General features: G+C 63.0%; 640 protein-coding genes, 6 tRNA genes, 1 other RNA gene, 4 pseudogenes and 3 riboswitches. Of the genes and pseudogenes, 292 read left to right on the top strand and 359 right to left on the bottom strand.

Annotated elements, in window-relative coordinates; genetic code table 11:
• Both carB and greA read left to right on the top strand, forming a co-directional pair.
• Positions 1-2,765 (top strand): carbamoyl-phosphate synthase large subunit (carB, locus tag ABFC66_RS10565; RefSeq protein WP_346740906.1); only part of this gene is annotated, 2,765 nt, incomplete at its 5' end.
• A gap of 183 nt (positions 2,766-2,948) precedes the next feature.
• The gene (greA, locus tag ABFC66_RS10560) at positions 2,949-3,422 is read left to right on the top strand and encodes a transcription elongation factor GreA (protein WP_346740905.1); all 474 of its coding nucleotides are present in this window, start codon (positions 2,949-2,951) and stop codon (positions 3,420-3,422) included.
• 68 nt (positions 3,423-3,490) lie between these two features.
• Here the strand turns inward: greA and ABFC66_RS10555 are convergent, their stop codons facing one another.
• On the bottom strand, positions 3,491-3,976 hold the full coding sequence (locus ABFC66_RS10555) for an Lrp/AsnC family transcriptional regulator (RefSeq protein WP_346740904.1): 486 nt from the start codon (positions 3,974-3,976) through the stop codon (positions 3,491-3,493).
• Between the two features lie 89 nt (positions 3,977-4,065).
• Between ABFC66_RS10555 and ABFC66_RS10550 the strand changes: the two genes are divergently transcribed.
• From ABFC66_RS10550 to ABFC66_RS10530, 5 genes are all read left to right on the top strand, one after another.
• Positions 4,066-5,031, top strand: a complete 966-nt coding sequence (locus ABFC66_RS10550) for a mitochondrial fission ELM1 family protein (protein WP_346740903.1) — start codon at positions 4,066-4,068, stop codon at positions 5,029-5,031.
• A gap of 24 nt (positions 5,032-5,055) precedes the next feature.
• Positions 5,056-5,700: a 2OG-Fe(II) oxygenase gene (locus ABFC66_RS10545; RefSeq protein WP_346740902.1), complete on the top strand. Its 645-nt coding sequence runs from the start codon at positions 5,056-5,058 to the stop codon at positions 5,698-5,700.
• Positions 5,701-5,708: 8 nt separating this feature from the next.
• Positions 5,709-7,655, top strand: a complete 1,947-nt coding sequence (locus ABFC66_RS10540) for a hypothetical protein (RefSeq protein ID WP_346740901.1) — start codon at positions 5,709-5,711, stop codon at positions 7,653-7,655.
• Positions 7,656-7,667: 12 nt separating this feature from the next.
• A complete protein-coding gene (locus tag ABFC66_RS10535; RefSeq protein WP_346740900.1) occupies positions 7,668-8,318 on the top strand; it encodes a class I SAM-dependent methyltransferase in 651 nt (216 codons plus the stop codon).
• 304 nt (positions 8,319-8,622) lie between these two features.
• Complete coding sequence (locus tag ABFC66_RS10530) at positions 8,623-9,726, top strand: glycosyltransferase (RefSeq protein ID WP_346740899.1); 1,104 nt, start codon at positions 8,623-8,625, stop codon at positions 9,724-9,726.
• A gap of 13 nt (positions 9,727-9,739) precedes the next feature.
• Here ABFC66_RS10530 and ABFC66_RS10525 read toward each other — a convergent pair whose 3' ends face one another.
• Complete coding sequence (locus tag ABFC66_RS10525; protein ID WP_346740898.1) at positions 9,740-10,663, bottom strand: glycosyltransferase; 924 nt, start codon at positions 10,661-10,663, stop codon at positions 9,740-9,742.
• A 442-nt stretch (positions 10,664-11,105) separates the two neighbouring features.
• On the opposite strand from ABFC66_RS10525, the gene ABFC66_RS10520 reads away from it, so the two are divergent.
• Together ABFC66_RS10520 and trxB are read left to right on the top strand one after the other, a co-directional pair.
• Entirely contained in the window at positions 11,106-11,711 is a 606-nt protein-coding gene (locus tag ABFC66_RS10520; protein ID WP_346740897.1) for a peroxiredoxin, read from the top strand.
• Between the two features lie 105 nt (positions 11,712-11,816).
• Positions 11,817-12,782, top strand: coding sequence for a thioredoxin-disulfide reductase (trxB, locus tag ABFC66_RS10515; RefSeq protein WP_346740896.1), 966 nt, complete (start codon positions 11,817-11,819; stop codon positions 12,780-12,782).
• A 1-nt stretch (position 12,783) separates the two neighbouring features.
• On the opposite strand, the gene ABFC66_RS10510 is transcribed toward trxB, so the two are convergent.
• From ABFC66_RS10510 to ABFC66_RS10490, 5 genes are all read right to left on the bottom strand, one after another.
• Positions 12,784-13,470 carry an HAD family phosphatase gene (locus ABFC66_RS10510; protein ID WP_346740895.1) on the bottom strand — a complete coding sequence of 229 codons (687 nt, stop codon included), beginning with the start codon at positions 13,468-13,470 and terminating at the stop codon, positions 12,784-12,786.
• A gap of 37 nt (positions 13,471-13,507) precedes the next feature.
• Positions 13,508-13,975 (bottom strand): Dps family protein, encoded by a 468-nt coding sequence (locus tag ABFC66_RS10505; RefSeq protein ID WP_346740894.1) that lies wholly within the window; start codon positions 13,973-13,975, stop codon positions 13,508-13,510.
• A gap of 166 nt (positions 13,976-14,141) precedes the next feature.
• Entirely contained in the window at positions 14,142-15,344 is a 1,203-nt protein-coding gene (locus ABFC66_RS10500; protein WP_346740893.1) for a pyridoxal phosphate-dependent aminotransferase, read from the bottom strand.
• A gap of 150 nt (positions 15,345-15,494) precedes the next feature.
• Positions 15,495-16,109, bottom strand: coding sequence for a pyridoxamine 5'-phosphate oxidase family protein (locus ABFC66_RS10495; RefSeq protein WP_346740892.1), 615 nt, complete (start codon positions 16,107-16,109; stop codon positions 15,495-15,497).
• A gap of 20 nt (positions 16,110-16,129) precedes the next feature.
• Entirely contained in the window at positions 16,130-16,294 is a 165-nt protein-coding gene (locus ABFC66_RS10490; protein ID WP_346740926.1) for a DUF1272 domain-containing protein, read from the bottom strand.
• A gap of 90 nt (positions 16,295-16,384) precedes the next feature.
• On the opposite strand from ABFC66_RS10490, the gene ABFC66_RS10485 reads away from it, so the two are divergent.
• The 5 genes from ABFC66_RS10485 (at position 16,385) to ABFC66_RS10465 (ending at position 20,878) form a co-directional block, all read left to right on the top strand.
• Positions 16,385-17,908: a PLP-dependent aminotransferase family protein gene (locus ABFC66_RS10485; protein ID WP_346740891.1), complete on the top strand. Its 1,524-nt coding sequence runs from the start codon at positions 16,385-16,387 to the stop codon at positions 17,906-17,908.
• A 430-nt stretch (positions 17,909-18,338) separates the two neighbouring features.
• Entirely contained in the window at positions 18,339-18,947 is a 609-nt protein-coding gene (locus tag ABFC66_RS10480) for a TetR/AcrR family transcriptional regulator (RefSeq protein WP_346740890.1), read from the top strand.
• A 31-nt stretch (positions 18,948-18,978) separates the two neighbouring features.
• On the top strand, positions 18,979-19,587 hold the full coding sequence (locus ABFC66_RS10475) for a TetR/AcrR family transcriptional regulator (RefSeq protein WP_346740889.1): 609 nt from the start codon (positions 18,979-18,981) through the stop codon (positions 19,585-19,587).
• A 24-nt stretch (positions 19,588-19,611) separates the two neighbouring features.
• Positions 19,612-20,226 (top strand): TetR/AcrR family transcriptional regulator, encoded by a 615-nt coding sequence (locus ABFC66_RS10470; protein WP_346740888.1) that lies wholly within the window; start codon positions 19,612-19,614, stop codon positions 20,224-20,226.
• 37 nt (positions 20,227-20,263) lie between these two features.
• Positions 20,264-20,878 (top strand): TetR/AcrR family transcriptional regulator, encoded by a 615-nt coding sequence (locus tag ABFC66_RS10465; protein ID WP_346740887.1) that lies wholly within the window; start codon positions 20,264-20,266, stop codon positions 20,876-20,878.
• A 16-nt stretch (positions 20,879-20,894) separates the two neighbouring features.
• On the opposite strand, the gene ABFC66_RS10460 is transcribed toward ABFC66_RS10465, so the two are convergent.
• On the bottom strand, positions 20,895-21,431 hold the full coding sequence (locus ABFC66_RS10460) for a PH domain-containing protein (protein ID WP_346740886.1): 537 nt from the start codon (positions 21,429-21,431) through the stop codon (positions 20,895-20,897).
• A gap of 175 nt (positions 21,432-21,606) precedes the next feature.
• On the opposite strand from ABFC66_RS10460, the gene ABFC66_RS10455 reads away from it, so the two are divergent.
• The 4 genes from ABFC66_RS10455 (at position 21,607) to ABFC66_RS10440 (ending at position 23,578) form a co-directional block, all read left to right on the top strand.
• The gene (locus tag ABFC66_RS10455; protein ID WP_346740885.1) at positions 21,607-21,780 is read left to right on the top strand and encodes a hypothetical protein; all 174 of its coding nucleotides are present in this window, start codon (positions 21,607-21,609) and stop codon (positions 21,778-21,780) included.
• Between the two features lie 75 nt (positions 21,781-21,855).
• On the top strand, positions 21,856-21,990 hold the full coding sequence (locus ABFC66_RS10450; RefSeq protein WP_346740884.1) for a hypothetical protein: 135 nt from the start codon (positions 21,856-21,858) through the stop codon (positions 21,988-21,990).
• 106 nt (positions 21,991-22,096) lie between these two features.
• A complete protein-coding gene (locus ABFC66_RS10445) occupies positions 22,097-22,633 on the top strand; it encodes a DUF805 domain-containing protein (protein WP_346740883.1) in 537 nt (178 codons plus the stop codon).
• A gap of 63 nt (positions 22,634-22,696) precedes the next feature.
• Positions 22,697-23,578 carry a DMT family transporter gene (locus tag ABFC66_RS10440; RefSeq protein WP_346740882.1) on the top strand — a complete coding sequence of 294 codons (882 nt, stop codon included), beginning with the start codon at positions 22,697-22,699 and terminating at the stop codon, positions 23,576-23,578.
• 78 nt (positions 23,579-23,656) lie between these two features.
• Here the strand turns inward: ABFC66_RS10440 and ABFC66_RS10435 are convergent, their stop codons facing one another.
• Complete coding sequence (locus ABFC66_RS10435) at positions 23,657-27,091, bottom strand: glycosyltransferase (protein ID WP_346740881.1); 3,435 nt, start codon at positions 27,089-27,091, stop codon at positions 23,657-23,659.
• A 201-nt stretch (positions 27,092-27,292) separates the two neighbouring features.
• On the opposite strand from ABFC66_RS10435, the gene uvrB reads away from it, so the two are divergent.
• The 3 genes from uvrB (at position 27,293) to ABFC66_RS10420 (ending at position 30,671) form a co-directional block, all read left to right on the top strand.
• Positions 27,293-29,632, top strand: coding sequence for an excinuclease ABC subunit UvrB (gene uvrB, locus ABFC66_RS10430; RefSeq protein WP_346740880.1), 2,340 nt, complete (start codon positions 27,293-27,295; stop codon positions 29,630-29,632).
• A gap of 66 nt (positions 29,633-29,698) precedes the next feature.
• Positions 29,699-30,253 (top strand): hypothetical protein, encoded by a 555-nt coding sequence (locus tag ABFC66_RS10425; protein ID WP_346740879.1) that lies wholly within the window; start codon positions 29,699-29,701, stop codon positions 30,251-30,253.
• A gap of 127 nt (positions 30,254-30,380) precedes the next feature.
• The gene (locus ABFC66_RS10420) at positions 30,381-30,671 is read left to right on the top strand and encodes a GIY-YIG nuclease family protein (RefSeq protein WP_346740878.1); all 291 of its coding nucleotides are present in this window, start codon (positions 30,381-30,383) and stop codon (positions 30,669-30,671) included.
• 39 nt (positions 30,672-30,710) lie between these two features.
• Here the strand turns inward: ABFC66_RS10420 and ABFC66_RS10415 are convergent, their stop codons facing one another.
• Together ABFC66_RS10415 and ABFC66_RS10410 are read right to left on the bottom strand one after the other, a co-directional pair.
• On the bottom strand, positions 30,711-31,142 hold the full coding sequence (locus ABFC66_RS10415; RefSeq protein WP_346740877.1) for a VOC family protein: 432 nt from the start codon (positions 31,140-31,142) through the stop codon (positions 30,711-30,713).
• A gap of 69 nt (positions 31,143-31,211) precedes the next feature.
• Positions 31,212-32,468: a GNAT family N-acetyltransferase gene (locus ABFC66_RS10410; protein ID WP_346740876.1), complete on the bottom strand. Its 1,257-nt coding sequence runs from the start codon at positions 32,466-32,468 to the stop codon at positions 31,212-31,214.
• Between the two features lie 174 nt (positions 32,469-32,642).
• Here ABFC66_RS10410 and ABFC66_RS10405 point away from each other — a divergent pair, with 174 nt between their 5' ends.
• From ABFC66_RS10405 to ABFC66_RS10365, 9 genes are all read left to right on the top strand, one after another.
• Positions 32,643-32,990 carry a cupin domain-containing protein gene (locus ABFC66_RS10405; RefSeq protein WP_346740875.1) on the top strand — a complete coding sequence of 116 codons (348 nt, stop codon included), beginning with the start codon at positions 32,643-32,645 and terminating at the stop codon, positions 32,988-32,990.
• Positions 32,991-33,014: 24 nt separating this feature from the next.
• Entirely contained in the window at positions 33,015-34,046 is a 1,032-nt protein-coding gene (locus tag ABFC66_RS10400; RefSeq protein WP_346740874.1) for a calcium/sodium antiporter, read from the top strand.
• The gene (locus tag ABFC66_RS10395; RefSeq protein WP_346740873.1) at positions 34,043-34,795 is read left to right on the top strand and encodes an SDR family oxidoreductase; all 753 of its coding nucleotides are present in this window, start codon (positions 34,043-34,045) and stop codon (positions 34,793-34,795) included. The genes ABFC66_RS10400 and ABFC66_RS10395 overlap by 4 nt, the downstream gene beginning before the upstream one ends.
• Positions 34,796-34,835: 40 nt before the next feature.
• Positions 34,836-35,243, top strand: coding sequence for a dihydroneopterin aldolase (gene folB, locus ABFC66_RS10390; RefSeq protein WP_346740872.1), 408 nt, complete (start codon positions 34,836-34,838; stop codon positions 35,241-35,243).
• Between the two features lie 449 nt (positions 35,244-35,692).
• The gene (uvrC, locus tag ABFC66_RS10385) at positions 35,693-37,627 is read left to right on the top strand and encodes an excinuclease ABC subunit UvrC (protein WP_346740925.1); all 1,935 of its coding nucleotides are present in this window, start codon (positions 35,693-35,695) and stop codon (positions 37,625-37,627) included.
• Between the two features lie 104 nt (positions 37,628-37,731).
• Entirely contained in the window at positions 37,732-38,346 is a 615-nt protein-coding gene (gene pgsA / locus ABFC66_RS10380) for a CDP-diacylglycerol--glycerol-3-phosphate 3-phosphatidyltransferase (protein WP_346740871.1), read from the top strand.
• Positions 38,343-38,594, top strand: coding sequence for a molybdopterin converting factor subunit 1 (gene moaD / locus ABFC66_RS10375; protein WP_346740870.1), 252 nt, complete (start codon positions 38,343-38,345; stop codon positions 38,592-38,594). The genes pgsA and moaD overlap by 4 nt, the downstream gene beginning before the upstream one ends.
• Positions 38,595-38,598: 4 nt before the next feature.
• Positions 38,599-39,015, top strand: coding sequence for a molybdenum cofactor biosynthesis protein MoaE (locus ABFC66_RS10370; protein WP_346740869.1), 417 nt, complete (start codon positions 38,599-38,601; stop codon positions 39,013-39,015).
• 159 nt (positions 39,016-39,174) lie between these two features.
• Positions 39,175-39,732, top strand: coding sequence for a hypothetical protein (locus ABFC66_RS10365; RefSeq protein ID WP_346740868.1), 558 nt, complete (start codon positions 39,175-39,177; stop codon positions 39,730-39,732).
• Positions 39,733-39,787: 55 nt separating this feature from the next.
• Here ABFC66_RS10365 and ABFC66_RS10360 read toward each other — a convergent pair whose 3' ends face one another.
• Complete coding sequence (locus ABFC66_RS10360) at positions 39,788-40,684, bottom strand: branched-chain amino acid aminotransferase (protein ID WP_346740867.1); 897 nt, start codon at positions 40,682-40,684, stop codon at positions 39,788-39,790.
• A 255-nt stretch (positions 40,685-40,939) separates the two neighbouring features.
• Here ABFC66_RS10360 and ABFC66_RS10355 point away from each other — a divergent pair, with 255 nt between their 5' ends.
• From ABFC66_RS10355 to ABFC66_RS10340, 4 genes are read left to right on the top strand one after another with little or no spacing between them, the layout of a single operon-like run.
• On the top strand, positions 40,940-41,485 hold the full coding sequence (locus ABFC66_RS10355) for a MarR family transcriptional regulator (RefSeq protein ID WP_346740866.1): 546 nt from the start codon (positions 40,940-40,942) through the stop codon (positions 41,483-41,485).
• A 4-nt stretch (positions 41,486-41,489) separates the two neighbouring features.
• Positions 41,490-42,224: a response regulator gene (locus tag ABFC66_RS10350; RefSeq protein ID WP_346740865.1), complete on the top strand. Its 735-nt coding sequence runs from the start codon at positions 41,490-41,492 to the stop codon at positions 42,222-42,224.
• Positions 42,225-42,268: 44 nt separating this feature from the next.
• On the top strand, positions 42,269-43,561 hold the full coding sequence (locus tag ABFC66_RS10345) for an ATP-binding protein (RefSeq protein WP_346740864.1): 1,293 nt from the start codon (positions 42,269-42,271) through the stop codon (positions 43,559-43,561).
• A 4-nt stretch (positions 43,562-43,565) separates the two neighbouring features.
• Positions 43,566-43,928: a nuclear transport factor 2 family protein gene (locus ABFC66_RS10340; protein WP_346740863.1), complete on the top strand. Its 363-nt coding sequence runs from the start codon at positions 43,566-43,568 to the stop codon at positions 43,926-43,928.
• Here the strand turns inward: ABFC66_RS10340 and ABFC66_RS10335 are convergent.
• The 5 genes from ABFC66_RS10335 to ABFC66_RS10315 form a co-directional block, all read right to left on the bottom strand.
• Positions 43,925-44,551, bottom strand: a complete 627-nt coding sequence (locus ABFC66_RS10335) for a helix-turn-helix domain-containing protein (RefSeq protein WP_346740862.1) — start codon at positions 44,549-44,551, stop codon at positions 43,925-43,927. The two genes, ABFC66_RS10340 and ABFC66_RS10335, sit on opposite strands and share 4 nt — an antisense overlap.
• A gap of 34 nt (positions 44,552-44,585) precedes the next feature.
• Positions 44,586-44,813, bottom strand: a complete 228-nt coding sequence (locus ABFC66_RS10330; protein WP_346740927.1) for a hypothetical protein — start codon at positions 44,811-44,813, stop codon at positions 44,586-44,588.
• Positions 44,814-44,818: 5 nt separating this feature from the next.
• Positions 44,819-45,646, bottom strand: a complete 828-nt coding sequence (proC, locus tag ABFC66_RS10325) for a pyrroline-5-carboxylate reductase (RefSeq protein ID WP_346740861.1) — start codon at positions 45,644-45,646, stop codon at positions 44,819-44,821.
• A gap of 37 nt (positions 45,647-45,683) precedes the next feature.
• Entirely contained in the window at positions 45,684-46,187 is a 504-nt protein-coding gene (locus tag ABFC66_RS10320) for a YbjN domain-containing protein (RefSeq protein WP_346740860.1), read from the bottom strand.
• 176 nt (positions 46,188-46,363) lie between these two features.
• On the bottom strand, positions 46,364-46,678 hold the full coding sequence (locus tag ABFC66_RS10315) for an accessory factor UbiK family protein (protein WP_346740859.1): 315 nt from the start codon (positions 46,676-46,678) through the stop codon (positions 46,364-46,366).
• A gap of 176 nt (positions 46,679-46,854) precedes the next feature.
• On the opposite strand from ABFC66_RS10315, the gene ABFC66_RS10310 reads away from it, so the two are divergent.
• The 4 genes from ABFC66_RS10310 (at position 46,855) to pgeF (ending at position 51,005) form a co-directional block, all read left to right on the top strand.
• On the top strand, positions 46,855-48,207 hold the full coding sequence (locus ABFC66_RS10310; protein ID WP_346740858.1) for a ferric reductase-like transmembrane domain-containing protein: 1,353 nt from the start codon (positions 46,855-46,857) through the stop codon (positions 48,205-48,207).
• A gap of 77 nt (positions 48,208-48,284) precedes the next feature.
• Entirely contained in the window at positions 48,285-49,133 is an 849-nt protein-coding gene (gene lgt, locus ABFC66_RS10305) for a prolipoprotein diacylglyceryl transferase (RefSeq protein WP_346740857.1), read from the top strand.
• A gap of 4 nt (positions 49,134-49,137) precedes the next feature.
• Positions 49,138-50,220, top strand: a complete 1,083-nt coding sequence (locus tag ABFC66_RS10300; protein WP_346740856.1) for an SAM-dependent methyltransferase — start codon at positions 49,138-49,140, stop codon at positions 50,218-50,220.
• An 11-nt stretch (positions 50,221-50,231) separates the two neighbouring features.
• Positions 50,232-51,005 carry a peptidoglycan editing factor PgeF gene (gene pgeF, locus ABFC66_RS10295; RefSeq protein ID WP_346740855.1) on the top strand — a complete coding sequence of 258 codons (774 nt, stop codon included), beginning with the start codon at positions 50,232-50,234 and terminating at the stop codon, positions 51,003-51,005.
• Here pgeF and ABFC66_RS10290 read toward each other — a convergent pair.
• Entirely contained in the window at positions 50,983-51,393 is a 411-nt protein-coding gene (locus ABFC66_RS10290) for an NUDIX domain-containing protein (protein ID WP_346740854.1), read from the bottom strand. The genes pgeF and ABFC66_RS10290 overlap by 23 nt on opposite strands.
• 303 nt (positions 51,394-51,696) lie before the next feature.
• On the opposite strand from ABFC66_RS10290, the gene ABFC66_RS10285 reads away from it, so the two are divergent.
• From ABFC66_RS10285 to ABFC66_RS10240, 10 genes are all read left to right on the top strand, one after another.
• A complete protein-coding gene (locus ABFC66_RS10285) occupies positions 51,697-52,521 on the top strand; it encodes a hypothetical protein (protein ID WP_346740853.1) in 825 nt (274 codons plus the stop codon).
• Positions 52,522-52,664: 143 nt separating this feature from the next.
• On the top strand, positions 52,665-53,597 hold the full coding sequence (locus tag ABFC66_RS10280) for a ribose-phosphate pyrophosphokinase (protein WP_346740852.1): 933 nt from the start codon (positions 52,665-52,667) through the stop codon (positions 53,595-53,597).
• Between the two features lie 156 nt (positions 53,598-53,753).
• A complete protein-coding gene (locus tag ABFC66_RS10275) occupies positions 53,754-54,404 on the top strand; it encodes a 50S ribosomal protein L25/general stress protein Ctc (protein WP_346740851.1) in 651 nt (216 codons plus the stop codon).
• Between the two features lie 24 nt (positions 54,405-54,428).
• Positions 54,429-55,058: an aminoacyl-tRNA hydrolase gene (gene pth, locus ABFC66_RS10270; protein ID WP_346740850.1), complete on the top strand. Its 630-nt coding sequence runs from the start codon at positions 54,429-54,431 to the stop codon at positions 55,056-55,058.
• Between the two features lie 2 nt (positions 55,059-55,060).
• Positions 55,061-56,170, top strand: a complete 1,110-nt coding sequence (ychF, locus tag ABFC66_RS10265) for a redox-regulated ATPase YchF (RefSeq protein WP_346740849.1) — start codon at positions 55,061-55,063, stop codon at positions 56,168-56,170.
• A 106-nt stretch (positions 56,171-56,276) separates the two neighbouring features.
• Positions 56,277-56,744 carry a MaoC family dehydratase gene (locus tag ABFC66_RS10260; RefSeq protein ID WP_346740924.1) on the top strand — a complete coding sequence of 156 codons (468 nt, stop codon included), beginning with the start codon at positions 56,277-56,279 and terminating at the stop codon, positions 56,742-56,744.
• Positions 56,744-57,232, top strand: a complete 489-nt coding sequence (locus ABFC66_RS10255; RefSeq protein WP_346740848.1) for a MaoC family dehydratase — start codon at positions 56,744-56,746, stop codon at positions 57,230-57,232. The genes ABFC66_RS10260 and ABFC66_RS10255 overlap by 1 nt, the downstream gene beginning before the upstream one ends.
• Positions 57,232-57,909 (top strand): dienelactone hydrolase family protein, encoded by a 678-nt coding sequence (locus tag ABFC66_RS10250; RefSeq protein WP_346740847.1) that lies wholly within the window; start codon positions 57,232-57,234, stop codon positions 57,907-57,909. The genes ABFC66_RS10255 and ABFC66_RS10250 overlap by 1 nt, the downstream gene beginning before the upstream one ends.
• An 87-nt stretch (positions 57,910-57,996) precedes the next feature.
• Entirely contained in the window at positions 57,997-58,434 is a 438-nt protein-coding gene (locus ABFC66_RS10245) for a MarR family transcriptional regulator (protein ID WP_346740846.1), read from the top strand.
• An 89-nt stretch (positions 58,435-58,523) separates the two neighbouring features.
• Positions 58,524-59,012 (top strand): glutathione peroxidase, encoded by a 489-nt coding sequence (locus ABFC66_RS10240; RefSeq protein WP_346740845.1) that lies wholly within the window; start codon positions 58,524-58,526, stop codon positions 59,010-59,012.
• Here the strand turns inward: ABFC66_RS10240 and ABFC66_RS10235 are convergent.
• The 9 genes from ABFC66_RS10235 to petA form a co-directional block, all read right to left on the bottom strand.
• Positions 59,009-59,968 (bottom strand): formylglycine-generating enzyme family protein, encoded by a 960-nt coding sequence (locus tag ABFC66_RS10235; RefSeq protein ID WP_346740923.1) that lies wholly within the window; start codon positions 59,966-59,968, stop codon positions 59,009-59,011. The two genes, ABFC66_RS10240 and ABFC66_RS10235, sit on opposite strands and share 4 nt — an antisense overlap.
• Before the next feature lie 29 nt (positions 59,969-59,997).
• Positions 59,998-61,653, bottom strand: coding sequence for a sulfatase-like hydrolase/transferase (locus ABFC66_RS10230; protein WP_346740844.1), 1,656 nt, complete (start codon positions 61,651-61,653; stop codon positions 59,998-60,000).
• A gap of 209 nt (positions 61,654-61,862) precedes the next feature.
• Complete coding sequence (mtnA, locus tag ABFC66_RS10225) at positions 61,863-62,957, bottom strand: S-methyl-5-thioribose-1-phosphate isomerase (RefSeq protein ID WP_346740843.1); 1,095 nt, start codon at positions 62,955-62,957, stop codon at positions 61,863-61,865.
• Between the two features lie 12 nt (positions 62,958-62,969).
• Positions 62,970-64,517 (bottom strand): TerC family protein, encoded by a 1,548-nt coding sequence (locus ABFC66_RS10220; protein WP_346740842.1) that lies wholly within the window; start codon positions 64,515-64,517, stop codon positions 62,970-62,972.
• Between the two features lie 8 nt (positions 64,518-64,525).
• The gene (locus ABFC66_RS10215) at positions 64,526-65,053 is read right to left on the bottom strand and encodes an adenine phosphoribosyltransferase (RefSeq protein WP_346740841.1); all 528 of its coding nucleotides are present in this window, start codon (positions 65,051-65,053) and stop codon (positions 64,526-64,528) included.
• A 14-nt stretch (positions 65,054-65,067) separates the two neighbouring features.
• Positions 65,068-65,958, bottom strand: coding sequence for an S-methyl-5'-thioadenosine phosphorylase (locus tag ABFC66_RS10210; protein WP_346740840.1), 891 nt, complete (start codon positions 65,956-65,958; stop codon positions 65,068-65,070).
• 140 nt (positions 65,959-66,098) lie between these two features.
• Positions 66,099-66,926 (bottom strand): cytochrome c1, encoded by an 828-nt coding sequence (locus ABFC66_RS10205; RefSeq protein ID WP_346740839.1) that lies wholly within the window; start codon positions 66,924-66,926, stop codon positions 66,099-66,101.
• A gap of 17 nt (positions 66,927-66,943) precedes the next feature.
• On the bottom strand, positions 66,944-68,203 hold the full coding sequence (locus ABFC66_RS10200; RefSeq protein WP_346740838.1) for a cytochrome b N-terminal domain-containing protein: 1,260 nt from the start codon (positions 68,201-68,203) through the stop codon (positions 66,944-66,946).
• Positions 68,204-68,216: 13 nt separating this feature from the next.
• Positions 68,217-68,756, bottom strand: a complete 540-nt coding sequence (petA, locus tag ABFC66_RS10195; RefSeq protein WP_346740837.1) for a ubiquinol-cytochrome c reductase iron-sulfur subunit — start codon at positions 68,754-68,756, stop codon at positions 68,217-68,219.
• Between the two features lie 280 nt (positions 68,757-69,036).
• On the opposite strand from petA, the gene ABFC66_RS10190 reads away from it, so the two are divergent.
• The 3 genes from ABFC66_RS10190 to ABFC66_RS10180 are packed head-to-tail and all read left to right on the top strand — an operon-like array spanning position 69,037 to position 70,903.
• On the top strand, positions 69,037-69,528 hold the full coding sequence (locus tag ABFC66_RS10190) for a tRNA (cytidine(34)-2'-O)-methyltransferase (protein WP_346740836.1): 492 nt from the start codon (positions 69,037-69,039) through the stop codon (positions 69,526-69,528).
• Positions 69,525-70,412, top strand: a complete 888-nt coding sequence (gene hemF / locus ABFC66_RS10185; protein ID WP_346740835.1) for an oxygen-dependent coproporphyrinogen oxidase — start codon at positions 69,525-69,527, stop codon at positions 70,410-70,412. The genes ABFC66_RS10190 and hemF overlap by 4 nt, the downstream gene beginning before the upstream one ends.
• A 14-nt stretch (positions 70,413-70,426) precedes the next feature.
• Positions 70,427-70,903: an aminoacyl-tRNA deacylase gene (locus ABFC66_RS10180; protein ID WP_346740834.1), complete on the top strand. Its 477-nt coding sequence runs from the start codon at positions 70,427-70,429 to the stop codon at positions 70,901-70,903.
• A 4-nt stretch (positions 70,904-70,907) separates the two neighbouring features.
• Here the strand turns inward: ABFC66_RS10180 and hemN are convergent, their stop codons facing one another.
• The 5 genes and pseudogenes from hemN to ABFC66_RS10155 form a co-directional block, all read right to left on the bottom strand.
• Positions 70,908-72,257: an oxygen-independent coproporphyrinogen III oxidase gene (hemN, locus tag ABFC66_RS10175; protein WP_346740833.1), complete on the bottom strand. Its 1,350-nt coding sequence runs from the start codon at positions 72,255-72,257 to the stop codon at positions 70,908-70,910.
• Positions 72,258-72,613: 356 nt separating this feature from the next.
• Positions 72,614-73,171, bottom strand: a complete 558-nt coding sequence (locus ABFC66_RS10170) for a hypothetical protein (RefSeq protein ID WP_346740832.1) — start codon at positions 73,169-73,171, stop codon at positions 72,614-72,616.
• Positions 73,172-73,179: 8 nt separating this feature from the next.
• Positions 73,180-74,430: a CCA tRNA nucleotidyltransferase gene (locus ABFC66_RS10165; protein WP_346740831.1), complete on the bottom strand. Its 1,251-nt coding sequence runs from the start codon at positions 74,428-74,430 to the stop codon at positions 73,180-73,182.
• A 19-nt stretch (positions 74,431-74,449) separates the two neighbouring features.
• On the bottom strand, positions 74,450-75,115 hold the full coding sequence (locus ABFC66_RS10160) for a CoA pyrophosphatase (RefSeq protein WP_346740830.1): 666 nt from the start codon (positions 75,113-75,115) through the stop codon (positions 74,450-74,452).
• Positions 75,112-75,642: pseudogene (locus ABFC66_RS10155) on the bottom strand (DUF1285 domain-containing protein); the annotation flags it as partial. The pseudogene ABFC66_RS10155 and the gene ABFC66_RS10160, both read right to left, overlap by 4 nt.
• Before the next feature lie 220 nt (positions 75,643-75,862).
• On the opposite strand from ABFC66_RS10155, the gene ABFC66_RS10150 reads away from it, so the two are divergent.
• Genes ABFC66_RS10150 through ABFC66_RS10135 form a run of 4 tightly spaced genes read left to right on the top strand, consistent with a single transcriptional unit; the run spans position 75,863 to position 82,712 of the window.
• A complete protein-coding gene (locus ABFC66_RS10150; RefSeq protein ID WP_346740829.1) occupies positions 75,863-76,858 on the top strand; it encodes a MoxR family ATPase in 996 nt (331 codons plus the stop codon).
• Positions 76,859-76,871: 13 nt separating this feature from the next.
• The gene (locus ABFC66_RS10145; RefSeq protein WP_346740828.1) at positions 76,872-77,810 is read left to right on the top strand and encodes a DUF58 domain-containing protein; all 939 of its coding nucleotides are present in this window, start codon (positions 76,872-76,874) and stop codon (positions 77,808-77,810) included.
• Positions 77,811-77,816: 6 nt separating this feature from the next.
• Entirely contained in the window at positions 77,817-80,621 is a 2,805-nt protein-coding gene (locus ABFC66_RS10140) for a DUF4159 domain-containing protein (protein WP_346740827.1), read from the top strand.
• Between the two features lie 3 nt (positions 80,622-80,624).
• Complete coding sequence (locus ABFC66_RS10135) at positions 80,625-82,712, top strand: hypothetical protein (RefSeq protein WP_346740826.1); 2,088 nt, start codon at positions 80,625-80,627, stop codon at positions 82,710-82,712.
• Positions 82,713-82,715: 3 nt separating this feature from the next.
• Here ABFC66_RS10135 and ABFC66_RS10130 read toward each other — a convergent pair whose 3' ends face one another.
• From ABFC66_RS10130 to ABFC66_RS10120, 3 genes are all read right to left on the bottom strand, one after another.
• Positions 82,716-83,462 (bottom strand): alpha/beta fold hydrolase, encoded by a 747-nt coding sequence (locus ABFC66_RS10130; RefSeq protein WP_346740825.1) that lies wholly within the window; start codon positions 83,460-83,462, stop codon positions 82,716-82,718.
• Position 83,463: 1 nt separating this feature from the next.
• A complete protein-coding gene (locus ABFC66_RS10125; protein ID WP_346740824.1) occupies positions 83,464-84,429 on the bottom strand; it encodes a 2-oxoglutarate and iron-dependent oxygenase domain-containing protein in 966 nt (321 codons plus the stop codon).
• A 98-nt stretch (positions 84,430-84,527) separates the two neighbouring features.
• Positions 84,528-85,454, bottom strand: coding sequence for a LysR family transcriptional regulator (locus tag ABFC66_RS10120; protein ID WP_346740823.1), 927 nt, complete (start codon positions 85,452-85,454; stop codon positions 84,528-84,530).
• A 129-nt stretch (positions 85,455-85,583) separates the two neighbouring features.
• Here ABFC66_RS10120 and ABFC66_RS10115 point away from each other — a divergent pair, with 129 nt between their 5' ends.
• The 5 genes from ABFC66_RS10115 to ABFC66_RS10095 all read left to right on the top strand — a co-directional run bounded on the left by ABFC66_RS10115 (position 85,584) and on the right by ABFC66_RS10095 (position 88,837).
• Positions 85,584-85,715 carry a hypothetical protein gene (locus ABFC66_RS10115; RefSeq protein WP_346740822.1) on the top strand — a complete coding sequence of 44 codons (132 nt, stop codon included), beginning with the start codon at positions 85,584-85,586 and terminating at the stop codon, positions 85,713-85,715.
• Positions 85,712-86,455, top strand: coding sequence for an ABC transporter ATP-binding protein (locus ABFC66_RS10110; protein WP_346740821.1), 744 nt, complete (start codon positions 85,712-85,714; stop codon positions 86,453-86,455). Before ABFC66_RS10115 ends, ABFC66_RS10110 begins: the two co-directional genes overlap by 4 nt.
• Positions 86,452-87,324: a metal ABC transporter permease gene (locus ABFC66_RS10105; RefSeq protein WP_346740820.1), complete on the top strand. Its 873-nt coding sequence runs from the start codon at positions 86,452-86,454 to the stop codon at positions 87,322-87,324. Before ABFC66_RS10110 ends, ABFC66_RS10105 begins: the two co-directional genes overlap by 4 nt.
• Positions 87,325-87,338: 14 nt before the next feature.
• On the top strand, positions 87,339-88,223 hold the full coding sequence (locus ABFC66_RS10100) for a metal ABC transporter substrate-binding protein (RefSeq protein WP_346740819.1): 885 nt from the start codon (positions 87,339-87,341) through the stop codon (positions 88,221-88,223).
• Positions 88,224-88,357: 134 nt separating this feature from the next.
• Positions 88,358-88,837 (top strand): GNAT family N-acetyltransferase, encoded by a 480-nt coding sequence (locus ABFC66_RS10095; RefSeq protein ID WP_346740818.1) that lies wholly within the window; start codon positions 88,358-88,360, stop codon positions 88,835-88,837.
• A 3-nt stretch (positions 88,838-88,840) separates the two neighbouring features.
• Here ABFC66_RS10095 and ABFC66_RS10090 read toward each other — a convergent pair whose 3' ends face one another.
• A complete protein-coding gene (locus ABFC66_RS10090; protein ID WP_346740817.1) occupies positions 88,841-89,383 on the bottom strand; it encodes an N-acetyltransferase in 543 nt (180 codons plus the stop codon).
• Between the two features lie 351 nt (positions 89,384-89,734).
• On the opposite strand from ABFC66_RS10090, the gene ABFC66_RS10085 reads away from it, so the two are divergent.
• Positions 89,735-90,649, top strand: coding sequence for an SDR family NAD(P)-dependent oxidoreductase (locus tag ABFC66_RS10085; RefSeq protein WP_346740816.1), 915 nt, complete (start codon positions 89,735-89,737; stop codon positions 90,647-90,649).
• Positions 90,650-90,968: 319 nt separating this feature from the next.
• On the opposite strand, the gene ABFC66_RS10080 is transcribed toward ABFC66_RS10085, so the two are convergent.
• On the bottom strand, positions 90,969-91,916 hold the full coding sequence (locus ABFC66_RS10080) for a LysR family transcriptional regulator (protein WP_346740815.1): 948 nt from the start codon (positions 91,914-91,916) through the stop codon (positions 90,969-90,971).
• Positions 91,917-92,038: 122 nt separating this feature from the next.
• On the opposite strand from ABFC66_RS10080, the gene wrbA reads away from it, so the two are divergent.
• The 3 genes from wrbA (at position 92,039) to ABFC66_RS10065 (ending at position 94,455) form a co-directional block, all read left to right on the top strand.
• The gene (wrbA, locus tag ABFC66_RS10075; protein WP_346740814.1) at positions 92,039-92,647 is read left to right on the top strand and encodes an NAD(P)H:quinone oxidoreductase; all 609 of its coding nucleotides are present in this window, start codon (positions 92,039-92,041) and stop codon (positions 92,645-92,647) included.
• Positions 92,648-92,752: 105 nt separating this feature from the next.
• Positions 92,753-93,463: a pirin family protein gene (locus tag ABFC66_RS10070; protein WP_346740813.1), complete on the top strand. Its 711-nt coding sequence runs from the start codon at positions 92,753-92,755 to the stop codon at positions 93,461-93,463.
• An 11-nt stretch (positions 93,464-93,474) separates the two neighbouring features.
• A complete protein-coding gene (locus ABFC66_RS10065) occupies positions 93,475-94,455 on the top strand; it encodes a glutathione S-transferase family protein (protein ID WP_346740812.1) in 981 nt (326 codons plus the stop codon).
• A 6-nt stretch (positions 94,456-94,461) separates the two neighbouring features.
• Here the strand turns inward: ABFC66_RS10065 and ABFC66_RS10060 are convergent, their stop codons facing one another.
• The gene (locus tag ABFC66_RS10060) at positions 94,462-94,815 is read right to left on the bottom strand and encodes a hypothetical protein (protein WP_346740811.1); all 354 of its coding nucleotides are present in this window, start codon (positions 94,813-94,815) and stop codon (positions 94,462-94,464) included.
• 99 nt (positions 94,816-94,914) lie between these two features.
• Here ABFC66_RS10060 and ABFC66_RS10055 point away from each other — a divergent pair, with 99 nt between their 5' ends.
• Positions 94,915-96,342 (top strand): amidase, encoded by a 1,428-nt coding sequence (locus ABFC66_RS10055; RefSeq protein ID WP_346740810.1) that lies wholly within the window; start codon positions 94,915-94,917, stop codon positions 96,340-96,342.
• A 12-nt stretch (positions 96,343-96,354) separates the two neighbouring features.
• Here ABFC66_RS10055 and ABFC66_RS10050 read toward each other — a convergent pair whose 3' ends face one another.
• Positions 96,355-96,831, bottom strand: coding sequence for an NUDIX domain-containing protein (locus ABFC66_RS10050; RefSeq protein ID WP_346740809.1), 477 nt, complete (start codon positions 96,829-96,831; stop codon positions 96,355-96,357).
• Positions 96,832-96,944: 113 nt separating this feature from the next.
• On the opposite strand from ABFC66_RS10050, the gene ABFC66_RS10045 reads away from it, so the two are divergent.
• The 5 genes from ABFC66_RS10045 to ABFC66_RS10025 all read left to right on the top strand — a co-directional run bounded on the left by ABFC66_RS10045 (position 96,945) and on the right by ABFC66_RS10025 (position 100,287).
• Positions 96,945-97,739 carry a hypothetical protein gene (locus tag ABFC66_RS10045; RefSeq protein ID WP_346740808.1) on the top strand — a complete coding sequence of 265 codons (795 nt, stop codon included), beginning with the start codon at positions 96,945-96,947 and terminating at the stop codon, positions 97,737-97,739.
• Between the two features lie 54 nt (positions 97,740-97,793).
• Positions 97,794-98,660, top strand: a complete 867-nt coding sequence (locus tag ABFC66_RS10040) for a class I SAM-dependent methyltransferase (protein WP_346740807.1) — start codon at positions 97,794-97,796, stop codon at positions 98,658-98,660.
• A gap of 121 nt (positions 98,661-98,781) precedes the next feature.
• A complete protein-coding gene (locus tag ABFC66_RS10035) occupies positions 98,782-99,276 on the top strand; it encodes a response regulator (RefSeq protein ID WP_346740806.1) in 495 nt (164 codons plus the stop codon).
• A gap of 10 nt (positions 99,277-99,286) precedes the next feature.
• On the top strand, positions 99,287-99,787 hold the full coding sequence (locus tag ABFC66_RS10030) for an Hpt domain-containing protein (protein WP_346740805.1): 501 nt from the start codon (positions 99,287-99,289) through the stop codon (positions 99,785-99,787).
• On the top strand, positions 99,784-100,287 hold the full coding sequence (locus ABFC66_RS10025) for a response regulator (protein ID WP_346740804.1): 504 nt from the start codon (positions 99,784-99,786) through the stop codon (positions 100,285-100,287). Before ABFC66_RS10030 ends, ABFC66_RS10025 begins: the two co-directional genes overlap by 4 nt.
• Here ABFC66_RS10025 and ABFC66_RS10020 read toward each other — a convergent pair.
• The gene (locus ABFC66_RS10020; RefSeq protein ID WP_346740803.1) at positions 100,277-101,095 is read right to left on the bottom strand and encodes an alpha/beta hydrolase; all 819 of its coding nucleotides are present in this window, start codon (positions 101,093-101,095) and stop codon (positions 100,277-100,279) included. The two genes, ABFC66_RS10025 and ABFC66_RS10020, sit on opposite strands and share 11 nt — an antisense overlap.
• 225 nt (positions 101,096-101,320) lie before the next feature.
• On the opposite strand from ABFC66_RS10020, the gene ABFC66_RS10015 reads away from it, so the two are divergent.
• Positions 101,321-102,454 (top strand): ferritin-like domain-containing protein, encoded by a 1,134-nt coding sequence (locus tag ABFC66_RS10015; protein WP_346740802.1) that lies wholly within the window; start codon positions 101,321-101,323, stop codon positions 102,452-102,454.
• Between the two features lie 178 nt (positions 102,455-102,632).
• Positions 102,633-104,246: an acyl-CoA synthetase gene (locus ABFC66_RS10010; protein WP_346740801.1), complete on the top strand. Its 1,614-nt coding sequence runs from the start codon at positions 102,633-102,635 to the stop codon at positions 104,244-104,246.
• A gap of 25 nt (positions 104,247-104,271) precedes the next feature.
• Here the strand turns inward: ABFC66_RS10010 and ABFC66_RS10005 are convergent, their stop codons facing one another.
• Complete coding sequence (locus ABFC66_RS10005; protein WP_346740922.1) at positions 104,272-105,378, bottom strand: DJ-1/PfpI family protein; 1,107 nt, start codon at positions 105,376-105,378, stop codon at positions 104,272-104,274.
• Positions 105,379-105,647: 269 nt separating this feature from the next.
• Between ABFC66_RS10005 and ABFC66_RS10000 the strand changes: the two genes are divergently transcribed.
• The 8 genes from ABFC66_RS10000 (at position 105,648) to ABFC66_RS09965 (ending at position 111,766) form a co-directional block, all read left to right on the top strand.
• Positions 105,648-106,835, top strand: a complete 1,188-nt coding sequence (locus ABFC66_RS10000) for an acyl-CoA dehydrogenase family protein (protein WP_346740800.1) — start codon at positions 105,648-105,650, stop codon at positions 106,833-106,835.
• A 57-nt stretch (positions 106,836-106,892) separates the two neighbouring features.
• Complete coding sequence (locus ABFC66_RS09995; protein WP_346740799.1) at positions 106,893-108,032, top strand: acyl-CoA dehydrogenase family protein; 1,140 nt, start codon at positions 106,893-106,895, stop codon at positions 108,030-108,032.
• A gap of 195 nt (positions 108,033-108,227) precedes the next feature.
• A complete protein-coding gene (locus ABFC66_RS09990) occupies positions 108,228-108,539 on the top strand; it encodes a hypothetical protein (protein ID WP_346740798.1) in 312 nt (103 codons plus the stop codon).
• 167 nt (positions 108,540-108,706) lie between these two features.
• The gene (locus ABFC66_RS09985) at positions 108,707-108,946 is read left to right on the top strand and encodes an AMP nucleosidase (RefSeq protein WP_346740797.1); all 240 of its coding nucleotides are present in this window, start codon (positions 108,707-108,709) and stop codon (positions 108,944-108,946) included.
• A gap of 281 nt (positions 108,947-109,227) precedes the next feature.
• Complete coding sequence (locus ABFC66_RS09980) at positions 109,228-109,431, top strand: cold-shock protein (RefSeq protein ID WP_346740796.1); 204 nt, start codon at positions 109,228-109,230, stop codon at positions 109,429-109,431.
• Between the two features lie 166 nt (positions 109,432-109,597).
• Positions 109,598-110,515 (top strand): alpha/beta hydrolase, encoded by a 918-nt coding sequence (locus ABFC66_RS09975; RefSeq protein ID WP_346740795.1) that lies wholly within the window; start codon positions 109,598-109,600, stop codon positions 110,513-110,515.
• Entirely contained in the window at positions 110,512-111,135 is a 624-nt protein-coding gene (locus ABFC66_RS09970; protein WP_346740794.1) for a glutathione S-transferase, read from the top strand. The genes ABFC66_RS09975 and ABFC66_RS09970 overlap by 4 nt, the downstream gene beginning before the upstream one ends.
• A gap of 16 nt (positions 111,136-111,151) precedes the next feature.
• Positions 111,152-111,766 carry a DedA family protein gene (locus ABFC66_RS09965; protein ID WP_346740793.1) on the top strand — a complete coding sequence of 205 codons (615 nt, stop codon included), beginning with the start codon at positions 111,152-111,154 and terminating at the stop codon, positions 111,764-111,766.
• A 5-nt stretch (positions 111,767-111,771) separates the two neighbouring features.
• Here the strand turns inward: ABFC66_RS09965 and ABFC66_RS09960 are convergent, their stop codons facing one another.
• On the bottom strand, positions 111,772-112,323 hold the full coding sequence (locus ABFC66_RS09960) for a YbhB/YbcL family Raf kinase inhibitor-like protein (RefSeq protein ID WP_346740792.1): 552 nt from the start codon (positions 112,321-112,323) through the stop codon (positions 111,772-111,774).
• Between the two features lie 115 nt (positions 112,324-112,438).
• Here ABFC66_RS09960 and ABFC66_RS09955 point away from each other — a divergent pair, with 115 nt between their 5' ends.
• From ABFC66_RS09955 to pstB, 5 genes are all read left to right on the top strand, one after another.
• A complete protein-coding gene (locus ABFC66_RS09955; protein WP_346740791.1) occupies positions 112,439-112,828 on the top strand; it encodes a hypothetical protein in 390 nt (129 codons plus the stop codon).
• Between the two features lie 153 nt (positions 112,829-112,981).
• The gene (gene pstS / locus ABFC66_RS09950; RefSeq protein ID WP_346740790.1) at positions 112,982-114,025 is read left to right on the top strand and encodes a phosphate ABC transporter substrate-binding protein PstS; all 1,044 of its coding nucleotides are present in this window, start codon (positions 112,982-112,984) and stop codon (positions 114,023-114,025) included.
• A gap of 66 nt (positions 114,026-114,091) precedes the next feature.
• The gene (pstC, locus tag ABFC66_RS09945) at positions 114,092-115,072 is read left to right on the top strand and encodes a phosphate ABC transporter permease subunit PstC (RefSeq protein WP_346740789.1); all 981 of its coding nucleotides are present in this window, start codon (positions 114,092-114,094) and stop codon (positions 115,070-115,072) included.
• Positions 115,069-115,911 (top strand): phosphate ABC transporter permease PstA, encoded by an 843-nt coding sequence (pstA, locus tag ABFC66_RS09940; protein ID WP_346740788.1) that lies wholly within the window; start codon positions 115,069-115,071, stop codon positions 115,909-115,911. Before pstC ends, pstA begins: the two co-directional genes overlap by 4 nt.
• A 32-nt stretch (positions 115,912-115,943) precedes the next feature.
• Positions 115,944-116,723, top strand: coding sequence for a phosphate ABC transporter ATP-binding protein PstB (gene pstB / locus ABFC66_RS09935; protein WP_346740921.1), 780 nt, complete (start codon positions 115,944-115,946; stop codon positions 116,721-116,723).
• Between the two features lie 9 nt (positions 116,724-116,732).
• On the opposite strand, the gene ABFC66_RS09930 is transcribed toward pstB, so the two are convergent.
• The 8 genes from ABFC66_RS09930 to ABFC66_RS09895 all read right to left on the bottom strand — a co-directional run bounded on the left by ABFC66_RS09930 (position 116,733) and on the right by ABFC66_RS09895 (position 126,118).
• Complete coding sequence (locus ABFC66_RS09930; protein ID WP_346740787.1) at positions 116,733-117,899, bottom strand: acyl-CoA dehydrogenase family protein; 1,167 nt, start codon at positions 117,897-117,899, stop codon at positions 116,733-116,735.
• A 25-nt stretch (positions 117,900-117,924) separates the two neighbouring features.
• Positions 117,925-118,623, bottom strand: coding sequence for a fumarylacetoacetate hydrolase family protein (locus ABFC66_RS09925; RefSeq protein ID WP_346740786.1), 699 nt, complete (start codon positions 118,621-118,623; stop codon positions 117,925-117,927).
• Between the two features lie 13 nt (positions 118,624-118,636).
• Entirely contained in the window at positions 118,637-120,583 is a 1,947-nt protein-coding gene (locus ABFC66_RS09920) for an acetoacetate--CoA ligase (protein ID WP_346740920.1), read from the bottom strand.
• A 34-nt stretch (positions 120,584-120,617) separates the two neighbouring features.
• Positions 120,618-121,391 (bottom strand): enoyl-CoA hydratase, encoded by a 774-nt coding sequence (locus ABFC66_RS09915; protein WP_346740785.1) that lies wholly within the window; start codon positions 121,389-121,391, stop codon positions 120,618-120,620.
• Between the two features lie 25 nt (positions 121,392-121,416).
• Positions 121,417-122,307 carry a 3-hydroxyisobutyrate dehydrogenase gene (gene mmsB / locus ABFC66_RS09910; RefSeq protein ID WP_346740784.1) on the bottom strand — a complete coding sequence of 297 codons (891 nt, stop codon included), beginning with the start codon at positions 122,305-122,307 and terminating at the stop codon, positions 121,417-121,419.
• Positions 122,308-122,320: 13 nt separating this feature from the next.
• Entirely contained in the window at positions 122,321-123,361 is a 1,041-nt protein-coding gene (locus ABFC66_RS09905) for an enoyl-CoA hydratase/isomerase family protein (protein ID WP_346740783.1), read from the bottom strand.
• A 5-nt stretch (positions 123,362-123,366) separates the two neighbouring features.
• Positions 123,367-124,503 carry an isobutyryl-CoA dehydrogenase gene (locus ABFC66_RS09900; RefSeq protein WP_346740782.1) on the bottom strand — a complete coding sequence of 379 codons (1,137 nt, stop codon included), beginning with the start codon at positions 124,501-124,503 and terminating at the stop codon, positions 123,367-123,369.
• Positions 124,504-124,618: 115 nt separating this feature from the next.
• Positions 124,619-126,118, bottom strand: a complete 1,500-nt coding sequence (locus ABFC66_RS09895; protein ID WP_346740781.1) for a CoA-acylating methylmalonate-semialdehyde dehydrogenase — start codon at positions 126,116-126,118, stop codon at positions 124,619-124,621.
• A gap of 85 nt (positions 126,119-126,203) precedes the next feature.
• On the opposite strand from ABFC66_RS09895, the gene ABFC66_RS09890 reads away from it, so the two are divergent.
• From ABFC66_RS09890 to ABFC66_RS09880, 3 genes are all read left to right on the top strand, one after another.
• Entirely contained in the window at positions 126,204-127,127 is a 924-nt protein-coding gene (locus tag ABFC66_RS09890; protein WP_346740780.1) for a LysR family transcriptional regulator, read from the top strand.
• A gap of 87 nt (positions 127,128-127,214) precedes the next feature.
• On the top strand, positions 127,215-129,470 hold the full coding sequence (locus ABFC66_RS09885; RefSeq protein ID WP_346740779.1) for an adenylate/guanylate cyclase domain-containing protein: 2,256 nt from the start codon (positions 127,215-127,217) through the stop codon (positions 129,468-129,470).
• A 54-nt stretch (positions 129,471-129,524) separates the two neighbouring features.
• Positions 129,525-129,911, top strand: coding sequence for a DUF3307 domain-containing protein (locus ABFC66_RS09880; RefSeq protein WP_346740778.1), 387 nt, complete (start codon positions 129,525-129,527; stop codon positions 129,909-129,911).
• A gap of 12 nt (positions 129,912-129,923) precedes the next feature.
• Here the strand turns inward: ABFC66_RS09880 and ABFC66_RS09875 are convergent, their stop codons facing one another.
• Positions 129,924-131,354 (bottom strand): mechanosensitive ion channel family protein, encoded by a 1,431-nt coding sequence (locus ABFC66_RS09875; protein WP_346740777.1) that lies wholly within the window; start codon positions 131,352-131,354, stop codon positions 129,924-129,926.
• Positions 131,355-131,532: 178 nt separating this feature from the next.
• Between ABFC66_RS09875 and ABFC66_RS09870 the strand changes: the two genes are divergently transcribed.
• The 5 genes from ABFC66_RS09870 to ABFC66_RS09850 all read left to right on the top strand — a co-directional run bounded on the left by ABFC66_RS09870 (position 131,533) and on the right by ABFC66_RS09850 (position 135,484).
• On the top strand, positions 131,533-132,858 hold the full coding sequence (locus ABFC66_RS09870) for a SpoIIE family protein phosphatase (RefSeq protein ID WP_346740776.1): 1,326 nt from the start codon (positions 131,533-131,535) through the stop codon (positions 132,856-132,858).
• Positions 132,859-133,132: 274 nt separating this feature from the next.
• The gene (locus ABFC66_RS09865) at positions 133,133-134,212 is read left to right on the top strand and encodes a FecR family protein (protein WP_346740775.1); all 1,080 of its coding nucleotides are present in this window, start codon (positions 133,133-133,135) and stop codon (positions 134,210-134,212) included.
• 102 nt (positions 134,213-134,314) lie between these two features.
• Complete coding sequence (locus tag ABFC66_RS09860; RefSeq protein ID WP_346740774.1) at positions 134,315-134,563, top strand: GIY-YIG nuclease family protein; 249 nt, start codon at positions 134,315-134,317, stop codon at positions 134,561-134,563.
• Positions 134,560-134,796 carry a SlyX family protein gene (locus tag ABFC66_RS09855; protein ID WP_346740773.1) on the top strand — a complete coding sequence of 79 codons (237 nt, stop codon included), beginning with the start codon at positions 134,560-134,562 and terminating at the stop codon, positions 134,794-134,796. Before ABFC66_RS09860 ends, ABFC66_RS09855 begins: the two co-directional genes overlap by 4 nt.
• A gap of 16 nt (positions 134,797-134,812) precedes the next feature.
• On the top strand, positions 134,813-135,484 hold the full coding sequence (locus tag ABFC66_RS09850; RefSeq protein WP_346740772.1) for a pseudouridine synthase: 672 nt from the start codon (positions 134,813-134,815) through the stop codon (positions 135,482-135,484).
• Positions 135,485-135,507: 23 nt separating this feature from the next.
• Here the strand turns inward: ABFC66_RS09850 and ABFC66_RS09845 are convergent, their stop codons facing one another.
• The 6 genes from ABFC66_RS09845 to mnmA all read right to left on the bottom strand — a co-directional run bounded on the left by ABFC66_RS09845 (position 135,508) and on the right by mnmA (position 142,244).
• Positions 135,508-135,777, bottom strand: a complete 270-nt coding sequence (locus ABFC66_RS09845; protein WP_346740771.1) for a hypothetical protein — start codon at positions 135,775-135,777, stop codon at positions 135,508-135,510.
• A 179-nt stretch (positions 135,778-135,956) separates the two neighbouring features.
• Positions 135,957-137,126, bottom strand: coding sequence for an acyl-CoA dehydrogenase family protein (locus ABFC66_RS09840; protein WP_346740770.1), 1,170 nt, complete (start codon positions 137,124-137,126; stop codon positions 135,957-135,959).
• 206 nt (positions 137,127-137,332) lie between these two features.
• Positions 137,333-139,816: an EAL domain-containing protein gene (locus ABFC66_RS09835; RefSeq protein WP_346740769.1), complete on the bottom strand. Its 2,484-nt coding sequence runs from the start codon at positions 139,814-139,816 to the stop codon at positions 137,333-137,335.
• Between the two features lie 185 nt (positions 139,817-140,001).
• Positions 140,002-140,078: transfer RNA gene (locus tag ABFC66_RS09830), tRNA-Met, on the bottom strand.
• Positions 140,079-140,218: 140 nt separating this feature from the next.
• The gene (locus ABFC66_RS09825; protein WP_346740768.1) at positions 140,219-140,905 is read right to left on the bottom strand and encodes a methyltransferase domain-containing protein; all 687 of its coding nucleotides are present in this window, start codon (positions 140,903-140,905) and stop codon (positions 140,219-140,221) included.
• Positions 140,906-141,032: 127 nt separating this feature from the next.
• Positions 141,033-142,244 (bottom strand): tRNA 2-thiouridine(34) synthase MnmA, encoded by a 1,212-nt coding sequence (gene mnmA / locus ABFC66_RS09820; RefSeq protein ID WP_346740767.1) that lies wholly within the window; start codon positions 142,242-142,244, stop codon positions 141,033-141,035.
• Between the two features lie 253 nt (positions 142,245-142,497).
• Here mnmA and ABFC66_RS09815 point away from each other — a divergent pair, with 253 nt between their 5' ends.
• The 12 genes from ABFC66_RS09815 (at position 142,498) to ABFC66_RS09760 (ending at position 155,266) form a co-directional block, all read left to right on the top strand.
• On the top strand, positions 142,498-144,012 hold the full coding sequence (locus ABFC66_RS09815; protein WP_346740766.1) for a flagellar hook-length control protein FliK: 1,515 nt from the start codon (positions 142,498-142,500) through the stop codon (positions 144,010-144,012).
• Between the two features lie 18 nt (positions 144,013-144,030).
• Entirely contained in the window at positions 144,031-144,714 is a 684-nt protein-coding gene (locus ABFC66_RS09810) for a flagellar hook capping FlgD N-terminal domain-containing protein (RefSeq protein ID WP_346740765.1), read from the top strand.
• A gap of 126 nt (positions 144,715-144,840) precedes the next feature.
• The gene (locus ABFC66_RS09805; RefSeq protein WP_152215711.1) at positions 144,841-145,116 is read left to right on the top strand and encodes a DUF1153 domain-containing protein; all 276 of its coding nucleotides are present in this window, start codon (positions 144,841-144,843) and stop codon (positions 145,114-145,116) included.
• 308 nt (positions 145,117-145,424) lie between these two features.
• Entirely contained in the window at positions 145,425-147,104 is a 1,680-nt protein-coding gene (gene fliF / locus ABFC66_RS09800) for a flagellar basal-body MS-ring/collar protein FliF (RefSeq protein ID WP_346740764.1), read from the top strand.
• A gap of 12 nt (positions 147,105-147,116) precedes the next feature.
• Positions 147,117-148,142, top strand: a complete 1,026-nt coding sequence (gene fliG, locus ABFC66_RS09795; RefSeq protein WP_346740763.1) for a flagellar motor switch protein FliG — start codon at positions 147,117-147,119, stop codon at positions 148,140-148,142.
• A 32-nt stretch (positions 148,143-148,174) separates the two neighbouring features.
• Positions 148,175-148,858: a FliH/SctL family protein gene (locus ABFC66_RS09790; RefSeq protein ID WP_346740762.1), complete on the top strand. Its 684-nt coding sequence runs from the start codon at positions 148,175-148,177 to the stop codon at positions 148,856-148,858.
• A 16-nt stretch (positions 148,859-148,874) separates the two neighbouring features.
• A complete protein-coding gene (fliN, locus tag ABFC66_RS09785) occupies positions 148,875-149,228 on the top strand; it encodes a flagellar motor switch protein FliN (protein WP_346740761.1) in 354 nt (117 codons plus the stop codon).
• A gap of 59 nt (positions 149,229-149,287) precedes the next feature.
• Positions 149,288-150,661, top strand: coding sequence for a sigma-54 dependent transcriptional regulator (locus ABFC66_RS09780; RefSeq protein WP_346740760.1), 1,374 nt, complete (start codon positions 149,288-149,290; stop codon positions 150,659-150,661).
• Positions 150,662-150,701: 40 nt separating this feature from the next.
• Positions 150,702-152,840 carry a flagellar biosynthesis protein FlhA gene (flhA, locus tag ABFC66_RS09775; RefSeq protein ID WP_346740759.1) on the top strand — a complete coding sequence of 713 codons (2,139 nt, stop codon included), beginning with the start codon at positions 150,702-150,704 and terminating at the stop codon, positions 152,838-152,840.
• A 25-nt stretch (positions 152,841-152,865) separates the two neighbouring features.
• Positions 152,866-153,963, top strand: coding sequence for a hypothetical protein (locus tag ABFC66_RS09770; protein WP_346740758.1), 1,098 nt, complete (start codon positions 152,866-152,868; stop codon positions 153,961-153,963).
• Between the two features lie 20 nt (positions 153,964-153,983).
• The gene (locus tag ABFC66_RS09765; protein WP_346740757.1) at positions 153,984-154,799 is read left to right on the top strand and encodes a MinD/ParA family protein; all 816 of its coding nucleotides are present in this window, start codon (positions 153,984-153,986) and stop codon (positions 154,797-154,799) included.
• A gap of 140 nt (positions 154,800-154,939) precedes the next feature.
• On the top strand, positions 154,940-155,266 hold the full coding sequence (locus tag ABFC66_RS09760; protein ID WP_346740756.1) for a hypothetical protein: 327 nt from the start codon (positions 154,940-154,942) through the stop codon (positions 155,264-155,266).
• Between the two features lie 3 nt (positions 155,267-155,269).
• Here ABFC66_RS09760 and ABFC66_RS09755 read toward each other — a convergent pair whose 3' ends face one another.
• The 3 genes from ABFC66_RS09755 to fliI all read right to left on the bottom strand — a co-directional run bounded on the left by ABFC66_RS09755 (position 155,270) and on the right by fliI (position 157,631).
• Positions 155,270-155,755, bottom strand: coding sequence for a YajQ family cyclic di-GMP-binding protein (locus ABFC66_RS09755; protein ID WP_346740755.1), 486 nt, complete (start codon positions 155,753-155,755; stop codon positions 155,270-155,272).
• Positions 155,756-155,886: 131 nt separating this feature from the next.
• A complete protein-coding gene (fliJ, locus tag ABFC66_RS09750) occupies positions 155,887-156,297 on the bottom strand; it encodes a flagellar export protein FliJ (protein WP_346740754.1) in 411 nt (136 codons plus the stop codon).
• Positions 156,297-157,631, bottom strand: a complete 1,335-nt coding sequence (gene fliI, locus ABFC66_RS09745; RefSeq protein ID WP_346740753.1) for a flagellar protein export ATPase FliI — start codon at positions 157,629-157,631, stop codon at positions 156,297-156,299. The genes fliJ and fliI overlap by 1 nt, the downstream gene beginning before the upstream one ends.
• A 346-nt stretch (positions 157,632-157,977) precedes the next feature.
• On the opposite strand from fliI, the gene ABFC66_RS09740 reads away from it, so the two are divergent.
• Complete coding sequence (locus ABFC66_RS09740) at positions 157,978-158,685, top strand: response regulator transcription factor (protein ID WP_346740752.1); 708 nt, start codon at positions 157,978-157,980, stop codon at positions 158,683-158,685.
• 77 nt (positions 158,686-158,762) lie between these two features.
• Here the strand turns inward: ABFC66_RS09740 and ABFC66_RS09735 are convergent, their stop codons facing one another.
• Positions 158,763-159,416: a histidine phosphotransferase family protein gene (locus tag ABFC66_RS09735; protein ID WP_346740751.1), complete on the bottom strand. Its 654-nt coding sequence runs from the start codon at positions 159,414-159,416 to the stop codon at positions 158,763-158,765.
• Between the two features lie 93 nt (positions 159,417-159,509).
• Between ABFC66_RS09735 and cysQ the strand changes: the two genes are divergently transcribed.
• From cysQ to glsA, 4 genes are all read left to right on the top strand, one after another.
• The gene (cysQ, locus tag ABFC66_RS09730; RefSeq protein ID WP_346740750.1) at positions 159,510-160,334 is read left to right on the top strand and encodes a 3'(2'),5'-bisphosphate nucleotidase CysQ; all 825 of its coding nucleotides are present in this window, start codon (positions 159,510-159,512) and stop codon (positions 160,332-160,334) included.
• 363 nt (positions 160,335-160,697) lie between these two features.
• Positions 160,698-161,324: a DUF1134 domain-containing protein gene (locus tag ABFC66_RS09725; RefSeq protein WP_346740749.1), complete on the top strand. Its 627-nt coding sequence runs from the start codon at positions 160,698-160,700 to the stop codon at positions 161,322-161,324.
• Between the two features lie 116 nt (positions 161,325-161,440).
• Complete coding sequence (locus ABFC66_RS09720; protein ID WP_346740748.1) at positions 161,441-162,262, top strand: hypothetical protein; 822 nt, start codon at positions 161,441-161,443, stop codon at positions 162,260-162,262.
• A gap of 266 nt (positions 162,263-162,528) precedes the next feature.
• The gene (gene glsA / locus ABFC66_RS09715) at positions 162,529-163,515 is read left to right on the top strand and encodes a glutaminase A (RefSeq protein ID WP_346740747.1); all 987 of its coding nucleotides are present in this window, start codon (positions 162,529-162,531) and stop codon (positions 163,513-163,515) included.
• A 6-nt stretch (positions 163,516-163,521) separates the two neighbouring features.
• Here glsA and corA read toward each other — a convergent pair whose 3' ends face one another.
• The 5 genes from corA to ABFC66_RS09690 form a co-directional block, all read right to left on the bottom strand.
• Positions 163,522-164,526 (bottom strand): magnesium/cobalt transporter CorA, encoded by a 1,005-nt coding sequence (corA, locus tag ABFC66_RS09710; protein ID WP_346740746.1) that lies wholly within the window; start codon positions 164,524-164,526, stop codon positions 163,522-163,524.
• A 124-nt stretch (positions 164,527-164,650) separates the two neighbouring features.
• Entirely contained in the window at positions 164,651-165,361 is a 711-nt protein-coding gene (locus ABFC66_RS09705; protein WP_346740745.1) for an outer membrane protein, read from the bottom strand.
• A gap of 441 nt (positions 165,362-165,802) precedes the next feature.
• Positions 165,803-165,878: transfer RNA gene (locus ABFC66_RS09700), tRNA-Glu, on the bottom strand.
• 506 nt (positions 165,879-166,384) lie between these two features.
• Positions 166,385-166,861, bottom strand: coding sequence for a M67 family metallopeptidase (locus ABFC66_RS09695; protein ID WP_346740744.1), 477 nt, complete (start codon positions 166,859-166,861; stop codon positions 166,385-166,387).
• Positions 166,861-167,262, bottom strand: coding sequence for a hypothetical protein (locus ABFC66_RS09690; RefSeq protein ID WP_346740743.1), 402 nt, complete (start codon positions 167,260-167,262; stop codon positions 166,861-166,863). The genes ABFC66_RS09695 and ABFC66_RS09690 overlap by 1 nt, the downstream gene beginning before the upstream one ends.
• Positions 167,263-167,272: 10 nt before the next feature.
• Between ABFC66_RS09690 and ABFC66_RS09685 the strand changes: the two genes are divergently transcribed.
• On the top strand, positions 167,273-168,328 hold the full coding sequence (locus ABFC66_RS09685; RefSeq protein WP_346740742.1) for an RluA family pseudouridine synthase: 1,056 nt from the start codon (positions 167,273-167,275) through the stop codon (positions 168,326-168,328).
• Between the two features lie 137 nt (positions 168,329-168,465).
• Positions 168,466-169,368, top strand: a complete 903-nt coding sequence (rpoH, locus tag ABFC66_RS09680) for an RNA polymerase sigma factor RpoH (RefSeq protein WP_346740741.1) — start codon at positions 168,466-168,468, stop codon at positions 169,366-169,368.
• A gap of 186 nt (positions 169,369-169,554) precedes the next feature.
• On the opposite strand, the gene msrA is transcribed toward rpoH, so the two are convergent.
• Entirely contained in the window at positions 169,555-170,211 is a 657-nt protein-coding gene (gene msrA / locus ABFC66_RS09675) for a peptide-methionine (S)-S-oxide reductase MsrA (RefSeq protein ID WP_346740740.1), read from the bottom strand.
• A 137-nt stretch (positions 170,212-170,348) separates the two neighbouring features.
• Between msrA and ABFC66_RS09670 the strand changes: the two genes are divergently transcribed.
• From ABFC66_RS09670 to ABFC66_RS09660, 3 genes are read left to right on the top strand one after another with little or no spacing between them, the layout of a single operon-like run.
• Positions 170,349-171,146 (top strand): helix-turn-helix domain-containing protein, encoded by a 798-nt coding sequence (locus ABFC66_RS09670; protein ID WP_346740739.1) that lies wholly within the window; start codon positions 170,349-170,351, stop codon positions 171,144-171,146.
• Positions 171,147-171,173: 27 nt separating this feature from the next.
• Positions 171,174-172,904, top strand: coding sequence for an amidohydrolase family protein (locus ABFC66_RS09665; protein ID WP_346740738.1), 1,731 nt, complete (start codon positions 171,174-171,176; stop codon positions 172,902-172,904).
• Between the two features lie 58 nt (positions 172,905-172,962).
• Positions 172,963-173,733 carry a sulfite exporter TauE/SafE family protein gene (locus tag ABFC66_RS09660; protein WP_346740737.1) on the top strand — a complete coding sequence of 257 codons (771 nt, stop codon included), beginning with the start codon at positions 172,963-172,965 and terminating at the stop codon, positions 173,731-173,733.
• On the opposite strand, the gene ABFC66_RS09655 is transcribed toward ABFC66_RS09660, so the two are convergent.
• From ABFC66_RS09655 to ABFC66_RS09640, 4 genes are all read right to left on the bottom strand, one after another.
• The gene (locus tag ABFC66_RS09655) at positions 173,723-174,226 is read right to left on the bottom strand and encodes a mismatch-specific DNA-glycosylase (RefSeq protein ID WP_346740736.1); all 504 of its coding nucleotides are present in this window, start codon (positions 174,224-174,226) and stop codon (positions 173,723-173,725) included. The genes ABFC66_RS09660 and ABFC66_RS09655 overlap by 11 nt on opposite strands.
• A gap of 117 nt (positions 174,227-174,343) precedes the next feature.
• Positions 174,344-174,508, bottom strand: a complete 165-nt coding sequence (locus tag ABFC66_RS09650) for a hypothetical protein (protein ID WP_346740735.1) — start codon at positions 174,506-174,508, stop codon at positions 174,344-174,346.
• A 136-nt stretch (positions 174,509-174,644) separates the two neighbouring features.
• Positions 174,645-176,510, bottom strand: a complete 1,866-nt coding sequence (thiC, locus tag ABFC66_RS09645) for a phosphomethylpyrimidine synthase ThiC (RefSeq protein WP_346740919.1) — start codon at positions 176,508-176,510, stop codon at positions 174,645-174,647.
• Positions 176,511-176,547: 37 nt separating this feature from the next.
• A riboswitch (TPP riboswitch) is annotated at positions 176,548-176,657 on the bottom strand.
• A 35-nt stretch (positions 176,658-176,692) separates the two neighbouring features.
• Positions 176,693-177,199: a hypothetical protein gene (locus ABFC66_RS09640; RefSeq protein ID WP_346740734.1), complete on the bottom strand. Its 507-nt coding sequence runs from the start codon at positions 177,197-177,199 to the stop codon at positions 176,693-176,695.
• A gap of 100 nt (positions 177,200-177,299) precedes the next feature.
• Between ABFC66_RS09640 and ABFC66_RS09635 the strand changes: the two genes are divergently transcribed.
• Together ABFC66_RS09635 and ABFC66_RS09630 are read left to right on the top strand one after the other, a co-directional pair.
• Positions 177,300-178,364 (top strand): nitronate monooxygenase, encoded by a 1,065-nt coding sequence (locus ABFC66_RS09635; RefSeq protein ID WP_346740733.1) that lies wholly within the window; start codon positions 177,300-177,302, stop codon positions 178,362-178,364.
• 79 nt (positions 178,365-178,443) lie between these two features.
• Positions 178,444-178,848 (top strand): MAPEG family protein, encoded by a 405-nt coding sequence (locus ABFC66_RS09630; protein WP_346740732.1) that lies wholly within the window; start codon positions 178,444-178,446, stop codon positions 178,846-178,848.
• Positions 178,849-178,896: 48 nt separating this feature from the next.
• Here the strand turns inward: ABFC66_RS09630 and ABFC66_RS09625 are convergent, their stop codons facing one another.
• The gene (locus ABFC66_RS09625) at positions 178,897-180,189 is read right to left on the bottom strand and encodes an adenylosuccinate synthase (RefSeq protein WP_346740731.1); all 1,293 of its coding nucleotides are present in this window, start codon (positions 180,187-180,189) and stop codon (positions 178,897-178,899) included.
• A 222-nt stretch (positions 180,190-180,411) separates the two neighbouring features.
• On the opposite strand from ABFC66_RS09625, the gene ABFC66_RS09620 reads away from it, so the two are divergent.
• The 3 genes from ABFC66_RS09620 to ABFC66_RS09610 all read left to right on the top strand — a co-directional run bounded on the left by ABFC66_RS09620 (position 180,412) and on the right by ABFC66_RS09610 (position 182,800).
• Positions 180,412-181,329 (top strand): pirin family protein, encoded by a 918-nt coding sequence (locus ABFC66_RS09620; RefSeq protein WP_346740730.1) that lies wholly within the window; start codon positions 180,412-180,414, stop codon positions 181,327-181,329.
• Positions 181,330-181,421: 92 nt separating this feature from the next.
• Positions 181,422-182,135: a hypothetical protein gene (locus tag ABFC66_RS09615; RefSeq protein ID WP_346740729.1), complete on the top strand. Its 714-nt coding sequence runs from the start codon at positions 181,422-181,424 to the stop codon at positions 182,133-182,135.
• A gap of 80 nt (positions 182,136-182,215) precedes the next feature.
• Positions 182,216-182,800 (top strand): hypothetical protein, encoded by a 585-nt coding sequence (locus ABFC66_RS09610; RefSeq protein ID WP_346740728.1) that lies wholly within the window; start codon positions 182,216-182,218, stop codon positions 182,798-182,800.
• Between the two features lie 88 nt (positions 182,801-182,888).
• Here ABFC66_RS09610 and serA read toward each other — a convergent pair whose 3' ends face one another.
• From serA to ABFC66_RS09590, 4 genes are all read right to left on the bottom strand, one after another.
• Positions 182,889-184,466, bottom strand: coding sequence for a phosphoglycerate dehydrogenase (serA, locus tag ABFC66_RS09605; RefSeq protein ID WP_346740727.1), 1,578 nt, complete (start codon positions 184,464-184,466; stop codon positions 182,889-182,891).
• A gap of 132 nt (positions 184,467-184,598) precedes the next feature.
• Positions 184,599-185,771, bottom strand: coding sequence for a phosphoserine transaminase (locus tag ABFC66_RS09600; RefSeq protein ID WP_346740726.1), 1,173 nt, complete (start codon positions 185,769-185,771; stop codon positions 184,599-184,601).
• A gap of 261 nt (positions 185,772-186,032) precedes the next feature.
• Positions 186,033-186,626 (bottom strand): LysE family translocator, encoded by a 594-nt coding sequence (locus ABFC66_RS09595; RefSeq protein WP_346740725.1) that lies wholly within the window; start codon positions 186,624-186,626, stop codon positions 186,033-186,035.
• 7 nt (positions 186,627-186,633) lie between these two features.
• Positions 186,634-187,434, bottom strand: a complete 801-nt coding sequence (locus ABFC66_RS09590) for a PhzF family phenazine biosynthesis protein (RefSeq protein ID WP_346740724.1) — start codon at positions 187,432-187,434, stop codon at positions 186,634-186,636.
• Between the two features lie 129 nt (positions 187,435-187,563).
• Here ABFC66_RS09590 and ABFC66_RS09585 point away from each other — a divergent pair, with 129 nt between their 5' ends.
• The gene (locus tag ABFC66_RS09585) at positions 187,564-188,988 is read left to right on the top strand and encodes a PLP-dependent aminotransferase family protein (protein WP_346740723.1); all 1,425 of its coding nucleotides are present in this window, start codon (positions 187,564-187,566) and stop codon (positions 188,986-188,988) included.
• 208 nt (positions 188,989-189,196) lie between these two features.
• The gene (locus ABFC66_RS09580) at positions 189,197-189,592 is read left to right on the top strand and encodes a GNAT family N-acetyltransferase (RefSeq protein WP_346740722.1); all 396 of its coding nucleotides are present in this window, start codon (positions 189,197-189,199) and stop codon (positions 189,590-189,592) included.
• 6 nt (positions 189,593-189,598) lie between these two features.
• Here ABFC66_RS09580 and thiD read toward each other — a convergent pair whose 3' ends face one another.
• From thiD to ABFC66_RS09550, 6 genes are all read right to left on the bottom strand, one after another.
• Entirely contained in the window at positions 189,599-190,429 is an 831-nt protein-coding gene (gene thiD, locus ABFC66_RS09575; RefSeq protein WP_346740721.1) for a bifunctional hydroxymethylpyrimidine kinase/phosphomethylpyrimidine kinase, read from the bottom strand.
• Complete coding sequence (gene glmM / locus ABFC66_RS09570) at positions 190,426-191,772, bottom strand: phosphoglucosamine mutase (protein ID WP_346740720.1); 1,347 nt, start codon at positions 191,770-191,772, stop codon at positions 190,426-190,428. The genes thiD and glmM overlap by 4 nt, the downstream gene beginning before the upstream one ends.
• Positions 191,773-191,877: 105 nt before the next feature.
• Positions 191,878-192,696 carry a dihydropteroate synthase gene (folP, locus tag ABFC66_RS09565; RefSeq protein WP_346740719.1) on the bottom strand — a complete coding sequence of 273 codons (819 nt, stop codon included), beginning with the start codon at positions 192,694-192,696 and terminating at the stop codon, positions 191,878-191,880.
• Between the two features lie 57 nt (positions 192,697-192,753).
• Positions 192,754-193,689, bottom strand: a complete 936-nt coding sequence (locus ABFC66_RS09560) for a sterol desaturase family protein (protein WP_346740718.1) — start codon at positions 193,687-193,689, stop codon at positions 192,754-192,756.
• Positions 193,676-194,287, bottom strand: a complete 612-nt coding sequence (locus ABFC66_RS09555) for a TetR/AcrR family transcriptional regulator (RefSeq protein ID WP_346740717.1) — start codon at positions 194,285-194,287, stop codon at positions 193,676-193,678. Before ABFC66_RS09555 ends, ABFC66_RS09560 begins: the two co-directional genes overlap by 14 nt.
• Before the next feature lie 108 nt (positions 194,288-194,395).
• Positions 194,396-195,064, bottom strand: a complete 669-nt coding sequence (locus ABFC66_RS09550) for a TetR/AcrR family transcriptional regulator (RefSeq protein ID WP_346740716.1) — start codon at positions 195,062-195,064, stop codon at positions 194,396-194,398.
• Positions 195,065-195,243: 179 nt separating this feature from the next.
• Between ABFC66_RS09550 and ABFC66_RS09545 the strand changes: the two genes are divergently transcribed.
• Together ABFC66_RS09545 and ABFC66_RS09540 are read left to right on the top strand one after the other, a co-directional pair.
• Entirely contained in the window at positions 195,244-196,509 is a 1,266-nt protein-coding gene (locus tag ABFC66_RS09545) for a cytochrome P450 (RefSeq protein WP_346740715.1), read from the top strand.
• Between the two features lie 20 nt (positions 196,510-196,529).
• Complete coding sequence (locus ABFC66_RS09540; RefSeq protein ID WP_346740714.1) at positions 196,530-196,853, top strand: 2Fe-2S iron-sulfur cluster-binding protein; 324 nt, start codon at positions 196,530-196,532, stop codon at positions 196,851-196,853.
• A 152-nt stretch (positions 196,854-197,005) separates the two neighbouring features.
• Here ABFC66_RS09540 and aqpZ read toward each other — a convergent pair whose 3' ends face one another.
• The 14 genes from aqpZ to ABFC66_RS09470 all read right to left on the bottom strand — a co-directional run bounded on the left by aqpZ (position 197,006) and on the right by ABFC66_RS09470 (position 210,671).
• Positions 197,006-197,704, bottom strand: a complete 699-nt coding sequence (gene aqpZ / locus ABFC66_RS09535) for an aquaporin Z (protein WP_346740713.1) — start codon at positions 197,702-197,704, stop codon at positions 197,006-197,008.
• A 132-nt stretch (positions 197,705-197,836) separates the two neighbouring features.
• Positions 197,837-199,756, bottom strand: a complete 1,920-nt coding sequence (gene ftsH / locus ABFC66_RS09530) for an ATP-dependent zinc metalloprotease FtsH (protein ID WP_346740712.1) — start codon at positions 199,754-199,756, stop codon at positions 197,837-197,839.
• 196 nt (positions 199,757-199,952) lie between these two features.
• A complete protein-coding gene (gene tilS, locus ABFC66_RS09525; RefSeq protein ID WP_346740711.1) occupies positions 199,953-201,281 on the bottom strand; it encodes a tRNA lysidine(34) synthetase TilS in 1,329 nt (442 codons plus the stop codon).
• 42 nt (positions 201,282-201,323) lie between these two features.
• The gene (gene ybgF, locus ABFC66_RS09520; protein ID WP_346740710.1) at positions 201,324-202,253 is read right to left on the bottom strand and encodes a tol-pal system protein YbgF; all 930 of its coding nucleotides are present in this window, start codon (positions 202,251-202,253) and stop codon (positions 201,324-201,326) included.
• A gap of 216 nt (positions 202,254-202,469) precedes the next feature.
• Positions 202,470-202,970, bottom strand: a complete 501-nt coding sequence (gene pal / locus ABFC66_RS09515; protein ID WP_346740709.1) for a peptidoglycan-associated lipoprotein Pal — start codon at positions 202,968-202,970, stop codon at positions 202,470-202,472.
• Between the two features lie 333 nt (positions 202,971-203,303).
• Positions 203,304-204,611, bottom strand: a complete 1,308-nt coding sequence (gene tolB, locus ABFC66_RS09510) for a Tol-Pal system beta propeller repeat protein TolB (protein ID WP_346740918.1) — start codon at positions 204,609-204,611, stop codon at positions 203,304-203,306.
• 143 nt (positions 204,612-204,754) lie between these two features.
• Positions 204,755-205,606: a cell envelope integrity protein TolA gene (locus ABFC66_RS09505; RefSeq protein WP_346740708.1), complete on the bottom strand. Its 852-nt coding sequence runs from the start codon at positions 205,604-205,606 to the stop codon at positions 204,755-204,757.
• Between the two features lie 8 nt (positions 205,607-205,614).
• A complete protein-coding gene (gene tolR / locus ABFC66_RS09500) occupies positions 205,615-206,079 on the bottom strand; it encodes a protein TolR (protein ID WP_346740707.1) in 465 nt (154 codons plus the stop codon).
• Between the two features lie 3 nt (positions 206,080-206,082).
• Complete coding sequence (gene tolQ, locus ABFC66_RS09495) at positions 206,083-206,829, bottom strand: protein TolQ (RefSeq protein WP_346740706.1); 747 nt, start codon at positions 206,827-206,829, stop codon at positions 206,083-206,085.
• Positions 206,830-207,049: 220 nt separating this feature from the next.
• Complete coding sequence (locus tag ABFC66_RS09490; protein WP_346740705.1) at positions 207,050-207,523, bottom strand: YbgC/FadM family acyl-CoA thioesterase; 474 nt, start codon at positions 207,521-207,523, stop codon at positions 207,050-207,052.
• On the bottom strand, positions 207,520-208,563 hold the full coding sequence (gene ruvB, locus ABFC66_RS09485; RefSeq protein ID WP_346740704.1) for a Holliday junction branch migration DNA helicase RuvB: 1,044 nt from the start codon (positions 208,561-208,563) through the stop codon (positions 207,520-207,522). The genes ABFC66_RS09490 and ruvB overlap by 4 nt, the downstream gene beginning before the upstream one ends.
• A 133-nt stretch (positions 208,564-208,696) precedes the next feature.
• Positions 208,697-209,323 (bottom strand): Holliday junction branch migration protein RuvA, encoded by a 627-nt coding sequence (gene ruvA, locus ABFC66_RS09480; RefSeq protein ID WP_346740703.1) that lies wholly within the window; start codon positions 209,321-209,323, stop codon positions 208,697-208,699.
• Positions 209,320-209,847, bottom strand: a complete 528-nt coding sequence (gene ruvC, locus ABFC66_RS09475; protein WP_346740702.1) for a crossover junction endodeoxyribonuclease RuvC — start codon at positions 209,845-209,847, stop codon at positions 209,320-209,322. Before ruvC ends, ruvA begins: the two co-directional genes overlap by 4 nt.
• Positions 209,848-209,924: 77 nt before the next feature.
• Complete coding sequence (locus ABFC66_RS09470; protein WP_346740701.1) at positions 209,925-210,671, bottom strand: YebC/PmpR family DNA-binding transcriptional regulator; 747 nt, start codon at positions 210,669-210,671, stop codon at positions 209,925-209,927.
• 273 nt (positions 210,672-210,944) lie between these two features.
• On the opposite strand from ABFC66_RS09470, the gene ABFC66_RS09465 reads away from it, so the two are divergent.
• On the top strand, positions 210,945-211,712 hold the full coding sequence (locus tag ABFC66_RS09465; RefSeq protein ID WP_346740700.1) for a hypothetical protein: 768 nt from the start codon (positions 210,945-210,947) through the stop codon (positions 211,710-211,712).
• Between the two features lie 163 nt (positions 211,713-211,875).
• On the opposite strand, the gene ABFC66_RS09460 is transcribed toward ABFC66_RS09465, so the two are convergent.
• The 7 genes from ABFC66_RS09460 to ABFC66_RS09430 form a co-directional block, all read right to left on the bottom strand.
• Positions 211,876-212,778: an IS1595 family transposase gene (locus tag ABFC66_RS09460; protein ID WP_346740699.1), complete on the bottom strand. Its 903-nt coding sequence runs from the start codon at positions 212,776-212,778 to the stop codon at positions 211,876-211,878.
• A 332-nt stretch (positions 212,779-213,110) separates the two neighbouring features.
• Complete coding sequence (locus ABFC66_RS09455) at positions 213,111-214,139, bottom strand: glycosyltransferase (protein WP_346740698.1); 1,029 nt, start codon at positions 214,137-214,139, stop codon at positions 213,111-213,113.
• A 22-nt stretch (positions 214,140-214,161) separates the two neighbouring features.
• Positions 214,162-214,974 carry a TIGR00282 family metallophosphoesterase gene (locus tag ABFC66_RS09450; RefSeq protein WP_346740697.1) on the bottom strand — a complete coding sequence of 271 codons (813 nt, stop codon included), beginning with the start codon at positions 214,972-214,974 and terminating at the stop codon, positions 214,162-214,164.
• 34 nt (positions 214,975-215,008) lie between these two features.
• On the bottom strand, positions 215,009-215,590 hold the full coding sequence (locus ABFC66_RS09445) for a 5-formyltetrahydrofolate cyclo-ligase (RefSeq protein WP_346740696.1): 582 nt from the start codon (positions 215,588-215,590) through the stop codon (positions 215,009-215,011).
• 21 nt (positions 215,591-215,611) lie between these two features.
• Positions 215,612-215,768, bottom strand: a non-coding RNA gene (gene ssrS / locus ABFC66_RS09440) — 6S RNA.
• Between the two features lie 78 nt (positions 215,769-215,846).
• Positions 215,847-216,206 carry a cell division protein ZapA gene (gene zapA / locus ABFC66_RS09435; RefSeq protein WP_346740695.1) on the bottom strand — a complete coding sequence of 120 codons (360 nt, stop codon included), beginning with the start codon at positions 216,204-216,206 and terminating at the stop codon, positions 215,847-215,849.
• Positions 216,207-216,215: 9 nt separating this feature from the next.
• On the bottom strand, positions 216,216-216,482 hold the full coding sequence (locus ABFC66_RS09430; protein ID WP_346740694.1) for a DUF4164 family protein: 267 nt from the start codon (positions 216,480-216,482) through the stop codon (positions 216,216-216,218).
• Between the two features lie 483 nt (positions 216,483-216,965).
• Between ABFC66_RS09430 and tkt the strand changes: the two genes are divergently transcribed.
• From tkt to ABFC66_RS09370, 12 genes are all read left to right on the top strand, one after another.
• Positions 216,966-218,924: a transketolase gene (gene tkt, locus ABFC66_RS09425; protein ID WP_346740917.1), complete on the top strand. Its 1,959-nt coding sequence runs from the start codon at positions 216,966-216,968 to the stop codon at positions 218,922-218,924.
• 21 nt (positions 218,925-218,945) lie between these two features.
• Positions 218,946-219,953: a type I glyceraldehyde-3-phosphate dehydrogenase gene (gap, locus tag ABFC66_RS09420; RefSeq protein ID WP_346740693.1), complete on the top strand. Its 1,008-nt coding sequence runs from the start codon at positions 218,946-218,948 to the stop codon at positions 219,951-219,953.
• Positions 219,954-219,971: 18 nt separating this feature from the next.
• A complete protein-coding gene (locus tag ABFC66_RS09415) occupies positions 219,972-221,177 on the top strand; it encodes a phosphoglycerate kinase (protein ID WP_346740692.1) in 1,206 nt (401 codons plus the stop codon).
• A gap of 77 nt (positions 221,178-221,254) precedes the next feature.
• Positions 221,255-222,187, top strand: coding sequence for a class I fructose-bisphosphate aldolase (locus ABFC66_RS09410; protein WP_346740691.1), 933 nt, complete (start codon positions 221,255-221,257; stop codon positions 222,185-222,187).
• A 122-nt stretch (positions 222,188-222,309) separates the two neighbouring features.
• Positions 222,310-224,625, top strand: a complete 2,316-nt coding sequence (locus ABFC66_RS09405; RefSeq protein WP_346740916.1) for a Tex family protein — start codon at positions 222,310-222,312, stop codon at positions 224,623-224,625.
• A gap of 35 nt (positions 224,626-224,660) precedes the next feature.
• Positions 224,661-225,335, top strand: coding sequence for a thiamine phosphate synthase (gene thiE / locus ABFC66_RS09400; protein WP_346740690.1), 675 nt, complete (start codon positions 224,661-224,663; stop codon positions 225,333-225,335).
• Positions 225,332-226,414: a tetratricopeptide repeat protein gene (locus ABFC66_RS09395; RefSeq protein ID WP_346740689.1), complete on the top strand. Its 1,083-nt coding sequence runs from the start codon at positions 225,332-225,334 to the stop codon at positions 226,412-226,414. The genes thiE and ABFC66_RS09395 overlap by 4 nt, the downstream gene beginning before the upstream one ends.
• A gap of 156 nt (positions 226,415-226,570) precedes the next feature.
• Positions 226,571-227,137 carry an elongation factor P gene (gene efp / locus ABFC66_RS09390; RefSeq protein WP_346740688.1) on the top strand — a complete coding sequence of 189 codons (567 nt, stop codon included), beginning with the start codon at positions 226,571-226,573 and terminating at the stop codon, positions 227,135-227,137.
• Between the two features lie 16 nt (positions 227,138-227,153).
• A complete protein-coding gene (locus ABFC66_RS09385) occupies positions 227,154-227,957 on the top strand; it encodes an inositol monophosphatase family protein (RefSeq protein WP_346740687.1) in 804 nt (267 codons plus the stop codon).
• A gap of 163 nt (positions 227,958-228,120) precedes the next feature.
• Complete coding sequence (locus ABFC66_RS09380) at positions 228,121-228,663, top strand: OmpA family protein (protein WP_346740686.1); 543 nt, start codon at positions 228,121-228,123, stop codon at positions 228,661-228,663.
• A 51-nt stretch (positions 228,664-228,714) separates the two neighbouring features.
• Complete coding sequence (locus tag ABFC66_RS09375) at positions 228,715-229,674, top strand: flagellar motor protein MotA (protein ID WP_346740685.1); 960 nt, start codon at positions 228,715-228,717, stop codon at positions 229,672-229,674.
• Positions 229,675-229,687: 13 nt separating this feature from the next.
• Positions 229,688-230,698 (top strand): peptidoglycan -binding protein, encoded by a 1,011-nt coding sequence (locus ABFC66_RS09370; protein WP_346740684.1) that lies wholly within the window; start codon positions 229,688-229,690, stop codon positions 230,696-230,698.
• A gap of 75 nt (positions 230,699-230,773) precedes the next feature.
• Here ABFC66_RS09370 and ABFC66_RS09365 read toward each other — a convergent pair whose 3' ends face one another.
• On the bottom strand, positions 230,774-231,862 hold the full coding sequence (locus ABFC66_RS09365; RefSeq protein WP_346740683.1) for an SMP-30/gluconolactonase/LRE family protein: 1,089 nt from the start codon (positions 231,860-231,862) through the stop codon (positions 230,774-230,776).
• A gap of 47 nt (positions 231,863-231,909) precedes the next feature.
• Positions 231,910-233,748 (bottom strand): ABC transporter transmembrane domain-containing protein, encoded by a 1,839-nt coding sequence (locus tag ABFC66_RS09360; RefSeq protein ID WP_346740682.1) that lies wholly within the window; start codon positions 233,746-233,748, stop codon positions 231,910-231,912.
• A 270-nt stretch (positions 233,749-234,018) separates the two neighbouring features.
• On the opposite strand from ABFC66_RS09360, the gene rpmE reads away from it, so the two are divergent.
• Complete coding sequence (rpmE, locus tag ABFC66_RS09355) at positions 234,019-234,246, top strand: 50S ribosomal protein L31 (RefSeq protein ID WP_346740681.1); 228 nt, start codon at positions 234,019-234,021, stop codon at positions 234,244-234,246.
• A gap of 75 nt (positions 234,247-234,321) precedes the next feature.
• Here the strand turns inward: rpmE and ABFC66_RS09350 are convergent, their stop codons facing one another.
• Both ABFC66_RS09350 and ABFC66_RS09345 read right to left on the bottom strand, forming a co-directional pair.
• On the bottom strand, positions 234,322-234,873 hold the full coding sequence (locus ABFC66_RS09350) for a DUF1465 family protein (protein ID WP_346740680.1): 552 nt from the start codon (positions 234,871-234,873) through the stop codon (positions 234,322-234,324).
• Between the two features lie 350 nt (positions 234,874-235,223).
• Positions 235,224-235,424 (bottom strand): DUF1192 domain-containing protein, encoded by a 201-nt coding sequence (locus ABFC66_RS09345; protein ID WP_346740679.1) that lies wholly within the window; start codon positions 235,422-235,424, stop codon positions 235,224-235,226.
• Positions 235,425-235,517: 93 nt separating this feature from the next.
• Here ABFC66_RS09345 and ABFC66_RS09340 point away from each other — a divergent pair, with 93 nt between their 5' ends.
• Both ABFC66_RS09340 and ABFC66_RS09335 read left to right on the top strand, forming a co-directional pair.
• A complete protein-coding gene (locus tag ABFC66_RS09340) occupies positions 235,518-236,519 on the top strand; it encodes an NAD(P)H-quinone oxidoreductase (protein WP_346740678.1) in 1,002 nt (333 codons plus the stop codon).
• A 147-nt stretch (positions 236,520-236,666) separates the two neighbouring features.
• The gene (locus tag ABFC66_RS09335) at positions 236,667-237,389 is read left to right on the top strand and encodes a cell cycle transcriptional regulator TrcR (RefSeq protein WP_346740677.1); all 723 of its coding nucleotides are present in this window, start codon (positions 236,667-236,669) and stop codon (positions 237,387-237,389) included.
• A 78-nt stretch (positions 237,390-237,467) separates the two neighbouring features.
• On the opposite strand, the gene ABFC66_RS09330 is transcribed toward ABFC66_RS09335, so the two are convergent.
• A complete protein-coding gene (locus ABFC66_RS09330) occupies positions 237,468-239,372 on the bottom strand; it encodes a propionyl-CoA synthetase (protein ID WP_346740676.1) in 1,905 nt (634 codons plus the stop codon).
• A gap of 106 nt (positions 239,373-239,478) precedes the next feature.
• On the opposite strand from ABFC66_RS09330, the gene ABFC66_RS09325 reads away from it, so the two are divergent.
• Positions 239,479-240,426, top strand: a complete 948-nt coding sequence (locus tag ABFC66_RS09325) for a phosphatase PAP2 family protein (protein WP_346740675.1) — start codon at positions 239,479-239,481, stop codon at positions 240,424-240,426.
• 34 nt (positions 240,427-240,460) lie between these two features.
• On the top strand, positions 240,461-242,089 hold the full coding sequence (locus ABFC66_RS09320) for an acyl-CoA synthetase (protein WP_346740674.1): 1,629 nt from the start codon (positions 240,461-240,463) through the stop codon (positions 242,087-242,089).
• A gap of 86 nt (positions 242,090-242,175) precedes the next feature.
• On the opposite strand, the gene ABFC66_RS09315 is transcribed toward ABFC66_RS09320, so the two are convergent.
• A complete protein-coding gene (locus tag ABFC66_RS09315) occupies positions 242,176-242,355 on the bottom strand; it encodes a DUF465 domain-containing protein (RefSeq protein WP_152215619.1) in 180 nt (59 codons plus the stop codon).
• Positions 242,356-242,464: 109 nt separating this feature from the next.
• Between ABFC66_RS09315 and ABFC66_RS09310 the strand changes: the two genes are divergently transcribed.
• Positions 242,465-243,076 carry a UbiX family flavin prenyltransferase gene (locus ABFC66_RS09310; RefSeq protein ID WP_346740673.1) on the top strand — a complete coding sequence of 204 codons (612 nt, stop codon included), beginning with the start codon at positions 242,465-242,467 and terminating at the stop codon, positions 243,074-243,076.
• Here the strand turns inward: ABFC66_RS09310 and ABFC66_RS09305 are convergent, their stop codons facing one another.
• Complete coding sequence (locus ABFC66_RS09305) at positions 243,077-243,562, bottom strand: TIGR02444 family protein (RefSeq protein WP_346740672.1); 486 nt, start codon at positions 243,560-243,562, stop codon at positions 243,077-243,079. It abuts the gene before it with no gap.
• A 143-nt stretch (positions 243,563-243,705) separates the two neighbouring features.
• Between ABFC66_RS09305 and ABFC66_RS09300 the strand changes: the two genes are divergently transcribed.
• Positions 243,706-243,912 carry a DUF465 domain-containing protein gene (locus tag ABFC66_RS09300; RefSeq protein ID WP_346740915.1) on the top strand — a complete coding sequence of 69 codons (207 nt, stop codon included), beginning with the start codon at positions 243,706-243,708 and terminating at the stop codon, positions 243,910-243,912.
• Positions 243,913-243,918: 6 nt separating this feature from the next.
• Here ABFC66_RS09300 and ABFC66_RS09295 read toward each other — a convergent pair whose 3' ends face one another.
• Positions 243,919-244,641, bottom strand: a complete 723-nt coding sequence (locus tag ABFC66_RS09295) for a GGDEF domain-containing protein (protein ID WP_346740671.1) — start codon at positions 244,639-244,641, stop codon at positions 243,919-243,921.
• 210 nt (positions 244,642-244,851) lie between these two features.
• Here ABFC66_RS09295 and purE point away from each other — a divergent pair, with 210 nt between their 5' ends.
• From purE to ABFC66_RS09275, 4 genes are all read left to right on the top strand, one after another.
• Complete coding sequence (gene purE / locus ABFC66_RS09290; RefSeq protein WP_346740670.1) at positions 244,852-245,343, top strand: 5-(carboxyamino)imidazole ribonucleotide mutase; 492 nt, start codon at positions 244,852-244,854, stop codon at positions 245,341-245,343.
• Positions 245,312-246,454, top strand: a complete 1,143-nt coding sequence (locus ABFC66_RS09285) for a 5-(carboxyamino)imidazole ribonucleotide synthase (protein ID WP_346740669.1) — start codon at positions 245,312-245,314, stop codon at positions 246,452-246,454. Before purE ends, ABFC66_RS09285 begins: the two co-directional genes overlap by 32 nt.
• A 51-nt stretch (positions 246,455-246,505) precedes the next feature.
• Positions 246,506-247,075, top strand: a complete 570-nt coding sequence (locus tag ABFC66_RS09280; RefSeq protein ID WP_346740668.1) for a PAS domain-containing protein — start codon at positions 246,506-246,508, stop codon at positions 247,073-247,075.
• 91 nt (positions 247,076-247,166) lie between these two features.
• On the top strand, positions 247,167-247,784 hold the full coding sequence (locus ABFC66_RS09275; protein WP_346740667.1) for a PAS domain-containing protein: 618 nt from the start codon (positions 247,167-247,169) through the stop codon (positions 247,782-247,784).
• Here ABFC66_RS09275 and ABFC66_RS09270 read toward each other — a convergent pair.
• Positions 247,769-248,452 (bottom strand): COQ9 family protein, encoded by a 684-nt coding sequence (locus tag ABFC66_RS09270; protein WP_346740666.1) that lies wholly within the window; start codon positions 248,450-248,452, stop codon positions 247,769-247,771. The two genes, ABFC66_RS09275 and ABFC66_RS09270, sit on opposite strands and share 16 nt — an antisense overlap.
• A complete protein-coding gene (gene def, locus ABFC66_RS09265; protein WP_346740665.1) occupies positions 248,445-249,023 on the bottom strand; it encodes a peptide deformylase in 579 nt (192 codons plus the stop codon). Before def ends, ABFC66_RS09270 begins: the two co-directional genes overlap by 8 nt.
• 196 nt (positions 249,024-249,219) lie before the next feature.
• Here def and rpsU point away from each other — a divergent pair, with 196 nt between their 5' ends.
• The gene (gene rpsU / locus ABFC66_RS09260) at positions 249,220-249,447 is read left to right on the top strand and encodes a 30S ribosomal protein S21 (RefSeq protein WP_346740664.1); all 228 of its coding nucleotides are present in this window, start codon (positions 249,220-249,222) and stop codon (positions 249,445-249,447) included.
• 71 nt (positions 249,448-249,518) lie between these two features.
• Here the strand turns inward: rpsU and ABFC66_RS09255 are convergent, their stop codons facing one another.
• From ABFC66_RS09255 to ABFC66_RS09210, 10 genes are all read right to left on the bottom strand, one after another.
• On the bottom strand, positions 249,519-249,869 hold the full coding sequence (locus ABFC66_RS09255) for a DUF6614 family protein (RefSeq protein WP_346740663.1): 351 nt from the start codon (positions 249,867-249,869) through the stop codon (positions 249,519-249,521).
• 69 nt (positions 249,870-249,938) lie between these two features.
• On the bottom strand, positions 249,939-251,351 hold the full coding sequence (locus ABFC66_RS09250) for an NAD(P)(+) transhydrogenase (Re/Si-specific) subunit beta (RefSeq protein WP_346740662.1): 1,413 nt from the start codon (positions 251,349-251,351) through the stop codon (positions 249,939-249,941).
• Positions 251,352-251,363: 12 nt separating this feature from the next.
• On the bottom strand, positions 251,364-251,681 hold the full coding sequence (locus ABFC66_RS09245; RefSeq protein WP_346740661.1) for a proton-translocating transhydrogenase family protein: 318 nt from the start codon (positions 251,679-251,681) through the stop codon (positions 251,364-251,366).
• A 1-nt stretch (position 251,682) separates the two neighbouring features.
• Positions 251,683-252,813, bottom strand: a complete 1,131-nt coding sequence (locus tag ABFC66_RS09240) for a Re/Si-specific NAD(P)(+) transhydrogenase subunit alpha (protein WP_346740660.1) — start codon at positions 252,811-252,813, stop codon at positions 251,683-251,685.
• Positions 252,814-252,939: 126 nt separating this feature from the next.
• Positions 252,940-253,089: an aa3-type cytochrome c oxidase subunit IV gene (locus tag ABFC66_RS09235; RefSeq protein ID WP_346740659.1), complete on the bottom strand. Its 150-nt coding sequence runs from the start codon at positions 253,087-253,089 to the stop codon at positions 252,940-252,942.
• A gap of 134 nt (positions 253,090-253,223) precedes the next feature.
• Entirely contained in the window at positions 253,224-254,207 is a 984-nt protein-coding gene (locus tag ABFC66_RS09230) for an alpha/beta hydrolase (protein WP_346740658.1), read from the bottom strand.
• On the bottom strand, positions 254,204-254,659 hold the full coding sequence (locus ABFC66_RS09225; protein ID WP_346740657.1) for a PaaI family thioesterase: 456 nt from the start codon (positions 254,657-254,659) through the stop codon (positions 254,204-254,206). The genes ABFC66_RS09230 and ABFC66_RS09225 overlap by 4 nt, the downstream gene beginning before the upstream one ends.
• A 27-nt stretch (positions 254,660-254,686) precedes the next feature.
• Positions 254,687-256,045, bottom strand: coding sequence for an AarF/UbiB family protein (locus ABFC66_RS09220; protein ID WP_346740656.1), 1,359 nt, complete (start codon positions 256,043-256,045; stop codon positions 254,687-254,689).
• A complete protein-coding gene (locus ABFC66_RS09215) occupies positions 256,042-257,925 on the bottom strand; it encodes a M3 family oligoendopeptidase (protein WP_346740655.1) in 1,884 nt (627 codons plus the stop codon). Before ABFC66_RS09215 ends, ABFC66_RS09220 begins: the two co-directional genes overlap by 4 nt.
• A 152-nt stretch (positions 257,926-258,077) precedes the next feature.
• A complete protein-coding gene (locus tag ABFC66_RS09210; protein ID WP_346740654.1) occupies positions 258,078-258,929 on the bottom strand; it encodes an OmpA family protein in 852 nt (283 codons plus the stop codon).
• Between the two features lie 363 nt (positions 258,930-259,292).
• Between ABFC66_RS09210 and ABFC66_RS09205 the strand changes: the two genes are divergently transcribed.
• Together ABFC66_RS09205 and ABFC66_RS09200 are read left to right on the top strand one after the other, a co-directional pair.
• Positions 259,293-260,813, top strand: coding sequence for a sigma-54 dependent transcriptional regulator (locus ABFC66_RS09205; RefSeq protein WP_346740653.1), 1,521 nt, complete (start codon positions 259,293-259,295; stop codon positions 260,811-260,813).
• A gap of 185 nt (positions 260,814-260,998) precedes the next feature.
• Positions 260,999-262,654 (top strand): beta-(1-6) glucans synthase, encoded by a 1,656-nt coding sequence (locus tag ABFC66_RS09200; protein ID WP_346740652.1) that lies wholly within the window; start codon positions 260,999-261,001, stop codon positions 262,652-262,654.
• Here the strand turns inward: ABFC66_RS09200 and ABFC66_RS09195 are convergent.
• The 3 genes from ABFC66_RS09195 to ABFC66_RS09185 all read right to left on the bottom strand — a co-directional run bounded on the left by ABFC66_RS09195 (position 262,626) and on the right by ABFC66_RS09185 (position 264,916).
• A complete protein-coding gene (locus ABFC66_RS09195; protein WP_346740651.1) occupies positions 262,626-263,150 on the bottom strand; it encodes a hypothetical protein in 525 nt (174 codons plus the stop codon). The two genes, ABFC66_RS09200 and ABFC66_RS09195, sit on opposite strands and share 29 nt — an antisense overlap.
• A gap of 101 nt (positions 263,151-263,251) precedes the next feature.
• A complete protein-coding gene (locus tag ABFC66_RS09190; protein ID WP_346740650.1) occupies positions 263,252-263,860 on the bottom strand; it encodes a sigma-70 family RNA polymerase sigma factor in 609 nt (202 codons plus the stop codon).
• 267 nt (positions 263,861-264,127) lie between these two features.
• Complete coding sequence (locus tag ABFC66_RS09185) at positions 264,128-264,916, bottom strand: response regulator (protein ID WP_346740649.1); 789 nt, start codon at positions 264,914-264,916, stop codon at positions 264,128-264,130.
• A gap of 150 nt (positions 264,917-265,066) precedes the next feature.
• Here ABFC66_RS09185 and ABFC66_RS09180 point away from each other — a divergent pair, with 150 nt between their 5' ends.
• Positions 265,067-265,258 carry a NepR family anti-sigma factor gene (locus ABFC66_RS09180; protein ID WP_346740648.1) on the top strand — a complete coding sequence of 64 codons (192 nt, stop codon included), beginning with the start codon at positions 265,067-265,069 and terminating at the stop codon, positions 265,256-265,258.
• A 107-nt stretch (positions 265,259-265,365) separates the two neighbouring features.
• Complete coding sequence (locus tag ABFC66_RS09175; protein ID WP_346740647.1) at positions 265,366-266,412, top strand: histidine kinase dimerization/phosphoacceptor domain -containing protein; 1,047 nt, start codon at positions 265,366-265,368, stop codon at positions 266,410-266,412.
• Positions 266,413-266,661: 249 nt separating this feature from the next.
• Here the strand turns inward: ABFC66_RS09175 and ABFC66_RS09170 are convergent, their stop codons facing one another.
• The 3 genes from ABFC66_RS09170 to ABFC66_RS09160 form a co-directional block, all read right to left on the bottom strand.
• Positions 266,662-266,928, bottom strand: coding sequence for a DUF2312 domain-containing protein (locus ABFC66_RS09170; protein WP_346740646.1), 267 nt, complete (start codon positions 266,926-266,928; stop codon positions 266,662-266,664).
• Positions 266,929-267,032: 104 nt separating this feature from the next.
• The gene (locus tag ABFC66_RS09165; RefSeq protein WP_346740645.1) at positions 267,033-267,335 is read right to left on the bottom strand and encodes a DUF1244 domain-containing protein; all 303 of its coding nucleotides are present in this window, start codon (positions 267,333-267,335) and stop codon (positions 267,033-267,035) included.
• Between the two features lie 16 nt (positions 267,336-267,351).
• Positions 267,352-268,185 carry an N-formylglutamate amidohydrolase gene (locus ABFC66_RS09160; RefSeq protein WP_346740644.1) on the bottom strand — a complete coding sequence of 278 codons (834 nt, stop codon included), beginning with the start codon at positions 268,183-268,185 and terminating at the stop codon, positions 267,352-267,354.
• Between the two features lie 34 nt (positions 268,186-268,219).
• Between ABFC66_RS09160 and ABFC66_RS09155 the strand changes: the two genes are divergently transcribed.
• The gene (locus ABFC66_RS09155; protein ID WP_346740643.1) at positions 268,220-269,545 is read left to right on the top strand and encodes a glycerate kinase; all 1,326 of its coding nucleotides are present in this window, start codon (positions 268,220-268,222) and stop codon (positions 269,543-269,545) included.
• Positions 269,546-269,558: 13 nt separating this feature from the next.
• Positions 269,559-270,995, top strand: coding sequence for a pyruvate kinase (pyk, locus tag ABFC66_RS09150; RefSeq protein ID WP_346740642.1), 1,437 nt, complete (start codon positions 269,559-269,561; stop codon positions 270,993-270,995).
• 7 nt (positions 270,996-271,002) lie between these two features.
• Here the strand turns inward: pyk and ABFC66_RS09145 are convergent, their stop codons facing one another.
• The 5 genes from ABFC66_RS09145 to ykgO all read right to left on the bottom strand — a co-directional run bounded on the left by ABFC66_RS09145 (position 271,003) and on the right by ykgO (position 274,566).
• Positions 271,003-271,998, bottom strand: a complete 996-nt coding sequence (locus tag ABFC66_RS09145) for an alpha/beta hydrolase (RefSeq protein ID WP_346740641.1) — start codon at positions 271,996-271,998, stop codon at positions 271,003-271,005.
• Between the two features lie 4 nt (positions 271,999-272,002).
• Positions 272,003-272,596 carry a tetratricopeptide repeat protein gene (locus ABFC66_RS09140; RefSeq protein ID WP_346740640.1) on the bottom strand — a complete coding sequence of 198 codons (594 nt, stop codon included), beginning with the start codon at positions 272,594-272,596 and terminating at the stop codon, positions 272,003-272,005.
• A 28-nt stretch (positions 272,597-272,624) separates the two neighbouring features.
• Positions 272,625-273,680: a saccharopine dehydrogenase NADP-binding domain-containing protein gene (locus ABFC66_RS09135; protein WP_346740639.1), complete on the bottom strand. Its 1,056-nt coding sequence runs from the start codon at positions 273,678-273,680 to the stop codon at positions 272,625-272,627.
• Between the two features lie 43 nt (positions 273,681-273,723).
• Positions 273,724-274,344 (bottom strand): HAD family phosphatase, encoded by a 621-nt coding sequence (locus tag ABFC66_RS09130; protein ID WP_346740638.1) that lies wholly within the window; start codon positions 274,342-274,344, stop codon positions 273,724-273,726.
• Positions 274,345-274,440: 96 nt separating this feature from the next.
• A complete protein-coding gene (ykgO, locus tag ABFC66_RS09125) occupies positions 274,441-274,566 on the bottom strand; it encodes a type B 50S ribosomal protein L36 (protein ID WP_152215558.1) in 126 nt (41 codons plus the stop codon).
• 279 nt (positions 274,567-274,845) lie between these two features.
• Here ykgO and ABFC66_RS09120 point away from each other — a divergent pair, with 279 nt between their 5' ends.
• Positions 274,846-275,844, top strand: a complete 999-nt coding sequence (locus ABFC66_RS09120; protein ID WP_346740637.1) for an alpha/beta hydrolase — start codon at positions 274,846-274,848, stop codon at positions 275,842-275,844.
• Positions 275,845-275,862: 18 nt separating this feature from the next.
• Here the strand turns inward: ABFC66_RS09120 and ABFC66_RS09115 are convergent, their stop codons facing one another.
• The gene (locus tag ABFC66_RS09115; protein ID WP_346740636.1) at positions 275,863-276,366 is read right to left on the bottom strand and encodes a PAS domain-containing protein; all 504 of its coding nucleotides are present in this window, start codon (positions 276,364-276,366) and stop codon (positions 275,863-275,865) included.
• Positions 276,367-276,468: 102 nt separating this feature from the next.
• Complete coding sequence (locus tag ABFC66_RS09110) at positions 276,469-277,824, bottom strand: MFS transporter (protein ID WP_346740635.1); 1,356 nt, start codon at positions 277,822-277,824, stop codon at positions 276,469-276,471.
• Between the two features lie 170 nt (positions 277,825-277,994).
• On the opposite strand from ABFC66_RS09110, the gene ABFC66_RS09105 reads away from it, so the two are divergent.
• On the top strand, positions 277,995-279,230 hold the full coding sequence (locus ABFC66_RS09105) for an acyl-CoA dehydrogenase family protein (RefSeq protein ID WP_346740634.1): 1,236 nt from the start codon (positions 277,995-277,997) through the stop codon (positions 279,228-279,230).
• 11 nt (positions 279,231-279,241) lie between these two features.
• Positions 279,242-279,913, top strand: a complete 672-nt coding sequence (locus tag ABFC66_RS09100) for a nitroreductase (protein ID WP_346740633.1) — start codon at positions 279,242-279,244, stop codon at positions 279,911-279,913.
• Positions 279,914-279,929: 16 nt separating this feature from the next.
• On the opposite strand, the gene ABFC66_RS09095 is transcribed toward ABFC66_RS09100, so the two are convergent.
• Positions 279,930-280,232, bottom strand: coding sequence for a hypothetical protein (locus tag ABFC66_RS09095; protein ID WP_346740632.1), 303 nt, complete (start codon positions 280,230-280,232; stop codon positions 279,930-279,932).
• Between the two features lie 139 nt (positions 280,233-280,371).
• On the opposite strand from ABFC66_RS09095, the gene ABFC66_RS09090 reads away from it, so the two are divergent.
• From ABFC66_RS09090 to folE, 9 genes are all read left to right on the top strand, one after another.
• Positions 280,372-280,797, top strand: coding sequence for an OB-fold domain-containing protein (locus tag ABFC66_RS09090; RefSeq protein WP_346740631.1), 426 nt, complete (start codon positions 280,372-280,374; stop codon positions 280,795-280,797).
• A 4-nt stretch (positions 280,798-280,801) separates the two neighbouring features.
• Positions 280,802-281,944 (top strand): thiolase, encoded by a 1,143-nt coding sequence (locus ABFC66_RS09085; protein ID WP_346740630.1) that lies wholly within the window; start codon positions 280,802-280,804, stop codon positions 281,942-281,944.
• A gap of 17 nt (positions 281,945-281,961) precedes the next feature.
• Complete coding sequence (locus ABFC66_RS09080; RefSeq protein WP_346740629.1) at positions 281,962-282,648, top strand: VOC family protein; 687 nt, start codon at positions 281,962-281,964, stop codon at positions 282,646-282,648.
• A gap of 96 nt (positions 282,649-282,744) precedes the next feature.
• Positions 282,745-283,374 carry a uracil phosphoribosyltransferase gene (upp, locus tag ABFC66_RS09075; RefSeq protein ID WP_346740628.1) on the top strand — a complete coding sequence of 210 codons (630 nt, stop codon included), beginning with the start codon at positions 282,745-282,747 and terminating at the stop codon, positions 283,372-283,374.
• 24 nt (positions 283,375-283,398) lie between these two features.
• Positions 283,399-284,244, top strand: a complete 846-nt coding sequence (locus ABFC66_RS09070) for a TauD/TfdA family dioxygenase (protein WP_346740627.1) — start codon at positions 283,399-283,401, stop codon at positions 284,242-284,244.
• 119 nt (positions 284,245-284,363) lie between these two features.
• Entirely contained in the window at positions 284,364-285,197 is an 834-nt protein-coding gene (locus tag ABFC66_RS09065; protein WP_346740626.1) for an outer membrane lipoprotein-sorting protein, read from the top strand.
• Positions 285,197-286,402, top strand: a complete 1,206-nt coding sequence (locus ABFC66_RS09060) for a hypothetical protein (RefSeq protein WP_346740625.1) — start codon at positions 285,197-285,199, stop codon at positions 286,400-286,402. The genes ABFC66_RS09065 and ABFC66_RS09060 overlap by 1 nt, the downstream gene beginning before the upstream one ends.
• Before the next feature lie 105 nt (positions 286,403-286,507).
• A complete protein-coding gene (locus ABFC66_RS09055; protein WP_346740624.1) occupies positions 286,508-287,062 on the top strand; it encodes a phosphatase PAP2 family protein in 555 nt (184 codons plus the stop codon).
• A gap of 189 nt (positions 287,063-287,251) precedes the next feature.
• Positions 287,252-287,863 (top strand): GTP cyclohydrolase I FolE, encoded by a 612-nt coding sequence (folE, locus tag ABFC66_RS09050; protein ID WP_346740623.1) that lies wholly within the window; start codon positions 287,252-287,254, stop codon positions 287,861-287,863.
• Positions 287,864-287,926: 63 nt separating this feature from the next.
• On the opposite strand, the gene ABFC66_RS09045 is transcribed toward folE, so the two are convergent.
• From ABFC66_RS09045 to ABFC66_RS09035, 3 genes are all read right to left on the bottom strand, one after another.
• Positions 287,927-288,487, bottom strand: coding sequence for a lipid-binding SYLF domain-containing protein (locus ABFC66_RS09045; protein ID WP_346740622.1), 561 nt, complete (start codon positions 288,485-288,487; stop codon positions 287,927-287,929).
• 214 nt (positions 288,488-288,701) lie between these two features.
• A tRNA-Val gene (locus ABFC66_RS09040) sits at positions 288,702-288,776 on the bottom strand.
• Positions 288,777-288,900: 124 nt separating this feature from the next.
• On the bottom strand, positions 288,901-289,260 hold the full coding sequence (locus ABFC66_RS09035; RefSeq protein WP_152215507.1) for a response regulator: 360 nt from the start codon (positions 289,258-289,260) through the stop codon (positions 288,901-288,903).
• Positions 289,261-289,533: 273 nt separating this feature from the next.
• Between ABFC66_RS09035 and ABFC66_RS09030 the strand changes: the two genes are divergently transcribed.
• Together ABFC66_RS09030 and ABFC66_RS09025 are read left to right on the top strand one after the other, a co-directional pair.
• Complete coding sequence (locus tag ABFC66_RS09030) at positions 289,534-290,481, top strand: N-formylglutamate amidohydrolase (RefSeq protein ID WP_346740621.1); 948 nt, start codon at positions 289,534-289,536, stop codon at positions 290,479-290,481.
• Positions 290,482-290,898: 417 nt separating this feature from the next.
• A complete protein-coding gene (locus tag ABFC66_RS09025; RefSeq protein ID WP_346740620.1) occupies positions 290,899-291,837 on the top strand; it encodes a transglycosylase SLT domain-containing protein in 939 nt (312 codons plus the stop codon).
• Between the two features lie 7 nt (positions 291,838-291,844).
• Here ABFC66_RS09025 and ABFC66_RS09020 read toward each other — a convergent pair whose 3' ends face one another.
• Positions 291,845-292,738, bottom strand: a complete 894-nt coding sequence (locus ABFC66_RS09020; RefSeq protein WP_346740619.1) for a diacylglycerol kinase family protein — start codon at positions 292,736-292,738, stop codon at positions 291,845-291,847.
• Positions 292,739-292,910: 172 nt separating this feature from the next.
• On the opposite strand from ABFC66_RS09020, the gene ABFC66_RS09015 reads away from it, so the two are divergent.
• The 5 genes from ABFC66_RS09015 (at position 292,911) to hisN (ending at position 299,222) form a co-directional block, all read left to right on the top strand.
• Positions 292,911-293,954 carry a UDP-2,3-diacylglucosamine diphosphatase gene (locus ABFC66_RS09015; RefSeq protein ID WP_346740618.1) on the top strand — a complete coding sequence of 348 codons (1,044 nt, stop codon included), beginning with the start codon at positions 292,911-292,913 and terminating at the stop codon, positions 293,952-293,954.
• Positions 293,955-293,980: 26 nt separating this feature from the next.
• Positions 293,981-295,114 carry a glycosyltransferase family 1 protein gene (locus ABFC66_RS09010; RefSeq protein WP_346740617.1) on the top strand — a complete coding sequence of 378 codons (1,134 nt, stop codon included), beginning with the start codon at positions 293,981-293,983 and terminating at the stop codon, positions 295,112-295,114.
• A 156-nt stretch (positions 295,115-295,270) separates the two neighbouring features.
• Positions 295,271-297,121, top strand: a complete 1,851-nt coding sequence (gene typA, locus ABFC66_RS09005; RefSeq protein ID WP_346740616.1) for a translational GTPase TypA — start codon at positions 295,271-295,273, stop codon at positions 297,119-297,121.
• Between the two features lie 124 nt (positions 297,122-297,245).
• Positions 297,246-298,253: an amidohydrolase family protein gene (locus tag ABFC66_RS09000; protein WP_346740615.1), complete on the top strand. Its 1,008-nt coding sequence runs from the start codon at positions 297,246-297,248 to the stop codon at positions 298,251-298,253.
• A 162-nt stretch (positions 298,254-298,415) separates the two neighbouring features.
• Positions 298,416-299,222: a histidinol-phosphatase gene (hisN, locus tag ABFC66_RS08995; protein ID WP_346740614.1), complete on the top strand. Its 807-nt coding sequence runs from the start codon at positions 298,416-298,418 to the stop codon at positions 299,220-299,222.
• On the opposite strand, the gene ABFC66_RS08990 is transcribed toward hisN, so the two are convergent.
• The 3 genes from ABFC66_RS08990 to ABFC66_RS08980 all read right to left on the bottom strand — a co-directional run bounded on the left by ABFC66_RS08990 (position 299,214) and on the right by ABFC66_RS08980 (position 301,109).
• Positions 299,214-300,185 carry an alpha/beta hydrolase gene (locus ABFC66_RS08990; RefSeq protein WP_346740613.1) on the bottom strand — a complete coding sequence of 324 codons (972 nt, stop codon included), beginning with the start codon at positions 300,183-300,185 and terminating at the stop codon, positions 299,214-299,216. The two genes, hisN and ABFC66_RS08990, sit on opposite strands and share 9 nt — an antisense overlap.
• Positions 300,185-300,529, bottom strand: coding sequence for an SCP2 sterol-binding domain-containing protein (locus tag ABFC66_RS08985; RefSeq protein ID WP_346740612.1), 345 nt, complete (start codon positions 300,527-300,529; stop codon positions 300,185-300,187). Before ABFC66_RS08985 ends, ABFC66_RS08990 begins: the two co-directional genes overlap by 1 nt.
• Positions 300,530-300,659: 130 nt before the next feature.
• Entirely contained in the window at positions 300,660-301,109 is a 450-nt protein-coding gene (locus tag ABFC66_RS08980) for a hypothetical protein (RefSeq protein ID WP_346740611.1), read from the bottom strand.
• 290 nt (positions 301,110-301,399) lie between these two features.
• On the opposite strand from ABFC66_RS08980, the gene ABFC66_RS08975 reads away from it, so the two are divergent.
• Positions 301,400-301,864 carry an Hsp20 family protein gene (locus tag ABFC66_RS08975; protein WP_346740610.1) on the top strand — a complete coding sequence of 155 codons (465 nt, stop codon included), beginning with the start codon at positions 301,400-301,402 and terminating at the stop codon, positions 301,862-301,864.
• Positions 301,865-301,924: 60 nt separating this feature from the next.
• Here ABFC66_RS08975 and ABFC66_RS08970 read toward each other — a convergent pair whose 3' ends face one another.
• A complete protein-coding gene (locus ABFC66_RS08970; RefSeq protein ID WP_346740609.1) occupies positions 301,925-304,627 on the bottom strand; it encodes a bifunctional acetate--CoA ligase family protein/GNAT family N-acetyltransferase in 2,703 nt (900 codons plus the stop codon).
• A gap of 316 nt (positions 304,628-304,943) precedes the next feature.
• On the opposite strand from ABFC66_RS08970, the gene ABFC66_RS08965 reads away from it, so the two are divergent.
• Entirely contained in the window at positions 304,944-306,755 is a 1,812-nt protein-coding gene (locus ABFC66_RS08965) for a response regulator (RefSeq protein ID WP_346740608.1), read from the top strand.
• Between the two features lie 21 nt (positions 306,756-306,776).
• On the opposite strand, the gene ABFC66_RS08960 is transcribed toward ABFC66_RS08965, so the two are convergent.
• A complete protein-coding gene (locus ABFC66_RS08960; RefSeq protein ID WP_346740607.1) occupies positions 306,777-307,190 on the bottom strand; it encodes an Hpt domain-containing protein in 414 nt (137 codons plus the stop codon).
• Between the two features lie 93 nt (positions 307,191-307,283).
• Positions 307,284-308,321, bottom strand: coding sequence for a low specificity L-threonine aldolase (locus ABFC66_RS08955; protein ID WP_346740606.1), 1,038 nt, complete (start codon positions 308,319-308,321; stop codon positions 307,284-307,286).
• A gap of 508 nt (positions 308,322-308,829) precedes the next feature.
• On the opposite strand from ABFC66_RS08955, the gene gltB reads away from it, so the two are divergent.
• The gene (gltB, locus tag ABFC66_RS08950; RefSeq protein WP_346740605.1) at positions 308,830-313,521 is read left to right on the top strand and encodes a glutamate synthase large subunit; all 4,692 of its coding nucleotides are present in this window, start codon (positions 308,830-308,832) and stop codon (positions 313,519-313,521) included.
• Position 313,522: 1 nt separating this feature from the next.
• Positions 313,523-314,941 (top strand): glutamate synthase subunit beta, encoded by a 1,419-nt coding sequence (locus ABFC66_RS08945; RefSeq protein WP_346740604.1) that lies wholly within the window; start codon positions 313,523-313,525, stop codon positions 314,939-314,941.
• A 64-nt stretch (positions 314,942-315,005) separates the two neighbouring features.
• On the opposite strand, the gene ABFC66_RS08940 is transcribed toward ABFC66_RS08945, so the two are convergent.
• From ABFC66_RS08940 to ABFC66_RS08900, 9 genes are all read right to left on the bottom strand, one after another.
• Positions 315,006-315,383, bottom strand: a complete 378-nt coding sequence (locus tag ABFC66_RS08940) for a hypothetical protein (RefSeq protein ID WP_346740603.1) — start codon at positions 315,381-315,383, stop codon at positions 315,006-315,008.
• A 10-nt stretch (positions 315,384-315,393) separates the two neighbouring features.
• The gene (locus ABFC66_RS08935) at positions 315,394-316,848 is read right to left on the bottom strand and encodes an MBOAT family protein (RefSeq protein WP_346740602.1); all 1,455 of its coding nucleotides are present in this window, start codon (positions 316,846-316,848) and stop codon (positions 315,394-315,396) included.
• Positions 316,849-316,993: 145 nt separating this feature from the next.
• Positions 316,994-319,624: an autotransporter domain-containing protein gene (locus tag ABFC66_RS08930; protein WP_346740601.1), complete on the bottom strand. Its 2,631-nt coding sequence runs from the start codon at positions 319,622-319,624 to the stop codon at positions 316,994-316,996.
• 124 nt (positions 319,625-319,748) lie between these two features.
• Positions 319,749-320,981, bottom strand: a complete 1,233-nt coding sequence (locus ABFC66_RS08925) for a GDSL-type esterase/lipase family protein (RefSeq protein ID WP_346740600.1) — start codon at positions 320,979-320,981, stop codon at positions 319,749-319,751.
• Positions 320,968-321,945 carry a DUF459 domain-containing protein gene (locus ABFC66_RS08920; RefSeq protein WP_346740599.1) on the bottom strand — a complete coding sequence of 326 codons (978 nt, stop codon included), beginning with the start codon at positions 321,943-321,945 and terminating at the stop codon, positions 320,968-320,970. The genes ABFC66_RS08925 and ABFC66_RS08920 overlap by 14 nt, the downstream gene beginning before the upstream one ends.
• A 152-nt stretch (positions 321,946-322,097) precedes the next feature.
• Entirely contained in the window at positions 322,098-323,513 is a 1,416-nt protein-coding gene (locus ABFC66_RS08915) for a VWA domain-containing protein (RefSeq protein WP_346740598.1), read from the bottom strand.
• Between the two features lie 14 nt (positions 323,514-323,527).
• Positions 323,528-324,466, bottom strand: a complete 939-nt coding sequence (locus ABFC66_RS08910; protein ID WP_346740914.1) for a MoxR family ATPase — start codon at positions 324,464-324,466, stop codon at positions 323,528-323,530.
• A 158-nt stretch (positions 324,467-324,624) separates the two neighbouring features.
• Positions 324,625-325,761, bottom strand: coding sequence for an aromatic ring-hydroxylating dioxygenase subunit alpha (locus tag ABFC66_RS08905; RefSeq protein WP_346740597.1), 1,137 nt, complete (start codon positions 325,759-325,761; stop codon positions 324,625-324,627).
• Positions 325,762-325,834: 73 nt separating this feature from the next.
• A complete protein-coding gene (locus tag ABFC66_RS08900; protein WP_346740596.1) occupies positions 325,835-326,533 on the bottom strand; it encodes a TetR family transcriptional regulator in 699 nt (232 codons plus the stop codon).
• 109 nt (positions 326,534-326,642) lie between these two features.
• On the opposite strand from ABFC66_RS08900, the gene ABFC66_RS08895 reads away from it, so the two are divergent.
• The 3 genes from ABFC66_RS08895 to ABFC66_RS08885 are packed head-to-tail and all read left to right on the top strand — an operon-like array spanning position 326,643 to position 329,862.
• Positions 326,643-328,721, top strand: a complete 2,079-nt coding sequence (locus ABFC66_RS08895) for a 3-hydroxyacyl-CoA dehydrogenase NAD-binding domain-containing protein (RefSeq protein WP_346740595.1) — start codon at positions 326,643-326,645, stop codon at positions 328,719-328,721.
• A 58-nt stretch (positions 328,722-328,779) separates the two neighbouring features.
• Positions 328,780-329,148, top strand: coding sequence for a limonene-1,2-epoxide hydrolase family protein (locus tag ABFC66_RS08890; RefSeq protein WP_346740594.1), 369 nt, complete (start codon positions 328,780-328,782; stop codon positions 329,146-329,148).
• Between the two features lie 18 nt (positions 329,149-329,166).
• Positions 329,167-329,862 (top strand): glutathione S-transferase family protein, encoded by a 696-nt coding sequence (locus ABFC66_RS08885; RefSeq protein WP_346740593.1) that lies wholly within the window; start codon positions 329,167-329,169, stop codon positions 329,860-329,862.
• On the opposite strand, the gene ABFC66_RS08880 is transcribed toward ABFC66_RS08885, so the two are convergent.
• The 11 genes from ABFC66_RS08880 to ABFC66_RS08830 all read right to left on the bottom strand — a co-directional run bounded on the left by ABFC66_RS08880 (position 329,844) and on the right by ABFC66_RS08830 (position 342,458).
• Entirely contained in the window at positions 329,844-330,149 is a 306-nt protein-coding gene (locus ABFC66_RS08880; protein ID WP_346740592.1) for a hypothetical protein, read from the bottom strand. The genes ABFC66_RS08885 and ABFC66_RS08880 overlap by 19 nt on opposite strands.
• Positions 330,146-331,459: a hypothetical protein gene (locus ABFC66_RS08875; RefSeq protein WP_346740591.1), complete on the bottom strand. Its 1,314-nt coding sequence runs from the start codon at positions 331,457-331,459 to the stop codon at positions 330,146-330,148. Before ABFC66_RS08875 ends, ABFC66_RS08880 begins: the two co-directional genes overlap by 4 nt.
• Before the next feature lie 76 nt (positions 331,460-331,535).
• Positions 331,536-332,330, bottom strand: coding sequence for an ABC transporter permease (locus ABFC66_RS08870; protein WP_346740590.1), 795 nt, complete (start codon positions 332,328-332,330; stop codon positions 331,536-331,538).
• Positions 332,331-332,340: 10 nt separating this feature from the next.
• Positions 332,341-333,246: an ABC transporter permease gene (locus ABFC66_RS08865; protein ID WP_346740589.1), complete on the bottom strand. Its 906-nt coding sequence runs from the start codon at positions 333,244-333,246 to the stop codon at positions 332,341-332,343.
• Positions 333,247-333,275: 29 nt separating this feature from the next.
• The gene (locus ABFC66_RS08860; RefSeq protein WP_346740588.1) at positions 333,276-334,430 is read right to left on the bottom strand and encodes an ABC transporter substrate-binding protein; all 1,155 of its coding nucleotides are present in this window, start codon (positions 334,428-334,430) and stop codon (positions 333,276-333,278) included.
• A gap of 28 nt (positions 334,431-334,458) precedes the next feature.
• A complete protein-coding gene (locus tag ABFC66_RS08855) occupies positions 334,459-335,520 on the bottom strand; it encodes an ABC transporter ATP-binding protein (protein WP_346740587.1) in 1,062 nt (353 codons plus the stop codon).
• A gap of 22 nt (positions 335,521-335,542) precedes the next feature.
• A complete protein-coding gene (locus ABFC66_RS08850; protein WP_346740586.1) occupies positions 335,543-336,967 on the bottom strand; it encodes a gamma-aminobutyraldehyde dehydrogenase in 1,425 nt (474 codons plus the stop codon).
• 209 nt (positions 336,968-337,176) lie between these two features.
• Positions 337,177-338,112: a LysR family transcriptional regulator gene (locus ABFC66_RS08845; RefSeq protein ID WP_346740585.1), complete on the bottom strand. Its 936-nt coding sequence runs from the start codon at positions 338,110-338,112 to the stop codon at positions 337,177-337,179.
• A gap of 42 nt (positions 338,113-338,154) precedes the next feature.
• The gene (locus ABFC66_RS08840; RefSeq protein ID WP_346740584.1) at positions 338,155-339,054 is read right to left on the bottom strand and encodes a TauD/TfdA family dioxygenase; all 900 of its coding nucleotides are present in this window, start codon (positions 339,052-339,054) and stop codon (positions 338,155-338,157) included.
• A gap of 66 nt (positions 339,055-339,120) precedes the next feature.
• The gene (locus ABFC66_RS08835) at positions 339,121-340,404 is read right to left on the bottom strand and encodes a lytic murein transglycosylase (protein WP_346740583.1); all 1,284 of its coding nucleotides are present in this window, start codon (positions 340,402-340,404) and stop codon (positions 339,121-339,123) included.
• A gap of 80 nt (positions 340,405-340,484) precedes the next feature.
• Positions 340,485-342,458: a beta-galactosidase gene (locus ABFC66_RS08830; RefSeq protein ID WP_346740582.1), complete on the bottom strand. Its 1,974-nt coding sequence runs from the start codon at positions 342,456-342,458 to the stop codon at positions 340,485-340,487.
• A gap of 124 nt (positions 342,459-342,582) precedes the next feature.
• Between ABFC66_RS08830 and ABFC66_RS08825 the strand changes: the two genes are divergently transcribed.
• Positions 342,583-342,894 carry a YciI family protein gene (locus tag ABFC66_RS08825; protein WP_346740581.1) on the top strand — a complete coding sequence of 104 codons (312 nt, stop codon included), beginning with the start codon at positions 342,583-342,585 and terminating at the stop codon, positions 342,892-342,894.
• Here the strand turns inward: ABFC66_RS08825 and rfaE1 are convergent.
• Together rfaE1 and ABFC66_RS08815 are read right to left on the bottom strand one after the other, a co-directional pair.
• Entirely contained in the window at positions 342,884-344,347 is a 1,464-nt protein-coding gene (rfaE1, locus tag ABFC66_RS08820) for a D-glycero-beta-D-manno-heptose-7-phosphate kinase (RefSeq protein WP_346740580.1), read from the bottom strand. The genes ABFC66_RS08825 and rfaE1 overlap by 11 nt on opposite strands.
• Before the next feature lie 16 nt (positions 344,348-344,363).
• The gene (locus ABFC66_RS08815; protein WP_346740579.1) at positions 344,364-345,797 is read right to left on the bottom strand and encodes a mannose-1-phosphate guanylyltransferase/mannose-6-phosphate isomerase; all 1,434 of its coding nucleotides are present in this window, start codon (positions 345,795-345,797) and stop codon (positions 344,364-344,366) included.
• Positions 345,798-346,105: 308 nt separating this feature from the next.
• Here ABFC66_RS08815 and galU point away from each other — a divergent pair, with 308 nt between their 5' ends.
• Positions 346,106-347,023 (top strand): UTP--glucose-1-phosphate uridylyltransferase GalU, encoded by a 918-nt coding sequence (gene galU / locus ABFC66_RS08810; protein WP_346740578.1) that lies wholly within the window; start codon positions 346,106-346,108, stop codon positions 347,021-347,023.
• A gap of 108 nt (positions 347,024-347,131) precedes the next feature.
• Complete coding sequence (locus ABFC66_RS08805; protein ID WP_346740577.1) at positions 347,132-348,526, top strand: O-antigen ligase family protein; 1,395 nt, start codon at positions 347,132-347,134, stop codon at positions 348,524-348,526.
• A 70-nt stretch (positions 348,527-348,596) separates the two neighbouring features.
• Here ABFC66_RS08805 and ABFC66_RS08800 read toward each other — a convergent pair whose 3' ends face one another.
• Positions 348,597-349,370 (bottom strand): FecR domain-containing protein, encoded by a 774-nt coding sequence (locus ABFC66_RS08800; RefSeq protein WP_346740576.1) that lies wholly within the window; start codon positions 349,368-349,370, stop codon positions 348,597-348,599.
• Between the two features lie 312 nt (positions 349,371-349,682).
• Here ABFC66_RS08800 and ABFC66_RS08795 point away from each other — a divergent pair, with 312 nt between their 5' ends.
• Positions 349,683-350,807: a hypothetical protein gene (locus ABFC66_RS08795; RefSeq protein ID WP_346740575.1), complete on the top strand. Its 1,125-nt coding sequence runs from the start codon at positions 349,683-349,685 to the stop codon at positions 350,805-350,807.
• Positions 350,808-350,848: 41 nt separating this feature from the next.
• Here the strand turns inward: ABFC66_RS08795 and galE are convergent, their stop codons facing one another.
• From galE to gmd (ABFC66_RS08770), 5 genes are all read right to left on the bottom strand, one after another.
• Positions 350,849-351,835, bottom strand: coding sequence for a UDP-glucose 4-epimerase GalE (gene galE, locus ABFC66_RS08790; protein ID WP_346740574.1), 987 nt, complete (start codon positions 351,833-351,835; stop codon positions 350,849-350,851).
• Between the two features lie 43 nt (positions 351,836-351,878).
• Positions 351,879-353,396 (bottom strand): undecaprenyl-phosphate glucose phosphotransferase, encoded by a 1,518-nt coding sequence (locus ABFC66_RS08785; RefSeq protein ID WP_346740573.1) that lies wholly within the window; start codon positions 353,394-353,396, stop codon positions 351,879-351,881.
• Positions 353,397-353,660: 264 nt separating this feature from the next.
• A complete protein-coding gene (gene gmd / locus ABFC66_RS08780; protein ID WP_346740572.1) occupies positions 353,661-354,737 on the bottom strand; it encodes a GDP-mannose 4,6-dehydratase in 1,077 nt (358 codons plus the stop codon).
• Entirely contained in the window at positions 354,730-355,689 is a 960-nt protein-coding gene (locus ABFC66_RS08775) for a GDP-L-fucose synthase (protein ID WP_346740571.1), read from the bottom strand. Before ABFC66_RS08775 ends, gmd (ABFC66_RS08780) begins: the two co-directional genes overlap by 8 nt.
• A complete protein-coding gene (gene gmd, locus ABFC66_RS08770) occupies positions 355,682-356,782 on the bottom strand; it encodes a GDP-mannose 4,6-dehydratase (protein WP_346740570.1) in 1,101 nt (366 codons plus the stop codon). The genes ABFC66_RS08775 and gmd (ABFC66_RS08770) overlap by 8 nt, the downstream gene beginning before the upstream one ends.
• 167 nt (positions 356,783-356,949) lie before the next feature.
• Here gmd (ABFC66_RS08770) and ABFC66_RS08765 point away from each other — a divergent pair, with 167 nt between their 5' ends.
• Complete coding sequence (locus ABFC66_RS08765) at positions 356,950-357,669, top strand: glycosyltransferase (RefSeq protein ID WP_346740569.1); 720 nt, start codon at positions 356,950-356,952, stop codon at positions 357,667-357,669.
• 9 nt (positions 357,670-357,678) lie between these two features.
• Here ABFC66_RS08765 and ABFC66_RS08760 read toward each other — a convergent pair whose 3' ends face one another.
• From ABFC66_RS08760 to ABFC66_RS08750, 3 genes are all read right to left on the bottom strand, one after another.
• Positions 357,679-358,245: an SIS domain-containing protein gene (locus tag ABFC66_RS08760; RefSeq protein ID WP_346740568.1), complete on the bottom strand. Its 567-nt coding sequence runs from the start codon at positions 358,243-358,245 to the stop codon at positions 357,679-357,681.
• A 77-nt stretch (positions 358,246-358,322) separates the two neighbouring features.
• Positions 358,323-359,912 carry a hypothetical protein gene (locus ABFC66_RS08755; RefSeq protein ID WP_346740567.1) on the bottom strand — a complete coding sequence of 530 codons (1,590 nt, stop codon included), beginning with the start codon at positions 359,910-359,912 and terminating at the stop codon, positions 358,323-358,325.
• 78 nt (positions 359,913-359,990) lie between these two features.
• Positions 359,991-360,962, bottom strand: coding sequence for an NAD-dependent epimerase/dehydratase family protein (locus ABFC66_RS08750; RefSeq protein WP_346740566.1), 972 nt, complete (start codon positions 360,960-360,962; stop codon positions 359,991-359,993).
• 237 nt (positions 360,963-361,199) lie between these two features.
• Between ABFC66_RS08750 and ABFC66_RS08745 the strand changes: the two genes are divergently transcribed.
• Complete coding sequence (locus tag ABFC66_RS08745; protein WP_346740565.1) at positions 361,200-362,504, top strand: UDP-glucose/GDP-mannose dehydrogenase family protein; 1,305 nt, start codon at positions 361,200-361,202, stop codon at positions 362,502-362,504.
• Positions 362,505-362,507: 3 nt separating this feature from the next.
• Positions 362,508-363,668 carry an acyltransferase gene (locus ABFC66_RS08740; RefSeq protein ID WP_346740564.1) on the top strand — a complete coding sequence of 387 codons (1,161 nt, stop codon included), beginning with the start codon at positions 362,508-362,510 and terminating at the stop codon, positions 363,666-363,668.
• 191 nt (positions 363,669-363,859) lie between these two features.
• Here ABFC66_RS08740 and ABFC66_RS08735 read toward each other — a convergent pair whose 3' ends face one another.
• The 7 genes from ABFC66_RS08735 to ABFC66_RS08705 all read right to left on the bottom strand — a co-directional run bounded on the left by ABFC66_RS08735 (position 363,860) and on the right by ABFC66_RS08705 (position 372,178).
• Entirely contained in the window at positions 363,860-365,413 is a 1,554-nt protein-coding gene (locus ABFC66_RS08735; protein WP_346740563.1) for a hypothetical protein, read from the bottom strand.
• Complete coding sequence (locus tag ABFC66_RS08730) at positions 365,413-366,513, bottom strand: glycosyltransferase (protein ID WP_346740562.1); 1,101 nt, start codon at positions 366,511-366,513, stop codon at positions 365,413-365,415. The genes ABFC66_RS08735 and ABFC66_RS08730 overlap by 1 nt, the downstream gene beginning before the upstream one ends.
• 6 nt (positions 366,514-366,519) lie before the next feature.
• Positions 366,520-367,770, bottom strand: a complete 1,251-nt coding sequence (locus ABFC66_RS08725; RefSeq protein WP_346740561.1) for a hypothetical protein — start codon at positions 367,768-367,770, stop codon at positions 366,520-366,522.
• Positions 367,770-368,720 carry a class I SAM-dependent methyltransferase gene (locus ABFC66_RS08720; protein ID WP_346740560.1) on the bottom strand — a complete coding sequence of 317 codons (951 nt, stop codon included), beginning with the start codon at positions 368,718-368,720 and terminating at the stop codon, positions 367,770-367,772. Before ABFC66_RS08720 ends, ABFC66_RS08725 begins: the two co-directional genes overlap by 1 nt.
• Before the next feature lie 34 nt (positions 368,721-368,754).
• Positions 368,755-369,723 carry a glycosyltransferase gene (locus ABFC66_RS08715; RefSeq protein WP_346740559.1) on the bottom strand — a complete coding sequence of 323 codons (969 nt, stop codon included), beginning with the start codon at positions 369,721-369,723 and terminating at the stop codon, positions 368,755-368,757.
• A 2-nt stretch (positions 369,724-369,725) separates the two neighbouring features.
• The gene (locus ABFC66_RS08710) at positions 369,726-370,928 is read right to left on the bottom strand and encodes an O-antigen ligase family protein (RefSeq protein ID WP_346740558.1); all 1,203 of its coding nucleotides are present in this window, start codon (positions 370,926-370,928) and stop codon (positions 369,726-369,728) included.
• A gap of 65 nt (positions 370,929-370,993) precedes the next feature.
• Positions 370,994-372,178, bottom strand: a complete 1,185-nt coding sequence (locus tag ABFC66_RS08705; protein WP_346740557.1) for a glycosyltransferase — start codon at positions 372,176-372,178, stop codon at positions 370,994-370,996.
• Between the two features lie 179 nt (positions 372,179-372,357).
• Here ABFC66_RS08705 and ABFC66_RS08700 point away from each other — a divergent pair, with 179 nt between their 5' ends.
• From ABFC66_RS08700 to ABFC66_RS08690, 3 genes are all read left to right on the top strand, one after another.
• Positions 372,358-373,494 carry a glycosyltransferase family 4 protein gene (locus ABFC66_RS08700; protein ID WP_346740556.1) on the top strand — a complete coding sequence of 379 codons (1,137 nt, stop codon included), beginning with the start codon at positions 372,358-372,360 and terminating at the stop codon, positions 373,492-373,494.
• 253 nt (positions 373,495-373,747) lie between these two features.
• Entirely contained in the window at positions 373,748-374,440 is a 693-nt protein-coding gene (locus ABFC66_RS08695) for a class I SAM-dependent methyltransferase (protein WP_346740555.1), read from the top strand.
• Positions 374,441-374,605: 165 nt separating this feature from the next.
• Entirely contained in the window at positions 374,606-376,135 is a 1,530-nt protein-coding gene (locus ABFC66_RS08690; RefSeq protein WP_346740554.1) for a lipopolysaccharide biosynthesis protein, read from the top strand.
• A gap of 20 nt (positions 376,136-376,155) precedes the next feature.
• On the opposite strand, the gene ABFC66_RS08685 is transcribed toward ABFC66_RS08690, so the two are convergent.
• Both ABFC66_RS08685 and ABFC66_RS08680 read right to left on the bottom strand, forming a co-directional pair.
• Positions 376,156-377,379, bottom strand: a complete 1,224-nt coding sequence (locus ABFC66_RS08685) for a glycosyltransferase family 4 protein (RefSeq protein WP_346740553.1) — start codon at positions 377,377-377,379, stop codon at positions 376,156-376,158.
• Positions 377,380-377,530: 151 nt separating this feature from the next.
• Positions 377,531-378,280, bottom strand: a complete 750-nt coding sequence (locus ABFC66_RS08680; protein ID WP_346740552.1) for a hypothetical protein — start codon at positions 378,278-378,280, stop codon at positions 377,531-377,533.
• A gap of 170 nt (positions 378,281-378,450) precedes the next feature.
• Between ABFC66_RS08680 and ABFC66_RS08675 the strand changes: the two genes are divergently transcribed.
• The gene (locus tag ABFC66_RS08675; RefSeq protein WP_346740551.1) at positions 378,451-379,227 is read left to right on the top strand and encodes a hypothetical protein; all 777 of its coding nucleotides are present in this window, start codon (positions 378,451-378,453) and stop codon (positions 379,225-379,227) included.
• A gap of 3 nt (positions 379,228-379,230) precedes the next feature.
• On the opposite strand, the gene ABFC66_RS08670 is transcribed toward ABFC66_RS08675, so the two are convergent.
• From ABFC66_RS08670 to ABFC66_RS08660, 3 genes are all read right to left on the bottom strand, one after another.
• Entirely contained in the window at positions 379,231-379,863 is a 633-nt protein-coding gene (locus ABFC66_RS08670) for a TetR/AcrR family transcriptional regulator (protein WP_346740550.1), read from the bottom strand.
• 190 nt (positions 379,864-380,053) lie between these two features.
• Positions 380,054-380,260 carry a cold-shock protein gene (locus ABFC66_RS08665; protein ID WP_152215086.1) on the bottom strand — a complete coding sequence of 69 codons (207 nt, stop codon included), beginning with the start codon at positions 380,258-380,260 and terminating at the stop codon, positions 380,054-380,056.
• Positions 380,261-380,508: 248 nt separating this feature from the next.
• Complete coding sequence (locus ABFC66_RS08660) at positions 380,509-382,002, bottom strand: NAD(P)/FAD-dependent oxidoreductase (protein WP_346740549.1); 1,494 nt, start codon at positions 382,000-382,002, stop codon at positions 380,509-380,511.
• A 341-nt stretch (positions 382,003-382,343) separates the two neighbouring features.
• Here ABFC66_RS08660 and ABFC66_RS08655 point away from each other — a divergent pair, with 341 nt between their 5' ends.
• Positions 382,344-382,769 (top strand): winged helix DNA-binding protein, encoded by a 426-nt coding sequence (locus tag ABFC66_RS08655; protein ID WP_346740548.1) that lies wholly within the window; start codon positions 382,344-382,346, stop codon positions 382,767-382,769.
• Between the two features lie 2 nt (positions 382,770-382,771).
• Here the strand turns inward: ABFC66_RS08655 and ABFC66_RS08650 are convergent, their stop codons facing one another.
• The 4 genes from ABFC66_RS08650 to ABFC66_RS08635 all read right to left on the bottom strand — a co-directional run bounded on the left by ABFC66_RS08650 (position 382,772) and on the right by ABFC66_RS08635 (position 384,296).
• A complete protein-coding gene (locus ABFC66_RS08650) occupies positions 382,772-383,047 on the bottom strand; it encodes a GNAT family N-acetyltransferase (RefSeq protein ID WP_346740547.1) in 276 nt (91 codons plus the stop codon).
• Positions 383,048-383,076: 29 nt separating this feature from the next.
• The gene (locus tag ABFC66_RS08645) at positions 383,077-383,409 is read right to left on the bottom strand and encodes an STAS domain-containing protein (protein WP_346740546.1); all 333 of its coding nucleotides are present in this window, start codon (positions 383,407-383,409) and stop codon (positions 383,077-383,079) included.
• 86 nt (positions 383,410-383,495) lie between these two features.
• Positions 383,496-383,837 carry an STAS domain-containing protein gene (locus tag ABFC66_RS08640; RefSeq protein ID WP_346740545.1) on the bottom strand — a complete coding sequence of 114 codons (342 nt, stop codon included), beginning with the start codon at positions 383,835-383,837 and terminating at the stop codon, positions 383,496-383,498.
• A gap of 21 nt (positions 383,838-383,858) precedes the next feature.
• Positions 383,859-384,296 carry an ATP-binding protein gene (locus ABFC66_RS08635; protein ID WP_346740544.1) on the bottom strand — a complete coding sequence of 146 codons (438 nt, stop codon included), beginning with the start codon at positions 384,294-384,296 and terminating at the stop codon, positions 383,859-383,861.
• A 258-nt stretch (positions 384,297-384,554) separates the two neighbouring features.
• On the opposite strand from ABFC66_RS08635, the gene ABFC66_RS08630 reads away from it, so the two are divergent.
• On the top strand, positions 384,555-385,208 hold the full coding sequence (locus tag ABFC66_RS08630; protein ID WP_346740543.1) for a GPP34 family phosphoprotein: 654 nt from the start codon (positions 384,555-384,557) through the stop codon (positions 385,206-385,208).
• A gap of 54 nt (positions 385,209-385,262) precedes the next feature.
• Here the strand turns inward: ABFC66_RS08630 and ABFC66_RS08625 are convergent, their stop codons facing one another.
• Positions 385,263-386,420 (bottom strand): L-lactate dehydrogenase, encoded by a 1,158-nt coding sequence (locus ABFC66_RS08625; RefSeq protein WP_346740542.1) that lies wholly within the window; start codon positions 386,418-386,420, stop codon positions 385,263-385,265.
• Between the two features lie 125 nt (positions 386,421-386,545).
• On the opposite strand from ABFC66_RS08625, the gene ABFC66_RS08620 reads away from it, so the two are divergent.
• Complete coding sequence (locus tag ABFC66_RS08620; RefSeq protein WP_346740913.1) at positions 386,546-387,346, top strand: SDR family NAD(P)-dependent oxidoreductase; 801 nt, start codon at positions 386,546-386,548, stop codon at positions 387,344-387,346.
• A 64-nt stretch (positions 387,347-387,410) separates the two neighbouring features.
• Here ABFC66_RS08620 and ABFC66_RS08615 read toward each other — a convergent pair whose 3' ends face one another.
• The gene (locus tag ABFC66_RS08615; protein ID WP_346740541.1) at positions 387,411-388,067 is read right to left on the bottom strand and encodes a glutathione S-transferase family protein; all 657 of its coding nucleotides are present in this window, start codon (positions 388,065-388,067) and stop codon (positions 387,411-387,413) included.
• Positions 388,068-388,209: 142 nt separating this feature from the next.
• Here ABFC66_RS08615 and phaZ point away from each other — a divergent pair, with 142 nt between their 5' ends.
• Entirely contained in the window at positions 388,210-389,430 is a 1,221-nt protein-coding gene (gene phaZ / locus ABFC66_RS08610; RefSeq protein WP_346740540.1) for a polyhydroxyalkanoate depolymerase, read from the top strand.
• Here the strand turns inward: phaZ and ABFC66_RS08605 are convergent.
• The 8 genes from ABFC66_RS08605 to ABFC66_RS08570 all read right to left on the bottom strand — a co-directional run bounded on the left by ABFC66_RS08605 (position 389,427) and on the right by ABFC66_RS08570 (position 398,268).
• Positions 389,427-390,560, bottom strand: a complete 1,134-nt coding sequence (locus tag ABFC66_RS08605) for an FUSC family protein (RefSeq protein WP_346740539.1) — start codon at positions 390,558-390,560, stop codon at positions 389,427-389,429. The genes phaZ and ABFC66_RS08605 overlap by 4 nt on opposite strands.
• Positions 390,561-390,611: 51 nt before the next feature.
• On the bottom strand, positions 390,612-390,881 hold the full coding sequence (locus ABFC66_RS08600) for a hypothetical protein (protein WP_346740538.1): 270 nt from the start codon (positions 390,879-390,881) through the stop codon (positions 390,612-390,614).
• Positions 390,882-391,027: 146 nt separating this feature from the next.
• On the bottom strand, positions 391,028-391,522 hold the full coding sequence (locus ABFC66_RS08595; RefSeq protein ID WP_346740537.1) for a hypothetical protein: 495 nt from the start codon (positions 391,520-391,522) through the stop codon (positions 391,028-391,030).
• 352 nt (positions 391,523-391,874) lie between these two features.
• Positions 391,875-392,615: a hypothetical protein gene (locus tag ABFC66_RS08590; RefSeq protein ID WP_346740536.1), complete on the bottom strand. Its 741-nt coding sequence runs from the start codon at positions 392,613-392,615 to the stop codon at positions 391,875-391,877.
• Positions 392,616-392,623: 8 nt separating this feature from the next.
• Positions 392,624-394,810 (bottom strand): polysaccharide biosynthesis tyrosine autokinase, encoded by a 2,187-nt coding sequence (locus ABFC66_RS08585; protein WP_346740535.1) that lies wholly within the window; start codon positions 394,808-394,810, stop codon positions 392,624-392,626.
• A 183-nt stretch (positions 394,811-394,993) separates the two neighbouring features.
• Entirely contained in the window at positions 394,994-396,265 is a 1,272-nt protein-coding gene (locus ABFC66_RS08580; RefSeq protein WP_346740534.1) for an outer membrane beta-barrel protein, read from the bottom strand.
• A 509-nt stretch (positions 396,266-396,774) separates the two neighbouring features.
• Complete coding sequence (locus tag ABFC66_RS08575) at positions 396,775-397,392, bottom strand: polysaccharide biosynthesis/export family protein (protein WP_346740533.1); 618 nt, start codon at positions 397,390-397,392, stop codon at positions 396,775-396,777.
• 60 nt (positions 397,393-397,452) lie between these two features.
• A complete protein-coding gene (locus ABFC66_RS08570) occupies positions 397,453-398,268 on the bottom strand; it encodes a metallophosphoesterase family protein (protein ID WP_346740532.1) in 816 nt (271 codons plus the stop codon).
• A 237-nt stretch (positions 398,269-398,505) separates the two neighbouring features.
• On the opposite strand from ABFC66_RS08570, the gene ABFC66_RS08565 reads away from it, so the two are divergent.
• Positions 398,506-399,492 (top strand): KpsF/GutQ family sugar-phosphate isomerase, encoded by a 987-nt coding sequence (locus tag ABFC66_RS08565; RefSeq protein ID WP_346740531.1) that lies wholly within the window; start codon positions 398,506-398,508, stop codon positions 399,490-399,492.
• Positions 399,493-399,499: 7 nt separating this feature from the next.
• On the opposite strand, the gene ABFC66_RS08560 is transcribed toward ABFC66_RS08565, so the two are convergent.
• The 4 genes from ABFC66_RS08560 to ABFC66_RS08545 are packed head-to-tail and all read right to left on the bottom strand — an operon-like array spanning position 399,500 to position 403,983.
• Positions 399,500-400,234, bottom strand: a complete 735-nt coding sequence (locus tag ABFC66_RS08560) for an SDR family NAD(P)-dependent oxidoreductase (RefSeq protein ID WP_346740530.1) — start codon at positions 400,232-400,234, stop codon at positions 399,500-399,502.
• Entirely contained in the window at positions 400,234-401,559 is a 1,326-nt protein-coding gene (locus ABFC66_RS08555) for an FAD-binding oxidoreductase (RefSeq protein WP_346740529.1), read from the bottom strand. The genes ABFC66_RS08560 and ABFC66_RS08555 overlap by 1 nt, the downstream gene beginning before the upstream one ends.
• A complete protein-coding gene (locus ABFC66_RS08550) occupies positions 401,559-403,001 on the bottom strand; it encodes a UbiA family prenyltransferase (protein ID WP_346740528.1) in 1,443 nt (480 codons plus the stop codon). Before ABFC66_RS08550 ends, ABFC66_RS08555 begins: the two co-directional genes overlap by 1 nt.
• Positions 402,994-403,983, bottom strand: a complete 990-nt coding sequence (locus tag ABFC66_RS08545; RefSeq protein ID WP_346740527.1) for a lysylphosphatidylglycerol synthase transmembrane domain-containing protein — start codon at positions 403,981-403,983, stop codon at positions 402,994-402,996. The genes ABFC66_RS08550 and ABFC66_RS08545 overlap by 8 nt, the downstream gene beginning before the upstream one ends.
• A 400-nt stretch (positions 403,984-404,383) precedes the next feature.
• Here ABFC66_RS08545 and ABFC66_RS08540 point away from each other — a divergent pair, with 400 nt between their 5' ends.
• Positions 404,384-404,575 (top strand): hypothetical protein, encoded by a 192-nt coding sequence (locus ABFC66_RS08540; protein ID WP_346740526.1) that lies wholly within the window; start codon positions 404,384-404,386, stop codon positions 404,573-404,575.
• A 108-nt stretch (positions 404,576-404,683) separates the two neighbouring features.
• On the opposite strand, the gene ABFC66_RS08535 is transcribed toward ABFC66_RS08540, so the two are convergent.
• The 4 genes from ABFC66_RS08535 to ABFC66_RS08520 all read right to left on the bottom strand — a co-directional run bounded on the left by ABFC66_RS08535 (position 404,684) and on the right by ABFC66_RS08520 (position 412,093).
• Positions 404,684-405,427 carry a rhomboid family intramembrane serine protease gene (locus ABFC66_RS08535; RefSeq protein ID WP_346740525.1) on the bottom strand — a complete coding sequence of 248 codons (744 nt, stop codon included), beginning with the start codon at positions 405,425-405,427 and terminating at the stop codon, positions 404,684-404,686.
• 59 nt (positions 405,428-405,486) lie between these two features.
• Positions 405,487-406,152 (bottom strand): cytochrome c oxidase assembly protein, encoded by a 666-nt coding sequence (locus ABFC66_RS08530; RefSeq protein ID WP_346740524.1) that lies wholly within the window; start codon positions 406,150-406,152, stop codon positions 405,487-405,489.
• Positions 406,153-406,227: 75 nt separating this feature from the next.
• Positions 406,228-406,887 (bottom strand): invasion associated locus B family protein, encoded by a 660-nt coding sequence (locus tag ABFC66_RS08525; protein ID WP_346740523.1) that lies wholly within the window; start codon positions 406,885-406,887, stop codon positions 406,228-406,230.
• 109 nt (positions 406,888-406,996) lie between these two features.
• Positions 406,997-412,093, bottom strand: coding sequence for a hypothetical protein (locus ABFC66_RS08520; RefSeq protein WP_346740522.1), 5,097 nt, complete (start codon positions 412,091-412,093; stop codon positions 406,997-406,999).
• 421 nt (positions 412,094-412,514) lie between these two features.
• Here ABFC66_RS08520 and ABFC66_RS08515 point away from each other — a divergent pair, with 421 nt between their 5' ends.
• From ABFC66_RS08515 to ABFC66_RS08495, 5 genes are all read left to right on the top strand, one after another.
• Positions 412,515-414,629, top strand: coding sequence for a TonB-dependent receptor (locus ABFC66_RS08515; RefSeq protein ID WP_346740521.1), 2,115 nt, complete (start codon positions 412,515-412,517; stop codon positions 414,627-414,629).
• 54 nt (positions 414,630-414,683) lie between these two features.
• A complete protein-coding gene (locus ABFC66_RS08510) occupies positions 414,684-416,129 on the top strand; it encodes a phospholipase D-like domain-containing protein (protein ID WP_346740520.1) in 1,446 nt (481 codons plus the stop codon).
• Between the two features lie 91 nt (positions 416,130-416,220).
• Positions 416,221-416,490, top strand: a complete 270-nt coding sequence (locus ABFC66_RS08505) for a hypothetical protein (protein ID WP_346740519.1) — start codon at positions 416,221-416,223, stop codon at positions 416,488-416,490.
• 10 nt (positions 416,491-416,500) lie between these two features.
• Complete coding sequence (locus tag ABFC66_RS08500; RefSeq protein ID WP_346740518.1) at positions 416,501-417,010, top strand: phage holin family protein; 510 nt, start codon at positions 416,501-416,503, stop codon at positions 417,008-417,010.
• On the top strand, positions 417,007-417,492 hold the full coding sequence (locus ABFC66_RS08495) for a hypothetical protein (RefSeq protein WP_346740517.1): 486 nt from the start codon (positions 417,007-417,009) through the stop codon (positions 417,490-417,492). Before ABFC66_RS08500 ends, ABFC66_RS08495 begins: the two co-directional genes overlap by 4 nt.
• 1 nt (position 417,493) lies before the next feature.
• Here ABFC66_RS08495 and ABFC66_RS08490 read toward each other — a convergent pair whose 3' ends face one another.
• The 3 genes from ABFC66_RS08490 to ABFC66_RS08480 all read right to left on the bottom strand — a co-directional run bounded on the left by ABFC66_RS08490 (position 417,494) and on the right by ABFC66_RS08480 (position 419,615).
• On the bottom strand, positions 417,494-417,946 hold the full coding sequence (locus tag ABFC66_RS08490; protein ID WP_346740516.1) for an NfeD family protein: 453 nt from the start codon (positions 417,944-417,946) through the stop codon (positions 417,494-417,496).
• Between the two features lie 3 nt (positions 417,947-417,949).
• Positions 417,950-418,936 (bottom strand): SPFH domain-containing protein, encoded by a 987-nt coding sequence (locus tag ABFC66_RS08485; protein WP_346740515.1) that lies wholly within the window; start codon positions 418,934-418,936, stop codon positions 417,950-417,952.
• A gap of 124 nt (positions 418,937-419,060) precedes the next feature.
• Positions 419,061-419,615, bottom strand: a complete 555-nt coding sequence (locus tag ABFC66_RS08480; protein WP_346740514.1) for a hypothetical protein — start codon at positions 419,613-419,615, stop codon at positions 419,061-419,063.
• A gap of 114 nt (positions 419,616-419,729) precedes the next feature.
• On the opposite strand from ABFC66_RS08480, the gene ABFC66_RS08475 reads away from it, so the two are divergent.
• Positions 419,730-420,332, top strand: a complete 603-nt coding sequence (locus tag ABFC66_RS08475; RefSeq protein ID WP_346740513.1) for a glutathione S-transferase N-terminal domain-containing protein — start codon at positions 419,730-419,732, stop codon at positions 420,330-420,332.
• Positions 420,333-420,339: 7 nt separating this feature from the next.
• On the opposite strand, the gene ABFC66_RS08470 is transcribed toward ABFC66_RS08475, so the two are convergent.
• From ABFC66_RS08470 to ABFC66_RS08435, 8 genes and pseudogenes are all read right to left on the bottom strand, one after another.
• Positions 420,340-421,434 carry a zinc-binding dehydrogenase gene (locus ABFC66_RS08470; protein ID WP_346740512.1) on the bottom strand — a complete coding sequence of 365 codons (1,095 nt, stop codon included), beginning with the start codon at positions 421,432-421,434 and terminating at the stop codon, positions 420,340-420,342.
• Between the two features lie 105 nt (positions 421,435-421,539).
• Complete coding sequence (locus ABFC66_RS08465) at positions 421,540-421,812, bottom strand: SemiSWEET transporter (protein WP_346740511.1); 273 nt, start codon at positions 421,810-421,812, stop codon at positions 421,540-421,542.
• 50 nt (positions 421,813-421,862) lie between these two features.
• On the bottom strand, positions 421,863-423,026 hold the full coding sequence (chrA, locus tag ABFC66_RS08460) for a chromate efflux transporter (protein ID WP_346740510.1): 1,164 nt from the start codon (positions 423,024-423,026) through the stop codon (positions 421,863-421,865).
• An 86-nt stretch (positions 423,027-423,112) separates the two neighbouring features.
• Positions 423,113-424,207 carry an acyl-CoA dehydrogenase family protein gene (locus tag ABFC66_RS08455; RefSeq protein WP_346740509.1) on the bottom strand — a complete coding sequence of 365 codons (1,095 nt, stop codon included), beginning with the start codon at positions 424,205-424,207 and terminating at the stop codon, positions 423,113-423,115.
• Between the two features lie 13 nt (positions 424,208-424,220).
• The gene (locus ABFC66_RS08450) at positions 424,221-425,414 is read right to left on the bottom strand and encodes an acyl-CoA dehydrogenase family protein (RefSeq protein WP_346740508.1); all 1,194 of its coding nucleotides are present in this window, start codon (positions 425,412-425,414) and stop codon (positions 424,221-424,223) included.
• A 168-nt stretch (positions 425,415-425,582) separates the two neighbouring features.
• Entirely contained in the window at positions 425,583-427,838 is a 2,256-nt protein-coding gene (locus ABFC66_RS08445; RefSeq protein WP_346740507.1) for an EAL domain-containing protein, read from the bottom strand.
• Between the two features lie 101 nt (positions 427,839-427,939).
• Positions 427,940-428,748: pseudogene (locus ABFC66_RS08440) on the bottom strand (DUF1365 domain-containing protein).
• Complete coding sequence (locus ABFC66_RS08435; protein WP_346740506.1) at positions 428,745-430,145, bottom strand: FAD-dependent oxidoreductase; 1,401 nt, start codon at positions 430,143-430,145, stop codon at positions 428,745-428,747. Before ABFC66_RS08435 ends, ABFC66_RS08440 begins: the two are co-directional and overlap by 4 nt.
• Before the next feature lie 232 nt (positions 430,146-430,377).
• On the opposite strand from ABFC66_RS08435, the gene ABFC66_RS08430 reads away from it, so the two are divergent.
• The 6 genes from ABFC66_RS08430 (at position 430,378) to rlmJ (ending at position 435,902) form a co-directional block, all read left to right on the top strand.
• Positions 430,378-431,010 (top strand): sigma-70 family RNA polymerase sigma factor, encoded by a 633-nt coding sequence (locus ABFC66_RS08430; protein ID WP_346740505.1) that lies wholly within the window; start codon positions 430,378-430,380, stop codon positions 431,008-431,010.
• Positions 431,007-431,657 carry a ChrR family anti-sigma-E factor gene (locus ABFC66_RS08425; RefSeq protein ID WP_346740504.1) on the top strand — a complete coding sequence of 217 codons (651 nt, stop codon included), beginning with the start codon at positions 431,007-431,009 and terminating at the stop codon, positions 431,655-431,657. Before ABFC66_RS08430 ends, ABFC66_RS08425 begins: the two co-directional genes overlap by 4 nt.
• 96 nt (positions 431,658-431,753) lie before the next feature.
• Complete coding sequence (gene ppk2 / locus ABFC66_RS08420; protein WP_346740503.1) at positions 431,754-432,560, top strand: polyphosphate kinase 2; 807 nt, start codon at positions 431,754-431,756, stop codon at positions 432,558-432,560.
• Positions 432,560-433,876, top strand: coding sequence for a DUF4010 domain-containing protein (locus tag ABFC66_RS08415; protein WP_346740502.1), 1,317 nt, complete (start codon positions 432,560-432,562; stop codon positions 433,874-433,876). Before ppk2 ends, ABFC66_RS08415 begins: the two co-directional genes overlap by 1 nt.
• Complete coding sequence (locus tag ABFC66_RS08410) at positions 433,873-435,069, top strand: MFS transporter (protein ID WP_346740501.1); 1,197 nt, start codon at positions 433,873-433,875, stop codon at positions 435,067-435,069. Before ABFC66_RS08415 ends, ABFC66_RS08410 begins: the two co-directional genes overlap by 4 nt.
• Positions 435,066-435,902 (top strand): 23S rRNA (adenine(2030)-N(6))-methyltransferase RlmJ, encoded by an 837-nt coding sequence (gene rlmJ / locus ABFC66_RS08405; protein ID WP_346740500.1) that lies wholly within the window; start codon positions 435,066-435,068, stop codon positions 435,900-435,902. The genes ABFC66_RS08410 and rlmJ overlap by 4 nt, the downstream gene beginning before the upstream one ends.
• Before the next feature lie 58 nt (positions 435,903-435,960).
• Here rlmJ and ABFC66_RS08400 read toward each other — a convergent pair whose 3' ends face one another.
• Entirely contained in the window at positions 435,961-438,480 is a 2,520-nt protein-coding gene (locus tag ABFC66_RS08400) for an esterase-like activity of phytase family protein (RefSeq protein WP_346740499.1), read from the bottom strand.
• A 197-nt stretch (positions 438,481-438,677) separates the two neighbouring features.
• Between ABFC66_RS08400 and ABFC66_RS08395 the strand changes: the two genes are divergently transcribed.
• Positions 438,678-439,988 (top strand): MFS transporter, encoded by a 1,311-nt coding sequence (locus ABFC66_RS08395; protein ID WP_346740498.1) that lies wholly within the window; start codon positions 438,678-438,680, stop codon positions 439,986-439,988.
• A 3-nt stretch (positions 439,989-439,991) separates the two neighbouring features.
• On the opposite strand, the gene ABFC66_RS08390 is transcribed toward ABFC66_RS08395, so the two are convergent.
• The 3 genes from ABFC66_RS08390 to ABFC66_RS08380 form a co-directional block, all read right to left on the bottom strand.
• A complete protein-coding gene (locus ABFC66_RS08390; protein WP_346740497.1) occupies positions 439,992-441,599 on the bottom strand; it encodes a pyruvate, phosphate dikinase in 1,608 nt (535 codons plus the stop codon).
• Positions 441,600-441,602: 3 nt separating this feature from the next.
• Positions 441,603-443,519, bottom strand: coding sequence for a DUF47 family protein (locus tag ABFC66_RS08385; RefSeq protein WP_346740496.1), 1,917 nt, complete (start codon positions 443,517-443,519; stop codon positions 441,603-441,605).
• Positions 443,520-443,762: 243 nt separating this feature from the next.
• Positions 443,763-445,193, bottom strand: a complete 1,431-nt coding sequence (locus tag ABFC66_RS08380; protein ID WP_346740495.1) for an aldehyde dehydrogenase family protein — start codon at positions 445,191-445,193, stop codon at positions 443,763-443,765.
• Between the two features lie 396 nt (positions 445,194-445,589).
• Here ABFC66_RS08380 and ABFC66_RS08375 point away from each other — a divergent pair, with 396 nt between their 5' ends.
• The gene (locus ABFC66_RS08375) at positions 445,590-447,125 is read left to right on the top strand and encodes a GMC family oxidoreductase (protein ID WP_346740494.1); all 1,536 of its coding nucleotides are present in this window, start codon (positions 445,590-445,592) and stop codon (positions 447,123-447,125) included.
• Positions 447,126-447,127: 2 nt separating this feature from the next.
• Positions 447,128-447,568, top strand: a complete 441-nt coding sequence (locus tag ABFC66_RS08370; RefSeq protein ID WP_346740493.1) for a hypothetical protein — start codon at positions 447,128-447,130, stop codon at positions 447,566-447,568.
• 14 nt (positions 447,569-447,582) lie between these two features.
• Here ABFC66_RS08370 and mtgA read toward each other — a convergent pair whose 3' ends face one another.
• Entirely contained in the window at positions 447,583-448,239 is a 657-nt protein-coding gene (gene mtgA, locus ABFC66_RS08365) for a monofunctional biosynthetic peptidoglycan transglycosylase (RefSeq protein WP_346740492.1), read from the bottom strand.
• Between the two features lie 252 nt (positions 448,240-448,491).
• Here mtgA and ABFC66_RS08360 point away from each other — a divergent pair, with 252 nt between their 5' ends.
• Complete coding sequence (locus ABFC66_RS08360) at positions 448,492-448,728, top strand: hypothetical protein (RefSeq protein ID WP_346740491.1); 237 nt, start codon at positions 448,492-448,494, stop codon at positions 448,726-448,728.
• A gap of 85 nt (positions 448,729-448,813) precedes the next feature.
• On the opposite strand, the gene ABFC66_RS08355 is transcribed toward ABFC66_RS08360, so the two are convergent.
• The 4 genes from ABFC66_RS08355 to ABFC66_RS08340 form a co-directional block, all read right to left on the bottom strand.
• Positions 448,814-449,347: an iron transporter gene (locus ABFC66_RS08355; RefSeq protein ID WP_346740912.1), complete on the bottom strand. Its 534-nt coding sequence runs from the start codon at positions 449,345-449,347 to the stop codon at positions 448,814-448,816.
• Between the two features lie 40 nt (positions 449,348-449,387).
• Positions 449,388-450,869 carry a 4Fe-4S binding protein gene (locus tag ABFC66_RS08350; protein WP_346740490.1) on the bottom strand — a complete coding sequence of 494 codons (1,482 nt, stop codon included), beginning with the start codon at positions 450,867-450,869 and terminating at the stop codon, positions 449,388-449,390.
• A gap of 147 nt (positions 450,870-451,016) precedes the next feature.
• Entirely contained in the window at positions 451,017-451,598 is a 582-nt protein-coding gene (locus ABFC66_RS08345; RefSeq protein ID WP_346740489.1) for a TetR/AcrR family transcriptional regulator, read from the bottom strand.
• Between the two features lie 4 nt (positions 451,599-451,602).
• Complete coding sequence (locus ABFC66_RS08340) at positions 451,603-452,070, bottom strand: nuclear transport factor 2 family protein (protein WP_346740488.1); 468 nt, start codon at positions 452,068-452,070, stop codon at positions 451,603-451,605.
• A 263-nt stretch (positions 452,071-452,333) separates the two neighbouring features.
• Here ABFC66_RS08340 and ABFC66_RS08335 point away from each other — a divergent pair, with 263 nt between their 5' ends.
• The 4 genes from ABFC66_RS08335 (at position 452,334) to ABFC66_RS08320 (ending at position 458,433) form a co-directional block, all read left to right on the top strand.
• Positions 452,334-453,497, top strand: coding sequence for an efflux RND transporter periplasmic adaptor subunit (locus tag ABFC66_RS08335; protein ID WP_346740487.1), 1,164 nt, complete (start codon positions 452,334-452,336; stop codon positions 453,495-453,497).
• The gene (locus tag ABFC66_RS08330) at positions 453,494-456,598 is read left to right on the top strand and encodes an efflux RND transporter permease subunit (protein ID WP_346740486.1); all 3,105 of its coding nucleotides are present in this window, start codon (positions 453,494-453,496) and stop codon (positions 456,596-456,598) included. Before ABFC66_RS08335 ends, ABFC66_RS08330 begins: the two co-directional genes overlap by 4 nt.
• A 94-nt stretch (positions 456,599-456,692) precedes the next feature.
• The gene (locus tag ABFC66_RS08325) at positions 456,693-456,902 is read left to right on the top strand and encodes a DUF3311 domain-containing protein (RefSeq protein ID WP_346740485.1); all 210 of its coding nucleotides are present in this window, start codon (positions 456,693-456,695) and stop codon (positions 456,900-456,902) included.
• A 4-nt stretch (positions 456,903-456,906) separates the two neighbouring features.
• Complete coding sequence (locus ABFC66_RS08320; RefSeq protein WP_346740484.1) at positions 456,907-458,433, top strand: sodium:solute symporter; 1,527 nt, start codon at positions 456,907-456,909, stop codon at positions 458,431-458,433.
• 3 nt (positions 458,434-458,436) lie between these two features.
• Here ABFC66_RS08320 and mtnC read toward each other — a convergent pair whose 3' ends face one another.
• Genes mtnC through mtnB form a run of 3 tightly spaced genes read right to left on the bottom strand, consistent with a single transcriptional unit; the run spans position 458,437 to position 460,303 of the window.
• Complete coding sequence (mtnC, locus tag ABFC66_RS08315) at positions 458,437-459,135, bottom strand: acireductone synthase (RefSeq protein WP_346740483.1); 699 nt, start codon at positions 459,133-459,135, stop codon at positions 458,437-458,439.
• Positions 459,132-459,683, bottom strand: a complete 552-nt coding sequence (locus ABFC66_RS08310; RefSeq protein ID WP_346740482.1) for a cupin — start codon at positions 459,681-459,683, stop codon at positions 459,132-459,134. Before ABFC66_RS08310 ends, mtnC begins: the two co-directional genes overlap by 4 nt.
• Entirely contained in the window at positions 459,680-460,303 is a 624-nt protein-coding gene (mtnB, locus tag ABFC66_RS08305; protein WP_346740481.1) for a methylthioribulose 1-phosphate dehydratase, read from the bottom strand. The genes ABFC66_RS08310 and mtnB overlap by 4 nt, the downstream gene beginning before the upstream one ends.
• 140 nt (positions 460,304-460,443) lie before the next feature.
• Between mtnB and ABFC66_RS08300 the strand changes: the two genes are divergently transcribed.
• Positions 460,444-461,223 (top strand): SDR family oxidoreductase, encoded by a 780-nt coding sequence (locus ABFC66_RS08300; RefSeq protein WP_346740480.1) that lies wholly within the window; start codon positions 460,444-460,446, stop codon positions 461,221-461,223.
• Positions 461,224-461,430: 207 nt separating this feature from the next.
• Here the strand turns inward: ABFC66_RS08300 and yacG are convergent, their stop codons facing one another.
• From yacG to ABFC66_RS08250, 10 genes are all read right to left on the bottom strand, one after another.
• Positions 461,431-461,637 carry a DNA gyrase inhibitor YacG gene (gene yacG, locus ABFC66_RS08295; protein WP_346740479.1) on the bottom strand — a complete coding sequence of 69 codons (207 nt, stop codon included), beginning with the start codon at positions 461,635-461,637 and terminating at the stop codon, positions 461,431-461,433.
• A gap of 9 nt (positions 461,638-461,646) precedes the next feature.
• On the bottom strand, positions 461,647-463,167 hold the full coding sequence (locus ABFC66_RS08290; RefSeq protein ID WP_346740478.1) for an Rne/Rng family ribonuclease: 1,521 nt from the start codon (positions 463,165-463,167) through the stop codon (positions 461,647-461,649).
• A gap of 85 nt (positions 463,168-463,252) precedes the next feature.
• Positions 463,253-463,852, bottom strand: a complete 600-nt coding sequence (locus ABFC66_RS08285) for a Maf family nucleotide pyrophosphatase (RefSeq protein WP_346740477.1) — start codon at positions 463,850-463,852, stop codon at positions 463,253-463,255.
• 60 nt (positions 463,853-463,912) lie between these two features.
• Complete coding sequence (infA, locus tag ABFC66_RS08280) at positions 463,913-464,131, bottom strand: translation initiation factor IF-1 (protein ID WP_011995440.1); 219 nt, start codon at positions 464,129-464,131, stop codon at positions 463,913-463,915.
• A 146-nt stretch (positions 464,132-464,277) separates the two neighbouring features.
• Positions 464,278-464,736 carry a low molecular weight phosphatase family protein gene (locus ABFC66_RS08275; protein WP_346740476.1) on the bottom strand — a complete coding sequence of 153 codons (459 nt, stop codon included), beginning with the start codon at positions 464,734-464,736 and terminating at the stop codon, positions 464,278-464,280.
• A gap of 4 nt (positions 464,737-464,740) precedes the next feature.
• Positions 464,741-465,229, bottom strand: a complete 489-nt coding sequence (locus tag ABFC66_RS08270) for a UPF0262 family protein (protein ID WP_346740475.1) — start codon at positions 465,227-465,229, stop codon at positions 464,741-464,743.
• Between the two features lie 80 nt (positions 465,230-465,309).
• On the bottom strand, positions 465,310-466,602 hold the full coding sequence (hisD, locus tag ABFC66_RS08265) for a histidinol dehydrogenase (protein WP_346740474.1): 1,293 nt from the start codon (positions 466,600-466,602) through the stop codon (positions 465,310-465,312).
• Between the two features lie 150 nt (positions 466,603-466,752).
• On the bottom strand, positions 466,753-467,205 hold the full coding sequence (locus tag ABFC66_RS08260; RefSeq protein ID WP_346740473.1) for a DUF2948 family protein: 453 nt from the start codon (positions 467,203-467,205) through the stop codon (positions 466,753-466,755).
• A gap of 13 nt (positions 467,206-467,218) precedes the next feature.
• Positions 467,219-468,481 carry a UDP-N-acetylglucosamine 1-carboxyvinyltransferase gene (gene murA / locus ABFC66_RS08255; RefSeq protein WP_346740472.1) on the bottom strand — a complete coding sequence of 421 codons (1,263 nt, stop codon included), beginning with the start codon at positions 468,479-468,481 and terminating at the stop codon, positions 467,219-467,221.
• A gap of 130 nt (positions 468,482-468,611) precedes the next feature.
• Entirely contained in the window at positions 468,612-468,773 is a 162-nt protein-coding gene (locus tag ABFC66_RS08250; RefSeq protein WP_346740471.1) for a hypothetical protein, read from the bottom strand.
• Positions 468,774-468,970: 197 nt separating this feature from the next.
• Between ABFC66_RS08250 and ABFC66_RS08245 the strand changes: the two genes are divergently transcribed.
• Together ABFC66_RS08245 and ABFC66_RS08240 are read left to right on the top strand one after the other, a co-directional pair.
• Positions 468,971-469,045: transfer RNA gene (locus tag ABFC66_RS08245), tRNA-Thr, on the top strand.
• Between the two features lie 149 nt (positions 469,046-469,194).
• Positions 469,195-469,500 carry a hypothetical protein gene (locus tag ABFC66_RS08240; protein ID WP_346740470.1) on the top strand — a complete coding sequence of 102 codons (306 nt, stop codon included), beginning with the start codon at positions 469,195-469,197 and terminating at the stop codon, positions 469,498-469,500.
• 62 nt (positions 469,501-469,562) lie between these two features.
• Here the strand turns inward: ABFC66_RS08240 and ABFC66_RS08235 are convergent, their stop codons facing one another.
• On the bottom strand, positions 469,563-470,966 hold the full coding sequence (locus ABFC66_RS08235; RefSeq protein WP_346740469.1) for an aldehyde dehydrogenase family protein: 1,404 nt from the start codon (positions 470,964-470,966) through the stop codon (positions 469,563-469,565).
• A gap of 132 nt (positions 470,967-471,098) precedes the next feature.
• Positions 471,099-471,359 carry a hypothetical protein gene (locus ABFC66_RS08230; RefSeq protein ID WP_346740468.1) on the bottom strand — a complete coding sequence of 87 codons (261 nt, stop codon included), beginning with the start codon at positions 471,357-471,359 and terminating at the stop codon, positions 471,099-471,101.
• Positions 471,360-471,607: 248 nt separating this feature from the next.
• On the opposite strand from ABFC66_RS08230, the gene ABFC66_RS08225 reads away from it, so the two are divergent.
• A complete protein-coding gene (locus ABFC66_RS08225; RefSeq protein ID WP_346740467.1) occupies positions 471,608-472,375 on the top strand; it encodes an RNA methyltransferase in 768 nt (255 codons plus the stop codon).
• A 3-nt stretch (positions 472,376-472,378) separates the two neighbouring features.
• Here ABFC66_RS08225 and ABFC66_RS08220 read toward each other — a convergent pair whose 3' ends face one another.
• The 5 genes from ABFC66_RS08220 to ABFC66_RS08200 form a co-directional block, all read right to left on the bottom strand.
• Positions 472,379-473,800 carry a deoxyribodipyrimidine photo-lyase gene (locus ABFC66_RS08220; protein ID WP_346740466.1) on the bottom strand — a complete coding sequence of 474 codons (1,422 nt, stop codon included), beginning with the start codon at positions 473,798-473,800 and terminating at the stop codon, positions 472,379-472,381.
• Positions 473,801-473,853: 53 nt separating this feature from the next.
• Complete coding sequence (locus tag ABFC66_RS08215; protein ID WP_346740465.1) at positions 473,854-474,735, bottom strand: TIGR00730 family Rossman fold protein; 882 nt, start codon at positions 474,733-474,735, stop codon at positions 473,854-473,856.
• A 99-nt stretch (positions 474,736-474,834) separates the two neighbouring features.
• The gene (locus ABFC66_RS08210) at positions 474,835-475,608 is read right to left on the bottom strand and encodes an ABC transporter ATP-binding protein (RefSeq protein WP_346740464.1); all 774 of its coding nucleotides are present in this window, start codon (positions 475,606-475,608) and stop codon (positions 474,835-474,837) included.
• Positions 475,605-476,603: an iron ABC transporter permease gene (locus ABFC66_RS08205; protein WP_346740463.1), complete on the bottom strand. Its 999-nt coding sequence runs from the start codon at positions 476,601-476,603 to the stop codon at positions 475,605-475,607. Before ABFC66_RS08205 ends, ABFC66_RS08210 begins: the two co-directional genes overlap by 4 nt.
• Positions 476,603-477,454 carry an ABC transporter substrate-binding protein gene (locus ABFC66_RS08200; protein WP_346740462.1) on the bottom strand — a complete coding sequence of 284 codons (852 nt, stop codon included), beginning with the start codon at positions 477,452-477,454 and terminating at the stop codon, positions 476,603-476,605. Before ABFC66_RS08200 ends, ABFC66_RS08205 begins: the two co-directional genes overlap by 1 nt.
• Before the next feature lie 153 nt (positions 477,455-477,607).
• Here ABFC66_RS08200 and ABFC66_RS08195 point away from each other — a divergent pair, with 153 nt between their 5' ends.
• Positions 477,608-478,081 carry a DUF3237 domain-containing protein gene (locus tag ABFC66_RS08195; protein WP_346740461.1) on the top strand — a complete coding sequence of 158 codons (474 nt, stop codon included), beginning with the start codon at positions 477,608-477,610 and terminating at the stop codon, positions 478,079-478,081.
• On the opposite strand, the gene ABFC66_RS08190 is transcribed toward ABFC66_RS08195, so the two are convergent.
• From ABFC66_RS08190 to ABFC66_RS08175, 4 genes are all read right to left on the bottom strand, one after another.
• A complete protein-coding gene (locus ABFC66_RS08190; RefSeq protein ID WP_346740460.1) occupies positions 478,082-479,377 on the bottom strand; it encodes an MFS transporter in 1,296 nt (431 codons plus the stop codon).
• Positions 479,378-479,441: 64 nt separating this feature from the next.
• On the bottom strand, positions 479,442-480,404 hold the full coding sequence (locus tag ABFC66_RS08185) for a hypothetical protein (protein WP_346740459.1): 963 nt from the start codon (positions 480,402-480,404) through the stop codon (positions 479,442-479,444).
• Between the two features lie 191 nt (positions 480,405-480,595).
• Positions 480,596-481,555: a ribonucleotide-diphosphate reductase subunit beta gene (locus ABFC66_RS08180; protein WP_346740458.1), complete on the bottom strand. Its 960-nt coding sequence runs from the start codon at positions 481,553-481,555 to the stop codon at positions 480,596-480,598.
• A 156-nt stretch (positions 481,556-481,711) separates the two neighbouring features.
• Positions 481,712-483,703, bottom strand: a complete 1,992-nt coding sequence (locus ABFC66_RS08175) for a ribonucleoside-diphosphate reductase subunit alpha (protein WP_346740457.1) — start codon at positions 483,701-483,703, stop codon at positions 481,712-481,714.
• A gap of 391 nt (positions 483,704-484,094) precedes the next feature.
• On the opposite strand from ABFC66_RS08175, the gene pip reads away from it, so the two are divergent.
• Positions 484,095-485,060, top strand: a complete 966-nt coding sequence (gene pip / locus ABFC66_RS08170; RefSeq protein WP_346740456.1) for a prolyl aminopeptidase — start codon at positions 484,095-484,097, stop codon at positions 485,058-485,060.
• Positions 485,061-485,085: 25 nt separating this feature from the next.
• Positions 485,086-485,847: a type 1 glutamine amidotransferase gene (locus ABFC66_RS08165; RefSeq protein WP_346740455.1), complete on the top strand. Its 762-nt coding sequence runs from the start codon at positions 485,086-485,088 to the stop codon at positions 485,845-485,847.
• Here ABFC66_RS08165 and ABFC66_RS08160 read toward each other — a convergent pair.
• Together ABFC66_RS08160 and ABFC66_RS08155 are read right to left on the bottom strand one after the other, a co-directional pair.
• A pseudogene (locus ABFC66_RS08160) lies at positions 485,825-486,597 on the bottom strand (SDR family oxidoreductase). The gene ABFC66_RS08165 and the pseudogene ABFC66_RS08160 overlap by 23 nt on opposite strands.
• Positions 486,598-486,662: 65 nt before the next feature.
• Positions 486,663-488,477 (bottom strand): potassium/proton antiporter, encoded by a 1,815-nt coding sequence (locus ABFC66_RS08155; protein ID WP_346740454.1) that lies wholly within the window; start codon positions 488,475-488,477, stop codon positions 486,663-486,665.
• 208 nt (positions 488,478-488,685) lie between these two features.
• Between ABFC66_RS08155 and ABFC66_RS08150 the strand changes: the two genes are divergently transcribed.
• Positions 488,686-489,891 carry an acyl-CoA dehydrogenase family protein gene (locus ABFC66_RS08150; RefSeq protein ID WP_346740453.1) on the top strand — a complete coding sequence of 402 codons (1,206 nt, stop codon included), beginning with the start codon at positions 488,686-488,688 and terminating at the stop codon, positions 489,889-489,891.
• A gap of 292 nt (positions 489,892-490,183) precedes the next feature.
• Positions 490,184-491,386, top strand: a complete 1,203-nt coding sequence (locus ABFC66_RS08145; protein WP_346740452.1) for an acyl-CoA dehydrogenase family protein — start codon at positions 490,184-490,186, stop codon at positions 491,384-491,386.
• A gap of 115 nt (positions 491,387-491,501) precedes the next feature.
• Here the strand turns inward: ABFC66_RS08145 and ABFC66_RS08140 are convergent, their stop codons facing one another.
• The 3 genes from ABFC66_RS08140 to ABFC66_RS08130 all read right to left on the bottom strand — a co-directional run bounded on the left by ABFC66_RS08140 (position 491,502) and on the right by ABFC66_RS08130 (position 493,940).
• Positions 491,502-491,972 (bottom strand): MaoC/PaaZ C-terminal domain-containing protein, encoded by a 471-nt coding sequence (locus ABFC66_RS08140; protein ID WP_346740451.1) that lies wholly within the window; start codon positions 491,970-491,972, stop codon positions 491,502-491,504.
• 154 nt (positions 491,973-492,126) lie between these two features.
• Complete coding sequence (locus ABFC66_RS08135; RefSeq protein WP_346740450.1) at positions 492,127-493,329, bottom strand: acetyl-CoA C-acyltransferase; 1,203 nt, start codon at positions 493,327-493,329, stop codon at positions 492,127-492,129.
• A gap of 194 nt (positions 493,330-493,523) precedes the next feature.
• Positions 493,524-493,940 carry a secondary thiamine-phosphate synthase enzyme YjbQ gene (locus ABFC66_RS08130; RefSeq protein WP_346740449.1) on the bottom strand — a complete coding sequence of 139 codons (417 nt, stop codon included), beginning with the start codon at positions 493,938-493,940 and terminating at the stop codon, positions 493,524-493,526.
• 106 nt (positions 493,941-494,046) lie between these two features.
• Here ABFC66_RS08130 and ABFC66_RS08125 point away from each other — a divergent pair, with 106 nt between their 5' ends.
• The 3 genes from ABFC66_RS08125 to ABFC66_RS08115 are packed head-to-tail and all read left to right on the top strand — an operon-like array spanning position 494,047 to position 495,388.
• Complete coding sequence (locus ABFC66_RS08125) at positions 494,047-494,466, top strand: PaaI family thioesterase (protein WP_346740448.1); 420 nt, start codon at positions 494,047-494,049, stop codon at positions 494,464-494,466.
• The gene (locus ABFC66_RS08120; RefSeq protein ID WP_346740447.1) at positions 494,463-494,930 is read left to right on the top strand and encodes a PaaI family thioesterase; all 468 of its coding nucleotides are present in this window, start codon (positions 494,463-494,465) and stop codon (positions 494,928-494,930) included. Before ABFC66_RS08125 ends, ABFC66_RS08120 begins: the two co-directional genes overlap by 4 nt.
• Before the next feature lie 44 nt (positions 494,931-494,974).
• Complete coding sequence (locus tag ABFC66_RS08115) at positions 494,975-495,388, top strand: GFA family protein (RefSeq protein ID WP_346740446.1); 414 nt, start codon at positions 494,975-494,977, stop codon at positions 495,386-495,388.
• A gap of 197 nt (positions 495,389-495,585) precedes the next feature.
• Here ABFC66_RS08115 and ABFC66_RS08110 read toward each other — a convergent pair whose 3' ends face one another.
• Entirely contained in the window at positions 495,586-496,452 is an 867-nt protein-coding gene (locus ABFC66_RS08110) for a crotonase/enoyl-CoA hydratase family protein (RefSeq protein ID WP_346740445.1), read from the bottom strand.
• Positions 496,453-496,594: 142 nt separating this feature from the next.
• On the opposite strand from ABFC66_RS08110, the gene ABFC66_RS08105 reads away from it, so the two are divergent.
• From ABFC66_RS08105 to ABFC66_RS08075, 7 genes are all read left to right on the top strand, one after another.
• Entirely contained in the window at positions 496,595-497,452 is an 858-nt protein-coding gene (locus tag ABFC66_RS08105; RefSeq protein WP_346740444.1) for a MaoC/PaaZ C-terminal domain-containing protein, read from the top strand.
• A 71-nt stretch (positions 497,453-497,523) separates the two neighbouring features.
• Positions 497,524-497,973, top strand: a complete 450-nt coding sequence (locus ABFC66_RS08100) for a hypothetical protein (protein WP_346740443.1) — start codon at positions 497,524-497,526, stop codon at positions 497,971-497,973.
• 78 nt (positions 497,974-498,051) lie between these two features.
• Positions 498,052-499,089: a helix-turn-helix domain-containing protein gene (locus ABFC66_RS08095; protein ID WP_346740442.1), complete on the top strand. Its 1,038-nt coding sequence runs from the start codon at positions 498,052-498,054 to the stop codon at positions 499,087-499,089.
• Complete coding sequence (locus tag ABFC66_RS08090) at positions 499,079-499,699, top strand: DJ-1/PfpI family protein (RefSeq protein ID WP_346740441.1); 621 nt, start codon at positions 499,079-499,081, stop codon at positions 499,697-499,699. Before ABFC66_RS08095 ends, ABFC66_RS08090 begins: the two co-directional genes overlap by 11 nt.
• Positions 499,700-499,772: 73 nt before the next feature.
• Positions 499,773-500,738 (top strand): alpha/beta hydrolase, encoded by a 966-nt coding sequence (locus ABFC66_RS08085; RefSeq protein WP_346740440.1) that lies wholly within the window; start codon positions 499,773-499,775, stop codon positions 500,736-500,738.
• Between the two features lie 7 nt (positions 500,739-500,745).
• Positions 500,746-501,648, top strand: coding sequence for a thioesterase family protein (locus ABFC66_RS08080; RefSeq protein WP_346740439.1), 903 nt, complete (start codon positions 500,746-500,748; stop codon positions 501,646-501,648).
• A 32-nt stretch (positions 501,649-501,680) separates the two neighbouring features.
• On the top strand, positions 501,681-502,595 hold the full coding sequence (locus ABFC66_RS08075) for a thioesterase family protein (RefSeq protein WP_346740438.1): 915 nt from the start codon (positions 501,681-501,683) through the stop codon (positions 502,593-502,595).
• Here ABFC66_RS08075 and ABFC66_RS08070 read toward each other — a convergent pair.
• From ABFC66_RS08070 to ABFC66_RS08060, 3 genes are read right to left on the bottom strand one after another with little or no spacing between them, the layout of a single operon-like run.
• Positions 502,584-502,778 carry a hypothetical protein gene (locus tag ABFC66_RS08070; RefSeq protein ID WP_346740437.1) on the bottom strand — a complete coding sequence of 65 codons (195 nt, stop codon included), beginning with the start codon at positions 502,776-502,778 and terminating at the stop codon, positions 502,584-502,586. The two genes, ABFC66_RS08075 and ABFC66_RS08070, sit on opposite strands and share 12 nt — an antisense overlap.
• Before the next feature lie 53 nt (positions 502,779-502,831).
• Entirely contained in the window at positions 502,832-503,764 is a 933-nt protein-coding gene (locus ABFC66_RS08065) for an alpha/beta hydrolase (RefSeq protein WP_346740436.1), read from the bottom strand.
• Positions 503,761-504,573, bottom strand: coding sequence for an enoyl-CoA hydratase-related protein (locus ABFC66_RS08060; RefSeq protein WP_346740435.1), 813 nt, complete (start codon positions 504,571-504,573; stop codon positions 503,761-503,763). Before ABFC66_RS08060 ends, ABFC66_RS08065 begins: the two co-directional genes overlap by 4 nt.
• A 127-nt stretch (positions 504,574-504,700) precedes the next feature.
• On the opposite strand from ABFC66_RS08060, the gene ABFC66_RS08055 reads away from it, so the two are divergent.
• Positions 504,701-505,489 (top strand): SDR family NAD(P)-dependent oxidoreductase, encoded by a 789-nt coding sequence (locus ABFC66_RS08055; RefSeq protein WP_346740434.1) that lies wholly within the window; start codon positions 504,701-504,703, stop codon positions 505,487-505,489.
• Here the strand turns inward: ABFC66_RS08055 and ABFC66_RS08050 are convergent, their stop codons facing one another.
• The 4 genes from ABFC66_RS08050 to ABFC66_RS08035 form a co-directional block, all read right to left on the bottom strand.
• The gene (locus tag ABFC66_RS08050) at positions 505,490-506,122 is read right to left on the bottom strand and encodes a TonB family protein (protein WP_346740433.1); all 633 of its coding nucleotides are present in this window, start codon (positions 506,120-506,122) and stop codon (positions 505,490-505,492) included.
• Complete coding sequence (locus ABFC66_RS08045) at positions 506,122-508,299, bottom strand: TonB-dependent receptor (RefSeq protein ID WP_346740432.1); 2,178 nt, start codon at positions 508,297-508,299, stop codon at positions 506,122-506,124. The genes ABFC66_RS08050 and ABFC66_RS08045 overlap by 1 nt, the downstream gene beginning before the upstream one ends.
• An 81-nt stretch (positions 508,300-508,380) precedes the next feature.
• Complete coding sequence (locus ABFC66_RS08040; RefSeq protein ID WP_346740431.1) at positions 508,381-508,767, bottom strand: DUF2946 family protein; 387 nt, start codon at positions 508,765-508,767, stop codon at positions 508,381-508,383.
• 94 nt (positions 508,768-508,861) lie between these two features.
• Positions 508,862-509,968, bottom strand: coding sequence for a glutathione S-transferase family protein (locus tag ABFC66_RS08035; protein WP_346740430.1), 1,107 nt, complete (start codon positions 509,966-509,968; stop codon positions 508,862-508,864).
• 261 nt (positions 509,969-510,229) lie between these two features.
• On the opposite strand from ABFC66_RS08035, the gene ABFC66_RS08030 reads away from it, so the two are divergent.
• Both ABFC66_RS08030 and ABFC66_RS08025 read left to right on the top strand, forming a co-directional pair.
• Positions 510,230-511,588, top strand: a complete 1,359-nt coding sequence (locus ABFC66_RS08030) for a hypothetical protein (protein ID WP_346740429.1) — start codon at positions 510,230-510,232, stop codon at positions 511,586-511,588.
• A 217-nt stretch (positions 511,589-511,805) separates the two neighbouring features.
• Positions 511,806-512,426 carry a Yip1 family protein gene (locus ABFC66_RS08025; protein WP_346740428.1) on the top strand — a complete coding sequence of 207 codons (621 nt, stop codon included), beginning with the start codon at positions 511,806-511,808 and terminating at the stop codon, positions 512,424-512,426.
• 15 nt (positions 512,427-512,441) lie between these two features.
• Here ABFC66_RS08025 and ABFC66_RS08020 read toward each other — a convergent pair whose 3' ends face one another.
• The 7 genes from ABFC66_RS08020 to ABFC66_RS07990 form a co-directional block, all read right to left on the bottom strand.
• On the bottom strand, positions 512,442-513,047 hold the full coding sequence (locus ABFC66_RS08020) for a hypothetical protein (RefSeq protein ID WP_346740427.1): 606 nt from the start codon (positions 513,045-513,047) through the stop codon (positions 512,442-512,444).
• A gap of 139 nt (positions 513,048-513,186) precedes the next feature.
• A complete protein-coding gene (locus ABFC66_RS08015) occupies positions 513,187-516,486 on the bottom strand; it encodes an autotransporter domain-containing protein (RefSeq protein WP_346740426.1) in 3,300 nt (1,099 codons plus the stop codon).
• A gap of 180 nt (positions 516,487-516,666) precedes the next feature.
• Positions 516,667-518,913, bottom strand: a complete 2,247-nt coding sequence (locus ABFC66_RS08010) for a 3-hydroxyacyl-CoA dehydrogenase NAD-binding domain-containing protein (protein ID WP_346740425.1) — start codon at positions 518,911-518,913, stop codon at positions 516,667-516,669.
• 8 nt (positions 518,914-518,921) lie between these two features.
• Positions 518,922-520,127 (bottom strand): acetyl-CoA C-acetyltransferase, encoded by a 1,206-nt coding sequence (locus ABFC66_RS08005; protein WP_346740424.1) that lies wholly within the window; start codon positions 520,125-520,127, stop codon positions 518,922-518,924.
• Between the two features lie 141 nt (positions 520,128-520,268).
• Complete coding sequence (locus tag ABFC66_RS08000; protein WP_346740423.1) at positions 520,269-521,426, bottom strand: acyl-CoA dehydrogenase family protein; 1,158 nt, start codon at positions 521,424-521,426, stop codon at positions 520,269-520,271.
• A 63-nt stretch (positions 521,427-521,489) separates the two neighbouring features.
• Positions 521,490-523,277 carry an acyl-CoA dehydrogenase C-terminal domain-containing protein gene (locus ABFC66_RS07995; RefSeq protein ID WP_346740422.1) on the bottom strand — a complete coding sequence of 596 codons (1,788 nt, stop codon included), beginning with the start codon at positions 523,275-523,277 and terminating at the stop codon, positions 521,490-521,492.
• Positions 523,278-523,307: 30 nt separating this feature from the next.
• On the bottom strand, positions 523,308-523,838 hold the full coding sequence (locus tag ABFC66_RS07990) for a MerR family DNA-binding transcriptional regulator (protein ID WP_346740421.1): 531 nt from the start codon (positions 523,836-523,838) through the stop codon (positions 523,308-523,310).
• A gap of 238 nt (positions 523,839-524,076) precedes the next feature.
• Here ABFC66_RS07990 and ABFC66_RS07985 point away from each other — a divergent pair, with 238 nt between their 5' ends.
• The 5 genes from ABFC66_RS07985 to ABFC66_RS07965 all read left to right on the top strand — a co-directional run bounded on the left by ABFC66_RS07985 (position 524,077) and on the right by ABFC66_RS07965 (position 530,253).
• Positions 524,077-524,634 (top strand): CAP domain-containing protein, encoded by a 558-nt coding sequence (locus ABFC66_RS07985; protein WP_346740420.1) that lies wholly within the window; start codon positions 524,077-524,079, stop codon positions 524,632-524,634.
• A 182-nt stretch (positions 524,635-524,816) separates the two neighbouring features.
• A complete protein-coding gene (locus tag ABFC66_RS07980) occupies positions 524,817-527,591 on the top strand; it encodes a hypothetical protein (protein ID WP_346740419.1) in 2,775 nt (924 codons plus the stop codon).
• Positions 527,592-527,698: 107 nt separating this feature from the next.
• Positions 527,699-528,625 carry a sulfite exporter TauE/SafE family protein gene (locus ABFC66_RS07975; RefSeq protein WP_346740418.1) on the top strand — a complete coding sequence of 309 codons (927 nt, stop codon included), beginning with the start codon at positions 527,699-527,701 and terminating at the stop codon, positions 528,623-528,625.
• The gene (locus ABFC66_RS07970; protein ID WP_346740417.1) at positions 528,622-529,419 is read left to right on the top strand and encodes a TIGR02186 family protein; all 798 of its coding nucleotides are present in this window, start codon (positions 528,622-528,624) and stop codon (positions 529,417-529,419) included. The genes ABFC66_RS07975 and ABFC66_RS07970 overlap by 4 nt, the downstream gene beginning before the upstream one ends.
• Before the next feature lie 66 nt (positions 529,420-529,485).
• Positions 529,486-530,253, top strand: a complete 768-nt coding sequence (locus ABFC66_RS07965) for a cytochrome c biogenesis protein CcdA (RefSeq protein ID WP_346740416.1) — start codon at positions 529,486-529,488, stop codon at positions 530,251-530,253.
• Here the strand turns inward: ABFC66_RS07965 and pdeM are convergent.
• The gene (gene pdeM / locus ABFC66_RS07960; RefSeq protein WP_346740415.1) at positions 530,250-530,972 is read right to left on the bottom strand and encodes a ligase-associated DNA damage response endonuclease PdeM; all 723 of its coding nucleotides are present in this window, start codon (positions 530,970-530,972) and stop codon (positions 530,250-530,252) included. The genes ABFC66_RS07965 and pdeM overlap by 4 nt on opposite strands.
• Positions 530,965-533,523, bottom strand: coding sequence for a ligase-associated DNA damage response DEXH box helicase (locus tag ABFC66_RS07955; RefSeq protein ID WP_346740414.1), 2,559 nt, complete (start codon positions 533,521-533,523; stop codon positions 530,965-530,967). Before ABFC66_RS07955 ends, pdeM begins: the two co-directional genes overlap by 8 nt.
• A gap of 102 nt (positions 533,524-533,625) precedes the next feature.
• On the opposite strand from ABFC66_RS07955, the gene ABFC66_RS07950 reads away from it, so the two are divergent.
• The 3 genes from ABFC66_RS07950 (at position 533,626) to ABFC66_RS07940 (ending at position 535,853) form a co-directional block, all read left to right on the top strand.
• Positions 533,626-534,498: a mechanosensitive ion channel domain-containing protein gene (locus tag ABFC66_RS07950; protein WP_346740413.1), complete on the top strand. Its 873-nt coding sequence runs from the start codon at positions 533,626-533,628 to the stop codon at positions 534,496-534,498.
• A 90-nt stretch (positions 534,499-534,588) separates the two neighbouring features.
• On the top strand, positions 534,589-534,852 hold the full coding sequence (locus ABFC66_RS07945) for a DUF6460 domain-containing protein (protein ID WP_346740412.1): 264 nt from the start codon (positions 534,589-534,591) through the stop codon (positions 534,850-534,852).
• 119 nt (positions 534,853-534,971) lie between these two features.
• Positions 534,972-535,853: an SDR family oxidoreductase gene (locus ABFC66_RS07940; protein ID WP_346740911.1), complete on the top strand. Its 882-nt coding sequence runs from the start codon at positions 534,972-534,974 to the stop codon at positions 535,851-535,853.
• A gap of 7 nt (positions 535,854-535,860) precedes the next feature.
• Here ABFC66_RS07940 and ABFC66_RS07935 read toward each other — a convergent pair whose 3' ends face one another.
• The 4 genes from ABFC66_RS07935 to ABFC66_RS07920 are packed head-to-tail and all read right to left on the bottom strand — an operon-like array spanning position 535,861 to position 538,661.
• On the bottom strand, positions 535,861-536,436 hold the full coding sequence (locus ABFC66_RS07935; protein ID WP_346740411.1) for a DUF1131 family protein: 576 nt from the start codon (positions 536,434-536,436) through the stop codon (positions 535,861-535,863).
• 32 nt (positions 536,437-536,468) lie between these two features.
• A complete protein-coding gene (locus ABFC66_RS07930; protein WP_346740410.1) occupies positions 536,469-537,029 on the bottom strand; it encodes a DUF1131 family protein in 561 nt (186 codons plus the stop codon).
• Positions 537,030-537,054: 25 nt separating this feature from the next.
• The gene (locus tag ABFC66_RS07925; protein WP_346740409.1) at positions 537,055-538,032 is read right to left on the bottom strand and encodes an NADPH:quinone oxidoreductase family protein; all 978 of its coding nucleotides are present in this window, start codon (positions 538,030-538,032) and stop codon (positions 537,055-537,057) included.
• A 59-nt stretch (positions 538,033-538,091) separates the two neighbouring features.
• Entirely contained in the window at positions 538,092-538,661 is a 570-nt protein-coding gene (locus ABFC66_RS07920) for a TMEM165/GDT1 family protein (protein ID WP_346740408.1), read from the bottom strand.
• A gap of 13 nt (positions 538,662-538,674) precedes the next feature.
• Positions 538,675-538,858: riboswitch (yybP-ykoY riboswitch) on the bottom strand.
• A gap of 95 nt (positions 538,859-538,953) precedes the next feature.
• On the opposite strand from ABFC66_RS07920, the gene ABFC66_RS07915 reads away from it, so the two are divergent.
• A complete protein-coding gene (locus tag ABFC66_RS07915) occupies positions 538,954-539,811 on the top strand; it encodes an alpha/beta hydrolase (protein ID WP_346740407.1) in 858 nt (285 codons plus the stop codon).
• A 7-nt stretch (positions 539,812-539,818) separates the two neighbouring features.
• Here ABFC66_RS07915 and ABFC66_RS07910 read toward each other — a convergent pair whose 3' ends face one another.
• Together ABFC66_RS07910 and ABFC66_RS07905 are read right to left on the bottom strand one after the other, a co-directional pair.
• Positions 539,819-540,844, bottom strand: coding sequence for an alpha/beta hydrolase (locus ABFC66_RS07910; RefSeq protein ID WP_346740406.1), 1,026 nt, complete (start codon positions 540,842-540,844; stop codon positions 539,819-539,821).
• A gap of 25 nt (positions 540,845-540,869) precedes the next feature.
• Positions 540,870-541,496, bottom strand: coding sequence for a TetR/AcrR family transcriptional regulator (locus ABFC66_RS07905; protein ID WP_346740405.1), 627 nt, complete (start codon positions 541,494-541,496; stop codon positions 540,870-540,872).
• A 412-nt stretch (positions 541,497-541,908) separates the two neighbouring features.
• Here ABFC66_RS07905 and ABFC66_RS07900 point away from each other — a divergent pair, with 412 nt between their 5' ends.
• Genes ABFC66_RS07900 through ABFC66_RS07890 form a run of 3 tightly spaced genes read left to right on the top strand, consistent with a single transcriptional unit; the run spans position 541,909 to position 544,198 of the window.
• Complete coding sequence (locus ABFC66_RS07900; RefSeq protein WP_346740404.1) at positions 541,909-542,415, top strand: PaaI family thioesterase; 507 nt, start codon at positions 541,909-541,911, stop codon at positions 542,413-542,415.
• A gap of 3 nt (positions 542,416-542,418) precedes the next feature.
• Positions 542,419-542,853 (top strand): PaaI family thioesterase, encoded by a 435-nt coding sequence (locus ABFC66_RS07895; protein WP_346740403.1) that lies wholly within the window; start codon positions 542,419-542,421, stop codon positions 542,851-542,853.
• 1 nt (position 542,854) lies between these two features.
• A complete protein-coding gene (locus ABFC66_RS07890) occupies positions 542,855-544,198 on the top strand; it encodes an MATE family efflux transporter (RefSeq protein ID WP_346740402.1) in 1,344 nt (447 codons plus the stop codon).
• Here the strand turns inward: ABFC66_RS07890 and arsC are convergent.
• The 3 genes from arsC to ABFC66_RS07875 are packed head-to-tail and all read right to left on the bottom strand — an operon-like array spanning position 544,185 to position 545,944.
• Positions 544,185-544,544, bottom strand: a complete 360-nt coding sequence (gene arsC, locus ABFC66_RS07885; protein ID WP_346740401.1) for an arsenate reductase (glutaredoxin) — start codon at positions 544,542-544,544, stop codon at positions 544,185-544,187. The two genes, ABFC66_RS07890 and arsC, sit on opposite strands and share 14 nt — an antisense overlap.
• A gap of 9 nt (positions 544,545-544,553) precedes the next feature.
• A complete protein-coding gene (locus ABFC66_RS07880) occupies positions 544,554-545,597 on the bottom strand; it encodes a quinone-dependent dihydroorotate dehydrogenase (RefSeq protein WP_346740400.1) in 1,044 nt (347 codons plus the stop codon).
• Between the two features lie 5 nt (positions 545,598-545,602).
• On the bottom strand, positions 545,603-545,944 hold the full coding sequence (locus ABFC66_RS07875) for a DUF952 domain-containing protein (protein WP_346740399.1): 342 nt from the start codon (positions 545,942-545,944) through the stop codon (positions 545,603-545,605).
• Between the two features lie 162 nt (positions 545,945-546,106).
• Between ABFC66_RS07875 and ABFC66_RS07870 the strand changes: the two genes are divergently transcribed.
• Positions 546,107-546,748 carry a helix-turn-helix transcriptional regulator gene (locus ABFC66_RS07870; RefSeq protein WP_346740398.1) on the top strand — a complete coding sequence of 214 codons (642 nt, stop codon included), beginning with the start codon at positions 546,107-546,109 and terminating at the stop codon, positions 546,746-546,748.
• Between the two features lie 6 nt (positions 546,749-546,754).
• On the opposite strand, the gene ABFC66_RS07865 is transcribed toward ABFC66_RS07870, so the two are convergent.
• Together ABFC66_RS07865 and ABFC66_RS07860 are read right to left on the bottom strand one after the other, a co-directional pair.
• A complete protein-coding gene (locus ABFC66_RS07865; protein ID WP_346740397.1) occupies positions 546,755-547,576 on the bottom strand; it encodes a hypothetical protein in 822 nt (273 codons plus the stop codon).
• 103 nt (positions 547,577-547,679) lie between these two features.
• The gene (locus ABFC66_RS07860; protein WP_346740396.1) at positions 547,680-549,302 is read right to left on the bottom strand and encodes a lysine--tRNA ligase; all 1,623 of its coding nucleotides are present in this window, start codon (positions 549,300-549,302) and stop codon (positions 547,680-547,682) included.
• Between the two features lie 133 nt (positions 549,303-549,435).
• Here ABFC66_RS07860 and ABFC66_RS07855 point away from each other — a divergent pair, with 133 nt between their 5' ends.
• Together ABFC66_RS07855 and ABFC66_RS07850 are read left to right on the top strand one after the other, a co-directional pair.
• On the top strand, positions 549,436-551,298 hold the full coding sequence (locus ABFC66_RS07855) for a HAMP domain-containing sensor histidine kinase (protein ID WP_346740395.1): 1,863 nt from the start codon (positions 549,436-549,438) through the stop codon (positions 551,296-551,298).
• A gap of 39 nt (positions 551,299-551,337) precedes the next feature.
• Positions 551,338-554,253 (top strand): ATP-dependent DNA helicase, encoded by a 2,916-nt coding sequence (locus ABFC66_RS07850; RefSeq protein WP_346740394.1) that lies wholly within the window; start codon positions 551,338-551,340, stop codon positions 554,251-554,253.
• Here ABFC66_RS07850 and ABFC66_RS07845 read toward each other — a convergent pair.
• The gene (locus ABFC66_RS07845) at positions 554,242-554,793 is read right to left on the bottom strand and encodes an AAA family ATPase (RefSeq protein WP_346740393.1); all 552 of its coding nucleotides are present in this window, start codon (positions 554,791-554,793) and stop codon (positions 554,242-554,244) included. The genes ABFC66_RS07850 and ABFC66_RS07845 overlap by 12 nt on opposite strands.
• A gap of 196 nt (positions 554,794-554,989) precedes the next feature.
• On the opposite strand from ABFC66_RS07845, the gene ABFC66_RS07840 reads away from it, so the two are divergent.
• The gene (locus ABFC66_RS07840) at positions 554,990-555,400 is read left to right on the top strand and encodes a tellurite resistance TerB family protein (protein ID WP_346740392.1); all 411 of its coding nucleotides are present in this window, start codon (positions 554,990-554,992) and stop codon (positions 555,398-555,400) included.
• Between the two features lie 46 nt (positions 555,401-555,446).
• Here the strand turns inward: ABFC66_RS07840 and ABFC66_RS07835 are convergent, their stop codons facing one another.
• Positions 555,447-555,719 carry a hypothetical protein gene (locus ABFC66_RS07835; protein ID WP_346740391.1) on the bottom strand — a complete coding sequence of 91 codons (273 nt, stop codon included), beginning with the start codon at positions 555,717-555,719 and terminating at the stop codon, positions 555,447-555,449.
• 149 nt (positions 555,720-555,868) lie between these two features.
• A complete protein-coding gene (locus ABFC66_RS07830; RefSeq protein ID WP_346740390.1) occupies positions 555,869-556,573 on the bottom strand; it encodes a hypothetical protein in 705 nt (234 codons plus the stop codon).
• 176 nt (positions 556,574-556,749) lie between these two features.
• Here ABFC66_RS07830 and ABFC66_RS07825 point away from each other — a divergent pair, with 176 nt between their 5' ends.
• Positions 556,750-557,598: a sterol desaturase family protein gene (locus tag ABFC66_RS07825; RefSeq protein ID WP_346740389.1), complete on the top strand. Its 849-nt coding sequence runs from the start codon at positions 556,750-556,752 to the stop codon at positions 557,596-557,598.
• Complete coding sequence (locus ABFC66_RS07820; protein WP_346740388.1) at positions 557,598-558,131, top strand: histidine phosphatase family protein; 534 nt, start codon at positions 557,598-557,600, stop codon at positions 558,129-558,131. The genes ABFC66_RS07825 and ABFC66_RS07820 overlap by 1 nt, the downstream gene beginning before the upstream one ends.
• A 2-nt stretch (positions 558,132-558,133) precedes the next feature.
• Here the strand turns inward: ABFC66_RS07820 and ABFC66_RS07815 are convergent, their stop codons facing one another.
• Complete coding sequence (locus ABFC66_RS07815) at positions 558,134-559,147, bottom strand: transporter substrate-binding domain-containing protein (protein ID WP_346740387.1); 1,014 nt, start codon at positions 559,145-559,147, stop codon at positions 558,134-558,136.
• 123 nt (positions 559,148-559,270) lie between these two features.
• Here ABFC66_RS07815 and ABFC66_RS07810 point away from each other — a divergent pair, with 123 nt between their 5' ends.
• Entirely contained in the window at positions 559,271-561,238 is a 1,968-nt protein-coding gene (locus ABFC66_RS07810; protein ID WP_346740386.1) for a glycosyltransferase family 2 protein, read from the top strand.
• Positions 561,239-561,309: 71 nt separating this feature from the next.
• Positions 561,310-561,849 carry a response regulator gene (locus ABFC66_RS07805; protein ID WP_346740385.1) on the top strand — a complete coding sequence of 180 codons (540 nt, stop codon included), beginning with the start codon at positions 561,310-561,312 and terminating at the stop codon, positions 561,847-561,849.
• Here the strand turns inward: ABFC66_RS07805 and ABFC66_RS07800 are convergent.
• The gene (locus tag ABFC66_RS07800; RefSeq protein WP_346740384.1) at positions 561,846-563,372 is read right to left on the bottom strand and encodes a malonyl-CoA synthase; all 1,527 of its coding nucleotides are present in this window, start codon (positions 563,370-563,372) and stop codon (positions 561,846-561,848) included. The two genes, ABFC66_RS07805 and ABFC66_RS07800, sit on opposite strands and share 4 nt — an antisense overlap.
• 292 nt (positions 563,373-563,664) lie before the next feature.
• Between ABFC66_RS07800 and ABFC66_RS07795 the strand changes: the two genes are divergently transcribed.
• From ABFC66_RS07795 to ABFC66_RS07785, 3 genes are all read left to right on the top strand, one after another.
• The gene (locus tag ABFC66_RS07795; protein WP_346740383.1) at positions 563,665-563,997 is read left to right on the top strand and encodes a helix-turn-helix domain-containing protein; all 333 of its coding nucleotides are present in this window, start codon (positions 563,665-563,667) and stop codon (positions 563,995-563,997) included.
• Positions 563,998-564,845: 848 nt separating this feature from the next.
• A complete protein-coding gene (locus tag ABFC66_RS07790; protein ID WP_346740382.1) occupies positions 564,846-565,742 on the top strand; it encodes a response regulator in 897 nt (298 codons plus the stop codon).
• A 5-nt stretch (positions 565,743-565,747) separates the two neighbouring features.
• Positions 565,748-566,131, top strand: coding sequence for a response regulator (locus ABFC66_RS07785; protein ID WP_346740381.1), 384 nt, complete (start codon positions 565,748-565,750; stop codon positions 566,129-566,131).
• Here ABFC66_RS07785 and ABFC66_RS07780 read toward each other — a convergent pair.
• From ABFC66_RS07780 to ABFC66_RS07730, 11 genes are all read right to left on the bottom strand, one after another.
• Complete coding sequence (locus tag ABFC66_RS07780) at positions 566,128-568,803, bottom strand: ATP-binding protein (protein WP_346740380.1); 2,676 nt, start codon at positions 568,801-568,803, stop codon at positions 566,128-566,130. The genes ABFC66_RS07785 and ABFC66_RS07780 overlap by 4 nt on opposite strands.
• 11 nt (positions 568,804-568,814) lie before the next feature.
• Complete coding sequence (locus ABFC66_RS07775) at positions 568,815-569,192, bottom strand: response regulator (protein WP_346740379.1); 378 nt, start codon at positions 569,190-569,192, stop codon at positions 568,815-568,817.
• Positions 569,193-569,412: 220 nt separating this feature from the next.
• On the bottom strand, positions 569,413-570,918 hold the full coding sequence (locus ABFC66_RS07770) for a tetratricopeptide repeat protein (protein WP_346740378.1): 1,506 nt from the start codon (positions 570,916-570,918) through the stop codon (positions 569,413-569,415).
• Between the two features lie 203 nt (positions 570,919-571,121).
• Positions 571,122-571,736, bottom strand: a complete 615-nt coding sequence (locus ABFC66_RS07765; RefSeq protein ID WP_346740377.1) for an invasion associated locus B family protein — start codon at positions 571,734-571,736, stop codon at positions 571,122-571,124.
• A gap of 79 nt (positions 571,737-571,815) precedes the next feature.
• A complete protein-coding gene (locus ABFC66_RS07760) occupies positions 571,816-573,273 on the bottom strand; it encodes a CsgG/HfaB family protein (protein ID WP_346740376.1) in 1,458 nt (485 codons plus the stop codon).
• Between the two features lie 66 nt (positions 573,274-573,339).
• Positions 573,340-573,714 carry a hypothetical protein gene (locus ABFC66_RS07755; RefSeq protein ID WP_346740375.1) on the bottom strand — a complete coding sequence of 125 codons (375 nt, stop codon included), beginning with the start codon at positions 573,712-573,714 and terminating at the stop codon, positions 573,340-573,342.
• Positions 573,715-573,822: 108 nt separating this feature from the next.
• Positions 573,823-575,916: a hypothetical protein gene (locus ABFC66_RS07750; RefSeq protein ID WP_346740374.1), complete on the bottom strand. Its 2,094-nt coding sequence runs from the start codon at positions 575,914-575,916 to the stop codon at positions 573,823-573,825.
• Between the two features lie 63 nt (positions 575,917-575,979).
• Positions 575,980-576,807 (bottom strand): outer membrane beta-barrel protein, encoded by an 828-nt coding sequence (locus ABFC66_RS07745; protein WP_346740373.1) that lies wholly within the window; start codon positions 576,805-576,807, stop codon positions 575,980-575,982.
• A 98-nt stretch (positions 576,808-576,905) separates the two neighbouring features.
• Positions 576,906-577,730 carry a hypothetical protein gene (locus tag ABFC66_RS07740; protein ID WP_346740372.1) on the bottom strand — a complete coding sequence of 275 codons (825 nt, stop codon included), beginning with the start codon at positions 577,728-577,730 and terminating at the stop codon, positions 576,906-576,908.
• Between the two features lie 285 nt (positions 577,731-578,015).
• Positions 578,016-578,720 carry a class I SAM-dependent methyltransferase gene (locus ABFC66_RS07735; protein WP_346740371.1) on the bottom strand — a complete coding sequence of 235 codons (705 nt, stop codon included), beginning with the start codon at positions 578,718-578,720 and terminating at the stop codon, positions 578,016-578,018.
• Positions 578,721-578,761: 41 nt separating this feature from the next.
• Positions 578,762-579,397: a nucleoside deaminase gene (locus ABFC66_RS07730; RefSeq protein WP_346740370.1), complete on the bottom strand. Its 636-nt coding sequence runs from the start codon at positions 579,395-579,397 to the stop codon at positions 578,762-578,764.
• 424 nt (positions 579,398-579,821) lie between these two features.
• Between ABFC66_RS07730 and ABFC66_RS07725 the strand changes: the two genes are divergently transcribed.
• Positions 579,822-580,103 (top strand): hypothetical protein, encoded by a 282-nt coding sequence (locus ABFC66_RS07725; RefSeq protein WP_346740369.1) that lies wholly within the window; start codon positions 579,822-579,824, stop codon positions 580,101-580,103.
• Between the two features lie 115 nt (positions 580,104-580,218).
• On the opposite strand, the gene ABFC66_RS07720 is transcribed toward ABFC66_RS07725, so the two are convergent.
• The 3 genes from ABFC66_RS07720 to ABFC66_RS07710 form a co-directional block, all read right to left on the bottom strand.
• Positions 580,219-580,292: transfer RNA gene (locus ABFC66_RS07720), tRNA-Gly, on the bottom strand.
• Positions 580,293-580,461: 169 nt separating this feature from the next.
• Positions 580,462-581,220, bottom strand: a complete 759-nt coding sequence (locus tag ABFC66_RS07715; RefSeq protein WP_346740368.1) for a Stf0 family sulfotransferase — start codon at positions 581,218-581,220, stop codon at positions 580,462-580,464.
• A gap of 194 nt (positions 581,221-581,414) precedes the next feature.
• Positions 581,415-582,434 carry a DUF2804 domain-containing protein gene (locus tag ABFC66_RS07710; protein ID WP_346740367.1) on the bottom strand — a complete coding sequence of 340 codons (1,020 nt, stop codon included), beginning with the start codon at positions 582,432-582,434 and terminating at the stop codon, positions 581,415-581,417.
• Between the two features lie 88 nt (positions 582,435-582,522).
• On the opposite strand from ABFC66_RS07710, the gene ABFC66_RS07705 reads away from it, so the two are divergent.
• Positions 582,523-583,521, top strand: a complete 999-nt coding sequence (locus ABFC66_RS07705; protein WP_346740366.1) for a radical SAM protein — start codon at positions 582,523-582,525, stop codon at positions 583,519-583,521.
• 89 nt (positions 583,522-583,610) lie between these two features.
• Positions 583,611-584,024: a hypothetical protein gene (locus tag ABFC66_RS07700; protein ID WP_346740365.1), complete on the top strand. Its 414-nt coding sequence runs from the start codon at positions 583,611-583,613 to the stop codon at positions 584,022-584,024.
• A gap of 137 nt (positions 584,025-584,161) precedes the next feature.
• On the opposite strand, the gene ABFC66_RS07695 is transcribed toward ABFC66_RS07700, so the two are convergent.
• From ABFC66_RS07695 to ABFC66_RS07685, 3 genes are read right to left on the bottom strand one after another with little or no spacing between them, the layout of a single operon-like run.
• A complete protein-coding gene (locus tag ABFC66_RS07695; protein ID WP_346740364.1) occupies positions 584,162-584,869 on the bottom strand; it encodes an LrgB family protein in 708 nt (235 codons plus the stop codon).
• Positions 584,866-585,249, bottom strand: a complete 384-nt coding sequence (locus ABFC66_RS07690; protein ID WP_346740363.1) for a CidA/LrgA family protein — start codon at positions 585,247-585,249, stop codon at positions 584,866-584,868. Before ABFC66_RS07690 ends, ABFC66_RS07695 begins: the two co-directional genes overlap by 4 nt.
• A 4-nt stretch (positions 585,250-585,253) precedes the next feature.
• Positions 585,254-586,414: a 2'-deoxycytidine 5'-triphosphate deaminase gene (locus ABFC66_RS07685; RefSeq protein WP_346740362.1), complete on the bottom strand. Its 1,161-nt coding sequence runs from the start codon at positions 586,412-586,414 to the stop codon at positions 585,254-585,256.
• 122 nt (positions 586,415-586,536) lie between these two features.
• Positions 586,537-586,616: riboswitch (SAM riboswitch) on the top strand.
• Between the two features lie 76 nt (positions 586,617-586,692).
• Between ABFC66_RS07685 and ABFC66_RS07680 the strand changes: the two genes are divergently transcribed.
• From ABFC66_RS07680 to argE, 3 genes are all read left to right on the top strand, one after another.
• A complete protein-coding gene (locus tag ABFC66_RS07680) occupies positions 586,693-587,877 on the top strand; it encodes an O-succinylhomoserine sulfhydrylase (protein WP_346740361.1) in 1,185 nt (394 codons plus the stop codon).
• A gap of 210 nt (positions 587,878-588,087) precedes the next feature.
• Entirely contained in the window at positions 588,088-588,480 is a 393-nt protein-coding gene (gene apaG, locus ABFC66_RS07675; RefSeq protein WP_346740360.1) for a Co2+/Mg2+ efflux protein ApaG, read from the top strand.
• A gap of 63 nt (positions 588,481-588,543) precedes the next feature.
• Positions 588,544-589,713: an acetylornithine deacetylase gene (gene argE / locus ABFC66_RS07670; RefSeq protein ID WP_346740359.1), complete on the top strand. Its 1,170-nt coding sequence runs from the start codon at positions 588,544-588,546 to the stop codon at positions 589,711-589,713.
• Between the two features lie 36 nt (positions 589,714-589,749).
• On the opposite strand, the gene ABFC66_RS07665 is transcribed toward argE, so the two are convergent.
• From ABFC66_RS07665 to ABFC66_RS07645, 5 genes are all read right to left on the bottom strand, one after another.
• A complete protein-coding gene (locus ABFC66_RS07665) occupies positions 589,750-590,364 on the bottom strand; it encodes a hypothetical protein (protein ID WP_346740358.1) in 615 nt (204 codons plus the stop codon).
• Positions 590,361-591,365 carry an Hsp33 family molecular chaperone gene (locus tag ABFC66_RS07660; RefSeq protein WP_346740357.1) on the bottom strand — a complete coding sequence of 335 codons (1,005 nt, stop codon included), beginning with the start codon at positions 591,363-591,365 and terminating at the stop codon, positions 590,361-590,363. The genes ABFC66_RS07665 and ABFC66_RS07660 overlap by 4 nt, the downstream gene beginning before the upstream one ends.
• A gap of 10 nt (positions 591,366-591,375) precedes the next feature.
• Entirely contained in the window at positions 591,376-592,317 is a 942-nt protein-coding gene (gene argF / locus ABFC66_RS07655) for an ornithine carbamoyltransferase (protein ID WP_346740356.1), read from the bottom strand.
• Positions 592,314-593,528, bottom strand: coding sequence for an aspartate aminotransferase family protein (locus ABFC66_RS07650; protein WP_346740355.1), 1,215 nt, complete (start codon positions 593,526-593,528; stop codon positions 592,314-592,316). The genes argF and ABFC66_RS07650 overlap by 4 nt, the downstream gene beginning before the upstream one ends.
• A 323-nt stretch (positions 593,529-593,851) precedes the next feature.
• Positions 593,852-594,673 carry an ABC transporter permease gene (locus ABFC66_RS07645; protein WP_346740354.1) on the bottom strand — a complete coding sequence of 274 codons (822 nt, stop codon included), beginning with the start codon at positions 594,671-594,673 and terminating at the stop codon, positions 593,852-593,854.
• A gap of 304 nt (positions 594,674-594,977) precedes the next feature.
• On the opposite strand from ABFC66_RS07645, the gene ABFC66_RS07640 reads away from it, so the two are divergent.
• Positions 594,978-595,496: a GcrA family cell cycle regulator gene (locus ABFC66_RS07640; protein ID WP_346740353.1), complete on the top strand. Its 519-nt coding sequence runs from the start codon at positions 594,978-594,980 to the stop codon at positions 595,494-595,496.
• Positions 595,497-595,575: 79 nt separating this feature from the next.
• On the opposite strand, the gene phoB is transcribed toward ABFC66_RS07640, so the two are convergent.
• The 3 genes from phoB to ABFC66_RS07625 all read right to left on the bottom strand — a co-directional run bounded on the left by phoB (position 595,576) and on the right by ABFC66_RS07625 (position 598,586).
• The gene (gene phoB / locus ABFC66_RS07635) at positions 595,576-596,271 is read right to left on the bottom strand and encodes a phosphate regulon transcriptional regulator PhoB (protein ID WP_346740910.1); all 696 of its coding nucleotides are present in this window, start codon (positions 596,269-596,271) and stop codon (positions 595,576-595,578) included.
• Positions 596,272-596,352: 81 nt separating this feature from the next.
• Positions 596,353-597,063: a phosphate signaling complex protein PhoU gene (gene phoU, locus ABFC66_RS07630; RefSeq protein WP_346740352.1), complete on the bottom strand. Its 711-nt coding sequence runs from the start codon at positions 597,061-597,063 to the stop codon at positions 596,353-596,355.
• Between the two features lie 191 nt (positions 597,064-597,254).
• Positions 597,255-598,586 carry an ATP-binding protein gene (locus ABFC66_RS07625; RefSeq protein WP_346740351.1) on the bottom strand — a complete coding sequence of 444 codons (1,332 nt, stop codon included), beginning with the start codon at positions 598,584-598,586 and terminating at the stop codon, positions 597,255-597,257.
• A gap of 326 nt (positions 598,587-598,912) precedes the next feature.
• On the opposite strand from ABFC66_RS07625, the pseudogene ABFC66_RS07620 reads away from it, so the two are divergent.
• Together ABFC66_RS07620 and ABFC66_RS07615 are read left to right on the top strand one after the other, a co-directional pair.
• Positions 598,913-599,773 (top strand): annotated as a pseudogene (locus ABFC66_RS07620) (SDR family NAD(P)-dependent oxidoreductase).
• A gap of 66 nt (positions 599,774-599,839) precedes the next feature.
• The gene (locus tag ABFC66_RS07615; RefSeq protein WP_346740350.1) at positions 599,840-600,730 is read left to right on the top strand and encodes an alpha/beta hydrolase; all 891 of its coding nucleotides are present in this window, start codon (positions 599,840-599,842) and stop codon (positions 600,728-600,730) included.
• Positions 600,731-600,732: 2 nt separating this feature from the next.
• On the opposite strand, the gene ABFC66_RS07610 is transcribed toward ABFC66_RS07615, so the two are convergent.
• Together ABFC66_RS07610 and ABFC66_RS07605 are read right to left on the bottom strand one after the other, a co-directional pair.
• Entirely contained in the window at positions 600,733-601,149 is a 417-nt protein-coding gene (locus tag ABFC66_RS07610) for a DUF1330 domain-containing protein (protein ID WP_346740349.1), read from the bottom strand.
• Positions 601,146-601,832 carry a TetR/AcrR family transcriptional regulator gene (locus tag ABFC66_RS07605; protein WP_346740348.1) on the bottom strand — a complete coding sequence of 229 codons (687 nt, stop codon included), beginning with the start codon at positions 601,830-601,832 and terminating at the stop codon, positions 601,146-601,148. The genes ABFC66_RS07610 and ABFC66_RS07605 overlap by 4 nt, the downstream gene beginning before the upstream one ends.
• Before the next feature lie 76 nt (positions 601,833-601,908).
• On the opposite strand from ABFC66_RS07605, the gene ABFC66_RS07600 reads away from it, so the two are divergent.
• Both ABFC66_RS07600 and ABFC66_RS07595 read left to right on the top strand, forming a co-directional pair.
• Entirely contained in the window at positions 601,909-603,801 is a 1,893-nt protein-coding gene (locus tag ABFC66_RS07600; protein WP_346740347.1) for an autotransporter assembly complex family protein, read from the top strand.
• On the top strand, positions 603,801-608,000 hold the full coding sequence (locus ABFC66_RS07595) for a translocation/assembly module TamB domain-containing protein (RefSeq protein ID WP_346740346.1): 4,200 nt from the start codon (positions 603,801-603,803) through the stop codon (positions 607,998-608,000). The genes ABFC66_RS07600 and ABFC66_RS07595 overlap by 1 nt, the downstream gene beginning before the upstream one ends.
• A 6-nt stretch (positions 608,001-608,006) precedes the next feature.
• On the opposite strand, the gene ABFC66_RS07590 is transcribed toward ABFC66_RS07595, so the two are convergent.
• Complete coding sequence (locus tag ABFC66_RS07590; protein WP_346740345.1) at positions 608,007-608,372, bottom strand: hypothetical protein; 366 nt, start codon at positions 608,370-608,372, stop codon at positions 608,007-608,009.
• 331 nt (positions 608,373-608,703) lie between these two features.
• Here ABFC66_RS07590 and ABFC66_RS07585 point away from each other — a divergent pair, with 331 nt between their 5' ends.
• The 3 genes from ABFC66_RS07585 (at position 608,704) to ABFC66_RS07575 (ending at position 611,464) form a co-directional block, all read left to right on the top strand.
• Positions 608,704-609,024, top strand: coding sequence for a 2Fe-2S iron-sulfur cluster-binding protein (locus ABFC66_RS07585; protein WP_346740344.1), 321 nt, complete (start codon positions 608,704-608,706; stop codon positions 609,022-609,024).
• A gap of 90 nt (positions 609,025-609,114) precedes the next feature.
• Positions 609,115-610,221: a ferritin-like domain-containing protein gene (locus tag ABFC66_RS07580; RefSeq protein ID WP_346740343.1), complete on the top strand. Its 1,107-nt coding sequence runs from the start codon at positions 609,115-609,117 to the stop codon at positions 610,219-610,221.
• Positions 610,222-610,282: 61 nt separating this feature from the next.
• Entirely contained in the window at positions 610,283-611,464 is a 1,182-nt protein-coding gene (locus ABFC66_RS07575; RefSeq protein ID WP_346740342.1) for a PAS domain S-box protein, read from the top strand.
• 6 nt (positions 611,465-611,470) lie between these two features.
• Here ABFC66_RS07575 and ABFC66_RS07570 read toward each other — a convergent pair whose 3' ends face one another.
• The 17 genes from ABFC66_RS07570 to ABFC66_RS07490 form a co-directional block, all read right to left on the bottom strand.
• A complete protein-coding gene (locus tag ABFC66_RS07570; RefSeq protein ID WP_346740341.1) occupies positions 611,471-612,499 on the bottom strand; it encodes an NADP-dependent oxidoreductase in 1,029 nt (342 codons plus the stop codon).
• 17 nt (positions 612,500-612,516) lie between these two features.
• A complete protein-coding gene (locus ABFC66_RS07565) occupies positions 612,517-614,433 on the bottom strand; it encodes an alkyl sulfatase dimerization domain-containing protein (RefSeq protein WP_346740340.1) in 1,917 nt (638 codons plus the stop codon).
• A 125-nt stretch (positions 614,434-614,558) separates the two neighbouring features.
• Positions 614,559-616,418: an alpha/beta fold hydrolase gene (locus ABFC66_RS07560; protein ID WP_346740339.1), complete on the bottom strand. Its 1,860-nt coding sequence runs from the start codon at positions 616,416-616,418 to the stop codon at positions 614,559-614,561.
• A 129-nt stretch (positions 616,419-616,547) separates the two neighbouring features.
• Positions 616,548-616,967 (bottom strand): biopolymer transporter ExbD, encoded by a 420-nt coding sequence (locus ABFC66_RS07555; protein WP_346740338.1) that lies wholly within the window; start codon positions 616,965-616,967, stop codon positions 616,548-616,550.
• Positions 616,968-616,979: 12 nt separating this feature from the next.
• Positions 616,980-617,411, bottom strand: coding sequence for a biopolymer transporter ExbD (locus ABFC66_RS07550; protein WP_346740337.1), 432 nt, complete (start codon positions 617,409-617,411; stop codon positions 616,980-616,982).
• A 33-nt stretch (positions 617,412-617,444) separates the two neighbouring features.
• Positions 617,445-618,371 carry a MotA/TolQ/ExbB proton channel family protein gene (locus tag ABFC66_RS07545; RefSeq protein ID WP_346740336.1) on the bottom strand — a complete coding sequence of 309 codons (927 nt, stop codon included), beginning with the start codon at positions 618,369-618,371 and terminating at the stop codon, positions 617,445-617,447.
• A 296-nt stretch (positions 618,372-618,667) separates the two neighbouring features.
• Complete coding sequence (gene ccoS, locus ABFC66_RS07540; protein WP_346740335.1) at positions 618,668-618,823, bottom strand: cbb3-type cytochrome oxidase assembly protein CcoS; 156 nt, start codon at positions 618,821-618,823, stop codon at positions 618,668-618,670.
• Positions 618,820-621,054: a heavy metal translocating P-type ATPase gene (locus tag ABFC66_RS07535; protein ID WP_346740334.1), complete on the bottom strand. Its 2,235-nt coding sequence runs from the start codon at positions 621,052-621,054 to the stop codon at positions 618,820-618,822. The genes ccoS and ABFC66_RS07535 overlap by 4 nt, the downstream gene beginning before the upstream one ends.
• A gap of 24 nt (positions 621,055-621,078) precedes the next feature.
• Positions 621,079-621,609, bottom strand: a complete 531-nt coding sequence (locus ABFC66_RS07530) for a FixH family protein (RefSeq protein ID WP_346740333.1) — start codon at positions 621,607-621,609, stop codon at positions 621,079-621,081.
• A complete protein-coding gene (gene ccoG / locus ABFC66_RS07525; RefSeq protein WP_346740332.1) occupies positions 621,606-623,132 on the bottom strand; it encodes a cytochrome c oxidase accessory protein CcoG in 1,527 nt (508 codons plus the stop codon). The genes ABFC66_RS07530 and ccoG overlap by 4 nt, the downstream gene beginning before the upstream one ends.
• Before the next feature lie 36 nt (positions 623,133-623,168).
• Entirely contained in the window at positions 623,169-624,053 is an 885-nt protein-coding gene (gene ccoP, locus ABFC66_RS07520; RefSeq protein ID WP_346740331.1) for a cytochrome-c oxidase, cbb3-type subunit III, read from the bottom strand.
• On the bottom strand, positions 624,050-624,217 hold the full coding sequence (locus ABFC66_RS07515; RefSeq protein ID WP_346740330.1) for a cbb3-type cytochrome c oxidase subunit 3: 168 nt from the start codon (positions 624,215-624,217) through the stop codon (positions 624,050-624,052). The genes ccoP and ABFC66_RS07515 overlap by 4 nt, the downstream gene beginning before the upstream one ends.
• Before the next feature lie 8 nt (positions 624,218-624,225).
• Complete coding sequence (ccoO, locus tag ABFC66_RS07510; protein ID WP_346740329.1) at positions 624,226-624,954, bottom strand: cytochrome-c oxidase, cbb3-type subunit II; 729 nt, start codon at positions 624,952-624,954, stop codon at positions 624,226-624,228.
• A gap of 11 nt (positions 624,955-624,965) precedes the next feature.
• Entirely contained in the window at positions 624,966-626,621 is a 1,656-nt protein-coding gene (gene ccoN, locus ABFC66_RS07505; protein WP_346740909.1) for a cytochrome-c oxidase, cbb3-type subunit I, read from the bottom strand.
• A 171-nt stretch (positions 626,622-626,792) separates the two neighbouring features.
• A complete protein-coding gene (locus ABFC66_RS07500) occupies positions 626,793-627,167 on the bottom strand; it encodes a response regulator (protein WP_346740328.1) in 375 nt (124 codons plus the stop codon).
• Positions 627,168-627,249: 82 nt separating this feature from the next.
• The gene (fixJ, locus tag ABFC66_RS07495; protein ID WP_346740327.1) at positions 627,250-627,870 is read right to left on the bottom strand and encodes a response regulator FixJ; all 621 of its coding nucleotides are present in this window, start codon (positions 627,868-627,870) and stop codon (positions 627,250-627,252) included.
• The gene (locus ABFC66_RS07490) at positions 627,863-629,368 is read right to left on the bottom strand and encodes a PAS domain S-box protein (RefSeq protein ID WP_346740326.1); all 1,506 of its coding nucleotides are present in this window, start codon (positions 629,366-629,368) and stop codon (positions 627,863-627,865) included. Before ABFC66_RS07490 ends, fixJ begins: the two co-directional genes overlap by 8 nt.
• Before the next feature lie 202 nt (positions 629,369-629,570).
• On the opposite strand from ABFC66_RS07490, the gene ABFC66_RS07485 reads away from it, so the two are divergent.
• Both ABFC66_RS07485 and ABFC66_RS07480 read left to right on the top strand, forming a co-directional pair.
• Positions 629,571-630,554: a zinc-dependent alcohol dehydrogenase family protein gene (locus ABFC66_RS07485; protein WP_346740325.1), complete on the top strand. Its 984-nt coding sequence runs from the start codon at positions 629,571-629,573 to the stop codon at positions 630,552-630,554.
• Between the two features lie 115 nt (positions 630,555-630,669).
• Positions 630,670-631,590, top strand: coding sequence for a universal stress protein (locus ABFC66_RS07480; RefSeq protein WP_346740324.1), 921 nt, complete (start codon positions 630,670-630,672; stop codon positions 631,588-631,590).
• 12 nt (positions 631,591-631,602) lie between these two features.
• Here ABFC66_RS07480 and ABFC66_RS07475 read toward each other — a convergent pair whose 3' ends face one another.
• Positions 631,603-632,118, bottom strand: a complete 516-nt coding sequence (locus tag ABFC66_RS07475) for a L,D-transpeptidase family protein (protein WP_346740323.1) — start codon at positions 632,116-632,118, stop codon at positions 631,603-631,605.
• Here ABFC66_RS07475 and ABFC66_RS07470 point away from each other — a divergent pair.
• On the top strand, positions 632,117-633,040 hold the full coding sequence (locus tag ABFC66_RS07470; protein ID WP_346740322.1) for a L,D-transpeptidase family protein: 924 nt from the start codon (positions 632,117-632,119) through the stop codon (positions 633,038-633,040). The genes ABFC66_RS07475 and ABFC66_RS07470 overlap by 2 nt on opposite strands.
• A 60-nt stretch (positions 633,041-633,100) precedes the next feature.
• Here the strand turns inward: ABFC66_RS07470 and ABFC66_RS07465 are convergent, their stop codons facing one another.
• The 8 genes from ABFC66_RS07465 to ABFC66_RS07430 all read right to left on the bottom strand — a co-directional run bounded on the left by ABFC66_RS07465 (position 633,101) and on the right by ABFC66_RS07430 (position 642,888).
• Positions 633,101-633,361 carry an Lpp/OprI family alanine-zipper lipoprotein gene (locus ABFC66_RS07465; RefSeq protein WP_346740321.1) on the bottom strand — a complete coding sequence of 87 codons (261 nt, stop codon included), beginning with the start codon at positions 633,359-633,361 and terminating at the stop codon, positions 633,101-633,103.
• Positions 633,362-633,488: 127 nt separating this feature from the next.
• A complete protein-coding gene (locus ABFC66_RS07460; RefSeq protein ID WP_346740320.1) occupies positions 633,489-633,746 on the bottom strand; it encodes an Hsp20/alpha crystallin family protein in 258 nt (85 codons plus the stop codon).
• A gap of 110 nt (positions 633,747-633,856) precedes the next feature.
• A complete protein-coding gene (locus tag ABFC66_RS07455; RefSeq protein ID WP_346740319.1) occupies positions 633,857-634,978 on the bottom strand; it encodes an ABC transporter permease in 1,122 nt (373 codons plus the stop codon).
• A 1-nt stretch (position 634,979) separates the two neighbouring features.
• Positions 634,980-637,706, bottom strand: coding sequence for a ribosome-associated ATPase/putative transporter RbbA (rbbA, locus tag ABFC66_RS07450; RefSeq protein ID WP_346740318.1), 2,727 nt, complete (start codon positions 637,704-637,706; stop codon positions 634,980-634,982).
• Positions 637,693-638,685, bottom strand: coding sequence for an HlyD family efflux transporter periplasmic adaptor subunit (locus ABFC66_RS07445; RefSeq protein WP_346740317.1), 993 nt, complete (start codon positions 638,683-638,685; stop codon positions 637,693-637,695). Before ABFC66_RS07445 ends, rbbA begins: the two co-directional genes overlap by 14 nt.
• Before the next feature lie 24 nt (positions 638,686-638,709).
• Positions 638,710-639,465, bottom strand: a complete 756-nt coding sequence (locus ABFC66_RS07440) for a helix-turn-helix domain-containing protein (protein WP_346740316.1) — start codon at positions 639,463-639,465, stop codon at positions 638,710-638,712.
• A gap of 119 nt (positions 639,466-639,584) precedes the next feature.
• Positions 639,585-641,507 (bottom strand): PAS domain S-box protein, encoded by a 1,923-nt coding sequence (locus ABFC66_RS07435; RefSeq protein ID WP_346740315.1) that lies wholly within the window; start codon positions 641,505-641,507, stop codon positions 639,585-639,587.
• A gap of 37 nt (positions 641,508-641,544) precedes the next feature.
• A complete protein-coding gene (locus tag ABFC66_RS07430) occupies positions 641,545-642,888 on the bottom strand; it encodes a globin-coupled sensor protein (protein WP_346740314.1) in 1,344 nt (447 codons plus the stop codon).
• Positions 642,889-643,321: 433 nt separating this feature from the next.
• On the opposite strand from ABFC66_RS07430, the gene ABFC66_RS07425 reads away from it, so the two are divergent.
• Positions 643,322-643,993: a Crp/Fnr family transcriptional regulator gene (locus ABFC66_RS07425; protein ID WP_346740313.1), complete on the top strand. Its 672-nt coding sequence runs from the start codon at positions 643,322-643,324 to the stop codon at positions 643,991-643,993.
• Between the two features lie 12 nt (positions 643,994-644,005).
• Here ABFC66_RS07425 and ABFC66_RS07420 read toward each other — a convergent pair whose 3' ends face one another.
• Positions 644,006-644,782: a DUF6065 family protein gene (locus ABFC66_RS07420; RefSeq protein ID WP_346740312.1), complete on the bottom strand. Its 777-nt coding sequence runs from the start codon at positions 644,780-644,782 to the stop codon at positions 644,006-644,008.
• 354 nt (positions 644,783-645,136) lie between these two features.
• On the bottom strand, positions 645,137-646,105 hold the full coding sequence (locus ABFC66_RS07415; RefSeq protein WP_346740311.1) for a hypothetical protein: 969 nt from the start codon (positions 646,103-646,105) through the stop codon (positions 645,137-645,139).
• A gap of 260 nt (positions 646,106-646,365) precedes the next feature.
• On the opposite strand from ABFC66_RS07415, the gene ABFC66_RS07410 reads away from it, so the two are divergent.
• Together ABFC66_RS07410 and ABFC66_RS07405 are read left to right on the top strand one after the other, a co-directional pair.
• Entirely contained in the window at positions 646,366-647,181 is an 816-nt protein-coding gene (locus tag ABFC66_RS07410; RefSeq protein ID WP_346740310.1) for a hypothetical protein, read from the top strand.
• The gene (locus ABFC66_RS07405) at positions 647,178-648,365 is read left to right on the top strand and encodes a hypothetical protein (RefSeq protein ID WP_346740309.1); all 1,188 of its coding nucleotides are present in this window, start codon (positions 647,178-647,180) and stop codon (positions 648,363-648,365) included. The genes ABFC66_RS07410 and ABFC66_RS07405 overlap by 4 nt, the downstream gene beginning before the upstream one ends.
• A 60-nt stretch (positions 648,366-648,425) precedes the next feature.
• Here the strand turns inward: ABFC66_RS07405 and ABFC66_RS07400 are convergent.
• Positions 648,426-648,502: transfer RNA gene (locus ABFC66_RS07400), tRNA-Arg, on the bottom strand.
• A gap of 104 nt (positions 648,503-648,606) precedes the next feature.
• Positions 648,607-649,647: a P1 family peptidase gene (locus ABFC66_RS07395; RefSeq protein WP_346740308.1), complete on the bottom strand. Its 1,041-nt coding sequence runs from the start codon at positions 649,645-649,647 to the stop codon at positions 648,607-648,609.
• A gap of 61 nt (positions 649,648-649,708) precedes the next feature.
• Here ABFC66_RS07395 and ggt point away from each other — a divergent pair, with 61 nt between their 5' ends.
• Positions 649,709-651,433 (top strand): gamma-glutamyltransferase, encoded by a 1,725-nt coding sequence (gene ggt, locus ABFC66_RS07390; RefSeq protein WP_346740307.1) that lies wholly within the window; start codon positions 649,709-649,711, stop codon positions 651,431-651,433.
• Here ggt and glk read toward each other — a convergent pair.
• The 4 genes from glk to ABFC66_RS07370 form a co-directional block, all read right to left on the bottom strand.
• Positions 651,430-652,422, bottom strand: coding sequence for a glucokinase (gene glk, locus ABFC66_RS07385; RefSeq protein WP_346740306.1), 993 nt, complete (start codon positions 652,420-652,422; stop codon positions 651,430-651,432). The genes ggt and glk overlap by 4 nt on opposite strands.
• Positions 652,419-653,909 (bottom strand): HAMP domain-containing sensor histidine kinase, encoded by a 1,491-nt coding sequence (locus ABFC66_RS07380; RefSeq protein ID WP_346740305.1) that lies wholly within the window; start codon positions 653,907-653,909, stop codon positions 652,419-652,421. The genes glk and ABFC66_RS07380 overlap by 4 nt, the downstream gene beginning before the upstream one ends.
• A 72-nt stretch (positions 653,910-653,981) precedes the next feature.
• Positions 653,982-655,406, bottom strand: a complete 1,425-nt coding sequence (locus ABFC66_RS07375; protein WP_346740304.1) for an FAD-dependent oxidoreductase — start codon at positions 655,404-655,406, stop codon at positions 653,982-653,984.
• Positions 655,407-655,434: 28 nt separating this feature from the next.
• Entirely contained in the window at positions 655,435-656,163 is a 729-nt protein-coding gene (locus ABFC66_RS07370; protein WP_346740303.1) for a VTT domain-containing protein, read from the bottom strand.
• 304 nt (positions 656,164-656,467) lie between these two features.
• On the opposite strand from ABFC66_RS07370, the gene rpmH reads away from it, so the two are divergent.
• The 7 genes from rpmH (at position 656,468) to ABFC66_RS07335 (ending at position 662,183) form a co-directional block, all read left to right on the top strand.
• Positions 656,468-656,602 (top strand): 50S ribosomal protein L34, encoded by a 135-nt coding sequence (gene rpmH, locus ABFC66_RS07365; protein ID WP_346740302.1) that lies wholly within the window; start codon positions 656,468-656,470, stop codon positions 656,600-656,602.
• A gap of 69 nt (positions 656,603-656,671) precedes the next feature.
• Positions 656,672-657,115, top strand: a complete 444-nt coding sequence (gene rnpA, locus ABFC66_RS07360; protein ID WP_346740301.1) for a ribonuclease P protein component — start codon at positions 656,672-656,674, stop codon at positions 657,113-657,115.
• Positions 657,108-658,928 carry a membrane protein insertase YidC gene (gene yidC / locus ABFC66_RS07355; RefSeq protein ID WP_346740300.1) on the top strand — a complete coding sequence of 607 codons (1,821 nt, stop codon included), beginning with the start codon at positions 657,108-657,110 and terminating at the stop codon, positions 658,926-658,928. The genes rnpA and yidC overlap by 8 nt, the downstream gene beginning before the upstream one ends.
• 4 nt (positions 658,929-658,932) lie before the next feature.
• On the top strand, positions 658,933-659,685 hold the full coding sequence (gene yihA / locus ABFC66_RS07350) for a ribosome biogenesis GTP-binding protein YihA/YsxC (protein WP_346740299.1): 753 nt from the start codon (positions 658,933-658,935) through the stop codon (positions 659,683-659,685).
• Positions 659,686-659,704: 19 nt separating this feature from the next.
• Positions 659,705-660,637: an acetylglutamate kinase gene (argB, locus tag ABFC66_RS07345; RefSeq protein WP_346740298.1), complete on the top strand. Its 933-nt coding sequence runs from the start codon at positions 659,705-659,707 to the stop codon at positions 660,635-660,637.
• 47 nt (positions 660,638-660,684) lie between these two features.
• Entirely contained in the window at positions 660,685-661,704 is a 1,020-nt protein-coding gene (locus ABFC66_RS07340) for a DUF1036 domain-containing protein (protein WP_346740297.1), read from the top strand.
• A 140-nt stretch (positions 661,705-661,844) separates the two neighbouring features.
• Complete coding sequence (locus ABFC66_RS07335) at positions 661,845-662,183, top strand: hypothetical protein (protein ID WP_346740296.1); 339 nt, start codon at positions 661,845-661,847, stop codon at positions 662,181-662,183.
• A 4-nt stretch (positions 662,184-662,187) separates the two neighbouring features.
• Here the strand turns inward: ABFC66_RS07335 and ABFC66_RS07330 are convergent, their stop codons facing one another.
• Positions 662,188-663,453, bottom strand: a complete 1,266-nt coding sequence (locus tag ABFC66_RS07330) for a DUF2336 domain-containing protein (RefSeq protein WP_346740295.1) — start codon at positions 663,451-663,453, stop codon at positions 662,188-662,190.
• Between the two features lie 138 nt (positions 663,454-663,591).
• On the opposite strand from ABFC66_RS07330, the gene ABFC66_RS07325 reads away from it, so the two are divergent.
• Complete coding sequence (locus ABFC66_RS07325) at positions 663,592-664,314, top strand: pyrimidine 5'-nucleotidase (protein ID WP_346740294.1); 723 nt, start codon at positions 663,592-663,594, stop codon at positions 664,312-664,314.
• 4 nt (positions 664,315-664,318) lie between these two features.
• Here the strand turns inward: ABFC66_RS07325 and mutL are convergent, their stop codons facing one another.
• Entirely contained in the window at positions 664,319-666,139 is a 1,821-nt protein-coding gene (mutL, locus tag ABFC66_RS07320) for a DNA mismatch repair endonuclease MutL (RefSeq protein WP_346740293.1), read from the bottom strand.
• A 4-nt stretch (positions 666,140-666,143) separates the two neighbouring features.
• Positions 666,144-667,475, bottom strand: a complete 1,332-nt coding sequence (locus ABFC66_RS07315) for a glucose-6-phosphate isomerase (protein ID WP_346740292.1) — start codon at positions 667,473-667,475, stop codon at positions 666,144-666,146.
• Positions 667,476-667,505 lie beyond the last annotated feature (30 nt).

The raw sequence follows: 667,505 nt of genomic DNA, 5'->3' as shown, positions 1-667,505 counted from the left end.
CCATCATCCGCCCCTCCTTCACCATGGGCGGCACGGGCGGCGGCATCGCCTATAACCGTCAGGAATTCACCGAGATCGTGGAGCGCGGCCTCGACGCCTCGCCCACCACCGAAGTGCTCATCGAAGAGTCGGTGCTCGGCTGGAAGGAATATGAGATGGAGGTCGTCCGCGACAAGGCGGACAACTGCATCATCATCTGCTCGATCGAGAATATCGATCCGATGGGCGTGCACACCGGCGACTCGATCACGGTCGCCCCGGCCCTGACGCTGACGGACAAAGAATATCAGATCATGCGCAACGCCTCGATTGCGGTGCTGCGCGAGATCGGCGTCGAGACCGGCGGTTCCAATGTTCAGTTCGCGGTCAATCCGAAGGACGGCCGCCTCGTCGTCATCGAGATGAACCCGCGCGTGTCGCGCTCCTCCGCTCTTGCCTCCAAGGCGACTGGCTTCCCGATTGCGAAGGTCGCGGCGCGTCTCGCCGTCGGCTACACGCTCGACGAATTGCAGAACGACATCACCCGCGTCACGCCCGCGAGCTTCGAGCCGACCATCGACTATGTCGTCACGAAGATCCCGCGCTTCGCCTTCGAGAAGTTCCCGGGCTCCGAGCCGCTTCTCGGCACGGCCATGAAGTCGGTCGGCGAAGCCATGGCCATCGGCCGCACTTTCGCGGAGTCGCTCCAGAAGGCGCTGCGCTCCATGGAGACCGGGCTCACCGGCCTCAACGAAGTGAAATTCGCCGGCATGGGCGAAGGCGACGACAAGAACGCGATCCGCGCGGCGCTTGGACGTCCGACGCCCGACCGCCTGCTCGTCATCGCCCAGGCGCTGCGCCTCGGCGTCAGCCACGAACAGATTCATCAGGCCTGCGGGCATGATCCGTGGTTCATCGAGCGCTTGCAGGAAATCATCGACGCGGAAGAAAAGGTCCGCGCCGAAGGCCTGCCCGCGACGAAGCAGGAGCTTCGCGCGCTGAAGGCCATGGGCTTTTCCGATGCGCGCCTCGCCGAGCTTGCGAAGATGGAAGAGGAAGAAGTCCGCAAGGCGCGCCACGCGCTCGGCGTGCGTCCGGTCTACAAGCGCATCGACACCTGCGCGGCGGAATTCGAAAGCCTCACGCCCTATATGTACTCGACCTATGAGACCGATTTCGCCGGTCGCGCCGATTGCGAAAGCGATCCGAGCGCGAAGAAGAAGGCGATCATTCTCGGCGGCGGCCCGAACCGCATCGGCCAGGGCATCGAGTTCGACTATTGCTGCTGCCACGCCGCTTTCGCGCTCGACGAGATCGACGTCGAAAGCATCATGGTCAACTGCAACCCGGAAACCGTCTCGACCGACTACGACACCTCGGACCGGCTCTATTTCGAGCCGCTGACGGCGGAAGACGTGCTTGAGCTGATCGACGTGGAAAAGCGCAAGGGCACGCTTGCAGGCGTCATCGTGCAGTTCGGCGGCCAGACGCCGCTGAAGCTCGCCAACGATCTCGAACGCGCCGGCGTGCCGATCCTCGGCACCTCGCCCGACGCGATCGACCTCGCCGAAGACCGCGACCGCTTCAAGGATCTGCTCGACCGTCTGCATCTGCGCCAGCCGCCGAACGGCATTGCGCGTTCGGGCGAAGAGGCGAAGGTCATCGCCGAGCGCATCGGCTATCCCGTCGTCATCCGCCCGTCCTATGTGCTTGGCGGCCGCGCGATGGAAATCGTGCGCGATACGGCGCATCTCGAACGCTACATCACGGAAGCCGTCGTCGTGTCCGGCAAGAGCCCGGTGCTGATCGACCTTTATCTCCGCGACGCGATCGAAGTCGATGTCGACGCGCTCTGCGATGGCAAGGACGTCTTCGTCTGCGGCATCATGGAGCATATCGAGGAAGCGGGCGTCCATTCGGGCGACAGCGCCTGCTCGCTCCCGCCCTATTCGCTGCCGAAGGAAACCATCGCCCAGATCGAGGAGCAGACCCGCGCGATGGCGCTGGCGCTCAACGTCGTCGGCCTGATGAACGTGCAGTATGCGGTGCAGGACGGCACGATCTATGTGCTCGAAGTCAATCCGCGCGCCTCGCGCACGGTGCCCTTCGTCGCCAAGGTGATCGGTTCGCCGGTGGTGAAGATCGCGGCGAAGGTCATGGCGGGCATTCCGCTCGCGAGCTTCAATCTCAAGCCGTTCCGCTACGATCACGTCGCGGTGAAGGAAGCCGTCTTCCCCTTCGCGCGCTTCCCCGGCGTCGACACGCTGCTCGGACCGGAAATGCGCTCGACCGGCGAAGTCATGGGCCTCGACAAGAGCTTCGCCGTCGCCTTCGCCAAGAGCCAGATCGCGGGCGGCACCGCCGTTCCGACGAGCGGCACGGCTTTCGTCTCGGTCAAGGACAGCGACAAGGAGAAGATCGTCGCGCCTGCGAGGAAACTTCTCGACATGGGCTTCAAGCTCATCGCGACGGGCGGCACCGCGCGCTACCTGAAGGAACAGGGACTCGAGGTCGGCACCATCAACAAGGTGCTGGAAGGCCGTCCGCATATCGTCGACGCGATCAAGAACGGCGAAGTCGCCCTCGTCTTCAACACGACCGAAGGCGCGCAGGCCGTCGCCGATTCGATGTCGCTGCGCCGCGCTGCCCTGATGATGAAGACGCCCTATTATACGACGGTCGCCGGTGCGCGGGCCGCCGTTCTGGGCATCGACGCCATCAGAAAAGGCCAGCTGGAGGTCGCTTCCCTCCAGTCCTACGCTCAGGTTTCCGCCGCCGCCAAGTAACGCGGCGCCGGAAAGGCCGAAATCTGGAATTGACCTTCGGCGCGCGCCTCGCCCACAATTGACCCAGACCCAACCGACCGGAGCCTGGAAACAGGCCCCGGCGGGTTTTTATTGGCAAATGCCGATCCTCAGCCCGGTCACAAACGACCGGAGCAGGATTGTTTTTGAGAGAGATCGTCCGATATGGAACGGATTCCGATGACCGCCGAGGGCTACAAGTCCTTGGAGGAAGAAATCAGATTTCTGAAGTCCGTGGAACGTCCGCGCATCATCAAGGCGATTGCGGAGGCGCGCGAACATGGCGACCTGTCGGAAAACGCCGAATACCACGCCGCCAAGGAACAGCAGGGCCTGAACGAAAGCCGCGTCCTCGAACTTGAGGACAAGATCAGCCGTGCCGAAGTCATCGACGTGTCGAAACTTTCGGGCTCGACCGTGAAGTTCGGCGCGACCGTCACGCTGATCGATGAGGATACGGAAGACGAAGTGAAATATCAGATCGTCGGCGAGATCGAAGCCGACGTGAAGAAGGGACGCGTCTCCATCACCTCCCCCATCGCCCGCGCGCTCATCAGCAAGTCGGTCGGCGACTCCGTCGAAGTCAACACGCCCGGCGGCGGCAAGAGCTACGAGATTTTGAAGATCGAGTTCAAGTAAGAGGCTTCGCCCCTCCCTCATCTGTCGCCCCGGGACAAGCCCGGGGTGACAACAATAGAACGAGGCCCCTACTCCGTCTCCAGCGCTTCGAGCGGCACGCCCGGAAGGTGCTTCGACTGGCGGATGGTAAGCGAGGTGCGGACGCTGGCGACATTCGGCGCTGGCGTGAGCTTCTCGGTGAGGAAGCTCTGGAAGGTCGCGAGATCGGGCGCGACGCATTTCAGCATGAAGTCGATTTCGCCGTTGAGCATGTGGCACTCGCGGACGAGCGGCCACGAACCGACCAGCGCCTCGAAGGATTTGAGATCCGCTTCCGCCTGACTGTGCAGCCCGACCATGGCAAAGACCGTCACCTCAAAGCCCAGCGCCTTGCCGTTCAGGTCCGCGTGATAACCACGGATGAGGCCAGCCTTCTCCAATGCGCGCACACGGCGCAGACAGGGCGGCGCGGAAATGCCGACCCGTTCGGAAAGTTCGACATTGGTGATCCTGCCGTCATTCTGAAGCTCGTTCAGAATCTGCAGGTCGATGGCGTCGAGTTTGACGCGTTTCATGGGACAGCCCGGGCTTGAGGTTTGACGGGCTTTACTTACTCTGAAGCCTGGCTTATTTCAGCAATAAAATTGCTCAACAGCGCACGAAAATGACCGAATCTCCGCTCAGCCCCACCAGCAAGCCGCGCACAGCCTGGATTCTGACCAATGGCATGGCGGGCTTTGAAGTGCAGGCTCTGGGCGTCTGCGAGGCGCTCGGCCTGACGCCGGAGGTGAAGCGGGTAAAGCCCGGAGCGCCGCATCGCTGGATCGCGCCCTGGGGCCCGGCAGCTCCCGCCGAAGGCGTCACCCCGCCCTGGCCGGACCTCCTGATTGCCTCGGGCCGCCAGTCGATCCCCTATGCCCGCATGATCCGCCGCCGCTCGGGCGGGAAAACCTTCGTGGCGATCCTGCAGGACCCCAAGGTCTCGCCGAAGCAGTTCGATTTCGTCTGGGCGCCTGCCCATGACAGGCTTGAGGGCCAGAACGTGCTGGCCACACTCACCTCACCACACAGGCTCACGCGCGAGAAGCTCGACGCAGAAGCGGCGCGCATCGCTCCGCAAATCGCGCATCTGCCGCATCCCCGCGTCGCCGTGCTGCTCGGCGGCACCAATGCCGTCTACATCTTCTCCGAAGAAGCGGCGAAGCGCGTCGGCGCCCAGCTCGCCGGGCTCGCCGATCACTTCCATGCGGGCCTCATGGTCACGCCCTCGCGCCGCACCGGCGAGGCGCAGTCCCGCATCATTCGCGACAGCCTGAAGGGCAAGCCGGCCATCATGTGGGACGGCGCGGGCGACAACCCCTATTTCGGCTTCCTCGGCAGCGCCGACGCCATCGTCGTCACCTGCGATTCCGTCAACATGGTCGGCGAGGCGGCATCCACCGGAAAGCCCGTTTACGTCATCGAGCTCGAAGGCGGATCGGCGAAGTTCCGCCGCTTTCTCGATGGCATGTACGCCCATGGCGCGGCTCGCCCCTTTATCGGCCAACTTGAAAGCTGGGGCTATGAGCCATTAAATGCTACCCATGAGATCGCGGAAGCGATTGCCCGCGCCTATGCGGCGCGGCATTAACCAGTCCCCTACCCAGGACCGACCATGAGCCTGCTCGACATCGACGCCCTGCGCGCGACCCCGCTGAAACGGGACCCCTACGACTATTTCGTGGTGGAGCATTTCGTGAAGCCCGATGTCTTCGCCAAGGTCGTCGCCGATTTCCCCGGGATCGAATCCACGGGCTCCATCCCGCCGAGCGAGCTCGACATCAAGGGCAAGTTCAAGGAACTGCTGGCGGAGATGAACGGGCCGGAATTCCGCAAGGCCATCGAGGAAAAGTTCGGCCTCGATCTTTCCTCGCGCCCGACCATGTTCACCGTGCGCGGCAACTGCGCGCGCAACAACGGCAAGATTCACACCGACACGGAATCGAAGATCATCACCGTTCTGCTCTACATGAACCAGGAGTGGGACAAGGATGGCGGACGTCTGCGCATCCTGCGTTCGGGCACCGACCTCAACGACATGGTCGAGGAAGTCTCGCCCAATGGCGGCACGCTTCTCGTCTTCCGCCGCTCCGACAATTCCTGGCACGGCCACGAGCCGTTCGAAGGCCCGCGCCGCGCGATCCAGATGAACTGGGTGCGCGACGAAGCGGTCGTCGATCACGAGCAGCGCCGCCACCGCTTCACCATGTTCCTGAAGCGCCTCAATCCGTTCGGCGGCGTTGCCGCGCGCGCTTCCTGAGAGACGCAATGGCACTCGCAATCGAAACCTTCAAGAACGCCGACCTCGCGCATGGCTGGCGGCCCGGAAACAATGCGGGCGGCGCCACGCTGTTCAAGGCGCTCGGCCATCCGCTGACGGCCCCCAAGGCCCATGCGCTGATCGAGGATCTCGCCAAGGCCGGGCCCGTCGCGATCTACGATCCGACGAACGCGATCGGCAATTTCCACGCCTATTACGATCTCTCGCGCCTCGACGTGGCTGGCTACTATGTGCAGCGCGTGGAAGACCTCTCCGCCGCCTTCCTCGGCCATGACGCCAAGCCCGTGAGTGAGCTCGCGGCATCGGGCGCGAAGGCGGTGCTGGTTCTGCTGTTCGATGCGGACAGGGTGATGGCGCCCATGCGCCACCTCTTTCCGAAGGATGCGCGCATCGCGACGCTCGACGAGATGCGTCTTCCCGACGACATGCTCACCAACAGGTCGAACTATCTCGACCCGATGAACTTCGCCACGAACTTCGCGCTGATGCGCGAGACGGACGGCATTCACACCCGCGTGGGCAGCGCCAATTACTGGTCGCTCCACGGCGCGGAGAATCCCGAACTCTGGCTCTGCCTTTTCGGCGAGGATGGAGAAGAACTCGCCGAGTGGCGCGAGCCGCTGCCCGCCGCTGGCGCACCCTTCGCCATCGACAGCGCCGAAGTGCGCCACCGTTTCGGCCTTGGCGACTTCACGGGCTCGCTCTTCATCCATGCGATCCGCATCAAGGGCCATGACGTGGTCAAATATGCGCTCGACATGTATGGCGAAGATGGCCGCGCGCTTTCATGCAGCCACGACGCCAATGCATGGCCCGCCGACTATTACGCAGGCATGCCTGCGGGCGAGGAGGATGAGAGCGTCACGCTCTTCATCCAGAACTCGCATCCCATGCCCATTCCGCCGCGCTCCATCGGCCTCAACATCATGGGCGCGCGGGATGTCTCATGGTTCGAGGACGAGATCGCGCCTTTCGCGACGCGCGCCATTTCCGTGGACGACCTTCTGCCTCAGGCCAAGTGGCCCGATCAGGTGGAGATCGTGGCGGGGCGCTATTTCGTGCGCCCGCGTTATGAAGTGAAACGCGCGCAGGGCCAGCGCCGCATTGCGCATGCCAATGTCGAACGCACCGACCTGAAGCCCAATCCCGCTCTTGCCTCGCTCGGCAAGGTCATGGGCAAGGGTTACATCATGCCGCTGCCCGTTCTGCCGCGCGACGAGTTCAACAGCGTCATGCTGCCGACGCCGATGGCGACCGAGCAGAGCGAACTGCCGATCCGCGCCGAACTCATCGACGCATCGGGCTCCCTCGTCGCCTCGCGCTATCTCGGCCGCATCCAGCGCCGCGACAGCGTCGAGATCGACGTCGAAGGCTGGATTGCCGACGAGGCGCTGAAGCTTCCTTCCGGTTACGGCCATGTCGAATTTCTTTACGACTTCCGCGATGGCGGCGAAGGCGATGGCTGGCTCCATGCGCTTGGCCGCTTCGAACAGAAGTCGAGCGGGCATCGCGCCGAGACGATCTTCGGCGCGCATATCTACAACACCGGCGTCATCTACAAGGACGAGCCGCAGTCCTATACGAACAAGCCGCCGGGATTGACGACGCGCCTCTTCCTGCGCCTCGGCTCGGACGGGCTCGACACGATCTGCCATCTGATCTATCCCGCCTCGACACCGTGGCATGCGAAGAGCTCGACGCTGCTCATCCTGCATGACGCCGAAGGCAAGCCCATCGCCGAAAAGCCCATCGAGATCGCCTGCGGCGGCTCGCGCTTCTGGCGCCTGTCGGAGATGTTCTCGAAGGAAGAGCGCGAAGCCATGGGCGGCGCGGGCTATGTGATCGTGCGCGACACAACCTGCCGCCTCTTCGGCTTCCACGGCCTCACCAACGGCACGAAGAGCTTCTGCCTCGATCACATGTTCGGCTTCTGAGGCGTGTGCGCTATGCGAAAGCCGGTTCCGGTCCACGAAGCATATGGAAGCTGGGCCGCAAGCTATGACAGCGACGTCAACCTCACCCGGGATCTCGACGCGGAATTGCTGCGCGAGGCGGACCTCCAGCTCGACGGCGCTTTCGTTGTCGAGTTCGGCGCCGGCACCGGCAAGAACACAGCCTATCTCGCGACGCGTGCTTCGCGCATCATCGCGCTCGATTTCTCAGCCGGTATGCTCGAGCGGGCCCGCGCTCGCATCCCGCATGGCCTTGTCCAATTTGTCGAGCACGACATCACCCGAACATGGCCGATCGCGGACGGCGTGGCCGACATCGTGGTCGGCAATCTCGTGCTGGAGCACATTGCCGATCTGACGCCGGTCTTTTCGGAGGCACGCCGCGTTCTCCGATCGGGCGGCGTTCTCTACATCTGCGAACTCCACCCTTACCGCCAGTTGCGTGGGACGGCGGCGCGCTTCGACAATCAGAGCGGCGCCTTTCTCATCGAGGCATATGTTCACATGACCGCCGAATATGTGCGTGCTGGCCTCGCCGCAGGCTTCGAGATTGCGACCATGCAGGAGCCAATGGACAAGGCGTCGGATGGCGAGACGATCCCGCAAAGCCCGCGCCTGCTCCAGATCACATTCCGCACACGATAGGACGCGAGGCCGAAGGCCCGCGCATTTCAGATTCTCCGCTTGCCGGAGACTCCGGCGAATATGACGCCCCGGCCAAACTCACTATATGTCTCACCGGATATGTCTCGCCGGGCCAACGGCACAAAGAGCTTCTGCCTCGACCACATGTTCGGCTTCTGACCGGAAGCCCTCCGTCCTCGGACAGCGCCGCGCGGCTGACAACCGCGCGGCGTTTTTGTTTTCGCGCCCCCAAGACAAGTATTGGCGCAGCCGCCCACCCTCTATAGCGTTGTTTCCAGATTCTTTGTCTGTATTACAAAGTAAAATGGTCGTTTTTCTGGAGGCGGCGATGCAAAAGAGGCGCGTTCTTTACGTCGTTCACGAATTTCCTCAAATATCGCAAGCTTATATTCTCAGTGAAATTGAGGCGCTTGAAAACGAATACGACATCCGCGTTGTGACGCTCAGAAAGCCGAATATTGCAGCAGAAATTGAGCGGCAAGCCGAGACAACCGACGACCTCGACCGCATCTTCGAGATCATAAGAGAATTCAAGCCTGATGTTCTGCACTCGCACTATGTCTGGCACGGGCCGACAATGCTGAAGCTTGCCGAGCGCAGTGGCATCCCATTTACAATTCGCGCCCATTCATTCGACATGCTGTCGAACCCCTCTCGCAAGAGCTTCATGAAGCGGTTGAAGCGCCGTCTGCGAGGCTGGCCCGAAGTCTGGGTGCCTTATCCCGAGCACGCCTCGCGTAGCTTCAACTCGGACTATTGTCTCGGTGTGCTGGTCTTCCCGTTCGAACGGGAGATGCTTGAGAGGGCGGGCGTCAGAGCTGAGAAAATTCGCGACTGTTTTCCCGTCATTGATTTTGATCGTTTCCATGATCGCAGTCCGAACGGCGACGCGATCATGAACGTCGGCGTATGCACACCGAAGAAGAAGATGACAGACTTCATCGACCTGGCCGCTTCGATGCCTGACCGGCGCTTCAATCTCTATGCAATGGGCTATTACGTCGACGACATTCGAAAATACAACGAGGCGGCGGGCAATCCCGTCCACGTCGTTCCCCCGTTGCAGCCGCGCGACATGCCCGCCGAATACAAGAAACACCAATGGCTGGTGTATACGGCCAACCATCAAATGAATTCTGTCGGCTGGCCAATGGCCGTCGCAGAAGCGCAGGCATCAGGCGTCGGCGTCTGCATCGCCAACATTCGCCCCGATCTCGGGGATTACCTGGGCGACGCAGGCTTTGTGTTCGATAGCGTCGACGAGGTTCGCAGGATCATCAGCCAACCGTTCCCGGAGGAGCTGCGCGAACGCGGTTTCGAGCAGGCGCGCAAGTCGGACATTCGCGTCCACAAGACTCTGCTGACCGATCTGTGGGAAGGCGCATTTCGCAAGGCCAGAGCCGCGTAAACCGCGGCTCACCTCACCGCCCAATGATGTGACGGTACTCGTTGATGCCGATTCCGATCGATCCCGCCATGAGGCCCGCGCCCTTCACCGATTTGAGGAGATATCGCAAAGCCGTGTTGGGCGCAGGCAGATTGCGGGCTGCGACCATCGCATACCAGGGAACCCAGAGGAGTCCCTTGCCGAAATAATAGGCCCGGCCGCGCCCCTTGAGACGCATCGCAGCTTCGGTGTTTCCCACTCGGAAGCTGCGGCGCAGCAGCCACGACATTCTCTGCTTGGCCGCGTCGCAGAACTCTGTCGCAAACGTCTCCGACGTATGAATGATCTTCACCCCGCAATCCCAGGCGCGGGCGAAAAAGTCGATGTCGGTGCCGCCGGTAAGCGGGAATTCCTCGTTGAAACGCAGGCCCAGATCGTCCCACAGACGCCTGCCGATCAGCACGCCATTGGTGGGCACGATGAAGGACGAATACTGCCAGCGTAGCGGTTCGGGCTGCGCCGGAGGCCGGTAGAAGAATTCCTTGAAACGCTGCGGCGCTTCGAACTCCCAGCGCACTTCGCATTTCACCGCGTCGCACTTTTCCTCCTCCTGAACCCTGCAGAGGGTCAGCGCAAGGTTCGGCGCCGCCGTCTGGTCGTCATCGAGGAAGATGACCGAATCCGCCCCGATCTCGTCGGCAAAATCGAAGGCCCGGTTGCGCGCGAAGGGAATGCCAGCCCGTGGTTCATGAACGAGCACAGGCGAGAGCGGCGTGAGTCCGTCCGCCACCAGATCAATCACCTGCTGCGAACGTAGGGGCGAGGCGCTGTTGTCGACGATGAGAAGCCTCGGCACAACGCCTTGGGCATGCTGAAGCGCCGCCAGCGAATCCAGACACCGGCCGAGAAACAAGGGCCGATCACGAGTGCAAACCGCGATAACGCATGTGTGCCCCATACCCCACCCCATTGCCGCAACATTAAATAGAATTAACATCGAAACTATGTGCACGACTCGGGCACTCGGATCAACTGCATTTGAATTTTATTAACAAAAATGCCCGTTTTAGTTAGATATTTTAAATCGGCGGGATAAACCGGCAGAAATACAAAAGTTATAACTTCGTCTTTTCATTAAAGTATTCAACCGGCTCAGGGGTCTTGGCATTGACGGTTCAACCGGCCTGGACGACGTGATAAAACTCCTCCGCATGCGGCAGCGCAGCAGAGAATCGCTCCAAAAGGGCTGACACCCCTCCATTCATCTCTGCGACATCGCGCCCCGCTTTCGCGACCGCAGCATATTCCCTCTTGATTTCTCATTGGAACGCCTCTAACTAGCAAATACTAGTTTGGAGCGATTCCAAAACTCTCTTTGTCCAAGGTCTCAGGAGCCAGTCATGAGCGTACTCGTCGGTAAACCCGCCCCCGATTTCACGGCCGCAGCCGTTCTCGCCAATGGCGAAATCGTCGAAGATTTCAATCTGAAGGCGCACCTCAAGGGCTCCTATGGCCTCGTGTTCTTCTACCCGCTCGACTTCACCTTCGTTTGCCCCTCCGAAATCCTCGCCTATTCGAACCGCGTTCCGCAGTTCGAGGAGCGCAACGTGAAGGTCGTGGCGGTCAGCGTCGACAGCCAGTTCACGCACAACGCCTGGCGCAACACGGCGCCGAAGGATGGCGGCCTTGGCCCGGTGAAGTTCCCGATGGTGGCCGATATCACGAAGTCGATCGCGCGCGACTATGACGTGCTGATCGAAGGCGCCGGCGTCGCGCTGCGCGGCACCTTCCTCATCGACAAGGAAGGCGTCGTCCGCCACCAGCTCGTCAACGACCTGCCGCTCGGCCGCAATGCCGACGAAGCGCTCCGCATGGTCGATGCGCTCCAGTTCCACGAGGAAAATGGCGAAGTCTGCCCGGCCGGCTGGCAGAAGGGCGAGGAAGGCATGGTTGCCGACCCGAAGGGCGTCGCCAAGTATCTCGGCGCCCACGCCGAAGCGCTCTAAGCTCATCTGAGCCGACTTTTGGCCGGGCCGCTCCATCCCTATATGATGGGGCGGCCCGCCCTACCCCCGACAGATTCCCAAGCCCGCGAGCCAACGGTACCCATCATGTCCGAGACGAAGCATTCCAAGGTCCTGATCATCGGCGGCGGCGCTGCCGGCTACACCGCGGCGATCTATGCCGCGCGCGCCATGCTTGAGCCGACCCTCATTCAGGGCATTCAGCCGGGTGGCCAGCTCACCATCACGACTGAAGTCGAAAACTATCCGGGCTTCGCCGAGGCGATCCAGGGCCCCTGGCTCATGGAGCAGATGGAAGCGCAGGCGCGCCACATGGGCGCCAACATGATCGGCGACACGATCGTCAAGGCCGAGCTCGCCCAGCGCCCCTTCCGCTTCACCGGCGACAGCGGCACCATCTACACAGCCGATGCCGTCATCATCGCGACGGGCGCGCAGGCGAAGTGGCTCGGCATTCCCTCCGAGCAGAAGTTCCAGGGCTTCGGCGTCTCGGCCTGCGCCACTTGCGACGGCTTCTTCTATCGCGGCAAGGAAGTGATCGTGGTCGGCGGCGGCAACTCGGCCGTCGAGGAAGCGCTGTTCCTCACCAATTTCGCGACCAAGGTCACGGTCGTCCATCGCCGCAACTCCTTCCGCGCCGAAAAGGTGATGCAGGAGCGCCTCTTCAAGCATCCGAAGATCGAAGTGATCTGGGATTCGGCCATCGACGAAATCGTCGGCACCGAAGAACCGCTTGGCGTCACGGGCGCAAAGATCGTCAACGTCAAGACGGGCGAAACGCGCGTCATACCGGCCCATGGCGTTTTCGTCGCCATCGGACATGCGCCGCAGACGGAGCTTTTCGCCGGCCAGATCGACATGAAGGCAGGCAATTACCTCAAGGTGGTTCCGGGCACGACCTCGACGAACATTCCCGGCGTCTTCGCCGCGGGCGACGTCACCGACGACACCTACCGTCAGGCCATCACGGCGGCGGGCATGGGCTGCATGGCCGCACTCGAGGCGGAACGCTTCATCGCCGCCGAAGAGGCCCACGCGCAGGCTGCGGAATAAACTAGAGACCGATCAAACCGGGCAAGGCGCTCATGTCGTGAAAGACATGGGCGCCTTCTCTTTTGAGCGCCGCCGCGTCGGTGTGCGGATCGCCCGCATAGCCGAGCACCGGCATTCCCGCCGCGACCGCCGCCTGCACGCCGGGCACACTGTCCTCTATGACGACGCATTGCTCCGGTGCATGGCTCATTTCGCGGGCGGCATGAAGAAAGAGATCCGGCGCGGGCTTCCCCCGCCCCACCTGCTCGGCGCTGAAAAGAACATTTTCGACCAGCGGCAGAAGCCCCGTCGCGCCCAGCGTGTAGCGCATCTTCTCGAACTTGCCTGACGAGGCGACACAGTAAGGCAGGTTCCGCGCGGCAAGTTTCAGCAATACAGGCTCTATGCCTTCGACGGGCGCAAGCCCCTCGGCAAAAGCCTTCAGCGTTTCGTCGCGGATATAGCTGGGCCAATGATCGTCAAGCGGCCGGCCGATTGCCTCTTCGACATGGGCGCGCACAGCTTCCAGAGTGCGCCCGACAAAAAGGCGGCGGCACTCCTCATAGGAGATATCGAAACCATCCTCGGCCAGTACGCGCACGAGCAGACGGTTCGCGGCGGGCTCGCTGTCGACCAGCACGCCGTCGCAATCGAAGATGACGAGAGAGGGAGAAAATGGAAACGCCATGACGTCCTTATCGGATGTCATGGCGCTTCATGCAATTCACGTTTGATGACGGGTCGTTTCAACCGAGCATCGAGCGGAGCATCCATGCGGTCTTCTCGCTCGCTTCCATGCGCTGCGTGAGAAGGTCCGCAGTCGGCTCGTCATGCGCCGCATCGGCAAGCGGGAAGATGGCGCGCGCCGTGCGTGTCACGGTTTCGTGGCCCTTGACGAGGTTCTTGATCATGTCCTGCGCCTTGGGCACGCCATCGTCTTCCTCGATCTTGGTGAGCTTCGCATAGGCCGTGTAACCACCGGGCGCGGGGAAGCCGAGCGAACGGATGCGTTCGGCCACGAGATCCACCGCAAGCCAGAGTTCGTTGTACTGCGTCTCGAACATCAGATGCAGCGTGTTGAACATCGGCCCCGTGACGTTCCAGTGGTAGTAGTGCGTCTTGTGATAAAGCGTGTAGGTGTCGGCGAGCAAACGCGACAGCCCGTCCGCGATTTTCTTGCGGTCCTTTTCGGTAATGCCGATGTCGATCTGCATGACAGGTCCTCCTTGCTGCGAGACCTGGAATCTAGAACTGTCTGCGGCACAGCGCAACAAATCTAGAATAATTCCAATGATCATAAGTGTCGCAGCAGGGCAAAGAAAAAGGGCGACCCGATAATCCGGATCGCCCTCTTCTGTTTCGTTTCGATCGACGCGCGTTTTACCGGAGCGAGGCGCAGAAGCGCTGGATGCGCTCACAGGCCGCGGTCAGCGCTTCCGTCGAAGTCGCGTAGGAGATGCGGAAGAAGGGCGAGAGGCCGAAGGCTTCGCCATGCACGACGGCGACGCCCTCTTCTTCCAGCAGTGCCTCGACGAAGTCCTGATCGTTGCCGATGACCTTGCCCTTGGGCGTCGTCTTGCCGATGCATCCCTCGCAGGACGGATAGACATAGAAGGCCCCTTCCGGCGTCGGGCACTTGAGGCCCTTCGCCTGATTGAGCATCGAGACGACGAGGTCGCGACGCGCCTTGAAGCTCTCGGCGCGCTCGGGGATGAAATCCTGCGTCCCGTTCAATGCCTCGACAGCGGCCCACTGGCTGATCGACGTCGGGTTCGAGGTCGACTGGCTCTGGATCGTCGTCATCGCCTTGATGAGTTCGAGCGGACCGGCGCAATAGCCGATACGCCAGCCCGTCATCGCATAGGCCTTGGAGACGCCGTTCATCGTCAGCGTGCGGTCATAGAGCTTCGGCTCCACCTGCGCCGGCGTCGCGAATTTGAAGCCGTCATAGGAGAGATGCTCATACATGTCGTCGGACAGGATCCAGACATGCGGATACTTCACCAGAACGTCGGTGAGCTTCTTCAGCTCGTCCCACGTATAGGCAGCACCGGTCGGGTTCGACGGCGAGTTGAAGATGAACCACTTCGTCTTCGGCGTGATCGCCTTTTCAAGATCTTCCGGCTGGAGCTTGAAATTGGTCTCCATGCCCGCCCGCGCGAATACGGGCGTGCCGCCAAGCAGCGACACGATGTCGGGATAGGACACCCAGTAAGGCGCCGGAATGATAACCTCGTCGCCGGGGTTCAGCGTCGCCGCCATCGCGTTGAAGATGATGGGCTTGCCGCCGGGCGCGACGAAGCACTGGGCGGGCGTGTAGTCGAGCCCGTTCTCGCGCTTGAACTTCGCGGCGATCGCCTTCTTCAGTTCCGGGATGCCGGCGACGTCGGTGTACTTCGTCTCGCCACGGCGAATGGCGTCGATCGCAGCTTCCTTGATGTTCTCCGGCGTGTCGAAATCCGGCTCGCCCGCGCCGAGGCCGATCACATCGACGCCAGCCGCTTTCAGATCGCGCGCTTTCTGCGTCGCGGCAATGGTTGCCGACGGCTTGATGCGCTTCAGCGAGTCCGAAAGGAAGGCCATGTTGGTCACTCCGGAAAGGGGCGCGGGCAGCGGCTCAGGCCCCCGCGCGCGTCAAAAAATGCGCTTCCGGAATTGCCCGGAAAAGCGGCGCAAACCTAAGCCCGCTTTTCTTGCGGTGCAACAGGGGATCGCTGGGAAAAGCGCCGGTTTTCAGGCCTCGACCTTCTCCATCGCGCAAGGCACCGGCTCGCCCCGTGCGAGCCATAGCGGAACGACACCCGCCCAGACCGGGAGGTCCATATCCTCGGGATCGTCAATGGGCCCACCTGTTCTCACCTTGGCCGCCACTTCGACGAGCGGCAGGCGCAGGATTTCCGTGGCCTTCAGTTCTATCGCATTCGCAGGCCGCGTCACCCGGGCGCGCCCAACCTCCACGCGCTCGGTAAACAGGTCGAGGGCGTGCGGCTTCTCCTGCGCCGAAAGCGGGACCGCCACGCCATGCGCCATAACCGAGCGGTAATTCATCGAGTGATGGAAGGCCGAGCGCGCCAGCACCAGCCCGTCGACGAGCGTCACGGTGAGGCAGAGCGGCGCTCCCGCGGCCAATGTCTTCATGAAGCGGCTGGTGCGCGAGCCGTGCACCAATACGCTTTCGCCGTCGCGCACATAGAACATGGGCGGGGAAACGGGGCCACCCGCACCCATGAATCCGACATGGGCGACGAGGCCCTCGTCCAGGATCGCGTGGACTGTCTCGCGATCATAATGACCGCGACGCGCGACCTGGCGAACGCGGTGCTGCGGAGCTGTCTGATATTCACTCACGGGACATTATCCTTCTGGCTTCAAGATTTCCGCTTGGGCCGGGGAACCAGTTCACCGCCGCAGTTCGGGCAAGTGTTGTGCATCGCCTCGGCGCAAGACGGACAAAACGTGCATTCGAAGCTGCATATGCGCGCCTCGCCCTCATTCGGCGTCGGCGTCTGGCACTTCTCGCAGGCAGGTCTCATCTCCAGCATTGGCGGTCCCTCCGATCGAGCGTTGAGACTGCCTCAAAATGGTCCTATTGGAAGGTCCACTTCCGGGAATATAATGGAGCCATGAACAAGCCGAGCCGGATCATGCTGCGCACCCCACTGCCCCTCGACCTGCTGGCCCTCGACGCGACAGCGGAGACGCCGCTTTACCGCCAGCTCTATGACGCGCTTCGCGACGCGATCCTCGACGGCCGCCTCGTGGCGGGGGCGAGGCTCCCCTCCTCGCGCCGTCTCGCATCCGACCTCGGCGTCGGCCGCAATACGGTTCTTGCCGCCTATGAGCAGCTCACGGCCGAGGGCTATCTCGAAGGCCAGATCGGAGCCGGGACCCGGATCGCGGCCGCTCTGCCCGACCGCATGCTGGAGCTGGGCGTCAGCGACGCGACACGGGGGACGCCCTCCAACGGAGCCCCGGGCCAGGCAGGCCTCTCCCAACGTGGCGAGACGATTGCCGCCATCAAGCGCCCGGGAGTCGGCTATGAGCGTGGCGAAGCGCGCGCCTTTCAGCACGGGCTCCCGGCGGTCGACCAATTTCCCGCGGCGCTATGGAGCCGGCTCCTCGCCCGGCACGCGCGCGATCCACGCAACGGGCTCTTCGGCTACGAGACCGGCGCCGGCTACGCGCCATTGTGCGAGGCCATCGCCGCGCATGCCGGCGCAGCGCGAGGCGTCGTCTGTACCCCCGATCAGGTCATCGTCACCACGGGCGCACAGGCCGCGCTGGATCTCGCCGCGCGAATGCTCATCGATCCGGGCGACGCCGTATGGACGGAGGAGCCCGGCTATCTCGGTGCGCGCGCGGCCCTGCGTGGCGCGGGAGCCCGGCTGGTACCGGTCCCTGTCGACGGGGAAGGTCTCGACGTCGCGGCGGGCGTCGCGCTGGAGCCGGCGCCCAGGCTCGTCTATGTGACGCCCTCGCATCAATTTCCGCTCGGCATCACGCTCTCGTTGCAGCGTCGTCTGGCGCTGCTCGACTTCGCGCGGCGTGCCGATGCATGGGTCGTCGAAGACGACTACGACTCGGAATATCGCTACAGCGGACGGCCGCTCGCCTCGCTTCAAGGCCTCGATCGCGCGACCCGCGTCCTCTATATGGGCACATTCTCGAAAACGCTCTTCCCCGGCATCAAGATCGGCTACCTCATCGTACCGGACCAGCTGGTCGATGCTTTCCGCTCCTCCATCCGCATTACGGGCCATGTGCCCGCGCCGATCGTTCAGGCCGCGCTCGCCGAGTTCATAAGCGAGGGGCACTTCGGAACCCATGTGCGCCGCATGCGGACGATTTACGCTGCCCGCCGCTCGGCATTGCTCGACGCGGCAGAGCGCGATCTGGGCGCATTTCTGGACCTCGCGCCAGGCGATGGCGGGATGCAGCTCGTGGCGCGGCTGAAAGATGGGATGGACGACCGCCAGTCATCCGTCATCGCCGCCGCAGCCGGCATTCAGGTGGCCCCGCTCTCCCCCTATTATCTCGGCAAGCCGCGCCTCAGCGGACTCCACATGGGCTTCGCGGGCATCCCGGAAGCGCAAATCGCCCGCTCGGCAAAGCGGCTCGCCGCCGCCCTTGCTGACGTCACCCCCTGATCCCTCCGTCGGCGGAGCGACAACAGGGTTCAGTTTCAATCCGAGCGGATATGAAGGCGGGGTGCTGACGGTGCTGTCATCGCTTCGAACCGGCTCCCCCTATTGGGGGACGGTCCGCGTCGGCGCGCGATCGGGATGCTCCGGGCCCCGCCGATCAGGTCAGTAATACTGACTTAACTCAGTATATCCCGCCACATGAGCGCCCTTGCCGCCGCGGGAATACCGTAAAAATACCTATGACCTGGAAGCTTCCGTTATGGAAGGGCTTGCTTCCATTTTGATAAATACATGAATCCATTCGTACTATTCCTTATTTTATAATCCTGATTTTATTTTACCATGTGAACCGATCGGGAAATCCATACCCGGAACAAGAAATACTCGGCACAGACGCAGGCTTGCGCGTTGGGGTAGAAGGGAAACATCGAGATTGGGGCTTGAGGAATATCGACGCTCTGTCAGCGAATCTAAACACGCTGCCATCCTGAAAGCGGGCCGAAAACATTTTCTCGAGTACGGCTATTCAGGCGCAGCTGCGGCGGAAATAGCGCGAGAGGCCGATGTATCGACCGCGACGCTGTACAAGCATTTTGCGTCGAAGGAAGAGCTCTTCGCTGCCGTGGTGAAGGACGCCTACCACGAGATCGAGATTCCTCCGTTGCCGGAGAGTTCTGACCTCGAAGACGTCATGGTCGCGGTACTCAACAACTATCTCGTTTCCCACTTCGAGCGGGAGGTGACAGCTCTTCTGCGGATCGTCATCGCCGAGGTGCCGTCGGCACCGCAGCTCGCGCTCGACCTGTTCGATGAGTTCGTTACCTCGCGGTATCAGAAGATGTCTGAAGTGGTCGACCTGCTGATCCAGCAAGGCGCACTCAAGGCTCACGACAGCCATTTCGGCGTGCGGCTCCTCATAGGAGCGATCAAGGAGCACTACATCTGGCCCGCGCTATTCGAGAACAAGGCTACTGCGCCCAAGGATGCGGGGGGCGTGCTTCGCCAGGTCGTGAGGGACTACCTCCGCCTCTATGGCACATGACGAGCGCGCGTTCCGGGGAGGACAGAACATAATGGGACTGGAAGACTACAGGCGAAGTGTGAGCGCGGCGAAGCATGCCTCCATTCTCCAGGCGGGCCGCGACGTATTTCTCCGCGACGGTTTTTCACGCGCCGCGGTGTCCGACATTGCCCGCGATGCAAATGTCTCGACGGCCACGCTCTACAAGCATTTCCGCTCGAAGGAAGAGCTTTTCGACGCCGTTCTGAAAGAGGCCTACGACAGGGACGAGACAGAGACCATCGTCGACGGCACAAACGTCGAAGACCTTATCGTCGACTACTGCATGAATTCCTTGCGGAGCCAATTTGAGCGCCGCGTGCCAGCGCTTATCCGCGTCGTCATTGCCGAAGTTCCAAAAACGCCGCAACGCGCGCGCGACCTCGGCGAGCACTTCGTTTCTGCCCACCACGTCGCAGGCGCCCGGGCGCTCGAGCGGCTCATAGCGTTGGGAAGGCTGAAGCCGCACGACACTCATTACGGCGCCTGCTTCCTGGGGGGCGTCATGAAGGAATACTTCATCTGGCCCGCGCTCTTCGACGCGAACAAGACGCTGCCCGACGATGCTGAAGCCATCGTGAGAAAGGCTGTCCGCGCCTACCTCGAACTCTATGGCGCCTAGCTCACCAGAAAACGGGGGAAACCTGTGGGACTCGAAGATTACCGGCGCAACGTAAGCGAAGCCAAACACGCCGCAATCCTCAAGGCGGCACGCGAGGTGTTCCTGCGCGACGGTTTCTCGCGCGCAGCGGTCGCCGAGATCGCACGCAACGCGGACGTCTCCACAGCCACGCTCTACAAGCACTTCGCATCCAAGGAAGACCTGTTCGCCGCCATCGTCATCGATGCCGTGAGCCGTGTGGAAGACATGTCCGATCTGGAAGGATCGGAGACATCATTTCCCGACATTCTCATGAAAATCGGGCAAACATATCTCACCAATCAGTTCGATTATCGCGCGAACGATCTGATGCGCATCGTCATTGCCGAGTCGACGACCAATCCTCACCTGGCCGCCGAGACGTTGCGCGCCCTGACTGAACGCCGGCGGCAACGCCTTGTGACGGTCTTCAACCGGCTCGTCGAGAGCGGGATCATGAAGCCCAACAATACCGATCTGAGTGCGCAGCTCATCTCCGGAATGATCAAGGAAATCTTCGTCTGGCCGGCGCTATTCGACGCCAGCTTCACACTGCCCACCGATACGGACGAAAAACTGCGCAATATCATTCACATCTTCCTTGCGCGCTACGCAGCATGACCGCGCGGACGAACGAATACGCCACCAGGAGCGCAAGATGACGATCGGGGCAGAGAAACAACCCACCAGCGACGCCAAGCGCGACGGCATCATCAGGGCCGCGCAGGCGCTATTTCTCCGTGATGGCTTTTCAAAAGCGGTCATGGCCGATGTGGCGCGGAATGCGGATGTCTCCACCGCTACGCTCTACAAATATTTTGAGTCGAAGGAAGTCCTGTTCGAGGCCGTCGTGCTCCATGCGGCGGCTTCCGTGCAGGACGATTTCGGTGTGGTCGCGCCAGGCACCTCGGCGCGCGATTTTTTCATGCAGGCTCTCGCCAGCGCCCACGAGGTGCAGCAGCAAGCCCAGGTCACGGCCCTCCTCCGCGTCGCCATTGCGGAGGTCGCCGCTTCGCCCTCGCTGCCCCGCAAGGTCTTCGACACGGTGATCGGCGGACGCTATGCCCGCCTTCAGGCTGCACTCGATGAAATGGTCGGGCGGGGACTGCTGAAGCCTCACGACACTGCCTTTGGCGCCCGTATCGGCATGGGCATGATCAAGGAGCTTTTCATCTGGCCCGCGCTCTTCGTCCCGGATTTCAAGCTTCCGCCCGATGCCGTCGCCCGCGCTGACGAGGCCATCAACATATATCTGGCCGCATACGGCGCCTGAGCCCGTCGCCGGCCATTTATCGAAAACGTGCCGGTGCATGCGTGTGGTGCGTCGTGATCGCAAGCGCATGGGCAAGCGCATCGGGCTGATCGATATCCGCAATCAGCACACGCTCCCCCGATAGCATCCTGATATCGAGAGCACCGCCGCCGAAAAGCCGCTGAGGCAGCGAACGCCGGACGCGGATCGATGCGATCTCTCGCGCGCCGACGCGCAGCGACCTTGGCATGGCGAAGCCGTCGCGCAGCACGAGTTCGCGCTCTGCCGCTCTTTCGGTCCCCTCCGCTCCCATCGGCCAGATTTCGACCGACAGAAGACGCGCCCGGAGCGCAGCCGCAAAAGCGAGCGCCGGCGTCCCGAGCATCAGCACGGCAAGCGAAAGCGCCCTGAGGCCGGAGAGCTGCGGCGCATGAAACGTCGCCCACAGGAAAATGCCCAGCCAGACCGCCGCCACCACCGCGGCCGGCAGGTAAATGGTCCAATGGGCGACCGCGCTCGCCAGCGGCTCGCGGGCACCGAAATGGGAGACATCCGGCGGGGATTGCCTGTTCATGGCCTTGAGGATCGCAGACGCCGAACCGCTTGTTAAGCGGCAGCTTGAGTCATAAAATTGCGATGTACCGAGTGTTCGGGGTGTCCGCCCCGTGAGGCGCTCCGACCGTCCCATCTCCCCGCGAATTTCGCGGCAGGTGGGAGCAGTTTCCCTCCACGGGGAACGGGAGGAGCCTATGTCCGCTCGCTTTCACCACAGCGACAATGTGCGCGCCGGTGTGACGGGACATGGCGTGCGCTACGTGCTCGCCGTGTCTCTCCTTGCCGCCTGGGCGATCCTGAGCCTGCTCGTGCTGTATTCGGCCACGGATCTGGCCTCGGCATTCACCCCATTCACCGGCCACGGCTAAACGGCGCAACCCGTGGCGCTCCGGTTTTCATACAACGCCCGCGCGAGACGCCGCCCGCCGGGCAAGGAGGCAAGAATGTCCATTCTTCCGCAGCATGACGAGATCAAGGAACCACCCTTGAGCTTCAAGGAGGAATATGGGCCCCAGCTCATCGGCGCCGCCGTCGCGGTGGTGATCTTCGCCCTGATCCTCCTCGCCTTCATGCGCTGAGGGCCGTCCACCGGTCCGCCCTCTTTAACTTGCCAAGCCCGCATTCATCTGTGGCAGGATGGTCGGCGCTGCCGTGCATGCAGCGTTGGCCTCGGGGGCATTTGCGATGGATATCGGGTCACTTCTCTTTTCATTCAGGGGACGCGTCAATCGGCGGGCCTATTGGGGCTTTGCTCTGTTCGCCAGCGTGGTGGGCCTCGGCACGCTCTATTTGACGCTGCAGCGCGTGATGGCGGCGGGCATCACCCCTGGCATGAGCCAGGAAGAGTTCATGCGCGCCGTGGCCGGGGTCAATCAGGGCTGGGTCACCATTGTTCAGTTGGCCATGTTGTGGCCGACGCTCGCCATATCGGTGAAGCGTTGCCATGATCGCGGACGCAGCGGCTGGTTCCTGCTGCTGCTCATCGTGCCGCTGGTGCAACTCTGGCCGCTGATCGAGATCTCACTCCTGCGCGGGACCGACGGCGACAACCGCTTCGGCCCCGACCCGCTGGCAGGCGCGCCGCAGGACAGCTGGAAGAGCTGGCTCATCTTCGTCGGCTTTCTCATCGTCTCCGGCGCGCAGTTCAGCCTGGGCCGCGAATTCATGACCTACATGATGACGCACATGCCCGATCTCTCGCAGCCGCGCACGCCCATCTAGGCTGGCGCAAGCGCAGCGGGCGGCGCATGATCGCCGCCCCGTTTCCTGCCCGCCGTCGTTTCCATGACCCGCCTTCGCGCCGACCTGCTGCTTCTTCTCGCCTCGCTCATCTGGGGCGGCGCCTTCGTCGGCCAGTCGACGGCCATGGCGCATATGGGGCCGCTTACCTTCACAGGCACGCGCTTCCTGCTCGCGGCGCTGGCGCTCCTCCCCTTCGCGGCAATCGAACGGCGGAATGCGAGAGCCCCCGTCCCGCTCTCCCGCGTGCCTGCGCTGATCGCCATCGGCATCGCGTTCTTCGGCGGCGCCGCGCTGCAGCAGGTGGCGCTGGTGAAGACGAGCGTGACCAATGCCGGCTTCCTGACCGTTCTTTACGTCGTGATGGTGCCGGCGATCGGCGCGGCCTTCCTGCGCCACAAGCTGCCCGGCGCAATCTGGCCCGCCGCCGCGCTTTCGGTTGCAGGCACGTTCCTTCTCGGCGGCGGCCGCATGGACGGGCTCAACTGGGGCGACGGATTGCTCGTTCTCAGCGCGTTGCTCTGGGCAGGCCAGATCATCGGGCTCAGCGCCCTTGCCGCAGACCTGCGCCAGCCCGTTGCCATCGCGCTGATGCAATTTGCGGTGACGGCGGCACTCGGGCTCGGCTGCGGCTTCGCCTTCGAGACGCCGAGCCTCGACGCCATGCTGATCTGCTGGCGCGAACTCGCCTATACGGGCTTCATCTCCGGCGGCATCGCCTTCACGCTGCAAAGCATCGCGCAAACGCACACGCCGCCCGCCGACAGCGCCATTCTGCTCTCGCTGGAAAGCCTCTTCGCCGCCGCCTTCGGCGCGCTGCTTCTCGGCGAACGGCTTTCGCCCCTTGGCTGGATGGGCGGCGCCATGGTGCTCGCCGCCGCCCTCCTCGTTCAGGTCATGCCGCTGATGCGGTTCCGGCGGAGGTGAGGGGGACTCTGGAAGCAATACACAGAAGCCATTACCGTCATTGCGAGCGAGGAGAGGCAATCCAGTTCAGCCGATCCCCTAGCCCGCCCGCTTGTTCCCCATCGCAACCGTGCCCATGCGCTCGAGCTTGCCCCAGCCCACGAAGGGCCCGCGCAGCGCCGTGACCAGCGAGCGCACGACCACGTAGTACATGAGCTGGCGATAGCCGAAGCGTTGCAGAACCAGCCACCAGAGCAGGCTCCACTGCTCGCGCCGCTCCATGAGGAAGCCAAAGATCGCGGCGGCAAGATCGACCACCACGAAGACGCAGTAGTAGATACCGATGAGTTTCAGATCGTTGTTCTGGAACTCCGCGCCATGCTGGGCCCAGGCGATGGCCTGCCCGATGAGCTGCCAGACGAGGAGCAGGTCGGCGAGAGGCGCAAGAGCGGTCAACATGATCTGGAAGAGCCAGACCTGCGGCAGCGCGATCATGCCGAGCGCGCCATAGCCCGGCCGGAAGGTGATGGCGCGATATTTCCACAGGCACTGCAGCGTGCCGTAGGACCAGCGGAAGCGCTGCTTGGAGAGCCCGCCGAAAGTCGCAGGCGCTTCCGTCCAGGCAAGCGCAGAGCTGTCGAACATGACGCGGTATCCGGCCTGCTGAAGATGGATCGTGAGATCCTGGTCTTCCGCCAGAGTATCCGCCGGGAACCCGCCCAGTTCGATCAGAACCGAACGACGCCATGCGCCCACCGCACCCGGCACCACCGTGAGAGTGCCGAGCGCGGCGAGCGCCCGCCGCTCCAGATTCTGGGCGGCGATATATTCAAGCGCCTGCCAGCGCGTGATCATGTTGATCCGGTTGCCGACCTTCGCATTGCCCGCGACCGCGCCGATCGACGGGTCCGCGAACCAGCGCACGAGCCGCGGGATCGTGTCCTGCTCGAAATGCGTATCGGCATCGAGCGCCACCACGACCTCGCCGGTCGCCCGTGCGATACCCACATTCAGCGCGTTGGCCTTGCCGCCATTCGGAATGGACAGGATTTCGACGCGCGGCATATCGCGGAAGTTTTCGTTGAGCACCGCCAATGTGCCGTCCTTCGAGCCGTCATCGATCACGATGATCTCGATGTTCCTGTAGTCGCCGCCGAGAATTCTGTTCACCGTATCGACGATGACGTTTTCCTCGTTATAGGCGGGGATAAGCACGGAGACGCGGCACCCCTCGCTCTCAACCGGCGGTTCTGCGCTGGTGAGCTCCTTGCGCCGCTGCCAGAGGCTCAGCACGACGAGGAAGGCGAGCCGGCCGATGCCGAGCCAAATGGCGGCTATGAACGACCAATAGAGCACATGGCCCGCCGTGCTCAGCGTCAGAAACACCGCGCGGTCCATGAGCAGGCTCATCGTCACCGGCAGCTTCGGCATGGTCTGTTCGCGCGTGAGCGGGATCAACGAGGAGACCGGCACGAATTCGTAGCCCTCGGCACGCAGGCGGTCGATGATTTCGGGCAGGGCCTCGATGGTCTCCTCGCGGTCGCCGCCTGCATCGTGAAGCAGCACGATGTTGCGCGGCATGTCGGGCGTCGATGCATGCACCTGCCTGATCGTCTCGTCGATGATCTTCTGCGTGCCCGGCTCCATCCAGTCGAGCGGATCGACATGCAGGCCGACGGTGAGATAGCCCATGTCCTGCGCAATCTTCACCGGCACGATCTGCTCATAGTCGGTTGGTTCGGAGTCGCCGAGATAGGGCGGACGGAAAAGCCGGAGCGAACGCCCCGTCAACGCCTGGAAGAGGCGCTGCGTCGCGTTGAGCTCGAGCACCGTCGCCTCATCGGCAGTCACCGAAAGATTGGGATGTGTGAAGGTGTGGCTGCCGACCTCATGCCCCTCCGCGATCATGCGATGTATGATATCGGGATTGGATTCCGCATTCGCGCCGATGACGAAGAAGGTCGCCGGAACGTTCTTGTCTTTCAGGATATTGAGGATCTGCGGCGTCCATTCCGGATCCGGTCCGTCGTCGAAAGTCAGCGCAATCTTCCTGGGTGCGCCGCCATATTGCTTGATGACATAGGTCGTCGGCAGCTTCGTATAGGTCTCGTCGTTGATGTCGCCGGTCGTCGCATCCACCTCGAACTTGCGCGCGCCGGTCGTCGGTTCGGCGGCCACGCTCAGGAACTCGCCGCGCCCTTCGAAGTCGATATCGTCGATGATCGGAATCGTGCCCATGGCCTCCGGCGCGGTCGCATCATAGGGCCTGCCCATGACGTTCCAGATCGTCGGGTCTTCGCCGCCAAGGCGCCAGACTGCGTAGCCCGCAGGCTGATAGGGATCGGCCGCGTGTATCTGGTTGTAGGCCGTCACACCATCGAGGAACCAGACGTCGTGACGCACATTATCGTCCTCGATATACGAGAAATGCGGATTGTCGCTATTGGCGTCGAAATCGATGTCCGCGCCAGAGTCATGCGCGGCAATGACGGCATCCTCGAAAGACAGGCTTTCGACCTCGCCGCCATTCCAGTCATAGGCATAGGCGCCGAGCGCGACGATCGTCCGCGCGGGATCGAGCGCCTTCATGCGCTTGTCGAGAATATCCTCGAACCAGCTCTGGCTCGCGATGGGTCCGGCGGTGCCGGAACCCCAATGCTCGTCATAGATCATCAGCATGGTGTAATCGACGAGCTTGGCCATATCCGCGAAAGGCCATGTGTCATCGCCGACCGGCGTTGCGATCGCCACGACCCAGCCATGAGGCGCGAATGCGGCATGGAGTTCCTTGAGGAACGTCTTGAGGTTCCTGCGGGCCGGAACCGGCAGGTCCTCGAAGTCGACCACAACGCCCTGGAGATGATGCTGGTCGATGAAGTTCGCGACGTCCGCCACGAGGGCGCGGCGGCGCGTGTCGTCGGCGAGGAGCTTGCCGAGACCAGCCCCATCCCATTTGCCCTGCCACGCGTTCTGAAGCGTCGGCAGGATCGCAACGCCCGGCTTGGTCACGCGGATGTAATCATTGACGTGCTGATCGAATGACGGAGTGAGGGTCTGCTGCGGCCCGGCCAGATTGAGCCAGGTCGGAACCACCCAGTCGAGATGCGGCAAGGCGCGCTGCAGCGAGGCGAAATTGGTGCTGCCCCAGGTCGGGTAGAAGGCGATCGACAGCGGGCGGCCCTGTTGCGGTTCAAGTATCCCGGACATGGCGCCGCCATGCTGGGCGCGGTCGAGCCGCCGCTGCCTTTCGTGGACGCGCTTTTCGCGCAAGGCGCGTGCCTTTTCGCCGAGACGCGTGGCGGAGCGCAGCAGTTCCGGCGAGCGCGCCTGTGCTTCGAGGTCAGACGACGGCACGGCGCTGAGCTGCCCCGGCAACTTCAACGCGGCGAAATGCGGCACCACCACGATGCTGGCCAGAAAGGCGATGCCGACCAGCGTACTCAGCACGGCGGCCACCCAGCCGATGGTGGAAACATGTGCGGCCCTGCGGCCGCTGGCGTCGAAGAAAATGGGCTTGTGCGGCTTATGCTGCATGATCTCTAGTCCGGCGCTCTTTCATCGCCGCGGCTGTCGCTCTGGGCCAGACCGATAATTCATCCGGGGCCGCGTTCAGCCGAAGTTCACTCGCACGCCAACGGCTTCCCGTCACCTGAAGCTTATGTAACGTTCCGCGTTGTTCGCCTTTTGGCCCGATTGGCTCTGGCGAAACCGGGATCGGCACTTATATTGGTGCCCATGGCACGCAAATCCATGAAATCCTTCGGGCGCGGCTCCGAAAAACAGCTCCCGTCGAGCGCCATGACCGGCTTTTCCGAGGCGCCCGGCGCCTCGTTCATTCCGGCCGACCGGGAGGCGCTGGCTCAGGCCGATCGCGACTCATGGGCGGGCGCGCTGAAGGGCGACCCGGAATATTGGCCGCTTTTCGCCCCTCACCGGCCGGAACGCCCCGAGAAATCGGAGGGCGGGCAGCGCTTCAAGCTCGTTTCGGAATATGAGCCCGCAGGCGACCAGCCGACGGCCATCGCCGAACTGGTCGAAGGCGTCGAAAAGGGCGAGCGCGATCAGGTTCTGCTCGGCGTCACCGGCTCCGGCAAGACCTATACGATGGCGCAGATCATCGCCCGCACCCAGCGCCCCGCCCTCATCCTCGCGCCCAACAAGACGCTGGCCGCGCAGCTCTATGGCGAATTCAAGAGTTTCTTCCCGGACAACGCGGTCGAGTATTTCGTCTCCTATTACGACTACTACCAGCCGGAAGCCTATGTCCCGCGCACGGACACCTACATAGAAAAGGAAAGCTCGATCAACGAGCAGATCGACCGCATGCGCCACGCCGCGACGCGCTCGCTGCTCGAACGCGACGACGTCATCATCGTCGCCTCGGTTTCCTGCATCTATGGCATCGGCTCGGTCGAGACCTATTCGGCCATGACCTTCTCGATCAAGCTCGGCGAGCGGCTCGACCGCCGCCAGCTTCTCGCCGACCTCGTCGCGCTGCAATACAAGCGCAACGACGCCGCCTTCGGGCGCGGCACCTTCCGCGTGCGCGGCGACACGGTGGAGGTCTTCCCGGCTCACTATGAAGACCGCGCCTGGCGCATCACCATGTTCGGCGACGAGATCGAGGAGCTTGCCGAGTTCGACCCGCTCACCGGCCAGAAGACCGACAAGTTCCAGTCGCTCAAGCTCTACGCCAATTCGCATTATGTGACGCCCCGCCCCGCCCTCAGCCAGGCGATGGAGGAGATCCAGAAGGATCTGATGATCCGCCTTCAGGAGCTGAAGGGCCAGGGCAAGCTGCTCGAAGCGCAGCGCCTGGAACAGCGCACGCAGTTCGACCTCGAAATGATGGAGGCGACGGGAAGCTGCGCGGGCATCGAGAACTATTCGCGCTATCTCACGGGCCGCAAACCCGGCGAGCCGCCGCCCACTCTTTTCGAATACCTCCCCGACAATGCGCTGGTCTTCGCCGACGAAAGCCATGTGACGGTACCGCAGATCGGCGGCATGTTCCGCGGCGACTACCGGCGTAAATCGACGCTGGCCGAATATGGCTTCCGCCTCCCCTCCTGCGTCGACAACCGGCCGATGCGTTTCGAGGAATGGAACGCGATGCGCCCGCAATCGGTCTTCGTTTCGGCGACGCCGGGCTCATGGGAGATGGAGCAGACGGGCGGCGTCTTCACCGAACAGGTGATCCGGCCCACCGGCCTCATAGACCCGCCGACGATCATCCGCCCGGTCGGGACGCAGGTGGACGATCTCATCGCCGAATGTCACGAAGTCGCGGCGAAGGGCCAGCGCGTGCTCGTCACCACGCTGACGAAGCGCATGGCCGAAGACCTCACAGAATATATGCATGAGCAGGGCATCCGCGTCCGCTACATGCATTCCGACATCGACACGCTGGAGCGCATCGAGATTTTGCGCGACCTGCGCCTCGGCGCTTTCGACGTGCTGATCGGCATCAACCTGCTGCGCGAGGGCCTCGACATTCCCGAATGCGCGCTCGTCGCCATTCTTGACGCCGACAAGGAAGGTTTCCTGCGTTCCGAAACCTCGCTCATCCAGACCATCGGCCGCGCGGCGCGAAACGTCGACGGACGCGTGATCCTTTACGCGGACAACATGACCGGTTCGATGGAACGCGCCATCGCGGAAACGAACCGCCGCCGCGAGAAGCAGCAGGCTTACAATATCGAGCACAACATCACGCCGGAGAGCATCCGCCGCAACATCGGCGACATTCTCGAAAGCGTCTATGAGCGCGATCACGTGCGCGTCGATACGGGCGAGGCCGACGAAGCCTTTATCGGCCACAACCTCCGCGCCCATATCGCGGACCTCGAAAAGAAGATGAAGGACGCCGCCGCCGATCTCGAATTCGAAACGGCGGCGAGGCTCCGCGACGAGATCAAGCGCCTCGAAGCCACCGAACTCGCGGTGGCGGACGATCCCCTCGCCCGCCAATCCGTGATCGAGGAAAAGGTCGCCAAATCCGCCCCCGTCAAGGGCCGCTCGTCATCCGGCAAGCCGGGCACACGAGCGACGAAGTATCGCGGGAAGAAGCACTAATCGCCATCGGCACCGGTTCCTCTCCGTCATCACGGATCAAATCCGGAGCGACGAGTTTATAGACGGATGACCACCACCCTCCTTATCGGCACAACCGGCATGTTGAAAGCCGCTGCGGCGCATGCGGTCGCGCGGTCGAGGAAGGCCGTGACGCTTTCTCGGCATGCGGAGGACTTCTCGCTTGGGAGCGACACCCTCGATGTGAAGCTCACGCGCGTATCTCAGAGCTATGATGATGGCGCGGCGTTTCTCGACGTTGTTGCGCGGCACGCGCCTTACGATCTCGCGCTGACATGGATCAGGCCGCAGGCAGAGATACTTCGCGCGGCGATTGACGGGATGATTGCGCCGGGCGGGCGGATTGTCGAAGTGATGGGAAGCCGGTCGATCCTGCTGGGTGAAAATGGTGAGGCGTCGATTGCGGAGCGGCGCGCGCAGGCGCTGGCCTTGCAGCCGGACATCACCTATTCGCAGGTGATCCTCGGCTTTATGCTTGAAGGCGACGGATCGCGCTGGCTTACCCATGAAGAGATTTCAGCGGCGACCATCGCGCAGATGGAAAAGCCGCAAGCCCGCTTCGTCGCGGGCGTGCTGGAGCCCTGGGAGCGGCGGCCGAAGTAACATCGTCGGGATGTGTGCTGCTCTGGATTGCCGGGTCAAGCCCGGCAATGACGAAAAGAAAATGATGCCAACTACTCATCGTCATGCCCGGGCTTGACCCGGGCATCCAGAGCGGCACACTCCGCGCATGCGCCAATACTATGTCTACATTCTTGCCAGCGGTCGAAACGGAACGATCTATACCGGCGTTACAAACGACATTCTGCGCCGCGTCTACGAACACAAGACGGAAGCGATGCGCGGTTTTACCAGCCGGTATGGCGTGAAGCGTCTCGTCTGGTTCGAAGTGCATCCGAGCATCAGCCATGCGATTCAGCGCGAAAAGAACCTGAAGCATTGGTCCCGGGCGTGGAAGCTCGCCTTGATCGAGGAGGCCAATCCGGGCTGGCGCGATCTCTATGAAGACCTCATGCGATGACGCTGGATTGCCGGGTCAAGCCCGGCAATGACGAAAGAATTACCTCTTCCCCCGCAGCCTTTTCCGCTTCTCCAGAAAATACATGACCTCGAGCTTCAGCCCGTCGGGATCGAGGAAATAGACGGCGCGGTAGCCTTCGCCATAGTCGGGATAGTCGGCGGGCGCGTCGATGATGGTTGCGCCCATCTCGATGAGGAGCGCATGCACCTTGTCGACATCGCCGGGCCGCGAGACTTCGAAGGCGTAATGATGGAAGCCGACATCGCCGGTGCGGTGCTTGTGCTGCTTGCCCTTCCGGTCGGCGTCGGTGATCCAGTACATGGTGCGGCCATTGTCCCAGCCGAGCGTCTGGCCGAACTCCCATTCGAGTTCGAAGCCCATGAAGCCGAGCAACCTGCCGTAGAACTCTTTTGAGCGCTTGAGATTGCTGACGCGGATGGCGAGGTGGTCGATGCCGAGGACGCGGACCATGATGGGCTCCTTCGCCGGTCTGGACCGCCCGATGCTCGCGCAAGGCGAGCCACGGCGCAAGCGCCGCGCTTACTTCCCGGCGAGGCGCGCGCGGGCGGAGCGGAGCCAGCCCATCAGGCGGTCGTTGGTCTTGATGGCGCGGCGAACGCCACGACGCGCATTCAGCAGCGTCGAGATGCCGAGGCCCCAAGGCGTCGCCGCCTCGATCAGCGCGTAGAGAGGCATGGGCGTGTCGCAGAAGCTTTCCTTGTAGGGCGCATAGCCGACCGAGAGGTCGTAGACGGCGTGTTTCGCCTCGATGCTCGCGCGCATGAGCCGCAACAGATGAAGGCGGCCTGGGGAAACCTTCGCATGTTCGGGGTCGTAGACATGCACCATCAGCGTGGCGCGGTCATGCCAGACATGAGCGATGGAGCCGGAAATCATCTTGCCGTCAAGCATCAGCGCGGCGACCTGCAGATGCATCAGCCCATCCTCGCGCGGCAGCGAGGCAAGTTCCAGATAGGCGGCGCGATGGGCTTCATCCTCGAAGATCGAGGCGATGCCCTGCTGGCGGAGCTGCGCGACCTTGGCGTCAAGTATCTGGCGGGCAAGCGCGCGCGCCTCTGTCGGCGTCTGCGCGATGCGGAAGACGACCTCGCCTTTCTCCGCGAGCTTGCGCTCCTTCACCCGGTCGTTGCGACGCGTTTCAGGGCGGAAGATCTGCAGAAGCTCTTCAGACGTGGAGGGAAGCGCAAAGGCATAGGCCGCATCGGGCGCGAGTTCGCCGCCCAGCGCGACGAAAGGATTGGCGAGGCCGCCAAGGCGTTCGGGCTGGTTTTCCAGCAGCAGCACGTCATGCTTCGGAAGCGCGCGGACGATCGACGGCCAGAGCGCGGCGAAACGTCCGGCAGGCAGGCGTTCGGCGAAATCGCGGGCGAGCAACGGGCCCTTGTAGTCCGCGAACCTGCCGCCGAGCCAGACGAGACAGCGCGCGCCCATGCGCCGCTCTATGCCGAAGGGAGCAAGCATCAGCGGCCTTCCGCCGAGCGAGATCATGAGGATCGCCGGCGCGATGCCTTCCGCGCTGCCGACCGAGGCGTGCCAGGCGGCGAGCCAGTCATAGCTCTGAAAGCCGGTGCCGACTGCCTCCGCCTCGAAGCGCCGCCACTGCGATTCCGCCTCGATGAAGCTTGTGAAGAGCGTGAAGCCGAGCGCGCGGCGGGCGGTGGCGCGACGCTCCACCCTGCCCGGCCAATTGCGAGGCGCGACGGCGCGCGGCGTGCGCGAACGCGGCGCCTCCGCCGTCTCTCTCATGCTCGCACGCTCGCCTGCAGTCTCGATCATAACCGTCTCCCGCGCCGTTCCGGCACATTCCCGTACCGTTTCCGGACGTCGCTCTTGCTTCTCTTCCTGGGGGAGCAAAATTCCGGCCAGAGAGTGCCGGCATTAACCACAGGCGCACGGCCCCGCGTGGGCGCGGCTCATGCTAAAGTCGCCCATCCGCCACTGGAGGACCCGATGCCGAAGCTGATCCCCGTCACCGCCATGAACACGCCGGAACCCGGCGCCCCCGCGCCCGACCGCGTGATTGCGGGGACGCCGCAGAACCGCACATGGAATGCCTATGAGACGCCGGACGGGCGCTTCTTCTCCGGCATATGGGAATCCGATCCCGGCGCGTGGCGCATCGAATATACGGAAGCCGAATTCTGCCACATCCTCGAAGGCGAAAGCCGCATCACGGGCGACGACGGTGCTGTGATGACGGTGCGCGCAGGCGACGCTTTCGTGCTGCCGATCGGTTTCAAGGGCACATGGGAAGTCGTGACGCGGACGCGCAAGCATTACGCGATCTACCTGCCATGAGCGTCCGTTTCGCGGTGTGACCCGATGATGTATCTGTCAGTCCTCGGCGGTTTCGTGCTGCTGGTCCTGAGCGGCGACCTGCTGGTGCGCGGCGCCGTGGGGCTCGCGTCGCGGTTCGGCACTTCCCCGCTCGTCATCGCAGTCACCGTTGTGGCGCTCGGCACATCCATGCCCGAACTCGTGATCTCGGCTGACGCGGCGCTTCAGGGCTCGCCCGAAATCGCCCTCGGCAATGTCATCGGCAGCAACATCGCCAACATCCTGCTCGTGCTGGGGCTGCCCGCGCTCATTTCGCCGCTGTCATGCTCCGATGGGTCCCTGAAGGGAAGCGTGCTGATCATGCTGGGCGCAAGCGCCGCGCTGACCGCGCTCTGTTTCCTGGGGCCTATAGGCCGCGGCGAAGGCCTGCTCCTGCTCGTCCTCTGCGGCGCCTATGTCGCCTGGTCGCTTCTGGAAGTGCGGACCCACCGGCTCGAAGCCCGCGCCCTCGCGGCGGAGGCACGCGCTCTCGCGCTCGAAGTGAAGGAACCCGGCAAGGCGGTGGAGCAGGCTGTCGAACATGCCCTCGTCAAGAATGTGCCGACGGCCGCCACCTCATGGGCCGTCATCGCGGCTTTCACGCTGATCGGCTTCGTGGGCCTTCCTCTCGGCGCGCATCTCGTCGTTTCGGGCGGCACGGCAATCGCGCGTGCCTTCGCGGTGCCTGAGGCGACAATCGCACTCACTCTGGTTGCAGTGGGAACTTCATTGCCCGAACTCACGACATCGCTCATGGCGGCGTGGCGGAAGGAGCACGATGTCGCCATCGGCAATGTCATAGGCAGCAATATCATCAACATTCTGGCGATCCTCGGCGTCAGCTCCCTGATCGCGCCGCTGCCCGTGGCTGCGAACTTTCTTCACGTCGATCTTTGGGCCATGCTGCTCGCGGCGTTCGCGATCGTGCCGACGGTCATGTCGCGCGCGCGCATAACATGGTGGAAGGGAGCGATGTTCGTGCTGGCCTATGCGATCTATATGGTTTCAATATTCCAGCGCGGGAGCGAGGCGATATGAAAGCCGCCCTCGTTACCGGCGCCGCGCGGCGCATCGGACGCGCCATCGCGCTCGCGCTCGCCGAAGACGGCTATGCCGTCGCCATCCATCATCACCAGTCCGACGATGACGCGGCGGGCCTCGTTCGCGAGATCGACATGCGCGGCGGACGCGCCGTCGCGCTCAAGGGCGATCTCGGCTGCCGCGCCGAGCTTGAAGCGCTCATCCCCGATGCGGTGAAGGCGCTCGGTCCGCTGACGCTCCTCGTCAACAATGCCTCGCTCTTCGAGCCGGACGAAGCGCTGACCATGACAGAGGCGAGCTGGGATGCACATATGGGCGCGAACCTCAAGGCGCCCGCCTTTCTTTCGCAGGCCTTCGCGGCGCAGCTGCCGGAAGGCGCGGCCGGCAATATCGTCAACATCATCGACCAGCGCGTCTGGCGGCCCAATCCGCGCTTTCTGAGCTACACGCTGTCGAAAATGGCGTTATGGGATCTAACGCGCCTTCTCGCGCAAGGCCTGGCTCCCCATATCCGCGTCAACGGCATCGGACCGGGGCCGACGCTCGCCAATACGCGGCAAGCGCCGGAGGACTTCGAACGGCAATCCGCCGCAACTATTTTGCGCCGCGGCACTACGCCCGAGGAGATTTGCGCGGGACTTCGGTTTATTCTCGCCGCGCCCGCCATGACCGGCCAGATGATTGCGCTCGACGGCGGCCAGCACCTTGCCTGGGAAACGCCCGATGTCGTCGGCATCCCTGAATGAATGGGCCGGAACGATTGGGCAGGAACGAATGAGTAATGCCATGAGCCAGTCCGACAACGTCAGGCCGTTCAAGATCGCCGACGCGGCCCGCGCCATTCGCCACGTCTTCGTGCGCGACCTGATGCTTGACGCGCATATCGGCGTCTACACCCATGAACACGGCCGCACCCAGCCGATCAGGGTCAATGTGGACCTCACGGTGAGCGAGGCGGCGCATGGCGACAAGCACGCCAATGTCGTCTGCTACGAAGAAGTGGTGAACAACATCAAGGCGATGGTCGCGAGCGGCCATCTGAACCTCGTCGAGACGCTGGCCGAGCGGGTGGCGGCCTCCTGCCTCGAGGATGGGCGCGTTCTGGTCGCGCGGGTGCGTATCGAGAAACTTGCGGCCATCCCGGAGGCCGGCAGCGTCGGTGTCGAGATCGAGCGGGCGAGGAACCTGCCCTAACTCCAGCATTTCGCTTGGGATTGATTTCCTTGTCCCCTCGAAAGCGGCAATGGAATCAAAGATTTGGGTCTGTCCTGCGACGGGTGCGGAACAATTGTGCACAGCAAAGAAATGAAGGCCGATCTACGAATCCGCTTGACTCTCTGATCGGGCCGACAGCAATGCCCCTTTCCAAAGCATAAAAAAGATCATTAAAAATCAAAGGGTTAGCTTTGTCACATTTTACGGGCACGCGTCACAAAAGCTAATTGTGGCAACAACTTGACTGCTATCGCCGACAAAGAATCAACAAACTTATCCACAGGCGCCGCACCTATGTTGAGAAGGCATCGACATGGCCTTCAAGGCGCTAATATCGGGATCAATGGAATCCGGGACTTAGAGGCAGAGTCTTCAAACAGGCTATGAGCGAACGGGAACAAGAACGCAGCCAGACGGTGGAGAGCGGCATGGAAGCCGCCTCGATCGGCGCTGCCTATATTGCCGAAAAGGTGAAGCAGCTTCCCGACAGCCCGGGCGTCTATCGCATGTATGACGCCCAGAACGAGCTTCTCTATGTCGGCAAGGCGCGAAGCCTGAAGAAGCGCGTCTACAATTATACGAAGCTCGCCGGCCATTCGAACCGCATCGCGCGGATGATCGCCTCGACCGTCTCGATGGAATTCATCACCACCGCCACGGAAACGGACGCCCTACTCCTCGAAGCGAACCTCATCAAGCGCCTGAAGCCTCGCTACAACGTGCTGATGCGGGACGACAAGTCGTTCCCCTTCATCCTGCTGACGGGTGACCACGAGTTCCCTCAGGTCGTGAAGCATCGCGGCAGCCGCTCGCGCAAGGGCGACTATTTCGGCCCCTTCGCCAATGCGGGCGCGGTCAATGCGACGCTCAACGCGCTTCAGAAGGCCTTCCTGCTGCGCTCCTGCTCCGACAGCGTTTTCGAAAGCCGGACGCGCCCCTGCCTGCTTCATCAGATCAAGCGATGCAGCGCCCCCTGCACCGGCGTGATCGACAAGGACGCCTATGCGGAACTCGTCGCCGAGGCGCGGGACTTCCTGCGCGGGCGTTCGCGCAAGACGCAAAAGGAACTTGCCGCGCATATGGAAGAGGCGGCCACCGCGCTCGACTTCGAACGCGCCGCGATCTATCGCGACCGCATCCGCGCGCTGACACAGGTGCAGCAGCATCAGGGCATCAACCCGCAGACGGTCACGGAGGCCGATGTCTTCGCCGCCTGGCAGGAAGGCGGCCAGACCTGTGTGCAGGTGTTCTTCTTCCGCGCTGGACAGAACTGGGGCAACCGCGCCTATTTCCCTCGCCACGACCGCGAACTCGAAACATCCGAAGTGCTCGACGCTTTCCTGGCTCAGTTCTACGAAGACAGGCATCCGCCGCGCATGGTGCTCCTGAGCCATGACGTTCCGGGCAAGGCGCTGCTCGCCGAAGCGCTCTCGATCATCGCTGGCCGCAAGGTCGCCGTCGGCGTGCCGCAGCGGGGCGAGAAGCGCGAACTGGTCGATCACGCGCTCACCAATGCGCGCGAAGCGCTGGGGCGCAGGCTCGCGGAGAGCTCGACGCAGCGTAAACTCCTCGAAGGCGTGGCCGAAGCCTTCGGCCTCGATCAGGCGCCGGAGCGCATCGAGGTCTATGACAACAGCCATATCTCCGGCACAAAGCCCGTGGGCGGCATGGTGGTCGCCGGGCCTGAAGGCTTCATGAAGTCGCAGTACCGCAAGTTCAACATCAAGAGCGACATCGAGCCGGGCGACGACTATGGCATGATGCGCGAAGTGCTCACGCGCCGCTTCACGCGCCTCTTGAAAGAATCCGGCGAAGCGACGGGGGAAGAAGAACCCCGGCCCGAGGACGGCGCGAGCGAAGAGGAAGCGCATTCGCGCGGCAAGGAATTTCCCGACTGGCCGGACCTCATCCTCATCGACGGCGGCGCGGGCCAGCTCAAGATCGCCTGCGACGTTCTCGCGGAACTCGGCATCGACAGTGTCGCCATTGTCGGCGTCGCCAAGGGGCCGGAGCGCGACGCGGGGCGCGAGCGCTTCTTCATGCCCGGCCGCGATCCCTTCATGATGGAGCCGCGAAATCCCGTTCTCTACTACCTGCAAAGGCTTCGCGACGAGGCGCATCGCTACGCCATCGGCAGCCATCGCGCGCGGCGCTCCAAGGCCATCGGCGTCAATCCGCTGGACGATGTGCCGGGCGTCGGTCCCGGCCGCAAACGCGCCCTGCTCCGCCATTTCGGCTCGGCGCGGGCGGTGGCGCGGGCGGGTCTTTCCGACCTGGAGGCCGTCGACGGGATCAGCGCCAAGGTCGCGCAGGCCGTCTATGATTTCTTCCACGGAAATCCGGACCAGCCGTCAAATAACTGACGCCAAATAGTTGGCGCCAAACAGCGTCGCTACGCTGACAGGCGGCGCAACTTTGCTATGCTGGCGCCTCACGGGGCGCGGCCTGCCCCCAATATGAGGCGAGGATGCCGATCAATCTGCCCAATCTGCTCACCTATGCCCGCATCGTCATGGTGCCGGCCGTCGTCGCCTGTTTCTATTTCGAAGGCGACGAGCCGCGCTGGTGGGCGCTTGGGATATTCGTTCTCGCCGCCGTCACCGATTTCTTCGATGGCTATCTCGCACGCGCATGGGCGCAGCAATCCAATCTCGGCCGCATGCTCGACCCCATCGCCGACAAGCTGCTGGTCGCCGCCGTTCTGCTGGTGCTGACGCGCGACGGCACGATCGCGGGCTATTCGCTCTGGGCTGCGCTGGTCATTCTCTGCCGTGAAATTCTCGTCTCCGGCCTGCGCGAATTCCTCGCCGAGGTTCGCGTCAGCGTTCCCGTCTCGCAGCTTGCGAAATGGAAGACGACGATCCAGATGGTCGCCCTCTCCTTCCTGCTCGCAGGCCCCGCTGGCGACAAGCTGGTGTCCGGCGTCACCACGACCGGGCTCGCGCTCCTCTGGGCGGCGGCGATCCTGACGCTCTATACGGGCTATGATTACTTCAAGGCGGGCATCGAACATCTGACGGGCCCGGCGCCCCAGCACAGCCCCGCGCCGACAACAACTGCGGGACAGGACGGCCATCCGTGAGGATTCTTTATTTTTCCTGGGTTCGCCAAAAGGTCGGCACCGCCGAAGAGGCCGTCGCGCTGCCTGCGGACATTGCCACCGTCGCCACCCTGATCGACTGGCTGAAATCGCGCGGGCCGGGCTATGAGGCCGCCTTCGAGAATCTGAAGCTCATCCGCGCCGCCATCGATCAGACCCATGCCGATCTCGACGCGAGCATTGCGGGCGCCAGCGAGATCGCCTTCTTCCCGCCTGTCACGGGCGGCTGACGCCATGATCCGCGTCCAGACGCAGGATTTCGACATTGGCGCGGAGATCGCGGCGCTGACGAGCGGGCGCACGGATATCGGCGCCGTGGTGACCTTCACCGGCCTTGTGCGCGATGTGACGCTCGAGCTCGAACATTATCCCGCCATGACCGAGCGCGAACTTGAGCGCATCGAGGCGGAAGCTCATGAACGCTGGATGCTTCAGGCAAGCCTCATCATCCACCGCGTCGGCAAACTCTCTCCGGGCGACAATATCGTTCTCGTCGTCACCGCCTCCGCCCATCGCGGCGACGCCTTTCAGGCCGCCGAGTTTCTGATGGACTACCTCAAGACCCGCGCGCCCTTCTGGAAGCGCGAGGGTGAAAAATGGGTCGAAGCGCGCGAGAGCGACGACGAAGCCGCGAAACGGTGGGAAAAATAGATGCGCCGGTTCGCGGAGATTCTACCGCTACTGGCGATCTTCGCGGCCACGTCACTTCATGCGGATTCAGTCTCAGAGGATGCGTGGCTTCGCAAGGTGCAGGACGCGCCCGAAACAATGGCTCACGGCCTTGGCGGCCTCGAGGCCACCGCAATATCCATGTCGCAGGGGCGCGCGGAGCGGCGCGGCGACACGCTGATCCTGCACCTCAAAAACGGCAAAGGCGTCGAGTTGAAGGATGATGCGAGCTGCCCAGAAGGACGCAAGGACTTCGAGGCCAATTGCTTTGCCTTCCGGCTGGTAGCGCATATGCCAAGCCGCCACTTCTTTTTCGTCGAGCAACCATTCTACGAGGGACATGCCCTGCTTCTGTTCGACGACAGAACCGGCGCACGGACGAAGATTGGCGGCTATCCAAGCTTCGCACCTTCAGGCGACAGGTTCGTCGCCATCGATACCGACGAGGGATATGGCGACGGAAGCATTGAGATCTGGGTTCGAAAGGGCGACGGTGCACAAGTTGAATGGCGCTATCCCGATAGCGGCAAGCCTGGTTCGCCTTTTGCCCGCGTCATCCGCTGGAGCGGAAATCGCATTGATCTCGACCTCTGGACCCTGAAAAACGATGGATCGTCCGACCAACATTGGCCCGGCGCAATGATCCACGATACGGCCGGCTGGCGTCTCGAAACAAAGCGGCCACAGAACGCGAAATGAAAAAAGCGGCTGAGTTTCCCCAGCCGCTTTTCCATTCAATTCGTCAGCGCCTTGATTACGCGTTCGCGTGGACGCGGATCTCGCGGCGAACTTCCGCCATGTAGTCATCATAGAGCGTCGCCGAGATCGAGCCGGGCGTGTACTTGTGCGGGCCGATCTCGCCGACCGGCGTCACTTCCGCCGCCGTGCCGACGATGAAGCATTCCTGGAAGGTCGGCAGTTCCTCGGGGAGAATGTGACGTTCGATGAGCTGGTAGCCGCGCTGTTCGGCGAGCGTGATCACCGTCTTGCGGGTGATGCCGTTGAGGAAGCAGTCGGCGACCGGCGTATGGATCACGCCGTCCTTCACGAAGAAGATGTTGGCGCCCGTGGCTTCGGCGACATAGCCGCGATAGTCGAGCATCATCGCGTCCGCATAGCCCTTGTCCTCGGCGGCGTGCTTCGAGATCGTGCAGATCATGTAGAGGCCGGAGGCCTTCGCATGGGACGGCGCGGTCTCGGGCGAAGGACGGCGATATTTCGCCATGTCGAGGCGGATGCCCTTCTTGCGCTGCTCGGGATCGAAATAGGACGGCCACTCCCAGGCAGCGACCGCGAGATTGATCCTGTTCTTCTGCGCGGAGACGCCGAGGCCTTCGCTGCCGCGCCAGGCCACGGGGCGCAGATAGCCGTCGGTGAGGCCCTGCGCCTTCAGTTCCGCGCGACAGGCTTCGTCGATCTCTTCGACCGAATAGGGAATCTTGAAGCCGAGAATGTCGGCCGAGTTGACCAGACGCTCCGTGTGCTCGCGCAGCTTGAAGATCTCGCCATTATAGGCGCGGCATCCCTCGAATACGCAGCTCGCATAGTGAAGCCCGTGAGTCAGCAAATGGATCTTCGCGTCGGCCCAGGGAATGAGCTCGCCATTGAACCAGATGAAACCGTCGCGTTGGTCGAAAGGAATGTCAGCCATGTTATTGTTCCTGTTTCGCCGTTCCCGCCGTCGCCTTGAGCTTTCTGGGAAGGCCACTTTGCCCCCGTTAAAGCTTCGCGAAAACATATAGAATTAGAGAATCGACCGGGCCCGATCAGTCCGGTCTTCCGGGCGGCTGAAGGGACGCTAGCATGACCGGAAAAAATATGTCAACATGGCTGACATAAATTTATGAGTGACATTAAGACACTGGGAGCGAGGCGGCCCTCCGCCGGAAGTTCCCCGGGAAACGGCATGCAACCAGCGGGAAAAGGGCTTTTTTCGGCGGAAAAAGGGGCGGATCGCCTCGCCCCCGTGGCGCGCCCCCGCGCGGCGGCGGCAGAGGAAGAGCGCCTGATCGAGGCGATCGAACTCCTGTTTTTCAGCTATCGCGACTTCACCAGCGACCCCGACACCATCCTTGAAGAGATCGGTTTCGGCCGCGCCCACCACCGCGTCGTCCACTTCGTCGGCCGCAATCCGGGCATCACCGTCGCAGCGCTGCTCGATATTCTCCGCATCACCAAGCAGAGCCTCGCCCGCGTCCTGCGCGAGGTGATCGAGCGCGGCTATCTCGTGCAGCAGACCGGCGAGAAAGACCGCCGCCAGCGCCGCTTGTACCTCACCGAGGCGGGCGCGGAACTCTGGGAGCGGCTGGTCGCGCCGCAGCGCGAGCGCGTGCGCAACGCGCTCGCCGCCTCCGGTCCCGGCGGCGAGACGGCATGGCGCGAAGTGATGTTCTCGCTCCTCGACGAGACGCAGCGGCCGGAAGTCGAAAAGATCATCATCAAGGAGCCGTGAGATCATGACAGGCACGGCGACAGGCGGCGAAGCTCAAACGCCCATCGAGCCAGGACGTCCCGTGCCCGACGAGGACGCGCCGCATATTCTCGTCATCGACGACGACCGGCGCATTCGCGAATTGCTGAAGCGCTATCTCGCCGAGCATGGCTATCGCGTCACCACGGCCGAAAACGCCGCTGACGCGCGCGCCAAGCTCGCCGGCCTCGCCTTCGACCTTCTTGTCGTTGACGTGATGATGCCGGGCGAAAGCGGCATCGAGTTCACCTCATCTCTCCGCCGCTCTTCAGCGGTGCCGATCCTGATGCTGACGGCACGCGGAGAAACGGAAGACCGGATCGAAGGCCTCGAGAGCGGCGCCGACGACTACCTCGGGAAACCGTTTGAACCGCGGGAGCTTCTGCTTCGCATCGGCACCATCCTCAAGCGCTCCAGAGGCCCCGGCGGACGCGCCGAGGATGTCCTTCTCGGCGATTGCCGCTTCAACATCGCGCGCGGAGAGCTCAGACGCGGCAGCGAGTTGATCCGTTTGACCACGCGCGAAGTGCAGCTCATGCGCATCTTCTCGGCGCATCCCGGCGAGACGCTTTCCCGTCTCGACCTTTGCGAAGACGAAGCCGCCGAGCGTTCCATCGACGTGCAGATCAATCGCCTGCGGCGCAAGATCGAGATCGACCCGCGCAACCCGACCTATCTGCAAACGGTGCGTGGCGAAGGCTACGTCCTCATGCCCGACTGAAACGGAAATCCATGCAGTTCCGGCCCTTCGCGATGATGAAACGAATGATGCCGACCGGGCTCTATACCCGTTCGCTCATCATCATCGTTGCGCCGATGGTGATCCTTCAGGCCTTCGTCACCTATGTCTTCATGGAGCGCCATTGGCAGATGGTGACGGAGAGACTGTCGCAACAGACGGTCGCCGACATCTCGCTTCTGCTTTCCGAATATGAGGCGAACCCCACGCCTCAAACGGCAACCGCGCTTTCCGATCGGGCCAACAGGAACCTCTCGCTGTCGATCGCCTTCCTCCCCGGCGACGAGCTTCCGACGACCCCATCGACCAGCTACGGCCTCCTCGACCGCTCTCTTTCGGATGAAATCCGCTCGCGGATCAACAGGCCGTTCTGGATCAATACCGAGCAATATAGCGACTATGTCGACATCCGCATTCTCTATGCCGGCGGGGTCATGCGTGTGCTGGCGCTCAGAAGCCATGTCTATGCGGCGAATTCCCACATCTTCATCGCCTGGATGGTCGGCGCGTCGCTGGTGCTCCTGACGGTCGCCATCCTTTTTCTGCGCAATCAGATTCGTCCCATAGAGAGGCTCGCCCAGGCAGCCGAAGATTTCGGCAGGGGCCGGGACGTGCCGAGCTTCAAGCCGCAGGGCGCCTCCGAAGTCCGCCGCGCCGCCGCTGCCTTTCTCGAAATGCGCGAACGCATTCGCCGCCAGATCGAGCAGCGCACGGCGATGCTGACCGGCGTGAGCCACGACCTCCGCACACCGCTCACGCGCTTCAAGCTGCAACTGGCCATGCTGCCCGACACGCCGGAAACGGAAGAACTGCGTGCCGACGTCCGCGAGATGGAGCGCATGCTTGAGGACTATCTTGAATTCGCCCGTGGCCACCAGCGCGAGGCGACGGCAGTCACGGATCTTGGCGAACTTCTCGCCGAGATCCAGAACGACGCCCAGCGCAAGGGGCACAGCGTCGCGCTCCAGCTTCACGGAGAACTCGATCTGCCTCTCCGGCGCAACGCCTTCAAGCGCTGCCTGACCAATATCATCGACAATGCGGGCAAATATGCCGCGCATGTCTGGGTCACCGCCGTGCGCGACGAAGACGACATTGCGGTCGTGGTCGATGACGACGGCGCCGGCATTCCGGAGGACCAACTGGAAGAAGTCTTCCGCCCCTTCTACCGGCTCGATGCCGCCCGCAATCTCGATGCGGGCGGAACGGGGCTCGGGCTTGCCATCGCCCGCGACATCGCGCGGGGCCATGGTGGCGACGTGCAGCTTTCGCGCAGTCCCATGGGCGGCCTGCGGGCCGTCATCCATGTGCCGGTGTAGTCGCATGCGCGGCATTCCACCCATGGTGCATCGCTGGCAGCAGGCTTGGGCAAGCCTCGATCCCGACCGCGTCGCCGCGCTCTATGCGGAGAATGGCACGCATATGAGCGCGGTCGTCAGAGAGCGCATGGGCGTCGCGGATGGAAAGTTGACCGGGCGTGAAGAAATCCACGCCTATGCAAAAGCCGCTGCCGGGCGCTTCAAGAGTTTCGAGGCCGCCATCATCAACGTGATCGCAGAGAATGATCGCGCCTCGGTCGAATATTGGCGCGTGCTCAATGGCGACACGGAGAACCGGACGCGCGTGATCGAGATACTCGAATGGCAAGGCGACGAAATCACCGCCTGCCGCGTGTTTCACTTCTAGGGGCCGGGCGGCGGCTCATCCGCGGCGGCATCCGTCTTGCGGGTGCGTAGCCGCGAGAGCGCGTCCTTCCATTCCTCCGCCTGCCGCAGGCGCTTGTCGAGTTCGGCCATGGTCTTTGCCTGATCCTCGCCATCATTGAGCCAGACGCGGAAAGCCGCCGCCCAGACAAGCGCCAGTCCACGCACGCGGATCGCGCCGCGCAAGCCTGACGTATCGATGCCCGCCGCTTCGAGCATCCAGCCGAGCGATTGCAGCGTGGGACGGATGAGCGGCACCGCGCCCAGCGGATCGCCCACAAGGTCGAGCGCAATGCGCTTCAGCGCGGGTTTGTGGGGAGCGAGCGCATCGAAGCGCAGCATCAGCACATCGAAGAGACGGTCGCGCGGGCTCTCACTTCCAAGATCCTCGGCTTCGGCGGCGGCGAGCACTTCCGCATCGATGCGGCGCGAGAAGGCGGCAAGGATTTCCGCCTTCGAGCGAAAGACATGCGCAAGTTCCGGCAGACTGACCTTTGCCTCGGCGGCGATGTCGGCCAGCGCAAGATCGTGCCAGCCCTGCGCCAGCGCGAGCTTCAGCGCGGCGTCGATGATCCTGTCTTCGGGCGATGCTTTCTTGCGGGCCATGTCACTATCTCCTCTGGCCGATGAGGATAGGCATTCAGGCGGGAAGACGCCACCAGCGCCTGAGCGCGACGAGCGACCAGATCGCCTCGACCGCGCCAAAGGGCCAGGCGCCTTGCAGAAAGCCGTAGATCGAGCCGAGCGCGCAGGCGCCCGCAAAGCCGAGCACGAACCAGCGGCTGCGCTCTTCCAGTGCATAGCAGACAAGCATCATGGAGACGGCGAACAGGCCGAACAGCGAAAGCGGATCGAGAAACGCTTCCAAGCGGCTTATTGCCCGAGTTCGCGTGAACGGTCGCGCGCGGCCTGCGCCGCGTGCCGCATCAGCGTCGAGAGCCCGTTCTCGCCCATCAGCACGTCGAGCGCCGCCGCCGTAGTGCCGCCCGGCGATGTCACGTTCTTGCGCAGCGTCGAGGGCGTGTCTTCGAGCTGATGCAGCATCTCGCCCGCGCCGGAAACCGTCGCACGCGCGAGCCGCAGCGCGAGGCCGGCTTCGAGGCCGAGCGACTCGCCCGCCGCCGCGAGGCATTCCGTGAGGTAGAAGACATAGGCCGGGCCCGAACCGGAGATTGCCGTCACGGCGTCGATGAGCCCCTCGCTCTCCACCCAGTCGGCCTCGCCGACCGCGCCGAGAAGCGTAGTCGCAAGCTTGCGCTGTTCAGGCGTCACCAGCGCATTGGCACAGGCGACCGTGATGCCGCGCCCGACAGAGGCAGGCGTATTCGGCATGGCGCGGACAACATGGGCGCCCGCGCCCAGCAATTCGCCAAGCCGGTGCAGCCCCATGCCAGCGGCGATGGAGATGAAAAGCGTTTCCGGCGCGACCAGCGGCGCAAGATCGGGAAGCACCTGATCCATCAATTGCGGCTTCACGGCGAGCAGCACGACGGAGGGCTTACGCGCAGCAAGATCGGCAATCGAGAAATTGAGCGGAATGCCGCGCTCGGCGACGAGCTGCGCGATTTCCGCCGGCGGATTGGGGTCGCGCAGGAAAACATCGCGCGGGTTCAGGCCCCGGCCAAGCCACCCGGACAGGAGAGCGCCCCCCATCTTGCCTGCGCCGACAAGAACGAGCGGACTTTGCAAAGTCAATGTCATTTCAGAAACCGTCTCAAGCTACCGACGCGGGGAGAACTCAGGCGTTGCCCCGCGTCTCGAACATCGCAGCGGCGATCGCGTCTTCGGCGGACTTGCCCGCCCAGAGCACGAACTGGATCGCCGGGTAATAGCGCTCGCAGGCCTCCACCGCCAGCCTGAGCAGCGCTTCGCATTGCTCGGGCGTCGCCGCAGCGCCGCCGCAGAGCAGCAGGCTGTTGCGGTATAGAAGCACGCCATCTTCCGACCAGAGGTCGAAATGCCCCGACCAGAGCTGTTCATTGATGAGCGTCAGCAAATGCCGGATCGGCGGCCGCTTGTCGGAGGGCACGCGAATGTCGAGCGTGGTCGCCACGTGGAGGCCGGAAAGGTCGTTCCGCCAGTTCAGCGAGATGTGATGATCGCGCCACTCCCCGGCGACGCAGATCGTCAGTTCGTCTTCGTGGCTGCGCTCGAAAATCCAGTCGCGGATAGAGGCGACCTGCTCGAGCAGATCGAGGGGATTTGGATCGAACTCGTCGGCTTCAACGAGAGAAGCGGTCATTCTGTACCCCGACACGGCAGCCTCCCGGCAAGGGCAAACGCTACATCTTGTAGGTTCGAGCCCCCTGCCCCACCAAACCAACGTGACGCATGCGTTGAGTCGGCGCAACCCTCGGGGGTGTGCGGGGTTATGAAAAACTGGGGATAGTCGAGGAAAGTCTGGGGATATTCCGGGACTTATTCGCCGTCGTTCGCGCCGTCCGCGATGTCTTCGGCGGTCTTCGCCTTGCCCTTCGCGGCCTTGCGGGCGAGCTGGGCTTCCAGCGCCTCGACCCGAAGCTTCAGCGCCTCGTTTTCCTCACGGGCGAGCTGGGCCATGGCGCGCACAACCTCGAATTCCTCGCGGGGGACCAGATCGAGATCGGCGACCAGCCGCTCGGCCTGGGAACGCATAAGCGTCTCGACTTCCTGGCGAACGCCCTGCGCGGCGCCTGCGGCGTTGGTGAACAGCCGGGCGATCTCGTCGAGAACACGGTTTTGCGTCTGGGTCATTTCGCTCTCCTACTCCGAAGCAGGCCGACCATAAACCTTCAGGACGAAAAAATCGAACGGGTCAATTTGCCTCGCGGCTGCGCGGCCGTTTTGCCGCCGATTGAGGCAGATCAAGTCCATGTGTGGCCGGGGGGCATTACAATGACGACGGTAGCGCGGTCCATGATGGGGTCAACATGCGGAACATCAAACTCGTCTTCTGGGGCCTGCTCGCCCTGTTGAGCCTTTTGTGGTTCGCCGCCGATCCGACCGCCCTCGCACAGAGCGGCTTTTTCACCATTCGCGGAAGCATGGTGCAATACACCGGCATTCTCGGCATTGGCTGCATGAGCCTGGCCATGCTCCTCGCGCTGCGCCCGCGCTGGCCGGAGCGCTGGCTCGGCGGGCTCGACAAGATGTACCGCCTGCACAAATGGCTCGGCATCGGCGGACTCGTTCTCTCCATCACGCATTGGCTCTGGGCGAAGGGTCCGAAATGGGCGGTGGGCTTCGGCTGGCTTGAGCGTCCTGTGCGCGGTCCGCGTCCTGCAATCGAGAATCCCGTCGAACAACTCTTCTCCGGTTTCCGCGACACAGCCGAAGGCCTGGGCGAATGGGCCTTCTATGCAGCGGTGCTGTTGATCGCGGTGGCCCTGATCCAGCTCATTCCCTACCGCATCTTCTACAAGACGCACCGGTTCATCGCCCTGGCCTATCTGGTGCTTGCCTTTCACACGATCATTCTTATGCGGTTCGGCTACTGGGCCTCGCCGCTCGGCATCCTGATGGCGGTGCTGGTGCTCAACGGCACGGCGGCCGCCATCGTCGTCCTCTTCAGACGCGTCGGCGCCGGGCGGCAGGTCGAAGGCTCGATCGTCGATCTCGACTACTATCCGAGCCTGCGCGTCCTCGAAGGTCAGGTCGCGCTACCGCGCGGATGGCCGGGCCACAAGGCCGGACAATTCGCCTTCGTGACCTCCGACGCCTCGGAAGGCGCCCATCCCTACACCATCGCCTCCGCCTGGGATCGTGCCGAGCGCCGCCTGACCTTCATCACCAAGGAACTTGGCGACCACACCAAAACGCTTCGCGAGCGACTGCGCATCGGCCAGAAAGTGAAGGTCGAGGGGCCCTATGGCTGTTTCACCTTCGATGACGGTTTTCCTCACCAGATCTGGGTCGGTGCGGGCATCGGCATAACGCCTTTCATTGCCCGGCTGAAGCAGATCGCAATGGAGCGGCAGGCAGCACCGGGAAAAGCCGCCCAGATCATCGATCTATTCCACTCGACCGCTGACTGGAGCGACGAGGCCATCGCCAAGCTCACCGGCGACGCCGAGGCCGCAGGCGTCCGCCTGCATGTGCTCCACGACGCGCGGGACGGCAGATTGAACGGTGACCGCATCCGGCGAGAGGTGCCGGATTGGCGCCAGGCAAGCATCTGGTTCTGCGGGCCCATCGGCTTCGGTGCGGCACTGAGGCAGGACTTCGCGGCACATGGATGGGATGTAACGCATCGCTTCCATCAGGAACTCTTTGCGATGCGTTGATGGGCCCCACGCGCGGCTTGACACTCGACGGGCGGCGGTGACACTGGCGCGGCATCCCTTCGCCACATCGAGGCCCCATGACCGGCATCCCCTTCCCCAATATCGATCCGGTGCTCATCCATATCGGGCCTCTCGCCGTCCGCTGGTATGCGCTTGCCTATATCGCCGGGCTCGTTCTCGGCTGGCGCTATATCCTCGCCATGATCGACACGCCGAAGCTCTGGCAGGGCTCCGCACCGATCGGCAAGCTCGAGGTGGACGACGCGCTTCTCTGGGCCGCATTGGGCGTCATTCTCGGCGGCCGCATCGGCTACGTCTTCGTCTACAATTTCAGCTACTACATGGAGCATCCGAACGAGATCTTCACCGTCTGGCATGGCGGAATGAGCTTCCATGGCGGAGCTTTGGGTGTTCTCGTCGCGCTCGCGGTCTTCTCTCGCCGCCGCAACATTCCGGCGCTGACGCTGATGGATCTCGTCTGCGCCGCGCAGCCCATCGGCCAGTTCTTCGGACGCATCGCGAACTTCATCAACAGCGAGTTGTGGGGGCGCCCCACCGACGCGCCCTGGGGAATCATCTTCCCGACCGGCGGACCGATCCCGCGCCATCCGAGCCAGCTCTATGAAGCGGCCCTCGAAGGCATCGTGCTCTTCCTCGTGCTGCGTCTCCTCACACATCGCTTCAAGCTACTGCAACGCCCGGGCACCATCATGGGCGTCTTCATCATGGGTTACGGCCTGTCGCGCGTGATCGTCGAGTTCTTCCGCGAGCCCGACGCGCAAGTTGGCTATCTCTATGGCGATTGGTTGACAATGGGCATGGTTCTTTCCGTGCCGATGATCCTTGCCGGCGCGTTGCTTGCCTGGAAGGCGCCTGTGGTTGCCGAATGGCTCGCGCCGCAGCGCTCCGCCACCAAGCGGACGTGACGCGATGACCGCGCTTGCGCGCCACCTCGCGCGCATGATCGAGGCGACGGGGCCAATCCCGATTTCGCAATATATGGCGCTGGCGCTCGGCCATCCCGAGCACGGCTATTACATGACACGCGATCCGCTGGGCGCCCGCGGCGACTTCACCACCGCGCCGGAAGTCAGCCAGATGTTCGGCGAGCTGATCGGACTGTGGATCGCCGATGCGTGGATCGCGCAAGGACGCCCGAAACATTTCATCCTTGCCGAACTCGGGCCCGGACGCGGAACGCTGATGGCGGATGCGCTTCGCGCGCTCCGCTCCGTGCCCGGCGCGCTCGATGCCGCGCGCGTGCATTTCGTCGAGACGAGCCCCGTGCTCCGCGCCGCGCAACAGCGCCTCGTCCCTCGCGCGACATGGCATGAGCGCTTCGAGCAATTGCCGCCAGACCCGCTCTTTCTCATCGCCAATGAATTCTTCGACGCATTGCCCATCGCGCAATATGTGAAGACCGAGCGCGGCTGGTGCGAGCGGCATGTGACGCTGGCCGATGGCTCGACCGAAGAGAACCCTCGTTTCATTCCCGCGCTTGCGCCTGTCGCCACACCCGCCACGGCCCTGCCGCCCGCCATGCGCGATGCGCCTCTGGGCAGCATCGGCGAAATCTCGCCCGTCTCCACCGCCATTGCGGAAGCGATAGCCCTCCGGATCGCAAGGCTTGGCGGCGCGGCGCTCATCATCGACTACGGGCACATGAAGAGTGCGGCAGGCGATACGCTGCAAGCGCTGAAGGCTCATCAATATGTGGATGTGTTCGCAACCCCCGGCGAAGCGGACATCACCGCCCATGTCGATTTCGAAGCGCTGGCCGATGCCGCAAGGCGCGGCGGCGCGAAGCCCTATGGCCCCGTTGAGCAAGGCGCGTTCCTCAAGGCGCTCGGCATCGAGGCGCGCGCCAATGCGCTCAAGGCCCGCGCGACGCCCGCACAAGCCCTGGCCGTCGACGCCGCATTGACGCGATTGACGGCGCCCGACCAGATGGGCAGCCTCTTCAAGGTACTGGGCCTCGCTGCACCCTCCGCGCCTGCGCCCGCCGGATTCTGACAGGACCTTTCATGCTCACCGCCAAGCCGCTCGAACATCTCGCGCATATTCGCCACGGCTTTTTCACGCGCGAAGGCGGCGTGTCCGAGGGCATCCATGCGTCGCTCAATTGCGGCTATGGCTCGGACGACGACAAGCAGGCCGTGCGCGAAAACCGCGCCCGCGTTGCACGCGCGCTCGACGCGGAGCCAAACCATCTCGTCACCGTCCACCAGATTCACAGCCCCAATGTCGTGCACGCCACCGAAGCATGGGAGCATGGCCATGCCCCGCAAGCCGACGCCATGGTGACGGATCTCCCCTCGGTGACGCTCGGCATCCTGACCGCCGATTGCGCGCCGGTGCTTTTCGCCGACAGCAAGGCGCGTATCGTCGGCGCCGCTCATGCGGGCTGGAAAGGCGCTTTCACTGGCGTACTCGATGCGACGGTTGAGGCGATGATCGAACTCGGTGCGACCCGCGAGGACATCGTCGCCATTATCGGCCCCTGCATCTCGCGCGACGCCTATGAAGTGGGCCCGGAGTTTCACGCGCGTTTCATCGAGGCGAAGGCGAGCGACGATCGCTTTTTCACGCCTTCGTCGCGCGGCGGGCACTTCATGTTCGACCTGCCCAGCTATGCGGCCGCGCGTCTTGAGGCCGCAGGCGTCGGCGCGGTTGCGTCGCTCGGCCTCTGCACTTACGCAGACGAGCGGCGCTTCTTCTCCTATCGCCGTACAACTCATCGCGGCGAACCGGATTACGGACGACAGATTTCGGCGATCAGGCTTGCGCCGCAGGACTGAGGCGCTCGCGCAGCCGGGGCAACACATGTTGAGCAAGGAGCGGCGCCAGATCGGGCGTCGCGGGCTCGCGCAAGGCAAACCACCGCAGTTCCTCGATTTCCGCATGCGCATCGGGCGTGCCTGAAAGCGGCGACGTAAAAATATCCGCGATCACCACATGGCCGGGCTCGTTTGCAGCCACGGCCGAAAAACGCCCGAGGGGCAGAAGTGTATCGCCGTCGATGTCGATGCCCAGTTCCTCGCGCAGCTCCCGCATCGCGCATTCACGCGGCGTTTCGGCGGCGTCGAATTTTCCGCCCGGCAGCATGAAGCGCGCCGTGCCGCGCTTTCGGACCAGTAGCACGGCGTCGTCGCGCAGGAGAGCGACCGCCGACACACGAATCTCCATTTCATCTCCGTATGACGCGATTCCCCCTGGGCCAAGACTAGCTTCGGCGCATCCGCATGCCAAAGACTTCGGCTCCCGCCGCCGAAGAGGTACCCTTGTCGCGGACGAATCGCTTTTCCATGCGTTCGATCCGGCAGCGAGGCGTAGGTGCAGGGCGTAACGACAGCGGATCATTGGCGGCGGGCGCGCAGGCATTTCGCGCGACGGCTGCGAGTCGCAACCGCCGTCTTGATTCTCGGTCTCGCCGGCTGCACGGATGAAAAAGCGCCTGCCGGCGCGGCAGCCTCGATTCCCCCCGTCAAAGTGAAGCTCGCCACAGCGGGGCATCTCAGCCCCGCTGACGCAGCGCTTCTCGCCGCACTCATCGAGGAACAGGCAGCGCGCCCAGGCATGCCCTTCGCCTCCGCCGATGCGCGGCACAGATATGCCATCGCGGGCGCGGTCGACGCCGGGCTCACACCAAGGGGCACCTATCTCGTCGCCGTACTCGACATCCGCTCGGCGGAAGGCGTCGCGCTGCACCGGATCGTCGAGGAAGCGCTGATTGCGAAAAGCGGTGGCGCAGGCCTCACCCGTTCCGATCTGATGCCCGTCGCGGGCGAGGCGGTGGTCAAGCTCGCCGCCTGGCATATCGCCTCGATCCAGGCGGGACACGCCCTGGCCGGGCTCGAGCCGGGCGACCTCGGCCCCGACGCCACAATCGCCGCCGGACCGGACACCGATTTCATTACCGGCAGCATTTCCCACCACACGCAGGCGGCAAGCCCCGGCGAGCGGCTTCGCTTCGATATCGACATGGGCCCCGCCCCCGGCGACGGACGCGAGGCACTGGCCTCCGCCCTCGGCGACGCGCTCAGGCGCCGGGCGCCTACCCCCCAATGGAACGCCGGACACTATATTGTGCGCGGCGAAGTCGCTCTCGCAGCCACGGCCAACGCGGAGCCTTCTCTTGCGATTCAATGGCAAGTGGTGGCCGACGATGGCCGTCTCGTCGGCACGGTCATTCAGGCCAATGCCGTGAGTCCCGCCCAGGTGGCCGTCCGCTGGGGCCGTCTCGCGGGCCAGGCCGGGGAGGCAGCGGCCAGCGGCGTCCTCTCCCTCCTCACCCAACCGGCCAAAGGTGCCTGAAAGAGACACCCGGCCCGTAGTTTTCGCAGGAGCGAAAGGGCCGGTGTTTACAAGCGCCCCGCCGCCTTGTTAAAACCCGCACGCGCCGTCGCGCCGGCGTCACAAAAAGCATGAGCGCGACATTTCCCCGGGGGTCAAAGGCCATGAAACTCGTCGCAGGCAACTCCAACCGTGCGCTTGCCGAAGCCATAGCCGCCTACCTCAACCTTCCCCTCACAAAATCGGTCGTCCGCCGCTTCGCGGACATGGAAGTCTTCGTCGAAATCCAGGAAAACGTCCGCGGCGAGGACGTCTTCGTGATCCAGTCGACCTCCTACCCCGCCAACGACCATTTGATGGAACTTCTCATCATCGTCGATGCGTTGAAGCGCGCCTCCGCGCGCCGCATCACGGCGGTGCTGCCCTATTTCGGCTATGCCCGTCAGGACCGGAAGCCCGGCCCGCGCGCCCCGATCTCGGCCAAGCTCGTTGCGAACCTCATCACCACGGCCGGCGTCGACCGCGTGCTGACGCTCGACCTCCATGCCGGCCAGATCCAGGGCTTCTTCGACATTCCGACGGATAATCTGTTCGCGGCGCCCGTGCTGACGCGCGACATCGAGCAGCACTACGACAATGGCAAGACGATGATCGTGTCGCCGGACGTGGGCGGCGTGGTCCGCGCCCGCGCCATCGCCAAGCGCATCAATGCCGACCTCGCCATCGTCGACAAGCGCCGCGAGCGTGCCGGCGAGTCCGAGGTCATGAACATCATCGGCGATGTGAAGGGCCGTTCCTGCATTCTGGTCGACGATATCGTCGACTCCGCCGGCACCCTCTGCAACGCCGCCGAGGCGCTGCTGAAGCAGGGCGCGACGGACGTTTCGGCCTATGTGACCCATGGCGTGCTTTCCGGCGGCGCGGTGGCCCGCGTCTCGGCCTCGCAGCTCAAGGAACTGGTCATCACCGACTCGATCCAGGCGACGGAAGCCGTGCGCGTCGCGCACAACATCCGCACCGTCACCATCGCCCCGCTGATCGGCGAAGCGATGCGCCGTACCGCCGAGGAACGCTCGGTTTCGAGCCTGTTCGACTGAGGCATCAGCCTCCTCCAAACCTTTTCCACGGGTTGAGTTTTCCCCCTCCGGGCGCTATAACGCGCCCCGAACGGCGTCCACACCCCTGGAGGAAACGCCGTGAGCCGCCGGCGGACAGCCCGTCTCCGGGGCTATTTTTATTGGAGAATCAAAGCCATGGCTGAGACCCTGACGCTCAAGGCCGAGGCGCGTACGAAGAGCAGCAAGGGGGCTGTTCGCTCGCTTCGCCTCGCAGGCCGCGTCCCCGCCGTCATTTACGGCGACAAGAAGACCCCTGAACTGATTTCGGTGAACTACAAGGACGTGAACGCCCTCTACCAGACGGGCACGTTCACGAGCCACACCCTCGACATCGAGATCGATGGCCGCAAGGAGCACGTCATTCCGCGCGACGTGCAGCGCGAGCCCGTGCGCGACTTCCTCATCCATGTGGATTTCCTGCGCGTCGGCAAGAACGCCAGCATCACCGTCGAAGTTCCGGTTCACTTCGTGAACCATGAAGCCTCGCCGGGCATGAAGGCCGGTGGTGTGCTGAACATCGTCAGCCACGATATCGAGCTCTCCTGCCCGGCGGACTCGATCCCCGAGGCGATCGAGATCGACCTCACCGGCTACGAAATGGGTTCGTCGATCCACATCTCGGCCGTCAAGCTTCCGGCTGGCGTGAAGCCGACCTCGTCGGATCGTGACTTCACTGTCGCGACGATCGCCGCTCCCGCAGCCGTCGTTTCGGCCGAAGCTTCGGCGCCTGCCGCCGCCGCTGCGGCTCCCGCCGCTGCCGCCAAGGCGCCCGCGGCAAAGAAGTAATCTGGTTAGCCGGAGGCCGACGCGATGCTGCTTCTCGTCGGCCTCGGCAATCCAGGTCCCAAATACGCCTTCAACAGGCACAACATCGGTTTCATGGCGGTGGATGCGATCATCCGCCGCCATTCCTTTTCGCCGGAGCGCCAGCGCTTTCAGGGCCTCGTCAGCGAAGGCACGATTGCCGGTGAAAAGGTCATTGTGCTGAAGCCGATGACCTATATGAACGAATCCGGCCGCTCCGTCGGCGAGGCCATGCGCTTCTACAAGCTGACGCCCGATCATGTCGTCGTCATGCATGACGAACTCGACCTGCCGGAAGGCAAGCTGCGCATCAAGACGGGCGGCGGACATGGCGGGCATAACGGGCTGCGGTCGATCGACGCTCATATCGGCCAGAACTATCGCCGCATTCGTCTCGGCATCGGCCATCCAGGCGACAAGGACCGCGTGCTCGGCCATGTGCTGGGCGATTTCTCGAAGGCGGACATGAAGTGGCTTGAGCCCTTCCTGGACGCGATCGTGGATGCGTCTCCCCTTCTCGGCGAAGGCCAGTTCAACAGCTTCGCCAACCGGGTGCATCTCGCGCTCAATCCGGAGCCGGAAAAGAAAAAGCCGGCGCCGAAGGATCAGAAGACAATAGAAAACGGAGAGAAGTAGTCATGGGTTTCAAGTGCGGCATCGTCGGATTGCCCAATGTCGGCAAGTCGACCCTTTTCAATGCGCTGACCCAGACAGCGTCGGCGCAGGCCGCGAACTACCCGTTCTGCACCATCGAGCCGAATGTCGGCGAAGTGGCCGTGCCCGATCCGCGCCTCGAAACGCTTTCGGCGGCGGCCAAGAGCAAGGAAATCATTCCGACGCGCCTCACCTTCGTCGACATTGCCGGCCTCGTGAAGGGCGCCTCCCAGGGTGAAGGCCTCGGCAACCAGTTCCTCGCCAATATCCGCGAGGTCGACGCGGTGGCCTATGTGCTGCGCTGCTTCGAGGACGGCGACATCGTGCATGTCGCAGGCAAGATCGACCCGCTGGCCGACGCCGAAATCGTCGAAACGGAATTGATGCTCGCCGATCTCGAAAGCCTCGAGAAGCGCGTGACCCCGCTCGAAAAGAAGGCCAAGGGCGGCGACAAGGAAGCAAAGCAGCTCGTCGACCTGATGAACACCGCGCTCGAACTGCTGCGCGACGGCAAGCCCGCTCGCCTTGCCGTGAAGCAGGGCAAGATTTCCGAAGAAGACATGAAGGCGTGGAACGGACTCAACCTCCTCACCTCGAAGCCGGTTCTTTACGTCTGCAACGTCGATGAAGGTTCCGCCGCCACCGGCAACGCCTTCTCGAAGCAGGTCGAGGCGCGCGCCGCCGCCGAAGGCGCGGAAGCGGTCGTCATCTCCGCGCGTATCGAGGAAGAGATCGCGCAGCTTCCGACCGAAGAGCGCACCGAGTTCCTCGAAACGCTCGGCCTCGAAGAGCCCGGCCTCAACCGCCTCATCCATGCGGGCTACAAGCTCCTCCACCTCATCACCTATTTCACGGTGGGCCCGAAGGAAACGCGCGCCTGGACGATCACGGTCGGCACACGCGCGCCGGCCGCTGCCGGTGTCATCCATACGGATTTCGAGAAGGGCTTCATCCGCGCCGAAACCATCGCCTATGAGGACTACGTCAAGCTCGGCGGCGAGCAGGGCGCGAAGGACGCAGGCAAGATGCGCCTCGAAGGCAAGGAATACGTTGTGCAGGACGGCGACGTCATGCATTTCCGCTTCGCGAACTGACGTCAGGGGGAGCATTGCTCCCCCTACTGCTATCTGGTTAGGCTGCAACAGTTCCGGGCGGAGAAGGACCAGCGTGGTCTGAGTGTCTGAGTGAGTGGTGAGTGAAATGCCCAAATATTACTGGGAAGATTTCAAGGTCGGCGACACGCTCGAATTCGGTTCGAAACACGTAACCCGCGAAGAGATTCTCGAATTCGCTCGCGAATTCGATCCCCAGCCGTTCCACCTCGACGAGGACGCCGCAAAGAAGTCCATTCTGGGCGGCCTTTGCGCCAGCGGCTGGCACACGACCGCAATGCTGAAGCGCATGATATGCGACGCCTTCGTTCGGGAGTCCGCCTCCGTCGGCATACCCAGCATCGAGGAAATACGCTGGAAAAAACCCGTCTATGTCGATGATGTGCTTTCGGTCAAGCGCACCTGCATCGAGCGGCGCACGTCCAGAAGCCAGCCGGGAATGGGGTTGACCCGCTTCGCCTACGAGGTCTTCAACCAGAAGCAGGAAGTCGTGATGACAATGGTGGGCTGGGTCAAGTATGGCCGCCGCCACGCCGACGAAGCGGTGGAGGCCTGATGCCCTGGTTCGAGGATATTGAGCTCAACGTCAAAACGGAGCTCGGCAGCCATACGTTCACCGAAGAGGAGATCATCCGCTTCGCGCGCAAATACGATCCGACGCCCTTCCATGTCGATCCGGAAGCAGGGAAAGACAGCCCCTTTGGCGGCCTCATCGCCAGCCGGTGGCACACCGCGGCGACATGGATGAAGCTCATGGTGCCGCATGTCCTGGGGCGCCAGGAACAGCCCGACGAAATGGGGCGCACGCCCGCGGCGGGCCCCTCGCCCGGCATTCTCGACGTTCAATGGCCGGCGCCCGTGCGCCCGGGCGACACGATCAGCTATTCGACGACGCCCGTCGAAAAGGTGGAGATGCGCTCACGTCCCGATTGGGGCATTCTGAAAAGCCGGAACGAGGGCGTGAACCAGCGCGGAGAGATTGTCCTTCGCTTCATCGGTCAGGCGCTCATTCAGCGCAAACCAAAAACAGGGGAGGAAAAGTGATGTCGCACAAGGGCAAGATGATCACGCTGAAGAGCGGCGACGGCGCCGATATTCTCGCCTATCACGTGAAGGCCGAGGGAGCGCATAGGGGCGGCCTCGTCCTCATCATGGAGATCTTCGGCGTCACCGATCACATCAAGGATCTCTGCGACGGCTATGCCGCGCGCGGCTATGACGTCGTCTCGCCGCAGCTCTATGACCGGCAGGTCAAGGATTTCAAGGCCACCTACAGTCAGGAAGACATCCAGAAGTCGCTGGAGTATCGCGCGAAGAACCCGATCGAGAATACCGTTCTCGACGTGCAGGCGAGCGTGGACAAGCTCCGCGCCGACGGCAACAGGAAGGTCTTCATCACCGGCTATTGCTATGGCGGCACCGTTTCGTGGGTTGCGGCCTGCCGCGTGAAGGGCCTCGATGCCGCCGCCTGCTATTACGGCGGCGCGATCAAGGACTTCCTCGACGAAACGCCGAAATGCCCGACCATCAATCATTTCGGCGAGAAGGATCATTCGATCCCGATGGACATCGTTGAGAAGATCAAGAAGGCACACCCCGAAGTGCCGTCCTATGTCTACGACGCCGACCACGGCTTCAACTCCGACCGCCGCAACAATTACGACAAGGCGGCGGCCGAACTCGCGCTGAAGCGCACGCTCGAGCTGTTCGAGAAGGCGTGAGACCACTCCAATTTCATTTATCCACAATTTCATTGCGTCATCGCCAATTCGCGCCATATTGATTGGCGCCTGACGAGAGTGACGCCCATGAAAAAACCGACCGATCCCCTGCTTCTCGAAAATCAGCTCTGCTTCGCGCTTTACTCCGCGTCGCTGCAGATGACGAAGCTCTACAAGCCGCTGCTTGCGGAGATCGGCCTCACCTATCCGCAATATCTCGCCATGCTGGCGCTGTGGGAGGAAGACGGCGTGACGGTCGGCGCGCTCGGCGAGCGGCTTTTCCTCGATTCCGGCACGCTGACGCCGCTGCTGAAGCGGCTCGAAGCGGCGAAACTCGTGAAGCGGAGCCGTAACGAGGCCGATGAGCGGCAGGTGCTGATCCAGCTCACGGACAAGGGCCGATCCTTGAAGAAGGCCGCGTCCGGCATCCCGGCGCAAGCCGCCTGCGCGGCGGGCCTGCCCATCGACGAACTCGCCAACATCAAGAAAAAGCTCGAGAAGCTGCGGGGAAATCTCGCCGGCTGACGCCCCCGAGGGCAGCGGGTGGAAAAGGCTTGCTATTTAAATTGTGCACAATATATTTGCTCACAATATGATAATCACGGGAGCCGACCATGAGCGACAAGACCGCCTTCGATTTCGAATTCAAAAGCCTCAGGGGCCAGCCTCTGCCCCTGAATGCCTTCAAGGGGCACCCGCTGCTTATCGTCAATACGGCCTCGAAATGCGGCTTCACTCCGCAATACAAGGGGCTCGAAGCGGTATGGCAGAAGTACAAGGATGAAGGGCTCGTCGTTCTCGGCGTACCGTCGAACGACTTCGCCAATCAGGAGCCGGGCGGCGCGGACGAGATCGCCACCTTCTGTGAGATGAATTTCGGCGTCGACTTTCCGCTCACCGCGAAGGTCTGCGTGAAGGGGCCCGATGCGCACCCTCTTTTCAAATGGATCGGCGCGCAGGGCGGCTTTCTCTCGAAGCCGCGCTGGAACTTCTACAAGTATCTGATCGGGCGCGACGGCAAGCTCAAGACATGGTTTGCCAGCACCACGACGCCGGACTCGGCGAAATTCGAGAAAGCGATTTCGGAACTGGTGAAGGGCTAAGGCGCCGGCGCCTCAAGAATTGTACGGAAGCCGAGATGGCTGGTCGCCAGATCGGCTTCCTGTCCCTGCCGCGCGCCTGCGCGATAGCGCATGCAATAGTTTGGCGCGCAGAGATAGGAACCGCCCTTGATGACGAAGCGCGGCGCCATGTCCGGATTGTCGTCGGAATAGACATCCGACGTCCATTCCCAGACATTGCCGATCATGTCGTATAGACCATAGCCGTTGGGCTTGTAGCAGCCCGCCGGCGCAACACCCACGAAACCGTCATCGGCCGTATTCAGCACCGGGAAGATGCCCTGCCAGGTGTTTGCCTGCTTCGGCTGCTCATGCTCGTCGAGCGGATGGCCGGACCCTCCCCGCGCCGCCCATTCCCATTGCGCCTCGCTGGGGATCTTCCGCCCCTTCCAGCGTGCATAGGCTTCGATGTCTTCCATCGTGACGGCGACGACCGGATATTGCTCGCGGCCTTCGATGCTCGTGTCGGGCCCGCCGGGATGGCGCCAGTTCGCGCCCGGAATATATTGCCACCACTGGCTTATATCGCCGGTGCCATCGACCTTGTTCGGCATGACGAAAACGACCGCGCCCGGCTTCATCATGTATGAAGGCAGATCATCATGCTTCGCCTTGTCGACGGGACGCTCGGCCAGCGTGACATAGCCCGTTGCGGCAACGAATGCGGCGAACTCGGCATTGGTCACTTCATGGCGGTCGATCCAGAAGCCCTTCACCTCCACATCATGAAGCGGCCCCTCTTCCGGATAGACCGTATCGCCCATGTGGAGCCGTCCGCCGGGCACCCAGACCATGCCGGGATGCGCGCCCGCTTCATCGACCGAGGCGGCGAGACAGCGCGCAGGTTCGGCACTCGCATGCGTTTGCGCCTTGCGACCGCCGACGATCCAGAGAGACGCGATTGCGGCGGCCACAAGGCCAGAGGCCAGCGCCGCCACCGCGATCAAGCGTCTCCCCCTCGGAGTCATCAGTTCGCCCAATAGATATATTCGTCGTCCGGACTATCCGGCGAATTGGCAGGATGATCGATCGCAATGGGCGCCTCCGCAAGGGCCGGCCAGATCGGCTTGTGCTGCTGACCGTCTATGCCCTGCAGAACGCCAAGCAGTTCGGTCACCTTTGCGGCGTCCACATCCGCAAGGTTCTTCTTCTCCGTCGGATCGTCCTTCAGATTGAAGAGCCAGTTCTTCTTCGGCCGTTCCGAGACCTGCAGCTTCCAGTCTCCCGCCAGCAGAACCTTGTAGTCGCCCGAGCGCCAGAAGAGCGTCTCATGCGGGCGGCCCGGCTGCTTTCCTTCGAGGAAGGGCAGCAGGTTCACACCATCCATGACGCGATCTTTCGGCATAGTCGCCCCCGCCGCTCCGGCCGCCGTCGCGAAGATGTCGACATGCGCCACGGGCAGACCGTATTTCGCCGCCTTGGGCAGCGCGGCAGGCCATTTCATGAAATAGGGCACATGAATGCCGCCCTCGAAGAAAGTCGCCTTCCAGCCGCGATAGGGCTTGTTGATGTCCGGCAGGCCGATGTAATGCGCGCCGCCATCGTCGCTGGTGAAGATCACCAGCGTATTGTCGTCGAGCCCCTGATCCTTCAGCGCCTGAAGCACGCGGCCGACATTGCGGTCGAGCGCGCGGATCATGGCGGCATAGACCCGCATCTCATGGTCCTTGATCATCGGCAGCGCATCATAGTCTTCCTGCGTCGCCTGAAGCGGCGTATGCGGAGCATTGAAGGCAAGATACATGAAGAATGGGCGGTTACTGTTCGCCTTGATCGCGTCCGCCGCCTGTTCGCCGAGATAATCGGTCATGTATTTGTCGGGCGTAAAGCGCGGGCCGCCATCCTTGCTTACGGCAAAGGGCAACGCCGCCCAGAGGAACTTGTCGATCGGATCCCAGTCCTGCTTGTTCTGCTGGATGCCCGGCGCGCCGTCCGGCGCATAAAGCGAAGCGCCGAGCAGGAAGCCGAGCGACTCGTCGAAACCTTGCGCCTGGGGCCGCATCTCAGGCTTTTCACCCAGATGCCACTTGCCGAACATGAGCGTGTGATAGCCCTGCGCCTGCAGAAGCTTGCCGATGGTCACCTCGCCGCGCGGGATGCCCATGTCGGCGACCGGAATATTGTCCTTCTCACGGTCCGCGAAATAGAGCCCCTTGCGCGAACCGTACTGAAACTCGCCGATCATCTTCTCGAAAACCGGATGCGTCGGGGTGAATTCAAAGCCGAAGCGCGTCGCGTAGCGGCCCGTCATGATCGCGGCGCGAGACGGCGCGCAGGTCGCGTTGCCCGCATAGCCTTGCGTGAGATCGATGCCGTCGGCCGCAATCGAATTGATGTTGGGCGTCGGCACCACGCCGCCCGCAACGCCGCCGCCATTGAGCGTGATGTCGTTATAGCCGAGGTCATCGGCAAGGATCAGCACGATGTTGGGCGGGCGCTTGCCGGCAGGCGGCGTCTCCGGCCCCTGCTGCCAGACAACGGGGTGGTTCGGACCGATGGGATCGCGCCAGTGATTGATGAGCTTCACGATGGCGAGCGGATGCTGCTTCACATAGACCACGCCGCCGACGGCGACGAGAGCTAGAAGGCCGAGAACCGCCCCACCCCATTTCACGAATTTCATGCCTCGCCTCCCAGACGCGACCGTACCGTCCGCCGAGGCGGATTTCCATTTAATGTTATCCATTAGACGCTAACGGATGGCATCGGGAATGGCAATGGGCACGTTGCCGACTTGGCTCGTCTCGATGGCGTCACGCCGGCGCAGCGCAGCGCGCTCTCGCGAGGAGCGAGGCTCGCGAGATGGACACGGTAGATGAGGCGTCAGGGGCCCTAGCCGCGCCGCTCGGGATAGAGCGACAGCAGACCCTCGCGCGTTGCGGCACCCACGCCGCGCTCGGTGATGAGACCGGTGACAAGGCGCGCCGGGGTTACGTCGAAGCCGTAATTCGCCGCGGCGCTGCCAGGGGCGGAGATTTCCACGGTGACGATTTCGCCAGCATCGGTACGTCCGGTCATATGCGTGACCTCACGGGCCGAACGCTGCTCGATCGGGATTTCCGCCACACCATCGGCGAGCGTCCAGTCGATCGTCGTATGTGGCAGCGCGACATAGAAGGGCACGTCGTTATCGTAAGCAGCGAGCGCCTTCAGATAGGTGCCGATCTTGTTTGCGACATCGCCGGTCGCCGTCGTCCGGTCCGTACCGACGATGCAGAGATCGACCTGCCCATGCTGCATCAGGTGGCCGCCCGCATTGTCGGGAATGATCGTATGCGGAACGCCGTGGCGGCCAAGCTCGAACGCAGTCAGCGACGCGCCCTGATTGCGCGGCCGCGTTTCATCGACCCACACATGCACAGGGATACCCGCATCATGCGCCATGTAGATGGGCGCGAGCGCCGTGCCCCAGTCGACGCAGGCGAGCCAGCCCGCATTGCAATGGGTCAGCACATTGATGGTCTTTCCCGGCTTCGTCTCGGCATGGCCGCGAATGATCCTGAGCCCATGCTCGCCGATACGGCGGCAGATCTCGACGTCATCGTCGCAGATTTTGGCCGCAGCCGCATAGGCCGCCTCGACGCGGGTGCTGTGGCCATGGGGCTTCACGGCCTTCACCATCTCGTCCAGCGCCCATTTGAGATTGACGGCCGTGGGCCTCGTCGCCGCGAGCATCGCATAGGCCTCATGCAGCGTCGCGTCGGACGCGTCGTCGCGCAGGGCGAGACAAAGCCCGTAGGCGGCGGTCGCGCCGATCAGCGGCGCTCCGCGCACCACCATGTCCTTGATCGCGCGGGCGGCATCATCCGCCGAGCGGAGGCGCAGGGTCGCAAAGACATGCGGCAGCTTCGTCTGGTCGATGACCTCGACAGACCAGCCGTCCGCCGCGACCCAGATGGTGCGATAGTGAACGCCATCGATCTTCATGTGCGTTTCCCTTCAGTGACCGCCGGCTGCATCGAGCGCCTCGATCTCGAGCTCGGCAATGCGGCGGCTATCCATCTTCGTCACGGTGAAGGCGAGATCGTCATTCTCGATGCGGTCTCCCGTCTCAGGCACTCGACCGAGATGCCAGAGAACATAGCCCGCTACCGTGGAATAATTGTCGCCCTCCACCGACAGGTCATGGCCGATGGCGAAAGCGAGGCGACGGATGTCGGCCATGCCGTCGACGCGCCAATGTCCCTCGCCCAGCTTTTGAAGCCAGGGCGCCACATCCTGCGGGTCGGGAAACTCACCGGCAATCGCCTCAAGCACGTCGATCGGCGTCACCAGCCCCTCGATGCTGCCATATTCGTCCGTAACGAGAGCAAGCTGAACATGCGACCGGCGGAACTGCTCCAGCAGCTGCAGCACGCCGAGCCCCTCATGGACCACGAGCGGCTTGCGGACGCTCTTCGCCTCGTCGATTGCACCGCGAGTGAGGAGATCCTCGATCAGGTCCTGCGCGCGCGCATAGCCGACGAGTTCCGTGTCCGAAGAACGACAGACCGGATAGAGCCCGTGCGGCGAACCGCGCAGAAGGCTCAGCAAAGCCTCGGCGCTTTCGGCAAGCTTCACCCACACGATGTCGCGGCGGGGCGTCATGATGGAGCTGACCTGCCGCTCACCGAGCGTCAGCACACCGCTCACCATGGTGCGTTCCTCGGCACCGAAGCCCTCCAACGCGTCTTCGGCGCCCGCGGCCGCCTCCCCCTCTTCCGTAACGGCCATGCCTCCGAGCAGGCGAAAAACCGCTTCAGCCGTGCGCTGGCGGAAGGGCCGCGCGGCGGCGTGGCGTATGCGGTTTCGATGCGCCCATTGATTGAAGGACTCGATCAGGATCGAGAAGCCGATCGCCGCGTAGAGATAGCCCTTCGGGATATGAAAGCCGAAACCTTCCGCGACGAGGCTGAAGCCGATCATCATCAGGAAGCCAAGGCAGAGCACCACAACGGTCGGATGCTGGTTGACGAACTTCGTCAATGGACTGGAGGCCAGCATCATCACGGCCATGGCAATCACCACGGCGGACATCATGACCGGCAGGTTGTCCACCATGCCGACCGCCGTAACCACCGAGTCGATGGAGAAGACGGCATCCAGAATGATGATCTGGGCGACGACGATCCAGAATTTGGCATGCGGCCTGGCCGCGTCGTTTCCATCCAGATCGGGTTCCAGCCGCTCGTGCAACTCCATCGTCGCCTTGGTGAGCAGGAAGATGCCTCCACCAAGCATGATGAGATCGCGGCCGGCGAAGCCGACGCCATAAACCGTGAAGAGCGGCGTCGTCAGCGTCACAAGCCAGGAAATGCTGGCGAGCAACCCGAGGCGCATGATGAGCGCGAAGCCAAGCCCGGTCAGCCGTGCGCGATTGCGCTCGGCAGGCGGCAGCTTGTCAGCCAGGATGGCGACGAAGACCAGATTGTCGATGCCGAGCACGATCTCGAGCACGACAAGTGTCGTGAGACCTACCCAGATCGTCGGGTCAGCGATCCATTCCATTTGTGCTGTTAGTGTCCCTCATAGGCGCAAAGCGACAGAACCTCGATATCGAGAGCTTCGAGGCGCTGGCGTCCGCCAAGTTCCGACAACTCGATCACGAAACTTGCAGCCAGCACATTGCCGCCTGCCCGCGCGAAGAGCTTGACCGCCGCTTCCGCCGTGCCGCCCGTGGCGATCAGATCGTCGATGAGCAGAATGCGGTCGCCAGCGGAAATCGCGTCGGAATGGATTTCGACGGTATCGGTGCCGTATTCGAGATCGTATTCCTGACCGATCGTCGTCCAGGGCAGCTTGCCCTTCTTGCGCACGGGCACGAAGCCGAGGCCCAGCTGATGCGCGACGGCGCCGCCCAGAATGAAGCCACGCGCCTCGATACCGGCGACCTTGTCGAATTTCGCGCCCTTATGCAGCCGCACCAATGCGTCGACCGCCGAACGAAACCCTTCCGCATCGCCGAGAAGCGTCGTGATGTCGCGAAAGAAAATGCCCTCTTTCGGATAGTCGGGAATGGTGCGGATGAACTGCTTGACGTCCATGGTCTTCCAAGGCCTCAGTGGGAATGCAATACGCGGCCGGCGACCGCATCGAGCTTGCGAACAAGCTCCGGATCGCGCTTCGCGGGCGCGGTGATGAGCGCCGTGTCGAGCACGCGGTCGAGACCATGCGGAGAAGGCGTGCGCTCGGGGCCGAAGCTCGCCGCGACAGAGCGGATGACGGTGCGCGCATGGCCGGCATTTTCTTCGAGCACGCGCACGACGTCCGAGACTTCGACATGGGCGTGGTGCGGGTGCCAGCAGTCGTAATCCGTGACCATGGCGACCGTCGCGTAGCAGATCTCGGCTTCGCGGGCGAGCTTCGCTTCCGGCATGTTGGTCATGCCGATGACCGAACAGCCCCATGAGCGATAGAGGTTCGATTCCGCCAGCGTCGAAAATTGCGGCCCCTCCATGACGAGATAGGTGCCGCCCCGCGCATGGGCGATGCCGTTATCCTTGCAGGCCTTTTCGAGGTGGTCGCCGAGACGGGGGCAGACCGGCTGCGCCATGGAGACATGCGCAACGAAGCCTTCGCCGAAAAAGCTCTTCTCGCGTGCGAAGCTGCGGTCGATGAACTGATCGACGATCACGAAAGTGCCCGGCGGCAATTCTTCCTTGAGCGACCCGACAGCCGAGACCGAAATGATGTCGGTCACGCCAACGCGCTTCAGAGCGTCGATATTGGCGCGGTAGTTGATTGTCGAGGGCGAGTGCGGATGGCCCCGACCGTGACGCGGCAGGAACACCATTTCGACGGTGCCATTCCCGGTGGGCAATTCGCCGAAATGCAGTTCGTCGGAGGGCTCGCCCCAGGGGCTCGACACCTTTTCCCAGCGCTCGTTCTTCAAGCCGGGGAACTCGTAGACCCCGCTGCCGCCAATGACGCCAAGAACCGTTTTCGCCATGTTCGCCTCGTCAAATCCGCCGCGCCGCTCCAGACCGATACTCGCGTCGCGGGCGGCGAAACATAACAAACAAATATGCGATCGACATGAAAAAGGGCCCCGCGAGAGGCCCTTTTCCGTTCAAAAAGCCTTCCGGCGGCTCAGTGCTGGTCGGACCAGACCTTGCGGGTCGCAAAGTAAAGGATACCCGCGAGCGCAATGAGGTAGATCACGACCTCGAGGCCCAGGCGGTGACGCTGCTCGAGCTTGGGCTCGGCGGCCCACATCAGGAACTGGGCGACGTCCTTCGACATCTGCTCGGCGGTGTTCGGCGTGCCGTCCGCATAGTCGACCTGCCCGTCGTTGAGCGGCTTGGGCATCGCGATGATGCCGCTGCCAACGACGAAAACGGGGTTGTAGTTGCCGCCGGCCGGGACATGCACATTGGCCGGGGCTTCTTCATAGCCGTTCAGCAGCGAATAGATGTAGTCGGCCCCGCCCTCGCGCGCCTTGGCGATGAGCGAGAGATCCGGCGGCACAGCGCCGAGCGAAGCGGCAGCCGCCTCGTCGTTCGGATAGGGCGACGGGAACGGGTCCTTGCCCTCTCCGGGACGCTCGAACATCTCACCCGAGGTGTCCGGGCCGTCCTTCACCTTGTACTCGGAGGCAATCGCCTTCACTTCAGCGGCCGTGAATTCCGGTCCGCCCTTCTCGGCGAGATTGCGGAAGTGCACCATGCCCATCGCATGGCAGGTCGAGCAGACTTCCTTGTAGACCTTGTAACCGCGGCGCAGCGCATCGCGGTCATAGGTGCCGAAGGGGCCACTGAAGGACCATGCGACATGCTTGAGCGGCGCTTCAGCGGCCGCAGCCTGGGCCGGAGCCGACGCACCGAGGAACAGGCCCAGCGCCAGGGCGCCGGAGACTGCCACGCCTGCGAGCTTCGAAGCGAAACCGAAGCGGAAGGTATTGGTCATTTTCTGCGTCATTTGCGTCTCGCCCCGTCTCAGTTCTTCGTTCCGAGAACCGACGCCGAGATGCTCTCGGGCAGCGGCTTCGTCTTCTCGATCAGGCCGAGGAGAGGGAAGAGAACGATGAAGTGAAGGAAGTAATAGCTCGCAAGGATGCGCGCGAAATGCGTCACCGTGAAGCCGCTATCGCCGACAGGGATCAGGATCGTGTCGGGCAACTGCGCACCGCACCAGCCGAGCGCGAGGCAGACGGCCACGTGGATCCAGAAGAACTGGCGGTAGAGCGGACGGAACCGCGCCGAGCGCACCTTCGAGGTGTCGAGCCAGGGCAGGACGAACAGCACCGCGATGGCGCCGAACATCAGGACGACACCGGCAAGCTTGTCCGGGACGGCGCGCAGGATCGCGTAGAACGGCAGCAGATACCATTCCGGCACGATGTGCGGCGGCGTCTTGAGTGCGTTCGCCATCACGTAGTTCTCGACGTCGCCGAGACCGTTCGGATTGAAGAACACGAAGTAGGCGAAGAGGATCGCGAAGAGCGACAGACCGAAGGCATCCTTCACCGTCGCATAGGGCGTGAAGGGAACCGTATCCTGATCCTTGTTCTTGACCTCGACGCCCGCCGGGTTGTTCTGGCCCGTCACATGGAGCGCCCAGATGTGGAGGATGACCACGCCGGCGATCAGGAACGGGAACAGATAGTGCAGCGAGAAGAAGCGGTTGAGCGTCGGATCGCCGACCGCGAAACCACCCCAGAGCCAGGTGCGGAGAGACTCGCCGACCAGCGGGATCGCGCCGAACAGGTTGGTGATGACCGTCGCGCCCCAGAAGCTCATCTGGCCCCAGGGAAGCACATAGCCGAAGAAGGCCGTCGCCATCATCAGGAGATAGATGAGGCAGCCGAGGATCCACAGCACTTCGCGGGGCGCCTTGTAGGAGCCGTAATAGAGGCCGCGGAACATGTGGACATAAACGGCGATGAAGAACATCGACGCGCCGTTGGCGTGGACATAGCGGATCAGCCAGCCGTAGTTCACGTCGCGCATGATGCTCTCGACGCTCTTGAAGGCCAGTTCCGTCTGCGGAATGTAGTGCATCGCGAGCACGATGCCGGTGATGATCTGCACGGCGAGGCAGAAGGTCAGGACGCCGCCGAAGGTCCACCAGTAGTTGAGGTTCTTCGGGACGGGGTAGCTGACCGCCGTGTCATGGCTCAGCCGGAGGATCGGCAGGCGCGCATCGAGCCAGCGGGTAAAGCCGTTGCTCGGGTTGTAGGTGCTATGACCGCTCATCTTTCAGGTCCCCTCAGCCGATCTGAATCTTGGTGTCGGAAACGAACTTGTAGGGCGGCACCTCGAGGTTGAGCGGCGCCGGGCCCTTCCGGATGCGGCCGGACGTGTCGTAGACCGAACCATGGCAGGGGCAGAAATAGCCGTTGAACTCGCCCTTGTAAGCGAGCGGCACGCAACCCAGATGGGTGCAGATGCCGATGAGCACGAGCCACTGCTTCTCAAGCTGACCGTTCGCCCCCTTCACCAGGCGGACGTCGTCGGTCTGCGGATCGCGCAGCTCGGCAACATCGACGCTCTCGGCGGCTTTGATCTCGTCTTCGGAGCGGTGACGGATGAAGACCGGCTTACCGCGCCATTTGATGGTGATTTCCTGACCGACGGGGATATTCGAGATATCCACTTCGATCGAGGCGAGCGCCAGAACCGAGGCGTCGGGGTTCATCTGGTCGATGAGCGGCCAGACGGCAGCCGCTGCGCCGACTGCGGCGAAGGCTCCGGTGGCCACGTAGAGGAAATCGCGCCGTGTCGGCTCGGCCGCGTGGATTTCTGCCACGGTTCAGGTCTCCTTGAATAAATGCCGCATGCCCCCAGCCCGCCGTAAGGCGGTTATCCCCACGCTTTCGGCGTGGCGAGGAAGGCGGCGCGGCGCAAACCCGCGAGATCGAACGAAAGCGACACGAATCCCCCGCTTTCATCCCATACGCGGCGTTTTGTGGCATTCAATCCCAGGCTTGTCCAGCCCCGCCTATACTGCGGCAGGATGACGCATCGCCGCATCTGTGCCGCCGGGGCAAGCCTCAAGGCACGCCCCCTCATCAAACCCGGAAAATCTCATGCGATTGGCCCTTTTCGAGCCCGATATTGCGCAGAACACAGGCACCCTTGTCCGCCTCAGCGCAAGCCTCGGCGTGGGGCTCGACATCATCGAGCCTTGCGGGTTCCCCTGGGGCGCCAGCGCCTTCAAACGGGCGGGCATGGACTATATCCCTCTCGCCGAGGTGATCCGGCATGACAGCTGGGAGGATTTCCTCAAACGTCGCCCCTCGACCGGACGTCTGATCCTGCTGACCACCGGCAGCGCCGAGCCCTATACCGGGTTCGAATACCGGTCCGACGACACCCTGCTCCTTGGCCGCGAAACGGCCGGCGTCCCGCCCCATGTCCATGAGCGGGCCGACGCCCGGGTCACCATCCCCATGCTTCCTCCTGCCCGCTCGCTCAACGTCGCCATTGCAGCGGCCATGGTCCTTGGCGAGGGCTTGAGGCAGACAGCGGGCTTCCCGCCGGTTAAAAGAGCCTCCGAAACGGATGGAGGCGGAAGATGAGCGACACGGCGGCATTGATCGAAGAGCGCAAAGCCCGGGCGGCGGCCTGGTTCCGCGAGCTTCGCGACCTGATCTGTGCCGAGTTCGAACGGCTGGAGGACGAACTTGCCGGCACCTATGCCGACCGCGCGCCCGGCCGCTTCGAGCGCACCCCATGGAAACGCGGCGATGGCTCCACCGACCAGGGCGGCGGCGAGATGTCGATCATGCATGGCCGCGTTTTCGAGAAGGTCGGCGTCCACATCTCCACCGTCCATGGCGAGTTCTCGGAAGACTTCCGCAAGCAGATGCAGGGCGCCGAGGAAGACCCGCGCTTCTGGGCGGGCGGCATCTCGCTCATCGCCCATATGCAGAACCCGCGCGTGCCGGCCGTGCACATGAACACGCGCTTTGTGGCGACGACGAAGACATGGTTCGGCGGCGGCGGCGACCTGACGCCCGTGCTCGACGTGCAGCGGCGGCAGGACCACCCCGACACGATCGACTTCCATGCCGCGATGAAGGGCGCCTGCGACGCCCACGACGCGAGCTACTATCCGCGCTTCAAGAAATGGTGCGACGAATATTTCTTCCTGCCGCACCGGAACGAACCGCGCGGCACGGGCGGCATTTTCTACGACCACCACAATTCGGGCGACTGGGAGAAGGACTTCGCCTTCACGCAGGATGTGGGTCGCGCATTCCTTTCGATCTATCCGCAACTCGTCCGTCGGCACATGAACGAGGCGTGGACGCCGGAGGAGCGCGAGGAACAGCTCATCCGCCGCGGCCGCTATGTCGAGTTCAACCTGCTCTATGACCGCGGCACGACATTCGGATTGAAGACAGGCGGCAATGTCGCGTCGATCCTCTCCTCCATGCCGCCGGAAGTGAAGTGGCCTTGAGAGACTGAGACGCGATGGCGAAAGGCGAGACGGCGGCGCAGCGCTTTCTGCGGCTCAACGGGTTCAAGGGCACGTTCCGCGAGGTGCCGGTGCCGAAGGATCGCAAGACCTCGGCGCTGGAAATGGCCGAGGCGAGCGGCATCGATCCGGCGCGGCTTTTCAAGACACTGGTCGTGGAGACGGATGACGGCAAGCTCGCTGTCGCCATCGTCCCCGCCTCGCGCGATCTCGACCGCAAGGCGCTTGCCCGCGAGATCGGCGCGAAACGCGTCGACCTTGCCGCGAAGGACAAGGCGATCAAGATCACCGGCTATCAGATGGGCGCCTGCAGCCCGCTCGGCCAGAAGAAGAAGCTGCCGACATGGCTCGATGCGAGCGCGGAAGGTTTTGCGACGATCTATGTCAGCGGCGGCGCCTTCGGCCTTGAACTGGAAATCGAGGCAAGCGAATTGCTGAAGGCCACGGAAGGCCGCCTCGCCGCTATCGCCTGACGGGCTAGACCGCCTTGGAATGCCGCGCTTCGCCTGCCGTGAGATAGCGGTCGAAGATGGCGCAGGCGGCGCGGACGAGCGGCTTGCCTTCTTCCGTGACGACAACGCGATGGCCCTCGCGCTTGACGATGCCATCGGCTTCAAGGCCCGCCATTGCTTCGAGTTCGGTTTCGAAGCTCGCGCCGCTCTTGCCATAAAGAGCGGCGATCTGATCGAGATCGACGCCCATGTCGCACATCAGCCGTTCGATGATCGCGCGGCGAAGCTCGTCATCCGCATCGATCGCGATGCCGCGCGTGATGGGCAGCTTGCCCGCATGCACCATCTCCCTATAGCGGTCGATGGCGATTTCATTCGCGACATAGCCCTGCGGCAGCGAGCCGATGGCCGATGCGCCGAAGCCGATCAGGGCAGGCGCGCTGTCGGTGGTGTAGCCCTGGAAATTGCGATGAAGCTCGCCCTTCTGCTGGGCGAGCGTGAGTTCGTCATCCGGCAACGCGAAATGATCGAGGCCGATGGCGACATAGCCAAGCTCCTGAAGCCGCGCGGACGCCGCTTCATATTGGCGCCAGCGCTCCGCCATGTCGGGCAGCGCCTCTTCCGGGATGAGCTTCTGATGCGTCTTCATCCATGGCACATGCGCATAGCCGAACAGCGCGATGCGTGCGGGGCGCAGCGAAGCGCCGCGCTCCACCGTCTCGACGACACTTTCGACCGTCTGATGCGGAAGCCCGTAGCAGAGGTCCATGTTGATCGCGTGAACGCCATGCTTGCGCAGCCAGAGGATGACGCGCTCCGTCACCTCGAAAGGCTGGATGCGGTTGATCGCCTTCTGCACGACCGGATTGAAGTCCTGCACGCCGATGGAAGCGCGCGTGACGCCCGCCTTGGCCATGGCGATGACATAATTTTCATCCGCCGTGCGTGGGTCGAGCTCGACGGCAATCTCCGCGCCCGGCAGCATGTCGAAATGTTCGCGCAGCTTCCCGACCATGCGGGTGAAGTCTTCCGGCTTCAGGACCGTCGGGCTGCCGCCGCCGAAATGGACGTGGCGGAAAGCCATGCGCGCCGGGAGCTTCGAGGCCACGAGTTCGATCTCGGCGAGCAGCGCATCGAGATAGCTCGCGACCGGCGCATAGCGCTTCGTCGCCTTGGTATGGCAACCGCAGAACCAGCACATTTCGGCGCAATAGGCGACGTGGAGATAAAGCGAGAGGGGCGTCTTCGGATCGAGTTCGCCAAGCCAGCGCTCATAGCGCGCGCCATCGACGGCGGGGCCGAAATGGGGCGCCGTCGGGTAGGAGGTGTAACGCGGCACCCGGAGGTCATATCGCTCGATGAGATCGGCACGCATGGCGGGACGCTATCCTGATTTACACGGCAGGCAATCGGTCGCTTTGTCGCGGCCGGGCCTCGCTAAAACAATGAGGAAACCTCGGCTTCATGCAGGCGAGCGGCATTGATCGGGGTCAAGATCGCGCTTTCACCGTCTGATTTATTGTTCGTGATGTCTGAATTCAAAGCCCTGCGACATTGCGTCTGATCAAGGCGGGTGAGAACGACTCGCGCTCTATTGTCCCCGGCTCCAGCAAGGGAGAGCGCCATGCTTGTTCAAATCGATTCCAATCCGCGCCTCGCGGCGATCTGGCATTTCGGCGAAGTGATGTGCGTGCCCGTTGCCGTGCTGCTGACGGTGACGGCGCTTATGTTCTAAGGCGCTTCCTGCTCTTTGGTATATTTCGCGACCTCGCGGAGCAGGTCCTGCATGCGGCCCTTGTTGCCGAAATCCCAGGTCGCGCCGAAATTCAGATCGTCGAGCAACCAGCCTCCGCCACTTTTGACCAGCATGGCCTTGTCGGTCCAGTGGGTCGGCTTTTCGCCTGAGCTACCTGCATAGGTCAGCTCAACGTCGCAAGTCGCTGCCTCAGCCTTCTCCACGCACTTTCCGATCCGGTACGACGTCGCGCCCTCGAACAGCGACGAGAAGGGATCGCCCTCGACCAGCGGCGGCTCTTCGTTCTTCGTCAGCCTGAAATGCAACTGTTCGGCGGCATCCGCATCCGCGAGCAGCTTGTCGAGCGCCGGTGAGATCAGTGGCGTAAACAGCGCACGGGCTTTCGCGTCGGCGATGCCGCGCACCTGCGCTTTCAGATAGGTGTCGTAAAACGCTTTTGTTGCCGCGGCAGGGCTATCGCTTCCGGCTGCGAGGGCTGGCGCCGCGATCGCCAGGAGCACCGACAAGATAGCGTAACGCACCAGCCCTTTCATTTTATCCCCTAATAGATCGTCGCCTGCACCACGGCCTTCAGCCGCTCGATGATCGAGAATTCGTCGTCGGTGAAATCCGCGTCGATCCACCATTCCTCGACCTCGCGCCAGACGCGGCCGATCTCCGGGCCTTCGGGCACACCGGCGGCCTTGATCATGGCGCCGGTGAGCGGGAAGTCGGGCCTCGTCCAGCTATCGGCCATGGCAAGCAGCGCGCGCCACTGGAAGGCGTTGTGCCCTTTGCGGTCGCTCGCCCAGCCGAGCATCACCCGGTCCTTGAAGAGTTCCGGCCCCATGATGTAGAGCGCGCGGCGCACCTCGCGCATGGAGAGGTAGGAGACGATCTTCGTCTTGTCGTTCAGCGCCTTCGAAACCCGGTCGCGATCCTTGTTCGAGAGGCGCAGGCGTTCGGCGACTGAGGCAGTTCCCGCCTCGTCGAGATCGAGCATGGAGGCCAGACGCAGAATCGGCGTCGCGAGAAAGAGCTGGTTTGCTTCGATATCCACGAGCTTCTCGAAACGATCGAGGCGCGAGGCTTCCGGCAACACGACGGAGAGAATGCCCACCGCCGCCATCTGGCGGAAGGCGGCGCCCGCATTGTCGGCAGCAGCGGTCTTCAGCAGTTCATCGCGTACGCGCTCGCCCGAAAGCTGGCGGAGCCCCTCCTTGAGATCGGCGCAAGCCTTGAGCCCGGCGCCGTCCGGCTCATCCGCGCCATACCACGCATGGATGCGGAAGAAACGCAGAATGCGCAGATAGTCCTCGCGGATACGCGCTTCCGCATCGCCGATGAAGCGCACGCGCCGCGCCTTCAGGTCCGCGCGGCCCTGCCCCAGCGGATCATGCACCGTGCCGTCCGCATCGGCATAAAGCGCGTTCATCGTGAAGTCGCGGCGCTCTGCATCGGCCTGCCAGTCTTCGGTGAAGGCGACATCGGCGTGGCGGCCATGCGATTTCACATCGACGCGCAGCGTGGTGATTTCAAAGTGGCGCGTCGGCGTCACCGCCGTCACAGTTCCATGCGCGATCCCGGTCGGCACGACCTTGATGCCCTTCGCGGCGAGCAGTGAGCTGGCGCGCTCCGGCGTCTCGTTCGTCGCAATGTCGATGTCGAGAACCGGCTCGCCCAGCAGCGCGTTGCGCACCGAGCCGCCGACGAAACGCGCCGTGCCGCCATCCGACATCAGCGCCTCCATGACGGCGCGCGTATCGGCTTCATTCAGCCAGCTCGCGTGGGCAAGCTCTTTCTCGGCACTCATGGCGTATCCCCTCAAACTCTCAATCGCCGGCGAAAATCCGGTCGTACATGTTTTTCAGCATTCCGGCGGTCGCGCCCCAGATGTAATGGCCATTATAGGGCATGGCGTAGTATTCGCGCTTCTTTCCCCGCCATGTGGCGCTGTGCCGCTCATGATTTTCCGGGTTCATCAGGAAGGAGAGCGGCACCTCGAAAACTTCCGCCACCTCGCCATCATGCACTTCGAGCGTGAAGCCCGGACGAACGAAAGCGACGACGGGCAGAATGCGAAAGCCGGTGCCGGTCTCGTAACTGTCGAGAAAGCCCGCCACCTCGATGAAGGAGGATTTAAGCCCCACCTCCTCGTCCGCCTCGCGCAGTGCAGCCTCCCTCGGCGTCTCGCCCGCTTCGATCTTGCCGCCGGGAAAGGCGACCTGGCCCGCATGATTGCCGAGATTGTCGGATCGCCGCGTCAGCAGCACCGTCGGCCCGCTCGCATGCTCCACGATGGGCACGAGCACGGCGGCGGCGCGAAGCGTGATGACGGGCGTGTCGTCCTCGTCGGGGTTCATGTCGTGATCGCCGCGCAAACGCCCGTTCGCCGCCAGCGCCAGGCGCGGCGCGAGCAGGGTCTCGAGCGGCGGCGCCACCCGGTCCACCCGGGCGAGGATGCGGTCGCGGTACTGGTCCATGACGGGCAAGGTCAAAGCGCCATCTCCTCTGCCGGCATGAAGGGAAAGAAGACGCCGGACGACCAGACGCCGAACCAGCGGCGGCCCTCATGCTCCTCTTCCGTCCCAAGCTCCACGAGGTCATAGAAGACCGCGCGGTTGATCAGCGCTTCGAGTCTTGCCCTTACGTGCACGTAAGGGGCGGGTTCACCCGTTTCCCTGTCGACCACGAATCGGATCGGGTGTTCAGGCCCTGCCACCGTCGCGTCGCCGACATTTGTCGTGAAAGTGAGCGTCTGGTCGCGGCCTGCCCCTTCCACCGACATGGCAACGGCCAGAAAAGGGGCGTCGTCCACCCTGATGCCGACCTTCTCGACGGGGGTGACGAGATAATATTTTCCGTCCTCGTCATGGCGCAGGATGGTCGAGAAGAGGCGGACCAGCCTTTCCCGGCCGATCGGCGTTCCCATGTAGAACCAGGTGCCGTCCCGGGCGATTCGCATGTCGATATCGCCGCAAAACTCCGGATTCCACAGATGGACAGGCGGCAGGCCGCGCGCCTTCCTGCCCTCGGTTTCGGCGGCGGCAAGAAGGCCTGACGGAGCGGCGGAGCGCTCCCCTGGCTCTTTATCTTCCGGCAAGGCCATCAAACAACTATCCCCGATACCAAACTGATCAATCCGGCCATAATATCGTCACGAACCCAACCGCGAATGGTAGGGCTGATGCGGCTTCCGCCCCTTTCACTTCTGAAGGGGACCGGCTCACTCTATACTTAGGTCAATGCAGACACTCAGTGAAGCGGACGGCAACGTCGTCCAGGAAATCGAAGCATCCGGCGCCAAGATCGCGGCGGCCCGCGCGGCCATTGCCGAAGTCATCTACGGTCAGGAACAGGTCATCGACCAGACGCTGGTGACGGTGCTGGCAGGCGGCCATGCGCTGCTCGTCGGCGTGCCGGGCCTCGCCAAGACCCTCCTCGTCCATACGATGGGCGTGGTTCTGGGGCTCGACGACAAGCGCGTCCAGTTCACGCCGGACCTCATGCCGGCGGATATTCTGGGCTCCGAGGTGCTGGAAGAGAGCGAGCGCGGCCACCGCAGCTTCCGCTTCATCAAGGGGCCGGTCTTCTGCCAGCTTCTCATGGCGGACGAAATCAACCGCGCCAGCCCCCGCACCCAGTCCGCGCTCCTGCAAGCCATGCAGGAAAAACAGGTGACGGTGGCGGGCGTCCGCTACGAACTCCCCTCGCCCTTCCATGTGCTCGCGACGCAGAACCCGCTGGAGCAGGAAGGCACCTATCCGCTCCCCGAAGCGCAGCTCGACCGCTTCCTCATGCAGATCGACGTGCTCTATCCCGACCTCGAAGCCGAGCGGCGCATGCTGCTGGCCACGACTGGCCTCGAAGACGTAATCGTGCGTCCCGCCATGACGGCGGAAGATCTCCGCGCGGCACAGCGGCTCGTGCGCCGCGTGCCGGTCGGCGAGAAGGTCGTCAACGCCATTCTGGAACTCGTTCGCGCCGCGCGGCCCGAGGAAGGCGCGTCTGAAGAAGTCGAGCGGCACGTCGCCTGGGGCCCCGGCCCGCGCGCCAGCCAGGCGCTCATGCTCGCGGTCCGCGCCCGCGCGCTCATCGACGGGCGTTTCTCGCCGTCGATCGAGGATGTGAAGGCGCTCGCCGCGCCGGTCCTCCGGCACCGCATGGCGCTCAACTTCTCGGCCCGCGCCGAAGGCGTCACCGTCAGCGGCGTGATCGATCGCCTCTGCCGAAACATCTGAGGGAACGACGCCCATGCGGCTTCCCTTCCCGCTTGCGGCAAACCCGGCGGCGACCGCCCTGCGCGAGCAGGCCGAGGCGCTGGCCGAAGCCTTTCCGCCGCTCGTCGCGGAAGCGGAGCATGTGGCGAACACCGTGGCGCAGGGCGTTCATGGACGCCGCCGCACCGGCATGGGCGAAAGCTTCTGGCAATTCCGCCGCTTCCGCGAAGGCGATACGGCGGCATCGGTCGACTGGCGCCATTCTGCCCGCTCGCGCCACCTCTTCGTGCGCGAGTCCGAATGGGCGGCGGCCGAAAGCGTCTGGATCTGGCGCGACGCGTCTCCGTCGATGGAATATGCCTCCGACAACCAGTTGCCGACCAAGAAGGACCGCGCGACGGTCCTTGCGCTGGCGCTGACTTCGCTGCTCGTTCAGGGCGGCGAGAATGTCGCGCCGCTCGGTGGCGGGTTTGCGCCCACGACGGGGCGCACCGCGCAGCGGCGCATGGCCCATGCGCTGATCGACAAGCCCGCCGACGGCGCGGCCGCTCCGAGCCTTCCGCCTCCGGAGCACCTGCCGCGCTACGCGCAGATCGTGCTCATCAGCGATTTCCTTTCGCCCGTCGAGGACATCGTCGCCAGCATCAAGAGCTACGCGGCAGAAGGCATTCGCGGCCATCTGATCCAGATTCTCGACCCGGCGGAAGAAGACCTGCCTTTCAGCGGGCGCACCGAATTCGAGGGCGTCGAGGAGAATCTTCACCTGATGACCGGCCGCGCCGAACGCTTACGCAAGGCCTATTACGCGCGGCTCAACCTGCATCGCGACCGCATCATGGAGGCGGCGCGCCGTGTCGACTTCACCTTCGCCGCGCACCGTACCGACCGGGCGCCGCATACGGCACTGCTCGCGCTTTACGGCGCCCTGTCCGGCGCGAAGGAAACCCGCAAGCCGCCGCGTCCGGGAGCCTGAGCCCTCATGCTTCATCTCGGCGCTCTCGCATTCGCCAGCCCCTGGGTACTTCTGGGCCTTGCCGCACTTCCGGGCATCTGGTGGCTGCTCAGGATCAGCCCGCCGCTGCCCAAGCGCGTGCGCTTTCCCGCGATCCGGCTGTTGGTGGGCCTCGCGCATGAGGAAGAGACGCCGGCGCATACGCCGCTCTGGCTTCTGATCCTGCGCCTCGTCCTCGCCGCGCTGGTCGTTTTCGCAATCGCCGATCCGATGTGGAACCCGGCGCCCCGCGTCGCGGGCTCCGGTCCCCTTCTTGTCGTCGTCGACAATGGCTGGACGGCCGCAACGCGCTGGCGCGACCGGGTGAACGCGCTCGACGCACTCATCGCCGATGCGCGGCGCAACGACCGGACCATGCTCGTCGTCGGCACCGCCCCTTCCTCGACCGCGCAAGGGATCGCCTTCAAATCGCCGGACGATGCAGCGGCGCAGGCCCGCGCCTTGCGGCCGCAGCCCTATGCCACGGATCGCATGGCGCTGCTCGCGCGGCTCGAAACCGCCGGTTTCATCCCCTCAAGCGGCGTCCAGACCATCTGGCTCTCCGACGGCATGGATGACGGAAAGGCCGCCAAATTCTCGTCAGGGCTCGCGAAGCTGGCGGGCGCGCGAGGGCTCGAGATCATGGAGCCGCGCGCCAACGATCTGGCGCGTGCATTGCTGCCTCCGTCGACGGAAGGCGACAGCTTCGCCGCCAGCGTCATTCGCGCCGATGCAACCGCGCCCGCAAGCGGCAATGTCCGCGCGCTTGAGGCGGATGGCGGGCTGCTGGGCGAAGCCCCTTTCACATTCGAGATCGGCGAGCGCAAGGCGACAGCGAAATTCGATCTGCCGGTCGAACTGCGCAACCGCATCGCCCGCCTCGAAATCGCGGGCGAAACCTCGGCCGGGGCCGTCAGCCTCATCGACGAGCGTTGGCGCCGCCGCACGATCGGCCTTGTTTCCGGTGCGCCGATCGAAGAAGCGCAGCCATTGCTCTCCGATCTCTATTATCTCCAGCGCGCGCTCGAACCCTTTGCCGACATTCGCCACGCCGCCGCCGATCGCGGCACGAAGAGCGAAATCACCGACCTTCTCGCCAAGCCGCTCTCCGTGCTGGTTCTCGCCGATCTCGGCAATCTCGTCGGCTCCGATCATGACGCGATTGCAAGCTGGGTCGAACAGGGCGGCGTCCTGCTGCGTTTCGCGGGGCCGCATCTCGCCGGCGCAGGCGATGATCTCATCCCCGTGCCGCTCCGCACCGGAGGCCGCGCCCTTGGCGGCGCGCTCTCCTGGACGAACCCGCAGCATCTCGCGGCCTTCGAAGCAGGCAGCCCGTTCTTCGGCCTCACCCTGCCTGAAGACGTCACCGTCTCTCAGCAGGTGCTCGCGGAGCCGACATTGGACCTCGCCTCCCACACATGGGCGCGGCTTGCGGACGGAACGCCGCTCGTCACCGCGACGCGGCGCGGCAAGGGCATGATCGTTCTTTTCCATGTGACGGCCAACACCGAGTGGTCGAACCTTCCGCTGTCCGGCCTTTTCGTCGACATGCTCCGGCGCGTCGTCGGCCTCTCACAGGGCGTGGCAGTGGAGGACAATGGCGCGACCGATATAGCGCTCGCGCCGGTCCGCACACTGGATGGCTTTGGCCTCCTCGGCACGCCGCCCGCGACGGCAACGTCGATCCCGGCCTCACATATCGACGACACGCAGGCAGGACCGCGGAATCCGCCCGGTCTCTACGGTCCGGCCGACAGCCCCCGCGCCCTCAATCTGGGCAATGAAGGCCTGAAGCTCGAACCGGTCGGCTCGCTTGCGGGATCGGCCTCGCGCCATCCTTTCGCCGAGGCGCGCGAGACACCGTTACGTCCCTACGCGCTGGCGCTCGCCGTCGCGCTCATCATCGCGGATGGAATTGCCGCCCTTTACGTCACCGGCCTTTTCGACACGGCGCCAATCCGGCGGCGCGGACGGCGCATGATGGCCCCCGCCCTTCTTCTTGCCATCGGGGGACTGGCGTTTCTTCATCCCCAGCCCATCATGGCTGCAAGCGACACCGATGCCTTCGCGCTGAAGGCCACCACCGATACGCATCTTGCCTATGTCATTACCGGCGACCGGGCGGTGGACGATGTGAGCCAGGCGGGCATGCAGGGGCTGACCGAGGTGCTGCGCCAGCGCACCTCCTTCGAACCGGGCGATGCCATGGGCGTCGATGTCGCGCATGACGAGCTTTCGTTCTTTCCGCTTCTCTACTGGCCGATGACGCCGGGACAGGAAAACCTCTCCGCCGAAACGCTCTCGCGCATAGACCTCTACATGAAGAATGGCGGGATGATCCTCTTCGACACGCGCGATCAGGACCGCTCGCTTGGAACCGTTCCGGGGCCGGGCACGGAGACCTTGCGCCGCCTGCTCGGGCGGCTCGACCTTCCGCCGCTGCAACCGATCCCGCAGGGCCATGTCCTCAGGAAATCATTCTACATCCTGCAGAACTTCCCCGGATGCATGGATGGCGGACAGGCCTGGATCGAGACGACGAATGGCGGCAAGCCGAATGGCGGCAGCGCCAATGACGGCGTTTCGCCCATCATCGTCGGCTCGAACGACTATGCCGCCGCATGGGCGCGCGACGCGAGCGGACGTCCGATGTTTCCCTGCCAGCCGGGCGGCGAGATGCAGCGCGAGATGGCCGAACGGTTCGGCGTCAATCTCGTCATGTACGCGCTGACGGGCAATTACAAATCCGATCAGGTCCATGTGCCTGCCCTTCTCGAACGGATGGGCCAATAGCGCATGGGAAGCTGGGACATCATTCTCGACCCCTCGGCGCCGCCCGCGCTCATTCTCGGGCTCGCGGTTACGGGCATTGCCGTCCTTCTCTACGCGGCCTATCGGCGTGCGCGCGGAACGCCCTGGCGGGCGGCCGCACTCGCCATCACGCTCGTCGCCCTCATCAACCCGACGATGCGGCAGGAAGACAGGCAATCGGTTTCCGATGTGGCCGCCATCGTCGTCGACCGCAGCGACAGCATGAACATCGGCACACGCCCGCAGGAGGTGCAAGCGGCTCTCGCCCGCATCGAGGCCGACCTCAAGTCCCTCAAGGGTCTCGACACGCGCGTCGTCTATGTCGAAGGCGGATCGGAGGGAACCGACGAAAGCGGCGAAGGCACACGCGCCTTCGCAACGATGGAACAGGCGCTGTCGGACGTGCCGCGCGAGCGCGTCGCCGGCGCAATCTTCATTACGGATGGCGAGATCCACGACGCACCGAAGGATGTGAAGGCGCTCGGCTTCGACGCACCGGTGCATGGGCTCATCGTCGGCCGGAAGAACGAGAAGGACCGCCGCCTTACCATTCTCGAAGCGCCGCGCTTCGGCATCGTCGATGAACCGATGAAACTCGCCTTCCGCGTCGACGACACCGGCACGGAGGAAGGAACGAAGACAGAGGCGCCCGTCACCATTTCCGTCGATGGCAAGGAAGCGATGACGACGAATGTCACGACGGGCGTAAAGACCGAAGTGACGCTGTCGCTGAAGCATGGCGGACCGAACGTCATCGAGATCGACGCCGCCCCAGGCTCCGACGAACTGACCTTGCTCAACAACCGCGCCGTCGTCGTCGCCAACGGCATTCGCGACCGGCTGCGCGTCCTGCTCGTCTCGGGCGAGCCGCATTCGGGCGAGCGGACGTGGCGCAACCTTCTGAAGGCCGACCCCTCGGTCGACCTCGTTCACTTCACCATTCTGCGCCCGCCGGAGAAACAGGACGGGACGCCTGTCAACGAACTCTCGCTGATCGCTTTCCCGACACGCGAGCTCTTCGTCGACAAGCTGGATGAATTCGATCTCATCATCTTCGACCGCTTCAAGCGTCAGGGCATCCTGCCGCTCGAATATCTGTCGAACATTGCGCGCTATGTCGAAGATGGCGGCGCCGTGCTCGATGCGGCGGGCCCTGCCTTCGCGTCGCCCTACTCGCTCTATCGCACGCCGCTTGCCGCCGTGCTGCCAGCGCAACCGACCGGCGATGTGACGCTTGGCGGCTTCAAGCCGGAAGTGACGGAGACGGGGCGCAAGCATCCTGTCACCGCCGATCTGCCGGGCGCCGACGGTACGTCGCCCCAATGGGGCCGCTGGTTCCGCATCATCGACAGCAAGGTCGACCGCGGCGAGGTGTTGATGAGCGGTCCGGGCGGCCGCCCCCTTATGGTGCTCGACCATGCGGGCAAGGGCCGCGTGGCGCAGCTTCTCTCCGACCAGATCTGGCTTTGGTCGCGCGGCTACGAGGGCGGCGGGCCGCAGGCCGAATTGCTGCGCCGTCTCGCGCACTGGCTGATGAAGGAGCCGGACCTCGAGGAAGAAAACCTTGCTGCTTCGATGGAGGGCACGACGCTTGCCGTCAAACGCCGCACCATGGCGGACGCCACGCCGCCGGCGGAGGTAACCCTGCCCTCCGGCAAGGTCGTGGAACTCGCGCTGGAGAAGACCGCGCCGGGCCGCTTCGAAGGGCGCATGGCCGCGAAGGAGCTCGGCCTCTATCGCGTGGCGCAAGGCGGGCTCAACGCGGTGACGGCGGCAGGCCCGCTCAATCCGAAAGAATTCTCGGACGTGCGCGCCACAGACGCCATTGTGAAGCCCATTGCGCAGGCGACGGGCGGCGGCACCTATTGGATTGGCGAGAATGCGGCCGACACGCCGCAGGTCCGCAGCGTGCGCCCCGATCACGAGGCGGCGGGCGCCAACTGGATTGGACTCCGGCGGAACGAGCAATATCTCGTCAACGCCGTCCATCAGGTACCGCTGCTCTCGGGCCCCGTTGCGCTGGTGCTGATCCTCGGCGCACTGGCGCTCGCCTGGCGGCGCGAAGGCCGCTGAGGTTCAGGCCGCCATCGTCTCGCGCGCAACTTCCTCGATAATGATCCGTGCGACCTCGGCGGGTGCGGAGAGCAAAGGCGCATGCCCGGTATCGAGCTGCGCGATGCGTGCACCCGGCAGAAGCTCCTGCATCCGGCGCTGCGCCGCGAGCAACACCGAACGGTCGCCCAGCGCCTCGACATAAAGGCGCGGTATCCGCCCGAAGCGTTCATCGGTCAGGTGCGGGGTCAGCACCAGGCCGCCCAATGGCTGCGGCACAAGCTGCGTGAAGGCCCAGTCTACGAGATCCAGCGGCGCATCGTGATAGAAGATTTCGCGCGCGCCCTGCTTCGATACGGCGCAGATCGTCCTGTCGTCGTTCCAGATGAGATAGGGCCAGATGCCTTCGATCCCGCGCACCTCGCCAAGCGCTGCGGTGATGTCGCTGAAGCTCTTGCCGCCTGGCGGCGTAATGCCCGCAATCAGTATGAGGCCGCGCACCCGATCGGGATCGTTCTCCGCCACCTGACACGCGACCGTTGCACCGCCGCTATGGCCGACAACGAAGGCCGGGCCATCGAGCGAATGAAGCAGGCCGCCCACATGCGCCGCATAGAGATCGAGCGAAATCTCCTCGGCTGGCGAAGGCGCCGCTGCGGGGAGATCGACGGCGTGGACGTCGAAGCCCGCAGCGTCGAGAAACGGGCGAACGAGATTCCATGCCCAGCTTCCCTGCCAGGCCCCATGGATCAGAACAATATGCGGTTTCATTTCAATAGGTCGCGGCGAAGCAATCGCGCAGATGCTGCTCGACCGTGATGGGAAGATATTTCGACGGGTTTTCCTCGTCGGCGCAGCCGGGCAGGCAATCGACAACATAGTCGGGATGGCCGTCGAAGAAATAGGGCAGCGAGTAGCGCGCCTTGCCCGACTTGTTGATGACGCGATGCAGGTTCGAGCGGTAGCGGTCATTGGTCCAGCGCGCGATCATGTCGCCGAAATTCACGACGAAACTGCCCGGGATGGGCGGCGCATCGACCCAGCCGCGCACAGGGTCCTTCACCTGCAGCCCGCCGGAATCGTCCTGCATCAGCAGCGTCACGCCACCGAAGTCCGTGTGCGCGCCGCAGCCGATTTCCCCTTCGCGCGCCGTCACCGGCTGCGGCGGATAATAGAGGAGGCGCTGCACGCTCACGGGATCGCGATTGAAGTCTTCGAAGTAATCCTCCGGCAATCCCAGCGTCTGGGCGATGCCGCTCATCAACAGGCGGGCGAGCCGTTCCATCTCGGCGGAATAGGCATCGATCGTCTCCTTGAAGCCGGGAAGACCTTCCGGCCACAGGTTCGGCCCGCGATTATACTTTCCGGCCACGACGCAGGGATGATCCATCGGATAGTCGACGCCCATCAGGAAGCTTTCCTTGAGATCGGGAAGCGTACCTGGATCGAGCGTCTGAAGGCCGGGCACCTCATAGCCCCGATTCCCCGTCAGCGAACGCGCCACGTCGAGCGTCACCTTCTCTTCCATCGGCTTGTCGAAAAACCTCTTCGCATAATCGAAGGTTCGGTCGATCAGATCCTGCGGCACGCCATGTCCGACCAGGTAGAGAAAGCCTTTGTCCACGCAGGCGGTCTTGAGCTTCGCGATCGCCTCGGCACGGACCTTCATGTCAGTCGAGGCAAGCTCGGAGGCGTCAACGATGGGCAGAGCGGGAGCGTCGATTTCGACCGTAAGCATGGCAAGACTCGCAAAAGTACGGAACCTGCCGCAAGCCTACGTTCCTCCTGGCGATGCCAAAAGAAGAGAAAAAAGGACAGCGCGATGCCGGAACGGCATCAACCCTTATGGGCCGGATCGGCCTCGGCACGGCTCGCCAGCTCCTCGGCGGCGAGGCGGAGCAGAACATCCGCCGCGACGGGCAACGAACGCCCCGCCCGGACATAGATGCCGAGGTCGCTCAACACGAAGCGCTTGGCATGAACCAGGGGAATGTGCAGAAAACGCTTATCGCGCAACTCCCGCTCGATGCCGAAACGGGTCTGAAAGGCGATACCGACGCCGAGTTCCGCCAGCCGCTTCGTCAGTGCGATGGAGTTCGACACGACCGTCTTGCGCACAGGCGCCGAACGCGCCATCAGCGGCTCGAGCGCGCGATAGATCGACAGGTCGGGCTTTGCCAGCAGGGCCGGATAGGCGCTGCATTCCGAAAAGCTCACCGTCTTGTGCGTCTTCAGCGGGTGGTTGCGCGGCATGACGGCGCCGAGAACGAAACGGCCCACGGCCACCTGCCTGAGCATCCGGTTATGCGGCAGGTCGAAGGCGATGCCGATATCCGCCTCGCCCTCGGCCACCGCCGTCGCGATGGCGTCCGACCCCATGCTGGTGATGCCGATGGTGATGCGCGGATATTGCTTGTTGAGCTTCTCGATGACCGTCGGCAGGAAATCGGTTGAGAGACCCTCAACGGCAGCGATCTCGACATGGCCGATGCGTACGCCCTTCAGCGCCTCGAGTTCGGAGCGCGTGCGCTCGGCATCCTGCAGAACCTCGATCACGTGACGGCTCAGGACCTCGCCCGCCGCCGTCAGCTTCAACCCGCCCGGCAAACGCTCGAACAGCGGCATGCCGATCTCCTCCTCAAGCCGGAGGATCTGCCGGTTGACGGCGGATGATGCGACGTTGAGCTGGCGCGCGGCCTCGCGGATCGAACGGCAGCGCCGGACCGCATCGAAGTAGAGGAGAGCCGAAGAATGGAGACGCAAGGAACACCTGAAAGCGGGAAGGGTCCGCCGATCATACATCGCCGATGCAAATGACGGGACGTTCACTTGCGCGCTGCAATATTTCGGCCTAGGGTCGCGATGTTATATTATTACATACACGAAGCCCATATGCAGAGCCATCAGGCGGAAACGCCCACCCCCAGTTTCTCGGCGCTTGGCGCGAGCCTTTGGCAGAGACTCGCCGTGGCGCTATGCGCCGCAGGCGTGCTTTGGCTCGCCGTCTGGTGGGCGCTCGCATGAGCGGCGTCATGGACATCGTCGATCTGACGGTCGCCTATGAACGCAGGCCTGCCGTCCACCATGTAAGCGGCAGCTTCGCGCGCGGAAGCCTTACCGCCATCGTCGGACCGAACGGCGCGGGCAAGTCGACCCTCATCAAGACCATGGTTGGCCTCATGCATCCGAGCACGGGGCGCGTGGACCGCCACGGCCTCGGACGCCGCGACATCGCCTATCTGCCGCAACAGGCGGAGATCGACCGCAGCTTTCCCATCAACGTCGCGGATACGGTCGCGCTCGGGCTCTGGAACCAGATCGGCCTCTGGAAGGCGATCAACCGCAAGGGCTGGCAGCGCATCGCCGACGCGCTGGCGCATGTCGGCCTCGAAGGCTTCGGCCGCCACCCCATCGCGGCGCTTTCGACCGGCCAATTCCAGCGCGTGCTCTTCGCTCGCCTGCTCTTGCAGGATGCGCCCATCATCCTGCTCGACGAGCCTTTCGCAGCGATCGATGAACGCACGACCGCCGACCTCCTCGCCATCATCCATCGCTGGCACGAGGATGGCCGCACCGTCATCGCGGTGCTGCACGACATGGAGCAGGTGCGCCACCACTTTCCCGAAACGCTGCTCCTCGCGCGCGAACTCATCGGCTGGGGTCCGACGCCGGACGTGCTGACCGAGGATGCGCTGCGCCGCGCACGCGCCATCGCGCAAGGCTGGACGAACGCTCACAATCACTCAGCAGGACACGCGGCATGAGCATCTACGCCACGGTCATCGCACCTTTCGCCGATTATGGGTTCATGCGCCGCGCGCTGGTCGCCTGCCTCTCGCTGGCGCTCGGCTCGGGGCCCATCGGCACCTTCCTGGTTCTGCGGCGGATGAGCCTGATGGGCGATGCCATGAGCCACGCGATCCTGCCCGGCGCGGCCTTGGGGTTTCTGGTCGCGGGGCTTTCGCTCTGGGCCATGTCTCTGGGCGGACTCGCGGTCGGCCTCGCGGTTGCGCTCCTCGCAGGTCTCGTCAGCCGCGCGACCTCGCTTCGCGAAGATGCGAGCCTCGCGGGCTTTTATCTCATCAGCCTCGCGCTCGGCGTTCTCATCGTCTCGACGCGCGGCTCCAACGTCGATCTGCTGCATGTCCTCTTCGGCAGCATCCTGTCGGTGGACAATGAAGCGCTCCTTCTCGTCGCCTCGATCTCCACGCTGAGCCTGGTTGCGCTCGCGATCATCTATCGCCCGCTCGTCGTCGAATGTTTCGATCCGGGTTTCCTGCGCGCGGCGGCGGGGGGCGGCTCGCTCTACCACATCATCTTTCTCGTTCTCGTGGTGCTGAACCTCGTCGCCGGCTTTCAGGCGCTTGGCACGCTGATGGCCGTCGGGCTGATGATGCTGCCCGCGGCGGCGGCCCGTTTCTGGGCAAGCACGGTCTGGTCGCTCGCGGCGCTGTCTTCGCTCATCGCGCTCGCTTCCGGCTGGGTGGGGCTGCTCGTCTCATATAATTTCAATCTGCCCTCCGGCCCCGCTATCATCCTGACGGCCGGCGCGTTCTACAGCTTCTCGATCCTCTTCGGCCACCATGGAAGTCTGCGTAATCGCTACTTCCCCGGCGCGCACTTCCACAACTGACGTCGAGGTCCGCCATGAAGAAGATTTTCGGCCTTGTCGCGATCCTGTTCTCGCTGGCGGCGACGCCGGCCGCCGCGCGCGAACTGCACGTCGTCGCGAGCTTCAGCGTGCTTGGCGACATCGTCGCCCGCGTCGGCGGCGACAAGATCTCGCTCGAGGTTCTGGTCGGGCCCGACGGCGACGCGCACACATTCGAACCGAGCCCCAGAGAGGCGAAGGCGCTCGCCCATGCCGACCTCGTCGTCGTGAACGGACTCAACTTCGAGACATGGCTGAAGAAGCTGGTCGCAGCTTCGGGCTACAAGGGCCCCATCGCAGTCGCCAGCAAGGGAATAACGCCGCGCCAAATGGTGGAGGACGGCCGGACCATCCCGGACCCCCATGCCTGGCAGGATCTCGCCAATGGCGCGATCTATGTTCACAACATCGCCGCCATGCTGAAGGCCGCCTCGCCCGAGAACGCCGCCACGTTCGATGCCAATGCCGCAAGGCTGTCCAAGGAAATCGCCGATCTCGACCGCTGGACGCATGACGAGATCAGCTCCGTCCCGCAGCAGAAGCGCAAGGTCATCACGACGCACGAGGCCTTCGGCTATTTCGGCGCGGCCTATGGCGTGACCTTCATTGCGCCCGAGGGCCTCAGCACCGAAGCGGAGCCAAGCGCAGGCTCGCTCGCGAAACTCATCGACCAGATCAGGCGCGAAGACATCAAGGCTCTCTTCATCGAGAACATGACCGATCCCCGGCTGATCCAGATGATCTCGCGGGAAACGGGGGCGGAAATGGGCGGGGCGCTCTATTCCGATGCCCTGTCGAAGCCGGGCGGACCGGCGCCCACATACCCCTCAATGTTCCGCAACAATGTGCCGAAACTCGTCTCGGCCATGATGAAAAACTGAGGCCGCTGCGACGCCGCGCCACTGGTGATTTTCCCCAAACGATGTATAGGTCTGCGCCTTCAGGGGCTAAGGCCCCGGCGCATTCACAATCTTCAGGTCTGTCCGTGCTTACGCTGGTTTCAGAGTGGCGTCTCATGACGCCGGCCGATGTCTGCGAGGTCCACAGGATCGGCGAGATCGTCCATCCCGCCTATCCCGAGGACATAGAGGTGGTGAGGGAGCGGCTCGCGCTCTTCCCCGCCGGCTGCTTTGTCGCCGACGCGAAAGACAGCCTGCTGGGCTACGCCCTCTCCCACCCTTCCGTGATCGGCAAGCCGCCGGCGCTGGACAGCATGCTCGGGCAACTGCCGGAAGACGCGAATTGCCTCTTCCTGCACGACATCGCCCTCACCGAGGCCTCGCGCGGGCTCGGCCTCGGCCGTTCGCTGCTCGACCGGCTGAAAGCGGCGGCGCAACGGTCCACACTCGGCCGCATCGCGCTCGTCTCGGTGAACAATTCGCGCGGCTACTGGCAGGCGCAGGGCTTCCGCGTCTTCGAGGCGGATGAAGCGCTCGCGGCGAAGCTCGCCTCCTATGGAGACGACGCCGCCTATATGGTGCTTGAGATCGCCTGATCCTCAGGCGGCGCCGACTGCCGCCACCTCTTCGTCCGGACGGCCCGGAGCAGGCTTCGTGATGGCCCCATGCGCATGGCCGAAGGCGCCGATGTCGAGTTCGCGGTAGAGAAGCCGCGCGGGGTCGACCGGGCCGGGCATGGTGAGCCGTCCCGGAGGCACCGGGCCGAAACCGACCTTCACGTAATAGGGTTCGTCGCCCACCAGAATGACGAGCCGATAGCCCAGCGCCTTGGCGTCGGCGAGGCCCCGCCGCATCAGATTGATGCCGACGCCCTGCCCCCGGAGCATGGGCACCACCGCGAGGGGCCCGAGCATCAGGCCCGGCACGCCGCCGATCACGACAGGCCAGAAGCGCAGGCTGCCGATGAGCTTGCGCTCCGCGCCCTCGCCCATAAATGCCACATAGCAAAGCTCAGGGATCGCCGTGTTGCCCTCGCGCAGCCGCTGGGCGGTCTTGGCGTACCGGCCGGGGCCGAAGCTCAGGTCGAGCAGGGATTCAATCGCAGGCCCGTGCTCGGGCCGCTCGATCTCGATGTCAAACATGGGATTGGTTCTTTCGGATGGTGCATGGACGAAGGCTGAACAGCGCCCGTCGCGCGGCCATCTCGGGCAATCAGCCCCGGAAGACGCCACATGCGCGGCAGCGCGCCTGGGCGAGAGCCAAGCGGCCCTCGCTGCCCATTCGTCGTCGCTGCGTCGCGAAGCGTGTCATGTCCGACCCCTGAGGGCCCACCCATCGGCGGAAAGGCCCCATCTGCCGCAGGCGGATAGCATGGGGTCGCCCCGACGTAAAGGGAAAGCTCGCAAGGCCTTTGGTCAAAAGGGCTGGAATGCGGGGCCTTCCATCGGCTAGCTTGCCCACCAAACTTCAAACCAAAAAGCAGGGAGAGATCCATGGGACTTCTCGAGGGCAAGGTCGTTCTGGTCACCGGCGCCGCCGGCGGCATCGGCAAGGAATGCGCGCTGATCGCGGCCAAAGAGGGCGCGAAGGTCGTGGTCAATGACCTCGGCGGCAGCGTGAAGGGCGGCGACGAGGGCAATGCCTCGGCCGCGCAGAAGACCGTCGACGAGATCAAGGCGGCGGGCGGCGAAGCGGTCGCGAACTCGGACAGCGTGGCGCTCAAATCCGGCGCCGAGAACATGATCGCCCAGGCGCTCGACACGTTCGGCGGCCTCCATTCGATCATCAGCCCGGCCGGCATTCTGCGCGACGGCATGTTCCACAAGATGCCCGACGAGGACTGGAAGGCCGTCATCGACGTCCATCTCCATGGCAGCTACAACATCACGCGCGCGGCCATCAATCACTTCCGCGAGCAGCAGGAAGGCAGCTTCGTTCTCTTCACCTCGACCTCCGGCCTCATCGGCAATATCGGACAGGCGAACTACGCCGCCGCCAAGATGGGCATTGCCGGTCTTTCGCGCATCATCGCGATGGAAGGCGCGGCGAAGAACGTCCGCTCCAACATCATCGCGCCCTTCGCCTGGACGCGCATGATCGCGACCATCCCGGTCAAGGACGAAGTGTCCGCGAAGCGCGTCGAGCGCATGAAGAACGCGATGCGCGCCGAGCAGGTCGGCAATTTCGCCGTGGCCCTTGCCGCGCCGAGCTGCACCTCGAATGGCCAGATCTATTCGGTCCGCGGCAATGAACTGGTGCTCTTCTCCCAGCCCCGCCCCGTGAAGAGCGTCGCCCGCATCGACGGCTGGACGCCAGAGACGATCCTGACCCACGCCTTCCCTGCCATGGAAGGCGGCTATACCGACCTCGGCAATACGGGCTCGGTATTTACGTGGGAACCTGTGTAAGGCCCTCCCTCTTCTGTCACCCCCGGGCTTGACCCGGGGGTCCAGAGTTCCAGACGCGGAGCCAATCGCTCTGGATTGCCGGATCAAGTCCGGCAATGACGAAATTGGAAATATGGACTTTTCAGGCGGCGACACCCATATAGGTGTCGCCGTTTGGCTTTCAGGAGGTTGCGATGGCCCATCGAAAGAAGGCGCCTCCAAAGGGGCGCAACATCGCGGCGAAGGCTCTGGCCTCACCGCTCCACCGACAGCGCGTGGTGAAAAACCGCCGCAAATACGACCGCAAAAGGCGCGATGCCACTGAAGGCCTCGCGCCTTTTCATTTTGCCGCGCGCTTCTTCGCCGCCTGACCCAGCGGCCCGATCCAGGGGGCCTTGCCGGGACCGAATTCCTCCACGGCGAAATCCACGAAGGCGCGGACCTTGGCCGAGAGATGGCGCGTATGCGGATAGATGACGTGGAGCGTCAGAGGCGCCGTTTGCCAGTCATCGAGCACTGAGACCAGCCTTCCGGAGCGCAGGGCTTCGAAGCAAAGGAAATCCGGCGAAACCGAGAGCCCCTGTCCCGCCATCAATACCGAATTTGCCGCATCCGCATTGTTGCAGAGGAGCGCGCCCTTCACCTCGACGGACAGGCGCTTGCCTGCCTTATCCTGAAACTCAAGCGCCTCCGGACGAGGCACCTGCGTGTAGAGGATGAAAGAGTGATCGGCGAGATCGCGCGGATGCTTCGGAACGCCATGCATCCTGAAATATTCCGGCGTGCCGACGATGAAGCGGCGAACGGGCGCGAGCTGCCGCGCGATGAGGCTCGAGTCGAGCAGCGCCGAAATACGCAATGAAACGTCGAAGCCCTCCTCCATCAGATCGATGCGACGGTCGTTCAATTCCAGATCGACGACGAGTTCGGGATAGCGGGCGAGGAATTTCGGCAGCACCGGCCCAAGCTCCCGGATGCCGAAGGTCATCGGCGCATTGATGCGCAGGCGCCCGCGCACCGCGCCCTCGATGCAGACCGCATCTCTTTCCGCCTCCTCCGCCTCCGCAACGATGCGGCTCGCGCGCTCGAAAACGACCGCGCCCGCCTCGGTGACGCTGATCTTGCGTGTGGTTCGGTTCAGAAGCCGGACGCCAAGCTCATCCTCCAGCATCGAGACCTGACGGCTGACCATGGATTTGGAAAGTTTCAGCGCTTCCGCCGCGGCGGTGAAGCTGCCGAGTTCGACCACCTTGGCATAGGCGGCGAAGGCGTTGAGATCGAGGGGCATTTGTTGCTTCCATAGAACAATATGTTCCTGAAAGACTGGATTGTTTCAATCTCCAGGGCAACCAAATATAGCGCCGAAGACATTGCACATGCCCCCTCAGGGGGCGATCAAGGGATAAGAAAATGGCCGACAAGACCCGCGTTCTGGTTCTCTATCACAGCTCCTACGGGCATATCGAGAAGATGGCGGAAGCCGTCGCCGCGGGCGCGCGTTCGGAAGCGGGCGTTGAAGTCGAGCTGAAGCGCGTTCCGGAAACCATGACGGAAGAGCAACTCAAGGCCGCGCATATGAAGACCGACCAGAAGGCCCCGGTCGCCACGGTGGATGAGCTTGCCGGCTATGACGCCATCATCCTCGGCACGCCGACCCGCTTCGGCAATATGACAGGCCAGATGCGCACTTTCCTCGACCAGACCGGCGGCCTCTGGGCGCAGGGCAAGCTCATCGGCAAGGTCGGCAGCGTGTTCACCTCGACAGGCGTCGGCATTGGCAATGAATCGACCATCCTGACGACACATGTGACGCTGCTCCACCACGGCATGGTGATCGTCGGCGTTCCCTTCGGCGCGCCGGGCCTTGGCAACACTTCGGAAGTCCATGGCGGATCGTTCTATGGCGCCGGCTCCATCGCGGGTTCCGACGGCTCGCGCAGCCCGAGCGACATGGAACTCGACATGGCGAAGCATCAGGGCGCGCATGTCGCGCGCATCGCGAAGAAATTGAAGAACTGAGCAACCACTGCGGAGCATGTACGCGTTCGCTCCGCGCACCCGGCCGGCGCCCCTCCCCCCGCGGCGCCGACCGGGCGTTATTTTTGGTGAGAAAGGAGACATATCGTGATCGACATCAGACCGTTCGAAAGTCTCGGCGGAGCCAACCATGGTTGGCTCGACGCGAAGCATCACTTCTCCTTCAGCAACTACTACGATCCGTCCCGCATGGGCTGGGGCGTGCTCCGCGTGTGGAATGACGACCGCATCAAGCCGCGCACCGGCTTCCCGCCTCACCCCCATCGCGACATGGAGATCATCACCTTCGTGCGCGAAGGCGCGATCACCCATCGCGATCATCTGAACAATCAGGGTCGCACGGCGGCGGGCGACGTGCAGGTCATGTCCGCCGGACGCGGCATCCAGCATGAAGAGTGGAACCTCGAAGGCGAGGACACCACGCTCTTCCAGATATGGATCGAGACACGCAAGCAGGGCATTCGTCCGCGCTGGGAGCAGGCGGAGTTCCCCAAGGATGATCGCAAGGGCCAGCTTGTGCAGCTCGCGAGCGGCAAGCCCGATGCGCCTGCCGAAGCGCTCTATATCGAGCAGGATGCCGCCATCCTCGGCGCCAACCTCGAAAAGGGCCAGGAAGTGACCTACGCCCTTCCGGGCGGACGTCTCGGCTATCTGGTCCCGTCGAAGGGCAGCGTCACCGTCAATGGCGTGCTGGTGCCGGAACGCGCGGGCGCGGCGATCCGCGACGTCGAGAACCTCGTCATCCGCGCCGAGGAAGACGCCGAGATCGTCCTCGCCGACCTGCCACCCGAAGCATAAGGAGACGGCACATGGGATTGCTCGTGGACGGACAATGGCAAGACCAGTGGTACGACACGGGCAAGACCGGCGGCCGCTTCGTGCGGAGCGACGCCGGCTTTCGCAACTGGGTGACGGCGGATGGTTCCGCCGGCCCCAGCGGCGAAGGCGGCTTCAATGCGGAAGCCGGGCGCTACCACCTCTATGTTTCGCTCGCCTGCCCCTGGGCGCACCGGGCGCTGATCTTCCGCAAGCTGAAGCGGCTCGAGGACCTGATCCCGATCACGGTCGTCGATCCGCTGATGCTGGCCGAAGGCTGGACGATAAAGAGCGGCTACCCCGGAACGATCGCCGACAACGTGAACGGCAAGACGCGACTCTACGAAATCTATCAGCTCGCCAGGCCCGACTATACGGGCCGCGTCACCGTGCCCCTGCTCTGGGACAAGGAACTACGCACCATCGTTTCAAACGAGTCGTCGGAAATCATCCGGATGTTCAATTCGGCATTTGACGCACTGCCCGGCGTCGACGCCTCGCTCGATTTCTACCCGCAAGACTCGCGCAAGGAGATCGACGCGATCAACGCCGCCGTCTACGACCTCGTGAACAACGGCGTCTACAAGGCCGGCTTCGCAACGAAGCAGGACGCCTATGAGGAAGCCGTGAAAGCGCTTTTTGCCGAACTCGACCGGATCGAGGAACGGCTTTCACGCCAACGCTACCTCGCCGGCGCGCAGATCACCGAAGCCGATTGGCGGCTCTTTACGACGCTGATCCGCTTCGACGCGGTCTATCACGGCCACTTCAAATGCAACCTGCACCGCATCGCGGACTATCCGAACATCGCGAATTATACGCGCGAGCTCTATCAGGTGCCCGGCGTCGCGGAGACGGTGAACCTCGACCATATCAAGCTGCATTATTACGGCAGCCACAAGACGATCAATCCCACCGGCATCGTGCCGCTCGGACCCTTGCTCGACTTCGACGCGCCGCATAATCGCGGCTGAACGCGGCTATCTGTCGGTGCGGGAGAAAACGCGCTTCACGTCGATCATGGTGCGATATTCGTTGTAGCGCATGCTGGTCGGCATTCGGGCGTTGAACGCCTTGAGCTGCTCGTCGCCGCTCAGCGAAACCGCCTGCTCCACCGACGCAATCATGCAGGCGCGACCCATCTTGGGTCCACGCGGCATCGACATGCATTCCCGCGCCGCCGCATGCACCAATGTGAGTTGCTGATCGTTGAGGGCCGTCAGCGTCGCGTCGTCCCTCGGAAAATCGCCCACCGACCCGGCGCGCGCCTGACCGCCCATCGCGAAAACAGCAAGACCGAGCGCCACGCAGAAAGCCGGAATATTTTTCCTCATCCTCTCCCTCCTTGCCAGTTGCCGGCGCGCGGCCACAAAACATTGGCCACCACGCTTCCTCTCCGTAAGATGAAACAAAGGCAAATCCTCGGGGGAATGATGACCGGCTTTTCGGATTACGACAAATACGATGCATTGGGGCTCTCGGAACTGGTCCGGAACGGTGCGGTCAAACCGGAGGAACTCCTCGACGAGGCCATCACCCGGGTCGAAAAATCCAATCCGAAGATCAACGCCGTCATCTTCAAGCATTATGACGAGGCGAAGCGCCAGATCGCACGCGGTCTGCCGGAGGGCAAGTTCAAGGGTGTGCCCTTCCTGCTGAAGGATCTCCACCTCCTCTATGAAGGCACGGTCACCAGCTTCGGCTCCGCTGCCTACAAGGACAACAAGGCCGATCACAACAGCACGCTCACCGAGCGCTACCTCGCGGCAGGGCTCGTCATTTTCGGCAAGACCAATTCGCCCGAATTCGGCCTCTCGGTGACGACCGAGCCGCGTCACTACGGCCCGACGCGCAATCCCTGGAATACGGAGCATTCGGCGGGTGGTTCATCGGGCGGCGCGGCCGCGGCCGTTGCCGCGGGCTTCCTGCCGGTCGCCAATGCGAGCGACGGCGGTGGCTCGATCCGCATTCCGGCGTCTGCCTGCGGACTTTTCGGACTGAAGCCGACGCGGGCGCGCACGCCCATGGGCCCGGATCGCGGCGAAGGCTGGGCTGGAATGTCGTCCGCCCATGTCGTTTCGCGCAGCGTGCGCGACAGCGCCGCCATGCTCGACGTCACCCACGGCCCCGCGGCGGGCGACCCCTATGCCGCGCCCGCCTTCACCGGCTCCTATCTCGATGAGGTGTCGAAAGCGCCGGGCAAGCTCCGCATCTCCTTCACGACGAAACGTCCGAATGGAACGCAAAGCCATGGCGATGTCGTGAAGGCGATCGAGGCGACGTCGAAGCTCCTCGCCGATCTCGGCCATCATGTCGAGGAAGACGCGCCTGCGATCGACGTGGAGGAAATGGCGAAACATCAGGGAACGCTGATCGGGGCCAATACGCTCTTCGCGCTCAACATGCGCGCCGCAGAACTCGGACGCGAGATCGCGCATGACGAGATCGAATTCTTCACGCGCCTCGTCTCCGACCTCGCCAGGACGCGCGCCGCCGCCGACTATGTGGCCGCGACGCTCCATATTCACCAGATGGGCCGCAAGCTCGCCGCCTATCATCAGCGTTACGACGTGCATCTGTCGCCGACGCTCTCCCTGCCGCCGATCAAGCTCGGCGCGCTCAACACCATGTCGCCGGATATCGGCGCCTATCTCGCATTGAGCGCCGAATATGTGCCCAGTATCGGCCTCTACAACATGACCGGGCAGCCCTCCATGTCCGTGCCGCTCCACTGGAATGCGGAAGGACTTCCCGTCGGTTCCATGTTTACGGGCCGCTTCGGCGAGGAGGCGACGCTCTTCCGTCTCGCAGGTCAGCTCGAAACGGCGAGCCCCTGGGCGCAGAAGCGGCCGACGCTCTGAAGAGTTAGCGCCTCACCAGAGGTCGGGCGCGTTCTCCCCCGTCAGCACTTCGCGGATGCGGGCCCTTGTGCCGGGCGTCGTTCCTTCGGGCAACGCGTCCGGCGAAAAGAAATCATATTCGGCGATTTCAAAACTGGTCCGCGCCACCCGGTCGTAGCTCCCATGCTCGATGAGAAAGAGCGCGACGTGATCGGATTTGAATTCGCGGAAATTCGCGTAGAGACCGACGAATCTGGGCCGCTCCCTGAGCAGGATGCCCGCCTCCTCGTCCAGCTCGCGCGTCAGGGCCGTCATGACGGTTTCGGAGCGCTCAACGCCGCCGCCCGGCATGTACCAGCCATCGACATAGGAATGGCGGACGAGGAGCACATGGCCGCGCTCGTCCCGCACCAGCCCGCGAACGCCCACGGTCAATGGCCGGCTGAGCCGGTAATAGATCCGGGTCAGGGGCCGTATGATCCTCCAGAGTGGTGCAGGTAGATTCGCCATGGGTTCCAGCCTAGCAGATCGGCTGAGCGTGGACGCCGTTTAGGTTGCGTCAACCAATAAGGCCTAGGCTTTCCGCGTGCGGGCAAAGGGCAATGCCCGCCGAGGGCCGGATCATGGGCATTGTTTCGCTGCTGTTGGGCAGCAGCAAGAAGAAGAAAAAGCGTAGACCTCCCACAAAGCCGCGCGCCCCGCGGAGCGCGGTCGCGCGCGCCCTCCGCCACACCGCCGCGGGAGCGGGCTCGCGTTCGGCAGCCGAACTCGGACAGCGCATCGCCACAAGCCTTTCCACAATCGAAACCGCCGTCCTTGCCATCGACACGGTGGGCGAGCGCCTTCGCGAGGCCCTCGATCTCGTTCATGCGGCGATGGCGACCGAAGATCCCGGTCACAGGGCGCTCTTCGCGGGCCGCTATGACGATCTTCGCGCGGAAATCGACGCAGCCGTGGGGTCCGCCTCGCACAACCGTATCAACCTCATCAATGGCCGGTTGATCGGCGGCAAACATCAGGCGCTCGACATCGAACTCAATGAGGATGGCCGCGCCGGCGTCGCCGTCCATGTCGTCAACCTGACCACAGGCGCGGGCGGCCTCGAACTTTCGCCGCCGCGTTCGGGTTTCGCCGAAGACGAAGAACTGTCATTGATCGCCGGTGAGATCACGGCGGCGCAGACGCTTGTTACCCAGGTCAGCGAGCGTTTCCTCGATCATGCCGCGCTGATCGCGGATCGCCTGGCCCGCCTCCAATCGGCGGCAGGCCCGCGCTCGATCGAACCGGAACTGCCGACCGGCGCGGATGCCGCCTCGCCGGAAGATGACGACCTCGGCCCCATCGAACTCGGGATCACCGAGATCGAGCATCGGCTGCGCCTGCTTGCCGAGCGCGACGAGCCCGTGCCCGCCGATTGATCTTGCCCTCGCCCTTTCCGCCTCTCATGCTGAGGCGAACAGGGGAGACGCAATATGACAACGGGCGAAACGTCGGCGCAGAACAATTCCGAACAGATCGAAGCCTGGAACGGCATGCTTGGCGCGAAATGGGTGGCGGCGCAGGATCGTCTCGACCGCATGCTGGCGCCCTTCAGCGCCGCCCTGCTCAAGACGGCCAATGTGGCCCCCAGCGAGCGCATTCTCGACATCGGCTGCGGATGTGGCGCGACCACGCTCGAATTCGCCCGCGCGGCCGGTGCGAAGGGTCGCGCGCTCGGCGTCGATATTTCCGTGCCCATGGTGGAGCGCGCGCGGGAGCGGGCGGCGGCAGAAAGAAGCACCGCGACGTTTGAAATTGCCGATGCCTCCTCTCATGCCTTCACCCGCGGAAGCTTCGACGTCATGGCATCGCGCTTCGGCGTGATGTTTTTCGCGGATCCCGCGGCCGCGTTCGCCAATATCCGCTCGTCGCTGGCGGCAGACGGCCGGCTTGTGTTCATCTGCTGGCGCTCGGTGGCGGAGAATGGCTGGGTCACCGTACCCCTTCGCGCCGCGCTAGCCCATGTCGCGCCACCCGAGCCTGCCGCTCCCGGCGCGCCCGGCCCCTTCGCCTTCGCGGACGCAGCGCATGTCACCTCGATCCTGACCCGCGCCGGCTTCCGCGATGTTGCCATGACACCCTTCGACGCATTGCTGACGCTTGGCGCCGGCCCAGATGCACTCGACGAAGCCGTCGCCCAGTCGCTCGAGGTCGGACCGGTTGGACGGATGCTCAACGAACAGCCGCAGGAAGTCCTTTCCCGCGTCAAGGAAAGCCTCCGCAGCGAGTTTGCGAAGCATGTGACGCCCGAAGGCCTCGCCCTCGGCGGGGCTGTCTGGATCGTCACCGCTCGGGCATGACGGGCCTTGCCCGCCCTTTCGGCGGGTAAATCCCTGCAGAATGCTACCTTTTCTTTAGAACCTCTCCGCTAGGGTGCAGATGAGCGCGTGGGGCGTTCACTGAGTTTCTGTGGGGACAAGAATGGCTCGATCGCTGTTCGGGATGCTGACGATATTGGTTGTCGACGACAGCCTGCACATGCGCAGGCTGATCGCGCGGCTGCTCGACGTGCTCGGCGTCGGCCAGGTCATCGTTGCCGGCGACGGCGAAGAAGCCTGGGCAAAGTTTCTTGAGCACCGGCCCGATATCGTCATCACCGACGCCGCCATGAAGCCGACGGACGGCTTTGTGCTCGCCCAGCGCCTGCGCGCCATCGGCGAGGACGAATTGCGCGCCGTCCCCATCATCATGGTTTCCGCGCATAGCGAACTCTCCGCCGTGGAGCGCGCCCGCGACTCCGGCGTGACCGATTTCATCTGCAAGCCGGTCTCGCCGCGCCTTCTCTACGAACGCCTTGTCGGCGCGCTGAACCGCCCTCGCAAACTCGTTGAAACCCCGACCTTCACCGGGCCGGATCGCCGCGCCGACACGGCAGCGATCGACGGTCCCGAACGCCGTCAAGTGACCTATATCTGAGGGCTATCGCATGACCGACGTTCAGACCCCGGATGTTCAGGCGCGTTTCGTTCGCCTACCCTCGATCGCGGAACGCAAGCTCGGCGTGGATTTCACCGCCCCTGTCCGGCTCGACCCTCGCGTTCTCGACCAGATGCAGGAAACCATCCGCGAGCTCAGTGCCAGATATTCGGAAAACCTGAAGACTCAGGTTGGCTCGCTCTTCTCATTCATCGAGCCTGCGGGCGCAGGCGACGCCGAGGCATGGAACCAGCTCTACGCCATGGCGCATGAAATTCGCGGCCTGGCGGGGACATTTGGCTATCCCACGGTCGGCCGCTTCGCCCATTCGCTTTGCGGCTATCTCGAAAACTACAAATCCGCCGCCTCCACGGTCATGCGCTTCCACGTCGAAGCCATGTATGACGCCGTTCAGAGCGGCGGCGCCGACGAGATTCTCGCGAGCGAGACCCTGATGTCGCTCGAACGGCTCATCGCGCTTACGCATGAAGGCGAAAGATCGGCCGGATGACGGACCGCGAGCTTTTCGCCCGCCTCAAGATTCTCATCGTCGACGACAGCGCCGAGATGAGGAATGTTCTCGCCGCGCTTCTCGAAAGCATGGGCGTGGGCGCGATCCACAGCGCGGCGAGCGGCGAGAAGGGACTGGAGCTCTTCTGCTCGGAAGCGCCCGACCTCATCATCACCGACGGCAGCATGCGGCCGATGGACGGCTATGAGCTGACGCGGCGTGTCCGCAATGGCGAATGCGCCGAAGGCGGCGGCGAGTGCTGCGACCGCGACGTGCCTGTGCTGATGATCTCAGGCCATATCGGGCCGGAGATGGTGCGGCTTGCCCGCGACAATGGCGTCACCGACTACATAGGCAAGCCCATCACCGCGGCCATGCTCTATGAACGCATTCTCGCCGCCGTGTCGAAGCCGATTCACGTCGTCGAGACGAAGAGCTATCGCGGTCCCTCGCCGACGCGGCGCCTCGTTCCGCGCATATCTGACACGTTCAGCGAGTAACCTCATCGAGGAACCGCGAGAAGAGCTCGTTGAAGCGCGGCGCATCCTGCCAGAAGGGAGCGTGACCGAGCCCGTCGAGGACATGCACCCTGCGATCCCAAAGGTTGCGATAGGACACGGTGCTCAGGAACTCGTTGTTGACGAAGGGTTCGGCGCCTCCAGTGACCACAGCGAGCGGCTGCGTCGCCGTCTCGGCGATCTTGCGCCCGTCCATGTCCTTCCCCTCGATGATCGATTGCAGCATCAGCGGACGGAAGCGTCCGTCGGCGCGGAGCGCCGCCTCGAGCATCCACGGTTCAAGCCGCACACCCTTCCCCACCCCTGCCTGAGACTGGGAACGCGCTTCCTCCTCGGTGAAACTGTCCTTGAAGGTGAGGCCCATGTCTTCCGAAGGAAGAAATCCCTGCTGCATGTCGGCAGCCCCTGCGGGCGGCGTTCCGGTGATCCAGGCCGCAACGGCGCCCGGCCAGCGCGCGAGCAGCTCCAGCGCCACATGGCCACCCAGCGACCACCCCATCAGGACCGCCCGCGAGATACCCCGCGCCTCGAGAAAGGCGATTGCCGCATCTGCAAAGCCGTGGATGGAATAGGTGCTCTCCGGATCGGGAGCATCGGAGCTGGCGCCATGGCCCGGCAGGTCGAACGCGATCAACCGGTACCGCCTGGCGATCCCGCTTTCGAGCTGCCGACCGAACATTTCCTTGGCTGAGGAATTGCCGTGGATGAAGACAACCGCCGGCCCCTCGCCCTCCGTTTCGATCCAGGCGATCCGCCCGTGAGCCGTTTCGGTAAATCCCGATCTCATCATCCACGCCCCCTTTGTTTTCATCACGTTAGCACCGCTCCCGCCCCCTCCGTATAGGGCTGAAGGGCGCCCCGAGAAGCGTGATCAAAAGTGACATGGGCGTCATTATTTTTTGCAACCATTAACCCTCGGCACTATATTGGTCATGGGAAAGAGGGCGGAGGCTCGGAAAACCGTAGGCCAGCCGCAGAGTATCAGGCCGGGAAACGGCCGTGCACAGGAGGAGCTATGACGAAGATCGAAACGAATCTGACCGTGGATCCGGCTTACGAAGCCGTCGCCCCGGATGACTTCCCGGCGATGATGGACGTCGAGCGTTACGGCAAGCGCTCCAACGCCTTCGACAAGATCATCTCGGCGACCCACGATCATTTCTGGGATCCGATGGACAAGAAGTATGTCGACTTCTCCCAGCCCTTCGACATGGAAAACGAATATCTGGTCGATCCCAATCAGAACACCGACCTCAAGACCGCTGTCGCCGACAAGCTCGACGAAAAGCAGAAGATCAAACTCGTCAATCTCGATGTGCAGTGGTCGCTGTCGTCGATCCTCCACGGCGAAGCGGGCGCGCTGGCGCTCTCGGCTTCGCTCTGCCACATCTTGAAGGATCCGGGCGCACAGGAATATGCCGCGAACCAGACCCGCGAAGAGGCGCGCCACGTCGCCGGCTTCACCAACTACATCAAGGCGCGCTGGGGCAAGCCTGTCCGCGTCGGCCCGGCGCTCGGCAATATCCTCACCGAACTCGTGCTCTCGCCGCTGGTGTGGAAGAAGATCGTCGGCATGCAGATGCTCGTCGAAGGCCTCGCCATGGGCGCTTTCGCGACCTTCTACAAGGACGGCCGCGACCCGCTGATGGTCAAGCTCATGCAGCTGACCATGACGGACGAAGCCTTCCACCACAAGTTCGGCAAGATCTGGGCGGACCGCACCATCCCGCACATCAACGAGGATGAGCGCAACCAGATCGAAGACTGGGCCTGGCACGTCTTCGAAGTGCTGCTCTACAACCTCGGCAGCCCCGAGCAGAAGAAGCACATCTACGCCGCTGTCGGCCTCGACTGGGAGTGGGTGCAGGGCGCCTTCATGGAAGCCCTCACGGACGTCAAGATCCGCGAGAGCATGCAGGAATCGACCAACATCTTCCGCGTTCTGATCAAGACGCTGCTCAAGGCGGGTATCATCACCAGCCGCACCGCCGGCAACTATGCCGCCTTCATCGACATGAAGGAGCTTTATGCCGAAGGCGACCGCATGATCGGCGACGACATTGCGGAAGAAGGCATCAAGTACCTGCTCCAGCTGAACGGCCAGGGCAACCGCGCCTATTCGCTGGACAAGATGTCGGCTGCCGAATAAGCGGCCGGCGCGACCTGAGACCGAAGGGCGGCCCCGCAAGGGCCGCCCTTTTTCGTTGCCCCCCGCCCACCGGCTGGCTTCAGAACGGATGACGGGCGCGATTTTCGCTGTATCATGCCCCCCAACAGAAATTGGCCCGAAGAGGCCGACACCATATGACTCTGGGAGGAGTTCGTTCATGCCTTGGAATTTCGGGGACATTCTCGACGCCATTTCGCCGGTCCTGCCCCAGGATGCCCCGGCCTTCGTCCACCAGGATCGCGTGATCACCTGGGGCGAAAGCACGAAGCGCACCAACAACCTCGCCCGCGCCCTCATCGAGCGCGGCGCGAAGCCGGGCGACAAGGTCGCCTTCTACATGCGCAACCGGCCGGAATACATGGAATTGCTCAATGCCTGCTTCAAGGCGCGGCTGACCCATGTGAACGTCAACTACCGCTACAAGGCCGACGAGGTTTTCTACATCTTCGACAATTCCGACGCCCAGACGGTCGTCTATGGCTCGGAGTTCCGCGACATCATCGAGGAGATCAAACCGCGCCTCGTCAAGGCACATACCTTCGTTGAGGTGAACGAGAGCGACGACATCGCCTCCTTCGCCGAGCGCTACGAGACGCTGGCGACCACCGGCAACGGCGAGAAGCTCGACATCAAACGCTCGCCCGACGATCTCCTCTTCATCTATACCGGCGGCACCACCGGCATGCCGAAAGGCGTGATGTGGCGGCATGACGATCTGCGCGAAATCCAGCTTGAAGCGGGCCGCAAGCTTGGCCCCGTGCCCGAAACGCTGGAGCAGCTCGTCGAGGCGATGAAGGCCATGGGCCCGCAGGGATGCCATCTCCCCGCCTGCCCGCTGATGCATGGCACGGGTCTTCTGAGTTCGCTCGGCGTCATCATGGCGGGCGGCGCGCTGGTCACGCTCGAAAGTCCTTCGCTCGATGCGGATGAACTCTGGGAGGCGGTGGACCGCAACAAGGTGCAGAGCATCGCGATCGTTGGCGACGCCTTCGCCAAGCCAATGCTGCGCACACTCGACGAAAAGCCGGGGACATACAATCTCTCCAGCATCGTCACGATCATTTCGTCGGGCGTCATGTGGTCGACGGAAGTGAAGCGCGGCCTTCTCAAGCACATCCCGCAGGCGATCATGACGGACAGCTTCGGCGCCTCGGAAGGCATCGGCTTCGGCGCTTCGATGATGACGAAGGATGGCGAGATCGGCACTGCGAAGTTCCAGATCGGCGACCGCTGCAAGGTCTTCGATGAGAACAGCGAGCTGGTGGAGCCGGGCAGCGGCAAGCCGGGCATTATCGCCATGGGCGCTCCGATCCCGGTCGGCTACTACAAGGACGAGAAGAAGACGGCGGAAACCTTCCGCACCATTGCGGGCAAGCGCTACTCGATCCCCGGCGACTGGTGCACCGTCGAAGCCGACGGCACGCTGACCCTGCTCGGCCGCGGCTCCGTCTGCATCAACACAGCGGGCGAAAAGGTCTATCCCGAAGAAGTCGAGGAAGTGCTGAAGACGCACCCCGCCGTCGAGGACGCGCTGGTCGTCGGCCTGCCCGACGAAAAATGGGGACAGGCGGTCACGGGCATCATCAAGCTCGCCCATGGCCACTCGTTCGACGAGGCCGCGATCCGCGCCCATGTGCGCGAGAAGCTCGCGGGCTACAAGACGCCGAAGCGCATCCTGCTCGGCACCACGATCCCCTTCCGCGCGCCGAACGGCAAGGCGGACTACAAGGGCGTGACGGCCTTCGCCAAGCACGAACTCGGCGTCGCCTAATTCACCGTTCCGCGAACCCTCCCTCTCAAAGGGGAGGGTTCGACGCGAGCGCTGGAAGAGCAGACTTCGCAGCAGGTCTGTGTATTTTCGCGGGATATTCCAACTGCGTCGTAACGAAGGCCGCCATCTCTGCGCCATAGCGCCGGGTTAGATAATCCGCCATGTCGTCAGCCGCCCGCGCGCCTTCGCCGACCGCCAGATCGCTCATCTGCGTCGCGCCGCCAATACGCACGGTCACCGCGCGCGACGGCACTTCCTCGGGCGCCATCCTGCGCAGCAGGCGCAAACCGTACCGCGTCCTTACCTCGGCCTCGTCCGCAACGACAGCGACCTTCGCGCGAAAAGTGCGCGACAGCATATCGGCCGCAAAGGCGAAACCGACTTCGTCAACGCCCGCGCCAGTCCGCAACGCATAGACATCGCGCGGCCAGGCGAACAGAAGACTCTTCGCCGCCAGCCAGTAGTCGCCCGTCGTAAGCCGGAACGCGTCGCTGTCATGCGCCGCACTGTAGCCGGAAACGCCCTGTGCCCTTGCCACCTCCATCGCCCGTTCACGCCCGGCAATCAACTCGACGATATAGAGCGCCGTCGGCAACGACGCGCTCACACCCGCCGACGAAATGAACTTCCCGTCCTGCACGAAGCGCGTATTCGTCTTCCACTCGACCTTCGGAAAATCCCGTCGCCGCTCATCGAGCGAATGAAAATGCCCCGTCGCCTTGTGCCCGTCGAGAAGCCCCGTCCCCGCCATTACCAGCACGCCGTCGCAAATGGAGACGAGGGTCGCGCCCTTCGAGGCCTGCTTCCGCAGCCAGTCGCGCGTCGCCGCATTTTCGGAGTCGTGAAATGCGGGAATGATGACGAAATCTGCGCCCCTGGAATGCGCGACGTCGAATTCAGCGATAGTCATATCGCCGCGCGCCTCCACGCCTGTCATGAAATCGATCGGTCCCGCCCCCGTCGAAACGGCGATGACGTCCGCCGCCCCCGAGCTGGCGATGACGCCATAAGGAACCATAAAATCGGTCATCTCGGTCCCGCTGTTTTGTGCCAGAACCGCGACGAGGGGCTTTGCCGCAGCAGGCTCCGCGCGAGCCAGAAACGCCGTGCAGAAGAATAACAGCCAGATCATCCTTGCCATCGCCGTGCCTCCATGTTGCGACTGGCCAAGGATCGCCCAATCCCGGGCCCCGGCAATGACATTCTCCATGCATTTTCAGCCGCCTTGCCCGACCGACGCGCTCGCGAGCCCCGGCATGGGCTCATGCAAGCTCACTCATGTTCGGGGCCAGCCGCTCTCGACAAATCTTCGCCTCTCGCCCTCTCGGCGATTGCCTGACACCGCATGGCTGCTATCTTGCCGTCATAGAAAATTCACCCCTGAAGAGAGGGAAGCAATCAATGGAACCGATTGAGAAGTTCCGGCAGGAAACACGCGAATGGCTGGAGACGAATTGTCCCGCTTCGATGCGTACGCCGATGCCCGAAGAAGAGACGCCCTGGGGCGGCCGCAACGCGGCATGGGCCAATCCCGATTCGAAAGTGTGGCTCGACCGCATGGCGTCGCGCGGCTGGACCGCGCCGACCTGGCCGAAGGAATATGGCGGCGGCGGCCTGACGAAGGAAGAAAGCCTCGTCCTCAGCCAGGAAATGCGCCGCATCAAGGCGCGCCAGCCTCTGTCGAGCTTCGGCCTCTGGATGCTTGGGCCGGCCCTTCTCGAATTCGCCAATGAAGAGCAGAAGCGCGAACACCTGCCGCCCATCGTGCGCGGCGAAATCCGCTGGTGCCAGGGTTATTCGGAACCGGGCGCGGGCTCCGACCTCGCCGGTCTTCAGACCAAGGCCGAGGACAAGGGCGACCATTACCTCGTCAACGGCCAGAAGATCTGGACCTCCTATGCGGACAAGGCCGACTGGATTTTCTGCCTCGTGCGCACCGACACGACGAAGAAGCATGACGGCATCAGCTTCGTGCTCTTCGACATGACGACGCCCGGCGTCGAAGCGCGCCCGATCACCATGATCTCCGGCGCCTCGCCTTTCTGCGAAACTTTCTTCACCGATGTGAAGGTGCCGAAGAAGAATCTCGTCGGCGAACTCAACAAGGGCTGGACCATCGCGAAGCGCCTGCTTCAGCACGAACGCGACATGATCTCCGGCATGGGCCTCGGCTCCGGCGTCGGCAGCTCCGCAAGCCTCGAAGCGCTGGCGAAGGATTATTTCGGCGAAGCCAATGGGCGCGTCGCTTCGGCGGCGCTGCGCGAACGCATCGCGAAGCAGAAGATGGATGGCAAGGCCTTCGCGCTGACGCTTCAGCGCACGGCGGAAGAGGCAAAGGCGGGCGTCGGCTCGGGCGCGGCTTCGTCGATCTTCAAATATTACGGCACCGAGCTTAACAAGCGCCGCTACGAGCTCATGCTCGAAATTCTCGGCACGCAGGCTCTGGGTTGGGAAGGCGAAGGATTCACTGAAGAGGAACTCGGCATCACGCGGTCATGGCTGCGCTCCAAGGGCAATTCCATCGAAGGCGGCACATCGGAAGTGCAGCTCAACGTGGTGGCCAAGCGCGTGCTCGGCCTGCCCGACTGAGGCACGGCACAGCTTCGTCCCCTCTCCTCCTTCACATTAGATAAAAGAGTATTTTCGATGGCATTGGTACTGACCGAGGAGCAGCAGCTTCTTCGCGATACGGCGACACAGTTCTTTCAGGAGCGCGTTCCCGTAGCCAACCTCCGCAAGATTCGCGACACGAAGGAGCCCGCCGGTTTCGATCGCGGCGCCTGGAAGGAAATGGCCGATCTCGGCTTCGCCGGCATCCTGATCTCGGAGAAATACGGCGGCACGGATTTCGGCCCCGTAGGCCTCGGCCTCGTGCTCGAACAGGCGGGCCGCACACTCGCCGCGACCCCGCTCATCTCGACCGTCTTGCTCTGCGGCTCCGCCGTTCAGCTCGCGGGCAGCGCGACACAGCGTCAGGAAATCCTGCCTGCCATCGCTGCGGGCGAACTCATCATGGCGCTCGCGCTGGAGGAAGGCGCGCACCACAATCCGACGCATGTCGCGACGCGCGCCGTCGCCGAGGGTTCCTCCTATCGCCTCTCCGGACGCAAGACCTTTGTGCTCGACGGCCATGTCGCAGACCGGCTGATCGTCGCGGCGCGCACCTCGGGCAAGGAGGACGACAAGTCGGGCATCACCCTCTTCCTCGTCGATGCGAAGGCAAAGGGCGTTTCAATCCAGCGGACGCAGATGGTCGACAACCGCAATGCCGCCAATGTCACCTTCGACAATGTCGTCGTCTCCGCCGACAGCGTGCTCGGCTCCGTCGATGGCGGCACGGATGTGCTCGAGCAGGTTCTCGACATTGCCCGCGTCGGCCTTTCCGCCGAGCTTCTCGGCCTCGTTCAGGCGGTCTTCGACCAGACGGTCGCCTACCTGAAAGAGCGCAAGCAGTTCGGCGTGGTGATCGGCTCGTTCCAGGCGCTGAAGCACCGCGCGGCCGACATGTTCGCCGAGATCGAGCTTTGCCGCTCGGTCGTGCTCGACGCCCTTTCCGCGCTCGAAGCCCGGCGGAACGACGTGCCCCAGGCGGCAAGCCTCGCCAAGGCGCGGCTGTCCGATACGGCCCGCCTCGTCACCAATGAAGGCCTTCAGATGCATGGCGGCATGGGCATGACCGACCAGTTCGATGTCGGCCTCTATATGAAGCGTGCCCGCGTGGCCGCCGCCACCTTCGGCGACGGCAATTTCCATCGGGACCGCTACGCCGCGCTCGAAGGCTTCTGAGACCCTGCCGCCCGCCGGAATCCCGGCGGGCGGCTTTGTTTCCCGTCATTATTGCGGCGAAAGGGCGTCGAACACTTGTTTGAACGCCGATCCTTCCCAGATTTAATGATGCATTTCTTGACAGGTCCGGCATCGCGGTATGTGCTTGGGCCGCAGGTTCCCTTCGGGGAACGCCCCAGATTCGGAGCATGACCCATGCGCAAGATCGCTCTTGCAGCCCTTGCAGGCGCCGCTGGCCTACTGGCCGCGACCGCGCCGTCATTCGCCTTCACGACCTATCAGGTGCAGACCGACGGCGCCAATGCCGCCCGCTACACCGACCAGAGCGTCGGCGGCTCGAATGACAGTAACGGCTTCAACTTCTCCATGAAGAGCAGCGAGGACGGGACCGACAACTTCGGCACGCCCGGCTATTACAACAGAACCGACAACACCAATTCCCAGGAAGCCCCCTCGCGGGACATGGGCTGGCAGGGTACCGGTTACTACCTCCGCCCCAACAACTGACCTCCTGGCGTTTCATGCAAAAAGGCGCGGCGCTCGCGGGCCCCGCGCCTTTTTCTTTGGTTATCCGGATACTCGACAAGCAGCCCCCCCGGTCCCATACTGCGCCCGCGCGCCGGGCAAGCCCTCGCGCCATCGATCCAGTATCTAGAGAACGACGAGAGACCGGTATGGCTGACGACAAAAAGACCAGCGACCTGCCCGAACGCATCACCGTGCTGGCCCGTGAATTCACGCCCGCCGCCATGGAGTTCCATCGCCGGAACATGAGCGAGAAGGGCTACCGCATGGAAGGCCAGATCGTTCAGCGCCGCTTCCAGATGATCGAGGGCCTCGGCGCCCCGAAGGACCTTTTCGACGGCGAGCTTTTCTACGCCGCCACCTTCGTCCGCAAGGGCGAAGAGAAGTAATCCACTCAGGATTCCGGACGGGGAGAAGCCGTTTTTCCCCACGCAAGCAAGGCTTTGCGGGCGGCGCAAAAGACGCCCGCGTTCGTCCGCCGGCGGCCAAACGCTGTTGACTTGAGCGGACTAATCTTGTCTGCTTTGGCGGCAATCGACATTTTGGCCTGCCTTGGCTGATTTGCCCTACGGGCCTTTCAAGACACTTCCAAAAACTTAGGTTGCCATCATCATCAGCCGCGCAATGAGAGCGTGGTTATTACCGCACGCAAGTGCGCAAGGAGACCCAAATGGCTACTGGTACTGTGAAGTGGTTCAATGCCCAGAAGGGCTATGGCTTCATTCAGCCGTCCGAAGGCGGCAAGGATGTGTTCGTGCACATCAGCGCCGTGGAGCGCGCCGGCCTCGGTACGCTCAATGAAGGCCAGAAGATCAACTACGAGCTCGTGACCGAACGTGGCAAGACGTCGGCTGCGAACCTCTCGGTCGCCTGATCCACTTTCGGATCAGCGAACGCCAATCGATGGCCGGGCCCAGCGCCCGGCCATTTTGCTTTTCAGAGACCACGCAGCGTTCCTTGACAGGAGGCGTCCGTACCGGTTGCATCGGCTCACAAACATTGCACACCAATAAGCGGCGCCCAGCCGCAAGAGGACTGAAATGAGCCTGCAGCTTCTTCTCATCAATCCGATGATGCGTTTCCAGGTGAAGCGCCGCTTCAAGAAGAACCCGGATGTGATGACACTCCGCCCGATCATGACGGCAATGGAGCCGCAGAACGCGAAGCTCCCCGCCGATGTCACCGTCGAGCAGACCGCACTCGGCGGCGTAGCCGTAGAGAAACTCACCGCGACCGGAGCGGAGAGCAGCGGCGCCTTCTTCTATATTCATGGCGGCGGATGGGTCGCCGGATCTCCGCGCACGCACCGCCCCCTCACGCACCGGCTCGCGACAAAGACGGGCATGGCCGTCTATGCCGTCGATTACAGGCTCGCGCCGGAGCATTTCTTCCCGGCCGGCCTGGACGATTGCGTCGCGGCCTATCGCGCGCTGCTTGAAAAAGTTCCGGCGCATGAGATCGTGATCGGCGGCGACAGTGCGGGCGGCAATCTCGCTCTCGCGCTGGTGCTGCGGCTCAAGGCCGAGGGCATTCCGCTGCCCGCCGCTCTTGTCTGCCTCTCGCCTGCAACCGACCTCGCCGCAACGGGCGGCTCGCGCGTCAGCAACGCGCAACGCGACGCACTCTTCGTCGAGCAAATGATGCATACGGTGGAAAGCCGCTACTGCCCCGGCGCCGATCCGCACAATCCCTATATCTCGCCGCTCCACGGCGACGTCGCCGATCTTCCGCCCACGCTCTTTCACGTCGGGGACACGGAAATGTTACTCGACGACTCCACGCGCATGGCCGACAAGATGCGTGCGGCGGCGGTGCCGGTAACGATCAAGGTCTGGCCCAAGGTGCCCCATGTCTGGCACCTCATGGCGGACATTCTGCCGGAGGCACGGCAGGCGATCGACGAGATCGTCGCCTTCGTCCATGTGCATCGCAAGGCAGCGTCGGGGAGGGCTACATGATCAAGGTTCACCATCTCAACAATTCGCGCTCGCAGCGCATTCTCTGGTTGCTGGAGGAACTGGGCGTTCCCTATGAGATCGTCCATTACCAGCGCGACGCGGTGACCAATCTCGCGCCGCCGGAGCTGAAGGAAATTCATCCGCTCGGCAAATCGCCTGTCATCACGGATGACGGTCTCACCGTCGCCGAGTCCGGCGCCATCGTCGAATATCTCGTGCGCAAATATGGCGCGGGCCGGCTCGCGCCCGCCGAGACTTCTCCGGATTACCTGCCCTATCTCCAGTGGATGCATTTCGCGGAAGGCTCGGCCATGCTGCCGCTGCTGCTCGCACTTTATGTGGGACGGCTGGGCGATGCAGGCGCGCCGCTGCATCCGCGCATCTTCGGCGAGATCGCGAACCACCTCTCCTACATGAACAACGCGGTCGCAAAGGGCGGCTACCTTCTGGGCAACGAATTCAGCGCCGCGGACATTCTCAATTCATTCGTGCTCGAAGCGGCAAAGGCACGCGGCCTGCTCAATGACTACCCCAACCTCATCGATCTTCTCGCGCGGCTTCAGGCGCGGCCTGCCTATCAGCGGGCGCTCACACGCGGCGGCCCCTATGCCTTCGCCTGACGCGGGTCGCTGACCGGTGGGCGACTTTGTCCATTCACTTGTAGAGTTCATCCGACAGAACGCCGAATGGACAGGTCCGATCATTTTTCTGGTCGCCTTCGGCGAGTCCTTCGCCTTTGTGAGCCTTCTCGTCCCCGGCACAGCCATCATGGTCGCCGCGGGCACGCTGGTGCGTGACGGCACGGTGCCCATCGTCCCGCTGCTCGTCGGCGGCATCGCGGGAGCAACGCTCGGCGACGGCATTTCCTATTGGCTGGGCCTTCGCTTCGGCCATCTGATCCCCGGCATGTGGCCCTTCAAGACGCGGCCCGAATTGCTCGCCAACGGGCACCGCTTTTTCGAAAGGCATGGGGGCAAGAGCGTCTTTATCGGCCGTTTCTTCGGACCGGTGCGCGCCGTCATTCCGCTGATCGCGGGCATGATGGAGATGCCGGCCGGCCGCTTCTGGCTGGCCAACATCCTCTCCGGCCTCATCTGGGCGCCGGTCCTTCTCATCCCCGGCATTGCCGCAACCTCGATCTGGCAACTCCTGGAACGCGAGGAAGGCTGGGTTCCCTACGCGCTCACGGGGGCGGTTCTCATCGTCGCGTCCTGCGCCTGGATCATCTGGACCTATCGCCGGAAGAACTGAAGCGCTCAGGGCCTGCCGTAAAGGAACTGCACTGTTGCCGCGCCAAGCGAATGGCGGCGAAGCACCTCAAGCGCCGGCGCGCCTTTCACATTCGGACCGAGAGCGAGCGTTTCCACGTCGAGCGCATAGACGGTGAAAACATAGTGATGCGCGCCGCTGCCCTTTGGCGGGCACGGCCCCTGATAGCCCGGCACGCCGAAGTCGGACGTCCCCTCCATTGCGCCCTTCGGCACCAGCCCACCCTCGGCAAGACTGGTGCGCGTCGGCGGGATGTCGAAGACCAGCCAGTGCCACCAGCCCTTCCCGCCTCGAGCATCCGGATCGAAAAGCGTGACGGCGTAGCTTCGGGCGCCTTCCGGCGCACCGCTCCAGGAGAGGCCGGGAGAAATATTCGCCCCGCCGCAACCAAAACGGTCGAAGACGAATTTCGTCGCGGGAATCGGTTTGCCAGCCACGAATGACGGACTGGAGACGCGAAAGCCGTCGGAGGCGTGGGACGGCGCGGCCACAAGCGACAGGACGATGGCCAATCCCGCAACCAGACTTGCTCTGCTCATGCGCGCCTCCTTTCAGGCATGGTCGCGCAAGGACGCCATGCGCCGCAATGCATCCCCCAATGTAATAAAATCATGATTTGACCCTCGCCCTTGCCAAACGGCATGTCTTGGGCCGATGAGCGCATCCTCGCAGACCAGCCTGATCGACACTCGCGCCTCCCATCCGGGGGTGCCCACCGCGTGGCCGCTCCGCATTCTCTTTGCTCTCTGCTGCGCCGTCGTCGTCTTCATGGCCGTCCATGGCGACGAACATGGCCGCCGGCCTCGCTTCGTCTGGCAAAGCGCCATCGAGGCCAGCAAGGCCGCCATCCTGCAAACGACCGACGTGAAGCGGGAAGGCGCAGCCCTCGGCGCCGGGCCCCACCTCGCAGCGATCATGGCCCCGCCCGGCGTCCTGCCCGCCGCCGCTGAAATGCGGGATTTCCGCCCCGCCCGGCTGGAACAAGCGGCCCCGGCACGCCCCTATCTTCGCCCCTTCAGCAACGCTCCCCCGATTCGGGCCTGAGAAGAGCCTTGGCGAGCACCGAGGTCCCGCAGCCTGCGACGCAGGCTGGGGGCCAAGGCTGGGCGGCCATTCCGTTTATGTCATATATTTGTCATCGAACTGTCGTAGTCAGAGGGGCATAGGCCGCCGGCTCGACATAGGGAGTCCAACATCATGCTGAAATCCTTCGGAAAACTGGGACGGGCGAGCCTTTTCGCGCTGTCCGCTCTGGTTCTGACCACCGCCGCGGAGGCCTCCAACATCTCGGGCGCCGGCGCGACCTTCCCCTATCCCGTTTATGCGAAGTGGGCGGAAGCCTACAAGGCGAAGACCGGTATCGGCATGAACTATCAGTCGATCGGTTCCGGCGGCGGCATCAAGCAGATCAACGCGAAGACCGTCGACTTCGGCGCGTCCGACAAACCGCTGACGGCTGCCGAACTCACGAAGGGCGATCTGATCCAGTTCCCGACGGTCATGGGGGGCGTCGTCCCGGTCGTCAATCTCGCGGGCATCAAGCCGGGCGAAATCAAGCTGACCGGCTCCCTCCTCGCCAACATCTATCTCGGCAAGATCACCAGGTGGAACGCGCCTGAGATCGCCGCGATCAACAAGGGCGTGAAGCTCCCCGACGCGCCCATCGCTGTCGTCCATCGTTCGGACGGCTCGGGCACGACCTTCAACTTCACTTACTATCTCAACGCCGTCGAGCCCGCCTGGGCTGCCGTCGGCGTCAACACCGCCGTTGAATGGCCCGTCGGTCTTGGCGGCAAGGGCAATGAAGGTGTCGCGGCCATGGTCGGCCAGACGCAAGGCGCGATCGGCTACGTCGAATATGCCTATGCCCTGCAGAACCACCTCACCTTCACGGAGATGCAGAACAAGGACGGCAAGTTCGTGAAGCCGAGCTATGAAGCGTTCCAGGCCGCGGCCGCGAATGCCGACTGGGCGAAGGCTCCGGGCTTCTACCTCATCCTCGCCAACCAGCCCGGCGCGACGAGCTGGCCGATGACGGCGGCGACCTTCATCCTGCTCCACAAGACCCAGGACAAGCCTGAAAATGGCAAATCCGTTCTGAAGTTCTTCCAGTGGGCCTATGCGGATGGCGACAAGCTGGCGAAGGACATCGACTACGTTCCGATGCCCGACAAGGTCGTGAAGCTCGTCGAAGACAGCTGGAAGCAGGTTGTCGACACTTCGGGCAAGCCCGTCTTCTAAGGCACCAACCGGCAACAGGCGCGGAAGAGGCCTCGCCTCTTCCGCGAACCCGGAGATCCCCCCGACATGGCGCTGATAGACGACGCCGAAGCAATGCGTATCCGCCGTATTCGCAATGGGCGGCTGGCGGATATCTTCTTCCGCTGGCTGACCTGGAGCTTCACGGCTCTGGTCCTGCTGATGCTGGGCGGCGTCATCGTCGTTCTCGTCCAGGGCGCTGCGCCGGCGCTGAAGCTTTTCGGCTTCGACTTTCTCATCACCGCCAAGTGGAATCCGGTTACCGACGAATATGGCGCGCTCGTGCCGCTGGTCGGCACGTTGGCGACCTCCGCCGTGGCCATGCTGGTCGGCGTACCGGCGAGCTTTGCCGTCGCCTTCTTCCTCACTGAACTCTGCCCCTACAGGCTCAGAACGCCGCTCAGCACCGCGGTCGAGCTTCTCGCCGCCGTGCCGAGCATCATCTATGGCATCTGGGGCCTCTTCGTCGCGGCTCCTTTCTTCCAGACGACGATCGAGCCGGCGCTCGCGACATGGCTTGGCCCCATTCCGCTGATCGGCCAGCTCTTCTCGGGCACGCCCATCGGCATCGGCATCCTGCTCGCCGGCCTCATTCTCGGACTGATGATCCTGCCCTTCATGACCGCCGTGATGCGCGACGTCTTCGAAACCGTGCCTGCTGTGCTTCGCGAAAGCGCATATGGGCTGGGCGCGACGCGGTGGGAAGTCGTCTGGAAGGTCGTATTGCCCTATTGCCGCACCGGCGTGGTGGGCGCGATCATGCTCGGCCTCGGCCGCGCGCTCGGCGAAACCATGGCCGTCACCTTCGTCATCGGCAACGCACATCGTCTGCCGAAGTCGCTGTTCGATCCGGCGACCACGATCTCGGCCGCTCTTGCCAACGAGTTCACGGAAGCTGTCAGCGACACCTACACCTCGGCGCTCATCGCGCTCGGCCTCGTTCTCTTCCTCCTGACGTTCCTGGTGCTGGCCGCCGGCCGGCGCCTGCTGCTCCGCACGGAAGTCGCGAAGGCAGGAGGCGGCAAATGACACGCGTGCAAAGCCGCCGCCTCACCGACATCATCATGACCACGATCGCGCTTGCCGTGACGGCGATCGTTCTCTTCATTCTCGGCGCAATTCTGTGGACCCTGCTCAGCAATGGCCTCGCAGCGCTCACGCCCTCGCTCTTTACCGAGAGCACGCCTCCGCCCGGGAGCAAGGGCGGCCTGCTGAACGCCATCTTCGGCAGCGCTGTCATGACCGGGCTCGCAATCCTCGCTGCGACACCCATCGGCGTCATGGCTGGAACCTATATTTCGGAATACGGCCGCGCGAGCCGGCTTGCCCATGTGGTGCGCTTTGTGAACGACGTGCTGCTGAGCGCGCCCTCCATCATCATCGGCCTCTTTGTCTACGGCATCGTCGTCGTGCAGATGGGGCACTTCTCGGCCCTTGCGGGCGTCGTCGCGCTGGCGATCATCGCCATTCCGATCATCGTGCGTACCACCGAGGACATGCTCGGCCTCGTACCCGACGCGCTGCGCGAAGCCGCCGCCGCGCTTGGCTCGCCAAAGTGGAAGATCATTGCCAAGGTCAGCTACCGCGCGGCGTTCCAGGGCATTCTGACGGGCGTACTGCTCGCCGTCGCCCGCATTTCGGGCGAGACCGCTCCGCTCCTCTTCACCGCGCTCAACAATCAATTCTGGAGCGCCGATCTCAACGCGCCGATGGCAAACCTGCCCGTCGTCATCTTCCAGTTCGCGATGAGCCCCTATGCAGACTGGCGCCAGCTCGCATGGGGCGGCGCGCTTCTCATCACGGCGACGGTGCTTGCGCTCAACATCTTCGCCCGCCTACTGACAAGAAAAAGGACAGGCCGTTCGTGACCCAGTTGCACACCCCGTCTCTCGCAGGCGCCCTGCACCATCCGGATGGCGAACAGCACGTCGAGAAGATCGGCGTCCGCGACCTCCGCTTCTATTACGGGCAATACGAGGCGCTGAAGGGCATCAACATCTCGATCCCCGATCGCCGCGTCACGGCCTTCATCGGCCCGTCGGGCTGCGGAAAATCCACGCTGCTGCGCGTGCTCAACCGCATCTATGAAATGTATCCCGGCCAGCGCGCGACGGGCGAGGTGATGGTCGACGGCGACAACATCCTCGATCCCAATCTCGACCTGACGAAGCTGCGGACCAAGATCGGCATGGTATTCCAGAAGCCGACGCCCTTCCCCATGTCGATCTATGAGAATGTCGCGTTCGGAATCCGTCTCTACGACAAGCTTTCGCGCGCCGATATGGACGAACGTGTGCATTGGGCGCTGTCGCAGGCCGCCCTGTGGGACGAGGTGAAGGACAAGCTGCACCAGTTGGGCACGGGCCTTTCCGGCGGTCAGCAGCAGCGCCTCTGCATCGCGCGCGCCGTCGCCGTGCGCCCGGAAATCCTGCTGATGGACGAACCGGCCTCCGCCCTCGACCCCATCTCGACGGCGAAGCTCGAGGAGCTGATCGAAAAGCTGCGCGAGGAGTTCTGCATCGTCATCGTGACGCATAACATGCAGCAGGCGGCCCGCGCGTCGGACTACACCGCCTTCATGTATCTGGGCGAACTCGTCGAGTTCGACACGTCGGAAAAAATCTTCACCAATCCGTCCAACATCCGCACACGCGACTACGTGACGGGCCGCTTCGGCTAGGAGAAGCGGTCAGTAGGATTTCGGCTGGCCCAGTACCTTTTCCGCGATGAAGCTGAGGATGAGCTGCATGCTCACCGGCGCGATGCGCGGAATCCAGCTTTCGCGCATGTAACGCTCGACGTGATATTCCTTCGCATAGCCCATTCCGCCATGCGTCAGGATCGCTGTCTCACAGGCATGGAAGGCAGCTTCGGCCGCGAGATACTTCGCGGCATTCGCTTCGGCTCCGCATTCCTCACCCTTGTCGTAAAGCGAGGCTGCCTTGAAAGTCATCAGGTTCGCCGCTTCGAGTTCCGCCCAGCATTTCGCCAGCGGATGCTGGATGCCCTGGTTCTGGCCGATGGGCCGACCGAAGACGACACGCTCCCGCGCATAGGCTGAAGCCTTTCTGAGCGCCGCGCGGCCGAGACCGATCGCTTCCGCCGCGATCAGGATGCGCTCCGGGTTGAGCCCATGAAGAATCTGCTGGAAGCCCCTTCCTTCCGCGCCGATGCGATCCTCGATCGGGACTTCGAGCCCATCAAAAAAGAGCATGTTCGAGTCGACTGCCGAGCGGCCCATCTTCGGAATTTCCCGCGCCTCGACCCTGGAGCGATCAAAATTCGTATAAAACAGGCTGAGACCGTCGGTCTTCTTCGTCAGCTCGTCATAGGGCGTGGTGCGGGCGAGCAGCAGCATCTTGGTCGCGACCTGCGCGGTCGTGATCCAGATCTTCTGCCCGCGCACGATGTAACGGTCGCCTTTCCGCTCCGCGAAGGTCTTGAGGCCTGTCGTGTTGAGACCGGCGTCGGGCTCCGTCACCGCGAAGCAGGCCTTGTCCTCGCCGCGGATCAATGGCGGCAGCATCCGAGATTTCTGTTCCTCGGTGCCGAAGACGACGACGGGGTTGAGACCGAAGATATTGAGATGCACGGACGACGCGCCGCTCATGCCGCCGCCTGATTCCGAAATCGCCTGCATCATCAACGCAGCTTCGGTGATGCCAAGCCCCGCACCGCCAACCTGTTCGGGCATCGCAATGCCGAGCCAGCCCTGATCGGCCACGGCCTTATAGAATTCTTCGGGGAAGCCGCCCTCCTTGTCCTTCTTCAACCAGTAGTCGTCGTCGAAGGGTTCGCAGAGCTTGAAGATCGCGTCGCGGATCTGTTGCTGGTCGGGCGTAAGCGAGAAATCCATGAACCCGGCCTCCCCGCCGGCGGAGTTATTCTGCGGGACCTATGGCGAGCGCGATGTTCCCCACGCCTTCGACCATGCCCTCAAGCCTGTCGCCGGGCTTCACCGGCCCCACACCTTCAGGCGTGCCCGTATAGATGATATCTCCCGGTTGCAGATGATAGAAGCGCGACAAATGCGCGATCAAGGCAGGCACGGGATGGATGAGATCGGAGAGATCCCCGCTCTGCTTCACCTCGCCATTGAGCTTCAACCGGACGAGGCCTTTTCCGGGATGGCCCGTGATGCTTGCCGGCACGATCTCGGAAAGCACCGCCGCATTCTCGAAATCCTTGGCGAGATCCCAGGGGCGCTGCTTCTCGCGCAGCGCGAATTGAATGTCGCGCCGCGTCATGTCGAGGCCACAGGCATAGCCGAACACATGGTCGAGCGCGTCAGCGGCGGCGATGCGAAAGCCGCCCGTTCCGATGGCGACCACGAGCTCCATCTCGTACTGGAAGTTCGCGGTTTCGGACGCATAGGGAATCGTGCTGCCGCTCGGCACGTAGTGATGCGCGGATTTGTTGAAATAGAACGGCGCCTCGCGATCCGGTTCCGCACCCATCTCGCGCGCATGGGCCGCATAGTTCCGCCCGACGCAGAAGATGCGATGAATGGGAAAGAGTTCGTCCCGCCCACGAATGGGGGCGGCTACCGGAGCCGGCGGCGTGAAGAGGTAGCGGGACAACTCAGCCCTCCTGTCAGGACTTCAACTCGACAATATCGATGAAGAGGTCGAGCGCTTCTGGGTTGGCCAGCGCTTCCTTGTTCTTGATCGGACGGCCATGCACAACATCGCGCACGGCAAGTTCCGTGATCTTGCCGGACTTGGTACGAGGAATGTCGGCGACGGCGACGATCTTCGCAGGCACATGCCGCGGCGAAGCGCCCTCACGGATTTTCTTGCGGATCTTCGCCTGAAGCGCGTCGTCGAGCGCGGCGCCCTGCTTCATCACCACGAAGAGGATGACGCGCGCATCCCCCTCCCAATCCTGACCGATGGCAATTGCTTCCTGAATTTCCGGGAGCTGCTCCACCTGCGCGTAGATTTCCGCCGTGCCGATCCGCACGCCGCCAGGATTGAGCGTCGCGTCGGAGCGGCCATGAATGATGAAGCCACCATGCTCCGTGATTTCGGCAAAGTCGCCATGACACCACACGCCGGGAAACCGCTCGAAATAGGCGGCGCGATATTTGGCGCCGTCCGGATCGTTCCAGAAGCAGATGGGCATGGAGGGAAAGGGCTTTGTGCAGACCAGCTCGCCCTTCACGCCGATCACGGGCTTGCCGTCGTCGTCCCAGACATTCGTCGCCATGCCGAGGCCCTTGGCCTGAATCTCACCGCGCCAGACCGGGTCCCAGGGCGACCCGCCGACGAAGCAGGAGAGAATGTCCGTGCCGCCCGAGATCGAGGCGAGCTGCACGTCCGCCTTGATGTCCTGATAGACGAAATCGAAACTCTCTGACACCAGCGGCGACCCGGTGGAGAGGATCGCTTCCATGCTCACGAGCGAATGCGTCTCGCGCGGCTTGAAGCCCGACTTCTTCACAGCATCAATGAACTTCGCGGAGGTTCCGAAAATCCTGATCTTCGCGGCATCGATGTAATCGAAGAGAACGAGCTCCGACGGATGGAAAGGCGAGCCATCGTAAAGGGCGAGCGTCGCGCCGGAAGCGAGGCCCGAGACGAGCCAGTTCCACATCATCCAGCCGCAGGTCGTGAAGTAGAAGAGCACGTCGCCAGGCTTCTCGTCGCAGGAAAGCTTGTGCTCCTTCAGATGCTGGAGCAGCGTGCCGCCCGCCGAATGCACGATGCATTTGGGAACGCCGGTCGTGCCGCTCGAATACATGATGTAGAGCGGATGCGCGAAGGGAAGCCGCATGAAGCTCAGCGGCGCGACGGGAACATTCGCGACCAGCGACTCGAAGTCTTCCGCCTTGGCGAGATCCTTCGGCCCTTCGCCAATGAAGGGCACGATGGCGACATGTTCGAGGCTCGGCAAGCCATCGATGATCTCGGCGAGCTTTTCGTGGCTCGGTAGCACCTTGCCGGCATAGCGATAACCGTCGCAGGCGACGAGCACCCTGGGCGCAATCTGCCCGAAGCGGTCGAGCACGCCGCGCACGCCAAAGTCCGGCGAGCATGACGAGAAGACCGCGCCGAGGCTCGATGCCGCGAGCATGGCGACGATCGTATCGGGGCAATTGGGCATGAAGGCCGCGACGCGGTCGCCCGGCTCGACGCCCCAGCGACGCAACACGGACGCAAACCGCGCGACACGCGACTTGAGCTCCGCCCAGCTTATGGGTGCAGACGCGACGCCTTCGTTGTTGAAGAGCAAGGCGGGCCCATCGCCTTCATGCGTAAGCAGGTTCTCCGCGAAATTGAGCTTCGCGTCGGGGAAGAACTTCGCGCCCGGCATCTTGTCGCCATCGGCGATGAAGCGCGCGCCCTTCTCGCCGACCACGCCGCAGAAATCCCACACCGCGTCCCAGAAAGCTTCCGGATGGTCTATCGACCACTGATGCAGCGCCGCGTAATCGGCAAAATGCGCCCCGTGGCGCGCAGTCAGATGCGCGGCGAAGCCGGTGAGATTGGTGGCCGCAACGCGAGCGGGCGACGGAGTCCAGAGCGGTGCTTCAGCAATAGTCACTTGTGGCCCTTTCCGAACCGCAGTCCGATCACGTGTGCTTGAAATTTGGTGCGCGCTTTTCAATGAAGGCCGCCATGCCTTCCTTCTGGTCCGCATTTGCGAAACCGGAATGGAAGACTCGGCGCTCGAAGCGGACGCCTTCGGCCAGCGTCACCTCAAAACTGCGGTTGACGCTTTCCTTGATCGCTATCGTAGCGGGCAGAGACATTCCTGCAATCGTCTCGGCAAGCTTTGCCGCCTCCTCCAGCAATTTGTCGGCAGGCACCACACGTGCGACGAGGCCGGACCGCTCCGCCTCCTCGGCATCCATGAAGCGGCCCGTCAGACACATTTCCATGGCCTTCGCCTTCCCCACCGCACGGGTGAGGCGCTGCGAGCCGCCCATGCCGGGAATGACGCCCAGCTTCACTTCCGGCTGGCCGAATTTCGCGCTGTCGGCCGCGAGAATGAAGTCGCACATCATGGCAAGCTCGCAGCCGCCACCCAGCGCGAAGCCCGCGACCGCCGCAATGATCGGCTTGCGCACGCGGGTCAGCTCCTCCCAGGGCGCAAACCAGTCGGCGAGATACATCTCGGTCGCGTTGCGCTCGGCCATTTCCTTGATGTCGGCGCCTGCGGCGAAGGCCTTGGCCGAGCCGGTGATGACGATGCAGCCAATGCCGGCATCCGCGTCGAAGCCCTTGGCCGCCGCAACCACCTCATTCATCACCGTCGCGTTGAGCGCATTGAGCGCCTGCGGCCGGTTGAGCGTGATGGTGGCGACGCGGCCCCGCGTCTCGGTGAGGATGGTTTCGTATGCCATGTTCGTCGTCTCCCGGAGATCGCGGTTAAATCTGGCCCTTGATGAGCTTTATGACGCCGGAGAAGTCTATCGCATCATGGCCCGACGCTTCCATCAGCGCGTAGATCTGCGCGGCCTGCGCGCCGAGCGGCGTGGGGACGCGGGCGGTCTTGGAAGCATCCTGCGCCAGGCGAAGATCCTTCAGCATCATGCCAGCCGTAAAGCCCGGCTTGTAATCGCGATTGGCGGGCGAGGTCGGCACAGGGCCCGGCACGGGGCAATAAGACGTCATCGACCAGCACTGACCGGAAGCGGTCGAGGAAATATCGAAAAGCTTCTGCGCATCGAGGCCGAGCTTCTCGCCCAGCGCGAATGCTTCCGACACCGCGATCATCGAGATGCCGAGGATCATGTTGTTGCAGACCTTGGCGACCTGTCCGTTACCAGCCGCGCCCGCGTGAAAGATATTCTTGCCCATCTTTTCAATGATCGGCTTCGCCCTGGCGAAAGCTTCTTCCTTGCCCCCCACCATGAAGGTGAGCGTGCCCGCCTCCGCTCCGCCGACGCCGCCGGAGACCGGCGCATCGAGCATCGACATGCCGGCCCTTTCGGCGGCCGCGATCACGTCGCGCGCGGAAGGCACGTCGATGGTCGAGCTGTCGATGAATACCGTTCCCTTGTCGGCGGCAGCGATGAGCCCGCCTTCGCCGAGATAGACCGAGCGGACATGCTCGCCCGCAGGCAACATGGTGACGACGAATTCGACGCCCTTCGCGGCATCGGCAGCCGTGGCCGCCTTTTCGGCGCCCGCCTCGACGAGGCCGGCTACAGCCTGCGCCGAAAGGTCGAAGACTTTCAGCGCATGCCCCGCCTTCACGAGGTTGCGCGCCATGGGCCCACCCATGTTTCCGAGGCCGATGAATCCGATCTTCGCCATTGTCGTTCTTCCCTTATTCGAATGTCAGTTCGCCGGCTTCGAGCGGCGCGAAATAAGCGTCGATCTCCGCTGTCGTCACATCGTCGAGCTTCGCAGGCTTCCATTTCGGCGCCTGATCCTTGTCGATGATGATGGCGCGCACGCCCTCATAGAAATCGTGCCCCTTGATGAAGCGATTGGTGAGCCGGTATTCGAGCTGCATCGCCTCTTCGAACGAAAGCCGCGCGCCCTCGCGCACCTGACGATAGGCGACAAGGCAGCTCGTCGGCGACTTCGTCTGGATGTTGGCCGCGAGTTTCGCCTCCCACTCGCCGCCATCAGCCTTCAGCGAGGCGACGATTTCGGACACAGAGCCCTTCGAAAAGTGCCTGTCGATCGAAGCGCGGTGCTGTGCGAGCGGCGCTTCGCCCGCAGGCGCGGAAAGCTCACGCAGCGCCACATCGATTGACTCGCCGCCGGCAAGACGTTCCTTCAACGCTTCGAGCCTGTCGCTCGGAACGTGAACATCCGCAATGCCCGCATAGACCGCATCCGCGACCTTCAGCCGTTCGCCCGTAATCCCGAGGAACATGCCGATCTCGCCGGGGCAACGCGGCAGGAAGTAAGTGCCGCCGACATCCGGGAAAAGGCCGACGCCCGTTTCGGGCATGGCGAAAGTGAGCCTCTCCGTTGCGACGCGATGCGAGCCGTTGACCGACACGCCGACGCCGCCGCCCATGTCGATTCCGTCCATCAGCGCGACATATGGCTTGGGGTAACGCTTGATATAGGTGTTGAGGCGGTATTCCTCTCGCCAGAAGGCGAGCGCAGAGGGATCGCTCGCCTTGCCCCAGTCATGCAGCGCGCGGATGTCGCCACCGGCGCAGAAGGCTTTTTCTCCCGCGCCCTCGATAATGACGAGTTTCACGCTGCCGTCCGCCGCCCAGGCCTTGAGCTGCGGATGGATCAGACGAACCATGTTGAGCGTCAGCGCATTCAGCGCCTTCGGACGATTGAGCGTGATGATGCCCGCGACGCCGTTGCGCGCGAACAGGACTTCGGCTTCTTCAGACATGTCGATCAGTTCTTCAGCAGTTCGCGCGAAATGATGACGCGCATGATCTCGTTCGTGCCTTCGAGGATCTGATGTACGCGCAGATCGCGTACATGACGCTCGAGCGGGAAGTCGTTGAGATAGCCATAGCCGCCGTGAAGCTGCAGCGCTTCGTTGGCGACGCGGAAGCTCACATCGGTGACGAAGCGCTTCGCCATCGCCGCGTGCATGGTGGCGTCCGGCGACTTCGCCTGCACCTTGGTCGCCGCCTGATAGAGCAGAAGACGCGCGGCTTCGAGTTCAGTGGCCATGTCGGCAAGCTTGAACTGCAAGGCCTGGAAGGCCGCCAGCGGCTTGCCGAATTGCTGCCGCTCAGAGAGATATGCCTTGGCGCGCTCGAAAGCCACGCGCGCCGTGCCGATTGCGCAGGCGGCAATGTTGAGGCGGCCACCATCGAGCCCCATCATCGCGAACTTGAAGCCTTCGCCCTCTTCGCCGACGCGGTTCGACACGGGCACGCGGCAATCCTCGAAGATCACCTGCGCGGTCGGTTGCGAATTCCAGCCCATCTTCCTTTCGGGCGCGCCGAAGGAGAGGCCCGGCGTGCCCTTCTCGACGACGATGCAGGAAACGCCCTTCGGGCCCGCCTCGCCGGTGCGCACCATCGCGACATAGATGTCGGACGTGCCGCCACCCGAGATGAAGGCCTTCGAGCCGTTGATGACATAGTGGTCGCCGTCGCGGACCGCACGGGTGCGCAGCGACGCAGCATCCGAACCCGATCCCGGCTCGGTGAGGCAGTAGCTTGCGATCAACTCCATGGTGGTCAGGCGCGGAAGATATTTCTGCCGCAACTCTTCCGACCCGAATGTGTCGATCATCCAGGACGCCATGTTGTGGATCGTGAGGTAAGCCGCCGTGGAAGTGCAGCCGGCCGACAGCGCTTCGAAGATGAGCGCTGCGTCGAGACGCGTCAGCGCGGAGCCGCCAACATCCTCCTTCACATAGATGCCTGCGAAACCGAGCGCCGCCGCTTTACGCAGCGCCTCCACCGGGAAGAAGTGCGTCCGGTCCCATTCCGCTGCGTAAGGCTCAAGCTCCTCGGCAGCAAAAGACCGTGCCACATCCTGGAAAGCGCGCTGCTCTTCCGTCAGCTCGAACATCTTGTGACTCCCTCAAGTGACCAGTTCCCGCCGGGCGGGGGTATTCATTTCCCCGTGGTGATATCGCGGTCCGGCTCCCTCCGCCAGACCGCGATTTGTCCCGACTATGCCTCAATCACCCCATGGTCGGAATGACGAAGGACGAACCTTCCTTGACACCCGACGGCCAACGCGACGTCACCGTCTTCACCTTGGTCCAGAACTTCACGCCCTCGGTGCCGTGCTGGTTGGTGTCGCCAAAGGCCGAACGCTTCCAGCCGCCGAAGGAGTGATAGGCGAGCGGTACCGGGATCGGCACGTTGATGCCGACCATGCCGACCTGAACCCGCGAGGCGAAAGTGCGCGCCGCGTCGCCGTCGCGCGTGAAGATCGCGACGCCATTGCCATACTGGTGCTTCGTCGGCAGCTCGGCGGCCTCGTCGAAGTTCTTCGCGCGCACGATCTGGAGTACCGGGCCGAAGATCTCCTCCTGGTAGGTCGTCATGTCGGGCGTCACATGATCGAAGAGCGTTCCGCCGAGGAAGAAGCCCTTCTCGTAGCCCTGCAGCTTGAAGCCGCGGCCGTCGACCAGGAGCTTCGCGCCTTCCTTGGTGGCGAGGTCGATGTAGCCCTTCACCTTGTCGAGATGGGCCTGGGTGACGAGCGGGCCGTAGTCGCTGTCGGCTGCCGTCGAAATGCCGATCTTGAGGGCCTGAACGCGCGGCACGAGCTTCTCGATGAGGCGTTCCGCCGTCTCGTCGCCAACCGGCACCGCTACGGGCAGCGCCATGCAGCGTTCGCCCGCCGAGCCATAGGCCGAGCCGATGAGATCGTTGACGACCTGATCCATGTCGGCATCCGGCATGATGATCGCGTGGTTCTTCGCGCCGCCCATGGCCTGCACGCGCTTTCCATGCGCCGCACCGGTCGCATAGATGTACTGCGCAATCGCCGACGAGCCGACGAAGCTGACGGCCGGGATGGTCGGATCGGTGAGGATCGCGTCGACCGCTTCCTTGTCGCCATTGACGACGTTGAGCACACCTTCGGGCGCACCGGCCTCAAGCAGGAGTTCCGCAAGGCGCAGCGGCACCGACGGGTCCTTCTCGGAGGGCTTCAGGATGAAGGTGTTGCCGCAGGCAATCGCCACGCCGAACATCCACATCGGGATCATGGCCGGGAAGTTGAAGGGCGTGATGCCGGCCACAACGCCGAGCGGCTGGCGCATCGAATACATGTCGATGCCGGGGCCGGCGCCTTCCGTGAACTCGCCCTTCTGGAGATGCGGGATACCGCAGGCGAATTCGATGACTTCAAGACCGCGCTGAATGTCGCCCTTGGAGTCGGCAATCACCTTGCCATGCTCGGAGGAAAGAAGCTCGGCCAGCTCCTGCATGTTCGCTTCGAGCAGACGCTTGAATTCGAACATGACGCGGGCGCGGCGCTGCGGGTTCGTCGCCGCCCAGCCGGGGAAAGCCTTCGCCGCGACTTCGACGGCGGCGCGCAGCTCGGCGGTCGTCGCGAGCGGGGTGCGGGCCGTGATCTCGCCCGTGTTCGGGTTGGTGACGTCCAGGAAGCGGCCGCTGGTGCCCTTCACATGCTTGCCGCCAATGAAATGCGTGAGTTCCTTGACCATCGCTTGTTCCAACCCTTCCAACTTTTGATGCTGAGTGCCTTGTTTACCGACTGCGCTTGCGCATGAAAACTGGTATAAATGCAGCATGAAGCTGCAAAATCGCATGCCGCTGGATTGGGAAAATCTGCGGCTTTTTCTCGAAACGACGCGCCATTCGACGCTGGCCGACGCGGCGCTGCGCCTGAAGATCGACCCGACGACACTAGGCCGCCGCCTGCGCGGATTCGAGCGCGAAATCGGCACCGCACTCTTCGAGAGGGTGCCGCAGGGACTTCGGCTCACGCCCATGGGACAGGTGCTCGCCGCCCATGCGGAACAGATGGAGGATGCGAGCCTTCAGGCGCTGGAGGCCATCAAGGGCACAGGCGGCGCGGCACGCGGCACCGTCCGCATCAGCGCCACGGAGGGTTTCGGCACCTTCATCATTGCGCCTGCGCTTGTCGAACTCAGCCGCCAGCACCCGGACCTGGAAATAGACCTGGTGGCTTCAAGCGGCTTCCTAAGCGTATCGAAGCGGGAAGCCGACATGGCAATCCTGCTCGCCCGCCCGACCGCCGGCCGCCTCGTCGCGCAAAAGCTCAGCAACTACGCCCTGATGCTCTATGCCTCGAAGAGCTATCTGCGTGGCGTGCCGCCGATCCGCACGCCTTCCGATCTGGCGGGCCACAGGGTCGTTTCCTATGTGGACGACCTCATCTATTCGCCGAAGCTGCGCTACCTGAACGAGCTGCCGGGCACGCTCTCGCCGACGCTCCGGAGTTCGAGCATCGTCGGTCAATATCAGGCGACGAAGGCGGGCGCCGGCCTTTGCGTGCTGCCATGTTTCATCGGCGATCAGGAAAAAAGCCTGGTGCGCGTGCTTCCGGATCATATCCGTCTCGAGAGGACATTCTGGCTCGCCGTGCATGAGGAGATGCGAAACTTCGCGCGCGTGAAGGCGGTTTCCGAATTCCTGCTGGCGACCACGGCGGCGCAGCATGCGCTCCTGATGGGCGAGCAGGCGGCCTGAGCGATGCCCGGGGCCTCGCAAAGGCCACTACCTCGGCTGGCGATGTTCCACTATGCTCCGGAAATCTTTCGGGGGTTCTGAAACTATATGGCTGGCTACGTCGATACGCTGAAGCGAGGCCTCAACTGGCTGGCCCAGCTTCCGTCTGTGTACATTGCGACCGTCACCCTTTTCATTGTCGGCGCGATCTTCCTGCGTGTCAGCGACCCCTTTCCGGTGAAGGCGCTGCGCTTCATCGCCTTTGACGGCTATCAGAAGATTGCGCCCGCCAAATATGACCCCAGCCTGCCCGTGCGTATCGTCGACATCGACGAAGCATCGCTCAAGCGCTATGGCCAGTGGCCATGGCCTCGCACCGTCATGGCGAAGTTGCGCGACAAGCTCGCCGAGGACGGCGCCGCGACTGTTGCCTTCGACGTCATGTTCGCCGAGCCTGACCGCACCTCGCTCGACCGGATTGCTGCCGGCCTGCCGAAGAAGGCCGCGGACGCACTCATCGCCGCAACCGGCCCGCTGCAAGGCAATGACGACATATTCGCCGCGAGCATCGCGCGCTCGCCAACCGTGCTCGCGGTAACACTGAACCACACGCAAAGCGCCCCGGGACTCAAATCGAAGGCGGGCTTCGCCATCGCCGGTGACGACCCGCGCCCCTTCCTTCAGACCTTCACGGGCGCGGTCGACAACCTTCCCCAGATGGATGCCGGTGCGCAGGGACTGGGTTCCGTCAACTGGATCCCGGACCGTGACGAGGTGGTGCGCCGCGTGCCGCTGATGTTCGCCAAGGACGGCGAGATCATTCCGTCGCTCGCAGCCGAGGCCTTGCGCGTCGCACAGGGGGCCAGTACCTTCGTTCTCAAGTCGTCGAATGCGAGCGGCGAGACGGCCTTCGGCCAGGCGACGGGCCTGAACCATGTCCGTATCGGGCAATTCGAAGTCCCAACCGATCCCGATGGCGCCGTCTGGCTCAAATACCGGCCCTCGCATCCGGAAACCTATATTCCCGCATGGCGCGTGATCTCCGGCGAGGTCAATCCGGACGACATATCCGGGCGCATTATCTTCATCGGCACCAGCGCCGCAGGCCTCATCGACCTTCGCGCCACGCCGCTTGCGCAGGGCGTGCCCGGCGTCGAGGTTCATGCGCAGATTCTCGAGCATATCCTGACGGGCAAATTCCTCACCCGCCCCGATTATGCGTTGTCGATCGAACTCGCCATCTTCACCGTTCTCGCTATCGGCATCGCCACGCTGATGCTGAGGACCTCCGCGCTCGTAGCTGCGCCGATTTCACTTGCCATCATCGCCGCGCTGCCCATCGGCGGCTGGTTCGCCTTCGTGAAGGTCGGGCTGCTTTTCGACCCGCTTTATCCGGCCCTCTGCCTCTTTCTCATCGTCGCCTGGGGCACCGCCTATCTCTATCGCCGCACCGAGCAGCAACGCGCCGAAGTGCGCCGCGCCTTCGGCCAATATGTTTCGCCCGCCGTCGTGCAGGAGCTTATCGCCCATCCCGAAAAGCTGGTTCTGGGCGGCGAGGAGCGCGAGCTGACCCTTCTCTTCTGCGACGTGCGCAGCTTCACCACGATTTCGGAAGGCCTGACCGCAACGGAGCTTACGCGCTTCATCAATGAATTGCTGACCCCGCTGACCGACATCGTTCTCGCCAGTGGAGGCACGGTCGACAAATATATGGGCGACGCCATCATGGCCTTCTGGAACGCGCCGCTGGACGATGCGGAACATGCCCGGCATGCCTGCGAGACGGCACGCGCGATCGCGGCGGCAATGGGTCCGCTCAATGCGGGATGGAAGGCGGAGGCAGATCGCCTGAACCGTCCGTTCAAGGAGGTTCGCGTCGGCGTGGGCGTCAACACGGGCATTTGCTGCGTCGGCAATCTCGGCTCGACGCAACGCTTCGACTATTCGGCCATCGGCGACGAAGTGAACGTCTCATCGCGTCTCGAAGGACTGTCCAAGTTCTACGGCGTCACAACGATCGTCAGCGAAGCGGCTGCTTCCAAATGCCCCGATATGGCCTTCCTCGAACTCGACCTCGTACAGGTCAAGGGCCGCACGAAGCCGTCGCGGCTCTATACGATGCTCGATACGCTCGGCTGCAGCCCGGACCTCTATGACAACCTCGTTGCCGACCATATGGCAATGCTGGCGAAATACCGTAACCGCGACTGGGATGGGGCCAAGGCCGCTATCGGCCTTTGCCGCGCCAAGGGCGTCGTCGCCCTCGAAACCCTTTACAATCTTTTAGAGGAGCGTATCGCAGAGTTCCGTCTTGCGCCTCCTCCCGTCGATTGGGATGGGTCCTTCATTGCGACGGAAAAGTAGTTCGCCGTATCCTGCGGCTGTGCATGTGAGTCCAACCACCAAAGAGGGTGCAAGATGAGTTCTCCGCTACTGACGCTTCTGGGCGGACTCGTCCTCTTTCAGCTGAAGCACTTTCTTTTCGATTTCGTCTTCCAGACGAACTACCAGTTGAAGAACAAGGGCACCTATGCGCATCCGGGCGGCATCCTGCATGCCGGCCTGCATGCGGCGGGCTCGCTCCCGGCCATCTTCCTGTTCGGTCCCTCGGCCACGCTGGTCATGGGCCTCGTGGTCGCCGAATTCGTCATTCACTACCACATGGACTGGCTGAAGGAGCGCGTGGTTCGCGTCAATGGATTGACCAACAAGGACGCCACCTTCTGGCACATCTTTGGCCTGGATCAGCTGATCCACAACCTCACCTACACGGGCATGCTCATAGTCCTGCTTACGCGGGGCTAAGCGTCGGACGGTTCAGGCGCCGGCGCCAAAGCTGCGAACGAAGAAGTCACGCATCTTCGACAGAAGGTCCTGCTCGACGGCCTTCTTGTGAACGGTCCTGTTCGACGCCTCGGCAAGCTGCACCTGCCGCTCGGCAAGAATCTCGCTGAATTGAGCGAGCATCTCCGGCGCATTCGGCAGAAGCGCCTCGATTGCTTCCTTCGTGATTTCGAGCACGCGCAAGCGCGTCGCCGCCCTCACGGTCGCCGTGCGCGGCGCGCCTGTGAGGAGCGACATCTCACCGACGATGTCGTCGAGAGCCAGCACGTTGACCTGCTGCTCCCCCCCATCGATTCCCTTGACGGTTACATCCGCCGCGCCGTCGAGGATCACGAACATCGAGCCCCCAACGTCGTTCTGGCGGATCAGCGTGCCCCCCTCGGGCAGGATTACGAGCTTGCACCGCGCGGCGATGTCACCCTGCTGCTCGGCGCTGAGCGCGCGCGCGAAAAGAGGCACCCGCCCGATCGCCAGCCGAGCCTCCTGGGCAAAGGGAATTTCCGTCACGGGCGGCTGGGTCAATTCAACCTGCTGGACCGGCGTCGGCAGCGCCGTCTTGCGGACCGCATCCTGTGCAGCGCGAAGCACGACCGACCGCGCCTCATCCGGGCTGATGCGATCCGGATAAAAATAGAACCGCACCGCGTAATAGACGGAATCCTGTTCGATCCGGTCGACGAGGACCGAAGGGGCCGGATGCTGGCTCAGGCCCCGCCCCCGCACCGCCTTGACGGCTTCGCCCATGAGAATGTTGACGACCTGCTCCGAGGGTACACGTATATCGAGGCAGACTTCCACCGAGAGACGCTTGGCGCCGTCCGGCCGGCTATGATTGGTGATCGGGTTGGACGTCACCAGGCGGTTCGGAATGATCAGCCGGCGTCCGTCGTTCATACGGATAAAGGTGGTGCGCCAGGTGATACCTTCGACACGGCCATAATCCGCCGCCCCGAGATCCGCCGCATGAACCGTGATCCAATCGCCGATGGCATAGGAGCGATCCAGATTGATCGAGAGGCCGCCGAAGAGATCCTGGATCATCGTCTGAAGGGCGAAGCCCAGAATGACAGCCGTCGCGCCGGACGCGGCGGCGATGCCGGACGCAGCCACACCGACTTCCAGATAAAGACCCGTTGAAAGGCCGATCGCCAGGAAAACGGCAGTCACCAGATCGCGGACGAGCGCGGGCGCCTTGCGCCCCTTCTTGCGGCGGAAAATCCGGTTCCAGTAGAAATAGCGAAACAGGCGGTCGACGAGGAGTGAAACAGCGAGCGCAAGCAAGATGCCGAGCGCGTCGACGGCAAACACCTCCAGGGACTCAGGCAGGACCGCCAGGAACCAGCCGAGCGCCCAGAAGCGCAGGAGCGCCAGGCTGGCCGCGACAATGGCAAAAGTCACAATCATGGAAATATCACCCCTCCCGCCCTGCAATTCCCCGGCGTCATTGTCATGCAGGGGTAGCGGTTGTCATATAGCCTAAAGCGCAGGGGCGGCCATTGACAATCGTTCGGGAACGGACGCAGCTAAGACGCAACGGCCGCTCCCCCGCCAAATGACGACAGAGTTCCCAGGCCACAGCAGAATGCCCCACGACCGAAATCCGACATCGCTCCAGCAGATGCTCCGGCAACACCGCGCCTTTGCGGAGTTCGACGAGCCGGCGCTTGAACGGCTGATCCAAAGCAGTTCGGTCGCCAGCTTCACGCCGGATGAGATTCTGGTGCGCCAGGGCGACGCGAGCGACGCGGCTTTCTTTGTGCTCGACGGCGAGGTCGAGGTCATAGCCGAGAGCAGCTTCGGCGCCGTGCCCCTCGCGCGGCTCCCGGCCCGCAGCCTGATCGGCGACATCGGCGTTCTGGCCGATCTCCCCCGCACCGCGACGCTTCGTGCCGGGGGCCCCGTGAGCGTCCTGCGCATCGGACGCGACAGCCTGCTTCAGGCGGGCCGCGACCATCCCGGATTGCTCATTTCCGTGATCGGACAGCTCGGCCAGCGTCTTGGCGCCGTCAACAAGGCGGTCGGCTTCTATACCAACGCGCTCGCGGCTCTCGAAAGGCATGATTTCGATCCCGCCATCCTCGACACGCTGCTGAACCCTGTGCCCGAACTCGTCGACTTCGCGCAAACCTTCCGGCGCATGGCCGAACAGATCATCCTGCGCCGCCGGCAACACGACGAGATGGCCAGCGCCTCCATCATCCAGCGCGCCATGCTGCCTCACCATACGGCGCTGGAGGAGTTTGCCGGCAAGGCGGACATTCACGCCGAAATGCGCCCGGCCCGCGAGGTGGGTGGCGATTTCTACGATGTCCTGAGGCTGGACGACCGGCGGGTCGGCATTTCCGTTGGCGACGTGTGCGGCAAGGGCGTGCCGGCCTCGCTCTTCATGGCCATAACGCAGACGGTGACGCGGCTTGTCGTGCGGCAGGAGGCGGATCTCGCCGCTGCCCTGGCGCGAGCCAATCTTCTGCTCTGCGCCGACAATGTGTCCTCGATGTTCGCCACCCTCTTCTACGGCATCCTCGATCTCGAGACCGGCGAATTCACCTACTGCAATTGCGGGCACAACCCGCCGCTGCTCGTGCGTGGCGAGGGCGGGCTCGAGATGCTCACGAATACCGGCATTGCCCTGGCCATGTTCGATGAGGCGCCCTACTCAAGCCGCACGATCAGGCTGCGGCCCGGAGACAGGCTCTTCCTCTACTCGGATGGGATCACCGAAGCGCATAACGCCGAAAAGGCTTTATTCGGCGACGATCGCCTGGAGGAAACGGTGAAGCGGGCCGTAGGCCTGCCCGGACGCCAGGCCATCGACAGCATCATTGCCGCCGTCGATGAATTCGCCGGCGATGCGCCTCAGTTCGACGACATCACCTGCCTCAGCCTGCATTATCTTCCCGCCGACTAGCGCCACCCTCATCGCGCACAACCTTGCGTGGCGGTCGGTTGCATCATCGTTGGCAGCGATAAATCCGTGTGCCCATTGTTCCGCACCGGGACGGGTGCCGCGCCTGCGGCCATTCTGGCCTTGCCGCAGTGAATATCGTATTTCACTATGCTGAAAGTGATGAAAATGTTTTCCTCTTGGCATAGGCTGATGCCAAGGTTGCGCAACCGCCTTTACCGACCGGTGCGGCGACGCAAGTGCGCGAGTTGATTTAACCTTCCTCAGAGGACAGCGCATGACGTCTTCGTTTGCAGATAGCGGGCTTCGCAAATTCCTTGCAGCCCTTTCGTTGATCGCAGGCGCCCTTGTCGCTCAGCCCGCCCTTGCCGATGCTCCAGCCAAGGCAGGCATAGCCGCCACCATCCGAAACGATGTGCAGCAATCCTCGACGACGGGCTCGGTCCGTGCGCTTCTGTCAGGCGGCGCTGTGTTCCAGAACGACGTGGTGCGCACCGGCAAGACGGGTTCGGCCGAGCTCAAGTTCCTCGACGAGACGAGCCTCAAGGTCGCCCCGGGCTCCGAAGTGAAGATCGACAAGTTCGTCTACGACCCGAACCGCACGGCCGGCACCGTGGCCATCACGGTCGCCAAGGGTGCGTTGCGCTTCGTGACGGGCAACCAGGACAAGTCCGCCTACAAGATCAATACGGCGGTGGCGAGCATCGGCGTGCGCGGTACCATTCTCAACATCGTGGCAACCGATCAGGGCCTCGCCGTCATCCTTTCCGAAGGCAAGGCGATGGTCACCGGCTCTGACGGCAAGACTGCCGCGATGGAGGCTGTCGGCAACCTCGTGCTTATCGGGCCCGATGGCACCGCGACGACCCAGGCCGCTTCGCTGAAGGACGCCGTGGCTCAGCTCATAAAGGGTTCCGAAGATCCGGCCCGGACTGCCGCGCAGCTTCTCGCCGCCATCGGCGCCGTCGGCGACGCGGCCACCGCTCAGAACCTGCAGGACATTGCGGCGGGCGTCTCTGAGGCTGGCGTCAGCGCCGCGGACCTCGCGCAAGCCGTGAGCGACTATGTGCAGGGTGCCGTCGATCAGGCCTCGACCGCGGGCGATATCATCAACGGCGCCAAATATCTCAACGACGATCTCAAGGGCGGAACTGGCAAGGGCCTCGCCCAGGCGGCAGATGTGATCGGCAAGACCGACCCGACGACCGCGGGCGCGATCGCCGGTGCCGTGGAGGGCTCCAACGATCCCGCCCTGCAAAATGCCTACAAGGCGGAACCCACGAATGGCATTCAGCCAGGCGGAGACAATCTCCTCCAGAACCAGCAGAACCAGCAGGACACGCAGAGCCCGAATTAGCGGCAGAGGCTGACCTGCAAGCAAGGCCCCGGTGAAAGCCGGGGCCTTTTGCCTTTGAGAGCGCCTTCGCCAGAGCCGTCTTCGGCGCTATGCTCCCACCCCATGTCAAAGACCTGGTATCTCTACATGCTGGAATGCGCGGGCGGGCGCCTCTATACCGGCATCGCTATCGATGTCGAAGCGCGCTACAAGGCGCATGCCGAGGGACGCGGCGCGAAATTCACGCGCAGCTTTCCGCCGAGCCGCGTCGTGCTTGTTCAAAGCTTCCCGAACCGCTCCGAGGCATCGAAAGCGGAACACGCGCTGAAGCGGCTGTCGCCCGCGGAAAAGCGCAAGCTTGCCGAGGCATGAAAGGAAATCCGATGTCAGAGATGGAGCTTTTGCGCACGCGCCTCGATAAGCTCGAAATCCACGCCGCTCATCAGGAGCAGATGATCGAAGACCTTCAGAAAGTCGCAAACGATCAATGGAACGAGATCGAGCGGCTGACGCGCAAGCTCGCCGCCCTCGGGGTCCGGCTCGAAGCCGTTGAAGAGCGAACCGACAGCCCCGCCCCCGTCGAGCCTCCGCCGCCCCATTATTGATTTCGAGCCTCCGCCCATGTCGTTCGGTCCGCCGAAACCTTTTCATTACGCGCCGCCGATGGAGCCCTATCTCGAGGTGCTCTACCGCGACGACGACATCCTCGTGCTCTCGAAGCCGAGCGGGCTTCTGCACGTGCCCGGCAAGCCGGTGGAACATGCCGACTGCCTGGAAGCACGCGCGCAAGCGGCGTTTCCGGCTGCGATGACCGTGCACCGTCTCGACAAGGATACGTCGGGCGTCGTGGTGATGGGATTGAACCGCAAGGCGCATGCGCATCTGAGCCAGCAGTTCGAGTTGCGGCAAACGCGCAAGGTCTATGTCGCGCGCGTCTGGGGCCGCATGTCGGAAGACAGCGGCCATATCGACCTGCCCATCGCCTGCGACTGGCCGAACCGCCCGAAGCAGATGGTCGACCGAGAGAATGGACGGCCCGCGCAGACGGATTGGAAAGTCATCGAGCGCGAAGCATCGGCGACGCGCGTCGCGCTATATCCGGCGACGGGCCGTTCCCATCAGCTTCGCGTTCATATGCTGAGCCTTGGTCACCCCATTCTGGGCGACAATTTCTACGCTCATGAGGCGGCCTTCGCCGCCGCGGACCGGCTGCAGCTCCACGCTGAATATCTGAGCTTCCGCCATCCCTCGCAGGGCCGCGACTGCGCCTTCACGGCGCCCTGCCCATTCTGACACCGGCCGCGCGAAACGGCGCGTCAGGCGCCGATACGCAGCTCGATCGAGTTGGAGTTCGAATTCGAATTGCTGTTGCCGTTGGAGTTCGAGTTGGAATTGGAGTTCCAGTTCGAATTGCGGTTCGAGTTGAAATTCCAGTTCCAGTTGGCGTTTGAACCACCGCCAGAACCACCGCCCGACGAACAGGCCAATGCGGGCGTCGCCGTCAGGAACGCATAAGCGATCCCTGCCGCGACGATGGACAGAGTGCCACCCAGAAAATACCAACGCCTCGAAAGAACGATCTTCATCCGTCTCACCCCGTGACAGGCTACGCCCCAATCGGCCCAAAAAGAGACATATCCAGGCCGATGAAGTCAAATTCGCCAGATGAGCCGCAAGGAATATGCCGCTTCTGATGGTTAATTCTTGCGACGGAAACCGGGGTGCTGCGCATCGGCGATCCTGAGTCCGCCGATGCGCAACAGGCTCATTTGCGGTGCGACTGCTCGACAAGCTTTCGCGCCATGCTCCAGCGATGCACCTCGCTCGGGCCGTCATAAATGCGGAAGGCACGCATATCCATGAAGATGCGCATCACGATGGTCTCAGTCGTGACACCCTGCCCGCCGAGCACCTGCACGGCGCGATCGACGACGCGCCACGAGGCTTCCGAGCAAACGACCTTGGCGCGGCTCGACTCATAATTGCCCTTCTCGCCACGGTCGAGAAGCCAGGCCGTGTGCCAGATATGAAGCCGCGCGGTCTGCAGGTCCATGTCGTTGTCGGCAAGCATGAAGCCGACGCCCTCATGTTCGGCAAGCGGCTTGCCGAAAGCCTGACGCTTCGCCGCATAAGCAACAGCGACATCATGTGCGCGGCGCGCCTGGCCAAGCCAGCGCATGCAATGCGTGAGGCGCGCAGGCGCAAGCCGGATCTGCGCATAGCGGAAGCCCTTGCCGATCTCGCCGAGCACATCTTCCTGCGGAATGCGGAGGTTCTCGAAACGCAGAACGCCGTGGCCGCCGGTAAAGCAGGCATCCATCGCATCCATATTGCGTTCGAGGCGAATGCCGGGCTTGTCCATGTCGGTCAGGAACATGGTCGCCGAGCCGTCTTCCATGCGCGCCATGATGATCGCGTAAGAAGCACCATCGGCGCCCGTGATGAACCACTTGGTGCCATTGAGCACATAGTCGGCGCCCTGCTTCACGGCGACGGTCGAGAGCATCGAGGGATCCGAACCCGCGCCCGGCGAAGGCTCCGTCATGGCGAAGCAGGAACGGATGCGGCCTTCGACTTGCGGACGCAGCCAGCGGTCCTTTTGCGCGGGCGTCGCCACCTCTTCCATGAGGTGAATATTGCCTTCGTCCGGCGCGTGAATGTTCAGCGCCGTCGGCCCGAGCGTGGAATAGCCGGCCTCCTCGAAGACGACCGACTTCGCGATATGGCTGAGGCCAAGTCCGCCCATCTCCTTCGAGGCATGGGGCGTCAGCAGGCCGGCCTGTTTCGCCAGAGATACGAGTTCGCGCCGCAGGTCTTCGTTGGGCCCGTGCGAGGTCACGCGGGGATCGCGCTCGAAGGGAATGATCTTCTCGGCGATGAAGCTGCGCATGCGTTCGCGCAATTCGACGAGTTCGGGGGAAAGAGAGAAATCCAAGACGCCTCCGCTACGTGAAGTTCAATGAGCGAGGGTCGTCTGCCGGACGCCGCACCCCCGCGGCACGGCGAGCATCATAACCATTCCTGCGAATGGCGCTCCATTTTCGTCACGAGGCGAAAGCAGGATTGCCTCCGCAGTGTCCACGTTTCCGCAGCGTCAGGCGGCCAGGCATCACGCAAAAAAACATTCGATGCTGCGGCTCTTTAGCCATGAATGCCGGCATCGCCCGGCATGAAAGACCGCTTATCGCCTGCGACCGGTTCAATGAATCCCCGATGCAGAAAATCGGCCATGCGCTCGGCGCTGACCGGCTCGCTGAAGTAAAAACCCTGCCCGACCGTGCACCCGGCGGAAACAAGAAAATCGAGCTGAGCCTTCGTCTGAACGCCCTCGGCCACCACGTCGACGCCAAGGGTCTTGGCAAGACTCAAGGTCGCCTTGGTGATGAGCATATCCCTCTCACTCTCCGGTATGCTCAGGACGAACTGTTGAGCGATTTTGAGCCGCTTGATCGGATAGGCGCTCAGACAGGAAAGCGAAGAGTAGCCCATTCCGAAGTCGTCGATCGCGATGCTTGGCCCCAGATCGTTGATGTGCTCCAGCATCTCGCTGTTGGCGCGCGTGATCTGCATCAGCATGGGCTCGGTGAACTCAAGCTCGACGTCGCCGGGTACGATGTCCCACCTCCTGAAGGTCTCCATCATGAAACGCTCGTAGTCCGGATGACCATTCACCTCGATAGCGGAAACATTGACCGCGAGAAGCGGAGGTGTGAGCCCCTGATTTCGCCACTCCTTGATCTGCCGACAGGCGCGCTCGAGAACCCAGCGCCCCAGAGCAACGATGTTTCCCGTTCTTTCGGCGATGTGAAGAAATGTCTCCGGCATCAGCAGGCCACGCTGCGGGTGAGCCCATCGAACCAGTGCTTCCACCCCCACGATACGGCCGGACGTCAGTTCGACCTGCGGCTGATAATGCAGAACCATCTCGCCATTTGTGAGCGCGGCGCGCAGTTCGTTGCTCAGCTCGACGCGTTCATGCACTTCCTGATCAAGTTCGGACGAATGAAAGCGATATCGATCACGCCCGTCCTCCTTGGCGCGATAGAGCGCCAGATCAGCCTGCGCGAGAAGCGCGTCGGGATCGAAAATTTCCGCATCGTAAAACGAGACGCCCGCACTTGCCGTGAGCTGAATTTCATTGCCATCGATGTGATAAGGCGCCGCAATCGATTTCAGCAATTTCGCGGCCAACACACCGGCATCGGCTGGATCGCGCAAACCCGTCTGGAGGACCGCGAATTCATCACCGCCGAACCTGGCCGCAATGTCGGTCATACGTACCCCGCTCTTGAGACGCGCCGCGACCGCTTGCAACAGCCGATCGCCGACCGCGTGACCGAGCGTGTCGTTCACCTCCTTGAATCTGTCGAGATCGAGATAGATGACCGCAAACGCGCTCGCGCCGCGTCTGCTTGAAGCAAATGCCTGATGCAGACGCTCAACAAAGGCCGGCCGATTGGGCAGCCCCGAAAGTTGGTCGTGAAGTGTGCGTTCGCGCAGTATTTCTTCTGCTTCCTTGTCGTCGCTGATGTCCCGGGCGATAGCGATGGTTTGCAGCTGATGACCTTCATTGTCGAAGGCCACAACCGCTCGGCCGCGCACATAGAGGCGGCTCCCATCCTTGCGCTGCATCCTGAACTCGGATTCCGAGATTCCTCCCGGTTCTTGAGACATCTGTAGACGTGTTTCAGGAGCCTGACGGTCTTCCGGCACCACGAAGTCATTCCAGGATCTGCCGATCAGATCCTCGGGCCTCTCATAGCCAAGTAACGTCGCCGCAGAGGCGTTGGCTGTCTGGATAACTCCATTCCCGTCCCATGTGACGATCGCGTCGGGGAGAATCTCGAACAGGCTGTGATAGGCCCATTCCTCATCACGCATCTTCCTTTCGAGCAGCGCCTCCCTGGCCCAATCCCGCTTGAACGACTTCCAGACGTCCTCGCTGGGAATCTTCTTCGTTCCGTTGAGTGGATGGCCGAGATATCGCTCAACATGCCCGTCGATCCTGTGAGGCGGAGCCATGATGAAGCGACACATATCGTCGCCCTTTGCCCGGCATGAAATTTCGGTCGTGACCAATGGCAGCCCGAAACTTTCTTCGCACCATCCCGAGGAGTAGCCGGCGTTCATGTGGCACACGGCGAAGTCGCTGCGCCTGCCGGCGCGAATCCAGGCGTCGGCCTCGAAGGAATAAGGATGGTCGTGGAGCAGGTAGAAGTTCTCGTCAGGAGTCGGGTTCGATTGCTCATGCAAGTCGACGAAGGCCCAGCCTGCATTGGCGAAGTACACAGGGCCGGCGGAAAGTTTGCTGAGCGGGTCGGTCAGGCCCATCATTCGGTGAAAATGCTCGGCGTCTGCCTTGCCAAGTGCGTGCGCAAGATCGAACAGCACCTGACTCGCCATGCTGACGGCCTCTCTCTCCGACTGTCCGAAGAGACGCCTTATGAAGTCGAAGAATTCGATGGAAAGCGCGGCCCCCCGAACGAGCACAAACCTCTCCCCCGACACCTCAACGGTGCCTTTGGTCGGGTCTCTTCGCCAATTCTGAAAAAATCGGCTGAACTGCTCTTCCGCCCTCTCGAAGATTGCCTCGAACTCCGGCGGCACCTTGACTGTTCGCGGCATTGTCCGACCTCGTCTTTGCAGATCGACGGAACTGGAAGGTGTGATCGACGCTACAGGGCCGGCCATGCCTCGCCGCACCAGCTCTTCGATGCCGGTCAACGCCGTGTGAGTGGCTTAGATGGAAAAGCCCCGCAACCGAGCACGCAACGCAACCTCGGCGAATTCTTACAGACCTGGGGATTTTTTGGTAGCGGAGGAGGGACTCGAACCCCCGACACGCGGATTATGATTCCGCTGCTCTAGCCAGCTGAGCTACTCCGCCCCAAGATTGGCCCCTTTTGGGGGCCGGGGCATGGGCCTGTTGGGCCCGCCTCGAAAGAGACCCGGATATAAGGTGCCAGCGGAAAGCCTGTCAAGCAGGCCGCCGGCCGCAGCGCAAAAACATTACGAAAAAGGCCGGATTCAGCCGCAGCAGCAGGCGCCCTCGCCCGTCGAGGCGCAGGTCTTTTCACCCGGGGCCGGCTTTCTGAAGCGCAGCATGGTGAAAAGGCCCATCGGCTGCAGCAACCGCGTCTCGATGAGATCGAGCTTGGTCATATGGGTGATGGTCTCGATGCGAAAATCGGGATGCCAGCCGAGAGCCCGTGCCGCAGGCGTCATCCAGCGCTCGACCATGCCGCGAATGCCGTGATCCTGGGCGAAATGATTGACGATGACGACCTCGCCGCCCGGCTTGCAGACGCGCTCAAGCTCCGCCAGCACCTTCACCGGGTCGGGCACCACCGTCATCACATACATGGCGACAACCGTATCGAAGGATTCATCGTCGAACCGCAGCTCCGACGCGTCCATTTCGTAGAGACCGGCAATGTTCTTCAGCTTGCGCTGGCGAACGCGGTTGCGCGCCTTGCGCAGCATGTCCGGCGAAAGGTCGATGCCCGTGATGGTGAGATGGGGCGCATAGTTCGGCAGAGCGGCGCCAGTACCGACACCCACTTCGAGCAGCTTGCCTTCACGCTGATTGATGGCGTTGATGGCGCGTTTGCGTCCGAAATCCGCGATTGCTCCAAACGACCAATCGTAAACCGGCGCCCAGCGCGCATAGGCCTTCAGGACCGACTGTTCGTCGATGCGGGCAATGCCGTTCAACTTGAAATCCCCACCTTCTGTTCGTCGCCCCTAATTTGGGGTCGCAAAGCTATGTGTCGCAAGAGTTTTATTCCGCTCGATTGGGGCCGAATTGCGGTCGATGAGGGCGGAAGGCCCCGCATTCCCCTCACTGCGCGGCCATGACGCGGGCGTCGCCCCCCGGCTCGGCGCCCTGCCGCAGCGCTTCGGCAATAAAGCCGCCGCCCAGAACACGGCTCGGCTCAACAGAATCATAGAAGACGCAGGCCTGGCCGGGCGCCACGCCATCCTGCCCCTCGGCAAAGATGACTTCGGCACCCTTCGCCAGCGGTCGCAGGCGTGCCGGCGCCGTGCCGCCGCTCGAACGTACCCGCACCATAATGTCGATGCCCTCGGCCGGGAGCGCCTCGAATGCGCCGTCGCCCAGCCAGTTCACCTCGCGCAGGATCAGCCGCTTCGTCTCCAGCGCCGATTTCGGGCCGACAATGACCTGCCGCCGCGCGGGGTCGAGCTTCACCACGAAAAGCGGCTGCGCCTCCGGCTCACTCGCGCCAAGGCCGAGGCCCCGCCGCTGGCCGATCGTGTAGTTGATGATGCCCTTGTGGCGGCCGAGCACGCGTCCTTCGAGATCGACGATGTCGCCCTCTTCGCCCGAACCGGGCTTCAGCCGCTCGATGATGGTCGTGTAGCGCCCTGCCGGGACGAAGCAGATGTCCTGGCTGTCGGGCTTCTGCGCGACGGGCAGCGACATGCGCTCCGCCAGCGCGCGAGTCTCCGGCTTCGTCAGATCGCCCAGCGGGAAGCGCAGGAATTCAAGCTGTTCGCGCGTGGTCGTAAAGAGGAAATAACTCTGGTCGCGGTCCAGATCGGCCGGTCGATGGAGCTCGCGGCCATTCGGCCCCTGCCGGCTCGTAATATAGTGACCGGTGGCGAGCGCCGCCGCACCGAGATCGCGGGCCGTTTCGAGCATGTCGCGGAACTTCACGCGCTCGTTGCAGCGGACACAGGGAATGGGCGTCTCGCCCGCCGCATAGGAGGAGGCGAAATCCTCCATCACCGAGCGGCGGAAACGCTCTTCATAGTCGAGCACGTAATGCGGAATGCCGATCAACTCCGCCACACGGCGCGCGTCGTGAATGTCCTGACCGGCGCAGCAGGCGCCCTTGCGCTTCACCGCCTCGCCATGATCGTAGAGCTGGAGCGTGATGCCGACGACGTCGTAGCCCTGCTCCTTGAGCAGCGCGGCCGTCACCGACGAATCCACGCCGCCCGACATGGCGACGACCACCCTCGTCTCCTCGGGCCGTCCCGGGAGGTCGAGGCTGTTCAGGCCGGTCGTTTCGTCGAAGGGCTTGCGCATGGTTTCGTCTTGCCGCCAGAACTCATCCAAACAGGGGCGTCTATAAAGAGGCGGCATCATAGGAGCCCCGCCCAGAAGGGCAAGGGCGCCCCGTCTTCCGCTCGAGCCCCGGCAAAAACTGCCGCAGCGGCAGAAACGAGCCCCCGGCGGAGGATGCCGGGAGGGCCCAACTCACTGATTTTCAAAGATATTTATTGTGGCCTACCCCTTGCTACCAGAGGCGCGGAGAAAAATTCTTTTGTAGCGAGGCGCCATGGGTCTGCCGTCTGCCATCAATCTTCGTATCGCACAGGTCGATCCAGCCACGCTGATACCTGCGGCCTCCCGTACGAACGACAATTCGGGCGCTTTCGAGCAGCATCTCGATGCGACGGACACACCGGCGGCGCGCGCCGCGGAGCGGCGGGACGACCAGCGCCAACGCGACAGCGCCGACACGGCCAAGGCCTCGGCGCAGGACAGCCGGTCGCCCTCGAACGCGGGCGAGGACGCAAACCCGGCCACCGCCTCGACTGCCTCGGCCGACGCGACCGTTACGCCCACCACAGCCTCGACGACCGCCGACGAAGCGGCCGCCGCGGATGCAAACGCCGCCGCAACGGCCGGCACAGAGGCTGCAACTCCCACGGCATCGGACGCGGAAACGACGACTACCGCCATCGAAGCCGGGCTTGCCGACGCACGGGCTGCCAGCACCGGCGAGGCGGGCAAGGAAGCGAAACCGCATGACGACGAGGCCGAGGAAAAGAACAAGGCTCCAGACCAGGCCAATGACACTTCCCTCGCCGCTCTTCTCATGGCGCAACCTGCACCCCTGAGGCAGACCCCTGCCTCGAATGCGGCGCCGGTATCGACAGAAGTCGCCGCCGCCGCGTCGAATGCGGCGACCACGCAGCAGCCAGCGGCTCCCGAGCACAGCACGCTCGCGGAGGCCGCCGCGCAGTCCGCCATGGGCGACGCGCAGCCGGATGCGAGCGGAGACGCAGGCGCGACCGGCAGCGAGACAGACCTCGCCGTCAAATCCAAGCTCGAAGGTCTGGGCCATCAGGCCGCCGCCTCGATGGCCGACAAATCCGCCGACCGTCAGGCAGCCGCGCAAGGCGCACAGCCGGCGCCCGCACAGGCGACCAACCCCCAGGCCGTCGCCGCGGCACCGGCCGCCCCAAACATGACGGCCGCCACGAATACGGGTTCAGACAACGCCGGCACGCAGCCAATCTCCGCCACCAGCGGGGCGCTCGCCGCGCAGCTCTCCGATGTTCAGGGCGCGAACACCCCGCAACAGTCCAACGCCAGCAACGCGACGATCCGCATCGGCACGCTGCCGGGCCAGACCACGCCCAGCATCGTGCCGTCCATGGCCATTGCCCTTCAGATCGCCCGCAATGTGCAGAAGGGCATCAACCGCTTCGACATTCGCCTCGACCCGCCGGAACTCGGCCGTATCGATGTGCGGATGGAGGTCCAGCGCGACGGGCACGTCGCCGCGCATCTGACCGTCGAGAGCGCGCAGACGCTCGATCTGCTCCAGCGCGACCAGCGCGCCCTGCAGCAGGCGCTCACCGATGCCGGGCTTCAGGCCAATTCGGATAGCCTGAGCTTTTCGCTGCGCGACCAGAATGCAGGCGGCAATGCGCAGGGATCAGCCGGCAATAGCGGTGGCGGCAGCGGTTCGGAAATCGCCCCGGTCGAGGAGACCACAGCCAGCAGCGGCCCGATCTACAACCTCAACCTGTCCGCTTCGGGCGGCGTCGACATCCGCGTCTGAGCGAGAAGGAGCGTAACCATGAGCGTTGAATCCGTCGCCGCCTCGCAGGCCGCCGCAGCTGCGGCCGCCGCCACGACGAGCAAGGCGGGCGCCGCCTCCTCGGCCCTGTCCAGCAACTACAACATGTTTCTGACGCTGCTGACCACGCAGCTCAAGAACCAGGATCCCACCAACCCGATGAAGTCGTCGGAGTTCACGACGCAGCTCGTTCAATATTCGAGCGTCGAACAGCAGATTCAGGCCAACAAGAACCTCGAAACGCTGATCTCGACCGTCGGCAACCAGAACGCGACCTTCGCGGTCAATCTTCTGGGCAAGCAGGTTTCCGCCACCGGCACGGGCGCCGCACTCTCCAACGGTTCGGCCAACTGGGGTTACAAGCTCGCCAGCGACGCCCCGGCCGTCAAGATCAGCATCGTCAATTCGACCGGCACGACGGTCTACACGACCACGACGACCGGCAAGGAGGGCGACAACACATTTACCTGGGACGGCAAGGACAGCTCGGGCGCGGCCCAGCCGGACGGCACCTATTACATCAGCCTCACCGCGGCCGACGCCTCCGGCGTCGCGGTCGCCTCCTCGACCTCGATTACGGGAAAGGTGACAGCCGTCGACTTCAGCAACGGCACCCCGAAGGTCACCGTCAACGGCGCTCAGATCGACTACGGCAATATTACCGCCGTATTGAACCCATCCTGATCCAAACGTCCCGCAACGACACACCTAAGCCTTTGATTTTTGCCCATTTTTACCATGCGACTTAGGCGTTTCTTAAACGGGTTCCGATAGGGTGCCTCTTAGTAACGAGCACGGAGAACCTGTTCGATGAGCGAGCAGTACACGCACAAGATCAACTACGTGATTGGGCCGGACGGGAGCCCGCTCACCGTGGCTGATTTGCCGCCACCGGACACGAAGCGATGGGTCATTCGCCGCAAGGCGGAAGTCGTGGCCGCCGTCCGCGGGGGGCTCATCAGCCTCGATGACGCCTGCAGGCGCTACACGCTGACGGTCGAGGAGTTTCTGAGTTGGCAGCGCTCCATCGAGCGCCACGGCCTCGCCGGACTGCGCGCCACGCGCGTCCAGCAATACAGGCAGTAGCCCTGCGGATTGCCACATATTCGCTCTCACGAACGCGCCGGTGAAGGTTTCCTTCGCCGGCGTTTTTCGTTTTGTTCTCCCCTTTCCTCCCCCCGCAACCGCTGACCGGCAAATTTTGCCGGGCGCGTTAAGCATCTGTTTAGCTTATGGGCGGTAATTTTTACCTACCGGCACGGGATCGGGATCCGCATGGGCAAATGGGCGCGGGTCTCGGGGGGCAAAGAATTTGCCGAAAACCTGATGTCTTGCATCGACGCATGTCCAAGGAACGGGCGGGCGCTTCGGGGCGGTGACACTTGAGGTGGGTCGTGGGCGGATTCTCGAATCTTCTGAAATCGCTGGGAGTGGTACGGCTTGCGACGCTTGGCGTCGTCGCGCTCTCATTGCTCGGCTTCTTCGCCTATATCGGCCTGCGCATGTCGACCGAACCGATGGCGCTGCTTTACTCGGACGTCGCTCAGGAAGACGCGGGCAAGATCGGCGAGGCGCTCGACGCCCAGAAGGTGCCTTATGAGCTTCGCGGCGAAGGCAACATGATCTATGTGCCGGAAAGCCAGGTCCTGAAGCTCCGCATGGCGCTCGCGTCCAAGGGTCTGCCCTCCGGCGGCACCGTCGGCTACGAAATCTTCGACAATGCCGATGCGCTCGGCACGACGAATTTCCTCCAGAACATCAATCACCTTCGCGCTCTCGAGGGCGAACTCTCCCGCACGATCCGCTCGATCGAGGGTATCGAGGGCGTGCGTGTGCATCTCGTCATGCCTGAGCGTGAACTTTTCTCGCATGACAAGCGCGCCCCCTCGGCCTCGATCGTTCTCAAGGTGCGCGGCACGCTCGCCGTTCAGCAGGTCAAGGCGATCCAGCAGCTCGTCGCCGCCGCCGTGGAAGGCCTGACGCCCGGCCATGTGTCGATCGTCGACGAACGCGGCACGCTGCTCGCGAGCGGCACGGGCGACGACGGCCAGTCGATGATCACCGCGACCGTGGAAGAACAGCGCGCCGCCTATGAGAACCGCCTTCGCACTCATGTCGAGGACATCATTCAGCGCGTCGTGGGCCAGGATAAGGCGCGCGTCGAAGTGACCGCGCAGATGGATTACAACCGCGTGACCCAGACCTCGGATCTCTTCGATCCGAACGGTCAGGTCGTGCGCTCGACGCAGACGGTCACGGACGCCTCCAACAACACCGACGGCAAGCAGGCGCAGTCGGTATCGGTCGGGAACAATCTCCCCAACGCCAATCTCGGCGGCTCGCAGGATCAGGGGATGACCTCGCAGCAGACCTCGAACCGCAACGAGGAGACCGTCAACTACGAGATCTCGCGCACGACCAAGACCGAGACGCTCGAACCGGGCCGCGTGAAGCGCGTCTCCGTGGCCGTTCTGGTCGACGGCGTCTATGCGAAGGGCGCGGACGGCAAGCAGCTCTACGCGCCGCGTTCCGACCAGGAGATCGCAAAGATTCAGGCGCTGGTGAAGTCGGCCATCGGCTACGACGAAGCCCGTGGCGATCAGGTCGAAGTGGTCAATCTCCAGTTCGCTGAAACTGCCGCTCTGGAGCCCGCGGCGGCGCCGGTTGCGGAACCCTTCCTCGGCCTCACCAAGGCCGACTACATGCGCATCGGCGAACTCGGTGTGCTCGCCATCCTCGCCATCATCGCCATGTTCTTTGTCATCCGCCCGATGCTCGGCGGCCTTGCGGCGAACGCCGGACATGTCGTCGTTCCCGCGCTCGGCGCCAGCCCTTCCGCCGGCGCCGCCGCCGCCCTGCCCGCACCGGACGGCATGTTTTCGGGCGACGATATCTCCCGCGCGCTGATGGACGGCGCAACGCAGGAAGCGCTCGGCACCGATGCGATGATCGACATCGCGCAGGTCGCTGGAAAAGTGAAGCACTCTTCCGTCAAGAAGATCGGCGAACTCGTCACCGACCATCCTGATGAATCCATCTCCATTCTCCGCAGCTGGCTGCACGAAACCGCGTAAGGAACGAAGTCCGTGGCAACCGCACCGAAAAAACAGGACGACAAGGCCATGACCGGCCCGCAGAAGGCGGCGATCTTCATGCTCGCGCTCGGCGCGGATGATGCCGCCTCGCTCTGGGAGATGTTCGACGACGACGAAATCCGGGAAATGTCCCAGATCATGTCGACGCTCGGCACCGTCCAGGCCGGGACTGTCGAAAAGCTGCTCGTCGAATTCGCCTCCAAGATGTCCGGCACCGGCGCGCTGATCGGCTCCTATGAATCGACCGAGCGCCTGCTCGCGAAGTTCCTGCCCGAAGATCGCGTCAATTCGGTCATGGATGAAATTCGCGGCCCCGCCGGCCGGACCATGTGGGAAAAGCTCGGCAACGTGAACGAGCAGGTGCTCGCGAGTTATCTCAAGAACGAATATCCGCAGACCGTCGCCGTGGTTTTGTCCAAGGTGAAGGCGGATCATGCCGCCCGCGTTCTGGTGCATCTGCCGGAAGACTTCGCACTCGAAGTGGTGACGCGCATGCTTCGCATGGAAGCGGTGCAGAAGGATATTCTCGACAAGGTCGAACAGACGCTGCGCTCGGAATTCATGTCGAACCTGTCGCGCACCAATCGCCGCGACGCACATGAGCTGATGGCCGAAATCTTCAACAATTTCGATCGTCAGACCGAAGGCCGCTTCCTCGCCGCGCTGGAAGAACGCAGCCGCGAGTCCGCCGAGAAGATCAAGGCGCTGATGTTCACCTTCGAGGATCTCGGCAAGCTCGATCCGGGTTCCGTGCAGACGCTGCTGCGCGCGGTCGACAAGAACAAGCTCGCCGTCGCGCTCAAGGGCTCGTCGGATGCGCTGCGCGATCTCTTCTTCGCCAACATGTCCGAACGCGCCGGCAAGATCCTCCGCGAGGACATGGAGCTCATGGGCCCCGTGCGCCTGAAGGACGTGGACGACGCGCAGATGACGATGGTGAACATCGCGAAGGATCTTGCTCAGAAGGGCGAAATCCTGATCTCCGAGAACAAGGAAGAAGACGAGCTGATCTACTGACGCCCACCGCGCCAACCTCTCGATAGACACAGATGATGATGAAGCAGGCAGTAAAATTCACCTTCGACACGCGCTTCGACACCGACGAGACGGTGTCGGTGCCGCGCGTCCAGCCGTCTGCCCCCGTCTTCACCGCGGAGGACATCGAACGTGCGCGCGCCGAGGGCTATGCGTCGGGCTTCGTCGCCGGCCAGTCGGAAGCCACCGCTCGCGCTGAACACGAGATCGGCGCCGCCATGCAGAATTTCGCGAACAATGCCGCGAGCCTTCTCAATGCGCTTCATGCGGGAACGGCCAGTTCGCGCGCCGAAGCCGCGACCCTCGCCTTCACGGCCGCCCGCAAGCTCGCGCCCGCCCTCGTCGCCAGCCGCCCCCAGGCCGAAATCGAGGGTGTTCTGCGCGACTGCCTGACCCATCTCAACCGCGAGCCGCACATCGTTCTTCGCGTTGCCGACACGCTGGTCGAGCGGCTTAAGGAAATCGTCGACCGCATGGCACTCGAACGCGGGCTTTCAGGCCGCATCATCCTGCTCGGTCAGAACGACGTCGCCGAAGGCGACTGCGTGGTCGAATGGGCGGATGGCGGCGTCGTCCGCTCTCACGCCGACATCGAAGCCGAAATTTCCGAAACCATCGCCCGCTACGTGGAGAGTCTCGGTGCCCCCCGCGCCGACAACAGTCTCGCCATGTCCGAGACGCGTCACACGAATTTCTGAGAGCTAGGAGCTCAAAATGGCTGACCAAGACGACGAAATCGCACTGCCCGACCTCGCAAGCGCCGAACCGCTTTCCGCGGAGCTCGAAAATTCAGGCGAAGACGATGGCGACCGCGTGCGCATGGCGCATGACCTCGAAGCCGTCTTCGACGTTCCCGTGAACGTCTCCGCCGTGCTCGGCAAGACGCATATGGAAGTCTCGAACCTGCTGAAGCTCGGTCGCGGCACCATTGTCGAGCTGGACCGCAAGGTCGGCGAGGCGATCGACATCTACGTCAACGACCGGCTCGTGGCACGCGGCGAGGTCGTCGTCGTCGACGACCGGCTTGGCGTCACCATGACGGAAATCGTAAAGGGCGCCGCGAACTGATCCGCGCCGCACTGAATTCAATTCGCGTTAGAGCATAAGAAAGAAGAGGAGTGCCGCAGATGCGCCTTCTGATCGTCGGAACCCTGAACGGCCAGCTTTCCACCGCCACCAAGATGGCGATGGCGAAAGGCGCCAAGGTCACCCACACCGAAACGACCGCGCAGGCGCTCGACACGCTGCGTGCCGGACGCGGTGCCGATCTGCTGATGGTCGACGTGGGTTGCGACATCGCGGAACTCATCGTCCAGCTTCAGAACGAACATATCTGCGTGCCGGTCGTGGCTTGCGGCGTCGACACCGACGCGCGCGCCGCCGTCAACGCCATCCGCGCGGGTGCGAAGGAATATATCCCGCTGCCGCCGGATGCCGAGCTCATTGCCGCTGTGCTCGCCGCCGTCGCCGATGACGGCCACGCCCTCATCTTCAAGGATCCGAAGATGGGCGACATGATCCGCCTCGCCGATCAGGTCGCGCCGTCGGATGCCAGCATCCTCATCACCGGCGAGTCCGGCACCGGCAAGGAAGTGATGGCGCGCTATCTGCACCGCCGGTCGCTGCGCCGCGACAAGCCTTTCATTTCGGTCAACTGCGCCGCGATCCCGGAAAACCTCCTCGAGTCCGAACTCTTCGGCCATGAGAAGGGCGCCTTCACCGGAGCCGTTGCCCGCCGTATCGGCAAGTTCGAAGAAGCCGATGGCGGCACGCTGCTTCTCGACGAAATCAGCGAGATGGACCTGCGCCTCCAGGCGAAGCTCCTCCGCGCCATTCAGGAGCGCGAAATCGACCGCGTCGGTGGCAAGGCGCCGGTCAAGGTCAACATCCGCATCATCGCGACCTCGAACCGCGACCTGCAGGGCGATGCGCGCGCGGGCCGCTTCCGCGAAGACCTCTTCTACCGCCTCAATGTCGTCAACCTGAAGCTGCCGCCGCTGCGCGAGCGTCCGGCTGACATTCTGGCGCTGGCCGAGCACTTCGCCGAACGCTACGCCAAGGCGAACGGCCTTCCGACGAAGCCCATTTCCGCCGAAGCCCGCAGCTTCCTTACCCGCCACGGCTGGACGGGCAATGTTCGCGAGCTTGAGAACACGATGCACCGGGCCACGCTTCTCGCCACCGGCCCCGAAATCGATGTCGAGGCGATCCGCCTTCCCGACGGTTCGCGTCTCGACGAAGCCGCGCCCACGCTCGGCGTCGCGCAGAAGGCCGCGATGGCGGCCGATGCGGCAAGCCGCGCCTTCATCGGGCGCACGGTCGCGGAAGTCGAACAGGATCTCATCCTCCAGACCCTCGGCCATTGCCTCGGCAACCGCACCCATGCCGCGAACATCCTCGGCATCTCGATCCGGACGCTTCGCAACAAGCTGAAGGAATACAGCGATGCCGGCGTCGCCGTTCCGATGCCGGGCGGCGAGGCGCGCGTCAGCTTCGGCTGAACCAATAACGACTGCGGCAAGAGCCCTGGAGTAATCTTCGATGAGCGATGCGAGCGTGGCTAACGGCAAGACGGGTGGACCGCTGAGCGGCTTCGGCTTCCCGGGGCTTACGCCCAGGGGTGTGCTGGAGAATTTCGCCAAGCGCGGCGACCTCGCGCTCGCGGCAGGCGTGATGACGATCATCGTCGTCCTCATCCTGCCGATGCCGTCCTTCCTGCTCGACTTCTCTCTCGCCATCTCGATCACCTTCTCGGTGCTCGTGCTGATGACGGCTCTCTTCATTCAGAAGCCGCTCGAGTTCAGCGCCTTCCCGACCGTTCTTCTCATTTCGACGATGCTGCGGCTTGCGCTCAACCTCGCCTCGACGCGCCTCATTCTCTCGCAAGGTCATGGCGGCACGGATGCGGCGGGCAAGGTCATCGAGGCCTTCGGCCACTTCGTGATGCAGGGCAATTTCGTTATCGGCGTGATCGTCTTCGCAATCCTGGTGATCGTGAACTTCGTCGTCATCACCAAGGGTTCGGGCCGTATCGCCGAAGTCGCGGCGCGCTTCACCCTCGACGCCATGCCCGGCAAGCAGATGGCGATCGACGCCGATCTCTCCGCCGGTCTCATCGATGAGAAGGTCGCGCGCAAGCGCCGCACCGACCTCGAAAATGAAAGCGCCTTCTTCGGCGCGATGGACGGTGCTTCGAAGTTCGTGCGCGGCGACGCCGTCGCCGGTCTGCTCATCACCTTCATCAACGTCGTCGGCGGCATCATCGTCGGCGTCGCGCAGAACGGCCTGAGCTTCGCCGACGCCGCGCATACCTATACGATCCTGACCGTCGGCGACGGTCTCGTCAGCCAGATTCCGGCGCTGATCGTTTCGACGGCGGCCGGTCTTCTCGTTTCCAAGGCAGGCGTCGAAGGCGCCGCCGATCAGGCTCTCTTCGATCAGCTTTCCGGCTATCCGCAGGCGCTCGGCATGTCGTCGGTCGTCATGGGCGCGATGGCGCTTCTGCCTGGCCTTCCGGCCATCCCCTTCCTGCTGCTCGCGGGCAGCACGGGCAGCCTCGCCTACTACGTCACGAAGGCCCGCAGGACCAAGGCTGCCGCACAGGTAGAGGCCGAAGCCACCGAAGCGCAGGCGGCACCTGTCGCCGAGGAGCCCATCAGCAGCGCTCTCAAGATGGACGAGCTGCGCCTCGAGATCGGCTATGCGCTCCTCCCGCTCATCAACGGCAAGGATCACCAGAAGCTCACGGACCAGATCAAGGCGCTGCGCCGTCAGCTCGCGACGGACATGGGCTTCGTCATGCCCTCCGTCCGCATCCTCGACAATGTGCAGCTCGAAGCGAATTCCTATTCGATCCGCGTCAAGGAAGTGGAAGCGGGCCACGGCGACGTCTATGCGAACCAGCTCCTGGTCATGGATCCGCATGGCGGCCGCATCGACCTTCCCGGTCTCCATACGACGGAACCGGCCTTTGGCCTCCCCGCCACCTGGATCGACGAGAACCTGCGCGAGGAAGCGGCATTCCGCGGCTATACGGTCGTCGATGCGCCGACGGTGCTCACCACACACCTCACGGAGATCATTCGCGACAACATGGCCGACCTGCTCTCCTATGCGGAGGTGCAGAAGCTCATCGACGAACTCGGCAAGGAGCACAAGAAGCTCGTCGACGACATCGTGCCGACGCAGATCACCGTCACCGGCATTCAGCGCGTGCTGCAGACCCTCCTCAACGAGCGCATCTCGATCCGCGACCTGCCGACGATCATGGAAGGCATTGCGGAGGCCGTCGGTCACACGCAGAGCCTCAACCTCATTACCGAGCATGTCCGCGCGCGCCTCGCCCGCCAGATCTGCGCGTCGCATCTCGACGGCAACAACACGCTGCCGCTCCTCACGCTCTCGCCGCGCTGGGAACAGTCCTTCGCGGAATCGCTGGTTGGTCAGGGCGACGAGAAGCAGCTCGCCATGCAGCCCTCGAAGCTTCAGGAGTTCATCGGCACGGTCCGCGAAATGTTCGAGGAAGCCGGCCGCGCGGGCGAGGTTCCGGTGCTCCTGACGAGCCCCGGCGTCAGGCCCTATGTGCGCTCCATCGTCGAACGCTTCCGGCCCCAGACCTTCGTCATGTCGCAGAACGAAATCCATCCGCGCATCAAGCTGCGCACGCTGGGGTCGGTCTGAGCCGTTGTCCGCCGGAGAATAAAGCGTGCGTCTGAGAACCTTCATCGCGGCGGATATGGCGGAGGCCATCGATCAGGTGCGCCGTGAACTCGGCTCCGACGCGATCATCGTTTCGAGCTATGTGAACGATGCGGGCCGCATGGAAGTCACGGCGGCGGTCGAGACACGCATGCCCGCCGCCCCATGCGACGAGCCCGCGGCCACGCCACCGAACATCGAAGCTTCGCTCGAACAGATGCTGCGCGATCGCCTGCGCGAGACGCCAAGATCCACCTCTGCGGGAAAGCCAAAGAATGCGTCCCCGGCGCCGATCCATTCCGGCATCCCCTTCGATGAAACGCTGATCGCTTCGGCGCTCGACAGGCATGCAGTGCCCAATCCCTTGCGCGATGCGCTCGTCGCGGCGGCGGCGGCGCTCGGAAGCGACGATGCGCTGGCGGCTCTCGCCCGTGCGCTCGAAACGCGCTTCACCTTCGAACCCGTAACAACGCGGCCCAAGGCTCCGATCATGCTCGTCGGCCTGCCGGGGTCGGGCAAGACCGTCACCATGGCGAAGCTTGCCGCCAATGCGCTCATCAGCGGCACGAAGGCCGATCTCATCACGACCGATGCAGCGCGCGCCGGCGCCGCCGCGCAATCGGATGCCTATGGCAAGCTGCTGGACCTGACAGTCCGTCCCGCAGCCGATCTCGACACGCTGTCCGTGTTGCTCGACGCCCGCGTCGAAGGCTCTCCCTGCTTCATCGACACGACCAGCATCAACCCCTTCGACCGCAGCGATTTCACCATGCTGAAGCGCATCGTCGAAGGTGGCCGTATCGCCGCCGGGGTCGAGCCGGTGATCGTTCTTTCCGCCGCGACCGATGCGGTGGTCTCAAGCGAGGCCGCCAATGAATTCGCCCGGCTCGGCGTGACGCGCCTCATCGCGACGCAGCTCGACATATCGCGCCGTCTCGGCGCAGTGCTCGCCGCCGCTGACAGCGCCGGTCTTGCACTCGCCCAGCTGAGCGTCACGCCATATCTCGCGCGGGGCCTTGCCAGCATGAGCCCGCTGGTCTGCGCGCGTCTCATTCTCGGCGCGCATGAAATGCGCTCCGAAACCCAATCTCTCGCCGCCGTATAGCAGCAGTCAGGACGAACCCGATGGCCAGCCCGCGCATGATCCAGATCGCCTCCGGCAAGGGAGGAGTCGGCAAGACATGGCTTTCCGTGACACTCGCAGAGGCGCTCGCCGGTCTCGGCCGAAGCGTTCTTCTCTTTGACGGCGATATCGGCCTTGCCAATGTCGACGTGCAACTCGGCCTCTCGCCACATCGCGATCTGGGGTCGGTCATTGCCGGCCGGGCGCGGCTCGACGAAGCGATCACGAGCTACGAGATTCCGTCGGTTTCGGGCGCTGCGGGCGGTGTCAAATTCGACGTGCTGGCGGGCAAGTCCGGCTCCGGCGTGTTAAGCGCGCTCGGCAAATCCGAGATTTCCGGCATCGCCCGCACGCTCGCGGCATTGTCGTCGCGCTATGCCCATATCATCACAGATCTCGCGGCGGGCCTCGACCAGTCGGTGCTGACGCTCTGCATGCCGGGCAGCACGACACTCGTCGTCGTCACCGACGAGCCGACTTCTCTCACCGACGCTTATGCCTTCATAAAGCTTCTGTCGCAACAGGACCCGAAGGCCGACATCCGCGTCGTCGTCAACATGGCCAACGACCGCGAACATGCCTGGCGCACGCATGCGGCGCTGACAAATGCCTGCCGCAACTTCCTGGGGATCAATCCGCCCTTTGCCGGGTTCATTCCGCGCGACGACATGGTGCGCGACGCCATTCGTCACCAGACACCGATCCTCTTCCGCCATCCGCAGGCCAAGGCGAGCGAAGCCGTGCGAAAGCTCGCACGCGATCTCATCTTTTCGGTGCCCCAACCGGCGCCGAAGGAAATGCTGCAACGCGGCGCATGAGTATTTTGCGACGCACACGAATAAATACTGCAGCAGGTTTACGCTAGACCCCTGTGCTATTTTGGGTCACGCTTGCCACCGCTTCGTTCACTGGCAACCGCCCTCAACCGGGCAGGCCGGCATGGCAAAGGTGGGGACCAATGCAGCAGCTTTCCGTTTATCTCGACCAGGCGCTCGCACTCGCGGCCCAGGGCTTCGATACCGTGAACTCGATGCAGGGCATCGTCATCGCGGTGATCGCCGCGGGGCTGATGCGCCGCTACAAGCAGATCCTCGGATGGACGGCGGTCGCGACGCTGTCGCATGAAGCCGTCAATATCGTCCGCCGCGTCATCGCACATGACGCAAGCCCGCTGCCGAACTTCGCCGACCTCACCTACTGGAAGCTCGTAGGCATTCGCCTGGTCGGCTATTTCGTCGCGATCAGCGTCATCTACCTCGTGCGCCGTCTCGTTCTGCGGAGCTGACGGTCAGTCGCGGAAATTCTCGAACTGAAGCGGCTGCTCGATGGGCAGCCCTTTCAGGAATTGAATGGCCGCCTGAAGATCGTCGCGCTTCTTGCCGGTCACCCGCAGCTCATCGCCCTGAATGGCAACCTGCACCTTCAGGTTCGACGCCTTCAGATCCTTCACGATGCGCTTGGCGAGATCCTTGTCGATGCCCTCGCGGATGGCGACCTTCTGGCGAACGCTCTGGCCTGCCGCCTTTTCCGGGTCCTTGTAGTCGAGAATGCCGGATTCGAGCTTCCGGCGCGCAAGATGGCCCTGAAGAAGCTCATGCATCTGCTTCAGCTTCAACTCATCGTCGGCATTGATCGTGATTTCCTGATCCTTGCGCTCGATGGTGCAATGCGAGCCCTTGAAATCGTAGCGCGTCGCAATCTCGCGGATCACGTTCTGGAGCGCGTTGTCGATCTCCTGGAAATCCGTCTTGGAAACGATGTCGAAGGTAGGCATGAGCGTTCGCCCTTTTATTGCAGGCGCACGATCCGCAATGAGCCCATGGCTATGCAGCATGACCGCGCCTGGATGAATCCGGGCGGCTATTCTAGCCGAGCCTGCGCGGGTGGGAAGAGAGAACGGGGACTTTACCGGCGCCTGTGAATGCCCAGCGCGATGTCGTCGAGCTCCCTTTGCTCGACACGAACCGCCTCGCGGCGCAGTCGAAGCTTCCGATTGTCCTCCACAATCTCGTATTTCTTGAGTTCGCGGAAGGCGCCGCTGAGGTCTTCCTTGGCGGCCTCGAGCTGCCGTTCGATATCCTGGATCGAGTTGAGGATGTTCTCGCGGCGACGGATGACGGATTTCGCAAACATCGGATAGGCGAAATGCGCCACGTCCGAAATGCCGGCCTTCTCCTGCTCCAGCAGCACTTGTGCCTCAAGTTCGCGCTCGCGCGTACGGAACTCCTGAAGCATCACTTCAAGCTCGGCGACCTGGCGCCGCTTCTCGTCCACCTGAAAGCGGTGGAGCCGAATAAGGGAGTCACGATTGCGCATCAATTAGCCTCCCTCGGCGCCGGTTTCTGAGCGAGAATGTTTTCAAGCATCGCATAGCCCGTCGCGAGATCTGTCGCTTCGGTCTTCTGCTGACCAAGGAAGGCGTCCAGCGCGGGCTGGTAGAAAATCGCCTCATCAACAAGCGGATCGGAGCCGGGCCGATAGGCGCCGAGCCGGATCAGCTCTTCCATGTCGTCATAAGTGGACATCAGCACGCGGGCGCGGCGGATGAGCGCATTCTCCTCATCCGAGTTGCAGCCGGGCATGGTGCGGGAGATCGACTTCAGAACATTGATGGCGGGGTAGCGCCCACGCTCGGCGATGGAACGCTCCATGACGATATGGCCGTCGAGAATGCCGCGCACGGCGTCGGCGACCGGCTCATTGTGGTCGTCGCCATCGACGAGAACGGTGAAGATCGCCGAAATGCTGCCCTTGCCCACGCCCGGTCCGGCGCGCTCGAGAAGCTTCGGCAATTCCGCGAATACGGTCGGCGTATAGCCCTTGGTCGTCGGCGGCTCCCCGGCGGAAAGGCCGATCTCGCGCTGCGCCATGGCAAAGCGCGTCACGCTGTCCATCATGCAGAGCACGTCCTTGTCGTGATCGCGGAAATATTCGGCAATGCTCAGCGTGAGATAGGCTGCCTGGCGGCGCATCAGCGCGGCCTCGTCCGAAGTGGCGACCACCACGACAGAGCGCGCAAGGCCTTCGGGCCCAAGGTCGTCCTCAAGGAATTCCTGCACTTCGCGCCCACGTTCGCCGATCAGGCCGATGACGGCGACATCGCTCGACGTATTGCGGGCGAGCATCGAGAGAAGCACCGACTTGCCGACGCCGGACCCGGCGAAGATGCCCATGCGCTGCCCGCGGCAAACGGATAGGAATGTATTCATAGCGCGAACGCCGAGATCGATCTTGCCGCGCACGCGCTGGCGAAGATTGGCGGGCGGCGGCGCATTGCGGAAGGGATAGGCCTCCGGACCCTGCGGCAGCGGACCCTTGCCGTCGATAGGCTCGCCCATGGCGTTGACCACGCGGCCGAGCCATGCGCTCGACGGATAGACATGCGGCTCTTCCGCATCGACCACCGCCTTGCAGCCGACGCCAATGCCGGAAAGTTGGCCGAAGGGAAGGCAAAGGGCGCGGCCGTCGCGGAAGCCGACGACCTCGCACTCTATATCTGCGCCCGTGCGGCTCGACACGCTCAGGCGGCTGCCGACGCCCATGGCATGCAGCGGCCCGGCGACCTCGACCATCAGCCCCTGAATGCTGACGACCCGCCCATAATGTTTGACTTCGGCGACAGCGCCGACTTCCGCCAACAAGGCCCGCACTCTTAAGGCTCCCACATTCAGGTCCGCAGGGGAGAAACGACTCCTCCCGACTTGATGGCCTGATGATGGGGCCAAGACTTTAAGACTGCGTAAACCTTGCCGGGTGGAAAGTGCGCTCATCGGTTGCTACAACCGGCCTCGCCCATTGCGGGCGGCAGCCGTTCAGCCTCGTCCGTTTACGCCTCAAAAATCGTGCTGAACGAAGACCTAATCCGACCGGTGAATTTTTCCGAAATTTTTTTACTCCGGTTAACCTTTATTAACCAAATCAGGTTATCGTCCTTACCGTGGATTTATTTTTGGGCCGCAGTGGCGGGGGGCAAACTCCGCTGCGAAGAGGGGGACCATGCGAGTTCTGCTGATCGAAGACGACAGTGCGACCGCGCAGAGCATTGAGCTGATGCTCAAGTCTGACGGTTTTAACGTTTATACGACCGACCTCGGCGAAGAGGGGGTCGATCTCGGTAAGCTTTACGACTACGACATCATCCTTCTCGACCTTAACCTGCCGGACATGAGCGGATATGAGGTTCTGAAGGCGTTGCGCCTGGGCAAGGTGACGACTCCGATCCTCATTCTCTCGGGCCTCGCCGGCATCGAGAACAAGGTTCGCGGTCTTGGCTTCGGCGCCGACGACTACATGACCAAGCCCTTCCATAAGGACGAGCTGGTTGCACGCATCCATGCGGTGGTGCGCCGCTCCAAGGGCCATTCCCAGTCGGTCATCAACACGGGCAAGCTCACCGTCAACCTCGACACCAAGACGGTGGAAGTCGACGGCAGCCGCGTCCATCTGACCGGCAAGGAATATCAGATGCTGGAGCTGCTCTCGCTCCGCAAGGGCACGACGCTCACCAAGGAGATGTTCCTCAACCATCTCTATGGCGGCATGGACGAGCCGGAACTCAAGATCATCGACGTGTTCATCTGCAAGCTCCGCAAGAAGCTCGCGGCGTCCACGGGTGGAGACCACTACATCGAAACCGTGTGGGGACGCGGCTATGTGCTGCGCGATCCCGCGGAAGGCGCGCTGCCCGTCCAGGCTACCGCCTGATCGGACGCATCGAAGGTTTCAAACGATCAAGGGCGCCTCTTGCGGGGCGCCCTTTTCTTTTACCTCAGGTGATCGCCTCAGGCCGCATCGGCCGTTTTCGCCTCGATCACGAAATCCTCGCCCTCCATCCTTGCCGCAATGGCAAGGCCGAGCGAACGCGCGACGAGCCCCGTGAAATAGGGCTGAACCGCGCGCGCATCGAGGAACGTATCAAGCGCACGGCCGCCGAGGAACCTCGCCGTCTCGTCGGGCACGCGGGCCGCCTGCCCCTTCGTCCTGACGGTGAGGCGCGGCTTCGCGATATCGCTCGCAACCACGACCGAAATCTCGCCGCCACGCGGGATCGACGAAATACCTATGAGAAGCATGTTAAGCAGAAGCTTCACATAGTCCTTGCCGATGGTGGCGTGGGGCGCTTCCCAGGTGAGCGACGGCTTTTCGCTCTTCATCAGACCTTCGGCCACCGCCTTCGCATCGCCGAGATCGAGTTCCGCGCTGGCCGATCCGGCAGCGCCGAAGGCGAGACGCGCGAATTGCAGCTTCGCCGACGCCTGCGCCGCGCTCGTGGTAATGAGTTCCATGGCGTGGGCGCGCATCTCCGGATCGTCGTCGTCGGCCAGAACCTCGAGCCCGTTGGTGATCGCACCGACCGGACTGATCACGTCATGGCAAACGCGGCTGCATAGCAGCGCTCCCAACTCAAGCGCCGACACGTCGTTCGCTTCACTCATGATTATCGCCCCGCTCTCTTTTCAGCCCCATATTGCTGATACCATCGCGCCAGGCTGGATTCCAGCCCCGGCCTCGACTCCAGGGACGATGAAATGAACGACGAACATGACCTTGCCGCCTTGACGCTGGAACTCAGGCGGCTCGCCGTCGAGGCGGGCGCGGCCATCATGTCGTATTACGAGTCCGGGCTCGAAGCGATCGTGAAGGAGGACAGCAGCCCCGTCACCATCGCCGATCACGAGGCCGAGCGCATCATTCTCGCCGGTCTCTCCCGCATCGCGCCGGATATTCCCGTCGTCGCCGAAGAACAGGCCGCAGCCGGGCACATCCCGGCCATCGGGCGGCGCTTCTTCGTCGTCGACCCTCTCGACGGCACGAAGGAGTTCCTGCGCGAGAATGGAGAATTCACGGTCAACATCGCGCTTGTCGAGGATCGCGCGCCCATTGCGGGCGTCGTCTATGCGCCTGCGAAAGAACGCCTCTTCTATGCCTACGGGCCGGGCGCCGCCTATGAGCAGGCCGTCTCTCCGTATACGAATGACCCGATCGCGGGCTCCTCGCCGCCTCGACGGATAGCCGTGCGCCGACCCGCCGCCGACGGACTTACGGTTGTCGTCAGCCGCACGCATCGCGACCAGAAGACCGAGGAATATCTGAACCTCTACCGGGTGAAGGAATTTCTGGTGGCCGGCTCCTCGCTCAAATTCTGCATGATCGCGGCAGGCGAGGCGGATCTCTACCCGCGGCATGGCCGCACGATGGAGTGGGACACAGCCGCCGGACATGCCGTGCTCGCCGCAGCGGGCGGCAGCGTCACGCTCCTCGACGGCGCGCCGCTTCTCTACGGCAAGACCGGGCGCGGATTCGACAACCCCTATTTCCTCGCGCGCGGCGGCGCCGAGGTCGTTGGCGGCTGAAAAGAAAACGGCGCCCCCCGAAGGGAGCGCCGCATCCGATGTGCTGTCGAGGCCACGGACTGTAATGAGAGCGACCGGCGCTGCTCCGAAAGGCCCCCCGACCCTCGGTGCCCGCGCCGGCCCCGCCTGCCAGATAGTCGGCGGCGGCAAAGCTGTACCCTCCCTTGAGCAACTGCCGTGCCAGCCATATGGCCGCCTTTGCGGGTCGAAACGGCACGAAATCCGGGGCCGCGCACCGGTCAGCATGTCCCACGAATATCATTTTCCGTATTATTGACCCAAAGCGCCACGATCCTGCCCCCTTGTGTCGGCTAAACTCCGACAGAGAGAATCAGCCGGCCGCGCGAAGAGGAGCCAGAGACGATGACCACGACCGCCCGCAGCCACCGCCGAGGCGCCCTCGCCGCAGGTCTCGCCCTGCTGATCGCAGGCAGCGCCACTTCCTCCCTCCCCGCCCATGCGGCCGAGACGAACCAGGAGGCCCCTGCCGTCCGCAGCCAGTCGCGCGACACCTATAGCGAGCAGGAAATCATCCGCGAGGCCGGCGACGTCTTCGGCGGCACGGCGCAAGGCATGGCCGACGCGGTTCACAGCGTCTTCAAGAAATACGGCGAGCCCAACGGCTACATCAAGGGCGAGGAGGCGAGCGGCGCCATCGTCGTCGGCCTGCGCTATGGCTCCGGCACACTCGTCATGAAGCGCGGCGGCACCGCGCGCGTCTTCTGGCAGGGACCGAGCGCCGGTTGGGACTTCGGCGGAAACGCCGTCAAGGTCTTCACCCTCGTCTACAACCTGCCCAACAAGCAGACGATCTATCAGCGCTTCCCAGGCGTCGAAGGCAGTGCCTATCTGGTGGGCGGCATCGGCGTGAATTATCAGCAGCGGGACAAAGTCATCCTCGCGCCCATGCGCTCCGGCGTCGGTCTGCGGCTTGGCGCTTCGGTCGGCTATCTCAAATACACCAAGAGCCGCGAATGGTTGCCGTTCTGACGCACTTGCCGCACGACCGGCAAACCCGTGTGTTTCGACGATAGAACCGGCCCATATTTTCTGGCAGGGTTTTCGACACCTGCCAGCGCCTCGTCCGCCCTGCCTGAGAGGACCCCATGGTTGAAAGCCTCATGCTCCTTGCACTCGGCTTCCTGACCGCGACGCTCTTCGCGATCATCGCGATCCAGCTCGTGCGGCGCAGAGCCGTGGCGGTGACAACGGCGCGCGTAACGCAGGAACTGCGGAACGCCGATCAGCGCGCGCATGAAGAAGCGGCTTCAGCGGCAACACGCATCTCGGCGCTGGAAGCAAAGATCGCCGAACTTGTTTCGGGCAACTCCGCCTTTGCCGACCGCAATGCCGAACTCGAGCAGGCCGCTGTCGCCGCCGCAACAGAGGCGGAGACCCGGCGCCGGGAGATCGATGAACTCCGCGCAGGGTGCAAAGCGGCTGAGCAGGAAGCCGAAACGCTGCGCCGGACCATCCCCCAGCTGGAGGCCCGGATCGATATGCTGCGGCAGCGCATCAAGAATCTCGAAGCGGCAGGCAGCGCGGAGATCGATCGGCAGGCCGAGGTGCAGCAGCAGTTGAAGGCGCTCGGAGAGAAGGCGGCGCGGCTCGTCCACGAAATGACCGAAACCTTCGAGCAGGTCGCGTCCGCGACCGGCCTTCAGGCGGCCGTCGCAGCCCCGGCGCCGGAAGCGGCGGTCGTCCCGCAGGAACCCGCTGCGCAAGCGCCAGCCGTCGCGAAGCTCACTCCATTTCCCGCCAAGGAGTTGGGTACCGGGTTCGAGGAACTCAGCGCCATCAAGGCATCGCTCTCATCGACATTCGAGAACACCGCTCCGACCGACTTCGACGATGACGAAGACAGTCTTCCCGGCGAGATGATCCTCGCCGAACGCATCAAGGCGCTCGAGGCCGGCGTCACCTCCTAGTGGCACGCCCGCTTATCGCACCCGCCCGTTCGTCGATTGCGCTCCGGCCCGCAGCCAGGCTGCGCCCCACGCCGGGAGCGCCATGTTCCGGCGCGAAACATGCCCTGCAAGAGCCCGTCTGATTGGCGCATTCCTTGCGATGCAGGGATAACGCGGAACTGGCGACCCGCTTTGCGTGCATCTTGCGCGCGAGAGAGGCCGGATCAGCACTCCGCTTAGGCATCTGCCCAATTTAAGGGCCGCACGAAGGAGCCGTGCAAAAGAAAATGGCGTCACAGAGCCGCCTGAGCAGCCGTCACGAATTCGAGATTCTGCTCGAAAACGTCAGGCTGCAGCATAGCGACAATCATTCAGGTGAGGTCGCAAGCTATATCCCCGAACTGAGCAAAGCCTCACCGGATCACTTCGGCCTGGCGATAGCCACGGTCGGCGGCAAGCTCTATACGGCAGGCGACGCGGAAGTCCCTTTCACCATTCAATCCATCTCCAAGGCCTTCACTTTCTGCCTCGCGCTTGAGGTCGCAGGCCACGGCGCGGTTCTCGAACGAGTGGGCGTCGAGCCGAGCGGGGACGCATTCAACGCGATCGTCTTCAATCCCGGCACCAACCGGCCCTTCAACCCGATGGTCAATGCCGGCGCGATCACCATTGCCGGGATCCTCGTCGAAAAGCTGGGCAGTGGCGCGTTCGACTTCGTGATGGAGCGTTTGTCGGCCGCGGCCGGACGGCCTCTCTCGCTTGACGAGTCTGTCTATCGTTCGGAGGCCGAGACGGGCCATCGCAACCGGGCAATCGCCTATCTGTTGCTTGCAAACGGCGCCCTCACCGGCTCGCCGGACGAGGCCCTCGATCTCTATTTCCGCCAGTGCTCGATCAGTGTGACGGCGAGCGACCTCGCGCGCATGGGCGCAACGCTCGCCAATATGGGTGAGAACCCCGCAACCGGCGCTGAAGCCTTCGAGCTGCGCGCAGTGCGCAACACCCAGGCGGTCATGTTTACCTGCGGCATGTACGACTATGCAGGCCACTGGGCCTATGACATCGGCGTGCCTGCCAAGAGCGGCGTCGCGGGCGGCATTCTCGGTGTCGTGAACCGTCAACTCGGCATCGCCACCTATTCGCCGCGCCTGGATGCGAAGGGCAATTCCGTGCGTGGCATCGCAAGCTTCGAATCGCTGGCGGAGGAACTCGGCCTCCACGCGTTCGACTGCACGAACATGGGCTCATCCTTCGTCAGTACGCTCATCGTCTGACGCAGATCAGATCCAGCCGGACTTGCGGAAGCGGTAGTAGAGATAGCCGCAAATGCCGCCCATTGCGCCAAGCACCAGAAAATAGCCATAAGCCCATTTCAGTTCCGGCATGTGCTCAAAGTTCATGCCGTATATTCCGGCGATCGCCGTCGGAATGGCGAGGATAGCGGCCCAGCCCGCGAGCTTCTTCGTCACCTCGTTCTGGCTCGCGGATGAAATCATCACCGCCGCTTCATATGCCGCGAGGAGCGATTCCCGCAGGCTGTCGATCGAATCGTTCACCTGCGTAACATGGTCATATACGTCGCGATAATAGGGCTGAATTTCGCGATCGATCATCGGCAGGTCATAGCGCTCCAGCCGATTGCACAGTTCCAGCATCGGCGTCACGCGGCGGCGGAAGGTCGTCAATTCGCGCCGCAGCTCATAGATCCGGTCGATCTCCTGCGTCGTGAAACTATGCGCGATGATATGGCCCTCGATCTCGTTCACCTCCTCGACGATCTGGTCGATCACGGGGAAATAATGATCGGCGACGAAGTCGAGCAGCGCGTAAAGCACGTAATCCTCGCCATGCACCAGCATGCGCGGTTCGCGCTCGCAACGCTGCCGCACTTCCGCATAGGAACTCGACGCGCCGTGGCGGACGGTGATGACATAGCCTCTGCCGACGAAGATATGCGTCTCGCCATAGACGATCTCGGCCTCATGCAATTGCGCCGTGCGCACGACAATGAAGATCGCATCGTCATAAACATCGATCTTGGGCCGCTGGTGGGCGCGGTGGGCATCTTCAACGGCAAGATGGTGAAGGCCGAACTCATGCTGGATGTGCTGCAGCACCGCCTCGCAGGGCTCATGAAGCCCGATCCAGAGAAAGCTGCCGTCCAGCGTCGCCGAGAGCTTCGCGTCGGCAAGCTTCAGATTGGCGACGCGCCTCCCGTCGCGATACTGCCCGCAGGCGACGACCATGGGCTGGCCGTATTCATTGGTAAGCGACTCAAAATCCATGCTCGGGCCCTTCGATTGTCGCGATGAACATAGCACCGCGGCGAAAAGGCCAACATCGGTCGAATGCAAAACGGCCCCGGTGTTTCCACCGGGGCCGTCATGCATTTCGAAAATCGAGGCGCGGTTAGAAGAGGTAGTTCACACCGACGCGCACAAGGTCGATTCCGTCGATCTTGATGTTCGTCGACCCGTTGCCAAAGATGGCTCCGTGGAAGGTGTATCGGTCCTCGCCGAGATCGACGTGCAGATATTCGAGCTTGGCGGACCAGTTCTGGTCGAACGCATATTCGGCGCCGGCGCCAAGCGTCCAGCCAAACCGGACATGCTTGTCGGTGCTGCTGCTCGTCTGGCAACCATCGCCGCAACTGACTTCCTGCAGCGTCGCCTCGACATTGCCGAAGGCCAGACCACCCGTCACATAGAGCAACAGCGGATTCGTTGCCTCGCCGACATCATATCCCGCGCGCACCCGCGCTGTGCCCAAGGTCTTGAGGTCGGTGCTGACATGACGCGCCGAGCGGTAATAGGGATAGCCCGTCTGGTCGCCGCCCATGTCGGTCCAGTCGTAATCCATCTCGAATCCGAAGATCCAGTCACCGCTGTCGATATTGAAACCGCCGGTCACGCCCGCAAGCGCGCCGTCGGCGCTGTAGCTCTTGTCGAACTCCGGCCACTCGTGATCGCCCCAGGCATATCCGCCGTTCACGCCGACATAAAAGCCACCCCACATGAATGTGGCGCCAGGACCGCTGATCTGTCCGAGTTCAGCCGCATGAGCCGGCGCCGCCATGACGAGCGAACCCATCAAACCCATCGCCACGAGAAGCTTCCGCATCGATCGACCCTCCATCAACCGTGAATTTCTGCTTAAAAACTCACCTCATTCATTGGCCTTTGCAAGCCCATTGACCGGTGGCTATTGGTTCATTCTGAGACCTTTCAATACTGAAACCATATGACTTTGTAATGTTTCACCAGGCGCGCGGACCCCTTCGCGAGCGCCGCACCACGACCGTGGTCGCCCCGCCGATGGCGCAGACTTAGGTCAAAATTCCTAGCGCTAGCGCCGGTTTTCACGCCACCTGCGCCGGAAAACACAGCGCAAATTCACACCGGCTCCGCGACAACCGCAGGCGGCTTCTTTCTATTCCAAAGGGATTGCCTTGCTTGGGTATCGACGTCTTGAAAAGCGGAAACTGTGCCTTGGCGGCAACAGAGTTACTCCGCATAAAGATCGAGGCTGTCTCGCCGGTCGATCAACGCCTTGGCGGCGGATTGGTATCCCCAAGGGGAGTCGAACCCCTGTTTTCGCCGTGAGAGGGCGACGTCCTGGGCCACTAGACGATGGGGACACGTGGCCGGTTCGGGCGCTCCGTATAGGACGGTTGTGGCATGGGATCAAGCCGAATTCGATGGAATCGCCTGCGACCGGCAGCCGATGGACAGCGAAGCGGCAAGGTCTCGATTCAACTCGCTTCAGCAGGGGTGCCCGGAACGCTGGCAGAGGCATCTGAAATGGATATTTTTCATCTACGCAGTGCGGCAAACGGGCGCAGATTTTAAATGGGTGTATTTCATACATTCGCGGAAAATAAAAATAACTTCATAAATAACAATGACTTATGCCTTGCAAGACGATACCGGTCCGCTGAGGGAACATTTTGCACCGCACCATTTTTGGCTTTGACATTTTGTCATGAAGGCGCGATACAAGATTCACGAAAGTTCGATCGATCTCCTCCCCGATCGAAGGCTTTCAGTAGCTGCCGCCTGTGCCCTCCTCCCTCCTCCCCCGGCACAGGCGGCACCCTCCCCCCAAAAAATTGCCGAAATGACGATAGCTGCGCGGTTTTGCGCGTCAGCGCTCGATCGTGAGTCTCAGCGGACGGAATCGGCGCGACGGGCCAAGCCCCAATCGCAGCCAGGCGCGCAGCGGTACCGCGCCCGCCTTGTGCGGCGGCGCGGCGATGAGCATGACGAAGCCTGGCTCGTGTGCGCCAGCGAGATCGGCCCCGGAGGGCTCTGGCTTCCCGCGGGGGTGCGAGTGGAAATAGCCAAGCACCACGTCGCGATGTGGCTTCGCGGCGCCCTCGCGCAGAGCGCGCTGGACGGCGAAAAGCACACCGGGATCGATTTCAAAGCGGCGCCGGCGTTGCGCGCGCGGCGCGACGTTCGCGGCCGGGACAGCCTGCGTTACGCGGGCCCGGCCCGCCCGCAATTTACCGACGAGAAGGCCGCAGCACTCTTCGGGAAAGTTCAGCCGCGCTTGCGCCGCGATGACGAGGCGCGCGCGCCGCGCGATCACCAGTTCGACAGGCCTGCGCGGGCGCTTCATCAGTTCCCGGCTTGGGGCGGCGCAATTTCGCGGGAAGCGAGATCGCTCAACGGGCGCAGCCTGATCCGACCGATCTCCAGCCCGGTTTTGGGGCTGACGATGATGATTTCCTCGTTCTTGTCGCTACCGACATGAATGGCAATCCGGTCGTCCGCCATGGTGACGCTCTTCACCGCATCGCCCGGCGCGACATGAATGTCCGTGACGCCGAAACGCCCGGCAAAGCCCGTCTGCTCGGTGGGATGGTTGCTCCGCTTGACGACCGTCGCGACCACGAAAATGAATCCGGCCACGAGGACGAGGCCCATGGTGACGAGCATCAGGATCGCGGCCTTGACGCTGTTCGACAAAGGCGGCTTTGCCGGTTCCCCGGAGAGAGGCGCGGCTGTATCGTCAGACATGATGTCCTCATTGAAAGAATCGCCAAGCGCAGAGCCAACCCTCGATGAGGGGGAAAGCCACGCCCTGACGGTGCCTCCCGAAGCGGGCGGCATCCGCCTCGACAAGTATCTCACCGACGCGCTGGCGGGCAAGACGCCCGAAGGCGAAGGCACGCTCTCGCGCGCCCGGCTTCAGGCCCTGATCGCCGAAAGGCGCGTGACCATGGAGACCGGCGGCAAGACGCGCCCCGTGGTCGACGCCTCCTACAAGGTGAAACCCGGCGACGCCTTCACCGTGAATGTGCCCGCGCCTGTCCCCGCCAAACCTCAGGCACAGTCGATCCCGCTCGACATCGTCTACGAGGACAAGGAACTCATCGTCGTGATGAAGCCCGCCGGCCTCGTCGTCCATCCGGCGGCGGGCAGCCCGGACATGACGCTCGTCAACGCGCTCATCGCCCATTGCGGGGAAAGCCTTTCCGGCATCGGCGGGGAGAAGCGGCCCGGCATCGTCCATCGCCTCGACAAGGACACGAGCGGCCTCATCGTGGTCGCAAAGACCGACCGCGCCCATCAGGGCCTTGCCGCGCAATTCGCCGCCCATGGCCGCGACGGCAAGCTCACCCGCGCCTATTGGGCGCTGGTCTGGGGCGAGCCAAAGCCCCGGCGCGGCATCATCGAAGCCAATATCGCCCGCTCGACGCATAACCGCTCCAAGATGGCTGCGGTGAAGACGGCAGGCCGGGAAGCCATCACCCATTACACCGTGCTGGAAAGCTTCGGCGAGCCGCCCATCGTCTCGCTGGTCGAATGCCGCCTCGAAACCGGCCGGACGCACCAGATCCGCGTTCACATGACCTCGATCGGCCATCCGGTGCTCGGCGATCCGACCTATGGCGGCAGCCAGAAGACGCGCAAGGCGAAGCTTCCGCCAGAGGCGCAAGCCCTGCTGGAACGGCTCAACCGGCAGGCGCTTCACGCGCATCACTTGGGTTTCGAGCACCCGGTGACAAAGAAGCGGCTGGATTTCGACGCGCCCCTGCCCGCTGACATGGCCGACCTGCTGACCAGTTTGGAAGAGTTATAAAATATTAATGTGAGGGGCCTTTTTTGGCCGCAATCGGCTCCTATATAGAGATCCAATGTCCGAGCGGCGCAGTATGAAATTGCGCCGGAAAGGCATGCGGCCTTCAGGGGGTCTGCCTGCCTAAGAGGGGTAGAGATATGTCCAAGCTCATGCCGGCGCCCAGCCCGGAAGGAAGTCTCTCGCGGTATCTCCAGGAGATCCGCAAGTTTCCCATGCTTGAACCGCAGGAAGAGTACATGCTCGCCAAGCGGTGGAAAGAGCATGAGGACTCGGAGGCTGCCCACAAACTCGTGACGAGCCATCTGCGTCTCGTGGCGAAGATCGCCATGGGCTATCGCGGCTACGGGCTTCCCATCGGCGAAGTCATTTCCGAAGGCAATGTCGGCCTCATGCAGGCTGTGAAGCGGTTCGAGCCTGAAAAGGGCTTCCGCCTCGCGACCTATGCCATGTGGTGGATTCGCGCCTCGATCCAGGAATACATCCTGCGCTCATGGTCGCTCGTGAAGATGGGCACCACGGCGGCGCAGAAGAAGCTCTTCTTCAATCTGCGCAAGGTGAAGGGCCAGATTCAGGCGATCGAGGAAGGCGACCTGCATCCCGAGCATGTGACCTATATCGCCGACCGTCTCGGCGTCACCGAGGAAGAAGTCACCTCGATGAACCGTCGCCTGTCGGGCCCGGACAATTCGCTCAACGCTCCCTTGCGTCAGGATTCGGAAGGTGGCGAGTGGCAGGACTGGCTGGTGGACGATTCCGCAGATCAGGAAACCACGCTCGGCGATCAGGAAGAAATGGGCCTTCGCCATGAAATGCTGGCGCAGGCGATGCAGACGCTGAATGAACGCGAGATGCACATCCTGACCGAACGCCGGCTGAAGGACGAACCTGCGACGCTGGAAGATCTGAGCCAGGAATACGGCATCAGCCGCGAACGCGTCCGCCAGATCGAGGTCCGCGCCTTCGAGAAGCTGCAAAAGGCTATGCGCGCCGCCGCACGCGAACAGTCGGATGCGCGCAAGGAAGCACGGGCCAGCGCCTGATCGCTCCGCTTACGGACAAAGAAAGGCCGCTCAGCAGTGAGCGGCCTTTTTGTTTTGGGCCTCGTGCTAACTAATACCGTCACCCCGGGCTTGTGCCGGGGTCCAGGGGCTGCACACACAGCGTTCATCGCCCCTGGATCCCGGCACAAGCCCGGGATGACGCCGAGAGCGCGGCGAGGTCGCGCCTTAAACTGCGTTGACACCCGTCCCGATCGGGCAGCTCACGCCCGTGCCACCGAGCCCGCAATAGCCGCCGGGGTTCTTGGCGAGATACTGCTGGTGATAGTCCTCGGCGAAATAGAACTCCGGTGCGTCGAGGATTTCGGTCGTGATCGCGCCATAGCCCTGCTTTGCAAGCTCAGCGCCGAACATCGCCTTCGAGCTTTCCGCTGCCTTCCTCTGCGCCTCGCTCGTCACATAAATGCCGGAGCGATACTGCGTGCCGATGTCGTTGCCCTGACGCATGCCCTGCGTCGGGTTGTGGTTCTCCCAGAAGGTCTTGAGAAGCTGCTCATAGGACACCTTCCTTGGATCGTAGACGACGAGCACGACCTCATTGTGCCCGGTGCGGCCGGTGCAGACCTCTTCATAGGTCGGATTCGGCGTATAGCCCGCCGCGTAGCCGACGGCGGTCACGATGACGCCCGGCACCTGCCAGAACTTTCGCTCCGCGCCCCAGAAGCAGCCCAAGCCAAAGATCGCCGTCTCGCTGCCCGCCGGATAGGGCCCCTTGAGCGCCGCGCCGTTGACGAAGTGCAGCTCGGCGGTCGGAAGCGGAAAGTCGCGGCCCTCGAGCGCCTCTTCGGGCGTCGGCATCTCGATCTTCTTGCGCAGTCCGAACATGGCATCCTCCTGAAATCCTGTGCTCCCAACATAACCATTCGCCGGCCTTGCTTCGAGCCCGCTCAACGCATCGTGAAAGCGAGGACGCACAAAACAGGGCCTTGCGCTTTCCGGCCTCCCCGCCTAAAAGCGTGAACATGGTTCACGTTTTTTCCGAGAGTGGCGAGTTCTCGCCCGCCGTCGCCCAGAACAGGACGCGCAAGATGCGCGAAATCCTCGCCTCGGCGCTCGACCTCGCCTGCGAGGGTGGCCTCGACAATCTGACCTTGCATGCGCTTGCCGAGCGCATGGGCCGCTCGGTGGCCGCGGTCTATCGCTACTACCCCTCGAAGGAAGCGGTGGTGCGCGAGCTGCAACGACTGGTCGCGACGCATATCCGGCTGATCTCCGCCGATACCGCCGCCCGCATCGACGTCTGGGCAGCACGGCAGGGCCTGAACGAAGGCGCGCGTGCCCTCGCGCGCCTCATCGGCGCCGCCCAGACCTATGAACTCTTTGCGCAGGAGGCGCCCGCCGAGTTCGGCCTCGTCACGCATTATCTCGGCAGCGCCCGCTATGGGCTTCCCGAGCGCGACGCGCAGGCCGTCTTCGAGGTCGCGCGCGAGACCCTTGGCATGCTGTCGGCCGACATCGCGGCCGCGCAGGCCACGGGCGCGATCACGCCGGGCGATGCGCAGGAGCGAACGCTGATGCATTGGGGCGCGCTGCAAGGCGTCATCCAGCTCCTGAAATTCACGCGGCGCGGCGGCGCATGGGGCCCGGCCGAAAGCCTGCCCGATACGACCATGCGCGCGTTGCTCGCAGGCTGGGGCGCCGACGCAGCACTTGTCGGCGAACTCGCGGACGCGATCCGCATGAAGAAACTCGCCTCTGCCGAGCGGCAGGTGCGCGATCTACTGCACGAAACCGAAACAAATGAATCCGAAGCGCCGTGAAGGCGCTCGACGCGACGGGAGCGAAACATGACGACACATGATCTGGTGATCCGCGGCGGCAAGATCGTCGACGGCACGGGCAATGCACCCTTCATCGGCGATGTCGCCATCGATGGCGGCAAGATTTCCGCGGTCGGCAAGGTCGAAGGCACGGGCCGCGAAGAGATCGACGCGACCGGCCTTCTCGTCACGCCGGGCTTCGTCGACATCCATACCCATTACGACGCGCAGGCGACCTGGGACCCCTATCTCACACCCTCCTCGCTTCATGGCGTCACGACAGCCGTCATGGGCAATTGCGGTGTCGGCTTCGCGCCGGTGAAGCCCGAGCAGCGCAGCGAGCTGATCGACCTCATGGAAGCCGTCGAGGACATTCCCGGCGCCGCCATGCATGAGGGCATCAAGTGGGAATGGGAAAGCTTCCCCGAGTTCATGGATGCGCTCGACAAACGTCCCTTTGCCATCGACCTCGCGGCGCAGATGCCACATTGCGCGCTCCGCGTCTATGTCATGGGCAAGCGCGGCGTCGATAACGAACCGGCGACGCCGGCAGACATTGCCCGCATGCGCGAGCTGACGCTGGAAGCGCTGAAGTCAGGCGCGCTCGGCTTTTCCACCTCGCGCACCGACATTCACAACACCAAGAAGGGTGAGCCCGTTCCCGGCACGATGGCCGCTCAGGACGAGTTGACGGGCATCGCCGACGCGCTGAAGGTGCATGGCTCCGGCGTCTTCCAGATTTCCGCAACCCATCGCGAGATGGACAAGGAATTCGAGTGGATGCTCGACATGGCGAAGAAGACCGGCCGCATGGTGACCTTCAACCTGCAACAGATCGACGAGCGCCCGGACCTCTACAAGAAGATGCTGGGCCTACTCGACAAGGCGCGTGCTGAAGGCGTGACCAATATTCGCGGCCAGCATTCGGGCCGCCCGGTCGGCATTCTGATGGGATGGCAGACCTCCGCCCATCCGTTCCTGCTCAAGAGGGCCTATGGCGAGATCGCCTCGCTTCCTTTCGAGGAGCGCATAAAGAGGCTCGCCGATCCGGAGGTGAAAGCGCGCATTCTCAATGAAGCCAACCCGCAGGGCCTCGGCGCCTTCATCGACAATCTGGTCGGCGGCTTCCACAAGATGTATCCGATGAACGAGCGCGAGGACTACGAGCCCGCGCCCGAGGATTCCGTCGCCGCCATCGCCGAACGCACTGGCAAATCGCTCGCCGAAGTCGCTTATGACGCGATGATGGAAAATGGCGGCAAGGGCTTCCTCTACTTCCCGCTCTTCGGCTACTCGACCAACGACTACACGGCCATCGAGGAATCGCTGCTCCACCCGCAGACGGGCCTCAGCCTTGCCGATGGCGGCGCGCATGTGGGCGCGATCTGCGACGGCAGCACGCCGACCTTCATGCTCACCCACTGGACGCGCGACCGAAGCCGCGGCAGGAAGCTGCCAATCGAATATATCGTCCGCCTGCAAACGAAAGACACCGCGGAGCAATATGGCCTCCTCGACCGCGGCGTCGTCGCGCCGGGCATGAAGGGCGATATCAACATCATCGACTATGAGAAGCTCGCGCTGCCGAAGCCCGAGATGGTCTTCGATCTTCCCGCGGGGGGCCGACGCCTCTTCCAGGGCGCCAGCGGCTACAAGGCGACAATCGTCAGCGGCGAGATCGTCTATCGGGATGGCGAACCCACCGGCGTCCTTCCGGGCAAGCTCATCCGTGGAGCGCAGGCCGCCCCGTCGCATTGAACGGCGTCAGATACCTCCGCAGGCCCTCCCGGCCTGCGCTTCTTTTTCGAGTTGATCCATGAGTTCCCTTCACGAGCTTTTCTCCGGCGCCATGCTGCCCCCGCCGGCTCTCGCCGCTGCCTTCGCCGCCGTCCTTTTCGCGACAACGATGAAGGCCTTTTCGGGCTTCGGCTTCGGCCTCGCCGTCGTGCCGCTGCTCTCGCTCGTGGTTCCGCCTGCGGTCGCGGTGCCCATGTCGCTGATACTTGATCTCATCGGCTCGACACAGCTCATCCCCGTGGCGCGCAAACAGGCCGACTGGAATTCATTGCGTCTCCTCGTGCCCGCTGCCTTCGTCGCCATTCCTCTCGGCGTCTATGCGCTCGGCGCCGTGCCGCCTCATCACCTGAAGGTCGGCATCAGCATCATCCTGCTTGCCACCGTCGCGCTCATGGCAAGCGGCGCCCGGCTTCCGCTTCGCCTGCCCATGCCTGCCGTGCTCGGCGTCGGCAGCGTCGCCGGCCTCCTCTCGGGCAGCGTCGCCATGCCCGGACCGCCCGTCATGGTCTATTTTTTCGCCCGTCCCACCAGCGCCGCGATCAACCGCTCATCGCTGCTGATGTTCTTCTTCTTCACCGATATCGGATCGATCGTCGTCGGCCTCATCACGGGCGTCGTGACGAGCCACACGATCCTGCTCTCACTGGTCCTGACCCCCGCCCTCGTCATGGGCAACGCACTCGGCCATTGGCTCTTCGGCCTTGCGCATGAGCATCACTACCGCCGCATCACGCTCGCACTGCTCGCGCTCATCGCCGTCGTGACGATGACCCAGGCGCTCATGACCTGAGCCAATCGGCGAGTTCCCGCCAGGGACGAATATCCCAATAGCGCGTCGCGGCGCCGGAGGGCGAGCAAAGCACGAAGACCTCGGGAAAATCCGCGAGCGTCTTCGCCTTCCGTCCGAGCGCGATTTTCCCCGTGGATACGCCGAGAAAGACGCTCGCCGCCTTCTTGCTGGTGAAGGCGATGGCACGAGGCCGGAAGCGGCGCATCTTGGTTTCAAAAAGCGTCGCGTCGAAATGCTCGGGCGCGATCTCATGATCCATGCCCGATCCGACTTTCGACATGTCGGTGAAACCGATGCCCAGCTCGATGAGCTTCGGAAACTCCTGCGGCGCATAGAGCCTCGGCGTGAGACCTACCTCATACAACGTCGGCCAGAAGCGGTTTCCCGGATGCGCGTAATACGCCCCTTCCGCCGCCGAGCGATGCCCCGCCGCCGTGCCGACGAAAACGACGTCGAGACCTTCCGCGAGAAGATCGGGCAGCTTTTCGTTCATCGCTCCATCCATTCCGAGCGTCACCCCGGACTTGATCCGGGGCCCATCTTTGCGGCTTCACGAAGAAAGATGGATGCTGGATCAAGTCCAGCATGACGACCGATACAGAGGCAAGCCTTACGGAATCGGATTTTCCCGCTTCGCGCCCAACGCCTGGTTGCTCGCCTTCACGGCAGCCTTACCCTCTTCCAGATAAATCTCCGCGCCGGAATTACGAAACTTGTCCGACATCTCGGCCATGCCGTTTTCGGCATAGTCGCGGACTTCCTGCGTGATCTTCATCGAGCAGCTTTTCGTTCATCGCTCCATCCATCCCGAGCGTCACCCCGGACTTGATCCGGGGTCCATCTTTGCAGCTTCACGAAGAAAGGTGGATGCCGGATCAAGTCCGGCATGACGATGTTCGGAGAAAGACACTTCAGGGGATCGGATTTTCCCGCTTCGCGCCCAACGCCTGGTTGCTCGCCTTCACGGCAGCCTTCCCTTCTTCCAGATAAATCTCCGCGCCGGAATTGCGGAACTTGTCCGACATCTCGGCCATGCCGCTTTCGGCATAGTCGCGGACTTCCTGCGTGATCTTCATCGAGCAGAATTTGGGCCCGCACATGGAGCAGAAATGCGCGACCTTGTGCGCGTCCTTGGGCAGCGTCTGGTCGTGGAACTCCTTGGCGCGTTCGGGATCGAGCGAGAGGTTGAACTGGTCCTCCCAGCGGAATTCGAAGCGCGCGCGGGACAGCGCGTCGTCGCGAAGCTGCGCCGCCGGATGGCCCTTGGCGAGATCGGCGGCGTGCGCCGCGATCTTGTAGGTGATGACGCCTTCCTTCACGTCCGCGCGATTGGGCAGGCCGAGATGCTCTTTCGGCGTCACATAGCAAAGCATGGCGCAGCCGAACCAGCCGATCATCGCCGCGCCGATGCCGGAGGTGATGTGGTCGTATCCCGGCGCGATGTCCGTCGTCAGCGGCCCGAGCGTATAGAAGGGCGCGCCGCCGCAATGCTTCAACTGCTTGTCCATGTTGACCTTGATCTTATGCATCGGCACATGACCCGGCCCTTCGATCATCACCTGGCAGCCCTTCGCCCAGGCGATCTGCGTGAGTTCCCCAAGCGTTTCGAGTTCGGCGAATTGCGCCTCGTCATTCGCATCGGCAATCGAGCCCGGACGCAAACCGTCGCCCAGCGAGAAGGAAACGTCATAGGCGCGCATGATGTCGCAAATCTCGTCGAAATGCTCGTAGAGGAAGCTCTCCTTGTGATGCGCGAGGCACCACTTCGCCATGATCGAGCCGCCGCGCGAGACGATACCGGTGACGCGCTTCGCCGTCAGCGGCACATAGGCAAGGCGCACGCCTGCATGGATCGTGAAATAGTCTACGCCCTGCTCGGCCTGTTCGATCAGCGTGTCGCGGAAGACTTCCCAGGTCAGGTTCTCGGCAATGCCATCGACCTTTTCGAGCGCCTGATAGATCGGCACCGTGCCGATGGGCACCGGCGAATTGCGGATAATCCATTCGCGCGTGTTGTGAATGTTGCGGCCCGTGGACAGATCCATGACCGTGTCGGCGCCCCAGCGGATCGCCCAGACCATCTTGTCGACTTCCTCCGCGACAGACGAGGCCACCGCCGAATTGCCGATATTGGCGTTGATCTTCACCAGGAAGTTGCGGCCGATGATCATCGGTTCGAGTTCGGGATGGTTGATGTTCGCCGGAATGATGGCGCGGCCTTCGGCGACTTCGCGGCGCACAAATTCCGGTGTGATGAATTCGGGAATGTCGGCGCCGAAGCTCTCGCCTTCCGCGAGTTTGTGCGCGGCGTTTTCAAGCGCCTTCTTGCGGCCCATGTTTTCGCGCTCTGCGATATAGGCCATCTCGGCCGTGATGATGCCGGCGCGCGCATATTCCATCTGCGTCACGGGCTTGCCCGCGACGCCCTTGCGCGGCGCGTGGCCCACCGGAAAAACGCGGGCAAGGTGGCTTTCGCCGACATTGCCATTGTCCTCCGGCTTGATCTCGCGGCCCTGATAAATCTCCGCGCCGCCGCGCGCCGCGATCCAGCTCTCACGCATGCGGACGAGCCCCTTCTCGACGTCGATATGCGCCGTCGGATCGGTGTAGGGGCCCGACGTGTCATAGACGCGGACCGGCGGCTCCTTGGCGCTCGGGTGGAGACTGATCTCGCGGAAGGGCACCTTCACATCGGGAAAGCCTTCCGGCGACGTGTGGATCTTGGCGCTGGCCGGAAGAGGACCAGTGGTAACGCTGGGCTTCGCGTGAATGTTCATCATGGATCTCCGTCAGGTTTCGGAAATCCGGGGATAGCGGGGGATGGTTGTCCGTCCCTTCGCCGGCATGACCCGGATCAGGTTCAAAGGGTTCGACCTTTTCGGCCATCTCAGCCCGAACGAATTCGGACACCCCTCGGAATGGCGCGAGTTTACGCCTTGAACCTGCTGCGTAAAGCGCTTTAAGCGTCGAGCACGGATAGCGGCAGCGAAGCGGTGATCGGGAGAATCCAGGGCCTCGGCGCATTCTTGCCCGGAATGAAGGGCCGCCCCGCCACGAGGCACGCATGGCGGAAGTCGCTCTCATTGCGCCAGGACAGAGCAAATCCCTCCTTCCACACGACGACGTCATATCGCGCGCCGGGGTTTTCTTCTGGCGGCAACGCGCCGTGCTCGACAATGAGCCTGAGCATGGCCGGCGGAACGTGAGCGAGGCTCCCGCTCGCAGCGAAGGCGGAGAACTGGTCGCGCGACATGGTCACCAACCCGCCATGCGTGAGCGAACCGCCGTCCCGCGAGACATAGGCATATTGCCCCTTGCCCAAAGGAAGATGCGCGACCGGCTCACGGCGCAAGCCGCCACGAGAAGTGGGCAGAAAGAGCGGGTGCGAAAGCGCCGACTGCCGCCCGGCGGGTGAAAGCGGCAGGAGATTGAGAAAGCCCTCATAGTCTCCGAAATCTTCTTCCATGCGCATCTCTCGATCAGGCTCTGTCCGGCCACGTTCCGTTTATGCCATGCTTGCAATCCAGCCGCGACGGGTTCATCTGGTAGAAAATCGGAGGCGCGCCATGACATTTCCCGCAGATCTGACCAGACTGCTCAATATCGAGCTTCCCATCATTCAGGCGCCCATGGCCGGTTCCGCCACGCCGGAGCTTGCCGCCGCCGTCGCCAATTCGGGCGGCCTTGGCTCGCTCGGCGTCGCGATGATGAAACCCGCCGAATTGCGCGATGCTGTGGCGAAGCTTCGCTCGCTCACCAACAAGCCCTTCAATCTCAATTTCTTCGTACACCGCGAGCCTGATCTCGATGGCTATGACGCGGCGCCCATGCAAGCGGCGCTCGCGCCGCATTACGCGGAGTTCGGACTGGGCCCGGTGCCGGTGCCTGCCGTCCATGCGCCTGCGTTCAATGCCGACACGCTCGCGCTCGTACTCGAACTTGCGCCACCCATCGTGAGCTTTCATTTCGGCATGCCGGATGCCGCAACCCTCGCTGCGCTCAAGTCAAAGGGCATCAAGATCCTCGGCTGCGCGACGACAGTGGCGGAAGCGAAGCGCCTCGCCAGCGACGGCGCCGACGCGATCATCGCGCAGGGCCATGAGGCGGGCGGGCATCGCGGGACATTTCTCGATCATGTCGATCTCGGCACGGTCGGCACCATGGCGTTGGTGCCGCAGGTCGTCGACGCGGTGAGCGTTCCGGTGATCGCGGCAGGCGGCATTGGCGACGGACGCGGCATCGCCGCCTCCTTCATGCTCGGCGCGAGCGGCGTGCAGCTCGGCACGGCCTATCTCGTCTGCCCGGAGGCCGGCACTTCCGCGCTTTACCGCAAGGCGCTGGCCGAAGCATCCGACCATGCGACCGTGGTGACGAAACTCTTTTCAGGCCGCCCCGCCCGGGCCATTCACAACCGGCTCACACAAGAGCTCAGCGCGTTCGAAAGCAAGGCCGCTCCCTTCCCCGCGCAACGCGCCATGCTCGCGCCGCTCATCGCCGCGAGCACCCGCGCGGAAAAGGCGGAATTCATGCAGATCTGGTCAGGACAGGCGGCAAGGCTCGCCAAAGTCGAGCCCGCGGGCGAAAAGACCACCCGTCTCATGCGCGAGGCTGCCGCCCTGATGCGCGGCTGACGCAGCTTCGCGTCAATCGCTAGACTATCCGGTGGCGACTCGATTCCGGGCGCCGTGGAAAGTCAGGGGGAGGAAAGCCATGACTGTCGAACTTTGGGCGCTGGTTTGCAGCGGCGCATTGCTTTTTGCGATGATCGCCATCGCGGCGACGGCGAATATGCTCAACAAGGGTCTCGCCTGGAGCGCAGGCAATCGCGACGAGGCCGCGCCGTCAACAGGCTGGGCGGGACGCGCGAGCCGCGCCTATCACAACATGCTGGAGACGCTGCCGGTCTTCGTCATTCTGGTGCTTGTCGCGCATGTGGCGAATATTCATACCGCCAATGCCGCGCTCGGCGCGCAGCTCTATCTCTGGGGCCGCATCGCCTATGCCGCTCTCTACTATCTCGGCATCGTCTATGTGCGCACGCTCGCCTGGCTGGTAAGCGTGATCGGCATGGCGATGATCCTGATCGAAATCGCGAAGGCGGTCCCTGCCGCCTGACAAAAAAAGGAGGCTCCGCGACAAGGGCCGCGGAGCCTCATATCTTCATCAATCCTCGAAGGGATCCTTCATCAGGATCGTGTCGTCGCGCTCCGGCGAAGTCGAGAGAAGCGTCACAGGCGCCTCGATGAGTTCCTCGACATGGCGCACATATTTGATCGCCTGCGCCGGAAGATCGGCCCAGCTGCGCGCGCCGAACGTCGTTTCCTTCCAGCCTTCAAGTGTCTCGTAGACCGGCTCGACGCGCGCCTGCAGAGCGGCGGAAGCCGGGAGATAGTCGATCGTCTTGCCGTCGAGCTTGTAGGCGACGCAGATTTTCACTTCATCGAAGCCGTCGAGAACGTCGAGCTTCGTCAGCGCGACATCCGTGATGCCAGATGTCTTGATCGCCTGACGCACCAGAACGGCGTCGAACCAGCCGCAGCGGCGTTTGCGCCCCGTGACGGTGCCGAACTCGCGGCCGCGCTCGCCGAGCCTCTCGCCCACCTCGTCCTTGAGTTCGGAGGGGAACGGACCTTCGCCCACGCGCGTCGTATAGGCCTTGGTGATACCGAGCACGGTGTGGATCGAGGACGGGCCGATGCCCGAGCCCGTCGCCGCCTGCGCCGATACCGTGTTCGAGGACGTCACGTAAGGATAGGTGCCGTGGTCGATGTCGAGCAGCGTGCCCTGCGCGCCTTCGAAAAGGATGCGCTTGCCCTGCCGCTTCAGATCGTCGAGCAGACGCCAGACCGTGTCCATGTAGGGCAGGATCTTCGGCGCGACTTCTTTCAGCTGCGCCGTCAGCGCCTTGCCGTCGACAAGCTCCTTGCCGAGGCCCTTGCGCAGCGCATTGTGATGGGCGAGCAGCTTCTCGACCTTGTCTTCCAGCGCGTCGAGATCGACGAGATCCATGACGCGCAGCGCGCGGCGGCCAACCTTGTCTTCATAGGCAGGCCCGATGCCGCGCTTCGTCGTGCCGATGCGCGTGCCGGAATTGGACGTCTCGCGGATTTCGTCGAGTTCGCGGTGAAGCGGCAGGATGAGCACGGCGTTTTCGGCGATGCGCAGCGTTTCCGGCGAAACCTTCACGCCCTGCTCGCTCAGCCGACCGATCTCGTCGCAAAGCGCCCAGGGATCGACCACGACGCCATTGCCGATGACCGACAACTTGCCCGGCCGCACCACGCCCGAGGGCAGCAGCGAGAGCTTGTAGGTCTTGCCGTCGATGACGAGCGTGTGTCCGGCATTATGGCCGCCCTGAAAGCGCACCACGACATCGGCGCGCTCGGAGAGCCAGTCCACGATCTTGCCCTTGCCCTCGTCACCCCACTGAGAGCCGACAACCACCACATTCGCCATGATTTCAATGCCTTAGGAAGATGGGACACAAATGCCCAAACAAGCCAAAAGCCCCCATGCCTTTCGGCAGGGGGCTTTCGCAGTTTCTAACGGATTGGTGACGGGAAGGGAAGGGATTTGGCCGCCCGGCGCCGATCATTCCGGGGAATTGCGCCCCCTCATCGAATAATCACGCAATTGGGATAAGCTGGCCCTGTCGCCATCGGAAACGGGGAAAAACGCATGAGCTGGCTTCCAACCGACGAGCCTCAGCCCGGGGACCGTAAATCCTGCGAGGCGCTGGAACTCGTTGTCGTGCCGAGGGCGCATGACATCGGCAACATGGAGGTCAGGCGCGCCCTGCCCTATGCGAAGCGCCGCATGGTCGGCCCCTTCATCTTCCTCGACCAGATGGGCCCCGCCGACATGGCGCCTGGAAGCGGCATGGATGTGCGGCCCCACCCCCATATCGGCCTTGCCACCGTCACCTATCTTTTCGACGGCGCGATCATGCATCGCGACAGCCTGGGCAATGTCGAGGAAATCCTCCCCGGCGCAATGAACCTGATGACGGCGGGGCGCGGCATCGCCCATTCCGAACGCTCGCCCGATCTTCAGCGGCGGAACGGCCAGCGGGTTTACGGCATCCAGAGCTGGGTCGCGCTTCCCAAGGCGCATGAGGAAACGGCGCCGAGCTTTCAGCATTTCGCCGCCGACGGTCTCCCCATCGTCGAGGACGGAAATATCCGCGCCCGCGTGATCGCCGGTTCGGCCTTCGGCGCGAAGTCGCATGTGACGACGCTGTCCGACTGGTTCTATGTAGACGTGTCGCTCGGGGCGGGCGCGACAGCGCCCCTCGATCCCGATTACGAGGAACGCGCGATCTATATCTGCGAAGGCGAGATCGAAGTCGCGGGCGACCGCTTCGAGGCCCCGCGTCTCCTCGTCCTCCGCCCCGGCGACCGCATCACCATCAAGGCCGTGCGCGACGCACGCATGATGTTCCTCGGCGGCGCGGCGCTCGAAGGCCCGCGTTACATCTGGTGGAATTTCGTGTCCTCCAGCCAGGAGCGCATCGAGCAGGCAAAAGAAGACTGGAAGCAAGGCCGCTTCGACAAGGTTGTCGGCGAGACGGATTTCATTCCGTTGCCGGATAAATAGCTCTAACCCGCATCTCCAGGTAGATGACCGTTGCGACCATGTGTTCCTTCCCCGCATAATTGACCGGCGGCAAATTTCCGGGGGCGACATCCATGATGCGTTTCATCACTTGGGCGGGTTGCGTCACGCTACTCGCCTTTCTGACTTCCTGTGCTACACCCGTTCACAACAACGTAGCGCTTTCGGCTCGAAATATCGGCATCCTGTCCCTTGTCGGCGATCAGGTTCGGTTGTCACAACCGGGCTTCCTCTCGTCCGTCCGAGAAGATCAGCGAATCCCCGATTCGGGCTTCGACGAGACCGCAAGAAAAGCCGCCGCCGATGCCATCACGCAGAAGAATCCAGCGGCGAACCCCATCTATGTGGATATTCCGACAGAGGAACTCATCAAAAGAACATCGACGGGAATGCTCGCCGCATATAATGGCGGACTCAGCGACATCAAACCTGAACTACAAGCGTGGCTGCGCACACACCCGGTCGATCTGGTCGTCATCATCCGAGGCTTGAATAACGTCGTGGATGGGCCGCCCGAACGATACTTCAGAGGCGTCGGCCTCTACACCAACGTCTTCTCTGGCAAAACCTATATCGCTGCCGTTATCGGCGTCGACGTCTGGGACGGCAAAACCCTCACCGAGCTATCCTCGGCAGACGTTGTCGACAAGTCTGATGTCACAGCGAGTTATCTTCCTTCGGTGAAGGACAATTTCTCGGACCCCGCTCGACGAGCCGCGATGGTTTCGGACATAAAGAGAGCTCTGAACTCCCTTGTTCCTCGCTTGGTTCGTGAGGTGGGATTGTAAGGCTCTGAACATAACCACGACACCCGCTCGCCAACCTGCATAATAGGGATGGCCGTTTCCGGCCAGATGGGTTGGTGGACATGGACGCGAAAGTCGACGAACTTCTGGGGCGTATTCACGCGCTTGAACTCGAACTTGAGGCGGAGTTCGCACGGCAAGGTGCAGAACTCCGCTACGGGCTCGAGCACGGCCGCGTCGTTTTCGAGGAGGAAGTCCTCAGGCGGCATCGCGAACTGCAGACGCGGCTGTCGCGCTACATCTTCAACGCCAAGCCAATGGTGGCCATCACCGCACCCGTCATTTATGCGATGATCGTACCCTTCATGCTGCTCGACATTTTCGTCAGCGTCTATCAGGCGGTCTGCTTCCCTGCCTATGGCATCGAAAAGGTGAAGCGCGGCGACTATCTCATCTTCGACCGCGGCCACCTCGCCTATCTCAACGCGCTCGAGAAACTCAACTGTGCCTATTGTTCATACGCCAACGGCCTCATCGCCTATGTGCGCGAGATCGCGGCGCGGACGGAAGCCTATTGGTGCCCGATCAAGCATGCGCGAAAGACCATCGGCGCGCATGAGAAGTATCTCGATTTCGTAGCCTTCGGCGATGCGGAGGCTTACCGCAGGCGGATCGCGGAACTGGAAGCCGCGGCGGAAAAGAAATAAGCGGCGCTCCGGAGAGCGCCGCCCTTGTTTCGTTCTTCCCCTTCGTCATGGCCCGATCAAGTCGGGCCATGAGGAGCAAGTAAAAAGCTCAGAAAGTCAGCGCCTTCGCCTGCACGACATGCGGCAGTGCCTGGATTTCCTTGAGCACGGCTTCCGGCATATTGCCATCGACTTCGATAAGGCAGATCGCATCGCCGCCCGCGGCTTCGCGGCCGAGGTTGAAGTTGGCGATGTTGATCGAGGCCTTGCCGAGGATCGAGCCCAGCGCGCCGATGAAGCCCGGCTTGTCCTGATTGGTGACATAGAGCATGTGGTGGCCGAGGGCCGCTTCCATGTTCACGCCCTTGATCTGGATGAGACGCGGCTTGCCGTCGGAGAAAACGGTGCCGGCGACTGAACGCTCGCGCGCCGAGGTCTTCACGACGAGGCGGATATAGGTCTCATAGGCTCCGCGCTGCTCGCGCTTCACTTCCGAGACCTGAATGCCGCGTTCCTTGGCAATGACCGGCGCGGACACGGTGTTCACGTCTTCGAGCTGCGGCTTGAGGAGGCCCGTCAGCGCGGCATTGGTCAGCACGCGCGTGTTCATGTTGGCGACATCGCCTTCATATTCGAGCGTGACTTCCGTGATGCCCTCTTCCGTGAGCTGGCCGGCGAACGAACCGAGCTGCTGCGCGAGTTCGGCGAAAGGCGTCAGCTTCGGCGCTTCTTCCGCCGAGATCGACGGCACGTTGACCGAATTGGTGATTGCGCCGGTGAGCAGGTAGTCGGACATCTGTTCGGCAACCTGAAGCGCCACATTCTCCTGCGCTTCATTGGTCGAGGCGCCGAGATGCGGCGTCGCGATGATCTGTTCCATGCCGAAGAGGATATTCGTCTTGGCAGGCTCTTCCTCGAACACGTCGAGAGCCGCACCCGCCACATGGCCGGATTCGATCGCAGCCTTGAGATCGGCTTCGACGATCAGGCCGCCACGCGCGCAGTTGATGATGCGCACGCCCTTCTTCGTCTTGGCGAGGTTCGCCGCGTTCAGAATGTTCTTCGTCTGCGGCGTCATCGGCGTGTGCAGCGTGATGAAGTCGGCGCGGGCCAGAAGATCGTCAAGCTCGACCTTCTCGACGCCGAGATCGGCGGCGCGTTCCACGGTCAGGAACGGGTCGAAGGCAATGACCTTCATCTTGAGGCCGATGCCGCGCTCCGCGACGATCGAGCCGATATTGCCGCAACCGATGATGCCGAGCGTCTTGGCCGTCACTTCGACGCCCATGAACTTCGACTTCTCCCACTTGCCGGCATGCGTGGAGGCATTGGCCTGCGGAATGTCGCGGGCGAGCGCGAACATCATGGCGATGGCATGTTCGGCGGTCGTGATCGAATTGCCAAAAGGCGTGTTCATCACGATGACGCCTTTCGCCGTCGCGGCGGGCAGATCGACATTGTCGACGCCGATACCGGCGCGACCGACGACCTTCAGCTTCTTCGCCGCCTCGATGACGGCGGGCGTCACCTTCGTGTTCGAGCGAATGGCAAGGCCGTCATAGTCGCCGATGATCTTGATCAGCTCGTCCTTGTCGAGACCGGTCTTCACGTCGACCTCGATGCCGCGATCCTTGAAGATCTGCACGGCCGCGGGCGACAGCTTGTCGGAAATCAGAACCTTGGGCATGGATGCCTCCGTCTGTTTTGCTCGTCATGCCCGGGCTTGACCCGGGCATCCAGAAGGCTTGTTCGATGATCGAGGCCCTGGATTGCCGGGTCACGCCCGGCAATGACGAAATAAGGATAGGATTTAAGAAACTTACGCTGCCGCGAGCGACGCCTTGGCTTCCGCGAAGGCCCAGTCGAGCCAGGGCATCAGCGCCGTCATGTCGGCAACTTCGATCGTCGCGCCCGCCCAGATGCGAAGGCCGGCCGGAGCATCGCGATAGCCCGCGATGTCGTTGGCGACGCCTTCCTTGTCGAGCATGTCGGCGATCTTCTTGGCGAAGGCAACCTGATCGTCCTCGGACATAGCCGTGATCGCCGGATCGACGATCTTGATGCAGACCGATGTGTTCGAGCGCGTCGCCACATCTTCCGCGAGGAAGTCCACCCAGGGCGTGCGCTGCACCCACTCGGCGATGACGGCCGTGTTCGCATCGGCGCGTCCGATCAGCGACTTCAGGCCGCCGATCGATTCCGCCCAGTTCAGCGCATCGAGATAGTCCTCGACGCAGAGCATGGACGGCGTGTTGATCGTTTCGCCCTTGAAGATGCCGTCGATGAGCTTGCCGCCCTTGGTCATGCGGAAGATCTTCGGCAGCGGCCATTCGGGCTTGTAGGTTTCGAGGCGTTCGACGGCGCGCGGGCTGAGGATCAGCATGCCATGGGCCGCTTCGCCGCCCAGCGCCTTCTGCCAGGAGAAGGTGACGACATCGAGCTTGGCCCAGGGAAGATCCTGCGCGAAAGCAGCGGACGTCGCGTCGCAGATCGTCAGGCCTTCACGGTCGGCAGCAATCCAGTCGCCATTCGGCGAGCGTACGCCCGAGGTCGTGCCGTTCCAGGTGAAGACGACGTCGTTCTTGAAGTTCACTTCGGCGAGATTCGGAATCTTGCCGTAATCGGCCTTCAGCGTGCGCACGTCCTTCAGCTTGAGCTGCTTGACGACGTCCGTGACCCAGCCTTCGCCGAAGCTCTCCCAGGTCAGCATGTCGACGCCGCGCGCGCCGAGCAGCGACCAGAGCGCCATTTCGACCGCGCCGGTGTCCGACGCCGGCACGATGCCGATCTTGTAGTCGGCGGGAACGCCGAGAATTGTGCGGGTTTTCTCGATGGCCTCGACGAGGCGCGCCTTGCCCGGCTTCGAGCGATGGCTCCGGCCGACAAGCGCTTTTTCGAGATTTTTGAGGGACCAGCCCGGGCGCTTGGCGCAGGGACCGGAGGAGAAATGCGGATTGGCCGGACGTGCGGCCGGACGCTCAGTGGCGGTCATTTTTGACTACCCTTCCAGATAGATGCCTCCCGGTGGGGGGAGGTGGCCCGGCGCCGATATAGGCCCGTGAAGGGATGCCTGTCAAATGACGTTTTGGCGCGGGCGCCACCCTCACCCCAGCCACAAGCCGGGGCCCGTCCTCGCCGGGAACGCGGGGAGGGAAGACGGGTACCGGCCCAGGGGCGTAGCCGGCATGAGGTTGGCGGGGGCGCCTCGTCTCGTCCTCGCGGCTGCAAGGACGAATGGAAATCCTGTTGCCTCTCAGAAGGCAAAAGCGGCAGCGACGCTCGCGACCATCAATGTCGATGCACTGCCCGCGAAGACGCGCATCGACCGCGCATTGCGGATGAAGTTGCGGACAGCTTCGCCGCCGAGTCCCCATAGCGTGGTGGCGATCACCATCAGCAGCAGCGAAATGCCGCCGAGCCAGATCGCCTGCGGCACATAGGGCGCTGCGGGCGCAATGAACGCCGTAAAGACCATGACGTTCTGCACATAGGCCTTCGGATTCACGGGGTGGAGCAGCAGCCCCGCCCAGAATGACGGCGGCGCGTCATGCTCTGCCCCTCCGAAGCCTGCGCGGGCAAGCCGCCATGCGAGCCAGCAGATGTAGAAGAAGCCCGCGACCTTCATGACGAGAAAGAGCAACGGCGCCGAGGCGAGAAGCGCGCCGAGGCCCATCGCGCCCGCACCGATGACGACAGCTCCGCCAAGCCAGATGCCGGCGAGATAAGGCAGGGCGCGCGCGATGCCCATCGACGCGCCAACCGACAGACAGCTCAGATTTGCCGGGCCGGGCGTCAGGCTCATCGTCGCAATGAAGACGGAACCAAGCGCAAGAGGTTCGAGCGGCATGACACCCTCAGATTTCTATTTCGCCGTTGAGATAGTCCACACAGCGGCCGCGAATGATGACGCGCTCGCCGGCATCGGTGCACCAGAGCGTTCCGCCGCGCTTCGATATCTGGCGCGCGGTGAGATCGCTGCGACCAAGCTTCTTCGCCCAGTAGGGAACGCTGGTGCAATGCGCCGAACCCGTCACCGGGTCTTCGTCGATGCCATGCGCGGGCGCGAAGAAGCGCGAGACGAAATCATAGCCCGAGCCTTGATCGGCGGGCGCCGTGCAGATGAGGCCTGCATTGCCCTGCGCGATGAGTACCTGCTTCAGCGCTGAAAAATCGGGCGCGAGGGCCGCGACCTCCGCCGCGCTGCCGAACAGCGCCAGAATGTGCGAGGTCTTGGCATAGACGATCGCCTTAGCGCCGAGCGCGCGAGCAAGCCCCTCGGGCTCAGGCATCGGCTTGGCGGCGGCGGCCGGAAAATCCATGGCGAGAATGTTTCCCTCGCGCTTCACCGTCAGGCGGCCGCTGCGGGTCTCGAAATAGATGGATGGCGCCGCGCAACCGAACCTTGTGAAGATCACATGCGCGGTCGCAAGCGTCGCGTGGCCGCAGAGATCGACCTCGACCGTGGGCGTGAACCAGCGCAGCCGGAAGCCGCCATTTTCGGGAGAAAAGAAAGCCGTCTCGGCCAGATTGTTCTCCACCGCGATAGCCTGCAGCGTTGCGTCTTCCGGCCAGGCATCGAGCGGCACCACGGCCGCCGGGTTCCCTTCGAAGGGCTTGTCGGCAAAAGCATCGACCTGAAAGAGCTGCGCTTTCATCTCTGTCTCCATATTGTATCGGTACAATTTGACCGCAAATGTGCTTTTGTTTGTCGTTTTTTTCTGTATTGTACCCGTCACGCGCACTCTATTCCGACAATGTTCGGATTCAATTGTTTTATTGTGACCATGACATTTTCACTGACCGACCTTCTGAAGGAACAGCGCCCCGGCCCCCGCTATCGGGTCATGGCCGATCTGATCGCCGAGGCAATCGCCGACGGGCGGCTCGCTCCCGGCGCCCGGTTGCCCGCATTGCGCGATATCGCCTATGAGCTGGGCGTCACCGTAGGCACCGTCGCCAGAGCCTATTCGCAGGCCGCGAGTCGCGGCCTCGTCGCGGGCGAGGTCGGACGAGGCACCTATGTGCTGGCGCGAACGCCGCGCGAGCCCATGGATGGAGTCGGATCGGCCTCGTTTCATGCAGCGATAGAAGGCGCGGAAGTGCCGATGAAGGCGGCGCTCGCCGCCCCCGTCGGCCAGACGGAAATCATGAGCGCGACGCTGCGCAGTCTTCTCGACGAGTTGCCGAAACGCGAAGGCCCTTCGATCTTCAACACCTATCTCGCGCCGGGCGGCACGGAAGACGAGCGCGAGGCGGCGGCGCGCTGGCTTGCCTATGGCGCTTTTGCGCCCTCGCCCGAGCGGATGCTTCTCTGTTCAGGCACTCAGCAGGCAATCCTGACCTCGCTGCTCACGGCCTGCGAACCCGGCGATCTCGTGCTCACGGAGGCGCTCACCTATCACGCCATGATCGCGCAAGCCTCGCTGATGGGGTTCCGCATCGCGCCGGTGGACCTCGACGCGGAAGGCATTCTGCCCGAGGCGCTGGAACGCGCGATCATCGAGCAGAAACCGCGGGCCATCTTCCTTGTGCCGACGATCCACAATCCGACGACGTCGATCATGGGCGAGGCGCGACGTATCAGAATTGCAGAGATCGCGCGGACCCATGGCGTCGCCGTGATCGAGGACGACATCTACGGCACACTGGTCGGAGACCGCCCCGCCCCCATCGCTCATTATTATCCCGATGGCACCTATTATGCGACGAGCCTTGCGAAGTCGCTCGGCTGCGGCCTCCGCGTCGGCTACCTGATCCCTCCGGCCGACAAGCTCGACCGCGCGCGGGCGATCCTGCATGGACAGGGGCAGACCGTGCCGCCGCTCTCGGCAGAACTCGCAACATCGCTGATCGTAAACGGGGCCGCAGACAAGCTTGTCGCCGCGCAGCGAACCGAAATGGCCGCGCGTCATGCCATCGCGCTCGAACTTCTCGGGACCAGGGACATGCGCCACCACCCGGCTGCGCTCTTTGTCTGGCTGCGTCTCCCGGAGGCATGGCGCGCTCACGCCTTTGTCGAGGCGGCGCGGCAGCGCGGCGTCGCCCTCGCCGCGGGCGAGGACTTCATGGTGGGCAGGCCCGATCGCGCGGCGCGGCATGTGCGCATCGCACTCGGGCAGGCGCAGAGCCGCGAAGCGCTGCGCCACGGTCTTTCCGTAATCGCGGCCCTCATTGACAGCGCACCGGCCGAGATTTCCGCTCTCGCTTGAACGGACAAAGCTGAACTCGTCCGTTCACCGATGAATCACACATCCTGAATTCAGGCGTGTGTGCGAGACTCCTGTGGATAAGTTTTCCGGCTGCGTGTTAACGTGAAGGCCGGAGGACAAGTCAATGGGAGCTACGTTTCGCAGAACGCCTACTCTCTTCCTTCGTCCGGCATGGCCCGACGAAGGACCAGCCCTGTCTGCGCTCGCAATGAAAGCGAAGGCGCAATGGGGTTATGACGAGGATTTCATGGCGCGTTGCCGCGCCGAACTCACGGTCACGCCCTGGCGCATCGGCTCCGAGCATTTTCGCGTCGCGCAATGCGGCCAGAAGATCGCCGGCTTCTCCTGTGTGAAGGTGCATGAAGCGAAGGCGCTTCTGGAACACCTTGTCGTCGATCCCGATTTCGCGCATCTCGGCGTCGGGCACAGGTTGATGTCCGATCTTCTCGAACATGCGCGACGGCACGGCATCCGCCTCGTTCATGTCGAAGCGGACCCGAACGCGGCCGGATTTTATGAGCGCGAAGGATTCCGGCAGCGCGGCCACGTCCCGTCCGGATCGATTGCCGGAAGAAAGCTGCCGCTGATGGAGCTGCGGTTCTAGAACCGGCTATTGCTCGTATTCATCCTCATCGAGCGATTGAACCGTCCAGGCATGGTTGAGAGGCCCGTGGCCCTTGCCAAAGCCCGGCGCGGTGAGGATCGCCATGTGCACGTAGTCGCGCGCCGCTTCGACTGCCTCGCGCAACTCCGCGCCCTGCGCGAGGAACGCCGAAATGGCGGAAGCCAGCGTGCAGCCTGTGCCATGCGTGTGCGGCGTGTCGATGCGCGGCGAGGACATGACCTCGATCGTGTCTTCCATCGCCAGCACGTCGAAGATCGTTTCACCCGGAATATGACCGCCCTTGATGAGCACGGCTTCGCAGCCGAGCCCGATCAGCGCATCGGCGGCTGCCTTCTGGTCCTCAAGCGTCTCGATGCGCCGGCCGGTGAGCGCTGAAGCCTCCGGCGCATTGGGCGTGATGAGGGTCGCGAGCGGAATGAGCGCGCGCTTCAACGCAACCACGGCGTCGGCCTGAAGCAGCGTCGCGCCGCCCTTGGCGATCATCACCGGGTCGACGACGAGCGCGGCGCTGGGCGCGCGCAGGCCGATCTCCTCGGCAACCATTTCGATGACCGCGGCGGAATGCAGCATGCCGGTCTTGACCGCGTCGGCGCCAATGTCGTCGAGCACCACGCGGATCTGATCGCGCACGATGTCGAGCGGCACTTCATGGATGGCGTGTACGCCGAGCGTGTCCTGAACTGTGATCGCCGTGATCGCGGTCGCGGCAAACCCGCCAAGCGCCGTCACCGTCTTGATGTCAGCCTGAATGCCCGCACCGCCGCCGGAGTCCGAGCCCGCGATGATGAAGACACGGCCCTGATCGTCGCCGCTCATGCCGCGTGGCTCTCGATGACGGAAACGATGTCGTTGACGACGGCTTTGACCAGCGAGGCGTCATCGCCCTCGGCCATCACGCGGATCAGCGGCTCGGTGCCCGATTTGCGGATGACGAGACGGCCCTTCTGGCCGAGCCGCGCCTCGCCTTCGCGGATCGCCTCGACGACCTCTTTCTCGTCCAGCGGCTCGCCGCGCTTGAACCGCACATTCTTCAGAAGCTGCGGCAGCGGATCGAAGAGATGGCAGAGCTTCGAGACAGGCGCATTGCCCGTCTTGAGCACGGCAAGCACCTGAAGCGCCGCGATGAGCCCGTCGCCCGTGGTCGAGAAATCCTTCAGCACGATATGGCCCGACTGCTCGCCGCCGACATTGTATCCATGCTGGCGCATGTAATCGACGACGTAACGGTCGCCAACCTGCGTACGCGCAAGGCCGAGACCCAGCGAGGCGAGATAGCGCTCCAGGCCGAGATTGGACATGACCGTCGCGACAATGCCCGGCGCGGAGAGCTTCTCCGCTTCCTTCCAGGAGCGCGCCACGAGACCCATGATCTGGTCGCCGTCGATGATGTGGCCGTTCTCGTCGCAGATGATGACGCGGTCGGCGTCTCCATCGAGCGCGATGCCGATATCGGCACGGCGCTCGCGCACGGTGGCGCACATACGCTCCGGCGAGGTGGAGCCGCATTCGTCATTGATGTTGAAGCCGTTGGGCTCCGTTCCGATGGCGACGACATCGGCGCCGAGTTCCCAGAGCACGGCGGGCGCGACCTTGTAGGCGGCGCCATTCGCGCAATCGATGACGATGCGCAGGCCGTCGAGCGTCAGGTCCTTCGGGAATGTGTGCTTGGTGTGCTCGATATAGCGGGCCTGCGCGTCGTCGATGCGCTTGGCCCGGCCGAGTTCGCGGGGCCCAGCCAGATTGTCGGCGAGCCCGTTATCCATGTAGTGCTCGATTTCGAGCTCCACCTCGTCGGAGAGCTTGAAGCCATCGGGCCCGAAAAGCTTGATGCCGTTGTCTTCGAACGAATTATGCGACGCGGAAATCATCACGCCGAGATCGGCGCGGAGCGAACGCGTGAGCATGGCCACGGCGGGCGTCGGCAGCGGGCCGAAGAGAAACACATCCATGCCCATGGAGGTGAAGCCGGCAGTCAGCGCCGGTTCGAGCATATAGCCCGAGAGCCGCGTGTCTTTGCCGATCACGACGCGATGCTGATGTTCGCCGCGTCGGAAAACGCGCCCGGCGGCCATGCCGACCCTGAGCGCCGTCTCGGCGGTCATCGCGCCCTGGTTTGCAGTTCCGCGAATGCCGTCGGTTCCGAAGTATTTACGCGACATGAAAGATCTTTTCCCGGTTTGTCTCAAAATCGACCGCACCCTTTGGGCACGGCCTTCCCCTCCCAAGGCGCGCAGCAAATATAGGGCCTTATGGTTTTGACGCAGTTAACGATTTCTTGCGAAATCTTTCAGCGCGGCGGCAACGGCCAGCGCATCCTTGAGGGGCGCGGCCTCATGCGTACGAATGAAATCGGCCCCTTTCATGGCAGCAATGAGTTCGGCGGCGAGCGTGGCCGCCCCGACCTCGCCCGGCCCCCTGCCCGTCACCGCGCGAAGGAATGACTTCCGCGATACGCCGACGAGAAGCGGCAGGCCGAAACGGCCCTTGATCTCGCCGAGCCGCGCCAGCACGTCGAAGGAGGTTTGCGGCGACGATCCGAGGAAAAAGCCCATGCCGGGATCGAGCACGATGCGCGCGCGGTTCACGCCCGCCGCTTCGAGGGCGGAAAGCCGCTCGTCGAAGAAGCTGCAGATATGGCCGACAATGTCGCCCTCCGGCGCCTCGCGGCGATCGGCCTGCCCCTGCTGGATCGAATACATGACGATGAGCTTCGCGTCGGACGCCGCGAGCGCGGGATAGATCGAGGGTTCGGGAAAACCCCTGATGTCGTTCAGCCAACCAACGCCGCGCGAGAGCGCATAGGCCTGCGTCTCCGGCAGATAGCTGTCGACCGAGATCTCGATACCGTCGGCCAGCAATGCATCGAGCACGGGCGCGAGGCGCCTGATCTCTTCTTCCGCCGAAACCGACGTCGCATCGGGGTTGCTGGAAGCAGGACCGAGATCGACAACGTCGGCACCCTCGGCGACGAGCTTCCGCGCCTGCGCGATGGCGGCATCGGGGGCGAGGAACTGGCCCCCGTCGGAGAACGAGTCCGACGTGATGTTGACGATGCCGAGAATTCCGGGAACCGCGCTCTTCATCGGCACGTTCTAGCAGGCCGACGATAAAAATGGGAGACCGAAGCCCCCCTTTATCCGTCACGCGCCTTGGGTGATCCCGTCCGGCGCCTTCCGCGCGCGCGGGCGCCGCTGGAACGGCAGCATGAACACCCGCCAATATTGCTCGGAGCGCGGATAAAGCGTCGGATCGTCGACGCCGATCCGCTCGGGCAACCGACCCGGCCTGTAGACGAAAGTGCCAAACACGATGTCCCAGAACGGCGTCACGACGCCGTAATTCTTGCTCTCCTTCGGGTCCGCGCTGTGGTGGAAGCGGTGCAACTCGGTCGAGGTGAAAAAGTAATTCAGGAACCCTGCCCGCACGTCGAGATTGAAGTGCGAGAAGAGCCCGCCGACCGCCGTTATGACGGCGTAGATAAAGATCGCTTCGGCATTGAAGCCGAGAAGCTTGACGAGACCGATGTTCAGCGCCTGCCGGACGATGAGATCGTTCAAGGGGTGCCCCGCCGGATGCATCAGTACATAGACGCGGTCGGGCAAGTGATGCGCCGCATGAACGCGCCACATGAAACCGCCGAGCGGCCATGACGTCTCGTGCATCCAGCGATGTACCCAGTACTGCAAGAAATCGAAGATCAGAATGGCGAGCGGCACGGCCATGTAGAGCGGCAGCCAGGCGAAAGGCCCGTGCCCCGGCCCCGCGACATAGATGGCGATAAGCCCGCCGACATAGCTCGCGACGAAGCCGCCCGTGATTCCGGCGGCAATGTATTTGAGGTCGCGGCCGAACGACCCGAGGGTCATGCGCCATTCGGTCTTCGCCGGAAAGATCGCCTCGATAACGATCAGCGTCAGCGCCACCGTGGCGATGATCGCGCCCGTCGCCGTGCCGAGGTTCCAGCCGTTCCGGATCGCGAGAAGCGCGACGCCGATCGCGCCGAAGAAGAAGACCGGATAGAGGAACCGCGAAATCAGAAACTCGATCCGTGCCGGAGATTTCTCAGCCGCGTGCATGGTTCTCTCCTCTCGGTTCGAGTGCGGGCCAGAAGGCGTCGATCGCGGCGAGCGCGCGCGCGTTTCCGCTCGCCTTGTCGTAAATGCCCAGATGTTCGAAGAGCGCGACGCTATGAAGCGCGAGGACGATGAGATCGGCGCTCGCTTGCGGATCGGGACAATGGATGCGGCCGGCGCGCGCCTCGGATCGAAGCCAGACTTCAAGCGCGCGGATGATCCTGTTGCCCGGATTGTCCTCGCCATGCGCGCGCGCCGCCTCCTCGAGCCGGATGCCCGGATGCGACATGAGCACGAGGGCGGTCCCGATCACCTCGCGAAAATAAACGAGCGCGCCGCGCGCGATACTGGCAAGCGCGGCTCGCGGCTCGCCGGCCTCCGCCGTGGCGCGGGTCACGAGATCCTCGGCTGCAAAAGGCGGCGGCATCATCGCCGCGAAGAAGAGCTTGTCGCGTGTGCCGAAGCGTTGAAAGAGTGCCGCTTCCGAAATGCCGGCACGGCCGGCGATCTCCTTCGCCGCGCCAACGACCCCGCGCTCGCGGAACACGTCGCGCGCGGTCAGCAGCAGCTCCTTGTCCTCGATTTTCTTACGGCGTCCCATGATGTCCGATAATTTATTTGTGAGTACAAACTTATAATTGAAAACAGCCGCCATGTCGAGGTACACACGCCTCTAAAGCCGACAAACGAATGGATACGGAAAGGCGGATCAGCCCGCGGAAGTCGGCGCCTTCGGCCCGGTGACGGGTGCGTCGAGCCCGACGCCCATGACGCAGCGCACGAGCTGGTCGATGAAGATATCGAGTTCGCGCCGGCCCGCGCCCGCGAACTGCATCAGCGCCACCGTATGGCCGCCGCCGTTATAGAGACGCGCGGCGGCCTTCACGTTGAGCTTTTCGGAAATGACGCCCTCCCGTTTGCCACGGGCGAGAACCTTCTGGGCCATGGCATGAAGCTGGTCGAGCACCTCCATGTAATGAGGCCAGACATCGGCGCGCACGCCGGTGCTCCAGTCGAGCCAGACCTTGATGAGATCGGGCTGTTCGATGGCCGCATTGGCGAAACGCCGCGCAAGCGTCATCAGCGCCTCATAGACCGTCTTCTTTCCTTCGAGCGACTCCGCGCTGGCGGCAAGGAGATAGTTCTCGACCACGCCCAGCACGGCGGCGACGAGATCCTCGCGTGTGCGGAAATAGGAATGAACCGCCGAGACGGAAACGCCGGCCCGCTCCGCCACATGGGAATGGGTGGCGCGGGCGACGCCATGCTCGGCGAATGCGGCAACTGCACAGACGAGAAGCTGCGCCCGGCGCTCCTCCGGCAGAAGGCGGGTCCGCGGTTTCGAGCGGTTTTGCGGTTTCCCGGATTTTGGCGTCACGCGGTGAACTTTCGACTCAAAGGGCTGAAACTGGACCGGAGTATAGGCGGAAAGCCGGTTTTGCGGGAGCGCGGCCAATGCCCGCAACAGAAATCTTGACTCCACGCCCCCTTGCTATTGATACTTTACTCAATAGCGGGCCGGACGGGAGCTGGCCCCCAGAACCCAGGAGGAAAACCATGGCCGTAGCCGCGCAAGCGGCGGGGGGCGTTTATGCCCTGCCGCTCGACAAGATCGATGTGAGCAATCCGGACCTCTACCAGAACGATACGATCGAGGCCTATTTCAAGCGCCTGCGCGCCGAAGACCCGGTTCATTACTGCGCGGAAAGCGCCTATGGCCCCTACTGGTCGATCACGAAATATGACGACATCATGCATGTCGACACCAACCATCAGATCTTTTCCTCGGAAGCGGGTCTTGGCGGCATCGTCATCGACGACTCGCTCCAGAACGGCGGCGGCGAGGAAGGCGGCATCAGCTTCTCGAACTTCATCTCCATGGACCCGCCGCGCCATGACGAGCAGCGCAAGACCGTGAGCCCCATCGTCGCGCCGAGCAATCTTGCGAAGCTCGAAGGCACGATCCGCGAGCGCGTCTGCCGCGTTCTCGACAATCTGCCGGTCGGCGAGGACTTCAACTGGGTCGATCGCGTGTCGATCGAACTCACGACGCAGATGCTGGCGACGCTGTTCGACTTCCCCTTCGAGGAACGCCGCAAGCTGACGCGCTGGTCGGACGTTGCGACGGCGGCTCCAGGCAGCGGCATCGTCGATAGCTGGGAACAGCGCACACAGGAGCTCATGGAATGCGCGGTCTATTTCCAGAACCTCTGGAACGAACGCGTCAATTCGAACGAGCCCGGCTCCGACCTCATCACCATGCTCGCCCATTCGCCCGCGACGCGTAACATGCCGCCGCAGGAGTTCCTCGGTAACATCCTGCTGCTGATCGTCGGCGGCAACGACACGACGCGCAACTCGATGACGGGTGGCGTGCTCGCCTTCCACAAGAATCCCGGCGAGTTTGCGAAGCTTCAGGCAAACCACGCGCTCGTCGACAGCGCCGTGCCGGAAATCATCCGCTGGCAGACGCCGCTGCCGCATATGCGGCGCACCGCGCTGAGCGACACGGAACTCGGCGGAAAGACGATCCGCAAGGGCGACAAGGTCGTGATGTGGTACCTCTCGGGCAATCGCGACGAGACGGCGATCGAGCGGCCCGACGACTTCATCATCGACCGCCCGCGTCCGCGCCAGCATCTCTCCTTCGGCTTCGGCATTCATCGCTGCGTGGGCAACCGCCTCGCCGAATTGCAGCTTCGCATCCTGTGGGAAGAGATCCTCAAGCGCTTCAGCCGCATCGAAGTTCTGGCCGAGCCCGAGCGCGTCCGCTCCAACTTCGTGCGCGGCTACGCAGCGCTGCCCGTCCGTGTCCACGTCTGACGAAAAGAGGAAAAACAAGAATGACAAAAGTCAGCTTTGTCGAAGTCACCGGAAAGACATACGCGGTCGAGGCCGATAGCGGCATCTCGGCGATGGAAGCGGCGGTGAGGAACAGCGTGCCGGGCATCGACGGCGATTGCGGCGGCGCAGCCGCCTGCGCGACCTGCCATGTCTATGTCGATCCAGCCTGGCTCGCAAAAACCGGCACCGCAGGCGAAGGCATGGAGAAGGACATGCTCGAATTCGCCGAGGATGTCCGCGAGAACAGCCGCCTCGCCTGCCAGATCAAACTCACAAGCGAACTCGACGGACTGGTTCTGAGACTGCCGGAGAAGCAGCACTGAACCTGACGACGCGCTGAATCGGGAGACGCCGAGGAGAAAGGGAGGCTCATTGAGCCTCCCTTTTTTATTCCCAATCTCCGGTTTCAGGCACCGTGCTCAATGACAACCTTGCCGACATGCGTGCCGGAAGCGAAATAGCACAGCGCTTCCGCTCACTCTTCGCGCCCGAGCCAATTGAAAACGAGGCCCGCGAGCGCCGCGCCCAAAACAGGCGCAGCCCAGAAGAGCCAGAGCTGACCGATGGCATCGCCGCCGACGAAAAGCGCCGGGCCGGTGCTTCGCGCCGGATTGACCGATGTGTTCGTCACCGGAATGCTGATGAGATGGATAAGCGTCAGCGCGAGGCCGATCGGAATGCCCGCAAAGCCCGCAGGCGCGCGCTTGTGCGTTGCGCCGAGAATGACGATCAGGAAACCGAAGGTCAGCACTACTTCAGTGATCATTGCAGATTTGAGGTCATATCCGCCCGGCGAGTGGGGCCCGTAACCATTGGCGGCAAGCCCGTTGACGGCGATGTCATAACCCGGTTTGCCCGTGGCGATGACATAGAGAACACCGGCCGCAGCGATCGCACCCAGAACCTGCACGACGATATAGGGCAGAAGATCCCTCGCCGGAAGCCGTCCGCCCACGACAAGGCCGACGCTCACCGCCGGATTGAAATGAGCTCCGGAAATGTGACCCAGCGCGAAAACCATGGTGAGAACGGTGAGGCCGAAAGCGAGCGCGACGCCCGCAAAGCCGATGCCGAGTCCCGGAAATCCGGCAGCCAGTACAGCGCTGCCGCACCCGCCGAAGACGAGCCAGAATGTGCCGATGAACTCCGCGGATAGGCGCTTGCTTAGTGACATGCGGTTGCTCCCCTAAAAAAGCCCCGGCCGACCCCTCCCGGAATCGGATGCCCTACCAAAACACTACACCATCGCGGCCAATCAAAAAGGGAGGCCGTTGGGCCTCCCTTTGATGTTGTGCAGCGCTCGCCATCAGGCGCCGTGCGGTTCGGGCGTTGCACCCGGACCGGGTTCCGCCGGGCGTCCCGTCGAGGGAACGGAGGACACAGGCCCGCCATCCGCCTTCACCGGCTCGCCCATATTGCGCACCGGCGGCTCGCCCTTGAGCAGGCCCTTGATCTCGTCGCCCGAGAGCGTCTCGTATTCGAGCAGGCCCTTGGCGATGGTGTGCAGCTGGTCGAGGTGATCGGTGATGATCTGCTTCGCCGTCGAATAGCCTTCTTCGACGATGCGGCGCACTTCGCTGTCGATGGCCCTTTGCGTCTCTTCCGACATGTTCTGCTGGCGCGAGACGGAGTGGCCGAGGAACACTTCTTCCTCGTTCTCGTGATAGGCGAGCGGCCCGAGCTTGTCGCTCATGCCCCAACGCGTGACCATGGCCTTGGCCATCTTGGTCGCCATCGAGATGTCGGAGGAAGCACCCGAAGTCACCTTGTCATGACCGAAGATCACTTCTTCCGCGATGCGTCCGCCCATGGCGACGGCAAGGTCGGCCTTGAGCTTCTCGCGCGTTACCGAGAGCTGGTCGCGCTCAGGCAGGCGCATGACCATGCCCAGCGCGCGGCCGCGCGGAATGATCGTCGCCTTGTGAATCGCATCCGACGCCGGAAGGTTCATCGCCACGAGCGCGTGCCCGCCTTCGTGATAAGCGGTGAGACGCTTCTCTTCCTCGGACATGACCATGGAGCGGCGCTCGGCGCCCATCATCACCTTGTCCTTGGCGTCTTCGAAGTCGGCCATGGTGACGAGACGCTTGCCGCGCCGCGCCGCCATCAGCGCCGCTTCGTTGACGAGGTTCGCAAGGTCGGCGCCGGAGAAGCCGGGCGTGCCCCGCGCAAGCGTGCGCGGCTCGACGTCGGGCGCCAACGGCACCTTCTTCATGTGAACCTTGAGGATCTTTTCGCGGCCGACGACATCCGGGTTCGGCACAACGACCTGACGGTCGAAGCGGCCCGGACGCAGCAGCGCGGGATCGAGAACATCGGGGCGGTTCGTCGCCGCGATGAGGATGATGCCCTCATTCGGTTCGAAACCATCCATCTCGACCAGCAACTGGTTCAGCGTCTGCTCGCGCTCATCATTGCCGCCGCCGAGACCGGCGCCGCGATGACGGCCCACCGCATCGATTTCGTCGATGAAGATGATGCAGGGCGCATTCTTCTTCGCCTGCTCGAACATGTCGCGCACGCGGCTCGCGCCGACGCCGACGAACATTTCAACGAAGTCGGAACCCGAGATGGTGAAGAAGGGAACATTCGCTTCGCCGGCGATGGCGCGCGCCAGCAGCGTCTTGCCGGTGCCGGGCGGGCCGACGAGCAGCACGCCCTTGGGAATGCGTCCGCCGAGGCGCTGGAACTTCGCGGGGTCGCGCAGGAATTCCACGATCTCGGTGAGGTCGTCCTTCGCTTCGTCGATGCCGGCGACATCGTCAAACGTGACGCGGCCATGGCGCTCGGTCAGCAGCTTCGCCTTGGACTTGCCGAAGCCCATGGCCTTGCCGCCGCCGCCCTGCATCTGGCGCATGAAGAAAATCCACACGCCGATGAGCAGCAGCATCGGGAACCAGGAAACGAGCGCACTGACGAACCAGGGAACGCTCTCCTCGGCCGGCTTCGCCGTGATCTGCACGCCCTTGTCGTAGAGGCGGTTCACAAGCGAGGGATCTGCGGGCGCGTAGGTCCGGAAGGCGCGGCCATCCGTGTAGTGGCCCGAAATGTTTTCACCCGCAATGGTCACGTCGCGGATGTTCCCGCCATCCACTTCGGAAAGCAGACGCGAGAAGTTGATGTCGGTGGAGGCGCTCTGCTGGACCGGGCTCTGGAAGAAATTGAAGAGCACAACCAGAAGCAGTCCGATGACCACCCACAGCGCTAGATTCTTGTAATTGGACAACGGCTTGACCTTTTGTCACCTGACGGCATTCGAGTAAGGCATCTCAAGCAGGCACCGTGCCAGACGGCGCGGTTCGGCTGTTCCCGCTCTTGAGGCCTTCTAATCTATTGGAAGATAGGGACCTTCCAAGGGTTTACCAAGAGCAGTTTCCCTCAATCGAACCCCTCAAGTGTCGCATCGGGGCGTAAAGGCCGGGTTACGGTGACTGAAACAGCCCTGATTTGACGAGTCGCAGGCGTGTCTCCAGCCCGGCAGGGCCGATCCCGATATGGGGCACGGCAAGCAGGCTCTTGGCCTTCCACAGAGCCGGCAGGCCCGGGAGCGCGGCCTTGGGTGTCCCGGCCGGCAGCAAGGCCTCCTTTTTCAGGATCGTCGTCCCCTCGGCGCCGAGAGCCCGCCACTCGGCCTGCGCTGCGCCGCGCGGCAGCGCGAGAAGCGTGATCTCGAACCGTCCATCCCAGATGGCGCTCTCGTGTGGCTTCAGGCGAAGTGACGGAGCCTTCGCCGCCAACGCGACTTCGCGCACGGCGAGAAGCCTGCCTCCATCGAGTAGAAGCTTGCAGCCGTGCAGCGTTCGCGCGCCCTGGCCAGCGCCCAGTGCCGCATGAAGTGCCGCGCGAAGAGCAGACAACGCATCGAAGCGCGGCGCGTAATCCGCGCCGCTGACGCATTTCAGAATTTCCGCCAGCGCCCGAAACGAAATTTCCTCGGGCGCCTCCAGAAGCGCCGCTGCATCGGCTTCGACATATCCTTCGGGCGCAAGCCGGGCATGAGAGGCAAGCAATGCGCGCGTCTGCGCCTCCAGCGCGCTCCGCGCCCGCGCCATGTTTGCCGCCGTGTCGGCCAGGCGCTCCGGGCCGAGGCCAAGGGCTTCAAGCTCCTTCAACATGCGCCGGACCTTCACGCGATCGAAGCGCGGGTTCTCGTTGCTCGGATCCTGAATGGCGACAAGCCCCGCCTTGCCGAGCGTCGCCGCCAGACGCGCGCGGGAAAAACCGAGCAACGGACGCAGCAGGCGAATGCCGGGCGCGCCGGGCATGTCGCGCGCAGGCGCCATGGCCGCGAGCCCATCGACGCCGCTGCCTCGCGCGAGCCTCAGCAGAAAGGTCTCTGCCTGATCGTCCCGATGGTGCGCGACGAGAATATCTTCGACGCCTTCCGCCCGCGCCGCCTCCGCGAGAAGGCGGTAGCGGGCGGCGCGCGCCGCCGCCTGTATGCCCGCTGCCGGCTTCTCACCCTTCCAGACGAGGATGCGATGGTCGACGCCAAGCGATTTCGCCATGCGCGCGGCGAGCCGCGCCTCCGCCGCCGACTCGGGCCGCAATCCATGATCGACCGTGAACGCCAGAAGCCGCACGCGAGGACGCCGCTTCGCCCAGCGCGCCGCGAGGAAAAGCAGCGCCAGCGAATCGGGACCGCCCGACAGCGCGACCGCGAGCCCATGCGATGGCGCGAGCGCAGCCATGCTCGCGGCAAATTCCGCCGCGCTCACGGGAGATTCGGAAGATGTGCGTAGAGCGCTCATGCGCCGATCATGGCGCGGGTGCGCGCGGAAGGCCAAGCCCGATCAGCAACCGGCCTTCTGACGCTCCTGCTTCGCTCGCGCGACGATGGCGGGCGCGGCTTGCGGGAACTGTTCCTTCAACTGACCGAAGGTCGCGCAGGCCGCATCTTTCTGGCCGAGCTGGTTCAGCGTCATGCCGAGCTTCAGCAGGCTGTCCGGCGCCTTCGGGCTCTTCGAATAGGTCGTATAGCCCTTGAGGAAGCTGTCGGCGGCGTCCTTGTACTGGCCCTGCACGTAATAGGTCTCGCCGAGCCAATATTGCGCATTGCCGGCCAGCGAGTCCTTGGGATGCTCGTCAAGGAACTGTTTCAGCGTGTCGCGAGCCTGCGGAAACTGCCCGCGCTTCAGAAGGTCGATGGCGAAATCATATTGAACCTGCGGCGTCCCGTTGGGGAGGACGGCGGTCGGCGCGGCGGCGGCCTGAGTCGCCGGGGCAGCGGCGCCGGGAGGCGTCAGCTGCCTCGGCGCACTCGCGCCTGCGGGGGCGGTATCGTCATTCATGATGGGACCGGTCGCTGGCGCTGCCGCCGCACCCTGCCCGGCGGCGGGAGCAGCAGCGCCACCACCCTGACGCAAATCCTGAAAGCGCAAATCGACATCGGCCTTGAAGGTCTGCAGATCCTGCGACGTCTGGTCGATGCGGTGGCTCAATTCCTCAACGCGGCCGGTGAGCGTGCGAATCTGGTCTTCGATGTCGTTGAGCCTGACCGAAACGTCCGCCGAGGGAGCACCGCCACCGCCGGCGCCGCCCGATTCGCTTTCGCCGGAATAACCGCCGCCCTGCATGTCGTTGACGGAGCGCTCCAGCCTGTCGAGCCGGTTGTTGACCGCGCGCAGGTCCGAATCATCGGCCGCGGCGCTCAGGGGCGCCAGAACGGGGAGTCCAACAAGGGTGGTCAAACCCGCCATGACGAGGAAGTTCGCTTTTGTCACCTGATCCGCCTCAAGAGGTTTCGGACAATAGGAGGTCGCGCCTCTTATGAAGAGCCTACACGCGAGCCATCGTAACGAGAACTGCGACTAAAATGGGGCGCCTCATTTTTCCGGTTCGAACCCGACAAGGTCGTACCGAAGTCATGCCCCCAAAACACAGAAGCGCCCTCCCGCAATCGCGGAAGAGCGCTCCCGATAATTCGGTGTCGTCAGCGATTAGCTGCCGGCGCCTTCGGCGACGACCGTCACAGCGCGACGGTTCTGGGCCCAGCAGTCCTCGTTCGACTCGAGGCACACCGGACGCTCTTTGCCGTAGGAAATCGTCTTCAGGCGCGAAGCGTCGACGCCATTGGCGACGAGGAAGTCCTTCGCGGCGGTGGCGCGACGGCCGCCGAGCGCGAGGTTGTATTCGCGCGTGCCGCGCTCGTCAGCATGGCCTTCGATCGTGAAGGTCAGGTTCGGGTACTTCTGCGCCCAGGCAGCCTGACGCTGGAGCGTGGCCTTGCCTTCATCCTTCAACGTCGACTTGTCGAGGTCGAAGAAAACGCGGTCGCCAACATTGGCGACGAGGTCAGCCTGCGTGCCGGGCTGCACGGTCGACGTGCTGGAGCCAGCGCCGCCGGCGTTGCCGGTCGTGTCGGTCGAGCTGCAAGCGGCGACCATCAAAAAGGCTGCGGCCACGGTGGCGAACCGGAGGCCTGCATACGGGGACTTCATTCGGGTGCTCTCCTTTTAATCTCTGCGGCCAAAGGTGCCTCAGCGTTCCCTTATTTACTGTTGCATGCCAAACATCCTGGCAAAAAAGGATTCCTCCTTTGCCGGGAAGTCGAGGCTCTACAAAGTGGCCCGAAGCTCGTCCGAACCATGACACGCCGCCCAGAAATTGGCCGACGCTGGGGTTGCCGTACCGCAACAAAATAGTAGCCCTGCCCAAAAACGTCCGCAAGAGCCTTGGAAAGGCTGCGTCTTTTCAGCATGCGGCACGTGATATTTTTGCACCATTTTAGGCCGGGCACGATCTGGTTTCGACCGCGCCCGGCCATGTGCCGGTTACTGGATTCGGGGCGACCAGGCAGGGTCGGAAGCGAAGGTCGGAGTCGAAACCGGACGCTCGTTCCGGCCGGTCAGATCGACCGACCAGAGCGCCGGACCGCCCTGCGCGCCGCGTGTTTCACGGAAGAACATGAGAACGCGGCCGTTCGGTGCCCAGGTCGGGCCCTCATTATGATAACCCTCGGTCAGGACGCGATCGCCGGAACCGTCGGATTTCATGACGCCGATGACGAACTGGCCGCTCACCATCTTGGTGAAGGCGATGAGATCGCCGCGCGGAGACCAGACGGGCGTGGCGTAACGGCCCTGGCCGAAGCTGATGCGGTGCTGATTCGAACCGTCGGCATTCATCACATAGATCTGCTGCGAGCCGCCGCGATCCGATTCGAAGGTGATCTTGGTACCGTCGGGCGAATAGCTCGGCGCGGTATCGATCGCCGCCGTGCTGGTCAGGCGAGTCACCTGCCGGCTGCGAAGGTCCATCGTGTAGATGTTGGAGTTGCCGCCGCGCTGAAGGCTCATGATGACCTTCTGGCCATCGGGAGAGAAGCGCGGCGCGAAGGTCATGCCCTTGAAATCGCCGACGACTTCCTGCTGGCCCGTCTCGATGTCGAGCAGGTAAACGCGCGGATTATTGTTGTGATAGGAGAGATAGGTGATCTCCTGCGAATTCGGGCTGAAGCGCGGCGTCAGCACGAGTTCGGCGCCGTTGGTCAGAGCGTGCGGGTTGTAGCCGTCCTGATCCATGATCGAGAGGCGCTTCACACGGCGATTCTTCGGACCACTCTCGGAGACATAGACGACGCGCGTATCGAAATAGCCTTTTTCGCCGGTCAGCCGCTCATAGATCGCATCGGCAACGAGATGCGCGACGCGGCGCCAGTTGTCGGGCGTGGTGAAGAACTGCAGCCCCGTGAGCTGCTGCTCGCCATAAACGTCCCAGAGGCGGAACTCGACGCGAAGGCGGCCGTCCGACTCCATCTTCACCTGACCGGTGACGAGGGCCTGCGAATTGATGACGCGCCAATCGCCGAAACGTGGCGGCACGTTGATGTCGGTCAGCTTTTCGATGAAGGACGCCTTGGAAAGCGGGCGGAAGAGACCCGAACGCTCGAGGTCGTTGGTGACGACGCCCGCAATGTCCGAACCGGCGGACGCTTCCTGACCGGGCGCACCGAGGAAGTCCGTGATGGCGATCGGCATGGGCTCGGTATTGCCCTGCGTGATGTCGATATGCAGCGCCGCCTGCGCGGGGGCGGCAAGGAACGCGCTCGCCACCAGAACAAGCGCGAGGGGAAGCCGCATCGCCGTCCGTCTCAAGCCGGATGCCGCGCGCCTGAGATCACGAAAATCAAACATCGCCGTCTCTCCTATAAAAAGGTCAATCGCCCAGCGTCAGGACTCATACGCACGACCGGACGCTTGTCGCGCCGCTGGTCGATTTCACATCACAACGCGTCAGGCAGCGAAAACGTAATATCGAGGTCGCGCCACGTACTGTATTTCTCCGCCGGCAGGAAATCGTAAGGCGCACATTTCAGAACCGCCTGCACCGTACGTTCCGCGAAGAGCCTCGATATACTGCCTCCACCAGACTCTTCTATGACAGGACGCCCCGAAAGCGAGCCGTCCGGGTTGAGCGAGAAGCTGATCCGCGCATAAAGCTTGTTCGCATCCGGCGTGCCGGCCAGATCGCTCACGTTCCAGCACTGCGAAACCTTCTGGCGAAGCACGTCGATCTCGCTGCCGGTCATGGGCAGATCGGGATTGTCGGTCTGGTCCGCGTCAGCCTTTTCCTTCGTATCCTTCGCCTCGTCGGGCTGCGTCGCCGAATCGGGAATCTTGTTCAGAAGCGCAGCGATGTTCTTGGGATCGAACTTCTTCTTCGGCTTCTTCTCGTCTTTCTTCTCGACGACGGGCTTCTTCGTCTCCGGCTTCGGAGGTTCTTTCTTTTCTTCTTTTTTCTTCGGCGCGTTCTTGTCCGGAATGGGCTCGGCCTTCTGATCCGGTTGCGCCGGTGCGGGCTTGGGCTCGGCCTTTTCAGGCTCGGGCTGCGGCACGGGCTTGGGTTTGTCGGGCTCCGGCTTCTCGGCCGGCTTTTCGACAGGCTTGGGCTGCTCGACCTTCTTCTTGGCCTGACGCTTCAGATTGGTGACATCGGAAACGGTCAGCAGTTCGACCGGCAGGACGCGCATCGGCACCGGCGGCAGCTCCTTCGGCGAAGGAAGCACCACCACAGTCGCTATCAGCACCAGGGCGTGAAGCCCGGCGGAAATGAGAAGCGGCCTGTTACGCGTCATCGGACCAGTTATTTCGTTTTGCCTTTTGCAGGCGTCGAACCCGTGGCCGAATCGGTGACCAGGCCGACCTTGCTGTAACCCGCGGCGCTGATGCGGCTCATCACATCCATCACCCGCCCGTAATCGATGGTGCTGTCGGCGCGGATGAAGATGCGCTGCTCATATCCGTTCTGCGCGATCGCCTGAAGACGCGCCACGACCTCATCAGGCTCGACCGGCGTTTCCTGCAGGAAGACCTGGCCGCTGCTGTTGATGGTGACGGTGAGCGGCTCGTTGTCGCCGGAAAGTGCTGCGGCCTGCGTCTTGGGAAGATCGACCGGCACGCCGACGGTCAGTAGCGGCGCCGCGACCATGAAGACGATCAGCAACACCAGCATGACGTCGACCATCGGCGTCACGTTGATTTCCGACATGGGCGCGCGCTTGTACTTGCTGCGCCCGCCTCCCCTGCCGCCGCCAACGGAAAAAGCCATGGTTCAGCCCCGCTCGTCCAGCTGACGCGAGAGGATCGCCGAGAACTCGTCCGCAAAGCTTTCGAGCTTCGTACCGAAACGGCCGATCTGGCTCGAGAAACGGTTATAGGCGACCACTGCCGGAATAGCGGTGAGAAGGCCGAGCGCCGTGGTGAAAAGCGCTTCGGCGATGCCGGGGGCGACAACGGCGAGGTTGGTGTCGCGGCTGATGGCGATCGACTGGAAGCTGTTCATGATGCCCCAGACCGTGCCGAAAAGACCGACGAAGGGCGAAACCGAACCGACGGTAGCCAGGAAGAGGAGCCGGCCTTCGAGGCTCAGCATCTCGCGGTTGATCGTCACCTGCATGACCTTGTCGACGCGCTCCTTGAGACCCAGGAAGCTGTCGGTGACGATTTCCTGCGAACGGCGCCACTCGCGCATGGCGGCGATGAAGAGCGCCGAAAGCGGGTGGCCCGGGCGGTGCCCCATCTCCTGATAGAGATCGTCGAGCGAACGGCCAGACCAGAAGGTGCGCTCGAACTGGTCGGCAAGACGCTCGACCCGGCTGAAGCGCCACCACTTGTCGAAAATGATCGCCCATGACCAGACCGAGGCAAACAGCAGGCCGAGCATGACGATCTTCACGATGAAGTCGGCGTGGATGAAGAGACCCCAGATGGAGAAATCCACCGGCGCCGCGTTCACGGTCTGATTGGCGATGACCTGCGCGGTGTTAACGCCGGTCTCAATACGGGTCGTCGGATCCATTCCTTGCCTCTCCGAAATCACAGGCCTTCATCGGAGCGGCGTTCTGCATCCGACGTTTCGCGCCATGCCTGCCGCAGCAGCGCGTATTCGTCTCGCAAATCTGCCTCCGAATTGAAGCCGAAGTTAGTCCACGAATTATGTCGAAACAGTGGCACTTTGTGGGATATCTCACGGATACAATAGCTTAGAAAGCGAGTTGTTGCCCGGCGAGCACAACCGCTCAGGCGCCCACCGCCTGAACATAGTTTTTCAACGCATCGCGCACCCCGGCGGGCATGCGCCGCGGTCGTCCCTTGAGGTCGATGACCGCCGCGAAAACCCTCGCCCGCCAGATCGGATCGAGTGCGCCATCGGCCTGCCGGTAGATCACCTGTTCCGCCTCGAGTCGCGCGCCGCCCGCGCGCGTGTAGCGCGTATGGACCTCCAGCAGATCGTCGATGCGTGCCGGCTTCAGAAAGTCGATCTCCATTCGATGAATGGCGAAGGCGAGCGGGTCTTCACCGTCGAAGAGTTCGGTATGGCTGATGCCTGCGACCCTGAGGAAATCGGACCGCCCGCGCTCGGCGAAGCGGAGGTAATTCGCGTGATAGACGATGCCGGAGAAATCGGTGTCCTCGTAATAGACCCGCACCGGCAGGATATGCGTCTGCCCCTCGATCCGGCCTGCGAGATCGGGCCATTGGCGGGCGCTCATGCCTCATCCTCGCCGGTGAAAAGCGCGCCCTGCCCCGCCACGCCACCCGCCGGCACGGCGAGGCCCAGATGGGCAAAGGCCGCTGCCGTCAGCACGCGGCCCCGCGGCGTGCGGTTCAGCAGGCCCTGCTGGATGAGATAGGGCTCGATGATCTCCTCGATGGCGTCGCGCGGCTCGGAAAGGGCCGCCGCAACCGTCTCGACACCCACCGGACCGCCGCCGAAACTGATGGCGATGCAGCGGAGATAGCGATGGTCCAGTGCGTCGAGGCCGCGCTCGTCCACTTCGAGCCGCTGAAGCGCGCGGTCGGCCTCCTTCGCATCGATCGAGGTCACGCCGTCGACGGCGGCGAAGTCACGCACGCGGCGCAGCAGGCGCCCCGCGACTCGCGGCGTTCCACGGGCGCGGCGGGCAATTTCATGCGCGCCATCCGCCGTCATCTCGATGCCGAGAAGGCCGGCGCCGCGACGCACGATGAGCTCAAGTTCGGCAACCTCGTAGAAATGCAACCGCACCGGGATGCCGAAACGATCGCGCAGCGGCGTGGTGAGAAGCCCTGTCCGCGTCGTCGCGCCGATCAGCGTGAATGGCGCGAGATCGATGCGGACCGAGCGCGCGCCGGGGCCCTCGCCGATGATGAGGTCGAGCTGAAAGTCCTCCATCGCAGGATAGAGGATTTCCTCAACCGCCGGCGTCAGCCGATGGATCTCGTCAATGAAGAGAACGTCGCGCGGTTCGAGATTGGTGAGCAGCGCCGCGAGATCGCCCGCCTTGGAAATCACCGGCCCCGATGTGGCGCGGAAATTGACACCCAATTCGCGGGCGACGATCTGCGCAAGCGTCGTCTTGCCAAGGCCGGGCGGTCCGGCAAAAAGCACGTGGTCGAGCGCCTCGCCGCGCGAGCGGGCAGCCTCGATGAAGACCGCGAGGTTCTCGCGGGCGCGCGCCTGCCCCACGAAATCGGCAAGCGACAGCGGCCGGAGCGAGCGCTCGACCTCGTCTTCTTCCTTCTTGCGCGCGCCGATAAGGCGATCCGTCATGGCGTCACCAAAAAAACGATGTCACCCCGGGCTCGTCCCGGGGTCCAGGGGCGGCAAACGCCGAGCAAGCGGCCACTGGTTCCCGGCACAAGGCCGGGATGACAGAAAGTGTCGAGGCGACGCCCCACGTCCCTCACCGCGCCAACTCCTTCAACCCCTGACGGATAAGCTGCTCCGCCGAGGCGCCACTCTCAAGCTTCTTCACGGCGCCGGAAATGGCCGAGGCTGCCTGCACCTGCGGATAGCCGAGATTGACCAGCGCCGAAATTGCGTCGCGCATCGCGGCGGAATGGGCCGCAGCACCATCGGCCACGCCAAGCGCGGCACCGACATCGAGCACGGCGTTGAGATCGGTCGAGGCCGGCGCCTTGTCCTTCAGTTCGGCGACGATGCGGGCCGCGACTTTCGGCCCGACGCCGGGCGCGGCGGAAACCGCCTTCTTGTCTTCGAGCGCGATGGCGCGGGCGAGATCGGCGGGCGTCAGCGTGCCGAGAACGCCGAGCGCCACGCGCGTGCCGACGCCCTGCACGCTCACCAGAAGCCTGAACCAGTCGCGTTCGAGATCGGACGTGAAGCCGATGAGGCGGATCGCGTCTTCGCTGACTTTCGTTTCGATGGAAAGCGTCACCGCGCCGCCGGGCTCCGGCAACGCGTCGAGCGTGCGGCGCGAACAGGTGACGAGATAGCCGACACCATTCACATCGACGATGACCCAATCCGCGCCGACCTCATCGACGATGCCCTTCAACCTGCCGATCATCGCGCGACACCCGCCTTCAGCAACGCCGCCGCGATACGCTCGTTCGCACCGCCCGAATGCGCGTGGCAGATGGCGATCGCAAGCGCGTCAGCCGCGTGTTCAGTCTGGACACCGCAGCCCGGCAGCAACATCTCGACCATCATCCTGATCTGCGCCTTTCCGGCATGGCCCGCGCCCACGACCGACTTCTTGATGTGGTTCGCCGCATATTCGGCAACCGGCAGACCCGCCCGCGCCGGCACCAGCAGCGCCATGGCGCGCGCCTGACCGAGCTTCAATGCGGCGACGGGATCGCGGGCGACGAAGACCTGCTCCACCGCAGCGCCGTCGGGCGCATAGGTTTCGACGACGGAGATCAGGCCGCGCTCGATCTCGACCAGACGTTCGGCGACGCCGAGCCTGTCATTCGAGGTAATGGTGCCGTTGGCCACATGCACAAGGCGCGCGCCAGCAACGTCGATCACGCCCCAGCCGGTGGCGCGAAGACCCGGATCGATGCCGAGATATCTTTGAGAGGCCGGCATGTGCGGGCGCTGCCTCCATGCCCAGGCCTCAATGGCGGGCGGGTTTACATCCGCCCCGGCGTCATGACGCAGCCCAATCAGGCCGACATCTTGGCGAGCGCCGAATCGGAAATCTCGAAGTTCGCATAAACTTGCTGCACATCGTCGTCGTCGTCCAGCACGTCGAGCATCTTCAGAAGCGTCTCCGCCTTGTCGTCTTCCAGCGGAATCGAGTTCTGCGGCTTCCAGACGATGCTGGCGGCGCGGGGCTCGCCGAACTTCGCTTCCAGCGCGCGCGCGACCTCATGGAGCTGGTCGGGAGCGCAGAAAATCTCGTGGCCCTGCTCGCCCGACTGGCAATCCTCGGCGCCAGCGTCGATCGCGGCTTCGAGCATGTCGTCGGCGCTGGCAACTTCGGGCGCATATTCGACGCGGCCGAGGCGCGAGAACATGAAGGAGACGGAGCCCGTTTCGCCGAGATTGCCGCCATGCTTGGTGAAGATCGACCGGACGGAGCTTGCCGTGCGGTTGCGATTGTCGGTGAGCGTTTCGACGATCACGCCGACGCCGCCGATGCCGAAGCCCTCGTAGCGGACCTCTTCGTAGTTCTCGCCGCCCTGATCGGTGCTCTTCTTGATGGCGCGTTCGATGTTGTCGCGCGGCATGTTTTCGGCGCGGGCGGCCTGAATGGCGGCGCGGAGGCGCGGATTGTATTCCGGATCGGCGAGGCCCTGCTTGGCCGCGACCGTGATTTCCTTCGCGAGTTTCGAGAACAGCTTGGAGCGCTTCTTATCCTGCGCGCCCTTGCGGTACATGATGTTCTTGAATTGCGAATGGCCAGCCATGGCGACTCCGATTCCTGACGGCGCCGCAGCAAGGCGGGCCTGCTAAGCCGCCTCGCGAGGCGGCATCCAATATGCCTGATGCCCGGCTTTATAGGGGTCCGCCTTCCCAAAATCCATAGCCCGCCTGCGGCCTTCGGCCCGGCTTGGCTTCATCGCGGCGCGAATACACGTTATGCGTGCATATTATACATGCCGTACCCAAAAGCGTGTGGAGGTGATAAGATGAAAAATTCTATATGGAATCGGCCATATGGGCTCGTGAGCTTATGGGACATGCTTCGTTTTTATGCGGCGACTTTTGCATCGGCGATTGGCGCAATTCAGCGCGCCGCCGTAATTATTCAAGCGGCGAATTTTCTAAACGTCCAGAATGATGCAATGGCAGATAGGGAGCTTGTTCGTGAAGCGCTTGTCGAGGCTTCTGGGGGTCTTGAGGGGTTGCCTGTCTCGCGCGTTGTAAGTGATCAATTTCAGCGGCTTATCGCGCGCCTCGACAAGTTATCCGGCGAGCAATTGCAGCTGCTTCTGGAAGAGTTCAATAACAATCTTTTGAGCGATATGTGCTCGTCCTGGTTTCTGATGATTCCTGCGCACCAGCGGGAATTTTATGAACAAAGGGAGCCTCCTTTCGGAGTAGCAGTAGCCAATAAATTTCCAGAAGCGGCCAACGATATAGCTGCCGCGAGCCGATGTGTAGCGCTAGACGAATGGACGGCTTGTGTCTTTCACCTTATGCGCGTTCTTGAACATGGCCTTCGTGCAATGGCCAATGATGTTGGTCTGGCCGCCGACGCAGTGGCACATGAAAATTGGAAAAACATCATTGATCAGATTGAGAAGAAGATTCGTGAATTGGAGGCACTCCCTAAGACCAACGATAAAGTGGAACGGATTAGGTCGCTAAGTTCTTCCGCAGCACAATTTCGCTATTTCAAGGATGCTTGGAGGAATCACGTTAGCCATTCCAGAGTTTCTTACGACAAGAATTCTGGCGAGCCCGTATGGCTTCATGTGAAGACTTTCATGCAACAACTTGTCTAAGAAGGTTCACGTCTTCGGCGAACGATCCGGACAAAGGTACTTTCAAATGTCTCACCGGTCTGGTCTGCGTCCGCTTTGCGTGCAGCCTCAATGAACCGCTCCTTCTGCGAAGGCTTGCGCTTCTTGTCAGGCTTTTCCTTTGGGGCCGTATCTTCTTGGGCCATCAGTTAATCGTTCGATAAGTAAGGCGCTTGCCGACGACGCCCTTGAGCGCGTGAGCCGCGCGGGCCACGTCATTTACGCCTAGTGCGACACGGTGATTGTACCGGAAATCGAACTCAGCGAGATAGCGCTGCAAGTGCTTTTCATCGCAATGCTGGTAGGTGCCCTTCATTCCGCGCTTGAACACGCTGAAAAAGCTTTCGACGGTGTTAGTGGTCACGTCGCCACGCGCCCATTCATAGTGGCTGTGGTTCACGCTTTCATGGCGCGCGAAGGGCATGTTCTTTTTATACCAAGCCGCTTGATCGGTCATGACGGTGGAGTCGTGGCTGACTTGGGCCTCCAGAATTTCCCGAACCTTCGGCGCTGAAAACGCACCGATGTTGTAGGAGCGGGCTTTGCCGCCGCGCTCGACAAGCGAGAGAACGGCGTACTTGTGGTAGCCGCCGGGCTTCACTTCGGCCCCTGCGATATGTCCAATGAAAGTTTCGTCGGCCTCCACGATCTTGCCAGCGCCGCCCATAGGTTCGTTATCGGTGGAGCGCATCGCTTCGCGGATACGGTGCGCCATGAACCACGCAGTCTTGAGAGTTACGCCCAAGGTGCGGTGAAGCTGGTTCGCCGAAAAGCCCTTCTTGCTGGATGAAATCAGGAAGATCGCCTGCAACCACAGGTGGAGCTTCACGTGGCTGGACTCGAAGATGGTCCCAACCTTGACGGTGAAGGGCTTCCGGCAGGCATAGCACTTGTAGACGCCAATCCGGGTGCTCGCGCCCTTAAGGGCCCCACTTTCGCCAACAGTGCCGCAATGCGGGCAAACCCGTCCTTGGGGCCAGACATGTGCCTCAACAAATGCGTAGGCGGCTTCTTCATCGTGAAAGTGCTTGGCGCTGAGAACGGACATAGCTGCTAACTCCTTATGAAACCAACATAAGGAACTTATCTGGGTACGTCAAGTATAATATGCACGTTATGCGTGTTGTAAATCGATATATGCTCGTTTAACGTGTGTTTAACGATTCACACCTACTGTGAGGACGTTCCGGTTCACACCGATGGTCGCCCAACCGTCCGACCCGGAACGAATTGCAGCAGGTCCGCCGCCGTGGCCCGCCCAAACCCACGGCTCGGACTGCCCCCGCAGAATGCGGCGGCAAACGCGCCCCGCTCATGGCACCTCACCCACCTCGGAGCCATGAGCGGGGCGTATTGCATTCTGAATAGAGGTCGGGGGAGTCAGCCGCCGTAGATCGTCGTCGGCCAGGCGTAGTCGGGGCTGAGATTGCGGCCAAAGGCGGCTTCCTCGATGAAGCGGGCGACCAGCCGCTCATTGAAGATCGCGTGATATTTCGCATGTCCCGCCTGAGCGATCGCGCGGCGTTCGTCGTCATGCGCGATGAAGTAACGCAACTTTTCCGCGAGATCGGGCACTCCGTCGTAAAAGACGAGTTCACGCTCGGAAAAAATGTCGCCATAGCCCGATGAGCGGGCGACAAAGACGAGAAGCCCATTGCCGACATATTGCGCGATGCGATCCGACGAATAGAGATAGTGATCGTCGCCGCGGCTCAGATTGAGCCCCATCCTCGCGCCTGCGATGGCGTCGAAATAGGCCGCACCGAAGACCGGTGCATGATTGTCGAGTCCATAGAAATCGCAACGCGCTTCCGGCACCGCCGCCTGAAGCGCGCGCATGAAGGCGGCGCGCTGCGGCGTTCCCTTCTCGCTGATGATGCTGCAGACGAGATCGAAGGCCTGATCGGTGCGGGCAAAGCCTTCCATCGCTTCGAGCGAGCGGTCGGCTGGATTGGGAATGAAGGCGATGCGATGCCTGCGCGTCGCAAACTCCGTGAGCGGCTGTCCCGCCGTCGTGATGAAAGTGATATCGGCGACTTCCGCAAAGCGGCGCACACGCGGCGGGTTCACGGCCTCGAACAACGGATCGAGATTGACGACGGCAAGGACAGGCACGGGCTTCAGCGCCTTCAGTTCACGAAGCGTATCGTTGGAAATGATGTCCGCATGAACCAGCAGAACGAGATCCGGACGGAAGTTGCTGCACAATTGGACAAGGCGGCGGTTTGCGCCGCCATCGCCGACACGGCCGATGCCCAATCGTCCCGCTTCACGCGCCACGTCGCGGTCGCTGAAGGGCATGACAAAATGGCCGTTGCGGATGAAGCCATTCATCAGCTTGCGGACGGTCGCATAGAAGTTCGCGCCAGCCTTGCGTTCGTTGAAATTTCCGACGATTGCAATTCTCATGAATGCGGCAAACCTGTTTCCTTCAACCGTCTGGTAGCGCGCGCTTCAAACGACCGCCGATGCGCACGGGCTCGATGCGCGATGCAAGTCCCTTCGCATCCGTTTCGACGAAGACGCCGCATAGCGTCGCCGGACCGAGTGCGGGCTGGAAACGGCCGCTGGGAATCTTCGAGAGAAAGCGGTTCAGCGGTTCGTCCTTCTCCATTCCGATGACGGAGTTGTAATCGCCGCACATTCCGGCATCTGTCTGATAGGCCGTGCCGCCCGGCAGAACCTGCGCGTCGGCGGTGGGCACATGGCTATGCGTGCCGACGACAAGGCTCGCGCGGCCATCGCAGAAATGGCCCATCGCCATTTTCTCCGATGTCGCCTCGCCGTGAAAATCGACAAGGATCGCATCGGCCACTTCGCCCAGCGGGCAGGCGTCGAGTTCGCGCTCGATGGCGGCAAAGGGATCGTCCAGCGCATCCATGAAGACGCGGCCCATGGCATTGATGACGAGGACGCGTTCGCCCTTGGCCGTCTCGAAGAGGCCAGCGCCACGTCCGGGCGTGCCCTTCGGAAAATTCACCGGGCGGATGAGGCGGGACTCGCGTTCGATATGGACGAGCGCTTCACGCTGGTCCCATGCGTGATTGCCGAGCGTCACCACGTCGACGCCCGCGTCGAAAAACTCTTCGCAAATCTGTGCCGTGATGCCGAAGCCACCGGCGGCGTTCTCGCCATTCACGACGACGAAATCGGCGCCGAGATCGGCCCTGAGGCCCGGCAGATCGGAAACAATGGCGTCGCGGGCCGCACGCCCGACAATATCGCCCAGAAACAACAGCTTCATTCAACTCTTCCTGCGAGGGCGCCCCGGAGGGCCTCTATCCAACGCGCGAGGCGCCTCGTTCCGTCACGATCCAGTCCAGACGCTGGTCGTCGGATTCCTCGGGCAGTTCATCGGCCTCCTGGCCTGAAAAGGCGAGACCGACCGCGAGAATGCTCTTTTCGCCTCTGGCTCGCAAAAAAGCCAGCGTCCGGTCGTAATAGCCCCCGCCATAGCCGAGGCGGCGCCCCGCCCTGTCGAAGGCAAGTAGCGGCACGATCAGGACCTGCGGTGTGAGCATGGGTGCATCGGAAGCCGGGGCCCGCGTCCCGTGCGGGCCGTCGACGAGCGGATCGCCGTGCCGCCAGCGCCTGAAGACGAGCGGCTGGGCACGTGCTTCGACCGCCGGCAGGACGCAAGGAAAGCCCCGCGCTTCGGCTTCGCGGAGGATCGCCATGGGATCGGCTTCCGAAGAAATCGGCGCGTAGCCGGCGATGACGGCGCCCGATGCGAGCGGAATCCGTTCGAAGAAATGCCGTGCAAACAGAGGCGCGGCGTCCAGGCCAAGCAGGCCTTGCGCAGCCGACCGCCGGTCGCGGGCGGCGATACGCGCCGCATTCTTCGCCTCGGCGGCGCTCATGGGAGCACCGGCGGGCAAATGGGTGGGGCCACCTCGGCCGTTGGAACGTGGATCCTCGGAGACCTACATAAGTAGGTGGGCGCCGTGTGAAGAGGACCAGGGTCCTCCCCAGGGACAGCTCCCTTAAGGATCGTAAGGCCCCGAGAGAAAGTGTTCCTGACGCACCAGGCAGCACCCAACTTCATTCTATCCGCCTTAAAGTGCCCCGAGGTCAAGCGCGGCGGCGTCGCGGCCGTCTCCAGCCCGCAAATAAGGCTCACGCGGCCTCGATGCGGCGCGCAATGTCCTCAATGCGGCGGGCGGCGCTGTCGAGCACATCGCCCAGCAGGTCTTCCGCCTCGCGCGAGCGCTCCAGCGCCGCAATGCGCGTCTGGGTCAATTGCTCGATGTCGGCCTCGAGGACCTTCACCTTGGCCAATGCCTCGGAAAGCTCGTCGGCGACGAGAAGCGAGGCCATGAGAAGGAGACGGGCTTCGCCGATCTGCCCCACTTCGCGGGAAAGATCCGTGACCCGGAGGTTGATATGGGCGGCGAGATCCTTCAGATGCGCCTCCTCGCCATCGCCGCAGGCGATGACATAGGCGCGATCATTGATTTGAACCGTGACCTGTCCCATGGGCCTCTCCTATTCCGCCGCCAGCACTTCGCGGATGCCCTCGATCGCATTCGCCAGCGTCTCGGAGGCCCTCTCGTTCAGTTCGTTGAGCCGCCGCGCTTCCGACTTCATATGGTCGAGTTCCTCGGCGAGCTTGGCGCGATCCTGCTTCAGGGCGTCGACCTCGCTTTCGAGCCGCGCCGCCGACTGGGCGCGCAGAAGCTGACGGTGGATACCGGCCTCAAGCCTGTCGAGCGCCGCCTTGAAGCGCTCCGTCGCGGAATCGAGTTTGCTCATACGCTGCTATATATCCGGATTCAGGGCCCATAACCCGTCATTTCTCAAGATAGGCGTGCGCCCGAAACAAGGTCAACATTCGAGGGCCGCGACGGCACCTCGCCGAAGGCGGAACATCGATCGCGCTGCGGCTGCGGCGAGCCGTCACGCCGGCCCGAAGGCGCGGAAAAGCGCGGCGTTTTGCGCGAATCCATCATTGACTCTGCGTAACTCGGTGGTCATTGTGGCGCCGCTCGCCAGACCCCCTATACGGACGGATTCGGCCCCGCAAGTTGCAGTATTCGCGGGCCATTTTGAGGTCCGGAGCATGGGCTCCTGACACGGCGCGGTGAATGCGCCAGATCTTCGATCAGACCCGGCTCCGCGCCCGGATTCCGCCCGGGAGTTTGGCGGAGGGTCAAGTTCCGAGGCTCAGAGAGTATAGACATGACGACATCCGATCAGTCGGCCGCCCGGGTTCAAGCCTCGGTTTCGCATCGCGACATGGCCAACGCCATCCGCGCCCTTGCCATGGACGCCGTCCAGCAAGCCAATTCCGGCCATCCCGGCATGCCGATGGGCGCCGCGGACATGGCGACAGTGCTTTTCACCAAATTCCTCAAGATCGACCCGAAGAAGCCGCATTGGCCGGACCGCGACCGGTTCGTGCTTTCCGCCGGCCACGGCTCGATGCTGCTTTATGCCGTCAACTACCTCCTCGGTTATGAGGACATGACGATCGAGCAGATCAGGAATTTCCGCCAGCTCGGCGCGATCACGGCGGGCCACCCCGAATATGGCCATGTCCAGGGCGTCGAGACGACGACCGGCCCGCTCGGCCAGGGTATTTCCACCGCTGTCGGCATGGCGCTGGCCGAAAGGCTCGCCGCCGCCCGCTTCGAAGGCGTGGTCGATCACTTTACCTATGTGATCGCGTCGGACGGCGACCTCATGGAAGGCATCAGCCACGAGGCGATCAGCCTTGCCGGCCATCTGCGCCTCTCCAAGCTCATCGTTCTCTATGACGACAACGGCATCACCATCGACGGCTCGCTCGACCTCTCGGAGTCGGGCGATGCGCTGAAGCGCTTCGAGGCCGCCGGCTGGAACGCCTTCCGCATCGACGGCCACAATGCCGACGAGATCGAAGCCGCCATCGCCAAGGCGCAGAAGTCGGACAAGCCGACGCTGATCGCCTGCCGCACGGTCATCGGCTATGGCTCGCCGAACAAGCACGGCAAGTCCTCCTCGCATGGCTCGCCGCTCGGGCCGGAGGAAATCGCCCTTTCCCGCCAGACGCTGGGCTGGGACGCGGAGCCCTTCGTCATCCCCGCCGACATTCTGGGCGCCTGGCGCGCCGTGGGCTCCGCCCACGCCAAGACCAGCGCCGATTGGGAAGCGCGCGTGGCAAAGCTCGATGCGGGCGTCCGCGCCGAATTCGAGCGCCAGCTTTCCGGCAAGCTGCCGGCCGGTTTCGCCAAGGCGGTCAGCGACTACAAGAAGAAGCTCACCGAGGAAAAGCCCAACTGGGCAACGCGCAAATCCTCGGAAGAGGCGCTCAACGTCATCAATGCCGTGGTGCCCGAAACGATCGGCGGCTCCGCCGACCTCACCGGCTCGAACAACACGCGCTCCAAGGGCCAGAAGGCCGTCACCGCGACGGACTTCTCCGGTTCCTTCATCCATTACGGCATTCGCGAGCACGGCATGGCGGCGGCCATGAACGGCATCGCGCTGCATAAGGGTTTCATCCCCTATTCCGGCACGTTCCTTGTCTTCACCGATTATTGCCGTCCGGCGATCCGCCTGTCGGCGCTGATGGAGCAGCGCGTCGTCTATGTCATGACGCATGACTCGATCGGCCTCGGCGAAGATGGTCCGACGCATCAGCCGGTCGAGCATCTGGCTTCGCTCCGCGCCATGCCGAACCTCTATGTGTTCCGTCCCGCCGATGCGGTCGAGACGCTGGAATGCTGGCAGATCGCGCTAGAAGCTGAAAAGACGCCGTCGATCCTCGCGCTGTCGCGCCAGAACCTGCCGACGGTGCGCAACACCTATACGGAAGAGAACCTCTGCGCGAAGGGCGGCTATGAGCTTTCGCCGGCTACCGCGCCTGCCAAGGTGACGCTGATCGCGACGGGCTCGGAAGTCGAGATCGCGCTTGCCGCGCAGAAACTTCTCGAAGCCGAAGGCATCGGCGCCCGCGTCGTCTCGATGCCCTGCGTCGAACTCTTCGAAGCGCAGTCGCGCGACTACAAGAAGAAGACCCTCGGCGAAGGCACGGTGAAAGTCGCGATCGAAGCCGCCATTCAGTATGGCTGGGATCGCTATATCGGCGAGAACGGCGCCTTTATCGGCATGCCGGGCTTCGGCGCCAGCGCCCCCGCCAAGGACCTCTACAAGCACTTCAACATTACCCCGGAAGCCGCGGCGGCCGCCGCGAAGGCTTGCCTCGGGGCCTAACTCGTCAGGAGATCTCAGGAAATGGCTGTCCGCGTCGCAATCAACGGTTTCGGTCGTATCGGGCGTCTCGTCCTTCGCGCCATTGCGGAGTCTGGCCGCAAGGACATCGAGGTCGTCGCGATCAACGATCTCGGTTCGGTGGAAGCGAATGCCCACCTGCTGAAGTGGGACTCGGTCCATGGGCCCTTCCCCGGCAAGATCAAGGTAACGAAGTCGTCGTTCGATCTCGGCCGCGGCCCGATCAAGGTGCTCGCCGAGCGCGATCCGTCGAAGCTCCCCTGGGGCGACCTCGGCGTCGACATCGCTCTCGAATGCACGGGCATTTTCACCTCGAAGGAAAAGGCCTCGATGCACCTGACCGCCGGTGCGAAGAAGGTCCTGATCTCGGCTCCCGCCGACGGCGCTGAAATCACCGTCGTCTATGGCGTGAACCACAAGGACCTGAAGAAGAGCCACAAGATCGTCTCCAACGCGTCCTGCACGACGAACTGCCTCGCGCCGGTCGCCGCCGTCCTGAACAAGGCCGTTGGCATCGAGCAGGGCTACATGACGACGATCCACTCCTACACGGGCGACCAGAACACGGTCGACACGCTGCATAGCGACGCGCGTCGCGCCCGCGCCGCTGCCCTCTCCATGATCCCGACCTCGACGGGTGCGGCCAAGGCCGTGGGCCTCGTTCTGCCGGAACTCAAGGGCAAGCTCGACGGCACCTCGATCCGCGTTCCGACCGCGAACGTCTCCGTCATCGACCTCGTTTTCACTGCGAAGAAGAAGACGACCGCCGAGGAAGTGAACGCCGCGATCATCGCCGCTGCGAAGGGCCCGCTGAAAGGCGTACTCGCGACGACCGACGAAAAGCTCGTCTCGGTCGACTTCAACCACAACCCGGCCTCCTCGACCTTCGATCTCACCCAGACGCAGGTCATCGACGGCAAGCTCGTGCGCGTGCTCAGCTGGTACGACAATGAGTGGGGCTTCTCGAACCGCATGGGCGACACTGCCGTCGCCATGGGCAAGCTTCTCTGATTTCGGATAGCTCAAGAAATGGCTGGCCATAAAACACTCGACGACCTGTTCAAAGCCGTAGGCCTCAAGGGCCTGCGCGTTCTTGTCCGGGCTGACCTGAACGTTCCAATGGCCGAAGGCCGCATCACCGACGCGACGCGCATCGAGCGCGTCGCGTCGACGATTACCGAACTCGCCGATCGCGGCGCCAAGGTGATCGTGCTTTCGCATTTCGGCCGCCCCAAGGGCGCGCCGGAAGCGAAGTACAGTCTCGCTCCCGTTGCCGCCGCGCTCGAACCCTTTATCGGGCGCAAGGCTTCCTTCGCCTCCGACTGCGTGGGCGAAGTGGCGCAGAAGGCAATCGACGCCCTACCCAATGGCGGCGTCATCGTGCTCGAAAACACCCGCTTCCATCCGGGCGAGGAACAGAACGACGCCACATTCGCAAAGGCGCTGGCCGAGAATGGCAATGTCTATGTGAACGACGCCTTCTCCTGCGCCCACCGCGCCCATGCCTCGACCGAAGCGATCGCGCATGAGCTGCCGGCCTATGCGGGCCGCGCGATGGAAGCCGAACTCAAGGCGCTCGACGTCGCGCTCGGCAATCCCTCGCATCCCGTCGTCGCCATCGTCGGCGGCGCCAAGGTCTCGACCAAGATCTCCCTGCTCGGCAATCTCGTGAAGAAGGTCGACACGCTGGTGATCGGCGGCGGCATGGCCAATACGTTCCTCGCCGCGCAGGGCAAGAAGGTCGGCAAGTCGCTCTGCGAAAACGACCTCCTCGACACGGCGCGCCGCATTCTTGCCAATGCGCGTTCAGCCAATTGCGAGATCGTGCTTCCGACCGATGTGGTCGTCGCTGCCGAATTCAAACCCAATGCCGCCGCGCAGACGATTTCGGCCGATGCCGTGCCCGACGACAAGATGATCCTCGACGTCGGTACCGACACGCTCGCCTATATCGCGGGCCGTCTGGAAACGGCGAAGACCGTCGTCTGGAACGGACCGCTCGGTGCCTTCGAGACGCCGCCCTTCGATCAGGGCACCGTCGCTGCGGCGCGTCAGGTCGCGATGCTCACCAAGATGGGCGCGCTGATCTCGGTCGCGGGCGGTGGCGACACGGTGGCCGCGCTCAACGAAGCGGGCGCCACCGAAGACTTCACCTATGTATCCGCCGCCGGCGGTGCCTTCCTCGAATGGATGGAAGGCGTCGAGTTGCCGGGCGTCGCGGCGCTGGAAAGCTGAGCCAAACCTGTATCGCCCTGAACGGGGCAGTTAATTGCGGGCGATGAGCCCACCCACTCAAGATTGCGAGACCTCCGATGAAAATCACGCGCAAAGTTCGCGACATTCTCTCCTGGTACGAGAGCGACAATCCCGGCACGAAGGCCAACCTCGCGCGCATGCTGATGACGGGCAAGCTCGCGGGCACCGGCAAGATGATCATCCTGCCCGTCGACCAGGGCTTCGAGCACGGCCCGGCGCGCAGCTTCGCGCCGAACCCCGACGCCTATGATCCGCGCTACCACTTCCAGCTCGCGATCGACGCCGGCCTCAACGCCTATGCCGCGCCGCTCGGCATGATCGAAGCGGGCGCCGACACCTTTGCCGGCCAGATCCCGCTGATCCTCAAGGTCAACAGCTCGAACAGCCTCGCCCGTGCGAAGGAAGCGCCGGACCAGGCGATCACCTCGACGGTCGATGACGCGCTGCGCCTCGGCTGCTCTGCCATCGGCTTCACGATCTATCCGGGCTCGGACGCGCAGTTCGACATGATGGAAGAGATCCGCGAAATGTCGGCGGAAGCGAAGGCCGCCGGTCTCGCCACCGTCATCTGGTCCTATCCGCGCGGCGGCAACCTCTCCAAGGAAGGCGAGCTCGCCATCGATATCGGCGCCTATGCGGCGCACATGGCCGCCCTTCTCGGCGCCAACATCATCAAGGTGAAGCTGCCGACCGATTTCATCGAGCAGCCGGAAGCCAAGAAGGTCTATGAAGCGCAGAAGATCGACATCTCGACGCAGGCCAAGCGCGTCCAGCATGTCGTGCAGACGCTCTTCAACGGCCGCCGCATCGTCGTCTTCTCGGGCGGCGCCGCGAAGGGCACGGATGCGGTTTACGACGACGCGCGCGCGATCCGCGACGGCGGTGGCAACGGCTCGATCATCGGCCGCAACACCTTCCAGCGTAAGCGCGAAGACGCGCTCGCCATGCTCGACAAGCTGGTGAAGATCTACCTCGGCAAGGAAGACTGAGTTTTCCACAAGCCCGTGAGATCAACGCCCCGCTCGCAAGAGCGGGGCGTTTTCTTTTGCTTTAACCAAAGTCCCCGTCGCGGTAAAAACGCGGCCCCTTCACCATGAACCTCACGAGTCCCATGAAGTCGATCAATGCGCGCATTGCGGAAGAGCTCGGTGTCCTTGAACGTCAGGTGGAGGCGGCCGTCGAACTGCTCGACGGCGGCGCGACGGTTCCCTTCATCGCGCGTTACCGCAAGGAAGTGACGGGTACGCTCGACGACGCGCAGCTTCGCACGCTGGAAGAGCGCCTCACCTATCTGCGTGAAATGGAAGACCGCCGCGCGGCGATCCTGAAAAGCATCGACGAACAGGGCAAGCTCGACGACGCGCTGCACCACCAGATCATGACGGCGGAAACCAAGGCGCGCCTCGAAGATATTTATCTGCCCTATAAGCCGAAGCGCCGCACCAAGGGCCAGATCGCCCGCGAGGCCGGTCTCGAACCGCTGGCCGATGCGCTTCTCGCCGATCCGACGCTCGATCCGGCGAAGACCGCCGAGACCTATGTGAGCGCGGACAAGGGCGTCGCCGATGCCGCCGCCGCGCTCGACGGCGCGCGCGCGATCCTGATCGAACGCTTCTCCGAGAGCGCCGAACTCATCGGCCATCTGCGCGAGGAGTACTGGACACGCGGCAAGCTCGTCTCGAAGGTGCAGGAAGGCAAGGAACAGGCGGGCGCGAAATTCGCCGACTATTTCGATTTCAGCGAACCGCTGACCAAGCTCCCCTCGCATCGCATCCTCGCCCTTTTCCGCGGCGAGAAGGAAGAGATGCTGAGCCTGACCATGGTGCCGGAGGAAGTCGCGCCCGGTCAGGAGAACCAGCCTTCGAGCTTCGAGCGCCGCATCGCGCTTCATTTCAACATCGCCGACAAGGGGCGCCCCGCCGACCGCTGGCTGCTCGATACGGTTCGCTGGGCCTGGCGCACCAAGATCATGCTGCATATCTCGCTCGACCTGCGTATGCGGCTCCGCCAGCTCGCGGAAGACGAGGCGGTGAAGGTCTTTGCAGGCAACCTGCGCGACCTGCTGCTTGCCGCGCCCGCCGGAACACGCGCCACCATGGGCCTCGATCCGGGATTCCGCACGGGCGTGAAGGTTGCCGTGGTCGATGCGACCGGCAAGGTCGTCGCCACCGACACGATCTATCCGCATGAGCCGCAGCGCCGCTGGGACGAGGCGATCTCCATCCTCGCCCGCCATGCCCGCGCCCATAATGTCGACCTCGTCGCCATCGGCAACGGCACGGCGTCCCGCGAAACCGACAAGCTCGCGACCGAACTCATGCAGCGCCACCCGGACCTCAAGCTCACCAAGGCGATGGTTTCGGAAGCAGGCGCCTCGGTCTATTCGGCGTCCGCCTATGCCTCGGCGGAACTGCCCGATCTCGACGTCTCGATCCGTGGCGCCGTCTCCATCGCACGGCGCCTGCAGGACCCGCTGGCCGAACTCGTGAAGATCGACCCGAAGTCGATCGGCGTCGGCCAGTACCAGCACGACATCAGCGAGCACAAGCTGTCGCGCTCGCTCGACGCCGTGGTTGAAGACTGCGTGAACGGCGTCGGCGTCGATGCGAACACGGCTTCCGTGCCGCTGCTCGCCCGCGTGTCCGGCATCGGCGAAGGCCTCGCCCAGAGCATCGTCGCCCACCGCGACGCCAACGGCCCCTTCCGCACACGCGCGGCGCTGAAGAACGTGCCGCGTCTCGGCGCGAAGGCCTTCGAGCTTTGCGCGGGCTTCCTGCGCATTCCCAATGGCGACGATCCGCTCGATGCGTCGAGCGTTCACCCGGAAGCCTATCCGGTCGTTCGCCGCATCATCGAAAGGACCGGCGACGAGTTGAAGAGCCTGATCGGCAACGCGACCGTGCTGCGCGGGCTGCGCCCTCAGGACTTCACCGACGAGACCTTCGGCGTGCCCACCGTCAGCGACATTCTGAAGGAACTGGAGAAGCCCGGCCGCGACCCGCGCCCTGCGTTCAAGACGGCGACTTTCCGCGACGGTGTCGAAAAGATCAGCGATCTCGAACCCGGCATGGTTCTCGAAGGTGTTGTCACCAATGTCGCGGCCTTCGGCGCCTTCGTCGATATCGGCGTCCATCAGGACGGCCTCGTCCATATCTCGGCCATGTCCTCGACCTTCGTCAAAGACCCCCGCGACGTGGCCAAGCCCGGCGACGTGGTGCGCGTGAAGGTCGTGGAGGTCGATGTTCAGCGGAAGCGCATCGGGCTCACCATGCGCCTCAGCGACGAAGCGAGCCCGGCCAAGGACAGCCCCCGCCAGGGCCGCCCGGCCGGAAAGCCGCAGAGCCGGCCCGACCGCAAACCCGAGGCTTCGGGCGGCGGGGCGCTGGCCGACGCGCTGCGCCGGGCGGGTTTCGACGGGCGGAAATAGACTTAACGGTCCGAGCCGCGGTACAACCCGCTTCCATGAGCATCATCGAAGAAGAACGGGAGCCCTGCCGGCTCTACCTGATCACGCCGCCGCGGCTCGAGCCCCACGCCTTCGCCGACACGCTGAAGGCCGCGCTCGACGCGGGCGACGTCGCCTCGCTTCAACTCCGCCTCAAGACAGAGGCGGCGGAAACGGCGGATGCCGACACGATCCGCCGGGCGACCGAAATCCTGATGCCCATCGCGCAATCCCGCGATGTCGCTTTCATCATCAACGACCGGGCCGACCTCGCCGCCGAACTGAACGCGGATGGCGTCCATGTCGGTCAGGACGACATGCCCTGCCGCGAGGCGCGCAAGATCGTCGGGCCGGACCGCATCGTCGGCGTGACCTGTCATAATTCCCGCCACCTTGCCATGGTAGCTGGAGAGGATGGTGCCGATTACGTCGCCTTCGGCGCCTTCTACGACACCGAAACGAAAGAGCCCAAGACGAAGGCAGAGCCCGAAATCCTGACCTGGTGGACGGAAACCTTCGTGGTGCCCTGCGTCGCCATCGGCGGGATCACGGTCGAGAATGCGGCGCCGCTGGTTCGCGCGGGCGCGGATTTTCTCGCGGTGTCCTCCGGTGTCTGGGCCTATGAGCAGGGTCCGGCGGCTGCCGTCCGAGCGTTGAACCGGATCATGTCCGAGGAAAAGAGAAACACATGAAGCGTCTCGTTGCCGCTCTGGCGCTCTCCGCAAGCATCCTGGCGCCCGGCATCGCCGCGCTCCCCGCCTACGCGGCCACGCCAGCGGCAGACGCGAATTCCGACGCGGGCGAGCTTGCCCCGGTCGAAGCGGCCTTCAACGCCAAGGATTACGAAAAGGCCTTCGCACTCGCCAAACCCCTTGCCGAGAAAGGCAACGCAAAGGCGCAGATTCTCGTCGCCACCCTCTACAACAACGGCGTCGGCACGAAGCGGAACACCGCCGAAGCGATCAAATGGCTCCGCAAGGCCGTCGCTCAGGGCAATGCCGATGGCGAATATGCGCTCGGCCTGATGACCCGCGACGGCATCGGCATGAAGCCGGACCCCGCAGCAGGCCGGAAACTCTTCGAAGCCTCCGCCGCGCAGGGCCATCCGGGCGGCCAGTCGGAACTCGGACTTTGCTTCGCCACCGGCTCGGGCGGGCCGCAGGACGACGCACAAGCCCTCAAATGGCTCCGCGCCGCCACAAAGGCGGGAAGCGCCAACGGCCAATTCTACCTCGGCGCGCTTTATGCGGCGGGCAAGGGCGTCCAGCAGGATCTGAAGCAGGCCGCCCATCTCTATGAACTCGCGGGCGATCAGGGGCAGCCGGACGCCAACTACCAGCTCGGACTCATGCTCCAGGCCGGGAAAGGCATCGAGAAGAACGACTCGCTTGCCGCGATCCGCTTCAAGGCCGCCGCCCGGTCTGGTTCGGCCGACGCCGCGACCGCCCTCGGCTACGCCTATTACACAGGCACCGGCGTCGATAAGGACCACAAGCTTGCCGCACAGTGGTTCAGCCTTGCCGCGCAGCAGGGCGTGCCGGACGCGCAGCACCGCCTCGCCCAGCTCTTTTATGCGGGCGAAGGCGTGAAAAAGGACCCATCCGCCGCGCTATTCTGGCTCACCCTGGCCGAAAAAGGCGGCGTCGAGGACAAGGCCCTGAGGGATACCCTGAAGCCGCTCGTCACCCCGGAGGAACAGGCGAAGATCGATGCCGAGATCGCCCGCATCACCAAGGGCGGAGGCAAACCGGCCGGGAAACCCGCTCCCTGAGACAAGGCCCCACGGCCCCGTGACCTGAAAGCCATTGGCCTTCGGCCTTGCAAATGCTATCAGAGCGCCGGTCGGCCGATCCCGCGCCGCCGGCGCGGTCCATGGCGCGCTTGTCAGCCGCGCAAGCCGGCTCAAACCCAGTCCGAGATAAAGCCTATGCCCAAGATCAACGGTAACGAAATTCGCCCCGGCTACGTCATCGAGCATCAGGGTGGCCTTTGGGCCGCCGTGAAGGTTCAGCATGTGAAGCCCGGCAAGGGCGGCGCCTTCGCGCAGGTCGAACTGAAGAACCTCATCGACAACCGCAAGCTCAACGAGCGCTTCCGCTCCGCCGAGACGGTCGAGCGCGTCCGCCTCGAGCAGAAGGACTATCAGTATCTCTACGAGAATGACGGGATGCTGACCTTTATGGACAACGAGAACTACGAGCAGATCGAGCTTTCCCGCGAATGGGTCGGCGAGCGCGCCGCCTTCCTCCAGGACGGCATGAAGGTGACGGTGGAAAGCCATGAAGGCCGCGCCATCGGTATCTCGCTGCCCGATCAGGTCGTGCTCGAAGTGACCGAAACGGAACCCACCGTGAAGGGCCAGACGGCGGCCTCCTCCTACAAGCCCGCCCTGCTCTCCAACGGCCTGCGCACCATGGTGCCGCCTTTCGTCACCACGGGCGAGAAGGTCGTCATCGACACGAACGAAGTCACCTATCTCCGCCGCGCCGATTAAGCGGAGCTGATCGCCGATGTCACGTCACACGCCCGTCATGGCCGTCATGGTCGCCGCCGCCCGCAAGGCGGCGCGCGGTCTTCAGCGCGACTTCGGCGAAGTCGAAAATCTGCAGGTCTCGCTCAAGGGACCTGCGAATTTCGTTACGGCCGCCGACAAGAAGGCGGAAAAGACGATCTTCGAGGAACTCAACAAGGCGCGCCCCGGCTATGGCTTCCTCATGGAAGAAGGCGGAGCGGTCGAAGGCAGCGACAAGTCGCATCGCTGGATCATCGATCCGCTCGACGGCACGACGAACTTCCTCCACTCGATCCCGCATTTCGCCATTTCCATCGGCCTCGAGCGCGACGGCCAGATGGTGGCGGGCGTCATCTACAATCCCATCACGGATGAAATGTTCATCGGCGAGAAGGGCCAGGGCGCCTTTCTCAACGACCGCCGCATCCGCGTCGCTGCGCGCCGCGAGCTGACGCAGGGCATCATCGCCTGCGGCACGCCGCATATCGGGCGACCGGGCCACGAGGTCTATCTGACCGAGCTTCGCAGCGTCATGAACGAATGTGCCGGTGTCCGCCGCATGGGCGCGGCCGCTCTCGACCTCGCCTATATCGCAGCAGGCCGCTATGACGCCTATTGGGAAGCCAATCTCCAGCCCTGGGACATGGCAGCCGGCATCGTCATCGTGCGCGAGGCTGGCGGCTTCGTCAGCGACCTCAACGGACGCGAAGACATGCTGGGAACGGGCGGCATCATCGCCGGCAACGACCAGCTTCGCAATCAGCTCGAAACCCTGCTGAAGCGCGCCCGCGCCAGGGGCTGACGGCCCTTCAGGGTTAACGTCGCACGTCCAACTTCCGCCTGAATTGCCTCCTAGAGATTCCGCCGGTCGAACTTCGGCCGGCGCGGTTGTTCCCGCGCGGGGAGATGCCTAGACTGTCGGTCGAATTTCAGTTCTCCGGGGCGTGGGCGAAGCTATGCACTTTATGTCGAAGCGTTGGATGAGCCTCGCCTGCCGGAGCGGCTTCGCCGCGACGCTTGCGATGATGAGCGCCGGGCCTGTCTCGGCGGCACCCGTCGACGCCGTGCCGCTTGAGCGACCGGGTACACAGATCATTACGGCGCCCGAAGCGCCCGAGCCCGCTCCCCTTCCGGCCACGCCTTCCACGGGAGCGCCCGACACGGGCACGCCCCAGCCCGTCACGCTTCACGCGGCAGAGCCAGCGCTGCTTCGCGTCACCTTCGGACAGCAGGATACGACGCTGACGCCCCAGACGACGGCGGAGGTGAAGACATTCGCCGCGAGCTTCAAGCAACAGACCGGACGCGTGACGCTGAAGGCCTATGCGGGCACTGCGGGCGACGACGGCTCCAACGCGCGGCGGCTTTCGCTGAAGCGGGCGCTGGCTGTGCGTGAGATTCTGCTCTCCGAAGGGGTCGCCCCTGAACGGCTCATCGTCCGCGCTCTGGGGGGAGCGCGCGACACCGGCCCGCTCGATCGCGTCGACATCGTGCGGCCTGGCCGTTAGGGGCGAGCCGGTTCCAAAGACGGCATAGACGAACATTCAGTGGGGTAAGCTATGGCGAAGGACTTTACGGACGGCGCGGCGCTCTCCAGACCGCGTCCCTATCTCGTGCGTATGGTGATGTTCCTGATCCTTGTCGGGCTCTTGCTCACCATTCTGTCGCCGACGCTGAAGACGGCCTATTTCACGAATCCCGGCCTCAACACGCTGATCCTCTCGGTGCTCGCGCTCGGCATCATCTACGGCTTCCGGCAAATCCTCGTGCTTGGCCCCGAGGTGCGCTGGGTGAACCAGTTCCGGCGCGCCGATCCCGGCCTCGTCATTCCGCCCGCGCCGCGTCTTCTCGCGCCCATGGCGACGATGCTGGGCGAGCGCAAGGGCCGCATGACGCTCAACACGCTCTCCATGCGCTCGCTGCTCGACTCGATCGGCTCGCGCCTCGACGAGCAGCGCGAAATTTCGCGCTACATGATCGGCCTGCTGATCTTTCTCGGCCTGCTCGGCACCTTCTGGGGCTTGCTCACGACGGTCACTTCGGTCGGCACGACCATCCACGGCCTCAATGTCGAAGGCGCCGACCCCGCAACCGTGTTCCAGAACCTCAAGGCAGGTCTCGAAGGGCCGCTGTCGGGCATGGGCACTTCGTTCTCCTCCTCGCTCTTCGGCCTCGCGGGCTCGTTGATCCTCGGCTTCCTCGACCTGCAGGCGGGACAGGCGCAGAACCGCTTCTATAACGAACTCGAGGAATGGCTCTCCACCGTCACCGATATTTCCGGCGAGATGGAGCGCGGCCCCGGCATGCTCGACACGGCGAAGCGGCTCGAACGCATTGAGCAGGCGCTCACCAGCGCCAGTGGCAGCAACGCGCCGCTCATGGCGCTTGCCGGACAGGTGCAGGCGCTCACCGAACAGCTCCGGCAGGAACAGCAGATGGTCCGCAAGCTGGCCGAAAATCAGGAGGCGCTTGCGCCTGTGCTCGACCGGCTGGCTGCCAGCCTCGGCGTGAAGAAATAGGCGGGAGCGGCAGATGGCGCCGGCGAACAGACGCATACGCGGCCGCGCCCCGAGCGCGGATTACTGGCCGGGCTTCGTCGACGCCATGTCGAGCCTGTTGCTGGTGCTCATCTTCCTGCTCACCATTTTCATGCTGACGCAATTCTTCCTGTCGCAGCTCGTCTCCAGCAAGGACACAGCGCTCGAAAATCTGAAAAGCCAGATCGCGGAACTGGTGAGCCAGCTTGCTCTGGTGAAGCAGGAAAAGGCCGACCTGCAGTTGAGCATCGCGAGCCTGCAGGCCTCGCTCGCCGCCGCAAATGCGGAGAAGGAAAAGCTCGGCGCACAGGCGGGCGCAGGGGCTCAGGTCGCCGTGCTTCAGGATGAGCTTACGAAGCAAAAGGATATTTCCAATCAGGCGCTGGCGCAGGTCGAGCTTCTCAACCAGCAGATCGCCGCGCTGCGCCGCCAGCTTGCAGCGCTCGAACAGGCGCTCGACGCCTCGGAGAAACGCGACAAGGAATCCCAGGCACAGATCGCCGATCTCGGCCGCCGGCTCAATGCGGCGCTCGCCCAGAAAGTGCAGGAGCTTGCGAAATACCGCTCGGAATTCTTCGGGCGCTTGCGCGAGATACTCGGCAACAGGCCGGATATCGAGATCGTCGGCGACCGTTTCGTGATCCAGTCGGAGATTTTCTTCGACTCAGGCTCTGCCGAACTCAATCCCTCCGGCGTCGATCAGCTTCGCGAGATCGCGGACGCGGTGAAGCAGATCGGCGCGGAGATACCCTCCGACATTTCATGGGTGTTGCGTATCGACGGTCACACGGACGTCAACCCGATCCACACGGCGCAGTTCCCGTCCAACTGGTATCTCTCCAGCGCGCGGGCCATCGCGGTCGTCGATTTCATGGTGAAGCAGGGCGTGGCGCCGAACCACCTCGTCGCAGCGGGCTTCGGCGAATTCCAGCCCCTCGACAAGGGCGCGACGCCGGATGCGCTCAAGCGCAACCGGCGCATCGAGTTCAAGCTGACGGAGCGGTAAAGGCCGCAATCCTCGCACTCTTCGCGCTGTCACCCCGGGCTCGTCCCGGGATGACAGAATGTAGTTGTCGTCCAATCAGAACGACTTGAATTCCTTCGACTGCTTGCAGACGAGGATCTTCGGCTCGAACACATTGCCGATGAGCATCTGATCGCCGTAACCGGCAGCAACGCTGGAGCCGGAAAGCTGCTTGCCGAGATTGAGGTAGATCGTGCCCGCCTTGCCGCCCGTATCCGTGCCCGGCACGACGCGCACGACCTGGCTCGGCGACAGCTTCTTCGGATCGGAAGCGTGGCTCATGAAGGCGATCATGTTCGGATGCGCTGCGATGAGTAACGAACCGTCCGGCTCGACATCGATATTGTCGAGGCCGGTGCCGAGGCGCGTGTAATCGCGTGGCGTGAGATTGCCGGTCGCCGGGTCGCGCGAATAGACATGCAGAGCCGCGCCCAGCGTCTCGGCGACATAAAGCGTCTTGCCATCCGCGCTGATATTGATGCCGTTGGGGAACAGCAGCATGTCGCCGGCGACACGCATCGCATTGCCGTCGTAATAGACGATGTCGGCATTGCGCAGCAGAAGCAGGTCGCTGAGCTTCGAACCGAGGCCGGTCGAGCCATGATCGTTGGTGGCGTAGAATGAATCCGGACCGACGGCGACGACATCATTGGGCGAAACAAGAAGCGGACTCGCGACGCTCTTCGCATGGGTGAGCGCGCCGTCCTGGGCCACGTCGAAAATCTCGATCGCATTTCCGCCCGCCGCGTGGTTCACGACGAAAAGACGCCGCTTTCCATCCGCGCCGATAAAAAGGCTGATGCCATGCGGCTTGAAATCGGCAGGCTCGTTCGGCGTCACCGGCGCGAGCGCCCACTTCTCCTGCGGCGCCTTGAGATCGATCACATAGATGCCGCCGCGAACGCCCTTGTCGCCACGCATGACCGCGCGCCAGTCGAGCGCCGAAACGAAGGCAAGGCCGCGCTCCTGATCGATGGCGATATCCTCCGGCCCCGAGACCGATGCGAGGTCGTGGCATTCGGCAGGCACTTCCGCCCTGATGCCCGTGAACCACCCCGCGGCCGACAGGAAGCGCCAGCCAAGCACGCTGATCGCGCAAAGGATGATCACAACTCCAATAATGACTTTCTGCAGCGGGCGCGACATGGCTTCTCCGAGTTCGGTCGGTCAAATGTTGTCTATGACGAATTATGTCAGTGTACTGCGACGCTTTTCACGTCGCCGATAATATCCCCGGTGAATTGCAGGCGGGCGAGGCGGCTATAAAGGCCGCCCTCGCGCATCAGTTCGTCATGCGTGCCGCTGGCGACGATGCGTCCCTGATCCATGACGATGATGCGGTCCGCCTTGAGAACGGTCGCAAGGCGATGCGCGATGACGAGCGTGGTGCGGTTCCGCATGAGGCCTTCGAGGGCCTGCTGCACCATGGTTTCGCTTTCGGCGTCGAGCGCCGAGGTTGCCTCGTCGAGAAGCAGCACGGGCGCATCGCGCAGGATCGCGCGGGCGATGGCGATGCGCTGACGCTGGCCGCCCGAAAGCGTCACGCCGCGCTCGCCCACCTGCGTGTCATAGCCGTTCGGCAGCGTCGCAATGAAGTCGTGAATACGCGCAGCCTTCGCCGCCGCGATCACGTCCGCCTCGCTCGCATCGGGACGGCCATAGCGGATGTTCTCGGCAACGCTCATCCCGAAGACGACCGTTTCCTGCGGCACGACCGCAAGACGCCGGCGGAGTTCGGCAGGCTCGACCTTCGTGATCTCGACGCCGTCGAACAGAACGCGTCCCTGCTGCGGATCGTAGAAGCGCAGCAGAAGCTGGAACACCGTGCTCTTGCCCGCGCCAGAGGGGCCGACGATGGCGACCGTTTCACCCGGCCTCACCTGAAGCGAGAGACCGTGAAGCGCCGAGGTGTCCGGGCGCGTCGGGTAGGAGAAGGTGATGTCCTCGAATGAAATCTCGCCGCGGGCCGGCGAAGGCAGTCGCTCGGGTTTCAGGGGCGCGCGAATCTCCGGCTCGATGGAAAGAAGCTCCATCAATCGCTCGGTCGCTCCCGCCGCCATCTGCATGTCTCCCCAAACCTCGGACAGCGCGGCGAGCGCCGTCGCCGCGAAGACGGAATAGAGGATGAATTGCAGGAGCGCGCCGCCGCTCATCTCGCCCGCGACGACGGCATGGGCGCCGAACCACAGCACGCCGACGACACTCGAAAGACCGAGGAAGAAGATCAGCGCGGTAAGCACCGCGCGAGCGACGATACGCGCCTTCGCGGTGGAGAAGCTGCGCTCGACAGTGTCGGCGAAGCGGTCGCGGTCGATATCCTCATGTGTGAAGGCCTGCACCGTCTGAATGGCATTCAGGCTTTCGCTGCCGAAGGCGCTCGTGTCGGCAAGGCGATCCTGACTGGCACGGCTCAGCCTGCGCACCCAGCGCCCGAAAACGATGAGCGGCAGGATGATCATCGGAATGGCGAGCAGCACGAGGCCGGAGAGCCACGCGCTCGTGATCACCATCATCGAGGCGGCGCCGATGAAGAGGAAGCAGTTGCGCAGCGCGATGGAGGCGGAGGAGCCCACCACCGTCTTGATGAGCGTCGTGTCGGCTGTGAGACGCGACAGAACTTCGCCCGTGCGCGTCACCTCGAAGAAGGCGGGCGAAAGCTTCAGCACATGCGCATAGACGGCCTCGCGCAGATCGGCGACGACCCGCTCGCCGATCCAGCTGACGAAGTAGAAGCGCGATGCGCTCGCGATTCCGAGCAATGCAGCAACGGCGATCAGGGCCAGAAAATAGGTATCGATGAAGGCGGCGTTGGCACTGGTAAAGCCATTGTCGAGAAGACGGCGGCCGGCGATGGGTACGGCAAGCGTGGCGAGGGTGGCGGCCACGAGCGATATGAAGGCGAGAACGACCATTCCCCGGTAGCGGGCGATGAAGGGCATCAGCCTGGCGATCGGCCCGACGCCACGGGCGGGCTTGCGCCGCTGGGCCTCCTGCTCGATGGCTTCGACGACGAGGTTGGGTGTCTCGCTCATGGATGGCGGCCCGCTGCAATGGTAATTGAGGGTGCTTCGCAGGAAGCTCTCGGGCGTTCATATAGCAACCAAGCGGCCCCCGCGCCAATGTGGGGCGTGAGGCCCGACAGGAAGGGGGTGCGGCACGTTCGCGCAAGAGGCCATTTCCTGCCCTTGTCAGCACCCTCCGTCTTCGCTATAAGCCCCCATTCCCGGTGGCGCCCCCGAGTCCGGCAGCCGCGGGTTTTCCGTCGCTTTGACCCATTCCGACGCTTGAAGAAGGCGAGAGCCATGAAGAAAGACATTCATCCCGACTACCACATGATCACTGTGGCGATGACGAACGGGACCACCTTCCAGACGCGTTCGACCTATGGCAAGGAGGGCGACACGCTCACCCTCGACATCGATCCGAACACGCATCCGGCCTGGACGGGCGGCGGCCAGCAGCTCGTCGACCGTGGCGGCCGCGTCAGCCGCTTCAAGCAGAAGTTCGGCAATCTCGGCACCAAGGCCTGAGAGAGCTTCGAGCTTTCGAAATGACAAAGCCCCGCGAAAGCGGGGCTTTTTCTTTGTTCGGCCTGCCTCGGCCTGTCAGGCCTCGCCGAAATTCCGGCTCAGCGTTTCGCGATAGAAGGCCTCCACGCGGCTCAACTGTTCCGCCAACGGGTGATGCTCGGCCACAGGCGCCGCCTGTTCGCGCAGCCGGGAATCGAGGCGCTCGACCCGCGCATAGAGCCGCTCCGAACGGCCGATCAGCTCGCGAAGCCGTTCCGGCAGGCCTTCCGCGCCGGCAATTCGCGCCGAACGCGCGATTTCCTTGCTGGCAAGGCGATATTTCTCGGCGCGGGCCTCATCCGGCGTGATTTCGCCCTCATGCACCGCCTTTCGAACGAGGAGCCAGGCGGCAACCTGCATGAGACGCGTCGTCAGGCGCATGCTCTCCCCAGCATAGGCCAGCGAAGCGTCGCGAGAGAGGTTGCGCGAAGCCTCACGCCCCGGACCGTCGAGATAGGCCGACGTCTCCTCGACGAGTTGCATGCCTTCCTGATAGGTGCGCTGGAACAGGCCGGACGTCATGAATTCGGAGAGAGACACCGCCTCTCCCGCAAACTGCACATCCTGATCGATCCGCTCGCCGTTCATCGCCATCCCCTTCATTGGCCCGTGCCGAAACAGCACGCCTTGAGCCGGAAGGATCAACATTCATGCCACGCCTTTGCGTGATCATGACGGGCCTAACGCGCGGGATCAAAAAAAGAGCCGCGGAAAGCCCGCGGCTCAGTTCTAACAGGGAGGCGTCAAACAGAGTGGATAGAAACCACTCAAAATCCAGAGGACTGGATTACGCAAGGTCACCCTAACACTTTTGAATTTACCAAACCATAAATTGCCGCGCAAACAGGCAACGCTCGCAACTGCACACGCATTGGACATCCATTTACTTGTTTTGCGATGGAATATTACAGCGTTACAACATGTTAGCCGGATGCCATTTACTTCTTGAATAATGCTTCCGCGGCCGTTCGGCTTCCGCGTTTTTTCTCGAGTTGTGTCCGTATGCGCACAATCTCGGATTCGAGCGCGCTGATTCGCTCCTCCAGCTCCTCGATGCCGAGAAGGGTCAGATCCTCGCGGGCGAGCGCCGCCAGCGCCTCGCCGCGCCGTTTCCGTGGTTCCAGATCATCGGTGTCCATGTTTCGTCCTCCAGCCGGTGCTGACGCCTTTATTGCCAGTCTGGAAGGGCTTGGATAGACCTTCAACCTTCTCATCTTCTGGAGAGACGCATCATGCCCCTGCCCGCCCAGATGAAGGCCATCGCCATCGCCATCGCCAAGCCCGGCGGCCCCGAGGTGCTGGAGCTTCGCGAGATCGCGCGGCCCGAACCGCGCCACGGCGAAATCCTGATCCGGGTCGAAGCGGCGGGGGTCAACCGTCCCGATACGATCCAGCGCATGGGGCTTTATCCGCCGCCGCCCGGCGCGCCCGATACGCCCGGCCTCGAGGTCGCGGGCGATGTGGTCGCGACCGGACCGGGCGTCACCCTGTGGAAGGCGGGCGACCGGGTCTGCGCGCTCCTCGGCGGAGGCGGCTATGCGGAATATGCGACGGTCCATGAGACCCACGCCCTGCCGATCCCGAAGGGCTTCAGCGCCGTCGAGGCGGCCGCCCTGCCGGAAACCTTCTTCACGGTCTGGACCAATGTGTTCGAGCGCGGCGCGCTCAAGGCCGGCGAAACATTCCTTGTCCATGGCGGCACCAGCGGCATCGGCACGACGGCAATCCAGCTCGCCAATTGCTTTGGCGCGCGCGTCTTCGCGACAGCCGGCTCGGCCGAGAAATGCGTCGCCTGCCTGCAACTGGGGGCCGAGGCCGCCATCAACTATCGCGAGCAGGATTTCGTGAAGGAAACCAAGGCGCTCACCGGCGGCCGCGGTGTCGATGTTATCCTCGACATGGTGGGCGGCCCCTATATCGCCCGGAACATCCAGTCGGCGGCGCCCGATGGGCGCATCGTCTCCATCGCCTTCCTTCAAGGCTCGACCGCAGAGGTCAATTTCATGCCGGTCATGCTGAAACGGCTGACCCTGACGGGTTCCACACTTCGCCCGCGTGGAATTGAGGAAAAGGCGGCGCTTGCCCGGGCGTTGCGCGAAAGGGTCTGGCCGTTGATCGAGGCGGGCCGCGTGCGCCCCCGGATCGACGCCACATTCCCCCTCGGGGACGCGGCCAAAGCCCATGAACTCATGGAAAAGAGCACCCATATCGGGAAGATCGTGCTGATCCCCTGAGGGTTCTGGCTTGAAAAGCGGCAAAGCCCTCCTCTTCAGTCTTTCATTGGGGGGCATTTCACCCTATATAACCGCTATTACCCGCTCATTCCGAGGACAAGGAAAGGGTTCATCCGGTTGATCGCCGGGTGGATCAGAGGAACAGATATGACTCAGCCCCTCATGCCCAAGGCGACAGCCGTCTGGCTTGTCGAAAACACCTCGCTCACCTTCGACCAGATCGCGGATTACTGCGGCCTGCATGTGCTCGAAGTGAAGGGCATCGCCGATGGCGACGTCGCTCAGGGCATCAAGGGCATGGACCCGGTGTCGACCGGCCAGCTGACGCGCGCCGAAATCGAGCGCTGCCAGAAGAACCCGGCGACGCGCCTGATGGCCGCCGAAAGCAAGTACAAGGTGCCGCCTGTCCAGCCCCGCAAGGGCCCGCGCTACACGCCCGTGTCACGCCGTCAGGATCGCCCGGACGCCATTGCCTGGCTCATCCGCAACCACCCCGAACTCACCGACTCCCAGATCGCCAAGCTCGTCGGCACCACCAAGCCGACCATCGAGTCGATCCGCGACCGGACCCACTGGAACTCGGCCAATATCAAGCCGGTCGATCCGGTGACGCTCGGCCTTGCCACCCAGATCGAACTCGATGCCGCCGTTCAGAAGGCCGCGAAGAAGGTCGACCGCGAACGCCGCAAGGCGATGCGCGAAGGCGGCGCCGACACGCTGCTCCCCACCGCCGAAACGATCGCGCCCGAGCCCCAGCACGCAACCATTGCCGCGCCGGAAGAAGAGCGCGAGGAACGCAAGAGCTACGATGCCGACAGCGTTTTCGCGAAACTCAAGGACGTGAAGATCGAGGAGGACGACGAGGAGTAAGAACTCTCCGTCATCGCCGACAAATGCAAATGGCCGGGATATTCCCGGCCATTTTCGTTTCGCGTGCGCGGAAAGAACCTAGTCCTTCTTCCCGTACCCCGCGCCGCCCAGCGCATCACCGATCTCGTTGAGGATCATCGGGTCGTCGATGGTGGCGGGCGACGTCCAGGCCTCGCCGTCGGCGATCTTGCGCATGGTGCCGCGCAGGATCTTGCCGGAACGCGTCTTGGGCAGGCGCTGCACGACGATGGCGGTCCTGAAGGACGCGACGGGGCCGATCTTTTCGCGGATGAGGGCGACGGCTTCCTTCTCGATCTCGGAGGCAGGGCGATCGACACCCTTGTTGATGACGAGGAAGCCGACCGGCACCTGCCCCTTCAGCGCATCCGCAACGCCGATGACCGCGCATTCGGCGACATCCGGATGGCCGGCCAGCACTTCTTCCATGCCGCCCGTCGAGAGGCGATGGCCGGCGACATTGATGATGTCGTCGGTGCGGCTCATCACATAGAGATAGCCGTCTTCATCGAGATAGCCCGCATCCGCCGTCTTGTAGTAGCCCGGATAGTCGGCGAGGTAGGACGTGCGGAAGCCCTCGTCATTGTGCCAGAGCGTCGGCAGGCATCCCGGCGGCAGCGGAAGCTTGACCACGATGGCGCCCGTCGTATTCGCGGGCAGTTCGTGTGACGCCTCATCCACCACATGGATTTCGAAGCCCGGCATGGCGACCGAGGGCGAGCCGTACTTGACCGGCAGCAGCTCCAGACCCACGGGGTTCGCGACCATGGGGAAGCCGGTTTCCGTCTGCCACCAATGGTCGATGACGGGCACGCCCAGCGCACGTTCCGCCCACTGAATGGTGTCCGGATCGCCTCGTTCGCCCGCAAGGAAAAGCGTCTTCAGGGTCGAGAGGTCGTAATCCTTCACCATCTCGGCCTTGGGATCTTCCTTCTTGATGGCGCGGAATGCGGTCGGCGCGGTGAAGAGCGCCTTCACGCCATGGTCCGCGATGACGCGCCAGAAGGTGCCCGCGTCCGGCGTTCCAACCGGCTTGCCCTCGAAAAGGATGGTGGTGCAGCCGTGAAGCAGCGGGCCGTAGACGATATAGGAATGGCCCACCACCCAGCCGACATCGGAAGCGGCCCAGAAGACGTCGCCGGGGTCCATTCCATAGACGTTCTTCATGGTCCATTTGAGCGCGACCATATGGCCGCCATTGTCGCGCACCACGCCCTTGGGCTTGCCGGTCGTGCCGGACGTATAGAGCACATAGAGCGGATCGGTTGCCGCGACCGGAACACAGGCCGGCGCACGGCCTTCGGCGCGAGCCTTGTCCATCTCGGCTTTCCAGTCGAAATCGCGGCCGGGAATGAGCGTCGCCTCCGCCTGCGCGCGCTGGAAGATGATGGTCGCCTCGGGCTTGTGCGCCGAAAGCTCGATCGCATGGTCGAGGAGCGGCTTGTAGGCGATGACGCGGCCGGGCTCGAGGCCGCAGGAAGCCGAAACGATGAGCTTCGGCCTCGCGTCGTCGATGCGGGTCGCGAGTTCCTTGGCCGCGAAGCCGCCGAAAACGACGGAATGGATGGCGCCGAGGCGGGCGCAGGCGAGCATGGCGACGACCGCCTGCGGCACCATGGGCATATAGATGATGACCCGGTCGCCCTTGCCGATGCCGTGGTTCTGGAGCACACCGGCGAAATTCGCGACCTTCCCGGTCAATTCCCGGTAGGTGACGCTCTTGACCTTGCCGGTCATGGCGCTGTCATAGATCAGCGCCGCCTGATCGCCGCGTTCCGCGACATGACGGTCGAGGGCGTTCCAGCAGGTGTTGCATTCGGCGCCGGCGAACCAACGGCTGAGGCCCGACTCTTCGGAGAGGACGGTGTCCCAGGACCGCGACCAGTCGATCTCGCGCGCGGCCTCGGCCCAGAAGCCCTCCGGATCGCGTTTCCAACGGTCGTATGTTTCGCGGTAGCGGCCCATTCCTCGTTCCTCTTTGGTTTCCGGCCGCCTTCAAGCTTACCGCTTGTTAAAGCTGCGGCCCTTAGTCTGGTCAGGCGAAGTCTAGATTTTAATGAGGCCCCGCGCCATGCGCTCGTTCCCGCTTCCGACCGCCCTTGGATGGTGGATCTGCCTTACGGTCGCCCTCATCGACGTGGCGCTGATCGGCACCCTCGACTTCTCCATCAAGGCGGACTGGACGCTGCTGCGGAGCGCGGCGCTTCTTGCCATTCTGGCCGGATTTACCATCTGGTATGCGCGGCGGCCATCGACATATCGTCTCGCCGTCTGCACCTCGGCGATCATATATCTCGCCATATATTCCATCGCCGTCGTGCTGATGAGCTATCTCTTCGCGGCCGCCGACATGCCGCTTGCCGATGCGACATTCGTGCACGCCGACCGGGCGCTCGGCTTCGACTGGATGGGCTGGCTGAGCTGGGTCAACGAACATCCGAGACTCGGCACAATCCTCGCCTATGCCTACCAGTCCTCGATGCCGCAGGTCGCCTGCGTTCTCGTGCTGCTCGCCTTCACCGACCGCCACGAGCATCTCTCCGAATTCCTGACGCTGTTCTGGCTGACCACGGTCACGACAATCACCATCTCGGCGCTGCTACCGGCCATCGGGGCTTATGAATATTTCCAGCCGGCACGGCACCTCTATGAAAATCTCGCCCCCAGCGGCGGCATCGCGCATATCGATCAGGTGCTCGGCCTCCGCAACGGCACGAACCGCGTCGTCGATCTCGCCAATCTCAATGGCCTGGTCGCCTTCCCCTCGTTTCATACCCAGTTGGCAGTGATTACAACCTGGGCATTCTGGCGCGTGCCGTTTGTCCGCTATCCGGCCGCGACCCTCAACGGGCTCGTCGTCATGTCGACGCCGACGCAAGGAGGTCATTACCTCGTCGACATCCTTGCCGGCGGTTCGCTCGCCATTCTCTTCATCCTGTTTCTGCGCCCCTCCATGCGCGGCGTCATCGCCAATTGCTTGTCCCTCTCCCGCCCCTTGGTTACGCTCCGGAACAGATAGGCGGGCGACCATTCTGCGCCCCCTCGGGGGATACATGACCACCAATCCTTATGAAATCGACCTCGACAAGAACCCGGCCAATTACCAGCCGCTGACGCCGCTCTCCTATCTGAAGCGCGCGGCGGAGGTTTACCCGGAAAAGCTCGCGGTCATTCATGGCGGCCTCCGCCGCAATTACGCCGACCTCTATACGCGCTGCCGTCGCCTCGCTTCGGCTCTTTCCGAACTGGGCATAGGGCTCGGCGATACGGTCGCCGTGATCGCTCCGAATACGCCCGAGATGCTTGAGCTTCACTACGGCGTGCCGATGATCGGCGCCGTGCTCAACACCATGAACATCCGCCTCGACGGCGCCGCCATCGGCTTCATGCTCGATCACGGCAATGCCCGCGTGCTGATCGTCGACCGTGAATTTTCGGAACTGGCGAAAGAGGCCGTCGCGCTGGCCAAGGTCAAACCCTTCATCATCGACATCGACGATCCGGAATATGACGGCCCCGGCGAGGCCATAGGCGAGATCGGCTACGAGGAATTCCTCGCCAAGGGCGACCCGGCCTTCAACTGGCAGCTCCCTGCCGACGAGTGGCAGGCGATCAGTCTCAACTACACATCCGGCACCACAGGCAATCCGAAGGGCGTCGTCTATCACCATCGCGGCGCGCATCTTCTCGCCATGGGCAATATCGTCACCGCGGGCATGACGCATCATTCCGTCTATCTCTGGACGGTGCCGATGTTTCATTGCAACGGCTGGTGCTTCACCTGGTCGATAAGCGTTATCGCTGGCACGCATGTCTGCCTGCGCCGCGTGACCGCAAAGAACATCTTCGATGCCATCGCGACCCATGGCGTCACCCATATGGGCGGCGCGCCGACCGTGATGGGCTTCCTCATCAACGCGAAGGATGAGGAGAAGAGGAAACTTCCGAACACGGTGCATTTCTTCGCAGCAGCCGCGCCGCCACCTGCCGCCACCATCAAGCGGCTGGAGGATCAGGGCTTCAACGTCATCCATGTCTATGGCCTGACCGAAACCTATGGCCCCGCCGTGGTGAACGCCTGGCACGACGAATGGGACGATCTGGAGCCTGACGAGCGCGCCCGCGTGAAGTCGCGGCAGGGCGTCAACTATCCCGTTCTCGAAGGCATCTCGGTGCGCGATCCCGAGACACTGGAAGAAGTGCCGCGCGACGGCGAGACCATGGGCGAGGTCATGTTCCGCGGCAACGTCGTGATGAAGGGCTATCTCAAGAACCCGAAGGCGAGTGCGGAAGCCTTCGAAGGTGGCTGGTTCCATTCGGGCGATCTCGGCGTCTGGCACCCGGACAATTACATCCAGCTCAAGGACCGCTCGAAGGACATCATCATTTCGGGCGGCGAGAATATTTCCTCGATCGAGGTCGAGGACGTTCTCTACAAGCATGCCGACATCATCGAGGCCGCCGTCGTCGCGCGACCCGACGAGAAATGGGGCGAAACCCCATGCGCCTTCATCACGCTGCGCTCCGGCGCGACGGTGACGGAGGCCGAGATCATCGCCTGGTGCCGCAGCCATCTCGCGCATTTCAAATGCCCGAAGACCGTGGTTTTCACAGACCTGCCCAAGACGTCGACCGGTAAGATCCAGAAGTTCAAGCTGCGCGACATGGCCGGAAAGATCTGACGGGCGCGAAGTCGCCACAAATAACAAAGCGCCGGGCGTTGCCAGCCCGGCGCTGTCGCAGTTCAGACCCTGTTCGGGGAAATTCGTCAGGCGGCTGACTTTTTGCCTTCCAGACGTTCTATTTCTTCCTTCAGCCGAAGCTTGTGTTTCTTGAGTTGTGCTATTCGGAGGTTGTCACTCGATGGGTGGAGGATTTCGTTTTGGATTTCCCGTTCCAGGGACCGATGCCGATCGCGAAGCTCGGCAATATGCGACTCCAAAGCCATGTCTACCTACCTTCCGTTAAGACGGTATCACGACAAAAGCATGACTCTTTTTTGAAGCCTTGTCGAACACCTCTCGCCATTAGTGCAAAGAGATTGTAAATCAAGACCTATGAGCGAACCCAAACGCATCATCGTTGGAATTTCCGGCGCATCCGGCGTCGCCTATGGCGTTCGCCTGCTTGAAATCCTCAGTTCGCTCGATATCGAAACACATCTCGTCATGACCAAGGCGGCAGAGATGACGCTCGGTTACGAGATGGATATCGCCGCCTCAAAAATCGACGCGCTCGCGCACACGCGTTACCAGATTACGGATGTCGGCGCGGCCATTTCCAGCGGCTCGTTCAAGACGCTCGGCATGATCGTCGCGCCCTGTTCCATTCGCAGCATGTCCGAAATTGCGACGGGCGTGACGTCGAACCTTTTGACGCGCGCCGCCGATGTCGTTCTGAAGGAGCGCCGCCGCCTCGTGTTGATGGTGCGCGAAACGCCGCTTCACACCGGTCACCTGCGCACGATGACGCATCTCTCGGAAATCGGCGCCATCATCGCGCCGCCGGTGCCCGCTTTCTATACGAAGCCGAAGACTGTCGACGACATCGTGACGCAGTCCGTCGCCCGCGTGCTCGACCTCTTCGACATCGATGCCGGGAAAACGCGTCGCTGGGGCGAGGACGTCAAGGGCGGCCGACGGAGCCCGGTCCGGGTGAAGAAAAAGTAATCAGGGAAACGCCTGCGCGATCAGCACGGCGAAGCGCGACCGCCGCCACTCGGTCATGGCGAGGTTCCTGCAAGCAAGCCACGCCGCGAGGTTCCGCTCCGCAAGCGCTCGTGCTTCGCCGGCGACGCTCCACTCTTCCGGCAGAAGCACTTCCAGCGCGGCATGCATGGCGCGCTCCGCATCGAGCTCCAGCCGCTTCACCTCCACCCGCAAGGCGCTCTCGGGCGCAACGCTCTTGAGCCCCCGCCGCGCGGCGCGGAGCGGCGCGATTATGCGAGCACCCCAAGCCTCGCCGATGGCGGTCATGGAGGCGGCGAGCCGCGCATCCACCGCTACGCCGCGCGCCGCCGCATGAAGGCAGAAGAGCAGAAGCGAAACGTCGAGCCCATCCTCATCCTGCAGCGCAAGAAGCGCCGCCTCGACGCCGGGCCGGGCATAGAGATCGCACGAAAAGCGCCAGAACTTCTCTCCCTCATCCGTCGCCATGTGCCCTCTCCAAACTTCGCTTCATGCGTCATATCATCGGCTTGCCCTTGCGCGCCATTGAAGCGATAAAAGATGGGGAAGCGAAAGAGGGAGGAGACACCGTCTCTTCCGGATGGGCGTGTGCCCTTCATCGTCGGACGACAATGACCGAGCAGGAAGAACAGGATCTTCAAATGGCGCTGGCGCGGCTCAAGGAAGAGCATCGCGACCTCGACACCGCGATTCTTGCCATCGAACAGACGCCCAGCCCCGACCACCTGCAGATCAAACGTCTCAAGAAGCGCAAGCTGTTCCTCCGCGACCGCATCCGCGAAATCGACGACCAGCTCTTTCCCGACATCATCGCCTGAGGCGTTTCAGCCCGCCTGGTGCTTCGCGCGGTACATGGCCTGATCGGCCCTGTTGAGCGCGGCCTGAGGCTCGTCTTCGCCGGAGAAAGCAATGGCACCCACGGAGATCGACAGGGGTATCTTCACCCCGTTGAGGACCAGCGGGTTGTCCGCGACGAGCTTCGCCAGCGCATTGGCCTTGCTCTGCGCCATCCTCTCGTCCGCACGTGCGAGGATCACGCCGAACTCGTCGCCACCGAGCCGGCCAACGATATCGGACTCGCGCACATGCTGGCTGAGCAGGTCGGCCAGATGGCGCAAGGCGGTATCGCCCACCGCGTGCCCGTAGGTGTCGTTGACGCTCTTGAAATCGTCGATATCGAAATAGGCGAGGCCGGCGGACTCCCGGTAGCGACGCCCGTGGGCGATGGCTCGGGAGAGTTCCCGGATGAAGGCGCGCCGGTTCAGGACCGGGAGGAGCGGATCGCGGTCGGCGAGATCCTCGGCATCCTTGAGACGCCGGCGCACTTCGTTCATCTCACGGCGCAGGCGCTCCACTTCCGCCATGATGGACATGAGCGCGTCGCGGACGCTCGGCGTCAGTTCGGCCTCCGGAATGCCGAGGAAACTTATGGAATCGGCACTCGCACGAGCGCCGTCGGCCACGGACCTGCCCGCCACATCGCCGCGCTCACCACCTGCCGACGAAGACCTCACGCCTCCGAGAGGCCTGCTGTCGCCGATCTTCATGCCCGATCCTGTAGGTATTGTCTCTCGGCCACCGATTCCTGCCCCCGCTAGGTACCGATCCTTGATAAAACAACCATGCCATTATTCGGCGTAAAGCGCCACCAAACGTTCCGCTGCGGGACAGTCCGCCTTGCCAAGCGGGGCTTCATGCCTATACTCCCTCGCTTTCCGCGCCGGAGGTCCATCCGGCGGACCTGATGGAAGGCGCAAATGACAGCTCAGGCCCTGGTCGGCATCATTATGGGAAGCCAATCCGATTGGCGGACCATGAAACATGCCGCGGACGTGCTGGAAGCGCTCGAAATCCCCTTCGAGGCGCGCATCGTCTCGGCCCATCGCACGCCACAGCGGCTTGTCGAATATGCAACCCAGGCGCGCGGGCGCGGCCTCAAGGTCATCATCGCAGGTGCAGGCGGCGCGGCCCATCTGCCGGGCATGACGGCCGCCATGACCCCCCTGCCCGTCTTCGGCGTGCCGGTGCAGAGCAAGGCGCTGAGCGGCCAGGACAGCCTGCTTTCCATCGTGCAGATGCCGGGCGGCATTCCGGTCGGCACCCTCGCCATCGGCGAGGCGGGCGCGAAGAATGCAGGCCTTCTCGCTGCCGCCGTGCTCGCCCTTTCCGACTCGGCGCTCGCCGGACGCCTCGACGCCTACCGGGCCGCGCAGACGGATGCCGTCGGCGAAGAGCCCGTTGACGAGTAGTCCCTTGGCCATCATCGCACCCGGCGGACGTATCGGCATTCTGGGCGGTGGCCAGCTCGGCCGAATGCTCGCGACCGCAGCCGCCGAACTCGGTCTTTCCTGCCACATCTATTGCCCCGACGAAGAGGCGCCCGCCGCCGATGTCGCCGCCGCTGCGACACGCGCCGCCTATGACGATGCCGAGGCACTGGCCCGCTTCGCCGACAGCGTCGACGTCGTGACCTATGAGTTCGAGAATGTGCCGGCGGAAACCGCCCGCATTCTTGGCGAGCACGCTCCGGTGCGCCCCGGCGCCCTTGCGCTGGCGACCGCGCAGGACCGCTCGGTCGAAAAGAGCTTCCTCGCCTCGCATGGCATACCCACGGCTCCATTCGCGGACGTCGACGACGAAGCCTCGCTCGCGGCTGCGATCGCCCGGATCGGCACGCCCGCCATCCTGAAGACGCGGCGCTTCGGCTATGACGGCAAGGGGCAGGCGAAGATCGCGAATCCCGCCGAGGCCCGGGCCGCATTCGAGAGCATCGGCCGCCAGCCCGCCATCCTTGAAGGCTTCGTGCCCTTCGAGCGCGAGATTTCGGTCATCGTCGCCCGCGGGCTCGATGGCAAGACGGCCGCCTACGACCCCGTCGAGAACGTTCACAAGCATCACATCCTCGACCGCACCTTCGCGCCGGCGACCCTTGCGCCCGCGCTTGCCGACGAGGCCCGCGCCATCGCCTCGAAGATCGTCGAGGAGCTCGACTATGTGGGCGTGATGGGCGTCGAAATGTTCCTGCTGCCGGAAGGCGCGAGCCCGCGCATTCTCGTCAACGAGGTCGCGCCGCGCGTCCACAACTCCGGCCACTGGACGCAGGATGCCTGCACGGTCAGCCAGTTCGAGCAGCACATCCGAGCCATTTGCGGCTGGCCACTCGGCGACCCGAGCCGCCATTCCGATGCGGTGATGACGAATCTCATCGGTGCCGACGCAAATGACTGGCTGAAACTGGCGGGCGAACCGGGCCTCGCCATCCATCTCTATGGCAAGAGCGAAGCGCGCGCCGGCCGCAAGATGGGCCATGTCACGCGCCTCTATCCGCTCGGAACATTGCCGCCGGATACAGCCCGTTAATCCGCTTGCGCGAAACTTCTCCGTTCCTGAAACGGGGGAGATTTCGACGCCATGGAAAGCGCGGCAAGGGAAGCGGATCGACCGCTTCGCCAATTCGAATATCGCGGATTTTCCGACCTCTTCGCCTATTGGCAGGATGTGCGGAACGGCATGCCTGTGCCTGCGCTCAAGGATTTCGACCTGCTGCGCCTGCAGCATCTCCTGCCCGACATCCTCATCTCGGAGGTCCGCTCCGCCGCCGACATCCATCTGCGCTTCGTCGGCACCGCCATCGTCGAACGTTTTGGCTATGACCCGACGGGGCGGAACAGCCTCCTCAATCAGCGCGAAGATATGCGCGACACCGTGGGCCGCTGGTATTCGATGCTCGTCAACCAGCCCTGCGGCGCACTCTCGGCTTACAAGAATATTTACAGCTCCGGGCGGGAGGCCGTCGCGGAATGCCTGTTTCTCCCCTTGCGGACAGCCGAATGGCCCTGCTTCGTCAGCCTGGTCCGCCTGACGGAAATCCTCAACTGGCAGACTGTCAGCCCCCTGACCATAACGGCCGCCAATATTCTCGACCTCGAATGGATCGACCTCGGCTTCGGCATACCCGCGGCGTCTCAGTCAGCCATATGAAAATCGGCGCGACTTACCGGTCGTTAACCCCTCCTGCGCATCATCCACCGAATGTCGCTGGCGCGGAGCCGGAAACAATTTGAGGCTGCGTATGACCGCCGAACCGACAGATGAACTCGACTCATTCTTCGCCGCCCAAGCGCCCTCTCCCGGCCGCGTCGCGGCACGGCCGGAGACCGAGTCGACTGCCATCGCGGAATTCTTCAACTACTGGACGAGCCTGCCCCTGCGCGACGGCATGCCGGACGCCAGCGACTTCGCGCCTTCCGCAATCGTCCGCTGGCTGCCCGAAGTCATCCTGTTCGAATTGAACGCGCCCACCGTCGCGACCTACCGCCTAGCCGGAACCGCCGTGGTAGAGCGCCTTGGGCACAATCCGACCGGCTCGAACCTGATCGACCTCCTGCCGGAGGAACGCCGCGCGGAAGCAGGCCGCACACTGCACGAAATCGCGCTCAGGCCCTGCGGCCTTCACATGCGCTATGTGAACAATTATTCGACGGGACGCATCGGGCAGGTCGAAAGTCTCTATCTGCCGCTTCGACCGCCCGCGGGCGGCAAGCCCCGCGTCATCGCCATGAACACGCCTGCCCAGACGCTGGCCTTCGAGGCCAACCGGCCGCGCACGACGGTCGTCGCCGGCGTGACCGAAGTGACCTGGATCGATATAGGCTACGGAACGCCCTGCGGCTCTCAGCCTCGTCCGTAGCGCAGGCGACCGAGCAATCCGATCGGATCCGGCAGCGCCTTCGCAACTTTTTTCACGCTGGCTTTCACTCTCTCGAAGCTCATCACATCGTCGATGCGCCGGTCGAGAAAGGCCCATGTGTCGGCATAATCGTCCGAATGGTCGGCAAACCAGTGGAGCGTTACCGCGGAATAGACCGCGGCGAGCGTCGCGCGCTTCGTATAGAAATTGAAATCCGCCGAGGTGTCGCCGACGGCGCGCCAGATGGCATCGACGGTGCGGTAGAGCGAGCGCGGACCGTGCGTGCCGGAGGTCGGCAGCGAGAAAAGCGTCACCGCGCGGCGCACCGCCTCGCGTCGCATGAAATCGACCTCGATACGTGTGCGGACGGCAAGCGTGATCCTGTCGCGTATCTTGAGCGCGGCGAGGTTGCGCCCCGCCAGCGCCTCTTCCATGCGCCTGTCGCCATCCGCGAGGAAGTAATCGACGAGATCGAGCATGCCGCCGGGGAAGGCGAGCCGCATCTCGCCATGGGCAACGCCCGCCGCCTTCGCCGCGTCGCTCATGAGCCGCGTCGTCCAGCCGTCGAAGGCGACATTGGGCAGAGCGGCCGCGAGGATTTTCTCACGCGCGATCTCGACATGATCGGCGCGGGGGCGGGTCTTCTTCGCATGGGCACGATCAGGCATCTGCCTTCTCCTTCTGCCGCGCGGCTTCGGCTTCCATGCGATGGCGCGCTTCGGATTCGAATATGAGGTCGCGGAGATCGGTCATCCGCTGCGGATAGAGAATCCCGTCGAGATGGTCGCATTCATGCTGAACGACGCGGGCGTGAAAGCCCCTCGCCCGCCGCTCGATCGGCTGGCCGTCGAGCCCGTAGCCGCGATAGACGATATCGGTATGACGCGGAACGAGCCCGCGGAGCCCCGGCACGGAGAGACAGCCCTCCCACCCCATCTGCATTTCGCTCGTAAGGATCTCGATCTCGGGATTGATGAGCACGGTAAGAGCGGCGGTGTGGTCGAAAGCTTCTTCTTCGTCGACACCTTCGGGCATGCGTTCGGGAGGCGCCTGGAAGATGACGACGCGCCGGGGCACATAGACCTGCGGCGCGGCGAGACCGGCGCCGTTGGCGTCGATCATGGTCTCCACCATGCTGGCGACCAGCGCACGCGCTTCCGGCGCCCTGGGATCGGCCACGGGCTCCGCGACGCGGGAAAGAACGGGGTGCCCCATCCGGGCAATTTTCAATATGGCCATGGAGGGAATATGATGGCGTTCCGCTTTTCCGGCAACCGGCCCCGCCTGCGCCGAGACGTCCCGCACCGAGACGTCCCGCACCGAGACGTCGCTGCCGGGGTGGACAATTCGCCCCGCCTTTGCTAGATAAGCGGCTCGCGCGTAGAGGGAGATTCCCCGCTTCGCCCAACCCATTGATTCTACAGGATTTTCGCTCGTGCAGGTACTTGTTCGCGACAACAACGTCGACCAGGCCATGAAGGCACTGAAGAAGAAGCTTCAGCGTGAAGGCGTTTTCCGCGAAATGAAGCTCCGGAACTTCTACGAGAAGCCCTCCGAGAAGCGCGCCCGCGAGAAGGCGGAAGCCATCCGTCGCGCCCGCAAGCTGGCCCGCAAGCGCGCCCAGCGCGAGAGCGGCGTCGCGGCGAAGCCCCGCGCCATGTAATTCTTCGGCTCCGGCCGAAATGAAGACGCCCCCGATATTCGGGGGCGTTTTTGTTTGTGCTGGCCGTTCCTTCAGAAACTCTCCTCGCCCTCCTTGCGGACGGCGTCGGGGAAATCGCGGTAGAGCGCGAACTGGACGTTCTGGACGAGCGAATTGACGCTGTGGTGCTCATCCTCGATGGGAGCGGCCCGGGTCGCCACGAAGGAGAATGCGGCGTCGAGCTGCGCCAGATCCTTCACCTCGATCATGAAATGAAACTCGCCGAGATGAGCGGGCCCAAGCCCGAGCTTGCGGCGCGTGAGCCGGTAGCTCTCGACCTTCCCGTCGCGCTTCAGATGCTCCATGTAGCGCTTGAAGGCCTCGACAAAGGTCATGTCGCGGACGCCGGGCTTCAGGTCGCACCAGCCATGATAGATGTCCATTTCCCCTCCAAATGAAACGGGCGGCGCCTCTTTCAAGGCGCCGCCCGACTCTAGCCGAATATCCGCCGATCAGAGCGCCTTGATGATCTGCTCGACCATTTTCTTGGCATCGCCGAAGAGCATCATGGTGTTGTCGCGGAAGAAGAGCTCGTTCTCGACACCCGCATAACCGGATGCCATGCCGCGCTTCACGAAGAGAACCGTGCGCGCCTTTTCCACGTCGAGGACCGGCATGCCGAAGATGGGGCTCTTCGGATCGGTCTTGGCCGAGGGGTTGGTCACGTCGTTCGCGCCGATGACGAAGGCGACGTCGGCCTGCGCGAACTGGTTGTTGATGTCTTCAAGCTCGAAGACTTCATCGTAAGGCACGTTCGCTTCCGCGAGCAGCACGTTCATGTGGCCGGGCATACGGCCCGCGACGGGATGGATGGCGTAGGAAACCTTCACGCCTTCCTTCTTCAGATGGTCGGCCATTTCCTTCAGCGCGTGCTGCGCCTGGGAGACCGCCATGCCATAGCCCGGAACGATGATGACCGAGCCGGCATTCTTCATGATGAAGGCCGCATCGTCCGCCGAACCCTGCTTCACGGGGCGCGTCTCGACCTTGCCGCCGCCCGCAGCGCCCGCTGCCGCGTCGGCACCGAAGCCGCCGAGGATGACGCTGATGAAGGAGCGGTTCATGCCCTTGCACATGATGTAGCTGAGGATCGCGCCCGAGGAGCCGACCAGCGCACCCGTGATGATGAGCGCGAGATTGCCAAGCGTGAAGCCGATGCCGGCCGCAGCCCAACCCGAATAGGAGTTCAGCATCGACACGACGACAGGCATGTCCGCGCCGCCGATCGGGATGATGATCAGGAAACCGAACACGAACGAGATCAGCGTGATCGCGAGGAAGAGTTCGGTCGACTGATGCGACGGGTCGGCAACGATATAGCCCACACCGCCGACGATCAGTGCGGCGAGCAGCGCATTGATGAGGTGACGGCCCGGCAGCATGATCGGCGCGCCGGACATGTTCCCGTTGAGCTTGGCGAAGGCGATGATCGAGCCCGAGAAGGTGATCGCGCCGATGGCGACGCCAAGCGACATCTCGACGAGATTGCCCGGATGGATCGCGCCCAGCTCGCCGATGCCGTAGGCGGCCGGCGAGAAGAAGGCGGCCCAGGCCACCAGCACGGCGGCAAGGCCGACGAGCGAGTGGAAGAAGGCGACGAGCTGCGGCATGGCCGTCATGGCGATGCGCCGCGCGACGACGGCGCCGACGCCGCCGCCGATGACGACACCGACGACGACAAGCGCCCATGTGGTCTGGTTCTGCGCCTGAAGCACCGCGAGCGTGGTGGCGATGGCGATGGCCATGCCGATCATGCCGTAGCGGTTGCCCTGACGAGAGGATTCAGGAGACGAGAGGCCGCGCAGCGCCATGATGAACAGGACGCCGGAGACGAGATAAAGAAGGGCCGAAAGATTGGCTGACATGTGCGTGGCCCCTCAACGATCTTTTTTCTTGTACATGGCGAGCATGCGCTGTGTGACGAGGAAGCCGCCGAAGATGTTGACCGAAGCCAGGATCACGGCAACGAAGCCGAGGCCCTTGGACATCCAGCCCGCCTCGCCCGCCTGCATCAGATCGACGCCGACGGCGATCAGCGCGCCGACGATGATGACCGACGAAATGGCATTGGTGACCGACATCAGCGGCGTATGCAGCGCCGGAGTGACGCTCCAGACGACGTAGTAGCCGACGAAAATCGCGAGCACGAAAATCGCAAGCCGAAAGACGATGGGATCGATGACTGCCGCTTCCATCTCAGTTGCCCTCGCGAAGTGACGGATGAATGATCTGGCCGTCTTTGGTGAGACAGGTGCCGGTGATGGTTTCGTCTTCCCAGTTGATCTTCAGGGATTTCGTCTCCTTGTCGATCATGGGCGTGATGAAGTTGAGCAGGTTCTTCGCATAGAGCGCCGAGGCGTCGACCGAGAGCTGCGCGGCGACATTGAGATCGCCGATGATGGTGACGCCATGCTTCTGCACCGTCTTGCCCGGCTCGGTGAGCGGGCAGTTGCCGCCTCGCTCGGCCGCGAGATCGACGATGATCGAGCCCGGCTTCATCGTCTTCACCATTTCCTCCGTCACGAGGACCGGCGCCGGACGACCCGGAATGAGCGCGGTGGTGATGACGATGTCCTGCTTCTTGATGTGCTCGGCGACAAGCTCGGCCTGACGGCGCTTGTAGTCGTCCGACATTTCCTTGGCATAGCCGCCCGCCGCGTCGCCCGACTCTTCGGACTCGACCATGACGAAGGTGCCGCCGAGGCTTTCGACCTGCTCCTTCGTCGTCGAGCGCACGTCGGTCGCCGAGACGATGCAGCCGAGGCGCTTCGCCGTGGCAATCGCCTGAAGGCCCGCGACGCCGACGCCCATGATGAAGGCGCGGGCGGGCGCGATTGTGCCTGCCGCCGTCATCATCATCGGCATGGCGCGGGTAAACGCCGCCGCCGCGTTGATGACCGCCTTGTAGCCCGCGAGGTTCGACTGCGAGGACAGCACGTCCATCGACTGGGCGCGGGTGATGCGCGGCATGAATTCCATGGCGAAGGCATCGATGCCCTGCGCGGCCAGCTTCTGGATGCGCGGCCGGTCGCCATAGGGGTTCAGGATCGCGGCGAGGAAGGCACCCTTCTTGAAAAGCGGAAGTTCCTCATCCGAGGGGCCGCGCACCTTGAAGACGATGTCTGCGTCTTTCAGGGCGTCTGCCTCGGAAGCGGCGATCTTCGCGCCCGCTTCCTGATAGACCGCATCCGAAAAGCTCGCATGAGCGCCGGCGCCGGTTTCGACGACAACCTCGAGGCCGAGGCCGACGAGCTTCTTCACTGTTTCGGGCGAGGCTGCGACTCGCGTCTCGCCGTCCAGCCGCTCTTTGGGAATCGCGAGTTTCATGGGTTTTTGTCTGCTCCTGGCGACAAGCAGAACGCCCGGCAGAGCCGGACGTTCGTGCTAATTAGAATTAGTCTAATTAGTTGGCCTGAGATGTGCTGTCAACCCGGACCCTGCCGGGCTCAATCTTCAGAGAAGGAAGATCGCCATCAGAATGAGAAGAACGACGAGCGCGCCGATGCCCCACTTCGAGCCTTTGATGAATGCGTCATAGGTGCCGATGTGCTCCTCGGCATTCATTTCCGCGCCCCAACCCGACTGAGCCTTGCTCTCCGCCATTTTACAGCCCTCCTGAAAACATGAACTTTGCGCGGACTATAACAAAGGTCCGCGCTGGGGCAAGCACATGCAAGGCGCCGTGCGGTCCAGCATTCTACAGCTGCGTGGCGCACTTTTGCAAAGCAATGGCCTACTCAGACCTTGAAGGGTGCCTTCGCGATGAGATCGACGCGGCGCGTCGGCTTCGAATGATCCCAGTCGGCAAGGAGCGCGCGCAGCGCGGCGATGAAGGCCAGCGGCTGGTCGAGCATGACGTGATGATGCGCCAGCGGAATTTCGATCACTGGTGCAGAACGGCCGAGCAGCGTGAACATGTAGTCGCCGATCTCCGGCGGCAGTAGCGCGGAGAATTCGCCGCGCATGATGGCGATGCGGCAGCGCGTGGCCGCAAGCCGCGCGCTCATGTCGCCGATGTCGAAACGCTGCCAGATAGCCGGATCGAATTTCCACGTCCAGCCCTGCCCGCCCTCCGGGTTCGGCACTTCCTTCAGCGAATGCCGCGCGATGAATTCCATGATGTAGCGATTGGCGCAGGGCTGCGGCGGCGCGAGGCGGAAGCGTTCCAGCGCTACGTCCATCGACGGATAGATGCGATGCGGGCGGAAGGCGCGATCGGGCGGACCGCTCTTGCGATCGGGCGGATTAACGGGACTGTCGACAATGATCGTTCCCGCCAGCCGGTCGCCGTAAAGCGAACCTGTGACGATGGTAACGAAGCCGCCGAAGGAATGTCCGACAATGATCGGCGGTTCTTCATTCTTGAAAAAGCCCGCATCCTCGCAAACGGCGATCTGCTCAGCTGCGAAGGTTTCCAGCGTGTAGTGATCGCGCCAGCCGCTGTCGCCCATGCCCGAGATGTCGATGGCGGCGACGGAATATTCCCGTGCGAGAAAGGGCGCGATGAAGGACCACCAGTGCGCATGGGCGCCATTGCCGTGAACGAGCAGCAAGCCCGGCTTTTTCGGGTCGCCCCAGTGGAGATAGTGAACCGGAGTTCCCTCTACCGTCACATGGCGGCTCTCGGCAGGCGTGGCGATGGCGCGCTCGAACCAGAGCGGCGGCGTCTCGATGAAGGGCCCGAGTTCGGGATCGGGTTCCTTGTCGAAAGGTTCGTTCATTTCGCCTCCGGCTTGGCGGGCCGTTCGCCCAGCGTCTTGAAGACGCCCGTGCCCGTCATGATCGTCCGCTCTCCACACCATATGCGGCCCTGCACGGTGTAGAAATCCTCTTCGCGCCCGATCACCTCGCCGGTGCCTTCCACCCATTCGCCCACCTTGGCCGAGGAGAGGAAGTCGGTCAGCAGCCGCACCGTCACCCAGTAGCGATGTTCCGCCATGCTCACCGCATGGCCGAAGGCCACATCCGCGAAGGCCATCAGCATGCCGCCATGGCAGTTGCCCATGCCATTGGTGTGATGGTCCTGCACGAGGAAGGCACGGGTATAGGTGCCGTCAGCGTTGATGCGCTCGTAAAGCGGACCGACCTGCCGCCCGAAGCCGCGCACCCAGTTCATGGACTCATAGCCCTCGGGCAGGCGAAAGGCGGATTCTTCAAGGAGATCGTCGGTCATGTCAGCTACTCGATTGGGGAAGGTTCTCTACCGGGGTTTCGGCACTCCAGCCTTCTTTAGTGCGGCGCTCTGGCGCTTATCAAGAGCGCTCGGATCGAACTTGTCGATCGCCTCGTTGAAGAGCCGGTAAAAATTGAGTTCCGCGCCGAGATGCAGGAAGACGCCGCCAAGGCCGATCGCCGCGCGGTCCATGAAGACAAATTCGCGCGGCGGCGTAACAGGGCCCAGCTTTCGCAGCGCCTGGTGAACGCGAAAGGCTTCCTTGCGGCCATACTCGGCGGCGCTGACGCCATCGGCGACGGACCGTACACGATTGTCCAGCATGGGTGCATAAATGAACCGCGCCCAGACATTGAGCACGTCGATGAGTTCGCTCGAAAGATTGCCGAAGCCCCAGCTTTCATAGGCTGCGGCCGCGCGGTCGCGATCGTCCGTTTCGAGCGCGCGGTAGAGCTCGACCACGCCGGCGACGAAGGCGGCGGGAAAGACGCGGATGCAGCCATAGTCGAGCAGATTGATCCCGAGATCGGGCCGCACCGTGTAATTGCCGAGATGCGGGTCGCCATGAATGACGCCGTAATGGCTGAATGGAAACCACCAGGCGGCGAACATGGCCTCCGCAATGCGGTTCCGCTCCTCGAGTCCATGCTCGCGGAAGGACAGCAGCGGCGCGCCGTCAAGCCAGGTCATGGTGAGCAGGCGCGCGGTCGAAAGCTCGTCGATCACTTCCGGCACAGCGACGCGCTTGTCCTTCGCGAAGATCGCCGCGTAGAGGCGCATATGCGCGGCCTCGCGCGCATAGTCGAGTTCCTCGCGCAGCCGCTCGCGGATCTCGGCATAGATCTCGCGCGTGTCGATGGCGGCATCGATGCGGCGATAAATGGAGAAGATCATGCCGAGCTGCGTGAGATCGGCATCGACCGCTGACTGCATGTCCGGATATTGGAGCTTCACCGCAAGCCTGGTGCCGTCGAGCCCCAGGCCCCGGTGCACCTGTCCGAGAGAGGCGGCGGCGGCTGCATCATGCTCGAATGTCGCGAAGCGGCTTTCCCAGTTCGGCCCCAGTTCGGCGCGCATGCGCCGCTTCACGAAGGGCCATCCCATCGGCGGCGCGGAGGATTGCAGCTTGGAGAGCTCGGCGGCGAATTCCGGCGGCACGACATCGGGAATGGTCGCCAGCATCTGCGCGACCTTCATGATCGGGCCCTTGAGCCCGCCAAGCGCCAGTTTCAGCTCGCGGGCCGTGCGGTCATTGTCCGAGGCAAGGCCCAACATGCGCTGGCCAGCGAACTTCGCTGCAAGTCCGCCGACGCCGGCGCCGACCTGCGCATAGCGCTTCACGCGCCGCCGCAGCCGGTTGGCCTCGTCGTCGGGCTTTTTCGTCACTCACCCCGCTCCAGCTCATCGATCAGACCACTGATCACAGAAAGGCCCTTGTCCCAGAACGTCGGATCGCTGGCATCGAGGCCGAAGGGCGCAAGCAGCTCCTTGTGGCGCATGGTTCCGCCGGCGGCCAGCATGGCGAGATAACGCTCCGCGAAGCCTTCCGACGCCTGCTCAAAGGCCGCATAGAGCGAATTCACGAGGCAGTCGCCGAAGGCATAGGCGTAGACGTAAAACGGCGCATGGATGAAGTGCGAGATGTAGCACCAATAGGTCTCGTAGCCCGGCGCGAAATGGAAGGCGGGCCCAAGGCTCTCGCTCTGCACGTCGAGCCAGATCCTGCCGATGGCTTCCGCCGTCAACTCTCCTTCGCGGCGGGCCGTGTGGACGCGCCGCTCGAAGGTATAGAAGGCCGTCTGCCGGACGACGGTGTTGAGCATGTCCTCGACCTTGCCCGCGATCATCGCCTTGCGCCGCTTTGGATCGGTCGTATCGGCGAGGAGCTTTCTGAAGGTCAACATCTCGCCAAAGACGCTGGCGGTTTCGGCAAGCGTCAGCGGCGTGTCCGCCATCAGCGCGCCCTGCCGCGCGGCGAGCACCTGATGGACGCCATGGCCCAATTCATGGGCGAGCGTCATCACATCGCGCGTCTTGCCCTGATAGTTGACCAGAACGAAGGGGTGCGAGCTCGGCACCGTCGGATGCGCGAAAGCGCCCGGCGACTTGCCCGGGCGCAGCGGCGCGTCGATCCAGCCGCGCTCGAAGAAGCGCTGCGCGATCTCGGCCATCTGCGGCGTGAAGCCCCGATAAGCGGAGAGCACTGTCTCCTTCGCGCGCTCCCATGGGATCGTCGCGTCGTCTGCCTCCGGCAGCGGCGCATTGCGATCCCAGTATTCGAGCTTGTCGAGGCCGAGCCACTTCGCCTTCAGCGCATAGTAGCGGTGAGACAGCGCCGGATAGGCGCGCTGCACGGCGCCGACCAGCGCAGCCACCACCTCGGGCTCCACGCGATTTGCAAGATGACGCGAGTCGGCAATGTCCTTGAAGCCGCGCCAGCGGTCCTCGATCTCCTTGTCCTTGGCGAGCGTGTTGGTCACCAGCGCGAAGGTGGCCGTATTGGCGGAGAAGGTCTTTGCCAACGCTTCCGCCGCCGCCTTGCGCCGCGCGGGATCGCGGTCGGCAAGCCGGTGCAGCGCGCCTTCGGAGGTGAGGGTCTCGCCATCCACATCGAAGGTCAGGCGCGCCAGCGTCTCGTCGAACAGACGATTCCATGCGGCATGGCCGGTAACGCTCTTCTCATGCAGCAGAGTCTCGATTTCGTCCGACAGCTGATAGGGCCGCATGGCGCGGAGATCGCGCAGCCAGGGCTCGTAATGGGCAAGGCCGGGCGCTTTCAGCGCCGCCTGCAAGGCAGCCTCGTCGATCCTGTTCAATTCCAGCGCGAAGAACAGGAGATCGGTCGTGATCTGCGTCACGCGCTCCTGCATGTCGCCATAGAATTTCGCGTAGACCGGATTGGTGTTGTCGGTCGCATAGAGCAGGCCGGCATAGGACATGATGCGGCCAAGCGTGTCTTCCAGCGCCTCATAGGTGCGAATCGCCTCGGCCAGAGCCTCGCCACCCTTCGGCTCGGCGATCAGGGCAGCGAGCTTGCCCCGGTAGCGCGCGGCAAAATCCTTCGCCGTTGCCGCAGCCCGCGCAAGGTCGCGGGCAATTTCGGGCGCTTCAGGCGAGGCATAGAGGTCACTCAGATCCCAGACGGGCAGCTCGCCGAATTGATCGGACCGGGCGGCCGCTGCGGCGGCGCCGGCGGCGCCGGCGGCGTTCCGAACGACGGGCGTGGAGGCGTGAGTGACAGGCGCGAATCGGGGGGAGAAGGGCATGGACTGCAAGGCTCCGGAGGAGGTCTTTGACGCTTCCAACCTATATCGCGCGCCGCCCCCGCCCAATCAACCGGATACCCCGGAAAGAATCGCCCAAAAGCAGAAGCCCCGGCCTTTCGGCCGGGGCTTCATTTCGTAGCCGATCGTCAGACTTATTTGACGACGGTAACAATCGCACGGCGGTTGAGCGGCTCACGCACGCCGTCGCCAGTCTGAACCGCGAGGTTCGTCTCGCCGTCCGAGGCCGCGCTCTCGACCGCCTTGCCGTTCGCCGTCAGGGCCGTGGCCACCGACTTCGCACGACGCTCGCCGAGGGCCTGGTTATAGGCCTTGCTGCCCGAGGTATCGGTGTGGCCGACGACAGCGAACGTGCTGGCCGACGACTTCGCGATTTCCTGGATCACAGCCTGCGCTTCCTGCGTCAGGTTGAACTTGTTGAAGCCGAAGTAGATGGTCCAGGGTCCGCCTACGACCTTCGCAACTTCGCACTTCGTCAGGGCTTCGTAGAAGGCAGCCTTCTCAGCCTTCACACGCTCCGGCTGTACCGGGCCACCCTCACCGCCGAGCCAGGAGCCATTCTCGCCGAGCTTGTTATCGCTCGCCTGCTCCACCCAGCCGTCATAGTAGCGCTGCGCCTTGGCGCAGGCGCAAGCGCGCGCCGGATCGGTGCGGCCGCCATTGTCGAGCGCCGCGAGCAGCTTCGCACGGGCGTCCTGCAGTTCAGGCAGATCGCTCGGCAGCACGCCGCGCGTGGCCGGATCCCACGGCAGAACCGTTTCGCCAGCAGCGGCGGCACGGCCCTTTTCGACGATCGTCGCCGTGTCGGCCCAATTGCAGTCGACATAGGCTTCCGAGGTCGCTCTTTCCTGATATTCGCGCGCCAGGCACGCGTTGAAGGAGTCGCCGCTGATCGTCTCGTGCAGATACGATTCAGCAGTCCAGGTGCCGCAACCAGCCAGCACGAGGAAGGTCCCCAACGCTACAAGCCGGGATATGATTTTCATCCCAATCTCCGTCGTTATTTTGCTCAACCCCCCGACATAGCAACGGGCGGCCCGGACCCCACCGGTAATCCTTATCCAGTTCATTTAATCGCACGGATGCCGTTGGGCCATCAATACGTATTGCCACGGATGCTTAAGTTCGGCCCCCAAAGTTACACGATGGCAACACCATTTCGGGTCCGATACGGCCAGGAGTTTGATCCGTCGGCGGTCCTTTCTCTTCTCGGTATGAGCGAACGTAGGAGTAAAACCGTCAACGATCGCCCCATATCGCGACGATTAAGGGCACCTTTACCAATCCGCCCCATTATGGGTCGCCAAAGCTGCTCTGCGCGGCACCCGGAACTCAAGGCGACCTTAGAAATGACCCAGGCCATCCTGATTGTGGACGACGATCCAGCGCAGCGCCGCATCCTCGAAGAGGTGGTGAAGCGCGATGGCTACCGGCCTGTTTCCGTCGATGGCGGCGAGGCCGCGCTTGCCTATCTCGACGGGCCATCGGGCGCCGAAATCTCCCTCGTCATTCTCGACCTGGTGATGCCGGGCGTCGACGGCATGGAGGTGCTGTCGCGCGTTCATCCCTCGAAGCCGAACCTGCCCGTCATCGTGCTGACAGCGCATGGCGGCATCGAAACGGTCGTCAACGTGATGCGCGAGGGCGCGACGGACTTCGTCATCAAGCCGGTGAGCCCCGAGCGACTTCATGTCTCGATGCGCAACGCGCTCAAGGTCAATGCGCTGACAGGCGAACTGACCCGCCTTCAGAAGCGCCAAAGCGGCCGCCTCACCTTTTCGGACATCGTCGCGCGCAGCGCCCTGATGAATCAGGTCATCCGCTTCGGCAAGCGGGCCGCGCAGTCGAACATTCCGATCATCATCGAAGGCGAGTCGGGCGTCGGCAAGGAAGTGATTGCCAGCGCCATTCAGGGCGAGGGCGACCGGGCGGGCAAGCCCTTCGTCACCGTGAATTGCGGCGCGATCCCCGAAAACCTCGTCGAGAGCATTCTCTTCGGCCACGAGAAGGGCGCCTTCACCGGCGCCTCCGACAAGCATGCCGGCAAGTTCCAGGAAGCGTCGGGCGGCACGCTCTTCCTCGACGAAATCGGCGAATTGCCGCTCGACATGCAGGTGAAGCTCCTGCGCGCCCTGCAGCAGGGCGAAGTCGATCCCGTGGGCTCGAAGAAGCCTGTGAAAGTCGATATCCGCCTCATCTCGGCAACCAATCGCGACCTTCTGCAGATGGTGAAGGAAGGCCGCTTCCGCGAAGATCTCTATTATCGCCTCAACGTCTTTCCGATCCATGTGCCGGCGCTGCGCGAGCGCAAGGAAGACATTCCCGATCTCGTGGCGCATTTCATCCGCCGTCTTGCGGCTGAGGAAGGCAAGCCGGTCATGGGCATATCGCGCGATGCGCTCGCCATGCTCTGTGCTTTCGACTGGCCGGGCAATGTAAGGCAGGTCGAGAATGCCATCTTCCGCGCCATCGTGCTTTGCGACGGCGAGCTGCTTCAGGTGTCGGACTTTCCGCAGATCGCGAGCATGGTCAACGGCTACATGGCTGCACCCGCGCGGATGCCGGTCGCAGATTACGCGCCCGCATTCGAACGCGTCGCCGAACGTCCTGAACCGTTCGCCCAGCCGAGCCGTCCGGATGGCCGGCTGACACTCGCCGAATTCGCGCGCTCGAATTTTTCCGACGGCATCGCCATCACGGACGCCGCCGGCAACATGCGCAAGCTCGAAGATGTCGAGGCCGAGATGATCCGCCTCGCGATCGACAAATATAAGGGCCACATGACCGAGGTCGCGCGCCGTCTCGGCATCGGCCGCTCGACGCTCTATCGCAAGGTCCGCGATCTCGGCCTTGAGGTTCGCGAGGGCTGACCTCGCCGCCCTATCAACTTTGCATCGTGAAACGGCGCGGGGGCCCCTCCCGCGCCGTTTTCCATGGGGCCCAGGGGCACCGCGCCCCCGCCGGGACCGGCCATTGATCGCCCCGGAGGTCGATGCTATTGGACTCTGGTATCCACACCCGTGGCAGCGCCCATTCGGCAGCGAGAGTTCGTTTTATGAAGCTTGTCTCCGCCCCTTTCATGCTGGGGCTCGCCGCTGCGGCGCTGGCAGTTCTCCTTGTCTGGAAATATCTGGGCGCCCCGGTCGTCATGGTCGACGCCCCGTCCGGCAAGGTTCACTGCGTCAGCTACACGCCCTATCGCGGCAGCGAAACGCCGTTCGATCAGACCTACATGGCCGATCCCAAGCGGATCGACGAGGACCTGACGCAGTTGGCCCACGTCACCGATTGCGTGCGCACCTACAGCGTCGATCAGGGCCTCGACCAGGTGGTTCCGATTGCGGAGAAACATGGGCTCAAGGTGCTGCTCGGCATCTGGATCGGGCGCGACGATGAGGTCAACCGGGCGCAGATCGCGGATGCGGTCAAGCTCGCCAACGCCCATAAGAAGACGATCAAGGCGATCATCGTCGGCAATGAGGTTCTCCTGCGCGGCGAGCAGCTTCCCGACGCGCTCGTTGCCTATATCAGCGAGGTGAAGGCCGCGACCGGCCTGCCCGTCACCTATGCCGATGTGACGGACTTCTGGGTCAAGGCGCCGCTGAAGCTCGCGCAGACGGTGGATTTCATCACCATTCACATCCTGCCCTATTGGGAAAACGATCCGACATCTTCGGCGGAAGGCGTCAACTATCTGAAGAGCGTCATTGAAGAGGTCGGGCCGATGTTCCCCGGCAAGGAACTCTTCATTGGCGAAACCGGATTCCCCAGCGCCGGACGCGAACGCGCCGAGGCCACTCCGTCGATCATCGCGCAGGCGCGCTATCTTCGCGACCTCGCCGCCTATGCGCAGGCGACCGGCCTCGACTACAACCTGATCGAAGCCTATGACCAGCCCTGGAAGCGGGCGCTGGAAGGAACGGCGGGCGGACACTGGGGCATCTACACCACCGACCGACAGGAGAAATTCCCCTGGACGGGCCCGGTCTCGAACCATCCCGAGTGGCGGCTTGAAGCGGCCGCGAGCTTCGCCTTCGCGATCCTCATCCTGCTGGTGATGGCGCGCGGCGGCGCCGAACTCGATCCGCTGGCGGGTCTTGCGGCCGGCATCGGCGCTGGCGTCGCCGGCGCCCTTCTGCTGCTGCAGATCGAGCATTCATGGCTCGCATGGCGCAATGTGCTTGAAGGCCTCATCGAGCTTGTCATCCTCGCGCAGTCGCTCGGCATCGTGCTTTTCGTATTGCCGGAAGCGATCCGTGGACGGCGCTGCCTCGCGCCGCTACCCATCGCGCAGACTCTTGCATGGCTGCGCGCGCCGGATCGCGCCGCACTCGGTGCGCCGCTTTATCTCGGCCTCGTGCAGCTCCTTTCAGCCTTCACGGCGCTGGTCATTTCGCTCGGCCTGAGCTTCGACGCCCGTTATCGCGACTTCCCTCTCGCCGCTTTCAGCCTGGCCGCAGTGAGCCTCGCGCTGCTCGCGCTGAACCGCGGCGATCACAAGAAGCAGGTCGAAGATCGGCGTGAAGAGGCGCTGCTCGCCGCGCTCTTCATCGCCACAGGCTGCGTCACCGCCTTCAATGAAGGCACGCAGAACATTCAGGCGATGACCTGGGCGGCGCTGGATTTCGCCTTCGCGCTGCCCTGGCTCGGCATCCTTCGCGCCTCGATCCGCACCACCGTTTTCAGAGGCGCGGCAACCGAAGAAGCGTGAGCGCAAGACCGACGGCGCCATAGTCCGAATTGTAGAGGACGACGGCGAAGGCGCTCAGGGTGAGTGCGAAGATGACCGTCACCCTCTCGCTGGCAAAAAAGACGAGCAGCGCCGCGACACTGGTCATGCAGGCCCAGATCCAGATCGCGTGAATGCCGGCATTGGGCCAGATGTTGTAGACGGCCACCACGGCGATCGCGAGAGCCAGAACGCCAAGCCGAACCGGCGTGGCCCACTCGCGCGTCATGGCCGCGAGACCGCCCGCGAGGCCAAGGCCTCCCCACACATAGGCGATGTGAAACCAGACAATTCCCTGCCGCGCCGTGCACCACCAGGGGGCCGCCGCCTCGCCGCAGGCCAGACCGATCGAATGGGGCTCGATCAGCGCATAACGCAACAGCAGCGCGACGGCGAAAATCCCCGCTCCGCCATAGAGCCATGACAGCAAACGGCCACGCGTCCATGCGGGCTCGGCAACACTCGATCGGGCTTCCATCGGACCTTCCAAAGGCGTGATCTCCGCGGGGGCGCAAGAGCTTGCGCTACCCAAGCCTATAGCAGGTCGCCGCGCCGGGATGAAGATGGGGCGGGCAGCTCTCAGCCGCTCGAAAGGTGATCGACTTCCCGCAGGATCGTGGTGAGCGGCGTCCGGTCGAGGTTCGCCTTGGCGTTGCGGGGCGAAAGGTGCCCGTCCAGGAGCATGCGCTCCACCGCCACGCGGGCCCGCGCGACGCGGCTCTTCACCGTCCCGATCGCGCAGCCGCAAATCTCGGCCGCTTCCTCATAGGCGAAGCCGCCAGCGCCGACCAGGATCAGCGCCTCGCGCTGCGCCGGGGGAAGCGCAAGCAGCGCCCGCTGCAGATCGGACAAATGCATGTGATGTTCCTGGTCGCCATTCGCGGAGAGCAATTCCTCCGCCCTTGCGTCGTCCCATTCGCCGACGAAGCGCGACCGGCGCATTTGCGAGCGGAAAATGTTGCGCAGGATCGTGTGCGTCCAGGCCTGCATGCTGGTGCCGGACTCGAAGCGCTTGCGCGCCGACCATGCCCGCAGCATGGCCTCCTGCACGAGATCGTCTGCCGTGTCGCGATTGCCGCAAAGCCCACGCGCGAAGGCGCGCAACTGCGGGATCACGGCGGCGAGTTCGACCTTGAACTCGCCATCCTCGAGAGGGATCACATCCTGCCGCGGTGCCTCTCTCTCCATGCTCTCCTCGTTCGAACTGCGGTTCTGGAGAACGGATACGACGCAACAAGCTTCCCGTTCGGTTCGGCTGAAGAGAGCGTGTCAGATGCTCATTCGAATACGGACGAACGGAAAAGCGGGCACTCAAGAACCTCAAGTCTTTCACGTTCGATCACTTAGGTCCATGCTCCTTTACTATTGCAAAACTTGCGTTTTGCACCTGTTTCACAAAGAAACAAATAATATTTGGAAAGTTTACTTGGCGCTCGGGCGACCGGGCGCGAGGCTTCAATCGGCGGTTGCCGCCGGGTTGAAAAACAGCGCCTGGCTGATCGCGGCCCGGAGCGCCATGCGCTGAAAGGGCTTCGTAACGAGAAAGGTCGGCTCGGGCCGTTCGCCGGTCAGCAGACGCTCGGGAAAGGCGGTGACGAAAACAACCGGAACGGAGGCGAAGCCGAGAATGTCGTTCACCGCGTCTATGCCGGAACTTCCATCCGCAAGCTGAATATCTGCGAGAACGAGCCCCGGATGGCGCGTCCTCGCCATCTCCACTGCCTCATCGCGCGTAACCGCGTTTCCAACCACGCCATGGCCCAGCTCGCGGACGATTTCCGCGAGATCCATGGAAATGATCGGCTCGTCCTCGATGATGAGAACGTCGGTGGACGTCTGCTCGTCGATATCGGCAAGAGCCATCTCAAGCAGGGGTTCGACCTCCGCTTCGCCGATGCCCATGATTTCGGCCGCATCCGCATTGCCGAATCCCTCCATCGCCGTCAGAAGCAGCGCCTGACGGGATTGCGGGGTCAGATGTGTGAGCCGCTCTTGTGCGGTTTTTCCAGGCGCCGTTGCGGCTTCCGGCGTGGCGTCTCCGCCAGCCCTCGACCAGACAGCGTGAAAGAGCTTGTAGAGGCCCGTTCGCGGATTGAGGTGGCGAGGAAACGACGCGGGGTTATCCACAAGCGTTTGAAGCGTTCGGCCAATGAGAGCGTCTCCAAGTGCCTGATCCCCCGTCAGGGCACGCGCATAGCGGCGGAGATCGGGAATATGCGAACTCAGTTCGCCGCCAAGTGACATACCGTGCCGCCCCTCTTTGTTCGCCGAAATTTTTCCGTGGAGATCGGGACCGGAATAAGGAACCTATGAGCGGCGAAAGAGTTTCATCGGCGCCGCAGCAAGTTTGTGGCCTTCATCCAAACGCTGGCGAGCGGTGATCGAGTTTTCGAAATGACGTCAAGCAAGGGGAAATGGATCGGCACTTCCGAGCTGGAAGCCCGCCTCATGGCGAACAAGGATGACGCCGGGCTCAGGCGTGACGCATTGGGGCAAAGCCTGCGCCGCATCTACCAGGATGTCGTGCGGGAAAAAGTGCCGGACGAACTGACCGAGCTGATGCGCAAACTCGACCACATGCCCTGACTGAAACCTGACCGTTGCATTGAAACAGGCCTCACCCGAGGCCGGGACGGGGCGATCTGAACATTTACGATCAACATCCGCCAACCGGTCCGCTTCGGCGTGAAGACATGGTCTACAAGGAGCGCGACGAGAGCCTTTGGCTGACGCGCCGGATCAAGTCGCTCAGGGCCCGCCTCATCTTCATTCTCTGCCTTGCGCTGCTCCCCCTCGTCGGGCTTGCCCTTGCAGACATCTGGCTCGGCCACCTCCATCAGCGCGGACAGCAACCTCAATCGGTCGAGATCAGCGAACTGCTTTTCGGCAACGCAGTCCTGGCGCTCGTTATGTGGCTCGCTGCGGCGCTGGCCGCAGGATGGGGTGCCGGGCGTTTGGTCACGCGACCGCTGCGTCGGATAAGACGCGGGATCATTGCCTTTTCGGAAGGCGACGAGCGGGCGCGTATCCGCCACATAGCGGAATTGCCGGAAGAAATCCGCCTGCTGGCAGAAAGCTTCAACCGCATGGCGGATGCGCTCGCCGCGCGCGACGCGGCGCTGCTGAAAGCGGTCGCGCGACAAAAGGCCCTGACGCGCGAAGTGCATCATCGCGTACACAACAATCTGCAGATCGTGAACAGCCTGATGAACCTGCAAAGCCGCAAGGCGGAAACATCGGCCGAGAGCACCATCTTTGACGAGGTTCAACGCCGCGTGACGGCTCTCGGCCTGGTTCATGGTGCAATTTATCAGGGCGACGATCTCAACTCCGTCAAACTCGATCTGCTGCTCAATGACTTATGCGCCTCGATGGAGCAAAGCCTGCGCAATGCCCGAATGCCAGCATCGATCTTCGTCACCGCGGACAAGCTCATTGCGTCGGCGAACCTCGCCGTGCCGCTTGCATTCCTCATTACAGAGATCATCGGCGAAATCGCCTTCCCTCGCGAGGGATCGCCGACCGCAACGGACGTCCGCATCGCACTTCGCGGGAGCGGCTCCGGCGCGGTCCTTACGGTCGAAACGACGCGGCCTCTCCTGCCAGAGCCGTCAGATACCGGCGGCAGCCACGGCCTGATCGATGGGCTGGTGCGTCAACTGGGTGGGCGCTACACGATCTCTCCCGACCGCAACCGGATCTCCGTCTCGGTTCCCAATCTGGACATGGCGGGCCGATAATTTTTCAAGAGGGATGGAACCCGGCCTCAAGGGCCGCGTTTTTCCTTATGTGAGATTGGCTCCAGGCTGCCCATCGGCGTCGCGGAGCCGACGGACCCCGACCCGGCATCTATCGTCCCCCCGTGCCCCCCCGTGCCAGGTTGGGGTCCACTCCCCTTTCCGTCAGAGACACAACGAACGCCTAAGAAAAAAGCCCGCCTCTTTCGAGGCGGGCTTTTCAGTCCCCCGGCGCAGAACTCACGGTTTTCCTTATTCGACCATCCCGAGCGCGTGCAGATAGACCTCGAGGATCGCTTCCTGCTCCTGCCGCTCGGCCTTGTCCTGTTTGCGGATGCGGACCACCTGGCGCAGCGTCTTGGTGTCGAAGCCGTTGGCCTTCGCTTCCGCGTAGACTTCCTTGATGTCGGCGGCGGTCGCCGCTTTCTCTTCTTCGAGGCGCTCGATGCGCTCGATGATCGAGCGCAACTGGTCATGCGCGACGCCACCGGAATTCACAGGGGTATTGCCATCCGCCATGACGCGTCGCTCCAGTTCAATTCTGCAATGGTGAAGAGTGTGGACAGTACCGACGCCCCGGCACGGCGGCAAGTTCGGCACCCCAGAAAGCTGTGGATATCGCCTCAGCCATGGCTCTTCTTCTGCGCCGCTTCGAAGGCCGCAAGCTGCTCTGGCGTTGCTTCGGCCTGATATTTTCCCTTCCACTCCGGGAAAGGCATTCCATAAATCGACATGCGCGCATCGTCCTTCGACATCTGGATGCCTTTCGCTTCGGCCGCTTCGCGCAGCCAATCCGCGAGGCAATTGCGGCAGAATCCGCCATGGATCATCAGATCGATGTTCTGCACGTCGGTCCGCGTCCGCAGATGATCGACGAGACGACGAAAGGCGGCCGCTTCGATCTCGGTTTGCGTGGTCTTGTCCATGTGGTGTCTCCTTGTTCTATCTGTTGCCGGCTGCATCGGCATGCGAACCATAATGCCGCACCTGCCGCAGGCCCGGCAGCGCCTCGGCTTCGCGCAACCACTGCGCGATCCGCGCCGCCCATTCACGTTGACCGGCTTCGTCGGTGATGAGGTCCTGCCGGATTTCGATCAGCACATGCGGCAGGCCCCGCGCCGTCGCGTGGCGGTAGAGGCAGTCGCCCTTGAGCCTGCCTGAATAGGGTTCATTGTCGCCAATGCAAAGGCCCGGTTCCAGCCTCATCAGACGCAGAAGCTCGGCGGGAAGCCTGTCATCCTTGTCCCAGAGGATGCCCGCATGCCAAGGCCGGGCCCTTCCGCGCCAATGAGGCGTGAAACTGTGGATCGAGATGATGGCAGGCGCTCTATCGCCCGCCCGCGCAAGCATCGCCTCGATAGCGGAGTGATAGGGGCGGTAGAATTGCGCGAGCCTGTGCTCGAACTCGGCGCGGTTCTGAAACGGATCGACGTCCCGGTTTCCCGGCACGATGGCGCCGTCGGAGAGTTTCATCACCAGCGTCGGATCGTCGGGCCCGCGATTAAGGTCGACGAGAAGGCGTGAAAAACGCGCCAGCACCGCCGGACAATCCAGCGCCGCCGACAAGGCACGCGAGACGTTCGCCGCACCAATATCGTAGGCGATGTGCCGCCCGAACTCCTCCAACGGCAATCCCAGCGTGCCATAGCCCTGAGGAAGCGCATTCGAGGCATGGTCGCAAAGGACGAGAAATCCCGAATCGCCTTCAGGATTGATAAGCTCGAAAGGAAGGAGGTCGCCTTGGGATGATGTCCCGTCGCGTGTCTGAGACTGCATCCCCGCACTATACTCAACAGACGAAATGCAGAGAATGACTTCCCTCACACCCAGCCTCGCACCGGGCAATGAAGCAGACCAGCGCCGCCGCCTCATGGAACTCTTCCAGGAGGCCATGCGCTCGGCCTTGCCCGAACATTGCCTGGCCGCGCACCTTCCGGCCGCGCCCAAAGGCCGTCTCGTCATTTTCGCCATCGGGAAGGCCGCCGCCTCCATGTCGGCCGCCGCCGAAGCGCATTACGCCAGCTCTGCCCCTGAAGCCCGCATCGAGGGCATTGCCCTCACCCGTTACGGGCACGCGCGGCCGACCGCTCATGTGGAGGTCATCGAGGCGAGCCATCCCGTGCCGGACGCAGCCGGGATCGCCGCCAGCGAGCGGCTGCTCGCGCTGGCCGCAACGCTCGACCCCGACGATCTCGCGCTCGTGCTGTTGTCAGGTGGCGGCTCGGCGCTCGCAACGCTGCCCCTCATCGGCGTCACGCTCGCCGACAAGCAGGCGCTCACCCGCGCCCTTCTCGTTTCCGGCGCGCCCATCGCGGAGATCAACTGCGTCCGCAAGCATCTTTCGCGTATCAAGGGCGGGCGTCTCGCCGCGGCAATCCACCCGGCCCGCATGGTCACGCTGGCCATATCCGACGTCGCGGGCGACGATGCGAGTGTGATCGCATCGGGCCCGACCGTTCCCGATCCGACGACGCGTGAGATGGCTCTCGCCATTCTCGAGCGATATGCCATCGACCTGCCTGAGCGTGTGCGCCTTGCGTTGGTTCAGGGCGGAGAGAGCCCCAAGCCTGGCGATCCCGCTTTCGCAGGAAGCTCCTATGAGCTCGTTGCCAGCGGCGCCCAAGCGCTCGGCGCTGCCGCGAAGCTCGCGGCGGCTTCAGGCTACGAGATCGTCAATCTCGGTGATCGCGTGGAAGGCGAGGCGCGGGACATCGCCGCCGAACACGCAAGACTCGCGCTCGACGCGAAAGCAGCGGGCCGGCGCGTCGCGATCCTTTCCGGCGGCGAGACGACGGTAACTTTTGAAAGAGGCGCCGAGGGCGGTCGCGGCGGACGCAATCAGGAATATGCGCTGGCCCTCGCCCTGGCCCTGCGTGCCGCTCCGGGCATTTCGGCGATAGCCGGCGACACCGATGGCATAGACGGCGGCAGCGCAGCCAACGACCCCGCGGGGGCGATCATCACGCCCACGACACTCGGTCGCGCCTCCGCGCTCGGAATCGATGCCGCCTCGTCGCTCAAATGCCACAATTCAGGTGGATTTTTCGCCGCGCTCGGCGATCTTGTCGTCACAGGCCCGAGTTACACCAACGTCAACGACTTCCGCGCCATTCTGGTGGAAGGCAAGCCAGCATAAGGAGAGCCGTCCAGTGATACGCCGGCGCAACGTCAAGATCATCGCGACCCTCGGGCCCGCATCCAGCTCCAGGGAAATGATCCGCGCGCTTTTCGACGCGGGCGCGGATGTCTTCCGGCTCAACATGAGCCACCTCAATCACGAGAATCTCCGCAAGGTTCATGGCCTCATCCGCGAAGTCGAAGCCGAGGTCGAACGGCCCATCGGCATCCTCGCCGATCTGCAAGGCCCCAAGCTCCGCGTCGGCGAGATCGAGGGCGGCGGCGTGATGCTCGCCGCGGGCGACAGCTTTCGCCTCGATCTCGACAAGACGCCGGGCACGAAGCTGCGCGCGCCGCTGCCGCATCCCGAAATCTTCGCCGCGGTCACCGCAGGCCAGAGCCTGCTGCTCGATGATGGCAAGATCCGCCTTCGCGTCACCAAGGCGGGCCCCGACTTCGCGGAAACGGAAGTCGTGGTCGGCGGGCGCCTTTCCAACCGCAAGGGCGTCAACGTGCCCGAGGCGGTGCTGCCGGTGAAGGCGCTGACGGAGAAGGATCTCTCGGACTTCGAGGCCGCTCTCAACCTCGGCGTCGACTGGGTGGCGCTCTCCTTCATCCAGCGGCCGGAAGACATGGCCGAGGCCCGCAAGATCGCACGGGGCCGCGCAGCCGTTCTCGCCAAGATCGAGAAGCCGCAAGCGCTCGTCCATCTCGACGAGATCATCGACATTTCCGACGCCATCATGGTCGCGCGTGGCGACCTCGGCGTCGAACTTCCGCTGGAGCAGGTGCCCGGCTGGCAGAAGCGAATCATCCGGGCCTCGCGCCGCGCGGGCAAGCCCGTCGTCGTCGCGACGCAGATGCTAGAATCCATGATCTCGTCTCCGGTGCCGACGCGCGCCGAAGTCTCCGACGTCGCCACCGCCGTCTTCGAAGGCGCCGACGCGGTCATGCTTTCGGCGGAGTCGGCCGCAGGCCAATATCCGGTCGAAGCCGTGCGCACCATGAACAAGGTCGCGGAGTCGATCGAATCCGACCCCACCTATCCCGGCATCATCTACGCCCAGCGCAATGAGCCCGAAGCGACGGGCGCCGACGCGATCAGCGCCGCCGCGCATACCGTTGCCGATACGCTGAAGGCGGCCGCCATCGTCTGCTGGACGAATTCAGGCTCGACCGGACTTCGCGCCGCACGCGAGCGGCCGCTCTTCCCGATCGTCGTGCTGACGCCCATCGTCGCCACGGCGCGGCGCCTCGCCCTCGTATGGGGCCTTCATTGCGTCCTCACGGACGATGCGAAGGACCTCGACGACGTCGCCGAACGCGCCTGCCGCATCGCCTTCCGCGAAGGCTATGCCCAGCCCGGCCAGCGCATCATCGTCACGGCCGGGTTGCCGCTCGGAACGCCGGGCGCAACGAACATGCTGCGTGTCGCCTATGTCGGACGGAAGGGCGGCTCGGCGGAATAGGCAGGGCTCAGAAGAGCGCGGCCGGCGCTTCGGGCTCCACGACATGCGTTCCCGCCCTCGGGCTCTCGCGGCGAGCGAGGCGTTCCAGCGCGTCGATCACCACGTCGGCACGGACGTAATGCGGCATATGGCCGACGCCGACAAGCTTGATGAGTTCCGAACCGGCAATCTGGCCGTGCAGCGCATAGGAATGGAGCTTCGCCCAGACCACCTTGTCGCGATTTCCCGTGATGATGATCGTCGGCACACGGATGTCCTGATAGTGCTGACTCTGCGTCACCAGATGTTCGCGCAGGCGGCTCGAATCCGTGCTGTTCGCGCGAAAGTGCCGTGGACGAAAGAGCAGAGGGAGGCCGATGCGTTCCGCATAACCCTCCGGCGCGGTATCGGGCGCAAAGACACCCGCGACGCTCGCTCTTGCCAGCAGCAAGCCGCCGGGAAGCGCCAGCAGGCCCAGAAAGATCGAGCCTATGACGGGCGTGGTCACGATGCGGTGATACCAGGCGACCTCGCCCTCCCATGGATGGGTCGCACCGGAAAGCACGAGCAGGCCCGAAAGGTCGTCCGGAAAATCGAGCGCCCATGCGGTCGCCACCGCACCGCCCCAGCTATGGCCGAGAAGCACCGGCTTTTCGAGCCCGATCTTCGCCGCCGCTTCGTGAAGAATCCGCGCCTGTACGGAGGGATCGCTGACATCGCCGTTCGACGGCCTCTCGCTCCAGCCATGCCCGGGCCTGTCGAAGGCGACGACACGATGGCGCCTGGAAAGCTCGGGCATCAGGCTTGCGACCATGTCGCCCGCATTGCCGCTTGCGCCATGCACCAGAACGATAGGCGCGCCTTGATGGTCCGCGGGCGCCGCTTCGACATAATGGATGAGCGCCCCGTCGACCTCCACAAAGCCGCCGCTCGGCGGATAGGCTCGCTCGATCCGAGCCGAGTAGAGGGCCGTGTAAAGCCCCAGCGCCAGGACGAGACCGACGAGAATTTCGAGGAGGATCATTGGCCTAGATTCCCCTGCCCTCGACATCGAGAGCGAGTGCCTTCTCCGCGTCGGATGCTCCCTGCAGCCACGGGTTGATCTTCAGCGCGCGGCGATAGAGATCGAGCGCGCCTTTCTTGTCGCCGAGATCCTCGAGAATGACGGCAAGCGCGCCCATGGCGCCGAAGTGGCGCGGTTCGATCTTCAGCAGGCGCTCTATGTCCTTCAGCGCGGCGGCATAATCGTCTTTCAGGATATAGACCGAGGCCCGCTTGTCCCAACCTTCCACGTAGCCGGGCGCGAGCGTGGTGACCTCGTTGAAATAGAAAAGCGCGCGGTCGAACTCACCTGACTTGAGGGCATCCACGCCTCTGCTCATCAGAACATCGACACTTGGACTGCCGGACTCCATCCAGATGCTGAAGATCGCGCTTTCAAGCGCGCGGGCGTCGCCGGCGCTCTTCGCATGGGCGAGCTTGTCGAAAAGGGAATTGAGTGCCGCCTCCCGATCGGGCGCCCCCTGTTCCTCCGCCTGCGGCGCAGGCGCCGGCTCAAGCGGCAAGCCGGCGGCAGATGCCGCTCCGCACAGCGCGAACTGCGAAAGAAGAGCGGCCGTCATGAAAAACCGGCTCATTCGGCGCAACCGCTCAGCTGTTCAGGTCCTGCAGGGTACAGCCCTCGAACTCCGCAATATAGCCGGAGCCATAGGCACGCGACGGCGTCTGGAAGCCCGGCTGGAACTGGCCGCCAAGCACGCGGCGCACGGTTTCGAGGCTCGTCATTGCGGTGAGCGTATAGCCCTCGGGAGTCTTGAGCCTGGAGACGACGCGATCGCCTGCCGCATTCACCGCCTCGCCGAGAAGCACGGCATAGCCTGCCCGACGCTCTGCATCGGTCGGACCTTCGGGCTGCGCGTCGATCTGCGCCTTGAGCCGCTTCTGCATGAAGGCGCGACTGGCAAGCCAGCGCTTGAAGCCGCCCAGATTGGCCATCTGCTCAAGTTGAGGGCTCGCCTCGAAATAGACGGTGATGTTCGGAATGCCGGTCGAGTGATAGGCGGTCGAGACGTCGCCCCAACCGATCGCGATGCCGTGTTTCGAGCCTTGGCCAAAATCGAAGTCGCGGCGCGGAGGCTTCGGCACCACGACGATCTCGCCATCGCGGCGAACCCGCGTGCCAAGGCCGACGCTCTCGACACCGGTCTTCGCCGTCCCGCGCGACATGTGGCCGAGGCCCGCAATCGCCAGCGTCAGTTCAACCGCATCCGGCATGCGCGTCTTCATATGCGCGGCAAGACAATCGCTCGGCACGACGTCGAAGCCGACGCCCGGAAGAACCATGATGCCCGCCTCGCGCGCTTCCGCATCGCGCGCCGCGCAGGCTTCGAACACATCGATCTCGCCGGTGATGTCGAGATAATGCGTCCTGGTCCTGATGCATGCATCGAGCATGGGCTTCGACGTATGCGAAAAAGGCCCGGCGATGTGGAGCACCGCATCGACCTGCGCCAGCGCCGCGGTCAGCGCCGCCGTGTCGTCGAGTGCGATAGCCTGATATTCGAAGCCGTGCTGGCCCGCGACAGACTTGAGCCGCGCCTCATTGCGTCCCGCGAGCACCGGCCTCATGCCAAGCGCCTTGGCGGTACGCGCGATGAGCTTTCCCGTGTAGCCGGTCGCGCCATAGATCATGAATCGGGCCGTCATAGCTCGCCGCCTCCCTGCTTCGATTCGCTTCGACTATAGCGCCTTATTGCGCCCCGTCGACCAATCCGCGAGCGGCAAGGTCGCCGCGAAGGGCGTCCGCGTGTTCGAAACGATGCGCGTGAAAGCCGAGCGACGCGGCCGCCTCCACATTGCGATGGGAATCGTCGATGAAAAGCGTCCGATCCGGCGCAAGGCCGGCACGTTCGATCAGAATCTCGAAGATGCGCGGATCGGGCTTAACCACCCCTTCGGCGCCCGATACGACGGTCGTCCGGAAGCGCTTCAGCTCCGGATAGGCTTCGCGGAGATAGGCGAAGGTGGCCGTCGGCATGTTGGTGAGGCCGTGGAGAGCGATACCGCCATCGCCAAGCGCATGAAGGAGATCGGCGGTGCCCGGCACACGGCCGGGGATCATCTCGTGATAGCGATTCCCCCACATGTCGATGAGATGGGCCTGCTCCGGATGCTGCGCCTTCAGCCGCGCAGCGTTCTCCTCGAAGGAAACGCCGTAGTCATGCGCCAGATGCCAGTCGAGCGTGCAGACATTTGCGAGGAAATGCTCGACCTCCGCCTCGCTGGCAAAAATCTTCCGATAGAGATGGCGCGGGTCCCATTCGATCAGCACATTGCCGATGTCGAAGACCACGGTGTCGATGCCACTCATATGCCCCCCGAAAACGAAAAGGCCGCGCCCCAGGGCACGGCCTTTACTCGATTCTGTTCAACGCCAAGCCCTTCGGGCCCATGCGCCGATCCCCGATTAGCCCTGGCGGGCCTTGTAGCGGGGATTCGTCTTATTGATGATGTAGATGCGGCCCTTGCGACGGACCAGGCGGTTGTCGCGGTGGCGATTACGCAGCGATCTCAACGAGTTACGGATCTTCATGATAAACCTTCGGGCGCTTTGTCTCGGATGGGGGCAGTGCGATCGGCCAATAATGGCCCCGCCTCCGGTCCCCCGGAGCGCCCTTGGATTGGCGCGGAACCTAAGGGGCAGACCCTTGCCTGTCAACTGGAAGCTGGGGTCTTTCGGCGCCCATGGGCCTGCCCCCGGAAACGGCCCCATTCCGCCGCTTTTCCTCGCGGGAAAATCGGGCTAGACCATGGCCCAACTCGAAAATGGCGCGGGCGTCACTTTGGCGTCCGCCAAGCACATCCGGTTCCCATGGCGTTCGAAAAGCCCAACACCTATCTGACGGACCCAGCTGTCCGGTCCATCCCGGATGAAGACGTCATCCGTCACCAGCCCCTCTGGTTCCGCGAAGCGCTGGCCGCGCCCCGCGAAAGCCGCAGGCTGACCGTCGACGGCGCGAGCATCCACTACCTGCGCTGGGGCAATGACGATCCGAACCGGCCCGGCATTCTCTTCGTGCACGGCAACGGCGCTCACGCCGAATGGTTCTCCTTCATCGCGCCGCTGCTGACCGATCGCTACAACGTCGCCGCCATGGATCTGGGCGGCATGGGCGACAGCGACTGGCGCACGAGCTATTCGCGCGAGAGCTTCGCGCATGAGATCGGCCAGGTGGCGCTCAATGCCGGGCTCGGGCCGAAGCCCGTCGTGGTCGGCCATTCCTTCGGCGGCTTCGTCACCCTGATTGCCGGCAAGCATTACAGCGACAAGCTCGGCGGCCTCATTCTCGCCGATTTCACCGTGCGTTCGCCGGTGCGCGAATGGTTCCTCAACGATCCGCTCCGCAGGCCGACGCGCATCTATCCCGATTTCGAGACCGCGAAGGCGCGCTTCCGCCTCGCACCGCTTCAACCCTGCGCCAATGGCTTCATCGTCGATTACATCGGCGGCCTGAGCCTTCGCGAGGTGAAGATCGGCGAGAATCCCGGACGCCGCTCCTCGACCGAGGCCGGCTGGACGTGGAAGTTCGACGCCGAAATGTTCAACGGTCTGCGCATGGGCGACGATCACGCGGATATCTACAAGAACCTCGCCTGCCCCTCCGCGACGATGTTCGGCCTCGAAGGCAGGGATTACGATCCGGAGAGCGTCGCCTTCCTGCGCGAACTCGCGCCGGAACGGCCGGTCTTTGCCATTCCGGGCGCGCAGCACCACATCATGCTCGACCAGCCCCACGCCTTTGCGGGCGGCGTCGCCGCCATGATGGCGCTGTGGGAAGCGCAAGGGTCGCTCGGCCCGATCAAACGCTGACGAAACCGCAAAGCCCGATCAAAGGGGGATGAACTCGCCCTTTTCGGCGGCGTAGTCTTCGCTGGTGTCGCCCCCCTCGTCGTTATGCGTGAAGCGGTAGATGGTTGCACCGACAATGCCGTCGCCATGCTCTCCATCCTCCGCGAGCGGAAGGATGATCCGTTCACCCATGACGATACGGCGCGCATGGGAAAAGACGGCGCCTTGACCATGATAGAAGGCAGGCTCGGTGACGACGCGCCGATGACGGGAGATCAGGGCCTCGCCACCGCGATTCCTGAAGAACTCCTCGGCGGTCTTGCCCCGCAGGTTCTCGCCAAAGGCCTGGATGATTTCCTCGCCGGCGAGCCGCCCGACGAAAACATCCGTCGCCGGGTCATATTTCCAGGACCAGATCAGCGGCAAATGTCGTGCGAGAGCCCGCGGACTGATGTCGGACCACCCCGGCATCCGGCGTGCACCGCGCGCTTCGTTCCAGTGGATCGCAACATCCCGCAGCGCGGCATCCGAAATTCGGCTCAATAACTCGTCAAACGCCACATCGACTCACTTAATTGCTCTTCAATATCGATAAATGATAGCAGGCGAATGGCCCCTTGGCGCGTGTGGCGATTTGCACGCCCATTACTGCAGACCGATCCCCTCCTCTTCATCCTCATAATCGTCGGCCGATTGCTGCAAGCCCCGCATGAGCGGGTGAAACAGGGCAAAGACGAGAATGCCGAGGACGAGCAGTGCACCAACGATGAAGGGTGCCTGAGGCATGCGCTCATAGACATTGAAGCCGATGAACGAGTTCAGGAAGATGAAGGGCGTGAGGATCATGCCCGTGGCGGAGGTGCCTGCGATGAAGCCCGCCATGGCGCCCTGGTCGCGATGCGACACGGAGAGCGAGGCCCCCGCCTGAAGGCCGGGGCGCAGCAGGCCGAAGCCCAGACCCGACAGGGTCAGCGCGGTCACGAGAATGCCGTATGAGAAACCTGCGATCAGGCCGAGGAACGAGAATATCGTGATGATGGCGCCCCAGCGCAGCAGCCACTGAACCGAAAGGTTGAAGCGCTGGATAAGGCCGATCTGCGCGAAGAGCGCGGCAATGGCCATGGCCATGAGGCCGACGCTGACCATCTGCGTCGCGTCGTCGAGCTTCAGATGCAGCATGTCGATGAAATAGAAGGCGCAGAGCTGCATCACGATGGATTGCGCAAAGCTCAGGGTAATGCTGATCGCAACCCAGGGCAGCGCCCGCCGGTCATACCACTTCAGGCCTGCCTTGCGTTCCTGTCTCTCTGAAACGCGGTTCGAAGGCCGCATGCGCTCCGGCAGATAGAACCAGATGAGCGCCGCGCTGACATATCCGAGCAGGGCCACGGCGTAGAAGGGCGCGACGACATGGATGACGGCAAAGGCCGCGGCAACGCCCGGCCCGATCGCCGTGCCGATACCGAAAGCCGCGCCAAGCGACGCAACGCCCGAGGCGCGCTCCGACCGCGTGGTGCGGTCGGCGACATAGGCCTGCGCCGCCGAGCCGTTGCCCGAGCCCAGACCGCCGAAGATCGAACGCGCCACCAGCAGCATCGGAAAGAGCACACCGACCTGTATCCAGCCTTGCAGACCGACGAGCACAAGAGTTGCGAAAATCGTCGTGGAGATGGCGAAGGCCAGCAATCCGACCATCATGATCGGCTTGCGGCCAACAACGTCGCTGCGCCGTCCCCAGAAGGGGCTGGTCACGATCCAGAGGAACGATGACAGCGAATAGATCATCGTCGTCTCGAACTCGCTCATGCCGAGCCTGCGGGCGATGGGCGGCATGACGGCATAGACGAGCGTCTGCCCCATGCCGCCTGCAAGCTGGCAAAGGAAGAGTATCTGAAAGGCGCGCTTTCGCTCCGCGGGCGTGGAGACGCTGCCGTCGGAATAGGTGATTGCCGAACTGGCGGGGATCGGCTCCGCCTTCGCGGCTGTTTCCTCTGTCGTCATGGGGGCCTCTGCCGGGCCTTTGGAATATCCGCCTCATTTACGTGAATTGCCGAGCCGCGCCAATGGGGCATTCAACTTTTTGTGTGCGCCGACAGCCGATCGCCGCTTGTCATCCGGCCCGGCTGCCCTAACCTCCGGCAAAAGACATCCGATACCCGGGGAGGGGACTTATGGAACTGTCACTCAGCGCGCGGGATTCCGCATTCCGCGACGAAGTACGCCGCTTTCTCGACGAAAAGCTGACGCCCGACCTGCGCGAGACAGGCAAGCTGATGACCAGCGTCTATGCCGATTACGACACGACCATGCGCTGGCATGGAGCGCTTTATGAAAAGGGCTGGGTGGCCCCCGCCTGGCCGGTCGAATATGGCGGCTGCGACTGGACCGTCATGCAGCACTACATCTTCGCCAGCGAATTCGCGACCGCAGGTGCGCCGCCCCTTTCGCCCATGGGCGTCGGCATGTGCGGACCGGTGCTGATCGGCCACGGCTCGCCGGAGCAGAAGGCCTATTACCTGCCGCGCATCCTTTCGGGCGAGGATTTCTGGTGTCAGGGCTATTCGGAACCCGGATCAGGCTCCGATCTCGCCAGCCTGCAGATGAGCGCCGTCGACATGGGCGACTATTTCCTTTGCAACGGCTCGAAGATCTGGACCACCCATGCGAATTACGCCAACCGCATCTTCAACCTCGTCCGCACCTCGAAAGAAGACATTCCCCAGCGCGGCATCACCTTCCTGCTGATCGACATGGACACGCCCGGCGTGAAGGTGGAGCCGCTCATCATGCTGTCGGGCGAGCACATCCAGAACCAGGTCTTCTTCACCGACGTGAAGGTTCCCAAGGCCAATGTCGTCGGCAAGGTCGGCCAGGGCTGGACAGTGGCGAAATATCTGATGGAGTTCGAGCGCGGCGGCCATGCCTACGCGCCCGGTCTTCATGCGCGGCTGAAGCGCATCCGCGCGATGGCGGCGGAGGAACGCGGATCGGATGGGCTTCGCCTCATCGACCAGGCGGATTTCGCCGCGAGGCTCGCAAGTGCGGAGGTCGAGATCACCGCGCTCGAATTCACCGAGCACCGCATCATGTCGGCGCTTTCGCAGGGCGGCGCGCCGGGACCGGAATCCTCGCTGCTCAAGACGCGCGGCACGGAACTGTCCCAGCATCTCACCGAACTCGCGCTCGAGGCCATTGCGCATTACGCCCTGCCCTATCAGCCCCATGCGACGCATCCCGGCGGCCCCGTGCCGGGCTTCACGCCGCCCAAGGGCAACGCAACGCCTGTCGGCCCACAACATAGCTGGCCCGTCACATCGAAATATCTGAACGACCGCGCGGGCTCGATCTATGCGGGCACGAATGAAATCCAGCGCAACATCATGGCGAAAGCCGTACTCGGACTTTGAGGCAGTAACCCATGCATATCGACGACGCGCTCAAGGCGCGGAAATCCATCCGCGCCTTCAGGCACGATCCGGTCCCGCTCGACCTTGTGAAGGAAATTCTCGAAACCGCTTCGCTCTCTCCCTCCGGCACCAATGTCCAACCCTGGAAGGTGCATGTGGTCGCAGGCGAAGCGCGGCAGAAGCTCATCGAGGAAGTGCTCGCCCATCGCGAGACCAGTCCGGCCGATGCGGGCGCGGAGTTCACCCGCGTCTCGAAGCGCAAGGAGCCTTTCCTGTCGCGCATGAGGAAGCTCGGCAAGGACATGTATTCGCTGCTCGGCATTCCCAAGGGCGACCAGGCCGCAAACTGGCGCCAGTGGGGCCGCAACTACGAGTTCTTCGACGCGCCGGTCGGCCTCATCTTCTCGGTCGACAAGGATCTCGGGCCCATGGGCTTCGTCGATATCGGCATCTATATGCAGACGCTCATGCTCGTCGCGAAGTCGCGCGGCCTCGACACCTGCGCGCAGGGCGCATGGAACAATTACTGGTCGGTGACGCGCCGTATCCTCGATATACCCGAGGAGGAATACATCGTCTGCGGCATGTCGCTCGGCTATGCCGACGAGACGGCACCGGTCAACACGCTCGTTTCCGAGCGCGAACCGCTGTCGAGCTTCGCGAGCTTTCGCGGCTTCGATTGATCGGGATCGGGAAGGATCAGTGCTGCCCGATATGCGTCGTCGTGAGGGTCTTTACCGGGGGTGCCGCATGAGGCATGGCAGGCGAGGCTTCCGCCGTCTCGGGCGTACCGACGACGAAAAGAGCGGGGCCTGAAGGACTCGCGAAGAGCGGTACGGGATCTGCCATGCCGCCCGCGAGATTGCTCATCACCACCTGACCGCTCATGTCGACCATGGTCGTAGGGGCCGCTGGCGCGGCTGCCCCGGCGGCATGGGCGCTCGCAACGCCCGCAAGGGCGAAGGACAGGACGAGGGAACCGGCAAGGCGCGTGATGCTCATGTCTGAGATATAGAGGTTCCGGCCGAAGCTTCAAGCCGCTCAAATACGATCAAACGGCTGTTCACCGGTTCACCTTGGCCCCGCCCGATCTCGCGCCTATCCTCACCGCAATGAGACAATCACAAAAGGGAGGTTCTTCATGGCGGAATATCCGCGCCCGCTTCCCCTGCCCACGCCCGAAACCCAGCATTTCTGGGACGGATGCAAGGCAGGCGAGCTTCGGCTTCAGCGCTGCACCGACTGCACGCATACCTATTTCCCGCCGCGGCCCTTCTGCCCGGCCTGCTCCTCGCGCAAGGTCGAGGTCTTCAAGGCCTCCGGCAAGGCGACGCTTTACAGCTACATCATCAATCATCGCCCGAGGCCTGATTTCGGCGACCAGCCGCATTCGATCGCGGTGGTGACGCTCGAGGAAGGCCCGCGCATGATGACGAATATCGTCGAATGCCCGCAGACGCCGGAGGCTCTCCAGCTCGACATGCCGCTCGAAGTCATCTTCGAGAAGGCGAGCGAGGAAATCAGCCTGCCGAAGTTCAAGCCGGCCCAAACACCGGCGAAGGGATAAGACGATGAAGCAGAAAACAGTGGCGGTCGTCGGCGCAGCCGAAACGACCGAGATGGGCAAGATTCCCGGCACCTCGCAGCTCATGCTTCATGCCGATGCCGCATTGAACGCGATGCGCGATGCGGGCCTCACCGCGAAGGACATCGACGGCATTGCGACGGCGGGCGACAGCCCGGTCGAGATCGCGCAATATCTCGGCATCACGCCGACATGGGTAGACGGCACCAGCGTCGGCGGCTGCTCCTTCATGCTGCATGTCCGCCACGCGGCGGCGGCGATCAACGAAGGCCTCTGCAACACGGTTCTCATCACGCATGCCGAATCCGGCCGCTCGCGTGTCGGCGCTCGCAAGTTCAGCCGCGATCCGGCGAGCCAGATGGGCCAGTTCGAAGTGCCCTATGGCGTGACGACGCCGCCGACCATGTTCACCATCCCTGTGCTGCGCTACATGAAGGAAGTGGGCGTCACCGAGGAAGACCTCGCCATGGTCGCCGTGATCCAGCGCGAATGGGCGGCGAAGAATCCGCGCGCGACATTCCACGATCCGATCAGCGTCGATGATGTGCTGAACTCGAAGATGATCGCCTGGCCCTTCCGGATTCTGATGTGCTGCCTCGTCACCGATGGCGGCGGTGCACTGATCCTGACCAGCGCAGACCGCGCGAAGGACTTCCCGCAAAAGCCGGTCTATATCCTCGGCACGGGCGAAAGCTGCGAGACGCCGCTGATCAGCCAGATGGAAGACTTCACCACGTCGAAGGCCTTCCGCGTTTCGGGCAAAAAGGCTTTCGCGGAGGCCGGCATCACGCATAAGGACGTCGATCATCTGATGATCTATGACGCCTTCGCGCATCTGCCTCTCTACGGCCTCGAAGATCTCGGCTTCTGTGAGCGCGGCGAAGCGGCGGCCTTCATCCGCGAGCGCAACACCGCGCCGGGCGGCAAGCTGCCGCTCAATACTAATGGCGGCGGACTCTCCTACATGCATTCCGGCATGTACGGCATGTATGCGCTTCAGGAAAGCGTGCGGCAGATGCGGGGCATTGCGCCCGCGCAGGTGCCGGGCGCGAAGATCTCCATCGCGCATGGCGTCGGCGGCATGTTCGCCGCGTCGGGCACCATCGTCTTCTCGAACGAAGCGCCATAAGGAAAGAAGAGGCCGCCATGAATCTCACAAAGCCACGTATCGATGTCGGCCTCCTCACCAACAATCTCGAAGCGATGCTCGCCTTCTATCAGAAGGAAGTCGGGCTCCCCTTCGATCATGTGTTGCCACTCGGCGGCGGGCGTCAGCAGCATCGCCACGATCTTCTGGGCTCCGTCCTCAAGATCAATGCGAGCCGCGAGCCCATCGCCGAACGCGCGCCCTCTGGCTATCGCGAATTGCTGATTGCGCGGGAAGGGCTTCTCGGGCCGAAGCGCCTCACCGATCCAGACGGAAACCTCGTCACGCTGGTGCCGCCGGGCGCCTTCGGCATCACGCGCATTGGCGTGAAGCTCGGCGTGCGCGATACCGCCGCTCATCGCCGTTTCTATGCCGTAGCGCTCGGGCTTCCCGATGTGCCGGAAGCGGGAGGCGACAGCTTCCTCTGCGGAGACAGCGTCATCCTCATCGAGAACGATCCCAAGGCTCCCTCGGACGCGAGCATGGAGGGAACAGGGTTTCGCTATCTCACCATCCAGGTCTTCAAGACCGACGAGGAGCATGCGGGGATTCTCGCGCGCGGCGGCCGTGAAGGTCTCGCGCCCCAGACGCTCGGCAGCGTCGCCCGCATCTCTTTTGTGCGTGACCCTGATGGAAACTGGATAGAAATTTCGCAACGTGCCTCACTAACGGGCAGCCTCGACTGAAAGCGCAGCCAAATCCTCTCACGCGGCATTTTCCGCTAGACTGTCCGCCATCGACGAGCGAAAGACAGGCGACATAAGCGCGAAGGAGCAGAGAAAATGGAAGGCGTCACAGTCATCACGCATCCGCTGGTTCAGCACAAACTCAGCATCATGCGTGACAAAAACACTTCGACCGCCGGCTTCCGCCAGCTCCTTCGCGAGATCGCGGTTCTGCTCTGCTATGAAGTCACGCGCGACCTCAAACTCACGACCCGCGCCATCGAAACACCGCTGGTCGAGATGGAAGCGCCGATGCTCGCGGGCAAGAAGCTCGTCTTCGCGTCGGTGCTGCGCGCGGGCAATGGCCTCCTCGAAGGCATGCTCGAGCTTGTGCCCTCGGCACGCGTCGCTCATATCGGCCTTTATCGCGACCACAAGACGCTTCAGGCGGTCGAGTATTATTTCAAGGCGCCGGACGATCTCGGCGACCGACCGGTCATCGTCGTCGATCCGATGCTCGCCACCGCCAATTCGGCGATTGCCGCCGTCGAACTGTTGAAGGGCCGCGGCGCCAAAGATGTTCGCTTCGTCTGCCTGCTGGCGGCACCCGAGGGCGTGCAGAAATTCCGGGCGGCGCATCCGGAAGTGCCCCTTTTTACGGCCGCTATCGATAGCCATCTCAACGAAAATGGATATATCGTTCCGGGGCTCGGAGATGCGGGGGACCGGCTTTACGGAACGAAATAATCCCCGCCCAAGAGGGAGAACAGCGTGGCCTACAACAAGATCGAGGTGAACCGCATCGCGGGCGCACTTGGCGCGGAAATCGTCGGCGTCGATCTCTCGCGTGAACTCGACAACGAGACCTTCGACGACATCCACCGGGCCTTCCTCGACCATCAGGTCATCTTCTTCCGCGACCAGCAGATCAGTCATGAGCAGCACAAGGCTTTCGGCCGCCGTTTCGGAACGCTCAACATCCACCCCTATGTGAAGGGTATGGACGGGCATCCGGAGATCATGCAGATCGTCAAGGAGCCGGACGACAGGGTGAATTTCGGCGGCGGCTGGCACTCCGACATGTCCTTCCTCGAGGAGCCAGCACTCGGCTCGATCCTCTATGCGAAAGAGGTTCCGCCCTATGGCGGCGACACGCTCTGGGCCAACCAGTATCTCGCCTATGAGACGCTTTCGGACGGCATGAAGGCGATGCTCGAAGGGCTTCGCGCGGTCCACACCGCCAAGGGCGAATATAGCGAGCGCGGTCATTCGGCACAGAAGCGCAAGTCGATGGAAGTCGCGACCGCCGGCGACGACGTGCCGTCCTACGAGCACCCCGTGGTGCGGACGCATCCCAAGACCGGACGCAAGGCGCTTTACGTCAACCCCGCCTTCACCGAGAAGTTCGTCGGCATGACGCGCCGCGAGAGCAGGCCGCTCCTGAACTTCCTCTTCGAGCACTGCACGCAGGAAGGCTTTACCTGCCGCTTCCGCTGGACGAAGAACGCCATCGCCTTCTGGGACAACCGCTGCACGCAGCATTTCGCGCTCAACGACTATCATGGCCATCGCCGCCATATGGAGCGCGTCACGGTGAACGGCGACCGCCCCTTCTGACGAGGCCCCTTCGCCAAATTCACTTTGAAACACCAAGTTCAGCCTGCATCATGCGGGCGGGCGAGTCGCGCGTGACAGAGGCTGCGTGGCTCTTTGGGGGTTCAAGGCCGGGGATGGGCATGACCGGACGCATATATCGGGCGGCACTTTGCGCCGCCGCCATTTTCACGCTTTCCGTTATTTCCTTCGGTCCGTCGCGTGCTGAAGCGCCGGGCCTTCCCACAGCTGCGGACCCGGCGGCGCGCGGGCTTGCCATCGCGCAGGAGAGCGACAAGCGCGACCGGGGCTGGGGCGACGCCAAGGCCGATATGAAGATGGCGCTCACCAACGCCTCCGGCGAGACGAGCGAACGCGCGTTGCGCTTCATGATGCTCGAAAATACCGATGGCGACGGCAACTGGAGTCTGATGACCTTCGACAGGCCCGCCGACATCGAAGGAACTGCGCTTCTCACCTATCCCCATGTGAAGGAAGCCGACGAGCAATGGCTCTATCTGCCGACAGTGAAGCGCGTGAAGCGCATTTCCTCCGCGAACAAGTCGGGCCCCTTTGTCGGCAGCGAATTCGCCTTCGAGGATTTTTCCGCGCAGCAGGTCGGCAAGTTCACCTACAAATGGCTCAGGGATGAGCCCTGCGGCGACCGCACCTGCCACGTCGTCGAACGTACGCCGCAATATGAGGATTCCGGCTATACGCGCCAGATCGTCTGGATCGACACGACCGACTATCTGTTCCGCAAGACCGACTTCTATGACCGCAAGGACAGCCTCATCAAGACGCTCACCTATCAGGACTACAAGCTCTATGACAACAAGTTCTGGCGGCCCGGCGAACTCGCCATGGCGAACCACGAAACCAAGAAATCGACGCGCCTCATCTGGCAGAGCTATGCCTTTCATACCGGCCTGACGAAGGATGATTTCTCCACGGCGAGCCTCGAAAGGGCGCGCTGATGGCGAAGTCGAGCCGGGCGGCATTCTTCGCGGTCATCGCGGCACTCGCTCCCGCCTGCGCACATGCGGATGATCTCTCGCTGCGCGGCACGATCGAGCCGGAGCTACGTCTCTTCACGCAATCGGCGAGCAGCGCCCGCCAGAAGGACACGGATATATCCGTGTCCGGCGAGGCAACCGGCAAATACATGTGGGGCGACGGCGACCAGTCGCTCATCGTCACGCCTTTCGCGCGGCTCGACCAGCGCGACAGCCGCCGCACGCATTGGGATCTGCGCGAGGCGCGCTACGGCCTCGTCATGGGCAAGTGGGAGGTGCGGCTCGGCTTCGACAAGGTGTTCTGGGGCGTTACGGAGGCAGTTCATCTCGTCGACGTCATCAACCAGACCGACCTCATAGAAGATCCGGTGAAGCAGGAAGCACGGCTCGGCCAGCCTATGCTGCGCCTTCGCACGACGCAGGATTTTGGCACCTTCGACGCTTTCCTTCTCCCCTATTTTCGGGAGCGCGACTTTCCGGGTACGAACGGGCGGCCTGCCTATGACATTCCCGTCGACATGGACCTCACGCGCTATGAAAGCTCGCGCAAGGAGCGGCGCGTCGATGGCGCGTTCCGCTATTCGCATCATCTGGGCGATATCGATTTCGGCGTCAGCTATTTTCAGGGCACAAACCGCGACCCCATTCTCACGCCTGCGCTCAGCTCGGGTGGCGACCTCGTTCTCTCGCCCTATTATGCCCAGATGAAGCAGGCTTCCATCGACGCGCAGGCGACGAAGGGCGCATGGCTTTATAAGTTCGAAGGCTATTGGCGCCGCGAACTCGGCCGCGAATACGAGGCGGCGACCGGCGGCGTGGAATATACCTTCTACGGCGCCCTCGGCACCGAAGGCGATATTGGCGTCGTCGCCGAATATGCACTGGACAGCCGCGGCCTCATGGCGCGCGATCCTTATGAAAACGACGGCTTCCTCGCATTGCGCTGGACGGCGAATGATGAAGCCTCGACGAGCTTCCTTGGCGGCGCGGTCGTCGATGCCGAGACCGGCGCAATGGGCTTTCGCTTCAAGGGCGAGCGCAGGCTCAGCGATGACTACCGCCTGTCGGCCGAAGCCTATTTCTTCGGCAATGTGCCACGGCGCGATCCGATCTACAGCATCGCCGACGACAACTATCTGCAATTCCGTATCGCGCGTTTCTTCTGATCGGCTCCGTTGCGAACAAGTTTCCGACGGCACGCGGGAAAAAGCGTTTAGACTTTCGGTGCAGGATATCCCCTCCTCTTCTGTCGCTCATGCAATAACGAGCCGATGCAGCTGACCGAGCTTCTTTATTTCATCACGACCTTTGGCGATCAGGCAGTCACCCTGCCCTTCGCCGTGGCCGTCGCCATCGTGCTTTTCGCCACGCGCGCGCGCCAGACCGCACTCATCTGGTGTCTCGCGCTCGTCGCCGCGTGGGGCGGCGCGCTCATCGCCAAACTTGTCTTTCTCTCCTGCGGCCACCTCCTGCCCGCTCTCGACATCAGAAGCCCCAGCGGTCACACGACCGCCGCCATCGCAGCTTACGGCGGCTTTGCGATGCTCTGGGCGAGGGATATGCCCGAGCGCTGGATGCGCGTGCTTCTTGCTGCCGGGGCGCTGTTGGTGTGCGCCGGTATCGCGCTATCTCGCGTTCTTCTCCACATGCACAGCATGCCCGAAGTGCTGCTCGGCGCGATGATCGGGCTTGCCGCGCCGATCATTCTCTACCGCACGGAACCGCCTGTCTCCGAGCCCTGCTCACGACCGACGCCGCTCTTGCTGCTTCTGCCCCTGTGTCTCGTTTTGTCCTCAACGGAACAACCCTGCCAGTCGAAGGGATGATCGGCGTGATTTCGCGGGCTCTCGCGGACTTGCTTGGAATTTGCGCCTGACTTCTTCGCGAAGCGTCATGGCGGGTAGCTCTCTCGTTTCTATTTCGATAAACCAGTGATCCAGACTTGAATCCCGGCTGTATCAGCAAAAGTATCGCGAATGGCGAGCCGTCCAGAAACGGCCCCGGAGAGGCGGATCATGGCGAAAGCAAAGACGAAGAAACCCCAGAAGATTGCGAAGCCGACGCAGGCTGAGGTCGAAGAGGCCGTGCGCACCATGCTGCGCTGGGCGGGAGAAGACCCTACTCGCGAAGGGTTGATCGACACGCCGGGACGCGTCGCGCGTTCCTATCGCGAACTCTTCTCCGGTTATGACGTCGACCCGCGCGCCTATCTCGAGCGCGTCTTCGAGGAAGTCGGCGGCTATGACGAGCTGATCGTGATGCGGAACATTCGCGTCGTCAGCTTCTGCGAGCACCACATGCTGCCGGTAACCGGCTATGCCCATGTCGGCTACCTGCCGTCGAACCGCGTCGTCGGCATCTCGAAGCTTGCCCGCGTCGTGCATGGCTTCGCGCGACGTTTCCAGATTCAGGAAAAACTCACTGCCGAGATCGCGCGCACGATTTTCGAAGTGCTCGAACCGCGCGGCGTCGGCGTCGTCATCCAGGCCGAACATGCCTGCATGACCATGCGCGGCGTAAACTCACCGGAAGCAACACTCAGCACCAGCCATCTCATCGGTGCGGTGCGCGACGATCCGAAGACGCGCGAGGAGTTCCTGCGCATGACGATGGATCATCATCGCTGAGAAAATAGGAAGGCCCCGCACTGTCGAAACAGGCGGGGCCTTTCGCGTTTCAGCCAATCGGCTTTAGCGTTTGATCTTCGATATCTTCGAGCCTTCGATGCTGACGCCTGCCATCAATCCCTGCTGATTGAAGATGAAGGCATAGGCATCGTCCTTCAGCGTCGAAGTTGAAAGATTTTTCGCCGCGCCCGCGTCGACAACTACCACCGTCGGACCGACGCCGATTTCCCAGCCCGACGACTTGTCGAGATAATCGACCGCTTTCTTCGTCATCAGGAAGACGACATAGCCATATGACTGCGCGCCCGCCTGCAGGCCCCATGAGCCGGTAACGGAGTTGTAGTAGTCGACGACGCGCCCGTTCTTGCGCAGCACGCCTTCGCCATAAGCGCCGCCGAAAACGAGGCCTGCCTTCACGATGTTCGGGAAGACGAGAATGGCGCGGGCCTGCCTGCCGATCGCCTTCGCCGTCGCATTTGTGGCGTAGAGATTGTTGAGCGCTTGCAGCGAATCCCTGTTGAGATCCTCTGCCGTCGCCGCCGTTGCGCGGTCCGCCAGACCGACCGAAAGAACCATGCCGGCGGCAAGAAGCAGCGAGAGGAATGCCCGTCGAGATTTCATCATGATGGTTACCTTGCTGTGCGTGTGCCTGTGCATAGGCTTGCGCGTGACTGGATAACGCCCGGACAGGAGAAAAGTTCCGTAGGGCGACCATTTTGGCAAGGAACCACCCGAGGTCACAAGCTCACACAAAGCTGGCCTCGTCAGCGCTCCGGTGCGGAGCTGCCTCGATGTGGGATATGTCAGTTTCGAGCAAACGCCCCGAAGGGGCCGGCAATGGTGGGCGCGACAGGGATTGAACCTGTGACCCCTACGATGTCAACGTAGTGCTCTCCCGCTGAGCTACGCGCCCATTGCCATTGCGGACGGGGCGGGGCCGAACCCGGCGCCCCGGTTAGAGGCAGTCCGTATATCGGGGATGCAGGCGAAAGACAAGATGGAAGACGCCGGGAATTTCACCGAAGCGTCGTGAAATTTCACGCAGCCATCAGCCGCTCGACCTCGGCGACCAGATCCTTCAGGTGGAAGGGCTTGGAAAGCACCTTGGCGTCCTTGGGGGCCGCATTCTCGGGATTGAGCGCTACGGCGGCAAAGCCGGTGATGAACATGATCTTCATCGTCGGGTCGAGCTCGGCGGCGTGGCGCGCCAGCTCGATGCCATCCATTTCGGGCATGACGATGTCGGTCAGGAGAATGTCGAATATATCGTGCTTGAGCTTGTCATGGGCCTGGTCGCCGCGACCATAGGCGATCACTTCATGCCCGGCATTTTCGAGCGCCTTCGCCAGAAACCGGCGCATGGAATCATCGTCTTCCGCCAGAAGAATGCGTGCCATCAGCCCAAATCCACCTGTTCACTGCCCGGTTCGCGGCCCATTTTTCCTCGGAATCGCCAGGACCGTCCTGTCCGGCACTCTAGGTTTCCGGGGTAAACGCCCCGTGAATGGCCGCCTCTTATCCCTTGGGACATTGGGGACAAAAACGCGACTTGTTCGCAAGCCTTCGTCTCCGCATGTTATCCTGATTGAAGTAAAGGGCCGGTCCGGCGCCGTCGCCGGGACCGCCTGCCCTTGAAAAGCCGACCGGGCGGGTGAATATCCTTGAGTCTCATGGCTACCAATCCCCAGCAGCTTGACGACGATCGGCAAGGTCTGTCCGCCACGGACGAAGCGGAGCTTTTCGCGCACCCCGTCGCGATCGAAAGGCCGGCGAAACCCCGTATCCCCTTCGTCTTTTCCTCGCCCCATAGTGGCCGCATCTATACGGAGGCCTTCATCGCCGCCTCCAATCTCGATGCCATGACGCTTCGCCGCTCGGAAGACAGCTTCATCGAGGAGGTTTTCAGCGGCGTCGTGCCGCTGGGGGCTCCGCTGCTCCATGCCCGCTTTCCCCGCGCCTATCTGGATGCGAATCGCGAGCCCTATGAGCTCGATCCGGCCATGTTCACCGATCCACTGCCCCCGCATGTGAACACGCGGTCGCTCCGCGTCGCGGGCGGCCTCGGCACCATCGCCCGGGTCGTCGCCGAGTCGACCGAAATCTATCGCGCGCCTCTTTCCTATGCGGAAGCCGAGCGGCGCATCCGCCTCCTTTACATGCCGTTCCATGAGGCGCTGCGCAGCCTGCTCGAAGAGGCGCACGAGCAGTTCGGTTGGGCCCTGCTGGTCGATTGCCACTCCATGCCCTCGGCCGGGGCTCCAAACGAGGATGATCGGGGCGCAAGCCGGCCCGACATCGTGCTGGGCGACCGCTACGGAACATCCTGCGCCAGCGAGATCACCGAGGCGGCGGAAGGTCTGCTGCGGCGGCTGGGCTACCGCGTCGCCCGCAACAACCCTTATGCGGGCGGCTTCAACACCGAGCATTACGGGCGGCCACAGGCGGGGCTCCACGCCCTCCAGATCGAGATCAACCGGGCGCTCTACATGGACGAAACCCGGCTGGAGCGCGGCGCAGGCTTTGCCAAGCTCCAGGCCGACATGACCGCCTTCGCCTCGGAGCTCGCCGGCCTCGACTGGTCGACGCTCTCCAATGGCGGGCGTCACGCCGCCCAATAGGGCCGAAAATCCCCAAATCCCGTGCGCCGGGCATGGCTTGGCACAAAAAAAGGGGCCCTGGCGAACCAGGGCCCAAGTTTAGGGAGGAAACGCCCAGGAAGGGCTACGTCATCAGGAGTAAACTCAACCGATGACGCAATGCACAATATACATTGCAGCGCACAATAAACAAGGCCCTTGAGCAAAAATTTATCATGCCGCGCGATGCGGCATTTTTTATCTAAATTACCGTCTTTAAAGGCAATTTGTCGCACGTTCCCGGCCCGCTGCAGTGCAGCGAACCCCGAAGTTGAGCGTTAATTTCTGCCTTCGATCAAATCTTCGTTAAGGGAAGGCGATGCAGGATGGCAGCGCTCGCATCTCTGCGAGGCGCTAGATCACGCGCTTCGCGGCGAAAGACGGCAGGGGCTGAACAGAATGCATCGACAAGACCGGACGACCAGAAGCGCCGCCAGGGCCGGAACCATCCGGGCCGGATTGGCGCTCGCGCTCGGCTCGGCGCTCTCATTGGCCTCCACGCTGGCATATGCCGAGAGCGCAACCAAAGCACCCTCCGCGCCTTCCCCCTGGACCTATTGCGAGCGCGCCGCCATCGCCATCGAGGCGACACAGAAAATGCCGCGCGCGCTGCTCGTCTCGGTCTCCATGGCGGAAACCGGCCGGCTCGATCCCGAGACACGCAAGACCCGGCCCTGGCCATGGACGATCAATGCAGAAGGCCAGTCCTTCTATTTCGATACGAAGCGTGAGGCTGTCGCCGCCACGAAGCGCCTTCTGAAGGCGGGCGTCCGGAGCATCGATGTGGGCTGCATGCAGGTCAATCTGCGCTACCACCCCGACGCTTTCGCAGACCTTTACGACGCCTTCGACCCCCTGACCAACGTGACCTACGCGGCCCGATTCCTGACGCGGTTGCATGGTCAGGCACGCTCCTGGCCGAAGGCCGTGGCCAACTACCATTCCGAATTGGCCTCCCGGAACAAACCCTACTTCGCCAAGGTCATCCGCATCTGGGCGAATGAACGCGACCGCGTCGCCGCGCTCACCGAGGCCATGAAGGCTGAAGCCGCCGCCAGCATCGTCTCGACGCTGGAGACGCCCGCAAGCGTCCCGTCGGTGGCGCAGGTCGCCATCGTGGAGCCTCAGCAGCGCCCAGCGCCGATGGTGCTCGATGCGCAACCAAGGCACGATCTGCGCGAAGGTGCATCGGCCACGGTGGGCTTGCGTCTTTCCATCGCCGACAATGATTTTGCGGCTGGCGCCGACTCCAAGGGCAAACGCCCGGCGCCGCGTGTGATCGACCCCGCGCCGAACACCATTGTCGCCGACGCGTCCACGGACCTGAGACTACCCTGAAGTCGGGTCAGGCCTTCCAGCCTGCCGGGACGACGAGACGCAGAAAGCGCGTCCCCTGCTCGACGGACTGAGGCAGCGTACCGCGCGCATCGCCATCGACTTCCACCGCCAGCCCCTCGGGTTCCAGAAAGCGCACCTGCCGCACCGGCACGATCTCGACATCGGGCAATCGCCCGACGCGACCGAGCCCCAGCGCGACGAGATAGCGGATCAACGCGAAACGCCCGCCGTTGCGGAAGAGATAGAGCAACAGGCCCGGCTGCGATATGTCGCCTTCCGACGCGAGAACATAGGGGCCGGCAAAATAACGGCCGTTCACGACAATGGCCCATTGCGCGCGCTTCTCGCGCCCATCGGCGATCAGGCGAATGTCGCGGCCGGGCCCCTTGAACCATGCCTTGACGCCAGCCCAGACGAAGGCGCCCTTGCCCCAGAGTTTCTTCAGCGCCGGATTGATGTCGTGGACGACCACGCCGTCAAATCCGACGCCGACCATGAGCAGAAATATTTCGCCGCCGACCAGACCCGTGCCGACAAGCTGTGCCGGACCTGTGAGCAGCATGTCGGCAATTTCGCCTGCGCGCGGACGAAGCGAGAGTTCGATGGCCAGGACATTCGCGGTGCCGAGCGGAATGATCGCCAGCGGAACGCCCTGCCCCAGAAGACCACGCGCCACTTCGTTGATGGTGCCGTCGCCGCCCGCGGCAACGATAACGTCTGCCTGTCCGCGCTCCGCCGCGCGCCGGGCCAGCTCCGTCGCATGCCCCGGACGCTCGGTCGGTTCGACGGTGACCTCCGCCCCGCCGCGCCTCAGGCGTTCGACGACTGCGTTGAGCAACCTCGAACGCCGGGCGCCTGCGATCGGATTCACGATGATGTGGAACGAGCGACGTAACGGCACGGATCCCCCGGCGCATGTGTCATCAAAGCGTCTTCAATCCGTCACGAGATCTTGTCGACTACCACCGAATATGGGGCAGTAGCGGTTCAGATGCCCCGCTTATAGCGGTTAACTGTCGAGCTGGCGAGCGCCGGCAAAATCAGTTCCCGCGGCGCATCCGGTCCGCGGTCGAATGTCGGCGGATTGCCGTGACTGGCGTGCCGACGTAGCCGATAAGGACAAGACGTTGCTCGCTACGGCCTGGAACCAGCTCAGTACAACCCTCGCCTTCGGCAAGGCGAAACAGGGTCCCTTCATGGCCGACCTGCCGGCGGACACAAGCGTTCCCCGCAAGCGCGACATTGCACGGCGTGCAAGGCGCGGCGGTCTCGATGAACGCCTTACGGGCCCAAGGCCGAAGCACCGGAAAAAGCACCGCACGCTTTTCCTCTCGGACATTCATCTCGGCACGCCGGGCTGCAAGGCCGATCTCCTGCTCGACTTCCTGCGCCACAACGATGCCGAAACCATCTATCTCGTCGGTGACATCATCGATGGCTGGCGGCTGAAGCGCTCCTGGTACTGGTCGGCGGCGCATAACGCCGTCGTGCAGGAAATCCTGCGCAAGGCGCGCAAGGGCGCGAGCGTCGTCTATGTGCCCGGCAATCACGATGAAGCGCTGCGCGACTATACCGGCCTCAATTTCGGCGGCATCGACGTCATCGGCGAAATGATCCACGAGACGGTGGACGGCCGCCGCTTCCTCGTCATTCACGGCGACCAGTTCGACAGCGTCGTCAAATATGCCAAATGGCTTGCGCATCTTGGCGACCGCGCCTATGGCGCAGCGCTGGCGCTCAACAATTGGCTGCACGAAATCCGCCGCCTGTTCGGCCTGCCCTACTGGTCGCTCTCGTCCTATCTGAAGCACCGGGTCAAGAATGCGGTCGAATATATTTCGAGCTACGAGGTCGCCGTCGCGCGCTCGGCCCGCGAACGCGGCGTCGACGGCGTGATCTGCGGCCACATCCATCACGCCGAGATCCGCGAAATGGACGGCGTGCTTTATTGCAACGATGGCGACTGGGTCGAAAGCTGCACCGCGCTGAGCGAAGACGACGAGGGCATTCTGAGCATCATCACCTGGCATCGCTTCTCCTGGGAACAGGATGGCGGCGCGGCGTCACATGAAACGGAAGTCGACGACGAGACTTCCGCGGTGTTGAACGCCGCCTGATGGGAGCCTACAGCACGATAGCCGACTTGAGCCGGGCACTCCGGTCACGCAAGGCCTATCGCGTTTCCGAGCCGGCGCTTGGGCGCGATGCCGCGAAGCTGAAGCTCGTCATCGTGTCGGACGCAGCGCCGCCGCAGGTGAATGGCGTCGTTCGCACACTTGGCGAATTGAAGCGCAATCTCGAGCTGATGGGGCATGAAGTCGTCTCGATCACGCCCGACCGCTTCCCCACAATCCCGATGCCGAGCTACCCCGAAATCCGCCTTGCGCTCTTTCCGGCACGCCGTCTGGCACGCCTCATCGAAGAAGCAAATCCCAACGCCATTCATATCGCCACCGAAGGTCCGCTCGGCCTTGCCGCGCGCAATTACTGCGTGAAGCGCGGACTGCCCTTCTCGACCTCGTTCCACACGCGCTTCGGCGAATATCTTTACGCGCGAACAGGCTTTCCCTTGAGCTGGAGCTACGCCTTTCTGCGCTGGTTCCATGCCAGGGCCACGAGCGTCATGGTGGCAACGCCCTCTCTTCAGGCGGAGCTTGAGGCGCGCGGCTTCGGCAAGCCCATGATCTGGTCGCGTGGCGTCGATACGGAGCTTTTCCGTCCCCGCCCCAAGCTGGCCGGCGAGCACTATCTCGACCTGCCGCGCCCGGTCTATCTCTATGTCGGCCGTGTCGCCATCGAGAAGAACATCGAGGCCTTTCTGGAACTTGATCTCCCCGGCTCGAAAATGGTGGTGGGCAATGGCCCGCTACTGGAGGCACTGCGGAAGCGCCATCCCGAAGTGCATTTCGCCGGGGCGCTCTTTGGCGAGGACCTGGCCAATGCCTATGCCGCCGCCGATTGCTTCGTCTTCCCGAGCAAGACGGACACTTTCGGCCTCGTCCTCATCGAGGCGCTGGCGTCGGGCACACCCGTTGCGGCCTACCCCGTGCAAGGCCCCCTCGACGTCATCGGCGATGCCCCGGTCGGCGTTCTCGACAACGATCTGGGCAAGGCCTGCCGCAAGGCTCTGGGAATAGCCCCTGCCGCCTGCCGCGATTTCGCGATGAATTTCTCCTGGGAGGCCTGTACGAGGCAGTTCCTCTCAAATCTGGCGTTGGCGGAGGTTTCGGAACCTGCCGCTTCGATAGGTCAGGCGGAAGAGCCCGCCCCCTGCTGAACCCTGCGGAGCGGGCGCTCACCACCGCCGTTTGCCGCAAATGCGAAGGAATCCTTGTCGCGAGGCCCCCCGCCGGGCTATAAGGCGGCCAGATTTGGCTGCCCCCGTGCGCGATCATCCGTCCGGCCGGGCCCCGAAAACACCCGGCGGTAATTCATGTCTCTTCGTAATATTGCGATCATCGCCCATGTCGACCATGGGAAAACCACACTGGTAGATCAGCTTCTGCGCCAGTCCGGCACGTTCCGCGAGAACCAGCAGGTTGCTGAACGCGTCATGGACTCGAACGACCTCGAGCGCGAACGCGGCATTACCATTCTGGCGAAGCCCACCAGCGTCGACTGGGTCGACGAAAGCGGCAATCACACCCGCATCAACATCATCGACACGCCCGGCCACGCCGACTTCGGCGGCGAGGTGGAGCGTATCCTCTCCATGGTCGATGGCGTCGTGCTTCTGGTCGACGCGGCGGAAGGCCCCCTTCCCCAGACCAAGTTCGTGACCTCGAAGGCCCTGGCCCTCGGCCTGAAGCCCATCGTGCTCATCAACAAGGTCGACCGTCCGGACGGCCGCCCCGAGGAAGTCCATATCGAAGCCTTCGATCTCTTCGCCGCGCTCGGCGCGACCGACGAACAGCTCGACTTCCCCTGCATCTTCGCCTCGGCCCGTCAGGGTTGGGCCTGTGAAGACCTCTCGGCGCCGGATGCCAAGGAAAACGGGCTGAAGCCCCTCTTCGCCAAGATCATCTCGCATTTCCCGGAGCCGGCGGCGCTAAATGACGGTTCGCAGGAAGAACCCTTCGCGATGCTCGTCACGACCATTGAAGCCGATCCCTATCTCGGCCGCATTCTGACCGGCAAGATCGAGAAAGGCGTGATCAAGACGAACCAGGCCGTTCAGGTTCTCCGCAAGGATGAAGGCGTCGTCGAAAAGGGCCGCATCAGCAAGGTGCTTGCCTATCGCGGCATTCAGCGCATTCCAGTCGAGGAAGCAAGCGCGGGCGACATCGTCGCCATCGCCGGTCTCGTACAGGGCACGGTTGCCGACACGATCGCCGATGCCGCCGTGACCGAGCCCCTGAAGGCGCTTCCGATCGACCCGCCGACGCTCTCGATCACCGTCGCCATCAATGACAGCCCGCTCGCTGGCCGCGAAGGCACCAAGGTGCAGTCGCGCGTCATCCGCGACCGCCTGATGCGCGAGGCTGAAAGCAACGTCGCCATCCGCGTCAGCGACAGCGAAGGCGGCGACGCCTTCGACGTGGCGGGCCGTGGCGAACTTCAGCTTGGCGTGCTCATCGAAACCATGCGCCGCGAAGGCTTCGAGCTTGGCATTTCGCGCCCCCGCGTGCTCTATCGCGAGGACGAGAAGGGCGGCCGCCTCGAACCCATCGAGGAAGCGACCATTGACGTCGACGACGAATTCACCGGCGTCGTCATCGAGAAGATGTCGCAGCGCAAGGGCGAACTCGTCGACATGCGCTCCACGGGTGCTGGCAAGACGCGCATCATCTTCCATTGCCCCTCGCGCGGCCTCATCGGCTATCACGGCGAATTCCTGACCGACACGCGCGGCACAGGCGTCATGAACCGCCTCTTCAAGGCCTATGAACCCTATCGCGGCGAAATCGAAGGCCGCCGCAACGGCGTCCTGATCTCGACCAGCGATGGCGAGGCGGTGCCCTATGGCCTCTGGTACATCGAAGAGCGCGGCACACTCTTCATCTCGCCCGGCGACAAGATCTATCGCGGCATGATCATCGGCGAGAATGCGCGCCCCGACGATCTCGAAGTCAATCCGATGAGGGCCAAGCAGCTCACCAACATCCGCACGACGTCGAAGGACGAAGCCGTCCGCCTGACGCCGCCCCGCCCGCTGACGCTCGAACAGGCGATCGCCTATATCGAAGCCGACGAGCTGGTCGAGGTGACGCCGAAGTCGATCCGTCTGCGCAAGCGCTGGCTCGACCCGAACGACCGCAAGAAATACGCGCGTTCGGTCGCCTGAGGCATCGACGCTCCTACATGACTGCAAAGGCCGCGCCCCTCGGGACGCGGCCTTTTCGTTTGGCACATGGTTGTATCGTCGCGGGGCCAATGCCACTCTTTCCCAAAACAACAGGGAGGAGACCATGGCGACCAATGACGAATGGCTGAAGAAGGTCCGCGAAGAGATCATCGAGCCCGATCTGCCGATCATCGACCCGCACCACCATCTCTGGGACTTTCCCGGCTCGCGCTACATGCTGGACGAGCTGAATGCCGACACGCAGAACACGGGCCACAATATCGTCGCCACGGTCTTCGTCGAATGTACGGCGATGTACCGCGCCGAGGGGCCGGAACATCTGAAACCCGTCGGCGAGACGGAATTCGTGAACGGCATCGCCGCGCAGTCGGCGAGCGGGCTTTACGGCAAGATGCGCGCCTGCGCGGGCATTGTAGGCTTTGCCGACCTCGCCCTCGGCGCCGCCGTGGACGAGGTGCTCGAAGCGCATATTGCAGCCGCGCCGCAGCGCTTTCGCGGCATTCGTCACGCCTCCGCCTTCGACGACAGCCCGGAAGTGCGCCCGTCGCATACCAATCCGCCTCCGGGCCTCTTCGGCATGCCGAAATTCCGTGAGGGCTTTGCGCGGCTCGCGAAATACGGCCTCAGCTTCGATGCCTGGCTCTATCACCACCAGATCCCCGAACTGACCGAGCTTGCCCGCGCCTTCCCGGAAACACCGATCATCCTCGATCATTTCGGCGGGCCGCTCGGCATCGGCAAGCATGCGGGCCGGCGCTCCGAAATCTTCGCGCAATGGATGACTGACATCGTCGAGCTTTCGGAATGCCCGAACGTCGTGGCCAAGATCGGCGGCATCAACATGGCCGTGAACGGCTTCGACTGGCACAAGCGCGACATACCGCCGACATCCGACGAACTCGTCGCCGCGACGCAGGACTATTACCTCCACACCATCGACGCCTTCGGCCCCGACCGCTGCATGTTCGAAAGCAATTTCCCGGTGGACAAGCTTTCCTGCTCGGCGCCCGTGCTCTGGAACGCGTTCAAGAAGATCGCCGCAGGCTTCGACGCCGGGGAGAAGGCCGCCCTTTTCCACGACACGGCGAAGCGCGTTTACCGGCTGGGTTAGCCGCGCGACGAGATGGACCCCGGATCAAGTCCGGGGTGACGGTTGTTGTTTGGCGAACGCGCGCCCATGACGTCGTCATGCCGGACCTGATCCGGCATCCATCTACCTTCTGACCGGCCGCAAAACGCGGTATAAGCTTCTGCCCATAGCAAAGAGCCGTTCATGCTTTCCTCTTCCGAAATCGACGAACTCTCGACCTTCGCCCAGCGTCTCGCGGATGCCGCTGCGAAAGTCACGCTGCCGCATTTCCGCTCCGGTCTTTCGGTGGACAACAAGCGCGGGGAATATGTCTTCGATCCGGTGACGGCAGCAGACCGCGATGCGGAACACGCGATCCGCGCGCTTATCAAGAACCATTATCCCGAGCACGGCATCTATGGCGAAGAGCACGGCAAGGAAGCAGGCACGAGCCCGCTCACCTGGGTCATCGACCCGATCGACGGCACCCGCTCGTTCATCTCCGGCGTGCCGCTCTGGGGCACGCTGATCGCGCTTAACGACGGATCGAAGCCCGTCATCGGGCTGATGGACCAGCCCTATATCGGCGAACGCTTTCTCGGCCGGCCCGGCGGCTCCGAACTCATCGGCCGCCACGAGCGCCGCGCCCTCAGGACAAGCAGCTGCACCAAGCTTGAAGACGCGCTGCTCGGCAACACCGACCCCGCGATGTTCAAGGACGAGGCGAGCAAATCCGCCTTCCGCGAAATCAGCAGCAAGGTGCGCCTCCGTCGCTTCGGCGGCGATTGCTATTTCTATTGCCTGCTCGCCGCGGGCACTCTGGACCTCGTCATCGAGTCGAGCCTTCAGCCTTACGACATTCAGGCGCTGATGCCGGTGATCGAACATGCGGGCGGGGTGGTGACGAGCTGGACGGGCGGCGATCCGCAATTGGGCGGCTCGGTCGTCGCGGCGGCGACGCCGGAGCTTCACGCGGCGGCTCTGGAAATCCTCTCGAAGGCTTCAGCCTGAGCAACGGCCGATAAAGGCGTCGAAGGCGCGCCAGAATTGCGCCCTCAGATCGTCGGTCTCGATCAGCACTTCGTGATCGGAGCCTTCCACCGCAATGAGTTGAGCGTCGGGCAGCATCTTTGCCGCCGCTTCCAGCGACGAGCGCTCGATCAGTTGATCGTGCCCCGCAACTGAAATCAGAACCGGCACCTTGATCGCACCGAGCCATGCAGGCGTCATGACCTGCTCTATGGATCGGAAAGCCGCAGCAAGCCAGCCGAAGGTTGCCGAACCGAGGCCGAGCTTCGGCTCCTTCCGCGTCAGCGCCTGATAGATCGCATAGCACCGCGCGTCATGCGTGAGCACCGTTTCCTCGAACGGAAGTTCATGCGCGGCCTTCGCGTTGCCGCCCGGCACATATCGGTCGCCAAGGCCGAAGCGCGTCGCGGCGATAGCGAGCATGCGGATCAGTCTGATCGTCTTGCCGAGGCGCAGCCCCAGCATGGGCGCTGAAAGCACAAGCGCGGAAAACCATTCCGGATGGTCGTGCGCGCCGCGCGTCAGAATATTGCCCCCCATGGAATGCGCGAGCGCGATCCATGGCTTTGGGAAATCCGGAGCGACCGTGCCCATGAAGCTCGCGAGATCGTCGTCGAATTCGGTAAAATCGCCGACATGACCCTTGCGCGGATCGGGCAACGCGCGATCGGAGAGGCCCTGCCCACGCCAGTCGAGCGTCGCAACCGCGAAGCCGCGCGCGATCAGCTCGCCGATCACCTCGAAATATTTCTCGCTAAATTCCGTGCGTCCGCTGAAGACGAAGACCGAGCCGCGCGGTTGCGCGATGCCGGCCGCCTCGGGCGTCCAGGTGAGCGCACGCAGGCGTGTGCCATCTCGCGCCTCGATCCAGAAGGCGGCGGCGCCTCGCGGCGCCGGATTGTCGGCAATTTCGACGATGGGAGCGGGAGAGAGCACAGCCGGCATCAGGCCTGATTTTTTCTGGCGACGATAGGCGTGAGTCCCACGGCGACACCCACGTCGCCCATGACGCGCATCTTGCCCTGCCGGAAAGCGGTCGTCAGATCGACTTCGGAATGCAGAATGCGCAGATGAAGAAGCGGATCGATCTGCACCGTGCAGTCGGCTTCCTCATTGCGGTTGTGAACGTCGTTGGGCACCTTGCGCCCATCCACCACCACGCATCCTGCCGCGCCGTAATCGAATTTGAGCTTGGCGCCCAGATTCTCGCCTTCAAGCACATGGCGCAAAAGCGCCGTGATTTCGGCAACGGCCGCTTGGGCATCGACGGGGATGGACTTGGCTTTCATGCGGGGTGCGCCTGCCGTTTCTGATTGTCACCATATCAGCACCTTGGGCGCCCTCGCGGCAAGGCCGCAAACAAAAGGCCCCGCCGAAGCGGGGCCTTCCTTCCGCCGAGCACCTGGCGGAGTCGAGCGCCTAGCGGAAGCTGACGGAGAGGATCGCTCCCGTATAGGCGCTCAGCGTCAGCATCACCATGCGGCCCCGCTCGTCGCGGCAGGGAACGCGGTAATAGTCGTCATAGAAAGCCGGACGGCCGAAATGGTGGTAGCGGGCGCGTTCCAGATGCGGACGCCAATAGCCGAAGTCGCGGCGCTCCATGCGGTGGTAGTCGCGGCGATCCGGACCGTGGCGTCCCCAGTCGCGATCCCCGTGGCGATCCGGACCACGGCGTCCCCAATCGCGGTCTCCGTGGCGATCCCCGTGGCGATCCCCGAGGCGATCATTGTCGCGATAGACATCGCGCTCGTAGTGGCCGCCGCGCGGGCCGTCACGCTCAACATGGCGGTAGCTGTCGGCCTGCGCCGCCATGGGAACCGCCGCGAAAAGAGCCGTCGCGAGACCGGCAAGGGCGAGAAGCTTTTTCATGGTCTGCCTCCTTGGCATGTGGACCGAATATCGATCCTTGAGGCGAAGAATGCGCCCATGGGCCTGAACGAAGGCTGGGCCGGCCATTCAGGCTGCATTCACGAAAAGTCGTGATTCGGGGCGGCGCAAAGCCGCTCGCCGCCGTCTTGAATCCGGCCTGCGGCCTACCTAATTCAAATGCACCGGACGCCGCCTGGGCGGGTCCGGGGGGCGGAAGGCGAGCCGGCCAAATGGCGGCGAGGGAGCCTTGCGCCCGTGGAATCGCCATCGCTTCAAGAGGATGTCACACCATGCGAGCCTTCGATTTTTCCCCGCTCTACCGTTCCACCGTCGGTTTTGACCAGCTCCAGTCGCTGCTCGACTCGGTGACGCGCGACGCGAGCCAGCCCACCTACCCGCCCTACAACATCGAACGCCTCGGCGAGAGCGACTACCGCATCACCATGGCGGTTGCAGGCTTTGCCGAAAAAGATCTCTCCATCGAGGTGAAGCAGAACGTGCTCACCATTTCCGGCAAGCGCACCGAACCTGAAGCCGCGAACTACCTCTATCAGGGCATTGCCGGGCGCAGCTTCGAGCGCCGCTTCCAGCTCGCCGACCACGTAGAGGTAAAGGGCGCGCATCTCGAGAACGGCTTGCTGCATGTCGATCTGGTCCGCCAGATTCCGGAACAGATGAAGCCGCGCCAGATCGCAATTTCGACCGCCGCGCCGGCGCGCAAGACCATTGAAGGCAATCTCGCCGCTGCCGAATAAGCGACGACATCGACCGACGGATACCGGGAGCGCCCACAAGGGGCGCTCCCTTTTTTGTGCCTATTTCGCCTTGGGAAGCGCAAGCCGCATCTCGACCACGCCCGGCTCGCCTTCGAGACGTTCGCGCACAAAGCCCAGCGCCTCGCAGAGATCGAGCATGTGGCCATTCTCGCGCAGCACATGGCCGAATATCTCGCCGACGCCGCGATATTCCGCATAGGCAATCAGGTGCTTCATCAGCGAATGACCAAGGCCGATGCCCTGCTTGTCGGTTCGCACCAGAATTGCATATTCGGCACGCTCGCGATCAGGGTCTTCCGAGAGACGGCCAACGGCGGCGAGTTCCTGTCGGCTCTCGTCGGTGAAGACGACGAAAGCCATCTCGCGGTCATAGTCAATCTGCGTCAGACGCGCGGCAAGCTGGCGCGGCAGGCGGCGAAGCGGCGAGAGGAAGCGCATGCGAAGATCCTCCGGATCGGTATGATCCAGAAGAACGTCGATGAGTGCCGTGTCCTCGGGCCTGACCGGGCGCAGCGGGAAGACATGGCCCTTGCGATCGTGAAGCTCGCCTTCGAGATTTGAGGGGTAGGGCCGCACGGCAAGACGGCGTGTGCCCGCAAGAAGTGGCGGGCGCACGCGCACCCGGGCGTCGACCGCAATGACACCCCGATGGTCCGCCCAGAGCGGGTTGATGTCGAGTTCATAGACCTCCGGCAGATCGGCGACGAGATCGCCCAGTGCCATCAACGTGCCGGAGATCGCATCGAAGTCGGCGCCCGGCCTGTCGCGATAGCCTTCGAGCAGGCGCGAAATCCTGGTGCGGCGAATGAGGTCCTCGGCCAGCGCCCGATTGAGCGGCGGCAGCGCCATCGCCTTGTCGCGAATGACCTCAACCGCCGTACCGCCTTGACCGAACAGGATGACCGGGCCGAAGGTCGCGTCGTCCACAATGCCAAGAATGAGTTCAAACGCGCTGGGGCGGCTCACCATGGCTTCCACCGTGAAGCCCTCGATCTTCGCATGGGGCGCGGCCTTCGCGACATCGGCGAGCATCCTCGTGGCTGCGGCGCGCACCGCATCGGCATTTTCGAGGCCGAGGGCCACACCGCCGACGTCGGTCTTGTGGGTGATCTGCGGCGAGAGAATCTTGATCGCCGCGGGAAAGCCGATCTCCTTGGCGACGCGCGCCGCCTCCTCGGCATCGCGCACGATCCGGGTATCGACCACGGGGATGCGGTAAGCCGCGAGCAGCGCCTTCGATTCCATTTCGTTCAGCCATTCGCGCTTCTCCGCGAGAACGGTATCGACGATGCGTCGTGCGGTCGTGAGATCGCGGTCGGGCCAGGCGGGGCCGGCAGGCGGAATTTCCATCAGAAGCCGCTGGTTCCGCTGATAGCGCACCTGATGCATGAAGGCAGTGATCGCCTGACTTGGCGTATCGAAAGTCGGCACCTTGCGGTCGAGGAAGACTTCGCGCCCCGCCTTCGCCCCTGCATCGCCAAGCCAGCTCGTGAATACGGGCTTTCCGCTCTTGAGCGCCGCATCCGCCACGACATGCGCCGCAGCCACGTTGTCGACCACCGCCGTCGGGCAGTTCATCACCAGCAATGCATCCGTGTTCTTGTCCTTGAGCAGCAGATCGATAGCCGCCGTATAACGCTCGGCGGGCGCATCGCCGATAATGTCGACCGGGTTGCCACGGCTCCATGTGCGGGGCAGAACGGCGTCGAGCGCGGCCACCGTTTCAGGCGTGATCTCGGCAAGCCGTCCACCAAGATCGAGCAGGAAGTCGGTGGCAAGGACGCCGACGCCTCCGCCATTCGTCAGAATGCTGAGCTTCGTGCCGGCGAGCGGCTTACGTTCCGGCCGCGTCGACAGCGTTTCAATCGCCTCGAAAAGATCATCGAGGCCGTCGACGCGCAGCATGCCCGCGCGCTGGAAGGCGGCTTCGTAAACCGCATCCGATCCGGCCAGCGCGCCGGTATGCGATGCGGCAGCCTTGGCAGCTGCGGCATGCTTTCCCGACTTGACCACGATGACGGGCTTCAGGCGCGCAGCCTGCCTGCCCGCCGACATGAACTTCCGCGCCTCGCGCACGGATTCGACATAGAGAAGAATGCTGCGCGTCTTTGGATCCTGCGCAAGGAAGTCGAGCATGTCGCCGAAATCGACATCGGACATGCCGCCGAAGGATACGACGTGCGAAAAGCCGATGCCGCGCGTCGTCGCCCAGTCGAGGACAGCGGTCACGATCGCGCCCGATTGCGAGACGAAGGCGATGTCGCCCTTGAGCGGCGTCAAATGCGCGAAGGATGCGTTGAGCCCCATGCCCGGCACCATGATGCCCAGGCAGTTCGGACCGACGATGCGCATGAGGGTGGGCTTCGCGGCTTCCAGAATCTTCATCTGGAGCGCCTTGCCCTCTTCCCCCAGTTCAGCAAAACCCGCCGTGATGACAACGGCGGCGCGCGTACCCTTCGCGCCCAGTTCCGCGACCACGCCGGGAACGGTCTGGGCCGGCGTCGCAATGACGGCGAGATCGGGCACCTCGGGCAGGCTCGCCACATCGGGCACCACCTCCACGCCGCCGAGGCGTCCGTTCATCGCCCCCGCCTTGGGATTGACGGCCATGATGCGGCCCGCAAAGCCCGCACCGGTCAGATTCTTGAGCACCACCTGTCCGATGCTCTTCTCCCTGGCGCTTGCGCCGATCAGCGCGACCGAGCGAGGGGCAAACATCTTGTCGAGATTACGGATTGTCATGCGGGAGAGGCCTTTGTCGTAAGGGCGCGAAGGACCGGCGGATTATCGCCTCGTACATATTGTTCCAACACTATGAAGGAACGACAGGAGGCATGCGCCACCTTTTGCCGCGGCGCAGCAGGAAGAGCTTCGTAAGGTTTCGTTAAGTCTGAAATGGTCATTTTAGCAAGGCCTTAACCCGGCGAGTTTAGAAGGATATCTGATCACAGGAGCAGAGGGGCATGCCGCTCGATTTGCGCTTAGACAGGGGGAGCATTCGTCCCGGTCCCCGGCCGGAGCCATTGCCATGCCCCGTCCTGTTTCCCGGCGGCGTGGCATGAGCGTCGCCATTGGCCGAAGACGACGGCTGTCGCGCGAATTCGCAGCCGGGTTCCTGCTTGTCAGCTTCCTTTTGACGAGCGTGCAGATCGCGCTCGACTACCGCGACGCAGCCGACCGCCTGCGCGACCAGGTGTCTCTGCGCGCGGGCGCGGTGACCGACGGCTTCAGCCTGATCGCCGAGGCCAACCCGTCCTTCTCGCTTCGCCAGGCCGAGCAATGGATGGACCGCAACGCGCATACATTCCCCGACCTTCTCGGCCTCTACATCGTCGATCCTCAAGGCCGCAGGCTTGCGGGCACGGAACGCAGCCCCGATGACGGCGCGCTTCTGAACGAGCCGCGCATCCGCGCAGCCCTCTCCCTCAGTTTCGACGACCAGTCTGTGCACGGCTTCGACGTCGGCCTCGACCGGAAGCAAAGGTGGATTCGCATCGCGCCGCTGACACGTCTCGGCAGCGTCATGGTCGCCGTGATCGACCTCGATTCCGTGCGCAGGGAAATGAGCCATACGCTCATCATGTCCGGCCTGCGCCGCTTCGCAGCTCTCATTGTGCTGCTCGGCACAATCTACGCGCTCGTTCGTGGCGGCGTCGTGCGGCCCATAACCAGGCTTGCCGATGCAATCCGGCGAAGCAACTCGGAGGGGCATTTCGAACCGCCTTCGGACATGCCTCCAAACGAGATCGGCGCACTCGCCGACATTTTCAGCGACACATGGTCGAGATTCACCGACAGCCTGCGCGCGAACAGGATGCTTGCGCTCGTCGCGAACGGAACACAGGCCGGCGTGTTGATCGCGGATGCCACCGGCCGGATCGTGTGGAGCAATGCGGGCTTCGTCGCGCTGACGGGCTTCGAGCGGTCGGAAATCGAAGGCCATACGGCCGAGGAAATCCTTGCCAGCTATGCGCGACCGATCGGCGCCGTAAAAGCGCTCTGCGAAAGCTGGCGCCGTGCCGAACCGTTCAACATCGAGATGCACAACCAGACCAAGGCGGGACACGCCTATTGGGCCTCCATCGAGGCACGCCCGATCTGGGGCGATGATCGAGAGATCGAACACTTCATTGTGGTCGAAACCGACATCACGCATGTGAAGGATACGAAATACGCGCTGCGCAGGAGTGAGATAGAACTCGCCGCGCGGGTAACGGAATTGCAGGAGACCCAGCTCGAACTCGAGCGCGAACGCGCGAAGCTCGCGCAGACGGCAGCGGCGCTCGCGCAGGCCAGACGGGACACGGAACGCCGCCCTCCCGCAGGGATTTCATCTGTTCACGACACAACGGCCAAAGCCGAGCAGGCGGAAGGTCAACGCGGCGAGACGGGCCTCAACGTGCTTCTCGCTGAGGATCAGGCCGTCAATCAGAAGCTGGTGGGCGCCGTCATAGAACGGCTCGGTCACCGCCTGACCATCGCCAATAACGGTGCGGAAGCGGTCCGCGCGCTGCATGCCGGCCGCTTCGATCTCGTGCTGATGGACATTCAGATGCCCGAAGTCGATGGCATTCTTGCGACCAAGATCATCCGTTCCGTAGACGAACCATGGCGGACGATCCCGATCATCGCCCTGACCGCCCACTCGACCGAGCGGCATCGACAGAGCTATCTTGCCGCGGGCATGGACGGGTTCGTTGCCAAGCCCTTCAAGATCGACATTCTCGTCGGAGAGATGGCCCGCGTCCTGACCACGAAGACGGCGACGGCGGAATCCGGAACGGAAGCGACGGATCGCGGGGAGAACGAGCCGAGCCACGCGGCGCTGCTTGAAAATGTTCTGGACGATCTCGCCGATCTCATCGACTAGATCCGCAGCCCCAGATATCGGTCAGCTCGTCAGCGTGCGCAGTTTCTCGACAACGCGCTGCCCCATCTCACCGCCCGTCCCCGCAATATCATTGTCGCTGACGAGCTTCAGAAGCCTGAGATGCGCATGGACGATATCGCGCTCTTTCGCCGATACGCGATGCCCGCTGCGCAGGTAATCGCAGAGAGACGCGCCAATCGAGGTGACGAGATCATAGCCGAATGAACCGCCCTGCCCCTTGATATTGTGAGCAAGGGCGTGAACCTCGTCGAGGGTTGCATCGGGAGCGTTCGGATCGAGCCGCGACCAGATGTCGGCAAGAGCCGCTACATCTTCGGTCAGCTGCTCGCGATATGCGCCGCGCAAGCTCGCGATCGCGGCTTCCGCCTGCGCGATCATCTCGTCGTAGCTTGGTGCAGAGTTCGGATTCGTCATGCCTGACCCCGGATGCTGCCGGGGAGACTCCGGCTCCGCGAGCCTAGCGGCCGTAGGCTTAATGAAGGCTAAAGAGCAGAGACGCCAGGGCGCTCAACCGCTCACAACCTGCAGGAACTGATCGACATCCTCGGCTCGCGTGGCGAAGGATGCGACAAGCCTGATCGTGCGGTTCTCGGCATCGTCGCCATCCATCGGCCAGGGATGAAAGCCCGCACCTGCTTCGCGCAGACGCTTCAGCATCCCGCGAGGCAGGCGAACGAAGATTTCGTTTGCGTCCACGGGCGCCAGCAGCCGTGCCGAATTGACGAGAGCCAAACCCGCCGCCATGCGTTTCGCCATCGCATTGGCGTGGCCGGCATTGCGAAGCCAGAGCCCGCCGGCCAGATAGGCTTCGAGCTGCGCCGACACGAAGCGCATCTTCGAGAAGAGATGCCCCGAACGCTTGCGGCGAAAACCGAAGTCGGTCGCGCGGGCCGGATCGAAGAAGACGACGGCCTCGGCGGCCAGCGCGCCGTTCTTGGTTGCGCCGAAGGAGAGGACGTCGACGCCCGCCTTCCAGGTCATCTCGGCGGGTGTGCAGCCGAGCGTTACCAGCGCATTGGCGAAACGCGCGCCATCCATATGAACGGCAAGCCTCCGCTCCCGCGCCACGCCGGTCAGACGGCGCAACTCTTCGATACTGTAGACCGCGCCGAATTCGGTCGACTGCGTCAGCGTCAGCGTCGACGGCTGCGCATTATGGACATTGCCCGCGGGCATCGCCGCAAGGGCGATTTCGAGCGCCGCCGGATCGACCTTGCCGGCTGCGCCCGAGACGCCGACGAGCTTCGCGCCGCCGGTGAACATCTCCGGCGCGCCGCATTCGTCCGCATTCACATGCGCATGTTCGTGACAGAGGATGGCGCCGTAGGGCGGCGTCAGCGTCGCAAGCGCCAGCGCATTTGCCGCCGTGCCGGTGGCCACGGGAAAGACCGCAACCTCGTGTTCGAAGATTTCGGCAAAGCGCCCTTCCAGCCGCTTCGTGATCTCGTCTCCACCATATGAAACAACAGCGCCTTCGTTGGCGCGCGAGATGGCTTCGAGGATTTCGGGCGCCACGCCGAATGCGTTGTCGCTGGTGAAGATCAAGGGGTCGGACCTCGGTGCTTTGATGTCAGGTGGGACGACGAAGCCGGGAATTTCGCATGGCGCCCGGGAGATAGGCCAGCCCCCCCAAGGGCGAGGGTTAAGGGCGAGGCGTTTTTGCAACGCCCGGAGAGGAAACCGGCCTGCGTCATTTTTAGGTCAGCAATCCTGCCATATTTGCTTGATTCAAACCGGCGCATTGGGCATGATCCACTCGCTGAAGTGGGCTTGCCCCCTCAACATAGGGTGCAATCTCGCGAGCAGCAGCGGACCAATCCGCGATGTTCGCAGATTTACCTTTAATTTCAAAGAGTTAGAGTCTGTCGGCGAACTGAGCGACGGGGCAACGAGCGCCCTGCGGGTCAATTTTGCAATTAGGCGTGCGATCCGATAAGCGTTCCGCGGCCTCTGGCGCCCCGCAAGGGCGCTCGGCAGGCATCAGAACGTAAATGGCAACGGGAACGGTCTGCCTCCAGACGCACATGGGGACAGACAGGTGAGGATTTTGGATATGACGGAGAAGCAAGCCATGGTGGCGCTTCCTGCGGGCGGTCTACCCGACGCGCAGGGTCTCTATGACCCCCGGAACGAACGCGATGCCTGCGGCATCGGCTTCGTGGCGAATATCCATAACCGAAAATCGCACAAGATCGTCGAGGACGGCCTGCGCATTCTCGAGAATCTCGAGCATCGCGGCGCGGTCGGCGCCGACCCCAAGGCGGGCGACGGCGCGGGCATCCTCATCCAGATTCCGGACGGCTTCTTCCGCGAGGAAGCTGCGCGTCTCGGCTTCAGCCTGCCTGCCATCGGCGAATATGGCGTCGGTCATTTCTTCCTGTCGAAGGACGATGCCGAGCGCAAGCGCGTGATGGACCTTGTCGAGCATATCGTCGCCGAGGAAGGCCAGGTGTTCCTTGGCTGGCGCGAAGTGCCCGTCGACAATTCGGATCTCGGCTACTCGGTGAAGCCGACCGAGCCCGCGCATCGTCAGGCCTTCATCGGCAAGGGTCCGTCGACGACGGATCAGAACCATTTCGAGCGCAAGCTTTTCGTGATCCGCAAGCGTATATTCAACACGCTGTTCCACGAAAGCCAGACGATGCCGAAGGATTTCTACATTCCTTCGCTTTCGTCGCGCACCATCGTCTACAAGGGCATGCTGCTCGCCGCGCAGGTGGGTTCCTATTACAAGGACCTCAGCGATCCGCGCGTGGTGACAGGACTTGCTCTCGTCCATCAGCGCTTCTCGACCAACACCTTCCCGACATGGCGCCTCGCGCACCCCTTCCGCATGATCTGCCACAATGGCGAGATCAACACGGTGCGGGGCAACGTCAACTGGATCCAGGCGCGCTACTCGTCGATGGAATCGGAGATTCTCGGCGACGACCTGAAGAAGCTCTGGCCTGTCGCTGTCGAAGGCCAGTCCGACTCGGCCTATTTCGACAACGCGCTCGAACTACTCGTCATGGGCGGCTACTCGCTCTCCCATGCGATGATGATGCTCATCCCGGAAGCCTGGGCGGGCAACCCGCTCATGGATGAGGACCGCCGCGCCTTCTACGAATACCACGCCGCCCTGATGGAGCCGTGGGACGGCCCCGCCGCCGTTGCCTTCACCGATGGCCGCCAGATCGGCGCGACGCTCGACCGCAACGGCCTGCGCCCTGCGCGCTATTTTGTCACCGACGAGGGCAATGTCATCATGGCGTCGGAAATGGGCGTGCTGCCCGTTCCCGAGGAGAGCATCGTCGAGAAGTGGCGCCTCCAGCCGGGCAAGATGCTGCTCATCGATCTCGAAGAGCACCGCATCATTGCCGACGACGAGATCAAGGCGAAGCTCGCGAAGCTTCACCCCTATCAGACATGGCTCGACCGCACGCAGATCGTGCTCGAGGACATGCCCGCGCCCGTGAAGAAGGCGCCGCCCGCGGCATCCGACGCGGCGAACCTGCTCGATCTGCAGCAGGCCTTCGGCTACACGCAGGAAGACATCAAGTTCCTCATGTCGCCCATGGCGATCGAGGGGCAGGAAGCGATCGGCTCGATGGGCACCGACACGCCCATCTCCGCGCTCTCGTCGAAGTCGAAGATGCTCTACACCTACTTCAAGCAGAACTTCGCACAGGTGACGAACCCGCCGATCGACCCGATCCGCGAAGAACTCGTCATGTCGCTGGTGTCTTTCATCGGCCCGCGCCCGAACCTGCTCGATCTCAAGGGCATGTCGAAGGTGAAGCGCCTCGAAGTGCGCCAGCCGATCCTGACCAATGAAGACCTCGAAAAGATCCGCCAGATCGGCGAGGTGGCGGACAATCACTTCCGCGCCGAGACGCTGGACATCACCTACAAGGCCGAGCGCGGCGCGCAGGCCATGGAAGTGATGCTCGACCGGCTGTGCGAACGCGCGGAAGAAGCGGTCACCAAGGGCTTCAACATCATCATCCTGTCGGACCGCGCGGTTTCGGCGGAGCGGATGGCGATCCCGGCGCTGCTGGCAACTTCTGCCGTTCATCACCACCTGATCCGCAAGGGTCTGCGTACCTCGGTCGGTCTCGTCGTCGAGACGGGCGAGGCGCGCGAGGTGCATCACTTCGCCTGTCTCGCGGGCTATGGCGCGGAAGCGATCAACCCCTATCTCGCCTTCGAGACGCTGGAAGCGATGCTTCCCGACCTCGACGAGAAGCTGACGGCCTATGAGGTCAACAAGCGCTTCATCAAGGCGATCGACAAGGGCCTGCTCAAGGTCATGTCCAAGATGGGCATCTCGACCTACCAGTCCTATTGCGGCGCGCAGATTTTCGACGGCATCGGCCTCAACTCCGCTTTCGTGAAGAAGTACTTCACGGGCACGCAGAGCGTTATCGAAGGCGTCGGCTGCAATGAGATCGCGGAAGAGACGTTCCGCCGTCATCAGGCAGCCTTCGGCGACACGCCCTACCTGCGCAACATGCTCGAGGTCGGCGGCGAATATGCTCATCGCATGCGTGGCGAGGAACATGCCTGGAATGCTGACAGCGTGCGCGATCTTCAGCACGCCGTGCGCGGCAACAGCCGCGACAAGTATCGCGACTTTGCCGAGCGCATCAACGACCAGAGCCAGCGCCTGCTGACCATCCGTGGCCTCTTCGAGGTCAAGACCGCCGAACAGGACGGGCGCAAGCCCGTGCCGCTCGACGAGGTCGAGCCTGCCGTCGATATCGTCAAGCGCTTCGCAACGGGCGCCATGTCCTACGGCTCGATCAGCCGCGAAGCGCATACGACGCTTGCCATCGCCATGAACCGCATCGGCGGCCGCTCGAACACGGGCGAAGGCGGCGAGGAAGCCGACCGCTTCGTGCCGATGCCGAATGGCGACTCGATGCGCTCCTCCATCAAGCAGGTGGCGTCCGGCCGTTTCGGCGTCACCACCGAGTATCTCGTCAACTCGGACATGATGCAGATCAAGATGGCGCAGGGTGCGAAGCCCGGCGAAGGCGGACAGCTGCCCGGCCACAAGGTCGACGCGACCATCGCCAAGGTGCGCCACTCGACGCCGGGCGTGGGCCTCATCTCCCCGCCCCCGCATCACGACATCTACTCGATCGAAGACCTGGCCCAGCTCATCTACGACCTCAAGAACGTCAATCCCGACGGTCAGGTGTCCGTGAAGCTCGTTTCTGAAATCGGCGTCGGCACGGTTGCCGCCGGCGTCTCGAAGGCGCGCGCCGACCATGTGACCATTTCGGGCTTCGAGGGCGGCACGGGCGCTTCGCCGCTCACTTCGATCAAGCATGCCGGTTCCCCCTGGGAGATCGGCCTTGCCGAAACGCATCAGACGCTGGTGCTGAACCGTCTGCGCAGCCGCATCACCGTGCAGGTCGATGGCGGTCTGCGCACAGGCCGCGACGTCGTCATCGGTGCGCTGCTCGGCGCCGACGAGTTCGGCTTCGCCACCGCGCCGCTCATCGCGGCCGGCTGCATCATGATGCGCAAGTGCCATCTCAACACCTGCCCGGTCGGCGTCGCAACGCAGGATCCTGAACTCAGGAAGCGTTTCGTCGGCGCGCCCGAGCATGTGATCAACTACTTCTTCTTCGTCGCCGAAGAAGTGCGTGAATACATGGCCTCGCTCGGCTATCGCTCGTTCAACGAGATGATCGGCCAGCTCCACATGCTCGACAAGCGCAAGGTCGTCGAGCATTGGAAGGCGCATGGCCTCGACTTCTCGCGCCTCTTCCACGCGCCGAAGGTCGATGGCGAAGTGGGCATCTTCAAGAGCGAAAACCAGCACCATCAGATCGAGACGGTGCTGGATCGCAAGCTCATCGCCGAGGCGAAGACCGCCATCGAGACGAAGAAGCCCGTTCAGATCGAAATGCCGATCACCAATGTCGACCGCACCGCTGGCGCCATGCTCTCCGGTGTCGTTGCCAAGGCCTATGGTCATGCGGGACTGCCTGACGACACGATCCATGTGAAGTTCAACGGCACTTCGGGCCAGAGCTTCGGCGCATGGGTCGCGAAGGGCGTCACGCTCGAACTCGAAGGCCAGGCCAACGACTATGTCGGCAAGGGTCTTTCGGGCGGACGGCTCATCGTCTATCCGCCGAAGAACACGCGTATCGTTCCCGAGAAGTCGATCATCGTCGGCAATACGGTGCTTTACGGCGCGATCTCCGGCGAGAGCTACTTCCGCGGCGTCGCGGGCGAGCGCTTCGCGGTTCGCAACTCCGGTGCCATCGCCGTCGTCGAAGGCACGGGCGATCACGGCTGCGAATACATGACCGGCGGCATCGTCGTCGTTCTCGGCCAGACCGGCCGCAACTTCGCGGCCGGCATGTCGGGCGGCATCGCCTATGTCCTCGATGAGGACGGCATGTTCGAGAAGCGCTGCAACATGGCCATGGTTGCGCTCGAGCCGATCGAGGCCGAGGACGATGTGCTGGAGAAGGTGCACCATCAGGGCGGCGATCTCGAAGCCCATGGCCGCGTCGACGTGATGTCGGACATGACCCGCTTCGATGCCGAGCGTCTTCGCCAGCTCATCGAGAACCATGCGCGCTACACCAACTCGTCGCGTGCGAAGGACATTCTCGCCAACTGGGCCGCGATGCTGCCCAAATTCCGCAAGGTCATGCCGGTCGAGTACCGGCGCGCCCTGAAGGAAATGGCGCGCGCGCAGGAAAGCGCCGCCGAGGCAATCGCCGTGGCAGGAGAGTAACGTGGGAAAGATCACAGGATTCCTGGAAATCGACCGGCAGGATCGCAAGTACCTTCCGGCCGCGGACCGTGTCCGCAACTACAATGAGTTCGTGATTCCGCTGGGCGAGAGCGCCACGCGGGATCAGGCCTCGCGCTGCATGGATTGCGGCATTCCCTACTGCCACAATGGCTGCCCGGTGAATAACCAGATCCCCGACTGGAACGATCTGGTCTATCACGGCGAGTGGCAGGAGGCCTGCCGCAACCTGCACACGACGAACAACTTCCCGGAGTTCACCGGCCGCATCTGCCCCGCTCCCTGCGAGGCATCCTGCACGCTGAACCTTCAGGAAGCGCCCGTCACGATCAAGACCATCGAATGCGCCATCGTCGACCGCGGCTGGACCGAAGGCTGGATCGTGCCGGAGGCACCGAAGCGCAAGACCGGCAAGAAGGTCGCGGTCGTGGGCTCCGGCCCCGCGGGCCTCGCCTGCGCTCAGCAGCTCGCCCGTGCCGGCCATGACGTCCATGTCTTCGAGAAGAACGCGAAGGCCGGCGGCCTACTCCGCTACGGCATTCCCGACTTCAAGATGGAAAAGCACCTGATCGACCGTCGCGTCGCCCAGATGGAAGCCGAGGGCGCGACCTTCCACTATGGCGCCCATATCGGCGTGACGCAGAAGGCCGCCGATCTCGTCGACGATTTCGACGCCGTCGTGCTGACCGGCGGCTCCGAGAAGCCCCGCGATCTTCCGGTCGAAGGCCGCGACCTTCGCGGCGTTCACTTCGCGATGGAATTCCTGCCGCAGCAGAACCGCCGCGTGTCGGACGAACCGCTCCTCAATGCCGAGCCCATCCTTGCCGAGGGCAAGCATGTCATCGTCATCGGTGGCGGCGACACGGGCTCCGACTGCATCGGCACCTCGCTCCGTCAGGGCGCCGTCTCGGTGACGCAGCTTGAAATCATGCCTGCGCCGCCCGAGAAGGAAAACAAGCTGCTCACCTGGCCCGACTGGCCGCTCAAGATGCGCACCTCGTCGAGCCAGGCCGAAGGCGCTGTCCGCGATTTCGCCGTGATGACGAAGCGCATTATCGGCGAAGCCGGTCAGGTGACTGCGATCGAATGCATGCGTCTCGACGACAAGATGCAGGCGATCCCCGGCAGCGAGTTCGAACTCAAGGCCGACCTCGTGCTGCTGGCGATGGGCTTCGTCCATCCGGTGCATGAAGGCATGCTGACGGAACTCGCCATCGACCTCGACAAGCGCGGCAACGTCGCCGCCGACACGGCGACCTACAAGACCGCCAAGGACAAGATCTTCTCGGCTGGCGACATGCGCCGCGGCCAGTCGCTCGTCGTCTGGGCGATCCGCGAAGGCCGTCAGGCTGCGCGCGAAGTCGATCTTTTCCTGATGGGCGAGACGACGCTTCCCCGCTGAAGACGGCGGATAGACGCAAAATCAAAAGGTCCTGCCGAATTCGGCGGGGCCTTTCCTTTTGCGGTCAGCCCTTCGCGTCACCAAAGGCACCGCGCAATTCGACCGAGCTGTCGCGCAACTCGCTCCAGGCCGCACCGCGCAACCTTTCCACGAAAGTGCGAATGGCCGCCACTGGCGCCGAGAGGCCGTTCTTCTCCGCCTGTTCGTTCCAGGTCGCAGCCAGGGCAACCGCCGCATCCTGAACCGGGCCGACACCGAATCCATTCACCACCGTAACGAGCTGGCCGCTGCTGAAAAGAAGCAGCATGGCGAGGGCGATCCACATGGCGCGCGCGAACCTAGCGACGCTGCGCCGCGTCGTCTCCTCACGCTCCAGATCGGCGATACGCACCGTCTCCAGCCTGTCGTCGTCGGTCGTCGTGCCGTCGAGAAGATCGAGCATGACCGCTTCCTCAGAACTGGAAATAGATGAAAGGCGCAACGCCATCCGGCGCCACGGCCCAGATGATCAGAATGCCCGCCCCAAGCAGCAGCCCGAGCAGCGGCGAAGGAAGAGCCCGGATTGCCAGCGCCAGTTCGCGCCCCAATCCCCTCGGGGTGAACTGGAAGACCATTCCCAGCGCAATGAGCCCGACAAGGAACGGCGTCACATGATCATGGCTTCCCGTCCAGTCTGCCAGGCCCTTGAGATAGTCCTGCGCGGTGGCGAAGCTGCCGGCACGAAAGAATATCCAGGCGAAGCAGACGAAATGGAATGTCCAGAAAACGCCGACCGCACGCTGCGCAAAATTTCCGAGCCGGGAGAGAACAGGCACATCTTCATCGGCCTGAGGCGGCGCCAGTTCGTCGAGCTTGGCGCGGACGAAGCGCTCGATGCCGAGCATCGCGCCGTGAAGCGCGCCCCAGATCACGAATGTCCATGCCGCGCCGTGCCAGATGCCGCCAAGAAACATGGTGAGGAAGAGATTGCGATAGGTCTTCGCTTCGCTACCCCTGCTACCGCCCAGCGGAATGTAGAGATAGTCGCGCAGCCAGCTCGATAGCGAGATGTGCCAGCGCCGCCAGAAGTCCTGAAGGCTCGACGCGCGGTAGGGCTGATCGAAATTCTCGCGGAACCGGTAGCCAAGCAGCGCCGCGACACCGATGGCGATGTCGCTATAGCCCGAGAAGTCGCAATAGATCTGCACGGCGTAGCCATACATGCCGACGAGCAGATCGAGCGCGCCCACCGCCGTCGGGTCGAAGAAGATCGGGTCGACGAGTTCCGTCGCCAGATAGTTGGCAATGACCATCTTCTTGGCGAGGCCGGTCAGAACGAGCACGGTGCCCACCGCGATATGCTCCCGCGTCAGCCGGGCCGGCGCATGGAGCTGCGGAATGAAATCGGCCGCGCGCACGATGGGCCCGGCGACGAGCTGCGGAAAGAAGGATTTGAAGAGCATCACATCGAGCAGCGACTTCTCGACCGCGATATGACCGCGATAGACGTCGACGACGTAAGAAATGCCCTGGAAGGTGAAGAAGGAAATGCCGATCGGAAGAATGATCTCGAGAAACGGCAGATCGCGATGCAACCCCAGCGCCGTCAGAAGCTCGTCAAGCGAGGTGAGGAAGAAGCCGTAATATTTGAAGAACGCCAGCACGCCGAGATCGACGGCGACGGTCATGCCGACGATGAATTTGCGAAACCCGACACGCTTCGTACCGCCGAGCGCAAGACCGCCCAGATAATTGATGAGCGTCGTCGCAAAGAGAAGGCCGGTGAACCGCCAGTCCCACCACCCGTAGAAGACGTAACTTGCCGCGACGAGGAAATATTTGCGCCAGAGAGGAGTCGCGCGCAGGCCCCATCCGACCGTGAAGACGATCAGAAAGAAGATCCCGAACTCGAGGGTCGGAAACAGCATGCCCGCCAGCGCCCAATTTTGCCCCACACGCCGCCTGGCGTCGGACTAGACGCGCCGCCGGTTGAGGCCGGCGGCGCGTCCCAATATTGGACAGTGTCGATGAAATCTCAACGACAGGCTGAACTCATGGTTAATGCCCGCGCCATCAGAACTTCATGACGAAGGTTGCCGTCGCCTGATGCGAGGACAGCTTGGAGCCGAGCTGTCCCGTGTAGTCGAGATTGAGCCGCGCATAGCCGCTTCCAATGCCGAGCCCCGCGCCTGCGAAAGGAATGTCCTTGTCCAGAGGATCGCCTTGCAGCGCGAAGGCGCCGCCGGCGACGAAGTGACCGTCCGCCACAGGCGTCGCATCAAGAAATTCGTGCGTAACGCCGCCACGCAGATAGGGTGCAACACCGCCAAGTTTTCCGCTGGCGCGCAGCTCCGCCGTCGTTCGGAGCGACTGGAAATTATTCGCGTCGACGGCGAGATCGACACCCTCTCCGCCGCCCTCTTCCGTGTAGGAGGCCTGGCGCAGGAAGGTGTAGGACGCACCGAGCGAAGGCCGGATCGAAACGGGGCCGAGCGCCAGATTGTAACCCACCTGCGTCGCCAGTCCCGCCTGATAGCCCATCCAGTCCGCGTGAGGATTGCGCGTGACATTGCCAGCCGTCACCTGCCTGTAGCCCTTGTAACTGTCGAGGCCGAGGCTCCCCATTGCGTTCCAGTAGAAAGGCCCGCGGTTCAGCGCGTGATAAAGCTGGAAGAGATAGGCCTGGTTGACGTTGTCTTGCTCCGGATCGCCCGCGCCATATTGCATGGCTGAATAGGTGAATGAAGCGCCCCAGATATCGCCCTCGCGATCGCCGGCATCGTAACCAACGGCGAGAGCGTAAAGCGTGCCGTCATATGCTGCCGATTTCTCGCCAGCGGCTCCCGTCTCGGCCGACACTGCTTCCTGCGCCCAGAGCCCGGTGTTCCGGTGGCGGCGATATCCCCTGGTCTCGTCGCCCTGCTCGTCGCTCCGCAGCAGGTCGAGGCGGCTCGATACGATACCCGACGAAGTATCCTGGACCCGCCGCGCCTGTTCCTCGCGCGCGCCGCTCAGATCGGGCAGCAGTTCCGCATAGAGCTTCCGGATCGCGGCAACTGTCGAGAGATTACCGACCGCCGCGCCAAACTCGTCATCTGCCGCGAATGCTGTCGGCGCGACCTCGTATATGGCCGCCGCATTGCCGGTAATGCCAAGTGCCGTTGCCGTCTTGCGTGAGAGCGTGATGTAAAGTCCGTTTCCGGTCGTGCTCAGCACCGCGTTGTAGCCCGCGCTCACCCCGCCGACGACGAGATCGTCCACGCCACCAGCCGAGAGGGAGAGCGCCCCCGCGTCGACCAGATTGATGGTCTTCGTGGTGTTCAGATAAGAGGAAAACGTGACATCGACTGTCGCGCCCGCCGCGAAGCTCGTCGTGCCAGTCGTCGTCAGCAACGCGCTCGTACTGGCGATGGAGTCATAGGCAACAGCGAAAATCGAGTCGCTCCCAAAGGACGCGGTCGTCGCGTAATAGCCGGAGCCCCCGCTGCGGAACGTCGCGTCCTGGACGTCCAGCGTGCCCGCCGCCCCCACATTCGTTCCGCCCGTGAATTCGGCGCCGCCGGACAATGTCATGTCGAGGCTGCCGCCCGAAGCGACATCGATATTTCCGGTGATCGCGCCATCATCTGAACTTATGGTCGATGCGCCGCTGCCGAGATAGATATCGCCGATGATCGTGCCGCTATTGGTCAGCGAGAACGCCGATGTCGATGTCGAGACGTCGATTGCCGTCGCGCTGCCATCGGTCGCCACCGCTCTGATGGTGCCGGAATTGTCGATGCTCGAAAGCGTGCCCGAGGCATCGATGATCGCCACCGCATCTCCAACGGTATTCGCCAGCGCCTCGATGGTGCCCGAGTTCTTGATGCTGTTCAGCGTGCCGCCCGCCTCAACCGAAACGGCCACGGCCTTGCCGCCCGTCGTGCCGAGCGTTATCGCCGAAAGCTTTCCCTGATTGGCGATTGTATCGACAATGCCGCCCGATCCGATGCCGATGCCGGTCGCATCCGCATCAATCGCTCGGGAGAGAATGACTGAGCTTGTGCCCGCGTTGGAAATGCCGCCCGACAGATTGGTTGTGTGGCCGCTGGCAGCCTCGACACGAATCGCCGTTGTCGCTTCGCCCGAATTGCTTCCGTAAGTGTAGATATATCCGGCGTTATAGAGGCCGTAGGCTTTCGCGTCCGCGCCGACATTGCCAACGGTAATATCCGCGGGGCTCGCCGCAGACGTGCCGATGAAGATCGTGTTGTTGCCATAGGTGACAATAGTGGAGCTTGCGGCGTTGGAAATTCCTCCGCCAACACTCTGATGAACCTCGATGGCGGGTCCGCCGATCAGGCCGTCATCCGCAGTGTCCGACGATGCCGCCGTGCCCGTGGCGATCGTACCCTTATTCGCAATGGAACCGCTGGTCGCGGACGTGACGCTGACGCCAATTCCGCCCGCCTTCACCGCCGTGGTCGATCCCTCATTGGAGAAGGAATTGTTGCTGTCGATCGTGACCGCCGTACCGGTTCCGACCGCGAGCGTTCCCGTCACCGTTATGTTGCCACCTTCCGAAGTCTTCTGTGGCGTGGTCGACGATGTAATCGTCGTGTCGGCGTTGGCAATCCCGCTCCAAAGGGAAAGCGGAAGAATGAACGCGCAAAGCTTTGCTGCGCGGCGCTGCGTACGCCGCACATGAACGACCGATTGGAACAAGGTGAACGACCCCCCAGTGAGTAATTGACCCAACTCAAACGGGAGGAAAAATGAAATCCGTCGCCATGGACGAAGAACAAACGGCAGAGCGATGCACTTTCGCACAACCGTTTGAAACTTCCGTTTAGCGTGGGCTGCATATTCTCTTGGACGAAGGCATTAATGCCGCCAACAACGCGGCGCCCGCGCGGCGCGCTCCATCCGTACGAAGATGAACGCGATCCGGCCATGCAAGAGGCGGCGTTGCGCTGGCCCAGCGCGAAATTCCGCACGCTCCATTCATAATGTGCGATTGATCGAAATAGAAAGCGCCGTGTTCGGCAGCGACGGACTTCTGCACGTCACGCAGGAGCGCCAGCTTTGGCGGCGTGGTCCAGCTGCCGCCGCAGGCCGCAGACGCTCCGGGCTGCGCCTTGCGTGCGCCGTCGAGGGGACCGAGCAACGCGATGGATGCATCTGGAGACAGGCGTTTCAAACGTGTGATCAATGCCGCGAGCTTCACCTCATAGGCGCGAAGATCAAGCCGGTCGTTGAATCCTTCATTCGTTCCGTAGCCGAGAATGATGAGGTCGGGCTTGAGTGCGGCAATTTCGGCATCCACGACGCTCCGGTCCCAATGATCGACAACATCGAGCGTCGCTCCACTGATGCCATAGCTGTCGTAACGGATGCCCGCATGTCCGGTGATGAGCGCCCAGCCGAGAAGCGTCACCGCTCCATCGCCCGCAGGGCGAACCTCCACGCGATGCGCCGATACGGCCGGCACATGAATGCGCACCAGGCCCGGCTGGGGCCTTTTCGTGGAAAAGGTCTGTGCGGTCGCACCATCGAATGACACCAGCAACGAACCGGACGAGGGCCCGCCCATTGCGTCGATCTCGACCGCGTCGAACTTGCCGGAATCCCTTTCGATCGAAGTTCGGGCCGTGGGGCTTTCCGCTGAAATTCGATAGCCCGAAATGCCGAACGGTCCATGCGCATCGGCCCTGAGGCTCGACGCCACCGTCCACGCGCCCGTCATCGCAACCTTGTAGCCTTGCGGCGCGTAATAGCGATAGGAATTGCCCGGCGGCAGGCCCCGCCCCGCATCGCCATAGGCTCGCGCCCAACTGCCCCGCAAGACGCCCGTCATGTGATCGAGCGCGATGTGGCTGTCGCCGAGATGGAGAATGCTGACGGTCTGCCGCTTCCCCTGCGCCAGATCGTGGAGAGCGGCGTGAAAGTCCGAGAGACCCGCCGGTGCCGGCGGCTCGGCGCAATGCGGTTCGGCGGCGCAGGCGGACACAAGGACAAGCAGCGCGCCCAGCGCGAACCTCGCGCCGCGCAGGGCGAACTTCAGGCGATCACCGCGAGCCACCGGTCCAACGCCAATCATCGCTGCGGCCGGTCCGGATTTCGGCAATCCTGCCCTCCGGCTCGCGGGCAACCGTGCCACGCAGCTCCCCGCTGCCCGTGCTTGTCATGACTGCGGCGGAAACCGCCGTCGACGTCGCCTGCTGTGCCACAAGGCCCTGATCGGCATCCTCGCGGATGACGCCGGCGACGTCTCGCGCGAGAAGCTCGTAGCCGTCCATCGTGAAATGAATGCCGTCCTCGGTACGTAGCTGCCGCTTCTTGCCTGCGGCGTCGGTGCCATAGGCCTGGTAGTTGCCGTCCTTGTCGGCGGCAAGCTGATGCATGGGGACAAAGGCGACGCCATTGGCCTTGGCGCGCTCCTCGAAAATCGAGGATATTGTCTCCATATCCGCCTCGAAGCCGGGGCTCCTCATGACCGGCAGACCCAGCCAATAGATGCGGGCGCCAGCCGTCTTGAGCGTCGCGGTGAAATCATCGACGCGAGCCGCATATATCTCGCGCCATTTGGGTTCGAACAGCGCATGGCGCTCGCGGCCCTCGACGATCGTCTGCCGGTCATTGGTGCCCATGATGACCACGGCGATGTCGATCTTCGTATCCGTCGCCGCCTTACGCACGGCATCGCTCCAGTCGTAGTAATCCCTGCGCACGAAGCCCGTGGCGACGCGCGACTTGCGAATGACGCTGAAGCGCTTGTCCTTGTGGAACACGTGATAGAGCCCCGCCCAGACGCCGTCGCCGAGGGAATCTCCGAAGATCACGATGTTGTAATGGGCCTGCTCCGCGTCCGCCTCGGCCTTTGCGGCCTCTTCCTGGCGCATGGGAACGGTCAGCGCCGCGCTTGTGACAGACGTTTCCGCCGGCGGCTCAGGCGTGACGGGGCGCGGCTCCGCTCGCGCGGGCAACGCAAGGCCCGCGCCGAGCATCAGCGCGAGACAACAGCCCCTGACGATGGAAGGCGCCACCCTTTGCCCCCGATGCACAAACGCCCATGACGCGGGTACCGCAAGGCCCCGCGTCCGGGAATTGGAAAGATGGATACCCCCTGCAGGCCCCATGCCCATTCAGGGCACTGAACTATGCCCCAAAACGAGACAATCCGTCCAGAAGGACGGACTCAGGCGGCGTGGCGCAGAAGTTCGGAAATGACCCGCTCCAGATCCTTGAGCGAGGCGCAGGTCTTGGCCGTATCGCAATAGGGCGCGAGGCGCTTCATCTCGCTGTCGCCGGAGTTCCATAGCGACCGGGGCTCCGGGTTCAGCCAGATGACCCGGCGGGCGCGTGCATGAATCTTCTTCAGAATGTCGCCGCGCGGATTGCCGTAGTTCGAGCGGGCATCGCCGAGAATGAGGACGGTCGTGCGGTGATCCACGTCGTCGAGCGCCAGACGTTCGAAATCAAGGAAGGCCTGGCCGTAGTCGGTCGAACCGCCGCCATGTTCCATCAGCGCGCGGGCAAGCGCCTTTTCGATATCGCGTTCGCGCTCGAACAGCTCCGTCGTCTCGCCAAGCTGCCCCGAAAATGCGAAGGAGCGCACACGCGGCAGCACTTCCTGAAGGCTGTAGAGAAACATCAGGAGAAAACGCGCCACTTGCGCCACCGAGCCGGAGACGTCGCAGATCGCCACGACCTTGGGCCGGTCGATCTTCTGCTGCTTCCAGATGGTATGAAAGAACAGCCCGTCGAATTCGACATTGGCGCGGATGGTGCGGCGCATGTCGAGCTGGCCGCGCCGCTCCACCTTCCTGCGGCGCGAATGAAGCGCGACGAGGCGTTTGGCCATTTTCGCAACGAGCGTCCGCATGACTTTCATGTCGCTGCGGTCGACATTGCTGAGGCGCACTTGGGAGAGCACTTCCTCGCGCAATTGCCGCCCTGCATTGGCTGTGAAGATTTCAAGCTGCTTCTCCACATAGTCGCGCACCTGCTCGCGCAGCGCGTCGCGCGCCGCACTCAACCGCTCCGCGCCGGCGGGATCGCTGCTCTCGCGCCGCTCGATCTCGTCGTTCAGCGCGTCGAGCCCCATGATCTCCATCATGCGGCGCGTATACATGCCCCGCTGCGTGAAAAGCCTGATGCGGTTGAGCTGCGCCTGACGTGCGGCTTCGGCAAGCGCCATTTGCAGCGCGGCCTGATCGCCACCTTCGAGCATGGCGACGAGGTCTTGCGGCGCAGGCGCTCCACCCGAAGGCTGGCCTTCCGTGCCGCCACCGCCCGGCCCCGGCATTCCGCCCGAACCGTTTTGCGTCTCGCCGGCATTTGGCTCGCGTTCCGCATCGCCCTGCTGCTCTGCAGTGGCCTCTGACTTCGCCTTGAATTGATCGAAGGCGAAGTAGCGGTCGAACGTGTCGCGGAAAGCCTGCTTCTCGTCCTCGGTCTTCGCCAGCACCTGACTCAACGCATGGCGCAAAATCTCGCGCTCGCCAAGCCCGACGAGATCGACCACGCGCCCGGCATCGATCGACTCCGAGGTCGAAACCCGGACGTCCGCCGCTCTGAGCGCGCGTATGAAATCGCCGAGGACTTCGGTCATGCGAGTCCGCTTTCTTACTGCGCGGCCTGAAGCGCCTTGGTCGTCAGCGCATTGATTTCGGAATCGACATTCTCGATGTCGTCCTGGAACTTCAGCAGCACGTTGAGCGTGTCGCGCACGAGTTCGGCATCGAGTTCGCGCGCATGAAGCAGAACCAGCGTGCGCGCCCAGTCGATCGTTTCGCTCACGGCCGGCAGCTTCTTGAGGTCGAGCGTGCGAAGCCCCTGCACGAAGGCGACGAGCTGCTTGCGCAGGCGCTCCTCAACCTCGGGCACACGGGCGCTGATGATGCGCTGCTCAAGCTCCGTATCCGGGAACGGAATGTAGAGATGCAGGCAGCGCCGCTTCAGCGCGTCGCCGATCTCGCGCGAATTGTTCGAGGTCAGGAAGACGATGGGCGTCGTCCGCGCCTTGATCGTGCCAAGCTCGGGAATCGAGATCTGATAGTCGGAGAGAATTTCGAGCAGAAAGGCTTCGAACTCGTCATCCGACTTGTCGAGTTCATCGATGAGAAGCACCGCGCCACCCGGCTGCCACAAGGCCTTCAGCAGCGGACGCGGCTCCAGAAATTCCTCATTGAAGAACGTGTCGTCGAACTCGTGCAGACGCGAGATGGACTCTTTCAGCCCCTGCGCGCCGGACATGAGGTCGCCGAGCTTCTCCTTCAGCACCTGCGTATAGAGAAGCTGCTTGCCGTATTTCCACTCGTAGAGAGCCTTCGCCTCGTCGAGGCCTTCGTAGCACTGCAGCCGGATGAGCGGCTTGCCGAGAAGCTCCGCCGTCGCCTTGGCGAGTTCGGTCTTGCCGACGCCAGGAGGGCCCTCGACGAGCAGCGGCTTCTGCAGCCGCTCTGCAAGAAAGATCGAGGTCGCGATCTGGTTGTTGCAGATATAGCCGCTGCGCTCGAAGCCCTGCCGGATGGAAGCGATCTGCGACGGCGCATCGCCGTTCACGTCTGGAACTGCCTTGTTCAACACTGTCCAGGGGGTTAAAGCGCCCCCTTCCCTGTTTGCGTTTCCTGTTGGCAGCGAGACTACCACAAGGCGACAAAGCAAGGACAAGCCGAAAGCATGCAACCCGTCCTGCGCGAACGGCTGACGCGAGGGAAGGCTCAGCCGCGCGCCAGTTGATCGAGAAGCCATATCTGATGCTGATGGATCGCGGCTTCCAGATGACTCAACCGCGCAGGGCCCGCCGTTCGGCTCTTCAGCCCCTTCGTCGCCCCCTCACAAGCGGCGATGTCTTCGGTATGAACGGCGAAGGTCGCCTGTCGGAAGATATCCTTCAGCACTTCGACATCGGGCACATCGAGCGATTTCGGATGGACGAGCAGATAGGCCGTGAGCTTGAACTCTTCGACGCTCCGGATCTCCATGCGGTAGTAGATGAGCGAGTCCGCCAGCACCGCGAATATATGCGCAGGGAACACATTGAAGACCGAGAATCCGCGCCGCGCCTTGTCGGGGATGCCATCGAGCGGCGGGAACAGCGTTGCCGAAAGCTCGTCTCCTTTATGCGGAATGCGAAGCACCGCATAGGGCCCCACCGCCGGATCGATCGTCGTGTCCGCGCCTGGATAGTCGCGCTCGAAGGTCTCGGGGTGGATGGCGAAGTGGTGATAGGCCTCCATGAAATTGTCGACCAGCGTCTTCCAGTTGAAAGCCTGATCGAATTCCACGCGGCCAACGATCTCCATCTCGTCCATCTTCCAGGGTGCCAATTCCTGCGCGAGCGGCTGCAGTTGGGGTTCCAGAGTCGCGGCCTTGCCATCGAGATTGACGAAGATGATGCCCTGCCAGACTTCGCAACCGAAATTGGGCAATGAGCAATTCCTGCGATCGAAGTCAGCCGCCTCGTCCATGAGCGGCGCTGCCATCAGCGATCCGTCGAGCGCATAGGTCCATTTGTGATAGGGGCATGAGAAGGTGCCTGTATTGCCTGCGCCCTCCACCACCGTCATCCAGCGATGGCGGCAGACGGCAGAAAGGGCGCGCACCGCGCCGTCGCGCCCGCGCACGATGACGAGAGGCTCGCCCGCGAGATCGAAGCGGAAATAATCACCCGGATTGGGAATTTCCGCGACATGACCGACCGAATACCAGTTGCGGCGGATAACGCGCTCCATCTCGGCCGCGAAGATTTCCGGCGACGTGTAGAACTCGGGCGGCAGCGTCGAGGCTTCCGCAAGCGGCTTCACAACCGCGGCACGCGCGGCCCGCAGCGCCTCCTCGATATTCTTTGACCTCATGGCTCCCTCCCATTATTTCGACCGATCGGTCGAAATAATGGGAGGGCCAACCCGAGCTGTCAATGGAGGCTGTTCATGCCTGACCTTCGAAGGCCGCGGCCTCGCGCCGCACGGCGTCCAGACTCATGCGCGGCGCCAGCACGCCCCGGACGAGCAGCGACGCCACTTCCTCCGCGGTCGCCGCAATGCGGGTCGCGTCCTGCCGTTCAGCCCATGTGACCGAATATTCGGTCGCCGCGATCATTGCCTTCGCCACCATGTCCCTGTCGCAGGCGCGGAATTCTCCAGCGTCCATCCCCCGCTTCAGCCGCGCCATGATCCAGGCGACGAGCTTGTTCCGATCCGCCCAGAAGGCCGCCATCTGCGGATCATTCAGGTCGCCGTGATGGATGAGCCATGTGCAGTCGTAGGGCGCGGCGCAGAGCTGCGCGACGTCGAAGCGCAGGTAGAGATAGAGCCGGGCCGCCTCGGACAGCACCGCCCGCCCAAGCCGCCTCTGCATGACCAGCGCGGGCGTCAGCACCCCCTCGATCATTGCGTGGACGATCTCTTCCTTTGATCCGAAATAGTAATAGAGCGAGGCTTTCTGAAACCCCGCCTCCGCCGCGATTTCGCGCACCGATGCCCCGGCAATGCCCTTGGCCCGGAAAAGCCGCGCGGCGGCCTCCAGGATGTCGCGCCGCGCGTCGTCCGAAGGTGGTGCGGCATTGGCCCTTGGGCGGCCTGCGCCACTCCGGGGTTTACCCTGTGCATTTTCTAACGTCCCGCTCACAACCAATCCCACCCTTGCCGCTTTATCCCCCCGCCATTGGGCTATAGGGTACCACATCCAAAAATCTGCTCGCAGAAGCAACCACCAGAAACGTCTCAGGGAGAGCCCCATGACAGCCATCAACGAAGTCGGCGATCTGACCATCGAGGGAGATGTCGGCGTCCTGACGCTGAATTCCCCGCCCGTGAACGCGCTCTCGGCGCCCGTCCGCACGGCCATCAATGACGGCATCAAGGCGGCGATCGAGAACCCCGCCGTCAAGGCCATCGTGCTGATCTGCGACGGCCGGACCTTCATCGCCGGCGCCGACATCACCGAATTCGGCAAGGCCCCCTCGGGTCCGAGCCTCTTCGACGCGCAGGCCATGATCGAGAATGCGCCGAAGCCCGTCATCGCCGCGATCCACGGCACGGCGCTCGGCGGCGGCCTCGAAGTCGCGCTGACCTGCCATTACCGCGTCGCCGTTCCTTCGGCGAAATGCGGCCTGCCGGAAGTCAATCTCGGCCTGCTGCCGGGCGCGGGCGGCACGCAGCGCCTGCCCCGCATCGTCGGCGCCGAAAAGGCGCTCGAAATGATGACGGCGGGCAGCCATGTCGGCGCCAAGGCCTGCAAGGAAATGGGCCTCGTCGACGAGCTGGTCGAGGAAGGCAAGCTCCGTGAAGGCGCCATCGCCTTTGCGAACAAGATCGTCGCCGAGAAGCGCCCGCTGAAGAAGGTGCGCGACCTCAACGACAAGGTCGCGGCGGATCGCGGCCATCCCGAAATCTTCGCGAATTTCCGCAAGGCGAATGCCCGCAAGTTCCGCGGCTTCCTCGCGCCGGAATACAACATCCAGTGCATCGAAGCGGCCGTGAACCTGCCCTTCGACGATGGCATCAAGGTCGAGCAGAAGCTCTTCCGTGAACTCATCACCGGCACGCAGTCAGCCGCGCAGCGCTATGTCTTCTTCGCCGAGCGTCAGGTCTGGAAGCTGCCGGACGTCCCCGCCGACACGCCCACGATCCCCGTTGCCAAGGTCGGCGTCATCGGCGCCGGCACGATGGGCGGCGGCATCTCGATGAACTTCCTCAATGCGGGCGTTCCCGTCACCATCGTCGAGACGAAGCAGGAAGCGCTCGATCGCGGCATCGCCACGATCCGCAAGAATTACGAGAACACGGCGAAAAAGGGCCGCCTGACACAGGAAGACGTCGAGAAGCGCATGGCGCTCCTCACCGGCACGCTCTCGCTCGAAGCGCTCGCCGATGTCGACCTTGTGATCGAAGCCGTCTTCGAGAACATGGACATCAAGAAAGATGTGTTCGCCAAGCTCGACGGCATCGTCAAGCAGGGAGCGATCCTCGCCTCGAACACTTCCTACCTCAATGTCGACGAGATCGCCTCGGCAACGAAACGTCCGGAATCCGTCATCGGCCTCCACTTCTTCTCGCCCGCGAACGTCATGAAGCTTCTCGAAGTCGTGCGCGGCGACAAGACCTCGAAGCCCGTCATCGCGACCTCGATGCAGATCGCCAAGAAGATCGGCAAGATCGCGGCCCTCGTCGGCGTCTGCCCCGGCTTCGTCGGCAACCGCATGCTGTCGCAGCGCCAGCGCGAAGCGCAGAAGCTCATCCTCGAAGGCGCGATGCCATGGGATGTGGACCGCGTTCTCTATGACTTCGGCTTCCCCATGGGCCCGTTCGCCATGTCGGATCTCGCCGGCCTCGACATCGGCTGGTCGAAGGAGAAGTCGACCGGCTCGACCATCCGCGAAGTGCTCTGCGAGATGGATCGCCGCGGCCAGAAGACGGGCTCCGGCTTCTACGACTATGACGAGAACCGCAATGCGAAGCCGTCGCCCGTCGTCGAGAAGATCATTCTCGATTTCGCCGCGAAGCAGGGCATCAACCGCAGGACGATTTCCGATCAGGAGATCCTTGAGCGTTGCGTCTATCCGATGATCAATGAAGGCGCGAAGATCCTCGAAGAGGGCAAGGCCATCCGCGCGTCCGACATCGATATCGTCTGGATCAACGGTTATGGCTGGCCGGTCTATCGCGGCGGCCCGATGTTCTATGGCGACACCGTCGGCCTCGACAAGGTGCTGGCGAAGATGAAGGAATTCCAGGCGCAGATGGGCGACGACTTCAAGCCCGCCGCCCTTCTGGAAAAGCTCGTCGCCGAAGGCAAGAAGTTCCAGAGCCTCTAAAGGCCAACACAACAGCGGGGCGGCTCAGGCCGCCCCGTTTTCGTTTCGGGAGGGACACATGAACAGACACGAAGAACTCATCCGCAATTTCGTCGACGCATGGCCAAGCCTCGACGTCGATGCCATCGTCGATTACTTCGCCGAAGACGGCATCTATCACAACATGATGATCGACCCTGTGCAGGGGCGCGCGGGCCTCACCGCCTTCATCGGCGCCTTCCTCAATGGATGGAGCGACGTGAAGTGGGACATTCTCAACATCGCCTCGGCGGGCAATCTCGTCTTTGCCGAGCGCGTCGATCATTTCAAGGTCGGCGGCAAGCCGGTAGACCTTCCCTGCTGCGGCGTCTTTGAAATCGAGAACGGCAAGATCAAGGCCTGGCGCGACTATTTCGACATGGGCACCTACATGAAGGCGCTCGCCTGAGACGCGAAGGAAAAGACCATGACCATTCTGCTTCATGAACTCGTCAACAAGGACGGCCGTGCGCTCAGCCCCTTCGTCTGGCGCATCAAATATGCGCTGGCGCATAAGAACCTCGCCTATGAAACTGCGCCTGTCGGCTTCATCGGCATCCCGAAGCTCTGCGGCGGCAAATTCAAGACCGTGCCGATCATCGAGGATGGCGAGACGACCGTCTGCGACAGCTGGGCGATTGCCGACTATCTCGACAAGGCTCATGCGGATCGTCCTCTCTTCTCCTCTCCGCAGGAACGCGCGATGGTGAAATTCTTCGACGGCTGGTTCGGCCTCGAAGTGATGAACCGCATGTTCCAGATTTGCGTGCTCGACATCCATGATCACGCGCGCCCCGAGGATCAGCCCTATTTCCGCGAGAGCCGCGAAAAGCGCCTCGGCGGAAAAACGCTGGAGCAATTCACCGAAGGCCGCGAGCAGAAGCTCCCGGAACTGCGCCACGCTATGCGTCCGATGCGTGCGGCGCTCGCCAATGCACCGTTCCTCGGCGGCGATCAGCCGAATTACGCGGACTATATTGCGCTCGGCGGCTTCCTCTGGGCCGGCGCGATCTGCACACTGCCCATTCTGGAAAAGACCGATCCGCTCAACGACTGGCTTGCCCGTGGCTTCGATCTCTATGGCGGTCTCGGCCAAGTTCCGCTCTATCCGCTGGCGGCCTGAGCCTCGGTCACCAGGCTTTGTGCGATAAGGGCGAGGTCGGCATCCACCTCGCCCACCAGCCTGATCTCACAGAGCCATGAGCCGGTTGGAACCGGCGTCAGTTCCCCGGTCTCGGCGTCGGCCACGCCCGGTGCCGTCTCGGGATAGGGCAACCGGACTCGGGCTTCGTCGAAACGATCGAGCCCCCACGCAAATGGGCGGCCCTTTCCTGCACTCGCATCGACAAGTGCCGCATGAAGTTCGCCCGCGCTCGCTCCACGAAGGAGATAGGTGTTGATCGCGCTCATGCCGTCACCGCCCATGCCTGCGCTTCGGACTGATCCATTGCCCGGCAGATTTGAATTTGTTCAAGCACCGAATTGAGGTAGTTGCCCGCCAGCGACGAACCAAGTCGTAGCGCCGCGAGGCCGGTCGGCAGCGTAATCGCGCCGATGCTCGCGGCATTTCCTGCTCCGTCGGCGACATATCCGCCCGCCGCTCCCCATTTGAAGATGAGCGGCTTCCGGCCGAGCGCAATCGGCGCGCTCAGTGCCGTGTCCGTCTGCGTCACGCCGCCGGCGACGACCAGCAGCGCGGGCCTGTCGGACGCATTGGCATAGGCGCGGACGAGATTGTTCGTCGTGCCGTCGCTCAACTCGAAAAGCGTCCGGCTCACACCATGTCCGGTGCTGCCCCAGTTCGGGATGACAAGCCCCGCGCCACCTCCCGCCAGACCGGCAGCGTTGAACCAGTCCATATTCGTCGCCTGCACGTCGCTGGCATAGCGCGTCCCCTTTACGCGCAATCGGGGGCCAGGATAGGGCCCTGCGATCATGTGGGGCCACGAAAACGAGGCAGTGCCTGTCAGCGTCGCGTCAGCCGCCGTCGCGGAAAGCGAGGTGTTGAAGCAGGGATTGATATAAAGGTCTCCACGCGTATTGGTGCCGTTGTTCTGGATCACCAGACCAACGCGCCATCTGTCGCCCAAATCGTAGAAGAACGGCGTGCCGTTGCCGGTACCGAAATGGTAAGCGCCTGTGGACGTATTGACGGCGCAGCTGCGCGACTGCGTGGTGCCGCCAAAGAGCCGGAAGGTGACGCTCCGCATCACGGTATTTTCAGAGTCTTTCTTCAGATCGACCCACATGGCGTAGCTCGCCGCGTTGGCGGCGATGCTTCCTGTTCCGAGCAGTTGCTCGGTCGCCGAGGAGCTGTCATCGGCTACGGCGCAGAAATCGCCATCAGCGAAAATGACAGGCGTATTCTGTTTTGCCCATGTTGCGGTGTCGTCGAGATTGTCCGGCGAGCCCCAGCAATTTGTGACCTGCCCGCCAATATAGGCGCCGACGCCCGCAAGGGTTGCGAGCGCGTTGGGCGCGAATGTCCGATAGATTCCAGTCGCGTCGGCAAGGAGGTGCGAGGACGAGCGGACTGTCGCCGCGAAGCTGTCGAGTGCGACATCGCTCCCGCCACGCGCGAATTTTCCTCTGAAGAAATCGGCCGCGAACGCCGCCTTCGGATGCCACCAGCCGGTCCTGGTCTGGAAACGGCCTTCATCGGGCGCGTAGCTCGCCCCCCATTGAACCGGAATATCGCTCGATCTTGCCGCCACCGCCACAGCCGGTCTCCTTTCGCCAATTGCCTGATCTGCAATATGCGCGAAGCGGCGGAAGCGGGGATAAGTTCGGACGGGACTACTTCACCATCGGTCCGGCCTGGTTCGTCAGCTTGTAGGCAAGAAGAACCGGCAGGAAGGTCAGCGCCATCACGAAGAGCACGACCACGTTGACTTCGGGCAGGCGCTGTCCGAGGCGGATCGCGCCGAAGATCCAGAGCGGCAGTGTGTTCTGCGCGCCCGCCGTGAACGTCGTGACGATCACTTCGTCGAAGGAAAGCGCGAAGGCAAGCAGCGCACCCGCAACGAGCGAGGTCGAGATCATCGGCAGCGTGATGCGGCGGAAGGTCTGCCAGGCATCGGCGCCGAGGTCCATCGACGCTTCCTCGAGCGAGCGCGGTACACGGCGCAGCCGCGCGATGACGTTGTTGTAGACGATCACGATGCAGAAGGTGGCGTGGCCGATCACGATCGTCCAGAAGGAGAGCCCGAGCCCCCAGAAGACAAAGAACGAATTCAGCGCCATGCCGGTGATGATGCCCGGCAGAGCGATCGGCAGCACGACCATGAACGACACCGTTTCCTTGCCGAAGAATTCGAAGCGGTGGACGGCAAAGGCTGCCGCGGAGCCGAGGAAGACCGCGACCGAGGTCGAAAGCACACCCGCCTTGAACGAGAGCGCAAGCGCTGTCCTGATCTCCTGATTTTCCCACGCCGACGCAAACCAGCGCAGCGACAGACCGGAGATTGGCCAGGTCTGAATGTTCGAGGCATTGAACGCGTAGACGAAGATCAGAGCGATCGGCAGGAAGAGAAAGGCCAGCACGAAAACGACCCATGCCGCGAGAGCGATTCTTGCGAGTTTCGTTTCCATGCGCCTCTCCTCACATCACGTCGAATGCGCCGCTGCGCCGCGCAGCCATGAGATAAAGCCCCATGACAAGGAGCGGAATCGACGCATATGCGGCCGCGAACGGCACGTTGTTGGCGATGCCGACATTCGCATAGACGACATTGCCGATGAAATCCGATCCGGGTCCGCCGACAAGAACCGGCGTGATGTAGTCGCCGAGCGTCAGCGAGAAACTGAAGATCGAGCCCGCAACCACACCCGGCATGGAAAGCGGCAGGATCACCTTGAAGAAGGTGCGCCATGCCTTCGCGCCCAGATCCTGCGAGGCCTCGAACAGTGAATAGGGGATTCGTTCCAGCGCCGCATAGATCGGCATGATCACGAAGGGCAGCCAGATATAGGAAAAGACGACCCACATCGCCCAGTTGGTATAGCCGATCTCAATGCTCTGAAAACCAAGCCCGTGCAGAACCCAGTTGATCACGCCGTCATGCGCGAAGATGAGACGCCACGCATAGACGCGCGCGAGATAGCTCGACCAGAGCGGAACGAGCACCAGCGTGAAGAGCGCCACGCGCTGCCGCTGGCTCGCAAGCCGCACCATGTAATAGGCGAAGGGAAAAGCGAGGACGATATCGGTAATGGTCACCGCCGCCGCCATGAATATCGTTCGAACGGCGATCAGCCGATAGGTTTCGCTGCCGAGAATTGCCTGGAAGTTCGACAGCGTCCATGTGCGGTCGATCTCGCCGGTAAAGCTGTCGGTCGTCCAGAAGGCCGAGATGAACAGCGCCGCCAGCGCCGCGATGTAGATCAGAAGAAACCAGCCAAGCGGCGGTGCGAGCAGAAGCCCGGCACCGAGGCCGGGCTTCCGCCACAAAGCTACAGAAAGGCGACGGGCCGCCCCGGAGAGCACCGCCGAAAGGCGGCCCGTCATAGGCACAGTCACAGTATGTGGACGGTCGTTCAACCCTTGACCTCTTGCCACTTACGCTGCCAGACGCTGTAGTCCGTGCAGGTCTTGGAACCGTCGCTGCAGGTCGTCTGCGGAGTCTTCCAGAACTTGATCTTCTTGATATACGTCGTCGCCTCGTCGAGGTGATAACGGGCGCAGGAGCCCTTGTCGGCCTTGTCCATCTCCTCGCAGGCCTTCAGGTTCGCCGGCGTCTCGCCGAAGTAGAGCGCCTGCTGCGCCTGCACGGCGGGCGTCGAGACATAAGCCATGAACTTGTAGGCGCAGTTCGGATGCTTCGTCTTGGCCGACAGCATCCAGCTATCCGCCCAGCCCGTTGCACCCTCGGCCGGAAGGGTGTCGGCCACCTTCGCGCCCGCGGCCTTCAGCGTGATCGTCTGATAGGGCCAGGCCGCGCCGATGACGACGTCGCCATTCTTGAAGAGCTCGATTTCATCCGAAGCGAGCGCCCAGTACTTCTTCACCAGCGTGCGCTGCTGCTTCAGAAGCACGACAACGGCGTCGAGCTGCTTCTCGGTGAGCTCGTAGGGATCTTTGATGCCGAGGCTCGGGTCCTTCACCGAGAGATAGAGCGCCGCGTCGGCAATCTGGATCGGATTGTCGGGAACGGTCACCTTGCCCTTGTACTGCTCGTCATAGATCGCGCTCCAGCTCGTCGGCGCGGAAGCGATCTTGTCGGTGTTGTAGAGCAGGACGTTCGGGCCCCATTCATAGGACAGGCCGTAATGGATGCCGTTCACCGTGTTGTGCGCCGGCGCCTTCAGGTCCGGCACGAAGTTCTCGAAGTCCGGAATGAGCTTGACGTCGATCGGCTGCACGGTGCCGCCATAGATGAGGCGAAGGCTCGCGTCGCCGGAGGCCGAGACGAGATCATATTCGCCGCCGCCGCCCTGGCGCATCAGCGTGACCATCTCGTCGGACGAACCGGCATACTTGCGGTTGACGATGCAGCCCGTCTCCTTCTCGAAAGGTTTGATCCACGAGTCTTCGGCGTAGCCTTCCCAGGCGACGATGTTGAGAGCGCCCTCGCCCTTGCCGATGGTCTGCGGATAGTTCGGCGCTACCGGCGCGGCGAATGCCGAGGCGGAAAACGCGATCGCCGTGCCGAGGCTGATGCCCGCGGCCAATGTCCGTGTCAATTTCATCATCTTGCAGCCCTCCATTCCTGAAACGATTTCACTGAAGCTCGAACAGATTGTCCGGACGCCACGCCACTTGAACGGTCGTGCCCGCCGCGTCACGGAAGCGGGCTGTAGTACGGTCGAAATTCTGACGCACGGCGGTCACTTCCGTGCCGTCGGCCAGCGCAACCACATAGCGCGTGAACATGCCGACATAGATCGCTTCGAGAATGCGCCCTTCCTCGACGTGAAGGCCGGCCTCGTCGAAGAGCTGGCCAAGCGGCGCGATGCGAATCTTTTCCGGCCGGAGCACGAAGCGCTTGCCCTGGCGGTGAAGAATATTCGACGTGCCGACGAAACCCGCGATGAAGGCATCGGCCGGCTTCTCGTAGACCTCGGTCGGTGTGCCGATCTGCACGATGCGCCCATGATTGAAGATCGCGATGCGATCGCTCATGGTCAGCGCCTCTTCCTGATCATGCGTCACATAGAGGAAGGTGATCTTGACCTCCGCCTGAATGCGCTTCAACTCGGACTGCATCTCCTGACGCAGCTTGAGGTCGAGCGCGCCGAGCGGTTCGTCGAGCAGCAGCACTTTCGGGCGATTGACGATCGCGCGGGCAAGGCCGACGCGCTGGCGCTGGCCGCCGGAGAGTTCGGCGGGTTTGCGCTCACCGAAATTCTGAAGCCGGACCATGCGAAGCGCTTCGGTCACGCGCTCCCTGCATTCGTCCTTGGGCACGCCCTTTGTTTGCAGTCCGTAGGCGACATTTTCCGCAACGCTCATATGCGGGAAAAGCGCGTAGTCCTGAAAGACGGTGTTGATGTCGCGATCATAAGGCGGAAGCCCGGTGACGTCTGCGCCGTTCAATTCGATGAGTCCCTGATCGGGCTTTTCGAAACCGGCGATGAGACGCAGCGTCGTCGTCTTGCCGGAGCCCGAAGGCCCGAGCAAGGTGTAGAATTCGCCGCGCCGCACTTCGAGATCGACATGCTCGACGGCGACAACATCACGATACTTTTTCTTTACAGCCGAAAGCCGGACGATCACCGGCTCCTCGGCGGAGCCAGCCTCTTCCGTTACAGCTTGCTGCGGCACGATCCCGTTCAACGGCATACCTCTCCCGTTGCAGTACGGATCAAAGCTTCACCATCACATGGCGAGCGACCGAATAGTCTTCGAGCGCGTAGGCGGAGAGATCCTTGCCATAGCCCGACGACTTCATGCCGCCATGCGGCATTTCGCTGACCAGCATGAAATGCGTGTTGATCCATGTACAGCCATATTGAAGCCGCGCAGCGGTCTGCATGGCCTTTGAAATATCCTGCGTCCAGACCGACGAAGCGAGGCCGTACTGGCTGTCGTTCGCCCAGTCGACGGCCTGTTCGACTTCCGTGAAGCGTGTGATCGAAACGACCGGACCAAAGACCTCGCGCTGCACGATCTCATCTTCCTGCAAGGCGCCGGCAACGACAGTCGGCTCGTAGAAGAAGCCGTTGCCCGCGCCGGGCTTTCCGCCGGTGAGGATTTCGACATGGCTCTGCGCCCGGGCGCGCTCGACGAAGCTCGAAACACGGGCGCGCTGGCGCTCGCTGATGAGCGGCCCAAGCTCGACGCCCTCGACCTCGGGCGTGCCGAGCTTGATGGTCGAAACGGCGCTGGCAAGATCGGCGGCGAGCTTGTCGTAAACCTTGGCCCCGGCATAGATGCGGCAGGCCGCCGTGCAATCCTGACCGGCATTGTAATAGCCGAAAGTGCGTACGCCCTCGACGACCGAGGCAATGTCGGCGTCGTCGAAAACGATGACGGGCGCCTTGCCGCCGAGTTCGAGATGGGTGCGCTTCAATGTACCGGTCGCGGCTTCGAGCACCTTGCGGCCCGTCGCGATGTCGCCGGTGAGCGAGGTCATGTGAACGCCCGGATGCGAAACGAGCGGCGCGCCGACATTCTCGCCACGACCGAGCACAAGGTTCCAGACACCGGCCGGGAAGATATCGGCCATGAGTTCAGCGAGCTTCAGCGCGGTCAGCGGCGTCTGCTCGGAAGGCTTCAACACCACGACGTTGCCAGCGGCGAGCGCCGGGGCGATCTTCCAGGCGACCATCATCAGCGGATAGTTCCACGGCGCGATCGAGGCGACGACGCCCACCGGATCGCGGCGGATCATGCTCGTATAGCCCGCGAGATACTCGCCCGCCGCGCTTCCCGACATGCAGCGCGCCGCGCCCGCGAAGAAGCGGAAGCAATCGGCGATGGCCGGTATTTCATCTTCCAGAACGCGCGGATAGGGCTTGCCGCAATTGAGGCTCTCGAGCTTCGCGAAGGCTTCCGCCTCGGCCTCGATCCGGTCCGCGAGTTTCAGCAGCATGCCGGAGCGCTCGGCGGGCGTTGTCCGCCCCCAGGTCTTGAAGGCGCGGGTCGCGGCGGCCACCGCCTGGTCGATCTGCTCCTTGGAGGCGGAGGGAATCTTGGCGATCAGCGCACCGGTCGCAGGATTGAGGATCTCTTCCTCGGCGCCCGCGCCAACGACGAACTGGCCATTGATGAAAAGCTTGGTCTGCATGGTAGCTGCCCTCCCCTGTCGCGACGGCTTTGGCCGCCAACCCGGCTTTGCAGGTTTAAAATCGGCGATTTCGAAGGAAGTCCCTTCAAAATCAGAGCCTTAACAGATCCCGCCAAGATCGAGCGGACACTCGTCTCGGCACTACAAAAATGTTAGGGCAGCAATATGGGAATTGAAAATCGGAAAATCCGTATCGCCCGTTCTGAAAATCAGATACCTGAGCGGTCGGTGCCGGGGAGGCGGCGGCGCGTATTGGGCGGGCTGTATTCGCGGCACATGTCGAGGAATTGGCTCGCGGTCGGCCGCAAGGGCGCGCCGCGCCGCCAGGCGAGACCGACATCGACGGTGGGAATGGGGTTCGCGAGTTCCCGCGCCTCCAGCCTGTCGCCTTCGAGCGACCAGGGGCGATAGGCCATGTCGGGCAGGGTCGCGAGGCCGACGCCCATGCCGACGAGGCTGCGTACAGCCTCCACCGAAGCCGTCTTGAGGACGATGTTGGGCGACAACCCTTCCTCTCGCCAATAGGCGGTCGTGGTTTCGATCAACTCGTCGACCGAAAGCATGATGAGCGGCTCGGCAGTGAGGTCGGCAAGTGTCAGCACATGCTGCGAGAGAAGCGCATGGCCAGCAGGCAGCCAGATGCGCCAGGGCGAACGGATCAGCACTTCGGATTCGAGCGCCTGCCGGTCCTGGAGGTTCGACACCAGCAGCAACCCGACATCGAGCTCGCCATTGACGAGGAGATGTTCGAGATAGGTGCGCTCGTCCTCCACCACGCGGACATCGACCTGCGGAAAGACGCGGCGGAACCGCGCGAGCAGATCGGCGAGGTAGTAGCCGGATACCATATGGGTGACGCCGACATTGAGATCGCCCGACATGGCTTCCGGCCGGACGCTGACCGCACGGCGGGCATCGGCGACTGCCGCCATGATGCGCCGCGCATGAAGCACGAGCTGGTGGCCCTCATGTGTCAGGCGCACGCCCTTGGCATGGCGCACGAAGAGGCTCGCCCCGGTCTCGTATTCGAGCGCCTGGATCGCGGAGGTGATGGCCGATTGGGATATGCCGAGTTCCTGCGCGGCGCGGGAGACGGACTCCGTCTCGGCGGCAGCGATGAAATATCGAATCTGGCGCAGGTTCATGGGCCGGCACTATAGCAGCGCCGGCCCTTCGCTCACGCGATTTTAAACGAGGGGCGTTCCCTCGATGGTGATGCGGTGCATCACGCGGCGCCGGCCGTGATAGTCGTTGACCGCGGCATGCCAGGTCGAGCGGTTGTCCCAGAAGGCGATGGAACCTTCCTGCCACTGAAAGCGATAGGAAAACTCCGGCCTCGTCGCATGTTTGTAGAGATAGGCGAGCAGAGAAGCGCTCTCCTCCGCCGTCCAGCCCTCGAAATTCACCGTGAACCCGGGGTTCACGTAAAGAATCTTCTTGCCCGATTCCGGGTGCCTCAGCACCACCGGATGGATCGCATCCTGCGTCGCGGCGTCGGGATTTCCGATGCGGTTCTTGAGGTCGGCAACCTTGTCCGGCGCCTTGGCCGCCGCCTGATATCCGAAGACATGGCGGCTTGAATGCACGGCGTTCAGCCCTTCGAGGGTGCGCTTGAGACCGTCGGAAAGCGCGTCATAGGCGAGCGCCAGATTGGCGAAGATCGTGTCGCCGCCCAGTTCGGGCAATTCGCGCGCGACGAGAACGGACCCGAGGGCCGGGATCTGGTCATAGCTGTGATCCGTGTGCCAACCGCCGCCCACATTGATCTTCTGCTCGGGCTCCTTGCGCACTTCCGCGATCTGCGGATAGCCGGGCACATGGGCAAAGAAGCGGTTGATGTTGATCGGCCCGAAGCGCTCGGCAAAGGCGATGTGCTGTTCCGGCGTCAGATTCTGATCGCGGAAAAAGACCACGCCATAGTCGAGAATCGCTTGCCGGATGGTCAGGCGATCGGCCTCCGACAAGGGGCGAGACAGATCGATCCCCCCGATCTCAGCCCCCGCGGAAGCCGAAACCGGCTTCACGAAAGCGGTGCCCTCACCTTCCCGAGCCTCGACCCGATCCCTTACGCCAACTGCATATGCCATGATCTACCCATAAACTATATCAAGTTGATGGGATTAAATCGCATTAGAGCGATGAAGGCAACTGCGTCAGTTCGTCCTCATCCGCTCAAGCAGCGATGCCGTCGGATATCCATCCGGCGGCAGGCCGACCGATTGCTGATAGGCGCGGATCGCCTTGCGCGTGTTGAAACCGATGATGCCGTCGGGCTTGCCATGGTCGAAGCCCTTGGCCGTCAGAAGTGCCTGCAGCTCCTCGCGCTCGGAACGGCTGAGCGGCCGCTCGTCATAGGGCCATTCGCCCTTGATCTCGCCCCGTCCGACAAAACGATCCGCCAGCAGCGAAACCGCCAGCGCGTAGGAGGTCGAGGCGTTGTAGACGAGGATCGAACGGAAATTGTTCATCACAAGGAAGGCCGGCCCCTTGTATCCGGCGGGCAGCAGCAGCGACGCCTTCTCCTCCGTGTCCGTCGCCGGGAAGGCGCGGCCATCGGCGCGCTTCAGCCCGAGCTTCTTCCACTCGGCGACAGTCTTGGTCAGCGACATGTCGGCCAGCGCATAGTCGAAATGCTTCGGCATCGCGACCTCGAAGCCCCAATTTCCGCCGGTCTGCCAGTTCGAGACCTGCAGGTAATGCGCGGTCGAGGCCAATGTGTCGGCGGTCGAATGCCAGATGTCGCGCCGTCCATCGCCATCGAAGTCGATCGCATGGGCGAGATAGGTCGTGGGAATGAACTGCGTCTGTCCCATGGCGCCCGCCCATGAGCCGACCATTTCCTCCGGCTGAATGTCGCCCGCCTGCACGATCTGCAGCGCGGCGATGAGCTGGTTCCGACCGAAATCCGGGCGGCGGCCTTCGAAGCCCAGCGTCGCCAGCGAGCGCACGACGCTCTGCGTGCCCATGTGATCGCCGAAATTCGACTCGAGCCCCCATATCGCGGCGACGAAATGCCGGTCGACGCCATAGGCCTTTTCGAGGCGGTCGAAGAGGGCGCTGTTTTCAGCGAGCAGCGCCCTGCCCCGCGCCACGCGCTTCTCAGACAGCGCACCGCGCAGATATTCCCACACAGGCTTCACGAATTCCGGCTGGTTCTGGTCGGCCTCCATCACATCCGGATCAGGCGTCACACCGCGCATTGAGCGGTCGAAAGTCGCCGGCGTAATGCCCGCCTTGATGGCGTCGAGGCGGAAAGCCGTGAGCCAGTCCGCGAAGCGCTCGCTATTGGCGTTGACGGGCGGCGACACGGGCATACGTGTTTCGGGCACGCGGACATGCGTACGCGCATCCGCGCAACCTGCGAGAACGAGTCCTCCCAGAACGATCAGGCTGCCGAAGCGGAGGCCGAAACGCGGCGAACGAAGAGTAAGGGACATCGGTATCGAAGGCTCCTGCGCGAATTTCGGCGAGGTTAGCATGAGGCCCGGAGGAATGCAGAACGCTGCGCGGCGCTTCGTCAATTTCCCGAACCGTCATGCCAAACGGCAACACCGCCCACGGGCAACACATGTTCGCCGATGATGAGTTCGCTACGCGCGACACCCGAAATATCCGCAGGCCCGGGCCCATAATTGAAAAGGAAGCGATAAGGCCCGCGACGGCGGGTACGCAGACCAGCCGCGAGGCTTTCCGTCGAGAGGCCCGCCTTGCCTGCAACACGGCGCAGAATCAGCGGGAGCAATTTTTCGTCCGGCCATCCGGCCGCATACCAGGCATTGCCCTTGCGGGTCAGCGCCGGACGGCCGTCGTCGGTCCGCGCCACGATTTCCGCCTCGGTCGCGGTCACGAACTCGCGCCAGCGGTCGAAGGCACAATGCTCGCCATCGAATACGAGCTTGATGGCGGAATGAGGGCGGAAGCTTTCTGCGCGCGTGACCTTGATGCCGAGAAGTCCGGCAAGCGGCCCCGGCGCGAGATTCGCCGGCGTGCGATGCGACACCGTGCGGCTGCCCGCGCGCGGCATGACGAGCAACTGCCCTTCGAAGCCTTCGAGCGCGGCCACGAGGCGCGGCGGCACATAGGGCATGGAAGGCAGAATGACCATCGCATAGCCGGAAAGATTCGCGTTCGGGCCGACGATATCGATGTCGAAGCCCATCATCCGCAAGGCCCGATAGACCGAAAAGATCTGCTCGATATAGGAGAAGTTCTTTCCCTGCGGCTGGATGGAGAGAAACCATCGCGCCTCGTAGGAATTGACGATGGCAATTTTTGTAGGCGCGACGGCGCCGAGATCGCCGAGCTTCACCAGATCGCGGGCAAGCTGCTGCACTTCGCCATAGGCGCGGTCGGTCTCGCTGTTCGGCAGGAGAAGGCCGGCGTGAAACTGTTCCTGCGCGAAGGGCGCCTGACGCCAGCGAAACCACGAAATGAGTTCCGCGCCATGCGCGATGGCCTCCATGCCCCAGAGTCGGGCGAGGCCCGGCACCGGATCGGGATTGTAGTCGGCCCAGTTCACCGGCCCCGGCTGCTGCTCCATGACGCCGAAACGGCCCCGCCCCGCGCCACGATAAAGATCGTGATGAAAAGCCTGCATGTCGGGATCGCCGGTCCGCGCGAATTGCGCCTTGTGCGCGGGATCGGCGGGAAAGACGTCAAGGCTTCCAAGCGGATAGGAATCCCAAGTCGCAACGTCCAGATCTTCCATCACATCGTAGTGATCGAAGTCGTAATGGAAGGTCATGAAATTGTGGACGATGTCGCGCCCCGGCGAGAGCGTGCGGAGAATTTGCGTCTGCACGCGATTGAACTCGCGCACCTGATCGGAAGAATAGCGGTCGAAGTCGGCGCGATGCGCGGGGTTTGTTTCAGTCACCGCGCCGACGGGCAGGTCGATCTCTTCGAAGTTCCGATACTCCATGCTCCAGAACACATTGCCCCATGCTTCATTGAGCGCGGCGACGGTGCCATAGCGCTCCTTCAGCCAGTGGCGAAAGCCGAGCATCGCGGATTCGGAATAAGAGCGCACCGTGTCGTGACAGCCATATTCATTGTCGGTCTGCCAGGCGACGACGCCCGGATGCTGCCCGAAGGCGGCGCCCAGCGCGGTCACGATGCGCGCGCATTCGCGCCGGTAGCCCGCATGGGAAAAACAGTAATGCCTGCGCGAGCCGAAGCCGCGCGGCCTGCCATGGCGATCGATGGCGAGCATGTCCGGCATGCGATCCACCAGCCATTTGGGCGGTGTTGCGGTCGGCGTGCCGAGAATGACGCCGAGGTCTTCGGCATGAAGCGTGTCGATGGCACGGGCGAGCCAGCCGAAATCGGAACGTCCGAACTCGGGCTCCAGACGGCTCCAGGCAAATTCGCCGATACGGACCCGTCGGATGCCGGCCTTGTGCATGCGCCGCGCATCCTCGGCCCACATGTCCTCGGGCCAATGCTCCGGATAGTAGCAGACGCCGATCTTGGCTTCGCTATGGACGGCCACGCGCATCTCCTCCCCAAGCCCCCACCCGGGTATGCTCAAGCTTGCCGGATTTTCGCAAAGCCGCAAGCCTGCTGCGCGAAATGCGCCGATAGGCTAGGAAGGACGATCTTCCCCGGAGAATCACATGCTCTTTCTCGACATCCTGAAATATGTCCGCCCCATCGAAGAGATCGACGCGCTTCTCGAGCCCCATCGCGACTGGTTGAAGCGAGGTTTCGCCTCCGGCCATTTCCTGATGGCGGGCCGCCAGGAGCCGCGCATCGGTGGCGTCATCATCATCAAGGCGGAAACCGTCGAGGAGGCGCAAGCTCTCGCCGCGGCCGATCCTTTCATCACGGAAGGGGTCGCGCAATTCGACCTTATCGCCTGGGAGCCGACCATGCGCTCCGCAGATGCGCCGGAAGCCTGGGGCCCGAAGGCCGCCGTCATCCGCTGAGTTTCTCGACCGTCTTCGTGGTGCTGAACCCCGGAACGAGGTCGATGACAACGACCTTGCCGCCATGCGCCTGCACGAAATCGGCACCGACAATCGTTTCGACCGTGTAGTCCCCGCCCTTGATGAGAACATCGGGGCGCAGGCTGCGGATCAGATTTTCCGGCGTATCTTCCTCGAAGATCACCACGAGATCGACGCTCGCAAGGGAGGCGAGAACCGTTGCCCGCGCAATATCGGGCTGGATCGGCCGCGCCGGGCCCTTGAGCCGGGACACGGACGCGTCGCTGTTGAGCCCGACGATCAGCCGGTCGCACAGCGCGCGCGACTGTGCGAGCAGCGCCACATGGCCCGGGTGCAGAAGATCGAAGCAGCCATTGGTGAAACCGACCGTGAGCCCTCTGGCGCGCCAGGAGGCGGCAATGTCCTGCGCCGTCTGTTGGGTCGCAACCTTGCTCTCGATCGTGGAAAGTTCGTTCTCGCGCAGCTTGGCGACAAGTTCGTCCTGATAGACCACGGCCGTGCCGACCTTGCCGACGACGATGCCCGCGGCCGTATTGGCGAGGCTCGCCGCCTCGACAAGAGAAAGCCCGCCCGCAAGAGCCGCAGCCAGTGTCGAAATCACCGTGTCTCCCGCGCCGGACACGTCGAAGACTTCGCGCGCCTCCGCCGGCAGATGCGTGACGTCGCCCGCCGCCGTCACGACGCTCATGCCTTCCTGGCTTCGGGTCACGATCATGGCGTCGATACCCGCCTCGCCGATCACCTTGCGGGCCAGCGCCACGATGGTCTCATCGCCGCTCGCGTTCTCGCCCGTCGCCTCCGCAAGCTCCTTGCGGTTGGGCGTCACCACGCTCGCGCCGCGATAAAGGCTGTAGTCGCGCCCCTTGGGGTCCACGACTGCGGGAATGCCCGCGTCTCGCGCCGCATCTATGACCGCGCGGCAGACCTCAGGCGTCAGAACGCCCTTGCCGTAATCCGACAGCACGACAACCTGCACACCTGAAACGAGGCCGCGCACCCGCTGAATCAGCACTTCCTGCGCCCCATGAGCGAGCGCGGAACTCGTTTCATGATCCGCGCGCAGGACCTGCTGCCCCATGGCAACGAAGCGCGTCTTCATCGTCGAGCGCCGCAGAGGCTCCATGACGAGACTCGCCTGAAGATGCGGCACGTCGCCAAGCATCCGCTTGATTTCCTGCCCCACCTCGTCGGCGCCGACGACGGAGGCAAAGGTGACATGAGCGCCGAGCGCCGCGAGGTTTCGCGCGACATTGCCCGCACCGCCAAGCATCGAGCGCTCGTCCTTCACGCGAAGAACGGGGATCGGCGCTTCCGGTGAGATGCGCTCCACATCGCCATAGACATAGCGATCAAGCATGACATCGCCGACGCAGAGGATTTTCGTTCCCTCAAGCGACTCGACCTTGCCCGCCAGATTCTGTTTTCCCGTCATGCTCGACCCGGTCGCCCTATTCCGCAGCCGAGGCCTTGGAGCTGCGCCCATAGACATCGTCGTAACGCACGATGTCGTCCTCGCCCAGATAATCGCCCGACTGCACTTCAATGATACTCAAGGGTTCGTCACCCGGATTTTCCAGGCGGTGCTTCACGCCCACGGGGATATAGGTCGACTCATTCTCGCGCAGAATCCTGATCTCCTCGCCGACCGTAACCCGCGCTTCGCCGCTGACGACGACCCAATGCTCCGCACGATGATGATGCATCTGCAACGATAGCGCCGCACCGGGATGGACCATCAGATGCTTCACCTGATGGCGCTCGCCGGAATCCAGCGCCTCATAGAAGCCCCAGGGCCGGTAGACGCGATTATGCGCCTGATGCTCGGTGCGTCCTTCGGCGGCGATGCGTTCGACGATCTTCTTCACGTCCTGAACGCGATCCTTCGACGCAATGAAGAGAACGTCACCCGTCTCCACGACGATCAGATTCTCGATTCCGAGCGTCGCGACGAGACCCGTTTCGGCGCGGACGTAACAGTTGCGCGTATCGAGCGCCAGAACGTCACCCGACAGCACATTGCCGTCCTTGTCCTTGTCGCCGATCTCCCAGAGCGCCGACCAGCTGCCGATGTCGCTCCAGCCCATTTCGACCGGCACCACCACGGCGTCTTGCGTATGTTCCATGACCGCATAGTCGATGGAATCCGACGGGCAGGCGTTGAAGGCCTCCGGCTGGAGCCGGACGAAATCGAGGTCGCGCGTTCCCTTGTGTACGGCCTCGGTCGCAAGCGAGGCGATGGCAGGGCAGTGAACGCGCATCTCGTCGAGGATGCGATCGGCGCGGAACATGAAGATGCCTGCGTTCCAGTCGAAGCCGCCCTGTTCGAGATAGGCCTTCGCCTTCTCGATATCCGGCTTTTCGACAAAGCGCTCGACGGTAAAGGCGCCACCGCCCAGCGCGGCGCCACGCTTGATGTAGCCATAGCCGGTTTCCGGCGCCGACGGCACGATGCCGAATGTGACGAGCTTGCCCTCGCGCGCAAGCTCCGCCCCCCGTTTCAGGGCCTCGTGAAATGCGGCGACGTCGCGGATGTGATGATCTGCGGGAAGGAGAAGGAGAATGCCCTTCGGATCGTGGGTCTGAACATAGGCAGCGGCGGCGGCGGCGGCGGGCGCCGTGTTGCGTCCCTGCGGTTCGAGCAGGTGGGCGAGCGGCGTGAGCCCCGCATCGCGCATCTGCTGGGCGATGATGAAGCGGTGTTCCTCATTGGAAACGATGACGGCCGGGGCGAACAGGTCCGGATCGGTCACACGCAGCGCCGTTTCCAGCAGCATGGCCCGCTCGGAAACCAGCGGCAGGAGCTGCTTGGGATAAAGCGCGCGGCTGGTCGGCCAGAGCCTTGACCCCACGCCGCCCGACAGGATGACCGGATATATCGTCACATCGACCTCGTTTCTTGGCGCCGGAACCTAGCACATCCTCCGGAGTCGCACGACAGGACCGAGGGTCCCACGGCCTGGAGCACCCCCGGCCCGGGCCGCGAGGCGGGGTGGCCCGGTAGCGGCTTTTTGCCAGTTTAACAGCCCCGAGGCCTCGGGCATCATCCCGGATGGACAAATCGGGAGCGGTTGACCTCTCGCCAACCGGGTGCCGCGCATGGACAATGCTGCTCCTCCGCCGATTCCTTGCGAGGCGGGCCGCATTTATGCGAAACATCGGCGGTCGGCGGTACGCTTCGGCTGCCTCCGACATGAAGAACAGCGCGCGCGAAAGGAACGGCATCAGCATGGCGCCCAAGAAACTCAGGAAGGTCGTTTTCCCCGTCGCCGGACTCGGCACGCGCTTCTTACCCGCGACCAAGGCCATCCCCAAGGAGATGCTCACGGTCGTCGACAAGCCCGTCATTCAATACGCGGTGGAAGAAGCCATCGAGGCCGGGATCGAGCATTTCGTCTTCGTGACCGGCCGCGGCAAGGGCACGATCGAAGATCACTTCGACATCGCCTATGAGCTGGAAGCGACGCTGAAGGCGCGCGGTAAAACCGCCGAATTCGAAATGCTGAAGGCGAGCCGCCCGATCGCAGGCGCCGCGAGCTTCGTGCGCCAGCAGGAACCGCTCGGCCTCGGCCATGCCGTCTGGTGCGCGCGCGATGTCGTCGGCAACGAGCCGTTCGCACTTGCGCTGCCGGACATGCTGATCCACGGCAAGCCTGGCTGCTTCGCGCAGATGGTCGATGTCTATGAGAAGCATGGCGGCAACATCGTCGCGGTCGAGGAAGTGCCGCACGAGCATGTGAACCGCTATGGTGTCGTGGCCCTCGGCGAGAGCTTCGGCCCCGCCACGCATCGCATCACGGGCATGGTGGAAAAGCCGAAAATCGAGGAAGCGCCCTCCGATCTCATCATATCCGGGCGCTATATCCTCCAGCCGGAAATTTTTGAAAAGCTTGCCGCGCAGAAGCCCGGCGCAGGCGGCGAAATCCAGCTCACCGACAGCATGATCGCGCTCTGCGCGGAGCAGGACTTCTTTGCCCATCGCTTCACCGGCACGACCTATGACTGCGGCGACAAGGTCGGTTATCTGACGGCCAATCTGGTCCTCTCGCTCGACCGTCCGGACATTGCTCCGAAATTCCGTCCGATTGCCGAACAACTTCTCAAGCGGTAACAGGCGAAGGCGGCGGAGACACATGACCGCCGCCGCCTTTCATGTAAACTTCCGCCCATCGGCCCGGCCACCCGGCCGACATTTTCGACCGATGGGCGAGGCTTCAATTTGAAAGCGGAAGCAACCAGCGCGAGGCTGTCCCGGGTCGATGGCGGCCTGCTCGCCCTTGTCGCGCTGGCGCCCCTGCCGCTCGCAAGCAACAGACCGCTGCCTGCCGCTCTCCTTGCCCTGGGCGCAGGGCTGCTGCTGATCGGCTGGTCCGTCGCGATCTGGCGCGGCGCAGCCATCGCAGTCAAACCATCGAAGATTGCGGCGCCGCTCGCACTCTATCTCGGCACCTGCGTCTGGATCGGCCTGCAGTGGATGCCCGGCCCCTGGACCGATCCCATCTGGGGCGTCGCAAGCTCGGCGCTCGGCACGCCATTGCCGGGCCGGCTTTCAGTGAACCCCGAAGCCACGCTGACCGGGCTCATGCATCTTCTCTCCTATGGCGCCGTCTTCTGGCTTTCGCTGCAGCTTGGCGCCAAGGCGGAGCGCGCCTATTTTTCGCTCGCCGTCGTAACCGCCGTTGGAACGATCTATGCCCTTTACGGCCTCGTCGTCTGGATGGCCGGCAATGAATGGATTCTTCTCTATCGCAAATGGGCCTATCAGGACGCGCTTTCGAGCACCTTCGTCAATCGCAACTCCTTTGCGACCTTTACCGGCCTCTGCCTGCTCGCGGGCTTTTCACTTTTCCTCAAGCGCATCGAGCCCGCGTTGAGCGCGAAGCGCACCTGGCGGCAGAAGACGGTTCTCGTGTTTGAAGGCATGACCTCCGGCGCCGGCGCATGGCTCGCGGGGGCCGTGCTTGTGCTGACACTGGCGCTTCTGCTCACGGGATCGAGAGGCGGGTTCCTTTCGAGCCTTGCCGGCCTGTTTGTCCTTGCGCTGGCCCATATGCGCGGAAAGGTCTCGCGCCGCGCCGCCCTCCCGACCCTTGCGCTCGGAACGGCCTTTTTCGCCATCATCTTCGGCGCAGGCGGCGGCATGGTGGTCGACCGTTACCATGCGAAGGGCGCCGAGCTGGGCGACCGCGAGGACATCTATCGGCTGACGCTCGACGCGATCGAAAGCGCGCCATGGACCGGCAGCGGCTTCGGAACATTTGGCGACGTCATTCCCGCCTATCAGCCAAAGACAGAGGGGATCGAACCCGTCTGGGACAAGGCGCACAATACCTATCTCGAGAATGCGCTGGAGCTGGGCATTCCCGCGGCTGTTGCGTTGAACCTGTCGATCCTGTTACTGGCGGGCCTTGCCCTGCGCGGCTTGCGGATGCGTAAACGCGACTGGACCATTCCGGGCATCGGCGTCGCGGCGACCATGCTCGTGGGCCTGCATGCGCTTGTCGACTTCAGCCTGCAGATTCCTGCCGTGGCCGTTCTCTACGCCTTCATGCTTGGCATTGCCGTCGCTCAAAGCTGGAGCACGCGGCTGGCGGAGAAGAACGGCGGGGCCTGATACGACGGCGCGGACCTCTGCACCTGGCAAAGGTCCGCGCGTCAGTGCGTCAGATTTGTTCCCTAAGCGCTCACTCGTCGCCGTAGTAGGGGCCGTCGCCGCAGCCGCATTCATATTCGCAAGGGTTTGGATCGTATAGCTCAATCGTATGGGTGATCGCTTCTTCCGTCAGGTCGACATGGCTGCTGTCGCCGCCGTCAAAATCCGGCCTCTCGCTGGAGAAGCGGTGGCCATAGAGCGGGAATGAAGCCGCCTGCACGATGTTGCGATAGGTGCCGTCCCAGGTCTTCGGTCCCTGAACCGTGCCGTCCTTGGAAATCTTGATGGCCGTGCCCGGCGTCGTCAGCCTGACGATCTGGCCGCCCGGCAAGGTGATCTCCGACCAGCCTTCGACAAGGATCACGACCAGCTGGTCGCCCTGCACGAGAAAGTCGATGATCGTGCCGCGCACACCGATCGAAGCGACAGGCGTCTTGAGGGCATAGCTATGCGGGTCCTGTGTGCCGGAGACGAAGCGGAATGCGCCTTTGGTCGCCTGAAGCACGACATCGCCCTTGCTGCGATTCGGGTCATAGACGAACTTGTCGAGCGTCACTTCCGATTTGGGACCAACGCTGAGACTGGTCTGATCGAGGAAGAGCAGCTGCGCCGTATCGGACGGCCCCGTGCGGACCGTTTCATTGGCGACAAGCGCACTTCCGGCGACAAGCGCACGCGTCTCACCGCCGATGATCGATTCCGCCTTCGTGGCGACGGCCGCCGCGACGCCAATTCGCGCGTCGGCATGGGCAGGAACCGCCAGCACCTGCACCATCAGCCCCGCCGCAAGAAGTGCCCCATTCATGAATTTCATCTGTAGCCGGACTTGCCGCCCGCCCCTGTCTGCCTGCGCTTGCGCGATCACATCCTCGATATTGGCCCAATGCCGACGCATCGCGAGGACGGCGCCACTATTTCACCGGCACCCCCGTTATGACAAGTCGTCTTTACCCGGCACGATCACAAAATTTGTCAGTTTGCCATGCCGTACCATTCATAAAAGCGACATGCCCGCCCTGCAATCGGCGTCGCACAAAATGGAGGCACTTTTTTCGGTATATTTTCCGCACAAAAACCATTAGAGGAATGCAACCGACATCGAAGGTGGGGCAAAATCGTGTTTAATCGGCTTTTTCTGGCTTCGGCTTGCGTTGTGGCGCTGACCAGCGGCGCCTTCACCGCCGCACATTCGGACGAGCTCTCGTCAGCTTACGAACTTGTTCTGAGCAATCCGACCGACGCCGCAAAGAACCTGCAATACGCAAAGGTGGCGGAGCAGAAGGGCAAGCCGCGCCTCGCGCTGGCCGCCTATGAACGCATCCTCCTCAACGATCCGAACAATGCGGAAGCGCGTCTCGGGCTGCAGCGGCTGCGCCGTGTCCTCCAGCCCTCGTCGACCGAGTTCAAGCTCGAGGTCGGGACGGCCTGGGAATCCAACCCGGACAATGTTTCAAACAACGCGGAGAGCGCGCCGAGCGTGTTCGCGAATCTGGCCGTCCGCGACGAGCGTTCCGCCGGCACATTCGGCTGGCGCACTCTTGGCTCAATCGGCTTCGATTACATCAACAATCACAGCGACCTGAATTATGAGCACATCAGCGTCGGGACCGGTCCGGTCTTCGACCTGACGCCCGGCCTTTCGGTGCATACGGCTGTGGGCGTGGCGGCGACCAACCTCTCGAACAAGCTCTACTATCGCGAAGCCAATCTCACCGCGACATTCGAGGGCAGCTTCGCAGGCGCTTACGAATCACTGCGTATTCGCGGCGGCGCCCGCAGCTTCGGCTCTTATTTCACGCCGGACAGTGGCTATTACGCCGAAGTGCGGGGCCGCGTTGCAGTGCCCGCGATTCTGACCGAAAGCGACGTGATCTCGATCGGCCCATGGTTGAAGTGGAGCGGCATCGACGGTTCCGTAACGGACGTCTCGCAGGAAGAAATCCAGCCCGGCCGCTACCGTGAATGGGGTGCGGAAATCGCCTATTACGTCCCCGTCGCGGACAGCATCGTCGTGGGCCCGACCCTGACCGGCTGGCAGCGGTACTATTCGGAGCACCTGGTTGGCGGCGATACCCGGACCGACAATCATCTTGAGCCGGGCCTCTCGCTCGTGGTCAAGGACGCGCTGATGTTCCAGTCGGACGTGAAGCTCGACTACACCTACCAGATGAACCGGTCGAACGACGACACGCGCGACTATCACGACAACGAAGTCCGGCTGACCTTTATCGCCAACTTCTGACGTCGCAGACTGACGGGAGCGAAACGCGCCAGGCGAACCGTCTAGCGGTTTCGCTCCCTCAATTTCATTTCCCAGGCAAGAGCGTGGCTGACGATCGTGTCGAGATCGTCGTAGTTGGGCGCCCAGCCAAGCGTCGCCTTGAGGCGCGCCGGATTTGAAACGACGGATGCCGGGTCGCCCGGTCGCCTCGGCGCCCGACGAATCTCGATTTCACGCCCCGCCGCCCGCTCGACCGAGCGCAGGACCTCACGCACCGAAAAGCCGTGGCCGTAGCCGCAATTAGCGACAAGGCTCGCGCCGCCGTTTCGGAGATAGGTCAGGGCGGAGGTGTGGGCCGCGGCGAGATCGCTCACATGAATGTAATCCCGTATGCAGGTTCCGTCTTTCGTCGGATAGTCCTCGCCGAAGACCTCGATATAGGGCCGCTGCCCCAGCGCCGTCTGGCAGGCAACCTTGATGAGATGCGTCGCATTGGCCGTCGACTGGCCGATGCGGCCCTGCGGGTCGCCGCCCGCGACATTGAAATAGCGCAGAGCGACATAGGTGAGATCGTGCGCGGCGGCAGTGTCGCGCAGCATCCATTCCGTCATCAGCTTGGAGGCGCCATAGGGCGACATCGGATTGAGCGGCATGTCCTCGCTGACGGCGGCTTCGCCAGTCATGCCGTAAACGGCGGCGGTCGACGAAAAGATGAAATGTCTGACGCCACCCTTCACGCATATCTCGATGAGGCTGCGCGATTTGGCCGTGTTGTTCAGATAATATTTGAGAGGATCGGCGACGGATTCGGGAACCACAACCGAACCGGCAAAATGAACGACCGCCTCGACATTGCGCTCTGCAATGATGCGTCCGACGAGGGCTCCATCCGCAATGTCGCCGATATAGAGATTGTCAGGCACCTGCACGGCCCAGTCGAAGCCTGTCGACAGGTCGTCGAGAACGATGACCTCTTCGCCTGCCGCCGACAGATCGATCACCGCGTGGCTGCCGATATATCCGGCGCCGCCCGTTACCAGTACGCTCATTCCACCGACTCCGGATCAACCGGGCGCTTGGCCCCACAATTATTCAATAGGCGTTCCTGTGGAATAGCCCAAGAAACGGGGTCAGCGCCAGAATCCTGATGTCGAACCAGAGGGACCAATTCTCGATATAGTAAAGATCGAGCTCCACCCTTCGGCGCATCTTTTCCTGCGTGTCGGTTTCGCCGCGGCACCCATTGACCTGCGCCCAGCCGGTCATTCCCGGCCGCATCTTGTGCCGGCGCGCATAATGCTCGACCAGGGTCGAAAAATGCTCGTTATGCGCCAGAGCATGGGGCCTCGGCCCGACGAGCGACATCTCCCCCCTGAGCACGTTGATGAGCTGCGGGAGTTCATCGAGGCTCGTGCGGCGCAAGAACCTTCCCACGCGCGTCACGCGCGAGTCATTCGGCTGAGCCTGCCGCACCACCGGACCATCTTCGGCCACTCGCATGGTGCGGAATTTCAGCACCGTAAAGACCTGATGATTGAAGCCGTGACGGCGCTGACGGAAGAGAACAGGCCCCTCGCTTTCAAGGCGGATGGCCATCGCGATGAGAAGCAGGACCGGCGATACCGCGGCAAGCAGGAGCGCGGCGAGAATTCGGTCTTCGATCACCTTGATCACCGGCCCCCAATTGTCGAGCGGACGTCGAACGACTTCGAGAACCGGCACGCCGTCGTAGTGGACGACCCCCGTCGGCCGTGTGCTGAAGGCCGTCATGTCCGGGCAGAGACGAATATCGGCCGGAAGTATGGCAAGCTCTTCGACAAGACGGCCGATCCGGCGGTCTTGCGCAAGCGGAACCGCGATCACCACCTCGTCGATGCGCTCGGCCTGGCCGAGGCTGATGAGGTCTGAAAGTCCGCCGGATATGGCAACAGGCCGGGGGCCGGCGGACGGCTGGTCGTCGAACACGCCGATCAGGCGAGGCCCATCGCTTCCGAAGTTCAGCCGCTCAATCAGTCGCCCGGCTATCTCGCCCCCGCCATAGATGGCGATACGGCGCGCGAAATATCCGGCCCGCGTCCAGCGCCGCAGCAAGGCGGAAACCACCAGATGAACCGAGAGGAGCAGCGCCGCCGAGAGCGCGAACCAGATGATGAACCAGCCGCGAGAAAAATGCGCGGAAATCTTGAATACATAGGCAGCGCTGATGAGGCTGACGGCTGCAATCGCCAAGCCGAGCACGATGCGCCTCACCGTCCCTCTCATGCTGACCAGAGTGTCAAAAATGTAGAGGTTCTGGTTTCTGAGCGACAGGAACGAGATCGAGGCGCCGATCAGCCCGGCCGCCAGATAGGTGCCGATATCCTGCTCGCTACGGAGAAACCGATCGACGTAAGCCCATTTGGCCATGACGCAGGTGACGACCACCACGAGGAAGTCGAAGGCCGCAACGCTGTCGGCAATCACGCGCTTGGAGCGAATGAAGGGGCGTGAGGAGCGGCTGGCGGTCCGCACCGCATTCAACGACGCATGACCGACGGCCGCGGCGCTCAGGACTTCACGTTCCGCCCACGACGCACGCCCGACGGCCCATCCGGTACCCTGTTCCCTCATGCCCCCACCGCTTTCAGGCGCAACAATCGCAAGCCCGCTGAAAACACCCTTCGGGGATCGCCCCCTATGGTGAATTGGTGCATTTACCATAGCCAAACGCAAGCGCCGATTGCCTGATTGCCAATCGGCCGCACGCCGTTGGACGATCCCACGTTCTGCGCGGCGCCGCCTCAGGGAGTTGCTCCGAATAGGAGCAAAGTCCGCCCCCGAAGCATAAGACGTGAAAGGCCCGTCAGCCGCTCGAGCAGGCGCAATCTTGCCGTTCTATGCCGGACGCAACGCCGCGGTGCGGGGCGCTGCTTCGAGACGGCGAATATCTGCCTCCACCATCTCACGCACGAGTTGCTCGAAGCTGGTTCCAGACGTCCAACCGAAAAGCCTCCGGGCCTTGCCTGCATCGCCGAGCGTCGCGTTCACATCGGTCGGGCGGAAGAACATCGGATCGATGGCGATGAGGCGACGGCCGCTGGCTGCGTCGAAGCCTTCTTCCTCAATACCGCTGCCACGCCATTCGATCACGCGCCCAACCTGACGGAAGGCGGTCTCCACGAATTCGCGTACGGACCGATTGACGCCGGTCGCCAGCACATAATCTCCCGGCACGGGCTGCTGCAGCATGAGCCGCATGCCCTCGACATAATCGCGCGCATGGCCCCAATCGCGCCGGGTGTCGAGATTGCCGAGCTTCAGACATTCCTCGCTACCGAGATGGATCGCCGCGACCGCCTGAGAAATCTTTCGCGTCACGAAGGCCGCGCCACGGTACGGGCTTTCATGGTTGAACAAAATGCCGTTCGATGCGTGAAGCCCATAGGCCTCGCGAAAATTGATCGTCGCCTCGAAGGCGGCATGCTTGGCGACCGCATATGGATTCAGCGGATGAAACGGCGTCTCCTCGTTCTGCATTCCGCCCGTCGCGTGGCCGAACATCTCCGAGCTTGAAGCCTGGAAGAAGCGCGTTCTGCGCTCCATGCCGAGCTTGACGATTGCTTTCAGCAGACGGACCGTCCCCGTCGCGTTGACGTCGATCGTGTAGTCCGGCTCCTCGAAGCTCTTCTGGACATGACTTTGTGCGGCGAGATTGTAGATCTCATCGGGCGCAATCATCTCCACAAGCTCATGAAGCCGTCCGCCCTGCGCCATGTCGCAGACGTGCAGGACGAGGTTGGGATTGGTCCCGACGAGTTCCGTCAGGCGACTGTCTCTCAGTTTCTCCGGATCGCGGCCGAGGCCATGCACGACATAGCCTTGCCGCAGCAGCAGTTCGGCGAGGTACCCGCCATCCTGACCCGTGATCCCGGTAATCATGGCGACCGGCGGCCGACGCAGAGGCTCAGACATCGGCGCCTCCCTGCGTCTGGCAATACCAGCGATAGACATCTGAAATGCCGCGTTCCAGCGAAACGCCCGGGCGCCAGCCCCAGCCTTCGAGCCGCGAGACATCGAGCAGCTTTTTCGGCGTTCCGTCGGGCCTCGTCGGATCGGTCAGTATTTCTCCTTCGAATCCGACAACGCGCCTGATGAGCTCCGCGAGTTCCCGGATCGTCATATCCGTGCCCGAGCCCACATTCACCTGGTCTTCGCCGGAATAGTTCTTCATGAGGAAGACGAGCGCGTCCGCGCAGTCTTCGACACTAAGAAACTCGCGCCGCGGCGCGCCCGTGCCCCAGATGACGACGGATGGCGCATGCGCCAGCTTCGCGGCATGCATCTTCGCGATCAGCGCCGGTACGACGTGAGAGGATTCGAGATCGAAATTGTCGCCGACGCCGTAAAGATTGGCGGGCATGGCCGAGATGAAATCGCATCCATACTGACGGCGATAGGCCTGGCACAATTTGATGCCCGCAATCTTCGCCACCGCATACCATTGGTTCGTCGGTTCGAGAGGTCCTGTCAGCAATGCGTCTTCCCGCAGAGGCTGCGGCGCGAGCTTTGGATAGATGCAGGATGAACCGAGAAAAAGCAGCTTCTCGACACCAATACGCCAGGCTGCGTGGATGATGTTCGCCTCGATCATCATGTTGTCATAGATGAATTCGGCCGGCCGTGCGTCGTTGGCCAGAATTCCCCCAACCGTCGCCGCCGAGAGAAAAACCGCCTGCGGCTTTTCCGCAGCCATCCAGTCTTCGACTTCTGCCTGACGCCGCAGATCGACTCTCTCACGCCCAACCGTCAGCACTTCACAGGATTCGCCGCCGAGCCGACGCAGGAGGGCCGAGCCGACCATGCCACGATGGCCGGCGACAAAAACCTTCTTGCCCTCGAGCTGGTAGCTCGTCTGCTCAGTCATGCCGCGCTTTCCGGCTTTCCTCGTCCGCCACGACCTTGAGATCTGAGGTCACCATCTCCGCAACCAGTTCGCCGAAGGTCGTGGTGTGCGACCAGCCAAGCTTCTGATGCGCCTTGCGCGCATCGCCGATCAGCACATCGACCTCGGTCGGGCGGAAATAGCGCGGGTCGACCCGGACCAGCGTCTTGCCGCTATCCATATCGATGCCCACCTCGTCCACACCCTCGCCCTTCCAGACGATCTTGCGGCCCGTTTCGGCGAAGGCGAGTTCCACGAACTCGCGCACCGAATGGGTTTCGCCCGTGGCCAGCACATAATCGTCAGGCACGTCCTGCTGCAGAATACGCCACATGCCCTCAACATAGTCGCGCGCATGGCCCCAATCGCGACGCGCATCGAGATTGCCGAGATAGAGCGTTTCCTGAAGGCCAAGCTCAATGGCCGCAACGGCACGCGTGATCTTTCGCGTGACGAAGGTCTCGCCGCGCGTTGGCCCTTCATGATTGAAGAGGATTCCGTTCGAGGCATGCATGTCATAGGCCTCGCGGTAATTCACCGTGATCCAGTAGGCGTAAAGCTTGGCGGCGGCATAAGGCGAACGCGGATAGAAGGGCGTACGCTCATTCTGGGGCGATTGTTGTACGAGGCCGTAAAGTTCGGATGTTGACGCCTGATAGAAGCGCGTCGATCTTTCCATGCCGAGAATGCGGATCGCCTCAAGCAGGCGCAGCGTTCCCAGCGCATCCGAATTGGCCGTGTATTCCGGCGTCTCGAAGCTCACCTGAACATGACTTTGGGCGGCGAGATTGTAGATCTCGTCGGGCTTCGTCTCCTGCACGATGCGAATGAGATTGGACGAATCCGTCAGATCGCCATAATGGAGGAAGAGGCGCGCGCTTTCGATATGCGGATCCTGATAGAGATCGTCGATACGCCCCGTGTTGAAGGACGACGAGCGCCGCTTCACGCCATGGACGACATAGCCCTTGTCGAGAAGAAGGCGTGCGAGATAGGCGCCATCCTGGCCTGTGATACCCGTGACAAGGGCTACGCGAGCGGAGGATCTGTCGGCACTGGACGAGAGGGATGACACTATTCGGCCTCTGAATTCAGGGATGTTGTGGCGGAAAATATCCTTTTGTGACGGCCCTTCATACCCTTGGGCGGAAGGATTTTTGGCCTCCCCCTCTGTTCCGGCACCGGTCGATGGGCAAGAATGGACCGCCTTCAGCAGAATGCGGGCAGGAGCAGGCAGATATCGTGATCCTTGCGAATATCCTCATCACCGCTGACGACCGGGGAAACCACCCCCTGCCCGAACTCGTGCAGGCCAACATTGCGTCGTTCAGGGAGCAGCACCGCGGACTTGACCACCATTTCTTCGACGGGGAATCCGCGCGCGCCTTCCTGCAATCGCGCTACGGCTCCGAGGTGCTCACCGCCTTCGACAGCCTGAAGCCCTACGCCTACAAGGCCGACCTCGCACGCTACTGCATTCTTCACGAATACGGCGGCGTTTACGCCGATCTGTCCTTCTTCTTTCAGAAGCCCGTGAACTTCGACGGCAAAAGGCTCGCGATCTTCCGCGACTTCATGTCCTCGACACCCTGGGATACGAGCAACGGAATCTTTGCGGCACCGCCCCGGCACAAGGCGCTCGCCAAGGCTATCGAACTCGTCTGCGCGAATGTGCGCAGCCAATATTACGGCCCGTCATCGCTCTGCCCGACAGGACCGACGCTTTTCGGCAAGGCGATCGCGCTGACATGCGAGGCTGAGGAGCTGATCATGGGTCGCGCCATGTGGCGCGAGCCGACGCGCCCCGGCGAACCGAAATATCACTGCATGACGTCTTTCGGCCAGACGATTGCCATCAAGAGAAAGACCGTACCAGGAACGATTGCCGAACTCGGCATCTCGACGGGGAACAATTACCACAATCTCTGGGTGGCGAAAGACATATACCGCCCCGCCTATTGAAGGCGGCTTTCAGGCGAGGCAGCGCGCTTCCACCATCTCGCAGAGATAATGGTAAAGACAGATATGCGCCTGCTGAATGGCTGGCGTCGAATGCGACGGCACGTCGAGCAGAATGTCGGAAAGCGCCGCCAGCTTGCCGCCGCCGCGCCCGGTCATGGCGATGGTCGTCATGCCGATCTTCTTCGCCTCTTCGAACGCCTTGACGACATTGACCGAATTTCCCGATGTCGAAAGACCGAGCAGAACGCCGCCCGGTTCGCCGAAGGCCTCTACCTGACGCGAGAAAACCGTGTCGTAGCTGTAATCATTCGCCCAGGCCGTCAGAACCGCCGGATTGGAACTCAGACAGATCGCCTTGAGCGCGCGGCGCTCCTTCAGGAAGCGCCCGACGAGCTCGCCCGTGATGTGCATGGCATCGGAGGCCGAACCGCCATTGCCGCAGACGAGCAGAGCCCTGTTCGCCCGAAGCGCTCCGGCAGTCGCCTCGATCGCCGCCTCGACAGTTGCGTCGGAGACATGGTTCGCCGTCTCCTCAAGCAATCGCGCGCTGTCGAGACAATAGGTCCGGAAGCTCATCTCAATATCCCTTCAGGGGGCGAAGTTCGGTCGGGCGCCCCATCCGACACATAACACATGGATTGCATTTTCGTCTGTCAGGCAGGGTTGAACAATGGGCTGCCGCTTCGGACAAGGTTCGGATCCCCGCCGAGCATCGCGATCAGCGTCGGGACCACGTCGAAGGAACTGGCGGTTCCATTCGCCCCCCTCGGAACGCCTGGCCCCGCACCGAAAAGAAAGCCCCAATCGCCCGAATGGCCTCCCGTCCGGCGCCAGGGCAGCGGGCCGACGGTTCCGAGGCCAGGATGCTGGAGCCCCACCAGATTCGGTTCAAAGAGCACATAGAGGTCGGCCTCGTAGGGTCCGATTTCCTGCGCTGCTTTTGCCGGTCTGTAGGTCTCACGAATGGCCGCCCCCCCGGTCAACGGATTGCGGCATTCCGAGAGAAGCGCTTCGAGCTCCGCCAGAAGCGCTTCATAATGCGATGCGGGCACGCGGCCCTGCGCCTCCCTGCCTTCGAGATTGATGCGAATCTGGCCGTCATAGAATGCAGGAAGAGCGAATGCATCCATGCGCGGCCAGAAGGGCCGATAGCGCGTCGCCGGCATCCAGCCAATGCGGCCGGGCGCGTGAAGCCGACGCAACGCTTCCATCCCGCCTCTCGGCCCAAGGCCCATTTTCGCAAGCGTCCTTCTGAACCCGCGCGGCGCATCCGGCGAAGGCACAAGCCTGCGAAGGAGCTGCTCCCATGTCTCGTCTTCGCGCAAGAGCGGCGTCCCGTCCGGGAGCCGCTCCTCGGGAATGAACGCCCGCATCCATGGCTTGCCAAAGGCACGGCGATAGAGAAGCTCCGGCAGCAGCGCCATGGCCGGCACGTCGGCCTCGTTCGCGCCCATGCCATGCATGGAAAAGGCAAGCAGGGCCGCGTCGGGAAACGCGTCGGCGAGGCTCCCGACCAATCGGTCAAGCGCTTCATATATCGCGATGAGGCCATCCCGCGCCGCCGTGGCGGAGGGATGGGCATGGAGAGGATGAGCCGGATCGACCCCGTGCCAGAGCGGCTCCGCGCCAGAATGCGCTTCCGAGGGAACGATGATCGCGAGGTTCCAGTCGGGCAAGCGCTCGCCAAGGAGCCAGAGTGCGATCTCCTTGCGCTTTTCGACGGCGGCGACCAGCCCCGCGCTCAACGCCTCGGTCTTCGCGACCGAAGGCCAGCAAAAGCCATAGATGAAGTCCGCAGCCGGATACGGACCGAAACGCGCTTCGATCTCCTCCGCAAGGCCGGGGGGATTGGCATGGGTCGGAACGCCGGGGTCATGCGCGCCCCAATTCGCCAGTCCCATCACCTTCCCGTCCCTCGGGAGATGGCAATAGGGAAGGTCGAACGCGACGACCGGCTGATCGAGCAGCGGCAGAAAAGAAGGCGCCCGCCCCTCATCCTGGAACACATCGCAGGCATCGGCATCGAAGCGGACCGCCGACCAGCGCCCGCCATCCGACGGCGCGAGACCGCTCGCCACATGCTCCCAGGCAAGGCCCGAAAGCTTGTCGCGCCCATGATCGAGCAGGAATGAAGCTCCGTCCGCGCGCAGGCGTTGCAGGTTTGGCAGACGGCCTTGCGACATGAGGCGTTCTCCCAGCCCTATGTCGAAGCCGTCCAGACCAATCGCCAGAACACGCCTCATCCCCGCCCCTCATGCACACCGGCCCCCGCCGGATTGCAGAGAGTTTAGGGTTTGTACGGCTGTGAAACCAGCAACGTCTCAGATGTCGAAGTAGTCGCGATACCAGGCAACGAAGCTGGTCAGCCCCGATTGAAGCGAGGTGCTCGGCTTGAAGGAGAAGTCGCGTTCGAGCGCGGAAATATCGGCATAGGTCCGAACCACATCGCCCGGCTGCATGGGCGACAGGACGCGCACCGCCTTCACGCCGATGATCTCTTCGAGAATGTCGATGAACCGCGACAGGTTTTCGGGGCTGTTGTTACCGATATTGTAGATCCTGTGCGGAACGCCGTCGCCGGAGGGCGGACGATCCAGCACCGCCACGGTTCCCTTTACAATATCGTCGACATAGGTGAAGTCGCGCCACATCTCGCCATGATTGAATACCTCGATGGATTTTCCCTCGAGGATTGCCTTGGTAAATTTCCAATAGGCCATATCGGGCCGGCCCCATGGTCCGTATACGGTGAAATAGCGCAGGCCCGTCTGCGGTATGCCGAAGAGATGCGCATAGGCGTGCCCCATCAGCTCATCGGCCTTCTTCGTCGCGGCATAGAGCGAAACAGGCGTATCGACGGGGTCGCTTTCATGGAAAGGAACCTTGTCGTTTCCGCCATAGACGGAGCTCGATGACGCATAAACAAGATGCTCGAGAGATTTGAGATGGCGGCAGAGTTCGAGGATCTCGAGCTGTCCCGCGACGTTCGAACGGATATAGGCGCGGGGATTCTCAAGCGAATAGCGCACCCCGGCCTGAGCGGCGAGATGCACCACCTTGACGATGTTTCGCCCGCCGACCGCCTCCGCGAGAGCGGCGGCATCCGCAATGTCGCCCTTGAGAAAGGTAAACCCCTTCGAGCCGACGAGCCATTCGAGCCGGGCATCCTTGAGCTTCGGGTCGTAATAGGCGTTGAGATCATCGATCCCGACGACTTCCTCGCCACGGTCGAGAAGGTGCCGGCACACATGGCTCCCGATGAAACCGGCGGCTCCAGTGACCAAGATCGTCATGCTTCCCTCAAAGGCTCATCATCGTCGACCGGGTGCGCCTCGATGCATCGGTCCAACCGGGGTGAAATGGTCGCCCGACAGGTCCACTACGGTGGCGACAGCGTTTTCTACATTCGCCTGACAGCAAAGACATGGCAATATGCCGGCCGGCGGCGGCGCCCCTGAATTTGGTCCAGCGATGGACCGAAAGCAGGAAGCGCTGCCGCCGGAGCGGAAGATGAAAGGACGAGACACGTTATGAAAGTCGCGATGATCGGGGCCGGATATGTCGGGCTGGTTTCAGGTGCATGTTTTGCCGATTTCGGTCATCAGGTCGTGTGCATCGACACCAATACCGCCAAGATCGAGGCCCTGAACCGGGGTGAGATCCCGATCTATGAGCCCGGGCTCGACGTGCTGGTCAATGGCAACCGTTTCGCAGGCCGCCTTTCCTTCACCACCGATATTGCCGAAGGTGTCGCGGGCGCCGATGCCGTGTTCATCGCCGTGGGCACGCCGACGCGGCGAGGCGATGGCCATGCGGACCTCTCCTACGTCTATGCGGCTGCCGAGGATATCGCCCGGGCGATGACGGGCTATACAGTCATCGTCACAAAATCGACCGTGCCGGTCGGAACGGCCGACGAGGTCGAGCGCATCGTCCGCCGCGTCCGGCCCGACGGCGATTTCTCCGTCGCCTCCAATCCCGAATTCCTGCGCGAAGGCGCGGCAATCGACGACTTCAAGCGTCCGGACCGCGTCGTGGTCGGCGCAGAGGACGAGCGCGCGCGGGAGGTGATGCGCAAGCTCTATCGGCCGCTCTATCTGAATGAGACGCCCCTTCTCTTCACGAACCGCCGCACCTCCGAATTGATCAAATATGCGGCCAACGCCTTCCTCGCGACCAAGATCACCTTCATCAACGAAATCGCCGATCTTTGCGAGAAGACAGGGGCGAACGTGCAGGACGTGTCGCGCGGCATCGGCCTTGACGGCCGCATCGGCAAGAAGTTCCTCCATGCGGGCCCCGGTTATGGCGGCTCCTGCTTCCCGAAAGACACGCTGGCGCTTGTTCGCACTGCGCAGCAGTTCGGCGCGCCGATCCACATCGTGGAAACGGTCGTCGAGGTCAACACCAAGCGCAAGCTGAAGATGGTCGACAAGGTGATTGAGGCCTGCGGCGGTTCGGTCGACGGAAAGACCATCGCCGTGCTCGGCCTGACGTTCAAGCCGGAGACAGACGACATGCGCGATGCGCCGTCGCTCGACATCGTGCCTGGCCTCATCGCCAGAGGTGCGAGGATCCGTGCGCATGATCCGCAAGGCATGAAGGAGGCAAAGCATCTCCTGCCCGAGTCCATTACCTATTGCGACGGCCCCTATGACGCGGGGAAAGGCGCCGATGCCGTGGTCATCATCACCGAATGGAACGCCTATCGCGCCCTCGACCTGCCGCGCCTGAAGCAGGCCCTCAAGGCGCCGGTCCTGATCGACCTGCGCAACATCTACGAACCCGCCGAAGTGGCACGACAGGGTTTCACATATGTGAGCGTGGGGCGCTGATCGATGAACAGGTTTGCAGTACTCGATGGATGGCGCGGAATTTGCGCCATTCTTGTAGCGCTGTTTCACCTTTCCGCGGCGAGCCACATTTTCTACTTTCCACCAATCCGAAATGCTGGAGCATTTGTCGACTTCTTCTTTGTTCTCAGCGGCTTCGTGTTGGCGCACGCATATAACGATCGGGTCACAACGCCCGGCGACGCGGCTGACTTTCTTGTCCGTCGCGTAGGGCGTCTGTGGCCCCTTCATATCTTCATGCTAAGCCTCTTTGTCGGCCTTGAATGTGTGAAGTGGGGCACGATGGCGTTTCTGCACGTCACCGCAGGCGACGCGCCGTTTACAGGCCCGACGGAGCCATTCGCAATAGCCACCAATATTTTACTGGTTCACTCGCTTGGGCTTCATTCCACCTACACATGGAACGGCCCAAGCTGGAGCATCAGCACCGAACTCTGGGCAAACGTCGTTTTTGCCCTGACACTTGTGGCATTCCGGCGCCATCTCCTTCTTTGCTCGATACTCATCATTGCGCTGTCGATCGGCACTCTTGAGACATTCAACCATGGAAGCCTTGGCGCCACTTATGACTACGGCATATTCAAATGCCTCTACGGCTTCTTTGCCGGCGTGATCACGTACGCACTCCATGAAAAACTCCACAAAGGTGACATACCGCTATCCAGCCTCGTAGAAATCGCGACACTCATCGGGATCGGCGCTTACGTCTCCTGTTTGCATCTCATGGTCACCGATATGTTCACGCCGGTTGTCTTCGGCTTCTCGGTCTTCCTGTTTGCCCGAGAGAGAGGTTCCGTCTCCCGGCTTATGAAGACAAAGCCCTTTCACTACCTCGGACAGTGGTCATTTTCGATTTACCTGGTGCATGCTTTTGTTCTGGCCATCATTGGTGGGACGAGCCGCGTCCTGCAGCAATTGCTCCACATCAACCTCATGATTCCGACGGCATATCAGAGCCACAAGTTTGAAATGCTGACGCTTGGAAATGCGTGGATGATGGACCTATTCACCATCGCCTACCTGGCGCTCGTCGTCTCCATATCGGCCCTCACTTACCGCTACGTGGAGGAGCCAGGGCGCGCGTATTTCAACGGCCTGGCCAAGCGGCGCGTCGCACGGAGACAGCCGCAAACGAATATGAGATGAGCCGCCGATCCGGTCTGATGCCGCCTCTGATATCTTGATCGTCGCGGGCTTATCTCGGATTGAAGTCAGAATATTCCGCACCGCGCCGGCTATAATGATGGCGCCGGTCCAGATTGAACAGCACAACCTCTACAAGCCCGCGAAAGCCGCGCGACAGGGCTTCACATATGTGAGCGTGGGGCGATATCGGCCTATTGCGCGAGACCGGACCGCTTCACCTTTTCCAACACGTCTTTTCGCAGATAAAACCTTGTGCCACCAACGACCAGCGGCTCATAGCTCTCTGCGAACGGGCGGGTTTCATAAATCTTCGAATCCGTCGCCCAGACCTCGTGCACTTCGATGACATCCGGCCGCTCATCCTGCAACACCGAAGGCAATGCGCCATAACCTCCGCGGGCCAATGTACGATTGGTCAGCATGGCTATGTCGACCACGCGAATATTCGAGCAGCAAAGACCTACGCCGCCTACATCAGGCGTCATGTAGACGATCACCGGCTTGTCCAGTACCTGCCGGATGTCTTCGACTTTCAAGCCGACATCCCGGAAAGTCGCCGGCGTAACGAGCGATCTCCCGGCCTCAAAATATGCGCTGCCGGTCGCCTCATAAAACATCTCGGAAAAATGGATTCTCGCGCTGTTCCACCAGGAAAGGCCGATCGTCACGATGAACAGCGAAATGGCAATGCGCCTCCTGCTATCGGCAAAAAGCCCCATCCGAAGCAAGACCTGAACGATCAGCAGCAGCGCAAAAGGCAACGCAAAAAACTGCATCCTGCCGGCATAGCCCCAGTTCTTGCTGCTTACGAACGAAAAAATTTCCGCAGCAATGACGGGCATCAGCAACAGGTCGACATGGCCTGCCTTCCAGTCCGCAGGCCATGTCAGACGACGCTGGCGCTTCCATTGAATAGCCGCTCCGACGCCCGTCGCCAGAAGCAACGGAAATACGAGCCTCGGCAATTCAAACGCCGCTTCTATTCGCCGCGTAAAGCCTCGCAGACCATGCACGCTATAGGGCTCATGCATCTTTGCCCAAATGGTGTTGGGCAGGATGTCTGAGAACATGATCCACCTGAGGCCCGCCAGGCCCAGAAATACCGCCCCACCAAGGGCCGCCCACAGAAGCATTTCGATGCGCCTGCCGCGAAACCACAGGGGAAGCAGCAGGAAGGCAAGATAGAAGATCGCCTCGAACCGCGTCGTCACAAACAGGATGAGAGCAAGTATCGCCAAGGCGCGATGCGGCACGAAATAAGTCGCATGAACGAGTGCGAGCGCGGAGGCCGCGAGCAGGGTCATCTCCATGCCGTTGGCGGTTTCCGCAATGGTGGCGCCGGATATTGCGAAGCAGACCAGCGTCACCCCCTCCGCAAGTGGTGGAAAGGCAAGCGCACGACACAGCTTGCTCAGAAAGAACAGAGAGACCGTCACAAAGGCAGCTGCGAATAGCTGGCTGATTGCGATCGCCTGCTCAAATCCCGGCCGGAACAGGGCGGCAAGGGCATTAAGAAGGAACCACGAAATCGACGAAAATCCCTCGACCTGCTCTGAAGAGGCGGTCAGCGCGATGCGGCCTGTTTCGGCAAAGGTCTTTGAAAACGCAAGGGTGATGGCGCCATCGTCCCAGGCGTGAATGCCGATGAACCGAAGCACCAGAAACACCGACGCTACCTGCGCGATTATCGCAAGGGCAATGCCTTCGCTACGGCGACCGGAAAGCAAAAAGCTGGAAGAATCCATCACGCCTCCCCAAGAACACTGCCCCCGCAGCTCGCGATTGCTTCAGCCGAATAATCGCGACGCATGTCGACGCGGCCACGCTCACCCAAACGCCGCCTGAGGGCCTTATCGGCAACAAGCTGCCGGATCGCCGACACGAGCAAGGACGATTCGACGGCTGGCAGCTTTAGCATATTCAATCCATCGACGCCGTAATCTCGAATTCCGCCCACATTGGTAGCAATGACCGGCAGACCGACAGACAGGGCCTCCGCGACCACGATGCAGAAGCCCTCCGTGTCGCTCATATTGACAAAGACATCGCAGCCGGCGGCCTGCGCCAGCCAGTCGCCCCTATAGCCGCGAAGCCGGACCGCTTCCGCCAACCCTTCGGCGTCGATCTTCCGCGCCAGTGCAGCTTCCTCCGGTCCGTCGCCGAAGATATCGAGCCGAGTGTCCATCCCCTCGCCTCTCAAGCGCGATACCGCGTCGATAAGCACGTCGAAATTCTTCCGGTCGACGAGACGACCGGCGCCCGCGATCCGGATCGGACCGGCGATTTCGTAATCGGTCTTTTCCACTTTTGCGTCGGCCTGAAAGAGCGGCACCACTGTCTCCCGCCGGCGACGCGGAATGAAGTAGCGGCGCGTCTCGCGCAGCGTCTCCTGACAATCGGCCCAGATTTCATCCACCCGAAAGGAGAGCAGCCAGAGGAGATAGCGGTAGATGCGCTCCGCCCGCCGCGCCCTGTACCGCGCTATGTGCTCGAACGAGATGCAGCGGATGCCAGGGAACGCACAGAGCACCGCCCGCCCGACAACATTTGCCTGCTTCAGGGAAAGCACCACCAGGTCGGGCCTCTGCCGTCGCAGCGCTTGCCACAAGGCAATCGCCCCGCGATAGCAGCCTCTGAGCGTGAGGACCTTGCCCGGCGTCACAATCTCGAGTCGGGAGGCCCCGAGCGCCGCTGCAATTTCCTCCGCCAGCGCACCGCGCCCATGACAGAAGCCCATCACTGCAAGTTCATGCCCGGCGAAGAACCCGTTGCGAATGAGCATGAGAAGTCCGTGCTCGGCGCCACCCGGATCAAAGCCATTAATCACATAAAGGATGCGCGCCATTGCCGTTCAGACCTGCGTCCCGTCAGTTCGCACCTTCAGTCTTGCACCCGCCTCCGCGGCGAAGACAAGTATGGCCGGCAGGGCCAGAACTTCATAGACGATCTTGAACCGCGTATCGGGAAAGGTCAGGAGAATAACGGGCGCGACGAAGAACATCGGCAGCAGCAACGGGAGATATGGACTTCGAAGCGCATATCGCGGCGCCATTGCGGCAAGGAACAAGGCAACCGCAAAGAGGAGATTGTAGAATATCTTGTAGACGATATAGGCGGCATCGACCGCGAGCCCGTGGCTTCTCAGCGATGCCACAACAACCTGTTTCCCATCTTTCGACAGATAGAAGTCGCCCGACAGGTTCGGCACCTTCTCGAAGTTGAACAGCCAATTCTCGAGCTTGATGGCCGAGATGTAGATAAAGCGCTGCGGATTTTCGGCGATGAAGGAAAGGCCGAGGCTGCGATATTTCTCATCGAGCTGCTTCTCATTCGCCAGCGTACGCGGCATCCCGAAAAGCGCATTGGGATCGCCATGCCCTTCACGCTCGAAGAATTTATCAATGTCATAACGCGGATGGGCGACCGAATAGAGCGGGTGCTGGCCGAGAAAGACATTATATCCGCCGTTCAGCGACGGCGACACGCTGCCGTACTGGGCAAAATTGAACATGATGACGATTGCATAAAGAGCCGGAAAGAGAGCCCAGATGGCGCGCCGCTCCTGAAAATACATGAGCAGCGCCAGTCCGGCGAAAACGAAGATGTCCGTCGAACGAACGACCGACGCAAGCACGGCGAGCAAGCTGTAAGCCACGAGCCTTCGCGCGATGAGGCATCTAAGCGCCGCCGTGAGAAGCGCGAATTGCAGCACCGTGTCCTGAGAGGATTTCAGGAGCCAGAAAAAATAGGGATTAAGCAGAATAGCCAGAAGCGCCATCCTGCCAACGAACCTGTTCTCAATCCGCCAGCAAATCTGCGCGTAGAGAAAGAGCCCAATGTTGAAATAAAAAAAGAGCGGCCAGACGGCATTCAGGCCCAGTATGTGAAATGGGAAGAAGAGCAGCGCCGGACCGATAGGGTAGAAGTTGCTCTGAGGCAACGAGAACGCGGCAAGCTCCGCCGCTTTCGACGTCCATGCGGCGAGCCCGACAGGCCGCGAATTGAGGCCGAGCACTGCGACAAGGAATCCATTGGCGATGAGGAATACCGACGCCTCAAGCCAATATCGCCTGGCTAAATCCGCAATTCGCTCGCCCCCCATCAACGCTGCGCTCCCCGGTACTCGGCAATGACTTCCCCCACCGCCAGAGCATGAGAGCCCTTGCGGCCCAGAAAATAGGCTCCGTTCGCACCATCGACCCTATGTGCTTCCGGAATGAGCCGGTCGAGCAGCGCGAAGACACCGAACGGAATGCTCGCCACATCCGCGACAGCCTTGCTGCGTGTCAGTCCGCGCAGGAAATATTTCACCGACCAGTAGAGCGACAAGCCCGGCCCGCCGAGAGCGCCGCGCTCCAGCGTCTCGAAATTCCGCCAGAGCCATCGGTGCCCCAGCTCGGTAAACCGCGTGAAATCATAGGCACCCTCATGCACCTGCTGCATGAAGGGTGTCTCGGCATATACGAGGCCGCCGGGCTTCAACACTCGATCGACTTCGGCCACAACCTGCCGCGGATCAAGCACATGTTCGAGCACCGCCTGGATGCACACGGCGTCGACGCTATGGCTTGCGAGGGGGATCTTATGCGCGTCGGCAACAAAATTGGTGAGTGCCGATGGATAGACGTCGAACGCAATCTGCCTGATGGCGGCGTCGGAATAGAGGATATCCGTGCCCATCCCCTTGGTGGCCGCGCCGACCATGAGCACCACCGGCCGCTCCGCCAATGCGGATTCAAGAAGATCGCGAAGCCGGGCGAAATTACGCGAACTGACACCCGCCGTTCCGAAAAGCCGCCCCTTTATGATCCGCGACACCTTTCTTCGCGTGCCGATCAACGAATAGCTCTCCTGCACCTTCGCGAACCATTCAGGCCTCACGACGCTATCGGAGAAATCCACGAGAACGGGCTGCCCCTGCACAACCGGGAACGCCTCGTCATTTGCCGCCGCAGCCGTCACAGAACCATGCGCGCATTGGAGTTCGACAGGCTCCTCGGGCGAGCCCGGCTTGCGCAGCAGATGTTCGATTTCGGCAAGTGAAGCAAGCATGGGCATCGCCTACTGGAAGTGAGGTCCCGCGAATCTAGAGCGCGGATTCAGGCTTGGACGAAATACGACGGAAATGAAATACCGCTTTCGCAGCAAGGCGAAGGAAGCCACTCAGGCGGCGGGGCACAAGCGCAAGCACGAGATAGACATATGGACGCCAGAAAAGCGGATCGAGACGGATCGCCTTGATGAGCAACGTAATTGCCTTCCGCTTCTCCCCGTGCTGCGCGCAGTCGTTTCCGGTCCGCGCGTAACGCCGCGCCATACGGCGGTCAGCTAACGGGGCCAGCCGGGGATTGCGCGCGACGAAGCGTTCCGTCATACGCGCCGCTACGGGCAACAGGGTGTCCAGACGCCGGGTGAGATTGGAGCTGTGGCGTCTCTTGAAGCAGAGAGCACCCGGCACGTGCCTGAACTTCCATCTCTCTGCGAGGCGCAGGAACATTTCCGTATCTTCGCCGAGACGAATGTCCTCGTCGAAAAGCCCGACCTCGTCGAGAGCCGCGCGTCTCAGAACGACGGCAGACGGCACGATCGGCCCATCATGAACGAAGTACTCCGCAAGCATGTCAGGAGTCGTCTCGCTGAAGCGCCGCACCGCAATGGGCTGCGCATCAGAAAGATCGGCCCGAGTGAAGTCGACATAATCGCTGTAGACAAGCCCTATCCTCTCGTCGAGATCGAAGGCCGGGCACTGGCGCGCAAGCTTATCCGGCGCCCAGAAATCGTCACCATCCAGAATGGCAATCAGATCGCCGCGCGTTTCGCGGATGGCGCGATTGCGCGCGGCCGGCAGCCCAACCCCGGAGAGCGTAACAATCCTGAGTTCCGGAATTTCGGTGGCGAGCTTCTTCAGCAGCGCTGCCGAGCCATCTGTCGACCCATCGTCGACGACGAGGATCTCGTCGATGTCGCCGCGCGCCGTCTGCGCGACGACGCTACGGATTGCCTGCTCTACGAAGCGCTCCTCATTGTGACAGGTCATGATGACGGAGATATGCATCTTCACTCCGCAGCAAGCGGCTCGGCGCCTACGCGCCGCACGCCCTCTTGTCGTGCACCTGACGGCACCGCCATCTTGACCGGACGCTGACGCAGCGCCGCAAACGCGAGATCAGGCATGAATGTGACAATAGTCAGGACCGCGAAAGATGGCGTCCCCGAGGCGTCAAACGCGAGATACATGAATGGTGCCGTGAACAGCACAAAAGGCATCACGTATTCCTGCGCCTTCGTGATCCGGCCAACGGATCGGAGATGGCGCAAGCAACGACGCAACCTCACCCAGGAAAAAATCAGGATCGCCGCATAAAGAACAAGGCCGACAATGCCATTCTCCGTAGCAACGCGCAGGAACTCGTTGTGGATGCCGAGCCGCATATAGGCGGGCAGATAGGAATATTGCTTCTGTACCCTCTCAAAATAGCCATTGGTGCCAATGCCTATGACGGGCGACTCTCTGAAGTAGCTGTTCGCCACATTGAAAGAGAATGTCCGTTGGGCATTGCTGAGCGATTCCGGCGTCACACCGCGGGCTACCAGCGCCGCGGAGGCGCCAGCCTCGATCGGATTGAACAGGGTGCGAAGCTGGCGCGTAAAATCCTGCGCCGCAAACAGGTTGATAATCACGACGAGGCCCATCACACCGAGCCCAACCACCGGAAGCGCGGCAAGAACGCGTCCGCGCGCAAGAAACATCGCGGTCAGAATGAGGTAGATGATCAGCGCCTTGCGCTCTGTGGAAAGGACAATGATGACCAGAAGTCCTGCCCAAAGGAGCCAGTACAGACGGCGCTGCGCCGGAGCCGCAAAGAGAAGAAGACATCCAAGCGCCATCGGCAAATAGCCGAAGACCGCCTTTGGATTGTTGAGGTGCTTCCAGCCCACCCCGTAACCATGAGAGACGTGCCAGATGATGTTGTAGGCAAGAACGAAAGCAAGACCGGCGATCATGACCCTGCCCGCAATCCGATAATCTATGCGCTCGACACTGAGCATGATCGTCGCTGCAAAGCCGGTCATCAACGTGATCTGCAATGCCTCCCGAATGCCATTTCCCGCGCCGAGCGTGAGCGCGGAGAGCACATGCCACACAAAAAACGGCAGGAGAACGAACAATCCAAACGGGCGCGGCCGCAGGCCGGACAGCGGCGTTACCGCGACGGCGAGGGCCATAAGCACCACGACAGCATCGAACGGGCGCAGCACGACGATGCCCGTACCTATTTTGAGCGCCGTGAAAAGCGTGAGAAGACTGATGGGCAGAAGATAGGTCATGCCACATCTCCTGTCCTTTGCGCGTCGCGGCTCCCGCGCCCGCCCCGCGTCCTCCCCGACAGCAGCTTCCGGTATACCGCTTCCAGCTGCCCCGTCATGCGCTGGCCATCCCAATCGGAGAAATCAATGGATTGGCTCTGCGCCGCCATCCTCGCCCGCAAGTCACGATCGAGAATGAGCGCTTGCAGCCGGGTGGCAAATTCGTCGAATGCATCGGCGCTCACGACGTAGCCGTTGGATCCGTCGCGCAGGACGCGCTCGATACCCGGAAGCCGGGTTGCAACGATCGGCTTTCCCGCCAGCGCATACTGTATGAGAGCGCGCGGCAGCCCCTCGCGCTCGGAGGTGAAAACGCAGATGTCGCTGGCGGCGAGAACGGATTCGATATCGTCGCGGAATCCAAGAAATTGAACCTGGCTCTCGATGCCAGCCTCTCTCGCCGCAGCTTCGAGCCCGGCACGCTCCGGTCCTTCGCCCGCCAATATCAGTTCCACATGCGGATACATACGCAGAAGCGGGACGACGGCCTTCAACAGTTCCCGGTGGCGTTTGCGCCGCTCCAGCGCCGCTACATAGCAGATGCGGATGGGGCGTTCGCCGCCAGAACGGGCGGACGGAAAGTCGGCAGGCGACGCTCCGCGAAACCGGTCGACCTCCATGCCGCTTGCAATCACCCAGTGGCGCGCGGCCTCGCCAAGGCCATGCTGAAGACATTCCTCCCGCATACCCTCGCTGACATTGATGAAGGCATGCGTGACAGGCGCCACCAGCCTTTCGAGGCCGAGATAGAGCCGGCGCCTGACACCGCCTTCCGCATTGAAGGAGAGAATATGGACGCCGTGCACGATTGCCGCGCCCGGCGCCGCCAACGCCGCCATGCGTCCGATGACGCCGGCCTTGCTCGTATGGGTGTGAACGATATCGGGCCGCAACCGGCGCAGGTGAACCGACAACCGGGCCAGCGCCGCAAGATCCTTTGCCGGCGCAATCTCGCGAACGAGCGAGGGAACGCAGATCCTGCGCACCCGCGCATCGAGCTGAGCGATCATGCGGCCTGAGTTCTCGGCGCCATGGATCAGCGTCACATCATGCGCCTCCGCCTGCGCATTACACGTCAGCAGCGTGTTCTCGTCCGCACCGCCATTCACGAAACGGGTAATGATATGGACGATTTTGGGCATCGACGCCTGAACTGAGCCATTGGAGATATTCCTGACAATGATAAAGTGCGCCAGTTCGAGGCCGAAAGCCATAATGAACCCAAATGGGGGCTAATTTACCGGCGCCCGGCCTTGAGACGCGATCGCTTCCTCGCCTCCGCAATCACCTCACCGTTCCAATTCAATCCATGAGAGCTCCTTTGCGCGTATTGCTGGTCCTGCCCACCTATCTGCCGGAGACCTTCGGCGGTGCGGAACAGCAGACTCGCAAGCTCAGCGCGGCGCTTTCGGCACGCGGCGCGGAAGTCACCATCCTGACGCCTTGCATCGGCAAATTGACGCCTCGTCAGGAATCCGCCGGCGCCGTGCGCATTCATCGGCTCAGACAACCCCACCTCCCGAACCTTGGCGGGCGGTACATGCTGTCTTTCCTGACATGGACGCTCAGGTCGGCCGCGTGGATCGCCAGGCGCGGCGGAAGCTACGACGTCGTGCATGTCATTCATGGTCGCCTCCATGCCGTCGGCCCCTTGCTCGGCGCGGCGTTCGCGCGCAAGCCGTCACTGGTCAAGATCGGTCGCGGCGGCGGCCATTTCGATCTCGGCGTCGTGCGCAAGAAAAAGCTCATCGGTCCCTTGTGCGCCTGGCTCATCGAACGCCTGACGACGGGGTTCGTTGCCAATAGCAGGGAGATTGCCGAAGACCTGGAGGCTCGCGGCGTACCGCAGTCGAAGGTTCATCGCATCCCCAACGGCGTCGTGATGCCTCTGCCCGAGACAGCCCGGCGACGCAACGAAGCGGTTCGGCGCTTCGTTTATCTAGGACGGCTGGATTCGGAAAAGGCGCTCGACCTGATGATCGACGGCTTCGCAGAATTGCCGGGCGACGTGCCGGCAGAGCTTATCCTGGTCGGCGAAGGGGATTGCGGCCCGTCGCTCAAGGCGCAGGCGGCGCGGCGCGGCATCGAGGGCAGGATCAGGTTTGCAGGCAGGGTCGAAGACGTGGCCCCCTGCCTTGCCGAGGCGGATTTCTACGTCTCCACGTCGACGTCCGAAGGCATGTCGAATGCCCTGCTGGAAGCCATGAGCCATTCAGTGCCGCCGCTGACCTCGCATGTCAGCGGCGTAAGCGACATTGTCGAGGATGGCGTTACAGGCCTGCTTTTTGCTCCCGGAAACCGGCACGCATTTGTCGATCGGCTCCGCGAGGCGCTCGCCTTGTCGCGCGAAGAACGCGAAGCAATGGGCCGCGCCGCCGCGGAACGCGTAAGAATGCATTACGGCATGGACCATATCGCCGACCTGCACATGAAGCTCTATTCCGCGCTTGTGCGTTAATCACAAGCGCTGCGGCGCGATGCGGAGGCTGCATACGCAACATCCCAACACATCGCAATTTGGACACTACTGAACTTGAATCAGGCCTCTCGGGATCAATAATCGCCATGAAAGCGCATGCTCAACAGGGCGGAAGCTGTAGCGCGCGCCGATACGGGTAATGCATCGTCGCAATTTCCAGAGTTATAGTGGCTCGACTTGGCGAGTGCGGCATCGACGAGAGCCGTGACCGACGGAACGGAAAAGCCTGATCATGAAGGCGCAGGACCTCTATGTCGGTGAACGCGGGCAACGCTACCACCTTCTACGCGCCAAACGCCGCGCCGCCCCCATCCAGGAACGCCGCGCTGCTCTGTTCCGTGACGTCGTGAGGCCAGACGCGACCGTCCTCGACTTCGGCTGCGGAACCGGCGGCGTTCTGCGAGCTCTCAATGTAAAGCGACGGATTGGAATCGAGATCAACGAGGCGGCGGCGGCAGAAGCCGCGCGGTGTCTCGACGAAGTGCACGATACCCTTGGCAAGGTTGCGGATGCGGCCGTCGATACGGTCATCAGCTTTCATGCCCTTGAGCATGTTGACGCCCCCGCCGAGATCATTCACGAAATCTTCCGGGTTCTGCGTCCCGGCGGCATCGTAAAGATCTTCGTACCCTGCGAAATGCCATTCCTGCTTCCCTTGCATCGAAAATGGGCCGCAGAAGATATAGACATGCACCTGTTCAGCTGGACGCCGCTCACGCTCGGCAATCTGGTCCATGTCGGCGGGTTTCAGAACATCACGGCAGAGATGATCCCCTACTCCGAAGGCGGCAGGCCTGGCGGCTTCTTCGCACCAGGAACGAAGGGGCGATATTTGGCGTCACTCCTGAAAGCTCTTCGCACCGGACGTTTCCACACCCGCGTGACCGCCCAAAAGCCCTGTCTTGTATCCGCTGACTCTCCTTGACGCCATGTTATCGGAACGTGACATACTTCATTCCTGCCCCCTCACGGCCTCCGAGACGCCGAAGGGAAATGCAACACGTCTAATTCGTTGAAAGTCGGGCCGGATTGCGACGCGGCGAGATCGAGTCCCGACGCAATCCAGACGATCTCCGGGAAACTCGATCTGATGAGCCCGCCAGAACCGGAAGCAACCACGAACAGTCAGCCCGCGGCGACATCCCTCACGCATCGCACCATTGCGGGGATGTTGTGGATGTTTACAGGTACCGGCATTCAGGCGGTCCTGAAGATTGCCGTCCTCTCCATTCTGGCGCGCCTTCTCACTCCGGCCGACTTTGGCGTCGTCGGTGCAGCCATGATTATCGTCAGCTTCGTCGAGATATTCGGCCTGCTGGGCATATCGCCTGCGATTGTGCAGCGGCCGAACCTGACCGACACGCACATCAAGACTGGGCAAAGCGCGTCGATACTCCTCGGCGTCCTGATGGGCGCGATCCTGTTCCTGCTGGCCCCGATGGTGGCAGCACTCTTCCGCGTCGATGCGCTCGAACCCATTGTGCGACTGCTCTCCGTCATCTTCCCGCTGAAGGGTCTCGCCTCGGTCCCGGAAGCCCTCATGCAGCGGCACATGCGCTTCAGGGAAATGGCCGCGGTGAGCGTCGCAAGCTATCTGCTGGGCTATGCCGTCGTCTCGATTGCGCTGGCTCTCATGGGCTTTGGAGTGATGGCGCTTGTGATGGGTGTTATCGCCCAGGCTATCCTCACAAGGCTGAGCTACTTCTTTTTCATTCGCATCCCATGGGGGCTTTCATTCGATATGCTGGCGCTCAGGCAATTGCTCGCCTTCGGCGGCGGGCACACGCTGGCGGGTATCGGCAATTTCTTCGCGCTCAATCTCGACAATTTCATCGTCGGTCGCTGGCTCGGCGTGGAAGCGCTCGGCATATATTCGCGCGCCTATCAGTTTCTGATGCAACCGACCAACCTCATCGGCAGCACGATTGACCGCGTCCTTTTCTCGGCCATGGGTGAGGCGCAAGACGACAGCGCGCGCATCGACAGGGCCTACCGGCACGCCCTTGCCGTCATGGCGATGGTGACTCTTCCGCTCAGCGCCGCACTCATCGTCCTCGCGCCGGAAACAATACAGCTTCTCCTCGGCCCAAAATGGGCCGCCGTGATCGTTCCGTTCCAGATACTTGCGGCCTGCCTCGTATGCCGTACAGGCTACAAGCCCGCCGACGCGGTCGCGCGGGCAAAGGGCGTCGTCTATCGCGCGGCATTGCGGCAATGGCTTTATGCCGGCGAAATCGCGGTGGGGGCGTTCGTCGGTCACTACTGGGGCACCACAGGCGTCGCCTCCGGCGTTGCCGCGGCCATTACCGTTCAGTATCTCGTCATGCTTCACTTCGGACGCAGCCTGACGAACATCCGCCTGACCGAAGTGGCATCGATACACCTGCGGCACCTGGCGGTCGCGCTTCTCGTCGCCGCCGCCAGCATGGCCGCGAAACTTGGCCTGCTGGACCTGAACGCGCCTGCCTACGCCATCCTCGCAGGCGGAGCCACGGCAGCCGGCATCAGTTTTGCGCTGGCGTGGTGGATGTTGCCGCAGCTCTTCGGCCCTGAGGGCGCATGGCTTTCCGGCCAGCTCGAACATCTGAGGTCGCGCATCCTGAACCTCAGGAGCGTCTGACGCAGCGCATACCAGGGCGCTCAGACCGGCATGACAGCATCCAGAATAAGGCGTGCGCGCTGGTTCCAGGAATAACGGGCGGCAAGGTCCAGCAGCGCCTGCGTGGCAATGCGTCGGCGCAATTCGTCATTCGATCGGAGGGCGTTCAAGGTATCGGCCCATGCGCCGACGTCGTCCGGATCGCACAACATTGCGTTCTCACCATTGCGGAGCACTTCGCGCAGCACCGGTAGGTCAGAAGAAAGAATGGGCTTTCCGGCGGCCATATATTCGAAAATCTTGAGTGGCGACATGCCCTCCGCAAGATTGACCTTGCCGCCGCCCACGCCCTTCACAACCCGCAGGTATGGCGCCACGACGACGTCCATGCCTGCCAGATAGCTTTTCGTCTGGAGATGGGAGACATGGCCGTGAAACACGACGTTGGGCGCAGATGTCAGCCGCGCTTTCCATTCTCCGAGATCAGGCTCGACGCCGCCAACGATGTGGAAGGTCGCCCAAGGGCATAGATGCGCCAGAGGCGCAATGATCTCCATGCCTTTGCCCGGATAGAGATGTCCGACATATCCAACCGTGAATTCGCCCTGCAGCCTCTGCGGTGCGCTCAATGGAGCCTCGTTCAGCGGATCGGCGCCGTCATGGGCGACCACGATCTTGCCGGCCACTTCAGGAAACTTGTCAACGTAATCATCCTTGAGCTTTTCACTGATGACGACGAGCGCCTTGAACCGCGGAGAGCGAAGAAGCCGACGCAGACGCCCCACTAGCAGGAAACGATGCGCCGTTGCCGGAACATGAAGCTCCAATGCCGTTGAGTAGCCGAGCCGTGCCGCCAGAGCGCATGCGGTGATGGACCTTGTATAAATGAGATCGGAGCTGCCTCCCGTCGAACGCAAGGCGGACCAGGCAAACATGAACTCCGCTCCCGGCAGGCGCGTGAGCGGAAACCTCTCAATGGCAAGTGGCGATGAGAGACCGTATAGCTCTTCTGTCTTCTGCATCCCGAAGTCGTTCGGCCCTTGCGAAGGCACGCCGAGCGTAACTTGTGCGCCGGCGTTTTCGAATGCCGCACACATCTTTGCGACCTGCACCGCGTTCGCCGCGGAACTCGGGAACGGCGCAGGATGCAGGTACAAAATTTTCATCCTGGACCCAGTAGAACACACCACTTTCAGGACCTTTGACTGACGGTCTCTCCTTGTTGATGCATCTGAGGCTACATCACAGGAGAGGTTTCTGGACATCGCAAAGCATCAATCTGGACAAGCTTCCGCGGCAGAGGCAAGGAGACACTGTTCCTATTTTAGACATCGATATTTTCAACACCGTCTCCAGGAAACAACTCCTGTTACTTCATCAGGCAACGGAGCGTATTGGCCGTGCAGCACCTGACGATCAGGCCAGCTTCCGAAGCAGAACACATGAGACTGAATATGGCCGGAAGAGCCATAAGTAGCGGTGGAAATGCGCCACCCAGACGGCGCGCCCTCGCCAGAACATGAAGAATTTCGCCGCGCTTCGAAGGAGATGGGCGGCCATGCCGAGAGCGCCAAGATCGCGGAGAAGGTCTTCGCCATAGGTCGTGTCTGTAACCACTTGCGACTGCTCCACCTCGAAGGCCGAAAACATTTCCGCAAGCTCTCCGGGCGAAGGCCTGAAGCCCGTATCGATCGGATCGAAATGAATCGGATATGAGCGCGGCACCGTTACGATCAGATAGCCCCCGGCAGGAACCAGTTCCGTCAGCACCGAAACCAGCCGCTCGGGATCTTTGACATGTTCGAACATGTTGCAGCAAAGAGCCGACCGAGGCTTGCGGCGCTCAATCTCTCCGAGTATGGCCGCATCGAAGATATCGCCCGCGATATCGACTCCTGCCTCACTCTTCAGATCGGAATGGATGACCTCCACACCACGCCTTTCCAGCGGCGCAAAAATGAACTCATGGATGTGCGGCTGGCCCTGGCGGCGAAACTCCTCCGTCGACGATCCGATATTCAAACAGGGCGAAAGCTGGTCGACAGGGAGTCCGTCGAGAATCCCGCCCACATATCGTGCCTCGTTCGGACGCATGACTCCTCCACAGAAGCGATCGGTCCCGGTCGAGCGCCCGCCCAGATCGCCACTCAGCTTGCTGCTCCCCATGCGCGCTTTCAAGTAGGCCCGGCCAACCGACTCGTTCAGCATGGAATTGAATTCGTCGCAGACCGTTCCATCGAATGCTTGCGGACCGTGTGAGTTCCTTTCAAAGTGGCGATGCGCGTCTTGGCGGCGGCCAACCGCGCTACGGGAATTGGGCCTGACGAGGGGATTTGATGACGCGCATTTTCATTGGCACGCCGGCCTATGGCGGGCAGGTAACGACCGCCTGGTTTCATTCGATGCGAAACCTGCAGGTTGCCTGCCAGGCGCGGGGAATCGAAATTTCCGTGATGACGCTGGACAAGGAGTCGCTGATCAGCCGCGGACGCAACTCCGTGGTGGCGGAGTTTCTCGGCCGGGAGGACCACTCGCACCTCCTCTTCATCGATGCCGACATCGGCTTTCACCCCGACACGGTGTTCCGTCTGTTGAGCCTGAACAAGCCCGTCGTCGGCGCCGCCTACCCCAAGAAGGGTGTCAATTGGGAAAAGGTTCTCAAGGTTGCAAAGACCACCGAGGATCCGAACGTGCTGCGCGAAAATTCAGTCGAATTCGCGATCAACGTCTTCGACGAGGACATGCCCAGCCCCGGTGTCGACAAGCCGCATCAGATCGTCAACGGCTGCATCCGCGTCAGCAAGATCGCGACCGGCTTCATGCTGATCCAGCGCGGCGTCTTCGACATCATGCGCGAGCGTTTTCCGGACAAGCGGTACACCAACGACATCACCGGATATGAGAACCAGTTCTCCAAGGGGAATTTCTGGTCCTTCTTCGACGTCATCATCCATCCAGAGACGAAGCGCTATCTCAGCGAGGATTACGGCTTCTGCTATCTCTGGACCAAGGGCTGTGGCGGGGAGATCTGGTGCGATGTGTCGAGCCGCATGACGCATTTCGGCGTCTACAACTATTCCGGCTCCTTCCTCGCCGGACGGCAGCCGACATAGGGCTCAGCGGCTCGCGGCCAGCAACAGGTCGAGCAGGCCGAGAATGATTTCCTCGCGCGGGCGGCGGAAGTTCGACAGAACCCAGCGCATCGCGACATGGACGATGGCCCCGACAAGACCCGCCGCAAGGATCTCCGTCCGTCCCTTGTCCTCGCTCAGGCGGGGAAAGAGTTCCGCCGCATCGCTCTGGAGATGCACCGAGAAAAGGTCCATCGCTTCGCGATAGACGTAATCGAGGTTCGGCCCAAGGCTCAGCACCTCGATGAGCAGCACACGTGCAAAAAGCGGATCGCGCTCGATCTCGCCGAAATAGGCGCCGAGCACGGCACGGGCTTTCGCTTCCGGCGTGTCGTCTGCCGCCTCCAGCGAAACCAGCAGGGCCGCCCCGACGCGCTCTACGCAATGGGCATAGACCGCGATGAACAGGTCGTCCTTGCTGGCAAAGGATTCGTAGAAATAGCGCTCCGTCAGCCCCGCCTCGACGCAAATCTGGCGAACGGTTGCCGCGCGATAGCCGATGCTGGCAAAGACCTTGAGCCCCGCCGCGACAAGGCGTTCCCGGCGGCCGGACTGACGTTCCGCCTGGCTTTCGCCGCGATAGCGCCGGCTCGGCTTGCTTTCGGGTTCATCCAACATGGCCGAATATTGACAGCATTTCTTGTCACATACAATTCCGGGCCGTCCCCGTGCCGCCGGACCTTTTGCCGCATAAATTGGAGACGTACACGGACAAAAAAACCCGGCGCGGATCGCTCCGGCCGGGTTCTTCATGTCGAGGCAGTGGGCAGGCGCGACGTTCGCGCTCGCCACTCGCCCGCGCTTCAGCTCAGAGGAGCTGGAGGTTCGCGGCCGAGGTCTTGCCCTTTTCCGTCACGAGCTCGTAGGAGAGCTTCTGACCTTCGTTGAGGTTCGACAGACCGGCGCGTTCAACGGCCGAGATGTGAACGAAAACGTCGTTGCCGCCATTGTCCGGCTGAATGAAGCCGAAGCCCTTCTGGCTGTTGAACCACTTTACCGCGCCCTTGTTGGACATGGTGTCTCCTTGAATGAATAAAGGTGCCGCCCTCGCAATATCGCGCAAGCGTGTCAACTTTCACTGAGAGTAAGGGATAGCCCGGCGCTCGATCTTGAGCGTAGAGAGCATGCCGAACCAAAACGAAATGACACCCCATAAGTGGGGGCCGCCGGTGAAATAGCAAGGGGAAAAGTCCGGGCACCGCAAACTGCGCCGCCAATCCGGATTTTTCCCCCGTTTTGCGCCGTTTTTTGGTCCGCCCGAAATCAGCTGGCGAGCCGCTTTTGCTCGGCCGACGCGGGGCGCGGGTTCGAAAACTCCATCGCGCCGTCCTCAATGCGCCCGAATTTCAGGCTCACAATGTCCAGCGCGTAGTTCTGATAGAGCTTCCAGGGCGCCTTCGATCCCTGCTTGGGGAACTTGTCGATCGTTCGCTGCACATAGCCCGAGGAGAAGTCGAGGAAGGGCTCTTCGCCGAGGGTCGGGTCGTTGCGGCGCGGCGTACACTGACGAAGCCCCGTCCGGTCCATGTGATTGATGAGCCTGCACACATATTCGCAGGTGAGGTCGCATTTCAGCGTCCAGGACGCATTGGTGTAACCGAAGGCCGAAGCGAAGTTCGGCACGTCGCTATACATCATGCCCTTGTAATAGAGCGTCTTCGACATATCGACGGGCGCGCCATCCACCGAAATCTGCAGATCGCTCAGCACCTGAAGATTGAGGCCGGTCGCCGTCACGATGAGATCGGCCTCGAGTTCCGTTCCGGATTCGAGCTTGATGCCCTTTTCCGTGAAGGTCTCGATGCGGTCCGTCACCACCGAGGCGCGCTTCGACCTGATCGCGTCGAAGAGATCGCCATTCGGCACGGCGCAAAGACGCTGATCCCACGGGTTGTATGAGGGGGTGAAATGCCTGGCCACGTCGTAGTCGGGGCCAAGCTGCTCGCGGACCTGCTTCAGAAGGAACTGCTTCACGCCCTCGGGCTTCCGCCGCGAGAGCTTGTAGAAATACATGCTGAGAAGCACCTTCTTCCAGCGCGTGAGGCCATAGGCGAGCTTGGCTGGAAGATAACGGCGCATCGCGTTGGCGAGCTTGTCTTCCGCCGGAACTGTAGCGACATAGGTGGGCGAGCGCTGCAGCATCGTGACATGCGCCGCCGTCTTCGCCATCTCAGGCACCAGCGTCACGGCCGTCGCGCCGCTGCCGATCACGATCACGCGCTTGCCGGCATAATCGATGTCGTCTGTCCATTTCTGCGGATGGACGATGCGGCCCTTGAAGCGCTCCGCACCCGGAAAGTCCGGCGTATAGCCTTCCGCATAATTGTAGTAGCCGCTGCACATGAAGAGGAAATTGCAGGTGAAGCGCACGGGCTCCTTCTCCTCGCCCCGCTCCACCTCGACCGTCCACAGCGCATCCTCGGTCGACCAGGACGCGCGCTTCACGAAATGGCGGAAGCGGATCTTGCGGTCGATGCCGTTATCCCTCGCCGTCTCGCGAAGATATTTGAGGATCGACGGGCCGTCGGCGATCGACTTCGCCTCGGTCCAGGGGCGGAAGGAATAGCCCAGCGTGAACATGTCGGAGTCGGACCGGATTCCCGGATAGCGGAAGAGATCCCAGGTGCCGCCCATGGCGTCCCGCCCTTCAAGGATCGCATAGGTCTTGGAGGGGCAGTTCGCCTGCAGGTGATAGCCCGCGCCGATGCCGGAAATGCCGGCGCCCACAATCAGTACGTCGAAATGCTCAATCGCCATGACGCCGCCGAACTCCCCAAATCTGAAATGTCACGTTGTCTGTTTAGAGATTTAGTCGCAATCACCTCTGCATGCCAACCCAAAGTGACGCATTTCGTCGTCCAGTCATGCTGCGCGCCCCTGCGCGAGTGAACGGGCAATGACAGGGGCCGCGCCACAACGAACGAATCTCGATTACACGCAATGCGCGCATCCAGAAGTTATTAAGCTCGTTATAGTTGTGTTAACGGTTATATGTGTCACTATGGTTGTAGCGATTGACGATTCGCGAACGCAAATCGCGCAGAAATCCACTGCTACCGCGAGATCGGCGCGGGTGTTGCTCAACCGGAGATTGTATCATGTCCATGCAGGCATTCACTGATCGTCAGACCTGGGCTACCCGCCCTGTCCCGCAGGAAGGCCCTCTCACGCGCGGCCGGGCGCGCATGCTGCTCGACCTCTACAATGCCCGGATGAAGTTCTTCCCAACCGGCCTTTTCGCCGACCCTGCTTGGGACATGCTGCTCGACCTCACCCATGCCCGGCTCGCGGGCAAGCGCATCTCGGTTTCGAGCCTCTGCATCGCCGCCAATGTTCCGGCAACCACCGCGCTCCGTCGCATCGGCGATCTCGTGGGCAGCGGCCTCGCGGTCCGCGTCAAGGATGAGACCGACGGGCGGCGCGTCTTCGTCGAGTTGACGGATGATGGTTTCACCCGCATGGGGCGCTATCTGGAAAGCGTGTTGAAGGCGATGAGCGCGGATACGAGCCTTCCGCTCAAATGACCTCAGCCGACGAGATCGCGATACTCGGGATGCTTCTCGATATAGGCCGCAACGAAGGGGCACTTCGGCACCAGCTTCAGCCCTTCGGCGCGGACCATGTCCAGCGCCCCTTTGACGAGACGCGAGCCGACGCCCTTGCCGCCCAACGCGTCGGGCACGATCGTGTGGACCATGACGATCCGTCCCGGCGTCCGCTCATAGTCGATATGGGCTGTGATGCCCTCGACCGTCAGCTCGAAGCGGTTGCGGGCAGGGTTGTCGGTTACGACATCGGACATGGACTCGCCTTTTGCGAAAGAGGCTGAGATCAGAGAGCGGCGCGCGCGGCGTCCTCGCTGTCGAAAAAGCGGAAGATCTGCGTAAGGCCGCTCGTTTCCAGAGCGTGGAGCACATCCTCTGAGCCGGGTGCGATGACTCCGAGTTTCACGTGACGCTGCGTGAGCGTCTTGCCCGCCGTAACCAGCAACCGGATGCCCAGCGAGGAGAGAAACTCGACGGCCGAAAGATCCAGCAAGGCCACGTCGCCCGCCTTCTTGATCGCGCCCACTTCTGCATAAAAGCGCGTCTCGAGTTCGCCGACCCGGCTCGTATCGAGGCGGCCGGAAAGCTTGATGCTGTGGAATGCTGCGCTGTCGGTCATTTGAATACCCGGTGAGGCTGTTTCATGCGCCGCAAGTTATGAGCGCAGTGTAACGGAATCGTGACATCGGTCTGCCGCCGGTTGCGTCAGCCCTTCAGCGCAGCAGCCGCCTGCTCGACCGTGTCGTGCATGCCGAAGATCGTGGCGAAGCCGCTGACGTCGAAGACTTCCTTCACATTGCTGCTGACACCGCTCAGGGTCAGCACGCCCCCCGCCGACTTGGCGCGCTTGGCAGTCGTGAGCACGACGCGCAGGCCTGCCGAACTGATGTACTCGACCGCAGAGAAGTCGATGATGACATTCTTCGGGCCCGCATCGACCAGCGCATTGGCCTGCTCTTCAAAGGATTTGGCTGTGCTGCTGTCGATCCGCTTTGCAGGGCGCAGGACCAGGACATCGCCCCGGATATCATGGGTCATTTCGATCATTGCTTCATCCCAGTCTGGCCGTCAGCCGGCCGCATTCACATTCATCTGCATCTTCAGGCGGTTGAACCCGCCCTCGCGGCGATAGTCGAGCCGGTCCATGTGAGTCCTGACGAGCTTGATCCCCAGGCCTCCGATCCGTCGCTCCTCCAGCCCTTCGCCGAGTTCAGGCAATTTGGCCTCCACCGGGTTGAAGGGCTTGCCGTTATCGACCAGCTCGGCCTCGACGACGCCACCCTTCAACTCCACGGCCAACTGGATACGGCACCCGGAGTTGTCCACAGAATGGCCTTCAAACGCATAGGACACAACATTCGTGATGAGTTCGTCGAGCGCCAGATTGAGCCTGAAAATCGCCTTGGGCGGAAGGTCATGCGCCTCGCCGAAGGCCTCGATGGCATCGAGCACGCGCCCGACCTCCGAGATATCCTTGCGGAGCGTCATTTCGATCTTGTCGGACAAGAGGTTCGCTCCACCAAAAGATGTCCGGGCCACCGTCAGCCCCTTGCGGCGCCGGACCGGATGTCTCTTAACATCCTGCCTTCTGCCGTCAAGCGGCGCCTCACGGCTTCAAGTATGCGCCTTTATGCGACAACGTCATCACATTGACGAAGCGAGCCTGCCGCTTTTTCGCCCCCCATTTCGCCGGGACTTCCGCGTTGACACCCTCAGGGGGCCTCGTAATATCCGGCTCTTGGGCAAACATGGGGAGCGGGATAAATGCTGACAGTACCTGAGGAATTCCTGCTACTGACGGTCAAGGACGAAGAAGGCGGCTTCGTGGATATTCCCCATGAGGCGGTGAGCGCCGGCTTCATCGGCGCCGCGATCATGGAGCTTGCCCTCGAGAATCGCATCGACAGCGACCTCGACCGGATCTGGATCGTCGACCGGACGCCCACCGGCGAGCCTTGCGTCGATCTCGTGCTCAGCCAGGTTGCCGCACCCGACTTCGACCTCAGCGCCGCGAAGCTCATCGACCAGCTGGTCTTCTATGGCACGCAGGTCCGCGAGCTGGCGCTGGAAAGCCTCTGCAACAAGAATATCCTCGCCAAGGAAGAAGGCCGCATCCTCTGGTTCCTCAAGGCGCGGCGCTATCCGGTGGTGGACGGCAAGGAAATCCGCGAGGTGAAGATTCGCCTGCTGGAAATCCTGCTGCGCGACGAGCTGCCCGATCCGCGCGACGTCTGCCTCCTGTCGCTCGCCGATACCTGCGGCATCATCCGCCAGATCGTTCCGGCCTCGGAGCTTCATCGCGCGCAGGAGCGCATCGCCACGCTGGCCAAGATGGACCTCATCGGCCAGAACGTGACGCGCTACATCAACATCTTCCAGGAGGCCGTTGCCTACGCCTCCTACACCTGGCCGATGTAAAAGCGGCTGCATGCCAACGAAGAAGCCCGGCCATTGAGCCGGGCTTTTTGTTGCTCACGTGCCCGCATGGCCGACGAGGAGGGAACGCCCGGCCGCCTCGACATCGGTGCAGCCCGTCAGCGCCATCGCGACTTCGAGTTCCGCCTTGAGCGTCTTCAGCATGGCGCTCACGCCCGCCTCGCCGCCACCGGCCAACGAATAGGCCCAGGCGCGTCCGATGGCGACGCTCTTCGCGCCCAGCGCCAGCGCCTTCAGCACGTCGAGACCCGAGCGCACACCGCCATCCATCACGATCTCGAGACGCGAGCCCACCGCCTCGACGATGGGCGGCAAGGCATCGATCGACGCCGGCACGCCGTCGAGCTGCCGGCCGCCATGATTGGAGACCACAATGCCATCCGCGCCCACCTCTGCCGCCATCCGCGCATCCTCCGCATCGAGAATGCCCTTGATGACGATGGGACCGCTCCAGCGCTCGCGCACCCATTCGAAATCGCGCCATGTCACGGTCGGATCGAAGTTCTTGCCGATCCATTGGGCGAAATCATTGGTTCCCTTCGCATTGGGCATGGCATGGGCGATGTTGCCGAATGTATGCGGCCGCCCGCCGAGGAAAACCTCGCGCATCCAGCGCGGATGCGAGAGCACGTTGAAGCCGCGCCGGAGCTTGTCGGCCAGCGTGAGCTCTCCCGACAGTCCCGAGCGCACATCGCGATACCGCGCCCCTGTCACCGGCAGATCGACGGTGAAGACGAGGACCGGCGAGCCGACCTCCTTTGCGCGATCGAGAAGCTCCGCCATGAAGCCGCGATCCCGGATCATGTAGAGCTGGAACCAGAAGGGCTTCGACACCGCCTTGCGCACTTCTTCCAGCGAGCAGATGCTGACCGTCGAAAGGCAGAAGGGAAGGCCCGCAGCCTCTGCGGCGCGCGCCACTTGCGTCTCGCCGCGATGTGCGTAGAGACCGGCCATCCCGACCGGGCCGAGAATGACCGGCATGGCAAGCTTCTGCCCGAAGAGTTCGGTCGAAAGCTTGAGCTTCGACACATCGGTCAGCACGCGCTGGCGCAGCGCGATTTCCTCCATGGCCGCAACATTGCGCCGGAGCGTCGCCTCCGCATAGGCGCCCCCGTCGATGTAGTCGAACATCATGCGCGGCAGGCGCCTTTGCGCCAGCAGACGCCAATCTGATACGGATGCCGGTCGTGTCATCGGTTCCCCCCTCACAAGACTTTGGTCCAGTCTAGCGCAACTGCCCGGAAAACGATCCGCCCTATCGCCACAAGGTGGAATTTTCTAAAGTCCAGCCATCGAAACTCGTATCTCAGGAGACAATGATGGCCGGAACGGGCAAGGGACGACTTGCAGGAAAGCGCGCCGTGGTGACGGGTGCGGGCAGCGGCATCGGACGCGCCAGCGCCGTGCTCTTCGCGCTGGAAGGCGCGAGCGTCGTCGCCGTTGACCGCGTGGAGGAAGCGGTGGACGAGACGGCGGCGATGATCCGGGCCAATGGCGGCACGGTCCTCTCCGTCGCCGCCGATGTGGGCGACGAGGAGTCGGTCAAGACCTTCATCAATCTCAGCGTCGAGAGGCATGGCGGCCTCGATGTCGTATACGCCAATGCCGGCATCAGCGGCGGCCTCGTCCCTCTGGGTGAGCAGACGCCGGAATACTGGCTCGAAATCCTGCGGATCAATCTGATCGGCCCCTTCCTCGCCATCAAGCACGCCTCGCCCATCATGGCGAAGCAGAGTCACGGCTCCATCCTCTGCACGGCCTCGGTAGCCGGGCTTCGCGCCAACGCAGGCGGCCTTCCCTATAGCGCCAGCAAGGCGGGCGTCATCAGCCTGGTCCAGACATCGGCGAACGAACTCTACGGCACGGGCGTGCGCGTCAATGCGATCTGCCCCGGCCTCATCGAAACCGGCATGACGAAGCCGATCTTCGACAATGCGCGCGCCCGCGGCACGGAAGGCAAGATCGGCCAACTCAATCCGTTGAAGCGCAATGGCGTTCCGGAGGAAATCGCCAACATGGCGCTCTTCCTTGCCAGCGACGAGGCTTCCTATGTGAATGGACAGGCCTTTGCCGTCGATGGCGGCCTCTCGAGCACGCATCCATTCGCGGGCAAGCGCTGAAGATGATGAGGGATGCCATCGCCTTCGACGGTGGCATCCCCCAAAAAGAATTCATGCGGAGTGATCAGAACTCCGCGTCCAGCTCCTCAAGCTCTTCGGGTTCCGCCTTCGCGCCCCTGGTCCACTCGACCATGTGCGGCAAGGCGGTGATGCGCTTGCAATAGGCCGCCGCCTGCTGATCGAGTTCGACATCATAGGTGATGAACCGTGTGCAGACGGGTGCATACATCGCGTCCGCCATGGTCGGCTTCTTGCCGAAGAGAAATGGCCCCTTGTAGCGCGCAAGCGCCTCGTCCCATATCTCGAGGACCCGGTCGATATCGGCCTGCGCGCCCGCCCAGATCTTGAAATTCGGATAGCGCGCCTTGAGGTTCATCGGCAGTGCCGAGCGCATATTCGCGAAGCCCGAATGCATTTCGCCGGAAATGGACCGGCAATGGGCCCGCGCTTCCCGATCCTCGGGCAGGAGCCCCGCCTCCGGCTTGATCTCGTGGAGATATTCGGCGATGGCCAGCGTATCCCAGACCTTGATGCCGTGATGTGTGAGGCAGGGGACGAGAAATGATGGCGAGAGCAGCAGAAGCTCCGCCCGTGTCGAGGGGTCGCTGGCGGAAAGCTGCTCCTCCTCGAAATCGAGCCCGGCCATCTTGCAGAGCAGCCAGCCCCGCAACGACCATGATGAGTAGTTCTTGCTACTGATGGTCAGAGTGGCCTTGGTCATGGCGGTCCCCTTTTCCCATGCAGCGCCATCACGCGCCTGCAATAATTATCTCGCAGTGCAACATAACTTGCACTAGCCTTCTAGGGGTGCGGCCAAACTTTCTGCGGCCGATGACAGTGACTTTCCGGGGGCTGGCGCTGGCATGATGTACTACGCCTATCAGGCGCAAGCCGACCTGATGAAGCCTTGGCGGGCCGTGGCGGACGCCGCTGTGTCTTTCCTCAACGGTCCGCTGGTGAGCCAGTTCGACTCGGCGACAGTGCGGCACTGGTCCGCCACGCTCGAGCTTTTCTCCCGCGCCGGCCTGACCCATGGGCGCCCGCCCTTCGGCATCGACACCGTGCATGTCGATGGCGAGGACGTACCGGTTCATGAAGAGGCGACCTTCTCCACCCCCTTCGGCACCCTGCTCCGTTTCAGAAAGGAGCATGTGCCCGGGGAGCAGCCCCGTGTGCTCGTGGTCGCTCCCTTGTCAGGCCACTTCGCCACCCTGCTCCGCAACACCGTCGCCGTTCTCCTGCCGGATCACGACGTCTATATCACCGACTGGCACAACGCCCGCGACGTGAGCACCGAAGCAGGCCGTTTCGGCTTCGACGAATATGTGGATCACGTCATCCGCTTTCTCGAAGAGATGGGCCCCGGCGCCCATCTCGTCTCGGTCTGCCAGCCTTGCGCCCATGCCTTCGCGGCCGTCGCCGTCATGGCCGCCGCCGACAATCCCGCCCAGCCCGCGAGCATGACGCTGATGGCCGGGCCCATCGACACACGGATCAACCCGACGACCGTCAACGAGCTTGCGACCACGCATTCGATCGAATGGTTCGAGAGCAATCTCATCTCGCGCGTCCCTGCCGGTTTCGCCGGCGCAGGCCGCCGCGTCTATCCGGGTTTCGTGCAGCTCACCGCCTTCATGAGCATGAACCCGAAGCGCCACATCGACACGCATGTCGATCTCGTCGGCCATGTCGCGACAGGCAACATCGAACGCGCCGAGGCGACAAAAACCTTCTACGACGAATATTTCGCCGTGCTCGACCTCACCGCCGAGTTCTATCTGGAAACCGTCAACCTCGTCTTTCAGCGCCACCTGCTGCCGCAGGGTCTGCTCACCTGGCATGGAGAGCGCGTCGAGCCCGCCGCGATCCGGCGTACGGCGCTTCTCACCGTCGAAGGCGAGAAGGACGATATCTGCTCCGTCGGGCAAACCCTTGCCGCGCAGGATCTCTGTACGAACATCCGTCCCTACAAGAAGCGCCACCACCTGCAGGCAGGCGTCGGCCATTATGGCGTCTTCTCAGGCTCTCGCTGGGCATCGCAGATCTATCCGATCGTGCGTAACGTCATCCTCGCCAACGACTAGCCTGTTTCGGCAGGCCGTGCGAACTCGGCGAGTCGGTTGCCGAGTTCCGGCAATTCGCGGCGCATTTCCTCGAAGGCAAATCCCAGCGTGAAAAGCCCGCCGACCGTTTCCGGCGAAAGCTCCGTCATGAGCGGATCGGCGCGCAGCCGATCGAGCTCGGCGCCGAATGCGTCGATCGCTGCGATGAAGGCATCGGCCGAAGGCGGCAATGCCCGGTTGCGTGCCGCTGTTGCCGCAGCATGCAACTGCGCTTCAAGCGCCGAGGTCACCGCGGCCAGCGATATTGCCAGACGCAGACGCACGGCTTCCGGCCATGGCGTCACGGTCGCGCGTCCAACCAGAATGAAATCGTGGCGGAAACGGCGCAGCGAACGCAGCAGCGCGTCCGTGTCCCCATATTCCGTCAGCCGCGCCGACCACTCGCGCTTCATGTCCTCGCCTGCCGCCTCTGCTGCGGCGATCTTGCCGCGAAGCCGGTCATTCAGGTCCTGAAGCCCTGCCTTGAGCGAAGCGGCGTCCGACGCCGGATCGAGGGACGCAACTTCGAGCTTCCAGAGTTCTGCGAGCAGCGACAGCACCGCTCCCACGCGCTCGGAGAGATCGGAATGCGCGCGCGCCGGAAGCACGACCAGCGCGACGGCCACGCCGATGAACCCGCCAAGCAGGATTTCACCGACGCGCTCCACGGCAAGCCAGAAGGCCGGATCATTCCCCGTGCGGCTCAACACCACGATGATCGCCGTGATCGGCGCGATCTTGAACTTTGGATTGGCTGCCGAAAGGAAAGCGAGCGGGCCCAGCACCAGCGCGATGACGAGCCCCTCCGCGACAAGGCCGTTTGCCGCCACGAGCGTTGCGAGAAACCCGCCAAGGGCGCCGACCACCGTTCCGGTGAGCCGGTCGCTCGCTGCCTTGAGCGAACTGCCGATATTGCTCTGCATGACGATAACCGCCGTCAGCATCACCCAGTAGCCCTGCGGCAGTCCCAGCGTTCGCGCGAGCATGAATGAGAGAAAGCTCGCCACCATCACGCGAATGGCGAAGCGCTGCTCGGCGCGCCGCGATGCCACGAAGCGCCACGCCGCGCCCGCCCGCGCTCTCATCGTCGAGATGAACCCGTTTCCGCCCATGATCACTCCGGCACCGCTTCGCCTTGCCTCTTCCCACTCATCATAGGCCGCTCAGAGAATGGCCGAAACGGAGGTCGTTCCCGAGGCACCGGAAACCGAAGCCCTGAGCTTGCATGGCCCGAGGACGAAGCCGCCGACGCCGTTCTGCGTGAAGCTCACGGACTGGCCCACGGAAAACCAGTTGGTCCCGTCCGGGCTCGCCTCCAGCGCCACGGTCGCGCCGCCGAAGCTGCCCCATGCCCAGAAGGTGCCGGTGCCGCCGGTCCAGTCCACCGTGGCCGAACTGCCATTTGCCGTCGTCGCATTCAAGATGGTCGCCATGATCCCGTCCTTGCTCTATCGCGCCATGCGCTGTTGATCGCCGACAGTCTGCAAGAGCGATGAAGGACGGGGATAAGTTCGACATGAAAAAAGCGCCGCTCCATCTGCCGGAGCGGCGCTTGACATGTTCTGTTCTGGCCGCCCGCCTACTGAACGACGCGCCAGTCGCCATCCTCGCCGAGGCACGCCGTGCCGTAACTCTGCTGCAACCGGCCGCCGACGCGGATCGTTGACTGGTATTCGCGGCAATACTGGCCGGAGGTGCTGCGATAGACATCGGAGGTGGGAACCGCCTGAAGGGGCGCCTGCCCGTAATAGCCACTCGGCGCTGGCGCATAAGCGACCGGCGGCGGAGCGTAATAAGCGGGCTGCGACATGACGGCCGCGCCGAGGAGCAAGCCGACACCGGCCGCCACAGCAATTGCCGCGCCGTCATCATCGTCATCGCGCCCGCGGTCCCAGCCGCCATGATGGCGGCCCCAATCGCGGTCACGCTCCCACCCACCATGCTCCCAGCCATGCCGATCCCCGCCGTGCCAGCCATCGGCCAGGGCCGGCGTCATGGGAAGCGCAACAGTGGTGAAGCCCGCCAGTGCGAGCATGGCCGCCTTGGCCCGGAACGAACTGCGTGTCTTGGTCATCGGTATCTCCCTGGGACGCGGGTGCCCGAGCTTTCGAGCCACGAACCGCGTCGTCACATGCTGAAAAGATATGGCTTCGCGGCTGAACCGGGGATGAACGACGGCCGCCCGAAAGCCGCCACAATCGGTTCAGGTCGCGTTCAATCGCCAGTGGCCATGATGCGCGAACCGGCGGCACTCCGGGAGGTTGCCGGGACAGATGGAGAAGCCCATGTCCAGACTCGCCGACATCGCAATGAGAGCATTCATCATCGTCGTCCTAATCGGCAGCCTGCTCGAAGCGCGCAATACGAGGAAGACGCGCCGATCCGCGCGGCCGGTACACGCCTGACGCTCCCAATCCGACCCCGGGTTAGCGTGCCTCGCTCTGACGGAGCCGGTCTGCGTCGGTCACTTCCTTGACGAAGCGGTCCATCCAGGCCCTGTCGCCCTTTCCGTCGGAAACGGCGCTGATGATGAAGGCCCTCACGCCCTGAGGCGCATCCCGATAGATATAGGCAAGTTCGCGCCGCATCCGCGAATGCCACAAGCCGCGCAGATCCGCTTCCGCATAGGCTTTCATATCGTCCGGGACCCTTTGGGGCAGCGACAGAACCGCTGAAAGACGGAGCGCCGCGCAGGCCGGCGACGGCGGACTGAGAATATAGGCAAGCCGCACCGCGGGTTCGACCGAAACGGACGGCAGCGCGTAGCGGCTTCCGGCATAGGCATAGATTGCCCAGGCGCAAGCGCGGTTCGGAGCAGCCGCGACGGCGGCGCGCAGGCCGGACGCGGCTTCCTCCTTCATGCTTGCGTTTTTCGAAGGATCAGGCCGAAGCGCCAGCAGAGCAAGGCGCCCGCGAAACTGTTGAAGCAAGGCGTCGTCCGGAAGCCAGGCCGCAGCGCGGCGATATGCGGCTAGCTGCGCGTCGGTTTCTTCCAACGTGTCAGTGGGGGTCGGCGCCAGCTGCGAGAGGTCGCGCCAGGAGACGATCTCGAAATAGGCGGCCGCTCGCGGAAGGGCGAGTCCGATCAGAACAATACCGATCAGAAACGCCGCGCCGGATGCCAGAAAACGCGTGAAGCGGGAAACCTGTCCATCCGGCGAAGCCATCGCCCGCCTCAATCGGCATAATAGTGGCGGTACTTGCCGTAGTAGTAGCCGTCGCTCGCGCCGTAGCCATATTTGGCAAGCTTGGCGGTGTCGACCTGTGCGAGCACGGCGCCCGCCAGATCGGCATTGTAGCTGCGAAGCTCCTTGATCGCCGAGGCAGCCGCATCGCGAGGCGTCGTATCCCACTTCACGATGAAGACGGTCTTGTCGGCTTGCAGGGCGAGAACGCGGGTATCGGCAACAGGCAGCACCGGGGCGCTGTCGATGATGACGAGGTCATAGATTTCCGAGACCTGATCGAGCAGGCGGCGCATCTGGGTCGAGCTCAGAAGGTCCGGCGGATTGGCTGCGCCGGAAGCGACCGGCAGCACATCGAGCCCCGTGCTCTCGTCCCTGCGAATGACGTCCTCAAGCTTCGCTCTGCTCGCCAGGCATTCGACGAGGCCGTTCTCCGCCTTCTCCCATCCCATGGCGCGATGCGCCGAAGGGTGCCTCAGATCGCAATCGATCAGCAGCGTCCGAATGCCGGCATAGGCGGCAGCGCGCGAAAAGCTCACGGCCGTCGTCGTCTTGCCCTCGTCGGGCAGCGCCGACGTGAAAAGAATAATGCGCGGCGGCTTGTCGACATTTGAAAGCGCCAGAGCCGTACGCAAGCCGCGCAGCGCCTCCGAGAAGCCCGATAGCGGCTTCTGGATGACATAATCCTGCGGCTTCAAGGGCTGTCCATCCGGACCCTTCTCACGCGGCGTGCGGGGAACGGTGGCGAGATGCGGCAGACTCAACAGGGCCTCCAGCTGTTGCCCCGTCTGTATGCCGTTGTCGAGATGATCGAGCAGGAAGGCGAGGCCCACCCCGAAAACCATGGAGAGCGCAAAGGCGATCTCTATGATGAACGCCTTTTTCGGGAATGACGGCACGAGCGGAAGCGCGGCGCGCGCCACGACGCGCGCGTCCGAACTCTGAAGATCCTGCTGCTGCGTCGTTTCCTTGAAGCGGCCGAGGAAGGATTCATAAAGCGTCCGGTTCGCGGCGGCCTCGCGCTCGAGCTCATTCAGCCGGACTGTCGCCTGATTGCTCTGGCCGCTGCGCTGCTGAAGATCGTCGAGGCTCTTTTGCAGGGCGCTGACGCGCGTGTCGGCCACCAGCGCCTCGTTGGCAAGGCTCCCCACGATGCGCCTCACCTCGCTCTGGACCTGGCTTTCGAGATCGCGCCGCTCGGATTCGAGATTGAGGATCGACGGATGCCGCGGGCCATATTTCGCCGAGAGATCGCCCTGCTTGCGCGCCAGTTCTGCTTCCTGCTTTCGCAGATCGCCAATGACCGAGGACTGCATCACATCGCCGACGGATTCGATGCTGCCTCCGCTCTGCAGAATCTGGCGGGCGCGGTCATATTTGGCATGCTTTTCCGCGCGATCGGCGCGAGCAAGGATCAGCTGCGCGTTAAGCTCGGAGAGCTGCTGCTCGGTGAGCGTGCCCGACTGGGTGGAGACGATATTGTTCTGGGTCTTGTAGAGCTCGACGGCGCGCTCCGAAGCTTCCAGTTGCTTCCGCAGCTCATCGAGACGCCCGGAGAGCCAGTCATTCGCCTGCTTCGTCGCGTCGAACTTGGTCTCGAGCTGGCCGACAATATAGGCATCCGCGATTGCATCCGCGATCTGCGCTGCTTTGGCCGCGTTTGGCGAGGTGTAGGATATGTCGATCACATAGGTGAGCCCACGCCTGTTGACGCCTTGTCCCGCCACAACGGCGTCGATGGCGGCATCAATCGCAGCCTCCTTTTCGTTAGCCGGGTTCGCCGTCGCGCCGGAGGACGAGAAGAGCCACGAGACCCAATGCGCGGGATTGACCGCGTCGATGATGGAGGAGGAAGCGCCGCGAAGCGCCGGGTTGAAGTCCGGATCTTCGGTAAGAGAAAGTTTCTCGACGACGCGCCGCGCTGTGGCCCGTGACCAGATGATTTCGACTTCCGTATCGATGGCAGCGGAGTCGCCGCCCAGACCCGACATCACCTCATCGAAATTGACGAGGTTCTTCCGCTGTGGGTCGATCATGACCTGGGTGCTGGCGGTATAGCGCGGCGTCAGCTGGAAAACCGCCACCGTCGCCAGAGCGGTCAGCGCGATCACGACGCTCAGGATGACGTTCAGGCGCCGGCGGAGCGTGCGGAACAGCCTGACGAGGTCAAGCTCCATGAATTTATGATCCTCGGGATCATTGAAGCCCCCGGGCGCGGTCGCCGGCACGCCGGGCCGCTGAAGCGGCGCATTCATGAAGTCACCCCACGAGGCGGTTCCGCCCCGTCACAGTTGCACCGGCTGAGAGCGGTCAATCCTCCGCTCGCCACGCCAGCAAAGGCCTCACAAGGCGCAAGCGCCTTAAAGCTGACCGCGCAGGGTGAACCCGACCTGGTTCTGCTGGTAGTCCGCTCCGGAGACATTCGAGTTGCGATCCACGATGCCATAATTGATGCCAACGGCGAAAAAATTGTTGAGGAGATAGCTCGCGCCAAAAAGCACCGAGGTCACATCATCCTGACGCGACGTATCACCGAAATCATCATTTTCGTATGAGACGTCTCCACTGAGGATCAGGTTCCGCAGCAGCTCGTGATCGATGCCGACACCGACCTTCTGGCTCAGATAGCCCGACGCGGCAGGATCGATCGATTCCTCGATCATCGACGCCGCCGAGAGACGGACCGTCGTCAGTGGCGTCACGAACCAGTTCACCTTCGCGCCATAGGCAAGGCCGCTTGTCGCAGAGTAGTAGGCAGCGTCGTAGGTCTGACGCTGATAGCCGGCGTAGATCTCGCCCTGCGCCAGACGCGAAAGCTTGAACTCCGAACCGATGACAGCCTCATAGCCGTTCGAGTTCCGGTCGACCGGTACAGACACGTCATAGGAACGCTTGTTGAGCTTTCCTTCCGCATAGACATTCGTGTCGGGGGAAATGTCGTATGCGAGGCGCAGCCCGCCGCCATATTCCTTCCGGTCGCGCGCGCTCTCATCGAGCATTCCACCGCCGATCAGGGCGACATCCTTGTAGCTATACTGATCGAGAGTTCCGGTCAGGCGGGCAGTGACCCGATTGAAGCGCTGAAAGAGCCCGAGCGAACTGTTGAAGAGGTTATACTCGACGGGCTCCGCCGCAGAGGTCGGCGAGTTCGCAGAACCGCGATCCTCGTGCGCCTGCCGGTAGCCCACCTCGCCCGTGATGTTCGTATCGCGCAGCACGTCCAGACGGCCATTCGCACCGACATTCCAGTCGAGGCGGTCTTCTGTGGCGTTGCTGCCGTACCAATATTTGCTGAGCCCGGTCTGGAGCCCGAGGGCATGGCGCGACCAGAGCGACTGAACCCTGATCGACGGGGAAACGGCGGTGATGAAATCACTCTCGGTGTTCGTATCGGTTGCGTAGATATTGTCGTTATAGGTTTCGGTGACGTCGACCTTAGGCAGGATCATGAAGCTGCCGGCGCGAATGCCCACCGCATCGTAGCCTGGCCTTGCCCGGTCCCGAACGCTCTGACCGCGCACATCCGTGATCGGCGTTTGCGAAGAAGGCGTCGCATCGTCGGCGAGCGCGACAACGCTGGACGCGACCAGCGCGGCGGCCGGAACGATCAGATAAAATGATGCCTTCTTCATTGACCTCTCCAACAATCTGAACGCGCCTTGAGAAAAATCGCACGACGCATATCTCGTCCCCGGCGCCCCCATGGCAGGTATCGGTAAGTCGGGGCCCAGTGCCGCCCTCAGAGGCGACGGCTGTTTCGGCCGATTGCCTCCCGCTGGGTTTCCATGCCGGCGATTCTCATCTCTACAGCCCGCCAGCTAAATGCAGCCTTAACTTCCACCATCGGCCGCCCGGCCATCTCCTCGAACGCCGACAGACTTGCAAGTCGACGCCGACGGCTTCTCATCGCATCTCTGTCTCATTCAGGCACGTCTCGCCGCCGACGCCCACAAATGAAACGACAATTTTTATTATTATCACAGCCGCCCAGTCCAAAAAAGTTGCCAGAGCCGGATCACCCGTTCGCCGGCCGAAGTTTTTCGCTACGCAACATTTTTTCTCGCGCCTGTGCCCGGACGGCATCAGGACCCGCGCTCAAATGTTCCAGCGAGAGACAGACGCGCCGCGTGACATTCCGCGGTCAGAAGAAACGCTCCGGCACGCGGACGACGTCGCCAGGCAATACCTTCACCTGCTGTGAGGCGGGATACTCGACTTCCGAGCCGCTGCCGCGCGTGATGTAGACGGAATTTTCATTGGCTCGATAGGTGTAGCCGCCCGCAACGGCGACCGCATTCAGAACGGTCATGTCGCTTGTGTAGGGATACTGCCCCGGCTTGTCGACTTCGCCCATGATGTAGAAGGGCCGGTAATTCATCACCTCGGCGCTCACCTTCGGACTCGTCAGATAGCCCTGCGACAGCCGGCCGGCGACTTCCCTTTCAAATTGCTCGAGCGTGAGCCCTGCCGCCTGGACCTGACCGATCAGGGGCAGCGACACCTTGCCGGCGCCGGTCACATCGAACTGGCCCGACAGATCGTCCTCGCCATAGACGATGAGGCGCAGCTTGTCGCCAGCGCCCAAGACATAGGCGGCCTCGGAACCCGCCGCGGCCGCCGGCGCCGAAACGGGCGCGGATGCCGGCGACGACACCTGTCTCGTTCCGGATGTTGCGCAAGCCGCAAGCAGCATCATTCCTGCCGCCGCCACGACGTTCAGGACAGCTCGACGAACCAGATGCGCGCTTGCCGATTTCATTTGCCCACCCTCGACTTCATTTCAGGCCACCTCAAGACAGAAAATTTCAAGACGCACAGACTACCCGGCAGCGTTGCCGGCAAAATCCGGCACCATTACATCCGCCGTCTGAATGATGCGCGCTTCCGTACCCTGCAGAACAAGACACGTCAGAACATTGGTCATATAGGCGCCCGTGTCTATCCCGATCCGGTTGTGACGGAAAACGGGCCTCTCCTTTGGAGTGTGGCCATGCACGATCATCTTTCCAAACCACGTGTCAGATTGGAGGAACTTGTCGCGGATCCACAACAAGTCGTCCTCGACCTGCCTCGAAAGACTTATGCCGGGCGCGACGCCCGCATGAACGAAGAAGTAATCTCCAATCTCGATCGACGGCTGCAGCGTCTCCAGGAAATGCCGATGAGCGGGCGGCAGAACCCTCTGCAAGTGCTGCTGCGCCTGCTCGAAGTCGTCGGGATTGTCGCTCAGCGTCAACTCGGTGATGCCGTAGGAATGGAGCGTCTCCAGACCGCCGTAATATTTCCAGGTGCGCCCGAAATTCGCGTCACGAAGAAATTCGAGCATCGCGGCTTCATGATTGCCTTTCAGATAGACAGTCTCGAAACCGGAAAGCGGATGCGCGGTCAGCCTGTCCAGCACCTGCTTCGACTGCAATCCGCGATCCACATAGTCGCCGAGAAAGACAAGAACGTTACGCGCAGGCGGATACGCGTGGGCGTCCGCGTCGATGCGCCGAAGCATGTTGCCGAGCAGATCGTCGCGGCCATGGATGTCGCCGATGGCGTAGACTCTCAGACCGTCGGGAATTGCCGCAGGCTTGCGCTCGGCAACTCCAACCGCTTCACGGACCCGCTTCAGGATCTCACCAAACACGTCAGGACCTGGGTTTCAGCATCAAAAAAGGACGGCGGTTCCATTTCGCCAACGCAATCCGGCACGCCTCGAAAAGACCACCGGCACATACTATACTGCCGAAGCGCAGCGGCCAAAGCGTCGGCGGCGCAGCCTCATAAGGCAACGCCATTGACGAAATATCTGTTAAGGTGAAATCCATTATACTCGCGGTGGTTCCATCGCCCGTGCATGGCAGTCAACTCCTAAGGCCCTCCCTTGTCATCCGTAAATAAATCCAGCGCGCCTACGACCTCCAGCGATCTGGCGTCGGCCCGGCGCACCCTCGAACTCGAAATGGCCGGGCTCAAGGCACTGGCCTCCTCGCTCGATGGCGCCTTCTCCGAAGCCGTCGACCTTCTCTATGCCGTCAAGGGCCGCGTCGTGGTGACGGGCATGGGCAAGAGCGGCCATATCGGACGCAAGATCGCGGCAACGCTCGCCTCAACCGGCGCGCCGGCGCAATTCGTCCATCCGGGCGAGGCCAGCCATGGCGATCTGGGCATGATCACCCGCGACGATGCGATCCTCGCCCTTTCCTGGTCCGGCGAGTCGGCGGAGCTCCACAGCATCATCTCCTATGCCAAACGCTTCGCCATTCCGCTCATCGCCATTACGGCGGTGGCGAAGAGCGCGCTGGCCCGGGCAGCCGACATCGCGCTTCTTCTGCCCAAGGCCGAGGAGGCCTGTTCGAACACCAATGCGCCGACCACATCCACGACCATGCAGCTCGCCCTGGGCGACGCGCTGGCCGTCGCGCTGATCGAGCGGCGCGGGTTCACCGCAAGCGATTTCCGCGTCTTCCATCCGGGCGGCAAGCTCGGCGCGCAGCTTCGCCATGTCGGCGACATCATGCACAAGGGCGCCGAACTTCCGCTGGCCAAGGCGAGCACGCCGATGACCGAAGCCCTGATCGAGATGTCGCGCAAGAGCCTCGGCTGCATCGGAATCGTGGACGATGCAGGCAAGCTGGTCGGCCTCATCACCGATGGCGACCTTCGCCGTCACATGGGCGCGGACCTGCTTGAGAAGCATGTCGGCGACATCATGAACCGCTCACCCAGGACAGTGCCGCCGACTATGTTCGTGTCGGAAGCGCTGAACTTCCTCAACGAGCAGAAGATCACGAGCCTTTTCGTGGTCGAGGACGGCAAGCCCGTCGGCGTCGTCCACATTCACGACTTCCTGCGCGCGGGCGTCGCCTGAGCGCTCGTCAGATTTTGCTGACGACAAAGCCCGGCGCGAAGCGGATGACCAGCATGATGAACCGCCACCAGAATGGTGCATAGATCACGCCGCGCCGGCCTTTCCGTACCGCTTCCACGATTCCATCGCCGACCGATTTCGCCGAGGCCCACAGGGGGCCCTTCGGAAAGGCCGCGGTCATCGGCGTGTCGACAAAGCCCGGCTTCACAACCAGCACGTTGACGCCCTTGCTGCCGAGCGCCAGCGCCATGCCCTCTCCCATCACCGAGAGAAGCGCCTTCGAGGCGCCATAGACGTAATTGCTGGGCCGGCCGCGATCGCCGGCCACCGAAGAAATGACGACAAGCGAGCCCGAACCCTGATGCCCAATGATTTCTCCGAGGCGGGTCATCAGCGCTGCGGGACTCATCGCATTGACGCGCAACGCACCGAGCGTCGCATCGACCGAATTCTCGCACGCCTTCTGATCGGGCAGTATGCCGTGCGCGATAACTGCGACATCGATGCCGCCAAGTGCGTCTCGCCCCTCATCGCACAGATCTGCGAGCGTATCGAGAACGGCCAGATCGGCCACGCGCGTCATCACACTCGCCGCACCGCGCACGGTGAGATCGGCGGAAATATCGCCCAACGCGACCGCGCTCCGCGCAACCAGAAAAAAGCTCGCGCCCTCCTTCGCAAGGTTTCGCGCAACCTCCTGCGCGATGGCGGAGGTCGCGCCGAAAATCAGGATGCGGTTCATCAGGCGGTCTCCATGACACGGCGCGCAAAGCTCGAACTCATGCGCGGGTCGACAAATTTTCGGAAAGTCTCGATATCGGGATAACCACGCGCGAATGTTTCAGGTGCCATGCGTGCATCCTTCGCGGCATAGATGCGCCCGCCCGCCTCTACGACGATGGCATCGAGTCTGTCGAGAAGCTTGAATGTCGCCTCGCCGAGAATCGGAAAGTCGAGCGCGAGTGTCGTTCCGGGCATCGGGAACGACATCAGCCCCGGCGACCGCCGGTCGCCGAAGACCTTGAGCACGACGAGGAAGGAGCCTTGCCCGCTGCGCGCGATCTCTTCGAGCAGCGCCTCGGCCACATCCCGCTGATCGCGCGGCGGCACCACGGCCTGATACTGGAGGAAACCGCGTGGCCCATAGATGCGATTCCAGTTGGCGATGGCGTCGAGCGGATAGTGAAATCCGTCGACTCCCCAGGTCTTTTGCGCCACGCGGACCGATTGCCGGTTGTAATACGCGGCGTTGAAGGCCTTCAGCGTCAGGCGATTGACGAGCGAGACTGGTGGTGTGACCGGCACCGCCAGCGGCAAAGAGCGCCGCGATCTCATTCCCGCTGCTTCTTCCGCGGACAGGAAATTCGCGCGCAGAAAATGCCCGCGCCCCAGCGTCTCTCCTTCGCCAAGGCAGTCGATCCATGACACGACATATTCGTGGGTCGCGGCAGACTCGGCGCTCAGATCGAAGAACTCGTCGAGGCTGCCGAACTTGATCGATTGTCCGCCGAGAAACGCAGACCCGACACGCTTCAACTTCAGCGTCGCCGTCGTGATGAGGCCGGTGAGGCCGAGGCCGCCAATGGAGGCGGCGAAGTAATCGGCATTTTCCTCCGGCGAGCAGCGGAGCCTCGTTCCGTCTGAACGCAAAAGCTCAAAGCTCTTCACATGAAGACCGAACGTACCGTCGCGATGATGGTTCTTTCCATGCACGTCATTGGCGATGGCGCCGCCCAGCGTCACGAATTTCGTGCCGGGCGTCGCCGGCAGGAACCAGCCATGCGGCAGCGCCACTTCGATGATTTCGGCGAGGGAAACGCCTGCCTCGCAAGTGATTTCGCCGCTCTCGCGGTCGAAGGAGATGAAGCGATCGAGACCGCGCGTCGCGATCAACGTACCGCCGCCATTGAGGCAGCTGTCTCCATAAGAGCGCCCCAACCCATAGGGAAGAATTGAGCCTTCGGCAGGAAGCGGCAGCGCGCCACGCCGATCCGCCATGTGCACGACGCGTTGAGCAAGACGTGGATAGCGCCCCCAGCTCATGGGCATTGCGACATCGCCCGCCATCAGAGCGATGCTCCCACGATGATGGCGATGGCAAGAAGGCCGATCGCCCGGCTCGTGCGGTCCTTCAGCGCAAAAACGATCGGATCGTCATGCATCTCTCCGCGATGCGTCAGGAGCCAGACACGGCTGATCCAGTAGAGCATCAGCGGCGCAAAGAGCCAGAGGAAGTGGTGGTGCGGATAGAGAGCGCGGCTCCCCGGCGCGCTGACATAGAGCGCGAGCACGACGACGCTCGCATATCCTGCCGCGACGCCGAGCATCTGCAGGATGAAGAGATCTTCGGAGCGATAGCCTCGGCCGTGCAGGAGCTGAACGCCGCGCCTGCGGCCAGACTCGATCTCGGCCACGCGCTTCACCACGCCAAGGCTGAGGAACAGGAAGATCGATACGCCGAGCAGCCATGGCGACAGCGCAACTTTCGCGACGACACCGCCGGCAAGAATGCGAAGCGTATAGAGCGCGGCGAGCGTGAAGACGTCTACCAATGCCCGCCGCTTCAGATCGAGCGAATAGGCAAGGGTCACGAGGTAATAGACGCCGAGCACTGCGGCAAAAGGCATATCGACATAAACGGCGAGAGAGAACCCTGCCGCAAGAAGGATCGGAATCGCGACGATGCCCTGCTCGAGCGGCAGAGACGCCGCCGCGAACGGCCTCAGACGCTTCGTCGGATGCTTGCGGTCAGCCCCGAGATCGAGAAGATCGTTGAGCAGGTAAACGCTCGACGCGCAGAGGCTGAAGGCAAGAAAGCCGAGCCCGACGGACAGGAGTTTGGCCTGATCGAAAACCTGATGGGCCAGAATGAGCGGAGCGAAAAGAAGCCCGTTCTTCACCCATTGGTGAATGCGCAGCGCCTTCAGCCACAGCCTGAAAGTCGAGGGGCGCGCATCGTCGCGACGAAAGACGCGATCGAAGCTCACCTGCTTCGACAACTCGCGTTCGACCGCTTCCGAATGTGCGGCAAGCATTGCCGCCTCCGCCTGCGCCCAGACAGGCATGTCGACGGATGCATTTCCGACATAGGCATAGCGGCCGAATTGATCCTTGAGCGCCGCCGCCTTGGCTTTTCCCGTCATGTTGACGACGCCGTCGCTCGCGATGACGTCGCCGAAAAATCCGTGATGCGCCGCAATCGCCTCGACGATCCGCCGGTCGGCACCTGAGGCGAGCACGATCTTCCGGCCCGACGCGTGTTCCTCACGAAGCCAGCCGACCAGCTCATCATTATAGGCGAGAGCCTCCGGATCGAAGGAAATGCGCCGCGCGATCTCCGCCTTGCAATGAGCCTTGCCGCGCAGGAGCCAGAAGGGTAGCAGGAAGAGCGCCCAGGGCCGCTGCTTCAGCAGCAGCAGAACGGCTTCGGTCAGCGTGTCCGTGCGCGAGAACGTCCCGTCGAGATCGACGCAGAGCACATAGTCCTGGGCCAGGATCGTCTCATTCATGCGCGCCCTCCAACCCCTCGAGCGTAGCGGGCCGCGTTGCCGGCGCAAGTTTGAGTTCGACCAGCGTCAGCGCGGCAACGCCGAGCGCCACCGCGAACCAGAGTGTCGCAAGGCGGCAGACAAGAGTGATGGCGATGGCCGAAGCGAGGGGAAGCCCCGCCGCCGCGAGCGCGCCGGTCATGACCGTTTCCGTTCCGCCAAGCCCGGCGGGAACGAAGACCGCCATGGCGCCCGCCAGGATCGCGAGGCCATATATTCCAATTGCCGGCCCCACGCCGAGATCATGGCCGATTGCCGAGGCGAGCAGCCAGACGCCATAGCCCTCCGCGCCCCACGCGATCACCGAGAGCACGAGGCTCACCGCCAGCCGTTTCCACGTCAGGAGCTGGCGCGAATGTTCCAGCGTGTCCGCGGTCCATTCGATCATGCGGCCCGGACGCCCTCCGAGCCTCTGCCCGGCGCGCATAAGGAAAGCGGGACTCCGCTCCCGCGTGACAAGAAAGAGCGCCGTCACGGCGAACACCAGCGGGATCGCGATGGTCCAGGCGAGATCGGCCCTGCCCCAAAGAACGAAGGCCGCGAGAACCACAATGGCAAAGAAATCCAGCAGCCGCTCGACGAAGAGCAAGGCGACGCTCGCCTTGTAGGGCACGCCCTCATGGTTCAGGTAGAGGCAGCGCACGCCCTCGCCCGCCTTGCCGGGGCTCACCGTCAGCGCAAAGCCCGCAAGGTAGATCAAGAGGCTTCGCAGGACCGGAACCTCAAAGCCGCGCCAGCCGAGATAGAGCTGCCAGCGCGTGAAGCGGAGCCCGTAGTTGAAAAGCGAGAGGAGCAGGACGAGCGCCACGGTGCCGGCGCCGATATGGGTTATCGATTCGAGGATCTGGCCGCCCTGCGCCGACAGCGCAACGGCCAGATAGGCCGCCATGGCAAGCGCGGTCACGCCCGCCGCGCTGCGTCGCCACTTTGCCGGTACCTGCACCCCTGACCTCTCCGCTTTGCCGTCTCGCAATCTTAATGCACCACGGCCGCTTAACGGGCGAAGAATGCCCCAGATTGATGAAGGCTTCTCGAATCCCGGCCCCCTAAAAAGCCATTTGCATACTATATCGATATGGTATAGATTAATGATCTGCAAAACCCGGCCCCCCCCGGATGGAGCCTGCCATGATGAAACGCATTGCCGACCTGCCACGCACGCCGATGCACGGCCTCGTCATGCCCCTCATGTGCCCCGGCCGCATGAGCTGTTGTCGCGCCTGATCGCGGCATTGCCAGGCCGTCGCTCCGGCTGAACAGAAAAATCTTCACAAAATTTTCGTCGCGCCGACAAGGCACGAACCGCCAATGCGCGCTATACGCGCTCGGCGACAGGAGTTCTCATGACCGACGCTTATGTAATCGAGATCAACGATGAGGCCGCCGGCATTATCGTCAGAACCGGACGGGATTATTCCTTTTACGCTTCCAACCCCTATTACGCCGAGCTTGAAGGCGTAACCTTCTCCTCCCCTTCGAAGGCCGAGCATGCGGCCCGAAGGCTGAAGCGGCCACCGCTTGCGCGCGCGAGCTGATCGCCTCGAAATGGAAAGCGCCGCGCGCGCAATGCGCGGCGTCTTTTCACCGCTGCCATTCGCACAACAGGCATCGCCCGGACATCAAGGCGCTGGCGGCGTGGAGCTCTAGTCCCAGGGTCCGCGACGGGGACGTTCATCCCGGTCGCGCCGCGCGTCGTAAACGCGAACGCCGCCGCTCTGCAACAACGAGACATCCCTTCTCTTGAAGAACGGCACAAAGATAATTCCGGCGAGGAAGCCGCCGACATGCGCCCAGAAGGCGACGCCGCCCTGATCGCCATTGCTCGACAGGCCGCTGAGGAACTGGAGCACGAACCAGAGCCCCAGAACCACAAGCGAGGGCACGGAGATCACGCGAATGAAGAAGGGGAGCGGCATGATCAGGACGCGAACGCGGCCAAAGGGATGGATAAGCAGGTAGGCGCCGAGCACGCCTGAAATCGCGCCGCTCGCGCCCACCAGCGGCACTGTCGATTCCGGCGCTTGCAACGACTGCGCAAGCGCGGCGATGGTGCCGCAAAGAAGATAGAAGACAACAAACCGAACCCGCCCCATGGCGAGCTCGACATTGTCGCCGAATATCCAGAGATAGAGCATGTTCCCGCCGACATGGCCGAGACTTGCATGCAGGAACATCGACGTGAATATCGTCATCCAGGCGGGAATCGGCGCGCCGCCGCCCGGACCAAAGAGCGCGGCTGGAACGGCGCCGAATTGACGGATCGCGCCTTCCGCCTCACTGGCGGGCAGCGACATTTCCCAGAGGAAGACCGCAACGCAGACGGCGATGATCGCCCAGGTGACGATGGGCTGGCCGGGCTCCGGATTATCGTCCGATATGGGAAACATCGAGATCGGCTCGCGCGCTAAAGGACACTGTCGTGGCGAGAGGCGAGCCCGGCATCACGCTAGCGATGGACTTCCGGCGCCTCGAATTCCGCTTCCTTGGTCCGCTCGAGCCGGTCCGTCTCCGCCTTTGACGCATCGCCAAGCGGCCGGGCGGCGGCTACTTTCTCCGCATCTGCTGACTGCCGGAAGAAGGAGTAGGAAAGCGTGATGGTGCGGATCGACTTGGCGGTCGCATCGGTCAGCATTTCCGGGTCGACATAGAATACGACCGGCATCCGCGCGCTCTCGCCCGGCTTCAGCGTTTCTTCGGTGAAGCAGAAGCATTGCGTCTTGGTGAAGTAATAGCCGGCTGCCTCGGGCGTCACATTATAGGTCGCGCGCGCGACAATCGTTTCCTTGGACAGGTTCTTTGCGACGAAGAAGACCGTCGTCGGCAGGCCGATATGCGTCTTGACCGAGCCGACTTCCGGCTTGAACTCCCAGTCGAGCGACGGTGCGACGTTGGTGTCAAAACGGACCGTAATCTCGGGCCCGATGGCGTCCGTCTGGCTATAGGCCTCGGGGTCCGTGGAGCGCTTCTCCGTTACCGAGCCGCCATAGCCGGTGGCCGCGCAGAACCAGCGGTAAAGCGAGGGAGAATAGGAAACGGCTGCCGTCATGACGGCCAGCATGATGACCGAAAGCGCAACCGACGGAAGCTTCTTGGACCGGAGCCATGTGAACATGCCGGGCACCCTAAGGTGCCCGGCATGCCGTGATCAAGTCCTGAATGCAGTCCGGTCGGTCGAGGCTGCGGGGGCCTACTGCCCCTTCACGCCCGCGACCAGCTTATCGAATCCCTCCATGGGAATGGCGAAAGTGGTCGTCTTCCCATTGAGGCCGACAATGGCCAGCTTCGACTTTCCGGCGGCCTTCGCCCGCGCAACGAAATCGTCGGTCAGTGGCGCGGAGGCCAGGCACCCGCGCTGCGAGCAGCTCTCATAGACGAGCTTCTCGGGCTTGCCCTGGTCCAGCGAAATTTCAACGCCACGGGAAAGCAGCACACCGCCAGGCGTCTGAACCGTCATGCCTATTTCGCCCCGGCCGTTCCGGCCGACGACCCAGGCGAGAACGATCTTCCCCTGCTTGGTGTCCTTGACCTCCAGTATCCCGAAGCAGCCCTTGGCCGACGCCGGCGCATCCTTGCGGCACCGCAGCTCCCAGACTCCGAAATTGGCCGTCTTCTCCCAGCGCGGCGCCTGGCCCTGCGGCTGACCATTGGCGACCGCCCCGCCACTGGCACCAGCACCCGCACCCGGCACCCGAGATGCTGACGCGCCGGACGCCACACCTTCGGGGCTGCTCCTGCTGCTCAGACGATTGGCTGCAAAAATTCCCAGAACAGTGAGAGCCAGCAACACAAAGACGATAAGGCCGATGGTCTGCTGGTCCTTGAATTTCCCGGTCGGGCGTTCCGCCATCTTGTTTCTCCCCGAAGCTTCGGCAATGAAGCGCCAACGGCGCCCCTCTAAAGCAGAATGGACCGGCCTTTTGGGCCGGTCCATCCCTTCTTTCAAAGTCTGGAGCGTCTTACCACTCGTAGCGGATGCCGGCCGTCAGCTCGCCGCTGGTGTAATTGCTCTTGAACTTGGCGCCGCCATTGACGAAGCCCGACAGGCCGTCGCCAAGACCGAAGATGTTCACGCTGCCGACTACTTCGCCGAACGTGCCGTCGAACTTGTCGGTCATGGTCAGGTCAGGCCCGCCGCTGCGGATGACCATCTTGTTGTCGCCCTCGAACTCGTTCCAGAGGCGGCCTGTCAGCGAGAGATCGACCTTCGTTTCCGACGACTGGTAGGCCGTCGCGCCGCCGCGGAGTCCGAGGCTGCCACGGAAGCTCGTGGCGTCCTGGAAGTCGAACTGCGAGTTGGCAACGGAGAACGTATCGATCTGCGTCTTCGCGTAGGTGAGCGAAGCGAGCGGCTCGATGAAAGCACTGTCCGAGAGCGGGAAGCGCTGGCCAGCATCGACTTCCACGCCGTAGGACTTCACGTCCGGGCTGGCGGTGGCGCCGCCGAGCGACGGTGCCTTGTAGTCCATGGTCAGCAGGTTGGCCTTCGCCATCGCATCGATGAAGAAGCCGCCCTTGAGGTAGGTGCCATAGACGCCGAGGACCGCACCCTTGTACTCCGCCGTCGTGGGCGAGGTCTTGAAGTTCTGATCCGAGGTCACGTAACCGGCCGACACGCCGCCAAGAAGCGTATCGCCCTGGCCGAGCACGTTGCTGCTGCCCGTGTCGACACCAGCCACGAAGCCGTAGGTGTCCTGATCGTAGTCGACGTTGTTGGTGATCGAGGTGCCACCCGCCGAGACGGTCTGGCTGAGATCACGCGAAGCCCAACGGCCGAGCGCCTTGCCCCAGATACCCGGCGTGACCGAACCTTCGCCGCCCTTCAGCTGGTCGCGGAGATCGGCCTGGCGGTCAAGCCAGGGCGAGGTGTCGTACCAGATGCTCTGGGCAGCCGTGAGGAAGGTCGGCAGCTGGGACGCTTCCTCTCCGGGCAGGGAGATCAGGCGCTCTTGGCCGCTATTGAAGACGAGCTTGTAGTTGAAGAGGCCCGCATCCAGCGCGTCGATCGAGGCATCGTAAAGCTCCTGCGTCGTGTCGAGGTGGAAGCTTGCCGCAGAGGACGAACCGTCGACCAGCAGGATGCCATCCATGAAGTCCGACCCGAGCCAGGCGCCGAAGCCGCTCGCGACATTGTTGATGCGGATGGCCGTCGAGCCGGTGGTCGAACCGACCGTCAGCAGGTCGGCAGACGCCGGCCAGCCGAGAGCCGCATCGAGAACGAGCTCGCTAACTCCGGTGCCGTTGAACGCACCGTCGATGGTGACGGTATCGGTCGTGACGGTGTGATCCGTACTCAGATCAAGAATGCCCGAGTTGTTGAACGCCTCGAGCCCCGTGAAGCTCGTATCGCCCGACACGAAGAAATCGCCGGCATTGTTGACCGCATCGGTACCCGCGCCGAAGGCGAAGGTCGTCGTACCGCTGGTGTGGATGTCACCCGTCGACGTGTTGGTGAGCGTATCGTTTCCAGCGGTGAAGTTGTTCACGCCGCTGGTGTACCAGGTGTTGGCGGTGTTGTTGAACGTCGCGCCGCCAGTGCTTGCGAGGTTGAAGTCAACACGGCCGGTGATGTTGCCATCGTTCTGTACAGTGACGGTCCCGGCTCCAGTCGATGTCTGGATCGCAAGGGCGTCCCACGCCGGCGTCGCGCCGGACGCAGAGATCGAGCCGCTGGCCTTGTTGTTGATGGTGACGCTGCCACCATTGGTTGCAGCCAAGACCACGGGGACGATGGAAGAGGTTGTTGCCGCGCCGTAATTGGTGATGCTGATGCTGCCGGTGTCGGACCTAACGTCGATGGCGCTGCCCACGGTCGAGGTGACGTTGCCATTGGCGGTGACGGTCGCGGTGGCGCTGCCGCTCAACACTTCCGCATGGATGCCATCATCGCCGCCGGTCACGGTGCCCGTGCCGGTCGTGATGGTGACAGAGCCGTTGGCCGCCTGAGCATAGATGCCGTAGTCATAGAGGTTATTGCCGGCCGAGATGGACTTCGTGCCGGTGTTGATCTCGATGTCGCCGGTGCCGGTCTGCTTCGTCCAGATGCCGGATTCATTGTTCTGGCGCGTGCTGCCATTGGCGCCCAGGTCGCCTGCCTTATTGGCGATCGTGCCATAGGCGTTGACCGTGATCTTGCCCGAACTCGAGGTCTGCGCCTCGATGCCGTTGCCCGCCGCCGTGATCGAGGCATCGACGTTGCCCGTGCCGAAGTCGATGGTGATGGGCGCGCCGCCGGCAAGGCCGATGGCCGTGATGCCGTCGTCGCCGCCATTGTCGCCGGCGGTGATCGTGCCGTTCGAGGTGATGTGGATCAGGCCCGTGCCGGTCGAAACCGCCTCGATGCCGTCATCGGTCGTCGAGTTGACCGTCGTACCCGCATCCTGGGTGATCGTGATCGTGCCCACATCGCCCGTCGTGGCGTAGATACCTTCGCCACTCGAGCCCGTGCCCGTGACGGTGCCGCTGTTGACGTCGACGACGATGTTGCCAGTCGTGTTCGACGCCTGGATGCCGACCGTGGAGCCGGTGATGCTCGTGCCGTTCGCCGTCACGGTGACCGTGCCGCCAGCGCCCGAGGCGGTGATGCCCGCGCCACTCGTCGCGGCGATGACGGTGCTCGCGCCCGCCGTCACATCGACCTTGCCCGAACCCGCATTCGAGGCTGCGATGCCGTCGTTGGTGGCATAGATCGAGGCGTTCGCCACGACGGTGACGTTGCCCGTGCCGCCGTTCGTGTTCGTGGCCACGATGCCGCTGCCGGCCGTCGCCGTGGTGCTGTTGCCCACGGTGCCATTGTTGGTGACGGTGATATCGCCCGCGCCGCCGCCGGAGTAGAGGGCGTAGATGCCGATATTCGTCAGCGAGGTGACTTCGCCACCCGTGGTGATGTCGATATTGCCGTCGCCGCCCAGCACTTCGGCGTGGATGCCGTCGTCGCCGCCAGTCACTTTGCCCGTGCCGGTCGTGATGTCGATGGAGCCGCCACCAGCCTGAGCATAGATGCCGTAGTCATACTGGCCAATGCCGGCCGAGATGGACTTCGTGCCGGTGTTGATCTCGATGTCGCCGGTGCCGATCTGCTTCGTCCAGATGCCGGATTCATTGTTCTGGAGCGTGCCGCCATTGGCGCCCAGGTCGCCTGCCGTATTGGCGATCGTGCCATAGGCGTTGACCGTGATCTTGCCCGAACCCGAGTTCTGCGCCTCGATGCCGTTGCCCGCCGCCGTGATCGACGCGTCGACATTGCCCGTGCCGAAGTCGATGGTGATCGGCGCGCCGCCGTTGAGACCGATGGCCGTGATGCCGTCGTCGCCGCCATTGTTGCCGGCGATGATCGTGCCGTTCGAGGTGATGTGGATCAGGCCCGTGCCATTCGAAACCGCCTCGATGCCGTCATCGCTGGTGGAGTTGACCGTCGTGCCGGCATCCTGGGTGATCGTGATCTTACCCGCGCCGCCCGTCGTGGCGTAGATGCCCTCGCCGCCCGAGCCGGTGCCCGTGACCGTGCCGCTGTTGACGTCGACGACGATGTTGCCGGTCAGGTTCTGGGCGTAGATACCGTCCGTCGAGCCGGTGATGCTCGTGCCATTCGCCGTCACGGTGACCGTGCCGCCAGCGCCGGCCGCGGTCGCGGAGATGCCTGCGCCGCTGGCACCGCTGATGACCGTGCTGGCGCCCGCCGTCACATCGACATTGCCCGTGCCGAGCGTGGTGGCGATGATGCCATTGTTGGTCGCGTAGATGGACTTGTTCGCAGTGATGCTGATCGCCGAACCGTTCACGGCGTTCTGGATGTCAGCCTGGATGCCGTCATCACCGACCGGGTCCAAGGATGTGCCGATGGTGCCATTCGACGTGATAGTGATGGCGCCAGTGCCGGTGTTGGACGAAACCGCGTTGATGCCGTCGCCATCGGCTGCAATTGCGCTGTCCGTGCCGGTGACAATTTCGATATTTCCACTGCCGGCCGAGGTGGCGCCGATGCCCTTGGAGCCAGCGTCGATATTGCCATTGGCCGTGACCTTGATCAGGCCGTTGACGCCGTTGGCGTTGATCGCATCGCTCGCACTGGTGACATCGTCATTCGTGGTGATCGTGACGGTGCCCGACCCGCCAGCATAGGCGTCAATGCGACCGTTGACCGCGTCGTTGGTGGTGATGCCGATATTGCCGGAGGTGCTCCCGGCATAAATGCCGCCGGCGCTCACCGTGCCGTTAGTCGTGATGCCGATGTTGCCGCTGCCGCTGTTCGCCTGAATGCCAAAGGAGCTTGAACTCGAGACGTTCGATCCCGTGCCGGTCGTGATGGTGGTATTGCCGCTGTTAGCCGATGTGTTAATGCCGTCAGAAAACGTGCTGCTGACCGTGCTGCCGGCACCTGCGGAGATATTGATATTCCCCGACCCGGCATTGACCGCCCCAATACCAGCGTCCGTGCCACCCGACACAGTGTCATCACCGATGGTGACATTGGCATCACCAGACGAGGCACCATTCGTCTGCGCGACAAAGATGCCGTATTCGCTTCCCGAAATGGTGTTCTGCTTATCGTTGGCGCCGTAAGGCAGGACCCAGTTGATGTCGGCAGTATTGACGCCAACGCCGCCGCCATTCGAGACCACCGAGATGGCCGTGCCGTCCGTCGCCGACACATTGGTCGTGTTTCCATCCGTCATGAAAACGACCTGCACGGGATGACCGTTGCCATCAACCGCAACGCCATTGGTACCAGATTGGGTTTCGGTGATGTTCGCACCGATAAGCTCAACGACAAGGCTTCCCGTCGCCGTATAGTCGATGCCCTGATCAGTGATCGTCCCGTCGCAAGTCGCGGTGCCGGATGTGTTGCCGGTGCAAGCCGCGAGCGCCTGCGTCGAACCGAGCGTCAGGCCCGCCGCGCCGACCAGAATGCCCGTTCCAAGCGCCGTGGAGAGAAGAAGGGGCCGCCCCGCATTGCAACGGACACCGATGGATCGAGCCGAAGGAGCCTCGCCGGCGCCCGACGAAACCTTACCGACAGCACCGAACATGCGGCGCAACACAATACGGCCAACCATGGAATCCCCCACCTAAATGTATTGGAACCGGCAATCGAACGTTCGCTCAAACCGATTCGCGCGAATTTGAAACAAATTAAGCATGTTCCAGATCGGCCCATGCTGCAACCGCCAGTTTCACGAAAATTCCATGACATACGGAGGAAAATGCAAAAAATGGCCTGTTCCGCGGCGGCGTAGCAGGCCGAATGGATCGGCGCGACACGGATTATCCGAAGACAGCGGAATTTCAGCCGGGGGCGCGCTGCGACAATCCGCGCGCCGACGAGCGCATGACGGCGCGCCGGGGGGGCGCCCCTCGCCCTGCCCCAAGGGCCGCTTCCGGGCAATTTTCACTGGCTTTCCGGACGTGCTATCCAGTCTGGGAGGCGCGCCAAGACGCCCGTGCACAAGAAGACAAGAAGTCCAGGGGAGGACAGTCGTGAGTTTGAAATTTCGCCCCGCAGCTGCGGTCCGCATCGGGCTTATCGCAGGGTTTCCCTGCGTCATGGGGATGCCCGCACTGGCCGAGGAGGCAAAAAAGCCGACGCCCGAACCGAAGGTCGAAGAGATCGTCGTGACGGCCACGGGCTATGGCGAGAAGCGCAAGACCCACCCGAGCAACATCTCCAAGATTTCGGGCGACGAGATCGACTTCGTAAAGGCCGCCCAGCCAGCGGCGCTGCTCAACCGCGCACCGGGCGTCGATATTCAGCAGGGCAGCGGCGTCGAGCACCTGACGGCGATCCGCTCACCCGTGCTGACCGGCACGGCGGGCGCGGGCTCATTCCTCTTTCTGGAAGATGGCGTGCCGATGCGCGCGGCGGGCTTTGCCAATGTGAACGAGCTGATGGACGCCATGACCGAAGAGGCCGGCGCCATCGAGATCGTGCGCGGCCCCGGCAGCGCGCTTTACGGCTCCAATGCGGAGCATGGACTCATCAATGTGTTGAGCCGGGTGCCCTCGGATGTGCCGGAGACTGAACTCACCGGCATTATCGGCCCGCATGGCGTGCGCGAACTCGATGGCACCGCGAGCACGACCATTGCGGACGGCAATGCGAAGCATGGCCTCCGCGCGAGCTTTGCCCTGAAGGATGATGGCGGCTTCCGCGACAATTCCGGCTACGGACAGCAGAAGGGGCAATTGCGGTATGACTACACCGCCCCGGACACGAGTGTCCGCACGACCGTCACCACGATGAACCTCAACCAAGAGACGGCGGGCTATGTGCTGGGCCCGAACGCCTACAAGCTCGACGATGTGCGGACCTCGAACCCGAACCCGGAAGCCTATCGCGACGCCTGGGCGATCCGCGCTGCCTCGCGCATCGAACGCGACCTGGGCGACGGGCAGAAGCTCTCGCTGACGCCTTACATGCGCACCAACGGCATGAACTTCCTCATGCACTTCCAGCCGGGCAAACCGGTGGAGGAAAACGGCCACTGGTCGGGCGGCCTGCTCTCAAGCTACGCGCTGACGCTGACCGGCGGGCACCAGATCATCTTCGGCGTCGATACGGAATATACCGACGGCGTCCTGAAGGAGGCCCAGACCGGCCCGACCGTTCCCGGCCCCGCCGGATATGTGACCGGCACACATTACGACTATGACGTGAAGGCGCTCGTCGTCGCGCCCTATCTCCACACGGTATGGAAACTCGACGAGGCGACCGATCTCACGGCGGGCCTGCGCTACGAGTTCACGCGCTACGACTACACCAACAACACGGCGACGGGCACGACCGGACGCTTCCTGCGGCCTGCGAGCCGTCGGGATACATTCTCCAATCCAACGCCGAAGCTGGGCCTTACGCATATTTTCAGCGATGCGTTCATCGGCTTCGCCAATCTCGCCCGTTCGGCGCGCGCGCCGCAGACGGCCGATCTCTACCGCCTCGTGAATGGGCAAGACCCGAGCGCCATCAAATCCGAAGTGCTGGACAGTGCCGAACTCGGTGCGCGCGGCACGATCGACCGTCTGCGCTATGAGGTCTCCACCTATTTCATGAAGAAGCGCAACTTCGCCTTCCGCGACTCGAGCGGCGGCAACATCACGGATGGGCGCACGAAGCACATGGGCGTGGAGGCCGAAGTCGCCACGCCGCTCGCCTGGAACTTCGATCTCGGCGCCTCGGTTTCATACGCGCACCACACCTATGACTTCAATCATCTGGTGACGAAGCCGCCCTATCAGGCGGAGACGATCCGCTCGGGCGACGATATCGACACCGCGCCCCATACGGTCGCGGATGTCCGCCTCGGCTACAGCTTCAACGAAGGCCTTGGCCGCGCCGAACTCGAATGGGTCCATATGGGCGCATACTGGATGGATGCGGCGAACACCGCGCGCTATCCCGGCCACGACCTCTTCAATCTGCGGGCCGAATATATGCTGACGGAAAACCTCTCCATTTTCGGGCGGCTCGAGAACGTCTTCGATAAGCGCTATGCCGACCGGGCGGATTATTTCTGCTCGCCGTCGGTTTCGTCCTGCTACCGCTATTTCCCCGGAGACGGGCGCGGGCTTTATGCAGGGGCGACAATACGCTTTTGATCCTGCGGGGCGGCGGGGCTGGACGCGCCGCCCACTTCCTCTAAGCTCGCCGCCATGCAGTTTCTCGCCGATATATGGCCCTACCTCGCGGGCACCGCAGAATTCGCCGCCATGGTCGGGGCGGCCATCCACGCCATGCTGACCAAGAGCGACGTCCGCTCGGCGGCGGGCTGGGTCGGTTTCATTCTCCTGGTCCCGGTTCTCGGCTGGCTGATCTATCTCCTTTTCGGGGTGAACCGCATCCAGCGCCGCGCCCGGGAGTTGCGCGGCGTGCGGCGTGGGCGGGCTCTGCCCGCGCCCGGCCCGTCGCAGCACGAACCGCTGCCCGTGGAGCCGGAGGAACAGCGCAAGGAACTCGAAAGCTTCGCGCGGTTCGGCCAGAAGGTGCTCCCGGAACATTTCGAAGCCGGCAACGACGTCGATGTGCTGACAAATGGCGATGAGGCCTATCCCGCCATGGTCGCGGCGATCGACCGCGCGACACGCTCCGTCGCTCTTTCGACCTATATCTTCAACAACGACAAGGCGGGCCGCCTTTTCCTCGATGCGCTGACGCGCGCGGTCGAGCGCGGTGTGCGCGTGCGCGTTCTCATCGACGGCGTGGGATCGTGGTATTCGCGCCCCTCGCTCATTCCCCTTCTCAGGGAACGCGGCATCAATTATGCGCGTTTCCTGCATTCGTTCATGCCATGGCAGATGCCCTATCTCAACATGCGCAACCACCAGAAGATCCTGGTGGTGGATGGCGAGCATGGCTTCACCGGCGGCATGAACATCTCGATCGGCAATCTGCTGGGAGAAAATCCGAAGAAGCCGATACTCGACCATCACTTCCGGGTGAAAGGCCCTGTCGTCGGCCAGCTCATGCGCACCTTCGCACATGAATGGGAATTCACGACCGGCGAGATCCTCGGCGGGCCGGACTGGTTTCCGCATATCGCGCATGCCGGCGAACTTGTCGCGCGCGCGCTGCCGGCCGGGCCCGACCTCGGCTTCAACCCGATCCGCTGGACGCTGCTCGGCGCGCTCACCGAGGCGCGGCAGAGCATCCGCATCATGACGCCCTATTTCCTGCCCGACACGACGCTTGCGACAAACCTTTCGCTCGCCGCCATGCATGGCGTCGAGGTGGACATCGTGCTGCCCAGCAAGAACAACCTTCCCTTTGTGGACTGGGCAGCGACGCCCTCTCTCGGCTGGCTCATCGAGGCGGGCTGCCGCATCTGGAAGACCGAGAGCCATTTCGAGCACACCAAGCTCATGACGGTGGACGGCATGTGGTCGACCGTCGGCTCCGCCAATTGGGACGGGCGCAGCCTGCGGCTCAATTTCGAGCTGAACCTCGACTGCTACGGCAGGTCTTTTGCCCATAAGCTCGACCGCATCATTGACGGCAAGATCGCCGGTGCCCGCCCGGTCACACTGGAAAGCATTGCCGGACGCCCTTTCCCGGTAAAACTCCGCGACGCGGCGATAAGGCTCGCCTCGCCCTATCTCTGAGCCGCCGCCTGCTTCGGTTTCCCCGTATTTGCGCGTCCGCGGGCCCGGGCTAAGCTCTGATGCAAGATTCCGTTCAGCAAGGAGCGAACATATGGCCGACAACACCGCCACGGCGGCGGAGATCGCCGAGCTTCAGGCCGAGGTCGACCGGCTGACCAAGGCGTTGGAAGAGGCCAAGGCCCTTCTGGGTGAGCAACCCGGCGAGCAGGCGCACACGGCGCGCGAAACGGCGGAAGAGATCGGCGAACGCGTTCAGGAGGGCCTTGCCGACCTTCAGAAGCAGATCGGGGAAAATCCCGTTCCGAGCGCGCTCATCGCTTTCGGCATCGGCTTTCTCCTCGGCCGCGTCTTCACGCGATAGGAGCCCAATCATGCTCGACCCCACACCCAACATGCGCCGTCTCGCGGAGGCGGAATTGCAGCGCGCCGAACTGGAAGCGCGCCGTCTCGCGCGCCGCGCCGGATGGATCGGCATTGGCCTGCTCTTCGCGGGTCTCGCCATCACGATGCTGACGCTCGCGGGCTTCCTCGCACTCTCTGAAATCTACGGCTACACCTGGGCAGCGGCGATCAGCGGCACGGCGCTCGTGCTGCTTGCCCTCGTCTCGCTCGTCATCGCCAACCAGAAGCATCAGGGCCGCGCGGCGCAGCTTGAAATGCAGCTCGCCAATCGCTCCGTCGAGGACGCACGGCGCGAAATCCGCCGCGATTTCGACATCATCGAAAAGCGGCTCGACGAACTGAGCATGGGGCTTCTCGGCCTCTTCAAGGGCTCGACGTCGAACCTGCCGATCCTGACGCTGATCCTCGGCGCGGTGGCAGCTCTCAGCCCGGCGCTTCGCCAGATCATCATGCCATTCCTGAAAAGGACGGAACCATGAGAGTAGCAGCCCCCCTGCTCTGCATTGCCCTGACGCTTTCGGCCTGCGCGCAATCGACGCCGCCGCAGCCGCAGGTGACGCTGAAGAAGCCCGAACCCCTCGTGCACATTCCGGTCGACGACCGCGGATCGGGCATTGTCGGGCCGGGCGGCGGCGCATTGCTCGGCACTGTCATCGGCGCAGGCCACGGCGCCGAGATCGCCGTCATTGCAGGGCTCGCCATCGGCTATGCGGTCGGCGGCTCCAACGGGCCGACGCTTTCCGGCTTCCCCGCCTCCGAGCAGCGCCGCGCCATGGCGCGGGTGATGCAGGTGCCGGTGGGAGAGACGGTACGCTGGTGGACTGCGACCGAGCAGGCCTCCGGCACCATCAGGCCGACGCGCGAATACACGGACAAGGATGGCCGCCGCTGCCGCGACTTCACCGAAACACGGACGGTGCGCGCGACGCACGGGCTGTTCAGCGGAACGGCCTGCCTCTGAGCTAGTGGACCGCCTCGACCTTCAGCACAGCGCCGTCGACGCCCGTGACATGGACGGTCGTGCCCGCCGGCAGGTCCGGCCCTTCGGCGAGCCATAGCGTATCGCCGATGCGGATCTTGCCGCGGCCATTCAGGATCGCCTGTTCCAGCGTGAAGCTGCGGCCGACATAGGTCTGGGCGCGCTGGTTCAGAAGCGGATGGTCGCTCGGAACCTCGTGCCGCGCGAAATAGCGCCGCGATGTCCAGACCGCAATGACCGAGAGGACCGCAAAGAGCGCGACCTGCAACGTCAGCGGAATATCGACGGCCATCACCACGACGGCGACAACGGCTGCGGCCGCGGCCAGCCAGATGAAGAAAATGCCGGGCGCGATCAGCTCGACGATGCCGAGCACGGCAGCGATGATCCACCAGACCCAGAGCCCGAACTCGCCGAGCGACAGGCTGTCAAGCATGGCTCAGTCTCCGCTGGTGACGTTGGGCACCGTGCCGGAAGACCGCGGACGGAGCGGCGCGCCGCCGCCCGTGCTGCCGCCACCAAAAGCATCGCGCGCGAGTTCGCTGATGCCGCCGATGGCGCCGATGACGCTCGCCGCTTCGAGTGGCATGAGAACCAGCTTCTGGTTCGGCGCGCTGGCAACGGCCTGCAGCGCATCGACATATTTCGTGGCGACGAAATAGTTGAGCGCCTGCACATTGCCGCCGGCGATGGCGTCGCTCACCACCTGCGTCGCCTTCGCTTCGGCTTCAGCGGCGCGTTCGCGGGCCTCGGCATCGCGGTAGGCTGCCTCGCGCCGACCTTCGGCTTCAAGGATCGCCGCCTGCTTCTGGCCTTCGGCAGCGAGGATCGCGGCCTGACGCTTGCCCTCCGCTTCGAGGATCGAGGCGCGCTTGTCGCGCTCGGCCTTCATCTGGCGGGCCATGGAGTCGACGATGTCGCGCGGGGGCGCGATGTCCTTGATCTCGATGCGCGTGACCTTGAGACCCCAGGGATGGGTCGCCTCGTCAACGACAGAGAGAAGCCGCGCATTGATCGAATCTCGCTGCGACAGAAGCTCGTCCATATCCATGCTGCCCATGACGGTACGGATATTCGTCATGATGAGGTTCAGGATCGCGATCTTGAGATTGCTGACTTCGTAGGAAGCCTTGGCCGCATCGAGCACCTGGTAGAAGACGACGCCATCGACCGTCACCATCGCGTTGTCACGCGTGATGATCTCCTGGCTCGGCACATCGAGCACCTGCTCCATGATGTTCACCTTGGCGCCGACGCGGTCGATGAAGGGCGTGATGACACCAAGACCGGGCATCAGGCTATGTGTGTACCGCCCGAAACGCTCGACGGTGTAGACATAGCCCTGCGGCACGACCTTGACCGCCTTGGCGATGAACACGATCGCGAGGACCAGAATGACGACGACGAAAGTGCTTCCGCCTAACATGGGTGTCTCCTTGCTGCGCGAGGGCTCTACCCAAGACTATACATGAGAACCGGGCATGCGAATGCCTCGAAAGGGGCAATGCTAACTGTGCCTCGCCAGACGGGAGAGACGCCCCTTGTGTGCATTACCGCGCCGATGGGACAAGACGAGCACCCGCAAGGAAGAAAAAATAGACGCCCAGTCCAGCCGGCGCTGCCCATGAATAGAAGTACAGTCCGAAAAACCCTCCCCCTCCGAAAGCGCTGTTCAGATTTCGTCCCGAGTAAATCGACGAAGGCCCGAACACGAGCAACATGAGAGGAGCAACAATGAAAATTACGGCCAAAAAGAACTTCAGGAACACCAGCTTAAAATCGCCTGATGGTCTCGGTGGGAGCTTTGCCGCCACCATCCAGAAGACATCAAGCGCAAGCACTACAATGAACAGAATGAGATCCTTCAGATAAATGACCGACATGTACACATAACGAGACTCCAGGCCCTGAGCCAACATATATGGCTTAACCCGATGTAATAGCGGCCAATAAGGCTCAAGTCCGACCACCAATGGTGTGAAAACCTCAGGCCTCACGAAATACAACAGCAAGGACGAGAACAGCGCCAGCGATACATGTCCAAGCGTGACATAGTAGATTTTCTTAGCCAGAGCTTTAAGTTCACTTTTCTCGACATCGTCCATGGCTACACTCATCATTCAAGCGACATCCGCCTTCAACCATATGAAAGCGTTCGCTAACACATTCATAAAGATGCGTGGTCGCCGCTTTCCAAAGACCAGAAAGGGCAGTGCAACATGAAGCTCTTCGCCTCCAACACCTCGCCCTTCGTTCGCAAGGTTCGCGTCGTTCTTCGCGAGAAAGGGGCGGAAGGCCTCGTGACCGAGGAGATCGTCGCGGCGCGGGAAGACCCGCCGGCGCTTCACGCGGCCAACCCGCTCGGAAAAATTCCGGCGCTCATTCTCGATGATGGCATGGCGCTCTTCGACAGCCCGGTCATATGCGAATATCTCGACACGACACTGCCGGGACCGTCTCTGCTGCCAGCCTCCGGTCCGGAACGCTGGAAGGTGCTGCGGCTTCAGGCGACCGCGGATGGCATACTCGATGCGGGCGTCGCCTCCATCTACGAAAGCATGCGGCCCGAAGGAGAGCGGAGCCCGGCCGCTATCGAACGCTGGCGCAAATCCATCATTCGCGCGCTCGATTTTCTCGACCTTGAAGCGGGGGCGAGCTTCGCCTCGCTCGATCTCGGCCTGATCGCCGTCGGCTGCGCCCTCGGCTATCTCGATTTCCGCTTTCCCGACCTCGACTGGCGCGACACGCGGCCCGCGCTCGCCTCACATTTCGAGGCATTGAGCGCGCGGCGTTCGTTCAGCGAAACCAAGCCGCGCGCCTGATGGTCTCTTAACGCCAGGGTTCGACGAGGATCTTGGCGTGAGCTTCCGGATTGGCGAGATCCGAGAAAGCCTGCTTCACGCCTTCGACACCGACCTTGCCCGTCACGAGCGGCGCGACCTCGATGTCGCCTTCCGCGATGTGGCGCAGCGTCAGGGCAAATTCGTCCGGCGTGTAGCCGAGCACGAATTGCAGGTTGAGTTCCTTGTTGATCGCAAAGAAGGGCTCGAACCGATCCTGCTCCATGCACACGCCGACGACGACGATGCGCGCCTCGCGCGGTGCGCCTTCCAACATCTGCTGGATGATGCCGGGAACGCCGACGCATTCGAAAATGACGGCGGGACGCATCTTCGGCCCCATGCCGAGGATCGAAATGACGCTTGTCGGATCGTAGCCTTCGGGCGTCGCTTCTTCGGCCCAGCGGGTGTAGGGCGAATGCTCGGCGGGATCGATGATGATGTCGGCGCCCATGGTCTCGGCAAGCTTGCGGCGCGCCGGGCTGAAGTCGGCGGCAATGATCGGGCCGACGCCCGCGATCTTCAGCGCCGCGATGACGGCAAGGCCGACGGGGCCGCAACCGATGACGAGGGGCACGTCTTCCTTGGTCAGACGCGCCTTCTGTACCGCGTGCCAGCCGACCGCCATCGGCTCTGTGAGCGCCGCATGTTCCGTGGACAGCCCATTCGGAACCTCGATGAGCATCATCTCGTTCAGAACCATGTTTTCGGCGAAGCCGCCCGGCATGTCATTTGAATAGCCGAGGGGGTGAATATTCGCCTTCTCGCCCGCGAGCGTGATCGCAACGGGAACGGAGCAAACGCGCGTGCCGACCTTGTGAGTCTTCTGCGTGTTCGGCCCGTGATCGACGATTTCGGCGCAGAATTCGTGGCCGAACACGATGTCGCGCTTCACATCCATCACGAAACTCGACCCGGAGCGCTTGGCCGCGTCGACCATCTTGGGCGCGTGATGGAAGGCATGAAGGTCCGAACCGCAGATGCCGCAGGCGAGCGTCTTGACGACGACTTGCCCGTCGGCCGGCTTCGGCTCCGGCAATGTATCGACGACGAGATCGCCGCCGCGGAAAATGGCTGCACGCATGATGTATCCTCCCGATATGTCTTCGCGCATCTTCGGCGCATTATTCTGGATTGCAGACATGCAATCAGGCCGCGCCCTCTCGCGCAAGCCCGGCATGCGTTTTCCCTAGAAGCGCCTGCCCTCGCGCCACGCTTTCAGATCGTTGATCGCGACAATGATCAGAATCGGCAGGGCCAGCACGAGCGTCACGCCATTGCCGAGGATGAGCGCCATGTCGCCGAGCATCAATCCGTAGACCAGCCAGCATGCGACGCCGATGACGAAGGACAGATACATCAGGACGGAAAGCCCGGCCGTATCGCGGGTCTTGATCGTCTTTACCGCCTGCGGAAGAAAGGCGACGGTGGTCAGGAAGGCGGCGACATAGCTTATGTACATTTTCATCCCCGGCGTGGGTTGCGCAGCCCTCCTTACAGGAGATCGCCCGATCAGGGAATGACCAGCCCCGCGAGGCCGCAGGCGATGACAAGCGCCCATGCCGGAACCTTGGCCAGCGAAAGAAACGCCCATGCCGCAACGGCAAGCAGGCCATCGGCCGCCGTATGAACGGCGGCGGTCACGACCGGGGTGTAGAGCGCCGCACCAAGAATGCCGACGACAGAAGCATTGACGCCCATGAGGGCGGCGCGGGGGCCAGCGAGATGCGATAGGCGCACCCAAAAAGGCATGACGCCAGGCACCAGCAGGAAGGAGGAGGCGAACATGCCCGCAAGGCAGATCGCCGCGCCCGCGAGCCCGCGCGGCCCCTGATCGAGAGCGGCGCCCACATAGGCCGAAAACGTGAAAAGCGGTCCGGGAACCGCCTGCGCCGCGCCATAGCCCGCGAGGAATGCATCGCGGCTGATGAACCCGCGCGGAACGAGATCGGCCTCAAGCAATGGTAGCACCACATGGCCGCCGCCGAAAACGAGAGCGCCGGCACGATAGAAAATCTCGAAGAGTTTCAGGCCTGCGCCGCCATTCGCTGCAAAAGCAGGCAGCAGAAACAGCAAGGCGAAGAAGATGACGATGAGCACGGCGCCCCAGCGCCTGCCGATGGGACTGACCAGAGGGACGTGTTCGCCGAGATCGCCCGGCTTGACGAAGGCCAGGCCGACAAGCCCGCCCGCGACGAGAACGCCGATCTGCGTGAGTGCGGACGGCATGACAAGCGATATGACGGCAGCGAAGAGCGCAATGAGTCCGCGCTGCCAGTCGGGCGTCAGCGTCCGCGCCATGCCCAGCACAGCCTCGGCGACCACCGCGACGGCGGCGATCATCAGCCCGTGCGTCATTCCCTGCGCGGCCGGCCCCTGAAGCGCCGACGCGCCATAGGCGACGATGACGAGGATCAGCGCCGATGGAAGGGTGAAGGCCGCCCAGGCGGCGAACATGCCGGGCAGACCCGCCCGCATGAGGCCGAGCCCCATGCCGACCTGGCTGCTCGCAGGGCCGGGAAGAAACTGCGCCATCGCGACGAGATCCGCATAGGCGCGGTCGTCGAGCCAGTGGCGCTTCCGGACGAATTCCTCGCGGAAATATCCGAGATGGGCGACGGGGCCTCCGAAGGAAGTAAGGCCGAGCTTCAGAAAAGCCCGAAAGACTTCAGCCACGTTTCCCAATTTTTTCCTCGTTCACCGCCCCGGATTTCAGTGCATGAAATCCGGGGCGGCGACAAGGTTCAACCCAAATATTTATCTCAGTCAGCGGCCCAACCCTGCATCACGGCCGCTTCATGCCGCACGCGCTCCGGCGAGCCGAGAAGCTGACGGTCGAGGCCGATGCGCTTGAACCAGTAATGAAGGCCCAGGAGATCGGTGAAGCCCATGCCGCCATGGACCTCGGTGGCGGTGCGCGCCACGAAACGGCCGACCTCGGAAAGATGCGCCTTGGCGTGAGCCGCCATCAGCGAGCTTTCCTCCGGGATCTCGTCAAAGGCATGCGCGGCATACCAGATGAGCGAGCGGCCCGGCTCGAGTTCGGCTGCCATTTCGGCGCACATATGCTTCACCGCCTGGAAGGAGCCGATGACGCGGCCGAACTGCTTGCGCTCCTTGGAATATTCGACGGCCTTCTCGATCATGCGCCAGCCGGCGCCGAGCGTGTCGGCGGCGAGCATGACGCGCCCCGCATCGAGCATGCGCCGGGTCGTCGCCTTCGTGTCGCCGGAGACGAGCGGCTCGGCCTCGACATTCACGAAGTCGAGTTCGCCGATCGAACGCGTGAGGTCGATCGTGGTCAGTTCCGTGCGCGCCAGCCCTTCGGCATCGGCCCAGACGAGATGCAACCCGCCGGCCTTGTCGCCGACGATGTAGAAATCGGCACCGCCGCAATCCAGCACGAAAAGCGTCTTGCCGTTGAGCTTGCCGCCCGACGCCGTGATACCGGCGCCGTCCCGCGCGCCCGATCCGCGCTCGGAAATGGCGACGCCCGCGATCGCCTCACCACCCGCAAGCTTCGGCAGGAAGGCTTCCTGTTGCTTGGGGCTGGCTGCGCCGATGAGCGCGAGTGGCGCCATGACGGCACTGGCGACAAAGGGCGCGGGCGCGACGTGGCGGCCAAGCGCTTCCGACACGAGCGCCGCGTCGAGGAGCTTCAGGCCCATCCCGCCTTCGTTTTCCGGCACGAGAAGCCCCGGCACGCCGAGATCGACAAGTGCCGCCCAGACATCGCCCGCATAGGCTTCGCGCTTTTCCGCCGCCTTGCGAACGCGCTCGAGCGGCGAGACCTTTTCCAGCGTCCGGTTGACGCTGTCCTGCATCATCCGCTGGTCTTCCGACAATCCGAATTCCATGTCCCGCTCTCCCTTACGCTTTCGCGAGCTTCGGCTCGCGGGGCATGCCGAGGCCGCGCTCCGAGATGATATTCTTTTGAATCTGCGCCGTGCCGCCGCCGATGATGAGGCCAAGGTCGAACATGTAGCGATGCTGCCACGACCCCTTCGAGCGCAAATGCGGGCTTTCGCCGTAAAGCACACCCAGTTCCCCGAGCGCGTCGATGGCGAGCGCCGCGAGGTCGTGGTTCAGATCGCAGCCCTGAAGCTTCACGATGAGACGCGCAATACCGGCATCCTCCTTCTTGGCGGAAGCGGTCAGAAGCCTGAGCCCGTGGAACTGCATCGCGAGGACACGGGCCTGCAATTTCAGAAGACGATCGCGGAAAAGCGGATTGTCGATCAGCCGCTCGCCGTCCACCGTCTCGCTCTCCATCAGCTCGACGATATGCTTCAGGCGCGAGTCCGCCGCATTGGGGTCGCCCAACATGCCGCGCTCATGCTTCAGCGTCGCATTGGCGACGTACCAGCCCTGACCGCGACCGGCGACGATGTCCTTCTGCGGCACGCGCACGTCGGTGAAGAAGACTTCGTTGAATTCGGCGTGGCCCGTCATGGTGACGAGCGGGCGGACTTCGATACCCGGCGTCTTCATCGAGAAGATGAGATAGGAAATGCCTTCATGCTTCTTTGCCTCGGGCTCGGTGCGCACGAGGCAGAAGATCATGTCGGCGGCATGGGCCGTCGACGTCCAGATCTTCTGACCGTTGATGATGAAGTCGTCGCCATCCTCGGTCGCCTTGGTCTGAAGCGATGCGAGATCGGAACCGGAACCCGGCTCCGAATAACCCTGGCACCAGACGACCTCGCCACGCAGCGTCGGCGCAATCCACTTCAGCCTCTGTTCCTCGGTGCCGAGCTCCAGCAGCGTCGGCACCAGCATCGAGATGCCCTGGTTCGACAGGCCCATGGGCACACGCGCAGTCGAGAATTCTTCCGCAATGATGCGCGACTTCAGAATGTCGGGCTCCGCGCCATAACCGCCATATTCCTTCGGGATCGTGCGCGCGGCATAGCCATGTTCGATCAGCAGCCGCTGCCAGGCCAGAGCCTCTTCTGACGGGCGGTTGACGCCGAAATTCCGCGGTGCCTTGTCGCGATGCGCAGCGATGAAGTCGCGCACCTGCTGGCGAAAGGCCTCGTATTCCGGCCCAAAGGCAAGATCCATGAATTTACTCCTGTGTCGGTATCGGCGGCGCCGTAACGGCCCTACCCTCGAAGCGACCTACATCGCTTCGAGGGCGGAGTTTAACGCCGTATGGCAGCGCGTCCAGCGGAGCGCGTTCGCTCGATGCGCGAGCAAGGCAAACGCTGCGTCAATAACGATGGGTGAATGTCAGGCCGCGGAGCCCGGCACGGCGCGGAGACCGTTTGCCTTCGACGGCTCGACCGACACCGCGTGGCGGATCGCGGCGTCGGGATGAAGGCCGTTCGGCGCATGGCGCAGGAACAGCTCGAACTCGACCGCCGGCATGGGGCGTCCGAGGAAATAGCCCTGCGCCTCATCGCAACCAAGCGCGCGCAGGATATCGAGCTGCGCCGCGTCCTCGACGCCTTCGGCCAGCACGTCGACGCCGAGGCTGTGTGCAAGATCGATGATGACCTTGGGAATGACCTTGCCGTCGCGCAGGTCCGCTATGTCGCGGACGAAACTGCGGTCGATCTTCAGACGCTTGACCGGGAAGCGCTTCAGATAGGCGAGCGACGAGTAGCCCGTGCCGAAATCGTCGATGCCGATGCCGACACCGAGACTCCGCAGGCGCCGCAGGGTGCCGATGACGGAGTCGACATCCCGCATGACCATGCTCTCGGTCACTTCGAGTTCAAGATATTGCGGCGACAGCGCATGACGGACGAGCGCGTTCGCCACGATGTCGGTCAGATCGGGACGGCGCAGATCGACGGCCGAGACGTTGACCGCGACGCCGATCCGCGGAAGCCCGGCCGACTGCCAGACGCTGTTCTGCCGGCAAGCCTCGTCGAGAACCCATTTCGAGACTTCGGAAATGAAGCCGCAGCGCTCAGCCACCGGAATGAAGAGATCGGGCGACACGAGGCCGCGTTCCGGATGCTGCCAGCGGATCAGCGCCTCGGCGCCGTTGATGCGGCCCGTATTGATATCGACCTTGGGCTGATAGAAGAGAACGAATTGCCGCTGCGCCAGCGCGACACGCAGATCCCGCTCGATGGAGTTGCGCTCCATGGCGCGCAGATGCAGCTCGTGCCGGTAGGGCACGCAGGCGCTCGGCCCTTCGACCTTGGCGCGGGAAAGCGCGAGGTCGGCGTTCTTCATCAGCACGTCCGGGTCGCGCCCGTCCTGCGGATAGATCGTCAGTCCGACACAAGCCGTCTGATGCAGTTCATGCGCGGCGAGGCGGAACGGAACGCCAACGGCGCGAATGAAGCGGCTCGCATATTCCACCGCCTCGTCCGCTCCGGAAATGCCGGCCAGCACGATGCCGAACTCATCGGCGCCGAGGCGCGCCACGGCATCGCCCTTGCGCTGGCAGCTTTTCAGGATTTCGGCTGTGCGCTGCAGAATGACGTCGCCGGAATCGTGCCCCAGCGTGTCGTTGATGTCCTTGAACTTGTCGAGATTGAGGACCATGACGCAGATGACGCTGCCATGGGCTTCCGCATGCGCGATCTCCTGCGCCAGCCGCGACTTGAAACAGGTGCGATTGCCCAGACCGGTGAGGCTGTCGGTGCGGGCCAGATCGGCAAGCCGCGTCTCGGTTTCGCCCGTCGCCTGGAACGCATCGCTCAGAGCCTCGGCGACGACGGAAATTTCATCGCGAAGCCCCATGGCGGATGCGTAGCCGCCGGCGCCGCGACGCTCGGCATAGGCGCGAAGCATTTCTATCGGCGCAATGAATATCCGCTGCATCAACAGCGAGAGCGTCAACACCGCGACGGTCGCCGCGGTCGCGAGCCAGACAACGACGGCCCATGCGGTCTGCTGCAAGCCGCTGAGTGCCTCGCTGACATTCGCTCGGAAGAAGAGCGTCCCATCCTGCTTATCGATGTCGATGCGAAGTGGCGCAATGAAGTCGGCACGGGCGGGATTGGACGAAGGCAATCGTTCGAGGGCATGCGGCAGATGCGAAAGGCTTGCCCGCGCGACGGGATCGGGCAATGAATCGACGGATTTTCCTCGCCAGTCGCTACGCGAGGCGGCGGCGACCCGCCCCTTCGCGTCGATGATCGCCATGATCTCGACGCGAGAAGTGTTGCCGATTGCGTCGACTATGAATTGCAGATCGTCGACCGTGCGCGCCTTTGAGACGGAATGGATGACGACATCGCGGAGCCCTGCGGCTCTCACCTTGACGATCGTGTCGATCTGGTCGCCATAAAGACGGAAGACGAAGACGCCGCTCAGCGCAACGAGCACCGCGCCGACCACCGTCATGAACCCAAAGACCTTCAGGCGGATTGCGAAGAAGGAGCCACGCATGCCGAAGCCAAGCAGGGCTTTCGCGAGCGCGACCAGGCCGCCGGGGGATTCACCGGCAGCATCCGGCGACGCGACGGTCTCGTCGTGTCCGGCCTCGCCCTGTGCGGCTGCCCGTTCCATATAAGCCCTGACCATATTCGCCGTCCGGCCGAGCCTTGGCTTCGACACGTACGCAAACTGAACTAGCCCTTATGTAAGTATGCGAGCCCTAAGAATAGGTTACGTCCGAAATGGCCTTATTCGAGATGGGCCGAAATAGCGGGCCGGGCGGGTGCGCAAATGGTTACCGCGCCTGCGGGAGCCATGGGACGCGCGACGAGAGGTACGCCCTTCAGCCAGAGTTTCAACGCTTCCCAGTGAATGCCGGCCATGATTTTCAGCGTCAGCAGTGGATGCGTTAGGAAGGCGTTAAGAAGTATGGCATCGGTGAAGGGCTGCGCTTCGCCTGCGAAGGATGCCGTGAGCAGCGCGCCCTCACGATCGCTTTCGCGAATGGTAAGGCCGATGCGACGTTCCGGCAGCAGGACGGTGAAGTCGTAGCTGCCCGCAACCTCGATGAATGGCGAGACGAAGAACGCCTTGTCGCAACTCTGGCGCAGAACCGTCTCATCGGCATCGTCCACCGGGATGAGATAGGAGTGGCGATCTCCGAACGTGTTCGACACTTCGTAAAACATCGCCGCCAGCCCCCCCCTGCGTCATGGCAGAAATAGACGGTCAACGGATTGAAGACATAGCCGAGCACGCGCGGCAAACAGAGCGCGAGAATGCGCCCGCCCGGCGCGAGACCGGCGCGCGCGAGCTGCGCCTCGATCCATGGGCGGAGGGGCCGCCCGTCGCGAGGCCCGTAATCGCGATCATGAAAGCTGAAAAGCCCGAAGCGGTTATGCGCGAAGAGGCGCGAGCCACGGTCAAGCGCCCCCAGTTCGTCAATGTCGATGAGCATGTAGAAAACGCGATAGGAAAGCTCGTGCCGCCGCGGCCGCAGCCGGCGGTGAAAGACTTTGCCGAAATAGAGACGGGAACGCGTCTCGCCCTCAATCATGAGGCGCCGACCTCCACCGGCTGGACCTCGCGCGAGCCGCGCGGAACGAAGGAAATGCGGCTCGACGGGTTCTCGACGGCCCAGGGCCGCGCGACGCCGCCCAGTTCCTCGGCGACGGCAAGCCCCGCCTGCAAGCCATCCTCATGGAAGCCCGAACCGAAATAGGCGCCGCAGAACCATGTGCGCCGCGTGCCCTGCAATTGCCAGAGCGCGCGCTGAGCCTCAAGCGCACCTGCATCGAAGAGCGGATGGTCATATTCGATGCGCGAGACGACTCTGGCGGGATCGGGCTCATGCGAGGGATTGAGCGTGACGAAAAGCTCGCGCGACGTGGGAAGCCCCTGAAGCCTGTTCATCCAGTAGCTCACGCAGACGGGCTGAGCATGACCGTCGCTCCCCATGCTGCCGCCCATGTAATTCCAGCTCGACCAGACGCGGCGCGAGCGCGGCATGAAGCGCCGGTCCGAATGAAGCCAGGCAATGTTGCGCTGATAGGGAATGGCGCCAAGAAGGCGGCGCTCGTTCGCATCGGCATCGGCAAGCATGGAGAGCGCTTCGTCGCTATGGGCGGCGATGACGACATGGTCGTAACGCTCGCTTGCGCCTTTCGCATCCGTCACCGTCACGCCGGTTTCGTCGCGCAAGACCGAGGCAATTCCAGTGCCGAGGCGCAGACGATCGCCCAGCGGCGCGGCAAGCCGCTTCACATACTCTCGCGAGCCGCCGGAAACGGTGCGCCAGAGCGGGCGGCCGGTGAGCCGCATCAGTCCGTGATTGTCGAAGAAGCGCAGAAGGGCGAGCGCAGGAAATTCCTCGACCCGCGCGAGCGGCAACGACCAGATCGCCGCGCACATGGGCAGGAGATGATCCTCGCGCAGCGCGGAGGAGTAGCCCTGCTCACGCAGGAATTCGCCGAGCGGCTTGCGGTCGAGACCGCTCTGATCGAGAAGACCCGGCGCGAAACGATAGAGCCGCAGAATCTCCGCGAGCATGCGCCACATGCGCGGTCGCAAGATGTTGCGCCGGTCGCCGAACAACCCATTGAGGCCGGAGCCCGAATATTCGAACCGACCGCCCTTCGCATCCGAAATGGAGGCGGCGAAAGACATTTCGCTCGCCCGCGTCTCGACGCCCAGCGTTTCGAAAAGCGCCGTCAGGTTTGGATAGTTGAGTTCGTTATAGACGATGAAGCCGGTATCGACGGGAACGTCCCCCTCGGGACATGGCGCGACCAATGTGTTCGAGTGGCCGCCCGGCCTGTCGGCCTTTTCGTAGACGGTGACGTCATGCGCGCGCGAAAGCAGCCAGGCCGCCGAGAGACCGGAAATGCCGGAGCCGATGACGGCAATTCGCAGGCCACGGGCGGCGGGGCCGATATTGTCCTGAAAGGGGGCCATTCGGTCCTTTACCTTTGGGGGAGCCTCATATCGATACGGCGATACGCGCGCGGCGGATCACGCTGTTTGCTCATCGCGCAACTCGGCATAGGATCATGGCGGAGGCGGAAGAGTGATCCGGGCTTCTCTCGCGCGCGTAGGACCAGCTATGCGGCAGCCAAGCGCCATGATCCTCGATCACACCCGTCCGATCCGTGCCCCGCGCCGGATGCAACGGAGGAAGCTTGGCCTGATGGCGCAAGACCCGCGAGGGGAGCATGACCTTTCCGGCGATCTCGAACAGGCGCAGGAAAAGCGCCCTACGGCGCTGACCGAGGCCAATCCAGCCGAAATGGCGCTCCTCGTCGAAGCGATCGCCGGGCGCCGCGACAAGACCGCCTTTGCGAGCCTCTTCGGCTATTACGCGCCACGCCTAAAATCCTATCTGCGCCGATTGCGCGCCGACGAAAAGGAAGCCGAGGATCTCGCCCAGGACGTCATGCTGACCGTTTGGCGCAAGGCCGAGCTTTTCGACCCGGCCAAGGCATCTGTCGGCACATGGATATTCACCATCGCGCGAAATCGCTTCATCGACGTCAAGCGCCGCCAGAAGAGGCCGGATTTCGACATGGAAGACCCCTCGCTCCAGCCTGAGGCGCCTCGCCCCGCAGATGCCGAAATCGCCGCCGTGCAGATCGGCGCGCGCGTCCGCGCGGCGCTGGCGGAGCTTCCGCCCGACCAGGCGCAAGTGGTGGCGCTCTCATTCATCGAGGCGCTTCCCCATTCCGAAATCGCCGCGCGGCTTTCGATCCCGCTCGGTACCGTCAAATCGCGGCTGAGGCTCGCCTTCGCCCGCCTGCGTCCGGCGCTGGAGGACATGCTATGAGCATCACGCATCCTCTCGGCGACGAATGGATCGCGGCCTATGCGGCGGGGAGCCTGTCGGAAGGCCAGTCGGTTTTCGTCGCCTCGCATCTGAGCCTCCTGCCGGATGCACGAAAGACAGTGTCCGCTGCCGAGGCCGTGGGCGGAGCGCTGCTCGAAGACCTCGCGCCGGATGTCATGGCGCCCGACGCGCTCGCCCGCACGCTCGCCCTTCTGGACGAGCCCGTCGCCGAAGCCCCTCGTCCCGCCCCGCGGAAGCGCGACGCCATCCTGCCCGCGCCACTCCATGACTGGCTCGACCGCGATCTCGACGCGCTCAAATGGGGCCTGCTCGGGCCGGGCATGCGCAAGGCCATGCTCTGGCGCGGCGAAAACGCCGAACGACTGTGGATGCTGCGCGCCCAACCGGGGGTCCGGATTCCCCGCCACGGCCATAGCGGCGCCGAAATGACGCTCGTCCTCAAGGGCAGCTTCAGCGATCGCTTCGGCACATTCCGGCGCGGCGATGTCGAGGTGACGGGCGTAGACGACCTGCACGGGCTCACGGTCGGCACGGAGGAAGAGTGCATCTGCCTCGCCCTCGCCGAGGGACCGATCCGCTTCGAGGGGTTGATCCCGCGGCTGCTTCAGCCCTTCATCGGCCTCTGAACGGCCCCCGCGACTCTCCCGGACCCGAGGTCGCGGCTTCATAAGGGAGCGCGAAAGGGTTAATCTCCGGGAAAGCCGAGCCACCCGGGAGCGTCCATGTCCACCAAGGGCCACAAGAGAAGTCGCGTCGCCGACGACGAAAATGGCGGCAATGGCCAGTACAAGAAGGACTTGTACGAGTTGCAGGTGGAGCTGGTGAAGCTTCACAAGGACATCATCGCGAACAATCGCAAGTTCCTCGTCATCCTCGAGGGCCGCGACGCCGCCGGCAAGGACGGGACGATCAAGCGCCTCACGGAACATCTGAGCCCTCGCGAAGCGCGCATTGTCGCCCTCGGCAAGCCGTCGGATCGCGAGACCTCGCAATGGTATTTCCAGCGCTATTCGCGCTATCTACCGGCGGCGCAGGAAATCGTCTTCTTCAACCGAAGCTGGTACAACCGGGCAGGCGTCGAGCCCGTGATGGGGTATTGCTCGGACGCGGAGCACGAGGAATTTCTCTCCACCGTGCCCGCCTTCGAGGAAATGCTCATCGGTGCGGGCATCACGCTCTACAAGTATTATCTCGACATTACGCGCGATGAACAGAAGAAGCGGCTGGCCGACCGGCGCAAGGACCCGCTGAAGCAGTGGAAGCTTTCGCCTGTGGACAATGCCGCGATGAAGCATTGGTCGGATTACAGCAAGGCGCGCGACGTCATGTTTGCGCGCACGCATACGCTGCACGCCCCCTGGCATATCGTCTGCGCAAACGACAAGCGCGAGGCAAGGCTTAACGTCATCCGCGACATGCTCAACCGCACCGACTACGAAGGCAAGAAGCAGAAGCTGACGATCCCCGACACAGGCATCGTCTTCCCCTTCGATCCCGCGCACCTCAAAACCAACCGGATCGCGAAGTGATGCCAACCTTCTCCTTTCCGGCGATCGACCCGGAACGCTTTGCCGTCCTCATCGCGCTCGGCTTTTTCCTCGGCCTCGCCTTCGAGGAATATTTTGCGAAAAGCCACATCAAGCCGCCGGGCGGCGTCAGGACCTTTCCGCTGCTTTCGCTCACCGGCGCGCTGCTCTATGCGCTGGAGCCGGAGCACGGACTACTGTTTCTGGGCGGTCTCGCCATTCTGGGCACCTGGCTTTCCATCTATTACCGGGAACGTCTGACGCATCAGCTCACCGAAACCAGCGAGCCCGATGAAATCCCGACGCGGCTCGATGCCGGCATCATGGCGCCGACGGGCAACATCCTCGCCTTCCTTCTCGGGCCGATCACGCTCGCCGCGCCGCTCTGGATCGCTGTCAGCGTCGCCGTTGCGGCGGTACTCTTCACCGGCGCGCGCGAAAGGCTCCACGCGCTTGCCGCGAAGCTCGGCCCCGAGGAACTCAGCACACTTGGAAAATTCCTGATCGTCACCGGCATCATCCTGCCGCTCGTGCCGCATGAGCCGATGACGACGCTCACCGACATCACGCCATATGAAGTCTGGCTCGCCGTTGTTGCCGTCTCGACGCTCTCCTATGCGAGCTATCTGATGCAGCGCTTCGTCGCGCCGCGTCATGGCGTCCTCATCTCGGCGGCGCTTGGCGGCCTCTACTCATCGACGGCGACCACGGTCGTGCTGTCGCGCCGCGCCCACGCGAGCACGGCCGCGCCCGCGCGCACGCAATCCGCGATCGTGCTGGCCACCGCCATCATGTTCCTGCGCATCATCACGGTCGTCGGCATCTTCAGCATGCCGCTCGCGCTGCAACTCCTGCCTTCCATCGCCGTTCTTTGCGCCGGCGGATTGCTCATAAGCGGCGCGCTCATGTGGTTCGCGCCGAGAACTGCCAATGATGCGCCGGAGGCCACGACGCCGACCAATCCGCTCGAACTCTCGACCGCCATCATCTTCGCGATCCTCTTCATCGCGCTGTCTATCGCCGTGACATGGGCGAAGGCACGCTATGGCGAGAGCGGCATCTTCGCCCTCGGTCTTCTGGCCGGGTTCACCGATGTCGATCCCTTCGTCCTGAACATTGCACAGGGCGCTGCGCGCGCCATCGACGTCAACGTCGCGGGTCCCGCCATTCTCGTCGCCGCCTCGGCCAATAATCTGTTGAAGGGCGGCTACACGCTCGCCTTCGCAGGCCGCACCAACGGGCTCAAGCCGGCGCTTGCGCTCTTCGCGCTCGCAGCCGCAGGTTTCCTCGTCGCCTTCCGCACGCTCGGATGGATATGATGGACGGCTCGCGACCGGCGCAACCGCGCAGGGGTGGCCTGCCTGCGAGCATCTGGGCGCTCGGCATCGTCAGCCTGTTCATGGACATGTCGTCCGAACTCGTTCACGCCCTGCTCCCCGTCTTTCTCGTCTCGGGACTCGGCGCGAGCATGGTCGCGGTCGGCTTCATCGAGGGCGCGGCGGAGGCGACCGCCTCCATCACAAAGGTCTTTTCAGGGGTCATCAGCGACTGGATCGGCAAGCGCAAGCTTCTGACCGTGGTGGGCTACGGGCTCGCGGCATTGACGAAGCCGCTCTTTCCACTGGCAACGACGGTCGATGCCGTTTTCGCCGCGCGCTTCATCGACCGCATCGGCAAGGGCATACGCGGCGCGCCGCGCGATGCGCTGATCGCCGACATCGTTTCGCCCGAGCAGCGCGGCGCGGCCTATGGGCTTCGGCAGGCGCTCGACACGGCAGGCGCGGTGGCGGGGCCGCTGCTTGCCGTTCTTTTCATGTGGCTGCTCGCCGACAACATCAGGGCCGTTTTCTGGGTGGCGACGGTGCCCGCCATCGTCGCCGTTCTCGTGCTCATCTTCGCGGTGCGCGAGCCTGAACATCACGACGGGAAAGCCAAGGCGCCTTTCCGGCTTGCAGACCTCCGCGAACTCGACAGGCACTATTGGGGTGTCGTGGCAGTCGCCGGCGTGCTGACGCTTGCCCGCTTCTCGGAAGCCTTTCTGGTGCTCCGCGCACAGTCCTCGGGCCTTGCCATCGCCTATGTGCCTCTCGTCATGGTGGTGATGAGCGGCGTCTATACGCTGGCGGCCTATCCGGCGGGGCTGCTCGCCGACAGGCTCGACCGGCGCTCGCTCCTCGCGCTTGGCTTCGCAGTCCTCATCGCCGCCGATATCGTGCTCGCAGAAGGCACGACGCCCATCATCGTCTTTGCTGGCGTGGCGCTCTGGGGCCTCCATATGGGCCTCACGCAAGGACTTCTCTCGACGCTGGTGGCCGATGCCGCGCCGTCCGCGCTTCGAGGCAGCGCCTTCGGCATTTTCAATCTCATCTGCGGCGGCGTCCTTCTGGCCGCCAGCGCCATTGCCGGAATGCTCTGGCAGGGCTATGGACCTGCGGCGACATTTTATGTGGGCGCGATCATCACGGCCGGCGGCCTCGCCGGTCTTCTCGTCGTCAGGAGCAGGTCCGCTTGAACTACCGTCACGCCTATCACGCCGGAAACTTCGCCGATGTGATGAAGCATTCCGCGCTCGCACTGGTCATCGAGCACATGAAGCAGAAGGAGAAGCCCTTCTTCCTGCTCGACACGCATGCCGGCACGGGCCTCACCGACCTTCACGGCGAAGAGGCGCAAAAGACGGGCGAATTTCATGACGGCATCGCGCGCATCATGGCGGAAGCGGCGCCCCATCCCGCGCTCACGCCCTATCTCGCGGCACTCACGCGGCTCGGCTGCATCGGCCCCTCCCCCTCGTCCTATCCGGGCTCGCCCCTCATCGCGCGCGAACTCGCGCGGGACGGCGACCGCTTCGCCTTTTGCGAGCTGCACCCGGACGACGCGGCGAGCCTCAAGGCGCTTTTCAGCCGCGACCCGCAGGTCAGCGTTCACGAAATGAACGGCTACACGGCGCTGAAGGCGATGCTGCCTCCGAAGGAACGCCGCGGCCTCGTCCTCATCGATCCGCCTTTCGAGGCGCGCAACGAATTCGACGTGCTGCTCGAAGGTCTCGACGATGCGACGGCACGATGGGCGACGGGCACCTATCTCATCTGGTACCCGGTAAAGGACCCCAGCGTCTCCGGCGCATTCCTCGACGCGCTCGAACGGAGCGGCCCCGCCAAGACACTGATGGCCGAACTCTATATCCGCGCCGTCGATCCGGCGCGCATGTCGGGCTGCGGCCTCGTCATCGTCAATCCGCCCTGGACGCTGAAAGACACGCTCGCCGATCTTTATGGCTGGCTCGCGGAAAGACTCGCGCAAGGCCCAGGCGCGCGGGCCCGGGTCGAATGGCTGAAGCCTTGAGATAAAGAAAAGGCCCGCCGCGTTTCCGCGGCGGGCCAACTCATTTCAGCGGCAAAGATCAGAACGCGACGTTCAGACCGGCCGAGAGAAGGCTTGCAACGCCGCCTTCCTTGCCAATGCGCGCGTCATAGCCAAGGAACCAGCCGACCGGCTGTCCCTTGCCGATGCTGCCCTGTGCGCCGACGCCGAGGCGCACATCGTCCTCGTTCTGCGTCGGAACCGTAACCGACGCGCCGCCGAGGCCCCCGGCCACGCTCGCCAGAGCGAGATTGACCTTGTCCGAGGTCTTGTTGAGCACGAAGTCGTAAGCCGCATGGCCCGTCAGCGTCACATCGTCGAAGGGAACGATGACTTCGCCGCCGAGACCGAGCGTCGTCTGATCGACCGAACGGTCGGCATAGGCGACATTGCCACCAGCCGCGCCATGTTCGGTATAACCGTCGATGTCAGCCTTGAGGTAGCTCAGCGAGGCGACCGGACCGAGCTTCGTCATGCCGCCAACGCCGACCATATAGCCGACTTCGCCGTAAAGACTATGCGCGGTGCCGCCAGTGTCGCCCGTCGCCGTGAGGCCATAAGCCGCCGGACGCTCGATCTTGTTGAAGTCGATCCAGGGCAGGTAGGTGTAAGCCGCCGAGGCGAAGAAGCTGCCCGTGTCGTAGGTGCCGTAGAGGCCGAGCGAGACTGAGCGCGACTCGGTGCGGAAGCCGTCATAAGGCTCCATGTGGCCGCCGCCGAAGCCGACCGCGCCGCCGACGACAACGCCGCCGCCGAGATTGGCATCAACGCCCGCCGTGCCGCGCAGATCCTCGACATGGTTCACATAGTCATGGTGACGGTCGTCCGAATTGTAGAAGCCCGCGCCCCAGAAATTGAGGGCACCGATCGTACCGCCGCTCGCCGCCGCGCCCCGCAGAACGCCGAGACGGTTCTGAACCGAGGTGAGGGCCTCTTCCGCCGCCGAGATGCCGGCGTCGCCAACCATCGTCGTCGTCGCCGCGCCTTCCGTGACCATGTAGCTGTAGAAGAGCGGATCGACGGCCGTCGGCAAGGTCACATGATAGACGAGGATCATGTTGTCGTTGTCGTAGGAGGATGAGCAGTCCGCGCCGCTCATCGTGCAGGTCGTCGAGACATAGTCATTGTCGTTCGACACGAAGAGCAGGAAATCTTGCGGGTTCTCCTCGTCGAGCGTGGGCATCAGCGACATGCCCTCCCACTTTTCCGACATCGAGAGCGGATTTGTCGAACTTGCAGTCGAAGTGGTGAGCCCGAAGGTCGCAAGCTGCGTCGGGTTCAGCATATTGATGAGTTCGGTTTGGGAAACCGGCGTGATCGACGGATCGAGCACGACGCTGCCGCTGACCAGCGTATCGATCGGCGTAGTGCCGGTCTCATAGACGGTGCCCGCCAGGTTGGTCGCGCCGCGAATGTCGACGAGAAGGACGCTGCGATAGACGAGCTGCGAGGTCGAATCGGTACCGAGACCGGCTCCGCCGTCGCGAGACAGGGTCAGGAACTGGTAGTCGTTGATGGCGAGGATTTCGCTCTGCGCCGCGGTGCGGTTCACCGTCCCGCCCGTCCCCCCGGACGTATAGGTGGGAAGTTGCAGGACATAATGCCCCGTCGGATTCTCCGGCGTCGCATTGCCGGAAATGTCATAGACGAGAACGCGCGTGTTGGTGCGGTTCGCCTGGTTCGAGTTTGCGGTGTCCTGCACGGTCGCACTCTGCAGCACGGCAATGAGGTATTTGCCGTCCGGCGTCGTCGAGAGCCCCTCAAGACCCTGGTTGTTGCGGCGACCCGTGTTCGGCGCGGCGAGTGAGTTGTAGTTGATAACGCCCGCCGTATGGGGGAGCAGCGCCTCCGGCGGCTGGATCACGCCTTGAAGACGGCCATCCTTGTCGAAGTAATAGATGCTCACCGCATATTCGTCGGAAATGTAAAAGCTGCCATCGGCGAGGAAAACCACGGCTTCCGCGTCGAGCGAAACCTTGCCCGCGCCGTCGCCCGAGGCCGGGCTCGGCAACAGGAAGCCATTTTCGACAATCGTGCCAGTTCCCGGATCCCAACCGGTGAAGGGGCTGCCGTTGAAATCGGTGAGCAGAATGCCACCGGTCTGTTCATAGATGAGCTGGTTCTGCGAACTGGTCGAGGCCGGAAGATCGGCACCCGAATAGGGCGTGAAGGTCGCGTCGAAGGCGTTGAGGCGCGCAGCATAATCATAGAACAGGCTGACCGACGGATCGTTGCGGCCACGGTCGGGCAGTGTGTACATCGAGAAGGAGTAATTGCCGCTGGAGTCGACCCGCCAGGTCGAGCGGTCGATGGCCATGCCGGAGAACGAGCCGAGCGTATCGCCCAGGAAATCCACCGTCTGAGCGGAAAGCCGGCCCGTGCCCACAAGGCCCCGGCTCGTGAAGGTAATGCCGCCCAGCGTCGTCGTCTCCGCGACACCGCTCGGCGTCGTGTCGATATGCGGCGTGGTGTAGGAAGAAGCCGCGGCGAGCGCGGGATGCGCAGCAAGCACGGCAAGACTGGCGGCCGCGAACAAGGCGCGGCGAACGAAAGGTCGCATGAAAGCCCCTATGGTGAAAAAACCGTTCCCATAGCCTTCATGCCCAGATCACATTACAGCGGAGCAATGTGTTGGTAACAATTCAGCGAATGATTTTTGACACCGCTGTTACAAAACGGAGTGGCCGCTTTCAGATATGGCGACTGTCAAGACGCCTCCCGGTCACATAAAAGAGGCCCGCAAGGAGGAGCTGGGTGATGAACGACGGGCAGAGCGTTGCGCAAGCGGGCACTTCCGATGCGCGGCTTGCAGCGGAAGTGGCTTATCACGCTGAGGTCGAAAAGAACCTCAAGCGCAACTTTGCCGCCAATCTCGCCCATGGCCTTCTCGGCCAGACCGGGTTCCGCCTCGTCACCGCGCCGACCTTCGTTCCGGCCTATATCTATCTTCTCTCGGGCTCCGAATTCGCGGTCGGCCTCGCGCTCGCCTCGCAATGGCTCGGCAACGCGCTCTCCTCGACGCTTGGGGCGACGCTGGTCGAGCACAGGCGGCGCGTGCTCTCAATGGGCCTGCTGGTCGGCTGGGGCATGCGGGGCGGCGTGCTCGGTCTGGCGCTCAGCGGCTATTTCCTGCCCGACCATTGGGCGCTGATCTTCGCCTGCGTCTTCCTCTGCATGTTCGGTCTTTTCAACGGCGTGCAGTCCGTGATCTTCCAGATCCTGCTCGCCAAGGTGATCCCGCTCAGGCTCCGCGGACGGCTCACCGGCTTTCGCAATTTCGCGGCAGGTCTCACCGCTTCGGGTGTCGCCTATCTGGGCGGCAAGTATTTCGTCGAGGCGCATGCGCTCGGCAACGGCTACGCCACGACCTTCCTCGTTGCCTTCATACTGACGTCGATCGGCCTTTCGACGCTCATGTTCGTGCGCGAACCGGAATCGCCCGAGGTGCGCGCCCGAACGAGCTTCGCGCTGCGCATGCGCGAGATTCCCAATCTGCTGCGCGAGGATAAGGAACTCACACATTTCTATATTGCGTCGGCGCTCGCGGCCCTCGGCACGCTCGCCGTTCCCTTCTATGTCCTTTATGCGGGCCGCTCCATCGGCCTGTCCGGCACGACGCTCGGCATACTCTCGACCGCCTTCCTGCTTTCGCAAACGGGCGCGAACCTCATCTGGGGCGCGCTCGCCGACCGCGCGGGCAACCGCATCGTCTTCCTTCTGTCGGTCGGACTCTGGGCCATCTCGACCGTCACGCTGATGACGGTGGATCAGCTCTGGCCGCTGGTCGTCGTATTTGCGGGGCTTGGCGCAGGTCAGGCGGGCTTTCAGAACAGCACGCAGAACATGATCCTAGAGTTCGGCGTGCGCGAGGATCTCGCCATGCGCATCGCCATCATGAATACGGCAACCTCGGCGATGAACGCGCTCGGCCCGCTTCTCGGCGGCCTGATCGCGCATGGCTCGTCATTCACCACCGTCTTCGTCATCTCGACACTGACGCTGGCGCTGTCCTTCGGCATCGTGCTCGGCTTCGTGAAGGAGCCGAGACAGCGCGGCCTTTTCCGCTGATCCTCACGCCACGGCGGCGGATCGCCGCCAGTTCTCGACCTCCGCGAGAGCCGCCTCGGGCCGCTCGCGAACGACGGAGAGGCTACCGGCAAAAATGCGTCCGGAGTCGCCGTCGAGCGTCAATTCGTCACCCTCGCGGAACTCTCTGCCGCCGATCGTGCAGGAACCCTTCTCGGGCAGGATGCGCAGCGCCGAACAGCCGACGAGGCAGACCTTGCCGAGTTGCCGCGCCACCACCGCCGCATGCGAGGTGCGCCCGCCCGCCGCGGTGAGCACGCCTTCGGCGGCCGCGATGCCCTCGATATCGCCAGTCGAAATGTCGTCGCGGACGAGAATGGCGCGCTTGCCCTCGGCCGCGAATTCCGCAGCGCGCTTCGGATCGAAGGCGATGCGCCCAACGGCGGTGCCGATGCTGGCAGGAACCGCCTCTGCGAGCGGCGAGACATCGTCACCCGCAAGGCGAAGACGCTCCAGCCTGTCGAGATCGACGCCATCAAGCCGCTTCAGCGCATCCGCCGGCGTGATCAGGCCCTCATGCACCATGTCGACTGCCATGCGCAACGCCGCCCACGGCATGCGCTTGCCGTTTCGCGTCTGAAGAAGATAGAGCCGCCCCTCCTCGACGGTGAACTCGAAGTCCTGCATGTCGCGGAACTCGGCCTCGAGCGCATCCTTCATACGCATGAGCTCATCCGCGACAGCGGGAAGGCGCTGCGGCAGGCGTTCGGTATCGTGGACCGCGTGGCGCCCCGATACGACATCCTCCCCTTGCGCGTTGAACAGGAAATCGAGATAGGGCTGCTTCTCCCCCGTCGCCGGATCGCGCGTGAAGCCGACGCCCGCGCCGGATGTCGCGCCCATATTGCCGAACACCATGGCCTGCACGGTGACGGCTGTTCCCATATGTTCGCCGATGCCATTGAGCGCGCGGTAGCGTTTCGCCTTGTCGCTCGTCCATGAGCGGAAGACCGCCTCGACCGCCGAGACAAGCTGCTCCATGGGGTCCTGCGGAAAGGGCTCTCCGGTCAAGGCGAGCGAAAGCGACAGAGATTCCTGTGCGATTGCGGCCAGCGCGCGGCTGTCGAGATCGCGCGTGCTGACAAGCCCCTCCTCCGTCGCGCGTGCTTCCGCCAGCGCCTCGAACGGGGCGGCGTCCGCCTCCCTGACGACTTCCGTGAAGTCGCGCACGAGGCGGCGATAGCTATCCTGAACCTGTCGCGGATTGCCCGTCATGCGCAGGAAACCCCGCACCGTCTGGTCGTTGAGACCGATATTGAGCACCGTTTCCATCATGCCCGGCATGGAAACGGGCGCGCCCGACCGCACGGACACAAAAAGCGGTCGCCGCCTGCCGCCGAAGGTCCGGCCCGTGGCGCCCTCAAGTTCACGCAATCCCCGGGCAAGAAGTTCGCGCGTCCCGCCTGGAAGTTCGCCACGCGCGAGATATGTCCGGCAGATATCCGTCCCCAGCACGAAGGCCGGCGGCACGTTGAGCCCCAATCGCACCAGCCGCATGAGCCCATAGGCCTTCGACCCCATAGTGTCGGCATTCGCCGAAGCAGGCACGGGCATTCCAGGCAGGATGAAGAACAGATGCTTGTCGAGGGACATCGGCTACCCGGCCATGACATCGTTGACGAGATGATCACGCAGTTTGAGCGCGGTCCGCAGCATCGCATCGGCTGCCTCTTCGAGGAGACGGGCCAGCGTTCCGACGAGTTCGAGCACGCGAAAATCCGGCGCTCGCATCAGCAAGAGGCCGCGTGCCTCGCGCTCGATCCGGTCCGTCTCATGCTCGATGCGCGTGAGGCGATCGACAGTCTGAAGAAAATCGTCGAAGTCCTCGCGCGCGCCATCGCGGCGCACCTGCCCCGCGGCCTCGAACATCTTCACCATTTCCTCCGCCCCTTCGACGAGCAGATCGGCCAGCCGCGCGACAGGCACCAGAAGCTCGGGCGAAGTGTCGAGCTTCGGCAAGAAGGACGCCACAAAAGCCGCCTCCTCCAGCGCATCGGCAGCATCATCCGCCTCATGCAGAAGGTCGCGATAGACTTCAGGCTTGTGCATGCGGCGCACCAGAGAGCGCACGCGGCTGACCAGCGCATCGGCTTCCTGCTCCCAGTGCTGCGCACGCGTGGCAGCCGCATCGAGATCGGCACGCCTCTCACTGAAGGTGAGCAGACCGTCGCGAATGCCCGTTGCCAGCTCGAAGACGAGCCCGGCATGAGCAGACGCAAGCGATAGCAGGCTCTCCTGAGCACCGTGAAAGCGGCGAACCAGCTCGGTCTTCACTTCATCGCGAATGAAGCGCTCCGAGCGTCCCTGCGCCAATCCCTCGGTGGAGAGACGAAGGACGAACTTCATGTAATCGAGCGCCTGTTCAGCGCCCAGCGCCTCATGAAGCTTCTCGCCATAGCGGAGCGCCTGCTGCGCGAACTCGATCGCGTCGTAGAGAAGCCGCTCGCCACCGAGCTTCAGAAAGCCACGATGGCCGATATTGTTTTCCGCCGCCCATTTGAGCAGACGGATGCCATCATGCTTGGGCAGAAATTCGCGCAGAAGCTTGCGCGTATGGTTCCAGTCGATCAGGAAGACGATGCGCGAACCGAGAAAGCTCAGATAGCGTTCCAGCGCGGCCCGATCCGGCGCATCGTAATAGCCGACGCAGAGATAATAATTTTCCTTGCCGTTGACCTGCTCGCCCTGGCGCGTGCGCGTGTCGTCCCAGCGAACGCCGAACGGCTTGAAAAGACTCTGGAAGAAAGCCGCTCGCTGGGTGTGGATGTCGGTATAGGTCAGCGTGACGCTCATGTCCTCGACATGAATGACGAGGACATGCGCATCATTCGTGCCGATGTCGTTCTGAATGACGAGCTTGCCCGCCGCACGCGTCGCAGTGGTGCCAAGACCCGGATGGTCGAACTTGAGTGGCGCAGTCTCGTTGAGTCCGCGCATGAACGCCGCAACGAGCGGGCGATCCGCATCCTCGATGCGCCAGACACGGGCGCCGTCGATGCTCTCTTCCGACAATTCGCCCTGAAGCGCATTGAGCGCCTTGTGAAGATCCATGACGAGAATGTGGAGACTGTCGCCCCGCGCACGATCTGCGGAGGTGATGGCGTCGACGATACCGTGTGGAACCCGATCATCGGAAAAGACCGGCAGGGCGACCGAGAGCGCCGTCTCGCGCGATGCAAGTTCTTCGCATGACTGGACACCTGCAAGCGCCAAAGGCGCCCGCATGGTCGCGATACCATCGAGAATGGACTGACGCATGATGGCAGCGCCCGGGAGATAGAGGGTGCCATCCGTCTCGCGCCCCACATCCGCAAGCGCCCGGTCGAGAGTGCCGTCGGTGAGGCCCGCCGCGCGGCGCTCGGCGGAAAGATCGGGCCCGGGGCCCTCTGGCCGATCTGCGCGGCGCTCCGCCGTTTGCAGCAGCGTTAGCAGAAACTTCACGCCATCATTGGCCGCAAGCGCCTTGGAAAGCAGGTCCGGCAGGAGCAGCGCCCGCTCACCAAGCTCATCCACTATCAGACTTTTCGTGGGCACGAGCGGAGCCCTCTCTGTTCAGGGGAGAAGCGCCATCAATATCGGCGTCGGAGCCGCCTCGATCTCTCTCAACCTCGGCGCCACCTTCGCTAGAGCTAAAGCGGCAACATGACGATGCGGTGACAAAGCCCGCCCGGTACCTCCGGCCAATTGCCGCAGGAGCCAAAGAAAAACCGGCGCCCTTGCGGGCGCCGGCTTCACATCTCGTTCCCGAACAGGAAATCAGGCGGCGCTGTAGCCGAGGACGGCCTTCACCTCGAGGAACTCCTCGAAGCCGAACTCGCCCCACTCGCGGCCGATACCCGACTGCTTGTAGCCGCCGAAGGGCGCGTTGAGGTCCGGGCCGGCGCCATTCAGATGGACATTGCCGGTGCGGAGCTGCGAGGCGACCTTGCGGGCATGCTCGACCGAGCCCGACTGCACATAGCCCGACAGGCCATAGACCGTGTCGTTGGCAATGCGGATCGCATCTTCCTCGTCCTTGTAGGGCAGGATCGTGAGGACCGGGCCGAAAATCTCTTCGCGCGCGATCGTCATGTCGTTGGTGACGTTGGCGAAGACAGTCGGACGAACGAAGTAGCCCTTGTTCACGCCTTCCGGACGGCCGAGACCGCCGGCGACGAGCGTCGCGCCTTCCTCGATGCCCTTCTGGATGAGGCCCTGAATCTTGTTGTACTGCACTTCCGAAACGACCGGACCGATCGTGGTGCCTTCGGCCAGCGGATCGCCCGCCTTCACGGTCGCCGCCGTCGCACGGGCGATCTCGATCACTTCGTCCTGACGCGCGGCCGGAACGAGCATGCGCGAGGGCGCGTTGCAGGACTGACCGGAGTTCGACATCATCGTGTAGATGCCGCCGGCGACAGCCTTGCCGAGGTCGGCATCGTCGAGAACGATGTTGGCCGACTTGCCGCCGAGTTCGAGCGCAACGCGCTTGACCGTGTCGGCAGCAGCCTTCGAAACGAGGATGCCCGCACGGGTCGAACCGGTGAAGGACACCATATCGACATCGGGATGGGCCGAGAGCGGCGCGCCGACATCAACGCCATCGCCATTGACGAGGTTGAAGACGCCCGCCGGGACGCCCGCCTCATGCAGCACTTCAGCGAAGAGATAGGCGTTGATCGGGGCAACTTCCGACGGCTTCAGAACCATCGTGCAGCCGACGGCGAGCGCCGGCGCAACCTTGCAGGCGATCTGGTTGATCGGCCAGTTCCAGGGCGTGATGAAACCGCAGACGCCGACAGGCTCGCGCACGATGCGCGTCGTGCCCTTGTCATGCTCGAACTCGTATTTCTTCAGGAGTTCGAGGTTCGTGTTGAGATGCGCGATGCCCATCGCGGCCTGCGCGACCTGCGCGAGCTTCACCGGCGCGCCCATTTCGGCGGTGATCGCCGCGGCGATATCGGCATAACGCTTCTGATAGACGGCGATGATCGACTGCAGAAGCTCGATACGCTCCTGACGCGACGTGGCCGAGAATTTCGGGAAGGCGGCCTTGGCGGCGGCGACGGCCTTGTCGACATCGCCCTTGCTGCCCATGCTGATCTTGCCGATCGACTCTTCGGTCGCCGGGTTGATGACGTCGAGCGTCTTCGGCTTTACCGGGTCGACCCACTGGCCATTGATGTAGAATTTCAGGTAATCGGTCATTGTCGTCCTCCTTGTGATGGCGTTCCCAAGCCCGGTGCCTTGCGGCCTCGCCGCCCGGATCGAGGGCGATTCTCAACGAGGTCGTCGGCGCGGGCAGCCCTGCCAAGGGGCCTGCCCTACCAGCCGGGAGGGGGTTTTTCTTTGGGGAGAAACCTGACACAGAGCCTCAAGCCCGGTCCAGTCCAAATCGCCTCGCAAACCGGCGATTTCGCGGCGGCACCCTGCGCAAATACCCACACCCTGCCGCTGGAATTCCGTCCTTCGGTCGTAAAATTGACACGTGCGGAAAAGATAGGAAACTAGACCGCAGATCAGCCATTGGCGCGCCGACCTGCGAGAGCCGAATGGACGGTCCCCGAGGGGGCCACCAATGCTAACGCTGAAAGGGACGAGTAGATGTTCATCGATGGCCGCAACGTCCCCGACGGCACCATCGTCGAGGCCGAAATCGCCATCATCGGAGCGGGCGCGGCCGGCATTTCGATCGCCCGCGCGCTACGGAACATGGATGCGCGCGTCGTTCTCATCGAGAGCGGCGGCTTCGACTTCGACCCCGACACACAGGAACTCTATTCCGGCGAAAGCGTGGGCGTTCCCTATACGCTCGACACGTCGCGGCTTCGCTATTTCGGCGGCTCGACCAATCATTGGGGCGGCTGGTGCCGGCCCCTCGAACCCATCGACTTCGAACAGCGCGACTGGGTGCCCCATTCCGGCTGGCCGATCACGCGCGCCGATCTCGACCCCTACTATGTGAAAGCCAACGAAATCTGCCAGGCCGGCCCCTTCATCTATGACGATCCGGTCGCATTTTCGGAAGGCGGCAAATACAAGCCGATCGACCTCGGCAAAGACGTCATAACGCGCTGGTTCGAATACAGCCCCCCCACCCGCTTCGGCTGGACCTATCGTCAGGATATCGAGAAGGCCTCGAACATCAGGACCTATCTCAACTCCAACGTGATGGAGATCGTGCCCAATGCCGAGGCGACGAAGGTGGAGCGGCTGCGCATCGGCACGCTGACGGGCCGCCGCTTCGAGGTGCATCCGCAAACGGTCATCCTCGCGACCGGCGGCATCGAGAATGCGCGCATGCTGCTTCTTTCGAACAGCGTCGAGAAGGCGGGGCTCGGCAACAGCCGCGGTCTCGTCGGGCGCTATTTCATGGAGCACCCGCATATCGAGCGGCCCTGCGAAATCATGGTCACCGACCCGTCGTTCGTTGCGCCCTATTACCAGACCTATACGAAGTCCGCGGGCGCAAGCATCCGCGGCGTCTTCATGTTCACGGCGGACTATCTGCGCAAGAACCGGCGCCTCGGCACGGTCATGACTTTCTACCGGCAAAAGGAGATCCGCACCGATATCGAGGTGGAGGAGAAAGACGTCGAGACCGCGCGCGATATCGAGCCGGGCCTGGCGCAGCTCATCCGCTCGACCAGTTCGATGGCCGATGCGAGCCCGCTGCTCGCCGTGCGTTACGGCACGGGCTGCGCAACAGAGCAGGCGCCAAACCCGGACAGCCGCGTCATGCTTTCCACGGAAAAGGACGCGCTCGGTCTCAACCGCACCAGGATCGACTGGCGCCTCTCGTCGAGCGACCGCGCCAATCTTCGCCACAACATCGAAGCCCTTGCCCGCGCCTTTGGCGCCTGGGGCGAAGGCCGCGTGCGCATTCGCCTGCCCGACCGCGACAAGTGGGACGAGGCCGAAGGCTGGGGCAACCATCACATGGGCACGACCCGCATGGCCGCCGATCCGCGCAAGGGCGTCGTCGACGCGGACTGCAAGGTTCACGGCGTCGACAATCTCTATGTCGCGGGAAGCTCCGTCTTCACAACCTCAGCGACAGTCAATCCGACGCTCACCATCGTCGCCCTGGCGCTGCGTCTCGCCGATCACGTCCAGACGCGCTATGTGAGGGGAGTTTGACGATGTCGAACACCATCTCACGCCGTCAGCTCATCGTCCTTGCCGGCGCAGGCCTCGCGGCCGCAGCGCTGCCCGCAGCGCTGCCCCTGCTCGACCGCGAACGCCAGACGCTGGCCGAGGAACTCATTGCAACGCTCGCCGATCCGGCACGGGCCGCCGAGATCGGAAGGCAATGGATGGTTTCGACGGAACGCGGCGGTAACGCCTCCATTTTCGCGCAGAAAATCGCCAAGCGGCTGCGCTCGCATGGCTGGCGTCCCGGTGACCCGACTGACGTCACTCGCACCGCGATCGGCGCGCGGGTACGCGACGAATTCCGGCATGACGACATGGTCGAGATATCAGGCTGGCAGATATCCCGCACCGAGGCTGAGCTTTGCGCCCTCGCCGCCGCGAGCCTCGGCACCGCGCCCGCCGAAGTCGAGCAGCCAAGCCAGGGCTGATCGCGCCGCCGCCATCAGGGACAGGGAGTGCCCTTGCCGAGCGCCACGCTCTGCATGCGCGCCTCGATCGTATAGGCACGCGCGCGCGTCCAGTCGCCCGGCTTGTCGGGATGCCATTTGAGCGGGTTTGGCAGCACCGCCGCCAGAAGCGCAGCCTGATAGGGCGAGAGCCGGGCCGCGCTGACGCCGAAATAGGTCTGGGCCGCCGCTTCCGCGCCGTAGATCCCCGGCCCCCATTCGATCTCGTTCAGATAGAGCTCGAGTATGCGTTTCTTCGGCAGCAGCGCTTCGAGCCAGACGGTCAGATAGGCCTCGCCGCCCTTGCGCAGGAAGGTGCGCCCCGGCCAGAGAAACAGATTCTTCGAGGTCTGCATGCTGATGGTGCTGGCACCCAGCACGCGCCGATGTTTCTGCTGCAACCGCTCGATCGCATTGTCGACCGCGTCCCAGTCGAAACCGCGATGCCGGCAGAATTTCGCGTCCTCGGAGGCGATGACGGCGCGCTGAAGATTGGGTGAAATCTGCGAGAGCGGCACCCAGTCCTTCGAGATGCCATAGCCTTCGACAAGGCGAATGAGCATGAGAGGCGTCACCGGCGGCGGCACGATGCGATAGAGAAGAATGACGAACGCCGGAGCGACAAAAAGCAGAAGCAGAAGATTGCCGACCACTCTGCGAAATCTGCTGCGGGGCGCTTTGACGGGCCGCCGCGCCGCAGGGCCGGGCCTTGATGGAGATCTTGATCTGGTCACGCCGGGAGTTTCCGCGAGCAGGCGCTTCAACACAAGCCCGCCTTATTGCCAGATTTCAGCCACATTCTCGACCCGAAGCCTTGCAAACCTTTCGGCTTCGCGAAGCGATGGGCAGCGATTCGCGTCGTTGCCGGTTCGCGCTCTGAGGGGGGCGCATTGACGGAGGTTTCTATGAGGAAAGCAGTGACAATCGTGGCGGTGGCGGCACTCCTGGGTACGACTGCCTGCACCAATCAGAACAACACGACCCAGGGCGCCCTTTCGGGCGGCGCCATTGGCGGCGCAATCGGCCTCGCGGCAACGGCGGTCGCCGGCACGAGCCTCGCCACGGGCGCAATCGTCGGCGGCGCAGTCGGCGCGGCGGCAGGTGCCTATATGGGCTGCAAGAAGGACGGCAAGTGCAGTTGAGCTTGCGCTGAGCCGACCGTCTCATGACAAAGAGGCCCGCCGGAAATCTCCGGCGGGCCTCTTCATTGCGTCATATCGCGAGACGTCAGTAGCCGCCCTTCTTGCCCGTACCGACATAGGCGAAGTCCCAGGACACCTGGAAGGGCTCCCACCATTCCTTTGTGCCCGTCTCCTTGTCGACGTGATGGTAGAAGCCGTTATAGGCCGGCGGCTGGATGTTGAACGTGACCTTGTACTTGCCCGCGCCATCGAGCTTGACGTTGTCGCCATAGTGCGGCCCGTCATTGGCGCACATGGGCAGGAAGAGGCCCGATGACTTCCAGTTCGAGCCGATCTTCTCGATCGTGTAGGTGACCGTCAGATAGGGAATCCACGAATCCTCGCGGAAACCGTTCTCGTTGCCGTGCAGCGCCTTGATATCTGCTTCGAGATGAATGTCGGTCGGCTTGTCCATGCCCGGCAGTTCAGGCGCCATCTTGACCGATTGCAGATAGACGGCGGCGATGTTCATGCCGTTCTTCTCGACCGGGTTTCCGACAGGGACTTCCGCCGCGAATGCCGGCGTGGCAATCGCCGCGAGCGACAAGGCGAGCGGCAGAGCCGCGAGACGCTGCTTCATAGAGGTCATGGCATCGGTCCTTTTTGATCTGATCGAAAACTCAGGCGCCCACCACGGCAGGCCACCACGAAAGAACAATGAAGATGCTGCCCGCGAGTCCGGGAGCGAGCGCAAACATGCGGGAATGGAAAGAGACGCCCTGACGCGCGAGAATGCGCGCACCGAGCCAGAGGCCCCATAGCGTCGCGCCAGCAAGCAATGCCGCCTTGAAGTCGCCAACGAGAGCAGCAGGTGCGCCCGCAGCCACGGCAGCGTCGAAGAGCTTGCCGCCGAGGCCGAGAAGAAGCGAAACCATCGCCACCGGCGCGAACTGATAGCCGAGTTCGACGAAGCGGGCGCGAAAGCGGCCCTCGCCACCGAGGCGTCCGGCGATCCAGGCCGAAAGACCGGTCGCAAGCGCAAGACCCGCCGCGAGAAGCGCGGCCCAGCCGAGCATGTAGCCGACGATCATCGTGAAATCGAGCCAGGTGAAGACCTCGCGCGCCTCCGGATGCACGCTCATCAGCCACCAGGGGCCCGCCTCGCCGACCCAGAACATGTTGTGGTCGATCGCCCATGCGCCGAGCGCCATGCGCCATGTCTGATAGCTGGGCAGGATGAGCCAGAGGAAGCCGCCCAGCGCCGCGCCGGTACCGACGAAAAGGAACCAGACTTCGGCAGCGTTCGGATTGTGATCGCGGATCTTCGCGACCTCCTCGCCGGGCGTACGCAGACGCAGGAAGAGGCCGCCGGGCGAAGAGGGCTTCACGCAGCGGAAGCATTCGATGCAGTGGCGCGACTCTTCCTTGCGCGGAATCGAAATCATGGTCGGGCAGATGCCGCGCTCGGCATAGGCGTCGCCGCCGGGGTGCTTGCTCTTGGGCGCGAACTGCACCGCGCCGAGCCGCGAGAAGACGCCGAGCAACAGGCCGATAGGACAGGCATGACGGCACCAGGCGCGCTTCTTGCGACCATAGATGAAGCCCATCGTGATGGCCGCGAGCAGCGTGCCGCCGAAGACTTCGGCAATGCCTAGCGGATGATCGCGCACGCCCACCGTCTGCCCGAGAATGGTGATGATGAGAAAGCTGACGATGGGCGTGCCTTCCCATTTGATCCAGCGCGGAATCTGCCGCTGCAGACCGATCTTGTTCGCCCATTCCGACGCAGCACCCATGGGACAGAGCACGCCGCACCAGCTGCGCCCGGTGAAGATCACGGACAGAAAGACGAGCGGAAACCAGATGCCCCAGAAGGCGAAATTCACCGCGACCGTGAAGTTGTTGAGCGGCGTCGCGTCTTCCGGCGGAAGCGGCAGGAACAGCGGAACGATGATGGCAATGAGGAAGGCGACGAACATCGCCGCATGAACGTAAGGCAGGTATCTGCGGTAGCGCGTGAAGAAGGCCTCGAGCGCGCGGGCGAGCCCCGGGAACAGGCCCGGCCTCGGCGTGCCCGAGCGGAACCAGATCTCCGGCCCCTGCCCGCCGACGCTGCCGCCGGTGATCCCGCCCCTGCCTGCCCTGGTGTCGATGATGACCATGACCCGTAACCAACCAAATCGGGCTCTTCGCACCATGTGGCGCGCAGCCCTTCCTGATCCTGTTGGTTATCGAGTTTGCGAATGATTTTCAATATCTATCGACGAGCCGGGACAATCCGCCGCGCGTCAGCCCTCAAAACGGCCTGGTTACGCCTGAGCGGAACGGCTCCTCGTCTGCGGCGCGACGAGGCGCCGGCGCAAGCCGTCGATGGCCCGGTCGAAAGCTCCCGTATCGCCCAAGGCCTGCGACAGGACGATGGCGCCCTGAATGAGGCCGACCGCCTCCTCGGCCAGAATGGCGGCATCCTTTCGCCCGCCCCGCGCCAGAGCTTCCGCAAGCGCCGCAACCCATCGCGCGAAATAGCCCCGGATACGCTCCGGGAAGCGGCTGCGGGCGTCGTCGAGGGCAAATGCCCCGACGAGGCAGACCCGGCGGCCCGAGTGAAAATAGGCGTCGACCGCGTCCAGCATGCTCGAAACGGCCTTGTCCGCGTCGGACTCCTGGCGCAAGGGCGCGAAAACATGCTCCTCGAACCAGGCATCCACATCGGCGAGGACAGCGGCAGCCATCTCCTCCTTTCCGCCGGGAAAGAAGTTGTAAAGGCTGCCTTTGCCGAGCCCCGTCGCCTCGCTGATCAGAGCAAGGCTCGCTCCCTCATAGCCGTGCTTGCGAAAGACCTCGGCAAGCAAGGGAGGCAGATCGGCGCGGTCGACGGGTTTTCTCGACATGAAATCAAAGCCCCAGTTCGGAAAGGCCGGGATGATCCGATGGCCGGGCACCCAGCGGCCAGTGAAATTTGCGCTCCTCTTCCGCAATGGGAAGATCGTTGATGCAGGCGAAGCGGCGGCGCATCAGACCGTCGCCGTCGAACTCCCAGTTCTCATTGCCATATGAGCGGAACCATTGGCCGGAATCGTCGCGCCATTCATAGGCGAAGCGCACCGCGATGCGGTTGCTCTCATATGCCCAGACTTCCTTGATCAGCCGATACTCGATCTCCTGGCGCCACTTGCGGCTGAGAAACGCGACGATCTCCGCGCGCCCGGTGACGAACTCGGCCCGGTTGCGCCAGATCGAATCCTCCGTGTAGGCGAGCGCGACGCGCGACGGATCGCGGCTGTTCCAGGCGTCTTCCGCCATTCGCGCCTTTTGCGCGGCGGTTTCAGCGGTGAATGGCGGCAGGGGCGGACGCGGCGACATGAAATCTCTCCTTTTTGTACCGTTTGGTCAAATTATGTACCGATTGGTACAATACAGAATCGAACCCGTCAAGCGCCATTCGCCCCGCGCACCGTCCATGACGTTTCAATGAAGTCGCGGGGCTGTCCGCTCATCGCGATTGACCGCGGCGCGCAGGGCGGTCAATAACGAAAACATGGCGAGCGCCCATCGGCGCGCGACGGGAAGCGAGCGGTCTCCGCGTTCGAAGCGTGGAAGCAGCCCAACACGGCGCAGAAAGACCAATGACCAGTAATAAAGAGAGTACCGGCAGCCGCAGGTTTACGCCGCGCACCGTTCTTCTGTTGGCGGGCGCAGTCCTCGTCGCAGGCGCCGCAGTCCATAATTATTTTGGCGGCGAGGCGACGCCGAAGGGCAAAGGCACGGACGCGCCTTTCGTCACCGTCGCCGCCGCGCAGCAACGAGACCTGCCCGTCTATGCACAGGCAGTCGGAACGGTCATCGCCAACGCCACCGTGCAGGTGAAGTCGCGTATCGACGGGCAGATCGTCGGCGCAGGCTTCAAGGAAGGGCAGCTTGTCCGCAAGGGCGATCTCCTCTTCCAGATCGACCGAGCCCCCTATGAGGCTGCGCTGCGCGCGGCGCGCGCGAACCTTCAGCGCGACGAGGCGCAGCTTGCCAATGCGCAGCTCGATCTTGGACGCGCCAACAAGCTCGTCAAGAACGGCTATGTCTCCGAACAGACCCGCGATGCAGCCATTGCCCAGTCGAAAGCGCTGGCCGGGACCGTCGCTGCGGATCGCGCGGCCGTGGATCAGGCGGAGCTTCAGCTCGGCTATACCGAAATCCGTTCGCCCATCGACGGCAAGACGGGCCCCATCCTGATCGACGTCGGCAATATCATCACCGCCGCAGGCGGCGCACCGCTCGTCACCGTGACGCAGATTCAGCCGGTGAAAATCTCCTTCGCCCTTGCCCAGCAGAACCTGCCGAAACTTCAGCAGGCCTTTGCCGCGAAAAGCCTCGTCGCCTCGCTCAAAACCCATGGCGAGAAGGACGGTGAGGTCGTCGCGCCGATCGACTTCATTGGCAATACGATCAACGCCGCGAGCGGCACGATCGAGCTTCGCGCGACCTATGACAATGCCGACATGCGGCTCGTGCCCGGCGAATATGTCGATGTGCGTGTGCGCATCGACGATCTCAAGAGCGTGATCGCCGTGCCGCGCGATGCCGTGAATACCGGTCAGGACGGACAATATGTCTATGTCGTCACCCCGGACATGAAAGTCGAACTGCGCGCCATCACCACTCTTGCTCAGGCGGGTGACATCACCGCCATCGACGGCCCGGTGAAGGATGGCGAGAAAGTGATCGTCGACGGACAGCTGCGCGTCGCACCGGGCAGCACCGTCAAGATCGCCGCGAAAGGACCGGCGGCCTCATGAATATCTCCGAGGTCTTCATCCACCGCCCGGTCATGACGACGCTCGTCATGGTCGCCGTCGTGCTCTTCGGCGCCTTCGGCTACACGCAATTGCCGACAAGTGAATTGCCGGCCGTCGACTTCCCCACGATCTCGGTCTCGGCCTCGCTTCCAGGCGCCGATCCGGAGACGATGGCATCCGCCGTCGCCACTCCGCTCGAAAGCCAGTTCTCGACCATCGCCGGCATCGATCAGATGACCTCGACGTCGAGCCTCGGCTCGACCCGCATCACGCTGCAATTCAAGCTCGACCGCAACATCGACGCCGCCGCGCAGGACGTGCAGTCGGCAATCTCCGCCGCCCAGCGCCAGCTTCCCGATGGAATGCCGAGCCCGCCGACGATCAGGAAGGTCAATCCGGCGGACTCGCCCGTTCTCTTCATCATGATGAGTTCGAAGGTCCTGCCGATGAGCGAGGTCAACCGCTATGCGGAGACCATTCTCTCGCGCCGGATATCGACCATTGAGGGCGTTGCGCAGGTGAATGTCTACGGCTCGCAGAAATACGCCGTCCGCATTCAGGTCGACCCCGACGCGCTCGCCGCTCGCGGCCTAGGCATAGACGAGGTGACGGCAGCGGCACGGGCCACCAACGTCAACAATCCGACCGGATCGCTGAGCGGTCCGACCCGCAACACCGTCATCCGCGCGGAAGGTCAGCTCGTCGACGCAGAGGCTTTCCGCCGTCAGGTCGTCGCCTGGCGCAACGGCGCCCCCGTGCGCTTCGACGACATCGGCAATGTCGTGGACAGCGTGGAGAACGACCAGGCCGCCAGCTGGTCGGGCAAGGATCGCGCCGTGATCCTCGGCATCCAGCGCCAGCCCGGCGCGAACACGATTGCGGTCGTCGATGCGATCAACAAGGTCCTGCCGGATTTCGAGAAGCAGCTTCCCGCCGCGATCTCGCTCGACATTCTCTATGACCGCAGCCAGTCGATCCGCGCTTCGGTGCATGACGTGCAATTCACGCTGGTGCTGGCAGCCGCGCTCGTTGTGCTGGTGATCTTTCTCTTCCTGCGCACCCTGTCCGCGACGATCATTCCGTCGCTCGCCCTGCCGATCTCGATCGTCGGCACCTTTGCGGGCATGGCTCTTTTCGGCTACAGCCTCGACAATCTTTCGCTCATGGCGCTGACGCTTGCCGTCGGCTTCGTCGTCGACGACGCGATCGTCATGCTCGAAAACATCATGCGCCATGTCGAGAATGGCGAGCGCCCCTTCGAAGCGGCATTGAAGGGCTCGAAGGAGATCGCCTTCACCATTCTTTCGATGACGGTGTCGCTCGCCGCCGTCTTCATTCCCATTCTCTTCATGGGCGGTATTGTCGGCCGGTTGCTGCACGAATTCGCCGTGACCATCGTGCTCGCCATCGTCGTCTCCGGCATCGTCTCGGTGACGCTGACGCCGATGCTTTGCAGCCGCATGATCCGCTCAGGGCATGGTCAAGGCCGCCAGCTTGCGATTCTCGACTGGAGCGAGCGCGCCTTTGCAAAGCTCGAAGCCGGTTACGAGCGCACGCTGCGTGCGGGAATGATCCATCACCGGGCGGTCTTCGCGGTCTTCCTGCTGAGCATCGTCGCGACCGTCATGCTCTTCAACTTCATGCCCAAGGATTTTCTGCCAAGCGGCGATATCGGCCAGCTTCGAGCCAACACGGAAGGACCGAACGGCATTTCCTTCGACGACATGGCGCGCCACCAGAAAGAGGCCGTGAAGATCATCATGGCCGATCCGAACGTCGCGGCGGTCATGTCCATCCTCGGCCCGAGCGGGTCGCGCTCAAGCATCAATGCCGGCACGATCATCATGCGGCTGAAGCCGCGCGACGAGCGCAAGCTCAGCGCCGACCAGATCATTCAGGAACTCCGCCCCAAGCTCGCGAAGATCACCGGCTTCAAGGTCTATCTTCAGAACCCGCCCGCGCTTCAGGTCGGCGGACAATCTTCGAAGGCGACCTATCAATACACGCTGCAGGATCTGGACGTCGCGACGCTCTATGGCAGCGCGGCGCGGCTGCAGACAGCGCTGTCATCAGCGCCGGGGTTCCAGGACGTGACCAGCGATCTCGATCTTTCGACGCCGACGCTGAGCGTCAAGATCGATCGCAACCGCGCGGCCGCTCTCGGCGTCACGCCCGAGCAGGTGCAGAGCGCACTGTCCTCCGCATTCGGCGGCATCCAGATTTCGACGATCTACACCTCGTCCGACCAGTATCAGGTCGTACTGGAACTGCAGAAGCGCTATCAGCAGGACGAGTCGGCATTGCAGCGGCTCTATCTGCGGTCGGACACGGGCAATCTCGTGCCCCTCACCGCCGTAACGCAGACGAGCCATATCGCCACTTCACTGACCGAAAACCACCTCGGCCAGCTTCCGGCGGTCACCATCTCGTTCAACCTCGCGCCCGGCGTCGCGTTGAGCGACGCGGTGAGAACCATCCAGAAGGTGCAGGACCAGATCCAGCTTCCCGCCACCATCGCGACGAGCTTCCAGGGCACGGCGCAGGCTTTCCAGAGCTCCATGAGCGGGCTCGGCCTGCTTCTCGGCCTTGCGATCCTCGTCGTCTATATCGTGCTCGGCATTCTCTATGAGAGCTTCATCCACCCGCTGACCATTCTCTCCGGCCTGCCCTCGGCGGCGGTGGGTGCGCTGCTCACGCTCTATCTCTTCGGCCTGCCGCTCACGCTCTATGCCTTTGTCGGCATGATCATGCTCATCGGCATCGTGAAGAAGAACGCGATCATGATGATCGACTTCGCGCTGGAGCGGGAACGGGGCGAGGGCATGGCGCCCGACGAGGCGATCTTCCGCGCCGCCGTGATCCGCTTCCGTCCCATCATGATGACGACCATGGCGGCCCTCATGGGCACGCTCCCCATCGCCATCGGGTTCGGCGAGGGTGGCGAAGTGCGCCAGCCCCTCGGCCTCGCGGTCGTGGGCGGCCTCATCCTTTCGCAGCTGCTCACGCTCTACATCACGCCGGTGCTCTATGTGTATCTCGACCGGCTGGGCAGGCGCTTCAGCCGTGACCGGACTAACGCTGCGGTCGCGGCGGGGGAGTAGGCGGCGACGCTTTATCGCTTCGGCAGGTGACAGCCCGAATGCCAGCCACTAATGTTCCCCGCCGGGTGAGTTCCGGCTCGAAACGGGGGATATCATGGCAGACGAAAACAACGACGCACGCCCGCACAAGCGCCGCTGGCTTGTGCCGCTCATCTTCCTGCCTTTCCCCGCGATGCTCTGGGTGCCGTTCTTCAATTCGGCGGAGCCAGCGCTTGCCGGAATTCCCTTCTTCTACTGGTATCAGTTGCTCTGGATCGCCCTCGGCGCAGGGCTGACCATCGCCGTCTATTTCGCGACCGAGTAAGCCCATGACCATCAACTGGACCGCGCTTTACGTTTTCACGGGCCTCTTCGGCTTCATCACCATTCTGGGCTTCCTTGCCGCGCGCTGGCGCCAGGGCGACCTCAGCCAGCTTCATGAATGGGGCCTTGGCGGCCGACGCTTCGGCACCATCATCACCTGGTTCCTGCTCGGCGGGGATCTCTATACGGCCTACACCTTCATCGCCGTGCCTGCCCTCGTCTTCAGCGCGGGCGCGATGGGCTTCTTCGCCGTGCCCTACACGGTGCTCGTCTATCCGATGGTCTTCGTGATCTTTCCGCGCCTCTGGGCCGTCGCGCACCGCCACGGCTATGTCACGGCGGCGGACTTCGTGAAGGGCCGCTACGGCTACCGGCCGCTTGCGCTCGCCATCGCGGCGACGGGCATGGTCGCCACCATGCCTTACATCGCGTTGCAGCTTGTCGGCATGGAAGTCGTGATCGGCGCCATGGGCGTGCATGGGCATCTGCCGATCATCATCGCCTTCATCATTCTTGCCGCCTTCACCTATACGAGCGGCCTTCGCGCCCCTGCCATGATCGCGGTGGTGAAAGACCTGCTGATCTACATCACCGTCATTGCCGCCGTGATCATCATTCCGGCAAAGCTCGGCGGCTATGGCGCAATCTTCGCGTCCGTTGCACCCGAAAAGCTGACGCTCACGCCGCCGGCCGCGGGCAGCCTCGGCGGCTACAGCGCCTATGCGACGCTGGCGCTCGGCTCCGCCCTCGCCCTCTTCCTCTATCCGCATTCGATGACGGGCGTGCTGAGCGCAAGCTCCGGCCATGTGATCCGCCGCAATGCCGCGCTGCTGCCGGCCTATTCCTTCGTGCTCGGCCTCATCGCGCTTCTCGGCTATATGGCGCTCGCCGCCGGCGTTTCGTCGAAGCCGGAATTTGCCGAAGGCTTCAAGCTCTACGGCGCAAATTTCTCGGTGCCCGCCCTCTTCCTCGACCAGTTCCCAAGCTGGTTCGTGGGCGTTGCCTTCGCCGCCGTCGGCATCGGCGCGCTGGTTCCCGCCGCGATCATGTCGATCGCCGTCGCGAACCTCTTCACGCGCAACGTCTACAAGGAATTCATCGCGCCGAATTGTTCGCCGGAAGCTGAATCGAGCATGGCGAAGATCGTGTCGCTGGTCGCCAAGGTCGGCGCGCTCGTCTTCGTGCTCAACCTCGAACAGCGGCTCGCGATCCAGCTCCAGCTTCTCGGCGGCATCTGGATCATCCAGACGCTGCCGGCGATCTTCTTCGGCCTTTATACGCGCTGGTTCGATCCGCGCGCCCTGCTCATCGGCTGGGCCACAGGCATCGGCACGGGCACATGGATGGCCTGGTCGCTCGGCTTCAAGACCTCGACTTGGCCGCTGACGATCTTCGGCGTCACCATGCCCGGCTATGCTGCGCTCTACACGGTGATCCTGAACCTCGCCGTGGCGGCGGTGCTGACGCTCATCCTCCGCGCCTTCTCGGCGACCACGCATGAGGACGCAACCGTGGAAGCGGATTACCGCTGAGGCTCAGAAGAAGTCCCGATCGACGGGCGCGAAGGAACCGGCGACGAGGACTTCGTCTTCGCGGCGTGCTTCGTCGGCCGCGAGCGCCCGGTCGATGCGTGCGACCTGCAAGCCGGCCGCCTTCGCCGCCGCGATCTCGCCCGGATTGTCGGAAAGGAAAAGAATGTTGGCCGGTTTGATGCCGACCTCCCGCGCGATGCGTTCGTAGGACGCCCTTTCGAGTTTCCCACCAACGGCGGTGTCGAAGAAACCCGAGAAGAGCAGCGCGAGATCGCCCTTGTCCGAGTACCCGAAAATCAGCTTCTGCGCCGCGACCGACCCGGAAGAATAGACGAAGAGGCTGAGCCCGCTCGCATGCCAGCGATTGAGATAATCGGCGGCATCCTCATAGACCTGGCCTTTCAGCACGCCCTCTTCATAGCCCTTCTGCCAGATGAGGCCCTGCAGCGTCTTCAACGGCCCTGCCTTCCTGTCCTCGTCGATCCAGCGGATGAGCAGCGCGATCGTCGCGTCGAGATCGATCTCGGGATGACCGTCGAGCGCGCGGGCGGCGGCAAGCGCCGCCGCGACCTCGGGCTCCGCCTCATGCGCCTTGCAGAATTCCGCAATGCGGGCGCGCGCATAGGGAAACAGCGCCTCATGCACGAAGGAGATCGGCGTCGTCGTTCCTTCGATATCGGTCAGGATAGCCGCGATCCTCATGCGGCGCTCTCGAACAACGGAAAGCGCGTTGCAATGTCGTCGCCGGTGAAATGACCGACCCAGCCGTCCGGCGAGGTGAAGATGCGGATGGCGCAGAAATGCGGGCGCTCGCCCGTGTCGAACCAATGCGTCGTGCCGGCGGGTACGCTGATGAGATCGTTGCGCTCGCAGACGAGACGATAGACCTTGCCCTGCACATGCAGATAGAAGGCGCCCGCGCCTTCGACGAAGAAGCGCACCTCGTCATCGTCATGCGTATGCTCGGCAAGGAACTTCTGGCGCAGCGCGGCGCGATCCGGATGGTCGGGTGTCACGCGCGCGACATCTACCGACTTGTAGCCGCCCTTTTCCATGATGCGCTTCACATCGGCCTCGTAGGCCTTCAGCACATCTTCCTGAGCTGCCGCGTCGGGCAACAGGACCGAAGCATTCCAGCGCTCGAACACGACGCCGATGTCGGAGAGGAGATCGGCGATCTCGGCGGCCGCGCGTGTCTCGATCAGCACCTTCGACGGATCGGTATCGGCGTAAACTGTAAGCTGCGTCATCGCGCGCTCTCCTCATGCAGTTCGGCGGTCAAAAGAAAATCGAAGGCTTCCATGTGGCGGATCGCGTCCTTCGCGGTCGCGCCCCAGACATAGAGCCCATGGCCCGCAATCAGATAACCCGGAACCGGACCCGAAGCCTTCAACCGCTCTTCGACGAGAGCGGCGAGGCGGTCCGTATCCTGATCGTTGGGCACGATGGGAATGTCGAGCGCGGTTTCGTGGGTCTTGATGCCGGTGAATGCCTTGAGCAACTCCCAGCCTTCAAGGCGAAGCACGCCCTTCGCGGCATGCCGCCTGGAAAGCAGCGTCGCCGGCAATGTGTGGATATGGGCAATCGCGCCAATCGACGGATCGGAGGCATAGCGAACGAGATGCAACGGCGCTTCTGCGGAAGCGCGCGGATGCTTCGGTCCCGAAATCTCGGCGGCAATCACCTCTGCCTCGGTCAGATTGGCCTTGTCGGCGCCCGTCGCCGTCACCGCGGCGAAGCGATCATCGATCCGCACAGAAAAATTGCCGCTCGTCGCGGGCACCCAATGACGCTCGCCTGCGTAACGCGCCATGGCAATGACGCCCGCAGCAGCGGCGGCGAAAGCTTCGGAACTGGGCGCGCTCGGCATCTCACTCTCCGGATTGGCGAATGTTCGAGGCCATATAGCATATCCCGACCATATTTGTAGCCTTGGCGCCGTGACAGCGCGATTGACTCAGCTTGCCCCTATCGCTCTCAATTGACCGATCGAAACCCAGGGAGACGCTCATGGCGGACATAAGGACGGGACGGCTTGCAGGCAAGGTGGCACTGGTCTCCGGCGGCGCAGGCGGCTGCGGCGAAGCGGCTTCGCTTCTGTTCGCGGCGGAGGGCGCCAAGGTCGCCATTGTCGACCGACAGGGCGAAGCGGCGCGGAAGCTCGCCGAGAGGATCGTCGCCTCGGGAGGCAGAGCCATCGGCGTCAAGGCAGACGTTTCCATCGCGGACGAGGTCAACGCCGCGGTCGCCCAAACGCTGGAGGCCTTCGGCACGATCGACGTGCTTTTCAACCATGCGGGCACCATCGTCGTGAAACCCTTCCTGGAGACGACCGAGGAAGAGTGGGACTGGCTCCATGACGTCAACGTCAAGAGCATGTTCCTGATGTGCAAGGCGGTGCTGCCCACCATGCTCAAGGCGGGCAAGGGCTCGATCGTCAATACCTCGTCGATTTCCGCCGTCACGGCGACGCCGCTTGAAGTGCTCTACTGCACGACCAAGGGGGCGGTGCACCAGTTCTCCCGCGCGCTCGCCGTCGAATATCGCGACAAGGGCATCCGCGTGAACGCCGTCTGCCCCGGCTTCATCCGCACGGCGCATGGCATCCGCGAGGTGACGGAGCTTTCCGCGCAAGGGGTCGACGCCTCGGAGGCCGCGATGAAGGCGATGCAGGGCCGCTTCTGCGAGCCGGAGGAGGTGGCGCAAACCGCGCTTTTCCTCGCCAGCGACGAGTCGAGCTTCGTGAACGGCAGCCATATCTTCGTCGACAACACCTTCACGGCGGTCTAATTCACAAAAAATATCCGCAAAACTATTTTATTGCCGATGCATTTTTGTTGTTTACATATTCTACTAATTCTATAGAGTTAAATCATAGATGTTTCGTCGGTCAGCGATCCTCCCTCCGCTGACCACCCTCGCAGTCTCTGTCCCCCGCTTATGGTTCCTCCCTTAGCGGAAACTCATAAGGCCGTGTCTCGCGACACGGCCTTTTTTTTATTTCTCTTCCGGCTCATCGCCTGTCGCCTCGTCCCACTCGTCCGGCGGCTCGACGGCCGGGATCGCATAGGAGCCCTTGAGCCAGCGGTTGAGATCGACATCGGCGCAATGCTTCGAGCAGAAGGGATGAAAGCTCGGCGCCGATTTCTTGCCGCAGATCGGACAGGGACGGCTCGACCGTAGAGGCACGACATTGTCGTTCATGATGCGAACCTACTGCACCGCACCGACATCGATACGCTCGCGGGTGAATGTCGGTTCCGCAACGAACTGCAGATTTACCGCAACCTTCTCGCGGAGCCGGTCGATAAGATAGGAATTGCCGCGCTCCAGCCAATCCACGACGTCGGGCGAAGCCCGCGCGACGATGGCGCGGCCGGGCGTCGCATGCGCCTCGGCGGCAATCTTCCGCAGCAACTCATTGGCAACCGTCGCGCAGGTCTTGCGGCGCGGGCGGCCATTCGCATAGGCGGGCTCGGTCAGCAGCTTGTTCAGCGGCTCGCGAACGCGCTTTCGCGTCATCTCGACGAGGCCGAATTCCGACATGCCGGAAATCTGCGTCGGTACGCGATCATGCGCAAAACCGGTGTTCAGCGCGTCGAGTACCTTCTCGATATTCGTCGGATCGTTCAGATGAATGAAGTCGATGACGATGAGGCCGCCGGTGCCGCGCAGGCGAAGCTGATAGATGATCTCGTCCACCGCTTCGAGGTTGATCTTGGCGCTCGTTTCCTCAAGCCCCGTCGCCGCCGTGTAGCGCCCCGAATTGACGTCGATGGCGGTCAAGGCCTCCGTCGTCTCAATCGTGATCCAGCCGCCCGACTTCAGCTCGACGCGCGGCTCCAGCGCCTGTTCGATCTCGCCATCTATGTCGTAGAGCGAGAAAAGCGCACCCGGCCCGTTGAAGAGCTGAATGCGGTCGAGCAATTCCGGCATGGCGCGGCGCGCGTAACGCTGCGCCTCGCCGAAGGCGTCGGCATCGTCGATGAGGACGCGGGCGGTATCGGAACTCACATAGTCGCGCAGCGTCTTCGACACCGGGTCGAGGTCATGAAAGACGACACAGGGCGGGTTCGAACGCTTCTCGACTTCACGAACTTTCCGCCATTCATCGGCAAGCATCCGCGCATCCGCTGCGATGTCGTCCACCGTCGCGCCGATGGCCGCCGTGCGCACGATGAAGCCGGCGGGCTCACCGGTGACGCCCATGGAGCCGAAGCGCGCGACCATTTCCTCGACCAGCGCCGTCAGCCGCGCGCGCTCTTCCTCATCTTCGATGCGGCGCGAAAGCGCGACGCCCGACTGGTTCGGAACCAGCACGAGAAGGCGGCCCGGAATGGTCACATTCGCAGAAAGCCGCGCGCCCTTGTCGCCGATAGGATCCTTCGTCGCCTGGACAAGGATCGTCTGGCCCTCGGTGACGCAGGCGCTGATAGGCGGCAGCATGTGTTCGTCGAGATGGGTGAGTTCGCAGAGGCACTTGGCTTCGCGCGCGCCCAGAAAGCCTGCGCGTTCAAGGCCGATCTCCACGAAAGCGGCCTGCATGCCGGGCAGCACGCGCTGCACACGGCCGAGAAAGATATTGCCGAGCAGCGAATGCCCCGCGCGGCCCGTCTTGCTCTTGAGATCGTCTTCCATCCTGCGCTCGAGGATGATCTCCACGGGCCGGCCATTCTCGACGACCGCTACACGCGTCTCGCCGGGCCCAACATTGATCAGCACTTCCTCGGACATGAAACCCCTTGAACGACCGGCCTATCCCCCGACATGCCGGTCGACCTCCCTCTCGATGCCTGTATCGATAATCCTAACACCCTTGTCAGCGCCGTGGGTAGAGCGGGAAGCCAGCCCCGGTCAGCAGCGCCGCCGTCTCGTAAAGCGGCAGACCGATGACCCCGGAATGAGAACCGGTCAGCAATCGGACAAAGACGGCGGCATGCCCCTGAATTGCGTAGCCGCCCGCCTTGCCGCGCCATTCACCATGCTCGACATAGAGATCGATTTCCTCTGCGGAGAGGCGCTTGAAGGCCACACGCGTCTCGCTGACGCGCTCCATCTGCTTTCCATCCGGCCGGATCAGCGTCACCGCCGTATAGACGCGATGCGCACGACCCGAGAGCAGCGCGAGGCATTGCCGCACCTGACTTTCGCTTTCGGCCTTGGGAAGAATGCGACGGCCGCAGGCAACGACCGTGTCGGCGGCAAGCACCAGCGAAGCGGGTTCGAGCTTGGCCACGGCCTCCGCCTTTTCGCGGGCGAGACGGCGCGCATGTTCGCGGGGAAGTTCGCCTTTAAGAGGCGTTTCGTCGATGTCGGAAGGGCGCACCTCGTCCGGATCGACGCCGATCTGCGCAAGCAGCGCGATCCGGCGCGGCGATGCGCTGGCGAGGACGAGGCGTTGTCTGGCGGGAGCGGTCATGACGGCGCTGCAGGGCTCGGGCTCGTAAATGGCACGGGCTGGCAGAACCCCGCCGTCCGCTTACTTGAAGCGATAGGTGATCCGGCCCTTGGTCAGATCATATGGCGTCATTTCGACGAGCACCTTGTCGCCCGCCAGAACGCGGATGCGGTTCTTGCGCATCTTGCCGGCGGTGTGGGCGATGATTTCATGCTCATTCTCGAGCTTGACGCGAAACGTCGCGTTCGGGAGCAGTTCCGTCACCACGCCCGGAAACTCAAGCAGTTCTTCTTTGGACATTCATATTCCTTCGAGATTTGGCGGGAGAATGAGCATAAACCCGGCCAAAATCAAGGGCCGTGGCCCATTTCCTACTGCGGCACGGGGTCAAACCCTTGATTCGGTGCTGAAATTCGGGGCGTTTTCCCCCGACAGCCCCGCCCGCGTCAGCTCGCCTTCTTTTCGGCGGCGCCGAAGCGCTGCTCGATGCGGCGGCGCAGGTCGTCGCGGAGACGGCGATAGGCCTCAAGCTTCTGCTCGCGGCTGCCCTGCTCGCCACCCGCGAAGGGGTCGATGGTCGGCCAGAAGTCGATGTCGACCGCCTGGCCGCGCGTGAGTTCGGCGACGCGGGCGCGGGCCTCCTCGGTCAGGCAGATCACGAGGTCGAAGGAACCGATATTGATCTCCTCGACATCCATCGGGTGATCTTCGGCCATGTCGACGCCGATCTCGGTCATGACATTGATGACGAAGGGGTCGCGGGGATGAGGTTCGAGGCCTGCGGAATCGATGAACATCCGCTTGCCGTAAAGCGATTTTGCCAGCGCCTCGGCCATGGGCGAGCGCACTGCATTCAGATTGCATACGAAGAGGACGGACCCCGGAAGCTTCTCGACTGACGCCACGACATCAACCCTTGATGTGAAGAACGCAGATCAGCGTGAAGAGACGCCGCGCCGTATCGAAATCCATCTCGACCTTGCCCGAGAGCCGCTCCTTCAGAAGCTGCGAGCCCTCGTTGTGGAGCCCACGGCGGCCCATGTCGATCGCCTCGATCTGGGCGGGCGCCGCCGTCTTGATGGCGTCGTAATAGCTTTCGCAGATCAGGAAGTAGTCCTTGATGATCTTCCGGAACGGCGTGAGCGACAGCATGATCTTGCCATGCGGCTCGCCGCCGTCGAGACGGACATCGAAGACGAGCCTGCTCTCCTCGATGGCCAGGTGGAGCACATAGGGACCGCCGGGACTGCCCAGGGGGGCGAAGCTGTTTTCTTCCAGCAGGTCGAAGATCGCGACCTTGCGCTCATGCTCCACGTCCGGACTGCGGCGCACGACCGTCTTCTCGTCGAGCACGAGCTCGGCGATGCGGAAGTTAGACCTGTCGTCCGTTCTGTCCATGGACCTGTCTGCAAGCGTTTCGGCGCGGCCACTTTAAGCCGATTTGGGCGGCAGAGGCGAGCCGGGCGTCGACCGGATTGCTACTTGTTGAGCCGGATCGAGACCGACCGGCCATGAGCGTCGAGCCCCTCGGCGGCGGCGAGCGCCACTGCGGCGGGACCGATGCGGCCGAGCGAGTCCGCGTCGCAACGCACGATCGAGGTCCGCTTCATGAAATCGAGCACGTTGAGGCCCGAGGAGAAGCGGGCGCTGCGCGCCGTCGGCAGCACGTGGTTCGAGCCCGCCACATAGTCGCCCACCGCTTCCGGCGTATAGCGGCCGAGGAAGATCGCGCCGGCATTGCGGATGCGCGCCGCCAGCGGCTCGGGATCGTCCACCGCGATTTCGAGATGCTCGGGCGCGAGCCGGTCGACCAGCGGCACGGCATCGTCGAGCGACTTCACGACGATGACCGCGCCGAAATCGGCCCAGCTCTTGCGAGCCGTCGTCTCGCGCGGCAGCAGCTTCAACTGCGCGGCGACCGCCTCCTCGACGCGGGTCGCGAAAGCGGCGTCGTCGGTGATGAGGATCGACTGCGAGCTTTCGTCATGCTCGGCCTGCGAAAGCAGATCGGCGGCGATCCAGTCCGGATCGTTCTCGCCATCGGCAACGACAAGGATTTCGGAGGGGCCGGCGATCATGTCGATGCCGACAATGCCGAAGACCTGGCGCTTGGCGGCGGCGACGAAGGCATTGCCGGGACCGACGATCTTGTCGACGGGACGGATCGTCTTCGTGCCATAGGCGAGCGCGGCCACAGCCTGCGCGCCGCCGACGCGATAGACTTCATCGACGCCCGCGAGCCGCGCGGCGGCCAGCACCAGCGGATTGACCTTGCCGTCCGGCGTCGGCACCACCATGACCACACGGGCGACGCCCGCGACCTTCGCGGGCACAGCGTTCATCAGCACGGAGCTTGGATAATTCGCCGTGCCGCCCGGCACATAGAGACCGACAGCACCAACGGAGGTCCAGCGATGGCCAAGTTCAACGCCTTGTGCGTCGGTGAAGCGATCGTCGGAAGGCTTCTGGCGTGCGTGATAGGCCTCGATGCGCGCCTTCGCCATTTTCAGCGCGTCGAGCGTCTTCGCGTCGCAAGCCGCAACAGCAGCATCGAGTTCGGCATCGGGAATGCGGAGCGTTTCCGCCGTGAGCGAGAGCCGGTCGAACCTGTTGGTGAGCGCAATCAACGCCGCGTCGCCATGCTCGCGCACATCGGCGATGATCTTCGCCACGGCGTCATTGACGTCGACGGAAGATTCGCGCTTCGCGGTGAGAAGCACTTCGAAGGCCTTTTCGAAGCCATTGTCGCTTGCATCGAGTCTGACGGCCATGGATCAAATCTCCTTATGCGTCATGGCCCGGCTTGACCGGGTCATCCACGTCTTGGCCGCCGCCACGAGAGGCGTGGATGGCCCGCATGAAGCAGGCCATGACGGCAAAGGCATGGCGCGGAATATATAATGCGGACCGGGCATGGAACCTCAGCCCAGATCGTGTTCGGGCAGATGCGGCGTTTCCCAGACGAGGCCGAGATCCGAGAGATGCGCATCGAGCGCCTCGACTTCAAGCCTGAGCTCGCCGCCGCCCGAGAAGGTGAGAACCACGATGCCGGACGGGGCGTCCTTCTCCTCGAAACGAATGGCGAGAAGATTCAGCACGCCATCGGGATGATCCCGCCTGATCCCACGGGCCTGCGCCTTCAGCACATTGTCGAAATGGAGCCCCGAGCGTACGCGCTCATGCGTCCGGCGCGCGGAGGCCTGCTTGCTGGTCGATGTCTCGCCTTCCCAGCGAAAGCGGTTGAGCACCATGGCGAAGCGCCGCGCACTCGGCAGAAAGGCGAGATCGCCGACGCGCGTCACCGCATCCTGCAAGAAGGCCGAGATCACTTCGAGATCGGCAGCGTCTTCCGCACTCAGCCGCAAATCGCTCATCGGTCCCCTGCTCTCACGATGCCTTGGCGCGCCAGATATCGGCGCCGCAAGCCCTGAGCTTTTCCTCAAGACGCTCGAAACCGCGATCGAGGTGATAGACGCGGTTGATCGTCGTCTCGCCCTCGGCGGCAAGCGCGGCGACGACGAGCGCCGCGGAGGCGCGCAGATCGCTCGCCATGACGGGCGCGCCCTTCAGCTTCTCGACGCCGCGAACCAGCGCCTTGTCGCCATGAAGCGAAATATCCGCGCCGAAACGCGCCAGCTCCTGCACATGCATGAAGCGGTTTTCGAAAATCGTCTCGGTAATTTCCGACTCGCCGTCCGCCGTCGTCATCAGCGCCATGAACTGCGCCTGCAGATCGGTCGGGAAACCGGGAAACACCTGCGTGACGGCATTCGTCGCCTGAAGCCGCTCGCCATTCCTGAATATACGCACCTGCCCCTGCTGGACATCGACGCCCGCGCCTGCCGCGCGCAGCACCGACAGCGCCGCGTCGAACGTCTCGGCATCGACGCCTTCGAGCGTGACCTCGCCGCCCGTCATGGCGGCGGCGATGGCATAGGTGCCCGCCTCGATCCGGTCGGCGATGACGCGGTGGGTCGTGCCATGGAGCTTCTCGACGCCTTCGATGCGCAGCGTCGAGGTGCCGATACCCTCGATCTTCGCGCCCATGGAAACGAGACAATGAGCGAGGTCGGAGACTTCCGGCTCGCGGGCGGCGTTTTCGAGCACGGTCTCGCCCTCGGCCAGCGTCGCCGCCATCATCAGCGTATGCGTGGCGCCTACGGAGACGATGGGCGAGCGGATGACCGCGCCCTTGAGGCCCTCGGGCGCCCTGGCCAGCACATAGCCTTCCACCAGATCGATCTCGGCGCCCATCTTCTGGAGGCCCTTGATGTAGAGATCGACCGGCCGCGCGCCGATGGCGCAGCCGCCGGGCAGCGACACCTTGGCCTCGCGGCAGCGAGCGACGAGCGGCCCCAGCACCCAGAAGCTCGCGCGGAACTGGGAAACGATTTCATAGGGCGCCGTGGTCGAGGTGATTTCCGGCGTATGGATCGACACCGAATCGCCGTCGCGCTGGACGTCCGAGCCCATCACGCCGAGAAGCTTGGCCAGCGAACGCACATCGGTCAGCGCCGGAACATTGGTGAATTTCACCGGCTCGGCGGTCAAAAGGGCAGCCGTCATCAACGGCAGGGCCGCGTTCTTGGCGCCGCTGATCGGAATGGAGCCTGACAGCCGGCGTCCGCCGCGAATGTGAATAGTGTCCATGATGGGTCCGCTGGGCACGGGGCCTGAATGCCCCGGGCGACCACGGATTTATAGGGGCGCGCGCCCGAAGAGTCACGGGGAGCCGGTCATTTTGGCCCCCGAACCCCTTCGCTCCATGGGGAGAAAAGGCTTATTTGTCGCCTTCGGCGTCGCGGGCCTTGGCCTGCGCCTTGCGCTTGCGGAGATTGGCGCGCAGCGCCTCGGCGAGGCGGGCTTCCTTGGCCTGCTGGCCCCGGGCGGGACCCTGGCCGTGGGGGGCGCGGGTACGGTTGTCGTCGGCCTTGTTTTTCATGGCTCTCGGCCCTTTCGAGGCGTCATCTGAGCCCCGCATATGGCCCATGTGAAACCGGGCGTCAACAGCATGGCCTTAACCTGCCATTCCCTGTTGCATGAAGGGGGCAGGCTGTGGCACTTTCCGCGCGCCCGAAAGAGGTTCGGCTTCTGCCAGACCTTCCCTTTCGCTCCCCGGCTGTCGGGGCAACAGAAACGGCCCACGTAGCTCAGTGGTAGAGCACTCCCTTGGTAAGGGAGAGGTCGAGTGTTCGATCCACTCCGTGGGCACCAGTTTCCTCTCGAAAATCCAGCGCAACAAACGCCGTCCCGGCCTGCCATCGCCGATGGTGCGAGCCTAAACGCCCTGTTCACGAGCGGTTCAGCCAGCAAAGTCCATGCTTCATTCGCTGGCTTAGGGGGCCTTGCGTCGGAGTTTAGCCATGAACGGATCGAAAAGACTCACACTGCTCGTCGCAATCGCCGCGACGGTCACCATCGGCTCGTTGAGCTTCGGCGCCGGAGCCGCCCGCGCCGACGATGACGAAGAGGACTATCGGCCCCAGGTCCAGTGCGATTGGGATGGCGACGACTGCCGCTATGTCGAGCCCGAACGGACCGTCAGAACCGAATGCGACTGGGACGGCGACGACTGCCGCCAGCTTGTCTGCGACGAAGACGGCGACCGCTGCCGCCCGATGGCCGAGCGGTATGAGCGCCATGCCTATCACCACAGAGGATGGTGGTAGGTACACAAACGCCGCCGCCCGTTTCCGAGCGGCGGCGCAATGCGTCGTAAAGTCGGATCAGATCAACGCGCGATGTTGATGATCTTGAGCTGCGTGAATTCAGCGAGGCCTTCTTCGCCGAGTTCGGTGCCGATGCCGGACATTTTCGAGCCGCCGAAGGGAATGTTCGGGGCGAGTTCGGCGTGCTTGTTCACCCACACCGAGCCCGACTCCATCTTCTCGGCCAGCTTGTAGGCGCGGTCGAGATCGGTCGCCCAGATCGAGCCGCCAAGCCCATAGGGCGAGGCATTGGCGCGGGCCACCGCATCTTCCGGGTCGGAATATTTGATGACCGGAAGCACGGGGCCGAACTGCTCCTCGTCCACGAGGCGCGCACCGTCGGTGATGTCGCGCACGATGGTCGGCTTGATGAAGTAGCCGGCCTGATCGGGAACCGTGCCGCCCGCGATGACCTTGCCGGTCTTCTTCGCGTCGTCGAGCAGTTCCTTCACCTTCTCGAACTGCATCTTGTTCTGGAGCGGCCCGAGCTGCGTGCCCTGTTCGAGGCCGTTGCCGACGATGGCGGCGTCGGCGATCTTCGCCAGCTCGTCGCACATCTCGTCATAGATCGACTCATGCACATAGAGCCGCTTCATGGCGATGCAGACCTGGCCGTTGTTCTGGAAGGCGCTCTGGAAGAGCTGCGGCGCCGCGGTCTTGGGGTCCACGTCGTCGAGCACGATGCCCGCGTCGTTGCCGCCGAGTTCGAGCGTGATGCGCTTCAGCGTCGCGGCGGCGCCCGCCATGACCTTCGCGCCGGTCGCGGTGGAACCCGTGAACGAGATCTTGCGCACATCGGGATGCGCCGTCAGTTCGCCGCCGAGATCGTTCGCGTCGGTGATGAAGTTGATGACGCCCGCAGGCAGCGCGTCCTTGATGAGCTCGCCAAGCTTGAGCGTCGCGAGCGGCGTCGTCGGCGCGGGCTTCACGACCAGCGTGTTGCCGGCGAGAAGCGCGGGCGGCACCTTGAAGGCCATGAGGATCAGCGGGAAGTTCCACGGCACGATGGCGCCGATGACGCCGAGCGGCTTGCGATGGGCTTCGACGCGGCGGTTCTCGCTGTCGTCGATCACCTTCACCGGCAGATCGAGCATGGTGAAGTAGCGGAAGAAGGCCGCCGTGCCATAGACCTCGCCGGTCGCATCGCCGATGGGCTTGCCCTGTTCCTGCGTCAGCAGGCGGGCGAGTTCGGCTGCATTGGCCTCGATGATGTCGGCGATGGCGCCCAGCGCCTTCTTGCGCTCGGCGATCGGCGTCGCGGCCCAGGCGGGGAACGCGGCCTTCGCGGCGGCCACGGCCTCGTTGAGCTGCGCTTTGGAAGCACGCGGGCATTTCGCCAGCACTTCCTCGGTCGCGGGATTGATGACATCCATCGTCTGGTCGCCGGCAACGAGCTTGCCGCCGATAAGGAGCTTGAAATCGCTCATCTGCTTCTCTCCCTGTACGCGGACCTTGAGGCCCGTCGCCTTCTGTTCTGTGCCGACACTATGCCAGAACGCGGCAGATCGGAAAGCGGGGAGAATGGGAGCGGCGTGGAAGCGCCGCTCCTTGACCCAGCGTCAGCGGATCGGAATCACGACATTGAGCGAGGGCGCCCCATAATAGACCGGCGGCGGTGCGTAATAGACCGGCGGCGGAGGCGCATAGAAAACCCGGGGCGGCGGCGGCGCCCAATAGATGTCGGGACCGTCGTAATAGCGCACCCAGCCCGGATGATAGTGGCGATCCCAGCGGCCATGGTGTTCCCAGCGTTCGTGCCGCCCATGTCCGTGGGGATCGGCCAATGCGGGCGTCGCGGCAACGCCGCTCGCCAAAGCCATTGCCGCCATCGCGGCGAGGAAAAACCTTCGACCCCGCGCAGGCTTCCCGGCTTGCTTGCAAAGACTGTTCATGTTCCCACCTTCCAGATTTTTGCCGGCAACCGCGACGGGCGATGAGCCCCGCCGCACATGCAGCCGTTCTGCTGTCGAGGCTAGTTGGGCATCGCGTCAAAAAAGCGGCATAATTGAGGGACTTTCAGGGGAATTTGGGCGAGAGTGCCGCTCCACATGATCGAGGTTGAGGCAGGATGAGCGGCGGCACCTATTGGCGCGTGATCGAAAGTTTGCATAACCCGCAAGCCAGGCTGTGGGAGCAGATCACCGAGAGCCGGGGCATCAAGAAACACGGCGAGTTCCTGCTCGCCGGCCGAAAATCGGTGCCGGAAGCGCTGGCGCTCCACCCCATGCGTTTTCACGCGCTGCTCGCGCTCGATCCCGCCCAGATCGAGGGCTGGGACATTCCCGATCACATCGAGAAATATCGCCTCTCCCGCGCGCTCTTCGATGCGCTCGACGTGTCGGGCACGGGCGTTCCGCTTCTCGTCGGCAAGGTGCCCGCCATGTCGCAAGCCGATCTCGCAGCGGCGCCGAAGGGGCTTGAGCTTGTTTGCGCGCTCGGCGATCCGAACAATCTGGGCGCGGCGCTGCGCAGCGCTGCCGCTTTCGGAGCGAAGCGCATCATTCTGATGAACGAGGCGGCGCACCCCTTTCACCCCAAGGCGCTGCGCGCTGCGGCGAATGCCCAATTCGAACTGACGCTTCTGCGCGGTCCGTCATGGGAAGACCTCGATCAGGCTACGGGGCCGATCTTCGCGCTCGATGCAGGCGGCGAAGACATGGGCGCGCTCGACTGGCCGCGCGACCTGCGGCTCGTTCTGGGCGAAGAAGGTCGAGGCATACCGGGGTCGCTTAACGTCAGGCGCCTGACCATCCCGACGACCGGCGCGGTGGAGTCGCTCAACGCAACGGTGGCCGCGAGCCTTGCGCTCTACTCGCACTATCTCGCGACGCGCTGAAGATCAGCCCTTCTTGATGCTGGCAAGAGCCGCAAGCGCGCGCTCACGCGCCCGTGCGTGATCGACGATCGGCTTCGGATAGGTTGCGCCCAACTCGATCCCCGCTGCGGCGAGCGTTGCGGGCGGCGCCTCCCATGGACGATGGATATGGCGGTTGTCGAGCCTGGCAAGCTCCGGCACGTAACGGCGAATATATTGCCCGTCCGCATCGAACTTTTCGCCCTGTGTCACCGGATTGAAAATACGGAAATAGGGCGCGGCGTCGGCGCCGGAACCCGCCACCCATTGCCAGCCCGCGCGGTTATTGGCGAGATCCGCGTCGACCAGCGTATCCTCGAACCACTCCGCGCCGCGCCGCCAGTGAATGAGAAGGTCCTTGACGAGGAACGAGGCCGCTATCATCCGTACACGGTTGTGCATGTATCCTGTGGACCAGAGCTCGCGCATGCCTGCGTCAACGATCGGATAGCCGGTTCGCCCGCGCCGCCAGGCGGCGAGAAGCGCGTCGTCATGCGCCCATGGAAACTCCTCGAATTCCGGTTTCCATGCATGATCGACCATCTCCGGCCAGTGATAGATCAGGTGATGGGTGAATTCCCGCCAGCCGACCTCACGCAGGAACGACATGACGCCGCTCGCTGCGTCAGGCGTCGCATGCGAAGCGGCATCGGCCGCCGCCCAGACCTGCCGCGGCGAGATTTCACCAAAATGAAGGTGCGGAGAAAGGCGAGACGTTCCTTCCATTGCCGGGAAATCGCGCATGGTCGCGTAGCCGGCGACCAGCTCATCAAGAAAAAATGAAAGACGCGCCGCGGCATGTTTCTCGCCGGGCCTCCAGGCGGCGCGCAATCCTCCCGCCCAGTCCGGCTTTGCGGGGCGCAGATTCCACCGGGAAAGATCGTCCGATGGAAAATGCGCGGCAGCACGGAGCTTCTTCGGGGCGGGCAATGGAGCCGCAAAGGGCGCGCGAGCGGCGAGAGAGCGCCAGAAGGGCGTAAAGACCTTGTATGGTCCGCCGCTCCCCGTCTGCAGCTCCCACGGCTCCGCCAGCATTCCTCCATTGAAGCTCTTCACCTCTATGCCGGACGCGACAAGGGCCTGCTTCAGCGCCTTGTCCCGCGCAATCGACAAAGGCTCGTAGCAGCGATTCCAGAAGACGGCGCTTGCCTTCGTCTCCGCAGCAAGCGCAGGCAGCACGTCAGCGGCCGGCCCGCGCCGCAGCACAAGCGGCGCCGCGCGCCTTGCCAACTCACCGGCCAGCGCATCGAGGCTTCCATGCAGCCACCAGTTCGACGCTCCGCCGAGCGAAGTCGCATCATCGAGGATATAGAGCGGCAGAATCTCATCACCCGTTGCGACGGCCGCAGCAAGTGCCGGATTGTCGGCGAGGCGGAGATCATGACGGAACCAGACGATGACAGGCATGCGATCCTCTGCGGGAGAGTTTCAGTATTCTACGCCGTGCCTCGATCGCCGGATCAGAGCGGTTCGCTTCTCTGCATCGGCGGCTCCTTGGGGCCGGGCGCGTTGAAGACGGTGATGTAGTTCCAGGCCTCGTCGGCGCTTTCCACGAAATGGAAAATCTCGAGATCCTTCGGCGCGATCGTACCCTCGTCCACCATGGCCTCGAAATTGATGATGCGCCGCCAATATTCCTCGCCGAACAGCAGGACCGGCATCGGCTCGATCTTGCCCGTCTGGATCAGCGTCAGTGTTTCGAAAAGCTCGTCCAGCGTGCCGAAGCCTCCGGGAAACACGACGAGAGCCTTCGCACGCATCAGAAAGTGCATCTTGCGCAGCGCGAAATAGTGAAACTGGAAGGTCAATTCCGGCGTGATGTAGGGATTGGGCATCTGCTCGCGCGGCAGCTTGATGTTGAGCCCGATGGAAACGCGGTTCGCGTCCGCCGCCCCGCGATTGGCCGCTTCCATGATGCCGGGTCCACCGCCCGTCATGATGACGTAGTCGCGCCCCTGCCCGTTCTGCGCCGCTTCGGAAACGAGGCGGGCGAACTTCCGCGATTCCTCGTAATAGCGGCAATGCGCGAGCTGATGCCTGCTGGCCCGGGCCGCACGCTGCAACTCGGGATTTCCCGGGTCGGCAGCAAGCGCCGCCTCGGCCTCGTTGCAATGACTGTCCGCTGCCTCCGGCGAGGGCACACGCGCGCTGCCGAAGACGACGATGGTCGAGCGGATATTGTGCTCCTCCAGAATGATTTCGGTCTTCAGGAGTTCAAGCTGGAGGCGTACGGCGCGGAGGTCATCGCGCAACAGGAAATCGGCGTCCTCGAAACTGAGCTTGAATGAGGGCGAAAGGGTCTGTGGCGTGTCGACCGTACTGTCGTGGGACGGCTTGTTCATGCTGGCGCTCTTCGTCTGGACATCCGGCGCTGAAGCTCTCTCCGCGCGAGGGCCTGAGGATAAAGAGTTTCGGCGGACGATACGAGGGCCTGCGGCGCCTTATTCGACGCGCTTCAGAAGCCGGACATGGAAGCCCTGCCCCTCGCCGTCGACCAGAGCCTCGACGTGATAGACCTCGCGCAACGTCTCCGGCGTCAGAACCTCAGCGGGCGCGCCGTCGGCGCGAATCCGGCCCTCATCGAGCAGGATCAGCCGGTCGCAATAGCGCGCGGCGAGCGACAGGTCGTGCAGCACCGCAATCACCATGCGCCCCTGATCGACATAGGCGCGCAGCACTTCCATGACGCCGAGCTGATGATAGGGATCGAGCGAGGCGACGGGTTCGTCGACGAGCAGAAGCTCCGCCTCGACGGCGAGGGCGCGGGCGAGCAGGGCGCGGGCGCGCTCACCGCCGGAGAGCGTCAGCACGTCGCGGTCGCGGAAGCGCGTGACCTCCGCAAGCTTCATCGCCCGTTCGATGGCGGCTTCGTCGGACGGTGTCGGCGCCCGGAAAGGTTCCAGATGCGGCAGGCGCCCCAAGGCGACCACGCGTTCTACGGAAAGTGGCCAATGGCTTTCGGCGCCTTGAGCAAGATAGGCGATCTTCCTCGCGCGGATGCGGGGCGCGAGTGCGTCGACATCCACGCCGTCGAGCGAGATGCTTCCCTCGAAGGGAATGAGGTTCGCAACCGAGCGGATGAGCGTCGTCTTGCCGGCGCCGTTGGGGCCCACAAGTCCGATGAAGCTCGGCCCGCACGCGGTGAAGGACGGTCCGCGCAGCACACGCGCGCCGCCGAGCGATGCATGAAGATTTTCGACGCGGAGTTCCATCACGGCGCCTCCCGCCGGGCGCGGAGGATCAGCCAGAGGAAAAACGGCGCGCCGACGAGCGAGGTCACCACGCCGAGCTTCGGCTCCGGTCCATCCATCGGCAGACGCACCAGAAGATCGGCGGCGAGCAACATGGCGGCCCCCGCAAGCGCGCTCGGCAAAAGCAGCTTGCCCGGCTGATAACCGACCAGTGGCCGCACGAGATGCGGCACGACGAGGCCGACAAAGCCGATGACGCCTGTGACGGAGACGGCGGCGCCGACCGCCAGGCCCGTTCCGATGACCGCGCGGGCCTTGATCGACTCCTGATTGAAGCCAAGCGTCGCGGCCGTGTCCTCGCCCAGCGTCAGCGCGTCGAGGCCGCGCGCCGTCGAAGCGACGAGCAATGCGCCAAGTGCCATGAAAGGCGTGGCGAAGCGCACCTGATCCATGCTGCGATCGGTGAAGGAGCCGAGGAGCCAGAAGATGATTTCATAAACCGCGTAAGGCGAGGCCGCGAGGCTGAGCGCAAGCGAGGTCAGCGCGGAGGTGAAGGCGGAGATCGCAACGCCTGCGAGAATGAGCGTGACGATGGAAGGGTTTCGCCCGCTGAGGAGATAGAGGACGCCGAGCGAAACAAGGGCTCCCGCGACACCACCCAACGGCACGAAGATGGTGGAGCCCGCCGCGAGACCGAAATAGAACACGAGCACCGCGCCGAGCGCCGCGCCAGACGACGCGCCGATGAGACCGGGCTCGGCAAGAGGATTGCGCAACAGCCCTTGCAGCGCTGCACCGGTCAAGCCAAGCGTCGCGCCGACGAGGAGGCCGAGCAAGGCGCGCGGCAGGCGCACTTCCTTGAGGATCAGCCAGGCGAGCGAGCGGTCCGTCTCGTCGACAGCATGAAGCTTTCCTACCAGCAACTCACCGCCGCGCCCGACATAAATGGAGGCGACAAAAAAGATCGCGGCAAGAAGCGCAAGACCGAGATTGATGAGGAGATAGTCGCGGGCGCGCATCAATTCACCTCATGCCGGTCGAAGCCGTCGCGAGCCGCCGCCAGCCTGTCCGCAATATCGGCGACGAAAGGCGTGCCGCAGGTCCAGAGCTTGGCCGGAAGATCCACGGCATGCGCATGACGGGCGACATAATCCCGGAGTGCGGGATGCGCCAGCACCGCATGCGCGAGCGAAGGCTCATTCGCGCGATAGACGCCGACGGCGACGAAGTCGGGGCGCTTGTCGATCAGCTCCTCAATCGTGAGATTGACGAAGCCGCCGCTCGATGGCGTCTCGACGACATTCTCGAAACCTGCATGCTCCAGCAACGCGCCGAGAATGGTGTTCGCCGCGGCGGCGCCGCCGAGATCCTGATAGATGACGCCGCGCAGCGGATGCGCGGGGGGCACACGCTTCGACGCGGCGAGCGAGGCGTTGAACCGCGCGATCCACGCCTCGCCGCGTTCGGGGTGGCCAAGCGCTGACGCGACCGCGCGCACATTGCCGCGAATATCCTCGAAGCTCGAAGCGTCCTTCACCTGCACAACTGGCACATGCGCGCGCGCCAGCAGGGCCAGTGTGAAGGGCGATGAATAGCGATGCGCGAGCACAAGATCGGGTTTCGCGGCGAGAATGTCCTCGGCAGTCGCGTTGTTCAGCGGCAGCTTCGCGGCGAGATCGGCGACGGGCGAATCCTCCGGATCGGCGGCAACGCGGAAAACGGATTTCACCGTTCCGGGATCGGCAAGCTCCAGCGCCAACACATCCGAGCAAAGATTGATCGAGACGATGCGCTGCGGACGCGGTCCCGCCGACGCAGCGTCAGCCGCGATCAGCGCCATGAGGACGAGAGAGGCCGAAAAAGCTTTCATTTTCCGCTCTTGCCGGAGGTGAACAAACCGGGCGAAATGATCGAAAGGGGCAAGCAAGGCCCCACGCCCAAGCTTTACCACGCCGGACGCCAAGGCTCCATGCATAGGGCCCGCCGGCGCCGAACTCATAAAAAGCCCGCGGAGAAGACGACCATGAGTGAAGTGCAAACCGAATTCCTGTTCGAGATGGATGTCGAGCTCGAAGAAAACTCGCTGGTCATTGGCGGCACGCCGGAGGGAATGCGGCTGGTCGCCTATGTGACGGGAGGCACCTTCGAGGGGCCGCGCCTTCGCGGCACCATTCCGCCGGGGGGCGGCGACTGGGCGACGATCCGCTCCGACGGCTCGCTGAAGGCAGATGTTCGCGTCTGCCTGACGACGCATGACGGGGTGAACATCTATGCGACCTATGGCGGGCGCATCGTCATGCCGCCCGAGCTGATGGGCGTGCTCGGCGACCGCGAGGCGGCGGCGGCGACCGATCCGTCGAAATACTATTTCCGCACCGCGCCCATGTTCGAAGTGGCGAGCAACTCGCCCTATGCCTGGCTCAACGGCATCGTCTCAGTGAGCCTTGGCCGGTTGACGCGGAAGGGCGTCGCCTATCGCGTCTTCGCCGTCAAATGATCAGGCGTTCAGCGTCCTGCGGGTGAGCTGAAGCCGTACGACGAGCGTCAGCACGCCCGCAGCGACGAGGGCGACGGCGAGTGCAAGCATGCCCGCCGAATAGCTCTGCGTCGTATCCTTCACCCAGCCGACGATGGAGGGGCCGACAAAGCCGCCGAGATTGCCAGTTGAGTTGATGAGGGCGATGCCGCCCGCCGCAGCCGTGCCACCGAGAAATGTCGGCGGCAGCGCCCAGAAGGGCACGATGGCGACATAGGTGCCGACGGCGGCGAGCCCGAGCGACAGGATGACGAGCGCAGGCGAATGAAGATAAGCGCCGCCGATGAAACCCACCGCACCGATGAAGGAGGCGATCGAGGTGTGCCAGATGCGCTCCTGCGTCCGGTCCGACGACCAGCCCCAGAGCGGCATGGCGACGGCCGCGACGACATAGACGGCGGAGACGATCCAGCCCGTCTCATGATTGGTGAAGCCCATGCCCTTCACCATCTGCGGCAGCCAGAGGCTTATGCCGTAAAGGCCGATCACGATGCCGAAATAGATTGCAGCCATCAGCAGCACGCGCGGATCGCGCAGCGCTGGCCAGAGCGTGTGATGCGCGTCGCTCGCTCGACTCTCCTCGCGGTCGCGCTTGAGACAGGCGGCAATGCGCGCCTTCTCATCGTCGCTGAGCCAGCGCGCTTTCGCAGGGCCGTCGGGCAGGAGCCAGAGCACCGCAATGCCGAGAAGAAGCGCTGGCACGGCTTCGAGAATGAACATCCACTGCCAGCCCTTGAGTCCGAGATGGCCGTCGAAGCCGAGAAGATAGGCCGAGACCGGCGCGCCGATGACGCTCGCCAGCGGAATGGCGATGAAATAGGTGCCGTAGTATTTCGCCCGCAGATCCGCCGGGAACCAGTAGGTGAGGTAGAGGATCATGCCCGGCGCGAAGCCCGCCTCCGCTGCGCCGAGCAGGAAGCGCAGAACATAAAAGCTCGTCTCGCTGCTGATGAAGGCCATGGCGCCGGAGATGAGGCCCCATGTGAGCATGATGCGGCAGATCCAGAGCCGTGCGCCCACCTTCTCGATGACGACGTTGGAGGGAATTTCGAAAATGAAATAGCCGATGAAGAAGATGCCGACGCCCCAGCCGAAGACTGCGGGCGAAAACCCCAGATCGGCATTCATGGTGAGGGCGGCGAAGCCGACATTCACGCGGTCGAGAAAACTCACCATGTAAAGCAGGATCATCAGCGGAATGATCCGGCGGCTCGCGCGCGCAAAAAGGCTGCGTTCCTCGGCGGTCAGCGTCGTCATGGGTTCCCCTCCCCGGTCTGTGGACGCGACCATAGGGGAGCGGACGCCGCGTGGGAAGTGTTCGCTAGGGCAGCTTTTTCAGACCCTGAATGGCAGGCTTCGGCGCGCGGGCTTCGGTGAAAAGGCCCCAGAAGGCTTCTTCGGGGTGGCTGCCCGCAACCGGGTTGAAATCAGCCGTCCGCCAGGGGGCATCGAAAGCGGCAAAGTAGGAGAAGGCATGGGCCTTCGAGGGCGGCATCTGGCGCTCCAGCGCGCGCCAGAAGGCGGCCTGTTTCGCCTCGTCATAGCCCATGTCCGCAGGACCAGTGGGCAGGCCCGTTTCCTTGATGAGGATGGGGCCGCAGAAGGAGCCCGCCAGCTTATCGACGATCTTCACGTCAAAGTCCGCCCAGTTCTCCGGGCCGGCCGTCTTGAACCAGCTCTCGAAGATCGGGTGCACATTCACCAGCAGGAAATCGAGATCGTCGCGCACATCGCTCGCGCCGCTTTCGAGGAACTGCGCGAAGGGTTCGGAGACGGTGATCGGAAGGTCGGGCACACGCTCACGGGTGAGCTTCACATAGCGGGCGAGCTGCTCCCATGTTCCGCGCTTGCCGAAGACGATTTCGTTGCCGAGCGAAAGGCCGACGACGAGCTTCGGATAGCGCCGCGCCAGCGTCAGCGCGTTGCGAAGTTCCTCCGGGTCGCCCGGCGTCCAGATGCCGATGATGATGGCCTTGTAGCCAAGCTCCTCGGCGATGCCGGGAATGAGCTCGCCGCCATCGCGCGCGGTGTAGGTAACCAGCGCATCGAACCAGGGGCGCAGGGCCTTGAGGTCGGCGCGGATGCTCTCCGCATTGGCGGGCTTCACCTCGCCCTCGATCACCTTCAGCGAAGTCGGCGTGTAGGTGACGAAGCGATCCTTCGTCATCGCGGCTTCAAGCCGATGCAAGGCGGGCGCGACCTTCGCGCGCGGCTCGCAAGGCTCGGCCGCGAAGGCGGCGCTTGAAACGAAAGACAGAATGATGACGGCGATGAATGTGCGCATGGGCGAAAGCCTATGCCAGCGCGTCCGGAAATAACAGGGGGTCAGAGCGCGACGCCGTGCCTGCCAGCGTTGATATCCGCCATCCCCAATCCGTCATGGCCCGATTTATTCGGGCCATCCACGTCTTTCTATCACTTGCTGAGGGAACCAATGGATCCCGGCTTTCGCCGGGATGACACCGGTGGGTGATGTCAGTCGAAAGCTTCGTCCCAGGTGCCCTTGGTCGAGGCCTTGGAATATTCCGTCGCGCGGTTCTCGAAGAAATTCGCGTGCTCGATGCCGTTCAGCATCTCGTCCATCCAGGGCAGCGGGTTCTTGTCCGTGCGGTAGATGGCCTGAAGATTGAGCTGCGTCAGGCGCCGGTCCGCAATGTAGCGAATGTAGCTCTTCACTTCGGCGGCGGTGAGCCCTTCGATGGCACCCATCTCGAAGGCGAGGTCAATGAAGGCATCCTCGTGGTGGATGATCGTCTCGCAGGCCTTGTAGATGTCGCGCTGAAGTTCTTCGGTCCAGACTTCCGGGTTCTCCTCGACGAAGGTGCGGAAGAGCTTGATCGCCGAATTGGTGTGCAGCGACTCGTCGCGCACCGACCATGTGATGATCTGGCCCATGCCCTTCATCTTGTTGAAGCGCGGGAAGTTCATGAGGATCGCGAAGGAGGCGAAAAGCTGCACACCTTCGGTGAAGGCGCCGAAGACCGCCAGTGTCTTGGCGATGTCTTCCTTCGTATCGACGCCCCATTCCTGCATGTAGTCGTACTTGTCCTTCATCTGCTTGTATTTCAGGAAGGCTTCGTACTCGGACTCCGGCATGCCGATCGTGTCGAGCAGATGGCTGTAGGCCGAAATGTGGATCGTCTCCATGTTGGAGAAGGCAGCCAGCATCATCTGCACTTCGGTCGGCTTGAAGACGCGCGAATAGTGCTTCATGTAGCAATTGTTCACTTCGACGTCGGCCTGAACGAAGAAGCGGAAAATCTGCGTCAGAAGATTGCGCTCGCCGTCGGTGAGCTTCTTCGCCCAGTCCTTCACATCGTCCGCCAGCGGAACTTCCTCCGGCAGCCAATGAATACGCTGCTGCGTCAGCCATGCCTCATAGGCCCAGGGATAGCGGAAGGGCTTGTAGACGTGACGTTCTTCGAGCAGCGACATGGGTTTATTCCCTATTCACCTGGTTCGTCATGCCCGGACCTGATCCGGCATCCGGAGCAGGAGGCCCTGCGCCTCCGGCTCCGGATTGCCGGGTCGAGCCCGGCAATGACGCTATAATTCAATGAAACGCTTTTTACCCGACGCGAATACCCTGCCTCACTGGCAGGCAAGGCACTCTTCGTATTCGACCGTTTCGCGGCGGGCTTCCGTCGCGACCTGATCGAGCGTCTTCACGTCGAGCTTCTTCGCCGGCACGAGCGAGACAACCTCCGCCTTTTCGGCGCGCTGGATCGAGAGCGAGCGGCAGTAATAGAGGCTCTTCACGCCCTTCTTCCAGGCCTGGAAGTGGAGCTGGTGCAGGTCGCGCTTGTGAATGTCGGCCGGCAGGAAGAGGTTCACCGACTGCGCCTGGTCGATCATCGGCGCACGGTCGCCCGCATGCTCGATCACCCAGCGCTGGTCGAGTTCGAAGGCGGTCTTGAAGACGTCCTTCTCTTCGTCCGAGAGGAAGTCGAGATGCTGCACGGAGCCGCCATTGGTGACGATGGAGGACCACACGTCATCCGTGTTCTGGCCCTTCTCTTCCAGCAGCTTCATCAGGTGACGGTTGCGGACGTTGAAGGAACCGGACAGCGTCTTGTGCGTGAAGCTGTTGGCCGCGATCGGCTCGATGCCTGGCGAGGTACCGCCGGTGATGATCGAGATCGAGGCAGTCGGCGCGATCGCCGTCTTGTTCGAGAAGCGCTCGTTGAAGCCGTAGTCCGCCGCATCCGGGCAGGCGCCGCGCTCTTCGGCGAGCTTCTTCGAGGCTGCATCAGCTTGCGTCTTGATGTGCTGGAACATGCGCTTGTTCCAGACCTTCGCCATCACGCCCTCGAAGGGGATCATGTTGGCCTGCAGGAAGGAGTGGAAGCCCATGATGCCAAGGCCGACCGAACGCTCGCGCGCAGCGGCATATTTCGCCCGCGCCATTTCGTCCGGTGCGCGGTCGATGAAGTCCTGCAGCACGTTGTCGAGGAAACGCATCGTGTCCTCGATGAAGCTCGGATGATCCTGCCACTCGAAGAAGGTTTCGAAGTTGAGCGAGGAGAGGCAGCAGACGGCGGTGCGCTGCTTGCCGAGGTGGTCGATGCCAGTGGGCAGCGTGATTTCGGCGCAGAGGTTCGAGGTCTTGACCTCAAGGCCGGCGAGCTTGTGATGCTCCGGCCGCGCATTGTTCACGGTGTCCTTGAAGATGATGTAGGGCTCGCCCGTCTCGATGCGCGAGGTGAGCATGCGGATCCAGAGCGAGCGCGCGGAAACCGTTTTCTGCACCGAACGGTCCTTCGGGCTCTTCAGTTCCCAGTCGCCATCAGCCTCGACCGCGCGCATGAAGGCGTCGGAGACGAGGATGCCGTGATGCAGGTTGAGCGCCTTGCGATTCGGATCGCCACCCGTGGGGCGGCGGAGTTCCATGAACTCTTCCACTTCCGGGTGATCGACCGGCAGATAGACGGCGGCGGAACCGCGGCGGAGCGAGCCCTGGCTGATCGCCAGCGTCAGCGAGTCCATGACGCGGATGAAGGGAATGATGCCGGAGGTCTTGCCGTTACCGTGGACCGTCTCGCCGATGGAGCGCAGGTTGCCCCAATAGGAGCCGATGCCGCCGCCCTTGGCAGCGAGCCAGACATTCTCGTTCCACAACCCGACAATGCCTTCGAGGCTGTCGGATGCTTCATTGAGGAAGCAGGAGATCGGCAATCCGCGCTGCGTGCCGCCATTGGAGAGGACGGGCGTCGCGGGCATGAACCAGAGCTTGGAAATATAGTCGTAGAGGCGCTGCGCATGGGCCTCGTCGTCGGCGTAATAGGACGCGACGCGGGCGAACAGGTCCTGGAAGGACTCGCCGGGCATGAGGTAGCGGTCGCGGAGCGTCGCCTTGCCGAATTCGGTCAACAGCGCATCACGGCTGTGGTCGAGCTTCACGCGATAGCCATGCGCATGCTGCACGGCCTGATCCATCTCGCCGAAGGGCATTTCCGGCTCGAGGAGGTCGGCGCGCGGACGCCGCGCCTCGCCACGCTTCGGTGCCAGTTCGCCCGTGATGAGACCGGAAAGCGCCGCCTCGATCTCGTTCGCATCGACAGCTTTCGACGTATCGTTCAGCATTGAATTCCCCTTCAGCCCCATTCGCACTCACCTCCGCCGCCACGGAAAAGCGCGACATATCCCGCCGGCGAAGGCATAAGCCTTCACCGTTCATCTGCCCGAACCGTGGGCAGAACCCAGATTTCGATGAATGCGCCGGCTTCTGCTCTATCTAGTGTTTCGCCGAAGCGCGACGCGTCCAGATATAGTAGCTCAGCTTTGATTCTCGTCAACGACTTGTGTCGGGCCGACGACAAAAAAGTAGTTAACATCTTACAGACGGACGTAGGGTCCGGGGGAAAAGCCGAGCCTTATCAAAGCCTTGATTCCGGTTGACGGCGCGCGGCCGGAAGCGCCGAATGCGCCCACGGGATTCACCCCATTTGCCAGCAGCGAAATCTCAGGATTCTACATGTTCGATACTGCCGCACGACGGACGCTCTACCCCGAAATCGAGCCCTACAAGACCGGCTATCTGAAGGTTTCCGACCTACACACGATCTATTTCGAGGAATGCGGCAACCCGGTGGGCAAGCCCGTCGTCATCATTCATGGCGGTCCCGGCGGCGGTTCGAACCCGACCATGCGGCGGACCCACGACCCCAAGGCCTACCGAATCGTCCTCTTCGACCAGCGCGGCAGCGGCAAGTCGACACCCCATGCCGAGCTGCGCGAGAACACGACCTGGGATCTCGTCGCCGACATGGAGCGGCTGCGGGAGCATCTGAAGATCGAGCGCTGGCAGCTCTGCGGCGGCTCATGGGGCTCGACGCTGGCGCTGGCCTATGCCGAGACGCACCCCGACCGCGTGACCGAGATCATCATGCGCGGCATCTTCACGCTGCGGAAGCGCGAGCTTCACTGGTTCTATCAGGAAGGAACGGATGCGATGTTCCCGGACGCCTGGGAGCACTTCATCGCGCCGATCCCCGAGGCCGAACGCGGCAACCTCATGGCGGCCTATTACAAGCGCCTGACCGGCGACAACGAGGCTGAGAAGCTCGCCTGCGCCAAGGCCTGGAGCACGTGGGAAGGTACGACCCTGTCGCTGCTGCCCGACGCCGACCGCGTGTCGCGCTTCTCCGACGGTCATTTCGCCATCGCCTTCGCGCGCATCGAGTGCCACTACTTCATGAATGAGGGCTTCTTCCGCCCACAGGATCAGCTCATCCAGAACGCCCACCTCTTGAAGGGCATTCCGGGCGTGATCGCGCAAGGCCGCTATGACGTGGTGACGCCGATGTTCACGGCCTGGGAACTCGCCAAGGCCTGGCCCGACGTGGAATTGAACGTCGTCCCCGATGCGGGGCACACGGCGACCGAACCCGGCATCGTCGATGTGATGGTGCGCGCCAGCGACCGCTTCGCTAAGGTGTGACGCCTCCCACGAAGAAGTTCTCCGCATGCGTATCCTCTTTCTCGTCAACGACACCATGTCGCCGCCCGGCGTGCTGCTCGATGAAGCGCGCGCGCAGGGGGCAGACTGCGAAGTCCGGGTCATCCATTACGGCTTCGGGGATCCTTCCCGGCCGCTCGACGAAGTGCCGGAAGGGCATCACGCGCATGACGGCCTCGTCATCATGGGCGGGCCGATGGGCGTCTACGAGGCCGACAAATACCCGTTCATCGACAAGACGAAGTCGCTCATTCGCAGCTTCCACGGCGCGGAGAAGCCGGTCATGGGGGTCTGCCTCGGCTCGCAGCTCGTGGCCAGCGCCTTCGGCGCCGACGTCTACAAGATGGGCGATACCGACGAGTTCGGCTTCCTGCCCCAGACCTGGCTCGACGCGGCGAAAGAAGACGCGCTGCTCCACGACGCGGAACCGGAGCTGCCCATCGTGCAGTGGCATCAGGACATATTCGAGATTCCCGCCGGCGCGGTGCAACTGTCGACGCGGCCGGTCTGGACCAACCAGTCCTTCCGCATCGGCGACAAGACTTATGCATTCCAGTTCCATCTGGAACTCACGCGCGAGACGCTCGAAGAATGGATGGCCCAGAGGGCGATCCATGAAGGCGTAGCCCTCACCGAGATCGAGGCCGCGATCGGACCGATCGAAGATGTGCTGAACCCGCAGCAGGATTTCGCGCGACGCGTGATGGCGAGGTGGATGGGGCTCCAGGGCCCCACCCCGGCCTTCCTCAGAAGTTCACCCGGCTCGTGAACGCGCCGTCGACCACCATGTTGATTCCGGTGGTGAAGGACGACGCCGGGCTCGACAGGAATACCGTCGCGTTCGCAATGTCCTGCGGGGTCGCCATGCGGCCCGTGAGGTTGCGATCCATCGCGCCCTTGAAGACGTCGGGCATGTGCTGCTCGATCATGTCCCAGACGCCGCCCTTGAAATAGACCGTGCCCGGAGAAACCGTGTTGACGCGGACATGCTTGCCGGCCTTCTCCTTGGCAAGCCCCTTGGCGAAGTGGATCTGGGCAGCCTTCATGGCGCCATAGGAATTGGCGCTGGTCGTCTCGGCAGCAGATATGGACGAGATGATGACGACGGAGGCATCGCCGTTCTTCTCGGCCGCTTTCTCGAGAAACGGCATGGCCGCATCCGTCGCGCGGACGGCGCCGAGAACGTCGATCTCGAAGCCTGCCTTCCACGCCGCTTCCGTGTTGCCGTTCTGAAGCGCCGAGGCGTTGGAAACGAGAATGTCGATACCACCGAGAAGAGCTGGCCCGCCTCGGCGATCCACGCCTTGAAAGCCTCGCCGTCGGCGATGTCGACCACGCCGCCAAAGGCCTTAACGCCCCGCTTCTGAAGGGACTCGACCGTTTCGTTCACCTGAAGCTGGTTGCGCGCGCAGATGGCAACGTCGGCACCTTCGGCGGCAAGCGTCTCCGCGATGGCCCGGCCAATGCCGCGCGTCGCGCCGGTGACAATGGCCTTCTTGCCCTTGAGATTGATATCCATGGCGTCCTCTCCCTGAGTTTTGTTTGGGAGAAGTGTAGGCAATTATTCCGCCGACACCAGAAACATCAGGAGAGAAACAGATCCTTCACAGAGTTCCTGATCTCGGCCAGACGAAGGCGCATGCGCGTCGCGGCGCTTTGTGGCGGCGGCGGGTCGAGGTCGAGGCCGATGCGCCGCGGGCTCCCCTCCTCGCCGATGGAGAGCGCGACGAGTTCGACCGTGCCGGCGCGGATGCGGGCGCCTTCATCGATATCCCGGCCAAGGCGCGCATGCATGAGGCTCGCCAGCGTGTGGTCGCGCTCATGCGGCGTGACGAGGAAGCCATACATGTCGGCAACGCTGCCCGCATTGGCGCTGCCATCGAGCTTGAAGTCGACCGAGCCTACATCCTTGACCCGCGCCCGCGCCTTGCGGGCGGCGAACAGGCGGTCGAGTTGCGAAAGCGCATCCGACTCGGTGAGCAACATGACGATGTCGCCCTCCCTGACGCCGTCGGACGGCAGCGTATTGCGCACCTGCCCATCGCGCATGATCGAGATGATCTCGGTGCCCTGCGGCAGCGGCAGGCGCGCCATGCGGCGGAGCGCGGCGAGGCTCATCGGATCGACCGTATAGGCAACGACCGTCTGCCCGACACCGGCCGGCAGATCGAGTTCGACGCGGGCGCGGGCGGCGGGGCGCGGCGGCAGCTCGACCTCCGTGAGCTTCGCGGCCCATGAAATCGTCCAGCCCTGCACGACGAGCGAGGCGATGACCACCACGAAAGCAACGGAAAAGATCGTCTGCGCATGGCGGACATGCTCAAGCACAGGGATCGTCCCGAGGAAGATCGGGACAGCGCCGCGCAAACCTACCCATGAGATGAAGCTCCGCTCGCCGCGCGCATATTTGAACGGCGCGAGCGAGAGAAACACCGCGACCGGACGCGCGACGAGGATCAGCACCGCCGCTATGGCCAGCGACGGCACCAGCACGCCGACGAGCCTCGACGGCGTGACGAGAAGCCCCATCATCAGGAACATGCAGATCTGGGCGAGCCATGAGAGACCGTCCGAAAAGCGGCTGATCTCGGCGGTGGCGCGGTGCGGATTGTTGCCGAGCGTGGTGCCGACGAGATAGATGGCAAGGAACCCGGACGCCTCGACCGTCTGCGCGGCGGCGAAGACCACAAGAGCCAGGGCGCCGGCGAAGATCGGATAGATGCCCGCCGAGAACTTGAGCCTGTTCACCGCGCGCAGCACGACCTGCCCGCCGACGAGGCCGAAGAGCAGGCCGCCCCCCATCTGCCAGAGAAAATCGAGGCCGAGCTGAAGCGCCGTCTCGCCCCATCCGCCCTTGGGAAAGCCATGCGCGGCAAGACCGACCAGCGCCAGAGTCATGAAGATCGACATGGGGTCGTTGAGACCGGATTCGACTTCGAGCGCTGAACCGACGCGCGGCTTGAGGCGCAGGCCCCGCAAATGGAGGAGCAGGAAAACGGCGGCGGCGTCCGTCGGACCGACAATGGCCCCGAGCAGCAGTCCCTCTACCCAGTTGTAGCCAAGCAGGTAATGGGCAGCGACGCCCACGATCCCCGCCGTGACGGCGACCCCGACCGTCGCGAGCACGATGGCCGGGGAAAGCGCATGGCGGAATTGCTCGCGCGTGGTCCTGAGGCCGCCGTCGAAGAGAATGACGGCAAGCGCAAGCGAACCGGTGAGGTAGGCCACCCGGAAATCCTGGAACTGGATACCGCCCAGGCCGTCTTCGCCCGCCAGCATGCCGAAAGCCAGAAAGACGAGCAGCAGGGGAGCCCCGATCCGCGAGGAAAGCACGCCCGCGAAGATCGAGAAGGTGATCAGTCCCGCTGCGATGAGAATGATGTGGTTGGCAAATTCCATGAAGTGGGGACGACATCCGGCATTAGGGGGAGAGTCTCGGGCGGCGCCAGGTCGGAATTGCGCCCACCGCCCATAAACGAACGGGCGGCGAGCGGCGAATGAACAGACCGACTTCTGGACCGGCTTCGGCTCGGGGATATAGTGTAAGGAAAAGAGCCGGCGAAACGAGAAAAAACGCGCCCGTTCGCCGATATCAGGGAGGATGAAGATGGATCTCGCCATGCGGCCCGAGGATGTCGCCTTTCGCGACGAGGTGCGGGCCTTTCTCGACGAGCAACTGACGGACGATCTGAAGGCCCATGCGAAGCTGACGCCGGGCATCCTCGCCGATCACGATCTCCGCGTCGAATGGCTGAAGCGGCTCCACAAGCGCGGCTGGTCCGCCCCCTCCTGGCCGAAGGAATTTGGCGGGCCGGGCTGGAACGTGATGCAGCGTTTCATCTGGGCGTCGGAATGCGCAGCGGCCGGCGCGCCGCAGGGCTCCAACATGGGCATCTCCATGGTCGGTCCGACGCTCATGGGTCACGGCACGCCTGAACAGCGCGCGAAATATCTGCCGCGCATCCTTTCCGGCGAAGACTGGTGGTGCCAGGGCTATTCGGAACCGGGCTCGGGTTCGGACCTCGCCTCGCTCCAGTGCCGCGCGGTCGCCGATGGCGACGACTATGTCATCAACGGCACCAAGCTCTGGACGACCGGCGCCCATATCGCCAACAAGATGTTCTGCCTCGTCAGAACCGATCCGAAGGCAAAGCCGCAGGAAGGCATCTCCTTCATCCTGATCGACGAGTTTCCCGCGCCGGGCATCAAGATCGAGCCGATCATCACGCTCGCCGGCGACCATGAGGTCAATCAGGTCTTCTTCGACGATGTGCGCGTGCCCCGCGCCAATCTCGTCGGCGCCGAGAACAATGGCTGGACGGTCGCGAAGTACCTGCTCGAATTCGAGCGTGGCGGCGCGGCGCATGGCGCGAACCTCCGCAATTCGATCAACCGGCTCAAGGCCATCGCCACGACCGAGCGCGATGACGGCGGCAGGCTGATCGACGAGCCCGCGTTCCGCCGCAAGATCGACGAAACCGATGTTGAGGTGACGGCGGTCGAGTTCACCGAGCACCGGATCATGTCGCAGCTCTCCAACGGGCAGAACCCCGGCGCGGCCGCCTCCATGATCAAGCTGCGCGGCGCCGACACCAACCAGCGCATCACCGAACTCTGCGTCGAGGCCATCGGCTATTACGCCGCGCCGCATGTGCTCGAAGCCCGCAACTGGGGCTCCAACGTCGCCCCGGTCGGCCCGGAGCACGCGCTCATGGTCATGCCGAAATATCTCAACACCCGCGCGACGACGATTTACGGCGGGTCGAATGAGGTTCAGCACAACATCATGGCGAAGCTGGTTCTGGGTCTCTGAGGTTCCAGCCCGTCACGTCATCCCGGCAAAAGCCGGGATCCACCTTCCTTCGCACCGAACGGCGAAGATGGACCCCGGGTCAAGCCCGGGGTGACGGTCTTTGCCGGTGACGAGCTACATCGCCATAAGAGCCATGGCGCGCTTTACGTAGCGGCGACCGTGCGCGATTCCAAAATCCGCGCACGGACACCACAACAGCCTTGCTCCTCCCCTTCCCCCTCGACAGACTGCCCCGACAAAGCCAAGGCCGGCGCTGTTTCGGGCGCGGTCACGACAAGAAAAGACGGGGAAAATGGATCTCAATTTCACGCGCGAGGATGCGGCTTTCCGCGACGAAGTGCGCGCCTTTCTCGACGAGAAGCTGACGCCGGAACTGAAGGAGGCAGGCAGCCTTACCACCAGCGTCTTCACCGACAAGAAGTGGAATCTCGCCTGGCAGAAGATCCTCTACGAAAAGGGCTGGGTCGCGCCCGCCTGGCCGGTCGAATATGGCGGCACGGGCTGGACGGAAATGCAGAAATATATCTGGGCGTCGGAATGCGCGCGCTACGGCACGCCGCATCTCTCGCCCATGGGGCTTCGCATGTGCGCGCCGGTGCTGATGAAATACGGCACGCCGGAGCAGAAGGCCTTCTTCCTGCCGCGCATCCTCAAGGGCGAGGATTACTGGTGTCAGGGCTATTCGGAGCCGGGCTCCGGCTCCGACCTCGCCTCGCTCCAGCTTCGCGCGGTTTCCGACGGCGATGACTATGTGCTCAACGGATCGAAGATCTGGACGACGCATGCCCATTTCGCCAATCGCATGTTCTGCCTTGTACGGACGAAATGGGACGGCAAGCCGCAGGAAGGCATCACCTTCATCCTGCTCGAAATGAATACGCCCGGTATCAAGATCGAACCGATCATCACCCTTGCGGGCGAGCATGAAGTAAACCAGGTCTTCTTCGACGACGTGCGCGTGCCCAAGACGAACCGCGTCGGGCCGGAGCATGAGGGCTGGACGGTGGCGAAATATCTCCTCGAATTCGAGCGCGGCGGTGCCTATGCGGCGGGCCTCGCAGTCGGGATCGAGAAGGTGCGCTCCATCGCCTCTGCCGAGCGCTCGTCGGATGGCGGCCGGCTGATCGACGATCCGACCTTCCGCCGCAAGCTCGACGAGACGGAGATTGCTGTGAAGGCGATGGAAATCACCGAGCACCGCGTGATGTCTGAACTCGCGGGCGGAAAGAACCCCGGCCCCGCCTCGTCGATGCTGAAGACGCGCGGCACCGAGACGACGCAGGCGATCGACGAACTCGCGGTCGAGGCCATTGCCTTCTACGCCAATGCCGACCAGCACGACGCCCGTCAACCCGGCTCCAACGTCGCGCCCATCGGCCCGGCCCACGGCCTCACCGCCGTGCCCCGCTATCTCAACAACCGCGCCGCCTCGATCTATGGCGGCTCGAACGAGATCCAGCGCGGCATCATGGCGAAGCTGGTGCTGGGGCTTTGAAACGCCACCTTCAATCGTCATGCCGGACTTGATCCGGCATCCATCTTCTTTCGTGCATTGGACAAAGATGGATCCCGGCCTGCGCCGGGATGACCGCTTGGGAGTGTGGAGACGGTTACGCCTTCCGCGCGATCAGAAGCGTCGTCGTCTGGGTAAAGACCGTCTCGCCGTTCTGGTTCAGGAGCGTGTGGCGATTCTTCACAACGCCGCGGTCTGGCTTCGATGAGCTAGGCTTCGTCTCGATGCATTCGATGACAAGGCGGAGCCGGTCGCCGAGTTTTGCGGCCTTGTGGAAACGCACTTCGTCATAGCCCAGCGCGCCGATGACAGCGGTTTCTTCCGGCAGGCGGGCGGCGAGCCAGAGCACGACCGACTGGATATGCGAGCCGCAGGCGGTGAGCGTGCCATAGACGGATTTCGCGGCAGCAGCCTTGTCGATGTGGAAGGGCTGCGGGTCCCACTTCTTCGCGAAGGAGACGATCTCGTCCTCCGTCATGTCGTAGACGGCATCGATCTCGTGCCGTTCGCCCACAACGAAATCGTCGAAATAGCGCATGGTTTCCTGCCTTCTCGCAAATTTCGTCATGCCGGACTTGATCCGGCATCCATCTTCCATCGGGATGCAAAGGTGGACCCCTGCTCAAGGCCGGGGTGACGTCTGAATATGCGCGAGGTTGAAGGCTAATAAAAGAAAAAGGCCCGCCGTTTCCGGCGGGCCTTTCATATTCAGTCGTTTCGAATTACGCGAATTCGAACAGGCCGGCAGCGCCCATGCCGCCACCGATGCACATGGTGACGACGCCGTACTTCACGTTCTGACCGGCTTCGCGACGGCGACGGCCTTCGAGCAGGATGTGGCCGGTGCAGCGCGCGCCGGTCATGCCGAAGGGGTGGCCGATGGCGATGGAGCCGCCATTGACGTTGTACTTCTCGGGGTCGATGCCGAGGCGATCGCGCGAATAAAGGCACTGGCTCGCGAAGGCTTCGTTCAGTTCCCACAGGTCGATATCGTCAACCTTGAGGCCGTGGCGGGCGAGGAGACGCGGCACGGCGAAGACCGGGCCGATGCCCATCTCGTCGGGCTCGCAACCGGCAACCGCGAAGCCGCGGAACACGCCGAGAATGTCGGACCCACGCTTCTCGGCTTCCTTGCGCTCCATGATGACGACGGCAGCGGCGCCATCGGAGAGCTGCGAGGCGTTGCCTGCGGTGACGAAGTTGCCTTCGCCGCGCACGGGCTTCAGCGAGGCGAGGCCTTCCAGCGTCGTCTCGGGACGGTTGCACTCGTCCTTGTCGACCGTGTAGTCGACGATTTTCTCTTCGCCCGTCGCCTTGTCCACGACCTTCATCTTGGTCTGCATCGGGACGATTTCGTCCTTGTACTTGCCGGCGGCCTGGGCGGCGGCAATGCGCTGCTGGCTGCGGAGCGAGTATTCGTCCTGATATTCGCGGGAGACGTTGTAGCGCTTGGCGACGATGTCGGCGGTCTCGATCATCGGCATCCAGAGAGCCGGATAGGTCGCGAGCAGCTTCTCTTCCGTGATGTGGTTCGTGTTCAGGCCGCCCATGGAGACGAGCGAGATCGACTCGACGCCGGCGCCGACCGTGATCGGCACGTCTTCATTGAGGACGCGGCCCGCCGCGATGGCGATGGAGTTGAGGCCCGACGAGCAGAAGCGGCTGACCGTGAAGCCCGAGGTGGTGACGGGGCAGCCGGCCCAGATGGCGGCGAGACGGCCCGTGTTCATGCCGGTCGCGCCTTCGGGGCTACCGCAGCCCATGACGACGTCTTCGACTTCGCCCGGCTCGATGCCGGCGCGCTCGATGGCATGCTTGACGGCGTGGCCGCCCATGGCGGCGCCATGGGTCATGTTGAAGCCGCCGCGGCCGGACTTGGCAAGGCCGGTACGCGCGGTGGAGACGATGACTGCTTCTCTCGACATGAAGTTCTCCCGAATGGGGTTGGTTCCTATCGCCCGTGCAGCCTTATGATTTTTGTTGGCAGCCACCCCGGCGAATTGAGGCGCACCATAAACGGCGGCTCACGGGTTCGGAAAGAAGAATCTCCCGGAAGCCGCTGCGTCCGCCGGTGGGAAGACGACCACCCCCAATTTAATATTATGAAAAATAATCGGAGCTATTCGCCGACGAGATGGCAGGCGACTTCGCGGCTATGCGGCCGGTCGCGATGCTCGGCAATATAGATGCCCTGCCAGGTTCCGAGCGCCAGATGCCCGCCGATCAGCGGTATCGCTAGGCTTGTCGCCGTCAGGGCCGCCTTGATATGGGCCGGCATGTCGTCCGGACCCTCGGTCCTGTGCAGATAGGGATGGGTCCGGGGCGCGAGGCGGTCGAGTGCCTGGCCGAGATCCGCCAGCACGTCGGGATCGGCATTTTCCTGAACAAGAATGGAGGCCGATGTGTGACGGATGAACAGGGTAAGAAGCCCCTCCTCCATGCCCTGCGCTTCGACCCAGTCGCCTATGCGCGCCGTCGCGTCGAGGAAGCCCTGCCCGCTCGTCCGGAAGGATAGGGTGGTGGTCGCCTGACGCATGAGAACAATCCCGGTGGACGAGCCGCGCTCTTGCCCCTTTTCGCGGTGCCGCTTGCCCTTTAAGTAGGGGGCACCTTCCCATTACTCCAATGCAGGCAGTTTTCCCATGAGTGACGTTCCGCCCGGCTTCGCGCCCGTCCAGACGAAAGGCTTCGGTGGCTTTACGGGGCCGGTCCTTCGGGGACATGACGCCAGGGGTGAGGTCTTCATTTTCGACATCGCGGCCCAGCACCTCAATGGCGGCGACAGGCTCCATGGCGGCATGATGATGACGCTGGCCTCCGTGGTGCTTGGCGAAGCGGCGAAGTCAGCAGCGGAAAAGGGCGAGGCGGGCGCGGACGCCCGCGTGCTGTCGCTCAATTGCGATTTCGTCAGCGCGGGCGAAAGGGGCGAACGCGTCGAAGGCCGCGCGACGATCACGCGGGCGACGCGCAGCGTCTTTTTCATGGCGTGCGAACTCCGCGTCGGCTCGCGCATCCTGATGAGCGCGACCGGCGTCTATGCGATCAAGCGGGCTGAAGCGTGACCGAAACCAGCCCAAAGAACCTGCGCGGGCCCGGCCCGCTGAAGCCGTTTATCGACGCAGCAGCGCCGGAAGGCTTCACACCCGTCGAACTCTTCGATCCGTTCGAAGCCTTTGTCGGCCCCTTCTTCGAGCGCATCGAGGAAGACGGTACGCGCGTCGCCGCCTTTCGTATCGACGAACGGCATGTGCGGGAGGACGGCACCGTGCATGAAGGCATGATGCTGACCTTTGCCGACGCCTTTCTCGGCGGTGCGGCCTGGCGCGCGAAGGGCGACCGTCCCTGCGTCACGCTGAGCCTGCAGGCGAGTGTGCTTGCCGACGCGAAGCTCGGCGACGTCGTGACCTGCCGCGCCAAAGCCGATCACCAGACGCGCGCCATCGTTTTCGTTTCGGCCTCGTTCTGGGTCGGCGACGACAAGGTCATGACAGCGACAAGCCTGTTCAAGGTGCTGGGCGAACGCTAGAGTTTTTCCGACCGTCCGGAGAGGCGGCACCAGAGGAGGAACCAATGCCAGCACCCTATACGGGCGGATGTCTCTGCGGCGCCATTCGCTATGAAGTGACGAGCGAGCCCATGGCCGCCGCGCTCTGCCATTGCCGCGATTGCCAATATGTTTCGGGCGGCGAGCCTGCCGCCGTCGTCGTCGTGGCGCGCGATGCCCTGAAGATCACCAAGGGCTCACCAAAGAGCTATTCGGTCGTCGCAGACAGCGGCAAGCATGTGACCCGCAAGTTCTGCGAGAATTGCGGCACTCCGCTTTTCAGCGACGTCGAATCGAACCCGGCCATCTGGGTCGTGAAGGCCGGCTCTTTCGACGATCCGAGCTGGATCAAGCCGGGCGCGATTTTCTACACGTCCTCGGCGCAGCCCTGGGCCCATATGGACCCGAACCTGCCGCAGTTTCCGAAGATGCCGGGCTGAAGCCTCCCTCTTTCGTCATGCCGGACTTGATCCGGCATCCATCTTCACTCCTGCTGCGTCGCAAAGATGGACCCCGGGTCAAGCCCGGGGTGACGCGGAACGCTTGTCGGATGCGTTGCCCCAACGATCATTGCGAGGAACCGCGGCGACCAAGAAAGACGTGGATGGCCCGGACAAGCCGGGCCATGACGTGAAGGTCAGATCGCGTCCTTTACCGGCAGCAGATCGTCGAAATTCGGCTCGCGCTTCTCGGCCTTGGCGGTGAAGCTTTCCATCATGTCATGCGGCTGGAACATGCCGGTCTGCCACACGGCGATCTGGCGCAGGCCATCCTCGATCGAATGGTCGCGGGCGTAGTTCAGCATTTCCTTGGAGCCATGCACGGCGAGCGGAGAACGCGCGGCGATCTCGCGGGCGATGGCGAATACGCCTTCGAGCATCGCTTCATGCGTATCGAAGACCTGATTGACGAGGCCGCATGACTTCGCCTCATCCGCGAAAAGACGACGGCCCGTATAGGCGAGTTCGCGCACAAGGCCCTGCGGCATCAGATGCGGCAGGCGCGGGAAGGTGCCGACATCGGCGGTCATGCCGATATTGATTTCCTGAATGCAGAAGAAGGCGTCCTTCGTGCAGTAGCGCATGTCGCAGGCCGACGCGAAATCGACGCCGCCGCCGATGCAGCCGCCCTGCACCGCCATGAGCACGGGGATACGCGCCTCGTCGAGGCAACCGAAAGTCTTCTGGAGCTTTAGCACCGTCTTCATCAGGTTCGCACGAACGCGGCCCGTCTCGGCGCCCTTCATGTCCGGGCCCGAGGTGAAGACCGAAAGGTCCATGCCGGCAGTGAAATGCTTGCCCGTGGAGGAAATCACGATCACGCGGGCGAGCGCGCCCTCATCGATCTCGCGCACGATCTCCGGCAGCTCGTGCCAGAAGGCGCGATTCATCGCGTTCATCTTCTCGGGCCGGTTAAGAAGGATATGGGCGATCTTGTCCCGGATCTCGACCTTGAAACACTCGAAGGAGCGTTCGGCGAGCGGCTTCGTTGACGTTGCGGACATGGGCTTTCTCCGAAGGCGTTTTGTTGTTCTGCCTGTTGATAGCATGGCGCGTCACATGCCGCGAGCGACCGCGATCTTGCGCCAAACCCGCTTTCCGGCTTTGCTATGCCCCAACAAGAACAAGGCTTCAGGGAGGGCTCTCATGGCTATCGACTACGACAAACTCATGTCCTTGAAAGCGGTTGGCCAGGAATTCCAGTATGGCGACCGCGAAACGATGCTTTACGCGCTTGGCGTCGGCTTCGGCCGCGATCCGCTCAACGAGAAGGAACTGCCCTTCGTCTATGAAAGCGGGCTCAAGACGGTGCCGACACAGGCGACCGTCATCGCCTGGGGCGCGGGCGCGATGCGCGACAGCGGCATCAACTATCTGATGGTCGTCCATGGCGAGCAGAAGCTCACTCTGCACAAGCCGCTGCCTTCCGCCGCGAAGATCAGCGTCGACAGCTCCGTGCTCGGCGCATGGGACAAGGGCAAGGACAAGGGCGCGATCATCGTCACCGAGAGCGTCATCAAGGACAAGGCGAGCGGCGACAAGCTCTGCACGCTGCAATCGACCATCTTCGCCCGTGGCGATGGCGGCTTTGGCGGCCCACGCGAAGGCGCGCCGGAACCGCACAAGCTGCCCGAGCGCGCGCCGGACCTCACCGTGGAGGCCGACACGCGGCCCGATCAGGCGCTGCTCTATCGCCTTTCCGGCGACCGCAATCCGCTTCACGCCGACCCGCAATTCGCCAAGGCCGCCGGCTTCCCGAAGCCCATCCTGCACGGGCTTTGCACCTATGGCACCTGCTGCCGCGCGATCATCTCGTCGGAGATCTGCAATTACGATCCGACGATCATCACCGGCTTCGACGTGCGCTTTTCCTCGCCGGTCTTCCCCGGCGAGACGGTGCTGGTCGACATCTGGAAGGATGGCAACATCGCGTCCTTCCGCGCACGGCTGAAGGAACGCGACGTGACCGTCATCAACAACGGCAAGTGCACGCTGAAGGCCTGATGCATCCGGGCGCTTGGGGCCTCACGGCCCCGAGCGTCGCGGGCTGACTTAATTCCGGACAGGGGGAAGAGATGGACAAGAAGCTTCAGGGACTGTTGATCGCCAATGGCGCGCTCGTGCTGCTCGCGGGCTTTGCCGCCGGCTTTCCCTATGGAAGCACGGTCGTGGCATCGCTCGCGCCCGGCGTCGCGGCGAGCGACTTCACCGAGCCGCTCCGCGCATGGCACATGGCGCATCTCGAAGGGGTGTTGAACGGCATACTGATGCTCGCCGCCGCCGCGGCCGCAGGCGTGCTCACCCTCTCGGCGGCGTCGCAGCGCGTCATCCTCTGGGGCCTCATCGTGTCGGGCTGGACCAACATTGTCGCCTCGACCATTTCGGCCCTGACCGGCGGACGCGGAACTGCCATCACCGGGCTCGACTGGAACACGCTCGACTTCCTGCTCTTCATGGCCGGCATCGTCGGTGCGGTGGCGGCCGTCATCGCGCTCGCGCTTGGCGGGCTCAAGGCGCGGGCCTGAAAAGCACACCGCACATTTGGCTGAAATCGCTTGTTCTTTGGCATTTCCGCCAGAGGGGCGGAGGCCTAAGCTCTGGGCATGACAAAGCCCCGACTGCCAAAACGCATCTTGATGCTCGGCTTCGAGAACGCCCAGATTCTCGACGTGACCGGACCCTTCGAGATTCTCGAAGCGGCCCGAACCAGATCAGGCGAGCCCGCTTATGAGATCGAACTCATCGCGCCGGAACGCGGCCCCTTTCGCACAAGTTGCGGGCTGACGCTCACCGCCACGCGGGGGATCGACGAGATCGGCGACGAGGAACTCGGCCAGGTCCACTCCCTTCTCGTCGCCGGCGGCATGGGCACGCGCAAGCTCGCCCATGACACGCGGGTGATCGGGTTCATCCGCCGCGCCGCCGCCCGGACGAAGCGCACCGTCTCGGTCTGCACCGGAGCGCTGCTTCTCGCAGGCGCGGGGCTTCTCGATGGCAAGCGCGCCGCGACGCATTGGGCCTTCGCCGAAACGTTGCGCCGCGACTTTCCCAAAATCGAAGTCGATCCCGACGCGATCTATGTGCGGGCCGGAAAAATCTGGACGTCGGCCGGTGTCACGGCAGGCATGGACCTTGCGCTGGCGCTTGTGGAAGAAGACCTCGGCCGGGAAGCCGCGCTCGCCATTGCGCGACAGCTCGTGATGTTCCTGATGCGGCCCGGCGGACAATCGCAATTCTCGGCGCAGCTTGCCGCGCAAGGCGTGAGCGACGAGCGGATCGCACGCGTATGCAGCCATATCGTCGGGAACCCGCGCGACGACCTGAGTGTACCCGCACTTGCAGCCCATGCGTATATGAGCGAGCGCACCTTCGCGCGGCGTTTTTCCGAAGCAACTGGTCTGACGCCCGCTCAATTCGTGGAGCGCGCGCGTCTCGACGAGGCGCGGCGGCGTCTTACCGAGGGAAGCGCGCCGGTGGAGACAGTCGCTCATCACGCAGGCTTCGGCCAGGCAGAGCGCATGCGCCGTGCCTTTCTGCGCCATCTCGGCGTCACCCCCAATCGCTATCGCGAGCGCTTCCTGACCGCGAAGCGGCCCATTTCCATCAATCTCATCGCGGAGGAGAGGCAAAATGTCTCGTGAACGCACCATCGGTATTCTCATGTTCGACGACGCAGAGGAACTTGATTTCGTCGGCCCCTATGAGGCCTTCACCATGTCGAACGAAGTGTTCGGACAAATGGGGCAGCCGCGGCCCGACAAGGTGCTGCTGATCTCTGAAAGGGGTGAGACCATCACCGGCGCCAAGGGCATGCGCGTCGAGGCCCATGCTTCCATCGCCGATATCGACAAGCTCGACCTGCTGCTCGTGCCCGGCGGCATGGGCACTCGGCGGGAAGTTGAGAACAAGACGATCACCGACTGGGTGGCGCGGATCGCCGGCACCTGCGAATGGGTCACGAGCGTCTGTACGGGCTCTTTCATCCTGGCCGTGGCGGGCCCCGCCCGGGGCAAGCGCGTGACGACGCATTGGGCCTATGTGCCGATGTTGCGCGAGCGCGGCGAGGTTTCGGAAGTGCTCGAAAAGCTGCGCTATGTGCGCGACGGCAATGTCGTGACCTCGGCGGGCGTTTCGGCGGGCATCGACATGGCGCTGTGGCTGGTCGGCCAGATGCATGGCGAGGATCATGCCCGGGCGACCCAGCTCGGCATGCAATATGACCCCGCGCCGCCCTACGCGGCTGCTGTCTGACGCCCCCGCATTCAGATTAGACGAAAGCGGCGGAATCCGGTCTACTCCCGACAACAAAATCGGGAGTAGACCCATGTCAGACAAGCACCCCTTCGATCCGGCCCTTTTCCGCCCGGAGGCGATTTCCGCCGAGACCCGCGCCATCAACGAGGCGATCGTCAAGGCAATCGCCGACATGGAGGAGTGGTGGAATGTGGGCGCGCAGAAGATGCGCGACGCGCGCGCCCGCGGCGAAGGCCCGTTCCCGCTCGCGCCGAAGTCCGACGCCGCCCGCACCATCGAAATACCCGGCAAGGGCGGGCACAAGATCCCGCTCCGCATTATTGCGCCGGAGAACCCCCGGGGCGTCTATCTCCACATTCATGGCGGCGGCTGGGTGCTGGGCGCCGCCGACCAGCAGGACCCGATGCTCGAACGCATCGCGAAGAATGCAGGCCTCGCGGTCGTCAGCGTCGAATATCGCCTCGCGCCGGAGCATCCCTATCCTGCCGGTCCTGACGATTGCGAAGCCGCCGCGGTCTGGCTCGTCGAGAATGCGGCGAAGGAATTCGGCACCGACAAGATCACCATCGGCGGCGAAAGTGCGGGCGGTCATCTCTCCGCCGTCACGCTGCTGCGCATGCGCGACCGTCACGGCTATACGGGCTTCAAGGGTGCGAACCTCGTCTTCGGCGCCTTCGACATGAGCATGACGCCGAGCCAGAAGCATTTCGGCAATGAACGGCTGATCCTTCGCACCGTCGACATCGAGCAATTCGGCGACGCATTCCTGCCCGAGGGCGTCGACCGCCGCCATCCGGACGTCTCGCCGCTATATGCAAACCTCAAGGACATGCCGCCCGCCCTCTTCACCATCGGCACGCGCGACGCGCTGCTCGACGACTCGCTCTTCATGCATGGGCGCTGGCTCGCGGCCGGCAACGAAGGGGAGCTTGCCGTCTATCCGGGCGGCGCGCATGGCTTCATCGCCTTTCCGGGCGAGATCGCCAGATCGGCCAATGAGCGGATCGACGCCTTCCTCTCTCGCGTGACTGGCTGATCCACGAATGAGCGGCATGATCGACACCTATCGTGGCTATGTCTCGATGCAGGAATGCGACGAGATGGGCCACATGAACATTCAGCACTACATCAGCAAGACATCCGACGCCTCGTTCAATTTTCGCGTGGCAATCGGCATGGGGTTTTCGCATCAGCGCGAAAGCGGGCTCGGCTATGTCGCGCTCGAACATCACATCCGCTTCCATCGAGAACTCCGGACGAGCGACCTCGTGATCGTGAAGTCCGGCGTCATCGAGATCCGCGACAAGACCATGCGCATGTATCAGGAGATGCGCGAAGTCCTCGACGACAGGCTCGCCGCGACCTTCATCGTCGATGTCGGCTGCCTCGACCTGAAGACACGGCGGCTCGTGCCATGGCCTGAAGAAACGCGGAAGAAAGCCGAAGCGCTCATCGTCGGTGAACCCGAATATTCGCGCCCACGCGGGCTTTCTCGCGAGACCATGGACCGCGACGTATCGGCCGTCCGGGCACACGCGCTCGACATGTTCGAAAGCAACCGCTCCGTCGTGAACACCTGGGAGTGCGACACGAACGGCCACATGAATGCGCGGTTCTTCATGGCGCGCTTCTCGGACGCCCAGGGCCATATGTGGGCGCATGCGGGCCTCGGTCGACATCAGCAGGCGGCGGCGGGCCTCGCCACCGCGACGGTCGAGATGCGGCTCATCTATTTCCGCGAGCTGATGGCAGGCGAGACGCTTTGCGTCAAAACAGGCCTTGTCGAAGCGGGCGAAAAGACGCTGCGCTACCGGCATTGGCTCTTCAACGCGGAAACGGGGGAACCGGCCTGCGCCGCCGAAGGGCTCGGCCTTCTCTTCGACAGGGAGACGCGCAAGGCCGTGCGCATTCCCGATAATATCGCCACTCGCTTCGCGCGTGGCTGACAGAATTCTGAACTGGAACAGAGGTATCGCTAATGGGTGAGATGATCGACGTCGCGCGGTCGAGCGTGCAGACATGGCAGTCCGACCAGATGGGCCATATGAATGTGCAGTTCTATATGGAGCATGCGACGCAGGGCCTTGCGGCACTCGGCATTCACCTCGGACTCGGACCGCGCTACATCGCGTCCGAACAGGCGCGCCTCATCGCCCGCGATCACCATGTGCGCTTCCTGCGTGAGCAGCGGCCCGGCGCGCCCTTCACCATTCGCGCCGGCATTCTCGGCGTCACGGATTTCGGCCTGCGCGTCTATGAGGAGATGTGGAACACGGTGTCGGGCGAGATTGCCGCAACCTTCACCGCCGACGTCGAATTGCTCGACGAGGATTCGCGCGAGATAAAGCCGCTGCCCGCCAAGACGATAGCGGCAGCGAAAAACCTGGTGATCGAGCTTCCCGCGCATGGCGCCCCGCGCGGCCTGGCGCTCACCCCTCCGCGCCCGGCGCCGAAACTCGCCGATACGAAAGAACTCGTCTTTACGTGGCAGGGCCAGATTCAAGCCGATCAGTGCGACACGCAGGGCTATCTCAGCGCGCGGCATTTCATGGGCGTCGTTTCGGATTCCATTCCGAACCTGCTCGGACAGCTGATGGGCGATGACCGTTCGCAGAACAGGAAGGTTGGCGGCGCGGCGCTGGAATATCGCTTCCACTATCACCGCTTTCCGCGCGCTGGCGACGTGCTGACGCTCAGGAGCGGCCTCAAGGAAGTGGGTCCCAAGACCTATACCTGGTGCCACTGGCTCTTCGACCTCGAAAGAGGCGACGCGATCGCCACGGCGGAAGCCGTCGCGATTTCGCTCGATCTCGAAGCGCGCAAGGCCATCCCCATTCCCGACGAACTGCGCGCAAAGCTCGAAGGGCTGGTCGTGCCGGGCTTAGGCGTCTGACGCCTTCGCCAGCCGCCGCGCCCTGATGACGAGCCCGCGCTCGCCTGCGATGCGCTGGATGGTCTTCATCCCTCTGGCCAGCGGATAGAGCGCTTCCATGTCGTGCGCCTCGCGGGCGGCGGAGGCCGCTTTTCGCGTCTCGTTATAGAGCGCGAGAAGCTCCACCTCGCTCAGCGCGCGCAAGAACGTTTCCTTTTCCGGGCGGCCCGGATCTGGCTCGGAAAAGGTAAGCGTCATCAGTCCGAAAGCCGCATGTCGAGATCGAGCATTTCGCGGCGCACGGCGTCGGGAAATTCCATCGGAATGAAATGCGTGGCGCGACCGATGCGCAGCAACGTCGCATGCGGATCGCGCTGCCCCAGAAGCTCGGGCGCCGGCGCGCGGCATGTTGAGCCGATGCCTGCATAGATGAGCGTCAGCGGCGTCTGGAGCCTTGCGAGATCGGCCCATATGTCGTGATCCTGCGCGCGGAAATTCGCCGCCTCCCAGGCGGGCGCACAGGCAAGCTCCACCTGCCCGTCACTCCGGACTTTTGAACCGCCTTCGACATAATCGGCGATGAATTCTTCGGGCCATGTGCGGAAAGCACCGCGCCCCTTATAGGCTTTCACCATCGTCGCGCGATCCGGGAATATCGCGCGGCGGCGCTCCGCACCATCGGCGAGCGACAGCGGCCCGCCCTTGCGGCCGAGCATGCGATAAAGCTTCATGATCCGGCGCGCCGAACGCGGCACCATGACGGGATCGACGAGAACGAGGCCGCGCACGAGGTCCGGCCGTTCGGCGGCAACCATGAGACTTGTCGCGCCGCCCATGGAGTGTCCGCCGAGCAGGATCGGTCGGCCCGCTTCCTCGACAAAGGGCTCGATGAAGCGGATGAGATCGTCGCGGAAAATCGTCCAGCGGCGATGATCCGTCGGATCTGCGGGAAGCTGCGTCATCCCATGCCCGCGCGCGTCCCATGCCCGGATATGAAAGCGCGAGGCAAGCGGCGACAGCAGGCTCCGATAGGTCATGCCGTTGAAGCCGTTGGCATGAGCGAAATGCAGCGCGGGAAGGTTCTTGCCCTGATTCCACTCAAGGAACGAGATCGCGCCGTCTTCAAGCGCAAGCTCGCGCCGCGCGGGCGTGGTTTCGCCGATATGCAGATTCATACTCGATACCGTCATGACGCTACTTTCCGAAAGTCGGGCTTGCGCTTCGAGAGGAAGGCGTCAACCGCCTCGTGATGCTCCGGCGTCGTCCAGCATTCCTGAAGTGCATCCGTCTCAAGCTTCTGCGCGCGGGTGAGATCGGTGGTGCAGGCATTCTCGGTGAGAAGCTGCTTCGTCATGCGAAGCTGGCGCGCGGGATTTTCCGCGATGAGATTGCCAAGCTCGAAAGCCTTCGCGAGAAGCTCCGACTGCGGCACCACATATTCGCAAAGCCCCTTCGCTTTCGCTTCTGCCGCGGGATAGAGCCGCGCTGTCAGCATCATCTCGCTCGCATTGCCCCAACCCATGCGCGAGATGAGGAAATGCGACGAGGCAAGCTCCGGCACAATGCCCATCTTGACGAAGACGAGGCCGAATTTCGCCTCCTCCGCCGCGACGATGATGTCGAAGGGCAGGATCATGGTGACGCCGATGCCGACCGCAACACCATTCACCGCCGCGATGAGCGGCTTCGACGATCGCGCGAGCTTGATCCAGTCGACGCCGGCCGGCATGCCGCCGGAGCCGCCGGCGGTGTCGTTGCCCGGATCCTTGCCGTCGACGCGTGTCTTGAATACCGCGTCCACATCCGCGCCCGCGCAGAAGCCGCGCCCCTCGCCCGTCATTACGATGGCGCCGATGTCGCGATCATTATTCGCGGCCTCGATGGCATGGCCCAATTCCTCGGCCATGCGCGGCGTCCAGGCATTGAGCTTGTCGGGGCGGTTGAGCGTGATGAGCGCTACAGCACCGCGGTTTTCAACCTTGATCTGCCGATAGTCCATGACGTCCCTCCATTTTCTCGTTGAGGAAAGTCTAGGCAGGCGGCGAGGCGGCGACAAGCAAGGCTTGACGGAAGGCCGGTCAGGCCTTGCACTGTCGCCAAAGCAATTTGAACGGGGAGATAGAGACATGGAACTCGAACTCAGGGGCAAGACGGTCTTCGTCGCAGGCGCGAGCCGGGGCATCGGCTTCGGCATGGCGCGGGGTTTCGCAAGGGAAGGCGCGAAAGTCGCGCTGACAGGACGTGGCGAGACGGCGCTTAACGAAGCGCGCGAGGCTCTGGTCGCCGAGGGCATTCCGGCGTCGAATCTGATTTCCATCGCAGGCGACATGACGCGCCCGGCCGATCTTGCAGCCGCCCTTGACGCAACGGAAGCGAAGCTCGGCCCGCTTCATACCGTGATCGCCAATGTCGGCATGTCCAAGGCGCCGCTCGGCTTCGACGTGTCGGACGAGCTTTGGGACGCGGATATTTTGCAGAACCTGTCCGGCTCCTACTTCCTCGCCCGCGAGGCGTTGAAGCGCATCCTGAAGCACCCGGCCGATATGCGCGCAGGCGCGAATATCATTTTCATTTCGTCGATTGCCGGCGTCGATGCGCTCGGCACTTCGGTCACCTATGCGGCTTCGAAGGCCGCGGTGAACCACACAACGCGCGCGCTCTCCAAGTCGGTCGGCAAGGAAGGCATTCGCGTCAACGCCATCGCGCCCGGCAACATTCTTTTCGAAGACGGGGTCTGGGACAAGAACACGAGGGAGCGCCCCGACGACTGGAACCGCTGGGTCCGGCGCGAAGTGGCGCTGCGCCGCTTCGGCAAGGTGGAGGAAATCGCCGATGCCGCACTTTTCCTCGCCTCTCCCCGCGCGAGCTTCATCACAGGCGCGGTGCTCGTCGTCGATGGCGGTCAGGTGAAGTGATCAGCGGAAGTTGAGCGGTATCTCAAAGACGAGATCGGCTTCCGTGAGATCGGCAGGCGGCGCGTCGAAAGGCGCGGCTGCTTCAATCGTGCGGAGCGCAAGCGCATCGAGCCGCGCGCTGCCGCTCGATTTCGAAATGCGGATCGCGGCGATGCGGCCTTCCCGGGTCAGGGAAAAGGTCGCATAGGCCGTACCCGGAAGATGAATACCCTTTGGTTTCACTTCGGCAATGCGCTTCCAGACGTGGCTGCCATAGGCACGAATGCCCGCTGCGCGCGTTTCGGCATCGCTGGAAATCGCACTGCGGGTTTCGACCGGCTCCGCCTGCTGTTGCGGCGCAACGGCCATGGGCGCCGGCTTCTGCGACGCCTGTTTCGGAACGGGCCTCGGGCGGACGACAGATGCCGGCTTCTTTTCCCTTGCGGGCAGGGGCTTTTCAGCAGGCACAGGCTTGCGCAGCTCGGCTTCGGAAATGATGCGAACGAGCATTTCCTTTGCGCCAGTCCCCACTTGTTGCGTGGAAGCAGGCATGAGCAGGCCCGCGGCCAGCCCCGCATTGATTGCGAGACTGGCCGCAGCCGTGAGGGCGCGGCGGAGCCAATGGCTGCCGGAGGGGCCCGCGCCAGCGAACATCAGAGGCTTAGCGTCAGACCGACATTGAGCGAACGCCCAATCCCGGGCACAGGCCGCAGGATCGTGTTGCCCGATGCCTTGTAATCGCCGAGCGAGAGGCCGCCGAGCGGTTCGTCATAGGCCTTGTCGAAGAGGTTATCCACGCCGAGATCGATGCGGACATGCTGCCAGGTGTAGGAGCCCCCGAGATTGACGAGAAGATAGGACGGCGTTTCGGGCTCGTTGCGCAGATCGTCCACGGAGGATTTACGCGCCGCACCCTTGAGCTCGACATGGCCTGCCCAGTCGCCATAGACCTCCTCAAGCGTCAGCGACGCATTGAGCGGCATGATGTGATAGAGGTCGCCGCCGGTCGTGAGGTCCTCGCCGTGGACATAACCGAGCGTGCCTTTCAGCGTGCCCTCGCCCACCGCATCGGACTTCCAGAGGCCGAGCTTGCCCGCAAGGTTGAGCCCATAGAGTTCGGCATTGTGATTGACGAACTGGAACTGCGAGAAGCCGCCCGAGAGCGAGGCGATCTTCTTCACGCCAATATAGTCTTCGACATAGGTGTAGTAAGGCGTGACCTTCACTTCCCAGCTCCGTTCGGCGCTGTGGAAGTCCGCCGTGGCGCTCAGCGTGTTGGCGATTTCGGAATCGAGATCGAGATTGCCGACATAACCGTTGCCATCGCCGAACCAGCCGATCATGCGGCTCGCCATCGATCCGCGGCCCCATGCATAGAGTTCATAGAGGTTCGGCGCGCGCGACTTCCTCGCATAGCCGAATTCGAAGGCCGAGGTTTCGTTCGCCTCATATTTCGCGATGGCGGTCACGTCGAAATTGACGAATGTCCGCTTGTGTTCCGCCGCATTGAAGTTCATGGCCGCCATGTCGTCAGTCATGCACATCATGCCGCAGCCATAGGACTGGACGTCGCCGGCATCCGTCCACACCGTGTCATTGCGGATGCCGAGCAGCGTCGACCAGCTTGCCGTCCATTTCGCGTCCCATTCGGCGAAGGTGCCGAGACGGTCGCGCTTGCCGCCATTGATGTTGATGTAGGTGTCGGGCCCCATCATCATGCTCATGGCGACGGGCGGCCACCAGTCGTCGAGACGCTGGAGATTGAACTCATTGCCGACGCGGATTGACCCGCCGTCCTTCAGCGCGAAGGTCGCCTTGACTTCATAGCCTGCATTGTCAGCGCTGGTGTTCATGGGCATGCCACCGTCGGCCATGCCACCCTTGTCGTCGAGGAAATTCATCTCGTGATCGACGCCCTGCCAGAAGGCGCGGGCCTCGAACTTGCCCCAGTCGAAGTCGCCTTCGTAGCGGCCATTGACGTATTTCGACCGGTTATCCGTCATGTCCATGTACTGGTTCGGATAACCCTCATAGGGAAGATATTGCTGCCCGGCTTCGAGCACGACGAGATTGCTGCCGTTGCGGGCTGCAAGCCTCAGCGCGTGATTGTAGGATTTGTATTCGCTCGAACGGACCTCGCCGTCGTCACCGCCACCGTCATAATTTCCGGAACTGGCGACGGAGCCTTTGTAGCTGACGCTCACCTTGTCATTGGCCGCAGTCGCGGACACCGCACCGCTCAGCGCATCGCCATTGCTGCGATAGAAGCTGGAGGCCGTCGCTTCGAGTATCGAGACGCTTTCGGACGTGCCGAAAAGCGGCGCAGGGCTGTTAACGACGATGGTGCCGGCAATGCTGTCGCCGCCCATGCTGACAGGCGTAAGTCCCGCGAGCACCTTCGCCGAGCCGACGCCTGTCGGATCGACATAGGAGAGCGGCGAATTCATGTGGTTCGGACAGGCCGACGACATCACCATGCCGTCGACGACGACGCGAATGCGATCGTCTGCCAGGCCGTTGATGACCGGCAGGTTCGACACCCCGCCCGCCTTGTAGGTGCTGACACCGGCGATATCTTCAAGCAGGGAGGCCGTGTCGCTGGTATGGGCACGCTTCTTCAGGAGTTCGAGCGGCGAAAGGCTCGTCTCCGTGAGAGGCGAGTAGCCGAAATCGACCTGCTCCTCCGGCGACTCGACATCGACCGGCGGCAGAAGCGTCGCGCCCTGCGCTGCGGCCATTGCAGGCCAGAAGAGAACCGGCAGCGCAAGAGCCATGAACGAGCGGGAGAGCGCGCTGCTGCCCAGCAGGCGCCCGTTGAAACGAATATGCATTTTGATTGCCCCTTCCCGAGGACTGACAAAGACAGGTGCTCGCGCGAGGCCTTGGCCTCACACTTCGCGAGCGTTTTCGTGTCAGATCGTCAGGAACGGCGGGGCGCGGGATCGCTCTCGCGAAAAGAGTTCCCGCTGGAGGGGAAGGTCGCTGACCGCACTGGGCCGCGCCGGCAGGTAAGAAGCGCTATAGAGAGCAACGACGACAACCGCTTCGGGCACCGCCAGATGCGCGGCCGCTGCATAGGCGCAGGGAGCGTAGCGCTGCTCATGGTCGCCGTCATGCTGCGCGGGGCCATGGCCATCATGGCGCTCGGCAAGGCCGTTCGAGGTACAGATGACAAAGGGCGCCCAGGCGGCCCCGGCATTCTGCACCCGCGGCGCCGGCATCCAGCCATCCGGCAGGAAGGCGCGGAAAAGCATCGCCGCAAGCGCGACGTAAAAACCGGCCAGACGTGCGGTTTTCATTGTCATCGTGATAGGGAGCTACCGGACCCGCCGTCCCTTTTCAAGCCCGGAATATGGGCGCAATGGCCGCACCTCCCCGGGCTCCGGGGAGGTGTCAGGCCAGAGCGATCTTGAAATTCTTCCGCGTGACGCGGGGAAAAGCCGGGAAGTCGAGGAATGTTTCACCGCCCGCCGCGCTGAGAAGATCGGCGGCGCGAAGCTTTTCATCGGCTTCAAGGCTGGAGAGAAAATCCAGCGGACGCTGCAGCATCCAGAGATCGTAGGGGAAGACGGCGCGGTTTTCCTGCGCGCCTTCGAGCGTGAATGCATGCATGCCGATGGCGCGGGGTATCTCCTCGGCTCCTTCCCTGGCGCCCGGATGCTCCGCAACCCACTTCGTGAAGAGATGAGCGGTCGAAACGAGGACGGGAACCATTTCCCGCATCATCCGGGCGAGAATGGGAACAAGGGTTTCCGGCACCTCGTCTCGGGGGAGAAACTCGCCGCCCTTCGGGTGCGGCGGCTTCATCATGCGCTGAACCCAGCGCACGACATTGGGCGCAATGCGCTTCATCAACTCGCCGGAGGCCGGGTCGCGGAACTGATGAGCATAAAGCGGGCCGATCAGGCCGAAATCGCCGATTGAAGGCCGCGAGCCGAACAGGAATTCGTGAGCCGCGAAATGCCGATCGAGCTCGCCGAGCAGCGCTTCATAGGATTTCTCGATGGCTTCGGCCGTCTTCGGCGTCGCGCCCAGAAAGGGAAGCGCGCCCGCGAACGGCTTCGAAATCCTGTCGGCCACCTCGCGCTGCCCTTCCGGCGGAAGCTCCGGCGCGGAAAGCCTGCCGAATTCGGAAAGCGCGAATTCGCGATTCCTGGTCCAGCGATAATGCATCGCCGGAATCTTCAGCCATTCGTCGCCATAGAGCTCGAGCAGAAGTGCGGCAAGCCGCTGCTTCGTGGTCGCGGGATAGACCGGCGCCTCGGGGAAACGTTCTTCGAGCGCGTCGATGATGTCGGTCGAGTCCTGCAGCGTCTCGCCCTCGGGCGTCACGACGATCGGGATCACGGGCCAACCCACACGCGGCAGGATCACGTTGCGATAGATCTCCGCCGTCGCGCCATATTCGATGAAGGGAATGCGCTTGTAGCGCAGATAGGCGCGAACCTTGCCGCTGTAGTAGCTCACCTCGGCGCCGTAGAACTCATATCCCTCAGTCATTCCGTCGTCTCTTCCCGTCTCGCGTTGCCGGTTAATGCTGTACATTAACGAGGCTTATATCCGGTCGCCGACGATATGCAAGGTTGAGCAAAAGTGCACCTGCATATGCGGCGACGCCCCCGGCGCCTCGGATTCCCTCATTACATCAAGGACATATATGGATAAGACCTTGCCGGCTCATGGCTTCGAATTAACGCCCCGACGCACGAATGCCCCTTTAATACATTGGGACAATGCAACTGTCCTTTGTGGAGGGGTACGATGATTGGAAGAAAATGGCCGGCGTTTGCCGGCCATGTTGCGACGGCTGTTCTGTGTCTGATCTCGCTGTTCGCTGTCTTCAGTCCACAATCCGCAGAGGCTATTCCAGCGTTCGCTGAACAGACCGACCAGCCCTGCTCCTCCTGCCATGTCGGCTCCTTCGGCCCTGCCCTCACCCCCATGGGCCGCCTTTTCAAACTCAATGGCTATGTCTGGGACAGCGGCGAAACCGGCGTTCCGAAAGTCAGCGCCATGCTGCAGTCCTATCTCACCCATACCGAGAAGGGCCAGGATGGCGGCGCGGCCCCGCATTTCGCGCCCAATGACAACCCCTCCGTCGATCAGGTCAGCCTCTTCTACGGCGGCAAGATTCTCGACCATCTCGGCGCCTTCGTGCAGACGACCTATGACGGCATCGCGCGACGCTTCGCATGGGACAATGTCGACGTCCGCTATGCCGACACCGCAAATTTCGGCGATGTGAGTGCGGTTCTCGGCGTCTCGGTCAACAACAACCCGACCGTTCAGGACCTCTGGAACTCGACGCCTGCCTGGAGCACCCCCTTCTCCGCAGCCGGCCTCGCGCCCGCGCCAGCGGCGGCGCCCGTGATTGCGGGCGGCTTCGCGCAACAGGTTCTCGGCAGCAGCGTCTATGCGATGTGGGACGACTGGCTCTATACGGAAGTCGGCGTCTACGGGAACCTCTCGGATCGAACGCAGACCATTCTCGGCGTTTCGCCCATGGGCGAGAACCGCATCAATGGTGCGGCGCCTTACTGGCGCGTCGCCGCGCAGCATCAATTCGGTTCCCATTACGTCTCGCTCGGAACATTCGGCCTCTCGGCCAATGTGTTCCCCGGTCAGGACCGCAGCGCCGGGACGGATCGCGCGACGGATATGGGGCTCGATGCGACTTATGATTATCTCGGCGATGAAGACAACAACTTCAGCATATACGCCGCCTTCATCAACGAGCATCAAAACCTGGGTGCAAGCTCCGTGCTGAGCGGAACGAACGGCAGCAACACGCTGCGTTCGGCCAACCTGACGGCGGCCTACACCTACCTCCAGACCTACACCTTCTCGCTCGGATATTTCGACATATGGGGGTCGACGGATCTCGGTCTTTACGGCGACAGCTTCAACGGTTCGCCGGACTCGAATGGCATCAATGCCGAGATCGACTACACGCCCTTCGGCAAGGACGATGCACCCTTCGGACACCACGTCAATCTGCGCCTAGGCCTTCAGTATACTGATTACATGAAGTTCAATGGCGCAAGGTCCAACTATGACGGCGCCGGACGGAATGCCTCCGACAACAACACGGTGGCCGCCTTCGCCTGGTTCATGTTCTAGGCTGACTTTCGGCGGGAATCGGACGTCCGGTTCCCGCCGAACAGGCTTTTGCCTCGCCTCTCTCCCTGCGGACAGCGCCCTCCGGCGCGAATCCCCCAGCGCTCGACGTTTGACAAGGCTGCGCGAGGCTCCGAGACTTCCCGGATGTTCCGCCTGCGATTCAGCGATGCGGCTCTGCGCGGGCGGCGCTTTGAGGTCCAACTCGAGGGGAGCAGCCATGACCAGTTTCGAGACACCCGACGCGGCGTCGATCATAGACCGCGCCAAGAACATCCTCATGTCGCCCGATACGGAATGGGACAAGATCGACGGCGAAAAGCCGACGATCCAAAGCCTCTATACGGGCTATATCGGGGTCCTGGCGGCCATTCCGCCGCTCGCTGCGGCCATCGGCAGGGTCGTCTTCGGCTATGGCGCCATGGGCTACTCGTTCCGCCTGCCCCTTGGCAGCGCGATTGCCGGAGCCATCGTCCAGTACATTCTCGGCCTTATCATGGTCGGCGTATTGGCCCTGGTCATCGAACAGCTCGCCCCGACCTTTGGCGGCACCAAGGATCGGATACAGGCCTTCAAGGTCGCGGCCTATTCGATGACGGCCTTCTGGCTCGCCGGCATTTTCGCCATCATACCGGCGCTGAGCGCGCTCAGCATTGTCGGCCTTTACTCGCTCTATCCTCTCTATCGCGGTCTGCCGAAGCTGATGAAGGCGCCGCAGGAGAAAGCGCTCGTCTACACGGCGGCAGTTGTCGTCGCATGGTTCGTGCTGATGATCGTCATCAGCGTCCTCGCAGCCCCCTTCGTGCATCGCGGCATGATGGGCCCAGGCATGGGCATGTAACGGGCCGAACGAAGATCAGCGAAGGCGTACACCACGCGCCTTCGCTTCCTTGGCCGTCATGATGTCCATCGGCAGGGCCTCCTGGCACTGATCGATGCAGACAAGCGCCATGCGCGGACGGCGCCCTTCAAGATAGAAATAGATGTTGTAGCGCATGGCATAGATGCTGCTGAGTGCGTCGAGCTGAAAGACGCGATCGAGCTTCGGCGCCGGCCTCGTCCCCAATGCCGCCTTGAGATGAGATAGCGCGCGATCTCGCTTTGCGCCTTTCGCCTCGGCCGCATAAAGCGCCGTGAAGCGCACCCCGTAGCGCGGATCGAAATCCTTCGTCTTCGTCGACATTGGAGTCGCGGCCGGCGGCAAGGCGAGGACAGACACGGGCTCTGCGGTTCCATGCGCCAGCCAGACCATGCCTTCGATGGGCACCAATGCATGGCCAGATGCGGAACAGACGATCACCGCCCAGAGATTGAATGGCTTTGGCACAGCGGGCACGCTGCCTGCGGGCGCGCGGTCGCAAAGCAGGTCTTCCTGCGCCGCCGCATGTGCAGGCGCGCCGACGAATAGCGGGGCAACAAGCGCCAGCGCGGCCATGATCGGAAGTCGAATCGAAGTCGTCATGCGCCGATCTTAGCGGCTGTTTCGATCCCCCCAAGGGGCCGCGCGCCGCCACAACGCAAAAAGCGCCGCCCCGCTCAAGCTACCTTCCTTCAGTCGCGGAAGATCGCAGGAACGGGGCGGCGCTGAAGAAAAGCCGCGCTTACCAGGCGTAGAGCAGCTTGAGCGAGAGGCCATATCCTTTCGCGTCGCTGCGGATATCCGATGTTCCGGCGAGGCCGATGGAGAGGCCGCCCGGAGACGTGGCCGTGACGCCGAGATTGGCGAGCAATGCGTCCCGATCGACCGCCTTCTGGGCATAGACGAAGCTGGAGCCGGGCGTCGAGGCGAAGGAGGCCATCGCCGTGCCGTCAGGCTGGGAAATGTCATGGCCCCAGCGCAGATCGAGCGAGGGCGACACTGTCGCATTGGCGGTCGGCGCTTCGAAGCTCGTGCCAATGGCCGCGCCGAGCGAGCTGCGCACCAGTGTCTCCGACTGCGAGTCCTGCGCGAGGTTGAGCCCGCCGGCGCCGGTCTCCGTGTAGGAGTCGGTGTGGAAGTTCACCACGTCGATGCCCACAATCGGCTTCAGCCATGCCTCGCCGCCGAGCGCGACGTGATAGCCCGCCTCCCCCTGCGCGGTCAGCATATAGCCGCCGAACGAGCCATTGGCCGTGCGATCGATGGCGCCGAAGACGACGCGCCGCGCCGTGCTGTAGTCGTTATAGGCGGCGGCGGCGCGGGCCGAGAGATCGAAACCGCCGAAGCTCGAACCGGCATAGGCGCCAAGTTCATAGGCCGACACCTCGCTATCGCTGCCGGCGCGCGAATGATCGGCATTGGCATGAGCATAGCTCGCCGAGAGGCCGACGACCGTCGTATCGCCGAGATAGCGGTCGAGGCCCGCGACGATGCCGCCACCGCGATAGTCGTAGCCGTTGGCGAGACCGGCATCGGAGGATGCGTTGCCGAAAAGGCCGAAGCCGCGCGCCCAAACGCCCCATTCGGGGTGCAGCCCCGCATTGCCGACGAGCGAGGCCGTGAGGTCGCCGTCCGTGCCGGAGGCGGCGAGGCGCGTTCCGCCACTCCGCAGGGCCATATGCTGCGCGTCGATGCGACCGGAGATGATCGATCCAATCGTGCCCGCGGTGCCGATAAGGGCCTGCCTTACAGGGGCGGTCGGATTGTCGGGCGCCATCTGGTTGAAGGCGTTGGCTGCCTCGCCTTCCGTGCCTGTGTCGATATAGGCGAGGATCTCGGCGAGATCGCCGCTGGCATTGTCATGGGCATTGTCGAGCGCGCCCGCGACGGCGTAGCCGTTCGGCGTGTTCGCGACGCTCCGGTAGCTGACGCCGTTGCGCTCGAAGCCGAGCAAAACCGCATTCGACGTATAACTCAAGGTCGGCGCGACGAAAGCCGCATCGATATTGTCCACCAGCGACGAGAATGTGCCCGTGCGGCTGTCGGCCTGAAGAATCGTATAGGTCAGGTCGGAGCGGAAATGCGTCGAAAGCGACGAGACTTCAACCGCGCCATTGAGCGTCGCACTGCCGGTAACGTCGACGAGGTCGGAGCTGCCGGTGCCGTTGATCTTCACGAAATAGCTGCCGGTCGAACCCTGGGCGTAGTCGCCATCGACAGAGAAAGTGCCGAGCGTCGAGTCTGTGCCGGTTCCCACCGCGCCATTATTGGTGAATAGCGAGGTCGTGACCGTGTCGTTGCCGATGACACCCGCGCCGTTGAACACGGTGAAGGTATCCGCGCTCGTATAATCGCCGAGCAGCGCGACGAGGCCGGACTTCACATTCGTTTTTTCGAAATTGATCCAGTTCGCCCCCGCCAGCACGAAGATGTCGCCGCGGTCGATGTTGAGCGTGTCGGAGCCGCCTTCGGCATCGACGATGCCCGTGACCGAACCGCCGAAATTGTTGAAGGTATCGTCACCATTGCCCATCATCACGCTCGTCGCCGAGGTGCCGGAAATGGTGCCGTAGTTCGTGATCGTATTGCTCCAGAGACCCGCGTCATCGGCGAGCCGGATCGCGTAGCCGTCGAGACCGCGGATGGTGCCGTAATTGGTGATCGAGGTCGCACCAAAGGCGTCGCCATTGGCGCTGTCATCGACCGTTATGCCGTAGTTGGCGCCGGAGATCAGCGCCAACGTGTGCGACTCGTCGCCGTTGATGACGGTACCGCCGCCGAGCGCCAGACCTTCGCTCTTGCTGGGATCGGTCTCGCCCGGCTTTATGCCGTGCGCGCCCGTGCCCTGAATGGTGCCGTAGTTCTCGACATAGGCGATATGGTCAATGTCCACGCCATCGCCATCGCCGAAGGAATAGGCCGCGTTGCCCCCTACATAGGCCGCCTGATTCCAGGTGCCGGTGATCGTCGCGCCAGCATAGTTATAGACGGAGACGACAGAGGCATTGTCCGTCGCATCGGAACCGACGCCTGAACCGTTCTCGCCCGTGATGGCGCCCCAGTTGTAAATGGTCGTGCCCGAGGCATCCTTGTCGATGGTGATGCCGTGCTTGCCGCCGGTAATCGCGGCGCCAGCGTAGTTGTAGATGACGCCTTTCTTGCCGTCGACGCGAACGCCGTACATGTCGCCGATGCTGTCGTTGTTGTGCAGGCCGCCGGTAACGATCTGGCCGGTCGTCTCGATCGTGCCGTAGTTCTCCAGGACGGTGCCGGCATACCCCGGATCGCCCAGACGCACGGCGCCGACTTCGCCTTCATTGGCCAGACCATCGGGATCGGCGTCGGTGCTCGCGGCATTGCCCGTCGCGCGAATGGTGCCGTAGTTGATGACCGTCGAGGCGCCTTTCTTGCCGACATACAGGGCGTAGACATTGGAATCGACGGTCAGGTATTGCGTCAGATCGGCGTCCGTAACGGTTGCCGCCACAGTCGCGCCAGCCGTGTTCACGATCAGGCCGCCAACCTCGTTGGTGACGCTCCCGCTGCCGATATAGACCGTATAGCCATTCTGGGTCGCCGCCGGGTTGCCGCTTGCCGAGATCGTGCCGGAGTTGTCGATGGAGATGCCGGTGCCGAGCCTGATCGCCGCACCCGTATCGCTCGTCGGGTTCGAGGCATCGGACTGGATCGTTCCCGAGTTGATGACCGAGACGTAATTGTTGCTCTTCGTGCCGATGGCAGAAAGCGTCGAGCCGGAAACCGAGTGGATCGTGCCTGCGTTCGTGAAGTCGGTAGGGTTACCGGAGGCGCCGGTCGTCATGGTGATCGGCGTCTTGTTGATCGCCGTCGAGTTGTCGATGGTGGTGCCCGACGCGACGCAGCTTCCATCCGTCGCCGTCAGATTGCCTGCGGTCGTGTCCGACAAACAAGCTGCGGCAGCCGGAGACGACATCGACAAGAGCGCTATCGTGGCGGCCGAACCGAGCAGCACAGAAATCGACGCGCGGTACGCAATGCGACCGCTCCGAAACTCGCGAAGCATGAAAGACCCCCATAAAGTGCTGCCCGCGCAGGCGCGGCCATTTGCCCGTATGGGTGGTTTAAACCCAGCTTTCACGAAGGCTGGACGTCAGAAAAATGACAGATCGATTACAAACGTCCTATTTCGAAACAAAAAAGCCCGGGCGAGAGCCCGGGCTTTTCATGATCGATGGAGCCTCTATCAGGCTGCGGCCTTCTCCGGCGCGAAGCGAGCGTAGAACGTGTCGCCCTTTTCGGCCATGTCGCGCAGCAGCTTGTTCGGCTTGAAGCGCTCGCCATATTTCTGCGCGAGCTTGTCGCAGGTATCGACGAACTCCTTCGCGCCGATCATGTCGATCAGCGAGAGCGGACCGCCGGCCCAGGGCGCGAAGCCCCAGCCGAGGATCGCGCCGACATCGGCGTCGCGCACATCGGTGACGACGCCTTCCTCGAAGCAGCGTGCCGCTTCGAGCGCCTGGATGTAGAGGAAACGCTTCTTCAGTTCCGCCACATCGACGTCGTCGATGTCCTTCGACGTCTTTGCGATTTCGGCGAGACCCGGCCAGAGCTTCTTCTTGCCGTCGGCCGTGTAGTCGTAGAAGCCCTTGCCGGACTTCTTGCCGACGCGGCCAAGCTCGACCACCATCTGCTCGACGATCTTGTCGGCGGGCGCGGCGACATACTTGTCGCCAAGGTCCTTCTTCGTCTGCTCGCGCACCTTGTAGGCGAGATCGAGCGAGACTTCGTCGTTGAGCGCCAGCGGCGGCATGGGCATGCCGGTCGACCGGCCGACATTCTCGATGATCGCCGGCTTGATGCCTTCGGCAAGCATGGCAAGGCCTTCGCCGACATAGGTGCCGAAGCAGCGCGAGGTGTAGAAGCCGCGACTGTCGTTGACGACGATCGGCGTCTTCCGGATCTGCTTCACATAGTCCATCGCCTTGGCCAGGGTTTCCTGGCTCGTGCGCTGACCCATGATGATCTCGACGAGTTGCATCTTGTCGACGGGCGAGAAGAAGTGGATGCCGATGAAGTTCTCCTGCGCCTTCGCGGCCTCCGCCAGACCCGTGATCGGCAGGGTCGACGTGTTCGAGCCGTAGATGCCGCCTGCGGCCAGCATCGGCTCGGACTTCTTCGTCACGTCGGCCTTGATCTCGCGGTTTTCGAACACCGCCTCGATGATGAGGTCGGCGCCCTTGAGATCGTCATAGCTGGTCGTCGGGTTGATGCGGGCGAGAAGCGCGTCGGCCTTGTCCTGAGTCGTCTTGCCCTTTTCGAGCTGCTTGGCGAGCAGCTTTTCCGAATAGGCCTTGCCCTTTTCGGCATTGGCCTGATCGGTGTCGAGAAGCACGACTTCCATCCCGGCCTGAGCCGAGACATAGGCAATGCCCGCGCCCATCATGCCCGCGCCGAGGATGCCGAGCTTCTTCACCTTGAATTCAGCAACGCCGGCGGGACGGCGAGCGCCCTTGCCGAGTTCCTGCATCGAGAGGAAGAGCGAACGGATCATCGCCTTGGAGCGCGGGTCCATCAGCAGCTTCGTGAAGTAGCGCGTCTCGATCCTGAGACCCGCCTCGATGGGCACCTGAATGCCTTCATAGACGCAGGACATGATGAACTGCTGCGCCGGGAAGTTGCCATGCGTCGTCTTGTGGAGTGTCGCATTGCCGATGGTGAAGGCCTGGCCGCCCTTCGCCTCGTGCGGACCGCCGCCGGGGATGCGATAGCCTTCGCGGTCCCAGGGCTGAATGGCGATGGCATAGACCTCGGGGCCCTTCTTGCCGAGCTTGACCTTCGGCTGGGCAAGGCCTTCCTTGAGCCACGCCTTGGCGGCGCCGATCAGTTCGGCGGCAGGCACGACCTTGTGGACGATGCCGGCCTTCAGCGCCTTCTCGGGAGAAAGCGCCGTACCCTGAAGGATGAGCGGCAAAGCGTTCGCCGCACCGATCAGTCGCGGCAGACGCTGCGTGCCGCCGCCGCCGGGCAGAAGGCCGACCTTGGCTTCCGGTAGGCCGAGCTGGATCTTCGGATTGTCGGCCACCACACGGTAGTGGCAGGCCAGCGTCACTTCGAGGCCGCCGCCAAGCGCCACGCCGTTGATCGCGGCGGCAATGGGCTTGCCGCAGGTCTCGAGCTTGCGGAGCAGCATGTTGAAGGCGAGGTTGCCTTCATACATCGCCTTGATGCGATCTTCCTTGGAGCCCGAACCCGAGCCGCCCGCCTGACCGCCCATCATCGAGAGGTCGGCACCGGCGCAGAACGCATCCTTGCCGGAGGTGAGGACCGCGCCCTTGATGGCGTCGTTGGAAACGATCTCGCCGATGATCGATGCGATATCGGCCATGGAGCTCTGCGAGAGCACGTTCATCGAACGGCCCGGCATGTCCCAGGTGATGAGGGCGATGCCGTCGCTGTCGACTTCGAATTTGAAGTTTTCGTAAGTGGTCATTGTTCGCCTCACACACGCTCGATGATGGTGGCCGTGCCCATGCCCGCGCCGACGCAGAGCGTGATGAGCGCGGTGTTCAGATCGCGGCGCTCGAGTTCATCGAGCACCGTGCCGAGGATCATGCCGCCGGTGGCGCCGAGCGGATGGCCCATGGCGATGGCGCCGCCATTGACGTTCATCTTGTCGTGCGGAATGTCGAGCGCCTGCATCATGCGCAGCACGACGGAAGCGAAAGCTTCGTTGAGCTCATAGAGGTCGATGTCCTCGGGCCGCATGCCGGCCTTCTTCAACACCTTGCGCGACACGTCCGCCGGGCCGGTGAGCATGATGCAGGGTTCCGAGCCGATCGAGCCCATGGCGCGGATGCGCGCGCGGGGTTTCAGGCCCATCGCCTTGCCGGTGTCGAGATTGCCGACGAGAACGGCGGAAGCGCCATCCACGATGCCGGACGAATTGCCGGCATGGTGCATGTGGATGATTTCCTCGACTTCGGGGTAGCGCTCGAAGGCGACGCCATCGAAGGCGAATTCGCCGAGCGAGGCGAAGGACGGCGTCAGCGCGGCAAGCGACTGCATGGTCGCATCGGGGCGCATGTGCTCGTCATGGTCGAGAATGGTAAGGCCGTTGATGTCCTTCACCGGAATGACGGATTTCTTAAAGTAGCCCTTCTCCCAGGCATTCGCGGCGCGCTTCTGGCTTTCGATGGCGTAGCCGTCGACATCGGCGCGGCTGAAGCCGTACTTCGTCGCGACGAGATCGGCGCCAATGCCCTGCGGCGTGAAATAGGACTTGAAGGCGATCTGCGGATCGCTCGACCAGGCGCCGCCCGAAGCGCCCATGCCGACGCGCGACATCGACTCGACGCCGCCGCCGATGGCCATGTCGGCCTCGCCGCACATGACCTTGGCTGCCGCCATGTTCGTGGCCTCGAGGCCCGAAGCGCAGAAGCGGTTGATCTGCACGCCCGCAACCGTATCAGCGTAATCCGCGTTCAGCACCGCGATGCGCGCGATGTCGCCGCCCTGCTCGCCGACCGGATCGACGCAACCGAAGACGACATCGTCGACGCGCGACGTGTCGAGGCCGTTGCGGTCGCGAATGGCCTTCAGCACCTGGGTGCCGAGTTCAAGCGCGGTCACTTCGTGCAGCGCGCCGTCTTTCTTGCCCTTGCCGCGCGGCGTGCGCACGGTGTCATAGACATAACAGTCGGTCATTTCCGTCTCCTGTCTGGTTCCATGGCCCCAACCCTTGAGGATGCAGCAGCACCCTCAGGACGAGGAATATTCTTGAATGGGTTCCCCGCCAGGAGACGCGGCGCGAGAGCGCCGCATCTCCAAGTGCGAGGCAGAACGCAATTAGAGCGTACGCGCGATCAGCAGCTTCATGATCTCGTTGGTGCCGCCATAGATCTTCTGAATGCGCATGTCCTGGTACATCTGCGCGATGGGATATTCCATCATGTAGCCATAGCCGCCGAAGAACTGCAGGCAGGTATCGACGATCTGGCACTGCTTCTCCGTCGTCCACCACTTCGCCATGGCCGCCGTCGTCGCATCGAGCTTGCCGTCGAGAAGCTTCATCGCGCAGTCATCGGTGAAGACGCGAGCAATCGCGGCTTCCGTCTTGCACTCGGCAAGCTTGAACTGCGTGTTCTGGAAGTCGAGCAGCGACTGGCCGAAAGCCTTGCGCTCCTTGACATAGGCGGCGGTGAGGTTCACCGCCTTCTCCATCGCAACGCAGGCCTGCACGGCGATGATGAGGCGTTCCTGCGGCAGCTGCTGCATGAGCTGGATGAAGCCGCGGCCTTCCTCGGTGCCGAGGAGGTTCGAGGTCGGAACCTTCACGTCGTCGAAGAAGAGTTCCGACGTGTCCTGCGCATGCATGCCGATCTTGTCGAGGTTGCGGCCACGGCGGAAGCCTTCGACTTCTTCGGTTTCGACCATGATGAGCGAGATGCCCTTCGCGCCGGCCGCGGGATCGGTCTTCGCCACGACGCAGATCAGCGTGGACTGCTGACCATTGGTGATGAAGGTCTTCTGGCCGTTGATGACATACTGGTTGCCGACCTTCTTCGCCGTCGTCTTGACGCCCTGAAGGTCGGAGCCGGTGCCCGGTTCCGTCATCGCGATGGCGGCGACCATTTCGCCCGTCGCCATTTTCGGCAGCCACTTCTTCTTCTGCTCTTCGGTGCCATAGGCTTCGATGTAGTGAGCGACGATGCCCGAATGCACCGAATTGCCGAAGCCGCTGACGCCCGCGCGTCCCATTTCCTGGGCGATGACCATTTCATGGGCGAAATGGCCGCCGCCGCCGCCGTATTCCTCGGAGATCGAGGCGCAGAGGATGCCGGCCGCACCCGCCTTGTTCCAGGCGTCGCGATCGACGTGGCCCTGCTTGTTCCAGCGATCGGAATGCGGCGTGAATTCCTTTTCGTAGAACTTGCGAACCGCGTCCTGAAGAATTTCCAGCTCTTCCGTGAGCCAGGGTGACTTGTAACCGGCGATCAAATCCATCTGTTTCGCTCTCCTGTCTGCGCCCGATTTTCGGGCTTTTTGTTATCAAACGATATCCGCCGATCAGAACTCGTCGGCGGCGAAATCCATCAATGGCGCAGCGCCCACGCGAATACGCGCGAGATGCGTCGCCGTCTCGGGCACGACGCGCTCGAAGTAGTAGCGCGCCGTCTTGAGCTTCGCTTCGTAGAAGGCCCTGTCTGCGCCACCCGCCGCGAGCTTCTCCGTCGCCGTCTTCGTCATCATCGCCCACATGAAGGCGACGGCCGTGACGCCGAAAAGCTGGAGATAGTCGAAGGAGCCGGCGCCGGCATTGTCGGGATTCTCCAGCGCGTTCTCCATGAACCACAGCGTTGCCGCTTCGAGGTCCTTGCGCGCGCCGACCAGCGCATTCATGAAGCTCTCGGTGTCGGCCTTCGTATTCGCAGCAACGAAATCGTCGATCAGCTTGAAGAACCCGAAAACGCCGCGGCCGCCATTCTGCGCCAGCTTGCGGCCGACGAGGTCGAGCGCCTGAACGCCATTCGCGCCTTCATAGATCATGGCGATGCGCGCATCGCGCACATACTGGCTGAGGCCGTTCTCCTCGATATAGCCGTGGCCACCATAAACCTGCTGCGCCTCGACCGCGTTCGCGAAACCGCGATCGGTGAGGTAGCCCTTCACCACCGGCGTGAGCAGCGCCATCATGTCGTCGCCGAATTCGCGCGCCTTCGGATCGTCGGAAGCGTGGCTGAGATCGCCATGAAGAGCCGTCCAGACGAGCAGCGCGCGGGCGCCTTCGTTGAAGGCCTTGGCATTGAGCAGCATGCGCCGCACATCGGGATGGACGAGCAGCGGGTCGGCGGGCTTGTCCGCCTCCTTCGGGCCGGTCAGCGAGCGGCCCTGAATGCGATCCTTCGCATAGGCGAGCGCATTCTGATAGGCCGCTTCCGACTGCGAAAGGCCCTGCAGGCCAACGCCGAGACGCGCTTCGTTCATCATCGTGAACATGGCGCGCATGCCCTTGCTCTCCTCGCCGACGAGCCAGCCTCTGGCGCCGTCATAGTTGAGAACGCAGGTCGCATTGCCGTGAATGCCCATCTTGTGTTCGAGCGCGCCGCAGGAAACACCGTTGCGGCTCCCGAGGCTGCCGTCTTCCTTCACGAGGAACTTGGGCACGATGAAGAGCGAAATGCCCTTGATGCCCGCGGGCGCGCCTTCGGTGCGCGCCAGCACGAGATGGAGAATGTTGTCGGCAAGATCGTGCTCGCCGGCGGAAATGAAAATCTTCGTGCCGGTGATGGCATAAGAGCCGTCGCCGTTCGGCACAGCCTTGGTGCGCAGCAGGCCCAGATCGGTGCCGCAATGCGGCTCCGTCAGGTTCATGGTGCCGGTCCACTCGCCGGTGACCAGCTTGGGCAGATAGGTCGCCCGCTGTTCATCCGTACCGTGATGAAGTATTGCCGAATAGGCGCCGTGGCTCAGGCCCGGATACATGCCGAAGGCCATGTTGGACGAGGACACCATCTCGTTGAAGAGAACGCCCAGCGCATTGGGCAGTCCCTGACCGCCGAAGGCCGGATCGGCGACGAGCGCCGGCCATCCGCCTTCGACGAGGGTCTTGTAAGCTTCCTTGAACCCGGAGGGCGTGGTCACCACGCCATTGGCGAGCTTGCAACCCTCCCGATCGCCAATCTGATTGAGAGGGTGCAGCACCTCCTCGGCGAGCTTCGCAGCTTCGTCGAGAATTGCATCCACAACATCGAGCGGCGCATCCCTGAATCCGGGAAGCTCCGAATATTGCGAAATGTTGAACGCTTCATGCAGGAGGAAACGATACTCCCGCAGGGGTGCTTTGTAGCTCGGCATTACTGTCCTCGGGTTGGAAGCGGATCGACTTCAGACGGTCGCCGCCGATGTTTTTGCCTGTGCGGCAGAAGGCTGGCTCCTGGCGACGCGCGGACGCTTCTTCGCATCGACCAACGCCTGGGCCATCTGGCCCTGCAGCGTGTCTTCCAGCTTCTGGCAGCTTTCCTTCAGCGTCGAGATCTGGATCTCGATTTCCTTGCGCTGCTTTTCGAGGCTGGCAATGCGGCGCTTGAACTTGTCGATGGCGACGCGGTTCTGCGTTTCGCAACCATCTTCAAGATCGTAGAGGCTGAGGATTTCCTTGATCTCGGAAAGCGCGAGGCCGACGAGGCGGCCCCGGACGATGAGGATGAGCCGGGCCCGGTCGCGCGGATGATAGATGCGCGTCTGGCCCTGACGTTCCGGTTTCAGCAGGCCCTTGTCCTCATAGAAGCGGATGGCCCGGGTCGTGAGGCCGAATTCCTCGGCAAGCTGGGTGATCGAGAAGGTGACGGAACTGCCGTCGCAATGTCCGGCGGCAGCAGCAGCGGCCTGGGCCGCATTATCCAACTGGTGGTCCATGACGTTTTCCTGTTTCCCTTGTCGCCGAACGCGCGCAAAGCTCCGGGAGCAGCGGGCCGAAGTCCGCCTCCCGCGCACGAGCACGGCTGTTATGAGCTGGCGTTTTCCGCCGTTTTTCTATGTGGGCGTCACGCTAGTTGACGTTGACGTAAGCGTCAAGAGGGCAAGAATAGTGACTTCGCCATCGCGCGGCTCATGTTCTATCCTTCGACCCAACAGAGAGGACGGGGAGTTGAGAATGCCGCAGATTTCCAGGCTTTTGACGGGTGTTGCGATGGCGCTGACGCTGGCCGCCTGCGCCACGCAAGGCCCCGGCGAGCCACAAAAGCCCCAGAGGGTGAGCCTGACCACCCTGCCCGCCGGAGCCAGTGCGGCAGCGCAGGGCGAGACGGCCCTCAGCCGCGCCATACTCGATGCCGTCAACGCCTGGCGCGGCGAAAAGGGCATCGCGCCGCTGGCCCCCGACGCCACCCTTCAGCGCGCGGCCGCGATCCATAGCGCCGACATGTCGCTCAGGAACTTCGTCGGCAGCTTCAATCCGGACGGCCAGGGCACGAGGGAACGGGTGCTGGCGGTCGATCCGAACCGCAAGGGCGACGTCTTCGAGACGATCAGCCTTCTCCGCGACGCCGCCAGCCAGCCGCCTCAAGCCGTCGCCGGCGAGGTGGTCAAAAGCTGGACCGTCGACCCTGCACGGCGAAAGGTGCTGAGAGACGCCACCCTCACCCGGTCGGGCGTCGGCGTCGCGACAAAGGGGTCCGACCTCTATGTCACCGAGGTCTTCGCGACCGAGTGACACCGCTTCCAGCCAGCGGAAGCTAAAAGTTTTCAACAGCCGTTAATGATGTATTTACCGCGTCTGCCGTTTTATGAGTGGGCGGCGACGTAGCGGGCCTCTATCCGCGCGGCAACTCCCGGTTGAACCGGTCCTTTTTGCGGCCATACTGCGAAAAAGCGTCAAAGGGTTAGTGATTCGGAATGAGACCTGCCGTCCCCTGGAGCGTGAAGGGCATTGAGCCCGAGGCCCGCGAAGCCGCCAAGCAGGCGGCTCAGCGCGCGGGCGTTACGCTGGGTGCATGGCTGAACCAGATGATCCTGGAGGCCGGCACCGACGAAATCGGCCGAACACCCATTCAATCCGCGCTGCCATCAAGCCAGTCCCATATTCCACAACCCGCCCCCTATGACCTCGCGCCGGTGGCTGAAACCATGCGCGAAGTCATCAATCGCGTGGAAAACAGCGAAAGGCGCAGCGCCGAGCTCGCGCGACGGCTGGAACAATCCGTCAGCCAGATCGCGGCGCGGCTCGAAGAATCGGAGCGCGCGACGGACGACAGCTCGGCCTACCAGAGCCCCGAACGCCAGACGCTCGATCCGCTGGAACGCAAGATTCAGCAGCTCGCCGACCGGCTCGAGGAACAGGAGCGCAGCCGCGCGGCGAAACGCAATCCCGACGACAAGGCGATCCAGACGCTTGAAAAGGCTTTGAACGCCGTCGTCGATCACCTCGATGCGACGGAGCGGCGGACGGAAGAGTCGCTTGCCGAAATCCGTCAGACGCTCGGCAGGGTCGCCCAGCGCGTCGATGAACGCGAGGAAGAGAAAGAGCGCGAAGCGGCCGAGGCCCGTGCCCGCGCGCTCGACACGAATTTGCAGACCATGGCGAGCCGCCTGGAAAAGATGGAGCAGTCCGTCGGTTCCGTGAGCGCGCAGGCCGTCGAAACAGCGCTCAAGGCCATCGCCGACAAGACCGACGCCGACCAGCACAAGGCGACGATCAACAGTCTCCAGCGCAGCCTCACCGAGATCACGCAGCGCCTTGAACGGGCCGAACAGCGCACCGACGAAACGCTCAAGACTTTCGAGCGGACGGTAACGAGCATCGCCCGCCGCCTCGACGATCTCGATGCGCCGCGCGCGCCCCTGCCCGATACGACGCATATCGTCGAAAGCCGGCTCGAGCAGATGGCGAACCGCCTGCATGACAATGAGCAGATGACGGTGCAGGCCGTGCAGACGATCGAGCGCGCCATTGCCGGCATGTCCGACAGCCTGAACGTCGCCGAGAACCGGTCGCGCGAAACGACCGAGTCGCTCCATGTCATGCTCGAACGGATGACGGACCGCCTCGGCCGCCTCGAAAAGGAAGCCAAGGCCGCGCTCGCCCAGCCAGCGCAGATGCTCTCACCGCAGGTGGCCGTCGGGCACAGCCCGGCGATTGGCGCCGGCGGCGGCTTCGTGCCGGGTGCGCAGGGTTTCCCGATCCCGAATTTCGATGCGCCGCCCATGGGCGGCTTCGGCACCCCGGCAAAAGCCGATTTCCGCAGCCCCTTCGCCACTCCGGTCTTCCCCGAAGCGTCCGCCCTGCCGCTGGCAGCGCCTGCGCTGCCGCCCGCCAATGCCGCGCCGAAAGTGGCGGCGAGCGAGACGATCAGCGATGTGCCGCCCCCCTTCGCCACAGCCAGCGAAGAGACCGTCGCCGAAGCGCGCGAGCCGAAGGAAGCCGACATCAGCAACCCGACGCAGGAATCGGCGCATGCCGCGCATGATTTCCTCTCGGCCGCTCGCCGCGCCGCGCAGGCCGCTGCCGAGGCTGGCCGCAATCCGCAGCATCCCGGCCATTCGCCCTATGCCGAGTCCAATGCGCGCTTCACCGCCATCGGCGATGAGCCCGGCGGTCGCGGCAAGCGCATCCTCCTCGGGCTCATTGCCGCCGCCATTCTCGCGGGTGCGGGCTTCGTCGCATTTCGCTATCTGAACAACGAGCCGCTCGTCCCGGCACTTGAGGCGCCGGCAAAACCCGCCGTAACGGTCAGCCCGGCCCCCGCAGCCGAGAAGGCGCCGGACATGGGCGCGAGCACCGAAACAGCCGCTCCCGCGGCGCAGGAACATCCGGAGGCCACGCCGGACGACGCCGGAGCCAAAGCGGCGGCTCCGGCGTCCACCACACCGGCAGCGTCTTCCGAAGCCGCACCCCGACCGGCCACCGAGTCGCCGATCGTACCGACGGCGAAAAAGCCCCAGAAGCAGGCCGAGGCGACCATTCCGCGCATGGAAGCCAAGGGGCCGACGCTCTCACCCTCCCCCGCGAAACCCGTTGCCACCGCGCCTCTCGCAGAAGATGCGGCTGCCCAGCAGGGCGTGCCCACGGGCGACAGCGCACTTCGCGCGGCTGCCGCGCGGGGCGAACCCGCCGCGCAATATGAGATGGGCCAGCGCTATGCCAATGGCGAGGGCGTGACCGCCGATCTCTCGCAGGCCGCCTACTGGTATGGGCAGGCCGCCGATCAGGGTCTTGCCATTGCGCAATACAGGCTCGCCGCGCTTTACGAGAAAGGCCGCGGGCTGGCGCAGGACGATGCGCAGGCCCGCAAGTGGTATGAAAAGGCCGCCCTGCAGGGCAACGTCAAGGCGATGCACAACCTCGCCGTCATCTATGCCGAGGGTCGTGGCACGCGGCAGGATTTCACCACGGCGGCGCGCTGGTTCGGACAGGCGGCGGAACTCGGCCTCGGCGACAGTCAGTACAATCTCGCGGTCCTTCAGGAGCGAGGGCTCGGCGTGCCGCAGGACTATGCCTCGGCCTACAAGTGGCTCTCCATCGCGGCCAAGGGCGGCGACAAGGGCGCGGCGCAGAAGCGCGATGAACTCGCCGCGAAGCTCGACGCGACGACGCTGGCCCAGGCGAAGGTCGCAGCCGAGACATGGACACCCAAGCGTCCCGATCCCGCCGCGAACGGCGATCTCTCCTGATATCCCGGCGCCTCTCGCTCTAGGAATCGCTACGGCGACGTGCTACCCCGAATAGGCCCTCCCGCGGACGAAATGCGCGCCTTCAAGGCCGGCGGAGACCAAGCCGCATGCAGATCTATCTGCCGATCGCCGAACTGCCGGTCAATGTGCTGGTGATCCTCGCCATGGGGGCGGCCGTCGGCTTTCTGTCCGGCATGTTCGGCGTCGGCGGCGGCTTCCTGATGACGCCGCTTCTCATCTTCCTCGGCATTCCCCCGGCGGTCGCCGTCGGCACGCAGTCGACGCAGGTCGTCGCCTCCTCCGTCACCGGGGCACTCGCCCATTGGCGGCGGGGCAGCGTCGACTTCAAGATGGGCGGGGTGCTGCTCGCGGGCGGCATCATCGGCTCGATTACCGGCATCTTCATCTTCCGGCTGCTGGCGCGCCTCGGCCAGATCGACCTCGCCATCTCGCTTATCTACGTCGTGTTCCTGACCATCATCGGCACCCTGATGATGACGGAGAGCCTGCGCGCCATGCGCGCGGCCGCACGGGGAACGCCAGTGCCCGCAAGCCGGGGCGGCCAGCACAGCTGGATACACGGGCTGCCCTTCAAGATGCGGTTCCGGCGGTCCAAGCTCTATATCAGCGTGATCCCGCCCATTCTCGTCGGCTTCTTCGTCGGCATGCTGTCGGCGATCATGGGCGTCGGCGGCGGCTTCATCATGGTCCCCGCCATGATCTATCTGCTGCGCATGCCGACCTCAGTCGTCATCGGCACGTCCCTCTTCCAGATCGTATTCGTGACCGCGCTTACAGGCGTCATGCATTCGGTCGAGAACCAGGCGGTCGACATGATGCTCGGCCTCCTCCTCGTCATCGGCGGCGTGATCGGCGCTCAATATGGCGTGCGCGCCGCCATGCGGCTCAAGGGCGAACATCTGCGCGCGCTCCTCGCGCTCATCGTATTGCTGATGGGATTGCGGCTCGGTTGGGATCTCATCACGACGCCGCCCGACCTTTTCTCCATTTCCGACGTGGCGCCGCATTCATGACGATGAAAGCGCTGCATAAATGGCTCCTCGCCGCGCTGCTGGTTCTGGGCGCGGGCCCTGCGCTCGCCGACCAGCTCGTCACCGACCTCTCCGAGCACAAGATCGCCATCCGTTCGAATTTCACAGGCACGCAGATCCTGCTCTTCGGCGCGGTGGAGGCAAACACGCCGGGCGAACGCGCGCTCGACCGCGACGTGATCGTCGTCGTCACAGGCCCGAGCCGCGCCATGACCGTGCGCCGCAAGGCGCGTATCGCAGGCGTCTGGGTCAACCACGACTCGCTCACCTTTCCCCGTGTGCCGAGCTACTACGCAGTCGCAAGCACGAGACCGCTCGAAGTGACGGCAGGCGTCGACATTCTGAAACGCGAACAGATCGGCATTGAAAATGTCGATCTCGGCACGCCGAGGGCCCAGGCGATCGACGGTAGCGAGGAAATACTGCCAGCCGACGAAGAGGCGACCTTCACCAAGGCGCTCTTCCGCAACAAGAAGCGCGAGAAGCTCTATATCAGCGACCCCGGCGGCGTGACCTTTCTCGGCCAGACGCTTTTCCGCGCCACGGTCGACATTCCGGCGAATGTTCCGGTCGGCCTCTATACGGCGACCGTCTTCCTGCTGCGCGACGGCCAGGTGGTCGATGCCATCGCTTCGCCGCTTTATATCGACAAGAGCGGGCTTGAGCGCTTCATCTACCGCCTCGCACATGCCCAGCCGCTCTTCTACGGCCTCGTCGCCGTGCTCGGCGCGGCGCTGGCCGGCTGGCTCGCCTCGGCGCTTCTGAGGGAGCGGTGAATCATTGCCGCATGGCATCGTCGCAGCCGCACCGCTAGAGTGCGGCGCGACGGAACGGGACGGAAAATGACTGATCTCAATATTTCCTATGCGGCGGCGGCGGCGGGCGGGCTCCTGAGCTTTCTCTCGCCTTGCGTGCTGCCGCTCGTCCCCGCCTATCTGTGTTTCATTGCAGGAACCTCATTCGAGGAACTGACGAAGGACGAGGCGCAGGGCCACGAACATCTCACGCGGCGCGTGGCCATCGGCGCCATCGGCTTCGTGCTTGGCTTCACGACCATCTTCGTCGCGCTCGGCGCCAGCGCCTCTGCAATCAACCCTTACATTCTCGCGCACAAGGAAACGCTCGGCCGCATCGCGGGCCTCATCATCATCGTATTCGGCCTGCACTACATGGGCGTCTTCCGCATCGCCCTCCTGAACCGCGAGGCGCGCTTCCAGCCGGACCGCATTGGCGACGTGACGCAGAGCCTCTGGATGCAGTTCCTGAGCCCCTATGTGCTTGGGCTTGCCTTCGCCTTCGGCTGGACTCCCTGCATCGGGCCGATCCTGGCCACGATCCTCGCCATCGCCGCGTCGCAGGAAAGCCTGCGGGCGGGCGTGGCGCTGCTTGCCACCTATTCGCTCGGTCTCGGCATTCCCTTTCTCGCTGCGGCATTTGCGATCCGGGGTTTCCTCGCCTTCGCCAAACGCATCCGCCGCCACATGCAGAAGATCGAGATTGCGGCGGGCGTACTGCTCGCAGGGACAGGCCTGCTGATGGTGCTCGGCTCCTTCGAGACGATCGCCATCACGCTCATCAACCTCTTCCCCTTCCTCGCGAAGCTCGGCTAGTCCGCTTCGAGGCGGCGCGCAGCGACCGGCACCACGCTTCGCGCGCCCATCATCCAGGCATGGAAATCGAGGCCGGGCAGAAGATCGTCATAGGCCGTATCGAGCACGTTAAGCCCCCCCGCATAGGCGCCGAAGGCCGGAAGGATCGCCCGCGTTCCATCGGAAGCAACGCAACGCCGCCTGAGCCGCCGTCCGCGCACGCGCACTGCGGCGCAAGGATGGAGGTGGCCCGCGATCTCGCCCGTCGCAGGCGCGGGCCGCGGCTCATGGCGGAAGGTAAGCGGCCCCACATTCATCTCGTCGAGGACGACGCCGCCAAAAGCGCGTGAAGGGCGCGGGTCATGATTGCCCGCGATCCAGACCCATTCCGTCCGCCGCGTCAGGCCGGAAAGAAGTTCGGCATCTTCGGCGCTCATTCGCGCCTCCGCATCGAGGTCGTGAAAGCTGTCTCCCAGCGCAACGAGACGCGAAGGAGCGAACCTCGCAATCAGCGCATCGAGACGGCCCAGCGTCGCCCGCGTGTCGTAAGGCGGCAGCGCGATACCGCGCGCGGCAAAGGCGGAACCTTTTTCAAGATGAAGGTCGGCGACGACAAGCATCCTCTCCCTCTCCCACCATACGGCCCCTTCGGGCAGCACGGTGAGTTCGGCGCCGCAAACGCGCAGGGCCGGGGCGGCGTGAAGCCAGTGCTCCGTTTCTTTTTCGCGCCTGTCAAACAAGCCGTGTCGCCTCGTCGATCAGTTCATCCGCCGCCTCGTGAAGCAGCGCCTCGTTCGCCTCGCCATGCACCTGCTCCTTGCCGATATCGAGCAGAACGGGGACGGCGAGCGGCGAAACGCGGTCGAGCCGCTTCAGGACGATGTGTCCCCTGACGCGCTTCAACATAGCACCGACGCGGGCCACATCGAGAAGGCCCGTTGCCGCATCGGCATAGGTTGCGCGCAGCAGAATATGATCGGGCTCGTGTTCACGTAGCACGTTGTAGATGAGATCGGAGGAGAAGGTCACCTGCCGGCCGGTCTTTTCCTGCCCCGGATAACGCCGCTCGATGAGGCCGGCGATGATCGCGCAATCGCGGAATGTGCGCTTCAGCAGGTTGGATTCGGCGAGCCATGTTTCAAGATCGTCGCCCAGCATGTCCTCGCCGAAAAGCTCCGAAAGCGGCAGCGAGCCGCGCTCGGCCAGGAGGCCCATGTCCCGCAAGCCCCAGATCGCCAGCGAATATTCCGACGCAACGAAGCCCAGAGGCCGCGCGCCCATCCGGTCGAGACGGCGCGTCAGCAGCATGCCCAGCGTCTGATGCGCGAGCCGCCCCTCGAAGGGATAGCAGACGAGGTAATAGCGGTCGCCGCGCGGGAAACATTCAACGAGAAGTTCTCCCTCGCGCGGTAGAACGGAGCGCCATTCCTGAAGCCTGAGCCACTCCTTCACCTGTGCGGGCAGGAAAGCCCATTCCTCGTGATGCGCCAGCATGCGGCGCACGCGCTCGGCGAGATAGGTCGAGAGCGGAAACTTGCCGCCGTAATAGGACGGGATCATCGGCTCGCCGCTCTCGGCATGGGTGACGAGCGCTTCCGTTTCGGCCAGCCCTTCGAAGCGAAGGATGTGGCCCGCAAACAGGAAGGTGTCGCCGGGCGCGAGTTGATCGATGAAATATTCCTCGACCTCGCCCAGCATCCGGCCGCCCATCGCGGAACGCACCCGCCGTCCCTTGCCGATCAGCCGAACGCGTATCATCGGCGCCTCGACGATGGTGCCGACATTCATGCGATATTGCTGCACCACCTTGGGGGACGAGGGGCGCAGGCGCAGATCGCCCGTTATCGGCGAATTGGGACGCAGCCGCGCATAGCGGTCATAGGTCTTCAGCGCATAGCCACCGGTTGCGACGAAATCCACCACACGGTTGAATGTGTCCCGGTCGAGATGACGATAGGGCGCCGCTGCACGAACCTCATCGAAAAGCGCGTCGGGCATGAAGGGTTCGGAGCAGGCGCGGCCGAGCACGTGCTGCGCCAGCACGTCGAGCGCGCCATCGCGGCTGATCCGTGCATCCTGCGCGCCCTCGACGGTCGCCGCGCGCGCCGCTTCGCACTCAAGCACCTCGAAGCGGTTCGCCGGAACGAGCAGCGCGCGCGACGGCTCATCGAGACGATGATTCGCGCGTCCGATGCGCTGCGCGAGACGGCTCGCGCCCTTTGGCGCACCGACGCAGATGACCAGATCGACCTCGCCCCAGTCGATGCCGAGATCGAGCGTCGAGGTGCAGACGACCGCGCGGAGCGTGCCTGCCGCCATGGCCGCTTCGACCTTGCGTCGCTGCTCCGCCGCGAGCGAGCCGTGGTGCAGCGCAATGGCAAGCCCATCCTCATTCAGATGCCAGAGCGACTGGAATACGAACTCCGCCTGGCTGCGCGTATTGACGAAAACCAGCGTCATCCTGTTGCGCCTGATCGCGTCATAGACGAGCGGCAGCGCATGACGCGCCGAATGGCCGGACCATGGGATGCGCGCCTCATCGTCCTCTTCCGTTTCCGGCCCTTCAGGAACGAGGATGCTGATCTCGGGCCGCGCGCCCGGCGGCGCGACCACGACTTCGCTCAGCGCCTCGCCTTCCGTGGGCTGGGGCATCAGATAGCGCCGCAACTCATCCGGCTCCGCAACGGTCGCCGACAGGCCGACGCGGCGAAGCTTCGGCGAGAACGTGCCGAGCCGCGCGAGACCGAGCGCCAGAAGATCGCCGCGCTTCGAGTTCGCCAGTGCATGAAGCTCATCCAGCACCACACAGGAGAGATCGGCAAAGAATGTCGGCGCATCGGGATAGGAGAGAAGCAGCGCCAATTGCTCCGGCGTCGTCATCAGAATGTCGGGAGGCTCGCGGCGCTGACGCTGGCGGCGATTGGTGGGGGTGTCGCCGGTGCGCGTCTCGATCGAAATATCGAGGCCCATTTCGGCGACCGGCGTTTCGAGGTTGCGCTTCACATCAACCGCGAGTGCCTTCAATGGCGAGATATAGAGCGTATGGAGGCCCGGCTTGCGTTCCTTGCGCTCGCTCAACTCGACGAGACTCGGCAGAAACCCTGCAAGCGTCTTGCCCGCGCCGGTCGGCGCAATCAGCAATGCCGAGCGACCGCCGCGCGCGAGCTCAAGCAGCGCAAGCTGATGGGCGCGGGGGCTCCATCCGCGCGCGGAAAACCACTCGGCGAAGCGGGCAGGCAACCCGTTCGTCTGCGCTGATGCTGCCGCCTTTCGGCTCGTCGGTTTCGGCATATCCTTCGTTACCACAGCCGGAGCGCCGTACGCATCATTCCCTCGCCGCGGCAAACGGGGGTAAAGTGCCGCGGGGACTGGAAAACGGACGACGGAATTCGAATGATGGAATGGCTGCCCACGAGCATTCAACATAATCTTGATGCGATGCTGCCGGTCTTTATCGATCACGGCCTCAGCTTCATCGGCGCCGTGATCATACTGATCCTCGGCTACTGGTTCTCCGGCAAGGCGCGGCAATGGGTCAGCTTCGTGCTGGGGCGCGCGCCCAATGGCGACGCGATGCTTCAGAGCTTCTTCGGCAGCGTCGCGTCCTATTCCGTGATGATTTTCACCATCCTCGCGGTGCTCGCGCAGTTCGGCGTGCAAACGACGAGCTTTATCGCCTTGCTTGGCGCCGCCGGCCTCGCCGTTGGCCTTGCCTTGCAGGGAACGCTGTCGAATGTCGCCGCAGGCGTGATGCTGCTCTTCTTCCGTCCGTTTCGCGCCGGAAATTACGTCGAGGTGGGCGGTATCGCGGGCACGGTGAAGCACCTCACCCTTTTCACGACCGAGCTTACGACGGTCGACAACGTCCAGATCATCGTGCCCAACAGCAGCGTCTGGGGACAGGCCGTCAAGAACTACAGCTATCACTCGACACGCCGCCTCGATCTCATTTTCAGCATTTCCTATGACGACAACATCGCCAGGACGATCGAGGTCATGCGCGACGTCATGCGAGCGGAGAAGCGTGTTCTCGACACGCCGGAACCGCTCATCGCGGTCAATGCGCTCAACCAGAGCTCCGTCGACATGCTGCTCCGCGTCTGGGTCGGCAATGACGACTACTGGCCGGTCAAATTCGATCTCACGCGCGCCATGAAGGAACGCTTCGATACCGAAGGCATCACGATCCCCTTCCCCACCCAGACGGTTCACAATCTCGGCGATCCGCAACCCGCGGCCACGTCCCAGCCACGTCCCGGAAACTGATCGCCCCCGGCTTCGTTTCGCCCTGTTTCTTCCCGGCTCTTATGCGATAAATTGAAGATACAGGCCCGCGATGGGCGAGAGGAGTTATCGATGGAACGGCTCTTTGGCGGCCCCATTCTTCCGACCTTGATCAAGCTTGCGGCGGCCTCCGTCGTCGTCGGCCTGCTCCTCGCCTTCTTCGGCATAAAGCCCATCGACCTCTGGTACGACTTCCTCGATACGGTGGTTCGCATCTGGCACATGGGCTTCGACGCCATCGACTGGTCGGTGAAATATTTCGCGCTCGGCGCGGTCGTCGTGGTGCCGATCTGGCTGGTGGTGCGGCTCTGGACCTATCTCATCGAAAAGAAGTGACGTAGCGGCAGCCGATACTCCGCCGTCAGACGCTGCAAGCCTCGCGCAAAAGTGATGGGCGCGACATGACAGCCTGTTATCCTCCCGCCAAACAACAACGGGAGGATCTGATGGTTTCGATGTTTCGCGACGGATTGCTCAAGGGCAAGCGCATCCTGGTGACCGGCGGCGGCACGGGCCTCGGCAAGGAGATGGCCGAGGATTATCTGCGCCTCGGCGCCGAGGTCTATATCTGCGGGCGCCGCAAGCACGTGCTCGACGACACGGCCAAAGAGCTGATGGACAAGCACGGCGGCTCGGTGAAGACCTACGGCGTCGACATTCGCGTCGCGGGCGCGGTCGACGAGATGATCGGCGAGATCTGGGCCGATGGCGGCCCGCTCACCGGCCTCGTCAACAATGCCGCCGGCAACTTCATCAGCCCGACCAAGGATCTTTCGCCCAAAGGCTTCGACGCCATCGCGGGCATCGTGTTCCACGGCTCGTTCTACGTGACCCATGCCTGCGGCAGGCGCTGGATCGAAGGCGGTAACAAGGGCAGCGTCATCTCGATCCTGACGACATGGGTGTGGAACGGCGGCCCCTTCACCGTGCCCTCCGCCATGTCCAAGGCGGGCATCAACATCATGACGCAATCGCTCGCCGCCGAGTGGGGCCCTTATGGCATCCGTCTCAACTCCATCGCCCCCGGCCCCTTCCCCACCAAGGGTGCGTGGGAGCGCCTGAGCCCCGGCCAGTCGGTCGACGGCGATCAGTCGCGCGAAGGCATTCCGATGGGACGCGTTGGCAAGATGGACGAGTTGAAGAATCTCGCGACCTTCCTCATGGCCGATGGATGCGAATATCTCACCGGGCAATGCATCGCGATCGATGGCGGATCCTATCAGGCGGGCGGCGGCAACTTCTCGCGCCTGTCGAAGCTCTCCGAGGAAGAGTGGGACAAGATGCGCGACATGATCCGCAGCGCAAACGAGAAGGACAAGGTTCAGCGGAGCGTCTGACCGCCGCTCAGGTTGCGCTCCACATGATCGCAATCAGGCGCCAGTTCGCGATTTCAGCCGGCGGAGGCAGCACACCAGCCTCTGCCGGTTTTTTTCCGCCGAAGACATAGATCAGATGATCGAGCTTCGGCACGGTGCAGAAGATGCGTCCCGTGTAGCGCCCCGCTCCGGGAATGCAATCGGGCGTCTCGCCATAGTGATAGAGCGATTTCAACGATGCGTTCACACGGGCACCGCGCGTGTCGGCGATACGCCGGGTGAAGACGGTGATGCCGGTGAGGCGCGGCTTTTTCCGGTCGCCATTGGACTCAAACTCGAACAGCAGTTCCTTGCCTTTCGAAACGCGTAAGACCGTATAGGGGGCCGCGCCTTCGAGCTCGATGGTCTTCCGACTGAAGGTCACGCCCTGCGGCAACAGCTTCGCGAGCGACGCCTGATCGAACGGCACCTTGTTGTCGAGAGGACCGACACCCGCATCGCCCACGACATAGGTGTCGAGCGGCTGGACCGCCAGCGCCGCCGTTGCGAAGAAGGCCGCCGCGGTTGTCGCGACAAGACATGACAAGATACGCGTCGAAAACATGATGTCCTCTCAAGCCAGAATGAGCTGTAGATTCAGTTGATGGCGGCGTCGTCGCCGTCCCACAGGATGGCGGTGACGCGCCAATCAGCGAGCGCTTCCGGCGGCGGCACCTGACCGTCCGGCGCAGGCGGCAGCCCCTGCATCTCATAGATGATGCGGTTTGAATTGGGTTGCGGGCAGTAGATGCGCCCCCTCTTTTCCGTGGCACCGGCCATGCAGCCCGTCGGCTTCGCGGGCGGAAATATGTCGCGATAGGCAGAGCCGATATGAACGCCGTTTTCATCCCGCACGATGTCGCTCAGTATGAGAACGCTGGCGACACGTGCGCCGTCACCGGTCGGATAGAGCTCGAGTACGGTCTTGCCGTTATCGCTGACCCGGATGACATGCGCCCCAGGCTCCAACGCCGACGAAATGCCGGCACTCACCTCAAGCTGCGGAAAGAGAGCGGCGACGGCGGCTGCATCGAACGGGGTTGCGACACTGATCGGCCCCACCTTGTCGCCGGTGACGACAAGCCCATCGCGCTTCGAGCAGGCAAAGAGCAGGAGTCCGGCCAAAAGAATGCCAGCCGCCATTGGAACGCGCGTCATCTTTCCTCCTGCCGCCCCCGAACTGCTAGTCCATGGTTATAACGACTTTTCCCACCGCTTTCCGTTCCTGCAGCACGCGCATGGCCTCGACGGCGCGCTCCAGAGGGAATGTCGCGCAGACATAGGGAACGATCTTGCCTTCCGCCGCAAGTCTGTCCACCACCTCTATGTTACGGCGTCCTGCTTCAGGATCCCGGCGGCCATATTCGCCGGCTCGAACCCCGATTACGGAAAAGCCTTTGATGAGCGGCATATTGACCGAAATGTTCGGAATGCGGCCGCTGGTGAAGCCGATAACGAGGAGGCGGCCATTCCAGGCGATGCAGCGCACGCTCTCGTCGAAAACATCGCCGCCGACAGGATCGTAGATGACGTCGGCGCCCTTGCCTCCGGTGAGCGCCTTCACTTCCTCGCGGAAGCCCTTTGTCACATTCAGGACATGATCGGCGCCGCGCTCCTTCACGATCTTGAGCTTCTCGTCAGATGCTGAAGTGGCGATGACGGTGGCGCCCCAGAGCTTGCCGATGTCGACGGCTGCCATGCCGACGCCGCCGGTGCTGCCGTGGACGAGAAGCGTCTCGCCCGCCTTGAGGTTTCCGCGAATGACGAGGGCGACATAGGCGGTGAGATAGGCAGCCGGATAGGCGGCGGCATGCACAAAGTCCATGCCCTTCGGAATCGGTCGACAGGCTTCCGCCGAGGCGATGGCCTCCTCCGCGAAGCCGCCGATACGCAGGCCAGCCACGACCTCATCGCCGACTTTCACCGACGCGACGCCCGGACCCACTTCGGCGACGACGCCCGCGCCTTCCATGCCCGGGGCGAAGGGAAGCTCGGGTTTGAACTGGTACTTTCCCTGCACCATCAGAATGTCGGGAAAATTCACCGAACAGGCCTTGAGGCGAAGCCGCACCTCGCCGGGCCCGGGCGGCGGCAAGGTAACCTCGTCCATGCGAAGGACGGAAATATCCTCCGACAGCTCATGCACACGCATGCTGCGCATCTTCATCTCCCCGAATTCAAGTTTCTTTGGGGCGAGCATGGTGCATAGCCCGGCCCAAATCAAACGATGCCCAAGGCCTCGAGGATCGTGACGAGACCGAGGGCAAAGAAGATCGCCGCAGCGACCCCGCGCACCAGCGCCAGCGGAAGCGCCTTTGCCGCCGCGTCGCCAAGCACGACGACGGGGACATTGGCCAGCATCATGCCGATCGTTGTGCCGGCCGCGACGGTGAAGAGAGCGTTGAAGCGCGCGGCAAGGCCGATGGTCGCGAACTGCGTCTTGTCGCCCATCTCGGCAAGGAAGAAGGCAATGGCCGTGGTGACGAAGGGGCCAAAGCGCGACACCCCGCCCGGCACTTCGCCTTCCTTGTCGGGAATAAGCATCCACACGCCGCCGGCAACGAAGGAAACGCCGAGCACCCATTGAAGAACCTGCGGCGTCAGCCATTTCGCAACGAGAATGCCGACCTCCGCGGCGAGCGCGTGGTTGAGAATCGTCGCGACGAAGATGCCGGCAATGATGGGCAGGGGCTTTCTGAAGCGCGTCGCGAGAACCAGCGAGAGGAGCTGGGTCTTGTCGCCGATTTCAGCAATGGCAACGGCAGAAAGCGAGAGAAAGAAGGCTTCCATATCGGGAACTTCCAGCCGGGCGTGTTGGACCAATGACCTGAGAAACGCGTCGCCCGGCAGGGGACACGCCTCAAGCCAAAGGTCTCGTCAAGCGGCGCGGCTTCCGCACCGGCCGCGCGCACCATGATCCGAAGATCAAGTTTGTTGATGCGCGCCCCTCTCGCAATGGAGGGCGACTACTCCCCTAAGGATGCGAGGGAATTAACATGGCCTTCGCCATGAACGCAAGCACCAACGATGGGATTGCGGCCTCTGTAACTTGGTGGAACATTATGCGTCCGGAGGAACAATCATGGACGATATCCGGTTTGGACGCGCGCATATCAACGGCGTCGATATTCACTATGCGGAAGCAGGCGCCCCCGACGCGCCACCGGTCATGCTGCTGCACGGATTTCCTGAATTCTGGGCCGGATGGCGCGCCCAGATTCCGGCTCTGGTCGCGGCGGGCTTTCGCGTCATCGCGCCGGACCAGCGCGGCTACAATCTGAGCGGAAAGCCGAAGGGCGTCGCCGCCTATGACCTCGACGTTCTGGCGGCCGATGTCGCCGCGCTGGCCGATCATTTCGGCATCGCGCGGCTGAAGCTCGTCGGCCACGACTGGGGCGCCTCGGTCGCCTGGTGGCTCGCGACCGTCATGCCCGAAAGACTCGAACGCCTCGCCATCATCAACGCGCCTCATCCCGCTCTCTGGCTCAAGGCCATGCGCGAGGATCCGAAGCAGAAGCGCAAGAGCTGGTATGTGCAGATGTTCCGTCTGCCATGGCTCCCCGAGGCATTGATGCGGTCACGGAATTACCGGGGCCTTTACGACGGACTCGTCCAATCGAGCCGCCCGGGCACATTTCGCGAGAGCGACTTCGCGGAATATCGCGAAGCCTGGTCACGGCCCGGCGTATTGACGGCCACGGTCAACTGGTATCGCGCCCTTCTCAAGAAGCGCATGCCCGACGCGCTGCCATGGATCAAGACGCCGCTGCTCCTCATCTGGGGTGTCGAGGATCGCTTCGGCGAGAAGAGCGGCGGCGAGGCGAGCCTCGCCCTGTGCGAGAACGGCCGCTCGCTTTTCGTCGAGGGGGCGACGCATTGGGTGCATCACGAGGAGCCGGCGCTGGTCAACGCAGCCCTTATCGACTTCCTGCGCGGTTGATGCCGGATCAGGCGTGGAGAATGCGCCGCACGTCGCGCGCAATCTCCTCGCAGGCCCGCTTCGCCGCCGGCACCGCACCCGTCATCGCCGTGAAGGCGTGGCAGAGATTGTCGTAGCAGCGATAGGTCGTGTTGACGTCGGCCTCGCGCAGCGCCTGCGTGTAGGCGACGCCCTGATCGCGGAGCACGTCGAAACCGGCCGTGATGACGATGGCGGGGCAGAGGTCTTCGAGGTCACCCGATTTCAGCGGCGAGGCCAGAGGGCTTTTCGCATCACCAGGATCGTTCAGGTAATGGCCGATGAACCACTGCATGATCTCGCGCGTCAGCGGATAGACATCCGCGCAGCTTTCCCAGGAGCCGCCCTGCCACCCCATATCCGTCACCGGATAGATGAGGAGCTGCAACACGGGCTCTTCCTCGCCCGTGCGGTTCGTCTCCTGTGCGACAACCGCGGAAAGATAGCCGCCCGCGCTGTCACCGCCGACCGCGATGCGCCGCGTCATGCCGAGCGTTTCGGCGTTGTCGCGAGCGTAGCGGTAGGCCGCCAGCGCATCCTCGACGGCCGCCGGAAATTTATGCTCCGGCGCGAGACGGTAATCGACCGAGAGCACCACGCATTCGCCGATTTCGGCGAGCATCGCGCAGAAGGTGTCGCAGGTATCGAGATCGCCGATGACGCAGCCGCCGAAGTGATAGAAGACGAGGCCAGGAAGCGGTCCGCCCGCATTGCGCGGCGTATAGAGACGCGCGCCGAGCGGGCCGCCGGGACCGGGTATCGTGATCGTCTCGACGATGACCTGCGCGCTGCGCGTTCCATCGAGAAGCTTCAGCCCCTGCGCTGTCGCGGCGCGGGCCGTCACCGGATCGAGGGTTGTGATCGAGGGAGCCTTGGCGCCCTGCACCGCAAGAAACTGCGCACGCGCATCGAGCGTGCGGCCGTCGATCGTCAGCGGCTTGCCGCCCGCCATGGCAACGAGCGCGCCGTCGGGCAGCTTCAGCAAGGTCCGCACGATCAGCTTCTGGATGCTCACGAGCCCCTCCCCTTTTGCCTGTCGTCTATTTCGGCTTCACATCCGTCTTGACCGGCAAGGCGTGAAAGCCATGCAGCACGAGCGTGGTTGCGAAATCGGCCGCCTCCTTCGCATCGAGTTCGGGCCGCTTGATCATGCGGTCGCCGATCTCCATGGCGATGCCGACCACGGCGGCCATCAGATATTCGGAGTCGACCGGCGGCACATTGCCGTCACGAATATCTTCTTCGATATATTCGCGAATTTCCTCGAAGCCCGCGATCATTTCCGGTGTGTCCATGCGGACGCGCAGCGATGCCGGATTGCGCCGGATGATCTGGAAGGTCATGCGGTCGGAGGCGAGATAGTCGAAATAGGTGCGGAAGGCGTTGCGGATGAATTCCTCGAAATTGCGCGAGCGAATGCGATCCGCCTTCAGGCGCGGACGGATGCGGCGCATGCCGTCATCCATGAGGGCCTCGAAGACCTCTTCCTTGCTCTTGTAATAATTATAGAAGGTGCCGGAAGCGAGGCCGGTCTTGCGGATGATGTCGCGGACGGTCGTCGCGCCATAGCCGAGTTCGGCAAAGACTTCGCGAGCCGCATTCAATATGGACTCGCGGTTGTTGAGCTTGGTCTGCTCACGCTTGCCGATGGGTTTTACGGAATGCATGAACGCCCCGTCCTGGCTGCCATGTGGCGCCGTCTCCTTCAGGTCGATCATGAGCGAACCAGGGCCCTCATACAGGCGAACGCAGACATCATTTCTCCCAAGGGCGCGAAGGCGCGCCGATTCCTCTTTCACCCTAATCTAGCCGAAAGCGCCGCAAGGTCAATTTGAACAAGTGTCACCATGAAGAAAACCCTTTCCAATTCAATGACTTGCTGAAATACGCAACGGAAGGGGCCGGATTTGTCCCATAGGTGTCGCATCTGGAGCGGGCAATCGGCGGCTCGACGACGCGCCGGCAATCGCCCGAGCGAACAGAAACGTATCCGGGCCGCTCGGTATTGAGCATCGTCAATGGGCGATGCGGGCGTTAGGATCGGCGATCCCTGCTTTGTGAACTTGTTCCGGGAAGTACATGTCTGCCGAATTCAAGATGACGCCAGAGACGATGATGGCGCTGAAGGAGATGCTTATTCAGCATGTCCCGCATATGCGCGCCCTCGGCGTCGAAATCATCGATGCCGCGCCCGCCCAGGCATGGCTCCGCGTGCCCTATGACGAGAGGTTCATCGGCAATGTCGAGACCGGCGTCATTCATGGCGGCGTGATCACCACCGTGCTCGACAATACGTGCGGCATGGCGGTGCAACTCGCCATGGACGAGCCGCAGGCCATCGCGACGCTCGATCTCCGCATCGACTACATGAAGCCGGCGACGCCGGGCCTTGCGCTCACGACCCATGCACATTGCTACAAGACGACACGCAACATCGCCTTCGTGCGCGGTACCGCCTATCACACCGACATAGACGATCCGATCGCCTCCTGCGTCGGCACCTTCATGATCGGCGCCAACCGCACCGTGCCGACCAGCGTGGCCGCCGCAAAGGCCTTCATGGCAAAGCAGAAGAAGGAAGGCTGAGCCATGACCGACGCGAAAACGCCGCGCGACCTCAACGCTTTCATCGAAGGCATTCCCTATGCCCGCTTCCTCGGCATCAGTGTCGACCAGAAGGGCAATGAAATCACCACCGTGATGAAGTTCGACCAGAAGCTCATCGGCAATCCGATGCTGCCGGCGCTTCATGGCGGCGTGATCGGCGCATTCCTTGAGATGACGGCCATCATCCAGCTTGCCTATGAAACGGGAAGCGCCGCGATCCCAAAGCCTATCGGCATCACCATCGACTATCTGCGCTCCGGCAAACCGGTCGACACCTATGCCCGCGCGCATATCACCAAGCAGGGCCGCCGCGTCGCCACCGTGCAAGTGGAGGCCTGGCAGGAAGATCGTTCGAAGCCCATCGCGGCAACGCATGGGCACTTTCTTCTGAAAACCGGCGAGGAAGCCGAGTCCTGACATGACGACGGACGAAAACCCGCCGTCGCAGCGCGTAACCCATGGGCGCGTCCTGCGGCTGGCGGGGCCGATCGTTCTTTCCAACATCTCGACGCCGCTTCTCGGCATTGCCGACATGGCGGTCATCGGCCGCATTCCGAACCCGTCGGCGCTCGGCGCCATCGCGCTCGGCGGCACGATCTTCAATTTCGTCTATTGGGGCTTCGGCTTTCTGCGCATGGGAACGACGGGCCTCACCGCCCAGGCGCTCGGCGCGAAGAATGCGCATGAAGTCAGCGCCAATCTCGGTCGCGCTCTTCTGGTCGCCGTCGCAATCGGACTATCGCTCATCCTGCTGCAAGGGCCGATTGGTCTTGCCGCCTTCGCGCTGCTGAAGGGTAGCGCTGAGGTGCAGGCGCAAGCGCATGATTTCTTCGCCATCCGCATCTGGAGCGCGCCGTTCACGCTTGCCAATTTCGCAATCCTTGGATGGTTCATCGGCCGGCAGAAGGCGAATACCGCGCTGCTGCTGCAGGTCTTCATGAACGGCGTCAATATTGCGCTTAACGTCACCTTCGTCGCCGTGTTCGGCTGGGCCGTGAAGGGCGTCGCAACAGGCACCGTCATCGCCGAAATCGCGGCCGCCCTGCTCGGCGTGGCGCTTGCGGCCCGCGATCTCAAGACCGTCGGATGGTATTGGGAATGGCCGCGCCTCCTCGACCCCGACAAGCTCGGGCGCATGATTGCCGTCAACCGCGACATCATGATCCGCACCTTCTGCCTGATCTTCGCCTTCGCCTTTTTCACATCGCAAGGCGCGCGCTCCGGCGACGTGCTGCTCGCCGCCAATGCCGTGCTTGGCCAGTTCATCGCCGTGTCGGCCTTTCTGCTCGACGCATTCGGCTTTGCCGCGGAAGCTCTGGTCGGCCAATCGGTCGGCGCGCGTGACCGCGCGACGCTCGACCGGGCGGTGAAACTCACCTCGCTCTGGGCAGGCGGCGCGGCCTTGGCACTCACGCTCGGACTGCTCGCGGCCGGGCCGTTTCTCATCGACATGCTGACGACGTCGGCGCCGGTGCGCGAAGCAGCGAGAACCTACCTGCCATGGGCGGCCGCGGCACCCTTCGCCGCGGTCTGGTGCTTCCTGCTCGACGGCATTTTCATCGGGGCGACGCGATCGGTCGAAATGCGCAATGCCATGGCGCTTTCGCTCGGCGTCTTCCTCGCCGCCTGGTGGCTGCTCGCAACTCCTTACGGCAACCACGGGCTCTGGGCGGCGCTCATCATCTTCTATCTCGCACGCGGGATAACGCTGCTACGCCTTTACCCCTCGGTCGCCCGCTCGATCAGCCTCAAAGGCCACTGAAGAGATCGAGCACATCTTCCGGCGGACGGCCGAGCTTCGCGCGCGCCCCGAAGATGACCACGGGCCGTTCGATCAGGATCGGATTTTCGGCCATCGCCGCCACGAGTTGATCGTCCGACAGGTTCTCATTCTCGAGACCGAGATCCTTGTAGACCTGTTCGCCCTTGCGCATCAGGTCGCGCGGCTTCATCCGCAGTTTCTGCAGCACCGATCTGATCTCCTCAGCGCTCGGCGGCGTATTCAGATATTCGACGATCTCGGGATCGAGCCCGTGCTGCTCGATCAGCGAGAGGGTCGCACGCGACTTGCTGCAGCGCGGATTGTGCCAGATGACAACTTTTGACATGGACGTTTCCTATCTAGCGTCGAGGCCGACGGCATCGCGCAAATGCTCGATCCCATCCGCCGCGAGCAACAGCGCAAGCTCGCGCTTGATGCGGCTGACGAGCGCGGGACCATCATAGGTCAGTGCGGTGTAAAGCTGGACGAGAGAGGCGCCCGCGCGGATCTTCGCATAGGCATCGGCGCCGCTCGATACACCGCCGACGCCGACGATTGGAATCTTGCCGTCCGTAAGACGGTACATGGTGCGCAAGACTTCCGTCGATAGCGCGAATAGAGGCTGGCCCGAAAGACCGCCTGTCTCCTTCGCGTTGGCACCGGAGACGAGCCCTTCGCGCCGGATCGTCGTATTGGAGACGATGAGGCCGTCGAGCCCCTGCTCCCGCGCGACCTCCGCGATGTCGGCGAGTTCCTCCTCCGTGAGATCCGGCGCTATTTTGAGCAGGATGGGCGTGCGCCCCTTCCTTGCCTTCATCACGCGCGCGACAAGGGTTTCGAGTTCAGCCTTGTTCTGCAGCGCGCGCAGGCCTGGCGTGTTGGGCGAGGAGATGTTGACGGTGAAATAGCTCGCCAGCCCTTCGAAGGCCGCGATGCCTGTCTCGTAATCGGCGACGCGGTCCGCTGCATCCTTGTTGGCGCCGATATTGACGCCGACGACGCCGGGACGCGCGCGACGCGCGAGGAGGCGTCGCTTCAGCGCTGCATGGCCCTCATTGTTGAAGCCGAGACGATTGATGACGGCGCGTTCTTCTGCCAGCCGGAAGATGCGCGGACGCGGATTGCCGGGCTGGGCGCGCGGCGTCACCGTCCCCACTTCCGCAAAGCCGAAGCCGAGCTTCAGCATGGCGTCCGGCACTTCGCCGTTCTTGTCGAAGCCCGCGGCGATGCCGAGCGGATTGGGAAAGTGAAGGCCCCAGAGATCGATGTCGAGCGAGGACGGATTGGGCGCCACGTCGCGCGGCGCGAGCCCGAGCTTCAACCCGAGGATGGTCAGCCGGTGGGCGCGCTCCGGCTCGATGAAGCGAAGCACCGGCCGGACGAGGGGATAAAGGTCCATGAAATCTATTCCATCGGCGGGAAGCGATGTTCGCCGCTCGCGCAAAGCGGCAGCGGCTCGACGCTGCGCACGGCGCTCAGCGGGAGGTTGTCATAAAGATGGGGGAAGAGGGCCCCGCCACGCGACACCTCCCATTTAAGGTCGAGAGCGGTGGTGTCGACGGCGACCAGCAGCAGATCGCTGGCGCCCGCGAAGTGCTTTGCCGCCGTCTCGGGAGCCTGCGCCGCTGTCGAAAAATGGATGAAACCGTCCCTTAGATCGACCGGAGAGCCTTCGAATCGGCCCGACGCCTCGGCGGCGCGCCACTCTGCCTCATGCACGATCTTGTAAACGGTGCGCGCGCCCATATTCCGCCCATCAGCCTCGGTGTTTCGCGCGCGCAATGTACCCAGAGGTACCTCGCGTAACAAGAAAACGCGACATTTTAGTATATATGGACAGACCGGATTTACGTGTCATAATTTGGGTAACTTACAGTTAGTATCGCTTGCTCAGGACTTAGTACCCATATGCCCGCCGCCCTCTCGCACAACCGGCTTTGGGCTGGAATTGATGAACTGGCTCGTCGCAAAGGCCTTTCGGCCTCGGGCCTCGCAAAGGCCGCAGGCCTCGACGCAACCGCATTCAACAAGTCGAAGCGCGTAACGCCTCAAGGCAGACCGCGCTGGCCGAGCACTGAAAGCGTATGGCGCGTCATGCAAGCCACCGGCGTCAGCCTCGGAGAGATAACCTCCCTGATCGAAGGCAACGAGAAGAATCGGCGCGCGCGCCCGATACCGCTTATCGGCTTCGCGGCGGCCAGAACACATGGCCATTTCGACGATATGGGTCTTCCCACCCGAGCCGCATGGGATGAAATGACCTTTCCCGAGCTGGACGACGAACACGCCTATGCGCTGGAAATCACGGGCGACAGCATGGCTCCGGTTTACCGGGACGGAGACATCATCGTCGCCTCACCCGGCGCCTCCATCCGTCGCGGGGACCGCGTGATCGTGAAGACCGCCTCGGGCGAGGTCATGGCAAAAGTGCTGGCGCGGCGCACCGCAAAGACCGTCGAGTTGCAGTCGCTGGTCCCGACGCATGAGCCTCACCTGTTCGCCGCAGAAGAGATCGTCTGGCTCGCCCGAATCATCTGGGCGAGCCAGTAAGACCACCTAGCGCGACGACTTTCCGGTGGTGGCTGCCGGCGCTGCCAGAGGCGACATCTGGTCCTTCATGATGGCCTGTAGCGCGCGGTCGTCATGCGACTCCAACGCAAGCATCATCCGCTCGGCCCTGCGCCAGGCCAGCCGCTGGAAGGCGTCCATGGGGTCCGTCCGGATGGAGGTCTTCAGGACCTGGTAGGCCTCGGCGCGTGGCCACGCGCCACCCATCGCCACAAGCTGCAAGGCATATTGATAGGCGATCGCGGCGTTACCGGGGTCGAGCGCGAGCGCATAATTATAGGCGGCGATCCCCTTGTCGCGGGAAGCCCCATAAAGCACTTCCCCGAACACGCCGCCATCATTCACGATTTCGAGGTTCCAGCCGCCCAGCAGCGCGTTAGCCCATGGATCTGTCGGCGCGAGCTCCAGCGCCTTGTCGATATGCTGGCGCGCCTCTTCCGCATAACCCGAAAAATGGGCGGCAACGCTTCCCTCGATGCGGCCGAGAAAACCCAGCGCCAGCGCAAGATAGAGATGGCCTTCCACATTGCGGGGATCGAGCAGAATGGCGGCGCGAGCGCTTTTCACCGCCTGCCGAAAGTCCTCATGGCTCGCCTCGCCCTGTGCGACAAAGTCGCCTTCGGCAAGCTCCGCCCGCGCCGCAAGCGCCTCGCCCTCCGCCGCGCCCATCTCATGGGCAAGCGTCGCCGCGCGCCGGAAATCGCCTTGTGCAAAGGCCTGACGCGCCGCATCGAGCGGCTCGGCGGCCAAAGCCGGCGACGCCACAAGCAGCATGACCATCAGCGGGAGGCCGACGCGCGAAAAACACATGCGCACATGATCCTTCGAGACGAAGGCCGTGGCAAGGAAAGCCGCCTTTGGGCGGCCTGCCGTGCCAGCATTTACGTGTGCACGCCGCGAGGCTGCGACCGGTTCAGCCTTTGGACAGGTCCTCGCCCGCGAGCGCGCGGCGGATGAGGCCCACCGTTTCCTTCACGCCATAAAGCGCGATGAACGACCCGAATCGCGGCCCCTGCGCCTCGCCGAGCAGGACTTCGTAGAGCGCCTTGAACCAGTCGCGCAGATTTTCGAAGCCGTGCGCCTTGCCCACTGCATAGACGATATTCTGCAATTCCTCGGCAGAGGTTTGCGGGTCGGCCTTCTCCAGCGCATCAACGAGATCTGCAAATGCGATCCTCTCGACCTCGCTCGGCGCACGATAGGTTTTCGACGGCCTCACGAAGGCGTGGAAATAGTTGATCGCGTAGCCGGCCAGCCTGTCGAGTTCCGGGTGCGTCTCCGGCGTCACACCGGAAACGTGACGCGAGATGAAGCCCCAGAGGACGCCCTTGTCATGCGCGTGGGACGCACTGACGAGGTTGAGCAGCAGCGCGAAGGAAACCGGCAGCTCAATCGCAGGCGGATTGCCGCTATGGATGTGCCAGACCGGATTGCCCAGACGTTCCTTCCAGTCCTGACGCGGATAGGCGGCAAGATGCTGGTAGTATTCATCGACAGCACGCGGAATGACGTCGAAGTAGAGCTTCTTGGCCTGACGCGGCCGCTGGAACATATAGAGCGCGAGACTCTCGGTCGGCGCGTAGGTCAGCCACTCATCGATAGTGAGGCCGTTGCCCCTCGACTTGGAGATCTTCTCACCCTTTTCATCAAGGAAGAGCTCATAGACGAAGTGCTGCGGCGGGCGGCCGCCAAGCGCTTCGCAGATACGATCGTAAATTCCCATGTTCGGGCCGTGATCCTTGCCGAACATCTCGAAGTCGACGCCGAGCGCGGCCCAGCGCGCGCCGAAATCCGGCTTCCACTGCAGCTTCACATGGCCCCCGGTCACGGGCAGCGTCGTCTCCTCGCCGTCCTCGTCGTCGAAGACGATGGTCGCATCCGCGACATTCACCTTCTTTATCGGGACGTAGAGCACGCGGCCGGTCTTGGGCGAGATCGGCAGGAAGGGCGAATAGGTCGCGCGCCGTTCCTCGCCGAGCGTCGGCAGCATGATGTCCATGATGGCGTCGTAGCGTTCGGCCACGCGCCTGAGGATCGCGTCGAAGCGGCCCGACTTGTAATACTCGGTCGCGCTCGCGAATTCGTAATCGAAGCCGAACGTGTCGAGGAAGCGCCGCAGCATCGCATTGTTGTGGTCGCCGAACGATGGATATTCGTTCGTGAACGGGTCGGGCACCCGCGTCAGCGGCATGTGCAGATAAGGCTCGAGGAAGGCACGGTCCGGCACATTGTCCGGAATCTTGCGCATCCCATCCATGTCGTCCGAGAAGCACAGGAGGCGCGTCTTCACACCCGGCGCCAGGATTTCGAAGGCATGGCGCACCATGGTCGTGCGTGCGACCTCGCCGAAAGTGCCGATATGCGGCAGGCCGCTCGGTCCGTATCCAGTCTCGAAGAGCACCACGCGATCGGCGGACGCACCCTCTTTTTCCAGCCTTTCCACGATTTTTCGCGCTTCCTCGAAAGGCCAGGCCTTGCTGACGCGGGCGGCTTCGAGGAGTTCGGCATCGTTAATGGCTGGTGTATTCGACGGCATTTTCTGACCTGAAACGAGACTGCTTAATGAATTTTAAAGCGCCGGGACCCTAAGCTTTGGGGGCCCTGCCCGTCAACGCGGCGCATCGAGCGGCACCCCGCGAGTAGTCGACAGAGTAACCGAAGCCAGCGTCATGTCCGAGTTTCAATCCGCCGAAGGCGAGTCAAAGAGCGGCGAGACGGCCAGCTTCACGCCGAAGGGCCCCGCGCGGCGCCGGGCCGACCTGTCGACGCGCATCTTTGCCGAGCAGGTCCGCCTCCTCTTCGACATGGGCGCAACAAGCCGCTACACGCTTTTCGGCGCCATCCTCATCGTCGGTCTTGCCTTTTATCGCTCGGCGCCCATCTGGGCGACTGCCGTGCCCATGGTCATTCAGGCCATTGCGCAGCTTTCCTTCGACCGGGTTCGCGCCGGCTTTCGCGCCGATCCCGAGGCGACGTTCAATGCCCGGCTCTGGGCGCGGCGCTACGCGCTCATCACCCTGATCAGTGGCTCCACATGGGGCATCGGCAGCCTGCTCTGGCTTCCGGGCTCATCCTTCGCATACGAGATTTTCTATGCCCTGCTGGTCGCGCTGCTCAGCATGGCGACAGCGATCTCGCGCGCCAGCTATCCGCCGGCCGTGGCGGCCTATGTCGGCGCGACGGTTACGCCGACGCTTATCCTGCTTCTCCTGTCGGGAGACCCGCTGGGCCTCGCGACCGTGACGCTCGCCTGCATATTCCTGCTGGTGCTCGTCGGCTGGACGCGCCAGGTCAACCGCTCCTTCACGGAAGCGATACGGCTCCGCTTCGAAAACGCGGATCTGGTCGAACGCATGGCCCGGGCCCATTCCGCGACCGAGCAGAAGCGCGCCGACGCGGAGGAAGCGGAACGCCGCGCCATTGCCGCCAGCAGCGCCAAGAGCGAATTCCTTGCCCTTCTCGGCCACGAAGTGCGCACCCCCCTCGACAGTATCTCGCGCATGGCGAGCCAGCTCCGCGACGAGCCCTTGAGCGAGATGCAGCTCAATCTTGCGCAGGCCATGGCTGAATCGAGCCGGATGCTGAGCCGCCTCTTCGACGACATGATCGACTTCTCCCAGATGGAGGCCCGCGCTCTGGAGCTGAAGCCTCTGAGCTTCGATCCGGCAACGCTTGCGCGCAGCGTCGTGCGGCTGATGCGACCCCACGCGAAGGAACGAGGACTCTCTCTCGAACTCGACCTCACGCCCGGAACGCCCGCCTACATGACCACCGACCCCGACCGGCTGCGGCAGGTGCTCGTCAATCTTCTTTCAAACGCAATCAAGTTCACTGAAACGGGCGGTGTGGTCCTCAGGCTTCAGCCTGTGAGCAATGGCGGCAGCGTCGCCGGCCTGCGTTTTTCGGTACTCGACACAGGCGCCGGCCTCACACCTGAAATCAAGGCGCGTCTCTTCGAGAGTTTTGCCCAGGGCGGGTCCGTCGGGCAGGACCGGCCCATGGGCATGGGTCTCGGCCTTGCCATCGCCGATCGCCTCGTGAAGCTCATGGGCGGAAGGATCGGCGTCGACAGCGCGGCAGGTCAGGGAAGCACTTTCTGGTTCCTCCTGCCCATTCGACCGGGAATGAGCCTTCCGGCCACGAACGCCGCCGAGAACGGCGCCCTTCCCGCCTATCCGCGCGAGCTGCTGATCGATCACGACTATCTTTACGAACTCGAGCGGGAGCTTGGGCACGAAAAGATCACCGATCGCATGGTCGCCGCGCTCGACCGAATCCTCGACCTCCAACGCGAAATGGAAGCGGCGCGCTCCTGCAGGAATGCCGACGCCCTTGCCGCCCATTTTGCGGCTATCCAGAAGGAAGCGGGAGAAAGCGGTTTGCCTGCCATCGCAGGCCTGGCGCAGGAAATGGCGCAGGCCATTGGCCGGGGCTTGCACGAGAACGGCCTGCCCGACGTCCAGCGCCTCCAGCACAAGATCGCGGCGACGAGACACGCGCTCGCGCTCGCCTTCCCCAGACTGGGAAGCTGAGGCCTGTCTTTTGCGCGGGGCTGGCTATACTGCCCCGCCATGACCCTTAAGCCTTCGGACGATTCGTCGGGTTCCCGCCCACAGGCGGCACCCGTCCTGCCTGACGCCGCCGCGCTCGTTCCGGCGCGGATCGGCGCAAGCGGCCTGTCGCGCTGGGGGGCTATCGCCGTCTCGGCGGATGGCGAGGTTGAAGAGCTTTCCGCCGAAATGGCGCTGGAACGCCTGTCCAGGGAGACCGTGCTCGTGGTCCATCCGGGGTTCACGGCCCGGCGCATCGCTATCGGCCTCGACAACCGCCGGAACTTCAGCGAACCGGGGCCGAAAGCGCTCGACCTGCTGGAACTCTTCGCCTTCGTTCATCCGGCAGCGCCCTGCCTGCCGACGCCCGCTGGACTTGCAATAGCGCTCGGCCTCGACGCAGGCGAGACCCCGGAGGCGCAGGCGCTGATGCTTCACGAGGCGGCGGCCCGGCTCCTCGCAACGCTTCAATCGCGCAACTATCCCGACCGCCCCGGCGCGGCCCGCGTCGCGTGGCGCATGGCCGAAGCCGGATGGGCCTGGGCGCCGGGTGTCATGTCCGCGCTTGGCGACGTCGTCGCGCGCGAGGGCAAGCCCCGCGCGGGCCGCGGCTTCGATGTCTGGAACGATCTGCCCGAATGGGAGGACCGGGCCCCGCGCGGCGCTCCCGGCCAGATGCCGGTAAGCGAGGAAGAAGCGCGGACGCGCCTTGCAGAACTCGTCGGCGCCAATGCTGAAAAGCGCTCCGGCCAATCCGATTTCGCCGCGGCGGCCGCCCACGCCTTCGGGCCGCGCGAAGCCGCGGGCATGCCCAATGTCGTCATCGCGGAAGCAGGCACGGGCATCGGCAAGACGCTCGGCTATATCGCGCCCGCCAGCCTCTGGGCACAGCGCAACAAGGGCACCGTCTGGCTTTCGACCTATACCAAGAATCTGCAACGCCAGCTCGATCAGGAACTGTCGCGGCTCTATCCCGATCCCACCGAGAAAAACGAGAAGACCGTCATCCGCAAGGGCCGCGAAAACTATCTCTGTCTATTGAACTTCGCCGAGATCGCCGATCGCGCGGCACTTTCCGGCAATGCGGTTGCCATCGGCCTCATTGCCAGATGGGCAAAGGCCAGCCGCGACGGCGACATGGTGGGTGGCGACTTCCCGGCATGGCTCGCGCAAAGCCTTGGCGGCGGCCGCGCCACGCTCACCGACCGGCGCGGCGAATGCGTCTACACCGCCTGTCCGCACTTCAGGAAATGCTTCATCGAAAAGGCAATCCGCAAGGCGCGGCGCGCCGACATCGTGGTCGCAAACCACGCCCTTGTCATGCGGCAGGCAGCGCTCGAACAGGCGGGAGCCTTGCTCGTCCCGCAGGCGCAGCGCAACGTCTCTACCAATGTCGAAGCGGCCGGAAACGCGGAAGATGAAGAACCGACGGGCCGCGAAGCGCGATCGCGCTTCGTCTTCGACGAGGGGCATCACATTTTCGATGCCGCGGACAGCGCCTTTTCGGCTCACCTTTCCGCATCGGAAACCGCCGAGTTGCGGCGCTGGATTCGTGGCGCGGAAGGCCAGCGCGGGCGTCGCGGACGCGGGCTTGAAGATCGCATCAGCGACCTGACAACGGATGACGAGGTCGCTGGAGAAGCGCTTTCAGCGGCGCTCCATGCGGCGTCCGCCTTGCCGGGTCCGGGATGGACCACCCGTCTCAACGACAGAACGCCGCGCGGCGCCGCCGAACAATTCCTCGCGCTTGTCCGCAACCATGTTCACGCACGCGCAGAGGACAATGAAGGCCCCTTCTCTCTGGATGCCGACATCGAACCGCTGCCAAAGGCCATTGAGGAGGCTGCGCGCGCGCTCGACGTGGCGCTTGAACGTCTCGCGACGCCGCTCTTTCGCGTGGCTGAGCGGCTGCGCGCGCGTCTCGATGCGGAGGCGGAAGATCTCGACACGTCGATGCGCATTCGCCTGGACGCCGCCGCACGCGGCCTCGAACGGCGCGCAAAACTTCTCATCCCCTCCTGGCGTTCGATGCTCGGCAGTCTCGGCCGGCCGACGCCCGAGGATTTCGTCGACTGGTTCTCCATCGACCGCATTGGCGGGCGCGAGGCGGATGTCGGCATGCATCGGCATTGGCGCGATCCGACCATTCCGTTTGCGGAGGCTGTTCTTGAACCGGCGCATGGCGTCGTGATCGCATCGGCAACGCTGCGCGACCGCCTGATTGACGACGTGGATGCCGACGAAGGCTGGTCATCGGCGGAGGTTCGCACTGGCATCACGCATCTGCCGGTGCCTGCGCGGCGGGCCTTTATGGCCTCCCCCTTCGACTATGCGTCGCAAGCCCGCATCTTCGTCGTGCGGGACGTGAGCCGCACCGATCTCAACCAGATTGCCTCCGCCTATCGCGAGCTCTTCCTCGCGGCGAACGGCGGCGCTCTCGGCCTCTTCACCGCCATTCACAGGCTTCGCGCCGTGCACGAACGGCTCATGGCGCCCCTCGAAGAAGCTGGGCTCTCGCTCTACTCGCAGCATGTGGACGCGCTCGACACCAGCACACTGGTCGACATCTTCCGCGCCGAGCGCAACGCCTGCCTTCTCGGGACGGACGCGGTGCGCGACGGCGTCGACGTTCCGGGAGATTCGCTGCGCATGATCGTCTTCGACCGCACGCCATGGCCGCGCCCGGACATCCTGCACAAGGCGCGACGCGAACGGTTCGGCGGGGCGCGTTATGACGACATGCTGACCCGGCTTCGGCTGAAACAGGCATTCGGCCGCCTCATCCGTTCCGCGAAGGATCGGGGCGTCTTCGTCATGCTGGATTCGCGTCTGCCGACGCGACTGACATCGGCCTTTCCGGCGGATGTGACGGTCGAGCGCGTCGGTCTTGCCGAGGCGGTCGCAGGGGTGCGGGAGTTTCTCAGATCAACGTCCTGAAGCGGCGTCGACGACGAACTCCATCCGCTCACCGACCGACAATCGCGGCACTTCGACAAGCTCGTAACCGAGGTCCGCGTAGGTTTCAGCCATTGCTTCATACGTTCGCCGCGCCTCCTCGATCGTCTGCGTGCGTTCGTGGTCCCGCTTGAAGATTTCCGGCCAAGGCGGCAGGAGGAAGACGCGGTTGCCATAGCGAAATGCCTCCGCGGCGCGGTGCATATGTTCCGGCACCGGCAGGCCACAAAGACGCAGATAGCCAATCACGTCCGGAATGCCGCGATCAAAGAAGCGGAGACCGCCTTGCGCGGCGTGAAGCCGATAAGACCGCATTTCCCACGACATCATCACTTCCGCGTAGAGAGGCGGATCAATCCATGGCAGAGCCCGGCCCATGACACGCATCTGGTCCTTGATGACCGCCCTGCCGACTTCTCCGGCAGTCGCGAACCCGGCTTGGGACAGTGCGTCGAGAAGCGTTGTCTTTCCGGCACCTGGTCCGCCGGTGAGGACGATGAACGACTCGCCAAAATGAAGCATTGATGCTGCCCCCCTCGTCCAAGAGGTCGGGTACGCGGTCGTCATTTCACGACGGCGCCTTTAGGTCCCGATGCTTGGAAGGAATGTGTGAATATGACGGGGCAGCCGCCGATACCGAGGCGACCTGAAAAGGTGCGCTTGCCGCCGTCGCTACCAATCCTTAAGCTCACGCGCGTTTCAAGCAAGGACTTTATGAATGTCGACGATCGCCCCGGAAACAGCCCTTATCTACGTCATGGTCACGATGAGCGCCGTGGACCGCGCCATGAGCGACAACGAGTTGCGCACGATTGGCGACATCGTGAAGCATCTTCCGGCCTTCCGGAAATTCGATACCGACCGTCTCATTCCCATCGCGCGGGAATGCGCCTCGATCCTTCAGGAGGATGGCGGGCTCGACGCCGTGTTCGGTCTCGTCAAGGACGCGCTGCCGCCTCATCTGCGTGAAACGGCCTATGCCCTTGCCGTCGAGATCGCGTCGGCCGATCTCTCGGTCGGCCAGGAGGAATTGCGCCTTCTCCAGCTTCTGCGCGATACGCTCGGCGTCGAAAAACTGATTGCTGCCGCGATCGAGCGCGGCGCCCGCGCCCGTTACGCGACCCTGTGAAATCGAAGGCGCCGAGCGCGCCTTCAGATTTCACAACGCACAAATTTCAGCCAGAAATCCTGCCTGCCTTATATTCGTGCAGATCGAGATAGCCGTCATGGTTCTGATCGAGCTGCGCCGCGAGGCCACGCTCCTCCGCGGGGAACCAGCTCACGGCAATCTTGCCGCCATGATAGGTGCCGAACTGCCGCTCCGCATTGTCCTGAAACGATGCGACGACGGACGGACTCGCAGCCACGGTGCCGGCGGCGAAAGCCGACGATGCCCCAATCGCTGAAAGGGCCAGGGAACCGATAAGTGCAATTGCCCGAGTGTTCATTTCCAACCTCCTTATGTTCGTGAGGCACTTCCTTGTGTCTCCGGTGCAGAGGTATATCGATGCAGCAGGGCAATAGTTCCAGTCCTTGATCGAGAACAATCTGTTTCCTAATTGCGATTAACGCCTGCGCGCCAAATGGTCAGTGACGCTTACTCATTATCGCAGGCACCGCTGCCCGTTTTCTTCAGTTCATCGTCGATGCGGTCATAGAAGATGCGCCCGCATGCGCCACCGGCGGAGAGCTGGTCGATCTCGCGATGGACAAGCAGCGGAATTTGTCCGTCATAGGAATAAGTGTCCGAACCCCGCTCACTCGCGCCGCGCTTCCAGCGGCTCGCAATCTCCTGATCTTCAGCATAGAATTCCGGCGAGACGATCGCGTCGAGCTCGGGGATATCGATGAAGGCGCCTTGTTCCTTCGACCAGACCCAGTTCTGGTATAGGGCCCCGCCATCGGCATTGGCGCGGCGCATACGCAGATCGAAATAGCCGTCGAAATTGACGTCGACCATTTCGACGCCGCCTTTCTCCACGCCGGCGGGAACGTGTAGTGCAATTCCCTTGAGTACCTGAAAGGGCGCTGCATTGCCGCCACGTCGAAGCTCAATCCGATCGAGCACGCGCGCGCCGCTCGCGTCTTTGTCCTGCAAGACGAGCGCAAGATCGATTTCGGGCAATCCCGGATTGATGAAGGCCTTGCAGGACAATCGGCCGTCCTCTGCGGCCCCGGCCGGCGCGGAGCAGGTCAGAGAGCCCTCAAAGGTTTCATCGCCCACCGGCTCCGCCTGCACGGACACAAGCCCGAACATGGGCAGCGCCAGGAGACTGCCCAGAAAATACTTCGCTATCGACATGATCCCCGCCACCCGCCTTACAATGCGCATGCCTTTTTCCGTGGATTGTATCCGAGGCGGGGCGCCCGGCGTAGACCCTCCAGCCTCGTCTGGCGTCCACGGGAGGGATTTTCGCTAATCGACGGGCCGATCTATAGTCGCCGCCTACCAGCCGCGCGCGAGGCACCGAGGCCAGGATGCAAAGCTTTCTCCTCTCCCAAGAGATGACGATCAGGTTCGCCTTTTTCGGCGGATTGCTGGCGCTCCTCGCGGCGTGGGAAGTCGCGTCGCCCTGGCGCATATCCGCGCTGCCCCGCCTCATCCGGTGGCGAACCAATCTCGGGCTCAGCCTTGCAGGCACACTTGCTGTCCGGATTGTCGCCCCTGCCGCCGCCATGGGCGTCGCCATATGGTGCGAGGCTCGGGAGGTCGGATTGTTCAATCAGTTCGCGGTGCCGCTCTTCCTTTCCCTGCCGCTCTCGCTGCTGGCGCTCGATCTGCTGATCTATGCCCAACATGCGATTTTCCACCATGTCCCGCTCTTCTGGCGCATGCACCGGGTCCATCATGCGGATCCCGAAATCGACGTCACGACGGCGGTGCGCTTTCATCCGATCGAGATTCTCGTGAGTATGGGAATCAAGATGGCAGCCGTCGCTGCCCTCGGCGCTCCCCCCGTCGCCGTGCTTGTCTTCGAAGTGACGCTCAACGCCATGGCGATGTTCAATCACTCGAACGTCGCGCTGCCACCCCGGATCGAGCGGATGTTACGTCGCGTCATCGTGACGCCCGACATGCATCGCATCCACCATTCGGTGCGCGGGGACGAGCACAACATGAATTTCGGCTTCAACCTGTCGGTTTGGGACCGCCTCTTCCGTACCTATTGCGACGCGCCGTGCGGCGGTGCGGAAAATTTGCGGATCGGGCTCGATGCCTATAAAGGCACGGAACCGACGAGACTTTTCTGGAGTCTCGCCCTACCTTTCCTCGGCGGCGCCCGCCCGAACGAGGCGTCAGGCGAACAACGCCGGGAGAATGCTTGATGAAACGTCTTTGCCTGATGCGCCATGCGAAATCGGACTGGAGCGATCCTGCGAAGGACGACTTCGAGCGCGCATTGAACCCGCGCGGCATCAAGGCCGCAAGGTTCATGGCGAAGTATATTTCCTCATCCGAATACAAGCCCGATGCGGTGCTCTGCTCGACCGCGAGGCGCGCAAGAGAGACCTTCGAGCCGCTGCATGCGCTGCTCCCGGCCGACGTACCGGTCGTCTTTCGCGACGAGCTCTACCACGCGATGCCCGATGTCATGCTCGATGAAATTCATCAGGCGCCTGCCGACGCCAAGACCCTGCTCGTCGTGGCGCATAATCCGGGACTTGTCCTTCTTGCCATGGGACTGGCAGAAGATCCCGATGAGGAAGTCGCCCTCCGGGTGGCGAATGGCGTTCCGACTGGCGGCTTCATTGTCTTTGAATTCGACATCGACGACTGGAAGGGCGTGAAGGAAGGCAAGGGCCGCACCGTCTTTTTCGGCAGGCCGCGCGACCTCATGGCGTCTTCCGAGAAGCCCTGATCCTATCGGATATTCTGGTCAAAATACCGGCGGCTGATTGCGGCATACGAGCCATCATCGAATGCAGCTTGTAACGCAACTTCGAACGCGTCCCGCAAATCCTTCTCCGACGCGCGCAAGGCAATGCCGGCGCCGGCCCCAAAGAATTCCGGGTCCGAATAGTCGGCCCCTATCATCTGGCAACAGGCCCCTTCGCGATCGACCTTCAACCATCGAAGCAATGCGTTGCGGTCGGCGAAGAGCATGTCAGCACGCGCCTCCACCAGCATCTTCTCCGCATCTTCCATCGACGCAGCGCCAAGGATGACGACGCCCGGAAATCGCTGTTTGAGAAATGCCTCGTGGATCGATCCCGACTGTACGGCGATGCGCTTGCCTGCAAGGCTCGCAGCACTTGCCGACATCGCCGCGCCACTCTTCCGCGCCATGAAGTGTCCAGGCGTCGAGTAATAGCGCCGGGTGAAGATAACCGCCGCGTCTTCGGCTACTGAGGCCCGGCCCGGCGACGGGATCAGCATCGACGCCATCACCGCATCGCCCTCGCCTCGCTGAAGCAGCGGAATGAGGCTCGGCCAGCCATGGGTCTCGAAACGGCAGGCCCGCTTCATCCGCTCGCAGAGGGCGCGGGCCAGATCGATGTCAAAGCCGGTCAGGCGGCCGTCGGGACCACGATAGTTGAAAGGGGGGTAATCGCCTTCCGTCAGGATGCGGAGGGGCGGCTGCTCGGCCGGCGCTAATGCAGTACCCGGCTGCGGAACCTCGCGAGCCACCGGCGGAGCGGGCTGAACGGCGGACACCGCGGCAGCTTTGGAGACGGCCCAAGGCAGCGGCGCACCCTCATACATCCGCCCGAGTGCCCCGGCCAGAATGACGATCGCTACCAGATTGAAGACGAGCACGGCCCGCATGAAACCCCGCCAACGCAAGAACGCGTGCTGGAGCGGGACGGACATCGCGGCGCGCGGTGCCAATCGGGGACGCTCCAGCGCGCCCGCCAGAATGACAGCAAGGCCCATGCCCGGATCGACTAGACGCTTCTATCTATTTCTATGGTGAAATTATGACTTTATCATGAGGCTTCCGGTTCAATTTGTCTCGAGCTTCCCCCACGGGCGAGGTTTCGACGGGGTGGGGGCCCAATGGACAACCGCGACGATTACGGCCCGGGGCTGGCCGAGGGAGCCGCACGCTTTCTGCACGGCGCCGAAGAGACGAACCCGCCCCAAATGGGACGCCGGCCCCTTATCGGCGAACTGGCGGTCGAGGCCGGGCTGATCGGACGTGAAGGCGTCCAGCGCCTGCTTACCCTGCAGAAGCGATGGGGCTCCCGGCTTGGCGAGATCATGGTCAGTCTCGGCAAGGCAAAGGGGGCCGATCTTGCGAAGCTCGTTGCCGCACAGAGAGGCCTGCGCTTCGTCGATCTCGGATCGGAGCCCGCCGATCCGACACTCGCCAACGCGACCCTGCTCGAGTCCTATATCGTTGGTCGCTGCATGCCCTGGCGATGGGTTCGCCGCGAGCCCGTCTATGTCGCCGCAGACCCCGACCGGGCGCGGCCGATCGTCGAAGCGCTTGAGGGCAAGCCCTGCCCCATTCATATCGCCACGGGTCTCGACATCGACCATGCGCTGCGAGAGCGCTTCCGCAAGGAACTGGATGACAAGGCCCGGCTCGAGCTCGCGAGCAATACGCCTGAAAGCTCCGCAAGCCAGCGCATGAGCATCGGACAGCTGAGGCTCATGTGCGCCGGCGTCTTCTTCCTTGTGCTCGCCGTCGCGGTGGCGCCAACCGCCACTCTGCTGCTGCTCAACATGGTTCTTGGCTTCTGCTTCCTTGCGGTGGCGGGCCTACGCTTTCTGTCAATCTTCGTCGGCATCGTCGCGGGCCCCACTCCGGAGGAACTCGCCTTCGAACGCGCAGGCGAGATGACGGAAGCCGACTTGCCCGACTACACCGTCATCGTGCCGCTCTTTCGGGAAGCGGCGGTGCTTCCGATCCTCGTCGATGCTCTGCGGAAACTGGATTACCCCTCCTCGCGTCTGGACATCAAACTGGTCTTTGAAGAAAGCGACGCGGCAACCTATGACGCAGCGGTGCGGCTGCAGCTTCCCGGAAATTTCGATCTCATCCGTGTACCCTACAGTCTGCCGCTCACCAAGCCAAAGGCCTGCAATTATGTGCTTCCCTTCGCGCGGGGAGAGTTCGTCGTCGTCTATGACGCCGAGGATATCCCCGCGCCCGACCAGCTCAAGCGAGCGGTCGCCGCATTCAGACTCGGCGATCCGAAACTCGCCTGCGTGCAAGCGCAGCTCAACTATTACAACTGGTCGGAAAACTGGCTGACCCGCCAGTTCGCCATCGAATATTCCTCCTTCTTCGATCTGCTGCTGCCGACGCTCGCCAAGCTGGGCATGCCGGTTCCGCTGGGCGGCACGTCCACGCATTTCAGGACGAGCCTGTTGAAGGAGGCAGGTGCATGGGATCCTTACAACGTCACCGAGGATGCCGACCTCGGCATGCGCTTTGCGCTGCTCGGGCTCAGAACCGGCATCATTCGCTCCACGACGCAGGAAGAGGCGAATTGCGAGTTGAACAACTGGCTCCGGCAGCGGTCGCGCTGGATCAAGGGCTGGCTGCAGACCTATTTCGTGCGGATGCGGCGTCCCCTTACCCTCTATCGCGCCCTGGGCCTCAGGGGCTTTATAGGCTTCCAGATCGTCATCGGCGGCTTTTCACTGTCGAGCCTCGTCCATCCGCTATTTTACCTCGCCGCCTTCTATTCCATCGCATCGGGGCGCCAACCCCACGACTTTCTGGAAAATATGCCTGTCACCGCCTTCAACGTGGCGGTGCTCGTCTCAGGCTTCGGGACCACGATGCTCGCGGGCATGGCGGCCACGGCTACGCGGGGATTGAAGCCGCTGGTGCTCGAAACGCTGATGATGCCCGCCTACTGGCTGCTCATCTCCGCCGGAGCTTACAAAGCGCTGCTCCAGTTCGTCCTCAGACCTTTTCACTGGGAAAAAACCGATCACGGATTGAGCCGCCTTACCGAGGCGCAATTGATGAAAGCCCGGCACAAGCCGGACGAGGGGCCGAGCTCGTGACCTCTTACTAACCGATTGCTAAGGCTTTCAAGGCATTGTGATGGGCGAATTCGACGATCGGTTCCCGCAAGATGCACACACGCAAAGCTCCAGCCCAACCCATCTGCAAGCCAGATCCGGCGACCTATGCCGGCCTTTCCGTGCTCGTGCTCGAGGATACGCCGCATCTGGTCGGCGTGGTCTGTGGCATCCTGAAGTCATTCGGCGTCGGCAAGATTCACGCGGCGCGCGATGCGGCGGATGCCCTTTTCATCCTTGCGAACCAGAAGATCAGCGTTGCGGTCATCGACGAGTTGAAGCCGCCGCATGACGGACTCTCTCTGGTGCGCACCATTCGCACGGCCGCCGCCCAGCTGCCCAACGAACTGCCCATCATCTATCTGACCGAAGTGCCGCATCAGCGGGTCATCATCGCAGCGCGGGATGCAGGCGTCACCGAGGTGCTTTCGAAGCCGTTCTCGGCATCGCAGCTGATGACGCGCATCTCTTCGGCCGTCAAGAATCCCAGAGCGCTGGTTCGCAGCGAGAGATTCGTCGGCCCCGATCGCCGCCGGCGTACAAAGGAGCCGACGCAAAGGAAGCGCCAGGCCGATATGATCCCGGCCTCCTAGCGACAGGCGTCGCGATAGATCTCGCGCAGCAGATTCTTCTGCACTTTGCCCATGGTGTTTCGCGGCAGCGTCTCGACAAAATAGGCGCGCTTCGGAACCTTGTAATTCGCGATCTTGTCCTTGAGACGGGCAATCAGCGTTGGCTCGTCCAGCAGCTTGCCTTTGCGCAGAACCACCACCGCGACGCCGGCCTCGCCGAAGTCACGATGCGCAACGCCGACGATGGCCGATTCGTCGACCTCCGGCATTTCATCGATCAGCGTTTCGATTTCCTTCGGATAGACGTTGTAGCCGCCTGAAATGATGAGATCCTTCGCGCGGCCGACGAGATGCACATAGCCATCGGCATCGATCTTCGCGACGTCGCCCGTCTTGAACCAGCCTCCGTCGGCGAATTCCTCGGCGGTTTTCTCAGGCATACGCCAATAGCCGCCGAATACATTCGGGCCGCGCACCTGAAGCCCGCCAACCTCGTCCCGCGCAAGCTCCTGCCCCTCGTCGCTCATGACACGCACCTCGACGCCGGGAAGCGGGAAGCCGACCGTGCCCGCACGCCGCTCGCCATCATACGGGTTCGATGTGTTCATCCCCGTCTCGGTCATGCCGTAGCGCTCCAGAATGGCCATGCCGGTCCGCGCTCTGAACTCGTCGAATGTTTCGGTGAGCAGCGGAGCCGATCCGCTTGTGAACAGGCGCATATGTGCGACGAGCGGCGCGTTGAAATCCTCCCCGTCGAGCAGCCGCACGTAGAAAGTGGGCACACCCATGAAGACGGTCGCGCGGGGCAACTGCCGCATCACCTCGGCGCGATCGAACTTGCCGAGCCAGATCATGCGCGCGCCTGACAGAAGGGCACAATGACAGGCAACGAAGAGGCCATGTGCGTGGAAGATCGGCAAGGCGTGGAGCAACGTGTCTTCCGCACTGAAGCTCCATGCTTCCCGTAACGCGAGGCCGTTCGACGCGAGATTGCCATGGCTCAGCATCGCGCCCTTCGGCTTTCCGGTCGTGCCCGACGTGTAGAGTATCGCGGCGAGATCTGTCGAGGCACATGGCGCAACGGGCCTCGAAGGCCGAACGGCCGCTGCCTCCTCGGTAAAGCTGCCTTGTCCCTGGGCATCCAGGGTGAGCACAAATGCCGTCCCATGGCGCTCCGCGATCGCGCGCATCTCGCCTTCGCGGGCGGGGTCACAGACAATGAGCGACGGCTCCGCGTTGCCAACCAGATAGTCGACCTCATCGGTTCGATAGGCCGTGTTCATGGGCAGGAACACATAGCCGCCGCGAAGGCAGGCGAGGTACAGAATCAATGCCTCGGGCGACTTCTCCGCCTGCAGGGCGACGCGATCGCCCTTCTCCAGACCGAGATCGGCAAGGAGGCTCGCGGCTCGGGCCACGTCGGCGGAAAGCTCGGAAAACGTCCATTGTGATCGCCCGGCGCCCCGGTCCGCCACTTCGATGGCAAGCCGATCGCGATCGGCGGGAAAGGACTCTTCGATCAAGGCATAGAATGATTGGGACATGCGCATTTCTCGGGATTCACTACCATCCTTATAGCGCATCGAAGCGAAGCCGGTGCAAGCCCATATCGGCCAAGATACGGCAACTTTACTTACATCACTGAAATGACCGCTTTCCCGGATGCGCAGGATCCCGTCGCGAAGTGACGCGCCGATATGTGCAGTGTGAAAACTCGTTCAATCGGAATGGAACAGCTCCCCATTTTTGTTTCGGTCTTTGCCTGCAAACATACCGTTAAGCATAAGGCTCTCGCCTGGCATCACTTGCACCTCTCGCAAAGACATAAAAACTGCCATGAACGCTGCAAGACATCTCCGCCCGCTCGACGAAATCAAAGCCGAATATGTCGCGTCCGCTCTGGCCAAAAATGGCGGCAACGTCAGCATGGCCGCCAAGGCGCTAGGCATCGGCAGATCGACGTTTTATCGCCGCTTTGCGGACGTCGCACCGCCTCCGACCATAGACACAAAGCTGCCTGTGCGGACGCTCGACGAAATCGACGCCGAGTATGCGGCGCTCGCTCTTGAGCAAAGCAACGAGAATGTCAGTCTCGCCGCGCGGATGATGGGCATCGGCCGCACCACCTTCTATCGGCGCTACAAGCATCTGATCGGTCGCGCACGCTAGCGCGTTGCGCTTCGCTTCGTCCGCCCGCCGTCCTGCTGATCCGGCGAATTCCGCATTCTGAGCACACACGATAGAGGCATTGCTTTCCAGGCAGTGCCTCTGTTGCTTTTTGCGACTCTCAAGAGATCGCATGCTCTGAGGTGGAAGCTGATGTTGGGATGACGAACGTGGCAGCCGACAAGGGCGGGGGCCGAATGGCCGGCTGCCACGTCCAACCTGGCGCGTGTTTGGGCAAACCATACGCCAAGCCATTCGCACACTTCTCTCGCGAAAATCCCAAGAGACGCGGAGAAGCTGAACCGCCAGCAGTCGCGACAGAATTGCGTAGTGCGGACCACCGCATGCGGCGACCTCCTTGCAACTTGTCCCAAAAACTTCGGTCCAATTTTGTTAAGTTAGGCTAACGCGCGGACATGCATGCGGCCAACGACCGATGCATCACCTTTGAACGAAGATCGCGCAACATCTTCCGATCTGAATGTCACCGGCTCACGCACAGAAAACTGAAAAGTTCACTCCCCTATTCAGGGGGGGGGTGATCGACGTGCTGGCGGAAGCGCAGAATGCATTCGGCTCCACCCCAAAGGTGGTCGTCTCGAAAGTAGACTCCGCAATTACTTATATAGTGAACTATTCAGTTTACTGACATTCTGGTAACCGCCCATCAAATCCTTTCGAATTGCAAAAAAGGCGCTTCATATTCCGCGGGAATTGTGTTGCACTTGAATCCGATTTGGGCCGCTTGGTGTTGCGCAAAATGAATAGGCCCGGGAAAGCAACTCCTTAAGCCAAGCGGCGCGTCGACAAGCGATGCATGTAATTTCGAAAACAAGCGAGCGATGTCCACAATGGAACTAGGACTTCACAGCGGTACGAAAGACGCAATCGCGGATGATGCCGATCATCACGTTGTCCTGATTGTTGACGACGACAACGCCATTGCCAAAGAGATGGCGGATGCCCTGGTGTCGCAGGGCTTCCGTGTCCGCTACATGACGAGCGCACGCGCTGCCGCGGATTACATTGAAAGCGGCATGCCCGTTGCCGTTGTGCTCCTTGACATCAACATGCCCGGCACGAACGGCATGATGTTTATTCAGGAGATGCGCCGCAGCGCTCGACAGCCAATGCCCCGAGTAATCGTGGTTTCAGGATTGTCTCGGCCGGAAACGATCATCACCGCATTGCGCCTTTCGGTGACGGACTATCTCGTCAAGCCGGTCAAGCCGAGCGAGCTCTTTGCTTCGGTGGAACGCGCCTTTGAGGCTTTTCTCTCTCAGCCGGCGAAGAGTGTGGACGGCGAAGCCGGGGAGCATCGGGCCGCGGCGGCGCTACTCGATGAAGTCGTACTACCTGAATCGATCGAGAATTTTGGTCAGTCGGTTCAGTTTCTTGTCGCCATCCACGTGATCCGCTCTCGTCTCGCCCAGGCCTATAGCATCGACGACCTGCAGATGCAGATGCTTATAGATCTCGCCTGGTGTCACGAGCGGAACAAGCGGGTCTCAGTCACCGGCCTCATCTCCGGCTTGGGCATTGCGCTCGCTACCGGCTATCGCAGGCTGAAGGCTATAGAAAAGCTCGGCCTGATCGAGCGATTGGGGGAGGCAAACGACAAGCGGCTCAGCTATCTGACCCTTACCCAAAAGGGGCGACAGATCGTTGATGAAATGCACAAGAGCTGCCTGAACAAGTTTCCGGAGCTTTATCAGGGCGGAATCCGGGGTCTTTCGAAGACCGCGTAGGCGCTATGGTGGCCGCATTGAAGGTGATGGTGGTTGAGGATGACCAGACAGCCCTCGAGGAACTGCGCGACACCATAGAATTCGCGGGCCACACAGTGCTCGCCGTCACCTCCGCAGAGAGTGCCCTCAGCTCATTCCTGGATTGGGCTCCCGATTTCGTGGTGACCGACATCAACCTGCCCGGACTCGGCGGCGGCGATTTTGCCCGCTTTGCCGCCAAGGCCAACGGGCGGGTTTCCTTCATCCTCATTTCCGGCAGCAGAACCTCGATCGAGGAAGAAGGCGCGCGGGCAGATGCTGTCCATTTGACCGCGCTGGTTAAGCCGTTCAAGCCAGAAGATCTGGTCAGCCTGTTCGGTGAGGCACAGGGAGACTCCGCCCCTGTCTAGACCTTGCCCGCCGGAGCCTGAACGCGTGGCAGCGTAAGGGTAAAGCGTGCTCCGTTTGAGATATTGACCGCGTTCAGCGTACCGCCAAGCTCCATCGCAATGCCGAAAGAGATGGAGAGGCCAAGACCGGTGCCCGATCCCGGCGCCTTGGTTGTAAAAAAGGGCTCGAACACGCGCCCCATATTGGCGGCGGAGATACCGGTACCATTGTCCTCAACGGAAAGCAGAACCTCGGAACTGGTCGCGCTCATCTGCAAAACGACTCGTCCGGGCGTGTCGTCTCCCGCCTTCTTCCGGTCAGCGATAGCGTCACGCGCATTTGAAATGAGGTTCATGATGATCTGCTCGACCATGACTTGCTGCGCGGAAACGAACACATCCGTATCGGGGCGTTTCACCTCGAAGTAGATCGCCGCGTCCAGGCACAACGGCCGCGCCAGCGCGGCGACGGCATCGAGCAGGGCATCGACGGACAGGAGTTCTCTCGCGATCGGGGTCGCACGACCAAAGAGGCCGACATGTGAGATGATCTCACTTGCGCGGTCTATCTGATGCTCGATTCTCTCCACACGTTGTGCGATTTTTTGTGCTGTTTCCGTCTCGGGTAATTTCCTGATGTCGTTCTTCAGGTTCGCGGCCGCAAAGGTGATAGCCTGCAGGGGCTGATTAATCTCGTGCGCGAGGCCCGCCGCCATTTCGCCAAGGGTCGAAAGCTTGGCTGCCTGCACCAGCTTCTCCCTCATGACCTTGAGCTCGGTTATGTCCATCGAGAAGCCGATGACATCCCTGAAGCCGTTCTCGGCCGTCTCGCTCACGATGGCGCAATCGACCACCCATGCATATTCCTTGTTCTTCTTCAGCACCCGGTATTCATTGATGGATCGGCCGTCGTGCTCAATAGTCTGCACGAGCTTTGCTATTGCGGCTTCACGATCATCCGGATGAATCTTGTCGAGCCACGAACCCAGATTTGGGACATCATCCCGTGTCCAGCCGAACACCTTTTCTCTCGACGGGCTCGCCTGAAAATTCGCCACGCGATAACCGGCCTCCTTGTTGACCTCATACGCATAGATCACCAGCGGCGGTTCGGCTGCTATCTGCTCAATGCGCCAGCGCTGTCGATTTAGCTCCCGCTTCTCGCGCAGAAATTTTCGATGAAGGGAAAGCAGGCGGGCCGCTATGTCACGCGTCTCGCCAAATCGCGTGATCGACCTCGGAAAAATGACGGCACCGCTCTCCGTGCTCTTCTCGATGGCATTGATGAGATCGCTCGAAATCGCCCGTCCCGTTCTCGACACCGAAACCGCGACAAGCGCGGCTAGATTGAGAATTGCGATGGCCTGAAAAAGAAGAAACACCTGCTGACGCCGCAGCGCCCTTACCCCGCTTTCGAGGGAAACCACGCTAACCAGACGCCAATTTGTCTCCCTGAGCGGCGCTGATGCGAGAGCGAGGACAGATTCGCCTTCGGTCGCCATCACCGGCACACCGAACACCGGTGTGCTGATCCGCACCGGCGAAATCAATTCGTTCGCCGAAGCAAGAGCTGCAACCTTCTCTTCCCAGAGTCCCTTGATCGTGTTGCGCCTGGACGCGAACACCTTGCCGTCCGCGTCAAGGACCATGAGGCCCGAATTCGGCTGCACAAAGACGGCTACATCGAGAAATCGCTGAATATCAGCCGCGGTCACCGTCGTAAACGTTACCCCATGCCGGCCATTGATTTCGAATGGAACAACCCACTGAAACCTCCTTACCCCCTCCGACGAGGACGGCAGCGGACGCATCACGGGAGTCTTGTACTGGAAGGTATCCGCGATCCTTTCATCCTGAATCTCGATACGCGCAGCGCCGGTAACGTCAACGATATGCCCCGGCTTCAGCTGAACATAAAACTGCGTGAACCCAATGTTGAGCGTATGCGCCATCGCACTGATTTGCCGGCTATCGGCGCCATCAATATAGGCCTGCGTAAGCGCGCGGACATTCTGGAAGTAGCGCTCGACGAGGCCATTGTAGTTCGTCTCCGCCTCTCTCAGAACCCGGATGGTGGTTTGTCGCGCCTCATCGCTCACGCGATTGTAGGCCCCGCGCGATGTTGTCCAAAGAGCAACGACCGTCGGCAGCAGGACGAGACTGAAAAAAAGTACGACGACGGATTCGCGTAGCGATATGGAAGATGGACCGTTGTCGCTACGGCGGATCAGGCGCCATGAGAAAAGCGCGAAAAAGAGCAGCTCGGCGATGACGACGTTGCCTACACCGTTTGCGCCCTGCTTCAAAACCAGGAGCAGCATGGACAGCAGGTCCATGCCCATTATCAAGCCATAAAAAAGCAGAAGCGCCGGCGCCCCGATGAGCGACCAGAAGATCACGTCCCGGGCCGGCGTCGCGATCTTCGATCTCTGCGTGACGAACAGGTATTCCGCAATCCATACAATATAGGCGTAAGGATGGTGCCATATGACAATTGTCGCGAGTGAGGAAATCGCAACGGCAACGAGACCGCTGCGGCGCCCGAGTACGCGGAAGGCGAGATAGCTGAATATGTTGCCGATGAGAAGGTCGACACCTGTGCCGAGCGATATCCTTGCCAGATTCAAAGCAAAGCCGAGGCAGCCGCAAACAAGGCCCCACATAATCGGAACAAGAGTCGACTTCCTTACCACTCGCTCTCCAATCATCCGCCGCTTAGGAGCGGTACGATGGCTTTCAAAAGAAGATTTGGCGCAACGGGCTTGTGCAAAAAATCAACCACACCGAGCCTGCGCCCGACATCAATGTCTTCCGTCGAAATAAACCCCGACATGACAATGAAGTTGAGCTTGCGATCCGGGAACCTTTCCTTGATTTCGCTGATGAAATCGAACCCCGATCGGCCCGGCATGCGCAGGTCCGTCACAACGACCCGAATACCTCTTAACCGTTCAAGCTCCTCTGCGAACATCGCCGGCGAAGAGAGTCCTTTCGCCTTCACGCCCTGGGCAGACAGATAATCCGCAACTTCGTCAGCAATTCCCATCTCATCATCAAGCAACAAAACCTCAACTTCGTCCATCACACCCCGATACTTTCACCTTAGATCGACGTCTGGATCACGACGCCTACGCCCGCCCGCGAGAAACAACTCTAGCTATTTTAATAATTCACAATCGACTGGCTCCGCAAGAGTCCGCCTCACCGCATCTGTAAAATATGACGCCGCCAGATTATCCCTACACCGACCGCCTGAGCGGCATACCTTTCCTCACCTTTTGATATGTAGAAGCCTTCGCCTGCTATCCGCCCTTGTCCGCAAACTGATGAGCCGACACATCCAGACGGGTTAGCGCCTGCTCGACTGCCGATATGGCAGATGTCCAATCGCCCAGATGGGCCTGCCGGAAAAGCCTGAGCGTCGGATACCACGAACAATCGCCGCCCTTCATCCGCCACCGCCAATCCGGCGAATGTTTGAGCACAACCCAGGTCGGCCGGGCCAGAGCGCCGCCAACATGGGCAAGCGAGCTGTCCAGCGTGATGATGAGGTCCAGGTGTTCGGCGACCGCAGCAGTATCGATGAAGGCATCGGGCCCAGAGTCGAAATCATCGCCCAATGTCTCCACCCGCATTCCCTTCGGCAAATTCCTTAACTGCTCAATCCCTTCGTTCTTCTGCAGGCTGATCAAGCGCACGCCCGGCATTGCCGAGACCTTGGCAAGCGCCGCAATCGGAAAGACGCGATGCTCCTCTATCGCGATCGGGCTTCCACACCAGCTGACGCCAATCTTGAATCCGTGATCGCCGATGCGCCGTCGCCACTTCGCGACGCGTTCGGGTTCGGCGCGCAGATATGGAACTTCAGCCGGGATGGTGCTTGCGGTCGTGCGCCAGACCAACGGCAGGCTCATGAGCGGGGAGTGATAATCAAACTGGGCCGGCGCTTGCCCCTCGTCGAAAAGCTCGATCGTGGGGCTGAGCGTCCTTATGAAACGATGAAGGCAATTCTGGATCGAAAGGATGACCCGCGCGCCGCGTGCTTCCGCAAGCCTGACATACCGACAGAACTGAATCGTGTCGCCAAGCAGGTGCTCGTGATAGATAAAAAGCGTCTTGCCAGAGATATCGGCATCGCCGGTCAATCGCGGCTGCTTATAAACGCGCGCTGCCGTCAGCTTCCGCAGACTGGGCCTGAGCTCGTATAGCGGAAGACCCTCTTCAAATCGGCCAAGCGATAACAGACAGGTACCCTTGCCCGCCTGCGCATTGATGTAGGGCGGCTTCGCGGCGATAGCCTTGTCGTAGCTCTCGACAGCCTCCTCGATCCTGTTCAGCGTCGTGAGAGCCTTCGCGCGGTTATAGTGCGCGTCTGCAAACTGGGGCGCCAGTGCGACCACCTGATCGAAGGCACGAACGGCCTCCTCGTGCCGAAGCTGTGACAGAAGCAACATGGCCCGTTGCATGTGTGCTGCCGGATTTTGCGGCGCAATTCTGAGAGCCGTGTCACAACAAACGAGCGCATCCGCGGGACGACCAAGTGCGTTTAACGCGAATGACAGATCGAGATGCGCGTCGGGATTTCCGGGACTGAGCCGCGTTGCATCGGTCAAGACGCGACAGGCCGGTTCGAACATGCGCATCTTGACGAGATTACTGCCGAGAAGGTAGAGCGCGCCCGGATTGTTCGGCGTCGCTCTCAGGACATCGAACAGCAGCACATTCGCTTCCTTCAGCTGCCCCTGCCTGGAGAGCTCAAGGCCGCGGCTGAATTTGCTGGTCAGCTCAAGATCGCCCCGAACAGCCATCCAATTCCCCTCGCCTCATGGAGCGCGACCGAACAGGCCGCTCCACCGAATATCCGCCTCACCGGTTAGTCAGCTGTTTAAATTAGCGAAGGCGCTCCACTCCCGCTAGCGCCGATAGAGGCGTAGCGCCGCCAGATGGAAAAAGAGCGGGATGATTATCTCGTCCCGCTCTTCAAGCCGATACATCGCCGCCGTGCCGGAGATCACTCGATCCGCTTCATCGCGTCGCCAAAGCCCTTCAGGGAGACCGTGTAAGCAAGGGCTCGCGTGTTCGGACCGATGACTGTCACCGACACGGTATTCATCGTCGAAAGCCGCGATACCAGATCCGGGTCCATCGGGAAAAGCGCATTACACCCTTGAGGCGTGCATCTGGTGAACGGGTATTTGCGCGGCTTGTCCTTGACTTCCACGGTCACCCCGGCAGGCAGAAGCACGCCGAGAGGCACGTTCAGAAACGACATCGCGCCCTTGCCATCGGCCCGCTGAGCCACAAACCAGGAAACGGCCGGTTGACGTTTTTCCTGGTCGACAAGGAGAATGCGCGCGAAGCACGACTTTTTCTCCTTGGTCGGGCAAACGACTTTCCAGTCGCCGAAGCTCTCGACATGCAATGGCTTCTTTGATTGAGCGGCCACCTTTTTGGCGGCCGGCTTCTTTGCCGCAGGCTTCTTTGCCGGCTTCGGCGCCTCAGCCTTTGCCGCCGGCGGAGCCGGCGGCGGGTCGTTGAGAACGCCAACCTCTGCATTCGCGACAGCAGCGGAGAGCAAAAAGAACAGCGCACTAGCGGCCGCAACGGCCCTGCAGGAAAAAAGCATACCTACTCCCCGTGTCCCCCCGAAACCCCGGGTATTCGAGCCCGCATCTGCTCGCCGCAGCGCCCGGCTCGAAGTCGCGTCAGTTATCGAACCAATGATAGGAATCCGCCGCCTTGAACTGATACGTGCCAGGCTTGGTCGTCTTCAGATTCACCGGCGTAGCACTCGTCGAGCCGCTGGAATTGCTAAGAGGCTGCGTTGAGGATAGCGAACTCTGGACCACCGGCGTCGACGAGGAATCGTCCGGGGTCGAGGAACTCGACGTCACAACCTGCTGAGGCATATCCGGGGTCGTCAACGGCTGCTCCTCGGAAGGTAGCGAGGACGTCGACGCGCTGCTTTCGGTTGCCGTCACCGCCGGAGTCGACGCCTGTTTCTCGGCGGGCGGCGGCAAGGCGGCCTGCTTCTCCGCCGGAGCGGGAGCAGCGGCCTGCTTTTCGGCGGGAGCGGGAGCTGCTGCCTGCGAGGTTGCTGCAGCGACAGGCGCGGGCGCAGCCGCCGGCGCCGCCACCGTCTGCGCGGGCGAAACAAAGCCAACAGGCGCGGCGTTCGTTTGCGGCCCAACCGTGACCACAGGCGCAGCTTCGTTCATTGCCGTCGGCAACGAGTTACCTGTGAGCGCCGCGTTCTCGGCCCGGATCTGCTCCTTGCCGAGTTCGGCCCTCAGCTCCGGCGTGTCGCAATATTTGTCCGCGCCGGTCAGTTCCGAAACCATATCGTAGGCCGCGAGCTCGAGCAGCCAGCGCACGGCGGCCTGAACCGGCTCGTTGGCCTGCGAGCCCAGATTGAATTCAAAGATTTCCTTGGGACCCCAGTTGGTGCCGCCACCCATCTCGAAGAAGCGGAACAGGCCTGCGGACAATTCGCTGCCCACGATCTGCTTGGAGTAGGAGCGCGCCATCACGAGTTCGGTCGTCTTGGTGTTCGTCAGCATCAGGTCGGCGCCGACGCTGATGTAGTACTTCCGGCTACCGGCGGTGAGACCCCCGACACCTGCCTCGGCAACGTCGGACTTGATGCTCCAGTTCAATTCGGTCAGCGCACCTGAAACGAAGTGGGTCGAGCCGACGATCGTGCCCGCAGTGACCGGACGATAGGCGAACTCCTTGCCCTGGACCGAAACAAGCTTGCCTTCGCCGAGCTGCTTGTCCATCGCGCGCTTCATTTCCCATTCGGCGACGGCGGTGGAATTACGGTTGACGAGCCGAACGCCCGTCTTGGCCAGCGCGATCACGAACATCATGTCCGGGCGCTGCGTGAGGATCGTAGAATGTGCATCGCCGCTCGCCTGCGCGCCCGATCCATCCGTCAGATCGTTCACAGCGAGGCGCAGATCAAGTCCCGGCGGAATGTGATGGGCGACACATCGTAGATTGGTGTCCATCGGCGTGAAGGTCGCGCGCGGCGCGGGCCCCTCCATAACCTTCGCTTCCTCGTTGATCTTCTGTGCCGCGTCGGGCACGGCGCATGCGGCCTGAGCGAGAGCCAGTGCGCCCACAGAGGACACTGCGATAAACCTGCGAATAGCGCCGGACATAGATTAACCCCACTTTTGTGTCGCGCTCCCGAGGCGAAGCCGACTGTTCGCAACCTGCTATGCGTATTACGGATTCAAGGGATCGGGATTGAGCGTCAGATCTCGCTGGTTGGTTCCGGATTGCGACGTGTCTGTCGACGTCTGAGTCGGATCGACAACCTTGCCGCCATCGAAGGTAACGTTGTTGTTGTCGCCGTTCAGAACGATCGTGTTGTTGATCTGAACCACGTTATTCATGTTCGTGTTGGATTGCTGGTCGGTCTTGGACGTGCCTGCGCCCGCTCCAAGGCTGTTTCTGTTCGCGTTCCAATAGTTGAAACGCAGCGCTTCCTTGCTGAGCTTGGACGCTTCCGTGTTCAGCTTAAATGAAAGCACATAGGGCCGAGAGAACCCATCTTCGTCCGCGCGCGCCTGCGCGGCACAAAACAAAACGCCCGCCATGACAAGAAGCTGAGGCAATCGCCGATAAGAACGCATGCTTGGGACCTCTCAAGAGAGTTGGGAGGGGCTGGATTGCCCCTCCCGGTTATCGTCAAACAACCGCGTGCATTACTCGACGGTGGGAACCGTCGCGGTAATCGTGTTGATGCGGTTGATCGCAGCCTGCGACGCGCCGTTGATGGCGGTCGAAGCACTGCCGTAGGCGTAGATCGAGTTGGTCAGGATCTGATCGGTGCTGTCCGAGACCTGATTGATCGTCGCCAGTCCGCTCACGCCCGCAGCCGTGATCGTATTGACCGAGCTCAAGGCCAGCTGCGACACATTGTTCATGGACGCAGTCTTGTCACCATCGGCATAGGCCGCGTTAATGACAAACAGATCATTATCGCCGCCGGGGTTATGCGACACCTGGTTGACCGTCAGCTCCGTATCGCCGTTGAGGACGCCTGCGGAGATCGAGTTAACCGACAGCGACCCTTGCTGCGTCACGTTGTCGACCTTTGCCGTCGTGCCGGAAGCCTCGGCGGTGTTGACAGCCCAGATGGCGTAATCCTGCGCCGCCTGGTCGATACCGCCGACCGTCGTGGTGATGTCGCCGGCCGCAATCGAGTTCAGGACGGTGACATTCGTCTGGTCAAGTCCATCGATCTTGGCGACGCCGTTGTCGGTCAGAGCGAGGGCCGTGTTCCAGCCGTTGTAGTTCTGGTAGTAGCTCGACCACCAGATCTGCTGATAGTCGGTCACGACCTGCGAGAAAGTTCCCGCGAGCGACAACGTGCCGTCATTGGGAACAGGATCGCTGACATTGCCCGTCGCCGGGTTGTCGACCGCAAGGGTGTTCACGACGGTGCGCAGATACTGCGAATCGTCGGAAATATCGACATTGCCCACACCGGTGACGTTGCCGGCCGGAATGTGGTTGAACAGATTGCCATTGTCGAAGTTATTGAAATAGACGTAGCCGTTCGAATACGCGTTGTTCCAGACCTCAGGATCGGTCGTCGCGAGGATCATATTGGAGGTGTACGGCGACGAACCATTGAAGAAGGCATACTGGTTCGCGTAGGAGCCGCTGGCGAAGCCGAAGATGTTGCCGCCGCCGAAGATATTGCCGCCACCATAGAGGTTCGACTTCGCTTCGACAGTAACATTGCCGACTTCGAAGTTGCCGCTCTCCGTGCCGCTCGAAAGCGTCGCGGTGTTGATGGAAGCCAGGGCCACCTGGTCGATGCCGGTAACCTTCGGATCGCCAGCAGGAAGGTTCGGCAGACCGTTCGGCGAGTACGCGCCGGCGAAGTTCTGCGACCACATCTGGGCATAGGTGTTGGTGTACGGTCCGACGCTAAACGCGTACGGGTCGCCCAGATAGAACTCTTGATAGAGATTGACGGAGATCGGCATGCCGTCGAGACCGGCAACGCCAGCCGCGTTGACCGAGTTGGCCGCATACTGAACCGAGTTGATCGGATCGCCAACCTGAAGCGTCGAAGTCGGATCCGCCGCCAGAGCCGCGTCAACGTCAGCCTGCGTCGCGGGCACATGCCCATCGATCACCGCGCTGCCTCCGTTGAGCGCCGCAGCAACCTGGAAGTTCGTCACCGTCTGATGGAACGAATAGACGTCGCCATAGGTGAAGGGACCGACAGGCGTGCCCTGGTAGAGCTGCTGATAGATGTCAGTCACGCCGTTATAGACGGTGTTGCCGTCGACATAGGGCGTGATGTCCGTCTTCAGGAAGGCGCCATTGACGAGGTTGCTGCCGTACTGCGTGCCGCCGCCGGCCGCATCGCCCCAGTTCGTCACCGCGGCGATTTCGTTCGAAACGCCCTGATAGATATAGGCGTAGTTGTAGGAGCCGAAGGTGTTGAAGTCCTGGTTGACAGCGATCGCCGCTTCGAGGCCGAGGACATTGTCCACATAGTCCACGGTCGTCGAAACGAGCAGCGGAGAGGAGAGCGACCCGGTGGTATCCAGGAAGTTCGCGCCCTGCTGCGAACCGAACGCGTCAGCTCCGAAGATCGGCGTATGCACCGAATAGGAGTTATCGGTGAACGCGACCAGATAGTTGTCGATGTACTGGTTGAAGTACACGCCATCGATCGGATTGGGGCCCTGGAAGAACTCGACATTCGCCGCGTAAGCTCTACCACTCATCAGAGCCACGGTAGCGACGCCGAGGAATAGCGCCTTAGATCTATTCATGATTTGCCTACCCTTCTAAATTTGGACGAGGCCGCATCAGCCTCGCCCCGTTCCCAGTTGATTTCAGAAATGCAGAGACAACCCGATAAGCAGGTTGTTGGAGTTCAGATTCGCGTCTCCGCTCATCAGAATGGATCTCCAACGATAGCCAACATCGACACTCACGCTGTCCCCGAGCGGTGCCCTGACGCCCAAACCCAGCTGATATGCAAAATCGGTTTCGTTCTTGCTGCCGTCGATTGACGTCCGACCGGTATTCCCCCCGGTTCCGGCCACGGAGTAATCGACCCAGGCGATACCAAGACCGCCGCCCGCATAAGGCACAACCGGACCTTCGATGGGCAGGTCGTACCAGAAGTTGGCAAGCAGGGTCACGACAGAGACATCGCCGGACAAGCTGCCATAGTGATCGACATACGGCTCACTGTCTGTCGGCCAGATATCCGCCGGACCTTCGCTGCCCGTCGCAGTGATGGAGGAAAGATCGTATTTCGCGTAAGCGAGCTCGAGTTCGCCCCGCAGGTCATCACCCTCCTTGAGGATGTCGTAGAACAGCCGGGTGCCGATCGCGCCGGAAATGATCCAGGAATTGTCGAAGTTGAAATCGTAGACGCCGACGTCGCGACTATCCTCGTTGATATCGTCGTAGTGCTTCGATGGATCGTATGACAGCCAGCTCCAGCCGCCCGCGCCCGTCACGTAGTAGCCCGGTCCGTGCAGGATATCGACCTGGGCAGTACCGCTCACCTCGCCCTGCTCTTCCGCGGCGAAGGCCGGCAGAGAGATCAAGGCAGCGAGGGCCGCGAGCACCACCGTAAAACGAAATTTCATAAATCCCCCAGAAGATAGAATTTTGTCTTGGAAAATATGCCCCTCGAAGCCGTCAATCATCGAGGCGCAACCATTCCAATTCGAGAGCAACCGCTATCCTTAATCGACCAAACTGACACAGAGGCCTTTGGTTCCTGAACGCACGAAAGCTGTCGCAATTACCTGAAAGCGATGATTTCACGATGCAGCTTCACCGCATCCGTGCGTGCGGTCTGTAGATCCTCCGAGGCGATGTCTCTGAGCATCTTCATCGTGCGGAACTGGAAGTTCTGCGGATGCTGCGGCATACCCATGATGAGACGCATGCCGCCCTTGTCGATGACCGGATACCGGCGATTGATCGCAAAGAGCATGAGCTGCCAGCAGGCGATGGCCTGCGCGTAAAGCGCCGTCAGATAAGGCAGATCGAGTGGCGAGCGAACCTTCGATGCGTGAATCAACGCGAATTCTGCCTCCGTACGAAACGTCGAAATCATTCGTGAACGCAGCATTTCGGGATAGGGCGTCGCCCTCCGAATGAGATCTCGCAGCACATGCTCCGGATCGTGGACCGGCAGCGCGTAGACGACATAGCTGATGATGATGGTCGTGAGATAGCCGATCGGGTGCAGCGGATGGAGGGTTCGCTTGAAGATGCCCTGCCTCGCCGCTTCTATCTCACCCGCAATGACGTCGAGAGAGCGGACAAGGATCTCTACCTTCTGCCCCGATATGGTGAGGTTCACCAGATTGCCATTGGGCGACAGCGCAACCCCTGGACCGGCCAGACGGGACGCTGCTGCATTCAGCTGCTCCTTATTTATCGCTCCAAGCCGGCTCTCGAACGCGATGATGTCATAGTCGGAGCCCGCATCCGCCGTACCGATGGCACGCGAGCCGCCGACGGCGACCGCAGTCACGCCGGATACACCGCTCAACGCTGCAGCGACGCTGGCGACGATGGGATCCTGCGCTGGTGCGGGTTGGCTTGCGACGCGCGACATGCTGGAAAATCCCCTCCGAAATTCCAAATCCGCGGAGAACCACGGCATCCCGTATGAGCCTTCCGCTCATCCGGCTGGATTCGAAGTATCAGATTTTAGCGCTCAGCGTTCGCGTGGATGCATCCAAATTGATACAAGTCGACACCCCGTCCGGGTGCGAAGCGTCATGGAAAAATATTGCACCAGCGAACCCACGGGCACATTGAACGGTGAACCCGCTCACCATTCAATGTGCCAAAGAGGGAGGGATGGCGCTTTCGTCTGTACAGCAATTATTTTTCCCTGCTACTCCGCAAAGCGGCGATGCGTCAAAACGAAATGGATAAAGAAGGGAAAGCGCTTCGCGAAAAAATAGCCCGAGGGATCGACGCGTTCCATTTCAGGCAACGGCTCGGCCTCGACCATGCGTTCGATGGAAAGCCCTGCATCATAGATCGCAGACGTGATCTCTCCGAGAGGGCGCTGCACATGGTTCACCGGTCCGCCCGCCCATGGCCAGTTCAGGCTGACGAGGCCGACCCAGCGATATCCAAATTTCATTACATGGGCGGTGTGAATTATCGGGTGCTTCATCGAAACGATGATTTTGCCATCGGGCTTAAGCGCGGCGGCCAGATAACGAAACTCGGGGGCCAGGTCCCGCACATAGTGCATGACGAGATTCGACAGTATGAGATCAAACTTCCGGTCTCCGATCGCCGTGCGAAGTTCGGAAGACTGGCAGCAATGAAGCTCGCAACGCGCATCCCCCAGTCGCGCGAGCGCCTGATCGATCATTCCCTGCGAGGGGTCGAAGGCCACCACCCGCGCCCCGGCCTTGATGGCGTAGTCGGTGTAGAAGCCGCTGCCGCAGCCTGCATCGAGAACGTCGATGTCCTTGAGCGGCGGCAGCAGCGCGATCGTCGCGGGGCGCTCGTAGAGCCGGTTGCCCGGCATCCGGTCGACGTTGGCTGAGAACTGTTCGGCAATCTCGTTGTAGTCGGTTGTCATTCAGCCCCCTCGGCTCCCCGCCGGTTACGGCGAGGCTGCGCTCATTGGCCGTCACTCGACCAGGCATCCGTCGGCTTCAATACCTTCGGATAAAGTTGCTCCAGAATCCCCATCGATGTCTCGGCAGAAAGATTCTTGCTGCACATGTCATCGACGATACCGCGCTGCGCCAGCCACTGGCCAAACGCCACGGCACGCGGCGAGACTTCCGACCACCTGCTGACCGATTGCCCTACCCCCTGCGGCGCGAGCTTGATAAGCCGCTCGACCAGCAGTGCGATCAGCAATTCCTCGAGCAATGCGGATTTGGGCGGCTCGATCTCGCAAGGGTGCCCTCGCATGAAATGGCTCGTATCGAACAGATTCATTCCGCCGGCGAACGGGTCTCTGGAGGCGAAGCACACACGACCGATACCGGCCATCCGAATGGCGCCGGCGCACATCGGGCAAGGCTCAAGCGTTGTGTAGAGCACGTAGTTGTTGAGGCCGCTCTTATGCTTCACCGCACCTAAAGTGATGATTTCAGCATGTGCGACGGCGCTTCCCGCCAGGGGATGCGCCGAGTGATCCGATAGGCGCAGGTTGTGCCCACCGGCAATGACGCGTCCCGTTCGGTCGGCCAATACCGCCCCGATGGGCAAACTATGTGCCCGGCATGCCAGCCATGCCTGCTGCACGGCGGCCTTCCAAGGCTCCGAGAGCGTCTCAAACAGCCTCGAGGGCTCTCTCTCTTCGCCAGGTTGGCTCACGGGCTTCACATCAGCGCTGTTACAACTAACAATTTACTTCATGACTTCGACGCAGATAACAGTAACGCACATAATCAAGGTTACTCGATCCGGCGCCGCGAATAGGTCCTTCCGGACGATCATTGATCGGCGGCCTGCGTCGCATCAACAAGAGATCGTACCGAATTTCGTATCCGTTACAGCCCCACCAGACGCCTTGCGAAAGATTTACGCAATGCGATTACTCGACCGAGTGCTGAGAATTTAGAGGAAATGCATCCACACACTTTCAAAAAGCTGGGACGCGGAATGACTTTCCACGTACATTGTGCATATTCTTCATATTAGTGCGCTATCTACAGGGATCAGTAAATTGTTGCTCTCAAAACGGCAGAAGACCCAACTCGCCAAGATCGTTCTTCAGGTCGAGAAGTTGCTGAAGCAGTCCGATGCGGCGGAGAAGCGTCAGCAGAAAAAGGCGAAAGCCTCAAAGCCGGCAAAGGGTCAAGGCCGGCGCAAGCGCGCGAAACGCACGCGCGCGGAGGCGGCGGAAATGCGAAAGTCCATTCTTGCGGCACGCAAGAAGGGCGCGAAGGTTGCCGACCTCGCCAGCAAGTATGGCGTCAGCACCGCATATATCTACATGATCAAATGAGGGCCTTCGCCCAGGGGCAAATGCCCCCGCCAGCAGCCATTCGGCGCATGACCGGCCTGGCGAGGCGGATTCTTCTGCCTGCCAGAGTCCAAAAATAGTCGACAAAGCCGGCAAATGGAGCGGGTGAAGGGAATCGAACCCTCGTCGTAAGCTTGGGAAGCTTCTGCTCTACCATTGAGCTACACCCGCGCGCCGTCTGTTTAGCCCGATGGCCGATATCAGCGCAAGGGGTTGCACACGCGGCAGGGGCAAACACCGGCATTCTTCTGACCGGGGCGGTCGGCGGGGTCACGTGCCCTGGAGCCTCAGAGGTCTTTCTCCCCGCAAGATTGGCCCAGGCCGGAAGGCGCCCCTTGGCTCACTCCGCTCCCAGGAGGTAGTTCCTGAATTGCCGAATCCTCAAATCGTCTTCATCCGTACGCTGCACTTTGACTGAGCTGCTCAGCTTCTCAGGCTCGCGGCATTCCAAGCCACATTCGCGAAATACCGATTGAACGATGCCCGCATCCTCCACGAGGTCTTCGTAGAAGTACGTCCTGTCGACGCAGTGCGCCACATGGCGGTTGTAATATTCCTCCCATTTGCTGAAGGAATATAGCGCGTGAAGGATCAGGGAATTCTCGATGGCAGCTGGCGGAACCTCGCGCTTCGGCGCCTGATGCGCCATCCACTGGTCGGTGGCAAGCGCCTTCGTGAATGAGAAGGCTTGCGCGATCCTGTCTCTTCTTTGGAGATAGAACACCTTGTCAAACCCGATCGACAGAAGATCGAAGCCCCTTTCCCGCCAATGAATATACTGGTTCATCTGGACGTTTATCGAGAACACGCCGTTGGGCGTCGTGGTCTTGAACAACACGTCCCGCAAGAAGTCGGGGAAGTGCAGGTGCTTGATGTTCCTGCTCTTGAGATAGAGATCGAGCGCCCGCTGATTGAGCCACTCGCGCGGCTCGCCGAACTCATTGCTGCTGCCCAGAAGGTTGCAGAAATGTGTCGACCCGCTTCTCTGGATGGAGAAAATCGCGATTTTCTTCGTCGGCGGCCATGGGCGAGACGGCCGGCTTTCCAGTTCGGCGAGAGGCTCGATAAAGAGTTCTTCGGCGGTTTTCTGGCCCAACATGTCGCTAAAATGCTCCGGCAGTCCCTATGCACTTTCTGAAAAACGGCGGCACATAACTAATTTGCGGCTCAGAAAACGATGCTGAGCAAAGAACTGAAATTCGGACCGGCCGCCCAAGAGGACAGGCTCGTTTAAAACAAGAAAATCCCAACACCGCTTTCAAGTCAACGTGCAGGGCCGCCGCCACGTCATCGCTACCAGCGGTTCTCGACCTCCTCCGCGAAGCCGAGCAGATCCTTCACCTCAAGCCTGCTTCCATCATCGAGGATCACGAAGCCGGTAAACCGGCCGAAGACCTGATGCTGAATCGAGCGCAGAAACTTGAGATCGAATACGGCACTACGGTCAATGACAGGCGCGAACTCCATCTCGAAGCGCCCGTCGCTGCTCGTAAAGGTCCAGGGCGCACCATCATAGGTGCCGGCCGGGATATGAAAGGCTATGTCGGTAAGCTTGTGCGCATGCCCGTCGAGAAAGACCATGTTCTCGGTGGCCGCCGACGTGTCACCGAAGCCATAGCCGATATTGAACCCGAAGGGACGCCCGCCGACGAGACCGGAGGCCGAGCCCCAATACCAGGTATTGTCATAGGTCCAGACGCCGCGACCCCAGTCGAGGACGCCGAACGCGGACGCGGGCTCGAAACGGAAGCTCTCCCCGCCCATCGTCACCTCGCCCTCAACGGGCATGCAGTTGATCTTCTGGTTATAATAGAAAGCGCGCGGCGCACGCGGAAACGGCGTCGCGATGACCATGCGATCCATCGGCGGCTGCGACAGGCGCAACTCGCCCTTGAGCCCCTTGCCTCCGCCGAATCCCGGACAATCAATGCCGATGCGCCGTCCGCCCGGTTCATGACGGAAGGCGATCGACATCTTCGGATGGTGCTGCACGATGTCGCCGGCATCCGCACTTTCAGGCAACGCCATACGTCCCATCGGAAAGGGGATCATGATGCTCTCGGTGCTGGTCTTCGGCGTCGCGAAGTCGAGCCATGAAACGGAGAGCAGACCCATGTAGCCGTTGTCCGCGACCGTCAGCGCAATTCCATAGCTGTCGTTCAGGGCGCAGTAATAATTCCACTCCTTGATCCGGAGACGCGATGCGCCGATAGCGCGCCGCCGATAGCGCTTGACCTCGCTTCTGGCGAAACCGGCCTCACGCAGGCGCCCCCGATCGTCCAGTAGCTCTCCCGCCGTCAATTCGTGCTGCATGTCACCCCCCCCAGTGCTTTTTGACAGTCTATCGAAGCTCTCGCATTTGTGAATGGCGAAGCGGGTGGCCGATGCTAGCTTGTGCAGCATGAACGAACTCGCCGCTGCAAGACTGCCCCTGACGAAGTTTTCCCACCCCGACATCACCGCCAAGGGGGAGCGGCGCGCTTCTGTCGAATTCCGCGAACTCGGTACGCTCTGGATCAACACCGGCACGCTCTGCAACATCGAATGCACCAATTGCTACATCCATTCGAGCCCGACGGAGGATCGTCTCTCCTACATCACGGCCGCTGAAGCGGTTGCCTATCTCGACGAGATTGCGCGGGAAGGTCTGCCGACACGGCAGATCGGATTCACCGGTGGCGAGCCCTTCATGAATCCGGACATCTTCCAGATGGCGGAAGAGGCCCTTTCGCGCGGGCACGAAGTGCTCATCCTCACAAACGCCATGCAGCCAATGATGCGCTCCCGGTGCCAAAGGGAACTCCAGCGCCTCAGGGACCGCTACGGCACGTCACTCCGCCTGCGCGTCAGCCTCGATCACTATACGGAGGAGCTCCATGACCGCGAGCGCGGCATGGGGTCCTTCGCGCGGACCATGGAGGGCCTGCGCTTCCTGGCGTGCGAGGGCTTTGCGCCTGCGGTCGCCGGGCGTACCCGGTCGGCAGAACCGGAGGAGAGCGAACGGGCAGGCTTCGCGGCGCTGTTCGCGCGCGAGGGGATACCGCTCGACGCTCGCGATCCAACCTCGCTCGTTCTCTTCCCGGAAATGGATGAAGACGCGGAAGTTCCCGAGATCACCGCGGCCTGCTGGGGCATATTGCATGTCGATCCTGCAAGCCTCATGTGTGCAACGAGCCGCATGATCGTAAAGCGCAAGGGCGCACCCTCTCCCCGTGTCATTGCCTGCACTCTCCTGCCGGACGATCCGCAATTCGATCTCGGCGCAACGCTCGCGGAAAGCTTTCGCCCGGTGAGACTCAATCACCGCCACTGCGCGAAATTCTGCGTGCTGGGCGGCGGTAGCTGCTCGGTAGCCCAGGGCCCTGGCGTCCCAAATCGGGTCATTGACCCTAATCAATGAGCATCCGTCTTCCTGACGCCACTCTTTTCTCCATCGGACGAACGGGGAGCATTTCCGCTTTCGCCCCCATCAAAGGGAGAAGAAAGAGAATGAACATCAAATCTCTGCTGGTAGCTGGCGTTGCGGTAGCCGGTCTGATCGCCGGGTCGGCCTTCGCTGATGTCTACATGAAGGGAGAGGACGTCGCGAAGCTCATCGTTGGCAAGACGATCGAAGGTCAGTATCTGAGCTGCGGCGCCGGGCGCAACGACTTCCGCGAATATTATGACGCCGACGGCGCAATCCGTGGCGGCGAGCGTCCGTGCCAGCAGGCTGGCAAGTGGAAGCATTATACCGGCAAGTGGGCGGTCAAGGATGGCAAGTTCTGCATCTATCTCGGCTCGGACCGCACGAGCGGCTGCTTCGATTATCAGGTCGACGAGAAGGGCACGCTGCGCCGCTTCGACGCCAAGGGCGGCGATGTGAACTTCAAGATGTTTGACGGAAACCCGGATCACCTCTGAGCTTCCGCCAAGGTTGCGCGACCGGCCGACTTAACCCTGACCCCCCGGGTGGTCGGTCGCAGCAATTTTTCCTGACGGCGAAACCGGATTTCGTCACGGCTGTTACGCGGCGCATTGAGCGCCGCGTTTTTGTTCATTCAGCTAGCGAGAAGAAGCCACAACATTGGCAGCAGCAGTGCGGTGACGATGCCATTGATCGCCATGGCGACGCCCGAGAATGTGCCGGCCTTGAGGCTCACCTGAAACGCGCGCGCGGTCCCCATACCATGCGCCGCAATGCCCATCGCAAAACCGCGCGCGCGGCCGTCTGTCACGCCGATCGCATTGAATAGCGCGCTGCCGCAGATCGCACCGACCCCGCCGGTAATGATGACGAAAGCGGCGGTCAGTGCGGGAATGCCTCCGATCTCTCTGGCAATGCCCATCGCAATCGGCGTCGTCACCGATTTGGGCGCCAGCGAGCGGATGGTCTCGATGCTCGCGCCGAGCGCATATCCGATCGCAACCGCCGAAACCACTGCCGTCAGCGAGCCGACGAGCAGCGCGGCGATCATGGGCACAAGCGCGCTCTTCACTTCCGCGAAGTTGAGATAGAGCGGCACCGCAAGCCCCACTGTGGCAGGCCCCAGCAGCCAGAGGAGCAACCATCCGCCTCGCGAATATTCTGCATAGCTCGTGTTGCTCGCGACGAGGAGTGCGATGAGCGGCGCCGCTGCAAGCAGCACCGGATTGGCGAGCGGATTCCCCTTGAGAGCCTGCTGCAGGCGACGTGCGCCCAGATAGGCCACAAATGTAAGTGCGAGCCAGAGCGTGCCTTGCATGACCACAGGCCAATCGACGCTCACGATTCTTCCTCCGAATTCCCCGTCAGCTTCGCCGTCCAGTGAAAGGCGAGCGCGCCCGCGACGAGCGCGACCGCCGTACCGCCAAGGAGCGCGGCGACGATCGGCAGAAGGTCCTGCCGCACCAGCGCCGCATAGGCCATCACGCCGACGCCAGCGGGGATGTAGAAGAAGTTCAGATGGTGCAGCAGAAATTCGGCGGTGCGGCGGATCGGCGGCGGCACGCGGCCGAGAAATCCGAGGCCGGCGAGCAGGATGAGAATGCCGATCACGGTTCCCGGCACCGGCAGGCGCAGCGACGCAGCGATGACGCCACCCGCCGCGTTGCAGAGCACCAACAGCAGAAAGGAGAGCGCGTAGTGAAGGACGTTGCGCGCCGTCATCGCATCAGAGCGGCTTGAAGTGCTTGGAGAGCTTCAGACCCTGGCGCTGATAATTCGAGCCGAGCCCCTCGCCATAGAGAACCGCCGGACGATCCGTCAGACGCTCGAAGACGAGGCGGCCGATGATCTGTCCGTGTTCGAGGATGAAGGGCACGTCATGGCTGCGCACTTCGAGCACGGCGCGGCTGCCGAGCCCGCCCGCTTCCTTGGCCCCGAAGCCCGGATCGAAGAAGCCCGCATAGTGAACGCGGAACTCGCCGACCAGCGGGTTATAGGGAACCATTTCCGCCGCATGGCTCGCCGGAACATGAACCGCCTCGCGCGAAGCGAGGATGTAGAATTCGTCCGGGTCGAGAATAAGCCCCTCGCCGGGCCGCACTCTGAGCGGGTCCCAATAATCGAACACGTCATACTCACCGCGCCGATCGACATCGATAAGGCCTGCGTGGCGCTTGGCGCGGAAGCCGACGAGACCGGTTTCCTTGTCCGGCTGGAGGTTGACCGTCAGGCCGAGCCCGCCATCGATATCGGCCTCGCCGTCGACGAGCCGCGCTTCTTCATGCAGCCGCCTCAGTTCGGTGTCGGAAAAGTTCGGCGTACCACGGCGGAAGCGGATCTGGGCGAGGCGCGAGCCGTGACGCACCAGGATCGGAAATGTTCGCGGCGAGATTTCGAGATAGAGGTGCCCCTTGTAGCCCGCGGCCACCTGATCGAACTCGGTCCCGAAATCCGTGATGACGCGAGTGAAGACGTCAAGCCGTCCGGTCGAGCTTTTCGGATTCGCGGCTGCGGACGTGCGCTCGGAAAGCGCCAGCGCCTCGACGAGGGGAACGAGATAGACGCAGCCGGTTTCGAGCACCGCGCCGTCGGTCAGGTCGATCTTGTGGAGCGCGAGTTCCTGAACGCGCTCCATGACGCCCCTGTCCGGCCCCGGCAGGAAACTCGCGCGCAGGCGATAGGCTTCGGTTCCAAGGCGCAGGTCGAGACTCGCGGGCTGGATCTGCCCCGCGTCGATCTCCTTGCAGGCCCATATTTCCCGCTCGCGGATCAGCGTCTGAATGCCGTGAGCAGGCAGGATACCGGTCGCATGCACCTGGCCCGGCCCAGCATGGCGGAGTTCCGTGCCGTCATGGTCGGGAAAGAGGTCGTCCGCCGCTCGTGTCATGCCGAAGCCTTGCCTTGCCAGCCGGCCCTCGCGGCCGGTCCGCCCGTTATAAGTCGCGGCAAGCCGCCCGGAAAGCCCCTGCCGGTCCGGCTTGACCCCGAGAGGCAATGAGACTTAAATGCGGCCCATTCCGTGGTGATTTGAGCCGACCGGCTTGCGGCCACGTTAAACAAACCGCTAAAGAGGTCGGGTTTCGCGAACCCCGATCCCTTGCCGATCGGGGTTTTTGTTTTCCGCGATTTACGGCCCCTGAAGGGGTTGCCAAGGCAGGCACCATCATGACGAAGCCCACAAAATACCGTCCCCGGACCTCCCTCGTTCACGGCGGCACCGTCCGCAGCCAGTTCGGCGAGACGAGCGAGGCGATGTTCCTGACCTCGGGCTACACCTACGAGACGATGGAAGCCGCCGAACGCCGTTTCAAGAACGAAGAGCCCGGCTTCGTCTATAGCCGCTTCTCCAACCCCACCGTCCGCATGTTCGAGGAGCGCATGGCGCTTCTGGAAGGCGCAGAGGACGCCCGCGCCACCGCGAGCGGCATGGCGGCGGTGACGGCGGCGATCATGTGTCAGGTCCGGGCGGGCGATCACATCCTCTCGTCTCAGGCCCTTTTCGGCTCCTGCCGCTACATCGTCGAGGATCTGGCGCCGCGCTACGGCATCACCTCGACGCTGGTGGACGGCCGCGACCTCGACGCCTGGAAGGCCGCGATCCGCCCCAATACGAAGGTCGTGTTTCTGGAATCGCCCTCGAATCCGACGCTTGAAGTGATCGATATCGCGGCAGTGGCCGAAATTGCCCATTCGGTGGGCGCGAAGCTCGTCGTCGACAATGTCTTCGCGACGCCCATCCTGCAGAAGCCGCTCGAACTCGGTGCCGATGTCGTCGTCTATTCGGCAACCAAGCACATTGACGGTCAGGGCCGCTGTCTCGGCGGCGTGGTCCTCTCGACCAAACAGTGGATCGACGACAATCTGGCGAACTACCTCCGCCAGACGGGCCCCTCGATCAGCCCCTTCAACGCCTGGATCATGCTCAAGAGCCTCGAAACGCTCGACCTGCGTGTGCGCGAACATGCCCGCAATGCCGACGCGGTCGCCCGACTCCTCGACGGCCATGCAAAGATCGGCCGCGTGCTTTATCCGGGCCTGAAGAGCCATCCGCAGCACGAACTGGCCATGAAGCAGATGGAAATGGGCGGCAATATCGTCGCTTTCGAGGTCAATGGCGGCAAGGAAGCGGCGTTCCGCTTCGCCAATGCGCTGAAGGTCATCAAGATCTCGAACAATCTGGGCGACGCGAAGAGCCTGATCACCCATCCGGCAACGACCACGCATCAGCGGCTCACACCGGAACAGCGCGCAGCCCTTGGGATCGGCGAAGGGATGCTCCGCCTTTCGGTCGGGCTCGAAGATCCTCAGGACCTCATCGAGGATATCGATGCGGCCTTGAGCCGCGCCTGATTCTGCTTTCTGGCGAGTACAAACCTGTAGAGACGTCATTAATCGAGAGTTAGCGCATTCGCGATAATGTGATCCGGCGAGGGCAAACTCCGGCGCGAGCCTGGGGCTACCCTTGCCTATCGCGGATGTTGTATGCGTACCCGGACACCCGGAATATCCAGAGCACTCACGGGGAGAGGAGAGGCCCCCTCCCCCCGCAAGGACTGCAAGATGTATAGCGCTCAGACAAACTCCATCCGCATTCAGGTCGAGCCGACCTACCTCGAAGACCAATCCGAACCAGAGCAGGACTATTTCGTCTGGGCCTATCACATCGTCATCGAGAACCGGGGCGACCGGACGGTGCAGCTCCGCTCGCGCTACTGGAAGATCACGGACTCCTCGGGCCATGTCCATGAAGTGCGCGGCCCCGGCGTCGTCGGAGAGCAGCCCGTGCTGAAGCCTGGCGAGAGCTTCGAATATACGAGTGGCACACCCCTCTCGACACCCTTCGGCATCATGTTCGGCACCTATCAGATGGAAACCGAAAAGGGCGAGACCTTCAGCGTCGACATACCGGCCTTTTCGCTCGACTGCCCCCATAGCACCGTCCTTCCCAACTAGGCCGATTTCGCAACCGCTTCGCTCTTCGCTATGATGCCGACCCATTCCGTCTGGGGTCCGCACATGGCCGCGAAACGCTATTCCACACGCGAGATGATCGAGAAGCTCGTGTCCTTCGACACGACGAGCCGCAACTCGAATCTCGAACTCATCGCCTTCGTCGAGGATTACCTGTCGGGTCATGGCATCGCCTGCCGGCTGATCGCCAATGAGGACGATACCAAGGCCAACCTCTTCGCGACGCTCGGGCCCGCCGACCGCGCAGGCGGCATCGTCCTTTCGGGCCATACCGATGTCGTGCCGGTCGATGATCAGGAATGGACCCATGATCCCTTCTCCATCGTCGAGCGGGAAGGCAAGCTTTTCGGGCGCGGCACCAGCGACATGAAGAGCTTCATCGCTTCGGCCCTTGCCCATGTGCCTGACTTCCTCGCGCGCGGGCCCGAAATTCCGGTCCACTTCGCGCTCTCCTATGACGAGGAAGTGGGCTGCCTTGGCGTGCGGCCGATGATCGATAGCGTCATCCGCACGCTGCCCAGGCCTCAGATCGTCATTGTCGGCGAGCCTTCGAGCATGAAGGTCGTCAACGCGCATAAAGGCATCCAGTCTTATGTGACCACGGTGACAGGCCTCGAATTCCATTCGAGCCAGACACACCAGGGCGTGAGCGCCATTCAATACGCCGCCGAACTCATCGCCTTCCTGATGAAGCTCGCCGAAGAAATGCGCGAGCGTGGCGACGCATCGGGCCGCTTCCGCCCGCCCTATACGACGATCAGCGTGGGCACCATCAAAGGCGGAAGCGCGGTCAACATCATTCCCGGCCATTGCCGTTTCGGCTGGGAGTGCCGCCCGCTTCCTGATCTCGATCCGGAAGAAATCATTTCGCGTTTCAACGCGCATGTGGCGCAGGAAGTCTTGCCGCGCATGCGGGCCGTCTCCCCGCATGCCAATGTCGAGACCAGGATGCGCGCCCGTTCGCCGGGCCTTGCGGCCGATGACGGCTCGCCCGGCGAAACGCTCGTGATGAAATTGGCGCAGTGCAATTCGGCGGAGGCCGTGTCCTACAACACGGAAGCCGGGCTCTTTCAGCTCGCGGATATTCCGACCGTCGTTTGCGGCCCGGGATCGATCGACCAGGCGCACAAACCCGACGAATTCATCGAGCTGTCCCAGATCGCCGAATGCGACCGCTTCATGGCGAGGCTGGCGGAGCATGTCGGCGGCGCGTGACGCCGCCGTTGCCCGATCGGGTCAGGCCAAGTCAGCTCAGGGGCGGATCACCGCTGCCATGTTGCGGTTGACCTCGGCGGTGAGCGCCGCGTCGAACTTCTGGGCGACAACCTGCATCAGGTCCGAATAGGCCTTGTCGCGCTCGTTGAGCGTCGCGCTTTGCAGAATGGTCTGCGTGCCCGAGGCCGACACGGTCGCCGAATAGGCGGCATAGTCACCCGGCTTGTCGCCCTGGATCGCCACGTTGAGCTTCGCCTTCAGCGAGCCGGTGAGTTTCGTATCCACCTGATCGCCGAAAAAGCCTTCGACGCCGCCCTTGGTCGGCAGGCGCGTCTCGACGACGCTGCCATCAAGGATCGTCAGCGTTGCGATGCCGCGCTTGCCAACCGCGACGAGGCGCGTATCGGCCCAGCGCTGCGCGATGCCTGCCGGCGTCACCGAATGAAGCTGCTCGACATTGGGCGCGCGGCCCGGCGGATTGTAGCGGTCGTCAACCGAGATCGAGGCGACGTCGAGCTTGATCGGCCGGCCGACAAAACCGATGTCGGACCGGGGGGCAGGCGGCGGCTCGTTCGCGCAGGCGCCGAGGATGACCGCAGAGGCCATAAGGGTGGCAGCCGCCAGATTGCGTGCCGAAAATGTCAGGCTCATTCCAGTCCCTCCTTCAACTTGTCTGCCGCAAAGAGATAGACCTCGCTGCAGAAATCGCAGGTCACCTCGATCGTGCCGTCACACGCCATGTCATCGATCTCTTCCGCACCGAAGGAGCGCAGCACATCGGTCATTCTATCGCGCGAGCAATGGCAGCCGAACGCGACATCGGCAGGCTCGAAGGCGCGCACGCCGTCCTCATGGAAGAGGCGGTAGAGAAGTTCCGTCGGCGCTAGCGCCGGATCGAGCAATTCGTGATCCTCGACGGTACCAAGAAGGATCGAGGCGCGATTCCAGTTCTCTTCCTCATCGGTGAACGGTCTTGCATCCTCCGCATCACGATGGCCGGTGAGGCCGCCATCGCGGGCGATGTGCTGGATCATGATCGCGCCGGCGCGCCATGACGTGCCGCCATGTCCTTCTGCGTCGCGCTGGAAAAGCGGTCCGGCGGCGAGCTGAATGCGCGTCGCAATCTGCTCGGAGCTGGCAAAATATTCATGTGCGGCTTCTGAAAGGCCCCGGTTGCCCAGCGCCACGATGCCCTGATAGCGCTCCATGTCCGCGCCCTGATCGATCGTCATGGCGAGATGGCCTTCGCCAAGCAGATCGGGCGTGGAGGTCCGGCCCTCGGCGATATATTGCGCGAGGCGTTCCTCGTCCATCAGGGCATAGCCGCGAAGCTGGCCGAAGCTCCGATCCTCGTCCGCCGTCCAGTAATCCGCGACGAGCATGCTCACGGGGCCGTTGCCGTTCGTCTGCAGCGTGAAGCGACCCTTGAACTTCAATGCGGAGCCGATCATGGCGGTGAGCGCAAGCGCCTCGCCCAGCATCCGCGAGACAGGCTCCGGATAGTTGTGACGCGTCAGCACCTGATCGACCAGCGGCCCGAGGCGGATCACGCGACCACGTATGCCGAGCCCCTCAATCTGGAAAGGCAGCACAACATCATCGCGATGGGAAACAAGACGATCGTTCAGGGAGCCCGGCTCCATCTCACTCATTGAAAATCACTCAGGAAAAACACCACGCCAGGACGCCTTTCTGCGCATGGAGCCTGTTTTCCGCTTCGTCCCACACGACCGATTGAGGCCCGTCGATCACATCGGCCGTCATCTCTTCGCCCCGATGCGCCGGCAGGCAATGCATGAAGATCGCGTCCTTGCCCGCAGCCGCCATCAGCCGCTCGTTCACCTGATAGGGTGCAAGCAAATTGTGGCGATGTCGTGCCTTTTCCTCCGGCGTTCCCATCGAAACCCAGGTATCGGTGGTCACGCAGTCCACGCCCTTCACCGCTTCGAACGGATCGGTGGTGGTCACGATCTTCGCGCCCTTGCCCCGCGCCCATTCGAGCGCGCCCGCATCCGGGAAAAGCTCCGGCGGACAGGCGAGCCGCAGTTCAAAGTCGAGCTGGGCGGCCGCATGAATCCAGGAAGTCACCATATTGTTGCCGTCGCCCACCCAGGCAACGGAGCGTCCCTTGATCGGCCCCTTGTGCTCCTCGAACGTCATCACGTCGGCCATGAGCTGGCAGGGATGCGACTTGTCGGTAAGGCCGTTGATGACGGGAACGCTGGCATATTCCGCCAGATCCATCAGATGCTTGTGGTCCGTCGTGCGGATCATGATCGCATCGACATAGCGCGACAGAACCCGCGCCGTATCGGCGATGGTCTCGCCCCGGCCGAGCTGCGTGTCGTTGCCATTGAGGAGAAGCGTCTCGCCGCCGAGCTGACGCATCGCCACGTCGAAAGACACGCGCGTCCGGGTTGAGGGCTTCTCGAAGAGCATGGCCAGCAGCTTGCCCTTCAGGGGGCTGTCCGAGTCCGGCTCGGCCTGCGGCCTGCCCTTGCGGGCGGCCTTGCGGATTTTGGCGCCATCAAGGATGGAACGCAGCTGGACAGGCTCGACATGATCGAGGTCGAGAAAATCGCGATAGGTCTTCAGCGCGGTCATTGCGCACCTCCGGCCGCCTTGGCGGATGTTTGCGCCACCTCCGCTTCGAGGGCCGAGCAGGCCCGGTCGAGCGCGCCGAGCGCCTCGTCGAGATGGCTCTCGTCGATGATGAGCGGCGGCAGAAGCCGCACGACATTGTCGCCCGCGCCCACCGTCAGAAGATGTTCCTTGCGCAGCGCCTGGACGAGATCGGTATTGGTGATGCGGCACTTGAGGCCGAGCATCAGCGCCTCGCCGCGCACTTCCTCGATGATCGACGGATGCTGGTCGATCAGCCCGGCGAGCTTCTGTTTCAGCTTCACGCCGATCGAGCGCACATGGGCAAGGAAATCTTCCTGCATCATCATCGAGACGGCTGCGTCCGCCACCGCCATGGCCAGCGGATTGCCGCCATAGGTCGAACCATGCGTTCCGACCGTCATGCCGCGCGCGGCGTTCTCCGTCGCAAGACATGCGCCGACCGGGAAGCCGCCGCCCAGTGCCTTCGCCACGCTCATGATGTCCGGCGTCACGCCCGCGAGTTCATGCGCGAATAGCCTGCCGGTGCGGCCAAATCCCGTCTGCACTTCGTCGAGCACGAGCAGAATGCCTGCTTCGTCGCACAGCGCGCGGATCTTCCGGAGGTCTTCATTGGGCAGCACACGGATGCCGCCCTCGCCCTGGATCGGCTCGATGAGAATGCCGGCCGTAGTCGAGGTGATCGCCTTTTCCAGCGCCTTCAGATCGCCGAAGGGCAGATGCACGAAGCCCGGCATGTCGGGGCCGAAACCTTCGAGATACTTCTTGTTGCCGCCGGCCGCGATGGTCGCGAGTGTGCGGCCATGGAAAGCGCCTTCGAAGGCGATGAGTTCATTGCGCTCCGGCGCACCGCCGACGAAGTGATAGCGCCGCGCCATCTTGATCGCGCATTCCAGTGCCTCGGCGCCCGAATTGGTGAAGAACACCGTGTCGGCGAAGGTCGCGTCGACGAGTTTCCGCGCGAGTCTTTCCTGACCCGGAATCTTGTAGATGTTGGAGACGTGCCAGACCTTCTGCGCCTGTTCGGTCAGCGCGCTCACAAGGGTCGGATGGGCATGGCCGAGCGCATTCACCGCAATGCCCGCGCCGAAATCGAGATAGCGCTCGCCAGCTGCGGTGAAAAGATAGGGCCCCTCGCCTCTCTCGAATTCGAGGTCGGCCCGCGCATAAGTCGGCAACACTGGGGTAATCAAGATCAGGTCCTTCTCAATATTCCTTTGGTCCCTCGATGCTCGATAAAATGGCTGTTTGAGCATCGCGGGCCGGGCGACGGTCGGGAGTTCCGAACGACAAGCTGGTCTTCCTCCGCGACACCCTCGTGGCACCGCGGTTTTCCAGTCAGCGTCGTCGTTTCCCGTCCATGATCATTTGATCTGTCTCGCGCCCAATAGAAAACGCCGCCTAAGAAGGGCGGCGATCCGAGAAGTGACGCAGTATTACGGAGGCAAAAGGGCCTGTCAAATCCGGCCCGCCGGGGACTTTACCCCCGGCCAGGCCCAAAACCGGCCCGAATGCCTCACCCCTTGAGCCGATAGCCCTTCCGGAACAGGCGGTCGCTGACGATCCAGAGAACGGCATTGACCGCCACGGTCAGGATGACGCCGGTCTGGATCGAGCCGTCGGCATGGCCGGTAAAGCCATAGCGGAAGCCGTCGATCAGGTAGAAAACCGGGTTCCAATGGGTGATCCGATGGGCGAAGGCAGGAAGCTGGTCCACCGAATAGAAGGTGCCGGAAAGGAAAGTGAGCGGCAGAACGATGAAATTCGTCACCGCCTGAAGATGGTCGAACTTTTCCGACCAGATGCCGCCGAGCATGCCGAGCAGCGACAGCATCAGCGACGCGCCTACGGCGAAGAAGACCACCGCCCAGAGATGGACGATCGACATGGTCACGAAGGGGGCCATGCCCACCGCCGTCACCGCGCCCACGACCAGACCGCGGGTCACGCCCGCAAGCGCAATGCCGAAATTGAGTTCGCCCGGCGAAAGCGGCGGCATCAATATGTCGACGATGTTTCCCTGCACCTTCGAGATGAGGAGCGAGGACGAGGTGTTGGCGAAGGCGTTCTGGATCATGGTCATCATGATGAGGCCCGGCGCCAGGAACACGACAAAGGGCACGCCATGCACGGCGGGGCGCAAGCTTCCCACCGAAAGCGCGAAGATCGCCAGATAGAGCAGCGTCGTGATGACCGGCGCGACGATCGTCTGAGTCAGAACCTTCCAGAAGCGCCGGACTTCCTTCAGATAAAGCGTCCATGTGCCGAGCCAGTTCACGGAACCGAAGCGGCGCACACCGACTTCGGGAAAGGCTCGCTCACCGCTGCTCAAGCTCATCTGTCGCCCCTCTTTTCGAACCCGATGTGTGGTTCAGATTTAGGCGCTCGGCGCGCGCGGGGCAATGCCTGCAAACCAGCGCTTTTCTGTGGATAAGGAATTCCATTCAGAACGGCGCGGTTGCGAAATTCTGGCTCTATCTTGTATATTTAATATCAGGGCCTACGAAATCTAGTGCAGTTTCATGGTGGGGCCTGTGCGGTCGCTCACCCTCGCAATCGAGCGCCGCGTGACTGGGGCCTCGATCGGTTGTCTGCGACCCGCGGACGGGACTGAGCATCGGGGCGAGGGGAAGGTGATCCAAATGTGGACCGATGAACGCGTCGAAATGTTGAAGAAGCTGTGGTCTGACGGGCTGAGCGCAAGCCAGGTCGCCAAGCAGCTCGGTGGCGTTACGCGTAACGCCGTGATCGGCAAGGTGCATCGTCTGGGCCTGTCGGGCCGCGCGACGCCGAGCCGTCCGGCAAGGCCCCGTCCGCAGACGACAGCACGGGCGATGGCGCCGCTGCGCGGCCGTCCGGACCCGCTGGTGGTGGAGCGCCGCGCCGAGGAGCTGCGGAGCGAAGCCCACATCGAGCGTGCCGAAATCGCGCGGATCGAGGCGGAAGCGCTTGAGCCTGCCCAGCGGGCGACCGTGCTCACGCTGACCGAGCACACCTGCAAATGGCCGATCGGCGATCCGGGCCGTCCGGGTTTCCACTTCTGCGGCCGTGGCGCGGACTCCAATGCGCCCTATTGCACGGAGCATGCGCGGCTCGCCTACCAGCCCGTGCAGCCCCGCCGCAATCGGGATCGTACCCGCAAGGACAGCTACGCGATCTGACCATTGCGCGGGTCAAATAAAGAACCGGCGCCCCGTTTTCGGGGACGCCGGTTTTTTGTTGCCGGCCTGACGGCGCGGCTCAGTTCCTGAACTGCTCGTCGAGCGAGTAGCCGGCCGAACGAACGGTGCGGATCGGGTCCTTCTCGTTCCGCTCGTTGAGCGCCTTGCGGAGGCGCCCCACATGCACGTCGACCGTGCGGGCCTCGACATAGACATCGGAGCCCCAAACGGCATCCAGTAGCTGCTCGCGGCTGAAGACGCGGCCCGGATGCTGGATCAGATGATCGAGAAGCCGGTACTCGGTGGGGCCCAGATGGACCTCGCGTTCGCCGCGGCGCACGCGATGGGCGGCGCGGTCGATGACGATATCGCCGAAGGTCACCAGATCCTCGGTGAGCGCCGGGCGGATGCGGCGCATCACGGCGCGGATGCGCGCCAGAAGCTCCGTCATGGAGAAGGGCTTCGTCACATAGTCGTCGGCGCCGGTGTCCAGGCCGCGAATGCGGTCGGCCTCTTCGCCACGCGCGGTGATCATGATGATCGGCAGGTTGCGCGTCTCGGGACGACCGCGCAGGCGCCGGCAAAGCTCGATGCCGGAAATGCCGGGCAGCATCCAGTCGAGAAGAACGAGATCCGGCGTCACCTCTCGGATCAGCATCGCGGCCTCTTCGCCATCGGCGGCGGCCACGACCTTGTAGCCTTCCTTGTCGAGGTTGTACTGGAGGAGCGTCGAAAGCGCCTCTTCGTCCTCGACGATCATCACCGTCGGCCTCATGCGCCGCTCAAAACCAACTGCCGGCTGTTCGCGTTCTTCGATGATCGCCATGTCCATCCGATCCTCGTCCTGATCCTGTCGTTAAGCGCCAACAGACGTGGAGCTCGTCTTGTCGCCCTTGGGTCGATCGTCGGCGACGGGTACGCCCGTCACCACATAGCGCACGGTTTCGGCGATATTCGTCGCGTGGTCGCCGATGCGCTCGATGTTCTTTGCAATAAACATGAGATGGGTGCAGACGCCGATGGTCCGCGGATCTTCCATCATATAGGTCAGCAACTCGCGAAAGACCGAGTTGTACATTTCGTCGATTTCCTCGTCGCCGCGCCAGACTTCCATGGCGGCCTGGGCGTCGCGGTTCGAAAAGGCATCGAGCACGGACTTGAGCTGGCCCTGCGCGAGGCGGCCCATGCGGGCAATGCCCTGGATGAGGCGGACAGGCGTGTCGAAGTCGCCCTGAATGACAAGGGCGCGCTTGGCTATGTTCTTGGCGAGGTCGCCGATGCGTTCGAGGTCGCTCGAAATCTTGATCGCGGCGATCGCTTCGCGAAGGTCCGACGCCATGGGCTGGCGCAGAGCGATGACGCGCACGGCGCGCGCTTCGATCTCGGCTTCCAGCGTGTCGATGCGGCGGTCTTCCTGGACGGTACGCTCGGCAAGTTCGCTATCGCGCCGGGAGACGCTTTCGATGGCGCCTGCGAGCTGCGCCTCGGTCAGACCACCCATCTGGGCGATGCTCGCGGTGATGCCGTCGAGCTCTTCCTGGAAGGACTTCACTGTGTGATCGGTCACGCCTCGTCTCCTCTTGCCCTCAAGCCAGCCTCGCGGCCGGTTTCCGCCCCGTCGCGCATCGCTACGCGGGGCAAACTAATGCGCCGGTACAAATAGTTCGTGACGGTTAAGTGTCACTTTTATGACATGAGCCACTTTACCCCCGAAATCTGCGATCTGCCGAGTGGGCAGGCGCAAAATAACGGGCGGTTTCAGGCGGCAGGCTTGGCCTCGCCTGCGATGGGAATCAGGACCGAAAACACCGTTCCCTTGCCGACCTCGCTGTCGACGGTCAGCGTGCCCTGATGGCGGTTCACGATGTGCTTCACGATGGCAAGGCCGAGGCCGGTGCCGCCCTTGGCGCGGCTGGCCGCCGCGTCCACGCGATAGAAGCGCTCGGTCAGGCGGGGCAGATGTTCGCGGGCAATGCCGGGCCCGAAGTCGCGCACGGTCAGCCGCACGACCGGCTTGCCTGCCTTGGTGTCGGGCGCGAGGTTGATCTCGACGCGCTTGCCCGAACGGCCGTATCGCATGGCATTATCAGCCAGATTCTGCACGACTTGCCCCAGCTCATCCCGGTCGCCCCGCACGTTGGGAAGGCCAGGTTCCGCCGAAACCACGATCTCGACCCCGTTCTGCGCTGCGAGCGGCGTCAACCCGTCCGTCACGTCGTCCACCACGCCGAGGAGGTCGACCACGCTATCCGGCCGGACATGCTCCCTGAGTTCGATACGCGACAGGGACAGAAGATCCTCGATGAGGCGGCGCATTCGGCCCGCCTGATCGGACATGATCTCGAGGAAGCGTGCCTGAGCCTGCGGATCGTCCTTCGCGTGGCCCCGGAGCGTGTCGATGAAGCCGGACAGGGAGGCAAGCGGTGTCTTCAGCTCATGGCTGGCATTGGCAACGAAATCGACCCGCATGGCCTCGACGCGACGCATGTCGGTGACGTCGCGCAGCAGGACCAGCACGGGCCGGTCGCGGCGGCGGCGCGCCGGATCGATGCCGGGGACAGCCGACGCGGCATCGATATCAATGGGTGAGATATAGCCGTTGTAATGGCGCTCCACGGGGACGGGAACGCTGTATTCGACACTGCGGGCTGCCCCGCCCCGCATCACTTCCTCGATCGCGGTGATGAGCGGAGCGTTGCGGATGGCGGTCGCCACATGCTTGCCGACAGGCGAGGGCCCAACGATCAGCGCCGCCGCGCGGTTTGCGAGCGTCACCCGCCCGGCACCATCGAGGATGATGAGCGGGTCAGGCAGTTCGTTGAGAATGGCAAGGCCCGCGCCAGACCCCATCAAGGCAGCGGCGGAGAGCGGCTGCTGCGGCATGGTGCGCATCATCGCGCTCCGCGCCTCGCCCGTCAGGATGCTCTGAAGCACCGCCACGCCCGCAAGCGCGGTAAAGGCAAGGATCGACGACCACAGGCCCAGCGCGCCGACCGCGCCGAGGATCAGGAAGACGATGGCGGTGGCGGCGACGAAGGTACGCGTGCTGTTCCAGCGCCCGGCAAAATCCCGCGCTCTCTCCCGAATCAAGCTCGTCTCTCCATCCGTGGTCGCCATAATTCTCGCTCACCCGCCTCGCTACATATAGTCCGGCGCCAGGATTCCGACTCAAGCAATCTTGTTAGCATCTGAGTATGCCATTCACGATGACATTACGATGAAGTTCGCAGACGGGCGGCCGGGACGCCTCGCCCCATGAAACGGCCATTTCCGGACGTAAAGGGCGCCGCGTCGGATACCGGCATCGGCAGCGCCGCGGTTCCCGGCCCATTCAGGCTGATGACATTCGTCTCATTTTCCTTAAATTCGGCCTCTTGGCGCGGCATCCGCGGATTTGTTTCAAAAGGCCATTTCACATGACCGACATCAAAGGCAAGACAGCGGTGATCACGGGCGCCGCCAGCGGCATCGGCCGGGCGACCGCCGTTGCGCTGGCGCGGGAAGGCGCCCGCGTCGCCGCCGTCGACCTCGACCGGGCCGGCCTTGCCGAAACCGCGTCGCGCATCGCCGCGATAGGCGGCGAGGTCACGACCTACCTCATCGATGTCGCCTCGCGCGACGCCGTCTATGCCTTCGCGCAGGAAGTGGAGAGCGCATTCGGGGGCGCCGATATCGTCATCAACAATGCCGGTGTCGCACAGGTCGCCACGATCGAGGAACTCGCCTATGAGGACTTCGAATGAGTGATGAATATCGACTTCTGGGGCATGGTCTACGGCACCAAGGCGTTCCTGCCGCAGCTCCGGGCCAAGGGAGCGGGCCACATTGTCAATGTGTCGAGCGTCTTCGGCCTCTTCGCCGTGCCGACGCAGGCCGCCTATAACTCCGCCAAATTCGCGGTACGTGGCTTCACCGAGGCGCTGCGCCACGAAATGCGCGGCTCCGACATCGCCGTTTCCTGTGTTCATCCGGGCGGCATCAAGACCAACATCATGCGCAACGCCCGCTTCCTCCAGAGCGTTCAGACGACGGTGCGTGAGGAAGCGGCCTCCGGCTTCGACAGGCTCGCGCGCACCACGCCCGAACGTGCGGCCGAGGTCATCATCTCCGGCATCAAGAAGAACAAGGGACGCATCCTTATCGGCCCCGACGCCAGGGTTCTCGACATCATCCAGCGTCTCATGCCGGCGTCCTATGGACGCATATTCTTCCGCGGCCCCAATAAGGGCGGCCTCGGCATGCTGACGGACAACGAAGCGCCGAAGACGCCCGCCTGAGCCCAATGGGCTTCCGCCCCCCGATGGATTAATCTGTCGCAAAGAAACGAAAACAGCGGAAGCGTCATGTCGTCATCGGCCAGCAGCCTCATCGGCCCCAGCTCGCAATTCTATGTCTCCCAGCGCCTCCGGCTTCACTATGTCGACTGGGGCAATGAGGACGCGCCGCCGCTTTTGCTCATTCACGGAGCGCGCGACCATTGCCGCAACTGGGACTGGGTGGCGGCGGAACTTCGCGACCGCTACCACATCATCGCCCCCGATCTGCGCGGCCATGGCGACAGCCAATGGATGGTCGGCGGCACCTATGAAATGAACGACTATGTCTACGACATCGCGCAGCTCATCCATCAGAAAGGCCTCGCTCCGCTGACGATCCTTGCCCATTCGATGGGTGGGGCCGTTGCACTGCGCTATGCCGGGCTCTACCCCGAGACGGTGAAGAAGCTCATCGCCATTGAAGGGCTCGGACCGTCGCCCAAGATGCTGGCGGAGCGCGCGAAGGACAGCGCCGACGAGCGCCTTCGCAAATGGATCGACGAGATGCGCGCCATGTCCGCGCGCCAGCCGCGACGCTACGCCTCGATCGAGGAAGCGTGGAAGCGGATGCAGGCGGAAAACCCGCATCTGTCGCCGGAGCGCGCGCGGCACCTCACCGTTCACGGCGTCAACCAGAACGAGGACGGCAGCTACAGCTGGAAGTTCGACAATTACCTGCGCGTCCTGCCGCCTTCAGGCTTCGACCCGCAAATGGCGACCCATCTCTGGTCGCGAATCGATTGCCCGACGCTGCTCGTTCGCGGCAAGGAAAGCTGGGCGAGCGATCCTCTCGCCGATGGCCGCGCCGCGCATTTTCCGAATGCGCGCGTCGCCAACATCGACGGCGCGGGGCACTGGGTGCACCACGACAAGCTCGACGAATTCATGAATGTCGTGAACGGATTCCTGAGCGAATAGCCCTATTCGGGAATGGCGTCGCCGCGGCAGGGGATGAGCGCCTGCCAGGCAAGGCCAGCCTCACGATGAACGAGCGCGGCCTGATAATCCGGCATCGCGATCATGTCGAGAAATGCCTTGCGCGAGGGATAGCGCACGATGGCGACCATATCCCATTCGTCCGTCTCGCCGCCGATGAGCGGCGCGGAACTCGGCGAACCCCAGAAGAAGCGGCCACCGACTGCCTTGATCTTCTCCATGGCGACCAGACCGTAAAGGCCATAGGCGTCCTGACCTGAAAGTCCGCCGGCATCGCGACCGTCCTTATATTCCGCCTTGTCGCGGAACTTGAGCAGATTGAGCATGCCGATGGGCGCCGTCTGGTCGGCCTTCGTGAAGGCCTCGAGCTGCGCCCCGGTCGGCTCAATGGCTCCGCTCATTTCCTGTCCTTCTTTTTCGTTGCACGCTTCAGCGCATTGAGCGTTTCGGCTGAAACCGGCGCGGTCAGAAAACCGACGATCGAGTCAAAAAGGTTCGCGAGGAAAAGCGTCCGCGCAGCCACATCGGACGCAGCGCCATGGTGGCGCGTCCAGATGGCGAGCGAACTCACGATCATTTCCACGAGAAACCGCTGGCGCTGGATTGCGATCTCCGGCGGCAGGTCGCCCAGCGAGGCCGTCAGCAGCGAGGCCGTGTGCCTGATACCGGCAAACTCGCTCCGCAGGGCGAGGGACGGAAGGTCGATCTCCGGGTCGTTGAGAGCCTGTGCCAGAAAGCGCACGAAGCGAACGCCCTCCTCGGTGTCGAGCAGTTCGGCCATCGGCAGGAAGGTCGCGATAACTACGGCGCGAAGATCATGCTCCTCGCCCTTCCGCATCACCTCGTCCAGATAGGCGACCCGGCGCTCGTCGATCACCCTTACGCGGTGTTCGAAAATCGCCGCGAGCAATGACGCCTTGGAGCCGAAGTGGTAATGCAGGGCGGACTCATTGCGCTGGCCGGCGGCCTCGTTGATCTGCTTCAGCGTCACGCCATGAATGCCGTGTTCGCCGAAGAGCTTTTCGGCGGCGAGGATGAGCCTTTCGCGCGTGTCGCCACGCCTGGTCGTGTCTTTTTGCTGCATGTGTTTCATACTAATGTCAGTCATTAAACAGGTCAAGACGGCTTCGGCGCATCCCCAATCCCTGTATGATCGCATCATGCATCAACCGGCATTGCATGTCCCCGGACGTCGGCGGCTGGGAGCGGCCATCGCGGCGCTACGGCACGAACTCGCGCCCGCCGCCGGCATTGCCCTCCTTTCATACCTCGCCGCCGCGTCCGTTTTCTCGCCACTGCGGGCTGCTCCGCAGGAGCCGCAGGCCACGGCCCCCGCGAAATCGACGTCCGCCATCGCCTTCGCAACGCGCGTCACAGGCGCAAATATCCCGGACAATCTCCTGAGCCTTCTGACCGACAACATGCAGCTTGGCAAAGGCAGGGCTCCATCGCCAACCACGCTCGGCCAGCTGCGCCGCCGCGCGGCCGAGGACGCCTCGCGACTGAATGAAGTCTTGCGGTCCGAGGCCTATTACAACGGCCGCGTGGATGTCGAGATATCGGAAGCTCAGGGCGGCCGTTTTGACGTCGCCTTCAAGGTGACGCCCGGCCCGCGCACCATGATCCGATCTTTCACCATCCATTATGCCGACAATCCATCCGACATTGCCTCGCTGCCGCGGGATGCGGCGCGGCTCGGGTTGAAGGGCAACCGGCCGGCACAGGCCCAGCGCGTCATCGACCTCACCGCAGCGGCGATGAGCTTTCTTGAAAATCACGGTCATCCGCGCCCCAAACTCGCGGAGCGAAAGGTCGTCGTCGATCTCGGAAGCAATCAGGCCGACATCACCCTGACGATCGCGGCAGGCCCGCCGGAACGCTTCGGCGACCTCACGATCGCAAACGAAGGAAGAACGAAGGACGACTATGTGCGCTCGCTCGCGAAGTTCAAACCGGGCGATCCCTACGATCGGAGCAAGGCGGACGAAACCGTCTCCGCCCTTCGCAAAACCGGACTTTTCGACCGCGTGACGCTCGACGTCATCGACACCCCCGACGACGCGGTGCCACAAAAACTCACGCTCACGGAGCGGCCGCATCGTTCCGTCGGCGTCGGCGCGCGCTGGTCGTCGGATCAGGGGGCTGGCGTCACCACATTCTGGGAGCACCGCAATTTCTTCGGCGCCGCTGAAAGGCTTCACCTCGATCTCACCGTCGCGCAGGAATTGCAGCTCCTTGGCGCGCATTTCAACAAGCCGCATTTCCTGCGCGACGACCAGTCCCTGCTCGCGGATTTCGAGGTCGCGCATGAGATCACCGACGCCTATCACGAGAACCGTGTGAAGACGGCGGCGGGCATTGCGCGGAAGCTGCGCGAAAATCTGGATGTAAGCGGCGGCCTCTCGTTCGAAATCGAACGCACGACCGACAGCACCGGCTACCATGCCTATGAACTTTTCGGCATACCGCTGACCGGCCGCTATGACGGCACCGACGACCTGCTCGATCCGACGCAGGGCATGCGGCTCGGATTGGCGCTCACACCCTATGGCGGACGCGCGGACGGCGCGGCGACGACCTTCGTGAAACTCGATGCAACGGCGTCGACCTATTGGAGCCTCAGCCGCAAGTTCACGCTGGCGCTGCGTGGCCGCTACGGCTCCATGCTTGCGCAACAAACGGGCGACGTGCCCGGCTCGATCCGCTTTTATGCCGGCGGCGGAAGCTCGATCCGCGGCTATGGCTACCAGCTCGTCGGCCCGCTCGACGCGAAAAAGGAACCGCTCGGCGCGCGCTCCGTCTTCGAAGCAAGCACGGAAGCGCGCTATCGCCTCAGCCGCGACATCGGTCTCGTCGCCTTTCTGGACGCGGGCAATGCCTGGTCGACGGCCACGCCGAAATTCAGCGAACAGCTGCGCCTCGGCACTGGCATCGGCCTTCGCTATTACACGATCGCGGGGCCCATCAGGGCCGATATCGGCGTTCCGCTCAACCGGCGTCCGGGGATCGACGATTCTTTCCAACTCTATTTCTCACTCGGCCAGGCCTTCTGATGGCGCGCGCGCACTCGCCCGATCTCAGCCATACGACCGGCATCGTTCGCGCAGCCGGCGCCATCGCGTTCGGCCTCGCCGCGACAGCACTTGCTCTCGTCGCGACCGCGCTCGTCATTCTTCAGGTGCCGAACATACGCGAGCGAATCCTCACCATCGCACTCGACGCCATCAATCAGGGCGGCACGAAAGTCGAGATCGGCGAACTGGGCGGCACATGGCCCCAGCATCTCGAAATCCGCAAGCTCACGGTCAGCGACAGCAAGGGTGTCTGGCTCTCGCTCGATGAGGCAAAGCTCGACTGGCGTCCTTCATCCCTTCTCCTCGGCACCTTCCGCGTGGAGAACCTGTCCGCCGTCGCCCTCGGCATCTCGCGCCCCCCGATCAGCGGTACGCCCTCGACATCGGGTGGCTTCAGCCTGCCGGTCCTGCCCGTCGCAATCCGTATCGACTCGGCGAAGTTCGAACGGCTGACGCTCGGCAAGAGGCTCACCGGCATCGATGAAATGGGGATGCTCGCGCAACTCGATGCGACGGCGCAGCTCGGACTCAGCGCAAACCGGCTCAATCTGACTCTCGCCGCGCAGCGGACCGATCGCGTACCCGGCAGGATCGACGCGAACATCCTGTTCGACCGCCGGACCCAAGGCCTCGACGCCGCGATGTTCGTCGAAGATGGCAGCAAGGCGAAGCCGGGCCTCGTCGCCACGCTCGGCCATGTTGCCGGGGCGGAACGTGTGACGCTGACGGCGCGCGCCCGGAACGAAAACGGCAAGGTGACCGGCGACGCCAATCTCGATGCAGGTTCGGCCCTCACCCTTTCCGCGAGAACTGAAGGGAGCTGGATCCAGACGCTCACGCTCTCGACGGCCCTGAGCGCCGATGGCAGCGTGGTTGCGAATGCGCTTGCCGATCTGGGGCGCGCGCGCCATGTCGAGCTTGCGGCCGACATGGCCCTCGATAGCGACGACACGCTGACGCTGAAAAATCTGCACCTCGATGCCGCACCCTTCGCGCTCACCGGCGGCGCGCGCCTCACCAGGGCGTTCAGCGCCACCATGCACGAACTTGCCGCAGAAGGAACGCTGTCCGGCCTCGACCGCTTCGCGGGTAAAGCCGGCAATGCCGCGCTCGCCGCGATCCAATGGCGCATCGTCACGCAGATCGACCGCGCCTCAGACCTCGCTCATATCGAGGAAGCCCGCATTACCACGCCTTCGGGAAAACTCGCTCTCTCGGGCGATGTCTCGCTCGACGGCCGCAATGTCAAAGGAGCGGCCGAGGCGGCAATCGACGATCTCAGCCCCTTCGGCGCGCTGATCGGGCAAGATGTGTCGGGGGCGGCACGGATCACGCTTTCGCCTTTCGCGCGCGCGTCCGACGGCGACGGCGCGGGCGATGTCGTCATCAAGACGAAGGGCGTGAATTTCCGCGACGACACGCTCAACCGGCTTCTTGGCGGCGACATCGCGGTGGATGCCTCGCTGCTCTTGCCGAAGCCGGGCGGCTTCGCCTTCCCCTCCATCGCGATCACCCCTTCGTCCGGCACCTATCGCTTCGAGGCCTCCCTGTCGCAGAGCGCCAACAAGGTTCTGTCCGGCGAGGCGCATTTCGAAGCAGACAGGATCGAAACACTGCTACCCGGCGGCGACATCGCGGGACGCCTCAACGCCGAAGCTTCGCTCGCCGGAAGCCTCGCCGCACCGCGCGGAACCGTGAGGGCGAAGCTCGCAAACGGCTCGCTTGTCGGCTTCAGCACCAGACTCACAACCCTCGACGTCACCGCCGACGAAGGTGGCGACGGGCCACTCGCCTTTCGCTTCGATGGACCGGACGGCAAGCTCGCCCTCGACGCGACGCTGTCGCTGCCGGACGAAGGCGGCGCAAGGCTCGACGCGCTGAAAGCCGATCTCTTCGGCACCTCGCTGGAAGGCGCCCTTTCCATGTCCGGTGAAGGGCTTCTCACCGGCACGCTCAAAAGCGACCGCACGTCGTTGAATGCCTTCACCGTCGCAACCGGCGTCGCCATTGACGGCAGCGGCTCGGTCACGCTCACGGCTGAGCCGCGCGGCGGCAAGCAACACGCCACTCTCACCGTCCGCGCACAACAAGCGAATATCGACATCATCGACAGGATCGATCTGGAACGCATCGCGCTCGACGTGCAGGCGGACGACCTCTTCGGGGCCATGAATATCGATGGAACGCTTGAGGCGCCCGCAGGACAGGTGGGGCTTACGCGGCTTGCGACGACGCGTCTTACCGCCAAGGGCCCGCTCGCGAAACTCGCGCTTGCCCTCGACGCCGCCGGCACCCGCGAATCCTACAAGCTGGAGCCGGTATCCCTTGCCGCGACTGCCATCTATGCGGAGAAACCCAATACGCTTTCCGTTTCAAAGTTCGACTTCGCCCTTGGCAGTGCCTCGCTCGCCCTTGCTGAGCCCACGACGATCGGCGTCCGAGGCGGCGCGGATGCAAAGGCGGTGTCGTTCAATGCCAAGGGGCCTTCGGGCAGCGGCACGATCAAGGGAAGCCTCGCGCTCCGATCCCGCGCCGTGCGGCTCGATCTCGAGGCGAATGGAGTGCCGCTCGAACTCGCCAGCCCCTTCCTCCTCAGCGAAACCGCACGTGGTCTCGGCGACGCAAGGCTCACGCTCGACAGTGGCAGGGAGACTGGCTCGCTTTCGTTGAAGCTTTCGAAGCTCACGCTCGCGCAGGCGGACGAGACAGAACGTCCTGCCTTCGATGCGACACTCGACGGCAAGTGGGCGCGCGGCCGGCTCGATCTCTCCGCCACTGCCATGGGCGTCTCGACGCGGCCATTCGAGCTGAAGGCGTCTCTCCCCGTGATACGCGCACCCGATGGCGCCTGGCCAACGCTTGCCAGGCGCGGCGCCGTCTCAGGCAGTCTCGATTGGGAGGGTCCCGCGGCGTCGCTGGTGGCGCTGGCCGATCTCACCTCGCAGCAACTCAGCGGAAACGCGACCGTCGCGTTGCGAGCGAGCGGCGACATTTCCGGGCCGCTCATCAGCGGCCAGGCAACCCTCACCAATGGTGTCTACGAAAACTTCGACAGCGGCACCGTATTGCGCGCGCTTTCTCTATCCCTTACCGGGCGCAACAGTCAGATGGTGAATTTCACGCTCGACGCGACTGACGGCGCGAAGGGCCATGTCGCGGCGAGCGGCGAAATCCATCTGGCGAAGAGTGCCTTTCCGGCCATTTCTGCCAATGCGACTTTCACAAACGCGCATCTGGTGCGGCGCTCGGAAGCCGACATGGCCTTCGACGGCGCACTCGAACTCGCGGGCCCGACCTTTCCGCCGGGACCCGACGCGCCCCTGACCATCAAGGGCAAGCTCGCCACGACACTTGCGGAGATCAGGATCCCCGAGCAGCTTTCGAGCAGCGTCGCGCAAATCGATGTCGTCGAAGTCAACGGCCCGCCTTCCCGCATCGCGGCGGCGGAACGGTCGACGCCCGTGCCGGTCAACCTCGATATCGCGCTCGGCTTCGGCGCACCTCTCAAGGTCGGCGGGCGCGGCCTCGACTCGCTCTGGGATGGCGATCTCAAGATCGACGGCACCGCCGAAGACCCGCGCATCGACGGAACGCTGACGAGCCGGCGCGGCACGCTCGATTTCGCCGGAAAGACCTTCACGCTGAGCAAGGGCGCCGTGCGTTTCCTCGACCGGACGCCGATCGATCCCGATATCGATACGACACTCACCTACAAGCGGACCGACCTGACCGCGAATGTCGTCGTGACCGGCCGCAGTTCGGCGCCCCAGATAACGCTCAACTCCGACCCGGAACTGCCGCGCGACGAAATCCTCTCGCGCATTCTTTTCGACAAGGGGGCAGGCGAACTCTCGGCCATGGAGGCGGTGCAGCTTGCCAACACGCTGGCGCAGCTCTCCGGCAAGGGCGGTTTCAGCGGCGCCGGCATTCTCGGCTCGGTCCAGCACACGCTCGGCCTCGACGTGCTCAGGATCGATCAGGCGGAATCCGGCGCCACGACCGTCGCGGCAGGCAAGTATATTCGGAACGGCATCTATGTCGGCGTGGAGCAGGGCGCTCTTTCGAGCGACAGCTCCGTGAAGGTTCAGATCGAGGTAACGCCTCAGATCACGGTCGACACGCGCATAGGCCAGAGCACCGGCGGAGACGTCGGCGTCAACTGGAAGTGGGACTATTAGAAAATCTCAGTAGGAGGAGCGGGGCGGAAAACCGTCATCCACGCTGCCGCGCTGGCCGCCCGGCGCGATCTTGTTGCCGCTGTTCAGCAGCTTCTGCCGCCGGGCCTCTTCTTCCTGACGCCGCTGCTCGTACTGGTCGGCATACATCTCGGCGTCATGCTGCGCCTTGGTGTCGTAACGGGGGTCCTGATCGGAACGGTGGTTGACCGGCGGCGAATCCGGCTCGTCCTTGAGTTCATAGACCTTGTCGCCGCCCTGCCCGCCCGTCTGCGACGGCGCCGTGTCCTGCGCGGATGCGGAAGAAACCGCCAGAACCGTGGCAAATCCGGCTACGCCCAAGGCCAATAGCGGCCGCGCGATACGATTCTTCATGATCTCAGCACCTTTTTTCAGGACCGTTGCGGCCCCAATATAGGAACGCGTTGCCGTCTCGCATAGTTGCATTTGCATCACGGTCGCAACCATTCGCCGATACCCGTAACGATGCGATGAACCGTATACGGATGATAACGAATCGCACCGCCTGCCGTCCCGCTTGGCTGGACTATCTGTCGCACCCGTCACCCGGCTTCCGGACATTGTGACGCAGCGTCAACTTTGGCGGCATATATCACATTTCTCGCATGGGTATTGCCTGAGTGAGAACGAGCCGCTCGAACGGCTCACCGCCAGGCAAAAGGAAACGGCGGGAAGTGAAGTCGCCATGGCGAAGATTAAATACATCGAGTGCGACGGGACCGAACATCTGGTCGATGTTCCCAACGGCCTTTCCGTGATGGAAGGCGCCATCCGCTACACCATTCCGGGCATTGACGGAGATTGCGGCGGGGCCTGCGCCTGCGCCACCTGCCACGTCTATGTCGAGAATGGCTGGATGGAGAAGCTCGCGCCGATGGAAGATCTCGAGCGCGACATGCTCGACTTCGCCTTCGACGTCAAAGAGAACAGCCGCCTTTCCTGCCAGATCAAGGTGGACGAAGCGATCGACGGTCTCGTCGTTCGCACCCCCGCCCGCCAGTACTGACGTTGACGTGAGACGGCGGGCGTTCGCGCCCGCGAAGCTTCACCGGCCGCCGACAAAAACAACAAGCGGCCTTATGACGGAGGAAGGTCTATGAACGGTAAGGCACAGGCGAAGATCGTCCAGAAGGGCGATTGGAAGGTCAGCATGACGCCGGACGACATCTATCGTCACCCGATGGATATCGCATGGCACTTCGCATACGAGTTCGGCGAGGAGAAGGTCGCCGATCTCTACAAGCGCGCGAAGCAGAACCAGTGGGATTCCGACGACATCCTTCCCTGGGACACGCCAGTCGATCCCTCGAAGCCGCTCATCAACAATGAGCAGGACATCTACCACAAGATGTCTTTCTTCAAGAAGCTGTCGAAATCGCAGCAGGAAACCTTCACCGCGCATTCGACGGCGCAGCTCCTGTCGCAGTTCCTGCACGGCGAACAGGGCGCGCTGATGACGGCGGCCTGCGTCACCCATTCGGTGCCCGACGCTGGTGCGAAGCTCTATGCCGCGACCCAGACCATGGACGAGGCCCGCCACGTCGAGGTCTATTCGAAATATTGCGACAAGATCGCCATGGTCTATCCCATGTCGCCCTGGCTCAAGGCGCTCATCGATGCGACGCTTCAGTCGGATCGCTATGAGAAGGTCATGATCGGCATGAACATGATCGTCGAAGGACTCGCCCTCGGCGCCTTCAACAACATGTACCGCTCGACGACCTGCCCGCTGCTCAAGCAGCTCACCTTCAATGTGATGCGCGACGAGTCGCGGCACGTGTCCTTTGGTCACGTCTTCCTTGGACCGGTCATCAAGACGCTGCATCCGGACGATGTGGAGGATCTTGCCGAATTCGCCTTCAACGCCGTGAACATCCTCGTTCAGGCGCAGACGGCAGGCACGATCGCGAACAAGGTCGATCCGGGCTTCATGGAAGTGCTGCAGAACAGCGGCATCGACGCCGAGGACTTCTTCAAGGGCCTCGCCGAGGCGGCCGACGAAGGCATTGCCCAGACGCTCCCCCCGGGGCAGGTGCACGCCTTGAAGGATCTGATGATGCCCGCCATCGCCCGCGTCGGATTGCTCACGCCGACCGTGCTGAAGAAGTACGAGGAAGCCGGCATTCCGGTCTTCGACGACCCGCGCGTTCTCAACGCCATGGAAGGCGGCCACCCGACCGGCGAAGCCGCCGCGGCGGAATAAGCGACATGCGGCCCGCCCCGGCACGATGCCGGGGCGGGATATTTTCGACGGGACGACAAAGATGACGAGCAGCAGCGCAGTCGGAGATGCAAGGAAGGCCGAGATTTTCCGCGCCATCGTGGAGGGCCTGCCGGAAGCGGTGGTCGTCGCGACGCCGGAAGGTCTGATTACCTATTTCAATCCTGCCGCCGAAAGGCTTTTCGGCTTTGCCGCCTCCGAAGTTGTCGGTAACAACGTCACCATGCTTGTGCCGCGCAATTCGCGCCGCCATGCCGATCCGCTGAAATGGCTCACGAGGTGGGCGGCGGAGCCGGAACACACACAATCGCGTTTCCTCGATCTCATCGGCACCACAAAGGCGGGTCACGAGATGCCCGTCGATGTCCGTGTCTCGGAAACAACACTCAATGGCGAGCGACGCTTTCTCATTACCGTGCGCGACAACACGGCGCGGCGCGAGGAACAGGCCGCCTTCAAGGAGGCGCATCTGAAGGCATCGCGCATCCTGATGATTGCGGAGGACGGCATCGTCTCCATCGACGAGGACCAGAAGATCACCTTCTTCAATCTGAAAGCCGAGGAAATCTTCGGCTACCGGGCGGAAGAGGTTCTGGGCAAGCCGCTCGACATGCTGCTGCCGGAACGCTACCGGACGCTACACTCCGGTCAGGTCCACGGCTTCGGCGTGGGCAAGGTTGCGTCGCAGCTCATGAGCCAGCGTGGCGAGGTTGTCGGCCTGCGCAAGAACGGCGAGGAATTCCCGGTTGAAGCGACAATTACCAAGGTGTCCGTCGGCGGACACCTGACCTATACCGCGCATCTGCGCGACATCACCGAGCGCAAGGCCGCACAAGCGCGTCTCCGGGAAAGCGAGCGTCGCTTCCGCGCCGTTTTCGATCATGCTTTCGAGGCGATCGGCCTTTTGAGCCCGGACGGCACGGTACTCGAAATGAACCGCGCCGGCCGCGCTCTCACCGAAGGCCTCACCAGCCTTGAAGGGCTTCCACTCTGGGAACTGCCTTGGGCTGGCGGCGAATTCGCGACGGACGATTTCGCGCGCCAGCGCCTCAAGGCTGCAATCGCCGCCGCCGCGAATGGCGAAACGGTGCGCTACACCGTCGAAGTCCGCAAGGACGGCGAGTTGCACAAGATCGACCTTTCGCTCGTGCCCGTGAAGGACGAGAGCGGAAAGGTGATCTACATCGTTCCCGAAGGCCGCGACGTTACCGGGCAGGCCTTCTGAGCACGATCAGACACTTGCCGGATCGGCGATCTTCACGATCAGCTTGCCGATATTCTCGCCGTCGAAGAGCTTGTTGACGGCGACCGGCGCTTCCTCGAGCCCATCGACGATGGTCTCGCGATGCCTGATCTTGCCTTCGGCAACCCATTGCGCGAGCTGCATGGAGCCTTCGGCATATTTCGACATGAAGTCGATGACGATGAAGCCGCGCACAGTGATGCGGCGCATCAGGATGGGTGAGAAGTCGGCGCGCATCGGCTGGTCGGTATTGTAGCCGGAGATCATTCCGCAGAGCGGCATGCGGCTGAATAGATTCATGCGCGCCATGACGGCTTCCATGATCTCGCCGCCGACATTCTCGAAATTGACGTCAATGCCGTCCGGTGTCGCCTCGATGAGGCGTTCTTTCCAATCGGCCGCCTTGTAGTCCACCGCCGCGTCGAAGCCGAGATCCTCGACGAGGTGGCGGCACTTCTCCTTGCCGCCCGCAATGCCGACTGCGCGGCAGCCCTTGATCTTCGCGATCTGGCCGACGACCGAGCCGACCGCGCCCGCCGCCGCGGAGACGACGACCGTTTCGCCAGCCTTGGGCTGGCCGAGTTCAAGCAGGCCGAAATAGGCCGTGAGCCCCGTCATGCCGCAAGCACCCATCATGGCGGTCAAGGGCACGGGCAGGCCTTTCGGAATGACGCCCATGGCCGTCTCCGGTGTCTCGCCCGCGATGGTGTAGTCCTGCCAGCCGACGAGACCCGTCACCTGATCACCAACCTTGTAGGCGGATGAATTCGACTTCACGACAATACCAATGCCGCCGCCGCGCATGACGGCGCCGAGCTCGACCGGCGGCATGTACTGGTCCATGTCGCTCATCCAGATGCGGTTCGTCGGATCGAGGCTCAGATAGACATTGCGGACCAGTGCCTGGCCGGGGCCGGGCTCCGGGATCGGCGCTTCGACGAGATCGAAATCCGATTTCTTGATGCGCCCCTGCGGCCGTGCCTTCAGCCTGAACTGGCGATTGACGTCGTTCTTCATTTTTTATTCTCCCTGCCTCATGGCATTACGATTTCAAACCAGAAGTCGAAGACATCGAGGAGATCGACGAACTCGTCGAACGCCTCTCCGTTGCCCTCGACGGTCGCGGCCTTGGCCGCGACGAGATCGCCAAGCGTCTTTTCGCGCAGCACGATCTCGGCAAGCCCGGTGCGCGCGAGCTTGATGCTTGCATCGGCCTTCGGATCGATGCGGTTGCGGCGATGATGCAGAACGGCGTTTTCCACGCTGAGCAGAAATGTCTCGCCCGTATCGGTGAAACCGAGATTGAAGGCAAAGCCGCGCGCGCCCGCCTTCGGTCCATTGAGACGCACGGACAGCGAGTCGAGAATCCGCTCGACGGGCAATGTCCGCACCTGCCCCGCAGCGCCCGGTCGCGGCGTGGGCGATGCGGGCCGCGGATTTCGAAGCTCCATTGCGGCCGTGAGATAGAAGGCGCGCCACGGACCCGACTCCGCCTGATAGCCGAGCTGCTCAAGCGCATCGGCCTGCAGGTTCCGGGCATCGGCGTTCGCGGGATCGGAGAAGACGAGATGGTTCACGACTTCAGCGACCCAGCGATATTCGCCCTTGTCGAAGCACTCGCGCGCCTTCCGCAACAAAGCGGTCGGCCCGCCCATGAATTCGACATAGCGCTTTGCCGCCTCGACCGGCGGCAGCGGATGGAGATGCGCCGGGTTGCCGTCGAACCAGCCGAGATAACGCTGATAGACGGCCTTCGCATTGTGATTGATCGTGCCGTAATAGCTGCGTGTGTACCACTCGGCGGCGAGCGTCGGCGGCAGCGCGATTTCTTCCGCAATCTCTATCGGCGTCAGTCCGTGGTTCGCGAGACGCAGCGTCTGATCGTGCACATACTTGTACATGTCGCGCTGCTTTTCGAGGAAAGCGACGGCGACATCACGGCCCCAACGCGGCCAGTGATGGCTTGCGAAAAGCACTTCCGTCTTGCCGCCGAAAATGTCGATCGCCTCGTCGATGTAGCGGCTCCACGACTTCGCATCCCGCACCTGCGCCCCGCGAGGGGTGTAGAGATTGTGCATATGGCAGGAGCAGTTCTCCGCCATGCAGAGCGCCTTCATCTGCGGGAAGAAGAAGTTCATCTCCGCGGGCGCTTCGCTGTCCGGCGTCAGCTGAAAAACGATCTCGACCCCGTCGACATTCAGCGTCTCGCCGGTGCGGGTGATGATTTCATTCGGCGGCACGAGGCTCACCTGACCGAGAGATACCGTCTTGCCGAGGCCCGCATCGACATGACCCTTCGGTCCGCGCGGCAGAAGCGCGCCATACATGTAGGTCGCGCGGCGGCCCATGGCATTGCCCGCGAGCACGTTCTCGCTCACTGCCTCTTCGAGAAACCCTTCCGGCGCAATGATGCGAATGTCGCCGCGCGCGATGTCCTCATCGCTCAGAACGCCTTTGACGCCGCCATAATGATCGACATGGGAATGGGTGTAGATCACCGCGACGACGGGCCGCTCTCCGCGATGCTCGCGATATAGCGCGAGCGACGTCCGCGCCGTTTCAGACGAGATCAGCGGATCGATGACGATGATGCCCGTCTTGCCTTCGATGAAGGTGATATTCGAGAGATCGAAATTGCGGACCTGATAAATGCCGTCCGTAACCTTGAAGAGGCCATGGATCGAATTGAGCTGCGCCTGCCTCCAAAGGCTCGGATTGACCGTCGCGGGCGCGGGACTTCCTTCCTTGATGAAGGAAAACGTCGACATGTCCCAGACGGGAAAGCCCGCCTCGTTCAGCGACTTCGCATCGGGGATTGTCGCGATGAAGCCGCGCCGGGCGAGTTCGAAATCTTCGCCCGTCTCCTTCGGCAGGTGGCCATGCAACTGCCCATGCGCGCGGCAGGTCGCCTCGCTTGCCTCTTTCGGGGCGTTTGCTTGCGGCTTGTCCATGATCCCTCCCTTGCAGCACTCGCGCCTTTGCGGCTCTTGGCGGGAGAGTAAAACGAGGGAGGCTGAAAGCGTAATAGTTATTGCGCGATGCGCCTTCCCGAAGCTCACATTTTCGGGAGCGGCCTTCAGGGCTGTTTCACGTAGGTGCCGGGCGCGGGCTCAAGGGGCGGATAGCCGGCGGCACCCATGGCTGGAGGCGGGACCTGCCCACCGCCATGCGCATCCAGCCATTCGACCCATGCCGGCCACCATGACCCCTCGCTTGTCGGCGTCACCTCCGTCCAGCGCTCCGGATCCACATGCTTGTCCGTCGCGTTACGATGCGCCAGACGATAACGCCGATGCGGATGGCCGGGTTCGCTGACGATCCCTGCATTGTGCCCTCCGCTCGTCAGCACGAACGTCACGTCCGTATCGGCAATCAGATTGATCTTGTAGACGGAACGCCAGGGAGCGACGTGATCGGTTTCCGTCGCAACGGCGAAGATTGGCGCGCGGATATCCGTCAACGCCACCGGCACGCCGAGCGCCGTGAAGCGGCCTTCGAAAAGCTCATTGTCGAGGAAGAGACGGCGCAGATATTCGCTGTGCATGCGATAGGGCATCCGCGTCGCATCCGCATTCCAGGCCATCAGGTCGTTCATCGGCGCACGCTCGCCCATCAGATATTCCTGCACGGCGCGCGACCAGACAAGATCGCGCGAACGCAGCATCTGGAAGGCACCGGCCATCTGCTTGGTGTCGAGAAAGCCCTTGTCCCACATGAGATCTTCGAGAAGCGCGAGCTGGCTCTCGTCGACGAAGAGAAGAAGCTCGCCCGCTTCCGTGAAATCCGTCTGGGCCGCGAATAGCGTAACCGTGTTGAGCGGTCCGTCGCCCTCGCGCGCGAGCCATGCAGCCGCAATGGAAAGCAGCGTGCCGCCGAGGCAATAGCCGACGGCATTGATCTGCCGGTCCGGCACCACGGCGCGGACTGCGTCTATCGCATCGAGAATGCCGAGCTTCAGATAATCGTCCATGCCGAGATCGCGATCTTCGGCGTCCGGATTTTTCCACGAGATCATGAAGACGGTATGGCCGCGATCGACCAGATACTTGACCAGCGAATTCTGCGGCGACAGATCAAGGATGTAATACTTCATGATCCAGGCGGGCACGATGAGGATCGGCTCGGCATTCACCGTTTCGGTCGTCGGGCGGTATTGAATGAGTTCGATCAGCCTGTTGCGAAAGATCACCTCACCGGGCGTAACCGCCACCGACTCTCCCGGCAGGAACGCTTCGGCGCCCGCAGGCCCTTGCCCCCTGAGGCCGCGCTGCAGGTCGTCCGCCATATTCATCGCGCCCTGCAGCAGGTTCTGTCCGCCGGTCTCGATTGTCTTCTGCAAAACCACCGGATTGGTCAGCACGTTGTTCGACGGAGACATCATGTCGAGCATCTGACGCGCCATGAACGACACCACGTTCTCATGATGCCGGTCGACGCCGCGCACGCCGGTGGTCGCGACATGCCACCATTGCTGCGTCAGCAGAAACCCCTGATAGAGAGAGTCGAAAGGCGGCTTGCTCCAGGCCGGATCGTCGAAACGGTGATCCTGCGGCAGAGGCTCGATGCAGGCTTCCGTCTTCTTGCCGCCCATGCTCTGCGCGGCATGGGCGGCGAGCCGCGCGGATTTGGTCACGGCCTTGGTGACGAGTTCCTGCTGCTTGCCCGGCGAGCTGCCGAGATGCAGCGCCCAGTCGAGAGCGGCGAGGCCGGCACTGGCGGGCGACATGCCGAGCGTCGATTGCGCCACCGTCGCGCGCAAAAGCCGGTCGATGCTCGGCCAATTGGGATGATGCGGGGCTCGTGGATCGGGCGCGGGGCGGTGCGAAGGCGAAGCCTTGGCCGCAGCCGGCGCGTCATCCAGATGTTTTCGCGGATTGCGCTTCGACGCCTTGAGAGCGGGCCGTTTGCGGGCGGGACGTGCCGAGCCTTGCGCCATGGAGCCTCCTTGGGCGCCGGAAAATCCGGCACGAAACTCCCCCCATTCCACATCCTATGCATGATGTTTCAATGAACAAGGGGTTGTCTGGCCGAAAAGCCGCAAGCCTCCTCCGGCAGCCAGGGCCGCTCAGTCCATATACTGCTCATTGCCGACGAAGCCGATGCGGGTGACGCCGGCTCTCTGCGCGGCCGCCAGCACGCGGGCCACATGGTCGTATTTCACCAGCCGGTTGGGCTTGAGGTGTATTTCCGGCTGAGGCGTCTCGGCTGCCGCGGACCTGAGATACTGGTCGAGCCTGGCGCTGTCCGGCACGGCGACGCCATTCCAGAGAACGGTGCCGTCGAAATCGAGTTCGAGATCGACGACCTTCGGCTCCTGCGGCGGCGTCTGCACATTGCGCGGCATGTCGAGTTTCACCGCATGAGTCTGGATCGGAATGGTGATGATGAGCATCACCAGGAGCACGAGCATCACGTCGATCAACGGCGTCGTGTTGATCTCCATCATCGGCTCGTCGTCCTTGCCGCCTCCGATGTTCATGGCCATTGTTCCGGGCTCCTATTGCGCCACGCCGCGGTCGGGCTCGGTGATGAACGCGACCTTCTCGATACCGCCGCGCTGACAGTCGACAATGACCTTGCCGATGAATTCGAAGCGGGCATCCTTGTCGCCGCGCACATGGATTTCGGGCTGCGGCGTCTTCTGCGCCGCTTCCCTGATCTTGGCCAGCAGCGCCGCATTGTCGGCCATTTTTTCGGCGTTCCAGTAGACCGCGCCTTCGCGATCCACCGCCACGACGACATTCTCGGGCTTTGTCTGGGTCGCAACGTTCGACGCCTTGGGCAGATCGACCGGTACAGTCTGGATCGCGACCGGAATCGTGATGAGGAAGATGATGAGCAGGACGAGCATCACGTCCACCAACGGCGTCGTGTTGATGGTCGAGATGACCTCGTCCTCGTCTCCGCCAGTACCGATATTCATCGCCATGTCGTCAGTGCTCCAGCCGCATCCGCACCGGCCTCAGGCCCTGGTCAGCAGACGAGTCTCGACTTCCGTCGCGAAGCGCCGCATCTGATCGAGCGCGGCCTTGTTGCGGCGAACGAGCCAGTTGTAGCCAAGCACTGCCGGCACGGCGACCGCGAGGCCGATGGCCGTCATGATGAGCGCCTCGCCGACAGGTCCGGCGACCTTGTCGATCGAGGCCTGTCCGGCAAGGCCGATCTGGATCAGCGCGTGATAGATGCCCCAGACGGTGCCGAAAAGGCCGATGAAAGGCGCTGTCGAGCCGACGGTTGCAAGGAACGCGAGTCCACCCTGAAGCCCTGCCGCCACGGTCTCGATGCCGCGGTTGAGCGCCGCTGTGGTCCAGTCGATGAGGCTCACCTGCGCGGCAAGCCCGCGCCCATGCTGCTCCGCGGCTGCGATCCCCTGCTCCGCTACGGCACGGAAGGCCGAATTCCTGGCCAATCCATCCGTCGCCTCCTTGAGGCTGGCGGACTTCGCGAAGCTCTTCTGCGCGGCACGGGCCTGCGCGAAGAGACCGCGCTGCTCCCAGAGCTTGGTGAAGAGGATGTACCAGCTACCCATCGACATGAGCGCCAGTATGAGCAGCGTCACTTTCGCCACGAGATCGCCCTGTGCCCAGAGCGCGGCGAGGCCGTAGGGATTGGCGACCGGCTCGGCGGGCTGTTCGGCGAGTGGGCCTCCTGCCACCGGGGCCGCTTCGGGGGCCGCCGGGGGCGTGTTCGGGGCCGGGGTCGCAGCGGGCGTGACGGACGGAGCCGCCGCCGTCGCGGGCGCGGCCGGAGCAGCCGTCTCCGCGCGCAGCGGGCTCGAAAGCGCGAAACTCAGCGCAACAAGTGCGGTCGCCGAAAGCAGCGCCACAGATCGAAGCCCCCTGCCGGAGCGCAGCTCATCCGCGTCGCGTGTCGCACATCCATTCATCATCGGAAACTCCGAACATTTGTTAGACCTTCCCGGCCCGGATCAATTCCGGCAGCCGGCCCCTCCCTGGGCGCCGCTTTGCGGGACACCCTGCCATATTTTCTATTTTGTTCGCGCCCGCAAATCGCGCAGGCACGTACCGGCGCGCCATTTCGCCCTTGATAACTAAAATCGTCAATGCAGAAAGTCGCAGGCGGCCTCAGCAAGGCCGCCGCAAGAGGGTCCGGAGCACGGGAATGGAGGGCAACAACCCCGATGACGGGGCACAGAACCGCGGAGGCTAAAGGGCCTTTTCCACGTCAGTTACCCGGTAAATCCTCGTCATCATAGAGGATGCGCTCCGCAGCGCCGTCGAGATCGTCATATTGCGACGACTTGAGCGACCAAAGGAAGCCGAGCAGGCCGAGAAAGCCAAGGAACAGGGCCGCAGGCATCAGATAGACGAGGATATTCATTCGCTTGCCTTCCGAAGCCGCCCGAGGCGCAGAGAATTCAGCGTGACCGTGATCGATGAAGTGGACATCGCCACAGCCGCAATGAGCGGCGTCACGAAGCCGGCGAAGGCGAGCGGAATTGCCACGGCATTGTAAGCGAGCGCCAGCGCGAAGTTCTCGAAAACGAGACGCCGCGACTTTCGCGCAACCTCAATCGCCTCAACCACGGCCCCGAGCTTGGCACCCTGGAAGATGAAATCCGCCGCAGTCTGACTGATGTCGGAGGCGTCCGCGGGCGACATGGAGACATGCGCAACCCGAAGGGCAGGCGCATCGTTGAGGCCATCGCCGACCATCAGCACCTTGTGCCCCTCGCCCGCGAGCTCCTTGAGACGTGCGATCTTGGCATCAGGCCGCGCGCCCGCGCGCCATACTGCGATACCGAGCGCCTCGGCGGCGGCACGGGCCGCGGGTTCGCGGTCGCCAGACAGAAGCTCGATCGAAAAGCCCAGAGCCTTGAGGGCCAGAATGGTCTCAGCAGCGTCGGGACGAAGCTGGTCCACGAAACGGAAGCAGACCGGCCGCGCCGTTCCTCGCCGCAGCCAGAGTTCCGGACCGCCATGTGCCGCGGCGCCGAACTCCGACGCGCCGACCCATTCGCGGCTGCCCAGACGGACAATCTCGTCGCCAAGGCGCCCTTCGAGGCCCTGCCCCGGCTCCTCATGGATGTCGGAGAGAACCGGAAGCGGCTTCGCGCCGGCGCTTTCGACAAGGGCGCGGGAAAGCGGATGGCGGCTGGATCGTGCGAGCGCCGCACCCACCGAGAGATCCGTCGCCGACACGCCTTCGTCGATGAGGTGCGGGCGGCCCAGCGTCAGCGTGCCCGTCTTGTCGAAAACGATCGTATCCACTTCAGACAGACGCTCCAGACCATCGGCCGCCTTGAGCAGAATGCCGTGCTTGAGGAGCCTCCCGGTCGCAACCACCTGCACCACCGGCACGGCGAGCCCCAACGCGCAGGGGCAGGTTACGATCAGCACCGCAATCGCATTTGTGATCGCGACGACGAAACCCGAGCCCATGGCAAGCCAGAAGAGCACGGTGGAAAGCGCGAGAACGTGAACGGAAGGCGCGTAGATGCGGGCGGCCCGATCCGCGATCCGCACATAGGCGGACCGCCCCTGCTCCGCCGCCTCCATGAGACGCACAATCTCGGCCAGCAGCGAATGCTCGTCACGCGCCGTAACCGTCACCTGCATGGGAGCGGTGATATTAAGCGTGCCGGCAAAGACATGCGCGCCGGGCCGCACCAGCTCAGGCAGGCTTTCGCCCGTGACGAGGCTCGTATCGATGTCGCTGATGCCGCCGGCGACTATGCCGTCGGCAGGCACGCGCGCACCTGCCGCAACCGCGACCACCATGCCCGGCTCAAGCGCCTCGACGGGAACCGAACGCTGCGACCCGTCCGCATCGACCACCGTGGCCGCAACGGCGCGAAGGCCGAGCAGGTTCTGCGCGGCTTCACAGGCGCGGTTGCGGGCCTGAACGTCGAGGTAGCGGCCGATCAGCAGGAAAAAGAGGAGCGTGATGCTGGCATCGAAATAGACATGCTCGGCATTCACGATGGTCTGCACGAGGCTCATGCCGGTCGCCAGCGTCACCGCAAGCGAGATCGGCACATCCATGTTCATCTGCCGGTTGCGCAAGGCCGCGAGGGCGGACCGATAGAAAGGCTGCGCGGAATAGGCGATGGCCGGCAGAGCGATGAGCGCGGATATCCAGTAGAAGAGCGCCCGCGTCGCGGGCTCCATGTCACTGACGAGGCCCGCCCAGACGGAGACCGACAACAGCATGACGTTGGCCGCCGCGAAGCCCGCGACGCCCATGGCGCGCAGCAGCTTGCGGCCTTCATCCTGGTCCAGCGCACCGATGAGCTTGGGATCGAAGGGCACCGCCTCGAAGCCGATGGAAGCGAGTTTTTCGACGATCGCGGCAGGCTTCAGCCGCGACGGATCCCACTTCACCGCGACACGCTTCGTCGACAGATTGGCCCGCGCGAAGGAAACGCCATCCAATTCGCCAAGCGCCCGCTCGATGCGGCGCATGCATCCGGCGCAGTGCATCGATTGCACGACGAGATCGAGCTTGGCCTCACGGCTGCCGGCATCCATCCGGACGAAGAGGCCGGGATCGGCCCTCGCGACCGACGGGGCCTGTGCCGTTGCGCTTGTCTCTCTTGCGGCGTCGCTCATAAAGACCCCTGGGTCATGAAGCGTCTAATGGGCCGGCTTCACAAGGGCGCGGGTTTCCTGGGCGAATTTTTCGCCCTTGGGGCCAAGCGCCGCAAGCCGGATAAGCCAGTTGCCGTCATAGGCGAGCTTGAAATCGGCCTCATATTGGCCGGGCGCCGTCTCGCGCATGAGTTCGGTCCTGTCCGCGCCGACCATGACCGGACGGAAAAAGGTCGCGTTGACCTTGAGGCCGACCAGCGGCGCGCCCTGCTTGTCCACGAAGCGCGCCGAAAGATGCGTTGCGCCATCTGCCGCGCTCACCGGCCGGGACACCTCCGCCTTCCAGCCCAGCGCCTTCTGGGCCTCCATCGCGGCAAGGTCCTTATTGTAGGCGCGGCCGCGCTGATAGGCGTCGTCGGCCTCGATGCCGTCGAAAGTCGACAAGGCTTCGTAGATGAAGATGCCGTTCACTCCCGTGATCACGCCGAAACTGAGGATCATGAAGATCAGGAAACGCCGACCGGTAATCTTTCCGAAGCGCTCGGTTGGATGGTAATCCGTATCTTCGATGCTCATTGGTCCGGTCCCCTGAAAGTGGTTTCCTTGACGGTGCGCCGTCCCGTTTCGTCAGTCACGACGAAATTGAGCTTCGCATATCCGCCGTCAAGCTCGGACACCCGGTCCTTCGGCAAGCTCACGTAGAAGCGCACATTCTTCAGCGCGTCAGCGCTCATTTCGATCTCGGTCGGATTGACATCGTCGGCGGAAATGCCCGCAAGGCGGGCTCCTTCCAATCCATCGATCGAGACATGGATGGTATGCGCCACCGTATCCTTGTTGATGATCTTGATGCCGTAGCCGTTCCGAACGCTTCCGTCGGACAAGGTCACGAACAACGGATTGCGGTCGCGCAGAATGTTGAGCTGAAGCGTCTCGCGGCTGGCCAGCGCAACGACCATGATCGCCGATACGAGCAGCAAGGCCACCGCATAGACGATCGTACGCGGACGAACGATCCGAAAGCGCGGCGGCTTACCGGCCTTGCGGCGTTCCTGATTGCCGAGCGTGTCATAGCCGATCAGACCGCGCGGGCGTTCGACCTTGTCCATGATTTCGTTGCAGGCATCGATGCAGAGGGCGCACTGAATGCACTCGAGCTGCATGCCGTCACGAATGTCGATGCCCACAGGGCAGGCAGCCACGCACTGACCGCAATCGATGCAATCGCCGCGCCCCTCCCAACTCGTGCCCTTCTTGTGCGGACCGCGCTTTTCGCCCCGATCGTCCTTGTAGCTGACGAGGAGCGACTCCTCGTCGAACATCGCGCCCTGAATGCGTGGCCAGGGGCACATGTAAATGCAGACCTGCTCGCGGGCGATGCCGCCCAGCGTATAGGTCGTTGCGGTGAAAAGGCCGACGAAGATATAGGCGGTCATCGGCGCGGAGAACGTGACCATCTGCATGGCCAGCGTCGGCGCGTCGGCGAAATAGAAAACCCAGGCGCCGCCGGTAAGGATCGCAATGAGTAGCCAGACCGCATGCTTGCCCGCCTTGCGCGCAAACTTGCCGACGCTCCAGCCTTCCTTGTCGAGCCTGATGCGAGCGGAGCGATCGCCTTCGAAGAGACGTTCGACAAATACGAATAGATCGGTCCAGACCGTCTGCGGGCAGGTATATCCGCACCAGACACGGCCGGCGACGCTCGTCGCAAGGAACAGCCCGAGCGCGGCGAGGATCAACAGGCCGGTGACGTAATAGAATTCCTGCGGCCAGATCTCGAGAAAGAAGAAATAGAAGCGCCGCGCCGGAAAGTCGAGCAGGACCGCCTGATCGGGCATTCCCGGCCCACGGTTCCAGCGGATGAACGGCGTCACATAGTAGATGGACAGGGTGATCGCCATCACCAGCCATTTGACACGACGGAACGTGCCGTGGACGACTTTCGGATGAACCTTGATGCGGCTCTGGTAAAGGGGCCGGTTCGCCTGCGAGTTGACGGCGACCGCGCTGTCGTCGTTCAGCCGTGCAGAGGAAACGGCGGAGGCTGTATTCACAGCCTCCGCCACCAGGTTTTCGAGATTTACGGCGGGTTCCGTCATAACTCACTCACTCCTTCGGCGCGTAACGCGCGCCGATTATTTGCCTCCGCCCAGCGAATGGACGTAAAGCGCAAGTTCCTTGATGGTCGAACCGGACAGGCGAGTGCCCCAGGCCGGCATCACGCCGTTGCGACCATGGGAAACGGTCTGCACGATGGTGGCCTTGTCGCCGCCATAGAGCCAGATCGCGTCGGTCAGGTTCGGTGCACCGAGCTGCTGGTTGCCCTTGGCGTCTGCGCCATGGCAGGCAACGCAGTTCGCCGCAAAGACTTCCGCACCGCGCTTCGCCGCCGCGGCGTCGTCGGCCTTATTGTTCAGCGACAGCACATACTCGGCAACGTCGTTGACCTGATCGGCCTTCAACATGCTGTCATCGAGGAAACGAGGCATCATGTTCTGACGGGTGTCAGCGTCAGCCTCCCAGCGAATGCCGTGCGTCAACGTGGTCTGGATGTCGGACAGCGTGCCGCCCCAGAGCCAGTCGTCGTCGTTCAGGTTGGGGAAGCCGTTGCCGCCCGCCGCGCCCGAGCCATGGCACGGAGCGCAGTTGTCGGCGAAGGTAGCCCTGCCGCCGGCAAGCGCCACTTCCATGAGGTTCTCGTTTTTCGCGATATCCTCGATGGGCATGGCCTCGATCTGCTTCAGGAACACGGCGCGCCCCTCGGCCACCTTCTGCAGTTCGGTGGAAACTTCGCCGCGCTGCGTATAGCCGAAGGAACCTGCCGTGTGCTTCCAGCCGCCGCCCGTGAAATAGGGCCAGGCGGGGAAGACGACCCAATAGGCGAGCGACCAGAGGATGCAGACATAGAAGGTGTAGATCCACCACTTGGGCAGCGGATTGTTCAGCTCCCTGATGCCATCCCACTCATGTCCGGTTGTCTCGACGCCGGAGACTTCGTCCGTATGCTTTTGCGTGCTCATTGCGCGCCCCCTTCATGATCGTCATTGAGCGGCAAGCGGGCCAGATGCTCAAAGGTCTTCCTGTTCGACGGCCAAAGCGCATAGCCGACGGCAATGAGGAACACGACGCAGAAAAGCACCAGTCCCCAGGTTCCGGCGAGAGCCGATATTTCCTGATGTGTCATGGCTGTGCTCACTGCTTGAAGTCGGCGCTGTCGAAGGCATTGAAGTCGACCAGCGTTCCGAGCATCTGGAGATAGGCCACCAGTGCATCGAGTTCGCTGACCATCTGCGGGTTGCCATCGAAGTTGCGGATGACAGCCTTGGGATAACGCCCCTGGATACCGGAAGTATCGCCATCCGGATTGACCTGCGCCTCGAGATCGGCCTTCGCATTGGCAATCTCTTCATCCGTATAGGGAACACCCGTCACGCGCAGCGCCTTCATGTCGTCGGCGATATGCGTGTAATCGAGGGGCGTCTTTGCCAGATACGGATAGCCAGGCATCACGGACTCCGGCACGACCTGGCGCGGGTTGGCCATATGCAGACGATGCCACTCGTCCGAATACTTGCCGCCGATACGGGCGATATCCGGCCCGTTGCGCTTCGAACCCCACTGGAAGGGGTGGTCGTACATGCTTTCGGCCGCCAGAGAGTAATGACCGTAGCGCTCCACTTCCGAACGAAGCGAACGGATCATCTGGCTGTGGCAGAGGTAGCAGCCTTCGCGGATATAGATGTTGCGTCCCGCGAGTTCGAGTGGGCTATAAGGCCGCACTCCCTTCACGTCCTCGACCGTGGTCTTGATGAGGAAGGTCGGGATGATCTCGACGATACCGCCGATCGACACCGCGATGAGCGAGAGGATGAGAAGCAGGATCGAGTTCTTCTCGATGACTTCATGCGAAAATCTGGACATGTGCCTCTCCTTCACTCAGCCGGCTGCGCAAGCGCGCCGACGGGACCGTGGGCGTTGGCAGGTGCGTTGGCGACGATAGGTTCGCCCGAACGCACGTCGCCCCGAATTGTCCGCCAGCAGTTGTAGACCATGATGAGCGTGCCAGCGAGATAGAGGAGGCCACCCAGAGCGCGGATGATGTAGAAGGGGTGCATCGCCGCGACGGTTTCCACGAAGGAATATTCGAGGAAGCCCTGCGCGTCATAGGCACGCCACATCAGACCCTGAAGGATGCCCGACACCCACATCGCGGTGATGTAGAGCACGATGCCCATGGTCGAGATCCAGAAGTGCCAGCTCACAAGCGCGATCGAGTAGAGCCGTTCGCGCTTCCACAGCCAGGGAACGAGGCAGTAGACGGCGCCGAAGGTGACGAAGCCGACCCAGCCCATGGCGCCCGAATGCACGTGGCCGATGGTCCAGTCGGTGTAGTGCGAGAGCGAGTTCACCGCCTTGATCGACATGAGCGGACCTTCGAAGGTCGACATGCCGTAGAAGGCGACCGACACGACGAGCATGCGGATCACCGGGTCGGTGCGCAGCTTGTCCCAGGCGCCCGAAAGCGTCATCAGGCCGTTGATCATGCCGCCCCAGCTGGGCATCCACAGCATGATCGAGAAGGTCATGCCGAGCGTCTGCGCCCAGTCAGGCAGAGCCGTGTAGTGCAGATGGTGCGGGCCAGCCCAGATGTAGAGGAAGATGAGCGCCCAGAAGTGAATGATCGAAAGCCGGTACGAGTAGACCGGACGACCGGCGCGCTTCGGCACGAAGTAGTACATCATGCCGAGGAAGCCCGCCGTCAGGAAGAAGCCGACCGCATTGTGGCCATACCACCACTGGATCAGCGCGTCCTGCACGCCCGAGAAGGCGCTGAAGCTCTTGCTCGAGAAGATCGAGACCGGCACCGTCAGGTTGTTGCCGAGGTGAAGCATCGCGATCGTGACGATGAACGACAGGTAGAACCAGTTCGCCACATAGATATGCGGCTCCTTGCGCTTCATCAGCGTTCCGAGGAAGACGAGGAGGTAGGTCACCCAGACGATGGTGAGCCAGATGTCGGTGTACCACTCGGGCTCGGCATATTCGCGGCCCTCCGTCACACCCATCAGGTAGCCGGTCGCCGCGATGACGATGAAGAGGTTGTAGCCCCAGAAGACGAACCAGGGGGCGATATCGCCGGCAAGGCGAGTGCGGCAGGTCCGCTGCACGACATAGAACGAGGTCGCGATCAGCGCGTTGCCGCCCATGGCGAAGATCACGCCCGACGTATGCACGGGGCGGAGCCGGCCGAAGCTGATATAGGCGAAGTCGAGATTGAGGGCCGGGAAGGCCAGTTCGCTGGCGATGTAGAAACCCGCCAGCATGCCGGCGATGCCCCAGAAGAGCGTCGCGACCACGCCATATTTGATGACGGTATCGTTATAACCCTTGCCGTCATCGGCGCCGGGAAGCGCCTTCAGGGCATTGAAATGGCGATTCCCGATCGCCAGGACGCCCGCGACGAAGGCCAGCGTGAAAATCCACGCATGGACCGCCATCGGTACATCATAAGCCTTTGCCGCGACGACGAGGCTGTAAAGCGCCCCCGCCACCAGCACGATCGCCGTCAAGTAAGACGACGTGGTCATTGTTCCGTGGAGACGACCGCCCGCCCCGCCTGAAACCGCCATTTGACGATCTCCTTCTGTTGCCTGTGGCATTCACCATGCCGTGGGCTCTTTTAAGGCGAAATCAGGAAATGTACGTAGGGTGTTTCGCCGCTGCGCGAGATTGCCGCAGTGGCCGAAATGCGCGGCTTTTCAGGCGCCTCGGGCGGCCAGCGCGTGCTCGATCGAGTCGATGAGCTTGTCCTCGTCGGCGGGCTTGTCGAGGAAGGCGATGACCCCCGCCCTCTGGGCCCGGGCGCGCAATCCGGCATCGCTCCGGCCGGTCATGATGATGGTCGGAATGTCCACCCGCTCGGCCCGCAGCTTTTCGAGAAGCTCGAGACCGTTCATTTCCGGCATATGCAGGTCGAGCAGCAGGCAGCCATCCCCCGGCACCTCCGCGAGAAAGGCGCGCGCCGAGCCGTAATCCCTCACGGTAAGACCGTGGGACTCGAGCAGGACACGCATTGAATCGCGCACAGCCTCGTCGTCGTCGACGACACAGACCGCACGCCCGGAACTGGCCATGACAGCCGCCTCCAGAGCGATATTCGGTGGATGACAGAAATAAGATAGGGAGCCTTTGGCCAGACTGATATAGGGGTTTTCCCTAGGCTCCCGCGGCCTGAACCCCTGCCGTAAGCGCGATTCGCACCAGATCCGACAGGCTGCGCGCCTGCATCTTCTCCATCAGATGCGCCCTGTGGATCTCGACCGTGCGCGGCGATATGCCCAATTCATGAGCAATGACCTTGTTGGGCTGGCCGCCGACCAGATGCTCCAGCACCTCGCGCTCGCGCGGCGTCAGCGCGGCGACCCGCGCCTCCGCCTCCCGGGCACTCGATGACTGGGCCTGCTGGCTGATGGTCTGCTCGCGCGCCCTGTGGACGCTCGAAAGCATCAACTCATCGTCATAGGGCTTCTCTATGAAATCGAGGGCGCCTGCCTTCATGGCGCGGACCGCCAACGGCACGTCGGCATGGCCGGTGACGATGATGATGGGAAGCGCCACGCCCCGCCTGGCGATCTCTTCCTGAAGGGTGAGCCCGTCCATGTCCGGCATCCGGACATCGACAACGAGGCAGATGCCCCGGCCGGGCGTCAGCGCCGTCAGGAAAGCCGCGGCCGAATCGAAGTCCTCGACGCGAAATCCGTCGGATTCGAGCAGGGCGCGCAACGAATCGCGCACATCCGCATCGTCATCCACGACGAAGACGGGGGAGTTATTCATTCTCCGCAGCCTCCTCTCTGTCGGTCAGAGGAACCCGGAAGGAGAAGGTCACGCCGGCATCCTCGTTCGGCGTCGCCCAGAGCTCCCCGCCATGAGACTCGATGATCGAACGGCAGATGGACAGGCCGATGCCCATGCCCTGCTCCTTGGTCGTCGTGAAGGGCTGGAAGAGATTCGCCGCCACTTCCGGCGCAAGACCGGGCCCGGTGTCGCAAACGCTGACCAGCGCGAACTTGTCGTCCTCGCGACGGGTCGAGATCAGCAATTCGCGCCGCGAACCACCCTGCATCGCCTCGACGCTGTTGCGGATGAGGTTGAGCGCCACCTGCTGAATCTGAATCTTGTCGATCAGCACCTGCGGAAGCCCCGCCTCCAGGTCCACGATGACCTTGACGTTCGCCTCGGCCACGCCGACCAGCGCGAGGGCGATCGCTTCCTCCATGACGCGGTTCAGATTCTCGAAGGCCTGATTCGATTTGCCCTTCTCGATGAATTCGCGCAGCCGGCGGATGATCTGGCCGGCGCGTCCGGTCTGGGCACCCGCCTTGTCGATCAGTTCCCGCGCCCGCTCGACCTGCGGATCGTCGATGCCATCGATGGTGCGCCGCGCGGCCTTGGCATAGTTCATGATGGCCGAGAGCGGCTGGTTGAGCTCATGTGCAAGCGCCGAGGCCATCTGCCCCATGGCGCTCAGACGCGAGACATGCTGCAGCTCCGACTGCAGCTCCTGCAGGCGGCGCTCAGTGCTCTGGCGTTCGGTGACGTCGCGGATGAAGCCTGTGAAAAGCCTGCGCTGCCCCACGCTGATCTCGCCGACTGAAAGCTCCATCGGGAAGGTCGAGCCGTCGCGGCGTTGCCCCACGACAATGCGCCCCATGCCGATGATGTGCTTCTCGCCCGTCCTGCGATAGCGGTCCATATAACTGTCATGGCTCTCGCGATAGGGCGAGGGCATCAGCATCTTCACATTCTTGCCGAGCACATCGGCGAAGGCATATCCGAACAGACGTTCGGCGGCGGGACTGAACGATTCGATCAGGCCCACTTCGTCGATGATGACGATGGCGTCAGGCACGGTTTCGAGGATCGAACTGAGACGCGCCTCGCGCTCGCGCAACGCATGCTCCTGATAGCGGCGCTGCGTGATGTCGTGAATGATGCCGACAAACATGCTCTCGCCGCCGAAGCTTCCTTCGCCTACGGAGAGATACATCGGGAAGGTGGTCCCGTCCTTGCGCTGACCTATGACCTCGCGGCCAATGCCGATGATCCGCTTCTCATGCGTCTTGCGATAGTGCTCGAGATAGCCGTCATGCTCCTGCCGGTAGGGCGCGGGCATGAGCATCTTCACGTTGCGGCCGACCACTTCATCGGCGCTATAGCCGAAGAGCTTTTCGCAGGCCGGGCTATAGACCTGGATCATCCCCATCTTGTCGATGATGACGACCCCATCAACGGCCGTGGCAAGCAGCGCGTCGAGGCGCGCCCGGCTTTCCATATCGCTACTCTTGTCCGGGGGAGGGTTCGTCATCCACGCTCGAAGACAGTTCGGCCCGTCATGTGCCAATGATCCAGAATAAGATTTTCATCTTACCGATTGAAGCTTGAATTTCACCCTTAATCGGCGGAGGGCCATGACCGACGCCACCCGGCTTCTGCTACGATGATTTGATCTGACCGGCAAGAACCACGAGGCTCCCATGCGCGCGATGTTGTTCGAAAAGCCTGGCACGCCGCTCTTTGAGCGCGAACTGCCAGATCCCCATGCGAGCAGTGGGGAGATTCGCGTGCGCGTTCTCGCCTGCGGCGTTTGCAGAACCGATCTCCATGTCGTCGATGGGGACTTGCCGAACCCTTCCCTGCCCATCATTCCCGGTCATGAAATCGTCGGCGTCGTCGACGAGATCGGGCCCGACGTGAAGGGCTTCGCCATCGGTCAGCGCGTAGGCATTCCCTGGTTGGGACACACCTGCGGCACATGCCCCTATTGCCGTTCGGCGCGAGAGAACCTTTGCGATCACCCGCTGTTCACCGGCTACACGCGCAATGGCGGTTATGCGACCCATGCGGTGGCCGACGCGGCCTATGCCTTTCCGCTCGACGGGCTCGGCGACGATGTCGCCATCGCGCCGCTTCTTTGCGCGGGCCTCATCGGCTGGCGCTCGCTTGTGCTGGCCGGAAAGGCCGAACGTCTGGGCATTTACGGCTTCGGCGCGGCGGGACATATCGTGCTTCAGGTCGCGAAGGCACAGGGACGAAAGGTCTTCGCCTTCACGACGCCCGGCGACACGAAGGCGCAGGATTTCGCCCGCTCGCTCGGCGCGGACTGGGCCGGAGGTTCCGACGAGGCCGCACCTGAGCTGCTCGACGCGGCCATCATCTACGCGCCGGTTGGCGCGCTTGTTCCCGCCGCGCTGAAAGCCGTCGCAAAGGGCGGGCGCGTCGTCTGCGCGGGTATTCACATGAGCGATATTCCGAGCTTCCCCTACAGCATTCTGTGGGAGGAGCGGCAGCTTCTCTCCGTCGCCAATCTCACCCGGCAGGATGCCATCGACTTTCTGCGCATCGCCCCCTCCATCGGCGTTCACACGACGACGGTTGCCTATCCGCTCGCCCGCGCAAATGAAGCGCTCGACGACCTCCGCTCGGGCCGTCTCACCGGCGCCGCTGTTCTGGTCCCCTGATATCGAAGCGCCCTCGCCGCGCGGAATGACGCAGGCATGCGACTCTGACTTCGATCAAAGCGGCCTCGGCCCAGCCGCATCAAAATGAACACAGTTGCCGGTATGTGCAGTCGCCGTGATCGGCAGCGCAGACGGCGAGGCGAAGGACGAGGTCATGTTCAAATCCATTCTCGTGCCCACGATGGGCTTTTCCAGCGATCCGGTCGCGCTTGAGACGGCGGTGCTCCTTGCGCGCGCTTTTAAGGGGCACCTCGAATGCGTGCACGTCCGGCCGGACTCCCAGCAGATCCTCATCCAGGCCGCCGGCTACGACATGGGGATGGGCATGGGAACGCAGATGGTGATGGGCGATCTCATCGACGTTCTTCAGCGCGAAGATGCCAAGCGGACCGAACGAGCGCAGAAGACATTCGAGGCCTTCTGCAAGCGCGAAGCCTTGCCCTTGGCCACTGCGCCGACAGGGGAACCGGCAGCGACCGCTGCATGGCGTGAAGCGTCGGGCCGGGAGTCCGACATTCTGGTCGCCGAGGCGCGCGTCCACGACCTCACGGTGTTCGGAAACGTCACCGCCCTTGGCAGCCTTGCCCGCACGGTGGCCGGAACCATTCTCATCAATGGCGGGCGTCCCCTGCTTCTCGCCGGGCCGCGCGCGCCGAAGCAGATCGGAAAATCGGTCGTCGTGGCCTGGAAGCCGTCGCCGGAAGCGGCGCGCGCGGTGAGCGCGGCCATGCCGATCCTCACCAATGCCGCGAAAGTCACGATCGCGACCATTGCCGAGAACGAGGAAGAAACCGCGAACTCCACCGAAGCGCTGGTGACAAGCCTGCGCTGGCACGGCATCAACGCGGATATTTCATACATGGCGCATCCGGCCGGCCCGGTACAGGACACGCTTCTGCAATGCGCCAAGGAAGCGAATGCCGATCTTCTGGTCATGGGCGCTTATGGACACAGCCGCCTCAGCGAGTTCGTCTTCGGCGGCGTCACACGTCATGTGCTCGGCGGCGCGCCGATGCCCGTTCTTCTGGTTCACTGAGCCGACGACCTGTCAGGGACGGATCTCTATCGGCGTTCCATCGTCGACCGAGTTCCAGATTTCCTCGATGGCTATGTTGCCGACGGCAATGCAGCCATTGGTCCAGTCGGTGAAGAAGCGCGCAGGATCCTTGCGCCCGAAAGCACGCGGCATTCCATGGATGAATATATCCCCGCCGGGATTGCCTCCTTTCGCGCGAATGCGGTCCGCCGGGTTCGGATAGGATATGTGAAGCGCGCGGTGATATTCCGAATGTTCCAGGCGGCGGTCGATCACATAGAGGCCCTCAGGCGTCCTGCCATCGCCCCTGAGGCTCTTGGCGCCCTTGGGATGACTGCCCAGAGCGATCGGATAGGCGCGCATCACGACGCCCTTCACCATCAGGTCGAGTTCGCGCTTTGCCTTCCAGACGATGATGCGGTCGGCCTTGGGCAATTCGTCGGGCGCGAGTGGCGTGGCGAGGACCGCGCCGCAAATCAGCTGTAGGATCATCGCCGCGAGGACGACACGAATGGACAGCAAGGTCATGCGGTTTTCGACTCTGAAATTCTGCGGCATCGGCGCCCTTACAGCCATCGTCCTCGGTGCGGCCGCGCCCACCTTCGCTGACGACCTCATCGGCGAGACGACAGTCTACGAGACGCATCATGAGGATACTCTGCCCGATATCGCGCAGCGCTTCGACCTCGGCTATGTCGAAATCAGGACCGCCAATCCGGACATAGATCCCTGGCTTCCCGGTGCCGGGCACTGGCTGCACCTTCCGACGCGCCACATCCTGCCCCTGGCGCCCCGTCGGGGCATCGTCATCAATCTGCCGGAGCTGCGGCTCTATTACTTCGGACCGAAGGGACAGGTCGCGACCTTCCCCCTGGGCATCGGCCGCGAGGGCAAGGAAACGCCCCTCGGCACGACAAAGGTCAGAGCCAAGCGCGAAAACCCGACCTGGGTGCCGACGGCCTCCGAACACGCCGAGAATCCGGACCTGCCGCAGGCCGTCGGCCCCGGTCCCGACAATCCGATGGGCGTACGCGCGCTTTATCTTGCCTGGCAGGGCTACGCAATTCACGGCACGAACAAGCCATACAGTATCGGGCGGCGCGACAGCCACGGCTGTATCCGGCTTTACCCGGAGGATATCCAGAGGCTTTACGACATGGTCCGCGTGGGAACGCCCGTCACCGTGGTCAACCAGCCGATCAAGGCGGGCTGGTCGAATGACGAGTTCTACGTGGAGGTGCATCCCTATCAGTCGGATGCGGACACCATCGAAACCGGCGGCAAACCCGAGACCGAGGCCGCGATCGATGTCGACGACCTCGTGGTGCACATGGCGGGAGAAGCTACCGGACGCATCGATTGGGATGCGGTCGAGCGCGCAAAGCGCGAGAGGACGGGGGCGCCGGTTCGCGTCTCATTGCCGAATGACGGCTATTTCGCACCTCAATAGATAATGCCGGGCATGTTCTCTCATTGAGAGAATGCCCGGCATGCAATTTCAAACGTCGGATTACTTGCGCAGCGAGCGCTGGAAGATGCGGTCCGCCTTTTCATTCGCGGCCTGCGCCGATGCAGCCGCGCGATCGGCCGAGGCAGCGGCAGACTGCGACTGGGTGAGCGCCTGCTGCGCCATTTCCTTGGCCTCCGCCGAATCCTTCACGGCCTGATCGAGCTTCGCCTGATCCTGGTCGTTGAGATGGGTGGCGCAACCGCCGAGCAGCAGCGCCGAGGCGACCGCCGCGGGCAGCATGAGACGTGACAGCATATTCATATGACCTCTCCTGTTGATGCCGCCCGCACCTCCCAATGAAGTGCCGACGCCTTGAATTCCCCACGCATCCTTTTCAGGAAGCGGGCTTGACCTCGATCTTCCTGACCTGCGCCTTTGCCTCGGCGGGCTACGGGACGGTGACCGTCAGCACACCCTTCCTGAAATTCGCCTGAACCTTGTCGGCGTCAGCATGGAAGGGCATCGCGACGCGGCGCTCGAACGAGCCCCAGCTCCGCTCCTTCACGTGATAGTTTTTCTTCTTCTCCTCGCGCTCTTCCTTCTTCTCGCCCTTGATGATGGGCATGTCGCGGCGGAGGCTTCCGAAGAGATCGATTTCACCACCGGTCGATCTATGACCAGGAAACCGCTGCAATAGCCGGGACATGATCCGCTCCCTTTTCCACGGTGAAGATTGATAACGCCAAGGCGACTCTGCGTCCTTGGCCCCACTCAATCCTTGATTCCGATCAAAGAGAGGAAGTGTCGCAATCCGGATCAGGCGACGATGGCGCGGCGGAACCGGGCGAGCGACAGTACGAAGTAGAAAATGGCAATGGCGACGAGCCAGATCATATCCGGCCAGACGATGCTGAAGCCGGCGCCGCGATAAAGCACGTCCTGCGAGAATGAGACGAAATGCGTGGACGGCGCGAACTGCATGACCGTCTGCAGCCATACGGGCATGCTTTCAAGCGGCGTGGCGCTGCCTGACAGAAGCTCCAGCACGATCAGGACAGGCATCGACAGAAGCGCGAACTGCGGCATGGAATTCGCCCAAGTCGCAAGCATGAGGCCCAGCCCGTTGACGGCCACGAGGTAAATCGCCATCCCGCTCCCGAAGAGCACCAGCGACCCGGCGATAGGCACGCCAAGCACGTAATGCACGACAAAGATGAGCGAGGCGATGGCCGCCACGAGAATGACGATGCCATTGGCAATGATCTTGGCCAGCATGATTTCGATGGAAGTCACCGGCATCACGAGCAGATGTTCGATCGTCCCGTGCTCCCGCTCACGGATCAATGCGGCGCCCGCCAGCAGAATGCCGAGCATGGTCACATGGTTGATGATCTCCATGACCGAAGTGAACCATGTCGACTCCGAATTTGGATTAAAGAGCCTTTGAAGGACCACACTGATCGGCTGGCTGGTCTCGAGTTCGCTATGTGCGACGAGCTTCTGCACTTCTTCCGTGATGATGTTCTGGATGTCAACGACGCCGCTTCCCGCAAGCGACATGGCGGTCGCATCGACACTGAGCGCGATCGTCGGAGAACGGCCCGCGAGCAGATCGCGCTCGAAGCCGGAAGGAATGTCGATCAGAAAGACGAACCTGTTCTCGTCCATGCCGCGCGATGCCTCGGCGGGCGTCACGACGATGGCTTCCTTGAAGAGCGGCGGCAGAAGCGCCTCGCGAACGCGCCGCGAAAGCGCCGAATGATCTTCATCGATCACGGCCACGGCGGCGTTCGACACCTCGGTCTTGGCCCCGGTCGCGATCGAATAGATGGCGAAGCTGAAGATATAGACGACCAGGACAAGCAGAATCGGATCGGCAAGGAAGCTGCGCAGTTCCTTGTAGGTGAGACGGCCGATGTTCCGGATGGAGCGCAGCATGTCAGGCTTCCTGCTTTCTGAGGAAGAGACGCCCGGCAATCGTGTAGACCAGCGCGAAGAAGACAAGCATCAGCGTCGGGGCCCAGAGGTCGGCGAGATAGAGGCCCTTGGTGAAAACGCCAATATTGAGCTCCTGGAACCAGCTCGACGGAAAGGCGAGACCGATCGCCCGGCCCGTGCCTGTGAGCGAGGAGACGGGCACCAGAAGACCGGAGAAATTGACTGCGGGAATGAGCGCGGTCACCGCCGTCGCGAACATGGCGGAGACCTGTGTCCTGGTGAATGTCGAAATGAAGATGCCATATCCCGTCGTCGCGCTGACATAGAGAAAGGCGCCCACAAAGAGCAGCGGCACCGACCCCCGCACCGGCACACCGAAGAGAAACAACGCGAGCAGCAGGAGCGTCAGAAAATTGATATAGGCCAGAACGATATAGGGCGCCTGCTTGCCCACCAGAAACTCGAGCCGCGATACGGGTGTCGAGCGGAAATTGGCGATGGATCCGTATTCCTTTTCCCGGACCACGCCGACGGCAGTGAGCATCGCGGGAATGAGGATCAGGATGAGCGTGAATACCGTTGGCACGATCGCATATACGCTTTCGAATGCCTGATTGTACCTCGTGCGCGTCTCGATCTTGAAAAGCGTCGTCGTTCGCTGCCCTTCATAGAGCTGTGCGAAATATCTCTGCGCTATGCCGCTCAGATAGCCGACCGCCGTCGTCGCGCGGAACGGGCTTGCACCATCGACGAGAACGCTGATTTCCGGCTTTCGTCCGCGCAGGAGATCGCGCCCGAACCCTTCCGGAATTTCTATGCCGACGGCGATCTTGCCGCCCTGCAGCATGTTGTGAAGTTCGGATGCCGTTTTCGCAGGCGTACGCTCCTCGAAGTAGCGCGACCCCTCGAACTGCTCGAGCAGCCCGCGGCTTTCCGGCGACTGATCCTGATCGTAGACGGAATAGGCGAGGTTCTCGACATCGAAAGAAATGCCGTAACCGAAGGTAAGCATCAGCACGATGGGGCCGGCCAACGCAAAAGTCAGACGGATCGGGTCGCGCAGAATTTCCATCGTCTCGCGGCGGGCATAGGCCCAGATGCGCCGCCAGTCGAAGCGTCGTCCCGTCTGAAGGCTGTCCGTCTCGCTGATGATCGTCTCGTCCGCTGCCGTCTCGTCCGTCGCCCCCGCGCCCGCCGCGTCCCGCAGGCAATCGATGAAGGCGTCCTCAAGGGTGGTCCGCCCATGCTGCTTCGCGATATCCTGCGGCGCGCCGACGGCGAGCACCTTGCCGGCATGCATGAGCGAAATGCGGTCGCATCTCTCGGCCTCGTTCATGAAATGGGTCGAGATGAAGATCGTGACCTTCTGGTTGCGCGAAAGGTCGAGCAGATAGCGCCAGAACTGATCGCGCATGATGGGATCCACGCCGGAGGTCGGCTCGTCGAGGATCAGAACCTCAGGCCGATGGATGACGGCCACGGCGAGTTGCAGGCGCTGGCGAATGCCAAGCGGCAGGCCTTCCGGCATCTCGTCGGCCACATCCGCCAGATCGAAGCTCTTCAGCATTTCCTCGACGCGCGGGCCAACCTCGTTGCGCGGCAATTCGAAGAGCCTGGCGTGAAGGTCGAGATTCTGCCTGACGCTCAATTCGCCATAGAGCGAGAAGGACTGCGACATGTATCCGACGCGGCGGCGGGTCGCCATGTCGTTCGCATTGAGCCGTTCGCCGAAAAGCCGCGCAAACCCCTCGGTTGCGGGCAGCAGACCGGTCAGCATCTTCATGGTCGTGGTCTTGCCGCAGCCATTCGACCCGAGAAAGCCGAATATCTCGCCACGCTCGATCGAGAAGCTCACATGATCGACGGCAACGAAATCGCCGAAACGGCAGGTGAGGCCTTCGGCCTCGATGGCGGGCGCACCGTCGCCGTCGATGCGCGGCGACACGACAACCGGCACATGCTGGGCGCGCAACGCCTCGGGCAAGAGCGCGATGAATGCTTCTTCCAGCGTCTCCTTCCCGGTCCTTGCCTTCAGCTCGGCCGGGCTCCCCTGCCCGATCAGCTTGCCCGCATTCATCGCCGCCAGCCAATCGAACCGGTCCGCCTCCTCCATATAGGCCGTGGCGACGATGACGCTCATGCCGGGCCTGCGCGCCCGAATGCGCTCGATCAACTCCCAGAACTGCCTGCGCGACAGCGGATCGACGCCGGTGGTCGGCTCATCGAGGATGAGAAGGTCGGGATCGTGGATAAGCGCGCAGCAGAGCGCGAGCTTCTGCTTCATGCCGCCCGAAAGCTTGCCCGCTGGCCGATCCGGAAAGGGATCGAGACCCGTCGCCCGCAGAAGCTCCTTGATGCGGCTTTCACGCTCGGCCTTGCCCTGTCCGAAGAGCCGGCCGAAGAAGTCGAGATTCTCGAAGACGGAAAGCGTCGGATAGAGATTGCGCCCGAGACCCTGAGGCATATAGGCGATGCGCCGGTGGCTCATGCTGCGATGCTTGTGATCGCGCATGTCGCCGCCCAGCGCCAGGATTTCGCCCTGCTGCATCTTTCGTACGCCGGAGATGAGGGCCAGCAAGGTCGATTTGCCGACGCCATCCGGTCCGATAAGCCCGGCCATAACGCCGGCAGGAATCTGGACGGAAATATCGTCGACCGCCACCACCCGCGCATAACGATGCTTCAGCGATCGGATCTCTACGGCGACCGCGCGCTCAGCGGGGCTCATCGGGGAGCTTCACGGCAAGCGTGGCGGGCCACTCGACACCCGATCTGTAGCGGACATAGGCCATGCCGCGCACACCCGTCTTCACGACGGTGGCGTAGCGCGCCAGCAGATCGCGGTCGATGTTGAGCTTGATGCGGAACATCAACTTCTCGCGCTCATCGGCCGTTTCCACGGATTTGGGCGTGAACTGCGCGTCGGCGGCCACAAAGGTCACGTTCGCCGGAATGACATATTGCGGCGCCGGATCGAGCACCAGTCTCGCTTCGTCGCCGATCCTCACCCCGCCCGCGACCTTTGCCGGCAGGAAGACCGTCATATAGACGTCCGAGACATCGAGAAGCGTGAGGATGGGCGTGCCTGCGCCCACGACCTCGCCGGGCTGGATGAGCTTGTACTGCACGCGGCCTGAACGCGGAGCGACGAGGACTGCATCCTCGAGAACGGTCTCGATCTGCTGGACGGTGGCCTTGGCCGCCTCGATGGCGGCATCCGCCTGACTGACGCTGGCGACCGCCGCATCATAGGCAGCGTCCCCCGCATCGCGCTGCGCGCGCGCCTGATCGAGCTGATCGTTGGAGGCATAGCCCGACTTGTTGAGGCGGGCGGTGCGGCCATACTGCCGCCGATAGAGCGTGCGCTGCGCCTCGCGCTGCGCCACGGCGGCGACGGCCTCTTCCTTCGTGCGCTGTGCCGCCAGCAGCTGAGCCTGAGCCTGGAGAAGCTGCGCCTTGGTATCCCGCGTATCCATTCGCGCCAGAACGGCGCCGGCCTTCACAAAATCGCCCTCTTCGGCCAGTACTTCCATGACACGGCCCGGAGTCTTGGCCGCGACCTGAACCTGTTCGGCTTCGATGCGGCCATTGGTCTGCGTGACCCCATCGGGAAGGCCCGGATGCGACCATCGCCACCAGCCATAGCCCGCAGCGACAATCGCCACGGCGACGATGGCCGCCACGAGGCCCAGCATCCTCATACGCATGATGAACTCCGGAGAGCGAGAAAATCAGTTATCGCCGTCGATAATAGCGCGAAGCGTCTCAATGTCATTGACAACGATCTGATGCGTCGTCGGCACGCCGATCACGCCCGCCCGCTTGAGCTCGCTGAGGGCGCGGCAGACCGTCTCGATGGTCAGGCCGAGATAGTCCGCAATGTCCTGACGGCCCATGGGCAGGTCGATGCAGGCGGCTTCCAGAGCCTCGCCTTCCAGCCGTTCGGCCATCTGGATGAGGAACGAGGCAATACGCTCCTTCACCGTCTGTCGACCGAGCATGACGAGCAGCGCATTCGTCCGGGAAAGACGCTGATGCAGCATGTTCGCCAATTCGCGCTGCAGATCGCCGTCCCGCTCCTCGACATGCTTCAGGTGGTTGCGCGCATAGCGCATGACCACCACATTCGTGATCGCCTCGGCGCTGAAATCATAGCTGTCGAGATCGAGGAAGCCGAACATGTCGCCTTCAAGATAAAATTCGGTGATCTGACGGCGGCCATCGGCCATGAGCTTGCAGAGGCGCACCGCGCCGCTGACCAGCTTATAGGCATATTTGGCGCTATCGCCCTCGTTGAAGATCGTCTCGTTGCGCGAGAAAGTGACCGTCGTTCCAAAATCGTCAAGCGATCGGAAGTCTTCCGAGGGAACGAATGTGCCGCGCGCCCGGGGGGCACGCGCCAAAGCGCCGCCGACAATGACTGGCCACGGCCTGTGAGCCACCGCGTCATTCGGCGCCATTCCACTGTGAGCCAGGCTGGTTGTCATGACGAACCCTTTGTTCTGTATTGTGCAATGGTCATCATGATGTCGGCCGCAGCGGAGCCGCGTAATCCGGTATTCCACCTATAGGTGAATATACGTATCAACCACGAAAATTTGTCCCGCTATGAGGCAACCCTTCCGCCGCTTGCCACGCGGCGCTGCTCGAAGGCAGTCACCTCGACGTCATGTTTCCTCACGCGAATGCCGGGAAAGCGCGCAGTCACCACAGTTCCCCTGCCAAGCTTGCTTTCGATCGAAAGCGTGCCTCCATGCAGCCGCATGAATTCATTGCAGAGAGAAAGACCGAGCCCCGTGCCCTGAAAGCGGCGCGACAGATGACTCTCGATTTGAACGAAGGGCTTCATGAGCTTGGGGAGGTCGTCCGCGGCAATGCCGATACCGCTATCGGCGACTGAGAGGCTGAATTCCTTCGACGGCAGAACGGTCAGGCCGACGCGAACGAACCCGCCAGTGGGCGTGAACTTGATGGCATTCGACAGCAGATTGATCAGCACCTGTTTGCACAGGCGTTCATCCCCGTAGAGCTGCGGCAATGCCTGCATCGCCTCGATCTCGACGCGCAGGCCCGCCGCTGCGGCGCGCTCTTCCATCATGTGCGCGCAGTCCCGCGCCATTTCCTCGGGGTCGAAGGGAGCTTCATGCAGGATGGTTCGGCCCGCCTCGATGCGCGCAAGGTCGAGCACATCGTTGACGACCTCAAGGAGATGCTCGCCGCTGCGATGAATGTCGCGCGCATATTCACGATAGCGGTCGACATCGAGCGCGCCGAGAATGTCACTCGACATGATCTCGGAAAAGCCGAGGATCGCGTTGAGCGGCGTGCGCAGCTCGTGACTGACATTGGCCAGGAATTCGGACTTCGCCCGGTTCGCAGCCTCCGCCTCCTCCTTGGCGTTCTTGAGCTCGACCTCGATCTGCCGGAGGCTCGTTACATCCTGAACCGTGCCCGTCGTGCCAATGACGATACCCAGCTCATCGCGCTCGATCTCCATCTCGAGATGAACGTGGCGCAAGGTTCCGTCGTTCAGCAGGATCCGGTGGCCAAAGCCGCAGCACTCGCCGGCCTCGAAGGCCTTCCGAAAGCGCGCCGTCACGAGCAGGCGGTCGTCGGGATGCACGAGCCGTTGAAATGCCTGATAGTCGAGGGGCTCGCTCTCGGGCAAGCCGAATATCCGGTAGGTTTCCGCCGAGCCGGTAATGATGTCGGCACGGAGATTCCAGTGCCAGCTCCCGATCTTCGCGATCCGCTGCGCCCTCTCCAGACTCTGCTCGCTCCAGCGCAGATATTCGAGGGCCTTGTTGCGCTCGCTGAGGTCGCGCACGACGGCAGTGTAAACGAAGGAGCCCCCGAACTCGAACTTCGCGATCGACGCTTCGGCCGGAAAGCTCGACCCGTCCTTGCGCACCCCCCGGATTTCTGCCCTCTGGGACATGAGGCGCGAGCGCTGCCTCTCGCCCTTGAAGGACGCGACATGCTCCTTGTGCCTCTCGCGCATGTCATACGGCAGGAGGAGCGACAGCGGCCGCCCCAGAATTTCCGCCGAGGTATAACCGAAAAGCGTTTCAGCCTGACGGTTGAAGAGCACGATATTCTGTTCGGCGTCGATCGAGAGAATTGCGTCGCCCGCCGTGTCCAGAAGATCGGCGAAGCGATGCCTCAGAACATCAACCTCATCCGCACCCTCCTCGCGCGGCAGCGCTATCTCCACCACCAGAACCGTTTCTGCGGCCCTCGACCAGATGCGGATCATGCCGATGGTCGTGCCGCCGGGCGTAATGCATGTGCGGCGCATCTCGCGCGTGCCGTCCTCGCCGTTCGCAGGCGGAAGCGAGGTGGCGACCAGCTGCCCCTGCGCCGCAATGCGCTGTTCGAGCTGCATGAGAGTCGGACGGTCGTCCGGCGCAAGGCCAAGTGCCGAGAGCAGAGCTTTTCCGCCCGCGCTCAGCGAGCGGAGGGCGCCGCTGGCCTGATCGAAAACGAAGACCGGCGGCGTCAGAAGATCGAGATTGTTCAGCTTGGACATCTTACCCCTCCCCGCAAAGCGAATGACGCATTGACGATCAGGCGGCGCGCGCCCGGGCAAGAAACGCCTCGACCTCCTTTTTCAAGGTCTCAGCCTGTTCGGCGAGAACGCCCGCCGAGCCGCGTACCTGGGCTGCCGCAGCGCCGGTTTCAGATGCGGCCTGAGCAACGCCGGAGATGTTCGAGGAAACGTCTTCGGTGCCGTGCGCGGCCTCCTGCACATTGCGCGCGATTTCCTGCGTCGCGGCGTTCTGCTCCTCCACGGCGGCCGCGATGGCGGCGGCGATCTCGTTCATCTCGGTAATGACGCGCTCGATCGAGCCGATCGCGTCGACGGATTCGGCGGTCGCCGTCTGCATCGCCTTGACCTGATCGGCGATTTCCTCGGTAGCCTTCGCTGTCTGGTTGGCCAATCCCTTCACTTCGGATGCCACCACCGCAAAGCCCTTGCCGGCTTCGCCCGCGCGCGCGGCTTCAATCGTCGCATTGAGGGCGAGAAGATTGGTCTGCGCCGCAATGTCGTTGATAAGCGTGACCACATCGCCGATCCGCTGCGCGGCGGCCGCGAGGCTCTGGACCTTTTGATCGGTCTTGTGCGCCTCATCCACGGCCTGACTTGCAATCCGCGTCGAAAGCGCGGCCTGCCGGCCGATCTCGGATATGGAGCTCGAAAGCTCGTCGCTCGCAGTGGCGACGGTCTGCACGTTTGCCGACGCCTGTTCGGAGGCGGCGGCCACGGCGGTCGTTCTCTCGCTTGTCTGATCGGCGTTGATCGTCATCGACTGGGCGGCGTCCTGCATATCCGTCGCCGCCGCGGCCACAGACCCGACGACCGCGCCCATCACCGTTTCGAAGCTGGCGATGGCGCCTTCAAGCTCGCGCTGCCTCTGCGCACGCTCGATCATCACCGCTTCCTGATAGACGGAAATGGCAAGATCCATATCGAGCATCACGGCCGCATTGAGCGCCGAGATGGCGCGTGCCATGCGACGGGGCGAGAAGCGGTATTTGTTGACGACGACTTCGATGAGACGGTTGAGCACGTATTTGTAGCCGCCGATGTACCAACGCGGCTCCAGTCCGATCCGGCTGTGAACGAGACCGATGGTCCGCACACCCTCCATATAGGTTTCGTCGAATTTCCCGTCGAAGAGGCGCGCCCAGTGGCTGCCCTGCGCCTGCTTCAAACGGTTCGACTGGCTGCCCACGAGCTTTGCGAGAGCGGGACTCGTCGTGAGATGCGCATAGAAGCCATCCAGCACATCGGGAAGGCGCGGCTCTATGACGTGCCACAATTCGCGCAGCGCCTTGCTGACATCCGCATCAATCTCCATGAACCGCAAGCGGCCTTCACGGTCCGTCGACGTTGTCGTGCTCTCCATCTCCCACCCCTATCGCTGAATAGATTTCCTTCGAAACGCACACTCCGATACTCAACAGGAGTGCGACTTTATTTCGCACTTCCAAAATATTGGTTAATTCAATAAGTATTCGATTAATTAACTACTTACCGTTGTTTATAATCAGGATTTATAATCTAGATAATAAAAAGAATATCGGCCGGATCGAAAGTCTTCTGATCAACTGAACTAGATGGTTTTACCTGTCGCCATTCTGACGAAGACGGATAATGTTCGCGCCGGGAATTTTGTCGTCGAGCAGAACGCGCGAGGCAGGACACCCGATCTTTAATCTCGCTGCCGGTATGTATTGATGAGCCCGAGTGCGCCCGAGTTAAGACGGACAGTACCCTCCGCCGAGAGTGCCAAGCCAGGAGGCAACGGCTCGGGGTGGACTGGCTGCAACAGCTGCCCCTTGCGCGACAAAGGCTTTTGTTCGCTCCTTCGCCATGGCCGCGCCGCCGCTTCCGAAGTGGAACCCCGCGAGAGCTCGGTTCGCGCACGTCAGCACATCTATCGCGCAAAGGAGCAGGGCCGGTATATCGCGATCATTCGCGAAGGCATGACGCTCCGCTATCTCACCATCACCGATGGACGGCGGCAGATACTCTCCATCGGCATGCCCGGCGAGTTCATCTCCGTGACTTGCGTCGTCAGAGATACCGCGCCTTTCTCCGTTCAGGCGCTCACGCCGGTCCGGCTATGCCTCTTTGAGAAAGAGGCGCTGCAGCAATTCATCCGCAACGATCCTGACGCGCTTCATTGCTTTCTGGACATCTGCGTCTCGGAGAAAGAGGAAAGCGAAAGCCGGATCGTGGATCTCGGCCGGCGCACATCGGAGGAGCGGATCGCCCGCTTCCTGCTTCAGATGGCCTCACGAAGCGGCTGGAACGGTGAAAGCGGATACTCATTTCACTTTCCTATCCGCCAACAGCACATCGCCGACCTACTCGGTCTCACGCAAGTGCATGTCAGCCGCGTCATCAGCAAGTTCCGTCGCACCGGCTTGATTACGATAGGCTCAGGCACATTGAAGATCGCTGACGCCTATGCGCTTCGCCAGGCGGCCGGCGGACGCGATATCTGACGCCTTCGCCGCTCAGTCCTGCCCGTCATCCGGATCTGCGAGACGGAGCTTCGATATGTGCAGCGGACTGACCGGCGCGCCGCTCGGGCTCTGCCCCCGGATATACCACTTCTGCCAGCCCTGCTGGACCGCCACAGGTTCGTTCTGCTTCAGACGTTCATTGAAGTCGAGGCGCCCCTCCGACCAGGCTTCAAAGTGGCGCTTTTCTTCCGGCACATCGGAGATGTCGACAATCTCCGGCATCAGCGCGTCGAGCGCGCGATACCCCACAGGCGAAATGAAACAAAAGGGCTCGCCCTTGCCGAAGGTGACGCGGCCCGGTCGCGTGAACTGCCAGTTCATGGTGAACGAAAAGGGCAGCCAGTCGGTTTCAACCAGACCTTCGAGTGGCGCAATGCCGTCGCGCGGCCAGTTCGGGGCGCCTCGCACCAGCAATCCCACGGAGAGATCGGTGCGGAACAGATAGCCGGTCTGAAAGGTGAGCACCCCATGACCGAAATGCGAGACGGCCAGCTTGCCGCCCGACCACGCCTCGTCGTCGACCTCGACCGAAATATCGTCGAGATCCGATCCACCATTCCACTCCGCCGACACGTTCGCCGGCAGCAACAACTCCCAGCCGAATGAATTGGCAATGGTGAGCGGCAAGCAGCGATATGCAAATCGCTGATCGGTGGCGTCCATCCAGGCGCGCTCGGAACGGCCAGGAACGATCTTCGGCGCAAGATCGCGCAAGCGATAGCAGAAGAGGTGGCGCATCCTTCCGGCCTCGCTATCTCGCTCCGGCATATTTTCTCCACATCTCAAGAATCAAATCGAATATGGCGACGAATACGGAATACTTCGTCGCATGACGTCTGGACAGTAAACCCGAATGGCCTAGAATTAAAAACATAGCGGCTACACATATTAGCCGCCGCCTACGCCTACTGTTTCATCCTGGGAGAATGTGGAATGCCTATTTCGACTGTGTCAAAGGCCTTCGTTACCACGAGAAGCCCACTCGGCCCGCCCTCGCCGCCGCCGCCAGTCGCCTCCTTCTGAACGAATCGCGACGAGGCCGGATGTCGTGTCCTGAAGCCTGCATGCCCTTCGGGCAATGGCTTCAACTCAAATCCGGCCTTTCGCGTTTCACGACATCTCTCAGGGCCGCCTGGGCAAGAGAAACCCGAACCGCCAGCGGCGAAATTTGCGTAGCAGCGGCGTCGCCTCTATCGCTACCTTGCCCCCGATTTCAGAATCGATCGCCTTCAATGCTTCCGCAAGACGCGTTCGCGCAATGGCTTGCGTGCGCAAGCGCAGAGGCTTCGGGTCCGGCACATATCGGACGATATTGGGATTGGTGTTGATCTCATAGACAACTGCTTTCCCGCCGACCATCGCGTGATCGGCGCGGCCGAAATCGATCCCGGCTATGTCGAAGGCCTTTTGCAGGTCGGCCACAAAGCGATTGGACGACACGGCGTCGTGCTCGTCGGCGACCACTTCATCCGAGAGCTTGTCCCAGTCGCCATATTTGACCAGCCACTTGTCATCGACCGAGATGTGATCGACCGACATGGCCGCTCCGACGCGGAACGTTCCCCATTTATGCCAGAGCCCCTCCGCATAGGGTGCCGGACAATGCTCGACGGCAATGACGCCCCGCAATGGCGTTCCGTTCCGATGCAAAGTGTCGAGGGCAAGATCGAGAGCCGCCTGATCTTCCAGAAGCTCGGACAGCGGCCAGCCATGATCCGCCTCGAAGCGCAGGAAGACGGGAAACCTGTCCGGCTGCGGCTGTTCGTCCGCACGATAGAGGTTGAACGGATTGAGCCCTGCCGCATGAAGCGCGCGCAGCAGTTCCACACGGGATTTGACGCGCGCCGGATCGTTGAGACAGCGCAGCCCTGCTTTGGACAAGGCACGGAATAAATCCGCTGCCGCCCTCAGTTCCCAGGGAGAGAGGCGCTCCATGTCTGTGAATATATAGGTCGCGCGATCGACTCGACGAGATCGCAGCAACCGTTCGTAGCTGATGACCTCGATATCGGGCACTTCAAAGCCGAACGTGCCGCGCGCGAGACTCGCAACGGTGTACTCATGGCCACGGCTCGTAACAAAAACGATCATGAAGCACCATCAATGAAGGGGGCTTCAGGATACATGGATTTTCCAGAAAATTGCTCGCATGAAGAATCATGCGCCTGAATGCAGAAATGAGCGCCCGCTCCTTGTGCGCTACATCCACCGACGGTCACGACAGAGAAAAGCAACATTGTAAGCATACAAAATTTCACTGAATAAATGACAGCAATTGTACTTCACAAGCCGTCGAAAATCGGAACTATCCGCCACTGCATATATTCTTTTGACCATTTGATTTCCGAGACATGTCCATTATCAGCATCGCATGTGCTGCGCCGCGCCTGCCTGAATCTTCGGTATTGAAGCTATTGACCGATATCTGGCGCGAGCGCGGCATCGAAAGCGTCACGGGCACCGCCTACGCACCGCAAGCCGATGCATGCATCCTGCATATCGATCGAACGCGTCTGGCGGCCAACGACGTTCCCACGCCTCATCGAGATATCCGCCCGATCAACGGAGACGTTCTCGATATTTCGAAACGTCTCTTCTCGGTTCTCGAAGTCCGTCCCGGCTCAGACTGGGATGGCGAGGTGATCGTAAAGACCAATCTCAACCACTTCGGCCTGCCGGAGTATCGTAGCACGCCATCGCTATCGAACCGCCTCCGCCGCCGGGCGGCAGGCGTTTCCTGGCGCATGGCGCGGACGTTGCCGGATCGGACATATCCGGTCCTGCCATCGATCCGCCGTGTGCCTGGCTGGGTTTGGGACAACCCCGACTACATCGTCGAAAAATTCATGCCGGAAAGAGAGGGCGAACTCTATTGCCTGCGCGGCTGGATGTTCCTGGGCAATGCCGGTTACGGGTGGCGCCTGTTTTCCACTGATCCGCTCGTCAAGACGGGCACGATGGTCGGCCACGAATTCCTCACCGAGGTTCCCGACGAACTCGTCGAGCTGCGAAAGAAATCAAACTTCGATTTCGGAAAGTTCGACTACGTCATGCATCACGGCAAGCCGATCCTGCTGGACATGAACAAGACGCCCGCCTATTCCGGCGACCGCTCATCGCCCCGGCTCAGGAAACTTGCCGGCGGGATCGAGGAGTTCCTGCCGTGACCTGCCGTCTCGCACCTGCGATTTCCGAAGAGGAGATACTTCCCCGGAACGTTGCCTACATGGCGCGCACGGATCTCACGCAGACACGCATGCTGGGCTATACGCCGCTCAACATAGACGCCGTCACGTCACATATGCTCGGGCTTCTCGGCAGGCGGCCCTCAGTGCGCCACATCTCGGGGGCGACGGACGAAGTTCTCTGCATTCTCGAAGCGGCGGGGCTTAAAGTGGCAGAAGATCTGCGACGCTACGAATCCGGCAACGAAGCAGAGAAGCACGCGGATTCATTGATCGCCGAAGGCTACCGCCTGATGTCGCCCTACCCGCTGCCAAAAGGACGATATTCCAACGATGCGCAGCTCGTGCCGCCGTCGCTTTGGGCGGACCTCAATTCCAAGGAGAGGCTCGGCACTCTCGTCGACGCGGCGCACCTGCCCCGTCGGCAGGTCATGCAAATCGATGAAGCCGCCGCCTGTCCGCCCGCCACGCCCTTGTGGCTGAAAGCGGCGGGGAACGAGGCGACCGGCTGGGGTTACGCCGTTCGCTATTGCTCGGACGCCGCCAGTTTTGACCGGGCCCTTTCCGATCTGCGCAAGCTCGGCAGCTCGGACAGGGTAATCGTTGAAGAAGATGTTCCGGTAGGCAGGAGCTGGTGCACCTCGATCGTCGTGCAGGCGGACCGAACGCTTTACGCCGGAAGCGCCGAGCAGATTTTCTCGGAGCCGGGCCACCAGTCGGGCAGTCTTATCGATCCCATGCATCCGATGCCGGATCCCGACTTCGCAATCGCCGTGGGCGAGGCGGCAAGAACGCGCGGCTTCGTCGGGGTGGCCGGGCTCGATGTCGGCCAGACACCGGACGGCCGAATGGTGCTCTTCGACCCGAATTTCCGGTTCAACTCATCAACCGCACAGGTGCTGCTTCATCCCGCAGCCGCCGCGCGGAGCGGCCTGCCCGTTTCATTGTCGGTAAATCTGACGACTAAACTTTCGATGTCCGAGATTGCGCGGCGGCTCGCCGGACCGATTGCCGAATTGTGGTTCGTCCCGACCCGCCTCGTCGACGCCGCATGGCTCACCGCCGCGGACGGGCACTCGATCGTTACCGGCTTCGTCCTGGCCGGCAGCCGCGATCAGGCCTTCACCGCCCAAGCCGCGATCGCCGCCATGCTTGAAGCGGACTAATCAGGCGACGGGACAGCGCGCCGAGTCCGGCGAGATCTTGAACGGTTGTTTGAAGAAGAATGGTGCGCCGAGAAGGATTCGAACCTCCGACCCTCAGATTCGTAGTCTGATGCTCTATCCAGCTGAGCTACCGGCGCATGACCGACGGACGCTTGGCCCGAAGGCCGCGTCTCAAGGACGGGGAACTCTTAAATGGAAGCGCGGCCGAAGGCAAGGGGCCGATTCAGGCTTTTTAACAGGTTTATTTCCCGTGGCGTTCGCGATAACTCGCGATCCCGCCTAGGCTTTCTGCCTCATAGACGCCGCGCGCGACCGATCTGGCCACACAATCCGCCGCCAAAGACCCCAGCCAGGCGATACGGGCAGCCCGGTTTTCGGCGCCGAGCGGCGCCCTGCCGGTCGCCAGCACGAAAATGATGTCGCCATCGACCGGCGTATGCACGGGGCGGATCGCGCGGGCGACGCCGTCCTGCGCCATGATGGCGACCCGGCGGGCCTCGGCTGGCGTCAGGTCCGCATTGACGGCGACGACGCCGATCGTCGTGTTCGTGCCGGGGCTCACGCCCGCAAGCGCTGCCTTGGTGTCGTCGAAGGGATCGCGGCTGGCAAATCCCATGTCAGCGGGCCAGCCATGGCCGCCAAACTCTCCGTCCATTTCATAAGGCGCCGCCCAGAAGGCGCGGCTGCCCGGCATGACGACCGACCCGAAGGGATTGGCCGCGATCAGAGCGCCGACCGCGAGCCCGCTCTCGGACACGGCGGAGGCAGAACCGAGCCCGCCCTTGAAAAGCCCCGCCCGTGCGCCGAAGCCCGCGCCGGCATTGCCGAGCGAGAAGCTTCGCCCCGCCCTCTCGCAAGCCTCTCTGCCAAGGGCGCGGTAGGGCGGCTCTTCGCCCCAGTCCTTGTTTCCGCCATTGGTCAGATCAAAGAGGATCGCCGAGGGCACGACCGGCGCCACCAGAGGCGAATTGCCAAGCGCGAAGCCGCGTCCGCGGACACCGAGCCACGCCACGGCCCCCGACGCGGCATCGAGCCCATAGACCGAACCGCCCGAGAGAACGAGCCCATGCACCGCATCGACAAGGCAGGCCGGATCGAGCGCTTCGGTTTCGCGCGTGCCCGGGCCCCCGCCGCGAACATCAACCGCCGCGACCGCCGCCTCGTCGGGGAGCACCACAGTGACGCCCGTTCGGACATCCGTGTCCTCCGCATTGCCGACGGCAATGCCTTCAACATCGGTGATGAGGTTGAGCTTTCCCTTGCGGATGGTGCCGATGTTCATAAGCTGTCCCAGATTGGTTGCCGGCTCCGGCCGGGCCATACCGAGTGAAGGGGATCAGCGCATGCCGCTCAAGCGAATTCTGCCCGTCATCATCGCGGCGATCCTCGTTGTGGCGATTGCATTGTGGTGGTCCTTCGGACAGGGCACACGGCACGCCTTTATGGTGGCCGCCGCGAACCCCTATGCAAGTGAGGCGGGCGCGGAAATCCTGAAGAAGGGCGGCAGCGCGGTCGATGCGGCCATCGCCATACAGGCGGTGCTCACGCTGGTCGAGCCTGAGTCGTCGGGCCTCGCCGGTGGCGCCTTCATGCTTCACTGGTCGCCGCGCTCGGACAAACTCGATGCCTATGACGGCCGCGAGACGGCGCCCGCCGGTGCGACGCCTGACATGTTCCTCGACGCGCAGAAGCAGCCCCTCGGCATTCGCGACGCTGTGCTGAGCGGACGCTCGGTCGGTACGCCGGGCGTCGTCCGCATGCTCTGGCTGGCGCATGAGAAGCACGGGAAGCTTCCCTGGGCCGATCTCTTCGAGCCCGCGATCAGGCTTGCGACCCAAGGCTTCAGGATTTCGCCAAAACTCGCAGAGGCCGTCAGGCGCGACACGGCGCTCCCCTCCATGCCGGTGGTTCAGGACTATTTTTACACGAAGGACGCGGGCGGCAATCGCGTTCCGCTGACAGCCGGCGCAGTGCTCAGGAATCCGGAGCTTGCCGAAACCATGAAGAGCATTGCGAAGAAAGGGCCTGACGGATTCTACGCCGGGCCCGTGGCGCAGAAGATCGTCGATGCGGTCACCCATACGCCCGCGCTTCCCGGCACCTTGTCGCTCACCGATCTCTCCGCCTATCAGGCAAAGGAGCGCGAACCCATCTGCCGCGCCTATCGCGACTATCGCGTCTGCACCATGCCGCCGCCCACGTCCGGCGGCCTCACGACCTTGCAGATTCTCGGCATCCTCGAGAATTTCGACATGAGCCAGATCGAGCCCATGTCGCTCTCAGCCGTGCATTTCATCGCCGAGGCTGAAAAGCTCGCCTATGCGGACCGCGCCAAATTCATCGGCGATCCCGATTTCGTGCATGTGCCGGTCGATGCCATGCTGGAGGCGAGCTATCTGCACAGACGTGCGAGCCTCATCGACCCAAGCCGCTCCATGGGCCGCGCGGAGCCCGGCATGATCGACGACAAGCGCGCGGACGCCTATGGCATCAACGACGATATCGCGCGCCCCTCGACCAGCCATTTCAGCATCTTCGATATGGAAGGAAACGTCGTCTCGATGACGACTTCGGTTGAGGCCCCTTTCGGAAGCCACCTGATGGCGGCCGGCATGATTCTCAACAATCAGCTTACGGATTTCTCGCTGGTGCCGGAGCAGAACGGCGCGCCGGTTGCGAATGCCGTGGCGCCGGGAAAGCGGCCCATGTCGGCCATGGATCCCGTCATCGTCTTCGACAAGAACGGCGATTTCTTCGCCGCCATCGGTTCGCCCGGCGGCAGCCGCATCATTGGCTATGTGACGGAGACATTGATCGGCTTGCTCGACTGGAACATGGACATGCAGACGGCCGTTTCCCTGCCCCGTTTTCTCGACCGCAATGCCGCGCTCGAAATCGAGAAGGGCACCGATCTGGAAAAGCTGACGCCGCAATTGCAGCAGCTTGGCCATGAGGTAACGCCGGGCGAGCTGAAAAGCGGCCTCCACGGCATCAGGCTGACATCGCGCGGCCTCGATGGCGGCGCCGATCCGCGCCGCGACGGCACGGTTGTCGAGGGCGCGCGCTAGGTCGCGTCCCTCGCGGCATGGGCAAGGCCGAGAAGCGCCGCGTCGCCGCGCATGATGACGTTGACGGGGATCGCCGCCAGATAGGATTCGAAGCGCCCCTTCGCCTCGAAGCGACGCCGGAACAGCGCCTCATCGAAGAGGCCCCGCTCATTCGCGATCCAGCCCGGCACGATACCTCCGCCGATGAAGATGCCGCCCTTCGCGCCGAGGGTGAGCGCGAGGTTTCCTGCGACCGAACCGAGCCAGCCGCAGAACATCGACACAGCCTCCGCCGCGAGAGCGGACGTCTTCGCCTGCGCCCGTTGTGAAATATCCGCACCCGTCAGCCGTCCCTCGACGGATACGCCTTCGATCGCTGCAAGCGCTGAGTGAAGCGCCACGAGGCCCGGTCCCGAAAGCACGCGCTCGACGGAGACGCGGCCATGCACCTTCATGAGATGCGTCAACACTTCGATCTCGCGCGCATTCGTCGGCGCGAGATCGACATGGCCGCCCTCGCCCGGCACCGCGATGTAGCGCCCCGCAGCGGGGACCAGAGCGGCAACGCCAAGCCCCGTGCCGGCGCCGAGAAGGCCTATGGGCGCATTGGCGTCGGCCTTGCCCACGCCGACGGCGTGAAGCTCATGCGGCTTCAGCGCCGGAACGGCACGGGCGAGCGCCGCGAAATCATTGACGAGGACGGGGCGCGAAACTCCGGTCGCATCGGCGAGCGCCCTGACGGAAACCTCCCAGGGGCAATTCGTCATGTGAACATGCGCCGCTGCGCCTTCGCCTTCGACGGGCCCCGCCGCGCAGACGGCTACGGCGTCGAGATGCGGATGTCCCTTCAGGTCGAGAAAGGCCGCAAGCGCCGCGTCGAGCGATGCGTAGTCGGCAGTATGAAAAATCGTCGGTGCATCGACCGCGATCTCACTGCCGGCCACCCGCGCGAGCGCGAAGCGCGCATTCGTGCCGCCTATATCGGAAACGAGGAAAAGACCGCCGCTCATTGCGCCGCGACGCCGGGCTTTGAGGTGTTCCGTCTTTCCGCCTCGCGACAATCGAGCACGCTATCCTCCGCCGGTATGCAGATGCGAAATGTCGTGCCCTTTTCGCCGGTCGTCAACACGTCGATCGCGCCGCCATGCCCGCGCACAAGTTCATCGGCGATGGCAAGCCCGAGCCCCGTGCCACCTGAACGCGCGCTGCCAGCAAACGGAACGAAAAGATGGGCCCGCGCCTTGTCGGGAAGGCCCGGCCCCGTATCGGCCACGTCGATATGGACATGATCTCCCGCGAGATGGCCCGCGATGCGGATTTCGCCCGGGCGGTTCGCGCCTTCGATCGCCTGCACCGCATTGCGGCCCAGATTGAGCAGGATTCGGAAAACATGATCCCGATCCGCAACGAGCGAGAGATCGTCTGGCACCGCGTTCACCCACTGAATGCGCCCGTCGACAGGAAGCCCCACAAGCTCCCGCACTTCGTCGACGAGCGGCACAAGCGCGAAACGGCTGCGCCGTGGTGGCTCCTCATCCGCGCGGCCGAAACGCAGCGTCTTGGTGCAGAGGTCGATGGCGCGGTCTATCGACGCGAAAAGCCGCGGCGCGAGATGCTGAACCGTCGGATCGTTCACCGCGCCGATGCGGTCGGAAATCAATTGGGCATTGGCAAGGATGTTGCGCAGATCGTGGTTGATCTTGCTCACCGCCGCGCCAAGCGACGCGAGCCGCGCCTGCTGGTTGAGCGTGGCGCGAATTTCGCGTTGCATGGCGCCGAGTTCGCGCTCCGCGACGCCGATCTCGTCTTCACGGTCGGACGGCGCGATGACGCGGCGCACGTCTTCCGGGTTCTGGCGGAAGGCGACCATGTTCTCCGTGATGCGCCGCATGGGTCTGACGAACACGAGATGCAGAACCAGATAGACGAGGCTTGCAGTCATCACCGAAATCACGATGGAGAGCCAGAAGATGTTGGCGCCGTAATTCAGCATCGCGTGACGCAGCGGCGTTTCGCTGATGACGATCTCGATGAAATCGCCCGCGCCGAAGCGGGGAAAGTCCTTGACCTCGATCACGCGCCCATCGCGGGAAAAGAGCGTATGAAATGCATCCATGATGAGCGTGGTCGGCATGGCGTCGCGCAGGTCATAGGTCGCGTCGATGCTCGGCGGCATCTTCTCGCTGAGCATCAGCCGGTGCTCATTGTCGCGATGAAGCGAGACGGCGAAGACTTGCGCGTTCTCGAGAAGCTCCTGCTGCAGTGCGGGCGACACCATATTGTCGGGCGTCGCTTCGAGAGCGAGCGCTGCGATCTGCGCCGCGCCCAGATTCTGCTCAAGCCAGGTTTTGCGGAAATTGGCGATGGAGGGAACGAAGATCAGCACCTCGCTCAGCATCACGAAAAGAATGGTCAGAACGAGAAGGCGCCGCGACAGGCTTTGGGCAAGGCCCAGACGCCAGCGCCCGCCCCTTGCTCTTCCCTCGCCTTCTGCCATTGCCTGCTCCCTCGCGGCGCGCGATATGGCCGCAAGCGCGATCTTAGCCGATAACCGCGCTCTTGGGATGCCTCAGCCGAAAAGGCCAAGGAAGCGGACGATTGCCCTGGTCTTCGCGCTGAAAAGCGTCGGCGTGTAATAGGAAGACGCGGCGCGTTTGGATATTTCCGAAAGTGTCGGATAGGGGGCGACGATGCCCGCCATGGCCGACAGCTTCAGCGCCTGCGACTTGGCCAGCACCCAGGGCATGATCAATTCGCCCGCATGGGGGGCGACGATGGTGCAGCCGAGCACCCGGCCATGCATATCGGTAATGACCTTGATGAGGCCGTCGGTCTCGCGTGTCGCCTGCGCGCGATCATTCTCGGCGAGATGCCAGCGCAGCACATTGATCTTCATATGGCGCGCGCGCGCTTCGGCCTCGGTTTCGCCGACATGGGCAAGCTCGGGATCGGTATAGGTGACATAGGGAATGGAGCCGTAATCCACCTTGGCGGGCAGACGGAACAGCGCATTCCGGATCACGATGCCTGCATGATAATTCGCGACATGGGTGAACTGCATTCCGCCGATGACGTCGCCGATGGCGAAGACGCGCCTGTTCGCGGTGCGGAGCCGATCATCGACCTCGATGCCATGCGCGTCCGCCAGGATGCCCGCCTTGTCGAGATCGAGCCCGTCGATGGATGGCTTGCGCCCCGTCGCAACGAGCAGATGCGAGCCTTCGATGACGCGCGGCCCGCCCGCTTCGTCGATCCTGACCGAAATACGGCCTGCCGCGCCGCTCACCTCCGCCACTTTCGCGCCTTCGAGAATCTCGACGCCTTCCATGATGAGCCGGTCGACGATGAGCGCGGTGAGTTCCGGATCGTCCTTCGCCAGCACCTTTGCGGCTTCGATCACCGTCACCTTGCAGCCGAGGCGGCGATGCGCCTGCGCCATCTCCATGCCGATGGGGCCGCCGCCGATGACGATCAGATGATCCGGGCGCTCCATCTGCTCGAAGATCGTTTCATTGGTGAGAAAGGGCACCGTGCCGAGGCCGGGGATCGGCGGAATGGCGGGATGAGAGCCGGTTGCGATCACGAAACGCCGCGCATGGATTTCCGTGTCGCCCGCAACGACTGTGCGCCCATCCTTGAAACGCGCATGGTCCTTGATGACGGTGACGCCGAGCCCTTCGAAACGGGCGACGGAATCATTCGGCGCGATAGCGGCGATGACGCCCTTCACATGCGCGTTGACCTTGGCAAAATCGATCTGCGGCGTGACCGGCGCGATGCCGAAAGCTTCGCTGTCGCCCATCACATAGGCGCGACGCGCGGCGGCGATCAGCGCCTTGGACGGCACACAGCCCGTGTTCAGGCAATCGCCGCCCATCTCTCCCCGCTCGATCAGAACGGTCCGCGCGCCCATCTGCGCCGCGCCGGCAGCGACGGACAGTCCGCCCGAGCCTGCGCCGATGACGCATATATCGGCCTTGATCTTCTTCGCCATGTCCGACTGGTCCGTTCCGTGTTGGCCTTCAGTGCTTCCGAAAGTGGCGATAAAGCGCCGGGACGAGGGAGAGCAACGCGAGCGCCAATATAGGCAGGATGACGCGCGGCTCGAAGATCAAACCGAGGTTCGGTTGCTCGCCACGCTCGAAGACCGCGCCGAGGCCTGCGCCGAGACTCGCGAAAACGAATGTGCCCGGAATGATGCCGATGAATGTCGCAGCCACAAAGGTCGACAGGCGCACGCCGAGAAAGGCGGGCGCCAGATTGACCAGCCAGAAGGGAAAGGCCGGCACGAGACGCAGGAAAAGGAGATAGCTGAAAGCGTTGGCGCGAAAGCCTTCCTCCATGCGTGCGACGGCAGAACCTGCCTTTGCCCGCAATAGATCGCCCAGCGCCGATTTCGCCACGATGAAGAGAACCGCTGCCCCCGCCGTCGCCGCGACGACGGTCGCCGCGCCGCCAAGGACCGTCCCGAAGAGAAAGCCGCCGGTGAGCGTCGCGACCAGCCCGCCCGGCAGCGAGAAGGCCACCATCAGCGCATAAAGGCCCATATAGACGATAATGGCCCAGAACCGGTTCGCCTCGACCCATTGGGAAAGCGCCTGCCGGTTGTCGCGCAGCGTGTCCAGCGTCACATAGCGGTGAAGGCCCAGCGCGAAAAACAGACCGAAGCCCAGCGCCAGAATCGCCAGCGGCAGGAGCCTGCGGATCGAAGAACGCCGCGCAGCCCCAGGCTTCGATTGGTCCATGGACATGAAAGAGCCCTCCGGTCAGAACGAATGAGGAACATACCCCTCATTTTCCCCGTTTCAGACCATACGCGAATTTCAGGCTAGGAAATCGGGCAAGGGCCTCGCCTCACCCGATTGTGACCGGAGTTCAGACGCGGTGAGGATCTCCCGTCCTTCATTGACTTCGAGCGGATTTATCGACTATACACCCCGCCAGACAGCCGTCAGGCGGCAACGCCGACGGCCTTTGTATTCTTGGCACCCATGGAGTGCCGGCCGGGTAGTCCCACACGGGGCAAAACTCGCGCAGATCCGCCGGAGAAGAGACGTGAAACGGACCTATCAACCGAGCGAACTCGTCCGCAAGCACCGCCACGGTTTCCGTGCGCGCATGGCGACGAAGGGTGGCCGCAAGGTTCTCGCCGCCCGCCGTGCCCGTGGTCGCAAGCGGCTGTCGGCCTGATCCGGCTATCCTTCCTGCGCGGACATACCGCGCGAACGGGCCCGCGCTCATAGGCCCTCGGACAGCCACATGACCCGCCGCACCGACATCGCCAGATTGCGGAAGCGGCGCGACTTTCTCGCCGCAGCGGGAGGTCGCAAATGGGCGGCTACGAGTCTCGTCCTGCAGGCGCGCGAACGCGCCGATGAAGACGAACCCCGGGTGGGCTTCACCGTTACAAAGAAAGTGGGCGGCGCTGTCGTCCGCAATCGCGCAAGGCGGCGCCTCAAGGCTGCCGCCAGCGAAATCCTTCCGCTTGCCGCAAAACAGGGCTACGACTACGTGCTGGTCGGCCGCGCGAGCACGCTGACACGGGCATGGCCCGACCTCCTCGACGATTTGCGCGCCGCCGTGACGAAAGTTCACGGGGCGAAACCTCACGGGTCGCAGCGCCCCGCGCGCGGCCGTCCCTCCCAACGAACGACCGAGGGCCATCCGAGCTCCGGGGGCAAGGAAGACACGTCTCATGGGTGACAACCGCAACTTCATCATCGCCATCCTGCTGTCGGTGCTGGTCTTCGTGGGCTGGCAGCATTTCGTGGTGACGCCGCGCATGGAGGCGGAGAAGGCGAAGCAGGCTCAGACGGCGGCGACCACGGCCGCGCCCGCAAGCGATGCGACGGCGCCCGCCGTTCAGGGTGGTGCGGCTTCCGTTCCCTCGAGCACGGCGACCATCACGGCAGCGAGCCTTTCCCTCGATGAAGCCCTCAAGCTGAGCCCCCGCGTCGAGATCGCCTCCGATCGCGTCGACGGCTCGATCTCGCTCAAGGGCGCACGGATCGACGATCTTCACCTGCGCGACTATCGCGAGACGGTCGAGAAGACGAGCCCGGAAATCGCGCTCCTTTCGCCTGCCCGCACCGACAAGCCCTATTTCGCCGAATTCGGCTACGTCGCCGCCCCCGGCGCGACCGTGAAGCTTCCCACCAGCGATACGCTCTGGACGGTCGAGGCCGGCTCCACGCTGACGCCCAAGACGCCGGTGACGCTCGCCTGGAACAATGGCGAGGGCCTCGTCTTCCACCGCACGATCTCGCTCGACGAGAATTTCCTCTTCACGATCGCCGACAGCGTCGAGAACAAGTCCGGCGCCCCTGTCTCGCTCTATCCTTATGGCCTCGTTTCGCGCACGGGCCAGCCGGCGGGCAAACCCTTCTACATCCTGCATGAAGGCTTCATCGGCGAGTTCAAGGACAATGGCGAGACGGCGATCAAATACGCCTCCGCGGTGAAGGACGGCCCGCAGACGGTCTCCGACACCGAAGGCTGGCTTGGCATTACCGATAAATATTGGGCTGCCGCCCTCATCCCACAGGCGGGCCGCCCCTTCGTCGCGAATTTCAGCGCGGAAGCCGGCGCCAATGCCGACCCGCAGCATGAGCGTTTCCAGGCCGACTTCCGCTATGAGGCGCTCACCATCGCGCCCAATTCGAGCGCAACGGTCAACAACCGCCTCTTCGCCGGCGCCAAGGTGTCCAAGGTCATCGACCGGTACAAGGACCAGGGCATCTACCGCTTCAACCTGCTGATCGACTGGGGCTGGTTCTGGTTCCTGACGCAGCCGGTCTTCAAGGCGATCGATCTCATCGCGCGCGCCACCGGCAATTTCGGCATCGCGATCCTGATCGTCACCGTGCTCATCAAGGCCGCCTTCTTCCCGCTCGCCAATCGCTCCTATGAGTCGATGTCGAAGATGAAGAAGCTCCAGCCCGAGATGGAGCGCATCAAGGAGGTCCATGCCGAGGACAAGATGCGCCAGCAGCAGGAGATCATGGAGCTCTACAAGAAGGAAAAGGTGAACCCGATCGCCGGCTGTCTGCCGATGGTGATTCAGATTCCCGTCTTCTTCTCGCTCTACAAGGTTCTCTTCGTCACCATCGAAATGCGGCACGCGCCGTTCTTCGGCTGGATCCACGATCTCTCGGCGCCGGACCCGACGACGCTCTTCAACCTTTTCGGCCTCATTCCCTGGGCGCCGCCCGCCTTCCTTCTGATCGGCGCATGGCCGCTCATCATGGGCTTCACCATGTTCGTGACCCAGCGCATGAACCCCGCCCCTGCCGACCCCGTGCAGCAGCAGATATTCACCTGGATGCCGGTGATCTTCACCTTCATGCTGGCGAGCTTCCCGGCCGGCCTCGTGATCTACTGGGCCTGGAACAACACGCTGTCGGCTTTGCAGCAGGGCGTCATCATGCGCCGCCAGGGCGTGAAGATCGAAATCTTCAGCAATCTCGGCTTCGACAAGCTCTTCGCGCGTCGTGGCGCGGATAGCGGAAAGTCGTGACGCCATGACCGGCAAAGGGCCGAACAAACCGGAAAGCCCGGAACCGGAAAAATCAGCACCGGACAAGGCGAGCCTTGAAGGCAAGGGCCTGATCGCCGGCGACACTGAAGCGGGCCGCTGGCTCTTCGCCCAGCCCTGCGAATTCATGCGCGGCGTGGTCGATCTCGACGGGCTCCCCCCGATGGGCGCCCCCGAAATCGCCTTCGCGGGGCGGTCCAATGTCGGCAAGTCGAGCCTCGTCAACGCGCTGACGGGCCGCTCGACCCTGGCGCGCACCTCGAACACGCCGGGCCGCACGCAGCAGCTCAATTTCTTTTCGCTGGGGCAGCCCGGCAATCCGGCGCTCATACTTGTCGACCTGCCGGGCTATGGCTATGCGCGGGAGACGAAGGCGACCGTGGCCGCCTGGACGCGGCTCGTCATGGATTACCTGCGCGGGCGCACGTCGCTCCGCCGCGTGATCGTCCTCATCGACGCCCGCCACGGGCTGAAGGAGAACGACCACGAGACGATGAAGCTGCTGGACACCGCCGCCGTCTCCTATCAGGTGGTCCTCACCAAGATCGACAAGCTGAAGCCGAGCGAGGTCGGCCCCCGGCTCGACGAGGTGCGCGAGGGCGTCCGCCGCCACGTCGCCGCCCATCCGACCGTCATCGCCACCTCGTCGGTCAAGGGCGAGGGCATTGCCGAACTGCGGGCCGAAATTGCCGGATTGGCCGATCCGCAAGCCATCGGCTATAAAGCGCGGGAACAATAAAGCGGGGAGCGCGCGCTTCATGTCGTCGGACCACCACCACGGAGATAACCCGGCCGAAGAGGCGCGGGATCTGGAACGGGCCAACGTGCTCTCCGAAGCGCTGCCCTATATGCAGCAATACGACAAGCGCACCATCGTCGTGAAATATGGCGGCCACGCCATGGGCGACGAAGCGCTCGGGCTGGAATTCGCGCGCGATATCGTTCTCCTGAAGCAATCCGGCATCGACCCCATCGTCGTTCACGGTGGCGGGCCGCAGATCGGCGCCATGCTGAACCGCCTCGGCATCAAGAGCGAGTTCTCCGGCGGGCTTCGCATCACCGACAAGGCAACCGTCGAGGTCGTCGAGATGGTGCTTGCGGGCTCCATCAACAAGAACCTCGTCTCGCTGCTCAACCGCGCGGGCGGTCAGGCCGTCGGCCTCTGCGGCAAGGACGGCAACCTCATCGTCGCGAAGAAGGTCGAGCAGAAGATCCACGATCCGGAATCGAATATCGAAAAGATCCTCGATCTCGGTTTCGTCGGCGAACCGGCGAAGATCAATCCGGAAATCCTGAAGACGATCATCGCCTCCGACATCATTCCCGTGATCGCGCCGGTCGGCGTCGCGCCGAATGGCGACACCTACAACATCAACGCCGACACGGCGGCGGGCGCCATCGCAGGCGCGATGGGCGCAACGCGCCTCCTCCTCCTCACCGATGTGCGCGGCGTACTCGACAAGCAGGGCAACCTCATCGAGGAACTGACCGTCGATGAAGCCAAAGCCCTCATCAAGGACGGTACGATCTCGGGCGGCATGATCCCCAAGATCGAAACCTGCATCGACGCGGTCGAGGGCGGCGTCGAGGCGGTCGTCATCATCGACGGCCGCGTGCGCCATTCCGTCCTGCTCGAACTCTTTACCGAGCATGGCGCCGGCACGCTGATCACGAAGAAAGCCTCGGCTTGAGCCAAAGGCGGCAATGGGCCCTTCTCTCACCTCCCTTCAGCGGGGAGGTGAGATTTCTTCTCGGCCTCTGCTTTCTTCTTTTCACGCTGATCCTTCTCCCCTCCCCCGCCCGCGCCGATTACAAGCTCTGCAACGCGACGAGCTATGTGCTGCAAGGCGCAATCGGCGTTCAGAGCAAGGCCGCAGCGCCCGATTCACATTCGGAGTCGCATTCACAAGGCTGGGTACGCATTCTTCCCGGCGACTGCGCGAGCGCCCTTACCGGCCCCATCGCCGATGCAAATTATTCCGTCTTCGCGCGTTCCATCGACGCCCATCAGGGACCGACGAGATATTTCTCGGGCAGCGAACATTTCTGCACCCTGGCGAAAGATTTCCTGATCACGGGCCGCGAGAGCTGTGCGCTCCGGGGCTATGAGTCGAACGACTTCATCCGCGTCGACACCAAAGCCGGCGGCGACTGGACGACGAGCTTCGGCGAGCCGCGCAAATATTCGCCGGATGAGGCGCGCATCGCGGGCGCTCAACGCCTGCTCCGCGACAATGGCTTTCGCATTACGAAGATCGACGGCATCGCCGCCAAGGCGACGATACGCTCGGTCATGGCCTTTCAGCGCTCCGGAGGGCGCGAGCCCAATGGCGTGATCGACGATACGCTCATTACGCAGCTTATTGCCGGCGCCGAGGACGAACAGAAGCGCATGGGCCTCGATATCTGCAACAAGACCGACTACCTCATCTGGGCCGCCGTCGGCCTCAGCGGCGCGGACGACGACATGTCCAGCGGCTGGATCCGCGTCGAGCCGCACCAATGCGCCAAGGCGATCAAGGGGCGGCTCACGCAGTCGCGCTATTTCATCTATGCGGAAGCATCCGACGGCCAAGGGCAGACGGCCCGGCTGAATGGACGACCGCTCGTCTGGCTCGGGCGCGACAGCTTCTGCACCAAGTCCACGCGCTTCGAGATCAAGGGACGCGAAGCCTGTGCGGCGCGCGGCTTCGACGAGAAACGCTTCATGCGGGTCGAGACGGGCGGCAAGCCGCTCTTCGCAGTGACGCTCAAATAACCTCGATTATCCGCAAATCATAACGCCCTTACTTGAAATACAATAATGTCCGGATATAAACTATCCGCATTCGGATTGATTTTTCCTGATGTGGATCATTTTAGGCGAGGTCGACTATGGCGGATACGCCGAAATTTCCTTTGACCCTTTTCATCGGCACCGAGGTCACGGTGAATTCCGTCGAAGCGCTGCAATCTCTGGCAAAGGCGCTGCATACCGGATCGGATAGCGATACGGCACCGATGATCCTGGCGAGTGAGCTTCCCGTCGTTACGGCGGGAAAGACCAGCCACCTCGCTCACGAATACAACACTGTCCAGAACAAGATAGAAAACGAGTACTCATCCATCGGCACTATCAAGCGGACATGCACCTATATGAAGACCATACATATGCAGGTCTGGGAATGCACAGACGGCAGTTCCTTCACCTGCAAGGCAGGCGAAGGGCCGTGGGAAGAGCTTTTCTGCATGCCCTGAAGGGCTATCCAAACACGCCGAGATAGCGCAGATGCCACAGCATCTCGCCCTCATCCATCGGGTAGTCGACGCCGCCGCGCGGAAGAACGCGCGTATCCACCGGAACATTGGCAACGAAGATCTGCACCGCGAGCGCCGTGCGCATGGCAAGGCCCGCGCGCCAGCAGATCGCCGCAATGCCCTTGCCGCTCTTGACCTCGATCGCCCGCAGAATGGCTTCTTCCGGCGCAGCGCAGAGAAGCGACAGAGCGAGCGCCACCGCGCCCTTCTGTTTCAAGGAAGCCGCCTTGGTGATCTGATCGTCGCCGAGACTTCCCGCCGCAAAGGCCTTCCTGATCGCGGCGGCTGCCGCGTCCGGCGTCGCATCCTCGACCGGCCGTTCCTCGATGCGCGACTGCGCGCGCGCCTTGAGCCAGGTCTGCGTTTCCGCATCGAGATGATGATGACGGCCGATTTCATCCACCAGCGCGCGGGAGACGAAAACGGCGATACGGCGGATTGCGCGAAGCGAGAGCGATGGCCGCATGACCAGCGGCAGGTGCCACGCCTCGATGGTCGCCGCCTCGCGGATCACCTTGTCGAGCGTCTCCTCGCGGATATCGGCGCGCGGATTGGCGAGAAGCTGCGCCACCGCCGGAATGTCGAGCGTGGCGACGATGGCATCGGCAACGCCGGCGCTCACATTGCGGCGCCGCGCGATGGCTTCCAGCGCGCCGTGAACCCGCGTCGTCGCCACGATCTCGACGAGATCCTCATCGGAAAGGAGCGGCGAATATTCGAGCACCGGCCCGCAGACCATGACTTCCGCATCGCGGGCGAGGCGGAGCGCTATGCGCTTCGGGATATGCGGACAGGACTTGATTTCCTCCGCGACGATGCGGCGGACGCGGGCAAGCTCATCCTGCGCGAGCTTTTCGAGCAGCACCAGCATGCGGTCGCGCACCTGGCGGCGTTCACCCTCGTCCATGTCGGGAACGATGCGGCCGATCTTGCGCGCAAGCTCAGAGCGCACCTCGCCGTCGGCATCGATCTGAAGAAGTTCGTCGGCCTGAATGGGCGTCGCCGGATTGGCCGCGACAAGGGTGCGGATGGAGGCGTCATCATCACCCGCGAGATAGTAGAGCGTCTCGGGCGGCGCGTCCGTTCGGGCGGCAAGCTCGCGCTTGATCTCCAGGGACCGGCTCTCGAGGGCCAGGCGCGCGTCTTCGTAGCGCAAGTCCCGGGGGAGTTTGCGGCGGGAGAAAATCTGCTTCAGGCGCGTCAGCGGCATCGGGCTCTCCAATGTGGCGATTCTCCCGGCGGGTCATTAAAGGGCCGTTAAGAATTACCCTCACCTTGAATCAACTTGTCAGAAGCTGGCCGACGCGCCACATATGGGCTGCTTCCGATCCCTTCCGGGCCGAGCCTCATGAATTCGTCAACCAAGCCAGTCCGCCCCATGCATCGCGCTGCCGATTTCGCGCATGTGGAGCATTGGGTCTTCGACCTCGACAACACGCTTTATCCGCCGGAATGCGATCTCTTCGCGCAGATCGACGTGAAGATGTGCGAATTCATCATGCAGGCGCTCGATGTCGACGCGGTGGAAGCGAAGCGGGTGCAGAAGGATTTCTATGTCGAGCACGGGACGACACTCGCCGGCCTCATGGCCGTCCACGGGATCGAACCCGGGCGCTTCCTCGCCCATGTCCACGACATCGATGTGAGCGTCGTCGCCCCCGACGACGCGCTCGGCCGCGCCATTGCAAGCCTTCCGGGGCGGAAGATCATTTTCACCAATGGTTCGATGACGCATGCGAGGAACGTGGTGGGCCAGCTCGGCATCGCGCATGTGTTCGACGGCATCTACGACATCGTCTCGACCGGCTACAAGCCGAAGCCGATGCGCGAGGCCTATGAGCGCTTCGTGCTGGAAAGCGGCATTGCGCCGGAGCGCGCTGCCATGTTCGAGGACATTCCGCGCAACCTCGAAATCCCGCATGACCTCGGCATGAAGACGGTCTGGGTCCGCCCCACGGTCGAAGGCGGAACGGAACGCTATCAGCGGCTTTCGCATGAAGGCGGCGAGGCGGCGCATGTGCATCACGCGACGGACGATCTCAGAACGTTTCTGGAAGACCTGATCCGCTAGGCGCTCAGCGCCGACCGAACAATCTTTCGATATCGGTGAGCTTCAGTTCGACATAGGTCGGGCGGCCATGATTGCACTGGCCGGAATGGGGCGTCACTTCCATCTCGCGCAGGAGCGCATTCATTTCCTCGGCTGTGAGCCGGCGGCCGGAGCGCACGGAACCGTGACAGGCGATGGTGCCGCAAACGTCTTCGAGCCTTTCCTTGAGCGACAGGGCTTCATCCATCTCCGACAGATCGTCGGCGAGATCGCGCACGAGGCCCGCGACATCGAGCTTGCCGAAGATCGCCGGCACCTCACGCACGGCGACCGCGCCCGGACCGAAGCCTTCGAGCACGAAGCCGAGTTCGGAAAGTTCGCCCGCGCGTGCGACGAGGCGCTCTGCTTCCGCTTCGTCGAGTTCGACGACTTCGGGGATCAGCAACATCTGCCGCGCGACGCCGCGTTCCGCCATCGCCTTTTTCATGCGTTCATAGACAAGGCGTTCATGCGCGGCATGCTGGTCCACGATGACGATGCCATCCGCCGTCTGCGCAACAATGTAGGTCTCGTGAAGCTGACCGCGCGCAACGCCGAGCGGCAGGTTCTCGGCAGAAGGAGACGGCGCATCGGTTGCCGCCTCCATGACGACACGGGCGGCCTGCCCACCGAGATCGGCAAAGGCACCCTGCCAGCCCGGCGCGGTTTCGGCGACGCCCGGCGTCTGCATCGGCGCATAGCTGCGTGTAAATCCGCCGCCCGAAAAGACAGGCTGCGCAACAGGCCGCAGCGCGCCTAACGCGGCGTCGGCGACTGTCGTCGAAGCGCGATGCCCCGCCTCGTGCAGCGCATGGCGGAGCGCACCGACGATGAGGCCGCGCACCAGCGCCGCGTCACGGAAGCGCACTTCGGATTTCGCCGGATGCACGTTCACATCGACCTCGCGCGGATCGAGATCGACGAAGAGCGCAACCGCCGGATGACGGTCGCGTGCAAGATAGTCGGCATAGGCGCCGCGCACCGCGCCGATGACGAGCTTGTCGCGCACCGGGCGGCCATTGACGAAGAGAAACTGCATCTGGGCCGTGCCGCGATTATAGGTCGGCAAGCCGGCAAAGCCCGAAAGCGCGATACCGTCGCGCATGGCATTGATGGCAAGCGCGTTCTCCGCGAAATCGCGTCCCATGATCGCGCCGAGACGGCCGAGCCGCCCCACCTCGCCCGGCATCTCGGCTTCGAGGCGAAGAATGTTGCGTGTTTCGCTCGTGAGCGAGAAGGCAACTTCCGGATGCGCCATGGCGAGGCGCTTCACGATTTCCGTGACGGCAAGCGCTTCCGCACGCTCGCCCTTGAGAAACTTCAAGCGCGCGGGCGTGGCGAAGAAAAGATCGCGCACTTCGATGCGCGTGCCGACGGGTCCGGCGGCGGGCTCCACCGACGACACATGCCCGCCTTCGACGGTCACGCGATGCGCGGTGTCGCTGCCCGCGACGCGGGCGAGGATCGACAGACGCGCCACCGCGCCGATCGAGGGAAGTGCCTCGCCGCGAAAGCCGAGCGTCGCGATGTCGAGAAGATCCTCGCGCCCCGTCTCGTCCATGCGCAGTTTCGATGTCGCATGGCGCTCGATGGCAAGTGCGAGATCCTCTGCCGACATGCCGCAACCATCATCCGTGATGCGGATGAGCTCGCGCCCGCCGCCGGAGATGACGATGTCGATATGGCGCGCGCCCGCGTCGAGAGCATTTTCCACGAGCTCCTTCACCGCGCTCGCAGGCCGCTCCACCACTTCGCCTGCGGCGATGCGGTTGATCGTTCCCTCGCTGAGACGGTGAATGACGCCCATGGAACTATTTCATCTCCGCCAGATATTTCTTGGCGAGGATCTTGCCTTCCTCGACGGCCGGCTGATCGAAGGGATCGATGCCGAGCATCTTTCCGGCGATGATCGTCTCAAGCATGAAATGCATGAGCAGCGCGCCGAGCGTGCGTTCGCAAAGCGTCCCGAGCTTGAAGGTGCGGACCGGGCGACCGTTGCGGATCAGCGTATCGACCGTGGCGCGCGCCTCGGCATCGACGAGATCGCCGATGTGGTGGCCCGCGAGCGACGCGAAAGCAGGTTCATCCGCAAAGCTTTCCGCGACCTCCAACCCCTCGCCCGCCGTTTCGGTCAGGAAAACCGAATACATCTTGTCCTTCGGTCCGCCGAGATAGAGCTGCAACTGGCTGTGCTGATCGACCGGTCCGATGGCGCGTACGGGCGTGGTGCCGTGGCCGCTCTTGCCGAGGCTCTCCGCCCAAAGCTGCGCGTGCCAGGCAAGGAAGCGTTCCAGCCGGTCGGCATAGGCCATGAAGACCGAAAGGTTCGCGCCTTTCTCGCGCTGCAACGCCAGCGACAGGGCGGCGCCCACGGCGGGCGCCACTTCGGCTGCGGGCTTGCCGGCGAGAATCGGCGCCAGCACTTCGCCCGCGCCGGCGCGCACGGCTTCGACATCAAGGCCGAGAATATGCGCCGGAAGCAGGCCCACATTGGTCAGCACCGAATAGCGGCCGCCGACTCCGGTGTCGTGCTCCAGCGTCGCGAAGCCGTATTTCTCGGCAAGCGCGCGTAGTGGATTGGCCTTGCCGTGCTGCGCGGGCTCGGTCAGCACCACGAAATGATGCTTCATGTATTTTCCGCCGCCCGCTTTTTCGATGGCGGTCATCGCGGCCAGCGTCTGGATCGAGGTCTCGACCGTTCCGCCCGACTTCGAGACGACGAGGAAGCGCGTCGTCCTGAGATCGCAGGACGAGATCGCGGCCTGCATGGTCTGGGCATCGAGATTGTCGAGGAAGAAGATTCGCGGGCTCTTCTGCACATGGCCCTGCGTGCCCCAGCTCGTCAGCTGGGCAAGCGCCTGCCCGCCGAGCGATGAGCCGCCCGTGCCGAGTACGAAGAGATCGGTCGTATTGTCGAGAAGCTTTGCCGCCGCGGCGCGCAAGGGCTCGAGGTCGTGCTTGCGCTCGGGCAGATGCAGCAGCGCAAGCGAACTGTCGCGGTAGGACTCGCGCAACCAGGCAAGCGCGCCTTCGGCCTCTCTCAATGCACCGGCATAGGCTGCGGGGGAAAGACCGCCCGCACCGATCTTTTCCTCGAAGCAGGCATCGACATTCTGTTCGTAAGGCAGGCTCGTCTGAGACATGGCTCGCTCTTTGGTTCCGCAGCAGATGGC

Origin of the sequence: Parvibaculum sp. (genome assembly GCF_039680535.1) — a bacterium.
Lineage (GTDB): Bacteria > Pseudomonadota > Alphaproteobacteria > Parvibaculales > Parvibaculaceae > Parvibaculum.
Note: the sequence above shows the minus strand (reverse complement) of the source record. Positions and strands in the feature narration are given on the sequence as shown.

Excerpts from the sequence above, each read along its gene's own strand:
- greA (WP_346740905.1), top strand. The coding sequence starts at position 2,949 with ATGGAACGGATTCCGATGACCGCCGAGGGCTACAAGTCCTTGGAGGAA.
- ABFC66_RS10555 (WP_346740904.1), bottom strand. The coding sequence starts at position 3,976 with ATGAAACGCGTCAAACTCGACGCCATCGACCTGCAGATTCTGAACGAG.
- ABFC66_RS10550 (WP_346740903.1), top strand. The coding sequence starts at position 4,066 with ATGACCGAATCTCCGCTCAGCCCCACCAGCAAGCCGCGCACAGCCTGG.
- ABFC66_RS10545 (WP_346740902.1), top strand. The coding sequence starts at position 5,056 with ATGAGCCTGCTCGACATCGACGCCCTGCGCGCGACCCCGCTGAAACGG.
- ABFC66_RS10540 (WP_346740901.1), top strand. The coding sequence starts at position 5,709 with ATGGCACTCGCAATCGAAACCTTCAAGAACGCCGACCTCGCGCATGGC.
- ABFC66_RS10535 (WP_346740900.1), top strand. The coding sequence starts at position 7,668 with ATGCGAAAGCCGGTTCCGGTCCACGAAGCATATGGAAGCTGGGCCGCA.
- ABFC66_RS10530 (WP_346740899.1), top strand. The coding sequence starts at position 8,623 with ATGGTCGTTTTTCTGGAGGCGGCGATGCAAAAGAGGCGCGTTCTTTAC.
- ABFC66_RS10525 (WP_346740898.1), bottom strand. The coding sequence starts at position 10,663 with ATGGGGCACACATGCGTTATCGCGGTTTGCACTCGTGATCGGCCCTTG.
- ABFC66_RS10520 (WP_346740897.1), top strand. The coding sequence starts at position 11,106 with ATGAGCGTACTCGTCGGTAAACCCGCCCCCGATTTCACGGCCGCAGCC.
- trxB (WP_346740896.1), top strand. The coding sequence starts at position 11,817 with ATGTCCGAGACGAAGCATTCCAAGGTCCTGATCATCGGCGGCGGCGCT.
- ABFC66_RS10510 (WP_346740895.1), bottom strand. The coding sequence starts at position 13,470 with ATGACATCCGATAAGGACGTCATGGCGTTTCCATTTTCTCCCTCTCTC.
- ABFC66_RS10505 (WP_346740894.1), bottom strand. The coding sequence starts at position 13,975 with ATGCAGATCGACATCGGCATTACCGAAAAGGACCGCAAGAAAATCGCG.
- ABFC66_RS10500 (WP_346740893.1), bottom strand. The coding sequence starts at position 15,344 with ATGGCCTTCCTTTCGGACTCGCTGAAGCGCATCAAGCCGTCGGCAACC.
- ABFC66_RS10490 (WP_346740926.1), bottom strand. The coding sequence starts at position 16,294 with ATGAGACCTGCCTGCGAGAAGTGCCAGACGCCGACGCCGAATGAGGGC.
- ABFC66_RS10485 (WP_346740891.1), top strand. The coding sequence starts at position 16,385 with ATGAACAAGCCGAGCCGGATCATGCTGCGCACCCCACTGCCCCTCGAC.
- ABFC66_RS10475 (WP_346740889.1), top strand. The coding sequence starts at position 18,979 with ATGGGACTGGAAGACTACAGGCGAAGTGTGAGCGCGGCGAAGCATGCC.
- ABFC66_RS10465 (WP_346740887.1), top strand. The coding sequence starts at position 20,264 with ATGACGATCGGGGCAGAGAAACAACCCACCAGCGACGCCAAGCGCGAC.
- ABFC66_RS10460 (WP_346740886.1), bottom strand. The coding sequence starts at position 21,431 with ATGAACAGGCAATCCCCGCCGGATGTCTCCCATTTCGGTGCCCGCGAG.
- ABFC66_RS10455 (WP_346740885.1), top strand. The coding sequence starts at position 21,607 with ATGTCCGCTCGCTTTCACCACAGCGACAATGTGCGCGCCGGTGTGACG.
- ABFC66_RS10450 (WP_346740884.1), top strand. The coding sequence starts at position 21,856 with ATGTCCATTCTTCCGCAGCATGACGAGATCAAGGAACCACCCTTGAGC.
- ABFC66_RS10445 (WP_346740883.1), top strand. The coding sequence starts at position 22,097 with ATGGATATCGGGTCACTTCTCTTTTCATTCAGGGGACGCGTCAATCGG.
- ABFC66_RS10440 (WP_346740882.1), top strand. The coding sequence starts at position 22,697 with ATGACCCGCCTTCGCGCCGACCTGCTGCTTCTTCTCGCCTCGCTCATC.
- ABFC66_RS10435 (WP_346740881.1), bottom strand. The coding sequence starts at position 27,091 with ATGCAGCATAAGCCGCACAAGCCCATTTTCTTCGACGCCAGCGGCCGC.
- uvrB (WP_346740880.1), top strand. The coding sequence starts at position 27,293 with ATGGCACGCAAATCCATGAAATCCTTCGGGCGCGGCTCCGAAAAACAG.
- ABFC66_RS10425 (WP_346740879.1), top strand. The coding sequence starts at position 29,699 with ATGACCACCACCCTCCTTATCGGCACAACCGGCATGTTGAAAGCCGCT.
- ABFC66_RS10420 (WP_346740878.1), top strand. The coding sequence starts at position 30,381 with ATGCGCCAATACTATGTCTACATTCTTGCCAGCGGTCGAAACGGAACG.
- ABFC66_RS10415 (WP_346740877.1), bottom strand. The coding sequence starts at position 31,142 with ATGGTCCGCGTCCTCGGCATCGACCACCTCGCCATCCGCGTCAGCAAT.
- ABFC66_RS10410 (WP_346740876.1), bottom strand. The coding sequence starts at position 32,468 with ATGATCGAGACTGCAGGCGAGCGTGCGAGCATGAGAGAGACGGCGGAG.
- ABFC66_RS10405 (WP_346740875.1), top strand. The coding sequence starts at position 32,643 with ATGCCGAAGCTGATCCCCGTCACCGCCATGAACACGCCGGAACCCGGC.
- ABFC66_RS10400 (WP_346740874.1), top strand. The coding sequence starts at position 33,015 with ATGATGTATCTGTCAGTCCTCGGCGGTTTCGTGCTGCTGGTCCTGAGC.
- ABFC66_RS10395 (WP_346740873.1), top strand. The coding sequence starts at position 34,043 with ATGAAAGCCGCCCTCGTTACCGGCGCCGCGCGGCGCATCGGACGCGCC.
- folB (WP_346740872.1), top strand. The coding sequence starts at position 34,836 with ATGAGCCAGTCCGACAACGTCAGGCCGTTCAAGATCGCCGACGCGGCC.
- uvrC (WP_346740925.1), top strand. The coding sequence starts at position 35,693 with ATGGAAGCCGCCTCGATCGGCGCTGCCTATATTGCCGAAAAGGTGAAG.
- pgsA (WP_346740871.1), top strand. The coding sequence starts at position 37,732 with ATGCCGATCAATCTGCCCAATCTGCTCACCTATGCCCGCATCGTCATG.
- ABFC66_RS10370 (WP_346740869.1), top strand. The coding sequence starts at position 38,599 with ATGATCCGCGTCCAGACGCAGGATTTCGACATTGGCGCGGAGATCGCG.
- ABFC66_RS10365 (WP_346740868.1), top strand. The coding sequence starts at position 39,175 with ATGTCGCAGGGGCGCGCGGAGCGGCGCGGCGACACGCTGATCCTGCAC.
- ABFC66_RS10360 (WP_346740867.1), bottom strand. The coding sequence starts at position 40,684 with ATGGCTGACATTCCTTTCGACCAACGCGACGGTTTCATCTGGTTCAAT.
- ABFC66_RS10355 (WP_346740866.1), top strand. The coding sequence starts at position 40,940 with ATGCAACCAGCGGGAAAAGGGCTTTTTTCGGCGGAAAAAGGGGCGGAT.
- ABFC66_RS10350 (WP_346740865.1), top strand. The coding sequence starts at position 41,490 with ATGACAGGCACGGCGACAGGCGGCGAAGCTCAAACGCCCATCGAGCCA.
- ABFC66_RS10345 (WP_346740864.1), top strand. The coding sequence starts at position 42,269 with ATGATGCCGACCGGGCTCTATACCCGTTCGCTCATCATCATCGTTGCG.
- ABFC66_RS10340 (WP_346740863.1), top strand. The coding sequence starts at position 43,566 with ATGCGCGGCATTCCACCCATGGTGCATCGCTGGCAGCAGGCTTGGGCA.
- ABFC66_RS10335 (WP_346740862.1), bottom strand. The coding sequence starts at position 44,551 with ATGGCCCGCAAGAAAGCATCGCCCGAAGACAGGATCATCGACGCCGCG.
- proC (WP_346740861.1), bottom strand. The coding sequence starts at position 45,646 with ATGACATTGACTTTGCAAAGTCCGCTCGTTCTTGTCGGCGCAGGCAAG.
- ABFC66_RS10320 (WP_346740860.1), bottom strand. The coding sequence starts at position 46,187 with ATGACCGCTTCTCTCGTTGAAGCCGACGAGTTCGATCCAAATCCCCTC.
- ABFC66_RS10315 (WP_346740859.1), bottom strand. The coding sequence starts at position 46,678 with ATGACCCAGACGCAAAACCGTGTTCTCGACGAGATCGCCCGGCTGTTC.
- ABFC66_RS10310 (WP_346740858.1), top strand. The coding sequence starts at position 46,855 with ATGCGGAACATCAAACTCGTCTTCTGGGGCCTGCTCGCCCTGTTGAGC.
- lgt (WP_346740857.1), top strand. The coding sequence starts at position 48,285 with ATGACCGGCATCCCCTTCCCCAATATCGATCCGGTGCTCATCCATATC.
- ABFC66_RS10300 (WP_346740856.1), top strand. The coding sequence starts at position 49,138 with ATGACCGCGCTTGCGCGCCACCTCGCGCGCATGATCGAGGCGACGGGG.
- pgeF (WP_346740855.1), top strand. The coding sequence starts at position 50,232 with ATGCTCACCGCCAAGCCGCTCGAACATCTCGCGCATATTCGCCACGGC.
- ABFC66_RS10290 (WP_346740854.1), bottom strand. The coding sequence starts at position 51,393 with ATGGAGATTCGTGTGTCGGCGGTCGCTCTCCTGCGCGACGACGCCGTG.
- ABFC66_RS10280 (WP_346740852.1), top strand. The coding sequence starts at position 52,665 with ATGAAACTCGTCGCAGGCAACTCCAACCGTGCGCTTGCCGAAGCCATA.
- ABFC66_RS10275 (WP_346740851.1), top strand. The coding sequence starts at position 53,754 with ATGGCTGAGACCCTGACGCTCAAGGCCGAGGCGCGTACGAAGAGCAGC.
- pth (WP_346740850.1), top strand. The coding sequence starts at position 54,429 with ATGCTGCTTCTCGTCGGCCTCGGCAATCCAGGTCCCAAATACGCCTTC.
- ychF (WP_346740849.1), top strand. The coding sequence starts at position 55,061 with ATGGGTTTCAAGTGCGGCATCGTCGGATTGCCCAATGTCGGCAAGTCG.
- ABFC66_RS10260 (WP_346740924.1), top strand. The coding sequence starts at position 56,277 with ATGCCCAAATATTACTGGGAAGATTTCAAGGTCGGCGACACGCTCGAA.
- ABFC66_RS10255 (WP_346740848.1), top strand. The coding sequence starts at position 56,744 with ATGCCCTGGTTCGAGGATATTGAGCTCAACGTCAAAACGGAGCTCGGC.
- ABFC66_RS10250 (WP_346740847.1), top strand. The coding sequence starts at position 57,232 with ATGTCGCACAAGGGCAAGATGATCACGCTGAAGAGCGGCGACGGCGCC.
- ABFC66_RS10245 (WP_346740846.1), top strand. The coding sequence starts at position 57,997 with ATGAAAAAACCGACCGATCCCCTGCTTCTCGAAAATCAGCTCTGCTTC.
- ABFC66_RS10240 (WP_346740845.1), top strand. The coding sequence starts at position 58,524 with ATGAGCGACAAGACCGCCTTCGATTTCGAATTCAAAAGCCTCAGGGGC.
- ABFC66_RS10230 (WP_346740844.1), bottom strand. The coding sequence starts at position 61,653 with ATGAAATTCGTGAAATGGGGTGGGGCGGTTCTCGGCCTTCTAGCTCTC.
- mtnA (WP_346740843.1), bottom strand. The coding sequence starts at position 62,957 with ATGAAGATCGATGGCGTTCACTATCGCACCATCTGGGTCGCGGCGGAC.
- ABFC66_RS10220 (WP_346740842.1), bottom strand. The coding sequence starts at position 64,517 with ATGGAATGGATCGCTGACCCGACGATCTGGGTAGGTCTCACGACACTT.
- ABFC66_RS10215 (WP_346740841.1), bottom strand. The coding sequence starts at position 65,053 with ATGGACGTCAAGCAGTTCATCCGCACCATTCCCGACTATCCGAAAGAG.
- ABFC66_RS10210 (WP_346740840.1), bottom strand. The coding sequence starts at position 65,958 with ATGGCGAAAACGGTTCTTGGCGTCATTGGCGGCAGCGGGGTCTACGAG.
- ABFC66_RS10205 (WP_346740839.1), bottom strand. The coding sequence starts at position 66,926 with ATGACGCAGAAAATGACCAATACCTTCCGCTTCGGTTTCGCTTCGAAG.
- ABFC66_RS10200 (WP_346740838.1), bottom strand. The coding sequence starts at position 68,203 with ATGAGCGGTCATAGCACCTACAACCCGAGCAACGGCTTTACCCGCTGG.
- ABFC66_RS10190 (WP_346740836.1), top strand. The coding sequence starts at position 69,037 with ATGCGATTGGCCCTTTTCGAGCCCGATATTGCGCAGAACACAGGCACC.
- hemF (WP_346740835.1), top strand. The coding sequence starts at position 69,525 with ATGAGCGACACGGCGGCATTGATCGAAGAGCGCAAAGCCCGGGCGGCG.
- ABFC66_RS10180 (WP_346740834.1), top strand. The coding sequence starts at position 70,427 with ATGGCGAAAGGCGAGACGGCGGCGCAGCGCTTTCTGCGGCTCAACGGG.
- hemN (WP_346740833.1), bottom strand. The coding sequence starts at position 72,257 with ATGCGTGCCGATCTCATCGAGCGATATGACCTCCGGGTGCCGCGTTAC.
- ABFC66_RS10170 (WP_346740832.1), bottom strand. The coding sequence starts at position 73,171 with ATGAAAGGGCTGGTGCGTTACGCTATCTTGTCGGTGCTCCTGGCGATC.
- ABFC66_RS10165 (WP_346740831.1), bottom strand. The coding sequence starts at position 74,430 with ATGAGTGCCGAGAAAGAGCTTGCCCACGCGAGCTGGCTGAATGAAGCC.
- ABFC66_RS10150 (WP_346740829.1), top strand. The coding sequence starts at position 75,863 with ATGCAGACACTCAGTGAAGCGGACGGCAACGTCGTCCAGGAAATCGAA.
- ABFC66_RS10145 (WP_346740828.1), top strand. The coding sequence starts at position 76,872 with ATGCGGCTTCCCTTCCCGCTTGCGGCAAACCCGGCGGCGACCGCCCTG.
- ABFC66_RS10140 (WP_346740827.1), top strand. The coding sequence starts at position 77,817 with ATGCTTCATCTCGGCGCTCTCGCATTCGCCAGCCCCTGGGTACTTCTG.
- ABFC66_RS10135 (WP_346740826.1), top strand. The coding sequence starts at position 80,625 with ATGGGAAGCTGGGACATCATTCTCGACCCCTCGGCGCCGCCCGCGCTC.
- ABFC66_RS10130 (WP_346740825.1), bottom strand. The coding sequence starts at position 83,462 with ATGAAACCGCATATTGTTCTGATCCATGGGGCCTGGCAGGGAAGCTGG.
- ABFC66_RS10125 (WP_346740824.1), bottom strand. The coding sequence starts at position 84,429 with ATGCTTACGGTCGAAATCGACGCTCCCGCTCTGCCCATCGTTGACGCC.
- ABFC66_RS10115 (WP_346740822.1), top strand. The coding sequence starts at position 85,584 with ATGCAGAGCCATCAGGCGGAAACGCCCACCCCCAGTTTCTCGGCGCTT.
- ABFC66_RS10110 (WP_346740821.1), top strand. The coding sequence starts at position 85,712 with ATGAGCGGCGTCATGGACATCGTCGATCTGACGGTCGCCTATGAACGC.
- ABFC66_RS10105 (WP_346740820.1), top strand. The coding sequence starts at position 86,452 with ATGAGCATCTACGCCACGGTCATCGCACCTTTCGCCGATTATGGGTTC.
- ABFC66_RS10100 (WP_346740819.1), top strand. The coding sequence starts at position 87,339 with ATGAAGAAGATTTTCGGCCTTGTCGCGATCCTGTTCTCGCTGGCGGCG.
- ABFC66_RS10095 (WP_346740818.1), top strand. The coding sequence starts at position 88,358 with ATGACGCCGGCCGATGTCTGCGAGGTCCACAGGATCGGCGAGATCGTC.
- ABFC66_RS10090 (WP_346740817.1), bottom strand. The coding sequence starts at position 89,383 with ATGTTTGACATCGAGATCGAGCGGCCCGAGCACGGGCCTGCGATTGAA.
- ABFC66_RS10085 (WP_346740816.1), top strand. The coding sequence starts at position 89,735 with ATGGGACTTCTCGAGGGCAAGGTCGTTCTGGTCACCGGCGCCGCCGGC.
- ABFC66_RS10080 (WP_346740815.1), bottom strand. The coding sequence starts at position 91,916 with ATGCCCCTCGATCTCAACGCCTTCGCCGCCTATGCCAAGGTGGTCGAA.
- wrbA (WP_346740814.1), top strand. The coding sequence starts at position 92,039 with ATGGCCGACAAGACCCGCGTTCTGGTTCTCTATCACAGCTCCTACGGG.
- ABFC66_RS10065 (WP_346740812.1), top strand. The coding sequence starts at position 93,475 with ATGGGATTGCTCGTGGACGGACAATGGCAAGACCAGTGGTACGACACG.
- ABFC66_RS10060 (WP_346740811.1), bottom strand. The coding sequence starts at position 94,815 with ATGAGGAAAAATATTCCGGCTTTCTGCGTGGCGCTCGGTCTTGCTGTT.
- ABFC66_RS10055 (WP_346740810.1), top strand. The coding sequence starts at position 94,915 with ATGACCGGCTTTTCGGATTACGACAAATACGATGCATTGGGGCTCTCG.
- ABFC66_RS10050 (WP_346740809.1), bottom strand. The coding sequence starts at position 96,831 with ATGGCGAATCTACCTGCACCACTCTGGAGGATCATACGGCCCCTGACC.
- ABFC66_RS10045 (WP_346740808.1), top strand. The coding sequence starts at position 96,945 with ATGGGCATTGTTTCGCTGCTGTTGGGCAGCAGCAAGAAGAAGAAAAAG.
- ABFC66_RS10040 (WP_346740807.1), top strand. The coding sequence starts at position 97,794 with ATGACAACGGGCGAAACGTCGGCGCAGAACAATTCCGAACAGATCGAA.
- ABFC66_RS10035 (WP_346740806.1), top strand. The coding sequence starts at position 98,782 with ATGGCTCGATCGCTGTTCGGGATGCTGACGATATTGGTTGTCGACGAC.
- ABFC66_RS10030 (WP_346740805.1), top strand. The coding sequence starts at position 99,287 with ATGACCGACGTTCAGACCCCGGATGTTCAGGCGCGTTTCGTTCGCCTA.
- ABFC66_RS10025 (WP_346740804.1), top strand. The coding sequence starts at position 99,784 with ATGACGGACCGCGAGCTTTTCGCCCGCCTCAAGATTCTCATCGTCGAC.
- ABFC66_RS10020 (WP_346740803.1), bottom strand. The coding sequence starts at position 101,095 with ATGATGAGATCGGGATTTACCGAAACGGCTCACGGGCGGATCGCCTGG.
- ABFC66_RS10015 (WP_346740802.1), top strand. The coding sequence starts at position 101,321 with ATGACGAAGATCGAAACGAATCTGACCGTGGATCCGGCTTACGAAGCC.
- ABFC66_RS10010 (WP_346740801.1), top strand. The coding sequence starts at position 102,633 with ATGCCTTGGAATTTCGGGGACATTCTCGACGCCATTTCGCCGGTCCTG.
- ABFC66_RS10005 (WP_346740922.1), bottom strand. The coding sequence starts at position 105,378 with ATGATCTGGCTGTTATTCTTCTGCACGGCGTTTCTGGCTCGCGCGGAG.
- ABFC66_RS10000 (WP_346740800.1), top strand. The coding sequence starts at position 105,648 with ATGGAACCGATTGAGAAGTTCCGGCAGGAAACACGCGAATGGCTGGAG.
- ABFC66_RS09995 (WP_346740799.1), top strand. The coding sequence starts at position 106,893 with ATGGCATTGGTACTGACCGAGGAGCAGCAGCTTCTTCGCGATACGGCG.
- ABFC66_RS09990 (WP_346740798.1), top strand. The coding sequence starts at position 108,228 with ATGCGCAAGATCGCTCTTGCAGCCCTTGCAGGCGCCGCTGGCCTACTG.
- ABFC66_RS09985 (WP_346740797.1), top strand. The coding sequence starts at position 108,707 with ATGGCTGACGACAAAAAGACCAGCGACCTGCCCGAACGCATCACCGTG.
- ABFC66_RS09980 (WP_346740796.1), top strand. The coding sequence starts at position 109,228 with ATGGCTACTGGTACTGTGAAGTGGTTCAATGCCCAGAAGGGCTATGGC.
- ABFC66_RS09975 (WP_346740795.1), top strand. The coding sequence starts at position 109,598 with ATGAGCCTGCAGCTTCTTCTCATCAATCCGATGATGCGTTTCCAGGTG.
- ABFC66_RS09970 (WP_346740794.1), top strand. The coding sequence starts at position 110,512 with ATGATCAAGGTTCACCATCTCAACAATTCGCGCTCGCAGCGCATTCTC.
- ABFC66_RS09960 (WP_346740792.1), bottom strand. The coding sequence starts at position 112,323 with ATGAGCAGAGCAAGTCTGGTTGCGGGATTGGCCATCGTCCTGTCGCTT.
- ABFC66_RS09955 (WP_346740791.1), top strand. The coding sequence starts at position 112,439 with ATGAGCGCATCCTCGCAGACCAGCCTGATCGACACTCGCGCCTCCCAT.
- pstS (WP_346740790.1), top strand. The coding sequence starts at position 112,982 with ATGCTGAAATCCTTCGGAAAACTGGGACGGGCGAGCCTTTTCGCGCTG.
- pstC (WP_346740789.1), top strand. The coding sequence starts at position 114,092 with ATGGCGCTGATAGACGACGCCGAAGCAATGCGTATCCGCCGTATTCGC.
- pstA (WP_346740788.1), top strand. The coding sequence starts at position 115,069 with ATGACACGCGTGCAAAGCCGCCGCCTCACCGACATCATCATGACCACG.
- ABFC66_RS09930 (WP_346740787.1), bottom strand. The coding sequence starts at position 117,899 with ATGGATTTCTCGCTTACGCCCGACCAGCAACAGATCCGCGACGCGATC.
- ABFC66_RS09915 (WP_346740785.1), bottom strand. The coding sequence starts at position 121,391 with ATGGCATACGAAACCATCCTCACCGAGACGCGGGGCCGCGTCGCCACC.
- mmsB (WP_346740784.1), bottom strand. The coding sequence starts at position 122,307 with ATGGCGAAGATCGGATTCATCGGCCTCGGAAACATGGGTGGGCCCATG.
- ABFC66_RS09905 (WP_346740783.1), bottom strand. The coding sequence starts at position 123,361 with ATGTCTGAAGAAGCCGAAGTCCTGTTCGCGCGCAACGGCGTCGCGGGC.
- ABFC66_RS09900 (WP_346740782.1), bottom strand. The coding sequence starts at position 124,503 with ATGTTCGAGCTGACGGAAGAGCAGCGCGCTTTCCAGGATGTGGCACGG.
- ABFC66_RS09895 (WP_346740781.1), bottom strand. The coding sequence starts at position 126,118 with ATGGTCAAGGAACTCACGCATTTCATTGGCGGCAAGCATGTGAAGGGC.
- ABFC66_RS09890 (WP_346740780.1), top strand. The coding sequence starts at position 126,204 with ATGAAGCTGCAAAATCGCATGCCGCTGGATTGGGAAAATCTGCGGCTT.
- ABFC66_RS09885 (WP_346740779.1), top strand. The coding sequence starts at position 127,215 with ATGGCTGGCTACGTCGATACGCTGAAGCGAGGCCTCAACTGGCTGGCC.
- ABFC66_RS09880 (WP_346740778.1), top strand. The coding sequence starts at position 129,525 with ATGAGTTCTCCGCTACTGACGCTTCTGGGCGGACTCGTCCTCTTTCAG.
- ABFC66_RS09875 (WP_346740777.1), bottom strand. The coding sequence starts at position 131,354 with ATGATTGTGACTTTTGCCATTGTCGCGGCCAGCCTGGCGCTCCTGCGC.
- ABFC66_RS09870 (WP_346740776.1), top strand. The coding sequence starts at position 131,533 with ATGCCCCACGACCGAAATCCGACATCGCTCCAGCAGATGCTCCGGCAA.
- ABFC66_RS09865 (WP_346740775.1), top strand. The coding sequence starts at position 133,133 with ATGACGTCTTCGTTTGCAGATAGCGGGCTTCGCAAATTCCTTGCAGCC.
- ABFC66_RS09860 (WP_346740774.1), top strand. The coding sequence starts at position 134,315 with ATGTCAAAGACCTGGTATCTCTACATGCTGGAATGCGCGGGCGGGCGC.
- ABFC66_RS09855 (WP_346740773.1), top strand. The coding sequence starts at position 134,560 with ATGAAAGGAAATCCGATGTCAGAGATGGAGCTTTTGCGCACGCGCCTC.
- ABFC66_RS09850 (WP_346740772.1), top strand. The coding sequence starts at position 134,813 with ATGTCGTTCGGTCCGCCGAAACCTTTTCATTACGCGCCGCCGATGGAG.
- ABFC66_RS09845 (WP_346740771.1), bottom strand. The coding sequence starts at position 135,777 with ATGAAGATCGTTCTTTCGAGGCGTTGGTATTTTCTGGGTGGCACTCTG.
- ABFC66_RS09835 (WP_346740769.1), bottom strand. The coding sequence starts at position 139,816 with ATGCCGCGAACAGTCAAGGTGCCGCCGGAGTTCGAGGCAATCTTCGAG.
- mnmA (WP_346740767.1), bottom strand. The coding sequence starts at position 142,244 with ATGCGCAAGCCCTTCGACGAAACGACCGGCCTGAACAGCCTCGACCTC.
- ABFC66_RS09815 (WP_346740766.1), top strand. The coding sequence starts at position 142,498 with ATGGGTCTGCCGTCTGCCATCAATCTTCGTATCGCACAGGTCGATCCA.
- ABFC66_RS09810 (WP_346740765.1), top strand. The coding sequence starts at position 144,031 with ATGAGCGTTGAATCCGTCGCCGCCTCGCAGGCCGCCGCAGCTGCGGCC.
- ABFC66_RS09805 (WP_152215711.1), top strand. The coding sequence starts at position 144,841 with ATGAGCGAGCAGTACACGCACAAGATCAACTACGTGATTGGGCCGGAC.
- ABFC66_RS09790 (WP_346740762.1), top strand. The coding sequence starts at position 148,175 with ATGATGATGAAGCAGGCAGTAAAATTCACCTTCGACACGCGCTTCGAC.
- fliN (WP_346740761.1), top strand. The coding sequence starts at position 148,875 with ATGGCTGACCAAGACGACGAAATCGCACTGCCCGACCTCGCAAGCGCC.
- ABFC66_RS09780 (WP_346740760.1), top strand. The coding sequence starts at position 149,288 with ATGCGCCTTCTGATCGTCGGAACCCTGAACGGCCAGCTTTCCACCGCC.
- flhA (WP_346740759.1), top strand. The coding sequence starts at position 150,702 with ATGAGCGATGCGAGCGTGGCTAACGGCAAGACGGGTGGACCGCTGAGC.
- ABFC66_RS09765 (WP_346740757.1), top strand. The coding sequence starts at position 153,984 with ATGGCCAGCCCGCGCATGATCCAGATCGCCTCCGGCAAGGGAGGAGTC.
- ABFC66_RS09760 (WP_346740756.1), top strand. The coding sequence starts at position 154,940 with ATGCAGCAGCTTTCCGTTTATCTCGACCAGGCGCTCGCACTCGCGGCC.
- ABFC66_RS09755 (WP_346740755.1), bottom strand. The coding sequence starts at position 155,755 with ATGCCTACCTTCGACATCGTTTCCAAGACGGATTTCCAGGAGATCGAC.
- fliJ (WP_346740754.1), bottom strand. The coding sequence starts at position 156,297 with ATGCGCAATCGTGACTCCCTTATTCGGCTCCACCGCTTTCAGGTGGAC.
- ABFC66_RS09740 (WP_346740752.1), top strand. The coding sequence starts at position 157,978 with ATGCGAGTTCTGCTGATCGAAGACGACAGTGCGACCGCGCAGAGCATT.
- ABFC66_RS09735 (WP_346740751.1), bottom strand. The coding sequence starts at position 159,416 with ATGAGTGAAGCGAACGACGTGTCGGCGCTTGAGTTGGGAGCGCTGCTA.
- cysQ (WP_346740750.1), top strand. The coding sequence starts at position 159,510 with ATGAACGACGAACATGACCTTGCCGCCTTGACGCTGGAACTCAGGCGG.
- ABFC66_RS09725 (WP_346740749.1), top strand. The coding sequence starts at position 160,698 with ATGACCACGACCGCCCGCAGCCACCGCCGAGGCGCCCTCGCCGCAGGT.
- ABFC66_RS09720 (WP_346740748.1), top strand. The coding sequence starts at position 161,441 with ATGGTTGAAAGCCTCATGCTCCTTGCACTCGGCTTCCTGACCGCGACG.
- glsA (WP_346740747.1), top strand. The coding sequence starts at position 162,529 with ATGGCGTCACAGAGCCGCCTGAGCAGCCGTCACGAATTCGAGATTCTG.
- corA (WP_346740746.1), bottom strand. The coding sequence starts at position 164,526 with ATGGATTTTGAGTCGCTTACCAATGAATACGGCCAGCCCATGGTCGTC.
- ABFC66_RS09705 (WP_346740745.1), bottom strand. The coding sequence starts at position 165,361 with ATGCGGAAGCTTCTCGTGGCGATGGGTTTGATGGGTTCGCTCGTCATG.
- ABFC66_RS09695 (WP_346740744.1), bottom strand. The coding sequence starts at position 166,861 with ATGAAGCGCCCGCGCAGGCCTGTCGAACTGGTGATCGCGCGGCGCGCG.
- ABFC66_RS09690 (WP_346740743.1), bottom strand. The coding sequence starts at position 167,262 with ATGTCTGACGATACAGCCGCGCCTCTCTCCGGGGAACCGGCAAAGCCG.
- rpoH (WP_346740741.1), top strand. The coding sequence starts at position 168,466 with ATGTCCAAGCTCATGCCGGCGCCCAGCCCGGAAGGAAGTCTCTCGCGG.
- msrA (WP_346740740.1), bottom strand. The coding sequence starts at position 170,211 with ATGTTCGGACTGCGCAAGAAGATCGAGATGCCGACGCCCGAAGAGGCG.
- ABFC66_RS09670 (WP_346740739.1), top strand. The coding sequence starts at position 170,349 with ATGGTTCACGTTTTTTCCGAGAGTGGCGAGTTCTCGCCCGCCGTCGCC.
- ABFC66_RS09665 (WP_346740738.1), top strand. The coding sequence starts at position 171,174 with ATGACGACACATGATCTGGTGATCCGCGGCGGCAAGATCGTCGACGGC.
- ABFC66_RS09660 (WP_346740737.1), top strand. The coding sequence starts at position 172,963 with ATGAGTTCCCTTCACGAGCTTTTCTCCGGCGCCATGCTGCCCCCGCCG.
- ABFC66_RS09655 (WP_346740736.1), bottom strand. The coding sequence starts at position 174,226 with ATGAACGAAAAGCTGCCCGATCTTCTCGCGGAAGGTCTCGACGTCGTT.
- ABFC66_RS09650 (WP_346740735.1), bottom strand. The coding sequence starts at position 174,508 with ATGAAGATCACGCAGGAAGTCCGCGACTATGCCGAAAACGGCATGGCC.
- thiC (WP_346740919.1), bottom strand. The coding sequence starts at position 176,510 with ATGAACATTCACGCGAAGCCCAGCGTTACCACTGGTCCTCTTCCGGCC.
- ABFC66_RS09640 (WP_346740734.1), bottom strand. The coding sequence starts at position 177,199 with ATGGAAGAAGATTTCGGAGACTATGAGGGCTTTCTCAATCTCCTGCCG.
- ABFC66_RS09635 (WP_346740733.1), top strand. The coding sequence starts at position 177,300 with ATGACATTTCCCGCAGATCTGACCAGACTGCTCAATATCGAGCTTCCC.
- ABFC66_RS09630 (WP_346740732.1), top strand. The coding sequence starts at position 178,444 with ATGACTGTCGAACTTTGGGCGCTGGTTTGCAGCGGCGCATTGCTTTTT.
- ABFC66_RS09625 (WP_346740731.1), bottom strand. The coding sequence starts at position 180,189 with ATGGCGAATGTGGTGGTTGTCGGCTCTCAGTGGGGTGACGAGGGCAAG.
- ABFC66_RS09620 (WP_346740730.1), top strand. The coding sequence starts at position 180,412 with ATGAGCTGGCTTCCAACCGACGAGCCTCAGCCCGGGGACCGTAAATCC.
- ABFC66_RS09615 (WP_346740729.1), top strand. The coding sequence starts at position 181,422 with ATGATGCGTTTCATCACTTGGGCGGGTTGCGTCACGCTACTCGCCTTT.
- ABFC66_RS09610 (WP_346740728.1), top strand. The coding sequence starts at position 182,216 with ATGGACGCGAAAGTCGACGAACTTCTGGGGCGTATTCACGCGCTTGAA.
- serA (WP_346740727.1), bottom strand. The coding sequence starts at position 184,466 with ATGCCCAAGGTTCTGATTTCCGACAAGCTGTCGCCCGCGGCCGTGCAG.
- ABFC66_RS09600 (WP_346740726.1), bottom strand. The coding sequence starts at position 185,771 with ATGACCGCCACTGAGCGTCCGGCCGCACGTCCGGCCAATCCGCATTTC.
- ABFC66_RS09595 (WP_346740725.1), bottom strand. The coding sequence starts at position 186,626 with ATGCCGCTCGAACCTCTTGCGCTTGGTTCCGTCTTCATTGCGACGATG.
- ABFC66_RS09590 (WP_346740724.1), bottom strand. The coding sequence starts at position 187,434 with ATGAAAGCGCAGCTCTTTCAGGTCGATGCTTTTGCCGACAAGCCCTTC.
- ABFC66_RS09585 (WP_346740723.1), top strand. The coding sequence starts at position 187,564 with ATGACATTTTCACTGACCGACCTTCTGAAGGAACAGCGCCCCGGCCCC.
- ABFC66_RS09580 (WP_346740722.1), top strand. The coding sequence starts at position 189,197 with ATGAAAGCGAAGGCGCAATGGGGTTATGACGAGGATTTCATGGCGCGT.
- thiD (WP_346740721.1), bottom strand. The coding sequence starts at position 190,429 with ATGAGCGGCGACGATCAGGGCCGTGTCTTCATCATCGCGGGCTCGGAC.
- glmM (WP_346740720.1), bottom strand. The coding sequence starts at position 191,772 with ATGTCGCGTAAATACTTCGGAACCGACGGCATTCGCGGAACTGCAAAC.
- folP (WP_346740719.1), bottom strand. The coding sequence starts at position 192,696 with ATGAAGAGCGCGGTTCCCGGAATTCTCGGCATCGTCAACATCACGTCG.
- ABFC66_RS09560 (WP_346740718.1), bottom strand. The coding sequence starts at position 193,689 with ATGCACGCGGCTGAGAAATCTCCGGCACGGATCGAGTTTCTGATTTCG.
- ABFC66_RS09555 (WP_346740717.1), bottom strand. The coding sequence starts at position 194,287 with ATGGGACGCCGTAAGAAAATCGAGGACAAGGAGCTGCTGCTGACCGCG.
- ABFC66_RS09545 (WP_346740715.1), top strand. The coding sequence starts at position 195,244 with ATGGCCGTAGCCGCGCAAGCGGCGGGGGGCGTTTATGCCCTGCCGCTC.
- ABFC66_RS09540 (WP_346740714.1), top strand. The coding sequence starts at position 196,530 with ATGACAAAAGTCAGCTTTGTCGAAGTCACCGGAAAGACATACGCGGTC.
- aqpZ (WP_346740713.1), bottom strand. The coding sequence starts at position 197,704 with ATGTCACTAAGCAAGCGCCTATCCGCGGAGTTCATCGGCACATTCTGG.
- tilS (WP_346740711.1), bottom strand. The coding sequence starts at position 201,281 with ATGAGCGCTCTACGCACATCTTCCGAATCTCCCGTGAGCGCGGCGGAA.
- pal (WP_346740709.1), bottom strand. The coding sequence starts at position 202,970 with ATGAAGTCCCCGTATGCAGGCCTCCGGTTCGCCACCGTGGCCGCAGCC.
- tolB (WP_346740918.1), bottom strand. The coding sequence starts at position 204,611 with ATGCGGCTTCCCCTCGCGCTTGTTCTGGTGGCGAGCGCGTTCCTTGCC.
- ABFC66_RS09505 (WP_346740708.1), bottom strand. The coding sequence starts at position 205,606 with ATGACGCGTAACAGGCCGCTTCTCATTTCCGCCGGGCTTCACGCCCTG.
- tolR (WP_346740707.1), bottom strand. The coding sequence starts at position 206,079 with ATGGCTTTTTCCGTTGGCGGCGGCAGGGGAGGCGGGCGCAGCAAGTAC.
- tolQ (WP_346740706.1), bottom strand. The coding sequence starts at position 206,829 with ATGGATCCGACGACCCGTATTGAGACCGGCGTTAACACCGCGCAGGTC.
- ABFC66_RS09490 (WP_346740705.1), bottom strand. The coding sequence starts at position 207,523 with ATGAGCGCCCGCCAATGGCCCGATCTCGCAGGCCGGATCGAGGGGCAG.
- ruvB (WP_346740704.1), bottom strand. The coding sequence starts at position 208,563 with ATGACGGATCGCCTTATCGGCGCGCGCAAGAAGGAAGAAGACGAGGTC.
- ruvA (WP_346740703.1), bottom strand. The coding sequence starts at position 209,323 with ATGATCGGCAGGTTGAAGGGCATCGTCGATGAGGTCGGCGCGGATTGG.
- ruvC (WP_346740702.1), bottom strand. The coding sequence starts at position 209,847 with ATGCCGGCCTCTCAAAGATATCTCGGCATCGATCCGGGTCTTCGCGCC.
- ABFC66_RS09470 (WP_346740701.1), bottom strand. The coding sequence starts at position 210,671 with ATGGCTGGCCATTCGCAATTCAAGAACATCATGTACCGCAAGGGCGCG.
- ABFC66_RS09465 (WP_346740700.1), top strand. The coding sequence starts at position 210,945 with ATGCTTCGTTTTTATGCGGCGACTTTTGCATCGGCGATTGGCGCAATT.
- ABFC66_RS09460 (WP_346740699.1), bottom strand. The coding sequence starts at position 212,778 with ATGTCCGTTCTCAGCGCCAAGCACTTTCACGATGAAGAAGCCGCCTAC.
- ABFC66_RS09455 (WP_346740698.1), bottom strand. The coding sequence starts at position 214,139 with ATGAGAATTGCAATCGTCGGAAATTTCAACGAACGCAAGGCTGGCGCG.
- ABFC66_RS09450 (WP_346740697.1), bottom strand. The coding sequence starts at position 214,974 with ATGAAGCTGTTGTTTCTGGGCGATATTGTCGGGCGTGCGGCCCGCGAC.
- ABFC66_RS09445 (WP_346740696.1), bottom strand. The coding sequence starts at position 215,590 with ATGAGCGCCGCCGAGGCGAAGAATGCGGCGCGTATCGCCGCCCGCGAC.
- zapA (WP_346740695.1), bottom strand. The coding sequence starts at position 216,206 with ATGGGACAGGTCACGGTTCAAATCAATGATCGCGCCTATGTCATCGCC.
- ABFC66_RS09430 (WP_346740694.1), bottom strand. The coding sequence starts at position 216,482 with ATGAGCAAACTCGATTCCGCGACGGAGCGCTTCAAGGCGGCGCTCGAC.
- tkt (WP_346740917.1), top strand. The coding sequence starts at position 216,966 with ATGGCCAACGCCATCCGCGCCCTTGCCATGGACGCCGTCCAGCAAGCC.
- gap (WP_346740693.1), top strand. The coding sequence starts at position 218,946 with ATGGCTGTCCGCGTCGCAATCAACGGTTTCGGTCGTATCGGGCGTCTC.
- ABFC66_RS09415 (WP_346740692.1), top strand. The coding sequence starts at position 219,972 with ATGGCTGGCCATAAAACACTCGACGACCTGTTCAAAGCCGTAGGCCTC.
- ABFC66_RS09410 (WP_346740691.1), top strand. The coding sequence starts at position 221,255 with ATGAAAATCACGCGCAAAGTTCGCGACATTCTCTCCTGGTACGAGAGC.
- ABFC66_RS09405 (WP_346740916.1), top strand. The coding sequence starts at position 222,310 with ATGAAGTCGATCAATGCGCGCATTGCGGAAGAGCTCGGTGTCCTTGAA.
- thiE (WP_346740690.1), top strand. The coding sequence starts at position 224,661 with ATGAGCATCATCGAAGAAGAACGGGAGCCCTGCCGGCTCTACCTGATC.
- ABFC66_RS09395 (WP_346740689.1), top strand. The coding sequence starts at position 225,332 with ATGAAGCGTCTCGTTGCCGCTCTGGCGCTCTCCGCAAGCATCCTGGCG.
- efp (WP_346740688.1), top strand. The coding sequence starts at position 226,571 with ATGCCCAAGATCAACGGTAACGAAATTCGCCCCGGCTACGTCATCGAG.
- ABFC66_RS09385 (WP_346740687.1), top strand. The coding sequence starts at position 227,154 with ATGTCACGTCACACGCCCGTCATGGCCGTCATGGTCGCCGCCGCCCGC.
- ABFC66_RS09380 (WP_346740686.1), top strand. The coding sequence starts at position 228,121 with ATGTCGAAGCGTTGGATGAGCCTCGCCTGCCGGAGCGGCTTCGCCGCG.
- ABFC66_RS09375 (WP_346740685.1), top strand. The coding sequence starts at position 228,715 with ATGGCGAAGGACTTTACGGACGGCGCGGCGCTCTCCAGACCGCGTCCC.
- ABFC66_RS09370 (WP_346740684.1), top strand. The coding sequence starts at position 229,688 with ATGGCGCCGGCGAACAGACGCATACGCGGCCGCGCCCCGAGCGCGGAT.
- ABFC66_RS09365 (WP_346740683.1), bottom strand. The coding sequence starts at position 231,862 with ATGTCGCGCCCGCTGCAGAAAGTCATTATTGGAGTTGTGATCATCCTT.
- ABFC66_RS09360 (WP_346740682.1), bottom strand. The coding sequence starts at position 233,748 with ATGAGCGAGACACCCAACCTCGTCGTCGAAGCCATCGAGCAGGAGGCC.
- rpmE (WP_346740681.1), top strand. The coding sequence starts at position 234,019 with ATGAAGAAAGACATTCATCCCGACTACCACATGATCACTGTGGCGATG.
- ABFC66_RS09350 (WP_346740680.1), bottom strand. The coding sequence starts at position 234,873 with ATGAACGGCGAGCGGATCGATCAGGATGTGCAGTTTGCGGGAGAGGCG.
- ABFC66_RS09345 (WP_346740679.1), bottom strand. The coding sequence starts at position 235,424 with ATGGACACCGATGATCTGGAACCACGGAAACGGCGCGGCGAGGCGCTG.
- ABFC66_RS09340 (WP_346740678.1), top strand. The coding sequence starts at position 235,518 with ATGCCCCTGCCCGCCCAGATGAAGGCCATCGCCATCGCCATCGCCAAG.
- ABFC66_RS09335 (WP_346740677.1), top strand. The coding sequence starts at position 236,667 with ATGACTCAGCCCCTCATGCCCAAGGCGACAGCCGTCTGGCTTGTCGAA.
- ABFC66_RS09330 (WP_346740676.1), bottom strand. The coding sequence starts at position 239,372 with ATGGGCCGCTACCGCGAAACATACGACCGTTGGAAACGCGATCCGGAG.
- ABFC66_RS09325 (WP_346740675.1), top strand. The coding sequence starts at position 239,479 with ATGCGCTCGTTCCCGCTTCCGACCGCCCTTGGATGGTGGATCTGCCTT.
- ABFC66_RS09320 (WP_346740674.1), top strand. The coding sequence starts at position 240,461 with ATGACCACCAATCCTTATGAAATCGACCTCGACAAGAACCCGGCCAAT.
- ABFC66_RS09315 (WP_152215619.1), bottom strand. The coding sequence starts at position 242,355 with ATGGCTTTGGAGTCGCATATTGCCGAGCTTCGCGATCGGCATCGGTCC.
- ABFC66_RS09310 (WP_346740673.1), top strand. The coding sequence starts at position 242,465 with ATGAGCGAACCCAAACGCATCATCGTTGGAATTTCCGGCGCATCCGGC.
- ABFC66_RS09305 (WP_346740672.1), bottom strand. The coding sequence starts at position 243,562 with ATGGCGACGGATGAGGGAGAGAAGTTCTGGCGCTTTTCGTGCGATCTC.
- ABFC66_RS09300 (WP_346740915.1), top strand. The coding sequence starts at position 243,706 with ATGACCGAGCAGGAAGAACAGGATCTTCAAATGGCGCTGGCGCGGCTC.
- ABFC66_RS09295 (WP_346740671.1), bottom strand. The coding sequence starts at position 244,641 with ATGAAGATCGGCGACAGCAGGCCTCTCGGAGGCGTGAGGTCTTCGTCG.
- purE (WP_346740670.1), top strand. The coding sequence starts at position 244,852 with ATGACAGCTCAGGCCCTGGTCGGCATCATTATGGGAAGCCAATCCGAT.
- ABFC66_RS09285 (WP_346740669.1), top strand. The coding sequence starts at position 245,312 with ATGCCGTCGGCGAAGAGCCCGTTGACGAGTAGTCCCTTGGCCATCATC.
- ABFC66_RS09280 (WP_346740668.1), top strand. The coding sequence starts at position 246,506 with ATGGAAAGCGCGGCAAGGGAAGCGGATCGACCGCTTCGCCAATTCGAA.
- ABFC66_RS09275 (WP_346740667.1), top strand. The coding sequence starts at position 247,167 with ATGACCGCCGAACCGACAGATGAACTCGACTCATTCTTCGCCGCCCAA.
- ABFC66_RS09270 (WP_346740666.1), bottom strand. The coding sequence starts at position 248,452 with ATGCCTGATCGTGCCCATGCGAAGAAGACCCGCCCCCGCGCCGATCAT.
- def (WP_346740665.1), bottom strand. The coding sequence starts at position 249,023 with ATGGCCATATTGAAAATTGCCCGGATGGGGCACCCCGTTCTTTCCCGC.
- ABFC66_RS09255 (WP_346740663.1), bottom strand. The coding sequence starts at position 249,869 with ATGGACATCTATCATGGCTGGTGCGACCTGAAGCCCGGCGTCCGCGAC.
- ABFC66_RS09250 (WP_346740662.1), bottom strand. The coding sequence starts at position 251,351 with ATGTCAGCCAATCTTTCGGCCCTTCTTTATCTCGTCTCCGGCGTCCTG.
- ABFC66_RS09245 (WP_346740661.1), bottom strand. The coding sequence starts at position 251,681 with ATGGAAGCGGCAGTCATCGATCCCATCGTCTTTCGGCTTGCGATTTTC.
- ABFC66_RS09240 (WP_346740660.1), bottom strand. The coding sequence starts at position 252,813 with ATGAAACTCGCGATTCCCAAAGAGCGGCTGGACGGCGAGACGCGAGTC.
- ABFC66_RS09235 (WP_346740659.1), bottom strand. The coding sequence starts at position 253,089 with ATGGCGGAGAGCAAGGCTCAGTCGGGTTGGGGCGCGGAAATGAATGCC.
- ABFC66_RS09230 (WP_346740658.1), bottom strand. The coding sequence starts at position 254,207 with ATGAACGAACCTTTCGACAAGGAACCCGATCCCGAACTCGGGCCCTTC.
- ABFC66_RS09225 (WP_346740657.1), bottom strand. The coding sequence starts at position 254,659 with ATGACCGACGATCTCCTTGAAGAATCCGCCTTTCGCCTGCCCGAGGGC.
- ABFC66_RS09215 (WP_346740655.1), bottom strand. The coding sequence starts at position 257,925 with ATGCCCTTCTCCCCCCGATTCGCGCCTGTCACTCACGCCTCCACGCCC.
- ABFC66_RS09210 (WP_346740654.1), bottom strand. The coding sequence starts at position 258,929 with ATGAAAATCATATCCCGGCTTGTAGCGTTGGGGACCTTCCTCGTGCTG.
- ABFC66_RS09205 (WP_346740653.1), top strand. The coding sequence starts at position 259,293 with ATGACCCAGGCCATCCTGATTGTGGACGACGATCCAGCGCAGCGCCGC.
- ABFC66_RS09200 (WP_346740652.1), top strand. The coding sequence starts at position 260,999 with ATGAAGCTTGTCTCCGCCCCTTTCATGCTGGGGCTCGCCGCTGCGGCG.
- ABFC66_RS09195 (WP_346740651.1), bottom strand. The coding sequence starts at position 263,150 with ATGGAAGCCCGATCGAGTGTTGCCGAGCCCGCATGGACGCGTGGCCGT.
- ABFC66_RS09190 (WP_346740650.1), bottom strand. The coding sequence starts at position 263,860 with ATGGAGAGAGAGGCACCGCGGCAGGATGTGATCCCTCTCGAGGATGGC.
- ABFC66_RS09185 (WP_346740649.1), bottom strand. The coding sequence starts at position 264,916 with ATGTCACTTGGCGGCGAACTGAGTTCGCATATTCCCGATCTCCGCCGC.
- ABFC66_RS09180 (WP_346740648.1), top strand. The coding sequence starts at position 265,067 with ATGACGTCAAGCAAGGGGAAATGGATCGGCACTTCCGAGCTGGAAGCC.
- ABFC66_RS09175 (WP_346740647.1), top strand. The coding sequence starts at position 265,366 with ATGGTCTACAAGGAGCGCGACGAGAGCCTTTGGCTGACGCGCCGGATC.
- ABFC66_RS09170 (WP_346740646.1), bottom strand. The coding sequence starts at position 266,928 with ATGGCGGATGGCAATACCCCTGTGAATTCCGGTGGCGTCGCGCATGAC.
- ABFC66_RS09165 (WP_346740645.1), bottom strand. The coding sequence starts at position 267,335 with ATGGACAAGACCACGCAAACCGAGATCGAAGCGGCCGCCTTTCGTCGT.
- ABFC66_RS09160 (WP_346740644.1), bottom strand. The coding sequence starts at position 268,185 with ATGCAGTCTCAGACACGCGACGGGACATCATCCCAAGGCGACCTCCTT.
- ABFC66_RS09155 (WP_346740643.1), top strand. The coding sequence starts at position 268,220 with ATGACTTCCCTCACACCCAGCCTCGCACCGGGCAATGAAGCAGACCAG.
- ABFC66_RS09145 (WP_346740641.1), bottom strand. The coding sequence starts at position 271,998 with ATGATCCTCCTCGAAATTCTCGTCGGTCTCGTCCTGGCGCTGGGGCTT.
- ABFC66_RS09140 (WP_346740640.1), bottom strand. The coding sequence starts at position 272,596 with ATGACGGCCGCTCTTCTTTCGCAGTTCGCGCTGTGCGGAGCGGCATCT.
- ABFC66_RS09135 (WP_346740639.1), bottom strand. The coding sequence starts at position 273,680 with ATGACGGCCCGATTCATGATCTATGGCGCGACCGGCTACACGGGAAAG.
- ABFC66_RS09130 (WP_346740638.1), bottom strand. The coding sequence starts at position 274,344 with ATGAGTGGCATCGACACCGTGGTCTTCGACATCGGCAATGTGCTGATC.
- ykgO (WP_152215558.1), bottom strand. The coding sequence starts at position 274,566 with ATGAAGATCCGTAACTCGTTGAGATCGCTGCGTAATCGCCACCGCGAC.
- ABFC66_RS09120 (WP_346740637.1), top strand. The coding sequence starts at position 274,846 with ATGGCGTTCGAAAAGCCCAACACCTATCTGACGGACCCAGCTGTCCGG.
- ABFC66_RS09110 (WP_346740635.1), bottom strand. The coding sequence starts at position 277,824 with ATGACGACAGAGGAAACAGCCGCGAAGGCGGAGCCGATCCCCGCCAGT.
- ABFC66_RS09105 (WP_346740634.1), top strand. The coding sequence starts at position 277,995 with ATGGAACTGTCACTCAGCGCGCGGGATTCCGCATTCCGCGACGAAGTA.
- ABFC66_RS09100 (WP_346740633.1), top strand. The coding sequence starts at position 279,242 with ATGCATATCGACGACGCGCTCAAGGCGCGGAAATCCATCCGCGCCTTC.
- ABFC66_RS09095 (WP_346740632.1), bottom strand. The coding sequence starts at position 280,232 with ATGAGCATCACGCGCCTTGCCGGTTCCCTCGTCCTGTCCTTCGCCCTT.
- ABFC66_RS09090 (WP_346740631.1), top strand. The coding sequence starts at position 280,372 with ATGGCGGAATATCCGCGCCCGCTTCCCCTGCCCACGCCCGAAACCCAG.
- ABFC66_RS09085 (WP_346740630.1), top strand. The coding sequence starts at position 280,802 with ATGAAGCAGAAAACAGTGGCGGTCGTCGGCGCAGCCGAAACGACCGAG.
- ABFC66_RS09080 (WP_346740629.1), top strand. The coding sequence starts at position 281,962 with ATGAATCTCACAAAGCCACGTATCGATGTCGGCCTCCTCACCAACAAT.
- upp (WP_346740628.1), top strand. The coding sequence starts at position 282,745 with ATGGAAGGCGTCACAGTCATCACGCATCCGCTGGTTCAGCACAAACTC.
- ABFC66_RS09065 (WP_346740626.1), top strand. The coding sequence starts at position 284,364 with ATGACCGGACGCATATATCGGGCGGCACTTTGCGCCGCCGCCATTTTC.
- ABFC66_RS09060 (WP_346740625.1), top strand. The coding sequence starts at position 285,197 with ATGGCGAAGTCGAGCCGGGCGGCATTCTTCGCGGTCATCGCGGCACTC.
- ABFC66_RS09055 (WP_346740624.1), top strand. The coding sequence starts at position 286,508 with ATGCAGCTGACCGAGCTTCTTTATTTCATCACGACCTTTGGCGATCAG.
- folE (WP_346740623.1), top strand. The coding sequence starts at position 287,252 with ATGGCGAAAGCAAAGACGAAGAAACCCCAGAAGATTGCGAAGCCGACG.
- ABFC66_RS09045 (WP_346740622.1), bottom strand. The coding sequence starts at position 288,487 with ATGATGAAATCTCGACGGGCATTCCTCTCGCTGCTTCTTGCCGCCGGC.
- ABFC66_RS09035 (WP_152215507.1), bottom strand. The coding sequence starts at position 289,260 with ATGGCACGCATTCTTCTGGCGGAAGACGATGATTCCATGCGCCGGTTT.
- ABFC66_RS09030 (WP_346740621.1), top strand. The coding sequence starts at position 289,534 with ATGGCTACCAATCCCCAGCAGCTTGACGACGATCGGCAAGGTCTGTCC.
- ABFC66_RS09025 (WP_346740620.1), top strand. The coding sequence starts at position 290,899 with ATGCATCGACAAGACCGGACGACCAGAAGCGCCGCCAGGGCCGGAACC.
- ABFC66_RS09015 (WP_346740618.1), top strand. The coding sequence starts at position 292,911 with ATGTCGGCGGATTGCCGTGACTGGCGTGCCGACGTAGCCGATAAGGAC.
- typA (WP_346740616.1), top strand. The coding sequence starts at position 295,271 with ATGTCTCTTCGTAATATTGCGATCATCGCCCATGTCGACCATGGGAAA.
- ABFC66_RS09000 (WP_346740615.1), top strand. The coding sequence starts at position 297,246 with ATGGCGACCAATGACGAATGGCTGAAGAAGGTCCGCGAAGAGATCATC.
- hisN (WP_346740614.1), top strand. The coding sequence starts at position 298,416 with ATGCTTTCCTCTTCCGAAATCGACGAACTCTCGACCTTCGCCCAGCGT.
- ABFC66_RS08990 (WP_346740613.1), bottom strand. The coding sequence starts at position 300,185 with ATGCCGGCTGTGCTCTCTCCCGCTCCCATCGTCGAAATTGCCGACAAT.
- ABFC66_RS08985 (WP_346740612.1), bottom strand. The coding sequence starts at position 300,529 with ATGAAAGCCAAGTCCATCCCCGTCGATGCCCAAGCGGCCGTTGCCGAA.
- ABFC66_RS08980 (WP_346740611.1), bottom strand. The coding sequence starts at position 301,109 with ATGAAAAAGCTTCTCGCCCTTGCCGGTCTCGCGACGGCTCTTTTCGCG.
- ABFC66_RS08975 (WP_346740610.1), top strand. The coding sequence starts at position 301,400 with ATGCGAGCCTTCGATTTTTCCCCGCTCTACCGTTCCACCGTCGGTTTT.
- ABFC66_RS08970 (WP_346740609.1), bottom strand. The coding sequence starts at position 304,627 with ATGACAATCCGTAATCTCGACAAGATGTTTGCCCCTCGCTCGGTCGCG.
- ABFC66_RS08965 (WP_346740608.1), top strand. The coding sequence starts at position 304,944 with ATGAGCGTCGCCATTGGCCGAAGACGACGGCTGTCGCGCGAATTCGCA.
- ABFC66_RS08960 (WP_346740607.1), bottom strand. The coding sequence starts at position 307,190 with ATGACGAATCCGAACTCTGCACCAAGCTACGACGAGATGATCGCGCAG.
- gltB (WP_346740605.1), top strand. The coding sequence starts at position 308,830 with ATGACGGAGAAGCAAGCCATGGTGGCGCTTCCTGCGGGCGGTCTACCC.
- ABFC66_RS08940 (WP_346740603.1), bottom strand. The coding sequence starts at position 315,383 with ATGCTCGATCTTCTCGACGGCACGACGACCGACGACGACAGGCTGGAG.
- ABFC66_RS08935 (WP_346740602.1), bottom strand. The coding sequence starts at position 316,848 with ATGCTGTTTCCGACCCTCGAGTTCGGGATCTTCTTTCTGATCGTCTTC.
- ABFC66_RS08915 (WP_346740598.1), bottom strand. The coding sequence starts at position 323,513 with ATGACCGAAGTCCTCGGCGATTTCATACGCGCGCTCAGAGCGGCGGAC.
- ABFC66_RS08905 (WP_346740597.1), bottom strand. The coding sequence starts at position 325,761 with ATGAGGTCAAAGAATATCGAGGAGGCGCTGCGGGCCGCGCGTGCCGCG.
- ABFC66_RS08895 (WP_346740595.1), top strand. The coding sequence starts at position 326,643 with ATGACAGCCATCAACGAAGTCGGCGATCTGACCATCGAGGGAGATGTC.
- ABFC66_RS08890 (WP_346740594.1), top strand. The coding sequence starts at position 328,780 with ATGAACAGACACGAAGAACTCATCCGCAATTTCGTCGACGCATGGCCA.
- ABFC66_RS08885 (WP_346740593.1), top strand. The coding sequence starts at position 329,167 with ATGACCATTCTGCTTCATGAACTCGTCAACAAGGACGGCCGTGCGCTC.
- ABFC66_RS08880 (WP_346740592.1), bottom strand. The coding sequence starts at position 330,149 with ATGAGCGCGATCAACACCTATCTCCTTCGTGGAGCGAGCGCGGGCGAA.
- ABFC66_RS08870 (WP_346740590.1), bottom strand. The coding sequence starts at position 332,330 with ATGGAAACGAAACTCGCAAGAATCGCTCTCGCGGCATGGGTCGTTTTC.
- ABFC66_RS08865 (WP_346740589.1), bottom strand. The coding sequence starts at position 333,246 with ATGACGGGCCGCCTTTCGGCGGTGCTCTCCGGGGCGGCCCGTCGCCTT.
- ABFC66_RS08860 (WP_346740588.1), bottom strand. The coding sequence starts at position 334,430 with ATGATGAAATTGACACGGACATTGGCCGCGGGCATCAGCCTCGGCACG.
- ABFC66_RS08855 (WP_346740587.1), bottom strand. The coding sequence starts at position 335,520 with ATGCCGTTGAACGGGATCGTGCCGCAGCAAGCTGTAACGGAAGAGGCT.
- ABFC66_RS08850 (WP_346740586.1), bottom strand. The coding sequence starts at position 336,967 with ATGCAGACCAAGCTTTTCATCAATGGCCAGTTCGTCGTTGGCGCGGGC.
- ABFC66_RS08845 (WP_346740585.1), bottom strand. The coding sequence starts at position 338,112 with ATGAACCTGCGCCAGATTCGATATTTCATCGCTGCCGCCGAGACGGAG.
- ABFC66_RS08840 (WP_346740584.1), bottom strand. The coding sequence starts at position 339,054 with ATGGCATATGCAGTTGGCGTAAGGGATCGGGTCGAGGCTCGGGAAGGT.
- ABFC66_RS08835 (WP_346740583.1), bottom strand. The coding sequence starts at position 340,404 with ATGTCCCTTACTCTTCGTTCGCCGCGTTTCGGCCTCCGCTTCGGCAGC.
- ABFC66_RS08825 (WP_346740581.1), top strand. The coding sequence starts at position 342,583 with ATGCTCTTTCTCGACATCCTGAAATATGTCCGCCCCATCGAAGAGATC.
- rfaE1 (WP_346740580.1), bottom strand. The coding sequence starts at position 344,347 with ATGACGGGAAAACAGAATCTGGCGGGCAAGGTCGAGTCGCTTGAGGGA.
- galU (WP_346740578.1), top strand. The coding sequence starts at position 346,106 with ATGAAGAACAGCGCGCGCGAAAGGAACGGCATCAGCATGGCGCCCAAG.
- ABFC66_RS08800 (WP_346740576.1), bottom strand. The coding sequence starts at position 349,370 with ATGAATGGGGCACTTCTTGCGGCGGGGCTGATGGTGCAGGTGCTGGCG.
- galE (WP_346740574.1), bottom strand. The coding sequence starts at position 351,835 with ATGAGCGTACTGGTAACGGGCGGCGCCGGATATATCGGCAGCCACGCG.
- ABFC66_RS08785 (WP_346740573.1), bottom strand. The coding sequence starts at position 353,396 with ATGAGGGAACAGGGTACCGGATGGGCCGTCGGGCGTGCGTCGTGGGCG.
- gmd (WP_346740572.1), bottom strand. The coding sequence starts at position 354,737 with ATGTCTGAGCCTCTGCGTCGGCCGCCGGTCGCCATGATTACCGGGATC.
- ABFC66_RS08775 (WP_346740571.1), bottom strand. The coding sequence starts at position 355,689 with ATGACTGAGCAGACGAGCTACCAGCTCGAGGGCAAGAAGGTTTTTGTC.
- ABFC66_RS08760 (WP_346740568.1), bottom strand. The coding sequence starts at position 358,245 with ATGAGCTTCCGGACCTATTGTCTCGACAGCGCGCGATTGCTTGAGGAG.
- ABFC66_RS08755 (WP_346740567.1), bottom strand. The coding sequence starts at position 359,912 with ATGAGGCGTGTTCTGGCGATTGGTCTGGACGGCTTCGACATAGGGCTG.
- ABFC66_RS08750 (WP_346740566.1), bottom strand. The coding sequence starts at position 360,962 with ATGACGATCTTGGTCACTGGAGCCGCCGGTTTCATCGGGAGCCATGTG.
- ABFC66_RS08745 (WP_346740565.1), top strand. The coding sequence starts at position 361,200 with ATGAAAGTCGCGATGATCGGGGCCGGATATGTCGGGCTGGTTTCAGGT.
- ABFC66_RS08740 (WP_346740564.1), top strand. The coding sequence starts at position 362,508 with ATGAACAGGTTTGCAGTACTCGATGGATGGCGCGGAATTTGCGCCATT.
- ABFC66_RS08735 (WP_346740563.1), bottom strand. The coding sequence starts at position 365,413 with ATGGATTCTTCCAGCTTTTTGCTTTCCGGTCGCCGTAGCGAAGGCATT.
- ABFC66_RS08730 (WP_346740562.1), bottom strand. The coding sequence starts at position 366,513 with ATGGCGCGCATCCTTTATGTGATTAATGGCTTTGATCCGGGTGGCGCC.
- ABFC66_RS08725 (WP_346740561.1), bottom strand. The coding sequence starts at position 367,770 with ATGGGGGGCGAGCGAATTGCGGATTTAGCCAGGCGATATTGGCTTGAG.
- ABFC66_RS08720 (WP_346740560.1), bottom strand. The coding sequence starts at position 368,720 with ATGCTTGCTTCACTTGCCGAAATCGAACATCTGCTGCGCAAGCCGGGC.
- ABFC66_RS08715 (WP_346740559.1), bottom strand. The coding sequence starts at position 369,723 with ATGCATATCTCCGTCATCATGACCTGTCACAATGAGGAGCGCTTCGTA.
- ABFC66_RS08705 (WP_346740557.1), bottom strand. The coding sequence starts at position 372,178 with ATGCCCAAAATCGTCCATATCATTACCCGTTTCGTGAATGGCGGTGCG.
- ABFC66_RS08695 (WP_346740555.1), top strand. The coding sequence starts at position 373,748 with ATGAAGGCGCAGGACCTCTATGTCGGTGAACGCGGGCAACGCTACCAC.
- ABFC66_RS08690 (WP_346740554.1), top strand. The coding sequence starts at position 374,606 with ATGAGCCCGCCAGAACCGGAAGCAACCACGAACAGTCAGCCCGCGGCG.
- ABFC66_RS08685 (WP_346740553.1), bottom strand. The coding sequence starts at position 377,379 with ATGTCCAGAAACCTCTCCTGTGATGTAGCCTCAGATGCATCAACAAGG.
- ABFC66_RS08680 (WP_346740552.1), bottom strand. The coding sequence starts at position 378,280 with ATGGGGAGCAGCAAGCTGAGTGGCGATCTGGGCGGGCGCTCGACCGGG.
- ABFC66_RS08675 (WP_346740551.1), top strand. The coding sequence starts at position 378,451 with ATGACGCGCATTTTCATTGGCACGCCGGCCTATGGCGGGCAGGTAACG.
- ABFC66_RS08670 (WP_346740550.1), bottom strand. The coding sequence starts at position 379,863 with ATGTTGGATGAACCCGAAAGCAAGCCGAGCCGGCGCTATCGCGGCGAA.
- ABFC66_RS08665 (WP_152215086.1), bottom strand. The coding sequence starts at position 380,260 with ATGTCCAACAAGGGCGCGGTAAAGTGGTTCAACAGCCAGAAGGGCTTC.
- ABFC66_RS08660 (WP_346740549.1), bottom strand. The coding sequence starts at position 382,002 with ATGGCGATTGAGCATTTCGACGTACTGATTGTGGGCGCCGGCATTTCC.
- ABFC66_RS08655 (WP_346740548.1), top strand. The coding sequence starts at position 382,344 with ATGTCCATGCAGGCATTCACTGATCGTCAGACCTGGGCTACCCGCCCT.
- ABFC66_RS08650 (WP_346740547.1), bottom strand. The coding sequence starts at position 383,047 with ATGTCCGATGTCGTAACCGACAACCCTGCCCGCAACCGCTTCGAGCTG.
- ABFC66_RS08645 (WP_346740546.1), bottom strand. The coding sequence starts at position 383,409 with ATGACCGACAGCGCAGCATTCCACAGCATCAAGCTTTCCGGCCGCCTC.
- ABFC66_RS08640 (WP_346740545.1), bottom strand. The coding sequence starts at position 383,837 with ATGATCGAAATGACCCATGATATCCGGGGCGATGTCCTGGTCCTGCGC.
- ABFC66_RS08630 (WP_346740543.1), top strand. The coding sequence starts at position 384,555 with ATGCTGACAGTACCTGAGGAATTCCTGCTACTGACGGTCAAGGACGAA.
- ABFC66_RS08625 (WP_346740542.1), bottom strand. The coding sequence starts at position 386,420 with ATGACACGACCGGCATCCGTATCAGATTGGCGTCTGCTGGCGCAAAGG.
- ABFC66_RS08620 (WP_346740913.1), top strand. The coding sequence starts at position 386,546 with ATGGCCGGAACGGGCAAGGGACGACTTGCAGGAAAGCGCGCCGTGGTG.
- ABFC66_RS08615 (WP_346740541.1), bottom strand. The coding sequence starts at position 388,067 with ATGACCAAGGCCACTCTGACCATCAGTAGCAAGAACTACTCATCATGG.
- phaZ (WP_346740540.1), top strand. The coding sequence starts at position 388,210 with ATGATGTACTACGCCTATCAGGCGCAAGCCGACCTGATGAAGCCTTGG.
- ABFC66_RS08605 (WP_346740539.1), bottom strand. The coding sequence starts at position 390,560 with ATGGGCGGAAACGGGTTCATCTCGACGATGAGAGCGCGGGCGGGCGCG.
- ABFC66_RS08600 (WP_346740538.1), bottom strand. The coding sequence starts at position 390,881 with ATGGCGACCATCTTGAATGCGACGACGGCAAATGGCAGTTCGGCCACG.
- ABFC66_RS08595 (WP_346740537.1), bottom strand. The coding sequence starts at position 391,522 with ATGACCAAGACACGCAGTTCGTTCCGGGCCAAGGCGGCCATGCTCGCA.
- ABFC66_RS08590 (WP_346740536.1), bottom strand. The coding sequence starts at position 392,615 with ATGGCTTCGCCGGATGGACAGGTTTCCCGCTTCACGCGTTTTCTGGCA.
- ABFC66_RS08585 (WP_346740535.1), bottom strand. The coding sequence starts at position 394,810 with ATGGAGCTTGACCTCGTCAGGCTGTTCCGCACGCTCCGCCGGCGCCTG.
- ABFC66_RS08580 (WP_346740534.1), bottom strand. The coding sequence starts at position 396,265 with ATGAAGAAGGCATCATTTTATCTGATCGTTCCGGCCGCCGCGCTGGTC.
- ABFC66_RS08575 (WP_346740533.1), bottom strand. The coding sequence starts at position 397,392 with ATGAAATCGGCAAGCGCGCATCTGGTTCGTCGAGCTGTCCTGAACGTC.
- ABFC66_RS08560 (WP_346740530.1), bottom strand. The coding sequence starts at position 400,234 with ATGAACCGCATCCTGATTTTCGGCGCGACCTCCGCCATCGCGCAGGAG.
- ABFC66_RS08555 (WP_346740529.1), bottom strand. The coding sequence starts at position 401,559 with ATGGCGGGCGATGTCGCAATGCCCATGAGCTGGGGGCGCTATCCACGT.
- ABFC66_RS08550 (WP_346740528.1), bottom strand. The coding sequence starts at position 403,001 with ATGAATGAGACGATCCTGGCCCAGGACTATGTGCTCTGCGTCGATCTC.
- ABFC66_RS08540 (WP_346740526.1), top strand. The coding sequence starts at position 404,384 with ATGACCGACGCTTATGTAATCGAGATCAACGATGAGGCCGCCGGCATT.
- ABFC66_RS08535 (WP_346740525.1), bottom strand. The coding sequence starts at position 405,427 with ATGTTTCCCATATCGGACGATAATCCGGAGCCCGGCCAGCCCATCGTC.
- ABFC66_RS08530 (WP_346740524.1), bottom strand. The coding sequence starts at position 406,152 with ATGTTCACATGGCTCCGGTCCAAGAAGCTTCCGTCGGTTGCGCTTTCG.
- ABFC66_RS08525 (WP_346740523.1), bottom strand. The coding sequence starts at position 406,887 with ATGGCGGAACGCCCGACCGGGAAATTCAAGGACCAGCAGACCATCGGC.
- ABFC66_RS08520 (WP_346740522.1), bottom strand. The coding sequence starts at position 412,093 with ATGGTTGGCCGTATTGTGTTGCGCCGCATGTTCGGTGCTGTCGGTAAG.
- ABFC66_RS08510 (WP_346740520.1), top strand. The coding sequence starts at position 414,684 with ATGCAGTTTCTCGCCGATATATGGCCCTACCTCGCGGGCACCGCAGAA.
- ABFC66_RS08505 (WP_346740519.1), top strand. The coding sequence starts at position 416,221 with ATGGCCGACAACACCGCCACGGCGGCGGAGATCGCCGAGCTTCAGGCC.
- ABFC66_RS08500 (WP_346740518.1), top strand. The coding sequence starts at position 416,501 with ATGCTCGACCCCACACCCAACATGCGCCGTCTCGCGGAGGCGGAATTG.
- ABFC66_RS08495 (WP_346740517.1), top strand. The coding sequence starts at position 417,007 with ATGAGAGTAGCAGCCCCCCTGCTCTGCATTGCCCTGACGCTTTCGGCC.
- ABFC66_RS08490 (WP_346740516.1), bottom strand. The coding sequence starts at position 417,946 with ATGCTTGACAGCCTGTCGCTCGGCGAGTTCGGGCTCTGGGTCTGGTGG.
- ABFC66_RS08485 (WP_346740515.1), bottom strand. The coding sequence starts at position 418,936 with ATGTTAGGCGGAAGCACTTTCGTCGTCGTCATTCTGGTCCTCGCGATC.
- ABFC66_RS08480 (WP_346740514.1), bottom strand. The coding sequence starts at position 419,615 with ATGGACGATGTCGAGAAAAGTGAACTTAAAGCTCTGGCTAAGAAAATC.
- ABFC66_RS08475 (WP_346740513.1), top strand. The coding sequence starts at position 419,730 with ATGAAGCTCTTCGCCTCCAACACCTCGCCCTTCGTTCGCAAGGTTCGC.
- ABFC66_RS08470 (WP_346740512.1), bottom strand. The coding sequence starts at position 421,434 with ATGCGTGCAGCCATTTTCCGCGGCGGCGATCTCGTCGTCGATACATTG.
- ABFC66_RS08465 (WP_346740511.1), bottom strand. The coding sequence starts at position 421,812 with ATGTACATAAGCTATGTCGCCGCCTTCCTGACCACCGTCGCCTTTCTT.
- ABFC66_RS08455 (WP_346740509.1), bottom strand. The coding sequence starts at position 424,207 with ATGGAATTCGGATTGTCGGAAGACCAGCGGATGATGCAGGACAGCGTC.
- ABFC66_RS08450 (WP_346740508.1), bottom strand. The coding sequence starts at position 425,414 with ATGGATCTTGCCTTTGGGCCGGAATACGAGGCCTTTCGCCAGCAGGTG.
- ABFC66_RS08445 (WP_346740507.1), bottom strand. The coding sequence starts at position 427,838 with ATGGTCAGGGCTTATATGGAACGGGCAGCCGCACAGGGCGAGGCCGGA.
- ABFC66_RS08435 (WP_346740506.1), bottom strand. The coding sequence starts at position 430,145 with ATGGCCCCCTTTCAGGACAATATCGGCCCCGCCGCCCGTGGCCTGCGA.
- ABFC66_RS08430 (WP_346740505.1), top strand. The coding sequence starts at position 430,378 with ATGGCGCAAGACCCGCGAGGGGAGCATGACCTTTCCGGCGATCTCGAA.
- ABFC66_RS08425 (WP_346740504.1), top strand. The coding sequence starts at position 431,007 with ATGAGCATCACGCATCCTCTCGGCGACGAATGGATCGCGGCCTATGCG.
- ppk2 (WP_346740503.1), top strand. The coding sequence starts at position 431,754 with ATGTCCACCAAGGGCCACAAGAGAAGTCGCGTCGCCGACGACGAAAAT.
- ABFC66_RS08415 (WP_346740502.1), top strand. The coding sequence starts at position 432,560 with ATGCCAACCTTCTCCTTTCCGGCGATCGACCCGGAACGCTTTGCCGTC.
- ABFC66_RS08410 (WP_346740501.1), top strand. The coding sequence starts at position 433,873 with ATGATGGACGGCTCGCGACCGGCGCAACCGCGCAGGGGTGGCCTGCCT.
- ABFC66_RS08400 (WP_346740499.1), bottom strand. The coding sequence starts at position 438,480 with ATGCGACCTTTCGTTCGCCGCGCCTTGTTCGCGGCCGCCAGTCTTGCC.
- ABFC66_RS08395 (WP_346740498.1), top strand. The coding sequence starts at position 438,678 with ATGAACGACGGGCAGAGCGTTGCGCAAGCGGGCACTTCCGATGCGCGG.
- ABFC66_RS08390 (WP_346740497.1), bottom strand. The coding sequence starts at position 441,599 with ATGTCCCTCGACAAGCATCTGTTCTTCATCCTGCCTGGAATGCCCGTG.
- ABFC66_RS08380 (WP_346740495.1), bottom strand. The coding sequence starts at position 445,193 with ATGACCGATTACCTGAAATTCTACATCAATGGCCAGTGGGTCGACCCG.
- ABFC66_RS08375 (WP_346740494.1), top strand. The coding sequence starts at position 445,590 with ATGTTCATCGATGGCCGCAACGTCCCCGACGGCACCATCGTCGAGGCC.
- ABFC66_RS08370 (WP_346740493.1), top strand. The coding sequence starts at position 447,128 with ATGTCGAACACCATCTCACGCCGTCAGCTCATCGTCCTTGCCGGCGCA.
- ABFC66_RS08360 (WP_346740491.1), top strand. The coding sequence starts at position 448,492 with ATGAGGAAAGCAGTGACAATCGTGGCGGTGGCGGCACTCCTGGGTACG.
- ABFC66_RS08355 (WP_346740912.1), bottom strand. The coding sequence starts at position 449,347 with ATGAAGCAGCGTCTCGCGGCTCTGCCGCTCGCCTTGTCGCTCGCGGCG.
- ABFC66_RS08350 (WP_346740490.1), bottom strand. The coding sequence starts at position 450,869 with ATGGTCATCATCGACACCAGGGCAGGCAGGGGCGGGATCACCGGCGGC.
- ABFC66_RS08345 (WP_346740489.1), bottom strand. The coding sequence starts at position 451,598 with ATGTCGAGAAAACCCGTCGACCGCGCCGATCTGCCTCCCTTGCTTGCC.
- ABFC66_RS08340 (WP_346740488.1), bottom strand. The coding sequence starts at position 452,070 with ATGTCGCCGCGTCCGCCCCTGCCGCCATTCACCGCTGAAACCGCCGCG.
- ABFC66_RS08335 (WP_346740487.1), top strand. The coding sequence starts at position 452,334 with ATGACCAGTAATAAAGAGAGTACCGGCAGCCGCAGGTTTACGCCGCGC.
- ABFC66_RS08330 (WP_346740486.1), top strand. The coding sequence starts at position 453,494 with ATGAATATCTCCGAGGTCTTCATCCACCGCCCGGTCATGACGACGCTC.
- ABFC66_RS08325 (WP_346740485.1), top strand. The coding sequence starts at position 456,693 with ATGGCAGACGAAAACAACGACGCACGCCCGCACAAGCGCCGCTGGCTT.
- ABFC66_RS08320 (WP_346740484.1), top strand. The coding sequence starts at position 456,907 with ATGACCATCAACTGGACCGCGCTTTACGTTTTCACGGGCCTCTTCGGC.
- mtnC (WP_346740483.1), bottom strand. The coding sequence starts at position 459,135 with ATGAGGATCGCGGCTATCCTGACCGATATCGAAGGAACGACGACGCCG.
- ABFC66_RS08310 (WP_346740482.1), bottom strand. The coding sequence starts at position 459,683 with ATGACGCAGCTTACAGTTTACGCCGATACCGATCCGTCGAAGGTGCTG.
- mtnB (WP_346740481.1), bottom strand. The coding sequence starts at position 460,303 with ATGCCGAGCGCGCCCAGTTCCGAAGCTTTCGCCGCCGCTGCTGCGGGC.
- ABFC66_RS08300 (WP_346740480.1), top strand. The coding sequence starts at position 460,444 with ATGGCGGACATAAGGACGGGACGGCTTGCAGGCAAGGTGGCACTGGTC.
- yacG (WP_346740479.1), bottom strand. The coding sequence starts at position 461,637 with ATGAACGACAATGTCGTGCCTCTACGGTCGAGCCGTCCCTGTCCGATC.
- ABFC66_RS08290 (WP_346740478.1), bottom strand. The coding sequence starts at position 463,167 with ATGTCCGAGGAAGTGCTGATCAATGTTGGGCCCGGCGAGACGCGTGTA.
- ABFC66_RS08285 (WP_346740477.1), bottom strand. The coding sequence starts at position 463,852 with ATGACCGCTCCCGCCAGACAACGCCTCGTCCTCGCCAGCGCATCGCCG.
- infA (WP_011995440.1), bottom strand. The coding sequence starts at position 464,131 with ATGTCCAAAGAAGAACTGCTTGAGTTTCCGGGCGTGGTGACGGAACTG.
- ABFC66_RS08270 (WP_346740475.1), bottom strand. The coding sequence starts at position 465,229 with ATGGACAGAACGGACGACAGGTCTAACTTCCGCATCGCCGAGCTCGTG.
- hisD (WP_346740474.1), bottom strand. The coding sequence starts at position 466,602 with ATGGCCGTCAGACTCGATGCAAGCGACAATGGCTTCGAAAAGGCCTTC.
- ABFC66_RS08260 (WP_346740473.1), bottom strand. The coding sequence starts at position 467,205 with ATGAGCGATTTGCGGCTGAGTGCGGAAGACGCTGCCGATCTCGAAGTG.
- murA (WP_346740472.1), bottom strand. The coding sequence starts at position 468,481 with ATGGACACTATTCACATTCGCGGCGGACGCCGGCTGTCAGGCTCCATT.
- ABFC66_RS08250 (WP_346740471.1), bottom strand. The coding sequence starts at position 468,773 with ATGAAAAACAAGGCCGACGACAACCGTACCCGCGCCCCCCACGGCCAG.
- ABFC66_RS08240 (WP_346740470.1), top strand. The coding sequence starts at position 469,195 with ATGAACGGATCGAAAAGACTCACACTGCTCGTCGCAATCGCCGCGACG.
- ABFC66_RS08235 (WP_346740469.1), bottom strand. The coding sequence starts at position 470,966 with ATGAGCGATTTCAAGCTCCTTATCGGCGGCAAGCTCGTTGCCGGCGAC.
- ABFC66_RS08230 (WP_346740468.1), bottom strand. The coding sequence starts at position 471,359 with ATGGCTTTGGCGAGCGGCGTTGCCGCGACGCCCGCATTGGCCGATCCC.
- ABFC66_RS08225 (WP_346740467.1), top strand. The coding sequence starts at position 471,608 with ATGAGCGGCGGCACCTATTGGCGCGTGATCGAAAGTTTGCATAACCCG.
- ABFC66_RS08220 (WP_346740466.1), bottom strand. The coding sequence starts at position 473,800 with ATGCCTGTCATCGTCTGGTTCCGTCATGATCTCCGCCTCGCCGACAAT.
- ABFC66_RS08215 (WP_346740465.1), bottom strand. The coding sequence starts at position 474,735 with ATGAACAAGCCGTCCCACGACAGTACGGTCGACACGCCACAGACCCTT.
- ABFC66_RS08205 (WP_346740463.1), bottom strand. The coding sequence starts at position 476,603 with ATGCGCGCCCGCGACTATCTCCTCATCAATCTCGGTCTTGCGCTTCTT.
- ABFC66_RS08200 (WP_346740462.1), bottom strand. The coding sequence starts at position 477,454 with ATGAAAGCTTTTTCGGCCTCTCTCGTCCTCATGGCGCTGATCGCGGCT.
- ABFC66_RS08195 (WP_346740461.1), top strand. The coding sequence starts at position 477,608 with ATGAGTGAAGTGCAAACCGAATTCCTGTTCGAGATGGATGTCGAGCTC.
- ABFC66_RS08190 (WP_346740460.1), bottom strand. The coding sequence starts at position 479,377 with ATGACGACGCTGACCGCCGAGGAACGCAGCCTTTTTGCGCGCGCGAGC.
- ABFC66_RS08185 (WP_346740459.1), bottom strand. The coding sequence starts at position 480,404 with ATGCGCACATTCATCGCCGTCATCATTCTGTCTTTCGTTTCAAGCGCC.
- ABFC66_RS08180 (WP_346740458.1), bottom strand. The coding sequence starts at position 481,555 with ATGTCGCTGCTCGAAGAACGTCACGTCTACAAGCCCTTCCGCTATCCC.
- ABFC66_RS08175 (WP_346740457.1), bottom strand. The coding sequence starts at position 483,703 with ATGCTGAACGATACGTCGAAAGCTGTCGATGCGAACGAGATCGAGGCG.
- pip (WP_346740456.1), top strand. The coding sequence starts at position 484,095 with ATGTTCGATACTGCCGCACGACGGACGCTCTACCCCGAAATCGAGCCC.
- ABFC66_RS08165 (WP_346740455.1), top strand. The coding sequence starts at position 485,086 with ATGCGTATCCTCTTTCTCGTCAACGACACCATGTCGCCGCCCGGCGTG.
- ABFC66_RS08155 (WP_346740454.1), bottom strand. The coding sequence starts at position 488,477 with ATGGAATTTGCCAACCACATCATTCTCATCGCAGCGGGACTGATCACC.
- ABFC66_RS08150 (WP_346740453.1), top strand. The coding sequence starts at position 488,686 with ATGGATCTCGCCATGCGGCCCGAGGATGTCGCCTTTCGCGACGAGGTG.
- ABFC66_RS08145 (WP_346740452.1), top strand. The coding sequence starts at position 490,184 with ATGGATCTCAATTTCACGCGCGAGGATGCGGCTTTCCGCGACGAAGTG.
- ABFC66_RS08140 (WP_346740451.1), bottom strand. The coding sequence starts at position 491,972 with ATGACGAAATTTGCGAGAAGGCAGGAAACCATGCGCTATTTCGACGAT.
- ABFC66_RS08135 (WP_346740450.1), bottom strand. The coding sequence starts at position 493,329 with ATGTCGAGAGAAGCAGTCATCGTCTCCACCGCGCGTACCGGCCTTGCC.
- ABFC66_RS08130 (WP_346740449.1), bottom strand. The coding sequence starts at position 493,940 with ATGCGTCAGGCGACCACCACCCTATCCTTCCGGACGAGCGGGCAGGGC.
- ABFC66_RS08125 (WP_346740448.1), top strand. The coding sequence starts at position 494,047 with ATGAGTGACGTTCCGCCCGGCTTCGCGCCCGTCCAGACGAAAGGCTTC.
- ABFC66_RS08115 (WP_346740446.1), top strand. The coding sequence starts at position 494,975 with ATGCCAGCACCCTATACGGGCGGATGTCTCTGCGGCGCCATTCGCTAT.
- ABFC66_RS08110 (WP_346740445.1), bottom strand. The coding sequence starts at position 496,452 with ATGTCCGCAACGTCAACGAAGCCGCTCGCCGAACGCTCCTTCGAGTGT.
- ABFC66_RS08105 (WP_346740444.1), top strand. The coding sequence starts at position 496,595 with ATGGCTATCGACTACGACAAACTCATGTCCTTGAAAGCGGTTGGCCAG.
- ABFC66_RS08100 (WP_346740443.1), top strand. The coding sequence starts at position 497,524 with ATGGACAAGAAGCTTCAGGGACTGTTGATCGCCAATGGCGCGCTCGTG.
- ABFC66_RS08095 (WP_346740442.1), top strand. The coding sequence starts at position 498,052 with ATGACAAAGCCCCGACTGCCAAAACGCATCTTGATGCTCGGCTTCGAG.
- ABFC66_RS08090 (WP_346740441.1), top strand. The coding sequence starts at position 499,079 with ATGTCTCGTGAACGCACCATCGGTATTCTCATGTTCGACGACGCAGAG.
- ABFC66_RS08085 (WP_346740440.1), top strand. The coding sequence starts at position 499,773 with ATGTCAGACAAGCACCCCTTCGATCCGGCCCTTTTCCGCCCGGAGGCG.
- ABFC66_RS08080 (WP_346740439.1), top strand. The coding sequence starts at position 500,746 with ATGAGCGGCATGATCGACACCTATCGTGGCTATGTCTCGATGCAGGAA.
- ABFC66_RS08075 (WP_346740438.1), top strand. The coding sequence starts at position 501,681 with ATGGGTGAGATGATCGACGTCGCGCGGTCGAGCGTGCAGACATGGCAG.
- ABFC66_RS08065 (WP_346740436.1), bottom strand. The coding sequence starts at position 503,764 with ATGACGGTATCGAGTATGAATCTGCATATCGGCGAAACCACGCCCGCG.
- ABFC66_RS08060 (WP_346740435.1), bottom strand. The coding sequence starts at position 504,573 with ATGGACTATCGGCAGATCAAGGTTGAAAACCGCGGTGCTGTAGCGCTC.
- ABFC66_RS08055 (WP_346740434.1), top strand. The coding sequence starts at position 504,701 with ATGGAACTCGAACTCAGGGGCAAGACGGTCTTCGTCGCAGGCGCGAGC.
- ABFC66_RS08050 (WP_346740433.1), bottom strand. The coding sequence starts at position 506,122 with ATGTTCGCTGGCGCGGGCCCCTCCGGCAGCCATTGGCTCCGCCGCGCC.
- ABFC66_RS08045 (WP_346740432.1), bottom strand. The coding sequence starts at position 508,299 with ATGCATATTCGTTTCAACGGGCGCCTGCTGGGCAGCAGCGCGCTCTCC.
- ABFC66_RS08040 (WP_346740431.1), bottom strand. The coding sequence starts at position 508,767 with ATGAAAACCGCACGTCTGGCCGGTTTTTACGTCGCGCTTGCGGCGATG.
- ABFC66_RS08035 (WP_346740430.1), bottom strand. The coding sequence starts at position 509,968 with ATGACTGAGGGATATGAGTTCTACGGCGCCGAGGTGAGCTACTACAGC.
- ABFC66_RS08030 (WP_346740429.1), top strand. The coding sequence starts at position 510,230 with ATGATTGGAAGAAAATGGCCGGCGTTTGCCGGCCATGTTGCGACGGCT.
- ABFC66_RS08025 (WP_346740428.1), top strand. The coding sequence starts at position 511,806 with ATGACCAGTTTCGAGACACCCGACGCGGCGTCGATCATAGACCGCGCC.
- ABFC66_RS08020 (WP_346740427.1), bottom strand. The coding sequence starts at position 513,047 with ATGACGACTTCGATTCGACTTCCGATCATGGCCGCGCTGGCGCTTGTT.
- ABFC66_RS08015 (WP_346740426.1), bottom strand. The coding sequence starts at position 516,486 with ATGCTTCGCGAGTTTCGGAGCGGTCGCATTGCGTACCGCGCGTCGATT.
- ABFC66_RS08010 (WP_346740425.1), bottom strand. The coding sequence starts at position 518,913 with ATGACCACTTACGAAAACTTCAAATTCGAAGTCGACAGCGACGGCATC.
- ABFC66_RS08005 (WP_346740424.1), bottom strand. The coding sequence starts at position 520,127 with ATGACCGACTGTTATGTCTATGACACCGTGCGCACGCCGCGCGGCAAG.
- ABFC66_RS08000 (WP_346740423.1), bottom strand. The coding sequence starts at position 521,426 with ATGGATTTGATCGCCGGTTACAAGTCACCCTGGCTCACGGAAGAGCTG.
- ABFC66_RS07995 (WP_346740422.1), bottom strand. The coding sequence starts at position 523,277 with ATGCCGAGCTACAAAGCACCCCTGCGGGAGTATCGTTTCCTCCTGCAT.
- ABFC66_RS07990 (WP_346740421.1), bottom strand. The coding sequence starts at position 523,838 with ATGGACCACCAGTTGGATAATGCGGCCCAGGCCGCTGCTGCTGCCGCC.
- ABFC66_RS07985 (WP_346740420.1), top strand. The coding sequence starts at position 524,077 with ATGCCGCAGATTTCCAGGCTTTTGACGGGTGTTGCGATGGCGCTGACG.
- ABFC66_RS07980 (WP_346740419.1), top strand. The coding sequence starts at position 524,817 with ATGAGACCTGCCGTCCCCTGGAGCGTGAAGGGCATTGAGCCCGAGGCC.
- ABFC66_RS07975 (WP_346740418.1), top strand. The coding sequence starts at position 527,699 with ATGCAGATCTATCTGCCGATCGCCGAACTGCCGGTCAATGTGCTGGTG.
- ABFC66_RS07970 (WP_346740417.1), top strand. The coding sequence starts at position 528,622 with ATGACGATGAAAGCGCTGCATAAATGGCTCCTCGCCGCGCTGCTGGTT.
- ABFC66_RS07965 (WP_346740416.1), top strand. The coding sequence starts at position 529,486 with ATGACTGATCTCAATATTTCCTATGCGGCGGCGGCGGCGGGCGGGCTC.
- ABFC66_RS07955 (WP_346740414.1), bottom strand. The coding sequence starts at position 533,523 with ATGCCGAAACCGACGAGCCGAAAGGCGGCAGCATCAGCGCAGACGAAC.
- ABFC66_RS07950 (WP_346740413.1), top strand. The coding sequence starts at position 533,626 with ATGATGGAATGGCTGCCCACGAGCATTCAACATAATCTTGATGCGATG.
- ABFC66_RS07945 (WP_346740412.1), top strand. The coding sequence starts at position 534,589 with ATGGAACGGCTCTTTGGCGGCCCCATTCTTCCGACCTTGATCAAGCTT.
- ABFC66_RS07940 (WP_346740911.1), top strand. The coding sequence starts at position 534,972 with ATGTTTCGCGACGGATTGCTCAAGGGCAAGCGCATCCTGGTGACCGGC.
- ABFC66_RS07935 (WP_346740411.1), bottom strand. The coding sequence starts at position 536,436 with ATGTTTTCGACGCGTATCTTGTCATGTCTTGTCGCGACAACCGCGGCG.
- ABFC66_RS07930 (WP_346740410.1), bottom strand. The coding sequence starts at position 537,029 with ATGACGCGCGTTCCAATGGCGGCTGGCATTCTTTTGGCCGGACTCCTG.
- ABFC66_RS07925 (WP_346740409.1), bottom strand. The coding sequence starts at position 538,032 with ATGCGCAGCATGCGTGTGCATGAGCTGTCGGAGGATATTTCCGTCCTT.
- ABFC66_RS07920 (WP_346740408.1), bottom strand. The coding sequence starts at position 538,661 with ATGGAAGCCTTCTTTCTCTCGCTTTCTGCCGTTGCCATTGCTGAAATC.
- ABFC66_RS07915 (WP_346740407.1), top strand. The coding sequence starts at position 538,954 with ATGGACGATATCCGGTTTGGACGCGCGCATATCAACGGCGTCGATATT.
- ABFC66_RS07905 (WP_346740405.1), bottom strand. The coding sequence starts at position 541,496 with ATGCATTCCGTAAAACCCATCGGCAAGCGTGAGCAGACCAAGCTCAAC.
- ABFC66_RS07900 (WP_346740404.1), top strand. The coding sequence starts at position 541,909 with ATGTCTGCCGAATTCAAGATGACGCCAGAGACGATGATGGCGCTGAAG.
- ABFC66_RS07895 (WP_346740403.1), top strand. The coding sequence starts at position 542,419 with ATGACCGACGCGAAAACGCCGCGCGACCTCAACGCTTTCATCGAAGGC.
- ABFC66_RS07890 (WP_346740402.1), top strand. The coding sequence starts at position 542,855 with ATGACGACGGACGAAAACCCGCCGTCGCAGCGCGTAACCCATGGGCGC.
- arsC (WP_346740401.1), bottom strand. The coding sequence starts at position 544,544 with ATGTCAAAAGTTGTCATCTGGCACAATCCGCGCTGCAGCAAGTCGCGT.
- ABFC66_RS07880 (WP_346740400.1), bottom strand. The coding sequence starts at position 545,597 with ATGGACCTTTATCCCCTCGTCCGGCCGGTGCTTCGCTTCATCGAGCCG.
- ABFC66_RS07875 (WP_346740399.1), bottom strand. The coding sequence starts at position 545,944 with ATGGGCGCGCGCACCGTTTACAAGATCGTGCATGAGGCAGAGTGGCGC.
- ABFC66_RS07870 (WP_346740398.1), top strand. The coding sequence starts at position 546,107 with ATGCCCGCCGCCCTCTCGCACAACCGGCTTTGGGCTGGAATTGATGAA.
- ABFC66_RS07865 (WP_346740397.1), bottom strand. The coding sequence starts at position 547,576 with ATGTGTTTTTCGCGCGTCGGCCTCCCGCTGATGGTCATGCTGCTTGTG.
- ABFC66_RS07860 (WP_346740396.1), bottom strand. The coding sequence starts at position 549,302 with ATGCCGTCGAATACACCAGCCATTAACGATGCCGAACTCCTCGAAGCC.
- ABFC66_RS07855 (WP_346740395.1), top strand. The coding sequence starts at position 549,436 with ATGTCCGAGTTTCAATCCGCCGAAGGCGAGTCAAAGAGCGGCGAGACG.
- ABFC66_RS07850 (WP_346740394.1), top strand. The coding sequence starts at position 551,338 with ATGACCCTTAAGCCTTCGGACGATTCGTCGGGTTCCCGCCCACAGGCG.
- ABFC66_RS07845 (WP_346740393.1), bottom strand. The coding sequence starts at position 554,793 with ATGCTTCATTTTGGCGAGTCGTTCATCGTCCTCACCGGCGGACCAGGT.
- ABFC66_RS07840 (WP_346740392.1), top strand. The coding sequence starts at position 554,990 with ATGTCGACGATCGCCCCGGAAACAGCCCTTATCTACGTCATGGTCACG.
- ABFC66_RS07835 (WP_346740391.1), bottom strand. The coding sequence starts at position 555,719 with ATGAACACTCGGGCAATTGCACTTATCGGTTCCCTGGCCCTTTCAGCG.
- ABFC66_RS07830 (WP_346740390.1), bottom strand. The coding sequence starts at position 556,573 with ATGTCGATAGCGAAGTATTTTCTGGGCAGTCTCCTGGCGCTGCCCATG.
- ABFC66_RS07825 (WP_346740389.1), top strand. The coding sequence starts at position 556,750 with ATGCAAAGCTTTCTCCTCTCCCAAGAGATGACGATCAGGTTCGCCTTT.
- ABFC66_RS07820 (WP_346740388.1), top strand. The coding sequence starts at position 557,598 with ATGAAACGTCTTTGCCTGATGCGCCATGCGAAATCGGACTGGAGCGAT.
- ABFC66_RS07815 (WP_346740387.1), bottom strand. The coding sequence starts at position 559,147 with ATGGGCCTTGCTGTCATTCTGGCGGGCGCGCTGGAGCGTCCCCGATTG.
- ABFC66_RS07810 (WP_346740386.1), top strand. The coding sequence starts at position 559,271 with ATGGACAACCGCGACGATTACGGCCCGGGGCTGGCCGAGGGAGCCGCA.
- ABFC66_RS07805 (WP_346740385.1), top strand. The coding sequence starts at position 561,310 with ATGCACACACGCAAAGCTCCAGCCCAACCCATCTGCAAGCCAGATCCG.
- ABFC66_RS07800 (WP_346740384.1), bottom strand. The coding sequence starts at position 563,372 with ATGTCCCAATCATTCTATGCCTTGATCGAAGAGTCCTTTCCCGCCGAT.
- ABFC66_RS07795 (WP_346740383.1), top strand. The coding sequence starts at position 563,665 with ATGAACGCTGCAAGACATCTCCGCCCGCTCGACGAAATCAAAGCCGAA.
- ABFC66_RS07790 (WP_346740382.1), top strand. The coding sequence starts at position 564,846 with ATGGAACTAGGACTTCACAGCGGTACGAAAGACGCAATCGCGGATGAT.
- ABFC66_RS07785 (WP_346740381.1), top strand. The coding sequence starts at position 565,748 with ATGGTGGCCGCATTGAAGGTGATGGTGGTTGAGGATGACCAGACAGCC.
- ABFC66_RS07775 (WP_346740379.1), bottom strand. The coding sequence starts at position 569,192 with ATGGACGAAGTTGAGGTTTTGTTGCTTGATGATGAGATGGGAATTGCT.
- ABFC66_RS07770 (WP_346740378.1), bottom strand. The coding sequence starts at position 570,918 with ATGGCTGTTCGGGGCGATCTTGAGCTGACCAGCAAATTCAGCCGCGGC.
- ABFC66_RS07765 (WP_346740377.1), bottom strand. The coding sequence starts at position 571,736 with ATGCTTTTTTCCTGCAGGGCCGTTGCGGCCGCTAGTGCGCTGTTCTTT.
- ABFC66_RS07760 (WP_346740376.1), bottom strand. The coding sequence starts at position 573,273 with ATGTCCGGCGCTATTCGCAGGTTTATCGCAGTGTCCTCTGTGGGCGCA.
- ABFC66_RS07755 (WP_346740375.1), bottom strand. The coding sequence starts at position 573,714 with ATGGCGGGCGTTTTGTTTTGTGCCGCGCAGGCGCGCGCGGACGAAGAT.
- ABFC66_RS07750 (WP_346740374.1), bottom strand. The coding sequence starts at position 575,916 with ATGAATAGATCTAAGGCGCTATTCCTCGGCGTCGCTACCGTGGCTCTG.
- ABFC66_RS07745 (WP_346740373.1), bottom strand. The coding sequence starts at position 576,807 with ATGATTGACGGCTTCGAGGGGCATATTTTCCAAGACAAAATTCTATCT.
- ABFC66_RS07740 (WP_346740372.1), bottom strand. The coding sequence starts at position 577,730 with ATGTCGCGCGTCGCAAGCCAACCCGCACCAGCGCAGGATCCCATCGTC.
- ABFC66_RS07735 (WP_346740371.1), bottom strand. The coding sequence starts at position 578,720 with ATGACAACCGACTACAACGAGATTGCCGAACAGTTCTCAGCCAACGTC.
- ABFC66_RS07715 (WP_346740368.1), bottom strand. The coding sequence starts at position 581,220 with ATGTTGGGCCAGAAAACCGCCGAAGAACTCTTTATCGAGCCTCTCGCC.
- ABFC66_RS07710 (WP_346740367.1), bottom strand. The coding sequence starts at position 582,434 with ATGCAGCACGAATTGACGGCGGGAGAGCTACTGGACGATCGGGGGCGC.
- ABFC66_RS07705 (WP_346740366.1), top strand. The coding sequence starts at position 582,523 with ATGAACGAACTCGCCGCTGCAAGACTGCCCCTGACGAAGTTTTCCCAC.
- ABFC66_RS07700 (WP_346740365.1), top strand. The coding sequence starts at position 583,611 with ATGAACATCAAATCTCTGCTGGTAGCTGGCGTTGCGGTAGCCGGTCTG.
- ABFC66_RS07690 (WP_346740363.1), bottom strand. The coding sequence starts at position 585,249 with ATGACGGCGCGCAACGTCCTTCACTACGCGCTCTCCTTTCTGCTGTTG.
- ABFC66_RS07685 (WP_346740362.1), bottom strand. The coding sequence starts at position 586,414 with ATGACACGAGCGGCGGACGACCTCTTTCCCGACCATGACGGCACGGAA.
- ABFC66_RS07680 (WP_346740361.1), top strand. The coding sequence starts at position 586,693 with ATGACGAAGCCCACAAAATACCGTCCCCGGACCTCCCTCGTTCACGGC.
- apaG (WP_346740360.1), top strand. The coding sequence starts at position 588,088 with ATGTATAGCGCTCAGACAAACTCCATCCGCATTCAGGTCGAGCCGACC.
- argE (WP_346740359.1), top strand. The coding sequence starts at position 588,544 with ATGGCCGCGAAACGCTATTCCACACGCGAGATGATCGAGAAGCTCGTG.
- ABFC66_RS07665 (WP_346740358.1), bottom strand. The coding sequence starts at position 590,364 with ATGAGCCTGACATTTTCGGCACGCAATCTGGCGGCTGCCACCCTTATG.
- ABFC66_RS07660 (WP_346740357.1), bottom strand. The coding sequence starts at position 591,365 with ATGAGTGAGATGGAGCCGGGCTCCCTGAACGATCGTCTTGTTTCCCAT.
- argF (WP_346740356.1), bottom strand. The coding sequence starts at position 592,317 with ATGACCGCGCTGAAGACCTATCGCGATTTTCTCGACCTCGATCATGTC.
- ABFC66_RS07645 (WP_346740354.1), bottom strand. The coding sequence starts at position 594,673 with ATGAGCTTGAGCAGCGGTGAGCGAGCCTTTCCCGAAGTCGGTGTGCGC.
- ABFC66_RS07640 (WP_346740353.1), top strand. The coding sequence starts at position 594,978 with ATGTGGACCGATGAACGCGTCGAAATGTTGAAGAAGCTGTGGTCTGAC.
- phoB (WP_346740910.1), bottom strand. The coding sequence starts at position 596,271 with ATGAGGCCGACGGTGATGATCGTCGAGGACGAAGAGGCGCTTTCGACG.
- ABFC66_RS07615 (WP_346740350.1), top strand. The coding sequence starts at position 599,840 with ATGTCGTCATCGGCCAGCAGCCTCATCGGCCCCAGCTCGCAATTCTAT.
- ABFC66_RS07610 (WP_346740349.1), bottom strand. The coding sequence starts at position 601,149 with ATGAGCGGAGCCATTGAGCCGACCGGGGCGCAGCTCGAGGCCTTCACG.
- ABFC66_RS07605 (WP_346740348.1), bottom strand. The coding sequence starts at position 601,832 with ATGCAGCAAAAAGACACGACCAGGCGTGGCGACACGCGCGAAAGGCTC.
- ABFC66_RS07600 (WP_346740347.1), top strand. The coding sequence starts at position 601,909 with ATGCATCAACCGGCATTGCATGTCCCCGGACGTCGGCGGCTGGGAGCG.
- ABFC66_RS07595 (WP_346740346.1), top strand. The coding sequence starts at position 603,801 with ATGGCGCGCGCGCACTCGCCCGATCTCAGCCATACGACCGGCATCGTT.
- ABFC66_RS07590 (WP_346740345.1), bottom strand. The coding sequence starts at position 608,372 with ATGAAGAATCGTATCGCGCGGCCGCTATTGGCCTTGGGCGTAGCCGGA.
- ABFC66_RS07585 (WP_346740344.1), top strand. The coding sequence starts at position 608,704 with ATGGCGAAGATTAAATACATCGAGTGCGACGGGACCGAACATCTGGTC.
- ABFC66_RS07580 (WP_346740343.1), top strand. The coding sequence starts at position 609,115 with ATGAACGGTAAGGCACAGGCGAAGATCGTCCAGAAGGGCGATTGGAAG.
- ABFC66_RS07575 (WP_346740342.1), top strand. The coding sequence starts at position 610,283 with ATGACGAGCAGCAGCGCAGTCGGAGATGCAAGGAAGGCCGAGATTTTC.
- ABFC66_RS07570 (WP_346740341.1), bottom strand. The coding sequence starts at position 612,499 with ATGAAGAACGACGTCAATCGCCAGTTCAGGCTGAAGGCACGGCCGCAG.
- ABFC66_RS07565 (WP_346740340.1), bottom strand. The coding sequence starts at position 614,433 with ATGGACAAGCCGCAAGCAAACGCCCCGAAAGAGGCAAGCGAGGCGACC.
- ABFC66_RS07560 (WP_346740339.1), bottom strand. The coding sequence starts at position 616,418 with ATGGCGCAAGGCTCGGCACGTCCCGCCCGCAAACGGCCCGCTCTCAAG.
- ABFC66_RS07555 (WP_346740338.1), bottom strand. The coding sequence starts at position 616,967 with ATGGCCATGAACATCGGAGGCGGCAAGGACGACGAGCCGATGATGGAG.
- ABFC66_RS07550 (WP_346740337.1), bottom strand. The coding sequence starts at position 617,411 with ATGGCGATGAATATCGGTACTGGCGGAGACGAGGACGAGGTCATCTCG.
- ABFC66_RS07545 (WP_346740336.1), bottom strand. The coding sequence starts at position 618,371 with ATGATGAATGGATGTGCGACACGCGACGCGGATGAGCTGCGCTCCGGC.
- ccoS (WP_346740335.1), bottom strand. The coding sequence starts at position 618,823 with ATGAATATCCTCGTCTATCTGATGCCTGCGGCCCTGTTCCTTGGCTTT.
- ABFC66_RS07535 (WP_346740334.1), bottom strand. The coding sequence starts at position 621,054 with ATGAGCGACGCCGCAAGAGAGACAAGCGCAACGGCACAGGCCCCGTCG.
- ABFC66_RS07530 (WP_346740333.1), bottom strand. The coding sequence starts at position 621,609 with ATGAGCATCGAAGATACGGATTACCATCCAACCGAGCGCTTCGGAAAG.
- ccoG (WP_346740332.1), bottom strand. The coding sequence starts at position 623,132 with ATGACGGAACCCGCCGTAAATCTCGAAAACCTGGTGGCGGAGGCTGTG.
- ccoP (WP_346740331.1), bottom strand. The coding sequence starts at position 624,053 with ATGAGCACGCAAAAGCATACGGACGAAGTCTCCGGCGTCGAGACAACC.
- ABFC66_RS07515 (WP_346740330.1), bottom strand. The coding sequence starts at position 624,217 with ATGACACATCAGGAAATATCGGCTCTCGCCGGAACCTGGGGACTGGTG.
- ccoO (WP_346740329.1), bottom strand. The coding sequence starts at position 624,954 with ATGTCCAGATTTTCGCATGAAGTCATCGAGAAGAACTCGATCCTGCTT.
- ccoN (WP_346740909.1), bottom strand. The coding sequence starts at position 626,621 with ATGACCACGTCGTCTTACTTGACGGCGATCGTGCTGGTGGCGGGGGCG.
- ABFC66_RS07500 (WP_346740328.1), bottom strand. The coding sequence starts at position 627,167 with ATGGCCAGTTCCGGGCGTGCGGTCTGTGTCGTCGACGACGACGAGGCT.
- fixJ (WP_346740327.1), bottom strand. The coding sequence starts at position 627,870 with ATGAATAACTCCCCCGTCTTCGTCGTGGATGACGATGCGGATGTGCGC.
- ABFC66_RS07490 (WP_346740326.1), bottom strand. The coding sequence starts at position 629,368 with ATGGAAAGCCGGGCGCGCCTCGACGCGCTGCTTGCCACGGCCGTTGAT.
- ABFC66_RS07485 (WP_346740325.1), top strand. The coding sequence starts at position 629,571 with ATGCGCGCGATGTTGTTCGAAAAGCCTGGCACGCCGCTCTTTGAGCGC.
- ABFC66_RS07470 (WP_346740322.1), top strand. The coding sequence starts at position 632,117 with ATGCGGTTTTCGACTCTGAAATTCTGCGGCATCGGCGCCCTTACAGCC.
- ABFC66_RS07475 (WP_346740323.1), bottom strand. The coding sequence starts at position 632,118 with ATGACCTTGCTGTCCATTCGTGTCGTCCTCGCGGCGATGATCCTACAG.
- ABFC66_RS07465 (WP_346740321.1), bottom strand. The coding sequence starts at position 633,361 with ATGAATATGCTGTCACGTCTCATGCTGCCCGCGGCGGTCGCCTCGGCG.
- ABFC66_RS07460 (WP_346740320.1), bottom strand. The coding sequence starts at position 633,746 with ATGTCCCGGCTATTGCAGCGGTTTCCTGGTCATAGATCGACCGGTGGT.
- ABFC66_RS07455 (WP_346740319.1), bottom strand. The coding sequence starts at position 634,978 with ATGCTGCGCTCCATCCGGAACATCGGCCGTCTCACCTACAAGGAACTG.
- rbbA (WP_346740318.1), bottom strand. The coding sequence starts at position 637,706 with ATGAGCCCCGCTGAGCGCGCGGTCGCCGTAGAGATCCGATCGCTGAAG.
- ABFC66_RS07445 (WP_346740317.1), bottom strand. The coding sequence starts at position 638,685 with ATGCGTATGAGGATGCTGGGCCTCGTGGCGGCCATCGTCGCCGTGGCG.
- ABFC66_RS07440 (WP_346740316.1), bottom strand. The coding sequence starts at position 639,465 with ATGACAACCAGCCTGGCTCACAGTGGAATGGCGCCGAATGACGCGGTG.
- ABFC66_RS07435 (WP_346740315.1), bottom strand. The coding sequence starts at position 641,507 with ATGTCCAAGCTGAACAATCTCGATCTTCTGACGCCGCCGGTCTTCGTT.
- ABFC66_RS07430 (WP_346740314.1), bottom strand. The coding sequence starts at position 642,888 with ATGGAGAGCACGACAACGTCGACGGACCGTGAAGGCCGCTTGCGGTTC.
- ABFC66_RS07420 (WP_346740312.1), bottom strand. The coding sequence starts at position 644,782 with ATGCCGGAGCGAGATAGCGAGGCCGGAAGGATGCGCCACCTCTTCTGC.
- ABFC66_RS07415 (WP_346740311.1), bottom strand. The coding sequence starts at position 646,105 with ATGATCGTTTTTGTTACGAGCCGTGGCCATGAGTACACCGTTGCGAGT.
- ABFC66_RS07410 (WP_346740310.1), top strand. The coding sequence starts at position 646,366 with ATGTCCATTATCAGCATCGCATGTGCTGCGCCGCGCCTGCCTGAATCT.
- ABFC66_RS07395 (WP_346740308.1), bottom strand. The coding sequence starts at position 649,647 with ATGAACATCGGCACCATCCGCAAGGGAAAGCTCAACCTCATCACCGAT.
- ggt (WP_346740307.1), top strand. The coding sequence starts at position 649,709 with ATGCCGCTCAAGCGAATTCTGCCCGTCATCATCGCGGCGATCCTCGTT.
- glk (WP_346740306.1), bottom strand. The coding sequence starts at position 652,422 with ATGAGCGGCGGTCTTTTCCTCGTTTCCGATATAGGCGGCACGAATGCG.
- ABFC66_RS07380 (WP_346740305.1), bottom strand. The coding sequence starts at position 653,909 with ATGGCAGAAGGCGAGGGAAGAGCAAGGGGCGGGCGCTGGCGTCTGGGC.
- ABFC66_RS07375 (WP_346740304.1), bottom strand. The coding sequence starts at position 655,406 with ATGGCGAAGAAGATCAAGGCCGATATATGCGTCATCGGCGCAGGCTCG.
- ABFC66_RS07370 (WP_346740303.1), bottom strand. The coding sequence starts at position 656,163 with ATGTCCATGGACCAATCGAAGCCTGGGGCTGCGCGGCGTTCTTCGATC.
- rnpA (WP_346740301.1), top strand. The coding sequence starts at position 656,672 with ATGACCCGCCGCACCGACATCGCCAGATTGCGGAAGCGGCGCGACTTT.
- yidC (WP_346740300.1), top strand. The coding sequence starts at position 657,108 with ATGGGTGACAACCGCAACTTCATCATCGCCATCCTGCTGTCGGTGCTG.
- yihA (WP_346740299.1), top strand. The coding sequence starts at position 658,933 with ATGACCGGCAAAGGGCCGAACAAACCGGAAAGCCCGGAACCGGAAAAA.
- argB (WP_346740298.1), top strand. The coding sequence starts at position 659,705 with ATGTCGTCGGACCACCACCACGGAGATAACCCGGCCGAAGAGGCGCGG.
- ABFC66_RS07330 (WP_346740295.1), bottom strand. The coding sequence starts at position 663,453 with ATGCCGCTGACGCGCCTGAAGCAGATTTTCTCCCGCCGCAAACTCCCC.
- ABFC66_RS07325 (WP_346740294.1), top strand. The coding sequence starts at position 663,592 with ATGAATTCGTCAACCAAGCCAGTCCGCCCCATGCATCGCGCTGCCGAT.
- mutL (WP_346740293.1), bottom strand. The coding sequence starts at position 666,139 with ATGGGCGTCATTCACCGTCTCAGCGAGGGAACGATCAACCGCATCGCC.
- ABFC66_RS07315 (WP_346740292.1), bottom strand. The coding sequence starts at position 667,475 with ATGTCTCAGACGAGCCTGCCTTACGAACAGAATGTCGATGCCTGCTTC.